Origin of the sequence: Pseudomonas baetica, assembly GCF_002813455.1 — a bacterium.
GTDB classification, from domain to species: domain Bacteria; phylum Pseudomonadota; class Gammaproteobacteria; order Pseudomonadales; family Pseudomonadaceae; genus Aquipseudomonas; species Aquipseudomonas baetica.
Window position 1 is genome coordinate 286,174 of sequence record NZ_PHHE01000001.1, and the last position, 922,746, is coordinate 1,208,919.

The 922,746-nt window shown below is 58.8% G+C and carries 776 protein-coding genes, 19 tRNA genes, 29 pseudogenes and 1 riboswitch (2 of these 825 cut by a window edge); of the genes and pseudogenes, 476 read left to right on the plus strand and 348 right to left on the minus strand.

Translation table 11 applies throughout. The features are described 5' to 3' along the window. Both ATI02_RS01300 and ATI02_RS01305 read left to right on the plus strand, forming a co-directional pair. Positions 1 to 102: the 3' portion of an ATPase gene (locus ATI02_RS01300; protein ID WP_095191548.1), read on the plus strand. The gene continues 753 nt to the left of window position 1, outside the view; the window shows 102 of its 855 coding nt (coding positions 754-855); its start codon lies beyond the left edge, outside the window; it ends in the stop codon at positions 100 to 102. A gap of 116 nt (positions 103 to 218) precedes the next feature. Continuing rightward, entirely contained in the window at positions 219 to 1,067 is an 849-nt protein-coding gene (locus ATI02_RS01305) for a cache domain-containing protein (protein ID WP_100845226.1), read from the plus strand. Between the two features lie 124 nt (positions 1,068 to 1,191). Here the strand turns inward: ATI02_RS01305 and ATI02_RS01310 are convergent, their stop codons facing one another. Together ATI02_RS01310 and pobA are read right to left on the minus strand one after the other, a co-directional pair. Then, on the minus strand, positions 1,192 to 2,709 hold the full coding sequence (locus ATI02_RS01310) for an MDR family MFS transporter (RefSeq protein WP_100845227.1): 1,518 nt from the start codon (positions 2,707 to 2,709) through the stop codon (positions 1,192 to 1,194). Positions 2,710 to 2,789: 80 nt separating this feature from the next. Then, positions 2,790 to 3,974, minus strand: coding sequence for a 4-hydroxybenzoate 3-monooxygenase (pobA, locus tag ATI02_RS01315; RefSeq protein ID WP_170947332.1), 1,185 nt, complete (start codon positions 3,972 to 3,974; stop codon positions 2,790 to 2,792). Between the two features lie 187 nt (positions 3,975 to 4,161). On the opposite strand from pobA, the gene ATI02_RS01320 reads away from it, so the two are divergent. Continuing rightward, the gene (locus ATI02_RS01320; protein ID WP_100845228.1) at positions 4,162 to 5,046 is read left to right on the plus strand and encodes a helix-turn-helix domain-containing protein; all 885 of its coding nucleotides are present in this window, start codon (positions 4,162 to 4,164) and stop codon (positions 5,044 to 5,046) included. 140 nt (positions 5,047 to 5,186) lie between these two features. Here the strand turns inward: ATI02_RS01320 and ATI02_RS32235 are convergent, their stop codons facing one another. Together ATI02_RS32235 and ATI02_RS01325 are read right to left on the minus strand one after the other, a co-directional pair. Further along, entirely contained in the window at positions 5,187 to 5,363 is a 177-nt protein-coding gene (locus ATI02_RS32235) for a hypothetical protein (protein ID WP_167394863.1), read from the minus strand. A gap of 220 nt (positions 5,364 to 5,583) precedes the next feature. Further along, positions 5,584 to 6,489, minus strand: a complete 906-nt coding sequence (locus tag ATI02_RS01325) for a LysR family transcriptional regulator (protein WP_202864024.1) — start codon at positions 6,487 to 6,489, stop codon at positions 5,584 to 5,586. A 114-nt stretch (positions 6,490 to 6,603) separates the two neighbouring features. Between ATI02_RS01325 and ATI02_RS01330 the strand changes: the two genes are divergently transcribed. Both ATI02_RS01330 and ATI02_RS01335 read left to right on the plus strand, forming a co-directional pair. After that, positions 6,604 to 7,482: an MBL fold metallo-hydrolase gene (locus ATI02_RS01330; RefSeq protein WP_095191542.1), complete on the plus strand. Its 879-nt coding sequence runs from the start codon at positions 6,604 to 6,606 to the stop codon at positions 7,480 to 7,482. Between the two features lie 45 nt (positions 7,483 to 7,527). After that, positions 7,528 to 8,142, plus strand: a complete 615-nt coding sequence (locus ATI02_RS01335) for an NAD(P)-dependent oxidoreductase (RefSeq protein ID WP_100845229.1) — start codon at positions 7,528 to 7,530, stop codon at positions 8,140 to 8,142. A gap of 124 nt (positions 8,143 to 8,266) precedes the next feature. On the opposite strand, the gene ATI02_RS01345 is transcribed toward ATI02_RS01335, so the two are convergent. Next, positions 8,267 to 9,148, minus strand: coding sequence for a LysR substrate-binding domain-containing protein (locus ATI02_RS01345; protein WP_095191540.1), 882 nt, complete (start codon positions 9,146 to 9,148; stop codon positions 8,267 to 8,269). 226 nt (positions 9,149 to 9,374) lie between these two features. On the opposite strand from ATI02_RS01345, the gene ATI02_RS01350 reads away from it, so the two are divergent. Both ATI02_RS01350 and ATI02_RS01355 read left to right on the plus strand, forming a co-directional pair. Next, positions 9,375 to 11,012, plus strand: coding sequence for a 5-guanidino-2-oxopentanoate decarboxylase (locus tag ATI02_RS01350; RefSeq protein WP_100845230.1), 1,638 nt, complete (start codon positions 9,375 to 9,377; stop codon positions 11,010 to 11,012). Beyond that, on the plus strand, positions 11,012 to 12,460 hold the full coding sequence (locus ATI02_RS01355; protein ID WP_192886582.1) for an aldehyde dehydrogenase family protein: 1,449 nt from the start codon (positions 11,012 to 11,014) through the stop codon (positions 12,458 to 12,460). The genes ATI02_RS01350 and ATI02_RS01355 overlap by 1 nt, the downstream gene beginning before the upstream one ends. A gap of 151 nt (positions 12,461 to 12,611) precedes the next feature. On the opposite strand, the gene ATI02_RS01360 is transcribed toward ATI02_RS01355, so the two are convergent. Beyond that, the gene (locus tag ATI02_RS01360) at positions 12,612 to 13,541 is read right to left on the minus strand and encodes an AraC family transcriptional regulator (RefSeq protein ID WP_100845232.1); all 930 of its coding nucleotides are present in this window, start codon (positions 13,539 to 13,541) and stop codon (positions 12,612 to 12,614) included. A gap of 302 nt (positions 13,542 to 13,843) precedes the next feature. Here ATI02_RS01360 and ATI02_RS01365 point away from each other — a divergent pair, with 302 nt between their 5' ends. Together ATI02_RS01365 and ATI02_RS01370 are read left to right on the plus strand one after the other, a co-directional pair. Then, on the plus strand, positions 13,844 to 14,197 hold the full coding sequence (locus ATI02_RS01365) for a putative quinol monooxygenase (RefSeq protein WP_100845233.1): 354 nt from the start codon (positions 13,844 to 13,846) through the stop codon (positions 14,195 to 14,197). Between the two features lie 43 nt (positions 14,198 to 14,240). Further along, entirely contained in the window at positions 14,241 to 14,483 is a 243-nt protein-coding gene (locus tag ATI02_RS01370; protein ID WP_100845234.1) for a hypothetical protein, read from the plus strand. Between the two features lie 4 nt (positions 14,484 to 14,487). On the opposite strand, the gene ATI02_RS01375 is transcribed toward ATI02_RS01370, so the two are convergent. The 8 genes from ATI02_RS01375 to ATI02_RS01410 all read right to left on the minus strand — a co-directional run bounded on the left by ATI02_RS01375 (position 14,488) and on the right by ATI02_RS01410 (position 29,663). Further along, entirely contained in the window at positions 14,488 to 15,117 is a 630-nt protein-coding gene (locus tag ATI02_RS01375) for a flavin reductase family protein (RefSeq protein ID WP_100845235.1), read from the minus strand. 242 nt (positions 15,118 to 15,359) lie between these two features. Continuing rightward, a complete protein-coding gene (locus ATI02_RS01380) occupies positions 15,360 to 15,653 on the minus strand; it encodes a hypothetical protein (protein WP_100845236.1) in 294 nt (97 codons plus the stop codon). Positions 15,654 to 15,964: 311 nt separating this feature from the next. Beyond that, positions 15,965 to 17,284: an MFS transporter gene (locus ATI02_RS01385; protein ID WP_095191532.1), complete on the minus strand. Its 1,320-nt coding sequence runs from the start codon at positions 17,282 to 17,284 to the stop codon at positions 15,965 to 15,967. Positions 17,285 to 17,604: 320 nt separating this feature from the next. After that, positions 17,605 to 18,936 (minus strand): two-component system response regulator MifR, encoded by a 1,332-nt coding sequence (locus ATI02_RS01390; protein ID WP_100845237.1) that lies wholly within the window; start codon positions 18,934 to 18,936, stop codon positions 17,605 to 17,607. After that, positions 18,936 to 20,696, minus strand: coding sequence for a two-component system sensor histidine kinase MifS (locus ATI02_RS01395; protein WP_100845238.1), 1,761 nt, complete (start codon positions 20,694 to 20,696; stop codon positions 18,936 to 18,938). The genes ATI02_RS01390 and ATI02_RS01395 overlap by 1 nt, the downstream gene beginning before the upstream one ends. Before the next feature lie 84 nt (positions 20,697 to 20,780). After that, positions 20,781 to 23,435, minus strand: coding sequence for an RHS repeat-associated core domain-containing protein (locus tag ATI02_RS01400; protein ID WP_100845239.1), 2,655 nt, complete (start codon positions 23,433 to 23,435; stop codon positions 20,781 to 20,783). Continuing rightward, entirely contained in the window at positions 23,432 to 27,919 is a 4,488-nt protein-coding gene (locus ATI02_RS01405) for a SpvB/TcaC N-terminal domain-containing protein (protein WP_100845240.1), read from the minus strand. The genes ATI02_RS01400 and ATI02_RS01405 overlap by 4 nt, the downstream gene beginning before the upstream one ends. Positions 27,920 to 28,139: 220 nt before the next feature. Then, complete coding sequence (locus ATI02_RS01410) at positions 28,140 to 29,663, minus strand: fumarate hydratase (RefSeq protein WP_095187981.1); 1,524 nt, start codon at positions 29,661 to 29,663, stop codon at positions 28,140 to 28,142. 413 nt (positions 29,664 to 30,076) lie between these two features. Here ATI02_RS01410 and ATI02_RS01415 point away from each other — a divergent pair, with 413 nt between their 5' ends. The 3 genes from ATI02_RS01415 (at position 30,077) to ATI02_RS01425 (ending at position 32,923) form a co-directional block, all read left to right on the plus strand. Then, positions 30,077 to 31,183: a GGDEF domain-containing protein gene (locus ATI02_RS01415; RefSeq protein WP_095187982.1), complete on the plus strand. Its 1,107-nt coding sequence runs from the start codon at positions 30,077 to 30,079 to the stop codon at positions 31,181 to 31,183. Further along, positions 31,176 to 32,111, plus strand: a complete 936-nt coding sequence (locus ATI02_RS01420; protein WP_100845241.1) for an iron-sulfur-binding ferredoxin reductase — start codon at positions 31,176 to 31,178, stop codon at positions 32,109 to 32,111. The genes ATI02_RS01415 and ATI02_RS01420 overlap by 8 nt, the downstream gene beginning before the upstream one ends. Positions 32,112 to 32,173: 62 nt before the next feature. Next, a complete protein-coding gene (locus tag ATI02_RS01425) occupies positions 32,174 to 32,923 on the plus strand; it encodes an enoyl-CoA hydratase-related protein (protein WP_100845242.1) in 750 nt (249 codons plus the stop codon). Positions 32,924 to 32,987: 64 nt separating this feature from the next. Here ATI02_RS01425 and ATI02_RS01430 read toward each other — a convergent pair whose 3' ends face one another. From ATI02_RS01430 to pyk (ATI02_RS01450), 5 genes are all read right to left on the minus strand, one after another. Beyond that, positions 32,988 to 34,274 (minus strand): hypothetical protein, encoded by a 1,287-nt coding sequence (locus tag ATI02_RS01430; RefSeq protein ID WP_161555384.1) that lies wholly within the window; start codon positions 34,272 to 34,274, stop codon positions 32,988 to 32,990. A 207-nt stretch (positions 34,275 to 34,481) separates the two neighbouring features. Further along, positions 34,482 to 35,771 carry an NHL repeat-containing protein gene (locus ATI02_RS01435; protein ID WP_100845244.1) on the minus strand — a complete coding sequence of 430 codons (1,290 nt, stop codon included), beginning with the start codon at positions 35,769 to 35,771 and terminating at the stop codon, positions 34,482 to 34,484. A gap of 207 nt (positions 35,772 to 35,978) precedes the next feature. Then, positions 35,979 to 37,187: an NHL repeat-containing protein gene (locus tag ATI02_RS01440; protein ID WP_100845245.1), complete on the minus strand. Its 1,209-nt coding sequence runs from the start codon at positions 37,185 to 37,187 to the stop codon at positions 35,979 to 35,981. Between the two features lie 270 nt (positions 37,188 to 37,457). Beyond that, a complete protein-coding gene (locus ATI02_RS01445; protein WP_100845246.1) occupies positions 37,458 to 38,744 on the minus strand; it encodes a hypothetical protein in 1,287 nt (428 codons plus the stop codon). 241 nt (positions 38,745 to 38,985) lie between these two features. Then, on the minus strand, positions 38,986 to 40,437 hold the full coding sequence (gene pyk, locus ATI02_RS01450) for a pyruvate kinase (protein ID WP_100845247.1): 1,452 nt from the start codon (positions 40,435 to 40,437) through the stop codon (positions 38,986 to 38,988). 172 nt (positions 40,438 to 40,609) lie between these two features. Here pyk (ATI02_RS01450) and ATI02_RS01455 point away from each other — a divergent pair, with 172 nt between their 5' ends. Together ATI02_RS01455 and ATI02_RS01460 are read left to right on the plus strand one after the other, a co-directional pair. Then, positions 40,610 to 40,996, plus strand: a complete 387-nt coding sequence (locus ATI02_RS01455) for a tetratricopeptide repeat protein (protein WP_095187989.1) — start codon at positions 40,610 to 40,612, stop codon at positions 40,994 to 40,996. A 230-nt stretch (positions 40,997 to 41,226) separates the two neighbouring features. Beyond that, positions 41,227 to 41,607, plus strand: a complete 381-nt coding sequence (locus tag ATI02_RS01460; RefSeq protein ID WP_100845248.1) for a PilZ domain-containing protein — start codon at positions 41,227 to 41,229, stop codon at positions 41,605 to 41,607. Between the two features lie 3 nt (positions 41,608 to 41,610). Here the strand turns inward: ATI02_RS01460 and ATI02_RS01465 are convergent, their stop codons facing one another. Further along, positions 41,611 to 41,985, minus strand: coding sequence for a DUF6124 family protein (locus tag ATI02_RS01465; RefSeq protein ID WP_095187991.1), 375 nt, complete (start codon positions 41,983 to 41,985; stop codon positions 41,611 to 41,613). Between the two features lie 470 nt (positions 41,986 to 42,455). Here ATI02_RS01465 and ATI02_RS32525 point away from each other — a divergent pair, with 470 nt between their 5' ends. The 4 genes from ATI02_RS32525 (at position 42,456) to ATI02_RS01485 (ending at position 57,995) form a co-directional block, all read left to right on the plus strand. Then, positions 42,456 to 45,566, plus strand: a complete 3,111-nt coding sequence (locus tag ATI02_RS32525) for a hypothetical protein (protein WP_238156271.1) — start codon at positions 42,456 to 42,458, stop codon at positions 45,564 to 45,566. Positions 45,567 to 45,716: 150 nt separating this feature from the next. Beyond that, on the plus strand, positions 45,717 to 49,415 hold the full coding sequence (locus ATI02_RS01475) for a Tc toxin subunit A (RefSeq protein WP_100845249.1): 3,699 nt from the start codon (positions 45,717 to 45,719) through the stop codon (positions 49,413 to 49,415). A 52-nt stretch (positions 49,416 to 49,467) separates the two neighbouring features. Next, positions 49,468 to 53,577: a Tc toxin subunit A-related protein gene (locus ATI02_RS01480; RefSeq protein ID WP_100845250.1), complete on the plus strand. Its 4,110-nt coding sequence runs from the start codon at positions 49,468 to 49,470 to the stop codon at positions 53,575 to 53,577. Then, on the plus strand, positions 53,574 to 57,995 hold the full coding sequence (locus ATI02_RS01485; protein WP_100845251.1) for an Ig-like domain-containing protein: 4,422 nt from the start codon (positions 53,574 to 53,576) through the stop codon (positions 57,993 to 57,995). The genes ATI02_RS01480 and ATI02_RS01485 overlap by 4 nt, the downstream gene beginning before the upstream one ends. Here the strand turns inward: ATI02_RS01485 and ATI02_RS01490 are convergent. From ATI02_RS01490 to ATI02_RS01515, 6 genes are read right to left on the minus strand one after another with little or no spacing between them, the layout of a single operon-like run. Beyond that, positions 57,962 to 59,293 (minus strand): DUF58 domain-containing protein, encoded by a 1,332-nt coding sequence (locus tag ATI02_RS01490; protein WP_100845252.1) that lies wholly within the window; start codon positions 59,291 to 59,293, stop codon positions 57,962 to 57,964. The genes ATI02_RS01485 and ATI02_RS01490 overlap by 34 nt on opposite strands. Continuing rightward, positions 59,290 to 60,291, minus strand: coding sequence for an AAA family ATPase (locus tag ATI02_RS01495; protein WP_095187996.1), 1,002 nt, complete (start codon positions 60,289 to 60,291; stop codon positions 59,290 to 59,292). Before ATI02_RS01495 ends, ATI02_RS01490 begins: the two co-directional genes overlap by 4 nt. Further along, complete coding sequence (locus ATI02_RS01500) at positions 60,288 to 61,451, minus strand: DUF4350 domain-containing protein (protein ID WP_100845253.1); 1,164 nt, start codon at positions 61,449 to 61,451, stop codon at positions 60,288 to 60,290. The genes ATI02_RS01495 and ATI02_RS01500 overlap by 4 nt, the downstream gene beginning before the upstream one ends. After that, entirely contained in the window at positions 61,448 to 62,995 is a 1,548-nt protein-coding gene (locus ATI02_RS01505; protein ID WP_100845254.1) for a DUF4129 domain-containing protein, read from the minus strand. Before ATI02_RS01505 ends, ATI02_RS01500 begins: the two co-directional genes overlap by 4 nt. After that, positions 62,982 to 63,959, minus strand: coding sequence for a stage II sporulation protein M (locus tag ATI02_RS01510; RefSeq protein ID WP_100845255.1), 978 nt, complete (start codon positions 63,957 to 63,959; stop codon positions 62,982 to 62,984). The genes ATI02_RS01505 and ATI02_RS01510 overlap by 14 nt, the downstream gene beginning before the upstream one ends. Beyond that, positions 63,956 to 64,669, minus strand: a complete 714-nt coding sequence (locus ATI02_RS01515; protein ID WP_100845256.1) for an RDD family protein — start codon at positions 64,667 to 64,669, stop codon at positions 63,956 to 63,958. The genes ATI02_RS01510 and ATI02_RS01515 overlap by 4 nt, the downstream gene beginning before the upstream one ends. A 181-nt stretch (positions 64,670 to 64,850) precedes the next feature. Here ATI02_RS01515 and sbcB point away from each other — a divergent pair, with 181 nt between their 5' ends. Further along, positions 64,851 to 66,281, plus strand: coding sequence for an exodeoxyribonuclease I (gene sbcB, locus ATI02_RS01520; protein WP_100845257.1), 1,431 nt, complete (start codon positions 64,851 to 64,853; stop codon positions 66,279 to 66,281). 99 nt (positions 66,282 to 66,380) lie between these two features. Here the strand turns inward: sbcB and mvaT are convergent, their stop codons facing one another. Next, positions 66,381 to 66,758 carry a histone-like nucleoid-structuring protein MvaT gene (gene mvaT / locus ATI02_RS01525; RefSeq protein WP_100845258.1) on the minus strand — a complete coding sequence of 126 codons (378 nt, stop codon included), beginning with the start codon at positions 66,756 to 66,758 and terminating at the stop codon, positions 66,381 to 66,383. Between the two features lie 338 nt (positions 66,759 to 67,096). On the opposite strand from mvaT, the gene purU reads away from it, so the two are divergent. Then, positions 67,097 to 67,945 carry a formyltetrahydrofolate deformylase gene (gene purU, locus ATI02_RS01530; protein WP_095188003.1) on the plus strand — a complete coding sequence of 283 codons (849 nt, stop codon included), beginning with the start codon at positions 67,097 to 67,099 and terminating at the stop codon, positions 67,943 to 67,945. Positions 67,946 to 68,031: 86 nt separating this feature from the next. Next, complete coding sequence (locus ATI02_RS01535; RefSeq protein ID WP_100845259.1) at positions 68,032 to 68,226, plus strand: hypothetical protein; 195 nt, start codon at positions 68,032 to 68,034, stop codon at positions 68,224 to 68,226. Here ATI02_RS01535 and gpgF read toward each other — a convergent pair. The 5 genes and pseudogenes from gpgF to ATI02_RS33180 all read right to left on the minus strand — a co-directional run. Then, a complete protein-coding gene (gene gpgF, locus ATI02_RS01540) occupies positions 68,192 to 69,190 on the minus strand; it encodes a glucosaminyl phosphatidylglycerol flippase (protein ID WP_095188005.1) in 999 nt (332 codons plus the stop codon). The genes ATI02_RS01535 and gpgF overlap by 35 nt on opposite strands. Beyond that, entirely contained in the window at positions 69,187 to 69,963 is a 777-nt protein-coding gene (gpgD, locus tag ATI02_RS01545) for an N-acetylglucosaminyl phosphatidylglycerol deacetylase (protein ID WP_100845260.1), read from the minus strand. The genes gpgF and gpgD overlap by 4 nt, the downstream gene beginning before the upstream one ends. Further along, positions 69,956 to 71,068 (minus strand): N-acetylglucosaminyl phosphatidylglycerol synthase, encoded by a 1,113-nt coding sequence (gene gpgS, locus ATI02_RS01550; protein WP_100845261.1) that lies wholly within the window; start codon positions 71,066 to 71,068, stop codon positions 69,956 to 69,958. The genes gpgD and gpgS overlap by 8 nt, the downstream gene beginning before the upstream one ends. Before the next feature lie 207 nt (positions 71,069 to 71,275). Next, positions 71,276 to 72,040, minus strand: a complete 765-nt coding sequence (locus ATI02_RS33175) for a methyl-accepting chemotaxis protein (RefSeq protein WP_370872677.1) — start codon at positions 72,038 to 72,040, stop codon at positions 71,276 to 71,278. Positions 72,041 to 72,133: 93 nt separating this feature from the next. Further along, positions 72,134 to 73,165 (minus strand): annotated as a pseudogene (locus ATI02_RS33180) (HAMP domain-containing protein); the annotation flags it as partial. 189 nt (positions 73,166 to 73,354) lie between these two features. Between ATI02_RS33180 and ATI02_RS01560 the strand changes: the two are divergent. Next, entirely contained in the window at positions 73,355 to 74,842 is a 1,488-nt protein-coding gene (locus tag ATI02_RS01560; RefSeq protein WP_095188117.1) for a helicase HerA-like domain-containing protein, read from the plus strand. A 142-nt stretch (positions 74,843 to 74,984) separates the two neighbouring features. Here ATI02_RS01560 and ATI02_RS01565 read toward each other — a convergent pair whose 3' ends face one another. Next, complete coding sequence (locus tag ATI02_RS01565) at positions 74,985 to 75,440, minus strand: DUF721 domain-containing protein (RefSeq protein ID WP_100845263.1); 456 nt, start codon at positions 75,438 to 75,440, stop codon at positions 74,985 to 74,987. Between the two features lie 309 nt (positions 75,441 to 75,749). Here ATI02_RS01565 and secA point away from each other — a divergent pair, with 309 nt between their 5' ends. From secA to ATI02_RS01585, 4 genes are all read left to right on the plus strand, one after another. Further along, on the plus strand, positions 75,750 to 78,485 hold the full coding sequence (gene secA, locus ATI02_RS01570; RefSeq protein WP_100845264.1) for a preprotein translocase subunit SecA: 2,736 nt from the start codon (positions 75,750 to 75,752) through the stop codon (positions 78,483 to 78,485). A gap of 120 nt (positions 78,486 to 78,605) precedes the next feature. Continuing rightward, the gene (argJ, locus tag ATI02_RS01575) at positions 78,606 to 79,823 is read left to right on the plus strand and encodes a bifunctional glutamate N-acetyltransferase/amino-acid acetyltransferase ArgJ (protein WP_095188011.1); all 1,218 of its coding nucleotides are present in this window, start codon (positions 78,606 to 78,608) and stop codon (positions 79,821 to 79,823) included. A 152-nt stretch (positions 79,824 to 79,975) separates the two neighbouring features. Further along, positions 79,976 to 80,608, plus strand: coding sequence for a glutathione S-transferase family protein (locus tag ATI02_RS01580; protein WP_100845265.1), 633 nt, complete (start codon positions 79,976 to 79,978; stop codon positions 80,606 to 80,608). Further along, positions 80,605 to 81,549, plus strand: a complete 945-nt coding sequence (locus ATI02_RS01585; protein WP_095188013.1) for a Nudix family hydrolase — start codon at positions 80,605 to 80,607, stop codon at positions 81,547 to 81,549. Before ATI02_RS01580 ends, ATI02_RS01585 begins: the two co-directional genes overlap by 4 nt. Before the next feature lie 194 nt (positions 81,550 to 81,743). Here the strand turns inward: ATI02_RS01585 and ATI02_RS01590 are convergent, their stop codons facing one another. Genes ATI02_RS01590 through ATI02_RS01600 form a run of 3 tightly spaced genes read right to left on the minus strand, consistent with a single transcriptional unit; the run spans position 81,744 to position 85,322 of the window. Then, a complete protein-coding gene (locus ATI02_RS01590) occupies positions 81,744 to 82,319 on the minus strand; it encodes a cob(I)yrinic acid a,c-diamide adenosyltransferase (protein WP_095188014.1) in 576 nt (191 codons plus the stop codon). A gap of 3 nt (positions 82,320 to 82,322) precedes the next feature. Further along, positions 82,323 to 84,359 carry a sensor histidine kinase gene (locus ATI02_RS01595; RefSeq protein ID WP_100845266.1) on the minus strand — a complete coding sequence of 679 codons (2,037 nt, stop codon included), beginning with the start codon at positions 84,357 to 84,359 and terminating at the stop codon, positions 82,323 to 82,325. Between the two features lie 45 nt (positions 84,360 to 84,404). After that, positions 84,405 to 85,322, minus strand: coding sequence for a putative 2-dehydropantoate 2-reductase (locus ATI02_RS01600; RefSeq protein WP_100848415.1), 918 nt, complete (start codon positions 85,320 to 85,322; stop codon positions 84,405 to 84,407). Between the two features lie 141 nt (positions 85,323 to 85,463). On the opposite strand from ATI02_RS01600, the gene ATI02_RS01605 reads away from it, so the two are divergent. Both ATI02_RS01605 and ATI02_RS01610 read left to right on the plus strand, forming a co-directional pair. Then, positions 85,464 to 85,949 carry a YajQ family cyclic di-GMP-binding protein gene (locus ATI02_RS01605; protein WP_042560649.1) on the plus strand — a complete coding sequence of 162 codons (486 nt, stop codon included), beginning with the start codon at positions 85,464 to 85,466 and terminating at the stop codon, positions 85,947 to 85,949. 152 nt (positions 85,950 to 86,101) lie between these two features. Continuing rightward, positions 86,102 to 86,944, plus strand: coding sequence for a mechanosensitive ion channel family protein (locus ATI02_RS01610; RefSeq protein WP_041068538.1), 843 nt, complete (start codon positions 86,102 to 86,104; stop codon positions 86,942 to 86,944). A 230-nt stretch (positions 86,945 to 87,174) separates the two neighbouring features. Here the strand turns inward: ATI02_RS01610 and ATI02_RS01615 are convergent, their stop codons facing one another. Then, positions 87,175 to 88,446 (minus strand): OprD family porin, encoded by a 1,272-nt coding sequence (locus ATI02_RS01615; RefSeq protein WP_095188017.1) that lies wholly within the window; start codon positions 88,444 to 88,446, stop codon positions 87,175 to 87,177. An 895-nt stretch (positions 88,447 to 89,341) separates the two neighbouring features. On the opposite strand from ATI02_RS01615, the gene ATI02_RS01620 reads away from it, so the two are divergent. After that, positions 89,342 to 89,767 (plus strand): HIT domain-containing protein, encoded by a 426-nt coding sequence (locus ATI02_RS01620; RefSeq protein ID WP_095188018.1) that lies wholly within the window; start codon positions 89,342 to 89,344, stop codon positions 89,765 to 89,767. Positions 89,768 to 89,770: 3 nt separating this feature from the next. After that, a complete protein-coding gene (locus tag ATI02_RS01625; RefSeq protein ID WP_095188019.1) occupies positions 89,771 to 89,977 on the plus strand; it encodes a SlyX family protein in 207 nt (68 codons plus the stop codon). A gap of 70 nt (positions 89,978 to 90,047) precedes the next feature. Here ATI02_RS01625 and ATI02_RS33050 read toward each other — a convergent pair whose 3' ends face one another. Beyond that, complete coding sequence (locus ATI02_RS33050; RefSeq protein WP_095188020.1) at positions 90,048 to 90,650, minus strand: cold-shock protein; 603 nt, start codon at positions 90,648 to 90,650, stop codon at positions 90,048 to 90,050. A gap of 311 nt (positions 90,651 to 90,961) precedes the next feature. Between ATI02_RS33050 and ATI02_RS01635 the strand changes: the two genes are divergently transcribed. The 18 genes from ATI02_RS01635 to ATI02_RS01720 all read left to right on the plus strand — a co-directional run bounded on the left by ATI02_RS01635 (position 90,962) and on the right by ATI02_RS01720 (position 104,682). Continuing rightward, a complete protein-coding gene (locus tag ATI02_RS01635) occupies positions 90,962 to 91,432 on the plus strand; it encodes a Dps family protein (protein ID WP_095188021.1) in 471 nt (156 codons plus the stop codon). A 182-nt stretch (positions 91,433 to 91,614) separates the two neighbouring features. Continuing rightward, positions 91,615 to 91,953 (plus strand): ribbon-helix-helix domain-containing protein, encoded by a 339-nt coding sequence (locus ATI02_RS01640; protein WP_095188022.1) that lies wholly within the window; start codon positions 91,615 to 91,617, stop codon positions 91,951 to 91,953. A gap of 132 nt (positions 91,954 to 92,085) precedes the next feature. Further along, positions 92,086 to 92,307: an FmdB family zinc ribbon protein gene (locus ATI02_RS01645; protein WP_003227532.1), complete on the plus strand. Its 222-nt coding sequence runs from the start codon at positions 92,086 to 92,088 to the stop codon at positions 92,305 to 92,307. A 99-nt stretch (positions 92,308 to 92,406) separates the two neighbouring features. Then, the gene (gene aspS / locus ATI02_RS01650; protein ID WP_095188023.1) at positions 92,407 to 94,182 is read left to right on the plus strand and encodes an aspartate--tRNA ligase; all 1,776 of its coding nucleotides are present in this window, start codon (positions 92,407 to 92,409) and stop codon (positions 94,180 to 94,182) included. Between the two features lie 128 nt (positions 94,183 to 94,310). Continuing rightward, positions 94,311 to 95,057, plus strand: coding sequence for a YebC/PmpR family DNA-binding transcriptional regulator (locus ATI02_RS01655; protein ID WP_095188024.1), 747 nt, complete (start codon positions 94,311 to 94,313; stop codon positions 95,055 to 95,057). Positions 95,058 to 95,214: 157 nt separating this feature from the next. Beyond that, on the plus strand, positions 95,215 to 95,742 hold the full coding sequence (ruvC, locus tag ATI02_RS01660) for a crossover junction endodeoxyribonuclease RuvC (protein WP_007962095.1): 528 nt from the start codon (positions 95,215 to 95,217) through the stop codon (positions 95,740 to 95,742). 115 nt (positions 95,743 to 95,857) lie between these two features. Then, positions 95,858 to 96,466 carry a Holliday junction branch migration protein RuvA gene (gene ruvA / locus ATI02_RS01665; RefSeq protein WP_100845267.1) on the plus strand — a complete coding sequence of 203 codons (609 nt, stop codon included), beginning with the start codon at positions 95,858 to 95,860 and terminating at the stop codon, positions 96,464 to 96,466. Then, on the plus strand, positions 96,467 to 97,528 hold the full coding sequence (gene ruvB / locus ATI02_RS01670) for a Holliday junction branch migration DNA helicase RuvB (protein ID WP_100845268.1): 1,062 nt from the start codon (positions 96,467 to 96,469) through the stop codon (positions 97,526 to 97,528). A gap of 127 nt (positions 97,529 to 97,655) precedes the next feature. After that, a complete protein-coding gene (gene ybgC / locus ATI02_RS01675; RefSeq protein WP_095188026.1) occupies positions 97,656 to 98,123 on the plus strand; it encodes a tol-pal system-associated acyl-CoA thioesterase in 468 nt (155 codons plus the stop codon). Beyond that, entirely contained in the window at positions 98,113 to 98,808 is a 696-nt protein-coding gene (tolQ, locus tag ATI02_RS01680) for a protein TolQ (RefSeq protein WP_008080223.1), read from the plus strand. Before ybgC ends, tolQ begins: the two co-directional genes overlap by 11 nt. A 23-nt stretch (positions 98,809 to 98,831) precedes the next feature. Next, positions 98,832 to 99,284: a protein TolR gene (gene tolR, locus ATI02_RS01685; RefSeq protein ID WP_161806672.1), complete on the plus strand. Its 453-nt coding sequence runs from the start codon at positions 98,832 to 98,834 to the stop codon at positions 99,282 to 99,284. After that, complete coding sequence (gene tolA, locus ATI02_RS01690) at positions 99,284 to 100,348, plus strand: cell envelope integrity protein TolA (RefSeq protein ID WP_100845269.1); 1,065 nt, start codon at positions 99,284 to 99,286, stop codon at positions 100,346 to 100,348. The genes tolR and tolA overlap by 1 nt, the downstream gene beginning before the upstream one ends. Before the next feature lie 17 nt (positions 100,349 to 100,365). Continuing rightward, the gene (tolB, locus tag ATI02_RS01695; RefSeq protein WP_164747834.1) at positions 100,366 to 101,646 is read left to right on the plus strand and encodes a Tol-Pal system beta propeller repeat protein TolB; all 1,281 of its coding nucleotides are present in this window, start codon (positions 100,366 to 100,368) and stop codon (positions 101,644 to 101,646) included. A 52-nt stretch (positions 101,647 to 101,698) separates the two neighbouring features. Continuing rightward, positions 101,699 to 102,196 carry a peptidoglycan-associated lipoprotein Pal gene (gene pal / locus ATI02_RS01700; protein ID WP_003178634.1) on the plus strand — a complete coding sequence of 166 codons (498 nt, stop codon included), beginning with the start codon at positions 101,699 to 101,701 and terminating at the stop codon, positions 102,194 to 102,196. Between the two features lie 6 nt (positions 102,197 to 102,202). After that, positions 102,203 to 103,036: a tol-pal system protein YbgF gene (ybgF, locus tag ATI02_RS01705; protein ID WP_100845270.1), complete on the plus strand. Its 834-nt coding sequence runs from the start codon at positions 102,203 to 102,205 to the stop codon at positions 103,034 to 103,036. A 166-nt stretch (positions 103,037 to 103,202) separates the two neighbouring features. Then, positions 103,203 to 103,850, plus strand: a complete 648-nt coding sequence (gene queE, locus ATI02_RS01710; RefSeq protein WP_100845271.1) for a 7-carboxy-7-deazaguanine synthase QueE — start codon at positions 103,203 to 103,205, stop codon at positions 103,848 to 103,850. Position 103,851: 1 nt separating this feature from the next. Beyond that, complete coding sequence (queC, locus tag ATI02_RS01715) at positions 103,852 to 104,544, plus strand: 7-cyano-7-deazaguanine synthase QueC (protein ID WP_100845272.1); 693 nt, start codon at positions 103,852 to 103,854, stop codon at positions 104,542 to 104,544. A 62-nt stretch (positions 104,545 to 104,606) separates the two neighbouring features. Next, positions 104,607 to 104,682 (plus strand) — tRNA-Lys (locus ATI02_RS01720). Between the two features lie 192 nt (positions 104,683 to 104,874). Here ATI02_RS01720 and ATI02_RS01725 read toward each other — a convergent pair. Continuing rightward, positions 104,875 to 105,795, minus strand: a complete 921-nt coding sequence (locus ATI02_RS01725) for a LysR substrate-binding domain-containing protein (RefSeq protein ID WP_100845273.1) — start codon at positions 105,793 to 105,795, stop codon at positions 104,875 to 104,877. 138 nt (positions 105,796 to 105,933) lie between these two features. Here ATI02_RS01725 and ATI02_RS01730 point away from each other — a divergent pair, with 138 nt between their 5' ends. From ATI02_RS01730 to nadA, 7 genes are all read left to right on the plus strand, one after another. Beyond that, positions 105,934 to 106,719, plus strand: coding sequence for a YqcI/YcgG family protein (locus ATI02_RS01730; protein ID WP_100845274.1), 786 nt, complete (start codon positions 105,934 to 105,936; stop codon positions 106,717 to 106,719). Next, positions 106,716 to 107,234 (plus strand): LysE family translocator, encoded by a 519-nt coding sequence (locus tag ATI02_RS01735; RefSeq protein ID WP_420875239.1) that lies wholly within the window; start codon positions 106,716 to 106,718, stop codon positions 107,232 to 107,234. Before ATI02_RS01730 ends, ATI02_RS01735 begins: the two co-directional genes overlap by 4 nt. Before the next feature lie 171 nt (positions 107,235 to 107,405). After that, the gene (locus ATI02_RS01740; RefSeq protein ID WP_100845275.1) at positions 107,406 to 109,604 is read left to right on the plus strand and encodes an iron-containing redox enzyme family protein; all 2,199 of its coding nucleotides are present in this window, start codon (positions 107,406 to 107,408) and stop codon (positions 109,602 to 109,604) included. Continuing rightward, positions 109,601 to 110,218, plus strand: coding sequence for a LysE family translocator (locus tag ATI02_RS01745; protein WP_100845276.1), 618 nt, complete (start codon positions 109,601 to 109,603; stop codon positions 110,216 to 110,218). The genes ATI02_RS01740 and ATI02_RS01745 overlap by 4 nt, the downstream gene beginning before the upstream one ends. Then, on the plus strand, positions 110,215 to 112,029 hold the full coding sequence (locus ATI02_RS01750) for a carbamoyltransferase family protein (protein ID WP_100845277.1): 1,815 nt from the start codon (positions 110,215 to 110,217) through the stop codon (positions 112,027 to 112,029). The genes ATI02_RS01745 and ATI02_RS01750 overlap by 4 nt, the downstream gene beginning before the upstream one ends. Beyond that, positions 112,016 to 113,155, plus strand: a complete 1,140-nt coding sequence (locus ATI02_RS01755) for a G-D-S-L family lipolytic protein (RefSeq protein ID WP_100845278.1) — start codon at positions 112,016 to 112,018, stop codon at positions 113,153 to 113,155. Before ATI02_RS01750 ends, ATI02_RS01755 begins: the two co-directional genes overlap by 14 nt. Positions 113,156 to 113,513: 358 nt before the next feature. Further along, a complete protein-coding gene (gene nadA, locus ATI02_RS01760; RefSeq protein ID WP_042560632.1) occupies positions 113,514 to 114,572 on the plus strand; it encodes a quinolinate synthase NadA in 1,059 nt (352 codons plus the stop codon). A gap of 136 nt (positions 114,573 to 114,708) precedes the next feature. Here nadA and ATI02_RS01765 read toward each other — a convergent pair whose 3' ends face one another. From ATI02_RS01765 to arcD (ATI02_RS01825), 12 genes are all read right to left on the minus strand, one after another. After that, entirely contained in the window at positions 114,709 to 115,197 is a 489-nt protein-coding gene (locus ATI02_RS01765; RefSeq protein ID WP_095188030.1) for an RDD family protein, read from the minus strand. Positions 115,198 to 115,293: 96 nt separating this feature from the next. Beyond that, the gene (locus tag ATI02_RS01770; RefSeq protein ID WP_003227496.1) at positions 115,294 to 115,506 is read right to left on the minus strand and encodes a cold-shock protein; all 213 of its coding nucleotides are present in this window, start codon (positions 115,504 to 115,506) and stop codon (positions 115,294 to 115,296) included. 404 nt (positions 115,507 to 115,910) lie between these two features. After that, positions 115,911 to 117,035 carry a glycine cleavage system aminomethyltransferase GcvT gene (gene gcvT, locus ATI02_RS01775; RefSeq protein ID WP_100845279.1) on the minus strand — a complete coding sequence of 375 codons (1,125 nt, stop codon included), beginning with the start codon at positions 117,033 to 117,035 and terminating at the stop codon, positions 115,911 to 115,913. 51 nt (positions 117,036 to 117,086) lie between these two features. Continuing rightward, positions 117,087 to 118,463: an L-serine ammonia-lyase gene (locus tag ATI02_RS01780; RefSeq protein WP_100845280.1), complete on the minus strand. Its 1,377-nt coding sequence runs from the start codon at positions 118,461 to 118,463 to the stop codon at positions 117,087 to 117,089. Between the two features lie 205 nt (positions 118,464 to 118,668). Further along, a complete protein-coding gene (gcvP, locus tag ATI02_RS01785; protein WP_100845281.1) occupies positions 118,669 to 121,521 on the minus strand; it encodes an aminomethyl-transferring glycine dehydrogenase in 2,853 nt (950 codons plus the stop codon). An 11-nt stretch (positions 121,522 to 121,532) separates the two neighbouring features. Then, positions 121,533 to 121,916 carry a glycine cleavage system protein GcvH gene (gene gcvH / locus ATI02_RS01790; RefSeq protein ID WP_100845282.1) on the minus strand — a complete coding sequence of 128 codons (384 nt, stop codon included), beginning with the start codon at positions 121,914 to 121,916 and terminating at the stop codon, positions 121,533 to 121,535. Positions 121,917 to 122,346: 430 nt separating this feature from the next. Then, entirely contained in the window at positions 122,347 to 123,855 is a 1,509-nt protein-coding gene (locus ATI02_RS01795) for a transcriptional regulator GcsR (protein WP_095188034.1), read from the minus strand. Between the two features lie 210 nt (positions 123,856 to 124,065). After that, the gene (locus ATI02_RS01800) at positions 124,066 to 124,428 is read right to left on the minus strand and encodes a DUF5064 family protein (protein ID WP_100845283.1); all 363 of its coding nucleotides are present in this window, start codon (positions 124,426 to 124,428) and stop codon (positions 124,066 to 124,068) included. A 62-nt stretch (positions 124,429 to 124,490) separates the two neighbouring features. Beyond that, the gene (gene arcC, locus ATI02_RS01805; protein WP_095188036.1) at positions 124,491 to 125,420 is read right to left on the minus strand and encodes a carbamate kinase; all 930 of its coding nucleotides are present in this window, start codon (positions 125,418 to 125,420) and stop codon (positions 124,491 to 124,493) included. 190 nt (positions 125,421 to 125,610) lie between these two features. Next, complete coding sequence (locus tag ATI02_RS01810; RefSeq protein WP_095188037.1) at positions 125,611 to 126,621, minus strand: ornithine carbamoyltransferase; 1,011 nt, start codon at positions 126,619 to 126,621, stop codon at positions 125,611 to 125,613. A gap of 172 nt (positions 126,622 to 126,793) precedes the next feature. After that, entirely contained in the window at positions 126,794 to 128,050 is a 1,257-nt protein-coding gene (gene arcA / locus ATI02_RS01820; RefSeq protein ID WP_095188038.1) for an arginine deiminase, read from the minus strand. A 33-nt stretch (positions 128,051 to 128,083) separates the two neighbouring features. Next, the gene (gene arcD / locus ATI02_RS01825; RefSeq protein ID WP_100845284.1) at positions 128,084 to 129,511 is read right to left on the minus strand and encodes an arginine-ornithine antiporter; all 1,428 of its coding nucleotides are present in this window, start codon (positions 129,509 to 129,511) and stop codon (positions 128,084 to 128,086) included. 438 nt (positions 129,512 to 129,949) lie between these two features. Between arcD (ATI02_RS01825) and arcD (ATI02_RS01830) the strand changes: the two genes are divergently transcribed. Next, the gene (gene arcD, locus ATI02_RS01830) at positions 129,950 to 131,377 is read left to right on the plus strand and encodes an arginine-ornithine antiporter (protein ID WP_095188040.1); all 1,428 of its coding nucleotides are present in this window, start codon (positions 129,950 to 129,952) and stop codon (positions 131,375 to 131,377) included. Between the two features lie 565 nt (positions 131,378 to 131,942). Here the strand turns inward: arcD (ATI02_RS01830) and ATI02_RS01835 are convergent. The 9 genes and pseudogenes from ATI02_RS01835 to gap form a co-directional block, all read right to left on the minus strand. After that, positions 131,943 to 133,289 (minus strand): CoA transferase, encoded by a 1,347-nt coding sequence (locus ATI02_RS01835; RefSeq protein WP_100845285.1) that lies wholly within the window; start codon positions 133,287 to 133,289, stop codon positions 131,943 to 131,945. A gap of 192 nt (positions 133,290 to 133,481) precedes the next feature. Then, complete coding sequence (locus tag ATI02_RS33185) at positions 133,482 to 134,237, minus strand: methyl-accepting chemotaxis protein (RefSeq protein ID WP_374730013.1); 756 nt, start codon at positions 134,235 to 134,237, stop codon at positions 133,482 to 133,484. Positions 134,238 to 134,339: 102 nt separating this feature from the next. Next, positions 134,340 to 135,620, minus strand: a pseudogene (locus ATI02_RS33190) (methyl-accepting chemotaxis protein); the annotation flags it as partial. A 146-nt stretch (positions 135,621 to 135,766) separates the two neighbouring features. Next, positions 135,767 to 136,162, minus strand: coding sequence for a YbaN family protein (locus tag ATI02_RS01845; RefSeq protein WP_100845287.1), 396 nt, complete (start codon positions 136,160 to 136,162; stop codon positions 135,767 to 135,769). Between the two features lie 163 nt (positions 136,163 to 136,325). Beyond that, complete coding sequence (locus tag ATI02_RS01850; protein ID WP_100845288.1) at positions 136,326 to 136,922, minus strand: biliverdin-producing heme oxygenase; 597 nt, start codon at positions 136,920 to 136,922, stop codon at positions 136,326 to 136,328. Between the two features lie 112 nt (positions 136,923 to 137,034). After that, positions 137,035 to 139,620, minus strand: coding sequence for a TonB-dependent receptor (locus tag ATI02_RS01855; RefSeq protein ID WP_100845289.1), 2,586 nt, complete (start codon positions 139,618 to 139,620; stop codon positions 137,035 to 137,037). Between the two features lie 123 nt (positions 139,621 to 139,743). Continuing rightward, positions 139,744 to 140,709 carry a FecR family protein gene (locus ATI02_RS01860; protein WP_095188045.1) on the minus strand — a complete coding sequence of 322 codons (966 nt, stop codon included), beginning with the start codon at positions 140,707 to 140,709 and terminating at the stop codon, positions 139,744 to 139,746. Positions 140,710 to 140,833: 124 nt separating this feature from the next. Further along, positions 140,834 to 141,352 (minus strand): RNA polymerase sigma factor, encoded by a 519-nt coding sequence (locus ATI02_RS01865; protein WP_095188046.1) that lies wholly within the window; start codon positions 141,350 to 141,352, stop codon positions 140,834 to 140,836. A 199-nt stretch (positions 141,353 to 141,551) separates the two neighbouring features. Beyond that, positions 141,552 to 142,553 (minus strand): type I glyceraldehyde-3-phosphate dehydrogenase, encoded by a 1,002-nt coding sequence (gene gap, locus ATI02_RS01875; RefSeq protein WP_100845291.1) that lies wholly within the window; start codon positions 142,551 to 142,553, stop codon positions 141,552 to 141,554. A gap of 220 nt (positions 142,554 to 142,773) precedes the next feature. Between gap and edd the strand changes: the two genes are divergently transcribed. The 11 genes from edd to ATI02_RS01935 all read left to right on the plus strand — a co-directional run bounded on the left by edd (position 142,774) and on the right by ATI02_RS01935 (position 156,397). Continuing rightward, positions 142,774 to 144,600, plus strand: a complete 1,827-nt coding sequence (edd, locus tag ATI02_RS01880; protein ID WP_095188048.1) for a phosphogluconate dehydratase — start codon at positions 142,774 to 142,776, stop codon at positions 144,598 to 144,600. Beyond that, complete coding sequence (locus tag ATI02_RS01885) at positions 144,597 to 145,556, plus strand: glucokinase (protein ID WP_100845292.1); 960 nt, start codon at positions 144,597 to 144,599, stop codon at positions 145,554 to 145,556. The genes edd and ATI02_RS01885 overlap by 4 nt, the downstream gene beginning before the upstream one ends. Positions 145,557 to 145,734: 178 nt before the next feature. Further along, a complete protein-coding gene (locus ATI02_RS01890) occupies positions 145,735 to 146,466 on the plus strand; it encodes a response regulator (protein ID WP_042560610.1) in 732 nt (243 codons plus the stop codon). After that, positions 146,456 to 147,925 (plus strand): ATP-binding protein, encoded by a 1,470-nt coding sequence (locus ATI02_RS01895; RefSeq protein WP_095188050.1) that lies wholly within the window; start codon positions 146,456 to 146,458, stop codon positions 147,923 to 147,925. The genes ATI02_RS01890 and ATI02_RS01895 overlap by 11 nt, the downstream gene beginning before the upstream one ends. A gap of 223 nt (positions 147,926 to 148,148) precedes the next feature. Beyond that, the gene (locus ATI02_RS01900) at positions 148,149 to 149,408 is read left to right on the plus strand and encodes a D-mannose isomerase (protein WP_100845293.1); all 1,260 of its coding nucleotides are present in this window, start codon (positions 148,149 to 148,151) and stop codon (positions 149,406 to 149,408) included. 119 nt (positions 149,409 to 149,527) lie between these two features. Next, positions 149,528 to 150,829: an ABC transporter substrate-binding protein gene (locus ATI02_RS01905; protein ID WP_100845294.1), complete on the plus strand. Its 1,302-nt coding sequence runs from the start codon at positions 149,528 to 149,530 to the stop codon at positions 150,827 to 150,829. 146 nt (positions 150,830 to 150,975) lie between these two features. Beyond that, the gene (locus ATI02_RS01910; protein WP_095188053.1) at positions 150,976 to 151,884 is read left to right on the plus strand and encodes a carbohydrate ABC transporter permease; all 909 of its coding nucleotides are present in this window, start codon (positions 150,976 to 150,978) and stop codon (positions 151,882 to 151,884) included. After that, on the plus strand, positions 151,877 to 152,722 hold the full coding sequence (locus ATI02_RS01915) for a carbohydrate ABC transporter permease (protein WP_007917872.1): 846 nt from the start codon (positions 151,877 to 151,879) through the stop codon (positions 152,720 to 152,722). The genes ATI02_RS01910 and ATI02_RS01915 overlap by 8 nt, the downstream gene beginning before the upstream one ends. Positions 152,723 to 152,724: 2 nt before the next feature. Beyond that, on the plus strand, positions 152,725 to 153,885 hold the full coding sequence (locus ATI02_RS01920) for an ABC transporter ATP-binding protein (protein WP_100845295.1): 1,161 nt from the start codon (positions 152,725 to 152,727) through the stop codon (positions 153,883 to 153,885). Positions 153,886 to 154,078: 193 nt separating this feature from the next. Further along, positions 154,079 to 155,428, plus strand: a complete 1,350-nt coding sequence (locus ATI02_RS01930) for a carbohydrate porin (RefSeq protein ID WP_100845296.1) — start codon at positions 154,079 to 154,081, stop codon at positions 155,426 to 155,428. A 114-nt stretch (positions 155,429 to 155,542) separates the two neighbouring features. Continuing rightward, positions 155,543 to 156,397, plus strand: a complete 855-nt coding sequence (locus tag ATI02_RS01935; protein ID WP_100845297.1) for a D-hexose-6-phosphate mutarotase — start codon at positions 155,543 to 155,545, stop codon at positions 156,395 to 156,397. Positions 156,398 to 156,523: 126 nt separating this feature from the next. Here the strand turns inward: ATI02_RS01935 and ATI02_RS01940 are convergent, their stop codons facing one another. After that, on the minus strand, positions 156,524 to 157,384 hold the full coding sequence (locus tag ATI02_RS01940) for a MurR/RpiR family transcriptional regulator (protein WP_170947228.1): 861 nt from the start codon (positions 157,382 to 157,384) through the stop codon (positions 156,524 to 156,526). Between the two features lie 226 nt (positions 157,385 to 157,610). On the opposite strand from ATI02_RS01940, the gene zwf reads away from it, so the two are divergent. From zwf to ATI02_RS01960, 4 genes are all read left to right on the plus strand, one after another. Beyond that, entirely contained in the window at positions 157,611 to 159,077 is a 1,467-nt protein-coding gene (gene zwf / locus ATI02_RS01945; RefSeq protein WP_100845298.1) for a glucose-6-phosphate dehydrogenase, read from the plus strand. Beyond that, positions 159,064 to 159,774: a 6-phosphogluconolactonase gene (gene pgl, locus ATI02_RS01950; protein WP_100845299.1), complete on the plus strand. Its 711-nt coding sequence runs from the start codon at positions 159,064 to 159,066 to the stop codon at positions 159,772 to 159,774. The genes zwf and pgl overlap by 14 nt, the downstream gene beginning before the upstream one ends. Positions 159,775 to 159,791: 17 nt before the next feature. Next, positions 159,792 to 160,457 (plus strand): bifunctional 4-hydroxy-2-oxoglutarate aldolase/2-dehydro-3-deoxy-phosphogluconate aldolase, encoded by a 666-nt coding sequence (locus ATI02_RS01955; RefSeq protein WP_008082815.1) that lies wholly within the window; start codon positions 159,792 to 159,794, stop codon positions 160,455 to 160,457. Positions 160,458 to 160,682: 225 nt separating this feature from the next. Then, positions 160,683 to 161,408 (plus strand): intradiol ring-cleavage dioxygenase, encoded by a 726-nt coding sequence (locus tag ATI02_RS01960; protein WP_100845300.1) that lies wholly within the window; start codon positions 160,683 to 160,685, stop codon positions 161,406 to 161,408. Between the two features lie 5 nt (positions 161,409 to 161,413). On the opposite strand, the gene ATI02_RS01965 is transcribed toward ATI02_RS01960, so the two are convergent. Both ATI02_RS01965 and ATI02_RS01970 read right to left on the minus strand, forming a co-directional pair. Then, entirely contained in the window at positions 161,414 to 162,595 is a 1,182-nt protein-coding gene (locus tag ATI02_RS01965) for an aminotransferase class V-fold PLP-dependent enzyme (RefSeq protein WP_100845301.1), read from the minus strand. A gap of 30 nt (positions 162,596 to 162,625) precedes the next feature. Next, entirely contained in the window at positions 162,626 to 162,862 is a 237-nt protein-coding gene (locus ATI02_RS01970; protein ID WP_003227425.1) for a DUF3820 family protein, read from the minus strand. 203 nt (positions 162,863 to 163,065) lie between these two features. Here ATI02_RS01970 and ATI02_RS01975 point away from each other — a divergent pair, with 203 nt between their 5' ends. Then, on the plus strand, positions 163,066 to 163,533 hold the full coding sequence (locus ATI02_RS01975; RefSeq protein ID WP_095188062.1) for a ferritin-like domain-containing protein: 468 nt from the start codon (positions 163,066 to 163,068) through the stop codon (positions 163,531 to 163,533). A 128-nt stretch (positions 163,534 to 163,661) separates the two neighbouring features. Here the strand turns inward: ATI02_RS01975 and ATI02_RS01980 are convergent, their stop codons facing one another. Next, positions 163,662 to 164,132, minus strand: coding sequence for a MaoC family dehydratase (locus ATI02_RS01980; RefSeq protein ID WP_003227420.1), 471 nt, complete (start codon positions 164,130 to 164,132; stop codon positions 163,662 to 163,664). Between the two features lie 42 nt (positions 164,133 to 164,174). Beyond that, positions 164,175 to 165,119: an alpha/beta hydrolase gene (locus tag ATI02_RS01985; RefSeq protein WP_095188063.1), complete on the minus strand. Its 945-nt coding sequence runs from the start codon at positions 165,117 to 165,119 to the stop codon at positions 164,175 to 164,177. A 239-nt stretch (positions 165,120 to 165,358) separates the two neighbouring features. On the opposite strand from ATI02_RS01985, the gene fadD2 reads away from it, so the two are divergent. From fadD2 to ATI02_RS02000, 3 genes are all read left to right on the plus strand, one after another. Beyond that, positions 165,359 to 167,047, plus strand: a complete 1,689-nt coding sequence (fadD2, locus tag ATI02_RS01990; protein WP_100845302.1) for a long-chain-fatty-acid--CoA ligase FadD2 — start codon at positions 165,359 to 165,361, stop codon at positions 167,045 to 167,047. 347 nt (positions 167,048 to 167,394) lie between these two features. Then, positions 167,395 to 169,092, plus strand: a complete 1,698-nt coding sequence (gene fadD1, locus ATI02_RS01995) for a long-chain-fatty-acid--CoA ligase FadD1 (protein WP_100845303.1) — start codon at positions 167,395 to 167,397, stop codon at positions 169,090 to 169,092. Positions 169,093 to 169,196: 104 nt separating this feature from the next. Then, positions 169,197 to 170,528, plus strand: coding sequence for an IS4 family transposase (locus tag ATI02_RS02000; protein ID WP_100845304.1), 1,332 nt, complete (start codon positions 169,197 to 169,199; stop codon positions 170,526 to 170,528). Between the two features lie 283 nt (positions 170,529 to 170,811). Here ATI02_RS02000 and ATI02_RS02005 read toward each other — a convergent pair whose 3' ends face one another. Continuing rightward, on the minus strand, positions 170,812 to 171,189 hold the full coding sequence (locus ATI02_RS02005) for a hypothetical protein (protein ID WP_095188066.1): 378 nt from the start codon (positions 171,187 to 171,189) through the stop codon (positions 170,812 to 170,814). Between the two features lie 200 nt (positions 171,190 to 171,389). Here ATI02_RS02005 and ATI02_RS02010 point away from each other — a divergent pair, with 200 nt between their 5' ends. The 3 genes from ATI02_RS02010 (at position 171,390) to def (ending at position 173,238) form a co-directional block, all read left to right on the plus strand. Then, the gene (locus ATI02_RS02010) at positions 171,390 to 171,581 is read left to right on the plus strand and encodes a CsbD family protein (RefSeq protein ID WP_064588869.1); all 192 of its coding nucleotides are present in this window, start codon (positions 171,390 to 171,392) and stop codon (positions 171,579 to 171,581) included. A 164-nt stretch (positions 171,582 to 171,745) separates the two neighbouring features. Next, positions 171,746 to 172,696 (plus strand): YihY/virulence factor BrkB family protein, encoded by a 951-nt coding sequence (locus tag ATI02_RS02015; RefSeq protein WP_095188067.1) that lies wholly within the window; start codon positions 171,746 to 171,748, stop codon positions 172,694 to 172,696. Between the two features lie 2 nt (positions 172,697 to 172,698). Then, positions 172,699 to 173,238: a peptide deformylase gene (def, locus tag ATI02_RS02020; protein WP_100845305.1), complete on the plus strand. Its 540-nt coding sequence runs from the start codon at positions 172,699 to 172,701 to the stop codon at positions 173,236 to 173,238. A gap of 129 nt (positions 173,239 to 173,367) precedes the next feature. Here the strand turns inward: def and ATI02_RS02025 are convergent, their stop codons facing one another. The 6 genes from ATI02_RS02025 to ATI02_RS02050 all read right to left on the minus strand — a co-directional run bounded on the left by ATI02_RS02025 (position 173,368) and on the right by ATI02_RS02050 (position 181,216). Further along, entirely contained in the window at positions 173,368 to 173,787 is a 420-nt protein-coding gene (locus ATI02_RS02025) for a GNAT family N-acetyltransferase (RefSeq protein ID WP_100845306.1), read from the minus strand. A gap of 619 nt (positions 173,788 to 174,406) precedes the next feature. Then, entirely contained in the window at positions 174,407 to 175,654 is a 1,248-nt protein-coding gene (locus ATI02_RS02030) for an IS256 family transposase (RefSeq protein ID WP_095191982.1), read from the minus strand. A gap of 20 nt (positions 175,655 to 175,674) precedes the next feature. Next, a complete protein-coding gene (locus ATI02_RS02035; RefSeq protein WP_100845307.1) occupies positions 175,675 to 177,696 on the minus strand; it encodes a hypothetical protein in 2,022 nt (673 codons plus the stop codon). 304 nt (positions 177,697 to 178,000) lie between these two features. Beyond that, positions 178,001 to 179,950: an Ig-like domain-containing protein gene (locus tag ATI02_RS02040; protein WP_100845308.1), complete on the minus strand. Its 1,950-nt coding sequence runs from the start codon at positions 179,948 to 179,950 to the stop codon at positions 178,001 to 178,003. A 272-nt stretch (positions 179,951 to 180,222) separates the two neighbouring features. Beyond that, the gene (locus tag ATI02_RS02045) at positions 180,223 to 180,618 is read right to left on the minus strand and encodes a YbaN family protein (RefSeq protein WP_100845309.1); all 396 of its coding nucleotides are present in this window, start codon (positions 180,616 to 180,618) and stop codon (positions 180,223 to 180,225) included. Positions 180,619 to 180,628: 10 nt separating this feature from the next. Continuing rightward, on the minus strand, positions 180,629 to 181,216 hold the full coding sequence (locus ATI02_RS02050; RefSeq protein WP_095187800.1) for a UPF0149 family protein: 588 nt from the start codon (positions 181,214 to 181,216) through the stop codon (positions 180,629 to 180,631). 400 nt (positions 181,217 to 181,616) lie between these two features. Between ATI02_RS02050 and recQ the strand changes: the two genes are divergently transcribed. The 3 genes from recQ (at position 181,617) to ATI02_RS02065 (ending at position 186,225) form a co-directional block, all read left to right on the plus strand. Beyond that, positions 181,617 to 183,746 (plus strand): DNA helicase RecQ, encoded by a 2,130-nt coding sequence (recQ, locus tag ATI02_RS02055; RefSeq protein WP_100845310.1) that lies wholly within the window; start codon positions 181,617 to 181,619, stop codon positions 183,744 to 183,746. A gap of 134 nt (positions 183,747 to 183,880) precedes the next feature. Further along, positions 183,881 to 184,315, plus strand: coding sequence for a MarR family transcriptional regulator (locus ATI02_RS02060; RefSeq protein WP_100845311.1), 435 nt, complete (start codon positions 183,881 to 183,883; stop codon positions 184,313 to 184,315). A gap of 128 nt (positions 184,316 to 184,443) precedes the next feature. Further along, entirely contained in the window at positions 184,444 to 186,225 is a 1,782-nt protein-coding gene (locus ATI02_RS02065; RefSeq protein ID WP_100848416.1) for a motility hub landmark protein FimV, read from the plus strand. Between the two features lie 142 nt (positions 186,226 to 186,367). On the opposite strand, the gene ATI02_RS02075 is transcribed toward ATI02_RS02065, so the two are convergent. Then, positions 186,368 to 188,557, minus strand: a complete 2,190-nt coding sequence (locus ATI02_RS02075; protein WP_095187804.1) for a patatin-like phospholipase family protein — start codon at positions 188,555 to 188,557, stop codon at positions 186,368 to 186,370. 71 nt (positions 188,558 to 188,628) lie between these two features. On the opposite strand from ATI02_RS02075, the gene ATI02_RS02080 reads away from it, so the two are divergent. Further along, complete coding sequence (locus ATI02_RS02080) at positions 188,629 to 188,916, plus strand: Rdx family protein (RefSeq protein WP_100845313.1); 288 nt, start codon at positions 188,629 to 188,631, stop codon at positions 188,914 to 188,916. On the opposite strand, the gene ATI02_RS02085 is transcribed toward ATI02_RS02080, so the two are convergent. Next, positions 188,910 to 189,803 (minus strand): DMT family transporter, encoded by an 894-nt coding sequence (locus ATI02_RS02085; RefSeq protein ID WP_100845314.1) that lies wholly within the window; start codon positions 189,801 to 189,803, stop codon positions 188,910 to 188,912. The two genes, ATI02_RS02080 and ATI02_RS02085, sit on opposite strands and share 7 nt — an antisense overlap. Positions 189,804 to 189,992: 189 nt before the next feature. Beyond that, on the minus strand, positions 189,993 to 190,757 hold the full coding sequence (locus ATI02_RS02090) for an AraC family transcriptional regulator (RefSeq protein WP_100845315.1): 765 nt from the start codon (positions 190,755 to 190,757) through the stop codon (positions 189,993 to 189,995). A 135-nt stretch (positions 190,758 to 190,892) separates the two neighbouring features. Here ATI02_RS02090 and ATI02_RS02095 point away from each other — a divergent pair, with 135 nt between their 5' ends. After that, positions 190,893 to 191,708: a UDP-2,3-diacylglucosamine diphosphatase gene (locus tag ATI02_RS02095; RefSeq protein ID WP_095187808.1), complete on the plus strand. Its 816-nt coding sequence runs from the start codon at positions 190,893 to 190,895 to the stop codon at positions 191,706 to 191,708. Positions 191,709 to 191,850: 142 nt separating this feature from the next. Here the strand turns inward: ATI02_RS02095 and ATI02_RS02100 are convergent, their stop codons facing one another. Further along, the gene (locus tag ATI02_RS02100) at positions 191,851 to 192,441 is read right to left on the minus strand and encodes an HD domain-containing protein (protein WP_095187809.1); all 591 of its coding nucleotides are present in this window, start codon (positions 192,439 to 192,441) and stop codon (positions 191,851 to 191,853) included. Between the two features lie 26 nt (positions 192,442 to 192,467). Continuing rightward, positions 192,468 to 192,779: an Mpo1-like protein gene (locus ATI02_RS02105; protein ID WP_100845316.1), complete on the minus strand. Its 312-nt coding sequence runs from the start codon at positions 192,777 to 192,779 to the stop codon at positions 192,468 to 192,470. A 164-nt stretch (positions 192,780 to 192,943) separates the two neighbouring features. Between ATI02_RS02105 and ATI02_RS02110 the strand changes: the two genes are divergently transcribed. Continuing rightward, the gene (locus ATI02_RS02110; RefSeq protein ID WP_202864023.1) at positions 192,944 to 194,005 is read left to right on the plus strand and encodes an AraC family transcriptional regulator; all 1,062 of its coding nucleotides are present in this window, start codon (positions 192,944 to 192,946) and stop codon (positions 194,003 to 194,005) included. Here ATI02_RS02110 and ATI02_RS02115 read toward each other — a convergent pair. Then, positions 193,962 to 195,416: a TrkH family potassium uptake protein gene (locus ATI02_RS02115; RefSeq protein ID WP_095187812.1), complete on the minus strand. Its 1,455-nt coding sequence runs from the start codon at positions 195,414 to 195,416 to the stop codon at positions 193,962 to 193,964. The genes ATI02_RS02110 and ATI02_RS02115 overlap by 44 nt on opposite strands. A 121-nt stretch (positions 195,417 to 195,537) precedes the next feature. Here ATI02_RS02115 and ATI02_RS02120 point away from each other — a divergent pair, with 121 nt between their 5' ends. Further along, entirely contained in the window at positions 195,538 to 196,104 is a 567-nt protein-coding gene (locus ATI02_RS02120) for a nitroreductase family protein (RefSeq protein WP_095187813.1), read from the plus strand. A 111-nt stretch (positions 196,105 to 196,215) separates the two neighbouring features. On the opposite strand, the gene ATI02_RS02125 is transcribed toward ATI02_RS02120, so the two are convergent. The 6 genes from ATI02_RS02125 to ATI02_RS02150 form a co-directional block, all read right to left on the minus strand. Beyond that, on the minus strand, positions 196,216 to 197,556 hold the full coding sequence (locus ATI02_RS02125; RefSeq protein WP_100845317.1) for a sensor histidine kinase: 1,341 nt from the start codon (positions 197,554 to 197,556) through the stop codon (positions 196,216 to 196,218). 177 nt (positions 197,557 to 197,733) lie between these two features. After that, complete coding sequence (locus ATI02_RS02130) at positions 197,734 to 198,183, minus strand: Spy/CpxP family protein refolding chaperone (RefSeq protein ID WP_095187815.1); 450 nt, start codon at positions 198,181 to 198,183, stop codon at positions 197,734 to 197,736. Between the two features lie 237 nt (positions 198,184 to 198,420). Continuing rightward, positions 198,421 to 199,098 (minus strand): response regulator transcription factor, encoded by a 678-nt coding sequence (locus ATI02_RS02135; protein WP_016771129.1) that lies wholly within the window; start codon positions 199,096 to 199,098, stop codon positions 198,421 to 198,423. A gap of 7 nt (positions 199,099 to 199,105) precedes the next feature. Beyond that, positions 199,106 to 199,516 (minus strand): SH3 domain-containing protein, encoded by a 411-nt coding sequence (locus ATI02_RS02140; RefSeq protein ID WP_034153246.1) that lies wholly within the window; start codon positions 199,514 to 199,516, stop codon positions 199,106 to 199,108. Positions 199,517 to 199,626: 110 nt separating this feature from the next. After that, positions 199,627 to 199,926, minus strand: a complete 300-nt coding sequence (locus ATI02_RS02145) for a YciI family protein (protein WP_007984134.1) — start codon at positions 199,924 to 199,926, stop codon at positions 199,627 to 199,629. Position 199,927: 1 nt separating this feature from the next. Further along, positions 199,928 to 200,524 carry a septation protein A gene (locus tag ATI02_RS02150; RefSeq protein ID WP_095187816.1) on the minus strand — a complete coding sequence of 199 codons (597 nt, stop codon included), beginning with the start codon at positions 200,522 to 200,524 and terminating at the stop codon, positions 199,928 to 199,930. 87 nt (positions 200,525 to 200,611) lie between these two features. Between ATI02_RS02150 and ATI02_RS02155 the strand changes: the two genes are divergently transcribed. The 6 genes from ATI02_RS02155 to rluB all read left to right on the plus strand — a co-directional run bounded on the left by ATI02_RS02155 (position 200,612) and on the right by rluB (position 205,583). After that, entirely contained in the window at positions 200,612 to 201,475 is an 864-nt protein-coding gene (locus tag ATI02_RS02155; protein ID WP_100845318.1) for a PHP domain-containing protein, read from the plus strand. A 13-nt stretch (positions 201,476 to 201,488) separates the two neighbouring features. Continuing rightward, positions 201,489 to 202,118, plus strand: a complete 630-nt coding sequence (locus tag ATI02_RS02160; protein WP_038363745.1) for an L-threonylcarbamoyladenylate synthase — start codon at positions 201,489 to 201,491, stop codon at positions 202,116 to 202,118. Beyond that, complete coding sequence (locus ATI02_RS02165) at positions 202,119 to 202,940, plus strand: segregation and condensation protein A (RefSeq protein WP_100845319.1); 822 nt, start codon at positions 202,119 to 202,121, stop codon at positions 202,938 to 202,940. Positions 202,941 to 202,951: 11 nt separating this feature from the next. Continuing rightward, entirely contained in the window at positions 202,952 to 203,923 is a 972-nt protein-coding gene (gene scpB, locus ATI02_RS02170; RefSeq protein ID WP_100845320.1) for an SMC-Scp complex subunit ScpB, read from the plus strand. A 104-nt stretch (positions 203,924 to 204,027) separates the two neighbouring features. Further along, positions 204,028 to 204,219 (plus strand): DUF1289 domain-containing protein, encoded by a 192-nt coding sequence (locus tag ATI02_RS02175; RefSeq protein ID WP_100845321.1) that lies wholly within the window; start codon positions 204,028 to 204,030, stop codon positions 204,217 to 204,219. 143 nt (positions 204,220 to 204,362) lie between these two features. Then, on the plus strand, positions 204,363 to 205,583 hold the full coding sequence (gene rluB, locus ATI02_RS02180) for a 23S rRNA pseudouridine(2605) synthase RluB (protein ID WP_100845322.1): 1,221 nt from the start codon (positions 204,363 to 204,365) through the stop codon (positions 205,581 to 205,583). 176 nt (positions 205,584 to 205,759) lie between these two features. Here rluB and ATI02_RS02185 read toward each other — a convergent pair whose 3' ends face one another. Continuing rightward, on the minus strand, positions 205,760 to 206,725 hold the full coding sequence (locus tag ATI02_RS02185) for a M29 family metallopeptidase (RefSeq protein ID WP_100845323.1): 966 nt from the start codon (positions 206,723 to 206,725) through the stop codon (positions 205,760 to 205,762). Positions 206,726 to 206,796: 71 nt separating this feature from the next. Next, on the minus strand, positions 206,797 to 206,934 hold the full coding sequence (locus ATI02_RS32240) for a hypothetical protein (protein ID WP_003222780.1): 138 nt from the start codon (positions 206,932 to 206,934) through the stop codon (positions 206,797 to 206,799). 893 nt (positions 206,935 to 207,827) lie between these two features. Here ATI02_RS32240 and ATI02_RS02190 point away from each other — a divergent pair. Then, the gene (locus ATI02_RS02190; protein WP_095187823.1) at positions 207,828 to 209,246 is read left to right on the plus strand and encodes an amino acid permease; all 1,419 of its coding nucleotides are present in this window, start codon (positions 207,828 to 207,830) and stop codon (positions 209,244 to 209,246) included. Here ATI02_RS02190 and ATI02_RS32245 read toward each other — a convergent pair. Further along, positions 209,191 to 209,490, minus strand: coding sequence for a hypothetical protein (locus ATI02_RS32245; RefSeq protein WP_167394856.1), 300 nt, complete (start codon positions 209,488 to 209,490; stop codon positions 209,191 to 209,193). The genes ATI02_RS02190 and ATI02_RS32245 overlap by 56 nt on opposite strands. On the opposite strand from ATI02_RS32245, the gene ATI02_RS02195 reads away from it, so the two are divergent. Beyond that, a complete protein-coding gene (locus tag ATI02_RS02195; protein ID WP_100845324.1) occupies positions 209,392 to 210,597 on the plus strand; it encodes an ISL3 family transposase in 1,206 nt (401 codons plus the stop codon). The two genes, ATI02_RS32245 and ATI02_RS02195, sit on opposite strands and share 99 nt — an antisense overlap. 39 nt (positions 210,598 to 210,636) lie before the next feature. On the opposite strand, the gene ATI02_RS02200 is transcribed toward ATI02_RS02195, so the two are convergent. Continuing rightward, complete coding sequence (locus ATI02_RS02200; RefSeq protein WP_100845325.1) at positions 210,637 to 211,986, minus strand: serine hydroxymethyltransferase; 1,350 nt, start codon at positions 211,984 to 211,986, stop codon at positions 210,637 to 210,639. A gap of 532 nt (positions 211,987 to 212,518) precedes the next feature. Here ATI02_RS02200 and ATI02_RS02205 point away from each other — a divergent pair. Next, positions 212,519 to 213,124, plus strand: a complete 606-nt coding sequence (locus ATI02_RS02205; RefSeq protein WP_095187842.1) for a helix-turn-helix transcriptional regulator — start codon at positions 212,519 to 212,521, stop codon at positions 213,122 to 213,124. Further along, a complete protein-coding gene (locus ATI02_RS02210; RefSeq protein ID WP_095187825.1) occupies positions 213,108 to 213,983 on the plus strand; it encodes a queuosine precursor transporter in 876 nt (291 codons plus the stop codon). The genes ATI02_RS02205 and ATI02_RS02210 overlap by 17 nt, the downstream gene beginning before the upstream one ends. 55 nt (positions 213,984 to 214,038) lie before the next feature. Here the strand turns inward: ATI02_RS02210 and queC (ATI02_RS02215) are convergent, their stop codons facing one another. Beyond that, a complete protein-coding gene (gene queC / locus ATI02_RS02215; RefSeq protein ID WP_095187826.1) occupies positions 214,039 to 214,737 on the minus strand; it encodes a 7-cyano-7-deazaguanine synthase QueC in 699 nt (232 codons plus the stop codon). Positions 214,738 to 214,894: 157 nt separating this feature from the next. Here queC (ATI02_RS02215) and arfB point away from each other — a divergent pair, with 157 nt between their 5' ends. Continuing rightward, positions 214,895 to 215,308, plus strand: coding sequence for an alternative ribosome rescue aminoacyl-tRNA hydrolase ArfB (gene arfB, locus ATI02_RS02220; RefSeq protein ID WP_095187827.1), 414 nt, complete (start codon positions 214,895 to 214,897; stop codon positions 215,306 to 215,308). Here the strand turns inward: arfB and ATI02_RS02225 are convergent. The 6 genes from ATI02_RS02225 to phhA all read right to left on the minus strand — a co-directional run bounded on the left by ATI02_RS02225 (position 215,305) and on the right by phhA (position 219,668). Further along, positions 215,305 to 216,501 (minus strand): MFS transporter, encoded by a 1,197-nt coding sequence (locus tag ATI02_RS02225; protein ID WP_100845326.1) that lies wholly within the window; start codon positions 216,499 to 216,501, stop codon positions 215,305 to 215,307. The two genes, arfB and ATI02_RS02225, sit on opposite strands and share 4 nt — an antisense overlap. Before the next feature lie 103 nt (positions 216,502 to 216,604). Then, entirely contained in the window at positions 216,605 to 216,787 is a 183-nt protein-coding gene (locus ATI02_RS02230) for a hypothetical protein (RefSeq protein WP_042558181.1), read from the minus strand. A gap of 69 nt (positions 216,788 to 216,856) precedes the next feature. Further along, positions 216,857 to 216,988: a hypothetical protein gene (locus ATI02_RS33055; protein WP_016987951.1), complete on the minus strand. Its 132-nt coding sequence runs from the start codon at positions 216,986 to 216,988 to the stop codon at positions 216,857 to 216,859. A gap of 269 nt (positions 216,989 to 217,257) precedes the next feature. Further along, positions 217,258 to 218,451, minus strand: coding sequence for an amino acid aminotransferase (locus ATI02_RS02240; RefSeq protein ID WP_100845327.1), 1,194 nt, complete (start codon positions 218,449 to 218,451; stop codon positions 217,258 to 217,260). Then, positions 218,451 to 218,807, minus strand: coding sequence for a 4a-hydroxytetrahydrobiopterin dehydratase (locus ATI02_RS02245; protein WP_095187830.1), 357 nt, complete (start codon positions 218,805 to 218,807; stop codon positions 218,451 to 218,453). The genes ATI02_RS02240 and ATI02_RS02245 overlap by 1 nt, the downstream gene beginning before the upstream one ends. 69 nt (positions 218,808 to 218,876) lie before the next feature. After that, a complete protein-coding gene (gene phhA / locus ATI02_RS02250; protein WP_095187831.1) occupies positions 218,877 to 219,668 on the minus strand; it encodes a phenylalanine 4-monooxygenase in 792 nt (263 codons plus the stop codon). A gap of 382 nt (positions 219,669 to 220,050) precedes the next feature. Between phhA and ATI02_RS02255 the strand changes: the two genes are divergently transcribed. The 11 genes from ATI02_RS02255 to ATI02_RS02305 all read left to right on the plus strand — a co-directional run bounded on the left by ATI02_RS02255 (position 220,051) and on the right by ATI02_RS02305 (position 237,155). After that, positions 220,051 to 221,610 (plus strand): sigma-54-dependent transcriptional regulator, encoded by a 1,560-nt coding sequence (locus tag ATI02_RS02255; protein WP_095187832.1) that lies wholly within the window; start codon positions 220,051 to 220,053, stop codon positions 221,608 to 221,610. A gap of 311 nt (positions 221,611 to 221,921) precedes the next feature. Further along, positions 221,922 to 222,662 (plus strand): flagellar basal-body rod protein FlgF, encoded by a 741-nt coding sequence (locus tag ATI02_RS02260; RefSeq protein ID WP_095187833.1) that lies wholly within the window; start codon positions 221,922 to 221,924, stop codon positions 222,660 to 222,662. A 45-nt stretch (positions 222,663 to 222,707) separates the two neighbouring features. Continuing rightward, the gene (gene flgG, locus ATI02_RS02265; protein ID WP_095187834.1) at positions 222,708 to 223,493 is read left to right on the plus strand and encodes a flagellar basal-body rod protein FlgG; all 786 of its coding nucleotides are present in this window, start codon (positions 222,708 to 222,710) and stop codon (positions 223,491 to 223,493) included. Between the two features lie 52 nt (positions 223,494 to 223,545). After that, positions 223,546 to 224,241: a flagellar basal body L-ring protein FlgH gene (gene flgH / locus ATI02_RS02270; protein ID WP_064390830.1), complete on the plus strand. Its 696-nt coding sequence runs from the start codon at positions 223,546 to 223,548 to the stop codon at positions 224,239 to 224,241. 27 nt (positions 224,242 to 224,268) lie between these two features. Beyond that, positions 224,269 to 225,357, plus strand: a complete 1,089-nt coding sequence (locus ATI02_RS02275) for a flagellar basal body P-ring protein FlgI (protein ID WP_095187835.1) — start codon at positions 224,269 to 224,271, stop codon at positions 225,355 to 225,357. Between the two features lie 11 nt (positions 225,358 to 225,368). After that, positions 225,369 to 226,673, plus strand: coding sequence for a flagellar assembly peptidoglycan hydrolase FlgJ (gene flgJ / locus ATI02_RS02280; protein ID WP_095187836.1), 1,305 nt, complete (start codon positions 225,369 to 225,371; stop codon positions 226,671 to 226,673). Positions 226,674 to 226,697: 24 nt separating this feature from the next. Beyond that, on the plus strand, positions 226,698 to 228,743 hold the full coding sequence (flgK, locus tag ATI02_RS02285) for a flagellar hook-associated protein FlgK (protein WP_100845328.1): 2,046 nt from the start codon (positions 226,698 to 226,700) through the stop codon (positions 228,741 to 228,743). Between the two features lie 13 nt (positions 228,744 to 228,756). Then, entirely contained in the window at positions 228,757 to 230,325 is a 1,569-nt protein-coding gene (locus ATI02_RS02290) for a flagellar hook-associated protein 3 (protein WP_100845329.1), read from the plus strand. A 117-nt stretch (positions 230,326 to 230,442) separates the two neighbouring features. Then, positions 230,443 to 234,048 carry a glycosyltransferase gene (locus tag ATI02_RS02295; RefSeq protein ID WP_100845330.1) on the plus strand — a complete coding sequence of 1,202 codons (3,606 nt, stop codon included), beginning with the start codon at positions 230,443 to 230,445 and terminating at the stop codon, positions 234,046 to 234,048. Positions 234,049 to 234,273: 225 nt separating this feature from the next. Next, the gene (locus tag ATI02_RS33060) at positions 234,274 to 235,806 is read left to right on the plus strand and encodes a calcium-binding protein (RefSeq protein ID WP_157815121.1); all 1,533 of its coding nucleotides are present in this window, start codon (positions 234,274 to 234,276) and stop codon (positions 235,804 to 235,806) included. A gap of 126 nt (positions 235,807 to 235,932) precedes the next feature. Next, a protein-coding gene (locus tag ATI02_RS02305; RefSeq protein WP_157815122.1) for an IS3 family transposase occupies positions 235,933 to 237,155 on the plus strand; the annotation gives its coding sequence in 2 pieces (ribosomal slippage) (positions 235,933 to 236,284 and positions 236,284 to 237,155; 1,224 coding nt in all). A gap of 50 nt (positions 237,156 to 237,205) precedes the next feature. Here ATI02_RS02305 and ATI02_RS02310 read toward each other — a convergent pair. Next, positions 237,206 to 238,357, minus strand: a complete 1,152-nt coding sequence (locus tag ATI02_RS02310) for an ISL3 family transposase (RefSeq protein ID WP_238156162.1) — start codon at positions 238,355 to 238,357, stop codon at positions 237,206 to 237,208. Between ATI02_RS02310 and ATI02_RS32545 the strand changes: the two genes are divergently transcribed. The 43 genes from ATI02_RS32545 (at position 238,280) to flhB (ending at position 280,583) form a co-directional block, all read left to right on the plus strand. After that, a complete protein-coding gene (locus tag ATI02_RS32545) occupies positions 238,280 to 238,501 on the plus strand; it encodes a hypothetical protein (RefSeq protein WP_238156214.1) in 222 nt (73 codons plus the stop codon). The two genes, ATI02_RS02310 and ATI02_RS32545, sit on opposite strands and share 78 nt — an antisense overlap. Positions 238,502 to 239,253: 752 nt before the next feature. Then, positions 239,254 to 240,027, plus strand: coding sequence for a glucose-1-phosphate cytidylyltransferase (rfbF, locus tag ATI02_RS02320; protein ID WP_095191164.1), 774 nt, complete (start codon positions 239,254 to 239,256; stop codon positions 240,025 to 240,027). Continuing rightward, entirely contained in the window at positions 240,009 to 241,091 is a 1,083-nt protein-coding gene (gene rfbG, locus ATI02_RS02325; RefSeq protein WP_095191163.1) for a CDP-glucose 4,6-dehydratase, read from the plus strand. Before rfbF ends, rfbG begins: the two co-directional genes overlap by 19 nt. Then, on the plus strand, positions 241,088 to 241,648 hold the full coding sequence (locus ATI02_RS02330) for a dTDP-4-dehydrorhamnose 3,5-epimerase family protein (RefSeq protein ID WP_095191162.1): 561 nt from the start codon (positions 241,088 to 241,090) through the stop codon (positions 241,646 to 241,648). The genes rfbG and ATI02_RS02330 overlap by 4 nt, the downstream gene beginning before the upstream one ends. Beyond that, a complete protein-coding gene (locus tag ATI02_RS02335) occupies positions 241,645 to 242,871 on the plus strand; it encodes a class I SAM-dependent methyltransferase (protein WP_100845332.1) in 1,227 nt (408 codons plus the stop codon). The genes ATI02_RS02330 and ATI02_RS02335 overlap by 4 nt, the downstream gene beginning before the upstream one ends. Continuing rightward, positions 242,868 to 243,719, plus strand: coding sequence for an NAD-dependent epimerase/dehydratase family protein (locus tag ATI02_RS02340; RefSeq protein WP_100845333.1), 852 nt, complete (start codon positions 242,868 to 242,870; stop codon positions 243,717 to 243,719). The genes ATI02_RS02335 and ATI02_RS02340 overlap by 4 nt, the downstream gene beginning before the upstream one ends. Further along, on the plus strand, positions 243,716 to 244,786 hold the full coding sequence (locus ATI02_RS02345; RefSeq protein ID WP_095191159.1) for a class I SAM-dependent methyltransferase: 1,071 nt from the start codon (positions 243,716 to 243,718) through the stop codon (positions 244,784 to 244,786). Before ATI02_RS02340 ends, ATI02_RS02345 begins: the two co-directional genes overlap by 4 nt. A 17-nt stretch (positions 244,787 to 244,803) precedes the next feature. Next, on the plus strand, positions 244,804 to 245,541 hold the full coding sequence (locus ATI02_RS02350; protein ID WP_095191158.1) for a cephalosporin hydroxylase family protein: 738 nt from the start codon (positions 244,804 to 244,806) through the stop codon (positions 245,539 to 245,541). 55 nt (positions 245,542 to 245,596) lie between these two features. Continuing rightward, a complete protein-coding gene (locus ATI02_RS02355) occupies positions 245,597 to 248,518 on the plus strand; it encodes a glycosyltransferase family 2 protein (RefSeq protein WP_100845334.1) in 2,922 nt (973 codons plus the stop codon). 23 nt (positions 248,519 to 248,541) lie between these two features. Then, on the plus strand, positions 248,542 to 249,543 hold the full coding sequence (gene pseB, locus ATI02_RS02360; RefSeq protein ID WP_095191156.1) for a UDP-N-acetylglucosamine 4,6-dehydratase (inverting): 1,002 nt from the start codon (positions 248,542 to 248,544) through the stop codon (positions 249,541 to 249,543). Further along, a complete protein-coding gene (pseC, locus tag ATI02_RS02365; protein ID WP_100845335.1) occupies positions 249,540 to 250,703 on the plus strand; it encodes a UDP-4-amino-4,6-dideoxy-N-acetyl-beta-L-altrosamine transaminase in 1,164 nt (387 codons plus the stop codon). Before pseB ends, pseC begins: the two co-directional genes overlap by 4 nt. Before the next feature lie 6 nt (positions 250,704 to 250,709). Then, a complete protein-coding gene (pseF, locus tag ATI02_RS02370; RefSeq protein ID WP_100845336.1) occupies positions 250,710 to 251,405 on the plus strand; it encodes a pseudaminic acid cytidylyltransferase in 696 nt (231 codons plus the stop codon). Continuing rightward, complete coding sequence (gene pseG, locus ATI02_RS02375) at positions 251,402 to 252,832, plus strand: UDP-2,4-diacetamido-2,4,6-trideoxy-beta-L-altropyranose hydrolase (RefSeq protein WP_100845337.1); 1,431 nt, start codon at positions 251,402 to 251,404, stop codon at positions 252,830 to 252,832. Before pseF ends, pseG begins: the two co-directional genes overlap by 4 nt. Further along, entirely contained in the window at positions 252,829 to 253,881 is a 1,053-nt protein-coding gene (gene pseI, locus ATI02_RS02380) for a pseudaminic acid synthase (RefSeq protein ID WP_100845338.1), read from the plus strand. Before pseG ends, pseI begins: the two co-directional genes overlap by 4 nt. Before the next feature lie 226 nt (positions 253,882 to 254,107). Next, positions 254,108 to 255,034 (plus strand): ketoacyl-ACP synthase III, encoded by a 927-nt coding sequence (locus ATI02_RS02385; protein WP_095122707.1) that lies wholly within the window; start codon positions 254,108 to 254,110, stop codon positions 255,032 to 255,034. A gap of 88 nt (positions 255,035 to 255,122) precedes the next feature. Next, the gene (locus tag ATI02_RS02390) at positions 255,123 to 256,412 is read left to right on the plus strand and encodes a motility associated factor glycosyltransferase family protein (protein WP_100845339.1); all 1,290 of its coding nucleotides are present in this window, start codon (positions 255,123 to 255,125) and stop codon (positions 256,410 to 256,412) included. Beyond that, a complete protein-coding gene (locus ATI02_RS02395) occupies positions 256,409 to 256,675 on the plus strand; it encodes a DUF8042 domain-containing protein (protein WP_095191149.1) in 267 nt (88 codons plus the stop codon). Before ATI02_RS02390 ends, ATI02_RS02395 begins: the two co-directional genes overlap by 4 nt. A gap of 244 nt (positions 256,676 to 256,919) precedes the next feature. Further along, a complete protein-coding gene (locus tag ATI02_RS02400; RefSeq protein ID WP_100845340.1) occupies positions 256,920 to 257,771 on the plus strand; it encodes a flagellin domain-containing protein in 852 nt (283 codons plus the stop codon). Positions 257,772 to 257,844: 73 nt separating this feature from the next. Continuing rightward, positions 257,845 to 258,201, plus strand: a complete 357-nt coding sequence (locus tag ATI02_RS02405) for a flagellar protein FlaG (RefSeq protein WP_100845341.1) — start codon at positions 257,845 to 257,847, stop codon at positions 258,199 to 258,201. 82 nt (positions 258,202 to 258,283) lie between these two features. After that, the gene (fliD, locus tag ATI02_RS02410; RefSeq protein ID WP_095191146.1) at positions 258,284 to 259,735 is read left to right on the plus strand and encodes a flagellar filament capping protein FliD; all 1,452 of its coding nucleotides are present in this window, start codon (positions 258,284 to 258,286) and stop codon (positions 259,733 to 259,735) included. Between the two features lie 129 nt (positions 259,736 to 259,864). Beyond that, positions 259,865 to 260,263: a flagellar export chaperone FliS gene (gene fliS, locus ATI02_RS02415; RefSeq protein WP_095191145.1), complete on the plus strand. Its 399-nt coding sequence runs from the start codon at positions 259,865 to 259,867 to the stop codon at positions 260,261 to 260,263. A gap of 11 nt (positions 260,264 to 260,274) precedes the next feature. After that, complete coding sequence (gene fliT, locus ATI02_RS02420; RefSeq protein ID WP_095191144.1) at positions 260,275 to 260,571, plus strand: flagellar protein FliT; 297 nt, start codon at positions 260,275 to 260,277, stop codon at positions 260,569 to 260,571. A gap of 170 nt (positions 260,572 to 260,741) precedes the next feature. After that, on the plus strand, positions 260,742 to 262,217 hold the full coding sequence (locus ATI02_RS02425; RefSeq protein WP_095191143.1) for a sigma-54 dependent transcriptional regulator: 1,476 nt from the start codon (positions 260,742 to 260,744) through the stop codon (positions 262,215 to 262,217). Positions 262,218 to 262,345: 128 nt separating this feature from the next. After that, a complete protein-coding gene (locus tag ATI02_RS02430; RefSeq protein WP_167394904.1) occupies positions 262,346 to 263,539 on the plus strand; it encodes a sensor histidine kinase in 1,194 nt (397 codons plus the stop codon). Positions 263,540 to 263,544: 5 nt separating this feature from the next. Next, positions 263,545 to 264,936: a sigma-54-dependent transcriptional regulator gene (locus ATI02_RS02435; RefSeq protein WP_100845342.1), complete on the plus strand. Its 1,392-nt coding sequence runs from the start codon at positions 263,545 to 263,547 to the stop codon at positions 264,934 to 264,936. Positions 264,937 to 265,062: 126 nt separating this feature from the next. Continuing rightward, on the plus strand, positions 265,063 to 265,392 hold the full coding sequence (fliE, locus tag ATI02_RS02440; RefSeq protein ID WP_095191141.1) for a flagellar hook-basal body complex protein FliE: 330 nt from the start codon (positions 265,063 to 265,065) through the stop codon (positions 265,390 to 265,392). A 15-nt stretch (positions 265,393 to 265,407) separates the two neighbouring features. Beyond that, positions 265,408 to 267,195 carry a flagellar basal-body MS-ring/collar protein FliF gene (fliF, locus tag ATI02_RS02445; protein WP_095191140.1) on the plus strand — a complete coding sequence of 596 codons (1,788 nt, stop codon included), beginning with the start codon at positions 265,408 to 265,410 and terminating at the stop codon, positions 267,193 to 267,195. Next, positions 267,188 to 268,207, plus strand: a complete 1,020-nt coding sequence (fliG, locus tag ATI02_RS02450) for a flagellar motor switch protein FliG (protein WP_095191139.1) — start codon at positions 267,188 to 267,190, stop codon at positions 268,205 to 268,207. Before fliF ends, fliG begins: the two co-directional genes overlap by 8 nt. Before the next feature lie 4 nt (positions 268,208 to 268,211). Continuing rightward, the gene (gene fliH / locus ATI02_RS02455; protein ID WP_100845343.1) at positions 268,212 to 269,018 is read left to right on the plus strand and encodes a flagellar assembly protein FliH; all 807 of its coding nucleotides are present in this window, start codon (positions 268,212 to 268,214) and stop codon (positions 269,016 to 269,018) included. After that, positions 269,008 to 270,366 carry a flagellar protein export ATPase FliI gene (gene fliI, locus ATI02_RS02460; RefSeq protein ID WP_095191137.1) on the plus strand — a complete coding sequence of 453 codons (1,359 nt, stop codon included), beginning with the start codon at positions 269,008 to 269,010 and terminating at the stop codon, positions 270,364 to 270,366. The genes fliH and fliI overlap by 11 nt, the downstream gene beginning before the upstream one ends. A gap of 6 nt (positions 270,367 to 270,372) precedes the next feature. Continuing rightward, positions 270,373 to 270,822, plus strand: a complete 450-nt coding sequence (fliJ, locus tag ATI02_RS02465) for a flagellar export protein FliJ (protein ID WP_095191136.1) — start codon at positions 270,373 to 270,375, stop codon at positions 270,820 to 270,822. Positions 270,823 to 271,073: 251 nt separating this feature from the next. Then, a complete protein-coding gene (locus ATI02_RS02470) occupies positions 271,074 to 271,379 on the plus strand; it encodes an STAS domain-containing protein (RefSeq protein WP_095191135.1) in 306 nt (101 codons plus the stop codon). 5 nt (positions 271,380 to 271,384) lie between these two features. Continuing rightward, on the plus strand, positions 271,385 to 273,088 hold the full coding sequence (locus ATI02_RS02475; RefSeq protein WP_100845344.1) for an ATP-binding SpoIIE family protein phosphatase: 1,704 nt from the start codon (positions 271,385 to 271,387) through the stop codon (positions 273,086 to 273,088). A 31-nt stretch (positions 273,089 to 273,119) separates the two neighbouring features. After that, positions 273,120 to 273,467, plus strand: a complete 348-nt coding sequence (locus ATI02_RS02480; protein ID WP_095191133.1) for an Hpt domain-containing protein — start codon at positions 273,120 to 273,122, stop codon at positions 273,465 to 273,467. A 105-nt stretch (positions 273,468 to 273,572) separates the two neighbouring features. Next, positions 273,573 to 274,943 (plus strand): flagellar hook-length control protein FliK, encoded by a 1,371-nt coding sequence (locus ATI02_RS02485; RefSeq protein ID WP_100845345.1) that lies wholly within the window; start codon positions 273,573 to 273,575, stop codon positions 274,941 to 274,943. A 211-nt stretch (positions 274,944 to 275,154) separates the two neighbouring features. After that, a complete protein-coding gene (fliL, locus tag ATI02_RS02495; protein ID WP_095191131.1) occupies positions 275,155 to 275,658 on the plus strand; it encodes a flagellar basal body-associated protein FliL in 504 nt (167 codons plus the stop codon). 9 nt (positions 275,659 to 275,667) lie between these two features. Beyond that, the gene (gene fliM, locus ATI02_RS02500; RefSeq protein WP_038363850.1) at positions 275,668 to 276,636 is read left to right on the plus strand and encodes a flagellar motor switch protein FliM; all 969 of its coding nucleotides are present in this window, start codon (positions 275,668 to 275,670) and stop codon (positions 276,634 to 276,636) included. A gap of 58 nt (positions 276,637 to 276,694) precedes the next feature. After that, the gene (fliN, locus tag ATI02_RS02505) at positions 276,695 to 277,153 is read left to right on the plus strand and encodes a flagellar motor switch protein FliN (protein WP_053118377.1); all 459 of its coding nucleotides are present in this window, start codon (positions 276,695 to 276,697) and stop codon (positions 277,151 to 277,153) included. Continuing rightward, a complete protein-coding gene (gene fliO, locus ATI02_RS02510; RefSeq protein ID WP_095191129.1) occupies positions 277,154 to 277,627 on the plus strand; it encodes a flagellar biosynthetic protein FliO in 474 nt (157 codons plus the stop codon). After that, complete coding sequence (gene fliP, locus ATI02_RS02515; protein WP_095191128.1) at positions 277,627 to 278,385, plus strand: flagellar type III secretion system pore protein FliP; 759 nt, start codon at positions 277,627 to 277,629, stop codon at positions 278,383 to 278,385. Before fliO ends, fliP begins: the two co-directional genes overlap by 1 nt. Beyond that, positions 278,382 to 278,651 carry a flagellar biosynthesis protein FliQ gene (gene fliQ, locus ATI02_RS02520; protein ID WP_095191127.1) on the plus strand — a complete coding sequence of 90 codons (270 nt, stop codon included), beginning with the start codon at positions 278,382 to 278,384 and terminating at the stop codon, positions 278,649 to 278,651. Before fliP ends, fliQ begins: the two co-directional genes overlap by 4 nt. Before the next feature lie 3 nt (positions 278,652 to 278,654). Next, complete coding sequence (fliR, locus tag ATI02_RS02525; protein WP_100845346.1) at positions 278,655 to 279,440, plus strand: flagellar biosynthetic protein FliR; 786 nt, start codon at positions 278,655 to 278,657, stop codon at positions 279,438 to 279,440. A gap of 3 nt (positions 279,441 to 279,443) precedes the next feature. Next, on the plus strand, positions 279,444 to 280,583 hold the full coding sequence (flhB, locus tag ATI02_RS02530; protein ID WP_100845347.1) for a flagellar biosynthesis protein FlhB: 1,140 nt from the start codon (positions 279,444 to 279,446) through the stop codon (positions 280,581 to 280,583). Positions 280,584 to 280,614: 31 nt separating this feature from the next. Here the strand turns inward: flhB and ATI02_RS02535 are convergent, their stop codons facing one another. Next, a complete protein-coding gene (locus tag ATI02_RS02535; RefSeq protein WP_100845348.1) occupies positions 280,615 to 281,058 on the minus strand; it encodes a hypothetical protein in 444 nt (147 codons plus the stop codon). A 342-nt stretch (positions 281,059 to 281,400) separates the two neighbouring features. Here ATI02_RS02535 and ATI02_RS02540 point away from each other — a divergent pair, with 342 nt between their 5' ends. Further along, the gene (locus ATI02_RS02540) at positions 281,401 to 282,063 is read left to right on the plus strand and encodes a hypothetical protein (RefSeq protein WP_095191123.1); all 663 of its coding nucleotides are present in this window, start codon (positions 281,401 to 281,403) and stop codon (positions 282,061 to 282,063) included. Positions 282,064 to 282,191: 128 nt separating this feature from the next. Here the strand turns inward: ATI02_RS02540 and ATI02_RS02545 are convergent, their stop codons facing one another. Next, on the minus strand, positions 282,192 to 282,551 hold the full coding sequence (locus ATI02_RS02545) for a DUF6124 family protein (protein ID WP_100845349.1): 360 nt from the start codon (positions 282,549 to 282,551) through the stop codon (positions 282,192 to 282,194). Positions 282,552 to 283,158: 607 nt separating this feature from the next. On the opposite strand from ATI02_RS02545, the gene flhA reads away from it, so the two are divergent. From flhA to ATI02_RS02615, 14 genes are all read left to right on the plus strand, one after another. Next, positions 283,159 to 285,288 (plus strand): flagellar biosynthesis protein FlhA, encoded by a 2,130-nt coding sequence (gene flhA, locus ATI02_RS02550; protein ID WP_095190699.1) that lies wholly within the window; start codon positions 283,159 to 283,161, stop codon positions 285,286 to 285,288. Between the two features lie 11 nt (positions 285,289 to 285,299). Further along, a complete protein-coding gene (flhF, locus tag ATI02_RS02555; RefSeq protein WP_095190698.1) occupies positions 285,300 to 286,640 on the plus strand; it encodes a flagellar biosynthesis GTPase FlhF in 1,341 nt (446 codons plus the stop codon). 116 nt (positions 286,641 to 286,756) lie between these two features. Next, positions 286,757 to 287,587: a flagellar synthesis regulator FleN gene (gene fleN, locus ATI02_RS02560; RefSeq protein WP_003222917.1), complete on the plus strand. Its 831-nt coding sequence runs from the start codon at positions 286,757 to 286,759 to the stop codon at positions 287,585 to 287,587. Then, positions 287,584 to 288,324 (plus strand): RNA polymerase sigma factor FliA, encoded by a 741-nt coding sequence (gene fliA / locus ATI02_RS02565; protein ID WP_100845350.1) that lies wholly within the window; start codon positions 287,584 to 287,586, stop codon positions 288,322 to 288,324. The genes fleN and fliA overlap by 4 nt, the downstream gene beginning before the upstream one ends. Positions 288,325 to 288,490: 166 nt before the next feature. Beyond that, positions 288,491 to 288,862 (plus strand): chemotaxis response regulator CheY, encoded by a 372-nt coding sequence (locus ATI02_RS02570; RefSeq protein ID WP_008072643.1) that lies wholly within the window; start codon positions 288,491 to 288,493, stop codon positions 288,860 to 288,862. A gap of 17 nt (positions 288,863 to 288,879) precedes the next feature. Beyond that, positions 288,880 to 289,668: a protein phosphatase CheZ gene (locus ATI02_RS02575; RefSeq protein WP_095190695.1), complete on the plus strand. Its 789-nt coding sequence runs from the start codon at positions 288,880 to 288,882 to the stop codon at positions 289,666 to 289,668. Between the two features lie 35 nt (positions 289,669 to 289,703). Next, positions 289,704 to 291,965 carry a chemotaxis protein CheA gene (locus tag ATI02_RS02580; protein WP_100845351.1) on the plus strand — a complete coding sequence of 754 codons (2,262 nt, stop codon included), beginning with the start codon at positions 289,704 to 289,706 and terminating at the stop codon, positions 291,963 to 291,965. A gap of 49 nt (positions 291,966 to 292,014) precedes the next feature. Continuing rightward, positions 292,015 to 293,163 carry a protein-glutamate methylesterase/protein-glutamine glutaminase gene (locus ATI02_RS02585; protein WP_095190693.1) on the plus strand — a complete coding sequence of 383 codons (1,149 nt, stop codon included), beginning with the start codon at positions 292,015 to 292,017 and terminating at the stop codon, positions 293,161 to 293,163. Continuing rightward, the gene (locus ATI02_RS02590) at positions 293,163 to 293,903 is read left to right on the plus strand and encodes a flagellar motor protein (protein ID WP_095190692.1); all 741 of its coding nucleotides are present in this window, start codon (positions 293,163 to 293,165) and stop codon (positions 293,901 to 293,903) included. Before ATI02_RS02585 ends, ATI02_RS02590 begins: the two co-directional genes overlap by 1 nt. 12 nt (positions 293,904 to 293,915) lie before the next feature. Then, entirely contained in the window at positions 293,916 to 294,806 is an 891-nt protein-coding gene (gene motD, locus ATI02_RS02595; RefSeq protein ID WP_095190691.1) for a flagellar motor protein MotD, read from the plus strand. A 43-nt stretch (positions 294,807 to 294,849) separates the two neighbouring features. Continuing rightward, the gene (locus ATI02_RS02600; protein ID WP_095190690.1) at positions 294,850 to 295,638 is read left to right on the plus strand and encodes a ParA family protein; all 789 of its coding nucleotides are present in this window, start codon (positions 294,850 to 294,852) and stop codon (positions 295,636 to 295,638) included. A gap of 117 nt (positions 295,639 to 295,755) precedes the next feature. Then, complete coding sequence (locus ATI02_RS02605; RefSeq protein WP_095190689.1) at positions 295,756 to 296,700, plus strand: CheW domain-containing protein; 945 nt, start codon at positions 295,756 to 295,758, stop codon at positions 296,698 to 296,700. 90 nt (positions 296,701 to 296,790) lie between these two features. Beyond that, a complete protein-coding gene (locus ATI02_RS02610; RefSeq protein ID WP_095050193.1) occupies positions 296,791 to 297,276 on the plus strand; it encodes a chemotaxis protein CheW in 486 nt (161 codons plus the stop codon). Further along, the gene (locus ATI02_RS02615; protein WP_100845352.1) at positions 297,277 to 297,669 is read left to right on the plus strand and encodes a DUF2802 domain-containing protein; all 393 of its coding nucleotides are present in this window, start codon (positions 297,277 to 297,279) and stop codon (positions 297,667 to 297,669) included. It abuts the gene before it with no gap. Between the two features lie 124 nt (positions 297,670 to 297,793). On the opposite strand, the gene ATI02_RS02620 is transcribed toward ATI02_RS02615, so the two are convergent. Next, positions 297,794 to 298,123 carry an EscU/YscU/HrcU family type III secretion system export apparatus switch protein gene (locus ATI02_RS02620; protein ID WP_100845353.1) on the minus strand — a complete coding sequence of 110 codons (330 nt, stop codon included), beginning with the start codon at positions 298,121 to 298,123 and terminating at the stop codon, positions 297,794 to 297,796. Continuing rightward, the gene (gene fliK, locus ATI02_RS02625) at positions 298,120 to 299,691 is read right to left on the minus strand and encodes a flagellar hook-length control protein FliK (protein ID WP_100845354.1); all 1,572 of its coding nucleotides are present in this window, start codon (positions 299,689 to 299,691) and stop codon (positions 298,120 to 298,122) included. The genes ATI02_RS02620 and fliK overlap by 4 nt, the downstream gene beginning before the upstream one ends. Before the next feature lie 197 nt (positions 299,692 to 299,888). Between fliK and ccmA the strand changes: the two genes are divergently transcribed. From ccmA to ATI02_RS02685, 12 genes are all read left to right on the plus strand, one after another. Continuing rightward, positions 299,889 to 300,524 carry a cytochrome c biogenesis heme-transporting ATPase CcmA gene (ccmA, locus tag ATI02_RS02630; protein WP_095190686.1) on the plus strand — a complete coding sequence of 212 codons (636 nt, stop codon included), beginning with the start codon at positions 299,889 to 299,891 and terminating at the stop codon, positions 300,522 to 300,524. Continuing rightward, entirely contained in the window at positions 300,521 to 301,189 is a 669-nt protein-coding gene (ccmB, locus tag ATI02_RS02635; protein WP_095190685.1) for a heme exporter protein CcmB, read from the plus strand. The genes ccmA and ccmB overlap by 4 nt, the downstream gene beginning before the upstream one ends. 78 nt (positions 301,190 to 301,267) lie before the next feature. Next, positions 301,268 to 302,023, plus strand: coding sequence for a heme ABC transporter permease (locus ATI02_RS02640; RefSeq protein ID WP_095190684.1), 756 nt, complete (start codon positions 301,268 to 301,270; stop codon positions 302,021 to 302,023). Further along, entirely contained in the window at positions 302,020 to 302,196 is a 177-nt protein-coding gene (gene ccmD, locus ATI02_RS02645; RefSeq protein ID WP_095190683.1) for a heme exporter protein CcmD, read from the plus strand. Before ATI02_RS02640 ends, ccmD begins: the two co-directional genes overlap by 4 nt. After that, a complete protein-coding gene (gene ccmE, locus ATI02_RS02650) occupies positions 302,193 to 302,648 on the plus strand; it encodes a cytochrome c maturation protein CcmE (RefSeq protein ID WP_100845355.1) in 456 nt (151 codons plus the stop codon). Before ccmD ends, ccmE begins: the two co-directional genes overlap by 4 nt. 3 nt (positions 302,649 to 302,651) lie before the next feature. After that, entirely contained in the window at positions 302,652 to 304,640 is a 1,989-nt protein-coding gene (locus ATI02_RS02655) for a heme lyase CcmF/NrfE family subunit (RefSeq protein WP_100845356.1), read from the plus strand. After that, positions 304,637 to 305,173 (plus strand): DsbE family thiol:disulfide interchange protein, encoded by a 537-nt coding sequence (locus ATI02_RS02660; protein WP_095190680.1) that lies wholly within the window; start codon positions 304,637 to 304,639, stop codon positions 305,171 to 305,173. The genes ATI02_RS02655 and ATI02_RS02660 overlap by 4 nt, the downstream gene beginning before the upstream one ends. Next, positions 305,170 to 305,640: a cytochrome c-type biogenesis protein gene (locus tag ATI02_RS02665; RefSeq protein ID WP_100845357.1), complete on the plus strand. Its 471-nt coding sequence runs from the start codon at positions 305,170 to 305,172 to the stop codon at positions 305,638 to 305,640. The genes ATI02_RS02660 and ATI02_RS02665 overlap by 4 nt, the downstream gene beginning before the upstream one ends. Then, positions 305,637 to 306,836, plus strand: coding sequence for a c-type cytochrome biogenesis protein CcmI (gene ccmI / locus ATI02_RS02670; RefSeq protein ID WP_100845358.1), 1,200 nt, complete (start codon positions 305,637 to 305,639; stop codon positions 306,834 to 306,836). Before ATI02_RS02665 ends, ccmI begins: the two co-directional genes overlap by 4 nt. 25 nt (positions 306,837 to 306,861) lie before the next feature. Next, positions 306,862 to 307,266: a hypothetical protein gene (locus ATI02_RS02675; protein WP_095190677.1), complete on the plus strand. Its 405-nt coding sequence runs from the start codon at positions 306,862 to 306,864 to the stop codon at positions 307,264 to 307,266. Positions 307,267 to 307,597: 331 nt separating this feature from the next. Further along, positions 307,598 to 308,065 carry an InvB/SpaK family type III secretion system chaperone gene (locus ATI02_RS02680; RefSeq protein ID WP_095190676.1) on the plus strand — a complete coding sequence of 156 codons (468 nt, stop codon included), beginning with the start codon at positions 307,598 to 307,600 and terminating at the stop codon, positions 308,063 to 308,065. Then, a complete protein-coding gene (locus ATI02_RS02685; RefSeq protein WP_100845359.1) occupies positions 308,052 to 309,575 on the plus strand; it encodes a hypothetical protein in 1,524 nt (507 codons plus the stop codon). The genes ATI02_RS02680 and ATI02_RS02685 overlap by 14 nt, the downstream gene beginning before the upstream one ends. Before the next feature lie 71 nt (positions 309,576 to 309,646). On the opposite strand, the gene ATI02_RS02690 is transcribed toward ATI02_RS02685, so the two are convergent. The 3 genes from ATI02_RS02690 to ATI02_RS02700 all read right to left on the minus strand — a co-directional run bounded on the left by ATI02_RS02690 (position 309,647) and on the right by ATI02_RS02700 (position 312,275). Next, on the minus strand, positions 309,647 to 310,534 hold the full coding sequence (locus ATI02_RS02690) for a LysR family transcriptional regulator (protein ID WP_095190674.1): 888 nt from the start codon (positions 310,532 to 310,534) through the stop codon (positions 309,647 to 309,649). A 145-nt stretch (positions 310,535 to 310,679) separates the two neighbouring features. Next, a complete protein-coding gene (locus ATI02_RS02695; protein WP_256587053.1) occupies positions 310,680 to 310,880 on the minus strand; it encodes an SDR family oxidoreductase in 201 nt (66 codons plus the stop codon). 207 nt (positions 310,881 to 311,087) lie between these two features. Beyond that, positions 311,088 to 312,275: an MFS transporter gene (locus ATI02_RS02700; RefSeq protein WP_100845360.1), complete on the minus strand. Its 1,188-nt coding sequence runs from the start codon at positions 312,273 to 312,275 to the stop codon at positions 311,088 to 311,090. A 243-nt stretch (positions 312,276 to 312,518) separates the two neighbouring features. Here ATI02_RS02700 and ATI02_RS02705 point away from each other — a divergent pair. From ATI02_RS02705 to ATI02_RS02715, 4 genes and pseudogenes are all read left to right on the plus strand, one after another. Continuing rightward, positions 312,519 to 312,983 (plus strand): annotated as a pseudogene (locus ATI02_RS02705) (hypothetical protein); the annotation flags it as partial. A gap of 60 nt (positions 312,984 to 313,043) precedes the next feature. Beyond that, positions 313,044 to 314,206 (plus strand): IS3 family transposase gene (locus ATI02_RS02710; protein WP_095191983.1). Its coding sequence is split into 2 segments (ribosomal slippage): positions 313,044 to 313,299 and positions 313,299 to 314,206, totalling 1,164 coding nucleotides; the frame shifts between segments, so codons are not numbered across the junction. A gap of 9 nt (positions 314,207 to 314,215) precedes the next feature. Beyond that, positions 314,216 to 314,377: pseudogene (locus ATI02_RS31910) on the plus strand (hypothetical protein); the annotation flags it as partial. A gap of 244 nt (positions 314,378 to 314,621) precedes the next feature. Next, positions 314,622 to 315,953 carry an IS4 family transposase gene (locus ATI02_RS02715; protein WP_100845361.1) on the plus strand — a complete coding sequence of 444 codons (1,332 nt, stop codon included), beginning with the start codon at positions 314,622 to 314,624 and terminating at the stop codon, positions 315,951 to 315,953. Between the two features lie 46 nt (positions 315,954 to 315,999). Here the strand turns inward: ATI02_RS02715 and ATI02_RS02720 are convergent, their stop codons facing one another. The 8 genes from ATI02_RS02720 to gcl form a co-directional block, all read right to left on the minus strand. Next, positions 316,000 to 316,998 (minus strand): sulfate ABC transporter substrate-binding protein, encoded by a 999-nt coding sequence (locus ATI02_RS02720; RefSeq protein WP_095190671.1) that lies wholly within the window; start codon positions 316,996 to 316,998, stop codon positions 316,000 to 316,002. 104 nt (positions 316,999 to 317,102) lie between these two features. Beyond that, positions 317,103 to 317,927: an ion transporter gene (locus ATI02_RS02725; RefSeq protein ID WP_100845362.1), complete on the minus strand. Its 825-nt coding sequence runs from the start codon at positions 317,925 to 317,927 to the stop codon at positions 317,103 to 317,105. A gap of 21 nt (positions 317,928 to 317,948) precedes the next feature. After that, positions 317,949 to 318,863, minus strand: a complete 915-nt coding sequence (locus ATI02_RS02730; protein ID WP_100845363.1) for an urea transporter — start codon at positions 318,861 to 318,863, stop codon at positions 317,949 to 317,951. Between the two features lie 204 nt (positions 318,864 to 319,067). Beyond that, positions 319,068 to 320,483 (minus strand): pyruvate kinase, encoded by a 1,416-nt coding sequence (pyk, locus tag ATI02_RS02735; RefSeq protein ID WP_100845364.1) that lies wholly within the window; start codon positions 320,481 to 320,483, stop codon positions 319,068 to 319,070. Next, positions 320,480 to 321,754: a glycerate kinase type-2 family protein gene (locus tag ATI02_RS02740; RefSeq protein WP_100845365.1), complete on the minus strand. Its 1,275-nt coding sequence runs from the start codon at positions 321,752 to 321,754 to the stop codon at positions 320,480 to 320,482. Before ATI02_RS02740 ends, pyk (ATI02_RS02735) begins: the two co-directional genes overlap by 4 nt. A 154-nt stretch (positions 321,755 to 321,908) precedes the next feature. Continuing rightward, positions 321,909 to 322,802, minus strand: coding sequence for a 2-hydroxy-3-oxopropionate reductase (locus ATI02_RS02750; protein WP_064594449.1), 894 nt, complete (start codon positions 322,800 to 322,802; stop codon positions 321,909 to 321,911). 158 nt (positions 322,803 to 322,960) lie between these two features. Continuing rightward, entirely contained in the window at positions 322,961 to 323,743 is a 783-nt protein-coding gene (gene hyi, locus ATI02_RS02755; RefSeq protein ID WP_100845366.1) for a hydroxypyruvate isomerase, read from the minus strand. Positions 323,744 to 323,883: 140 nt separating this feature from the next. Continuing rightward, positions 323,884 to 325,659, minus strand: a complete 1,776-nt coding sequence (gene gcl / locus ATI02_RS02760) for a glyoxylate carboligase (RefSeq protein WP_008083509.1) — start codon at positions 325,657 to 325,659, stop codon at positions 323,884 to 323,886. 268 nt (positions 325,660 to 325,927) lie between these two features. On the opposite strand from gcl, the gene ATI02_RS02765 reads away from it, so the two are divergent. Further along, complete coding sequence (locus ATI02_RS02765; RefSeq protein WP_095190664.1) at positions 325,928 to 326,368, plus strand: GlcG/HbpS family heme-binding protein; 441 nt, start codon at positions 325,928 to 325,930, stop codon at positions 326,366 to 326,368. Positions 326,369 to 326,580: 212 nt separating this feature from the next. Beyond that, positions 326,581 to 327,039, plus strand: a complete 459-nt coding sequence (locus ATI02_RS02770) for an REP-associated tyrosine transposase (RefSeq protein WP_095190663.1) — start codon at positions 326,581 to 326,583, stop codon at positions 327,037 to 327,039. Between the two features lie 113 nt (positions 327,040 to 327,152). Here ATI02_RS02770 and ATI02_RS02775 read toward each other — a convergent pair whose 3' ends face one another. Next, on the minus strand, positions 327,153 to 327,758 hold the full coding sequence (locus ATI02_RS02775) for a TetR/AcrR family transcriptional regulator (protein WP_007959290.1): 606 nt from the start codon (positions 327,756 to 327,758) through the stop codon (positions 327,153 to 327,155). 135 nt (positions 327,759 to 327,893) lie between these two features. Here ATI02_RS02775 and ATI02_RS02780 point away from each other — a divergent pair, with 135 nt between their 5' ends. Further along, positions 327,894 to 328,808, plus strand: coding sequence for a DUF808 domain-containing protein (locus tag ATI02_RS02780; RefSeq protein WP_100845367.1), 915 nt, complete (start codon positions 327,894 to 327,896; stop codon positions 328,806 to 328,808). 15 nt (positions 328,809 to 328,823) lie between these two features. Here the strand turns inward: ATI02_RS02780 and ATI02_RS02785 are convergent, their stop codons facing one another. From ATI02_RS02785 to ATI02_RS02815, 7 genes are all read right to left on the minus strand, one after another. Next, positions 328,824 to 329,648, minus strand: a complete 825-nt coding sequence (locus ATI02_RS02785) for a Cof-type HAD-IIB family hydrolase (RefSeq protein ID WP_095190661.1) — start codon at positions 329,646 to 329,648, stop codon at positions 328,824 to 328,826. Between the two features lie 73 nt (positions 329,649 to 329,721). Next, entirely contained in the window at positions 329,722 to 330,396 is a 675-nt protein-coding gene (locus ATI02_RS02790; protein WP_192886576.1) for a formyl transferase, read from the minus strand. Beyond that, the gene (locus tag ATI02_RS02795) at positions 330,383 to 332,242 is read right to left on the minus strand and encodes an aminotransferase class I/II-fold pyridoxal phosphate-dependent enzyme (RefSeq protein ID WP_100845368.1); all 1,860 of its coding nucleotides are present in this window, start codon (positions 332,240 to 332,242) and stop codon (positions 330,383 to 330,385) included. The genes ATI02_RS02790 and ATI02_RS02795 overlap by 14 nt, the downstream gene beginning before the upstream one ends. 14 nt (positions 332,243 to 332,256) lie before the next feature. Then, complete coding sequence (locus ATI02_RS02800) at positions 332,257 to 333,456, minus strand: hypothetical protein (protein ID WP_100845369.1); 1,200 nt, start codon at positions 333,454 to 333,456, stop codon at positions 332,257 to 332,259. Positions 333,457 to 333,571: 115 nt separating this feature from the next. Further along, positions 333,572 to 334,792 carry an MFS transporter gene (locus tag ATI02_RS02805; protein ID WP_238156269.1) on the minus strand — a complete coding sequence of 407 codons (1,221 nt, stop codon included), beginning with the start codon at positions 334,790 to 334,792 and terminating at the stop codon, positions 333,572 to 333,574. A gap of 641 nt (positions 334,793 to 335,433) precedes the next feature. Beyond that, entirely contained in the window at positions 335,434 to 336,222 is a 789-nt protein-coding gene (locus ATI02_RS02810; protein WP_095190657.1) for an MlaA family lipoprotein, read from the minus strand. Then, positions 336,215 to 337,513, minus strand: a complete 1,299-nt coding sequence (locus ATI02_RS02815; RefSeq protein ID WP_095190656.1) for a lipid asymmetry maintenance lipase MlaY — start codon at positions 337,511 to 337,513, stop codon at positions 336,215 to 336,217. The genes ATI02_RS02810 and ATI02_RS02815 overlap by 8 nt, the downstream gene beginning before the upstream one ends. 224 nt (positions 337,514 to 337,737) lie before the next feature. On the opposite strand from ATI02_RS02815, the gene ATI02_RS02820 reads away from it, so the two are divergent. Further along, positions 337,738 to 338,106, plus strand: coding sequence for a hypothetical protein (locus tag ATI02_RS02820; protein ID WP_100845370.1), 369 nt, complete (start codon positions 337,738 to 337,740; stop codon positions 338,104 to 338,106). A 97-nt stretch (positions 338,107 to 338,203) separates the two neighbouring features. Here ATI02_RS02820 and ATI02_RS02825 read toward each other — a convergent pair whose 3' ends face one another. Next, positions 338,204 to 339,799, minus strand: a complete 1,596-nt coding sequence (locus tag ATI02_RS02825; RefSeq protein WP_100845371.1) for a glycoside hydrolase family 17 protein — start codon at positions 339,797 to 339,799, stop codon at positions 338,204 to 338,206. A 287-nt stretch (positions 339,800 to 340,086) separates the two neighbouring features. Between ATI02_RS02825 and ATI02_RS02835 the strand changes: the two genes are divergently transcribed. From ATI02_RS02835 to ATI02_RS02845, 3 genes are all read left to right on the plus strand, one after another. After that, positions 340,087 to 340,938: a glycine betaine ABC transporter substrate-binding protein gene (locus tag ATI02_RS02835; protein ID WP_095190653.1), complete on the plus strand. Its 852-nt coding sequence runs from the start codon at positions 340,087 to 340,089 to the stop codon at positions 340,936 to 340,938. Between the two features lie 241 nt (positions 340,939 to 341,179). Then, entirely contained in the window at positions 341,180 to 341,491 is a 312-nt protein-coding gene (locus tag ATI02_RS02840) for a DUF485 domain-containing protein (RefSeq protein ID WP_047600264.1), read from the plus strand. Further along, positions 341,488 to 343,146 carry a cation acetate symporter gene (locus tag ATI02_RS02845; protein ID WP_100845372.1) on the plus strand — a complete coding sequence of 553 codons (1,659 nt, stop codon included), beginning with the start codon at positions 341,488 to 341,490 and terminating at the stop codon, positions 343,144 to 343,146. Before ATI02_RS02840 ends, ATI02_RS02845 begins: the two co-directional genes overlap by 4 nt. Positions 343,147 to 344,228: 1,082 nt before the next feature. Here the strand turns inward: ATI02_RS02845 and gltA are convergent. Further along, positions 344,229 to 345,518: a citrate synthase gene (gene gltA / locus ATI02_RS02850; protein WP_003222994.1), complete on the minus strand. Its 1,290-nt coding sequence runs from the start codon at positions 345,516 to 345,518 to the stop codon at positions 344,229 to 344,231. 363 nt (positions 345,519 to 345,881) lie between these two features. Here gltA and sdhC point away from each other — a divergent pair, with 363 nt between their 5' ends. The 12 genes from sdhC to ATI02_RS02910 all read left to right on the plus strand — a co-directional run bounded on the left by sdhC (position 345,882) and on the right by ATI02_RS02910 (position 360,216). After that, the gene (sdhC, locus tag ATI02_RS02855; protein WP_016773673.1) at positions 345,882 to 346,256 is read left to right on the plus strand and encodes a succinate dehydrogenase, cytochrome b556 subunit; all 375 of its coding nucleotides are present in this window, start codon (positions 345,882 to 345,884) and stop codon (positions 346,254 to 346,256) included. Next, positions 346,250 to 346,618, plus strand: coding sequence for a succinate dehydrogenase, hydrophobic membrane anchor protein (gene sdhD / locus ATI02_RS02860; protein WP_003222999.1), 369 nt, complete (start codon positions 346,250 to 346,252; stop codon positions 346,616 to 346,618). Before sdhC ends, sdhD begins: the two co-directional genes overlap by 7 nt. A gap of 3 nt (positions 346,619 to 346,621) precedes the next feature. Next, positions 346,622 to 348,394, plus strand: a complete 1,773-nt coding sequence (gene sdhA / locus ATI02_RS02865; protein WP_095191612.1) for a succinate dehydrogenase flavoprotein subunit — start codon at positions 346,622 to 346,624, stop codon at positions 348,392 to 348,394. A gap of 11 nt (positions 348,395 to 348,405) precedes the next feature. After that, positions 348,406 to 349,110 (plus strand): succinate dehydrogenase iron-sulfur subunit, encoded by a 705-nt coding sequence (locus tag ATI02_RS02870; RefSeq protein ID WP_060541475.1) that lies wholly within the window; start codon positions 348,406 to 348,408, stop codon positions 349,108 to 349,110. 251 nt (positions 349,111 to 349,361) lie between these two features. Continuing rightward, entirely contained in the window at positions 349,362 to 352,193 is a 2,832-nt protein-coding gene (locus ATI02_RS02875) for a 2-oxoglutarate dehydrogenase E1 component (protein ID WP_100845373.1), read from the plus strand. Between the two features lie 44 nt (positions 352,194 to 352,237). Next, positions 352,238 to 353,458, plus strand: coding sequence for a 2-oxoglutarate dehydrogenase complex dihydrolipoyllysine-residue succinyltransferase (gene odhB / locus ATI02_RS02880; RefSeq protein WP_100845374.1), 1,221 nt, complete (start codon positions 352,238 to 352,240; stop codon positions 353,456 to 353,458). Positions 353,459 to 353,555: 97 nt separating this feature from the next. Then, positions 353,556 to 354,992: a dihydrolipoyl dehydrogenase gene (gene lpdA, locus ATI02_RS02885; RefSeq protein WP_095191615.1), complete on the plus strand. Its 1,437-nt coding sequence runs from the start codon at positions 353,556 to 353,558 to the stop codon at positions 354,990 to 354,992. Positions 354,993 to 355,191: 199 nt separating this feature from the next. After that, positions 355,192 to 356,358, plus strand: coding sequence for an ADP-forming succinate--CoA ligase subunit beta (gene sucC / locus ATI02_RS02890; protein ID WP_007919879.1), 1,167 nt, complete (start codon positions 355,192 to 355,194; stop codon positions 356,356 to 356,358). Next, the gene (gene sucD / locus ATI02_RS02895) at positions 356,358 to 357,239 is read left to right on the plus strand and encodes a succinate--CoA ligase subunit alpha (protein WP_095191616.1); all 882 of its coding nucleotides are present in this window, start codon (positions 356,358 to 356,360) and stop codon (positions 357,237 to 357,239) included. The genes sucC and sucD overlap by 1 nt, the downstream gene beginning before the upstream one ends. Before the next feature lie 329 nt (positions 357,240 to 357,568). Then, entirely contained in the window at positions 357,569 to 358,882 is a 1,314-nt protein-coding gene (gene brnQ, locus ATI02_RS02900) for a branched-chain amino acid transport system II carrier protein (RefSeq protein WP_095191617.1), read from the plus strand. Positions 358,883 to 359,077: 195 nt separating this feature from the next. Then, positions 359,078 to 359,815, plus strand: a complete 738-nt coding sequence (locus ATI02_RS02905) for a DUF599 domain-containing protein (RefSeq protein WP_095191618.1) — start codon at positions 359,078 to 359,080, stop codon at positions 359,813 to 359,815. After that, positions 359,815 to 360,216, plus strand: coding sequence for an MAPEG family protein (locus ATI02_RS02910; protein ID WP_100845375.1), 402 nt, complete (start codon positions 359,815 to 359,817; stop codon positions 360,214 to 360,216). The genes ATI02_RS02905 and ATI02_RS02910 overlap by 1 nt, the downstream gene beginning before the upstream one ends. A gap of 77 nt (positions 360,217 to 360,293) precedes the next feature. On the opposite strand, the gene ATI02_RS02915 is transcribed toward ATI02_RS02910, so the two are convergent. Next, complete coding sequence (locus ATI02_RS02915) at positions 360,294 to 360,530, minus strand: hypothetical protein (protein WP_007959016.1); 237 nt, start codon at positions 360,528 to 360,530, stop codon at positions 360,294 to 360,296. A gap of 158 nt (positions 360,531 to 360,688) precedes the next feature. Between ATI02_RS02915 and ATI02_RS02920 the strand changes: the two genes are divergently transcribed. The 4 genes from ATI02_RS02920 to ATI02_RS02935 all read left to right on the plus strand — a co-directional run bounded on the left by ATI02_RS02920 (position 360,689) and on the right by ATI02_RS02935 (position 364,397). Beyond that, the gene (locus ATI02_RS02920; protein WP_095191620.1) at positions 360,689 to 361,165 is read left to right on the plus strand and encodes a PaaI family thioesterase; all 477 of its coding nucleotides are present in this window, start codon (positions 360,689 to 360,691) and stop codon (positions 361,163 to 361,165) included. Beyond that, positions 361,162 to 361,614, plus strand: a complete 453-nt coding sequence (locus ATI02_RS02925; protein ID WP_100845376.1) for a PaaI family thioesterase — start codon at positions 361,162 to 361,164, stop codon at positions 361,612 to 361,614. The genes ATI02_RS02920 and ATI02_RS02925 overlap by 4 nt, the downstream gene beginning before the upstream one ends. Positions 361,615 to 361,695: 81 nt before the next feature. Then, positions 361,696 to 363,600, plus strand: coding sequence for a molecular chaperone HtpG (gene htpG, locus ATI02_RS02930; RefSeq protein WP_095191627.1), 1,905 nt, complete (start codon positions 361,696 to 361,698; stop codon positions 363,598 to 363,600). Between the two features lie 68 nt (positions 363,601 to 363,668). After that, positions 363,669 to 364,397: a dienelactone hydrolase family protein gene (locus ATI02_RS02935; protein ID WP_100845377.1), complete on the plus strand. Its 729-nt coding sequence runs from the start codon at positions 363,669 to 363,671 to the stop codon at positions 364,395 to 364,397. A 143-nt stretch (positions 364,398 to 364,540) separates the two neighbouring features. Here ATI02_RS02935 and ATI02_RS02940 read toward each other — a convergent pair whose 3' ends face one another. After that, the gene (locus ATI02_RS02940; RefSeq protein WP_095191623.1) at positions 364,541 to 365,404 is read right to left on the minus strand and encodes a pirin family protein; all 864 of its coding nucleotides are present in this window, start codon (positions 365,402 to 365,404) and stop codon (positions 364,541 to 364,543) included. A gap of 61 nt (positions 365,405 to 365,465) precedes the next feature. Beyond that, positions 365,466 to 365,882: an OsmC family protein gene (locus tag ATI02_RS02945; protein ID WP_095191624.1), complete on the minus strand. Its 417-nt coding sequence runs from the start codon at positions 365,880 to 365,882 to the stop codon at positions 365,466 to 365,468. Positions 365,883 to 366,010: 128 nt separating this feature from the next. Between ATI02_RS02945 and ATI02_RS02950 the strand changes: the two genes are divergently transcribed. Further along, complete coding sequence (locus ATI02_RS02950; protein WP_100845378.1) at positions 366,011 to 367,066, plus strand: amidohydrolase family protein; 1,056 nt, start codon at positions 366,011 to 366,013, stop codon at positions 367,064 to 367,066. Between the two features lie 130 nt (positions 367,067 to 367,196). Then, positions 367,197 to 368,822, plus strand: a complete 1,626-nt coding sequence (locus tag ATI02_RS02955) for a methyl-accepting chemotaxis protein (RefSeq protein ID WP_100845379.1) — start codon at positions 367,197 to 367,199, stop codon at positions 368,820 to 368,822. A 181-nt stretch (positions 368,823 to 369,003) separates the two neighbouring features. Here ATI02_RS02955 and ATI02_RS02965 read toward each other — a convergent pair whose 3' ends face one another. The 4 genes from ATI02_RS02965 to purM form a co-directional block, all read right to left on the minus strand. After that, entirely contained in the window at positions 369,004 to 370,335 is a 1,332-nt protein-coding gene (locus ATI02_RS02965; RefSeq protein ID WP_100845381.1) for an IS4 family transposase, read from the minus strand. 112 nt (positions 370,336 to 370,447) lie between these two features. Continuing rightward, the gene (locus tag ATI02_RS02970) at positions 370,448 to 371,161 is read right to left on the minus strand and encodes a DUF3108 domain-containing protein (protein WP_095191712.1); all 714 of its coding nucleotides are present in this window, start codon (positions 371,159 to 371,161) and stop codon (positions 370,448 to 370,450) included. Positions 371,162 to 371,169: 8 nt separating this feature from the next. Beyond that, entirely contained in the window at positions 371,170 to 371,820 is a 651-nt protein-coding gene (gene purN, locus ATI02_RS02975) for a phosphoribosylglycinamide formyltransferase (RefSeq protein ID WP_100845382.1), read from the minus strand. Then, on the minus strand, positions 371,820 to 372,878 hold the full coding sequence (purM, locus tag ATI02_RS02980; protein WP_095191710.1) for a phosphoribosylformylglycinamidine cyclo-ligase: 1,059 nt from the start codon (positions 372,876 to 372,878) through the stop codon (positions 371,820 to 371,822). The genes purN and purM overlap by 1 nt, the downstream gene beginning before the upstream one ends. 373 nt (positions 372,879 to 373,251) lie before the next feature. Here purM and ATI02_RS02985 point away from each other — a divergent pair, with 373 nt between their 5' ends. The 5 genes from ATI02_RS02985 (at position 373,252) to ATI02_RS03005 (ending at position 377,923) form a co-directional block, all read left to right on the plus strand. Then, complete coding sequence (locus ATI02_RS02985; protein WP_100845383.1) at positions 373,252 to 374,310, plus strand: DUF2066 domain-containing protein; 1,059 nt, start codon at positions 373,252 to 373,254, stop codon at positions 374,308 to 374,310. A 34-nt stretch (positions 374,311 to 374,344) separates the two neighbouring features. Continuing rightward, positions 374,345 to 375,418: an AI-2E family transporter gene (locus tag ATI02_RS02990; RefSeq protein WP_095191708.1), complete on the plus strand. Its 1,074-nt coding sequence runs from the start codon at positions 374,345 to 374,347 to the stop codon at positions 375,416 to 375,418. A 217-nt stretch (positions 375,419 to 375,635) separates the two neighbouring features. Then, complete coding sequence (gene hda / locus ATI02_RS02995; RefSeq protein ID WP_003223042.1) at positions 375,636 to 376,340, plus strand: DnaA regulatory inactivator Hda; 705 nt, start codon at positions 375,636 to 375,638, stop codon at positions 376,338 to 376,340. 214 nt (positions 376,341 to 376,554) lie between these two features. Continuing rightward, positions 376,555 to 377,169 (plus strand): C40 family peptidase, encoded by a 615-nt coding sequence (locus tag ATI02_RS03000; RefSeq protein ID WP_095191707.1) that lies wholly within the window; start codon positions 376,555 to 376,557, stop codon positions 377,167 to 377,169. 217 nt (positions 377,170 to 377,386) lie between these two features. Next, positions 377,387 to 377,923: a C40 family peptidase gene (locus ATI02_RS03005; protein WP_095191706.1), complete on the plus strand. Its 537-nt coding sequence runs from the start codon at positions 377,387 to 377,389 to the stop codon at positions 377,921 to 377,923. A gap of 133 nt (positions 377,924 to 378,056) precedes the next feature. Here the strand turns inward: ATI02_RS03005 and ATI02_RS03010 are convergent, their stop codons facing one another. Both ATI02_RS03010 and ATI02_RS03015 read right to left on the minus strand, forming a co-directional pair. After that, positions 378,057 to 379,370, minus strand: coding sequence for a PQQ-dependent sugar dehydrogenase (locus ATI02_RS03010; RefSeq protein ID WP_100845384.1), 1,314 nt, complete (start codon positions 379,368 to 379,370; stop codon positions 378,057 to 378,059). Between the two features lie 66 nt (positions 379,371 to 379,436). Then, positions 379,437 to 380,021 (minus strand): hypothetical protein, encoded by a 585-nt coding sequence (locus ATI02_RS03015; RefSeq protein ID WP_095191704.1) that lies wholly within the window; start codon positions 380,019 to 380,021, stop codon positions 379,437 to 379,439. Between the two features lie 153 nt (positions 380,022 to 380,174). Further along, a riboswitch (cobalamin riboswitch) is annotated at positions 380,175 to 380,404 on the plus strand. An 81-nt stretch (positions 380,405 to 380,485) separates the two neighbouring features. Between ATI02_RS03015 and cobO the strand changes: the two genes are divergently transcribed. From cobO to ATI02_RS03085, 15 genes are all read left to right on the plus strand, one after another. Beyond that, positions 380,486 to 381,097, plus strand: coding sequence for a cob(I)yrinic acid a,c-diamide adenosyltransferase (cobO, locus tag ATI02_RS03020; RefSeq protein WP_095191703.1), 612 nt, complete (start codon positions 380,486 to 380,488; stop codon positions 381,095 to 381,097). After that, positions 381,094 to 382,494 (plus strand): cobyrinic acid a,c-diamide synthase CobB, encoded by a 1,401-nt coding sequence (locus tag ATI02_RS03025; RefSeq protein ID WP_100845385.1) that lies wholly within the window; start codon positions 381,094 to 381,096, stop codon positions 382,492 to 382,494. Before cobO ends, ATI02_RS03025 begins: the two co-directional genes overlap by 4 nt. After that, on the plus strand, positions 382,491 to 383,141 hold the full coding sequence (gene bluB / locus ATI02_RS03030; RefSeq protein ID WP_100845386.1) for a 5,6-dimethylbenzimidazole synthase: 651 nt from the start codon (positions 382,491 to 382,493) through the stop codon (positions 383,139 to 383,141). Before ATI02_RS03025 ends, bluB begins: the two co-directional genes overlap by 4 nt. After that, positions 383,138 to 384,046, plus strand: coding sequence for an adenosylcobinamide-phosphate synthase CbiB (cbiB, locus tag ATI02_RS03035; RefSeq protein WP_100845387.1), 909 nt, complete (start codon positions 383,138 to 383,140; stop codon positions 384,044 to 384,046). The genes bluB and cbiB overlap by 4 nt, the downstream gene beginning before the upstream one ends. Continuing rightward, complete coding sequence (cobD, locus tag ATI02_RS03040; RefSeq protein ID WP_100845388.1) at positions 384,039 to 385,031, plus strand: threonine-phosphate decarboxylase CobD; 993 nt, start codon at positions 384,039 to 384,041, stop codon at positions 385,029 to 385,031. Before cbiB ends, cobD begins: the two co-directional genes overlap by 8 nt. Beyond that, entirely contained in the window at positions 385,028 to 386,479 is a 1,452-nt protein-coding gene (locus ATI02_RS03045; protein WP_100845389.1) for a cobyric acid synthase, read from the plus strand. Before cobD ends, ATI02_RS03045 begins: the two co-directional genes overlap by 4 nt. A gap of 121 nt (positions 386,480 to 386,600) precedes the next feature. Next, complete coding sequence (cobU, locus tag ATI02_RS03050) at positions 386,601 to 387,122, plus strand: bifunctional adenosylcobinamide kinase/adenosylcobinamide-phosphate guanylyltransferase (RefSeq protein ID WP_095191697.1); 522 nt, start codon at positions 386,601 to 386,603, stop codon at positions 387,120 to 387,122. Beyond that, the gene (gene cobT / locus ATI02_RS03055) at positions 387,119 to 388,174 is read left to right on the plus strand and encodes a nicotinate-nucleotide--dimethylbenzimidazole phosphoribosyltransferase (protein WP_100845390.1); all 1,056 of its coding nucleotides are present in this window, start codon (positions 387,119 to 387,121) and stop codon (positions 388,172 to 388,174) included. The genes cobU and cobT overlap by 4 nt, the downstream gene beginning before the upstream one ends. Continuing rightward, on the plus strand, positions 388,171 to 388,746 hold the full coding sequence (gene cobC / locus ATI02_RS03060) for an alpha-ribazole phosphatase family protein (protein ID WP_095191695.1): 576 nt from the start codon (positions 388,171 to 388,173) through the stop codon (positions 388,744 to 388,746). The genes cobT and cobC overlap by 4 nt, the downstream gene beginning before the upstream one ends. 1 nt (position 388,747) lies before the next feature. Continuing rightward, positions 388,748 to 389,479: an adenosylcobinamide-GDP ribazoletransferase gene (locus ATI02_RS03065; RefSeq protein ID WP_100845391.1), complete on the plus strand. Its 732-nt coding sequence runs from the start codon at positions 388,748 to 388,750 to the stop codon at positions 389,477 to 389,479. 172 nt (positions 389,480 to 389,651) lie between these two features. Then, positions 389,652 to 390,056 (plus strand): MarR family winged helix-turn-helix transcriptional regulator, encoded by a 405-nt coding sequence (locus ATI02_RS03070; RefSeq protein ID WP_095191693.1) that lies wholly within the window; start codon positions 389,652 to 389,654, stop codon positions 390,054 to 390,056. 52 nt (positions 390,057 to 390,108) lie between these two features. After that, positions 390,109 to 391,317 carry an MFS transporter gene (locus ATI02_RS03075; protein WP_095191692.1) on the plus strand — a complete coding sequence of 403 codons (1,209 nt, stop codon included), beginning with the start codon at positions 390,109 to 390,111 and terminating at the stop codon, positions 391,315 to 391,317. Further along, the gene (locus ATI02_RS33065; protein ID WP_256587114.1) at positions 391,314 to 391,436 is read left to right on the plus strand and encodes a hypothetical protein; all 123 of its coding nucleotides are present in this window, start codon (positions 391,314 to 391,316) and stop codon (positions 391,434 to 391,436) included. The genes ATI02_RS03075 and ATI02_RS33065 overlap by 4 nt, the downstream gene beginning before the upstream one ends. A 54-nt stretch (positions 391,437 to 391,490) precedes the next feature. Then, positions 391,491 to 392,051: a glutathione peroxidase gene (locus ATI02_RS03080; RefSeq protein WP_095191691.1), complete on the plus strand. Its 561-nt coding sequence runs from the start codon at positions 391,491 to 391,493 to the stop codon at positions 392,049 to 392,051. A gap of 143 nt (positions 392,052 to 392,194) precedes the next feature. Beyond that, the gene (locus tag ATI02_RS03085; protein WP_100848419.1) at positions 392,195 to 393,235 is read left to right on the plus strand and encodes an IS110 family RNA-guided transposase; all 1,041 of its coding nucleotides are present in this window, start codon (positions 392,195 to 392,197) and stop codon (positions 393,233 to 393,235) included. Between the two features lie 388 nt (positions 393,236 to 393,623). On the opposite strand, the gene ATI02_RS32550 is transcribed toward ATI02_RS03085, so the two are convergent. Continuing rightward, complete coding sequence (locus ATI02_RS32550) at positions 393,624 to 393,845, minus strand: hypothetical protein (protein WP_238156214.1); 222 nt, start codon at positions 393,843 to 393,845, stop codon at positions 393,624 to 393,626. Between ATI02_RS32550 and ATI02_RS03090 the strand changes: the two genes are divergently transcribed. Beyond that, a complete protein-coding gene (locus ATI02_RS03090) occupies positions 393,768 to 394,919 on the plus strand; it encodes an ISL3 family transposase (protein ID WP_238156162.1) in 1,152 nt (383 codons plus the stop codon). The two genes, ATI02_RS32550 and ATI02_RS03090, sit on opposite strands and share 78 nt — an antisense overlap. A gap of 80 nt (positions 394,920 to 394,999) precedes the next feature. On the opposite strand, the gene ATI02_RS03095 is transcribed toward ATI02_RS03090, so the two are convergent. From ATI02_RS03095 to ATI02_RS03105, 3 genes are all read right to left on the minus strand, one after another. After that, a complete protein-coding gene (locus tag ATI02_RS03095; protein ID WP_100845392.1) occupies positions 395,000 to 396,271 on the minus strand; it encodes an OmpP1/FadL family transporter in 1,272 nt (423 codons plus the stop codon). A gap of 146 nt (positions 396,272 to 396,417) precedes the next feature. Beyond that, positions 396,418 to 396,900: a hypothetical protein gene (locus ATI02_RS03100; protein WP_100845393.1), complete on the minus strand. Its 483-nt coding sequence runs from the start codon at positions 396,898 to 396,900 to the stop codon at positions 396,418 to 396,420. A gap of 277 nt (positions 396,901 to 397,177) precedes the next feature. Further along, positions 397,178 to 397,402: a hypothetical protein gene (locus ATI02_RS03105; protein ID WP_064586664.1), complete on the minus strand. Its 225-nt coding sequence runs from the start codon at positions 397,400 to 397,402 to the stop codon at positions 397,178 to 397,180. A gap of 963 nt (positions 397,403 to 398,365) precedes the next feature. Here ATI02_RS03105 and ATI02_RS03115 point away from each other — a divergent pair. Continuing rightward, complete coding sequence (locus ATI02_RS03115) at positions 398,366 to 398,689, plus strand: SEL1-like repeat protein (protein WP_100845394.1); 324 nt, start codon at positions 398,366 to 398,368, stop codon at positions 398,687 to 398,689. Between the two features lie 175 nt (positions 398,690 to 398,864). Further along, on the plus strand, positions 398,865 to 400,229 hold the full coding sequence (locus ATI02_RS03120) for a DNA recombination protein RmuC (protein WP_167394905.1): 1,365 nt from the start codon (positions 398,865 to 398,867) through the stop codon (positions 400,227 to 400,229). A 96-nt stretch (positions 400,230 to 400,325) separates the two neighbouring features. Here the strand turns inward: ATI02_RS03120 and ATI02_RS03125 are convergent, their stop codons facing one another. Together ATI02_RS03125 and ATI02_RS03130 are read right to left on the minus strand one after the other, a co-directional pair. Then, positions 400,326 to 403,796, minus strand: coding sequence for a hybrid sensor histidine kinase/response regulator (locus ATI02_RS03125; RefSeq protein WP_100845396.1), 3,471 nt, complete (start codon positions 403,794 to 403,796; stop codon positions 400,326 to 400,328). A 222-nt stretch (positions 403,797 to 404,018) separates the two neighbouring features. Further along, a complete protein-coding gene (locus ATI02_RS03130) occupies positions 404,019 to 404,561 on the minus strand; it encodes a TetR/AcrR family transcriptional regulator (protein WP_100845397.1) in 543 nt (180 codons plus the stop codon). A gap of 91 nt (positions 404,562 to 404,652) precedes the next feature. On the opposite strand from ATI02_RS03130, the gene ATI02_RS03135 reads away from it, so the two are divergent. From ATI02_RS03135 to ATI02_RS03150, 4 genes are all read left to right on the plus strand, one after another. Then, the gene (locus ATI02_RS03135; protein WP_100845398.1) at positions 404,653 to 405,840 is read left to right on the plus strand and encodes an MFS transporter; all 1,188 of its coding nucleotides are present in this window, start codon (positions 404,653 to 404,655) and stop codon (positions 405,838 to 405,840) included. A gap of 52 nt (positions 405,841 to 405,892) precedes the next feature. Next, positions 405,893 to 406,204, plus strand: coding sequence for a cupin domain-containing protein (locus ATI02_RS03140; protein ID WP_100845399.1), 312 nt, complete (start codon positions 405,893 to 405,895; stop codon positions 406,202 to 406,204). 105 nt (positions 406,205 to 406,309) lie between these two features. Next, positions 406,310 to 407,461, plus strand: coding sequence for a TDT family transporter (locus ATI02_RS03145; RefSeq protein WP_100848420.1), 1,152 nt, complete (start codon positions 406,310 to 406,312; stop codon positions 407,459 to 407,461). A gap of 97 nt (positions 407,462 to 407,558) precedes the next feature. Next, a complete protein-coding gene (locus ATI02_RS03150; RefSeq protein ID WP_100845400.1) occupies positions 407,559 to 409,433 on the plus strand; it encodes an MFS transporter in 1,875 nt (624 codons plus the stop codon). A gap of 113 nt (positions 409,434 to 409,546) precedes the next feature. Here ATI02_RS03150 and sugE read toward each other — a convergent pair whose 3' ends face one another. The 3 genes from sugE to rdgC form a co-directional block, all read right to left on the minus strand. After that, complete coding sequence (gene sugE, locus ATI02_RS03155) at positions 409,547 to 409,861, minus strand: quaternary ammonium compound efflux SMR transporter SugE (RefSeq protein WP_095191834.1); 315 nt, start codon at positions 409,859 to 409,861, stop codon at positions 409,547 to 409,549. A gap of 118 nt (positions 409,862 to 409,979) precedes the next feature. Continuing rightward, positions 409,980 to 410,945 carry a bile acid:sodium symporter family protein gene (locus tag ATI02_RS03160; RefSeq protein WP_100845401.1) on the minus strand — a complete coding sequence of 322 codons (966 nt, stop codon included), beginning with the start codon at positions 410,943 to 410,945 and terminating at the stop codon, positions 409,980 to 409,982. A gap of 147 nt (positions 410,946 to 411,092) precedes the next feature. Beyond that, the gene (gene rdgC, locus ATI02_RS03165; RefSeq protein WP_095191836.1) at positions 411,093 to 412,013 is read right to left on the minus strand and encodes a recombination-associated protein RdgC; all 921 of its coding nucleotides are present in this window, start codon (positions 412,011 to 412,013) and stop codon (positions 411,093 to 411,095) included. 159 nt (positions 412,014 to 412,172) lie between these two features. On the opposite strand from rdgC, the gene ATI02_RS03170 reads away from it, so the two are divergent. The 4 genes from ATI02_RS03170 (at position 412,173) to ATI02_RS03185 (ending at position 412,706) form a co-directional block, all read left to right on the plus strand. Beyond that, a tRNA-Val gene (locus ATI02_RS03170) sits at positions 412,173 to 412,248 on the plus strand. A 19-nt stretch (positions 412,249 to 412,267) separates the two neighbouring features. Continuing rightward, a tRNA-Asp gene (locus ATI02_RS03175) sits at positions 412,268 to 412,344 on the plus strand. 190 nt (positions 412,345 to 412,534) lie between these two features. Further along, positions 412,535 to 412,610: transfer RNA gene (locus ATI02_RS03180), tRNA-Val, on the plus strand. Positions 412,611 to 412,629: 19 nt separating this feature from the next. After that, positions 412,630 to 412,706: transfer RNA gene (locus ATI02_RS03185), tRNA-Asp, on the plus strand. Positions 412,707 to 412,888: 182 nt separating this feature from the next. Here ATI02_RS03185 and ATI02_RS03190 read toward each other — a convergent pair. Beyond that, positions 412,889 to 414,022 carry a catalase family protein gene (locus ATI02_RS03190; protein ID WP_100848421.1) on the minus strand — a complete coding sequence of 378 codons (1,134 nt, stop codon included), beginning with the start codon at positions 414,020 to 414,022 and terminating at the stop codon, positions 412,889 to 412,891. Between the two features lie 26 nt (positions 414,023 to 414,048). Then, entirely contained in the window at positions 414,049 to 415,857 is a 1,809-nt protein-coding gene (locus ATI02_RS03195; protein ID WP_100845402.1) for a di-heme-cytochrome C peroxidase, read from the minus strand. A gap of 270 nt (positions 415,858 to 416,127) precedes the next feature. Between ATI02_RS03195 and bamJ the strand changes: the two genes are divergently transcribed. The 9 genes from bamJ to ATI02_RS03240 all read left to right on the plus strand — a co-directional run bounded on the left by bamJ (position 416,128) and on the right by ATI02_RS03240 (position 424,987). After that, entirely contained in the window at positions 416,128 to 416,847 is a 720-nt protein-coding gene (gene bamJ / locus ATI02_RS03200) for a BamJ family beta-barrel-assembly machinery protein (protein ID WP_100845403.1), read from the plus strand. A 300-nt stretch (positions 416,848 to 417,147) separates the two neighbouring features. After that, positions 417,148 to 417,603, plus strand: a complete 456-nt coding sequence (locus tag ATI02_RS03205) for a YkvA family protein (protein ID WP_095191956.1) — start codon at positions 417,148 to 417,150, stop codon at positions 417,601 to 417,603. Positions 417,604 to 417,715: 112 nt separating this feature from the next. Beyond that, positions 417,716 to 418,057 carry a helix-turn-helix domain-containing protein gene (locus ATI02_RS03210; protein ID WP_100845404.1) on the plus strand — a complete coding sequence of 114 codons (342 nt, stop codon included), beginning with the start codon at positions 417,716 to 417,718 and terminating at the stop codon, positions 418,055 to 418,057. After that, entirely contained in the window at positions 418,054 to 418,425 is a 372-nt protein-coding gene (locus ATI02_RS03215) for a hypothetical protein (RefSeq protein ID WP_003223109.1), read from the plus strand. The genes ATI02_RS03210 and ATI02_RS03215 overlap by 4 nt, the downstream gene beginning before the upstream one ends. Further along, positions 418,426 to 418,833 carry an SEL1-like repeat protein gene (locus tag ATI02_RS03220; RefSeq protein WP_100845405.1) on the plus strand — a complete coding sequence of 136 codons (408 nt, stop codon included), beginning with the start codon at positions 418,426 to 418,428 and terminating at the stop codon, positions 418,831 to 418,833. It abuts the gene before it with no gap. A gap of 231 nt (positions 418,834 to 419,064) precedes the next feature. Beyond that, positions 419,065 to 423,822: an RHS repeat-associated core domain-containing protein gene (locus ATI02_RS03225; RefSeq protein ID WP_100845406.1), complete on the plus strand. Its 4,758-nt coding sequence runs from the start codon at positions 419,065 to 419,067 to the stop codon at positions 423,820 to 423,822. Positions 423,823 to 423,827: 5 nt separating this feature from the next. After that, positions 423,828 to 424,238: a hypothetical protein gene (locus ATI02_RS03230; protein WP_100845407.1), complete on the plus strand. Its 411-nt coding sequence runs from the start codon at positions 423,828 to 423,830 to the stop codon at positions 424,236 to 424,238. Between the two features lie 183 nt (positions 424,239 to 424,421). Beyond that, entirely contained in the window at positions 424,422 to 424,577 is a 156-nt protein-coding gene (locus tag ATI02_RS03235; RefSeq protein WP_238156268.1) for a hypothetical protein, read from the plus strand. Further along, on the plus strand, positions 424,571 to 424,987 hold the full coding sequence (locus ATI02_RS03240; RefSeq protein ID WP_100845408.1) for a hypothetical protein: 417 nt from the start codon (positions 424,571 to 424,573) through the stop codon (positions 424,985 to 424,987). The genes ATI02_RS03235 and ATI02_RS03240 overlap by 7 nt, the downstream gene beginning before the upstream one ends. An 86-nt stretch (positions 424,988 to 425,073) precedes the next feature. On the opposite strand, the gene ATI02_RS03245 is transcribed toward ATI02_RS03240, so the two are convergent. After that, complete coding sequence (locus tag ATI02_RS03245; RefSeq protein WP_100845409.1) at positions 425,074 to 426,864, minus strand: bifunctional diguanylate cyclase/phosphodiesterase; 1,791 nt, start codon at positions 426,862 to 426,864, stop codon at positions 425,074 to 425,076. A gap of 134 nt (positions 426,865 to 426,998) precedes the next feature. Beyond that, on the minus strand, positions 426,999 to 429,083 hold the full coding sequence (locus ATI02_RS03250) for a carboxy terminal-processing peptidase (RefSeq protein WP_167394865.1): 2,085 nt from the start codon (positions 429,081 to 429,083) through the stop codon (positions 426,999 to 427,001). A 138-nt stretch (positions 429,084 to 429,221) separates the two neighbouring features. Here ATI02_RS03250 and ATI02_RS03255 point away from each other — a divergent pair, with 138 nt between their 5' ends. After that, positions 429,222 to 430,184 (plus strand): zinc-binding dehydrogenase, encoded by a 963-nt coding sequence (locus ATI02_RS03255; RefSeq protein WP_100845411.1) that lies wholly within the window; start codon positions 429,222 to 429,224, stop codon positions 430,182 to 430,184. A 116-nt stretch (positions 430,185 to 430,300) separates the two neighbouring features. On the opposite strand, the gene ATI02_RS03260 is transcribed toward ATI02_RS03255, so the two are convergent. The 6 genes from ATI02_RS03260 to ATI02_RS03290 form a co-directional block, all read right to left on the minus strand. Then, positions 430,301 to 430,954 (minus strand): HAD family hydrolase, encoded by a 654-nt coding sequence (locus ATI02_RS03260; protein ID WP_100845412.1) that lies wholly within the window; start codon positions 430,952 to 430,954, stop codon positions 430,301 to 430,303. A gap of 34 nt (positions 430,955 to 430,988) precedes the next feature. Continuing rightward, a complete protein-coding gene (locus ATI02_RS03265) occupies positions 430,989 to 431,978 on the minus strand; it encodes an ABC transporter ATP-binding protein (RefSeq protein ID WP_100845413.1) in 990 nt (329 codons plus the stop codon). After that, complete coding sequence (locus ATI02_RS03270; RefSeq protein WP_095191881.1) at positions 431,975 to 432,775, minus strand: ABC transporter permease; 801 nt, start codon at positions 432,773 to 432,775, stop codon at positions 431,975 to 431,977. The genes ATI02_RS03265 and ATI02_RS03270 overlap by 4 nt, the downstream gene beginning before the upstream one ends. Then, positions 432,762 to 433,598 (minus strand): ABC transporter permease, encoded by an 837-nt coding sequence (locus ATI02_RS03275; RefSeq protein ID WP_167394906.1) that lies wholly within the window; start codon positions 433,596 to 433,598, stop codon positions 432,762 to 432,764. Before ATI02_RS03275 ends, ATI02_RS03270 begins: the two co-directional genes overlap by 14 nt. Before the next feature lie 5 nt (positions 433,599 to 433,603). Further along, positions 433,604 to 434,410 (minus strand): alkaline phosphatase family protein, encoded by an 807-nt coding sequence (locus tag ATI02_RS03280; RefSeq protein WP_095191883.1) that lies wholly within the window; start codon positions 434,408 to 434,410, stop codon positions 433,604 to 433,606. 183 nt (positions 434,411 to 434,593) lie between these two features. Beyond that, the gene (locus tag ATI02_RS03290) at positions 434,594 to 435,661 is read right to left on the minus strand and encodes an ABC transporter substrate-binding protein (protein WP_100845414.1); all 1,068 of its coding nucleotides are present in this window, start codon (positions 435,659 to 435,661) and stop codon (positions 434,594 to 434,596) included. Between the two features lie 351 nt (positions 435,662 to 436,012). On the opposite strand from ATI02_RS03290, the gene ATI02_RS03295 reads away from it, so the two are divergent. Together ATI02_RS03295 and ATI02_RS03300 are read left to right on the plus strand one after the other, a co-directional pair. Continuing rightward, positions 436,013 to 436,726 carry a UTRA domain-containing protein gene (locus ATI02_RS03295; RefSeq protein WP_100845415.1) on the plus strand — a complete coding sequence of 238 codons (714 nt, stop codon included), beginning with the start codon at positions 436,013 to 436,015 and terminating at the stop codon, positions 436,724 to 436,726. Positions 436,727 to 436,844: 118 nt separating this feature from the next. Continuing rightward, entirely contained in the window at positions 436,845 to 438,092 is a 1,248-nt protein-coding gene (locus tag ATI02_RS03300) for an IS256 family transposase (protein WP_095191982.1), read from the plus strand. A gap of 642 nt (positions 438,093 to 438,734) precedes the next feature. Here the strand turns inward: ATI02_RS03300 and ATI02_RS03305 are convergent. Then, on the minus strand, positions 438,735 to 440,069 hold the full coding sequence (locus tag ATI02_RS03305) for an amidohydrolase (RefSeq protein WP_100845416.1): 1,335 nt from the start codon (positions 440,067 to 440,069) through the stop codon (positions 438,735 to 438,737). A 304-nt stretch (positions 440,070 to 440,373) separates the two neighbouring features. Between ATI02_RS03305 and ATI02_RS03310 the strand changes: the two genes are divergently transcribed. Then, a complete protein-coding gene (locus tag ATI02_RS03310) occupies positions 440,374 to 442,320 on the plus strand; it encodes a pyocin-S2/colicin E7-DNase domain-containing protein (RefSeq protein WP_100845417.1) in 1,947 nt (648 codons plus the stop codon). Positions 442,321 to 442,339: 19 nt separating this feature from the next. Beyond that, on the plus strand, positions 442,340 to 442,570 hold the full coding sequence (locus tag ATI02_RS03315; protein ID WP_238156267.1) for a bacteriocin immunity protein: 231 nt from the start codon (positions 442,340 to 442,342) through the stop codon (positions 442,568 to 442,570). 61 nt (positions 442,571 to 442,631) lie between these two features. On the opposite strand, the gene ATI02_RS03320 is transcribed toward ATI02_RS03315, so the two are convergent. The 9 genes from ATI02_RS03320 to minC form a co-directional block, all read right to left on the minus strand. Then, on the minus strand, positions 442,632 to 443,879 hold the full coding sequence (locus ATI02_RS03320; protein ID WP_095191982.1) for an IS256 family transposase: 1,248 nt from the start codon (positions 443,877 to 443,879) through the stop codon (positions 442,632 to 442,634). A 106-nt stretch (positions 443,880 to 443,985) separates the two neighbouring features. After that, positions 443,986 to 446,142 (minus strand): mechanosensitive ion channel family protein, encoded by a 2,157-nt coding sequence (locus tag ATI02_RS03325; RefSeq protein WP_100845419.1) that lies wholly within the window; start codon positions 446,140 to 446,142, stop codon positions 443,986 to 443,988. Between the two features lie 77 nt (positions 446,143 to 446,219). Then, a complete protein-coding gene (locus ATI02_RS32250) occupies positions 446,220 to 446,396 on the minus strand; it encodes a hypothetical protein (protein WP_162835980.1) in 177 nt (58 codons plus the stop codon). A gap of 203 nt (positions 446,397 to 446,599) precedes the next feature. Continuing rightward, a complete protein-coding gene (locus ATI02_RS03330) occupies positions 446,600 to 447,889 on the minus strand; it encodes a M18 family aminopeptidase (RefSeq protein WP_095191524.1) in 1,290 nt (429 codons plus the stop codon). 189 nt (positions 447,890 to 448,078) lie between these two features. Continuing rightward, complete coding sequence (locus tag ATI02_RS03335; protein ID WP_100845420.1) at positions 448,079 to 449,179, minus strand: hypothetical protein; 1,101 nt, start codon at positions 449,177 to 449,179, stop codon at positions 448,079 to 448,081. Positions 449,180 to 449,227: 48 nt separating this feature from the next. Next, positions 449,228 to 449,863 carry an RluA family pseudouridine synthase gene (locus tag ATI02_RS03340; RefSeq protein ID WP_095191522.1) on the minus strand — a complete coding sequence of 212 codons (636 nt, stop codon included), beginning with the start codon at positions 449,861 to 449,863 and terminating at the stop codon, positions 449,228 to 449,230. 91 nt (positions 449,864 to 449,954) lie between these two features. Next, positions 449,955 to 450,209, minus strand: coding sequence for a cell division topological specificity factor MinE (gene minE / locus ATI02_RS03345; protein WP_003223146.1), 255 nt, complete (start codon positions 450,207 to 450,209; stop codon positions 449,955 to 449,957). Further along, positions 450,209 to 451,021 (minus strand): septum site-determining protein MinD, encoded by an 813-nt coding sequence (minD, locus tag ATI02_RS03350; protein WP_007913953.1) that lies wholly within the window; start codon positions 451,019 to 451,021, stop codon positions 450,209 to 450,211. The genes minE and minD overlap by 1 nt, the downstream gene beginning before the upstream one ends. Positions 451,022 to 451,190: 169 nt before the next feature. Further along, complete coding sequence (minC, locus tag ATI02_RS03355) at positions 451,191 to 451,928, minus strand: septum site-determining protein MinC (protein WP_095191521.1); 738 nt, start codon at positions 451,926 to 451,928, stop codon at positions 451,191 to 451,193. A 117-nt stretch (positions 451,929 to 452,045) separates the two neighbouring features. Here minC and ATI02_RS03360 point away from each other — a divergent pair, with 117 nt between their 5' ends. Further along, complete coding sequence (locus ATI02_RS03360) at positions 452,046 to 452,978, plus strand: lipid A biosynthesis lauroyl acyltransferase (protein WP_100845421.1); 933 nt, start codon at positions 452,046 to 452,048, stop codon at positions 452,976 to 452,978. A 35-nt stretch (positions 452,979 to 453,013) separates the two neighbouring features. After that, positions 453,014 to 454,186, plus strand: coding sequence for a patatin-like phospholipase family protein (locus tag ATI02_RS03365; protein WP_100845422.1), 1,173 nt, complete (start codon positions 453,014 to 453,016; stop codon positions 454,184 to 454,186). A gap of 90 nt (positions 454,187 to 454,276) precedes the next feature. On the opposite strand, the gene ATI02_RS03370 is transcribed toward ATI02_RS03365, so the two are convergent. The 8 genes from ATI02_RS03370 to puuE all read right to left on the minus strand — a co-directional run bounded on the left by ATI02_RS03370 (position 454,277) and on the right by puuE (position 462,433). After that, complete coding sequence (locus ATI02_RS03370) at positions 454,277 to 455,062, minus strand: outer membrane protein OmpK (RefSeq protein WP_100845423.1); 786 nt, start codon at positions 455,060 to 455,062, stop codon at positions 454,277 to 454,279. A 386-nt stretch (positions 455,063 to 455,448) separates the two neighbouring features. Continuing rightward, entirely contained in the window at positions 455,449 to 456,234 is a 786-nt protein-coding gene (locus tag ATI02_RS03375) for an outer membrane protein OmpK (protein ID WP_100845424.1), read from the minus strand. Positions 456,235 to 456,395: 161 nt separating this feature from the next. Continuing rightward, positions 456,396 to 457,754, minus strand: coding sequence for a nucleobase:cation symporter-2 family protein (locus ATI02_RS03380; RefSeq protein ID WP_095191515.1), 1,359 nt, complete (start codon positions 457,752 to 457,754; stop codon positions 456,396 to 456,398). 168 nt (positions 457,755 to 457,922) lie between these two features. Next, positions 457,923 to 459,236, minus strand: coding sequence for a urate hydroxylase PuuD (locus ATI02_RS03385; protein ID WP_095191514.1), 1,314 nt, complete (start codon positions 459,234 to 459,236; stop codon positions 457,923 to 457,925). A 51-nt stretch (positions 459,237 to 459,287) separates the two neighbouring features. Beyond that, a complete protein-coding gene (locus ATI02_RS03390; protein ID WP_007913973.1) occupies positions 459,288 to 459,791 on the minus strand; it encodes an ureidoglycolate lyase in 504 nt (167 codons plus the stop codon). Between the two features lie 120 nt (positions 459,792 to 459,911). Further along, complete coding sequence (alc, locus tag ATI02_RS03400) at positions 459,912 to 460,907, minus strand: allantoicase (RefSeq protein ID WP_095191513.1); 996 nt, start codon at positions 460,905 to 460,907, stop codon at positions 459,912 to 459,914. An 87-nt stretch (positions 460,908 to 460,994) separates the two neighbouring features. Then, on the minus strand, positions 460,995 to 461,510 hold the full coding sequence (uraD, locus tag ATI02_RS03405; protein ID WP_100845426.1) for a 2-oxo-4-hydroxy-4-carboxy-5-ureidoimidazoline decarboxylase: 516 nt from the start codon (positions 461,508 to 461,510) through the stop codon (positions 460,995 to 460,997). Beyond that, positions 461,507 to 462,433 (minus strand): allantoinase PuuE, encoded by a 927-nt coding sequence (gene puuE / locus ATI02_RS03410; RefSeq protein WP_095191511.1) that lies wholly within the window; start codon positions 462,431 to 462,433, stop codon positions 461,507 to 461,509. The genes uraD and puuE overlap by 4 nt, the downstream gene beginning before the upstream one ends. 432 nt (positions 462,434 to 462,865) lie before the next feature. On the opposite strand from puuE, the gene uraH reads away from it, so the two are divergent. After that, positions 462,866 to 463,219 (plus strand): hydroxyisourate hydrolase, encoded by a 354-nt coding sequence (gene uraH / locus ATI02_RS03420; protein ID WP_003223171.1) that lies wholly within the window; start codon positions 462,866 to 462,868, stop codon positions 463,217 to 463,219. A 194-nt stretch (positions 463,220 to 463,413) separates the two neighbouring features. On the opposite strand, the gene ATI02_RS03425 is transcribed toward uraH, so the two are convergent. The 3 genes from ATI02_RS03425 to ATI02_RS03435 form a co-directional block, all read right to left on the minus strand. Then, positions 463,414 to 464,040: a LysE family translocator gene (locus ATI02_RS03425; RefSeq protein WP_095191509.1), complete on the minus strand. Its 627-nt coding sequence runs from the start codon at positions 464,038 to 464,040 to the stop codon at positions 463,414 to 463,416. Positions 464,041 to 464,128: 88 nt separating this feature from the next. Next, entirely contained in the window at positions 464,129 to 465,478 is a 1,350-nt protein-coding gene (locus tag ATI02_RS03430) for an NCS2 family permease (RefSeq protein ID WP_100845427.1), read from the minus strand. Between the two features lie 291 nt (positions 465,479 to 465,769). Next, complete coding sequence (locus ATI02_RS03435; protein ID WP_095191507.1) at positions 465,770 to 466,216, minus strand: MarR family winged helix-turn-helix transcriptional regulator; 447 nt, start codon at positions 466,214 to 466,216, stop codon at positions 465,770 to 465,772. A gap of 82 nt (positions 466,217 to 466,298) precedes the next feature. Between ATI02_RS03435 and ATI02_RS03440 the strand changes: the two genes are divergently transcribed. Continuing rightward, the gene (locus ATI02_RS03440; RefSeq protein ID WP_100845428.1) at positions 466,299 to 467,465 is read left to right on the plus strand and encodes an aminotransferase-like domain-containing protein; all 1,167 of its coding nucleotides are present in this window, start codon (positions 466,299 to 466,301) and stop codon (positions 467,463 to 467,465) included. Positions 467,466 to 467,625: 160 nt separating this feature from the next. On the opposite strand, the gene ATI02_RS03445 is transcribed toward ATI02_RS03440, so the two are convergent. The 3 genes and pseudogenes from ATI02_RS03445 to ATI02_RS03455 all read right to left on the minus strand — a co-directional run bounded on the left by ATI02_RS03445 (position 467,626) and on the right by ATI02_RS03455 (position 469,654). Next, entirely contained in the window at positions 467,626 to 467,997 is a 372-nt protein-coding gene (locus ATI02_RS03445; RefSeq protein ID WP_095191289.1) for a glutathione S-transferase N-terminal domain-containing protein, read from the minus strand. Between the two features lie 101 nt (positions 467,998 to 468,098). Continuing rightward, positions 468,099 to 468,644, minus strand: a complete 546-nt coding sequence (folE, locus tag ATI02_RS03450) for a GTP cyclohydrolase I FolE (protein ID WP_010456659.1) — start codon at positions 468,642 to 468,644, stop codon at positions 468,099 to 468,101. A gap of 22 nt (positions 468,645 to 468,666) precedes the next feature. Further along, positions 468,667 to 469,654, minus strand: a pseudogene (locus ATI02_RS03455) (Arm DNA-binding domain-containing protein). A gap of 349 nt (positions 469,655 to 470,003) precedes the next feature. Between ATI02_RS03455 and ATI02_RS33115 the strand changes: the two are divergent. The 3 genes from ATI02_RS33115 to ATI02_RS03475 all read left to right on the plus strand — a co-directional run bounded on the left by ATI02_RS33115 (position 470,004) and on the right by ATI02_RS03475 (position 472,844). Beyond that, positions 470,004 to 470,414, plus strand: coding sequence for a hypothetical protein (locus ATI02_RS33115; RefSeq protein WP_157815124.1), 411 nt, complete (start codon positions 470,004 to 470,006; stop codon positions 470,412 to 470,414). 138 nt (positions 470,415 to 470,552) lie between these two features. Further along, positions 470,553 to 471,566, plus strand: a complete 1,014-nt coding sequence (locus ATI02_RS33120) for a VapE domain-containing protein (RefSeq protein WP_338110252.1) — start codon at positions 470,553 to 470,555, stop codon at positions 471,564 to 471,566. A 783-nt stretch (positions 471,567 to 472,349) separates the two neighbouring features. Continuing rightward, entirely contained in the window at positions 472,350 to 472,844 is a 495-nt protein-coding gene (locus tag ATI02_RS03475; protein WP_095191290.1) for a DUF2165 family protein, read from the plus strand. A gap of 600 nt (positions 472,845 to 473,444) precedes the next feature. On the opposite strand, the gene ATI02_RS03480 is transcribed toward ATI02_RS03475, so the two are convergent. Then, a protein-coding gene (locus tag ATI02_RS03480) for an IS3 family transposase (RefSeq protein WP_095191983.1) occupies positions 473,445 to 474,607 on the minus strand; the annotation gives its coding sequence in 2 pieces (ribosomal slippage) (positions 473,445 to 474,352 and positions 474,352 to 474,607; 1,164 coding nt in all). 207 nt (positions 474,608 to 474,814) lie between these two features. On the opposite strand from ATI02_RS03480, the gene ATI02_RS03485 reads away from it, so the two are divergent. Beyond that, complete coding sequence (locus tag ATI02_RS03485; RefSeq protein WP_095190847.1) at positions 474,815 to 475,180, plus strand: DUF6124 family protein; 366 nt, start codon at positions 474,815 to 474,817, stop codon at positions 475,178 to 475,180. Positions 475,181 to 475,446: 266 nt separating this feature from the next. Here ATI02_RS03485 and ATI02_RS03495 read toward each other — a convergent pair whose 3' ends face one another. The 3 genes and pseudogenes from ATI02_RS03495 to inhA form a co-directional block, all read right to left on the minus strand. Further along, entirely contained in the window at positions 475,447 to 477,012 is a 1,566-nt protein-coding gene (locus ATI02_RS03495; RefSeq protein WP_100845430.1) for a methyl-accepting chemotaxis protein Aer, read from the minus strand. Between the two features lie 102 nt (positions 477,013 to 477,114). Next, positions 477,115 to 477,721, minus strand: a pseudogene (locus tag ATI02_RS03500) (CPBP family glutamic-type intramembrane protease). A gap of 1,383 nt (positions 477,722 to 479,104) precedes the next feature. Then, positions 479,105 to 479,791: an isonitrile hydratase gene (inhA, locus tag ATI02_RS03530; protein WP_100845435.1), complete on the minus strand. Its 687-nt coding sequence runs from the start codon at positions 479,789 to 479,791 to the stop codon at positions 479,105 to 479,107. A 90-nt stretch (positions 479,792 to 479,881) separates the two neighbouring features. On the opposite strand from inhA, the gene ATI02_RS03535 reads away from it, so the two are divergent. Beyond that, positions 479,882 to 480,856, plus strand: a complete 975-nt coding sequence (locus tag ATI02_RS03535) for a GlxA family transcriptional regulator (RefSeq protein ID WP_100845436.1) — start codon at positions 479,882 to 479,884, stop codon at positions 480,854 to 480,856. 47 nt (positions 480,857 to 480,903) lie between these two features. On the opposite strand, the gene ATI02_RS03540 is transcribed toward ATI02_RS03535, so the two are convergent. From ATI02_RS03540 to idi, 5 genes are all read right to left on the minus strand, one after another. Beyond that, entirely contained in the window at positions 480,904 to 481,959 is a 1,056-nt protein-coding gene (locus ATI02_RS03540; protein ID WP_146166115.1) for a hypothetical protein, read from the minus strand. Between the two features lie 82 nt (positions 481,960 to 482,041). Next, complete coding sequence (locus ATI02_RS03545) at positions 482,042 to 482,434, minus strand: hypothetical protein (RefSeq protein WP_100845438.1); 393 nt, start codon at positions 482,432 to 482,434, stop codon at positions 482,042 to 482,044. A gap of 252 nt (positions 482,435 to 482,686) precedes the next feature. Next, entirely contained in the window at positions 482,687 to 484,513 is a 1,827-nt protein-coding gene (locus ATI02_RS03550; protein ID WP_100845439.1) for a glycoside hydrolase family 15 protein, read from the minus strand. Next, positions 484,506 to 485,306: a glucose 1-dehydrogenase gene (locus tag ATI02_RS03555; protein WP_100845440.1), complete on the minus strand. Its 801-nt coding sequence runs from the start codon at positions 485,304 to 485,306 to the stop codon at positions 484,506 to 484,508. The genes ATI02_RS03550 and ATI02_RS03555 overlap by 8 nt, the downstream gene beginning before the upstream one ends. Positions 485,307 to 485,393: 87 nt before the next feature. Continuing rightward, entirely contained in the window at positions 485,394 to 486,995 is a 1,602-nt protein-coding gene (gene idi, locus ATI02_RS03560; protein WP_157815125.1) for an isopentenyl-diphosphate Delta-isomerase, read from the minus strand. A gap of 162 nt (positions 486,996 to 487,157) precedes the next feature. On the opposite strand from idi, the gene ATI02_RS03565 reads away from it, so the two are divergent. From ATI02_RS03565 to ATI02_RS03585, 5 genes are all read left to right on the plus strand, one after another. Beyond that, positions 487,158 to 488,330: an MFS transporter gene (locus ATI02_RS03565; RefSeq protein ID WP_100845442.1), complete on the plus strand. Its 1,173-nt coding sequence runs from the start codon at positions 487,158 to 487,160 to the stop codon at positions 488,328 to 488,330. A gap of 78 nt (positions 488,331 to 488,408) precedes the next feature. Further along, positions 488,409 to 489,143 carry a thioesterase II family protein gene (locus tag ATI02_RS03570; protein ID WP_081265155.1) on the plus strand — a complete coding sequence of 245 codons (735 nt, stop codon included), beginning with the start codon at positions 488,409 to 488,411 and terminating at the stop codon, positions 489,141 to 489,143. A 179-nt stretch (positions 489,144 to 489,322) separates the two neighbouring features. Continuing rightward, complete coding sequence (locus ATI02_RS03575) at positions 489,323 to 504,877, plus strand: non-ribosomal peptide synthetase (protein ID WP_100845443.1); 15,555 nt, start codon at positions 489,323 to 489,325, stop codon at positions 504,875 to 504,877. 12 nt (positions 504,878 to 504,889) lie between these two features. Further along, a complete protein-coding gene (locus ATI02_RS03580) occupies positions 504,890 to 518,512 on the plus strand; it encodes a non-ribosomal peptide synthetase (protein ID WP_100845444.1) in 13,623 nt (4,540 codons plus the stop codon). 63 nt (positions 518,513 to 518,575) lie between these two features. Continuing rightward, the gene (locus ATI02_RS03585) at positions 518,576 to 519,523 is read left to right on the plus strand and encodes an alpha/beta hydrolase (protein ID WP_100845445.1); all 948 of its coding nucleotides are present in this window, start codon (positions 518,576 to 518,578) and stop codon (positions 519,521 to 519,523) included. A 111-nt stretch (positions 519,524 to 519,634) separates the two neighbouring features. On the opposite strand, the gene ATI02_RS03590 is transcribed toward ATI02_RS03585, so the two are convergent. From ATI02_RS03590 to pvdM, 11 genes and pseudogenes are all read right to left on the minus strand, one after another. Continuing rightward, complete coding sequence (locus tag ATI02_RS03590) at positions 519,635 to 519,892, minus strand: bacteriocin immunity protein (RefSeq protein ID WP_100845446.1); 258 nt, start codon at positions 519,890 to 519,892, stop codon at positions 519,635 to 519,637. Between the two features lies 1 nt (position 519,893). Then, positions 519,894 to 520,019: pseudogene (locus tag ATI02_RS33125) on the minus strand (HNH endonuclease); the annotation flags it as partial. Between the two features lie 21 nt (positions 520,020 to 520,040). Then, positions 520,041 to 520,301, minus strand: a complete 261-nt coding sequence (locus tag ATI02_RS03595; RefSeq protein ID WP_100848424.1) for a bacteriocin immunity protein — start codon at positions 520,299 to 520,301, stop codon at positions 520,041 to 520,043. 171 nt (positions 520,302 to 520,472) lie between these two features. Further along, the gene (locus tag ATI02_RS03600) at positions 520,473 to 520,823 is read right to left on the minus strand and encodes a bacteriocin immunity protein (RefSeq protein ID WP_338110251.1); all 351 of its coding nucleotides are present in this window, start codon (positions 520,821 to 520,823) and stop codon (positions 520,473 to 520,475) included. Between the two features lie 95 nt (positions 520,824 to 520,918). Beyond that, positions 520,919 to 521,179, minus strand: coding sequence for a bacteriocin immunity protein (locus tag ATI02_RS03605; RefSeq protein ID WP_100845448.1), 261 nt, complete (start codon positions 521,177 to 521,179; stop codon positions 520,919 to 520,921). Continuing rightward, positions 521,180 to 523,171 carry a pyocin-S2/colicin E7-DNase domain-containing protein gene (locus tag ATI02_RS03610; RefSeq protein WP_100845449.1) on the minus strand — a complete coding sequence of 664 codons (1,992 nt, stop codon included), beginning with the start codon at positions 523,169 to 523,171 and terminating at the stop codon, positions 521,180 to 521,182. Positions 523,172 to 523,484: 313 nt separating this feature from the next. Next, positions 523,485 to 525,911 carry a TonB-dependent siderophore receptor gene (locus ATI02_RS03615; RefSeq protein WP_100845450.1) on the minus strand — a complete coding sequence of 809 codons (2,427 nt, stop codon included), beginning with the start codon at positions 525,909 to 525,911 and terminating at the stop codon, positions 523,485 to 523,487. Between the two features lie 155 nt (positions 525,912 to 526,066). Beyond that, positions 526,067 to 527,716 carry a cyclic peptide export ABC transporter gene (locus ATI02_RS03620; protein ID WP_100845451.1) on the minus strand — a complete coding sequence of 550 codons (1,650 nt, stop codon included), beginning with the start codon at positions 527,714 to 527,716 and terminating at the stop codon, positions 526,067 to 526,069. 119 nt (positions 527,717 to 527,835) lie between these two features. Further along, the gene (gene pvdO, locus ATI02_RS03625) at positions 527,836 to 528,729 is read right to left on the minus strand and encodes a dihydropyoverdine dehydrogenase (RefSeq protein WP_100845452.1); all 894 of its coding nucleotides are present in this window, start codon (positions 528,727 to 528,729) and stop codon (positions 527,836 to 527,838) included. Between the two features lie 30 nt (positions 528,730 to 528,759). Further along, the gene (gene pvdN / locus ATI02_RS03630) at positions 528,760 to 530,040 is read right to left on the minus strand and encodes a pyoverdine-tailoring periplasmic protein PvdN (RefSeq protein WP_100845453.1); all 1,281 of its coding nucleotides are present in this window, start codon (positions 530,038 to 530,040) and stop codon (positions 528,760 to 528,762) included. Between the two features lie 28 nt (positions 530,041 to 530,068). Next, positions 530,069 to 531,418 (minus strand): pyoverdine-tailoring dipeptidase-like protein PvdM, encoded by a 1,350-nt coding sequence (gene pvdM, locus ATI02_RS03635; protein ID WP_100845454.1) that lies wholly within the window; start codon positions 531,416 to 531,418, stop codon positions 530,069 to 530,071. Between the two features lie 222 nt (positions 531,419 to 531,640). On the opposite strand from pvdM, the gene pvdP reads away from it, so the two are divergent. After that, the gene (gene pvdP / locus ATI02_RS03640; RefSeq protein WP_100845455.1) at positions 531,641 to 533,269 is read left to right on the plus strand and encodes a pyoverdine maturation tyrosinase PvdP; all 1,629 of its coding nucleotides are present in this window, start codon (positions 531,641 to 531,643) and stop codon (positions 533,267 to 533,269) included. 129 nt (positions 533,270 to 533,398) lie between these two features. On the opposite strand, the gene ATI02_RS03645 is transcribed toward pvdP, so the two are convergent. The 3 genes from ATI02_RS03645 to ATI02_RS03655 are packed head-to-tail and all read right to left on the minus strand — an operon-like array spanning position 533,399 to position 537,944. Continuing rightward, on the minus strand, positions 533,399 to 534,793 hold the full coding sequence (locus tag ATI02_RS03645; RefSeq protein ID WP_100845456.1) for an efflux transporter outer membrane subunit: 1,395 nt from the start codon (positions 534,791 to 534,793) through the stop codon (positions 533,399 to 533,401). Positions 534,794 to 534,800: 7 nt separating this feature from the next. Beyond that, the gene (locus ATI02_RS03650) at positions 534,801 to 536,774 is read right to left on the minus strand and encodes a MacB family efflux pump subunit (protein ID WP_100845457.1); all 1,974 of its coding nucleotides are present in this window, start codon (positions 536,772 to 536,774) and stop codon (positions 534,801 to 534,803) included. Continuing rightward, the gene (locus tag ATI02_RS03655; RefSeq protein WP_100845458.1) at positions 536,775 to 537,944 is read right to left on the minus strand and encodes an efflux RND transporter periplasmic adaptor subunit; all 1,170 of its coding nucleotides are present in this window, start codon (positions 537,942 to 537,944) and stop codon (positions 536,775 to 536,777) included. A gap of 321 nt (positions 537,945 to 538,265) precedes the next feature. On the opposite strand from ATI02_RS03655, the gene ATI02_RS03660 reads away from it, so the two are divergent. The 8 genes from ATI02_RS03660 (at position 538,266) to ATI02_RS03695 (ending at position 550,376) form a co-directional block, all read left to right on the plus strand. Further along, complete coding sequence (locus tag ATI02_RS03660) at positions 538,266 to 538,748, plus strand: sigma-70 family RNA polymerase sigma factor (RefSeq protein WP_100845459.1); 483 nt, start codon at positions 538,266 to 538,268, stop codon at positions 538,746 to 538,748. Positions 538,749 to 538,880: 132 nt separating this feature from the next. Further along, positions 538,881 to 540,218 carry a lysine N(6)-hydroxylase/L-ornithine N(5)-oxygenase family protein gene (locus ATI02_RS03665; protein ID WP_100845460.1) on the plus strand — a complete coding sequence of 446 codons (1,338 nt, stop codon included), beginning with the start codon at positions 538,881 to 538,883 and terminating at the stop codon, positions 540,216 to 540,218. A 1,438-nt stretch (positions 540,219 to 541,656) separates the two neighbouring features. Further along, the gene (gene mgtA / locus ATI02_RS03670; protein ID WP_100845461.1) at positions 541,657 to 544,356 is read left to right on the plus strand and encodes a magnesium-translocating P-type ATPase; all 2,700 of its coding nucleotides are present in this window, start codon (positions 541,657 to 541,659) and stop codon (positions 544,354 to 544,356) included. 143 nt (positions 544,357 to 544,499) lie between these two features. Continuing rightward, a complete protein-coding gene (locus ATI02_RS03675) occupies positions 544,500 to 545,216 on the plus strand; it encodes an MgtC/SapB family protein (protein ID WP_100845462.1) in 717 nt (238 codons plus the stop codon). A gap of 188 nt (positions 545,217 to 545,404) precedes the next feature. Next, positions 545,405 to 545,746 carry a hypothetical protein gene (locus ATI02_RS03680; protein ID WP_238156266.1) on the plus strand — a complete coding sequence of 114 codons (342 nt, stop codon included), beginning with the start codon at positions 545,405 to 545,407 and terminating at the stop codon, positions 545,744 to 545,746. Positions 545,747 to 545,948: 202 nt separating this feature from the next. Beyond that, positions 545,949 to 546,389 carry an ANTAR domain-containing protein gene (locus tag ATI02_RS03685; protein WP_100845464.1) on the plus strand — a complete coding sequence of 147 codons (441 nt, stop codon included), beginning with the start codon at positions 545,949 to 545,951 and terminating at the stop codon, positions 546,387 to 546,389. 134 nt (positions 546,390 to 546,523) lie between these two features. Beyond that, positions 546,524 to 547,159, plus strand: coding sequence for a response regulator transcription factor (locus ATI02_RS03690; RefSeq protein WP_100845465.1), 636 nt, complete (start codon positions 546,524 to 546,526; stop codon positions 547,157 to 547,159). A 1-nt stretch (position 547,160) separates the two neighbouring features. After that, positions 547,161 to 550,376: a transporter substrate-binding domain-containing protein gene (locus tag ATI02_RS03695; protein WP_100845466.1), complete on the plus strand. Its 3,216-nt coding sequence runs from the start codon at positions 547,161 to 547,163 to the stop codon at positions 550,374 to 550,376. 4 nt (positions 550,377 to 550,380) lie between these two features. Here the strand turns inward: ATI02_RS03695 and dkgB are convergent, their stop codons facing one another. Further along, positions 550,381 to 551,184, minus strand: coding sequence for a 2,5-didehydrogluconate reductase DkgB (dkgB, locus tag ATI02_RS03700; protein ID WP_100845467.1), 804 nt, complete (start codon positions 551,182 to 551,184; stop codon positions 550,381 to 550,383). A gap of 236 nt (positions 551,185 to 551,420) precedes the next feature. Here dkgB and ATI02_RS03705 point away from each other — a divergent pair, with 236 nt between their 5' ends. Then, on the plus strand, positions 551,421 to 552,287 hold the full coding sequence (locus ATI02_RS03705) for a pirin family protein (RefSeq protein ID WP_095188333.1): 867 nt from the start codon (positions 551,421 to 551,423) through the stop codon (positions 552,285 to 552,287). Positions 552,288 to 552,625: 338 nt separating this feature from the next. On the opposite strand, the gene ATI02_RS03710 is transcribed toward ATI02_RS03705, so the two are convergent. Beyond that, on the minus strand, positions 552,626 to 553,666 hold the full coding sequence (locus ATI02_RS03710) for an IS110 family RNA-guided transposase (RefSeq protein ID WP_100848419.1): 1,041 nt from the start codon (positions 553,664 to 553,666) through the stop codon (positions 552,626 to 552,628). 239 nt (positions 553,667 to 553,905) lie between these two features. Here ATI02_RS03710 and ATI02_RS03715 point away from each other — a divergent pair, with 239 nt between their 5' ends. Then, positions 553,906 to 555,369, plus strand: coding sequence for a mechanosensitive ion channel family protein (locus ATI02_RS03715; protein ID WP_100845468.1), 1,464 nt, complete (start codon positions 553,906 to 553,908; stop codon positions 555,367 to 555,369). On the opposite strand, the pseudogene ATI02_RS03720 reads toward ATI02_RS03715, so the two are convergent. After that, positions 555,360 to 555,551 (minus strand): annotated as a pseudogene (locus ATI02_RS03720) (GNAT family N-acetyltransferase); the annotation flags it as partial. The gene ATI02_RS03715 and the pseudogene ATI02_RS03720 sit on opposite strands and share 10 nt — an antisense overlap. A 97-nt stretch (positions 555,552 to 555,648) precedes the next feature. On the opposite strand from ATI02_RS03720, the gene xth reads away from it, so the two are divergent. Next, positions 555,649 to 556,443: an exodeoxyribonuclease III gene (gene xth, locus ATI02_RS03725; RefSeq protein WP_100845469.1), complete on the plus strand. Its 795-nt coding sequence runs from the start codon at positions 555,649 to 555,651 to the stop codon at positions 556,441 to 556,443. Positions 556,444 to 556,542: 99 nt separating this feature from the next. Beyond that, positions 556,543 to 557,376 (plus strand): arylamine N-acetyltransferase family protein, encoded by an 834-nt coding sequence (locus tag ATI02_RS03730; protein ID WP_100845470.1) that lies wholly within the window; start codon positions 556,543 to 556,545, stop codon positions 557,374 to 557,376. Here the strand turns inward: ATI02_RS03730 and ATI02_RS03735 are convergent. Next, on the minus strand, positions 557,373 to 557,705 hold the full coding sequence (locus ATI02_RS03735; protein ID WP_100845471.1) for a BrnA antitoxin family protein: 333 nt from the start codon (positions 557,703 to 557,705) through the stop codon (positions 557,373 to 557,375). The genes ATI02_RS03730 and ATI02_RS03735 overlap by 4 nt on opposite strands. A 3-nt stretch (positions 557,706 to 557,708) precedes the next feature. After that, positions 557,709 to 557,993: a BrnT family toxin gene (locus ATI02_RS03740; RefSeq protein WP_100845472.1), complete on the minus strand. Its 285-nt coding sequence runs from the start codon at positions 557,991 to 557,993 to the stop codon at positions 557,709 to 557,711. 256 nt (positions 557,994 to 558,249) lie between these two features. Here ATI02_RS03740 and ATI02_RS03745 point away from each other — a divergent pair, with 256 nt between their 5' ends. Continuing rightward, entirely contained in the window at positions 558,250 to 559,776 is a 1,527-nt protein-coding gene (locus tag ATI02_RS03745; RefSeq protein WP_100845473.1) for a nucleobase:cation symporter-2 family protein, read from the plus strand. Between the two features lie 121 nt (positions 559,777 to 559,897). Here ATI02_RS03745 and ATI02_RS03750 read toward each other — a convergent pair. After that, positions 559,898 to 559,973, minus strand: a tRNA-Asn gene (locus tag ATI02_RS03750). Positions 559,974 to 560,192: 219 nt separating this feature from the next. Between ATI02_RS03750 and ATI02_RS03755 the strand changes: the two genes are divergently transcribed. Continuing rightward, the gene (locus ATI02_RS03755; RefSeq protein WP_095188340.1) at positions 560,193 to 560,423 is read left to right on the plus strand and encodes a hypothetical protein; all 231 of its coding nucleotides are present in this window, start codon (positions 560,193 to 560,195) and stop codon (positions 560,421 to 560,423) included. On the opposite strand, the gene ATI02_RS03760 is transcribed toward ATI02_RS03755, so the two are convergent. Both ATI02_RS03760 and ATI02_RS03770 read right to left on the minus strand, forming a co-directional pair. After that, a complete protein-coding gene (locus ATI02_RS03760; protein WP_095188341.1) occupies positions 560,420 to 560,620 on the minus strand; it encodes a hypothetical protein in 201 nt (66 codons plus the stop codon). The genes ATI02_RS03755 and ATI02_RS03760 overlap by 4 nt on opposite strands. Positions 560,621 to 560,847: 227 nt before the next feature. After that, positions 560,848 to 562,044, minus strand: coding sequence for an amino acid aminotransferase (locus ATI02_RS03770; RefSeq protein ID WP_100845475.1), 1,197 nt, complete (start codon positions 562,042 to 562,044; stop codon positions 560,848 to 560,850). Positions 562,045 to 562,381: 337 nt separating this feature from the next. Between ATI02_RS03770 and uvrB the strand changes: the two genes are divergently transcribed. From uvrB to ATI02_RS03835, 13 genes are all read left to right on the plus strand, one after another. Next, positions 562,382 to 564,397 (plus strand): excinuclease ABC subunit UvrB, encoded by a 2,016-nt coding sequence (gene uvrB, locus ATI02_RS03775; protein ID WP_095188343.1) that lies wholly within the window; start codon positions 562,382 to 562,384, stop codon positions 564,395 to 564,397. Positions 564,398 to 564,549: 152 nt separating this feature from the next. Next, entirely contained in the window at positions 564,550 to 566,031 is a 1,482-nt protein-coding gene (gene gltX / locus ATI02_RS03780; RefSeq protein WP_095188344.1) for a glutamate--tRNA ligase, read from the plus strand. 259 nt (positions 566,032 to 566,290) lie between these two features. Continuing rightward, positions 566,291 to 566,366, plus strand: a tRNA-Ala gene (locus tag ATI02_RS03785). A gap of 79 nt (positions 566,367 to 566,445) precedes the next feature. Continuing rightward, positions 566,446 to 566,521: transfer RNA gene (locus ATI02_RS03790), tRNA-Glu, on the plus strand. A 53-nt stretch (positions 566,522 to 566,574) separates the two neighbouring features. Further along, positions 566,575 to 566,650: transfer RNA gene (locus tag ATI02_RS03795), tRNA-Ala, on the plus strand. 81 nt (positions 566,651 to 566,731) lie between these two features. Beyond that, positions 566,732 to 566,807 (plus strand) — tRNA-Glu (locus ATI02_RS03800). 180 nt (positions 566,808 to 566,987) lie between these two features. Beyond that, positions 566,988 to 567,527, plus strand: a complete 540-nt coding sequence (locus ATI02_RS03805; protein WP_095188345.1) for a TetR/AcrR family transcriptional regulator — start codon at positions 566,988 to 566,990, stop codon at positions 567,525 to 567,527. 29 nt (positions 567,528 to 567,556) lie between these two features. Further along, complete coding sequence (locus ATI02_RS03810) at positions 567,557 to 568,390, plus strand: alpha/beta fold hydrolase (RefSeq protein ID WP_095188346.1); 834 nt, start codon at positions 567,557 to 567,559, stop codon at positions 568,388 to 568,390. A gap of 48 nt (positions 568,391 to 568,438) precedes the next feature. Further along, positions 568,439 to 568,888, plus strand: coding sequence for an acyl-CoA thioesterase (locus ATI02_RS03815; RefSeq protein ID WP_025111177.1), 450 nt, complete (start codon positions 568,439 to 568,441; stop codon positions 568,886 to 568,888). Positions 568,889 to 569,046: 158 nt separating this feature from the next. Beyond that, positions 569,047 to 570,006, plus strand: coding sequence for a tRNA dihydrouridine synthase (locus ATI02_RS03820; protein WP_095188347.1), 960 nt, complete (start codon positions 569,047 to 569,049; stop codon positions 570,004 to 570,006). Between the two features lie 121 nt (positions 570,007 to 570,127). Beyond that, on the plus strand, positions 570,128 to 570,574 hold the full coding sequence (locus ATI02_RS03825) for an Hsp20 family protein (protein ID WP_095188348.1): 447 nt from the start codon (positions 570,128 to 570,130) through the stop codon (positions 570,572 to 570,574). A gap of 188 nt (positions 570,575 to 570,762) precedes the next feature. Further along, a complete protein-coding gene (locus ATI02_RS03830; protein WP_100845476.1) occupies positions 570,763 to 571,458 on the plus strand; it encodes a DUF1266 domain-containing protein in 696 nt (231 codons plus the stop codon). Then, the gene (locus ATI02_RS03835) at positions 571,455 to 574,133 is read left to right on the plus strand and encodes a DUF805 domain-containing protein (protein WP_100845477.1); all 2,679 of its coding nucleotides are present in this window, start codon (positions 571,455 to 571,457) and stop codon (positions 574,131 to 574,133) included. The genes ATI02_RS03830 and ATI02_RS03835 overlap by 4 nt, the downstream gene beginning before the upstream one ends. On the opposite strand, the gene ATI02_RS03840 is transcribed toward ATI02_RS03835, so the two are convergent. The 3 genes from ATI02_RS03840 to ATI02_RS03850 all read right to left on the minus strand — a co-directional run bounded on the left by ATI02_RS03840 (position 574,130) and on the right by ATI02_RS03850 (position 580,146). Beyond that, positions 574,130 to 575,821: a molecular chaperone HscC gene (locus tag ATI02_RS03840; RefSeq protein WP_100845478.1), complete on the minus strand. Its 1,692-nt coding sequence runs from the start codon at positions 575,819 to 575,821 to the stop codon at positions 574,130 to 574,132. The genes ATI02_RS03835 and ATI02_RS03840 overlap by 4 nt on opposite strands. An 86-nt stretch (positions 575,822 to 575,907) precedes the next feature. Beyond that, the gene (locus tag ATI02_RS03845; protein ID WP_095188352.1) at positions 575,908 to 579,186 is read right to left on the minus strand and encodes a PAS domain S-box protein; all 3,279 of its coding nucleotides are present in this window, start codon (positions 579,184 to 579,186) and stop codon (positions 575,908 to 575,910) included. A 69-nt stretch (positions 579,187 to 579,255) separates the two neighbouring features. After that, entirely contained in the window at positions 579,256 to 580,146 is an 891-nt protein-coding gene (locus tag ATI02_RS03850) for a LysR family transcriptional regulator (protein ID WP_095188353.1), read from the minus strand. Positions 580,147 to 580,286: 140 nt separating this feature from the next. Between ATI02_RS03850 and leuC the strand changes: the two genes are divergently transcribed. From leuC to ATI02_RS03965, 23 genes and pseudogenes are all read left to right on the plus strand, one after another. Beyond that, entirely contained in the window at positions 580,287 to 581,705 is a 1,419-nt protein-coding gene (gene leuC, locus ATI02_RS03855; protein ID WP_100845479.1) for a 3-isopropylmalate dehydratase large subunit, read from the plus strand. Positions 581,706 to 581,717: 12 nt separating this feature from the next. Continuing rightward, entirely contained in the window at positions 581,718 to 582,362 is a 645-nt protein-coding gene (gene leuD, locus ATI02_RS03860; protein WP_007913445.1) for a 3-isopropylmalate dehydratase small subunit, read from the plus strand. 151 nt (positions 582,363 to 582,513) lie between these two features. Next, complete coding sequence (locus ATI02_RS03865) at positions 582,514 to 583,281, plus strand: class I SAM-dependent methyltransferase (RefSeq protein ID WP_095188354.1); 768 nt, start codon at positions 582,514 to 582,516, stop codon at positions 583,279 to 583,281. 55 nt (positions 583,282 to 583,336) lie between these two features. Continuing rightward, the gene (leuB, locus tag ATI02_RS03870; protein ID WP_095188355.1) at positions 583,337 to 584,419 is read left to right on the plus strand and encodes a 3-isopropylmalate dehydrogenase; all 1,083 of its coding nucleotides are present in this window, start codon (positions 583,337 to 583,339) and stop codon (positions 584,417 to 584,419) included. 66 nt (positions 584,420 to 584,485) lie between these two features. Further along, positions 584,486 to 585,598 carry an aspartate-semialdehyde dehydrogenase gene (asd, locus tag ATI02_RS03875; RefSeq protein ID WP_095188356.1) on the plus strand — a complete coding sequence of 371 codons (1,113 nt, stop codon included), beginning with the start codon at positions 584,486 to 584,488 and terminating at the stop codon, positions 585,596 to 585,598. Positions 585,599 to 585,846: 248 nt separating this feature from the next. Next, positions 585,847 to 586,857, plus strand: a complete 1,011-nt coding sequence (locus ATI02_RS03880) for an aspartate-semialdehyde dehydrogenase (RefSeq protein WP_095188357.1) — start codon at positions 585,847 to 585,849, stop codon at positions 586,855 to 586,857. Between the two features lie 208 nt (positions 586,858 to 587,065). Then, positions 587,066 to 589,717: a motility hub landmark protein FimV gene (locus tag ATI02_RS03885; protein ID WP_100845480.1), complete on the plus strand. Its 2,652-nt coding sequence runs from the start codon at positions 587,066 to 587,068 to the stop codon at positions 589,715 to 589,717. A gap of 269 nt (positions 589,718 to 589,986) precedes the next feature. Continuing rightward, the gene (gene truA / locus ATI02_RS03890; protein ID WP_166220008.1) at positions 589,987 to 590,811 is read left to right on the plus strand and encodes a tRNA pseudouridine(38-40) synthase TruA; all 825 of its coding nucleotides are present in this window, start codon (positions 589,987 to 589,989) and stop codon (positions 590,809 to 590,811) included. 64 nt (positions 590,812 to 590,875) lie between these two features. Next, positions 590,876 to 591,502 (plus strand): phosphoribosylanthranilate isomerase, encoded by a 627-nt coding sequence (locus tag ATI02_RS03895; RefSeq protein WP_100845481.1) that lies wholly within the window; start codon positions 590,876 to 590,878, stop codon positions 591,500 to 591,502. A 204-nt stretch (positions 591,503 to 591,706) separates the two neighbouring features. Continuing rightward, positions 591,707 to 592,627, plus strand: coding sequence for an acetyl-CoA carboxylase, carboxyltransferase subunit beta (accD, locus tag ATI02_RS03900; RefSeq protein WP_016984535.1), 921 nt, complete (start codon positions 591,707 to 591,709; stop codon positions 592,625 to 592,627). Next, positions 592,624 to 593,931: a bifunctional tetrahydrofolate synthase/dihydrofolate synthase gene (gene folC, locus ATI02_RS03905; protein ID WP_100845482.1), complete on the plus strand. Its 1,308-nt coding sequence runs from the start codon at positions 592,624 to 592,626 to the stop codon at positions 593,929 to 593,931. Before accD ends, folC begins: the two co-directional genes overlap by 4 nt. Then, positions 593,915 to 594,571 (plus strand): SPOR domain-containing protein, encoded by a 657-nt coding sequence (locus ATI02_RS03910; protein WP_100845483.1) that lies wholly within the window; start codon positions 593,915 to 593,917, stop codon positions 594,569 to 594,571. Before folC ends, ATI02_RS03910 begins: the two co-directional genes overlap by 17 nt. Before the next feature lie 98 nt (positions 594,572 to 594,669). Further along, on the plus strand, positions 594,670 to 595,230 hold the full coding sequence (locus tag ATI02_RS03915) for a CvpA family protein (protein ID WP_007913461.1): 561 nt from the start codon (positions 594,670 to 594,672) through the stop codon (positions 595,228 to 595,230). A gap of 41 nt (positions 595,231 to 595,271) precedes the next feature. Next, complete coding sequence (purF, locus tag ATI02_RS03920; RefSeq protein WP_003226416.1) at positions 595,272 to 596,777, plus strand: amidophosphoribosyltransferase; 1,506 nt, start codon at positions 595,272 to 595,274, stop codon at positions 596,775 to 596,777. A gap of 79 nt (positions 596,778 to 596,856) precedes the next feature. After that, on the plus strand, positions 596,857 to 598,068 hold the full coding sequence (locus ATI02_RS03925) for an O-succinylhomoserine sulfhydrylase (RefSeq protein ID WP_100845484.1): 1,212 nt from the start codon (positions 596,857 to 596,859) through the stop codon (positions 598,066 to 598,068). Then, the gene (locus tag ATI02_RS03930; protein WP_095188364.1) at positions 598,065 to 598,841 is read left to right on the plus strand and encodes an SDR family oxidoreductase; all 777 of its coding nucleotides are present in this window, start codon (positions 598,065 to 598,067) and stop codon (positions 598,839 to 598,841) included. Before ATI02_RS03925 ends, ATI02_RS03930 begins: the two co-directional genes overlap by 4 nt. A 90-nt stretch (positions 598,842 to 598,931) precedes the next feature. Next, a tRNA-Val gene (locus ATI02_RS03935) sits at positions 598,932 to 599,007 on the plus strand. 55 nt (positions 599,008 to 599,062) lie between these two features. After that, positions 599,063 to 599,139 (plus strand) — tRNA-Asp (locus tag ATI02_RS03940). Positions 599,140 to 599,234: 95 nt separating this feature from the next. Beyond that, positions 599,235 to 599,311: transfer RNA gene (locus ATI02_RS03945), tRNA-Asp, on the plus strand. A 397-nt stretch (positions 599,312 to 599,708) separates the two neighbouring features. Beyond that, positions 599,709 to 602,540 (plus strand): annotated as a pseudogene (locus tag ATI02_RS03950) (xanthine dehydrogenase family protein molybdopterin-binding subunit). Next, a complete protein-coding gene (locus tag ATI02_RS03955) occupies positions 602,533 to 603,072 on the plus strand; it encodes a (2Fe-2S)-binding protein (protein WP_100845485.1) in 540 nt (179 codons plus the stop codon). The pseudogene ATI02_RS03950 and the gene ATI02_RS03955 overlap by 8 nt, the downstream one beginning before the upstream one ends. Before the next feature lie 2 nt (positions 603,073 to 603,074). Next, positions 603,075 to 604,310, plus strand: coding sequence for a c-type cytochrome (locus tag ATI02_RS03960; protein ID WP_100845486.1), 1,236 nt, complete (start codon positions 603,075 to 603,077; stop codon positions 604,308 to 604,310). Between the two features lies 1 nt (position 604,311). Next, entirely contained in the window at positions 604,312 to 605,283 is a 972-nt protein-coding gene (locus ATI02_RS03965; protein WP_095188368.1) for an XdhC family protein, read from the plus strand. A 45-nt stretch (positions 605,284 to 605,328) separates the two neighbouring features. Here ATI02_RS03965 and ATI02_RS03970 read toward each other — a convergent pair whose 3' ends face one another. Continuing rightward, the gene (locus ATI02_RS03970) at positions 605,329 to 606,612 is read right to left on the minus strand and encodes an NAD(P)/FAD-dependent oxidoreductase (protein ID WP_100845487.1); all 1,284 of its coding nucleotides are present in this window, start codon (positions 606,610 to 606,612) and stop codon (positions 605,329 to 605,331) included. Between the two features lie 184 nt (positions 606,613 to 606,796). Here ATI02_RS03970 and ATI02_RS03975 point away from each other — a divergent pair. Both ATI02_RS03975 and ATI02_RS03980 read left to right on the plus strand, forming a co-directional pair. Beyond that, a tRNA-Val gene (locus tag ATI02_RS03975) sits at positions 606,797 to 606,873 on the plus strand. Between the two features lie 470 nt (positions 606,874 to 607,343). Beyond that, complete coding sequence (locus tag ATI02_RS03980) at positions 607,344 to 607,799, plus strand: DUF2214 family protein (protein WP_100845488.1); 456 nt, start codon at positions 607,344 to 607,346, stop codon at positions 607,797 to 607,799. A 232-nt stretch (positions 607,800 to 608,031) separates the two neighbouring features. On the opposite strand, the gene csrA is transcribed toward ATI02_RS03980, so the two are convergent. After that, the gene (csrA, locus tag ATI02_RS03985) at positions 608,032 to 608,226 is read right to left on the minus strand and encodes a carbon storage regulator CsrA (RefSeq protein ID WP_003179932.1); all 195 of its coding nucleotides are present in this window, start codon (positions 608,224 to 608,226) and stop codon (positions 608,032 to 608,034) included. Positions 608,227 to 608,476: 250 nt separating this feature from the next. Between csrA and ATI02_RS03990 the strand changes: the two genes are divergently transcribed. Next, on the plus strand, positions 608,477 to 608,845 hold the full coding sequence (locus ATI02_RS03990) for an SPOR domain-containing protein (RefSeq protein ID WP_100845489.1): 369 nt from the start codon (positions 608,477 to 608,479) through the stop codon (positions 608,843 to 608,845). Positions 608,846 to 608,932: 87 nt separating this feature from the next. Then, complete coding sequence (locus ATI02_RS03995) at positions 608,933 to 609,844, plus strand: siderophore-interacting protein (protein ID WP_100845490.1); 912 nt, start codon at positions 608,933 to 608,935, stop codon at positions 609,842 to 609,844. 55 nt (positions 609,845 to 609,899) lie between these two features. Here the strand turns inward: ATI02_RS03995 and ATI02_RS04000 are convergent, their stop codons facing one another. The 3 genes from ATI02_RS04000 to ATI02_RS04010 all read right to left on the minus strand — a co-directional run bounded on the left by ATI02_RS04000 (position 609,900) and on the right by ATI02_RS04010 (position 612,149). Next, positions 609,900 to 610,589, minus strand: coding sequence for an endonuclease (locus ATI02_RS04000; RefSeq protein WP_095188373.1), 690 nt, complete (start codon positions 610,587 to 610,589; stop codon positions 609,900 to 609,902). A 4-nt stretch (positions 610,590 to 610,593) separates the two neighbouring features. After that, entirely contained in the window at positions 610,594 to 610,863 is a 270-nt protein-coding gene (locus ATI02_RS04005; RefSeq protein WP_371857618.1) for a DUF1654 domain-containing protein, read from the minus strand. Positions 610,864 to 611,060: 197 nt separating this feature from the next. Further along, positions 611,061 to 612,149 (minus strand): asparaginase, encoded by a 1,089-nt coding sequence (locus ATI02_RS04010; RefSeq protein WP_100845491.1) that lies wholly within the window; start codon positions 612,147 to 612,149, stop codon positions 611,061 to 611,063. A gap of 348 nt (positions 612,150 to 612,497) precedes the next feature. On the opposite strand from ATI02_RS04010, the gene ATI02_RS04015 reads away from it, so the two are divergent. From ATI02_RS04015 to ATI02_RS04050, 8 genes are all read left to right on the plus strand, one after another. Continuing rightward, on the plus strand, positions 612,498 to 612,950 hold the full coding sequence (locus ATI02_RS04015) for a hypothetical protein (protein WP_095188377.1): 453 nt from the start codon (positions 612,498 to 612,500) through the stop codon (positions 612,948 to 612,950). A gap of 201 nt (positions 612,951 to 613,151) precedes the next feature. Further along, entirely contained in the window at positions 613,152 to 614,108 is a 957-nt protein-coding gene (locus tag ATI02_RS04020; RefSeq protein WP_100845492.1) for a sugar ABC transporter substrate-binding protein, read from the plus strand. Between the two features lie 56 nt (positions 614,109 to 614,164). Then, positions 614,165 to 615,718 (plus strand): sugar ABC transporter ATP-binding protein, encoded by a 1,554-nt coding sequence (locus ATI02_RS04025; protein ID WP_100845493.1) that lies wholly within the window; start codon positions 614,165 to 614,167, stop codon positions 615,716 to 615,718. After that, the gene (locus ATI02_RS04030; RefSeq protein WP_095188380.1) at positions 615,715 to 616,692 is read left to right on the plus strand and encodes an ABC transporter permease; all 978 of its coding nucleotides are present in this window, start codon (positions 615,715 to 615,717) and stop codon (positions 616,690 to 616,692) included. The genes ATI02_RS04025 and ATI02_RS04030 overlap by 4 nt, the downstream gene beginning before the upstream one ends. Before the next feature lie 3 nt (positions 616,693 to 616,695). Next, complete coding sequence (locus ATI02_RS04035) at positions 616,696 to 617,715, plus strand: LacI family DNA-binding transcriptional regulator (protein WP_095188381.1); 1,020 nt, start codon at positions 616,696 to 616,698, stop codon at positions 617,713 to 617,715. Between the two features lie 24 nt (positions 617,716 to 617,739). Further along, on the plus strand, positions 617,740 to 618,657 hold the full coding sequence (gene rbsK / locus ATI02_RS04040) for a ribokinase (RefSeq protein WP_095188382.1): 918 nt from the start codon (positions 617,740 to 617,742) through the stop codon (positions 618,655 to 618,657). Beyond that, complete coding sequence (rbsD, locus tag ATI02_RS04045; protein WP_095188383.1) at positions 618,654 to 619,058, plus strand: D-ribose pyranase; 405 nt, start codon at positions 618,654 to 618,656, stop codon at positions 619,056 to 619,058. Before rbsK ends, rbsD begins: the two co-directional genes overlap by 4 nt. Before the next feature lie 42 nt (positions 619,059 to 619,100). Beyond that, a complete protein-coding gene (locus tag ATI02_RS04050) occupies positions 619,101 to 620,129 on the plus strand; it encodes a nucleoside hydrolase (RefSeq protein ID WP_095188384.1) in 1,029 nt (342 codons plus the stop codon). A 34-nt stretch (positions 620,130 to 620,163) separates the two neighbouring features. Here the strand turns inward: ATI02_RS04050 and ATI02_RS04055 are convergent, their stop codons facing one another. Next, complete coding sequence (locus ATI02_RS04055; RefSeq protein ID WP_095188433.1) at positions 620,164 to 620,370, minus strand: hypothetical protein; 207 nt, start codon at positions 620,368 to 620,370, stop codon at positions 620,164 to 620,166. Positions 620,371 to 620,502: 132 nt separating this feature from the next. Between ATI02_RS04055 and ATI02_RS04060 the strand changes: the two genes are divergently transcribed. Together ATI02_RS04060 and ATI02_RS04065 are read left to right on the plus strand one after the other, a co-directional pair. Continuing rightward, complete coding sequence (locus tag ATI02_RS04060; RefSeq protein ID WP_095188385.1) at positions 620,503 to 620,808, plus strand: hypothetical protein; 306 nt, start codon at positions 620,503 to 620,505, stop codon at positions 620,806 to 620,808. A 167-nt stretch (positions 620,809 to 620,975) separates the two neighbouring features. Continuing rightward, entirely contained in the window at positions 620,976 to 621,290 is a 315-nt protein-coding gene (locus ATI02_RS04065) for an I78 family peptidase inhibitor (RefSeq protein ID WP_095188386.1), read from the plus strand. 72 nt (positions 621,291 to 621,362) lie between these two features. Here ATI02_RS04065 and ATI02_RS04070 read toward each other — a convergent pair whose 3' ends face one another. Together ATI02_RS04070 and ATI02_RS04075 are read right to left on the minus strand one after the other, a co-directional pair. Continuing rightward, the gene (locus tag ATI02_RS04070; protein ID WP_003179963.1) at positions 621,363 to 621,575 is read right to left on the minus strand and encodes a cold-shock protein; all 213 of its coding nucleotides are present in this window, start codon (positions 621,573 to 621,575) and stop codon (positions 621,363 to 621,365) included. A 288-nt stretch (positions 621,576 to 621,863) separates the two neighbouring features. Next, entirely contained in the window at positions 621,864 to 622,166 is a 303-nt protein-coding gene (locus ATI02_RS04075; protein ID WP_100845494.1) for a hypothetical protein, read from the minus strand. A 370-nt stretch (positions 622,167 to 622,536) separates the two neighbouring features. Between ATI02_RS04075 and thrS the strand changes: the two genes are divergently transcribed. The 9 genes from thrS (at position 622,537) to ATI02_RS04120 (ending at position 629,990) form a co-directional block, all read left to right on the plus strand. Then, positions 622,537 to 624,459 (plus strand): threonine--tRNA ligase, encoded by a 1,923-nt coding sequence (gene thrS, locus ATI02_RS04080; RefSeq protein WP_095188388.1) that lies wholly within the window; start codon positions 622,537 to 622,539, stop codon positions 624,457 to 624,459. Then, positions 624,459 to 625,010 carry a translation initiation factor IF-3 gene (gene infC / locus ATI02_RS04085; protein ID WP_170947229.1) on the plus strand — a complete coding sequence of 184 codons (552 nt, stop codon included), beginning with the start codon at positions 624,459 to 624,461 and terminating at the stop codon, positions 625,008 to 625,010. Before thrS ends, infC begins: the two co-directional genes overlap by 1 nt. A gap of 60 nt (positions 625,011 to 625,070) precedes the next feature. Next, positions 625,071 to 625,265 (plus strand): 50S ribosomal protein L35, encoded by a 195-nt coding sequence (gene rpmI / locus ATI02_RS04090; RefSeq protein ID WP_002553160.1) that lies wholly within the window; start codon positions 625,071 to 625,073, stop codon positions 625,263 to 625,265. Positions 625,266 to 625,293: 28 nt separating this feature from the next. Continuing rightward, positions 625,294 to 625,650: a 50S ribosomal protein L20 gene (rplT, locus tag ATI02_RS04095; RefSeq protein ID WP_007913489.1), complete on the plus strand. Its 357-nt coding sequence runs from the start codon at positions 625,294 to 625,296 to the stop codon at positions 625,648 to 625,650. A gap of 109 nt (positions 625,651 to 625,759) precedes the next feature. Continuing rightward, complete coding sequence (gene pheS / locus ATI02_RS04100) at positions 625,760 to 626,776, plus strand: phenylalanine--tRNA ligase subunit alpha (RefSeq protein WP_003226365.1); 1,017 nt, start codon at positions 625,760 to 625,762, stop codon at positions 626,774 to 626,776. 26 nt (positions 626,777 to 626,802) lie between these two features. Further along, positions 626,803 to 629,181: a phenylalanine--tRNA ligase subunit beta gene (pheT, locus tag ATI02_RS04105; RefSeq protein ID WP_095188389.1), complete on the plus strand. Its 2,379-nt coding sequence runs from the start codon at positions 626,803 to 626,805 to the stop codon at positions 629,179 to 629,181. A gap of 3 nt (positions 629,182 to 629,184) precedes the next feature. Continuing rightward, positions 629,185 to 629,487 (plus strand): integration host factor subunit alpha, encoded by a 303-nt coding sequence (ihfA, locus tag ATI02_RS04110; RefSeq protein ID WP_002553164.1) that lies wholly within the window; start codon positions 629,185 to 629,187, stop codon positions 629,485 to 629,487. Continuing rightward, positions 629,468 to 629,824 carry a MerR family transcriptional regulator gene (locus tag ATI02_RS04115; protein ID WP_003179985.1) on the plus strand — a complete coding sequence of 119 codons (357 nt, stop codon included), beginning with the start codon at positions 629,468 to 629,470 and terminating at the stop codon, positions 629,822 to 629,824. Before ihfA ends, ATI02_RS04115 begins: the two co-directional genes overlap by 20 nt. A gap of 89 nt (positions 629,825 to 629,913) precedes the next feature. Beyond that, a tRNA-Pro gene (locus ATI02_RS04120) sits at positions 629,914 to 629,990 on the plus strand. A gap of 691 nt (positions 629,991 to 630,681) precedes the next feature. Here ATI02_RS04120 and ATI02_RS04130 read toward each other — a convergent pair. Next, positions 630,682 to 630,854, minus strand: a pseudogene (locus ATI02_RS04130) (IS66 family transposase); the annotation flags it as partial. A gap of 522 nt (positions 630,855 to 631,376) precedes the next feature. On the opposite strand from ATI02_RS04130, the gene ATI02_RS04135 reads away from it, so the two are divergent. The 3 genes and pseudogenes from ATI02_RS04135 to ATI02_RS33130 form a co-directional block, all read left to right on the plus strand. Then, positions 631,377 to 632,588, plus strand: coding sequence for an ImmA/IrrE family metallo-endopeptidase (locus ATI02_RS04135; protein ID WP_100845496.1), 1,212 nt, complete (start codon positions 631,377 to 631,379; stop codon positions 632,586 to 632,588). Between the two features lie 2 nt (positions 632,589 to 632,590). Continuing rightward, a complete protein-coding gene (locus ATI02_RS04140; protein WP_157815126.1) occupies positions 632,591 to 633,739 on the plus strand; it encodes a beta family protein in 1,149 nt (382 codons plus the stop codon). 327 nt (positions 633,740 to 634,066) lie between these two features. Beyond that, a pseudogene (locus ATI02_RS33130) lies at positions 634,067 to 634,342 on the plus strand (AAA family ATPase); the annotation flags it as partial. A 541-nt stretch (positions 634,343 to 634,883) separates the two neighbouring features. Here ATI02_RS33130 and tnpC (ATI02_RS04150) read toward each other — a convergent pair. Both tnpC (ATI02_RS04150) and tnpB (ATI02_RS04155) read right to left on the minus strand, forming a co-directional pair. Further along, a complete protein-coding gene (tnpC, locus tag ATI02_RS04150) occupies positions 634,884 to 636,395 on the minus strand; it encodes an IS66 family transposase (RefSeq protein ID WP_100845498.1) in 1,512 nt (503 codons plus the stop codon). 18 nt (positions 636,396 to 636,413) lie between these two features. Next, positions 636,414 to 636,773: an IS66 family insertion sequence element accessory protein TnpB gene (gene tnpB, locus ATI02_RS04155; RefSeq protein WP_244196544.1), complete on the minus strand. Its 360-nt coding sequence runs from the start codon at positions 636,771 to 636,773 to the stop codon at positions 636,414 to 636,416. 60 nt (positions 636,774 to 636,833) lie between these two features. Between tnpB (ATI02_RS04155) and ATI02_RS04160 the strand changes: the two genes are divergently transcribed. Continuing rightward, complete coding sequence (locus tag ATI02_RS04160) at positions 636,834 to 638,063, plus strand: ATP-dependent nuclease (RefSeq protein ID WP_202864021.1); 1,230 nt, start codon at positions 636,834 to 636,836, stop codon at positions 638,061 to 638,063. A gap of 2 nt (positions 638,064 to 638,065) precedes the next feature. Beyond that, positions 638,066 to 639,952 (plus strand): UvrD-helicase domain-containing protein, encoded by a 1,887-nt coding sequence (locus ATI02_RS04165; protein ID WP_100845499.1) that lies wholly within the window; start codon positions 638,066 to 638,068, stop codon positions 639,950 to 639,952. A gap of 23 nt (positions 639,953 to 639,975) precedes the next feature. Here the strand turns inward: ATI02_RS04165 and ATI02_RS04170 are convergent, their stop codons facing one another. Beyond that, positions 639,976 to 643,806 carry an nSTAND3 domain-containing NTPase gene (locus ATI02_RS04170; RefSeq protein WP_100845500.1) on the minus strand — a complete coding sequence of 1,277 codons (3,831 nt, stop codon included), beginning with the start codon at positions 643,804 to 643,806 and terminating at the stop codon, positions 639,976 to 639,978. A gap of 316 nt (positions 643,807 to 644,122) precedes the next feature. Next, entirely contained in the window at positions 644,123 to 645,847 is a 1,725-nt protein-coding gene (mobH, locus tag ATI02_RS04175) for a MobH family relaxase (RefSeq protein WP_100845501.1), read from the minus strand. Positions 645,848 to 646,069: 222 nt separating this feature from the next. Between mobH and ATI02_RS04180 the strand changes: the two genes are divergently transcribed. Continuing rightward, a complete protein-coding gene (locus ATI02_RS04180) occupies positions 646,070 to 646,264 on the plus strand; it encodes a DUF7740 domain-containing protein (RefSeq protein WP_020300924.1) in 195 nt (64 codons plus the stop codon). A gap of 139 nt (positions 646,265 to 646,403) precedes the next feature. On the opposite strand, the gene ATI02_RS04185 is transcribed toward ATI02_RS04180, so the two are convergent. Continuing rightward, positions 646,404 to 647,363, minus strand: coding sequence for an ArdC family protein (locus ATI02_RS04185; protein ID WP_100845502.1), 960 nt, complete (start codon positions 647,361 to 647,363; stop codon positions 646,404 to 646,406). Positions 647,364 to 647,493: 130 nt separating this feature from the next. Further along, the gene (locus ATI02_RS04190; protein WP_100845503.1) at positions 647,494 to 647,823 is read right to left on the minus strand and encodes a hypothetical protein; all 330 of its coding nucleotides are present in this window, start codon (positions 647,821 to 647,823) and stop codon (positions 647,494 to 647,496) included. A gap of 457 nt (positions 647,824 to 648,280) precedes the next feature. On the opposite strand from ATI02_RS04190, the gene ATI02_RS04195 reads away from it, so the two are divergent. Next, the gene (locus ATI02_RS04195; protein WP_100845504.1) at positions 648,281 to 648,646 is read left to right on the plus strand and encodes a DUF3742 family protein; all 366 of its coding nucleotides are present in this window, start codon (positions 648,281 to 648,283) and stop codon (positions 648,644 to 648,646) included. Between the two features lie 8 nt (positions 648,647 to 648,654). Here ATI02_RS04195 and ATI02_RS04200 read toward each other — a convergent pair whose 3' ends face one another. The 5 genes from ATI02_RS04200 to ATI02_RS04220 form a co-directional block, all read right to left on the minus strand. Further along, on the minus strand, positions 648,655 to 650,211 hold the full coding sequence (locus ATI02_RS04200) for a conjugal transfer protein TraG N-terminal domain-containing protein (RefSeq protein ID WP_100845505.1): 1,557 nt from the start codon (positions 650,209 to 650,211) through the stop codon (positions 648,655 to 648,657). Positions 650,212 to 650,221: 10 nt separating this feature from the next. Next, complete coding sequence (locus tag ATI02_RS04205) at positions 650,222 to 650,530, minus strand: hypothetical protein (RefSeq protein WP_100845506.1); 309 nt, start codon at positions 650,528 to 650,530, stop codon at positions 650,222 to 650,224. A 3-nt stretch (positions 650,531 to 650,533) separates the two neighbouring features. Beyond that, positions 650,534 to 651,916: an integrating conjugative element protein gene (locus ATI02_RS04210; RefSeq protein WP_100845507.1), complete on the minus strand. Its 1,383-nt coding sequence runs from the start codon at positions 651,914 to 651,916 to the stop codon at positions 650,534 to 650,536. Then, on the minus strand, positions 651,913 to 652,869 hold the full coding sequence (locus ATI02_RS04215; RefSeq protein WP_100845508.1) for a TIGR03756 family integrating conjugative element protein: 957 nt from the start codon (positions 652,867 to 652,869) through the stop codon (positions 651,913 to 651,915). The genes ATI02_RS04210 and ATI02_RS04215 overlap by 4 nt, the downstream gene beginning before the upstream one ends. A 105-nt stretch (positions 652,870 to 652,974) precedes the next feature. Then, on the minus strand, positions 652,975 to 653,229 hold the full coding sequence (locus tag ATI02_RS04220; RefSeq protein ID WP_100845509.1) for a helix-turn-helix domain-containing protein: 255 nt from the start codon (positions 653,227 to 653,229) through the stop codon (positions 652,975 to 652,977). Positions 653,230 to 653,398: 169 nt separating this feature from the next. On the opposite strand from ATI02_RS04220, the gene ATI02_RS04225 reads away from it, so the two are divergent. Beyond that, positions 653,399 to 653,656 (plus strand): LasR-specific antiactivator QslA, encoded by a 258-nt coding sequence (locus tag ATI02_RS04225; protein WP_100845510.1) that lies wholly within the window; start codon positions 653,399 to 653,401, stop codon positions 653,654 to 653,656. A gap of 96 nt (positions 653,657 to 653,752) precedes the next feature. Here ATI02_RS04225 and ATI02_RS04230 read toward each other — a convergent pair whose 3' ends face one another. Both ATI02_RS04230 and ATI02_RS04235 read right to left on the minus strand, forming a co-directional pair. Next, positions 653,753 to 654,442 (minus strand): Shedu immune nuclease family protein, encoded by a 690-nt coding sequence (locus tag ATI02_RS04230; protein ID WP_100845511.1) that lies wholly within the window; start codon positions 654,440 to 654,442, stop codon positions 653,753 to 653,755. A gap of 89 nt (positions 654,443 to 654,531) precedes the next feature. After that, positions 654,532 to 655,694 (minus strand): IS3 family transposase gene (locus ATI02_RS04235; RefSeq protein WP_095191983.1). Its coding sequence is split into 2 segments (ribosomal slippage): positions 654,532 to 655,439 and positions 655,439 to 655,694, totalling 1,164 coding nucleotides; the frame shifts between segments, so codons are not numbered across the junction. A 614-nt stretch (positions 655,695 to 656,308) separates the two neighbouring features. Here ATI02_RS04235 and tnpA point away from each other — a divergent pair. The 3 genes from tnpA (at position 656,309) to tnpC (ATI02_RS04255) (ending at position 658,547) form a co-directional block, all read left to right on the plus strand. Then, positions 656,309 to 656,626: an IS66-like element accessory protein TnpA gene (gene tnpA, locus ATI02_RS04245; protein ID WP_100845513.1), complete on the plus strand. Its 318-nt coding sequence runs from the start codon at positions 656,309 to 656,311 to the stop codon at positions 656,624 to 656,626. Beyond that, positions 656,623 to 656,958, plus strand: a complete 336-nt coding sequence (gene tnpB / locus ATI02_RS32560) for an IS66 family insertion sequence element accessory protein TnpB (RefSeq protein ID WP_157815127.1) — start codon at positions 656,623 to 656,625, stop codon at positions 656,956 to 656,958. The genes tnpA and tnpB (ATI02_RS32560) overlap by 4 nt, the downstream gene beginning before the upstream one ends. Positions 656,959 to 657,020: 62 nt before the next feature. Beyond that, positions 657,021 to 658,547 (plus strand): IS66 family transposase, encoded by a 1,527-nt coding sequence (gene tnpC / locus ATI02_RS04255; protein ID WP_100845514.1) that lies wholly within the window; start codon positions 657,021 to 657,023, stop codon positions 658,545 to 658,547. Position 658,548: 1 nt separating this feature from the next. Here the strand turns inward: tnpC (ATI02_RS04255) and ATI02_RS04260 are convergent, their stop codons facing one another. The 9 genes from ATI02_RS04260 to ATI02_RS04300 are packed head-to-tail and all read right to left on the minus strand — an operon-like array spanning position 658,549 to position 666,016. Further along, complete coding sequence (locus ATI02_RS04260; protein ID WP_100845515.1) at positions 658,549 to 661,308, minus strand: conjugative transfer ATPase; 2,760 nt, start codon at positions 661,306 to 661,308, stop codon at positions 658,549 to 658,551. Continuing rightward, complete coding sequence (locus tag ATI02_RS04265) at positions 661,308 to 661,724, minus strand: TIGR03751 family conjugal transfer lipoprotein (protein ID WP_100845516.1); 417 nt, start codon at positions 661,722 to 661,724, stop codon at positions 661,308 to 661,310. Before ATI02_RS04265 ends, ATI02_RS04260 begins: the two co-directional genes overlap by 1 nt. Next, complete coding sequence (locus tag ATI02_RS04270; RefSeq protein ID WP_100845517.1) at positions 661,687 to 663,204, minus strand: TIGR03752 family integrating conjugative element protein; 1,518 nt, start codon at positions 663,202 to 663,204, stop codon at positions 661,687 to 661,689. The genes ATI02_RS04265 and ATI02_RS04270 overlap by 38 nt, the downstream gene beginning before the upstream one ends. Further along, positions 663,194 to 664,006 carry a TIGR03749 family integrating conjugative element protein gene (locus ATI02_RS04275; RefSeq protein WP_100845518.1) on the minus strand — a complete coding sequence of 271 codons (813 nt, stop codon included), beginning with the start codon at positions 664,004 to 664,006 and terminating at the stop codon, positions 663,194 to 663,196. The genes ATI02_RS04270 and ATI02_RS04275 overlap by 11 nt, the downstream gene beginning before the upstream one ends. Further along, entirely contained in the window at positions 664,003 to 664,644 is a 642-nt protein-coding gene (locus ATI02_RS04280) for a PFL_4703 family integrating conjugative element protein (RefSeq protein WP_100845519.1), read from the minus strand. The genes ATI02_RS04275 and ATI02_RS04280 overlap by 4 nt, the downstream gene beginning before the upstream one ends. Beyond that, positions 664,641 to 665,054 carry a TIGR03750 family conjugal transfer protein gene (locus tag ATI02_RS04285; RefSeq protein WP_100845520.1) on the minus strand — a complete coding sequence of 138 codons (414 nt, stop codon included), beginning with the start codon at positions 665,052 to 665,054 and terminating at the stop codon, positions 664,641 to 664,643. Before ATI02_RS04285 ends, ATI02_RS04280 begins: the two co-directional genes overlap by 4 nt. A 7-nt stretch (positions 665,055 to 665,061) precedes the next feature. Then, complete coding sequence (locus ATI02_RS04290; RefSeq protein ID WP_008075279.1) at positions 665,062 to 665,433, minus strand: TIGR03745 family integrating conjugative element membrane protein; 372 nt, start codon at positions 665,431 to 665,433, stop codon at positions 665,062 to 665,064. 17 nt (positions 665,434 to 665,450) lie between these two features. Further along, a complete protein-coding gene (locus tag ATI02_RS04295; protein ID WP_012723194.1) occupies positions 665,451 to 665,690 on the minus strand; it encodes a TIGR03758 family integrating conjugative element protein in 240 nt (79 codons plus the stop codon). Next, entirely contained in the window at positions 665,687 to 666,016 is a 330-nt protein-coding gene (locus ATI02_RS04300) for an integrative conjugative element protein, RAQPRD family (protein ID WP_100845521.1), read from the minus strand. Before ATI02_RS04300 ends, ATI02_RS04295 begins: the two co-directional genes overlap by 4 nt. A 114-nt stretch (positions 666,017 to 666,130) precedes the next feature. Between ATI02_RS04300 and ATI02_RS04305 the strand changes: the two genes are divergently transcribed. Further along, entirely contained in the window at positions 666,131 to 667,222 is a 1,092-nt protein-coding gene (locus tag ATI02_RS04305; protein ID WP_100845522.1) for a hypothetical protein, read from the plus strand. A gap of 30 nt (positions 667,223 to 667,252) precedes the next feature. Here ATI02_RS04305 and ATI02_RS04310 read toward each other — a convergent pair. The 25 genes and pseudogenes from ATI02_RS04310 to ATI02_RS04435 form a co-directional block, all read right to left on the minus strand. Beyond that, positions 667,253 to 667,405, minus strand: a pseudogene (locus ATI02_RS04310) (IncC plasmid conjugative DNA transfer DtrJ family protein); the annotation flags it as partial. Positions 667,406 to 667,552: 147 nt separating this feature from the next. After that, on the minus strand, positions 667,553 to 668,533 hold the full coding sequence (locus ATI02_RS04315; RefSeq protein WP_100845114.1) for an IS5 family transposase: 981 nt from the start codon (positions 668,531 to 668,533) through the stop codon (positions 667,553 to 667,555). A 55-nt stretch (positions 668,534 to 668,588) separates the two neighbouring features. Then, positions 668,589 to 669,179, minus strand: a pseudogene (locus ATI02_RS04320) (TIGR03747 family integrating conjugative element membrane protein); the annotation flags it as partial. Between the two features lie 90 nt (positions 669,180 to 669,269). Beyond that, complete coding sequence (traD, locus tag ATI02_RS04325; RefSeq protein ID WP_100845524.1) at positions 669,270 to 671,375, minus strand: type IV conjugative transfer system coupling protein TraD; 2,106 nt, start codon at positions 671,373 to 671,375, stop codon at positions 669,270 to 669,272. 9 nt (positions 671,376 to 671,384) lie between these two features. Next, positions 671,385 to 671,900 carry an integrating conjugative element protein gene (locus ATI02_RS04330; protein WP_100845525.1) on the minus strand — a complete coding sequence of 172 codons (516 nt, stop codon included), beginning with the start codon at positions 671,898 to 671,900 and terminating at the stop codon, positions 671,385 to 671,387. Beyond that, on the minus strand, positions 671,897 to 672,454 hold the full coding sequence (locus tag ATI02_RS04335) for a lysozyme family protein (RefSeq protein ID WP_100845526.1): 558 nt from the start codon (positions 672,452 to 672,454) through the stop codon (positions 671,897 to 671,899). The genes ATI02_RS04330 and ATI02_RS04335 overlap by 4 nt, the downstream gene beginning before the upstream one ends. After that, positions 672,436 to 673,155 (minus strand): TIGR03759 family integrating conjugative element protein, encoded by a 720-nt coding sequence (locus ATI02_RS04340; protein ID WP_100845527.1) that lies wholly within the window; start codon positions 673,153 to 673,155, stop codon positions 672,436 to 672,438. The genes ATI02_RS04335 and ATI02_RS04340 overlap by 19 nt, the downstream gene beginning before the upstream one ends. A 9-nt stretch (positions 673,156 to 673,164) precedes the next feature. Further along, on the minus strand, positions 673,165 to 673,836 hold the full coding sequence (locus ATI02_RS04345; RefSeq protein ID WP_100845528.1) for a chemotaxis protein: 672 nt from the start codon (positions 673,834 to 673,836) through the stop codon (positions 673,165 to 673,167). Next, the gene (gene pilL2, locus ATI02_RS04350) at positions 673,833 to 674,375 is read right to left on the minus strand and encodes a PFGI-1 class ICE element type IV pilus protein PilL2 (protein ID WP_100845529.1); all 543 of its coding nucleotides are present in this window, start codon (positions 674,373 to 674,375) and stop codon (positions 673,833 to 673,835) included. Before pilL2 ends, ATI02_RS04345 begins: the two co-directional genes overlap by 4 nt. Positions 674,376 to 674,481: 106 nt before the next feature. After that, on the minus strand, positions 674,482 to 675,228 hold the full coding sequence (locus tag ATI02_RS04355) for a DUF5983 family protein (protein ID WP_100845530.1): 747 nt from the start codon (positions 675,226 to 675,228) through the stop codon (positions 674,482 to 674,484). A gap of 54 nt (positions 675,229 to 675,282) precedes the next feature. Beyond that, a complete protein-coding gene (gene radC / locus ATI02_RS04360; protein WP_100845531.1) occupies positions 675,283 to 675,777 on the minus strand; it encodes a RadC family protein in 495 nt (164 codons plus the stop codon). Between the two features lie 101 nt (positions 675,778 to 675,878). Next, on the minus strand, positions 675,879 to 676,136 hold the full coding sequence (locus tag ATI02_RS04365) for a hypothetical protein (protein ID WP_100845532.1): 258 nt from the start codon (positions 676,134 to 676,136) through the stop codon (positions 675,879 to 675,881). A gap of 71 nt (positions 676,137 to 676,207) precedes the next feature. Continuing rightward, a complete protein-coding gene (locus ATI02_RS04370; protein ID WP_100845533.1) occupies positions 676,208 to 676,789 on the minus strand; it encodes an STY4534 family ICE replication protein in 582 nt (193 codons plus the stop codon). A 1,083-nt stretch (positions 676,790 to 677,872) separates the two neighbouring features. Then, positions 677,873 to 679,840, minus strand: coding sequence for a DNA topoisomerase III (locus ATI02_RS04380; RefSeq protein ID WP_100845534.1), 1,968 nt, complete (start codon positions 679,838 to 679,840; stop codon positions 677,873 to 677,875). Positions 679,841 to 680,064: 224 nt separating this feature from the next. Continuing rightward, entirely contained in the window at positions 680,065 to 680,535 is a 471-nt protein-coding gene (locus tag ATI02_RS04385; RefSeq protein ID WP_100845535.1) for a single-stranded DNA-binding protein, read from the minus strand. Further along, complete coding sequence (locus tag ATI02_RS04390; protein WP_100845536.1) at positions 680,532 to 681,050, minus strand: DUF3158 family protein; 519 nt, start codon at positions 681,048 to 681,050, stop codon at positions 680,532 to 680,534. Before ATI02_RS04390 ends, ATI02_RS04385 begins: the two co-directional genes overlap by 4 nt. Then, the gene (locus ATI02_RS04395) at positions 681,047 to 681,802 is read right to left on the minus strand and encodes a PFL_4669 family integrating conjugative element protein (protein WP_100845537.1); all 756 of its coding nucleotides are present in this window, start codon (positions 681,800 to 681,802) and stop codon (positions 681,047 to 681,049) included. Before ATI02_RS04395 ends, ATI02_RS04390 begins: the two co-directional genes overlap by 4 nt. Before the next feature lie 267 nt (positions 681,803 to 682,069). Beyond that, entirely contained in the window at positions 682,070 to 683,260 is a 1,191-nt protein-coding gene (locus tag ATI02_RS04400) for an STY4528 family pathogenicity island replication protein (protein WP_100845538.1), read from the minus strand. Beyond that, the gene (locus ATI02_RS04405) at positions 683,257 to 683,805 is read right to left on the minus strand and encodes a DUF2857 domain-containing protein (RefSeq protein WP_100845539.1); all 549 of its coding nucleotides are present in this window, start codon (positions 683,803 to 683,805) and stop codon (positions 683,257 to 683,259) included. Before ATI02_RS04405 ends, ATI02_RS04400 begins: the two co-directional genes overlap by 4 nt. After that, the gene (locus ATI02_RS04410; RefSeq protein ID WP_100845540.1) at positions 683,802 to 685,388 is read right to left on the minus strand and encodes a ParB family protein; all 1,587 of its coding nucleotides are present in this window, start codon (positions 685,386 to 685,388) and stop codon (positions 683,802 to 683,804) included. The genes ATI02_RS04405 and ATI02_RS04410 overlap by 4 nt, the downstream gene beginning before the upstream one ends. A 14-nt stretch (positions 685,389 to 685,402) precedes the next feature. Next, positions 685,403 to 685,612: a hypothetical protein gene (locus ATI02_RS33135; RefSeq protein ID WP_100845541.1), complete on the minus strand. Its 210-nt coding sequence runs from the start codon at positions 685,610 to 685,612 to the stop codon at positions 685,403 to 685,405. A gap of 85 nt (positions 685,613 to 685,697) precedes the next feature. Next, on the minus strand, positions 685,698 to 686,540 hold the full coding sequence (locus ATI02_RS04420) for a ParA family protein (RefSeq protein ID WP_100845542.1): 843 nt from the start codon (positions 686,538 to 686,540) through the stop codon (positions 685,698 to 685,700). A 4-nt stretch (positions 686,541 to 686,544) separates the two neighbouring features. After that, a complete protein-coding gene (locus ATI02_RS04425) occupies positions 686,545 to 686,775 on the minus strand; it encodes an AlpA family transcriptional regulator (protein WP_100845543.1) in 231 nt (76 codons plus the stop codon). Positions 686,776 to 686,890: 115 nt separating this feature from the next. Further along, on the minus strand, positions 686,891 to 687,640 hold the full coding sequence (locus tag ATI02_RS04430; RefSeq protein ID WP_100848426.1) for a hypothetical protein: 750 nt from the start codon (positions 687,638 to 687,640) through the stop codon (positions 686,891 to 686,893). A 314-nt stretch (positions 687,641 to 687,954) separates the two neighbouring features. Beyond that, positions 687,955 to 688,854: a LysR substrate-binding domain-containing protein gene (locus ATI02_RS04435; protein WP_100845544.1), complete on the minus strand. Its 900-nt coding sequence runs from the start codon at positions 688,852 to 688,854 to the stop codon at positions 687,955 to 687,957. A 117-nt stretch (positions 688,855 to 688,971) separates the two neighbouring features. Between ATI02_RS04435 and ATI02_RS04440 the strand changes: the two genes are divergently transcribed. The 5 genes from ATI02_RS04440 to ATI02_RS04460 all read left to right on the plus strand — a co-directional run bounded on the left by ATI02_RS04440 (position 688,972) and on the right by ATI02_RS04460 (position 697,115). Continuing rightward, positions 688,972 to 690,099: an amidohydrolase family protein gene (locus ATI02_RS04440; protein ID WP_100845545.1), complete on the plus strand. Its 1,128-nt coding sequence runs from the start codon at positions 688,972 to 688,974 to the stop codon at positions 690,097 to 690,099. Positions 690,100 to 690,278: 179 nt separating this feature from the next. After that, the gene (locus tag ATI02_RS04445; protein ID WP_100845546.1) at positions 690,279 to 692,108 is read left to right on the plus strand and encodes a DUF1302 domain-containing protein; all 1,830 of its coding nucleotides are present in this window, start codon (positions 690,279 to 690,281) and stop codon (positions 692,106 to 692,108) included. A 31-nt stretch (positions 692,109 to 692,139) separates the two neighbouring features. Next, a complete protein-coding gene (locus ATI02_RS04450; RefSeq protein WP_100845547.1) occupies positions 692,140 to 693,504 on the plus strand; it encodes a DUF1329 domain-containing protein in 1,365 nt (454 codons plus the stop codon). A gap of 116 nt (positions 693,505 to 693,620) precedes the next feature. After that, a complete protein-coding gene (locus ATI02_RS04455) occupies positions 693,621 to 694,652 on the plus strand; it encodes a WD40/YVTN/BNR-like repeat-containing protein (RefSeq protein WP_238156264.1) in 1,032 nt (343 codons plus the stop codon). A gap of 36 nt (positions 694,653 to 694,688) precedes the next feature. Beyond that, positions 694,689 to 697,115 (plus strand): efflux RND transporter permease subunit, encoded by a 2,427-nt coding sequence (locus ATI02_RS04460; RefSeq protein ID WP_100845549.1) that lies wholly within the window; start codon positions 694,689 to 694,691, stop codon positions 697,113 to 697,115. A 70-nt stretch (positions 697,116 to 697,185) separates the two neighbouring features. Here ATI02_RS04460 and ATI02_RS04465 read toward each other — a convergent pair whose 3' ends face one another. After that, entirely contained in the window at positions 697,186 to 698,703 is a 1,518-nt protein-coding gene (locus tag ATI02_RS04465; RefSeq protein WP_100845550.1) for an amidohydrolase family protein, read from the minus strand. A 443-nt stretch (positions 698,704 to 699,146) separates the two neighbouring features. Here ATI02_RS04465 and ATI02_RS04470 point away from each other — a divergent pair, with 443 nt between their 5' ends. From ATI02_RS04470 to ATI02_RS04515, 11 genes are all read left to right on the plus strand, one after another. Continuing rightward, positions 699,147 to 699,593 carry a nuclear transport factor 2 family protein gene (locus ATI02_RS04470; protein WP_100845551.1) on the plus strand — a complete coding sequence of 149 codons (447 nt, stop codon included), beginning with the start codon at positions 699,147 to 699,149 and terminating at the stop codon, positions 699,591 to 699,593. A 57-nt stretch (positions 699,594 to 699,650) separates the two neighbouring features. Further along, the gene (locus ATI02_RS04475; RefSeq protein WP_157815128.1) at positions 699,651 to 700,631 is read left to right on the plus strand and encodes a DODA-type extradiol aromatic ring-opening family dioxygenase; all 981 of its coding nucleotides are present in this window, start codon (positions 699,651 to 699,653) and stop codon (positions 700,629 to 700,631) included. Positions 700,632 to 700,657: 26 nt separating this feature from the next. Next, positions 700,658 to 701,326 carry an alpha/beta fold hydrolase gene (locus ATI02_RS04480; protein ID WP_161555383.1) on the plus strand — a complete coding sequence of 223 codons (669 nt, stop codon included), beginning with the start codon at positions 700,658 to 700,660 and terminating at the stop codon, positions 701,324 to 701,326. A 63-nt stretch (positions 701,327 to 701,389) separates the two neighbouring features. Then, entirely contained in the window at positions 701,390 to 702,172 is a 783-nt protein-coding gene (locus ATI02_RS04485) for an HpcH/HpaI aldolase family protein (protein ID WP_100845554.1), read from the plus strand. A gap of 28 nt (positions 702,173 to 702,200) precedes the next feature. Continuing rightward, positions 702,201 to 703,097 carry a cupin domain-containing protein gene (locus tag ATI02_RS04490; RefSeq protein ID WP_100845555.1) on the plus strand — a complete coding sequence of 299 codons (897 nt, stop codon included), beginning with the start codon at positions 702,201 to 702,203 and terminating at the stop codon, positions 703,095 to 703,097. Between the two features lie 123 nt (positions 703,098 to 703,220). Further along, positions 703,221 to 705,104 carry a DUF1302 domain-containing protein gene (locus ATI02_RS04495; RefSeq protein ID WP_100845556.1) on the plus strand — a complete coding sequence of 628 codons (1,884 nt, stop codon included), beginning with the start codon at positions 703,221 to 703,223 and terminating at the stop codon, positions 705,102 to 705,104. 14 nt (positions 705,105 to 705,118) lie between these two features. Then, positions 705,119 to 706,468 (plus strand): DUF1329 domain-containing protein, encoded by a 1,350-nt coding sequence (locus ATI02_RS04500; protein WP_100845557.1) that lies wholly within the window; start codon positions 705,119 to 705,121, stop codon positions 706,466 to 706,468. A 55-nt stretch (positions 706,469 to 706,523) separates the two neighbouring features. Further along, positions 706,524 to 707,339, plus strand: a complete 816-nt coding sequence (locus tag ATI02_RS04505; protein WP_202864020.1) for an alpha/beta fold hydrolase — start codon at positions 706,524 to 706,526, stop codon at positions 707,337 to 707,339. 29 nt (positions 707,340 to 707,368) lie between these two features. After that, positions 707,369 to 708,055, plus strand: coding sequence for an amidohydrolase family protein (locus ATI02_RS33070; RefSeq protein ID WP_202864019.1), 687 nt, complete (start codon positions 707,369 to 707,371; stop codon positions 708,053 to 708,055). Next, on the plus strand, positions 708,033 to 708,398 hold the full coding sequence (locus ATI02_RS33075; RefSeq protein WP_202864018.1) for an amidohydrolase family protein: 366 nt from the start codon (positions 708,033 to 708,035) through the stop codon (positions 708,396 to 708,398). Before ATI02_RS33070 ends, ATI02_RS33075 begins: the two co-directional genes overlap by 23 nt. Before the next feature lie 117 nt (positions 708,399 to 708,515). Next, complete coding sequence (locus tag ATI02_RS04515; RefSeq protein WP_157815129.1) at positions 708,516 to 709,217, plus strand: TetR/AcrR family transcriptional regulator; 702 nt, start codon at positions 708,516 to 708,518, stop codon at positions 709,215 to 709,217. A 111-nt stretch (positions 709,218 to 709,328) separates the two neighbouring features. On the opposite strand, the gene ATI02_RS04520 is transcribed toward ATI02_RS04515, so the two are convergent. Next, positions 709,329 to 710,480 carry an amidohydrolase family protein gene (locus ATI02_RS04520; protein ID WP_202864017.1) on the minus strand — a complete coding sequence of 384 codons (1,152 nt, stop codon included), beginning with the start codon at positions 710,478 to 710,480 and terminating at the stop codon, positions 709,329 to 709,331. 503 nt (positions 710,481 to 710,983) lie between these two features. Continuing rightward, on the minus strand, positions 710,984 to 712,744 hold the full coding sequence (locus ATI02_RS04525) for an acyl-CoA dehydrogenase C-terminal domain-containing protein (protein ID WP_100845560.1): 1,761 nt from the start codon (positions 712,742 to 712,744) through the stop codon (positions 710,984 to 710,986). Positions 712,745 to 712,898: 154 nt separating this feature from the next. Between ATI02_RS04525 and ATI02_RS04530 the strand changes: the two genes are divergently transcribed. The 10 genes and pseudogenes from ATI02_RS04530 to ATI02_RS04570 all read left to right on the plus strand — a co-directional run bounded on the left by ATI02_RS04530 (position 712,899) and on the right by ATI02_RS04570 (position 721,417). Further along, positions 712,899 to 714,128: an acyl-CoA dehydrogenase family protein gene (locus ATI02_RS04530; RefSeq protein ID WP_100845561.1), complete on the plus strand. Its 1,230-nt coding sequence runs from the start codon at positions 712,899 to 712,901 to the stop codon at positions 714,126 to 714,128. Between the two features lie 35 nt (positions 714,129 to 714,163). Continuing rightward, positions 714,164 to 714,673 (plus strand): flavin reductase family protein, encoded by a 510-nt coding sequence (locus ATI02_RS04535; protein ID WP_100845562.1) that lies wholly within the window; start codon positions 714,164 to 714,166, stop codon positions 714,671 to 714,673. A gap of 20 nt (positions 714,674 to 714,693) precedes the next feature. After that, positions 714,694 to 715,623, plus strand: a complete 930-nt coding sequence (locus ATI02_RS04540; protein WP_100845563.1) for a VOC family protein — start codon at positions 714,694 to 714,696, stop codon at positions 715,621 to 715,623. A gap of 27 nt (positions 715,624 to 715,650) precedes the next feature. Further along, on the plus strand, positions 715,651 to 715,896 hold the full coding sequence (locus ATI02_RS32570) for an Rv2993c-like domain-containing protein (protein WP_238156263.1): 246 nt from the start codon (positions 715,651 to 715,653) through the stop codon (positions 715,894 to 715,896). Continuing rightward, a complete protein-coding gene (locus tag ATI02_RS04545; protein WP_238156262.1) occupies positions 715,893 to 716,516 on the plus strand; it encodes a fumarylacetoacetate hydrolase family protein in 624 nt (207 codons plus the stop codon). Before ATI02_RS32570 ends, ATI02_RS04545 begins: the two co-directional genes overlap by 4 nt. 67 nt (positions 716,517 to 716,583) lie before the next feature. Next, positions 716,584 to 717,519 carry a 3,5-dioxohexanoate:acetyl-CoA acetone transferase gene (kce, locus tag ATI02_RS04550; protein WP_100845564.1) on the plus strand — a complete coding sequence of 312 codons (936 nt, stop codon included), beginning with the start codon at positions 716,584 to 716,586 and terminating at the stop codon, positions 717,517 to 717,519. Between the two features lie 158 nt (positions 717,520 to 717,677). After that, positions 717,678 to 718,871, plus strand: coding sequence for an OmpP1/FadL family transporter (locus ATI02_RS04555; RefSeq protein WP_100845565.1), 1,194 nt, complete (start codon positions 717,678 to 717,680; stop codon positions 718,869 to 718,871). A gap of 130 nt (positions 718,872 to 719,001) precedes the next feature. Continuing rightward, positions 719,002 to 719,757 (plus strand): TetR/AcrR family transcriptional regulator, encoded by a 756-nt coding sequence (locus ATI02_RS04560; protein ID WP_100845566.1) that lies wholly within the window; start codon positions 719,002 to 719,004, stop codon positions 719,755 to 719,757. A 293-nt stretch (positions 719,758 to 720,050) separates the two neighbouring features. Further along, positions 720,051 to 720,599 (plus strand): annotated as a pseudogene (locus ATI02_RS04565) (IS3 family transposase); the annotation flags it as partial. Between the two features lie 41 nt (positions 720,600 to 720,640). Further along, positions 720,641 to 721,417, plus strand: a complete 777-nt coding sequence (locus ATI02_RS04570; RefSeq protein WP_238156261.1) for a 2-hydroxyacid dehydrogenase — start codon at positions 720,641 to 720,643, stop codon at positions 721,415 to 721,417. A 70-nt stretch (positions 721,418 to 721,487) separates the two neighbouring features. On the opposite strand, the pseudogene ATI02_RS04575 reads toward ATI02_RS04570, so the two are convergent. After that, a pseudogene (locus ATI02_RS04575) lies at positions 721,488 to 721,967 on the minus strand (transposase); the annotation flags it as partial. A 228-nt stretch (positions 721,968 to 722,195) separates the two neighbouring features. Between ATI02_RS04575 and ATI02_RS04580 the strand changes: the two are divergent. The 4 genes and pseudogenes from ATI02_RS04580 to ATI02_RS04595 all read left to right on the plus strand — a co-directional run bounded on the left by ATI02_RS04580 (position 722,196) and on the right by ATI02_RS04595 (position 724,727). Continuing rightward, the gene (locus ATI02_RS04580; RefSeq protein ID WP_100845567.1) at positions 722,196 to 722,897 is read left to right on the plus strand and encodes a helix-turn-helix transcriptional regulator; all 702 of its coding nucleotides are present in this window, start codon (positions 722,196 to 722,198) and stop codon (positions 722,895 to 722,897) included. Positions 722,898 to 722,902: 5 nt separating this feature from the next. Further along, positions 722,903 to 723,688, plus strand: coding sequence for a PhzF family protein (locus tag ATI02_RS04585; RefSeq protein WP_100845568.1), 786 nt, complete (start codon positions 722,903 to 722,905; stop codon positions 723,686 to 723,688). A gap of 174 nt (positions 723,689 to 723,862) precedes the next feature. Further along, positions 723,863 to 724,000: pseudogene (locus tag ATI02_RS04590) on the plus strand (ATP-binding protein); the annotation flags it as partial. Between the two features lie 232 nt (positions 724,001 to 724,232). Further along, on the plus strand, positions 724,233 to 724,727 hold the full coding sequence (locus tag ATI02_RS04595) for an inositol monophosphatase family protein (RefSeq protein WP_272948232.1): 495 nt from the start codon (positions 724,233 to 724,235) through the stop codon (positions 724,725 to 724,727). A gap of 41 nt (positions 724,728 to 724,768) precedes the next feature. Here ATI02_RS04595 and katG read toward each other — a convergent pair whose 3' ends face one another. The 3 genes and pseudogenes from katG to ATI02_RS04615 all read right to left on the minus strand — a co-directional run. Further along, positions 724,769 to 727,003: a catalase/peroxidase HPI gene (gene katG, locus ATI02_RS04600; protein ID WP_100845569.1), complete on the minus strand. Its 2,235-nt coding sequence runs from the start codon at positions 727,001 to 727,003 to the stop codon at positions 724,769 to 724,771. 211 nt (positions 727,004 to 727,214) lie between these two features. Then, on the minus strand, positions 727,215 to 728,201 hold the full coding sequence (locus ATI02_RS04605) for a LysR substrate-binding domain-containing protein (protein ID WP_100845570.1): 987 nt from the start codon (positions 728,199 to 728,201) through the stop codon (positions 727,215 to 727,217). Between the two features lie 586 nt (positions 728,202 to 728,787). Then, positions 728,788 to 729,532 (minus strand): annotated as a pseudogene (locus ATI02_RS04615) (IS30 family transposase); the annotation flags it as partial. Between the two features lie 116 nt (positions 729,533 to 729,648). Between ATI02_RS04615 and psrA (ATI02_RS04620) the strand changes: the two are divergent. The 13 genes and pseudogenes from psrA (ATI02_RS04620) (at position 729,649) to ATI02_RS04675 (ending at position 746,318) form a co-directional block, all read left to right on the plus strand. Beyond that, positions 729,649 to 730,740 carry an iron-containing alcohol dehydrogenase PsrA gene (gene psrA / locus ATI02_RS04620; protein ID WP_100845572.1) on the plus strand — a complete coding sequence of 364 codons (1,092 nt, stop codon included), beginning with the start codon at positions 729,649 to 729,651 and terminating at the stop codon, positions 730,738 to 730,740. Between the two features lie 115 nt (positions 730,741 to 730,855). Next, complete coding sequence (locus ATI02_RS04625) at positions 730,856 to 732,151, plus strand: MFS transporter (protein ID WP_100845573.1); 1,296 nt, start codon at positions 730,856 to 730,858, stop codon at positions 732,149 to 732,151. A gap of 55 nt (positions 732,152 to 732,206) precedes the next feature. Beyond that, positions 732,207 to 733,079, plus strand: a complete 873-nt coding sequence (locus ATI02_RS04630) for a LysR substrate-binding domain-containing protein (RefSeq protein ID WP_100845574.1) — start codon at positions 732,207 to 732,209, stop codon at positions 733,077 to 733,079. Between the two features lie 87 nt (positions 733,080 to 733,166). Continuing rightward, complete coding sequence (gene phnX / locus ATI02_RS04635) at positions 733,167 to 733,994, plus strand: phosphonoacetaldehyde hydrolase (protein ID WP_100845575.1); 828 nt, start codon at positions 733,167 to 733,169, stop codon at positions 733,992 to 733,994. A gap of 75 nt (positions 733,995 to 734,069) precedes the next feature. Beyond that, positions 734,070 to 735,590 (plus strand): acetaldehyde dehydrogenase ExaC, encoded by a 1,521-nt coding sequence (exaC, locus tag ATI02_RS04640; protein WP_100845576.1) that lies wholly within the window; start codon positions 734,070 to 734,072, stop codon positions 735,588 to 735,590. A 200-nt stretch (positions 735,591 to 735,790) separates the two neighbouring features. Further along, a pseudogene (locus ATI02_RS33195) lies at positions 735,791 to 736,816 on the plus strand (HAMP domain-containing protein); the annotation flags it as partial. Positions 736,817 to 736,843: 27 nt separating this feature from the next. Further along, the gene (locus ATI02_RS33200) at positions 736,844 to 737,674 is read left to right on the plus strand and encodes a methyl-accepting chemotaxis protein (RefSeq protein WP_425273625.1); all 831 of its coding nucleotides are present in this window, start codon (positions 736,844 to 736,846) and stop codon (positions 737,672 to 737,674) included. A gap of 77 nt (positions 737,675 to 737,751) precedes the next feature. Then, positions 737,752 to 739,706 (plus strand): annotated as a pseudogene (gene acs, locus ATI02_RS04650) (acetate--CoA ligase). 495 nt (positions 739,707 to 740,201) lie between these two features. Then, entirely contained in the window at positions 740,202 to 741,293 is a 1,092-nt protein-coding gene (gene psrA, locus ATI02_RS04655) for an iron-containing alcohol dehydrogenase PsrA (protein ID WP_100845578.1), read from the plus strand. Positions 741,294 to 741,409: 116 nt separating this feature from the next. Next, positions 741,410 to 742,705 carry an MFS transporter gene (locus ATI02_RS04660; RefSeq protein WP_100845579.1) on the plus strand — a complete coding sequence of 432 codons (1,296 nt, stop codon included), beginning with the start codon at positions 741,410 to 741,412 and terminating at the stop codon, positions 742,703 to 742,705. A gap of 56 nt (positions 742,706 to 742,761) precedes the next feature. Then, positions 742,762 to 743,642, plus strand: a pseudogene (locus ATI02_RS04665) (LysR substrate-binding domain-containing protein). A gap of 81 nt (positions 743,643 to 743,723) precedes the next feature. Then, positions 743,724 to 744,551, plus strand: coding sequence for a phosphonoacetaldehyde hydrolase (phnX, locus tag ATI02_RS04670; protein ID WP_100845580.1), 828 nt, complete (start codon positions 743,724 to 743,726; stop codon positions 744,549 to 744,551). 420 nt (positions 744,552 to 744,971) lie between these two features. Then, positions 744,972 to 746,318 (plus strand): OprD family porin, encoded by a 1,347-nt coding sequence (locus ATI02_RS04675; RefSeq protein ID WP_100845581.1) that lies wholly within the window; start codon positions 744,972 to 744,974, stop codon positions 746,316 to 746,318. 201 nt (positions 746,319 to 746,519) lie between these two features. Here ATI02_RS04675 and ATI02_RS04680 read toward each other — a convergent pair whose 3' ends face one another. Both ATI02_RS04680 and phnA read right to left on the minus strand, forming a co-directional pair. Further along, positions 746,520 to 747,728 carry an MFS transporter gene (locus ATI02_RS04680; RefSeq protein WP_244196545.1) on the minus strand — a complete coding sequence of 403 codons (1,209 nt, stop codon included), beginning with the start codon at positions 747,726 to 747,728 and terminating at the stop codon, positions 746,520 to 746,522. Between the two features lie 96 nt (positions 747,729 to 747,824). Further along, on the minus strand, positions 747,825 to 749,048 hold the full coding sequence (phnA, locus tag ATI02_RS04685; RefSeq protein WP_100845582.1) for a phosphonoacetate hydrolase: 1,224 nt from the start codon (positions 749,046 to 749,048) through the stop codon (positions 747,825 to 747,827). A 263-nt stretch (positions 749,049 to 749,311) separates the two neighbouring features. Between phnA and ATI02_RS04690 the strand changes: the two genes are divergently transcribed. The 4 genes from ATI02_RS04690 to ATI02_RS04705 all read left to right on the plus strand — a co-directional run bounded on the left by ATI02_RS04690 (position 749,312) and on the right by ATI02_RS04705 (position 752,683). Beyond that, entirely contained in the window at positions 749,312 to 750,109 is a 798-nt protein-coding gene (locus tag ATI02_RS04690; RefSeq protein WP_202864016.1) for a LysR substrate-binding domain-containing protein, read from the plus strand. 407 nt (positions 750,110 to 750,516) lie between these two features. After that, entirely contained in the window at positions 750,517 to 751,041 is a 525-nt protein-coding gene (locus ATI02_RS04695; RefSeq protein ID WP_238156260.1) for a hypothetical protein, read from the plus strand. 67 nt (positions 751,042 to 751,108) lie between these two features. Further along, positions 751,109 to 751,252, plus strand: coding sequence for a hypothetical protein (locus tag ATI02_RS04700; protein ID WP_202864015.1), 144 nt, complete (start codon positions 751,109 to 751,111; stop codon positions 751,250 to 751,252). A gap of 57 nt (positions 751,253 to 751,309) precedes the next feature. Beyond that, positions 751,310 to 752,683, plus strand: coding sequence for a transposase (locus tag ATI02_RS04705; protein ID WP_100845584.1), 1,374 nt, complete (start codon positions 751,310 to 751,312; stop codon positions 752,681 to 752,683). 438 nt (positions 752,684 to 753,121) lie between these two features. Here ATI02_RS04705 and aceE read toward each other — a convergent pair whose 3' ends face one another. Then, a complete protein-coding gene (aceE, locus tag ATI02_RS04710) occupies positions 753,122 to 755,791 on the minus strand; it encodes a pyruvate dehydrogenase (acetyl-transferring), homodimeric type (protein WP_100845585.1) in 2,670 nt (889 codons plus the stop codon). A 172-nt stretch (positions 755,792 to 755,963) separates the two neighbouring features. Here aceE and ATI02_RS04715 point away from each other — a divergent pair, with 172 nt between their 5' ends. Continuing rightward, positions 755,964 to 756,416 (plus strand): MarR family winged helix-turn-helix transcriptional regulator, encoded by a 453-nt coding sequence (locus tag ATI02_RS04715; protein WP_100845586.1) that lies wholly within the window; start codon positions 755,964 to 755,966, stop codon positions 756,414 to 756,416. Between the two features lie 11 nt (positions 756,417 to 756,427). On the opposite strand, the gene ATI02_RS04720 is transcribed toward ATI02_RS04715, so the two are convergent. The 3 genes and pseudogenes from ATI02_RS04720 to ATI02_RS04730 form a co-directional block, all read right to left on the minus strand. Beyond that, positions 756,428 to 757,531 carry a transketolase-like TK C-terminal-containing protein gene (locus tag ATI02_RS04720; RefSeq protein ID WP_100845587.1) on the minus strand — a complete coding sequence of 368 codons (1,104 nt, stop codon included), beginning with the start codon at positions 757,529 to 757,531 and terminating at the stop codon, positions 756,428 to 756,430. A gap of 464 nt (positions 757,532 to 757,995) precedes the next feature. Then, positions 757,996 to 759,450, minus strand: coding sequence for a tyrosine-type recombinase/integrase (locus ATI02_RS04725; RefSeq protein ID WP_100845588.1), 1,455 nt, complete (start codon positions 759,448 to 759,450; stop codon positions 757,996 to 757,998). Positions 759,451 to 759,733: 283 nt separating this feature from the next. Beyond that, a pseudogene (locus ATI02_RS04730) lies at positions 759,734 to 759,916 on the minus strand (tyrosine-type recombinase/integrase); the annotation flags it as partial. A gap of 1,072 nt (positions 759,917 to 760,988) precedes the next feature. Here ATI02_RS04730 and ATI02_RS04740 point away from each other — a divergent pair. Together ATI02_RS04740 and ATI02_RS32580 are read left to right on the plus strand one after the other, a co-directional pair. Further along, positions 760,989 to 761,333 carry a hypothetical protein gene (locus ATI02_RS04740; protein ID WP_146166112.1) on the plus strand — a complete coding sequence of 115 codons (345 nt, stop codon included), beginning with the start codon at positions 760,989 to 760,991 and terminating at the stop codon, positions 761,331 to 761,333. A gap of 144 nt (positions 761,334 to 761,477) precedes the next feature. After that, a pseudogene (locus ATI02_RS32580) lies at positions 761,478 to 761,564 on the plus strand (lysis protein); the annotation flags it as partial. Between the two features lie 147 nt (positions 761,565 to 761,711). Here ATI02_RS32580 and ATI02_RS04750 read toward each other — a convergent pair. From ATI02_RS04750 to ATI02_RS04760, 3 genes are all read right to left on the minus strand, one after another. Next, the gene (locus ATI02_RS04750; RefSeq protein ID WP_100845590.1) at positions 761,712 to 762,095 is read right to left on the minus strand and encodes an aegerolysin family protein; all 384 of its coding nucleotides are present in this window, start codon (positions 762,093 to 762,095) and stop codon (positions 761,712 to 761,714) included. A 1,290-nt stretch (positions 762,096 to 763,385) separates the two neighbouring features. Beyond that, positions 763,386 to 763,601: a hypothetical protein gene (locus tag ATI02_RS04755; RefSeq protein ID WP_095188391.1), complete on the minus strand. Its 216-nt coding sequence runs from the start codon at positions 763,599 to 763,601 to the stop codon at positions 763,386 to 763,388. A 133-nt stretch (positions 763,602 to 763,734) separates the two neighbouring features. Continuing rightward, positions 763,735 to 764,013 carry a hypothetical protein gene (locus ATI02_RS04760; protein WP_095188392.1) on the minus strand — a complete coding sequence of 93 codons (279 nt, stop codon included), beginning with the start codon at positions 764,011 to 764,013 and terminating at the stop codon, positions 763,735 to 763,737. 242 nt (positions 764,014 to 764,255) lie between these two features. Between ATI02_RS04760 and ATI02_RS04765 the strand changes: the two genes are divergently transcribed. The 3 genes from ATI02_RS04765 (at position 764,256) to ATI02_RS04775 (ending at position 767,057) form a co-directional block, all read left to right on the plus strand. Beyond that, positions 764,256 to 764,585 carry a hypothetical protein gene (locus tag ATI02_RS04765; protein WP_100845591.1) on the plus strand — a complete coding sequence of 110 codons (330 nt, stop codon included), beginning with the start codon at positions 764,256 to 764,258 and terminating at the stop codon, positions 764,583 to 764,585. Between the two features lie 84 nt (positions 764,586 to 764,669). Continuing rightward, positions 764,670 to 765,125, plus strand: a complete 456-nt coding sequence (locus ATI02_RS04770; protein ID WP_100845592.1) for an anti-virulence regulator CigR family protein — start codon at positions 764,670 to 764,672, stop codon at positions 765,123 to 765,125. Between the two features lie 120 nt (positions 765,126 to 765,245). Further along, entirely contained in the window at positions 765,246 to 767,057 is a 1,812-nt protein-coding gene (locus ATI02_RS04775; RefSeq protein ID WP_100845593.1) for an ABC transporter ATP-binding protein, read from the plus strand. Here ATI02_RS04775 and ATI02_RS04780 read toward each other — a convergent pair. The 3 genes from ATI02_RS04780 to ATI02_RS04790 form a co-directional block, all read right to left on the minus strand. Beyond that, positions 767,054 to 767,998: an alpha/beta hydrolase gene (locus ATI02_RS04780; RefSeq protein ID WP_100845594.1), complete on the minus strand. Its 945-nt coding sequence runs from the start codon at positions 767,996 to 767,998 to the stop codon at positions 767,054 to 767,056. The genes ATI02_RS04775 and ATI02_RS04780 overlap by 4 nt on opposite strands. A gap of 112 nt (positions 767,999 to 768,110) precedes the next feature. Beyond that, on the minus strand, positions 768,111 to 769,109 hold the full coding sequence (locus tag ATI02_RS04785; protein WP_100845595.1) for an NAD(P)H-quinone oxidoreductase: 999 nt from the start codon (positions 769,107 to 769,109) through the stop codon (positions 768,111 to 768,113). Positions 769,110 to 769,170: 61 nt separating this feature from the next. Continuing rightward, positions 769,171 to 770,361 (minus strand): YbfB/YjiJ family MFS transporter, encoded by a 1,191-nt coding sequence (locus tag ATI02_RS04790; RefSeq protein ID WP_100845596.1) that lies wholly within the window; start codon positions 770,359 to 770,361, stop codon positions 769,171 to 769,173. A gap of 109 nt (positions 770,362 to 770,470) precedes the next feature. Between ATI02_RS04790 and ATI02_RS04795 the strand changes: the two genes are divergently transcribed. Together ATI02_RS04795 and ATI02_RS04800 are read left to right on the plus strand one after the other, a co-directional pair. Next, positions 770,471 to 771,346 carry a LysR family transcriptional regulator gene (locus ATI02_RS04795; RefSeq protein WP_100845597.1) on the plus strand — a complete coding sequence of 292 codons (876 nt, stop codon included), beginning with the start codon at positions 770,471 to 770,473 and terminating at the stop codon, positions 771,344 to 771,346. Between the two features lie 181 nt (positions 771,347 to 771,527). Continuing rightward, positions 771,528 to 772,004 (plus strand): hypothetical protein, encoded by a 477-nt coding sequence (locus ATI02_RS04800; RefSeq protein WP_238156259.1) that lies wholly within the window; start codon positions 771,528 to 771,530, stop codon positions 772,002 to 772,004. 51 nt (positions 772,005 to 772,055) lie between these two features. On the opposite strand, the gene ATI02_RS04805 is transcribed toward ATI02_RS04800, so the two are convergent. Further along, positions 772,056 to 772,778, minus strand: coding sequence for a pirin family protein (locus ATI02_RS04805; protein WP_100845598.1), 723 nt, complete (start codon positions 772,776 to 772,778; stop codon positions 772,056 to 772,058). Positions 772,779 to 772,999: 221 nt separating this feature from the next. Between ATI02_RS04805 and ATI02_RS04810 the strand changes: the two are divergent. Continuing rightward, positions 773,000 to 773,254 (plus strand): annotated as a pseudogene (locus tag ATI02_RS04810) (DJ-1/PfpI family protein); the annotation flags it as partial. Here the strand turns inward: ATI02_RS04810 and ATI02_RS32585 are convergent. Further along, positions 773,252 to 773,479, minus strand: a pseudogene (locus ATI02_RS32585) (helix-turn-helix domain-containing protein); the annotation flags it as partial. The pseudogenes ATI02_RS04810 and ATI02_RS32585 overlap by 3 nt on opposite strands. A gap of 56 nt (positions 773,480 to 773,535) precedes the next feature. Between ATI02_RS32585 and ATI02_RS04820 the strand changes: the two are divergent. From ATI02_RS04820 to ycaC, 5 genes and pseudogenes are all read left to right on the plus strand, one after another. Further along, positions 773,536 to 774,459 (plus strand): LysR family transcriptional regulator, encoded by a 924-nt coding sequence (locus tag ATI02_RS04820; RefSeq protein ID WP_100845599.1) that lies wholly within the window; start codon positions 773,536 to 773,538, stop codon positions 774,457 to 774,459. A 207-nt stretch (positions 774,460 to 774,666) separates the two neighbouring features. Further along, a pseudogene (locus tag ATI02_RS04825) lies at positions 774,667 to 775,083 on the plus strand (DoxX family protein). Further along, positions 775,076 to 775,702 (plus strand): antibiotic biosynthesis monooxygenase, encoded by a 627-nt coding sequence (locus tag ATI02_RS04830; protein ID WP_100845600.1) that lies wholly within the window; start codon positions 775,076 to 775,078, stop codon positions 775,700 to 775,702. Before ATI02_RS04825 ends, ATI02_RS04830 begins: the two are co-directional and overlap by 8 nt. Positions 775,703 to 775,733: 31 nt before the next feature. Continuing rightward, on the plus strand, positions 775,734 to 777,572 hold the full coding sequence (locus ATI02_RS04835) for an amidohydrolase (RefSeq protein WP_100845601.1): 1,839 nt from the start codon (positions 775,734 to 775,736) through the stop codon (positions 777,570 to 777,572). A 69-nt stretch (positions 777,573 to 777,641) separates the two neighbouring features. Beyond that, positions 777,642 to 778,265 (plus strand): isochorismate family cysteine hydrolase YcaC, encoded by a 624-nt coding sequence (ycaC, locus tag ATI02_RS04840; RefSeq protein ID WP_100845602.1) that lies wholly within the window; start codon positions 777,642 to 777,644, stop codon positions 778,263 to 778,265. A gap of 219 nt (positions 778,266 to 778,484) precedes the next feature. Here the strand turns inward: ycaC and ATI02_RS04845 are convergent, their stop codons facing one another. Together ATI02_RS04845 and ATI02_RS04850 are read right to left on the minus strand one after the other, a co-directional pair. Next, a complete protein-coding gene (locus ATI02_RS04845; RefSeq protein WP_100845603.1) occupies positions 778,485 to 779,912 on the minus strand; it encodes a mechanosensitive ion channel family protein in 1,428 nt (475 codons plus the stop codon). 108 nt (positions 779,913 to 780,020) lie between these two features. Next, a complete protein-coding gene (locus ATI02_RS04850; protein WP_100845604.1) occupies positions 780,021 to 781,043 on the minus strand; it encodes an alpha/beta hydrolase in 1,023 nt (340 codons plus the stop codon). Between the two features lie 121 nt (positions 781,044 to 781,164). Between ATI02_RS04850 and ATI02_RS04855 the strand changes: the two genes are divergently transcribed. Beyond that, a complete protein-coding gene (locus ATI02_RS04855; protein ID WP_100845605.1) occupies positions 781,165 to 782,070 on the plus strand; it encodes a LysR family transcriptional regulator in 906 nt (301 codons plus the stop codon). Positions 782,071 to 782,235: 165 nt separating this feature from the next. Next, on the plus strand, positions 782,236 to 782,964 hold the full coding sequence (locus tag ATI02_RS04860) for a class I SAM-dependent methyltransferase (protein ID WP_238156258.1): 729 nt from the start codon (positions 782,236 to 782,238) through the stop codon (positions 782,962 to 782,964). Here ATI02_RS04860 and ATI02_RS04865 read toward each other — a convergent pair. From ATI02_RS04865 to ATI02_RS04940, 16 genes are all read right to left on the minus strand, one after another. Then, entirely contained in the window at positions 782,902 to 783,594 is a 693-nt protein-coding gene (locus ATI02_RS04865) for an N-acetyltransferase (protein WP_100845606.1), read from the minus strand. The two genes, ATI02_RS04860 and ATI02_RS04865, sit on opposite strands and share 63 nt — an antisense overlap. Then, positions 783,591 to 784,781 (minus strand): GNAT family N-acetyltransferase, encoded by a 1,191-nt coding sequence (locus tag ATI02_RS04870; RefSeq protein ID WP_100845607.1) that lies wholly within the window; start codon positions 784,779 to 784,781, stop codon positions 783,591 to 783,593. The genes ATI02_RS04865 and ATI02_RS04870 overlap by 4 nt, the downstream gene beginning before the upstream one ends. 4 nt (positions 784,782 to 784,785) lie before the next feature. After that, on the minus strand, positions 784,786 to 785,475 hold the full coding sequence (locus ATI02_RS04875; protein ID WP_100845608.1) for a GNAT family N-acetyltransferase: 690 nt from the start codon (positions 785,473 to 785,475) through the stop codon (positions 784,786 to 784,788). A 62-nt stretch (positions 785,476 to 785,537) separates the two neighbouring features. After that, entirely contained in the window at positions 785,538 to 787,457 is a 1,920-nt protein-coding gene (locus ATI02_RS04880; RefSeq protein WP_100845609.1) for a hypothetical protein, read from the minus strand. Next, positions 787,454 to 788,761 (minus strand): oligosaccharide flippase family protein, encoded by a 1,308-nt coding sequence (locus ATI02_RS04885; RefSeq protein ID WP_100845610.1) that lies wholly within the window; start codon positions 788,759 to 788,761, stop codon positions 787,454 to 787,456. The genes ATI02_RS04880 and ATI02_RS04885 overlap by 4 nt, the downstream gene beginning before the upstream one ends. Beyond that, positions 788,758 to 789,759, minus strand: coding sequence for a polysaccharide deacetylase family protein (locus ATI02_RS04890; RefSeq protein WP_100845611.1), 1,002 nt, complete (start codon positions 789,757 to 789,759; stop codon positions 788,758 to 788,760). The genes ATI02_RS04885 and ATI02_RS04890 overlap by 4 nt, the downstream gene beginning before the upstream one ends. Positions 789,760 to 789,774: 15 nt before the next feature. Then, positions 789,775 to 790,911 carry a glycosyltransferase gene (locus tag ATI02_RS04895; RefSeq protein WP_100845612.1) on the minus strand — a complete coding sequence of 379 codons (1,137 nt, stop codon included), beginning with the start codon at positions 790,909 to 790,911 and terminating at the stop codon, positions 789,775 to 789,777. Then, positions 790,904 to 791,872: a glycosyltransferase gene (locus tag ATI02_RS04900; RefSeq protein WP_100845613.1), complete on the minus strand. Its 969-nt coding sequence runs from the start codon at positions 791,870 to 791,872 to the stop codon at positions 790,904 to 790,906. The genes ATI02_RS04895 and ATI02_RS04900 overlap by 8 nt, the downstream gene beginning before the upstream one ends. Beyond that, positions 791,869 to 793,236: an O-antigen ligase family protein gene (locus ATI02_RS04905; protein WP_100845614.1), complete on the minus strand. Its 1,368-nt coding sequence runs from the start codon at positions 793,234 to 793,236 to the stop codon at positions 791,869 to 791,871. Before ATI02_RS04905 ends, ATI02_RS04900 begins: the two co-directional genes overlap by 4 nt. Then, a complete protein-coding gene (locus tag ATI02_RS04910; RefSeq protein WP_371857619.1) occupies positions 793,233 to 794,336 on the minus strand; it encodes a glycosyltransferase family 4 protein in 1,104 nt (367 codons plus the stop codon). The genes ATI02_RS04905 and ATI02_RS04910 overlap by 4 nt, the downstream gene beginning before the upstream one ends. Continuing rightward, positions 794,321 to 795,913: a GumC family protein gene (locus ATI02_RS04915; protein ID WP_100845615.1), complete on the minus strand. Its 1,593-nt coding sequence runs from the start codon at positions 795,911 to 795,913 to the stop codon at positions 794,321 to 794,323. Before ATI02_RS04915 ends, ATI02_RS04910 begins: the two co-directional genes overlap by 16 nt. Positions 795,914 to 795,929: 16 nt before the next feature. Continuing rightward, positions 795,930 to 796,952, minus strand: coding sequence for a polysaccharide biosynthesis/export family protein (locus ATI02_RS04920; RefSeq protein ID WP_100845616.1), 1,023 nt, complete (start codon positions 796,950 to 796,952; stop codon positions 795,930 to 795,932). A gap of 21 nt (positions 796,953 to 796,973) precedes the next feature. Next, positions 796,974 to 797,621, minus strand: a complete 648-nt coding sequence (locus ATI02_RS04925) for a CpsD/CapB family tyrosine-protein kinase (protein ID WP_095188422.1) — start codon at positions 797,619 to 797,621, stop codon at positions 796,974 to 796,976. Next, positions 797,621 to 798,367: a sugar transferase gene (locus ATI02_RS04930; protein WP_095188423.1), complete on the minus strand. Its 747-nt coding sequence runs from the start codon at positions 798,365 to 798,367 to the stop codon at positions 797,621 to 797,623. Before ATI02_RS04930 ends, ATI02_RS04925 begins: the two co-directional genes overlap by 1 nt. 18 nt (positions 798,368 to 798,385) lie before the next feature. Beyond that, a complete protein-coding gene (locus tag ATI02_RS04935) occupies positions 798,386 to 799,423 on the minus strand; it encodes an NAD-dependent epimerase (protein ID WP_100845617.1) in 1,038 nt (345 codons plus the stop codon). Further along, positions 799,420 to 800,772 carry a UDP-glucose dehydrogenase family protein gene (locus tag ATI02_RS04940; RefSeq protein WP_100845618.1) on the minus strand — a complete coding sequence of 451 codons (1,353 nt, stop codon included), beginning with the start codon at positions 800,770 to 800,772 and terminating at the stop codon, positions 799,420 to 799,422. Before ATI02_RS04940 ends, ATI02_RS04935 begins: the two co-directional genes overlap by 4 nt. 389 nt (positions 800,773 to 801,161) lie before the next feature. Here ATI02_RS04940 and ATI02_RS04945 point away from each other — a divergent pair, with 389 nt between their 5' ends. The 6 genes from ATI02_RS04945 (at position 801,162) to ATI02_RS04970 (ending at position 808,180) form a co-directional block, all read left to right on the plus strand. Next, positions 801,162 to 802,859: a sulfatase-like hydrolase/transferase gene (locus ATI02_RS04945; protein WP_100845619.1), complete on the plus strand. Its 1,698-nt coding sequence runs from the start codon at positions 801,162 to 801,164 to the stop codon at positions 802,857 to 802,859. A 174-nt stretch (positions 802,860 to 803,033) separates the two neighbouring features. Continuing rightward, complete coding sequence (locus ATI02_RS04950) at positions 803,034 to 803,687, plus strand: ABC transporter ATP-binding protein (RefSeq protein ID WP_100845620.1); 654 nt, start codon at positions 803,034 to 803,036, stop codon at positions 803,685 to 803,687. Further along, complete coding sequence (locus ATI02_RS04955; RefSeq protein WP_100845621.1) at positions 803,684 to 806,155, plus strand: ABC transporter permease; 2,472 nt, start codon at positions 803,684 to 803,686, stop codon at positions 806,153 to 806,155. The genes ATI02_RS04950 and ATI02_RS04955 overlap by 4 nt, the downstream gene beginning before the upstream one ends. After that, positions 806,145 to 807,212: a lipocalin-like domain-containing protein gene (locus ATI02_RS04960; protein WP_100845622.1), complete on the plus strand. Its 1,068-nt coding sequence runs from the start codon at positions 806,145 to 806,147 to the stop codon at positions 807,210 to 807,212. Before ATI02_RS04955 ends, ATI02_RS04960 begins: the two co-directional genes overlap by 11 nt. 115 nt (positions 807,213 to 807,327) lie before the next feature. Next, the gene (locus tag ATI02_RS04965; RefSeq protein WP_095188430.1) at positions 807,328 to 807,510 is read left to right on the plus strand and encodes a hypothetical protein; all 183 of its coding nucleotides are present in this window, start codon (positions 807,328 to 807,330) and stop codon (positions 807,508 to 807,510) included. An 85-nt stretch (positions 807,511 to 807,595) separates the two neighbouring features. Next, positions 807,596 to 808,180, plus strand: a complete 585-nt coding sequence (locus ATI02_RS04970; RefSeq protein WP_100845623.1) for a hypothetical protein — start codon at positions 807,596 to 807,598, stop codon at positions 808,178 to 808,180. Positions 808,181 to 808,535: 355 nt separating this feature from the next. Here ATI02_RS04970 and ATI02_RS04975 read toward each other — a convergent pair whose 3' ends face one another. The 3 genes from ATI02_RS04975 to ATI02_RS04985 form a co-directional block, all read right to left on the minus strand. Next, positions 808,536 to 809,339: a glycosyltransferase family 2 protein gene (locus ATI02_RS04975; RefSeq protein ID WP_100848429.1), complete on the minus strand. Its 804-nt coding sequence runs from the start codon at positions 809,337 to 809,339 to the stop codon at positions 808,536 to 808,538. Positions 809,340 to 809,490: 151 nt separating this feature from the next. Further along, positions 809,491 to 810,738: an IS256 family transposase gene (locus ATI02_RS04980; protein ID WP_095191982.1), complete on the minus strand. Its 1,248-nt coding sequence runs from the start codon at positions 810,736 to 810,738 to the stop codon at positions 809,491 to 809,493. A 152-nt stretch (positions 810,739 to 810,890) separates the two neighbouring features. Next, positions 810,891 to 812,042, minus strand: coding sequence for an MFS transporter (locus ATI02_RS04985; protein ID WP_095191268.1), 1,152 nt, complete (start codon positions 812,040 to 812,042; stop codon positions 810,891 to 810,893). A 235-nt stretch (positions 812,043 to 812,277) separates the two neighbouring features. Between ATI02_RS04985 and ATI02_RS04990 the strand changes: the two genes are divergently transcribed. Continuing rightward, positions 812,278 to 813,258 carry a diaminopimelate epimerase gene (locus tag ATI02_RS04990; protein ID WP_100845624.1) on the plus strand — a complete coding sequence of 327 codons (981 nt, stop codon included), beginning with the start codon at positions 812,278 to 812,280 and terminating at the stop codon, positions 813,256 to 813,258. A gap of 132 nt (positions 813,259 to 813,390) precedes the next feature. On the opposite strand, the gene ATI02_RS04995 is transcribed toward ATI02_RS04990, so the two are convergent. Next, positions 813,391 to 814,044, minus strand: coding sequence for a carboxymuconolactone decarboxylase family protein (locus tag ATI02_RS04995; RefSeq protein WP_167394866.1), 654 nt, complete (start codon positions 814,042 to 814,044; stop codon positions 813,391 to 813,393). Positions 814,045 to 814,263: 219 nt separating this feature from the next. On the opposite strand from ATI02_RS04995, the gene ATI02_RS05000 reads away from it, so the two are divergent. Beyond that, entirely contained in the window at positions 814,264 to 815,448 is a 1,185-nt protein-coding gene (locus ATI02_RS05000; RefSeq protein WP_100845626.1) for an aromatic ring-hydroxylating oxygenase subunit alpha, read from the plus strand. A 37-nt stretch (positions 815,449 to 815,485) separates the two neighbouring features. On the opposite strand, the gene codA is transcribed toward ATI02_RS05000, so the two are convergent. Together codA and codB are read right to left on the minus strand one after the other, a co-directional pair. After that, positions 815,486 to 816,733, minus strand: coding sequence for a cytosine deaminase (gene codA / locus ATI02_RS05005; protein WP_100845627.1), 1,248 nt, complete (start codon positions 816,731 to 816,733; stop codon positions 815,486 to 815,488). A gap of 14 nt (positions 816,734 to 816,747) precedes the next feature. Next, positions 816,748 to 818,019 carry a cytosine permease gene (gene codB, locus ATI02_RS05010; RefSeq protein WP_100845628.1) on the minus strand — a complete coding sequence of 424 codons (1,272 nt, stop codon included), beginning with the start codon at positions 818,017 to 818,019 and terminating at the stop codon, positions 816,748 to 816,750. A 680-nt stretch (positions 818,020 to 818,699) separates the two neighbouring features. Here codB and ATI02_RS05015 point away from each other — a divergent pair. Further along, positions 818,700 to 825,668, plus strand: coding sequence for a TcdA/TcdB pore-forming domain-containing protein (locus ATI02_RS05015; protein WP_161555381.1), 6,969 nt, complete (start codon positions 818,700 to 818,702; stop codon positions 825,666 to 825,668). A 66-nt stretch (positions 825,669 to 825,734) separates the two neighbouring features. On the opposite strand, the gene queD is transcribed toward ATI02_RS05015, so the two are convergent. Both queD and ATI02_RS05025 read right to left on the minus strand, forming a co-directional pair. Further along, positions 825,735 to 826,091 carry a 6-carboxytetrahydropterin synthase QueD gene (gene queD, locus ATI02_RS05020; protein ID WP_007915588.1) on the minus strand — a complete coding sequence of 119 codons (357 nt, stop codon included), beginning with the start codon at positions 826,089 to 826,091 and terminating at the stop codon, positions 825,735 to 825,737. Positions 826,092 to 826,176: 85 nt separating this feature from the next. After that, a complete protein-coding gene (locus ATI02_RS05025; protein ID WP_100845630.1) occupies positions 826,177 to 827,256 on the minus strand; it encodes a patatin-like phospholipase family protein in 1,080 nt (359 codons plus the stop codon). A gap of 247 nt (positions 827,257 to 827,503) precedes the next feature. On the opposite strand from ATI02_RS05025, the gene ATI02_RS05030 reads away from it, so the two are divergent. The 4 genes from ATI02_RS05030 to ATI02_RS05045 are packed head-to-tail and all read left to right on the plus strand — an operon-like array spanning position 827,504 to position 830,105. Further along, positions 827,504 to 827,812, plus strand: a complete 309-nt coding sequence (locus ATI02_RS05030) for a PepSY domain-containing protein (protein WP_095191275.1) — start codon at positions 827,504 to 827,506, stop codon at positions 827,810 to 827,812. Then, positions 827,812 to 828,123, plus strand: coding sequence for a PepSY domain-containing protein (locus ATI02_RS05035; protein WP_095191276.1), 312 nt, complete (start codon positions 827,812 to 827,814; stop codon positions 828,121 to 828,123). The genes ATI02_RS05030 and ATI02_RS05035 overlap by 1 nt, the downstream gene beginning before the upstream one ends. Before the next feature lie 3 nt (positions 828,124 to 828,126). Continuing rightward, positions 828,127 to 828,795: a response regulator transcription factor gene (locus tag ATI02_RS05040; RefSeq protein ID WP_095191277.1), complete on the plus strand. Its 669-nt coding sequence runs from the start codon at positions 828,127 to 828,129 to the stop codon at positions 828,793 to 828,795. Next, positions 828,792 to 830,105, plus strand: a complete 1,314-nt coding sequence (locus ATI02_RS05045; protein ID WP_100845631.1) for a sensor histidine kinase — start codon at positions 828,792 to 828,794, stop codon at positions 830,103 to 830,105. The genes ATI02_RS05040 and ATI02_RS05045 overlap by 4 nt, the downstream gene beginning before the upstream one ends. Positions 830,106 to 830,250: 145 nt before the next feature. Here the strand turns inward: ATI02_RS05045 and ATI02_RS33205 are convergent, their stop codons facing one another. After that, positions 830,251 to 831,006 (minus strand): methyl-accepting chemotaxis protein, encoded by a 756-nt coding sequence (locus ATI02_RS33205; RefSeq protein ID WP_371857649.1) that lies wholly within the window; start codon positions 831,004 to 831,006, stop codon positions 830,251 to 830,253. Between the two features lie 102 nt (positions 831,007 to 831,108). After that, positions 831,109 to 832,398 (minus strand): annotated as a pseudogene (locus ATI02_RS33210) (methyl-accepting chemotaxis protein); the annotation flags it as partial. Between the two features lie 395 nt (positions 832,399 to 832,793). Here ATI02_RS33210 and ATI02_RS05055 point away from each other — a divergent pair. The 3 genes and pseudogenes from ATI02_RS05055 to ATI02_RS33220 form a co-directional block, all read left to right on the plus strand. Beyond that, positions 832,794 to 834,110, plus strand: a complete 1,317-nt coding sequence (locus ATI02_RS05055; protein WP_095191280.1) for a Na+/H+ antiporter family protein — start codon at positions 832,794 to 832,796, stop codon at positions 834,108 to 834,110. Positions 834,111 to 834,305: 195 nt separating this feature from the next. Next, positions 834,306 to 835,082, plus strand: a pseudogene (locus tag ATI02_RS33215) (cache domain-containing protein); the annotation flags it as partial. A gap of 312 nt (positions 835,083 to 835,394) precedes the next feature. Next, positions 835,395 to 835,988: pseudogene (locus ATI02_RS33220) on the plus strand (methyl-accepting chemotaxis protein); the annotation flags it as partial. 133 nt (positions 835,989 to 836,121) lie between these two features. On the opposite strand, the gene ATI02_RS05065 reads toward ATI02_RS33220, so the two are convergent. Then, positions 836,122 to 837,057: a LysR family transcriptional regulator gene (locus ATI02_RS05065; RefSeq protein ID WP_095191282.1), complete on the minus strand. Its 936-nt coding sequence runs from the start codon at positions 837,055 to 837,057 to the stop codon at positions 836,122 to 836,124. Between the two features lie 112 nt (positions 837,058 to 837,169). Here ATI02_RS05065 and ATI02_RS05070 point away from each other — a divergent pair, with 112 nt between their 5' ends. Next, positions 837,170 to 837,655: a DMT family transporter gene (locus ATI02_RS05070; RefSeq protein WP_100845634.1), complete on the plus strand. Its 486-nt coding sequence runs from the start codon at positions 837,170 to 837,172 to the stop codon at positions 837,653 to 837,655. Next, positions 837,655 to 838,113, plus strand: a complete 459-nt coding sequence (locus ATI02_RS05075; protein WP_095191284.1) for a DMT family transporter — start codon at positions 837,655 to 837,657, stop codon at positions 838,111 to 838,113. The genes ATI02_RS05070 and ATI02_RS05075 overlap by 1 nt, the downstream gene beginning before the upstream one ends. Before the next feature lie 26 nt (positions 838,114 to 838,139). Here the strand turns inward: ATI02_RS05075 and ATI02_RS05080 are convergent. Further along, a protein-coding gene (locus ATI02_RS05080; RefSeq protein WP_095191983.1) for an IS3 family transposase occupies positions 838,140 to 839,302 on the minus strand; the annotation gives its coding sequence in 2 pieces (ribosomal slippage) (positions 838,140 to 839,047 and positions 839,047 to 839,302; 1,164 coding nt in all). Positions 839,303 to 840,062: 760 nt separating this feature from the next. On the opposite strand from ATI02_RS05080, the gene ATI02_RS05085 reads away from it, so the two are divergent. Beyond that, the gene (locus ATI02_RS05085; protein ID WP_080750761.1) at positions 840,063 to 840,230 is read left to right on the plus strand and encodes a metallothionein; all 168 of its coding nucleotides are present in this window, start codon (positions 840,063 to 840,065) and stop codon (positions 840,228 to 840,230) included. 23 nt (positions 840,231 to 840,253) lie between these two features. On the opposite strand, the gene ATI02_RS05090 is transcribed toward ATI02_RS05085, so the two are convergent. Together ATI02_RS05090 and ATI02_RS05095 are read right to left on the minus strand one after the other, a co-directional pair. Continuing rightward, positions 840,254 to 840,526 carry a hypothetical protein gene (locus tag ATI02_RS05090; RefSeq protein WP_095190777.1) on the minus strand — a complete coding sequence of 91 codons (273 nt, stop codon included), beginning with the start codon at positions 840,524 to 840,526 and terminating at the stop codon, positions 840,254 to 840,256. A 40-nt stretch (positions 840,527 to 840,566) separates the two neighbouring features. Next, positions 840,567 to 840,794: a DUF6555 family protein gene (locus tag ATI02_RS05095; protein WP_100845635.1), complete on the minus strand. Its 228-nt coding sequence runs from the start codon at positions 840,792 to 840,794 to the stop codon at positions 840,567 to 840,569. Between the two features lie 136 nt (positions 840,795 to 840,930). On the opposite strand from ATI02_RS05095, the gene ATI02_RS05100 reads away from it, so the two are divergent. From ATI02_RS05100 to ATI02_RS05110, 3 genes are all read left to right on the plus strand, one after another. Next, the gene (locus tag ATI02_RS05100) at positions 840,931 to 841,713 is read left to right on the plus strand and encodes an AraC family transcriptional regulator (protein WP_100845636.1); all 783 of its coding nucleotides are present in this window, start codon (positions 840,931 to 840,933) and stop codon (positions 841,711 to 841,713) included. Between the two features lie 224 nt (positions 841,714 to 841,937). Then, positions 841,938 to 842,111 carry a DUF1427 family protein gene (locus ATI02_RS05105; RefSeq protein WP_007969534.1) on the plus strand — a complete coding sequence of 58 codons (174 nt, stop codon included), beginning with the start codon at positions 841,938 to 841,940 and terminating at the stop codon, positions 842,109 to 842,111. A 31-nt stretch (positions 842,112 to 842,142) separates the two neighbouring features. Then, complete coding sequence (locus tag ATI02_RS05110; protein WP_100845637.1) at positions 842,143 to 843,099, plus strand: quinone oxidoreductase family protein; 957 nt, start codon at positions 842,143 to 842,145, stop codon at positions 843,097 to 843,099. Between the two features lie 126 nt (positions 843,100 to 843,225). Here the strand turns inward: ATI02_RS05110 and ATI02_RS05115 are convergent, their stop codons facing one another. Together ATI02_RS05115 and ATI02_RS05120 are read right to left on the minus strand one after the other, a co-directional pair. Next, positions 843,226 to 844,248 (minus strand): purine-nucleoside phosphorylase, encoded by a 1,023-nt coding sequence (locus ATI02_RS05115; RefSeq protein WP_100845638.1) that lies wholly within the window; start codon positions 844,246 to 844,248, stop codon positions 843,226 to 843,228. Between the two features lie 15 nt (positions 844,249 to 844,263). Continuing rightward, positions 844,264 to 845,223 carry a nucleoside-specific channel-forming protein Tsx gene (locus ATI02_RS05120; protein WP_095190772.1) on the minus strand — a complete coding sequence of 320 codons (960 nt, stop codon included), beginning with the start codon at positions 845,221 to 845,223 and terminating at the stop codon, positions 844,264 to 844,266. Between the two features lie 452 nt (positions 845,224 to 845,675). On the opposite strand from ATI02_RS05120, the pseudogene ATI02_RS05125 reads away from it, so the two are divergent. The 3 genes and pseudogenes from ATI02_RS05125 to mnmH all read left to right on the plus strand — a co-directional run bounded on the left by ATI02_RS05125 (position 845,676) and on the right by mnmH (position 858,578). Continuing rightward, positions 845,676 to 856,200: pseudogene (locus tag ATI02_RS05125) on the plus strand (autotransporter-associated beta strand repeat-containing protein). Positions 856,201 to 856,440: 240 nt separating this feature from the next. After that, positions 856,441 to 857,475: a selenide, water dikinase SelD gene (gene selD, locus ATI02_RS05135; protein WP_100845640.1), complete on the plus strand. Its 1,035-nt coding sequence runs from the start codon at positions 856,441 to 856,443 to the stop codon at positions 857,473 to 857,475. Beyond that, complete coding sequence (mnmH, locus tag ATI02_RS05140; protein WP_100845641.1) at positions 857,475 to 858,578, plus strand: tRNA 2-selenouridine(34) synthase MnmH; 1,104 nt, start codon at positions 857,475 to 857,477, stop codon at positions 858,576 to 858,578. The genes selD and mnmH overlap by 1 nt, the downstream gene beginning before the upstream one ends. Before the next feature lie 135 nt (positions 858,579 to 858,713). Here mnmH and ATI02_RS05145 read toward each other — a convergent pair whose 3' ends face one another. Then, a complete protein-coding gene (locus tag ATI02_RS05145; RefSeq protein WP_100845642.1) occupies positions 858,714 to 859,388 on the minus strand; it encodes a histidine phosphatase family protein in 675 nt (224 codons plus the stop codon). A 315-nt stretch (positions 859,389 to 859,703) separates the two neighbouring features. Here ATI02_RS05145 and ATI02_RS05150 point away from each other — a divergent pair, with 315 nt between their 5' ends. Next, positions 859,704 to 860,402, plus strand: a complete 699-nt coding sequence (locus ATI02_RS05150; RefSeq protein WP_095190767.1) for a glutathione binding-like protein — start codon at positions 859,704 to 859,706, stop codon at positions 860,400 to 860,402. 244 nt (positions 860,403 to 860,646) lie between these two features. Further along, positions 860,647 to 861,621 (plus strand): porphobilinogen synthase, encoded by a 975-nt coding sequence (gene hemB, locus ATI02_RS05155; RefSeq protein WP_100845643.1) that lies wholly within the window; start codon positions 860,647 to 860,649, stop codon positions 861,619 to 861,621. A gap of 130 nt (positions 861,622 to 861,751) precedes the next feature. Here the strand turns inward: hemB and ATI02_RS05160 are convergent, their stop codons facing one another. Then, a complete protein-coding gene (locus tag ATI02_RS05160; protein ID WP_100845644.1) occupies positions 861,752 to 863,287 on the minus strand; it encodes an FAD-dependent oxidoreductase in 1,536 nt (511 codons plus the stop codon). 213 nt (positions 863,288 to 863,500) lie between these two features. Next, positions 863,501 to 865,705, minus strand: coding sequence for a TonB-dependent receptor (locus ATI02_RS05165; protein WP_100845645.1), 2,205 nt, complete (start codon positions 865,703 to 865,705; stop codon positions 863,501 to 863,503). A 229-nt stretch (positions 865,706 to 865,934) separates the two neighbouring features. Here ATI02_RS05165 and ATI02_RS05170 point away from each other — a divergent pair, with 229 nt between their 5' ends. Continuing rightward, positions 865,935 to 867,026, plus strand: coding sequence for a DUF1615 domain-containing protein (locus ATI02_RS05170; protein ID WP_100845646.1), 1,092 nt, complete (start codon positions 865,935 to 865,937; stop codon positions 867,024 to 867,026). A 71-nt stretch (positions 867,027 to 867,097) separates the two neighbouring features. On the opposite strand, the gene ATI02_RS05175 is transcribed toward ATI02_RS05170, so the two are convergent. The 4 genes from ATI02_RS05175 to ATI02_RS05190 form a co-directional block, all read right to left on the minus strand. Continuing rightward, a complete protein-coding gene (locus tag ATI02_RS05175) occupies positions 867,098 to 867,538 on the minus strand; it encodes a hypothetical protein (RefSeq protein WP_100845647.1) in 441 nt (146 codons plus the stop codon). A gap of 132 nt (positions 867,539 to 867,670) precedes the next feature. Then, positions 867,671 to 868,357: an anti-sigma factor gene (locus ATI02_RS05180; RefSeq protein ID WP_100845648.1), complete on the minus strand. Its 687-nt coding sequence runs from the start codon at positions 868,355 to 868,357 to the stop codon at positions 867,671 to 867,673. After that, complete coding sequence (locus tag ATI02_RS05185) at positions 868,354 to 868,887, minus strand: sigma-70 family RNA polymerase sigma factor (RefSeq protein WP_095190760.1); 534 nt, start codon at positions 868,885 to 868,887, stop codon at positions 868,354 to 868,356. Before ATI02_RS05185 ends, ATI02_RS05180 begins: the two co-directional genes overlap by 4 nt. Positions 868,888 to 869,107: 220 nt before the next feature. Further along, a complete protein-coding gene (locus ATI02_RS05190; protein WP_095190759.1) occupies positions 869,108 to 869,629 on the minus strand; it encodes a DUF3455 domain-containing protein in 522 nt (173 codons plus the stop codon). Between the two features lie 233 nt (positions 869,630 to 869,862). On the opposite strand from ATI02_RS05190, the gene ATI02_RS05195 reads away from it, so the two are divergent. After that, complete coding sequence (locus ATI02_RS05195) at positions 869,863 to 870,486, plus strand: glutathione S-transferase N-terminal domain-containing protein (protein ID WP_100845649.1); 624 nt, start codon at positions 869,863 to 869,865, stop codon at positions 870,484 to 870,486. Positions 870,487 to 870,624: 138 nt separating this feature from the next. Here ATI02_RS05195 and ATI02_RS05200 read toward each other — a convergent pair whose 3' ends face one another. Further along, the gene (locus tag ATI02_RS05200; RefSeq protein ID WP_008084932.1) at positions 870,625 to 871,065 is read right to left on the minus strand and encodes a CBS domain-containing protein; all 441 of its coding nucleotides are present in this window, start codon (positions 871,063 to 871,065) and stop codon (positions 870,625 to 870,627) included. A gap of 200 nt (positions 871,066 to 871,265) precedes the next feature. Between ATI02_RS05200 and ATI02_RS05205 the strand changes: the two genes are divergently transcribed. Then, entirely contained in the window at positions 871,266 to 873,626 is a 2,361-nt protein-coding gene (locus ATI02_RS05205; protein ID WP_167394867.1) for a DNA polymerase II, read from the plus strand. Here the strand turns inward: ATI02_RS05205 and ATI02_RS05210 are convergent. From ATI02_RS05210 to ATI02_RS05220, 3 genes are all read right to left on the minus strand, one after another. Further along, positions 873,591 to 874,061 (minus strand): DUF1810 domain-containing protein, encoded by a 471-nt coding sequence (locus ATI02_RS05210; protein ID WP_100845651.1) that lies wholly within the window; start codon positions 874,059 to 874,061, stop codon positions 873,591 to 873,593. The genes ATI02_RS05205 and ATI02_RS05210 overlap by 36 nt on opposite strands. Before the next feature lie 29 nt (positions 874,062 to 874,090). Continuing rightward, positions 874,091 to 874,912, minus strand: coding sequence for an aldo/keto reductase (locus ATI02_RS05215; RefSeq protein WP_100845652.1), 822 nt, complete (start codon positions 874,910 to 874,912; stop codon positions 874,091 to 874,093). A 207-nt stretch (positions 874,913 to 875,119) separates the two neighbouring features. Next, positions 875,120 to 876,268, minus strand: a complete 1,149-nt coding sequence (locus ATI02_RS05220) for an aldose epimerase family protein (RefSeq protein ID WP_100845653.1) — start codon at positions 876,266 to 876,268, stop codon at positions 875,120 to 875,122. A 245-nt stretch (positions 876,269 to 876,513) separates the two neighbouring features. Between ATI02_RS05220 and ATI02_RS05225 the strand changes: the two genes are divergently transcribed. The 3 genes from ATI02_RS05225 to ATI02_RS05235 all read left to right on the plus strand — a co-directional run bounded on the left by ATI02_RS05225 (position 876,514) and on the right by ATI02_RS05235 (position 879,662). Further along, positions 876,514 to 877,263 carry a hypothetical protein gene (locus ATI02_RS05225; protein ID WP_100845654.1) on the plus strand — a complete coding sequence of 250 codons (750 nt, stop codon included), beginning with the start codon at positions 876,514 to 876,516 and terminating at the stop codon, positions 877,261 to 877,263. A 176-nt stretch (positions 877,264 to 877,439) separates the two neighbouring features. Beyond that, entirely contained in the window at positions 877,440 to 878,654 is a 1,215-nt protein-coding gene (locus tag ATI02_RS05230; protein WP_100845655.1) for an MFS transporter, read from the plus strand. A 222-nt stretch (positions 878,655 to 878,876) separates the two neighbouring features. Beyond that, positions 878,877 to 879,662: a sulfite exporter TauE/SafE family protein gene (locus ATI02_RS05235; RefSeq protein WP_095190751.1), complete on the plus strand. Its 786-nt coding sequence runs from the start codon at positions 878,877 to 878,879 to the stop codon at positions 879,660 to 879,662. A 54-nt stretch (positions 879,663 to 879,716) separates the two neighbouring features. Here the strand turns inward: ATI02_RS05235 and ATI02_RS05240 are convergent, their stop codons facing one another. Then, on the minus strand, positions 879,717 to 880,187 hold the full coding sequence (locus ATI02_RS05240) for a GNAT family N-acetyltransferase (RefSeq protein WP_100845656.1): 471 nt from the start codon (positions 880,185 to 880,187) through the stop codon (positions 879,717 to 879,719). Between the two features lie 209 nt (positions 880,188 to 880,396). On the opposite strand from ATI02_RS05240, the gene ATI02_RS05245 reads away from it, so the two are divergent. Further along, a complete protein-coding gene (locus ATI02_RS05245) occupies positions 880,397 to 880,966 on the plus strand; it encodes a DUF4174 domain-containing protein (RefSeq protein ID WP_100845657.1) in 570 nt (189 codons plus the stop codon). Positions 880,967 to 881,071: 105 nt separating this feature from the next. Here the strand turns inward: ATI02_RS05245 and ATI02_RS05250 are convergent, their stop codons facing one another. Next, positions 881,072 to 882,205, minus strand: coding sequence for an AAA family ATPase (locus ATI02_RS05250; RefSeq protein ID WP_095190748.1), 1,134 nt, complete (start codon positions 882,203 to 882,205; stop codon positions 881,072 to 881,074). 428 nt (positions 882,206 to 882,633) lie between these two features. Beyond that, positions 882,634 to 883,881, minus strand: coding sequence for an IS256 family transposase (locus ATI02_RS05255; RefSeq protein WP_095191982.1), 1,248 nt, complete (start codon positions 883,879 to 883,881; stop codon positions 882,634 to 882,636). 176 nt (positions 883,882 to 884,057) lie between these two features. On the opposite strand from ATI02_RS05255, the gene ATI02_RS05260 reads away from it, so the two are divergent. Continuing rightward, on the plus strand, positions 884,058 to 884,387 hold the full coding sequence (locus tag ATI02_RS05260; protein WP_095190747.1) for a DUF6124 family protein: 330 nt from the start codon (positions 884,058 to 884,060) through the stop codon (positions 884,385 to 884,387). A 16-nt stretch (positions 884,388 to 884,403) separates the two neighbouring features. Then, a complete protein-coding gene (locus ATI02_RS05265) occupies positions 884,404 to 884,670 on the plus strand; it encodes a hypothetical protein (protein WP_095190746.1) in 267 nt (88 codons plus the stop codon). A gap of 311 nt (positions 884,671 to 884,981) precedes the next feature. Here the strand turns inward: ATI02_RS05265 and ATI02_RS05270 are convergent, their stop codons facing one another. Together ATI02_RS05270 and ampC are read right to left on the minus strand one after the other, a co-directional pair. Further along, positions 884,982 to 886,022, minus strand: a complete 1,041-nt coding sequence (locus ATI02_RS05270; protein WP_100848419.1) for an IS110 family RNA-guided transposase — start codon at positions 886,020 to 886,022, stop codon at positions 884,982 to 884,984. A gap of 187 nt (positions 886,023 to 886,209) precedes the next feature. Next, on the minus strand, positions 886,210 to 887,376 hold the full coding sequence (gene ampC / locus ATI02_RS05275; protein WP_100845658.1) for a class C beta-lactamase: 1,167 nt from the start codon (positions 887,374 to 887,376) through the stop codon (positions 886,210 to 886,212). Between the two features lie 160 nt (positions 887,377 to 887,536). Between ampC and ATI02_RS05280 the strand changes: the two genes are divergently transcribed. After that, complete coding sequence (locus ATI02_RS05280; RefSeq protein WP_095190744.1) at positions 887,537 to 888,409, plus strand: LysR family transcriptional regulator; 873 nt, start codon at positions 887,537 to 887,539, stop codon at positions 888,407 to 888,409. Positions 888,410 to 888,539: 130 nt separating this feature from the next. On the opposite strand, the gene gudD is transcribed toward ATI02_RS05280, so the two are convergent. Both gudD and ATI02_RS05290 read right to left on the minus strand, forming a co-directional pair. Continuing rightward, positions 888,540 to 889,883, minus strand: coding sequence for a glucarate dehydratase (gene gudD / locus ATI02_RS05285; protein WP_095190743.1), 1,344 nt, complete (start codon positions 889,881 to 889,883; stop codon positions 888,540 to 888,542). Between the two features lie 25 nt (positions 889,884 to 889,908). Beyond that, positions 889,909 to 891,255, minus strand: a complete 1,347-nt coding sequence (locus ATI02_RS05290; RefSeq protein WP_100845659.1) for an MFS transporter — start codon at positions 891,253 to 891,255, stop codon at positions 889,909 to 889,911. Between the two features lie 354 nt (positions 891,256 to 891,609). On the opposite strand from ATI02_RS05290, the gene ATI02_RS05295 reads away from it, so the two are divergent. Continuing rightward, a complete protein-coding gene (locus tag ATI02_RS05295; protein ID WP_100845660.1) occupies positions 891,610 to 892,323 on the plus strand; it encodes a FadR/GntR family transcriptional regulator in 714 nt (237 codons plus the stop codon). Between the two features lie 92 nt (positions 892,324 to 892,415). Then, positions 892,416 to 892,646: a hypothetical protein gene (locus ATI02_RS05300; protein WP_095190740.1), complete on the plus strand. Its 231-nt coding sequence runs from the start codon at positions 892,416 to 892,418 to the stop codon at positions 892,644 to 892,646. A gap of 118 nt (positions 892,647 to 892,764) precedes the next feature. On the opposite strand, the gene trhP is transcribed toward ATI02_RS05300, so the two are convergent. After that, positions 892,765 to 894,096 carry a prephenate-dependent tRNA uridine(34) hydroxylase TrhP gene (gene trhP, locus ATI02_RS05305; RefSeq protein WP_100845661.1) on the minus strand — a complete coding sequence of 444 codons (1,332 nt, stop codon included), beginning with the start codon at positions 894,094 to 894,096 and terminating at the stop codon, positions 892,765 to 892,767. A 263-nt stretch (positions 894,097 to 894,359) separates the two neighbouring features. Between trhP and ATI02_RS05310 the strand changes: the two genes are divergently transcribed. After that, positions 894,360 to 895,421 carry an AI-2E family transporter gene (locus ATI02_RS05310; protein ID WP_095190738.1) on the plus strand — a complete coding sequence of 354 codons (1,062 nt, stop codon included), beginning with the start codon at positions 894,360 to 894,362 and terminating at the stop codon, positions 895,419 to 895,421. Here ATI02_RS05310 and ATI02_RS05315 read toward each other — a convergent pair. From ATI02_RS05315 to ATI02_RS05325, 3 genes are all read right to left on the minus strand, one after another. After that, a complete protein-coding gene (locus ATI02_RS05315; protein ID WP_095190737.1) occupies positions 895,418 to 895,600 on the minus strand; it encodes a hypothetical protein in 183 nt (60 codons plus the stop codon). The genes ATI02_RS05310 and ATI02_RS05315 overlap by 4 nt on opposite strands. 102 nt (positions 895,601 to 895,702) lie before the next feature. Further along, a complete protein-coding gene (locus ATI02_RS05320) occupies positions 895,703 to 895,897 on the minus strand; it encodes a hypothetical protein (protein WP_016984641.1) in 195 nt (64 codons plus the stop codon). Between the two features lie 229 nt (positions 895,898 to 896,126). Then, a complete protein-coding gene (locus ATI02_RS05325; RefSeq protein WP_095191917.1) occupies positions 896,127 to 896,486 on the minus strand; it encodes a hypothetical protein in 360 nt (119 codons plus the stop codon). A gap of 245 nt (positions 896,487 to 896,731) precedes the next feature. Between ATI02_RS05325 and ATI02_RS05330 the strand changes: the two genes are divergently transcribed. Then, positions 896,732 to 897,550, plus strand: coding sequence for a shikimate 5-dehydrogenase (locus ATI02_RS05330; protein WP_100845662.1), 819 nt, complete (start codon positions 896,732 to 896,734; stop codon positions 897,548 to 897,550). Positions 897,551 to 897,730: 180 nt separating this feature from the next. Continuing rightward, the gene (locus ATI02_RS05335; protein WP_095191915.1) at positions 897,731 to 898,249 is read left to right on the plus strand and encodes a cupin domain-containing protein; all 519 of its coding nucleotides are present in this window, start codon (positions 897,731 to 897,733) and stop codon (positions 898,247 to 898,249) included. A gap of 116 nt (positions 898,250 to 898,365) precedes the next feature. Here the strand turns inward: ATI02_RS05335 and ATI02_RS05340 are convergent, their stop codons facing one another. Continuing rightward, the gene (locus tag ATI02_RS05340; protein WP_100845663.1) at positions 898,366 to 899,013 is read right to left on the minus strand and encodes a YceH family protein; all 648 of its coding nucleotides are present in this window, start codon (positions 899,011 to 899,013) and stop codon (positions 898,366 to 898,368) included. A gap of 126 nt (positions 899,014 to 899,139) precedes the next feature. On the opposite strand from ATI02_RS05340, the gene ATI02_RS05345 reads away from it, so the two are divergent. After that, positions 899,140 to 899,649 (plus strand): DUF1993 domain-containing protein, encoded by a 510-nt coding sequence (locus ATI02_RS05345; RefSeq protein WP_100845664.1) that lies wholly within the window; start codon positions 899,140 to 899,142, stop codon positions 899,647 to 899,649. Between the two features lie 162 nt (positions 899,650 to 899,811). On the opposite strand, the gene sstT is transcribed toward ATI02_RS05345, so the two are convergent. Then, positions 899,812 to 901,044, minus strand: coding sequence for a serine/threonine transporter SstT (sstT, locus tag ATI02_RS05350; RefSeq protein WP_095191912.1), 1,233 nt, complete (start codon positions 901,042 to 901,044; stop codon positions 899,812 to 899,814). A gap of 335 nt (positions 901,045 to 901,379) precedes the next feature. On the opposite strand from sstT, the gene ATI02_RS05355 reads away from it, so the two are divergent. Continuing rightward, positions 901,380 to 902,543, plus strand: coding sequence for an MFS transporter (locus ATI02_RS05355; RefSeq protein WP_100845665.1), 1,164 nt, complete (start codon positions 901,380 to 901,382; stop codon positions 902,541 to 902,543). Here ATI02_RS05355 and nhaR read toward each other — a convergent pair. Further along, positions 902,538 to 903,437: a transcriptional activator NhaR gene (gene nhaR, locus ATI02_RS05360; RefSeq protein WP_095191910.1), complete on the minus strand. Its 900-nt coding sequence runs from the start codon at positions 903,435 to 903,437 to the stop codon at positions 902,538 to 902,540. The genes ATI02_RS05355 and nhaR overlap by 6 nt on opposite strands. Positions 903,438 to 903,702: 265 nt before the next feature. On the opposite strand from nhaR, the gene ATI02_RS05365 reads away from it, so the two are divergent. Both ATI02_RS05365 and ATI02_RS05370 read left to right on the plus strand, forming a co-directional pair. After that, positions 903,703 to 903,945: a hypothetical protein gene (locus ATI02_RS05365; protein WP_100845666.1), complete on the plus strand. Its 243-nt coding sequence runs from the start codon at positions 903,703 to 903,705 to the stop codon at positions 903,943 to 903,945. Between the two features lie 29 nt (positions 903,946 to 903,974). Continuing rightward, the gene (locus ATI02_RS05370) at positions 903,975 to 904,724 is read left to right on the plus strand and encodes a TerC family protein (protein ID WP_100845667.1); all 750 of its coding nucleotides are present in this window, start codon (positions 903,975 to 903,977) and stop codon (positions 904,722 to 904,724) included. Between the two features lie 83 nt (positions 904,725 to 904,807). On the opposite strand, the gene ATI02_RS32260 is transcribed toward ATI02_RS05370, so the two are convergent. Next, positions 904,808 to 904,975, minus strand: coding sequence for a hypothetical protein (locus ATI02_RS32260; RefSeq protein WP_167394868.1), 168 nt, complete (start codon positions 904,973 to 904,975; stop codon positions 904,808 to 904,810). A 234-nt stretch (positions 904,976 to 905,209) separates the two neighbouring features. Between ATI02_RS32260 and ATI02_RS05380 the strand changes: the two genes are divergently transcribed. The 3 genes from ATI02_RS05380 to ATI02_RS05390 all read left to right on the plus strand — a co-directional run bounded on the left by ATI02_RS05380 (position 905,210) and on the right by ATI02_RS05390 (position 906,392). Next, entirely contained in the window at positions 905,210 to 905,881 is a 672-nt protein-coding gene (locus ATI02_RS05380) for a C39 family peptidase (RefSeq protein WP_100845669.1), read from the plus strand. Positions 905,882 to 905,969: 88 nt separating this feature from the next. Beyond that, positions 905,970 to 906,176: a DUF6021 family protein gene (locus tag ATI02_RS05385; RefSeq protein WP_095191905.1), complete on the plus strand. Its 207-nt coding sequence runs from the start codon at positions 905,970 to 905,972 to the stop codon at positions 906,174 to 906,176. 12 nt (positions 906,177 to 906,188) lie between these two features. Then, a complete protein-coding gene (locus ATI02_RS05390) occupies positions 906,189 to 906,392 on the plus strand; it encodes a hypothetical protein (RefSeq protein WP_100845670.1) in 204 nt (67 codons plus the stop codon). 54 nt (positions 906,393 to 906,446) lie between these two features. On the opposite strand, the gene pbpG is transcribed toward ATI02_RS05390, so the two are convergent. After that, entirely contained in the window at positions 906,447 to 907,385 is a 939-nt protein-coding gene (gene pbpG / locus ATI02_RS05395; protein WP_100845671.1) for a D-alanyl-D-alanine endopeptidase, read from the minus strand. 284 nt (positions 907,386 to 907,669) lie between these two features. Between pbpG and ATI02_RS05400 the strand changes: the two genes are divergently transcribed. Next, the gene (locus tag ATI02_RS05400) at positions 907,670 to 909,001 is read left to right on the plus strand and encodes an IS4 family transposase (RefSeq protein ID WP_100845672.1); all 1,332 of its coding nucleotides are present in this window, start codon (positions 907,670 to 907,672) and stop codon (positions 908,999 to 909,001) included. A gap of 48 nt (positions 909,002 to 909,049) precedes the next feature. On the opposite strand, the gene folD is transcribed toward ATI02_RS05400, so the two are convergent. Continuing rightward, positions 909,050 to 909,904, minus strand: a complete 855-nt coding sequence (gene folD, locus ATI02_RS05405; protein ID WP_095189943.1) for a bifunctional methylenetetrahydrofolate dehydrogenase/methenyltetrahydrofolate cyclohydrolase FolD — start codon at positions 909,902 to 909,904, stop codon at positions 909,050 to 909,052. A gap of 275 nt (positions 909,905 to 910,179) precedes the next feature. Between folD and ATI02_RS05410 the strand changes: the two genes are divergently transcribed. From ATI02_RS05410 to ATI02_RS05425, 4 genes are all read left to right on the plus strand, one after another. Further along, a tRNA-Arg gene (locus ATI02_RS05410) sits at positions 910,180 to 910,256 on the plus strand. 32 nt (positions 910,257 to 910,288) lie between these two features. Beyond that, positions 910,289 to 910,364 (plus strand) — tRNA-His (locus ATI02_RS05415). Positions 910,365 to 910,421: 57 nt separating this feature from the next. Beyond that, positions 910,422 to 910,506, plus strand: a tRNA-Leu gene (locus tag ATI02_RS05420). A 77-nt stretch (positions 910,507 to 910,583) separates the two neighbouring features. Next, positions 910,584 to 910,659 (plus strand) — tRNA-His (locus tag ATI02_RS05425). A gap of 77 nt (positions 910,660 to 910,736) precedes the next feature. On the opposite strand, the gene ATI02_RS05430 is transcribed toward ATI02_RS05425, so the two are convergent. Next, positions 910,737 to 910,916 (minus strand): hypothetical protein, encoded by a 180-nt coding sequence (locus tag ATI02_RS05430; protein ID WP_100845673.1) that lies wholly within the window; start codon positions 910,914 to 910,916, stop codon positions 910,737 to 910,739. Positions 910,917 to 911,060: 144 nt separating this feature from the next. Between ATI02_RS05430 and tig the strand changes: the two genes are divergently transcribed. From tig to ATI02_RS05465, 7 genes are all read left to right on the plus strand, one after another. Beyond that, entirely contained in the window at positions 911,061 to 912,371 is a 1,311-nt protein-coding gene (gene tig / locus ATI02_RS05435; RefSeq protein ID WP_095189941.1) for a trigger factor, read from the plus strand. 92 nt (positions 912,372 to 912,463) lie between these two features. Next, positions 912,464 to 913,099, plus strand: a complete 636-nt coding sequence (gene clpP / locus ATI02_RS05440) for an ATP-dependent Clp endopeptidase proteolytic subunit ClpP (protein WP_007951559.1) — start codon at positions 912,464 to 912,466, stop codon at positions 913,097 to 913,099. A 112-nt stretch (positions 913,100 to 913,211) separates the two neighbouring features. Beyond that, a complete protein-coding gene (gene clpX, locus ATI02_RS05445; protein ID WP_016775335.1) occupies positions 913,212 to 914,495 on the plus strand; it encodes an ATP-dependent Clp protease ATP-binding subunit ClpX in 1,284 nt (427 codons plus the stop codon). A gap of 122 nt (positions 914,496 to 914,617) precedes the next feature. Next, positions 914,618 to 915,949: an IS4 family transposase gene (locus ATI02_RS05450; RefSeq protein WP_100845361.1), complete on the plus strand. Its 1,332-nt coding sequence runs from the start codon at positions 914,618 to 914,620 to the stop codon at positions 915,947 to 915,949. A gap of 146 nt (positions 915,950 to 916,095) precedes the next feature. After that, the gene (gene lon / locus ATI02_RS05455; protein WP_100845674.1) at positions 916,096 to 918,492 is read left to right on the plus strand and encodes an endopeptidase La; all 2,397 of its coding nucleotides are present in this window, start codon (positions 916,096 to 916,098) and stop codon (positions 918,490 to 918,492) included. A gap of 148 nt (positions 918,493 to 918,640) precedes the next feature. After that, positions 918,641 to 918,913, plus strand: a complete 273-nt coding sequence (locus tag ATI02_RS05460; protein ID WP_016775333.1) for an HU family DNA-binding protein — start codon at positions 918,641 to 918,643, stop codon at positions 918,911 to 918,913. A gap of 227 nt (positions 918,914 to 919,140) precedes the next feature. Beyond that, a complete protein-coding gene (locus ATI02_RS05465) occupies positions 919,141 to 921,012 on the plus strand; it encodes a SurA N-terminal domain-containing protein (protein ID WP_100845675.1) in 1,872 nt (623 codons plus the stop codon). A 100-nt stretch (positions 921,013 to 921,112) separates the two neighbouring features. Here the strand turns inward: ATI02_RS05465 and ATI02_RS05470 are convergent, their stop codons facing one another. Then, positions 921,113 to 922,318, minus strand: coding sequence for an MFS transporter (locus tag ATI02_RS05470; RefSeq protein WP_100845676.1), 1,206 nt, complete (start codon positions 922,316 to 922,318; stop codon positions 921,113 to 921,115). A 118-nt stretch (positions 922,319 to 922,436) separates the two neighbouring features. Between ATI02_RS05470 and ATI02_RS05475 the strand changes: the two genes are divergently transcribed. Next, on the plus strand, positions 922,437 to 922,746 hold the beginning of the coding sequence (locus tag ATI02_RS05475) for a LysR family transcriptional regulator (protein WP_100845677.1). 590 nt of this gene lie beyond the right edge of the window; the window shows 310 of its 900 coding nt (coding positions 1-310); the start codon lies at positions 922,437 to 922,439; its stop codon lies off the right edge, out of view.

Genomic DNA, 922,746 nt, shown 5'->3' on the forward strand with positions numbered 1-922,746 from the left:
ACGGCCGAGTTCGACGCGTTCCGTGGGCAGATGACCCGCAACATCAATACCCTGTCGGCACAGATCCAGAACCTGCAGCAGCAAATCAATGCGCGGCCTTAGTGCTTGATTACCCGTGATGCAGGGGATTGTGTAATCCCCTGCATCATTCTGAATATCCATACATCGCCCCAAGCCGTCTACGCTCTTGAAACACCAACAAGAACGAGGGATGCGCTATGGGGTTTTTGCATAAAGTGGCCTGGCTTGGCGTGATGTTATTGGCGGGGTTCGGCCAGGCCAGCGCCGCGACAACTGCCAAGGATGACAGCCAGGCTGCGATCGCCTTGCTGGAAAAGGCCCTGGCCTATTACCACGACAACGGCGACAAGGCATTCGCCGCGTTCAGCCGTCAGGGCGAGTTTGTCGACAAGGACCGCTACGTGTTTGTGGTCGATACAAAAGGCGTGATGCTCGCCAGCGGCGGGCCATCGTCGGCGTTGATTGGCCGTGATGTGAGCGAAGTGCTCGGCCCGGATCTGCAAAAAGCCTTCAAGGATGCCTTGAAAGTGCCGGAGGGCAACGGTATCCAGCAAGCCGAGTACCGCTGGCAGAACTGGTCGGATGGCAAGGTCGAGCGCAAACATGTGTTCTACCAGCGCGTCGGTCAGCGGATTCTGGCAGTCGGTTATTACTTGCCGCGGGCGTCGGCCGAGCAGGCGATGGCGTTGCTGAACAAGGCCGCGACTGATCTGGGCAAAGACGAGAAGGGCACGCTGACAGCGATCAACTCGCTCAAGGGCGGTTATCTGCAGGATGACCTGTATGTGTTTGTGGTCGATCTGGATACCCAGCGCTATGTCGCACATGGTACCAATCTGCGCCTGATCAACACCGACTTCAGCAAGATCAAGGACCCGGAAGGCAAACCGGTGGGCGAGCCGATTCTGGCCCTGATCGCCAAACAGGATTACGGCGAATACGCCTACCGCTGGAAAAACCCGGTGACCGGCAAGGTCGAGGACAAGCATGCCTACCTGAAGAAGGTCGGGCACTTTCTGGTCGCGGTGGGTTACTACAGCCCTTGAAACGCATCTTCCCTGGTGGGAGCGAGCCTGCTCGCGAAGGCACAGTGTCAGCTGACATCACAGTTGAATGACACACCGCTTTCGCGAGCAGGCTCGCTCCCACAGGTTTTCGTGGCACTTGTGCCTACTTAGCGCCGTGCTCGCGCCCACGCAGCAAGTTGTTCGGCATGGCAATCGCCGCCGCCAGCCCCAGCAGCGACACCGCCGCACTGACCCACAGCAAATGCCGGAAGGTCACCGAAAGCTCCGCACGCAAGGCGTTCTGCGCGTCACCCGGAGCGGCGTTCAAACCATCGAGCAGCACGTTGCCCGAATGCCCCTCGCTCATCAGCGAACTGCTCGCCAGATGGGCGAAGTTTGAATCCTGCAACAACGCCAACAGCAGCGCCGACATCAACGCCACACCCACGGCGCCGCCCAGCGAACGGAACAGATTGGTGGTGCTGGTGGCCACGCCGATGTCGCGCTGTTCCACCGAATTCTGTGTACCGACCAATGAAGTCGGGAATTGCATGCCGCCGGCAATGCCGCTGAGCAACATGAACAAACCGCTCATCAGCGTTGCCTCGGGCGGGCTGAACGCCATGCCGATAATCGAGATCGGCATGAGGATGGCGCCGGTCAGAATCTGCGGTTTGTAGCGCCCGGTCACCGACGTGCGACGACCCGCAAAGAAGGCACCGATCGGTAACCCCATGGCCAACGGCAGCAAGTGCAATGCAGCACTGTCGGCGCCGGCACCGGTGACGGTTTGAAAGCGCAGCGGCATCAATACGATCAGCGAGATCGCCTGGAAACTGGTGAAGAAAATCGTGCACCAGCACAGCAACGCATTACGGTTGGCGAACAGATGCATCGGCAACAACGGCTCCCGTGCGCGACGCTCGTGCCAGACAAAAACAGCCAACACCACGACCGCACAAGCGAACAGCCCCAGCACTTCGCTGCTGCGCCACGAATGGCCCTGACCGACCTGCGTGATGCCGAGCAACAGTGCCGTCAGGCCGATGATCATCAGCAGTGTGCCGAGGTAATCGATGATCGGTTTGCGCTGCGGAATCGGCAGCCCGCGCAGATTGCGGTTGGCCACCCACCAGGCGCCAAGGCCCAGCGGCAGGTTGATCAGAAACACCCAGCGCCACGACAGGTACTCGGTCATGTAGCCGCCGAGCACCGGGCCGGCGACGCTGGCCACCGCGTACATGCTGCTGAAATAACCCTGATAGCGCCCACGTTCGCGCGGCGGCACGATGTCGCCGATGATCGCCTGGCTGACCGAGATCATCCCGCCAGCACCAACCCCCTGAAGAATCCGCGCCAGCACCAGTTGCTCCATGCTTTGCGCCATGCCGCAGAACAGCGAGGCCAACGTAAACAGGCCCATGCCGAACAGCATCAGTTTGCGCCGCCCGTACAAGTCGCCGAGCTTGCCGTAGATCGGCACCGCCACGGTCATCGCCACCATGTACCCGGAAATCACCCAGGCCAGCAGACTGACGTCCTTGAATTGTGCGGAGATGGCCGGCATCGACACGGCGACGATGGTCTGATCCAGCGCACCCAGAAAAATCGCCATCATCAGCGCAAGCAGCACGCTGCGAATGGCCGGTTTGGGCGTTTCGGGGTGATTGAGATGGGGCACGGGCAAAACCTGCGGGCATTGATTGACCCGCAAGGCGAGGGCGAGCGGGTAAGTGCTCGCCAGTGTAAGTCGGTAGCAGGCTATTCGATAGCCTCGTACGGAAGTCCGACGTAATTTTCTGCAATGGTTTTTCGGCCGGCTTCTGAACTGACGAAGTAGTCCAGTTCCGAGGCGCTGATGCGTTGGCTGAAAGCATCGTGATCGTCGAAGCGATGCAGCATCGAGGTCATCCACCAGGAAAAACGCTCGGCCTTCCAGACCCGGCGCAGGCAGATCTCGGAGTATTTTTCCAGCAGCTCTGTGCGCCCCTCGCGATAAACTTTCAGCAGAATATTGAACAACGTGCTGACGTCGCTGGCGGCCAGGTTCAAACCCTTGGCACCAGTAGGCGGGACGATGTGCGCTGCGTCGCCGACCAGGAACATCCGCCCGTACTGCATCGGCTCCACTACGAAACTTCGCAGTGGTGCGATGCTTTTTTCAATCGACGGACCGGTGACCAGTTTCTCTGCCAGCTCCGACGGCAGGCGCTGTTTGAGCTCATCCCAGAAGCGCTGATCGCTCCAGTCATCGACGTTTTCATCCGCAGGCACTTGCAGGTAGTAACGCGTGCGAACCGCCGAACGCATGCTGCACAGGGCGAAACCACGCTCGTGGCGGGCGTAGACCAACTCTTCATGCACCGGCGGGGTGTCGGCCAGAATCCCCAGCCAGCCGAATGGATACACCCGCTCGAACACTTTCAGGCAATCAGCCGGAATCGACTGCCGGGCGACGCCGTGGAAACCGTCGCAACCGGCGATGTAATCGCAATCGACACGCCAGGTTTCGCCGTCCTTTTCGAACGTGACAAAGGTTTCGTCGCTTTTCATGCCGTGGGGAACGACATTGCTCACCTGATAAAACGACAGCGCTCCTGCCTCCCGACGAGCGGCCATCAGGTCGCGGGTGACTTCGGTCTGGCCGTAGATCATCACGGTCTTGCCGCCGGTCAAAGCGTGCAGATCGATATGTACCTGACGCCCGTCCAGTGCCAGATCGAACCCTTCGTGAACCAGACCTTCGGCATCCATGCGCTGACTCACGCCAGCCTGGCGCAACAGCTCTACCATGCCTTGTTCAAGCACACCGGCGCGGATTCGGCCGAGGACATAATCGGGTGTCTGGCGTTCGAGGATGAGGGTGTCGATGCCGGCGTTATGCAGCAACTGACCGAGGAGTAATCCGGATGGACCGGCGCCAATAATGGCGACTTGGGTTTTCAGCGTTTTCATTGTTTTTATGACTCGCAAGCTTCACGCGACAATCGCCGGTGAATGATTTTTATGGATCGAGTGCTTGCATTTTTCCCTTGCGGGTCTGTCAATTGAAGGTGAAAACTGAGCCGATACCTGTACATTCTGCCAATCGGTGCGATTATCGCCCGTAACCTCCGAGGCCTGGATTGAAGTGATGAACAAGCCCGAGCTGCCTTCGATTCCTGTGTTCAAGCTCTACGGTGAAAGCCTGGACTGGCCGACCCCTGACTTGCTGCACTGTGAAACCATTTCCTCGCGCAGTCGCGAACATCAATGGGAAATCAAACCCCACCGCCATGCTGATTTGTGTCAATTGCTCTTCGTCTTCAAAGGTCAGGCAGAGCTTGAGATCGAAGGTCAGCGCACACACCTGCAAACCCCCGCGATTCAAGTCCTGCCGCCGTTGTCGGTGCACGGCTTTCGTTTTTCCGAGGACGTCGAAGGGTTCGTCGTTACCCTCGCCACACCGCTGATCAATCACTTGCAGGCGCAACTGGGCAACGCGGTACACGCGCTGGCCCAGGCCGATAGCTATCCGGCGGGCAAGGACGGCGACTATCTCAACAGCCTGTTTTCGGCGTTGCAGGGCGAGTACAACGGCCATCAACCGGCGCGCGAAATGCTCATGCATTCGCTGGTCAGCGTGATCATGGTCTGGGTCAGCCGTCAGGCGATCGTGCGCCATAACGCCAGCCAGCGACCACAGCGCCAGCGCGAATACCTCGCCGGGTTTATTCAATTGGTCGAAGAGACTTACCGCCAGCATGTGAAGGTCGAGGATCTGGCGCATCGGTTGGGGATTTCGGTGTCGCACCTCAACGGCACGTGTCGTGAGCTGGCGGGGCAACCGGCGCTGCAGATCATGCATGAGCGCCAGTTACTGGAAGCCAAGCGCCTGCTGACCTACACCAGCATGACCATTTACGAGATGTCGGAATTGCTGGGGTTTTCCGATCCGACCAACTTCACGCGCCTGTTCCGGCGCAGAGTCGGTATTTCACCAAAAGCTTTCCGCGACCGTCTGAAAGCCGAGCAGTGATTGTGTAAACGCTGCAAAACTTGTGGGAGGGGGCTTGCTCCCGAAGGCGGTGTATCAGATTGCATCAATGCTGAATGACACACTGCTTTCGGGAGCAAGCCCCCTCCCACAGGATCCCATTCCAGCCCAGTTCAGCTCAATCAGCGCAACGCATTCAGCGTAGCGTTGTGCGGGATGCAGCGCTCGAAGTTGCAACTCGCGTATTCACGCGGCAGCTGTCGCATTTGCTCGACCCGCCAGGCGGCAGTGCCGTAGAGCGCCAGGCTGGCGGCACAGGTGATGAAAATCGCAAAGTACCTTCTTGTTTTGATGTTCATGGTGTTCGACCTCTGAACGTATACCCTCTGGTATTACTTTCAGCATAGGTCAGCGGTGGGGAGTTGCCAGCGAGTGTGCTTGAGCTTGTAACCGGCCATTCAGCATGCTGATGAACCCTTTGTGGGAGCGAGCCTGCTCGCGAAAGCGGTGTCTCAGTTACTGAAAAGTTGGCTGAACGGACGCCTTCGCGAGCAGGCTCGCTCCCACTTTGGATCGGGTTTAGAGATCAACGTCCCATTGCGGATGCTCTGGAAAACGCTCTACCAGAAAATCCAGCATGCTGCGCAGCGCCGCCGGCATGTGTTTACGCGAGGCATACACCGCGTAGATGTTCATCTGCCGGGGCTCGGCGTCAGGCAACAAGCGAATCAGCTCGCCTGAGTGAATATGCACCCCGGCCTGGTAGGTTGGCAGCATCGCCACGCCCGCGCCGGCCAGCGTCGCGCGCAACAGCGTGCTGGCCTCATTGGCGCTGATGTTGCCCTGTACCGGCACCGACACGGGCTCGCCATCCTCCTCGAAATGCCACAGGCTTTTGCCGAAATACGAGTGGGTCAGGCAGTTGTGCCGGCTGAGCTCTTCAACCCGATGCGGGGCGGGATTTTCCCGCAAATAAGCCGGGGCGGCACAGACCACCGAGCGGCACACGGTCAGGCGCCGGGCGATCAGGTTGGGGTCCAGATCATTGCTGGTGCGGATCGCCAGATCGATGCGTTCATCCACCAGATTCACCGTGCGATCAAGCATCTGCATATCGATGCTGACGCCGGGGTAGCGCTTGACGTACGCCGCCATCGCATCGGCCAGTTGCGCCTGGCCGAACGAGGTGCTGACGCTGATTCGCAGCAAGCCGCGCGGGGCGTCGTGGGGTTCGCTGACGGCGGCCTGCATGTCGGTCGACAGTTCAAGCATCTGCCGACAGCGCGGCAGGATTTCACTGCCGGCGGCGGTCAGGCTCAACTTGCGCGTGGTGCGGTGCATCAGGCGTGCGCCAACCCAGTCCTCAAGCTCGGCCAGATAACGTGAAACCACCGGGCGTGAAAGGTCCAGGTGATCGGCCGCAGCCGACTGGCTGCCCAGATCCACCACCGTGACAAACACCCGCATTGCTTGGAGACGATCCATGATTTGCCCGCTTTCAGAAACAAACTATGTCCAAGCATCGCATTTTTTGTATCGAGTCAGGCAACTAAGCTCTGTCCCATCGCCAGACACGGCATTCGGACACCGGAGCAACAGATGATCGGCTTCACTACAATCAAACGCGTTCTACTTGCCACCGCTTCCCTCGGTTTCGCTGCCCATGCAGCCGCTGCCAACCTGACCCTCGATGTCTACAACCCAGGCACCAACGCCATTTTTCCGGTCACTTCGGTGCTGGTCAGCGGCGAAAAAGACGCGATTCTGGTCGACGCACAGTTCGGCAAATCCCAGGCCGAGCAAGTCGTGGAAAAGATCCGCGCCAGCGGCAAGCACCTGACCACCATCTACATCAGCCACGGTGACCCGGATTACTACTTCGGTCTCGATACCCTGACCAAAGCCTTCCCCGATGCCAAGGTGCTGGCCTCGCAGCCGACCGTCGATCACATCAACAAAACCGTCGAAGGCAAACTGGCGTTCTGGGGCCCGAAAATGGGCGCCGACGTGCCGGCAAAAACCATCGTCCCGGGCGTGCTCAAGGGCGACAGCCTGATGCTTGAAGGGCAGAAACTGCAGGTGGTCGGGCTTGAGGGCAAACAACCGGATCGCAGCTTTGTTTGGATTCCATCGCTTAAAGCCGTGGTCGGTGGTGTCGTCGTCGCCGAGAACATCCACGTGTGGATGGCCGACACCCAGACCGCACAATCCCACGCCGACTGGCTGCAAACCCTGCACTCGATCGAAACCCTGAAGCCGAACACCGTGGTGCCGGGTCATTACCTGGGTAACAGCAGCCGTTCGCTGACCAGCGTGAAATTTACCGCCGATTACATCAAAGCGTTCGATGCAGAAACCGCCAAGGCCAAGGATTCCGCCGCACTTATCAAGGCCATGAAAAAACGCTACCCGAAACTCGGTGAGGAAAGCTCGCTGGAGCTGAGCGCCAAAGTCGCCAAGGGCGAAATGCAGTGGTAACCCGATTCTGAATACGCAGCACTCTCAAGCCAACTGGAGAATGTCATGAGCAAGATCGCAATCATTGGTGCCACCGGCCGTGCCGGTAGCCAACTGCTGGAAGAAACCCTGCGTCGCGGCCACAGCGTTACCGCCATCGCCCGCGACACCTCGAAGATCGGCGCCCGTGCCGGTGTGGTCAGCAAGAACGTCGATGTGCTGAATGCGGCGGCTCTGCAAGAGGCCGTTGCCGGTCACGACGTGGTGATCACCGCCGCGCACTTCACCACAGTGCCGGCCAGCGCGATTGTCGGGCCGGTGAAACTGGCGGGTGTGAAACGTCTGTTGGTGGTCGGCGGTGCCGGTTCGCTGTTGCTGCCGGACGACACTCGGGTAATCGACAGCGCAGGTTTCCCGGCAGAGTACAAAACCGAGGCCAGCGCCGGTGCGGTGTTTCTTGAGGCGTTGCGTCAGGAAAAGGAATTGGACTGGAGTTTTCTGTCGCCGTCGGCGGAGTTTGTCGAAGGTGAGCGCAGCGGTACGTTCCGTCTCGGCAAGGATCATTTGCTGGTGAGTGGAGAAGGGCGCAGCTGGATTACTTTTGCCGATTACGCGATTGCGTTGATCGACGAAGTGGAAGCGCCGAAGTATTCGCGCCAGCGGTTTACGGTCGGGTATTAAGCAACGACGCAGAACAAATGTGGGAGCGGGCTTGCTCGCGAAGAGGGAGTGTCAGTCGATATCAACGGAGAATGACACACCCTCTTCGCGAGCAAGCCCGCTCCCACAGGGTTATTGGTGTGTTTCAGCGGGTATGCGCCTGCTCTACCAGCCAGATCATCAATTCCTCCAGCTGCGGCGACGGTTCCGTTGCGTGCGGCAGCACCACGTAATACGCCAACCCCGTCTTCACCTTCAGCGCAAACGGCATCACCAGTCTTTCGGCACGCAGGTCATCGCCGATCAACGACCAGTCCCCAATCGCCACCCCCGTGCCATGCGACGCCATCGACATCGCCTGATCCAGCGTCTCGAAATGCTGGCCCGTGTTGACGTTGTTCAATTGCTGCTCGGCGGCGGTCAGCCACGCCGTCCAGTCCTGGGTATCGCGGGTCGGATGTAGCAAAAGATGGTGTTGCAGATCGGCCGGTGTGGCTAACGCCGGTGGACCTTGCAATAGCGCGGGCGAACAGACCGGTGTCAGTTGCTCATCGAACAGATGCAGGGCGGTCGCTGAGTTGTCCGGGGGCGTGCCATAGATGACGGCGGCATCGAATGGCTCGCGCGCAAAATCGACGCCGTGGGCGAGGGTTGTGGTCAGTTTCACCGGTACGTCCGGGCGCTCCTTCTGCCATTGCAACAGGCGTGGCACCAGCCAGCGCATCACACAACTGGGTGCCTTGAGTTGCAGGGTTTCGCGCTTGAGACCGATCTGCTCGGTGGCTTCGCTGATCAAGCCGAACACCTTTTCCACCCGCGGCAGCCATTCTCGACCTTCGGCCGTCAGCTCCAGACCACGGGCCTGGCGGATAAACAGTTCATACCCCAGATGATCCTCAAGCCCGGCGATCTGCCGGCTCACCGCCCCCTGGGTGATATGCAACTGCTCGGCCGCCCGGGTGAAGTTGCAGCACTGCGCCGTGATCCAGAACGTGTGCAGGGCGGGCAGGGGAGGCATGCGTTTCATGTGGATCCAAGGTATGACGTGAGGACATGGCTAGTATGACTTTTAATCGATTGTTGCGGCTACCTGCCCACCGTTCCAATGCAGTCATTCCACAAACCCTGTGGGAGCGAGCCTGCTCGCGAAAGCGTCGGATCAGCCAACAACTTTGTTGAATATGAAACCGCTTTCGCGAGCAGGCTCGCTCCCACTGGGTTCGGTGTCTTCAACGAACAAGAAGGGCAATGACATGGCGACGTGTGGCGAAGTACTGGTCAAGTTACTCGAAGGTTATGGGGTCGAGCAGGTGTTCGGCATTCCCGGGGTGCATACCGTGGAGCTGTATCGCGGGCTGGCCCGTTCGAGCATCAACCATGTCACCCCACGGCATGAGCAGGGCGCCGGTTTCATGGCCGACGGTTACGCCCGCACCAGCGGCAAACCGGGCGTGTGCTTCATCATTACCGGCCCGGGCATGACCAACATCACCACGGCGATGGGCCAGGCGTACGCCGACTCGATCCCGATGCTGGTGATCTCCAGCGTGCAGTCGCGCAGTCAGTTGGGCGGCGGTCGCGGCAAGCTCCACGAGCTGCCGAACCAAAGCGCGCTGGTCGGTGGCGTCGCTGCGTTCTCCCACACCCTGATGTCGGCGGCGGAATTGCCGGGCGTGTTGGCCCGCGCCTTTGCCCTGTTCCAGGCCGGGCGTCCGCGTCCGGTACACATCGAAATCCCGCTGGACGTATTGGTTGAAGACGCCGATGAGTTGCTCGCAAGCCACCCGGTCAATATCGATCGGGCCGGCGCTGCACCCGCCGCCGTGAGCCGCATGACCGAACTGCTCGCCGGCGCCCAGCGTCCATTGATCCTCGCCGGTGGCGGGGCCATTGATGCCGCCGCTGAACTCACTGAGTTGGCCGAATTGCTCGACGCGCCGGTCGCGCTGACCATCAACGCCAAAGGCATGTTGCCGTCCAGCCATCCGCTTTTGATCGGCTCGACCCAGAGCCTGGTCGCCACCCGCGCGCTGGTCGCCGATGCCGACGTGGTGCTGGCGATCGGCACCGAACTGGCCGAGACCGATTACGACGTCACCTTCGCCGGCGGTTTCGAGATTCCCGGCAAGCTGCTGCGCATTGATATCGATGCCGATCAGACCGTGCGCAACTATCCGCCGCACCTCGCGTTGGTCGCTGATTCACGTAATGCCGCACAAGCGCTGCTCAGCGCCTTGTCGCACAAATCATTGGCCGAGCGTCGCAACGATTGGGGTCAGGTGCGTGCCGCACGCCTGCGTGATGATCTGACCGCCACTTGGGATGCCCCGACCGTGGCGCAGACCCGTTTCCTCGAAACCGTTCTGCACGAATTGCCGGACGCCGTGTTTGTCGGCGACTCCACGCAACCGGTGTACACCGGCAACCTCACCTTCAACCCGGAGCGCCCGCGCCGCTGGTTCAACTCGTCGACCGGTTACGGCACCCTCGGCTACGCCTTGCCGGCAGCCATCGGTGCATGGCTCGGTGGCAGCGTCGAAGGTGGCGCACGTCCGCCAGTGGTGTGCCTGATCGGCGATGGCGGTTTGCAATTCACCCTGCCGGAACTGGCCAGCGCCGTCGAAGCGCGCACGCCGGTGATCGTCCTGTTGTGGAATAACCAGGGCTACGAAGAGATCAAGAAGTACATGGTCAACCGCGCCATCGAGCCGGTCGGCGTCGATATTTACACCCCGGACTTCATTGGCGTGGCCAAGGCTCTGGGTTGCGCGGCCGAGGCGATCAGCTCGGTTGAACAATTGCGTGTTGCGCTGCGTGCCGCGACCGATCGCCAAGGCCCGACCGTGATAGAAATCGACCAGAACCAATGGATGCAGGCGGTGGCCAAATGATGAATTTCCCCACCACACTCGACGGCCTCTACATCAACGGCCAATGGTCCGCCGGCCGTGAGCATTTGCGGGTGATCAACCCGGCCACCGAAGCGCTGCTGACCACGGTCAATGGCGGTGATGAACTGGCCGTCGATCACGCGGTGAGCGTGGCCGTCAAAGCCTTCAAGGATTGGTCGAAAACCACGGGCGCCGAGCGCGGCGCGATCCTGCGCAACATCGCCAACGGCGTGCGCAACGGTCGCGATCAGTTGATGAAGTTGCAGTCTAGCAACAACGGCAAACCGCAGTTCGAAGCGGCTATCGACGTCGACGACGTGATCGCCACCTTCGAGTATTACGCTGAACTGGCTGAGGGCCTTGATGGCAAACAGGACAGCAATGTGCCGCTGCCCAGCGATGATTTCAGCGCACGTCTGCGCCGCGAACCGTGCGGTGTGGTCGGGCTGATCGTGCCGTGGAATTTCCCGATGGTCACCACCGCGTGGAAACTCGCGCCGGCTCTGGCCGCCGGTTGCTGCGTGGTGCTCAAGCCGTCGGAAGTCACGCCGCTGCCGGAGCTGGAACTGGCGGCGATCATTGCCGAGTCCGGCCTGCCCAAAGGCGTGTTCAACCTGGTTTGCGGTACCGGGCTGGCGGTCGGTGCGCCGCTGTCGGCGGATCCGCGTATCGCGAAGATTTCCTTCACCGGCAGCAATGCCGTGGGGGTGCAAGTGATGCAGCGCGCCGCCGAAACCGTGAAGGGCGTGAGCCTGGAACTGGGCGGTAAATCGTCGTTGTTGGTGCTCGAAGATGCCGACCTCGATCTGGCGGTGGAGCTGGCCTGCGGCGGCGGATTTTTCAATGCCGGGCAGATGTGTTCAGCCACCAGCCGCGTGTTGGTCGCCGATGAACTGGCGGATGAGTTTCTCCTGCGTCTGAAGGCCCGTGCGGAAAAAATCCGGGTGGCTGAGCCGTTCGATCCGGACGTGGAAATGGGCGCACTGGTCAATCAGGCGCAATACCAACGCGTGCTCGGCCACATCGACCGTGGGTTGAGTGCCGGGGCGAAGCTGATTTGCGGTGGCAATCGTCCGGCGGATCTGCCGCGCGGCTATTTTTTGCAGCCGACGGTGTTCACCGACGTGCCCCTCGACAGCGCGTTGTGGTGTGAAGAGATTTTCGGCCCGGTGCTGTGCGTGCGCCGTTTCAGTAGCGAAGCCGAGGCGATCGCGCTGGCCAACGACAGTCCGTTCGGTCTGGTCGCCAGTGTGGTGACGCGTAACACCGAGATCGCCGACCGGGTCGCCAACGCCCTGCAGGCCGGTCTGGTGTGGCTCAACGCGCCGCAGGTGATCTTCCCGCAAACGGCGTGGGGCGGTTACAAGCAGAGCAGCATCGGCCGTGAGTTGGGGCCTTGGGGATTGGCGGCGTTCCAGGAGATCAAGCATGTGATCCGGGCGGTTTGATCACAGAGATGTGTTGACTGGACTGACCTCTTCGCGGGCAAGCCCGCTCCCACAGTGAGAGGTATTGAGCGCAAATCTTGTGTTCAACACAAAAACCTGTGGGAGCGGGCTTGCCCGCGAAGGCGTCAGTTGTGATAGCGAAAATTGCGGATCAAACCGACTGCCGCAACCGCGCCAGATCGCGCAACGGCGGCGCGCCGAACAAGCGGCTGTACTCACGGCTGAACTGCGACGGACTCTCATACCCCACTCGATAGCCCGCCGCCGATGCCTCCAGCCCCTCAGTCAGCATCAAGCGCCGCGCCTCTTGCAGGCGCAATTGCTTCTGATACTGCAGCGGACTCATCGCCGTCATCGCCTTGAAACGGTGATGCAGGGTCGACACGCTGAGGTTCACTTCCTTGGCCAGATCATCGATGCGCAGCGGCTGCTCGAAATTGCCGTTGAGCCACTTGATCGCCTGACTGATGCGATGGCTCTGACTGTTGGCAATCGCGATCTCGTACAAGCGATGGCCCTGCGGACTGCGCAACAGGCGATAGAGAATCTCCCGGCGAATCAGCGGCGCGAGCATGGCGATGTCTTTCGGCGCATCCAGCAGACGCGCCAGACGCAGCACCGCGTCGAGCATCGCGCTGTCGATTTTTTCCACGTACAAGCCGCGGCCGGTCGGCCGGGTCGGTACGCCCATCGGGCCGGCGTCGGCGATCAGCGCGGTGATTTCCGCCGGATCGATGTCCAGACGCACGGCAAGGATCGGGTCTTGCGGCGAGACATTGACCACGCGCCCACTCAACGGCATCGAAACCGAGACCACCAGGTAATTGAGCGGGTCGTAATTGAAGAACTCATCGGCCAGCCGCACCTCTTTACGCCCCTGCGCCATGATGCACAGCGCTGGTTGTGCGAGCACTGGGGCGAAGTCGTGGGATTGGGTGTGGCGCGACATGAACAGCGAGCCGATGGCGGTCTCGTAACAGCCATCATCGGTGGTGTTGCGACGGATGATCGCCGCGAGTTCCGCGCGCTGCTTTTCCATGTCTGCGGTGGGTTCGGCTTGAAAACGATCGAATGACGACATGCACGGCGTCCTCGGCAAGGGAGGTGGAATGGAGCAGAGCATATGTTTGTGCAAGTACGAGCGGTAGACACATTCTGCGAAATGCTTGCCTGATTCTGCACCACGTTATTCATGTCCCCGAAAACGTAGAGCGATCAACCCATACCTGTAGGAGCTGCAGGTCTGATGCTGAATACACTTTCGCAGGATTGTGCAACAGGGCGGCAGGAATCGACTAACGGCGCCTTGCGCGCGGCCCTTAACCTTGGATCCTGTCGCAGCCCGTCCCCCGGCTGCCACGCGACTCCTTGGGAGGGTTGAACATGTCCAAGCAGATTCCCGTCAGTCATATGGCGTTCGTTCGAGCGCGCGCCGGGCGCTCGGCGGAACTCGGTGTACGCCTGAGCGCGTTGATCGAGCCGTCCCGCGCCGCCCCCGGTTGCCTGAGCTTTGCCTTGCAGCATTCGCAGTGTGATCCCGAGTTGTGGCTGGTCTCCGGGTTCTGGAGCAATCAGCAAATGATGACCGCTTACTTCAACAGCCCGTCGATGGAAATCTTCGCCGAGCTGGTGCAGGAGCTGGTGGTCAACAGTCTGGATTTCCACACCTTCAAGGATGTGTCGGCGGCGCAGGCCCTCGGCCAGTCTTCGGCACCGGTACACAAACTTGCCGGTTGAGGGTTTAATGTCCGGCTTAATTGACTGAGCCAGGACTTGCGACATGGCACGTAAAGAGTTCGAACACTTCGAAGCAGTATCGGCAGTCGTCCCCGTCGAACTGGGTGGCAACAAGGGCTATCACGCGGCAATCGCGGTCAAGGCCCTGGTCGATGGCGGTGCACCACGTTTTCACAAACTGCTGGGTGATCAGGTATTCCCCGGCGCCATTGCTGCCGATGAGGCCGCCATCAATGAACTGGATCGCCTCAAGGGTGTTACTGAAGACGCCGAGCTGATCTGGTAATCAGTTACTTGGCGGCACCCGGACGCCACATCTTGAACAGGGCTTCAGGCCCCAACTGAAAATAGTCCGCCGGCCCGCCGCCGCGCAGAATCGGTTCTGCCGCGGCGGTGTCGTAGATGCCGTCCTTCAACAGCCACTTGGCGATATGCACGGCGACCACTTCGCCCAGAATCAGCCAGCTCGGCACCGTCTCGCCATCAGCGCGTTGCAACTGAATGATCTGCGTGACCTTGCACTCGAAGGACACCGGGCTTTCGGCTACCCGTGGCACTGAGATCACTTTCGACGCCACGGTGGTCAGCCCCGCCAACTCAAACTCGTTGACCTCAGGTGCAACCATCGCGCAGCTCTGGTTCATCTGCTCGGCCAATGGGCGGGTGGCGAGGTTCCAGACGAATTCGCCAGTCTGTTCAATGTTGTTCAAGCTGTCTTTGCGCCCGACGCTGGAGAAACCAATGATCGGCGGGATGTAGTTGAAGGCGTTGAAAAAACTGTATGGCGCCAGGTTCAACTGGCCGTTGGCATCCTGCGAGGAGATCCAGCCGATAGGGCGCGGGCCGACGATGGCGTTGAACGGATCGTGCGGCAGGCCGTGGCCGTTGGCGGGTTCGTAGAAGTGGATGTCATCGGGCATGGCTTGGAATCCAGGGAGGGCATTTGTCAGAGAGCAATAGTGCAAGGCTGGCCGTTGAAGATCAATTGTGGGAGCGAGCCTGCTCGCGAAGACGGCTCTTCAGTCGACATTAATGTTGAATGGGCCACCGCCTTCGCGAGCAGGCTCGCTCCCACAGGGGATCGTGTGCATTCCAGACCTTTTCCATTCCCCAGAAATGACTAAGCCCGGCCAAGGCCGGGCTGTGCGCTTTACAGCGGCGCTTAACTGATGGAAGCGGATTGAGTACGGTCATAGCCGTCTTCAGCGACAGTGGCAGAACCGGTGCGGTCATAGCCGTCAGCGGCGACAGTGGCGGAACCGGTGCGGTCGAAGCCGTCAGCGGCGACAGTGGCGGAACCGGTGCGGTCGTAACCGTCAGCAGCGACAGTGGCGGAGCCTGTGCGGTCATAACCATCGGCAGCCACGGCCGAGCCAGTGCGATCAAAACCGTCGGCGGCAAAGGTGTTGGCGGCCAGTACGGACAGGGCGAAAGCGAGGATCAGTTTGGTTTTCATGTTTGTCACTCCAGATTCGTTGGCGAGGTGTGTCTTGCATGGGTTTCATGCTACGCCAACTAAATTGATTAAAAAGCGCAAAATAATGCTAAAAACTATCGATTAAATAGATGTTAAGGGCGACGCATTAAATGGCTTCCATCATCAGGAGCGAACGTCGCGCAGGTAATCGATTAAGTGGGCACAGGATGCCGAGGCAGAATTAACCGGCGATTAATCGCCGAAAACAAAAAATCGCAGCCTCCGACAACCCCTGTAGGAGCTGCCGAAGGCTGCGATCTTTTGATCTTGCGTGACGTTCAGTCAGTCAATCAGTCAGTGACGATCCGCGAATGTTTCTGGGTGTCTTTCATAGTGATGTACACCAGCAACGACACTGCGATGCACGCGGTCACGTACCAGTAGTAACCGGTTTCCATGCCGATGCTCTTGAACCACAGCGCGATGTATTCGGCAGTGCCGCCGAAGATCGACACGGTCAGTGCGTATGGCAGGCCGACGCCCAGGGCGCGGATTTCAGTCGGGAACAGTTCGGCTTTCACCACCGCGTTGATCGAGGTGTAACCGCTGACGATGATCAGCGCCGCCATGATCAGGAAGAACGCGCCCCACCAGGTCTGGATGGTGTGCAGAGTCATCAGGATCGGCACGGTGAAGATCGTCCCCAATACGCCGAAGGCGATCAGGATCGGGCGACGACCGATCTTGTCCGACAGGCCACCGATGATCGGTTGCAGGCACATGAACAGGAACAGCGTGGCCGCAGAAATGGTGGTCGAGTCGGAGATGCTCATGCCGACGGTGTTCACCAGATACTTCTGCATGTAGGTGGTGTAGGTGTAGAACGCCAGCGTGCCGCCCATGGTCAGGCCGACCACGGTCAACAGCTCTTTCGGGTGACGCATCAAGGTGCGCATCGCGCTTTCCTTGGCCTTCTCTTTCTTGGTGAACGACTCGGTTTCTTCCATGCCGCGACGCAGGTACAGCGCAACGATGGCGCACAGCGCGCCGATGGCGAACGGGATACGCCAGCCCCATGCGTACAGCTCTTCAGTGGTGAGGACATTCTGCAGCACTATCAGCACGCCCAGCGCGATGAGCTGGCCGGAGATCAGGGTCACGTACTGGAAACTGGAGAAGAAGCCGCGACGTTCCTTGGTCGCCATTTCAGACAGGTAAGTGGCGGAGGTGCCGTATTCGCCGCCGACCGACAGGCCTTGCAGCAGACGGGCGAACACCAGCAGGATCGGCGCGCCGACACCGATGGTTTCATAACCCGGGCTCAGGGCAATGATCAGCGAGCCGAAGCACATCAGATAGACCGAGGCCATCAGCGCTTTCTTGCGCCCGACTTTGTCGGCGTACAGCCCCATCAACCAGCCACCGATCGGGCGCATCAAAAAGCCCACGGCGAAGATCGCGGCGGTATTGAGCAGTTGGGCGGTGGTGTCGCCTTTGGGGAAAAAGGCTTTGGCGAAGTACAGCGAGAAGGCGGCGTAGACGTACCAGTCGTACCACTCGACCATGTTGCCGACGGAACCGCTGAAGATCGATTTGATCCGGCTGGCGGTGGTTCTTTCTTTGGCGGGCACGGCAGCCGACCCAAGGGGCAGGGCGTTGGAGTTATCCATTGAAGGATCCTTCGTTTAATTGTTTTTGTGGAGCGCGTTAAAACGCAGCCTGCGAGGGCTATAGCAGGAGGTGTGCCAACGGGGAGAGGGGCGGTTTAGAGGGGGTAGAGGAATCTGGTGAGCGGAAATCCGCTTATGCATGGATTGCGGTGAGCGGAAAGTTGCTCATTCAGGCTGATAGATCAATGTTGCCTGTGCTGGCCCCTTCGCGGGCAAGCCCGCTCCCACAGGGTTTTGTGCTGAACCTGAATTTGTGACCTCCACCGACCATTGTGGGAGCGGGCTTGCCCGCGAAGAGGCCCGATCAAACACTGCAAAAGTCAGCTGCCTTGAACAAACATCTCCCGACTCAACCCATGCCGCTGCATCTTTTCATTGAACGTGCGGCGTGGCAGTTGCAGTTCTTCAAGCACCGCTTTCACATCACCCTTGTGCCGGGTCAATGCCGCACGCAAACACTGCGCCTCAAACGCTTCCTGTTGCGCCGCCAATGACTGGCCCGGATCAATCCCCGGCGCCGGCTCATCCAGCCCCAGCACTTGCCGTTCGGCGACGTTCGCCAGTTCGCGCACATTGCCCGGCCAGTCGTGGCTGAGCAGGTGGCTCAACTGCGCACCCGTCAACGGTGGGAAAGTGCGCCCCAGACGCTGAGCCGCACTCTGGGCAAAGTTTTCGAACAACAACGGAATGTCTTCGCGCCGGTCACGCAGCGGCGGCAAACGCAACTGCGCGACGTTCAGACGATACGCCAGGTCTTCGCGAAAGCGTCCGGCCCGGGCCTCATCGAGCAGGTCGGGTTTGGTTGCCGCAACGATCCGTAGATCCACGCGAATACTCTGGTTCGACCCCAGCCGTTCAAGCTTCTGCTCTTGCAACACGCGCAGCAGTTTTACTTGCTGGGCCAGCGGCATGCTTTCGATTTCATCAAGAAACAACGTGCCGCCATCGGCGTATTCCAGCTTACCGATGCGTTTGCCGGAGGCGCCGGTAAACGCACCGCTCTCATGGCCGAACAGTTCGGCTTCGAACAGTTGCTCGGGGATCGCGGCACAGTTCAACGCCACGAACGGCTTGTCCGCACGCGGGCCGAAATCGTGCAGGCAACGGGCAACCAGTTCCTTGCCGCTACCGGTTTCACCGCGAATCAGCACGTTGACCGGCAACGCCGCCAGATCCAGTACCTGTCGGCGCAAGGTTTGCAAGCCACGGGACACACCGAGCAACGTCGCATCGAGTTTGGCGCGGTTGTCGGCCTGCTCGTGCAGGGCACGGTTTTCCAGAACAAGCCGACGTTTTTCCAAGGCCCGGCGCAAGCTGCCGAGCAGGGTTTCGGGACTGAACGGTTTCTCCAGAAAGTCGTAGGCGCCGTCGCGCATCGCTTCGACCGCCATCGGTACATCGCCGTGGCCGGTGAGCAGGATCACTGGCAGGTCGGCATCGCGGCGCTGCACCTCGGCCAGCAGCTCAAGACCACTGAGGCCGGGCATGCGCACGTCGCTGAGGATCACCCCGGGAAAATGCGCGGGCAGGGCAGCGAGGCATTCTTCGGCGCGGCTGAACAGCTGCACCTCGAACCCCGACAGGCTCAGCCACTGTTCGACCGCGCTGCGAATGCTGCTTTCGTCGTCGACTACCATCACTGAGTTGAGCATCAGAGGTGTGCCTCCAGATCGATCGGCAAGGTCAGGGCGAACACCGCGCCGCTCTCGCCATTCTCCACACTCAAGCGGCCGCCGGATTCATGCACGATGGCGAAGGATACTGCCAGCCCCAGACCCAGGCCGTCACCCACAGGCTTGGTGGTGAAGAACGGGTCGAACACCTGGCCCAGATGTTCGTCGGCAATGCCACCGCCATTGTCGCTGACGCTCAGTCGCCACAGTTGCTCATCGGCTTCCAGGCGGATTTCCAGGCGCTTGCACGGTTTGCCCTGCATGGCGTCGAGGGCGTTGCGCAGCAGGTTGATCAGTACTTGTTCCAGGCGGATCGCATCCCCGCGCACCCACGCCGGGCGGGTCAGGTGCAGCACCAGACTGACCTGCTCGTCACGCAGGCGTGCGTCGAGCAATTGCAGGGATTGATCCACCACCGTTGCCAGATCCAGGCGTTCGCGCAAGCCGCCGGGGGTCTTGCGGGCGAAGGTTTTCAGGTGGCCGGTGAGGGCGGCCATGCGCGTGAGCATGTCGTCCACCGGTTTGAGTGCCTTGTACGCATCGTCGACGCGGCCATGCTCGAGCAACAGACGCAGGGTTGCCAGTTGCATGCGCTGGGCGGTTAGCGGTTGATTGATTTCGTGAGCGAGCGCGGCGGACATCTGCCCCAGCGCGGCGAGTTTGGCCGACTGCACCAAGCTATCCTGGGCGGTGCGCAGATCGCGGGTGCGCGCCTCGACCAGTTGCTCCAGCTCTTGGCGATTGCGCTGGCGGATTTTCGACAGCCGCCAGCGCTGGTTGAGGAACAGCAGCAGAAATACCAGCGCCAGCCACACGCCAGCGGCGGCGAGGCCGGCGTTGCGCAGGTCTTCAAACGCCACTTGCGGACGCCTTAGCAGATGCAAGGTCCAGCCTTCGGCGGTCAGTGGCAGCGACTCCCACAAATAATCCGCCGTGCCTTGCGGGCCCTCGACCCGGCGCAAATCGCTGTTGTCGTCGAAGCGGCGCAGCGTCAGATGCGTCAGTTGCTGCAGCGTTTGTTTGTCGTATTGGCGAGTGGCTTTGATTTCAGCCAGGTCGTGAGTGTTCAGTGGCCGCAACGCGCGATAGCGCCAGCCAGGCTGGTTGGCGATGAAGATGATGCCGCGTGCATCGCTGACCAGCAGGGTGTCGCTGCCCTGGCTCCATTCGCGTTCAAGCTCGGGGAATTCCAGCTTGACCACCATCGCCCCGAGGAACTCGTCGTTGTCGCCGAGCACGGCGCTGGAGAGGAAGTACCCGGGTATGCCGCTGGTGACGCCGACGGCGTAAAAACGCCCGGTACCTTGGGTGCGGGTCTGGCTGAAATAGGGCCGAAAGCCATAGTTGTGGCCGACATAACTGCTCGGCAGACGCCAGTTGCTTGCGGCCACGGCAAGGCCGGTGTGATCGAGCAGTTCAAGGGTCGAGGACTGCGCCGCGCCGTTGATCTTTTCCAGTTTCAGGTTCAGCGCCGCTTGTTCCTCGGCCTCCACCGGGCCTGCCAGTGCCGAGCGCAATTGCGGGTCCAGCGCCAATACGGCGGGGAGGGCGCGATAGCGGTCGATCAGGGTGTGCAGCGAGTTGGCATACAGCGCCAGTTGCTGGTTGGCGCGGGCCGCGTCCTCTTCCAGCGCCTGGCGTTCGGCATGGCGGATGGCCAAGGTTGCGGCGAGCGCGGCACCGGCGATGATCAGCAGGGTATACAACGACAGACGCAGAGTACGGGAAGTCGGCAGCATGCTGGGCGAACGGATGGCAGGTCGGGCGGGCACGATAGCACGCGCCGCGGTGGCCCGGCGCGTTGATCAGTCCGGTCATGGATATCACGCGAATGATTCCGCGCCAGGCTTGCGAAGATTGAATTTCGTCCGGGGTTTGGGCACCGGTCTTGGTCTCGGGTCTTCGGCAATGGTGGCGGCCAGCGCTTGCAGTCGACCGGTTACGCCGTCTGCTTCGCTGGGGTTGTCCAGTGTGGTCTGGACGGTGTTCTTTACCTGCATGATTGCTCGTATCGGTTTGGTTCCGTCCTCCACTAGCGCATAGAACTCAAGCTTCTGCTCATCGGTAAAAGCGTTCAGTTGTTTATCGAGTAATTCTTTGGCTTGGGACGGAAGTGCTTTTAAGGTTTCTGCAAGGTCTGTTAAACCGTTGGCGCCGGCAGCGCCTTTATTAATCAGATCTTTTGCTACCTCCACGCCGTTTGAAACGGTATTCAAGCCATCCTTGATTTCCTGTGTACGCAGCGTGTGCGCAAGTTTCAAACCTTTCTTCAGAAAGTAATAGCGCAACAACGGGAAAGCGATCAGGCCGACGACCGCACCCACGCCAGCTCCAATGCCATTACCTATCCCCGGAACTGCTGTGCCAATGGTGCCTCCGGCCAAGAAACCTTTCACGGCGCCCTTGGCGGCCGAGCTCAAGCCATGCTTGGACATGAGGAACTTGCCGAGCGTCATGCTCTTGCGCAACTCTCCTATATCAGCATCGTCGGGGATCAGCCCATCGAATTCAGTGGCAAGATTGTGTACCTGATCTGTCAATGTTTTTGCTTTATCGATTGCGCCGACAGCTTTTTTTCCGATCCATTCGGCGCTATTCAATATTTCGGAAAAGACCTTCGAATTACCTGTCTGATCGACATGAATGATCGGATTGTTCCCTACAAACCCATACAGATTCAGCCCGTCCACATCCCCCGCCGGGTCAGGGCTGATCCAGCGTTGCAACCACGGTGCGTAGTAGCGCGCGCCATAATAGTAAAGGCCGCTGACATCCATCTCCTTGCCCGAATAGCGGATGAATTTGTAGCTGACCTCAGTCTCCGATTCGGCCCTCAGCCACGCGGTTGCGCCGAACGGGTAATAACCTTCCTGGCTGATGATTCGGGCGTTCTGATCCAGCTCCATCGTGCAAGACCCCAAGTGATCCTCGAGGCTGTAGCGCATTTGATTGTTGGGGATCTCGGCGGGTTGTCCTGTGACCCAATGCAGGCAGCGAGCGTTGCCGACGCTGATGACGTGCAGTTCTTCGCCAGTGTCTTTGCTGCGGATTTCCAGGCCCGGCAGATAATGAACCTGGTGAAAATGTTCGGCGGTGGCGGTGAAGGTTTCGTGGCGTTTGAACACCCGCGCGCCCTGGCTGTAAAGGTAGTGTTCGGCGTCGTCGCGACCGCCACCGCGAGCGATCAGCGTTACCCGCATCAACTCGTCGCGGGCGTTCCATTGCAAGTCCTGGCCCGCCTGCAAGGCCTTGAGGTTGCCGTGAAGGTCGAACAGTTTGTCGAACTCCGGCGGGGGATCGCCCGGCTTGCAGCGCACGCCGCGGTTGCTGTTTGGGTCGATGGCCATCTCGAAGGTACGGTTGGCGCCGTCTCGTACATGGACGGTTCTGATCAGGTTGTCGCCCGGGTCGTAATCATAAGTCTCGGTATAGTTGAGGCGGTTTTTCTTGTCGCTCGGCGTTGGCAGCCCCGGGAAGCCCGGGGGCGTGGCGTCGTTGTAACCGCTGGCGCTGGTCAGCCGGTACAGCGAGTCATAGCCAAAATCGCGATGGCCATCAACGCGCTGGTTTGCAAAGTAAACCGCCGCAAAGGCGTGATCCTCGATACGGATGATATTGCCGACCGGGTCGTAAAAATACTTGAAGTTTTGCAACACCTCCCCGGTGTCTTTATGGCTGGACTGCGAATGCAATCGGCCATCGGCCGAGTCGTACGTCCAGCGGCTGCATACGCCATTGCCGTCCAGTTGTTCGGTGATCTGTTCGGCGGCGTTGTATTGCGTGTCGAGCAAAACATCTATCGATTCAGGCGCACCCTTGATCAGCAACTTCAGCTGTTTGAGATGCCCGGCCAGACCGTAGTGTGACGTTTGTCGATGGCCCCCGGCGTCAGTCTGCTCCAGCACCGCGCCGAGGGGGCTGAATACGCGCTGAGTGGTGACCGGCGGACCAACGTTGAACGTGCGGGTTTCTTTCAGCGGCTGGCCGGTGAGGGCAAAGCTTTCCATTTGAAGCTCGCCCACTGCGTCCTTCTGCTTGCACAATTTGCCGCGCAGGTTTTGCCCGGCGTCGGCGTTGGCATCGGCGTAGGTAAACGTCTCGACATTGACAGCCTTTTCCTCGATTGCCACCACGCGTAATAGCGTGTCGAAGGTCGTACGCCAATGGCTGCCGCGCTCGTCCCAGCGCTCCAGCGGCTGACCCGCGAGCCCAGGCAGGTTCAGGCGCCAGCCGGCGTCGACACTGTCGGACATCAGCGCTTCACCGCCCAGGCCGTAGACCGTCGTGAGGTTGGGGGTCGCCAGGCGGGGATCCCATTGCTTCACCAAGTGACCGGCAGCGTCATGGTGTTGACGGGTGATCAGCGCGGTGGCCGGAACTTCGGCGTGCGTGCGCAGATAGGCGATTTGGCGCACAGGCAAGTCACGGCTGTCGTGCACGCGGATCGACGGCGTGCGCCAATCAAGTGCGGCACTCATGACCGAGATACCTTCGAAGCGGTCGGCTCGGCCGTATCGTTGAAATCTTCACTGGTGTGATACCAGGGATGGTATGCCTCGCGAGAAAAGTCACCCTTGGCGTTGATCAGTTTTATTGGCCGGCCGAGCGGGTCATAGAACAGTTGATCAAAGTAGCCGAGTTTACGCAGCGACTCATCATTGACGTAGCCATGGGTATTGGCCAAAAACGGCCGGAACTGGCGGACCGGCAAACCTTTATTGTTGTATTCGATGCGCTCGCTGATCCGCCAGCGCGGATTGGCGTGCACCTCGACATAGTGGCCGTCCTCGATGACCAGTGCGCCATCGACGACCTTGTACGCCATGCCCGGATCAACCAGCTGCTGGGTTTGCAGCGGGCGGCCGAAGCCGTCGACGCAGGCTTTGACGATTTGAATCTGCGCCGCGGTAACATCGCCAGGATAGCGGTCGGCACTGAGGGCCACGCTGTGCACCGGCTCGCGGTGGGCTGACTTGATGGCTTCGTGCAAAGCCTGTTCCGCCGCCGTCAACGTACTGAGTCGTGCAAGACGCAGTCGGGCACTGGCACGGATGTGGCCGCTGGGCAGCAGATAACCGGCGTCCACCCATTGTGCTGTCGCGGCAATGAGCCCCATCCAGCTGAACACATCCTTGCGCAGGGTACTGGCGGCTTGTTGCACGGCAGCCGCCGGATCGGCGATGGCGGCATCCGGACGAAGATCCTCCGGACGCCGATATTCGCTCAGCGGTTTGAAGCCGGCAGGGATGTTGTTCTCGGTACCGTGAAAACTGGTCGCCAGCGGCTGGCCCGACGGCTCGTAAATCGCCTCTTCGATGTTGTCGTTGGGGTCGGTGATGCGCAGCGGTTGCAGGGCGTGATAATCGTAGGCGATCTGCGTGGTGCAGCCATCGGGTAACTCGACGCGGGTGATGGCGAGTTGGTAGGCGTCGTATTTGGCGATGGTGACGCCGTGGCTGGTGGTTTCCTGGTAGCCGAGCACCTTGAAGAAACCCTCAAGCCTGGCGTACTTGGCGTAGCCAAATCGCGACGAGTACAGTTCTGGCTCAGCATCAGGCGGGGCGGCGGGTTCAAACAGAAAGGGCATCGCGATAAAACCGATTTTCACCAGTTCGGCACGGATGTCGAAGGGCGGCGGCGCGACGCTGTAGGCCTGCAGCGCGGTCTTGTCCAGTTGCGCCATTTCCAGCCACGCTACCAGCGCTTCGAACCCGGCCACCCCCTCAGCCAGCGGTGTGCCGTCGGTATCGAGGTAACGCTGTATGGACTGGCTCGTCAGTACTCGCACGGCGTTCCAGTGCGGCGAATTCTGATGCGCCGTCAACTCCTCGTAGCAAACCTGCTGCGCCCCAAGTCCCGTCGGCAGCGTGCCCTTGGGCAGAACTAGCGCATTGCCACGCTGTTGGTAGGGCAAACCCAGGCGCCAGTGCTGAGGGTCCTTGTCCAGGTCGATGAACTTCGCCCGGGTTTCACTCAGATAAAACGATTGCTGCGCCGGGTCATGGGCATCGAGCCACCACTGTCGTTCGTCCGGGTCGCTGAAGGGCGGGGTGTCCTTGTCGGTCAACCGGCGAGCATAGCTCACCGTCAGGGCATGCGTGGTCAGGCCGTACAGGTTAAAGCGCAGGTTGACGTCATGCCGGCACAGCGGATCGTCCGTGAAACGGTCGTACTGATAACTGATCTTTTCCAGCACAAGCGGCAGCAAAACGGCTGCCGCGTACTGCCCCTGCGGACGGACTTCACGCACCAGATAACGCAGCTCCTCCACGGCATACGGTGTGGGAGTGCCCGGCTTGTCCATGTCTGCTTCGGCGTAAGTTTCGATGCGGATCACCGAACCGACCAGCGCCCGCGCTATCTGGTATTCGCTTTCGGTGTCATGTGGCTCAATCAGCTCATCGAACTCGTCCTCGGGGTGATAACGGCTGAACAGCGTGGCCCTCAAGGGGGACGCGTGGGCGTCGGCATTGAAATAATCCTCACGCGGTCGGTCCAGGGATCGCCCGGTATGAAACCAGGTACAGGCCCGTACCGGCGCGCTGAAGCCGACGTCTTCAGTGCCGGAGGCGCTCTCGCTGTCGGTTTGTTGCAAGTACCCGAAGCCGCGGAATTCGCGCTCCTTGCCGTCGTACACACCTTCGCGCCAGGTGAACAGCTGAGTCAGGCAATTACCGGTGATCTCATCCAGTTGCTGTTGTTTTTTGACCACGGCCACCGGGAATGGCAAGCGGCAGACCGGCAGACGTTTGAGCTTGAGTATCCGCTGTTTTTCATCCAGCCATTCCTGCGCCGAACTGCGGTAGACCACACTCGTGCTGCAACCCATGTTGTTGTTACTGGCGGTCAGCAGATAGGGCTTGGCCGTGACGAAATCGTAACGCCAGTGTTGCGGCTGCATATGCGTGACCGTCAGGATCAGGCTGGCGCAGCCCAGCCCCTGCAGGTCGGCGAAGCTGACCTGACACAAGCGGTCGTAACGTACGCCATCGGGCCATTTCACAAACCGCGGGATCTGTTCAAAACCGTTGCCGCCGCGGTTCATATAGATCTCAAAACCATCGAACCGCAGATAGATCAGCGCGGGTGCGCCAGACCCGTCGAGGTCAGCGATGCGCACCCGTGACGAATCGAATTCATCATAGGAAAACGGCAGGTCGCCGAGCTTGAAACCTTTGCCGAACCGACCGTGGCCCAGGTTTGCCCAGCAGCGGATTTCGTTGTGGCGAATACGGCACAACTCGGGCATGTCGCTGCCGAGCAGATTGCTGAGCATTACCAGTTCAGTACGGGAGTTACTGAACACGGGCAAGCGGTCATCTTCAGGCTGGTGGGGCACTTCTTCGGCAGCGGCGAAGCCTTCTTCGCGGCGGTTGGCGTACAGGCGCACCGAGTTCGGGCCGATCATTGCCAGCGAATTCAGGCCGTCACCGCTCAAATCGCCGAGGGTCGAGAGTGTTTTGAAAAACTCCAGTGGAAAGTTTTTAAACGCGACGAATGCAGCAAAATCATGCTGCTCCGTCAGCGCGTAGTATCCGCTGTGGCCGGGCTGGGCAATGATGAAGTCCAGTCGTCCGTTACCGGTCAGGTCGGTGAGCAGTTGCTGCACCGAGCTGTTGTGATCGGCTACGGGAATTCTGTCCAGTAACGTCAAGGGCCCGTACTCAATCGCATCACCTCCTTCGCGTGCACGCAAGGGTTCGCGGTAATACCAGGCTTGCTCATATCGGCAAAGAAACCCCGGCAGCCCTTCACCGCGCAGGTCGACACACTGGTAAACCTCGCCGTCCTCGATACCGGGCTGGTTTTGCGATTGGAACAAACGGGACGGGGTCTTATTGATCTCGAAGTCCGAATGGTCAAACTCCACCGGCGGCGTGTTTTCGACAACGCCTGAGGCATCAAACGCTTGATAGTGGGCGGCGCTAAGCTGGCTGTAGGTCCACTCCCCGGAATTTGGCGGTCGATACTCCAGCAGCAGGCGACGCACCAGTTTCGGTGTGGCACCCAGCTGCGGCTCCTCGGGGAAATAATGAAACATCAGCGCCTGCTGGCACAGCCTGCGCGTGCGGATTTCAAAACCCTGGCCGTAGGTCGAGAACGGGTCGGCACGGGTGAGCCACGGTTTCAGTGTGGGGCCGTCGTACACCGGCACCTCGCTCAGCGAGGTGCTGCGCTCGCCGTAGTCGAACAACAGGTGAAAGTGCCAATCCAGAGTGCCTGGGTCTGCTACCTTCCAGGCATACAGATCCTTGCTGGCCGTGAAGTTGCCATACAGCACTTTGTGCGGATAACGCTGGGCGCGGCAGTCATGGATCGGGTCGGGGTCCTGATCGTCGGCCTTGTACAGGTAACAGATGTGTTCGCCGTGGGCGTTCATGCTTTCGCAGAGCAGCCAGGCGTTGATGCGGCTGGGGTCATCCGGGTCTGCAAGGCGCGATGCCTCGGTTTTGCCGTAGACGTGCAGCGAACCGTCCGCGCCATGTATCAGCCAGAATCCTGCGCTGGCACCTTCGGGTTGCCAATACTCTCGCAAGGCAAAATCGCTTTCGACCCGTGGCCAGTAACGCACCACGCTGTGCGTGCCGATGTCGACGCAGTCGTAGCCGGTTTCGGTGCGCGACTTGGGCGTGCCGTCGGCCTCAAGCTCAGACATCAAGACTTGGCCATCGTGGCCGAGCATCTCATCGAAAGGGGTGTAACGCGGCACGCCCTTGCTGGTGCGGCGGCTGATCTGACTGAGGCTGACAGCGAAGCCCAGGCCACAGACCCCGTTGCCACTCTGGCTGCTGTAGGTCAGGGACAACTGCGGATCAAAACCGCGTCCGGCGGACAGCGGAAGCGGCAACTCGAACGACGCCATGCCGGTCGGGCCGACGCTGTCCCAGCTTTTGCCGATGGTGGCGATCGATGAGCTTTTGGCGATGCTCGGGGGGGTAATGCTCAGGTCCTGATCAGCCATGTTCTCGTCCTTGCGCACGCGGTGGGCGTGGGTAGGCTGACGCTAGCAAGAAAGGAGCAGGGCGTAACCTGTCAAACCTGACAGGTGCGAACGATCGATTTATGTGCTTTGTCGCGGCTTTTTATCGCCGCCCCGAGCACGGTGAGTCGAAAACGGGGCACAAAAAAGGCCGGCCCGTCGTGTGTGACGGGCCGGCCTTCTTTATTTACGGTTGAAGCGCTTACTGCACTTCCACCGCCAGGCTTTCGGCAATCTTCTGCTGCCAGATCGCAGGGCCGGTGATGTGGACCGACTCACCGTTGCTGTCCACCGCGACGGTGACCGGCATGTCCTTGACCTCGAACTCGTAGATCGCTTCCATGCCCAGCTCGGCGAACGCCAGCACCTTGGACTTCTTGATCGCTTGCGCCACCAGATAAGCGGCGCCGCCGACAGCCATCAGGTACACGGCTTTGTTGTCCTTGATCGCTTCGATTGCGGTCGGGCCGCGCTCGGACTTGCCGATCATGCCCAACAGGCCGGTCTGCTCAAGGATCTGACGGGTGAACTTGTCCATCCGCGTCGCGGTGGTCGGACCGGCAGGGCCCACCACTTCGTCGCCAACCGGATCAACCGGGCCGACGTAGTAAATGAAGCGACCTTTCAGATCGACCGGCAGGGTTTCGCCTTTGTTGAGCATCTCGACCATGCGTTTGTGCGCAGCGTCGCGACCGGTGAGCATCTTGCCATTGAGCAGCACGGTTTCGCCCGGCTTCCAGCTCTGCACGTCTTCCGGGGTCAGGGTGTCGAGGTTGACGCGACGGGCCGACGGGCCGGCTTCCCAGACGATTTCCGGGTAGGCGTCCAGCGGTGGCGCTTCCAGCGAGGCCGGGCCGGAACCGTCGAGCACGAAGTGCGCGTGACGGGTGGCGGCGCAGTTCGGGATCATGCACACCGGCAGCGAAGCCGCGTGGGTCGGGTAATCCATGATCTTCACGTCGAGCACGGTGGTCAGGCCACCGAGGCCCTGGGCACCGATGCCCAACTGGTTGACCTTCTCGAACAACTCCAGGCGCATTTCTTCGATGCGGTTCTGCGGGCCACGGGCTTTCAGCTCGTGGATGTCGATGGATTCCATCAACACTTCCTTGGCCATGACCGCGGCTTTCTCGGCGGTGCCGCCGATGCCGATGCCCAGCATGCCCGGTGGGCACCAGCCGGCGCCCATGGTCGGAACGGTCTTCAGTACCCAGTCGACGATCGAGTCGGACGGGTTGAGCATGGCCATTTTCGACTTGTTCTCGGAACCGCCACCCTTGGCCGCCACGTCCACTTCCACAGTGTTGCCCGGGACGATGGAGTAGTGGATGACCGCCGGAGTGTTGTCCTTGGTGTTTTTACGAGCGCCCGCCGGGTCGGCGAGGATCGAGGCACGCAGGACGTTTTCCGGCAGGTTGTAGGCGCGACGCACGCCTTCGTTGATCATGTCGTCCAGGCCCATGGTGGCGCCATCCCAACGTACGTCCATACCCACACGCACGAACACGGTGACGATGCCGGTGTCCTGGCAGATCGGGCGGTGGCCGGTGGCGCACATGCGCGAGTTGATCAGGATCTGCGCGATCGAATCACGGGCCGCTGGCGATTCTTCGCGCAGGTAGGCTTCGTGCATCGCCTGGATGAAATCCACCGGGTGGTAATAGGAAATGAACTGCAGGGCGTCGGCAACGCTCTGAATCAGGTCGTCTTGCTTGATCACGGTCATGAGTCGCGCTCCTCTAAAAGACGGGAACATTCAATAAGGTGCTTGCAGCTTGGGTGCATCGGTCGGTTGCAAGCACCTTTCAAGGCACGCCGGGGTTGCTGGCGCGACGCTAAAAAGGCGCGGCAGTATACCGCGCATCCAAGGGGCATACACGCGCCGGCAGTCATTCGTTGGTCGCATGTCTTTCGCATAATCCTGCAGGAGCTGCCGCAGGCTGGTTTTAACAACAAGATCAAAAGTTCGTCCGATCGCGGCCCGAACCTGCGGCAGCTCCTACCGGGAACATGTGGGTTTTTGACGTCAATTTTCGAGCCCGAAAATCGGTGGTCATTTATCGACTACGCCTCTAAAGTGGCAGCCGGTCTGTAGAGTAGGACACTCGGTCAGCCTCTTATCGCACGGTGAGTCAACGATTGACCCATAACGCCATTCAACGTCTTTTGCTTAAACGCTTTGCCCTCGCTGCGGCCACCTATGGATTGGCTTTGCTGCTGCTGTGGCTGGCGTTTTTTACCGGGCATTACGACCAGACCTTGAACGCTGTGGCCATCGGCAGCGCGCTGGTGGTGATCTGTCAGGCGACCCTGTTCGGCCTGTTCTGGTCCGGGCGCAACCAGCGTTTTGCCGACCCCAGCCTGACCGAAGTGCAAGTGTTGCTCGGGCTCGGCTGGCAAACCTGGCTGATCGCGCACCTGGACGAGGCGCGCGGCGAGTTTCTGGTGTTTTACGTATTGATTCTGCTGTTCGGCCTGTTCCACCTGAGCCGACGGGCGTTCATCCGCTGTGCGCTGCTGGTGTTCTTCAGTTTTTGCGCGATCACCCTGTGGGACGGTTACCACTTGCGCTTGGCCGATCCTGCGCTTGCGGCCTTGCAGGTGTGCATTCTGGCGATGGTGCTGGCGTGGCTGGTGATTTACGCACGCTTCGTCCAGGTTTCCCGGCAACGCATGCGCCAGCGCCGGTTCGCCTTGCAGGCGCATCAGGACACCTTGCGCGGGATGATGCGCCAGCTCGAAGACCTGGTCGCCACCGACGAACTGACCGGGCTGTTCAACCGCCGGCATTTCCTGCGTCTGGCCTCACGGGAACTGGAGGCGATGGATGTGGGCGTGGTGCACGGTCTGGCGCTGATCGATCTCGATCACTTCAAACGCATCAATGACTTGCACGGTCACGCGGCCGGCGATCAGGTATTGCAGGCCTTCGCCGGGGTTGCTCAGGCCTGCCTGCGCGACGGCGACGTGTTGGCGCGCTATGGTGGTGAGGAATTTGTCGTGCTGCTGCCCGATTGCGACGCCGAGCGCCTGACCGCCTGCTGCGAACGGCTGCGCATCGCCTTTACCGACGTTGAACTGGTGGGTTTGAATGTGCGTAATCTCAGTCTGTCGGTCGGCATGACCCTGCTGGAACTGGCCGACGATCTGGACGAGGCCCTGCAACGCGCCGATCAGGCGCTCTATCGGGCCAAGCGTGACGGGCGCAATCGCTGTGCGGCGGCATGGGAGAACGTCGATGCCTGAACTTCGCGTCGGTGAACGGCAATGGTCGGTGGCGGCGGGTAGCAATCTGCTCGATGCGCTGAATCAGAACGGTGTCGCAGTGCCCTATAGCTGCCGCGCCGGCAGTTGCCATGCCTGTCTGGTGCAGTGCGTGCAAGGTTTGCCTGCGGACAATCGCCCGGACGCCTTGAGCGCCGAGCAGCGTCAGCAGGGCTGGCGGCTGGCGTGCCAGTGTCAGGTGACCGAAGATTTGCAGGTGCACACCTTTGATCCGTTCGAGGATGGTCGCCCGGCGGTGGTCGAGGCACTGGACTGGCTCAGCGCCAATGTCCTGCGCCTGCGCCTGACCCCGCAACGGCCCCTGCGCTACAGCGCCGGCCAGCATCTGGTGTTGTGGATCAAGCACATCGCGCGGCCGTATTCGCTGGCCAGCCTGCCGGAAGAAGACCGATTTCTTGAATTCCACCTCGATTGCCGTCAGCCCGGCGAATTCAGCGATGCTGCCCGGCGCTTGCAGATTGGCGATCCGATCCGCCTCGGCGAACTGCGCGGTGGTGCCTTGCACTACGATGCTGACTGGCACACCCGACCGCTCTGGCTGCTGGCCGCCGGCACCGGTTTAGGCCCGCTGTTCGGTGTGTTGCGCGAAGCCTTGCGCCAGGATCACCAGGGCGCCATTCGCGTCATTCACCAAGCCCATGACGCCAGCGAACACTATCTGGCCAAACCCCTTGCCGCACTGGCCGCCCAGCGTGAAAACCTCAGTGTCGAGCTGTGGACGGCGGCCGAGTCAGCCGCCGCTTTGGCGCAACTGCGCCTTGTTTCAAGGCAAACCCTGGCCTTAGTCTGCGGCTCACCCGCCAGTGTCGACGCCTTCGCCCGACGCCTGTATCTGGCTGGATTGCCGCGCAATCAACTGCTGGCGGATGTGTTTCTGTCCCGTGGTTAAGCGCTGAATTCATGGGTACGAGGTGAGGGGAACTTTCCCGGCCCGCACTGTCGAGAGTTGTCATGACCGAAGCCATCCTGCTGGAACGCGAACGCGGTTTACTGATCCTGCGCCTTAACCGCCCGGACAAGAAAAACGCCCTGACCCGCGCCATGTACAGCTGCCTCGCCGAGGCGTTGAAACAGGCCGACAGCGACCCCGAAATCAACGCCGTCCTGATCACCGGCAGCAGCGAATGCTTTACCGCCGGCAACGACATCGCCGACTTCATCCAGCAACCGCCGAGCGACCTCGACAGCCCGGTGTTCCACTTCATGCTCAATCTGCTTGAGTGCCGCAAACCGGTGATCGCTGCCGTGGCCGGTGCGGCGGTGGGCATCGGCACCACGTTGTTACTGCATTGCGATCTGGTCTACGTGGCGCGTGATGCGCGGTTGCGCATGCCGTTCGTCAACCTTGGATTGTGTCCGGAGTTCGGCTCCAGCCTGATCCTGCCGCGCTTGCTCGGCCAGGCCAAAGCCGCAGAACTGTTGCTGCTCGGTGAAGGCTTCAGCGGCGAACAAGCCGCTGACTGGGGTATCGCGACCGAGGCGCTGGGCAGCGGCGAAGCGGCATTGGCCAAGGCGCGGGAGATGGCGCTGCGTTTCGAGCAATTGCCGCCGGAAGCGGTGCGCATCAGCAAACAACTGATGAAAGCGCCGGACCGCGAACAGATTCGCAAAGTGATCGAAGAGGAGGGCGTGTTGTTCACCCAAAGGCTGCGCTCGCCGGAAGCCCGGGTGGCGTTGACCGGGTTTATCAAACGGCATTGAGCCTTCGGGTGGCCGGGCTGTCCTCACCGCGAGTCGCATTGTGCTGCGGGAGGACGGCAGACTTCTAGTTGGCGAAATAACGAAGCACAGAGCCTGCTACATCTCCTGATGGGGTGGAATAGCCGAAGGCGACTATCTTGCCATCGCCCTGCAACATCACTCCGCGGGAGTTGAAGGAACCAGAGCCTACCGGCGTGGCCACCCACCCGGCGCCATTGGCGAACGTGGGATCGCTGTCACCGTTACTCTGAAAGCGAGCTACGACCAACACTGATGCTGATGCTGATGCTGATGCTGGTTTCATACTACCCACCACGACGATTTTGCCGTCGGACTGCTGCCTGGCGCCTGACCACTGGGTATCGTTGTTACCCAGCCGGGTCAGTAAAGGTTTTGCCTGGTTGAACTGAATATTGAACTTGCCGTCTCGTTCCAGACTTATCAACAGACCCGAATATGAGCGATCAGCGACCCGACCGCAGCCCAGCATTCGCTTGTTCCCTTGCAGGGTCAGGTCTACCAGTCGTGAATATTGGCCCGTCCCGTTATTGATGACGAATCCCCTGTCGCCGAATGCAGGATCAGGATAGCCCTCACGTGTATAACGAACGAACAGCGCTGCCGATGAAGTGCCCGTCGTCAGCAATCCGCAAGCCACAGCGTTGCCATCCTCATCCATCAGCCCACTGAGCAAGTTGACCGCAGCGGATTGATGATCAGGGTGTTCCACTTTCACATGGCCCCGATGATTGAAAGACAGATCGAGGGTTCCATCGCTCTTGAGCATGAACAAGTAAGCACCGCCCGCGTTACCTCGTTCTTGATAGGTATGAGCAACCACGATCCGGCCGTCTGCCTGAGCGGTGGCGATACTCTGTCCGCCGTGCTGTTGACTGGGTGCACTGGCAGCGACGGTATCATTCGTCGCAGCTGGATTGCCGATGATGAGCTGCCCTTGCTCGCCATAAGTCGTGTCCGGTGAACCGTCGGGATGCAAACGAGCAAGGGCAAGGGAGCTGAGTGTTTCTGCGATTAACAGAATTTTTCCCTGAGACAGGAAGGCAATGGACAATCCCTTTGATTCAGACAGGTTGCCAAACTTGCCCGACGTGATGCCCCGGGTTCCAAAATCGGGGTCCAGGTTTCCATCGGGCGTTAAGCAGCCGATGAACCAGGATCGGTCAGATACGCCGTTACGCGCCTGACCGGTGAAATAGATGGCCTGGCTTGCAGGGTCGATTCGTCCACCAAGAATCAGCGTTTCCGAATAGCCCTCCAGTTTGAGCGTAAAAATACCCGCCTCGGCAAATCCTGTATCCAGCGATCCTGCATTGTTGACGAGACTATTCATGCCTGCACCTTTGGAAACCATTTGTCTGGTCCCCGATTGGATACCGATACGCTTGGGATATCTACTGTCAGACCTGACAGTTGACACACAGCCAGTGAAAGGTTTTACGGTCGCTCGACCCGACAAGACCTTTAGTGGACCAGACAGTAAAAAGCCCTGCCTCTCACAAGGCAGGGCTTTTGTTGTTTTGCGACGGCTTATGCAAGCTCAGGTGTTATAGCGCAACAGCGCGCTTTTACTCTGGGACAAACGGGCGCAGACAAGAATCTTGCCGTCATCCTGCAAGGTGTTGCCGACAGCGTACTCCGTGCCACTTTCCACGTGGGTGCGGGTCCAGCCCTGGCCATTATTGAAGTCGTGATCGAGGTTGGCGTTGATAAATCGCGCGACAACGATGTCGGTCTGACCATTTAGTGGACCCACGGCGCCAGTCAGGATGATCTTCCCGTCTTTTTGAATGGCTACCCCCCGCCAGACGGTGATCGCATTCGGCTCCAGTCGGGTGTAAAGCGGTTTGCCGCCGTTGAAGTCTTTGTTTTCGCTGCCATCACTTTCAAGGCTGATCATCACGCCGGCGTCGTTGCCGGTAAAACCCACGCCGAGAATTTTTTGGTTGGGCAGGTTAACAATACTGTCAATCAGATTTGCGTTCGTGTCGTCGGTTACAGTTGCGAATCCATCAACACCAAACGAGGGGTCCCGGTCTCCGTTAGTGTTATAGCGCGCGAACATGGCCGGACTCGGTACAGACATTTCCGTAATCAAATTACCGCAGCACAGGTACTTGCCGTCCTCCTGAACCAGGAGGTTTCGCAGTACCGTGCCGGTGAACCGGTCATCAGGATGAAAGACCATGAAGTAGCCAATCTGATTGAGGCTCAGATCGAGCGTTCCGTCCTCATTCAGCCTAATAATCAGGCCTTGTAGTGTTCCCCAGTTAAAAAAATAATTGATGTGCGCCAGGATCTTTCCGTCCGACAACACTTGCATGCCTGATCGGGCGCTGGCGCTGGCACTGCTCGCCTGCGTCGTGGCCGTGGGGGATGTTGCTGCAGGTGGCGAGAGGACAATATCGAATACGGCGTTGCCCTGACCAGCGAATGTCCGATCGGGCAAGCCCTTGGTATCGAAGCGCGAAAAGGCGGCTGCGTCCTGTGCTGCAGAACCGGCAACCGTGCAAAACACCAGTATTTTGCCGGCCGGCCCGAACGTGATTGCGTTGACCCGTAACAGCGAGAAGTCGCCATACGCTCCTTTTGCGAAACCGTCATTGCCAAAACGGGTATCGAGTGTGCCGTCTAAATGGAAACGACCGAGGATGAGCGTCGGGCGCTCTTGGCGATCGCTGGTACCCGCGCAGTAGATCTGCTGATCCGGGCCGATGGCGACGCAGTCGATGCGGAAATTCGGATAGCCGGGGACACTGATGCGTTTGACACCCTCGATACCGAATGTCGGGTCGAGCTGTCCCGCCCCCGTCTTGTTTTGAATTGTCATCGTTCACGCTCCAGCACTAAAGGAAAAACCAGCCTCGATTAGAGTGCGCGGGGAGGGCGCGGTCTACTGTCAACTCTGACAGTAGACATCTGCAGAAAATGTACGCCAAGGGTCGCCGTCGCCAGCATCAGCAAGCAAGCAGCCCTGCCACGCCCATGGCGGCGGGGCTGCTGTTTTTCAAACAACGAGAGCGTTGATCAAGTCCATTCAACCGTGATATCGCGTGACGGACGGCTGATTTGTTTTTCTCCCGACAACGACGATTCGAGAGGTTGTCTGGACGCCCACATCGCTTAGTTGGTGAGGGGTATGTTCAGCATTCGGATTGCTAAGGCCGGTGGTAGAAAAGCTTGTGTCAATCTGGCCATCTCGGGTAATGCGACCTACGACAGTCAAGCGCGTGTCGACCTCTCCCGCCATGACAATCGAGCCCTCTGGATCAATCACTGCCGAGCTCCATCGCAACTTTCTAAAGGCTATTTTACTAATGACATCCTTGCCGTCATTGAAGCTGATGTCATCGGTGCCATCCCTGAGTTTTCGTGTCACCCAGCCGCTGTCACCCTTTGCAATCGCCCCGACGGCGATGAGGCGGTCATCCGTCTGGAGCAGCAGTCTGGTGACTCGGACAGGGCCTTCGCTTGATGAAAATGCTGTGATGCCGCCCTCTTTGCCAAAGGTCGGGTCAGGCTGACCGGTTGACGTATATCCGGCGATAAAACCCTGATCGGCCGTCGATCCTGCCAAAACGATTCGACCGCTGACTTGTGCTGCCACCCCGACGGTCGAAGTGTCCTGCCCCTTATACCGGAAGAAGATATAGCCTCGCCCGTCGAGAGCGGTATCCAGCTTGCCGTCAAGCGTCAGTTGCAGCACCAGGCCCCAGTGCTGACAGGGTCCGGGTGCGCTGTTATTGAAGGAGACGAGGATCTTTACCGCGTCAGTAATCGTTGCCGAGGTGGAAAGTGAGGTCGTTGCCTGGGGGGGAGAGGGTGGAGGCACATCGAACTTGAATTTCCCGAAGACCAGATTCGCGGAGCCATTGCCATTGAAAAGCGCAACCGCTGGATAGTGGGGAGCCAGACTGCTGTCACGGACATGCCCGGTTACTAAAATCTGGTCGTCGTTGACGATGGTCAGTGTGGAGGGTGTTGAAAAGCTCCCGGGGGCACCGAATCTGTCTTCCGAGTAGCCGGTGCCGTCAGGTCCGAAGGTGGTATCGAGCAGCCCCTCCTTATCGAGCCGGAATAACTTGAAGCTGTTGGTGCCGTTGATAACGCCAACGATCTTGCCTTGATCAGGGCCCACGCGGGTCAATACCGCAATGGCTTTGACTTCGGTTCCTTCCAGTATTCGAGTCCCGAACTCCCCAAAGCTGAAATCCAGGGTACTGGGTGCATGTGTTGACTCAATCATGACGCCTCCAAGAGGATTCCCTTGCGCAGCGCAGGGGGTAGGCGTGATTTAGCTCATTTTAAGACAGCAGGTAACTGTCATGGTTGACAGCTGGCTCATGGCTATCGTCTGGTCGCCACTGTTGAGTCGAACGAAACAAGGCATTGATGTATGGGGAGCACGCTGCTTGTCGGACAAGTGGGCCCTCCACCGATGTGGAGATGAAAAAAAGCCCCGCCCTTCACAGGGCGGGGTGACGCAGAGCAGGCAAACTTTGTGTCGGGTTCAACTCTACCCATGGAAACGAAAGATCACGCCCTGAGTCAACGACTTCAACTGAAAGCCCCCAACGAGGATTTTTCCATCATCCTGCAGAGTGAGGGCGCCCAAAAGGCTAATGGCCTCGGTTGCATGGCTGGCCCAACCTTTACCGTTGAAAGAGAGATCATATTTCGCGTCGCTCAGCAGTCTGGCCACGATGACGTCTTCTTTATTTGCGCCTGGGTCGCGGGTGCTGCCGAGCAGAACGATTTTGCCGTCGGGCTGCATGACGGCGCGATCCCATGAGGTGTACTGGAAATCCAGTTGGGTCAGCAAAGGTTGCCCATGGTGGAACTGAATATTGGATTTGCCATCCGGTTCAAGGCTGATCAAAAGGCCTTGCTCTCTCGCGGCTGCCCACCCGATCGCCAGCAGCCGATTGTTTGGTTGGCGAATAATCGCTCTGATGGTCGTGTACTGCGTTGACGGCGATGAGTAAACGAGAAATCCGCCGTTGGCAAAAGCGGGATCAGGCCGACCGTCCGGGGTGTAGTACGCGAAGAAGGGCATTGAGCGCCCGGAACGGAGCAAAAGATTGCCACCGACCATGATCCTGCCCATTTCGTCGATGTAACCGCTGCTGATTGTTATGGCATTGGGGTCGTGTTCCGGATGAACCACCTGGAGGTAACCCTTTCCATTGAAGGTAGTGTCCAGAGTGCCATCAATGTTCAGCAAATAGGCGTAGGGTATGGGGGTCGAGTCAACGGCCGTGAAGGTTCTTACGATCAGGATCTGACCGTCTGCCGATGCGCTGACGCTGTATGAAGCGTCTTGGTTCTGACGTTTCGATTGTTCGGGGGCCTGAGTCTGCACGTCTTGGGGGCCTGGCAAAGTCACCTGGCCGTCGGATCCGAATTTGCGGTCCAGTGTGCCGTCGCTGAAGAACCGCGCCAGTATGGGGGTTGTACCTGACTCTCCTATCAGGAGAAGTTTGCCATCGGCCAGCAGGATGATGGAAAGACCAGTGGAGAACGGGTGGCTGCCAAATGAACCGGTGGCAATGCCATCTACGGCAAAGGTTTCATCCAGCCGCCCTTCTGTTAACAAACGGCCTAATATGTAGCTCGTGGGGAAGTCATTCTTGGCATCGCCGGTAAAATAAATGCGCTCCAGTGTTGAAGGGGGTTGCGCTGTAACGCCGAAAAGCAGGGTTCGCGATCCGACGTCAGGAATGTTCAGGTGAAAAACGCCTTTATCGCCAAAGCTGTCATCAAGCGTACCGGCGAGTCGGGCTGACGGGCTGAGGGTGTCCATATAACGCTCCTTGAATGGATTGTTTGCGGCTCAAGTAGCTGCCCATCCTCCTGACGCGTCTACTGGCAGGTCTGACAGTTGATATTCGTTTTTGTTTGTGCTTTCAAAGTGAGATGATCAATCTCAGCAGATAAAGAAAAGCCCCGCCATTCACATGGCGGGGCTTTTCTTTTTTCAGCAGCCGGTCACTCGACCCACACAAACCCTGTGGGAGCGGGCTTGCCCGCGAAGAGGCCGGAACTCAGACCTGCGGGTCGCCCACGTGCAGGATCTTCATGCCGTTGGTGCCGCCGGTGGTGTGGTAGCTGTCGCCCTTGGTCAGGATGACCCAGTCGCCTTTTTCCACAACGCCGCGTTTGACCAGCTCGTCGATCGCCTTCTGGCTGACTTCGTGCGGTTCCAGCGAAGCCGGGTCGAACGGAATGGTGTACACGCCACGGAACATCGCTGCGCGCGCCTGGGTCTCGCGGTGTGGCGAGTAGGCGTAGATCGGCACCGAAGAACGGATGCGCGACATGATCAGCGGGGTGTAGCCACTTTCGGTCAGGGCGATGATCGCCTTGACGCCCGGGAAGTGGTTGGCGGTGTACATGGTCGCCAGCGCGATGCTTTCGTCGCAGCGGGTGAACTCCTTGCCGATACGGTGGCTGGAGGTCTTGCCGGTCGGGTGCTTTTCAGCGCCGACGCAGATGCGCGCCATCGCTTGCACGGCTTCCAGCGGATACAGGCCAGCGGCGGATTCGGCCGAGAGCATCACGGCGTCGGTGTAGTCGAGCACGGCGTTGGCCACGTCGGACACTTCGGCACGGGTCGGCATCGGGTTCTGGATCATCGACTCCATCATCTGGGTCGCAACGATCACAGCCTTGTTGTGGCGGCGTGCGTGCAGAATGATTTTCTTCTGAATGCCCACCAGCTCGGCGTCGCCGATTTCCACACCGAGGTCACCACGGGCAACCATCACCGCATCGGAGGCCTTGATCAGGCCGTCGAGGGTTTCGTCGTCGGCCACGGCTTCGGCGCGTTCGATCTTCGCCACCAGCCAGGCGGTGCCGCCGGCTTCGTCGCGCAGTTGACGGGCGTATTCCATGTCGGCAGCGTCACGCGGGAAGGACACCGCGAGGTAGTCGACTTCCATTTCCGCGGCGAGCTTGATGTCGGCCTTGTCTTTTTCAGTCAGGGCCGGTGCGGTCAGGCCGCCACCGCGACGGTTGATGCCTTTGTGGTCGGACAGCGGGCCGCCGATGGTCACAGTGCAATGCAGTTCAGTGGCAGTGGCGGTATCAACGCGCATCACCACGCGGCCGTCGTCGAGCAGAAGCTCGTCGCCCACGCCGCAGTCCTTGACCAGATCCGGGTAGTCGATGCCGACCACTTGCTGGTTGCCTTCGGTCAATGGATGGCTGGTGGAGAAAGTGAACTGGTCACCGATCTTCAGCTCGATCTTTTTGTTGGCGAATTTGGCGATACGAATTTTCGGGCCTTGCAGGTCACCGAGCAGGGCGACGAAGCGGCCGTGCTTGGCAGCAAGGTCACGCACCAGCTTCGCGCGAGCCTTGTGCTCGTCGGGGGTGCCGTGGGAGAAGTTCAGACGGGCGACGTCCAGACCAGCCAGAATCAGCTGTTCGAGAACTTCCGGCGAGTTACTGGCCGGGCCAAGGGTAGCGACGATTTTGGTACGACGGACGGACATGCAAAGACTCCTGAGTTCAAGCGCAGGCAGAGGCTACTATGCTCTTGGGGTGTAGTCATTGTTCGAATGCACTACTTATCGTTTTCTTTATTGAACGTGGCAACTTTGGGACAAACGCGCCTGAAGATTTCCGACGATGGGTCGATACAGAGCTCAAGACAGGAGAACCCCCATGCGATTGTTGCCCATTGCCGCCCTTGCCCTCAGCGTCGCCGCCGTCACGGGCTGCACCCGTTGGTCGATGAACCATCATTTGAACAACGCCTACAGCGCCTATGACCGCGGCAATTGCGAGCAGGTGATGCTCGAGCTGTCCAAGGTCGAACGTGCCAGCCGGGCGCGCCCGTATGTGTGGCCGGAAGTGTCGATGATGCGCGGCCAGTGCCTTGAGCGGCAGAAGATGTTTGTCGATGCAGCGCAGACCTATCAGTTCATCATCGCTTCGTACCCCAATAGCGAGTATGCCTACCGTGCCCGTGCACGCCTGGAAACCCTGCAGAGCCTGGGCCATTACCCGACCCGCAGCGCTGCCGCCGTCGTGCGTCCAACGCGCTTTTGATGGCAGTTGTCATACAAAATCTGGCCGGTTGTACAACCTGAGCTATAGTCGAATGAATCGGGTTTAGAGCCGAGTCTCTAATGTGCCCGTGCAACACCTGCGACTGGCAGTTGTAAGGTGACGGCGATGTCGCGATCGTCACACCGGAAGCGGGGAGAGCGAGCCTGCGCACAGGTTCGTTCCGAAGCAAAGGTGCGGCTCTGTGAGGGGCCTTGCATGGCGAACTGCGCATGTTTACCGACCGCCGGATCGAGCGGCATCAACTGCCGTATTTCCTTAGAGTGTTCAATAGCGTCACCGACAAACCCATTGGCTTTCTGGGCAACGTGTCCGCCGACGGCTTGATGCTGATCAGCCCGTTGCCGATGATGATCGGCGTGGAGTTTCATCTGCGCCTGAAAATCCCCAGTGGCGACGGATGCCTGCAAGTGATCGATCTCATCGCGTGCTGCCTGTGGTGCCACGAAGACGCCACCCCGCTGCATTATGACGCCGGTTTCGGCCTGCAACGGCCACCGCCGGAGTACGGACAATTGGTCGATGCGTTGCGCCAGTACTTCAGTTTTCAGCCGTTGCCGGCCGCGGCCATAGTGAAGGCGCCGCAGGGTTAACGATCAGGTCACGGCAATCGCGCGCTCGTTATCCAGCGTCTTCTCCGCCAGCAACAGCCCCATCTCACTGAGCTGATAAATCGCCATCGCCAGATGCCGCGGCTGGTCTTCCAGGCTGTCTGCCAGATCCAGCAGCAGAATGTTCACCGACGAAAAGGTTTCGTAGGTCTGGATGGCCACCGCTTCGCGGTTCATGTCGGGTGCGACCATGAACATCTGCATGCCGCGGTCTACGGAATTGCGCGAGGGCGGGGCTTCGGGTTTGAGGTAATGGTCGAGGGCCTTTTCGGCGGCCTCGTGGAGTTTTTTTGAATTTGCGGATTCGTAGGGGGAAACCGAGTCGCCGGTTTTTGGGGGATTTGGGGTGTCTTTGATCATGTACATGTCCTCGTAAGTAGTGCCGCCACTTTCTCGCGACTAAACGAGGGGGTGGCGGCTGAACGCAGGTTAGTCGACCGGGAAAGACATGCAAAAAAACGGCGCGCCCTAGGGCGCCCTGCGAACAGCCACCATCGAGTACGGGGATAGGGAATACCCGATTGGATGACGCTTACGCACTTGCATGTAATTCCCGGGCGACTAAACCCGACCACTGATTGGCAGCGGCACGGATCAAGTTACGGGGCATCGGCAAAGTGCACAAGCCAGCGGATTCTGAGGGATCTGTAGGCAAAGGCGCAAGGCGTTGTAGCCTCGATAACCCGGCCTTGAAAGGTTGTGCAATACACCCTTTTTCTACGTTACCGTTCGTCGGGACTGTCAGATCTTACAGGTGCGCAAAAAAGCTTCCCGGTTCTAGATTGCCGAGCACGGAATGTCGGCAGATCAGGACTTGGGGGCGCGCAATCATGGCAGAGCATTCGGATGACGATAAGGCACCCTCGATGCCGCAGGAAGGGGAGGAGGGCGTTCTGAAGCTGGAGATCATGCAGTTTCATGAGCCCAACAGGGGGCGCATCTTCCCGCTGGGTGAGGAGTTCGTGGGGCCGACGGTATCGATTCCTATCAGTATGTACAAATGGCATTTCAAACATGGCGATGATAGCTATAACGAGATTGAGCGAAACGCCACTTCCAACCCTGTCAGATATCAAGCGCCAGTGAATCTAAGACATGGCCAACATGAAATTCACCATTGCTATAAAGCTTTAAGTTTGAATTTATGGACTCCCTGGTACAGGACCGGGGAATTTTTTGTAATCAAGCCTCCTGAACATGGGTATGGAAATCTCATACATTCGCTAATACGTCTTCCGCTTCTTGATGGGACAGGTCATCCAGGCGCTACTGTCAGGCTCTATAAAGAGGACCGAGTCACTCCGGTAAGTGCCGAAGGCGAGGTTTCCACTACCGGTAAATGGCAGTTATCCGTCATCTCGCCCGGATTGCAACAGGGGTTGAATACACTGGTAGTGAAGGAAGCAATGCCCGGCTGGCTCGGCGAAGTCTTTTCGAGAGCGATAAAGATTAAGTATTATTTGACGCCCACGATTACCAAACCAGGAGTAAACCAAATTGTTCCTGGTAGAGGGATAGACTTTGAGGGTAATTGTACGCCTGGAATGTTGATTGCCGTAGTTGATGGTAACGATCAGAACTTTGCTTACACCGAAGGCAAGTTTTTTGATACCACCCATTGGAAGCTGACACTTAAATCGGACATGGATTTACCGTCGGGTCCTCGAACCGTTCAAACCATGTTCCGTCTGCCTGACCTCACTTACGGCTTAGGGCCAAAAATAACGTTCATAGTAAAAAACCTGTCTGACCCACCCCGCGTACCTGACATCAACTCTCCAGATATTCTGAGTATTCAGAATCAGAAATTCCCAGCATGGGGTTATGGTGGAGTTGCGGGTGCCAAGGTCAAGTGTTTTTTAGATGGTGAAAATATTCCAAGAGGGGAGACAACTGCCAGAGACAATTTCTGGCAGGCAGATATCGAACTGCCTCCGGGCACTCGCTCACTTGTGGTTGAGCAAACGCTGAACGGCATGGCCTCCGGTCGGAGTATCCCGCGCGCCTTCAGAATCCGTCCCCCGAAGGTGGAGACGGCAACATTCGACACTCCTACTGACAACAAAGTGGTGAGTTTTTCCGGGTTGGGGTACACGGGGGCGTCGGTGGAGATCCGGATTACCAGCGGGCCTGCTGGAGCCTCACCACCGCGTATTGTTGAAGTGGTAGGTGGTGAATGGAAAACAACAGCCCCCAACTGGCCCTATGGTACGTACAAGCTCGAGGTGATCCAAAAGGTCCCCGACAACGCGAGCCGCTGGATCGAGTCGGAGCCCTTGCCCTTGACAGTCGACCACGTGCTGCCGGATGTCAGCGCGGTAGAGGTCATTGCCGACTATCAGCCGATCTTCAGCGGTCAGGGCTACACCGGCGCCACCGTGAAGCTGTTTAACGCTGACGGAGTGACCCCCATTGCGCCCGAAGTCAAGGTGTACGAGGGCAAGTGGAAGACAACGGCAACAGACGTGTGGGGGCCGACGCTCAATCGCAAGGTGTATATCAAGCAGTACCTGAATGGACAATCCTCGGCCAAATGGATCGATGTACCGGTCACCATTGCTCCACGGGCGCCTGAGGTGACTGAGGTGCTTGAATATGAGCTTTCCCCGAAAATTATCGGTACTGGCTGGCCGGGCGCGATACTGACGCTTGTGTACAACGTGGACGGGATATTTCACAAGCCGCCCAATAATAATGGTCGTTGGGAGTTTAAACGTACTCTGCCCTTTGAGCCGGGTCTGACTCACAGATTCACCGTGATCCAGCACTATGCAGGGCAGACATCGTCGCCGGCATCCGGAACGTTCGTGGTCTATCGCCCAATGGTTCAACCGCGCATCACCTATCCAGGCCCAAACGCCAAGGTGGGGCGCGATGTGACTGTCAGTGGCGATGGCGGTATGAAGGGCGCCACGATGCAATTGCGCAACGTCCGGTCCGGCCGGGACCTGGGGCCCCCCGTCGTGCTGATCACGGACGGTGCATGGTCGATCAAGGTGGTTGGGCTGGTGTTTGATCTCCACACTATTGATGCCCAGCAGACACTTGACGGGCGGTTGTCTGCGCGCAGTCAACCGGTTGCTTTTGATGTGGTGCTGTTGCCGCCGGAAATAACCGTTCCTGAGCAAAACGACACGCGTGAACGGACTTCGCTGGTCAGGGGCACCGGCATCCCTTTTGGCAACGTGGAGCTATGGCTGGCGGGCATGACCTCACCTTGGCACACCAATATTGACGTGCGCGCAAACGGTGATTGGGAAATGCACGTGTCGCTACCGGTGGGTAACAAAACCCTCTGGGCCCGGCAAACGTTCGTTCTTGACGGCAAAACCCATGAATCCCAAAACACGGAACCTGTGACCTACGCGGTCGTCCCGGCGGCGCCCTTCATCGAATCACCCGCCGCAGATGAACACGTGGGACGGCGAATGGTGGTGTCGGGCTTCGGTGTGGTCGGGGACACGGTCATGGCCACGCTCGGTGCTGCCATGGGAAACGATGAAGTGAAGCCGGATCGCACCTGGTCAATAACGCTGGACGCTGACCAGATCGGTGGCGTTCGTGATCTGGTCGTGGTGAGCACATGCAGTGATTTCGAATCGGCACCGGCTAAACAAACGGTCGTTCAGGGTACGTACTTGCCAACGCTCAGCAGACCGGAGGCGGGACGCAGGGTCGCTAACCCGGTGCAGTTTGCAGGGCAGGGACGGGCGGGTATCGGCGAGGTGCGCAGCTGGTATGACCCGGACCTGAAATGGGTGTCGCAGGTCATTGTCACTGATGGCGCATGGCACGCCACCGCCACGCAGTCCTTGCCTGGCAACGGCTGCTGGTGCTGGTTCAGGCAAACCCTCACGGACGATGCCAATGGCGAAACGGTTTCCGATTGGGTGCTCAGCAATCGCTTCGAGGTCGACCTGACGGGCGAGAAAAAAACCTGACCCGGTAACTCCGACGAACGGTCGAAAAAACTGTCATTTATGACAGGTTACGCCCGCCGTTATCAGGCGCAAAGTTTGTTCGTATGCCTATGCAGCTACCCGGTCACATCCGCTGGCCAATACCCGCTATCGCCTCAAAGGAACCTGATCATGGCTGATTCGCCCCGTCCCTCCGTGGAATTGTTCGATGAGTTGTTTGAAACAAAACGACTCGTCCAGGACGCTGGCCTGAACCAGCTTCGAAGCTATCTCGCGCAGGACGGTTCGATTTTTCCTCTGGTGGAGAAGGGCGTACAGGGGCTGGTGAGGGAGTTCCAGTTGAATGCCGATGACGCCCGGCAGTTCCTGCACCGCGCCAACAGCATGGCGACGTACGTGCGGCGTCAGTTTATCGAACAGACCTTGAGGGGCGGCAATCGCGCGCAACCACAACCCAAGAGCGGATTGTTGGCGATAGTCGACGGCCCGAAGTACGAGACAGTATTCCCCACCGCGTTCGACGCGATGTGCCCACCCGGAGCCCTGGAGTCGTACTGGTCGCCCGCCGCCTATCTGATTGATTTGCTGCGCTGGATTCGCGACAACATCGACTCAACCGGTCTGCAAAAAGACATCTACCGCCTCCATCAGCGTCGTCAAGACCTGAAGCCGATGCGCGTTGACTTGAACGCGGTGTATCAGTTGGTGTCCTCGGTGGACATCACCGTCTCGGTACTGGAGACGTTCATCAAGGCGCAAAAGCAGGACGGATCCATTGAGGACGCTCTGTACACAGCGCGTTACCCCAACGGCCTGCCTTACTATCAGCACTGGGTCACACTAGACGGCGTTGCCCGTGCCAATGGCTTGTCGGTGGGTGATTTTGCCCGCACGGTTGAGCTGTCTTATCCCTGGTTTGTGCAATCAGAGAGCTGGACCGACCGTGCCGAGCGAGCTCTGGCGCATGCCTCGCGATTGGGGCCTTACCAGCGCCAACTGCTGACGGAAGCCGGCCCGGACCCCGTAGGGCAAGTGAAGTTTTACCAGGATAACTATGGCACCGGGGATGACTGGAAGAAACTCAAGCAGGTTCCCATCTTCGGTGCGCAGACCAAACTCGACACGCGGGGGATCGAACGCTTTTTGTCGATTCGCGACTTCGCACCGGAGCGTTCGCTCAATGTCTCTTACGCCACTGCAGCCCCCAATGAGCCAGAAAGCGGGCGTTCCGGTTCGGTATACCTTAATCAGAATACCCACCCCGCCGTGCATATCCGGGTAAGCGAGGACGTTCCTGCGGCCGTGCATAGCCTCGTAAGCGAGGATCCCCCGGCGACCGTGTATGAGTTGAGTGCCCAGCCCGATGATGTTCCAGGGCTTGATCGTTACGACCGGATGAACCGCATGGTGCGTCTGTGTAACTGGCTGGAGCTGTCCAGTGATTCAGTGGATGCGTTGCTGGTGGCCGCGATCAGGGCTGAGGTACGAGGCGGAGCAACGCCGGGCCAGTGGTGGATATCGAAGAACACCGTGCACGCCCTGGGGCTGTATCGCACCTTGCACGAGCGCTACAACTGCACGGACGCCGATTTCGCAGTGTTTCTTGATGAATTGGGCGTTTACGGCCACGGCGAGGCGCTCTCACAATTTGATCAGGTGTTCAACAACCAGGGGGCGTATCGCGAGCCCTTCAAACTGGATGACGCACCCTTTGCGGTGACGCCTGCGCCGGGCGAGGCCAATCTGACGATCAATCAACTGTGCTTCGGTTTGGGCATCGACCCGCAGACGTACCAGTACCTGGCGCTGACGGTAGCCAAAGCGCACTGCCTGACTGACACGCTAAAGCGCAGCGCGCCGATCATCTCCAGTTTTTATCGATTGGTGAAGCTGCCCAGGTTGCTGAACATGACCCCGGTCGAGGGGGTGTTGGTGCTGACATTAGTGGGGGGCGAGAAGTGGGTCAATGGTCTGGCGGGTCCACCCAAAATCAACGCCTCTGCGCACGACACCCCGGATGCGCTGAACCTGATCGATGCCATGCAGGCTTTTGCGCAATGGTGTGAGCAAGCGCGGTTACCGGTGCTGTGGGTGTTGCAACATGTGGCCCAAGCGCAGCCGGCGGGCGATGCGACCGAGCAGGATCTGCAGTTTTTCGATCAGATTCACAACTTGCTGCCCATGGCGCTGTTTTCCAATGCCAATCTGTTGATGGCGGGCGTGCCATCGGCAGGTCCCGCCAGTTGGATGGACTTCCTGGCAAGCTCGGCCGATGGCCTGGATCCGGTCATCGACGCCAACGGTCTGGTGCTGGCTGGGGCCGGGACGCCAGAGCAGTATTTGATCTTTGCCCGCGCCAAACTCGCACGGGCGCTCGACGATGCTCTGGGCAAAATCGACGAGACGGTGCGCGCTGCTCTGGTCGAAACCATGCTCAGTGTGCTTTTGCAGGCCCGCGATGCGCAGGTTTCTCTGGTCAGGGAAACGCTGTCCGTCTACGCCGGGGTTGCAGTGGATCAGGCAATCCTCGTGCTGAACTGGGCCAACTCGACGGTGTATCAGCTGTTGCAGCAGGTCAATCAACGACCCGATCTCAGTCCGGATGTATCAAGACGTGCGAGCAACGAACCTATCGATCCGTTGCTCACTCTGCTGGCCGATGTGCGTCGACGCGCTGATGTAGTCGAGACGCTGGACCTGAGTACCGTACTGCTGCAGGACTATCTCGAATATGGTCATCGGGCCTGGATCGGTCAGGCCGACAAACACGCGTTGTCGGTGCGCACGCTTTATTACCTGAGCGTGCTGACCCGGGCGTTCAGCATGAGTCAGTTGCCTGCACAGAAACTCCTGACCTACCTGCGCCGGGTGAATCATCTGCCCGCTGACGCTGACTTGAGTGTCGATGCCGCACGGCTGGCGGAACAGGCTGCCGCGATCATGCTGGCGGAGTTTTTTGGCTGGAGCGCGCAGGAAGTGCGCGAGTGTGTCAGCCACATCCTTCCAGAAGGTCTCAAGGTACTGAAGAATCTCAGCCAACTGGATCTGTTGATGCGCGTGCGTGCGTTGTCGGCCAACAGCGGCATGGAAGCGCAGACCATTATAAAAGTCGGTACGTTGTCTGAAGAAGTGGACCTGTCGGCCTATGCCGAAGCCGCCGAACTCGCTCTGCTCAGCGAGACACGCTCGCGGGCTCCGGTTGCCCAGTTGCCGGCTGACCTGAGCCAGCTTGTGACGATAACGTGCGTCCCGGATAACACCGATGTCATCGCAGGAAAGCCGGGTGAGAAGGTCACCTTCACGGTAACGGTCAAGGATGCCGCAGGCGAGCCCTTGAGCGATGTCACAGTGTATTGGCAAACCACGCTTGGCCACATCGAAACAAAGAAAACCCAGGTAGATGGAACACTCAAGGCCGAGTATTTCCCGGGCAAGGTCACGGGCACCGATACGCCACGATACTGGCTGGACATGTTTGAGCCGAAGACTGCTCAATCAATCAACATCAATGCCGACAACCGCAATCTACTGTTCCCGCTCGCTTTTATGTCTAAAGTGCCTCTGGACTCTGTGCCAACAGGGCATGAGGTTGAACTGTATGCCCGGTTAATGGACCGCTATGGCAACGTGGGGCGCGACAATCTTGTGACATGGGCGTCCGTGAGCACCAAGACGGTTGACGACCCGGACGCCGTGGATGGGCCAGCGATTCGACCCGCTAACGGTTTCACCGACCAGGATGGGCTTACACGGGTGTTTGTCTCCAGCACCGTCACAGGAACATTCATTTTCAGCGTGCTCAGCCAAAGCAGTGAACAAGCGGTTGATTTCCCCCCTATTACATTTGAAGCAGCCGCTAACAGGCAGTGATCTTTAGCGCCTGTCAAACCGATGTCCCCGGGCCTCACACGGAGCAAAAATCATGGAACCGAACGTCACTGGCGGGCTGTTGGAGAAACGCCGTTGGGCACTGCTCGAATACTGCATCGGGCATGTCAGCCAGAAGGATTATCCGTTTGTGCAAACCCCGGAGGATCTCTTTGAACTATTGCGCATGGATCCATTGGATTCCTCTGCGGTGCGCAGTTCCCGAGTAGCCGAAGCGATCAGTTGTGCGCAACATTACATCCACGCGGTTTACCGCAAGCTGGAGCCCGGTTTCGAGAAGCATCAGTTCCACGTCGATGATCTGCAGACATGGGAGTTCTACAGCAACTATTCAGACTGGGCGGCGCTTCAGAAGCTTGCTCTGTATCCAGAAAATTTCATGAATGCCGCTGTGCGTCTGCGCAAGACAAGTCTGTTCAAAACCCTTGAAAACGAACTGAACTCGGCGCAATTAAGCGTCGACTCGGCACAAATGGCGGTGCGCAATTATCTGCAAACTTTCGAGCAGACCTGTGACCTGGAGGTCATCAGTTGCTACATGGACGGCACCACGCCTGCTCGCGCCGTTTACTACTTTGTCGGGCGACAACGTGTGCAGCCGTTTCAGTACTTCTGGCGTAAAGCGGACGTTAACCTCACACCCACGAGCAAGGCGGTCAACCCCGCTGCGTGGAGTGAGTGGCAGGCTATCGAGTTGCAGCCCGACGCCGAGGTGCTGGAGATGCGTCCGGTGTTCTGGAATGGCCGGTTGTGCCTGTGCTGGGCCGAGTGGCGCGATAAGGTTCAGGGTAAGACGCAGGGTGAGTTCATACCTGCTCAACTGAGTATCAAGCTGGCGTTCATGACCCAAAGTGGCCAATGGTCGGCGCCACTGCCGATGTGCTGTTCAGAGCCGGCAAACCGCCCCGCGAAGCCCATGATGGTCGCAAGCGTGCGCACCGACTATCTGCATCCGAAGGGCAACCTGGGGATTTTGTTCACGGATATAGACGATGTGACGCAACGGGTGCATGCGGTCCACGATGTGTTGATGCGTCCCCTCGAACACGACGGCGGCCTGTGGCTGGACGCTGCATTGACTCACCGATTCAAAACCCCCGAAACAGTTCAGCACCCGCTGCCCAGTCAGGTGACGGTTCTCTCCAAAGTGGCGGCTGAGGGCGATTTGACGCCTTATCTGGAGCTGCTGGTCAACGCTTATCGGGGGTTGAATGGCGAGGGCAAGGAAAAAGATGTACTGACTGTCCGGGGCTTTTGCAAACCCAGGGTGCCGGCGAAAGATGCCACTCCACAAATCAAACTGGCATTAATTAACAGAAACAGCGGTGACCCTGTTGATGTGACAAAGAACCAATCGGAGGCGGGCGATTGGCACATGGCGTTCAGTACTTCGTTCGAGCGAGATCCAGGCGGATGGTCGACACTACCCATATTTTCTTTTGGTGACACGGCCACCACCCCACCCACTTCGTTTGGCGTCAAAGAGTTCACGCTCACCATTCGCAACCTCATGGATTTCATCCCGCCAATACTGGTGAAAAATACCACGGACGCCGCGCAGTTTCTCCAGTTCAACCAAGCAGCGCTGACGCTGAAATATACCCGCCTGAATTCGCTGTTTGGCGCGGAACTGGTGCAACGCGCCAATGTCTCGGTGGACGCGATTCTGGATTGGGAGTCGCAGTTTCTGGCCGAGCCAGTGCCGACCGGTCTCACGTTTGACGAGCCCAACGGTGCTTTTGACGGGGCAAACGGCCTGTTCTTCTGGGAGTTGTTTTTTCACCTGCCGCATTTGATGGCGACACGTCTGCGCGACGAAGGGCGGTTCCCCGAGGCGCAACGCTGGTTGCATTACCTGTTTGATCCGCAGGCCATTGCCGACGTTGTGGCCGATCCGAGCAAACCTCCGCCTGGTGCGAAAGTGCTGTATTGGCGCTGCCGACCATTGGCAACAGGAAAGGGCGATCCGGGCAATGAAGCCCTGGCGCCCACTGACCCGGACGCTATCGGCTACTCGACGCCAGAGCATTTCAAGATTCTGGTGTTCTGCGACTATGTGAAAAATCTAATGGCGTGGGGCGACTGGTATTACCGGCAACTGACCAGCGACAGCCTGGTGGCAGCCAAGCTGTGTTACGTGCAAGCCAAGTTTCTGATGGGCAAGACACCCATTGCCCGTGCAGTGACGCAGTGGGAAACCGATACGGTCGAAAATCTTTTGAACCGGTCCATCAGGCGTACGGCGCTGGAGGCGTTTGAACGGACGCTGCCCTACTCACTGGCGGATATCGCGGCCGGCTCCGACATCGCCCCACGGCTCGGGTTGATAGGGTTCGAGCCTTTCAAGCCAGAGATCAATCAGCCTTTGCTCGACCTGTTTGCGGCGCCGCAAATGCGCCTGGATAACCTGCGCCAAAATCTCACCATCGACGGCCAGCCGCGCAATATTGCGTTGTTCAGTCCGCCGACAGATCCGGACCAATTGCTGCGTGACCAAGTGGCTGGCGGTAGCGGTGGACCACGACCGATGGGCGGGCGGCTGGTGGTCAACGCGTTCCGTTGGCGGGTGACTTTCGAGGTCGCATTGCGTGCGGTGCAGGCTCTGCAGGATATCGGCAGTCAGGTGCTGAGCCTGCTTGAACGACGCGATCGCGCCGAACAGGAGGAAATACAGCAGAACCATCTGGTCGAACTGGGCCGTTATGCGCAAACGGTACAGGAGCAATCCATCGCGCAACTGGAAGCGAATGTGGCAGCCCTTGGTCAGAGTCGTTTGATGGCGCAAGAACGCGCCGATGCCTACGAACGGCGTTATGTAGAAAATATCTCGGCCGTCGAGTACAAAGTCATGGATAGCCTGGAGCAGTCAAAAGTGTTCGCGTTGACAGCCAAAATCACCAAGCCGGTGGGGGCGGCATTGGCGGCGTTGCCGAACATATTTGGCCTGGCCAATGGCAATGCCCGGATCGAGAAGGTGACCGATGCGGTGTGTTTTGGCCTTGAGATCGCTGCCTCGCTGCTGCAAATCGATGCCGATAAACAGGCCACCACCGAAGGCTACCGCCGCCGTCGCAACGAATGGGCACTGAGCCGCGATCAGGCCCGGGCGGAAATGCGTGCGATTGATGCGCAAATCGTTGCGCTGAGCCATGCCGTCGCTGCGGCCCGAGCCAGCCTTGCACAAACCCTCAGAGCCAACGAGCAGGCCCTGACGCTTTACAACTTTCTGAAAAAACGGGCGACCAATGCCGAATTGTTTGGCTGGATGCTCGCACAGCTCAAGGCGTTGCACTCTCAGGCCTACGATGCGGTCATCAGCCTGTGTCTTAATGCTCAGGCTTCGTTGAGCGCTGAAACAGGCGATTACGATGCGCAGATTCCGTTGCCTCAGGTGTGGCAGGACAATCGTCATGGCTTGACCGCGGGCGAGCACTTGCGCGGGCATCTATTGCGGATGGAGCGTGAATACCTGCAACGGTATGAGCGCCGGCTGGAACTGGTCAAGACCATTTCCTTGCGCAAGTTGTTTGACGACCCCGTCGAACGGCAAACAGGTTCTGATAACTGGACGCACGCCTTGGACCAACTGCGCAAGACCGGTTCACTGCAGTTCAGACTGTCGCAGTTGCTGTTTGATCGTGATCATCCAGGGCATTACTGCCGGCAGATCAGCGCGGTGGAAGTCGATCTGCCGGCGCTGGTCGGCCCCTATCAGGACGTGCGCAGTATCTTGCGGCAGATCAGCAGCATGACGGCGACCAAGGCCACGGCGCAATCAGTGCAGTACATGCAAGACCAGACGCTGGTGGCCCCCGCCGACGTGGTGATCAACCTGCGTAGCGGGCAACAGATCGCCTTGTCGGCAGGCATTGCCGACAACGGTCTGACGGGAAGCAAACCTGATGAAGGCTTGCTCAATCCCTTCGAGAGCAGCGGCGCGGTCTCCACCTTTCAGCTGAATTTCCCGTGGCCGGCAAAACAACCGCAGGCGGCCATGCTGAGCGCCTTGACTGACATCATTGTGCGTATTCGCTACACGGCCAAGTCTGGTGAACCGACGTTTACCCGCCAGGTGCAGGACATGGTCACCGAGGCGGAAAACGCCACGCGGCTACAACAAAGTCACAGGAGCGGGCAATCATGACTGATCCCATTGTTAACGCAAATGAGAGTCTGGTGGTCAATGGCGAGTTCCGCAATGCAACGACGGGCTGGACGACCAAGGGGTTTTACGCGGTAGGTGGTGATCTATATGAAAATAAATGGGTCAGTCTTCTAATTCTGCAGGATGCTGGTTCGATCTGGCAGGAGATCATCGTACCCAAGGGGCCAGACGACAATGCTCAATACATATTGAGTTTTCTGTGTGAGGTGGATCATCCCCGCTCCGGCTGGATGCGTATCTTCAACGGGGACGTTGAGTTGTCGGCGATAGAACTCACGCCTGATCCGCAACGCAAAAACGAGCACGCCACGGCGGGTCTGGGGGCTGGGCAACCCTTGGTGTTTTTACCGAAAGCCTACAATATGCAGCTGGATAAGGGTTTCAAGCGTGATGACGTTTTACGCCTGGAGATAGTTTGCCCGCGCAACGACCATGGCGACTATTTTTCGCGGATCCGTATCACCAGGATCAACCTGCAATTGCATCTGCAACCGTTGAAGCTGCAATCCGTGCAGCTGGATGAGGAAAGCTTCGCCCCGGGTGGCACGTTGCACTTGTGTCTGGGTGCTGTACCCCTTGACAACCACCGGTTCACCATCATTCCTGAAACAGGCAACGCCTGGCTGGATACCGCTGCAGCGCTGTTTCTTGAAGGCAATCCTGGTGAGACGGTTACCGCTGATCCCCCCTTGGGTGAAGATAACGACCTTGGGTCGCAGTGGAAGCTGATATGCCCGTTGGTCGGCGATGAAGGTCCCTTTGATATCAATTTGAAAGTGGTCAACCGGTACAACGCCGAGCCTTACACGATCCCTGTATCGTTGGGGCATCACCGCGTGGTCTTTCGCGACCCGCTGGAGGCGGCCTATTACCCGGTGCTGGAATATAAGCAGACCGTGCGTCTGGGCGTGCAAGTGGCTTCTTTTTATACAGGTCAGGCGCTTGGTGGACGCACGGTGACCTGGTCGGTCGCAGCGCAAGGTGTCAATGTTGATGTTGTTAGTGACGAGCACGGCTGGGCTGACTTCACTTACGATCCGACCGCTGACGGAGATTTTTTCGTCACGGCTTCGGTGAGCAGCCCTTACTACGCCGAGGGTGTCGCCACCCACACGTTCGGCGTCAAGGTGCTGGCCACGGACCCTTGGCGTGAGCTTCTGGCCATTGTCGACGGTGCGCCTACCGAGTGGGGCGCGACCGGTTACCCGAACCGGGGCAGCGAATATGGTCTTCTGGTGCGCTTGCCTGCCGGCAGTCCTTTGTTGGGCAGCCAATTTTCGCTGCGCTGGAAAGGTGACCATCATGAGCAACTCGACGTGGTGATCAGTCCCGAGCTCGATACTCCAGTGCCCGTCAACAGTGACACTGCCTGGACATTGGACAGCGGTGATAGGCAGGACGGAAAATTCGATCTGTCGCTGGTCTGCTCGAAATTGTTGTTGCCATCACCGAGCAAACCCATGTCGCTGGCGCGCAACCGCCTGCGGATCGAGGAGGTGCGCGAGGCCAACAAGTTTCCGATAGTCGATGAAAACGAAAGCGTGTTGTTGCGGGTGAGGGTGGTGCACGACATCACCGCCGGTAATGGCGACCCGGTCGGCAACGCCTTGGTCGAGTGGAAAACGCCTGAAGGGGACTTTTCGGATGTGACCGGTCCCTATGGCTGGACGAGTCTCCATTACACCCCGACAAGCGCTGGTGATCACACTGTCACGGTCAACATCAAGGCGTATCCCGAGGCGCAGGCGAGTACTTGGTCATTCCCGGTGCAGGCGATTGCCACTAGTCCCTGGAAAAACCAGGTCAGCATCTGGCTGGATGATGAGTTAGTCGAGCGCAATACCCTCGGCGTTCTTTGTCGGCGAGGGCAGACACATACCCTGAGGGTCGAGCCGGTTGAAGGTAGCCCGTGGACAGGCAAAAACATCAGCCTGCATTGGCGAGGCGCAATTGATCCCGATATCGGTCTCATGCCTGCTGGTTTGGGCGTGCAGTTCCCACTGCTCGCAGAGGGCGTGCAGTGGGAACTGCAGTCGCTGGCCGAGACTAGCCTCAGTAGCTTGTTCGAGCTTGAGCTACGACTTGAAAACGTCGGCACCGTGCGTGAGTTGTCTGGACGCTTGGTCTCTGTGGACCTGAAGCAAGAAATGAGACTGTTGCTTGATCAGGTCCTCACGCCATTGGACGAGCAAGTACTCTACCCGTGTCTGGGTGCTCGTCACCGCTTCAATGTCTCGCCCAATGCACTGAGCCCGTTGGTGGGCCTGCAGGTATCACTCGCCTGGTCGGGCAAATCAGCCGAGGACTTGCAGGCGACGGTGCAACCTGACCTTGGCGCCGTGCAAGTCCTGAGTGACAGCGGTGTGGTCTGGATACTGGATTTCTCCGCCAGCGAGCAACCCGGTCGCTTCGAGCTGACCGTGGCGCTACCACAGCTGAATTTTATCGCCACTGCCAAGCCGATGGATCTGGGCCATAACAAAGTCCGTTTCGAGGCAACGCTTGAGGATGCGGTGGATCCTGTCGTCGGGCAGGCGCCTGTGTGGTTGGCCGCACGGGTGTATTCACATTTCACGGAGCGTCCGGTTAGCCAGGTCCCGGTGAGATGGTTCGCAGGGGAAGGGAAAGATGAACCTACCGATGAGAATGGCTGGAGCCGACATGCGGTTGCGCCAAAGAGTGCGGGCGACGTCGTGGTGATTGCTTCGCTGCGTAATAACTATGACGGCTATGAAGATGTTCGAACGTTTTCGGTCAAGGCGCTGGGGAGTGATCCCTGGCGCCATTTGACGGTCAGTTTCGATGATCAGCCGGCGCAGCCCTTGGGGGCGAAAACCTGGTTTGCGCGTCGCTCGGGCAAACACAAAATCCATGTGCACGCCCCCCAAAGCAGTCCCTTGTTCGGAAAGTACCTGACGCTGGGCATGGCCAGAAACGGACCCACCCCATTGGGGATCAGCTTCGACCCCCCGGCGCTCGGTGTGAGGAATTTTCTCGGCGAGAATGGACTCGTCATCGACTTTAGGGTCGCTGATGTGCAGAACGGCAGCACCAGTGTGCTTTTTGCTGCTGATCGGCTGGCGAGCTTGTCGCCCGAGAATGCGATGTCGGTGGGGCCGGCCTCGCAGGTCATGAAGATCGCTGATCATCAGCGCACCCGGCAGACATTGCTGTGGGGAGAGCATTTTTTCGGGAAGGTCAAAGTGATCTCGGTCATCAGCGGCAAACCGATGTCGGGTGTGACCGTGACCTTCAGCACGAGTGAGCTTGGGGAGAAGAAAGCGGTCACCAATGCTTACGGGGTGGCAAAGCTTGATTTTGCCCCGACGAGGGCCACTTCGTTTGTGGTAACGGCAACCGTCGGAGATGACCTGCATTCGGAGTCTGTGGCGTGGGATTGCACGCTCATGGAGCCAGTGCGCATTCTTGAATTGTACGAGCCGACCTTTTCAAGGCAGCCTCCTGATACGTCGAGAGCCCATGCCCACGCCTTGGTGGTTTCGGCAAGCACTCAAGAGCCGTTGCCAGGTGTTAAGGTGCAGTGGAAGTATGAAACCCTTGATTTGGTAGCGACGGAAACGGACCCCAACGGGATAGCAAGTCTGATCTTTTCTTACTCCGAGGAGACTCATGGCATTCTGACTGCCACGGTAAAAGGTGGGATTGCGGGTTGGGAAGTGGCCGCTTTGGCATATGGCGGGGAAATCCCTGAGGTGATGGAAATCACCGCGTCCAGCCGTCTAGTGCTATTGGGCAGCGCGGCTATAGTCAGTGCGCGTGTGGAGAGAGCGCCCGAAGGCGCGCAGGTTCGCTGGCGGTATCCAGATGCTGACGATGCTCAAACCCCCATCGGTGCCGATGGATGGGCAAGACACACCTTTACGCCGAGGACATTTCCGGCGGGAGGTTTCGGTGTGGTTCAGGCCGAAGTGACAGTGACGGATGTACCCGTATCAGCGTCCATGACGACGCGTATCTGGGTGACGGACACAAACAATGCCGTGATAAAAGGCGCAGCCCTTTTCATCAACAAAGTTATTGTTCTGTTTCCTGCTCAGGTCGTTGTCCCTGTTCGACTGAACAAGGTGGTTGACGTTGGACTGACGTTTGCAGAAGAGCTGACAGGACGACAGTTTTCGATCGCTTGCTCACGGGATGACATTGCCTTCGAACCGTCTGCAGGCAAACTGATAACAGTTGGCGCAAATTTTACGTGGAGGATGTCGGTCACGGCGTCGATTGGTGACGAGTTTGCAATAGCGATGACCTCTCCGGATTTTGCCGGGTCAATCGGGGTCAGATTCGCCGTCATTGCTTCAGATGCTGCTGACGACGAGTTGCTGGCAACAGATCAGACTGACGATCAGATGCCCCCTGATCTTTTCCAGCTCAAATAACGTGTCACCAGTTCGGCCCCCAACTGCGGGGGCCGGGCATCCACCACGGGTATGCCATGGGCGGTCATGCGCTCAAGGCGTTCGTTACGATCATTCAAGTAGTTCACGGTGCCACAATAGGCCAATGCCTCGGGCAAGGTTTGCACCGGTGTCTGGCGCAGGGTGTCGAGCACGATCTCCCGCAAACTGACCAGCAACACCCGATGCTGCTGGCTCAGCCGTTTAACCGCGCTTGAAAGCTCGCCATCCTCCTCATCACCCAGGTTGGTCACCAGCAACACCAGCGCCCGGCGCTTTTGCCGGGTGAGCAGTTGCGTTACGGCGCTCTGGTAATCAGCCGTGTGCTGACTGCTGTCGAGGTCATACACACGGTTGAGCAACACATTCAGTTGTCCGCTGCCTTTGACCGGCGCGAGGTAGCGCGGCTGGTCGCTGGCGAAGGTGCTCAGGCCCACGGCATCGCCCTGGCGCAGGGCTACGTAGCTGAGCAGCAGGCAGGCGTTGAGTGCGTGATCGAAGTGCGACAGTTCGTCGTCCTGGCTGCGCATGCGTCGCCCGCAATCGAGCAGGAAAATGATCTGCTGGTCGCGTTCGTCCTGGTATTCGCGGGCAATCGGTGTGCGCTGGCGCGCGGTGGCCTTCCAGTCAATCTGGCGCAGGCTGTCGCCTTCGCGAAATTCGCGCAGTTGGTGAAATTCCAGACCCTGGCCGCGACGTTGGTGCTGGCGTACGCCGAGCTGACTGAGCCAGTTGTCCACCGCCTGCAGCTCGCCGCCATACAGGCGGGCGAAGTCGGGGTAGACGCGGGTGTTGTCGAGGACCTTGAGCAGACGCTTGCCGGACCACAGGCCCAAGGGGCTCGGCAGGTTGATTTCGCAGTGTTCGAAGGTGAAGTGCCCGCGCTGTATCGGGCGCAGTCGGTAACCGGTCTGGCTGTATTGACCGGGCTGCAACTCGACGCACAGCGGCAGATTCTCAAAGCTCAAACCCGGCGGCACATGGTCGAAAATCTGCACCTGCAACGGCGCGCAAAAGTCGTGTTCAACCTTGAGTTGTACCTCCCCCCAGCGACCGAGGGCGAGGCTGCCGGGCATCTGGCGTTTGATCCGCAGTGCCGGCAGGCGCTTGAGGCGAACGGCATCAAGCGTCGCCAAGGCCAACAGTGCCAGCAACAATCCCCAGTTGATCGAGATCAGGCTCGCCGGGACATCCATCTCCAGCGCCTGAAAGGTGCCCAGCACAATGCCGACGGCGAGCAGCACCGCCAGCCAGATCAACAGCAGACGCGAGGGTTTCACAGGCGCGGCGCCGCGACTTGGTCGAGCAATTGCTGGAGCACCTGATCGACTTGCAAGCCTTCAATGTCCAGTTCCGGGGCGATGCGCACGCGATGGCGCAACACCGCCAGCGCGCAGCCCTTGATGTCATCGGGAATCACGAATTCGCCGCCACGCAACAATGCCCTGGCTCGGGCGCAACGCACCAGCGCGATCGATGCGCGCGGCCCGGCGCCGAGGGTCAGGCCCGGCCAGGTGCGGGTGCTGCGGGCCAGGCGCACGGCGTAGTCGAGCACTTGATCGTCCAGCGGCAAGTCGCTGGCGATGCGCTGCAAGGCTTGCACATCCTTGGCCTGCAACACGGTGCGCAACGGTTGCACATCCAGCATGTCGGCGCGGGTCGAGCGGCACACCTGGCGGACCATGCTCAGCTCATGATCGGCCTCGGGGTAGTCCATGCGCACCTTGAGCATGAAGCGGTCAAGCTCGGCTTCGGGCAGCGGGTAAGTGCCTTCCTGTTCGATCGGGTTCTGCGTGGCCAGCACCATGAACGGTTGGGCGATCGGCAGGGCGCGCCCTTCGAGGGTGACCTGACGTTCCTGCATGGCTTCAAGCAACGCGGCCTGAGTTTTCGCCGGTGCGCGGTTGATCTCGTCGGCCAGCAGCAGGTTGGTGAACAACGGGCCCTTGCGCAGTTTGAACTGTTCGGTTTGCAGGTCATACACGGCGTGGCCGGTGACGTCGCTGGGCATCAGGTCGGGGGTGAACTGGATCCGTGCAAACTCACCGCCGAAGCACTTGGCCAAGGCCCGCACCAGCAAGGTCTTGCCCAGGCCGGGTACGCCTTCGAGCAGCACATGGCCACCGGCAATCAGCGCGGTCAGCACGTCGTCGATCACCGCGTCCTGGCCGATCAGGGCCTTGTGCAGTTCGTTGCGCAGCGCTTGCGCCAACTGACTGGCACGCTGGCGTTGCTGGGCCGCGTGGCTCGCGCTGCCGGGCTCGATCTGTTCACTCATAGCGTGTTCCTCAAGGTTTGCAGGTGGGCGACCTGACGGCTGAACTCGGCGCTGGACAGACGCTGATGGGTTCGAGGCGTCAGGGCCTGACTGATGGCGCGGGTCGGTTGCCGGCTCAGGCGCGACAGCACCAGCCATTGTTCGGCAACGTTCAATTGGTCGAAGCCGGGATGGCGGCGGCGGGCGCGACGTAACACGTCCTGTTGCAGGGCCAGCAGCAATGTGTGCTGACCGTTATGGCGCAGGATGAAATCGGCGCTGGCGCGCAGGTGTTCCTGTAGTTGTCGCCGGCCAATCGGTGCCGGTGCTTGCAGCGGGCCCTGGCGCACTCCGACGTGCCAGAGCCACAGACCGATGAGCGCTAGCAGGGCGACGATGGCTTGCGGGAAGTAGCGCCATAGCAGGGTCGCCAGGCCATCGTGTGCGGTGTTGTAGATCAGCGTGACGTCGGTGTCGGCGCTCAGATACCACAGCAGCCAGGCGTTGTCGTACTCGGCGATGGCCGGGGCTTTCCACAATTCGGCGTCGGTGACCACGGTGATCGAACCGAGGCTGTAGGGCAGTTGCATCATGTGTGTGGCCTTGGCGCTGTTGGCCCAGGCTTGCGCAAGGTTTTTCGGGTCGTCGAGGTGGAAGTCGGTGTCGAAGCCGGCGTAAGCCGGTGCCTCTTCATCTTCCAGATACAGTTTGGTCAGTGTCGGGTAAGGATCCTGCTCCACATCGGCCGGGGGATCTTTCAGTTCCTTGCTTAAGGACTGATGCAGTTGCACCCGATCAAGCAACAGGTCATTGCTTTGTCTGGTCTGTTCGTCCCACAGCGATTCGGCGACAAACACCAGCCGCCCGCCAGCCCGGGTCCAGTTCAAGACTTGATCGACCTGACGCGGGGTCATCCGCGAGCGGTCGTTGAACAGCAGCAAGGTGTTGCCGCGTGGTTCGACATCCGGCAGCAGCGACAGGCTTTCGGCATGCGTGACATGGATGCCGCGCTCGCGCAAAAACATTTCCGCCGCCAGATACGGGTTGGCCTGCGCGGCGGGCGAGGGGCCGTGATCGATCTGCTCCTGATAAGGCCTGGCCAGCAGAAACAGATAAACGCTTAACGCCGCCAGCAGGGCGACGATCAGGCCGCCGAGCCACCACAGACTGCGCCGGCTCAACGCGATACTCCGTGACCGAACAAGGCGCGCCAGCCATCGCACAGTTCCTGTTGCAGAGGCGCCGCGGGTACGCGATGCCCGTAAGCCATGTTTTGCCAGTGAGCGGTGAGGGTCCGGCTGAAGGCGAGCAGCTCCGGGCGCTGCAATTGTTCAACCCGCTTGAGCACCTGGTTTTCGGTGTCGGCGGCATTCAGCGGTAGATCAAAATCATGCAGCAAATGGCTGAGCAGACCCCGATAAAGCAGACTCAACGCCAGCCGTGGCTGACTCTGCCAGAGTTGTTCGGCGTGGGCGGCGATATCCTCGGGCAGGCTGTCACGGTTCAAATCCAGACCAAAAGCTTGCTGCGGCGCTGCTCGCCTGGTGCGGCTGGGCAGTTTCGGGCGACGACTGACGAACGCTTGCAGAAACTCGCGATAACGCCAGATCAACCCACCGAGCCCGGCAATCAATGCGCCCCACAGCAGTACTTCAATTACCTTGGCCAAGGCATTGAGGTGTTGGCCGTCAAGCCAGCCCAGCAGGGTTTTCAGCCATTGCGGGGCTTCGCCGGGTTCCGCTGATTTGGCCGGGGCTGCCGGGTCCTCGCCAAAGCGATAGCGGGTGACGGACTCCTGGTTCTTGAACGGCGGTTGTTCGAGCAGTGCTTTGATGCTGTCGCGTGAGGCCTGGCTGGTCAGCGGCTGATTCAGCAAGCGCGGCGCCTGCGGGTTGCTGTCCGGCTCGGCCGCCCACACCGAGGGCACGTTCGGCAGCAGCAAGCACACCGCCAGCAGCACACCGAGCACGCTGCTGTTCAGGCGTTGGCGCAAGCGGCGGAACACCAGTTCAATGTCCCACGCCTCCAGTTGTGTGCGCCGATTCAGATACAGACTGAATCCGCAGGCCACATAAACCGGCTCCCACACCACCAGCACCAGCGCATAGAAAGCGTTGGTCAGGTGTTCCAGCCAGCGCCACGGGTGATCCGCTTCGAGGATCAGCGACTGCCAGTCCCAGTCGATTTCGATCTGCTGCGGCAACAGCATATAGAACAGCACCATCAAACCGATCCACAGCGCGGTCTCCAAATGCACGCCGATGATGGTCAGCCACTGCGCGGCGCCGGCATTGCGTTGCAGCAGCACTTGCAGACGTTGTTGTCGGGCGTCGCCATTCAGACCTTCGAGTTGCACCACCGGCATCACAAAACTGCGGCTCAAGCTCAAGCGGCGCCAGGTCAGGCTGGCCAGCAGTTGCGGTTTGAGCAGGCGCGGCCATTCACGCAGGGCTTGCCTGAGCGTTGGCGTTTCGCCAAACAGTGCTTTGGAGAGGATGTATAACGGCAGGCGTTCGTAGGCCGGTTTAAGCCACCAGAAGATAAACATTGCCAGCGACGGCGAATTCCACAGCAACACACTGAGCAAGACGAACAGCGGCAGGGTGACGATCGCCCAACTGGTCATCAACAGGCGTCGATGCTGCTGGCTCATGAGCACGCCCAGATCCATGGCTTCCCAGGTGGTACGCGGACGGATCACCACGGTGGCGTCACTCAGGCGCATGGGGTGTCCTTCCGGCCAGCAACAAGTAGCTCGCCACCAACGCCCAGAGCGTGGCACCGACCAGGTATTTGGTCAGCGGTGCGACACTGGTTTTCGATGACCAATAAGCTTCGATGAACGCGGCGATCAGCAAGAACAGCATGACCCCGCAGATCAGTAATACGCTTTTGCGCGCGGCGCGTTTCAACGCTTCGGCGCGGGTCAGGCGTCCCGGCGCGATCAAGGCCCAGCCCAATTGCAGGCCCGCCGCGCCGGCCAGGGCAATGGCCGTCAGTTCGAACGCGCCATGGGCGATCACGAATGACCAGAAGGTCTGGCCAAAGCCGATTTCACTCAGGTGCCCGGCCACCGCGCCGATGACCATACCGTTGTAAAACAGGAAAAACGCGCTGCCGACGCCCAGCAGCAAACCGCTGGCGAACGTCTGGAAGGCAATGCCGATGTTGTGCATCACGTAATAACCGAACATCACCCAGTCTTCGCTGGCCGCACGCTCGGCGGGGCGTCCGAGGTGACCGGCAACGGGGTCGTACATGCCTTGCATTTCCCGCACCTGATCAGCGGGGATCAGGTTGTAGACCAGCTCGGGAAACAGATACACCAGCACTCCAACACCGATCAGACTGCCGAAAAACAACAGGCCGGCGGCTACCACAAAGTGCCATTCGGCGCGCACCAGCCGCGGGAAGTCGGCGAGAATGAAAGCAAGCAGGTTGGCACCGAGTCGACTGCGATGCCGATAAAGCTGTTGATGACCGCGCAGCACTTGCTGTTGCAACGAGTCGATGAGGAAACTGCTGTAACCGCGCTCCTGCGCCAACGCCAGCTGCTGGCAGAGACGGCGATAAGCCTTGGGGAAACCTGTCACTTGTGAAGTTTCCTTGCCGCGTTCGAGGCGTTCGAGGGCCAGCGCAAAACGCTCCCATTCGGCCTTGTGACGACTTTCGAAAAGACTTTGCTTCATGTCGGGCCCAACAAACCACGGGCGATGCCGTTGAGTTCAGCGACGGCCTTGGGCGCAGAGATATGCAGTGGCTGGGCCAGCAGCGCCGCCAGCTCGTTGACCCGCGCCGGGGTCAGCTCGGTCTGACGCTCGGCGAATCCGAGCAGGGCGCGCTGTTCGCTGAGGGTCAGTGCAATCGGTGCGCGGCGGGGTTCGGCGGCGGGCAGTTGCGGGCGGGTGAGTCGCTGTTCGCTGTACACCACCAGTGTGCCGGCGGCGATGTCGCCCAGTCGTTTGAAGGTTGGATGTTGCAGGCAACTGATGGCGCCGAGAAAGTAGCCGAACGGCAGCAGATCGACAAAGCGCAACAGGTTGCGCAGCAAGGAGGCGGACCAGCCGATGTGGGTGCCGTCATCGTGTACCACGCGCAGGCCCATCCATTGTTTGCCCGGTGAGCGTCCTTGGCGCAGCACTTCAAACAGCACCATGTACCACCAGCTGATCGCGAACAACAACAGCGAGCCAAGGCCCATGCCGAGCTTGCCGAGAAACGCCAGGACGATAAACAGCACGCCCATGATCACGCCGCGCAGGCCCAGATCGATTGCGAACGCCATGGCCCGCACCATCAGCCCGGCCGGACGTAACGGCAAGTCGATGCCTTCCGGCGTTTCGACCTGATGCCGCGTATCCAGCGGTGCTTTCCTTGGCGGTGCTGTGGGCTCGAGCATGGGCTACCTGATGTTCGCCTGTTCGGGGTGCAAGTGAGTCCGATGCTAGCAGCCTCTCGGGGGAAAACGACATAACTATGTATTGCACCGCGTGTGGCCAGAGCTGCTTGAATGACGCGAGGCTGGCCGCGACCGCGGTTGAACGCCTAGACTTCGCCGATCTTCAGTTCAGGAACCGCCCGTGACTTCAATCTTCTGGTACGACTACGAAACCACCGGCATCAATCCCCGTTGCGACCGGCCGCTGCAGGTCGCCGGGATTCGCACCGACCATGAGCTCAACGAAATCGACGAGCCGGTCAATCTCTATTGCCAGCCCAGCGAAGACATCCTGCCGCATCCCGCCGCGTGCGCGATCACCGGCATTACCCCGAGCCAGCTCGCCGCAAAGGGCTTGAGCGAAGCCGACTTCATGACCCGGGTGCACGCACAACTGGCAGCGCCCGGCACCTGTGGTGCGGGTTACAACACCTTGCGTTTCGACGACGAGATGACCCGCTACAGCTTGTACCGCAATTTCTTCGACCCGTACGCCCGCGAATGGCAGGGCGGCAACAGTCGCTGGGATCTGATTGATGTCGTGCGTGCCGCCTATGCGCTGCGCCCGGACGGTCTGGTCTGGCCGACCGATGACGAGGGCCGGGTAACGCTCAAGCTCGAACGCCTGACCGCTGCCAACAACATTGATCACGGCAACGCCCACGAAGCACTGTCCGACGTGCGCGCGACCATCGCGCTGGCGCGGCTGATCCGCGAGAAACAGCCCAAGCTGTATGACTGGCTGTTTCAGTTGCGCAGCAAGCAAAAGGTCATGGATCAGATTCGTCTGTTGCAGCCGCTGGTGCATATTTCCGGGCGTTTCTCAGCGGCGCGCAGTTATGTCGGCGTGGTGCTGCCGCTGGCCTGGCACCCGAAAAACCGCAACGCGTTGATCGTCTGCGACTTGCATCTGGATCCGCAGGGCCTGCTCGATCTGGATGCGCAAACCCTGCGCCAGCGCCTGTACACCCGCCGCGACGACTTGCTTGAGGGCGAGTTGCCGGTGCCGCTCAAGCTGATTCATATCAATCGTTGCCCGGTGGTGGCCCCGTTGGCGGTACTGCGTGCCCAGGATCAGCAGAGGCTCGGTCTGGACATGGCGCTTTATCAGGAACGAGCGCTGCGACTAACTGACGCACAACAAGTTTGGAAAGATAAAGTTGCGGCGATTTATGTCAGCGAAGATTTCACCCCGAGCGAGGATCCGGAACAGCAGTTGTACGACGGATTTATCGGTGACCGCGATCGGCGTCTATGTGAGCAAGTGAGGACAGTCGACCCTGCGCACTTAGCGCAAGAACAATGGCCTTTCGATGATGAACGTTTGCCTGAATTACTCTTTCGCTATCGAGCGCGTAACTTTCCCGACACCTTGAGTTTTGAAGAGCAGGAACGCTGGCGGATATTTTGTCAGCAGCGTTTGTCCGTGCCTGAATGGGGCGCACCGAATACCTTGCAATCTTTTACAGAGGCTGCGGAGCAATGGATGCTTAGTGCGACACCGATGCAGAGAGCGGTACTCGATGAATGGCAGAATTATGTCCAGGCATTACGCAAACGTTTGAATCTTTGAAATCGAACATGACCGCGGGCAAATTCCGTGGATAAAAAAAACGCCAGCTTTCGCTGGCGTTTCTGTTCGCGGCAGATGAGTCTGCGACGGCGCTGCGGCTTAGCCCAGCAGGGTAGCCCAGCCTTCAACCACGTCACCGCCCCACTTGGCTTTCCACTCTTTCAGAGTTTTGTGGTTGCCACCTTTGGTTTCGATGACTTCGCCGTTGTGCGGGTTTTTGTATTGTTTAACTTTGCGGGCACGCTTGGTGCCGGTCGCTTTTACTGCGCCGCCGCGTGGCGCCTTGGTTTTGGATTCTGGATCCAGCAGGGCGATGATGTCACGCAGGGACTTGGAGTATTCGCCCATCAGGGTGCGCAGTTTGCCTTCGAATTCCAGCTCGGTTTGCAGTTTGTCGTCTTGCGACAGGTTCTTCAAACGGGCTTGCAGCTCTTTGATAGCTTCTTCGGTGGCGCGATATTCGTTGATCAAGGACATGGGAACTACCTTATGTGGAGGCTTTGGATGGCAGGGTACAGTGTCGCAATAATAGTCAGGCTGTTTCATCAAGTAAACATTTAACCGGGGTTTTTATTTGAATTAGTTACGAAGAACAGCCGTAAATTGAATGTTCAGTTAAATAGTGTGATGCAGTCAGCACAGATATTCACAATTGCCTGGGCGGCGGTGCCATTGATCGGCCATGACGCAGGTGATTACTCTGCCAAATCAGCATAAGTCGTAAGGACTTTGCTGGCAGTGCTGATCAATACTGCAGTTTTGCTGCGCAGTCGCTAGAATGGCGGCCTTTGCGAAAGTTCTGGAGTTTCCCCCTCATGCGCACTTTTCGGCTGGTGATCTCTTGCCCGGACCGCGTTGGCATTGTTGCCAAAGTCAGTAATTTTCTGGCATCCCACAACGGCTGGATCACCGAAGCGAGCCACCATTCGGACAATCAGGTCGGCTGGTTCTTCATGCGTCACGAAATTCGTGCCGATTCGCTGCCTTTCGGTATTGAAGTCCTGCGCGAGAAGTTTGCGCCGATCGCCGAAGAGTTTTCGATGGACTGGCGTATTACCGACACTGAGCAGAAAAAGCGTGTCGTGCTGATGGCCAGCCGCGAATCCCACTGCCTGGCCGACCTGCTGCACCGCTGGCACAGCGATGAACTGGACTGCGAAATCTCCTGCGTGATTTCCAACCACGACGACCTGCGCAGCATGGTCGAGTGGCACGGCATTCCTTACTACCATGTCCCGGTCAATCCGCAGGACAAGCAACCGGCCTTCGACGAAGTGTCGCGTCTGGTCAAACAGCACGATGCCGAAGTGGTGGTACTGGCGCGCTACATGCAAATCCTGCCGCCGGACATGTGCCGCGAATATGCGCACAAGGTCATCAACATTCACCACAGCTTCCTGCCATCGTTCGTCGGCGCCAAGCCATACCACCAGGCCTCCCTGCGTGGGGTGAAGCTGATCGGTGCGACCTGCCATTACGTGACCGAAGAGCTCGATGCCGGTCCGATCATCGAGCAGGACGTTGTGCGCGTCAGCCACAGCGACAGCATCGAAGACATGGTGCGGTTCGGCCGTGACGTCGAGAAGATGGTGCTGGCACGCGGCTTGCGTTATCACCTGGAAGATCGCGTGCTGGTGCACGGCAACAAGACCGTGGTGTTCTGATCGAACCATTTGACGGTTGAAAAACGAAGGGCTTGGGCGTTGAGTCGTCCAGGCCCTTCGTCGTTTCAGAATCCGAGGACATGCCGATGACCGATCCACTGGACAAAGCCACGTCCAAAGCGCCCGCAACATTGGGCGAGGGCTGTTTGAGTCGCTATGACCCGGATGACATGAGCCCGGAAGATGGCACCGAGTTTCCCGGGGCTGCCGAGTTGTGGGAGCAAATCAAGGACGAACAGCCAGCGCCTAAGAAGCCTGCCGGACCTTCATCAGCTTCCTGAGCAACGGCCGCCCGAGCATCAGCACAAACACCGGCCCGCCCACCACCAGATAGAAATAGAACGTCACCACCCGCCAGATCAGAATCGCCGCCGCCGCGGTGGATTTGCCGACCATGGGCGCCAACAGCGCCGCCGAGGTCAGCTCTGCCGCGCCTGCACCACCGGGCAACAGACTGAACTGTCCGGCGCCCAGCGAAAGCATCTGCACCAGAAAGCTCCACGCCCACTGCAAATCCGCTCCCAGCCCGCGCAGCGCCAGGTACAGCACGCTATAGCGCAGTAGCCAATGCACGCAGGTCAAAGCAAACACTTTGCTCAAGGTCTGCCAAGGCAACTTCAACGTGTCGATAAACGCTGCGAGAAAATGCAGCAGCTTGCGCGCCCAGCGGCGGCGCGTGGCGGGGCGCACGTTCATGCGGGCCAGCAGGCGTCCGCTCAGGCGTATCAGAGGGCGGTGGTAGCGCGCCAGCAGCACGCAACTGCACAAACCGCCGAACAACGACACGGCGCTGACAATCAATAACCATTCCATGCGGTCGCTGAGGTGCTGGAACAGCGCGTAAATCAGAATCCCGCTGAGGGCGCAGAGGAAAAACAGCAAGTCGCTCAACTGATCCATGGCAAACACCGCGCTGCCCCTGGCCGGGCGCACGCCGCAACGGGCGAGCAATGCCATGATCGTCAGCGGCCCGCCGCTGCCGCCGGGTGTCGCGCAATAGGCGAACTCGGCGGCCATGACCACGCCGAGGCTTTTCATCGGCGTGACGCGATCGCGTTGATCACCGAGCAGCAAGCGCAGGCGCAGGGTGTTGATGCCCCAGCACAGCAGGATCATGCCGAACATGATCAGCAGCCAATCCAGCGGAAAGCTTTGCAGGCGCGCCCAGATCTCGCTGCCACCGAGCAGCAGCGGGATCAGCACCGCCGCGAGCAGGCCGATCAACAAGACAATGCCACGACTCATGCGGCGCGTTCCTGTCGATCGCGCTGTTGGGCGAGCCAGTTCACTTTGGTCATCGGTACTCGTCCTTCATTGAGCAGTCGTTCGAGCGTGTTCAGCCAGTAATGGCGGGAGAATTCGTGGCGCATGTCCACCGGGTGCAAGCCTAGCCGAATCACCGGCGCCTGGCGCCACTGCTGTTCGCGCTGGTCGCTGATGATCTTCGATAAACCGCGCCGCCACGCACTGCGGGCACTCCAGACCAGTCCCGGCGCATCGATTGCAGAGAAATCCGGCAAGCGATAAAGATACTGCGGATCACTGGTGTAGCGCAGCGGCAATTGGCGCAGTGCCTCACGCGTGCCGTCGCTCATCAGCCAGGCCGGGGCAACGAAGCCATGCAGCGGCCAGTCGTAGCGCTGAAACAACTCAATGCCGGCGCGCAGTCGGGCGAGAGCGGCGTCGCGAGACAAGCGATAGAACTCGCCTTCATGAGTATAAATGCGCCGCATGAACCAGTCGCGCGGCGTGGTCGGCCGCGGTTCCTGGTCATCATGAAAATAGCCGTGCAGGACCAACTCATCGCCACGGCTGAGGCGCGCGCTCAGTAGTCGGCGCAAATCTGCGTGGGCATCGAGGCTGTCGTGGCGATGGAAATCCGGCACTACCAGCCAGGTCATCGGTACTTCGCCCAAGGCATCGACGGCCTCGACAAACGGTCGATAATCGGCCCAGGTCGACGGGGCCACGTCGTGCAGCACCAGCAGCACGGCCGGGCGATTGAGCGAGTCAGCCATTCGCCACCCGCGGCAAGGTGTGGCCGAGGACGGCGTGATAGTGACTGAGCAGGCTGTCGACCACCGTGTCCCAGGCGTAGTGCCGTTCAACATGCTGGCGCGCTTGCTGACCGAGCTTTGTCACGCCCCTGCTGAACAACTCGCGCACGGCATTGGCCATGGCTTGCGGGTTGTTCGGCGCGCACAGCAGGCCGCAGGGCTCTGTGACAATTTCTTCAAAGGCACCGGCGGCCACCGCCACTACCGGAATGCCGCAGGCCATGGCTTCGAGAATCACCAGACCGAATGTTTCCTGGTCGCCGGCATGCACCAGCGCATCGGCGCTGGCCATCAAGCGTGCGACGGTCGGCGCCGGGCAGAATTCATCGATTACGCTGACGTTATCCGGGACTACGGCGGGCATTGATGAGCCGACCAGCAGCAAGTGATAACGCGGGCCGAGGCGTTGCATGCATTTGAGCAGGATTGGCAGGTTTTTCTCTTTCGAACCGCGCCCGGCGAAGATCAGCAGGCGCGTGTCTTCGGCGATACCCAGTTCGGCCCGCAAGTCCGGGTCGCGGGCGCCGGGGTGAAAGGTTTGCAGATCAACGCCCAACGGCTGTACGAAGACGTTGCGCACGCCCAGGCCTGTGAGCTTGTCCGCCATCACCTGACTTGGCGCAAGCACCCGGTCGAAATTGCCGTAAAGCCTGGTGACATAGGCCTCGACGTTGGGCGTGACCCAATGGCCCATGCGATTACTGACCAACAGCGGCAGGTCGGAGTGATAAAAGCCGATCACCGGCACATCCAGTTGCCGCCGGGCATCCAGCGCCGCCCAGGCGGTGAGGTAGGGATCACCGACTTCGATCAGATCAGGCTGCAAATCCTGCAGGACGTTTCGCCAAGGAGCCAGACGCACAGGGAAGCGATAACCCTTGCCGAAGGGCAGGGCGGGCGCGGGAACCGTGTAGACGCCATCGTGCTCACCAAGGTGGGCGCCGGGGATCAGCAAGCTGTGGCGAATCCGGGGTTTGATCAGCAAACGGCGATGCTTGGCATCCAGATAAGTGCGTACGCCACCGCTGGCCGGGGCGTAGAACATGGTGATGTCGGCGATGTGCACGGTGATCGTCCCTCCGCTGCGTGGGTCTCCCTTGGTTGACCTTTATCCAGAATAGATGTTCGGTCGGGATTGCGCGGTAGGGTGTCAGTAAAGTTCTGCTGCGCTTTGCAGGCCGCCATCGCTAGCAGGCTAGCTCCCACAGGGGATTTGCGACAACACATATCCAATGTGGGAGCCAGCCTGCTGGCGATGAGGGCCGTACAGACTTTAAATGCGGAAACTGCCCACCAACTGCTTCAACCGCGAAGCCTGCTGCTCCAGATCCGAGCAGGCACGCAACGTCGCGTGCAGGTTCTCCACGCCTTCCTGGTTTAGCGTATTGATCTCGGTGATATCGACGTTGATCGACTCGACCACGGCGGTTTGCTCCTCGGTCGCCGTTGCCACCGACTGGTTCATCCCGTCGATCTCGCCAATGCGCTGGGTCACGCTGTTCAAGCGCTCGCCGGCAAGGTTGGCGATTTCTACGCTGTCCTGGCTGTGACGCTGGCTGTCGCTCATGGTGCTCACCGATTCACGGGCGCCGACTTGCAGCTCCTCGATCATGGTCTGCACCTGCTGCGCCGATTCCTGGGTGCGGTGGGCGAGGTTACGCACTTCATCCGCCACCACGGCAAAACCACGGCCGGCCTCACCGGCGCGCGCCGCTTCGATCGCTGCGTTGAGCGCCAGCAGGTTGGTTTGCTGGGAAATGCTGGTGATCACTTCGAGAATCTGGCCGATGTTCACGGTTTTGCTGTTCAGCGACTCAATGTTGCTGCTCGACGCACTGAGCATGCTCGACAGTTGATTCATCGCCTTGATGCTGCGATCCACCACTTGCTGGCCGTCTTCGGCGAGGCCGCGAGCGTCACTGGCCTGGTTCGAAGCTTGCGCGGCATTGCGGGCGATTTCCTGCGCGGCGGCGCCGAGCTGGTTGATCGCGGCGGCGACACTGCTGGTGCGCGAGGCTTGCTGGTCAGAGTTGTACATCGACGAGTTCGACGCCGCGACCACGCGCAGGGCGACTTCGTTGACCTGGCCGGTGGCCGACGACACTTCGCGGATCGAGCGATGAATACGTTCGACGAAGCGGTTGAACGCGGTACCGAGCACACCGAACTCATCGTTATTGACGATGGTCAGGCGCTTGGTCAGGTCGCCTTCGCCATCGGCGATGTCTTCCATGGCGCGGGTCATGACGTGCAGCGGCTGGATCAGGATGCGGATCAACATACCCAGCAGGGCAATAATGATCGCCACGGCAATCACCGTGGCGATCACCGCCGAGGTGCGAAATTCGCTGAGCATCGCAAAGGCTTTGTCCTTGTCCACCGACAGGCCGATGTACCAGTTCACCGATGGCAGGCCCTTGATCGGGGCAAAGGTGACGATGCGGGTCTTGCCATCGACGGTGACTTCGCTGAAGTCGCTGCTGATGCGCGGGGTGTCCTGCGGATAGGCTTCCTTGAGTGATTTCATCACCAAGGCCTTGTCCGGGTGCACCAGAATCTTGCCGTCGGCGCTGACCAGAAACACGTAACCCATGCCGTCGAAGTCCCGGGCGGCGAGGGTGTCGACCAGCGATTGCAGGCTCAAGTCACCGCCGACCACGCCAACGCTCTGGCCAGCCTTTTTCGAAGCAGTGGCGATGGAGATGATCAGTTGGCCGGTGGCCGCGTCGATGTACGGTTCGGTCAGGGTCGAGGTGCTGCTGCTCTCGGCACCTTTATACCAAGGGCGGACGCGTGGATCGAAACCGTCCGGCATCTTCACATCGGGGCGGATGGTGAAGTGACCTGTGGCGTCACCCAGATAGGTTGCCATGAACGTCGAGGTCAGGGATTTCTGTTCCAGCAGGCTGGCGACGGTGGCCGGTTCCGGGTTGATGGCGATGTTCTGGGCCGCGTTCTCGACCAGCAGAATGCGCCCGCTGAGCCAGGTCTGGATGTTGCCGGCGGTGACTTCGCCCATCTCGTTGAGATAGTTGTTCAGGTCATCGCGGATCGCGTTGCGCTGCAACCAGTCGTTGTACAACGTGAAGGAGGCGAAGGCAGCGATGACGATGAGGGCGGCGGCAAGCAAAATTTTATGGCTGAAGCGCAGGTTTTTGTTCATGGCTTGGGGTTCCGCTAAGGTCTTAATGTCCGAGGCGTGCTTTTATAAAGACGTGCAATATGGGCAAGGTTGAAAACAAGCTGATATTTCCGTCTCTCCTTAGGGAAATGTCCGGCCCGACTTTTCAGCCGGCTTCTCGCCTTTATTTATCGGCCACAGCGAATTAAAGATTAAACATTGGGTGACAAAATGCCTGACTCATCGCAACTCGTAATCGGCGCCGATCTCGCCGGGCAACCGATCGCCCAGGCCATGCGCCTGGCCAACCGCCACGGGCTGGTTGCCGGCGCGACCGGTACTGGTAAAACCGTCACTTTGCAGCGTCTGGCCGAAGCCTTCAGCGACGCCGGGGTCGCGGTGTTCGCGGCGGATATCAAGGGTGACCTGTGCGGCCTCGGCGCCGCCGGCAACCCGCAGGGCAAGGTCGCCGAGCGCATCGCTGGCATGCCGTGGCTCAACCACAAGCCGCAGGCTTATCCGGTGACCTTGTGGGACATTCACGGTCAGTCCGGCCATCCGTTACGTACCACGCTGAGTGAAATGGGCCCGCTATTGATCGGCAGCCTGCTGGAACTGACCGACAGTCAGCAATCGGCGCTGTATGCCGCGTTCAAGGTCGCCGATCGCGAAGGCCTGTTGCTGCTGGATTTGAAAGACCTGAAAGCGCTGCTCAATCACCTCAAGGACAATCCGCAACTGTTGGGCGAAGACGCGGCGCTGATGACCACCGGCTCCAGTCAGGCGTTGTTGCGGCGCCTGGCGACTCTGGAACAGCAAGGCGCCGAAGCCTTGTTCGGCGAACCGGCATTGCAGCTCGAAGACATTCTGCAACCCGCCGCCGATGGCCGTGGGCGCATTCATCTGCTCGACGCCAGCCGTCTGGTACACGAGGCGCCGAAGGTTTATGCGACGTTCCTGTTGTGGCTGCTGGCCGAGTTGTTCGAGCAGTTGCCGGAGCGCGGCGATGCCGACAAACCGCTGCTGGCGCTGTTTTTCGATGAGGCGCATTTGTTGTTCGGCGATACACCCAAAGCGTTGCAGGAGCGGTTGGAGCAAGTGGTGCGGTTGATCCGTTCCAAGGGTGTTGGCGTGTATTTCGTCACCCAGTCGCCGGCGGACTTGCCGGATGATGTGCTGGCGCAGTTGGGCCTGCGTGTTCAGCATGGCTTGCGCGCATTCACCGCTAAAGAGCAGAAATCCCTGCGCGCGGTGGCGGATGGGTTCCGGCCGAATCCGGCGTTCGACAGTTTGTCTGTACTGACTGAACTGGGCATCGGTGAGGCACTGGTCGGCACGTTGGCCGAGAAAGGCACCCCGGAAATGGTTCAGCGCGTGCTGGTGGCACCGCCGCAGTCGCGGATCGGGCCGCTGACGGAAACCGAGCGCACGCTGCTGATCGCCGGCTCGCCGTTCAAGGGGCGCTATGACAAGCCGATTGATCGGGAGTCGGCTTATGAAATTCTGATGGGGCGTAAGGGATTGGCGCCGGAGGCTGAAGCCCCTGCCGGAAAACCTGCCGTTGAAGAGCCAAGCCTGGCCGACAGGGCGGGGGAGTTTCTCGGCACGGCCGCCGGGCAAGCGCTGAAATCGGCGATGCGTCAGGCCGCCAACAACCTCGGCAAACAATTGGTGCGCGGCCTGATGGGCTCATTACTCGGTGGCAGCAAACGCCGCTGAGATCATGTTGCAGAAGATCCAATTGTGGGAGCGGGCTTGCTCGCGAAGGCGCCGTGTCAGACGCCACATAGGTTGAATGACACACCGCTTTCGCGAGCAAGCCCGCTCTCACAGTGGACCGGCGCCCACATTTAGATAGATCTCAGGATTTGTCTTTGGCGTGCGCCGCCAGTCGCTCCAGCGCCGCCCGCAATCCCGGATCACTGATCCCGTCTGCCGTCGCCTGGATCGTTGCCGCCGCATCCGTCGACAAATCCATCGTATTGCCGACAACTCCGCGCTGCACCGTCGGCGGCTGCACCTTGAACAGAATCCGCGTCAGGCTGGCGAACTCGTCGAACATCTGCAATTGTCGTTGCAGGCGTTTCTGCTGATAACGCAGGCGCGTGGCCCAGTGGCCGTCGGTGACAATCAACAACAGACTGCCTTCACGCCACGAGGCCACATGGCAGTGTTCGCGGGCGGCGGGTTGCAGTTGGCTTTCAAGCAGGCGTTGCAGATGACCCAGTCGTTGGGCATGGCCGAGAATGGCTTTGAGCGGCTTGGCTTCGCGTAGCAAAACGGCGGGTGCTCTGGCCGTAAGAGGGCGAAACGCCATGATCGAACACCTGAGGTAACAGAAGCGCCATGGTAGCAGAAAGCAGCGAAATCACTCGCCCATTGCTTTTGCACCTGCTTTGCCCATTAAATCAATGACTAACTTCTTGGTTCAATGCCTTGAAGTTGAGCAAAACGCCCCTATTTTAAGTGAGCCCCGTCAAAGCGCAGTGCCAGCATCGTGGAATATCGCCACTTTCCTCACCACCGTTTCCGGGTAGAATGCTCGTTCGCATGCGGCCATGAGGGCTGCACGGGCGACGCTCACGGGGCCGCCCTCCATCCCTTTAGTGTGGAAGATCCTGCCGATATGTTTGCGCCTTTGTTAAAGAAACTTTTTGGAAGCAAGAACGAGCGTGAAGTCAAACGCATGCTCAAGACGGTGCAGCTCGTCAATGCCTTCGAAGAGCAAATGGTGGCCCTTTCGGACGATCAATTGCGCGCCAAGACCGCTGAGTTCAAGGCCCGCATCGCCAAAGGGGAAACCCTCGACAAGCTGTTGCCAGAAGCCTTTGCGGTCGCTCGCGAAGCCGGCAAGCGCGTCATGGGTATGCGCCACTTCGACGTGCAACTCGTCGGCGGCATGACCTTGCATGAAGGCAAGATCGCCGAAATGCGCACCGGTGAGGGTAAAACCCTCGTGGCCACTTTGGGTGTTTACCTCAACGCACTGTCCGGCAAGGGCGTGCACGTTGTGACGGTGAACGACTACCTGGCCCGCCGTGACGCCAACTGGATGCGCCCGCTGTATGAATTCCTCGGCCTGACCGTCGGCGTCGTGACGCCGTTCCAGCCGCCGGAAGAGAAGCGCCAGGCGTACGCCGCCGACATCACCTACGGCACCAACAACGAATTCGGTTTCGACTATCTGCGCGACAACATGGCGTTCAGCATGGAAGAAAAATTCCAGCGCGAACTCAACTTTGCCGTGATCGACGAAGTCGACTCCATCCTCATCGACGAAGCGCGTACCCCGCTGATCATTTCCGGTCAGGCCGAGGACAGCTCCAAGCTGTACATGGAGATCAACAAACTGATCCCGCAGATGGAACTGCACGTCGAAGAAGTCGAAGGCGAAGTCACCAAGGCTGGCCACTACACCGTTGACGAGAAGACCCGTCAGGTCGAGCTCAACGAAGCCGGTCACCAGTTCATCGAAGACATGCTCACCCGCGTCGGCCTGCTGGCTGAGGGCGAGAGCCTGTACTCGGCGCATAACCTGGGCCTGCTGACCCACGTGTATGCCGGTCTGCGTGCGCACAAGCTGTTCAACCGCAACATCGAATACATTGTGCAGGACGGTCAGGTCGTACTGGTCGACGAACACACCGGTCGTACCATGCCGGGCCGTCGTCTCTCCGAAGGCCTGCACCAGGCCATCGAAGCGAAAGAAGGTCTGAACATTCAGGCCGAGAGCCAGACCCTGGCCTCGACCACGTTCCAGAACTACTTCCGTCTGTACACCAAGCTGTCCGGCATGACCGGTACCGCCGACACCGAAGCGTTCGAATTCCACCAGATCTATGGTCTGGAAGTCATGGTCATTCCGCCGAACAAACCGTTGGCGCGTAAAGACTTCAACGACCTGGTGTTCCTGACGGCCGAAGAGAAGTACGCGGCAATCGTGGCTGACATCAAGGAAAGCATGGCCGCTGGGCGTCCTGTGCTGGTGGGTACTGCCACCATCGAAACCTCCGAGCACATGTCCGCATTGCTCGTGAAGGAAGGCATCGAACACAAGGTTCTGAACGCCAAGTTCCACGAAAAAGAAGCCGAGATCATCGCGCAGGCCGGTCGTCCGGGCGCACTGACCATCGCCACCAACATGGCCGGTCGTGGTACCGACATCCTGTTGGGCGGCAACTGGGAAGTTGAAGTTGCTTCGCTGGAAAACCCGACCCCTGAGCAGATCGCGCAGATCAAGGCCGACTGGCAGAAGCGTCACCAGCAAGTGCTGGAGTCCGGCGGCTTGCAGGTCATCGCTTCCGAGCGTCACGAATCCCGTCGTATCGACAACCAGCTGCGTGGTCGTGCCGGTCGTCAGGGTGACGCCGGTTCCAGCCGCTTCTACCTGTCGCTGGAAGACAGCCTGATGCGCATCTTCGCCTCTGACCGGGTGAAGAACTTCATGAAAGCCCTGGGCATGCAGCCGGGCGAAGCGATCGAGCACCGCATGGTGACCAACGCGATCGAGAAGGCGCAGCGCAAGGTTGAAGGCCGCAACTTCGATATCCGTAAGCAATTGCTTGAGTTCGACGACGTCAACAACGAACAGCGTAAAGTGATCTATCACATGCGTAACACGTTGCTGGCCGCCGACAACATCGGTGAAACCATCGCTGATTTCCGTCAGGACGTCCTCAACGCTACCGTCAGCGCCCACATTCCGCCGCAATCGCTGCCTGAGCAGTGGGACGTTGCCGGTCTGGAAGCTTCGCTGGCCAGCGATTTCGGGGTGAAACTGCCGATCCAGCAATGGCTCGACGAAGACGATCACCTGTACGAAGAGACCCTGCGCGAGAAGCTGATGGTCGAGCTGATGGCCGCGTACAACGAGAAAGAAGATCAGGCCGGTGCCGACGCACTGCGCTCGTTCGAGAAGCAAATCGTTCTGCGCGTACTCGACGATCTGTGGAAAGACCACCTGTCGACCATGGATCACCTGCGTCACGGCATCCACCTGCGTGGCTACGCCCAGAAGAATCCGAAGCAGGAATACAAGCGCGAGTCGTTCACGCTGTTCTCCGAACTGCTGGACTCGATCAAGCGCGACTCGATCCGTGTGCTGTCGCACGTTCAGGTTCGCCGCGAAGATCCGGAAGCCGAAGAGCAACGTCTGCGTGAGGAAGCTGAAGCACTGGCCGCCCGCATGCAGTTCGAACACGCTGAAGCGCCAGGTCTGGAGCAACCGGAATTGCTCGGTGAAGAGGTCGATGTGGCCCTCGCCGCCGCACCGGTTCGCAACGAGCAGAAGCTGGGCCGTAACGAACTGTGCTACTGCGGTTCGGGCAAGAAATTCAAGCATTGCCACGGGCAGATTCAGTAAAACCCGTTTCAATCGCTGAAATACCCGCGCCGCGACCGGCTCCTGCCGTCGCGGCGTTTTGCCATTTAAACCACCGCTTTCAAATGGCGGTGCTGACTTCATTGAGTAAGGAGCGCATTCATGGCTGTTGGTCTTGGTCCTTTGCCAACGTTGCACCCGGTTGCCGGTTTTGAACTCGGTATCGCCTCGGCCGGCATCAAGCGCCCCGGGCGCAAGGATGTCGTGGTGATGCGCTGCGCCGAAGGTTCGACCGTGGCGGGCGTGTTCACCCTGAACGCCTTTTGTGCAGCGCCGGTGATCCTCGCGAAAAAACGTGTGCAGAACGCTGTGCGCTACTTGCTGACCAACACCGGTAACGCCAACGCCGGCACCGGCGAGCCAGGCCTGGCCGCTGCCGAACGCACCACCGCCAAGCTCGCGGAGCTGACCGGCGTTGCTGCTGAGCAGATCCTGCCGTACTCCACCGGCGTGATCGGTGAGCCACTGCCGGTCGAGAAGATCGAAGGTGCATTGCAAGCCGCGCTGGACGATCTGTCGGAAAACAACTGGGAAGCGGCCGCTACCGGCATCATGACCACCGACACGCTGCCTAAAGGCGCCAGCCGCCAGTTCCAGCATGACGGCGTGACCATCACCGTCACCGGCATCAGCAAAGGCGCGGGCATGATCCGCCCGAACATGGCAACCATGCTCGGCTACATCGCCACCGACGCCAAAGTTTCCCGAGACGTGCTGCACAACCTGATGCTCGACGGCGCCAACAAGTCGTTCAACCGCATCACCATCGACGGTGACACGTCGACCAACGACTGCTGCATGCTGATTGCCACCGGCAAGGCTGCACTGCCGGAGATCACCCGTGCTGAAGGCGAGCTGTTCGCCAAGTTGAAGCAAGCGGTGTTCGAAGTGTGCATGGACGTGGCCCAGGCCATCGTGCGTGACGGCGAAGGCGCCACCAAGTTTGTCACCGTTGAAGTCAATGGCGGCGGCAATCACCAGGAGTGCCTGGACGTCGGTTACACCGTGGCCCACTCGCCACTGATCAAGACCGCGCTGTTTGCCTCCGACCCGAACTGGGGCCGCATTCTGGCCGCTGTCGGCCGTGCCGGCGTGCCGGATCTGGATGTGAGCAAGATCGACGTGTTCCTTGGCGACGTGTGCATTGCCAGCCGTGGCGCTCGCGCCGCGACCTACACTGAAGCGCAGGGTTCGGCGGTGATGCAGCAGGAAGAAATCACCATCCGCATCGAACTGGGCCGCGGCGATTGCAGCGAAACCATCTGGACCACCGATCTGTCGCATGAATACGTGAAGATCAACGCCGAATACCGCACCTGATCCAAGACCGGGTCGCTTCTTTCGCGAGCAGGCTCGCTCCCACAGGGGATTTGTGACAACACGATCCAATGTGGGAGCGAGCCTGCTCGCGAAGACGGCAGCTCAAGTATGCAAGTCTCCAGGTTTCTCCACTGACGAAAAGGCGCCACACCATGTCCTTGCACCTGATCATCGGCGACAAACTGCTTTCCTCCTGGTCCCTGCGCGCCGCCCTGGCGCTGGAACTGACCGGCGCGCCCTACACCGAAGAACTGATCAAACTCGGCAAGCCCGACACCCGCGAGCGTCTGCTCAAGCATTCGCCGACTGCCAAAGTGCCCCTGCTGAAGACCACGCGTGGCACCGTGGCAGATTCGCTGGCGATTGCCGAATATCTTGCCGAGCAGTTCCCGTCCGAACAGCTTTGGCCTGGCGATATTTACGCCCGTGCCCAGGCCCGATCCGCCTGCGCGCAAATGCACAGCGGCTTCTTCGTCATGCGCAATCACATGCCGTTCAACCTGAGCCACAACGCACCGCTGAACCCGGTGCCGCCTGAAGTGAAGGTCGATATCGAGCGCATGCTCGCACTGTGGGCCGAATGCCGTGCAGCGGCCAGCGAAGACGGGCCTTATCTGTTTGGCCGCGTAAGCCTGGCCGATGCGTTTTTCGCGCCGATTGCCGTTCGTCTGCGCACCTATCAGGTGAAGCTGCCGGCCGCCGACGAAGCCTATGTTGAAACCATCTACCAATGGCCTGCCTTCAAGGCATGGCAGCAGGCCGGACTGGAGGAGTTGAACCCGTGAAACGCGTACACGTCGCCGCTGCCGTCATTCGTGATGACAGCGGCAAAATCCTCATCGCTCGCCGTGCCGACACTCAGCATCAGGGCGGCTTGTGGGAGTTTCCCGGCGGCAAGGTCGAGGCTGACGAGTCGGTCGAAACCGCGCTCGCCCGAGAGCTGCACGAAGAGTTGGGCATCGTTGTAGGCAGCGCCCGGCCATTGATCAAGATTCGTCACGATTACCCGGACAAGCAGGTTTTGCTGGACGTCTGGGAAGTCTCGAGCTTTAGCGGCGAACCTCACGGTGCTGAGGGCCAGCCATTGGCTTGGGTAACGGCGAAGGAGCTGGCGAATTATGAGTTCCCGGCGGCCAACGACCCGATTGTTGCGGCGGCGCGGTTGCCCGCTGAATACCTGATCACCCCGGAGGATCTGGAGGCGCCGGCCCTGCTGCGTGGCATCCAGAAGGCGATTGCCGGCGGGATCAAGCTGATCCAGTTGCGGGCGCCAAATGGCTACGACCCGAAGTATCGCGATCTGGCGGTGGATGCGGCCGGTCTTTGCGCAGGCAAGGCGCAGTTGATGATCAAGGGGCCGTTCGAATGGCTCGGTGATTTCCCGTCTGCGGGGTGGCACATCACGTCCGCGCAGTTGCGTAAATACGCAGCGGCAGGGCGCCCATTGCCGGCAGAGCGTTGGTTGGCGGCGTCTTGCCACAATGCCGAAGAACTGGCACTGGCCGAGCAGATGGGCGTGGATTTCGTCACCCTGTCGCCGGTGCAGCCGACCTTGACTCACCCGGATGCGCAGCCGTTGGGTTGGGAACAGGCTTCGGCGTTGATCGAGGGATTCAGTAAGCCGGTGTTTTTATTGGGCGGGGTTGGTCCGGCTGAGCGTGAGAAGGCCTGGAGCCATGGGGCTCAGGGTGTGGCGGGGATTCGGGCGTTCTGGCCTGAGGCCTGATTGTGTATCGAGGCTACTGGCCTCTTCGCGAGCAAGCCCGCTCCCACAGTTGACCGTGTTCCTTCAGTTGGAATGCAATCAAACGTGGGAGCGAGCAAGCCCTCTCCCACAGTTGACCGTGTTCCTTCAGTTGGAATGCAATCAAATGTGGGAGCGGGCTTGCTCGCGAAGGCGTCCTTCAAATCGCTGCAAATCTAAGGTTTGGCCGCAGGCTGCCACAGAATCTCCGCAATCCCTTGGCGCCGCGCAATCACCCTTGCCACCACAAACAACAAATCCGACAACCGATTGATATACGCCAGGCCAACCCCGGCCAACGGTTCAGTCGCATTCAAATGCTGACACCGGCGCTCGGCACTCCGCGCCAGGCTGCGGCACACATGGGCCTGAGCAATCAGCATCGAGCCGCCCGGCAAAATGAAATTCTCCAGCGGCCCCAACTCTTCATTCCATACATCGATCGCCGCTTCCAGCCGTTCGATTTCCGCCGCGTTCAGCGCTTGATATTCAGGCATCGCCAACTCGCCGCCCAAATCGAACAACCGATGCTGACAAGGCGCCAACACTTCGATCAGTTCATTCAAACCCGGACAGGCCTCACGTTCGGCAATCAACCCGGCCAGCAACACGCCGACCTGACTGTTCAGCGTATCGACTTCACCAATCGCTTCGATGCGCGGGTGATCCTTCGGCACGCGGCGGCCATCGCCCAGGCCGGTTTCACCTTTGTCGCCGGTGCGGGTGTAGATCTTCGACAGGCGAAAGCCCATGGGTTACCTCGATAGTTGATTGGTTTCTGTGGCGACGGGAGTGGGCTGCGCCAGCGGCAGGCGCAAGGTGAAGCATGTGCCTTGCCCCGGCGCCGACTGCACTTCCATCTGCCCTTTGTGATTGTTGGTGATGATGAAGTACGACACCGACAGGCCAAGACCGGTGCCCTGGCCGATTTCCTTGGTGGTGAAGAACGGCTCGAAAGTACGTTTGCGCACGTTCTCGCTCATGCCGATGCCGTTGTCCTCGACCTGAATCTCGGCCCACGGCGGATTGAGCCTGGTGCGCAGGATGATTCGCCCCGGTTCGCTGTCCTCTTCGCGCTGGTGAATCGCCTGGGCGGCGTTTTTCAGCAGGTTGAGCAGCACTTGTTCCAGTTCGTTGGCGGTGCCCGGCACTGGCCCGAGCGCCGGGTCGAACTGACGAATGATCGCCTGACCCTTGAAGTCAAAACCGATGGCCAGATCGAAATCGTTGCCAGCGATCTCCACCGCTTGATCGATCAGCGCCGGCAAGTCGCAAGGGGCCATTTGCCGCGTACTGCGGCGACTGAAACTGAGCATGTGGGTGACGATTTTCGCCGCCCTTGCGCCGGCCTGTTGAATGCCATCGAGCAGTTGCGGGACTTCGCGGCCTTGCAGGTAGCGATTGACGGTATCCAGTTCGATGCCCAGTTGCTCAGCGGTTTCGAGGTTTTTCGGCAGGTCTGTCGACAGGCGTCGGCGGATGTTCTGCACGTTGTGCAGGATCGCGCCCAGCGGGTTGTTGATTTCGTGGGCCATGCCCGCCGCGAGGCCACCGACCGAGAGCATTTTCTCCGACTGCACCATCATTTCTTCCAGTGACAGGCGCTGGGTGATGTCGTCGATACGGATCACCACGCCACGCCCGGCGCCGCCCATCAGCGGATAGAACGTCAGGGCGTAATGCTTGGGTTCGTCGTCCTTGAACCACGTCACCCGTTCAATCTTCGCCACCGTGTGTTGCTCGACGGTCTGCTTGAGCTGCGGCAAAAACGGCTTGAGCGGTTCGAACGCGAGAAAGATCGGCTGGTTCAGCGCTTCGTCCAGGCGTGTGCCGGAGAGGGCGCTGGCTTCCTGATTCCATTGGGTGACGTAGAGCTGCTCGTCGAGGGCGATCAGCGCCGAAGGCATGGAGTCGATGATGCTGTTGAGGTAGTTCTGGAAGCCGGTGAGTTTCTTTTCGATCTTGCTGCGCACCTGAACTTCCAGTTCCAGTTTGCGGTTGGTGTGGCGGGTTTCTTCTGCCAGCCCCTGCGCCTGATCGTAAGCGGCTTGCGAGTCATCGCGGGCGCGCTTGAGTTGCTGCTCACGGGCTTCGATGCGCGACAGCATGGTATTGAACGCCTCGGCGAGGCTGCCGATTTCGTCGTGGTTACCGCGCGAGGCGCGCAGGGCATAGTTCTCTTCGCGGGTGACCTGGCGAGACAACTCTTCCAGTTGATGGATCGGGCGGGTGATCAGGCGTTTGATCTGCCGGGCAATCACCAGCCACAGCAGCACACTGAAGATCAGAATGCCGAGACTCGCCGTCAGCGTGCCGGTGTAGAACGCCATCGGCAGTTCGCTGCTGGCCACCAGCAACAGATGGCCCGGCGCGGTGCCAGGGCGGGGCAGGGTGATCAACTGGTTACTGCGAAATTCGGTGAGCTGCCAGGCTTCGATGTGCCGGTAACGCTCCGGCAGGCTGAGTTTTTCGCCGTGTTGTACTTGCGCCAGGCGCTCGCCCTTGCCGTCATAGAGGGCAGCAGCGCGTAACGGCGAATAGCTGTCGAGCTCCTTGAGCAGACGTTCGGCGCTTTGCGGTGATTGCAGGGCTTCGCTGACCAGACTGGGGTTGGAGATCAGTCGGCCGATGGTCTGCAAGGCCTGCGGGGCCATGCTTTCCTGGGAAATGTAATAGGCGGCGCTGATAAAGGTCAGGTTAGCGACCAGCAGAACAGTGGTCATCAGCACCAGCAGGGCGGCCAGCAGTTTCTGGCCGACCGGCAGGTTTTCAAGGCGCTGGCGCAATGGCATCAGGTTTATCGCAGCAAAGGAACAAGTGGCCAGCGTAGCCGCTGCTCAGTCGCTGGGCAATCCGAGGCTGTGCAGATGCGCGACCAGGCGTTGCTGTAATTGATTCAGATGCGGCAGATTCAACTGGTGACGCGCAGCGACTTTGCAGGCGTGGCCCAACAGATAGCTGATCTCGGTGCGGCGTTGATTGGCGACGTCCTGGTACATCGATGAGTAGTTGGCGGCGGTGGCCAGGATCACCCGTTCGACTTCCTGTTGCAGATTGTCGGCCGCTGCCGGTTGGCCGCAGCGCTGCAGTAACTCGGCCAGTTCCGCGCACAGCGTGGCGACTTCGCAATGATGCGCCTGCAATCCGCCGTTGCGGCAGTTATGCAGCACGGTCAGCGGATTGATCGCGCAGTTGAGCGCCAGCTTGCGCCACAGCCGGGTGAGGATGTCGGTGCTCCACTCGTGAGGGATTTTTGCGGCTTGCAGATCATCCAGCCAGATCGGCGCGACCGGATGCGCGACATCGCCGAGCCAGGTGTAACCGTGGCCGGCGAACACCACGCGCCAGTCGCCATCGCGAAAAGCGCCTTCGGTGCTGGAGGCGCTGATACAGCGGGCGTGCGGCACTCGCGCGGCGACGGCGTCCTGACTGCCGAGACCGTTTTGCAGCAGGATCAGTTCGGCATCCGCTGCCAGTCGTGGCGCGAGGAGGGCGACTGCGCTTTCGGCATCGTAGGCTTTGCAGGCCACCAGCAGGCGCCGGATCGGTTGCGGGCTGTCCGGGGTTTCGCCGGGAACTGAATAAGTGCTGGCGTGTCCCTGTTCCACGAGCGTCAAACCACCTGCCGCGTTATAGCTGCGCAAGCGCATCGCGTCGCGCACGATCAGCCTGACCGGCAACCCGGCCCGGGCCAGACGTGTCGCCCATAGAGTGCCGAGACTGCCGGCGCCGAGAACATGCCAGGGGGTAGACATCAGTTTTTTGCTCGAATGGTTGCAGGCATGTGCGGCTCGCCGTGTCGACAGGAAAAGACCCGTTATAATGAGCCCGATTTTAACCGCAAGCCAAGCGCGCTCCATCCCCATCGAGCGCGCCTTTTTATTGGAGAAGATTACATGCCGTCGTTCGACGTGGTATCCGAACTGGACAAACACGAACTCACCAACGCGGTCGAGAACGCCGTGAAGGAACTCGATCGTCGCTATGACCTGAAAGGCAAAGGCAGCTTCGAGTTCAAGGAAAAGGACCTCACCGTCAGCCTGACCGCTGAAGCCGGGTTCCAGCTGGAAGCGATGATCGAAATCCTCAAGCTGGCGCTGGTCAAGCGCAAGATCGACGTACAGTGCCTTGAAGTCAAAGACGAGTACGCCTCGGGCAAGCTGATGAAGCAGGACGCCGTGCTCAAGGAAGGCATCGACAAGGAGCTGGCGAAGAAAATCGTCGGCCACATCAAGGACGCCAAGCTCAAAGTGCAGGCCGCCATTCAGGGCGAGCAGGTACGTGTGACGGGCAAGAAGCGTGATGACCTGCAAGAAGCCATTGCGGCCCTGCGTGCCAAGGAATTCGGCATGCCACTGCAGTTCAACAACTTCCGCGACTAAGCTCGGTCAGATGACCTGTGGGAGCGGGCTTGCTCGCGAAAGCGGTGGGTCATTCAGCTAATGAGTTGACTGACACACCGCTTTCGCGAGCAAGCCCGCTCCCACATTTGTTTTGAATACACCCCGGGTAGCCGGAAATCAGGAGATAGAACATGGATTTGAATGCTGAGGTAGACAACCTGGTCAAGGCATCCCAGGCGTGGATTCCGATGATCATGGAATACGGCAGCCGCGTGCTGCTGGCAGTGATCACGCTGGCCATTGGCTGGTGGCTGATCAACAAGGTCACGCAAAAACTCGGCGGCCTGCTGGCTCTGCGTAACGCTGATCTGGCCCTGCAAGGCTTTATCAGCAGCCTGGCGAACATCATTCTCAAGGTGCTGCTGATTGTCAGCGTCGCTTCGATGATCGGCGTTGAAACCACCTCGTTCGTTGCTGCGATCGGTGCGGCCGGTCTGGCCATCGGTCTGGCCTTGCAGGGCAGCCTGGCGAACTTCGCCGGTGGCGTGCTGATTCTGCTGTTCCGTCCATTCCGTATTGGTGACTGGATTGAAGCGCAGGGTGTGGCGGGGACTGTCGACAGCATCCAGATTTTCCACACGGTGCTGCGTACCGGCGATAACAAGACCATCATCGTGCCAAACGGCAACCTGTCGAACGGCATCATCACCAACACCAACCGTCAGCCAACCCGTAAGGTTGTGTTCGATGTGGGTGTGGATTACGAAGCTGATCTGCAAAAGGCCCGTCAGGTGCTGCTGGATCTGGCCAAGGATGAGCGCGTATTGCAGGATCCGGCGCCACAGGCCGTGATTTCGACCTTGGGTGACAGTTCGATCACCGTTTCCCTGCGTGTGTGGGTTAAAACCGCAGACTATTGGGATGTGATGTTCATGTTTAACGAGCAGTCTCGTGATCGTTTAAAGACTGCAGGGATTGATATTCCTTTTCCGCAGCGAGTTATTCGTGTGGTTCAGGAAACTGCTACACAGTAAGCGTTTTGTTACTTGGCATGCTGGTCAAGTAGTCAATTAAACCCGAGAGAAGCACTGTCTCTCGGGTTTTTTTATTATTCTCGGTAAAGGTGTGCATGACTTATATAATTAGCTTGCTATACAAAATTGATTAGGTTGCTATTGAGTTTACAAAAAAAAACCGCTCACCTGTGAGGGGGAGCGGTTCATGTTACAGCAAGGCTCTACAGTACAGCCGAATTACATCCGGATTACAGGATGCTCAGCGGGTACTCAACGATCAGACGCAGGTCGTTGTTGTCGCCACCATTGTAAGCAGTGTTGGAACGGTACCAGGCGCTACGCAGGCGGAAGGACAGGTCTTTGGCCGGACCATTCTGCATGACGTATTTGGTTTCGAAGTCCAGCTCGTGTTCCTTGCCTTCTTCAGCACCGGTAGAGATGTTGTCGCCTTTGACGTAACGGGTCATGAAGCTCAGGCCCGGTACGCCGTAGGTTTTCATGTTCAGGTCGTAGCGACCCTGCCACGAACGCTCGTCTGCGCCGTTGAAGTCGGAGTATTGAATGGAGTTGGCGAGGAAAATGGTGCCGCCGCCGTCTACGCCGTACACGTAACCGGTATCGCCGGTCGAACGCTGGTGAGCGATGGTGAACTTGTGGGCGCCGATGCTGTAAGCGGCAGCCAGGGACCAGATACGGTTGTCGATATCGCCCGACAGTTCCTGACCTTGGCTCTTGCTCTTGTACCCGTTGAAGTCGAAGTTCAGCGATTGTTCATCGTTGATCGGCAGGGTGTAGTTGGCGTTGAGGTACTGCTTCTTGAAGTGGTCATCCACGTCGGAAGCCGCAACGCCCGCGACAAAGTTGTCGGTGAACTGGTAGGTTGCACCACCGATGTTGGCAGATTTCAGGCCGCCATCAACGATAGTGTCATGGCCCATGCCGGTCTGGGAGCTCATCGCGGTGAAGCGACCAGCGCTCAGCTCAAGCCCAGGGATTTCCTTGGAAACGAGCAAGGTACCGGTAGTGGCTTCAGGCAGCAAACGGCTGTCGTCGGTGGAGAAAACCGGGCTGGCAACGAACTGGTCGCCATATTTCAATACGGTGTTGGACAGGCGGAATTTGACTGCACCACCCGCTTTGGATTGGGTGTCCTCTGGAACGCCATCGCTATCGGTGGCGAACAAGCCGTTGCCGGTGCGGCCGCGGCCGCTGTCGAGCTTGATAGAGCCCAGACCGAAAGCGTCAACACCGACACCGATGGTGCCTTGAGTGAAGCCGGATTCGAAAATGGCGTGCATGCCAATACCGGTTTCTTCGCGATAGCCTTGACGCTCACCCGATGGACTGGTTTTCAAGTTTTCATTCTTGAAATCACGGTTCATATACAGCATGCGGGTTTTTACATTGAAGCTACTGTCTTCAACGAAGCCTTTGGAATCATCCTGGGCGGACGCCATTGCGAACTGCGAGGTGCCTGCTGAAACAGCCAGGGCGATCATGCTCCACTTCATCACGCGCATCGTGATTTGCTCCTTTGGTTTTTAGAAGAGTACTGCCGTCCCACCTGTTTTATTATCTGGGCGGCTCTTTCTTTTTGTGTCGGCGCAAACTTATATCACGCCGACATTGTTGGCGATACTTGCGAATCCAACCTTTCACCTTCTTTACGACGCTGTCGCAGACGGCTTTGTAGATGTCGCAAATTCACAGTACCGATGCAACCGGACCGACAACTTTCTAGCTGTTTTTTTTGCCGTTTGCATTGCTAAAAAAGAGTCCCTGGCAAAACACTTGAATCTCCATCGGGCAACCCTGCCACTGTTTTTGTTGGGCTTGAGGCCTCCACTTCTCGTGGTGCGCTTATAGCCCATATGAGTACGAATGCAACAACCGTGCACAAACCGCGATGTCGCTGCGGTTATTTTTCTGCGCACCTGTCTTTACCTGTAAAAACCTCATAAATACTGGGCGCCAAGTCCCATTCTTTCAGGGCTTGACGCGATTGTTCGTATGGTGTTGCCACCCAGCCAACTGCGCGAGACAACCAAAAACGTTACCGGTTCACCCCGCCAGTGAGTATTCGGCGGATGCCTGCCGCACTGAGCGTAGACGCACTGTGCGGTTTTGGTGCAAAAAAATTTACGGGCTGTACCGTATTCATACAGTTCAGGTTGCTCATTATCGTGAGCGCGTGACGGTTTCTCGGTCATTTCAGCAGAGGGCTCGTCGATTCGGGTTCCGTACTGGTGCGGACCGTCGAAAAATGTCACATGTCAGGGCGCCAGGAGAGTGACAGAAGTCTGTAGTCGTGAAGGCGAGCGCTTTCGCAGGTATGCTGCCGGTCTGTCGCTTGGTGCGTCGCCCTCGGGCGAGGCCGCTAAGCTCTATCATGTAGATCAGCCGGGAGTGCGCGCGGTGTTTGCTTTAGATTCACGACTTCAACAGGACACGCTGACCCTCGGCGACTTCCCGCTCTGCCGACTGCTGCTGTCCAATGACGCCAACTACCCGTGGTTCATTCTGGTGCCACGCCGGGACGATATCAGCGAGTTGTTTCAGTTGGATGTCGAAGATCAGCAGCAGCTATGGCGGGAAACCACCGCGCTGGCCGAGTTGCTCAAGGATTTGTTCGACGCCGACAAAATGAACGTCGCGACCCTGGGTAACGTTGTCAGTCAGATGCACATGCATGTGATTGTGCGTAAGCGCGACGACGCCGCCTGGCCAGCGCCGGTCTGGGGCAAGCACCCAGCCAGGCCTTATAATGGCGAGGAGGTGGCGGCCATTCGCGATCGCTTGCGTGTGGTGTTGACCGAAGACTTCACTTTTCTGGAGGGCTGAGTCATGAGCCTTGAAGATCGCGTTACCGATCTGGAAAGCCGTCTGGCGTTTCAGGATGACACCATTCAGGCGTTGAACGACGTGCTGGTGGCGCAGCAGCGGGTGGTCGAGCGCCTGCAATTGCAGATGGCTGCACTGCTCAAGCGTCAGGAAGAAATGGTCGGCCAGTTCGAGTCCTTCGAAGAAGAAGCGCCGCCGCCACATTATTGAGGCCGGTGTTTTCGCCAGGCATAAAAAAACCGCGAACAGCACGCTGCTCGCGGTTTTTTTGTGCCTTGGATCAGCGCCGTGGCAGGGCGGCGATCACGTCCTCGGCTTGCAGGCCCTTGTCCCGGTTCATCACCGAGAACTCCACGCGCTGGCCTTCGACCAGAACGCGGTGGCCTTCGCCACGGATTGCACGAAAGTGCACGAAAATATCATCGCCGGAATCCCGGGAGATAAAGCCGAAGCCTTTGGAGGTGTTGAACCACTTGACGGTGCCGGTATCGCGGTTGGTCATGTCGTAGCTGGTTGGCGCGGCAGCCGGTGAAGAACGATAGAAACTGACGGCCAGGTGCAGGACCACGGCAACCAGGGCAATCACCAGACTGAACAACACGGCTGGCTGGCCGGCGATGACAGGCATCGGCGCGATCAGGGTCAAGGTTTGCAGGACGACAGTCAGCACCAGAAGAGCGCTGACCAGATTTTGCAGATGCTGGCGCGGGCCTTTGTTCCAGTAAGGAATCACTGGAGCGATGACCAGGTTCAGCAGGCCGAAAAAGGCCAGGTAAAGTGCATCGGGTTGTTGCAGGTAGGGAACGGCTTCGGATTTCAAGCTAGGTATGAACGACAGCAGCAAGGCTGCTGCGCCCATTAGCAGGTGGACGATTTTCAACATTTTAATTGGCTCACGTTATGACGGCTCACAAGGAAGAGCTGAAGGCGCACGGTTCGCTTCACAACAAAATAAGAGGCGGTAGGCACGTACACGGCATCAGCCTATGCGCAACGCCCCGAAAAATGGGGCATGGCGACACACTGCCTATTTAACAGCAAAGCCTGCAGCTACTCAAATCAGCCCGGCCAGCGGCAGAGCGTCAGTCGTTTTGTCGCAGCCTGTTCAGGCTTTCGGGGCTGCGGGGTGGCGACAGCCTTGCTAGAGTGGGTCTGCACCTGTTGGATGAATTCAATCGCCGTTAGGGGGTAAACATGGCAATCGATATCGGTATCAGTGAAGAAGATCGCAAGTCCATCGTCGAAGGGCTGTCGCGGCTGCTGTCGGACACCTACGTGCTGTATCTGAAAACCCATAACTTCCACTGGAACGTCACCGGCCCGATGTTCCGCACGCTGCACCTGATGTTCGAAGAGCAATACAACGAACTGGCGCTGGCCGTGGACCTGATCGCCGAGCGCATTCGCGCGCTGGGTTTTCCCGCGCCGGGCGCCTACGCCACTTACGCACGTCTTTCTTCTATTAAGGAAGAGGAGGGGGTGCCGAGTGCCGAAGACATGATCAAGCAGCTGGTCGACGGTCAGGAAGCGGTGACCCGCACTGCGCGTGGCATCTTCCCGCTGCTGGACAAGGTCAGTGACGAGCCGACGGCCGACCTGCTGACTCAGCGGATGCAAGTGCACGAAAAAACGGCGTGGATGCTGCGCGCCTTGCTCGAGGCGTAACCAAGTTGCGCGGGCACGTCAAAGGCCTGCTCGCGCGCTGTCCAGCCTCCTACTTGCGTCGTTGGCTTATCCTACGTTGATGGTCAATAAGTCATCTGGATATAACTTTGCGTCTGCGTTTTTATGAAGGCACAGGATGTGGCTTTTAAAACAAGCAGCAATGGCAAAGGAGTGTCAACGATATGGTAGAGGGAGACAGGCGAGGCGACAGGGATGTCAGCTCGCGACACGCTATAAAAGTCGATCCGTTCGTCAGCGAATTCGACATGTCACTGATTCGGCCATTGTCGCGATCTGTGCGTTTGAACGGTTATGCGACCTGCCTGCGGCTGGAGCAGGTTTACTGGAACATCCTCGGCAACATGGCCGAAGACAATTGCTGTTCGATCAGTACGTTGTTGTCCCACGTCGATCGTGAAGTGCATCTGCGCCACGGCGGGGTGAAAAACTTCAGTGCACTGGTGCGGGTGGTCTGCGTGATGAATGGAGTCAAGGATGCGCCGCCGCCTGTTGTTGTCTGAAGGCTGGGGTTGCGGATAACGTCGCGGCCTGTGCAGTCTTACGGCTGCACAGGCCGCGTTTAATGGATATAATCCCGCTCTTTCGCCGCAAAGCCCTGCGCGCGGTGGCAATCTGATCGCCGAGACACCCCCATGCCGATGTACGATTACCAATGCGCTTCCTGTGGTCATCAACTGGAAGCCATTCAAAAGATCAGCGAGGCACCGCTGGTCGACTGCCCTGCCTGCCAGGCGCCAGAGCTCAAGAAACAGCTGTCCATGCCGGGCTTTCGCCTCAGCGGCAGCGGTTGGTACGAAACCGATTTCAAGACCGGAGCCAAGAAGAACCTGGCCGGTGGCGACAAATCTGACTAGGGTTCAAACCCAGGTTGAACGACACGCGTGAGCTTCCAGACCGCCTGAGGGCGCCGGGATCTCCAACGAATATCGAATGACGAGAAGCGAACCATTATCATGATGCGCAGCCACTATTGCGGCCAACTGAACGAAAGCCTGGAAGGCCAGGAAATTACCCTTTGCGGATGGGTTCACCGTCGCCGCGACCACGGCGGGGTGATTTTCCTCGACATCCGTGATCGTGACGGTCTGGCCCAGGTGGTATTCGATCCGGATCGCGCCGAGAGCTTTGCCGCCGCCGACCGCGTGCGCAGCGAATACGTCGTGAAGATCACCGGCAAGGTGCGTCTGCGTCCGGCCGGTGCCACCAACGCCAACATGGCGTCGGGCATGATCGAAGTGCTGGGCTACGAACTGGAAGTGTTGAACGAGTCGGAAACCCCGCCGTTCCCGCTGAACGAGTTCTCCGACGTGGGCGAAGAAACCCGTCTGCGCTATCGCTTCCTGGACCTGCGTCGTCCGGAAATGGCCGAGAAGCTGCGTCTGCGTTCGCGCATGACCACCAGCATCCGTCGCTTCCTCGACGAGAACGGCTTCCTCGACGTTGAGACGCCGATCCTGACCCGTGCTACGCCGGAAGGCGCACGTGACTATCTGGTGCCAAGCCGTACTCACGCCGGCTCGTTCTTCGCCCTGCCGCAATCGCCGCAACTGTTCAAGCAACTGCTGATGGTGGCCGGCTTCGACCGTTACTACCAGATCGCCAAGTGCTTTCGCGACGAAGACCTGCGTGCCGACCGTCAGCCAGAGTTCACCCAGATCGACATCGAGACCAGTTTCCTCGATGAAAAAGAGATCATGGGCCTCACCGAGCAAATGATCCGCAACCTGTTCAAGGAAGTGCTGGATCTGGAATTCGGCGAATTCCCGCACATGACCTTCGAAGAAGCCATGCGCCGCTACGGTTCCGACAAGCCAGACCTGCGTATTCCGCTGGAGCTGGTCGACGTTGCCGATCAACTCAAAGAAGTCGACTTCAAGGTGTTCAGCGGCCCGGCCAACGACCCTAAATGCCGCATCGCCGCTCTGCGCGTTCCAGGCGGCGCCAGCATGCCGCGCAAGCAGATCGACGATTACACCAAGTTCGTCGGCATTTACGGTGCCAAGGGCCTGGCGTACATCAAGGTCAACGAGCGCGCCGCCGGTGTTGAAGGTCTGCAATCGCCGATCGTGAAAAACATCCCGCTGGACAACCTCAATGCCATTCTTGATCGCGTTGGCGCAGTCGATGGCGACATCGTGTTCTTCGGCGCCGACAAGGCCAAGATCGTCAGCGAAGCCTTGGGCGCGCTGCGTATCAAGCTGGGTCACGACCTGAACCTGCTGACTTGCAAGTGGGCCCCGATGTGGGTTGTCGACTTCCCGATGTTCGAAGAAAACGACGACGGCAGCTTCTCCGCGCTGCACCACCCGTTCACCGCGCCGAAGTGCACGCCGCAAGAGCTGGAAGCCAACCCGGCTGGTGCTCTGTCCCGTGCTTACGACATGGTGCTGAACGGCACTGAGTTGGGCGGCGGTTCGATCCGTATCCACCGCAAGGAAATGCAGCAAGCGGTTTTCCGCCTGCTGGGTATTGAGGAAGCTGAACAGGAAGAGAAATTCGGCTTCCTGCTCGACGCGCTGAAGTACGGTGCACCGCCGCACGGTGGTCTGGCGTTCGGTCTGGACCGTCTGGTGATGCTGATGACCGGCGCCCAGTCGATCCGTGAAGTGATCGCCTTCCCGAAAACCCAGAGCGCTGCCGACGTGATGACGCAAGCGCCGGGTGTCGTGGATGCCAAGGCACTGCGCGAGCTGCACATTCGTTTGCGCGAAACGCCAAAGGCTGAGTAAGACGGGCCTGAAGGCGCATCTTCGGATGCGCCTTTTTTCTTTCTAGAGAGAACAGGTCGAGATTTTTTGTTTGCTGGCCGCTGCATGAGCAGGGCGGGCAACGTTTCAAAGAGAATTCGGAGCGAGTTATGGCAGGTCATTCCAAGTGGGCGAACATCAAGCACCGCAAAGAACGTCAGGATGCCAAGAGAGGCAAGATCTTCACCAAGTGGATCCGTGAGCTGACCGTTGCGGCCCGTCAGGGTGGCGGTGACCCGGGTTCCAACCCGCGTCTGCGTCTGGCCCTGGACAAGGCGCTGAGCGCGAACATGAGTCGCGACATCATCGATCGCGCCGTTGCGCGTGGCGCCGGTGCGACCGAAGCGGACAATGTTGAAGAGCTGACCTACGAAGGCTACGGCCCGGGCGGTGTAGCGGTGATGGTCGAATGCATGACCGACAACCGCAACCGTACTGCAGCTGCCGTACGCCATGCGTTCAGCAAATGTGGTGGCAACCTCGGCACCGACGGGTCGGTCGCCTATCTGTTCGAGCGCAAGGGGCAGATCAGCTTCGCGCCGGGTATCGATGAGGATGCACTGACGGAAGCAGCGCTGGAAGCCGATGCCGATGACGTGGTGACTCATGAAGACGGCTCGATCGACGTGTTCACCTCGTTCACCAGCTTCTACGCCGTGCGTAACGCTCTCGAAGCCGCTGGTTTCAAAGGTGATGACGCAGAGATCGTGATGCAGCCGACCACCAGCGCCGAACTGGATCTGGAAGGTGCGGAGAAGGTACTCAAGCTGATCGACATGCTGGAAGACCTGGACGACGTGCAGAACGTCTATTCCAACGCAGATATTCCGGAAGACGTGGCCGCTCAGCTCGGCTAAGGCCGACTACGATTCAATGTGGGAGCGAGCCTGCTCGCGAAGGCGGATTTTCAGGCAGCATCGTTGCTGATGATGAAACCGCTTTCGCGAGCAGGCTCGCTCCCACATTTGTTATGGGTTGATTTGAAATTCGTGCTTTACCGAATCCGCAGGCGCTATGACTTTAATTCTTGGTATCGACCCCGGTTCGCGTATCACCGGTTACGGCATTGTTCGCGATACCGGCCGCGGCGGCTGCATCTATGTGGCCTCGGGGTGTATTCGTACGGGGGCGGGCGAGCTGCATGAGCGTCTGCAAATCGTCTATCGCGGTGTGCGCGAAATCATTCAGACCTACGGCCCGGTCACCATGGGCATTGAAAAGGTGTTCATGGCGAAAAACGCCGATTCGGCGCTGAAACTGGGGCAGGCGCGTGGGGCCGCCATTGTCGCCGGCGCAGAAGAGTGTCTGGAGATTGCCGAGTACACCGCGACCCAGGTCAAACAAGCCGTGGTCGGCACCGGCGCAGCCAATAAAGAGCAGGTGCAGATGATGGTCATGCACATGCTCAAACTGACCAGTAAACCGCAAATCGACGCCTCCGATGCCCTGGCGATCGCCATTTGTCACGCGCACACCCGTTCAAGTCTGCTTCCGCATGGCTTGGGAACCGCACGCAGTCGTGGCGGGCGCCTGCGTCTCTGATAGCATCAGCAATCAAATTTTCCGCAAGGTGAGTTTCGCGCCTGGGTCGTCGGCCTGAAGCTCGCCATGCGCTAGTCGCCAGCCTACGGCTGGCCAACGCTCAAGGATCTGAAACGTGATTGGACGCTTGCGCGGCACCCTGGCTGAGAAACAGCCGCCGCACCTGATTCTGGATGTAAACGGCCTCGGGTATGAGCTGGAAGTGCCCATGACCACGCTTTATCGGTTGCCGTCGGTCGGTGAACCACTGACCCTGCACACCCATTTGGTCGTACGCGAAGATGCGCAATTACTCTATGGTTTTGCCGGCAAGCGTGAGCGAGACTTTTTTCGCGAGTTGATCCGTCTCAATGGTGTCGGGCCAAAATTGGCGCTGGCGCTAATGTCGAGTCTTGAAGTCGACGAACTGATCCGCTGTGTGCAATCCCAGGACACCTCGGCGCTGACCAAGGTGCCCGGCGTTGGCAAGAAAACCGCCGAGCGTCTGCTGGTCGAGCTCAAAGATCGCTTCAAGGCCTGGGAAACCTCGCCGGCCATGTTTGCCCTGGTGCCGAACCAGCCGGACGGGCCGGCGGCGGTCAACACCGCTGAAAACGATGCGGTCAGCGCGCTGATTTCCCTGGGCTACAAGCCGCAGGAAGCGAGCAAGGCGATTACCGCCATCAAGGACAAGAATTTGAGCAGTGAAGACCTGATCCGCCGCGCCCTGAAGGGAATGATTTAAGTGATTGAAGCTGATCGTCTGATCGCCGCCGCGCACAGCCCGCGTGAGCGCGAAGAAGTCCAGGACCGGGCCATCCGTCCGGTCAGTCTGGCCGACTACATTGGCCAGCCGACCGTGCGCGAGCAGATGGAGCTGTTCATCCAGGCCGCCCGTGGCCGCAGTGAATCCCTCGATCACACGCTGATCTTCGGCCCGCCGGGTCTGGGCAAGACCACGCTGGCCAACATCATTGCCCAGGAAATGGGCGTGTCGATCAAGAGCACCTCGGGCCCGGTGCTGGAGCGTCCCGGCGATCTGGCTGCGTTGTTGACCAACCTTGAGCCGCACGACGTGTTGTTTATCGACGAAATCCATCGCCTGTCGCCCATCGTTGAAGAAGTGCTGTACCCGGCGATGGAAGATTTCCAGCTCGACATCATGATCGGCGAAGGGCCGGCAGCGCGCTCGATCAAGCTCGATCTGCCGCCCTTCACGTTGGTGGGTGCGACGACTCGCGCTGGCATGCTGACCAATCCTTTGCGTGACCGCTTCGGTATCGTCCAGCGTCTTGAGTTCTACAGCACCGCAGATCTGGCGACGATTGTCGGTCGTTCGGCGAATATTCTCGGGCTGCCGCTGGATCCGGAGGGGGCCTTCGAAATTGCTCGCCGCGCCCGTGGTACGCCGCGGATCGCCAACCGCCTGCTGCGTCGCGTGCGCGATTTTGCTGAAGTGCGGGCCAAGGGGCACATTACCAAGTCGGTTGCCGATCTGGCGCTGAACCTGCTGGATGTCGACGAACATGGTTTCGATCACCAGGACCGGCGTTTACTGCTGACCATGATCGAGAAGTTCGATGGCGGCCCGGTCGGGATCGACAGCCTCGCGGCCGCGATCAGCGAAGAGCGCCACACCATCGAAGACGTGCTGGAGCCGTACCTGATTCAGCAGGGCTACATCATGCGCACGCCACGGGGCAGGGTGGTGACGCGGCATGCGTATCTGCATTTCGGTTTAAACATTCCGTCACGAATGGGTGAAATGCCCGTGGAAGACGAGTTTCTCGATGCCGTGGACGACTAATACACATTTGTTGTCGATTTATTCAGGGTTTGTGCTGTCAGAGGACGGTACTTTTGCGGTAAAGCCCTCGAACAATGAAAAACAGTTGCCTGGCCGGATTGGCAACCTGAGGAGTAAGCACTAGAGTATGCGCGCGCAAAACGGGCTTGAGCCTTTCGCACATCGTTGTCGCGTTTATTACGAGGACACCGATGCGGGCGGCATCGTGTATTACGTTAATTACCTCAAGTTTATGGAACGGGCTCGAACCGAGCGGCTCCGCGAGCTGGGCTTTGCCCAATCTGCGCTTGCCGGGGAGGACCTGTTGTTTGTCGTGCACTCCAGCGAAGCGCGCTACCACGCGCCGGCGCGACTGGACGACGAATTGCTGGTAAGCGCTGAAGTAATCGAATTGAACCGTGCCAGCCTGCGCTTTAAACAGCAGGTCAGGCGGGCTACGGATAATGTGCTGCTCTGTGAAGGGCAGTTTTTGGTGGCCTGTGTGCGCACTAACAGTTTGAAACCCCGGGCCCTTCCCGAAGACCTGCGTGCGGCCTTCGCCGACGCGGGCGGCCCGGGTACACACTCAAAGCAGGAGATAAAGCGTGGAAGCTAACGTCGTCGACCATTCCTCCATGTGGAGCCTGGTCAGCAATGCCAGCATCGTGGTGCAGTTGGTAATGTTGACTCTGGTTGCTGCATCGGTGACCTCATGGATCATGATCTTTCAGCGCAGCAACCTGCTGCGTGCCGGTCGACGTGCCCTGGAGAGCTTCGAGGAGCGCTTCTGGTCGGGTATCGACCTGTCCAAACTGTACCGTCAGGCCGGCAGCAACCCGGATCCTGATTCGGGCGTCGAGCAAATCTTTCGCGCCGGATTCAAAGAGTTCTCCCGTCTGCGTCAGCAGCCAGGCGTCGATCCTGAAGCCGTGATGGAAGGCGTGGCCCGCGCCATGCGCGTGGCCATCTCCCGCGAAGAAGAGAAGCTGGAGCAGAGTCTGCCGTTTCTTGCCACCGTCGGTTCGGTCAGCCCGTACATCGGTCTGTTCGGTACCGTGTGGGGGATCATGAACTCCTTCCGCGGTCTGGCCAGCGCCCAGCAAGCCACCCTGGCCACCGTGGCCCCGGGTATTGCCGAAGCACTGATCGCCACGGCGATCGGTCTGTTCGCAGCAATTCCTGCAGTAATCGCTTACAACCGTTTTGCTGCTCGCAGCGAAACCCTGCTGGGCCGTTACTACACCTTCGCCGATGAATTCCAGGCGATCCTGCACCGCAAAGTGCACACCAGCGAAGAATAAGCAGGTAATTTCCAATGGCTTTAATCGCTCGAGCTCGCAAAAAGCGCAAGCCGGTCGCCGAGATGAACGTGGTGCCTTACATCGACGTGATGTTGGTACTGCTGGTCATTTTCATGGTGACCGCGCCGATGCTCAATCAGGGCGTGAAAGTTGATCTGCCCAAGGTTTCCAGCGAAGCCTTGCCGCAGGACAACAACACCCAGGTCCTGACCATTTCGATCAAGGCTGACAAGACCTATTACTGGAACCTTGGCAGCGAAGTCGACACCGAGAAGCAACAGGACAGGGCCATGACCCTGCCGCAAATGACCGATGCGGTGACCAAGATCATTCGCGCCGGCACCGAAGGCGGCAAGCGTACCCAAGTCTTTATCCGCGGCGATAAAACCGTCGATTATGGTTCCGTCATGGGCGCCATGGGCGGGTTGCAGAAAGCCGGGGTCGGTAATGTTGGTTTGATTACCGAGGCCCCCTGATGCAGCAAGTGCGAGAGCCGTCCGCCTCGGAAAGCTTCTTCTGGCCTAGTGTCTGGGCGATTGTCTTGCACGTGCTGGTGTTCGGCATGCTGTTTGTCAGTTTCGCCTTCACACCAGAGCTGCCGCCGGCTAAACCGATTGTCCAGGCGACCCTGTACCAACTGAAATCGAAAAGTCAGGCAACCACCCAGACCAATCAGAAGATTGCGGGTGAGGCGAAGAAATCCGCCGCGCGCCAGACCGAAGTCGAGCAGATGGAGCAGAAAAAGGTCGAGCAGGAAGCGGTGAAAGCTGCGGAACAAAAGAAAGAAGAAGCGGCTCAAAAGGCCGAGGAAGCCAAGAAGGCCGACGAGTCGAAAAAAACGGACGAGGCGAAAAAGGCTGATGAAGCCAAAAAAGCCGACGACGCCAAAAAAGCCGAGGCCAAGAAGGCAGAAGAGAAACAATTGGCTGATATAGCCAAGAAGAAGGCTGAAGAAGAGGCGAAGGAAGAGGCCAAGAAAGAGGCCGCTGAAGAAGCCAAGAAGAAAATCGTCGAAGACGCGAAGAAGAAAGCCGCCGAAGACGCCAAGAAGAAAGCTGAAGCTGAAGAGGCGAAGAAGAAAATCGCCGACGAAGCGAAGAAGAAAGCTGCTGCCGATGCTGCGAAGAAGAAAGCGCAGGATGCGGCACGTAAATCGACCGAAGACAAAAAGGCTCAGGCCTTGGCCGATTTGCTTTCCGACACGCCACAGCGTCAGCAGGCCTTGGCCGATGAGCAGGGTGACGAGGTCGCGGGCAGTTTTGATGACCTGATTCGTGCGCGAGCTGCAGAAGGTTGGGCGCGTCCTCCTTCGGCACGCAAAGGCATGACGGTTGTGCTGCAGATCGGCATGTTGCCGGACGGTACGGTGACCTCGGTCAGCGTGGCCAAGTCCAGCGGCGACGGTCCGTTCGATGCTTCGGCAGTGGCGGCAGTCAAGAATATTGGACGTTTGACAGAAATGCAGGGAATGAAGCCGAGCGATTTCGCTCCGTATCGTTCATTCAAGATGACATTCACACCTGAGGATCTAGCCTTGTGAGAAACCTTCTTCGAGGAATGCTGGTCGTGATCTGCTGCATGGCAGGGATCGCGATGGCTGATGAAAAGAACATTCTGGTCACCAGCGGCAGCGATCGGGCCACTCCGATCGCCGTTGTTCCGTTCGGCATGCAGGGCGGTGCCGTGCTGCCGGACGATATGGCTGAAATCATTGGTAACGATTTGCGCAACTCGGGCTACTACTCGCCGATTCCAAAGCAAAACATGATCAGCCAGCCAAGCCAGCCGAGTGAAATCATCTTCCGTGACTGGAAGGCGGTGGGTGCTCAGTACATGATGGTCGGCAGCATCGCTCCAGCGGGCGGTCGCCTGCAGGTGCAATGGGCGCTGTTCAACGTGGCCACCGAGCAGAAAGTGGCTGATGGCAGTGTTTCCGGCACCACCGAGCAATTGCGCGACATGGCGCACTTCATCTCGGACCAGTCGTTCGAAAAGCTCACCGGTATCAAAGGTGCGTTTTCGACCCGTCTGCTGTACGTGACAGCTGAGCGTTTCTCCGAAAAGAACACTCGCTACACCCTGCAGCGTTCGGACTACGACGGTGCTCGCGCAGTCACTCTGCTGCAATCGCGTGAGCCGATCCTGTCGCCGCGTTTCGCACCGGATGGCAAGCGCATCGCCTACGTGTCGTTCGAACAGAAGCGTCCGCGCATCTTCATGCAGAACATTGACACCGGTCGCCGTGAGCAGATCACCAACTTCGAAGGCCTGAATGGCGCGCCAGCCTGGTCGCCGGATGGCAATCGTCTGGCGTTCGTCTTGTCGAAAGACGGTAACCCGGACATCTACGTGATGAACCTCGGTTCGCGTCAGATCACTCGCGTGACTGCCGGCCCTGGCATCAACACCGAACCGTACTGGGGCAAGGATGGTTCGACCATCTACTTCACCTCGGACCGTGGCGGCAAACCTCAGATCTACAAAACCAGCGCCAGTGGTGGCGGTGCGGAGCGAGTGACCTTCATCGGTAACTACAACGCCAACCCGAAACTTTCGGCTGATGAAAAGACCCTGGTGATGATCCATCGTCAGGACGGCTTCACCAATTTCAAGGTGGCGGCCCAGGATTTGCAGCGAGGTAGTGTAAAGATCCTCACTGATAGCACTCTGGACGAGTCACCCACTGTTGCGCCCAACGGCACCATGGTAATCTACGCCACCCGCCAGCAGGGCCGGGGAGTCTTGATGCTCGTGTCCATTAATGGACGCGTGAGGCTCCCGCTTCCTACCGCTCAAGGCGAAGTCAGAGAACCGTCCTGGTCCCCTTACCTGAACTGACGCGGCGCTACACGTTTTACTTAACACACTGGGGTTCATTAGGAGTTTCACGATGGAAATGCTGAAGTTTGGTAAATTTGCTGCGCTGGCTCTGGCCATGGCTGTAGCTGTAGGTTGCTCGTCCAAAGGCGGCGACAACGCCGGTGAAGGCGCTGTTGATCCAAACGCTGGTTACGGCGCAAACACTGGTGCCGTTGACGGTTCCCTGAGCGAAGAAGCTGCTCTGCGCGCAATCACCACCTTCTACTTCGAATACGACAGCTCGGACCTGAAGCCAGAAGCCATGCGCGCTCTGGACGTTCACGCCAAAGACCTGAAAGCAAACGGCGCTCGCGTTGTTCTGGAAGGCAACACCGACGAACGTGGTACTCGTGAGTACAACATGGCACTGGGCGAGCGTCGTGCGAAAGCCGTTCAACGCTACCTGGTACTGCAAGGTGTTTCCCCAGCTCAGCTGGAACTGGTTTCCTACGGCGAAGAGCGTCCAGTTGCTACCGGCAACGACGAGCAGTCCTGGGCTCAAAACCGTCGCGTCGAACTGCGTAAGTAATTCGATATGCGAACGTGCCGTCGTGCTGTAACTGTTCTGGCTCTCAGCCTCGCGCCGCTTGCGGCGTGGGCTGCGGTTCCTGTGGTCGATGACAACTCCGGTTATAACAATAGCGGGAGCAGTTATCCGCCTGCGGGTTACGGTACGAACGGCGCCTATGCCGGGGGAGCGGCTTCGGCCCCTGCCTCGGCACAAGGCATGCTGTTCAACCAACTGCAACAGATGCAGGATCAGATTTCGCGCCAGCAAGGTGTGATAGAAGAACTGCAGAATCAGGTTGCGCGCATGAAGCAAGAATCCCTGGAGCGATACCAGGATCTTGATCGGCGCATAGGATCCGGCGTTGCACCTGCCGCGACTCCTGAGAATTCTTCTGCCGGTGGCGATGCAAGTGCTGCTGCCGGTGCTGCCGCTGGCGCCGGGGCTGCTGCCCAGGCACCTGCTGCAAGTAGTGAATCGGGTGATCCGGCCAAGGAAAAGCTGTATTACGATGCCGCTTTCGACCTGATCAAAGCCAAGGATTTCGACAAGGCCAGCCAGGCTTTCGCCGCTTTCCTGCGCAAATACCCGAACAGCCAATACGCGGGCAACGCCCAGTACTGGTTGGGTGAAGTGAACCTGGCCAAAGGTGATCTGCAAGGTGCAGGTCAGGCATTTGCCAAGGTTTCGCAGCTGTATCCCAAGCACGCCAAAGTGCCGGATTCGCTGTACAAGCTGGCTGATGTAGAGCGCCGCCTCGGTCACACCGACAAGGTAAAAGGCATACTACAACAGGTGGTGGCCCAATATCCGGGCACGTCTGCCGCTCAGTTGGCCCAGCGCGATCTGCAACGCATGTAAGCGTGCCGCACCCGTTTAGAAGAAACCCGCGCCTGTCGCGGGTTTTTTCGTTAGAATTCACGCCCTTTTTCTGAAACACGCTTCTTGTGGTCTACGCGTTGGCGGGATTACCTGAAGTGCCTGACGGAGGCGGACAGCCTGTTTAGCTGTTACGCCCGTGGCGACTATGCAAGACACATTGAGAATCACCGAAGTTTTCTACTCGTTGCAGGGGGAAACGCGGACTGCCGGGCTGCCCACTGTTTTTGTGCGCCTGACCGGTTGCCCATTGCGTTGCCAATACTGCGACAGTGCCTACGCCTTCAGTGGCGGCACAATCCGTACCCTCGACGATATCCTCGAGCAAGTAGCCGGAGTCCGTCCGCGCTACGTCTGCGTCACCGGCGGCGAGCCGTTGGCACAGCCGAACGCCATTCCTTTGCTTAAACAGTTGTGTGATGCCGGCTACGAGGTCTCGCTGGAAACCAGTGGCGCCCTCGATATTTCGGCTGTCGATACGCGCGTCAGTCGTGTGGTCGACCTGAAAACGCCGGGTTCGAAAGAAGCCCATCGCAATCGTTACGAGAATATCGAACTGCTGACCCCGAACGATCAGGTGAAGTTTGTCATCTGCTCGCGGGAAGACTACGACTGGGCCGTTTCCAAACTGATCCAGTACGGTCTTGACCGACGTGCCGGTGAAGTACTGTTTTCCCCAAGCCACCATGACCTGAATGCTCGGGATCTGGCAGATTGGGTCGTAGCGGATAACCTGCCGGTGCGCCTGCAATTGCAACTGCATAAATATCTTTGGAATGACGAGCCGGGGCGCTGACATGGCTGAGCAACTGAACACCACCGAAAAACGTGCAGTGATTCTGCTGTCTGGCGGCCTCGATTCGGCCACTGTTGTGGCCATGGCGCGCGCCGAAGGTTACAGCTGCTACACCATGAGTTTTGATTACGGTCAGCGCTCGCACGCCGAATTGCACGCTGCTGCTCGCGTCGCTCGCGACCTGGGTGTGGTCGAACACAAGGTGATCGGCCTTAATTTGAATGGCATGGGCGGTTCTGCGCTGACTGACAGCAGCATTGATATTCCAGAAGAGCAGGGTGAAGGCATTCCGGTGACTTACGTGCCAGCGCGCAACACGGTGTTCCTGTCTCTGGCACTGGGTTGGGCTGAAGTGCTCGGTGCCCGCGACATCTTTATCGGCGTGAATGCTGTGGATTACTCCGGTTACCCCGATTGCCGTCCCGAGTTCATCGCGTCGTTCGAGCGCATGGCCAACCTGGCGACCAAGGCTGGTGTTGAAGGTAGCGGTTTCCGTATTCAGGCGCCGCTGCAGAATCTGAGCAAGGCGCAGATCGTCCAGGCGGGCGTGAAGCTTGGCGTTGATTATGGGCTGACCGTTTCTTGCTATCAGGCCGATGATGAAGGCCGTGCCTGCGGCAAATGCGACAGCTGCCGGCTGCGTGCGGAAGGCTTTGCAGCGGCTGGTGTCAGTGATCCAACACCTTATTTTTGATTATTTTCAAAAAGGTGTTGAATAGTCCTTAAAAATCAGTATTATACGCGCCACCACACAGCGGGTCGTTAGCTCAGTTGGTAGAGCAGTTGGCTTTTAACCAATTGGTCGTAGGTTCGAATCCCACACGACCCACCATATTTGGCGGTTTAGAAAATCCGGAAGGCCCACGAAAGTGAGGATTTCCGGGTTTTTTTTTGCTTGAAATTCGGCGAGTGCGCTGTTCGGCGTGTTGGCTTTATCGGCCGCGGGGAAGGGAAAGGCTCGATGTCTGTGAAGACTGGATCGAGCACCTCTTCTACAACAGCGGCGGTGAAGCGCGCGCCATCATCAGATCAGGTAATCGATACCTTGTGCGGGTAGCGCTGGGACCTGCCTCATCAGGAAATCGCGCAACTGACGCATCTGTTGCGCCTTGGAGCTGGCTTTCACCCAGGTCATGTAATAACCGTCACCCGTGGCCACAGCGCTTTTGAATGGAAGCTGCAGTTGGCCGAGTTGTATTTCCTGAACCACCAGGACCAAATCAGCCACGGAAATTCCCATACCTTGAACCGCAGCGGCAATTCCCTGATCCAGGGTATCGAACAGCTGGCCACGTTCAAGATGAGTGGTATCAAGGCTGCCCATCCTTTTCAACCATCGCCGCCAGTCTCGTCGGTCAGTGGATGGGTGCAGCAACTCATGGTTATTGAGTGACGACAATTCAAACTCCTCGGGCTGTCTGTACCCAGGACTGCAAATCGGAATCAGCCACTCGTCAAACAGTTTGAAGCTCTCCAGGCCAGCGCCGAAATTGCCGTCCCCCAAGAGGATGGCGCAATCGTATGGCTCTGAGTAGAAGTCCACTTCATCGACATCCATCCAGACACTGGAAAGTTGGACGCAGCAATGGCTGTTGTCTTTGTTGAATGTATCAAGCGCCCTGAGTAACCAGCGAATCGTAAGCGTCGAAGGCGCTTTGAGGCGCAGCCGATGGCGATCCACCTTCAGGAGTTCGCACGCGCTTTCTATGATCTTGAAACCGACCTTCAGCTCATCCGCCAGCAGGCGTCCATGTTCAGTCAGGCTGATTTTTGGGCCGTGTCGGTCGAAGAGGCTACAGCCGAAAAGTTCTTCAAGGGTTTTGACGTGATGGCTAACGGCGCTTTGGGTGACCGAGAGCTCGCTGGCGGCCTTGCTGAAGGAGCCAAAGCGCGCTGCGACTTCGAACGCTCGTAGAGAATACAGTGCTGGAATCCGTTCCGTCATAACGCGCTCTACCATGAGTAAAGCTAATAAAAGAGCATAATCTAACTCGTTTTACAACGAACCCAAGCGCTTCCAGAATGCCCCATCTCAAAAAGCTATATGCATATAACTTTTTTTGAGCGTCATCATGGAGATGCGATGCAAGCTTTACACGGACGTTGTTTTAACAAGCAGGATTGGCTTGAGAATCTGCACAGGTATGAGTCTTTCAAGACGGCGTGGGCATCCACAGCGCTGGAAGTATTCGAATCCATTGTCAGTCACGACTCTTTTCCGTGTCTGTTCGGAAAGAAGGCCGTAAGCGCTTCGACGATTGAATTGCTGTTTGTCAGTAAAGAAAGGGACGTCAGCGATTTTATCGATGGCCTCGGTTCCTACATAACCAAGGTCAAGTCCTGGACGGTGAAGAGCAGAGTCCGCAAGCCGTTAATCGTGCTATTCGAAAAAAACGTTTTTGCTTCACTGGCGCTGGAACAGCTGTACGCCTGGGACCTTCTACAGCAACTGCACGATCAGGATCCGGGACCGTGGCCAAAGTCGATTTCCACTGATCTGAGCAGCGAGCATTGGTCATTCTCTTTCATGGGCATGCCGCTCTTTGTGAATATGAACTTTCCCCGTCACCGCTTGATGAAAAGCAGAAACCTGGGCGCTCATATCGTATTCGTGATCAATCCTCGGGAAAATTTTGACCAGGTCGCCGCCGGCAACTCGCTGAGTGGTCAGCACATTCGTGCACGTATTCGTTCGAGATCCGAAGCGTACAACGACGGCATCAAGTCCCAGACTCTGGGGGCCTTTGGTGAGCCTGACAGTTTTGAAATCAAACAGTATCAACTCGAAGAGCCGGGTTCGCTGAGTCATGAGCGATGCCCTTTTCGGATGAATATCAAGTCACCAGAAAGCGGGGCAAACAAGCGTTGAATACCGCGTTGGCCTTTACCTATATTTTTACCGTCGTGCTCCTGATAGCAACGCCTGGCCCCGTTGTCGCATTAGTGATTGCGACCGCCAGCACTGCCGGGCCGAAAAAGGCGCTCTCGACGGCGATAGGAACCAACTGGGCTTCCTTGATGCTCATTGCGCTGGCGTCTTACATCATCGTCACCAGTGTCGCCATCAACATCGTGTTGTTGAATGTTCTGAGCCTGCTGGGCTGTCTGTTTATTGGTTATCTGGCGATTGATACGCTCAATAGCCTTCGCGAACCAACGGATACTCAGGCGTCGGTGAAAAACGCAGAGCGCGGTGGTCTGTGGCGCGGGTTCATCGTTGGCATCTCCAATCCCAAAGACATCATCTTCTTCATCTCATTCTTTCCCCAGTTCATCCAGGTGACGTCTTCAGCGAAGCACAGCTTGTTACTGCTGTCGTTTCTGTGGGTGGTGATCGATCTGCTGATTCTGGGGACCTACATCGTCATGACCAAAAGTTGCTGAATCACACCAACGGCACGTTGATCTCCAGGTGTTCGGGGGTCGCCTTGCTGTTGGTCGCTCTGTTGGGACTGATCTACAACGTGCGCGAGTTGATTCGGCCTGCCATGAGTTAAATGCTTGTGCTGCCTGACTCTGTGAGCAGGTCCAATGCCATCAATCAAGGATCGAACAATGGCTGGTACTACTTCCGTTTTGTTTGATGACAACGCGCCGAGTTTTCTCGCCATTCCCGCGACAGATCTCGCAGCGCTTGCGCAGAGCCCGCGCCAGTGGTTTTTCAGGCTGGTCAATCAGGAAGCGTGTCACGGGCTGATGGAGTTGGTCTGGAGAAACGTCAACCAGTGCCTGAACCGTCATTGTGCGGTTGTCGATGCCTCAAACTTTGCGGCATTGATTGCTGAGGGAGAACAGTCTATCGAGACGTTGGGAAGGCCATTTCGGCAGGGCATTCCCGATACGCTGGTGAGTGCCCAACAGCGTCGGCATTTCTTCTTTCAACAGGCGCCGCTGTTCAAGACCCTGGGGGGGTGGCTTTGCGGTGTAACGTCCATTGCGTACGCATGGCGCCGGGATGGCGGGCTGTTATTGCAGACCCACGCAAAGCTGGTGGGGGGAGGGCATCCGAGCCTTAGCCAGAGCTATCTGTTCGAGCAAGCCGCACGGCAGGCGGGGGTGCATTTGAATGAAGTGTTCGCCAACAGCTTCAGTCAGGATCCGAACATTCTGGAAGCCGCTTTCGAACTGCCGGTATTTTTGCTTGGCCTGGCATGTTTCCCAGCGGCGCGATTCCCCGAAACCTTGGGTGTCAATCTCGCGTTGTGCATGTATCTGGATCAGCTCAACACCCTGAGCAAGGATGCCGGCGAGCCACTGCTGGGGTGTTCAACCCTTGAGCGGTATCGGCCGACGGCAGAGGCGGCCATTGACTATTACCTGGCTCAGGTTGAACCACAGGCTCATGCGCGGATATACAAGGGCTTTGCTTGCGCGCTGGATTTGATTCAGAAAAATGAACACCGCCTGGTCAGCGAGCTGAGGGATGAAGCACGTTTCAGCAATGCCGCGGCCATGGTCGCGCTGATTGAAAAACTGGGCCCTCACGGCTGTGGTTATCACAAGCGTGGAGAGCTGGCTGGCCAACCCATCGACCATTGGCTGGAGCCGCAAACGTTCAGTGCGCAGGCGACGATCCAGGCGTTGGCGAACTCTCGTTACGTCAAGGTCGGTCAACCGCGCAAGAGCGCTTTGATGAATCTCATCAGCCACCCGAAAGGCAGGATGTTCGGGGTCTTTTCCAGGCAGGACATCCAGGTTGTCTACACCTGGATCGCTACGCTCAATAGCGAAAATATCAGTCCGGTTGCCCCTCGATCATCAGCGGCTGCATCACCCTGCCAAGCTGCAATGCCCTGCGATAAAGCGCTGGCCAGGGCGAGGCAGCAAGCATTGGCCAAATACTCCGGGTATTCGTTACAGCAGCTTTATCCACTGTTCCTGCATATTGATAAAGCGCCCGATGCATTGCCTGTGGCCCGGCTTTTTGCCGAGCGCTGGCTGGCCCGTCATCAGCGGGCGGTGCAGAGCGAGGGGCTGCCGTTCAGCGTCTACAGCCATCAACGATTGGATAGCTGGTTGTCGGTGCAGCACAAGCGCCAGGTCGACAGTTATCGGCCATTGATGCAAGCCCCGCAAGAGACTCGCGACGAGATCATTGCCGACGCAACACGGCTGGCGCCGCTGACCCTGATCGACGGGGCGTGGCTGCGAAATATCGTCGCGCCGGCCAGTGTCACCAGCCCGATCGGCGCATTGCTGTACCGCACCCTGATCGATGAACTCGGGCAGGGCGATACAGCGCTTCATCACGGCAATATTTATCAGGACCTGCTGGCCAGCATGGGCGTCGAGGTCGGGGATTTCACCGCACAGTCCTTTGCCGCATCCGCGCTTTTCGACGATGAATGTTTGCAGGTTCCGGTGTTCTGGCTGGCCATCTCGCTGTTTCCGAAAAGTTTCCAACCGGAAACCCTCGGCCTGAATCTCGCCATGGAGCTGTCGGGCGTGGGAGGCGAGTATCGCCGTTCGGCTGACGTATTGCGGCACTACGGCTTCAACTCGATGTTTACCGATCTTCACAACACCATCGATAACGTCGTCAGTGGCCATACGGCGTGGGCAATCGAGGCAATCAAACAACATCTGGATGATGTGGCGCAAAACGGCGGGCACACGGAGCTTGCCCGCCATTGGCAGCGCGTCTGGGTCGGCTATCGGGCATTAAGCCCTCCCGCCGAGTCGTTGCTGTCCACGTTGCGAGACTTTACCCGACGCAGTTTCAACAAAATCACTCAACAGCAGGACGCATCATGAGCTACGGATTTCTATCTTTCATACTGGCGGTACTGGTCATCAATCTGGCCCCCGGACCCGCGATGCTTTATGTGATGAACCAATCGCTCAAGCACGGCGTGCGGACCGGTTTGCGAGCGGCGGCGGGTGTTGAGTTCGGGGTGTTTTTCTATGTATTGCTGGCGGCGTTCGGCCTGGTATTGATCTTCAAGGAAGTACCGTTGCTATACCGCACGGTGCAGATCGCCGGGGCTTTCTATCTGTTGTACCTGGCCTATATTTCCTGGCCGCGTCGAACGGTCGGTGACGCCACTGCGGCCAGCGAAAACGCTCCTGCCCCTGCCAACCATGCCTTCACTAAAGGCATGCTGATCAACTTGTCGAACCCCAAGATCGGCCTGTTTTTTATCAGCCTGCTGCCGCAATTCGTACCGCCTGATGCCAGTCCTGCCTGGCTGCATTTTTTGCTCTACGGACTGATTTTTAATATTGGCGGGATTCTGGTGAACATGACGGTCGGGCTTACGGCGCATTCGCTGAGGGGCGCGATCCAGCGCGCCACCTGGTTTGACTATCTGCCGCCTGTGCTGTTTTTCGCCATTGCGGTATTCGCGTTCGTGCAGGGGGTGGTATGAATTACATCCTTGGCATTTCAGCCTTCTACCACGACAGCGCAGTGACCTTGCTCAAGGACGGAGAGATCGTCTGTGCCTTGCAGGAAGAGCGTTTCTCGCGGATCAAACAAGACAAGCGTTTCCCCGCCAAAGCCTTGCTCGCCTGTCTTGATCAGGCGGGAATCGGCCTGGCCGATATCAGCTGGCTGGCCTACTACGAAGACCCGGCAATAAAGTTCGAGCGGATTTGCCAGACCTACAAGAACAATTTTCCACGAGGCGCTCTGGCGTTCGCTCAAAACTACACCCGGTTTGTCGCGCGAAAAGATGTCAAAGGCATCATTGCTCGCGAACTGGCGACACTTTTTCCCGGCGCGGCGATGCCAGCGTTGTATCTGTGCCAGCATCACCTGAGCCACGCGGCTTCGGCGTTCTATCCGTCACCGTTCCAGGATGCCGCCGTGCTGTGCGTCGACGGCGTCGGGGAGTGGTCGACCACCACCGCTTGGCATGGCACGGGTAATCGTCTCGAACCGCTGTTCGAGACGCGTTTTCCTCATTCCCTTGGCTTGTTGTATTCGGCGTTCACATATTACTGCGGATTCAAAGTCGATTCCGGCGAGTACAAGCTCATGGGGCTGGCACCCTACGGTGAACCCAAGTATGTCGAGACCATCCTTGAACATCTTATCCAGATCGAGGACGACGGCAGTTTCACGCTGAATCGTCAGTACTTCGATTTTGAGGTGGGCGACCGGATGATCAGCGATGCGTTCGAAGCCTTGTTCGCTGGCCCGCCCCGCGAACCGGAGGCCCGCATCACTCAGCGGGAAATGGACCTTGCCGCCTCGATCCAGGTGGTCACCGAGCAAGTCATGCTGGGCCTGGCGCGCAAGGTCAAGGCGATGACTCAAGCGGAGCATCTGTGCCTCGCCGGCGGCGTCGCCCTGAACTGCGTGGCCAACGGCAAGCTGGCGCAGTCCGGGTTGTTCAAAAGCCTGTTCATCCAGCCGGCCTCGGGAGATTCCGGTGGCTCCCTCGGCGCCGCACTGCAATGTCATTACGAAAAGACTGGCCGGCAACGCCATGCGGATGGCGTCGAGGACCGGATGCAAGGGGCTTACCTGGGGAATGCCTACAGTCATGCCGAGATTGAACAGCATCTGCGCCAGATGAACGCCAACTACCAGAAGCTTGAGCCTTCGGCGTTGATAGAGGCGACAGCGGCCCGCCTGGCTGATGACAAAGTGATTGGATGGTTTCAAGGACGCATGGAGTTTGGCCCTCGCTCTCTCGGGTCGCGATCGATTCTGGGCAACCCCCGCTCCGAACACATGCAGAGTGTGATGAACCTGAAAATCAAGAACCGTGAGTCGTTTCGCCCGTTTGCGCCTGCGGTGTTGGCCGAAAAGGCGCACGAATGGTTTGGGCTGGAGCAACCGTCGCCTTACATGTTGATCGTCGCGCCAGTAACGCCTGACAAGCGTGACCCGACCGTTGATGACGTGGGTTACATCGGAATCGAGAAGCTCAAACTCAAACGCTCGCAAATACCTGCAGTTACCCATGTGGACTTCTCCGCCAGGGTGCAGACCGTGGACGGGAAGCACAATCCGCTGTTCCGTCAGTTGCTCGGCGCGTTTGCCCGGCTGACCGGGTGCCCGGTACTGATCAACACCTCATTCAACGTCCGGGGCGAGCCCATCGTTGAAAGTCCGGAAGACGCCTACCGCTGTTTCATGCGCACGGAAATGGACTTTCTGGTGAACAAGTCCGACCAGCCTCAATGGAATGAAGACACCGACTGGAGAACGCACTATGCCCTTGACTGACAAGCCCGCATTGAATCACCACCAAGCGGTGCAGGAGGTCTACAGGTGGACCCCGCAAATCCGTGATTACGACAGTTTCATGCACATCGGCGCACGCTGGGTGCCTTACACCATGTACTTCCATGAGAAGAACTTTCGTTCGCCGACGATCAATACCGACGCGTTCGGTTTTCGCTATAGCGAACATGAAGGGCAGAGATTTTCAGTCACCGAGCTACCGACGAATGGCAAGGTCAACTTGCTCGTCGGCGGCTCGACCGCATTGGGTGTGGGCGCTACGCGCGATGCGTTCACCGTGGCTTCCAGGCTCAGCGAGTTGACGGGCGAGGTTTGGCTGAATTTTGCCGGGCGCGGATACAACTCCACCCAGGAATTGCTGATGTTCTTGATGCATCAAAATCGCCTGGGCGATATCAACCGTGTCGTGGTGTTAAGCGGCATCAATACCTTGGCCCTAGAAGGCATTCCTGACGAGTTCGCCAGCGAGCACGGGCGTTATTACTACTCGTTCGAATTCCAGCATTACATGAACAAGTTCAACGAAGACATGCAGCGCAAGAAGAACTCGTTTGGTTCAAAGGGTGGTGAATCCTGGTTGCAGCGCTGCAAGAAGGCATTGTTCTATGAAAATCCGGCGGATGAAGTCATCACCGACGAGGGTATCTCGCTGGACGCGCGTCTGGAGCGCGCGGCCGAATCCATCACCGGTGCCTTGAAGCAGTGGCAGCTGTTGTTGTCAGGCAGTGGCGCCACGCTGAGTTTCGTCCTTCAGCCTCTGTCCCATTGGTGCCGGGATCATCTGACGGCAGAGGAAGAGGCGGTATTCCATGCCATCGACAGCTGCCCGAACAACTTCTATCGGCTTTTCAGCGGTGTACTGGGCAAGGAAGTGCATGCGCCATTTTTCGCGCACATCCAGGCCAAGGCCGGTGACATCCGCTGCCTGGACATGAACGCCATGCTCAAGCAGTCCCCTGTCTTCAATGAAACCCTGTTTGTTGACCGCGTCCATTTCAATGATATGGGCAACGAGCAACTGGCAATACTTATCAGCGCCGAACTAGGCCTCTACCGGGAGCAAAAGCATGAGCATCATTCGAAAAATCTTGAGTCTGTTCAAGCGTAAGAAAAAGAAACGTGGCGGGTCCATCTACCCGCTGCGTTAGGTCAGGGACACAGTCGGCGAGAGGGGAGTGATTCGCGCGGGCTGATGCGTCTGGCATTTCAGGACATCCGGAAAGACTCATGAGAGTGAGGTTTTCCGGATTTTTTCTGCCTGGGATTCGGGCGGATGATCGTTGGGCGACGATGATGCTGACGCAGGTCAGAATCATCTTTTGTATCAACCGGATATTCTGTAGCCTTGCGCAGCTTAAACGCTGTCCGTGCCTGATAAAACTCACTCTCCCGGCGGTACCCTCAAGCGGTCCGGAGCCGGGTGTATACTCGACTTTCGCGCGAAAGCGCCTGCAGGTCTTGCGAACATGACGCAGATTTCCGAACGCCTTCTGGTTCAAGCTCACCTCGATGCCAAACAGCCCAAACCGCTGACCGCCGAGGAAGAGGCTTATTACCGTTCCGCCATCGCCGCCGAGCTCAAGGCTCAGGACGCGGTGCTGGTGGCTCACTTCTATTGCGATCCGGTGATTCAGGCCCTGGCCGAAGAAACCGGCGGCTGTGTGTCCGACTCCCTGGAAATGGCCCGCTTCGGCAACGCCCACCCGGCCAAGACCGTGGTCGTTGCCGGCGTGAAGTTCATGGGCGAGACCGCAAAAATTCTCAACCCTGAAAAACGCGTGCTGATGCCGACCCTGGAAGCGACCTGTTCACTCGATCTGGGTTGCCCGGTGGATGAGTTCTCGGCCTTCTGCGATCAGCACCCGGAGCGCACGGTGGTGGTGTATGCCAACACGTCCGCCGCCGTCAAAGCCCGGGCCGACTGGGTAGTGACGTCGAGTTGTGCGCTGGAAATCGTCGAAAGCCTGATGGACAACGGCGAAACGATCATCTGGGGCCCGGACAAGCATCTGGGCACCTACATCCAGCGCAAGACCGGCGCTGACATGCTGTTGTGGGACGGTGCCTGCATCGTCCACGAAGAGTTCAAGTCCAAGCAACTCGAAGACATGAAGGCCTTGTACCCGGACGCTGCGATTCTGGTACACCCTGAGTCGCCGACGGCGGTGATCGAACTGGCGGATGCCGTCGGCTCCACCAGTCAATTGATCGCTGCTGCCCAGAGTCTGCCGAACAAGACCCTGATCGTCGCCACCGACCGTGGCATCTTCTACAAGATGCAGCAGCTGTGCCCGGACAAGGTCTTCATCGAGGCGCCAACGGCCGGTAACGGCGCAGCGTGCCGCAGTTGCGCACATTGCCCGTGGATGGCCATGAACACCCTTGAGCGCACGCTCAAGAGCTTGAAAGAAGGGACGAACGAGATCTTTGTTGATCCGGCGTTGATTCCTCAGGCGATTCGGCCTTTGAAGCGGATGCTGGACTTTACCCAGGCGGCGCGGATGAAGCTGGCCGGTAACGCGTAGAATCTTCCAGGCAACGCAAATCGAATGTGGGAGCGGGCTTGTTCGCGAAGGCGGTGTATCAGTCACCATTGAAATTGACTGATACGACGCCTTCGCAAGCAAGCACGCTCCCACATTGGTATTCGGTGTCTGGAGGTTACTTGGTCTTTTTCGGGATCCGCACCACGCGAGTATCGGAATAGATGTCATGCCACGTGCGCTTCTGCTTGTCGTACAGCGACCAGAAGAATCCCAGGCCGACGCACAGCCATGAAGCAATCGACACCATGAACCGCAACAACGCCTGCCACAGACTGATCGCTGTGCCGTCAGCGTTCTGCACGCGAATACCCCACACTTGCATGCCGAGTGTCTGCCCACCATGGGTCCAGAACTTGGCGAAGAAGCCAAACAGCACCAGCAAAAGCACAGTCGAGTACAGCGGATCACCATCCATCTGCCCGGCATCGGTCATCGCCCGCAGACGCTCCTCGCCGATGATCGCCGCCTGAATGAGCTTGTAGATGAAGCCGGTGACGATCAGCAGGGCGGTGCACAACAGAAAGTCATAGAACATCGCCGCCAGACGCCGGCCGAGGCCAACGGCAGGAAAGTCGCCCTGGGGCGTGAGCAGGTTTTTCGACATGGCAGCCTCTGGACGCAAAATGAAGCGCCATTTTACGGATTCGCGCGCACAAAAAAGCCCCTGATATCAATATCAGGGGCTTTTTCGTTACAGAGATCAGGCTTCGGCTTGTACTTCGTCAGCCTGCATGCCTTTCTGGCCTTGCACGGCAACGAAAGTCACTTTCTGGCCTTCTTTCAGGCTCTTGAAGCCGTTGCCCTGAATAGCGCGGAAATGCACGAACAGATCCGGACCGCTTTCTGGAGTGATAAAACCAAAACCTTTCTCGTCGTTAAACCACTTGACGGTACCGCTCTGACGTGTGGACATTTCTTATTTCCTTTGACGCATAAATTGATGACAGTCTCTTTCTCATGAAAGAGTACTGGGGCTGGTTGCAGGAGAGTAAGAAGACGTCGAACGGGATGTAGCTAACTTGTAGGCTACTGCCCAGGTCACGATTCAAAGCTGACCCATGCAAACACAGTAGACAAACTCTACGCCAACTACGGGAGAAAAAACAAGCCCCGCGAAGGCCCCGGTTTTGCTGCGCTTGCTGGCAATTAGTCAGTTCGCTAGTGCGGGCTTAGACGATTGGCTTGTTCCATTGTTTTCGATCGTTATAAGCAAAGTTCATATTCGAATCAGATGTTAGAAAATGCACTTTTTTGTGGCGATTGCGTTACACATTAGTGCACGCATAACGCAATCGCGTTACTTATGGAAACAGCCAATCAACCACGATAGTAGCGTTGCGGAACAAATGGCATTTTGCTTACACGCATTTGCACCTTTTTCCCACGCACTATGGCCCAAACCGAGGTATCGAGCGTGACATAGGCGCTGTCGAGGTAACCCATTGCCAACGGCCCGCCCAGGGTAGGACCGAAGCCGCCGCTGCACACACTGCCGATGATCTCGCCTGCTTCGTTGACGATTTCTGCGCCCTCACGCACTGGTGTGCGCTCCTGAGGTAGAAGGCCGACACGTTTGCGCGCGACACCGTTCTGTTGCTGAGTGAAAACCTGCTCCGCCCCAGGGAACCCGCCGGCACGCGCGCCGTCTGCGCGGCGTGGCTTGGAGATCGCCCACAGCAGGCTGGCTTCGATGGGTGTGGTCTCGGTGTTCATGTCGTGGCCGTACAGGCACAGGCCGGCTTCCAGACGCAGTGAGTCGCGTGCGCCGAGGCCGATGGCCTGGACTTCCGGTTCGGCGAGCAGGGCGCGGGCGAGTTTCTCTGCATCGGCGGCCGGTACCGAGATTTCGAAACCGTCTTCGCCGGTGTAGCCCGAACGGCTGACAAAGCAGTCCACGCCCAACAGGTTCACGCGGTTGAACTGCATAAAAGTCATCTTCGCCACTTCCGGCGCCAGTCGCGCCAGCACGGTAACGGCTGCCGGACCCTGCAATGCCAAGAGGGCGCGCTCTTCGAACAGCGCCGTAATGGTGCACTGATCGCCGATGTGCTTTTGCAGGTGCGCCAGGTCCTGATCCTTGCACGCGGCGTTGACCACCAGAAACAGTTCGTCGTTGCCGAGGTTGGCGACCATCAGGTCGTCGAGGATGCCGCCGCTATCGTTGGTGAACATCGCGTAGCGCTGCATGCCCACCGGCAGATCGATGATGTCCACCGGTACCAGGGTTTCCAGGGCCTTGGCGGCATTGGCGCCGGTCAGGCGGATCTGCCCCATGTGCGAGACATCGAACAGCCCGGCTTGCTCACGGGTGTGCTGGTGTTCTTTCATCACGCCCAAGGGGTATTGCACCGGCATGTCGTAGCCGGCGAATGGCACCATGCGGGCGCCGAGTTCGAGGTGCAGAGCGTGCAGCGGGGTTTTCGACAGTTGTTCGGTGGACATGCGGAACTCCTTGATTCACACCAACCCTCTCCCGAAGGGAGAAGGGGCTAATTAGCATTCGATAATGTTGACCGCCAGACCGCCGCGGGCGGTCTCTTTGTATTTGCTTTTCATGTCGGCGCCGGTCTGGCGCATGGTGCGGATGACTTTGTCGAGGGAAACGAAATGTTGTCCGTCGCCACGCATGGCCATGCGCACCGCATTGATCGCTTTCACCGAACCCATGGCATTGCGCTCGATGCACGGCACTTGCACCAGCCCGCCAATCGGGTCGCAGGTCAGGCCGAGGTTGTGCTCCATACCGATTTCCGCCGCGTTCTCGACTTGCTGAACGCTGCCGCCGAGCACTTCGCACAACGCCCCGGCCGCCATCGAACAGGCCACGCCGACTTCTCCCTGACAACCGACTTCGGCGCCGGAGATCGAGGCGTTTTCCTTGTACAGAATGCCGATTGCAGCGGCGGTGAGCAGAAAACGCACGACGCCGTCATCGTTCGAGCCGGGAATGAAGCGCATGTAGTAATGCAGCACCGCCGGAATGATCCCCGCCGCGCCATTGGTTGGCGCGGTGACCACCCGGCCGCCGTTGGCGTTTTCTTCGTTGACCGCCAGCGCGTAGAGGTTGACCCAGTCGAGCACCGACAGTGGATCGCGCAGCGCCGATTCCGGGTTCTTGCACAGTTGCCGGTGCAGTGCGGCCGCGCGGCGCTTGACCTTCAAACCGCCGGGCAGAATGCCTTCGTTGCGACAACCTGCGGCGACGCAGTCCTGCATCACCTGCCAGATTTTCAGCAGGCCGGCGCGGGTTTCCGCTTCCGGGCGCCAGGCGCTTTCGTTGGTCAGCATCACCTGGCTGATCGACAGGCCATACGTGCTGCAATGCGCGAGCAAGTCCTTGGCGCTTTTGAACGGGAAGGTTAGCGGCGTGGCGTCTTCGACGATGCGATCGGCACCGGCCGCGTCCTCATCGACAACAAAACCACCGCCGACCGAGTAGTACTCGCGGCTGCGGATCTGAATGCCCGCCGCGTCGAACGCGCGGAAAATCATGCCGTTGGGGTGATAGGCCAACGGTTTGCGGATCATCGCCAGATGTTCTTTTTCGTTGAACGCAATGCTGTGTTCACCGAGCAGGTTGAGGCGCGTGTTGCTGCGAATTTCTTGTAATCGAGCCGCGACGGTTTCGGTGTCGACGGTGTCCGGGTGTTCGCCTTCAAGGCCGAGCAGCACGGCTTTGTCGCTGCCGTGACCCTTGCCGGTGGCGCCGAGCGAGCCGTACAGCTCGACGCGAACACTCGCAGTCACAGTCAGCAGGTTTTCCCGGCGCAGGCCTTCGGCGAAGCGCGCGGCGGCACGCATCGGGCCGACGGTGTGGGAACTGGAGGGGCCGATGCCAATCTTGAACAGGTCGAACACGCTTAACGACATGAGTGGTTCTCCGGTTTCTTGTTATAGGAATTGGCGGAAGTCCGAAATCGGTCGCAGATCCCTTGTGGGAGCGAGCCTGCTCGCGAAAGCGCTGGGTCAGACAACCTTTCATTAACTGACACTACGCTTTCGCGAGCAGGCTCGCTCCCACAGGGGGATCTGTGGTGTTGCAGAAATCGGGGCGATTAAAACGCCCCTCATTCGTTTAAGCGTAGCTTTCGATCGACGGGCAGGCGCAAACCAGGTTGCGATCGCCGAACACGTTGTCGACGCGACCGACCGGTGGCCAGTATTTGCCCTCGATCAACGACGCAACCGGGTAAACCGCTTGCTCGCGGCTGTACGGGTGCGTCCACTCGCCAACCAGTTCCGCCGCCGTGTGCGGAGCGTTCTTCAGTGGGTTGTCGTCCTTGTCGAGGGTGCCGTTTTCCACCGCGCGGATTTCTTCGCGGATGCGGATCATCGCGTCGCAGAAGCGGTCCAGTTCTTCTTTGGATTCGCTTTCGGTCGGCTCGATCATCAGCGTGCCGGCGACCGGGAACGACATGGTCGGGGCGTGGAAGCCGAAGTCGATCAGACGCTTGGCGACGTCATCGACGCTGATGCCGCTGCTGTCTTTCAACGGGCGCAGGTCGAGGATGCATTCGTGCGCGACCAGACCGTTGCTGCCGGTGTACAGCACTGGGTAGTGCTCTTCGAGGCGACGGGAAATGTAGTTGGCATTGAGGATTGCCAGTTGCGAAGCGCGCTTCAGACCGGCGCCACCCATCATGCGAATGTACATCCAGGTGATCGGCAGAATGCTCGCGCTGCCGAACGGTGCCGCGCAGACCGCGCCTTCTTTGCGCTCCATGGTGCCGTGCCCTGGCAGGAACGGTGTCAGGTGCGACTTGACGCCAATCGGGCCGACGCCCGGGCCGCCACCGCCGTGGGGGATGCAGAAGGTTTTGTGCAGGTTCAGGTGCGATACGTCGCCGCCGAACTTGCCCGGCGCGCAGAGGCCGACCATCGCGTTCATGTTGGCGCCGTCGATATACACCTGGCCGCCGTTGTCATGAATGATCCCGCAGATTTCGCGGATACCTTCTTCGAACACACCGTGGGTCGACGGGTAGGTGATCATCAGCGCGGCGAGGTGTTCGCGGTGCTCGATGGCTTTGGCGCGCAGGTCTTCGATGTCGACGTTGCCGCGAGCGTCGCACGCGGTCACGACCACGCGCATGCCGGCCATGTTGGCGGTGGCCGGGTTGGTGCCGTGAGCCGACGACGGGATCAGGCAGATGTCGCGACGCTCATCGCCACGGCTCTGGTGATAGGCGCGGATCGCCAGCAGTCCTGCGTATTCACCTTGCGAACCGGCGTTCGGTTGCAGCGAGATCGAGTCGTAACCGGTGGCGGCGCAGAGCATCGCTTCAAGTTCGTCGGTCAGTTGCTGATAACCGGCGCTTTGTGCGGCCGGAGCGAACGGGTGCAGCGCACCGAATTCAGCCCAGGTGACCGGGATCATTTCGCTGGCGGCGTTGAGTTTCATGGTGCACGAGCCCAGCGGGATCATGGTGCGATCCAGTGCCAGATCCTTGTCGGCCAGTTTGCGCAGGTAGCGCATCAGCTCGGTTTCCGAGTGATAACGGTTGAACACCGGGTGGCTGAGGATCGGCGACTGACGAACCAGTGCAGCCGGGATGGTGCTTTGCACCGAGGCGGCGAGGGTGGCGAAGTCCGGCAGGGTCTTGCCGTCGGCGAACAGGCTCCACAGGGTTTCGATGTCAGCCGCCGTGGTGGTTTCGTCGACCGACAGACCGACACGCTGAGCATCGACGACGCGCAGGTTGATCTGCTGGGCGTGAGCCTTGTCGTGCAGCGCGGCGGTTTGCGCGCCCGAGGCCAGAGTCAGGGTGTCGAAGAAGCTTTCCTGCTCGACCTTCAGACCCAGTGTGCTCAGGCCCTTGGCCAGAATCGCGGTCAGGTGATGCACGCGATTGGCGATCTGCGTCAGACCTTTCGGGCCGTGGTAGACGGCGTACATGCTGGCAATGTTGGCCAGCAGCACTTGCGCGGTGCAGATGTTCGAGGTGGCCTTCTCGCGGCGGATGTGTTGCTCGCGGGTCTGCATCGCCAGACGCAGCGCCGGCTTGCCGAAACGGTCAACCGAGACACCGACCAGACGGCCCGGCATGTCGCGCTTGAACGCATCTTTAGTCGAGAAGTAAGCCGCGTGCGGGCCACCGAAGCCCAGCGGCACACCGAAACGTTGCGCGGAACCGATGGCCACGTCAGCGCCAAATTCGCCCGGGGCGGTCAGCAAAGTCAGAGCCAGCAGGTCAGCGGCCACGGCCACCAAAGCGTTGGCGGTGTGGAAGCGTTCGGTCAGTTCGCGGTAGTCGAACACATCACCGTTGCTCGCCGGGTATTGCAGCAGGGCGCCGAAGAACGGGGTGACGTCGGTCAGTTCACGCTCGTCGCCCACGACCACTTCAATGCCCAGCGGCTCGGCACGGGTGCGCAGCACGTCAAGGGTTTGCGGGTGGCTGTGGATCGAGGCGAAGAATTGGTGGCTGCCCTTGTTCTTGCTCAGGCGTTTGCAGAAGGTCATGGCTTCGGCAGCGGCGGTGGCTTCGTCGAGCAGGGAGGCGTTGGCGATCGGCAGGCCGGTGAGGTCGCTGATCAGGGTCTGGAAGTTCAGCAGCGCTTCGAGACGGCCCTGGGAAATTTCTGGCTGGTACGGCGTGTAAGCGGTGTACCAGGCCGGGTTTTCCAGCAGGTTGCGCAGGATTGGCGACGGCGTGTGGCAGTTGTAGTAGCCCTGGCCGATGTAGGTCTTGAACAGCTGATTCTTGCCGGCGATGGATTTGATCATCGCCAGGGCGTCGGCCTCGCTCAGACCGTCGTCCATGCCGAGCACGCTGGTGCCCTTGATGCTTTCCGGGATGACGCTGGCGCTAAGGGCTTCGAGCGAGTCGAAGCCGAGGCTGTTGAGCATGGCTTGCTCGTCACCGGCGCGCGGGCCGATGTGACGGGCGATGAATTCGTTGGCGGTGCCAAGGTTTACTTGAGTCATGACAGGTCTCCTCAGGCTTCGGCTTGGGCTTTGATCAGACGGTCATACGCATCCTGATCCAGCAGTTTGTCGACAGCGGCGGCGTCACTTGGCTGGAAGCGGAAGAACCAGCCTTCGCCCAGCGGATCTTCGTTGACCAGTTCCGGGGCGTCTTCCAGCGCCGGGTTCACTTCCAGCACATCGCCATCGAGTGGCATGTACACGCCGCTGGCGGCTTTCACCGATTCCACGGTGGCGGCTTCAGCGCCTTTTTCGTAAGCCTGCAGCTCAGGCAGTTGCACGAATACCACGTCGCCCAGGGCGTTCTGCGCGAAAGCGGTGATGCCGACAGTAACGCTGCCGTCAGCTTCGGTGCGCAGCCATTCGTGATCTTCAGTAAAACGCAACTCGCTCATGGAAACTCCTCAGGGGCCAGACTCGTCTGGTGGACGCGGTGGAAAGCGTGGGCAGGGAAGCCCTTATTTATGAGGGGTTGATTAGCAAGAACGCGGCCAAGGTTGATTTGTTGTTTTAAATCAATGGCTTGCGTTGTTTTTGAGATGGATGAAAACGCGCTTCTGTAGCGAAATCGCTACAGCTTGGGGCGAGAGAAAAAGCTGAAGCGGATCAAAGCCTTGCAAAGCGGTGGCTGGAGGAAGGTGTATCGATATCGTTCCACTGTAGCGCTTTCAGTACAGATGGAGGTCGTTTTTGAACGGATTTCGAATCCGTTACATACTTTGTGGGAGCGAGCCTGCTCGCGAAAGCGGCGCATCAGGCACATTAATGTCAATTGACACACCGCATTCGCGAGCAGGCTCGCTCCCACAAAGGGACAGTGATGGCTCAGGGTTTGTTGGGAATGCCGTACTTGCGCAACCGATGGGCGATGGCGGTGTGCGAGGTTTGCAGGCGGCTGGCCAGTTGGCGGGTCGAGGGGTAGCTGACGTAGAGTTTTTCCAGCAGCGATCTTTCGAAGGATTCGACGGCTTGTTCGAGGCTGTCGACGTCGCTGTCGGTCTGCCGCGCCATCGAAGTGCCGGCAATGTCGAGGTCGCCGATGTCGACGAGGCTGCTTTCGCAGATCGCGGCGGCGCGGAAGATCACGTTCTGCAGTTGCCGCACGTTGCCCGGCCAGCGGTTACCGAGCAGCGCCGGATAAGTGCCGGGGGCCAGGCGGCAGACCGGGCGCTGGATCTGCGCACAGGCCTGCTGCATGAAATAACGCGCGAGCAGCAGAATGTCCTGACCGCGTTCGCGCAGCGGCGGCACTTCAACGTTGAGCACGTTAAGGCGGTAGAACAGGTCTTCGCGGAACAGGCCTTCGCTGACCATTTTTTCCAGATCGCGGTGGGTCGCGCTGAGAATCCGTACGTTGACCTTCACCTCACGATCACCGCCGACGCGACGGAAGCTGCCGTCATTCAAAAAGCGCAGCAGCTTGGCCTGCAAGTACGGCGACATCTCGCCGATCTCATCGAGAAACACTGTGCCCTGGTTGGCCAGTTCCATCAGCCCCGGTTTGCCGCCGCGTGCGGCACCTGTGAAGGCGCCGGGGGCGTAGCCGAACAGTTCACTCTCGGCGAGGTTTTCCGGCAGGGCCGCGCAGTTCAGCGCGAGGAACGGGGCACTGTGCCGCGCACTGATGGCGTGGCAGGCGCGGGCGACCAGTTCTTTACCGGTACCGGTTTCGCCCTGAATCAACAACGGCGCATCCAGTGCGGCCACTCGCTGCGCACGAGCTTTGAGCGTGCGGATTGCCGGCGATTCGCCGAGCAGTGCATCGAAACCTTCGGCGTGGTCGTGGTGCAGTGCCGAGAGTTGTTCGCCGATGCGGTTCGGTTGATACAGCGTTAGCAGGGCGCCGGCGTCGGTGATCGGCGTGGCGTCGAGCAACAGGGTCTGGCCGTTGACGGTGATCTCGCGCAGCGGCAAGCGAAAGCCTTGTTCGAGCAGGGTGTCGAGCAGGCCGGGATCGTTGAACAGTTCCGCGACACTTTCCCCGGCCGGTTCGCGACCGTACAGCGCGATGAGTGCCGGGTTGGCCAGCAGCACCTTGCCAGCGCTGTCGAGGGCCAGTACCGGATCGGTCATTGCTGCGAGCAAGGCATCGAGTTGTAAGTGCCGACGCTGGCCGGGGAGGATGTCGACCACCGTCACCGCTTCTACACCCAGCACGCGAAACAGCGCATCTTTGAGTTCTTCGAGCACTTGCGGGCTGAGGGTCGGCGCGTCGATGTAGACGTTGGGCGGAATCATCTCCACCGCATCCAGATTGAGATTGCGCCCACCGAGTATGGCCAGGACTTCCTGGGTGATGCCGACGCGGTCGATGAAGCTGACGTGGATACGCATGGGGCGATTCAGTGATCTGCAGAGCGGAGGGTGGCAAGTATGCCTTGGGGCGGGCTAATGGTGAAATTTACGGCGATTTTCAGAGCTACATAGTTCCCTTGTGGGAGCGAGCCTGCTCGCGAATGCGGTGTGTCAGAAATGAAGAAGTTGACTGACAGATGGCGTTCGCGAGCAGGCTCGCTCCCACAGGGGGAATGTGGCGGGTGCGGGTTATTCGAAGCGCTCGAGATTGACCGGGTCGCCGGATTTCATATCCAGCTGCTTACGGATGTCTTCAAACATCATGTCGTAGTGCTTGTGCACCGAGCCGATCTGGCTGTGGGTCCTGGGAATGCCGTACTTCTCGGCGATTCGCGTCACGTTGTTGGCAAAGTTGTAGGCCTCTTCCTTGGGCAGGAAGAACGCCTCTTTCATGTCCTTGCCCTGAAGGTTGCCATGCATCGTGAACTGGATGCCTTTGCCTTTTTGCGGATCGGTGAACACCTCGTAGTCGAGGTGTACGTTGTAACTGACATCGTCCGGGGTCAACGCGTGCCGTTCGATGTGCAAATGACCGGGTTCAAACTGGGCCATGGGTTTCTCCTTTCAAGGCATGGGAGAAGGGCAGACCTTGGGCCTGCCCCCGGAGTTTCTAATTATCGGTAAGTGATGCCGGGCTTCGCAGTGGTTACGCGAGTACCGGCGGTGCCCTGAACGATGGCTTCGATGTCCGCCAGCGAACCGATCACCGCTACCTTGCCAGTATGGCGTGCGAATTCGCAGGCTGCCTGCACCTTGGGTCCCATGGAACCGGCGGCAAAACCGAGGCGTTCGAGTTCGTCCGGGTGCGCCTCGGCGATGGCTTTCTGCGTTGGTTTGCCGAAGTCGATGAACGCCGCGTTGACGTCGGTGGCGATCACCAGCAAATCCGCTTCCAGTTGTTCGGCCAGCAGCGAGGAGCACAGATCCTTGTCGATCACCGCCTCGATGCCCTTGAGGTTGCGGTTTTCGTCATACATGGTCGGAATGCCGCCGCCACCGGCGCAAATCACGATGCTGCCCTTGTCCAGCAGCCACTTGATCGGGCGGATTTCGAAGATGCGTTTCGGCCGGGGGCTGGCGACCACACGGCGGAACTTGTCGCCGTCCGGGGCAATCGCCCAGCCTTTTTCAGCGGCGAGTTTTTCTGCCTCGGCCTTGTCATAGACCGGGCCGATCGGTTTGGTCGGGTTCTTGAACGCGGGGTCGTTGGCGTCGACTTCAACCTGGGTGAGCAGGGTGGCGAACGGCACTTCGAAATCCAGCAGGTTGCCCAGTTCCTGCTCGATGATGTAACCGATCATGCCTTCGGTTTCGGCACCGAGCACGTCCAGCGGGTACGGGGTGACGGAGGTGTAGGCCGCGGCTTGCAGTGACAGCAGGCCGACTTGCGGGCCATTGCCGTGGGCGATGACCAGTTGATTGCCGGGATGGATCTTGGCGATTTGCTCGGTGGCGATGCGGATGTTGGCGCGCTGATTGTCAGCGGTCATCGGCTCACCACGGCGGAGCAGGGCGTTACCGCCCAGAGCTACGACGATACGCATGGTGCTTGTCCTTCTAAAGCAGAGGAATGGCAAACGACTCGATCGCACTGCCAGAACCGGGCCCTTGTGGGAGGGGGCTTGCTCCCGAAAGCGGTGTGTCATTCAACAGTGATTGTCGACTGATCCGCCGCCTTCGGGAGCAAGCCCCCTCCCACAAGGGCCCGGTTCCGGCAGTGGGAGCGGGCCGGTCTTACAGATCAGCCAGCGTCGAGACCAGAATCGCCTTGATGGTGTGCATGCGGTTTTCCGCTTGCTCGAAGGCGATGCAGGCTGGCGACTCGAACACGTCGTCGGTGACTTCGATGCCGTTGGCCAGGTGCGGATACTGCTCGGCGATCTGTTTGCCGACCTTGGTATCGCTGTTGTGGAACGCCGGCAGGCAGTGCATGAACTTGGTCCGTGGGTTGCCGGTGGCTTTCATCAGCTCGGCGTTGACCTGGTACGGCAGCAGTTGCTGGATACGCTCGGCCCAGGCTTCCACCGGTTCGCCCATCGACACCCAGACGTCGGTGTGAATGAAGTCGACGCCTTTGACGGCGGCTTTCGGATCCTCAGTCAGGGTGATGCGCGCGCCGCTTTCTTCCGCGTATTTTTTGCAGCGCTCAACCAGATCATCCAGTGGCCACAGGGCTTTCGGCGCGCAGATGCGCACGTCCATGCCCAGTTTCGCGCCGACCAGCAGCAGCGAGTTGCCCATGTTGTTTCGCGCGTCGCCCAGATAGGCGTAGCTGATGTCATGGATCGGCTTGTCGGCGTGTTCACGCATGGTCAGCACGTCGGCGATCATTTGGGTCGGGTGATATTCATCGGTCAAACCGTTGAATACCGGCACACCGGCGAATTTGGCCAGCTCTTCGACGATTTCCTGTTTGAAGCCACGGTACTCGATGGCGTCGTACATGCGACCCAGCACGCGGGCCGTGTCTTTCATGCTTTCCTTGTGGCCGATCTGCGAGGAATTCGGGTCGATGTAGGTGACGTTGGCGCCTTGGTCATAGGCTGCCACTTCGAAGGCGCAACGGGTGCGGGTCGAGGTTTTTTCGAAGATCAGGGCGATGTTGTTGCCCTTCAAGTGTTGTTGCTCGGTGCCGGTGTACTTGGCGCGTTTCAGATCGCGCGACAGGTCAAGCAGGTACCGCAGCTCACGTGGGGTGTGGTGTTCCAGGCTGAGCAGGTTACGGTTGTGGATGTTAAAAGCCATGATGGATCTCCTTGCCCGACACTGTGAAAGCTACTGCGCTCGGAAATACTGCGTTAAAAACAGGCTCGGAATGCTCATTTACAACCAGTAAACTCCGCTTCCTCGCCTGTTTTTGCCTTGTCTTTCCTTCGCTCGCTACGCTTTCACAGCGCCGGGTCGTATTAAGAAAAAGTTAGTAGTCAATCGGGTCGCGGATGATCGGGCAGGTCATGCAGTGGCCGCCGCCACGGCCACGGCCCAGTTCCCCGGCGCTGATGGTGATGACCTCCACGCCCGCTTTGCGCAGCAGGGTATTGGTGTAGGTGTTGCGGTCGTAGCCGATGACCACGCCCGGCTCCACGGCCACCACATTGTTGCCGTCGTCCCATTGCTCGCGTTCGGCGGCGAAGCTGTTGCCGCCGGTTTCCACCACGCGCAGTTTCGGCAGGTTGAGGGCGGCGGCCACGGTGTCGAGGAAGCTCGATTCTTCGCGGCGGATGTCGATGCCGCCCTGTTTGCTTTCGTCAGGGCGCAGGGTGAAGGCGACGATCTGATTCACCACTTCCGGGAAAATCGTCACCAGGTCGCGGTCGCAGAAGCTGAACACGGTGTCCAGGTGCATCGCCGCGCGGGACTTCGGCAGGCCGGCGACGATGACTTTTTCCACAGCCTTGTTCTTGAACAGGTTCAGCGCCAGTTGGCCGATGGCCTGACGGGACGAGCGCTCGCCCATGCCGATCAGCACCACGCCGTTGCCGATCGGCATCACGTCGCCACCCTCAAGGGTGGAGCTGCCGTGGTCTTTGTCCGGGTCGCCGTACCAGATCTCGAAATCGGCGTTGGTGAACTGCGGGTGGAATTTGTAGATGGCGGTGGTCAGCAGGGTTTCCTGACGGCGCGCCGGCCAGTACATCGGGTTCAGCGTCACGCCACCGTAGATCCAGCAGGTGGTATCGCGGGTGAACTGGGTGTTCGGCAGCGGCGGCAGAATGAAGCTGGAGTGACCGAGGAAATCGCGGAACATCTGGATGGTCTTGCCACCGAAGCTGTCCGGCAGATCATCGGCGGAGACGCCGCCAATCAGGAATTCGGCGATGTGCCGTGGCTCCAGGCTTTTCAGCCAGGATTTGACTTCGTTGATCAGGCCCAGGCCCACCGAATCGGCGGTGACCTTGCGCTCGAGAATCCAGTCCAGCGCTTCGGGGATGGCGACGATGTCGGTCAGCAGGTTGTGCATTTCCAGCACGTCGATCCCGCGTTCACGCATCTTGGTGACGAAGTCGAAGTGGTCGCGCTTGGCCTGGGCGACCCACAGCACGTCATCGAACAGCAGTTCATCGCAGTTGTTCGGGGTCAGCCGCTGGTGGGCCAGACCTGGGGAGCACACCATGACTTTGCGCAGTTTGCCGGCTTCGGAATGGACGCCGTACTTAACTTTTTCCGTGGTCATTTCAGATCCTCCAGATAACAAAACAATCAGGGGTTACAGAGTCAGGAAGCCGTCGTAGAGACCGTAGGCAGCCACCAGGGCACCCACGACCACTGCGGCGAAAATCAGCTTCTCGACGTTAGTGAAAATCGGTTGTTTGAGTTCCAGCTTGGCTTTGGCGAACAGGATCGCGCCGGGCGCATAGAGCAGGGCGGAGAGCAGCAGGTACTTGACCCCGCCGGCGTACAGCAGCCAGACCGCGTAGATCAGGGCGATGCCGCCGATGATCAGGTCTTTGCGCCGTTCGGCCGCGAAGCCTTCGTAGCTTTCGCCGCGCACCGCCAGCAGCAGGGCATAGGCCGCCGACCACAGGTACGGCACCAGAATCATCGAAGTGGCGAGGTAGATCAGCGACAGATAAGTGCTGGCCGAGAACAGGGTGATGATCAGGAAAATCTGCACCATCGCATTGGTCAGCCACAGGGCGTTGACCGGTACGTGGTTGGCGTTCTCCTTACGCAGGAACTCCGGCATGGTGTGGTCTTTTGCTGCGGCGAACATGATCTCCGCACACAGCAGCACCCACGACAGCAGCGCTCCCAGCAAGGAGATGATCAGACCGACGCTGATCAGCACCGCGCCCCAGTGACCGACTACATGCTCAAGCACGGCGGCCATCGACGGGTTCTGCAGTTTCGCCAGTTCCGGCTGAGTCATGATGCCCAGCGACAGCACGTTCACCAGCACGAGGAACAGCAGCACGGTGATGAAACCGATCACGGTGGATTTACCCACGTCCGAGCGTTTTTCGGCACGGGCCGAGAAGATGCTCGCGCCCTCGATACCGATGAACACCCACACGGTGACCAGCATCATGTTGCGCACCTGGTTCATCACACTGCCCAGATCAGGGTTTTTCACGCCCCAGATATCGGCGGTGAAGATGTCCAGTTTGAAGGCGAAGACCGCGATCAAAACGAACAGCAGCAGTGGCACGACCTTGGCGACGGTAGTCACCAGGTTGATGAACGCCGCTTCTTTGATTCCGCGCAGTACCAGGAAATGCACCGCCCACAGCAGCACCGAAGCGCCGATGACGGCGGCAACCGTGTTGCCTTCGCCGAAAACCGGAAAGAAATAGCCGAGGGTGCTGAACAACAGAACGAAGTAACCGACGTTGCCCAGCCAGGCACTGATCCAGTAACCCCAGGCCGAGGAAAAACCCATGTAATCGCCAAACCCGGCCTTGGCGTAGGCGTACACGCCGCCGTCCAGGTCAGGTTTGCGATTGGCGAGGGTTTGAAAGACAAAAGCGAGGGTGAGCATGCCGACAGCGGTGATGGCCCAACCGATGAGTACCGCGCCGACGTCTGCGCTGGCTGCCATGTTTTGCGGCAGAGAGAATATCCCGCCGCCGATCATTGAACCGACTACCAATGCAACCAGTGCACCTAGTCGAAGTTTTCCGGGAGCTTCAGACATTTGCATGACTCCATTGCAGGAGAGAAGAGTTCACAGCGTAGTTCTGTTGACTGTTCAAACAACTGATTTAGATCAGTGCATGGTCACATTCCATTGTTAATGAATGACTTAGGCGGCGCCTGATGGCATAAAGCTGCTGCCTGAAAGGCCCGTCCGATAGGCGTTTGGCAGATATGACTGGGAAAGGCTCCTATTACTTTCGAATTATCACGCTAGTTCTTTTTCAGGTTTTGGCAAATTTTCCGCATCTGTTTTCAGTACAGAATCGAATAATCAGGATTCGCACACAAAAGCGACTATCCGTGTTAGGCGTTAGCGCCATTGGCTATATATAAAAGGCGTTAATTGGCGTTATTCAATAAACGTACTTACGCTTTATCCGTTTAGTTAAAAACCGCCTCTTTTTGATGAGTGCCAGAGCAGGAAAGGGAGACTGGAATGTCGCAACCGACGCAAAAGCTGCAACTGGGGGCGTTGATCGCCCTGGTGGTGGGGTCGATGATTGGCGGGGGGATTTTTTCCCTGCCGCAGAACATGGCGGCACGCGCCGATGCCGGGGCAATTCTGATCGGTTGGGGAATTACCGCGATCGGCATGCTGACCCTCGCTTTCGTGTTTCAGACCCTGGCCAATCGCAAACCCGAACTGGATTCGGGGGTGTACGCCTACGCCAAGGCCGGTTTTGGCGATTACATGGGGTTTTCCTCGGCGTGGGGTTACTGGATCAGCGCCTGGCTGGGCAATGTCGGTTATTTCGTTCTTCTCTTCAGCACCCTCGGCTATTTCTTTCCGGTGTTCGGCCAGGGCAACACGCCCATCGCTATCGGTTGCGCCTCGGTGCTGCTGTGGGCCGTGCATTTTCTGGTGATGCGCGGGATCAAGGAGGCGGCGTTCATCAACCAGGTGACTACCGTGGCCAAGATCGTGCCGCTGATCATGTTCATCGTCATCGCTGCCGTGGCGTTCAAGGCTGATATTTTTACTCGCGATATCTGGGGGCGCAGCAACCCGACGTTTGGCGGGGTGATGGATCAGGTACGCAACATGATGCTGGTGACGGTGTTCGTGTTCATCGGTATCGAGGGGGCCAGCGTGTACTCGGCGCGGGCGCAGAAACGCAGTGACGTCGGTCGCGCCACGGTGATCGGTTTTATCGGCGTGCTGGCGCTGCTGGTGTTGGTCAATGTGCTGTCGCTGGGGATCATGAGCCAGCCGGAACTGGCCAGTTTGCAGAACCCGTCGCTGGCGGCGGTGCTGGAGCATATCGTCGGGCCGTGGGGGGCGCTGGCGATCAGTATCGGTCTGGCGATCTCGCTACTCGGCGCGTTGCTGTCGTGGGCATTGCTCTGCGCGGAAATTCTTTTTGCCACGGCTCGGGACAAGACCATGCCGGCATTCCTGAAAAAGGAAAACGCCAACCATGTGCCGGTCAATGCGTTGTGGCTGACCAACGTGATGATCCAGATTTTCCTGTTGATCACCCTGTTCTCGGCAGGCACTTACACCAGCCTGATCTACCTCGCATCGTCGATGATTCTGGTGCCGTATCTGTGGTCGGCCGCCTACGCGGTGTTGTTGAGCGGGCGCGGCGAAACCTACGAACACGCCTCGGCCGAACGCACCAAGGACCTGCTGATCGGTGGCATCGCGCTGTGTTATGCGGTGTGGTTGTTGTATGCCGGCGGAGTCAAGTATTTGCTGCTGTCGGCGTTGTTGTATGCGCCGGGGGTGATCCTGTTTGCCAAGGCCAAACATGAGCAGGGTGAGCCGTTGTTCACCCCGGTGGAGAAGGGGATTTTTACCGCTGTGATCATTGGGGCAGGGTTGGCGGCTTATGGTTTGTACAGCGGGGTGCTGTCGTTGTGAGGTTGACGAGCCGCACGGATTGACCCTGAATCGCAGGTGTCCGTGCGGCCGTCTTCGCGAGCAAGCCCGCTCCCACATTCAATCGCGTTCCGTCAGAAGAGACTCGGTCAAATGTGGGAGCAAGCCCGCTCCCACATTCAATCGCGTTCCGTCAGAAGAGACTCGGTCAAATGTGGGAGCAAGCCCGCTCTCACATTCAATCGCGTTCCGTCAGAAGAGACTCGGTCAAATGTGGGAGCAAGCCCGCTCCCACATTCAATCGCGTTCTGTCAGAAGAAACCCGGTCAAATGTGGGAGCAAGCCCGCTCTCACATTCAATCGCGTTCCGTCAGAAGAGACTCGGTCAAATGTGGGAGCAAGCCCGCTCTCACATTCAATCGCGTTCCGTCAGAAGAGACTCGGTCAAATGTGGGAGCAAGCCCGCTCCCACATTCAATCGCGTTCTGTCAGAAGAAACTCGGTCAAATGTGGGAGCAAGCCCGCTCCCACATTCAATCGCGTTCCGTCAGAAGAGACTCGGTCAAATGTGGGAGCGGGCTTGCTCGCGAAGAGGCCCGTATGTTCATCACCACTTTGGGTGATGCGAACCCAGTTCGGTGGCCGGCAGCGCCCACTGCAGCGGCGTCCCGCTGATCTTCACCGGCACCTGCAACCGGTGCGCCGGCCCCCACGGTGTCTGCTCAATCTCCAAGCGCTGATCCTGCTCATCCTCCGCTCGTAACGCCTCACTCGTCCCCGGTCCGTGCTCGATCAACAGTTTCGCCGTCCGCGCCAGCGACAACCGTGCCGATCCTCCGCGACCACTGCGCAACCGCTCGCTCAGCAAGCTGATCGCACTCGCCGCCATCAAATACCCGGTCGCATGGTCCAGCGCCTGCACCGGCAACGGTGTCGGTTTGTCGGCGTGCTTCCAGCGCTGCCCGGCCTCGGCGATGCCGCTGCTCATCTGCACCAGACTGTCGAAACCTCGGCGGTTCTGCCACGGCCCGCTCCAGCCGTAGGCGTTGAGGCTGACGTCGACCAGTCCCGGTGCCAGTTGCCGACGACGCTCGACACCGAAGCCAAGGTGCTCCAGCGCATCGGCGCGGTAGCCGTGGAGCAGAATGTCGGCGTCCTTCAACAAGTTTTCGAACACCGCGCGATCCGTCGGATCATGCAGATCCAGTCGCGCGCAGCGTTTGCCGAGGGTGACTTCCGGGACCACGCCCGGTTCGTTCCAGGTCGGCGGATCGATGCGCAAAACATCGGCGCCAAACCCTGCAAGAAAACGGCTGGCGGTGGGCCCGGCGAGTACCCGCGTCAAGTCCAGCACCTTGATCCCGGCCAGCGGTTGCGCCGCTGAGCCTTGCCACGGTTTGCGGCGTTCGTCCGGCTGATCAATGAACTGAACCAGCGGTTCGGCATTCACCGCCAACCCTTGCGGATGCTGTTGCCATTGCGCCCAACTGCGCATTTCGGCAGCGCAGCCCTTGGCGTCGACCACCGCTTGCTCCAGATCGTTGCTCGCCCATTGCGCGACTTTCGCCGCCATCGCTGCGCGGTCGGCACAGGCGCCCAGTACGCGTTCAGCGGCAGCGCGGTGATGCGAGGCGTTGGTGTGCAGGCGGATCCAGCCGTCGCGGGTCGCATAGTCACCTGCGACCGGATCCCACAACGGCGGCACTTCCCAGCCCATCGGACGCAGCGAGGTGGCGAACCAGAACGAGGCCAGACGCCGGTCGACTTCAACGCTTGGCAGATAAGCGGTTTGTTGCTGGATCAGTTCGCTGATCGTTTGCCCGGCAGCGGCAATGCTCGCGCAGGCCAGATCGGTGACGGCGAACGCCGAGGGCAGGGCGCCGCTGGCGGTGAACGGAATAGGCGTGTGCGGCAAGCCGAGTGCGGCTTGAATGGACGTGAGTAAATCAGTCATCGAAGGCCCTCCGGAGCGAGAGGGCGATGATAGTGCAAAAGAATGTCAGCTCAGATGAAATTCCCTGGGCAGAACACGTACCCCTGTGGGAGCGAGCCTGCTCGCGAAAGCGGTGTGTCAGTCAACAAAGGTGTTGGATTTGACGACCTCTTCGCGAGCAGGCTCGCTCCCACAGGGATTTGTGCCGGATTGTTATACCCGGAACTGATCCATCAATTTCATCTGCTGGCTCGCCAGGGCATTGAGCTGGCTGCTGATCGCTGCCGATTCGGTGGCTTGCTCGGTCAACGTCTCCGTCACGGTCCGAATCGCCGAGACGTTGCGGTTAACCTCTTCAGCCACCGCGCTCTGCTGTTCGGCGGCGCTGGCAATTTGCAGGTTCATGTCGCTGATCACGGTGACCGCATCGCTGATCTTGCCCAGCGCATCCACCGCCTGACGGATCTGCCCGGCGTTGTTGTGCGCCTGGGTCTGGCTCGAATGCATGGTCGCGACCACGCCACGGGTGCCGGTCTGGATCTTCTCGATGACTATGCGAATTTCTTCCACCGAATCCTGCGTGCGTTTGGCCAGGTTGCGCACCTCGTCCGCCACCACGGCAAACCCGCGCCCGCTCTCACCGGCCCGGGCCGCTTCGATGGCGGCGTTGAGCGCCAGCAGGTTGGTCTGTTCGGCGATGCTGCGAATCACCTCCAGCACCGAGCCGATCTGCTCGCTGTTGACCGCCAGTGCTTCGACTTCGGTCACTGCTTTGCTGACTTCATCGGCCAGTTGATTGATGTCGCGGGTGCTGCGCTCGATGATCGACATGCCGTCCTTGGCCGACTGATCGGCACCCTTGGCGGCGTTGGCCGCGTTTGACGCGCTGTTGGCAACGTCATGGGCGGTGGCGCTCATTTCGTTGGAGGCGGTGGCCACCTGGTCGATTTCGCGGAACTGAACCTGCATGCCTTCGCTGGTCTGACGGGCGATTTCCGAAGATTGGTCGGCGGTGCCGCGCGCTTCGGTGATGCTCTGTTTGATCTGCGCGATGGTCGGTTGCAGCTTGTCGAGGAAGCGGTTGAACCAGTTCACCAGTTCGCCCAGTTCATCCTGCTTGCTGTAATTGAGCCGCTGGGTCAGATCGCCTTCACCGCTGGCGATGTTCTTCAGCATCTCGGCAACGCTGTTGATCGGACGAGTGACACCGGAAGCGGTGAGCCAGATCAGCAACAAGCCAATCAGACCGGCAGCCACCGCCACTGCCAATGCCATGAATACGCCGGTTTCCTGAGTGTCATCGAGCACCGCTTGCAGCTTGACCGAATCGGCCAGCAACACTTGTTTCGGCAGGTCGATGACCACGCCCCAGGCGCGCGAGTTGCCAATCGGTTCGACCGGATACACAGCTCGGATCAGATCGCCTTGTTCGATGATCTTCGGCGTGGCGCTGCCGAGTAGTTGCAGCACATCCTTACCGTCGGCGCCGAGGGTGTCGCTGATTTTCTTGCCGACCTTGGCGGCGTCGGAACTGTCGGCCGCCAGCACGCCACTGCCGGACACAATCAGCATGTGCCCGGCGTTGTTGAACAGGTTGCGCTGGGACTCCGCGGTGGCCGCTTGCAAGGCGTCGAGGGCGATATCGACGCCGACCACACCGATGGCTTTGCCGTCGACGATCAACGGTACGGAAATGGTCGTCATGAGCATTTCCTTGCCGCCGACGGTATCGGCATACGGGTCGAGCAGGCAGGTGCGTTTGTTGTCGCGAGGGCAGGTGTACCAACTGTTGTACGGCGTGCCGCTGACACTCAACGTGGTCTTGGTCATGTCTTCTTCGACCATGATTGTGTTCAGCGAGGAGCCGGCAGCGCGGCTCCAGTAACTGGCAAAACGCCCGGCTTCGTTGGACTGGCGCGCCGCGTCGTTGGCGAACTCGCTGTCCTTGCCGTCGAGCCCGTTCGGTTCAAAGGCGAGCCAGATGCCGAGCACCTTGTCGTTACGCTCGAACGCGGTTTTCAGGTTCAGGTTCAACTCTTCACGCAAGGCACCGGTGTCCAGCGAACGCTTGGCGGCCATTACGCGCATGTCCTTGATCTGGTCGGCCAGCGCGGTGATCACCGTCAGGCTTTCGCCAAAGGTCTTCTGCACGCGCACCGCTTGTTCGGCGGCTTTGGCCTGCAGCAGGTTCTGCACACTGGTGGTGAGCAACTTGTTGCTGGAGTCGCTGACCAGTTTATCGTTCTGGTTGGTCTGGTAAATGTTCATGCCGACGATCAGCGCAACCACACCGAGCAGGCATAGACCAGAGAGCAGAACGATTTTCAGGCGAATGGAAAGAGAGTCGAACATGGGCGTTCTCGCGAATGAATAAAACGGGTGGCATTCGGGTATGAACTACCCGGTTCGCCAAATCCATTCAGCGCTAAACGTTTGCGCAGGGGAATGTGCTGCAAGGGTGATTAATTACAGAGAAGTTTCAGGGGTGTTACGCGGGCTCAGGAAGGGGGGGGCAAGGTTTCCGGTCGCGACCAGATCCACAGGTTGCCCAAACTCATCCCGGCAATCGCCAGATAGACCGGCCAGCCGTGATCGAGCATCAGCACCATCAGCGTCGCGCACAGCAGCATGCTCACCGTCGCACTGACCTTGGCCTTGCGCGCAATGATTTTGCCGTTGCGCCAGTTGCTCAGGATCGGCCCAAACAGGCGATGGTGTTCCAGCCAGGCACTCAGTCGCGGCGAACTGCGCGTCGCGGCCCAGGCGGCGAGCAGGATGAACTCGGTGGTCGGCAGGCCGGGCACGACGATGGCAATCAGGCCGATGCCAAGGCTGACATAGGCCAGCAGGCCGAACAGCAGGCGGGCGATTTTTGAGGTGGCGGGTTGCGGCATGGGCTCAGCGAGTGATTATGAAGCGGAATGGAGATCTTACAGGTTGTTGCAGTTCCCATGTGGGAGCGAGCCTGCTCGCGAAAGCGGTGGATCAGTCACATTAATGTTGAATGTGCTGCCGTATTCGCGAGCAGGCTCGCTCCCACAAGGAATAGGTGTTGCTTCAGGCAAGTTCTGCTTCGGTGGCATAAGCCTGTTCCAACAACACGGTGAAGCGGTTGAACGCGTCAATCGCGCCTTGCTCGACTTCAGCTTCTTCCTCGGCACTGAACTGCAACGAGTCGAGGGTGCGCACAAAGCTTTTCCAGCCTTCGGCGCGACCACCTTCGGGCTCACCCAAATGACGCGCACCAAAGGTTTCGCTCAGCTCCAGCGCCACGGCGCGCTTGATCAGAAACGCCGCACCGAGCTTCGAACCTTCGGAGACAAAGACCCAGCCCAGCGCACGAGCCTTGCTCGGGTTCTTCACCGCGCCAGCCACAGGTGCCGGCACTTCAGTTTCCAGATCCGCCAGATCTGCCTTGGCCGCTTCGGCACGGCAACGGGCTGGCAAGTCCGGCACGATCGCGGTCAGTTCGGCGTTGTTATAGAGGTCGACCAGTTCCGACTGAAACAGGTATTGCACCACCACAAACCGGGTGAAGTTGGCGCGAGTCTCGAATGGCGCATGGGCTTTGACCAGGGCGTCGAGCTTGCTGTGCGGCTCGTGCGTGATCTGGTTCAGGCGTTGCGAACGCAGGGCTTTTTGCGAAGTGGTCATGGGGTGTCCTTGATAAAAGAGGCGCTTGATAACGAGACGAACGGGATAGCGCCGGACAGTAAAAAAAGCCTCACTGCGCGGCGTATGAATACGCGCAGTGAGGCAGACGGGATCAGATGTCCCAGATCAGATTGATCGCGAAGTTACGGCCCGGCTGGGTCAGGCGATCAAGGTTGGCCGGTTGCGTTACCGAGGCTTCGCCGACGCTGTCGTAACCGCGCACGTCATCCCACAGCCAGTATTTCTTGTCGGTCAGGTTGTAAATGCCGCCGCTGACGGTGACGTCGTTCGTGACTTTGTAGAAGCCGGTCAGATCAAGAATACCGAAGCCCGGTGACTTGAACTGGCTGCTGACGCCATCCGGCGACTTGAAGTTGCTGTCGTCGACACGATCCTTCTTCTTCACCAATGTCCAGCTCAGCAAACCGCCGTAGTTGTCCTGGTCGTAACCGAGCCCGAACACACCGGTCAGCGGATTGACGCTGTTGAGCGGTTCGCCGCTGTCGTCGTTGCGGCCGTAGGCGTAGGCGATCGAGCCTTGGGTATACAGGCCTTGCGGCGCGCCGAACGCATCCAGATTCAAGCGACCTTTGACTTCCGCGCCCTTGATGGTCGCGTGCTTGATGTTGCTCGACTGGAAGGTCAGCTCGCTGTAACCCGGGGTGACCGCATCTTCGTTGATGAAGTCGCGGTACTTGTTGTAGAACACCGCCACGTCAAACGAGCCAGACTCGAAGTTGCCGCGCAGACCGGTCTCGTAGCTTTTGCTTTTTTCCGGTTCCAGGTCCGGGTTCGGCGCCACTTGGTAACCGGTGGTGTTGTTCTCGAAACGACCGTACAGCGCTTTCGCGGTCGGCGTGCGGAAGCCTTCGGCGTATTGACCGTACCAGGTGTAGTTGTCGTTAAAGGCGTAGGTCAGGCCGAATTTGGGCGAGACTTTATGCCAGGTCTTGTTCTTGTCGCTGACCGTGCCCTGGCCATCCGCCGCCACGGTGTTGAGGAATTCCTCGGTGATGTGCGGCTTGAGTTGGGTGTAGTCGTAGCGCAGGCCTGGAAGGAAGGTCCAGTCGTTCCAGCTGATCTGATCCTGGGCGAACAGGCTGTAGGTGTTGATGGTCGGGTCCGGGAAGTCGCTGGCCTTTTTCAAGACGTCAGCGACACTGGTGGCGCCAATCGCGGTGCAGCCGCGACCGACGGCCAGGCACTTGCCGTCGCCGCTGCGCGAGCCGGTGACTTTCTGCTGTTTGATCGTGGTGCCGTAGGTCAGCACGTGGTCGGTGTCACCGATGGCAAAGGCCTTGTCCAGTTGCGCATCGAAGACCCACTGCTTTTCCTCGTAAACCGTGTCGCGGGTACGCAGCACTTTCCGGGTCATCGGGTAGTAATACTCTTCGGTGCTCTGGTCGGTCTTGGCGATCTGGTGGTTGAGGCTCCACTTCACGTTGTCGACCAGCAGGCTGTCGAGGGCGAAGCTGTGTTCGATGCCGAAACGCTCGCGGGTGATGGTGTCGTTACCGGTGCGCCACTGGTACATGCCGCCGGGCAGCATGCTGTCTGGAATGGTCGGGGCGCCGTTGAAGTACGGGCCGCCGTAGGCGCTTTTTTGATCGGTGTCGCGATCATCCTTGTACTTTTCGTAGGTCAGGCCCAGGCGCGAATCTTCGTTGTAGTTCCAGCCGATCTTGGCCAGCACGTTAGTAGCCTTGACGTCTTCCGGGTTGGCGGCGGTGCGCTCAAGACCGGTGCCATTGTTGCTGCCGTAGGAGTCGGTCTCGTGACCGTCACGGCGGCTGAAGTGCAGCAAGCCATCGAACTGATCGGCACGGCCAGCGACGGTGGCGGACTTCAACCAGCTCTCATCGGCGGAGCTGTAACCGGTTTTCAGGCGGGCGCCGACGTCTTTGCCGGGCTTGATGATGTCGTCAGGATCGAGGGTGTAGTAGCTGACGGCGCCGCCAATGGCGTTGCTGCCGTACAGCACCGAGGCAGGGCCGCGAAGGATTTCCACGCGTTTGACGATTTCCGGGTCGACGTAATTGCGCTGGCTTTTGGCGTACGGGCCGTTGAAGAAACTGTTGGGGATTTCCACGCCATCGACTTGAGTCAGAATGCGGTCGCCGTCGATGCCACGGATGTTGTAGCCGCTGATACCACCACGCTGGCCGGCGCCACCGACGGAAACCCCCGGCTCATAACGCACCAGATCCTTGATGGTGTTGACGTTGTTGCGATCGAGTTCTTCACGGCTGTGCACGGTGACGGTGCTCGGCACGCTGTTCACCGACTGTTCCTGGCGGGTGGCGCTGATGGTCACCTGATCCAGATTAAGCGCGCCGCTGGTGCTGCGTTTTTCCAGCACGACGTTGTTGTTGCTCAGCTTGCGGAAGCTCAGGTTGGTCCCCACCAACAGGCGCTCAAGGGCTTTTTCCGGTGGCAGCGAGCCGCGTACGCCCGGCGACGATATGCCCTGACCCAGTTCTGCCGGTAAGCCGACTTGCCAGCCGGTCACGGCGGTGAAGGCATTGAGGGCCGACACCAGCGGCTGCTGACCGATGGCGAACGAGTAATCGCCCATGTTGCGCGCCGGTTGCTCAGTGGCAGCCAGCAGCGGCGCGCTGCCGGCCATCAGGATGGCAGCGGTCAGCAGCGACAATACGCGGGAAGGGGAAGCAGTCTGGCGGGTAAGGCGAGAGGACATCGATAGCGCTCCGTGTCGCACGAATCTTTATAGGTGCTGATTTCGCGTCCGAAGATGCGAATCAATTGCATTGGCTATAACTAGACGAACGCGCTCACGCTATCGAGTAAAAATAATTCTCATTTAGTTCAGGATCACCAGCGCCGGGAATTCCTGCAGGCGTGCGGAGGTGATGTGGGCGAGGGAGCGCACCACGTCGAGCGGTTGATCGAGGCGGTAATTGCCGGTCACGGCAACGTCGGCCAACTGCTCGTTGTTGTTGATGATCCAGCCCGGATAGTAGCGGCGCAGTTCGGCCAGCACCTGATTGAGCGGGCAGTTCTCGAACACCAGTCGACCTTGCACCCAGGCCAGATCGGTATTGGCGTCGAGTTTGGCCGGGCGGTCGAAACCGTTGGGGCCGATGCGGATACTTTCCCCTGCGCTCAAGCGAACCCGAGCATCGTTATGGGTCGCACGCAGATCGACATCGCCGCGCTGCACATTGACCTGCGCGACACCGTCCAGATAGCGCACGGCGAACGCGGTGTCATGCACGCTGGCCTTGACCGGGCCGGCGTCGATTTCCAGCGGTTGATTGCGATTGGCCGCGACCTCGAAAAACGCTTCGCCCTGATACAACCGGGCAACGCGCTGTTGATCATTGATGGTGCTGGAAAACGCCGAGTTGGTATTGAGCAGGACTTTCGAACCGTCCTCCAGTTGCAGGCGCTGGCGTTCGCCGACCACGGTCAGATGATCGGCCTGAAGGCGCATCGGCACATTGCTGAAACTGAACAGACCGAGCACCAGCACCGCAGCGGTCGCCAGCGGTTTCCAGTGGGGGCGCAGGCGTTTGAGGACAGTGACTTTCGCAGGTTTGGCCGCGAGGTTTTGTGCGCACTGGGCGATCTGCGGGCCGTCCCAGATCGCCTGCGCCTTGGCGAAGGCCTCGGCATTCAACGGATCAGCCGCCAGCCACGCGTGGAATTGCCGGGTCTGCTCTTGGTCCGGACTGCCGAGCACGATGAGCCAGTCCAGCGCCTGGTCCATTGCAAGTGCGGCGTCCTGCGCCGTTTCGGGCGAAGGCGAGCGGTGGGTGTCCGTCACGGTGTTTCCTCGGCAGTGTCTGCGCACGGCTGTTTTTTTAGTGAAGCGTAAAAGTCGGGCAAGGGTAACAAAGCCCGATGATCAGTGCAGTTGAACCTGGCACAAACAGAAAAGGCCTACAGCCTCAGTCGCCATTCAAGCGTTCGGCGACGCCGATGCAAATGCTCATGATCAGTTTCAGTTCTTTCTGCACGGTGCTGAGCGACACGTTCAGTTCGTCGGCGATTTCCTGATAGCTATGACCGTGCAGGCGGCTGAGGATGAAAATCTGCTGCTGACGCGGGCTGAGTTGACCGAGGCTCACGTTCAGGCGCTCCAGCAATTGTTCGGCGTGGGCGGCGTCTTCGGCGCTGCTGGCGGGGGCGGCGACGCTGTGCACAACTGCCTGCGGCACATCATCGACCATGGTCCGCGAATGGATCTTGCGCGCACGCAGATGATCCAGGGCCAGATTGCGCGCGGTCTGGAAGACAAAGGGTTCGAGATGATCGATGGCCCGCTCGCTCAGCGCCCGCGTCACGCGCAGGTAGGTTTCCTGCAACAGATCTTCAGCGGTGCTGTGATTGTTGACCATCCGTTCCAGCGTACGCAGCAAGGACGTGCGCTGGGTGAGGAAGACGTGGTTGAAGTGTGATTGACTCACGGGAAGACCTGATCCATTTCAAGCGAATGATAATGCTTATCATCTAGCTGAATGGTCAAGTACTGATTTTGAATAGAACGGAAAACCTTGTGGGAGCGAGCCTGCTCGCGAAAGCGGTGTATCAGCCAACATAAATGTTGAATGACACATCGTATTCGCGAGCAGGCTCGCTCCCACAGGGATAGGGGATTACTTGAGATTATTCGGCGTTGCACAACGCCAGGCAGTTATCCAGCATGCGGTTGGAGAAGCCCCACTCGTTGTCATACCAGGCCAGCACTTTCAGCAGTTTGCCGCTGGATTTGGTGTGGTTGGCGTCGAAAATCGACGACAGCGGGTTGTGGTTGAAGTCGCTGGAAACCAGCGGCAAGGTGTTGTAGCCCAAAATTTTCGAATGCTGGCTGGCCGCTTTCAGCAGGGCATTCACTTCCTCGGCGGTGGCTTCTTTCTTCAGCTGAACGGTCAGATCCACCAGCGACACATTGATCACCGGCACACGCACGGCCATGCCGGTCAGCTTGCCCGCCAGTTCCGGCAGCACCAGGCCTACCGCTTCAGCGGCGCCAGTCTTGCTCGGAATCATGTTCTGCGTGGCCGAACGCGCGCGGTACGGGTCGGTGTGATAGACGTCGGTCAGGTTCTGGTCGTTGGTGTAGGCGTGGATGGTGGTCATCAAACCGCTTTCGATGCCCAGCTCACGGTGCAGCACTTGCGCGACAGGCGCCAGGCAGTTGGTGGTGCACGAAGCGTTGGAGATGATCTGATGCGACTGGCGCAGAATGTCGTGGTTCACACCGTAAACCACGGTGGCGTCGGCACCTTTGGCCGGGGCCGAGATGATCACTTTGCGTGCGCCGGCAGTAATATGCGCAGCGGCTTTGGCACGGTCGGTGAACAGACCGGTGCATTCGAACACCACATCGATTTTTTCCGCAGCCCAGGGCAGCTCGGCCGGGTTGCGAATGGCGCTGACTGAAATGCGGTCGCCATTGACAGTCAGGCTCTCGTTGTCATGCTCGACTTGTGCATCGAATGTGCCGTGAACGGTGTCGTATTTGAGCAGATGCGCGTTGATCGAGCTGTCGCCCAGATCGTTGATGGCGACGATCTGCAAATCCTGTCGATAGCCTTGGGTATACAGTGCGCGCAGGACATTACGGCCGATGCGGCCAAAACCATTGATTGCAATTCGAAGAGTCATGGAACAGCGCCGCCGTCGTTTTGTTGTTGGAATTACAAGATTATTCGCATAAAAATAGAAAACAAGCCTTTTTAGTGGCAATATTTTGTTTTATCTACAACGAGTGACCTGAATCAACTGGTCCGAATGGTCAAAAAAGCCGTCTGTCATTCCGATAACAACGGCGTTTGATCAGCATAGACAATCAGGTCGCCACATCCGTTAGCCTGGAGTTCTACACATGCATCCCCGCGTTCTTGAGGTCACCGAACGGCTTATCGCCCGCAGCCGCGCCACGCGTCAGGCTTACCTTGCACTGATTCGCGGCGCCGCCACTGACGGCCCGATGCGCGGCAAGCTGCAATGCGCCAACTTCGCCCATGGCGTGGCCGGGTGTGGCAGCGAAGACAAGCACAGCCTGCGGATGATGAACTCGGCGAACATCGCCATTGTTTCTTCCTATAACGACATGCTCTCGGCGCATCAGCCGTACGAAGTCTTTCCTGAACAAATCAAGAACGCCCTGCGCGAAATCGGTTCGGTCGGCCAATTCGCCGGCGGTACACCGGCGATGTGCGACGGCGTGACCCAGGGCGAGCCGGGCATGGAACTGAGCCTGCCGAGCCGCGAAGTCATCGCCATGTCCACGGCAGTGGCGCTGTCGCACAACATGTTCGATGGCGCGCTGATGCTCGGCATCTGCGACAAGATCGTGCCGGGCCTGATGATGGGCTCGCTGCGTTTCGGTCATCTGCCGACGATTTTCGTCCCGGGCGGGCCGATGGTTTCGGGGATTTCCAACAAGGAAAAAGCCGACGTGCGGCAGAAGTACGCTGAAGGCAAGGCGACCCGCGAAGAGCTGCTGGAATCGGAGATGAAGTCCTACCATAGCCCGGGCACCTGCACCTTCTACGGCACCGCCAACACCAACCAGTTGCTGATGGAAGTCATGGGCCTGCACTTGCCGGGCGCGTCTTTCGTCAACCCGAACACGCCGCTGCGTGATGCCCTGACCCGCGAAGCCGCGCATCAGGTCACGCGCCTGACCAAACAGAATGGCAACTTCATGCCGATCGGCGAAATCGTCGACGAGAAGTCGCTGGTCAACTCGATCGTCGCGTTGCACGCCACCGGCGGTTCGACCAACCACACCCTGCACATGCCGGCCATCGCCATGGCGGCGGGCATTCAACTGACCTGGCAGGACATGGCCGACCTCTCCGAAGTCGTGCCGACCCTGAGTCACGTCTACCCGAACGGCAAAGCCGACATCAACCACTTCCAGGCCGCTGGCGGCATGTCCTTCCTGATCCGCGAACTGCTCGCTGCGGGCTTGCTGCACGAAGACGTCAACACCGTGCTTGGCCACGGCTTGAGCAAATACACCAAAGAGCCGTTCCTCGATAACGGTCAACTGGTGTGGCGCGAAGGCCCGGTCGACAGCCTCGACGAAAACATCCTGCGTCCAGTCGCCCGCGCGTTCTCGGCGGAGGGCGGTCTGCGCGTAATGGAAGGCAACCTTGGTCGCGGCGTGATGAAAGTCTCGGCCGTGGCCCTGGAAAACCAGATCGTCGAAGCACCGGCCATGGTGTTCCAGGATCAGCAGGATCTGGCCGATGCGTTCAAGGCCGGTTTGCTGGAGAAGGATTTTGTCGCGGTGATGCGCTTCCAGGGCCCGCGCTCCAACGGCATGCCCGAGCTGCACAAGATGACGCCGTTCCTCGGCGTGCTGCAGGATCGCGGCTTCAAAGTTGCGCTGGTCACCGACGGGCGTATGTCCGGCGCCTCGGGGAAAATCCCGGCGGCGATCCACGTCAGTCCTGAAGCTTATGTCGGCGGCGCTTTGGCGCGCGTGCAAGAGGGCGATATCATCCGCGTCGATGGCGTCAAAGGTACTTTGGAACTCAAAGTGGACGCCGAAGAATTTGCCGCACGCGAACCTGCCAAAGGCCTGTTGGGCAACAACATCGGCAGCGGTCGCGAACTGTTCGGCTTCATGCGTTTGGCCTTCAGCTCGGCGGAGCAGGGGGCCAGCGCCTTCACTTCTGCCCTGGAGACGCTTAATTGAAACTGGCTTTGGTCGGTGACATCGGAGGCACCAACGCGCGGTTTGCGTTGTGGAAAAATCAGCAGCTCGAATCGATTCAAGTGCTGGCCACGGCCGACCACGCCAGCCCGGAGGAGGCGATCAGCCTCTACCTGAGCGGGCTGGGTCTGGCGCCAGGTTCGATCGGTTCGGTGTGCCTGTCGGTGGCAGGTCCCGTCAGCGGTGATGAGTTCAAGTTCACCAACAACCATTGGCGTTTGAGCCGCACGGCGTTTTGCAAAACCTTGCAGGTCGAACGGTTGTTGCTGGTCAACGACTTCTCGGCGATGGCGCTGGGCATGACCCGTTTGCAGCCCGACGAATTCCGCGTGGTCTGCGCAGGCACGCCGGAGCCGTTGCGGCCGGCGGTGGTGATCGGCCCGGGCACTGGCCTCGGCGTCGGCACCCTGCTCGATCTCGGTGAAGGTCGTTTTGCTGCTTTGCCGGGCGAGGGCGGTCACGTCGATCTGCCGTTGAGCAGTCCGCGTGAAACCCAGCTGTGGCAGCACATCCATAACGAGATCGGCCATGTCAGCGCGGAAACTGCGTTGAGCGGTGGTGGTTTGCCACGGGTTTACCGGGCGATCTGCGCAGTGGACGGGCATGAGCCGACACTCGATACGCCGGAAGCGATTACGGCGGCAGGCCTTGCGGGTGATCCGATAGCATTGGAAGTGCTGGAACAGTTCTGCTGCTGGCTGGGGCGTGTCGCGGGCAACAACGTGCTGACCACTGGCGGTCGGGGTGGGGTGTACATCGTCGGTGGCGTGATTCCACGCTTTGCCGATTTCTTCGTCGAAAGCGGTTTTGCCCACAGCTTCGCCGACAAGGGCTGCATGAGCGATTACTTCAAGGGGATTCCGGTGTGGCTGGTGACGGCGCCGTATTCCGGCCTGGTGGGCGCGGGTGTGGCCCTGGATCAATCAATCCCGACCTGAAATACGGTAAAAATTGTGGGAGCGGGCTTGCTCGCGAAAGAGGTGTATCAGAGACATCAAGGTGACTGACACACCGCTTTCGCGAGCAAGCCCGCTCCCACAGTGGTTCTGTGGTGTTTGTAAGTTCGATGCTTAAGGCATAATCCGCCCCAATTCCAACAACAAGGATGCCTTCGAAGTGAGCTCAGTCAACAAGTCGATATTGTTGGTCGATGACGACCAGGAAATACGCGAGTTGCTGGAAACCTACCTGACCCGCGCCGGGTTTCAGGTGCGGGCCACAGCCGATGGCGCCAGTTTCCGTCAGGCACTCAACGAGGCGCCGAGCGATCTGGTGATCCTCGATGTCATGCTCCCCGACGAAGACGGCTTCAGCCTCTGCCGTTGGGTGCGCCAGCATCCGCGTCAGGCGCAGGTGCCGATCATCATGCTCACCGCCAGTTCTGACGAAGCTGACCGCGTGATTGGTCTGGAACTCGGCGCCGACGACTACCTCGGCAAACCTTTCAGCCCTCGTGAACTGCAAGCCCGGATCAAGGCCCTGCTGCGCCGCGCGCAATTCGGTCAGGAACGCAGCGGCAGCGAAGTGCTGGCCTTCGACGATTGGCGGCTGGACATGGTCAGCCATCGCCTGTTCCACACTGACGGTGAAGAAGTGATTCTCTCCGGCGCCGATTTCGCCCTGCTAAAACTGTTCCTCGACCACCCGCAGGAAATCCTCGACCGCGACACCATCGGCAACGCCACCCGTGGCCGCGATCTGATGCCGCTCGATCGGATCGTCGACATGGCCGTCAGCCGCTTGCGCCAACGCCTGCGTGACACGGAAAAACCGCCTCGGCTGATCCGCACCGTGCGCGGCAGCGGCTACCAACTGGCAGCCAACGTGGTTGCCGGCAATGGTCACTGAGTCGCTGCGCAAACTCGCCGCCAGGGTGCCGGTGCCACGCTCACTGCTTGGGCGAATGTTGCTGCTGACCTTGCTGGCGGTGTTGTTCGCGCAAACCTTGTCGAGCGTGATCTGGGTTTCGCAACTACGCGCCACCCAACTCGAAGGGCTGGTCACCAGCGCTCGCAGCCTTGCCCATTCGATGACCGCCAGCGTCAGTTACTTCCGTTCCCTGCCGGTGGCCTATCGGCCGCTTGTGCTTGATCAATTGCGCAGCATGGGCGGCACGCGGTTTGTCGTAACACTCAACGACAAACCTTTGGGCATGGACGTTTTGCCGGTCACACCGCGCAAAGCGGCAGTGATGAAAGCGGTCGACGAAGTGCTGCGTCAATCGCTCGGCCATGACACCGACATCTCGGTGACCTTCGTCAGCCCCGAGGATCTGCGCATCTTCAATGCCGGGCTGAAACTCGATGAGCTGCCGCGTTCCTGGGCGCATTACGCGTTGACCCTGGAGCCGGTGAATCCACCGGTGCTGGTCACGCAGATTCAGATGGCGCCGGGCGAATGGCTGTACATCGCCTCGCTGTTGCCCGAGCCCTACACCAGCCTTGAAGAGCAAGGCCTGCCTTCGCAGCAGGTGTGGTTTATCGTGCTCACCAGCGGCTTTTTGCTGTTGTTCATCGGTTTGCTGGTGCACTGGCAGAGCCGGCCGCTCAAGCGTCTGGCCCGCGCGGCGCGGGACCTGTCGCTGGGCGCCGACGTCGAACCGGTGGCCGAGGGCGGCGGCAGTGAAGTGGTCGAAGTGGGGCGTGCGTTCAACACCATGCGCGAGCGTATCAGCCGTTACCTGACCGAGCGCAGCCAGTTGTTCAGTGCGATTTCCCACGACTTGCGCACGCCGATCACCCGCCTGCGTCTGCGCGTCGAACTGCTGGAAGACGAACAACTGCAAACCAAATTCGGCCGCGATCTGGATGAGCTGGAACTGCTGGTCAAAGGCGCGCTGCAATGCGTGAAGGACACCGATATTCACGAGAACATCGAACCGGTGGATCTCAACCATGTGCTCGATTGTCTGGTGGAGCCATACCTGGCGCCCAACGGCAATGGCCGCGTGACCCAGCATGGCCGGGCGCTGGCAGCGTATCCGGGCAAGCCTCTGGCGTTGAAACGCTGCATCGGCAACCTGATCGACAACGCCTTGAAGTACGGGCAGAACGCGCATTTGCATATCGATGACGATGAAAGTGCGTTTGTCCTGCACGTCGACGATGAAGGCCCGGGCGTGCCGGAGCAGCGGCTGGAGCAGGTGTTTGAGCCGCACTTCAGGTTGGCGGGGCAGCAGCAGGGGTATGGGCTTGGCCTCGGGATTGCGCGCAACATTGCCCATAGCCATGGTGGTGAGGTGACGTTGCAGAATTTGCGCGAGGGTGGGTTGCGGGTGACGTTGCAACTGCCGCGCAGTGTTGACTAGTCAGACCGCGTTAACGTTCTTCGCGAGCAGTCTCGCTCCCACATTCGACCGTGTTCCAACTGAAGGAATGCGGTCGAATGTGGGAGCGGGCTTGCTCGCGAAGGCGTCGGCACATTCAACACAAATGTCACAGATCGGTGACAAAACCCGTCCCCTTCGTTACAAGCCCACCCCGGCCCGTTGTTTAGACTCCCCGCAGTCATAACAACAAAAAAGGCCACCCATGGATCTCTTCCACCCAGGCTTCAGCAGTTGGCTGAATGCCCCTGCCCACCAGCAATGGCTCGCCGCCGAAGGCGTGCGCCTGCTGGATTTCGCCAAGGCTGCAAAGCTGCCCGAAGGCTTTGGCAACCTCGACGAACGCGGCCAGTTGCCGGCGCACGCGCAGGCCGAAACCATGAACACCGCGCGCATGACGCACAGTTTCGCCATGGCCCACATTCAGGGCCTGCCGGGTTTTGCCGAGCTGGTCGATCACGGCATCGCAGCCCTGCGCGGGCCGTTGCGTGATGCCCTGCACGGTGGCTGGTTTGCAGTGGCTGAACACCGCGATGGCAACACCGGCAAGAACGCCTACCTGCACGCGTTCGTTGCACTGGCGGCGAGTTCCGCCGTGGTCGCACAACGTCCCGGCGCCCAGGCTTTGCTGGATGACGCCATCGACATCATCGACACGTATTTCTGGAGCGAAGAAGAGGGCGCCATGCGCGAATTCTTCAACCGCGACTGGAGCGAAGAAGAAGCCTATCGCGGTGCCAACAGCAACATGCACGCCACCGAAGCGTTTCTCGCCCTGGCCGATGTCACCGAAGATCCGCGTTGGCTGATACGTGCGCAACGCATTGTCGAGCGTGTGATCCACGGTCACGCCGCCGCCAACGGTTACATGGTCATCGAACACTTCGACCGAAACTGGCAGCCGCTGTGCGAGTACAACCAGGACAATCCGGCCGACGGTTTCCGCCCTTACGGCACCACGCCGGGCCATGGTTTTGAGTGGGCGCGGCTGTTGCTGCACCTTGAAGCCGCGCGGGTTCAGGCAGGCATGCTGACGCCAGGCTGGCTAGCCACCGACGCGCAAAAACTGTTCGAACACAATTGCCGTCACGGCTGGAACGTCGATGGTGCACCGGGCATCGTCTACACCCTCGACTGGAACAACCAAGCCGTGGTCCGCCATCGCCTGCACTGGACGCACGCCGAGGCCAGCGCCGCGGCCAGCGCTTTGCTCAAGCGCACCGGCGATGAGCAATACGAAACCTGGTACCGACTGTTCTGGGATTTTTGCGAAGTGAATTTCATCGACCGCTGCGACGGCAGCTGGCATCACGAACTCAATCCGCAAAACACTCCAAGTGCCGATATCTGGCCGGGCAAACCCGATCTGTATCACGCCTGGCAAGCGGTGCTGATTCCGCGCCTACCCTTGGCGCCGAGCATGGCCACTGCGCTGGCACAGTTGTCCCAGAGCATTCCTGTGTAACCATGTGGTGACATTCGCGCGTCCCTTCGTTACCTGCGAGGGGAATCGCCCTGTTTAAACTCCTGTGCAGCGCAAGCACCAGACTTGCAACGCATAACAACAAGAAAGGTACATCTCAGATGAATGCGATTTCTCGCCTCGCTACTGTCATTTCTGTCGCCTCCCTGTTCCCGCTCGCAATTCTGCCTCTCAGTGTTTCCGCTGCCGAATCCAAAGGTTCGGTGGAAGTCGTGCACTGGTGGACCTCCGGTGGCGAAAAAGCTGCCGTTGATGTGCTCAAGGCCCAAGTCGAAAAAGACGGTTTCACCTGGAAAGACGGCGCAGTCGCCGGTGGTGGCGGTGCGACTGCCATGACCGTGCTGAAAAGCCGTGCAGTTGCCGGCAACCCGCCAGGCGTTGCCCAGATTAAAGGCCCGGACATCCAGGAATGGGCGTCGACCGGCCTGCTCGACACCGACGTTCTGAAAGACGTTGCCAAGTCGGAAAAGTGGGACAGCCTGCTCGACAAGAAAGTCTCCGATACCGTGAAGTACGACGGTGATTACGTGGCCGTGCCGGTGAACATTCACCGTGTGAACTGGCTGTGGATCAACCCGGAAGTCTTCAAGAAAGCCGGCATCGAAAAAGCCCCGACCACCCTCGAAGAATTCTACGCCGCTGGCGACAAGCTCAAGTCTGCGGGCTTCATCCCGCTGGCTCACGGCGGTCAGCCTTGGCAGGACAGCACCGTGTTCGAAGCCGTTGTGCTCTCGGTCATGGGTGTTGATGGCTACAAGAAAGCCCTGGTCGATCTGGACAACGCTGCGCTGACTGGCCCGGAAATGGTCAAGGCCCTGACCGAACTGAAGAAAGTCGCGACCTACATGGACGCCGACGGCAAAGGCCAGGACTGGAACCTGGAAGCGGCCAAAGTCATCAACGGCAAGGCCGGCATGCAGATCATGGGTGACTGGGCCAAGTCCGAATGGACTGCCGCGAAGAAAATCGCCGGCAAGGATTACCAGTGCGTAGCCTTCCCGGGCACCGACAAGGCGTTCACCTACAACATCGACTCCCTCGCTGTGTTCAAGCAGAAAGACGCCGGCACTGCCGCGGGTCAGAAGGACATTGCCAAAGTCGTGCTGGGTGAAAACTTCCAGAAAGTCTTCAGCATCAACAAAGGCTCGATCCCGGTACGTATCGACATGTTGAACGACATGGAGAAACTCGGTTTCGACTCCTGCGCACAGACCGCTGCCAAGGACTTCCTGGCCGACGCCAAGTCCGGCGGTTTGCAGCCGAGCATGGCGCACAACATGGCGACCACGCTGGCCGTGCAAGGCGCGTTCTTTGACGTAGTGACCAACTACATCAACGACCCGAAAGCCGACCCGGCTGACACCGCCAAGAAACTCGGCGCGGCGATCAAGTCGGCCAAATAACCAAAAGCAGGCTCGAACCCTGTGGGAGCGAGCCTGCTCGCGAAAGCGGTGTGTCAGTTAACCGATGTGTCGACTGATACCACGCCTTCGCGAGCAGGCTCGCTCCCACCAGGGAATGCCTTTGTCATCTTATTCTGGATTTCCCCATGAGTTCTGTTGCTGTGTTCAGCAAAGCCTCGCCGTTCGATGCATTGCAACGCTGGCTACCGAAACTGGTGCTGGCGCCGAGCATGTTCATCGTGCTGGTGGGCTTTTATGGCTACATCCTGTGGACGTTCGTGCTGTCGTTCACGACCTCGACGTTCCTGCCCAACTACAAGTGGGCCGGTCTGGCGCAGTATCAGCGGCTGTTCGACAACGATCGCTGGTGGGTCGCGAGCAAGAACCTCGCGCTGTTCGGCGGCATGTTCATCGGCATCACCTTGGTGATCGGCGTGTTGCTGGCGGTGTTCCTCGACCAGCGTATCCGTCGTGAAGGTTTCATCCGCACCATTTACCTGTACCCGATGGCGCTCTCGATGATCGTGACCGGTACCGCGTGGAAATGGCTGCTCAACCCAGGCATGGGCCTGGACAAATTGTTGCGTGACTGGGGCTGGGAAGGCTTCCGTCTGGACTGGCTGATCGACCCGGATCGCGTGGTCTACTGCCTGGTGATTGCCGCTGTCTGGCAAGCCTCGGGCTTCATCATGGCGATGTTCCTCGCCGGCCTGCGTGGCGTTGATCAATCGATCATCCGTGCGGCGCAGATCGACGGCGCGAGCATGCCGACCATCTACTGGAAAGTGGTGCTGCCAAGCCTGCGTCCGGTGTTCTTCAGTGCGGTGATGATTCTGGCGCACATCGCAATCAAGAGCTTCGACCTGGTCGCGGCAATGACTGCCGGTGGCCCGGGTTACTCCTCCGATTTGCCGGCGATGTTCATGTACTCGTTCACCTTCAGTCGCGGCCAGATGGGCATGGGCTCGGCCAGTGCGATTCTGATGCTCGGTGCGATTCTCGCGATCATCGTGCCTTACCTGTACTCCGAGCTGAGGACCAAGCGTAATGACTAGTCTCGCTGCCAAACCTGCGATCAGCCTGAGTCGCATCGCGATCTACGCGGTGCTGATCCTCGCCGTTCTGCTTTATCTGGTGCCGCTGGTGGTCATGTTGCTGACCAGCTTCAAGACCCCGGAAGACATCAGCACCGGCAACCTGCTGAGCTGGCCGACCGTGGTCAGCGGCATCGGCTGGGTCAAGGCCTGGGCCACGGTTGACGGGTACTTCTGGAACTCGATCAAAATCACCGTGCCGGCCGTAATCATCTCCACCGCCATTGGTGCGTTGAACGGTTATGTGCTGTCGTTCTGGCGCTTCCGGGGTTCGCAGTTGTTCTTTGGTCTGCTGTTGTTCGGCTGCTTCCTGCCGTTCCAGACCGTGCTGCTGCCAGCCTCGTTCACCCTCGGCAAGATGGGTCTGGCCAGCACCACCACCGGCCTGGTGTTTATCCACGTGGTTTACGGTCTGGCGTTCACCACGCTGTTCTTCCGTAACTACTACGTGAGCATTCCCGATGCACTGGTGAAGGCCGCACGTCTGGATGGCGCGGGTTTCTTCACGATTTTCCGCCGGATCATTCTGCCGATGTCGACGCCGATCATCATGGTCTGCCTGATCTGGCAGTTCACCCAGATCTGGAACGACTTCCTGTTCGGTGTGGTGTTCTCCAGCGGCGATTCGCAACCGATCACCGTGGCGCTGAACAACCTGGTCAACACCAGCACCGGCGCCAAGGAATACAACGTGGATATGGCAGCGGCGATGATCGCCGGCCTGCCGACCCTGCTGGTCTATGTGGTCGCAGGCAAGTATTTCGTGCGCGGGCTGACGGCCGGCGCAGTCAAGGGGTAATCATGGCTACGCTCGAACTTCGCAACGTAAACAAAACCTATGGTGCCGGCCTGCCGGACACCCTGAAGAACATCGAACTGTCGATCAAGGACGGTGAGTTCCTGATCCTTGTCGGCCCGTCGGGCTGCGGCAAGTCGACCCTGATGAACTGCATCGCGGGTCTGGAAACCATCACCGGCGGCGCGATCATGATCGGTGACCAGGACGTCAGCGGCATGAGCCCCAAGGATCGCGACATCGCCATGGTGTTCCAGTCCTACGCGCTGTACCCGACCATGAGCGTGCGCGAGAACATCGAGTTCGGCTTGAAGATTCGCAAGATGCCGCAGTCGGCAATCGACGAAGAAGTCGCCCGCGTGGCCAAGCTGTTGCAGATCGAACACCTGCTCAATCGCAAGCCGGGCCAACTCTCCGGTGGTCAGCAACAGCGCGTGGCGATGGGCCGTGCGCTGGCGCGTCGGCCGAAGATTTATCTGTTCGACGAACCGCTGTCCAACCTCGACGCGAAGCTGCGCGTCGAGATGCGCACCGAAATGAAACTGATGCACCAGCGCCTGAAAACCACCACGGTCTACGTGACCCACGACCAGATCGAAGCGATGACCCTAGGCGACAAGGTTGCGGTGATGAAGGACGGCATCATCCAGCAGTTCGGCACGCCGAAAGACATCTACAACGATCCGGCCAACCTGTTTGTGGCGAGCTTCATCGGTTCGCCGCCGATGAACTTCATTCCGCTGCGCCTGCAACGCAAGGACGGTCGTCTGCTGGCGCTGCTCGACAGTGGTCAGGCGCGTTGCGAGTTGCCGATGGGCATGCAGGACGCCGGGCTGGAAGATCGCGAAGTGATTCTCGGCCTGCGCCCGGAGCAGATTGTTCTGGCGAGCGGCGAGGGCAATGGCCTGCCGAGTATTCGCGCTGAAGTGCAGGTCACCGAGCCGACCGGTCCGGACACCTTGGTGTTCGTCAACCTGAACGACACCAAGGTCTGCTGCCGCCTGGCGCCGGACGTGGCGCCGCAGGTGGGCGAGAGCCTGACGTTGCAGTTCGATCCGTCGAAAGTGTTGTTGTTCGATGCCAAGACTGGCGAACGGCTGGGTGTTGCCGGTCAACCACAGACCGATGCGCGGTCTGCGAACGTGGCGCAATTCAAGGGCCGCTGAGGAACAAATGTGGGAGCGGGCTTGCTCGCGAAAGCGCAGTGTCAGGCAACACATGTACTGACTGACACGACGCCTTCGCGAGCAAGCCCGCTCCCACAGGGGAGCACGCGGTGAATGGCCTGTCATTCGCCGCACTTTATGTAAACCGCGTTAGATAAAAACAGTTAATAACAATAAAGACGAGGAAGTAGGGATGAAAATGAAACACGTCAATGCCCGGTTGATCTGCCAAGTGTCAGCTGCGGCGGCATTGGTGCTGGCCGGTAATGCAATGGCTGCCGATGCCTTCAGTTCCGATTCCAAATGGATGACCGGCGACTGGGGTGGCGAGCGGACCAAGCTGATCGAGCAAGGTATCGACATCAAGGCCGACTACGTTGGCGAAGTCGGAGGCAACCTGAACGGTGGCTACAACGACGACAAGACCGCGCGTTACGCCGACCAGTTTGGCCTGGGCGTGGCACTGGATCTGCAAAAACTGTGGGGCTGGGATAACACCCAGGCCAAGATCCAGCTGACCAACCGTAACGGCTACAACATCTCCAACGACCGTGTGGGCGATCCGCGTGCCGGTACCTTGAGCTCGTCTCAGGAAGTCTACGGTCGTGGCCACATGGTGCGTCTGACCCAGTTGTGGATTCAGCACCAGTTCTTCGACAACAAGCTCGACGTCAAGGCCGGTTACTTCGGTGAAGGCGAAGACTTCAACACCTTCCCGTGCGACTTCCAGAACCTGGCGTTCTGCGGTTCCCAAGTGGGTAACTGGGCGACCAACATCTGGTACAACTGGCCTGTCAGCCAGGCCGCGATCCGCGTGAAGTACAACATCAACGACGAGCTCTACGCGCAGATCGGTGCGTACAACCAGAACCCGTCGCAGCTGGAACACGGCAACGGCTTCAAGCTCAGCGGCAGCGGCACCAAAGGTACCGTTCTTCCGGTTGAATTGGTCTGGTCGCCGAAGGTCAACAGCCTGCCTGGCGAATACCGTGTCGGTTACTACAAGAGTACGGCCGATGCCGACGACGTTCGTGAAGACGTCAACGGTTTCGACGCCGCCACCACTGGCGATGCTTATAAGACCCACAGCAGCAAAAGCGGCTACTGGTTCGTGGCGCAACAGCAACTCACCAGCCACAACGGTGATGCCTCGCGCGGTCTGAACATCGCGGCCAACGCCACCTTCCACGACAAGGAGACCAACTTCATCGACAACTACCAGTCGGTGATGTTTGTCTACAAAGGCCCGTTCGACGCGCGTCCGAAGGATGACGTCGGTATCGGCGCGGCGCGTATCCACGTCAACGATGACGTGAAGAAAAATGCCGAGCTGCTGAACGTTTCCAACGGTGTTTCGGATTACGACAATCCGGTGTTCTCGCCGATTCGTGAAACCGAATACAACTACGAGATCAACTACGGCTTCCACGTCACCAACTGGCTGACCGTGCGTCCTAACCTGCAATACATCACTCACCCAGGCGGTGTGGATGAAGTGGACAACGCTCTGGTCGCGGGCCTGAAAATTCAGTCTACGTTCTAACGCGTCTGCGATAAGCTCCTCTCTATGTGCGCATATTTGCGGACAGCTCAGGCTGTCCGCTTTTTTTTGGGGGGCGGCGCGCCCCTGTGAAAGACGAGTTCAGGATCGTGGCAAATGCATGAGCATCCGCTACAACGCTTCTTCAAATCCCTGCGTGAACAACCGGTGTTCGCCTGGGAGCGCTATCAGATGCGCGACGTGTTGGTGATCGATCACCCGCTGTGTCAGGCGGTGTTCAGTCGTCAGGGTGCGCAGTTGCTGCACTTTCAGCCACGCGGGCAGAAACCGTGGTTGTGGTGTGCGACGAAGTGGCCGCATGTTGGTGCCATTCGTGGTGGTGTGCCGGTGTGCTGGCCGTGGTATGGCCGCCATCCGAGCGAAAACGCATGGCCGTCCCATGGCTGGGCGCGTTTGCTTGACTGGAAACTGCTCGACAGCAGCCATGCCGAAGACGGTGTACGCCTGCACTGGCAATTACAGCTGTGCGACTGGCAGGTTGATCTGCACGCGCACCTTGGCGAACGCATGGAATTACGCCTGAGCACCGAGCATCAGGACGACATGCCGTGCCAGTTGAGTCAGGCTTTGCACGCTTACTGGCGTATTGGCGATGTCGGTGAGATAGCGCTGTCTGGGCTCGAAGGCGCGCAAGGTTATGACCAGTTGAACCGCCAGGTTTGTCAGCAGGAGGGCGAGTTGCGGGTCGATGGAGGCTGTCAGCGGGTATTCCAGCATGACGGCGAATTGCAGCTCAAGGATCACGCCTGGCAGCGCGAGTTGTGCATCGATACCGGTGACAGTGGCGATACGGTGGTGTGGCATCCGGGATCGCGGCCGTTGTTGGGCGTGAGTTGGGATGAGGTGACGGAGTTTGTGTGTGTGGAGGCGGCGGCGGGGGGCACTGACAGCCTGCATCTGGCGCCGGGGGAGAAGGCGCATTTGAGTTTGCAGGCGTGGGCAGCGGCCTGATTCGGAATCTTGTGGTGAATCGGCTGGCCCCTTCGCGAGCAAGCCCGCTCCCACAGGGGAATGCATTCCAAATGTGGGCGCGGGCTTGCTCGCGAAGAGGCCGGATCAGTCAGCCGAGATCGCGGATCAGTTGAACTCGTCCCCCACCGGATACCGGCTCGCATTCAAGCTCTCTTTGATCTTGCGCAGATGCGGCTGGAAATCCACCCCGCGACGTAGCGTCATCCCCGTCGCCAGCACATCCAGCACGGTCAACTGAATGATCCGCGAGGTCATCGGCATATAAATGTCGGTGTCTTCCGGCAGCGGAATATTCAGGCTCAACGTACTGGCCTTGGCCAGTGGCGAATTCTCCGCCGTCAGCCCCAGCACCGAAGCACCGTTCTCGCGAGCGATACGCGCCACTTCCACCAGCTCACGGGTGCGGCCGGTGTAGGAAATGATCACGAACAACTCGCCGGTGTGCGCCACTGAAGCAATCATCCGCTGCATCAGCACATCGGCATGCGCCGTCACCGCCAGGTTGAAACGGAAGAACTTGTGCTGCGCATCCAGCGCCACCGGTGCCGAAGCGCCGAGGCCGAAGAAGTGGATCTGACGGGCCTGAATCAACAGGTCGACGGCGCGGCTGACCAGATTCGGGTCCAGCGCCTGGCAAGCGCTGTCCAAGGACGCGATGGCGCTGCCGAAAATCTTTTGCGTGTACGCCTCGGGATTGTCGTCGGCCTCGACCGCGCGGCTGACATACGCCGCACCACTGGCCAGGCTCTGGGCCAGTTGCAGCTTGAGCTCGGGGTAACCGCTGACGCCGAACGAACGGCAGAAACGGTTGACCGTCGGTTCGCTCACCTTTGCTGCCTGGGCGAGGGCGGCGATGCTGAAGCGGGTGGCCTGCTGCGGGTTGAGCAGGATCACCTCGGCGACTTTGCGTTCGGCCTTGTTCAGGTCTTCAAGGCGACTCTGGATCTGTTCCAGTAAATTTCGCACGCGGTCCATATGGAATTCCTAATTCACCTGCGCAAAGGTGCGCCGGGCTATGCAAATTGGGCCTTTGATATGGCCCGTAACGGTGGCCTATCCTACTGATGGCTCCGACCGACCACCACACGGAATCTGTATTTTGCGAAAATGTTGTGGTTATTACTACATTTTCCCTTGAGTGATGCCTTGAAAAAAGGTATTTGTAGCTTAACTTGATAAAAGAACAAACATCATGCCTTCGATTACGGTTGAACCGTGCACCTTTGCCTTGTTCGGCGCTCTGGGCGATCTGGCCCTGCGCAAGTTGTTTCCTGCCCTTTATCACCTTGATGGCGCCGACCTGCTGCACGAGGACACGCGCATCATCGCGTTGGCCCGTGAAGACGGTACCGAGCAGCAGCACCTGGCATTCATCGCCGCTGAGCTGCGTCGCTACGTCGGTAAAGAGTTGGACGAGGCTGTTGCCGAACGCTTCCTGGCGCGCCTGACTTACCTGCACGTCGACTTCCTCAAGGCTGAAGATTATGTCGCGCTGGCCGAACTGGCCGGCAACACGCAACGCATGATTGCCTACTTCGCCACCCCGGCGGCGGTGTACGGCGCGATCTGCGAGAACCTGGCGAAAGTCGGTCTGGCGGAAAACACCCGCGTGGTGCTGGAAAAGCCGATCGGCTCCGATCTGGAATCCTCGCGCAAAGTGAATGACGCCGTGGCGCAGTTCTTCCCTGAGAACCGCACCTACCGCATCGACCACTATCTGGGTAAAGAGACCGTTCAAAACCTCATCGCCCTGCGTTTCGCCAATAGCCTGTTCGAAACCCAGTGGAACCAGAATTACATCTCCCACGTGGAAATCACCGTGGCCGAGAAGGTCGGCATCGAAGGCCGTTGGGGTTATTTCGACAAGGCTGGCCAGCTGCGCGACATGATCCAGAATCACCTGCTGCAACTGCTCTGCCTGATTGCCATGGACCCGCCGGCCGACCTGTCCGCCGACAGCATCCGTGACGAAAAGGTAAAAGTGCTCAAGGCCCTCGCGCCGATCAGCCCGGAAGGCCTGACCACCCAGGTTGTGCGCGGCCAGTACATCGCCGGCCATAGCGAAGGCAAATCCGTACCGGGCTATCTGGAAGAACCGAATTCCAACACCCAGAGCGACACCGAAACCTTCGTCGCCCTGCGTGCCGACATCCGCAACTGGCGCTGGGCTGGTGTGCCGTTCTACTTGCGTACCGGCAAGCGCATGCCGCAGAAACTGTCGCAGATCGTCATCCACTTCAAGGAACCGTCGCACTACATCTTCGCCCCCGAGCAGCGCCTCCAGATCAGCAACAAACTGATCATCCGCCTGCAACCGGACGAAGGCATTTCCTTGCGCGTGATGACCAAAGAGCAGGGCCTGGACAAAGGCATGCAACTGCGCAGCGGCCCGCTGCAACTGAATTTCTCCGACACCTGGCGTAGCGCGCGGATCCCCGATGCCTACGAGCGGTTGTTGCTGGAAGTGATGAACGGCAATCAGAACCTGTTTGTCCGTAAAGATGAAATCGAAGCCGCGTGGAAGTGGTGTGACCAACTGATTGCCGGGTGGAAAAAATCCGGTGACGCGCCCAAGCCGTATGCGGCCGGGTCGTGGGGGCCGATGAGCTCCATTGCACTGATCACGCGGGACGGGAGGTCGTGGTATGGCGATATCTGATGTGAAACTGCCGGCGGGCGTAAATGCCCACGAATTCAAGAGCCCGGTGCTGTTGGCCGAAGGTCTGGCGCTGAACGTGGCCAAGCAACTGACTGATGCGATTGCAGCACGCGGCAACGCGGTGCTGGTGGTGTCTGGCGGTCGCAGCCCGGTGGCGTTTTTCCAGCACCTGGCCAAGCAGGAACTGGACTGGTCGAAGGTCGTCGTGACCCTCGCCGACGAGCGTTGGGTGCCGGTCGAGCACGCCGACAGCAATGCCGGTTTGCTCAAGCAGTATCTGCTCAAAGGCCCGGCGGCCAAGGCACAGTTCCTCAGCCTCTATAGCGCGGCGGCCAACGTCGAGCAGGCTGCTGAACAGGCTGATCGCTTGCTCGCCGAATTGCCGCCGATTGACGTGCTGGTGTTGGGCATGGGCGATGACGGCCACACGGCTTCGCTGTTCCCCGACAGCCCTAACCTCGCCGAAGCGCTGCAAGCCGACGGCACGCGCCGTTGCTGGCCGATGCTGGCACCGAGTGTGCCGCGTCAGCGCCTGACCATGAGCCGTGCGCTGCTGGCCTCGGCCAAACACAAGATTCTGTCGATTTCCGGTCAATCGAAACTGACCACCCTGAATGCCGCACTGGCATCCGACGTCGCTGCCATGCCGGTGCGCGCGTTTCTGCAACCTACGTTAGAGATTTACTGGTGCCCATGAGCCAAGGAACAGCCGCTATGACAACCCCATCCCCGACCGTTTCCATGGCGGACAAAGTTGCCCTGATCGACAGCCTCTGCGCCAAGGCGCGAATCCTGCCGGTGATTACCATCGCCCGTGAACAGGACGTGCTGCCACTGGCCGACGCTCTGGCCGCCGGTGGCCTGACCGCGCTGGAAGTGACGCTGCGTTCGCAGTTCGGCCTCAAGGCGATTCAGATCCTGCGCGACCAGCGTCCGGAACTGATGACCGGTGCCGGCACCGTGCTTGATCGCAACATGCTCGCAGCGGCCGAAGCGGCGGGTTCGCAATTCATCGTCACTCCGGGCATCACCCGTGACCTGCTCGAAGCCAGCGTCGACAGCCCGATTCCGCTGTTGCCGGGGATCAGCAACGCCTCGGGCATCATGGAAGGCTACGGTCTGGGTTATCGCCGCTTCAAGCTGTTCCCGGCTGAAGTCAGCGGTGGCGTGGCAGCGATCAAGGCCCTCGGCGGTCCGTTTGGCGAAGTGAAATTCTGCCCGACCGGCGGCGTCGGACCGGCCAATATCAAAAGCTACATGGCGCTGAAAAACGTCATGTGCGTGGGCGGTAGCTGGATGCTTGATCCGGAGTGGATCAAGAACGGCGACTGGGCCCGCATTCAGGAATGCACCGCCGAGGCGCTGGCGCTGCTGGACTGATCGCTTTACCCGACACTTCGTTGTGTGTTCTACGGCTTTACGGTGCGCTTGGTCGGTGCACCGTTTTTTTTTGCCCGAAACAAACGCAGACCTCTGTAGCAACTGTCGAGTGCAACGAGGCGGCTCCTACAGATGTGTCTCGTTACGCTGCGATACATAGTTACCGCACGGCGTTTTTTCCGTGGCGCTAATCTGCGTTCATCTTATGGAAGAGAGGAACGTGTCATGGATCGAGATCCTGCATCACCATCGCCGCAACCGGTGTATCAACTCGCCCCGGAGCAAATTGCCGGGCCGTATTTCCGTAATCCCAAACTGTTGCGGCGCAATATCAGCGAAGGCGCTGAGGGCTTGCCGCTGATCTTGCGTCTGACCATCGTCGATGCCATGACCGGCGAGCCGGTGAGCGGCGCACTGGTCGATATCTGGCATTGCAATGCAAGAGGGGCTTATTCGGGCTGGAGCCGGCTCAATCCGGATCTGGAGGTCGATGCCGAGGCCATCGGCTCGATCCCGCGCACCGACGACGATACTTACCTGCGCGGCAGCCAGTTCTGTGATCACAAGGGGCGCGCGCGGTTCACCACGATCTATCCCGGGTTTTACGCGGGCCGCGCCTTGCATATTCATGTGGCGGTGCGCATCGTTACCGGCAGCGAATACCTGGAAGAGCGCTACGTGGCCTGGGTTGGCCAGTTGTATTTTCCCGAGGTGGTGTCACGTTCGGTGCTCAATGCCAAAGCCTATCGTGGTCGAGCGTCCTTGCCGTTGAACAACGCCGAAGACAGCTTCTACGCCGGCATGGCCGGCGAGGCTTCGACTCTGTCGGTCTGGCCGATCGGCCGCGACTCTCACGAGGACGGCTACTTCGGCCACCTGACCATTGGCATCGATACGTTCGCAGTGTCGTCGCAGATCAAACCCGAGGACTTCGACAAGTACACCGTCTAAGCGGACTAACGCAGCTCGTTGAGCGCGCGGGTCAACAACTGCATGTCAGCGGCGGTAGTGGTCAGTCCCGGTGTAATGCGGATGCAAGGCCCGCACGCCGCGCCGGTGCGCACCACGCTGAACAGGTTGTAGTCGTTGAGCAGGCGCTCGGCCATTGCCTGTTGATCATCGCGGCGCGTAAAGCGCATCGAGGTGATGCCGCAGTACAGTCGCGGATCATCCGGGGTCATCACCTCGATGCCCGGCAGATGCCGTACAGCACTGACCCACAAATTGCGCAGGTAATTGAGCCGCGCGCCTTTGGCTGCGGCGCCGCCGAGTGATCGGTGTTCCTCGAACACCAGCGGCAGCGTCATCAGCGCCGGAATGTTTGGCGTGCTGTACGAGGTGCGTGCGCGGATGTCGTTGCCCGGATAGTGCATTTCACCCATGTCCGGGTCGATGTCGGCCAGACGCTGCGGCGAGATGTAGAGGAAGCCAAGGGTCAGCGGTGCGCCGATCCACTTGTGCAGGTTGTAACCGGCGAACGCGATGCCCAGCGCTTCGAGGTCGAACTCGATCTGGCCCAGTGCGTGGGCACCATCGAGAATGATGTCGATGCCATGTTCCTTGGCCAGCGCGGCGATGGCCTGTACCGGCATCACCAGACCGGTGCGGTGGGTGACGTGGGTCAGGGCCATCAGTTTGAGTTTCGGGTGGCCGATGAACGCTTCACGATAAGTATCGAGCAGGCTGTCGAAACTGGCCGGATGCGCGTGGCTGATCTCGATCACCTCCGCCCCGCGATGATGCGCCAGCCAGCGCATGGCGCCCTTGACCGTGTCGTACTCGAGGTCGCAGATCAGCACCTGATCGCCCGGTTGCAGGCGGTTGTAATTGCGGATCAACGACTGCAGGCCTTCGGTGGCATTGCGGGTGAAGGCCACGCTCTGCGCGCGTACGCCGATCAACTCGGCAAGCTGTGCGCGAATATCGAGGCTATCGTGCTGTTCGAAGCGCTGACGCACATACACCGAATTGCTGGTGTTGATCAGTTCGATGTTGCGCTGATACTCCTCGATCACCGTGCGCGACATGCGCCCGAAGTAACCATTTTCCAGATTTACGGGGCCGGGTTGAACGTCGTAGCGGTCGGCGAAGGTTTGCCAGAAAGCTTCATCACGGGCACGGCGGGTGTTGTCGGGCATGGTCGACTTGCTCTTGAGGAGGAGGGCGCTTCAGTGGCGCGGGGCGGGTTTGCCATGTTTGGCGCGCAGCGGTTCGAGCAAATCCGAGAGGCCGTTGTGATCGATTTCCTGCATCAGCGCGAGCAAGCCACCCAGTTCGCCATGCGGAAAACCTTCGCGGGCAAACCAGTTCAGATAAGGACCCGGCAGGTCGGCAATGATCCGTCCTTTGTATTTGCCGAAGGGCATTTCGCGGGTGATCAGCAGTTCGAGTTTTTCAGGGTTCATCGATTTTCGTCTGGATTCAAATCAAACTGGAAAATACAGGCATTCTGCATGCAGGCCAAATGACAGATCATGCAAATAACCGTGATACAGATAGTTCATTTATCTTTAACTTGTTGATAAATAACGATTTATTTCAAAATAAAAAGCTGGCACGCACACTGCAATATCCCTTGCATCTTCCATCGATCGCAAGGAATTGAAAAATGACTGACATGAATAAAGAAGCCATCTCTGTACTCAATGACCTGATTGAAACCAGCAAGGATGGTCAGGAAGGGTTCAAGACTTGTGCAGAAGACATCAAGCATCCAGAACTGAAAACCCTGTTCGCGACTCGCTCTGCTGACTGCGCTACTGCCGCAGCTGAACTGCAAGCGGAAGTGCGTAAACTGGGCGGTGATCCAGAAACCTCCACTAGCGTCAGCGGTGACCTGCATCGCCGTTGGGTAGACGTCAAAGCCATGTTCACCGGTAAAGACGAAGAAGCAGTGCTCAACGAAGCCGAGCGCGGTGAAGACCATGCGCTGAAGGCTTATCGTGAAGCCATCGAAAAAATCAGCAAGCACAATCTGGTGGGTATTCGTGACCTGGTTGAACGTCAATACCACGGCGTACAGCGCAACCATGACCAGGTGAAAGCCCTGCGTAACCAGGCTCGCGCACGCTCGTAAGCCACGCTGGAAAAACTGTGGGAGCGGGCTTGCTCGCGAAAGCGGTGTGTCATGCAACGATGATGTTGCTGACACGACCCCTTCGCGAGCAAGCCCGCTCCCACAGTTGTTTTTTGTGTACCTGAAGATTAGCCGATGCTGATCGCCGGCAATGTCGGCAGGGTCACGGTTTGCTGTTTACGTGGCGCGAGAATTTCAGCCTCGCCATCCACCACCAACTCATCACGCTGATTGAACACACGAGTGGCAATGCGCACGCGAAACTTCGGCAACTTCTCGAGAATTTCCAGACGCACTGTCAGCGTGTCACCGATTTTCACGGGCTTTTGAAAGCTCATCTGCTGACCGATATAGATCGTACCCGGACCAGGCAGCTCGCAAGCCACCGCAGCGCTGATCAGCGCACCGCTGAACATGCCGTGGGCGATGCGCTCCTTGAACATGCTGGCGGCAGCGAACTCGGCGTCCAGGTGTACAGGGTTGTGGTCGCCGGACATGGCGGCAAACAGCTGGATGTCACGCTCTTCGACGGTCTTGCTGTAGCTGGCGGTCTGGCCGACTTCGAGGGCTTCGTAAGGGATGTTGGTAACCTGGGTCATCGGTCTTGATTCCTGTGACGGATTAAATGAATCCACAAAAAATTATTCGCTGCGGTGAGGGCGCGGATGGCTCAGGGCCTGGTCGATCCAGGTCAGCACATCGGCGATCACTTCGTCGCGGTTGGTTTCGTTGAACAATTCGTGCCGCGCCTGCGGGTAGATCTTCAGTTGCAGGTTCTGGCTGCCGGCCGTGCGCAAGGCATTGGCCAGATCTGTCAGACGCTTGCCTTCGCTCACCGGATCACATTCGCCGCCGATCACCAGCAGCGGCAGGCCCGGGGCAATCTGGGCGAGAGTGGACGCTTTGCTGATCTGCTGCAAGCCGCCGAGCAAGTCGATCCACAGTTGATTGGTGCAGCGAAAACCGCACAGCGGGTCATTGGCATATTTGTCGACTTCGACCGGATCGCGGCTGAGCCAGTCGAACGGGGTGCGCACCGGTTTGAATTTTTTGTTGAACGAGCCGAACGACAACCACTCGATCAACGCGCTGCGTCCCTTGTCGCCTTGGCGCAGTTTCTCCAGGCGAGCGATCTGTCGCGCAGCACCGTAGAGCGCCACCGGTTGAAAGTTCGAACCACTGAGAATCGCCCCGTGCAGGCTGGCGCTGTGATGCAGCAGATAACCTTGAGCAAGGTAGCTGCCCATGCTGTGGCCGAGCAGGATGATGGGGACGCCGGGATGCTGCTGGCCGATGTATTGATTAAGACTGGCCAGGTCACCGACGACTTTGCACCAACCGTCGTCGTCGGCGAAATGCCCGAGGGTACCGTTGTCGGCGGTTCTGCCATGTCCACGCAAATCCGGGGCGTACACACCGTAACCTTTGTCGCAAAACGTGTCGGCCAACCGCGCGTAGCGGCCGCTGTGTTCCGCCATGCCATGGGCCAGCAGAATCACCGCTTTCAACGGCGCGGCCGGCAACCACTGATTGACGAAGAGGCGGCTGCGGTCACTGGCGTCCAGCCATAGGGTTTGGTGGATCATGGCGATTCCTTTGCTATGGGTCGAAGCATTGTATAGCGCATCTGTCGCTTGTCGTCCGATCAGCCCACGCCACGGCGTGAAGATTCACACGATCAATGACGACATCGCCCATATTTGCCTCAATGGCCATAACTGCTAGTGTCCGTGAAGCTCCGCTTTTTGCTTTCTGCTTTCAATGCATGAAGGAGAAATGACAGAAACGCGGCCCCGGATCGGCTCAGGTAAAGAGGACAAGAACAATGCAACCTGATTTCTGGAATGACAAACGCCCGGCCGGCGTACCGCTGGACATCGACATGGGTGAGTTCAAGTCGGTGATCGAAGTGTTTGAGCGTTCCTGCAAGAAGTTCGCCGATCGCCCCGCGTTCAGCAACATGGGCGTCACCCTGACTTACGCCGAACTCGAACGCCAGAGCGCCGCCTTTGCCGGTTATCTGCAAGCACATACCGATCTGGTACCTGGGGATCGCATCGCGGTGCAGATGCCTAACGTGCTGCATTACCCGATTGCCGTGTTCGGTGCGTTGCGCGCCGGGCTGATCGTGGTCAACACCAATCCGCTGTACACCGCGCGAGAGATGCGCCATCAGTTCAAGGACTCCGGCGCGCGGGCGCTGGTGTATCTGAACATGTTCGGTCAGAAAGTCCAGGAAGTGCTGGCCGACACCGATATTCAATACCTGATCGAGGCGAAGATGGGCGACCTGATGCCCACCGCCAAGGGCTGGCTGGTCAATACAGTGGTCAGCAAAGTGAAGAAAATGGTGCCCGAGTATTCGCTGCCCCAGGCGATCTCCTTCAAGAGCGCGTTACGCATGGGCCGGGGCCTGGGCATCAAGCCGCTGAAGGTCGGCCTCGACGACATCGCGGTGTTGCAGTACACCGGCGGCACCACCGGGCTGGCCAAAGGGGCAATGCTCACCCACGGCAATCTGGTGGCGAACATGCAGCAAGTACGTGCCTGCCTTGCACAGTTGGGCCCGGATGGGCAGCCGCTGTTGCGCGAAGGGCAGGAGGTGATGATCGCGCCACTGCCGCTGTACCACATCTATGCCTTCACCGCGAATTGCATGTGCATGATGGTCTCGGGCAACCATAACGTGCTGATCACCAACCCGCGTGACATTGCCGGGTTCATCAAGGAGCTCAAGAACTGGAAGTTTTCCGAACTGCTGGGGCTTAACACCCTGTTTGTCGCGCTGATGGATCACCCGGACTTCAAGACCCTGGATTTCTCCACGTTGAAACTCACCAACTCCGGCGGCACAGCGTTGGTCAAAGCCACGGCCGAGCGTTGGGAGCAGATCACCGGTTGCCGTATCACTGAAGGCTATGGCCTGACCGAAACCTCGCCGGTGGCCTGCACCAATCCGTATGGCGATCAATCGCGTCTGGGCACGGTTGGTCTGCCAGTGCCGGGGACGCTGCTCAAAGTCATCAATGATGATGGCGTCGAGCAGCCGCTGGGTGAACGTGGCGAGCTGTGCATCAAAGGCCCGCAGATCATGAAGGGCTACTGGCAAAAACCTGAAGCCACCGCCGAAGTGCTGGACGCCGAGGGCTGGTTCAAATCCGGCGACATCGCAGTGATCGACCCGGATGGTTTTGTGCGCATCGTCGATCGCAAAAAGGACATGATCATCGTCTCCGGTTTCAACGTGTACCCCAACGAAATCGAAGACGTGGTCATGGCCCACCCGAAAGTCGCCAACTGCGCGGTGATCGGCGTGCCGGACGAGCGTTCGGGCGAGGCGGTGAAGCTGTTTGTAGTGGCGCGGGAAAGCGGCGTGAGCCTTGAAGAGCTGAAGGCTTACTGCAAAGAAAATTTCACCGCCTACAAAGTGCCCAAGCACATCGTATTGCGTGAGTCGTTGCCGATGACGCCGGTCGGCAAGATTCTGCGGCGCGAGTTGCGCGATATCGCCTAAGGATTAGAAGCGAAAAGATCGCAGCCTGCGGCAGCGCCTACAGGAAACGCATTCCAATGTAGGCGCTGCCGCCAGCTGCGATCTTTTGCTTTGTAGGCCCGGAAAATCAGGCGTTTCAGGGTGATATAGTATTTTTGCTCTAAAATGACTGCTGGCAAGTCTTGAGTCATAAATATGACTGTTCGGGCCACTTTTGGCTCTGGTCGACCCTCGGCAAAGCTGCTACTCTCGGCGCGCTTTGTGACGTCTCGGCCTCTGTAAAGCCAGATTCACCAATACAAAACACACACCAATAATAATCGCATCAAATGCGGTGAAGAATTCGCGTTGCTGAGGAGTGGGCTTCCATGATCGAAGACTTTTGGAAGGATAAATACCCGGCTGGAATTGCTGTCGAGATCAATCCGGACGAGTATCCGAACATTCAGGCAGTGTTGAAGCAATCCTGCCAACGCTTCGCCAACAAACCGGCTTTCAGCAACCTGGGCAAGACAATCACCTACGGTGAGTTGTACGAATTGTCTGGTGCGTTTGCCGCGTATCTGCAACAGCATACCGATTTGCAGCCCGGTGATCGAATCGCCGTGCAACTGCCCAACGTTCTGCAGTACCCGGTGGCCGTCTTCGGTGCGATCCGCGCCGGGTTGATCGTGGTCAACACTAACCCGCTGTACACCGCGCGGGAAATGGAACACCAATTCAACGACTCCGGTGCCAAGGCGCTGGTGTGCCTGGCGAATATGGCGCACCTGGCTGAAGCCGTCGTGCCGAAAACCGGCGTCAAACACATCATCGTCACCGAAGTCGCCGACCTGCTGCCGCCGATCAAGCGTCTGCTGATCAACAGCGTCATCAAATATGTGAAGAAGATGGTGCCGGCCTATCACCTGCCCAAAGCCGTCAAGTTCAATGACGTGCTGAGCAAGGGCCAGGGCCAGCCGGTGGCAGAGGCCAACCCGGACAGCGGTGACGTTGCGGTGCTGCAATACACCGGCGGCACCACAGGCGTTGCCAAAGGCGCGATGCTGACCCACCGCAACCTCGTGGCCAACATGCTGCAGTGCAAGGCGCTGATGGGCTCCAACCTCAATGAAGGTTGCGAAATCCTGATCACGCCGCTGCCGCTTTATCACATCTATGCGTTCACCTTTCATTGCATGGCGATGATGCTGATCGGCAATCACAACATCCTGATCAGCAACCCGCGCGACCTGCCGGCGATGGTCAAGGAACTGTCGAAGTGGAAGTTCAGTGGTTTCGTCGGCCTGAACACGCTGTTCGTCGCGCTGTGCAACAACGAAGGCTTCCGCAAGCTGGATTTCTCGGCGCTGAAGGTGACCTTTTCCGGCGGCATGGCCCTGCAACTGGCCGCGGCCGAGCGCTGGAAAGCCGTGACGGGCTGCGCCATCTGCGAAGGTTACGGCATGACCGAAACCAGCCCGGTGGCCACGGGCAACCCGATTCAGAACATCCAGATTGGCACCATCGGCATTCCCGTGCCATCGACCCTGTGCAAAGTCATCGACGATGCCGGTGTCGAGCAGCCGCTGGGTGAAATCGGCGAACTGTGCGTCAAGGGCCCGCAAGTGATGAAGGGTTACTGGCAGCGTCAGGAAGCCACCGACGAAATGCTCGACAGCGACGGCTGGCTGAAGACCGGTGATATCGCGCTGATCCAGCCTGACGGCTACATGCGCATTGTTGACCGCAAGAAGGACATGATTCTGGTCTCCGGTTTCAACGTTTACCCGAACGAACTGGAGGACGTGCTGGCGACCCTGCCGGGCGTGTTGCAGTGCGCGGCCATCGGTGTGCCGGACGAGAAGTCGGGCGAGGCGATCAAGATTTTCATCGTCGTCAAACCGGGCGTGACGCTGACCAAGGAAACCGTGATGGAGCATATGCGCGCCAACGTCACCGGCTACAAGGTGCCGCGCTCGGTGGAATTCCGCGATGCACTGCCGACCACCAACGTCGGCAAGATCCTGCGTCGTGAATTGCGCGACGAAGAGCTGAAGAAGATCAAGGCCAAGAACGCCGCTTAAAACAAAAAGCCCCGCAGATGCGGTAATGCTGTTCACTTAAGCATTTGAATCCTCGCCGGGCTTCTTCGAAAATCCGATGTCAGATCTCTGGCATCGGATTTTTTATGTCTGTTCAACAGGACTTGCTCGACCTCGGCGACCTTTTCAACTTCTGTGACTTGAGCACATTCACTCAAAATATTCCCATCGAGTGGGTCGCGTCTGCGCTGGATCTGTCCAGCCAGGCCACTATCCGACGGCGTCGCTTGCCTGCCGACCAAGTGCTCTGGCTGGTGCTCGGCATGGCATTGTTTCGCGACGAGCCCGTTCATGAGGTTGCCCGACGTTTGAACATCTGCGCCCAAGGTCTGGCTTCTGACCATCTATTGGCCCGTAGCGGTGTAACCGAAGCCCGCAAGCGGCTGGGGGCCGACCCGGTTGAGTGGTTGTTTCGCAAAACGGGTACTCAATGGGGCGCGCAGCGCTATCCCGATGATGCCTGGCAGGATCTGCAAGTATTTGCAGTCGATGGTGCGCTTCTGCGCACGCCGGATACACCGGAGTTGCGAGACCATTTCGGTTCTGGAAACACCTCGACCGACCGCCAGACTCCCTTTCCCATGCTGCGCCTGGTGGCGCTGATGAATGTGCGTTCACACCTGATCCTGGATGCACAGCTTAGCCCTTACCGACGCAGCGAAATGCGTCTGGCCGATGAGTTTTTGCAGCAGATCCCCGACCACTCCGTGACGCTATTCGATAAAGGGTTCTGGAGCGCCGATCTCATGCTCAGCCTGAGCGGCGACGGCAGTCACCGTCATTGGCTGAGTCCGGCTAAGAAGGGATTGGTTTGCGAGGAGGTAGCCCGTTACAACCAGCATGATCGTTTGGTGCGTATGAAAGTGTCGCCGCAAGCCAGAAAGCGAAATCCGACTCTTCCTACACACTGGGAGGCGCGTGAAGTCAGTTATGAAATTCAAGGCAAAGTAAAAACAGTCATGACGTCGTTGCCGGCCAAGATCTACAGCACCAAGTCTGTTGCCAAGCTTTATCAGGAGCGCTGGGAAATCGAATTGGGCTTCAGGGATATCAAAAGCTCAATGCAGCAAAACGCAATGACCTTGCGCAGCAAAAAGGTCGATTTGATCTACCAGGAAGTGTGGGGGTTGTTGCTGGCCTATAACGTGATTCGTCGGGAGGCAAGTCAGGCAGCAGTCGCGTTTGGTCGAGCGCCGTCGGACATCCGTTTCAAGCCGGCTTGCCAGTACATCGCCGTGCAGTTGATCGTAATGGCAGCGGCCAATCCTGTTTCAGCGACGGGTAGACGGTTGGCGGAACTTAGAAAAGGCGTTGGCGGGCTGTTTCTGGATCACCGCCCAAGGCCTTCGAGGCCAAGGACGGTGAAGATTTCAAAAACCCGGTTTCCGGTGGACCGTAAGGCTGCTCCGCTTAAGTGAACAGCATTACGCAGATGCGGGGCTTTTTGTTGGAGCAGGCTGTCGATTTGTAGTGCCTGTGAGACCGCGTTCGCGAGCAAGCCCGCTCCCACATTTGACTGTATTCCAACTGGAGGAGAGCGGATGAATGTAGGCGCGAGCAAGCCTGTTCCCAAATTTTGAATGTATTCCAACTGGAGGACGGCGGATGGCGGGGTAAGACAGTTGCTCCCACATTTGACTGTATTCCAACTGGAGGAACGCGGATGAATGTGGGAGCGGGCTTGCTCGCGAAGCTTTTCTGTTACTGACGGAACGGCGCGAAATTCACGTTGGTGCCGGCCGGACGCATGTCCTGCAGATACGAATCCTTGTCCGCGCTCAATTCCAGGCTCAACGCCGCCTTGCGCTTGCCCTCGTTACGAATCACCAGGCCTTCCAGCTTTTCACGCAGAAACACCGTCGGCACTTTCAAGTGCAGCAATTCGTCAGTGGCTGGCGTATGCATCAGCAGGTGAATCCACTCGTATTGACCGACGGCCAGGCGCGTCACCGGCAGGTCGAACCACCAGATGTTGCGATTGCGGTTCAGTTCGGCGAAGTGGCAGTTGTTGGAGCCGAGCACAGCGCCGCCCAGTTCCTGGTTTCGACGGGCGATGGCCTGCTTTTTATCGAGTTTCATAACATTCCTGCGGGGATCGGTTATCTGGCGCGTGGCGCCCATATGGAGCGCATTCTCAAGGCAACGCCGACAAACATAAAGCCCAACCTGCACACTGCGACGAAATGAACGCCTGAAAAAAAATGAAACTTGGCGCAAACCGGGCCGGTCAATCATTACGTACTGACTTTTCCCCCCTAATTGCACCAAGGAGAAACACCATGAGTAGCACAGGCGATAAAGTAAAAGGCATGGCCAACGAAGCGGTCGGCAACATCAAGCAAGGCGTCGGTAAAGCCACCGACAACACCAAGCTGCAGACCGAAGGCAAGGTTCAAGAGAAAAAAGGCGAAGCCCAGCAAGCCGTCGGCAAAGCCAAAGACGCAGTGAAGAAAACCATCGACAAGGCGTAATCGCGCCTTGAACGAAAAGCAGAAGCGGCCATCCAAGGATGGCCGTTTTTGTGTCAAATACCTGCTGACATCCACCAATGGTCGCCAAGTAGGCTAACGTGATGTAAAAAACGGCCCCTGAGTCGCCACGACTTCAACCTGTATTGCGGCGAAAGGAGACGCGAATGATTTTTCCGGACATGAAAGGTCTGCCCCTGCACCGGGTGATGGTGCGCACGGTCACTGAATTCGTCGACGACGAAATGTCGACTTATGCCTCGGCACTGGCTTACCAGATGCTGTTCTCGCTGTTCCCGTTCATTCTGTTTCTGATTGCCCTGATCGGTTTCCTGCACCTGCCGGACTTCTTCTCCTGGCTGCGCCTGCAATCGGAACTGGTGCTGCCACCCCAGGCGCTGGAGCAGGTCAACCCGGTAATCGATCAGTTGCAGCAGTCCAAGGGCGGCTTGCTCTCGGTGGGTATCGTCATCGCTTTGTACACCGCCTCTGCCGGTGTGCGCTTGATGATGAGTGCAATGAATGCTGCCTACGACGTGGTCGAGGGGCGCCCGATCTGGAAGCGCTTTCCGCTGTCGATTTTCTACACCGTCGGCATCGCCGGCATGTTGCTGGTGGCTGCAGCGCTGATGGTGCTCGGGCCTCAGGTGATGGGCTGGATTGCCGCGCAGGTGGGGCTGGAAGATTTCATCGTCACCCTATGGACCATCGCGCGCTGGCCGGTCATCGTGATTCTGATGATGGTTGCCGTGGCACTGATCTACTACGTGATGCCCGACGTCAAGCAGGAATTCCGCTTCATCACCCCGGGTTCGGTGTTGGCTGTGGTGGTGTGGATCATTGCGTCCTTGGGGTTCGCGTTCTACGTGAAAACCTTCGCCAACTACAACGCGATGTATGGCAGCATCGGTGCGATCATCGTGCTGCTGCTGTACTTCTACATCTCCGCAGCGGTGCTGTTGCTCGGCGCGGAGATGAATGCGGTGATCGAGCACATGTCCAGCGAGGGCAAGGATGCCGGTGAAAAAGTCCCCGGCGAACTCGACGAACATCCCAAACAACACGTCTCGGGCCTGGGCCGCGATCATTCGCTCAAGCCGGACACTGACGAAGCCTGAGCATGATTCGTGAAATTCTGAAAATGGGCGACGAGCGCCTGCTGCGCGTTGCCCCGCCTGTACCGCCGGAGATGTTCGACAGCCCCGAGCTGTGGCAACTGATCGATGACATGTTCCAGACCATGGAAAGCGTTGGCGGCGTCGGCCTGGCCGCGCCGCAGATCGGCGTCGATCTGCAACTGGTGATCTTCGGTTTCGAGCACAGCGAGCGTTACCCGGACGCCGAAGCCGTGCCGCAGACGATTCTGATCAACCCGCTGATCACGCCGTTGAATCCGTTAATGGAAGAGGGCTTTGAAGGTTGCCTGTCCGTGCCGGGTTTGCGCGGCGCAGTGGAGCGTTATCAGCAGATTCGCTACGAGGGTTTTGATCCCAAAGGCCAGCCGATTGTGCGGGTGGCCTCGGGCTTTCACGCGCGGGTGGTGCAGCACGAGTGCGATCATCTGATCGGCCGGCTGTATCCGTCACGCATCAGCGATTTCAGCAAGTTCGGTTTTACCGAAGTGATGTTCCCGGATCTTGATCCAGCAGCAGACGATTGATCTAAGACCCAGCACATATCCCTGTGGGAGCGAGCCTGCTCGCGAATGCGCAATATCAGTGACAGATTCTGTGACTGATTCACCGCTTTCGCGAGCAGGCTCGCTCCCACATTGGTTTTGCATTGCATATCAGAATTGAGCGGGAATCAGTTCCATCGCAATCATCGGCTTGCTCCGCGCATACCGGCTCAATCGCTCTGCCATCGCTTGCGGCAGCGCCGGGTCGAACGTGAACCCGCGCCGTTCATAAAACTCGCGCAGATCCGGATGACAGAACAGCCACACCGGCTCCGTCACACCCTTCAGCGCCTCAGCGATCAACTGTGCAGCAATCCCCTGTTCACGACACACCGGATCAACAAACAACCCGGTCAACCAATGCCCACCCGCCACCGGCCGCAAACACAACGCAGCAACAATGTCGCCACGGCGCGCCACCCACAATTGCGCTTCGCGCACGGCTTTCATCGACGATTGATGGCTGCGGTAAAACTTGTTCATCAACGGCCACAAAGACGCGTCGAGCAGGGTGTATCGGGTATCGGTCATGGGATCGGACTGTCGGTGGGCAAAGCGGCGATTATAAAAGAACGTGCGCCTCGGGATAGGTGTATACCTGACCTCACATCCCCTGTGAGTGGAGTACGCATCATGTCCAAAGGTATGGATTCAAAGAAAGCCGCGAAGAAGAAACCGGCCAAGACTGCGATTGAGAAACGTGCGGAGAAGAAAGCCAAGAAGGTTGATATCTTCGGCCATTGAATACCAGCAGAACGGCCATTGCGAGTTATCGTAATGGCCGTGGGATGCGGTTGAAAGGCACCGCAATTATTCTAGATTCTCCTCAGACGCAGGTTATCCATTTTCGTAACGGTCCTTAAACCCCCCAAGTAAAGGAATAGAGTCATAGGTGATGCGGCGGGCGTTGTCCCTGAGTAGAAAGTGAACGCTCTCGACTGCCAAGCGCTGCTTGCGGGGAGAGTCCCACTGAAAACAACGGTATTGTTCTGGGAGAGGTAAAAACTCGCGGCGACTGGCGCTTGATAGTCGAAACTAAGCGAATACTGCTCGCCGATATCCACCTGAAATGTTTTCTGAAGATATACGTGAGAGTGTCAGATTTTTTGTGTGCGGGCCGGTAATGGCCTGCCGTCAGGCAGGCCGGGTTTTACCAGGTCGGCCTGATAAATCGATCTCCGTACAGAATCGCAAATTGGTTCATCGCACTCTTCCAGTCATGAGCCGCCGAGCCCCAGTTTGCCGTGATGTTACGCAGCCCAAGCCAGATCAGCTTGGTCGCTGCGTCATCCGTCGGGAAGTGGCCCCGGGTCTTGATGATCTTGCGTAGCTGAGCGTTGATGCTTTCGATAGCGTTGGTCGTATAGATCACTTTTCGAATGGCAGGCGGGAAGACAAAAAATGGAATCACTCGATCCCAGGCTCGTCTCCAGGCCGCCACCACCGTTGGGTATTGCTTACCCCAAGGGCCATTTTCAAAGGCATCCAGTGCTTCCTCAGCCGCTTCTGCGTTGATGGCTTGATAGATCGGTTTTAGCGCCTTGGCCAGCTCACGGCGCTTGTCCCACGCCGCGTAATCGAGGCTGTTGCGGATCAAGTGGACGATGCATGTTTGCAGCGTTGTTGCCGGAAATACTGCGCTTAGCGCCTCTGGCATGCCTTTGAGACCGTCAGTCACGGCGATCAGCACGTCCTCTACGCCGCGGGTCTTGAGGTCGTTGAAGACCTTCATCCAGAACTTCGCACCCTCGGTGTTTTCGATCCAGATACCAAGAATATCGCGCGTTCCATCGGGTAAAACACCCAGCGCCAAGTAAATCGCCTTGTTGCGGACAAGGCCTTCTTCTCGGATCTTGACCCGCAGCGCATCGAAGAAAATGACTGGGTACATCGGCTCAAGCGGTCGCTGTTGCCACGCACCAATTTCCTCCATCACCTCGTGCGTGACTGAGCTGATGAAGTCATGGGAAACGTCCGTCCCGTATTGCTCAGAGAGGAAAGCGCGGATTTCTCGAACGGTCATGCCTCGGGCATACATGGCGATGATCTTGTCATCAAAACCGGTGTAACGCCGCTCATGCTTGGGGATCAGAATGGGGGCAAAACTGCCATCCCGATCACGGGGAATCTCCAGCCGCAGCGGGCCATCCCCCGTCAAAATCGTCTTGCCCGTTTTGCCATTGCGCTGGTTGGTTTCATCCTCTGGGCGCTGCGCGCCCGGCGGATACCCCAGGTGGTGACCGAGCTCGGCACTCAATGCTCGCTCAATCAAGGCCTTCTTGAAGGCCGCAGAAGCGTCTTCAATAGCCTCTGCGGTAATCAGCCCCTCACCGAACTCTTCGAGCAGCTCCTTGGGGATTTTTGGTAGGTCACGCAGGGGTTTCTTTTTGGTTGGCATACATGCACCTCTTACTCATGTTATGCCCGAACACAAAATTTCTGACACCCCCAATGGTTTTGCAGCACAGCGATGGATTGCCCCGTTGCAGTTAAAAGAAATGCATTGACCAGTTGCCCCACTTCAATCCAGGGCCACGGCCCCAGCCAGTACGTTGCATTGCCAGTAAATCTGCTGAGGTCAATGACTGAGCCATTCGCTTCGCGAATTGTCGCCTGGGGCAGACGCGAATCGACTGGAGAAATAGGCAATACGGTGAACGTGGCAGCGGGGGACTCGCCGACCTGCTCCCCAGCCCTGTGCAGACGCCACAGGAACCTGATCGCTCTCCCGTGTCTCGCTGCCAGGAATGCTGAACTCAACTTGATATCGGCATTGTTGTCACGGTCAAACTGCGCCAATGGAAACTGTTGAGCAGGCGAATCAACGTCAACTGGCTGCGCTAAATCCCCGGCCCGTGCGCGAGGGTAGTGAATGCGCAGCGTCACCCCGTTCCTGTAAGTAATCGCATCTACCGGGCTCGTGGCGTCTACGAGTAACGGCGGTAACAAGTCGATGGTTGTTTCTTCGCCAAACTTCAACACGCGCAATTGGGAAACGACTTCCACCTCACCCGGATTGGTAATTGTGTTCTGCAGAAACAGCGGTTTATTGGCGTAGGGCGCGATGTATTTGGCTTCCACGGTGAAGATGACAGGTTGCAACGGGTCGGTGACGATCAACTGGAAGATAAACAAGACGCCGATATTGTCCTGATCACTGGTTTGCCAGCGAAGTTCGACTTTCGCACCTTTTTTCAAAGGCCAGTAATCGGCGACTTTCACGGTAGCCCTTAGCGTATCGACTGGCAGTTTACCGTCCTCCAGCGGTTCGATAATCGGCGGGCCCAATGGCAGGGAGGTGCCGCTAACCGTTACGTCGGCGGGTTTTGAAAGCTGAGTCTTGCCTGTTTTGATCTGTGAGTAAGACGCCCGCACCGAACCACCGATCAGATTGCGAACCCGTTCATTCTCCACCTTAAACGTCACCGCTCTGCTGGCGACGTTGAATGTCTGCCTGTAGGTGTGAGTGACTGGCTCGCCACTTTTGGTAAACGCTGCCAATAGCAGTTCGATCTGGTCTCCCTTGGCGAAGACTCCGGTGACAAGGATATTCATGAAAGCGTCTTTGAGCATTTCGTAGTTGATCACGTTGTCGGCATCGGCCTGCTCGAAAATCGGTGCGCTCAACAACACCACGCCGGGTTTGAATGGGAGGATCAGTGGATCCGACCAACCGCTGGGGTTTTCCACCACATCGAATACTTCATAACGCACTACCAGACTATTGGTAGGTGCCAGCGTGGCGAGTTGCTCAGGCGTCAATTCAAAAATCACATCGCCCAATTCGGTGACCTCGGTCTCCAGTAGCAGAGAACCAAAGGCCAACACCACGATATCGCCGATCAATTGGTTGAAGTACGCCAGCACCGTGACGAACATGCCTTCATCGATCACGGTCTGATCGACGACACTTTCCGAAGCCACCGGCAGCTTGAGGCCCTGATTGGATGGCATGCCAGCGTCGCTGTCGGGTTCTCCGGGCGCGGGATATTTGTAGAATAATTGAGCGTGCGCTGAATCTTCGGGGGTATTACCGCTCACGCGCGTGACCTCGACCCAGAACGCCTTGTTTTGCTTCTTCAGGGGTTCAAATTTGGCCTTCATGACTGCGGCGGTAATGTAGAACGGGATGTTTTTGGCGGTGCCGTCAGCTTTGAAATGCGCCTCGGTGACCGAGAATTCGGCGACAGGGATGCCCTGATCGATGAAGACTCTTATCCCGTCACCGATGGCCATATTGAGATAAGCCAAAATGTATACCAGTAACCCGCTACGGTCGCCGGAGACCATAGCGATGTTGACCCCATGCGCGCCATCATCCTGGGCTTTGTAATTGATCACTAAGGGCGGCGGAACGGCAAGCACACCGATGCCAGGATCAGGCGGAAACACTACGGTTTGATTTGAAACAGACTCGGCGTTCGTGATCGGACTGTTCATGCGTGCTCACCTTCCATAGGCGGTGCCTGAGGGGCACCGGCAGGAAATGATTAGAACGCCGGGGAAAGATCCTGCCTACTGTCATATCTGACAGGTGCGGGCATTTTTAAGACGAACGGTCAGGAGCGTTTGACTTTAAAACGCAAACCCCGCCGTCCCGATGATCGGGGCGGCGGGGTTTGTCTGCCTGAAGAGATGTATGGCCGTGAGGCCGCTTTCGCCAGCAAGCCCGCGAAGGGGGGAACTGGGGACGGTTTCCTCACGCAGTTGAATGCTGATCAGCCTCCGGGTTTCTCCAGCCCGATCATGATGGAATCAGGGTAAATGCGGGGCCCTCAAAGCCTCTTATCCCCTCAGGTCCCCAAGCAATCGCAGACAAATTACCGCCCGGCGTGATGTAGTGTCCCGCCACAAGTCTTTGTTGCGTCGGCGTCTGATAGACAACCCTGTAACGTGGGTCCATACCCGTGGTTGCCTGTCTGAAAAACTGATGATAGTTAGAAAAATTTGCTTCAAATGCCCGAATGACCGGGCCGGCATCTACCGCGCCGGGTAATACCACACCGCCTCTTGCCACGCCCCATGAGTGGAGCTGATCAAAATTCATTCTGTCGGTTATGGGACCCAGGATCAGGGTATAGATATTTGACACTCGCACTGGAAAGGACACTTCAGCGCCTGTGCCGTCCTTTGCGATGATGTTCGCTGTTCCGCTACGTAATCCGGATACTTTCCCCGTATTGCTCACATGGGCGATAGCTGGATTCGAAGATCTGTAGGTGATGCCAGGCACGCCCCCGGTCGCCTGCCGAATCCCCGTATTGCGTGGAACTTCTCTTGTTGAGAGCCCGTAGGACTGGTGAAACTTGACACCGTCCAGCACCATCAACGAACTATCGATCGACAATGGGCTTCTGATCGTCAATGTCCTCTGCGTCGACTCGGCCCCGCTGCCATACAACGCTTTGACCTTGTAGCGGTGATTGCCGAGTGTCTGGGCCCTCAGGGTGCAAGTCCATTCACCGGAGTCAGGTACGAGGATCGTGGCCTTCAACACATTCGCGTCAAGCAGTTCAATGTTCTTCCCGGCGTGCCCCTTGCCGACCAATACGAATGTGGTTTCGGGGGTACTGGTACCGTCATGGATCTCAACATTACTCGGCAAACCTTTGAGCGAATCAATCGTTGGAGGGACATAGGCGATCTTCGAAATACTCAGCTTCAGCACGGGAGATTTTTCTGCTTGCCCGCCATTGGGATTCAGAATCCATTGAAATGAAATCTCCGTACCTTGCCGAGCTTCGAGAAACGCCTGCGTCAGCACCGTATTGACGCGATTGTTTGTGTCGAATTTCTCCAACGGATATGGAGGTGTCCCGTCCGGAGGATTGACCTCGACCAATTGCGCCCAGTCGTCAGGCAGGGCGCCCGGGTGTTCAATTTGCACTGTCACACCCTCCGGATAGGCCGGTACATCAATCGGACTGACCGCTGGTTTGACCAAGGTGGGGGCGAGCAACGGCTCATCCTGAGTGAGGTGAATATCCAATGTCGTGCTGGCGGAAATGGCAGTGTGGCCCAACTGGTCGACCACCACAAAATCGACTTCGCTCAGGCCTTCTCCCACTTTTTCGAAGTCGGCGGTATACAGCGTCATGGTCACGGGGGTTGGAGGGTCGCTCACCTCCAGGGTGAACAACTCATTGCCCATCCGAAGGCGCACCTCATCATAGGGCTGCACGGGGTTGTAGGTGAACGTGAATAGGACTCCTTGCTTCGCCCGTTCAGCGCTGACGCCATTGGTGACCACGTCGTCTGGGATTACGAGGGTGAGGTTGACCGGTCCGCGCAGGTGGTAGAGCAAGAGCAGGTCGCGCGACCTTTCGACGTTGCCACTGAGGCGCCTCACTTGGTAATGCAGGCGGTTGACGCCGTGAATGAAATGCCCGTGCGGTACGTTCAGGGAGATGCGCTTTTGCTCGTCGCCAGGCTGGATAGTGGTGCTGTCCACCGGCGTGGGGTGGCCATTGACATGCAAGTCAACCGAATCGTATGCCTCCACGACCTGATTGCTAAGCTGCATTTCAGTCAACGGATCAGCCACGCACAGCAGGCCGGCAGGCTTATCGTTGTAGAGCGGTCTGGGGACGCCGACGTTGGCGCGTTCAGGCGGTTTGATCGGCTGCAGCGAACCGGGTACGAAAAGCGGAAAAAGATCAAAAACCACATCAAGCGTAGAATCGTTGATTTCCATGATGCTCTCCTGACCGAAACAGGTCGGTGGGTGGTGGTAGGAAGGCATCACACATCGTTTGTAGAGCACCGGCAACTGTCAGATCTGACAGGTGAGGGCAGATTTCAGACAAGCGGTCGTTGCGCCTTGGGCTAAAACGACAAAATTTTTCACCTCCGGTAGATGAAGGACGTTTTTTCTGTCTGGAAGGCATGGGTTTGCGATGAGTCAGTCTTCGCGAGCAGGCTGGCTGCCACTGCGTGCCCTGAAAAAGAGAGGGGCTTTACCGAGACTCAAGACTTGCGCAGGGTCTTCTGCCGCAAAATATAAACCGTCACCAGCACCGCACTCGTCAACATAAACCCCCGCGCCCACATCAACGGCACCAGGTAGCAGGAAAACAGAATACTCGCCCACATCAGCCCGATCGCGTAGACCTTGCCCTTGAGCGGAATACCGTTGCCATCGAGATAATCGCGAATCCATGGCCCAAGCCGGGGATGTTCGACCAGCCAGCGATAGAAGCGCGGCGAGCTCCGGGCGAAACACGCGGCCGCAAGCAGTAGGAAAGGGGTGGTGGGCAGGACGGGCAGGAAAATCCCGATCACCCCCAATGCCACGCTAAGCCAGCCGATGGCCAGCAGGATGTAGCGCAACATCAGGGGGCGGTTGCCTATGGGGTTGTCCATAGGCCGGTTCTTAGTGGTGACGTGGCTTGAGGATCGCCGGTTTTTCGTCAGGCGCCTGGCACAACAGGTACAGCGCGGTCAGGGCTTCCGGGATCTGTACGATCATGTCGTCCATCAGGTTGGCGTCTTTGGCAATGTCTTCGAACTCTGGCTGTTCGTCGAACAGGCCCGAACCGACCATGATCGGCAGGAGCATTTCGCTGACTTCTTCTTCGGCGGTTTCGAACCAGGCGGCTTCACGCAGGAACACGCCTTCCATGAAGCCGATGCACCAGCCGCGCAGCTCGGAATCGTCCGGCTCTTCGCCCAGATCCAGTTCGCAGGGCAGCTCGAATTCTTCGTCGGACGCCAGTTGACGGGCGATGTGCGCCTTGAGGCCGATCAGCGTGGCTTCGATCTCTTCGCGCTGGGCTTCGCCGCTGTAGTGCGGTTCTTCGGCGAACAGGGCGTCGATCCATTCACGCTCGGGCACTTCTTCCGAGCAGATCGACAGCGCGGTCAGGTAACCGTGGGCGGCCACGTAGTCCAGCGCCTCGTCATGCAGTTCGTCGGCGTCGAGGAAGACTTGCAGGCGGGTCAATTGCTCAGCGAAGGACATTACGGGGCTACCTTGGGGGAATAAACAATGCGGGAATTCTAGGCCTTCTTGCGCGCTCAAGCCAGCCGCATGGCAGATTTGCCGCAATTGCCGGACAGCATTGCAAACCTTGTGGGAGCGAGCCTGCTCGCGATAGCGGCGTATCAGGCGCCTTTGTATCTACTGACCCATCGTGTTCGCGAGCAGGCTCGCTCCCACAGGGTCGTTGGGAGGCTGCTTACAGAATGTGTCTTATAAGCGGCACCCTGTGCAGGGGAGCGCTCGGGTATACTGCCGCGTTTTGCGATCCCTGCCCGTATTGCGGCCGCTGTGCAACGCGCCCTTACGTTTTGTTTAAAGCAGCCATGGCTGACTTGAACCAGCCTGAGCAGGGATGTATCGGTAGATTTTTGGAGTTTTTATGCTCGAACAGGCTCAACGCGTCCTCAAGGACATCTTCGGCTACGACAGTTTCCGTGGCCGTCAGGGTGCAATCATTGAGCGCGTGGCCAGCGGTGGTGATGCGCTGGTGCTGATGCCTACCGGTGGCGGCAAGTCGCTGTGCTTCCAGGTCCCGGCACTGCTGCGTGATGGCCTGGCGGTGGTGGTCTCGCCGTTGATCGCCTTGATGGACGATCAGGTCGCCACCCTCGATGAACTGGGGGTCGCCGCCGCAGCGCTGAACTCCACGTTGAGCGCCGAACAGCAGCGTGATCTGGCCACACGGATCAAGCGTGGCGAAGTGAAGATGCTCTATCTGGCGCCCGAGCGACTGGTTCAGCCGCGCATGTTGTCCTTCCTGCAGGGATTGAACATCGCGCTGTTCGCCATTGACGAAGCACACTGCGTGTCGCAATGGGGTCACGACTTCCGTCCGGAATACCTGCAACTGGGCCAGTTGGCCGAGATGTTCCCGGACGTGCCGCGCATCGCCCTGACCGCCACTGCCGACAAGCGCACCCGCGAAGAAATCGTCACTCGTCTGCATCTGCAGAACGCCGAGCGCTTCCTGTCGAGCTTCGACCGGCCGAACATCTTTTATCGCATCGTCCCCAAGGAGCAGCCGCGCAAGCAGTTGCTGGCGTTCCTCGCCGAGCGACGCAGCGACGCGGGCATCGTCTATTGCCTGTCGCGCAAGAAAGTCGAAGAAGTCGCGGCGTTCCTCAGCGAACAGGGTTTCCCGGCGCTGCCGTATCACGCCGGCCTGCCCAACGAGCTGCGTGCGTTCAACCAGAAGCGCTTCCTCAATGAGGAAGGCCTGATCATGGTCGCCACCGTGGCGTTCGGCATGGGCATCGACAAACCCAACGTACGCTTTGTCGCCCACCTCGATTTGCCGAAATCCCTTGAAGCGTATTACCAGGAAACCGGGCGCGGCGGCCGTGACGGTCTGCCGGCGGATGCGTGGATGGCCTACGGTCTGCAAGACGTGGTGATGCTCAAGCAGATGCTGCAGAACTCCGAAGGCGACGAGCGCCACAAGCGTCTGGAGCAACACAAGCTCGACGCCATGCTCTCGCTCTGTGAAGAGACCCGTTGCCGCCGGCAGACGCTGCTGGCGTATTTCGATGAAGACATGCCCGAGCCGTGTGGCCATTGCGACAATTGCGTCGACGGCGTGCAGACCTGGGACGCCACTGAACCTGCGCGTCAGGCGCTGTCGGCGATTTTTCGCACCGGCCAGCGTTATGGCGTCGGCCATCTGGTCGATGTGCTGCTGGGCAAGGACAACGAAAAAGTCCGCAGTTTTGGCCATCAGCATCTGTCCGTGTATGGCGTCGGCAAGGCACTGAGCGAGAGCGAATGGCGTTCGTTGTTCCGCCAGTTGGTCGCCCGTGGTCTGGCCGATGTCGATCATGAAGGCTATGGCGGTCTGCGTTTGAACGACAGTTGCCGGCCATTGCTCAAGGGCGAAGTGAGCCTGGAACTGCGCCGCGATTTGAAACCACAAGTCACCGCCAAAACTGCCAGCAAGAGCCCGGCCAGCCAACTGGTGCGTGGCGAAGAACGCGAACAGTGGGAAGCCCTGCGTGCCTTGCGCCGCAAGTTGGCCGAAGAACATGGCGTGCCACCGTACGTCATCTTCCCGGATTCGACGCTGCTGGAAATGCTCCGCAGCCAACCGACCTCGCTGGCGGACATGGCCCGGGTCAGCGGCGTTGGCGCGCGCAAGCTGGAGCGTTACGGTGAGGCCTTCCTCGAAGTGCTCGGTGGCGAAGCCGAGGCGCCGAAAGTGGTGGCCGATGTGCGCCACGAGCTGATCACTCTGGCCCGCGCCGGCATGACCCCGATGCAAATCGCCGGGCAGTTGCAGTGCTCGGAGAAGAACGTTTACACCATGCTTGCCGAGGCGATTGGCAAACAGCAGTTGTCATTGGAGCAGGCGCTGGATCTGCCGGAAGAATTGATGGGCGAAGTGCAGGACGCGTTCCTTGATGGCGAGGGCGAACTGCCGTCGGTCGCCGAAATCGCAGAACTGTTTGCCGGCCGCGTGCCGGAAGGCGTGCTGTATTGCGTGCGGGCTGCGCTGCAATCGGAATTCGAGATGTGAGACGGCGTTTGCGCCAACCCCCATACAGTTGTAACGATTCAGTACAGACCGCCACTTGCCTATAGCTGCAGCTCATGCTTAGCTGACTAATAATTAGTTTTTCTCTATTACATCAGTCTAATCATGAGTGTTTTATGCCGTTAACCGATCAACACCGCTTTGGCATGCAACTGGCCCAGATGTCTCGCGGCTGGCGTGCCGAGCTGGACCGGCGTCTGGCCGGTCTGGGCTTGTCCCAGGCGCGCTGGCTGGTGCTGCTGCATCTGGCGCGTTTCGAGGAAGCACCGACCCAACGTGAGCTGGCGCAAAGCGTCGGTGTCGAAGGCCCAACCCTGGCACGCTTGCTCGATAGTCTGGAAGGCCAGGGTCTGGTGCAACGCCAGTCCGTGATGGAAGACCGCCGGGCGAAAAAAATTGTCCTCTGCGCTCCGGCTCTGCCGCTGATCGAACAAATCGAAACCATTGCCACACAACTGCGTCACGAATTGTTCGAAGGCGTCGATGAGGCGGATTTGAAAGTGTGCATGCGCGTTCACGGGCACATTCTGACCAATCTGGAAAGATCTTGAGGCACAACCACGTGCCGGTTTTTTGAGAGATCGCGCTGAGCAGACTATAAGAACTACTGGGCAATATCGTGTTCGTACCGGATGTGCGAACCGCATAGAAGTCGGTTTTGCTTATTTAAGGGATGCTCATGCTTGCAAGTTGGCACGTGGTACTGCGCGTTTGCGCCAAAGGGTTGTTGGTTGCTGGCGCAGTTGGCTATTCAACCTTGTCGCTGGCCCTGGGGCTGGGTGAGATCACGGTTCACTCAGCCCTCAATCAGCCGCTCAAGGCCGACATCGCACTGGTCGATGTCGGCGGTCTGACGCAGAACGATCTCTCGGTGAGCCTGGCCACAGCGGACGAATTCGGCAGTGCCGGGGTCGAGCGGGTGTTCTTTCTCAACGACCTCACGTTCACGCCGATCCTGCATGGCAATCGCCAGATGATCCGGGTGACCTCCAGCAAACCGGTCAACGAACCCTTTCTGAATTTCCTCGTACAGCTCAATCAGCCCAATGGCCGCTTGCTGCGTGAGTTCACGGTGCTGATCGATCCGCCGGGTTCGCCCGGTATCGTTCCGGCCACCGATGAGCCGGATCCGCGCGCGCAGTCCTCGGCGTTCCCTACTGTCGAACCGATGACCGCGCCGCCACAGGCCGCTCAAGGCAAGCGTGACACGCCGGCCCCGCCACCATCAGCAACGCCGCCCGCCAACGATGCGCTCGCCGAGCAACTGGCCGCCAGCGTATTGCAGAACCAGCAGTTGCAAAAAAACCTCGACGAACTGAACGCGAAATTGCGGGCGCAGGATGTGCAGATTGTCGCTGGCAAGAAGCAGGTCAGTGACCTGCAAACCCGCTTGGCCGAACTGCAAAAGGCACCGCCTGCTCCGGCAGTGACTGCGGCGCCTGCGCCGGTTGTTGCACCGACTGAAGCCACAGATGAAGGTTTGAACTGGCCGCTGCTCGGGGGGCTTCTGCTGTTGCTGGGGGCATTGGCTGCGCTGTTCCTTTATCGCCGCCGGCAACAACAGAAACCGGGTGACGCGCCGCTGCCGATTGTGCCGCTGCACGATGAAGCCGACGTGGAAGAGGCCGAACCTGCCGAACACGTCAGAAGTCATGCCGCGACCGAGCATCGCGAGGAACCGGCCGCAGGCGATGTTCTGGAAGCGGTGGGGATCTATCTGGCCTATGGGCGACTCGGTGAAGCGGCCGGGTTGTTGCGTGATGCATTGCACAAGGAGCCGGAGCGCATCGATCTCGGTCTGCAATTGCTCGACGTGTTGGGGCGTCAGGGTGATAGCGCAGCGTTCGAGCAGCAGGAAAGTCATCTGCGAGCGCTGGGTGTGGAGGCGCAATCCTTGGAGGACATACGCGCCCGGCATCCGAAACTGGTGACTGCTGCATCGCGGGTGGCAGCCGCGCCACTGGTCGCCAACGCCGCGCCGGTGATTGCCGTTGCCCAAGAGCCTGCGGCAACCGAGGACGAGTTCGAGTTGAATCTGGAAGCGTTGTCGATGGATTCCAGTTGGGATCTGGAGGACAGCCGTTCGGCGTCGGTTCAGCCATCCGCCGAAACTTCTGCTCTCGGCTCCAGCCTGCAAGTGTTGCCTCAGGATTTTGAGTTGCCGGTAGCCGCCGCCATTGAAGACGCGGAGCTTGAGTGGATCCCGGAGCCGGAGGCGCAGCCGCTGGACGATGACTTCCTTGAAGCATTTTCCGATCCGCAGCCGTCGCTGGCGCTGGAGCCCTTGAATTTACAGATGTCAGTGCCAGACGAGGCGGGGGCGGGGAAGCTCGAACAGGCCCAGACGTGCATCGATGATGGCGACATCGACAGCGCGATTGCGCTGCTCAATGAATTGCTCAAGGAAGGCGATGAGCCCTTGAAGCAAACCGCCCGAACCCTTCTGGCAGGCATCCGCTGAATTGAGTGTCAGGTGTTGTTGGGCTTGACTGTCCTGCCGCCTTCGCGAGCAGGCTCGCTCCCACAGGGGAACGCTATCCAACTGTGGGAGCGAGCCTGCTCGCGAAGGCGAATCATCAGGCGCCATCAATCCCGGGCAGTGCTCAAAACGTCTGCCCCAGATTCAAATACACCGCCTGTTCATTCGCATCATTCAAGCCATAACTGAAATTCAACGGCCCCAACGGCGTATCGAAGCCGATAAATACACTCGCCGCATTGATGTAGCCACTGTCGAATTCATTGTCGTTGTTCCACGCCCGGCCACGCTCCAGCGACGCACCGGCGTACAACGGGAAGTCCAGCGGCAGATACGAACGCGGCGTCAGGCGGCGGTAATACACCGCCCGCATCAAGCTGACGTTCTGCCCGGAAATGGCATCTTCGCGAAAGCCCGACAACTGCCGTGCGCCACCGAGCAGGAAGCTCGACGTCACCACGTTGGTGTCATCGAGCGTACGGCCATAGCGCCCGCCCAGAATCAATGTGTCCGGGCCGTGGCTCATGGCCTTGTCGAGCTTGAATTCCCACTGCCGGTAACGCGTGTCCGAGCCCAGGCTCGGTTCGAATTGCAGGAACGTCAGACTGACGTCCTTGCCTTCGTGGGGGTAGTAAACGTTGTCCAGCGAATCGTAGGAATACTTCAGCGAGTAGAAGCCTTCATTGAAGTTTTCGCTGGGCAGATCCTGATCGCCAATACGCACATCGGCCTTGCCCCAGGCCTCGCCGACACCGAACCGCACTTCACCGTTGTTGCCAATCTGCCGCCCAACGTTCAGGGCCATGCCGTAACGCTCGACGCGGTATTGCGCGACCGGATCGTTGTCGAGCACCGCGTCGACGTTCTGCGCCTCGAACACCACCGAGGGCGCGATGAAATAGCGCGAACCGACGTCCAGTGGCTGATAGAACTCGCTGTACAGCTCCTGTTTGTCGCCGAGTTGCACACGGGTCAGCCATTCCGCACCGAGGCGGTTGATGCCGTTGACTCGGTAACTGGCGCCGAGGTTGAAGGCGCTGTCGCCGCGCATGTCGTCCGACAGGTTCAGACCGACCCTCAAGTAATCGGTGCCACTGCGCTTGCCTCGGGCATTGATCACCAGGGTGTGATCCTGGCCCTTGTGGACCACGCGATATTGCACCTGCTCGAAATAGTCCAGGCCGTACAAAGTGCCCATGTCCGAATGCAATCGGCCCAGGTCCAGCGGCTCGCCGATGGGTTGGCGGATGTAGTAGCGGATCACGTCGTCATCGACTTTCGAGTCGTTCTCGACCCTGATCGCGGTAATGATCGGCGTGCGCTGGCCCGGCGCGCGGGCGGCGTTGAGCTCGGCATTCTGCGATTCGCTGGGCTTGAGCCCGGCGAGGCGCGCGTCGAGGGTTTTCGTGGCGCGGTAACCGGCGTCGATCATCTCCTGGGCGCGGCCGAAATCAGTGACGCCGAAACTCGCCAGCGCCGGTTGGATCAGCACGTCTGTCGATTTCAGCGCGGCCAGTTGTTCTTCGGAGTTGCGTCGGGTCATCAGGGTGATCGACTGGTTCAGCACATCGACCACGGTGGTCAGTTGTTTGCGATTGCGCAGCGGCGTGCCGATGTCGACCACAATGGCGATGTCGACGCCCATTTGCCGCGCGACATCGAGCGGGATGTTGTCGGTCATGCCGCCGTCCACCAGCAGCCGCCCGTCGAGTTCGACCGGAGCGAACACCGCCGGGATCGACATGCTGGCGCGGATCACTTGAGGCAGGTGGCCTTTGCGAAACACCACTTTTTCGCCGTTGGCGATGTCGGTGGCCACGGCGCGGAACGGGATCGGCAGTTTGTCGAAATCGCGGGTATCGCTGGTGTGGGCCAGCAGGCTTTCCAGCAGCAGCGCCAGATTTTGCCCCTGAATCACCCCCAGCGGCAGGCCGAGGCTGCCGTCGTCGCGAAAGCTCAGTTTCTGTTTCACCAAGAAATCGCGGTCATCCTGTTTGCGCCGAAACGGCACGTCTTCCCGGGGTGGCGCATCGGACAGCGCCTGTTGCCAGTCGATGCTCAGAGCGAGCTTTTCCAGTTCGTCGATCTTGTAGCCCGAGGCATACAGACCGCCAACCACCGCGCCCATGCTGGTACCGGCAATCGCGTCGATCTTGATGCCTTGCTCCTCCAGCGCCTTGAGCACGCCGATGTGGGCCAACCCGCGCGCGGCGCCGCCGGACAGCACGAGGCCGACTTTCGGTCGCGGCGCTTCGCTGGCGAAGGCGAACAGAGGAAGAAAACCAAGCAGCAGGCAGAACAGCAAACGGCGCATTGTGAGTCTCGGGGCAAGCAGTAAAGCCGGCTATTATAGCGGCGCCCTCTGTCTCAGGAGTTTCAGCGAACATGACTGTCGCAAAAGCAGAAGTTGTCATCACGTATTGCACTCAATGCCAGTGGCTGCTGCGCGCGGCGTGGCTGGCGCAGGAACTGCTCAGCACCTTTGACGATGATCTGGGCAAAGTGTCATTGGTGCCGGGTACCGGCGGAGTTTTCCACATTACGTGCGATGACGTGCAGATCTGGGAGCGCAAGGCCGATGGCGGTTTTCCCGAAGCCAAGGTGCTGAAGCAGCGAGTGCGCGATCAGATCGATCCTGACCGCGACCTCGGCCACAACGACCGTACTCAGTGAGAGGTTGCTTCGGCGGCGACGGTTTTTTTGTCGGCATGGCCGGACATCCGCGCTGACACCGCGATGGCGACGATGATCAGCGCGCCGCCGAGCAGCATGCGCAGCGTCGGGTTCTCATTGAACAGCAGCCACGCGATGGTGATGCCGTAGACCGGCTCCATGGCGAACACCACTGCGGCGGTGCGCGCCTTGATCACCGCCAGGCTGGCGACAAACAGACTGTGGGCGACGCCGGTGCAGAACACCCCAAGCAGGGCGATCCATAGCCAGTCGAGTGCGCGCACTTCGCTCAGTTGCGGCGCCGCCACCGGCAGCAGACACAGCGCCACCACCACGTTTTGACACAACGCCGCCTGCACCGCCGGGACACGCCCGGAGCTGGCGCGGTTGGTCAGCGACAGCAGGGAAAACAACAGCCCGGACAGTACCGCCCAAAGCAGACCGACCGTCGCGCCGCTGGCCAGATCGAACGCCGGGGTCACCAGCACCAGACCGACACTGACTAAAACCACCAGCACGATTTCATTGGCGCGGATACGCTCGCGGAAGATCAGCCCTTCGAGAATCACCGTAAAGGCCGGAAAACTGGCAAAGCCCAATGTCGCGATGGCGACGCCGGCAACCTTCACCGCAATGAAAAAACTCACCCAGTGCCCGGCCAGCAGCACGCCACTGAGGGCCAGGCGCCGCCAGTCCACGGCTTGCAGTTTCTGCCAGCCGTTCTGGCTGGCGAAACGGGCAAAAAATGCCAGAGCGAGTACGGCGAAGGCGGCACGGCCGAAGACGATCACGGCGGGGGAGGCGGCGGCGAGTTTGCCGAACACACCGGTCAGGCCGAACATCAGAGCGCCGATATGCAGGGCGCCGAGGGCGGTACGCGGGGTCATTGCAATCCTTAATCCAGACAAGGTTTTTTTGATCGATCGTTGATCGTTCCCACGCTCTGCGTGGGAACGCCTCCAGGGACGCTCTGCGTCCAGTGACGCGGAGCGTCATGGGCTGCATTCCCACGCAGAGCGTGGGAACGATCAATAGGTCCATTGAACCCTGTATCCGCCTACAAGTCTGTCGGCAGACTATCGTCTTTTGTCGTAGGAGCCGCGCCGAAGCTGGCCGGGCGATGCACCGAACTCACGTAGAACGGCAGCCGAGAAGGCGCTTTGCGAGCTGTAGCCGACCCGACTGGCGATTTCGCCGATGGGCAGCACGGTCTCGCGCAGCAGAGCGACAGCCTTGTGCAGTCGCCGGCTGCGCATGTAATCCATTGGTGTTTGCCCGCACTCGGCCATGAAACGCGCGTGCAGGCGAGCGCTGGACAACCCGGCAACCCGCGCCAGATCGGCGACTTGGAGCGGATACGCGGCGTATTGCTCGATGTGCGCATCCAGCGCCGCATAGGGCAGGCGTCGCGTGGCGAGTTCGACGGGTTGTGCATGATTCAGACTGGCCAGCAGTAACACCGCGCCTTGCTGGGCAATCAATGGATCGCTGACCGGGCTGTTCGCCAGCCAACTGACCAGTTGGCTTTGCCCCGAGTCCAGCGACAAGCGAGCAGGGTTGCCGAGCAAGCGCCGGCTGGCCTCGGCATGGTCACCGAGTGACTCCGCGACCCATTGCCCATCTGGAATATCCAGCACCAGACAGCGACTGCCCTGCGGACTGCCGCAGGCATGATGGGCGCCGGCCGGGACCACCACGAAACTCTGCTGACGCACCTGGCTGCCACAGCCCTCGACCTCGAAATCCAGCGCACCGGACAGACCGAACACCAATTGGGCGTGCTCGTGGCTGTGGACGATCAGATCGTGGGTGTACTGACGCAGGCTGAGGATCGGTCGCATGGCAGGTCGTCTCCGAAGTGATCGCCAGTCTACACCGGCATGCCCGGGATGCGCTGTCACAGGACTGACTCGAGCCTGTCATGGTCGATTAACCGGACAGGCGCACTCTGGCGAAAACATCGCAGAGGGTTGCCCATGACCAGCGCCGAGCTCGCCAGACCCAGCCGCAAACAACGCGTGCGCACCTTGTGGATCTCTGACGTGCATCTGGGCACACGGGACTGCCAGGCCGAACACCTGTCGCAGTTTCTCAAGGGCTACCATGCCGACAAGATTTACCTGGTTGGCGACATCATCGACGGCTGGAAACTGCGCGGCGGCATGTATTGGCCGCAGGCGCACACCAACGTGATTCGCCGTTTGTTGACCATGAGCAAACGCGGCACCGAAGTGATCTACGTCACCGGCAACCACGATGAATTCCTGCGTCGTTATTCGAAGCTGATCCTGGGCAATATTCAGTTGGTCGACGAGGCGGTGCATGTCACGGCAGACGGTCGGCATTTGCTGGTGATTCACGGCGACCAGTTTGATGTGATCACCCGCTATCACCGTTGGCTGGCGTTCCTGGGTGATTCGGCCTACGAGTTCACTCTGACGCTCAACCGCTGGCTCAATCACTGGCGCGCCCGCTATGGCTACGGTTACTGGTCGCTGTCGGCGTATCTGAAGCACAAGGTGAAGACGGCGGTGAGTTTTATCAGCGACTTCGAAGAAGCCATTGCCCATGAATGTGTGAAGCGTGAGCTGCATGGCGTGGTCTGCGGGCACATTCACCATGCCGAGATCCGTAAGGTCGGCGAGGTGGATTACTTCAATTGCGGCGATTGGGTGGAGTCGTGCACGGCGCTGATCGAACACTGGGACGGCACGATCGAGTTGTATCGCCTGGCGGATGCGCAGGCGCGTGAGGCGCAGCTCAAGGCGGCCAAGGTTGCCGAACTCGCCTGAGTTCACAGGGTAGTGACCCCTTGTGGGAGGGGGGCTTGCTCCCGAAGGCGGTGGATCAGACACAAATTATGTAGCCTGACACACCACTTCGGGAGCAAGCCCCCCTCCCACAAGGATTACCACAGTTTAAGCGGTGGAGTTCTCAGGCCGGGCTGTGTTCTTCCATCGCGGCCTTGTAAATCGAGTGCTTCGGTTGCGCAAACAACCTTTCCATCATTGGCTCAAAGAAGCTTAACGGCAGCGTGTCATAGTCAGGATCAAACGCCGCTGCATCGTACTTGGCGCAAAACTCGGCAGTTGCCTGAAACTGCGGGTGTTCCTTGAACTGCTCGCGCAAGTGCCGATCCATGCCCAGGTGATGGAAGAAGTAATAGCCCTGGAAGATCCCGTGCTTTTCCACCATCCACAGGTTTTCGGCGCTGACGAACGGCTTGAGAATCGCTGCGGCAATGTCCGGATGGTTGTACGAGCCGAGGGTGTCACCGATGTCGTGCAATAACGCGCAGACCACGTATTCCTCGTCACGTCCGTCACGAAAAGCACGGGTCGCGGTTTGCAGGGAGTGGGTCAGGCGATCTACCGGGAAGCCGCCGAAATCACCTTCGAGCAATTTCAGGTGGGTCATGATCCGCGACGGTAACTGTTTGGCATAGGCACTGAAGTCGGCGGCGATGATCGCCCAGTCTTCCTCAGTGCCATCCTTCATGTGGGTGAAACGGGTAGTGGCGTTCATCTGCAATCCTCACTGTTTCTTGTTTTTCAGAACGCCACGCGACCCAGAATCATGTCGCGGTACATGACGAAATCGCCAAGCAGGCTGTACAGCGGATGCTGGAAAGTCGCCGGTCGATTCTTTTCAAAGAAGAAATGCCCGGCCCAGGCGAAGCTGTAACCGGCCAGCGGCAGGGCCAGCAACAGCAGCCACGCGCCTTTGGCGATGGTCATGGCGAGAATAAAAATCACCAGTGTGGTGCCGATGAAATGCAGGCGCCGGCAGGTACTGTTGCTGTGTTCGCTGAGGTAATACGGGTAGAACTCGGCGAAGCTGTTGAAATGTTTGATGTTTTCCACGACCGCTATCTCTGTGGTTATTGTTCTGGCGACGAGTTGTTCTGCGGGTAGCTTATTTGAGTCTAGAGTGATCAGTAGCATCAGCCAGTGACAATGGGCGCCACTTTAGTATCCTTCGCAAATCAGGCCGTAGCATGCGGCCCCTCATGTAAAAGAAAAACACCATGAGCGAACGAACGACTTCTGCAAGCTGGGCGATGGGGATTGTCAAAGCATTGGAGATGGACGGCCTGGATTGCCGGGTTCTGTTCAAGCAACTGGGGCTCGATTACACCGCCCTGGATGATCCGGATGCGCGCTTCCCGCAAGACTCCATGACCCGACTCTGGCAACGGGCGGTCGAGCTGTCCGGCAACCCGGCAATCGGCCTGAACATGGGCAAAGTGGTGCGGCCGGCTTCTTTTCATGTCGCCGGTTATGCGCTGATGTCCAGCAATACCCTGGCCGAAGGCTTTCAGCGACTGGTGCGCTATCAGCGCATCATCGCCGAAAGTGCCGACCTGAGTTTTCGCCTGCTGGAGGAAGGCTATGCGCTGATCCTGACCGTGCACGGCGACCATCTGCCGCCGACCCGGCAAAGTGCCGAAGCGTCGCTGGCCTGTGCGTTGGCCCTGTGTGGCTGGCTGAGCGGGCGCACGCTGCAGCCGGTCAAAGTGCTGGTGCAGGGCGATGAACCGGAAAATCTGCAACCCTACAAACAGGCTTTCCATGCACCGCTGACGTTCAACGCACCTTACGACGCGTTGATTTTCGAGCGCGCCGACATGGAGGCGCCGCTGCCCACCGCCAACGAGGCGATGGCGCTGCTGCATGACCGGTTTGCCGGGGAGTACCTGGCGCGGTTTTCCGAGAGTCGCGTGACCCACAAGGCCCGCCAGGTGCTCTGTCGCTTGCTGCCTCAGGGCGAACCCAAGCGCGATACCGTCGCGCAGACCCTGCACTTGTCACAGCGCACTTTGCAGCGTCGGTTGCAGGAGGAGGGCACGAGTTTTCAGCAATTGCTCGACGACACCCGCCGCGAACTGGCCGAACAGTATCTGGCGCAACCGAGCATGACCCTGCTGGAAATCGCCTATCTGTTGGGTTTCGCCGATCCGAGCAATTTCTTCCGCGCGTTCCGTCGCTGGTTCGACACCACGCCCGGCGATTACCGGGCGCGGCTGTTACAGGCGCCGAATGCGATCAGTGACGCCAAAAGGCCGGAATACACAGTACAAACACCGTGATGATCTCCAGTCGGCCGAGCAGCATGCCGAACGACAGAATCCACTTGGCTGCATCCGGCAGGGTCGCAAAGTTGCCCGCCGGGCCAATCGTCTCACCCAGCCCCGGGCCGACACCGGACACGGTGCTGGCGGCGCCGGTCAGTGCCGTCATCCAATCGACGCCGAGCAGCGACAGCAGCAGGGCGATCACGCAGATGGTGATGGCGAAGAAGAACGAAAAGGTCAGAATCGAGCGCACGATCTCTTCGTCGAGCCGGTGACCGTTGTACTTCTGCTTGATCACCGCGCGCGGATGAATCAGCTGATTAAGGTTGGCCTTGAGCAAGATGTAGGCGACCTGGAAGCGGAAGATCTTGATCCCTCCCGCCGTCGACCCGGAACAGCCGCCAACAAAACCCAGATAGAAAAACAGCATCAGCGAGAAGTTGCCCCACAGGCTGTAGTCGCCGAGGGCAAAACCGGTGGTGGTCAGCACCGACGTCACGTTCAGCGCCACATGGCGCAGCGCATCCAGCCAATGCAGTTGGGTCGTCCACCAGTACCAGGTGCCGAGCACCAGCCACGTCACCAACAACATCGCCAGCATGCCCTGTACCTGCTGATCCTTGATCAACGCTCGACGATTGCCGCGCAATGTCGCCACGTACAGGGTGAATGGCAGGCTGCCGAGAATCATGACCACCACCGCGACCCAGTGCACTGCCGGTTGCGTCCACTTGGCCAACGACTGGTCGGACGTCGAGAACCCGCCGGTGGAAATCGCCGACATTGCGTGGTTGATCGCATCGAACGGGCTCATCCCGGCCCACCAGAACGCCAGGCTGCCGAGGACGGTGATGCCGACGTAAGCCGCTACGATCAGCCGCGCTACCATGTGCGAGCGTGGCATGACCTTTTCCGAGCGATCCGAGGATTCGGTCTGGAACAGGCGCATGCCACCGATGCGCAGCAGCGGCAGAATTGCCACCGCCATGCCGATAAAGCCAATGCCGCCAAGCCAGTGCAGCAGCGAGCGCCACATCAGGATTCCCGGCGACATGTTGTCCAGGCCGCTGAGTACGGTCGAACCGGTGGCGGTGATGCCGGACATGCTTTCGAAGAACGAGTCGGTGTAGCTGATGTGTTGTGTGAGCAAAAACGGCAACGCGGCGAAAATACACACCACCAGCCAACTGCTGACGGTGAGCAGGTACATGTCGCGCGGGCGCAAATGAATGTGTTCGGGGCGACCGGGAATCACCAGCGCGAGGCCGGCGACAAAGGTAATCATGCTCGCCCAGAGGAACGATGGCAGGTCACTGGTGCGCTCGAAAATCACCAGCGTGGCCATCGGCACGACCATGGCAACCGCCAGGGTAATCAGGAAGATGCCGATGATGAAACCAATGATCCGTAAGGTCGGCAACGCCATGAAGTCCGCTCGGGTTGATGTGGGAAGGGCGCCATTCTACCTATGGGGCAGGGCATGTAAACCGGCATCCCTTTGACAGATACAGCTAGAATAGCCGCACATTTTTCTCAGGAGGTGGCCGATGCAGGCTCTCGACGCTTTGCTCAACCGTGTTTCCGTTCCCCGACTGGTCGAACCGGCCCCGACTGCCGAGCAGCGCGAAGCCCTGTTTGGCGCTGCGCTGCGTGCACCGGATCACGGGCACTTGCAGCCGTATCGCTTCCTGACCGTTGAAGGCGCGGCGCGTGAGCAGATGGGCGAGTTGCTGGCCGAGGCTGCGCAGAAGCAGGACGGCGAAGTCACCGAAGCGATGATCGACAAGGCGCGCAACGGCCCGCTGCGGGCGCCGCTGGTGGTTGTGGTCATCGCGAAGTTGCAGGAACACGTCAAGTATCCAAAAGCCGAGCAGTTGCTGGCGGCGGGCTGTGCGGCACACGGGATTTTGCTGGCAGCGTATGCGCAGGGGATTGGCGCTGTTTGGCGTACCGGTGATCTGGCCTATTCGGCGCATGTGGCGAAAGGCTTGGGGTTGGCGGAAGGTGAGGAAGTGATTGCATTCCTGTACCTCGGCACGCCGCAGAAAGAGCCGCGTGTGGCGGAGAAGGTTGATCTGGCTGAGTTTGTCAGCGAGTGGCCCGGTAAGGCCTGACACCCTGAACCAAATGTGGGAGCGAGCCTGCTCGCGAATAGGGTGTGTCAGACGCCATGTACATGGACTGACACACCGCTTTCGCGAGCAAGCCCGCTCCCACAATATTGATCAGGGTTGAACCACCGCTCCCGGTACCAGCGGCAATTCGAGACTGGCAATAAACCCGCCCTGCGGATGATTGGCCAACGTCAAACTGCCGCCATGGCGCTCCGCTGCTCGCCGGGCAATCGCCAGGCCCAAGCCATGTCCTGCCGTCGTCTGCCCCGGCGCCCGGTAAAACGGCTCGCCCAACTGATTCAGATGCTCGGCCTGTACCCCGGGGCCATGGTCGCGCACGCTGACGATGATTTTTTCACCCTGACGTGAGGCCTGCATTTCAATCGCTTGACCCTCCGGGTTGAAGCGCTGGGCATTGCGCAGCAGGTTATCCACGGCGCGCTCGATCATGGTCGGCCAACCCTTCAGGTTCAGCTGCGGTTCGGCATCGAGACGCACCGTCTGCTCGGGCGATCCAAGTTGTGCATCCTTCTGCAATGTGCCGAGTAACGCATTCAAATCAACGTCTTCAGCACTGGCATTGTCGGCATCGACCCGCGCCAGCACGAGAATTTCACTGATTAACGCTTCCAGCCGATCGCATTCGCGGGTCAGGCGGGGCCAGAGTTTTTCCCGTTCTTCAGGGTTGGCTCGCTCTGCCAGTGCAAGCGCAATGCGCAGCCGTGCCAGCGGTGAACGCAGTTCGTGGGACACGTCGCGCAGTAATTGCCGCTGGCTGCCAATCAGGCTTTGCAGGCGTGCGCCCATGCGGTTGAAGTCAGTGGCCAGGACGCCGAATTCATCACGACGATTGGCCAGTTTTGCCAGGCTGTTCTGTTGATAGGTGGTCTGCCCCAAGTCATGCACCGCGCCGCGCAAGCGGCTGAGCGGACGAGTGATGGAGAAGGTCACCAGCAGGCTGAACAGGGTCAGGACCACCAGCGCAATCCCCAGCGCGCTCAACGGCCAGAGCAGACTTTCACGGTGCCAGGCGTCGAGTTCCGGGTGTGGGATGCGGTAGATGAACAGGTAGGTGTCGCCGGTTTTGTCACTGGTGAATTCGTCGGTCAGACGTCGCCACGGCAGGCGTCGGTCATCGTTGTTCTGGCGCGCTTCAAAGGCTGCCGCACGGCGCGGGAAGGTGCCGCGCACCACCGGGTCGCCGGTCTCGTTGAGAACCTGAACGTCGATGTGGTACTGGCGTTTGCGTTGTTCGAGGATGTTCTGGGCGGCTTCTTCGCCTTGGGCTTCGTAGGTTTGCGTCCATTCGGCGGCCAGCGTGTTGAGGCCCGGATGACGGCTGAGAATCCACGCGTCTTGGTTAAGCATGTGTCCGAGCAGAATGGACAACCCGGCCACCAGTGCGATGGCCAGCCAGAAGCTCGCGAGAATACGCCAGAACAATGAACGCACAGAAAATCCTCAAAACAGACGCAATGCCCATGTGGGAGCGGGCTTGCTCGCGAATGCAGAGTGTCAGTCAACCTATGCTTGTCTGATACACCGCATTCGCGAGCAAGCCCGCTCCCACATGGGGACTGAGTGGCAACAGGCCCGACGGGGTAAGCCGTCGGGCCTGACGTTAGAACATTATTGCGCTTTTTGCGGCTGTTGCGCTTTCCACGCTTTGAACTCGGCCCATTCGGCGCGACGCTCGGCCTGTTTCTTCTGGATCTCGTCGAATTTCTTCTGTTGATCCGGCTTCAGCACCGCTCGCACATCGGACTCGGCTTTCTTGTGGTTGGCCGCCATCTCGTCCTTCATGGCTTTCTGGTCGGCTGGCGAGAGTTTTTCCAGGTACTTGTCGACCACTTGCTTACGCTCGTGCATCTGCTCGCCCATGATCTTGCGGATCTGTTCACGCTGTTCGCGGGACAGGTCGAGTTGGCTGTACGGGCCTTTACCGTGCATGCCGTGCATCTGACCGCCGTGGCGTGGGCCGTCGAGCGGGCCACCCATCGGGCCGCCATCTTGCGGCATGGCCATGGCGACGGTTGGCAGAGCGGCAGCGAACATCAGAGCGATAAGAGTCTTGCGCATGGTGTATCTCCTTGTCTCGTTCCCGGTACGTTCCGGATGAGTTCAGATTACGGAGATCAAGGTCAGCGGCGGTCAGCGGTACGTAAAGCTTGGGTAAAGACGCTTTGTTGTAAGCCTTACACATATCCGGTGTAGGAGCTGCGGCACGCTGCGATCTTGAGGCTGTGGGACGCAGAGCGTCCCCGGCTGCATTCCCACGCAGAGCGTGGGAACGATCAACTCCTACAAGTGGGAGGTTCAGAGGCTGTAGTAGTAACCGCGGCTACGCAGGGCGACGATGCGCGGGCGGCCGTCGGGGTGCGGGCCGATCTTTTTGCGCAGGTTGCTGACGTGCATGTCGAGGCTGCGGTCATACAGGGTCAGCTTGCGGCCGAGGGCGAGTTGCGCCAGTTCCTGTTTGTCCAGCGGCTCGCCGGGTTGCTTGAGCAGTGCTTCGAGCAGGCGGCTTTCGGAGACGGTGAGCGTCAATTCTTTCTCGTCGATGCTGACCACGCCGCGCACCGGGCTGAAGCTCAGGTCGCCCAGCTCAAGCTGGGTCGACACGGCGGCCGGATGGCTGCGGCGCAACACCGCGCGCAGGCGGGCGGTGAGTTCGCGCGGATCGCAGGGTTTGGCCAGGTAATCGTCGGCGCCCAGTTCCAGACCGAGGATGCGATCCAGCGGTTCGCCACGGGCCGACAGCATCAGCACCGGCAGGTCGGCGTGATCGTTGCGCAGTTGCTTGAGCAATTCCAGACCGCTGCCGTCGGGCAGCATCACGTCCAGTACCACCGCCGCCGGGGCGGTTTCGGCCAGTGCCTTGCGGGCGCTCTGACCATCGTGGCAGGCACGAACCTGGAAGCCTTCCTGGCTCAGCCAACTGCTCAGGAGCTCGCACAGCTCCTGGTCATCATCAATTAATAACAGCTCGCTCATGACTCACTCAATTTAACCATTGCCGACGTTTTCGGCTTGCACCACTGGCAAAGATACCGCAGAGCAGCGCCAATAGCGCTACCCCGGCGCCAGTGACGAACCACTGTTGCTGATCGGTCAGCAGGCGCGGCAACGGGCTGGCCTGGGCTTCCTTGAGTTGCAGCTTCAGACGCTGGTTCTCTTGGCGCAACCGGGCGAGCTGGGCGCTTTCGCGTGTGTTGTCGGCATTTTGCAGTTGTTTGTTCAGTTCTTCGCGCTGCTGCTCGCTGGCCTTGAGGCGCTGCTGCAACTCGGTGATCTGGCTGCCGGCACTCAATGACAATGGCGTGGAACTGCCGCCTTCGGTGGTTTCCTCACCATGGGCGGGCGCCATGATCGATAACGTGACCAACATCAGACACAACGGACCCTTGCGCATCGCGACACCTGCTTCCAAATGGATATTGGGCAGGTTGTCGGCAGGCAAACGAGAATAATGAGCGATTGAGAACGCGATGAACCGAGAAGGTTCATCGCGTGGGGAAAGCGTTACGGCAGGACTTGCTTGAACGGCTTGACGAGCACATTGGCGTAGACGCCAGCGGCGATATACGGATCGGCATCGGCCCACGCTTGTGCAGCGCTCAGGGAATCGAATTCGGCGACGATCAGGCTGCCGGTGAAACCCGCTGCGCCCGGATCATTGCTGTCGACGGCCGGGTGCGGACCGGCCAATACGATGCGGCCTTCACCCTTGAGTACTTGCAGGCGTTCCAGGTGCGCAGGGCGCGCGGCCAGGCGAGCTTCCAGCGAGTTGGCGACGTCGGTGGCAATGATGGCGTAGAGCATGTCAGTCCTCGGTTTTTGGTGTTGTGGTGTCGGTGTCGTGCAGGTGACGGGACAGGTAAATGCCCTGTGCGACCAGGAACAGCACGGTCATGCCCAGGCTGCCGAACACCTTGAAATCGACCCAGTAACTCTGGAAGGTGAAGGCGACGAACAGGTTGGCCGCCCCGCAGAACAGGAAGAAGGCGATCCAGGCAATGTTCAGGCGCGTCCAGACCGGGTCCGGCAGGGTCAGCGCGTGGCCCATGATGCGTTTGATCAGCAGGCGGTCACCGATGAAGTGGCTACCGATGAAAGCGACAGCGAACAGCCAGTTGACCACCGGGGCTTTCCATTTCAGGAAGGTCTCGCTGTGGAAGGCCAGGGTCAGACTGCCAAAGACCAGGCAGGCGATCAGGGTCAGCCATTGGCTCTTTTCCAGCTTGCGCTGTTTGATGAACAACGCGCCGTAGACCACCAGTGAACTGATGATCAGCATCGCCGTGGCGCTGTAAATACCGCCTACAGTGACCTCATGGCCGGCAATGTCGACGACCCGGGGATCAAGTTTGTAGACGATGAAAAACAGCAGGAGCGGGATGAAATCGATGAATTGTTTCACAGTGAGAGCCAGAAGCTGGATGTGGCGGCATAATAACAAACATATGGGCGCGCGATAGCGCCGGCTGATTTGAGGTTACAACTCTCCGTGAATGTTGATTTGCACTGCCATAGCACGGCCTCCGATGGCGCCCTCGCGCCTGCGGTTCTGGTTGCGCGTGCGTTCGAGAACGGCGTGCGAGTCCTGGCGTTGACCGACCACGACACCCTCGAAGGCCTCGCCGAAGCGCGCGCGGCCGCCAACGAATTGGGCATGCAACTGGTCAACGGCGTCGAATTGTCCTGCACCTGGGGCGGGGCGACCATTCATGTGCTCGGCTACGGTTTCGACGTCAACGCCGCGCCGTTGGTCGAAGCGATCGCCAAATTGCACGATGGCCGCTGGCTGCGGTCGGAAGAAATAAGCCGCAAGCTCGCCCTCAAGGGCATGCCCGGCGCCCTCGATGGCGCGCGCAAGATCCAGCAGGAACTGGGCGACAGCGGCAACGCGCCGGCCCGTCCGCATTTCGCTGACTGGATGGTGCGTGAAGGTTTTGTTAAGGATCGCGCCGAGGCGTTCCGCAAGTGGCTCGGCGCCGGCAAGTTGGGCGACGTCAAGCTGCACTGGCCGACGCTGGAAGACACCGTCGGCACGTTGCGCGCCGCCAATGCCTGGGTCAGTCTGGCGCATCCGTGGCACTACGATTTCACCCGCAGCAAGCGCCGAAAGCTGATTGCCGACTATATTCAAGCAGGCGGGCATGCAATCGAGGTGGTCAATGGCCACCAGCCTGCGGAACAGGTGGGCAGCCTGGCAACCCTTGCCCGTGAGTTCGGTCTGCTGGTCAGCGCCGGCAGTGACTTCCATGGCCCTGGCGGCTGGTCCGAGATCGGCCAGTACCGGCCGGTTCCCGAGGACCTTCCACCCCTGTGGTGTCGGTTCAAACATGACACAGATATTGCCGCCGTCTGAACAGGTAGAGAATGTGAGTCAATTTTTCCAGATTCATCCGGAAAACCCGCAAGCGCGCCTGATCAAACAGGCGGTCGAGATCATCCGCAAGGGCGGGGTAGTGGTGTATCCCACGGACTCTTCCTACGCGATCGGTTGCCAAATCGGCGACAAGACTGCCATCGAGCGCGTGCGACGCCTGCGTCAGCTCGATGAAAAGCACAACTTCGCGCTGATCTGCAGCGACCTGTCGCAACTGGGCAATTACGCCAAGATTGACACTGGCACCTTCCGCATTCTCAAGGCGCACCTGCCGGGGCCTTACACCTTTATTCTCAACGCCACCCGCGAAGTGCCGCGCCTGCTGCTGCATCCGAAGAAACGCACCATCGGCCTGCGCGTGCCGAGCCATCCGATTGCGCTGGCGCTGTTGGCCGAACTGGGCGAGCCGCTGATGAGCGTGACCCTGATCATGCCCGGCGATGAAGACCCGCTCAGTGATCCGTACGAAATGCGCCAATTGCTCGAACACCAGGTGGACTTGATCGTGGATGGCGGTTTCGGCGGCATCAAAGCCTCCACCGTGATCGACCTGACCGGCGACGACCCGGAAGTGGTGCGCGTCGGTTGCGGCGATCCGACGCCGTTCATGGTCGAGGCCTGAATGTCCGCAGTGGAAACCGTTGTCGATCCCCAGGCCGATGCCCAACAGGAACTGCCGTTTGCCATGGTCTATGGCCAGGCGGTCATGGAAATGCCGCTCGACCTGTACATCCCGCCGGATGCGCTCGAGGTATTTCTTGAAGCCTTCGAAGGCCCGCTCGACCTGCTGCTGTACCTGATCCGCAAACAGAACATCAACATCCTCGACATCCCGGTGGCGGAAATTACCCGCCAGTACATGGGTTACGTCGAGTTGATGCAGTCGGTGCGCCTGGAACTCGCTGCCGAGTACTTGGTGATGGCCGCGATGCTCGCCGAGATCAAGTCGCGCATGCTCCTGCCGCGCGCTGAAACTATCGAAGACGAAGAAGACGACCCGCGCGCCGAACTGATCCGCCGCTTGCAGGAATACGAGCGCTTCAAAGCTGCCGCCGAAGGCATCGACAACCTCAGCCGCGTCGGCCGCGACGTAGTCGTGCCCAAGCTCGATGCCCCGGAAGCCCGCGCGCGCAAGCTGTTGCCGGACGTGGCGCTGGAAGAGATTTTGATGTGCATGGCCGAAGTGCTGCGCCGTGGCGACATGTTTGAAAGCCATCAGGTGAGCCGCGAGGCGCTGTCCACCCGCGAGCGCATGAGTGATGTGCTGGAGCGGCTCAAGGGCGGCGGTTTTGTGCCGTTCGTCGAGCTGTTTACCGCCGAGGAAGGTCGCTTGGGTGTAGTGGTGACCTTTATGGCGATCCTTGAACTGGTCAAGGAATCCTTGGTCGAGCTGGTGCAGAATGAGCCGTTCGCCGCGATCCACGTGCGAGCCCGAGCCGAATAACGAGTCGAAACATGAACCTGACTGAACCCCGCGAGCTGGCACCCCTGCTTGAAGCCTTTCTGTTGGCCTCGGGAAAGCCGCAATCCCTTGAGCGTCTTTTTGAACTGTTCGAAGAAGGCGAACGGCCTGAGCCTGCGGTCTTCAAGAAAGCCCTGACCCTGCTCGGCAAGTCCTGCGAGGGCCGTGCGTTCGAGCTCAAGGAAGTCTCGTCGGGCTATCGCCTGCAGATTCGCGAGAAGTTTTCGCCGTGGGTCGGCCGCCTCTGGGAAGAGCGCCCGCAGCGTTATTCCCGTGCCTTGCTGGAGACTATTGCGCTGATCGCCTATCGCCAGCCGATCACCCGTGGCGAGATCGAAGACGTGCGCGGTGTGGCGGTGAACAGCAACATTGTCAAAACCTTGCTGGAGCGCGAGTGGATTCGCGTTGTCGGTTACCGCGACGTGCCGGGCAAACCGGCGATGTTTGCCACTACCAAGATGTTTCTCGATCACTTCAACCTGAAGAACCTCGAAGACCTGCCGCCACTGGCCGAGCTGCGCGAAATGGAAACCGATCCGGTGCTCGATTTCGACGACGCGCCAGTGCCGCAGAGTTTGCAGGAGCTGGCCGACGCCAGTGCCGAGCCGGAGGAAGAGAAGGAGGAAACCAGTTTCCACACCTTGCTGCTGGAGCTGGACAGCATGGAGGAGGGCATCAAGACCGACTTCGACGATTTGCTTCGGGATGTGGCGGACGGTGAGACGCCGATGCCCGAGCCTGAAGTCGAGGTCGCTGAGCCTGTCATTGAAGTTGAACTTGAAGCCGAGCCAGAAGCCGAACCGGAAGAGGACATTCTCGGTGTCGCTGAAGCCCGCGAAAAGCTCTTGGCCGCCGTCGCCGCCCTGGAAAAACCCGCGCCCGAACCCGAGCTGAGCGAAGAAGAAGCCGAAGCCCGCGCACTGGCCGAAGCCATCGAAGCCGAACGCCGCGAGTTCGAAGACTGAGGGGCGCCGAAAAGATCGCAGCCTTCGGCAGCTCCTACAGGGGCCGCATTCCAATGTAGGAGCTGCCGCAGGCTGCGATCTTTTGATCTCCCATAGGTACCCAAATGAGTTCGACAAAAGACCCGTGCATCAGCCTCTGCAAATTCACCGACGACATCTGCCTCGGCTGTGGCCGCAGCAAACGCGAAATCAAAGCCTGGAAGAAACTCGACAAGGACGACAAGCGCACGGTGCTCGCCGAAGCCGCGCTGCGCCTGATCAAACTCGGCAACGCCGGCCGGCGGAAAAAGAAATAACTGCCGATCGATCAGCTAGTCTCTGATGCGCGACGGCGCACATCCGCGTATGATTCGCGACCCTTCGCCGATCCCTTCGGCCGAGAACCCAGATTTCAATGCTTCAGGCCCTGCCTGAACAGACCACACCGGGAGGTGCCCAGATGAGTATCAAAGATCAGCAAGACGACCAGCCAATCGGCCCAGCAGGCGAAAAACTGCAGAAAGTCCTCGCCCGTATCGGCGTCGGCTCGCGCCGTGACGTGGAGTCCTGGATCAGCCAGGGCCGGATCAAGGTCAATGGCAAAGACGCCACCCTTGGCCTGCGCGTCGACATGCACGACGCCATCACCATTGATGGCAAGGTGATCAAGCGTGAAGAGGCTGCCGAATCGGTACGCCGCGTGATCATGTACAACAAACCCGATGGCGAGATCTGCACCCGTGACGACCCGGAAGGCCGTCCGACCGTGTTCGACAAGCTGCCGCGTCCGAAAGAAGGCCGCTGGATCAACATCGGTCGTCTCGACATCAACACCACCGGTCTGCTGATGTTCACCACCGACGGTGAATTGGCCAACCGCCTGATGCACCCGTCCTACGAGATGGACCGTGAGTACGCCGTGCGCGTACGCGGTGAAGTCGATGACGAAATGATCGAGCGCCTGAAGGCTGGCGTGGTGCTGGAAGACGGCCCGGCCAAGTTCACCGACATCAAGCAGGCGCCGGGCGGCGAAGGCTTCAACCACTGGTATCACTGCGTGGTAATGGAAGGCCGTAACCGTGAGGTTCGTCGTCTGTGGGAATCGCAAGGTCTGGTGGTCAGCCGTCTGAAGCGCGTACGTTTCGGTCCGGTGTTCCTCAACTCCGACCTGCCGATGGGCCGCTGGCGCGAAATGAGCCAGTACGAAGTCGACATTCTCAGTGCTGAAGTGGGTCTGACGCCGGTTGCCATGCCGCAACTGAATGCCAAGAGCAAAGACAAGCTGGAACGCATGCAGCGCAAATCGTCGCGGCCGATGGCCAAGACCGAGCGCGTGCGTACGTTGCGTCCAGCCGCTGGTGCGCCAACCGGCCCGCGTCCAGGCCGTGAGCCGCAGATCGAAGGCGAGCGCCCAGGTCGCAAGCCTGTCGCTCGTGACGGCGAGCGCGCTCCGCGTCCGGCCAATGGTCGTACTGAGCGTGGCGAGCGTGGTGCTCCTGCCGGTCGCGGTACGCCAGTAGCGGATCGTCCAGCGGACACGACGAACAAGCGTCCGGCCAAGCCTGCGCCGAAGCGCCCAGGGATCAAACTGGTCGACGGTGACAAGCCGTCGGGCAAGCGTCGTGGTGCTCCGGCCGGTTCCGGTCAGCGTCCGGGCTTCGGTCGCAAGAAGCCTGAGTGATCGGCATTAGCGCCTGAATGAAAAACGCCAACCGCAGGGTTGGCGTTTTTTTTCGTCTGGCGGAGCTTATGGAGCGTCTGATTGGGCCTCTTCGCGAGCAGGCTCGCTCCCACATTGGCGTTGCGTCGAACATAAATCCCTGTGGGAGCGAGCCTGCTCGCGAAGGCGTCAGTCGCCTAAAACACAAACCGCCCATCAAACACCGGCTTGTCATCCAGCGCCAACACCCCGCCCGAGAAGATCAGGTCCAGGTGATGACTGCCCTTGGCGCCACCGCCAAGTCCCAGATGCAAACCACAGTGCCGCTCTTCGAATCCGGCATTGCGCGCATACAGTTCCTTCACGCCTTCGTTGGTGCCAATCCCCAACTCCTCAATCCGCCGGTTCGACGGGTTGGCATCCAGATACTTGTTGAAATCGTGCTCCAGCCCCGGCACATCGGTGGCGATGCGGCTGATGGTCGAGTTCTCGATCCACAGTTCCAGCGGTGATTCCAGCACGCCGTATTTGCGCGCAAATGGAATGGTGCTGAGGAAGGTGCCCTTGAACTTCACATGGCCGTTGATTTCTTCGCTGTGCGTGGCGATTTCGCCGGGGGCCAGGTCGAAGTTGCCGACGCCGTTGATGTCGGTCCATTTCTTGATGCTGCTCAGCGGCGTTTCAAACCGCGAACCGTGTTCATCGGTAAAGCTCAGCGTCGTGGCTTGCGACATGCGCTGGATCAAATGGCTGTTCAGGCCCGCGATGCGTTGCGGGGTGACGCTGAAGGTGTCGTAGAAATAGTCGCCGTAATCCTTGAACAGCAGCGACTTCTTCCAGTTTTGCGCCATCACCGCTTGCAGGGCGCGGACAAACTCCGGGCCTTCGGGGCGTGGATTGGGCAGCGTGGAGGAGTCGTAGAAGAAAATGTACAGGTCGCTGTCGGTAATCGCCGAAGTCAGCGCTGAAGTGCTTTCCAGATCAAGACGCCGGGCGCTGAACCGAAAGCGTGGATGTTCGCCAGCCTGTTCGGCGATGGCGCCGGACAGGGCTTCGTATTCGGCGGTGTGGCCGAGCAATACCTTCGCCGAGTTGAGGCCGGCAAGGGCAGGGTGATGTTCGAGGTAGTAAAGGAAATGCGAGATCGCGCGTGGCTTATCCATGAGTCCTCCCTGACTGACCGAGATAAAAAGCGGCGGGCATGACCGGCCGGATCATGCCCGCCCGGGATGTCTTACAGAGGCCACATCGCCGTGCCGAACGGTACGACCGCATCGGCTTGCATCATTTCCACGGCCGCTTCGTGAGTCGGTGCTTCAAACCATTCGTCCAGTTGCAGTTCGGTATCCAAGTCTTTTTCCAGTGCTTGCATGGTCGATCTCCTAGATGACGTTCACGGTTGTGACTGGCCGGTCGAAGTGGCCGGCAAGACGTGAAGAACCTAGTTCAGGGTTTTTTGTAATGCAAAAAATTATTTATTTAATTTTTAAATAGACTTTTTATTCTGTTTTTACGCTGCGGATTTCTTATTTAAAAACATAAAACTAGCTGGCTGATTTAGTTAGCAAGCTTGCTACCGTCAATTTGCAGACGTCTGACGGAAATTTCTCGATTGGAAATTTTACGTTACGCAGCGTAAGGAAATATTTACGAAAACTGCGGTAAAACCCCGTGAACGAGAGTCTGCGTCGACGCTGTAAGGAAAAGCTGCCGAAGCCCGGCTGCACGGGGGGCGCGCAAGGCTCTGGCGCGCTTGTTTCAGCGTCGCAGGAAGGGTGAGATGCGCCCCATGCCTGTCGTGCAGGTGCATAACAAGAAGGAGGCGCAATGAACGCCGTGATTGATCTCCACTTCTCATCGTGGGACGGTTTTCCCCTCGTCCACGTCGATGGCCTGCAAAGGCCTGACTCAAATTTTGCAGCCGCTCGGGTCTTCCGGGGCGGACACACGCAATCCCGGCAACCGACTCGCTGATCTGGCAGGGTCTGGCAGCAGGGGGTTAGCGGTGTACAATGCGCCGCGTTTTAACTGTGACCCTCTGCGTAATCGCGTAACACTCAAGGCCATCCGCCTTGTTCACTCCGCCGCGCCACAAGCGTGTCGGGTTCGATTTCGTCACAGATAAAAACAAACAGGTGACGCATGACCGTTGTAAATGAGCTGAACTCCTGGTGCCTGCGCTGGGGTTTGATCGGGGCTGCTTGAAATCGCAACCTTGCAGCAACGTCTACTGAACATCATCAAACCTTGCGTGAGACCTTTTTCATGAGTGGACAACCCTCGCAATCAGGCGAGCTTAAGCGCGGCCTGAAAAATCGCCACATTCAACTGATCGCCCTCGGTGGCGCGATCGGTACCGGATTGTTCCTCGGCTCGGCCGGGGTGCTGAAATCCGCTGGCCCGTCGATGATCCTTGGCTACGCCATCTGCGGCTTCATCGCCTTCATGATCATGCGCCAGTTGGGTGAAATGATCGTCGAAGAGCCGGTGGCCGGCTCCTTCAGCCATTTCGCGCACAAATACTGGGGCGGCTTTGCCGGGTTCCTGTCGGGCTGGAACTGCTGGATTCTGTACATTCTGGTAGGCATGTCCGAGCTGACCGCGGTCGGCAAATACATTCATTACTGGGCGCCGGATATCCCGACCTGGGTGTCCGCTGCCGGGTTCTTCGTGCTGATCAACCTGATCAACCTGGCCAACGTCAAAGTCTTCGGTGAAGCCGAATTCTGGTTCGCGATCATCAAGGTCGTGGCGATCGTCGGCATGATTGCTCTGGGCAGCTACCTGCTGGTCAGCGGCAACGGTGGCCCGCAAGCCTCGGTCAGCAACCTGTGGTCCCACGGTGGTTTCTTCCCCAACGGCGTCAGCGGTCTGGTGATGGCCATGGCGATCATCATGTTCTCGTTTGGCGGCCTGGAAATGCTCGGTTTTACCGCAGCCGAAGCCGACAAGCCGAAAACCGTGATCCCCAAAGCGATCAATCAGGTGATCTACCGGATCCTGATTTTCTACATCGGTGCACTGGTCATTCTGCTGTCGCTGACCCCTTGGGACAGCCTGCTGGAAACCCTCAATGCGTCTGGCGATTCCTACAGCGGCAGCCCGTTCGTGCAAGTGTTCTCGATGCTCGGCAGCAACACTGCTGCGCACATCCTCAACTTTGTCGTGCTGACTGCGGCGCTGTCGGTGTACAACAGCGGTACTTACTGCAACAGCCGCATGCTGTTGGGTATGGCCGAGCAGGGTGATGCGCCCAAAGGTCTGGCGAAGATCGACAAGCGCGGTGTGCCGGTGCGTTCGATTCTGGCTTCGGCGGCGGTGACGCTGGTGGCGGTGTTGCTGAACTATCTGATCCCGCAACATGCGCTGGAGTTGCTGATGTCGCTGGTAGTGGCGACCCTGGTGATCAACTGGGCGATGATCAGCTTCTCGCACTTCAAGTTCCGCCAGCACATGAACAAAACCAAGCAGACGCCGCTGTTCAAGGCGCTGTGGTATCCGTACGGCAACTACATCTGCCTGGCGTTCGTCGCGTTCATCCTTGGCGTGATGCTGCTGATCCCGGGCATCCAGATCTCGGTGTACGCGATTCCGGTGTGGGTGGTGTTCATGTGGGTCTGCTATGTGATCAAGAACAAACGCAGTGCGCAGCACGCTGTGCACGCGGCAGGCGTTGCCAAGTAAGGGTTGTCGCAGAAACACAAAACCCGGCCTGAGTGCCGGGTTTTTTTATGGTTTTTCGCGGAATCCCGGGAAACACAGAAACAAGAACGCCGATTTGATTGATGATGTTCGTGCGAGCAAACACATCTAACAAACCGGCGTTCTTATGCGCGATATTAATACTTTCCTTCCTTTTTGGGAGGGCTTTTCTGTCGTCACGATCAAGCCTGATGGTGATGCCCTCCAGACCGATCTGACGCCCCACGCCACCCGATTCCCTTCCTGTGGTGGGTGCCAAAAACCCTGTTCAACCACGCATGAGTATTGCCAGCGAGTCATTCGTGATTTACCCATTCTCGGTCGCGCAGTACGCCTGAGCGTTTTGCTCCGACGCGTTGGTTGCCGCGACTGTGGCAAACGCATGGAGGCCGTCAGTTGGCTGGATCGCTATGCCCGCATGACACGGCGTCTGGCAGAGGCGGTCATTCAAGCCTGTGAACGCCTTCCCACGTTGCACGTAGCGCAGATGTTTGGGCTGCATTGGGAGACCGTTCGGGTGCTGGAGCGTCGAGCCTTGCAAGCAGCATTGAGCGTTTTGCCAAAGGCGCAACCGCGACGTTTGGTGATGGACGAGTTCGCATTGTTCAAAGGTCATCGTTATGCCAGCGTTGTTCTGGATGCGGATACGCGACGGGTGCTGTGGATCGGCGAAGGCCGCAGCCGGGCGGCGGTCAGGCCATTTTTCGAAGAGCTGGGGCCAGAGGGGTGCGCCCGAATCGAAGCGGTGGCAATGGACATGAACACCGCTTTTGATCTGGAGGTTCGTCAGCACTGCCCAAAAGCGCGAGTGGTCTACGACCTTTTCCATGTGGTGGCCAAATATGGCCGAGAGGTGATTGATCGGGTTCGCGTCGACGAAGCCAATCGACTGCGTCACGACAAGCCGGCCCGAAAGGTCATCAAGCAAGCGCGTTGGCTGCTCCTGCGCAACCCGCAGAACCTGAAAACACCGGAGCAACAGGTCCGCTTGGAGGATTTGCTGGCGGCCAACCAAACGTTGATGACGGTCTACTTGATGAAAGCTGAACTCAAAACGCTCTGGACGCCAAGTACCGCCTGGGGCTGGAGATCAGCCTGGAAGCAATGGCTGCGCCACGCTGATGAAAGCGCGATACCGGCTCTGATCCTGTTCGCCAAACGGCTAAAGGGTTATTGGCGGGGAATCGTCAGCCGGGTTCGCTGGCCGATGCACACGGGGCAGTTGGAAGGCATAAACAATCGAATAAAGGTTATCAAACGGATAGCATACGGTTACCGGGATAGCGAATTCTTTTTCATGAAAATCAAGAGCGTCTTTCCCGGTAATCCGTGAAGAACCTTTTTTATGGGTACAAATGCTGTGAGTCGGGTGCTATTGATAGTCGGCGACAGGGTAGTCCCTGCACAAGGTTTCGACCTCTGAACGAAACTGCGCAAGGAGCAGGGGTTCCAGTGTGTAGTCCTGCTCGCCGAGCGGCGCCACCGTATTCAGAATCCGCACGATCAAATCGACGATCTGGCGGCTGCCGTGGACATCGACGCGGCGTTGCGCCAGAGCGCCCGTGCCGATGCGCAGCCCGCTGGTAACAAGTGCCGAGCGGTGATCGCCGGGGACGCGATGTTTGCTGACGATGATCCCGCAGTGCCCCAGCGCCGCCTCCGCGATGGCGCCCGTAACGCCGCCACGCAGCCGAACCAGCACCGTGTGGTTTTCACTGCAGCCGCCGACCACCTCATAATCCTTGGCCTGAAACGCTTTGGCCATTTCATCCGCTGTACTGCGGATCTGCGCCATGCAGGCATCGAACTCTGCGGACATTGCATAACCCAGCGCGGCCGCCTTTGCCGCGATCATGTTGACGGCGGGCGCACCCTGCATTCGCGGGTAAACGGCTTGCTCAAGCAGGCGACTGAAGGTGGTCCGCAAGCCGGGAATCTTGGTGTTCGCATCAGCACCGCTGAGGATCAGGCCGCCGCGAGGCCCGGCGAGTTGCTTGTGCGTGCACGTGACGGTGACGTGTGCGGCGTCGATCGGACTTGGATGGCGCGCGGTAGCGACAAGCCCGGCGATATGCGAAATATCGGCGAGCAGGATGGCGCCGGCTTCATCGGCAATTTCGCGAAACCGCTTGAAGTCCACCACGCGCGAATAGGCGGTGGCGCCGCAGAGGATGACGCGTGGGCGATGGGCGAGTGCGAGCAGGCGTACCTTGTCGTAATCGATCAGGCCGTCGGAGGTTGTGCCGTACTGGATCGCCTTGTAGTAGGCGCCGGAAAACGCGGCAAGGCTGCCATGGGTCAGATGACCGCCGTGTTCCACCGCCATGCCCAGCAAGGTGTCACCGGGCTCAAGCAAGGCTGTGAGCACCTGGTAAACGGCGTTCGACGCTGAGTGTGGCTGCACGTTGGCGTATTGCGCGCCGAACAGTTGCCGCGCCCGGCGGATGGCCAGCGATTCGACCAGCTCGACGTTCTCGCACCCCGCGCTGTGGCGCTTGCCGGGCATGCCTTCAGCGGTCACGTTGACCAGCACGGAAGCGGAGGCCGCCAAGGTTCGCGGCTGGACTGCGCAGGAGGAGGAGACCAATGAAAGCGTGTGCTGTTGACGCGTGACTTCAGCGTCGAGAATGGCCGCCAGTTCGGCGTCTTCTGCGCGAAGATCTGCCAAGCCGCGTCGCAGCAAGTCAGCCTGGTTTTTGAGCGGTTCAGTAATGACTGCCATTGCTTGATTCCTTCCCTGGTGTTGCGTGATTTGCGCATGTCCTTGCTTGCCAGATCTGTACAGGCGAATCCGTGTTTTGACCGCTGTGCGCGCAAAACTAAACCCTGTACAGGCCCACCGTTTTTTCGTTCTTTCACTCGCGAGAATGAGACGCCGGATTGACGCATCATAGATTTTTCAGTGAGGAACGCCACAAAATTAAGCAAAAAAATGAACATTCTTCAAAGAAAATGATTCTTTTTGTAGTCGTTGCGGGTGTAAAACAGGCATTGCCCGGTGTCGCTTTTCAAGCGCCGGGTCGAAGGCAACAGGAACTGACGAGTCGGTACGGAGGCTGAAATGCCCCCGCAGGTTGGCGCAAGCAGCCTGTGAAAGCTGACTTTTTATACCGAACCCAGGGAGGGAGAATGCTATGATCCTGCGCGGCATTGACAGGGATATAACTGCAATTTCCTACCTCACTTGTGTGTGTCCTGAATGATCATTCGGGGCGTGACAATGATTGCAGTTAAGAATGGATGATAAGCATGTGATGCACAGAAGAGAAAGATCGGAGAATCTGAAGAACAACATCAAATACCTGATAAAGAGTCGCGGGGAAACGCAGTTGTCCCTGTGCCACTCCAGTGGTCTGACCCGAACGACCATCTACAACATCCTTGAAGGCAAGGTGGTCAATGTCCAGCAGTCGACCGTCCGCAAGATTTCTGATTTCTTCGGGGTGTCTTACGAAGAAATAGAGACGATTGATTTTGAAGAAAAAGAAATCATTGAAAGCAGTATTTCGCCACAGGGGAATATGAATCCGGCGGCGGTGCCTGTCATCAAGGAAAGTCTGCTGCTGCAAAGTCTGGATAAAAGAATTGGCGAGTTGGCCACTATTTACCCACTGACTTACTATTTTGGCGCGTCCTTTAACCTGATTGGCGTGCTTCTGGAACATGAAATCAGCGGCATGAATGAACCCGGCGATCTATTGATTGTGCAGAAAGGAGCATCGACCAGCGACAGGGAAAAGCTGGTGTATGACAAAATCACAGCGAAGTTATCTATAAGCCATGAAGGCAGCTTTGATACGGATCGTGTATGCGTGATCGGAGATGTAATCGAGGAACGATTTAATGGATTGCAGTGTTGACGTTGAAAACAGCAAGTACAAGTTGCTGGGGTTCGAAAATGGAAAAAGCCTGGCCGTCATCATGGTCATCGCGACAGGCAAAATAATTAAAATAAAGCTAAGTGAAGTATTGAATAGTGAGATTATGGATAATCTGAATAAAATCGAAGTGAAAAACCTCTACAAGAAGTTTTACTCCCAGGGCGGAGCACTCACCGCTTACGAAATAAATGACCGGCATGAGAGTTCCTGGATGATCTATATCATTCTGAACCTGATGCTGTTCACGCTTTACATTTTTACCAGTATTGCTGCGACAAAGCCGATCTACCTGGATTACTTTGACATTGTCGTGACCCCGGGAACCTTTCTTTACCCGCTGACCTTTCTGATCGTTGACTTGTTGAACGAGACCTTTGGTCTGCGGCTGGCACGCCGGGCAATTCTCTTTGCGTTCATCAGCAATGCGGCGATTATCATTCTATTGGCGATTACCACCCATTTGCCGGGGCTGCCGGGGTGGAAGCTCGATGGGCCTTACAATGACGTGATCAGTCAATTGTCTTCTGTTCTGGTAGCGTCTTCGATATCGTTTCTGGTGTCCGAAAACATAAACTCGTATCTGTTGTGCAAGATCAAGGAGCTGACCAACTCCAGATTCCTGTTCTTGCGCGTATTCTTGAGTACATTATTTGCAGTAATCATCGACAGCTTTCTGTTCTGTTACATCGCATTCTATGGAACGATGGAGAATAGTGCGATCTTGAGCATGATCTATGTGCAGATCGCGATCAAAGTGGGTTTTGCTTTCTTTAATATCATGCCCGCTTATGGGGCGCGGTCGCTGTTCAAGAAGTATCTGACGGGAAACCAGGTTTGATCGAATAGCAGGAACGCTCGCCTGGATTGTCCAGGCGAGCGTTTTTTTTTGTGCCTTATTTTAGTTTGAGTTTCAATTTCAAACTGTTGGCTACCTGCTCTTTGTTCTCCAGGAACTCGTTGAGGCCTTTCGCGCGAAGATTGCACGCGTCACAGTCGCCGCATCCGCTTCCAGCTATACCGTTGTAACAGGTCAGCGTCTGATGACGAATCAGCTCAAGTTGATTGTGGTAATCAGCCAGCGCCCAGGTTTCGGCTTTGTTCAGCCACATCAGTGGCGTTTCCAGACGTAACTTGTAATCCATGCCCAGTTCAAGCGCGTTGTTCAACGCCTTGACGAACTCATCCCGGCAATCCGGGTAACCCGAGAAGTCGGTTTCGCAAACGCCGGTAATGACTGTTCTGGCTTGAACCTGATACGCATAGATAGAAGCGAGGGTCAAAAATAGAATGTTTCTTCCCGGTACGAAAGTGCTGGGCAGACTTTCTCCGGAGCTGTTGACGGTCGGCACGGGAATGTTGTCGCGGGTCAGGCTGCTGATCGCCAGTTCATTGAGCAGAGAGACGTCCATTACCTTGTGAACGGTCACGCCAAGCTGTTTGCAAAGTTGCTGCGCAACTTCAATTTCCGCGTGGTGACGCTGACCATAATCAAAGGTGATGCAGTGCACTTCATCATAGTGGGTCAGCGCATGGATCAGGCAGGTCGTAGAGTCCTGGCCGCCACTGAAAACGATAACTGCCTTGTTGCTCATAAGTCTGCTTCCTGCATTAAACGGGTAAATTTAAAGGTCGCAATGGTAACTCGAAATGACGCTCGATATAAGTGCGCTGGAAGTTGCGCCCGCAGGCCGCAGGTCGCTCTGCAGCTAATCGCGGTATCCTGTGCGCTCTGAATACGGACGCTTTTCCATGCTGGTGATTTCCAACAATGTGCATCTGCCGGATGCCGAGATCGAATTGACGGCCATTCGCGCTCAGGGCGCCGGTGGGCAGAACGTCAACAAAGTCTCCAGCGCCATGCACCTGCGCTTCGACATTCCGGCCTCGTCCTTGCCCGAGTTCTACAAGGAGCGGCTACTGGCGTTACGCGACAGTCGTATCACCGGCGACGGTGTGTTGATCATCAAGGCTCAGCAATATCGCACGCAGGAAGCCAATCGCGCCGATGCGCTGGAGCGTCTGGTCGAGTTGATCCTCAGTGCCACCAAAGTCGAAAAAAAACGCCGTCCGACCAAGCCGACTCTCGGTTCGAAGAAGCGCCGGCTCGAATCGAAAACCAAGCGCGGCAGCATCAAGGCCGGGCGTGGCAAAGTGGATTTCTAGTCTTCGCGATATTTCGCCGTGTGCTTGTACAGATACACGCTCAACGCCAGACCGCTCAATGAGGCGAGGGCGGCGAACAGGAAGATCGAAGCGAAACCGAATCCTGCCGCAATTGCCCCGGCCAGTGGCCCGGTGATCCCCAGCGACAAATCGATGAACAGCGAATAAGCGCCGACTGCCGCACCACGACTGGAGGCTGGCACCAGGTTCACCGCTTCCACACCCAGCGCCGGGAATACCAGCGAGAAACCAAAACCGCTCAATGCCGCGCCGGCCAAAGCCCAATGCGCATCGGGCGCTAGCCACAACAGCAACAGGCCGAGGGTTTCCACCGTCAGGCAGGCAATCGCCACGCGAAAGCCGCCGAGACGGTTGATCAGGTTGCCAAACAGCAGCCGCGCGCCAATGAAACTGGCGCCGAACAGGCTCAGGCACAACACCGCGTTGTTCCAATGCTGAGTCGCGTAATAGAGGGTGATGAAGGTGGCGATGGTGCCGAAGCCAATCGAGCCCAGCGCCAGTCCGCAGCCATGGGGGAACACGCGGCCCAACACATGCATGAACGGCAGGCGTTCACCGACAACAATCGGCGCAGCGGTTTTCGGCCACGCGAGCAGCAGGCCCAGTGCGGCGAGCAGGATGATGCTGGCGCCCATGCTCCATAAACCCAACTGGCCGACCAGCCACACGCCGAACGGTGCACCGACGGCCAATGCGCCGTAACTGGCGATGCCGTTCCAGGAAATCACTTTCGCGGTATTCGCCGCGCCAACCCGGCCGATGCCCCAGCCAATCGAGCCTGAACCGACGAGGCTTTCCGCGCTGCCCAGCACCAGTCGGCCGATCAACAGGCTGATCAGGCTGAGCATCGGCAGGTTCGGCGTCCATGCCGAAATCAGCATGAACACGCCGCTCAAGCCACAACCGGCCAAGCCAATCATCACTGCACGTTTGCTGCCCTGGTTGTCGATGATCTTGCCGGCGTACGGACGGCTGAGCAGGGTGGCGAGGTATTGCACGCTGATTACCAGCCCGGCGATCACCGCACCGAAGCCCAGGTCGCTGTGGACATAGCCCGGCAGTACCGCGAGCGGGATGCCGATGTTCAGGTAGCCGATGAAGGTGAAGAGAACGATGGAAACGACTTGTAGCGTGACCGCCAAGGGGCGCTGGGGTTCGGATGAGGACGACATGGGGAACGATCCACGGGAAAGCAGGATTAGATAGGCTGCTTATGATACCGGCGAGATCGGGTCAGGGGCGGGGAAAAGTAAAACTATTTAGCGGATGGCGGATTTACGGTTTGGCCGGGGCGACCAATTGCGTGGTGACCAGTGCGGCGAGGGCATTTTCCTCGCTGCCGAAACGGGCGAGCAGGGCGGCTTGTTTCTCCGGGGAGAGACGACTCCAGATCTCGATCATTTTCTCAGTGGCGCCGATCAGCACGGCAGCTTGGCTTTCGGAGAATTCGTCGGTCATGGCGGGCTCGGGTTCAGGCAGTGTGGAAAGCGCATGTTAGCGCTTTCCACACGGTCTGTACGGCGGTTCTTACTCTTCGTTGTCGGCCGGGCGGCTCTCAACGGCTTCTTTCGGTTCGGGCTGCCCCGCGCCGGCTTGTTGCGTGGTCGTCTGCTCAGGTACGTGCAGGCTTGGGAAGGGGAGATTAGGAATCTCGTGCATGGTTGCGCTCCTCGCTAAGTCTGTTGATAGATCTGGTAGATCCGCGCTTTTAGAAAGCCTGCGCAGGATACAGCAGGAAAAATGACAATCAGACTTTTAATTCGAATTATTGCGACAAATGGCCGCAGGGAGCAGAAACAAAAGGTCAGCGCAAAACAAATGTGGGAGCGGGGATGCTCACGAAAGCGGTGTATCAGGCAACTTGATTGTCGACTGACACTGCGCCTTCGCGAGCAAGACCGCTCCCACAGGGTGGTGTGTTGCAGTAACTATTTGCAGACGCTGGCGATGGCGTCGGCCAGCAGCGCAAGGCGCGTAGCGTCGATGCCGGCAACGTTTGCCCGTCCCGAACTGACCATGTACATGCTGTGATGCTCACGCAGTTGTTTCACTTGCTCCGGCGACAGCCCGGTGTAAGAGAACATGCCGCGTTGCACGCCAATGTGCGCAAAGCGTTCGCGCAAGCCGTGCGGTTCCAGTGCTTCGACCAAGCCACTGCGCAACTGCGCAATACGCAAACGCATGGCTTCCACTTCGTCCGCCCAGCGGGCTTTCAAATCTGGATCGGCGAGGATGGTGGCGACTACCGCGGCGCCGTGATCCGGTGGCGTCGACCACAAGTTGCGGGCGATGTTGGCCAGTTGGCTGCGGATGTCGATGAGCTTGTCGGCGGTTTTCGCGCAGACGATCAGTGCACCGGTGCGGTCGCGATACAGGCCGAAGTTCTTCGAGCAGGAACTGGTGATCAGCAGCTCCGGTACCTCGGCGGCGAACAGTCGGGTCGACCACGCGTCCTGCTCCAGACCATCGCCAAAACCCTGATAGGCGAAGTCGATCAGCGGCAGCAGGTTGCGGTTGCGCACAACCTCCAGCACACGCCGCCAGTCGTCGTGACTCAGGTCGAAACCGGTCGGGTTGTGGCAGCACGCATGCAGCAGCACCACATCGCCTTTGGGCACGTCATTGAGCACGGCGAGCATGGCGTCGACGTCGAGGCGGTTGTCGCTGCCCACGTAAGGGTAGTGACTGACCTTGACCCCGGCCGTGGCGAAAATGGTTTCGTGGATCGGCCAGGTCGGGTTGCTCAGCCACACGCCCTTGCCGGGCAGGCACTGCGCGATGAAGTCAGCCGCCAGACGCAGGGCACCGGTGCCGCCCGGCGTCTGGGTCGCGCCGGCACGTTGTTCGGCGATCAACTTCGAGTCGGCGCCAAGCACCAGCTCATTGATGACTTTGCCGAACAGCGGATTGCCGTGACCACCGATGTAGGTCTTGGTGTCTTGGCTTTCGACCAGTCGCGCCTCGGCGATTTTCACCGCCTCGGGGATCGGTGTCAGGCCTTGGGCATCCTTGTAGACGCCAACGCCGAGGTCGAATTTGCGCGGATTGCTGTCCTGCGCATACGCCTCCATCAAACCGAGGATCGGGTCGCCGGGTACCCGGCCGATGGCGTCGAAGTGCATTACTTGCGTCCTTCTGCGGTCTTGGCCACTTCGTCAGTGCGCGCGGCCATGATGAAGTCGTTGCGGTGCAGGCCCTTGATCGAGTGGCTCCACCAGGTCACGGTGACTTTGCCCCACTCGGTCAGCAGGCCCGGGTGGTGACCTTCGGCCTCGGAGATGTCGCCGACGGCGTTGGTGAAGGCCAGCGCATGCTTGAAGTTCTTGAACAGGAAAACTTTCTCCAGCTGCATGATGCTGTCGCGTACTTCGATGTTCCAGTCAGGGATCTGCTTGATCAGGATCGGCAGTTCTTCGTCGCTGACTTGTGGCGCATCGGCGCGGCAGGCTTCGCAGTGGGCTTGGTTCAATGTGGACATGGTGGTTTCCTGAATTCGATTCTTGTTGGAAATTACTATCTTTGCACGCAAGTCGCGAGCGGGTTCTGCTCAGGCCGCTTTCGGCTTTGGCGGAAATTTCGGCGCATGCAGACCCAGCTGCATGCCTTGTCTGACCATGGCCATGATGTCTTCATGGGCCACGTCGAACAGGCGCTTGAGGTTCGGCAGGACAAAGTACAGCGGTTGCAGGATGTCGATGCGGTAAGGCGTGCGCATGGCTTCCAGCGGATCGAAGAGCTGATGCTCAGGCTCGTCCGACAGCGAATAAACAGTTTCTTTAGGCGAGGACAGGATGCCGCCGCCGTAGATGCGTTTGCCTTGCGGGGTGTCGACCAGGCCGAACTCGATGGTCATCCAGTACAGGCGCGCCAGGTACACGCGCTCTTCTTTGGTGGCCTGCAGGCCGAGCTTGCCGTAGGTGTGGGTGAATTCAGCGAACCACGGGTTGGTCAGCAGCGGGCAGTGACCAAAGATCTCGTGGAAAATGTCCGGCTCTTGCAGGTAGTCCAGCTCTTCGCGGGTGCGAATGAAAGTGGCCACCGGAAATTGCTTGCTGGCGAGCAATTCGAAGAAGGTCTGGAAGGGGATCAGCGCCGGGACACGGGCGACCTGCCAACCGGTGGTCTCACCGAGCACCTTGTTGATCTCGCCCAGTTGCGGAATGCGGTCGTGGGGCAGACCGAGTTTTTCGATACCGTCCAGGTATTCCTGGCACGCACGACCTTCGATCACTTTCAACTGGCGAGTGATCAGCGTGTTCCACACCGCGTGTTCTTCGGCGGGGTAGTCGATAAAACCTTGCGCATCGGGCTCGCGGGCCACGTATTGCGTCTGCTTCATACTGCTCTCCTGCTAGGGGAATTCGTTCTTGTTATGTCCAGCGATGGGGTCAGATTTACCTGAGAGCAGGGAGGGATGCAGCAGGTTGCAGACGCACCTTGTAGGAAAAATCAGCGGATTTCGTAAAAAAATCGTTACGCTTTGGCGGTTATCTCGCGTTTGCGGTGATTTGCAGGTTTGAAAAGGGCTGTGGCTGTCACATAATCTTGACAACTATCTGCGCGCCTCGACAGAAAAGTCTGGCGCTAAGTCCTGTGGGAGCGAGCCTGCTCGCGAAGGCGATCTGTCTGGCACATCAATGCTGAAGTGCCACCGCCTTCGCGAGCAGGCTCGCTCCCACAGGGATTGTGTTTAACCGCTCATCCTCGTCGGGCCTCTTTATATGCGCATCAAAGTCCACTGCCAGAACCGCATCGGCATCCTGCGCGACATCCTCAATCTGCTCGTGGAGTACGGGATCAACGTGGCCCGCGGTGAGGTCGGTGGCGAGCATGGCAACGCGATCTATCTGCATTGCCCGAACCTGATCAATCTCCAGTTCCAGGCCTTGCGGCCGAAATTCGAAGCGATTGCCGGGGTGTTTGGCGTCAAGCGGGTAGGGCTGATGCCCAGCGAGCGACGGCACATGGAATTGAACGCACTGCTCGGTGCGCTGGAATTTCCGGTGCTGTCGATCGATATGGGCGGCTCGATCGTCGCGGCCAACCGTGCGGCCGCGCAGTTGCTCGGCGTGCGGGTCGACGAGGTACCGGGTATTCCGCTGTCGCGCTACGCTGAAGACTTCGACTTGCCGGAGTTGGTGCGTGCCAACAAATCGCGAATCAACGGCATGCGCGTGAAGGTCAAGGGCGACGTCTTTCTCGCTGACATCGCACCGCTGCAATCGGAGCATGACGACAGCGAAGCCATGGCGGGGGCCGTGCTGACCCTGCATCGCGCTGATCGCGTTGGTGAGCGCATTTACAACGTGCGCAAGCAGGAGTTGCGCGGTTTCGACAGTATCTTCCAGAGCTCGAAAGTCATGGCGGCGGTGGTGCGTGAAGCGCGCCGTATGGCGCCACTCGACGCTGCGCTATTGATAGAAGGCGAAACCGGCACCGGCAAAGAATTGCTGGCGCGGGCCTGTCACCTCGCCAGTCCGCGCGGGCAGTCGCCTTTGATGGCGCTCAACTGCGCGGGCCTGCCGGAGTCGATGGCCGAGACCGAGTTGTTCGGCTACGGCCCCGGTGCGTTCGAAGGGGCGCGTGCCGAAGGCAAGCTCGGGCTATTGGAGCTGACGGCGGGCGGTACGCTGTTTCTCGATGGTGTCGGCGAAATGAGCTCGCGCCTTCAAGTCAAATTGTTGCGCTTTCTGCAAGACGGTTGCTTCCGTCGGGTCGGCAGTGACGAAGAGGTTTATCTCGATGTGCGGGTGATCTGCGCGACGCAGGTGGACTTGTCCGAGTTGTGCGCGCGGGGCGAGTTTCGCCAGGATTTGTATCACCGCTTGAACGTGCTGTCGCTGCACATTCCACCGCTGCGCGAATGCCTTGACGGTTTGACGCCGCTGGTCGAGCACTTCCTTGATCAGGCCAGTCGGCAGATCGGTTGCGCGCTGCCGAAACTGGCACCGGCGGCAATGGAGCGTCTGAGTCATTACCACTGGCCAGGCAATGTGCGGCAACTGGAGAACGTGCTGTTTCAGGCGGTTTCGCTGTGCGATGGCGGCACGGTGAAGGCCGAGCATATTCGTCTGCCGGACTACGGCGTGCGTCAGCCGCTAGGCGATTTTTCGCTGGAGGGTGGGCTGGACGAAATCGTCGGGCGCTTCGAAAAAGCGGTGCTGGAGCGGTTGTATTCCGAGCATCCAAGCAGTCGGCAGTTGGGTAAGCGTCTTGGCGTTTCGCACACGACCATTGCCAACAAGCTGCGTGAGTATGAAGTCGGCAAAACCGAGTCGTAACCCAAACATGTGTGGGTAGTGATGGCCTCTTCGCGAGCAGGCTCGCTCCCACAGGGGTATGCATTTCAAATGTGGGAGCGAGCCTGCTCGCGAAAGCGATAGTCCAGGCAACACCAGCGCCAGACATTGCCACCTACCGGCATAACACCGCCGGTTTTTCGACTTCGATACATTTCCCCAATCCTCTAAATCTCCCCCAAGTCCTTTGTTTACCGGGCCGCGCGCCGCCAGAAAAAAGTTGGTCTGCAAATTGCTTGTGGCTCAGCAGTACAGCGGTGGACGGCAAACGTCCGGCATGCAGAGGAAAGAGTGTGGACAAGTACCTTTATGTGGCAATGACCGGCGCCAGCCAGAACGCACTGGCGCAGAAGGCTCATGCCAACAACCTGGCGAACATCTCCACCAACGGCTTTCAGCGCGACCTGGAGCAGGCGCGTTCGATGCCGGTGTTTGGTGACAGCTTTCCGGCGCGTGCGTTTGCCATGAGCGAACGTCCGGCCACTGACTTCACCGCAGGTTCGCTGGTGCAGACCGGGCGTGACCTCGACGTCGCCGTGACCGGCAACGGCTTTATTGCCGTGCAGAACCCCAACGGCGGCGAAAGCTACGTGCGCACCGGCAGCCTCAACGTCGACGCCCTCGGCGTGCTGCGTGCCGGTAACGGTATGCCGGTGATGGGTAATGGCGGTCCGATCGCCGTGCCGCCCGAGCAGCAGATCGAAGTCGGTGAAGACGGCACCATCAGCATTCGTGCGATGGGCGAAGGCCCGCGTGTCATGGCCGAAGTCGATCGGATCAAACTGGTCAACCCGGACATCAAGAACATGAACAAGGGCCTCGACGGCTCGATCTACACCAAGGACGGCCAGCCTGCGCCGGCCGATGCCAACGTCAAGCTGGTGTCGGGTTTCCTTGAGTCGAGCAACGTCAATGCCGTGGCAGAAATGACCTCGGTGCTGGCGTTGGCCAAGCAGTTCGAACTGCACGTCAAGATGATGAACACCGCCAAAGACGACGACCAGGCCATGGCTCGGGTCTTGCAGATCAGCTAATTATCAGAACGTCGCGCCGTAAAACAGGCGCACGAGGAGAATCGAATGCTTCCGGCTCTATGGGTTGCCAAAACCGGTCTGTCCGCCCAGGACACCAACCTGACCACCATTTCCAACAACCTGGCGAACGTCTCGACCACGGGCTTCAAACGTGACCGCGCCGAGTTCCAGGACCTGCTGTACCAGATCAAACGCCAGCCAGGCGCCCAGTCGACCCAAGACAGCGAACTGCCGTCGGGCCTGCAACTGGGTACCGGTGTGCGCATCGTCGGCACGCAGAAAAACTTCAACGCCGGCAGCCTGCAAACCAGCGAAAACCCGCTGGACATGGCGGTGGACGGTCGCGGTTTCTTCCAGATCCTGCAACCGGACGGCACCACGTCCTACACCCGTGACGGTACCTTCCACCTCGACTCCAATGGCCAGATCGTCAACGCCAGCGGTTTCGCCCTGGAGCCTGCCATCGTCATCCCGAACAACGCTCAGAGCTTCACCGTCGGCACCGACGGCACCGTGTCGATCACTGTGCCAGGCAACCCGGCCGCTCAGGTGATCGGCAACCTGCAAACCGCCGACTTCATCAACCCGGCCGGTCTGCAAGCGGTGGGTAACAACCTGTTCCTGGAAACCGCAGCTTCCGGTGCGCCGCAAATCGGTACGCCGGGTCTGAACGGTTTCGGGACCACGCTGCAGAACACTCTGGAGGGTTCCAACGTCAGCACCGTTGAGGAGATGGTCAACATGATCACCACCCAGCGTGCCTACGAGATGAACTCCAAGGTGATCTCCACCGCCGACCAGATGCTCTCGTTCGTAACGCAGAATCTGTAATCAAGTCTATGGGGCGGCCATGAGGTCGCCAGCAATACCGTGAGGTAGGGTCATGAAACGCTTTGTATCTGTTCTGGCATTGGGTGGGGTCGTCTCGCTCGCGGGCTGCGTCGCTCCGACGCCCAAGCCCAATGACCCTTACTACGCCCCGGTGTTGCCGCGCACGCCGTTGCCGGCTGCGGCCAACAACGGCTCGATCTATCAGGCCGGCTTCGAACAGAACCTGTACAGCGATCGCAAGGCGTTCAGGGTCGGTGACATCATCACCATCACCCTGAACGAGCGCACCCAGGCAAGCAAGAACGCCAACTCGCAAATGGACAAGAACAGCGATAACAAGATCGGCCTGACGTCGTTATTCGGTTCCAGTCTGACGACGAACAACCCGATCGGGAGCAACGACCTGAGCCTGAACGCCGGCTACAGCGCCGACCGTTCGACCAAGGGCGACGCCAAGTCGGGGCAGAGCAACAGCCTGACCGGTTCGATCACCGTGACCGTCGCTGACGTGCTGCCCAACGGCATCATCGCCGTGCGCGGCGAGAAGTGGCTAACGCTGAACACCGGTGACGAACTGGTTCGCATCGCCGGCCTGGTGCGCGCCGATGACATCGCCACGGACAACACCGTGTCGTCGACCCGGGTCGCCGATGCACGCATCACCTACTCGGGTACCGGCGCGTTTGCCGATACGAGTCAGCCAGGCTGGTTCGACCGTTTCTTCCTCAGCCCGCTGTTCCCTTTCTAGGTGGCTACGTTGAATTTCAAGAGCCTCATGCTGGCCGCCGTTATGTTGTCGGCGGCCTTCAATGCACAAGCCGAGCGGCTGAAAGACATCGCCAGCATTTCCGGTGTGCGTTCCAACCAGTTGATCGGTTACGGCCTGGTGGTCGGGCTTAACGGCACCGGTGACCAGACGACGCAAACGCCGTTCACCCTGCAGACGTTCAACAACATGCTCTCGCAGTTCGGCATCAAGGTGCCGCCGGGATCGGGCAACGTGCAGTTGAAAAACGTCGCGGCAGTATCGATCAGTGCCGATCTGCCGGCGTTTGCCAAGCCTGGTCAGCAGGTCGATATCACGGTGTCCTCGATCGGTAACTCCAAGAGCCTGCGGGGCGGCACCCTGTTGCTGACCCCGCTCAAGGGTATTGACGGCAACGTCTACGCCATCGCTCAGGGCAACCTGGTGGTGGGTGGTTTTGATGCCGAAGGGCGTGACGGTTCGAAGATCACCGTCAACGTTCCGTCGGCCGGCCGCATTCCCGGTGGTGCTTCGGTAGAGCGCTCGGTACCGAGCGGTTTCAATCAGGGCAACAGCCTGACGCTGAACCTCAACCGTTCCGACTTCACCACCGCCAAGCGCATTGTCGACAAGATTAACGACATGCTCGGCCCTGGCGTGGCGCAAGCCATCGACGGTGGTTCGATCCGTGTCACCGCGCCGCTTGATCCGAGCCAGCGCGTCGACTACCTGTCGATCCTGGAAAACCTCGAAGTCGATCCAGGTCAGGCCGTGGCGAAAGTCATCATCAACTCGCGTACCGGCACTATCGTCATCGGCCAGAACGTGAAGGTTTCGCCAGCCGCGGTGACCCACGGCAGCCTGACTGTAACCATCACCGAAGACCCGATCGTCAGCCAGCCAGGCCCGCTGTCCAACGGCCAGACCGCTGTTGTGCCGCGCTCGCGGGTCAATGCCGAGCAGGAAGCCAAGCCGATGTTCAAGTTCGGCCCGGGCACTACGCTCGACGAGATCGTCCGTGCGGTGAACCAGGTCGGCGCGGCACCGGGTGACCTGATGGCGATCCTTGAAGCGCTGAAGCAGGCCGGCGCGTTGCAAGCCGACCTGATCGTGATCTGAGGACAGCGAACATGGATATGCGCAAGGGCAGTCTGGCTGGCACCATTGATTCGGGTTCGTACTCCGACCTCAATCGTCTGAACCAGCTCAAGGTTGGCGACAAGAACAGCGATGCGAACATGCGCAAAGTGGCGCAGGAATTCGAATCGCTGTTCATCGGGGAAATGCTCAAGTCGATGCGATCGGCCACCGAGACACTCGGTCAGGACAACCCGCTCAACACCCCGGCCGCCAAGCAATATCAGGAAATGTCCGACCAGCAACTGGCCATTTCCATGTCTCGCGAGGGCGGTGGTATCGGCCTGGCAGACGTGCTGTTGCGCCAGATGCAGAAAAACAAACCGATGGCGCCGGGTGAGGCTGCTGCCGCATCCGCCGCCAAACAGCAAGAAGCCCGGGAGAAAGCGGCTGCTGTGGTCACGCCGATTGCGGCGGGCACCACCGCTATCAACGGCCCGTTGTCGCGCGTCAATGGCGAGCGTCCGCTGTGGGCATCGCGTTCGGGACGTGTGTCGAACAGCGCCGGCATTTCTCACAGCAATGACATGGAAATGATCAACAAGCGTCGTCTGGCCTTGCCGCCGAAACTGGCTGATCGTCTGCTCGCAGGTTTAGTGCCGTCGGCGACGACGAACGCCACGCCTGCACCCAATACCTTACTGCCGCGCGCCACGACCGCCGTCGCGACCGGCGCAGGTCCGTTGTACAACGGCGACTGGCTGGCCCGTGCCGAGGCCGATAAAGCCTCCGGCGGGCAGATGCAGATTTACGGCCGCGCCATGGCGCAGATTCCACTGGCGCCGGCGAAAAAAGCGTTCAGCTCCGCCGACCAGTTCGTCAATACCATGCTGCCGATGGCCAAGGAAGCCGCCGACCGTATCGGCGTCGATCCGCGCTACCTGGTGGCGCAAGCGGCACTGGAAACCGGTTGGGGCAAATCGGTCATGCGTGCGCAGGATGGCAGCAGCAGCCACAACCTGTTCGGCATCAAGGCGAGCAGCAACTGGAAGGGCGATTCGGCCCGGGCGATCACCAGCGAGTTCCGCAATGGCGCGATGGTCAAGGAGACGGCCGAGTTCCGCTCCTACGCCTCGTACAAGGACAGCTTCCACGATCTGGTGACTTTGCTGCAGACCAACAATCGCTATCAAGATGTTGTGAAGTCGGCCGATAACCCAGAACAGTTTGTACGCGAGTTGCAAAAGGCCGGTTACGCAACCGACCCGAACTACGCGAGCAAGATTTCGCAGATAGCCAAGCAGATGAACAGTTTTGAAAACTACGCTGCGGCGGGCGTTTCCACCACGCCTTTATAAGGCACAAGGTATAAGGTCTGAACCATGAGTTTGCTCAATATCGGGATGTCGGGGCTGTCGGCTAGCCAGTCCTCTTTGGCTACGACGGGTAACAACATCGCCAACGTCGACACCGCCGGTTATTCACGCCAGCAAACCGTGCAGGGCACTAAATCCTCGCAGCAGTTCGGCAATGTTTTCATCGGCACCGGTACGACCCTGGCCGATGTGCGCCGGGTGTATAACTCGTACCTGGAAACTCAGTTGCACACGGCGACCTCGCTCAACAGCGAAGCGGCCTCGTATCTGGCGCAAGCCAAGCCACTGGACGGCACACTGTCCGACGTCAATACAGGCCTGACCGGTGTGCTGCAGAAGTTTTTCACCTCGATGCAAGGTGTGGCGACCTCGGCCACCGATGACACCTCTCGTCAATCGGTACTGACCGGCGCGCAGGCACTGACCAGCCGTTTCAACTCGATTGCCAAACAGCTGAACGATCAGAACACCACGATCAACGGCAGCCTGACCGACATGACGGCCCAGGTGAACAAACTGGCCAACTCGATTGCCGCGCTCAACCAGAAGATCGGTGAGATTTCCACCAGCGGCGGCGCGCCAAACGATTTGCTCGACAGCCGTAATGAGGCCGTACGCCAGTTGTCCGAACTGACTGGCGCGCAGGTCGTTGAGCGTGGCACCAGTTTCGACGTGTACATCGGCACTGGTCAGCCGCTGGTGATTGGCAACAGCACCAACACCTTGAGCACCGTACCGAGTAAAGGTGATCCAACGCGCCTGGGCATCCAGATGAACCGCGGTTCGAGCACCATCGACATCACCTCGGCAATGAGCGGTGGCGAAATCGGTGGTCTGCTGACCTACCGTAATGAAGTCCTCGACCCGTCGCTCAACGAGCTGGGGCGTGTGGCGCTGGTCGTCGCCGATCAGATCAACAGCCAGCAAGCCCAGGGCATCGACAAGAACGGTGACTTCGGTGCGGCGATTTTCAACAACATCAACAGTGCTGCGCTGATCAGCCAGCGCAGCATTGCGAAGGATGGCAACAGCGCAGGCTCGGGCAACCTTGACGTGACCATCAAGGACAGCGGCAAGCTGACCACCAGCGATTACCAGGTCACGTTCACCAGCGCTACCGATTACACCGTCAAGCGCTCCGACGGCACCGACCTGGGCGCATTCAGCACCACCACCAATCCACCTCCGGTGATCGATGGCTTTACGCTGGCGCTTAATGGCGGTGCGTTGAGTGCGGGTGACACCTTCAAGGTAACCCCGACCCGTAACGCAGCGGCGAACATTCAGACCGTACTCACCGATCCGAAGAAAATCGCTGCAGCGGGCCCGTTGACCGGGGTCGCCAGTGCCGCCGGCCTGGGCACCTACACCCAGCCGACGCTGAGCGACACCATCAACATCTACAACCCGACTGCCCAGGCCGATATGCAGGCGGCGCTGAAGAATTCGACACCGGTCAAACTGGTGTTTGGCGATCCGAGCGGCGGCAGTCAGTCTTACAAGTTCGTCGACGCGAAGGGCGGGACCATCAGCTCCGGCACCATCGTTCCGGGGCAAGCCAACACCCTGAACCTGAAAGTGGGCATTGTCGATGCCAGCGGCAACCCGGTGCTGGACACGAGCGTCACGCCTAACGTGCAGAAAACCTTCACCGTGCAGACCACGGTGGGCGGCACGCCGAAATCCGGTGAAACCTTCACCATGAACCTGACCGGCGCGGCGTCTTCGGATAACCGCAACGCTCAGGCGCTGGTTGGCTTGCAGACCAAGCAAACCGTAGATACCGGTTCGGCGAGCAAGGGCATCAGCCTGACTGACGCCTACAACAAACTGGTGACCAACGTTGGCACCAAGACCGCGCAAGGCAAGTCCGACAGCGAAGCCACCACGGCGATCCTGACGCAGGCCGCCGGTGCGCGTGACTCGCTGTCCGGGGTCAACCTGGATGAAGAGACCGGCAACCTGGTCAAATACCAGCAGTACTACACAGCGTCTTCGCAGATCATCAAAGCTGCGCAGGAAACTTTCGCCACGCTGATCAACAGCCTTTAAGGAGTCGTAATTCATGCGCATTTCCACCGCTCAGTATTACGGAACGCAAGCTTCGGATTATCAGCGTAACTTCAACAAGGCGATCGCCACCGCCAGCGAGGCGAGCAGCCTGCAACGCATCAACACCGCGGCCGACGATCCGGTCGGCGCCGGTCGCTTGCTGCAACTGGGTCAGCAGGCGGCGATGCTGGATCAGTACACCACCAACATCAACAGCACCAAAAGTGCGTTGAACGTGCAGGAATCCACGCTGGATGCCATCACCACCGCGTTGGCGCGCGCCAAGGATCTGTCCCTGGCTGCCAACAACGGCATCGCCACCGACAAGGACCGCCAGGCTTACGCTGCGGAACTGGGGCAGATCCAGCAACAAGTGCTGGGCCTGATGAACTCCAAGGATGCCGATGGCAACTACATGTTCTCCGGTTCGAAAACCGACACCGCGCCGTATTCGCAGAACACCGACGGTACCTTCAGCTACAACGGCGACCAGACCACGATCAACCTGGGCATCGGCGATGGCCTGGCGGTCGGCACCAACACCACCGGTTGGGACGCCTTCCAGCAGACCATCAATACCGCCCGCACCAACGTCACCATGACCGCCCCGGCGGTGGATGACGGTCGCGTCGTACTGTCCAACGGTACTGTTGGCACGGCTGCTACCTATAACTCGAAGTTCACCGGTGGTCAGCCATACACCGTCGCTTTCGTCAGCAGCACCCAGCTGAAAATCACTGATGCCCTGGGCAACGACGTGACGGCTGAAGCCAGCCAGAACGGCCTGATCAGCAACTCCAACGGTGCCAACCAGACCGTCAGCTTCCGTGGCGTCGACATGAAGCTGAACATCAACCTCAAAGCAGGTGATACCAACCCGGACGCAGTCATCGCCGGACACAGCTTCCAGTTGGCAGCCACGCCTGACACCTTCACCACTGCGCGTAGCCCGGGCAATGCGTCGACTGCGGTGATCACCGGATCCAGCATCACCAACCAGTCGGCGTACACCGACGCGTTCCCGCAGGGTGGCGCGGTTCTCAAGTTCACCAGCGCCACGGCGTTCGATCTGTATGCCGCGCCGGTCACTGCTGACAGCAAGCCGGTATCGTCGGGCACCGTCGCAGGTAGCAACGCTACCGCTGCCGGCGTGACCTTCGCATTGGGCAGTGCACCGGTAGCGGGTGATCAGTTTTCGATCAAGCCCAACAATCATCAGACGCAGAACGTCCTCGACACTCTGGGTCAGATGGTCACTGCGCTGAACACGCCGGTCGATGGTGATCCGGTGGCCAAGCAGAAGCTGCAGGGCGCCATGGAGGCCGGCATCGGCAACATCGACGCTGCCGCCAATCAGATCGGCACCGCTGTTACCTCGATCGGTGCCCGTGGTCAGTCGCTGGAAATGCAAACGGTCACCAACCAGAGCCTGAGCATGGCCAATACCACGACCCAAGGCTCGATCCGCGATTCTGATCCAGCTGAAGTGATGACGCGCCTGACCTTGCAACAGACCATGTTGCAGGCTTCGCAACTGGCGTTCAGCAAGATCAGCCAGTTGGGGCTGTTCAACAAGATCTGACGGTAATCGGGCGCGTCAGCGCCCGTTTGCTGCGACGCTTGAATATTTAATGTCTTTTTTTGCGCTATTCAGAGGGCTCGCTGTTCCGGGCGGGTTCCCACCGCTTGCGAGTCCGCCGTGAATTCACTTCCCCTTGTCAGCCTCGTCATTCCCGCTTTCAATCCGCGCTTTTTCGAGCGCGCATTGCACAGCGCCGTCAGTCAGGGCTACGGCAATTTTGAAATCATTGTGTGCGACGACAGTCGTGACAACGCAATCAAAGACATCGTTGATGCGGTCACCGAGCAGACCGGCGTTGCCGTGCGTTATGTGCGCAATCCGCGCACGTTGGGGTTGGTCGGCAACCTGAAAGCCTGTCTGGATCAGGCGCGCGGCGAGTTGATCAAGTTTCTCTGTGACGACGATCTGCTTTATTCGGCCTGCATCGAGCAACAAGCCCACGAGATGCGTCACGCCGAAGTCAGTCTGGTGACGGCGCAGCGGCTGCTCTGGGATGCCAACGACATCATCCTGCCGGCACGTCTGGAAAACACCTCACTGACGCCGGTCAGCGGCATTCTCAAGGGCGACGATGTCCTGAGCATCTTCGAAAAATTCCCGGTCAATGTGCTCGGCGGCTTCAGCAATGCGCTGTTTCGTCGTGCCGACGTCGTCGAGTTACTGCCGGCATTGACCGAGGAGGGCGCCTGCTTCGTCGCGTCCCTGGATTTTGCCTTGTATGTCTGCCTGTTGCGCCGCGGCAATCTGGCGGTGTCCAACAACGTATTGAGTGTCGAGCGACTCTACCCGGAACGGTTGAGCGCACAGCAGCCGATGAAAGATGCGTTAGAGATCGAGCGCGAATGGCTTTCGCAAATGCTCAAGGCCCGCAGCGGCGAGTCGGCTCCTGCTCAGGGGTGGGTGCGCTATGTGCCATTGACCAAGGCCGAGGATTCTCCGCGGGTTTGGGAAGAACTGCCCTTGAGTCGCACACTCGGCTCCAAACAGAGTCGTCAGGAATTGGGCGTCGGTGTCGACAGCTTCAGTTTCGGCGAGCTCTACGCTCAGTGGCTCGAATGCCGGGTGCTTACCGAGGCGCAGCGCAAGTGGTTGCCGGAAACCCTCGCTGGCTGGTCGCACCAACCACGGATCGTGCCGATCATCATTGACGGGCAGGGCAGTCGCGATGGTTTGCAGCGTACTCTGGAGGCGCTCGATGCTCAGGATTACCCGCCGGAACTGATCCTGGTGCTGTCCGTTTCCTGCACCGAGGCGCAGCTCGATGGGCGGGTGTTCCGCATGCCATTGCAGGATGACGGGCTGGAGCAGATCAACGCGTTGCTGCCGCAACTGGAAGGCGCCGACTGGTTCTATCTGTTGCAGCCCGGCGATCGCCTGGTGGCGCCGGCGCTGCTGGTCATGGCCGACCGGATTGCGCATTCTTCGTCGCTGACGTGCATTTACAGCGACGAAGGCAGCTTGCGCAGTGGCGAGTCGGCAGAGCCTGCGTTCAAGCCGGATTTCAACCTTGACCTGATGCGCAGCTACCCCTACGTCGGCCGTGCGCTGGCGTTCCAGCGCGAACGGTTTCTGGCGCTTGGCGGGTTTACCGCGACATTTGCTGAACTGGCGCCCCATGACGTGCTCTGGCGTATGGTCGAAAGTGACGGCTTGCAGGTTGTCGGGCACATCGACGAAGTGCTGCTGGAGTCGAAGTTCGATCTGTCGCAATGGCTCACCGAGCCTGGCGTGGTAGCGCAAAGTCCACGGCTGCTTGAAGCGCATTTGCAGCGCCTCGGGATAGATCACAGTATCCGTCGCGGCAGCCGTGATCTGCTCAATCGTGTCGACTATCACCATGCTCGGCGTCCGTTGGTGTCGGTGATCATTGTCACTCAGGACCAGACGGCCGCAGTGCAGCGCTGTGTCGAGACACTGCTGGAAAAAACCGCCTACACCGAATACGAATTGCTGCTGGTCGATAACGGCAGTGAAAGCGCCGAAGCGCTTGCCTGGCTGGACGGCATGGCGCAACTGGGCGGCGAGCGGATTCGCGTCGCCCGCTACCCGCAAAAAGGCAATGCGGCAGCCGTGCACAACTTTGCCGTGGCGCAAGCACGCGGCGAGTACGTGTTGGTGCTCAATGCGTTTGCGGTGATCACCGAGGGCGATTGGCTCGACGAACTGCTCAACCACGCACAGCGCGCGGAAGTCGGGGTGGTCGGCGCCAAACTGTTCAACCCGGACGGCGCTGTGCTGCACGCCGGCCTGATTCTTGGCTTGAACGGGGCGGTCGGCCTGCCGTTTTATGGCCAGCCGATGCAGTCGGAAGGGTACATGCACCGCTTGCAGGCCGTGCACGATCTGAGTGCCGTTGGCGGCGATTGCCTGATCATTCGCAAGTCGGTGTTCGAAGCGGTTGGCGGCCTCGATGAGCAAGTGTTCAAGCAAGTGTTCAAGCAAGCGCTCAATGTCGCCGATCTTTGCCTGCGCATCGGCCGCGAAGGTTATCTGGTGGTGCTCAATCCCCATGCCGTGGTGGCGGTCGGTGCACGGCCAAGTATTGCCGCCACAACTGATGAGGAAGCGCTGCTCGCCGAGGAAAAAGACACGTTTCACCAGCGCTGGCTGCCGCTGATTGCGCGTGACCCGGCCTACAACATCAACCTGACGTTACAGGGCGTCGGTGCCACCAACTTCAGTCTTGAGCCGGGCATGCGCACCGGCTGGAGTGCGTTTTCCAAGGCGCAGTTGCCTAATCTGCTCGTGGTGCCGATCAACGCCTCTGCCATTGGCCATTACCGCATGAGCCAGCCGATGATCGAACTGCAAGCGGCCAACAGGGCGCAAGGACGTATTTGCTACGGCTTGCCGTCGATCATCGATATCGAGCGTCAGGCGCCCGACGTGATCGTTCTGCAAGGGCGCTACTCGGAACACGCCATCGATGAAATTCCACCGCTGAAGAAATTCTTCAATGCGCGGCGGATCTTCGAGCTCGATGACTATGTCATCGACGTGCCCCACCGTAATGCACATATCCGCAACATGCCGAGCAAGCAGGACATGGAGCGCATGGTGCGGCGTGCGATCGGTCTGTGTGATCGCGTGGTCGTGTCGACTCAGCCACTGGCCAACGTGCTGTCGGACATGCACCACGACATTCGTGTGGTACCGAACATGCTGGCCCAGGACTTGTGGGGCAACCTGCACAGCCAGCGCCGTACTTCGAAAAAACCGCGGGTCGGCTGGGGCGGCGGCACCAGTCACCACGGTGATCTGGCGGTAATCGCCGACGTGGTTCGCGAACTGGCCAACGAAGTCGAGTGGGTGTTCTTCGGCATGTGCCCGGACGATCTGCTTCCGTATATGCATGAGTTCCACGGCGTGATCGGCCTGGACGTGTACCCGGCAAAACTGGCCAGTCTCAACCTGGACCTGGCCCTGGCGCCACTGGAATTTCACGTCTTCAACGACTGCAAGAGCAACCTGCGCCTGCTCGAATACGGCGCTTGCGGCTACCCGGTAATCTGCACCGACACTGAGGCCTATCGCGGTTACTTGCCGTGCACGCGGATCAAGACCAACACCACGGACGAGTGGCTGCAAGCAATCCGCATGCACCTGGCCGACCCGGATGCCAGCTACCGCCAGGGTGACGAATTACGTGAAGTGGTACTGCGCGATTACGTGTTGCGTGGCGACAACCTGCGGTACTGGGAATATGGCTGGCTGGCGGATTGATCTGTAAAGCCACACTGAAAAGGCGACCTGAGAGGGTCGCCTTTTTTGTCGCTGAATGCAGCGATTCCCCTCCCTTCATGCTCAATACGAACCTGGGCCTCAAGGTTTGGAATTTTGTGGTCGATACCTTTCTATTCGTTCGTCTGCCGGTCAGCGATTGCATCGTCGTCTGACATCTCCCGTGCAGGGCGAATCCGGTTCAACAACAACGCAAGGAAGAAGCCAATGGCAGTGATAAATGGAACGGGTGAAGCGGATGTCCTGGTGGGCACTGATGGCGATGACCAACTCTATGGACTGCAAGGGAATGATGTTTTGCAGGGCGGTGCTGGCAACGACTGGCTGTGGGGCGGTGCGGGTGCCGACCAGTTCGTCGGTGGCGATGGCTTCGATACGGTCAGCTACAGCGACAGCCTTGAGGGCGTACGAGTCGAAGACTTCACCAACCATGACGGGCTGACCATTGCCTATGGCGACACGTTCACCAGCATTGAAGCGATTCAAGGCTCGGGCTTCGATGATGTGATTTATCGCCATCAAGGCTCGATGGTCATCGATGGCGCCGACGGTTATGACACTGTGAGTTATCGCTACGCTTTCGATTCGGCCAACGTCGTGATTGGCGGTGGCGCCAGCGCTACCGGCGATACGCTGCTCAATGTGGAAAAGGTCATCGGCTCCAGCGGTGCTGACCACTTCACCGTGAACGCCAGTGGCGTGACCGTCGCCGGCGGGCGCGGTGACGATGTGTATGTGATCAACAGCACGGGTGTAACGATCGAGGATGACGACGGTTTCATGGGCGGTACCGATCACGTGTACACCAGCCTCTCTGAATTGAGGCTGAGTGCGTTCGTGGAAAACCTGACCTATACCGGCAGTGCTGACTTTGTCGGTTATGGCAATGACGAGAACAACACCATCGTCTCGGGTGCCGGCAATGATGTGTTGTACGGCGGAGCGGGTGCCGACAACTTTGAGGGCGGTGCCGGTACCGACATCGTCAGCTACGACGACAGTACTGAAGGTTTGAGTGCTTCGCTGAATTGGGGCGTGCAGAGTGGGATTGCGTTTCACGATGTCTACATCGATATCGAAGGTCTGCGCGGCAGCCAGTTCAACGATGTGCTTGAAGGCAACTCGGACCACAACCTTCTGGAAGGTGGGGCGGGCGACGACCGGATTCACGGTGGCGATGGCAACGATTACATCTACGGCGGTCTGGCGTCCGGTCTCGACACCGCCGGGCAGTCGGACACGTTGTTCGGGGGCGCGGGTGACGATGTCATCGTCGGTGCGCGCGACGGTCTGTTTACCTGGGTCAGCGGTGGAGAGGGCAATGATGTACTCACGGGCGCGGGCAGCCATTACACACTGTTCGGCGACCAGGGCAACGATGTGCTGATCCTCAACCTCGCCGGCCAGTCGAATGCTGGTGGCGCTGCGTATGGTGGACAGGGCGATGACACCTATGTGGTGAACACCACCGGTCTGGTAACGATTCAGGACGAGGGGCTGGACATTAACGACACCCTGATCCTCAACACCATTGCCAATGCCAGCCAATTGAACGTCACGCGTATTGGCGATGATGCTTACCTGCATAACGCCAATGACGGCAGCGTCGGTGTGCCGGACAACGGTGTGAAACTGGCGGGGTGGTATGCGGGGTTCAATACCATTGAGCACATTCAGACGGCGGATGGTCAGGCGTTTGAGTTGCCAGGCAGTGGTGATGCGTTTGCTCTGTTTGGCTGATTGCTTGGCCTGTTGATATCGGGCAATGAAAGGGGTGGGTTCGCTGGCGGACTCATCCCTTTTTTTTGGGTTTTGTCCCGTCCTGAATAAGGTTTACACCTTCTGACCCATTCTCAGGAGGGAGTAATGAATACGGGAGAAAGGCGCAGTCAGCGTGATTACACGCTGACCTTTAAATTGTCGGTCGTCGATCAAGTCGAAAAAGGTGAGCTGAGTTATAAAGAGGCTCAAGAGCGTTATGGCATTCAGGGTAAAACGACCGTACTGAACTGGTTACGCAGGCATGGTCGGCAGGACTGGAGTCAAGGCGCGTCCATTCGCTCCAAGAGACCCCGTTCCATGGATAAGCCCGATAAACCGCTGACACCCGAACAGCGAATCAAAGAGCTTGAAGAAAAGCTTGCCCAAGCCAACCAGAAAGCTCAGTTTTTCGAAGCCGTCGTTGATGTTTTGAAGAACGACTTCGGTGTTTCTGTCGTAAAAAAGCGATCCGGCAAGTCCTCTCCCAAGAGCAGATCCAAGGCCTGAGCATTAGTCGGGCTTGCCAATTCATGGGGATTTCCCGTCAGGCTTATTACAAGCGCAACCGGGCGTGTGATGCCCGGGCCCGTCATGCTCAGGAAGTGATGGGATTCGTGAGGGAAAAGCGACTCAGGCAACCGCGCCTTGGCACCCGAAAACTTCACAATCTAATGCGCACTGAGCCAGAAATGTCCGTAAAGGTTGGTCGAGACCGTTTATTCAATATCTTGCGAGATCGGCGCGAACTGGTTCCTCGCAGGCGGGCCTATCACAAAACAACAGACAGTCATCATCGCTTTCGCCGGCATCCAAACCTGCTCAAAGATGGGCCGATTCAGGTAGTCGCCAAGGCACCAGAGCAAGTATGGGTTGCGGACATCACCTACTTACCAACGCAAACGGGTGTGGCTTATCTGAGTTTGATCACCGATGCGTACTCTCGAAAAATCGTGGGTCACCATGTCCATGAAAGCTTGCACACCGAATCGGTGATCCAGGCGTTCAACAAAGCCCTGAAGCAGCGGACAACGGAACAACACTTGGTGCACCACTCGGACAGAGGCGTTCAATACTGCTCCGAGCTTTATCAGCGGCTGCATGCCAAGTACGGCATCACCTGCTCAATGACCGATGGCTACGACTGCTACCAAAATGCATTGGCTGAGCGTGTGAATGGAATTTTGAAAAACGAGTTAATGCTGCATCGGCCCAAAGATTTTGCAGATGCCATCCGGATGGTGGACGAGTCGGTGCAGATCTATAGCAACGAGCGGCCTCATCTGTCGCTGAAATACAAAACGCCCGATGCGGTGCATCGGGCGTTTTGAGGTTGAAACAGGTGTAAACCTATTTCAGGACTAGACATTTTTTTGGTTCTTCACGGATTACCGGGAAAGACGCTCTTGATTTTCATGAAAAAGAATTCGCTATCCCGGTAACCGTACGCCATCCGTTTGATAACCTTTATTCGATTGTTTATGCCTTCCAACTGCCCCGTGTGCATCGGCCAGCGAACCCGGCTGACGATTCCCCGCCAGTAACCCTTTAGCCGTTTGGCGAACAGGATCAGAGCCGGTATCGCGCTTTCATCAGCGTGGCGCAGCCATTGCTTCCAGGCTGATCTCCAGCCCCAGGCGGTACTTGGCGTCCAGAGCGTTTTGAGTTCAGCTTTCATCAAGTAGACCGTCATCAACGCTTGGTTGGCCGCCAGCAAATCCTCCAAGCGGACCTGTTGCTCCGGTGTTTTCAGGTTCTGCGGGTTGCGCAGGAGCAGCCAACGCGCTTGCTTGATGACCTTTCGGGCCGGCTTGTCGTGACGCAGTCGATTGGCTTCGTCGACGCGAACCCGATCAATCACCTCTCGGCCATATTTGGCCACCACATGGAAAAGATCGTAGACCACTCGCGCTTTTGGGCAGTGCTGACGAACCTCCAGATCAAAAGCGGTGTTCATGTCCATTGCCACCGCTTCGATTCGGGCGCACCCCTCTGGCCCCAGCTCTTCGAAAAATGGCCTGACCGCCGCCCGGCTGCGGCCTTCGCCGATCCACAGCACCCGTCGCGTATCCGCGTCCAGAACAACGCTGGCATAACGATGACCTTTGAATAATGCGAACTCGTCCATCACCAAGCGTCGCGGTTGCGCCTTTGGCAAAACGCTCAATGCTGCTTGCAAGGCTCGACGCTCCAGCACCCGAACGGTCTCCCAATGCAGCCCAAACATCTGCGCTACGTGCAACGTGGGAAGGCGTTCACAGGCTTGAATGACCGCCTCTGCCAGACGCCGTGTCATACGGGCATAGCGATCCAGCCAACTGACGGCCTCCATGCGTTTGCCACAGTCGCGGCAACCAACGCGTCGGAGCAAAACGCTCAGGCGTACTGCGCGACCGAGAATGGGTAAATCACGAATGACTCGCTGGCAATACTCATGCGTGGTTGAACAGGGTTTTTGGCACCCACCACAGGAAGGGAATCGGGTGGCGTGGGGTGTCAGATCGATCTGGAGGGCATCACCATCAGGCTTGATCGTGACGACAGAAAAGCCCTCCCAAAAAGGAAGGAAAGTATTAATATCGTGCATAAGAACGCCGGTTTGTTAGATGTGTTTGCTCGCACGAACATCATCAATCAAATCGGCGTTCTTGTTTCTGTGTTTCCCGGGATTCCGTGAAGAACCATTTTTTTGGGGGGGATATTCGGTTTTTGGGGTGTGGCGGCTGGCGGTTTCGCCCTGACGGTCGACTTCCTTTGGCAAACGCCCCAAAGGAAGCAAAGGTCTTTACCCTGACGTTCGGCCCCTCGCTGGGGCTCGGGGTTCCTTCGCTCCGGGATTGATCCGGGCGCATCGCCTCCGGTTTGCTTCGCTGCACCTCCTCTCGATGTGCTTGGCTTCGCCAAGCGGTCGCTGCGCTCCCACCCCCGGATCAATCCCTCCACTCAGCCTGCCGACGGGCCTTTCAAGGTCAAAAGCTGCACTCGAGCTAACGCTCATTGTGTTGAGTGGTGAAGATCAAGAGCGGTACTCGAGCTGGCGCTCATTGTGTTGGTTGGTGAAGATCAAAAGCGGTACTCGAGCTAACGCTCATTGTGTTGGGTGGGGCGGCTTCGCCGCTTGGGTCTTACACAGCTCTGAACGGTAGGAGCCAGCCTGCTGGCGATGGCGGCCTGACAGTCGATCAGGTTCTGTCAGGCTGTCGCGATCCAACTGTGGGAGAGCTGCAACTAAACTAACGCTCATCCTGTTGAGTGGTGGGGGCAGGGGTTATGGAGCTGGCGCGTTTCCTGCAAGTCCACCGCAAATCGCCATAAAACGAGCGCTCGCGGTCATCCCGCCGGCGCCCGCTGCGGCAAAAGGTTTAGCCAGAAGGCCTGCACAGCTCAAGCAAGCTGCACGCAGCCCGGTGACGAACGAGAGGGGAGACGATGAAGGCAGTTATTTTGGCGGGTGGCCTCGGCACGCGCATCAGTGAAGAGTCGCACCTCAAGCCCAAGCCAATGATCGAGATCGGCGGCAAGCCAATTCTCTGGCACATCATGAAGCAGTATTCCGCTCACGGAATTCACGACTTCGTGATTTGCCTGGGCTACAAGGGGTACGCGATCAAGGACTTCTTCGCCAACTACTTCCTGCATACCTCTGACGTCACCTTCAACATGCGCGAAAACCGCATGGACGTGCATCAGAACTACAGCGAGCCTTGGAGCGTCACGCTCATCGACACCGGCGAGGAAACCATGACCGGTGGCCGTCTTCTGCGCGCTGCCCGTTACCTCCAGGACGAAGAAGCGTTTTGCTTCACTTATGGCGACGGCGTTTCTGACATAAACATCGCTCAACTGGTGGATTACCACAAAGCTCACGGCCGCCTCGCGACCGTCACCGCCGTGCAACCGCCGGGTCGTTACGGGGCCCTTGAGCGCCAAGGCGATCAGGTGCTTGGTTTCACCGAAAAACCACGTGGCGACGGTGGCTGGATCAACGGCGGTTTCTTTGTGCTCTCGCCCAAAGTGCTGACGTATATCACCGATGACGCCACCACTTGGGAAGCCGAGCCGCTGGCGCGTCTGGCGCAGGACGAACAACTGAAAGCTTTCGAGCACGAAGGCTTCTGGCACCCGATGGACACCCTGCGTGACAAGAACCATCTCGAAGCGCTGTGGATGAGCGGGGAGGCCCCATGGAAGCAATGGGCCTGAGTGCGGATTTCTGGCGTGGCAAGCGTGTGCTGGTCACCGGTCATACGGGTTTCAAGGGCAGTTGGCTGACCCTGTGGCTGCAAAGCCTCGGCGCGCAAGTCAGCGGTTTTTCCCTCGATCCGTCGACCGAACCGAGCCTGTTCGAACTGGCGCGAGTCCATGAAGGCATCAACGATCAGCGTGGCGATCTGCGTGATCTCGGCGCCTTGCTGGAAATCATCGCCGACACCGAGCCGGAAATCGTCCTGCATCTGGCGGCCCAGCCGCTGGTGCGTGAAGGCTATCGCGATCCGCTCGGTACGTATTCCAGCAACGTGATGGGCACGCTGAATCTGCTTGAAGCGATTCGTCAGGTCGGTTGCGTGCGCGCCTGCGTGCTGGTGACCACCGACAAGGTCTACGCCAACAAGGAATGGCTGTGGCCGTACCGTGAAGACGAAGCCCTCGGTGGTCACGATCCGTACAGCAGCAGCAAGGCTTGCTGTGAACTGTTGGCGCAGTCTTACGCCGCGTCGTTTTTCCCGGCGGACAAGTACGCTGAACACGGCCTGGCCCTGGCCACGGCGCGTGCCGGCAACGTTTTGGGCGGCGGTGATTTTGCGCCTGAGCGCTTGATTCCCGACGTGCTGAAAGCCTGGACTGCGGACGAGCCGGTAACCCTGCGTTACCCGCAAGCCGTGCGCCCGTGGCAGCACGCGCTGGAGCCGCTGGCCGGTTATCTGCAACTGGCTGCCGGCCTCTACGAACAAGGCCCGCAATACGCCGGTGCGTGGAACTTCGGGCCGGGCGAGGCCGACATGTGCAGCGTCGGCGAAGTGGTCGAGCTGCTCGCCAGTCGCTGGCCACAGGCGCGCGGTTTGCGCATCGAAAAAAGCGAACTGCACGAGGCGGGTCTGTTGCGCCTCGACAGTAGCCGCGCCCGTCAGGTACTCGGCTGGCAGCCGCGCTGGACCTTGCAGCAGTGCCTGACCCAGACCCTCGACTGGCATCTGGCGTGGCAGAACGGCGATGACATGCGCCGTGTGACCCTCGGCCAATTGAACCTGTACCGAGGCGCGCTGTGAGCGAGTTTTCCCTGAAAGCATTGCCGCTGGCCGGACTGTTCAGCGTCCAGCACAAGCGTTTCGAAGATCAGCGCGGGCACTTCGCCCGGCTGTTCTGTGAAGGCAGTCTGAGTGCGTTCGGCAGCGAATTTCATATCCGTCAGATCAACCATTCCTGCACCCGCGAGAAGGGCAGCGTGCGCGGTCTGCATTATCAAAACGCGAATGCGCCGGAAGCCAAACTGATCACCTGCCTGCGCGGTGAGGTGTGGGACGTGGCGGTCGATCTGCGTCCGGACTCCGCGACCTTCTTGCAATGGCACGCCGAGCATCTCAAGGCCGGCGACGGTCGCAGTCTGTTGATCCCGGCCGGGTTCGCCCACGGTTTCCAGACGCTGACCGAAGACGCCGAATTGCTTTACCTGCACAGCGCCGATTACGCGCCAGAGCACGAGGGCGGTCTGTCGGTGAACGATCCACGGCTGGCGATTGCCTGGCCGTTGCCTGTCAATAATTTGTCAGCGCGCGATTCCAGCCATTCCGCGCTTGATCAACACTTTGCTGGAGTGCGTCTATGAACTGCCGTGGGTGCGCCGCACCGCTGAGCCTGCCGCTGATCGACCTCGGCACCTCGCCACCGTCCAATGCCTACGTGCACGCCGATCGACTGGAGCAGGCCGAACAATGGGTGCCGCTGAAAGTCGCCGTGTGCCAGCAATGCTGGTTGGTGCAGACCGAGGATTACACTCGCGCCGACAGCTTGTTCGACGCTGAATACGCCTACTTCAGTTCGTTTTCCAGCACCTGGCTGGCGCATGCCGAGCGCTATGTCGCCGAGATGGTCGAGCGTTTTGGCCTGACGGCTGACAGCCGCGTGGTCGAAGTTGCCGCCAACGACGGTTACCTGCTGCAGTACGTCGCCGGTCGCGGCATTCCGTGCCTGGGCGTCGAGCCGACCCGCAGCACCGCGCAAGCGGCGCGGGAAAAAGGTCTGGAAATTCGTGAACTGTTCTTCGGTCGCGACACCGCTGCGCAGCTGAAAAGCGAAGGCTGGGGCGCTGACCTGATGGCCGCCAACAATGTGCTCGCGCATGTGCCGGACATCAACGATTTCCTGGGTGGTTTCGCAGCACTGCTCAAGCCTGCCGGTGTGGCCACGTTCGAATTTCCGCAACTGCTGACGCTGATGGCCGGCGCGCAGTTCGACACGCTGTATCACGAGCACTATTCCTATCTGTCGCTGACTGCCGTGCAGATCCTGTGCGAGCGCAACGGTCTGGAAGTCTTCGACGTCAGCCAGTTGAGCACTCACGGCGGATCGCTGCGCGTGTTCGTCCAGCGCAAGGACGGTGAGCGGCGCGCAGTTCAATCTTCGGTGCAGCAACAGTTGCAGGCCGAACTCGATGCCGGGGTTAAAACCGCCGAGTACTACGCGACCCTCGCGCCTGCCGCCGAACGCATCAAGCACGATCTGCTGCGCTTCCTGTTGCAGGCCAAGGCTGACGGCAAACGCGTGGTCGGCTACGGCGCCGCCGCGAAGGGCAACACCTTGCTCAACTTCGCCGGGGTCAAACCCGACTTGCTGGCGTGGGTGGCTGATGCCAACCCGCACAAGCAAGGCAAGTTTCTGCCGGGCAGCCGCATCCCGATTGTCGCGCCGGCGCAGATCGATATCGAGAAACCGGACTATGTGCTGGTGCTGCCGTGGAACCTGCTGCACGAAGTCAGTCAGCAACTGGCGCAAGTGCGTCAGTGGGACGGCCGCTTCGTGATCGCCGTGCCTGAGTTGAACGTGCTGTGAAAGTCCTCGTAACCGGCGCTACGGGCTTCGTCGGTCGGCATCTGGTCGGCGCATTGCTGGCACGCGGCTGCGCCGTTCGTGCGGTGGCGCGTAACGCAGAAACCGCGCAAGGCATGCCGTGGATCAACGACGTCGAGTTCATCGCAGCGGATATTCACGCGCACGATCTGGATGCTGTCGCGTTGACTGAGGGTGTCGATGCGCTGGCGCATCTGGCTTGGCCGGGCTTGCCGAACTATCGGGCGCTGTTCCATTTCGAACACAACCTGATGGCCGACTATCGCTTTATCAAAGGCGCGGTCGAGGCGGGCGTGAAGCAAGTTCTGGTGACCGGCACCTGCTTCGAGTACGGCATGCAAAGCGGCCCGCTCAGTGAACAGACTAAACCACAGCCGAGTAATCCATACGGCCTGGCCAAACACACCTTGCAGCTGTTTTTGCAAAACTTGCAGCAGGAGCATCCGTTCACGTTGCAGTGGGCGCGGTTGTTCTATCTGCATGGCGAAGGGCAGAACCCCAACAGCCTGTTGGCGGCGCTGGACCGGGCGATCGATACCGGTGACGCGGTGTTCAACATGTCGGCGGGTGAGCAGTTGCGCGACTTTTTGCCGATCAACACCGCAGCCGATTACCTCGCGACGATCCTGCATCAACGCGACTTTGACGGCGTGATCAATTGCGCCAGCGGCCAACCGGTATCGGTGCGCGCGCTGGTCGAACAACGCCTGCGTGAACGCGGCAAGTTCATCGAATTGAACCTCGGCCACTACCCATACCCGACCCACGAACCGCTGGCGTTCTGGGCGGTGACCGAGCGTTTGCAACAGTTATTGGGAGAGCCGCAATGAGGCACGAGTTGTATCGGGTCACCGACCTGCCGGTCCTGCAAAACCGCACTTTTGCCGATGCCGAATCGGCGCAAGCCTCGGCCAGCGCCGACATGTTGCTGGTGCAGGACGAGCGTAGCGGTTTGATCTTCAACGCCGCGTTCGACGCCGACAAGCTCAGCTACGACGCCGACTATCAGAACGAGCAGGCGCATTCCGGCCAGTTCCAGAAACACCTGAGCGACGTTGAAGGGATCATCGCCAAGCACTTCAAAGGCCAGGAGCTGATCGAAGTCGGCTGCGGCAAGGGCTATTTCCTGGAGTTGCTCAAAGGCCTCGGCTACTCGATTACCGGCATTGATCCGGCTTACGAGGGCGAGAATGCCGACGTGATCAAGGCACCGTTCACTCGCGGGCTTGGCCTGGCGGCGGACGCCATCGTGCTGCGCCACGTGCTGGAGCACATCGAGGACCCGGTGAGCTTCCTCTCGGTGATTGCCGAAGCCAATCAGGGCGGGCAGATCTACATCGAAGTGCCGTGCCTGGACTGGATCCTTGAGCACAAGGCCTGGTTCGACCTGTTCTACGAGCACGTCAATTATTTCCGCCTCGATGACCTGCGCCGCATGTTCGGCACGGTGCACGAGGCTGGCCATCTGTTCGGTGGCCAATACCTGTACATCGTCGCCGACCTTGCGACGTTGCGCCTGACGCCGGAGCAACCGGTGCCACGCCTGACGCTGCCTGAAGGTTTCACCGCCAGCCTCGACCGCGCGGTGCAGATCATTCAGGCCGCGCCCGAGCAAGGTTCGGCCATCTGGGGCGCGTCCTCCAAAGGCGTTATCTATTCGCTGTTCCTGCAACGCGCCGGCGTGGCGGTGGATCGCGTGGTGGATATCAACCCGGCCAAGCAAGGGCGTTATCTGCCGTTGAGCGGTGCCCGGGTGTCCTCGCCGCAAGAGGCCATGGATGCGTTGCCCGAAGGCGCCAACCTGTTTGTGATGAACTCCAATTACCTCGAAGAAATCAAGCGGATGACCGGTGGACGCTACGTCTATCACGCCGTCGATAGCGCTTCGTTCCAGTGACCATTGAGACTTTGAACATGACCGACAACAGCATCAACCAAGCCTTTGAAGCCGAATGCCGCGAGCAGATCGCCCAGCAGGGTGACGATCAGAAACTCACCGGCCTGGCCCGTGATTTCTTCAACGAATCGGCCAAACACAAGTACAGCTACCACTTCTCGTGGATGGGCCGTCCGATCATTCAGCTGCCGCAAGACATGATGGCGATGCAGGAGATCATCTGGCAGGTCAAGCCCGATCTGGTCATCGAGTGCGGCATCGCCCACGGCGGTTCGATCATCTACTACGCCTCGTTGCTGGAGCTGCAAGGCCACGGCGAAGTGCTGGGTATCGACCTCGATATTCGCCCGCACAACCGTGAAGCGATCGAAAGCCACCCGATGGCCAAGCGCATCAAGATGATCGAAGGTTCGAGCATCGATGCGGGCATTGCTGCTCAGGTGCAAGCCTTAGCCAAGGGCAAGAAAGTCATCCTGGTGCTCGACTCCAACCATACCCACGATCACGTCCTCGAAGAGCTGCGTCTGTACGCACCGCTGGTGTCAGTCGACAGCTACTGCGTGGTCATGGACACCGTGGTTGAAGACATGCCGGCCGACTTCTTCCCGGATCGCCCGTGGGGCCCGGGCGATAACCCGAAAACCGCAGTGTGGAAGTACCTGGAAGAGAACAAGGATTTCGAGATCGACCAGCAGCTGCAAAACAAGCTGCTGATCACCGTGGCGCCGGACGGCTATCTGCGTCGCGTTCGTTAATACGCAACATCACCAAAGCGTTATTTCGGCGAGTCGCCGGTTGTGGAGAGAAGTTATGCAAGGCAAGTACAGTTCTGAACCAGCGCTGCCGCTCAATGAGCTGTTGACCGTGGTACTGATTACGCACAATCGGCCGGCGTTTTTGCGTCGGGCCGTGAAGTACTACAGCAGCTTGCCCTGCACAATCATGGTTCTGGATTCCACACCCGAGCGGCCGGAAGGCGATTTTTCTGCGGTCGATTACCACCATGTGCCGCAGTTCGCTTACTGGGGCATGCAAGCCAAACTGGCCTACGGCGTGGAGCAACTGACCACGCCGTACATGGTGCTGGCGGCCGATGACGATTTCATCCTGCACGACTCGCTCGTCGAGTCCGTCGGCTTCCTGCAAGCCAACCAGGATTACGGCATGTGCCACGGTTATTGCCTGATGTACCTGACGCAGGCCAATAGCGTGAGCTACTTCCGCCGCGACAAGAAGGTCCAGGAAGACTATTGCGCCGAGCGGGCGCAGGATCGGGTCATTGACTACATGAGCCAGTACATCCCGCCGTTTTATGCGGTGACCCGTACCGACTTGATGAAAACCTGGCATTCGGCCTTGCCGCCGGGCACCAACTTTCAATGGCAGGAAATCGGCCACGTCTACTTCCTGCTGGCCAGCGCCAAGGCACGCATTCTGCCGATGCCTTACGTGGTGCGCGAGATCAACTATGGCGTCTCCGAGCACAACACCGATGTGTATCACTCGCTGACCTATGTCGACGGCAAATCGCGCGCCGAGCGCGAAGCGTTTGCCGAATTCCTCGTTTCGTTGCCGACCGCCATCGAAGGGCTGGATGCAAAACAGGCCAAGGCGTTTGCCCTGGAAAGTTTTGAAGCGATGGCCGACAGCCTGAAATCCCGGCGCGCGCTGACCGCGGAGCTGATTTTCGAGTCTTCCTGGAATCAGGAGACGAAGGTCCCGGATCGTCGTTTCGGCCCGCTGCAGTACGTCGAAATGCCGTTCTACAATCAGGCGTTCTTCGACCGCCTGGAGCAGTTCGAGTTCATGCTGCACACCATGCCGGCCGGACGCCTTCAACTGGAAGGGCTCGAAGGTATCTGGACCCGTCAGGCGCATCTGTTGCAGGCGCGCAACAACGATACGCCGGAAAGTGTGGTCGACCGTTTGTGGCAGGCCCATGACCTCAATGCGTTCAACCAGACCCTGGTCAAGCGTCTCGCCGCGCAACTGGACACCTTGGGCTTGGGCGACGACGAAGCGGCGCAAGCCATGAACGAATGGTTGGCCCGCCTTGAAGCACTGACCGTCGATGATCAGCAAGCGATGTTCGACAACATGCAGTCCGGTCGCCTGCTCAAGTGGCTGGCGACCCGCGCGCCTGCCGAACAACAGGGCAAAGCGATTGCCGAGCGCCTGGCGGCCAATGGCGGCGGCCCGCAGTTCGGCGTGTTCCTGCTGGATCTGGACAACGACATCGACAAGTTGCAGGTCTCGCTCGACAGCCTGCTCGAAGGGCAATGCAAGTCATTCAAGATTGTCGTGTTCACCACCGGCGAAGCGCCGGCGGCGACCACTGCGCAAAACACCCTGCACTTTGTCCGCGTCACCCCGGGCAACTATGTCGACAAGCTCAACCAGAGCGCCGCGCAATCCCCGTGCGATTGGTTGCTGCTGGCTCGGGCGGGTGATGAGTTCACCGCCAGTGGTCTGCTGCGCGCCAGCCTTGAATTGCTTTCGTCCGAAGGCGTGCGCGCAGTGGCCAGCGATGAAATTCAGCGCAAGGACGGTGGCGCGCTGGTTGATGTGTTCCGTCCCGGTTTCAATCTGGATCTGTTGCAAAGCGTTCCGTCGTTGATGGCACGCCATTGGCTGGTGCGTCGCGATGTTCTGCTGGAGGTCGGTGGTTATCAGGCCGATTTCAGCAAGGCGCTCGAGTTCGATCTGCTGCTGCGCATCATCGAACAGGGTGGCCTCGACGGTCTGGCGCATCTCGATGAGCCGCTGCTGATCACCCAGGCAACGGAGCTGGAAGAGAACGACCACGAGCGTCAGGCGTTGCTGCGTCATTTGGGCAATCGCGGTTACAAGGCCAAGGTCACCTCGAATCTGCCGGGTACCTGGCAGGTCGATTACCGCCACACCGAACAGCCAATGGTTTCGATCATCCTGCCTGTGATCGACGATCTGCAGGTGTTGCGCCGCTGCCTGGACGGCGTGCTGCTCAGAACCCGCTATAGCCGTTTTGAAGTGTTGCTGGCTGCCAACCCGAATCAGTCGGCGGCGGTCAACGATTGGCTGGGCACGTTGCGCCATCCAAAGGTGAATGTGCTGCGTGCCGATCAGCCGCTTGGCGAAGTCGCGCTGTACAACGCCGCCAGCGAGCAGGCTCAGGGTGACTATCTGGTATTGCTGGCCGCTGACAGTGAAGTCGTCAACCCGAACTGGGTCGACTCGCTGCTCAACCATGCCCAACGTCCGGAAGTCGGTATCGTTGGTGCCAAACTGGTGGGACGCGACGGCAAGATTACCCACGCCGGTCTGATTCTCGGCTTGAACGGTGGCGTCGGCTCAGCCTTTGTCGGCGAAAAACACAACCACAAGGGTTACATGCAGCGCCTGGCGGTCGAGCAGAATTATTCGGCCGTGTCGAAAGTTTGCCTGATGGTGCGTAAAGAACTGTTCAACGCCGTTGGCGGTCTGGACGAAGTGACCTTCGCCAACGGCTTCAGCGATGTCGATCTGTGCCTCAAGGCCGGTCAGGCCGGTTACCTCACGGTATGGACGCCATTGGTGCAGGTGCTGCATGACGGCGTGCAGCCGCAAGCCCCTGAGGCGCTGGCGGCATTGCGTGAGAAGTGGAGCGGCGCTTTCGCCCAGGATCCGGCTTACAACGCCAACCTGGCTCTCACCGGCGAAAGCTACACCCTGGCTGAAAATACTCCGCTCCATTGGTCGCAGTTGCTCGCTTAAGTCCGCCGGACAGGAATCAGCACATGTTCAACGGTCAATCGATTTTCATCTCCGGCGGCACCGGCTCGTTCGGGCGCAATTTCATCCGCCGCCTGCTGGAGCAATACCAGCCCAAACGGGTGGTGGTGTTCTCGCGCGATGAGCTTAAGCAGTACGAAATGCAGCAGACGTTCAACGCGCCGTGCATGCGTTACTTCATCGGTGACGTGCGTGACGCTGACCGTTTGCGTCAGGCCATGCGCGGCATCGACTACGTGGTGCATGCTGCGGCCTTGAAACAGGTGCCGGCGGCGGAGTACAACCCGACCGAATGCATCCGCACCAACGTCAATGGCGCAGAAAATATCATCGCGGCGGCCATCGATAACGGCGTGAAGAAAGTCGTCGCGCTGTCTACCGACAAGGCTGCCAGCCCGATCAATCTGTACGGCGCAACCAAGTTGCTGTCGGACAAATTGTTCGTTGCTGCCAACAACATTGCCGGTGAACAGCAAACCCGTTTTGCCGTGGTGCGCTACGGCAACGTCGCCGGCTCGCGTGGCTCGGTGGTGCCGTTTTTCAGCAAGCTGATTGCCGATGGCGCTACGGAGTTGCCGATCACCGACGAGCGCATGACGCGGTTCTGGATCACGCTGGATCACGGCGTGCAGTTCGTACTCGACAGCTTTGCGCGCATGCACGGTGGCGAGGTGTTCGTGCCGAAGATTCCGTCGATTCGCATCGTCGATCTGGCCCGGGGCATGGCTGAGCATCTGCCGCACAAGAACGTCGGCATCCGTCCGGGGGAAAAACTTCATGAGTTGATGGTGCCGCTGGACGATGCGCGGATGACCCTTGAATTCGAGGATCACTACACCATCCAGCCGTCGATTCGCTTCACCAGCATTGATGTCGATTTCGCTGTCGACAAACTGGGCGAGCAGGGGCGGCCGGTGAGTGAGGACTTTGAATATCGCTCCGACACCAATGCGCACTATCTCTCGGTCGGGCAGATCGCCGAGCTGCACGCGAAGCTCTCGACATGATTCCCTACGGTCGGCAGAGCCTTGATCAGTCGGACATCGATGCCGTTGTCGACGTGTTGCAGTCCGACTGGCTGACCCAAGGGCCGACCATCGAGCGCTTCGAGCAGGCCATGGCCGAGCGCTGCCAGGCGGATTTCGCCGTAGCGGTGTGCAACGCCACAGCAGCGCTGCACATTGCCTGTCTGGCGGCTGGGCTTGGCCCCGGGGATCGCTTGTGGACGACGCCGAACACGTTTCTGGCCTCGGCCAATTGCGGGCGTTACTGTGGCGCAGATGTCGATTTCGTCGACATTGATCCGCTGACGTGGAACCTCGATTCATTTGCGTTGGCAGCGAAGCTGGATCAGGCCGAGCAGGACAGTACTTTGCCAAAGGTACTGGTGGCGGTGGCTTTTTCCGGGCAGAGCTGCGATATGCGCAAGATCGGCGAACTGGCCGAGCGCTACAACTTCACCGTGATCGAAGATGCCTCGCACGCCGTGGGCGCCAGCTATGCCGGACGTCCGGTCGGTTGCGGTGAATTTGCGGCGATGACCGTCTTCAGTTTCCACCCGGTGAAGATCATCACCAGCGCCGAGGGTGGCATGGTGCTGACCAACCGCCCAGCGCTGGCGGAACGCCTGCAACGCTTGCGCAGCCACGGCATGACTCGCGATCCGCAACAGATGACCGAAGCCAGCCATGGCCCCTGGTATTACCAGCAGATCGTGTTGGGCTTCAATTACCGGATCACCGATCTGCAAGCCGCACTAGGCTTGTCGCAGCTTGGCAAACTGGACGATTTCATTGCGCGCCGCCGCGAATTGGCGGCGCGTTACGACCGACTGCTGGCGTACTTGCCGGTGACGCTGCCGAGCGCCCAACCCGACGCGGAGTCGGCGTGGCATTTATACGTGATTCGTTTACAGACCGATCGCATCAATCTCAGTCACCGGCAGGTGTTCGAAGGCTTGCGTGCGGCCGGCATTGGCGTGAATCTGCACTATATTCCCGTGCATTTACAGCCCTACTATCAAGCGCTCGGTTTCGCCGAGGGTGACTTCCCTGAAGCCGAACGCTATTACAGCGAAGCGATCAGCCTGCCGATGTTTCCGCTGCTGAGCGATGAGCAACAGGATCATGTGGTCGAGCAGTTGCGAAGACTGCTTGTTGAGGAATAGGACACGATGAGCAACGTTGCAATCATCCCGGCCCGTGGGGGCAGCAAACGCATCCCGCGCAAGAATCTTGCGCTGTTTGACGGCGTGCCGATGATTGTCCGTTCGATCCGCACTGCGTTGGATTCAGGCCTGTTTGATCAGGTCGTGGTCAGCACCGATGACGCAGAGATTGCCGACGTTGCGCGAGCTCATGGCGCGCAGGTGCCGTTCCTGCGCCCGGCGGAGCTGGCCGATGATTTTACCGGCACCGCCGCCGTGATCGTGCATGCCTTGCAGCGACTGCCGAGCTTCGATTACGCCTGCTGCGTGTACGCCACCGCGCCGCTTTTGCAGGCGCGCTATCTGCGCGAGGGATTCGAGTTGCTGGAGCAGCATCCAGACCAGTCCTTCACCTTCTCCGTGTGCAATTTCGGCTTTCCGGTGCAGCGTGCATTGACGCTGGACGGACAGGGCGCGCTCACGGCGTTGTACCCGGAGTTTCGTAACACCCGCTCGCAGGATCTGCCCGAAGCGTTTCAGGATGCCGGCCAGTTTTACTGGGGGCGGCGTGATGCGTGGTTGCGCGGCGAGGTGGTCTACTCGTCGGCCAGTCTGCCGGTGATTTTGCCCCGGCATCTGGTGCAGGACATCGATACGCCTGAAGACTGGAAACGTGCCGAATACCTTTACGCCGCGCTTAAGGCCGGCGGAGAGTTGCTATGAAAATCCTGATTCGCGCCGACGCCTCGCCCACCATCGGCAGCGGCCATATCGCCCGCTGCCTGACGCTGGCGCGGGTGCTGCGCAAGCAGGGCAGTCATGTCGCGTTTGCCTGTCGGCAGTTACCGGGGCATCGACTCGATGCATTGCGCGCAGAGGGTTTCGAAACCTTCGCGCTGCCCGATCTCTACCCCGATGAAGACCCGCAGCAGGCCATCGAGTCGATGCTGCCGTGGCAGGCCGACATCGATGCGCTGGACTTGCTGCTGGAAGATCACGCCGAATTCGACTGGATCATCGCCGACCATTACGGCCTCGATCATCACTGGCAGACCGCCGCACGCCGTTGGGCGCCGCGCATCGCAGCCGTCGACGATCTGGCGACACGGCATTACAGCGTTGATTTGCTGCTCAATCAGAATCTGTCCGGCCTCAGCGAAAACTACACGCCGTTGTTGCCTGAAGGCTGCCGTACTTTGCTCGGCCCGCGCTATGCCATGTTGCGTGAGGAGTTCAATTGCCCGGCGATCGAAATCAAACCCCAAGCCCGGCGAGTGCTGGTGAACTTTGGCGGTTTCGACGCGGCGATGCAGACCCATCACGCGATGTTGGCGTTGGCCGATTTTACTGAACTTGAAGTGGACTTCGTCGCCGGTGCCGACAACCCGGCGTGGGCGCAGATGCAGGCACTGGCCGAGACACGGCCGAACTGGCACCTGTACAGTTTTGTCAGCGATTTCCAGCAGCGCATGACCGAGGCCGATCTGTTTATCGGCGCCGGCGGCGGCACCAGTTGGGAGCGGGCAGCGTTGGGTTTGCCGACGATCTGCATCGCGGTGTCGAACAACCAGCAGGTCAATGGCGAGGTGATGGCGGCAGCGGGCGCGCATGTATTCATGGGCGCGCGCGAGCAGATCAGTGTCGAGCAGTTGCGTGATGCAATTGGCTTTGTTGCCGGCAATCAGTATTTGCGTCGGAGCCTGGCGGAGCGTTCGCGGCAACTGGTCGACGGTCGCGGCGCATTACGAGTCGCGGCGGCTTTGGCCGGTGCGGTACTCAAGGTGCGTGCGGCGACGCAGGACGATACGCCGCTGTTGCGTGATGGGCTGAACACCCGTTTGCACCATCCACAGCGCCTGGTATTGATCGCCGAGGCTGATGACGGCCCGGTCGGTGTGTTGCGCTACGAGTTGCGCGGCTTTGAAGCCGAAGTCTCACAGTATCTGTTTGAAGGGCGATGCGGCCTTGGCTGGGGCAGGGCGCTACTGGCGCGTGGCGAGTCGTTCGCCGCCGCACACTGGCCGCAATTGAACGCCATCACGGCGCAGGTGCTGCCGGGCAATCACGCTTCATTGAATGTTTTTTGCGACGCCGGCTTCACCCGGAATGCCTGCGCGTTCATCAAGGTTTTGAAGGAACACCGTTCATGAGCAGTTTCAAGATTGGCGACCGTCTGATCGGTGCCGACGCGCCGCCCTTCATCATTGCCGAGATGAGCGGCAACCATAACCAGTCGCTGGACGTGGCCCTGCAAATCGTCGAGGCCGCCGCCAAGGCCGGCGCCCATGCCTTGAAGCTGCAAACCTATACGGCCGAGACCATGACCCTGGATCTGGCCGAGGGCGAGTTTTTCATCAAGGACCCGGGCAGTCTGTGGGCGGGGACTTCTTTGTATGACTTGTACGAGAAGGCCCATACACCATGGGATTGGCATGCGCCGATTTTCGCTCGCGCCAAAGAGCTGGGGATGCTCGCGTTCTCGACGCCGTTCGATGACACGGCGGTCGACTTTCTCGAAAGCCTCGACGTGCCTGCCTACAAGATCGCCAGTTTCGAAAACACCGATCTGCCGTTGATCCGCCGTGTCGCCGCCACCGGCAAGCCGCTGATCATTTCCACCGGCATGGCCAGCATCGCCGAACTCGATGAAACCGTGCGTGCGGCCCGCGAGGCCGGGTGTAAGGATCTGGTGTTGCTCAAGTGCACCAGTACTTATCCCGCGACGCCGCGTAATAGCAACGTGCGCACGATCCCGCATCTGCGTGAGCTGTTCGGTTGCGAGGTGGGGCTGTCTGACCACTCGATGGGCGTCGGCGTGTCGGTGGCTGCGGTGGCGTTGGGCGCGACGGTGGTGGAAAAACATTTCACCCTAGACCGTTCGGCGGGCGGCGTGGACGCGGGTTTCTCGCTGGAGCCTTCAGAAATGGCCAGTCTGGTGCTGGAAACCGAACGTGCGTGGCAAGCGTTGGGTCAGGTTCAATATGGCGCTACCGAAGCTGAACTCAAGTCGGTGGTGTATCGCCGTTCGCTGTACATTACCGCCGACATGGCCGCGGGTGACCTCTTTACGCGGGACAATCTGCGCGCCATTCGCCCAGGCAAAGGTCTGCCGCCCAAGCACACCGATGCAGTCCTGGGGCGTCACGCTCGCGGCCCGATCAAGCGCGGCACGCCGCTGGATTGGTCGTTGGTCGAATAAGCCGATCTGCAAGCGATTCGGCAAAATCGCGTGACCTGCGAGTCATAACGCGCATCTTCACTGTATTGTATTGATCGGGGAGATGGCGCCTGGCCCGCTTTTGGTTCCAGTGATAGCCCTTTGCGCTCCCCGTGGCTGCCCGTTGTGGCGGCCGTTTTCTGTTTGTCGGCGCCCCTCAAATCCTTGCGAGCGGTGGTCTTGGGCTGTTTTTTATTGGGAAGCCGTAATGATTGGCATAAAAAGCATTGCGAGCTACGTTCCTGTAGCCGGCGTGGACAATTACGCACAAGGTGCAAAATTCGAGAAGGATGAAGAGTTCATCCTTGGCAAAATCGGCTCGGCGTTCCTGCCGCGCAAAGACGCTGAACAAGAAACCTCCGATCTGTGCGTGGAAGCAGCCAATGCGCTGTTTGCCAGCAACCCAGAGCTGAAACGTGAATCGATCGACGCACTGATCGTCGTCACTCAGAACGGTGACGAAGAAGGCCTGCCGCACACTGCCGCCATTGTGCAGGACAAACTCGGCTTGCCGACCAATGTCGCCGCGTTCGATATTTCCCTGGGCTGCTCCGGTTACGTCTACGGCATCTACGCGATCAAGGGCTTCATGGAAGCCGCAGGTTTGAAGAATGGTCTGCTGATCACCGCTGACCCTTATTCGAAGATCGTCGATCCGGAAGATCGCAACACCACCATGTTGTTTGGCGATGCCGCCACCGCGACCTGGATGGGCGAAGATCCGACCTGGGCATTGGGTAAAGCCAAATTCGGCACCGACGGTTCCGGCGCGCCACACCTGAAAGTGACCGATGGCGTGTTCTTCATGAACGGTCGTCAGGTGTTCAACTTCGCGCTGCTCAAAGTCCCGGCGCATTTGCATGAACTGCTCGACGATTCGGGTTTGAAGGCCGACGATATCGATGCCTTCTGCATTCACCAGGGCAGTGCGGCGATTGTCGACGCCGTAGCGCGACGCTTCGAAGGCGAGCCTGAGAAGTTCATCAAGGACATGGTCGAGACCGGCAATACCGTTTCGTCGAGCATTCCGCTGCTGCTGGAAAAACACGTGATCGATTCCGACTGGCAGCGCATTGCACTCAGTGGTTTCGGTGTCGGTCTGTCGTGGGGCTCGGCGATTATCTATCGCCCTTGAGCCTGAGTAAAAACGGCGGATACAAAAATAGCGTTCAAGGTTAACCTTGAACGCTATTTTTTTTGCCTGAAACGGAGCGAAAGCCGTCATGAGCGAGTTTTTCCAGGCCAATGCCGAGGTCCTTCAGCGACGCTGGCCGGCGCTGTTCGAGCGATTGATGGCTGAAGACAGTGCGGCGATAGAAGCCGGGTTGGTACAGGGCCTGGGTTCGACGCTGAGTGTTGGTGGCATTCAGCTCACCAGTCGCCATGACCGACTGCATGAGGCCCAGGTCCAGGCCGCCAGCCTGGCGGACAAAGCGCACTTGCATGTCTATGGCACCGGCCTTGGCGATTTGCCCACTGTCCTGCTGCAGCGTGACGGTCTTGAGCGTCTGTACGTGCACATTCTCAACGGCGCGCTGTTCGCGCTGGTGGTGCAACTGCTCGATCAGCGCCAGTGGCTGGAAGATCCGCGTGTGCAGTTGTTCTACGCCGGCGATCTGTCCGATATCCGCACACCGTTTTTTGCCTTGCCTGCCGAGATGCTGCTGGCCGATGACTTCAACGCGAAGATCCGTGATCGGCTGGTCAATGAAGTGCATTTGAGCTTCAACAATCGTGAATTCGATGCGCAGTCGCCGTTCATTCAACAGCGCTTGCAGGAATGCCTGCCGGTATTGCTCGGCGATGACGATGTGGCGCAATTGTTCGGCACCTGCACCGATCGGCAGATCTACGTGATCGGCACCGGGCCGACGCTCGAAAGCCATTTTGAGCGACTGGCAGCGGTCCAGCAGCACGCGGATCGTGCGCTATTGATCTGCGTCGACACCGCTTACCGTCCGCTGCGTGAACGCGGCATCGTGCCGGACCTGGTGGTGACCATCGATCAACGCATCGGCTTTCGGCATCTGCCGTTCGAGCAGTCCGATGGCATCCCGCTGGTGTACCTGCCCATGAGCGATCCCGAGGTGTTACGCGCCTGGAAAGGCAAGCGCTATGGTGGCTATTCGGCAAGTCCGGTATACGCGCAATTGCGCGAGCAGTATCCCCGTGGGCTGTTGCATGTCGGTGGCAGTGTGATTCACCCGGCCGTGGATCTGGCGGTGAAAATGGGCGCGACGCGCATCACTCTGTTTGGCGCTGACTTCGCCTTCCCGATGAACAAGACCCATGCCGGCTGGGATGACGGCGAATTGGGGCCGGGGGTGAGTCAGGCGCGGCACTGGGTGCGCGATGGCAATGGCCAGAAGGTCAGCACTCAACTGAACTTCCGTGGTTATTTGTGTGTGCTGGAGCGTTATATCGCCGCGCATCCGCACGTGCAGTTCTTCAACAGCAGCCGGGCGGGTGCGCTGATTGTCGGGACCCAGTTCAATCAGGAGTTCGTGCAATGACGGCGATGGAAAAGTGCATCGGCGAATGCCGCCAGTGTGCGCGACTGTTTCGATTGGGACGTGACGTCGAGGCGGCGTTGATCATGGTCGACGTGTTTGAAGGTGCACAGCATTTGCTTCAGGGCGCGCCTGCAGATGTCCAGACGTTGTGGGCGCAGATACTCACGCAAATGCTCGACTGCCAGGAGCGGCAGGATTGGTTGGGTCTGGCTGATTACATGGAGTACGAGCTGCTCGAGCTGCTGCAAAGTGTGCCGGCCTGAGCGCGGGCAACCGCACTGGCCCGCAGGTTTGCGTGGCGGTCGGTTTTATGGCGTCAGTTTTTCGTGCGGTGGGGGGCGACTAAGCCCTTGTTTTCTCTGGGGTGGCAGGGTGATGGCAAAATTTTTTTAAAAAGCCCTCAAGCAACCTGCAAACCCGACGATAACTATTACGAAGGTTCTCTAGGCCATACCCGGCGGTTGCCAGGGCCGGAAGCCGCAGTACCCAACCAACGAGGAATTCGTCATGGCTTTAACAGTAAACACCAACACTACGTCGTTGAACGTTCAGAAAAACCTGAACCGCGCTTCCGACGCTCTGTCGACTTCGATGCAGCGCCTGTCTTCCGGCCTGAAAATCAACAGCGCTAAAGACGACGCCGCTGGCCTGCAGATCTCGAACCGTATGTCCTCGCAGATCCGTGGTAACACCCAAGCCATCCAGAACGCCAACGACGGTATCTCCGTTGCTCAGACCGCTGAAGGCGCTATGCAAGCGACCACCGACATTCTGCAGCGTATGCGTGAACTGGCTGTTAAAGCACGTAACGGTACCAACGGCACTGCTGACCAGACCGCTACCAACGCTGAATTCGCTCAGATGTCTGACGAAATCACCCGTATCTCGGCTGCTACCAACCTGAACGGCAAAAACCTGCTGGACGGTTCGGCTGGTACTGTGACCCTGCAAGTGGGCGCAAACACCGGTTCGGCTAACCACATCAACCTGGTACTGAGCTCCAAGTTCGACGCAGTAAGCCTGTCGGTAGGCAGCGGTACTCTGGCCCTGACCGGTGCTACCCTCACTGGCGCTACTACCAACATCGACAACGCGATCACTGCAATCGACGCCGCTATCGCTGCCATCGGTGCAACTCGTGCCAGCCTGGGTGCTTCGCAAAACCGTCTGACCAGCACCATCCAGAACTTGCAGAACATCACCGAGAACACTACTGCTGCACAAGGTCGCGTACAAGATACCGACTTCGCCGCAGAGACTGCTAACCTGACCAAGCAGCAAACCCTGCAACAGGCTTCGACTTCTGTTCTGGCTCAAGCCAACCAACTGCCTTCCGCTGTACTGAAGCTGCTTCAGTAATTTCGGATCGAGTTTGAGCGGGGGGGTGCGCTTGTCGTGCTCTCTCGCTTTTTTACGTTAGGAGGTGATGGGCATGGACATGAGCGTCAAGCTTAACCTGTCTTACCCGGCTCCCAAGCCAGTAACGCCGGTTGCTGCCAAACCGTCAGAGACGCCTAGAGTTGCCAAGGCTGAAGCTCCGGTTGCTGACAAGAGTCAGGAGACGGACGACGCCAAGTTGAAACTGGCGGTGCAGGAGATCGAAAAGTTTGTCCAGTCGATCAAGCGCAATCTGGAGTTCTCGATTGATGAACACTCCGGTAAGGTCATCGTCAAGGTGATCACAAGCGAGACGGGTGAAGTCGTTCGACAGATTCCCTCCGCAGAAGCCCTCAAGCTGGCAGACAGCCTCGCCAATGCGAGCCACGTGTTGTTTGACGCCAAAGTCTGATAGCTGGCATGAATTATGTTTGTCCGTTCTCAGGACGCGTGTAACGGTCAAAAGAATGGCAACAATCTGAAGGGAGATGCACATGGCAAGTCCAATTCTACCGGGTTCCGGGCTGGGTTCCGGTCTGGACATCGGCGCGATCGTCACCGCGCTGGTCAACGCCGACAAGTCTGCCAAGCAGACCCAGATCGACACGCAGACGAAAACCAACTCGCTGAAGATTTCCGGCGTTGGTTCGCTGAAAAGTGCTCTGGCCGCGTTCCAGAAGTCGATGACCGACCTGAACAGTGCGTCGAGCCCTGCGTTTGCCGGTTTCACCGCGACGTCGGACACCCCGGCCGTGCTCGGTGCAACGTCGGACAAGACTGCCGTGCCTGGTACCTACAGTGTTGTCGTGAAGAACCTGGCCACCGGCTCGAAAATAGCCAGTGCCGCCTTTGCCGGCGGTGCCGCCAGTGCCATTCCGAGTGGTACTCTGAAAATCACTCAGAATGGCACTGATTACCCTGTCACGATTCCGGCCAATGCCACCTTGCAGTCGACGCGAGACGCGATCAACACCGCGCAGTCGGCCAATGGTATCTCTGCCAACATCGTGACTGACAGCACAGGTGCTTCGCGCCTGGTGCTCAGTTCGAACAAGACCGGCGCTGGCATGGACCTCAAGGTCAGCGGCATCGCGGGTCTGGAAATCGACGGTACCCAGCCTATGGGCAGTTCCCCTGCGGCGGGCGCTTCGGGCGCGGTCGGAGAGGTGGCCAAGGATGCAACCCTGACCATCGACGGGCTGACTGTCACCAGCAAGTCCAATACGGTGACCGGTGCAATCAGCGGCATGACGCTGAATCTCGTTACCGCCAGCCCTGTGGATGCGGGTGGCAAGCAAACCGCTGCGAATGTCTCGGTAGCGACCAACACCGCCGGCATCCAGACGTCTCTGCAGTCGTTCATCGATTCCTATAACACCCTGAAGAAAACCATCGACACCCTGTCCAAGGCTACGCCGGACGAGGATGGCAATCTGACGGTGTCTGCGGCGTTCACCGGTGACGCGCTGCCGCGTTCTCTGATGGCGGATATTCGTGCTCAACTGACCGCTCCAGGAGCGGGCCAGCCAGGGCAATTGGCCGTTCTGTCGCAAATGGGTGTTCTGACGGACAGCAAGACCGGTTTGCTGACGCTGGACACCGCGGTGTTCAAACAACGCATGGAAACGCCGGGCATGGCCGGTCAGGTTCAGCAGTTGTTCAGCGGTACCGATGCCAAAAACGGCCTGTTGTCGCGCATGAACACCGCGCTTAAGCCGTATTCGGAAACGGGCGGGCTGCTCGATCAGCGCAGTTCCAACCTGACGAGCCGAACCACCGCTCTGCAAAAGCAGCAGGCAGCCCTGGACTTGCGCGTCGATAACCTGACGAAGACGTTGACGGCCAAGTACAACGCCATGGACCTTCTGGTCGGGCAGATGAAGGCGACGGCGAGCAACATCACCTCGTTCTTCGCCACGATGAACGCTCAGCAATCCGCGAAGTAACGGCTGGCAACGACAGAAACCCGGCTACGCTTTATCGGCGTGCGCCGGGTTTTTGTCTTTTGATCTAAAGTTCTGTGATTCGATGGCGATACACTGGTTATACGAGTCATTGTGGCAATGAGGTAGAACATGAACCCAATGTTAGCCCTTCGGCAATATCAGAAAGTCGGTGCGCACGCCCAGACATCCGAGGCGAGCCCGCACCGTCTGGTGCAAATGCTGATGGAAGGCGGGCTGGCCCGCATTGCTCAGGCCAAAGGCGCCATCGAGCGCAAGGACATTCCTGGCAAGTGCACGTCGATCAGCAAGGCTATCGGCATTGTCAGTGGTTTGCGTGAAGGTCTGGATCTGGAAAACAGTGCTGATACGCTGGCGGATCTGGACGGCTTGTACATCTACATGATGAAGCGTCTGGCCGAGGCGAATATCAGCAGCGATCCACGCATTCTTGATGAGGTCGCCGGCCTGCTGAGCACGGTCAAAGAAGGTTGGGATGCGATTGCCCCTGTGCCTGCTCCGCAGTTCTAAAGGAGATCACCATGAGTCTTGTATTGCAGCGAATTGCCGATACCCGTGAAGCGTTGGTCAGTGCTCTGGCCGAACGTAACTGGGAAGCCATTGGCGAGTTGGATCTGGCTTGCCGTTCCTGCATGGAAGACGTCTTGAGTGAGGCTTCGCTGGACGAGGTCGCCTTGCGCGACAATCTTGAGGAGTTGCTCCATGTCTACAAGGAGCTTCTTGAGGTGGCCATGGGTGAACGGCAGGCGATAGCCAACGAGATGTCGCAGATCACCCAAGCGCAAAAGGCGGCAAAGGTTTACCATCTGTTTGGTTAATTAACCCCCAGTTAATCCAGATGTGCGCCATAAATTTGACTGTGCACGGTTTTTTGACTTAACTAGTGGCTGTTTTCAGATTTCAGGCGTCTACAGGCACATGGTGTCCTGCAAGCGTCTCGCTCGCCCCATATTTCGGGCATTGAGTTGACTAGGGAAGTTGCTATTGCATGTGGCGTGAAACCAAAATTCTGCTGATCGATGACGATAGCGTTCGCCGCCGCGACTTGGCGGTGATTCTAAATTTTCTCGGCGAAGAAAATTTACCCTGCGGCAGCCATGACTGGCAGCAGGCAGTCGGCTCTTTGTCGTCTAGTCGTGAGGTCATTTGCGTACTGATCGGGACGGTTAATGCTCCTGGCGCGCTTTTGGGCTTGCTAAAGACACTCTCGACCTGGGATGAGTTCCTTCCGGTTTTGTTGATGGGCGATAATTCTTCCGTCGACTTGCCTGAAGACCAGCGTCGCCGCGTGCTTTCGACCCTGGAAATGCCGCCCAGCTACAGCAAATTGCTCGATTCGCTGCACCGCGCCCAGGTCTATCGCGAGATGTATGACCAGGCTCGTGAACGCGGCCGTCATCGCGAACCCAATCTGTTTCGCAGCCTCGTCGGTACCAGCCGGGCGATCCAGCACGTACGCCAGATGATGCAGCAAGTGGCCGACACCGACGCCAGCGTGCTGATCCTTGGCGAGTCCGGTACCGGCAAGGAAGTGGTCGCGCGTAACCTGCATTACCACTCCAAGCGCCGTGACGCGCCGTTCGTGCCGGTCAACTGCGGGGCGATCCCGGCAGAGCTGCTGGAAAGCGAACTGTTCGGCCACGAGAAGGGCGCTTTTACCGGTGCCATCACCAGCCGTGCCGGCCGCTTTGAGCTGGCAAACGGCGGTACGCTGTTCCTCGACGAAATCGGTGACATGCCGCTGCCGATGCAGGTCAAGCTGCTGCGCGTGTTGCAGGAGCGCACCTTCGAGCGCGTAGGCAGCAACAAGACCCAGAGCGTCGACGTGCGCATCATTGCCGCGACCCACAAGAATCTCGAAAGCATGATCGAGATCGGTACGTTCCGCGAAGACCTTTACTATCGCCTGAACGTGTTCCCGATCGAGATGGCGCCGCTGCGTGAGCGCGTCGAGGATATCCCGCTGCTGATGAACGAGTTGATCTCGCGCATGGAGCACGAAAAACGCGGTTCGATCCGTTTCAATTCGGCGGCGATCATGTCGCTGTGCCGTCACGGCTGGCCGGGCAACGTCCGCGAACTGGCCAACCTGGTCGAGCGCATGGCGATCATGCATCCGTACGGGGTGATCGGCGTGGTCGAGTTGCCGAAAAAATTCCGCTACGTCGACGACGAAGACGAGCAAATGGTCGACAGCCTGCGCAGCGACCTCGAAGAGCGCGTGGCAATCAACGGCCATACGCCTGACTTCAGCGCCAACGCCATGCTGCCGCCGGAAGGCCTTGATCTGAAGGACTACCTCGGTGGTCTGGAGCAGGGCCTGATTCAGCAGGCTCTGGACGATGCTAACGGCATTGTGGCGCGAGCTGCGGAGCGTCTGCGTATTCGGCGGACCACGCTGGTGGAGAAGATGCGTAAGTACGGCATGAGTCGGCGCGACGGAGATGAACAGGCGGAGGATTGACGCCTGTTTTTCAACTGCTTCATTTATAAGTGATTTTTTTTAGGCACGGGTATTGCTACATCACTCGCAACGTTCCGTTTAACTGACGGTCAGCCAAGCGAGAGAGCACAATGCCCCAAGCCTCCCAGATGTCTTCAGCCCCCAATGCCGAGGGGCAAGCGTCGTCCGTAGAGCAGGCGAGCCGTCAGGGTCTCGAGCAGGCGTTCGCGCTCTTCAGTCAGATGTCCAGTCAGTTGACTGACTCCTACAGCATGCTTGAGGCGCGGGTCACTGAGCTCAAGGGTGAACTGGCGGTGGTCAGTGCCCAACGCATGCAGGAACTGGCGGAAAAAGAACGCCTGGCCAACCGTTTGCAAAACCTCCTCGATCTGTTGCCCGGTGGCGTTATCGTCATAGATGGTCATGGCATCGTGCGTGAAGCCAATCCGGCCGCCATTGAGTTACTCGGTCTGCCGCTGGAAGGCGAACTGTGGCGCCATGTCATTGCGCGCTGCTTCGCCCCGCGTGAAGACGACGGTCACGAAATCTCCCTGAAAGACGGTCGGCGCCTGTCGATTGCCACACGCTCGCTGGACGCTGAGCCGGGGCAATTGGTGCTGCTCAACGACCTGACAGAAACCCGTCATCTGCAAGATCAACTGGCACGCCACGAGCGCCTGTCCTCGCTGGGACGCATGGTTGCGTCGCTGGCGCATCAGATCCGTACGCCATTGTCCGCTGCGCTGCTCTACGCCAGTCATTTGACTGAGCAGGAACTGCCTGTCGCCACCCAGCAGCGGTTTGCCGGACGGCTCAAGGAGCGCCTGCACGAGCTGGAGCATCAGGTGCGCGACATGCTGGTGTTTGCTCGCGGCGAATTGCCGCTTACCGACCGCCTCACGCCCAATGCCCTGATGCAGGCACTCCAGGCTGCCGCGCTGACTCATGTGCAGGATCTGCCTGTTCGCTGGCAGTGCGACAGCCATGCCGGCGAGTTGCTGTGCAATCGCGATACGCTGGTCGGCGCTCTGCTGAATCTGCTCGAAAACGCGATCCAGGCCAGCGCCGCCGATGTGCGTTTGAAGGTGCATTGCTACACCCGCGACAACACGCTGCGCGTGTGCGTCAGCGATACCGGCAGCGGGATCGAGCCGGCGGTGCTGGAGCGCCTTGGTGAGCCATTTTTTACCACTAAAGTCACCGGTACCGGCCTTGGCCTGACCGTGGTCAAAGCGGTGGCGCGGGCACATCAGGGAGAATTGCAGCTGCGTTCGCGCGTCGGGCGCGGCACGTGCGCGCAGGTGATCCTGCCGCTGTTTTGCGCTGTACAGGGAGCTGAGTGAAAGACATGGGCATCAAGGTTCTGCTGGTCGAGGATGACCGTTCGTTGCGTGAAGCGCTGGCCGATACGCTGCTGTTGGCGGGCCACGATTATCATGCGGTCGGCAGCGCTGAAGAGGCGTTGGCGGCGGTGGCGTGCGAGGCGTTCAGCCTGGTGGTCAGCGACGTCAACATGCCTGGTATGGATGGTCATCAATTGCTTTCGCTGCTGCGCGCCCGTCAGCCGCAATTGCCGGTGTTGCTGATGACCGCGCATGGCGCCGTGGAGCGCGCCGTCGATGCCATGCGCCAAGGCGCGGCGGACTATCTGGTCAAGCCGTTCGAGCCAAAGGCTTTGCTTGATCTGGTGGCGCGGCATGCGCTGGGTAGCCTCAGTGCCAGCGACACCGAAGGTCCGATCGCGGTCGAGCCAGCCAGTGCGCAGCTTCTGGAGTTAGCTGCGCGTGTCGCCCGCAGTGATTCCACGGTGCTGATTTCCGGCGAGTCCGGCACCGGCAAGGAAGTGCTGGCGCGCTACATTCACCAGCAATCCCATCGCGCCAATCAGCCGTTCATTGCGATCAATTGCGCAGCGATCCCGGACAACATGCTTGAAGCGACGTTGTTTGGGCATGAGAAAGGCTCGTTCACCGGCGCCATTGCGGCGCAGGCGGGCAAGTTCGAACAGGCCCACGGCGGCACTATACTGCTCGACGAAATCTCCGAAATGCCGCTTGGCCTGCAAGCCAAGCTGCTGCGTGTTCTGCAAGAGCGCGAAGTCGAGCGGGTTGGCGGGCGTAAGCCGATCACTCTGGATATCCGCGTGGTCGCCACCACCAACCGTGATCTGGCCGGCGAAGTAGCGGCGGGTCGGTTCCGTGAAGACCTTTTCTACCGTCTGTCGGTTTTCCCCCTGGCCTGGCGTCCACTTCGCGAGCGCACTGCCGATATCTTGCCGCTGGCTGAGCGGTTGTTGGCCAAACACGTCAATAAAATGAAGCATGCCGCGGCGAAACTTTCGCCAGAGGCGCAAGCGTGCCTGACCGGATATCCATGGCCTGGCAACGTGCGTGAGCTGGATAACGCGATTCAGCGTGCGTTGATTCTGCAGCAGGGTGGTTTGATCCAGCCGCAGGATTTCTGTTTGCAGGGCAGCGTGACGTTCGCCGCTTTGCCGTCGGTAACCCCGGGTCCGGCCGTCATTCGCGAAGTCGAACTCGACGCGGATTCGGCCGGGGCTCTGGGCGATGACCTGCGCCGCCGGGAGTTTCAGATGATCATCGACACCCTGCGCACTGAGCGTGGCCGCCGTAAAGAAGCGGCGCAAAAGCTCGGCATCAGCCCGCGCACCCTGCGTTACAAGCTGGCGCAAATGCGCGATGCGGGGATGGACGTCGAAGGTTATCTGTTCGCCACGTGAGCCACACGCAACGTTTGAAAAAGCTTTTCTGAAAGAGGTGCCCATGAGCTGGCACCCTTGTTGCTAACACCTGTGTACCCGTCGAGTGAGTGTCAAAAAAATGCGGGCCGCCCAAGAGAGTAGACCATGAGCCAAGGTATTGAATTCAATCGGTTGATGATGGACATGAAGGCCATGAAAATGGATGCCATGTCGACGCCGAAATCGACCGCCGCTGTCCCTGAACTGGCAGGCAGCAGCTTTTCCGACATGCTCGGTCAAGCCATCAACAAAGTCAGCAATACCCAGCAGGCTTCGACCCAGCTGGCCAACGCCTTCGAAATCGGCAAGAGCGGCGTCGACCTGACGGACGTGATGATCGCTTCGCAAAAAGCCAGCGTGTCGTTCCAGGCTCTGACCCAGGTGCGCAATAAACTGGTTCAGGCCTATCAAGACATCATGCAGATGCCGGTTTAAGGAAGAGATTGAGTCATGGCAGAAGCAGTCGCCGATAACGTTCCGGCCAAGGCCACCCCGATAGACGGCAAACCGCCGCTGTTCGGCTTGTCCTTCCTGGAAAACCTCTCCGAGATGACCGTGCTGCGTCAGGTGGGCCTGTTGGTCGGTCTGGCTGCGAGCGTGGCGATTGGCTTTGCCGTGGTGCTGTGGTCGCAGCAGCCGGATTATCGTCCGTTGTACGGCAGTCTTGCCGGCATGGACGCCAAGCAGGTCATGGACACCCTGGCCTCCGCCGACATCCCTTACACCGTTGAACCCAACTCCGGTGCCTTGCTGGTCAAGGCCGATGACTTGTCCCGTGCGCGGATGAAGCTCGCTGCTGCTGGTGTCACTCCCAGCGATGGCAACATCGGTTTCGAAATCCTCGACAAGGAACAGGGTCTGGGCACCAGCCAATTCATGGAAGCGACGCGTTACCGTCGCGGCCTTGAAGGTGAACTGGCGCGAACCATCTCCAGCCTGAACAACGTCAAGGGTGCCCGCGTGCACCTGGCGATTCCGAAGAGTTCGGTGTTCGTGCGTGATGAACGCAAGCCGAGCGCTTCGATTCTGGTCGAGTTGTACTCCGGTCGTTCGCTGGAGCCAGGCCAGGTCGTTGCCATCATCAACCTGGTGGCCACTTCCGTTCCCGAGCTGAGCAAATCGCAGATTACCGTCGTCGACCAGAAGGGCAATCTGCTCTCTGATCAGGCGGAAAACTCTGAAATGACCATGGCCGGCAAGCAGTTCGATTACAGCCGTCGCATGGAAAGCATGCTCACCCAGCGCGTGCACAACATTCTGCAACCGGTACTGGGCAACGATCGCTACAAGGCTGAAGTGTCGGCCGATATCGATTTCAACGCCGTCGAATCCACTGCCGAGCAGTTCAACCCGGATCAACCGGCGCTGCGCAGCGAGCAGTCAGTTAACGAACAGCGTACCGCCAGCAATGGCCCGCAAGGTGTGCCGGGTGCCCTCAGCAACCAGCCACCGTCGCCGGCCTCGGCACCGCAAACCACGGGTGGCGCTGCAGCGCCTGCCAGTATGGTGCAGCCAGGTCAGCCATTGGTTGACGCCAACGGCCAGCAGATCATGGACCCGGCGACCGGTCAGCCGATGCTCGCGCCGTACCCGGCCGACAAGCGTCAACAATCCACCAAGAACTTCGAACTCGATCGCTCCATCAGCCACACCAAGCAGCAGCAGGGTCGCCTGAATCGTCTGTCGGTGTCGGTGGTGGTTGACGATCAGGTCAAGGTCAATGCGGCCAACGGTGAAACCACCCGCGCGCCGTGGAGCGCCGACGAATTGGCGCGCTTCACTCGCCTGGTGCAGGACGCCGTCGGTTTTGACGCCAGCCGTGGCGACAGCGTCAGCGTGATCAACATGCCGTTCTCCGCCGAGCGCGGTGAAGTGATTGCCGATATTCCGTTCTACTCCCAGCCATGGTTCTGGGACATCGTCAAACAAGTGCTGGGCGTGTTGTTCATCCTGGTGCTGGTGTTTGGTGTGCTGCGTCCGGTGCTCAACAACATCACCGGCGGTGGCAAAGGCAAGGAGCTGGCCGGTCTGGGCAGCGACGTGGAACTCGGTGGCATGGGCGGCCTGGACGGCGAACTTTCCAACGACCGCGTGAGCCTCGGTGGTCCGCAGAGCATTCTGTTGCCGAGCCCGAGCGAGGGTTATGACGCGCAACTGAATGCAATCAAGAGTCTGGTGGCAGAAGACCCGGGTCGCGTGGCCCAGGTCGTGAAAGAGTGGATTAACGCAGATGAGTGATAACCGAGCCGCCGTCGCCAAACTGACCCGGGTTGATAAAGCAGCGATTCTGCTGCTGTCCCTGGGCTCGACCGATGCCGCGCAAGTGCTGCGCCACATGGGCCCGAAAGAGGTTCAGCGTGTGGGTGTGGCCATGGCGCAGATGGGCAACGTCCATCGCGAGCAAGTCGAACAGGTCATGAGCGAGTTCGTCGACATCGTCGGCGACCAGACCAGCCTGGGCGTCGGTTCTGACGACTACGTGCGCAAAATGCTCACCCAGGCCCTGGGTGAAGACAAGGCCAACGGCCTGATCGATCGCATCCTGCTCGGTGGCAACACCAGCGGCCTCGACAGCCTGAAATGGATGGAACCGCGCGCGGTTGCCGACGTAATCCGTTACGAACACCCGCAAATCCAGGCGATCGTGGTGGCATACCTCGACCCGGATCAGGCCGGTGAAGTGCTTGGCAACTTCGACCACAAGGTGCGTCTGGACATCATCCTGCGCGTCTCGTCGTTGAATACCGTGCAACCGGCAGCATTGAAAGAGCTCAACCAGATTCTCGAGAAGCAGTTCTCCGGCAACTCGAATGCCTCGCGCACCACCCTGGGTGGCATCAAGCGTGCGGCGGACATCATGAACTTCCTCGACAGCTCGATCGAAGGCCAGCTCATGGACTCGATCCGCGAAGTCGACGAAGACCTGTCCGGTCAGATCGAAGACCTCATGTTCGTGTTCAACAACCTCGCCGACGTCGACGACCGCGGCATTCAGGCGCTGTTGCGCGAAGTGTCTTCCGACGTGCTGGTGCTGGCCCTCAAGGGTTCGGACGAAGGCGTCAAAGAGAAGATCTTCAAGAACATGTCCAAACGTGCCGCCGAACTGTTGCGCGACGACCTCGAGGCCAAAGGCCCGGTGCGCGTCAGCGACGTGGAAACGGCGCAGAAGGAAATCCTCACCATTGCTCGTCGTATGGCCGAAGCTGGCGAGATCGTCCTGGGTGGCAAGGGTGGCGAGGAAATGATCTAAGCCCATGGATAAGCACGATGACGATGTGACGGATCTGATCCGTGCCCGCGATGTTCGCGGCTTTGAGTCCTGGGCGCTGCCCAGCTTCGATCCGCCAAAACCGGAACCCGAGCCAGAGCCCGAGCCTGAACCGCCGGAAATGGAAGAAGTGCCGCTGGAAGAAGTCCAGCCACTGACGCTTGAGGAGCTCGAAAGCATCCGCCAGGAGGCTTACAACGAGGGCTTCGCCGTTGGCGAAAAAGAAGGTTTTCACAGCGCCACGCTGAAGGTGCGTCAAGAGGCCGAAGTGGCCCTGGCGGCAAAACTCGCCAGCCTTGAGCAACTGATGAGTCATTTGTTCGAGCCGATCGCCGAGCAAGATACCCAGATCGAAAAGTCGCTGGTCGATCTCGTGCAACACATCACCAAACAGGTGATCAAGCGCGAATTGGCGATCGACTCCAGCCAGATCGAACACGTCATGCGCGACGCCCTCAAGCTGCTGCCGCTGGGTGTCGACAACGTGCGTCTGTACGTCAATCCGCAGGACTTCGAGCAGGCCAAAGCCCTGCGCGAACGTCATGAGGAAAGCTGGCGCATCGTCGAAGACGAGTCCTTGTTACCGGGCGGTTGCCGGGTCGAAACCGCGCACAGTCGCATTGATGCCAGCATCGAAAGCCGCGTCATCCAGGTCATGGACAAGCTGTTCGACCAGTTGCACGAACAAGTCCTTCATCCGGCCGAGCCGGACGTGAGCCTGGACATTCCTGAAGACATCAAACCGGCGGCAGTCCCGGAAGAGCCGCTCGCGGACGAACCCGATGCGCCTTGAACGCACCAGTTTCGCCAAGCGCCTGAGCACCTATGCCGAGGCCACCGAAATTGCCGGCGCGCCGATTCTCGAAGGTCGCCTGCTGCGCATGGTCGGCCTCACGCTGGAAGCCGAAGGCCTGCGTGCAGCCATGGGCACGCGCTGCCTGGTGATCAACGACGACAGCTATCACCCCTCGCAGGTGGAAGCGGAAGTCATGGGCTTCTCCGGCAGCAAAGTATTTCTGATGCCGGTCGGCAGCGTCGCCGGCATTGCTCCGGGTGCCCGCGTGGTGCCGCTGGCCGAAACCGGTCGTTTGCCGATGGGCATGAGCATGCTCGGTCGCGTACTCGATGGTGCCGGTCGTGCGCTGGACGGCAAGGGCGGCATGAAAGCCGAAGACTGGGTGCCGATGGACGGCCCGACCATCAACCCGCTCAACCGTGACCCGATCAGCGTGCCGCTGGACGTCGGCATCCGTTGCATCAACGGTTTGTTGACGGTCGGTCGTGGTCAGCGCCTCGGTCTGTTCGCCGGTACTGGCGTGGGTAAATCCGTGCTGCTGGGCATGATGACCCGCTTCACCGAGGCCGACATCATCGTCGTGGGTCTGATCGGTGAGCGGGGTCGAGAAGTTAAGGAGTTCATCGAGCACATTCTCGGTGAAGAAGGCCTCAAGCGTTCGGTGGTGGTCGCCTCGCCGGCGGACGATGCGCCGCTGATGCGTTTGCGCGCGGCGATGTACTGCACGCGGATCGCCGAGTATTTCCGCGACAAGGGCAAGAACGTCCTGTTGCTGATGGATTCGCTGACCCGTTTCGCCCAGGCCCAGCGGGAAATCGCCCTGGCCATCGGCGAGCCGCCAGCGACCAAGGGTTATCCGCCATCGGTATTCGCCAAACTGCCGAAACTGGTGGAGCGCGCCGGTAACGCGGAGAAGGGCGGCGGTTCGATCACGGCGTTCTACACCGTGTTGTCCGAAGGCGATGACCAGCAGGACCCGATTGCCGACTCGGCGCGGGGCGTACTCGACGGGCACATCGTGCTGTCCCGGCGACTGGCCGAGGAAGGACACTACCCGGCCATCGATATCGAAGCGTCGATCAGCCGGGTGATGCCGGCGGTGGTCTCGGCGGAACATATGCAGCGTGCGCAGTATTTCAAGCAGTTGTGGTCGCGCTATCAGCAGAGTCGCGATCTGATCAGTGTCGGCGCCTATGTTGCTGGTGGCGACCGCGAGACCGATCTGGCGATTTCCCTGCAACCGCAGTTGGTCAGGTACCAGCGCCAGGGGCTGAACGACAAAATCAACATGGGCGAAAGCCAGGCTTATCTGGAAACGCTGTTCGCCCCTGCGGCGGGCGGGTAACCGCTCATGGCCGTCAGCCGAGCCGCGCGCCTGGCACCGGTGGTGGACATGGCCGAACAGGCCGAGAAAACCGCCGTGCAACGCCTGGGCTATTTTCAGGGTCAGGTCAAAGTCGCCGAAAGCAAACTCGCCGACCTCAATGCCTTCCGTCTGGATTACTCGCAGCAATGGATCGTGCGCGGCAGCACCGGCGTGAGCGGGCAGTGGCTGCTTGGTTTTCAGGGCTTTCTGGCGCAACTCGACACCGCTGTCGATCAGCAGCGGCAAAGCCTGGTCTGGCACCAAAACAAGCTCGATAAGGCGCGTGAGGAATGGCAGCAGGCGTTCGCCAAAGTCGAAGGTTTGCGCAAGTTGGTGCAGCGTTATCGCGAAGAGGCGCAACGTCTCGAAGACAAGCGCGAGCAGAAACTGCTGGACGAGTTGTCCCAGCGGTTGCCACGACATGAACCCTTCTAGGCCGCGCGGCTAAACCCTGTGGGGGTTGTTCACTGGATGCGGGGCTGCCTCGAAATCAGTGGGAGGGGGCTTGCTCCCGAACGCGGTCGGTCAGCTGATGGAAGTGTTAACTGACACAACGCCTTCGGGAGCAAGCCCCCTCCCACAATGTCACACGCCTCTCCCGCATTTGATCCGACTCTGAACCTTGCCCCAACCCAGTCCAGGTGCTAAACCTTGTACACGTTCGTCAATGACAAGGAAGCCAGTCAATGTCAGTCGTTACAGAAGTATCCCCGGATGGTCAAAAGCTGACGATTTCGGTCAGGGGGCGGTTCGATTTTGGCCGCCATCAGGAATTTCGTGAGTCTTATGAGCATCTTGCCAAGAAACCCGAATCCATTGTGGTCGATCTGAAAGAAGCCACCTACCTCGACAGTTCGGCATTGGGCATGCTGCTCCTGCTGCGCGATCACGCCGGCGGCGACGACTCGGATGTGCGGGTGGTCAACAGCAACTCCGACGTGCGCAAGATCCTCGCCATCTCCAACTTCGACAAGCTCTTCGACATCAGTTGACGGCCATGCAGGCGCAAGAGCCGCTGACCATCCTGATCGCCGAAGACAGCGCTGCCGACCGCTTGCTGCTGTCGACCATCGTCCGTCGCCAGGGGCACGAAGTCCTGACGGCGGCCAACGGTGCAGAAGCGGTCGAATTGTTTCGTCGCCAGCAACCCGATCTGGTCCTGATGGACGCGATGATGCCGGTGATGGACGGCTTTGAAGCTGCGCGGCAGATCAAGGCGCTGGCCGGAGAAACGCTGGTGCCGATCATCTTCCTCACATCGCTGACTGAGAGCGAAGCGCTGGCCCGTTGTCTGGAGGCCGGTGGCGACGACTTTCTGGCGAAGCCCTACAATCAGGTGATCCTCGCCGCCAAAATCAAGGCGATGGATCGCTTGCGGCGCCTTCAGGCCACGGTCCTGCAACAGCGCGACCTGATCGCCAAACATCACGATTACCTGCTTAACGAGCAACGCGTCGCCAAAGCGGTGTTCGACAAAGTCGCGCATTCCGGTTGCCTGAGTGCGCCGAATATTCGCTACCTGCAGTCACCTTATGCGTTGTTCAACGGGGATCTGCTGCTGGCGGCGTACACGCCGGCCGGTGACATGCATGTGCTGTTGGGGGACTTCACCGGCCATGGTCTGCCGGCGGCGGTGGGGGCGATGCCGCTGGCGGAGGTGTTTTACGGCATGACCGCCAAAGGTTGCGGGCTGGCTGAAACCCTGCGCGAGATGAACGCCAAGCTCAAGCGCATCCTGCCGGTGGACATGTTCTGCTGCGCGACGCTGCTGTGTCTTAGTTTTCAACGGCGTTCGGTCGAGGTGTGGAACGGTGGCATGCCCGACGGTTATCTGCACCGCATCGCCAGTGGCGAGCGCGAACCGCTGGCGGCGCGGCATTTGCCGTTGGGGGTGCTGAGCCCGCAGGCGTTCGACGATCGTACCGAAGTTCATTCAATGGCCGTGGGCGATCGGGTGTTTCTGTTGTCGGACGGGGTGCTCGACACCAGTGATGCCAGTGATCAACTGTTCGGTGTCGAGCGCCTGCAGCAGGTGTTTGCCAACAACCGTGAGCCGGATCAGTTGTTTGAGGATATCGAGCGCGCACTGCAAGCGTTTCGCGGTGAGGCTCGAGATGATGTGAGCATGGTCGAAGTCAGCCTCCTGGCGCCCGCGCAGGTCAAGCCGTCGACGCCGGTGTATTCCGACAGCGGCCAGTCGTGCCCGCTGGACTGGTCGGTGAGCTTCGAGTTTCGGGGTACCACGCTCAAGCGTTTCAATCCCTTGCCGTATCTGTTGCAGTTACTGCTGGAAGTGCACGGATTACGGGTGCAGGGTGGCGCCATCTACAGCGTGCTCGCCGAACTGTATTCCAATGCCCTGGAGCACGGCGTGCTTGGGCTCGACTCAAGCCTCAAGCGCGATGCATCGGGATTCGCTCGCTATTATGGGCAGCGCAACACGCGACTGGAGTCCCTGCAGGACGGTTACGTGCGCGTGCATTTGCAGGTCACGCCGCGAGGCGAGGGCGGGTGTCTGGTCATTCGCGTCGAAGACAGCGGCGCAGGCTTCGATGTGGCGAGGGTGATGGAGCGACCGCTGGACGGTGTCCGTCTGTCGGGGCGCGGAGTCAGCCTGGTCCGTCAATTGGGGCGCAACGCCAGTTGGTCGGACGAAGGTCGTAGTGCTCGCGTGGAGTTTTTCTGGGAGGTTGAGGCATAATCCGCGTAATTCTTGATCAAGGAGTGAACAAGTGGCTGACACACATGTAGATCGCGAGGCGCTGAGCGTACTGCGCGAAGTCATGGAGGAGGGTTATCCGGAGCTTCTGGATACCTTTCTGGCGGATTCCGAAAGTCGCTTGGGCGAGTTGCAAAAGACCTCTGATGCCAAGGTGTTGTCGGAAGTTGCCCATAGTTTCAAGGGCAGTGCCAGCAACATGGGAGCTGTCCGCCTGGCGGCGCTCTGCCAGGAACTCGAATCGGACGCCAAAGACAAGAGCCCGGCGGAAATAGTCAAACTGGTCGCTGAGATCAGCGGCGAATTTGCTGAAGTTCGTCCGGTTTACGAAAGCGAAAAACATCCCGCTCACACGCACTGATCCCACCGTCCGGCGCTTTTCTCAAGCGTCGGACAAAACTGGCCCGGCACTTGCAGTTATCTCCGCCAACTGTACCTACGAGCCCAGTGCAGCGGAGACCGTTTCATGCCTGCGACCCCCAACATTCTTCTTCAGAACGCCGCCCAGGCCAAGGCTCAGGCCGCCTCTGCCAAAACCTCGGCAATGGCCGCAGACGCCGGGGACAAGGCCTCAAGCTTCGCTCAAGTGTTCGCCGATCAAGGTTCGAAAAAGCCTGCGACGAGCGCTGACAACTCGGTCAAATCACCGCGTGACAAGGTCGCTGACAATGGCGGCAAAAAGGACGTCGGCAAGGATCAGTCGGCCACTTCCAAGCCTGCCGTTGCCGATAGCGGCAATGCCTTGCCTGCCGACAAGCCTGCCGCGACCGATGACAAGTCCGTCAGCGGCGATGACGCCATTGATACGTCGCAGACCCCGGTGACCGACGCCGCGCCGGTCGACCCGACGCTGGATCCTGCGTTGGCCGCCGTAGTGCAGCCGGTAGTGACCCCAGTCGTAGTGCCAGCTCCGGTCGTCGAAGCCGGCGCCGCGCCGAAAACCGAAACCCCGGCAGTCGCCGTGTTGCCAAGTGTGGTCAAAGACCCGGCAGCCAGCGCCGACAGCGATTTCGATCCTTCAACCGATCCACTCGATGCGTTGCCGGCCGTGCGCATGGCGATGGAGCAGGGCGGGCACATTTCCGCTGCCAGCCAGGCACAACCGAAAGCGACCCCTGCGCAAGCTCAGGCTGACGGTGAATTGACCTCGGCGCAGAACTTTGCCGCCGGCATGGCGAGCATGCTCGACGTGCAGTCCGACAAGGACAGCACCAGTCAGGGTGGCGAGAAAGCCTTCAGCGGGTTGATCGACGAGGGTCTGAAAGACCTGAAAACCGCGACCAGCGATACCCGCGTCGATGACTTTGCCAACCGCCTGGCTGCACTGACTCAGGCTGCCACGCCGAAGACTGCGAACGCCGTGCCGGTGAACCAGCCGATCGCCATGCATCAAAGCGGCTGGACGGAAGAAGTGGTCAACCGCGTCATGTATCTGTCGAGCGTCAACCTGAAGGCGGCGGACATTCAATTGCAGCCCGCCGAACTCGGTCGCCTGGATATCCGCGTGAACATGGTGCCGGACCAGCAGACGCAAGTGACGTTCATGAGCGCGCACCCAAGTGTGCGTGAAGCGCTTGACGGGCAGATGCATCGTCTGCGGGAGATGTTCAACCAGCAGGGCATGGGCCAGGTCGACGTTAACGTGTCTGACCAGAACCGTGGCTGGCAGGGCCAGCAAGGTCAGGAACAGGCGCAGCAGGGCCAGAGTGGTCGTAGCAGCGCTGCCGGTGGTCGTCTGGATTCGGCGGATGAAGAATTGGCGCCTGTCAGCGTGGCCGAAGCTACCGCGCAGACCGCCAGTGTGATCGGCTCCAGCGCCGTCGACTATTACGCCTGACACAACCCTGTACCCCCTGTGGGAGCGGGCTTGCTCGCGAATGCGGATTGCCATTCAACATTAATGTTGACTGACACACTGCATTCGCGAGCAAGCCCGCTCCCACATTGGTTTTGTGTGTTCTCCCAATTTGCTCCGACACTTCTGGCATAACACTTGCTCTTGCCTTGCCGTGCGACTGTGAAAACCCGAATAGTGACGGATTATTGGCATGGCGAAGAGCGAAACAGCAGCAGTAAAAGACCCCGCGACCAAAGGCAAACTCAAGCTGATCATCGTGATCGTGCTGGCGTTGCTGCTGGCCATTGGCGCGTCCGTGGGGGCGACCTGGTTCTTCATGCACAGTGCCCAAAGCAAGCCTGCCGAGGCCGCCGATGCTGCGCCGGTCGGCAAGCAACCGGCGATTTTCGAGCCTATGGCGCCGGCGTTTGTCGCCAACTACACCCAGAATGGCCGTCAACGCTACATGCAGGTGAGCATCACCATGCTGGGCCGCAATCAGGCCGATCTGGAAGCGCTGAAAGTGCACATGCCGGTGATTCGCAACAACCTGGTAATGCTCTTCTCCGGTCAGGATTTCGCCACATTGGCGACGCCGGTCGGGCAGGAGATGTTGCGCCAGAAGGCTACAGCCAGCGTCCAGGAAGTGGCGCAAAAGGAGCTGGGCAAAGTGGTGATCGAACAGTTGCTTTTCACTAATTTCGTACTGCAGTAGGAACACGACATGGCCGTGCAGGATCTGCTGTCCCAGGATGAAATCGATGCGCTGTTGCATGGCGTCGACGATGGTCTGGTACAGACCGATAACGCTGCCGAACCCGGCAGTGTCAAAAGCTACGACCTGACCAGCCAGGATCGCATCGTCCGTGGACGCATGCCGACTCTGGAGATGATCAACGAGCGTTTTGCCCGTTACACTCGCATCAGCATGTTCAACATGCTGCGCCGCTCGGCGGACGTTGCCGTCGGTGGCGTACAGGTGATGAAGTTTGGCGAGTACGTGCACTCGCTGTACGTGCCGACCAGCCTCAACCTGGTCAAGATCAAGCCGTTGCGCGGCACTGCGCTGTTCATCCTCGACGCCAAACTGGTGTTCAAGCTGGTGGACAACTTCTTCGGCGGCGATGGCCGTCACGCCAAGATCGAAGGGCGTGAATTCACCCCGACCGAACTGCGCGTGGTGCGCATGGTGCTGGAGCAGGCGTTCGTCGACTTGAAAGAAGCCTGGCAGGCGATCATGGAAGTCAACTTCGAGTACATCAACTCGGAAGTGAACCCGGCCATGGCCAACATCGTCGGCCCGAGCGAAGCAATTGTGGTCTCCACCTTCCACATCGAACTCGATGGCGGTGGCGGCGATCTGCACGTGACCATGCCGTACTCGATGATCGAGCCGGTGCGCGAAATGCTCGACGCCGGTTTCCAGTCGGACCTCGACGATCAGGACGAGCGCTGGGTCAACGCCCTGCGCCAGGACGTGCTCGATGTCGACGTGCCGATCGGTGCCACCGTGGCCCGCCGCCAGTTGAAACTGCGCGACATCCTGCACATGCAGCCGGGGGATGTGATCCCGGTGGAAATGCCGGAAGAAATGATCATGCGCGCCAACGGCGTGCCGGCCTTCAAGGTCAAGATGGGCTCGCACAAAGGCAACCTCGCGTTGCAGGTTATCGAGCCAATCGAGCGCCGCTGAAACGGCGCCGTACCCCCTTTTTTGCACTAACTGAATTGTTGCCCGCCGAGGACACATGATGAACGACGATATGAACGCCCAGGACGATCAGGCACTGGCTGATGAATGGGCCGCCGCCCTCGAAGAAACCGGTGATGCCGGCCAGGCTGACATCGACGCACTGCTGGCCGCCGACGCTGGCGCCGCGAGCTCCAACCGTCTGCCGATGGAAGAGTTCGGCAGCGTGCCGAAGAACAACGATCCGGTGACGCTGGACGGTCCGAATCTGGACGTGATCCTCGATATCCCGGTGTCCATCTCGATGGAAGTGGGCAGCACTGACATCAACATCCGCAACCTGCTGCAACTGAACCAGGGCTCGGTGATCGAGCTTGATCGCCTGGCCGGTGAGCCGCTGGACGTACTGGTCAACGGCACGCTGATCGCGCACGGCGAAGTGGTAGTGGTCAACGAGAAGTTCGGCATCCGCCTGACCGACGTGATCAGTCCAAGCGAACGCATCAAGAAGCTGCGCTGAGTGAAGCGGTTTCTCTGGGTTCTACTGGCATTGCCATTGAGCGTGCTCGCCGCTGAACCGGCGGCAACTGCTGGCACGGCGGCTACCACTGCTGCGCCTGTCGCCGCTACTGCGCCAATGGTCAACAGTGGCGTGGCCGGGCAATTGACGCAGCTTGTGTTTGGCCTGTTGCTGGTGCTGGGGTTGATCTTCTTCCTCGCCTGGCTGTTGCGCCGGGTGCAGCAGGCGGGGCCTGCGGGCAAAGGGCAGGTGATCGAGCTGATCGGTTCGCGCGCGCTGGGTCCGCGTGACCGTTTGATGCTGGTGCAGGTCGGTAACGAGCAGATTCTGCTCGGGCTGAGCCCTGGCACCATCACCGCGCTGCACGTGCTCAAGGAGCCGGTCGAGGTGCCGGGTGGCAGCGAGAAAGCGACGCCGGAATTCGCCCAGCACCTGCTGAAGATTCTCGGCAAGGATCAGAAGGATAAGAAGTAATGGGTGCGCTACGCATCGTCTTGACGCTGGCTCTGATGCTGGCCGCGCCGCTGGCATTGGCCGCCGATCCGTTGTCGATCCCGGCGATCACGCTGGGCACCAACGCCGACGGCGCTCAGGAGTATTCGGTCAGTCTGCAGATCCTGCTGATCATGACCGCGCTGAGTTTTATCCCGGCGGCGGTCATCCTGATGACCAGTTTTACCCGGATCATCATTGTCTTCTCGATCCTGCGTCAGGCCCTCGGGCTGCAACAGACGCCGTCGAACCAGATCCTCACCGGTATGGCGCTGTTTCTGACCATGTTCATCATGGCCCCGGTGTTCGACCGGGTGAACAACGATGCGCTGCAACCGTATCTGGCGGAAAAACTCACCGCCCAGCAAGCGGTGGAAAAAGCCCAGGTGCCGATCAAGGATTTCATGCTCGCGCAGACGCGTACCAGCGATCTGGAGCTGTTCATGCGCCTGTCCAAGCGCACTGACATCGCCACCCCGGATCAGGCGCCGCTGACCATTCTGGTGCCGGCGTTCGTCACATCCGAACTCAAGACCGCGTTCCAGATCGGCTTCATGATCTTCATTCCGTTCCTGATCATTGACCTCGTCGTGGCCAGTGTACTGATGGCGATGGGTATGATGATGCTCTCGCCGCTGATCATTTCCCTGCCGTTCAAGATCATGTTGTTCGTGCTGGTGGATGGCTGGGCGCTGATTATCGGCACGCTTGCCAGCAGTTTTGGAGGTGTCACGCCATGACGCCAGAAGTCGCGGTCGACATATTCCGCGAAGCCCTGTGGCTGACCACCATGATGGTCGCCATCCTGGTGGTGCCAAGTCTGTTGGTCGGTCTGCTGGTGTCGATGTTTCAGGCGGCGACGCAGATCAACGAACAAACGCTGAGCTTCCTGCCGCGTCTTTTGGTGATGCTGGTGACCCTGATCGTCGGCGGTCCGTGGATCGTGCAGACCTTCATGGAATACATCATTCAGCTGTACAAAAACATTCCGATGGTTATCGGCTAAGCCATGCAATCGCTGCTTCAGCTGACCGACACCCAGATCAGTTCCTGGGTGGCGACGTTCATGTTGCCGCTGTTTCGCGTGGCATCGATGCTGATGGTCATGCCGGTGTTCGGCACAACCCTCATGCCGCGACGCGTGCGCCTGTATTTCGCCGTGGCGATTACCGTGGTGATCGTGCCGGGCCTGCCGCCGATGCCGGCTGTCAGTCCACTTGATCTCAGTGGTCTGCTGCTGATTGCCGAACAGATTCTGGTCGGCGCCGTGCTCGGGTTCTCCCTGCAGCTGTTTTTCCAGGCTTTTGCGGTGGCCGGGCAAATTGTCGCGGTCCAGATGGGGATGGGTTTCGCCTCGATGATCGACCCCACCAACGGCGTCTCGGTGGCGGTGATCGGACAGTTCTTCACCATGCTGGTGACCTTGCTGTTCCTGTCGATGAACGGCCATCTGGTGGTCTTCGAGGTGCTGACCGAAAGTTTTACGACATTGCCGGTCGGCAGTGGGCTGATGACCGCGCATTACTGGGAGCTGGCCGGCAAGCTTGGCTGGGTTCTGGGGGCGGCGCTGTTGTTGGTATTGCCGGCGGTGACCGCGTTGCTGGTGGTCAACATCGCTTTCGGCGTGATGACCCGCGCCGCGCCGCAACTGAACATTTTCTCCATCGGTTTTCCGCTGACCCTGGTGCTCGGGCTGTTCATCGTCTGGGTCGGCCTGGCAGACATTCTCAATCAGTACCAGCCGCTGGCCACCGAGGCCTTGCAGTTGTTACGCGAACTGGCACGGGCGCGCTGAGTCATGGCAGAGAGCGAAAGCGGTCAGGACAAAACAGAAGACCCCACGGAGAAACGTAAAAAGGATTCCCGTGAGAAGGGCGAGATTGCCCGCTCCAAAGAGCTCAACACCCTCGCGGTGGTGATGGCCGGTGCCGGCGCACTGCTGGTGTTCGGCGGTATGCTCGCCGAAGACTTGATGGAGCTGATGCGCCTGAACTTCACGCTGTCGCGTGAGGTGATCATGGATCAGGGCTCCATGGGCGCGTTTCTCCTGCAATCGGGAAAGATCGCGCTGGTAGCGATTCAGCCGATCATGATCACCCTGTTGCTGGCCGCGCTGATCGGGCCGATCTCTTTGGGTGGCTGGTTGTTCGCGGCAGGCTCGATGGCGCCCAAGTTCAGCCGGATGAATCCTGGGGCAGGCCTGAAGCGGATGTTCTCGATGAAGGCCGTCATCGAATTGCTTAAGGCACTGGCGAAATTTTTGATCACCCTGGGGGTGGCCTTATTGGTGTTGTCGGCGGACGTCGATGACCTTTTGCGCATTGCCCATGAGCCGCTGGAACAGGCGATCATTCATAGCGTGGTGCTGGTCGGCTGGAGTTCGTTGTGGCTGGCCTGCGGCCTGATCATCATCGCGGCGGTCGACGTCCCGGTGCAGATCTGGGAGAGCATGAAAAAGCTCAAGATGACCAAGCAGGAAGTGCGCGACGAGCACAAGGACCAGGAAGGCCGGCCGGAGGTCAAGCAGCGCATCCGGCAAACCCAGCGCGAAATGTCGCAGCGGCGGATGATGGCGGCGATTCCCGACGCCGACGTGGTCATCACCAACCCGACCCACTATGCGGTGGCGCTCAAATACGATTCGGAAAAGGGTGGGGCGCCGCTGTTGCTGGCCAAGGGCAGCGACTTCCTCGCATTGAAGATCCGCGAAATCGCCGTGGCCAACAACGTCATGCTCCTCGAATCGCCCGGGCTGGCGCGCTCGATCTACTACTCCACCGAGCTTGAAGAAGAAATCCCCGGCGGGCTGTATCTGGCGGTTGCGCAGGTATTGGCGTACGTCTACCAGATCCGCCAGTACCGCGCAGGCAAGGGCAAGCGCCCGGATCCGCTCAAGGATGATTTGCCGATACCGCCGGACCTGCGGCGCGACTCTTGAGTTCAGGCACCTGCGAAGCGACTGGCTCCCGTCATGAAGTCGCCTCGATATTGTCAAAAAACATGATCGTTCCGTTGGGTTCGATGATGTGGATGTGGTATATGCCCGGATGTTCGAATTTCAACTCCTTCAGCGTTGTGCCGTCACCCTGTGCTTCCTCGTCCTTCTGCCCTAGTTCCTGATTATTTTCATCATAGAAATAGGCTTTGAATCCATTACCGGCATTGATGAATCGGAAACTGATAGCCGAAACGGCCGTGTTCAAGCTTATTTTAAGCTTGCCACCCATCACCGCTAATACCTTGCCTCCGAAGTGCTCTCGATCCGGAGCGCTCCTGATGGCCATTGCAGAGGTCTCATCAGGTCGACTAATGAATTTAAAGTCCATATGGGGTCTGCTGAATCCCTGGTTGCCGCCATATGCGCAATCTTTCATATCATTGAAATCTTCGATGATCTTATTGTTCGGGGTCATGGCTATTGTCCTGCTGAGTTGAGGAGTGGCTACTCAAGCAGATATAAGAAAACGCATCTACTGTCAGAAATCACAGGTATGCGAACCGTTCGTCCGAAAGGCTTTTTAAGATAAATAAATCCGTCCCGGTTTTTCGCCGCTTTTCCTAAAAGCAAACGCTCGGATCCGTCGAAAGACGCCCTGCCGATTCCACCGGACCTGTGGCGCGATCCTTATTAACTTGCACGGGGCGTACCGTTCATCGGAAACGGTGCTTTACCTGTAATTTCTGACAGTAGACGTTGGTGTTGAAAACGGATCACATGAGTGGTGGAATTTCTCCGCTGTTCAGGAAGCGCGATCATGGCAGAACGTATCTATAGAAAACTCGAAGGAATGACGCTGGACTATGTAGACGGCAAGCTGGAAGAGAGCCCGAATGAGCGGGCCATTCGTTATACGGTCACTTTCGACATGCGGCTGGACTTCACTCACTTTGTGCAAATGGCCAACCTTAATATCCCCGGTTATCTGCACAACCCTGTCAACGCTATTCGGCCTGAGCTGGATGGCCTGGCTTACCACTACTCCTACAACTATCTGTTTGGCGCCGCTGGCAGTATTCATGACAACAAGGGCTTGTTCGAGCTGTTCACCTCTCCGTTGTACTACATGAATCAATGGGCGACCGGCGCTGATTATGAAGTGCGTTATGGCAAGCCAATGTTTGAAGTGCTCGAGAACAAGTTGCGCATTACTGCCTGCAAAGACATCCGATTGCTCAATGAGGTGCGCCAGATTGAAATCGATGATTTACCGATCTTCGAATTCCATTGGGCGCTCAATCTGCTGCAAGGTCATCTTCCTGGCGTCAGTGCGCCTGTGTCAGTGATCGTGCTCATGTATATGAATGAGGATTTCGTCGAGGTGGGTGGGCAGCACATGTTCCGCGGCACTCGATACATCAATGGCAAACAGCTCAGCTTTGGCAGTATTAAGCCCGAGCAGGTTTTGACGGCGCAGTAGTCAGCGTATATCGCAAAAGATCGTCGCCTGCGGCAGCACTTGCATCCATTCCAGGCACTGCCGAAGGCTGCGATCTCATCGCTCCCACGCATTGCGTGGGAGCGATCTTCACGACAGTGATCAGCGGACTAACCAGGCAATTGCAGATTATCCAGCACGCGATTGACCGCCAATTCGCCCTGCATGATCAGTTGCGCAATGCCCAGCAGCGTCCTGCGCTGCGACGCGGGTATGAGATGGGCGAAGTCATTGGCGATGGTTTTTGCGCAAGCGAGGGTTTCGCAGGCATCGGCGAGCAGTTCCTCGTTTTTGAAGTCTGCGGTAGCGGCGTACATCCTGCGGGCTCTACGTGGAGGTGGCGTGGAGCCGGGCGGGCAGAGGTAGTGATCGAGTGCGCGGTCGGCGGCTTCGTGGAGTTTTTTTGAATCGAGGGATTCGTAGGGCGAGGTGGCGTCGGTTTCGGGCGGGTTGGGTGTTGGTTTGATCATGGTGAAGCTCCTAGAGTCATTGGAGCTGCCAACGTTCGCTGCGAGACGAATGAGGGTGGCAGCTATACGCGGGTCGCAGACCGGGACTCTAGAACCGGCAGACCCGAAGGTCTCCCACGTACAGCCGCCATAAAATAGCGGGTGTTGTGCGTCCAGAGATCGACGGGCTGCGAGACCCGATCGCTGATTCGTCAGCGACCGGACCACAATAGAACCCGCCCCCAGGGCGCACAAGCCGGCGGATTCTGGCTTGGCTGTAGGCAATGGCGCAAGGATGTGTAGCCTCGAAGGCGTGTCTGGAGGTGTCTTTTAAACACTAGCGTTTAAGAGGCGCCGTGATTCCTGGTCGGTCCCTTGCTGTCGTTGATGGCCTCTTCGCGAGCAAGCCCGCTCCCACAGGGGATCTGTGTGATACACCCAATCTGTATTCGCTGAAGATCCGGTGTGGGAGCGGGCTTGCTCGCGATAGCGTCAGTCCAGGCAGCGAAATTTTCCCGATAAACCCCTCTGTTTTGATCATTGGCAAAAGTTGGAAGGCTTCTTGCAGTAGCCGCCGTGAGCCCGCTCTGGGCGTCAAAAGTTTGCTTTAAAGGAACGGGGAAAACCGGTGGATCGCTCTCAGTTACTCAGCACTGCTCGCTCGAACGTTGCCGACCTCAGTCGAGGCAATCTGGGTGTGCCGTTGTTGCTGCTGGTCATGTTGGCAATGATGATGTTGCCGATCCCGCCGTTCCTGCTGGACGTGTTCTTCACCTTCAACATTGCCTTGTCCATCGTCGTGTTGCTGGTGTGCGTTTACGCCTTGCGGCCACTGGATTTTGCGGTGTTCCCGACCATTTTGCTGGTGGCGACGCTGATGCGCCTGGCGCTCAACGTGGCGTCAACGCGGGTGGTGATGCTCCATGGTCAGGACGGCCACGCCGCCGCCGGTAAGGTGATTCAGGCCTTCGGTGAAGTGGTGATCGGCGGTAACTACGTGGTCGGTATCGTGGTATTCGCGATCCTGATGATCATCAACTTCGTCGTGGTGACCAAGGGTGCCGGGCGGATTTCCGAGGTGAGCGCGCGTTTCACCCTCGACGCGATGCCTGGCAAACAAATGGCGATCGACGCCGACCTCAACGCCGGTCTGATCGACCAGAATCAGGCCAAGTCGCGCCGTCAGGAAGTCGCCCAAGAGGCCGAGTTCTACGGTTCGATGGACGGTGCCAGCAAGTTCGTACGCGGTGACGCCATCGCCGGCCTGCTGATTCTGTTCATCAACCTCATCGGCGGCATGGCCGTCGGTATCTTCCAGCACAACATGACTTTTGCCGACGCTGGCAAGGTTTACGCCTTGCTGACCATCGGTGACGGTTTGGTGGCGCAATTGCCATCACTGTTGTTATCAACAGCAGCAGCGATCATGGTGACCCGTGCTTCCGGTTCGGAAGACATGGGCAAGCAGATCAACCGCCAGATGTTTGCCTCGCCAAAAGCTTTGGCGGTGGCCGCAGGTTTGATGGCGGTCATGGGCCTGGTACCGGGCATGCCGCACTTCTCGTTCCTGAGCATGGCTGCGCTGGCTGCTGGCGGCGCATACCTGTTCTGGAAAAAGCAAAACGTGGCCAAAGTCGTCGCGCTGGAAGAGGTCAAGCGTCAGCAGGAACTGCTGCCATCGCCGGCCCGCGCCATGGAAACCAAGGAGCTTGGCTGGGATGACGTGACCCCGATCGACATGATCGGCCTGGAAGTCGGTTATCGCCTGATTCCGCTGGTGGACCGCAACCAGGGCGGGCAATTGCTGGCGCGGATCAAGGGTGTGCGCAAGAAGCTTTCGCAGGATCTGGGCTTCCTCATGCCGACGGTGCACATTCGTGACAACCTCGATCTGGCGCCGAGCGCTTATCGTCTGACCCTGATGGGCGTGATCCTCGCTGAAGCGGAAATTTACCCGGATCGCGAACTGGCGATCAACCCGGGGCAGGTGTACGGCACGCTTAACGGCATCAACGCCAAAGATCCGGCTTTCGGTCTGGAAGCGGTGTGGATCGAAATCAGCCAGCGTGCCCAGGCACAATCGCTCGGCTACACCGTGGTGGACGCGAGCACCGTGGTCGCGACCCACTTGAACCAGATTCTGTACAAACACTCCAGCGAGCTGATCGGCCACGAGGAAGTGCAGCAACTCATGCAATTGCTGGCCAAAAGCTCGCCGAAACTGGCCGAAGAGCTGGTGCCGGGTGTGGTTTCGCTGTCGCAACTGCTCAAAGTGCTGCAAGCGCTACTGGCCGAGCACGTACCGGTCCGTGATATCCGCAGTATTGCCGAAGCCATCGCCAACAACGCTGCGAAGAGTCAAGATACCGCCGCGTTGGTGGCGGCGGTGCGGGTTGGCGTATCGCGCGCCATCGTCCAAAGCATTGTAGGCACTGAGTCCGAGCTGCCTGTGATCACCTTGGAGCCAAGGTTGGAACAAATATTGCTCAATAGTCTGCAGAAGGCAGGACAAGGCTCGGAAGAGGGCGTTCTGCTGGAGCCAAGCATGGCCGAGAAGCTGCAACGTTCGCTGATTGAAGCGGCGCAGCGTCAGGAAATGCAAGGTCAGCCGGTGATCCTCTTGGTAGCCGGCCCGATCCGCGCGATGCTCTCGCGCTTTGGCCGCCTGGCAGTCCCTGGACTGCACGTGCTGGCCTACCAGGAAATACCGGACAACAAGCAAGTGACCATCGTTGCGACAGTAGGGCCCAACGGCTGAGGTAGTGGTTTATGCAAGTTAAGCGTTTCTTTGCCGCCGATATGCGTCAGGCCATGAAGCTGGTTCGTGATGAGCTGGGCGCTGATGCCGCCATCATTGGCAATCGCCGCATTGCCGGCGGTGTCGAGTTGACGGCGGCACTGGATTACAAATTGTCGGCGCTGGCGCCACGGGTTCCGAACATGGAGCTCGAAGACGAGCTGCGCAAGACGCAGTCGCGCATCGTCACCGCCCAGGCCGAATTGAGCATGCGGGGTGAGGCCGACGGCAACACCAATCGCCAGTTGTTCGCCGGGCTGCCGTTGACGGCCGGCCTGCCGCTGACCGCTGCCGAACCGTTGAGCGAGCCGACTTACGCCGCCCCGGCACGTCCGGCGCCAGCACCTGCGCAGTCGTCTGGCGGTGTTGACCCGCGTGCGCTGGATTCGATGCGTTTCGAATTGAACAGTCTGCGCGAGCTGATGGAAGTGCAGCTCGGCACTCTCGCCTGGAATCAGCTGCAAGGCAGCCGTCCGGCGCAAGCCAACCTGTATCGTCGTCTGCAACGTATCGGCCTGTCCGGCCCTTTGTCGCGCGACCTGCTGGCGATGATCACCGATATTGAAGAACCTCGTCAGGCCTGGCGCATGCTGCTGGCGCACCTGGCGCGGATGATTGCCGTACCGGAAGTCGAGCCGCTGGAAGAGGGCGGTGTGATTGCGATGGTCGGCCCTGCCGGCATGGGCAAGACCACTACGCTGGCCAAGCTTGCTGCCCGCTACGTGCTCAAGTACGGCGCGCAGAATGTCGCGCTGGTGAGCATGGACAGTTTCCGCATCGGTGCTCAGGAACAACTGAAAACCCTGGGGCGGATTCTCAACGTACCGGTAACGCACGTCGACCCGGGCCAGTCGCTGGTCCAGGCGCTGGACCCACTGCTGCGCAAACGCGTGGTGCTGATCGATACCGCCGGCCTGCAAGCCAGCGATCCGGCCCTGCGCATGCAGCTGGAAAGTCTGGCCGGTCGTGGTATTCGTTCAAAAAATTATCTCGTGCTGGCAACCACCAGCCAGAAACAGGTTCTAACCGCCGCTTATCACAGTTACAAGCGTTGCGGGCTTGCCGGGTGCATCCTGACTAAACTGGATGAAACGGCCAGCCTTGGCGAAGTGTTAAGCCTGGCGATCAGTCATGAATTGCCGGTCGCGTACCTGACCGATGGCCCACGGATTCCGGATGATCTGCATCTGCCGCGCCGTCATCAACTGGTCAGCCGCGCCGTCAGCGTGCAAATGCAGGAAGAACCCAGCGAAGAAGCCATGGCTGACATGTTCGCTGATATCTATCACAGCCCGACCAAGCAGGTTGGCTGAGGTATTCATGAACAGTTTTTGTACCTACATCGATGGTCTGCCACGCATTGTTCCGGTTGTGAACGCGCAGCCAGTAATGTGGCCTCCGTCTATGCAAGACAAGGTAAAGAAATAACATGGGCAGCATGCATCCCGTACAGGTGATCGCAGTGACCGGCGGCAAAGGTGGCGTCGGCAAGACTAACGTGTCAGTGAACTTGTCTCTGGCGCTGGCAGAGCTTGGCCGTCGGGTCATGCTGCTGGACGCTGACCTGGGGCTGGCGAACGTTGACGTTCTGCTGGGGCTGACACCCAAACGCACACTGGCCGACGTCATCGAAGGCCGTTGCGAGCTGCGCGACGTTTTGTTGCAAGGCCCCGGCGGGATTCGCATCGTGCCGGCCGCTTCCGGCACCCAGAGCATGGTTCACCTGAGCCCGGCGCAACATGCCGGTCTGATTCAGGCCTTCAGTGACATCGGCGACAATCTCGACGTGCTGGTGATCGACACCGCTGCGGGTATTGGTGACTCGGTAGTCAGTTTCGTTCGCGCCGCCCAGGAAGTGTTGCTGGTGGTCTGCGATGAGCCGACCTCGATCACTGACGCCTACGCACTGATCAAATTGCTCAATCGCGATTACGGCATGAACCGCTTCCGCGTTCTGGCCAACATGGCGCAGAGCCCGCAGGAAGGTCGCAACCTGTTCGCCAAGTTGACCAAGGTCACGGATCGCTTCCTTGATGTGGCCCTACAATACGTCGGCGCCGTGCCGTACGACGAAAGCGTGCGCAAGGCCGTGCAGAAGCAGCGCGCCGTCTATGAAGCCTTTCCGCGTTCCAAGTGCGCGCTGGCGTTCAAGGCGATCGCGCAGAAGGTCGATACCTGGCCGCTGCCGGCGAACCCGCGCGGGCACCTCGAGTTTTTCGTCGAGCGCCTCGTGCAACAGACCGCAGGACCCGTCCTATGACAACCAGTGGCTACAACCTCTACAAGAAGTCGGCCCGTGATGCGCAATACGAGCTGGTCGAGCGTTACGCGCCACTGGTCAAACGCATTGCTTACCACTTGCTGGCGCGTCTGCCGGCCAGTGTCCAGGTCGAAGACCTGATCCAGGCCGGGATGATCGGCCTGCTCGAAGTCTCGACCAAATACGACGCCAGTAAAGGCGCCAGTTTCGAAACGTACGCGGGCATTCGAATCCGCGGCGCGATGCTCGACGAAGTGCGCAAAGGGGACTGGGCGCCACGCTCGGTTCACCGCAATACCCGTATGGTCAGCGACGCAATTCGCGCAATTGAAGCTAAAACCGGCCGTGATGCTAAAGATCACGAAGTTGCGGCCGAACTCCAATTGAGTCTCGACGATTACTACGGGATTTTGAATGACACCCTGGGCAGCCGCTTGTTCAGTTTCGACGACCTCTTGCAGGACGGCGAACACGAAGGGCTGCACGAGGATGGCGCCAGTGCTCATCTTGAGCCGTCACGCGATCTGGAAGATGAACGCTTCCAGGCGGCGCTGGCGGACGCGATTGCCAATTTGCCGGAGCGTGAGCGACTGGTGTTGGCGCTGTACTACGACGAAGAGCTGAACCTCAAGGAGATCGGTGAAGTCCTTGGCGTCAGTGAATCGCGGGTCAGCCAGTTACACAGCCAGTGCGCGGCCCGTTTGCGGGGGCGTTTGGGGGAGTGGCGAGCGCGCTGAAGGCAGTGTGGGGACACTGCGAACGAGGCTGGTGCGGTGATGAACGGCACCGGTCTTGCTCTGTTGTGCTCCAGACAGTCTTCGAGTGCTGCGCCGATTGATTGAAGTGGCGCGCCCAGGTGCTGGGCGCGTTTAAGACTGCTTGGAGGTCGAATTGAACAAAGACATGAAAATCCTCATCGTTGATGACTTCTCAACGATGCGGCGGATCATCAAGAACCTGCTGCGCGATCTTGGGTTCACCAACACCGTCGAGGCCGACGATGGCATTACTGCCATTCCGGTACTCAACAGCGGAAGCATCGACTTTCTGGTAACGGACTGGAACATGCCGGGCATGACCGGTATCGACTTGCTGCGTCACGTGCGTGCCGATGAAAAACTCAAGCATCTGCCCGTGCTGATGGTGACCGCTGAAGCCAAGCGCGAGCAAATCATCGAGGCCGCTCAGGCCGGTGTGAACGGCTACGTGGTCAAACCTTTCACGGCTCAGGCGTTGAAAGACAAAATCGAGAAGATTTTCGAACGCATCGGCTGATGACGCGCGGGGGAGCTATGGAGCATAACGAATCTTCACAGGGCGATTTCGAATCGACCCTGAAAAAACACGCGGTCGAACTGGTCGAGAGCCTTGAAAAAGGCAGGTTCGGCGACGCTGTGCAACTGATCCATGAGCTCAATCAGACCCGTGACCGCGGCCTGTATCAGGAAGTGGGCAAGCTCACACGCGAACTGCACAGTGCGATCGTCAACTTCCAGATCGATCCGCACATGCCGCAGGCCGAGGAAGTGTCGCAAATCACCGACGCCACCGAACGCCTGGGCTATGTGGTCAAGCTGACAGAGGCCGCGGCCAACCGCACCATGGATCTGGTGGAAAGCGCCACACCGGTGGTCAATGGCCTGGCTGATGAAGCCCAGGCCTTGAGTACCGACTGGGGTCGTTTCATGCGTCGTGAAGTCGGGGCTGAAGAGTTCCGCGAACTGGCGCGCCGGGTCGACGGTTTTCTGTCGCGCAGCAGCACGGACAACCGTGCGGTGTCGAGCAATCTGAACGACATCCTGCTGGCTCAGGATTATCAGGACCTGACCGGTCAAGTGATCAAGCGCGTGACCCAACTGGTCACCGAAGTTGAAAGCAATTTGCTCAAACTCGTGCTCATGGCCAGTCAGGTGGACCGCTTTGCGGGCATCGAACATGACCGTGCGGCGATGCTTGCAGAAAAAGATCCACAAAAACATCTCTCGCAGGGTGAAGGTCCGCAGATTCATGCCGATAAACGAGAAGACGTTGTGTCCGGTCAGGACGATGTGGACGATTTGCTATCCAGCCTTGGATTTTGAGTTTAGGTTTTTAGACCTGTAGGAGCACCCCATTAATGAGCTTCGGCGCCGATGAAGAGATCCTTCAGGATTTCCTGGTTGAGGCCGGCGAGATTCTTGAGCAACTGTCCGAACAACTGGTCGAGCTGGAAAGCCGTCCGGATGATGCAGATCTGCTCAACGCAATTTTTCGCGGTTTCCACACTGTAAAAGGGGGCGCCGGCTTCCTTCAGCTCAATGAGCTGGTGGAGTGCTGTCACATCGCCGAAAACGTGTTCGACATCCTGCGCAAGGGTGAGCGTCGCGTTGATGCAGAACTGATGGACGTTGTCCTCGAAGCACTGGACGCGGTGAACAGCATGTTCAGCGAAGTCCGTGAGCGTGCACCGATCACGGCTGCGACGCCGGAGCTGCTGGCTGCGCTGGCACGTCTGGCCGAGCCGCAAACGGCGGATGAAGCCCCGGCTTCGCCAGTGGCCGAGATGATCGAAGAGCTGGTCGCCGAAGGCGATTCGGGCGACATCACCGATAACGAATTCGAACAACTGCTGGACTCGCTGAACGCCGTCAAGGCCGAAGCCGAAGCCCCGGCCGCGGCCCCTGCACAAACGGCCGCTGAAGCTGCGAGCGATGAAATCACCGATGCCGAGTTCGAGTCATTGCTCGATCAGTTGCACGGCAAGGGCCAGTTCGCGGTGGACGCGGTTGCGCCAGCGGCGGCAGCCCCTGCGGCACCGGCCAAGGGCGACAGCTCTGACATCACCGACGACGAATTCGAAGCCTTGCTCGATCAGTTGCATGGCAAGGGCAACTTTGCCGTGGATGCGCTGGAGTCGGCGATTGCTTCGGCACCTGCGCCGGCTGCTCCAGCGGCCGCTGCTGCCGGCAGCGATCTGATCAGCGATCACGAGTTCGAATCGCTGCTCGACGAATTGCACGGCAAAGGCAAGTTCAGCGAAGTCGGTACTGCCTCTGCGGGCTCCGCTTCGACCGTCGCTACGCCAGCCGCCAAGGCACCGGCCGCTGCGGCGCCGAAACCTGCGGCCAAGCCTGAGCCGAAAGCCGAAACGCCGAAACCGGCCGCCGCTGCTGCACCGGCTCCAGCCCGTGCGCCGGCTGCACCGCCACCGGAAAAACCGGCGAGCGAAGCCGAGACCACCGTGCGGGTCGACACTGCACGTCTCGACGAAATCATGAACATGGTTGGCGAGCTGGTGCTGGTGCGTAACCGTCTGGTGCGCCTGGGGCTCAACAGCGGCGATGAAGCCATGCAAAAGGCCGTGTCGAACCTCGACGTGGTCACGGCTGACTTGCAGACCGCGGTGATGAAAACGCGGATGCAGCCGATCAAGAAGGTCTTCGGGCGCTTCCCGCGTCTGGTTCGCGACCTGGCGCGTCAGCTCAAGAAAGAGATCAACCTGGAGCTGGTCGGCGAAGAAACCGACCTCGACAAAAACCTTGTCGAGGCCCTGGCCGACCCGCTGGTCCACTTGGTGCGCAACGCTGTCGACCACGGCATCGAGTCGCCGGAAGAACGCGAAGCCTCGGGCAAGGCCCGTGGCGGTCGCGTGGTACTGGCGGCCGAACAGGAAGGCGACCACATCCTGCTGTCGATTTCCGATGACGGCAAAGGCATGGATCCGGACGTCCTGCGTGCGATCGCGGTAAAGCGCGGCGTGATGGACAAGGATGCAGCGGATCGCCTGAGCGATACCGAGTGCTACAACCTGATTTTCGCCCCGGGTTTCTCGACCAAAACCGAGATCTCCGACGTGTCCGGTCGCGGTGTCGGCATGGACGTGGTGAAGACCAAGATTTCCCAGCTCAACGGTTCGATCAACATCTACTCGACCAAGGGCCAGGGCTCGAAGATTGTCATCAAGGTGCCGCTGACCTTGGCGATCATGCCGACCCTGATGGTGATGCTCGGCAATCAGGCGTTTGCGTTCCCGCTGGTCAACGTCAACGAAATCTTCCACCTCGACCTGTCGACCACCAATGTTGTGGACGGTCAGGAAGTGGTCATCGTGCGGGACAAGGCATTGCCATTGTTCTACCTCAAGCGCTGGCTGGTCAGCTCCGCCGCTCACGAAGAGCAGCGCGAAGGCCATGTGGTGATCCTTTCCGTGGGCACGCAGCGGATCGGCTTCGTCGTCGATCAACTGGTTGGCCAGGAAGAAGTGGTCATCAAGCCATTGGGCAAAATGCTGCAGGGCACTCCAGGCATGTCCGGCGCCACCATCACCGGTGACGGCCGCATCGCGCTGATTCTCGATGTTCCAAGCATGCTCAAGCGTTACGCCGCACGGCGTATTTGAATCCGGGGCAGCGGGGCGACAATGTCCCGCTGCACCTAATGGAGTGTTTATGGCAGTCAAAGTCCTGGTGGTGGACGATTCGGGGTTTTTCCGCCGCCGCGTCTCGGAAATTCTTTCAGCGGATCCGAGCATCCAGGTGGTCGGTACGGCCACCAACGGTAAAGAGGCGATCGATCAGGCCCTGGCCCTCAAGCCGGACGTGATCACCATGGACTACGAGATGCCGATGATGGATGGCATCACGGCCGTGCGGCACATCATGCAGCGCTGCCCGACCCCGGTGTTGATGTTCTCCTCGCTGACCCACGAAGGCGCCCGGGTGACCCTCGATGCGCTGGACGCCGGCGCGGTGGATTTCCTGCCGAAGAATTTCGAAGACATCTCGCGTAACCCGGATAAGGTCAAGCAACTGCTGTGCGAGAAAGTGCATAGCATCTCGCGCAGTAATCGTCGTTTCAGTGCCTACAGCGCGCCGGCCCCGGTTGCGGCGCCTGCACCGACACCTGCTCCTGCTGCGTCGAGCTTTGGCAGCCACAGCAGCAGTCACAGCACCAGTACTCCGGCACGTCCGGCACCTGCACCGGCACCGACTCGCGCCCCGGCTGCCAGCGCTTCGTCGCCTGCACCGAAACGCAAAGCCTACAAACTGGTTGCCATCGGCACCTCGACGGGCGGCCCGGTCGCCCTGCAACGCGTCCTGACGCAGTTGCCGGCAAACTTCCCGGCGCCAATCGTGCTGATCCAGCACATGCCGGCAGCGTTCACCAAGGCGTTCGCCGAACGTCTCGACAAACTCTGCCGCATCAGCGTCAAGGAAGCCGAGGATGGCGACATCCTGCGTCCGGGCCTGGCGCTGCTGGCCCCTGGTGGCAAGCAAATGATGATCGACGGCCGTGGTGCGGTGAAAATCCTCCCCGGCGACGAGCGTCTGAACTACAAGCCGTGCGTGGACATCACGTTCGGTTCTGCAGCGAAATCCTACGGTGACAAAGTTCTGGCGGTCGTGTTGACCGGCATGGGCGCCGACGGTCGCGAAGGCGCACGGCTGCTCAAGCAGGGCGGCAGTTCGGTGTGGGCGCAGGACGAGGCAAGCTGCGTGATCTACGGCATGCCGATGGCCATCGTCAAAGCCGACCTCGCTGACGCGGTGTACGGTCTGGACGATATTGGCAAGCACATCGTCGAGGCGTGTATCTGATGGATGTTCTAAGCCTTATCGGGATCATCATGGCGTTCGTCGCCATCATCGGCGGCAATTACCTGGAAGGTGGTCACCTCGGTGCGCTGGCCAACGGCCCGGCGGCACTGATCGTACTGGGCGGCACCATCGGTGCCGCGCTGCTGCAATCGCCGATGAGCGCGTTCAAACGCGCGATGCAGATCCTTGCCTGGATCTTCTTTCCGCCACGCGTGGACCTGGCCGGCGGCATCGACCGCGTGGTCAACTGGAGCCTCACCGCACGTAAAGAAGGCCTGCTCGGCCTGGAAGGGGTGGCCGACGCCGAACCCGACAGCTACTCGCGCAAAGGCCTGCAATTGCTGGTCGACGGCGCCGAGCCGGAAGCGATCCGCAGCATCCTCGAAGTGGATTTCTACACTCAGGAAGCCCGCGACATCGAAGCGGCCAAAGTCTTCGAAAGCATGGGCGGCTATGCGCCAACCATCGGCATCATCGGTGCGGTGATGGGCCTGATCCACGTGATGGGCAACCTCGCCGATCCGACGCAGTTGGGTAGCGGCATTGCCGTAGCGTTCGTTGCGACCATCTACGGCGTGGCCAGTGCCAACCTGATCCTGCTGCCGGTGGCGGCCAAGTTGAAGTCAATCGCGTTGCGACAGTCGCGTTATCGCGAAATGTTGTTGGAAGGCATTCTGTCGATCGCCGAAGGTGAAAACCCACGCTCCATCGAGTTGAAGCTGCAAGGCTTCATGGACTAAGGGAATAACCTCATGGCTCGTCGCAGACATCAGGAAGAACACGTCAACCACGAGCGCTGGCTGGTTTCCTACGCCGACTTCATCACGCTGCTGTTCGCGTTCTTCGTGGTCATGTACTCGATTTCGTCGATCAACGAAGGCAAGTACAAGGAAATTTCCGAAGCGCTGGTCGGGGTTTTCAAGGATTCCGACCGCGCGCTCAAACCGATCCCGATCGGTGACGAACGACCGAAGACCGTGACCCCGGCCAAACCGCTGGTCAAGGACGCCGAGCAGATCGACGCCGGCATTGCCGGTGCCAGCGATCCGCTGAAAAGCATTGCCGACGATATCAGCGCGGCGTTCGGTGATTTGATCAGCTCCAACCAGATGACCGTGCGCGGCAACGAGTTGTGGGTCGAGATCGAACTCAACTCCAGCCTGTTGTTCGGCAGCGGTGACGCGATGCCGAGCGACATCGCGTTCAATATCATCGACAAGGTTGCCGCGATTCTCAAACCGTTCGACAACCCGATCCACGTCGAAGGTTTTACCGACGATCAACCGATCCGCACCGCGCAGTACCCGACCAACTGGGAGCTGTCCTCGGCGCGTTCGGCGAGCATCGTGCGCATGCTGGCGATGCAGGGTGTCAACCCTGGTCGCCTCGCCTCGGTGGGTTACGGCGAGTTCCAGCCAGTGGCCAACAACGCCACCGCCGAAGGCCGGGCGAAAAACCGTCGTGTGGTGTTGGTGGTGTCGCGCAATCTTGATGTACGCCGCAGCCTCACGGGCACCGGAACCGCCAACGCGCAACCGGATGCCGCACTCAAGCGCGCTGGCACACAAACTGCACCGACCCCGGTCAAGACGCCGGGACGCGAGAGTGCCGTCAATTCTCCGTCACCCGCATTAATACGCTGAGCCATGTCTCGGTCGAGCATCTCGGCCGGGAGGAAAGAAACGAATGAGAGTCTGGGCAGTCGCCAATCAAAAGGGTGGTGTTGGTAAAACCACATCTTCCATCGCTTTAGCCGGTTTGCTGGCGGAGGCGGGCAAGCGCGTGGTCGTGGTCGATCTCGACCCGCACGGCTCGATGACCAGCTATTTTGGCTACGACCCCGACAGCCTGGAACACAGCAACTACGACCTGTTTCTGCACAAGGGCAGCGTGCCGCAAGGCCTGCCGGGGCAGTTGCTGCTGTCGACCAGCGACGAACGCATTTCCCTGTTGCCGTCCAGCACCGCACTCGCGACCCTTGAGCGTCAGTCGCCGGGGCAGAGTGGTCTGGGTCTGGTGATCGCCAAGAGTCTGGCGCAGTTGTGGCAGGACTTCGATTACGCCGTCATCGACAGCCCGCCGCTGCTCGGTGTGCTGATGGTCAACGCCCTCGCGGCGGCACAGCAACTGGTGATCCCGGTGCAGACCGAGCACCTGGCGGTCAAAGGCCTGGAACGCATGGTCAACACCCTGGCGATGATCAACCGCTCGCGCAAACAGGCGCTGCCGTTCAGCATCGTGCCGACCCTGTTCGACCGTCGCACCCAAGCGTCGCTCGGTACATTGCGCGTGCTGCGCGACAAGTTTCCGGAGGAGATCTGGCAAGGTTACATCCCGGTTGATACGCGTCTGCGTGATGCCAGCCGCGCCGGTGTCACGCCTTCGCAATTCGACGGCAAGAGCCGTGGCGTGCTGGCTTACCGCGCGCTGCTCAAGCATCTGTTGGCGCAACAACTTGTTCCGCAGGTGGCTTGAAATGATTTTGACCCCGGTAGGAGCTGCCGCAGGCTGCGATCTTTTGATCTGGCTTGGCGGTGCTCCTGAAAAGATCAAAAGATCGCAGCGTTGCGCAGCTCCTACAGGGAGTTGTGCATGAATCGGCCGGTGAAGTTGACGTCGAAGCCGCAGTTGGCCTTGCAGTCGTATCTGGACAGTTTGCTGGAGGAGATTCCTGACGAATTGCCGGCGCAGGTTGCGGCGCAGCCTGAGGTGATTGAAAGCGCTGAAGCGCTGGATGAATTCCAGGCGGCGGTACTGGAAGAGCAGGCGCGTGATGCGCAAAAAGCTGTTGCACCTGTTGCCGCGCCTGCCTTCGCGCCCGTCGCCAAGGCGCCAGCGGTGTTGATCGAAGAGGCCGAGCCGGTTCGCGCATCGCTCTCGACGTTGGCACCGCTGCTGCAAACTCAGTTGCTGAAGACTGCGCCGGAACCGGCAGTGGTCGAGCCTGCACCAGTCGTACCGGCGCCAGTGGAGCAGACGCTGGTGCCGCCACTGGTGGAAGTGCACCTGCCGCCGAGCAACACACCGCCACCGGTGGAAACCGATGGTCGCCCAGTCTGGGCATCCGAAGCCTTCGAATGCCTGCTGTTCGACGTCGCCGGGCTGACCCTCGCGGTGCCGCTGGTGTGCCTGGGTTCGATCTATTCGCTGGCCGGTCACGAGCTGACGCCGCTGTTCGGTCAGCCAGAATGGTTCCTCGGGATTCTGCCGAGCCAGGCCGGCAATCTGAAAGTGTTGGACACCGCGCGCTGGGTCATGCCGGATCGCTATCGCGATGACTTCCGTCAGGGCTTGCAGTACGTGATTTCGGTACAAGGTTACGAGTGGGGTCTGGCGGTACATCAAGTCAGCCGCTCGTTGCGTCTGGATCCGAATGAAATCAAATGGAGAAGTCACCGGGGTCAGCGGCCATGGCTTGCCGGCACCGTGATTGAGCACATGTGTGCATTGCTTGACGTTTCCGCACTGGCCGAGTTGATCGCCAGCGGTGGGGCAAAGCACCTGGGCGGCAACAAGCCGCTACATAAACCGACATAGCAGCCGACATAACAATCAGGCGACGGCATTGTTGAATGCCGCCACACAGAACACACACCGCTCAGAGCGGTTTTTTCGAGGGGTCAGGGTATGAGTAGTCAGGCGACGAATGCAAAAGGTTCTGAAGATCCGATCCTGCAATGGGTGACCTTCAAGCTGGACAACGAAACCTACGGCATCAACGTGATGCGCGTTCAGGAAGTGCTGCGCTACACCGAAATCGCTCCAGTGCCGGGTGCGCCAAGCTATGTGCTGGGCATCATCAACCTGCGCGGTAACGTTGTAACCGTGATCGACACCCGCCAGCGCTTCGGCCTGAGCACCGGCGAGATCAGCGACAACACCCGTATCGTCATCATCGAAGCCGACAAGCAAGTGGTCGGGATCATGGTCGACAGCGTGGCCGAAGTGGTTTACCTGCGTCAGTCGGAAATCGAAACCGCACCGAACGTCGGTAACGAAGAGTCGGCCAAGTTCATCCAGGGCGTGTGCAACAAGAACAACGAGTTGCTGATCCTGGTCGAGCTGGACAAGATGATGAGCGAAGAAGAATGGTCGGAACTGGAGAGCATCTGATTGATTCTCGAGGTTGCGGTCATTGTCCTGTTCCTCTTCTGGGCAGGCACGCTGGCAATGTTTCTGGCGTACATCAAGGCGCAGCGGGTCATCGCTGCGCAACAGGCTCAGGGCGATGCGCTGCGTGATCAGCGCATCAAAGACCTGGCCAAGCGTGTCGACGATTACCAGAACGGTAATGTGCGCATGGGCGAAGCGCTGCACGAGTTGCGTGCGGTGGTGAGTCCGTTGCCAGACAAGATTGTTGCGCTGGAACAGCGCGACCCATCCAGCCTGTCATTCGCCCAAGCGGCGAAACTGGTGGGCATGGGCGCGAGCGTTGATGAACTGACTCAGTCGTGTGGGTTGACCCAGGCTGAGGCGGAGTTGATGCGCAAGTTGCACAAGAGCTGATTTTTGCGCTCAAGCTCAAAGTGCTATTCGCGAGCAGGCTCGCTCCCACATTCGATCGCATTCCTCCGGTAGGAGCGCGGTCAAATGTGGGAGCTAGCCTGCTCGCGAAAGCGCCTTTGAAACCTCAGTAATCATCCCCGCGTGCGGTGACATCTTTCTCGACCATCGGCGCATCCGGATCCTGCCCCTCGGGGAATTTCCCCTTCAGATTCCACGCAAACGCGATGATCTCGGCGATTGTCCGGTACAACTCTTCCGGAATACTGTCGCCCAACTCCATTCGCGCCAACAGCTGCACCAGCTCGGCGTTTTCGTAGATCGGCACTTCGCAATCGCGAGCAATGCGCAGGATTTCTTCGGCCAGTTCCTCGTCACCCTTGGCGGTGAGGGTCGGGGCGTGGTTGCCGTCGTATTTTAGGGCGATGGCCTGGCGTGGAGCGGTGGCGTCTTTCATGCGGTTTCGTCAACCCAGCGGTGGTCGAGACGGGTTTGGTTGCCTTGCGGCGGAGTGCCGTGGTGGCAGTCGAGGTCGCCGACGTTCAGGCCGGAATCGAGCAGGCGCTGGCGCAGGGCGAACAGATTGTTTTCGATCAGATCGGCGGTGTACGGCCGTTCGGCCCAGAGCTGACTCGACAGGCTGCCGGCGATCAACTGCGCCTGAATCTGCATCGGCCCCAGCGGTTCCATGTCGAACGCCAGATCGACGCGCCACAGTTGCTGTTTGGGTTCGCGTTCATCGCGGCGTTCGTTGGCTTGCGGCTCTTTCTCCGGCGCTTCCTCGCGCTGGAACTTGACCTGCAGCGGCACGATGTCCTGCAGGTTGCGCATGGGGATTTCCAGTTGCCAGGTGCTGAGCAGACGGCCGTCGTCGGTGACGCCAGTCTGTTCCAGGCTCGACAATTGGTGGCTTTGCAGGCGGGAGACCGCGGCGGCGGCGAGGCGCAGCAAATGTTCCAGATCACCTTCGCCGTCCTGGCTTTGCAGCAGTCGGTCGGGCAGCGGGAAGCCGCCTGGCAGCGGTTTGGCGCTGATTTGACCGAGCATGCCGAGGGCGTTACGCACAAAGCTCGGCATTGCCTGCGCCAGGGTGTTTGCCGCGATGATCGCATTCAGGTTGGTGTTGCCGGGCAGGCCGGGCGTGAGTTGTGCGATCAACTTGAGCAGATCGGCTTTCATGTCCGGGGCCAGCGTCGGGTTCTGGCCTGTCAGCAGTTTGGCTTCGAGAAACATGCCGCTGTTGGCCAGCGCCATGGCCAGACCTTTCGGCGTGCTCAGTTGCTGCACGTCAGGCAGGCCGGCGAGCAATTTGTCGACCGCTGCGCGCAAGTCCTGCGAGGTCTGGCTGTCGGCCGGCAGGTTCTGCAGAAGTTTCAGCAAGCCATCCAGCGAGCCTTGGCGGCTCTGCTGGCCGACCAATTGCTGGCTCACCGCCAACTGCTCCTGTCGGCTGCTCAGCGGCACGAACTTGAGCGTTTGCGAATCCTGCACCAGTGCCGAAAGCAGTGTGCCGATGCGCAACGGCTGCGGGCTGTCGATGGTCAAGGTGCTCCCGCTCAACGCCGTGTTGAGCAAGCTGACCATCGAACGAAATACCGTCGCTTGTCCCGGCGTCTGTGGCAACGCTTGCGAGGTCACCACTTTGCCTTGCAACAAGGTGCCCACCGGCAATTGCGCGGTATCGATGCGGGTGAGGGTGGCGACACTACTGGCAATCGCCTGTTGCACGGTAATCGCCAGATTGCCCGCTGACGGCTGAGTGATCGCCAGACTGGTGCCTTGCGCCAGCGGTAGATTGCTGGTCGCTTGCACGGTGGTCTGGCGGCCGCTGTCCAGCGTCACCTTCAGCAACAATTGAAAGGTCTGATCCGCCTGTTTCAGCGATAACACCTCGGCCTTGGCGCTTTGCCCTGTACCGATCAAGCCTTCGACCGGCGTCAGCAGCTTGAGCAACTCGCCGACCTGCGGGCGAGCGGCCGCCGGGGTGGTGGGCGGGAGCGGGAGGATGTTCATTTCGCCTGTCATACGCGGACACAACCTGAGGAAATTGCACTCTTGAGAGTAAGGCACGGCATGTATAATGCCGCGCGTCTTGCGCTTCGATCAAAAAACATAACAATTGTTTGACGCAGCTCTCTAGATTGCGCCGTCAATGCATCTATTCTGCATCTCTTTAACGGCCGCACCAGAGCCGACTTGAACCGTATAAGGCCCGTGATCCCTTGACCAGTCCTGTCCTGCAAACCGTTGCCCTCGCGTGTGAGCGAGACCTGCGACTGCTCTTCGAAAATCTCGAATTGAGACTGGCCAGTGGCGATATGGTGCAGATCAGCGGTCCCAACGGCAGCGGTAAAACCAGTTTGTTGCGGTTGTTGTCCGGTTTGATGCAGCCGACCAGCGGTCAAGTCCTGCTCAACGGTCAGCCCCTGACTGAACAGCCTGGCGAACTGGCGCGCAACCTCTTGTGGATCGGTCATGCTGCCGGAATCAAAGACCTGCTGACTCCGGAAGAAAACCTCTCCTGGCTGTGTGCCCTGCACCAACCGGCCGAGCGCGATGCCATCTGGCAAGCACTGGCAGCGGTAGGATTGCGCGGATTCGAAGATGTTCCCTGCCACACGCTTTCCGCCGGTCAGCAACGCCGCGTGGCGCTGGCGCGCCTGTATCTCGACAGCCCGCCGCTGTGGATTCTCGATGAGCCGTTCACCGCACTCGACAAGCAGGGCGTGGCGCAACTCGAGGAGCACCTGGCCGGGCACTGCGAGCGCGGTGGCCTCGTCGTCCTGACCACCCACCACACATTGGCGCGGATGCCGGCCGGTTATCGCGACATCGATCTGGGGAACTGGGCGGTATGAGTGTGTTCGGCCTGCTGGTTGCCCGTGAATCCCGATTGCTGTTTCGCCGCCCGGCGGAGCTGGCCAATCCACTGATTTTCTTTGCCATTGTCATCGCACTGTTCCCGCTGGCCGTCGGCCCGGAAACTCAAGTCTTGCAAAACCTGTCCCCGGGGTTAGTCTGGGTGGCCGCGCTGTTGTCGGTCCTGCTTTCGCTGGACGGGCTGTTTCGCAGTGACTTCGAAGACGGTTCCCTGGAACAGTGGGTCCTTTCGCCGCACCCGCTACCCCTTCTGGTTCTGGCCAAGGTGCTGGCACACTGGCTTTTTTCCGGACTGGCGCTGGTTTTGCTCTCGCCGTTGCTGGCGCTGATGCTCGGTTTGCCGGTCGCTTGTCTGCCGGTGCTGTTGTGTTCGTTGCTGCTGGGCACACCGGTGCTGAGCTTGCTCGGTGCAGTGGGCGCGGCGCTGACGGTCGGTTTGAAACGTGGCGGCCTGTTGCTGGCGCTGCTGATTCTGCCGTTGTACATCCCGGTGTTGATCCTTGGCAGTGGCGCCCTGCAAGCGGCGTTGCAAGGCATGCCGGCGACCGGGTATCTGCTGTGGCTGGGTAGCCTGACCGCCCTGGCGATCACCCTGACACCTTTTGCAATAGCGGCTGGCCTGAAGATCAGCGTCGGCGAATAATGAGGTCTGGTTAAAATTTAACCAGCAAAGACCCTGAGACCGCTCACACTGATGAGCGGCACCCGTGATGGAAACAGTATGAACTGGACCTGGTTTCACAAGCTCGGCTCGCCCAAGTGGTTCTACGGCATCAGCAGCAAGTTTTTGCCGTGGTTGAGCATCGCAGCGTTGCTGCTGATTGGTGTCGGCGTCGTTTGGGGCCTGGCCTTCGCGCCGCCGGACTATCAGCAAGGCAACAGCTTTCGCATCATCTATATCCACGTGCCTGCCGCGATGCTTGCTCAGTCGATCTACGTGATGCTGGCGGTGTGCGGCGTGGTCGGGTTGGTGTGGAAGATGAAACTGGCCGACGTCGCCCTGCAATGCGCCGCACCGATCGGCGCATGGATGACCGCCGTGGCGCTGGTCACCGGGGCGATCTGGGGCAAGCCGACCTGGGGCTCGTGGTGGGTCTGGGATGCGCGGTTGACCTCGATGCTGATTCTGCTGTTTCTGTATTTCGGTGTGATCGCGCTGGGCAACGCCATCAGCAACCGCGACAGCGCCGCCAAGGCCTGCGCCGTTCTGGCCATCGTTGGCGTGATCAACATCCCGATCATCAAATACTCGGTGGAGTGGTGGAACACCCTGCACCAGGGCGCGACCTTCACCCTCACCGAAAAACCGGCGATGCCGGCGGAAATGTGGCTGCCGCTGCTGCTGACCGTGTTGGGTTTCTACTGCTTCTTCGGCACCGTGCTGTTGCTGCGCATGCGCCTTGAAGTGCTCAAGCGCGAAGCTCGCGCCAGTTGGGTCAAAGAAGAAGTGCAGAACAGTCTGGAGGCCGCGCGATGAGTTTTGCTTCATTCGGCGACTTTCTCGCCATGGGCCATCATGGCCTGTATGTCTGGTCGGCCTACGGCATCTGTCTGGCTGTGCTGATCATTAACGTGGTGGAGCCGATCGCGGCCCGCAGGCGCTATTTGCAACAAGAGGCGCGTCGACTGCGCCGGGAGAACGGCAAGTGAATCCGCTGCGCAAGAAACGTCTGATCATCATTCTGGCCATTCTGGTCGGGGTCGGCGCTGCCGTCGGCCTGGCCTTGAGCGCCCTGCAGCAGAACATCAATCTGTTTTACACGCCGACCCAGATCGCCAACGGCGAAGCACCGCAGGACACGCGTATTCGCGCGGGTGGCATGGTCGAGAAGGGCTCGCTGCAACGTTCTCCGGATTCGCTGGACGTCAAATTCGTCGTCACCGACTTCAACAAAGCCGTGACCATCACCTATCGCGGGATCCTCCCGGATCTGTTCCGCGAAGGGCAGGGCATCGTCGCCTTGGGCAAAATCAATGCTGACGGCGTGGTGGTGGCTGATGAAGTGCTGGCCAAGCACGACGAGAAGTACATGCCGCCGGAAGTGACCAAGGCGTTGAAAGACAGCGGTCAATTCGCTCCGACCCCAGCGAAGGAGGGTTGATCGATGACGTCCGCAATTTTTATCCCTGAACTCGGCCATCTGGCGATGATTCTGGCGCTGTGTTTTGCGCTGGTGCAGGCCGTGGTGCCGTTGGTCGGTGCCTGGCGCGGTGATCGTTTCTGGATGAGTCTGGCCCAGCCGGCGGCGTGGGGGCAGTTTGCGTTTTTGCTGTTCGCGTTTGGCGCGTTGACCTACGCGTTCATGACCGACGACTTCTCCGTTGCCTATGTGGCGAACAACTCCAATACCGCGTTGCCGTGGTTCTACAAATTCAGCGCGGTGTGGGGCGCCCACGAAGGTTCGCTGCTGCTGTGGGCACTGATCCTCGGCGGCTGGACTTTCGCCGTGTCGGTGTTCTCCCGGCAATTGCCGCAAGTCATGCTGGCGCGGGTGCTGGCGGTAATGGGCATGATCAGCACCGGTTTCCTGCTGTTCCTGATCCTCACGTCCAACCCGTTCAAGCGCATCCTGCCGCAAATGCCCAGCAATGGCGCCGACCTGAACCCGTTGTTGCAAGACATCGGCCTGATCGTGCATCCGCCGATGTTGTACATGGGTTATGTCGGCTTTTCGGTGGCGTTCGCCTTCGCCATTGCGGCGTTGATGGGCGGGCGACTTGATGCCGCGTGGGCACGCTGGTCGCGTCCATGGACCATCGTTGCCTGGGCCTTTCTCGGCATCGGCATCACCCTCGGCTCGTGGTGGGCGTACTACGAACTCGGCTGGGGCGGCTGGTGGTTCTGGGACCCGGTGGAAAACGCCTCGTTCATGCCTTGGCTGGTCGGCACCGCGTTGATTCACTCGCTGGCGGTCACCGAGAAACGTGGCGTGTTCAAGAGCTGGACGGTGTTGCTGGCGATTGCTGCATTCTCGCTGAGCCTGCTCGGTACGTTCCTCGTGCGTTCCGGCGTGCTGACCTCGGTACACGCGTTCGCCTCCGACCCGGAACGTGGTGTATTCATCCTGATCTTCCTGCTGTTTGTCGTCGGTGGTTCGCTGACGTTGTTCGCCCTGCGCGCGCCCGTGGTCAAGAGCCAGGTCGGTTTCAACCTGTGGTCGCGGGAAACCCTGCTGCTGGGCAATAACCTCGTTCTGGTCGTCGCCGCGTCGATGATCCTGCTCGGCACGCTGTACCCGCTGATTCTTGATGCCATCAGCGGCGCCAAGCTGTCGGTCGGCCCGCCGTATTTCAACGCGCTGTTCATTCCGTTGATGGCGCTGTTGATGCTGGTGATGGCGGTCGGTGTGGTCGTGCGTTGGAAAGACACGCCGGTGAAATGGCTGGTTGGTATGCTCACGCCAGTGTTGCTCGGCAGTGTTGCGCTGGCAGTGGTGGCCGGTATCGCTTACGGTGATTTCAACTGGGCGGTGATCGCCACCTTCCTGCTCGCAGCGTGGGTGTTGCTCGCCGGGGTGCGTGACATCTTCGACAAGACCCGTCACAAGGGCCTGGTCAAAGGCCTGCCGACCCTGACCCGCAGCTACTGGGGCATGCAGATCGCCCACCTCGGCATCGCCGTCTGCGCGCTGGGCGTGGTGTTGTCGAGTCAGAACAGTGCTGAACGCGACTTGCGTCTGGCGCCGGGCGAGTCGATGGCCCTGGCCGGTTATCAATTTGTGTTCGAAGGCGCCAAGCACTTCGAAGGGCCGAACTTCACCTCCGACAAGGGCACCATTCGGGTGATCCGTGACGGCAAGGAAATCAGCGTGCTGCACCCGGAAAAACGTCTGTACACCGTGCAGAATTCGGTAATGACCGAAGCCGGGATCGACGCCGGTTTCACCCGTGACCTTTACGTTGCGCTCGGCGAGCCGCTGGAAAATGGCGCGTGGGCGGTGCGTGTACACGTCAAACCGTTCGTGCGCTGGATCTGGTTCGGCGGCCTGCTCACAGGTGCAGGCGGGCTGCTAGCGGCAATGGATCGACGTTATCGGGTCAAGGTGAAATCCAAAGTGCGTGAAGCGCTGGGCATGACGGGAGCGGCTGCATGAGACGTTGGTTGATGCTGGCGCCACTGGCGATTTTCCTGCTGGTGGCGGTATTCCTTTATCGCGGTCTGTACCTCGATCCGGCGGAGCTGCCGTCGGCGATGATCAACAAACCGTTCCCGGAGTTTTCGCTGCCGTCGGTGCAGGGCGACAAGACCCTGACCCGCGCTGACATTCTCGGCAAACCGGCGCTGGTCAATGTCTGGGGCACGTGGTGCATTTCCTGCCGGGTCGAACACCCGGTGTTGAATAAACTCGCCGAGCGCGGCGTGGTGATCTACGGCATCAACTACAAGGACACCAACGCCGATGCCTTGAAGTGGCTAGCCGAATTCCACAATCCGTATGCGCTGGACATCCGCGACGACGAGGGCTCGCTGGGCCTGAACCTCGGCGTGTATGGCGCGCCGGAAACCTTCTTCATCGACGCCAAGGGCATCATTCGCGACAAGTACGTGGGTGTGATCGATGAGCAAGTCTGGCGCGAGAAACTCGCGGCCAAGTATCAGGCGCTGGTCGATGAGGCCAAGCCATGAAGCGCTTTCTAGCCGCCGTGGTGTTGGGCTTGAGTCTGGTCGGTGTAGCCCACGCTGCCATCGACACCTACGAGTTCGCCAAAGAAGGTGACCGTGAGCGTTTTCGCGAGCTGACCAAGGAGCTGCGCTGCCCCAAGTGCCAGAATCAGGACATCGCCGATTCCAACGCACCGATTGCCGCTGACCTGCGCAAAGAGATTTTTCGCATGCTCGGCGAGGGCAAAGACAACCAGCAGATCATCGATTTCATGGTTGATCGCTACGGTGATTTCGTCCGCTACAAACCGGCACTCAACGCCAAGACGGCGTTGCTGTGGTTCGGCCCGGCGGGCTTGTTGCTCGGCGGTTTCGTGGTGATCGCGGTGATCGTCCGCCGCCGTCGCGGCCAGCGCGCCGAGACCCCGCAAGCGCTGTCCACCGAAGAGCGTCAGCGCCTCGACCAACTGTTGGATAAAAACCAAGAATGATTGATTTCTGGCTTGCCGCAGGGCTGTTGCTTCTGGTCGCCCTGAGTTTTCTGCTGATCCCTGTTCTGCGTGAACGCCGCGCCCAGCGTGAAGAGGATCGTACTGCCCTGAACGTCGCGCTGTATCAGGAGCGTGTTGCCGAGTTGCAGTCGCAACAGGCCGAGGGCGTGCTGGATGCCGCGCAGATGGACAGCGGTCGTGCCGAAGCCGCGCGTGAACTGCTCGCCGATACCGAAGGTGTGGCGGCGCCGCGCGTCTCGAAGCTGGGCAAACCGTTACCGCTGCTGGCGGCAGTGCTGGTGCCGGTCTTGGGCCTGGGCCTGTATCTGCACTTCGGCGCTGCCGACAAGGTCGAACTGACCCGCGAATTCGCCCAGGCACCGCAGTCGATGGAAGAGATGACCCAGCGTCTGGAGCGCGCCGTTGCCGCGCAGCCGGACTCCGCTGAAGGGCTGTACTTCCTCGGGCGCACCTACATGGCTCAGGAGCGTCCGGCAGACGCGGCGAAGATGTTCGAACGCGCCGCCAACCTCGCCGGCCGGCAGCCGGAACTGCTCGGCCAATGGGCGCAAGCGCAGTATTTTGCTGACGGCAAAAAGTGGTCGGACAAGATCCAGGCCCTGACCGATGAAGCGTTGAAGGCAGATCCGAAAGAAGTCACCAGCCTCGGTCTGCTCGGCATCGCCGCATTCGAAGGTGAGCGCTATCAGCAAGCCATCGATTACTGGAACCGCCTGTTGGCGCAATTGCCGCCGGACGACAAATCCCGCGAAGCGCTGCAAGGCGGGATCCAACGTGCGGCCGAACGTCTGCAAGCCAGTGGTGGCAAGGTCGCTCAGACCGCAGCGCCAAAAGCAGCCTTGTTGAAGGTCAGCGTCGATCTCGCCAGCGAACTCAAAGGCAAGGTGCAACCGGGTGACAGCGTGTTCATCTTCGCCCGCGCTACTTCCGGGCCTCCGGCGCCGCTGGCGGCCAAGCGTCTGACCGTGGCGGATCTGCCGGTAACGGTCGAACTGGGCGATGCCGACGCCATGATGCCGCAGTTGAAACTGTCGAACTTCCCTGAAGTCCAACTGGTTGCGCGCATCTCCCGGGCCGGTCAGCCGACCGCCGGGGAGTGGGTTGGTCGCAGCGGGCCTCTTGCCAGCAGCACCACCACGCTACAAAAACTGACCATCGACAGCCCGGACAAGTAACCGGGTAACACAGGAAAGCACCGCCATGCATACCCTCGCCCGAATCACGGTTCTCACATTGGCCCTGGGCTTGAGTGCATGTGCGGTGCAACGACCGGAATCGCACACCAACCTGCCGCCGATCCCGCCGTCGCAACCCAGCGCGACCCCGTCGACCTCACCGACACCAGGCAAAAGCATTCCGGCCAAACCGGCAAAACCGGTCCCGCGCACTTCGGCAAGCTTCGCTCCGCCACCGGGTGGCAATAGCCATTGGGATCAGAAACTCGGTGTTTACGTGCTCGACGACCAGTCCAACACCTTCTACCGCCAACGCACCTACTTCCGCTGGAACAATGGCTGGAGCCGCTCGATCAGCCCCAACGGCCCGTGGGAAGACACCGACATCCACGGCGTGCCGCCGGGATTGGGCAAGCGATTCGGTCAGTAAATGAAAACGGCGATCTTCGGATCGCCGTTTTGATAATGGGTGCTGCTGAAAACATTAAAGCCTGTAGACCCGAGGCTGAATGGATATCGGCCGTGGGCTAAAATTTCATGCGTTTTTTTCGGCAGATAATTCAGAGCTTTGATTTGCATACTTCGCCAACGGGTCATGGTGATGGTTATCAAGGTGGGCAGTTCGCCAATCTGGTCTGGTGGAGATACCCAAGGACCTGAGTAGAGCCAAAGCCTGATTCCTGATAGGCCAGCGATTTTTTATTCCGAATGGTCGGGATATCAAAACAACGCTGGTGACTTCAGACCTTCCAGGTGCCCCCATGGTGAAAGAAGATGTGCAAGATCCTTACTCCTTCCGTGAGCAGTCAAGATTCACGCTGAAGGAACTGATGGATGCGTTGCTACGGCGATACCAATGCCCCGAGCATAAATTGCTCGATTTTGACCAGCACTCCACAATCGCAATCGAGCTTGATGGCGTCTCGGATGTTTTCATCACCGTGGACGACGATCGCTTATGGGTCTGGAGTGTGCTCGCCGACCTGCGTCTGCCTATGCTCGTGGCCAACGCGGCCGAGGTGTTTTCCTTGTTGAGCAAGCCTGTATTCGGTTTCGAAACAGGGCAACTGGCGCTGAGTGAAGGGGCCGAGGGTTACGAGTTGAAGGGACTGGTCGATTTGCGCAGCCTGGAACACGAACCAGGATTTTCCCTGGTCATCGAGCAGTTCCATCGCCGGCTTGAGGTGCTGTGCACCCTCATCAAGGAGTTTCCACATGCCGATACATAATATTCCCGGCGTCAGTGTTGCCTTCTCTGTACAGGCAGCGCAAACCGATCCGCAGCCTGCCGCCACCCCCGCAGGAATGTCTATCAGGTCGGTCACCAACCCTCTTCATGCTCCGGCGCAGCCTGCTGCCCATGCTCCAGCGGCCGTGGCCCAGCGCGAGTTCATCGCGAAAAACGCCTTTGCCAGTGACGCTGACTTCGAACGTCATATGGTCACTCAGTTGCAACGCTTTACCGCCGGAGAAAAGCTGCCCGAGCGCGAGCTGAATCAGCTGAACGCATGGCGATCGAATGCCAACTATCTGTCCAAAGCAATTGCCCAGGAAATGCAACTGTCCAGAGAGATCCGTGAAGGGGCTCCCCATGGAAAAGAAGCCAGGCACGTGCAGAAGTTGTCGGCGCCGCTGGAAAGCATTCTTGATCATAGTGTCGGGAAAAGTGTCTTCACCCGTGATGTGGACTTTCGCGAAATGCAGGGCCTGCTCAAGTCCGAGCGTTTTCTATCGGTCAATGAGCGCCAGTTGAACGGGATAGGGCGAATCAGAAAAATGGCCGACTTCAACCGTGGCGGGGCCATGGGCACCTATACACGGGTGGTGTCAGACAAACGTATCGACCAGGCCAAGACCGCAGCGGCCTACCAGCAACTGCCTCCGTTAGGGATCGGTTCCATTGGCAATTCAGGCATAACCATTACCCTCGATGGCAAGACAGCCCTGAGCAATATCAGCCATCCCCTGGAGCTTTGGCATAACGACCGGGATTCCGCGGGGCGTATTCTCGGTCGGGTCGCGCAGGCACCCAGTGAGCGAGAGGGCGCCAAGGTCGGCAGGAGCGGCGAAAGGTATCTCGGTCAGCGCAATCCCTTGTATTACAAGCGTGACGACCTGGAGCGCCTGTATCCATTGAAGGCTCTGAACCCCGACCGGTTGGCGCGGATTGCCAGCGAGAGCCATACGCACTTGAAGGACATCCTCGAGACGCCCGGAGCCCATACGGACCACAACGAGCAAGTGTGGCTGACTCCGCCCAGCCTGGCCGCGGTCAAGGCGATCTTTATCCAGAAGCAACTGGACAGGCCGCCAGCGCTGATCGCGAAAACGCCGGACGAACTCATCCGCGAAAACGAGCGCCACCAAAGCAAGATCCAACAACTGAAGGAACGCAGCGTCCTGCTCGAACAGCAATACCGCGCGGGCAGCCTGACCCATCCCGAGATGGTCGCGGGCAAGGCGCCTCTGATGAGCCAGTCAAGAAAACTCGAAGAAACACCTTATCCCTACAAAATCGTCGATCAGAGCGCGCGACTGCCCAAGGAAGTACGCGTGCCTTCTTTCTGGAAAGACGGGAATGTTCCCGCAGGCTATGAAGGCCTGCGCGACAGGCTGGGTATGGAGGGCGTGGCGCTGGCTGATCTGATTACCCATGTCAGCCCGAATACCAAGCGCGCCGATTTGCCGGCCATGGCGGACGAGGTGTTACAGCGCGGGAAAGAGCCGAAACAACCTTGAACCTTTCAGGTCATGGATGGCCAGGAACTACAGTCAGGGACGATGGCGCGCGACGCTAAAAGTTGGCGACATCAGCGGCTCGCCTCTAGCAAATTCTGCACATACTCAACAAACACCCGTGCCTTGGCACTCGCCATCCGGCCTGTCGGAAACACCGCCCACAGGTCCTGGTCCGGCAGCGTCCAGTCCTGCATTACCGGCACGACTGCGCCGCTGGCCAGTTCCGGGGCGAACATCCATTGCGAGGCAATCGTCAGGCCCTGATCGGCCAGGACGGAGGCGCGCAAACCCTCGGCGGCGCTGACACGGATGCGGCCGCTGAGGGTTTGCGTGTGTTGCGCTGTGCCTTGAGTGAAAGTCCAGGTGGCGCCGCCGCTCAGGTTGTAGACGATGCCTTGATGCAGTTCCAGTTCGGCAGGGCAGGTGGGTACGCCGTGACGGGCGAAATACGCCGGCGAGCCGAGCACTACACGGCGGCAGTCGGCGATCTTGCGCGCGGTCAGGCTCGAGTCGCTGAGCGGGCCCATACGCAAAGCGACGTCGATGCCTTCCTCGACGAGGTTGATGTTGCGGTCGTCGAGAAGCAGGTCGATGTTCAGTTGTGGATGCTGGTCGAGGAAGGGACCCAGTTGCGGCACGATGTGCAGGCGGCCGAAGGTCACGGCGGCGCTGATACGCAGGTTGCCGCTCAAACCACTGGCGCTGCCACGGGCGGCGTTGTCCGCTTCGTTGGTTTCTTCGATGGCGCGCTTGGCCCGCTCGAAGAATGCCAGCCCGGCTTCGGTCGGGGTCAGGCCGCGGGTCGAGCGCAACAACAGACTTACGGCCAGGCGCTTTTCCAGTTGAGCGATGGTCTTCGACACGGCGGGCTGGCCGATTTCCAAACGCCGGGCGGCGGCGGAAAACGAGCCGGTTTCCACGACGTAGACGAAGGTCTCCATGGCGGCGAGGCGGTCCATCTCATGTCCTTGCACAATCTTGAGGCTGTTGAATAACCCTGTAGGAGTGAGCCTGCTCGCGATAGCGGTGATTCAGCAACATCAATGTGTCTGATACACCGTATTCGCGAGCAGGCTCACTCCTGCAGGGGGAATGTGTTGTTGATCAGAACGCAGCTTTGCCGACGGACGCACCACCATCGACAAACAGTGTCTGCCCGGTGATGAAACCGCTTTGTTCGGACAACAGAAACGCAATCGCCGAAGCGATCTCTTCCGGATGTCCCAAACGCCCCATCGGCACTCCGGCCAGCGCCCGCCCAATGCCCTTGCTGGCACCGGTGATGAGGAAAGTACGTCGGGTCATGGCAACTCCTTGGAAGGTCTGTCGGACGGTCGTGAGTGTAATCTGACCGAAGCGTGTGGAGCGGATCTTTGCTGAACATAAACACTGGAGCTGCGGCACGCTGCGATCTTTTGATCTTTAAAAAACACAATCAAAAGATCGCAGCGTGCCGCAGCTCCTACAGAGGGATCGCCGTATCGAATTGACGCTGTTAGCGCGAGGATGAAGTTAAGCCGTCGCCAGCGAACGTCCCTGCGATGCACTCAAAAACCGCAACAACGCCAACAACGGAAACGCACTGCCAACAATCACGATCCACAACCAGCCGCCATACTCATATACCGCGCTGGCCACCGACGAGCCAAAGGCGCCGCCGATGAAGATGCTGGTCATGTACAGCGCGTTCAGGCGACCGCGGCTTTTGGCGTCCAGCGAGTACACCGCACGCTGGCCGAGGACCATGTTCATCTGCACGCAGAAGTCGAGCACCACGCCGGTTACCGCCAGGCCGATCACGCTGTAGGCCGGGTGGATGAAGGCGGGCAGGAAGCTCAGGCTGGCGAACAGCATGGCCAACAGCGAGGCGAGGCGGGTGTGGCCAGCGTCGGCCAGGCGTCCGGCGATGGGGGCGGCGATGGCACCGATGGCGCCGACCAGGGCGAAAATCGCGATCTCGCTTTGCGACAGGCCATGGTTACGTGCCAGCTCCAGCGGCACCGCGGTCCAGAACAGACTGAACGTGGCGAACATGCAACCCTGGTAAAACGCACGCTGACGCAGCACTGGTTGTTGGCGCAGCAGTGTCCACAGCGACCCGAGCAGTTGCCCGTACGTGGCGCTGTGATCCGGTTGGCGCTTGGGCACAGTCAGCGCCAGCACCACACTGATCGCCGCCATCAATGCTGCCGCGATCATGAACATCGCCCGCCAACCGAAATGGTCGGCGACCACGCTCGACACCGGCCGCGCCAGCAGGATACCCAACAGCAAGCCGCCCATGATCCCGCCGACCACGCGACCACGAGATTCTTCCGGCGCCAGATGCGCGGCCAGCGGAATCAGAATCTGCACCGACACCGAACTGAAACCCACCAGTAGCGAGATCAGCAGAAACAGGTTGGGCTGATCGGTAAACGCCGCCGCCAACAGGCTGGCAATCGCCACCACCGTGGTGATGATCATCAGCCGACGGTTTTCCAGCAGATCACCCAACGGCACCAGGAAGAACAGGCCCAGCGCATAACCGATCTGCGTCAGCGAGACGATGAAGCTGGCCATGGTGTCGGTGAGGCCGATTTCCGGCGCGATCAGGCCGATGATCGGCTGCGCGTAGTAGATGTTGGCAACGATGGCGCCGCAGCAGAAGGCGAACAGCAGCACCATGCCTCGGGTCATCGTGTGAGTGGTGGTGGTCATAAGGTTTCTCGATCCAGCGAAAGGGAATGCGATGAGGCTAAGGGTTAATCCGCAAGGGCAGAAGGCGCCGGCGATTGATATCAGTTATTCCGTTGCGGAATGGCTGGGTGCTAGCGGCGTGTCATCCATCGGCGGACCTTGCGTCCGACCGTTGCGGGTCGATGATACATTCACTTACATCCTGTTCGATAGCGTGCTTATGTCTGCATTGGCTTGTTCAACATTGATGACCGGAGGATTGCAATGTTTCGTCAGAGGCTTCACCACATAGCAACGATTGTCCTGATCAGTCTGCTGGGCGCGATGAGCGTGCAGGCTGCTGATGCCCCCGGCATGCGCCTCGGCGTGCGCGGCGAGATCGCCGGGGTCAGTGCCGACTCACTGAAAGTCCACGTCAACAGCGGTGAAAACGTGCTGATTCAGTTGACCAGTGACACCAAGGTCCGCGCCGTCACCCTGGCCAATATCGAAGACATCAAACCCGGCAGTTACATTGGCGCGGCGGCCATGCCGCAGGAGGACGGCACACTCAAGGCGCTGGAGGTGCATGTGTTTCCGCCGGAGCTGGCGGGCAGCGGTGACGGGCATCGACCGTTCGACCTGGCCAAGGGCAGCAGCATGACCAATGGCAGTGTCGGCGACCTGGTAGTGAGCAATGGTCGGGTGCTGACGGTGAACTACAAGGGCGGCCAGCAGAAGATCCTTGTAGTGGTCTAATGAAACCGGACACCCATTTAGGCGAGAATGCTCGCCAGATAGAGGTGTCTGATGACCAAACAACGTCGTTCTTTTTCCGCTGAATTCAAACGCGAGGCCGCAGGCCTCGTGCTCGATCAAGGCTATAGCCATATCGAAGCCAGCCGCTCGCTTGGTGTGGTTGAGTCCGCGTTGCGCCGCTGGGTTAATCAGCTTCAGCAGGAGCGCACTGGCGTTACTCCGCAGAGTAAAGCGCTGACGCCAGAGCAACAGAAAATCCAGGAATTGGAAGCTCGAATCGCTCGACTTGAGCGGGAGAAATCCATTTTAAAAAAGGCTACCGCGCTCTTGATGTCGGAAGAGCACGAGCGCACGCGCTGATTGATCAACTGAGCCCCCAAGAGCCGGTTGATTGGCTTTGCGCAGTCTTTGACGTCACTCGTTCGTGTTACTACGCCCATCGTCTCAGGCGCCGAACTCCAGACGTTGAGCGGCTTCGGTTGCGCAGCCGGGTTAACGAACTGTTTACGCAAAGTCGAAGCGCCGCCGGTAGCCGCAGCATCGTGTCGATGATGCAGGAAGACGGCGAGCAAATTGGGCGGTTCAAGGTGCGAGGCCTGATGCGGGAACTGGAGTTGGTCAGTAAACAACCTGGATCACATGCCTACAAACAAGCGACGGTTGAGCGGCCTGACATTCCGAACATATTGAATCGAGAGTTTGATGTGCCGGCGCCGAATCAGGTCTGGTGTGGCGACATCACCTACATCTGGGCTCAAGGGAAATGGCATTACCTGGCTGTCGTTATGGATCTTTACGCGCGCCGAGTGGTGGGCTGGGCGCTGTCGAACAAGCCGGATGCGGATCTGGTCATCAAGGCGTTGGACATGGCTTACGAACAGCGTGGCAGGCCTCAAGGGCTTCTGTTTCACTCGGATCAGGGCTCGCAATATGGCAGTCGCCAGTTTCGCCAACGGCTCTGGCGTTACCGCATGCGCCAAAGCATGAGCCGTCGTGGAAACTGCTGGGATAACGCGCCGATGGAGCGTGTGTTTCGCAGCTTGAAAACTGAATGGATACCGACCGTGGGCTACATGACAGCTCAAGAAGCGCACCGCGACATCAGTCATTACCTGATGCATCGGTACAACTGGATTAGACCGCACCAATTCAACAACGGACTGGCCCCAGCTCAGGCCGAGAAAAAACTTAACGTCGTGTCCGGGATTAGTTGACCACTACACCTGGTGCCGGAGGACGTGCCGATCGTCAACCTGACGCCGGGCGATAGAAGCTTGCTGAAGGTCGGGGTGAAGATCGTTACGTTCGTCACGCAAGGGGCGGATGGCACGCTGACGGCGCAATCGATTTCTGCAGGCAAGGATGGGGTGACGCCACCGATGTAACCGCCTGAACACCTATCACTGTGGGAGCGAGCCTGCTCGCGAAAGCGGTCTGGCATTCAATGATGTGCTGGCTGATCTGACGCTTTCGCGAGCAGGCTCGTTCCCACAGGGGGCGGTGTTAGATGTCAATATGCGCACAAAAAAGGCGACCTCAGTGGGTAATGCCGATCAGTTAAGCCCTTTTGCTTGACCTTTGGCCGCAAGAAATCAAAATCCGATGCCTGAATAGGCATCGGATTTTTTTATGCGTCTGGCTCGGGCACTGGAACTCACCCACAACTTCGTCTCGACTCCCAACTCCCTCGAAGGGTTGGACTCGTTGCTTGATCCATCTCTGGTCGAACAGGCATTGGAGCAGGCCGGTGTAGCCACTTTGCGCAGGCGACGCTTACCTTTGGAAATGATGCTTTGGTGCGTCATCTCCATGGCGTTTTTTCGACGCATGTCGGCGTGGGATGTGGTCAGTCGCATGAACATCATGCTGCCTGGGCAACGTCCGCTGGTCGCGCCCAGCGCCGTAGTCCAAGCCCGTCAGCGGCTGGGCAGCGAGGCCGTACGACAAGTCTTCGATCTGACTCAGAAAAGCTGGCATGAAGCGGCCAGTCATCCGACCTGGGCCGGGTTGCGCTTGCTGGGTGTCGACGGCGTCGTCTGGCGTACGCCCGATACACCGGAAAACCGTGCGCGTTACGACTCCGCCAGCAACCAGCATGGCGATACTGGTTTTCCTCAGGTGCGCATGGTTTGCCAAATGGAATTGACCAGTCACTTACTGATTGGCAGCGCGTTTGACGGCTATCGCAGCAACGAGATGAAACTGGCGGAGCAACTGATCGAAACCACCCCCGATCACTCGCTGACGCTGTTCGATCGCGGCTTTTATTCCTTGGGGTTGCTGCATCAATGGCAGCAAGCAGGCATCGAGCGACATTGGTTGATGCCGCTGAAAAAAGGCTCGCAGTACGAAGTGCTTCAGCGTTTGGGGCGCCACGATGCTGTGGTCTCGTTGAGTACTTCGCCGCAGGCCCGCAAGCAATGGCCTGGATTGCCGGAGCGCCTGACTGCGCGGCTTCTGAGCAAAACCGTCAAGGGCAAGGTTTGTCAGATACTGACGTCGATGGCCGACTCATTACGCTTCCCGTCCGACGAAATCGTCGATCTCTACAGCCAGCGATGGGAGATCGAGTTAGGGTTTAGAGAAATGAAGCAGACCCTGCTGAACAGCAGCTATACGCTGCGCAGCAAGACGCCCGAAATGATTGAGCAGGAACTGTGGGGCGTGTTGTTGGGCTACAACCTGTTGCGTTATCAGATGGTGGAGATGAGCCGCCATTGTCCAGGCATCCATCCATGCGAACTGAGCTTCACCGCGTGCACTTGGGCGATCTTGGGGTTTATCAACGGCGTTTCTGCGGATCGTTCGGGGAACATCCCCAAATATCTCGCAGAGTTGCATGCCTCAGCCCCGCATTATGTCCTGCCACATCGACGCGAGGAGCGCATTTATCCTCGGGCAATCAGGCTCAAATCGCCGAAGTATCCGATCAAAAACAAAAATGCCAGTCAGCTTAACTGACTGGCATTAACCTCAGTGGGTCGCCTTTTTCATTTCAGCTCAAGCCTTACTGGCCCGTGTAAATCTGATCAAACACCCCACCATCATTGAAGTGGGTCTTCTGCACGGTGCGCCAGTCACCAAAGGTCTTCTCCACCGACAGGAAGTCGACTTTCGGGAAACGGTCGGTGTACTTCGCCAGCACCGCCGGATCACGTGGGCGCAGGTAGTTCGCCGCAGCAATCTCCTGACCTTGCGGTGACCACAGGTACTTCAGGTACTCATCCGCCGCTGCGCGCGAACCTTTCTTGTCGACGACTTTGTCGACCACCGACACCGGCGGCTCAGCCTCAGCAGAAACGCTCGGGTAGATCACTTCGAACTGATCACGACCAAATTCGCGGGCGATCATTTCCGCTTCGTTCTCGAAGGTCACCAGCACGTCGCCAATCTGGTTGGTCATGAACGTGGTGGTCGCGGCGCGGCCGCCGGTATCCAGCACCGGTGCTTGCTTGAACAGTTTGCCGACAAAGTCCTTGGCCTTGTTTTCGTCGCCACCGTTCTTCAGCACATAACCCCAGGCCGAGAGGTAGGTGTAGCGGCCGTTGCCCGAGGTTTTCGGGTTCGGCACGATCACCTGCACGCCATCCTTGAGCAGATCCGGCCAGTCTTTCAGGGCTTTCGGGTTGCCCTTGCGGACGATGAACACAGTGGCCGAGGTGAAGGGCGCGCTGTTGTTCGGCAGGCGCGTGACCCAGTTGTCCGGAACCAGTTTGCCGTTGTCGGCCAGAGCGTTGATGTCGGTCGCCATGTTCATGGTGATGACGTCAGCCGGCAGGCCATCGATCACCGAGCGCGCTTGCTTGCTCGAACCGCCGAAGGACATCTGTACGGTGATGTTTTCGTTGTGTTCGGCTTGCCAGTGTTTCTGGAACGCGGCGTTGTAGTCCTTGTAGAAATCGCGCATCACGTCGTAGGAAACGTTCAGCAAGGTCGGTGCGGCTTGAGCCACGCTACCGAAGGCGAGACCGGCGGCGAGAAGTGAGGCGCCAAAGAGTTTTTTCACTGCGCATTCCTTGTTCTATCTGTGTAGGAGCAGGGGGTGATGTTCAATTGCCACTGACTATAACGGGGCTCGCATAGTCGCTTAAAGATTAAAAAGCTCTGTGCTTATTCGATTTTCTTGAACAGCTGATTGCCGCAACGCGAGCAGAACGCAGCGCCGTGTTCGTGGCTGTTTTTCTTGCACACCGGGCAGTCGTGTTGCAGTTGTTCGCCGCGCATGGCGTTGGCCAGTTCGGCGGTGAAAATCCCGGTGGGTACAGCGATGATCGAGTAACCGGTGATCATCACCAGCGACGAAATCACCTGACCCAGCGGTGTCTTTGGCACGATGTCGCCGAAACCCACGGTGGTCAACGTGACGATAGCCCAATAGATGCCTTTGGGAATGCTGGTGAAGCCGTGCTCCGGGCCTTCAATCACGTACATCAGGGTGCCGAACACCGTCACCAGGGTGCAGACGCTGACCAGAAACACAACGATCTTCTGCTTGCTGCCGCGCAGCGCCGACATCAGATAGTTGGCTTGTTTGAGATACGGACTGAGCTTGAGTACGCGGAAAATCCGCAGCATCCGGATAATCCGGATGATCAGCAGGTACTGCGCATCGCTGTAATACAGCGCGAGGATGCCGGGCACGATCGCCAGCAAATCCACCAGCCCATAAAAACTGAAGGCGTAGCGCAGCGGCTTCGGTGAGCAATACAGACGCAGGATGTACTCACCGAGAAAGATGATCGTGAAGCCCCACTCGATGTAAGCCAGCACATCAGCATAGTTCTGGTGGATGCTGTCGATACTGTCGAGCATCACGATCACCAGACTGGCGAGGATGATCAACAGCAAGATGCCGTCGAAGCGCCGCCCGGCGAGGGTGTCGCTCTGGAAAATCATGACGTAAAGCCGCTCACGCCAGTTGTTGCTGCTGTCCATGGAAAACGCCTGAATCAAAGATCAGCGCAGCCTAGGTTGATTCTCCCCATGAGCGCAAGGCGTGCTGTCGACGTTGGCCTTGCCAAGCATCTGGATACCGGCGCGGATCAGCCAGCAGGCGAGGATGAACGGCGCGGTCAGCGTGGCCAGGCCGATGGCGGCGAACAGCGGTGTGACCAGCAGCGCCACAACAATGCCGAGCAACGGCAACCACGGTTGTTGACGCTGCGCGCTGAAGGCGAGGGCGGCGAGTACCGCGTTGTAACTGCCGAGGCCGAACAGTGCGGCGCTGGTTTCGTGGTGCAGCAGGCTCGAACCGAGACCAATCGCCGAGGCCAGCAGCGCCCAGCTAAAAGCCCGCCGATCAGCGATCAGCAAACCAGCGGCGATCAGTGCGCCGGCCAGCGGATGACCGAGGAACATCACCTGACCCAAACCGCGCAGTTCAGCGGCGAACAGGTTCAGCGTATTCATCTCGATGTGCGCCATTGGCGCCGAAGGCTCGGCGAACAGCAGCAGGATCCAGCTCATGGCCACGAACGGCGAGGTGTAGGCCGGTATGGCTCGGCTGCGGTAAACATGTTTGAGCCATTGCTGCGTGACCATCGCACTGAGGCCGCCGGCGGCGAGAATCAGCGGCGGCAGCAATGGCGACCAGGGGAAATACAGGCTCAGCAACAAACCAAGCAACACGCCGTTGTAGCTGAACAACCCGGCCTGACGATCAGCCTTGGCATAGTTGCGCCGTTGCGCGGTGAGTAATCCGGCGACGGCGCCGAGCAGCGCACCGGAGAACAGCACTGGCGCTGTCAGCAGGATCGCCAGCAGACACAGCAGGCCGCACAGCGGATGGCGCTGGAGGAATATTTGACTGAAACCGTTGAGCAAAGCCTCGGCCCAGTCGGGGCAGTGGGTGTTGAAAGAGTTGGCAGACATGGCAGTTCTGAAGGTCAGTGAAACCGAGTCGCCTGCTTCGCCAGCAGGCTGGCTCCCACATTGAATCTTTGTTCAGTCATTGAGTTTGTGATGCACACAAATCAACTGTGGGAGCGGGCTTGCTCGCGAAGAGGCCAGTTGTAGCGCTCAAGCATTTTGATTGAAGGAATAACCGCTATTCCCACAGGTGCTTTTTGAGCATGTTTAGATCAATGTTTCGATACGCAGCGAGTTGGTCGACCCCAGCTGCCCGAACGGCACACCGGCGGTGATCAACAGCGTGTCACCGCGCTCGGCCATACCTTGTGCCTGGGCAATTTCCAGTGCGGTCGAACACACCTCGTCGACCTGCCGCAAACGATCGTTGACCACCGAATGAATCCCCCAGGCCACGCTCAAACGGCGCGCGGTCTGCAGGTTCGGCGTCAGGTTGAGGATCGGTGCTTTCGGCCGTTCCCGCGCCGCACGCAAACTCGAGGTGCCCGACTCGCTGTAGTTGACCAGCACCGCCACCGGCAGCACGTTGCTGATGCGACGGATCGCGCAACTGATCGCATCGGAAACCGTCGCTTCGGCTTTTGGTCGGCTGACGTCGAGTTGCGTCTGGTAGTCCGGGCCGTTTTCCACCTGGAGGATGATCTTGCTCATCATCTGCACGGCTTCCAGCGGGTATTCGCCCGACGCGGTTTCTGCCGAGAGCATGACCGCATCGGCGCCTTCGGCCACAGCGTTGGCAACGTCGGTCACCTCAGCGCGGGTCGGGGCAGGGGAGAAGCGCATCGATTCCAGCATCTGCGTTGCCACCACCACCGGTTTACCGAGTTCGCGGCATGTGGTGATGATGTTTTTCTGAATCTGCGGCACGCTCTCGGCGGGCACTTCGACGCCCAGATCACCGCGGGCCACCATGATCGCGTCGCTCAGTTCGGCGATTTCGCGCAGTTGCTCGACTGCCGACGGCTTCTCGATTTTCGCCATCAGAAAGGCTTTGTCGCCGATCAGTTCGCGCGCTTCGAGAATGTCTTGCGGACGCTGCACAAACGACAGCGCCACCCAATCCACGCCCAGCTCCAGACCGAAGCTCAGGTCGCGACGATCCTTGGCGGTCAGTGGGCTCAGGTCGAGCACTGCTTGCGGCACGTTCACACCTTTACGGTCGGACAGTTCGCCGCCGTTGAGCACGGTGGTGTCGATCGCGTCGGAGTACTTGGTCACTACGCGCAGACGCAGTTTGCCGTCGTCGAGCAGCAGATCCATGCCGGCTTCCAGCGCCGCGATGATCTCCGGATGCGGCAGGTTCACCCGGCGTTCATCGCCCGGTGTGACGTCCAGATCAAGCCGGAATGCCTGACCGCGATGCAATTGCACCTTGCCGTCGGCGAACTTGCCGACGCGCAGTTTCGGCCCTTGCAGGTCCATCAGAATGCCCAGCGGATAGTTGAGCTGGCGCTCGACCTCGCGGATCCACTGATAGCGCTTGGCGTGGTCGGCGTGATCGCCGTGGCTGAAGTTGAGGCGGAAGATATTCACCCCGGCCTCGACCAGTTCACGGATGTCGTCGATGCCATCGACCGCAGGCCCGAGGGTGGCGAGGATTTTGACCTTTTTATCAGGCGTCATGATTTGCAGTTCTCAAGGATCAGGATGGCGCGGAAGTCGTTGACGTTGGTGCGGGTCGGCTCGGTGACGATCAGCGCATCGAGCGCCGCGAAATAGCCGTAGCCGTTGTTGTTATCCAGTTCGTCGCTGGCGCTTAAGCCCAGAGCGGCGGCGCGGGCGTAGCTGTCCGGGGTCATGATCGCGCCGGCGTTGTCTTCCGAGCCGTCGATGCCGTCGGTGTCACCGGCCAGGGCGTAGACGCCGGGCTGGCCCTTGAGGCTGTCGGTCAGGCTGAGGAGGAATTCGGCGTTGCGTCCGCCACGGCCATTGCCGCGCACGGTCACCGTGGTTTCGCCGCCGGAGAGGATCACGCACGGCGCAGCCAGTGGCTGGCCATGGTTGATGATCTGCCGGGCGATACCGGCGTGGACTTTTGCCACCTCGCGGGATTCACCTTCCAGGTCGCCGAGGATCAGCGTGCTGAAACCGGCCTGACGGCATTTCACCGCAGCGGCGTCCAGCGATTGCTGCGGACGGGCGATCAACTGGAAGTGACTGCGGGCCAGGCTCGGATCACCGGGTTTGACGGTTTCCGACTCGGGGCTTTGTAGCCAGTTGCGTACCGAGGCCGGGATCTCGATGCCGTAGCGCTTGATGATCGCCAGCGCTTCGGTGGAGGTGCTTGGGTCGGCCACGGTCGGGCCGGAAGCGATGACCGTAGCGAGGTCGCCCGGTACATCGGAAATCGCATAGGTATAAACAGTCGCCGGCCAGCAGGCCTTGCCGAGACGGCCGCCCTTGATCGCCGAGAGGTGCTTGCGCACACAGTTCATCTCACCGATGGTCGCGCCGGATTTGAGCAGGGCTTTGTTGATCGACTGTTTGTCGGCGAGGGTGATGCCGTCGGCCGGCAGCGCCAACAGGGCAGAGCCGCCACCGGAGAGCAGGAAGATCACGCGGTCGTCTTCAGTCAGGTTGCTGACCAGCTCCAGCACGCGTTTGGCCACGGCCAGACCGGCAGCGTCCGGGACTGGATGCGCGGCTTCGACCACTTCGATTTTTTCGCACGGGGCGCCGTGACCGTAACGGGTCACGACCAGGCCTGTGACTTCACCTTCCCAGCAGCGCTCGACCACTTGCGCCATGGCGGCGGCGGCTTTGCCGGCGCCGATGACGATCACGCGGCCGGTGCGGTCGGCGGGCAGATGAGCTTCGAGGACTTGGTTCGGATGGGCCGCGTCGATGGCTGTGGCAAACAGCTCGCGCAGCAGTTGTTGCGGATCGACCGACATGGCGGGCTCCCGGAATTCTTGTTATTCGAAAGGGCAACTCAGATCCCTTGTGGGAGCGAGCCTGCTCGCGAAGGCGGTGTGTCAGCCAACATGGATGTTGAATGTGCAACCGCTTTCGCGAGCAGGCTCGCTCCCACAGGGTTTTGTGCAGGGCTTATTTTTTGTCGCGAATCGAGAAGTTGGCCATGTGTTCCAGACCCTTGATCAGCGCCGAGTGGTCCCAGTTGCTGCCACCGATGGCCGCGCAGGTGCTGAACACTTGCTGGGCGTTGGCGGTGTTTGGCAGGTTGATGTTCAGCTCCTTGGCGCCTTGCAGGGCCAGGTTCAGGTCCTTCTGGTGCAGGCTGATACGGAAGCCCGGATCGAAGGTGCCTTTGATCATGCGCTCGCCGTGTACTTCGAGGATCTTCGAGGAGGCGAAACCACCCATCAGCGCTTCACGCACCTTGGCTGGATCCGCACCGTTTTTCGAAGCGAACAGCAAAGCTTCAGCGACGGCCTGAATGTTCAGGGCAACGATGATCTGGTTTGCCACTTTCGCGGTCTGACCGTCGCCATTGCCGCCGACCAGCGTGATGTTCTTGCCCATGGCCTGGAACAGCGGCAGCGCGCGTTCGAAGGCATCGGCGTCGCCACCGACCATGATGCTCAGCGTTGCGGCTTTGGCGCCGACTTCACCGCCGGATACCGGTGCGTCGAGGTACTGCGCGCCTTTTTCGTTGATCTTGGCGGCGAACGCCTTGGTGGCGGTCGGCGAGATCGAGCTCATGTCGATGACGACTTTGCCTTTGCCGATACCGGCAGCCACGCCGTCGGCGCGGAACAGCACGTCATCGACCTGCGGGGTATCCGGGACCATGACGATGATGAACTCGGCTTCCTGCGCCACTTCGCGCGGGTTCGCCAACGCGACGGCGCCAGCGGCCACCAGGTCGGCAGGCGCGGCGTCGTGGTGCGCCGACAGGAACAGGCTGTGACCGGCTTTCTGCAGGTTCGCCGCCATTGGGTGGCCCATGATGCCGGTGCCGATAAATCCGATTTTAGCCATGAGAAAATCCTCTTGTTTTTGTCTTGCTCAAGCAAATAGGAGAGCTGCTTTTATGTGGGAGCGAGCCTGCTCGCGCATGCGGTATGCCAGGCGCCACTGATGGTGAATGTGCCGGCCTCTTCGCGAGCAAGCCCGCTCCCACAGGTTTTGCGTTGTTCTTAAATTGCGTTATGGGTTTTCAGCCAGCCCAGACCTGCTTCGGTGGTGGTCAGCGGCTTGTATTCACAGCCGACCCAACCCTGATAACCAATGCGGTCGAGGTGTTCGAACAGGAAGCGGTAGTTGATTTCACCGGTGCCTGGTTCGTTGCGCCCCGGGTTGTCCGCGAGCTGCACATGGTTGATCTCGCCCAGGTGCGATTGCAGGGTACGGGCCAGATCGCCTTCCATGATTTGCATGTGATAGATGTCGTATTGCAGGAACAGATTGGCGCTGCCGACCTGCTCGCGAATCGACAGGGCTTGCGCCGTGTTATTCAGGTAGAAGCCCGGAATGTCGCGGGTGTTGATCGCTTCCATCACCAGTTTGATGCCGACGGCTTGCAGCTTGTCGGCGGCGTACTTGAGGTTGGCGACGAAGGTTTTTTCCACGGTGGCATCGTCCACGCCTTGCGGACGGATACCGGCCAGGCAGTTGATCTGGGTGTTGCCCAGCACTTGTGCGTAGGCAATGGCCAGATCGACCCCGGCGCGGAACTCTTCAACCCGATCCGGCAGGCAGGCGATACCGCGCTCGCCCTTGGCCCAGTCACCGGCCGGCAGGTTGAACAGCACTTGGGTCAGACCGTTGGCGTCGAGCCTGGCCTTGATTTCGGCAGAGTTGAAGTCGTACGGGAACAGGTATTCCACACCACTGAAACCGGCCTTGGCGGCGGCGTCGAAACGGGCAAGGAAATCCTGTTCGGTGAACAGCATGGACAGGTTGGCTGCGAAACGCGGCATGGTGGTCTCCCGTAAATCTTGTGAGGTTCCCCTTGTGGGAGCGAGCCTGCTCGCGAAAGCGGTCTGTCAGCCAACATCGGTGTTGGATATGAAGCCGTCTTCGCGAGCAGGCTCGCTCCCACAAGGAGAGCGGTCAGCAGTTAATCAAGCAGCGAAATCGCCGTTGGCGCATCGTTGCCGACCAGCGCCAGGTCTTCGAACTCGTTGACGGCGTTGATCTCGGTACCCATGGAGATGTTGGTCACACGCTCCAGAATGATCTCGACGATCACCGGCACCTTGAACTCTTCGATCATCTGTTCGGCCTTGCGCAGGGCAGGGGCGATTTCCGATGGTTCGAACACACGCAGCGCCTTGCAACCGAGGCCTTCGGCGACTGCGACGTGGTCAACACCGTAACCATTGAGTTCCGGCGCGTTCAGGTTATCGAAGGACAGCTGCACGCAGTAGTCCATTTCGAACCCGCGCTGTGCCTGACGGATCAGGCCCAGGTACGAGTTGTTCACCACGACGTGGATGTAAGGCAGTTTGAACTGAGCGCCGACCGCCAGTTCTTCGATCATGAACTGGAAATCATAATCCCCCGACAGGGCCACGACTTTACGGTTCGGATCGGCCTTGACCACGCCCAGCGCTGCCGGAATGGTCCAGCCCAACGGGCCTGCCTGGCCGCAGTTGATCCAGTGACGCGGCTTGTAGACGTGCAGGAACTGCGCGCCGGCAATCTGCGACAGACCAATGGTGCTGACGTAGCAGGTGTCCTTGCCGAACACCTGATTCATTTCTTCGTAAACGCGCTGTGGTTTCACCGGCACGTTGTCGAAGTGGGTTTTGCGATGCAGGCTGGCTTTGCGCTGCTGGCAATCCTGCAGCCAGGCACTGCGGTTTTTCAGCTTGCCGGCGGCTTGCCACTCACGGGCGACTTCGATGAACACGGTCAGCGCGGCAGCCGCGTCAGACACGATGCCCAGATCCGGCGTGAACACACGACCGATCTGCGTGCCTTCGATGTCGACGTGAATGAACTTGCGGCCTTCGGTGTACACGTCAACCGAACCGGTGTGACGGTTGGCCCAACGGTTACCGATGCCCAGCACCACGTCGGATTTGAGCATGGTGGCGTTGCCGTAGCGGTGCGAAGTCTGCAGACCGACCATGCCGACCATCAGCGGGTGATCGTCCGGGATGGTGCCCCAGCCCATCAGGGTCGGGATGACCGGGATGCCGGTCAATTCGGCGAACTCGACCAGCAAGTCGCTGGCGTCGGCGTTGATGATGCCACCACCGGCTACCAGCAATGGACGCTCGGCCTGATCGAGCAGGGCCAAAGCCTTCTCGACCTGAACGCGGGTGGCGGTCGGCTTGGCCAGCGGCAGAGGCTGGTAAGCGTCGATGTCGAATTCGATTTCGGCCATCTGCACGTCGAACGGCAGATCGATCAGCACAGGGCCTGGACGGCCGGAGCGCATTTCAAAGAACGCTTTCTGGAACGCGTACGGCACTTGGCCCGGCTCCAGAACAGTGGTCGCCCACTTGGTGACTGGCTTGACGATGCTGGTGATGTCGACCGCCTGGAAGTCTTCCTTGTGCATACGGGCGCGGGGTGCCTGGCCGGTAATGCAGAGGATGGGAATCGAGTCGGCCGAGGCGCTGTAGAGCCCGGTGACCATATCGGTACCGGCAGGGCCGGAAGTCCCGATGCACACGCCGATGTTGCCGGCCTTGGTGCGGGTGTAGCCCTCGGCCATGTGCGAGGCGCCTTCAACGTGGCGAGCGAGGACGTGATCGATGCCACCGACTTTCTGCAAGGCGGAGTACAGCGGGTTGATGGCAGCGCCTGGAATGCCAAAAGCGGTATCAACCCCTTCACGGCGCATCACCAGAACGGCGGCTTCGATTGCTCTCATTTTGCTCATGGTTTTGTGCCTCTTTACGTTTTGTAATTGTATACAAGTGGCTTTGCGCAGAGTGTATTCACGGCGGACGGCGCAGGTCAATCCATTTTCTCAAGCGGCTGTTTCATTTGTCGGAAGCCGTTTCTACTGTGGCTTTTCGTCGCATGTGGCGCTTTTCGAGAATTATTGTATACAAAAAAATAACTCATTGTGTTCTATTTGTTGCATCGGACTGCGGCACAAACGCGCAGTCCCACGACGTTCCCTATAACAAAATGAGGACGGCACCATGAGCGCTTTAACCTTGAAAGTCGCAGTCAACCTGGTCAATGAAGCCATCAGCGCAGGGCGGGCCATCTCCGCCGCGCCGCTGACCATCGCGGTACTCGATACCGGCGGCCACCTGATCACCCTGCAACGCGAAGACGGCGCCAGCCTGCTGCGCCCGCAAATCGCCATCGGCAAAGCCTGGGGCGCCATCGCCCTGGGCAAAGGCTCGCGTCTGCTGGCCCTGGACGCCCAACAACGCCCGGCCTTCATCGCCGCGCTCAACAGCATGGGGCAGGGCAGCGTCGTGCCGGCACCGGGCGGTGTGTTGATCCGTGATCAGGCGGGGGAGGTGTTGGGGGCGATCGGGATCAGTGGCGATCTGTCGGATGTTGATGAGCAGGTGGCGATCAAAGCGGTGCAGGCGCTGGATTTGAAGGCGGATGCGGGGGTGGCGGCTTGATCTTTAGCGCCTGATTAACCGCTATCGCGAGCAGGCTTACTCCTACAGGATCGTAGTCAGACACAAAATGTCTGAATGCCTTCGAGCCCCCTGTGGGAGCGAGCCTGCTCGCGAAGGCGATCTTGAATACATATCTGCTAAAAACCTTGCCACACCTTCCACCATTCCCAGAACTAGCCTCTTCATGAACTCAGCATGAGGAAGGCAAAGGAATGCCGGATTTATCAGCTTCACATCGCTTGCGCATTGGCCGCTACTCCGAACACAACCGCATCTACCTACTGACTACCAATACTGCAGGAAGGCTGCCTGTTTTCGGTGACTTTAAACTGGGTCGATTGGTCGTCAGCCAGTTTCGCGTCGCAGAAGAAAGGGGACTTGCCAACTCGTTGGCCTGGGTTGTCATGCCAGATCATTTTCACTGGCTGATTGAATTGAAGCGCGGTTCGCTAGGTGAGTTGATGCAACGAACCAAATCCCTCAGCACCAAAGCCGTGAATCTCTCGACCGGTCGAAATACCAGTCTTTGGCAATCAGGCTTTCATGATCGTGCGCTGCGCAAAGAAGAAGATCTGGTGAAGCTGGCTCGGTATATCGTGGCCAACCCGTTGCGGGCTGGTCTGGTTGAGACGCTTGGGGATTATCCGCTGTGGGATGCTATTTGGATCTGAACATAATTCTGTGTTGCTGCCATTCGCGAGCAGGCTCGCTCCCACAGGGAATTTGTGAACACCAAAGACCCAATGTGGGAGCGAGCCGCTCGCGAGGCAGTTGCCGCAGTGTCTCAGTCCGGCTCACACCCCTTCAGCACCAACCGGATAATCGTCTGCGCCGCCGCTTCATAGTCCGCCTCGTCCAGCTTGTCCTTACCGGTGACCGCAGAAATCTGCCAGTCGAAGTCGGCGTAGGTCTGGGTCGCGGCCCAGATGCTGAACATCAGATGGTTGGGGTCGATCGGGGCGATCTGGCCGCGGTCGATCCAGGTCTGGATGCAGTCGATGTTGTGTTTGGCCTGGCCGTTGAGCTGTTCGACCAGGTCGGCGCTCAGGTGTGGGGCGCCGTGCATGATTTCGCTGGCGAACACTTTGGAGGCGAAGGGCAGGTCGCGGGAGATGCGGATTTTCGAGCGGATGTAGCCGCTGAGGACTTCGCTCGGCACGCCGTCCGGATTGAACGGGGTCGACGCCTGCAGAATCGGCACGATGATACTTTCCAGCACCTCGCGGTAGAGGTTTTCCTTGGACTTGAAGTAGTAGTAGACGTTGGGCTTGGGCAATCCTGCCTTGGCGGCGATGTCGCTGGTTTTGGTCGCAGCGAAGCCCTTGTCGGCAAACTCCTCACTGGCGGCACGCAGGATCAGTTCTTTGTTGCGCTCGCGGATTGTGCTCATAAACCCGGTGGTTCCTTGCCTGTTCTGGCGGTTGCGCATGGTAGCACCGGCCTCGCGCGGCGCTCAAGAATGCCCCGTGTGGTCAGTGGTCGCGTTATGCTTCGCACCATTCATACATAAAAGGAAACAGGATTCATGGCAGGAAGCAGTTTGCTGGTGCTGATCGACGACATCGCCACCGTTCTGGATGACGTTGCGTTGATGACCAAAATGGCCGCCAAGAAGACCGCAGGCGTGCTCGGTGACGACTTGGCGCTGAATGCCCAGCAAGTCTCCGGCGTACGCGCCGAACGAGAAATCCCGGTTGTCTGGGCAGTGGCCAAAGGTTCGTTCGTCAACAAACTGATCCTGGTGCCATCGGCACTGGCGATCAGTGCGTTCGCGCCGTGGCTGGTAACGCCGCTGTTGATGGTCGGTGGCGCGTATCTGTGTTTCGAGGGTTTCGAGAAGCTGGCGCACAAGTTTCTCCACAGCAAGGCGGAAGATGACGCCGAGCATGCGCAACTGACCGAAGCGGTGGCCGATCCGGCAACCGATCTGGTGGCGTACGAGAAGGACAAGATCAAAGGTGCGATCCGCACTGACTTCATTCTCTCGGCAGAAATCATCGCGATCACCCTCGGCACCGTGGCTACTGCTTCGCTGTCCCAGCAAGTGATCGTGATGTCAGGCATCGCCATCGTCATGACCGTGGGCGTTTACGGTCTGGTGGCCGGTATCGTCAAGCTCGACGATCTCGGTCTCTGGCTGACGCAGAAGCCTGGGCAGATCGCCAAAAAAATCGGTAACGGCATCCTGGTCGCGGCACCGTACATGATGAAAACCCTGTCGGTGGTGGGCACCGCAGCGATGTTCCTGGTCGGCGGCGGCATCCTGACCCATGGCGTACCGGTGGTGGGGCACTGGATTGAGGGTGTTGGCGCGGCGGCGGGCGCTGCCGGGTTTGCAGTGCCGATGTTGCTCAACGGGGTGGTGGGGATTATTGCCGGTGGCGTGGTGTTAATTGCTGTGAGCCTGGTTGGCAAACTGTGGAAGGCTGCGCGGGCATAAAACGCCCGCGCTTGATCATGCCGGGACGGTAGCGTTCTGTAGCAAATGGTTCCACAGGTACTGCGCGACGGCTTCATCCGTGCACGGGCCAATGACCTCGGCGTCGGGAAGCGCCTGCATCAACTCGGCATGCGCATTACCCATGAGCACCCCTTTGCCGACGCCGGACAACATGTCGGCGTCGTTCAATCCGTCGCCAAACGCGATGCATGCCTGCACGGGCACGTTCAGGAAGTCGGCGAGCTGTTTCAAGGCATTGCCCTTGGAGACGTCTCGGGTCATGACCTCCAGACACCATGGGAAGGTGAAGACAGTGCTGATCTGATCGCCCAGCAGTTGGTTCAGCCGTGTCTGCAACCTGAGCAGGGCGCCGTGATCCTTGTTCCGCTGAAAGAAAAACACCTTCTGCACGGCGGTCAACGGCAGGCTTTCGGACGCGCAGATCACCGGCTGAAAGGCTGGATTCTGGCTGAAGTCCTTGAGGTTTTCGTCTTCGCGGCTCATCAACCAACTGGACTGGCAGTAAAGGTTGATGGTCAGATCCGCGTCTCCTCGCGTTTCCTCCAGCAGTGTCTGGACGACGCTGGCCGGTAACTCTTCGCTCAGTGCAAGCCCACCGCAGGCGCTGGAAATGCGCGCACCATTGGACGTGATCAAATGAACCGGCAGCGACTGACTGTCGAGCAACGACTCGACGTCTGTCTGGTGCCGACCGGTAGCCAGCACGATGTGATGGCCGGCGTGGTTCAGGCTGTGAATCACGCTTTTGGTAAAAGCACCGAACGTACCGCCTGGCAGCAGCAGCGTGCCGTCCAGGTCAGAGGCAATAAGCAAGTACATGATGGCTCCTTCGAAGGGATCGCCCGCCGACCCGATTGCCGCGTGCGCAAGCAACCGAGCGGCGCCGCAAAGGTTACTGTCGTTCGCGCAGTTTCTCTGATTGTGCTTTGGTGAAGGTCATCCGATCTTCCAGCCGGAGATTGTCCTTTTCGTAGTAGATGCTCATGTCGGCATGTTTCTGCGGGACCGCGACGATGCGCTCGATCAGCGGCAAGGTATCCACCAGCAACTGCCGGGCATAACCCATCGCGCGGGTATAGGTGTCGATCACTTCTTCGAACTCGGGGTAGATGTTGAAGGCCACCTGATTGAGGATCGGCCCTTCGTCGATGCCCTCGCTGATCTCGTGCAACGTCGCGCCGTGCATCCGCTCGCCATTCTTCAGTGCCCAGTTGACCGGACGTACGCCGCGGTATTTCGGCAGGTAGGAAAGGTGCAGGTTGATGATTTTCGCGCAGCAATCGATGTAGCGCTTGGGCAAAATTCTCTTGTGGAAAATCACCAGGCAGATGTCACAGGCGAACGTGCCGTCGGCATAACCGGGCAAGTCTTCGATCAAGCCGCTTTCGACCACTTCGATCCCTTGCTCCCGGCAATACTGGATCAACGTGCGTTCAGTGCTGACCGGCTCGAAAGGATCGGCCACCACGTACGACACCGTATGGTCGGGGGACGCGTTGAAATATTCACAGGCGAAAATGGCCAGTTCGCCCTTGCCGCAAATCACTACCTTCTTAGGCAAGTTCAACGGTGCTCTCCTTCGGTTGGCTGCTGGTTTGTTTCAGTGATGCCAGATCCTGCATCACGCAAGTCAGGGCCTGGATCAAACGGGCGTTTTCGTCAGGCGTACGGCAGGAGATCCGGAAATACTTATCGGAATCGTCATTGCGCTTGCCCGAGCACTCCTTGATGTACATGTGGTGCTCGTCCAGCAACAACCGGGAAATGGTCTGGGCGTCGGCGTGATGGGTCTTGCAGTAAATGAAGTTTGCTTCAGTCTCGAAACCGCTGATGCCGTCGATCGCGTTCAGCGCCTGTTGAAACGCGCGAGTGTCGTTGATCACTTGTTGGCAACTGGCCAGGTATTCCTGTTGATACTGGGGCAGATGCAACAGGAACTCTTCGGCAAAGCCGTTGATGTTCCAGATCGGCAGCAGCGAATTGATCAGCGCCATCAATGTCCGGTTGGCACTGGCCAGGTATCCGATGCGAATTCCGCCGATACCGAACGTTTTGCTCATGCTGCGAATCACCACCAGGTTGGGATGATCGTCGAGCACATTGAGCATGGTGCTGCTGGCATGGTTGGAGAAGTCGAGGAACGACTCATCGACGATCAGCGAGATATCCAGTTCCAGCAACTGAGCAGCAAGCGAAGCCAGCGCCGAGGCGGGCGTCAGGGCGCCAGTCGGGTTGTTGGGCGACTCGATGATCACTACCTCGGGACGCTGCTGCCGGCAGGTGGCGAGCAACGCGTCGATGTCGATAGCGAAGTCATCCTCTTCTCGCGTGTAGTGGCAGAGCGTGCGCTGCTCACCGAACACGTTCGCGTATTCGTTGAAGGACGGTACTGTCACCAACGCGCTGCCGGTATAGACGGACGGCAGCAATTTGATGATTTCCGCCGCACCATTGGCGATGCACAGGTGCCTTGCGGAGACACCGAGGAATTCACTGAGCGACTCTTCGATGAGCTTTCTGCCGCCAGGGTAGTTCAGGAGGATGTGATCGAAGTTGTCCCTGATCTTGTCTTTCATCTGCTGTGGCGGGAAGTGGAAGTTGTAGATCAGGGCGAAGTCCAGCATCGGGTAGCGCCAGTAACCGCCGTGGCGATTTTGTACGAAGCCCAGACGATCACGACTGGAAATGTAGTTGCAGACCGTCAGGTCGTAATAATTGTCGACTTCATACCATTCGGTGGTCGGCACGATGACCGTCCGAATATCCCATTTGCCCTCAAGCGAGGCTTTTTTGAAGACGTCTTCGTAGTAGGCGTTGACGTTGTCTTTGCGCACGTTACTGGCGAGTTGTTTTTTGACGTGCTCGGCGAACGTGGTTGATCCGATCTGGTACAGGTTGACGGTCTTGTATTGGCCGTCATGCGCTTGGTGGCCGATGTCCTTGGTTGAGCCGAAACCCTGCAAATGGTCTCCCTCGAGCACGGCGTAGGTGCCCTCCATGTTCTTGCCAAGCGGCGACACCAGGGCGATCAGGTCACCGGGTTTTTGCAGAAGCTGTTGCAGGCTGGAGGCCGAGAAATAAATGTCGCCCTCGATGATCAGCGTGTTTGCGGTAATGTGCTCGCGCGCCAGATACAGCGAGTAGATGTTGTTGGTCGTGGCCCAGTCCGGGTTGCTGACAAACTCAAAGTTGATAGCGGTGTCCATTGCCCGAAGGTGAGCGGTAATGGTTTCGGACTGATAGCCGACCACAACCACCACGTTGGTGATACCCAACGTTTGGAGGTTGTTCAGGGCATTGTCGATGAAGGCGATATTGTTGGTCTTCACCAACGGCTTCGGCGTGTGGCGCGTGCGCTTGCCCAGGCGACTTCCGCGTCCGGCACACAGAATGATGGCTGTCTGGTTGTTCATTGTCATTTCCTTATTTAATGAAAGATGAGTCCGGGCACCACGTGCTGGTAGACCCATACGCCGTCGATCCTGCCGCGAAAGCTCTCCTCGCCACCGCTGTCGCCACCGGTCTTGATCCCGGCACCGAGGCCGAATGAGTGGAAGTTTTCCAGCACCCGACCCTCGCGAGTGATCGGATTGAGTTGCGCGTTGGTGAGCAGCCCGAAGTCGTCCTGTTGAAGTTCCAGTGGTGTGCCGTCGACATCCAGCAAGGGCACCAGCCCCGCCTTGTACCCGGTGCTGTGAATCAGCAAATCGGATTGTGCGATCAGACCCAGCACCTGATCGGTAGAGGCGTGCGCTATGTCCACGATGTCGAGATTGCGGATCAGCCCTTGTTTGATCTTGCGGGCGAATTCAAACGAGTCGTAGCGCAGGCCCGAATAGCGGTTGACCCTTTGACTTGCCTGGCAAATATCGGCATCGACAAACGGATAGTCTTGCTCGCGGGCGGAGGCTGGGGAGTCAAAGAACAGTTTGAAATCGCGTTTGGTCAGCAACGTGATGGTGCCTGGGAAATCCAGCTGTTCAACCAGACGAATCAGGCAGGAAATGGCGCTGTGCGAAGAACCAACGATGGTCAGGTTCTGGTATGCGCCACTTTTCAATGCCTGGTCGTACGTGCCCTTGAGCAGTGCGTCCGAGTTGATGTTGTGATGCGGGTGCTGCACGGTGGCTTGATTGAGCCGGCCGCCAATGTTGAAGATGATCTTTTTGCACAGCGCCTCTACACGCTGGCCATCGAGCAGGTAACTGACGCGGTAGTGGCCTTGCGGGGTCAGGCGAACTTCGCAGACCGTCGACTCAGTGGAAATTTCGAAGCGTTTGTAGAGCGATTGATGCTCGGTAACGTAAGTGCCGATGTGTTCGAGGAAGCGCCCAACGTGGTGCAGCTCAACTGCTTCAGTGCGCCGCTCGGAAAAATATTTCCATTCTGCTGTGCTCTGCAGGAAGCGGCTCAGATCGTCCGTACGGTCCTGGAATTTTTCCAGAAAGACCACGCCAAGCGAGTTGGCGGTAATCCGGTATTGACCGATTTCGCCGCTGCCCAGTGTTTTGGATTTCTCAAGTATCAGGCAGCGTTGTATCTGTTCATTGTGAATAAGATCAGGTAACAACGAGATATTGGCGGGTCCGGCACCACATAGGATGAGGTCATAAATCGGCGTATTCATGGTGTTTGCCTGATAGTTGAGAAGTTCGAGAAATTTACTTTTTCGAGGCGAAGAAGTTTCCCGCTACCGTTGTTGGTGCGCAGGGATGGAACTATGGAAACTTCGCGTCGAGTGATCAGTTATGCACTGGCGCCGTTTCGATGTTGATCGCCGAAGCGTCTGTTTCAGCAATGGCTTTTTTGTGCCGGAAGATGCCGATAAATATGGCCGTCATCAGAAGGCTGGCAAGCGTCAGGAATATATAAAGCGCCGTTCCGCTGAGTCTCTGTATAAACACGCCGCCGACAATCGGCGCCAGAGAAAAGCCGATGCTATATAAAGAGGCTGCGCCAAAGTAAGCTCCGCGCAAGTTCGGCGGGGCCAGGCTGTCGACAAACATATTGATACATGGAAACAGCAACGTCTGGCTGATACTCATGATCAGTACGGCGCTGTACCACAGCGGTTTGACGTCATAGAAATGCGCGGCCAAGGCAAAAACCGCCTCGCTGATGACCAGCAGTGCCGAGCCCAGGTAGATCTTGGTATTCAACGATACCGATGACAGGGCGCTGGCAAGCGGCAGTTGCAGCAGGACGATCGTCGAGGCATGCAAGACGATCAGTGAAGCGACAAAGGGCAGGTAGCCGTCGAAAGCCAGAGCAGCCATCAGTTGCGGCAGGCTGGAGTCAAAACTGCCGAAGATGAACATCATGATGATGTTATTGATCACCAGCGCCAGGAATAAACGGTCTTTCGCAAGTACGCCCATGGTACTTTTGAAGCTGGTGGTATTGACCGCTTTAAGGCTCACGCCTTTTCCGAAGACCAGCACGCTGACCAGCAGCAGAACGTAGGAGGCTGTCACCAGCACGAACGACAGAGAGTCTGAGGAGATCCCCAGTTTCAGGCCGAAATAGGGGCCGGTCGCCGCTCCGGCATTCAAAAAAAAGTAGCGCAGATGCATGGCGCGCTCGATCAGAGCCCGTGACTCGATGATATCGCCAATGACGGTTTTGATCGGGTTGTTGACCAGCGCCCACGACAGGTTCGCCAGCAAAGTGCCTGCGATGTAGCCATACGCATTGCTGCTGACACCCAGCAGCAGATAAGAAGTTGCAGCGACGACACAGCCCAGTACGATGATTTTCAAGCGGCCGATCTTGTCTGACAGGTAGCCGCTGTAAAAACTCACGATCGATGACAGTGCGATGGACAGTGTCAGGATCAGACCGATAAATGTCGCACTGAAACCAAATCGGGTATACAGCACGATCGAGATAAACGGCCAGACCATCATTGATGTTGCGCGGGTGACAAAGGTGCCGATAAACAATATCCAGATGAACAGTGGCATCTCGGACAGATATCGACGGATACCGGTTCTTATTGAAATATGCATATTTAAAGGTGGCCGCAGTTCAACCTCTGATTTGGTGCAGGTTGAAGTTGTTTGATCAATGCACTGCCAAAGTCACGCGCTGTAGTATTTCATCCGCATCTATTTGAAGATGCACGGCGCGTTATGCCAGTCGAGTGGCATGTTTAACGTGTCGATGGATGTTTTACTCATCATGCGAGCAACTCGCTATGCGCAAGTTTCGCTGAAAATTGAATAATAACGTCCGCGGCTACCGACAACCTGTAAGTGGCGGGTAGAAACGCGTCGAGAGGGAGGATAGGGCGAGACCGATATCATTCCTTGATTGTCGTTGAACACATCATTGCTTCCTTGGCAGTGTTGATCCGAGTCTACATAAAGCGTCACAAAATGTTAATAAAAAATTCACATTTAAATTTTTGTGTTCGATTTCGAATGCGCGTATCGCTGTCACTCCCGAGTTCGTTAAGCGCAGGGAGCCCAATTTAATAGACGAATCGGCAATGGCGGTCTTTACCCTGGCGGACGCCGGGTGCTGGCATGAAAGAGGCAGCGGGGGGGAGGCGGGGGCGCTGGCAAGCCCCCACAAATCGGTGCTTGCCAGCGCTTTGCAGCAGTTACTCGGCGATCTGCAGCTTGCGTGACTCGGTGTATACGTAGCGCACTTTTTCGTATTCGAATGGTGAGTTCAGCTGACCATAGCGGAAGCTGGTCTGGTAGCGCTTGTCGACCGCGCGCAGGGCCCAGATTTCCGGGTGGTTGGAGCTGACTTCCGAGACGTTGAGGAAGTTGATCGCTGATTCGGTGGTGTAGTCGACAGCCAGGCCTGCAGTATCGCGCAGGTTGGATGGGCCGAAGATCGGCAGGACGAAGTAGGCGCCGCCCGGTACGCCGTAGAAGCCCAGGGTCTGACCGAAGTCTTCGTTCTGACGCGGCAGGCCCATGGCGGTCGCCGGGTCCCACAGGCCGGCGATGCCGATGGTGGTGTTGAGCAGCAGGCGCGCAGTGGTTTCCATCGAACGCTGGCCCTTGAACTGCAGCAGGCTGTTGACCAGGTTCGGCACGTCGCCAAGGTTATTGAAGAAGTTGCTCACGCCGGTGCGCACGAAGCCCGGTGTGACGTAGCGGTAACCATCGACCACTGGCAGAAACACCCATTGGTCGAAGCGGTAGTTGAAGTGGTAAACCCGGCGGTTCCACGATTCCAGTGGATCGTAGACGTTCAGCGCGTTGAGCGTCGAGCGCTCGAATTCGCGCTGATCCAGCCCCGGGTTGAACTTGAGTTTGGACAGCGGCTCCTTGAAGCCATCGCTGTCGACCACCACCGGTGCATTGGCTTTGCTGTTGTCGGCCTGGGCCACGCCTGCACAGAGTAACGCTGCAATCAGCAGGAGATATTTAGCCACGGAAGAACTCCAGCATGGCGTCGCTGTTGACGCGGTAGTTAAGGTTGCCGCAATGGCCACCCAGTGGGTAAACGGTCAGGCGATCGCCGAATGTCTTGCGCAGGAAACCGAGGTCACCCGGGCCGAGGATCACGTCGTCGGCGTTGTGCATGACGGCGATTTTCGGGCTGTCGTGCAGGTAATCCTTCAGGGCGTACAAACTGACCTGGTCGATCAGTTGCAGCAGGCTGCCGCCGTCGGTGCGTGCGCGCCACATCGGAATCACTTGTTCAGTCAGGTAGCAATCGAAGTCGCATTGCAGCGCGCGCTTGAGGAACGGCGTCAGGCTGGTGCCTTCGGTGATCGGGAATTTCGGCGGGGTGATCAGGCCTCGACGGTTGATCAGGTCCGAAGTGAAGGCGATGTCGGCAGCCGAGAAGCGGAACGAGGTACCGATCAGCATCGCCATCTGCTCGTTGCTCAGATGCTGCTTGGACTGCTGGAAGTCATAGAGCAGGGCGTCATTGAGGTCGATATAGCCTTTCTGCTGGAAGTACCGGGTCAACTTGGAGAGCACCAGTTCATAGAACGTGGTGCTGTTGTTGATGCCTTTGACCTCGGTCTGCACCAGCTTGTCGAGGTTGGTGATCGAGGTGTAGAGGTTCACCGGCGGATTGAGCAGCAGGACTTTCTTGAAGTTGAAGCTACGACGGGTTTCGTCCAGATGCGCGACGAATGCAGCATCGAGAGCGCCGAGGCTATAGCCCGTGAGGTAGTACTCAGTGACCGGCAGTTTCGGGTTTTGCGCCCGCACGGCCTGCATCACCCGGTACATGTCTTCGGCGTCTTCCTTGGTCACGCCCGGCGTGGCGAATCGCGAGGCGGCGCTGATGAAGTCGAAGCTGGTTGGCGACGACAGCTGCACGACGTGATAGCCGGCCTTGTAGTAGAGCTTTTTCAGGTATTCGTTGAGCGTGCTGTCGTAGCGCGCGCCGGTGCCGGCGATCAGGAAAATCAGCGGCGCTGGCTTGTCCTGTTCGGCGATGCGGTAGGTAAGCTTTTTCACCGGCCAGAAATTGTCCGGCAGGATGAACTCGCGTTCCGGGCGCAAGGTGACGCTGCGGTCCGACTGATTGATGTCGTCGTCCAGCGGCAACTCCGGGCGCAAGTCCGGCGGTGTCGTGGCGATGGTCGCCTCGAACGGGTTGGTCAGGGGATAGCCATAACTGGCGGCGTCGATATCCACCGCCAGTGCGGACGCACTCAAAATAAGGCCGCTGAACAGCGCGGCGAAGCGCAAGGAACGGAGCATGACTAGATCCCTTAGAGGAAGGTGCCGAATGAAGTTCGCAGGCTATGACCACCGGGGTTGCGCCAAAGTGCCATGCTGCGGCACCAAACAGGCAGAATTCGGAGTAATAGTAGCTGGACGATACACTTTGCAAGGTTTGGCTGACCAGTTAAGTGTTGTTAGCGCTTGCGTATAGCGGACGGCAGATTAAGCTGGCCGCCGATTTCCGTTGATTGGAGTGCTCCATGTCTCGCCGCTTGCCCGTGATTCTGCTGCTCGTTTTGCTGCCGTTATGGCTGGCCGCCAGTTATGGCGCGCGTTATGGCTTCATGGAGGATGGGCAGTGGGTCGGCATCTGCGTTGATGAGGCCAGTCGCTGGGAGTGTCAGCTACGGTCGAACCTGGGGCTTATGATTCATTTCAAGGTATTGGGCTGGGCGGCGCTGGGTGCGGCGGTGATTGGCTATGTCGTGCCGGGGCGGACAGGGTGGTGGCTGGCGGTGCTGGCGTTGGTGTTCGGGCTGCCGGCGCTGGCGTTGTACAACACGACGTTGGCGGTGTTTGCGGTGGTGATTGCCGGGTTGCGCCTGGTCAGAGCCTCCCGTAGCGCCTGACAATCAGCCTTCGCGAGCAAGCCCGCTCCCACAGGAGAATGCATTCCAAATGTGGGAGCGAGCCTGCTCGCGAAGAGGCCAGTACAGACGCTGAAGATCAGCGGGTGCGGACGCGAAGGCAGCGCCACAGTGCCGCGACCATCAACAAGCTCACCAGCGCCCAACCCCAGGCCTGCTGATTCAGCAATCCTTCTTCATACAACTGCGGCGCAATGCCGGCGCCGATGATAAAGGTCAGCAGCGCAATCTCCCGACGCGGTACGTTGACCGGTCGGCACAGGTAAACCAGCGCCGGCACGACAAACGCCATGCTCGCAAAACTGCGATAACGCGCATCGAATACCATCTCTAGCATCATCACCGCCGCCGCGAACCCTGCCGCTGCCACGAGCCACCCAGCGCGACGTTCCAGCAGATTGAACGCCCGTTCACGCCAGCCGGTACGTGCGCTCAGCGTCAGCGCGGCATGCGCCAGCACCAACAGATTCAACGCTGTCAGCAAGCCAACCCACAACCACTCGCTGGCAAACCGCGTGGTCACTCGCGCCAGATCACCCCAGGCACCGATGGCACAAGCGGCGAGGGCGCCCAACACTGGCAGCACTAGCGCCGCACGCGTCGTGCGTACGCGGCCGCCAAGAATCAGCGTCCCAAGAAAAATCAAACCACCCACCGCCAGCCATTGTTTCCAGTACGGCACATTCGTTACCGGGCCAGCGAGTACGCCCTTGTCCTGGCGATCGGCATCGAACAGGCCCCAATAACCGCCGACCGCACCTTCACTCGCGCGTTTCCATGGCTGGTCAAACGCTTCGATCAGGTTGTAATGCCAGCCTTCTTTCTCGGCCATCGCGACAAAACCACGAATGAACTTGGCCTCGTTGACCCGGCTCGGCAGGGCGGTCTCGCGCTGACGGCCTTCGCTCGGCCAGCCGGTTTCGCCAATCATCACGTCCTTGGGCGCGAACTTGTTGCCGAATACCTGACGTACATCCGCCACGTGTTGCAGCGCCGCATCGATATTCGACGGATCGTCTTCCCAGTACGGCAGCAAGTGAATGGTCAGGAAATCCACCGCCGGCGCGACTTCCGGGTGTTTGAGCCAGAACTCCCAGACATCGGCATAGGTGACCGGTTGTTTGATCTGGCTCTTCACTTTGGTGATCAGTCTGACCAGTTGTGCGGCGGTGACTTCTTTACGCAGTAATGCTTCGTTACCGACGATCACCGCGTTGACCACGTCCGGGTTGGCATTGGCCGATTGGATCAGCAGATCGACTTCCTTCTCGGTGTCCACCGGGTTGCTGTTGACCCAGGCGCCGATCATCAATTTCAGGCCATGTTTGCGCGCCAGATCCGGCAGCGCTTCGAGGCCTGTCATCGAATAGGTCCGGATGCATTCGAAGCGCGTCGCCAGCAGGGCGAGGTCGGCGTCCATGCGCTCCGGACGCAACTTGAACGGCACGTCGAACGGCGACTGGTCTTTGTCGAACGGCGTGTAAGACGCGCACTGCAGCTTGTGCGTCGGGGTGGCGGCGTCCGGCAGGATCACCGGTTTGCCCAGCCCGTACCAGAAGCCACCAAGGCCGAAGAGGCCGAGCAGGCAGGCGAATATGTAAGGAAGCAAAGCAAAGCGGGACGTCGCGGACATGGTCAGGCCGAGTGGCTGCAAAGCGACGCATGTTACCTGCATTTAGCAGGGGGTTGGTGGCTTGCATGGTTTTGACATGCAAAGTTCGGGCGGATTTTCTGGCGTCATTTATATAGGTGCGATTAATGGCTTTCTGATGTCGTTTCTCGTTGCCTTGAGGTCGCTGACAGAGCAGGTCGCCTCGGGCGTCAGGTTGATGATCGAAAGCGTCAGTACTCCACTGATGTCCGGCCGAGTTTGCGATGAGGCGTGATGGGGGCGCTGTGCACCATAACAATACGTTGACGCCGCCCGTCATCCGTCGGGCGCAGCATTTCGGGGAAGTAACGATGAAGATGCGACGACTTTTAGGCGCAGGTGCCGCTCTGGCGCTTGCGATGAGCTCCACTTTCGCCAGCGCTGAAAAACAGACCCTGAACATCGGTTACGTTGACGGCTGGTCCGACAGCGTCGCGACCACCCACGTGGCGGCCGAAGTGATCAAGCAGAAACTTGGCTACGACGTGAAACTGCAAGCCGTCGCCACCGGGATCATGTGGCAAGGCGTGGCCACCGGCAAACTCGACGCCATGCTCTCCGCCTGGCTGCCGGTCACCCACGGCGAATACTGGACGAAGAACAAGGATCAGGTCGTCGATTACGGCCCGAACTTCAAGGATGCGAAAATCGGCCTGATCGTTCCGGAGTACGTTAAAGCCAAGTCCATCGAAGACCTGAAAACCGACGACACCTTCAAGAATCGCATTGTCGGCATTGATGCCGGTTCAGGCGTGATGCTCAAGACTGATCAGGCGATCAAGGATTACGGCCTCGACAAATACACCCTCAAAGCCAGTTCTGGCGCCGGCATGATCGCCGAGCTGACCCGTGCCGAGAAGAAAAATGAATCCATCGCCGTCACCGGTTGGGTGCCGCACTGGATGTTCGCCAAGTGGAAACTGCGCTTCCTCGACGATCCGAAAGGCGTGTATGGCGCGGCTGAAACCGTGAACAGCATCGGCAGCAAAGGGCTGGATGCCAAGGCGCCGGAAGTGGCCAAGTTCCTGAAGAACTTCCAGTGGGCTTCCAAAGACGAAATCGGCGAAGTGATGCTGGCGATTCAGGATGGTGCCAAGCCCGACGCTGCTGCGAAAGATTGGGTAGCCAAACACCCGGATCGCGTGGCTGACTGGACTAAATAAAAGCCTCACCGCCTAACCCTGTGGGAGCGAGCCTGCTCGCGAATGCGATCTGTCAGTTGATGCAAATATCGACTGATCTGACGCCTTCGCGAGCAGGCTCGCTCCCACAGTTGTTTTGTGGCGTACCGGAAATTGGCAAAAGTGTCATGGCGTTCTACTACTAAGGTCGTCTGGAACCTCTCCCGCAGCCGCATACATTAGCTACGTTCCAACAATAATCTGTGCTGCGAGGATAAAAACAATGAACGACAGCATTTACCTCTCGATTCAAAACAGTCCCCGATTCAAGGAGCTGGTGAGAAAAAGGGAAAAGTTCGCCTGGATACTCTCGGCGATCATGCTCGGGCTCTACTCTGGCTTCATCCTTCTGATCGCTTACGGGCCGCACATATTGGGCGCCAAACTCAGTCCTGAATCCTCGATTACCTGGGGCATTCCGATCGGTGTCGGACTGATTCTGTCAGCATTCATCCTCACCGGGATCTACGTGCGCCGCGCCAATGGCGAGTTTGACGACCTGAACAATGCGATTCTCAAGGAGGCTCAGCAATGATCCGGCGTCTACTTTCTCTATTGACCGTTGCAGCTTTCGCGCCGTGTGCTTTTGCGGCTGACGCCTTGACGGGCGCAGTGGCCAAGCAGCCACTGAACATTCCAGCCATCCTGATGTTCGTGGCGTTCGTTGGCGCGACCTTGTACATCACCTACTGGGCCTCGAAGAAAAACAACTCGGCGGCCGACTACTATGCGGCGGGCGGCAAGATCACCGGTTTCCAGAATGGTCTGGCGATCGCCGGTGACTACATGTCGGCGGCGTCCTTCCTGGGGATTTCCGCGCTGGTGTTCACCTCCGGCTACGATGGCCTGATCTACTCGATCGGCTTCCTGGTGGGCTGGCCGATCATTCTGTTCCTGATCGCCGAGCGTCTGCGTAACCTGGGTAAATACACCTTTGCCGACGTGGCGTCCTACCGCCTCGGGCAAACCCAGATTCGCACCTTGTCTGCCTGCGGTTCGCTGGTGGTGGTGGCGTTCTACCTGATCGCGCAAATGGTTGGTGCCGGCAAGTTGATCCAACTGTTGTTCGGTCTGGACTACCACGTGGCGGTGATTCTGGTCGGTGTGCTGATGTGCATGTACGTGCTGTTCGGCGGCATGCTGGCGACCACTTGGGTGCAGATCATCAAGGCTGTGCTGTTGCTGTCCGGTGCCTCGTTCATGGCGCTGATGGTGATGAAGCACGTCAACTTCGACTTCAACATGCTGTTCTCCGAGGCGATCAAGGTTCACCCTAAAGGTGAAGCGATCATGAGCCCTGGCGGCTTGGTGAAAGATCCGGTTTCGGCGTTCTCCCTCGGTCTGGCGCTGATGTTCGGTACTGCTGGCCTGCCACACATTCTGATGCGCTTCTTCACCGTGAGCGACGCTAAAGAAGCCCGTAAGAGCGTGCTGTACGCAACCGGTTTCATTGGCTACTTCTACATTCTGACCTTCATCATCGGCTTCGGCGCGATCCTGCTGGTCAGCACCAACCCTGCCTTCAAGGATGCTGCTGGCGCGCTACTCGGCGGCAACAACATGGCGGCGGTGCACTTGGCCAACGCCGTCGGCGGTAGCATCTTCCTCGGCTTCATTTCGGCTGTAGCGTTCGCGACCATTCTGGCGGTTGTGGCGGGTCTGACCCTGGCCGGTGCATCGGCGGTGTCTCACGACCTGTATGCCAGTGTGATCAAGAAGGGCAAGGCAAACGAGAAGGATGAGATCCGCGTATCGAAGATCACTACCATTGCCTTGGCAGTGCTGGCGATTGGTCTGGGTATCCTGTTCGAAAGCCAGAACATCGCGTTCATGGTTGGCCTGGCGTTCTCGATCGCGGCGAGCTGCAACTTCCCGGTGCTGCTGCTTTCGATGTACTGGAAGAAGCTGACTACTCGCGGTGCGATGATCGGTGGCTGGCTGGGACTGGTGAGTGCGGTCGGCCTGATGGTGCTTGGCCCGACCATCTGGGTGCAGATTCTGCATCATGAGAAGGCGATCTTCCCTTACGAGTATCCTGCGTTGTTCTCGATGATCATCGCGTTTGTTGGGATCTGGTTCTTCTCGATCACTGACAAGTCGGCGGCTGCGGATAACGAGCGGGCGCTGTTCTTCCCGCAGTTTGTGCGTTCGCAGACGGGGTTGGGGGTGAGCGGGGCGGTATCGCATTGATGGTTTGATGGTTTGACGTTGTAGTGAATGCCCCGGTTGAGAGATCGGGGCATTTTTTGTGGGCGGTTATCGGGCTCTGGTGTGTATTTTTTGATTGGGTGTATATCCGTTGCTGCGGTAACGGCGGCTTAGGGTTCCGCCCTGACGGCGGGTCACTTTTGACAAACGCCTCAAAAGTAACCAAAAGGGCTTTACCCTGACGTACGGCCCTCGCTTAGGCTCGGGTCCCTTCGCTGCGGGATTGATCCGGGCGCATCGCCTCCGGTTTGCTGCGCTGCACCTCCTCTCGATGTGTTTGGCTTCGCCAAACGGTCGCTGCGCTCCCACCCCCGGATCAATCCCTTCACTCAGCCTGCCGACGGGCTCCGAGATCAAGATCAAGAGCGGTACTTGAGCTTGCGCTCATTGTGTTGAGTGGGGCGGCTTTGCCGCATGCGGGGTGTTCTTATTCTCTTTCTGGAGCTGGCTTGCCAGCGATGGCGGCCTGACAGCCGACCAATCTCTGGCGGGTCTACTCAACCCCATTGTGGGAGCGAGCCTGCTCGCGAAGGCGGCCTGACAGCCGACCCATATCTGACAGGTGTACTCAACTCCAATGTAGGAGCTGCCGAAGGCTCGGGCCGCGATCGGACGATCTTTTGATCTTGCTTCGCGTCGCGAAGGCTCTTGACGTTGCTTTTGATCTCCAGGCCCATCGGCAGGCCGAGCGTAGGTGTTCATCCGGGGGGGGGCAGGCGCGCAGCGCCGTGCGGCGAAGCCGCATACATCGAGAGGAGGTGCAGCGAAGCAAACCGTAGGCGATGCCCCCGGATGGACACCGTAGCGAGGGAACACTGAGCCTCAGCGAAGTGCCGTACGTCAGGGAGCAGCCCTTTTGGTTACTTTTGGCTGGGCCGGCATTCCGGGCGTTTGCCAAAAGTGACCCGCCGTCAGGGCGGAACCCTAGTCAGCAACACCCGCAGCAACGGATATACACCCAAACCCCAAACCCCAAACCCCAAACCCCAGACAAACAAAAACGGCCGCTATTCACATAGAGGCCGTTCCCGGTACAACTTCAAGACGTTATCGCAAGACAAGTCCTATTTGCGGTCTTCCAGCTTGGTAATGTCACGCGACTCGTAGCCGGTGTACAGCTGGCGCGGGCGGCCAATCTTGTACGGGCTGGAGAGCATTTCTTTCCAGTGCGAAATCCAGCCAACAGTACGTGCCAGCGCGAAAATCACGGTGAACATGCTGGTCGGAATGCCGATCGCCTTGAGGATGATCCCCGAGTAGAAGTCGACGTTCGGGTACAGCGAGCGTTCGATGAAGTACGGGTCGGTCAGGGCGATCTCTTCCAGGCGCATGGCCAGTTCGAGTTGCGGATCGTTGTTGATGCCCAGTTCCTTCAGTACTTCGTCGCAGGTCTGCTTCATTACAGTCGCGCGAGGGTCGCGGTTCTTGTAAACGCGGTGACCGAAGCCCATCAGCTTGAACGGATCGTTCTTGTCCTTGGCCTTGGCGATGAACTTGTCGATGTTGGACACATCGCCGATTTCATCGAGCATGGTCAGAACGGCTTCGTTCGCACCGCCGTGGGCAGGGCCCCACAGTGCGGCGATGCCGGCGGCGATACAGGCGAACGGGTTGGCACCCGAAGAACCTGCCAGACGCACGGTGGAAGTCGATGCGTTCTGCTCGTGGTCGGCGTGGAGGATGAAGATCCGGTCCATGGCCTTGGCGAGCACCGGGCTGATCGGTTTGATCTCGCACGGGGTGTTGAACATCATGTGCAGGAAGTTTTCCGCGTACGTCAGGTCGTTGCGCGGGTACATCATGGGTTGGCCCATGGAGTACTTGTAAACCATCGCTGCCAGGGTCGGCATCTTGGCAACCAGGCGGATCGCGGAGATTTCGCGATGCTGCGGGTTATTGATGTCCAGGGAGTCGTGGTAGAAGGCCGAGAGGGCGCCGACTACGCCGCACATGACGGCCATCGGGTGGGCGTCGCGACGGAAGCCGTTGAAGAAGGTTTTCAGCTGCTCGTGAACCATGGTGTGGTTCTTGACGGTGCTGACAAACTGGGCTTTCTGTTCTGCTGTCGGCAATTCGCCGTTGAGCAACAGATAGCAGGTTTCCAGGTAGTCCGATTTTTCAGCCAGCTGTTCGATCGGGTAGCCGCGGTGCAACAGAATGCCGTTGTCGCCGTCGATATAGGTAATCTTCGATTCGCACGAAGCGGTCGACATGAAACCCGGGTCGAAAGTGAAGCGGCCCGTGGCCGTCAGGCCCCGAACATCAATTACATCGGGACCAACGGTGCCGGTTAAAATGGGCAGCTCGACGGGGGCTGCGCCCTCGATGATCAACTGCGCTTTTTTGTCAGCCATGTGGCCTCCTATTTATGCTTGAACCATCAGACAGACCCCCCACGCAGGGCCCGCACCACTATAGTGAGATAAATTCGAATGTCAATTTGCCTAAAGTCTTGCTCCAGAAGGCTTTAAGCGCACTTTTTCCTCGAAATTGCCTGCCATTTACGCCTTTTATTCAACTTGTGCAATCAGCTATTGGGGGTAGGTGATTGCGTTGTCATTAGTAGCCTAACTGTCTATACTCGGCCACCGACCGCCAAGGGCTTTTGGGCTTGCTTTCATTGGGGGTCGCATCCCTGGGTGGTGGTTACCTGACCAGTGCACTCCCCAACAACTTTGCCCTGATTGTTAGGGGCTCTTCAGTGTGAAAAAAAAGCCGTGAAAAGCCAACGACCTGTAAACCTAGACCTAAGGACCATCAAACTCCCAGTCACTGCTTACACGTCCATTCTTCACCGTATCTCCGGTGTCATCCTCTTTGTGTGCCTTGCCATCATGCTTTACGCATTGGACAAGTCGCTGAGCTCCGAGGAAGGCTTCGGTCAGGTGAAAGCGTGTCTGACCAGTCCGCTAGCCAAGCTAGTGATTTGGGGCATCCTGTCCGCTCTGCTGTATCACCTGGTAGCCGGTGTGCGCCATTTGATCATGGACATGGGCATCGGTGAGACGCTGGAAGGCGGCAAGCTGGGCTCGAAAATCGTTATCGCCGTTTCCGTGGTGGTAATCGTTCTGGCAGGAGTTTGGATATGGTAACTAACGTCACGAACCTGTCGCGTTCGGGCCTCTATGACTGGATGGCGCAACGTGTGTCTGCGGTCGTTCTCGCGGCTTACTTCATCTTTCTGATCGGATATGTCGTGGCCCACCCAGGCCTCGAGTATGCCCAGTGGCATGAACTGTTCGCCCACAACGGAATGCGTATTTTCAGCCTCTTGGCCCTTGTTGCTCTCGGCGCTCACGCCTGGGTCGGCATGTGGACCATCGCGACTGACTACCTGACGCCAATGGCGTTCGGCAAGTCCGCAACGGCTATACGTTTCCTTTTCCAGGCAGTATGCGGCGTTGCGATGTTCGCTTACTTCGTCTGGGGTGTGCAGATTCTCTGGGGTATCTGAGTCATGGCTAACATTCCAACGATTTCTTTCGACGCCATCATTATTGGTGGTGGCGGTGCCGGCATGCGCGCTGCGCTGCAACTGGCGCAGGGCGGTCACAAGACTGCCGTGATCACCAAGGTTTTCCCGACCCGTTCGCACACTGTATCCGCCCAAGGCGGCATCACTTGCGCAATCGCGTCCGCTGACCCGAACGATGACTGGCGCTGGCACATGTACGATACCGTCAAGGGTTCCGACTACATCGGTGACCAGGACGCTATCGAATACATGTGTCAGGAAGGCCCGGCCGCTGTTTTCGAGCTGGACCACATGGGTCTGCCGTTCTCGCGTACCGAGCAAGGCCGTATCTACCAGCGTCCGTTCGGCGGTCAGTCCAAGGACTATGGCAAGGGCGGTCAGGCTGCACGTACTTGCGCCGCTTCCGACCGTACCGGTCACGCACTGCTGCACACCCTTTATCAGGGCAACCTGAAAGCCGGTACCACGTTCCTGAACGAGTACTACGCTGTCGACCTGGTAAAAAACCAGGAAGGCGAGTTCGTCGGTGTGATCGCGATCTGCATCGAAACTGGCGAAACTTCCTATATCCGCGCGAAAGCCACCGTATTGGCTACCGGCGGTGCAGGCCGTATCTACGCGTCCACCACCAACGCCCTGATCAACACCGGTGACGGCGTCGGCATGGCTCTGCGTGCTGGCGTACCGGTACAGGACATCGAAATGTGGCAGTTCCACCCGACCGGCATCGCCGGCGCCGGTGTACTGGTTACAGAAGGTTGCCGTGGTGAAGGTGGTTACCTGATCAACAAGCACGGCGAGCGTTTCATGGAGCGTTATGCTCCGAACGCCAAAGACCTTGCCGGTCGTGACGTGGTTGCTCGCTCGATGGTTAAGGAAATCATCGCTGGCAATGGTTGCGGTCCGAATGGCGACCACGTAATGCTCAAACTCGACCACTTGGGCGAGGAAGTGCTGCACAGCCGTCTGCCAGGCATCTGCGAACTGTCGAAGACTTTCGCTCACGTTGACCCGGTGGTTGCTCCGGTTCCGGTTGTTCCGACTTGCCACTATATGATGGGCGGCGTTGCCACCAACATTCATGGTCAGGCGATCACCCAGAACGCTGATGGCGTGGATCAGATCATCCCTGGTCTGTTCGCTGTAGGTGAAGTGGCTTGCGTATCGGTTCACGGTGCCAACCGTCTGGGCGGCAACTCGCTGCTTGACCTGGTGGTATTCGGTCGCGCTGCCGGCCTGCACCTGGAAAAGGCACTGACCGACGGCATCGAATACGACGACGCTACCGAAGCCGATATCGAAGCTGCCCTGTCGCGCCTGAACGCGCTGAACAACCGTACCGATGGCGAAGACGTGGCAACCCTGCGTCGCGAGCTGCAAAGCTGCATGCAGAACTACTTCGGTGTGTTCCGTACCGGCGAATACATGCAGAAAGGTATCGCTCAACTGGCCGATCTGCGTCAGCGTATCGCTAACGTGAAGATCAACGATAAGTCGCAGGCGTTCAACACTGCTCGTATCGAAGCGCTGGAACTGCAAAACCTGCTGGAAGTGGCTGAAGCGACTGCCATCGCTGCCGAAGTACGTAAAGAGTCCCGCGGTGCGCACGCCCGTGAAGACTTCGAAGACCGTGACGACGAAAACTGGCTGTGCCACACCCTGTACTTCCCGGGTGACAAGCGCGTCACCAAGCGTGCCGTTAACTTCTCGCCGAAGACTGTTCCGACTTTCGAGCCGAAAGTCCGGACTTATTAAGGGTGACCGCCATGTTGCAAGTCAGTGTTTATCGCTACAACCCTGATCAGGACGCTGCGCCGTTCATGCAGGAATTTTCGGTCGATACCGGTGGTAAAGACCTGATGGTGCTGGACGTGCTGGCCCTGATCAAAGAGCAGGATGAAGGTTTCTCCTATCGTCGCTCTTGCCGTGAAGGCGTCTGCGGCTCCGACGGCATGAACATCAACGGCAAGAACGGCCTGGCCTGCATCACGCCACTGTCCGCCGTTGTAAAAGGTAACAAGTTGATCGTTCGTCCTCTGCCAGGTTTGCCGGTTATCCGTGACCTGGTCGTCGATATGAGCATCTTTTACAAGCAATACGAGAAGGTGAAGCCTTACCTGCAGAACGACACGCCGGCTCCGGCCATCGAGCGTCTGCAGTCGCCAGAAGAGCGTGAAAAGCTCGACGGTCTGTACGAGTGCATCCTGTGCGCTTGCTGCTCGACCTCTTGCCCGTCCTTCTGGTGGAACCCGGACAAGTTCCTGGGTCCAGCCGCTCTGCTGCAAGCCTATCGCTTCCTGGCAGACAGCCGTGACACCAAGACGTCCGAGCGTCTGGCTTCGCTCGATGACCCGTTCAGCGTATTCCGCTGCCGGGGCATCATGAACTGCGTCAACGTATGTCCGAAAGGCCTGAACCCGACTAAGGCCATCGGTCACATCCGTAACATGCTGCTTTCGAGCGGCGTGTGATTCAGCTGCTGTAAACGCTGTACCGTAGAGGCTGTGGCGCGGGCTTCAACCCGCGTCATGGCTATAACCAGAGCAGCAGCCATAAGCTGCGGCTCTTATTTTGAAGAAATGAGACAAGCAGGGGCATCCGGGCTGGTACCCGGACTATCAGTGTGATCCTAAGTGGCTTGTTTTAGTCGCTGCATTCGGACTTCTGCAAGTTTGCTCGGTGTCGACACCGATGGTGTTCCCCTAACCGAGGGTGACCAAGCATGCAAGAAAGCGTGATGCAGCGCATGTGGAACAGCGCCTACCTTTCAGGTGGAAACGCTGCCTATGTGGAAGAGCTTTATGAGCTCTACCTGCACGACCCTAACGCTGTGCCAGAAGAGTGGCGCACCTACTTTCAGAAGTTGCCTGCCGACGGCAACTCTGCCACTGATGTTTCGCACTCGACAATTCGCGATCATTTCGTGCTGCTGGCAAAGAACCAGCGCCGCGCTCAACCGGTTTCCGCCGGGAGCGTGAGCAGTGAGCACGAGAAGAAGCAAGTTGAAGTGCTGCGATTGATCCAGGCCTACCGTATGCGTGGCCACCAGGCAGCCCAGCTTGACCCGCTGGGGCTGTGGCAGCGTCCTGCACCTGCAGACCTGTCGATCAATCATTACGGCTTGACCAATGCCGATCTTGATACGACCTTCCGTGCCGGCGACCTGTTCATCGGCAAAGAGGAAGCGAGCCTACGCGAAATTCACGAAGCGTTGCAGCAGACATATTGCCGCACCATCGGCGCTGAATTTACGCACATCACCGATTCCGAGCAGCGCCAGTGGTTCCAGCAGCGTCTGGAAAGCGTGCGTGGTCGTCCGACGTACTCCGCCGACATCAAGAGCCACCTGCTTGAGCGCGTGACTGCCGGTGAAGGCCTGGAAAAATACCTGGGCACCAAATACCCGGGCACCAAGCGTTTCGGTCTGGAAGGCGGCGAAAGCCTGATTCCGATGCTCGACGAACTGATCCAGCGTTCCGGTTCCTACGGCACCAAGGAAGTCGTCATCGGCATGGCCCACCGTGGCCGTCTGAACGTGCTGGTCAACACCTTCGGCAAGAACCCGCGCGAGCTGTTCGACGAGTTCGAAGGCAAGAAGAAGGTCGAGCTGGGTTCCGGTGACGTTAAATACCACCAGGGCTTCTCGTCCAACGTAATGACCACCGGCGGTGAAGTTCACCTGGCCATGGCATTCAACCCGTCCCACCTGGAAATCGTTTCTCCGGTGGTCGAGGGTTCGGTTCGCGCCCGTCAGGATCGTCGTAACGATCAGACCGGTGAGAAGGTTCTGCCGATCTCCATCCACGGTGACGCGGCATTTGCCGGTCAAGGCGTGGTCATGGAAACCTTCCAGATGTCGCAGACCCGCGGTTTCAAAACCGGCGGTACTGTACACATCGTGATCAACAACCAGGTGGGTTTCACCATCAGCAACCCGCTGGACTCGCGTTCCACCGAGTACGCCACCGACGTTGCGAAGATGATCCAGGCGCCGATCCTCCATGTGAATGGTGATGATCCGGAAGCCGTGTTGTTCGTGACCCAGCTGGCCATCGACTACCGCATGCAGTTCAAGCGTGACGTGGTGATCGATCTGGTCTGCTACCGTCGTCGCGGCCACAACGAGGCCGACGAGCCAAGCGGCACCCAGCCATTGATGTATCAGCAGATCACCAAGCAGCGCACCACCCGTGAGCTGTACGCTGATCGTCTGACTCAGGCAGGGGTTCTGGACGCTGAACGTGTTCAGGCGAAAGTCGACGAGTATCGCAACGCGCTGGACAACGGTCTGCACGTAGTGAAGTCGCTGGTCAAAGAACCGAACAAAGAGCTGTTCGTGGACTGGCGTCCGTATCTGGGCCACGCCTGGACTGCGCGTCACGACACTCGTTTTGATCTGAAGACCCTGCAAGAACTGTCCGCCAAGCTGCTGGAAATTCCGGAAGGCTTCGTGGTTCAGCGTCAGGTCGCGAAGATCTACGAAGACCGTCAGAAGATGCAAGCCGGCGGCCTGCCGATCAACTGGGGTTATGCCGAAACCATGGCGTACGCGACCCTGGCGTTCGAAGGTCACCCGATCCGCATGACCGGTCAGGACATCGGCCGCGGTACGTTCTCGCACCGTCACGCTGTTCTGCACAACCAGAAAGACGCTGGCACTTACATTCCGCTGCAGAACCTGTACGAGGGTCAGCCACGCTTTGACCTGTACGACTCGTTCCTGTCGGAAGAAGCGGTACTGGCTTTCGAATACGGTTACTCGACCACCACGCCAAACGCGCTGGTGATCTGGGAAGCCCAGTTCGGCGACTTCGCCAACGGTGCACAGGTTGTTATCGACCAGTTCATCACCAGCGGCGAGCACAAGTGGGGCCGTCTCTGCGGTCTGACCATGTTGCTGCCACACGGTTACGAAGGTCAGGGCCCTGAGCACAGCTCGGCACGTCTTGAGCGCTATCTGCAGCTGTGCGCCGAGCACAACATTCAGGTGTGCATGCCGACCACGCCGGCTCAGATCTACCACTTGCTGCGCCGTCAGGTGATCCGCCCGCTGCGCAAACCTCTGGTAGTCCTGACTCCCAAGTCGCTGCTGCGCCACAAGCTGGCCATCTCGACCCTGGAAGATCTGGCCGAAGGTTCGTTCCAGACCGTGATCCCGGAAATCGATGCCCTGGACCCGAAAAAGGTCGAGCGCGTTGTTCTGTGCAGCGGCAAGGTCTACTACGACCTGCTGGAAAAACGCCGTGCCGAAGGCCGCGAAGATATTGCCATCGTGCGTATCGAGCAGCTGTACCCATTCCCTGAGGACGACTTGAAAGAAGTCCTGGCTCCGTACACCAACGTCAAGCATGCCGTTTGGTGTCAGGAAGAGCCGATGAACCAGGGCGCCTGGTACTGCAGCCAGCACCACTTGCGTCGCAGCATCAGCAACCTCGACAAGTCTCTCGTACTTGAGTACGCGGGCCGTGAGGCTTCTGCTGCACCTGCATGTGGTTACGCATCGATGCACGCCGAGCAGCAGGAAAAACTGCTGCAAGATGCTTTCACTGTTTAACGCCTTCGCGCTGACTGAAACCGAATTTTAAGGACCCACAGATAATGGCTATCGAAATCAAAGCCCCGTCATTCCCGGAATCGGTTGCCGATGGCACCGTTGCCACCTGGCACAAGAAACCAGGTGAGGCCGTCAAGCGTGACGACCTGATCGTCGACATCGAAACCGACAAAGTCGTGCTCGAAGTATTGGCCGAAGCTGACGGCGTGCTGGGCGCTATCGTTGCCAACGAAGGCGATACCGTTCTTTCCAACCAGGTGCTGGGCTCGATCGAAGAGGGCAGCGCTGCTGCCGCTGCTCCAGCCGCCGCTGCTGCTCCGGCTGCTGCTGCCGCTGCACCTGCTGCTGAAGGCGAAGACGATCCTGTTGCTGCCCCGGCTGCGCGCAAGCTGGCTGAAGAAAACGGCATCAACATCGCTTCCGTTGCCGGCACTGGTAAAGGCGGTCGTGTAACCAAGGAAGACGTCGTGGCTGCTGTTGCTGCCAAGAAAGCCGCTCCGACTGCCGCGCCTGCCAAGGCTGCTGCTCCTTCGGCTGCCGCTCCTGTGTTCGCCGCTGGCGACCGCATCGAGAAGCGCGTGCCGATGACCCGCGTTCGCGCCACCGTGGCCAAGCGTCTGGTTGAAGCTCAGTCGAACATGGCGATGCTGACCACTTTCAACGAAGTCGACATGACCGAAGTCATGGCCCTGCGTTCGAAGTACAAGGATCTGTTCGAGAAGTCTCACAACGGTGTACGTCTGGGCTTCATGTCGTTCTTCGTGAAAGCGGCCACCGAAGCGCTGAAACGCTTCCCGGCTGTCAACGCGTCGATCGACGGTGGCGACATCGTTTACCACGGCTACGCGGACATCGGTGTTGCCGTTTCTAGCGATCGTGGTCTGGTTGTACCGGTTCTGCGTAACGCCGAGCTGATGAGCCTGGCTGAAATCGAAGGCGGTATCGCAACATTCGGCAAAAAAGCCCGTGACGGCAAACTGTCGATGGACGAGATGACCGGTGGTACCTTCACCATCACCAACGGTGGTACCTTCGGTTCGATGATGTCGACCCCGATCGTCAACCCGCCGCAGGCAGCGATTCTGGGCATGCACAACATCATCCAGCGTCCTATGGCCATCAACGGTCAGGTCGTTATCCGTCCGATGATGTACCTGGCACTGTCCTACGATCACCGTCTGATCGATGGCAAAGAAGCTGTAACCTTCCTGGTGACCATCAAGAACCTGCTGGAAGATCCGGCTCGTCTGTTGCTGGATATCTGATAGAAGCAGTCGCGGGCTTCAAGTTTCAAGCTGCAGCAAAGGGCAGCTTGGCTTGGAGCGCGCGGCTTGAAGCTTTTCGCTAAAGAGGATTTTTTGAATGTCGCAGAAATTTGACGTAGTAGTGATCGGTGCTGGCCCTGGTGGCTACGTGGCTGCCATCAAGGCCGCGCAGCTGGGTCTGACCACTGCCTGCATCGAGAAGTACACCGACGCCGAAGGCAAGCAAGCCCTGGGCGGCACCTGCCTGAACGTCGGCTGCATTCCTTCCAAGGCGCTGCTGGACAGCTCCTGGAAATACAAGGAAGCGAAAGAAAGCTTCAACGTTCACGGTATCTCGACCGGCGAAGTCAAAATGGACGTCGCTGCGATGGTTGGCCGCAAGGCTGGCATCGTCAAGAACCTGACCGGCGGCGTTGCCACTCTGTTCAAGGCTAACGGCGTTACTTCGATCCAGGGCCACGGCAAACTGCTGGCTGGCAAGAAAGTCGAAGTCACCAAGCCAGACGGCTCGGTTGAAGTCATCGAAGCAGAAAACGTCATCCTGGCTCCGGGTTCGCGTCCGATCGACATTCCACCCGCTCCGGTTGATCAGAATGTCATCGTCGACTCGACTGGCGCGCTGGAATTCCAATCCGTACCCAAGCGTCTGGGCGTGATCGGCGCTGGTGTGATCGGTCTGGAACTGGGTTCGGTGTGGTCGCGTCTGGGTGCAGAAGTGACTGTTCTCGAAGCACTGGACACCTTCCTGATGGCAGCGGACACCGCTGTTTCCAAGGAAGCGCTGAAAACCCTGACCAAACAAGGTCTGGACATCAAGCTGGGCGCTCGCGTGACCGGTTCGAAAGTGAACGGCGACGAAGTCGTTGTTAACTACACCGATGCCAACGGCGAACAGACCATCACTTTCGACAAGCTGATCGTAGCCGTTGGTCGCCGTCCGGTGACCACTGATCTGCTGGCAGCCGACAGCGGCGTGACCCTGGACGAGCGCGGTTTCGTGCACGTTGATGATCACTGCGCCACCACCGTACCGGGCGTTTTCGCCATCGGTGACGTGGTTCGCGGCATGATGCTGGCTCACAAGGCTTCGGAAGAAGGCATCATGGTTGTCGAGCGCATCAAGGGCCACAAAGCCCAGATGAACTATGACCTGATCCCTTCGGTTATTTATACTCACCCGGAAATCGCGTGGGTCGGCAAAACCGAGCAGGCCTTGAAAGCTGAAGGCGTTGAAGTTAACGTCGGCACCTTCCCGTTCGCTGCTTCCGGCCGTGCCATGGCTGCCAACGATACCGGTGGTTTCGTCAAGGTCATCGCTGATGCCAAGACTGACCGCGTATTGGGCGTGCACGTGATTGGCCCGAGCGCTGCAGAACTGGTTCAGCAGGGCGCGATCGGTATGGAATTCGGCACCAGCGCTGAAGACCTGGGCATGATGGTTTTCTCCCATCCGACCCTGTCTGAAGCCTTGCACGAAGCTGCTTTGGCTGTGAATGGCGGCGCCATCCACATTGCCAACCGCAAGAAGCGTTAACAGACAATAAGAAACCACGGCGGTAACGGCCCGTCGTGAGCCTTGCGAGCAAGTCTCACCGCGGAATGTCCGCTGGACGCAGTCTTGCGTAGCTGCACCGGATACCCGGAAGGCTACGCAAGCAGCAGTCACAGGTGGCGCGGCACTCATAAAGAGCGCAGCGCCGAATGCGCAGTACCTAACGAAGACGGTAAAAAGCATGAATCTTCACGAGTATCAGGGTAAGCAGCTGTTCGCTGAATACGGCCTGCCAGTTTCCACTGGTTACGCAGTAGACACCCCAGAAGCAGCAGCAGAAGCTTGCGACAAAATCGGCGGCAGCGAGTGGGTTGTCAAAGCCCAGGTCCACGCCGGTGGTCGCGGTAAAGCGGGCGGCGTCAAGCTGGTTCGCAGCAAAGAAGACGCCAAAGCCTTCGCACAGCAGTGGCTGGGCAAGCGTCTGGTGACTTACCAGACTGACGCCAATGGCCAGCCAGTCACCAAGATCCTGGTTGAATCGTGCACTGATATCGCTAAAGAGCTGTACCTGGGCGCTGTCGTTGACCGTTCGAGCCGTCGCATCGTGTTCATGGCTTCCACCGAAGGTGGCGTGGACATCGAGAAAATCGCTCACGACACTCCAGAAAAAATTCTGAAAGCCACTATCGATCCACTGGTTGGCGCTCAGCCATTCCAGGGTCGCGAGCTGGCATTCCAGCTGGGTCTGGAAGGCAAGCAGGTTGCTCAGTTCGCCAAGATCTTCGTCGGTCTGGCCAAGCTGTTCAAGGATCACGACCTGGCGCTGCTGGAAGTGAATCCGCTGGTGATCAAGGCTGACGGCGATCTGCACTGCCTGGACGCCAAGATCAACATCGACGCCAACGCCATGTACCGTCAGCCTAAGCTGAAGACTTTCCACGATCCGTCGCAAGACGATCCGCGCGAAGCGCACGCTGCCAAGTTCGAACTGAACTACGTAGCGCTGGAAGGCAACATCGGTTGCATGGTCAACGGTGCTGGCCTGGCCATGGGTACCATGGACATCGTCAACCTGCATGGCGGCAAGCCAGCCAACTTCCTCGACGTAGGCGGTGGTGCAACCAAAGAACGCGTTACCGAAGCGTTCAAGATCATCCTGTCCGACACTAACGTCGCTGCAGTACTGGTCAACATCTTCGGCGGCATCGTTCGCTGCGACATGATTGCCGAAGGCATCATCGGCGCTGTGAAAGAAGTCGGCGTGAAAATCCCGGTTGTTGTTCGCCTTGAAGGCAACAACGCTGAGCTGGGCGCTAAAGTACTGGCAGAAAGCGGTTTGAACATCATCGCTGCTACCAGCCTGACCGACGCTGCTCAACAAGTTGTCAAAGCTGCGGAGGGCAAATAATGAGCGTCCTGATCAATAAAGACACCAAAGTTATCTGCCAGGGTATTACCGGTTCGCAAGGTAGTTTCCACACCCAGCAAGCCATCGAATACGGCACCCAGATGGTTGGCGGCGTAACGCCAGGCAAAGGCGGCACCGAGCACCTGGGTCTGCCAGTGTTCAACACCGTTAAAGACGCAGTAGCTGCCACTGGCGCTACCGCCAGCGTGATCTACGTTCCGGCTCCTTTCTGCAAAGACTCGATCCTGGAAGCGGCTTTCGGCGGCATCAAGCTGATCGTGTGCATCACCGAAGGCATTCCTACCCTGGACATGCTGGACGCCAAAGTTAAGTGCGACGAGCTGGGCGTTGTCCTGATCGGCCCTAACTGCCCAGGCGTGATCACCCCAGGCGAATGCAAGATCGGCATCATGCCAGGTCACATTCACTTGCCAGGCAAAGTCGGTATCGTTTCCCGTTCCGGCACCCTGACCTACGAAGCTGTGAAGCAGACTACTGACGCCGGTTTCGGTCAGTCGACTTGCGTCGGCATCGGTGGTGACCCGATCCCGGGTTCGAACTTCATCGACATCCTGAAGTTGTTCCAGGAAGACCCGAAGACCGAAGCGATCGTAATGATCGGCGAGATCGGCGGTTCGGCTGAAGAAGAAGCGGCTGCCTACATCAAGGCACACGTGACCAAGCCGGTTGTTTCCTACATCGCTGGTGTGACTGCTCCTCCGGGCAAGCGCATGGGCCATGCTGGCGCAATCATCTCTGGCGGCAAAGGCACTGCAGACGAGAAGTTCGCTGCTCTGCAAGACGCAGGCGTTAAAACCGTGCGTTCGCTGGCAGACATCGGCAAGGCCCTCGCCGAGCTGACCGGTTGGGCTGTCAAGTAAGCCTCACGCTTAACTGACGCTTCACCAAACAAAGGCCACCTTCGGGTGGCCTTTGTCGTTTCCGGGATTTGACTCGTGCTGGCTATTTATAGGCATCCGCCCAATTACATGCAAAAACGCGACACGGAAACGTCGCGTATCGGATAGTTCGCCCTCTAACAGTGCGTTTGTAAGCCAAATTCGTTAGGCTAACAGCCATTTTTGCGTCTGCCGCCCACAAGGCATGCAACGCGCTATACGGGTCAGTCCCATACGGATCGACAGCATTTCCCTAATCCCACAGGGCAATCCCCCTCTAAATTCCGATTCAGTAGTGTGGTATTACCTTAATGAAAGTTTTGAAAGGTCAGGACATCCTGGCACTTGGTTTCATGACATTTGCCCTGTTCGTCGGGGCTGGCAACATCATCTTCCCGCCGATCGTTGGTTTGCAGGCTGGCCCTCACGTCTGGATGGCGGCGCTGGGCTTTCTGATCACAGCGGTCGGTTTGCCGGTGATCACCGTTGTTGCACTGGCGAAAGTCGGCGGGGCAATGGATGCACTGAGCAGCCCGATCGGCAAGATCGCTGGCGGCATTCTGGCTGCGGCGTGCTACCTGGCGGTGGGCCCGTTGTTCGCCACCCCGCGTACCGCAACCGTATCGTTCGAAGTCGGTCTGGCGCCGCTGACCGGTGAAAGCCCGCTGGCACTGTTCCTCTATAGCTCGGTGTACTTCCTGCTGGTGTTCTTCATCTCGCTCTATCCGGGCCGTTTGCTGGACACCGTGGGCCGTTTCCTCGCGCCGCTGAAGATCATTGCGCTGGCAGTACTCGGCATCGCCGCATTCGCCTTGCCGGCCGGTGATATCGGTAGCGGTACTCCGGAATACGTGGCTGCACCGTTCTCTCAAGGTTTCATCAATGGCTATCTGACCATGGATACCCTGGGCGCACTGGTGTTCGGTATCGTCATCGTTAACGCGATCCGCTCCCGTGGCGTCGAGTCACCTGCGCTGATCACCCGATACGCGATCATCGCCGGGCTGATCGCCGGTGTCGGTCTGGCGCTGGTGTATATCAGCCTGTTCCGCCTCGGTTCCGGCAGCCACGAAGTCGCCGTCGGTGCTACCAACGGCGCGGCGGTGTTGCACGCTTACGTGCAACACACCTTCGGCTCGCTGGGCAGCGGTTTCCTTGCAGTGCTGATCTCGCTGGCGTGTCTGGTGACGGCGGTCGGTCTGACTTGCGCCTGTGCCGAATACTTCAGCCGAGTGTTGCCACTGTCCTACAAGACTCTGGTGATCATTCTGGCGGCGTTCTCGTTGTTGGTGTCCAATCTGGGGCTGACCAAGCTGATTGCCTTCTCGATCCCGGTGCTCACCGCGATCTACCCGCCGTGCATCGTCCTGGTGGCGCTGAGCTTTTGCAAAGACTTCTGGCATGAACACGGTCGCATCCTCGGCCCGGTGATGCTGGTCTCGTTCCTGTTTGGCACCATCGACGCCCTGAAAGGCGCTGGTCTGGCCGACTGGATGCCGTCGCAGCTTTCCCACCTGCCGCTGAGCGAGCAGGGCCTGGCGTGGCTGGTGCCATGTGTGATGACCCTGGTGGTTGCGGTGGTCTGTGATCGCCTGCTGGGCAAGCGCAGCGAAGCCATTGCCTGAGGTTTCCTGACCCGCCACAAGCGGGTCTTGAGCGCTTGAACAGAAATGCCCCGTATCAATCGATACGGGGCATTTTTTATGCGCGTCAGGCAGTGTCTTTTTCCCTAGGCTAACGTCGAAGGGTTGCCGAAGTCCTAATGTGGGAGCGAGCAGGCTCGCTCCCACAGGTAGCATCCATACTCCACAGGGAACCGCATGTCGTTCATCCAAGCCAACCTGATCCATCTGCTCGCCGCCCTCTGGTTCGTCATCTGCTGGGGCGGTTACACCCGTTACGCCAGTTGGAAGGCTCGCGACACCGCATGCCTGGCCAGTGTGTTGCACCTGTATCGCGAGGACTGGATGCGTCGCATGTTGCTGCGTGACAACCGCATCGCCGACGCCAGTGTGATTGGCAATCTGGAGCGTAATGCCTCGTTCTTCGCCTCCAGCACCCTGATTATTCTCGCCGGTATTCTCACGGTGCTTGGCGCCTCCGAGCGCGCGGTGTCTTTGCTGGCAGACATACCGATGGTGCAGCAGGCCTCGCAAGGCATGTCGGAGATCAAGTTGCTGTGTCTGGCGCTGGTGTTTGTCTATGCGTTCTTCACGTTCAGCTGGTGCATGCGTCAGTATAATTTTGCGGCGATCCTGATCGGCTCGGCGCCCATGATCGGTGAGCGACAAGTCTCGGAGCAGGAGCGCAAGGCCTTTGCTTCGCGGGCGGCGCGGGTGATTTCCATGGCGGCTAACCAGTTCAACTTCGGCCTGCGCTCCTATTATTTCGGCATGAGCATGCTGGCGTGGTTCGTCAGCCCGTGGCTGTTCATGATCATGAGCGCCGGCGTGGTCGTGGTCTTGTACCGCCGCGAATTTCATTCCGACGTTCTCGATGTGATGGTCTATACCCCTACAGAGGCGCCCATCCCCGAGGCGAACAAAGAGGTCGTTTGATGAGTATTCCGTTCTGGTGTGTGTTTATCAGTGCATTGTTGATTTACATCGCGCGTATGCCCGTGGGCAAGGCCATGAAGGAGCAGGGCGGTTACGACAACCACCTGCCACGCCAGCAGCAGGCGCAACTGACCGGGTACGGCGCGAGGGCATTGGCGGCGCACCAGAACAGTATCGAAGCGTTCATTCTGTTCGCGGTGGGCGTGCTGATGGCGCACACCACGCAAACACAAGGCTGGTTGATCGATACATTGGCGATCATTTTTGTGATCGCTCGCATTATCTACTTGTGGTTTTACCTGGCGGATCTGCCGAAGCTGCGCAGTCTGGTATGGCTGGTCGGCTTAGTGTGTTCGTTGTTGCTGATGATTAGTCCGACTTTTAGAACCCTGTTGCTCTAAGTCGGCAGTAGCGATAAATCGCAGGCAAAAGAAAACCCGCACTTGGCGGGTTTTCTTTTTTTACACCGAAAAGCTGATTATTGCTTCTTGGCGGCTTCTTCTTGTGCAGCGGCGTTCGATTCAGCCTGAGCTTTGGCAGCTTCGGCGTTTTCTTTCGCGGCGTCGTTCACTTTATCCTGAGCTTTGTTCATGTCTTGCTGAGCTTGTTCAGCATGTTGGTTGGCATCTTGAGCTTTGTCCTCGGATTTTTTATCGCAGGCAGCGAGACCGAGGGAAGCGGTCAACATCAAGGCAATAGCTAAAGTCTTACGCATGGGGTGTTTCTCCTTATGGAAAATAACTACTGGCCTTAAGAACTCGACGCTGAGGGTTAAGTTCCTCATTTCTTTCAGATATATAAGTTTGTTTTTTAGTGGAACTTTTGCGCTATTTGCTACTACTGGCCAAAGGCTCTAACGAGAGTAATTATCAAATGGCTGAAAACCCCGTTTTTGAGCGTGCGACACGATTTCTTTCGGCATTGCGGCACTGTCAGGTACTCGGTTTGCGAGTGCACAGCGCCTCCAGTGAAGGGCTGACGGTGATCCTGCCGTACAGCGAAAAAATAGTCGGCAATCCGCAGACCGGAGTGATTCACGGCGGGGCGATCACGTCGTTGATGGACACCGCGTGCGGGATGTCGACTCTGTGTGTGTTACCGGAATTCGAAGTCTGCCCGACCCTCGATCTGCGCATCGACTACATGCACGCCGCTGAACCGAACAAAGATGTCTACGGCTTTGCCCAGTGCTACCGGGTAACAATCGATGTGATCTTCGCCCGTGGTTTTGCTTATCAAGACGATCCCGAACAGCCGATCGCCCATGTCGTCGGCACCTTCATGCGCATGGGTAAAAACATCAAAGGCACAAAAGGCTTCGGCGGCGTAATCAAGGGGGAGGGGCAATGAGCGACGACTTCAAGTACCAGTTGCAACAGGCCCACGCGCAGGGCGATTACGCACCTCTGTTGAAGTTGATCCCGTATGCCGGACTGATTGGCATCGAGTGCTCGCGGGTCGGCGATGAGTTGCTGTTCAAACTCCCGGCGAACAAGGACAACATTGGTAATCCTTTATTGCCGGCGATTCATGGCGGCGTGATCGCCGGGTTCATGGAGCTGGCTGCAGCCCTGCATTTGCTGGTGTTTACCGGCGCACCGGGAGTGCCAAAGATCATCGATTTTTCTCTCGATTACCTGCGCACCGGGCAGTTTCGCGACACTTGGGCCAAGTGTCAGGTCTGCCGTCAGGGCCGGCGGGTGGCGAACGTCGCGGTCACCGCGTGGCAAAGCACTGAAAGCGAGCCGATTGCCACCGCGCGTGCGCACTTCAAAATCGATGAGCCCTTGAAATCCTGAACAGTGCCCCAAACTCAGATGACAACCCGCCGCCGACCATTCGGGTCGCGGCTTATGCCATCTGATTGGAGTTTGATGACCATGAGTGTGGAAACTCAAAAGGAAACCCTGGGCTTCCAGACCGAGGTAAAGCAGCTGCTGCACCTCATGATCCATTCGCTGTATTCCAACAAGGAAATCTTCCTTCGCGAATTGATCTCGAACGCCTCTGACGCTGTCGACAAGCTGCGCTTCGAAGCCCTGGCCAAGCCTGAGTTGCTCGAAGGTGGCGCCGACCTGAAAATCCGCGTGAGCTTCGACAAGGACGCCAAGACCGTCACCCTCGAAGACAACGGTATCGGCATGAACCGTGACGATGTGATCACCCATCTGGGTACCATCGCCAAATCGGGCACCGCCGATTTCATGAAAAACCTCTCGGGCGATCAGAAGAAAGATTCGCACCTGATCGGCCAGTTCGGTGTGGGCTTCTACTCCGCCTTTATCGTCGCTGACCAGGTTGACGTGTACAGCCGTCGTGCCGGTACCCCGGCCAGCGAAGGCGTGCACTGGTCATCGAAAGGCGAGGGCGAATTCGAAGTCGCTACCATCGAAAAACCTGAGCGCGGCACTCGCATCGTCCTGCACCTGAAAGCGGCGGAAGACGAGTTTGCTGATGGCTGGCGTCTGCGCAACATCATCAAAAAGTATTCCGACCATATCGCGCTGCCGATCGAGCTGCCGAAAGAAGTCACCGCAGCTGAAGGTGAAGAGCAGCCTGCGCAGGAATGGGAAACCGTCAACCGCGCCAGCGCTCTGTGGACCCGTCCGCGCACTGAAGTGAAGGACGAGGAATACCAGGAGTTCTACAAGCACATCGCTCACGACTTTGAAAATCCGCTGGCCTGGAGTCACAACAAAGTCGAAGGCAAGCTTGAATACAGCTCGCTGCTGTACGTGCCGGCCCGCGCACCGTTCGACCTGTACCAGCGTGAAGCGCCGAAGGGCCTGAAGCTGTACGTGCAGCGCGTGTTCGTGATGGATCAGGCCGAGTCGTTCCTGCCGCTGTACCTGCGCTTCATCAAAGGCGTGGTCGACTCCAATGACCTGTCGCTGAACGTGTCGCGGGAAATCCTGCAGAAAGACCCGATCATCGACTCGATGAAGTCGGCGCTGACCAAGCGCGTACTCGATATGCTGGAAAAACTGGCGAAGAACGAGCCTGAGCAATACAAAGGCTTCTGGAAGAACTTCGGTCAGGTCATGAAAGAAGGCCCGGCTGAAGACTTCGCCAACAAAGAGAAAATTGCCGGTCTGCTGCGTTTCGCATCGACCAATGGCGACGACGGCGAGCAGATCGTCGGTCTGGCTGACTACCTGGCGCGTGCCAAGGAAGGTCAGGACAAGATCTACTACCTCACCGGCGAAACCTACGCGCAGGTCAAGAACAGCCCGCACCTGGAAGTCTTCCGCAAGAAAGGCATCGAGGTGCTGCTGCTGACCGACCGCATCGACGAGTGGCTGATGAGCTACCTCAGCGACTTCGACGGTAAGTCCTTCGTTGACGTGGCACGCGGTGACCTCGATCTGGGCAACCTGGACTCGGAAGAGGACAAGAAAGCCGCAGAAGAAGTCGCCAAGTCCAAAGAAGGTCTGGTCGAGCGTCTGAAAACCGCGCTGGGTGATTCCGTGGCTGAAGTCCGCGTCTCTCATCGTCTGACCGATTCGCCGGCCATTCTGGCCATCGGCGAGCAGGATCTGGGTCTGCAAATGCGTCAGATCCTCGAAGCCAGCGGGCAGAAGGTGCCGGATTCGAAGCCTATCTTCGAGTTCAACCCAAGCCACCCGCTGATCGAGAAGCTCGACGGCGAGCAGAGCGAAGAGCGTTTTGGCGACCTGTCGCACATCCTCTTCGATCAGGCAGCGCTGGCGGCTGGCGACAGCTTGAAGGATCCGGCCGCGTACGTGCGTCGACTGAACAAGCTGCTGGTTGAACTGTCGGTTTAACCAAGTCGTATAAAAACCCGCTTCGGCGGGTTTTTTCATTCTGGTGTTTAACCAATCTGGAGTCAGAAATGAGCCAAGTCACTGTACGTTCCGTGGTCTATCAGATTGACGGCCAGCCTTATGAAGGTCGTCTGGCGTTCGATGCAGAGCATAAGGGCGCGCGTCCGGGTTTGTTGATGGCGCCGAACTGGATGGGTGTCAGCGCCGGTGCCGAAGAGATCGCCAAGTCGGTCGCGGCCAAGGGCTACGTGGTGTTGATTGCGGATGTCTACGGTCAGGCGGTGCGTCCGCAAAACGCTGATCAGGCCGGTGCGGCGATGATGCCGCTCAAGGATGACCGCGCACTATTGCGCAAGCGTATGCAGGCAGCGTTCGAGCAGCTGCAGAAGCAGGGCGAAGCGGCGGTCGATCTCTCGAAGCTGGCAGTGTTCGGTTTCTGCTTCGGCGGTTGCTGTGCCCTGGACCTGGCGCGTACCGGTGCGCCGGTGAAGGCGGCGGTGTCGTTCCACGGCACGCTGGATTCGCCGAACCCGGCGGATGCCAACAACATCAAAGGCTCGGTGCTGATGCTGCACGGCGCGTCCGACCCGTTGGTGCCGAAGGAGCAACTGCCGGCCTTCGAAGCTGAGATGAACGCGGCGAACGTGGATTGGCAATTGCTCAGCTATGGCGGTGCGGTGCACTCGTTTACCGATCCGCACGCCAATGTGCCGGGCAAGATGATGTACGACGCGAAGACTGCTGCGCGGGCGTTCAAGTCGATGCATGACTTGCTGGATGAAGTGTTCAAAGCCTGATTATTGGGCGTCTGCACTGGCCTCTTCGCGAGCAAGCCCGCTCCCACATGAAATTTGTGGTGGATTTAAAAACTGACAAACACCACCGATCCAATGTGGGAGCGGGCTTGCTCGCGAAGGCGGCCCATCAGGCGATACAAATCTCAGGGTAATTCAATCCGCTCAACTTCCCCCGGCACCGTCGGCCAATCCCCGGCCGCCCATTTACGCCGTGCCTCATCAATCGCCGCCGGATCGCTCGCAACAAAATTCCAGTTGATCCGCCGTGGCCCATCCAATGGCGCGCCGCCAAATACCACGGCGTGCACATCGCTTTCGGCAAACAGACTCATCTCTTCCCCGGCAGGCAATACCACCAACGCATGCGGCTCAATCGCCTCGCCATTCAACTGCGCATCCCCACTCAACACATAAACCGCCCGCTCTTCATGTTCGGTCGGAATTAGCAGGGTGGTCGCCGTTTGCATCTTCACTTCGGCGTACAGCGTAGGAGAAAGCACTGGCACCGGCGATTCCAGGCAAAAGCCTGACCCGGCAATCATCCTAATCTGCACACCAAGGTTATCGCTGACCGGCAAGGTTGCTGCCGGGTGATGGCTGTAATGCCCCGGGCCTTGTTCATGATCCTTGGGAGATGCCAGCCAGATCTGCAAACCGTGCATCGTGAAACTCTGATCCCACAGCGGCGCCGGCGTGCGTTCAACGTGAGCAATCGCGCTGCCGGCGGTCATCCAGCTGACATCGCCGGCGCTGACCACCTGATCAGAGCCGAGGCTGTCCTTGTGCTGAATCTGGCCTTCAAACAAATAGGTGAGGGTCGACAGGCCAATGTGCGGATGCTGTCGGATGTTCATGCCTTTGCCCGTCGGATAAACCGTCTCGAGCATGTGATCAAAAAACACGAAAGGCCCGACACTGCGGCATTTGGCTGATGGCAGTGGGCGCAGGATCGGCTGGCCTTCGACGTCTTCGGCGCGCGGGCGGATGATCAGTGGTTGCGTATCCATGGTGCATTCCAGGCTGAGCGGGTGATGCCAGAAGCATAACCCGCCGCTGGCATCAGGATGGTTATTGGCTGTCGAAGCCTTGTGGGGCGTGGGTTTCGATGCTCACTTCGCTGGTGGTCATCAGCTTGTGGATCGGGCAGCGGTCGGCCACTCGCAGCAGTTCTTCGCGCTGGGCGTCGGTGAGCACGCCTTTGAGGGTCAGGGTGACGTGCAGAGCGTATTTGCCTTTTTGCTCCTGGCTGTTGTCGCGCTTGACTTCGACACCCACGCCGGTCAGCGGGATGTCTTTTTTCTTCGCGTACATCTTCAGGGTCAGGGCCTTGCACGCACCGAGCGCCGCGTCGAAGTAATCGTGCGGCTCTGGCGCGGTGCCTTCGCCGCCGGCAGAAGTCGGCACGTCGGCAAACAATTCGTGGTCATCGATTTGTACGGTGTGACGAAAACCTTCAGCGGAGACGGTATTGACGGTAACGGTCATGGGAACCTCACTGGCAGTAGGAAAAGTCGTTCGATCAAAAAAGACCTTGCAGTTATAGAGCATTCCCACCGGCACGCGTTCCACTTTCCTGCGGGATGAACCCTTGTTGTCAGGGCGGGGTCTAGGCTATGCCTACTTGTCGGAGATTACTTGTGTCCCTGTATCGTTTAAGTCTCGCCTGCCTTCTGCTGTGTGCCGGCACCGCCAGTGCCCGCGAATACACCTACAGCGACGCGCACCTGCACTACGTGGATTTTTTCCAGGAAACCGCTGGCATGGCGAAACTGCTGACGGCCATGAAAGACAATGCCATCGAGCACGTGATGATTTCCGGCATTCCCGTGGCAAAGAAGTGGCACGAAGACGAGCCCAAGCGCCCGCGTTATTACGCCGGCGATGACGCCGACGCCTATTGGTACAGCGCCACCGATGTGATCGTTGCCGATGCGGTGCAAAAACTGGCACCCGAGCAGCGGCCGTACTTTCATCCGTTTCTGTCGGGTTTCAATCCCAACGACAAAAACTCTGCCGCACACATTCAACGCATGCTCGATCTGTATCCGGGGCTGTGGCAGGGCATTGGCGAAGTGTTTACCCGACATGATGACTTGACCGCACTGACTTCCGGTGACACGCCGCGCGCCAATAACGAGGCGATGACCAAGATCTATCACTTGGCTGCGGAAAATGATCTGCCGGTGATGCTGCATTCCAACATCACCTCAAAGCGTGAGAAAAATCCGCTGTACCTGAAGGAAATCGAAGAACCGCTGCGTAATCACCCGCACACACGGTTCATCTGGGCTCACGCGGGTACCAGTGCGGAAATCCATCGGCATCAGACGCAGCTGGACTTCCTCCTGCCGACCCTCACGCGGATGCTCGAGGCGTATCCGAATCTGTTTATCGACTTGTCGTGGAGCATGCTCACGCCTTATCTGCTGGACGAGCAGGGCCAGCCGCGCCCGCAATGGCTGGCGCTGGTAGAGAAATACCCGGAGCGCTTCATGATTGGCTCGGACGTCGTCGGGCGATTCAACAAGCTCGGTCAGGAAATGCACAGCTTCAAACCGTTTTTGGACGCTTTGCCGGAAGACGTCGCGCGGAAAGTAGCGAAAGACAACTTTCTGGCGATCTTGCCGCGAACTACGCTCAAGTCCGGCAAAACCACGCTGAATCGTTAATTCCGCGTGTTCGGAGTATTAAGGCCTTTTGATATCACCTTTTGGTCTTACGCAAATTTTCAACGGGCCGATACCTTCTAAAGCAACCAGCTGCAAGGTTGATGCAGCGCTTTTGGAAGGAACCAGAGCAATGAGTATCCGTAGTCTCAATATTGCCCCGCGCGCGGGCCTCGGTTTTGGCCTGTTGGCCCTGATGGTGTTTGCACTTGGGGCGTTCGCCCTGCTGCAAATGTTGAACATGCGTGCCCAGTCCGACGAGGTCGACAATAATTGGCTGCCGAGCGTGATGGCGGTCGGTGAGATGAGTCAGGACATGCTGCGCCTGCGGGCGTTGACCATGCGCCTGTTGCTCAATCGCGATCCGCAGGCGCTGCAACAGAACGTGGCCAAGCTCGACGAGCTGCGCGGGGTGTTGAGCGAAGCGCAGCAGCGCTATGACGTGCTGATCGTCCTGCCTGAGGAGCGCAAGTTATTTGATCGCTTCAAAGTCATCGAGCATCAATATCTGGAGTACCAGGCGCAAGTCATGCAATTGTCTGCTCAGGATCGGGTAGAGGAGGCGGCGACGATTCTCAATGGTCAGATGAGTCCGCTGGCCGATGAAATTGCGGTGATTCTGCGTGATCTGGTCGAGTTGAATAAACACAACGCCAACCTTTCCACCGAGGCGGCGCGGCTGGTGTTCATCAATTCGCGAGTGTGGGTGGGGATCATGATCGGTGTCACTGCACTGATCACCATTGGCCTGGCGCTGCTGCTGACCCGCAGCATCGTGCTGCCGCTGGCGCAGTCGCTTGGCGTGGCGCAAGTGGTGGCCGGTGGCGATCTGACTGGCGATATAAACATTTCCGGCAAGGACGAACCGGCGCGGCTGCTGCAGGCGCTGAAAAGCATGCAGCACAATCTGCGCGACACGATTCGACAGATCTCCGAGTCTTCCAGCCAATTGGCTTCAGCTTCGGAAGAGCTGAGCTGCGTCACGGAAGACGCCACTCGCGGGCTGCATCAGCAGAGCCTGGAGATCGAGCAGGCGGCGACGGCGGTGAATCAGATGACCGCTGCAGTGGAGGAGGTGGCCAGCAATGCGGTGGCGACCTCCGAAGCCTCGCGCGAATCCGATCGCATCGCCCAGCATGGTCGTCAGCAGGTGCAGCAGACCGTGACGTCAATCGAGTCTCTGGCCGAGGACGTTACGGCCAATGCAGTGCAAGTCGAAGACCTGGCGCAGAAGGTTCACGGCATCAGCAAAGTGTTGGACGTGATTCGCTCGATTGCCGAGCAAACCAATCTTCTTGCGTTGAACGCTGCCATTGAGGCCGCGCGGGCCGGTGATGCCGGGCGCGGGTTTGCCGTCGTGGCTGATGAGGTGCGGGCACTGGCGCATCGTACTCAACAGTCGACTCAGGAAATCGAGCAAATGATCGGCGGCATTCAGCAGGGCACGGATTCGGCGGTCAGTTCGATGCAGCAGAGCAATGTCCGGGCGCGCTCGACACTGGAGTTGGCCAAGGCGGCGGGGACGGCGCTGGAGGAAATCGCCTCGGCGTTCACCTTGATCAACGAGCGCAATCTGGTGATCGCCAGCGCTTCGGAAGAGCAGGCGGCGGTGGCGCGTGAGGTGGATCGAAATTTGATGAACATTCGCGATCTGGCGATGCAGACGTCGGCGGGGGCCAATCAGACCAGTGCGGCGAGCCAGGAGTTGTCGCGGTTGGCGGTGGATTTGAACAGCATGGTGGCCAGGTTCTCGGTCTGAGTTCGCTTTCCGAGCTGTAATTGCTCTTTGTGGGAGCGAGCCTGCTCGCGAAGGCGTCCGTTCGGTTAAATTTTTCAGTGGCTGGCACGCCGCTTTCGCGAGCAGGCTCGCTCCCACAGGGGATTGGTGTCGTTGCAGAAATCGCAGGCAATAAAAAGCCCCGCATCTGCGGTAATGCTGTTCACTTAAGCGGAGCAGCCTTGCGATCCACCGGAAACCGGGTTTTTGAAATCTTCACCGTCCTTGGCCTCGAAGGCCTTGGGCGGTGATCCAGAAACAGCCCGCCAACGCCTTTTCTAAGTTCCGCCAACCGTCTACCCGTCGCTGAAACAGGATTGGCCGCTGCCATTACGATCAATTGCACGGCGATGTACTGGCAAGCCGGCTTGAAACGGATGTCCGACGGCGCTCGACCAAACGCGACTGCTGCCTGACTTGCCTCCCGACGAATCACGTTGTAAGCCAGCAGCAACCCCCACACTTCCTGGTAGATCAGATCGACCTTTTTGCTGCGCAAGGTCATTGCGTTTTGCTGCATTGAGCTTTTGATATCCCTGAAGCCCAATTCGATTTCCCAGCGCTCCTGATAAAGCTTGGCAACAGACTTGGTGCTGTAGATCTTGGCCGGCAACGACGTCATGACTGTTTTTACTTTGCCTTGAATTTCATAACTGACTTCACGCGCCTCCCAGTGTGTAGGAAGAGTCGGATTTCGCTTTCTGGCTTGCGGCGACACTTTCATACGCACCAAACGATCATGCTGGTTGTAACGGGCTACCTCCTCGCAAACCAATCCCTTTTTTGCCGGAATCAGCCAATGACGGTGACTGCCGTCGCCGCTCAGGCTGAGCATGAGATCGGCGCTCCAGAACCCTTTATCGAACAACGTCACGGAGTGGTCGGGGATCTGCTGCAAAAACTCATCGGCCAGACGCATTTCGCTGCGTCGGTAAGGGCTAAGCTGTGCATCCAGGATCAGGTGTGAACGCACATTCATCAGCGCCACCAGGCGCAGCATGGGAAAGGGAGTCTGGCGGTCGGTCGAGGTGTTTCCAGAACCGAAATGGTCTCGCAACTCCGGTGTATCCGGCGTGCGCAGAAGCGCACCATCGACTGCAAATACTTGCAGATCCTGCCAGGCATCATCGGGATAGCGCTGCGCGCCCCATTGAGTACCCGTTTTGCGAAACAACCACTCAACCGGGTCGGCCCCCAGCCGCTTGCGGGCCTCGGTCACACCGCTACGGGCCAACAGATGGTCAGAAGCCAGACCTTGGGCGCAGATGTTCAAACGTCGGGCGACCTCATGAACGGGCTCGTCGCGAAACAATGCCATGCCGAGCACCAGCCAGAGCACTTGGTCGGCGGGCAATCGCCGTCGGCGAATGGTGGCCTGGCTGGACAGATCCAGCGCAGACGCGACCCACTCGATGGGAATATTTTGAGTGAATGTGCTCAAGTCACAGAAGTTGAAAAGATCGCCGAGGTCGAGCAAGTCCTGTTGAACAGACATAAAAAATCCGATGCCAGAGATCTGACATCGGATTTTCGAAGAAGCCCGGCGAGGATTCAAATGCTTAAGTGAGCAGCATTACGCATCTGCGGGGCTTTTCACATCTATCGGATCAGCTGCCTTTGACAGTCTTGCCGTTGACCGTGCCGTCCTGGAGCATGATGTTGTACTCCTTGCCGTCGGTTTCAACCTGTTGCAGGCGAACCAGCAGGTAATCCCAGTCCTTGGCGAACCAAAGGACGGTGATGCGCTTGCTTTGTGTCGGGTCGCGCACGCGCTCGACCTTGATCGCATCGATCTTGCCGGCTTTGGTTTCGACTTTCTCCGAACCCAGTACGCGGAAGTCATAGGTATCGACTTCGCCGTCATCGACCACTTGGTAGCTCATGGTCTTCTTGCCAGCGGCGACGTCATGCTGCAGCGCCAACTGATAAGTCGACTTGTCGACCATGCCACGGTTCAGCGGGATTTTCACCGCGTCGCCACGGTCAGTGCCGGTGACCATTTTGCTGTTCCAGTCGAAATCCAGATCAGCCTTCTTGGCCTTGCCCAGACCGCCACGTTCAAAGTGGTAGGACTGCGGCAGCAAGGTGTCCTTGTCCAGGGTCAGGGTGCTTTGTTCGCTCAGGCTGGCGATCATCATCGAGGCCTTGAAGCTGAGCGTCCAGACGCCGTTGGCACCTTTTGTCAGGCTGCGTTCGGCGGTGCCGCTCATGGGCAACTGCTTCCAGTCGGCGGTGTAGCTGGCGGAGAACGGTTGAAGGTCTGCCGCCTGCGCGAATGGCAGGGTGAGCAGTGCGCAAGCAAAGAGCAGGGCGCGACGCATAATATCTCCTAGTGTCGAATCAAGTGGCCGCTGGCCGCGAGTAACTGGCCGTCCAGTAAAGCACCTTGCTCCCCGAGTGCCAGTCTGCCTTCGGCAAACCAGCGTACAGCCATCGGGTAGATCAGGTGTTCCTGAACATGCACTCGCTGCGCGAGAGTCTGCGGCGTGTCGTGCAACTCTACCGGTAATACTGCCTGTACGACCAGTGGTCCGCCATCGAGTTCCTCCGTGACGAAGTGCACGGAGCAGCCGTGTTCCGTGTCGCCGGCCTCCAGCGCGCGCTGATGAGTGTGTAACCCTTTGTATTTGGGTAGCAGCGACGGGTGGATGTTGAGCAGGCGCCCTTGATAGTGGCGAACGAAGTCAGCGCTGAGAATGCGCATGAAACCGGCCAGTACCACGAGTTTTGGATTGAATTCGTCGATCAGTTCGATCAGGGCGGCATCGAAGGCCTCGCGACCTTCGAAGGCCTTATGATCCAGCGAGCGGGTGGCGATACCCGCGTCACTGGCGCGTTGCAGGCCGTAGGCGTCGGCGCGGTTGGAAATCACCGCAGCGATGCGGACCGGGCTGTCGCCGGTCCGCGTGCTGTCGATCAGGGCCTGCAAGTTACTGCCGGTGCCGGACAACAGCACCACGACATCACAGGTTGCGGACATTAATGAGCCTTAAGGTTCTTCAGTTCAACCTGAGCAGCGCCTTCGGCAGCTACAGCGATCTGACCGATGACCCAAGGCTGTTCGCCGGCTTCACGCAGGGTGTTCAGAGTGATATCAACGTGCTCCTGAGCCACGCAGATGACCATGCCGACGCCGCAGTTCAGCACGCGGTGCATCTCGGTCTCGTCAACGTTGCCTTTCTCTTGCAGCCAGTCGAAGACAGCAGGGCGAGTCCAGCTGGCCACGTCAACCACGGCCTGAGCGCCTTTTGGCAGAACGCGCGGGATGTTGTCGAGCAGGCCGCCACCGGTGATGTGGGCCATGGCTTTGACGGCGCCGGTGTCTTTGATCAGCTTGAGCAGTGGCTTCACATAGATGCGGGTCGGGGCCATCAGCAGGTCGGTCAGCGGTTTGCCGTCGAGCTGGGTGTTTTCGATGTCGGCGCCGGAGACTTCGATGATCTTGCGGATCAGCGAGTAGCCGTTGGAGTGCGGGCCGGACGATGGCAGGGCGATCAGGGCGTCACCGGTGGCGACTTTCGAGCCGTCGATGATTTCCGATTTTTCCACGACGCCGACGCAGAAGCCTGCCAGGTCGTAGTCTTCGCCTTCGTACATGCCAGGCATTTCAGCGGTTTCGCCGCCGACCAGCGAGCAGCCGGACAGTTCGCAGCCAGCGCCGATGCCGGTTACGACCTGAGTCGCGGTTTCAACGTTGAGTTTGCCGGTGGCGTAGTAGTCAAGGAAGAACAGTGGCTCGGCGCCGCACACCACCAGATCGTTGACGCACATGGCGACCAGGTCGATGCCGATGCTGTCGTGCTTGTTCAGGTTCAGCGCCAGACGCAGTTTGGTGCCGACGCCGTCAGTGCCGGAAACCAGCACTGGCTGTTTGTAACCGGCCGGGATTTCGCAGAGGGCGCCGAAACCGCCCAGGCCGCCCATGACTTCCGGGCGCGCAGTGCGCTTGGCGACGCTCTTGATGCGTTCGACCAATGCTTCACCGGCGTCGATGTCTACACCGGCGTCCTTGTAGCTCAGGGAGGGTTGCTTGCTCATGATCCAGGCCTTTAGGGGAGGGGATTCAGGGGTAACGACCGAGTTCAGCGGGAACATCGAAATCGAGGGGGCGAATGCCTCACGCGAGTTTCGAGGTGCCCGGCTGTTGCCGGTCTGCGAAGGCGCGCGATTTTATCAGGCTTGAGGGGCAGCGGCCATCCTCACGCCGACGGGCAGGGGCATATCAGCGGAAATTTTTTGCAATTGAGGCGCGTGGGTGTCTGTATAAGGTCTGCTCATTAACCGTCTATCGTTATCACTGTGCAAAAACTTACCGCTGTCGTGTGAATGTTTAGTGCTGGCAGATTGTCACAGTCTGGCTAAATCGGTTCACGCGGCCTGTTCCAGCCGCTCCTGTCGACGGGAATTTTCCATGCGTTTTTGTAAATTGTTGGTTGTGGGTTGTTTGTCTGTGGTCAGCCTGGCGAGTCATGCCGAAAACCTCAAAGGCCTTTATCAAGTGCGTCAGCCGGTCAGCAGTCAGGCGCCGCAAGAGCGTGATCGCGCGACCCAGGCTGCGCTGGACACGCTGGTGTTGCGCCTGACCGGTGATCCCAAGGCCCCGCAAAATCCGGGTTTGGCGGCGATTCGCAAGGATCCGCAGCAAATCATCAGTCAGTTCGGTTTTGACGCCGGGCCGCCGGAAGTGCTGAAAGTCGACTTTGATCCGAGCAGCACCGAACAGGCATTGCGCCGCGCCGGTTTGTCACTGTGGGGCGCCAGTCGGCCGTCGATTCTGAGCTGGTGGCTGAACGACTCTACAGAGGGTTCTAGCCTGGTCGGGGATGGCCAGTCCGCCGCCGCTCCGCTGCGTGCAGCCGCTCAGCACCGTGGCTTGCCCCTGCGTTTGCCACTGGCAGATCTGAGTGAACAACTGGTGGCCACGGCGCCTGCGCTGGAAGGCTCCGATCCGGCGCCACTGCGCGGCGCTTCGGAACGCTATAACGCTGACGCCTTGCTGGCGGTGCATGCGCGCGAAGAAGGCGGGCAATGGCAGGCCAAATGGCACTTGTGGCTGGGTGACCAAAAAGAGGCGGGCAGTGTGCAGGGCGCCGATCAGGCCGCCGTGGCTGACGCAGTGATGCTCGCGGTTGCCGAGCGTCTCGCGCCGCGATTCGTCGCCAAGCCTGGCGCTTCGGGGCAGCAGACCCTGGAAGTACAGGGCATGAATCTGGAGCACTACGCGGCGTTGTTGCGGTTGCTCGAACCGTTTGGTGTGCGTCTGCAAAGTGTTGATGGCGATCGCATCGTTTATCGGGTCAATGGTAGTGCCGATCAGATGCGCGCGCAGTTGTCGCTGGCGAAATTGCAGGAGTTGCCGGCAGAAGCGCCGGCCCCGGTGGCTACGCCTCAGCCTGCGGTGGCGGGAACGGCGCCCGTTGCGCCTCCGGTCCCGACACCTGCTGCACCGTCGTTGCGGTTTCGCTGGTAAGTCTTTCCTTATATAGAAGCAGTAGGAGTGGTACATGGCCGATACGCGGCGTTGGTTCTGGCTCGGTGGGATTGTCCTGCTTTGCGCGTTTGTGTGGTTGCTGCATCCGATCCTCACGCCGTTTCTGGTGGCGCTGCTGTTGGCGTATCTGTTTGATCCGCTGGTGGATCGGTTGGAGAAGCTCGGTTTGTCGCGCACCTGGGGCGTGATCGCGGTGTTTGCCTTGTTCACCCTGATCGTCACGGCGCTGATGCTGGTGCTGGTGCCGATGCTCGCCAAGCAGTTGCTGCGTTTGTACGAGCTGGCACCGCAGATGCTCGACTGGTTGCAGCACACGGCGGTGCCGTGGGCGCAGTCGAAGCTGGGCTTGTCTGACGGTTTCTGGAAGTTCGACAAGGTCAAGGCGGCGATTAGCGAGCACATGGGCCAGACCACCGACATCGTCGGCGTGGTACTGAGTCAGGCGACGGCGTCGAGTCTGGCGCTGATCGGCTGGCTGGCCAATCTGGTGCTGATCCCGGTGGTGAGTTTCTACTTGCTGCGCGATTGGGACTTAATGATGGCCAAGATCCGCAGCCTGTTGCCGCGTGATCGCGAGGAACGTGTGGTGGCGCTGGCCGGTGAGTGCCACGAAGTGTTGGGGGCGTTCGTTCGCGGCCAGTTGTTGGTGATGCTGGCGCTGGGCGTGATTTACGCGGCGGGGCTGATGATCGTCGGGCTGGAGCTGGGGCTGTTGATTGGTCTGATCGCGGGGCTGGCGGCGATCGTGCCGTACATGGGCTTTGTGATCGGCATTGGCGCGGCGCTGATCGCAGGCTTGTTCCAGTTCGGTGGCGATCTGTATCCGATGGTCGGGATCGTTGCAGTGTTCATGGTCGGTCAGGCTTTGGAAGGCATGGTGCTGACGCCGCTGTTGGTGGGTGACCGAATTGGTCTGCACCCGGTGGCTGTGATCTTTGCCATTCTGGCCGGCGGCGAGCTGTTTGGTTTCACCGGCGTGCTGCTGGCGCTGCCTGTGGCGGCGGTGATCATGGTGCTGGTGCGCCACGTACATGATTTGTACAAGGACTCCGACATTTATAGTGGGGTCGATGAGCCCGAGTTGTGATGGCGGCGGTCAGCCCGGCGGATAGCCGGGTTGGCCCGTGTTTTGCGGGCGATGCTGGCAGGGCCGCGTCAGAGAAACTGTCATAAAACCAGTGTGTTAACGCAAACCTTTGATTTTGCTTGGACTCTGTCGCATTGTGCGCTCAGCTTCACGGGTATAAACTTCGCAAACTTTACACAGAGGCCACTAACGGTTCCTTGAGAACTGTTCAGTCAGCATGAAACCGATTCAGCTGCCCCTAGGTGTGCGTCTGCGTGACGACGCCACCTTCATCAACTACTACCCAGGCGCCAATGCCGCTGCACTCGGCTATGTCGAGCGCCTATGCGAAGCCGACGCCGGCTGGACAGAAAGCCTGATCTACCTGTGGGGCAAACACGGTGTAGGGCGTACGCATCTGTTGCAGGCAGCTTGCCTGCGATTCGAGCAGATGGGCGAACCGGCGGTGTACCTGCCACTGGCCGAGTTGATGGATCGCGGTATTGAAATTCTCGATAACCTTGAACAGTACGAACTGGTTTGCCTGGATGACTTGCAGGTGATTGCCGGCAAGGCTGACTGGGAAGAGGCGATGTTTCATCTGTTCAACCGTCTGCGTGACAGCGGTCGGCGCCTGCTGATTGCTGCTTCTACTTCACCGCGTGAACTGCCGGTCAAACTGGCGGACTTGAAATCGCGCCTGACGCTGGCGCTGATCTTCCAGATGCGCCCACTCTCCGACGAAGACAAACTACGCGCCCTGCAATTGCGCGCATCGCGTCGTGGCCTGCATCTGACTGATGAGGTCGGGCATTTCATTTTGACCCGCGGGACCCGCAGCATGAGTGCCCTGTTTGATCTGCTGGAACAGCTCGATCAGGCTTCTCTGCAGGCTCAACGCAAGCTGACAATTCCCTTCCTCAAAGAAACGCTGGGCTGGTAAGTCCGGGGCTTTCAGCGGGTCTCGGCATATTTCAGGCGCCAGAAAATCCGCTTTCCTGCACTGGTTGCAGGCCGCGTTTCGATCCAAATGGGCTTAAGCGCTTAGATGTAAACGAGAAACCGGGAAGTCACAAAAAGATCGATTGAATTTGCAAATGAGGTCGATAGCGGGCATAGTCTCGGCTTCTTTACAACTATCAGCCACGGTCGTGCCCATGCTAAAGCGCTTCGCACCCCTCGTGCCTCTCGCACTCGTCACCCTGTTGTACGGTTGTGCTGCTCATTCTCCAGTCCAAGAGCAGCCTCAACAGGTCAAAAATTCTGCCACTGCCCAGTCTTCCGTTATTTACCAGGAAGAGCTGGACACCGAAAAAGAACTGTCGGACTTCAACAAGAAGCCGTACGAGCTTCCGGTGCTGGCCGACAGCATCCTCGAACGCGGCATGTCCCTGATCGGTACCCGTTACCGTTTCGGCGGTACCTCTGAAGCCGGTTTCGATTGCAGCGGTTTCATCGGCTATCTGTTCCGCGAAGAAGCCGGCATGAATCTGCCTCGCTCCACCCGCGAAATGATCAACGTGGATGCGCCACTGGTTGCACGCAGCAACCTCGAGCCTGGCGATCTGCTGTTCTTCGCCACCAATGGTCGTCGCGGTCGTGTCAGTCACGCCGGGATCTACCTGGGCGACAACCAGTTCATCCACTCCAGCAGTCGTCGCAGCGGCGGTGTTCGCATCGACAGCCTGGGTGACAGCTACTGGAGCAAGACCTTCATCGAAGCCAAGCGTGCACTCGCCATGGCGCCGACCGTGGTCACCGCTCGCAAGTAATTCCCCGTTGTCACTGCGTTCGTAGCGACACAACGGTTCTCGGTAACGGAGTAGACGTAGACTTTACAAGGTGAAGTTAAAGTCTTACTTGAAGTTTGCCGCGTAGCCGCTAGAATCCTGAATCTATATTGATGGCAAACCGCCTGCGTGCTAACGCAGGCGGTTTTGTTTTCTGTCCATCCGGCAGAAGCCGCAGCCAGATCAGGAAGTTCTGCTTATGACCATGTCGGCCCGCCTCGCATTGATCTTCTTCGCAGCGCTGCTCAGCGCCTGTGCCAGTCGTACTCCGCCGCCTGCGCCAGTGGTTCGCGCGCCGGTGGTGTTCGGTCCATCCCAAGCCTTTTCTCCTGCTGCTGAAGACGTGCTGTTTCGTGCGCTCGGTCTGGTCGGCACGCCTTATCGCTGGGGCGGCAATACGCCGGATTCGGGATTTGATTGCAGTGGGCTGATCGGCTTTGTTTACCGTGATGCGGCGGGTATTTCTCTGCCGCGCTCCACGCGCGAGCTGATCGTCATGCAGGCGCCGAATGTCGGTAAGGAAGGCTTGCAGACCGGTGACCTGATCTTCTTCGCCACCAATGGTGGTTCGCAGGTCAGTCATGCGGGGATTTACGTCGGGGAGGGGCGCTTCGTGCATGCGCCGGCAACGGGCGGCACGGTGAAGCTGGACAGTCTGTCGAAGGCGTATTGGCAGAAGGCGTATCTGAGTGCGAAGCGGGTGTTGCAGCCTGAGCATCTGGCGCATAACCCATAGTAAAAATCGCAGCAATCCTAATGTGGGAGCGAGCCTGCTCGCGAAAGCGGTGTATCAGTCAACTCAATGGAGGCTGACACTGCGCATTCGCGAGCAGGCTCGCTCCCACAGTTGTTTCAGGTCACATTCAACATCACTTCGTGGCCGAGACTCGCCACACCTTATTGCCGACATCATCCGCCACCAGCAAGCCACCTTGCTGGTCGATCACCACACCGACCGGGCGACCCAGTGCGTTCTCGTCCTTGTCTAGGAAACCGGTCAGCACGTCCACCGGTTGGCCCGTCGGCTTACCAGCCGCGAACGGTACGAAAATTACTTTGTAGCCACTGTGCGGCTTGCGGTTCCACGAGCCATGCTGGCCAATGAATGCGCCTTCCTTGAATTGCGCCGGCAAACTGTTGCCCTCGGCGAAGGTCAGGCCCAATGAGGCGGTGTGCGGGCCGACGGCGTAGTCCGGCGCGATGGCTTTGGCGACCAGGTCCGGGTTCTGCGGCTCGACCCGCACATCGACGTGCTGACCGTAATAGCTGAATGGCCAACCATAGAAGCCGCCATCCTTGACCGAAGTAATGTAGTCCGGCACCAGATCGCTGCCGATCTCGTCACGCTCGTTCACCGCTGTCCACAGCGCGCCACTGGTAGGCTCCCAGGCAAGGCCGTTAGGGTTGCGGATGCCCGAGGCAAAAATCCGATGATTGCCGGTGGCCCGGTCCACTTCCCAGATCGCCGCGCGACCTTGTTCCTGGTCCATGCCGTTTTCGCCGACGTTGCTGTTCGAGCCGACGGTGACGTACAGCTTGCTGCCGTCCTTGCTGGCGATCACGTTTTTCGTCCAGTGATGGTTCAGTGTGCCGCCCGGCAGATCGGTGACCTTGATCGGCTGCGACTTGATTTCGGTTGCGCCGGGCTCGTAATTGAAGCGCAGCAAGCGATCGGTATCGGCGACATACAGATCATTACCGACCAGGGTCATGCCAAACGGCGAATTGAGATTTTGTAGAAACACCGTGCGGGTCTCCGCCACGCCATCGTGGTCGGCGTCGCGCAGCAAGGTGATGCGATTCGGGCTCGGTACGCCGGCGCCGGCCTTGCCCATGACTTTCTTCATCACCCAGCCACGAATACCTTTGCTGTCGTCGGGTTTGGGCGGGGCATTGGTTTCTGCCACCAGCACATCGCCATTGGGCAGCACGTAAAGCCAGCGCGGATGATCGAGGCCTTCGGCAAACGCTGCCACTTGGGTGCCTGCTGCCGCAGTCGGTTTGCCGCCCTCGGGCCAGCCGATCGCCGGGGCGATGTTCACCGTCGGGATCAGGGTTTTGTTCGGTTCGGGCAGTTTCGGTGACGGGCCGGTGCCGTCGGTGACTTGCAGGCTGGAGGATTCACCGCAGGCGGCGAGCCCTCCGGCGAGCGCGATAACGAGAGCGAGCTGGGTCTTGCGCATTGCTGATCTTCCCTATGAATGCATTCTTAATCATAGAGGAGCGCGCAAGCCCGATGGTTCAACTGCTCAACCGCGGGCCTCTTTGAACAGTACGGCGATGCCCGGATGATAGTTGCCGGCTTCGCTGCGCAACTTGCGGTAGGCGTAGGGGAAATACCAGGCGACGGCGCAGGTATGTTCCTTTTGCAGGTCGTCGACCATGTCTTGGAGTTCTTCGGGGCTGGCGCTGTGTTGGGCTTTTTGCGGGGCGACAAACAGGCAGCCAAGCTTGAGGTCGCTGGCGAAGCTGATGCGTTTGGCGTCGCTGGTGATCTCCAGCAGGGCTTGGGTCAGGTTGAGGTTGTTGACTCGCGGCCAGCGTTGCGTGGCCTGAATGTAAGCGCGGTCTTCGGTACCCGCCAGGAACAGATCGGCGCGGGCATTGCGCTCGCCTTCTTCGTTCTGCTTGCGGGTAGCGGTCTGTTCCAGTGTCACCATTTCGGCCATCCAGGCCGCCGCTGAAAGCAAGCCGAGGTTGGCTTTCTCGTCATGCCAGTAGGGCGTGTCGCTGTCGCCGCGCACGGCGTTGTAACGGTCGATACAGTCAAACCAGCGTTCCAGCACCGGGCGTAGAAATTCCAGGCGCGGGTTGCTGATGATCATGCCTTGCATGTGGCTCACCTTGTTCTTGTGTGATGTGAGATTGTGGCTCTTTGATATCACTCTTGAGAGTGTGGCACAAGATTGGCGTCAGATAATTGATCGACGGCAGTTATTCGCCCGATGGACCCCTCTTTAATTGACGCTCAACCCCCAACCCTCTAACCTTCGCGGCTTGTTTCAGGTGCTCTGTGACGTGCGTCGACAGAGTGAAACAGGGAAGCCGGTGAGGGTTGTCTGCAGAGCAGGCACAACCACGATCCCGGCGCTGCCCCCGCAACGGTAAATGAGTGAAAACTGCGCCTTGAGCCACTGCTTCGAAAGAAGCGGGAAGGCGCGCAGTCAGGCGAACGCCGCTCATGAGCCCGGAGACCGGCCTGATCCATCCAGCGGCATCACGGTGGGCGATGCCAGGCTTTTTGCCGTCTATTCTTGTGCCTGCCCGCCGTTATCCAGCCTCAACGGAGAGCTCCCCCATGACTGATTCCCCCGAGCGTGACGAACGCCATCTGGCGCGTATGCAGCGCAAAAAAGCCGTAATCGACGAACGCATCGCCAACTCGCCTGACGAGTGCGGGCTGGTGCTGGTGCTCACCGGTAACGGCAAAGGCAAAAGCAGCTCGGCGTTCGGCATGCTCGCCCGCGCCATGGGCCACGGCATGCAGTGCGGCGTGGTGCAGTTCATCAAGGGCCGCAACAGTACTGGCGAAGAGCTGTTCTTCCGCCGCTTCCCCGAGCAGGTGCGCTTCCATGTGATGGGCGAAGGCTTCACGTGGGAAACCCAGGACCGTCAACGCGACATCGTCGCCGCCGAAGCCGCGTGGGCCGTGTCCCGCGAACTGCTGCGCGACCCGTCGATCGGTCTGGTGGTGCTGGATGAATTGAACATCGCCCTCAAGCACGGTTACCTCGACCTCGATCAGGTGCTCAGCGACTTGCAGGCGCGTCCGCCGATGCAGCATGTGATCGTCACCGGTCGCGGCGCCAAGCCGGAAATGATCGAGATGGGCGACACCGTCACCGAAATGGGCATGCTCAAACACGCCTTCCAGGCCGGCATCAAAGCGCAGAAAGGCGTCGAACTTTGAATCAACCACGTCACTGCCCGGCGGTACTCATCGCCGCGCCGGCCTCCGGTCAGGGCAAGACCACCGTCACCGCCGCGCTGGCCCGTTTGCATCGCAATCAGGGGCGCAAGGTGCGCGTGTTCAAGTGCGGGCCGGACTTTCTCGATCCGATGATTCTCGAGCGCGCCAGCGGTGCGCCGGTTTATCAACTGGACATGTGGATGGTCGGCGAACAGGAAAGCCGTCGCCTCCTGTGGGAAGCCGCCGCTGAAGCCGATCTGATTCTGATCGAAGGCGTGATGGGCCTGTTTGACGGCGCGCCGTCGAGCGCCGATCTGGCGCGGCATTTCGGCGTGCCGGTACTCGGTGTGATCGACGGCACGGCCATGGCGCAGACCTTTGGCGCATTGGCGCTGGGCTTGGCGAAGTATCAGCCGGATCTGCCGTTCGCTGGCGTGTTGGCCAATCGGGTCGGCACTTTGCGTCACGCACAATTGCTCGAAGGCAGCCTCACCGAAGGTTTGCGCTGGTACGGCGCGTTGTCCCGTGAGACCGGCATCGAACTGCCGAGCCGTCATCTTGGTCTGGTTCAGGCCAGTGAACTGAATGACCTCGATATGCGCCTCGACGCGGCTGCCGCAGCGCTTGCCAGCAGTTGCGAGGTAGCGCTGCCACCGGCCGTGGAGTTTGCCGCGCCTGCAGTCATCACCGCAGAGCCCTTATTAAAAGATGTGCGCATCGCCGTCGCCCGCGATGAAGCCTTTGCCTTCACCTATGGCGCGAGCCTCGACTTGCTGCGAGCGATGGGCGCTGAGTTGAGTTTCTTCTCGCCGATTCGCGACACGCAATTTCCTGAGGCGGACAGCCTGTATCTGCCCGGCGGTTACCCGGAATTGCACCATGTGGCGTTATCGCAAAACACCGCGATGCTCGACGCCATCCGTGCGCATCATGCCGCTGGCAAACCGTTGCTCGCTGAATGCGGCGGCATGCTCTATCTGCTCGATTCGTTGACCGATGTTGAAGGCACGCGCGCTGAGCTGGTCGGTTTGCTGGCAGGTGATGCGGTGATGCAAAAACGTCTGGCGGCGCTGGCGCTGCAAGCGGTCGATCTGCCGGAAGGTTCGCTGCGTGGCCACACTTATCACCACTCCCTGACCTCCACTGAATTGACGCCGATTGCCCGGGGCCTGAGCCCCAATGGTGGGCGTGGGGCCGAGGCGGTTTATCGGGAAGGACGGATGACGGCGTCTTATGTGCACTTTTATTTTCCGTCGAATCCGGTGGCTATCGCTGCACTGTTTGCGCCTGACTCCGAAGCCGCCTTCGCGAGCAGGCTCGTTCCCACAGTTGAAACGGTGGTGACTGAAGAAATGCGATCCCTTGTGGGAGCGAGCCTGCTCGCGAAAGGGCCATGACCGACAACGCATTTACCGAAGCCGAGCGCGCAGCGGTCTACAAAGCCATCGCCGAACGCCGCGACATGCGCCACTTCACCGGCGGCACCGTCGCGCCTGAACTGCTGCGCCGGCTGCTCGAAGCCGCGCATCAGGCGCCAAGCGTCGGTCTGATGCAGCCGTGGCGTTTCATCCGCATCAGTGATCGCGCCTTGCGCGGGCAGATTCAGAACCTCGTTGAAGAAGAACGCATCCGCACCGCCGAAGCCCTCGGCGAGCGCAGCGATGAGTTCATGAAACTCAAGGTCGAAGGCATCAACGACTGCGCTGAAGTATTGGTCGCCGCGTTGATGGATGATCGCGAAAAACACATCTTCGGGCGTCGCACGCTACCGGAAATGGACATGGCTTCGCTGTCCTGTGCGATCCAGAACCTGTGGCTGGCGTCGCGTGCTGAAGGTCTGGGCATGGGGTGGGTCTCGCTGTTCGAGCCGCAGGCACTCGCCGACCTGTTGCAACTGCCGGCCGGGGCCAAGCCGCTGGCGGTTTTGTGCCTGGGGCCGGTCAAGGAATTCTATCCGGCGCCGATGCTGGTACTCGAAGGGTGGGCGCAGGCGCGGCCGCTCAATGAGTTGCTGTATGAAAATTATTGGGGAGTGAGTCAATGAGTGTGGCGTTGTTGAGTGTCGCCGCAGTGGCGCTGGATGCGCTGCTGGGTGAACCGAAACGCTGGCATCCGCTGGTGGCGTTCGGCAATTTTGCCGGGCGCATCGAGCAACGTTTCAACGCTGGCGGGCGCGGCTGGCGCAGTCATGGCGTCACCGCGTGGGTGATCGCGGTGCTGCCGCTGACGTTGCTTGCCACCGCGTTTTCCTGGGCGCCCTACGTGGGCTGGATCGTCGAGATTGTCGCGCTGTATTGCGCCCTCGGCATGCGCAGCCTCGGCGAACACGTCGAGCCGGTGGCCAAAGCGTTACGCGCTGATGATCTGGACGAAGCGCGCAAACGTGTCGGTTATCTGGTCAGCCGCCAGACCAGCGAACTCGACAGCACCGCCGTCGCCCGCGCGGCCACCGAATCGGTGCTGGAAAACGGCAGTGACGCGGTGTTCGCCGCGCTGTTCTGGTTTGTCGTGGCTGGCGCACCGGGCGTCGTTCTCTACCGTTTGAGCAACACCCTCGACGCGATGTGGGGTTATCGCAACGAACGCTTCGAGCGTTTCGGCTGGTGCGCGGCAAAAATCGACGACGTCCTCAACTACATTCCCGCACGCCTTGTGGCGTTGACCTACGCGCTGCTGGGAAAAACCCGGCTGGCCCTGAAGTGCTGGCGTACCCAGGCGCCGAAGTGGGACAGCCCCAACGCCGGCCCGGTGATGGCGGCCGGTGCCGGTGCGCTGGGCGTGGAACTGGGCGGCCCGGCGATTTACCACGGCGAACTGCATGAGCGTCCGCAACTCGGCGAAGGCGTTCAGGCCGATGCCGATTCCATTGACCGTGGCTGGCAATTGGTTCAGCGCGGCGTATGGTTATGGCTGCTGATTCTCTGCGTGGGGGCTGAATTCTATGCTTGAGCACGGTGGCCGGCTGCGCAAGGCTGCACTCGATTACGGCATCGCCGAGGCGGACTGGCTGGACCTCTCCAGCGGCCTGGCGCCGTGGCCATTTGCGATCCCGGAAATTCCGCTGCGCGCCTGGGCGCGACTGCCGGAAACCGATGACGGTCTGGAGCAGGCAGCGTGTGATTACTACGGTGCATCGCAAGTGCTGCCGGTGGCCGGTTCGCAAATGGCAATCCAGTTGCTGCCGCGTTTGCGTCGGGCGGGCAAGGTTGGCGTGCTGTCGCCGTGTTACGCCGAGCACGCTGAAGCCTGGCGCCGCAGCGGCTATATCGTGCGCGAAGTGCTGGAGCAGGAAGTCGAGTTCTTTCTCGACAGCCTCGACGTGCTGGTGGTGGTCAATCCGAACAACCCGACCGGCCTGAGCCTGACCCCGGCGCGCCTGCTCGACTGGCATGCACGACTGGCCCAGCGCGGCGGCTGGCTGGTGGTTGATGAAGCGTTCATGGACAACACGCCGCAACTGAGTCTGGCGGCGCATACCCATCAGGTTGGCCTGATTGTGTTGCGCTCGTTCGGCAAATTCTTCGGTCTGGCCGGGGTTCGATTGGGCTTTGTGCTGGCTGAGCGCAAGTTGCTCAGATTGCTCGCTGAACAGGTCGGGCCTTGGGTGGTGAGCGGGCCGACGCGGGTGCTCGGTCAGGCATGTCTGCAAGACTTCGAAGGCCAGGCGCGCCAGCGAATTCGCAGCGATGAAGCGAGCGCGCGGCTGGCGCTTTTGCTTGGGCGCTATGGCTTCAAACCCCAGGGCGGTTGCGCGCTGTTTCAGTGGCTGATCACCGAACACGCGCAAACGCTGCACCAATTCATGGCCCGACGCGGCATCCTCCTGCGCATTTTCACCCACAACAGCAGTCTGCGTTTTGGCCTGCCCGCCAATGCCGCTGAAGAGTCCCGTCTCGAACAAGCGCTGCAAGCTTTCGCCAAGGAACCCCAATGACAACCCTGATGGTGCAAGGCACCACGTCCGACGCCGGGAAAAGCACGCTCGTAACGGCACTGTGTCGTTGGGCAACCCGGCAGGGCGTTGCCGTGGTGCCGTTCAAACCGCAGAACATGGCGCTCAACAGTGCCGTGACGGCTGACGGCGGCGAGATCGGCCGCGCGCAAGCGGTGCAGGCGCAAGCGGCGTTTCTTGAACCGCACACCGACATGAACCCGGTGCTGCTCAAGCCCAATAGCGATACCGGTGCGCAAGTGATCATCCATGGTCGCGCCGTCACCAGCATGAACGCCGTCGCCTATCACGACTACAAAGCCATCGCGATGAAAGCGGTGCTGGCCTCCCACGAACGGCTCAGCGCAGCGTATCCGCTGGTGATGGTCGAGGGCGCAGGCTCGCCAGCGGAGATCAATCTGCGTGCCGGCGACATCGCCAACATGGGCTTCGCCGAAGCGGTGGATTGCCCGGTGCTGTTGATTGCCGACATCAATCGCGGCGGCGTTTTCGCCCACTTGGTCGGCACGCTGGAGTTGCTGTCGCCGAGCGAGCAGGCGCGGGTCAAAGGCTTCATCATCAACCGTTTTCGCGGCGACATCGCCTTGCTGCAACCGGGCCTCGACTGGCTGGAACAGCGCACCGGCAAGCCGGTGGTCGGCGTGTTGCCATACGTCATGGATTTGCACCTAGAGGCTGAGGACGGCATTGATCAGCGTCAGGCCGACAAGGCCGAGCAAGTGCTGAAAGTGGTGGTGCCGGTGCTGCCGCGCATCAGCAACCACACCGATTTCGATCCGCTGCGTCTGCATCCGCAGGTCGATCTGCAATTTGTCGGCCCGGGGCAGGTGATTCCTGCGGCTGACCTGATCATTTTGCCCGGCTCGAAGAGCGTGCGCAGTGACTTGGCCTATCTGCGCGCCAATGGCTGGGACACAGCCATCAGTCGTCATCTGCGTTACGGCGGAAAGTTGCTGGGGATTTGCGGCGGTCTGCAAATGCTTGGTGAGCAGGTGCACGATCCACTGGGTCTGGAAGGCGCACCGGGTTCCAGCGCCGGGCTGGGGTTGCTGGCGTTTACAACGCAGCTCGAAGCCGAAAAGCAATTACGCAACGTGCGTGGACGTCTGGCGCTGGAAGATGCTGAAGTCAGCGGCTATGAAATTCATGCCGGGGTGACCACCGGGCCGGCGCTCGAGAATGCGGCAGTGCATCTGGATGACGGTCGTTGCGACGGTGCGCAGAGTGTTGACGGGCAAGTGTTCGGCACCTATCTGCACGGCCTGTTCGAATCGCCGGCGGCCAGCGCGGCGCTGCTGCGCTGGGCCGGGTTGAGTGATGTGCAGGAGGTGGATTACCACGGCTTGCGCGAGCGCGATATCGAGCGCTTGGCGGATCTGGTGGAGAAGCATCTCGATACTGATTTGTTGCGTCGGCTCTGTGGGATTTGAGTTGCCTGTGCTGGCCTCATCGCGAGCAGGCTCGCTCCCACATGAGAACGCATTCCAGGGTGGGAGCGAGCCTGCTCGCGAAGGGGCCGCCCGCTTCAACACATAACTTTCAGGATGTCCCATGCTCCAACTGATCCTCGGCGGCGCCCGCTCCGGCAAAAGTCGTCTGGCGGAAAAGCTCGCCAGCGACAGCACTCTGGCGGTCACCTACATCGCCACCAGCCAACCGCTGGACGGCGAGATGAACGCGCGCGTCGCCCATCACCGCGCCCGTCGTCCCGCCGAATGGGCGCTGATTGAAGAGCCACTGGAACTGGCCCGCGTCCTGCGTGAAAACGCCAGTGCCGAACGCTGCCTGCTGGTCGATTGCCTGACCCTGTGGCTGACCAATCTGCTGATGCTCGATGACGCCGAGCGTCTCGGCGCCGAACGCGAAGCACTGCTCGACTGCCTGGCGTCACTGCCGGGGGAAATCATTTTTGTCAGCAACGAGACCGGAATGGGTGTCGTGCCGCTGGGCGAATTGACTCGCCGCTATGTCGATGAAGCCGGTTGGCTGCATCAAGCTCTGGCTGAGCGCTGTCAGCGTGTTGTCCTGACTGTCGCCGGCCTGCCCCTGACTCTGAAAGGACCTGCGTTATGACCCAAACCTGGTGGCTGAACCCGTGCAAACCGGTGCACGCCGATATCGTCGAACAAGCAGCGGCGCGGCAACAGCAATTGACCAAACCGGCTGGTTCGCTCGGGCAGCTGGAGTCGGTGGCGGTGCTACTGGCCGGTCTGCAAGGGCAGGTGAAACCGACGCTCGAGCAGGTCTGGATTGCGATCTTTGCCGGTGATCATGGTGTGGTCGCCGAAGGCGTATCGGCCTATCCACAGGAAGTTACCGGGCAGATGTTGCTCAACTTCGTCAGCGGCGGTGCGGCGATCAGCGTGTTGGCGCGTCAGCTCGGTGCGCAACTGGAAGTGGTGGATCTGGGCACGGTGACGCCATCGCTGGACCTGCCGGGCGTGCGTCACCTGAACATCGGCCCGGGCACGGCGAATTTTGCTCAGGGTTCGGCGATGACCCAGGCCCAGGGTGAACTCGCATTGCAGGCCGGTCGCGACAGCGTGTTGCGAGCTAAAGCCGCAGGCGCGCAGTTGTTCATCGGCGGCGAAATGGGCATCGGCAACACCACGGCGGCCAGTGCGCTGGCCTGTGCCTTGCTCGATTGCCCGGTGGCGCACCTGACCGGCCCCGGCACTGGCTTGAATGCCGAAGGTGTCAGCCATAAAGCGCAAGTGATCGAGCGCGCATTGACCTTGCATGCTGCGCAACGGGGTGACGCGTTGCAGACGCTGTTCAACCTCGGCGGTTTCGAGATTGCGGCGCTTGTTGGCGCATATCTGGCCGCTGCACAGGAGGGCGTCGCAGTGCTGGTTGACGGCTTTATCTGCACGGTCGCCGCGCTGGTGGCGGTGCGCTTGAATCCGGCCTGCCGTGAATGGCTGCTGTTCGGTCACCGGGGCGCAGAGCCGGGGCATCGGCATGTGCTGGAAACCCTGAGCGCTGAACCCTTGCTGGAACTCGGCCTGCGTCTGGGCGAGGGCAGTGGTGCGGCGTTGGCGGTGCCATTGCTGCGTCTGGCCTGTGATCTGCACGGGCAGATGGCGACGTTCGCCGAAGCGGCGGTGGCGGATCGTCCGGCATGACCTTGCGTCTGGATCTGCTACGCCACGGTGAAACTGAACTGGGCGGCGGTTTGCGCGGCAGTCTCGACGATGCGCTCACTGAGAAAGGCTGGGCGCAGATGCGCGAAGCCGTGATCGCGGGCGGGCCGTGGGATCGTTTGGTCAGTTCGCCATTGCAGCGTTGCGCGCGGTTTGCCGCTGAGTTGGGCGAGCAATTGAATTTGCCGGTGCAACTGGACAAGGCTCTGCAAGAGTTGCACTTCGGCGCATGGGAAGGGCAGAGCGCTGCGGCGTTGATGGAAACCGACGCCGCGGCGTTGGGGTTGTTCTGGGCTGATCCCTATTCGTTCACACCGCCGCAGGGTGAACCGGTGGGCGATTTTTCCGCCCGGGTATTGGCGGCGGTCGCGCGATTGCACGCGGCGTATGCCGGTGAGCGGGTGTTGCTGATCAGCCATGGCGGTGTGATGCGCTTGTTGTTGGCGCAGGCGCGGGGTTTGCCGCGTGAGCAATTGCTCAATGTCGAAGTCGCTCACGGTTCGTTGTTTTCGCTGACAGTCGAAGCCGACGGCTCGCTCAAGGAAGATCACTGACATGTTGCCGCTGTGGATCGCCCTGCAATTTCTCAGCAGTCTGCCGATTCGTCTGCCGGGGATGCCGGAGCCTGAACAGCTTGGGCGTTCGCTGCTGTTTTATCCGCTGGTGGGGTTGCTGTTTGGCCTGATCCTGTGGGCGCTGAATCTTGTCCTGGCCGGTGCGCCGTTGCTCCTGCACGCAGCGTTATTGCTGACAGTATGGGTGTTGCTCAGCGGCGCGTTGCACCTTGATGGGCTGGCCGACAGTGCCGATGCCTGGCTCGGCGGGTTCGGTGATCGCGAGCGCACGCTGACCATCATGAAAGATCCGCGCAGCGGGCCGATTGCCGTGGTCACGCTGGTGCTGGTGTTGCTGCTCAAGTTTGCGGCGCTGCTGGCATTGATCGAACAGCAGCAGACGATGGCGTTGATCATCGTGCCGCTGCTGGGGCGGGCGGCGCTGCTCGGGTTGTTTCTGACCACACCGTATGTGCGGGCGGGAGGTTTGGGGCAGGCGTTGGCTGATCATTTGCCGCGCAGGGCAGGGTGGTGGGCTCTTGCAGTTAGCGCTTTGGCTTGTGTGGTGATCGCCGGGTTCAAGGCAATCATTGCGCTGCTGGTCGCTGTCGGTGTGTTTGTCTGGTTGCGGCATTTGATGATGCGGCGGTTGGCTGGGACGACCGGGGATACCGCGGGGGCGTTGCTGGAGTTGCTGGAGATGGTGGTGTTGGTAGGATTAGCGTTGGTCTGATAGATATTTGCAGAATATTCTGGCTTCTTCGCGAGCAGGCTCGCTCCCACATGGGAATGCGGTCAATTGTGGGAGCGAGCCTGCTCGCGAAAGCGATGTCTGAGGCGCAAGAATGTCACTGAAAAAACCCATGTAACTTGATTTAACACAGTCGCGGGTATATACACGCATCATGCTTCCTTCTCAGTGTTTGTGCACCAACCTGCGTCGCGCCGCGCGTGGCGTCAGCAGGCATTACGACGGCGCTCTCGATGGCTTCGGGATCAACGTTGCCCAGTATTCCTTGCTGTGCAATCTGCAGCGTCTGGATCAACCGAGCATCTCTGAACTCGCCGAGGCCATGGGTCTGGATCGCAGCACGCTCGGGCGTAATGTGCGCGTGCTCGAAGGCGAAGGGCTGGTGGCGCTGGCCGAGGGCGAAGACATGCGCAACCGCATCGTCAGGCTGACCGAGATCGGTGCTCAGCGTCTTGCAGCAGCCTTGCCAGCGTGGGAAGCGGCGCAGCAGCGGTTGATCGACCGCTTGGGTGCCGAGAAGCGCGAAACCTTGCTCAAACTGCTGGACGAACTGGCTTGATGCCGGTTTGTTGGGGCTCAAGCGGGTATATACCCGCGACCGGAGAATAACAATGACATCGATGTGGCGTACGTGCGGTTGGGTGTTGCTGGGAAGTGCGCTGATCCTGGCGTTGTCATTGGGCGTGCGCCACGGCTTCGGCCTGTTTCTGTCGCCCATGAGCGCGCAGTTCGGCTGGGGGCGTGAAGTGTTCGCCTTCGCCATCGCCTTGCAGAACCTGATCTGGGGCCTGGCCCAGCCATTTACTGGCGCGCTGGCCGACCGTTTCGGCGCGGCGAAAGTGGTGCTGGTCGGGGGCGTGCTCTACGCCGTGGGCCTGGTGTGCATGGGGCTGTCCGATTCGGCGGTGACGTTGTCGCTCAGTGCTGGTTTGCTGATCGGTATCGGTTTGTCTGGCACTTCGTTCTCGGTGATTCTTGGTGTGGTCGGCCGTGCCGTACCGCCGGAAAAACGCAGCATGGGCATGGGCATTGCCAGCGCCGCCGGTTCTTTCGGCCAGTTCGCCATGTTGCCGGGCACGCTGGGGCTGATCGGCTGGCTCGGCTGGTCCGCCGCGCTGCTGGTGTTGGGTTTGTTGGTGGCGCTGATCGTGCCGCTGGTGAGCATGCTCAAGGACAAGCCGCTGCCGGTGCTCGGCCATGAGCAGACATTGTCTGAGGCCCTGCGCGAAGCCTGTTCGCACTCAGGTTTCTGGCTGCTGGCGTTCGGTTTTTTTGTCTGCGGTTTTCAAGTCGTGTTCATCGGCGTGCATCTGCCGGCCTATCTGGTCGATCAACATCTGCCGGCCACGGTCGGCACCACGGTGCTGGCGCTGATCGGCCTGTTCAACATCTTCGGCACCTACACCGCTGGATGGCTGGGTGGACGCATGTCCAAACCACGTCTGCTGACGGCGCTGTATCTGATGCGGGCGGTGGTGATCGTGCTGTTCCTGTGGCTGCCGGTAACGACGACAACCGCATATCTGTTCGGCATGGCCATGGGCTTTTTGTGGTTGTCGACGGTGCCGTTGACCAACGGCACGGTGGCGACCTTGTTTGGCGTGCGCAATCTGTCCATGCTCGGCGGTATCGTGTTCCTGTTTCATCAGCTTGGCTCGTTCCTCGGCGGCTGGCTGGGCGGGGTGGTGTATGACCGTACCGGGAGTTATGACTTGGTCTGGCAAGTGGCGATTCTTCTGAGCCTTTTGGCCGCTGCGTTGAACTGGCCGGTGCGCGAGCGTCCGGTCGCGCGTCTGCAAGCCGCTGCGAGCGCCGCATGAGTCGGCTCTGGCCGCGTATCGTCATTGCCGCACTCGGCGCCGCTTTGCTGGCGTTGGTGTGGTGGGGATGGCATCAGGGCGGTCTGGCGCTGATGCAGTTGGGCATGAGCATTTGCTAGAACGTGGCGTGACGAGTAACGTCGAACTCTGACGACTGCTCAAGGATGTTCGACATGCTGATGCGCTGGTGTGCTGTTCCCGCGTTGCTGATGGCGTTGACCGGTTTGGCTCAAGCGGCTGACTGTCCCGAATTGCTGCAAGGCTCGCTGCCCAAGTTGCGGGCCAAGGAATCCATCGATCTGTGCCAGCAATACGCTGACAAACCATTGGTGGTGGTCAATACCGCGAGTTTCTGTGGTTTTGCCCCGCAGTTCGAAGGCCTTGAGGCACTGCATAAGCGCTTTGAGTCGCAAGGGCTGCAAATGCTCGGTGTGCCGTCCAACGACTTCAAACAGGAATCCAAAGACAGCGCCGAGACCGCCAAGGTCTGTTACGCCAACTACGGCGTGACGTTCACGATGACCGAACCGCAGAAGGTGCGTGGTGATGACGCCACGCATATGTTCCAGGTGTTGGCTGCACAGAGCAGTGCGCCGAAGTGGAATTTCTACAAGTACGTGATTGATCGCCAGGGCAATGTCATCGCCAATTTTTCCAGCCTGACCAAGCCCGATGATCCTGAATTCATCGCCGCGATCGAAAAGGCTATCGCTTCAAAACCCCTGAAGCCCTGACCCCGGATAACCCCTGTAATTGGATGGACTCGCCCAAGCCGAGGCGTCAATGCGCCACGGTGGCAGTCTAAACAGCCATCGACAGCGAGGGCGAGTCCATGAAAAATCATAGTTCGAATGATCAATCCCTGTCTTCTTCCGATTTGTCGGCCTGCACAACTTTGGCGGTAGATCTGGCCAAACAGGTCTTTCAGGTCGCTGGTGAAGATGTCCTCGGCCAGGTGCGCTATGAACAGCGGATCAAGTCGCGTGAGGCGTTTTATGAGTTTCTCCAACAGCTGCCGCCTCATGTCGTGGTTTTGATGGAGACCGGTCCGGGAGCTCAAGCCTGGGCCCGGCAGTTGCAAGACAAAGGTAATCTGGCGCGGATTCTTCCAGCCGGTTTGGTGACCACACACCGCAGTGGGCCTAAAAATGATCGCAACGATGCGCTGGCGATTCTGCGCGCTGGTCGCGATGAAAAAATCTGCGCGGTACCGGTCAAAAGCGTTGCTGCGCTGGCAATGCAAGCGCTGCATCGCGCCCGTCAGGGCTATGTGCGTCGACGCACGGCGGTCAGCAATCAGATGCGCGGCCTGCTGCTCGAGCACGGCGTGGCCTTGGCGCAGGGCGATGTTGCGATCAGTCAGAAGATTCCGCGGGTACTGGAAGATGCGACCCAGCCACTGCCTGGCCTGCTGCGTGAATTGATCGACGAACTGTTGGCTGAGTGGCGCCATTTGGGCGAGCGCATCGGCGTGTTGACGGGCCGCCTGGAAGTGGCCGCTAACGCCGACATGACAGCGAGGCGACTGATGACCGTGCGCGGCATTGGCCCAGTCATTGCCACGGCACTGGTGGCCAAGGAAACCAACCCTGAGCGGTTTCCCAATGCCCGCAAGTTTGCCGCGTACTTTGGCATGGTGCCTGACCAGCACAGCAGCGGGCAGACGGTCCGGCTGGGCGACATGACCAAGCGAGGTGATGTTTATTTACGCAGCTTGATGATCCAGGGAGCCCATTCGGTCCTGCAACAACTGCGACCTGATTCCCTGCAACCCGATGACCGCCGCTTGTTGCGGTGGATGAGCCGACTGGGCCGTAAGGAGGCTGCGATCAGGTTAGCCAACCGCAACCTACGAATCGTCTGGGTGCTTCTACAGAATGACCAGTCTTATCGTCGTCATGCTGGTAATGGTCAGTAAGCGACGATAAGCCACTGAGCGACCGAGTTCTGCCACCGAGGTACTGACTGTCCGACCCTTTGCTGAAAAAAATTGACCCCAGGTAAGACCGGCGTGGATTGATGCCTAAGCTCCTACTGGCCTTCGAGGCCTGACTGTAATCGGCATGCCACGAGCTCTTCCAATTTTGGCCAGAGGCCGAAGACGGCTTCCACGAATAGGCCTAATACATAGATGCAACGGGGCGACAGTTTTCAAAAAACGGGTAGACAGTGGGGGCGAGTCCATACATAGGAGCTGCGGCACGCTGCGATCTTTTGATCTTGTTTTTTAAAGTCAAAAGATCGCAGCCTCGTTTCACTCGACAGCTCCTACAGGTCGCACCGGTTTCAGGCATTAAAAAGGTTCTTCACGGAATCCCGGGAAACACAGAAACAAGAACGCCGATTTGATTGATGATGTTCGTGCGAGCAAACACATCTAACAAACCGGCGTTCTTATGCACGATATTAATACTTTCCTTCCTTTTTGGGAGGGCTTTTCTGTCGTCACGATCAAGCCTGATGGTGATGCCCTCCAGATCGATCTGACACCCCACGCCACCCGATTCCCTTCCTGTGGTGGGTGCCAAAAACCCTGTTCAACCACGCATGAGTATTGCCAGCGAGTCATTCGTGATTTACCCATTCTCGGTCGCGCAGTACGCCTGAGCGTTTTGCTCCGACGCGTTGGTTGCCGCGACTGTGGCAAACGCATGGAGGCCGTCAGTTGGCTGGATCGCTATGCCCGTATGACACGGCGTCTGGCAGAGGCGGTCATTCAAGCCTGTGAACGCCTTCCCACGTTGCACGTAGCGCAGATGTTTGGGCTGCATTGGGAGACCGTTCGGGTGCTGGAGCGTCGAGCCTTGCAAGCAGCATTGAGCGTTTTGCCAAAGGCGCAACCGCGACGCTTGGTGATGGACGAGTTCGCATTATTCAAAGGTCATCGTTATGCCAGCGTTGTTCTGGACGCGGATACGCGACGGGTGCTGTGGATCGGCGAAGGCCGCAGCCGGGCGGCGGTCAGGCCATTTTTCGAAGAGCTGGGGCCAGAGGGGTGCGCCCGAATCGAAGCGGTGGCAATGGACATGAACACCGCTTTTGATCTGGAGGTTCGTCAGCACTGCCCAAAAGCGCGAGTGGTCTACGATCTTTTCCATGTGGTGGCCAAATATGGCCGAGAGGTGATTGATCGGGTTCGCGTCGACGAAGCCAATCGACTGCGTCACGACAAGCCGGCCCGAAAGGTCATCAAGCAAGCGCGTTGGCTGCTCCTGCGCAACCCGCAGAACCTGAAAACACCGGAGCAACAGGTCCGCTTGGAGGATTTGCTGGCGGCCAACCAAGCGTTGATGACGGTCTACTTGATGAAAGCTGAACTCAAAACGCTCTGGACGCCAAGTACCGCCTGGGGCTGGAGATCAGCCTGGAAGCAATGGCTGCGCCACGCTGATGAAAGCGCGATACCGGCTCTGATCCTGTTCGCCAAACGGCTAAAGGGTTACTGGCGGGGAATCGTCAGCCGGGTTCGCTGGCCGATGCACACGGGGCAGTTGGAAGGCATAAACAATCGAATAAAGGTTATCAAACGGATGGCGTACGGTTACCGGGATAGCGAATTCTTTTTCATGAAAATCAAGAGCGTCTTTCCCGGTAATCCGTGAAGAACCATTAAAAAGCCCCGCCTCTGTACACAGAGAGCGGGGCTTTTTAGTGGGCGAGGGGTCAGCCTCGCCATACAGCATCAGAAGCGGTAGGTCGCGCCGACACCGAAACCGTTTGCCGAGTTTTCATACTTGGAATCGTAGGTCTGGCCACGTGCGTTTTCGTTGCGAATGTTGACCGACTCTTCCTTCAGGTACGAGTAAGCAACGTCGATGGTCAGGTCTTCGGTCGGGCTCCAGCCAGCACCGATGCTGAAGATGGTCCGGTCGCCGGTAGGAATGCGTGGCGAGCGGTCGACGTTGTTGGTCGGCGACTGGTCGAAGGTCAGACCGGTACGCAGTACCCATTCCTTGTTCAACTGGTACGAAGTACCCACGGCGTAAGCCCAGGAGTCGTGCCAGTTCTGGTCTTCAGTGATCTCGCCGAACTGGCCGGCCAGCGCCGGTTGAACGCCGGAGTTCTTGACGGTGATCTTCTCCAACTTGCTCCAGCGGGTGAAGGTGGTACCGGCATACACGTTCCAGCGGTCGTTGATCGCCTGGGTGACCGAGAGGTCGACGGACTCAGGCGTGGTGATCTTCAACGAAGCATCGTACTTCTGGCTCGGGTTCAGACCGGCCAAGGCCAGTACACCGTAGTTGACCTTGGTGTTGCCTTCGAGCTTGTAGTCGACTTTCGAGTGGTAAGTCAGACCCACGCGAGTGGAATCGGTTGCCTGTACCAGCAGGCCTACGTTGTAGCCCAGTGCGGTGTCGTCACCCTTGATCTTGACCTTGCCGTCCGGCGCTGCCTGAGTAATCGACAGGTTGGATTCCAGCGAACCGTCGATACGGTTGATGGTCGGGCCGAAACCGATCGACACCTTGTCGTTGAAGGCGTAGCTGACGGTTGGCTGGAAGGTGATGACTTGTACTTCGGACTTGCTGCCGAAGTAGCGGCCGGCAAAGCCGTTTTCGTAGTCGGTAATCAGGCCGAACGGGACGTATACGCCGAGGCCGAATGCCCAGTGATCGTCGATCGGTTTGACGTAGAAGCCCATAGGTACGGAGGTGAAGGGCACCATGTCGCCTTTGTTGCTGCCGCCGTTAGGGCTGGAGCTACCGTCGCTGATATCGGTCTTGGCGTCGAGGAAGGCAACACCGCCAGTCACTTGTTCGCGCTTGAGGCGCGACATGCCGGCAGGGTTGCCATAAACAGTGCTTGCGTCGTCGGCAGAAGAAGATCGCCCGGCGTACCCAGTCCCCATCCCGCTAATGCTGTGTTCGTTGATGGCAAAGCCAGCGGCGAAAATCTGCGTGGATGCCAAGGTAACGGCAAGGCTAAGGGTGGTTTTGAGCATTACTTTTTTCATTATTAGAACTCCTGGTGATCACCGGGGCGAAAATTACCAAGATTTTCGTCCCAGCGCTATAGTCCGTATGCCTTGAGTTAGAGCGGTTTTGTAGGACAATCCGACCAAAATGGCGGCCTGTTGGGCGATGTTGTAAAACCACCGGGTCAGCAAGCGACCTGATTCAGCGGTGAAACACAGGTTTGCCAGGCGCAGGTAAAATCGCGAAGACGACCTTGGGGCTGGAAGGTCTGACGCCAGATGCGCGCCATGCCGAGCAGATCGCCTGGTTCGGGAAGGGCAGGGTTTTGTTCTTCCACCAGCAGCCAGGCGATGGCGGTGGCGTAACGCAGATTGACAGTCAGTTCCAGGTGCGGGCCGCTGAGAAAAGCATGCTGGCTGGCGAGGCCGCGAACCAGGCTGGCACGCTCCGGATCGAGCGCCAGATAGTGATCCCAGAGCGCTTGATGGCGGTGCTCGGCGATGCGGTAGAGGCCGTGGCCTCGGCGGTCATGCAGGGCTGACCCGAGGGCGGACTGGCTGGCGGCGATGCCCAGCAACAGAGATTCGGCAGTTGCGGTGTGGCGTCCCAGATATATCAAAGTAGGACGGATCACATAGCGACACAGTTCGCTGGCAGCGATACCCATAAATCCCTCGGATTTTGTTATTGGGCGGCGATGCCTGAAAGGGGGCCTTGGCAGCGGTGGATCGAATCAGGCTCGCCGGAAGCGGATCACGCCGCTTGAGTTGAAGTGTAGTGTCATATTCGCGACGTAAAGGCCTGTTTTTAAAATATTTCCGGTTGCGAGTTATAACCGTTATATCCGATGGTGCTTACGCACGGAGACTGAAAAGTGAAACATCAGGCAATAAAAAGCCCCGCTTTTTAAGCGAGGCTTTTGCTTTTGCAGCCTTTTCGGCTTTTCAGGCAACCAGTGCCTGACGTGTACGGTCGATCACGGCCTGCAGCGGTTCGGCGCTGGAGTATTGATCGGGGTACAGACGCTCGCTGTGGCGGGCGATTCCGTGTTCATTGACCACCGTGAAGCTGAAGCAGCCTTTGCGAGCGGCCATGATCAGGCAGTTCATTGGTGCAAATGCGTTGGTTAGGGTGCGAATGGCATCCTGAGTATGGATTTGAGTAGACATAGTTATTAGGTGTTCCTACAAATGACACGGATAAGAACCGTGCAACGTTAAAACGTTCCAGTAATGTCGACCACCATTGGTCGAACAAAGAACCCGACTGGAACAAAGCAGCCAGTTTGAAGCGCTGATAAGTTGGCGCGCTTGGGCTGGCAGGTAGGTACTTAGGAGGGCAGGCAACACATCAAGGGCAAAGGTTCTGGGCCCGGGGTGAAGATCCTGATCAATTTGCAGGTTGGTTCGGTCAGAGTAAGTGGTCTTCGCAACACCCTTTGCATTCATTCAAAGGCAGTGTCGTCACAAGATTTACCTGGAAACCATCGAGGGGTCGTTCCCGCTTTCTCGGTGTAAGACTTCTGTGAAGAAGGTTGACCGTGGGGATGTGTTCGACCGGAATTGACTTTCAGCTTGGTACTAACGCCGCGGATAGTATCGGATCGAAATGGGTAAAGCAAACGCTGGATGGAAAAAGATTGAAATCCTTTGCCGATTTTGCTTGGCGATCCGTTTGGTTGTCCCTGATTGGCTCAGATCCCGACCGTCGGTCGGTGAAGCTTTTTTCATGGCGCCGCTTCTCAGTGGGCTTTACCCCAGGCAAATGGCCTAAACGACTCGAAACTGTGCATTCATATAACCGCGTAACAGGTACTTGTGCACATTAGTTGCGCGGGCTGTAACGACACTGTCACATCAATCCTGACCCCGGTGGCTGCCTGTAACGAAAGTTTAAGTCAATGAAAAACATCGCTTTTTTTTGTTGGTGAAAAAATCGTCAGTTTGACTGCGGGCCCCATTCTACAAGGCTTTGCGGGGGTTGGAGGGCGGTTGTCCACTGAGTTATCCACAGCTTCTGTGGATTGTCCCGAGCGCTTGCTCTAGGACGGGCGTGCCGGGTTGTTTTTCGGCTTTACCTGTAAGAAAAAGAGAGTAGAGTGGCGCGCCTTCCGATCTGTCCCACAGTGTTTTATGAAGTTTCGCTCAGTATCAGACTCTGTTACCTCTCAGTCTCCTCATGTTACCCCTCCCAAGCGATTTTCCGTGCGCGTCGCCGAATGGCTGCTCGACAGCCCGTGCCTGAGCGACAGCCATAATGCCAAACACCTTGCCGGCCGCCTGCTCAAGCAACCGGCGCGCGAAGGCGTGATCGTCGCGCAGAGCCGTCTCGGTCAATTGATGTGTCGTGAGTGCGGCAATGCCCGCGATCGCCGCATTGGCCAGGATCTTTTGCGTCAGGCCGCTCGCGCCGGTGATCGTCGCGCGCAGCAGGAACTCGGGCTCATCGAAGACTGAGCTGTCCAAGTTCTGACACCTTGGTTAACCTTCAGGCTTTATCGGATCGGCAGGAGTCGCTATGGCTATGGACTTGACCAGCGTATTGCTCGGTCTCGCAGGCGCTGGGCTGCCGTTATTGGCACTGGCCTGGCAACTGCAGCGCCGGGCGAGCAACGGGCAAGCGCAAGTGGCCTTGATGGAAGAACGTCTGGCCATGGCGCAACTGGCACAGGACGGGCTCAACGCTCAGCTTGATGCCAGCCGCGATGAGATCGCCGATCTCGGCCAGGCCAACGCGGCCAAACAGGCTGAATTGGCGGCGCTGCGTCGCGAAGTCGAGCTACTGCAGATCGAGCGTGACGATGCCCGGGATGCGTCCCACGCCTGGAACCTCGAGCGCGCCAGCAAGGAAGCCGAACTGCGTCGCCTCGACGCTCAGGCGGCCTCGCTCAATGCCGAATTGCGCGAACAGCAGGAAAGCCATCAGCAACGTCTCAACGACCTGCAAGGCTCGCGCGATGAGCTGCGTGCGCAGTTCGCCGAACTGGCAGGCAAGATCTTCGACGAACGCGAGCAGCGCTTCGCCGAGACCAGTCAGCAGCGCCTCGGCCAGTTGCTCGATCCGCTTAAAGAGCGCATCCAGTCCTTCGAAAAACGCGTGGAAGAAAGCTATCAGGCCGAGGCCCGCGAGCGCTTCTCGCTGGCCAAGGAGCTGGAGCGTTTGCAGGCGCTCAACCTGCGCCTGAGCGATGAAGCGACCAACCTGACTCGCGCCCTCAAAGGCCAGAAAACCCAAGGCAACTGGGGCGAACTGATCCTCGAACGCGTGCTGGAGCATGCAGGTCTCGAGAAGGGCCGCGAGTACCAGACGCAGGTCAACCTCAAAGGCCCGGATGGCGAGCGCTTCCAGCCGGACGTAATCATTTACTTGCCGGGCGACAAACAGGTGGTGGTCGACTCCAAGGTCAGCCTCACGGCCTATCAGCAATACGTGGCCGCCGAAGACGATAGCCTCGGGCAGATCGCGATCAAGCAGCACGTGCTGTCGCTGCGCAACCACGTCAAGGGCTTGTCCGGTAAGGATTACAAACGCCTGGAAGGCTTGCACAGCCTGGATTTCGTTTTGCTGTTCGTGCCGATCGAAGCCGCGTTTTCCGCAGCATTGCAGGCTGAGCCGACGCTGTTCCAGGACGCCTTCGATCGCAACATAGTGATCGTCAGCCCGACCACATTGCTGGCGACTCTGCGCGTGATCGACAGCCTGTGGAAGCAGGAACGCCAGAGCCAGAACGCCCGGGAAATCGCCGAGCGCGCCGGGTGGTTGTACGACAAATTCGTGTTGTTCATTCAGGATCTGGACGAGGTCGGCAATCGTCTGCAGCAACTGGACAAAGCCTACAGTTCGGCGCGCAACAAGCTGACAGAAGGGCGCGGCAACCTGGTCAGCCGCAGCGAGCAGCTCAAGCTGCTCGGTGCGCGGGCGAGCAAGAGTTTGCCAGCGGATCTGCTGGAGCGGGCGATGACCGATGTCGATGGCTTGGTCGAATTACCGGAATAACCGCAAACGCTTGGCGAGCAAGCCCGCTCCCACATTGGAATGCATTTCAAACGGTGGGAGCGGGCTTGCTCGCGAAGGCGTCAGTGAAGTCACCACCTACAACGGCACATACCGACTCAATAACGCCCGCAACGCCGCCGGTTTCACCGGTTTGGCCAGATAATCCAGCCCCGCCGCATGCACCTGCGCCACCGTCTCCGGTCGCCCATCCGCGCTGATCACCACCCCCGGCACCGGCTCGCCCAACGTCGTGCGCAACCACGCCATCAACTCAGTCCCGGTGTCGCCGTGATCGAGGTGGTAGTCCACCAATGCGAGTTGTGGCCGCACGCCATCCTTAAGTAACGCCGCACATTCCTCACGATTGCGCGCCGTCCACACCTGACAGCCCCAGCGGCTTAACAGGCTGTTCATGCCGATCAGAATGCTGTCTTCGTTATCGATACACAGCACCCGTGCGCCATTCGGTAACTGGCCATTCATTTCGACAGCGGCGCTCGCCGGCAGGGTTTGTGTGCGCGCCAGCGGCACACTGACGCTGAACACACTGCCGCGCCCCGGCCACGAGCGCACACGCAATGTATGGCCGAGCACGCGACATAAACCATCAGCGATCGCCAAGCCCAGGCCCAGGCCTTTTTCAGCGCGGGTCTGATGGCTGTCGAGGCGTTTGAATTCTTCGAAAATCACCTGCTGCTTGTCTTCCGGAATACCCGGCCCGCGATCCCACACCTCCAGACACAATTCCCCGTCGCGTCGACGCACACCCAGCAGTACCGGGCCTTTGGCGTAGCGGAAAGCGTTGGTCAGGAAGTTCTGCAGAATCCGCCGCAGCAATTTGATATCGCTGTCGATGCGCAAGTGGCTGCCACGCACGCGGAAGCTCAAGCCTTGTTCGTGAGCCAGTGCCTTGAACTCGGCACCGAGTGTATCGAACAGTTCATTGAGCGCGAATGGCTTGCGATCCGGGTTGATCTTGCCGTTTTCCAGACGGGAAATATCCAGCAGATCGCTGATCAAGTCCTCCGCCGAGCGCAACGAACTGTCGAGGTGCTGCACCAGTTTTTGCGCCTCGCTGCTCAAGCCGTCGTCCTGATGAGAGAGAGCGGCGGAGAACAGGCGTGCGGCGTTCAACGGCTGCATCAAGTCATGGCTGACTGCCGCGAGAAAGCGGGTTTTCGACTGGTTGGCGGCCTCGGCGGTGCCCTTGGCTTCGGTCAACGCGACGTTGAGCTGCGAGAGTTCTTGAGTCCGCTCGCTGACCCGTTGTTCCAGTCCCTCGTTGGCCTCGGTCAGCGCCTGTTCGGCTTCGCGGAACGCAGTAATGTCGGTGAAACTCATGACGAAACCGCCGCCGGGCATCGGGTTGCCGATCAGCTCGATCACCCGGCCGTTGGGGAATAGTCGTTCGGAAGTGTGCGCGCGACCCTGGCGCATCCAGTGCAGGCGCCGGGCGACGTGGACTTCCGCTTCGCCGGGGCCACACAAGCCGCGTTCGGCGTTGTAGCGAATGATGTCGGCAATCGGTCGGCCGACGCTGATCAGGCCGTCCGGGTAGTTGAACAGCTCCAGATAGCGGCGGTTCCACGCCACCAGCTTCAGCGACTGGTCGACCACGCTGATGCCCTGGGTAATGTTTTCGATGGCGCCTTGCAACAGCGCGCGGTTGAACTGCAAGACTTCCGAGGCTTCGTCGGCGATGCGGACGACGTCTTCCAGTTGCATTTCCCGACCTTCGATGGCGGCTTTTACTACCGCTCGCGTCGACGATGCGCCAAGCACACCGGCCAGCAGGCGTTCGGTGTGGGCGATCCACTCACCGTCGGCGTTCTGATTCGGGTTGAAGCCTTTGCCTTGGCGGTAGGCGAAACGGATAAAGCTCTGCCGCGCGCGTTCTTCACCGACAAAGCGTGCCGCCAGTTGCAGCAAATCGTCGATCTGTACCGCCAGCATCGAGCGCGCACTCGGGCGGGCGCTGATTTCCTGACCGATGAAGCGCCCGGCCTGCCAGTGCTCCGACACCCGCGTGCGGGACAGCACCGAGACCCAGGCGAACAAGGTGAAATTGCCTGCCAGCGACAGCACCACGCCCTGGGTCAGCGGTGTGATCGGCAGGTTCAGCGGGTTGCTGTGCAGCCAGGCGAGGCCGGGGAAGGTGTCCAGCGACCAGCCGAGGCTGCGTGCGGCAATCGGCAGGATCAGCGTGTAAAACCACAGAAACGTCCCGGCGGCGAGGCCGGCAAACACACCGCGCCGGTTTGCCTGTTTCCAGTACAGCGCGCCGAGCATGGCCGGGGCCAGTTGCGTCACCGCGGCGAAGGCAATCTGACCGATGGTCGCCAGGCTCGCGGTGGAGCCAAGCAAGCGATAGGCGACGTATGCCAGCAACAGAATGACCACGATGCTAACCCGGCGCACCGACAGCATCCACTGGCGGAACACTTCGAACGGGCGCTCGGCGTTGTTGCGTCGCAGCAGCCACGGCAACAGCATGTCGTTGGAGACCATGGTCGACAACGCCACGCTGGCGACGATGACCATGCCGGTCGCCGCCGATGCGCCGCCAATAAACGCCAGCATCGCCAGCGCCGGATGGGCCTGGGCCAGTGGCAGGCTGATCACGAACGAGTCCGGCAATACGTCGCTGGGCAGCAGCATCTGACCGGCCAGGGCGATCGGGACTACAAACAGCGCGGCCAACGCGAGGTAGGCGGGGAACACCCATTTGGCCAGGCGCAGATCCTGCGGATCGATGTTCTCGACCACTGTGACGTGGAACTGCCGGGGCAGGCAGATGATCGCCATCATCGCCACACCGGTCTGCACCACCATCGAAGGCCAGTTAATCGTTTCCTTCCAGTATTCCTCCAGGCGCGGGGCGAGCATCGCCTGATTGAACAGATCGTCGAAGCCGTCATACAGGCCATAGGTGACGAAGGCGCCGACGGCGAGAAACGCGAACAGCTTGACCAGTGACTCAAACGCGATCGCCAGCACCATGCCGCGGTGGTGCTCCGTGGCGTCGAGGTTGCGCGTACCGAAGACGATGGTGAACAGCGCCAGTACCAGCGACACAATCAGCGCGGTGTCCTGGGCGCGGGTGCCCATGGCGTCGGCACCGGCGCCGATCAACAGGTTCACGCCGAGGACAATACCTTTGAGTTGCAGGGCAATGTAGGGCAGGACGCCGACCAGACAAATCAGCGCCACGACCACCGCCAGCGATTGCGATTTGCCGTAGCGTGCGGCGATAAAGTCAGCGATGGAGGTGATGTTCTCCTGCTTGCTGATCATCACCATTTTTTGCAGGACCCACGGCGCGCCAACCAACAGCAGGATCGGTCCGAGGTAAATCGGCAGGAATGACCACAACTGTTCGGCGGCCTGGCCGACCGCGCCGAAAAACGTCCAACTGGTGCAATAAACCGCCAGCGACAGGCTGTACACCCAGGCACGCACTCGCGGCGGCAGCGGCGCACTGCGACGGTCGCCGTAGAAGGCGATGGCGAACATGATGGCCATATAGGCCAGGGCGACGACGGCGATCAGCCCGGTGGACAATGGCATGCAACACTCCCGACAGAAGACTCCCCGGCACTCCTGCCCGGGCGGACAGTCTCGCATGAGTGTGGCGCTTAGTCAGTGTCGACCAAGGTCGTGGCGTGGCGGGGTGTCGCAGGAATGGAACCGGGTGGTTTTTATGGTGACTGGGCGGGCCTCTTCGCGAGCAAGCCCGCTCCCACAGGGGAATGCATTTCAAATGTGGGAGCGGGCTTGCTCGCGAAGGCGTCAGTCCGGCTGCAACGCGATATCAATCAACCTGTGCAATTCCTCCACTTCAAGCGCCGCCGCTGAAAACAGAATGCGGAACACCACCGGCGCCACCATCAGATTGATCAGATGATCAACGCTCGGCGCGATCTCATCAGGATGCCGCTCGATGATCGTCTGCAACTGCGCCCCGATAATCGTCACGCAATACCCCGGCGTCGCACTCGCCTGCACGTCGCGCATCATGTTGCGCCCCGGCTCCGAGCTCATCTCGTCCAGATACTGCTCGGCCCACGCGCGGATATCGCTGCGCAGACTGCCGGTTTCTGTCGGCTCGCTATCAGGGCGCATGCGGGCGAGGGCGACGTCGGCCAGCAAGGCTGCCAGATCACCCCAGCGTCGATAGATCGTCGACGGCGTCACCCCGGCGCGCGCCGCGATTTGCGGCACGGTCACGGTCGAACGCTCCTGTTCTTGCAGCAGCGCTTGAACTGCCGAATGAATCGACTCTTGCACCCGGGCACTGCGACCGCCCGGGCGTAAACCTTCTTTAATAGCCATGCGGCAGACCTTAACACAAAGAATTTGCTTTAAGCGTTGGGCGGTAGCACACTCCGCAAAAGCAAAAAATTAGCTTTTGCGGAGTGTGCACATGAATAGCCCTGTTTCACATCGTTCGAATCTGTGGTTTCTGGCGATCACCTTACTGAGTTTTCTCGCCGCTTCCACTGCGCCGACGCCGTTGTACCACCTGTATCAGGATCAACTGCACTTCTCGGCAGCGGTGCTGACCCTGATTTTCGGGGTCTACGCCCTGAGCCTGCTGGTGGCGCTACTGACGGTCGGTTCGCTCTCGGATCATTTGGGACGCAAACCAGTGATCTTCACCGCCGTTGTGCTCAACGCGCTGGCGATGTTGCTGTTTATCTATGCCGACAGCGTCAGCTGGCTGATCAGTGCGCGGGTGCTGCAAGGCTTCGCCACTGGCATGGCCACCGCCGTTTTAAGCGCCACGTTGGTGGACACCGATCGCCAGCAAGGGCCGTTGATCAACAGTGTTGCGCCGTTGCTGGGCATGGCGCTGGGTGGCATGGGCTGCGGGTTGCTGGCGGAATTTGCCCCGGCGCCGTTGCAACTGACTTACTGGCTGCTGCTGGCACTGTTTGTGGTGCAGGCGTTATACGTCTGGCACCTGCCGGAAAGCGTTACGCCGCAAGCTGGAGCGTGGGCGTCGTTGCGGCCGACTTTGCATGTGCCGGTTCAGGCGCGTGCAACGTTGTGGCGAGTGCTGCCGCTGAACACCGCAACCTGGGCGCTCGGCGGTTTCTATGCCTCCCTGGCGCCATCGCTGGTGCGTACCGCCACCGGTTCCACCTCCAACCTGATCGGCGGCGCGACCGTGGCGGCATTGACTGTGACCGGTGCGCTGATGATCTTCACCCTGCGCAATCGTCCCGCCACCCGCGCCTTGCAGTTGGGCGCAAGCTTGCTGCCGAGCGGTCTGCTGCTGATTCTGCTGGGTGTACACAGCGCCAGTCTGTCGTTGTTTTTCCTCGGCACACTCGTGGCCGGATGTGGCTTCGGCTCGGGGTTCCTCGGTGCGGTGCGCAGTCTGGTGCCGCTGGCCTTGCCTCATGAGCGGGCCGGGTTGATGTCGGCGTTTTATGTGCTGAGTTATCTGGCGTTTTGCTTGCCGGCGTTATTGGCAGGGCATTTCACCCACAGCCTGGGATTGCTGGCCACGACTGACGTGTACGGCGGGGTGTTAATCGTCTTGGCGGTGGCAGCGCTGTTGCTCAGCCTGCGACCTCAACCGGCCAAGGTGTGCAGCGCTCCATAACCACAGCCGTTTCGGTTAGCCTTGGCCAGTCATTCTTCTCACGGATCGATTCATGAAGATTATTCGCAGCAAGTCGTTCACCGCCGATCGTGCCTGGGGCGCACTCGATATCGCCAACATGAACGGCATCACCACGCGTCTGCACTGGACCGATCAGCCGTATAAATGGCACGTCAACGATGGCGAGGAGGTGTTCGTGGTGCTCGATGGGCAGGTGCAGATGCGCTATCGCGAAAACGGCGAAGAAAAGCAGGTGCAGCTCGACGTTGGCGACATCTTTTACGCCTCGGTCGGCACCGAGCACGTCGCCCATCCACAGGGCGCGGCGCGGATTCTGGTGATCGAGAGCGAAGGCAGCGTTTGATTGCTTATTGGTAAAACAGATAACAGTTAGAGAAATTACCCGTTATATAGATATTCGATTCGGATCTACCATGGACTCAACCTCACCAGAGGAGAGGACGCCATGATGACTTGCCCCAACAGCGCCAAACCCGGCATCAAGCCGCTCAGCCAACTTCATCACCCGCGTGAAGTGATCCGCCAATTCACCCCGAACTGGTTCGCCGCAACCATGGGTACCGGGGTGCTGGCCTTGGCGCTGGCGAATTTGCCAGTGGCGATTCCCGGTTTACACGCTGTGGCTGAAGGGCTGTGGCTCTTCAACATTCTGTTGTTCACGCTGTTTACTGCTGCCTACGCCGCCCGCTGGATTCTGTTCTTCGACGAGGCGCGACGGATTTTCGGCCATTCGACTGTGTCGATGTTCTTCGGCACCATCCCCATGGGCCTGGCGACGATCATCAACGGCTTTCTGCTGTTCGGTCTGCCGCGTTGGGGCGATGGCGTCATCCCGCTCGCCGAAGTGCTGTGGTGGCTCGATGTGGCGATGTCGTTGGCTTGCGGCGTGTTGATTCCCTACATGATGTTTACCCGTCAGGAACACAGCATCGACCAAATGACCGCTGTTTGGCTGTTGCCCGTGGTGGCTGCAGAAGTGGCGGCGGCCAGTGGCGGGCTGCTCGCACCGCACCTGAGCGATGCCCACTCGCAACTGGTGGTGCTGACCACAAGCTACGTGCTCTGGGCATTTTCCCTACCGGTCGCGTTCAGCATTCTGACGATCCTGTTGCTGCGCATGGCCCTGCACAAACTGCCTCACGAAAACATGGCCGCGTCGAGTTGGCTGGCTCTCGGTCCAATCGGCACCGGTGCGTTGGGCATGTTGCTGCTGGGCGCTGATGCCCCGGCGATCTTTGCTGCCAACGGCTTGCCGGGCATTGGCGAAATTGCTGCGGGGATTGGGCTGGTGGCGGGGATTACGCTGTGGGGTTTCGGTCTGTGGTGGATGCTGATGGCGTTGCTGATCACCGTGCGTTATCTGCGTGACGGCATTCCGTTCAACCTTGGCTGGTGGGGTTTTACCTTCCCGTTGGGCGTTTATTCGCTGGCAACGCTAAAACTTGCCAGCACCTTAAACCTCGGATTTTTCAGTGTGGTCGGCTGCGTGCTGGTGGCGTTGCTGGCGGTGATGTGGCTGATTGTGGGCAAACGGACGGTGCAAGGTGCGTGGCGTGGCGAACTGTTTGTCTCGCCCTGCATTGCAGGTTTGAAGAAATAACCTGAAAAAGTTAGGTAAGGTGTGGCCTGGATCGCGGTTCGAGATTCCAATAACAAGTATCCAGGCCTCCCTCTACAACAACAGGTACACCCGGAAGATGAGCCACCCCTCACAGTTCAACCTGCTCCGTACCCGGCGCTTTTTGCCGTTCTTTATTACGCAGTCGCTGGGCGCGTTCAACGACAACGTGTTCAAGCAGTCGCTGATCCTCGCCATTCTGTATCGGCTGACCATCGAGGGCGACCGCTCGATCTGGGTCAACCTGTGCGCGCTGCTGTTTATCCTGCCGTTCTTCCTGTTCTCGGCGCTGGCCGGGCAGTTCGGCGAGAAATTCGCCAAGGACGCGCTGATCCGTCTGATCAAACTCGGGGAAATCGCGATCATGGCGGTGGGGGCGGTCGGCTTCCTCTTCGATCACCTGTCGCTGATGCTGGTGGCGCTGTTCGCCATGGGCACCCACTCGGCGCTGTTCGGGCCGGTGAAATATTCGATCCTGCCCCAGGCCTTGCGTGAGGAAGAGTTGGTCGGTGGCAACGGGCTGGTGGAGATGGGGACGTTTCTGGCGATTCTCGCCGGCACCATCGGCGCCGGGATCATGATGTCATCGGCGCACTATGCGCCCGTTGTCTCCGTTGCCATCGTCGGCATCGCCGTACTGGGTTATCTGGCCAGTCGCAGCATCCCTCGCGCGGCGGCCTCGTCGCCGGAAATGCGCCTGAACTGGAATATCTTCAGCCAGTCGTGGGCCACCCTGAAACTCGGGCTCGGCCAGACCCCTGCGGTGTCGCGCTCGATTGTCGGCAACTCGTGGTTCTGGTTTGTCGGGGCGATTTATCTGACGCAGATTCCGGCGTATGCCAAGGAGTGGATGCACGGTGACGAAACCGTGGTCACCCTGATTCTCACGGTGTTCTCGGTGGGTATTGCGCTGGGTTCAATGCTTTGCGAGAAGCTTTCCGGGCGCAAAGTCGAGATCGGTCTGGTGCCGTTTGGCTCGTTCGGTCTGACCGTATTCGGCCTGCTGCTGTGGTGGCATTCCGGTGGAATTCCCGACAGCGTTACCGGCCACAGCTGGATTGAAGTGCTGAGTTTCGGCCACACTTGGGCAGTGCTGGTCGACATCCTCGGCCTCGGCATTTTCGGCGGCTTCTACATCGTGCCGCTGTACGCATTGATCCAGTCGCGCACGGCCGAACACGAGCGAGCGCGGGTGATTGCCGCCAACAACATTCTCAACGCACTGTTTATGGTGGTCTCGGCCATCGTTTCGATCGTGTTGCTGAGCGTGGTCAAACTGTCGATCCCGCAGCTGTTTTTGGTGGTGTCGCTGCTGAACATCGGCGTCAACGCCTACATTTTCAAAATCGTTCCCGAGTTCAGCATGCGCTTCATGATCTGGCTGCTCAGCCATTCCATGTACCGCGTCGAGCATCGCAACCTTGAAGCGATCCCGGATGAGGGTGCGGCTTTGCTGGTGTGCAACCACGTGTCGTTTGTCGATGCCTTGCTGATTGGTGGCGCGGTGCGTCGGCCGATTCGCTTTGTCATGTACTACAAGATCTACAACTTGCCGGTACTGAACTTTATCTTCCGCACGGCGGGGACAATTCCGATTGCCGGACGCAACGAAGACATCCAGATCTACGAAAAAGCCTTCACCCGCATCGCTCAATATCTGAAGGACGGTGAGTTGGTGTGCATCTTCCCGGAAGGCAAGTTGACGGCGGATGGCGAGATCAACGAGTTCAAGGGGGGATTGACGCGGATACTGGAGGAGACACCGGTGCCGGTGATTCCGTTGGCGTTGCAAGGGTTGTGGGGGAGTTTTTTCAGTCGCGATCCGAACAAGGGCGTGTTTCGCCGGTTGTGGTCGCGGGTGACGTTGGTGGCGGGTTCGGCTATTGCGGTCGAAGGCGCGGAGCCGGCGAAGTTGCAGGGGTTGGTGGGGGAGTTGCGCGGGACAGTCAGATAGTCGGTGATTTTAGGGCCTCTTCGCGAGCAAGCCCGCTCCCACAGTTGACCGTATTCCAATGAAGGAGCGCGGTTGAATGTGGGAGCGAGCCTGCTCGCGAAAGTGGTAGTGGCCTAAGCGCTGACCTTGAGGCCAATCAAACCAGTGATGATCAACGCCACGCTGGCCAGCCGAATCAACGCCATCGACTCACCAAACAGAATGATCCCGGCAATCACCGTGCCCACGGCACCCACGCCCGTCCAGATTGCATAGGCGGTGCCCAGCGGCAATTCCTTCATCGCAAGGCCCAGCAGGCCAAGGCTGATGGCCATCGCCGCAATGGTCAGTGCGGTCGGGAGTGGACGGCTGAAACCGTCGGTGTATTTCAGGCCGACGGCCCAGCCGACTTCGAACAGGCCGGCGAAAAACAGAATGATCCAGGACATGACAAACCTCCATCGATTGACGGGGTCGTCCCCAGATTAAAAACTCGATTGAGCCGCAGGGTCGTCCCCGCGTTGCGCGATAGAGTGCCGCGCATTAATCCGGGGATCAAGTTCCCGATCAGTCGGCGGCCCGTTGAGCCAGCGTCTGTTCATCTTCTTTCTCGCTCATCCGCCGGAAGTAAGTAGATAGCAGCGCCCCGGAGATGTTGTGCCAAACGCTGAACAGCGCGCTCGGCACCGCCGCCAGTGGCGAGAAGTGCGCACTGGCCAGCGCGGCGCCCAACCCTGAGTTCTGCATGCCGACTTCCAGGGCCAGCGACTTGCGCTGCGCCAATGGCAACTTGAACAGCCGTCCGGTGAAGTAACCCAGCAAGTAGCCGAAGCTGTTGTGCAGCATCACCACGGCCATGATCAGCAGGCCGGATTCGGCGATTTTCGCCTGACTGGCGGCGACCACTGCAGTAACGATGATCACGATGCTGACCACCGATACCAGTGGCAACACATCCACCGCGTGACGCACCTTGTCACCGAGCAGGCGTTGCGCGACCACGCCAAGGATGATTGGCAGCAGCACCACTTGCAGGATCGACCAGAACAATTCCATGAATGATACCGGCAGCCATGCCGAAGCCAGCAGCCAGATCAGCGCCGGGGTCAGCAATGGGGCGAGGAGGGTGGTGACGGCGGCGATGGCCACCGACAGTGCCAGATCGCCGCGCGCCAGCCAGGTCATCACGTTGGACGAGGTGCCGCTTGGGCAGCAGCCGACCAGAATCACCCCGACGGCGATTTCCGGCGGTAGGTGAAACACCTGGCAAAGCAACCACGCCACACCGGGCATGATCACGAAATGTGCGATCACGCCCAGCGCCACACGCCACGGATGGCGGGCAACAGCAGCGAAATCGTCGAGTTTGAGGGTCAGGCCCATGCCGAACATGACCAGCCCGAGCAGCGGCACGATCGCGCCTTTGAGACCGAGGAACCACGCCGGTTGCAGGAACGCGACAACGGCGAAGATCAGAACCCAGTAAGCGAAGGTATTGCCGACAAAGCGGCTGAGTGCAGCCAGTGCGCGCATGGCTTGTTCCTTATTATTAAATGAACACCACAAACCAAATGTGGGAGCGGGCTTGCTCGCGAAGGCGTCGGGTCAGCCAATATTTATTTGAATGACACACCGCTTTCGCGAGCAAGCCCGCTCCCACCGTTTGAACTCCGTTGGGCTCTAGATCCCCTGCGGCGTCTCTTCACCACCCAGCGCTTCAACCAGCGCCGGCAGGAAGTCGCCGAAGGTCAGCATCATCAGCGTGAAGCTTGCGTCCAATTGACCCAGTGCCTCATCGCCACCGTCCTGTTCCGCCTGATCCTGCAGCAGGTCTTCGAACTTCAGGCGTTTGACGGTCATCTTGTCGTCGAGCATGAACGACAACTTGTCCTGCCAGGCCAGCGACAACTGGGTAACGACTTTGCCCGTGCTCAGGTGCAGCTGGATTTCTTCGCTGGTCAGGTCCTGACGTTTGCAGCGCACGATGCCGCCGTCTTCGTGGGTGTCGCGCAGTTCGCACTCGTCCAGCACATAGAAGTCATCAGCGGCTTTCTGGGTGGTGACCCAATCGGTCATGACCGCCGTCGGTGCCATTTTCACGGTCAGCGGACGAACGGGCAGGGTGCCGATCACTTCGCGCAAAGTGGAGAGCAAGTCTTCGGCACGTTTAGGGCTGGCCGAGTTGACCAGGATCAGGCCTTTCTTGGGCGCGATGGCGGCGAAGGTCGACGAGCGACGGATAAAGGCGCGCGGCAGGAACGCCTGGATGATTTCATCCTTGATCTGGTCGCGTTCTTTCTTATAGACCTTGCGCATCTGCTCGGCTTCGATCTCTTCGACCTTTTCCTTGACCGCGTCGCGCACGACGCTGCCCGGCAGAATGCGTTCTTCTTTACGTGCAGAGATCAGCAGGAAGTCACCGCTGACGTGCACCAGTGGAGCATCTTCGCCTTTGCCGAACGGCGCGACGAAACCGTAGGTGGTCAACTCCTGGCTTGCACATGGACGCGCCAGTTTGGTGGCCAGTGCAGTTTCCAGCGCCTCGGCATCGACAGGCAGGTCTTGGGTCAGGCGATAGATAAGCAGGTTTTTGAACCACATGGGGTGAGTCTCTCCTTTATACAAAGGGGGGCATTATTGTCTTCGCCGTGGCATAGGCCAACCCTTCTCTAAGCCTTTGGAAGGCCTGAGAAAATTATTTAAAAAAGTGCTTGCCAGAGGTGGGGTCGCTCCGTAGAATGCGCGCCACACCGAAGCGAAGGGTGATTAGCTCAGCTGGGAGAGCGTCTGCCTTACAAGCAGAATGTCGGCGGTTCGATCCCGTCATCACCCACCATTCGTTTCAAGTGTTTAGCGCAGCGGTAGTTCAGTCGGTTAGAATACCGGCCTGTCACGCCGGGGGTCGCGGGTTCGAGTCCCGTCCGCTGCGCCATATTCGGTAACCTGGACCACTGAACGCCAGGTCACCACGGAAAAACCCGCCAAGGCGGGTTTTTTTCTGCTCCAAGGTTGTACCCGCGGGATGTGTCGTTTTACCGGTTTTCGGATTTATTTGAAAAAACTTCAATTAAATCAACACTTTACGAAAACTTGTGGCATAATGCGTCCCGTAACGAAGCGAAGGGTGATTAGCTCAGCTGGGAGAGCGTCTGCCTTACAAGCAGAATGTCGGCGGTTCGATCCCGTCATCACCCACCATTCGTTTCAAGCGTTTCGCGCAGCGGTAGTTCAGTCGGTTAGAATACCGGCCTGTCACGCCGGGGGTCGCGGGTTCGAGTCCCGTCCGCTGCGCCATATTCGGTCATCTGGAACACTGAACGCCAGATCACAACAGAAAGCCCGCCTAGTGCGGGCTTTCTGCTGTCTGCGATTTGAGAAAGTCACCTGAACCCCTGTAGGAGCTGCGGCACGCTGCGATCTTTTGATCTTGCTTTCTTAAGATCAAAAGATCGCAGCCTCGTTGCACTCGACAGCTCCTACAGGGCATTCCGGCTGTGCCGATAATCGCTCACCGCTTCATACACGGCCTTGCGCAGTCGATTGATCCCGCCAATCGGCCGATGCGCCTCAATACCAAACCACGGATTGAACGACAGGTTGTCGCACGCCAGATTCAACGCCGGCGTATCAAAGTCCTGCGGCGGCAGAGTGATCCGCGCCACGGTTTCAAACGGTGAATCCTGCTCGCGCCATTCGATGCTGGTGTCTTCAATCGGCATGTACTTGTGCGCATCCTGGCGCTGAATCTGCAGAACAAAACACGCCGGCACCCGATCTGTAGAGAGTTGCTGATTCAACGCGCTGCGTAAAAAGTTCGGCAAATCGTGGTTCTGTCCGGGCAAAACGTAAGCCGGGCAATTGTCCGGATCGGGCGTCACCCGAAACTTCGCATTGGCTTCGCCGAACTTGTACGGCGATACCGAAAAGTAAGTCGTCCCCGTCGGACTGTCCGGTGGCGGCGACAGTGTCGCCAGCGCGATGAATAAATGCCGGATCTGCCAACTGCGCGGATCCCAGCCCGGAAAAAACGCCAGGATCTTTTTGCCTTCAGCCTGCGCCGCCACATTCTGACGATACTCGGCGACATCGCTGACAAAGAAGTTCGGATGGCTGAACATCACGAAGTCTTGCTCGTGCCGGCCCTGGCGGTCACCCAGCAAAGGTTTGCCGGGTACATCGAGCAATTTGATCGCCATCCCGCGGGCATCGCGAATGGCGTCGAATTGCGGATAGGCATTCCCATTGGACAGGCGAATCATCGCCTGCCAGGTTTTACCCGGCTCGCTGAATACGCCTTGCCTCAATGACTGCGCCAGTTGCGGCAGCACTTGCACCTCTGCCTTTACACACCCGTGCGCCTTGGCGTGTGCGTCACGCAAGTACCGCGTGCTTTCGCGGTGTTGATCGACGATCCGCACAGCGGTCTGGATCACGTCCTGGGTCATGGCCGACTCGCCGGGCGGAATCAGCTCCAGGGCCGAAACCGGGCCGCGTTGCTGCCAGGCGAACCACGCCGTGGCGATGGCCCAGCCGAGCAGGCCGATAGCGAGCAGAATCAGCAAGGTTTTGCCCAGCAAGCGACCCAGCCACAACCAGAGTCGGGCCAGCATCGGCAATTCTTTCTTGAAGGTCGAGATCATGGCAATTGCGCCTCCAGTGGGCCGCCGAGGACTTTCAGGTATTCGAGTAACGCCCAACGTTCCTCCGGCTGTAACAGCCGCCCGATGACACCATTGCCGCGTTCGCCTGCACGGAATTCGTGGCCGCTGTTGTGGTTACCGGTGATCCGCGTGTCGAACAGGAAACCGTTGCTAAAGGCTTCAGTGCGATAGCCCAGATGTCTTGGGTCGTATTCGAACGTGCCTTTATAGAAGGTGGTGACGCGTTCATCTTGCGGTGACAGCAACTGATAAATGCTTGGCACCGAGCCGTTGTGCAGAAACGGCGGGGTAGCCCAGACACCGGCCAATGGGCGCGCCTTGTAGGCGACTTTTTCGCGCACGCCGATGGGCAGACCGAAACCGTCGAGTTCGGGTTTCTCCTCAGGCGTGACCTTCGCCTCACGATAGGCGCGGTTTTCCACAAATGCGGTGACGTAAGCCAAACCCTTGGCCACAGACAACTGGCTCAGATCCAGCGGTTCTTTGGGGGACGGGTGGAGTTTTACGTCCATTTTTTCCAGTTCTTTCAAATCCCATTGCAGGGCCGTCAGGTCGAAGCGGTGGGTGGCGATGTTGTTGGCGGCGTTCGGGTCGGTACCGATGACGTCTACCGGCAACATGTGCAGATGCTGCACCCAGCGTTCGCCTTCCTGAGTCTTGCGGGGGACGTGGCAGCCAGCGCAGTTTTCGGCAAACAGTGCGCGACCCCTGGCTGCCAGCGGCTTGTCGACGGCGCCCAACAGATCTTCGGGCCAGGCGGGCGGTTGCAGGCGTTGCAGGGTTTGTTCGATGTTGTGCAAGTCGCGCACGCGGACGCTGGACGCGTAGCGATCATCGCCTTGCAGCGGTTGGCCATTGGCGTCGAAGAAATTCAGGGTGGCGCCGACACCCAGCGCTTCACCGATGTTGCGCGCCATGGGCTGTTGCGCCGAACCGTTCCACTGCACCCAATCGAACGTCCACATGTCCCATAGTTGCGGGTAGTCCACCGGGGCATTGGCCACACGATAGTTGGCGGGGGAAATGGCATCGCCGAACGTTGCGTTGGCAATTCGCCCGAACGCATCGGCGCGGCCCGGGCCTTCCTCGGTGGGGTAGAGGCCGCGGTGGGTGTCGTTCCATGCCACTTTCAGAAAAGTGTCCAGCGAGGCTTTGAAATCCTTGCGCAGTTGCTCGTGACGCGCTTCGTAGCCATCACTCAACACGGCGCGCGCGAAGCGTTCGAATTTCCACGGGTTGTAGTAAGTCGAGGTCAGACTTGCGACCAATGCTTGTCCGAAACTGCCACCACGTAACGTAGGAACGCTAGAAGGCAAAACATGCTGCGCCGTACCGCCGTCGATGCGCACAGCCTGGCCTTTGAAACGTAATTCACCGGTGTGGCAAGCCGCGCAAGTTATGTCGAGATATTGCTCGGTGTCGCCCGGTTTCTGGTGTCGCGCAAAGCCGACCGGCAAGTTGCCGGGATTGTTCGGCGTGGGTTTGCGCTGCGGATCAATCAGAAAGCCAAAGCGTGCGAGGTATTCGGGAGAGGCGAAACGTTGTTGCGAAAAGGGCAACTCCAGCGCCTGGAACCATTCATAGCGCAGCCCCTTGACTTGCGTGCCTTGAGGGGTGAAGTAATAGGTCTGCCGTTCCTCCTCCGTCCACTGATTCAGGTAATGTACCTGCTGGGCGGGGTTATAAAGCGGCAGTCTGGGGTTGGCAACGTAGTACAAAACCACTGCGAGGACGAGTCCCGGCAGCGCGAAGATCACAGTCAGCACACGGAATAAGAGGCGCAAGATAAACGTCCTTGTCGAATTGTTGTGCTGTTATGCCTGAGCCTGGTCCTATGCGGCAAGTGGCCATTACGCCAGAAGTCGTGGGGACTTGAGTCGGCCGTTGTCGGATGAAGATGACAGAAGCTTCATCGTCCCTTCGCCTGAATGCGTTTTAATCCCTGAACTTATCGAAAGATTGTGGCTCTCATGCCGGTAGCCATTGGTCGTGACGGCCTGATAAGCTCGCGGCTTTACTCGATTGCCCTTTCGGCGCATGAACAAGGAAATAGCATGAAACAGCATCGGTTGGCGGCGGCGGTTGCCCTGGTAAGCCTGGTCCTCGCGGGTTGTGATTCGCAGACCAGCGTAGAGCTGAAAACCCCGGCGCAAAAAGCTTCCTACGGTATCGGCCTGAACATGGGCAAGAGCCTGGCTCAGGAAGGCATGGATGATCTGGACTCCAAAGCGGTAGCCCAGGGCATCGAAGATGCCGTCGGCAAGAAAGAACAGAAGCTGAAAGATGAAGATCTGGTCGAAGCCTTCGCCGCGCTGCAAAAGCGTGCTGAAGAGCGTATGGCCAAGATGAGCGAAGAGTCGGCATCCGCCGGCAAGAAATTCCTCGAAGAAAACGGCAAGAAGGCCGGTGTAACGACCACTGCTTCGGGCCTGCAGTACGAAGTGGTCAAGAAGGCCGACGGCCCACAGCCTAAACCGACTGACGTAGTGACTGTTCACTACACCGGCAAGCTGACCAATGGCACCGTATTCGACAGCTCCGTCGAGCGCGGCAGCCCGATCGATCTGCCAGTCAGCGGCGTGATCCCGGGTTGGGTTGAAGGTCTGCAACTGATGCACGTTGGCGAGAAGTACAAACTGTACATCCCTAGCGATCTGGCTTACGGCGCACAATCGCCAAGCCCGGCAATCCCGGCCAACTCGGTTCTGGTTTTCGACCTGGAACTGCTGGCCATCAAGGATCCTGCCAAAGAAGACGCCGCTGCTGCCAAGTAACAGGCACCGGTAACCGCTTCGACAACAACGCCTCGCTAATGCGGGGCGTTGTTGCATCTGGACGAAGGCAAGCGTAAACAGAGCGAACCGATGCCAGTCACGGTAGTCATAGCCTTTGAGGCTGCCCGCACTAGACGCACTGAGCCGCCAAGTCAATGAAATATTGGGGTTTTTTATGTGAGTAAAAAACGCCCGATCTGAGCGCAGCCCTTATGAAACGGGGCTCTCAGCGCTGAAATGCAGCTCTGTTCACAAGGTTATCCACAATTTGTGTGGATAACATTTCAACGGGAGGAATAGATGAAAGCTCCGTGGAATTTCGCTCGATTCCTGCCTCTGGCGGGTCGCCTGTTGGCCCGTGGTCGCCTGCCGACGTTACTGTTTGCCGTGGCCAGTAAAGGCGCTGCGCAAGGCAATCGCCTGGGCAAGCTCAAAGATGATCTGCGTCTGCTCCAGGCGTTGTGCCTGGCTTACTGGCGCGGCGAGTATCGCGCGATCAGTGGCAAAGCGCTGATCTCGGTGGTCGCGGGGTTGATGTATTTCCTCAGCCCGGTGGATGCGATACCGGACTTTATCCCGGTATTTGGAATGCTTGACGACATTGCCGTGCTCGCCTGGCTGATGAAAACCCTCGACGATGAACTCAGTGCCTTCCGGATCTGGCGCAACCGTCAGCAACCGGAAAAACTGGCAGTTGTCGAGCGCTTGCCCGATACCCCTGAACAACTTCAGCTGCAGGGCCCGAAAAAGCCCTGATTCAGCCAGCCTGCCTGCAGATAGATAGCCCCCGCGACCTTAGCCGCTGTTAGGATTACACTTCTAGGGAAAAGTGCCGACTCGCTAAGTGTTGTTGTCCTACGGGGTAGTCATGGATATTCAGATAATTGCACGCGATGGCGAACCCGAATATGCGGTTCTGCCATGGGCTCAGTATCAGTCTCTACTGAAAGCAGCAGGCATCAACGAAACACCGCCGCAGCAGGCACCAGCGCCACTCGCGGCAACAGCAGACCCGGTTCTTCCAGGTCTGGATCAATTACGCAGTTTGCGCGAAGGGAAGGGCATCGCCATCGAGGCGCTGGCCCGCACGGTAGGCATCAGCCCGTCTTATCTGGCCATGATTGAAAGTGGTGAGCGTCTGCCCGACGCCGCGATTCGCCGCAGCCTGGCCTGGGAACTGACGGTGCCAGGGTGGAGGGACGAATCGTGAGCGTACGCATCAGTCGTCAACATTGGGACGGATTGCTGGGAGAGCTGGACCAGGCGCGCAGGCAGCGCCATCTGCTGACCTATCGGGCCTTGCTTGAACGTTTGCAATTGCCGACGCCGGCGATGCAAACCCTGACGGCCGCACTTGAGCATCTGGCCGCACTGGATGCCAAGGCCGAACAGCCATTGCGCAGTTCTTTGGTCATCAGCCAGGGCGCCAGTCGCCTGCCGCGCACCGGTTTTTTTGAATGTGTCGAGCGTCTTGGGCGTTTTTCCGGGCCGTCCGATGGCGTTGCCGCCGCCTCTTGGCATGCATCGGAGGTGGTCAGGGTGTTTGAGTACGAGTACCCGGAATCGGCGGAGGCCTGAGTGTTTTTACAATTCAAGGCGCGGCTCGCCTACTGGCTGGCCCGGCGGCTGTTTCACTGGTCATGGTTTGTCCGCCAACCGCGCGGTTGGCGCTGGCTCGAAGGCCAGTTCGCGCGCATGGCCAACCTCGGCGACGTCGGTGCGCAGAGCTTTTACGGGCACATCCTGACCTTTCGTGGCGTGGGTTTGGGCGCGCGTGAAGAGGGGGTGCGGCTGCTGCGTCTGGCGGCACTGGCTGGCGATGGCAAAGCGGCCTATCAGGTCGGGGTGATCAGTCTTGCCGGTACACCGAGCAAGGCACCCGATGCGGTGGAGGCCGCGCGCTGGTGGGGCATGGCAGCCAAGGCCGGACACCCGTTGGCCGAGCTCAAATTGCAAGAGCTGAATGCTCGCGCTTCAACGCAGTAAATCTTTTAGGGTCTGTCCAATAAACATGGCGTGAGGGAAACCTCACGCCATGTTTTCGTTTGTACGCTTTGTAGTCATTTGCTTTTGCAGATTAGTCCTACAGCAAGCGCCTACTTGCCTGACTTCTTTCCTGAGTGATCCCCCGCACAGTTCCCGCGCCTAATTTTTGCGCGAGGGAACGCCCATGCTCGACCCGGTTATTCAGTCCACCCCGCACCCAAGCGTGCGCTGATGGAAGCCGTCACCCGTATCGAGCACGAACTCGACAGCTTCCCCGACACCCTCACTCTCTATCGCGAGCAGCTCAAACACTGGGTCAGCCGTGCTGCCGACAAAGTCAGCCATGCCGCGGATCTGCCGTCGCTGATGGGCATGGAGCGGATCATCCGCTTCGGCGAAAGCAGTACCGCCGTCAGCAGCAGCGACGATCAGTTTTTCTCCAGCGTCGTCCAGTGTCCGAAGGGCGGATGGATGCTGATCGAGAGCAAGTTCGAGTCGGTGTATGACATCCCGCTCGGCAACATCGTGGTTGACGTGGTGGCAGTGGATGGCGGCGAAACGACGCCCATCACCCTTGATGCCGTTGGCAAAGGCAAATTCAAGGGAACGCCGGGCAAGTTCTATCGTGTGCATGTACATCGCGAGGTTACCCCGCAGCAGGTCGAGGAACTGTTCAAGTCCTATGACGGTTTGACTGGCGAGCTGGATGGCTGGCTGCGCAGCGAGTGGCAGGGGTTCAAACCGCAGTGGTCGCAGTCAGTGGCGACGGCAGCGGGCAACGGCATGCTTGCCGGGAGTTGGGCGGCGATTGAGGGGGGGTGGGACAGCATCGGGATGCTGTCGGACATTCTCAAAGATCCTGGGGCGTTTGCCGAGCAATTGGGCAGTGGTGCAACTGATCTGATCAATCTGGCAGCCACCGCGCCTGAGGTGATGGAGCAGCTTCAACTGCTGGTCAGTGACGAGGCGGCCCTGTGTTTGCTGCTACGCACGGCGAGTCTCTGGCTGGAGATGTTGCCGCCCAGTGAGATCGCCGGCAAAACCGCTCAAGCGGCGTCGATGATGATCGTGCAATTGCTGATCGATGTGCTGATCAGCGTTGTGCTGACTTTCGCCAGTGGTGGCGCAGGGATCGCTTATTTGACGCTGCGTCTGGCTGATCGCGCGGTTCAGTTGCTGTCAGCGATGACGCGGTTGGTGAAGGTGCTGTTTGGCATCGTCAACGGCTTCATCAAGTACGTTGATCAATACAAAACCGTTGCCGCGCGCGGCATAGCGGCCGGCGTGAAAAAAGGCCGGGTGCAACTGCGCTGGAATGCCCGGCGCAATGCCTCGTTGAAGAGAGACGAACACCACGACGACGCCTCGGATCAGGCGAAAAACCCCAACGGCGACAGCGCCGATTGCGTGCCCTCGACCTGCACCAATGGCTGCCCGGTGTCGATGGTCACGGGTGAAGAACTGTTGACCCTGACGGATGGCACGCTCGATGGCGTGTTGCCGTTCGAGTTCACCCGGTTGTATCGCACCAGCGCCGCCGAGATCGATGTCGGGCTGGGGTTTGGCTGGAGCCATTCGCTGGCGCATCGGCTGGAGTTTGATGGCGATTTTGTTGTTTGGGTGGATCACGAAAATCGTCGCACTCAGTTTCCAGCGCCGAGTGTCGAGCGGCCGGCGATTCACAACAGTCTGTCGCGGGCGGCGATTTTTCTCGGGGATGAACCGCAGGAGTTGATTCTTGCGCTGGCGGGGGATGCGGCGCGGTTTTATCACTTTCGCACCGGGCGGCTGACGGCGATCAGTGATGCGTATGACAATCGATTGCGCATTTTGCGGGATCGGCAGGATCGCATTGAGCGTTTGGACAATGGCGCTGGGCGATCTCTATTACTGCGCTACGACCGCCAGCATTTGGTGGCCGTCGATTATCAGTCGTTTCAGCAGGCTGAATGGACGACTGAGCAAACCCTCGTCAGTTACCGCTACGACGCTTATCAGCACCTGATCGAAGCGTGTAATGCCGTCGGCGACAGCGAGCGCTACGACTACGACGATCAACACGTCATCCTCCAGCGCCAGTTGACCGGCGGCGCGAGTTTCTTCTGGGAGTGGGAACGGGCCGGGAAGTCGGCGCGTTGCGTGCGCCATTGGGCGTCGTTCTCGCAGATGAACACGCGTTATGTCTGGAGCGACGACGGCAGTGTTGCGGTGCATTACGTCGACGGCACCGAAGAAACCTACGTCCACGACGACCGGGCACGACTGGTGCGCAAGGTCGAGGCTGACGGTGGCGAGCACCTCAAGGCTTACGACGATCAGGGCCGATTGATCGCCGAGCAGGACCCTTTAGGCGCCATCACCGAATACCGCTACGACGATGTCGGACGGCTGATCGCGCTGCTTCCGCCGGATGACGAGCCAACGTCCTACGAGTACCGCAACGGTTTCCTGCACAGCCGCTCGCGTGGCGAAGCAGTGTGGACGTATCGGCGCAATGCCCAGGGCGATGTCACCGAAGCGGTTGATCCTGACGGTCATGTCAGCCATTACCACTACGACGCCCGTGGGCAATTGCTGTCGATCCGTTACCCGGACACCAGCCGCCATGTGTTGGCCTGGAATGATCTCGGCCAGTTAGTTGAAGAAACCCTGCCCGACGCTGGCGTGCGGCGTTTTTCCTACGATGCGCTCGGGCGACGGAGCGCAACGCAGGACGAACATGGCGCGATCACGCGTCAGCATTGGGACGCCGTGGGCCGACTGGTGCATACCACGTTTGCGGGCGGGGCCACCCGCGCCTACAGCTACGGCTCATATGGTCAAGTCACGGCTGAACGCGACGAACTCGGGCGCATCACCCGCTACGAGTATGACGACGACCTGCATCTGGTTTCGCGCAAGATCAACCCAGACGGCACGCGGGTGCAGTACCGCTACGACCATGCGCAACTGCTGCTCACCGAGATCGAAAACGAGTCCGGCGAAAAGTACCGTCTGGACTACACGTCCACCGGACTGATCCGACAGGAAACCGGCTTCGACGGTCGGCGCACGGCCTACGCCTATGACCTCAATGGTCACCTGCTGGAAAAGACCGAGTTCAGCGATGACGGCTCGACGTTGGTCACCGGATACGAGCGCGATGCCACCGGACGCTTGCTGATCAAAACCCTGCCGGACGGGATCAAGGTCGAATACCGCTACGACCGCCTCGGTCGTTTGGTCGGTGTCGACGACGGCCAGAAACATCCGCTGGCCTTCGAATACGACCTGCAGGACCGGCTGATCACCGAGCATCAAGGCTGGGGCACCCTGCGTTACACCTACGACGCCTGCGGCCAGCTCAAGCGCCAGCGTCTGCCGGACAACAGCAAGCTCGATTACCACTACGCCAAGGGCGGTGCGCTGACTGCGATCCACCTCAACGGCGCGCCACTGACGCAGCATGTCTACCGCGCCGGTCGCGAACAGCATCGCCAGCAAGGCCTGCTGCTCAGCGAATATGCCTACGACGATCAGGGCCGTTTGCTCGCCCACGCCGTAGGCCATGAGCACGCTTCGTTGTATCGGCACGATTATGCCTACAGCGCCAACGGCAATCTGCAACACATCGCCGACACCCGCCACGGCCAGCGCACCTACGGCTACGACGCCCTCGACCGGCTGATCCGCGTCCGTCATTCGCGCGACGAACTGCCGGAGTCCTTCGCCCACGACCCGGCCGGCAACCTGCTGATGCAGGACCGCCCCGGCCCGACGCAGATAAAAGGCAACCGCCTGCTGATGCAGGGTGACCGCCATTACGACTACGACGCCTTCGGCAATCTGATTCGCGAGCGCCGTGGCACCGGGCAGAAACTCGTCACCGAATACCGCTACGACAGCCAGCACCGCCTCATAGGCCTGACCCGTCCCGACGGCAAAACCGCGACGTACCAATACGACGCCTTTGGCCGACGCATCCGCAAAACCGTCGACGGCACCACCACCGAGTTTTTCTGGCAAGGCGACCACCTCGTCGCCGAAAGCAGCAAAACCCAGTACCGCAGCTACGTCTACGAACCCGGCACCTTTCGCCCGCTCGCACTGCTCGATGGCAAGGGCCCGAAAAAAGCCTGCCCGTTCTACTACCAGCTCGACCACCTCGGCACCCCGCAGGAACTCACCGACTACAGCGGCGAAATCGTCTGGTCAGCGCAATACGACGCCTACGGCAAAGTCGCCGCCATTACCCTCGCCGGCGAGGACTACCTGGACCAGCCGCTGCGCTTTCAGGGGCAGTACTTCGATGGGGAAAGTGGGCTGCATTACAACCGGCACCGGTATTACGACCCAAGGCTGGGACGGTATTTGACGCCGGACCCGATCAAATTGGCGGGCGGGTTGAATCAGTACCAGTACGTGCCGAATCCGACGGGGTGGGTGGATCCGTTGGGGTTGAGTTCCAATTGTCCGCCGCCGAATAAGCCGGGTTGTACGGTGCCGGGTAATGTGAGTGGCGCTAAGGTTGATGAAGGTGAGCCAGCGCTGCCGGCGCCACAATTAAGCGCGAGGGAGACTGCTAAGAGAGAGATCGTTAGGCTAAACGACAGTCAGGGAATGCATATGGTTGGTAAGCATGGCCCTGAGCTACCCGATGAAAAATTTAAACAAAGGGCTATCGATGGAACGGACCCGATTACGGGTCAACAAAGAAGAGGTCGAAATGCTGGTATAGGTAATCCGAGCTCAAGATTTTACAGTTGGGAAATAATGCTTGAAGCCTATGTCCTCGCAACAACTAGGGTTGAGCGCGGGCTTCCCCGTTACACCGGACAGGATAGTCAGGGTGCCAACGTTGTAAAGATGAGACTTTCTGAAGCTGGGGAAGGTTACAAACCAAATAGAGGAGATAAAGAAAATCCTAGATTAATTACCAATATGGGAGGGTTTGAAATGAAGTTTGATCCCATTACAGATGTACCATTTACTCTTTATCCTACTGAGTGATTTTTATGTTCATTGATCCTGAAACATTGAAGCCGTATCTGCCGAGTCCCGCATATTTTTTGTGTTGTTTTGATGTTTATGATCGTGAGGAAACCTTAGGTGAGGAGCTTGAAAAATATAATCCGAATGTTGCGGCGGATAGACGAGAGCTTATTCTAAGATATTGCATGCCTATGAAGCGGTCGTATCGGCAAAAATTTTTACTTGTTCAATGTCTGGAATTTGCGTTGGAAGAAAAGGGATACGATTTTAAATCTCTTTTTCAATATGATCCCGAGGCTTACTCCTCATTTCCGGATGGTTGGGATGAGATGGATGACTCAAGAATTTTTTTTGAAGATATATATCGACTAGCTATGATTGAATGGGCGGAGGATTTGAGGAAGGCTAGTCTGGAAGACCAGGCTACGTGGTAAGTGCGTTTAGTAAAGTATGTTGTAGTCATTGAGTAGTGAAGAAATATGTTTAGAGGCGTATACAGTTCGAAGTTTGCAACCCATCGAGCGCAGCTGAATGCTTATAATGAAGCGATGACAAGAGAGGCAAGGAAGATGTCGCGATTTACGGGCGAGGATAGTATGGGTAATTTGGTTGTGAGAATGGCTGCCGAAAATGTCGGGCGAGGATATGAACCTAATCCATTAAACCCATTAGAACCCCGCTTAATTGAAAATATGCGTGGATTTGAAATGAAGTTTGATTTTGAAACGTTGAACCCCATCGCCCTGTATCCGGTGGAGAATGTTGGATGTTGATTCATCCTTATTTTGATGTTCCATATAATCCCCAGTTAAAGCACTTTCTTGGAGGGTTTGATATATATGATCGTGAGGAAACGCTGGGTTCGGAGTTGGCGGAGTACGATCCAGAGTGTCCTTCGGATAGAGTGATTCTGATATCTAAATTTATCGTTAAAAGATTTTCTAGTTTGACTTTTCGGCACAAGTTTGTCTTGTTTTCTGTGCTGAATGAGGCACTGGATGGCGAAATAAGTAATCTTGCTGATGCTTTTAAACATGATCCTTTTTCTCATTCATTGCTTCCATTTGGTTGGAACGAAATGAAAGATCCGAAAGGTTTTTTTGAGCACGTACACTCTATCCTGTCCGAAGTCTGGGCTGATGATTTATACCTGGCCGGGCAGGAAGACTGTTCAATGTGGTAGCCGGCATTATAAGCAGAAGATAGAGTGACTTTACTGACCCCTTCGCGGGCAAGCCCGCTCCCACAGGGATTTGTGTTGTTTGGGAGTTAGCGTTGGCCGATTAGCTGCGGGGTATGGAGATTTGGGGGGGGGATGGTGTCGAGCACATGCACGCTATACCCCGGAACATTCTTCGCATGATGCTTCGCCTGGGAGGCCATTTCCGCAAGCTGACTAGCGTCGAGTTGCGCGCAGGCTTCGGGGTGCAGGTGGACCACGCCAATCGATAGCGAGAGTAGCGGGAACTCTTGGCGAATGCCTTGCCGATTCGGGGCAATGAAGCAGCCAGCCTCAAGATGCTCTGGCCGATAGAAACGCCGGCATTGGCTTTGAAAGTCGTCGAGCAACTGGTTGAGGCGTTTGCGCCAATCCTCGGGACCAAGGACCAGGAGAAAGTCGTCGCCGCCAATGTGGCCGACGAAGTCGCGCGACGGGTCGACGCGTTCGTTGAGGCATTGCGCCAGGCACAGCAGGACTTCGTCGCCGCGGCCGTAGCCGTAGATGTCGTTGAAGGGTTTGAAGCTGTCGATGTCGACGTAGCAGATGATTGATTCGCGGCCCTGTTGCAGCAGGCGGGTCAGGCATTGCTGGATCGGCACATTGCCGGGCAGCAGGGTCAGGGGGTTGGCGTAGCGGGCTTGCTGGATTTTCAGTACGGTGATCAGTTTGAGTACGTCGATTACCCGGCCGAGGCCGAGGTAGCCGCCGTTGAGGGTGATGATGAAATCTTCTTCGATGCGCTGACGGGCGCGGCTGGTGATCAGGCGACTTACCTGTTGCAGCGACTGACTCATTTCCACGGCGAGGAAGTCGTCGTTCATCAATCGGCTGATGGGTTTGCGTGCAAACAGGTCAGTGGCGAAAGGCTTGAGCAAGGCATCCGACAGCGAGTGACGATGGACAATGCCGCACGGTTGTCCTTGTTCGTTGAGCACGGCCAGTGAGTTGAGATTGGCCTGGCGGCGGAAGGCTTCCAGCACGGTGGCGGTCGGTGTGTCGCGATGCACGGCGGGCTGGTCGTTGAGCAGGGCGCTGAGATCGCTGCCTTCGTCGTTCAGGGCTACGGTGCTGCTGTCGTGTTTGGGCATCAACGCTCGGGCATCACGGGGTGGCTGTTCTTGTGGACGCCCCAGCAAGTAACCCTGCACCAAATCCACGCCCATCTCGGTCAGCACAGCTAACTCTTCTGGGAGTTCGATGCCTTCGGCGATGACTTGCGCCCTGGAAGCTTTGGCAATTTGCAGGATCGAGCCGACGAACTCTCGCTTCAACGCATCCTGATGAATGCCGTCGATAAAGTGCCGATCGATCTTCACGTAATCCGGACGCAGTTCTGACCAGAGGCGCAGGCTTGAATACCCGGCACCGAGGTCATCCAGTGCAATCGAGAACCCCATCGCCCGATAGTGATGCAGCGCAGTTTGCAGCAACTGGAAATCGTCGATTGGCGTCTGTTCAGTGAGCTCGATCACCACTTGGCTTGGCGGAATGCCGAAGTCTTGAAGTAATTGCAACGTCCGCCCAGGCTGATGCGCGGCTTCCAGCAAAGATTCCGGCGAGACGTTGAGAAACAGTTTGCCCGGCAGTTGCTGTTCATTGAAACGGCGGCAAGCGCTCTGACGGCAGGCGATCTCCAGTTCACTCAGACGTCCGGCTTGACGCGCCACCGCGAACAGCGCGATGGGCGAGTGAAGAGGGCTGTTGGACGGGCCCCTCGTCAGGGCTTCGTAGCCGAGAATGCGTCGTTCGGAGAGGCAGATGATCGGTTGGAACAGGCTGTGCAAGCCGCTTTGAGTCAGGATCGAGCTCAAGGCACTCAGCTGTTCGGTCGTGGTCATGGCAATCTCTGGCGATAAAAAAAGGACTGGGAGCGCTCTCGATGAAGAGAGTGGCTCCCAGTCCTTTATTGCACGACAGAATAATGACTGTTTGATGACGATCCGGGGATCGCCAGCATTAAATTGCCATCGTCTTACTTCTTGGCCACCTGATTGCTCAGCTTCAGGTAATCGAGCAGCACGCGCCCGGTTTCGCTCAGGTAGGCATCGTCTTCCGGTTTGACCTTGTCCGGCTCGGCGGCCGCGAGGGCGTCTTCGTCCTCTTTCTTCAGCTCTTTGAGCGGCTCTTCGCCTTTCGCCTTGCGACGGATGTTTTCCATCACCAGTTGCTTGGCGTCGATACCGGCGTGCTGGGCACGGCGATCGGCTTCATTGAGGCTGACGGTTTTTTCTTCCATCAGTTTCTGCGCCAGCGCCAGCTTGTCACGGATGAACACGAACTCGGCATCCTTGGCGGTGCGTGTGTCATGTTCAGACTTGAGCTGTGCCAGGAACGGTTTGAACGGATCGGCTGCAGGTTTGATCGCCGCGCGGATGGTGTCCCACGGCATGGCTTCCGGCAGGGCACTCTCGCCGATTTCCTTGGTGTCGATCAGTGACGGGTAGTCGATGTCCGGCAGAACGCCTTGGTGCTGGGTGCTCTGACCGGAAACCCGGTAGAACTTGGCCAGGGTCAGTTTCAGTTCGCCGTGGTTCAGCGGCTGAATGGTCTGCACGGTGCCTTTGCCGAAGGTCTGGCCACCGATGATCAGTGCACGGTGGTAGTCCTGCATGGCTCCGGCGAAGATCTCCGAAGCCGAGGCGGACAGGCGGTTGACCAGCAGCGCCATTGGGCCTTTGTAGAACGCACCCGGGTTTTCATCTTCCAGCACGTCGACGCGGCCATCGGCGTTACGCACGAGTACGGTCGGGCCTTTGTCGATGAACAGGCTGGTCAGCTCGGTAGCTTCCTGCAGAGAACCGCCGCCGTTATTGCGCAGGTCGATGACCACGCCGTCGACTTTGTCTTTCTGCAACTCGGTCAGCAGTTTCTTGACGTCGCGAGTGGTGCTCTTGTAGTCCGGATCACCGGCCCGGAACGCCTTGAAGTCGAGGTAGAAGGCCGGGATCTCGATGACGCCGAGTTTGTAGTCCTTGCCGTCCTGTTTCAGGTTCAGCACGGACTTCTTCACGGCCTGGTCTTCGAGCTTCACCGCTTCACGGGTGATCGGCACGATCTTGGTGGTCTGGTCGTTTGGTGCATTGCTGGCCGGAATCACTTCCAGGCGCACCACGGTGCCTTTGGGGCCACGGATCAGCTTGACCACTTCGTCCAGACGCCAGCCGACCACGTCGACCATCTCTTTGTTGCCTTGGGCAACACCGATGATCTTGTCGGCCGGGGCCACCTGTTTGGTCTTGTCGGCAGGGCCGGCAGGCACCAGACGCACGACTTTCACCTGATCGTTGTCGCTCTGCAACACGGCGCCGATGCCCTCCAGGGACAGGCTCATGTTGATGTCGAAGTTTTCCGCGTTATCCGGCGACAGATAGTTGGTGTGCGGATCATAAGACATGGCGAAGGTGTTGATGTACGCTTGGAAGATGTCTTCCGGACGGGTCTGATCCAGACGCGACAACTGGTTCTTGTAGCGCTTGGTCAGGGTTTCCTGGATCTGCTTGGGCTCTTTGCCGGCGATCTTCATCCGCAGCACTTCGTCCTTGACGCGTTTGCGCCACAGGTCGTCGAGTTCGGCGGTGGATTTGAGCCAAGGGGCGTCCTTGCGATCGATCAGCAAGGTTTCCTTGGTGGTGAAGTCCATCTTGTCGACGCCTTTGTTCAGCTCGGCAAGGGCGAAGTCCAGACGCGCCTTGACGCGATCCAGATAGCGCTTGTAGATGGTGAACCCGGCGTTGAGGTCGCCGCTTTTCAGGAAGTCGTCGAACTGGGTCTTCCACTTGTCGAATTCGCTGATGTCGCTGGCCATGAAGTAGCTGCGCGACGGATCCAGCAGCTTGAGGTAGCTGTCATAGATGATCACCGAGCGCGCATCGTCGAGCGGCGGCTTGCTGTAGTGGTGACGCTTGAGCAACTCGACGACATTCAGGCTGGCGATGACTTCATCGCGATCAGGCTGCAACTTGTCCCAGCTGTTGGCTGCGAATGTAGTGCCCGACACCGGCAACAGGCCGATGCCGATGAATAGAGCGAGGGCGGTGCTGGGGAGCAAATGCTTCATGCTGATTCGACGCGGGGACAATTGATAACGCATATTAGGCCGTCTTTGAAGTCGCCGGTTCTACGAGAGCCGGTCGCATAATGCAAAAAGCCCGGCGCTACAGCTTCGGGCTCAGTCCAGACTCACTATGGAGGCACTGTGAAGGCATTGCAAGGCGTGGAAGGTCAAGTGGCATGGGTTGAAGAGCCGAGTCCTACGTGTGATGTAGGACAAGTTCGCATTCGGGTGGCGGCAGCCGGCCTCAATCGCGCCGATTTATTACAGAAAGCCGGTCTCTATCCGCCACCTCCCGGTGCGAGCCAAGTACTCGGTCTTGAGTGTTCCGGGGTGATCAGCGAGGTGGGCGCGGGCAGTTCGTGGCAGGTCGGCGATCGGGTTTGCGCCTTGCTGGCCGGGGGCGGCATGGCTGAAGAGGTGGTGGTCGACGGGCGGCACGTGCTGCCGGTTCCCGAAGGCGTATCGCTGATCGAGGCGGCAGCATTGCCTGAGGTTTACGCAACAGTCTGGCTGAATGTGTTTCAGCTTGCGGCGCTCAAACCGGGTGAGAAAGTTCTCTTGCACGCCGGCGCAAGTGGGATTGGTTCAGCCGCTATTCAGCTGTGCAAGGCGTTTGGCAACCCATGTTGGGTCAGCGTCGGCTCGGCCGAGCGTTTGGCTTACTGTGAGGCGCTGGGAGCCCAGGGCGGGGTGGTGCGCACCGATGACCTGGAAAGCCTGCGTGACTTCGGCCCGTTCGACGTGATCCTTGATCCGGTCGGCGGCAACTATGCGGCGCTGAACCTCAAGCTGACGGCGCTGGACGGGCGCTGGGTGCTGATCGGGCTGATGGGTGGGCGTGAGGCGAAACTGGATCTGGCGCAGGTGTTGGCCAAGCGCGTGCAGTTGCTCGGCTCGACACTGCGCAGTCGTGACGATCAGTTCAAGGCGGATCTGTTCAGCGACTTGAGCCAGCATGTCTGGCCGCTGTTTGCCGAAGGGCGGTTGAGTCCGCAGTTGGCCAAGGCTTTTGCGGTGAAAGACGCCGAGGCGGCGTTTGCCGAGCTGGCGAGCAATACGGTTTCGGGGAAACTGGTGTTGGTGATTGACAACAGCCTGAGCTGAAACATCATTCTCCTGTGGGAGCGGGCTTGCTCGCGAAAGGGTCTGATCAGTCAGCATTACTGTTGAGTGAAAGACCGCATTCGCGAGCAAGCCCGCTCCCACATTTGGATCTTTATTTACTTCCAGTTGTGGATTGGCCAGTTAGCCTTTTGAGCGTGCTCAAGCAGAACCGGATCCGGATTGACCACATGCGGGAAATCCACCTTCAGCAACAATGGCAGGTCATTGCGTGAGTCGGAGTAAAAACTCGCACCTTCCAGATTCTCTTCTTCTGCATCCAGCCATTCCAGCAATCGGGTGATCTTGCCTTCGCGGTAGGTCAGGGTGCCAACGGTGTGGCCACTGTAAACACCATGGGCGACTTCCAGTTCGATCCCCAGCACCTCGTCAATGCCCAAACGGTCGGCAATCGGTTTGACCAGGTGCGTGCCCGACGCCGAGATCACCAGAATCCGGTCACCGGCCTTGCGGTGAGCGGCGATGGTTTTGGTCGCGTCGCTGAAGATGATCGGTTCGATGAAGTCTTCCACCCACGGGCCGACCAGATGCTCGACTTCTTCCGGCGTGCGGCCGATCAGCGGTTCGAGGCTGAAGTCCATGTAGTCTTCCATACGCAATTTGCCATGGCTGTAGGCGTCCATCAGTTCGTTGTTCTTGCGCATGAACGACTCGGGATCGACCCAGCCCAAACGGCCCATCTGCTCGCTCCAGAGGGTGGCGCAGTCGCCGTGGATCAGGGTTTCGTCCAGATCAAAAATTGCCAGGGCCATCAGTGCAGTTCTCTCTTCAACGTCAGCAAAGTCATCAGGCTACCTCACACAGGGCCGTCGGATCGATGGAAAGTGCCAGGCGCTGACCGTCGGGATGCAGATCGGCGGCCGAGCGGTTGAGCACATCCACCACCAGTTCCACGCCGCGCGCTTCGACGCGATAACGGATGACGTTGCCGAGCAGGCTGTGGCTGCGGATCTGAGCGTCGAGTTCGCCGTTGAGGCTCAATTCGATGGCTTCCGGGCGAATGGCGATGCGGTGGTTGATCGGGCGCTGCAACAGCTTCGACGCGTCGTCGGCGTCGAGCAGGTTGTAGTTGCCGATGAAGCCGGCGGCGAACACGTCGACCGGCGCGGTGTACAGGGTTTCGGCGTCGCCGCTTTGTACGATTTTCCCCTGATTCATCAGGAAAATCCGGTCAGACATGGTCAGCGCTTCTTCCTGATCGTGGGTGACGAAAATCGTGGTCAGGCCGAGTTCGCGCTGGATCTGACGGATCTGTTCACGCAGGTGTTTGCGGATTCGTGCATCCAGTGCCGACAGCGGCTCATCCAGCAGCAACAGACGCGGACGAGTGACCAGTGAGCGGGCGAGAGCGACGCGTTGGCATTGGCCGCCGGAAAGCTGATGCGGATAGCGGCTGGCGAAATCGTTCAGTTCAACCAGTTTCAACACTTCGTTGACGCGTTTATGGCTGTCGTCAGCGTTGACCTTTTGCATGCGCAAACCGAAGGCGACGTTCTGTTCCACGGTCATGTTCGGGAACAGCGCGTAGCTCTGGAACACCATGCCGATCCCGCGTTTCTGCGGGCTCAACGGCACGATATCGACACCATCGAGCAGGATCTTGCCGCCATCCACTGGGGTCAGGCCGGCGATGCAACGCAGCAGGGTGGATTTGCCGCACCCGGACGGGCCGAGCAGGGTGACGAATTCACCCTTGTTGATTTCGCAATTGATGTCGCTGAACACCGTAGTGCCCGCGTAATTTTTTTGCAGGTGTTGGACGCTGACATAGCTCATTCGCTTTTGTCCTTGTTCAAGATGTTGGCGATCCAGGTCAGGACCAGCACGAAAAAGAAGTACGAGATGACCAGCGCACTGGTGAAGTGGCCGCTGCTGTTGCGCATGTTGTTCAGATAAACCTGCAGGGTTTCGTAGCGGGTGCCGACGAGGATGTTGGCGAAGACGAACTCACCGAACAGGAACGAGAACGACAGCAGCAACGCCACCATCAGGCCTTTGCGCAGGTTCGGCAGCACCACCAGGAATGCGGCCTGAAAGGTGCTGGCGCCGAGCAGTTGCGCGGCGTCCATCAGGTCGCGGAGGTTGATCGCTTGCAAGTTGTTGGTGATCGCCCGGTACATGAACGGCAGCGCCACGGTGAAGTAGCAACCGATCAGAATCCACGGTGTGCCGACCATCGCCATCGGGCCCGAACCGTAGAGCTGCAACAGGCCGACCGACGACACCACCGGCGGCACCGCGAACGGCAGCAGGATCAGGATGTTCATCAGCGCGTCGAGTTTCGGAAAGTGGTAATGCACCACAAACAGCAGTGGCAGGATCAGCACCACCGACAGCACCAGCGCGCCGACACACACCAGCAATGACTGGCCAAAGGCGTGGAGAAAACGCGGGTCGCCCCACAACTGCAGGTACCACTTGAAGGTGAAGCCGCTGGGCAGAATGGTCGCCGACCAGCTGCTGGCGATCGAGTAGATCAGCGTGCCCACCAGCGGTGCCAGGAGGATGGCGAACAACAGGTAGACCACGACGCGGTGGTAGACGGCGGCCGGGCCGGTTTCAGCGCGAGACATGGTAGCTCCTCTTCAACAGCAGTTGATGCACGACGGTGACGATGGTCATCAGCGCCACCAGCACCACGGCCAGCGCACTGGCCAGATTCGGGTCGAGGGAAATATCGCCGGAAACCATCGCCGCAATGCGGATGGGCAGCACGTTGAAGTTACCGGTGGTCAGCGCGTATACCGTGGCGTAGGCGCCGAGGGCGTTGGCCAGCAGGATCACAAACGTACCGAGCAGCGCCGGGGTCAACACCGGCAGACCGATGTGCCGCCAGAACTGCCAGCCGTTGGCGCCGAGCAGTGCGGCGGACTCGCGCCAGTCTTCACGCAGGGCGTCGAAGGCCGGGTAGAGCAGCAGTACGCCGAGGGGAATCTGGAAGTAGGTGTAGAGGATGATCAAGCCGGTTTTCGAATACAGGTTGAAGTCCTCGATGATCCCGGCCTGCTTCAACATGATGGTGATGCTGCCGTTGAAGCCGAGCAGGATGATGAACGCAAAGGCCAGAGGCACGCCGGCAAAGTTGCTGGTCATGTTGGCGAAGGCGTTCACAAAGTTGCGCAGTTTCGAGTCGACCCGGCGCAGGGAATACGCACCGAGCACGGCGATGATGATGCCGAACACGCTCGACCAGAAACTGATCTCCAGGCTGTACTGGATTGCCTGCAAATAGAATTTCGAGCTGAAGATCTTGCTGAAGTTGGCGAAGCCCCAACCGAACTCTTCCGATTGCAGGCTGTTGATCATCACCCAGATCAGCGGGGCGATTTCGAACACGATAAAGAACAGTGCGAAGGGCACCAGGCACAGGGCTGCCAGCCATTTGCCGCGAGTCATGGCATTCACTTGAGCAACTCCCGGCACACAGGTTTGTCGTGGGGCACGCCGAGCAGTTCGCAGACCGTGCCGCAGATTTCGGTCTGCTTCGGCGCCGCGTCGGCATTGAGGCTGAAGGCGTCGCCGAGGACGAACAGTGGCACCTGACGTTCTTCGGGAAGCAGGCCGTTGTGCGAGCGGTCGTTGTTCATGCCGTGGTCGGCAGTCACCAGCACCTGATAGCCGGCGTCGAGCCAGGCCTGCAAATAGTCGGCGAGGATGATGTCGGCGAACCGTGCGCTGTTGCGGTATTGCGCGGTGTCGAGGCCGTGCTTGTGGCCAGCGTCGTCGATGTTCATCGGGTGGATCAGCAGGAAGTCCGGTGCATGGCGCAGGCGCAGGTGTTCCGCGTCGGCGAACAGGTGCGAATCGGGGTAGTGATCTTGCCAGTAGAAATGGCCGTGCTGGATCGGCAGTGTCGGATCGTCGGTGTGACGGTCTCGGGCGGCCACGAACGGCGAACGGTTATACAACTCGCTGACCCAGTGATAAGCCGCTGCTGCGGTTTTCAAACCGGCATCGCGCGCGTAGTGATAAATGCTGCGCTGGTTGGACAGGCGCGAAACGTTGTTGTGGACGATGCCGCTGTCGATCGGCGGCACGCCGGTGAGGATGCATTCGTAAAGCGGTCGGGACAGGGCCGGCAACTCGCACTCCAGTTTGTAGAGTGCGGCGCGTCCTGCGCCAACGTAAGCCTGCAGATGCCCCATGGCGTGACGCGCGACTTCGTAATTGAGGCCGTCGAGCACGACAAGGATGACGTTGTGCTTCATAGGGGCAAAAACTCCGCGAAATTCAAATATTCCGAAATCAACTCAATCCCCCCCGTGGGAGCGGGCTTGCTCGCGAATGCGGTGGATCATTCAACAATGATGTCGATTGACACGACGCCTTCGCGAGCAAGCCCGCTCCCACAGTTGGATCTTCAACAAATCACACAGAGGCGATCTACAGCGTTACTTCATCTCGACGATGACTTCTTCGTTCCACTTCTGCGGCAGTGCCTTGGAGGTTTTTTCCCACGCATCGGCGTCCTTGATCGGCGTGACCTTTTTGTACTGCTCGTTCGGCAGCAGCTTGGCTTTCACGTCTTCTGGCAGTTGCAGATGCTCGGCGCGGATCGGGCGGGCGTTGCCGCGCGCGAGGTTGGTCTGGCCGGCATCACTGAAGATGTACTCGCGAGTGAGCTTGGCGGCGTTCGGGTTTTTCGCGTATTTGTTGATGATGGTGGTGTAGCCGGAAATCACCGAACCGTCGGACGGGATCAGCACCACGTAGTCATCCGGGTTGGCCATCTTGGCCTTGTAGCTCAGGCCGTTGAAGTCCCAGACCACGCCGACTTCGATCTCGCCTTTTTCCATGGTGGCGATGGTCGGGTTGGCCATCGACAGGCGACCTTGCTTGGCGATGTCTGCAAACAGCAGGAGGGCGGGCTGGATGTTTTTCTCGTCGCCACCGTTGGCCAGTGCCGCAGCGAGAACGCCGTTGGCAGCTTGCGCAGCAGTGCTCACGTCACCGATGGAAACCTTGTATTTGCCGCCCTTGAGGTCAGCCCATTTGGTCGGTACTTCGGAGCCGTGCAGCAGCTTCTTGTTGACGATGAAAGCGATGGTGCCGGTGTAGGCCAGCGCCCAGTTGCCGTCCTTGTCTTTAGCCCAGTCCGGGACCTGATCCCAAGTGCTTGGCTTGTAAGGCTGCACCACGCCTTGCTTGACCGCGATCGGGCCGAAGGCGGCACCGACGTCACCGATGTCGGCGCTGGCGTTGTCTTTTTCGGCGGCGAACTTGGCGATTTCCTGGGCCGAGCTCATGTCGGTGTCGATGTGTTTCAGGCCGTAGTTCTTGGCCAGGTCTGCCCAGGTGCCTTTCCAGTTGGCCCAGTCATCGGGCATGCCGACACTGTTGACGGCGCCTTCCGCTTTCGCAGCGGCTTCGAGGGTTTTCAGATCGGTGCCTGCCGCCATGGCGGCGGTGCACATTGCAATGGTCGAGCCTAACAGTGTTGCCAGGAAAAGCTGTTTCATTCCGAAGCTCCTTGGTCGTGTTCAACGCTGCGATTGCGGTTTGTGTTGGTCTAGGTCAGCAATACCTGAGCCAATTTAAGGGGGCTGGATGACATTTTGATGTCGGTGACTCTGCATCAGGCCTTTTATTTACCCGGTTTCATGGGCTGCGGGGTAAGCGTAGACCATGCTCAAAGCCCCGGAGGGCAAGGGACTTGGCCGATGTATTGCAAGTCGTAATTGGGACCGTTCGGCAGGTTTGTCATCTCTTGGTCATCTGCACTGCCTAGGCTTGCAACGCACGGAAATGGTTTTTCAGTCGTGCGGTTTTGCCCTGAAACAGTGCTGGTCTAGTCCAGATAGGTAACGTTGATGCGCGATGAGGCAACAAAAGCGGTGACAGCGATTGGCCAGGTGTTGCAGGAGCAACTTGACCACGGGCTATTGGCGCCCGGCAGCAAGTTGCCGGCCGAGCGCAAGCTCAGTGAGTTGTTTGGCACGACGCGGATTACGGTGCGTGAGGCGTTGTTGCAACTGGAGGCGCAGGGCCAGATTTATCGCGAGGAGCGGCGGGGCTGGTTCGTGTCGCCGCCGCGTCTGGCTTATAACCTGATGCAGCGCAGTCACTTTCACGCGATGGTCAGTGCGCAGGGGCGGGTGCCTTCGACCGAGGTGATTTCGGCGCGGATGCAACCGGCGTCGGCGGCGGTGTGTGCGTGGTTGCAGTTGCCGGCCTTGTCGAGCGTGATTCAGATTTGTCGGTCGCGGCGGATTGATGGGCGGTTGGTGCTTTATGTTGAGCATTATTTGAATCCGCAGTTTTTTCCGGGGATTCTGGGGTTTGATTTGAATCAGTCGATTACCGAGTTGTATGCGCGGCATTACGATTTGCACTATGGGCGGGTGCGGTTTGAGATCGTGCCTACGTCATTGTCTGTAGATGCTGCGGCGGCTTTGAGAGTGTCGGTGGGGAGTCCGGGTTTGCGGATTGCTCGGGTCAATTATGATCAGCATGAGCGGTTGATTGATTGCGATCTGGAGTTTTGGCGGCATGATGCGATTCACGTAGGGGTTGATGTGGTTTGAGCGCTTTGGGTTTGGGTGAATATCTGTTGCTTCGGGTGGTGCTGATTAGGGTTCCGCCCTTACGGCGGGGGTGTCAGAAATTTTGTGTTCGGGCATAACATGAGTAAGAGGTGCATGTATGCCAACCAAAAAGAAACCCCTGCGTGACCTACCAAAAATCCCCAAGGAGCTGCTCGAAGAGTTCGGTGAGGGGCTGATTACCGCAGAGGCTATTGAAGACGCTTCTGCGGCCTTCAAGAAGGCCTTGATTGAGCGAGCATTGAGTGCCGAGCTCGGTCACCACCTGGGGTATCCGCCGGGCGCGCAGCGCCCAGAGGATGAAACCAACCAGCGCAATGGCAAAACGGGCAAGACGATTTTGACGGGGGATGGCCCGCTGCGGCTGGAGATTCCCCGTGATCGGGATGGCAGTTTTGCCCCCATTCTGATCCCCAAGCATGAGCGGCGTTACACCGGTTTTGATGACAAGATCATCGCCATGTATGCCCGAGGCATGACCGTTCGAGAAATCCGCGCTTTCCTCTCTGAGCAATACGGGACGGACGTTTCCCATGACTTCATCAGCTCAGTCACGCACGAGGTGATGGAGGAAATTGGTGCGTGGCAACAGCGACCGCTTGAGCCGATGTACCCAGTCATTTTCTTCGATGCGCTGCGGGTCAAGATCCGAGAAGAAGGCCTTGTCCGCAACAAGGCGATTTACTTGGCGCTGGGTGTTTTACCCGATGGAACGCGCGATATTCTTGGTATCTGGATCGAAAACACCGAGGGTGCGAAGTTCTGGATGAAGGTCTTCAACGACCTCAAGACCCGCGGCGTAGAGGACGTGCTGATCGCCGTGACTGACGGTCTCAAAGGCATGCCAGAGGCGCTAAGCGCAGTATTTCCGGCAACAACGCTGCAAACATGCATCGTCCACTTGATCCGCAACAGCCTCGATTACGCGGCGTGGGACAAGCGCCGTGAGCTGGCCAAGGCGCTAAAACCGATCTATCAAGCCATCAACGCAGAAGCGGCTGAGGAAGCACTGGATGCCTTTGAAAATGGCCCTTGGGGTAAGCAATACCCAACGGTGGTGGCGGCCTGGAGACGAGCCTGGGATCGAGTGATTCCATTTTTTGTCTTCCCGCCTGCCATTCGAAAAGTGATCTATACGACCAACGCTATCGAAAGCATCAACGCTCAGCTACGCAAGATCATCAAGACCCGGGGCCACTTCCCGACGGATGACGCAGCGACCAAGCTGATCTGGCTTGGGCTGCGTAACATCACGGCAAACTGGGGCTCGGCGGCTCATGACTGGAAGAGTGCGATGAACCAATTTGCGATTCTGTACGGAGATCGATTTATCAGGCCGACCTGGTAAAACCCGGCCTGCCTGACGGCAGGCCATTACCGGCCCGCACACAAAAAATCTGACACTCTCCTTACGGCGGGTCACTTTTTCCAGACGCCGAAAAAGTAACCAAAAAGGCTTGCTCCTGCGTGCGGCCCGCTCGCTGGGGCTCGGGGTTCCTTCGCTTCGGGATCGATCCGGGGGGCATCGCCTACGGTTTGCTTCGCTGCACCTCCTCTCGATGTGTTCGACTGCGTCGAACGGTCGCTGCGCTCCCACCCCCGGATCAATCCCTCCACTCAGCCTTCCGACGTCGCCCGTGGATCAAGATCAAAAGCGGTACTCGAGCTTGCGCTCATTGTGTTGAGTGGGGCGGCATGCGCTGCGAGCGCGGGGTACTCAATTCCTTGTGGGAGCTGGCTTGCCAGCGAAGGCGGCCTGGTAGCCGACCAGTCTCTGGCGGGTGTACTCGATCCCATTGTGGGAGCGAGTCTGCTCGCGAAGGCGGCCTGACAGCCCCCCCAACCTCTAACTGCCTGCACCCAATCCAACTGTGGGAGCTGGCTTGCCAGCGAAGGCGGCCTGACAGCCCCCCAACCTCTAACTGCCTGCACCCAATCCAACTGTAGGAGACAGCCTGCTCGCGAAGGCGCCCCCACAGTCACTCCATTTCTATTTTGCTGCCCCGGCATTGGCATACAAATAATCCGTCGCCAACGACGCCAATGTTCTCACCCCGACCACCAACGCCGACTCATCCACAAAGAACCCCGGATTGTGATTCGGCGCGGCTTTGCTCATGTCCTGATCTCTTGGCGTCACGCCGAGAAACACAAACAGCCCCGGCACTTCCTTGGCAAAGAACGAGAAGTCTTCCGCGCCTCCCACCAGCGGTGCATTCACCACGTCATCCTTGGCCGCCCATTTCAAAGTCGGCAGCATTTTTTCGGTCAGTGCCGGGTTGTTAATCGTTGGGTCATATTTTTCGATGATGGTGACGTCGGCTCTCGCACCGCCACTTTCAGCGATTTTCTCTACGGTCTGGCGTACGTCCGCATGCAGTTTCTGGCGGATGCCGTAGTCGTAGGAGCGGAGGGTGCCGGTCATGTCGACGGATTCGGGAATGATGTTGTAGCGGGTGCCGCCGTTGATGGTGCCGATGCTGACCACTGACGGATAGGACGAGATGTCGGTGCGGCGGCTGACCACGGTTTGCAGGCCGACGATGGTTTGCGCGCCGACGGTGATCGGGTCGATGCCGTCCCAGGGGCGGCCGGCGTGGGTTTGTTTGCTGAGGATTTTGATGCGCAGGTCGTCGGAGCTGGCGAGGGTGGCGCCAGGGCGGTAGGCGATCTGGCCGGCGGGGACGCCGGCCCAGACGTGGAGGCCGAAGACCGCATCGGGTTTCGGTGATTTCATCACGCCTTCTTCGACCATCATTTTCGCGCCCCAAATGTTTTTGCCGTCGGGGATGAAGTCGCTTGGGCCTTCTTCGGCGGGCTGGAAGTAGAAGACTACGGTGCCGGGCAGGGTGTCGCGCATGCCGGTGAGAATTTTCGCTGTGCTGAGCAGGATCGCGGTGTGGGCGTCGTGGCCGCAGGCGTGCATGACGTCGACTTTTTTGTCGAGGTAGATGCCTTTGGCTTTCGAGGCGAATGGCAGGTCGGCGACTTCCTTGACTGGCAGTGCGTCCATGTCGGCGCGCAAGGCCACGGTCGGGCCGGGCAGGGCACCTTTGAGCACGGCGACGACGCCAGTGCGGGCGACGCCGGTTTTCACTTCAAGGCCCATGGCTTGCAGTTGTTTGGCGACCAGTTCGGCGGTGCGTTTTTCCGTGTTGCCCAGTTCCGGGTGGGCGTGGATGTCGCGGCGGGTTTCCAGCAGTTCCGGTTCAAGCTGTTTGGCTTGTGCGGCGATTTGTTCGCGGGTGCTGTCCATCGTGGCAGCACCGGCGTGACCAGCGAGCAGGGTAATGAAAACGGCCTGGGCAATGCGTGTCAGCTGCATCGGGTTTCTCCTTGTTTATTGTTCTTGGCTTCCCTGCTTGTGACAAACGCCCAGCAGGTAAGTGCTCTTGGGTGATTGAAGCGCTGCGCTACCTTCCAAAGTTGCTGAAGAAAAAGAGTAGTAGAGAAACTTCCTACTGCTTTATCAGTTCCGTCCGGCGTGACATATAAAACGCGAGCAATAACTATATATCGCACCACGCAGCATTTATTTCCATAAATTTCTCTAGGTGCCGGTCACGTTATTGGCTGTTTGAGGGCGACCGGCCAGCACGACAAAACTATTGTCCATGGAGGATTTATAAATGCAGCGTAATGGAATAACGCTTCCGCCGACGGTTGTGCGTCCGGATAAACAAGATGAATATTTACATTATTTAGGTGCAGGAGACGGCTCGGGACCAAACATCAACTTTGCGCCTTTGGGTGAAATACTCGATATGGAAAGTATCTATAAAGATACTTCCAGGAATATTGCTCAGGTCATTGAACATGAACTGGCAGAAGTGAGGGCAGCAGGTGATCAAAGTGTCTTGCCTCCTTTGGATGCGCTGGCGCGGGAGATGCGATTCAGGGAGTCGCTGACGACACGAAAATTCAATGCGTTTTTCGTGGCGAGAGACGTTGCCATTCAACGTTTCAGTCATGCCCAAATTGAAACTTTTTTTAACGGTGGCCGGTTACCACAGGTAAATCGGCGAGGCGGCAGTGTCAGCGTTCGGCAGGCCTATAGCGCCTTGTTCAATGCCAAATTGCTGGTCGAAGGCATCAACTTGTTGAACAGCCAGTCGGCCACGGTCAAAGGCATGATTGCCGTGGTGCAAGCGCAGGAAGCCGAGCGGATCGCCCAAGAGCAGGCGCGGTTGGCGGCGGAACACGCCAGGCAGGTTGCACAGGAACAGGCCCGCGTCGCTCAAGAGCATGCTCGACGGCTGGCGGAAGAACTGACGCGGCAGGCCGCCGCCAATGAACTCAGGCGACTTGAAGAAGAACAGGCCCGCCTGGCGGCTGAGGCACTGGAGCGCAAGCGTGCCGAGGAACAGGCGGCGCTTGAGGCTGAAGCCGAAGCACGCAGGGTTGCTGAGGAGCAGCATCGGCGGGAGGCCATCGAACAGGCCAACCGCCTGCTTGAGGAGCATCAACGTAGCCGCGGTCATGGCAGCCTTTTACGCCTTCAGGGTAATGTCAGCCACGCCCAACTGGTATTTGCGACATCCGGCGGTGCGGTTGCGATTGCGGACAATCTGATGGCGGGCCTAGCTGCCGTCATTCGCTCGGCGGTTGCCGGCCTGTCGGGTCTCGCGGCAGGCACGGCGTCGGGTCTGATGGTGGGTGTGAGTGCATTCATCTACTCACCGACGCTGGGCAATGGTGAGTTGCCTGAACGCTTTCTGCTCAGCCATCCGCTGTCGGACCTGCTTCCCGGGCCTTTACCGGATCTGCACAGGTTGGCAAGCGAAAGGGCGTTGCTGGATTTACCCGTACGTTTAAGTCCCCGGCCATTGACAGGCAATCTGGCGGAACTGCTCGTTGTTCCGGTCGGCGGTAAAAGACTCCCTTCCGGCGTACGGGTGATTGCAGCCGGTTATAACCCCGGGGAAAACACCTACGGCACCACGCTTACTGACCTTCCGCCAACAACCGTGGTCTGGACGCCTTCAGTAACGCCGACTGACAGTTCAACGCAGTTGCCCGTCGAAGAATCAGCTCCACCGCGATACTTCGGCGGCAATCTCGTCCCGATTGAAGGACGGATCGATACCTATCCTGTCCCGGGCAACATTCACTTCGACGACTTCATTCTGGTTTTCCCGCCGGAATCGGGACTGCCACCGCAGTACGTCATGTTCCGGGATCGCCGGAATGATCCGGGGGTTGCCAGCGGCTATGGAGAGCCGGTACCGAGTAGATGGCTGGAGGCGGCTGCGCAAGGCGAGGGCGCGGCGATTCCATCGGAGATCGCTGAGAAGTTGAGAGGGAGGCAGTTCAAAAGCTTCAGGGCTTTTAGAGAGCGATTGTGGAAGGCTGTTTTCAACGAGGAAAGATTAGCTGAGTTGTTCAATGCGGCGAGTTTAAACGAAATGAAAAAAGGTAAAGCTCCGATAGTAAGAGATAGTGATTTTGCGGGAGCAAGAGTGAAGTACGAGCTGCATCATAAGTTGGGATTGGCAGAGGGTGGAGATTTATATAATGCTGACAATATAAGTATTGTCACCCCTAAGGTGCATGTTGAAATTCATAAAGGGCTTTGATGTGAAATCGATACAAGAAATGAGCGAAAAAAGTTTTCTTGAATTTGTCAGAAAAATCTATAACTCGGGATTTCGTACAGAGAAACAGCAAATTGCTGCCATTCTTGAGTTTAAGCGGCTAGTTGAGCACCCTTCTGGCTCAGATTTGATCTACTACCCGGAAGAAGGTAAGGATGGTCCTGAGGAAGTTGTAATCGAGGTGAAAAAATGGCTCTCCGCTAACGGTAAACCCGGTTTCAAAGACAATTAAAGAGAGTGTCAGATTTTTTGTGTGCGGGCCGGTAATGGCCTGCCGTCAGGCAGGCCGGGTTTTACCAGGTCGGCCTGATAAATCGATCTCCGTACAGAATCGCAAATTGGTTCATCGCACTCTTCCAGTCATGAGCCGCCGAGCCCCAGTTTGCCGTGATGTTACGCAGCCCAAGCCAGATCAGCTTGGTCGCTGCGTCATCCGTCGGGAAGTGGCCCCGGGTCTTGATGATCTTGCGTAGCTGAGCGTTGATGCTTTCGATAGCGTTGGTCGTATAGATCACTTTTCGAATGGCAGGCGGGAAGACAAAAAATGGAATCACTCGATCCCAGGCTCGTCTCCAGGCCGCCACCACCGTTGGGTATTGCTTACCCCAAGGGCCATTTTCAAAGGCATCCAGTGCTTCCTCAGCCGCTTCTGCGTTGATGGCTTGATAGATCGGTTTTAGCGCCTTGGCCAGCTCACGGCGCTTGTCCCACGCCGCGTAATCGAGGCTGTTGCGGATCAAGTGGACGATGCATGTTTGCAGCGTTGTTGCCGGAAATACTGCGCTTAGCGCCTCTGGCATGCCTTTGAGACCGTCAGTCACGGCGATCAGCACGTCCTCTACGCCGCGGGTCTTGAGGTCGTTGAAGACCTTCATCCAGAACTTCGCACCCTCGGTGTTTTCGATCCAGATACCAAGAATATCGCGCGTTCCATCGGGTAAAACACCCAGCGCCAAGTAAATCGCCTTGTTGCGGACAAGGCCTTCTTCTCGGATCTTGACCCGCAGCGCATCGAAGAAAATGACTGGGTACATCGGCTCAAGCGGTCGCTGTTGCCACGCACCAATTTCCTCCATCACCTCGTGCGTGACTGAGCTGATGAAGTCATGGGAAACGTCCGTCCCGTATTGCTCAGAGAGGAAAGCGCGGATTTCTCGAACGGTCATGCCTCGGGCATACATGGCGATGATCTTGTCATCAAAACCGGTGTAACGCCGCTCATGCTTGGGGATCAGAATGGGGGCAAAACTGCCATCCCGATCACGGGGAATCTCCAGCCGCAGCGGGCCATCCCCCGTCAAAATCGTCTTGCCCGTTTTGCCATTGCGCTGGTTGGTTTCATCCTCTGGGCGCTGCGCGCCCGGCGGATACCCCAGGTGGTGACCGAGCTCGGCACTCAATGCTCGCTCAATCAAGGCCTTCTTGAAGGCCGCAGAAGCGTCTTCAATAGCCTCTGCGGTAATCAGCCCCTCACCGAACTCTTCGAGCAGCTCCTTGGGGATTTTTGGTAGGTCACGCAGGGGTTTCTTTTTGGTTGGCATACATGCACCTCTTACTCATGTTATGCCCGAACACAAAATTTCTGACACCCCCCAATTAAAAAAAGCCCCCTATTCGTTTTATCTTCCAATAGGGGACCATCTCTGTTCAGCTTTCCTTTTTGATTTCCACTCCAGGCGTAATCACCTGCACACTCATCCGCGGCGTCGCCAGATCCAGTCCTGCCTCATCCAGATGTCGTTTCAGGGAAAGGTTGAACGCCCGGGAAACTTCCCACTGCTTGATCGGCGCCGTCTTGAACCGCGCGCGAAGGATCGCGCTGCCGGATTCGAAACTTTCCACACCCTGAATCTCCAGCGGCGACCAGATGTTGCGGCGTTGCAGCGGATCGGTACGCATCTTCTGGCCGACATCGCGCATCAGTTTGATCGCGTCGTCGATTTCCATGTTGTACGGCACCGCGACGCGGAAGATCGCGTAACCGAATTCCCTTGAGTAGTTCTTGATGCTTTTGATTTCGCTGAACGGGATGGTGTGGACGATGCCGTCGATGTCGCGCAGGCGCACGGTGCGGATGGTCAGGCCTTCGACGGTGCCGAGGTGGCCGCCGACATCCACGTAGTCATCGATGGCCAGTGAGTCCTCAATGATGATGAACAGGCCGGTGATCAAGTCCGCCACCAGCGACTGCGCACCGAAACCAATGGCCAGACCGATCACGCCGGCACCGGCCAGCAGGGGCGTGACGTTCATGCCCATGTTCGCCAGGGCGACGATCAGCGCGATGATGAAAATCGCCACGAACAGCACGTTGCGGATCAGCGGCATCATCGTCTGCGCCCGCGCGTTGGCCAGGCCTTTGCGCGAGCGGGTGAGGGCGTGGTGCACGGCGGTGTCGGCGAGGATCCAGATCAGCCAGGAGAAAACCAGTGTGCCAATCAGGCTGAACAGTTTGACGCTGATGTCATGGCCTTCGCCTTCGGCAAAACCGATCAGCGACTGGCCCCACACGCGCAGGCCGAGTTCGATGAAGACCAGCCAGACCAGCAAGTGCGCGAGGGTGTAAAAGAAGTTTTTCAGACGCTCGGAGTACAGCGCGTGGCGTTTCGGCCCGCGTTGCGGCTTGAGCGAATGGCGGCGCACGAGTCCGTTGATCACCATGCACAACACCAGCAAAACCGTGCAGATCAGCGACTGACGCAGCGCGGTGCTGGTGTCGCCGGCGGAGACGAAGGTGGCGAACAGCGAGATGCCGACCAGCACCAGCGCCGGCACGTACCAGAAGGTGCCGAGGATTTCGATGGTGTCGCTGAGGGCGCGGCGGGTCAGGCGTCGGGACAGGGGCTGATTACGGATCAGGTGCGCGATCGGCCGGCGGAATCGCAGGATGAATAACCCGGTCGACAGCGCGGCGAGAACATTGGCAATGGTCGCGGCGGTGTGCGCCAGATGCGCACCGAGGCTCTCGATCAGGCGCGGGTCGTTCAATGCTTCGCCGAAGGCGGCGAAGCTGCCGATCAGCCACAACGGCCGGAATGCCTGATGGCGCAGGATGTACAGCGCGCGATGGCGGTGCGGGCCGTCGAGCAAAGAAAACGCAATCACGCAGATCGCCGAGAAACAGGTGCCAACCACCAGGGCATAGGCCAGCACCATGGCCAGGCTTTTACCCAGCGACGACGGCAACGCATAACTCATGTAGACGGTGATCACCAGCGCAATCAACCACGGCCCGAGCTTGCGCAATGCAAAGCGCAGCATGTCGACGGCCCTGGGATGTTGCGGCAGTTCTTCAGTGAGTCCGAAACGCATGCGCACCCGGTGACTGACCCAGATCAGCGCGGCGGCAAGCAGGCTCCAGACCATCAGGATCATGGCGAAGCCGAAGATGATTGGCAGCCATTCACTGGCCGGGAGCATCAGCGCTTTCAGTTCATCTTTGGCCAGATCGAATTCGTTGGACCAGCGGGTGACCGGGCTGTCGGCGCCGGAAAACTGTTTTTCGAAATTGGCCAGGGTGCCGCCGATCAGTCCGAGTACGCCTTCTTCCGGAGAGGCCTGGGCTTTTTTCGTGGCGTCACGCAGTTTCTTCAGATCGGTCAGCAACTGCGCGCGTTGCTTGTCGTTTTCCAGCGACTTGATGACTTCATCGAGCGATTGCCCCAGCGGTTCCTGGGCTTCGGGCTGCGTCTTGGTGGTGTTGAGCAGGCCCGGCAGACCGACCGCCTGGGCGGGCGCCACGGGCAATAGCGTCATCAGGCAGACGAGGAACAGGCAGGGCAGAGCAAAAAAACGAGCAAACACTAGGCGGTCAACCTCGCAAGGGGCGGATTCGCTGGAGTGTACGAGGCCGTTGGAATCAATGCGAGCCGGTCGCGGATTTATTCGTTGAGTTTGGCGAGGATCTTGTAGACCACGGTGGCGAGGATCGTCAGCATGCCGATCCACATGGCGAACACACCGGCGTTCTTGTCGCGGAAGTTGAAGCCGATGGCCAGCAGGATCATTCCGCACAGGATGGGAATGAGCATGGCGTGGAAGGATGACATCGAGATCATGGTGACTGCCTTGTCGAAATGAATGATGTGAGTCTAGGTCGGTTTTGGCGGAGCAGTTCTGATGTGTATCAGAATTGAACCGGTTTCAAAATGAAATTTGTGCTGCCTGGACTGACGCTTTCGCGAGCAGGCTCGCTCCCACATTGGCATGCATTTCAAACTGTGGGAGCGAGCTTGCTCCGGGCGGCGATCCGACGAAGCTTTTAAGGCAACTCGCGGCTGGCGTAGAACGCGCTGAGCACTTTGACCAGGTGTGCCAGGTCGTGGCTGCCGCACAGTTCGCGGATCGAGTGCATGGCGAAGGTCGGCAGGCCGATGTCGACCGTGCGCACGCCCAGATGGCTTGCGGTGATCGGGCCGATGGTCGAGCCACAGCCCATGTCGCTGCGCACCACGAAGCTTTGCACCGGCACTTCTTCGGCCATGCACAGGTGACGGAAGAACCCGGCGGTTTCGCTGTTGGTGGCGTAGCGCTGGTTGCTGTTGACCTTGATCACCGGGCCGGCGTTGAGTTTCGGGCCGTGGTTGGCGTCGTGCTTCTCGGCGTAGTTGGGGTGTACGCCGTGGGCATTGTCGGCCGAGACCAGCAGGGATTTCTGAATGGTGCGGACGAACTCGTCACCTTCGGGCAACAGACGACGCAGGGTCTGTTCGAGCATCGGACCATCAGCGCCGCAGGCCGAGCAGGAGCCGACTTCTTCGTGGTCATTGGCAACCAAAACGCAGGTCTCGTCGGTCTCGGCAGTGAGCAAAGCTTGCAGGCCGGCGTAGCACGACAGCAGGTTGTCGAGGCGCGCACCGGCGATGAAGTCGCCGTTCAGGCCAATCACCGCAGCGCTTTGCGTGTCGTAGAAGCTCAACTCGTAATCGAGCACCACATCGGCGTTGAGGCCGTGTTCGCGGGCCAACTGATCGGTGAGCACGGCACGGAAATCGACGCGTTCGTCACCGGCAAATTGCGCGAGAATCGGCGGCAGTTCGGTCTGGGCATTGATCGGCCAACCCTGATTGGCTTCACGGTTAAGGTGAATGGCCAGATTCGGAATGATCGCGATCGGTGCCTTGAAATCGATCAACTGACTCTCGACCTTGCCGTCACGGCGGAAGGTCACGCGGCCGGCCAGCGACAAGTCGCGGTCGAACCACGGCGCCAGCAGCGCCCCACCGTAGACTTCCACGCCTAATTGCCAGAAGCCCTGACGTTGCAGTTCCGGTTGCGGCTTGACCCGCAGGCACGGGCTGTCAGTGTGCGCACCGACGAGGCGGATGCCATCGTGCAGCGGCGAGTTGCGGCCCATTTTGATCGCGACAATCGAGGAGTCGTTACGGGTAACGTAATAGCGGCCATTGGCCTCGGTGGTCCACGGCTCACGCTCGTCGAGGCGTACGTAACCGGCGGCCTCCAGACGTTGTACAAGGCTGGCGGTGGCGTGGAACGGGGTAGGGGAGGCCTTGAGGAAGTCGATCAGGCCTTGGTTCAACTCTTCGCGCATAAGAAGCTCCAGACAGCAATGGGCGGGAGTTTAACGCATCGGCTCAGGGGGTGGGGCATGACATGTGGTCGTTCCAGGAACTGCGGCGCGCTGCGATCTTTTGATCCTGATTTTCTTGAGTCAAAAGTAAAGATCGCAGCGTGCCGCAGCTTCTGCAGGGGGCGCAGGTATCCTGTCAACAACAGAGGATCAGCGCGCCGCTTCCACGCGTTTTTTCAGGTAATTCATGATGATTTTTTCGTCTTCTGGTTTGTCCGGGCGCGGAAGCTGTTTTGGCCAGCGGCTCTGGCTCAGCAGTTTTTTCTGCCGCGCTTCGTCCCAGCGCAGAATCTCGCGTGAGGCACATTCCCACCATTCGTGTCGGCAAACGTCGTAGTACGGATCTTCCGGCGCGGCGCTACCGTACAGCAGATCGCGACCGACCTTGCGCAAGGCCCCGCTCTGATTGCGCAGCTTCCATTTGATTTTCAGGCGTTGCCAGGCCGAAGGAAACGGTTTGACCCGCGGCACATCGGTGCACAGATCGACCAGACGTTGACTGAAGGTTTCGCCGTGCTGAGAGAAGAAGTACGCCTGCATCGCATGGAAGAAGCGTTTTTCTGCGAAATAGTGATAGACGTGTTTGCGTGCTTCGACGATCTGGCGCCCGCGCATGGCGTACGACAGGGCGATCTGCTCGATGGTGTGGATCTCGAAACCGCCAATCGTCCAGTCGTCGATCAGGCGGATCGACTCCTCGAACAACGCCGAATCGCTGTCGGTCACACCACACAGGCCGCTGTTGTACAGTTTGAAACCGTTGTCCGGTGTCACGCCTTGCGCACTCAGATCGCGCCCGAGCTTCTGGTAGTCCGCGCGTCGGTGCACATCTTTCCAGTCGTATTCGAAGCGATCCATGACCGAACGATTTGCCTCGATGGACGCGAAGAGCGTGTTCGGGTGGCTGGTGAACAGCGTGTCGGTGTCGACGAACAGCGTCTTTTCCGCCAGTTGCATGCCGGCTGCGATGGCGCAGGCCTTGCGGCGATGATGGTAACCATGCACGCCCTGCCAGCGATTGAGGGTCGCTTCATCGAGCAGCACGGTGTCTACCGGCCAGCCGGCGTAGTCGTCGGGGCGATCGGTCAGAATCCTGATGGCCGGGCGCTCGCCGTTTTGCGCCTGTGACAGCACCGTCAGGATGCTGAACTTGGCTTCGCGACGATAGACGTCCTGGTTGCCATAAATCAGATACAGCAACTGATGGCGGGTTTTTTTCAGGGGTGTTGCCAGGGATTCAATACAACTCATCCGAAACAAGCTCCTTTTCTGACTGCTGAACTGCCGTGAGGGCAGTGCCTAGAACGGGGCCGGGCATTCAAAACGCAAGCGTTCGCCCGATTGTGGGTGCGTGAAGCTCAACATGCTGGCATGCAGACACAGGCGCGGCCACGCGGCCAGCGCTTGCGGATGGGCGTAGAGCCCGTCGCCCAGCAGCGGGTGACCAATGGACAGCATGTGCACACGCAACTGGTGCGAGCGGCCAGTGATGGGCGTCAGTTCGACGCGGCACCAGTCACCACAGCGCTCGATCACACGCCAGAAGGTCAGCGCGTGCTTGCCGAATTCATGGTCGACCACGTGGCGGGGCTTGGTCGGCGGATCGTAACGCAGTGGCAAATCAATACTGCCGCTGTCCAGTTCCGGCTGGCCCCAGCACAAGGCACTGTAGGCTTTTTCGGTTTCACGATCGTGAAACTGGCGTGACAGTTCGCGATGCGTATCGGGATCGCGGGCGAGCAAGATGATGCCGGACGTTTCCCAGTCCAGGCGGTGAACGATCCGCGCTTCCGGGTAGCCGTTTTCCTGCAGGCGGGTAATCAGGCAGTCCTTGTTGTCGTCGGCGCGGCCGGGCACCGAGAGCAGCAGGGTCGGTTTGTCGACCACCAGCACGGCGGCGTCCTGATGGATGATGCGGATGTTGGACAACGGCATTAAAACAGCCTCGTAACAAATGCCAACGGCGGTTCAGGGCCATTCCGTTTCGGGAATGGCCCTGAACCGCCGTCGTTCCTGCCGGATCGACTCAGCGATCGGGCAGGGTGATGTTGAGTTCCAGAATCGAGCAACTGCCTTGGCTTTCCAGTGCAACATGTACGTCGTCGTTGCCGATGTTGACGTACTTGCGGATCACATCCACCAGTTCCTTTTGCAAGGCTGGCAGGTAATCCGGCGTGCTGCGCTGACCGCGCTCATGCGCCACGATGATCTGTAGACGCTCTTTCGCTACCGAGGCGGTACTTGGCTTTTTGTTGGCACGAAAGAAGTCAAAAAGGTTCATTACCTACCTCCAAACAGGCGCTCGAAGAATCCCTTCTTCTCGACATCGAGGAAACGGTGGGCTTTTTCTTTGCCCAACAGGCGATCGACGGTATCGCTATAAGCCTGACCGGCATCGCTCTGGTCGTCGAGAATCACCGGCACGCCCTGGTTGGATGCCTTGAGCACCGCCTGGGATTCCGGGATCACGCCGAGCAGGGTTACCGAGAGGATTTCCTTGACGTCTTCAACGCCAAGCATTTCGCCCTTTTCAACACGCTCTGGATGGTAGCGGGTGATCAGCAGGTGTTCCTTGATCGGGTCTTCGCCACGTTCGGCACGACGCGATTTGCTGGCCAGCAGGCCGAGCATGCGGTCCGAATCTCGTACGGAAGACACTTCCGGGTTGGTCACGACGATCGCTTCGTCAGCGAAGTACATGGCCAGGTGCGCACCTTTCTCGATACCGGCCGGGGAGTCGCAGACGACGAACTCGAATTGTTCCTTGAGCTCCATCAGGACTTTTTCCACGCCTTCGACAGTCAGCGCGTCTTTGTCGCGGGTCTGACTGGCGGCCAGTACGTAGAGGTTTTCCAGGCGCTTGTCTTTGATCAGCGCCTGTTGCAGGTTGGCTTCGCCGTTGACCACGTTGACGAAGTCATACACCACGCGGCGCTCGCAACCCATGATCAGGTCAAGGTTACGCAAGCCCACGTCGAAGTCGACGATCACTGTTTTGTGGCCGCGCAGAGCGAGGCCGGTACCGATAGCGGCGCTGGTGGTGGTCTTACCCACACCACCCTTGCCGGATGTAACCACGAGAATCTTGGCCAAGGTGTTTCACCCCTAAGGAAGAAGGACTTTTTAGCCCCTGAAAAACATCTCTTGAAAACTACTGCAGTCGGACAGCCTTGGCTGGAATTCGGCTTTTGGCCTTTTTCCTACTTCGTTTGAGCCGTTTTCGCTACGTTTTAGAGATGCTTGGAAAATGCGGCAGTATCCGTTAAAGCCGAATGATGTTCAACACGTCGCCTGACAGGCTGACCTGTACGCCCGAGCCCCACATCGGATCGCGACGCAAGTCCTCGGAAACCTTGTAGTGGCCTGCGATGGAGATCAGTTCAGCGCTCAATTGCTGACAGAAAATCCGTGCCTTGGTGTCGCCCTTGACCCCGGCCAGCGCCCGACCGCGCATCGGGCCGTATACATGGATGTTGCCATCGGCAAGAAGTTCCGCCCCCGGGCTGACTGAAGACACCACGACCAGATCGCCACCCTGGGCATATATCTGTTGGCCACCACGCACTGGCGTAGTGATGACACGGGTCGGTTTGACGGTCGGCTCAGGCGGCTTTTCCGGTTTCTTTTTGGCTTCGGCTTCAGGCATTTCCAGCGGCCGCTCACGGGCGCCGGACGGCGGCAACACGGGGATGTCGATGGCGATGGCGGCAGCGATGTCTTCGATACGGCTGGCGCGAATCGCCAGGGTGCGCAGGCCATGCTGGCGGCACACGCGCATCAGACCCGGCAGATCGACCGCGCCTTGGCTCGGCGGCAGTTTGTCCAGCGCCAGAACCAGCGGCGCGTTGCTGAAGAAGTTCGGCGCCTGGGCGACTTTGGCGGCCAATTGCCGATCGAGGCTTTCGAGGTCGTTACGGGCCAGTTCCAGCACAGTGATGGCCAGCATGCTGCCCTTGAGCTGAAATACGGGATCTTGGTCTAACGGTTCGGTTTGGCTCATGTCGGCATACAACGGCTTGTCACTAAAAGTGCCGAGACTTATAACGAGAACGCCCGCGAGCCGCAAGCCGGGTCGAACGATGTAGAATGCGCGGCCACTGTATTTACGGAAGCTTTAATGGATCGCCCGCGTTTTCGAAAAGCATTTCTTGCTCCACGCTTCTGGCCGCTCTGGTGCGGTCTGGGGCTTTTGTGGCTGATCGTGCAATTGCCGTATCCGGCGTTGCTGACCATCGGTCGAGTTTTGGGCGCGTTGATGTATCGCGTGGCCGGCGACCGGCGGCGCATCGCCAAGCGCAACCTTGAGCTGTGCTTCCCGGAAAAATCCGCCGCCGAGCGCAAACGCCTGCTCAAGGCAAACTTTGCCTCCACCGGCATCGCCTTTTTCGAAATGGCGATGAGTTGGTGGTGGTCCCGCGAGCGCCTGGCCAAGCTGGCCCACGTCGAAGGCCTTGAGCATTTGCAAAAAGCCCAGCGCGAAGGCAAGGGCGTGATCCTGATGGCCGCGCATTTCACTACGCTGGAAATCGGCGCGGCGTTGCTCGGCCAGCAGCACACCATCGATGGCATGTACCGCGAACACAAGAATCCGTTGTTCGACTTCGTGCAACGTCGCGGTCGCGAGCGGCATAACCTCGATTCGCTGGCCGTGGAGCGCGATGACGTGCGTGGCATGCTCAAGCTGCTGCGTTCGGGCCGGGCGATCTGGTATGCACCGGATCAGGACTATGGCGCCAAGCAGAGCATTTTCGTGCCGCTGTTCGGCATTCAGGCCGCGACGGTGACTGCGACCACCAAGTTTGCTCGCTTGGGCAAAGCGTTGGTGGTGCCGTTCACTCAGGAACGTCTGGCCGACGGCAGCGGTTATCGCCTGACGATCCATGCGCCGCTGGAAGATTTCCCCGGCGAGACCGAAGAAGCTGACTGCATTCGCATCAACCTGTGGGTCGAAAGCGCATTGCGGGCTTGCCCCGAGCAGTACCTGTGGGCGCATCGGCGCTTCAAGAGCCGCCCACCGGGCGAGCCGAAGTTGTACGCCAAACGCGGTTGATTGACCCATCCCTTTAAGCACCATGGAGTGTTGCGATGAGCCCAGCTGAACCGGTCACAGGTTTGATTCTTTCTGGCGGCGGGGCTCGGGCGGCGTATCAGGTGGGCGTGCTGGCGGCGATTGCCGAATTGCTGCCGCAGGGCGCCGATAATCCATTTCCGGTGATCGTCGGCACCTCGGCCGGGGCGATCAACGCGGTCAGCCTGGCCAGTGGCGCCACGGATTTTCGCGCCGCCATCGAACGCCTGACCTTGTTCTGGCAAGGCTTTCGCAGCCACCGCGTGTTGCGCAGTGACTGGCCTGGCGTGATCCGCCAGGCCAGCCGCTTTGTCAGCCACAGCCTGCTCGGCCTCGGTCGACAACTGCCGGTGGCACTGCTCAACAGTTCGCCGCTGCGCGACCTGCTCAATGAAAAACTGCACATGCCCGGCATTGCCGAGTCCATTGCACGCAAGCAATTGCATGCGGTGGCGGTGACCGCGTTCGGCTACGAGTCGGGGCAGGCGGTGACGTTCTATCAGGGTGGCGGCACCATTGAGGCGTGGCTGCGGCATCGGCGTATTGGTGTGCCGACGCAATTGTCAGTGGAGCATCTACTGGCCAGTTCGGCGATCCCGTTGTTGTTCGCCCCGGTGAAAATCGGTGAAGAATATTTCGGCGACGGTGCGGTGCGGCAATCGGCACCGATCAGCCCGGCATTGCACCTTGGCGCCAGTCGAGTGCTGGTAGTGGGCGTCAGCGGCAACCCACGCGGTTTCGATCCGCAGCAGCCGCTGGAACGCACTTACACCGGGCAACAGCCGACGCTGGCGCAGATCGGCGGGCACATGCTCAACAGCACGTTCATTGACAGTCTGGAGAGCGATATCGAGCTGCTTCAGCGTCTCAACCAGTTCAGCCATCTGATGCCTGAAGGCACGCCGACTCGCGAGTTGGGTGTGGCGCCGGTGGAGGTGCTGGTGATTTCGCCGAGTCAGCCGATCGATGAGATCGCGGCGCGGCATCGCCAGGAATTGCCGGCAGCGCTGCGCTTGTTCTTGCGCGGGCCGGGGGCAACCAAGACGAGTGGGGCGGGGGTGTTGAGTTATCTGCTGTTCGAGGCGGGGTATTGCAGCGAGTTGATCGATCTGGGGCGGCGAGATGCGTTGGCCAAGCGTGAGGAGTTGTGCCGGTTTCTCGGACTATCCGAGTCGGTGGTTCCAGTCTGAGATTTGCGGTGAGGCCTTCGCGAGCAGGCTCGCTCCCACATTGGAACTCGGTCGAATGTGGGAGCGAGCCTGCTCGCGAAGCTTTTAAGATCAGAAGTGTAACTTCACCAGGAAGCTCGTGTTGCTCTGATTGGTCTTGAACGCACCGGTGTCGTCGATCCCGTACTTGTCTTTCCAGTAGTCGTATTCAACACCGACATACAACTGCTTCTCGCCGAAATTCAGCGCCTTGCCCAGGTCGTATTTGATCTGTGGGTTGAAGTGCAGGTTGGCGTGGTAATCGCCCTTGGAGTTGGAGTCGTTGTCGGTGACCCAGTCCATGTAACCGTCGATCAGGATGTTCGATTTGCCGACCGGGATGGTGTAGGACCAGACCGGCGTGATCTGCCAGACGTTGTCACCCGCGCGAGGGCCTTCGGTGTGGCGCTGGTAGAAGTTCAGCTGGAAGTAGTCGAAGCCCGGGATGGCCAGGTCGAAGCCCGGACCGATCAGGTAGGACTCGGTGTCACCCTCGCCGAACTCGTAAGTCATTGCCAGCAGAACGTCTTTGACCGGGCCGAACTCGATCTTCTGGTCGAGGACCTTGCCCAGCGAAATGCGCGGGCTGAACTCGCCGTAGTAGGTGTTCGGGCCGTTGCTGAAGTCCTTGCCACCGTTGTAGAAGATCTTGTCGAAGAAGAAGAAGTTATCCCCGTACGTCCACGCATCGGCGTGCTCGAAGGTGACGGTCTGCTGGATGCGCGGGTTGACCTGGAAGTCCTTGCCGTAGAGGTAGGTCAGGCTGTTGTTCTGCCATTGCAGCAGACCATCGGCCATGGCTTGTCCCCCGGCCAACATCGATCCCGCGAGCATCAGGCTGGTGCACATACGTTTCATTCGGTTGCTCCCAAAGTAGGTGTTCCACGTTTATTTTTTTAAGATCGGCGCTCTGGTGTGGCGCCTTTTTTCGTTGCTGCAAAAATCATCCGATCGGTCAGCTTTGCTGCTTGTGGCAAGCGATAAAGCAAGAGCTGGGCCAAGGCTTTCAGAAAGCCAAAAAACGCCCGTTCGGCTGCTGAAAAAACAGTCGATTGAGCGTGTTTTCGGGATGCCTCGGTACTGACCGGGGCCGGGATAAGTTGGCTTTTCGGTCAGGAATTAAATCCGGGCTTTTTTTTAGACCGAATTCAAGAGGCCGCGGAGAATACTGACTCCTCGGCCAGCTCTCAAGTGCCCCGCAACAGAGCACCGACGACAGGGGTGGGGCACGGTTGCGGGCCATCTTAGAAATGCACCTTTACCAGCAGGCTGGCGGTGTTTTGATTTGTGTCGAAGTTGTGGCTGTTTTCGACCCCGTATTTATTTTTCCAATAGCTGTATTCGGTGCCGACATACAGCTGCTTCTGACTCCAGCCCAAGGCTTTGCCCAAGTCATATTTGATCTGTGGATTGATGTGCAGGTTGGCGTGGTAGGTGCCGCGCGAGTTCTCGTCGTTGTCCACAACCCAGTCCAGATAACCATCGATCAGCAGATCGGAATTGCCCAGAGGAATGCTGTACGACCAGCCGGGAGTGATCTGCCAGACACCATCGCCGGGGCGCGGGCCCTCGGTCTGGCGACGGAAGATATTGAGGGTGGCGTAGTTGAAGCCGGGCACCTTGAGGTCGAAGCCGGGACCGATCAGATAGGCCTCGCTTTCACCTTCGCCGTACTCGTAAGTCATCGCCAGCAGCACATCCTTGATCGGGCCGAATTCGATTTTCTGATCGAAGATCTTGCCGAACGAGAAGCGTGGGGTGAATTCGCCGTAGAAGGTGTGCGGGCCTTTGTTGCGGTCTTCCTGGCCGTTGTAGAAGATCTTGTCGACGAACAGGAAGTTGTCGCCGTACTTCCACTTGTCGGCGTGTTCGAACGTCACCGTCTGCTGGATCGACGGATTGATCGCGAAATTCTTGCCGTACAGATAGCTCAGGCTGTTGGTCTGCCACAGCAATAAATCGCCGGCCATGGCCTGGGATGCGGCCAGCAGGCCACCGCTCAACAGCAGGTTGGTTTGCGTGCGAATCATCTGTTGCTCCCTCTTGTTTTTATTTTTCAGGCGCAGGGCTGTTGCTTACCCTGTGGGAGCGGGCTTGCTCGCGAAAGCGGTGTATCAGTCAACGAGAGTGTTGAAGCTGATGACGTCTTCGCGAGCAGGCTCGCTCCCACAAGGGGCTATCGGTGTTGCTGTTAATGCGGGTGCGCGTGGCAGTCGTTGATCGTGGCGCGCTCTTTGCCGCCAAGGATGTTGAACAACAGGTTCAGCGTCAGCGCGCTGAGCGTGGCCATGGCGATCCCGCTGTGGGTGATCGGGCTCATCCATAGCGGCAGATGGGCGAAGAATTCCGGGCGCACCACCGGGATCAGGCCCATGCCGATGCTCACGGCCACCAGCAACTGGTTACGGCGATCACCGATGTCGGCCTCTTGCAGAATCTTGATTCCGGTCGCGGCGACCATGCCGAACATCGCAATCGCTGCACCGCCGAGCACGGCCGGTGGAATCGAGGCCACCAGAAACGCCGCTTTCGGCAGCAGGCTCAGGACGATCAGCAAGCCACCGGCAACGATGGTCACCGAACGGCAGCGCACGCCGGTCATCTGCACCAGGCCGATGTTCTGGGCGAAGGAGGAGTGGGTGAACGTGTTGAAGAACCCGGCAACGAAGGAGGCGCCGGCATCGCACAGCAGGCCGCGCCGCAGCATGCGCGGGCAGACTTCCTGACCGGTGATCTTGCCCAGAGCGAGGAACATCCCGGTGGACTCGACGAAGATGATCACCACCACCAGGCACATCGACAGGATCGGGGCGAGTTCGAATTTCGGCATGCCGAAGTGCAGCGGGGTAACGAACTGAATCCATGGCGCGCTGGCCATGCCGCTCAAGTCGACCATGCCGATGGCGCCGCACAGCAGGTAGCCGAAGCACATGCCGATCAACACGGAAATATTGACCCAGAAACCGCGCATGAAACGGTGGATCAGCAAGATGGTGGCCAGCACCAGGGCGGCGATGGCCAGATAAATCGGCGAGCCGAATTGCGCAGCGGCGGCACCGCCACCGGCCCAATTCACGGCCACGGGGAACAGCGACAGACCGATCGAGGTGATGACCGTGCCGGTCACCAAAGGCGGGAAGAAGCGCACGACCTTGGACATGAACGGCGCGATGATCATGCCGAAGAATCCGGCGGCGATGGTGGCACCGAAAATCCCTTGCAGACCGATACCGGGCATGCCGGCCATGGCGACCATGCTGCCGACGGCGGCGAAACTGGCGCCCATCATCACCGGCATGCGAATACCCATCGGGCCGATACCGAGCGATTGCACGATGGTGGCGATACCGGCGACCAGCAGGTCGGCGTTGATCAGGAAGGCGATTTCTTCACGACTCAGGCCAGCGGCCTGTCCAATGATCAACGGCACCGCGATGGCACCGCCGTACATCAGCAGAACATGTTGCAAACCGACCAGGATCAGTTGCAAAAGGGGCAAACGCTGAATGGCGGGTGCGTCGGGGATGCGCGCTTTGGACAGCTCGGACATGCAACACCTCGGATCTTTTTTATTCTTGTGATTGAACAGCTGCCGGGTTGCTCACAGCTGTTTCTTTGCATCAGGTAAACCGCATTAAGGCGATTCGCGAGCAGGCTCGCTCCCACAGGAAATGCGCGATCTCTGTGGGAGCGAGCCTGCTCGCGAAGCTTTTGTGGCTTAGTTGGTCTGCGCTCCCTGCGCGATCCATGCACCGATCAGGTCACGTTCCTGCTGGGTCATCTGCGTGATGTTGCCCAGTGGCATGATCTGCGTGGTGATGGCTTGCGCCTGGATGCGCGCCGCGTTCTGGCGGATCTGCTCAGGAGTGTCGAGCATCACACCGGCCGGAGCTGCGCTGAACAACGGGCTGGTCGGCTTGGCCGAGTGACAAACTGTGCAACGCTCTTGAATCACGTTGTGCACTTTGTCGAAGCCTGGGCCGGCGTTGGAGGCTTGCGCCGGTGCTGCTGCAGGTTCGGCAGGTGCAGCCGGTTGCGCCGCTTCAGCCGGTTTCAAGCCACCGCCCACTGCAGTTTCCGGCAAAGGCTGGTACTCGATTTTCGCTGGCGCCTTCGCCACTTCCGGTGCGGTGGACATCGGCACAGGGCCGGTGACGTACGCCAGAGTGATCATGCCAACGGCTGCAACAGGCAAGGTCCAGGCGAACTTGTGGCTGTCGTGACGGGTGTTGAAGTAGTGACGCACCAACACTGCAAACACCGCGATCCCGGCCAGGATCAACCAGTTGTACTGGCTGCCGTAAGTGCTCGGGAAGTGGTTGCTGATCATGATGAACAGCACCGGCAGGGTGAAGTAGTTGTTGTGACGCGAACGCAACAAGCCTTTGGCTGGCAGCGCCGGATCCGGCGTGCGGTTCTCGGCAATCGCCGCGACCAGCGCGCGCTGTGCCGGCATGATGATGCGGAACACGTTGCCGACCATGATGGTGCCGATGATCGCGCCGACGTGCAGGTACGCACCACGACCGCTGAATACCTTGCTGAAGCCATACGCCGCGCCGATGATCAGCACGAACAGGATGAAACCGAGCAGGGCAGGGCGTTTGCCCAAGGCCGAGTCGCACAGGAAGGAGTAGATGAACCAGCCGAGGAACAGCGAGCCGATACCGATGGCCACGCCTTCAGGGCCGCTCAGGGTGCTGCCCGGAGCCAGCAGGTAAAGCGTCGGGTTGTAGTAGAACACCACGCACAGCAGCGCGATCCCCGACAACCAGGTGAAATAGGCCTCCCATTTGAACCAGTGCAGGTTATCCGGCATGGTCGGTGGAGCCAGTTTGTATTTTTCCAGGTGATAGATCCCGCCGCCGTGGATCGCCCACAGATCACCGGCCAGACCGGTTTTCGGGTTGACGCGGTTGAGGTTGTTCTCCAGCCAGACGAAGTAGAACGACGCGCCGATCCAGGCCACGCCAGTGATCATGTGAACCCAGCGCACGCTCAGGTTCAGCCATTCCAACAGATGTGCTTCCACAGTCTTTACCTCTCGCCTGTCACCCTTGTTGTCGGGTGATCAGACCTTCTCTTATTGGTGGGGGGCGAGGATCAAACGCTCATCCTCTTTGAAAAAATGCTCATCGCAGTTATTGCCTGTGCCACTGCGATCAACCACCAGGAAGTCATCCCGCTTTTCGATCGTCAGCACCGGGTGGTGCCAGACGCCGCGATGGTAATTAATGCCCTGCCTGCCGTTGGTGACGAAGGCGCGGACCAAGCCTGATACAGGTTCATCGCCAAGTGGCGCGACCACGATCAGAAAGGGGTTGCCGAGCAGCGGAATGAAAGCCTGGCTGCCCAGCGGATGGCGTTCCAGCATGCAAACGGTCAGCGGCATGTCCTGCGCGTCGGCGCGGAAGATGCTAATGATCGCGTTGTCCTCAGGCTGAGCGGTTTCGACCGTCGCCAGTTTATGGAAGCGCATGGTCGAACCGTTGTTGATCATGAAGTGATCGCTGCCGTCGGTTTCGATCACGTCACCGAAAGGGGCGAAGGCTTCTTTGGTCAGCGGTTCAATCTGTAGTGTGCGCATGCTGTTCTTCTTATCCGGATTCTGTGTTGACTGTTTTGATGCCTTCGCGAGCAGGCTCGCTCCCACAGGGGATTTCATTCTAAATGTGGGAGCGAGCCTGCTCGCGAATGGTTTCAGCGCTTACTTAGCGACCTTACCCAGTACGCGCAGGCGGCTCACACCACCATCCGGGAACACGTTCAGACGGATGTGAGTGATCGGGCCTAGCGCCTTGATCTGCTCGACGAAGGTGTGTTCGGCGTGCATTTCCAGCTTCTGGCTCGGCAGCAGTTCGCGCCAGAACAGCGACTGGGTTTCGATCTGGCTGTCGGTGCCGCCCTTCACGAAGGCACCCTGGATCGAGCAAGTGTCCGGGTAGTTGCCCTTGAAGTGGAGGGTGTCGACAACGATTTTTTCGATCTCGCCCGGGTGGCCCAGCGCGACGATTACCCAGTCATTGCCTGGTGTGCGACGACGGGCAGTTTCCCAGCCGTCGCCCATGTTGATGCCACGGCCCGGGTTGAGGATGTTGCTCATGCGGCCAAAGTGTTCGTCGGAGCAGGCCAGCGCACGGCCACCGTTGAGGGCGGCAGCGAGGTCAACCTGTTCGTTGTCGCCAACTGCCGACCAGTCACGGAACGGAATGCCGTACACGCGCAGACGGGCCACGCCGCCGTCCGGGTAGATGTTGAAGCGCAGGTGGCTGAAGGCTTTGTCGTTGCTGATTTCGTGGTAGTGGTGGCTGTTGCCTTGCAGCTCGACGGCCGACAGCACTTCAGTCCACTGGGTGTTTTCGTCAGGCTCGCCCGAGGCCAGGAAGCACGCTTCCAGCGAGGCCGATGGCGGGAAGTTGCCGGTGAAGAATGAAGTGTCGATGTCCACGCCTTTGATCGAGCCCGGTACGCCCAGACGGATTACGGCGCTGTCGAAGCCTTCGAAGCGCTTGCGGCGCGATTCCCAGCCGTCCATCCACTTGCCGTTGTCATCGAACACGCCCTCCTTCCATACGGCCGGGGTCGGCTGAAACAGACGATTGGCGTCTGCGAACCAGTCATCGGTGACCGAGATGATTTTGGTGCCCAGACGGGCATCGGCCAGGTTGACGAACTTCTCGAAAGGTACGGCGTAAGCTTTCATTCTTCTTGTCTGCCTTTAAATAAGTGGCTTGGGATGCTTGCGAGGCCCTGGGCGTTCTCCGCGTTTGACACGCTCGGGCCATGCTCGCTAGAGAGTCAGTAAACGGAACAGGGCGATCTTGTTGATCTCCGCCAGCGCGCATTTGAACTCGGTGTCTTGCGAGTTGTGAATGCGCGTTTCGAACGCCGCGAGGATCTGATGCCGGTTGCTGCCTTTTACCGCCATGATGAAGGGAAACTTGAACTTGGCTTTGTAGGCGTCGTTCAGCTCGGTGAAGCGCGAAAACTCTTCGGCCGTGCATTGGTGAATACCGGCGCCAGCCTGTTCATTGGTGCTGGCTTCGGTCAGTTGGCCCTGGACGGCAGCTTTGCCGGCCAGGTCCGGGTGAGCGTTGATCAGGGCAAGCTGGCTTGCGTGATCGGCGCTCAACAGGATGTCGCTCATGCGCTGGTGCAGGGTTTCGATCTCGTCGATCGAGGCATCTGCGCCCAGGTCGTAGGCCTTCTCGGCCACCCATGGCGAATGTTCGTAGATGTCGGCGAAAGCGTTGACGAAAGCGTCGCGGCTCAGGGTCGACGGTTGCAGGGTTTGAAAGCGGCTCATTTTGCGGCCCCTTGGTACGGCTGGGTTTCGTGCCAGTGGCGCGCGATGTCGACGCGACGGCTGAACCACACCTGTTCATGACTTTTGGCGTATTCGATAAAGCGTTTAAGCGAAGCGAGACGACCCGGACGGCCGATCAGGCGGCAGTGCAGACCGATCGAGAGCATCTTCGGCGCTTCGGCACCTTCGGCGTAGAGCACGTCGAACGCGTCTTTGAGGTATTCGAAGAAGTCGTCGCCCTTGTTGAAACCCTGCACTTGTGTGAAGCGCATGTCGTTGGTGTCGAGGGTGTACGGGATCACCAGGTGCGGCTTGCCGGTCGGGTTGTTCGGTTCCCAGTAGGGCAGGTCGTCGTCGTAGGTGTCGCAGTCGTAGAGGAAACCACCTTCTTCCATGACCAGGCGACGGGTGTTCGGGCCGGTGCGGCCGGTGTACCAGCCCAGTGGGCGCTCGCCGGTCAGTTCGGTGAGGATGCGGATCGCTTCGAGCATGTGCTCGCGTTCCTGCGCTTCGTCCATGTACTGGTAGTCGATCCAGCGGTAGCCGTGGCTGCAGATCTCGTGGCCGGCATCGACCATCGCACGGATCACGTCCGGGTGGCGCTGAGCGGCCATGGCCACGGCGAAGATAGTCAGCGGAATGTCGAATTCCTTGAACAGTTTCAGGATCCGCCAGACGCCGGCGCGGCTGCCATACTCGTAAAGCGATTCCATGCTCATGTTGCGCGCGCCTTGCAGCGGCTGGGCAGCAACCATTTCAGAGAGGAAGGCTTCGGATTCTTTGTCGCCGTGCAAAATGTTGCGCTCGCCGCCTTCTTCGTAATTGAGTACGAAGGACAGGGCGATGCGCGCATTGCCCGGCCAGTGTGGGTGAGGAGGGTTACTGCCGTAACCGATCAGGTCGCGTGGGTAGTCAGCGCTCACTGCAGTCTTCCTTCTTGTTCGTTGACAGATATTACGTGGCGGCCTGGCGGTGAGTGTGCAGGCTGGCGTCACAGCGATGGGCTGATTGTATACAACTTTATTCGCAATTTGTAAGCCTGATTTTTTGCATTTTTCACCGACTGTCATCTTTTGCTGCTAATGGCGTGAGCCTGCAAGAAACCTGCCTGAACAGTCAGCTAATGGCTGGGAGGTTCAATGTTCAGCTGCTTGAGGGGCAGATCGGCAGTAAATGCCCGGATGGCGGGGGCGGTGTGAAAAATGTCGTTTTTATTGTGTACAATTTTTTTGAAAAGTGTCTTAATCAGTCGCTCGCCGCAGCTTTTCGTGCTCCGAATCGGTGCGGTCTCCTTTTCAACTGACTTCGGGAGGCGCGAAGTCTGACTGCTCCATGCAGGCAGGCGCGCAGAATCAATGGGACGTTTGACTACACACGTTTTGGACGCTGCACACGGTTGCCCGGGCAGCTCGATCAAGGTCGAGCTGTACCGCGTTGAAGGTTCGCACCTGGAATTGGTCGCCAGTGCGATAACCAACAGCGATGGCCGGGTCGATGCGCCGCTGCTGCAAGGCGATGACTACCGTACCGGGGTCTATCAGGTGCAGTTCCACGCCGGCGATTACTACCGCGCTCGTGGTGTGCAACTGCCGGAGCCGGCATTTCTGGATGTGGTGGTGCTGCGCTTCGGCATCTCTGCCGAGCAGGATCACTACCACGTGCCACTGTTGATCTCGCCTTACAGCTATTCCACGTACCGGGGCAGCTGACCCCCAAGCAGCTGCCCCTTACCGGGAAGCGACTGCGCATATAGCTTCTTTGGTCTTTCGCCCGCTCACACTGCGGGCTTTTTTTCGTCCTTGAGAAAGTGGTGTCTGGTCTGATGCCTTCGCGAGCAAGCCCGCTCCCACAGGTGGAACGCATTCCAAATGTGGGAGCGGGCTTGCTCGCGAAGCTTTGGCTTTTAGCGGCTCAACAGCGACGCAGCGCCGGCACCACTGAACAACCCGGCACTCACCCGGTTGAACCAGCTCTGCCCCTTGCCGCTGCGCAGATACCGCGCCGCACCATGCGCGCCCAGCCCGTAAGCCAGCTTGCAGCACAGGTCGAGCACCACCCAGGTGACAATCATGATCAGCAACTGCGGCAGGAAGGGCTGTTGCGCGCTGAGGAATTGCGGCAGGAACGCGGCGAAGAACAGGATGTCTTTCGGGTTGCTCGCGCCCAGTACGAAGGCTCGACCAAACAGCGTGCGAAAGCGGGGTACCGGCGCGGCCTCAGGTACTTCGGGGCCCACCGATGGCTGGCGTGATTGCTGCCAGCTCTGCCAGGCGAGATAGAACAGGTACAGCGCACCGACGATCTTCAGGGCGCTGAACAATTGCTCCGAGGCCAACAACAAGGCACCCAGCCCCAGCGCCGATGCACTGAGCAGGCAGATCGACGCAATCACGCCGCCGAGAAACGCCGGGTAAGAACGGCGCAAACCGTAATTCAGGCTGTTGCTGATCATCAACAACGACAGCGGCCCCGGAATCAGGATCACTACCAATGCAGCGCCACTGAACAGCAGCCAGGTTTCCAGACTCATCACTCGCTCCTTTTTTGTTGTACTCAAGAATGTGCAAAAGCCCCACCCGCGAGGGTGAGGCCGTTTTGAAGCTTGAACCGCGTGACGCTTACAAGAAGATGAACTTGGCGATGAAGATCGCGCAGAGCACCCACAGGCTGACGGAAATCTCTTTGTACTTGCCGGTACCGGCCTTCAACGCCACGTAGGTGATAAAGCCCAACGCGATGCCATCGGCGACCGAAAAGGTCAGCGGCATCATGATTGCCGTGACGATCGCCGGAATGGCATCAGTGGCTTCGTCCCACTCGATGTGGGCCATGCCGCCCATCATCAGCATCGCAACGTAGATCAGTGCACCGGCAGTGGCATACGCGGGAATCATGCCGGCCAGCGGTGCAAAAAACATCGCCGCTATAAATAGCACACCTACGGTGACTGCGGTAAGACCAGTCCGACCACCAGCGGCCACCCCGGCAGCACTTTCGACATAGCTTGTTACTGGAGGAACACCAACCACGGCGCCGAAGACACTGGACGCACTGTCGGCTTTCATCGCGCGGGAGAGGTTTTCGATACGGCCGTCAGCGTTGACCAGATTGGCGCGCTGGGCGACGCCCATCAGGGTGCCGGCGGTGTCGAACATGTGCACAAAGAGGAACGCGAGCACCACACTGATCATGCTGACGTTGAACACGCCGGCCACGTTCATCGCCATGAAGGTCGGCGCCAGGCTTGGCGGGGTCGACATGATCCCTTCGTAGTGCACGATGCCCAGGCCCCAACCGGCCAGAGTCACCGTGATGATGCTGATGAGGATCGCGCCGAACACCTTGTGATAGCTGAGGATCGCGATCATCAGAAAGCAGATGGCCGCCAGCAGCGGGCCGGGTTCGCGCAAGGAACCGAGTTTGATCAGGGTGGCCGGGCTATCGACGACGATGCCGGCGGTTTTCAGGCCAATCAGCCCGAGGAACAGACCGACCCCCGCGCCCATCGCATAGCGCAGGCTGACCGGAATACTGTTGAGCAGCCATTCGCGAATCCGCGAGAACGTCAGGATCATGAACAGTACGCCTGAGACGAACACCGCGCCGAGCGCGGTTTCCCAGTTGTAGCCCATGGTGCCGACCACGGTGTAGGTGAAGAACGCGTTAAGCCCCATGCCCGGTGCCAGGCCCACCGGCCAGTTGGCGTACAGGCCCATCAACAGGCAGCCCAGCGCCGCGGCGATACAGGTGGCGACGAAGGCTGCACCGTGATCGATCCCGGCATCGGCCATGATGTTCGGGTTGACGAAGATGATGTAGGCCATGGTGATGAAGGTTGTCAGACCGGCAATCAGCTCGGTCTTCACCGTGGTGCCATGCAAGCTGAGTTTAAACAGGCGCTCCAGCAGGCCAGTGCGTAGTGGCGGCGAGAGATCCAGCGTCGATGCTTCGGATTTGCGGCTTTCCACAGCGAGTACTCCTCAAGAGTTTTATTGTTATTTCCAGGGCCGGACCCATGAGGGGTGGCAGCGGCCCTTTGAGGCATACGCGAATTTGTTGACCGATCGGTCAGGAACTCGCACGCTGTGGATTATGCTTTTGTGTACAAATAAAGCAAATATTGTTTTTGATTTTGTTTACGAAAGGTCCGTCGATAGGGATATATCGCCTGTTCGGACGCCTTCGCGAGCAAGCCCGTTCCCACATTTGAAATGCGTTCCCCTGTGGGAGGGGGCTTGCTCCCGAAGAGGCCAGTCCAGTCAATCGAGATGTGCCTGACTCTCACCCAAGGCCAGATTCACCGCCAACCATCCATTCACCGCCGTCTCCCCAGCCTCGGCAAACACCCGCTCCAGCAACTTCACCTGCTCACGGCGCAACGCCTGCTCAAACTTCGCCCCTTCGGCCGTCAACTCCAGCAGCCGCTTACGCTTATCCGCCTGTGACGCCACGCTGTCGACCAGATGCATTTCCTGCAACTGGCGCAGCGGCATGTTCAGCGCTTGCTTGCTCACCCCGAGCAAAGCCAGCAGCTCCTTCACACTCAAATTCGGATAACGGGCGATGAAAAACACAATCCGCTGATGCACCCGCGACAAGCCGCGGCGCTCCAGCATTTCATCAGCCTTGGCGGTGAAGGCCTGGTAGCCGAAGAAAAACGCTTCCATGGCCTGTTGCTGACTGCTGGGGTTTTTAAGGTCAAGCATGTTGACGTACTCGCTCAAGCTGGCGTAATTTCAGTCAACCAGTTTGACTTATTTTTCACATGCCTCGCCACCGGTGACTTCCATGGCTTTTTCCGAACGTGTCTCGCGCCTTAAAAGTTCTTTGATCCGTGAAATCCTCGCCGCCGCCCAGCGTCCGCAAGTGATGTCGTTCGCTGGCGGCTTGCCTGCTGAAGCCATGCTGCCGAAAGTCGAATGGGCCGACATGCCGCTTTCACTCGGCCAATATGGCATGAGCGAAGGCGAGCCGGCGCTGCGCGAAGCCTTGGCAGCGGAGGCGAGGGCACTGGGACTCGATTGCGCAGCGAGCCAGGTGCTGGTGGTCAGCGGCTCGCAGCAGACGCTGGATCTGGCGGCCAAGTTGTACATCGACAAGGGCACCGAGATCTTGCTTGAGGCGCCGACCTATCTGGCCGCGTTGCAGATATTTCAACTGTTCGGCGCCGACTGCCTGACCGTGCCGCAAGAGTCCGATGGTCCGAACCTGGTGCAATTGCGCAATCGTCTGGAGCAGCATCGCCCGGCGTTTATCTACCTGATCCCGACGTTCCAGAACCCCTCCGCCGTGCGCTACAGCGAAGCCAAGCGCGCAGCGGTCGCCGCCTTGCTCGACGAATTCGGCGTCACCCTGATCGAAGATGAGCCGTACCGCGAGCTGACCTTCGACGGCGGCAGCGCCAAACCGATTGCCGGGCGCTTGAAGACAGCGAGCTGGATCTACACCGGCACCGTCTCAAAAACCTTGTTGCCCGGTTTGCGCGTCGGTTATCTGATCGCCAGCCCTGATCTGTTCCCGCATTTGCTCAAGCTCAAGCAGTCAGCGGATCTGCACACCAATCGCATCGGCCAGTGGCAGGCGTTGCAGTGGATCGGCAGTGAGAAATACCAGCAGCATTTGAGTCAATTGCGCGGTTTCTATCGTGAGCGGCGTGATGGCTTTCAAGCAGCGCTGGAAACGCACTTTGCCGATCTGGCCGACTGGAACGTGCCGCAGGGTGGGTTGTTTTTCTGGCTGACGCTGAAGCAGCCGCTGGACACGCGCACCTTGCTCGACGAAGCGCTGGCCAATGACGTGGCGTTTATGCCGGGTGAGCCGTTCTTCCCCGATCCCGATAAAAACCTCGGGCATTTGCGTTTGAATTTCAGCCACATCGATCCCGCACGGCTGGATGAGGGGCTCAAGCGATTGGCGGCGGTGGTGCGTCGGGCGCAGGCGGCTGAGGCGGCCTGAAAACAAATAAACCGGCTCAAGGGCCGGTTTATTTTTGTCTGGGATTTGTGGTGGCTGAGAGGGCCTCTTCGCGAGCAAGCCCGCTCCCACAGGGGAATGCATTTCAAATTGTGGGAGCGGGCTTGCTCGCGAGGGCGTCCGTCAGCACAACAAAAAAATATCAGACAGCAGCAAATCGCTTATCCAGATAATCAATAATCACCTTGGATTCATACATCCAGGTCGTCTGCCCATTCTCTTCAATGCGCAGGCACGGCACCTTGATCCGGCCACCCTGTTCCAGCAGCGTCTGGCGATCCTGCTCGTTGTTCTTCGCATCCTTCAGCGCCACCGGCACATTCAAGCGACGCAAGGTACGGCGGGTTTTCACGCAGAAGGGGCAGGCGTGGAACTGATACAAGGTCAGATCCTTCGCAGCACTGTCGACCTGAGCCTGTTCGGCGGCAGGGCGTTTTTTCTTGCCCGGACGGGTGAGGAAATCGATGAAGATGATCAGTTGGCCGAGACCGACACGAAGCGCTTTGACGAACACGTTACAAGCCTCACAGAAACATTGAAGAAGGCGCGCAGCTTACCCGATTTTTTACGGACGAAAAAAAACCGGCGATCAACGCCGGTTTTTTCTGCCGCGAATTACTTGATCAGGCTGAGGAATTCGCTGCGCGTCGCTGCGTTTTCGCGGAACTCACCGAGCATCACCGAAGTGATCATCGACGAATTCTGCTTCTCGACGCCGCGCATCATCATGCACATGTGCTTGGCCTCGATCACCACGGCAACGCCCAGGGCGCCGGTGACTTGCTGCACGGCATCGGCGATCTGGCGGCTGAGGTTTTCCTGAATCTGCAGGCGGCGCGCGTACATATCGACGATGCGCGCAACCTTCGACAGGCCCAGCACTTTGCCGCTCGGAATATAAGCGACGTGTGCCTTGCCGATGAACGGCAGCAGGTGGTGTTCGCACAGCGAGTACAACTCGATGTCTTTGACCAGCACCATTTCGCTGTTGTCGGAGCTGAACAGGGCACCATTGGTGACCTCTTCGAGCGTCTGTTCATAACCGCGGCAGAGGTACTGCATGGCTTTGGCGGCACGCTTTGGCGTGTCGAGCAGGCCCTCGCGGGAGACGTCCTCGCCCAATTGGCCGAGAATCGCGGTGTAGTTCTGTTCCAGTGTCACGGGGGCTGATTCCATAAGGGTTTCAGAGGGGTACTGTTTCAGTCTGTACCAATTTTGTACCAATCAAGCTGTTTTCGAGCTTACCGAGTTCACCCCAGTCAGTGCTGGAGTTGATCCATCGGGCGTAAGTCGATAGCAACATCTGAACGCTATGACCAAGCTGAGTGGCAATAAACGCAGGGTTCATACCCGCCATGAGGCACATGGTAGCGTATGTGTGTCGGCAGTTGTATTGCCGGCGGGCGCGAATCCCCAATTCGGTCAGTGCAGCCTGGAAGTGTTTGTCGGTCACACTCGATTGTTGAATGAACTCGAAATTCTTGGTTGGCGGGAACACGTAGGGCGAGTCGGCGCGTTTGCGGCGGATCTGCAAGGCGCGTTGTTGCGTTTCCAGCTCGGCCTGCTCAAGGGCCTGCAGCGCGCGGCTATTGAGCATGACTTGGCGCACGTTCCGGGTTTTGGTGCGTTCCTCGATCTTGTAGTCCGCGACGATCCGACACACGTTGACCAGTCGTTTCTCCTTGTCGACCTCTTCCCAGCGCAGTGCCGCGATCTCGCTGGATCGCCGCGCGCTTTACGCCCGGTGTCGGCCATTCTGTGTTGGCCACGACCTTGCGCAACATTACCGACGTGATGCTGTCGATGGGCAGCATTGCCAAGTACGGCATCCAATACAGATTGAGCGAACCGAGGTAGTTCTTGCGTGTGCCGGACACTATCTCGCGACTGTTCAGCTACTCCTGGGCGTACTCCCCGAAACGGGGAGTCGCCGAGTAGTTGGCGTAGGTGGAGTTTGGGAACAGTTCAGCGTATCGCTGATGATCCAGCACGCCATGCTTGATCAGGCTGGTTACGTTAGCGCGTAAGTTGGCGGCAGCCTTAATCCCCTTCGGCGTTTGGGGATAGGGGAGGGTTTCGCAACGGCGTTGCCCGTTCCAGGTGAAGCGAATGCGGACAGACTGTCCAGCAAATTCAACTCCGGTGGGCAATCCCATTGGCTTTCGAGCCATGCCTCGTATCTCCTGATGCTGTAGTAAATGCGGCTATCGATGGTGTTCCAGACACCTTTGGGGATGACGCCTCTGGCGCGTTTTCCTTGTAGCGCCCGGCGGCTAGTCCCGATGAGTTCGGCCACCTTGTCTTCTGGAATCTTGTCGAGGTGGTAGGTCGGCAGCGATAGTTCTGCTACCTCATCACACTGCGTATACCTCTCGACAAGCTGCGCGGGCGAGCGTTTTTGAGCGATAAGCGCTGCACTGTGGGGGGGGGGCTGCCTCGCGCAGCTTTTCGTGGGGGGGGGGGGGGGGGCGGTCGTTCTGCTGTAAGCGTCAATGATGCGAGCTGCTGCGCAGCAGCTGTTTGTTACTGGCGTGGCGATACTGTGATCATTGCGGAGCAAAGCGGTTTGAGTTCGAGGAATATTTTGAGCGTTCGTCATGCTGCTTTCCTCCGAAGTTCGATAAAGAGTTGATCCATCAAGTGTTGGTGGTAATTGAGTCGGGCTTCTGCGGCAGTCCAGGGGCGGATGGTTTCGACCGAAGGTTCGATGCCAATAAGATAGTCACGGATAACCTGCTGGCCGTGTGTAAGGCCATGCGCGAGCCGTTTGCCGGTTGCCCTCTGATCATTTGCAGGGACGATGACTGGAAGACCACAAAGCCAAACGGCGACGCCTGGAACCCAGGTGAAGAGAAGGCCAATAACGCGGCACTGATCATCGGTGGCCAAGTGGTTGCGCCGATCTTCTCCAGTGAGCGGGAAGTGAAGTGAACCGACTTCAACGATCTGCATGTCGCCGAGGGTTTGGAGGCGGTGCGCCGTCAGGTATTGGCTGTGGTCAGGCCACCGGCTGCAGGTGGTTGGAAAGATCTACTAGCTCGCAGCGATAGCGGCGCTCTGATCGCACACATGCAGAACGTTGAATTGATACTGGCCAATGATCCACGTTGGGCTGGGGTAATCAGCTACAGCGCCTTCAGTTCGAAGCTCGTCAAGCTACGTGCGGCGCCTTATGGCGGCGGCACGGGAGACTGGGCGGATATCGATGACGTGCGGGTGATGAAGTGGCTCGCGCAGCAATACAACCTTCGGGTCAAGGCGTCCCATGTGATCGAGGCGGTCAGTGTGGTCGCACATGATCATGCGTTTCATTCAGTGCGGCAGTACCTGCGCAAGCTCGAATGGGATCGCGTTCCTCGTCTGGAAAGCTGGCTCACCGATGTCATGGGTGTGAAGGCAACCGACTACTCGTCCAAGGTTGGCAAGCGCTGGGTGTTGTCGGCCGTGGCGCGAGTGATGAAGCCTGGCTGCAAGGCTGACTCGGTGATGATCCTTGAGGGTGCGCAGGGCGCCGGTAAGTCGACGGCGATGAGCATTCTCGGCGGCGAGTGGTTCATGGATACGCCGTTCGCGCTGGGCGACAAGGACGGCTTTCAGGCGATCAGGGGCAAGTGGATTGTCGAGCTGGGCGAGCTGGACAGCTTCAACAAGGCAGAGAGTACCAAGGCCAAGCAGTTTTTCTCGGCGTCCACGGACACTTATCGCGAGAGCTACGGCCGTCGCACCATGGACGTGCCGCGCCAGTGCGTGTTCGTGGGTACCACGAACCAGGACGAATACCTCAAGGATGCGACTGGTACCTTCCATTACATGGACCCGCCTTACTGGCAGACCGCCAGGTACGGTGTGGACTTTCCTTTCGAGAACTACGAGCGGATGGCCGACTTCATGCGTCGTTGCAAAGGCAAAGTGATGGTCAGCATCAACGATCACCCGGATATCCGCCGCGTGTTCGAATGCTTCCACTTCGAGACATTGGACATCCGTTACTCCAATACCAACCAGCGGCAGGGGAAGGCCGAAGTCAGCGGCGAGCTGATGATCATGAACTGGGTGCCAGAGTCGTTGGGCGGCTTGTTTTGATGAATCTCGGGCTTGCTTACTCCGTCCGGAGCTGGGCGGGGTGGCACACTCCGTTCGGATAGCGAAGCGCCACGATAGTGTTGCCGGTTGAATTGCGTTAAAACTCGAGCACATTGATCAGCGGCAAAGGGTTCGAGAGATGTCCCACGGCGTAGACGTTCCCATCATTCACGAATATCGCGGCCATAAGTTGGTCGTAAAGTTTGATTGGGACAGGCCCAATGATCAGTCGCCGACAGCGGCGCACGCCACAGCGCGTTCCCAGGGGTAAAGCGCATGGCACATATACTTTTCCGCAGGAAGGCGTGTTGGCCAGACGGTTACAGCTGATCGCTATTTTGGATTTGTCGAGCTGAGAATTACTTCTTGAATTTCGGCGGGTATACTTAGAATTTTCGATTAAAGTGCCAAATAACTCAGTAGCATTAAGGGTTTCCCCTTGTCTCCTCAGGGTAAGGAGCATTTCCTGGGCGGAGCACATTGAGTTATCTTCCGAAGATCTTGTACCGTTGTTTGCAAGCGCCGCAATAGCTCGTAATTCTTTGAGAGTCAAGTATTTCCGCGTGCTATCGTCGGTAGTTCGGTGTTATTTAATCGACGAGATCAATGAGGAGATTCTCCAAGAATCGTCGCAAGCCATTAGCCACGAAGTCCTTGCGGTCCCAACGCTATTGCGGATGATTAAAACTGCAGACGCTTTCCGAAACCACTACAGCCCAGCCCACGAAAAAAACGATCCTGGAAGTGGGGCCTCGTATTTACTCGTGTTTTGTGGAGAAAAAGATGACCATTCGTTACGCAAAAATCATTCTGACTCTGATGCTGGGGGGCTTCGCCGCGCTTGTTGCCTTCAATAACATCACTGATTACGAATCTAACTTTGCTTTCGTGAAGCACGTGCTAAGTATGGATACAACCTTTCCGGGTAATGCAGCGCTGTATCGGGCAATTACGACACCATGGTTGTGGCATGCCGCATATGCGTTGATCATTGCCGGTGAAGGGCTGACTGGCGTCTTGTTAATTTGGGGGGCGATATCTTTATGGCGGGTTAGGCACGCCAGCGCACAGCGGTTCAACAGTGCTAAACACGTGGCTATTGCCGGATTCGTTACCGGGCTACTAGTTTGGTTTTTCGGCTTTATGGTAATAGGCGGTGAATGGTTCCTGATGTGGCAGTCGCATCAATGGAGCGGTCAGGAAGCAGCGTTTAGGTTCTATATGGCACTGCTTGGCGTCCTGATTTTTCTCAACCAGTCTGACGGGGGGCATGAATGAATCTACTAGGTTCTGTAGAAAAAGAGATGTCGCAAACACCGCTTGCGAACGTCTGCTTTGGCCGATTGCTGCCTGTCACGAAGGGCCGCAATCACAACCCATAGCTGCTGTTGGCGAAGGGTAATCCCGCGACCATACGCGGCAACTCACTCCCCTCTATCAATCGCCTCGGGGGCAAAATAGGTTAAAGGTTAGGGTACTGTGCTTCCTCTTCTGATTGGCTTGCATGCCAATCCGCCCACAGCTTAGCCTCTGCATCAAATAGCTCTCGCGAGACGGTGCGTGGCCTGAACTCAGCGATATCCTGTGTATCAGTCGCAAATATGTAGCGGCTGGCGCCATTGATGATCATCGTAAAAAAAAATACCGCGTCGGAGAGGCTTACCGTACTGCCTCGCGGAGGGGGGGGCGCTGGCCGACACATGCGAATAGGAGGTGCTTGGGGCTCAGAGGAAGGAAAAGTCTTGTTCCTTGTCCCCCCCCCCCCCAGCCGCCTTCAAGGCTCAGCTCTCCGCTCGCCCCCACTCCCAGCCTTGTGAACGGATTATCTGTTGTTGGCCAAGTGACTCCAGTGGGGGCGTGCAGGATGGTCTGTAGTGGTCAACTAATCCCGGACACGACGTTAAGTTTTTTCTCGGCCTGAGCTGGGGCCAGTCCGTTGTTGAATTGGTGCGGTCTAATCCAGTTGTACCGATGCATCAGGTAATGACTGATGTCGCGGTGCGCTTCTTGAGCTGTCATGTAGCCCACGGTCGGTATCCATTCAGTTTTCAAGCTGCGAAACACACGCTCCATCGGCGCGTTATCCCAGCAGTTTCCACGACGGCTCATGCTTTGGCGCATGCGGTAACGCCAGAGCCGTTGGCGAAACTGGCGACTGCCATATTGCGAGCCCTGATCCGAGTGAAACAGAAGCCCTTGAGGCCTGCCACGCTGTTCGTAAGCCATGTCCAACGCCTTGATGACCAGATCCGCATCCGGCTTGTTCGACAGCGCCCAGCCCACCACTCGGCGCGCGTAAAGATCCATAACGACAGCCAGGTAATGCCATTTCCCTTGAGCCCAGATGTAGGTGATGTCGCCACACCAGACCTGATTCGGCGCCGGCACATCAAACTCTCGATTCAATATGTTCGGAATGTCAGGCCGCTCAACCGTCGCTTGTTTGTAGGCATGTGATCCAGGTTGTTTACTGACCAACTCCAGTTCCCGCATCAGGCCTCGCACCTTGAACCGCCCAATTTGCTCGCCGTCTTCCTGCATCATCGACACGATGCTGCGGCTACCGGCGGCGCTTCGACTTTGCGTAAACAGTTCGTTAACCCGGCTGCGCAACCGAAGCCGCTCAACGTCTGGAGTTCGGCGCCTGAGACGATGGGCGTAGTAACACGAACGAGTGACGTCAAAGACTGCGCAAAGCCAATCAACCGGCTCTTGGGGGCTCAGTTGATCAATCAGCGCGTGCGCTCGTGCTCTTCCGACATCAAGAGCGCGGTAGCCTTTTTTAAAATGGATTTCTCCCGCTCAAGTCGAGCGATTCGAGCTTCCAATTCCTGGATTTTCTGTTGCTCTGGCGTCAGCGCTTTACTCTGCGGAGTAACGCCAGTGCGCTCCTGCTGAAGCTGATTAACCCAGCGGCGCAACGCGGACTCAACCACACCAAGCGAGCGGCTGGCTTCGATATGGCTATAGCCTTGATCGAGCACGAGGCCTGCGGCCTCGCGTTTGAATTCAGCGGAAAAAGAACGACGTTGTTTGGTCATCAGACACCTCTATCTGGCGAGCATTCTCGCCTAAATGGGTGTCCGGTTTCATTAGACCACTACAGCCTGCACTCAATGGTGGCTGTGCTCAGGGCGCTTTCGAGCGCGCCGGTCTTGCTAATTCCTCCGGTCTACTAACCTGCGCACAGCCGCCACCCTTCTTTTAGTAGAGAACGGTCGCGGCCCTTGATCAGGAATTAGATATTTATGTTCAAAGCCACGCCAAACCCTCCGGGCATCGACCCAACCCCTCACGACCCAGCGCTTGAGTCTCAAAAGACAAAAGAAGCGACGGATCGCGCCCTCGACTACTACCTCCGACCCGAAGCCCTGGGTGCTCCGCCAAGCTCGCCCAAGTTTCGCCCCGTCTTTCTCGTCGACCCCACACTGGATGATGAAACCCTGCTCGTCGAAGCCTGCGAGTCGCTGTCTTACGCCCATGCCATGGCCGGTAACATCGCTCACTCAATCGGCGGCCCGGAACGCAAACCACTGCTGGCGCTGCAACAGGTGATCATGCTCAACGAACTGTTGGTCAATCGACTGCTGGATAAGCTGAAGTTGCCTCAGTAATTTCGCTGGCTGTTATGGCCTCATCGCGAGCAGGCTCACTCCTACAAGGGATTGTCGTTGGACACAAATCTGTGATCCCACTACGTTCCAAAGTGGGAGCGAGCCTGCTCGCGAAAGCGCTCTGCCAAGCACTATCACTTTCAGACAAGCAACAAAAAACCCGGAAGCTTTCGCCGTCCGGGCTTTGAAGATCAAAAGATCGCAGCCTGCGGCAGCTCCTACATCGGATCCGTGTAGGAGCTGCCGAAGGCTGCGATCTTTTGCTTTTAGCGGTTAAACCGCTCCACCAACGAGTACTGCGTATTCGCCGTCTTGGTCAGCTCTTCACTCAGCAACGCCGAGTTATGCGCCTGCTCTGAAGTCTGATCCGCCAACTCCGAAATATTGCTGATGTTGCGGCTGATTTCGTCGGCCACAGCACTTTGCTCTTCGGTCGCGGCGGCGATCTGGGTGGTCATGTCGGTGATGTTGGCCACCGCTTCGCTGATACCGACCAGCGCCTGGTCCGCTTCCAGCACCCGCGCGACACCTTCTTCGGCCTGGCGATGCCCGGCTTCCATGGTTTGCACAGCGCTCGAAGCAGTCTGCTGCAGCTTGGCGATCAGGGCATGGATCTGCCCGGTGGATTCGCTGGTGCGCTGCGCCAGTTGACGCACTTCGTCAGCCACCACGGCAAAGCCACGGCCCATCTCGCCGGCACGCGCAGCTTCGATGGCGGCGTTGAGCGCCAGCAGGTTGGTCTGGTCGGCGATGCCTTTGATCACGTCAACCACGCCGCCGATTTCGTCGCTGTCCTTGGCCAGTTGAGTGACGGTCAGGCCGGTTTCACCCACGACGACGGACAGACGCTGAATGGCTTCGCGGGTTTCGCCGGCGATGTCACGACCGCGACCGGTCAGGCGATTGGCTTCCTGAGTCGCGTCGGCGGTGCGCTGCACGTGGCTGGCGACTTCCTGAGTCGTCGCGGCCATCTGGTTGACGGCGGTGGCGACCTGTTCGGTTTCCACCCGCTGACGTTCCAGGCCGGTCGAGCTGCTGTGTGCCAGTCGGTCGGACTGCTTGGCCTGATCGGTCAAGTGTTCGGCAGTGTCCTGCAGACGGGTCAGGCAGGTTTTCAGACGGGCTTCCTGACTGAGGATCGACATTTCCAGACGTGCTTGCGCGCCACGGCTGTCGGTGTACATCTGCGCGATCAGCGGGTCGGACGTGGTCTGTTCGGCCAGACGCAGCAGGCGCTTGAGCCCGCGTTGCTGCCATTGCAGGCCCAGCAGGCCCAGTGGCACCGACAAACCGGCTGCCAGGGCAAAGCCCCACTGCGAGTTCAGGGTCGCGCCGATCACGAAGCTCAACTGGCTGACCAGAATGAACGGCAGCCAGTCTTGCAACACCGGTAGCCATTTGTCGCTGGAAGGGATTGCCGACTTGCCTTGGTTGATGCGTTGGTAGAGCGCTTCGGCACGGCGGATCTGTTCGGCGGTGGGTTTGATCCGCACCGACTCGTAACCGACCACCTGATTGCCTTCAAACACCGGTGTTACATAGGCGTTAACCCAGTAATGATCACCGGTCTTGCAGCGATTCTTGACAATGCCCATCCATGGCAAGCCTTGTTTCAGTGTGCCCCACATGTGCGAAAACACCGCCGCCGGGACGTCGGGGTGACGGACCAGGTTGTGCGGCGCACGGATCAGTTCCTCACGCGAAAACCCACTGATTTCAACGAAAGCGTCGTTGCAGTAGGTGATCACGCCTTTGGCATCAGTTGTGGAAATCAACCGCTGCTGAGCCGGGAACGTCCGTTCGCGTTGTGTAATGGGCTGGTTATTACGCATGGTTTTTCAATCCGCAAGGCTTTGAAAGGTTGTCGGCGATGTCAGCTTTTTATTGAATTTTTCTTTCGGTAATCAGCACGGCGTCGCAAAACGGGCCTTGCTTCAACCGGCCAGCATCGGATAAGTGAACAGGCCGAAATGCAGCAGGTTCAGCCCGAAGTGTGTGGCGATCGCCGCTCCGAGTCCGCCAAAACGGTAGGCCAGACCATAGCCGACCCCCGCCAGCCCTGCCAGCAACACCCAGGTCCAGCCCGCACCCACATGGGCCAGTGCGAACAGCGATGAGGCCAGTAACAGGGCGAGGTTGTCGCCATATGGCAGCGAGGGCAGTGGCGTACACCGTCAAACGCAGTGAACGGCGCATGACAATCCACGGACAGATCAGCAACAGCCAGAAGCCGATCAGCGGTTTGTCTTGATTGAGGTACATCGAGAACGGCACGGCGTTGTCGGTAAAACGTTGCGGATCGATGGCGCGACCGTTGTAGAAACCCGGCAGCCAGTGCAGCGCCAGGGCCAAAGCCAGAACGATGAACAGGCCGTGACCGAGATAGCGCGCAAACGGAACGTGTTGCTGGCGTACGGCGAATCCGGCGATCAATAGCAGCCCGCCGGAAGTCAGTGCGAGCCAGCCGAGTTGGCCGTAGCTCAGCGCCAATCCGTAACCGAGGGTGAGAAGTGCCAGATAGAGCCATGGCAAAGCCTTCATCGAAAATCTTTGTGCAAATTTTGTGGAAGGGCTTTCTACACGGCTGGGGGCTTGGGGACAAGTTAAGGTGAGGTGAGAATCCGGGACAACACTGAAACCTGTGACCCAACACAAACCCCAATGTGGGAGCGGGCTTGCTCGCGAAGGCGGTGGGTCAGGCAATGAATGTGTCGACTGATACACCGCTTTCGCGAGCAAGCCCGCTCCCACAGTGGATTTGTCTTCCACCGGGGGGCAGAGGGTTCAGACAGGTGAAAGTGTGGCGAGAATCCCGGACAACACTGAAACCTGTGACCCAACACAAACCCCAATGTGGGAGCGGGCTTGCTCGCGAAGTCGGTGGATCAGGCAATGAAAGTATCGACTGATACAACGTTTTCGCGAGCAAGCCCGCTCCCACAGTGGATTTGTCTTCCACCGGGGGGCAGAGGGTTCAGACAGGTGAAAGTGTGGCGAGAATCCGGGACAACACTGAAACCTGTGACCCAACACAAACCCCAATGTGGGAGCGGGCTTGCTCGCGAAGTCGGTGGATCAGGCAATGAATGTGTCGACTGATCCACCGCTTTCGCGAGCAAGCCCGCTCCCACAGGGGATTTGTCTTCCACCGGGGGGCAGAGGGTTCAGACAGGTGAAAGTGTGGCGAGAATCCGGGACAACACTGAAACCTGTGACCCAATACAAACCCCAATGTGGGAGCGGGCTTGCTCGCGAAGGCGGTGGGTCAGGCAATGAATGTGTCGACTGATACACCGCCTTCGCGAGCAAGCCCGCTCCCACAGCGGATTTGTCTTCCACCGGGGGGCAGAGGGTTCAGACAGGTGAAAGTGTGGCGAGAATCCCGGACAACACTGAAACCTGTGACCCAACACAAACCCCAATGTGGGAGCGGGCTTGCTCGCGAAGTCGGTGGGTCAGGCGATGAATGTGTCGACGGATACAGCGCCTTCGCGAGCAAGCCCGCTCCCACTGGGGATTTGTCTTCCACCGGGGGGTCGAGGGATCAGACAGGTGAAGGTGAGGTGAGAATCCGGGACAACACTGAAACCTGTGACCCAACACAAACCCCAATGTGGGAGCGGGCTTGCTCGCGAAGTCGGTGGATCAGGCAATGAATGTGTCGACTGATCCACCGCTTTCGCGAGCAAGCCCGCTCCCACAGGGGATTTGTCTTCCACCGGGGGGCAGAGGGTTCAGACAGGTGAAAGTGTGGCGAGAATCCGGGACAACACTGAAACCTGTGACCCAATACAAACCCCAATGTGGGAGCGGGCTTGCTCGCGAAGGCGGTGGGTCAGGCAATGAATGTGTCGACTGATACACCGCCTTCGCGAGCAAGCCCGCTCCCACAGGGGATTTGTATTCCACCGGGGGGTAGAGAAATCAGCGCAGGTTGAGCTTTGCGGCGGCGCGCTCAGTGATTTCCGTGCGCAGTTTTAACGACGGAGCGGCGCGCAACCGCGCCTTGTCGACGATTGAGCTAGGCGCTGTGTCCGGAGAACCGGAGTTGAACGGCGGTGCTGGCGCATACTCAAGTTGTAGTTGCACCAGTCGCGCCGTGTCGGCATCAACCAACTCAGCCGCCAGCACCAAGGCAAAATCGATCCCGGCGGTAATCCCGCCACCGGTAAACAGATTGCCGTCACGCACCACTCGATCCTTCACCGCAATCGCGCCCAGCGTCGGCAGCAGATCGTGATACGCCCAGTGCGTCGTTGCGCGTTTGCCTTGCAGCAGACCCGCCGCGCCAAGCACCAGCGAACCGGTACACACCGACGTCACGTAACGCGCCTGTGCCGCCTGGCGTTTGATGAAGTCCAGCGTCTGCTCGTCTTCCATCAACGGCCCGACACCGCCGCCACCCGGCACACAGATCACATCCAGATCGGGGCAGTCCTCGAACGTGGTGGTCGGTTTCAGCAGCAGGCCGGTGCTGGCGGTGACCGGCATCAGATCCTTCCAGATCAGATGCACTTTTACGTCCGGCAGCGAAGCGAGCACGTCGTAAGGGCCAGTCAGGTCGAGTTGCTGAACCTGCGGGAACAACAGAAAACCGATCTGCAGCGTCATGGTGTTTTTTCTCCGTTGAGGGGGTGGACGGCTTCACTGTAGGCGCGTAGGTTCTGGCGCATACGCCAATCACCCCACGAATTACGCCAAATGTCCAAAGCCATTCATGTACTCGCGTTTGCCAACATGCAGATCCTCGACGTCACAGGCCCGTTGCAGGTGTTTGCTTCGGCCAATGACCTCTGTCGTCAACGCGGTTTGCCGATGCCTTATGCGCCAAGTGTGATCGCCAGCGAGGGCGGGGCGGTGATGTCCTCGGCAGGCTTGGCGGTATTGGCTGAACCGCTACCGCTGGAGCCCAGTGACACGCTGATCATCGCCGGTGGCTGGGGCATTTATCCTGCCGCCGAAGATGTGCCATTGGTGGATTGGGTGCGCGAACACGCGGCGAAATGTCGGCGCGTAGCGTCAGTGTGCACCGGCGCTTTTTTACTCGCGGCCAGTGGCTGGCTCGACGGTCGTCGAGTGGTCACCCACTGGACCCGTTGTGAACAATTGGCGCAGCAGCACCCGAAACTGCAAGTCGAGGCCAATCCGATCTTCATCAACGACGGTCCGGTCTGGACCTCGGCAGGCGTTACCGCCGGCATCGATCTGGCACTGGCGATGGTTGAAGAAGACCTCGGTCGCGACATCGCGCTGGACGTCGCTCGGCATCTGGTGGTTTTTCTCAAGCGACCGGGCGGGCAGTCACAGTTCAGCGTGACCTTGGCGCTGCAAAATCAGGGCAATCGTTTTGACGACCTGCATGCGTGGATCGCCGAAAACCTGACCTGCGATCTCGGCGTGCCGACGTTGGCCGAACAAGCCGGCATGAGCGAACGCAGCTTTGTCCGTCATTACCGCGCCGACACCGGCCAGACCCCAGCGCGGGCGATTGAGTTGATTCGCGTTGAGACCGCCCGCCGGTTATTGAGCGACACCGGCCTGCCAGTCAAACGCATCGCGGCCAATTGCGGGTTTGGCAGTGAAGAGACATTGCGTCGTAGTTTTCTGCGGGCTATCGGTGTGACGCCGCAGGCGTATCGGGAGCGGTTTTCGGTCAGCGCTGCAACAGATCAGTAATGCCTTGAATAACTTTACCGAAAGAACAAACCGTTCTTCGTTTGAGATTACGGTTTCTTTTGTTCAGGTGTGGACGTGCCGTACACGTCATATGACATGATGTTTATGTATTTCTTCTCTATTTGATATTTTGTGTTTTTTATTCTTATCAATGTTGCATCCTCGCCTTTCCAGAGTATCCATGGGTTTATAAGTAAGCACGATTTCTTGTTTATACGCTTTATTTTTGATTGGTCGACCGATCGGAAGTAGTCGCATAGTTCATCGGTGAGAACTATTTCATTTGCTTGAAAGCTTCCCAGGCCAAGTGTGCGCATTATGCCCTTCGGAATGGCTGCTGTGCTTTGGGTTGCAATGAGTATGGCTGTTAATAGTGAAAAAGCGATTAGCAAGGTGTTGGTGGCATTTGCTCTTTTTAGTGAGGCAATGAATATGTTTGCGAAGAGCACGAATGTGAAACTTGCAAAAACAATAATTCGGGTGGTGGGTTCTTTGAAGCTTGAGTCGGGAATGTCTTCTACGCCATGTAATACAAGAGTCACTAGCGTATAAGTACATACGCTCATGATGAGCGCGTTGATTGCTAAGGCGGTTGCGTGTTTTTTCAGTTTCTCATTGTTTGCAAACATGGAAATCGGCCAAAGCAATAATATACATATGATGAATATTAGTGAGTATTCTCTGATGCTCTCAAATAAAAGCACGCACAGGAACAGGACGATAAGTAAAAGTAGAGCAATGCCTTGGCGGTGCAGAATATACTTGAAGCGCAGAGATTGGTCTTCGCCGAAATCTTCGACCAGATCTCTCCATATGAAAGATGGGAAGATGAAAAGACCAGCCATGGTCAGGGAAAAGATTATTCCAATAATAAGCGCTGAGAATATCAGCATTATCGAGTCTGTCAGTGATATTCGTGGAGTGTAGTTAATGTGCGAGAAATATAGAAAGAAGATGCCAAGGCCTGCGCTGATGCTTATGGCGTAATATGCTTTTCGCGTATTTTCCGAGAAGATGGAATGAGCAAAGCGGCGGGCTTGAAATTTAAATATTGCAAAAGGATCAGTGGTTGCGGTTTCTGATGTTGTGATGTCTGCTGTCATGTTTTTGCTTCGGCTTAGTATGCTGCGCGCAAAGTGCATTAGATTAAGGGCATGCAAGTGCATCGAGCGCAACAGCTTGGTGTTAATTGGTTTCGGCTTCCGCCACCTGATTGAAATACTTGCTGCGATCCGGAGTAAACGTCACCACCATCTTCGTCCGCGAACACGTCAACGAACGCTCCTCAGCCAAATCGATATCCAGGTCTTCCCCGCGCAACCCTTGCCACTGCGCAAGGTATTTCAGCGAGCCGTATTTTTCGTTCTTCTTCAGGCTGCGGCTCACACCACCTTTCCAGCCGAGCACCGGTAATTCGCCAGAGAGGCATTTCAGGGCGAGGTCGGGGAAGCGGACGGCGCGCTGGCGGCCGATTTCCCAGCATTTGATCAGGCCTTTGTCGGTGCCTTCCCAGAGTTGGGTGCGGGTCAGGCCGGTGCGCAGGGGAGAGTCGATGGTACGCTGGACGTGCTGGGACATTCTGGTTCCTTGAATTCGGGTTTTGTTGGACAGCTCCGCTGTGCCCGTTGCGGTGGATGGTAGGGGCGGATGTAAGCGCTGGCAACAAGGTATTTCGGGGTGTAAGCGCAAGTTGCGGGGAAAGGATGGATCAATCTTTGTTGGGGATTTGTAGTCCCTCGCCGGAGGGACTGGGTTTCCAGGCTTCAGGTCTAGGCTTGCGTCCTACATTCAGCATTTTGTGAGGGATATTTCCGACAGCCTCCGCTGACTTTACGGCTGCCACTCACTCTTTTCCCCACTCAATCGCCGATCGAGAAAACTCGCCGCACTGATCAACGCCAGATGCGTCAATGCCTGCGGCGTGTTGCCCAAATGCCGCCCGTGGCTGTCGAACTCCTCGGCGTACAGCCCCAGCGGGTTGGCGTAGCGCAGCAACTGTTCAAACTCCAGATGGGCCTTTTCCACTTGCCCGGCCCGGGCCAGACATTCGACGTACCAGAACGAGCACGCGGCAAACGCGCCTTCGGTGCCGGTCAAGCCGTCGATGTTGGCGTCATCGTTGCGATAGCGATAAACCATGCCGTCACGCACCAGCGTCTTTTCGATGGCCTCAAGTGTCGACAGCCAGCGTGGATCCTTGGCGCTGACGAAACGCACCAGCGGCATCAACAGCATCGAGCCATCGAGGGCTGTGCCGCCCTTGTACTGGACGAAATGTCCGCGCTCTTCATCCCAGAAGTTGTCCCAGATGTCGGCGTAGATCGCTTGACGGGTCTGGTCCCACTGGGCGAACGGTGCCGGTAACGAGCGTTTTGAGGCCAGACGGATTGCCCGGTCCAGCGCCACCCAGCACATCAGGCGCGAATGCAGAAAGTGATGTTGCTCACCACGCATTTCCCAAATGCCGACATCCGTGGTCTGCCAGGTCTCACACACCTGATCGACCACTTCGCGCACGTGTTTCCAACCTTCGTGGGAAATCGCGTCGCCGTACTTGTTGACCAGATACACCGCGTCCATCAGTTCGCCGAAGATATCCAGCTGAATCTGGTCATAGGCGCCATTGCCGATGCGCACCGGTTTTGCGCCGCCGTGGCCGGATAAGTTGGCAAGTTCGGTTTCCGGCAGTTCCTGACGCCCGTCGATGGCATACAGAATGTTCAGTTTCATCGGCTGGCCATGGCAGTCGCTGACCCGCCCGCGCAGCCAGCGCATGTAATCGTTGGCTTCGCTGACAAAACCCAGGCGCATGAACGCGTAGACCGTGAACGAGGCATCGCGGATCCAGGTGTAGCGATAATCCCAGTTACGCTCGCCGCCCGGTGTTTCCGGCAGGCCGAAGGTCGCAGCGGCGAGAATCGCGCCGTGTTTGCGTGAGGTCAGGAGTTTCAGTGCGAGCGCCGAGCGGTTGACCATTTCACGCCAGCGTCCGCGGTAGATCGACTGACCGATCCAGTCGCGCCAGAATTTCAGCGTGCGCTCCATGCAGAACGCGCCGGCGCCTTCGGCAAAACGCGGATCGTCGGTGGCACCGAGCATGAAAGCGGCCGTCTGATCCTGCTTCAGCGTGAAGTGAGCGACGGCGGCTTGGGCGTCAATCTGCATCGATTGGTCTGAGGCCAGACGCAACGTCGGTTGCCCGGAGGCACTGAACACCACGTCCTTCTGATCGTTCTGCGCTTGAGTGTCGGCGCGGGCATAGTCGTGGCGCACGGCGCAGCGCATGTGAAAGGTCGCCTCGCCGCTGACCACCCGTACCCGGCGCATCAGCAAAGGCAGATCATCTTCGCTGTCGCCCACCGGCAGCATGTCGGTGATTTCCACTACGGCGTATTCACTGAGCCAGCGGGTTTGCAGGACGTTGGTGTCGGGCAGGTAAATCTGCTCGCGGCGGGCATCGGGCAAGTCCGGCGCCAGTTGGAAAATCCCGGCGTCGGGCGAGTCCAGCAGCGAACAGAATATCGACGGGCTGTCGAACTCCGGCCAGCAGAAAAAATCCACGCTGCCCTTGTCGTTGACCAGTGCCGCACTGCGCATGTCGCCGATGATGCCGTGGGCGTCGATCGGGCTTTGTCGTTCTGGATGTTGCTCAGCCATTGCCGCGAAACTCCGGATAGAGGCTCATGCCGCCGTCGATGAACAGGGTGGTGCCGACGATGTAATCGGCGGCGTCGGAGGCGAGGAAGACCACCGCGTTGGCGATGTCTTCAACATCGCCGATACGCCCGTAGGGGATCAGGTCGAGGAGTTTTTCGCCGGCCGCGCCTTCGGTGGCGTCTTTATTGATCGCGGTACGAATCGCCCCCGGCGCGATGCCATTGATGCGAATACGCTGATGGCTGACTTCCTGCGCCAGGGTCTGCATCAATTGATCGACGCCACCCTTGGACGCCGCGTAATTGACGTGCCCGGCCCACGGAATGCGTTGGTGCACAGAACTCATGTGAATGATCTTGCCGGCGGCGCGGGACACGCCTTCGCGAACGCCCTGGCGATTGAAAATCCTTAAAGCGGCGCGAGCGCAGAGGAACTGGCCGGTGAGGTTGACGCCGATCACCGCGTTCCAGTCGTCCAGCGTCATGTCCACTGCAGCGCAGTCTTTTTGCAGACCGGAATTGGCCACCAGAATGTCCAGCGAACCGAAGGCCTCGAGGGTCTCGGTGAACAGCCGTTCGACCTGGTCTTCTTTCGACACATCGGCACCGATGGCCAAGGCCTGGCCGCCGTCGGCGATGATCTGCCGGGCGAGTGCTTCGGCCGGTTCCGCCTGGCGGTTGTAGTTGATCACCACGGCGGCACCGGCAGCGGCCAGGGCTTTGGCGGCGGCGTGGCCGATGCCGGAGCTGGCGCCGGTGATGAGTGCAACTTGTCGGGCGAGGGAGATCTGCATACGAATCGCGTTTACGGGTCGAGGGCCTACATAGCTGACTGACGGCCGGCGGCGAGAGTTCATCTGCAATCGTGAAAAACCACCAGCTCAGAGCTTGTAACGCGCGCTGGTGCGGTGCCATTCCAGGTTACCGGCCAGCCAACTCTTGAGTCCGGTCAGGTAGCGCTGGAGCAGTGGCGAGGCCTGCGGCAATACGGCTTGTTCTGCCGCCTCATACAAGCCCATGACTTTGTTGTGAATGGCTGCGCTCTGCGCCATCGCTTGCTCGATCGAACATTGTTGCTCGCGCATCAACAGCAGCGGCAGATTGTAATTACCGACATTCGTCTGGTTTTCTTTTGCGGCAGAATACAAGTCGTTGGCAAGGATCGTGGCACTGGCGGCCAATGCGGTGACCTGTCGCACAGCGGGTGCGCTGTAGACGTTTTCTGTTAAATCATAACCACCAATCACATCAATCAACGACAGGCATGGCAGGAAGCTGTTGACCTGACGCTGACTGAGATACTCCCACAGTGGCGGGATAAGGTTTGCCATTCGCCAACCCGCTTCACCGGCCATACTGATGAACATGGCGCAAATTTCATGGCGTACGCGGGCGGTTTGTGCTGGGGTCGACAACGCTTCGACACGCTTCATATAGTCCTGAAGGGCGACCAGTACCGGATCGCGGTTGAACGCTTCATTGAGGGCGGGACGAAACGAGGGAGCGAGATGGAACGGCTCCAGTGCGCCGAGCGCCCTGGCCAGTCTTTGCCCGACCAGTCGCGGTTCGGAGCCGGTTTTTTCATCGTCACAGTAGTAGTCGTCCACACTGAACAAGGCGCCCATGCATTGGGCCTGCAGCAACAAGCGATCGGGATCATCGGTATCGGTATGACAGAGCATGGCGAAACGTCCGAACCCCGCAGCGCGGAGTTTGTCCCGTTGCCCGGGGAAAATGCCGGTCTGTATGACCCAAGACATGAATCGATCCTCGACCGCTTCGGCCAGCGCATCATCGATGCGAAAGGGCGCCGGACAGTGCAGGGCAGGCACCGTCCAGGCAGACATCCCGGCAACGGATGTCACCCGCGATGCCGAGGATGAGCGACGCGAAGCCCGAGCCGCTTCAAACCATTGCTGCACGCCAGCGATACCGAACTGCTCGAACACCCGACGAAACCAGACCGTGAATTGTTCCGGTGACTGCTCGAGCTGCGTGACAACGTCTGCAAGCGATAACCACTGCCAGTTTTGTGCCTCCTCGGGATTGGCTCGCGGTGCTGTCTCACTGATGCCGGCAAACACATGGTCGAATTCATGTTCGATCAACTGGTTGGACACCTGTTCGTGATAGAGCATCGAAGTGACTTTAGCGATTTTGCAGGTCAGCCCCATTTCTTCCCGCAAGCGGCGTTTGGCAGCGGCACGGGTCCGTTCTCCTGCGCAGGGGTGGCCGCAACAGGTATTGGTCCATAAACCGCCGGAGTGATATTTGTCCGGCGCCCGTTGTTGCAGCAGCAAGCGGCCATGGTGGTCAAAGATGAAGATCGAAATGGCACGATGACGAAGCCCCTGTTGATGCACCAGCATCTTCGCAGCAACGCCGGTTTTACGGTCTTTGGGTGAAACCAGAATCAGAGAATCTTCCATGGCGAGGCTCCTTGTGCCTTCGCTTCCGGACGAAACAACTGACCAGACTGACAAGTGAAATTCAGGCTTACGGTGAGTGGTACAGAGAAGTTAGTTCAAGCGATTGGGAACGGCAAATAGCCGAATTCGCCTCTTTAACATTCCACCAACAATTGCTTGCTTCCCCGGTCATCGACCTTTATGGCAACTTGGCCGCCCCTGATGAGGCTGTGACCGATGGCAAACCCCTACCGCGAGTTGTTCAACGCCCCCGGCGCCCGGAATTTTGTGCTGGCGGGAATGATCGCGCGCATGCCGATTTCCATGACCGGGATTGGCGTGATCACCATGCTTTCGCAGCTGTACGGCGGGTACGCGTTGGCCGGTGCGGTGGCGGCTACGTTTGCCTTGGCCACGGCGTTTTGCGCACCGCAGGTGTCGCGCCTGGTTGACCGTTTCGGCCAGGGTAAAGTGCTGCCTGTTTCGGCGTTGCTCGGTGGCGGGGCGTTGCTGATGTTGCTGCTGTGCACGCGGTTGCAGGCGCCGACCTGGACGCTGTTTATCTTCGCCGCGCTGGCCGGTTGCATGCCGAGCATGTCGGCGATGGTGCGCGCGCGCTGGACCGAAATCTATCGTGGCCAGCCGCAATTGCAGACGGCGTATGCGCTGGAATCGGTGCTTGATGAAGTGTGTTTCATCGTTGGCCCGCCGTTGTCGGTCGGCCTCTGCGTGGCGGTGTTTCCCGAGGCTGGACCGTTGGCGGCACTGTTGGCACTGGCGATCGGCGTCACCGCTTTTGTCGCCCAGCGCAGCACCGAGCCGCCGGTGCATCCGCATGGCTCGCAGCATCAGGTTTCGATCATCCGTTCAACCGACATCCAGTTGTTGTTGGTATTGATGATTGCCATGGGCGTAATCGTTGGCGTAGTCGATGTGGTCAGCGTCGCGTTCGCCCAGCAACAGGGGCAACCGGCGGCTGCCAGTATTGTCTTGTCGGTGTATGCCATCGGGTCGTGTCTGGCCGGCCTGGCGTTTGGCGCGCTGCGCTCGAAACTGCCGCTGCCACAACTGTTTTTGTATGGCGGGGTGGCGACGGCGGTGACGACGTTGCCGCTGTTGCTCGCCAGCAATATTGTCGGTCTGGCGCTGGCGGTGTTCATTGCCGGGCTGTTCTTTGCCCCCACGCTGATCGTCGCGATGGCTCTGGTCGAGCGCATCGTGCCGCCGGCCAAACTCACCGAAGGCCTGACCTGGCTGGTGACCGGCCTGAGCATTGGCGTTGCGATCGGCGCTGCCGGCTCCGGAGCGCTGGTGGATGCGTTCGGCGCACGCAGCGGCTTCTGGCTGGCGATTGCGGCGGGGGCGGTGGTGCTTGGCGCGGCCGTGCAGAGTTACCGCCATCTGAAATGACTGGATAGACGCGCGCGGGTTAATTTCTGCAGGATCGCCTTCGTTCTTTTATACAGACAACTTTTTGAGGTAAGCCGGGTGACTCAGCTGACATTGCTGTGCCTTCCTTATTCGGGCGCCAGTGCCATGGTCTACAGCCGCTGGCGGCGCAAATTGCCGCAGTGGCTGACGTTGCAACCGGTAGAACTGCCGGGGCGCGGCGCACGATTTGGCGAAGCGCTGCAAACCGATATGCGGGCGCTGGCCCGTCAGTTGGCCAGCGAACTGCAAACGACCCTGCGCGCGCCTTATGCCATTTTTGGCCATAGCCTCGGCGCGCTGCTGGCCTGCGAGCTGGCCCATGCCTTGCGTGCCTTGGGGTTGCCGGAGCCGGTTGCGCTGTTCGCCTCCGGCACGGCGGCGCCGACGCTGCGCAGTGAATATGACCGCGGCTTCGCTGAACCCAAGAGCGATGCTGAACTGATCGAGCAGTTGCGCACCTTGAATGGCACCAGCGAAGAAATTCTGGCCAATGCCGAATTGATGAGCCTCACCTTGCCGGTGCTGCGTGCCGACTTCCTGCTGTGCGGGCGTTTTCAGCCGATCCAGCGACCATTGCTCAAATGCCCGGTGCATGTGCTCGGCGGTACCACCGACCGGGCGACCACCGAGCAATTGATCGGCTGGAGCAAGGAGACCCTCGGCAGTTTCTCCGTGGACATGCTCGCCGGCGGTCATTTCTTTATTCATGAACACGAAGCCAAAGTGCTGAAAGTCATCAAGGATCAGCTCGACGTTCATCACCGCCGGCACTCAATGCCCGCTACTGCCTGAACATCAGCACATTTCATGGGGGAGCCAGCTCGCTCCCACAGGGTTTCCTGTCCGTCTGAAAATCCCCGCCTGCCTCACTCCTGATACTTCTTCTCATTCGCTAATTTTTCCGGTGTGCATTCGTTTTATAGGGACGACGTGCCTTTGTGCTTCCTGCCTACTGATCCGGATGCTAAGAAATGAATGCTGAAGACTCCTTGAAACTTGCTCGCCGGTTTATCGGGTTGCCCCTGGAAAAGCGCCAGATGTTCCTCGCGGCCCTGCAAAAGGAGGGCGTGGATTTCGCCCGGTTCCCGATCCCCGCCGGGATCGAGGCCGAAGATCGCCAGGCGTTGTCTTACGCGCAGCAACGGATGTGGTTTCTCTGGCAACTGGACCCGTACAGCGGCGCCTACAACTTGCCGGGTGCGGTGCGCCTGAGCGGGCGGCTGAATCTGCCGGCACTGGAGCAGGCGTTTGCTGCACTGGTCGCCCGTCATGAAACCTTGCGCACGGTGTTCCAGCGGCAGGCGGATGACAGTCTGAGGCAAGTGCCGGCCACGGCGACCTTGAACATCCGTCACGAAGATTTCAGCGCGCTGCCGGCCGCTGAACGCGAGGAGGCGGTCGTTCGTGCCGCCGAGCAACAATCGGTGTTGCCGTTCGATCTGGCCGTCGGGCCGTTGCTGCGGGTCACCTTGCTCAAACTCGCCGAGCAGGAGCACGTATTGCTGCTGACCCTGCACCACATCGTTTCCGACGGCTGGTCGATGAACGTGCTGATCGACGAATTCATCCGTTGCTATGATGCCTTTGACGCCGGCCAGCCACCGGCGCTGGCAGCGCTGCCGGTCCAGTACAGTGATTACGCGCTGTGGCAACGGCGTTGGCTGGAAGCCGGCGAGCAGGCGCGGCAACTGGAATATTGGCAGGCGCAGTTGGGAGATGAGCACCCGGTGCTGGAATTGCCGCTGGACCATTCGCGCCCGGCCATGCCGAGCTATCGCGGCACGCGCTATGAGTTTGCCGTCGACGGTCAATTGGCCGAGCAACTGCGCGCCACCGCGCAACAGCATCAAGTCACGTTGTTCATGTTGTTGCTCGGCGCGTTCAATGCGCTGCTGCATCGTTACACCGGGCAGACCGACATCCGTGTCGGCGTGCCGATTGCCAACCGCAATCGCGCCGAGATCGAAGGCCTGATCGGTTTCTTTGTAAACACCCAGGTGCTGCGCACCAAACTGGACGGTCAGACCCGCGTCGATGCGTTGCTGCAAGCGATCAAAGAGACGGCGCTCGGCGCTCAGGCACATCAGGATCTGCCGTTCGAGCAACTGGTTGAAGCGCTGAAACTGGAGCGCAGCCTCATTCACACGCCGCTGTTCCAGGTGATGTACAACCATCAACCGCAGGTGGCCGATATCGCCGCCCTCAGCACGGCCTCGGGCCTGGTGCTCGACAGCCTCGAATGGCAAAGCCGCACCACGCAGTTTGACCTGACACTCGACACCTACGAGAAGGGCGGCAAGCTTCACGCTGCACTGACTTACGCCAGCGATCTGTTCGACGCGCCGACCATCGAACGGATGGCGCGGCACTGGTTGCGCCTGCTCAAGGCAATGGTTGCCGATCCTGCGCAACGCATTGGCGAACTGCCGTTGCTGGACGCGGATGAGCAGCACACGCTGGTGCATGCCTGGAACGCTACAGCAGCGGTTTATCCGAGCGGGCAGCCGATTCATCAATTGATCGAAGCCCAAGTGGCGCGCACCCCGAATGCCCCGGCACTGGTGTTCGCCGAGCAAACCCTGAGTTATGCGCAACTGGAGGCCCGGGCCAACCAACTGGCTCATCTGTTGCGTGAACAAGGCGTGCGGGCCGACAGTCTGGTGGGCATTTGCGTTGAGCGGTCGCTGGAAATGGTGATCGGCCTGCTGGCGATTCTCAAGGCCGGCGGTGCCTATGTGCCGCTGGATCCGCAATACCCGCAAGAGCGTCTCGCCTACATGGTCGAGGACAGCGGCATCACTTTGCTGCTGACCCAGAGTGCGTTGCTGGCGTCGCTGCCGACGGCAGGGGTGAACGTCATTACCCTCGATCAGGAAGCTGACTGGCTGGATCGCTACAGCGAAGGCCGTGTCGATGTGCTCGTCGACCCGTTGAACCTCGCGTACGTGATTTACACCTCCGGCTCCACCGGTAAGCCGAAAGGCGCCGGCAACAGTCATGCGGCACTGGTCAACCGTTTGTGCTGGATGCAGGAGGCTTACGGGCTGGATGCCAGCGATTCGGTGTTGCAGAAAACCCCGTTCAGCTTTGACGTGTCGGTCTGGGAATTTTTCTGGCCGCTGCTGACCGGCGCGCGTCTGGTCGTGGCCGCACCGGGTGCGCACCGCGATCCATCGCTGTTGATCGAAACCATCAACTGCTACGGCATCAGCACGCTGCACTTTGTCCCGTCGATGTTGCAGGCGTTTATTCATGAGCCGGGCGTCGAGGCTTGTGCCGGCCTCAAGCGCATTGTCTGCAGCGGCGAAGCGCTGTCGCTGGATGCGCAACTGCAAGTGTTCGCCAAGCTGCCGAACGCCGGGCTCTACAATTTGTACGGCCCGACCGAGGCGGCCATCGATGTCACCCACTGGACCTGTGTCGACGAAGGCGCCGACAGCGTGCCGATCGGTCGGCCTATCGCCAACCTGCGCACGCATGTGCTCGACGCCGAACTGTTGCCGGTGCCGAGCGGCGTGGCCGGTGAGTTGTATCTGGGCGGGGCAGGGCTGGCGCGCAGTTATCACCAGCGTCCGGCGCTGACTGCCGAGCGTTTTGTACCGTGCCCGTTCCACGACGGCGCGCGCCTTTACCGCACCGGTGACCGGGTGCGCCAGCGTGCCGACGGCGTCATCGAATACCTCGGGCGTCTGGATCATCAGGTGAAGTTGCGCGGCTTGCGTATCGAGTTGGGCGAAATCGAAACCCGCCTGATGCAGCATCCGCTGGTACGTGAGGCCGTGGTGCTGGTGCAGGGTGGCAAACATCTGGTCGGCTATCTGGTGCTGGAAACCGCTCAGGCAGACGAACAATGGCAACAGGACGTCAAGGCCTGGCTGCTCGGCAGCCTGCCGGAATTCATGGTGCCGACCTACCTGCTGACGCTGGACAGGTTGCCGGTCACTGCCAACGGCAAGCTGGATCGCAAAGCCTTGCCGCAACCGGATGCCGCGCCACAGCAAGCCTTCGTCGCGCCGCAGGATGCCATGCAAAAGGCCCTGGCGGCGATCTGGGAAGACGTGCTCGGTCTGCAGCGCGTGGGTGTGGAAGACAACTTCTTCGAGCTGGGTGGCGATTCGATCATTTCGATTCAAGTGGTCAGCCGCGCGCGGCAGGCCGGGATTCGTATCAGCCCGCGCGACCTGTTCCAGTATCAGACTGTGCGCAGTCTGGCGCTGGTCGCGATTCTCGACAGCCACAGCTCGGTGGATCAGGCGCCGGCGACAGGCGAGGCTTTGTTGGGGCCGATCCAGCAGCAGTTTTTCAGCCGGGCGATGCCGCAGCGTGAGCACTGGAACCAGTCCCTGTTGTTAACCCCGCGCGAGGCGTTGAATGCTCAGTGGCTCGACATGGCATTGACCAATGTGATCAATCACCACGATGCCTTGCGTCTGCGTTTTGTCGAGGGCGTCGACGGCTGGCAGCAAGCGTACGCTGCACAGGTCGAACGCGCTGACGTATGGCTGCGCACGGCCGAGACGACCGCGCAACTGAGCGCCCATTGCGACGAGGCCCAGCGCAGTCTGGATCTGGCCAACGGGCCGCTGTTGCGCGCGGTATTAGTGACCATGGCTGATGGCAGTCAGCGCCTGTCGCTGATCCTCCATCACCTGGTGGTGGACGGTGTGTCGTGGCGCGTGTTGCTGGAAGATCTGCAGCAAGCCTACGAACAACTCGCGGCGGGCGGTGGTGTGCAATTGCCGGCCAAGACCAGCGCGTTCCAGAGCTGGACGGCGCGCCTGAGCACCGAGGCTTCGCGCTTCGACGATCAACTGGATTACTGGAAAGCCCAGCACGACACCGCGCAGGATCTGCCGTGCGAACGCCCTGAAGGCAGCCTGCAAAACCGTTTCGGTAAAAAGATCGAATGGCGTCTGGACGCCGAGCGCACTCGCCAATTGCTGCAACAGGCACCAGCGGCCTATCGCACGCAGGTCAACGATCTGCTGCTGACGGCATTGGCGCGCATAATCAGTGGCTGGAGCGGTCAGCCGGGCACCCTGATCCAACTGGAAGGCCATGGCCGTGAAGACCTGTTCGACGACATTGACCTGACGCGCAGCATCGGCTGGTTCACCAGCCTGTTCGCCGTCAATCTGGTGGCAGCCGAGGACCTCGAAGGTTCGATCAAGGCGATCAAAGAACAACTGCGCGCGGTACCGGACAAAGGTCTGGGTTACGGCGTGCTGCGTTACCTGGCAGCGCCGTCGGTGCGCGAAGAACTGGCTGCATTGCCTGCGCCGCGTATTACCTTCAACTATCTGGGGCAGTTCGACCGTCAGTTCGATGAGCAGGCGCTGTTGGTGCCGTCCACCGAGTTTGGCGGTGTCGCCCAGGATCAACAGGCGCCACTGGATAACTGGTTGACGGTCGAAGGCCAGGTCTATGGCGGCGAATTGAGCCTGAGTTGGGGTTTCAGCTCGCAGATGTTCGATAGCGCCACTGTGCAAATGTTGGCTGACCGCTACGCCGCAGAACTGATTGCCCTGATCGAGCACTGCTGTGCCCTCGACACCGCGCAAGTGACGCCATCGGACTTCCCGTTGGCGCGCATCAGCCAGGCGCAACTGGATGCGTTGCCGGTCGCCGCCGCCGTTATCGAAGATGTTTATCCGCTGTCGCCGATGCAGCAGGGCATGTTGTTCCATACCCTGTATGAACCGCAGGTCGAGGCGTACATCAGCCAGATGCGACTGGACATTCAGGGCCTCGATCCGCAGCGTTTTGCCGACGCCTGGCAAGCGGCGCTGGCGCGTCATGATGTGCTGCGCAGCAGCTTCCACTGGCAAGGTCTGGACAGCGCTCATCAAGTGATCAGCCGTCAGGTGCAATTGCCGCTGCAGGTGCTGGACAACACTGACACCGATGCGCTGGCCGAGACTGAGCGGGCGCAGGGTTTCGAACTCGACTGCGCGCCGTTGCTGCGCCTGAAATTGGTACGCACCGGTGCCAATAGCTGGCACTTGATCTACACCAGCCATCACATCCTGATGGACGGCTGGAGTAACGCGCAACTGCTCGGCGAGGTGATTTCGCACTATGCCGACGCGCATTCATTGCCGGCACCGGTGGGGCATTACCGCGATTACATGGGCTGGTTGCAGCAGCAATCGGCAGACGCTGGCAAGGCGTTCTGGAACGCTGCGCTGGCGCCGTTGCAAGCGCCGACACTGCTTGCCGATGCCGTGCGTGCGCCCGTGGCTGGCCACGGCACAGACGAGCATCGCGAGGTGATCGACGCAGCCGCAACGCGGCGTCTGGGCGAGTTCGCCCGTCAGCAGAAAGTCACCCTCAACACGTTGCTGCAAGCGGCCTGGAGCCTGTTGCTGCAACGCTACACCGGGCAGGACTGCGTAGCGTTCGGCGCGACAGTGGCCGGTCGTTCGGCGCCGCTGCCGGGCATCGAGCAGCAACTGGGGTTGTTCATCAACACCTTGCCAATAGTGTGCAACCCGCGCCCGGATCATCGCGTCGGGGAGTGGTTGAGTGATCTGCAGGCGCAGAACCTGGCCCTGCGTGAATTCGAGCATGTGCCGTTGTACGACATTCAAGGCTGGGCAGGGCAGCAGGGCTCGGCGCTGTTCGACAGTCTGCTGGTGTTCGAAAACTTCCCGGTGGCCGAGGCGCTGAAACAGGGCGCACCGGCCGGGTTGACCTTCGGCAACCTGCATAACCATGAACGCACTCACTATCCGCTGACGCTGGGCATTGAACTCGGCGCCACGCTGAGCCTGGAGATGAGCTACGACGCCGCGCGATTCAGCGCCGCCCAAGTACACATGCTCTGCGCCAACCTGCGCCACTTGCTTGAGCAATTGATCACCAACGTCACCGCTTGCCTCGGTAACCTGACGCTGCTCGATGCTGCTGCCACGCACACCATGCTCGCCCATTGCCAGCTGCCAGCGCCGCAATTGCAGCACACCGGCCTGGTGCACGAGCGCATTGCCGCGCAGGCCAAAGCCACACCGCAGGCACTGGCCGTGCAGTGCGGTGAACAGCGCCTGAGCTATGACGAACTGAACCGCCAGGCGAATCGCCTCGCTCACCGTCTGCTGGCCAGCGGTGCAGCACCGGGCAAACGCATCGGTCTGGCGCTGCGTCGTGGCCCGCAAATGATCGTCAGTTTGCTGGCCGTGCTGAAGACGGGCGCCGCTTACGTACCGCTTGATGCCAATTACCCGGCCCAGCGTCTGGCCTACATGATCGAAGACAGCCGTGTCGATCTGCTGCTCGATGAATCCGCTCTGCTGCAAGACGTGCCGCTGCCGGCAGGTCTTGAACATTTGCACCTGGGCGAAATCATCGAGACGCTGGGCGCTTATCCGGACAGCGATCCGCTGAATCACGCCACGGTCGATGACTTGGCGTACTTGATCTACACCTCGGGTTCCACCGGCCAGCCAAAAGGCGTGGCGATTGCTCACGGGGCGCTGCGCGAGTTCTGCCAGACCGGTGCCGAGTATTCGGCGCTCACTGCCGATGATCGCGTGCTGCAATTTGCGACCTTCAGCTTCGACGGTTTTGTCGAGCAGTGCTACCCACCGCTGTGCGTCGGTGCGACGCTGATCATGCGAGGCGATGAACTCTGGGACGTCCTGCAACTGGCGGACGAGATCGTCGGCCAACGCGTGACCCTGGCGGACTTGCCGGCGGCTTACTGGTTCTTGCTGGCGCGTGAATGCGCTGGCGGCAACATCGCCAGCCTGGGCCGGTTGCGTCAGGTTCACGTCGGTGGTGAAGCCATGTCCGTCGAAGGCCTGCGCCTGTGGCACGAGGCAGGTTTGAGCCACGTGCGCTTGCTCAACACCTACGGGCCGACCGAGGCGACGGTGGTGTCCAGTGTGCACGACTGCCGCTTGAGCGATGCCAGCGACAGTTTCGGTATTCCGATTGGCCGGGCCATTCCCGGCCGCGCGTTGTACGTACTCGACAGCGCCGGGCAATTGCTGCCAGCCGGTGGTGTCGGCGAATTGTGCATCGGCGCGAGCGCCTGTCTGGCGCAGCAGTATTTCGATCGTCCGGCCCTTACCGCCGAACGCTTCCTGCCGGATCCGTTTGCCGCCGAGGCGGGGGGGCGTCTGTATCGCAGCGGCGACCTCGCCCGCTACAACGAAAACGGCGATCTGGAATACGCCGGGCGGATCGACCACCAAGTGAAGATTCGTGGCTTGCGCATTGAGATGGGGGAAATCGAAGCCTGTCTGCAAGCGCAGGAAGGCGTGCACGCCGCCGCAGTCATCGCTCAGGATTTCCCGGGGGGCGCACAACTGGTGGCTTATGTAGTGCCCGAAGCAGGCACCGAGCCTGCGACCGCGCAGGCGCAGTGGCTGGGCTCGCTCAAAGCTTCGCTGCAACAAGTGCTGCCCGATTACATGGTGCCGGCGCACCTGCTGTTGCTGGACGCGTTGCCCTTGAACAACAACGGCAAACTGGATCGCACCGCGCTGCCGAAAGCCGAACTGAACCAGGATTTGTGCGCTTATGCCGCGCCGCAGACCTTGCTGCAGGTGCAACTGGCGCAGATCTGGGAAGCCGTGCTGGAGTCCGGCGTGGTGGGGCTCAACGATCACTTCTTCGAACGAGGCGGCCACTCGTTGCTGGCCACTCAGGTGATTTCCCGGGTCCGCCAGACGCTCAAGCTCGATGTGCCGATGCGCACCCTGTTCGAGCAGCCGACGCTGCAAGCCTTTGCCGCCGCCTGCGCGACCCTGCAACACAGCGAAACTGTGCCAATGCTGGCGTTGCCGCGCGGTGATGCACTGGCGTTGTCTTATGCCCAGGAACGTCAGTGGTTCCTCTGGCAACTGGAGCCGGACAGCGCCGCTTACCACGTGCCAAGTGCGCTGCGTTTGCGCGGTGCGCTGGACATCGGCGCATTGCAGAACAGCTTCAATCAACTGGTGGCCCGTCATGAGCCGTTGCGCACCACGTTCCGTCAGGACGACGAACGCACCGTGCAGGTGGTTCATGCGCAGGGACAATTGACGATTGAACAACACCGCCTCAACACCGAAGAGGGTCCGGCGAACTGGGTGCAGGCGCAGATCCGCCAACCGTTCGATCTGTTGAACGGGCCACTGCTGCGCGTCGCTCTGCTACGGATGGCGGCGGATGATCATGTGCTGGTGATCACTCAGCACCACATCGTTTCTGACGGCTGGTCGATGCAAGTGATGGTGCGCGAACTGATGGCGATGTACGCCGCAGAATGCGCTGGACAACCGCTCGAACTGGCAGCGCTGACGCTGCAATACGCCGATTTTGCCCAGTGGCAACGACAGTGGATGGACGCTGGTGAGCGTCAGCGTCAACTCGATTATTGGATGGCTCAACTCGGCGGCGAACAACCGGTGCTGGAGCTGCCGCTGGACCATTCGCGTCCGGCGGTGCAGAGCTATCGTGGCGCGCGGCTGGATGCGCGGCTGGAATCCGCGTTGAGTGCTCAATTGCAGGAGGTTGCCCGACGTGAGGGGGTGACGATGTTCATGCTCTTGCTGGCCTCGTTCCAGACTCTGTTGCACCGCTACAGTGGTCAGGACGATATCCGCGTCGGCGTGCCGATTGCCAACCGCAACCGCGCTGAAACCGAAGGCCTGATCGGCTTCTTCGTCAACACCCAGGTGATGCGCGCACAGTTTGCCGGCGACCTGAGTTTCCGTGATTTGCTGGCACAGACTCGTCAGGCCGCAATGGGCGCCCAGGCGCATCAGGATCTGCCGTTCGAGCAATTGGTCGAAGCGTTGGCGCCGCAGCGTAGCCTGAGCCACAGTCCGTTGTTCCAGGTGCTGTTCAACCACCAGCGCGATGCCGCGCCGGTCACCGATGTGGCGGGTTTGCGCATCGAAGGCCTGCCGTGGAACAGCGGCACCGCACAATTCGACCTGACCCTGGATACCACAGAAACCGCCGCCGGGCTGATGGTCAGTCTGACCTACGCCAGCGATCTGTTCGAGGCGACGACCATCGCGCGTCTGTTCGAACACTGGCAGGCATTGCTGCGGGCGGTTGTCGCTGCACCGCAGCAGGCGATCGCCGCGTTGCCGATGCTCGCCGCGCAGGAGCGTCAGCAGATTCTCGAAGACTGGAACGCCACTGCCACCGAGTACCCGCTACACCAGAGCGTGCAGCAGTTGATCGAAGCGCAGGTGCTGCGCACGCCGGATGCCATGGCGCTGATATACGCCGATGAATGCCTGAGCTACGCGCAACTCAATGCCCGCGCCAACCAGTTGGCGCACAAGCTGATGGCGCTGGGTGTCGGACCTGAAAGCCTGGTCGGCATCGCCGCCGAACGTTCGATCGAAATGGTCGTCGCGCTGTTGGCCGTGCTTAAGGCCGGGGGCGCCTACGTGCCGCTGGACCCTGAATACCCGCAGGATCGCCTGGCCTACATGATCGAAGACAGCGGCGTCCAGCTGTTGCTGACTCAGGCGCATCTGCTTGATGCCTTGCCGGTGAGCGGTCAGGTACAAACCCTGTTGCTCGAGGCGTCGCTGGAGGGCTTCGCCAGCCACAATCCGGAAGTGGCGGTCACGGGTGAAAACCTTGCCTACGTGATTTACACCTCCGGCTCAACCGGCAAACCGAAAGGCGCTGGCAACCGTCATGTCGCCCTGACCAACCGTCTGTGCTGGATGCAGCAGGCCTATGAGATCGGTGCGGGCGACAGCGTGCTGCAAAAGACCCCGTTCAGCTTTGACGTGTCGGTGTGGGAGTTCTTCTGGCCTCTGATGACCGGCGCACGTCTGGTCGTCGCAGCCCCGGGCGATCACCGCGATCCGGCAAAACTGGTGGCGCTGATCAACCGCGAACACATCACCACGCTGCACTTTGTGCCATCGATGTTGCAAGCCTTCTTGCAAGACGCCGAGGTCGGCACCTGCACCAGCCTGCAACGCATCGTCTGCAGCGGTGAAGCGCTGCCGGCAGACGCGCAACAGCAAGTCTTCGCCAAACTGCCAACTGCCGGTCTGTATAACCTCTATGGCCCGACGGAAGCGGCCATCGATGTAACGCACTGGACGTGTGTGGAGGAGGGCCGCGACAGCGTGCCGATCGGTCAGCCGATTGCCAACCTCGGCTGCTACATCCTTGACGATAACCTTGAGCCGGTGCCGACCGGTGTGCTCGGCGAGTTGTATCTGGCGGGCGTTGGTCTGGCGCGCGGCTACCACCAGCGTCCGGCGCTGACCGCCGAACGTTTTGCGGTCAGCCCTTTCGGCGCCGGCGAACGGATCTACCGCACCGGCGACCTGGCACGCTACCGCGCCGACGGCGTGATCGAATACGCCGGCCGAATCGACCATCAGGTCAAGCTGCGCGGCCTGCGTATCGAACTCGGTGAAATCGAAGCGCGTCTGCTCGAACACGCCAATGTCCGAGAAGCCGCGGTGTTGGTGATCGACGGCAAACTGTTGACCGGTTACGTGGTGCTGAACGAAGACAGCGCGGACTGGCGCGACACCTTGATGCGTCATCTGCACGCCGGACTGCCGGAATACATGGTGCCCAACCAGTGGCTGAATCTGCCGCAGATGCCGTTGAGCCCGAATGGCAAACTGGATCGCAAGGCGCTGCCGAAACCGCAATTGGGTGCAGACACGGCTGAATACATCGCGCCGCGCAATGAGCTGGAACAGCGCATTGCCGCGGTGTGGGCCGATGTGCTGAAACTGCCACGAGTAGGCTTGGCCGATAACTTCTTTGAACTGGGTGGCGATTCGATCATTTCAATTCAGGTGGTGGCCCGTGCCCGTCAGGCCGGCATCCGCTTTACCCCCAAAGACTTGTTCCAGTACCAGACCGTCCAGGCACTGGCGGGTGTCGCGACGCTAGGCGATGGCGCGGCGCAAATCGATCAGGGCGCGGTCAGTGGCGCCACGCCGTTGCTGCCGTTCCAGCAGTGGTTCTTCGCGGCTGAGATTGCCGAGCGGCATCACTGGAACCAGTCGGTGATGCTCAAGCCGGCCGTGAGCATTCAGGCAAATGTGCTTGAGCAATCCTTGCAAGAACTGGTCGCGCATCACGATGCCTTGCGCCTGTCGTTCACAGAAACGGCCAGCGGCTGGACCGCAAATCATCACGCAGCAACGGTGCAACACACCCTGCTGATGCAGGCTTGTGTCAGCGATGAACAACAGTTGCAGGCCGCCTGCCTGGCGGCGCAACGCAGCTTCGATCTGGCTCAAGGCCCGCTGTTGCGTGGCTTGCTGGTGAGCCTGGCCGATGGTTCGCAACGCTTGCTGCTGGCGGTGCACCACCTGGTGGTGGACGGAGTGTCCTGGCGGATTCTGCTGGAAGATTTGCAAGGCGCTTACCAGCAGCGCATCGACGGCAAGCCCCCGCTTCTGCCGGCCAAGACCAGTGCCTTCAAGCACTGGGCCGAACGTTTGCAGGAGCACGCGCCACAACGCGCTGGCGAACTTGAGCTGTGGCGCGCACAACTGGCTGATGCGCCCGTCGACCTGCCGTGCACCCATCCACAGGCCAGCCTGCAAAATCGTTACGCACATACCGTCGAGACGCGCCTCGATCAAGTGCTGACCCGACAACTGCTGCAACAGGCACCGGCGGCGTATCGCACTCAGGTCAATGACCTGTTGATGACCGCGCTGGCCCGAGTCATCTGCCGCTGGACGGGGCACGCCTCGACCTTGATTCAGTTGGAAGGGCACGGTCGTGAAGACCTGTTTGACGACCTCGACCTGAGCCGCAGCGTCGGCTGGTTCACCAGCCTGTTCCCGGTGCGCCTGACCCCGGCCGCGTCACTTGACGGTTCGATCAAGCAGATCAAGGAACAGCTGCGGGCGATTCCCGACAAAGGCCTGGGCTTCGGCGTGTTGCGTTACTTCGGCGATGAAGTGACCCGCCGTGAGCTGGCGGCGCTGCCGACACCGCGTATCACCTTCAACTACCTCGGGCAGTTCGACAGCCAGTTCGATGACGGCGCACTGTTCGCCCCGGCCAGCGAAAAGGCCGGCGACGAACAGAGCCCGTTGGCGCCGCTGGGCAACTGGCTGGAACTCAACGGTCAGGTCTACGGTGGCGTGTTGAGCCTGGGCTGGACGTTCAGCCGCGAAATGTTCGATGAAACGACCATTCAACGTCTGGCCGATGAGTACGCGGTCGAACTGGCGGCGCTGGTCGAGCATTGCTGCGCCGCGCAGAACGCCGGCATCACGCCGTCGGACTTTCCGTTGGCGTCGCTCAACCAGCAACAGCTCGACGCCTTGCCGGGTGCCGATGTCGATGACATCTACCCGCTGTCGCCGATGCAACAGGGCATGTTGTTCCACAGCCTGTACGAACAAGGTTCGGGTGATTACATCAATCAGATGCGCGTCAGCGTCGAAGGCCTGGATCCCGAGCGTTTGCGTCAGGCCTGGCAGGGCGCGGTCGACCGCCATGCGATTCTGCGTACGCGGTTCGTGTGGATCTCCGAGCAGGAACAGCCGCTGCAAATCGTCCAGCGCCAGGCCGAGTTGCCGTTCAGCCTGCAGGACTGGCGAGGTCGCGCTGACTTGCCGTCGGCCCTCGACGTGCTGGCGCAAGAGCAACTGCAACAGGGCTTCGACCTGTTGCAGGCACCGTTGCTGCGTCTGGTGCTGGTGCGCACCGATGATGACCGCCACGAAATGATCTACACCAGCCATCACATCCTCATGGACGGCTGGAGCAACTCGCAGTTGCTCGGCGAAGTGATGCAGCGCTACGCCGGTGCAACCCCGGCCGCGCCGCTGGGCCGTTATGGTGATTACATCGGCTGGCTGCAGCGTCAGGACGGTCAGGCCAGCGAACGCTTCTGGACTGAGCGTCTGGCCGACCTGGAGGAACCGACTCACTTGGCCCGCAGCTGCCTGGATACGCTGGCGACCGCTGGCCAGAGCGGTTACGACCAGCAAACCCGATGGCTGGACCGTGAGCAGACGCAACGTCTGGGCGCGTTCGCCCGTCAGCACAAGGTCACCCTCAACACCGTGGTGCAGGCCGCCTGGTTGCTGCTGTTGCAGCGTTACACCGGGCAATCGACCGTGGCGTTCGGCGCTACGGTCGCCGGGCGTCCGGCCGAGCTGCCAGGCGTCGAGCAACAGGTCGGTTTGTTCATCAACACCTTACCGGTGATCGCCACCCCGCGTGTCGAGCAACCCCTCGGTGAGTGGTTGCAAACGGTGCAGGCGCTGAACCTGGCCATGCGCGAATTCGAATACACGCCACTGGCAGACATCCAGCGCTGGTCGGGACAACGTGGCGAAGGCTTGTTCGACAGCCTGCTGGTGTTCGAGAACTACCCGGTGTCGGAGGCGCTGAATAACGGTGCGCCGCAAGGCTTGCGTTTCGGCCAGGCGTGCAGCCAGGAACAGACCAACCTGCCGTTGACAGTGCTGGTAGATCTGAGCGACAGCCTGTCGTTGCAATTTGCCTATGCCCGGCAACATTTCAGCGCTGCGCAGATCGAGCAGATAGGCGGCCACTTGCAGCACCTGTTGCAGCAAATGGCCGACTCGCCGGCGCAACGTCTGTTGGCCGATCTGAGTGTGTTCGATGCCGCGCAGCACCAAGCGGTGTTGCAGGACTGGAACCGTGCACCGGCCAGCTTTGCGCAAACCCGCACCCTGCCACAACTGATCGAAGCACAAGTGCGTCGGGCGCCGCAGGCAATTGCCGTGAGCCTGGGCGAGGAACAGTTGAGCTACGGCGAACTCAACGCCCGTGCCAACCGCCTGGCCCATGCCCTGATCGCACGGGGCGTCGGTGCCGATGTACTGGTCGGTCTGGCTGCCGAGCGTTCGATCGAAATGGTCGTCGGCCTGGTCGCCATCCTCAAGGCCGGTGGCGCTTACCTGCCGCTGGATCCGCAGTACCCGGCCGAGCGCCTGCAATACATGATCCAAGACAGCGGCATCGCCTTGCTGCTGATGCAGCCGGGGGTGCTCGATCACCTGGCGGTGGCCGACAGCGTCGAAACCCTGCTGCTGGGTGATGACAGCCGCTGGCAGGATCAATTGGCAACCGATCCGCAGGTCTGGGCCGACAGCGCCAGCCTCGCTTACGTGATCTACACCTCGGGCTCCACCGGCAAGCCGAAAGGTACGCTGCTGGCTCACGACAACGTGCTGCGTCTGTTCGAGGCCACGGACCCTTGGTTCAGCTTTGGTGCTGAGGACCGCTGGACGCTGTTCCACTCGTACGCGTTCGACTTCTCGGTCTGGGAAATCTTCGGCGCACTGTTGCATGGCGGGCGTCTGGTGATCGTGCCGCACAGCGTCAGCCGCTCGCCGCAGGAGTTCCATGCGCTGCTGTGTCGCGAGCGCATCACCGTGCTCAACCAGACGCCGTCGGCATTCAAGCAACTGATGCAAGTCGCCTGCGACGCACCACAGGATGCGCAACTGTCGCTGCGTTACGTTGTGTTTGGCGGTGAAGCGCTGGAAGTGCGCAGCCTGCGTCCATGGTTCGAACGCTTCGGCGACGCTGCGCCACAACTGATCAACATGTACGGCATTACCGAAACCACGGTTCACGTGACTTACCGTCCGTTGACCCTGGCCGATCTCGAACAGGATGCCGGCAGCCCGTTGGGCGAACCGATCCCGGACCTCGGCTGGTACGTGCTCGACGCCGACCTGCGACCGGTGGCGAAGGGCTGCATCGGCGAATTGCACGTCAGCGGCGCCGGTCTGGCACGCGGTTATCTCAAGCGTGCCGACCTCAGCGCATTGCGTTTCGTGCCTAACCCGTTCGGTGACGACGGCGCGCGGCTGTACCGCACCGGTGACCTGGCGCGCTATCGCGCCGATGGCCGGATCGAGTACGCCGGACGCATCGACCATCAAGTGAAGATCCGTGGTTTCCGTATCGAGCTGGGGGAAATCGAGGCGCAATTGTTGGCGCTGCCGCAAATCCGTCAGGCCGTGGTACTGGATCAGCCAGGCGCCGGTGGCGTGCAACTGGTCGCGTATCTGGTGGCCGATCAGTCGGTCGAACTCGATCAACAGGGCCAATGGCGTGAGCACCTGCGCCAGGCGCTCAAGCACAACCTGCCGGATTACATGGTGCCGGCGCACTTGGTACTGCTCGACAGCCTGCCGCTGACCGCCAACGGCAAGCTCGACCGCAAAGCCCTGCCGCAGCCGGATGCCAGCCTGCTGCAAAACACCTACGTGGCGCCTGAAAGCGAACTGCAACAGCAGATCGCCGGGGTCTGGGCCGAGGTGTTGAAGCTGGAGCGAGTCGGCCTGACGGACAACTTCTTCGAACTCGGCGGCCATTCGCTGCTGGCCACTCAGGTGGCCCTGCGTTTGCGTGAGTTGTTGGGCTTCGAAGTGCCGTTGGCCAGCCTGTTCGCCAGTGCCGATCTGGCGGCTTTCAGCGAGGCCATACAAACCCTGCAACCTGATTTGCAGCCCGTTCATGATGTTTTGGCTAAATCCTTGGAGGCTCTCAATCGTTTATCAGCAGATGAACTTGAAAAACTGATTTCCTGAGAGGACCACGGCATGCAGCAGTTGATTGAATCGGTAGGCGCGCTTTCTCCCGAGAAACGCAAGGCGCTGGCGATTCTACTGGGCAAACAGGGCATTAACCTTTATGGCATCGCGCCGATTTTCCGGCGCACCGAAGGTGAACCGCTGCTGTTGTCTTATGCCCAGGAGCGGCAGTGGTTTCTCTGGCAGATGGAGCCGGACAGCGCGGCGTACCACATCCCCACGGCGTTGCGCTTGCGCGGCGCCCTGGACATGGCAGTACTGCAGCGCAGTTTCGATACGCTGATCGAGCGTCACGAAAGTCTGCGCACCGGGTTTGCCCGAGGTGATCAGGACAAGGCCATTCAGCTGATCAAGGCGCCGTATGCCTCGCAGATCGAGGTTCATCAACTGGCAGGCGAAGTCGATGAGCCGCGTTTGCGCACGGCCATCGAAGCACAGATCGCCCGCCCGTTCGACCTTGAACAGGATGCGTTGCTGCGAGTCTGCCTGTTGCAGTTGGCACCGGACGATCACGTTCTGGTGATGGTGCAACATCACATCATTTCCGATGGCTGGTCGATGCAAGTGATGGTCGGCGAACTGATCGAACTCTATGCCGGGTTCAGTCGGGGCGCACCGGCCACGCTGGCACCGTTGCCGATCCAGTACGCCGATTTCGCCCAGTGGCAACGCAGCTGGATGGACGCCGGTGAGCGGGAGCGGCAACTGAGCTATTGGGTCGAACACCTGGGTTCGGATCCGGCCGTGCTGGAACTGCCGGCCGACCATCCGCGCCCCCTGGTGCAAAGCTATCGCGGCGCACGTCTGGATCTGCAACTGGACGCGGCGTTGAGCAAAGGCTTGCAGGACCTCGCGCGCCGTGAAGGCGTGACGATGTTCATGCTGTTGCTGGCGGCGTTCCAGACCTTACTGCATCGCTACAGCGGTCAAGATGACATTCGCATCGGCGTGCCGATTGCCAACCGCAACCGCGCGGAAACCGAAGGGTTGATCGGCTTTTTCGTCAACACCCAGGTCTTGCGCGCCACCCTCGACAGCAGCATGCCGTTCAGCGCGTTGCTGGCCCAGGCCAAGCAATCGGCGCTGGGCGCGCAGGCGCATCAGGATCTGCCGTTCGAGCAATTGGTCGAAGCTCTGGCGCCGGAACGCAGCCTGAGCCGCAGCCCGTTGTTCCAGGTGATGTTCAACCATCAGAGCGGCGCGCGGCAGGCCAGTCAGGCCATGCAATTGCCGGGGCTTGCGATTGAAAGTGTGAACTGGGACAGCCTCACGGCGCAGTTCGACCTGACCCTTGAAACCCACGAGTCGCCGCAAGGCGTGTGGGCCTCGCTGATCTACGCCACGGACCTGTTTGAGGCGACGTCCATCGAGCGTATGGGCCGGCACTTGCAGGCGCTGCTCAAGGGCATCGTCTGCGATGCGCAACAGCGTCTCGGCGAGTTGCCGTTGCTCGATGCCAGTGAGCGGCAGGTCTTGCTGCACGACTGGAACCCTGTGGACGCTCCGTTTGCCAGCGATCTGTGCATCCACCAGTTGATCGCTCTTCAGGCGGCGCAGACCCCGGATGCACGCGCGGTGACCTTTGCCGAGCGGCACCTGACGTACGCCCAGCTTGAAGCGCGGGCCAACCCGTTGGCGCATGCCTTGATCGAGCGTGGCGTCGGCCCGGAAGTGCGGGTTGGCGTGGCGATGCAGCGCTCGGAGAATCTGCTGGTCGCTCTGCTGGCCGTGCTCAAGGCTGGGGGTGTGTACGTGCCACTCGACCCGGACTACCCGGCCGACCGTGTCGCTTACATGCTCGAAGACAGCCGTGCGTTGTGCCTGCTGACCGAACGGGATGTCGCCACCAATCTGGCGATTGCCGCCGACACCGACGTGCTGCTGATGGACAACGCTGCCGAAGATTTCGCCGCGTACCCTGCGCAAGCGCCGGACACGCGGGTGTCGGCCGACAACCTGGCGTATGTGATTTACACCTCCGGTTCTACCGGCAAACCGAAAGGCGTGGCGATTGCGCATCGCAACGTGCTGGCGCTGATCGACTGGTCGCAATCGGTGTACAGCCGCGACGATATTCAAGGCGTGCTGGCCTCGACCTCGGTGTGTTTCGACCTGTCGGTGTGGGAACTGTTTGTCACCCTGGCCAACGGTGGCTCGCTGATCATCGCCCGTAATGCGCTGGAGTTGCCGCAGTTGCCGGCCCGTGATCAGGTGCGCCTGATCAACACCGTGCCGTCGGCGATTGCCGCCCTGCAACGCAGTGGCGAGATCCCGCCGAGCGTGCGCATCATCAATCTGGCCGGCGAGCCGCTCAAGCAAGCGCTGGTCGACACCTTGTACGCGCAACCGACGGTCGAGCATGTTTTCGACCTGTACGGTCCGTCGGAAGACACCACCTATTCGACCTGGACCCGGCGCACGGCGGGTGGCCAGCCGAGCATCGGCCGGCCACTGAAGCACACCGCCAGCTATGTCCTCGATGGCGAGCTGCAACCGGTGCCGCAAGGCGTTGCCGCCGAACTGTATCTGGCCGGTGCCGGCATCACCCGCGGTTACCTGGCCCGGCCGGCGTTGACCGCAGAAAAGTATCTGCCGAACCCGTTCGGTGCTCCGGGCGAGCGCTTCTACCGCACGGGTGACCTGACGCGTTATCAAGTTGACGGCAACCTGCAATACGTCGGGCGTATCGACCATCAGGTCAAGGTGCGCGGTTTCCGCATCGAGCTGGGCGAGATCGAAGCGCGCCTGTTGCAACAAGACGCGGTGCGCGAACTCGCGGTACTGGCGCAGGAAGGCGCGAGCGGTCAGCAACTGGTCGCCTACATCGTGCCAAGCGCTGCCCTGGGCAATGCCGAAGAGCAAGCGCGTCTGCGCGAAGTGCTCAAGGCCGGCCTGCGTGAACACCTGCCGGAATACATGGTGCCGGCACATTTGCTGTTCCTTGAACAACTGCCGCTGACCCCCAACGGCAAGCTTGATCGCAAGGCACTGCCCAAACCTGACGCAGCGCTGGAGCAGCACAGCTACCTGGCGCCGAGCAATGACAACGAACGGCAGTTGTGCGAGATCTGGCAGGCGGTACTCGGGCTCGAGCAGGTGGGCGTCACCGACAACTTCTTTGCCCTCGGCGGTGACTCGATCATCTCCATCCAGGTGGTCAGCCGGGCGCGTCAGGCCGGTCTGCGCATCACCCCCAAGGATCTGTTCCAGTACCAGACCGTACAAGGTCTGGCCCGGGTCGCCCAGCGTGGCGAGGCGGCGTTCAGCATCGAGCAGGGCGCTGTCACCGGCAGCACGCCGTTGCTGCCGTTCCAGCAACGATTCTTCGAACTGCAGATTCCCGAGCGTCAGCGCTGGAACCAGTCGCTGTTGCTGAAACCTTCGCAGACGGTCGACGCCGATGTCCTCGAACACGCCTTGCAGGCGCTGGTGGCGCATCACGATGCCTTGCGCTTGAGCTTTAGCGAAGGCGCTGATGGCTGGACTGCCACGCACCGTGCGCCGGACAACCAGCCGTTGCTGCAACGGGCGAGCGTGCAGCACGCCGACGAAATCGAAGCGGTGTGCGACGCCGCGCAAGGCAGTCTTGATTTGCAAAACGGTCCGCTGTTGCGCGCCGTGCTACTTGAGGTCGGCGACGGCAGTCAGCGTCTGTTGCTGGCGATCCATCACCTGGTGGTCGACGGTGTGTCCTGGCGCGTGTTGCTGGAAGATTTGCAGAACGCTTGCGAGCAACTGCAAAACGGTCAGACGATCAAACTCGCGGCCAAGACCAGCCCGTTCAAGGACTGGGCGCAACACCTGCAAACGTTCGCCGCCGGCGAGCTGCACAACGAACTGGCGTGGTGGGCCGAGCAGTTGGGCGAGGCGCCTGCCGATCTGCCTTGCGACAACCCTGCGGCGACCTTGCAAAACCGTCACGCGGTGAGTGTGGAAACCCGCTTGAATGCCGATCAGACCCGCCAATTGCTGCAGCAGGCGCCCGCCGCCTATCGCACGCAGATCAACGATGTGCTGCTGACGGCACTGGCGCGGGTGATTTGCCGCTGGACCGGGCAGGCTTCGACCCTGATTCAGCTCGAAGGTCATGGCCGTGAAGAGCTGTTCGACGACATCGACCTGAGCCGCACCGTTGGCTGGTTCACCAGCCTGTTCCCGGTACGCCTGACCCCGGCCATGGGCCTGGCCGACTCGCTCAAGGCGGTCAAGGAACAGCTGCGTGGCGTGCCGAACAAGGGCCTGGGTTTTGGAGCCTTGCGTTACCTGGGCGATGAACACGCGCAGCAGACCCTCGCCGCGCAGCCGGTACCGCGCATTACCTTCAACTACCTGGGGCAGTTCGACAGCCAGTTCGACGATGCCGCGCTGTTCGTGCCCGCCAGTGAAAGCACCGGCCGTGAACAGAGTTCGCTGGCCCCGCTGGCCAACTGGCTGGACATCAACGGCAAGGTCTATGGCGGTGAGCTCAACCTCAGCTGGTCGTTCAGCCACGAAATGTTCAATCAGGCGACGATCCAGCGTCTGGCTGACGACTATGCGCAAGAACTCAATGCGCTGATCGCCCATTGCTGTGAGGCGAACAACCGCGGCGTGACGCCGTCGGACTTCCCGTTGGCTGACCTGAGCCAGGCGCAGCTCGATCAGCTGATCACGGATCCGCAAGCGGTGGACAACGTTTATCCACTGTCGCCGATGCAGCAGGGCATGCTTTTCCACACCCTGTACGAACAAGGTTCGGGCGATTACATCAACCAGATGCGCGTGTCGGTGGAAGGGCTCGATGTCGAGCGTTTCCGTCAGGCCTGGCAAGCGGCGCTGGAGGCTCATGACATTCTGCGTACGCGGTTTGTCTGGGGCGGCGCGCAAGCGCAGCCACTGCAAATCGTCGAACGCACGGCCACGCTGCCGTTCACCGTTCACGACTGGCGCGGCCAGCCGAGTGAAGCGCTGGAGGTGCTGGCCGAGGCCGAGCGCAGTCGTCCGTTCGACCTGAGCGAGGTGCCGCTGTTGCGCCTGGTAGTCGTGCGCACCGCAGCAGACCGTCACGAACTGCTCTACACCAGCCATCACATTTTGATGGACGGCTGGAGCAACTCGCAGTTGCTCGGTGAGGTGTTGCAACGCTATGCCGGGCAAGTGCCTGCAGCGACCATCGGCCGCTACAGCGATTACATCGCCTGGCTGCAGCGTCAGGACAGTCAGCTCAGCGAGCAGTTCTGGCTTGAACGTCTGGCTCAATTTGATGAGCCGACCCGCCTGGCCCAAGGGCTGGCGGATCGTTCGGCGAGCGCCGATGGCGGGACCGAACAATATCAGCAGTGGATCGACGCCACCGGCACGTTGCGCCTGAGTGAATTTGCCCGCCAGCAAAAGGTCACCCTTAACACCCTGGTGCAAGCGGCGTGGCTAGTGCTGTTGCAGCGTTACACCGGGCAATCGACCGTGGCATTCGGCGCCACCGTGTCGGGGCGTCCGGCGAACCTGCCGGGGGTCGAGCAGCAGGTCGGCCTGTTCATCAACACCTTGCCGGTGATTGCCCGTCCGGAACCGCAACTGACGGTCAGCCAGTGGCTGAAAACCGTGCAAGAACTCAACATCGCCCTGCGTGATTTCGAACACACGCCACTGGCCGATATCCAGCGCTGGTCGGGGCAGGGCAGCGATGGCCTGTTCGACAACCTGTTGGTGTTCGAGAACTACCCGATCTCCGAAGCGTTAGAGCAAGGCTCAGCGCTGGGCCTGAATTTCGGCGCGGTCGACACCCGTGAACAAACCAACTTCCCTTTGACGGTCGGGGTCAATCTGGGCGAAACCCTGTCGGTGCATTACAGCTTTGCCGTGGCTAATTTCAGCCAGGCGACGATTGCCCGTCTGCACGTACAACTGGCCTCGCTGCTGGAGCAATTCGTGCAGTCGGCCAATGCGCGTCTCGGCGCGTTGACCCTGCTCAGCCGTGAAGAACAGCACCGTTTGCAGGACAGCAATCGTGCGCAGCCGTGCACCGATCCGTTGCTGGTGCATCAGCGTATCGCGGTGATTGCGGCGCAGCAGGCGCAACAAGAAGCCGTGCGTTGTAGCGATCAGGCATTGACCTTCGCCGAGCTTGAAACCCAGGCCAATCGTCTCGCGCATGTGTTGATCAATGAAGGCGTCGGCCCGGAAGTGCGCGTCGGCGTAGCCCTGCCGCGCAGCCCATCGATGCTGGTGGCCTTGCTCGCTGTGCTCAAGGCCGGCGGCGCCTACGTGCCGCTGGACGCCAGCTATCCGCGCGAGCGCCTGGCCTATCTGATCGAAGATTCGGGCATCGCGCTGTTGCTCACCGATTCGCAATTGCGCACCCGGTTGCCGCTGAGCCCCGGTTTGCGCGCACTGGATCTGGACTCGCTGCCCACCGCCGAATGGCCAGACGTTGCGCCGCAGGTCGACGTGCAGGCGGAAAACCTCGCCTACGTGATTTACACCTCAGGTTCCACCGGACAACCCAAGGGTGTGTGCGTGGCGCACGGCCCGCTGGCGATGCATTGCCAGGCCATCGGCCAGCGTTATGAAATGACCCCGGACGATTGCGAGCTGCATTTCATGTCGTTCGCCTTCGACGGCGCTCATGAACGCTGGTTGACGCCGCTGACCCATGGCTCGCGGCTGTTGTTACGTGACGACAGTCTGTGGAGCCCGGAGCAGACCTATACCGCCATGCAACAGCACGGTGTGACCGTGGCGGCGTTCCCGCCGGTGTACTTGCAGCAATTGGCCGAGCACGCCGAACAGGTCGGCCAGCCGCCCGCAGTGCGCATTTACTGCTTCGGCGGCGACGCCGTGCCCAACGACAGTTTTGAGCGGGCGCGTGCCGCGCTGGCGCCGCAGTACATCATCAACGGTTACGGGCCGACCGAAACCGTGGTCACTCCGCTGATCTGGAAGGCCGGGCGCCATGACGAGTGCGGCGCTGCCTATGCACCGATCGGCACGCGTATCGGCGACCGCAGCACCTGTGTGCTCAGCGCTGATCTCAATGCGTTGCCACAGGGCGTGATGGGCGAGTTGTACCTGGGCGGCACCGGGCTGGCCCGGGGTTATCTGGATCGTCCGGCGATGACCGCTGAACGCTTCGTACCCGATCCGTTCGGGGCGCCGGGCAGTCGTCTGTATCGCAGCGGTGACCTGGTGCGTGAGCGCGCCGATGGCGTGTTTGACTATCAGGGGCGCGTCGACAATCAGGTGAAAATCCGTGGTTTCCGCATCGAACTGGGCGAAATCGAAGCGCGTCTGCTGGAGCTGAGCAGCGTGCGCGAAGCCGTGGTACTGGCGCATGCCGGGCCCAGCGGCAAGCAACTGGTGGCCTATCTGGTGCCGACGCAACCGGTAGCAGAGGCTCATCTGGGCGAATGGCGCGACAGCGTGCGCAACGCCATCAAGGAGAGTCTGCCAACGCACATGGTGCCGGCGCACTTGATGGTGCTGGCGCAACTGCCGGTGACTCCGAACGGCAAGCTGGATCGCAAGGCGCTGCCAGCACCGGATGCCCGCCTGATGCAGAACAGCTACGTGGCGCCGCGCAACGACATGGAGCAACGCATTGCCACGATCTGGGCCGATGTCCTGCGCCTTGAACGTGTCAGCGCCACGGACAACTTCTTCGAACTGGGCGGTGATTCGATCATCTCGATTCAAGTGGTCGGCCGTGCGCGGCAGGCCGGTATCCAGTTCACGCCCAAGGATTTGTTCCAGCATCAGACCGTGCAGGCACTGGCGGCAGTCGCGCAACTGGGCGGCACGCTGCTGAACATCGACCAGGGGCCGGTCAGCGGCGCGACGCCGTTGCTGCCGTTCCAGCAATGGTTCTTCGCCAGCGAGATTCCCGAGCGGCATCACTGGAACCAGTCGTTGCTGCTCAAACCGGCGATGACCCTGCACGCCGACACCGTTGCGCAAGTGCTTCAGGCACTGGTTGTGCATCACGATGCCTTGCGCTTGTCGTTCCGTGAAACGACTGACGGCTGGACCGCCACTCACCGCCCGATCGAGCCTGCGCCAGCACTGCTCTGGCAGCGCACGTTGACCGATCCTGGTGAAATCGAAGCCACCTGCCAGCAGGCCCAGGGCAGCCTCAATCTGCACGACGGTCCGCTACTGCGAGGTGTGCTGCTCGATCTGCCGGACCACACTCAGCGTTTGCTGCTGGTGGTGCATCACTTGGTGGTCGACGGTGTCTCGTGGCGGGTTCTGCTGGAAGATCTGCACACCGCGTTCAGCCAGATTCAGGCCGGGCGCGAGGTCGCGTTGCCGGCCAAGACCAGTGCCTTCAAAGCCTGGGCCGAACGCCTGCAGGCGCACACCGCCAGCCTTGATGATGAACAGGCCTTCTGGCGTGAGCACTTGCAGGGGGCAACCGCCACGTTGCCGTGCGAGCGCCCGAACGGCAGCCTGGAAAATCGCTATGCGCAAAGTGTGCAGACGCGTCTTGCCCCTGAGCTGACCAGACAACTGTTGCAACAGGCTCCGGCGGCTTATCGCACGCAGGTCAACGACCTGCTGCTGACCGCACTGGCGCGCGTCATCAGCCGCTGGAGCGGGCATGACTCGGCGCTGATTCAGCTGGAAGGTCATGGTCGTGAAGACCTGTTCGACGATATCGATCTGAGCCGCACCCTCGGCTGGTTCACCAGCGTGTTCCCGGTGCACCTGACGCCGGCCAGCGAGCTCGCTGACTCTATCAAGCAGATCAAGGAACAACTGCGCGCGATTCCCGACAAGGGCATCGGTTTTGGTGCCTTGCGTTATCTGGGCGATGTCTCGGCGCGTGAGACCCTGGCAGAACTGCCAACGCCGAAAATCACCTTCAACTACCTCGGCCAGTTCGACAGCCAGTTTGACGAAGCTGCGCTGTTCCTGCCGGCCGGCGAAAGTGCCGGCAATGACCTCAGCGATCGCGCCCCTCTGGGCAACTGGTTGTCGGTCAACGGCCAGGTGTATGGCGGTGAGCTGAGCCTGTCGTGGAGCTTCAGCGAGCAGATGTTCGACACCGCGACCGTGCAGGCATTGGCCGATGATTACGGGCGTGAACTGACGGCGCTGATCGACCATTGCGTGGTTCCGGGCAACCACGGCCTGACGCCGCCGGATTTCCCGCTGGCTGCGCTGGACCAGGCGCGTCTGGACAGCTTGCCGGTGCCGGTTGCGGACATTGAAGACATCTATCCGTTGTCGCCGATGCAGCAGGGCATGCTGTTCCACACCTTGTCCGATGATGGTGACGATCTCTACGTCAACCAGCTCAACCTGTCCGTCGAAGGCCTCGATATCGAGCGCTTCCGTGCCGCGTGGGATTGCGTGGTGCAGCGCCACGAAATTCTGCGCACGTCGTTCCACTGGCAAGACAGCCAGGCGTCACCCGTGCAGATCGTCCACCGTCAGGGCGTGGTTGACCTGCAAGCGCTGGACACGCCGATGGATGATGCGCAACTCGCCGAGTTCGCCCGTCAGCAGCGCGTTCAGGGCTTTGCGCTGGACCGCATGCCGTTGCAGCGCACGCGCCTGATTCGTCTGGGTGCGGACAAGTACCAATTGATCTGGACCAGCCACCACATCCTGATGGACGGCTGGAGCAGTTCGCAGTTGTTCGGCGAGGTGCTGCAGCATTACGCGACCGGTCAGGTTGAAGGCGAGAGCGGTCGTTATCGCGACTTTATCGCGTGGTTGCAGCAGCAGGATTCGGCGCAACTGGAGCAGTTCTGGCGCGGCCACTTGCAGACGCTGGTCGAACCGCCCGCGTTGAGCCAGGCGATGCACCCGCGTCACGAGTCCGCCGAGCACGGGCACCAGGCGTTGTACACCCGTTGGGATGCACAGCAGACCGCTTTGTTGCAGCAGCATTGCCGAGCGCAGGGCATCACCGCCAACACGCTGATTCAAGGCGCATGGTTGCTTTTGTTGCAGCGCTACACCGGGCAACACAGCGTGGCGTTTGGTGCCACCGTGGCCGGACGCCCGGAAGGCTTGCCGAATGCCGGCAGCATGCTGGGTCTGTTCATCAATACCTTGCCGGTGATCCAGACCCTCGATCCGGCACAGCCGCTGAATGCCTGGCTGAGCAGCCTGCAGGCTTACAACCTCGACCTGCGTGAACATGCTCACGCGCCGCTGGCGGACATTCAGCGCTGGTCGGGGCAGGGCGGGCAAGCCTTGTTCGACAGCATCATCGTGTTCGAGAACTACCCGATCGACCAGCGTCTGGAACAGGCACCGGGCGGCTTGCGTTTCGGCACCTCGGCCAGCCATGACGTGACCAACTTCCCGATGGACCTGGCGGTGCATCTGGGCGAAGAGTTCTCCATCGAGTACCTGTTCCTGCGTGATCGTTTCAGTGTCGAAGCGGTCGAGCGGATCCGCCAGACCATGGAAGTGTTGCTGCACAGCATGATGCAGCAACCGACCGAGCGTCTGGGCAATCTGCAACGTCTGGCTGCGCCACAATGGCAGGCCTTGCAGCAGTGGGGCGCAGAACCGGCGGCGGTGCATCGGCGTGAGTTGTTGCCGGCGATGATTGCCGCGCAACGTCCTGAGGCCGTTGCCGCCGAATGTGGCGACGAGCAGTTGAGTTACGCGCAACTTGAGCGCCGTGCCAACCAGTTGGCGCATCATTTGATCGCGGCGGGTGCCGGTCCGGAAGTACTGATCGGTGTCGCACTGGAACGCTCGCTCGACATGCTGGTGGCGTTGCTCGCGGTGTTCAAAAGTGGCGCTGCCTACGTGCCGCTGGACATCGATTACCCGAGCGATCGTCTGGCCTTCATGATCGAAGACTCCGGTATGCGTCAGATGATCAGCCGTGGCGCCGCCAGCCAGCGCTTGCCGCTGCCGGCGAACCTGCCATTGCTCGATCTCGATCATTTCGATGGCAATCAATATCCGCACACCGCACCGCGGGTGCATACCTGTGATGACAGTCTCGCGTACCTGATCTACACCTCGGGCTCTACCGGTTTGCCCAAAGGTGTCGCGGTGACCCACGGACCGCTGAGCATGCATTGCCAGGCGATCCGCGAACTGTACGAAATGGACGCCAGCACCCGCGAATTGCACTTCATGTCGTTCGCCTTCGATGGCGCGCATGAGCGCTGGCTGACCACCTTGGCCTTCGGCGGCACCCTGGTGCTGCGCGATCATGAACTGTGGACGCCGGAGCAGACCAGCCACGCCTTGCTCAGCCGTTCGATCGACATCGCATGTTTCCCGCCGGCCTACCTCAAGCAGGTCGCCGAGTACGTCGAGGCCAGCGGTATGGCCGTGCCGCAGGTGCGCATTTACTGCCTGGGCGGTGACGCGGTGCCAGAGCAGACGTTGGCGCAAGTTCGCCGCGTGCTGCGGCCGCAGTTCATCACCAACGGTTACGGCCCGACCGAAACCGTGGTCACGCCGATGCTCTGGAAAGCGCCGAACGATGAAGCCTGCGCTGCCGCCTATGCGCCGATCGGGCGAGTGGTCGGCCAACGCTCGCTGTGGGTGCTGGACGACGATCTCAATCCGCTGCCACAAGACTTGTCCGGCCAGTTGTATATCGGCGGCTACGGGGTAGCCCGCGGTTACCATGGCCGTGCGGCCATCACCGCCGAGCGCTTCGTGCCGGATCCGTTCGGCGCGCCGGGCAGTCGTCTGTACCGCAGCGGTGACCTGGTGCGCCTGCGTCACGACGGCATCCTCGATTACGTCGGCCGCGCCGACCATCAAGTGAAGATTCGCGGCTTCCGCATCGAACTGGGTGAAATCGAAGCCTGCCTGCGTGCTCAGGACGGTGTCACCGATGCGGTGGTTATCGCCCGTGACGGCGTTTCGGGCAAACAGTTGATCGGTTACGTGGTCAGCGCTGACGACAACGCCGGTGACCGCCTCAAGACGTTGCTGCGCGCACAACTGCCGGAATACATGGTGCCGCTGCAGATCATTGTTTTGGCACGCCTGCCGATTTCGCCGAACGGCAAACTGGACCGCAAAGCGCTGCCGGAGCCAGAGTTTTGCGCCGATCAATATCAGGCGCCACGCAACGAGCAGGAGCGCTGGCTGGCAGAGATCTGGGCCGATGTGCTGCAAGTGGAGCAGGTGGGTATCAGCGACAACTTCTTCGAGTTGGGCGGTGATTCGATTCTCAGCCTGCAAGTGATTTCCCGGGCGCGCAACCATGCGCAACTGAAACTGGACATCAAGCTGCGCGACCTGATGCGCTTCCAGACCATTGGCAACCTGTTCGACCAGCAAGCGGTCGCGCACTCGAGCCAGACCGCCGACAGCAGTCATGTGGCGCAGGCTGGCGCGTTTGGTCTATTGCCGATTCAGGAGTGGTTCTTCGCCGAGGGCATGAGTGAACCGCATCATTTCAATCAGGCGATGATGCTGCGTTCGCGTCAAGCACTGGATGCCCCGGCGCTGGAGCAGACGCTGCGGTTGATGCTGGAGCAGCATGACTCATTGCGGCTGCGTTTCTATCAGGATCAGGGTCGCTGGCTGCAGCACTACCAAACATTGCAGGACACTTTGCGCATCGCCGAGCACAACCCGTTGCTGTGGCAGCGTGAGATCAGCGATATCGAGCAACTCGACGCACTGGTCAACCAGGCCCAGCGCAGCCTCAACCTGCTCGAGGGGCCACTGCTGCGCGGCCTGCTGGTGAACCTGCCGGACGGCGAGGTACGTCTGCTGTTGGTGGTTCATCACCTGGTGATCGATGCGGTGTCGTGGCGGGTATTCCTGCAAGACCTGCAAATGGCCTACGAGGCGTTCAGTCAGGGCCGCGAGCCGCAACTGGCGCAGCGCACCAGCAGCTATCGCGCCTGGGCCGATGGCCTCGCGGCGCAGGTGCCGGCACTGGTCGAGCAAGAGCTGGATTACTGGCTCGAACAGCTGGATCAGCCGGGCAAGGATCTGCCGTGTGACAACCCGCGCGGCAAGAACCTGGTGCGTTTTCGCGAAGAAACGTTCATGGGGCTCGACGCCACCCGCACCGGGCAATTGCTCAAACAGGCGCCAGCGGTGTACGGCACGCAGATCAACGATCTGCTGCTGACCGCGCTCGGTCGTGTGCTGTGTCGCTGGAGCGAGGCCGAGTCGGTGCTGGTGCAACTGGAAGGGCACGGCCGTGAAGACCTGGTCGACGGGCTGGACCTGAGCCGCACGCTTGGCTGGTTCACCACCATGTTCCCGGTTCGGCTGGCGCCGATGCCACAGGAGGACTTCGGCGCGTCGATTCTGGCGGTACGCGAGCAGTTGGCGGTGGTGCCGCAGAAGGGCGTCGGCTACGGCGCGCTGCGCTACATGGCCGATGCGTCGGTGCAACAGCGTCTGGCGGCGTTGCCACAGGCGCGACTGACCTTCAACTACCTGGGGCAGTTCGACCAGACCTTTGATGAGCAGGCGATGCTGATGCCGGCGGACGAGCACATCGGCGACGTCTACAGCCTGGACGCCAACCTTGGCAACTGGCTGGAAATCGTCGGTCAGGTGTTCGACGGCAAGCTGTCGATGCGCTGCATGTACAGCACCCGTCGCTTCCGCCCCAGCACCATCGAGACCTTGATGCAGCAGTATCAGGCCGAGCTGGAAGCGCTGGTCGAGCATTGCCTGCAACAGTCGGCGCGCTGAGCCGGTCTTTAACTTTTTGAGAGGGGCGGTGTGCATTGCGCGCAGCGCCCCGGGATGTGATGCATGCCATTGAATTCGGAAGTAGCGGCGTTTCTTGATCTGGTCGAAGACAATCAGAACGACGCGTTTCACCAAGGGACACCCGAGCAGGCGCGAGAGGCGTTCGAGCAGTCCTCGCAACAGATGCGTTGGGCCGTGCCGGATGTCGACGTGAGCGAGGTGCAACACCGTGCCCGCGACGGCGCTGAACTGACCTTGCGGTTGTACCGTCCGTTGCAAAAGGGCGGTGTCTTGCCGGTGCTGCTGTTTTTGCACGGCGGTGGTTTTGTCGTCGGCAGCCTCGACTCCCACGACGGTATCTGCCGCGAGTTCTGCGCGCGCACGCCGTGTGCGGTGTTGTCGGTCGGCTACCGTCGCGCGCCGGAACACAAGTTCCCGGTGGCGTTGCATGATTGTGCCGATGCACTGGATTGGCTGCGCGAACAGGCTGGTGAATTTGCTCTCGACCTGTCGCGCCTGGTGTTTGGCGGCGACAGCGTCGGCGCCACGCTGGCGACCGTGCTGGCGCTTGAGGCGCGCGCCCCCGGCGCGCTGAAACCGTGCCTGCAATTGCTCTGCTACCCGGTGACCGACGCCTCGCAACGCCGTGAATCGATGGACTTGCTCGGCGAAGGCTACCTGCTGGAAAGCGATTCCCTGGAATGGTTCTACCAGCACTACGCCCGCAGCATCGAGGATCGCAGCGACTGGCGCTTCTCGCCACTGCTGTGCAGCGACCTCGCCGGCGCCGCCCCGGCCTACGTCGCCCTGGCAGGCTTCGACCCGCTGGTGGACGAAGGCCGCGCCTACGCCGAACGTTTGGCCAGCACCGGAGGATTGCTTGAATGCCGCGAATTCAGCGGCCACGTGCACGACTTCCTGCGCATGCGCATGGTCACCGAAGAGGTGGAGGCAATTTATCAGGAGCTGGTGGCTGTGCTGCGCACTGTGATGTATCCCGAAACGGTCTGATCCGCCCTGGCCTGATGTGTGCGTCCACACCTCAGGCCATCAACATCCGCCCCTGTGGGAGCGAGCCTGCTCGCGAAGAGGCCGGTCCTGACAGCTTGTTTCAGGAACTGACTATTGCGGTTTGAAACCGGGTTTGCCGTTGGCGGCTCGCCATTCCTTCACTTTGCTAACGATCGCTTCCGGGGTAGCCTCCTCGTCGGAGTTGGCGTAATAAATCATGTCCGAGCCGTGGGGGTGTTCAGTCAGCTCTTCAAATAACAGCACTGCGCGGACCTGTTCTTTTTCCGAGTCAAATTGCGCATTGCAAATTCCGGATACGAACCGCAGAAAATCTGCTTCGGTGTAATCGGAAAGAATTGGTTTGTGCATTTCAATTTTTTCCCTTGTGGATTTCAGAGTGTTGTTTTGGTGTGGTGACTCTTATGTTTTCAATGTCGTAGATGTCACCGCTTTTGGATATGTATTTCGTGTGGTGTAGTTCGAGATTAATCTGGCTGACAGTTCTTTCAGGGACTGACTATTCCGGTTTGAAACCCGGTTTGCCGTTGGCGGCTCGCCATTCTTTGATGGCTTTTAAAACGCCTGCGGGGCTGTCTTCGACTCCCTTAGCCGGGTAGTACAAAATATCCGAACCGCTCGGGTGTTCCGAAATGTTCACTATGTTGTCCACTATCGCGTCGTGCTCTCTCTCGGAAGAGTAGTCTCCCTCCACCAAACGATTTATTAAGGCTGCATATTCTGACTCTGTGTATTCCTCAAACTTGGCCTTCAATACCATTTTCAAATTATCTCTCCCAGTGCCGGACAACATTGAACCTGTGGCGAGGGAGCAAGCTCCCCCGCCACAGAGCTATGCATCTTCAGGGCTGTACCGGTCTGAGTATCACTCCCTGTGGGAGTGAGCCTGTTCACGAAGTGGTCAGCCCTGACAGCTTTTTTCAGGAACTGACTATTCCGGTTTGAAACCTGGTTTTCCGTTGGCGGCGCGCCAATCTTTGATGGTTTTTAAAACACCTTCCGGACTGTCTTCAACACCTTCGGCGGGATAATACAAAACGTTTGATCCTGCAGGGTGCTCGGCTGCATCGACGATGAGTTCTACAATTTCATCCAGCTCTTTTTCTGATGAATAGTCTCCTGCGAACAGGCGGCTAGTCAGGGCTACATATTCTGACTCTGTGTACTCTTCGAACTTGGCCTTCAATACCATCTTCAGTTGCTCCACCGATACCGGAAAATCTTCAACCCGTGGCGAGGGCGCTTGCTCCCGCTGGTCTGCGCAGCAGACCAGAGTCGGCATAAGCGGAGTGTCAGGCACACGTTGAACTCTGGTTTTACGACTGCGGCGCAGCCGAGCGGGAGCAAGCTCCCTCGCCACATGGTTATGCTGGAACTCTATTCTGGTTTGAAATCAGGTTTGCCGTTGGCGGCTCGCCATTCTTTGATAGCTTTTAGTACGCCGGCTGCGCTGTCCTCAACGCCTTCTTCGGGACAGTACAGAATGTCTATTTCATTCGGGTGTTCTGAAGTTTTTACGATGTTTTCTACAATGTCATCGTGTTCTTTCTCTGAACGGTAATTCCCATGGAATAGCCGGTTTATAAGGCTGAGATATTCTGATTCTGTGTAGTGTTCAAGTTTTCCCTTGAGGTTCATTTAGTTGGTCTCCTTCTTTGTGTGAGTGCCTATATGTTGTTTTGGTGTCAGGATTTTTAGATTGTCGATGTCGTATACCGACCCACCTTCGCTGATTGGGTTGACATGATGAATCTCCAATTTGACTCTTCCGCCGACACGCTCCGATTTGTCAGCAACAGGTGATATTCCCTTTCTGATATCCAATTTGTTTATTTGAGTAAATTTATTATCGAGGTCTGAATCGGCAGCCACAGCCTTCCAAAACGCCCGCCTAAACGCTTTAAAACTGGAAAACTCCCGTCCCCTCAGCTTATCCGCAATCTGCGCGGGTATCGGTGCGCCCTCCGGGGTTGACGCCGCCCCCAGCCAATTACCCGATACCACTTGTCCATTCCCCGTAGCGATTCCCGGATCTTGTCGCCGATCCCTGAACATCGTAAACACGGGTGAGATACCCGAGTCCGCCGGGAACACCGTGATGAACCCACCGAAACTATAGGCATCCAGTTCCGGGTGAGTATCGATTCGTCCTTCAAGTACCGCGACGGCCGTGCCGTCGTACACAACAATGTTTGGCTTACTGGCCGGTAAAGCGGTTGAGTTGTTAGCCGGTTTGACAATGGGCGTCCATGTCATGCCGATTGAGGGAGTGTCTGGACTGTCGACCCTGAAGACATTCAGACTGGAGTCGAACCTGGCGAGCCGGACCGGAGTCCTCGACGCGATACCGGTGTTGTGGGTCGACGCCACGAAGAACTCAGTGGCGTTATTCATTGTTCTGGAGCCCAGCGTCACTGGAAGGTCAATATCGCCATTGGTGAGCGCAATGCCGTTCAGTTCTTCAATGGGTACGGTCGCCAGATCTGCCAACGGAACACTCAAGGCACGGATTTCGTCGGGTTTGAAGTCTGTGACTTCAACAATCCATGATTGGCGATCCTTGGGCACGAAGTCTGAAAGGGAGCCCTCGATAACTCGGGCATCGGAGTTGCCGAGTGGTGCAGGAAACAGTAACGCGGCAAACCCGACCAAAACGACGGATGAGGTTGTGACTGCGGCCGTTGTTGCTGTAACGATACCTGCTTGCAGAGCCGCTCTGATTGCTGCTGCAGTGGCAGCACGTGCTGCCACTTGGCCGGCGTTTACGGTGAACACTGGATTTGATGTTGCGAAGGAACTTGACACCAGAAACGGGCGTAGTGCTCTAGCCGTGTCGAGCGATATCAGCCAATTGTTCAGATGTTCGAGTCGGGCATTTGAGTCTGCCATCTGCTTTGCGTGCGCATCCTCGCGCGCTTTGACCTCCTGTGCCTCGCGCGCTCGTTCGCGATCCCTGCGTTCTTGCTCTCGCTGTTGCTCCGCAGCAATCCTTGCGTGTTCAGCAGCCTGACGTGCCGCTTCGGCGGCAGCCGCTTGCGCCTGTTCGTTGGCCTGCACGGTGGTCAGCCAGTTGTGCACATTGGCTTGTTGTTGATGCAGAACCGTGAGGGTCTGGGCCAGCAACCTGGCTTCGAGCGCCGCGCGATAGGACTGTTTCCACAGGTTCATTCCCGGGCCGTTGGGGCTGAGAATCGGGTCGACGATCTGCGCGCGGGAAAGGAACTGGAAAACTGTTTTATCGGTTGGATCGCTGCCATAAAAGCCGTGGGACAACTGGGTCTCGTACAGCAGTTGCTGGCTCTTGCGCTGAATCACGGTGTTGCGTACACCCAGCTCGCGGATCAGCGATGCCGCCGGTGGTAGCGGGTGGGTCGAAACCTCCTGTCGGGCGGCTGCCAGATCCGCTTCGATGGTCAACGGGATGTGTGTGGTTTTGCCTTGATATTCCGCTTCCAGCGGGCCGGTGAAGTGTTGCAGCACTTGCTGATAGCGACTGGTGTTTCGCGGCGGGCCGAATCGGCCACTGTTGGGAATCGTGGTGCCGGTTGAGGGATTTATACGCATGCCAGGAGGCGCTGTCGCAGTCGTGTGGACTGCCTCGGTCAATACGAACGGCGGTGGTTTTTGCATATTCATATCCTTTTGAATGTGCATTGTTTTTCGATAAGTAACGGGTGAGCAGTCAATTGCTTGCTGCCAATCAAAGTTACAACGAAGTGCTCACGGAAATATCCGGGTTGTCTGTAGGTGCTGACAGGAGATAAGGCGGGAGTTTTCGACGAAAGGAGGGTTTTAGCGGACGCTTCTTTTATGTAATCGGACGTTTCCTATGCAACGAAAGGAAATACCTTTCAAAGCGCACGCCTTGTAGTCCGTTAAACCTTTACCCATAAAAAAAGCGCCCCGGTTTGGCCGGGGCGCTTTTTGTGTTGCGGTGGTTAAATCAGAACGTGTACTTGAAGCCGGTCATGATGTTGCGCGGTGCGCCGTACATGCCGTGGTCGCCTGCGTAGCTGAGGTATTCGCGGTCGAATACGTTGTTCAGGTTGACCGAGGCGCTGAGGTTTTTGCTGATGTCGTAACGCGCCAGCAGGTTGGTGACGGCGTAGCTGCCTTGCTGGAAGGTATGCAGGTCGGCACCGGTCTTGCTCTGCCAGTTCACGCCACCGCCAACGGTGACTTTGTCCAGAATGCCCGGCAGGCGATAGCTGGTGAAGGTCTTGAGGCTGTGACGGGGCAGGGTGGTGACGATGCGCTGGTCATCGGCGTCAGTGCTGACCGCGTAGGCGTAACCGGCAGACGCTTGCCAGCCTTCGGCCAGTTCGCCATCAAGGGTGAATTCCGCACCTTTGGTGGTGGTGCCCTGTTCGGATTTGTAGGTATTGCCGCCTGGGGTGTCGATCCAGATCGCCAGGTTGTCCTGCTCGATCTTGAACAGCGCGAAGCTGGAGTTCAGCTTGCCATCGAAGTGGCTACCCTTGACGCCGACTTCGTAGCCGGTGCCTTCCATCGGGTCCAGAGGCTTGTTGTTGATGTCGCGAACCCACGACGATTGCGGGTTGAAGATCTTGGTGTAGCTGGCATACAACGACCAGTTGTCGTTGACGTCATAGACCACACCCGCGTACGGAATGTAGACGCCGGTTTCCGATTCCTTGGTCTTGGTTTCTGCGCCGCCGTACGGCTTGTCTTCGATATCGCGATGCCAGTCGACCACGCGGCTGCCGAGCAGGATGCTCAGGTCATCGGTGGCACGCAGGCGGGTGGCCAGATACGCGGCGTATTGAGTTTCGTCGACGGTGGATTTGCCGGTGACGTTGAATTCGGGTTTGACCGAATCGCCGTTCCAGTTCAGCAGGTTGTCGATGGCGCCGGCAGGGGAGGTGGAGTAGTCGGTTTTCCAGCCACCGTAGCTCGGCACGTTTTCGTAGTATTGGGACAGGGTCACACCGGCGATCAGCTCATGCTCGCGACCCAGCAGACCGAACGGGCCGGTCAGATAGGCGTCGATGTTGTTCTGGCGCGGCGTACCGGAGAAACGCACCGGCAGTTGGGTCGTGCCGCTGCCGTCAGGGTTCAGGCCGCCGTTGACGTAGTTGAAGACCTCGTCGAATTTGTTCTCGGAGTGAGTCAATTCAACCTTGCCGCTCCAGCCATTGCCGAATTGCTGTTCGATCGAGGTGAAGAAGCTGGTTTGTTCGTGGTCGTTGTAAGACCAGGTCTGCGCCGAGTTCAGCGAACGCTTGAGGTTGGCGCGCGAGCCGTCGGTGAAACGGGTCGGCAGGCCTGAACGCATTGGCGAGTCGACGTCGGTGCGCTGGTAGCTGAAGCCCATGGTCAGCAGGGTGTCTTCGCTGAGGTCGAATTCGGTGATGCCATACATCAGCTGGGAATCTTGCTTGTAGCGGTCGACCCAGGACTGTTCAGTCTTGAAGTCGCCGACCAGACGGCCACGGATGTTGCCGGTTTCGGTCAACGGCCCTGAGACGTCGAAGCCGGTGCCGTAGCGATCCCAGTTGCCGGCTTCAGCGGTGACACTGGCCTGCGCTTCGGCGGTCGGGCGTTTGCGGATCAGGTTGATGGTCGCCGAAGGGCTGCCCAGGCCGCTGATCAGACCGGTGGCACCACGCACCACTTCAACACGGTCGTACATCGCCATGCTCTGGGTGTAGTTGTCCATGCGCTTGACGGTCGGCACGCCGTCGATTTCGAAGTTCTGGATCTCGAAACCACGGGAGAAGTAACCGTCGGACTCTGCGCCCTGGCCGTCACGCAGCACGATGATGCCCGGTGTGGCGTCGAGGGTATCGCTGAGGTTGGTCAGGCGCTGGTCGTCGAGGCGCTGACGGGTCATGACGGTCAGCGACTGTGGGGTCTCCTTGGGTGTCAGGTTCAGACGCGTCGAACTACTGGATGAGTACGTGGTGTACAGCCCGGTGCCTTCAGTGGTCGACCCCGGCGCCTTGCCGGAAATCGATACCGCGCCCAGCTCCAGGGCGTTTCCCGCAGCTGCTCCGGCGGCCGGCACCAGCGAAACGGTGTTGCCGGTCAGTTGATAAGTCATGCCGCTCCCCAGCAGCAAGTTGTCCAGCGCCTGTTTCGGCTCCAGGTGACCGGAGACCGCACTCGACTTCAGGCCAGCAAGGGTTTCCGGGCTGTAGAGAATCTGCAGGTTGGCTTGTTGCCCAAGCTGTTGCAGTGCGCTGGACAGCGGTTGCGCAGGGACGTTGACGTCGACCGGCGTCGCTTGAGCTTGGGCGCTGCCCAACAACATCAGCGTCAGCAGGGCACCTGACAGCACGGCGCCACGCGGATTGCGGCGGGAAATGGCTACAGCCAGAGGGGTGCGGGACAACTTTAAGGCTTGCATTTGCTCGGGATGCTCCTGAAGTGCGAGTGCAGTTTTATTAGTTAATGATAATTAGACGCAACACTGCGTAAAAACCGGAAAAAAATCCCGCCAACCGCGAAAAACTCTGCTATCGCGTGAAGGCGGGATCAGCCCATCCCTGAGCGGCGGGCGTGTCAGGCCGGGTTGAGCGCGGTTTTGACTTTGCCGGCATCCATGCGCACCAACTGGTCGGCGACGTCGAAGTAACGGTCATCGTGGGAGATCACGATGATGGTCTTGCCCAGGCGCTTGAGGTCGGGCAGCAACTCGGTATAGAAGATGCGGCGGAAGGTCGGGTCCTGATCCGCGGCCCATTCGTCGAACACCAGCACCGGGCGTTCCTCCAGCCAGGCATTGACCAGCGCCAGACGTTTGCGCTGGCCGGTGGAGAGGTCGGTGGTGGTGAAGCTGCCGTCCTGCACGCTGACCTTGTGGGCGATTTCCAGGCGTTGCAGGTATTTGTTGGCGTCGTCGGGAATGTGCGTATCGCCTTGCACCACGTCATCGAACAGGTAGTAGTCGGCAAAGACCGTGGTGAACAACTGGCGGTAATCGTCGCGGGTGAGGGCGGTCACGCACTCGCCGTTAAGGCGGATCTCGCCTTGCTGTGGCGGATACAGGCCCAGCAGCAATTTGATCATGGTGGTCTTGCCGCAGCCGTTTTCGCCGACGATGAACACGATGTCGCCCTGTTCGATCTTCAGGTTCACCGGTCCTAGCGTGAACGGATTGGCGTCGCCCACGGCCGGGAAGGTATAGCGTACGTCTTTGAGTTCCAGGCTCTGCACCGGCTCGGCTTTCTTGCCCTGATCGCTGAGCAACAGATGCGGCTCGGGCGAGGAGAACTGCGCCGACAGTTCGGCGATGCGGCGGAAGGCGATCTGTGCGCGGCTGACCACCGGCAAGGTGCCGACCAGATGTTCCAGCGGACCTTTCATGTACAGCAGCACCAGGACGAAACCGCTCATCACGGTTTTGTCAGCGCTGGGCCAGAATGATTGCAGGGCGAGTGCCAGACCGATGACCACAAAGAAGAGCATCGAGCCGAAACTTTTGGCGATCACGAAGGTGTTGATCGATTTGATCTGGGTTTTGCAGATGAAATCGGCAGTGCCCTGGATGCCGCTGTTGAACATGCGTTGGCGGCGCGGGCGGTGAATGCGCAGTTCCTTGGCACCTTCGGCTATCGCGTTGTAGTGCTTTTGCAGTTCGTCTTCAGCGTCACGGGCGGCGAAGAAACCTTTGATCCCGCGCCCTTGGGCGAAGTACTGAATGCCCGTGCCGATCAGGATTGCCACCACCATGATCAGGAACATTGGCCACGACAGCATCGCCAGATAACCCATGCAACCGAGGGTCACGGTCAGCGAGATGGCCAGTGGCGCGAAGGCGAAGGCGAAGTCGCTGATGGTGTCGACATCGTGGGTCAGCACCGGAATCAGGCGATGGCTGCGATAGCGTTCGATCTGTTCGATCGGTGCCGACAGGACTTTCTCGCCCAGTTGTTTGCGCAGGGTGGCGATGATGTGCTGGCCGACATAATTGGTGCCGATGTCCGAGCAGATCGAGCTGAGCAGCGCCAGCACACACAGGCCACCGAACAGCGCGACCACGCCTTGGGTCAGACCGGATTCGGAGTGCAGCGCGTTGTTGATGGTGGCCAGCAGGACGGTGACACTCAGGCCACCGACCATACCCAGAATGACCGACAGTGCGACGACGAGCCGAAAAGGTTTGAGTAGGGTGAACAATTCATGAATTGCACCGCGCGTAGGCTGGGTCATGACAGGACAGTTCCTTGGGTCGTAAAGGCAGATACCCTGTAGAACGTCTGATCCGCTGCTTAATTTAGACGGTCGCCGACTGGCGGCGACCGGGGGGAGAGGAGAAGCGTTACTGCCGATTACAACTCGCGCACGACACGGAAACCGATCCAGTCGCCACGGGTCTTCGGATCGATGTCGTTGCGGTTACCCGAACGCGAGAATACCGGCGCTTCACCCCAGTCATTGCCGCGAATGCGCAGGGTGTCGCAGTTGGGTTCAAGCCACGCGCTGCCGTCGGTTGGCGCGCCTTTGTAGTCCGGGTGATAGCAGTCTTCGACCCACTCATAGACATTGCCGTGCATGTCGTACAGGCCAAAGGCGTTGGCCGGATAGCTGCCTGCCGGCGAGCTGAAACTGTAGCCGTCCGTCGGGCCGTAGGTGTTGGCGTGCCTGGCGATGGTGTAGCCCTTGCCCTCGTCGAACGGGAAGGGGAACGGTCCTTTGGACCCTGCACGGGCACCGTATTCACGCTGGGCTTCGCTGAGCATGCTGTACTTCTGCCCGGTTTTTTTCGACAGCCAGGCGACGTAGTTCTTGATGTCCTGGAAGTCCATGCACACGGCCGGCTGACGCGGGGTTTGCGGATAGCGCGGTTTGCTCGCGACGCACTCGCGACCGGGACGCGTGTCACCGTTGGCGATCACCGCACCGCTCTCGCGAATGTAGCTGTCCCACTCCCCTGCGGTGACTTGAAAGCGGCTCATGGCGAAGGGCTTGACGAAGGTCACATCGTGCATCGGTCCTTCGTCGGGTTCGCGTCCGACTTCATCCTCCGGTGTTCCCATGGTGAAGGTGCCGGCCGGCAGCACGACCATTTCCGGGCAGTCCTTGCAGTCCTTGAACACTTTGCCAGCGGCAGGGGCGGTTGCGGCCTGGGCGGCGCTCGTCAGCAGGCCGCTCATGAGGGCGGCGAGGGCCAGTGCCTTGAGCGCTTTGGCGCCGACGGCAGGGGTCAACAGATCACGTTTCATGAGTCATCTCGTTTAAAGGAAAGCGGTGCGTCACAGCTGCTTTTGCAGCACAGTCATGAAACGCTCGATGTCGTTTTCACTGTTCAGCAGACCCGGCGCGATACGGATCACCGGGCCGACGTCGCGCTCCACCGCATCGCATACCACGCGGTTTTGCATGAGTTGAGCAGCGACCTGATCGCAATCGCGATCCTTGATTCGGAAGAAGGTAAAACCGGCAGACAGATCGGCGCTGCGCGGTGTCACCAGTTCAATCGAGCGGTGCTCCAGCAAGCGGTTCTTGGCGTAGGTGTTGAGTTGGTGAATACGCGACTGGACCTCGCGCTTGCCCAACATCAGATGCAGTTTGAACGCTTCATCCAGCGCCCAGCGGTGTTCGAAACTGTGATAGCCACCGGGGGTCATGATGGTCGAGAACGTGATGGCTTCGGAGAAGGTCGGGATGGTCGGGGTGACGTCCTTGAGTTCGCTGGAACGTGCGCAAATGATCCCGGTACCGCGGGGGCCGAACATCCACTTGTGGGTACCGGCGATAAAGAAGTCGCAATGCATGTCGGGGAAGTCGAGGTCATCGACACCGAAGCCGTGCACGCCATCGACGACGTAGAGGATGCGATCCTTTTCCTCGCGCTGGCGATTGTGCCGATCCACCAGTTTGCCGATCTCGCCGATCGGCAGCTTCACGCCGCTGCCCGATTGCACCCAGGTCATGCCCAGCACACGGGTTTGGGGGCGTATGCCTTTGTCGATACTGGTCAGTATTTCGTCGACGGACACTTTTGCGCTGCTGTCGAACAACTTCAGCTTGCGCACCTTTACGCCATCTTTCTGTTGGCGATAAGCCAAGCTGTAATTGGTTGCGTAGTGCTCGTGTTCGGTGGTGAGGATTTCCTGATCGGCGCGCACATGAATGCCGCCATAGATCATGGCCAGACCTTCGGTGGTGCTGCCGGTGAGGGCGATCTGCTCAGGCTTGGCCTTGAGGTAGCGACCGGCCCATTCGCGCACGGCTTGCTCGCGTTTTTCGGTTTCGCCCAGATCCCAATCCATCGCGCGACCGGGATTGCGGTCGAGGGTCACGCGGTAACGTTCGATGGCTTCGCGCACCGGGCGCGGATGGGAGGTCACAAGGAAGTTGGCGAAATGCAGGTAATCCGGGTCCTGATCGAACAGCTGGCGCAGTTGTGTCCATTTGTTCCCGCCGATCGGTTGTGGATTGGCGGCGCGGGCCGGCAGGTTGACGGCAGTGCCCAGGGGCAGGCCGGCGGCAAGAATGCCGGCTTGTTTGAGAAAGGAACGACGGTTGGTCATGAGGTCTGATCGCTTGTTCGAAGAGGTGTCAGCGGTTGACGACAGGCTTGGAGGATTTTTGCACCTGTTCCCAGACCCGCAAGAAGTTGCCGCCCCACAATTTGGCGATGTCGGCCTCGCTGTAGCCACGGGAGATCAACTCGGCGGTTACGTTGCGTGCTTCGCTGACGTCCTTCCAGCCATCCAGACCGCCGCCATCGTTGAAGTCGGAACTGATGCCGACATGGTCGATGCCGATTTTCTTCACGGCGTAATCGATTGCGTCACCGAGGTCCTTGAGGTTGGCTTTCGGTTCTTCGTCGACGATTGCGTAGAGCTGGCCGGCGTACTCGCCAAAGCGTTGTTCCGGCCATACGGTGATGATCGGGTCACCGGGCATCAGCGCCATCTCCAGGTCCTGCAGTGGCTGCAGATCAAACCTGGCACGCAAGGCGTTGAGCTTGTCCTGTGTGGTTTGGCTCAGGGGGCGCAAGTAGGTCGGGAAACCGACAATTTGCACAACGCCGCCACTGTTCTTGATCAGCTGCATTTCCTGGTCGCTGATATTGCGCGGGATATCCACCAACGCCCGTGGCGCCGAGTGGGAGGCCACGATCGGTGCGCGACTTAGTTGCGCGACCTGTTCCAGTGCCTTGGTCGACATCTGCGAGACATCGATGATCACGCCCAGATCATTGAGGCGATGCACGGCCTGTTTGCCGATGTCCGACAGACCGCCGAGCGCATCGCGGGTGTCATTGAAAAACGGCAGTGGTCGCGAGGAGTCGGCCCAGTCGTTGTTGCCCACGTAACTGAAACCGAACATGCGCATGCCACGTGCGGCCCACTTGTCCAGGGCGTTGAGGTCGTTGCCCAGTGGATAGGCATTGAGCATGCTCATGAAAATCGCAAACTTGCCTTCGCCATGCAGGCGGCGGAAATCGTCCGGGGTGTAGGCGATGGCGACCTGATTAGGGAAGTCGCGCACCAGAGTGCTGATGATCTTGTAGCGGGTTTCCTGCTCGAAGCGTGCCTCTTCGACAAACCCGGCGGTCGGACGGTGTGGGGCGTTGGCGCCGTTCCAGATTTCCGGCCAGCCGAAGATCGTCAGGGCGGCACCGGACAAGCGCCCGCGGGCGGTTTTCACCAGATCGAACTGGCCGCTGCCATCCTTGTCGGCTTCGTTGCCGGCTGTGCCGAAATCCAGCGGCACGGTGATGTGGCTATCGAAGGAAATGATGCGGTCCTGCAACTCATCGGCTTGCTGCATGACTTTGACCGGGTAGCCGGGATTGTCCTTGAACCAGTGTTCCCAAATCGCAAAACCTGCGGCTGCACTGATCGCCAGGGCCAGCGGCAGGCCGATGTAAAAAGCCTTTTTTGAACGTGGTTTTGTCATTGCCATCTCAGTCAGGTTCGCCGTCGAGGTGCAGGCGCAAGGGCCTTCGCTATCTGGGTGGAACGACTGGGCTGCCGGGTAATTTAGGTCTGGCTGAAAAGAACGGCGCGCGATGCAGGAACTGCCCAAGGCTGCGATCTTTTCAGGGCGCCATAAATTTACCTTCGCAACAAACGTTCTAGCTTGGATAAAGCCTGCTTCATGGCTGACACAGGTAGGGCAATGACGATTTCTCGACGATGGTTCATGGCGGGCCTGGCACTGACCGGCGCCGCTGTGCCTGCAGCGTATTTTGGGCATCGTGAATGGACGAGGCCGGATCCGACGATCACCCCGGGTGAGGCGTCGTTCGACGTCGCGGATGTCGCCGGACAACGCCTGGCGGATGCGCTGCGCGGTGTCTGGCAGATTCGTTTCGAGGGTCATGACGCCGGTATCGCGGGTTTGCCCAAAGAAGGTCTGGAAGTGTTTCTCGATGTTGCCCACAAAGGGCGCGGCGTCATCGGCTTTCTCGACACGGCCGAGCGCTTGCGTTCGTCTCAGGCGCCGCGCTATCGAATTCTCGCGGACCTCGCCGATGTCAAAGCTTCGCAGTTGAGTTGGCGTCTGGTCAGCATGTCGGCGGCCGACGGTGCGCCGGACTACGAATTCAGCATGGTGCTGGATGAGGTCTGGGGCGGTTTCGGCAACGCCGGCAGCGGCAGCCTCAGCGGGCGCGTCCTCAACCTCGATCGACCGTTGATGCTACCGGCGCAGGACAATCGTTTTATCGCTGTCAAACGAGTGTTCCCCGAGGCGCGTGAACGCGCAGGGTTGAACCCGACGTTGCTGGCCTGGCTGATTTCTCCCGAGCACCGTCTGTTCCATCAGCTCTGGCACGCCAGTCGTGACAAGTGGCACACCTTGAGCGAGGAAAAACGCGGCGCCCTGCGCGGTATCGGCTGGCAGCCCGGCCCGCGTGACAAGGAGCGCGACGCCCGCGGCCCGCGCAAGGATCGCAATGGCTCGGGTATCGATTTCTTTTTCATGCACCGGCACATGCTGGGCACGGCGCGTTCGATGCAGGATCTGCCGTCGTGGCAGCATTTTCCGCTGCCGCAGCCGGAACTGATCCGCGATCGCCAGGGTTTTGCCGATTACTTCGACAATCACGACGGCACTTCACTGCCGCCGACCTGGCTGGCCGAGGACGATGACGAATACTCGCAATGGGTCAGCGACATCAAGACGGCCGAAACTTATCACAGTAATTTCCTGGTGTGGGAATCGCGCTACCGTGACCCGCGCTACCTGGCCAAGTTAACTCTGGGGCAGTTTGGTTCGGAGGTCGAGCTGGGGCTTCACGACTGGTTGCACATGCGCTGGGCGTCTGTGCCGCGCGATCCCTCCAACGGCCAGCCGGTACCGTTTGCGCGTGATCCGGCCGATTTTTCCGCGCGTTGGTACGCTGCTGAAAACGATTTCCTTGGTGATCCTTTCTCTTCTCATGTGAGCCCGGTGTTCTGGGCGTTCCATGGCTGGATCGATGATCGTCTGGAAGACTGGTTCCGCGCGCACGAACGCTTCCATCCGGGCGAAGTCAGTCGCTTGCAGGTCAATGGTGTGCCGTGGTTTGCACCGGGGCGCTGGGTTGAGGTCGCCGACCCGTGGCTCGGGCCGAGCACCCATGGTTGCAGCACGGTGCCGGGCCTGCAACCAGGCAAGTCAGTGGAGATGGATCCGGAAACCATGAAACTGGCACTGCGCATCACCTTCAGTGACGACGAGAAGGTGTTGGCGTCGTTGTTTCGCAAGGTGCCGCAGCGCCCTTGGTATGCGCGTCATCTGAAACCCAAACAGAATTCGGCCTGAAACCGCGCCATCGTTCTTGGCGAGCAGGCTCGCTCCCGCAGGTTTTTGTGCTGACCCGTAATTAGCGGCAGCACCCCTGAACACTATGGGAGCGAGCTTGCTCGCGAAGGGGGTTGACCGGCAGAGAACCTACAGCGCCTGCCACCCACCCCCAAGCGCCTTGTACAACGCAATGCTTGCCTGCATTCGCGACAATCTCAACTGCACATTCAAGTCCTGCGCGGCGTACAGCGTGCGTTGGGTTTCCAGCACCGTCAGCCAGTCTTCGGCGCCGGCCTGATAGCGACTCTGAGCAATGTTGAAGGCGGTTTGCGCCTGCCCCAGTTCCTCGCTTTGCCATTGCCGTTGCTCGTCGAGACCGCGAATGCTGTTCAAGGCTTTTTCGACATCGGCGAAGCCGTTGATGATCGCTCCGCGATAGTTTTGCAGCAGTTCTTCCTGGCGGGCTCTGGCCTTGTCACGCTCAGCGCCGAGGCGACCGTTATTGAAGACCGGCCCGATCAATCCGGCCGTCAGGTTGTAGAACGGGCTGCGCAGGATGTCGCGGAACTGGTCGGATCCCGAGCCGAAATCGGCACTAAGCTTGACAGTGGGCAGCATGGCGGCGCGGGCGACTTTGACGTCGGCTTGGGCGGCGGCCAGCTGCGCTTCGGCGCGGGCGATGTCCGGGCGTCGATTGAGCAGATCGCTTGGCACACCGGCGGCGATTCCCGGCCATTGCAATTGATCGAACGATTCCCGGTTCAGTGCAAGTTCCTGAACGGGTCGACCGAGCAGCGCCGCGAGGCTGATCGAAGCGTCTCGTGCTTGTTGCTGCACCCGCGGTAATTGTCGTTGCTGGGCGGCCACCAGACTTTTCTGCTGAGCCAGTTCCAGGGCGGTGGCCGAGCCTGAGTCAAAGCGCGTTTGCACCAGTTTCAGCACGCTTTGCGCGTTGGCCAGATTGAGTTCTGCAATGCGGCTCTGCTCGCGCAGCGACAAGGTTTGCGCATAGGTGTCGGCGACACTGCCGAACAGGGTCAGCTCCACCGTGGCGCGGTCGAACTCGCTGGCCTGCAAGGCAAATTGCGCACTGTCGCGCGACGCCTGTTTGCCACCCCAAAAGTCGATTTCGTAACTGGCATTCAGATTGGCGTCGAAATAATCCACAGCCTTGTTACTGCTGTCGGCGTCCAGTTGACTGTAGCCGTTGCCGCGTAACAGTTTCTGCCGATTGGCATTGAGCGAGGCCTGCACCTCAGGCAATTGAGAACCGCCGGCGATCACAGTGCCGGCCTGGGCCTGGCGTACCCGGGCCACGGCGGCGGCGAGGTCGAAACTGCCGGCGCGCGCTTGTTCGATCAGACGATCAAGCTCTGGGCTGCCAAACTGCGTCCACCATTGCGGGTTGTTGCGAGCACTGCTGGCAGTATGCGCTGACTGCCACGCGGCAGGAGGTTGCAAGCCACTGTCCGGACGCTGGAGGGGACTGCCGCAGGCGCTGAGGATCAGGCAAACGGTCAACAAACTGAGGCGCGGTTTCATAGATCGATCATTCACTGGTAAGGGCCGTGACCGGGTCGAGCCGGGCAGCTTTGCGGGCCGGCATGAAGCCGAAGACAACACCGGTGACCTGCGCGCAGCCAAAAGCGCCGAGCACCGCCAGTAACGAGAAGGCGACCGCGACGTCGCTGAGGATCAGCACGCCGCCGACGAGTAACGCCAAGGCAATCCCGGCGATCCCGCCGACCACCGAGAGCATCACCGCTTCGGTGAGGAACTGGCGCAGGATGTCGCGCTGACGCGCACCGGTGGCCATGCGAATACCGATCTCGCGGGTGCGTTCACGCACGGTCATCAGCATGATGTTCATCACGCCGATACCGCCGACCAGCAACGAAATCGCGGCAATCGAACCGAGCATCAGCGACAGGGTGTTTTGCGTGCGCGCTTCGGCCTGGATCATCGCGGCGTTGTTGGTCAGCTCGAAATCTTTCTTGCCGTTGTGCAGGCGCAGCATCATCCGCTCGATGTCCTGCTCGGTTTCCTTGACCCTGCGCGCATCGGCGGCGGCGATGGCGACGTACTCCGGGTTATAGGTGCCAAACAGGCGCGTGCTGGCGGCGGAGTAGGGGATGGCAATGCGGTCGTCGCTGTCGGAATCGCCAGAGCTGGAACCCTTTTCCGCGAGAACCCCGACCACTTGAAAGGGCACGTTTTCAATCAGAATGTACTGCCCGATAGGGTTGGCGACATCCTTGAGCAACTTGCTTCTGACTTTGTGTCCGATGACGGCTACCGCAGCGCCACTGGCTTCGTCGGCAGCGGTGAAGTAAGTGCCTTCAACCACTGGCCAATTGAAAATTTTCGGGAAATTGGTGTCATTGCCGCCGACGTAACTGTTGTGGTCGAGATTGCCGAAACGCACCACGGCTTCGGCGCCGTTGACGGGCATGATCTGCTTGATCAGCGGCAGGGTGGCGAGCACGGCGAGGTCGTCGAGGGTGATGATGCCCTGCGGTGCGCGCGGGTGCGGAGGCACGCCGCCCAGATAAATGATGTTGGAGCCGAACGCGCCCATTTGCGCCATGACCTGACGCTTGCTGCCTTCGCCGACCGCCAGCATCACCACCACCGAGGCCACGCCGATGATGATGCCGAGCAGGGTCAGCGCGGTGCGGAAGCGATTGATCCACATCACTCGCCACGCCGCGTGCAAGGCGTCGACCAGCTCGCCTTTCCAGGCGCCGGTGGCTTCGGCACCCTCGGCCAGACGCTTGCGCAGATCGACCGCTTGCAGAGCGCCGGGGTTGGCGCTGGTCTGGGCCTGGGGATTGTCCTTTGCGCTGTCGCTGATGATCAGGCCGTCGCGGATTTCGATGATGCGTTTGGCTCGAGCCGCCACTTCGCGATCGTGGGTGATGAGGATCACCACATGGCCCTGGCTCGCCAGCTCGTCGAGCAGCGCCATGACTTCTTTGCCGCTGTGGCTGTCGAGGGCACCGGTCGGTTCGTCGGCCAGAATGATGTGGCCGCCGTTCATCAAGGCGCGGGCAATCGACACCCGTTGTTGCTGACCGCCGGAGAGTTGATGGGGGCGGTTGCCGGTGCGTGAGGCGAGACCGAGACGGTCGAGCAGGGCGGCGGCGCGGGCATGGCGCTCGGCGGCGGGCGTGCCGGCATAGATTGCCGGCATTTCGACGTTTTCCTGGGCCGAGCCGGACGGAATCAGGTGGTAACCCTGAAACACAAAACCGAAGGCTTCGCGGCGCAGCCACGCCAGTTCATCGCTGTCGAGGCCGGCGACGTTTTCCCCGGCGAAACGGTATTCACCGGACGTCGGTCGGTCGAGGCAACCGAGGATGTTCATCAGCGTCGATTTGCCGGAACCGGAGGCACCGACAATCGCCACGAATTCGCCGGCGTGGATCGACAGGTCGATGCCGCGCAATACATGAACTTCAGGCGCGTCGCCGCCGCCATAGGATTTGCGGATGTCCTGCAGGTCGATCAGGGGCGTTTGCATTTAACCCCCGTTGCCGTCAGCCGGGCCGATCAGCAGGTGATCACCCTCACTCAGGCCATCGAGAATCTGCACCTTGAGGCGGTCACTGATACCCGTATGCACCTCGCGAGACTCGATCTTGCCATTGGCGGCAACCACCTGCGCGGTCTGCAGGTCGGCTTTGTCGCTGCCTTGCAGGGCCGCCACCGGGGCGGTGAGGACATCCTTGGCCTGATTGGCGACGAAGAACACCTGGGTGGTCATCTCCGCCATCAGTGCGTTGTCGCCGTTATCGACGTCGAGCAAAACCGTGTAAAGCACGACGCGGGCGCTACCGCTTTTGCTGCTGGCCGGGCTGCCGCCGCCCTGGCTGGTCTGATCGAGCGGCTTTGGCGGCACCGGCAGGATTTGCCGCACCGTGCTGCTCCAGCGCCGGTTGCCGCCGCTGAGGGTAGTGAAATAAGCGGTCATGCCCGGTTTGACATGGCCGATATCCGCCTCGGAAACCTCGGCCCAAACGGTCATCGGCGACAGCTTGGCGATGCGCAGAATCAACGGTGTCTGCTGTTGTGCGTTGAGGGTCTGGCCTTCGCGGGCATCGAGGGCGACCACGGTGCCGGCCATGGGCGCATAGATCCGCGTGTAACCGAGCTCGGCCTGATCGCTGCGCAGGCTGGCTTCGGCCTGACGGATCTGCGCCTGGAACATGTCGATGCGTGCTTGCGTGGCTTTCAGTTCGGCGCGAGCGGTCTGTACGTCTTCTTCACGGGTTGCGCCACCGGCGGCGAGGTTTTGCTGGCGCTGATATTTCTGTTGCGCCAGTTCATGTTGGGCGCGTTGTTCCTGCAATTGCGCCTTGAGGTTCTCGATCGAGAAGCGGCCGGCGTCGAGCTTGGCCTTTTGCGTCGATGGATCGATTTCTACCAGCAATTGGCCTTCCTTGACCACATCGCCGACTTCGACATGGATTTTCTGAATCTGGCCGGAGGCCTGCGCACCGACATCGACGTAACGGCGTGGTTGTAACGTGCCGAGTGCGGTGACGCTGCTTTCGATATCGCCACGGCTCACTTGCACGGTGGCGAACTTATCCCGGCCCGGCGGCATCATTTGCCATGCGGCAAAGCCAACAACGGGGATCAGACAGAGGACTACGAGCAGGGCGCGTCGGGCGGGGCGGGGACGTTTCATGCAGGGTTCCGGCCAGTGGAAATCGGCCCGTCGTTCGGCTGGCACACAGTTTCGGGCAGCACTGAACGCTGTCGCAAGGTGCGACAGACACGGGGAGCTGTCCTGTAAACGATGGAAGTGCAGGGGAATTTAACTGCGGACACACGAAGTTACAGCTATAGAGCAGGACTATTTGTCGGTCAACGACAAACACCACTTTAAATCTATATGAGAATTACTATAAATTACGCGCCTCAAGTTGCCACTATCTTGCTACTGCGTTTTGCGCCGTCGTAAATCGGTGTGCTCAAGGACACAAACCGCATTTCGCGGCCGGGAGTCATGTTGGAAAACTACTATCGCGAGCTGGTGTGTTTCCTGAACGCCAAGCTCGGCAACCGTCAGGTTGCCGAAGATGTGGTGCATGACGCCTATGTGCGGGTGCTGGAGCGCTCCAGCGGCACGCCGATCGAGCAACCCCGAGCCTTCCTCTATCGGACCGCGTTGAATCTGGTTATCGATGACCATCGCCGCAACGCCCTGCGCCAGGTCGAACCGCTGGAAGTGCTCGACAATGAAGAGCGCTATTTCACTCCGTCGCCTCACAGCAGTCTCGATCATGGCCAGCGCCTAGCGATGCTCCAGCGTGCGTTGGCCGAGTTGTCACCGCTGTGCCGCGAAAGTTTTCTGCTGCGCAAGATCGAGGGTCTGTCGCACCCGGAAATCGCTGAGCAACTCGGCATTTCCAAGGCTTTGGTGGAAAAACACATCGTCAACGCCATGAAACATTGCCGCCAGCGCATCAAACAATGGGATGCCCATTGATCTTTCCTCGTTAAATTTTTTTTCACCGTCCTCGTTCCTACTCAACAGACGATCTGCTGTCCTGCTCCAGGCCGGTCAGGTCATTCAGGCTTTATCCCCGTGGTTGAGGGGTTCATCCAGAGGACACTGGAAATGACACAGGCAATTGCATCGCCCATCGTTCACGACCTGATCGGCGTCGGTTTCGGCCCTTCGAACCTGGCACTGGCCATCGCCCTGCAAGAGCGCGGCCCGACGCAGGGTGAGCTGGATGTGCTGTTCCTCGACAAGCAAGCCGACTACAGCTGGCACGGTAATACCCTGTCGACCCAGAGCGAGTTGCAGATTTCCTTCCTCAAGGATCTGGTGACCCTGCGCAATCCGACCAGCCCCTATTCGTTCGTCAATTACCTGAAGTACCACGGCCGTCTGGTCGACTTCATCAACCTCGGCACCTTCTACCCGTGCCGCATGGAGTACAACGATTACCTGCGCTGGGTCGCCGGACAGTTCACCGAGCAGAGCCGTTACGGCGAAGAAGTGCTGACCATCGAGCCGGTGCTGCACAACCATCAGGTTGAAGCGTTGCGGGTGATTTCCCGTGGCAGCGATGGCCAGCAACATGTACGCACCACCCGTTCGGTGGTGGTCAGCGCTGGCGGTACGCCGCGTATCCCGGAAGCGTTCAAGGTGCTGAAGGGCGACGCCCGTGTGTTCCACCACTCGCAGTACCTGTCGCAAATGGCCAAGCAGCCGTGCGTGAACAATCAGCCGATGAGCATCGCGATCATCGGTGGTGGGCAAAGCGCGGCGGAAGCCTTTATCGACCTGAACGATTCGTTCCCGTCTGTGCAGGTCGACATGATCCTGCGCGGCTCGGCGCTGAAGCCTGCGGATGACAGCCCGTTCGTCAACGAAGTGTTTTCGCCGGAGTTCACCGATCTGGTGTTCCAGCAGAACAGCGCCGAGCGTGAGCGTCTGGTCAACGAGTACCACAACACCAACTATTCGGTGGTGGACATCGATTTGATCGAGCGCATCTACGGCATCTTCTACCGCCAGAAGGTCTCCGGGATTGCCCGTCATGCGTTTCGCACCCTGACCACCGTCGAGAGCGCCACCGCCACCGAAAACGGCATCGAACTGGCCGTGCGCAACAACGCCACCGGCGAAGTTACTGTGCGCAACTACGACGCCGTGGTCCTGGCCACCGGTTACGAGCGGCAGATGCACCGCAAACTGCTGGCACCGCTGGAAGAATACCTGGGCGACTTCGAAGTCGATCGCAATTACAAAATGATCACCGACGAGCGCTGCAAGGCCGGCATCTACATGCAGGGCTTCTGCCAGGCCAGCCATGGCCTGAGTGACACGCTGCTGTCGGTGTTGCCGATTCGTGCCGATGAAATTGCCGGCTCGCTGTATGAGCATGGCAAGAATCGTGGGCATAGCCGTTCGATGGCGGATCTGTTGTTGGCGACTGCGAGCTGAATCAGCATTGCCTGAAACACCGCATTCGCGAGCAGGCTCGCTCCCACAATGGTTCTGTGTACGCAGGACAAAATGTGGGAGCGGGCTTGCTCGCGAAGGGGCCATCAAAAGCACCATAAAATCTGAATCCTGAACCTTGCCGGCTCGCTGTATGAGCATTGCAAGCACCGTGGGCATCGTTCGATGGCCGATTTACTGCTGGCGACTGCCAGCTAAGTTCAGCGGCGCCTGACCGGCCGCCTTCGCGAGCAAGCCCGATCCCACAATGGTTCTGTGTACGCAGGACAAAATGTGGGAGCGGGCTTGCTCGCGAAGGGGCCATCAAAAGCACCATAAAATCTGAATCCTGAACCTTGCCGGCTCGCTGTAGGAGCATGGCAAGCACCGTGGCCATCGATCGATGGTCGATTTACTGCTGGCGACTGCCAGCTAAGTTCAGCGGCGCCTGACCGGTCGCCTTCGCGAGCAAGCCCGATCCCACAATGGTTCTGTGTACGCAGGACAAAATGTGGGAGCGGGCTTGCTCGCGAAGGGGCCATCAAAAGCACCATAAAATCTGAATCCTGAACCTTGCAGGCTCGCTGTATGAGCATGGCAAGCACCGTGGGCATCGTTCTATGGCCGATTTACTGCTGGCGACTGCCAGCTAAGTTCAGCGGCGCCTGACCGGCCGCCTTCGCGAGCAAGCCCGCTCCCACAATGGTTCTGTGTACGCAGGACAAAATGTGGGAGCGGGCTTGCTCGCGAAGGGGCCATCAAAAGCACCATAAAATCTGAATCCTGAACCTTGCAGGCTCGCTGTATGAGCATGGCAAGCACCGTGGGCATCGTTCGATGGTCGATTTACTGCTGGCGACTGCCAGCTAAGTTCAGCGGCGCCTGACCGGCCGCTTTCGCGAGCAAGCCCGCTCCCACAATGGTTCTGTGTACGCAGGACAAAATGTGGGAGCGGGCTTGCTCGCGAAGGGGCCATCAGAAGCGCCACACATTCTGTTCCTGAACCCTTCCTGAACATCCCCCACATTCCCCGACACACCTCCTTTTGCGGGTTTACTCTCCAGACATCGGGGCGTAAGCTTCGCGCGTTTTCATCAATAGCGGAGACCCACAGTGGGTACTTGTTCGAGTGACAGTTGTCGGCCGGTCTCGGTAACCGGCAGATTCTCGGCAAGATAACGCGCCTCTTTTGTGCCGTTGTCTCGCCGTAACAGCGAGCAGCGGCATCCCGTGCATGGCCAATCCCTGGTCATGCCCCCGACGTCCTTCTCATCGACACTGAAAGCGTGTGATTTCGACTTTATCGTCGTGATCGCAGCCCTATCGACACGCCTGTCTTTTCTGACCGGCGCGCCAAGCCTTGCCGTGCCGGTTTTTCCGGCGGACGAGGCGCGGTCGTACCTGCTTGACGGTTTCCCGGCTGACCATAGGGGCAACAGCCATGAAACTTACGCTCAAGGAATTTTTCGCAGGCTTTCTGCGTAACCGCCACATCGCCCGGCACTTCCGTCGCCTGGCCTTGCTGGAAACCATCAACGACACCACGGTCAGCCGTGAAGTCCCGCCAACCCTGGCCAACACGCTGGTCGATGCCGCGCATTGCGACAGCGGTGTGCTGCTGTCTTCAATGGGTACCCACCCTGAGGGCCTGACCGATTTCGAAGTCGACGCCCTGCGCGCGCAATACGGCCTGAACGAAGTCGAACACGAGCAACCGCTGCCATGGTGGATCCACCTGTGGCACTGCTACAAAAACCCGTTCAACCTGCTGCTGACCTTGCTGGCGCTGATCTCGTGGCTGACCGAAGACCTCAAGGCCGCCGTGGTGATTTTCTCCATGGTGGTGCTGTCGACGCTGCTGCGCTTCTGGCAGGAAAGCAAATCCAATCAGGCCGCCGATGCGCTGAAGGCGATGGTCAGCAACACCGCCACGGTGATGCGCCGTGACGCACCGCGCAGCGAGTTGCCGATCAAGCAATTGGTGCCGGGCGACCTGATCGTGCTGTCGGCCGGCGACATGATTCCCGCCGATTGCCGCGTGCTCAACGCCAAAGACCTGTTCGTGAGTCAAGCGGCGATGACCGGCGAATCGATGCCGGTAGAGAAGTTTGCGCGGCAGGCCGATCGCGACACGCGCAATCCGCTGGAGCTGGACAACATCCTGTTCATGGGCACCAACGTTGTGTCCGGGACGGCGGTGGCGGTGATTCTCACCACGGGCAACAGTACCTATTTCGGTGCCCTGGCCCAGCGTGTCGGCGCTACTGATCGTGCAGTGACGTCGTTCCAGCTAGGCGTCAACAAAGTCAGCTGGCTGTTGATCCGCTTCATGTTCGTCATGGCGCCGCTGGTGCTGTTCATCAACGGTTTCACCAAAGGCGACTGGACCGAAGCGCTGCTGTTCGCGCTGTCGATCGCCGTGGGCCTGACCCCGGAAATGCTGCCGATGATCGTCACCTCGACGTTGGCCAAAGGCGCAGTGTTTCTGTCGCGCAAGAAAGTCATCGTCAAACGCCTCGACGCGATCCAGAACTTCGGCGCCATGGACGTGCTGTGCACCGACAAGACCGGCACCCTGACCCAGGACAAGATCTTCCTCGCGCGGAATGTTGATGTCTGGGGCGAAGACTCCGACGACGTGCTGGAAATGGCTTACCTCAACAGCTATTACCAGACTGGCCTGAAAAACCTGCTCGACGTCGCGGTTCTGGAGCACGTGGAAGTACACCGTGAACTGAAAGTCGGCACGGCCTTTCGCAAGGTCGATGAGATCCCGTTCGACTTCAATCGTCGGCGCATGTCGGTGGTGGTCGAAGGCCACGGCCAGCCGCATCAACTGATCTGCAAAGGCGCGGTGGAAGAAGTGCTGGCGGTGTGCAGTCGCGTGCGTCACGGCGACGTCGATGAAGCCTTGAGCGATGAATTGCTGACCCGGATTCGTCAGGTCACCGAAGCATTCAACGCTGAAGGCTTGCGCGTGGTGGCCGTGGCCGCCCGCTCGATGCCAGAGGGTCGCGACACCTACAGCCTGGCGGATGAGCAGGAGCTGACGCTGATCGGTTACGTGGCGTTTCTCGATCCACCGAAAGAAAGCACCGCGCCAGCGCTCAAGGCCTTGGCCGAGCATGGCGTGGCGGTAAAAGTGCTGACCGGCGACAACGAGTTGGTGACCGCGAAAATCTGCCGCGAAGTCGGGCTCGCGCAACAAGGCCTGTTGTTGGGCAACGACGTCGAGCGCATGAGCGATGCTGAACTGGCGGTGGCCGTGGAAACTACCAACGTCTTTGCCAAACTGACGCCGTCGCACAAGGAACGCATCGTGCGCATCCTCAAGGGCAACGGCCATGTGGTCGGTTTTATGGGCGACGGCATCAACGATGCGCCGGCGCTGCGTACCGCCGACATCGGTATTTCCGTGGACAGCGCGGTGGACATCGCCAAAGAGGCAGCCGACATCATCCTCCTGGAAAAGAGCCTGATGGTGCTGGAGGAGGGCGTGCTCGAAGGGCGCCGGACCTTCGCCAACATGCTCAAGTACATCAAGATGACCGCCAGCTCGAACTTCGGCAACGTGTTCTCGGTGCTGGTGGCCAGTGCGTTCATTCCGTTCCTGCCGATGCTGCCGATGCACCTGCTGGTGCAGAACCTGCTCTACGATATTTCGCAGATCGCCATCCCGTTCGACAACGTCGATGAGGAGATGCTGAAGAAGCCGCAAAGCTGGCAGCCGGGCGATGTCGGGCGCTTCATGCTGTTTTTCGGTCCGATCAGTTCGATCTTCGACATCACTACGTTCGCCTTGATGTGGTACGTGTTTGATGCCAACACCCCGGATCACCAGACCCTGTTCCAGTCCGGCTGGTTCGTGGTGGGATTGCTGACCCAGACGCTGATCGTGCACATGATCCGCACGCCGAAGATTCCGTTCCTGCAAAGCCGCGCCGCCATGCCGCTGCTGGTAATGACGGGGATCATCATGGCCGTGGGCATCTTCCTGCCAATGGGCCCGCTGGCGCACTACTTCAAATTGCAGGCACTGCCATCGCTGTACTTCGTGTTTTTGCCGGTGATCCTGCTGGCGTACATGGCGTTGACCCAGGCGGTTAAAGGCTTCTACATCCGCCGGTTCGGCTGGCAATAACAGCAGTACAACGCTGCTCCCCCCTGTGGGAGCGGGCTTGCTCGCGAAGACGTCGTGTCAGTTGCTTTTTTGTTGGCTGACACACCGCTTTCGCGAGCAGGCTCGCTCCCACAGGGGATTGGTATGTTTTCAAGGACAAGACTATGCAAGCCATCAACAACCTCAACATCACCTCGCTGCTCGACACCCTGGTCAGCCTCAGCGCCGCGTTCATTCTCGGTGGCCTGATCGGCTTCGAGCGCCAGTACCGGCAACGCACCGCCGGCCTGCGCACCAATGTGCTGGTCGCCGTTGGCGCGGCAATTTTCGTCGACATGGCCAACCGTCTCGCCGGCGCTGAAGGCGCGGTGCGCGTGGTTGCCTACGTGGTCTCCGGCATCGGCTTTCTCGGCGCTGGCGTGATCATGCGCGAAGAAGGCAATGTGCGTGGCCTCAACACTGCCGCGACCCTGTGGACTTCCGCCGCCGTCGGTGCCTGCGCGGGTGCTGATCTGCTCGCCGAAGCGGTGCTCGGCACACTGTTCATCCTTGCCGCCAACACCTTGCTGCGGCCGATCGTCAACAACATCAACCGCCAGCCGCTGGACGTGGTCTCGGCGGAAGTCACCAACATCGTTTACGTGATCGCCTGGCGCTCACAGCAAAAAGCCGTGTTCGCCTTGCTTGAAGCGGAGCTGGAACGCAGCAATTACCCGGCCAGCGATGTCGACGTACATGCCTTCGGCGCCGATGAAATCGAGATCGAAGCGACGCTGGCAACCACCTCGGTTGATGGTGATGAGCTGGATGCACTGGTGGCGCGGATCTCGACGTCATCGCTGGTGGTGCAGGCGTTCTGGAGTCCGAGTACCACTGAGTAAGCTTTCCCGGGAAATTTCCCAAGGTGCTGTTCTTGGCAAATTTCGGGGATTTACCAAATGTTTTTAAGAATATTCCTACATAGGTTCTACAAACATTTGTTTAGTGTGCTCAGTACATTTTTCTGACGCTGTTTATACCGATGTCCTACAAATGCTGGCGGTTCCTGATTGTCGAAGAGAACAGCATTGTGCAAACCAGAATCGCGAAGACCTTGACCCAGCTTGGTTGTCGGAATCTCACGCCAGTCGGTTCGTTTCGAGAATTGCTGGCTCTGACGCACTACTCTCACGACCCGTTTCTATATTTCGATCTGATGATTATCAACGGCGAACTGTTTGCCACTATGGGCGTCGATCCGGTGCGCTTCTTTCAGAGCAACAAGCAAATTCGCCAAGGGGTGATTCACGATCTGCGCCGTGGTCAGCCACAACCCGAAACGATTTACGCCAACGCTCGCCGCCAATTGAGTCTGATCCGTACGCCGGATCGACAGACGCTTGGCGCCTTGCTGGAACAGCTCGTGGTTTAGGTGCTTTCCGATGAAGGTCAATCATTGACGTTTGCCCTTTGGAGGCGGTGGTTACGGCCCGTGAAGCGTCGGTGTACGAATCCTTTGCGGATCAGCAGACCTCGGAGGAATCACCGGTTTTTTAGGAAAAGTCCTACAGAATCAGCTTTCAAGCTTGCGTAGTCTTGCCCACCCAGAAACCGTGACCACCAGGAGATTGAGCATGATCAATAAAGCCCTGCGTATCCTGATCGCCGACCCGCAGCATTTTCACCGGATGAAAATCGAGCGTCTGTTCAATGGCCTCGATTACTACCGCGTTGCGCCGGTGCAGAACCTCGCCGAGCTGTTGAACCTGGTGGATTACGGCGGCGAACCGTTCGACGTGGTGGTCATCAACGCCGAACTGGCCTCCGGCGCGCTGGATCTCTTGGGGTTCTTCCTCGATAACCCACAGGTGCGTCACGCGTTGATTTACAACGAACCCTCGGCGCCGCTGCAGGTGGCTTCAGGTTTCGCTCAGGACAATGTGCAGATCAGTCATGCGTCATTGCCAAACACGCAGTCCATCAAACACTTGATGGCCGTGGTCGATGTGCCCACGCAACACCTCTGGTCGGGCGTCAGGCATGAGCCCACCCTGCAACGTCGAGCGAATGCATAAATATTCATTTGGCGCAACTGTCAGATCTGACAGGTGATGTATTTCCATTTCCGTGCAACAGTCACTGCGCAGCCACTGTATGCGGGTAGTCCGTATCTATGGTGCCATCGTCAAGTATTTGCCTGGGAGTGGTCATGAGTTCAGCGCTGATCGTCGACGATCATCCGGCGGTGCGTGCCGCCGTCAGAATTGTTTTGCTAGCCGAGAGATTCACAGAAATTCACGAAGCCTCCAACGGCGAGCAAGCGATGTCGCTGATTCGCGAACATCGGCCACGCCTGATGGTGCTGGATCTCAATTTACCGGGGAAAAGCGGTCTCGAGTTCATCCCGCGCATCAAGGCTGATTATCCCGACTGCCTGATACTGGTATTCACGTCGTACCCGCCAGAGCACTGCCAGGAGCGCTGCATACGTGCTGGCGCCAGGGCGTACGTAGCCAAAAGTAATAGTCTGGAGCAGTTGTACAAGGCCATACAGGCAGTAAAGTCCGGGCATTGCTATTTCAGCGCTCTGCCGGACAATATTCACAGCTTGAGCTCAGCGCAGGTGACGGAAAAACACCTGCTCGAGCAGCTTTCCGATCGTGAGATGACCATACTTGTGCATTTGGCAGAGGGCGAGCCGAACAAGATGATTGCCGCTCGCTTGAATCTGAGCCACAAAACCGTCAGCACTTACAAGACTCGTCTGATGGCCAAGCTGGGGCTCAAGTCACTGATGATGGTGCGCGAGCTTGCCAAGCGTAACGGTCTGATCCGCGAGGTCTGACATGGCGCGGTGTCGATTCGTTTTCCTGCTGCTGATGATGTTCGGCTCGTGGGTCAGTGCCAGCGATGAGCCGGTCATTCTCGAGGTGCTCAGCCGAACTCGCCCGGATGCCTTGATTCGTCTCGATGGGCAGGATCAGCAATGGCTGCGCGAACATCCACTGTTGCGCGTTGGCATCTCCGGTCCCGACTATCCACCCTTCGAATTGACGCGCAACCGGCATGAGCTGGAAGGGCTGACCGCTGATTACGCCGATCTGATCGCGCAGTTGCTCAACGTCCCGATTCAGGTGCAGCGCTACGTCGACCGCAATGCTGCGCTGATGGCGCTCAAACGTGGTGAGCTGGACCTGCTGGGCACGTCGAACAACTTTGAAAGCGCCGACCCTGCATTGATCCTGTCGCGAGCCTACGCCGAAGACCAGCCAATGCTGGTGACCCGACTCGATGAAACGTTGCCGGCGGAACTGGCGGGCAAGTGCCTGTCGATGGCCGACGATTATTTGCCGCTGCCCATGGTTCGGGCGCTCTACCCTCAAGCCATCGTGCAACAGCACAGCTCGGCGATGGATGCCCTCGGTGCGGTGGCGTTCGGCGCCTGTGACGTTTATCTGGGCGATTACATCAGCGCCAATTACCTGATCAACACCAATTATCGCAACGACCTGCAATTGGCCGGGCCTTCGGGCCTGGATGCCAACCCGTTCGGGTTTGCCTTGCTGCGTAGCGATGTGCGGCTCAAGCGTTTGGTCGACAAGGCATTGATGGCGATTGCGATGGAGCAGCGCCAGCTTATCGAGCAACGCTGGAGTGCCGGTCGGGCCGAGATGGCCGTTCAATCGCAGATGCAACTGAGTGCCAGTGAACAGCGCTGGCTGTCCGAGCATCCGACGGTGCGAGTCGGTGTCATCGAGGACCTCGCGCCGCTGACGTTTTTTGATGCCAACGGCAATCTTCACGGGCTTTCTGCGCAACTGCTCAACCTGATCAGTCAACACAGCGGGTTGAACTTCAAGTTCATCCGTGGACGTTCCCTCGACCAGCAGATCGCTCAGCTCAAGACCGGTGAGCTTGACGTCTTGCCAGTGGTGACGCCGAGCAGCGAGCGCGAAGCCGAACTGCAATTCAGCCGGGCCTATGTCAGCAATCCGTTCGTGCTGGTCGGTAAGAACACGACGGACAGTCCGCGCACGCTCGATGATCTGGCCGGCAAGCGCCTGGCGATTTATCGTGGCCATCCTTTGCACGGGTTTGTGCAGCAGCGGGTACCTGAAATACGCATTATCGAGGTCAGCAGCCCCGCCGATGGCATGGAGAGGATCATCAAAGGTCAGGCTGACGCGACGGTCAGTTCGTTGCTGGTCGCACGTTATCTGATCGGTCGCCACTACCGCGAGCGCCTGCGCATTACCAGCACCGTCGGTGATCAACCGGCCCTTATCGCTTTGGCCTCCGCTCCGCAGGCCACGGCGCTGCATTCGATTCTGAACAAGGCATTGCTGAGCATCGCGCCGCAGCAGATGGACGAACTGGTCGAGCGCTGGAGCCATGACGTCGTGACCGAAGAGAGCTATTGGTTGCGTCATCGCGGCGAGATTCTGCTTGGCTTTGCTGGCGCGGCGGGGTTACTGCTGTTGGCGCTGCTCTGGATCGTTTTCCAGCGCCGGCAGATTCGTCAACGTCAGCGATGGCTGCAGCAACTGCAGGAAGCCAAAGACGTGGCCGACGATGCCAATCGGGCCAAAACAACGTTCCTGGCGACCATGAGCCATGAAATTCGTACCCCCATGAGTGCCTTGATCGGCATGCTCGAATTAGCCTTGAAACGTGCTGAGGAGGGCGTCACCGATCGCCTGGCCATTCAGGTGGCGTCCAATGCCGGGCAGCAATTGCTGGCACTGATCGGCGATATTCTCGACATCGCCCGGATTGAGTCGGGGCATCTTTCCCTTGCCCCGGAACGGGCCAATCTGCGCGAACTGGTGACCTCGGTATGCCGGGTGTTTGAGGGGCTGGCGCGGCAGAAGCGGTTGCTGTGGCACATCAATCTCGATGCGCGCAGTGACGTCGACGTATTGATTGATCCGACGCGCTTCAAGCAAGTGCTGTCGAACCTGTTGAGCAACGCGATCAAGTTCACCGAGGAGGGCGAGGTGAGCCTGCGGCTTGCGGTGAGCGCAACGTCAGCCGAGCGGTTGGCCGTGATAGTGGTCATCGAGGACAGCGGGATCGGGATCAGCGCACAGGATCGACAACGCTTGTTCAGCCCGTTCGTACAGGCAGGCAATCATGGGCAATCGGGGCGCAGCGGTTCCGGATTGGGCCTGGCGATCAGTCGCAGTCTGTGCGAAATGATGGGCGGCACGTTGCGGCTCGACAGCGAGCCGGGCCACGGTACGCAAGTCGAAGTCAGACTTGAGTTGCCGTTGCTGGTCGCTCTTTCGCAATCCCCTTCACCCTCGGAAACGCTGATCGTTGCTGCGCCAGCGTTGGATATTCTGGTGGTCGACGATAACCCCGTGAACCGTTTGTTGCTGTGCTGGCAGTTGAGTGAGCTGGGCCATCGCACGGTCGCCACCGAGGACGGCCATGAGGGCCTGGAGCGCTGGCGGACTGAGACATTCGATGTGGTGATCACCGACTGCAACATGCCTCGGCGCAACGGTTATGAACTGACCCGGGCGATTCGTGACGAAGAAGCCACGAGTGGCCGGGCGTCTTGTCTGATTCTCGGGTTTACCGCCAATGCGCAGGTCGAGGAGCGGGTTCGCTGTCTCGATGCCGGCATGGATGAATGCCTGTTCAAGCCGATCCGCCTGGATGATCTTCAGCAGGCGTTGAGTGGCGCAGGCCATTGTCAGCGTGTGTTCCACCCGATTGTGGAGGTTGCCCTGAGCGAACTCGACCTGAGCACGCTGGAGCAGATGGCCGGCAATAACCACGCGCTGATCGCACATCTGCGTAAAGAAGTCTTGGGTAGCCTGCGCAGCGACCTGTGTCGTCTTGACGATTTGCGCAGCGGACACGACCGCGCAGCACTGCGCGATCTGGCCCATCACATCAAAGGTGGTGCGCAGATGGTCGGTGCCGCACGGGTGGTGGGTGCCTGCGCCGAACTGGAGCAGGCTTGCCGCGCCAGCGAAGTCGATGCTGTCGTGACAGCGATCGAGGCGCTACGCGAAAGCCTGCACAGTCTCGCGCGGCATCTTGAGGTTTAACCGATCAATCCCACTGCGGCGCAATGCCGTTGGGACTGGTCAGACGCTGGCCGCGATCCAGCGAGGCGATCAGCGCCATGTCGACATCGCTCAGCGTCAGGGCGGTGGCACTGAGGTTGCTTTGCAGATTGGCGCGTCTGGTCGATGACGGAATCACCGCGTAACCCGATTGCATCGCCCAGGCGAGGGTGACTTGCGCGGCCGTGGCGTACAGGCGTTCGGCGATCTGCTGAATCAGCGGATCCTTTAACACTTCGCCGTAAGCGAGGGTCATGTACGAAGTGATGTGGATGCCTTGGCTCTGGGCGAATTCGACCACTTTGCGGTTTTGCAGGTACGGGTGCAGCTCGATCTGGTGGGTGGCGATGTTGTCGGCGCCGACCACGGCAATCGCCTGTTTCATCAAGTCGATGGTGAAGTTGGAAATACCGATCTGCCGGGTCAGGCCCAGGTGTTTGGCTTCCAGTAACGCGCCCATGAATTCTTCGACTGGCACCTGATTTGCCGGCGACGGCCAGTGGATCAGCGTCATGTCGAGGTAATCGGTTTGCAGTTTTTGCAGGCTCTCTTTGAGGCTGTCGATCAAGCGATCCCTGGCGAAATTGGCCACCCAGATCTTGCTGGTGATGAACAGTTCTTCGCGCGGGATACCACTGGCGGCGATCGCCGCGCCGACGTCGGCTTCGTTTTCGTAGATCTGTGCGGTGTCGATGACCCGGTAGCCGAGCTCAAGGGCGGTGCTCACCGAATCGATGACAACCTGGCCTTGCAGGCGAAACGTACCCAGACCGAAAGCGGGGACAGACATGAAGGACTCCAGGGTTGCAGTGGGAATGGGCAGGAGTATCCGCGTCTGTTTCCGTGAGAAAAACCGTTGGTGGGGCAAAGCACCTTTGATCTCAGGTCAAGAATCTTCCTACAGGGTTTTGCCAGCGTTAATTGTTCTCCATATAGAACGATGAGGCTGATTTTTGCCGTCTAGTGCATTGATCGTCATGGATTTAAGATCAATTCATTGCGTCACTCATCAATTTGGAGCTCTCCATGAAAAACATCATCGGTATCTACACCAGCCCACGCGGCCATTGGGTCGGCGATGGGTTTCCGGTGCGCACACTGTTTTCCTACGACAACCTGGGCAAGCACATCAGCCCATTCCTTTTGCTTGATCACGCCGGGCCTGCCGAATTCACCCCGACCACTGAACGGCGCGGTGTGGGTCAGCATCCACACCGGGGTTTTGAAACCGTCACGATTGTCTATGACGGCGAAGTGCAACACCGTGATTCCACGGGCAGTGGCGGCACCATCGGTCCGGGCGATGTGCAGTGGATGACCGCGGCTTCCGGGATCCTGCACGAAGAGTTTCATTCGGAAAACTTCGCCAGAACCGGCGGCAAACTGGAAATGGTCCAGTTGTGGGTCAACCTGCCGGCCAAGTACAAAATGGCTGCGCCGGGTTACCAGACGATTGTCGACGGCGATATTCCGAGCATTGCGCTCAAGGACAATGCCGGCCATCTGCGCCTGATTGCCGGTGAGTTCGATGGTCAGAAAGGTCCTTCGCGCACCTTCACGCCAATCGACGTGTGGGATCTGCGCCTGAATGCCGGCAAGTGGCTGACACTGGATCTGCACGAAGGTCGCAATACCGCGCTGGTAGTGTTGAAAGGGACGGTGCAGATCAACGGTGATGAAGTCGCGCGTGAGGGGCAGTTGGCACTGTTTGAACGCGATGGCCAGCAACTGACCCTCGAAGCGAACCAGGATGCGGTGGTGCTGCTGCTCAGCGGTGAGCCGATTGACGAACCGATCGTCGGCCACGGCCCGTTCGTGATGAACACCGAGCAGGAAATCCATCAGGCCTTCGCCGACTTCCAGTCCGGGCGCTTTGGCCGGATGCATGCCTGACACTAACCCCTGTAGGAGCTGCCGCAGGCTGCGATCTTTAAAAATATCGCAGCCTGCGGCAGCTCCTATGTATGGACTCGCCCCCACTGTCTACCCGTTTTTTGAAAACTGTCGCCCCGTTGCATCTATGTATTAGGCCTATTCGTGGAAGCCGTCTTCGGCCTCTGGCCAAAATTGGAAGAGCTCGTGGCATGCCGATTACAGTCAGGCCTCGAAGGCCAGTAGGAGCTTAGGCATCAATCCACGCCGGTCTTACCTGGGGTCAATTTTTTTCAGCAAAGGGTCGGACAGTCAGTACCTCGGTGGCAGAACTCGGTCGCTCAGTGGCTTATCGTCGCTTACTGACCATTACCAGCATGACGACGATAAGACTGGTCATTCTGTAGAAGCACCCAGACGATTCGTAGGTTGCGGTTGGCTAACCTGATCGCAGCCTCCTTACGGCCCAGTCGGCTCATCCACCGCAACAAGCGGCGGTCATCGGGTTGCAGGGAATCAGGTCGCAGTTGTTGCAGGACCGAATGGGCTCCCTGGATCATCAAGCTGCGTAAATAAACATCACCTCGCTTGGTCATGTCGCCCAGCCGGACCGTCTGCCCGCTGCTGTGCTGGTCAGGCACCATGCCAAAGTACGCGGCAAACTTGCGGGCATTGGGAAACCGCTCAGGGTTGGTTTCCTTGGCCACCAGTGCCGTGGCAATGACTGGGCCAATGCCGCGCACGGTCATCAGTCGCCTCGCTGTCATGTCGGCGTTAGCGGCCACTTCCAGGCGGCCCGTCAACACGCCGATGCGCTCGCCCAAATGGCGCCACTCAGCCAACAGTTCGTCGATCAATTCACGCAGCAGGCCAGGCAGTGGCTGGGTCGCATCTTCCAGTACCCGCGGAATCTTCTGACTGATCGCAACATCGCCCTGCGCCAAGGCCACGCCGTGCTCGAGCAGCAGGCCGCGCATCTGATTGCTGACCGCCGTGCGTCGACGCACATAGCCCTGACGGGCGCGATGCAGCGCTTGCATTGCCAGCGCAGCAACGCTTTTGACCGGTACCGCGCAGATTTTTTCATCGCGACCAGCGCGCAGAATCGCCAGCGCATCGTTGCGATCATTTTTAGGCCCACTGCGGTGTGTGGTCACCAAACCGGCTGGAAGAATCCGCGCCAGATTACCTTTGTCTTGCAACTGCCGGGCCCAGGCTTGAGCTCCCGGACCGGTCTCCATCAAAACCACGACATGAGGCGGCAGCTGTTGGAGAAACTCATAAAACGCCTCACGCGACTTGATCCGCTGTTCATAGCGCACCTGGCCGAGGACATCTTCACCAGCGACCTGAAAGACCTGTTTGGCCAGATCTACCGCCAAAGTTGTGCAGGCCGACAAATCGGAAGAAGACAGGGATTGATCATTCGAACTATGATTTTTCATGGACTCGCCCTCGCTGTCGATGGCTGTTTAGACTGCCACCGTGGCGCATTGACGCCTCGGCTTGGGCGAGTCCATCCAATTACATTAGGTTTTGTGGCGTTTTTTGGCGGGTGTTCGTTCTCTGAAATCAATTGCTCCTACACTGTCCCAATCTGTGCGATCTTCTCGCGATTGGCCTTCGTCGGAGTTGTTTGATGCTGTCTGTGCTGACCGAACACCCGCTGTTTTGCGCGTTGATCCTGATCCTGCTCGATCTGGGGCTGTGGCGCCTGATCAGTTCCCGTGGCAGTGAGTGGAAACTGTTGGTGCGAGTGCTGATATTCACCTTGTTCAGCATTGTGCTGTTCAACGAAGGTCTCAACCCGATGGAGCCCGCGCCGTGGGCCGACAACGTACCGCTGCACCTGGCAGCGACCGGGTTGCAGATTGGCTGGTGGCTGTTCGGCGCACGCACCCTGACGGTGTTGATCGGCGCAGTGATGATGCAGCGGGTCGGGCACACCGGGCGGTTGTTGCAGGACTTGCTCGGCGCGGTGATTTTCTTGATCGCGATCATTGCGGCACTGGCCTACGTGCTCGATCTGCCGGTCAAAGGCGTGCTGGCGACGTCGGGCGCCTTGGCGATCATCGTCGGTCTGGCGCTGCAGAGCACGTTGAGCGACGTGTTTTCCGGAATCGTCCTCAACACCACCAAACCCTATCAACTCGATGACTGGATCTCCATCGACGGCACCGAAGGCCGCGTCACCGACATCGACTGGCGCGCCACACGTCTGCAAACCAGTCAGGGCAGCATGGCGGTGATTCCCAATTCGCTGGCAGCCAAGGCCAAGATCATCAACTTCAGTCGACCGAGCAATATGTTCGGCGTGTCGGTGACGGTGCAAGTCAGCCCGCATTCGCGGCCAAACTCAGTGATCGATGCGTTGGAACGCGCCATGCAGGGCTGTCGGCAATTGCTCGACACGCCGGCACCGAGCGTGGCGTTGAAAGCCTCTGGCAGTAGCGGTGTGGAGTACGAAATCAGTGGTTTCGTCGCATCCATGAGCGAGAAACGCGAGGTGCGCAATCAACTGTTCGATCTGGCGTATCGGCACTTGCAGGCATCCGGGGTCAATTTGCTGTCGAGTGTCGAACCCAATGCGACAAGCAATCTGTCCCGGCCACGTGCGTTACTCGACAGTTCGCCGATTTTCTCGACGCTGCGTCAGGAAGAGAAAGACACCTTCAGCCAGAACATGACCCTGCTAACCTTCCGTGCCGGCGAGCAGATTCTGGGGGCAGGGGAGGTCAGCGATCACCTGTTCATCATTGAGTCCGGCGTGGTCACGGTGACACTGACGCGCCATGGCACACCGTTCGAGTCCGGGCGCATGGGGCCGGGTGAAGTGATTGGCGAGGCCGGCATCCTGTCCGATTCGTCGGTGCCCGCCGCGTTTATCGCTAAGACCTTCTGTGGCTTGTACCGCATCGAAAAGACTTATCTGAAACCGTGCCTGGATGCCCGTCACGATATCAGCGATGCCATGAAAACCTTGCTTGATTACCGGCTGCATAAAGCCCAGGCCCTGACTCAGGACGAGCCGGCGGTCGTGCCGAAAAAAGGCTTTTTGCAGTGGTTGCGCAATCGCGCCTGCGTGATCCGGCGTTACTCGTAGCTGGCGAGTTTCCGTTCCAGGTGCAGGCGCACTTGCGGACACTCATCGTCGATGATGCTGAAACGCACCGAGTTGCGCTTGCGCCCGTCCGGCATGATCCGTTCGTGGCGCACGGTGCCTTCCTGCTGCGCACCGAGGCGCAGGATCGCGCTGCGTGATTTCTGGTTGTTCTCGTCGGTGGTGGCGAGCGCCTGTTACGCCGCGGTGAACCGATCCGATGCAACCAGTGCGGTGGCCGCAGGGTCACTATTTTTATTCCTGACGGCAGGAGCCCGGACGATGAAAAACCTGCGGATTGCTACCTTCAACGTCAATGGCCTGCGTGCGCGGCTACCCAATCTGCTTGATTGGCTCAAGCGCGAGCAACCGGACATCGTTTGCCTGCAAGAGCTGAAATCGCTCGACAGCGCGTTTCCCGCTACCGAACTGGAAGCCGCCGGTTACGGCGCAATCTGGCACGGTCAGGCCGCCTGGAACGGAGTGGCGATTCTCGCCCGCGATGCGCAACCGCTGGAGAGCCGGCGCGGCTTGCCGGGGGATCCTGATGACAAGCACAGTCGGTATCTGGAAGCCGCGGTGCATGGCGTGCTGGTCGGTTGCCTTTACTTGCCCAACGGCAACCCGCAGCCGGGGCCGAAGTTCGATTACAAACTGGCCTGGTTCGAGCGGCTGATCAATTACGCGAAGGATCTGCAAAGCAGCGATCACCCGGTGGTGCTGGCCGGTGACTACAACGTCGTGCCGACGGACATGGACATCTACAACACCCGCTCATGGCTCAAGGACGCCTTGCTGCAACCCGAAAGCCGCGAGTGTTATCAGCGACTGCTGGATCAAGGCTGGACCGATTCGCTGCGGCAGCTGTACCCGGACGATCGCCTCTACACCTTTTGGGATTATTTCCGCCAACACTGGCAAAGCAACTCCGGCCTGCGCATCGACCATCTGCTGCTCAACCCGGCGCTGAGTCCTTATCTGCACGAGGCCGGTGTAGACGCCTGGGTGCGTAACGAGCCGCATGCGAGCGACCATGCGCCGACGTGGATTCGCATCGGTTCACGCAAGAAACGCTAGAGGCGATTGGTGAAATCAATTGTTGAAGACAGTGCCCGATCCCTTATACATGGCGACCATCAACGCAGTGACCTGCGGCCCATGCATAAGGATTGAGCAATGAGCGAGCCACGCCTGACGAATCTGAAGCTGTACCTGCAACGCTTGGGTTTTGAAGCACCACCGGCGCCGACGCTGGACACCTTGCGTCAATTACAGTTGCGCCACACTGGCGCCTTCCCTTTCGAAAATCTCGCGACGATTACCGGTGCACCGGTACTGATCGATCTGCCCTCGATTGAACAGAAAGTCCTGCACAGCAGCCGTGGCGGTTACTGCTACGAGCTCAATAATCTGTTTTTTAACCTGTTGCTTGAACTGGGTTTCGACGTTCGCGCGATCAGCGGGCGGGTGGTGATGAATCAGCCCGAAGGCACCTGGACCGCGCGCACGCATCGCCTGACTCTGGTGACCCTCGATGGCGAACGCTACATCACGGATGTCGGCTTCGGCGGCATGGTGCCGACTGCTCCGCTGATACTCGACACTGAGAACGAGCAAGCCACCCCGCACGAGCCTTATCGCATCGAAAAACAGGCTGATGGCTACATGCTGCGCGCCAACGTTGCCGGGGAATGGCGGTCGATGTACCTGTTCGATCTGCAGCGCCAGGAAGACATCGATTTCACCATCGGCAACTGGTACGTCTCGACTCATCCCGAGTCACCGTTCGCCAACCGGCTGATGGTCGCGCGCACGGGTGATGGCTGGCGCAAGACGTTGAACAACGGCAGCTTCGCCGTCCATCGCATGGGCGCCGATAGCGAACGGCGCGAAGTGACCGACGTTGATGAGCTGATTGAATTGCTGCAGCAGGAATTTGCTCTTCGCCTGCCCGAACAACCGCAACTGCGCCACGCGCTGGGGCGGATGATTGTCGCGCCTGAAGCCTAGGGCTTCGCCTCCGGCTCCAGTACCCGGCGAATCTCCCCGACGGCCGCCGACAGCTTTTTCTCAAGACTCTTGAGGTCGGCGGCGGTAATACCTTTCTTGAACTGCCCGCCGTGGTCAGACTCGGTCTGGCCCTGACTCTCTGCGCCATTGAGCAAGGCATGGCGAAGGGTGTTATTGATCACCGTCTGATAACCAAACCCTTCGTTCTCCGCCACGGTGCGCGCGGCCTCGATAACTGCATCGTCGAGCATGATGGTGATGCGGGTTTTGCCCTTGGTGGACACCACTGCGCCACGTTTGCCCTGAGAGAAGTCGTATTCGTCTTTCATCGGTCAAGCCTCCAGAAAATACTCGCAACGTTCGCTCGGTGTGGCGACACGCGCAGAAATGATTCGTATGACATTCGCTTCGCGGTAACTGTACGCAACCACCAGTAAACGTCCCTTGGCGTCGAGGCCGAGGGTGATCCAGCGTTGTTCGTCATGGTCGTTGTCTTCAATCGTCAGCGCTCGTTCGTCGTGAAAAACCGCTTCGGTCTCGGCGAGGCTCACGCCTCTGTGCTTGAGTTTGTTGACTGCGTTCTTGCTTTTGTCGTACTGAATGTCGAGTGACTTCATTATGCATACTTTATATGTATAAAAAAGAGCGCGACCACACCGTCGGTCGCCGTGAACACTTCAGCCTAGTGGGGGATGGTGGAGGGGCAGCGGGGCATGTGTTGCCGGATTTGTGGGGGATGCAAGCAGCGGGATAGAAGGTTGGGTGGCTACCTATCCATTATGTGACTGATAAGTTGTATACAACTCTATGGACATTTGTCACGAGTATTGAATACAGTGTGCGCATAACAAAAACCAGGGAACCCCCCCAACCATGAAAACGCCCCATGTTTCACACCAACGGCCCGAGGACGAAAATCTCGGGGTCGGCGCGAATATGGCTTACGGCCTGCAACATGTTCTGACCATGTATGGCGGTATCGTCGCGGTGCCTCTGATCATCGGCCAGGCGGCCGGGCTGTCGCCGGCGGACATCGGTTTGTTGATTGCTGCTTCATTGTTTGCGGGGGGGCTGGCGACGTTGCTGCAAACCCTGGGTCTGCCGTTTTTTGGCTGCCAGTTGCCGCTGGTGCAAGGCGTTTCTTTCTCCGGCGTGGCGACCATGGTGGCGATCGTCAGCAGTGGCGGGGAGGGCGGCTTCCAGTCGGTGCTTGGCGCGGTGATTGCGGCCTCGCTGATCGGGTTGTTGATTACCCCGGTATTCTCACGAATTACCAAGTTCTTCCCGCCATTGGTTACCGGCATCGTCATCACCACCATCGGCTTGACGCTGATGCCGGTGGCTGCACGCTGGGCCATGGGTGGCAACAGCCACGCGCCGGACTTCGGCAGCATGCAGAACATCGGTCTGGCGGCGGTCACGCTGGTGCTGGTGCTCCTGCTGAGCAAGGTCGGCAGCTCGACCATCTCACGCCTGTCGATCCTGCTGGCCATGGTGATCGGTACAGTGCTGGCGGTGTTCCTTGGCATGGCGGATTTCTCCAGCGTCACCACCGGCCCGATGTTCGGCTTCCCGACGCCGTTCCACTTCGGTATGCCGACCTTCCACTTCGCTGCAATCCTGTCGATGTGCATCGTGGTCATGGTAACGCTGGTGGAAACCTCGGCGGACATCCTCGCGGTCGGGGAAATCATCGGCACCAAGGTTGATTCCAAGCGTCTGGGCAACGGTCTGCGTGCGGACATGCTGTCGAGCATGTTTGCGCCGATCTTCGGTTCGTTCACCCAAAGTGCCTTTGCCCAGAACGTAGGGCTGGTGGCGGTGACCGGAATCAAGAGCCGTTTTGTGGTGGCCACTGGCGGTCTGTTCCTGGTGATTCTCGGCCTGCTGCCGTTCATGGGGCGGGTGATCGCGGCGGTGCCTACCTCGGTACTTGGCGGCGCCGGTATCGTGCTGTTCGGCACCGTGGCCGCGAGCGGTATCCGCACGCTGTCGAAGGTTGATTACCGCAACAACGTAAACCTGATCATCGTCGCCACCTCGATTGGGTTTGGCATGATCCCGATTGCCGCACCGAACTTCTACGATCACTTCCCGAGCTGGTTTGCGACCATTTTCCATTCGGGCATCAGCTCGTCGGCGATCATGGCGATCCTGCTCAACCTGGCGTTCAACCACTTCACCACCGGTAACTCGGACCAGCAATCGGTGTTTGCTGCGGCGGAAGAGCGGACCCTGCGTTATCGCGATCTGGCGGCGCTGCGTGAGGGCGACTACTTCAGCGACGGCAAACTGCATGACTGCGATGGCAAGGAAGTGCCGGTGATCGAGCCTGATGCGGATCACGACCATGGGCATGGTGTGTCAAAGGTGCAGACGAAAAGCAGCGAGCATGTCTGACCGTTGTGTCTGAATAGAAAAGGGCCGGTCAGCGGTTAGACTGATCGGCCCTTTTTATTGCGCATTTTTCGAGCGCCCACAAAAAAGCCCCTGAATCTTTCGATTCAGGGGCTTTGCTATTTGGCTCCACAACCTGGACTCGAACCAGGGACCCAATGATTAACAGTCATTTGCTCTACCAACTGAGCTATTGCGGAATTGGTGCGTATGTTACTGATTCAAAAAGAGAAGTCAAGCATCGATTGTGAAATTAAGTGATTCCTCGGAATAGACGGTGGTTTATCGGCAATTGACGGTTACCAGAACTGCAGTAGAGGTCTACCATGGCCGCCCGGAAGTGGTCACACGCGCTGCCGGCCATTCGCCGAAAAGGTACGCGCCATGAAACATTCTGCCCGTAACAACGAGGTGTTCGCATGAGCACCACGCAAATCAGCCTGCCTAAAGGGGTAGGGCCGCATGCCGAAAAACTCTTCGAGGCAATCACCCAGGCAAGCACTGCCGAAGAACTGAACCGCGCCGGCGGCAAGGCTGAAGGGTTTGTCCTCGGCCTGGAAAGCACCAAAGCGATCAAAAGCCAGGTCGCCGAATCGCTGTACGTCGTTTATGACGATGCGGCCGCTCAGCGCGCGACTGAACTGGCTTAACTGCCGAACGTAATGGTGCCGAGCATCAGTTTGGCGTAAGCCGCAGTGGCCGCCAGTTGTACCAGCCACAGCACCAGACCGCCAAGAAATACCCCGGCCGCGACTTGCAGCACCAGGCTTCTTTCACGTTTGGCCGGGGGGCGAGGGATGAAGTCATCCAGATCGTCACGGTCGGCGCGCAGGTTGTCGTTTTTCATGGGGAGTTCTCGCGAAAAATTCAGGTTGTCTCATAACCTGTGGGAGCGAGCCTGCTCGCGAATGCGCTGGGTCAGTCGCCATCATTGCTGGCAGACAAACCGTATTCGCGAGCAGGCTCGCTCCCACCATTCAGATTTGTGTGCAGTCTAGAGGGAATGCAACAGTTCTTCGGACAAATAAAAAACGGGAAGCCCAAAGGCTTCCCGTTTTTCGTCACGCTGCGAAATCAGATGACCTGAACAATCGCATCCGTGACAGCCTTGATGTTGCTCTGGTTCAGCGCAGCCACGCAGATGCGGCCGGTGTCGAGAGCGTAGATGCCAAACTCGTTGCGCAGGCGGTGAACCTGTTCGGTGGTCAGGCCGGAGTAGGAGAACATGCCGCGCTGGCGACCAACGAAGCTGAAATCGCGCTGCGGGGCTTTTTCGGCCAGCAGGGCAACCATCTGCTCACGCATGCCGCGAATGCGCAGACGCATTTCCGCCAGTTCGGCTTCCCACTGAGCGCGCAGTTCCGGGCTGTTCAGCACAGCGGCGACGATGCTTGCACCGTGGGTCGGCGGGTTGGAGTAGTTGGTGCGGATCACGCGTTTGACTTGCGACAGCACGCGCGCGCTTTCTTCTTTCGATTCGCTGATGATCGATAGGGCGCCAACACGCTCGCCGTACAGCGAGAACGACTTGGAGAACGAGCTCGACACGAAGAAGGTCAGGCCGGATTCAGCAAACAGACGCACAGCGGCGGCGTCTTCATCGATGCCATCACCGAAACCCTGGTAAGCCATGTCGAGGAACGGTACGTGCCCCTTGGCCTTGACCACTTGCAGCACGTTGTTCCAGTCCGCCGGGCTCAGGTCGACGCCGGTCGGGTTATGGCAGCAGGCGTGCAGCACAACGATCGAGCCGTTCGGCAGGGCGTTGAGGTCGTCGAGCAGGCCGGCACGGTTCACATCGTGAGTGGCGGCGTCGTAGTAGCGGTAGTTCTGCACCGGGAAACCGGCGGTTTCGAACAGCGCGCGGTGGTTTTCCCAGCTCGGGTCGCTGATCGCCACAACAGCGTTCGGCAGCAGTTGCTTGAGGAAGTCGGCACCGATTTTCAGTGCGCCGGTCCCGCCGACGGCCTGAGTGGTGATGACGCGACCGGCGCTGATCAGCGGCGAGTCATTGCCGAACAGCAGCTTTTGCACCGCCTGGTCGTAGGCGGCGATGCCATCGATCGGCAGGTAACCGCGCGAAGCGTGTTGAGCAGCGCGAACGGTTTCGGCTTCGATCACGGCGCGCAGAAGTGGAATTCGCCCCTCTTCGTTGCAGTAAACACCTACACCCAGATTGACCTTGGTGGTCCGGGTATCGGCGTTGAATGCTTCGTTGAGGCCCAGGATTGGATCGCGGGGTGCCATTTCGACAGCGGAGAACAGGCTCATTATTACGGCGGCTCTGAATGGGGAGTGGAGGGACGTGTCGCGCTCCAGCCGAATGCACTAGAGCGGTGCACAAACGGGGAGCTAGTATAGAGGCCATCAGCGAGCAATGGCGACAGTCGAATCGGCTTTTAGGGTAAGTTTTTCCGATTATTTCTCGACCGTTAGTCGATTGACTCTGTCAGAGTCTTTACCGGATGTAGGACGTTTGCCTTGAAAGCTGAGGCAATCGACACCACATTGAGCACAATCCAGGTTTTTTCTTGCGCGACATCGGTCGTTTGCGGTCGTCCCCGTGGTGTTCCGCTTTGCTCGGAATGCCGCGATCCCAGAGGTGTATATGTCCGAATTCCAGCTCGTCACCCGCTTCGAGCCCGCCGGCGATCAGCCGGAAGCCATCCGCCAACTGGTGGAGGGCATCGAAGCCGGGCTGGCGCACCAGACGCTGCTCGGTGTGACCGGCTCGGGCAAGACCTTCAGCATCGCCAATGTCATTTCGCAGATACAGCGTCCGACGCTGGTGCTGGCGCCGAACAAGACCCTGGCTGCGCAGTTGTATGGCGAATTCAAGGCGTTCTTCCCGAACAACGCCGTCGAATACTTCGTTTCCTACTACGACTACTACCAGCCTGAAGCCTATGTGCCGTCGTCCGACACCTTCATCGAGAAGGATGCGTCGATCAACGACCACATTGAGCAGATGCGGCTGTCGGCGACCAAAGCGCTGCTGGAACGCAAAGACGCGATCATCGTCACCACGGTGTCGTGCATCTACGGTCTGGGCAGCCCGGAAACCTATTTGAAGATGGTGTTGCACGTCGATCGCGGCGACAAACTCGATCAGCGCGCATTGCTGCGCCGTCTGGCCGACCTGCAATACACCCGCAACGACATGGATTTCGCCCGTGCCACGTTCCGCGTGCGTGGCGACGTGATCGACATCTATCCGGCGGAATCGGATCTGGAAGCGATCCGCATCGAACTGTTCGACGACGAGGTCGAGAGCATTTCGGCGTTTGACCCGCTGACTGGCGAAGTCATCCGCAAGATGCCGCGTTTCACCTTCTATCCGAAGAGCCACTATGTGACGCCGCGCGAAACCCTGCTTGGCGCCATCGAGGGTATCAAGGTCGAGTTGCAGGAGCGTCTCGAATACCTGCGCAGCAACAACAAACTGGTGGAAGCCCAGCGTCTGGAGCAGCGCACCCGATTCGACCTGGAGATGATCCTCGAGCTGGGCTACTGCAACGGCATCGAAAACTACTCGCGTTACCTCTCGGGTCGCGACTCCGGTCAGGCGCCGCCGACCTTGTTCGACTATCTTCCTGCCGATGCCTTGCTGGTGATCGACGAATCCCACGTCAGCGTGCCGCAGGTCGGCGCGATGTATAAAGGTGACCGCTCGCGTAAAGAAACCTTGGTGGAATACGGTTTTCGTCTGCCATCGGCGCTGGACAACCGGCCTATGCGTTTCGACGAATTTGAAGGCATCAGCCCGCAAACGATTTTTGTCTCGGCCACGCCGGGCAATTACGAGGCGGAACACGCCGGTCGCGTTGTCGAGCAACTGGTGCGTCCGACCGGTCTGGTGGACCCGCAAATCGAAATCCGTCCGGCGTTGACTCAGGTGGATGATTTGCTCTCGGAAATCACCAAGCGTGTGGCGCTGGAAGAACGCGTGTTGGTCACCACGCTGACCAAGCGCATGTCGGAGGATTTGACCGATTACCTCGCTGACCACGGCGTGCGCGTGCGCTATCTGCACTCGGACATCGACACCGTCGAGCGGGTCGAGATCATTCGTGACCTGCGTCTGGGTACTTTTGATGTGCTGGTCGGGATCAACCTGTTGCGCGAAGGTCTGGACATGCCGGAAGTGTCGCTGGTGGCGATTCTTGACGCGGACAAGGAAGGCTTCCTGCGTTCCGAGCGCTCGCTGATCCAGACCATCGGCCGGGCGGCGCGAAACCTCAATGGTCGGGCGATTCTGTACGCTGATCGCATGACCGGTTCTATGGAACGGGCGATTGGCGAGACCGAGCGGCGCCGTGACAAACAGATCGCCTTCAACCTCGAAAACGGTATTACCCCGAAAGGCGTGTTCAAGGATGTCGCCGATATCATGGAAGGCGCCACCGTGCCCGGCTCGCGCAGCAAGAAGCGCAAAGGCATGGCCAAGGCTGCCGAGGAAAACGCCAAATACGAAGCCGAATTGCGCTCGCCGAGCGAGATCACCAAGCGGATTCGAGCGCTGGAAGAGAAGATGTATCAGTTGGCGCGGGATCTGGAATTTGAAGCGGCGGCGCAGATGCGTGATGAGATTGCCAAGTTGCGTGAGCGGCTTTTGGCTGTTTGATTGTGCGGTGAATTATCCGGCCTTATCGCGGCCAACGGGTCTGATAGACACAAACCTGGCTTAAATGCCGTGCCCGCTGGAGCGGGGCGGGTGTCGCCTGTTACCATTCGCCGCTTATTGATCTTTGCTTTTCATTCTTTTCGAGACATGCCATGACCACCGTCCGCACTCGCATCGCGCCATCGCCTACCGGCGATCCCCATGTAGGTACCGCTTACATCGCATTGTTCAACTACTGCTTTGCCAAGCAGCATGGCGGTGAGTTCATCCTGCGCATCGAAGACACCGACCAGTTGCGTTCGACCCGCGAGTCCGAACAGCAGATTTTCGACGCCTTGCGCTGGCTGGGTATCGACTGGAGCGAAGGCCCGGACGTCGGCGGCCCGCACGGCCCATATCGCCAGAGCGAGCGTGGCGACATCTACCAGAAGTATTGCCAGCAACTGGTCGACATGGGCCATGCGTTCCCCTGCTTCTGCACCGCTGAAGAGCTGGACCAGATGCGCGCCGAGCAAATGGCTCGCGGCGAAACCCCTCGTTACGACGGCCGCGCACTGCTGCTGTCCAAGGAAGAAGTCGCGGCCCGCCTGGCCGCTGGCGAACCTCATGTGATCCGCATGAAAGTGCCAAGCGAAGGCGTCTGCGTGGTGCCGGACATGCTGCGTGGCGACGTTGAGATCCCGTGGGATCGCATGGACATGCAAGTGCTGATGAAGACCGACGGCCTGCCGACGTACTTCCTCGCCAACGTGGTCGACGATCACCTGATGGGCATCACCCACGTTCTGCGCGGCGAAGAATGGCTGCCGTCGGCACCGAAACTGATCCTGCTTTACGAATACTTTGGCTGGGAGCAACCAGAGCTGTGCTACATGCCGCTGCTGCGTAACCCGGACAAGAGCAAGCTGTCCAAGCGCAAGAACCCGACGTCGGTGACGTTCTATGAGCGCATGGGCTTCATGCCGGAAGCGATGCTCAACTATCTCGGGCGCATGGGCTGGTCGATGCCGGACGAGCGCGAGAAGTTCTCGCTGCAGGAAATGGTCGACAACTTCGACCTCAAGCGTGTCTCCCTCGGCGGGCCGATTTTCGACATCGAGAAGCTGTCGTGGCTTAACGGCCAGTGGCTGCGCGATCTGCCGGTGGAAGAGTTCGCCGCACGCGTGCAGAAGTGGGCATTCAATTCCGAATACATGATGAAGATCGCGCCGCACGTTCAGGGCCGCGTCGAAACCTTCAGCCAGGTTGCACCGCTGGGCGGCTTCTTCTTCGCGGGTGGCGTCAATCCGGATGCCAAACTGTTCGAATCGAAAAAGCTCTCGGGCGATCAGGTTCGCCAGTTGATGCAGTTGATCCTGTGGAAGCTGGAAAGTCTGCGTCAGTGGGAGAAGGACAACATCACCGCGACGATCCAGGCGGTGGTCGAATCCCTTGAGCTGAAACTGCGCGACGCGATGCCGCTGATGTTTGCCGCGATCACCGGGCAGGCGAGTTCGGTGTCGGTGCTCGATGCGATGGAAATCCTCGGACCGGACCTGACCCGTTTCCGCCTGCGCCAGGCGATCGACCTGCTGGGTGGCGTGTCGAAGAAAGAAAACAAAGAGTGGGAAAAGCTGCTGGGCGCTATCGCCTAAACGCTTCTGGCTTTGTGTAGGAGCTGCCGCAGGCTGCGATCTTTTGACTTTGGATTTTTAAAAACAAGATCAAAAGATCGCAGCCTGCGGCAGCTCCTACAGCTATGCCTTCGATGCAGACCTCCCGGATTTTCAGGGGGAGGGCGGTAAGTGATTGTTATGCCGACAAAAAACTTTGAAATATTTTAAAAATAAGTTTGACAGCCCTCCGATACGCCCTTAAGATTCGCCCCGTCCTCAGCGATGACATCAACGATGAGGGGCTATAGCTCAGCTGGGAGAGCGCTTGCATGGCATGCAAGAGGTCGACGGTTCGATCCCGTCTAGCTCCACCAATTTACACTTCGATGCCTGGCCACACTGGCTTCGAAGCGATCAACACTCAGCGTTGATCTGTTGTATAGAAGGGTTTGCGTCCCCTTCGTCTAGTGGCCTAGGACACCGCCCTTTCACGGCGGTAACAGGGGTTCGAGTCCCCTAGGGGACGCCAGTTTTACAGAAGCGATGTTGCAAGATGTCGCTCCGCCGCGAGGCGAAAAATCTGGGGCTATAGCTCAGCTGGGAGAGCGCCTGCATGGCATGCAGGAGGTCAGCGGTTCGATCCCGCTTAGCTCCACCAATTTTACACGTTCAAGGTCTGGCCACACCGTCCTTGAATCGATCAGCTCTCAGCACTGATCAGTTGTATAGAAGGGTTTGTGTCCCCTTCGTCTAGTGGCCTAGGACACCGCCCTTTCACGGCGGTAACAGGGGTTCGAGTCCCCTAGGGGACGCCACGATTACCCGCTCTGCGGGATTTATGAGGGTCATTCAATTATTGAATGGCCCTTTTGTTTGTCTGGCGTTTGGCCAATTCTCCTTTTCCTTACACTGTGCTTCAGACCAGCGGTCATATCCTTGACTTGCAGAATATTATTATGAGAATAATATTCTAGTCGTAATATTCGGAGGCAACGATGAACGATAAAAAAGCTCAAACCCGCGAACGCATCCTCAAGGCTGCCAGCGCCGCACTGATTCAGCGTGGCCCGGCAGACCCCAGCGTGGGCGAAGTGATGGGCGCAGCCGGCCTGACTGTCGGCGGTTTTTATGCGCACTTCGAAAGCAAGGACGCAATGATGCTCGAGGCGTTCAAGCAATTGCTTGGTCGTCGTCGCGACCTGATCGCCGATATGGACAGCGAACTGACCGGCGAAGAACGTCGCGCCTTGGTCGCTGCTTTCTACCTGTCGCGCAAACACCGCGATTCCAGCGACGCGGCCTGTCCGATCCCGGCCTCGATCGGCGAGCTGGGCCGCTTGCCGGATTCGTTCCGCATCGCGCTCAACGAACACCTGGAATTGATGCTTGCGCAGTTGGCGTCCAGCCCTGAGGACACCGACAAAGCTTTGGCCGACGTGGCCTTGATGGTGGGTGGTCTGGCACTCGCAAGAGCGCTCGGCCCGGGAGATTTATCCGATCGATTGCTGCGCGCCGCCAAGTCGGCGGTGCGTTGACCTGAAGGCAAACGCCTGAGGAGAGAGCGATGAACACGTTGAAGTGGGTTCGTGGCATTAATGGCACCTTGGGCTGGATTGCACCGCAACGAGTGGCAAGCAAAATGCGCCTGGCGTTCATGACGCCGCGGTCGCTGCCTCTGCGCGATTGGGAGTTGCCGTTGCTGGCCAATTCCGAACGGATCACTTTACGCTTCGGTCTGTCAGCCCTGCGCTGGGGCCAAGGCCCGACCGTTTTGCTGATGCACGGCTGGGAAGGGCGGCCAACCCAATTCGCCGCGCTGATCACCGCGCTGGTCGAGGCCGGTTACACGGTCGTCGCGCTCGATGGCCCGGCTCACGGCAGATCTCCAGGGCGTGAAGCCAATGTCGTGCTGTTCGCTCGGGCGATGCTCGAAGCCGCTGCCGAACTGCCGCCCTTGCAAGCGGTGATCGGCCACTCCATGGGCGGTGCCAGTGCGATGCTCGCCGTGCAACTGGGCTTGCGCACCGAAACCCTCGTCAGCATTGCTGCTCCCGCGCGAATTCTCGGCGTGCTACGTGGTTTCGCACGCTACGTCGGCATGCCGCCCAGAGCACGTTCCGCGTTCATTCGTCAGGTCGAGCAGGATGTCGGCATGCGTGCGGCCACGCTGGACGTCGCCCACTATCAACTGGATATGCCGGGCCTGATCGTGCATGCCGAGGACGACAAACTCGTCTCGGTCAAAGAATCGCGACTGATCCACGAGTCCTGGTTCGACAGCCGTCTGCTGCGCCTTGAAGCGGGCGGTCATCAGCGTGTGCTGGCCGACCCCCGGGTGATTGATGGCGTGTTATCACTGCTGGCCGGCCGCAGCCTGCAGGCACGGCAATCGGCGTAAGCATCCGTTACACTGCCCCGGTTGAATAAATCTGACCGGGAGTGGGGCATGGGTTGGGATCGGGCGACGCCGTTTACCATTGATCTGCAAGTGGGCGCCGAGGACATTGACGGCCTGGGACACGCGAACAACGCGGTGTACGTGACTTGGCTTGAGCGCTGCGCCTGGCGCCACTCGCAGCGTCTGGGGCTGGATCTGGTCGAGTACCGGCGCCTGGATCGGGCGATGGCGGTGGTGCGTCACGAAATCGATTACCTGGCCGCCGCCTATGAGGGCGACGAACTGCAGTTGGCGACCTGGATCGTCGATTGGGATCAGCGCCTGAAAATGACCCGGCACTTCCAGCTGATCCGTCCGAGTGACAACACCACGCTGCTGCGCGCGCAGACCACGTTTGTCTGTATCGAGCTGTCCACCGGCAAGCCCAAGCGCATGCCGGCCGAGTTCATCGAGGGTTATGGCCCGGCGATCCAGTCTCTCGAGTCAGCGAATATCTAAATGTGGGAGCGGGCTTGCTCGCGAAGGCGTCGTGTCAGTCAGTATTCATTTAGCTGATCCAGCGCTTTCGCGAGCAAGCCCGCTCCCACAGGGATCTGCGGTTTTGCGCGCAATCCAGTAAACTGCCGCACGTTTTTTCCTTAAGTAGTGTTTTCCCCATGCAAATTGCTCTGGCGCCCATGGAGGGGTTGGTCGACGACATCCTTCGCGACGTGCTGACCCGCGTTGGCGGCATCGACTGGTGCGTGACCGAATTCATTCGGGTCAACGATCAGTTGCTCACCCCGGCCTATTTCCACAAGTTCGGCCCGGAGCTGCTCAACGGTGCGCGCACGGCGTCCGGTGTGCCACTGCGCGTTCAGTTGCTGGGCTCGGACCCGGTGTGCCTGGCGGAAAACGCTGCGCTGGCCTGCGAGCTCGGCTCCCAAGTGATCGACCTCAACTTTGGCTGCCCGGCCAAGACCGTCAACAAATCCCGTGGCGGTGCGGTACTGCTCAAAGAGCCGGAACTGCTCAATCAGATCGTCGAGCACGTGCGTCGCGCCGTGCCGGCCCACATTCCCGTGACCGCGAAGATGCGCCTGGGCTTCGATAGCCCGGACGGCTCGCTGGTCTGTGCTACTGCGTTGGCCGAAGGCGGCGCCGAACACATCGTGGTTCACGCCCGGACCAAAATGGACGGCTATAAACCGCCGGCGCATTGGGAGTGGATTCCTCGCGTGCAGGACGTGGTGAAGGTGCCGGTGTTCGCCAACGGTGATATCTGGAGCGTCGAAGACTGGCGCCGTTGCCGCGAAATCAGCGGCGTGGAAGACATCATGCTCGGTCGCGGTCTGGTTTCGCGCCCGGATCTGGCCAAACAGATTGCCGCTGCACGGGCTGGCGAAGAAGTGGTCGAGATGACTTGGGCCGAGCTGATGCCGCTGATCCAGGACTTCTGGTTGCAGGCCAAGGCGCAGATGACTGCACGTCAATCCCCGGGTCGTCTGAAGCAATGGCTGGCCATGCTGACGCGCAATTATCCCGAAGCCACCGAGCTGTTTACCGTCCTGCGCCGTGAGACGGAACCGGATCAGGTCTCGCGTTTACTCGGTCTGCCTGCCGCCGAAGCGGCCTGAAAAAAATCTGCAAATAATCTCTTGAAATCAAATCAGCGGTCCCTATCTAAGGGTTACGCGATGCCGAATTCGGGTCGCGGAGTCAAAAAACCTTGCTGATTGTTTTCAGGAGATTTGAACCATGAGTACTGCATTTTCCCTCGCACCACTGTTCCGTTCCTCGGTAGGTTTCGACCGTTTCAATGACTTGTTCGAAACCGCCCTGCGCAACGAGCCAGGCAGCAGCTATCCACCCTACAACGTGGAAAAACACGGTGACGATCAATACCGCATCGTCGTGGCGGCAGCCGGGTTCCAGGAAGAAGACCTGGAGCTGCAAGTCGAGAAGGGTGTGCTGACCATCAGTGGCGGCAAGCGTGATGCCAACGAAGGCGTGACCTTCCTGCATCAGGGCATCGCCCAGCGTGCGTTCAAGCTGTCCTTCCGCCTGGCCGATCACATCGAGATCAAGGCCGCCGGTCTGAGCAACGGTCTGCTGAGCATCGACCTGTTGCGCGTGATCCCGGAAGAAGCGAAGGCCAAACGCATCCCGATCAACGGGGAGCAAAAACCGGCTCTGCAGCACTGATTCACTTGCGGACACACATTGTCTGAACAGGCGCTGAGCCGTTGAACGAAGGCCCCGATACGTCGGGGCCTTTTTTTGTGCTCGCAGGGAAACCGAACGCACTGTTTGCCGCTGCGGCCACGGCTCTTTACAATCCGCGCCAACAAGGCCGGCACTCCCTCATTCCCGCTGGCCCGGAGCCTTTGTTCATGGACGAAATCGAACAGCGCTGGCTATATGCGCTTTCTGCGCCTTTGGTCGCCCTCAATCCCGATGCCGACTACGCCGCCCCCACTTATTGCTTCGACCTCAAACACGTCGATGTCGAAGGCGGCTGGGGCATTACCACACGCGCGCAATTGCTCGATATGTTGAGCACAGCCGACACCGGGCACGCGACGTCTTTGAATGACGCCTACCGACAGTGGGAACGTTGCCTGCCGTCTGAATGGCAAGCCCTGCTCGACACGCTGGATACCCGCCAGCGCGCCTTTTATGAGTTGGCCAGTCGTACGTTCGGCGAATGTGGCGCTGGCGGTATTCGCGCCTGGGACATTGGCCGAATGGGCTTTCTGTTGCGCTCGGCGGTGCTGCACGGCTGGATCGATCTCACCGAAAGTCTCTGGCTGCACGGCCGCATGGCGGCGCGAGCGCGGTACTACTACGACAGTTGGACGAGTTACCTGAATGGCTTTGTCATCGGTAAAGCCTTCTGGCATTGCCTGGGCAATAAAGATGAGGAACTTGCCCACGAATACGATCGGCAAGGCGACTACATCGGCACCACAGTGGTCATCAGAAAGCTTGATCGCGATGCCCGCGAATTTTTTGCCCAGTTGCCCTGGGACATGCCCTTGCATCTGCTTGAACGGCCCGACTCATTAGGGGAGTTCGACTGGTCATGAGCTGCTGGATTCACTTGGGTATCGAGCCCACCAAAGACAATGACGTCATTCGCGGCGCCTACCGCGCGCGCTTGCCGCAACATCATCCTGAAACCGATCCGGAAGGATTTCAGGCACTGCGCGAAGCGTACGAACGTGCACTGCGTTTCGCCCGCGAGCAGCCTACCGAGGCGGACGAGCCAGTCGATGACGAGGTGAGTCCTGCCGACCAGACGTTGGCAGATTTCGAAGCGCTGCTGATCGATCCGGCACGTCGCTTCAGCCCGGCAGCTTGGCAGGCATTCAATCTAGAGTTGGATCGCCTGCCGCTGGAAGTGCTGGACGATGTTTGCTGGCCATTGTTGCGTGAATTGCTCGACGCGGGACCGATTTCCCACGCCTGCGCACGCTTGTTGGCGCAGCGCCTGGGCTGGGCGAGCCGGATGCTTGATCTGGCTTTCGACAACGCCCGGCATGTCGATGAGTTTTTGAAACGGATAGCCGCGCCGGACCCGTTCGACACGTCGTTGATGTGCCATTGGCCCGTCGTCGCGCAATTGGAAGCGCTCTGGTATGTGCGCACGCTGAATCATCTTCACCATAACGCTTCGCTCGACGATTTCCGCTATTTCGCCAGCCTGCACACCTGCATCCCGCTGCCTGCCGATGATGCACTGGTGCAACGTCTGGCGATCCAGTTCAGTCAGGCCGGCATTGCCAGTAAAGACTTTCTCGACATCGTCAGTGAGCAGCATCGGCTGGCGCCGGAGGATGTTGACTGGCTTTATCTGCTGGCCTGTCAACGCAGTGCGCTGGGCATGGAAGAGTTGGCGCTTCAGGCGTGGGTGCAACTCTGGCGAGAACATCAACATCCGAAAGCCGCCACCTGGTTGCTGGATTTGTGTGCGCGCCATCAACCACAGCGCTTGCCGCTGCTGATCCAGGCGTTTGATCGTCTGGAAAATTTCCGCGCCTGGTCCGCTGACCTCAGTGATGTCACCCAGGAATACGGCAGTCCTTCGCAGCGTCCGGAAACCTTGGGGCGCTGGTTCCGCGCGCGTCAGCTCGACTTGCAGGGCATCGCCGATGCCTTTGTCGAATGGCGCATCAGCGGTGACGAATTGCCCTTGCTGGCGTGGCTGATTATTGCCAGCGACGACCCGGCACTTCAGACGCTGTACCAGCACGCCTGGGCTTTGCATCGCGGCGATGTGCCGTTGCTGCAACGCGTCATGGATGCACCAGCGACTCCGGAGGTTCTTGATCAGCTGGTGCTGGAAGGCTTCAAGTACCAAGCCGATCAACAGATCTGCTGGTTGACCCAGGCCCCCATTCCGCGTGCCTTGCAAGCGTTTCTGAGCAGCGAAGAATCGGCGCAGCTGCCGCCGGAACTGCAAAAGGGCGAGCCGCTGGAGCTCAGTCTGCTGTGGATGCGCCGCTTGCGAGCCTATGATGCGCGGTCGCTGGCCCGGCTGGACGAGGCATTCAGCCTGGACAAGCGCGACGTCGTGCTCGATGGCCTGAAGCTGCAAGCGCAGCTGGCCGAGCAGGGCATGCTGCTGCCAGCCATCGATAACCCTGAGGCTGTCTGGGAATGGCATCGTCAGGCGTTGTACCTGCTGGCGATCCTCGACGAGCCGACACGTTGGCTGGGTGCGCAATCGGCGCACTGCATTGATTCGATGAGCGTTGCGCGTGAGCATCCATTGGCGCGTTTGCAGCCGCTGCTGTGTCGATTGAATCGCGAGCAGGGCAGCGCCAGTGGCCTGCTTGGCTGGCTGCAAGCAGCCGATCCGGTGCATGCCTTGCTCGCGCGTAAATTGTTCAGCGTACAGGAGGCGCTCGACAGTACGCGGCTGTTGAGCAATGACCGTTTGTACGAGTGCATGCGCAGCGACATCAGCCGCTTCAATGATGATTTGCTCGGCCGCATGCTGTTGGGCGGGGTGCTGTATCACGATCCGCTGCTGAATGCGCAACAGCGCAAATTCCTGCTTGAGAGCATTACCGAAGTCGTCAATCCTCAGGATTGGTTCGACGGATTCCGCCACAGTCTGATCAAAGGTGAACCCACACGCCCGCCGCGTGAGGTGCTGGAGGATGACGGCGTTGATTACACCAACGCGTTTTACCTGGCGCTGGATGTGCTCAAGGATCTGGCGCGTTACGGTAGCGCCGGGGTGCCGCGACAGAAAATTCTGATGCGCATGCAGCAGGCCAAGGACGACACGCACAATGGCCTCGGCTTACGCTTTGCCTTCAGTGCATTGCTGTCGTGGTCAGAGCGTTTGCTGTTGGCCAAGGCTGACACTCGGCCGACGCCTGCAACCGCGTTCTGGCGCCTAGGCACACGACTGGGGCGCGAGGCATTTATCGGTCAAGTGATCGGTATCGTGCTGCTTACGCCATTGCTGGCATTGTTCAGTGGTTCGATGTTTTCCGCTTTCGTGGTGTTGGCAGCGGCGCTGATGCTCATGCTCAGCGCCATTCTGCGGCGCTTGCATGACATGGGCCGAGGTGTCGCGACCTTTCTGGTGCTTGCCGGTCTGACGCCTGTCTTGCCGTTTCTGCCGCTGGTGCTGTTCGGCTTTCCCGGCGAGAAGCTGCCCAACCGCTACGGTGTACCACCGGACAGTGATCGTGAGGACACGTTATCCGGCGGTTTGCAGGCCGCGTTACGTCGACTCAACGGTTAGAGATGCAGCTCATCCAGCACTTTGTTGAGTTGTGAGCGGTGGCTGGCGATTTCTTCTGATCGCTGACCACCCAGCACCGAAGTGAAACTGTCCAGCCATTCGGCGATGCGCTGACGCTCGTCGCCGAGGCTTTGCATCCACGCACGTTCCAGTCTCGCCAGCAGGGTGCGGTTGGGCAGGGCGTCGCGGGGATGAATTTTCAGTGCGGCCAAACGCTCGTGGCTGGTCTGGCGCGATTGCTGGTCAAGCCCGGTAGGGCTGCGGTCGATGCTGTGGCTGTGGCGTTCGCCGGTTTCCAGCAGCGTGACATCGACTTCAAGCAGGCCATTGATGTCATAGCTGAAGCGCACATCAAGTGCCTGAATATGATCGATCGGCGTCAGCGTGACATCGAAAGCATCGATGAAAATGTTGTCGCGCACCCACGGCCGTTCGCCTTGATATACCTCGATACGGATTTGTTTCTGCTGCGGATAAGTCGTTTGATAGCGCTCCACCCGTGACGTCGGAATGATGGTGTTGCGCTCGATGATGGGCGAGAAGGCCCCTTCGATGCCTTTGCCGCGCATGGTCTCGATACCCAATGTGTAAGGGCAGACATCGGTCAGGATCAGTTCTTCTACCGCCCCATCGCGCGCCTTGCACGCTGCTTGCGTTGCCGCACCCAGCGCAACGATCGTATCCGGATCAAGATGCCGATAAGGCAAGCGCCCAAATAGTGTGGCGACCATTTGCTGCACCGCCGACATCCGCGTAGCGCCGCCCACCAGCACCAGGCTGTCGAGGTCGCGGGGTTTCAGTCGGGCGTCGCGCAGGGCTTGTTCGATCGGTGCGCGCAAACGGCCGAGCAGTGGCTCCCAGATCTTCACTGCAGCGGCTTCGTCCAGCGACCATTCCAACGTCTTGCCGGCATGCCGCCAGCTCAATGGCTGCGTGCCTTCGCCGAGTTTGCATTTGAGCTGTTCCAGCGCATCGCCAAGGCTGGCCATGCCTTGCGCGTCGATCATCGACGGGGTCAGTTGCCAGTTCTTGAGGCAGGCTTGCAGCAGCGCGGCGGTGAAGTCTTCGCCGCCGAGGAAGTTGTCGCCGGTGGACGCGTGCACCTCAATCAACGGCAGCGCATATTCCAGCACCGTGACGTCAAAGGTGCCGCCGCCCAGATCGAAGATCAGCGTGCGTTCGAATTTCTGCTCATGCAGCCCATAGGCCATGGCGGCAGCGGTCGGCTCATTGATCAGGCGGGTGACGGACAGTCCGGCCAGTTCCGCAGCAAACAGCGTGCGCTTGCGTTGCTCGTCGCTGAAATACGCCGGCACGGAAATCACTGCTTCCGACACCGTGTGGCCAAGAAATGCTTCGGCGTCCTGCTTGAGCGAGCCGAGCACCAGTGCCGACAACTCTTCCGGGCTGAACTGACGATTGCCAAGCTGGACTTGTTTGTCGCTGCCCATGAATCGCTTGAAAGCCGCCGCGGTACGTTCCGGGTGGGTGGTCAGTCGGGCGCGGGCGGCTTTGCCGACCAGAATCGTGTCGTCCTCATCGAGGCTGACCACCGAGGGGGTCAGCACGTCGCCGAGGGCGTTGGGAATCAACCGGGCCTGACCCTCCTGCCAGACGGCGATCAGGCTGTTGGTGGTGCCAAGGTCAATGCCCAGCAGGGCCGGGCGGGGAAGGGTTGCATCCTGCATGCTAGATCTCGAAACGGAGCAAAAAACGCGACCCTACAGGTTGCTGTCAGCACTGGCAATTGCCGCTCTGTTGCAACCTGCGCGCTTCATGGCAGCAGCTTTTTCAGATCCTCCAGCGGCAGCGGCCGACTGTGCAGATAACCTTGATACAAATGGCAGCCCAGGCCTTGCAGGAACGCCAACTGCTCCGGCGTCTCCACGCCTTCGGCAATGACTTCGAGCTCGAGGCTGCGGGCCATGGCGACGATGGCGCGGATGATCTCGGCGTCGTTCGGGTCGGTGGTCGCATCGCGGATGAACGACTGGTCGATTTTCAGGGTGTCCACCGGCAAGCGCTTGAGGTAAGTCAGCGACGAATAACCGGTTCCGAAATCGTCCATGGCGAAGCTCACGCCAAGTTTTTTCAGGCGACGCATTTTGCTGATGGTGTCTTCCAGATTCTGGATGACGATGCCTTCGGTGATTTCCAGTTTCAGCAGCGAGCAGGGCAGATCATGGCTGGTCATGCTGTGTTCGATGCGCTCGACGAAATCGTTCTGGCGAAACTGCCGAGGGCTGATGTTCACGCACAGGCTGAAATCCAGCGGGTCGACCCGTTTCTGTGCGATCAATTGTTTGAAGGCCGCGCAGGCCTCGTCGAGGATCCAGGTACCGACTTCCAGGATCAGGCCGCTGTCTTCCAGCACCTTGATGAATTCGGTCGGTGACTGCGCGCCCAGCTCCGGGTGATTCCAGCGCACCAAGGCTTCGGCGCCGATGATGCGGTTGTCCCGCGCGTCGACCTGGGGCTGGAAATGCACTCTGAATTCGCCGCGAGACAGCGCCAGGCGCAAATCGGTCTCCATGCGCAGCCGTTCGCTGGCCGCTTTCTGCATGGTGTTGTGATACATCGTCGTGGTGTTGCGCCCCGAATCCTTTGCCCGGTACAGGGCGATGTCCGCGCGTTTGAGCAGGTCGGTCGGCGTTGAGCCATGATCGGGAATCAGCGCCACGCCAATGCTCGGCGTCACTTGCAGACGCTGGCCGTCGAGGAACATCGGCTCTGACAGCAATTCACGAAGGGTGTCGGCCAGTTCGCGCACCTGTGCGCTGACTTCATTGCGCGTGCCTTCCAGGCCACTGAGCAACACCACGAACTCATCGCCGCCCAGGCGCGCCACCGTATCTTCCATGCGCACGCTGGCTTCGAGCCGTGCGGTGATGATCTTCAGTACCGTGTCACCCACAGGGTGACCAAGGGAATCGTTGATGTGTTTGAAGTGATCCAGATCGAGGAACAGCAAAGCTCCGCGCAGGTTGTGACGCTTGAGCAGGGCGATCTGCTGGCTCAGGCGATCCATCAGCAGGGCGCGGTTGGGCAGATTGGTCAGCGGGTCGTGGTAAGCCAGGTGGCGGATTTGTGCTTCAGCGTTTTTCAGCAGGCTGACGTCGCGGGCGGTCAATAGCAGGCATGCGGTTTCGTTGAGGGTGATCGGCTCGATCGAGACTTCCACCGTGAGCATTTCCCCACGCTTGTTGCGCCCGAGCATTTCCTGATGGTGCACGCGGCCCTTGATCTGCAACTCGGCGAACAAGGCCGAACGCTGTTTCTCCTCGGCCCAGATACCGACCTGATACACCGTCTTGCCCACCACTTCATCGGCGCGATAGCCGGTGAGGCGGCAGAAACCGTCGTTGACCTCCAGGTAGCGCCCGGTGTCGCGCTCGGTGATGGTGATTGCATCGGGGCTGGAGTGAAACGCCTTGGCGAATTTCTCTTCGCTGGCCTTGAGTGCCGCTTCCGAGCGTTGCTGCTGGGTGATGTCGCGCAGCGTGGTGACGATGCACGGTTGGTTGCCGACGCTGATCTGCCGGCTGGAAATCACGCAGGTCAGCGATTGGCCGTCCTTGTGCTGGACGATAATGGCGACGTTGCTCAGGCCTTGTTCGCGGATCACCCGTTCGATGCGTTGCAGGCTTTTCGCCGAGGCATCCCACAGGCCGATTTCTTCGGCAGTGTGGCCGATCACGTCGGCGGCGCTCCAGCCGAATGTCTGGGTGAAGCTTGAGTTGATTTCAATGAACTCACCGCTGTCCTGGCGCGTGACGCAGATCGGGTCGGGGCTGACCTGGAACAGCGTGGCGAATTTTTCTTCTGAAGCCACCAGCCGTTGTTCGCGTTCGACCTGATCGGTGATGTCCAGCAGGGTACCGGCCATGCGCAACGGCGCGCCGTTATCGTCGCGATAGAGGCGCGCGCGGCTTTCCAGATAGCGCGAGCTGCCGTCCGGCAGTTGTACCCGGTATGTCAGCTGATAGTTGCCCGCCGGGCCTTCGCGCAGGCTTCGATAGGCGTCGCGCATGTTGTCTCGCTCTTCGCCGGGCACGCCTTCGAAAAACTCATCGAACGATTCATGGAACGGAATCGGCTCAAGGCCATGCAACTGTGCAGCGCGTGCAGAACCGTAGAGCATGCCGCTGGGGATGTGCCAGTCCCAGGTGCCGAGCTGCGCCGAATCCAGCGCCAGATCGAGGCGTTCCTGGCTGTCTTTCAAGGCGTGTTCGGCGGCTTTGCGCTCGGTGGTGTCGAGGAATGTGCTGAGCAGATAGGGCTGGCCTTCGAGTTCGACCTTTTGCGCACTGAGAATGCCGTCAAGGACTTGGCCGTTACTGGCGCGAAATTGCACTTCCATGCTGACCAGCTCGCCCTTGGCTTTGGTCTTCTTGACCAGTTCGGCGCGCTGCTCGGGATGCACCCACAGCCCAAGTTCCAGGGTGGTGCGGCCAATGGCGCTCTGCACCGGCCAGCCGAACAGACTTTCGAAATACTGGTTGGCCTCGCTGATCAAACCGTCTTCCTGTCGCGTCAGCAACACCATGTTCGGGCACAGATGAAACAGCGTGGCGAAACGTTTCTCCGAGCTGCTCAAGGCCTGTTCGCGCTGGCGCTGATGGGTGATTTCGCGAATCACCCCGATCATTCGGGGGCGGCCATTTTTGTCCGGAAGCAGACTGCCGTTGATTTCCAGCCAGTGCAGGCTGCCGTCGGGCCATCGGATGCGGTGGTGCATCGCCTGTTCCAGCGGTGCGCCGGCAATCACCGCGTGGAAGGCGCGTACGGTTTTCGCCCGGTCTTCCGGTGGCAGCAAATCGAGGTATTCGAGGTCTTCCGGCAACGGTTGCCGCGGATCGAAACCGAACAACGCCTGGGTGCCCCGTGACCAACTGATCTGCCCACGCTCGATGTCCCAATACCAGGCGCCGAGCCGTGCGCCGTTGAGCGCCGCCAGCAATTGCGGCGCGCTCTCCCAGCTCTGCTCGGAATGTCGCGGGTCAATGGCTTGAATGCGCGGCATCGGCGGAATTCGGTCAACAGACTTTGGCATCGTTAACAGGCCTTGAGCGGGTGGTGGCATTTAGGTACAGAGACAGCGGCTCTATAGGATTAGCACAAGTTAGCCCTGAATCCCTGGCAGATCGATTTGTGCATCCAGCAAGGCCATAAACGCCCTTGCCGCATTCGACAGCGTCCGTTCGGTGTGCACGATATAGCCTAGCTGGCGAGTGAGCTGTATGCCCGGCAATGCGATGCTCGCGACTTGTTCATCAAGCATGGTGCGCGGCAAAACGCTCCACGCCAGGCCGATCGAGACCATCATCTTGATGGTTTCCAGATAGTTGGTGCTCATGGCAATGTTCGGCGTCAGCCCTTGGGCCTCGAATAAACGTTGGACAATATGGTGGGTAAAGGTGTTACCGCCGGGGAAAACCGCGGGATGACCGGCAATATCCGCCAGGCTGACGGCGCCATTGCTGATCAGTGAATGCTCGGGAGCGACCACGAAATCCAGCGGGTCGTCCCAGACCGGCGTGGCTTTGACCAGCGTGTGCGGCTCCGGGGCGAGGGTGATGACCGCCAGTTCGGCGCGGCCATGGAGAATTTCCTCGTAGGCGACTTCCGAATCAAGGAACTGAATATCCAGCGCGACCTGTGGGTAGCGGCGGGTGAACTCCCGTAATAGAGGTGGCAAACGGTGCAGACCGATGTGGTGACTGGTGGCCAGCGTCAGGCGGCCGCTGACTTCGCCAGTGAGGTTGGTCAGTGCGCGGCGGGTGTCGTCCAGCACGTTGAGAATCTGATAAGCCCGCGGCAGCAGGGCGCGGCCGGCCTCGGTCAGACCGACTTCGCGACCGAGCCGATCGAACAGGCGCACCTTCAGTTGCTGCTCCAGCCCGGCGATGCGTTTGCTGATCGCCGGTTGTGTCAGGTGCAGGCGCTCGCCGGCGCCGGAGAAGCTACCTGTCTCGGCAATCGCGATAAAAGCATTGAGGTTGGCCAGATCCATGTTCGTATTCCAGTTGGTTATCCAAAGCATAAAAAATATGAATTTGAGTTATTTAATCTAACCCCATAGGATCGGCCTCACAAGCCAAAGGGTTATTGATAAGCCCAGGGCATAGAAACAAGCTGATGAGGAACCGTCTGATGGCCGGCAAAACGCTCTACGACAAGCTCTGGGATTCGCATTTGGTCAAACAGCGCGACGATGGCTCGGCGCTGATTTACATCGATCGTCACATCATTCACGAAGTGACCTCGCCGCAAGCCTTCGAAGGCCTGCGTCTGGCCGGGCGCAAGCCGTGGCGCATCGATGCCAATATCGCGACCCCGGACCACAACGTACCGACGACGCCAGAGCGCAAGGGCGGCATCGAAGCCATTGCCGATCAGGTCTCGCGTTTGCAGGTTCAGACCCTCGATGACAACTGCGATGAATACGGCATCGTCGAGTTCAAGATGAACGACGTTCGCCAAGGCATCGTCCACGTGATCAGCCCGGAGCAGGGCGCGACCTTACCGGGCATGACCGTGGTCTGCGGCGACTCGCACACCTCGACCCACGGCGCATTCGGCGCGTTGGCGCACGGTATCGGCACCTCCGAGGTCGAGCATGTGCTCGCCACCCAGTGCCTGGTCGCCAAAAAAATGAAAAACATGCTGGTGCGTGTCGAAGGGCAATTGCCGTTCGGTGTGACCGCCAAGGACATCGTCCTCGCCGTGATCGGCAAAATCGGCACCGCCGGCGGTAACGGCCACGCCATCGAATTCGCCGGCAGCGCGATCCGCGACTTGTCCGTCGAAGGCCGCATGACCATCTGCAACATGTCCATCGAAGCCGGCGCCCGCGTGGGCCTGGTGGCGGCGGATCAAAAGACTGTCGATTACGTGAAGGGCCGTCCATTCGCCCCGAAAGGCGCGGAATGGGACATGGCGGTCGAAGCCTGGAAAGATCTGGTGTCCGACGCCGACGCCAAATTCGACACCGTGGTTGAACTCGACGCTGCGCAGATCAAGCCGCAAGTCAGTTGGGGCACTTCCCCGGAAATGGTTTTGGCCGTTGATCAGAACGTGCCGGATCCAGCCAAAGAGATGGATCTGGTCAAGCGCGACTCGATCGTCCGCGCCTTGAAATACATGGGTTTGACCGCCAATCAGGCGATCACTGACATTCAACTCGATCGCGTGTTCATCGGTTCCTGCACCAACTCGCGGATCGAAGATTTGCGCGCGGCGGCAGTCATCGCAAAGGGCCGTAAAGTCGCTTCGACCATCAAGCAAGCGATCGTGGTGCCAGGTTCAGGTCTGGTGAAAGCGCAGGCGGAAGCCGAGGGTCTGGACAAGATTTTCCTCGAAGCCGGTTTTGAGTGGCGTGAGCCGGGTTGCTCGATGTGTCTGGCGATGAACCCGGACCGTTTGGAGTCTGGCGAGCATTGCGCCTCGACCTCCAACCGTAACTTCGAAGGCCGTCAGGGCACCGGTGGCCGTACCCACCTCGTGAGCCCGGCGATGGCGGCGGCGGCAGCGGTGAACGGTCGTTTCATCGACGTTCGTGAATTGATCTAAAAGGAGCGCAGCATGAAAGCTTTTACCCAGCACACCGGTCTTGTCGCGCCCTTGGATCGTGCCAACGTCGACACCGATCAGATCATTCCCAAGCAGTTTTTGAAGTCGATCAAGCGCACCGGTTTCGGCCCGAACCTGTTTGACGAATGGCGTTACCTGGATGTGGGGCAACCGTATCAGGACAACTCCAAGCGCCCGCTGAACAAGGACTTCGTCCTTAACGCCGAGCGTTATCAAGGCGCCAGCGTATTGCTGGCCCGCGAAAACTTCGGTTGCGGCTCCAGCCGTGAACACGCGCCGTGGGCGCTGGAAGAATACGGTTTTCGCAGCATCATCGCGCCGAGCTATGCCGACATCTTCTTCAACAACAGCTTCAAGAACGGCTTGCTGCCGATCATCTTGAGCGACGCTGAAGTCGATGAACTGTTCAAGCAGGTCGAGGCCGAGCCGGGCTATCAATTGCAGGTCGATCTGCAAGCGCAGACCGTGACGCGTCCGGATGGCAAGGTGTACAGCTTTGAAATTGACGCGTTCCGTAAGCACTGCCTGTTGAACGGTCTGGACGATATCGGCCTGACCTTGCAGGACGGCGATGCGATTGCGACGTTTGAGGCCAAACATCGCGTGAGTCAGCCGTGGTTGTTTCGCGACGCGTGATTGATTCGAGATTGATGTAGTCAGGGCCGGCCCCTTCGCGAGCAGGTCGAATCGTCGCACCGTCGCTCCCACATGGGAATGTATTCCAAGGTGGGAGCGAGCCTGCTCGCGAAGACGGCAGCCCGAACAACACAAATATCAGGATGTGACCATGACCAGCACCGCCCAGCACACTCAGGTCGTACAGAAGCAATTCGGTGAACAGGCCGCCGCCTACCTGAGCAGCGCCGTTCACGCTCAAGGCACTGAATTCGCCCTGCTACAAGCTGAGCTGACAGGACAGGGCAGCGCTCGGCTGCTGGACCTGGGTTGTGGCGCCGGTCACGTGAGCTTTCACGTCGCACCGCTGGTAAAAGAAGTGGTGGCCTACGACCTTTCGCAGCAAATGCTCGATGTGGTCGCGGCGGCTGCCGTAGATCGCGGGTTGAGCAACATTGCTACAGTCAACGGCGCCGCCGAGCGCCTGCCGTTTGCCGATGGCGAGTTCGACTTCGTGTTCAGCCGTTATTCGGCGCACCACTGGAGCGATCTCGGTGTGGCCCTGCGCGAAGTTCGCCGGGTGCTGAAGCCGGGCGGCGTGGCGGCGTTTGTTGACGTGTTGTCACCGGGCAGTCCGTTGTTCGACACTTACCTGCAAAGCGTCGAAGTGCTGCGCGACACCAGCCATGTGCGCGATTATTCCGCTGGCGAGTGGTTGCGTCAGGTCAGCGAGGCCGGTTTGCATACGCGTAGCACCACGCGTCAGCGTCTGCGGCTTGAGTACAGCAGTTGGGTCGAACGCATGCGTACACCTGAAGTGATGCGCGCGGCGATCCGCCAGTTGCAGCAGTCGATGGGCAACGAAGTGCGCGAATATTTTGAGATTGATGCCGATGGCTCGTTCAGTACTGATGTAATCGTGCTGATGGCGCAACGGTAAGCATTTTTCCGGGAGTGCCAGTAAACGGCGCACCGACTGAAGACACGAGGAAAGCATGAGCAAGCAGATTCTGATTCTCCCAGGTGATGGTATTGGTCCGGAAATCATGGCCGAAGCGGTCAAGGTGCTGGAGCTTGCCAACGACAAGTACAGCCTGGGCTTCGAGCTGAGCCATGACGTGATCGGTGGTGCCGCCATCGACAAGCACGGCGTGCCGCTGGCTGACGAAACCCTCGACCGTGCCCGCGCTGCCGATGCCGTGCTGCTGGGCGCTGTCGGTGGCCCGAAATGGGACGCCATCGAGCGCGACATCCGTCCTGAACGCGGTCTGCTGAAAATCCGTGCGCAACTGGGCCTGTTCGGCAACCTGCGTCCGGCGATTCTCTATCCGCAACTGGCCGATGCTTCTAGCCTCAAGCCGGAAATCGTTGCCGGTCTGGACATCCTGATCGTTCGTGAGCTGACCGGCGGCATTTACTTCGGCGCGCCACGTGGCACTCGCGAGCTGGAAAACGGCGAGCGCCAGGCCTACGACACCCTGCCGTACAGCGAAAGCGAAATCCGCCGCATCGCCCGTGTCGGTTTCGACATGGCCATGGTCCGTGGCAAGAAACTGTGCTCGGTGGACAAGGCCAACGTGTTGGCGTCCAGCCAGCTGTGGCGTGAAGTGGTCGGGCAAGTGGCCAAGGATTACCCGCAAGTCGAACTGAGCCACATGTACGTCGACAACGCCGCCATGCAACTGGTGCGTGCGCCGAAGCAATTTGACGTGATCGTTACCGACAACCTGTTCGGCGACATCCTGTCCGACGAAGCGTCGATGCTCACCGGCTCCATCGGCATGCTGCCGTCGGCCTCGCTGGATGCCAACAACAAGGGCATGTATGAGCCTTGCCACGGTTCGGCGCCGGACATTGCCGGTAAAGGTATTGCCAACCCGTTGGCGACCATTCTGTCGGTGTCGATGATGCTGCGTTACAGCTTCAATCTGCACGAAGCAGCCGATGCCATCGAGAAAGCCGTCAGCGTCGTGCTCGATCAAGGGCTGCGTACTGGCGACATCTTCTCGGCCGGTTGCACTAAAGTCGGTACGCAGGAAATGGGCGACGCAGTAGTCGCCGCGCTGCGGAATCTGTAATCTCTCCGGCCCGCTGCGAAATTCAATACAAAGCAGCGGTCCACTTTTCAAGAAGGTGTAGTTGCGATGAAACGTGTAGGTCTGATCGGTTGGCGCGGTATGGTCGGTTCCGTGCTCATGCAGCGGATGCTGGAAGAGCAGGATTTCGATCTTATCGAGCCGGTGTTTTTCACCACTTCCAATGTCGGTGGCCAAGGCCCGTCCGTGGGCAAGGACATTGCTCCGCTCAAGGACGCTTACAGCATTGAAGAGCTGAAGACCCTCGACGTGATCCTGACCTGCCAGGGCGGCGACTACACCAGCGAAGTGTTCCCCAAGCTGCGTGAGGCCGGTTGGCAGGGTTACTGGATCGACGCGGCCTCGAGCCTGCGCATGAACGATGACGCGGTCATCATTCTCGATCCGGTCAACCGCAAGGTCATCGACCAGCAACTGGACGCAGGCACCAAGAACTACATCGGCGGCAACTGCACCGTCAGCCTGATGCTGATGGGCCTGGGCGGTCTGTTCGAAGCCGGTCTGGTCGAGTGGATGAGCGCCATGACTTATCAGGCGGCTTCCGGTGCCGGCGCGCAGAACATGCGTGAACTGATCAAGCAAATGGGCGCGACTCACGCTGCCGTTGCTGATCAACTGGCCGATCCGGCCAGCGCGATCCTCGACATCGACCGTCGTGTGGCCGACGCCATGCGCAGCGAAGCGTACCCGACCGAGAACTTCGGCGTGCCGCTGGCCGGCAGCCTGATCCCGTGGATCGACAAGGAACTGCCGAACGGTCAGAGCCGCGAAGAGTGGAAAGCCCAGGCCGAGACCAACAAGATTCTGGGTCGCTTCAAAAGCCCGATCCCGGTCGACGGCATCTGCGTGCGCATCGGCGCCATGCGTTGCCACAGCCAGGCGCTGACCATCAAGCTGAACAAAGACGTGCCGATCGCCGACATCGAAGGGCTGATCAGTCAGCACAATCCTTGGGTCAAACTGGTGCCGAACCAGCGCGAAATCAGCATGCAGGAGCTGAGCCCGACCAAGGTGACTGGCACCCTGAATGTTCCGGTGGGGCGTCTGCGCAAGCTGAACATGGGCACCCAGTATCTGGGCGCCTTCACCGTCGGCGACCAACTGCTGTGGGGCGCGGCCGAACCGCTGCGTCGCATGCTGCGGATTTTGCTGGAGCGTTGATCGCTTGCAGCAATGAAAGAGCTCGCGCCTTGTGAGAGGTGCGGGTTTTTTTATGCTTCAGATTTCTCGATTGCCTGTACCGGCCTCTTCGCGAGCAGGCTCGCTCCCACAGGGGAATGCATTTCAAAGTGGGAGCGAGCCTGCTCGCGAAGAGGCCGGTACAGCGACCACAAATGCTGGGCAGAAATTGCCTGTGCGCCAGTCACCCGGTAAAGTGCCGCTCCCCCCGTTTCGCCAGAGGTAGAATCATGACCCAGACCCTAGATATTGCCGTGATCGGCGCCACCGGTACTGTCGGCGAAACCCTCGTACAGATTCTCGAAGAGCGCGACTTCCCGGTCGGCAACCTGCACCTGCTGGCCAGCAGCGAATCCGCCGGCAGTTCCGTGCTGTACCGCAACAAGAACGTACGCGTGCGCGAAGTCGATGAGTTCGATTTCAGCAAGGTCAAACTGGTGTTTTTCGCTGCCGGTCCAGCCATCACCCTGAGCTACGCTGCCCGCGCCCATGCTGCCGGCTGCTCGCTGATCGACCTGTCGGGCGCCTTGCCGGCCGATCAGGCGCCGCAAGTGGTGCCGGAAGCCAACGCCGCTGTGCTCGCCGGTTTGAAAGCGCCGTTTCAGGTCAGCAGCCCCAGCCCGTCGGCCACTTCGCTCGCCGTAGTGTTGGCGCCGCTGCTTGAGCTGATCGATCTGCAGTACGTCAACGTCACCGCCAATCTCGCCGTTTCCGCCCAGGGTCGCGAAGCCGTCACCGAGCTGGCACGTCAAACAGCCGAGCTGCTTAATATGCGCCCGCTGGAGCCAACCTTCTTTGATCGCCAGATGGCGTTTAACCTGTTGGCGCAGGTCGGCACGCCTGATGCGCAGGGCCACACGCTGCTGGAAAAACGTCTGGTGCGCGAGCTGCGCCAGGTGCTGGCGCAGCCTTTATTAAAGATTTCCGCAACTTGCGTTCAAGCCCCGGTGTTTTTTGGCGATAGCTTTAGCGTGACCTTGCAGTCAGCGCAGGCTGTCGACCTGGTAAAGGTCAATGCCGCGCTGGAAGATGCGCCGGGTATCGAACTGGTCGAGGCGGGTGATTATCCGACGGCGGTCGGCGATGCGGTGGGGCAGGACGTTGTCTATGTCGGTCGCGTGCGCAACGGTGTCGATGACCCGGCGGAACTTAATCTGTGGCTGACGTCAGATAACGTACGTAAAGGCGCGGCCCTTAACGCTGTGCAGGTGGCTGAATTGTTGATAAAAGACCTGCTGTAAAAGATACTTGGCAACAATTTGTCGACTGATTCTAGCCGGGCGCTATGCTTGGCCGGAGCACTCGATAACGTTTCACCCTCCGGGACTTTCCGGGGCATCAAAGAAATGATCGCGCGCGACACCTGTCGTCGTCGCGCGCAATGCCTTACGGCAGCGGCAATCAACATCTTCTCGCTGGCCGAGGAACGTTCAAACAAAGGATGAGGCTATGGTTCAAGTTCGCAAACTGGTGTTAGCAATAGCGGCCGCGTCGGCGCTGTCCTCCGGTATGGCGCATGCCCTCGGGCTCGGGGAGCTGACCCTGAAGTCGACCCTGAACCAGCCGCTGGTGGCTGAAATCGAGCTGCTCGACGTCAAGGATCTCACCGCTGCCGAAGTGGTGCCGAGCCTGGCCTCGCCGGAAGATTTCGCCAAGGCCGGCGTTGATCGCCAGGCTTTCCTTAACGATCTGACGTTTACCCCGGTGCTCAACGCCAGCGGCAAAAGCGTGCTGCGCGTAACGTCGAGCAAGCCGCTGTCGGAACCGATGGTGAAATTCCTCGTGCAGGTGATGTGGCCGAACGGCCGTCTGCTGCGCGATTACAGCGTGCTGCTGGATCCATCGAAGTTCTCGCCGCAGACTGCTGATGCCGCCGCGCAACCGGCGCCGTCGCAAACCGTCACCGCGCCGACCACTGGCGCCACGCACCCGGCTCAATACACCACCACGCCGCGCGACACCCTGTGGGAAATCGCCGCGAAGGCGCGCACTGGCGGTTCGGTGCAGCAGACCATGCTGGCCATTCAAGCGCTGAACCCGGACGCTTTCATCGGCGGCAACATCAACCGGCTGAAAAGCGGTCAGGTGCTGCGCCTGCCGGACTCGGTGCAGAGCACTTCACTGCCACAGTCCAAAGCCATTGCTGAAGTCGCCGCGCAAAACGAGGCCTGGCGTCAGGGCCGTCGTTATGTGGCCAAGCCTGGCAGCGGTCAGCAGCAGCTCGATGCGACCAATCGTGGTCGCGGCAATAGCGGCGCTGCGCCAGATGCCAAAGACAACCTGAGCCTGGTCTCTGCCGAAAGCGCCAAGGCGCGCGGCAAAGGCCCGGCCGGCGATGCCAAGGCCCTGAGCAACAAGCTCGCGCTCACTCAGGAAAGCCTCGACACGACCCGTCGTGACAATGAGGAACTGAAAAGCCGCATGTCCGATCTGCAAAGTCAGCTGGACAAGCTGCAAAAGCTGATCGAGCTGAAGAACAATCAACTGGCGAAGATGCAGGCCGAAGGCGCGGGCGCCGCGCCGGCCGGCAATCCTGCCGCTGCGCCGGTTCCGGCGATTACCGCCGAACTGGCCGCCACGCCGCCGGCCACTCCGGTCGATGCTGCATCGCCTACGCCAGAGTCGGCCATCGCACCACCGGCTGAAACGCCTGCCGAGACCCCCGTTGTAGAGCCGAAACCGGTTGTCGATGACGAAAAAACCTTCAACGAGCTGCTGACCAATCCGATCCTGATGGGGCTGGTCGGTGGCGGTGCTGTGGTTCTGCTGCTCTTGCTGTTGCTGCTGGCCCGTCGCCGTAAAGCTCAGCAGGAAGCCGAAAAGCATGTGCGCATGGCTCGCGCCCTCGCCGAAGACCAGGAGTTCTCCGCCGACCAGGATCTGCCGGAAAGCAGTTTCGAAGGTCTGGAAACACCGGCGGCGAGCGTCAAGCTGAACACGCCGGCGCCAGCCCCTGTTGCTGCGGTAGTCGCCCCGATCGTGATGGCCGAACCGATTGCCGCGCCGCTGGTGGCGCCGGCCGCTGAGCGCTCCGACGACGTGCTGGACAAGGCGCAATCGCACATCAATGCCGGTCGCCTGAATCAGGCGGCCGCGTTGCTGGAAGAGGGCGTCAGCCTGGAGCCACAGCGCAGCGATCTGCGTCTCAAGCTGATGGAAGTCTACGGTCAGCAGGGCGACCGCGATGCGTTCGTTGGTCAGGAGCGTCAGCTGGTGGCCAATGGCGACAACTTCGCCAAGGTCGAAGAGTTGAAAAGCCGCTTCCCGGCCATGGCGGTAGCTGTTGCCAGTGGTCTTGCGGCAGCGGCTGTTGCTGCTGAGCTGGATGCTCAGTACGTCAAAGACTTACTGCTGGATGAGCCGGAAGAACCAGCAACGACACCTGCTGAAGATGATCTGGACAGCGCGTTTGACTTGAGTCTGGACGATCTCGACAACATTACGCCGGTAGAACCTGCGCCGGTCGTTGAGCCAGAAGCGCCGATTGAGCTGGGTGCCCCGGTCGAGCTGGACGAATTCCCGGCGGACGATGATTTGAGCTTCGAATCGGTGCTGCAACAGCAGACCGAAATCAAAGAGAATCTGGACGACTTGTCGGACTTCGACCTGGATCTGGATCTTGGCGCCGAACCAGCGCCAGCCGCATTGGCTGACGACGATTTTCTGCTGGATCTGGACGACAGCGTGAAGGATCTGCCGCCGGTCGAGGCGCCAGTGGTTGCCGATGTGCCGCAGGATGATCTCGAGTTGCCAGCCGATTTCGATCTGTCGCTGGCCGATGAAATGGACAGCAACCCAGCTGCCGAACCGGATGCCTTCGCGGCTGAGTTGGACGACGTCAACGCCGAACTGGATCGCCTGTCGCAAAGCATCGCCGAACCGACCTTCACCGAAGCCGATGCAATGAAGGGTGATGATCTTGGCGAAGATGATTTCGACTTCCTCGCCGGCACTGACGAAGCGGCGACCAAGCTCGATCTGGCTCAGGCCTACATCGACATGGGCGACAGCGATGGTGCACGCGACATCCTCAACGAAGTGTTGACCGAAGGTGACGAGAAGCAGCGTGGTGAGGCCAAGGACATGCTCTCGAGCTTGTAATCAGTCCAGCGATAAACGAAGCGGCAGCCCATTGAGGCTGCCGTTTTTGTTTGTGCGGGATTCATTGGTGCCTGATCCACCGCTTTCGCGAGCAAGCCCGCTCCCACAGGGGAATGCATTCCAAGTGTGGGAGCGGGCTTGCTCGCGAAGGCATTGTTACAGGCGACAGAGAACCTCTGGTATCCCTGAACCACAGCCTTATAATGCCCGCCTTTGCAAAAACAGCAGGCTGTCCCACCTTGGCAAACATAGATAACCCGGTCGCCGAAATGGCCCCCGAGGGCTTTTACCGCGTAGCACTGGGCGTTGAGTACAAAGGCTCGCGCTACAGCGGCTGGCAGCGTCAGTTGACCGGTGTGGCAACGGTGCAGGAAGAGCTCGAAAAAGCCCTGTCGAAAGTCGCCAATTCACCGGTTTCCCTGCAATGCGCCGGGCGTACCGACGCTGGCGTGCATGCCTGCGGGCAAGTGGTGCATTTCGATACCACGGTCGATCGTTCGCTGAAAGCCTGGGTGATGGGCGCCAATATCAATCTGCCCCATGACATCAGCGTCAGTTGGGCGCGGGTGATGCCGGCACATTTTCATGCGCGCTTCAAAGCCATCGCCCGGCGTTATCGCTATGTGATCTACAACGATCAGATTCGCCCGGCGCATCTGAACGAAGAAATCACCTGGAACCACCGTCCACTGGATGTCGAGCGCATGGCTGAAGCCGCGCAGTACCTGATCGGTACCCACGACTTCAGTGCGTTCCGCGCCGGCCAGTGCCAAGCGAAATCGCCGATCAAGAAGATGCATCACCTGCGCGTCACCCGTCACGGCAAAATGATCGTGCTCGACATTCGCGCCAATGCCTTCCTGCATCACATGGTGCGCAACATCGCCGGTGTCTTGATGACCATTGGTGCCGGCGAGCGGCCGGTTGAATGGATGAAGGAAGTGCTGGAAAGCCGCGAGCGCCGTTCCGGTGGTGTGACCGCGCATCCTTATGGGCTGTATCTGGTGCAAGTCGAGTATCACGACGAATTCCCGTTGCCCGAGCGTTTTATCGGGCCACATTTCCTTACGGGTTTCTCGGAACTTGACGGCTGACGCCCTCGAACGCTTTTGTTACCATCCGGGACCTTCCCGGATTTGCCTCGGAGTTTTTATCGACATGTCAGCCGTTCGCAGCAAAATTTGCGGGATTACCTGCATAGAAGATGCGTTGGCCGCCGTCGAGGCCGGGGCGGATGCGATCGGATTCGTGTTTTACGCCAAGAGCCCGCGTGCGGTGAGCGTGCAGCAGGCGCGGGCGATCATCAAGGCCTTGCCGCCGTTTGTGACCACGGTTGGCCTGTTCGTCAATGCCAGCCGCTGCGAGTTGGGGGAAATCCTCGATGCCGTGCCGCTGGATCTGTTGCAGTTCCATGGCGACGAGCGCGCAGACGAATGCGAAGGCTGGCATCGTCCTTACATCAAGGCGCTGCGGGTCAAGGCGGGCGATGACATTGCTGCGGCCGTCGACGCCTACCCAAGCGCCAGTGGCGTGCTGCTCGACACTTATGTCGAAGGCGTGCCCGGCGGAACCGGTGAGGCGTTCGACTGGTCTTTGATTCCTCAAGCCTTGAACAAGCCATTGATTCTGGCCGGCGGGCTCACTGCGCAGAACGTCGCCGACGCTGTCGCGCGGGTTCGGCCTTATGCCGTGGACGTCAGTGGCGGGGTAGAGGCGAGCAAGGGCATCAAGGATCACGCAAAGATTCGGGCGTTCATCAACGCTGTACGCAAAGCACCATATTGATGTGACGGCTGGCAGTCTGCCGCCGTCCATCAATGCACTTGCACAAAGCAGGCGCGGCTGAGGGTTTCTGGATGGCACGCAGGTCATGTTTCGCGCTGACCGTGGCTGTTCATCAATCATCGCCACACACATGAATTTAGCTCAAGGGCATACGCGGGGCTGCGAACCAGAGCGTTCGGGCCGCCGGTACTGGAGAAAGAAAGCATGAGCAACTGGTTAGTAGACAAACTGATCCCTTCGATCATGCGCTCGGAGGTCAAGAAGAGCTCGGTGCCTGAAGGTCTGTGGCACAAATGCCCGTCCTGCGAGGCCGTGCTGTATCGTCCGGAGCTGGAAAAGACCCTGGACGTTTGCCCGAAATGCAACCACCACATGCGCATCGGCGCACGTGCGCGTATCGACATCTTCCTCGATGCTGAAGGTCGCAACGAGCTGGGCGCCGACCTGGAGCCGGTTGACCGTCTGAAATTCCGCGACGGCAAGAAGTACAAGGATCGCCTGACCGCCGCGCAAAAGCAGACCGGCGAAAAAGACGCGCTGATCTCCGTAAGCGGCACCCTGTTGGGCATGCCGGTGGTGGTTTCGGCGTTCGAATTCAGCTTCATGGGCGGTTCCATGGGTGCCATCGTCGGTGAGCGTTTCGTCCGCGCTGCCAACTACGCGCTGGAAAATCGCTGCCCGATGATCTGCTTCGCGGCCTCCGGTGGCGCGCGGATGCAGGAAGCCCTGATCTCGCTGATGCAAATGGCCAAGACCTCGGCCGTGCTGGCACGCCTGCGTGAAGAAGGCATTCCGTTCATCTCCGTACTGACCGACCCGGTTTACGGTGGTGTTTCCGCCAGTCTGGCCATGCTTGGCGACGTGATCGTCGGCGAGCCGAAAGCCCTGATCGGCTTCGCCGGTCCGCGCGTGATCGAGCAAACCGTGCGCGAAAAACTGCCGGAAGGCTTCCAGCGCAGCGAATTCCTCCTGGAACACGGTGCGATCGACATGATCATCCACCGTCAGGAACTGCGCCCACGTTTGGGTAACCTGCTTGCACAAATGACTGGCAAGCCGACGCCGAAATTCGTCGCCGCGCCAATCGAGCCGATCGTGGTTCCTCCGGTACCTGCCGGCCTATGATCGAGCGCACCCTTGGCGAGTGGCTCGCCTACCTTGAGCAGTTGCATCCGTCGGCTATCGACATGGGCCTGGAGCGTTCGCAACAGGTAGCGTCCCGTATGGGGCTGGGCCAGCCGGCGCCGCGGGTGATTACGGTCACCGGCACCAACGGCAAAGGTTCAACCTGCGCTTTCGTGGCTTCGTTGCTGCGGGCGCAGGGGCTGAGCGTTGGCGTCTACAATTCTCCGCACCTGCTGCGTTACAACGAGCGGGTGCAGCTCAATGGCGTCGAAGCCACTGATGCGCAGCTGTGCGAGGCCTTTGCAGCGGTCGAGGTCGGGCGCGGCGAAACCTCCCTGACTTACTTCGAAATGGGCACCCTCGCGGCGTTCTGGCTGTTTCAACAGGCCGGGCTCGATGCGGTGGTGCTGGAAGTCGGTCTGGGTGGGCGTCTGGATACGGTCAACGTGGTGGACGCCGATATCGCGCTGGTCACCAGTATTGGCGTCGATCACGCTGATTATCTGGGCGACACCCGTGAGTCCGTGGCTTTCGAGAAGGCCGGTATCTTCCGCCAGGGCAAGCCTGCCTTGTGTGGCGATCTGAATCCTCCACAGCCGTTGCTCGACAAGGCGCGTGAGCTGGCGTGTCCGTTCTTCCTGCGAGGGCGCGATTTCGATCTCGGCATCACTGAGCAGAACTGGCAGTGGCGCGGTACCGATGCGCAGGGTCAGGTTGTCGAGCTGCACGACTTGCCGTTGCTCGATCTGCCGATGGAAAACGCCGCGCTGGCCTTGCAGGCGTATCTGCTGCTCGGTTTGCCGTGGAATGCCCGGCAGATTGTAGCGGCCTTGCAGGCGACTCGCGTGGTCGGTCGGCTGGATCGCCGCTCGTTCGAATGGAACGGCAAGCGCCTGAATCTGTTGCTCGATGTCGGTCATAACCCGCACGCGGCAGAATATCTGGCCCGTCGCCTGGCCTCGCAGCCACCGGTCGGCAAGCGTCTTGCGGTGTTCGGCCTGCTGGCGGACAAGGATCTGGATGGTGTGCTCAGCGAATTGAATGCTAGTGTCCAGAACTGGGCCGTAGCGCCGCTGGATTCGCCGCGCTCACGCCCGGTTGCAGAATTACACGCGGCCTTGCAGAACCTTGGCGTTTCGGTCGCGTCTTACGACAGCGTTGCCGCCGCTCTGGAAGGGCAGTGCGCAGTCGCAACCAGTAGCGACGAGATTCTGTTGTTTGGATCATTTTATTGTGTCGCTGAGGCCCTTGAATGGCTGGCCCGGCGCTCCACGGAGGAAGCGGCAAATGGCTTTGCTGGATAAAGCGTACAAGCAGCGCATGGTCGGTGCCCTGGTGCTGGTGGCGCTGGCGGTGATTTTCCTGCCGATGCTGTTTTCCCGTCAGGACGAGCAGCGTCAGGTGACGGTCGATGCCCCGGCCGCTCCGCATGCTCCTGCAGTGCCGCAAGTACAGCTTGAGCCGGTCGCCGTGCCTGAGCAGCAAGCCTTGCCGCAAGAACCTGTGCCAACTGATGAAGAGGTCGCAGAAGACACTGCACCTGCTGCATCGACTGCGCCTGCCCCGGCGCCGACAGCTCCCATAGCAATCGCCAAGCCGACTGCTCCGCCTGCGGTGGCCAAGCCGATTCCGGCGCCTGCTCAGCCGATCGCGGCGGCGTCGGCCAAGCCTGACACCACGCAAAGCCGCGTCGATGCCAACGGTCTGTCGGTAAGCTGGTCGGTTCAGTTGGCGAGTCTGTCGAGTCGCGCCAGCGCCGAAAGCTTGCAGAAAACCCTGCGTAGCCAGGGTTACAACGCTTACATTCGTTCTGCCGATGGCAAGAATCGGGTGTTTGTCGGCCCGCTGATCGAGCGTGCCGAAGCCGATCGTCTGCGTGACCTGTTGGGTCGTCAGCAGAACCTCAAAGGTTTTGTCGTGCGCTTCCAGCCCGAGCGCGGCTAGGATCTATCGATTCGATTGAAATGCACTGAAAATCGCAGCTTACCGACAGCCATGCGCTCTGCTAAAATGCGCCGCCTTATCCGTCTGTAGGCTGCACTGTGCCATTTACCTGGGTTGACTGGGCGATCGTTGCAATCATCGCCATCTCCGCTTTGATCAGTTTGAGCCGCGGCTTCGTCAAGGAAGCATTATCGCTGGTGACTTGGATCATCGCAGGAGTCGTTGCCTGGATGTTCGGTGGTTCATTGTCCGAGTACCTGGCCGGATACATCGAAACCCCATCGGCTCGCGTGATCGCGGGCTGTGCCATCATGTTTGTCGCCACACTGATCGTGGGCGCAATGATCAATTATCTTATCGGCGAGTTGGTTCGCGTCACCGGGTTGTCCGGGACCGATCGATTCCTGGGCATGGCCTTCGGCGCTGCGCGTGGCGTGTTGCTGGTGGTTGTGGCAGTCGGGCTGTTGAGCCTGGGGCCGGTACAGCAGGACGGGTGGTGGAAAGAATCACAGCTCGTGCCAAAATTTTTATTGGTCGCCGACTGGTCCAAAAACCTGATTCTCGGGTGGAGCAGTCAGTGGCTTGCCAGCGGAATCAGCGTACCCGCTGATATTCCGTTCAAGGAGCAGCTCTTGCCGTCGGCCAAAACGCCACAGTGAGTGTTGTTCAGTTCAGATCCATTAAGTAGGGGTTGCGTCGCATGTGTGGCATCGTCGGTATCGTCGGTAAGTCGAACGTCAATCAGGCGCTGTATGACGCGCTAACCGTGCTCCAGCACCGCGGCCAGGACGCTGCCGGTATCGTGACCAGCCATGATGGCCGGTTGTTCCTGCGCAAGGACAATGGCCTGGTGCGTGACGTGTTTCAACAGCGTCACATGCAACGCCTGGTCGGCCACATGGGTATCGGCCACGTCCGTTACCCGACTGCGGGCAGCTCGACTTCGGCCGAAGCCCAGCCGTTCTACGTCAACTCGCCTTACGGCATCACCCTGGCGCATAACGGTAACCTGACCAACGTTGAACAGTTGGCCAAAGAGATCTACGAATCCGATCTGCGTCACGTCAACACCAGCTCCGACTCGGAAGTGCTGCTCAACGTGTTCGCCCACGAGCTGGCCCAGCGCGGCAAGCTGCAGCCGACCGAAGAAGACGTGTTTGCTGCCGTGACCGACGTGCACAACCGTTGTGTCGGTGGTTACGCAGTGGTGGCGATGATCACCGGTTACGGCATCGTCGGTTTCCGTGATCCGCACGGCATCCGTCCGATCGTGTTCGGCCAGCGTCATACCGACGAAGGCGTCGAGTACATGATCGCTTCGGAAAGCGTTTCGCTGGACGTGCTTGGTTTCACCCTGATTCGCGACCTGGCACCGGGCGAAGCGGTGTACATCACTGAGGACGGCAAGCTGCACACTCGTCAGTGCGCGACCAACCCGTCCCTGACCCCGTGCATCTTCGAACACGTCTATCTGGCGCGTCCGGACTCGATCATCGACGGTGTGTCGGTCTATAAGGCGCGTCTGCGCATGGGCGAGAAGCTGGCAGAGAAGATCCTGCGCGAGCGTCCAGAGCACGATATCGACGTGGTCATCCCGATTCCGGACACTAGCCGCACTGCGGCACTGGAACTGGCCAACCACCTGGGCGTGAAATTCCGCGAAGGTTTCGTCAAGAACCGTTACATCGGCCGTACCTTCATCATGCCGGGCCAGGCGGCCCGCAAGAAGTCGGTTCGCCAGAAGCTCAACGCGATCGAGCTGGAATTCCGCGGCAAGAACGTGATGCTGGTCGACGATTCGATCGTGCGCGGCACCACCTGCAAGCAGATCATTCAGATGGCCCGCGAAGCCGGCGCGAAAAACGTCTACTTCTGCTCGGCCGCTCCGGCTGTTCGCTTCCCGAACGTATATGGCATCGACATGCCGAGCGCTCACGAGCTGATCGCGCACAACCGTTCGACCCAGGACGTGGCGGATCTGATCGGCGCAGACTGGCTGATCTATCAGGACTTGCCTGACTTGATCGAAGCGGTCGGCGGCGGCAAGATCAAGATCGAAAACTTCGATTGCGCGGTGTTCGACGGCAAGTACGTCACCGGCGACGTCGACGAAGCTTATCTGGACAAGATCGAACAGGCACGCAACGATGCCTCCAAGGTCAAGACCCAGGCGGTCAGTGCGATCATCGATCTGTACAACAACTGAGTTTCTACCGGCCCTGAGGGGCCGGTTTTGTATCTGGCAAACGACTTTTATTTATCGAGAACAGGCAAGGAGTGACAGCATGAGTCAGGAATGGGATGCCGGTCGTTTGGATAGCGACCTCGAAGGCGTAGCGTTCGATACCCTGGCCGTACGTGCCGGTCAGCACCGTACGCCGGAAGGCGAGCACGGTGATCCGATGTTCTTCACCTCCAGCTATGTGTTCCGCACCGCTGCCGATGCGGCCGCGCGATTTGCCGGCGAAGTGCCGGGCAACGTTTACTCGCGCTACACCAACCCGACCGTTCGCGCGTTTGAAGAGCGTATTGCGGCGCTGGAGAGCGCAGAGCAGGCCGTTGCCACCGCGACCGGTATGGCGGCGATCATGGCGGTGGTGATGAGCCTGTGCAGTGCCGGTGACCACGTTCTGGTTTCGCGCAGTGTGTTTGGCTCGACCATCAGCTTGTTCGAAAAGTATTTCAAGCGCTTTGGCGTGGAAGTCGATTACGTACCATTGGCCGAGCTGTCGGCCTGGGATGCGGCGATCAAGCCCAACACCAAACTGCTCTTTGTCGAGTCGCCATCCAATCCGCTGGCCGAGCTGGTGGACATCACTGCGCTGGCAGAAATCGCTCACGCCAAAGGCGCGATGCTGGTGGTCGACAATTGCTTCTGCACCCCGGCGTTGCAACAGCCGCTGAAAATGGGCGCAGACATCGTTGTGCATTCGGCCACCAAGTTCATCGATGGCCAGGGCCGTTGCATGGGCGGTGTAGTCGCCGGTCGCAGCGAGCAGATGAAAGAAGTGGTCGGCTTCCTGCGTACCGCCGGGCCAACCTTGAGCCCGTTCAACGCGTGGATCTTCCTCAAAGGCCTGGAAACCCTGAATCTGCGGATGAAGGCACACTGTGCCAATGCCCAGCAACTGGCTGAATGGCTGGAACAGCAGGAAGGCATCGAGAAAGTCCATTACGCCGGTCTCAAGAGCCATCCGCAGCATGAGTTGGCGCAGCGTCAGCAGAAGGGCTTCGGCGCCGTGGTGAGCTTTGAGGTCAAGGGCGGCAAAGAGGGCGCGTGGCGCTTTATCGATGCGACGCGGTTGATTTCGATCACCGCCAACCTCGGCGACAGCAAAACCACCATCACCCACCCGAGCACCACTTCCCATGGTCGTCTGGCGCCGCAGGAGCGTGAAGCGGCGGGTATTCGTGACAGTCTGATCCGCATTGCGGTCGGTCTGGAAGATGTCGCCGACCTGCAAGCCGATCTGGCGCGCGGTCTGGCGGCGCTGTGATCGAGTTGTCCACTCCGAAAGCCGGAACCCATGGCCGCGTTGCGCTGGTCACGGGCGCCGCGCGCGGTATCGGTCTGGGCATTGCAGCCTGGTTGATCAGCGAAGGCTGGCAAGTGGTGCTGACTGATCTGGACCGAGTGCGCGGATCGAAAGTGGCGAAGGTGCTGGGCGAAAACGCCTGGTTCATTGCCATGGATGTGGCGGATGAAGGTCAGGTCGCGCTAGGTGTGGCCGAGGTGTTGGGGCAGTTTGGCCGTCTCGATGCGCTGGTGTGCAACGCGGCGGTGGCTGATCCGCACAACATCACGCTGGAAAGCCTTGATCTGGCGTACTGGAATCGGGTGATGGCGGTGAATCTCGGTGGGCCAATGCTGTTGGCCAAGCATTGCGCACCCTATTTGCGGGCGCACAATGGGTCGATCGTCAATCTGGCGTCGACACGTGCCGGTCAGTCGGAACCGGACACCGAGGCCTATGCGGCGAGCAAGGGTGGCTTGTTGGCACTCACGCATGCGCTGGCGATCAGCCTGGGGCCGGAGATTCGCGTCAATGCGGTCAGCCCGGGCTGGATCGATGCGCGGGATCCGTCTGCGCGTCGGGCCGAGCCGCTGGCCGATGCTGATCATGCCCAGCATCCAGCGGGCAGGGTAGGGACGGTCGAGGACGTGGCGGCGATGGTGGCGTGGCTGTTGTCGAGGAATGCCGGGTTTGTCACCGGGCAGGAATTTGTGGTCGATGGCGGTATGACCAAGAAGATGATCTATACGGAATGACTCAATTTCGTCTTTTTTAGAAAAACTTCAATCCTGCTATTGACTTAGGTTCGCTATCTGCGTAAATTTCGCGGCCTCGGAGATGCAAACGGGTGATTAGCTCAGCTGGGAGAGCGTCTGCCTTACAAGCAGAATGTCGGCGGTTCGATCCCGTCATCACCCACCACTCCCCGAGAAACTTGTGAAAGCAAGAGGTAGGCTGAAAGTGCCTGCACCGACGCGCAGCGGTAGTTCAGTCGGTTAGAATACCGGCCTGTCACGCCGGGGGTCGCGGGTTCGAGTCCCGTCCGCTGCGCCATATTTTACGAGTCAGGCACTGTCTGGTTCGCGATTGCAAAGCACCGAAGCTTTACAGTCAAAACGAGTTACTTGAGCGCAAGCTCAAAGCGATACGCAGCGGTAGTTCAGTCGGTTAGAATACCGGCCTGTCACGCCGGGGGTCGCGGGTTCGAGTCCCGTCCGCTGCGCCATATCTGCTTCAAGGACCACTGAACGCCTTGAAGCACCGAAGTCAGCCTCGCTGAGTCGGATCCGATAGCAAAGACCCTGGTCGAAAGACCGGGGTTTTTTGTGTCTGCAATTTGGCTTTTCCTCTCTTCCTCCCTCCTCAATCCAGCGCAAATCCCTGTGGGAGCGATATGTCCAGCGATCTGCTGCGGTGCCACGTCGCATTGATTTTTTGATTCTTTAGTCAAATTTTTGTAACTGGTTGTTTGCCGGAAGCTCAGAAACCTTTAAAGTTAACCTTTCGGTCAGCTTTGCACTGTCAACACAGCTCTTCGCTTCGCCAGAAAGAGCTTCTGCAAGACTCGAGATTCCCAGTAGATAACCAGAAGGGCGGACACATAACCGCCCAGAGGATGATCCATGTCCAACCGTGAAATATCCCGGCGTTCGTTCCTCCAGAGCGGACTGGTGGCGGGTGTGAGCGTCACGCTCACGCCGCTCAGCAGTCAGGCGCTGGCTGCCTTGATGGAAAACAGCGTGACCGTGCCGTCCGAGAAGTGGCTCGGCAACAACGGCAAGGCACGCCAGCGTAACGATGCCCTGTCCAAGGTTTGCGGCAGTAAAGTATTTGCCCGCGACATCCGTTCCAAGGACATGCCGGGCTGACCGGAGCAGCAAGGCCACGCCATGCTGCTGAAAACCATCAAGGCCGACCGGATCTACGACGGCTACGACCTGTCGTGGCTCGGCGCCGACTTGCAGCCGGACCGCATTGTTACCGCTGCCGATCTGGACAACGACGGCATCGTCTTCCCGGAGGAGCACGCGCCCGATCCGTTACTGCCGGTTGGCAAAGTGCCGATGTTCATCGGCCACCCGGTGGCGATCCTGATCTGGAACGACTTCGAGCGTTTCCGCCAGGCCAAGAACAAACTCAAATTCAATGACAAAGCGATTCGTTACGGTGCTCAAGTGCCGTTCTACGAAGGCGATCCCTATGGCAGCTTCCGCTACGTGCGTGTGGGTGGCCCGACCTCGGCAGACGAAGATGAATTCGCCAGCCTCAAGGACTCGATCCTCTTCCCGATGCTGAAAAACCGTCGCCCGGTGTGGAACTCCCAGCCGAACCTGCACGGCAACCTGACTGAGCGCGGTCTGTTCTACGCTGAGCGCATGAAGAAAGAGATCGACACACCGCCGGACAACTGGCTGGTGTTCGACGAGCGCTACAAGACCCCGTCGATCGAACCGGCCGCCATGGAGCCGGACAACGGCAACGGTTGGTACGATCCAGCGACCAAGACTTTGCACTTCGTCGTGGCGACCCAGTGCCCACTGGAAGCAGCGACCGAGACGGCGAAAATGATTTCGCCGTCTCGCTTCGGCCTGGCCAACCTGAACATGCACCCCGGTTACACCGTGGGTTACGGTTCCAAAGACCACAACATCTTTGTCTACTACGCAGCTCTAGCCGCGTTGTACGGTGCCGGTGTGCCGGTGCGTCTGGCCAACGACCGCTACGAGCAGTTCCAGAGCGGCATCAAGCGTCACCCGTTCGATATTCGCTACCAGTTGGCCGTGGACAAGAACGACTACAGCTTCAAGATCTTCCGCGCCGAAATGAGCGTCGACGGTGGCGGTCGCATCAACTACAGCCCATCCGTGGCAGCGGTTGGCGCCACGGCCGCGCAATCGATCTACTACATGCCGCAGAACGACCTGCAGGTCACCGCTTACCACTCGCGGGGCGTTGAAGCGGGCTCGATGCGCGGCTACGGCACCCTGCAAAGCATGGCGGCGACCGAAATGATGGTCGACGAAATCGCCAATCGTCTCGGTGTCGATGCAATTGATTTACGCCGCAAAAACGCTCTGCGTTCGGGCATGAAAAACACCCAGGGTGCGATTCCTGCCGGTGCGCTGCGCCTGCACGAGATTCTCGACAAGGCTTCGGTGCATGAAGTCTGGAAAAACCGCGACGCGATCAAGCAACAGCGCGAAGCGGCAGACCCGGACAACTGGTATGGCGTCGGTTTCGCCATTTGCCAGAAAGACTTCGGCACCGGTTCCGAAGCGCCGATGGCCAGCATCGAGTTCACCGCAGAAGGTCGCATCAGCCTGCGCCACATCGGTATTGAAATCGGCACCGGCATGTCCACTTCGCAAGCGCTGGTCGTTGCCGATTTCCTCGGCAACCCGGCGCACGAAGTGAAGACGGGCGAAACCGAATGGAAGGAAATGCAGCTGATCACCAGCGGCAACCCTTACATCATGAGCCAGGCCGAGCAGGACAACCTGCTGCGCAACCCGCGCTGGGTCGGCAAATTGGCCTCGGCCTCGTCAGCGACCAACTCGGCTTATTACTTCAGCCATGCCACCCGCGAAGCGGCGCGTGTGCTGTTCAATCACGGTCTGTGGCCGGCAGCGCTGGAGATCTGGCGTCAGGGTCCGTACGGCGGTCAGGCCAACCCTTACGTGGTGCGTCGCGAAGATGCGCATTGGGTCGACGGCAAGCTCACCGCCAACGGCATGCAGCCGTTGAGCTTCGAAGAGCTGGCCAAGCGCGCTCACGAGCGTGGTCTGGTGACTGGCGCGACTGTTCACGGATTCAACCGTTGGAGCTGGGCCGAGGCCGAATACAGCATCGACGGCGTGAAAGAGCGTCTGCCGCTGGACGGTCTGGCGGTGAAGTATGGCGACGGCGCACCGAAGGCCAAGCAAGCGTTGATGAGCACGGCCGGTTTCCACCTGTTGGACCGCCAGAACATCAACTATCCGGTGACCCAACTGAACAACGCTGCCGTGACTTACTACAGCCCGGTCGCCACGCTGGTCGAGTTGAAGGTCAACAAAGGTTCGCTGGAAGTCGAAGTGCTCAATCACCATTCGTGGGTCGAGTGCGGGCGTGTGCTGGTCGAAGAGCTGGTCAAGGGCCAACTTGAGGGCGGTATCGCCATGGGTATCGGCCACGCATTGATGGAAGAAATGCCGCTGTACGAAGGCGGGCCGGGGGAGGGTGACTGGAACTTCAACCGTTACCGTCTGCCGATGGCGCGTCACGTTGCGGTGTGGAAACAGACGGCGGAAATTCTGCCGCCGCTGTCGCCAAGCGATCCGTCCAAAGGCATCGCCGAAGTGGTGATGATCCCGGTAGTCGGTGCCATCGGTAACGCCGTGGCGCACGCCATCGGTAAGCGTGTTCGCGATCTGCCAATCACTGCTGCGCGCATCAAGGAGGCCCTCAATGGCTAACCGTCCGCTTCAACTGACCCTCAATGGTCAATCCGTCGGCCCGGTGGACATCCCTGATGACCTGCCGATGATCGACTACCTGCACGAATACAAGAATCTCACTGGCTCGCGTATGGGCTGTGGTCAGGGTATCTGCCACGCCTGCGTGGTGATCGTCGACAACCCGGACGGCACCAGCGAAGAAGTGCGCACCTGCATCACCGGCGCGCATTACTTCGAAGGCAAGAAAGTCCGCACCATCGAAAGCCACGCCAAGCGTGACGAAGATGGGCAGGTCACTGAGCTGAATCCGATCCAGCAGCGTTTCGTCGACGAGTTCGCCTTCCAGTGCAGCTACTGTGCACCGGGCTTCGTCAATGCCGCGACAGTGCTGGTAGAAAAGCTGCAACGCCAGCCGATCGTCAAAAGCCAACTGGAACAAGTCATCGAGGACAGCCTCGGCCATCACATCTGTCGTTGCACCGGGTACGTGCGTTACTACAATGCTACCCGCAATGTGCTGACCGATCTCGGCCTGGTCAAGGAGGGTTAAGCATGAAGCTTTTATTGACCCGCCTGACCTTGGCGGTCGGGCTGGCTGCGCCGGTGCTTTTTGCGCATGCCGATGATCAGGTCAAGCGCGGCGAATACCTCGCCCGTGCCGCCGACTGCATGGCGTGCCACACCGCACCGGGTGGCGCGCCGTATGCCGGCGGCCTGCCGATTGTTTCGCCGTTCGGCACGATCTACGGCACCAACATCACCCCGAGTAAAGAGCATGGCATCGGTTTGTATAACGATGACGAGTTCTTCGCTGCGCTCACCAAAGGCAAGCGTCGTGACGGTGCGAATCTGTATCCGGCGATGCCGTACACCTCGTATCACCTGGTGCCGCGTGAAGATTCGGATGCGATTCATGCGTACCTGAAAACCGTCGAGCCGATCGAGCGCGCATCACCGGTCACCAGCCTGAGCTTTCCGTTCAATGTGCGTCTGGGCCTGATGGGCTGGAACATGATGTACGGCACAGACGTGAAGCTTGAGTCTGGCGAAGGCAAAAGCGAAGCCTGGAAGCGCGGCCAATACATGGTTGACGTGCTTGGCCACTGCGGTGAATGCCATACGCCACGTGGTCTGCCGGGCGCGATGCAGATGGACAAGCGCCTCACCGGCGGCATCCTCAATGGTTATCTGGCACCGAGCTTGCTGGCCACTGATCTGGCGGCACGTGGCTGGAATCATCAGGACCTGAGCACGTTCCTCAAACACGGCATGAGTGCGCAAGGCACGATGTTCAACGAGATGTTCCCGGTGTTCCATAACAGCACCCAGGGTCTGAACGATAAAGATCTGGCGGCGATGGCGACATTCCTGCTTGGCGATCAACCGCCAGCGGCAAAAGAGCTGACCGAAGTGCCGCTGGACAAACTCAGCCCGAGTGCCCAGCGCGGCCGTCAGGAATACTTGAACGTCTGCGCCGGTTGTCATGCTGCGGGTGGCGAAGGCAAGCCGCACATTGCGGTGGCCATGCGCGGCAACACCACGTTGCGTCTGGAAGACCCGCGTAACCTGTTGCGGGTAATCGAGGACGGCATCGGCGAGCAGAAATTCTCCGGGTTCGAACACATGCAGCCGATGCCGGGTTTTGCCGACAAGCTCAGTGCTGAGCAACTGACCGATCTGCTGAACTACCTGCGTCAGGGTTGGGGTGGACAGCCTGCTGAACTGGCAGTAAGCGATGTGCAGAAGTTGCAAGCTGACGCACCTGCCATCGAGCACAAGGCGCACTGATATGCAGCATCTTGATCTGCAAGTGGTGCAACGGGCCCTGGAATGGTCGTTGGCGGGGCGGCGCATCTGGCTCTGCACCGTGCTGACCACTTATGGTTCGGCACCGCGTGCGCCGGGTTCGCTGCTGGCAGTGAACGACGGTGGACAGTGGATCGGGTCGCTGTCGGGTGGTTGTGTCGAGGAGGATTTTCTCGAGCGTGTCGCCGAAGGTGCGTTTCTCGATGCAGTCAACGTGGTGCGCTACGGGGAGGGTGAAGATCCGCGTTCGCGGGTCAGCCTGCCTTGTGGCGGCATTCTCGATGTGCTGGTAGAGAAATTTGACGCTGGCTGTGATGTGCAGGCGCATCTGCATGAGCTGGAGTCGGCGCTGCTCGGTCGGCGTCGGCTGATTCGCGAGGTAGATCTGGTCAACGGTGCGCGCAGTCTGTTTGCTGATCGCGAGCAGGGGGCGCGGATCGAACGTGAGATTGATCGTGTACGCATCCGTGTCGGCGCGGCTCAGCGCTTGTTGCTCGCCGGGTATTCCAGCGTCGCGCAGGCGTGTGCCGAGTTCGCGGTGGGTTTGGGGTTTGAGGTGATTCTCTGTGATCCGCGCGATGAGGTGCTGGAAGGTGTGGTGCTCAACGGTGTGGAGATTCGTCGGCAATTGCCCTCGGTGTTCATTGCCGACGGTGGCTGTCATCGCGACACGGCGGTGGTGGCACTGACCCACGATCCGCGCATCGACGATCTGGCGATGATGGAGGCTGTGCGCACCGAAGCGTTCTACATCGGCGTCATGGGTTCGCAGCAGACGTCGCAGAAACGCTTCGAGCGTTTGCGCCGTATTGGCGGGTTGGGGGAGGGCGAGTTGGCGCGGATCCATGCGCCGATCGGGCTTAACCTCGGCAGCAAGACCCCGGCGGAGATTGCCTTGGCGGTGCTTGCCGATATCTTGCGGATTCGTAGCGGGATTACTCGGGATCAGCTCTGACAGTGTTTCGCGCTGAATAAGAAGGCCGCTTTTCAGCGGCCTTTTTTACATCCCGAACTTGTCGCGCAGACCGTAATACCAGGCGCCTAGCGCCGCAAACGGTGTACGCAGCATTTGCCCGCCAGGGAACGGGTAGTGCGGCAGATCAGCGAACGCATCAAAACGCTCCGCCTGACCACGTAATGCCTCAGCCAGCACCTTGCCGGCCAGATGCGTATAAGTCACACCGTGCCCGCTGCAGCCTTGCGAGTAATAGATGTTGTCGCCCAGGCGACCTACCTGCGGCAAGCGCGACAGTGTCAGCAGGAAATTTCCGGTCCACGCGTAGTCGATTTTCACGTCTTTGAGTTGCGGGAATGCCTTGAGCATTTTCGGGCGGATGATTGCTTCGATGTTCGCCGGATCCCGTGCGCCATACACCACGCCACCGCCGAAGATCAGGCGTTTGTCACCTGTCAGTCGGTAGTAGTCGAGCAGGTAGTTGCAGTCTTCGACGCAGTAGTCCTGCGGCAGCAGGGTCTTTGCCAGTTCATCGCCCAGAGGCTCGGTGGTAATCACCTGCGTGCCGCACGGCATGGATTTGGCCGCCAGTTCCGGCACCAGATTGCCGAGGTAGGCGTTGCCGGCAACGATGATGAACTTGGCCCTGACCTTGCCTTGCGGCGTATGCACAACAGGGTTGGCGCCGCGCTCGATACGCACTGCCGGCGATTGTTCATAGATAGTGCCACCCAAGGACTCCACCGCAGCCGCTTCACCGAGCGCCAGGTTCAACGGGTGAATATGCCCGCCGCTCATGTCGAGCATCCCGCCTACATATTGATCGCAGGCCACGACTTCGCGAATGCGGCGTTGATCGAGCAGTTCGAGCTGTGTATGACCGAAGCGCTCCCACAGACGCTTCTGCGATTCCAGGTGCCCCATCTGTTTGGCCGACAGCGCTGCGAACACACCGCCGTCCTTCAGGTCGCACTGGATGTTGTACTTCGCTACGCGTTCGCGAATGATGCGCCCGCCTTCGAAAGCCATCTGCCCAAGCAATTGCGCCTGCCTGGGACCGACGGTGCGTTCGATCACGTCGATGTCGCGGCTGTAGCTGTTGACGATCTGCCCGCCATTGCGGCCCGATGCGCCGAAGCCGACCTTGGCCGCTTCCAGCACGGTCACGCGAAAACCGTTCTCCAACAGAAACAGCGCGCAGGACAGCCCGGTATACCCGGCGCCGATCACACACACGTCCGTCTCCACATCATCCTGTAAGGCCGGACGTGGCGGTACGGCATTCGCCGACGCAGCGTAATAAGACTCTGGGTAAAGGGTGGTCGCCATCCTGCAGCCTCTGTTTAATATATTTTACGAGTGCGCTGATCCTACCCGAGTTGAAAAACCTCCGCCAGCTACCGGAAAAATCTTCCTGGCTGGCCGGAAATTAAATATTTTGCATATTCATAGGGTTAGGTGAAAAAAAGGTGTTGACACCCCTCCGGAATTCCGTAGAATGCCGCCTCACAGCAGGCACGTAGCTCAGTTGGTTAGAGCACCACCTTGACATGGTGGGGGTCGTTGGTTCGAGTCCAATCGCGCCTACCAAACAAAATCCGCTCTGCTGGGCGGTCTAGAAGGGCCCACCGAAAGGTGGGCCCTTTTTTGTTGTCTGCGATTTGCGAAATTCCTGGCCTTGCTCCTTTCTGGTATCTGGGTTTTGTTTTTCAGGTGGGTATTCTGCTTCGATCTGAATCGCTCGATATTTCAATGCGCCTGGTCTATCGTTCATGAAAATACTGTGGATATTTAATGGCTTACGGATGTTACGAACTAACCGGTTATCAAAAAAACGTTGTTACCGAACGTGGATTTCAGTAACATCCGCCCTGCGTTCACCACCACGGTTTATGCATTTTTAAATCCCAAGCTTCCATCAGCTGCTTGGGATTTTTTTTGCCTGCGATTTGGCTTCCGCGGTGCTTCCTCTTTGTCCGGCGACTCTGCGCGGGCAAATCCGAACATTTTCAACTACTACTGACTGGCCGATTTCCAACGCTTTCAAAAGGAGTGTGTCGATGCTGGTTCACTGGTTTCTGGCGGCTATTCATCTATTGGCTTTTGCCTTGGGCTTTTGGGCAGTGCTGACGCGCGGAGCGGCGTTCAGTCGCTTGGCCGCCGGCATGGGGGAGGCCCGACGGGTTTTGCTCGCCGATAATCTATGGGGTATTTCTGCGTTGATTCTGCTTGTGACGGGTGGGATGCGGGCGTTTGGTGGATATGAAAAGGGCACTGACTACTATCTTCATCAGCCGCTGTTCCATCTGAAGATGACGCTGTTTGTGCTCATCCTGCTGATAGAGCTCGCGCCGATGATCACATTGGTCAAATGGCGAATCGCATCAGCGCGCGGTGCGGCACTCGAAACGGGGCGTGCAAAGTTGTACTCGCGAATCAGTCATATCGAGGCGCTGTTGCTCGTGTTGATGGTAATAGCGGCCACAGGTATGGCGCGAGGCGTGACATTCTCTTAGGAGGGCGAATTCCCAGTGATCTGTCGGAAACGTCCGACAGCCAGTCTTAAAAATGGCAGGTAGTATCGGGCGGCAACAGGGGATAGGAGTATAGAAGTGAGAGTGATCGGAAGCGGCGTTGCGTGTCAGGCGCCGTGCCCAACGGAGTGGGGAGCGGATGGCAATACGGCGCGTGAATCTCTAGCCAGTCATTACACGAGGCAAACGAACTGGCTACTGACTGCGAGGCGACTCAGGGAGTTTGTGGCTTGTCCGGGGCGGTCAGCCCGGCCTGAATGCGTTGATAAATCTCTTCACGGTGCACCGCAACGTTTTTCGGAGCGTTGATACCGATTCGTACTTGCTGGCCGCTAACGCCCAGAATGGTGATGGTGATGTCATCACCAATGTTTATGCTTTCACCGACTTTGCGGGTGAGTATCAGCATGGTCTTCTCCTTGATTGCTTTGTAGGGCACCTGATTCAGACAGTGCAGAGGTCGGTGGTACGTATAGATTAGTGCGACTTCTCATGGTTTGGGTGCCTCTTTCTGACGCGCAGATGTGGCATTAATTCCCAGGGCGTAACTATACAGAGGCTGCAATCATCAATCTCGTTGTTTTGTGCCCATTTTGCGGGGCTCGCGAAGTATTTATGAATGATAAGATCGCCGCTTTGAGATTTTCGAGGAAAGCGTTGTGCGCAAATTGGTCTGGATAGTCGCGGCACTGGCATTGGCAGGATGTGGGGAGGGCAAGAGTGTTGATACTCCAAAGCCGAAAACGACAGTCGCCGCCGCTCCTGCGGTAACCTCTGCGCCGCAGTGGGATCTCGAGGTGCGCGGTGAAACGCCTCAGGCAGTCAGCGACTTGAGTGGCTGGCTGATCGAACATGCTTTCGTGCCGACGGTCATCAAGGACGCTAGCGGCAAAACGCGGATTCTGATTGGCCCGTTCAACTCCCAGGCCGAGGCGCAAGCTCGCAAGGTGCAAGTCGATGCGGCATTGGTGAAGGCCAAAAAGCAGAATGTCGAATCGGTGTTGGTTGAGCATCCGCTCACGCCGTAAGCGATTCATTCGGCGGAGCTGCCTAAAGGTCATCCAACGCGATTCGTTCCTTTTGAAGTCGCTGATGATTTCCAGAAGGAGCTCCCCATGGCCTCCGCCAACCCCTACAAATTGTTCGATGTCACCTTGCATCGTAAAACGCAGTTGAGCCCGCATATGATGCGGATCACGCTCTGCGGCCCGTCAGTCAACGAAATGGCCACTTGGGCGCCGGATCAACGGGTGAAGCTGTTTTTTCCGGCCGCCGATGGTTCGCAATCACGACTTTCCCAAGGAGACGGTTGGTACGCTCGCTTCCGGGCGATGCTGGCGGATCGACGTCCCGCCATGCGCACCTACACGATTCGCCATTTGCGCGCCTCACTGGGGGAGGTGGATATCGATTTCGTCCTGCATGGTGAGACCGGCCCGGCTTCGCGTTGGGCACTGCGAGCGCAACCGGGTGAGTCGATGCAGATCCTCGCGCCTGACCGTCATTTCTCCGCCCGCGATGCTGGTGGATTCGAATGGAAGCCGCCGAAAGTGCTCAAGCAGGTTCTACTCGTCGCTGACGCGACTGCGCTGCCGGCTGCCATGGGTATTCTTGATGAGTTGGCGGGGCTCGCTGAGCCACCCCAGGTCCAGGCGTTCTTCGAAGTGGATAGCGCTCTGGATAGGCTTGCCATTCCTGACTGGCCAGGGCTGTCAGCGCGGTGGTTGATCCGGGATCAAGCGCCTGAAGCGGTCGCCGGAGCTTTGATGGTAAAAGCGGTGTGCGATGCAAAGCTGCCTGTTTGTATCTCTTCGCCGGGGCGTGCGGTCGAGTTGGTCAATGTCGACATAGACAAGGACATTCTCTGGGAAACTGCCGAGGCGGCCCCCGAAGGATTTTACGGTTGGGTCGGCGGAGAGTCTGCGGCGGTGATGAGCCTGCGCAGATACTTGATCAAGGAATGCGGTATCCCTCGCGAATCACTCAATCTGATGGGCTATTGGCGTTACAACAAATCCGGCGGTTAGCCAAAAAGAAAGGCCTCGAACTTGGCGTTCGAGGCCTTTCTTTTTTGTGCTGCGATCAGCCGCAGGCTTTCATGTTCACAGGGCCGACAAATTCATTGCCGCGCCCCATCACGCACGCCACGCTCTGATTGCGCTGGCGTTCCCAGTCTTGCACTGGGTAGGTCTTGTCCCACGCCTCGTAAAGTTGGCGATCCTGTTTCGACAGTCGCAAGCCGTACTGTTTGCTCATGTAGAAATAGGTGCGGGCGATCATGCCGCGAATCGAAGGGCGGGGCATGACCTTCTTGGCCTTGAAGTCGACCTGGGTCAGGCATGAGCCGTACTGGCCGGATTGCACGGGCAGCCAGCCGTAACTGAAATTGCTGCGATCACCGTTGACCTCGCCAATACTCGGCACCAGGTTATGCAGGTCAGCTTCGGCTTTCTGATAGGTTGGGTCGTAACGAGTGCAATTCTTGCGTCCACCTTCCTGCCAGCATTGGCGCTGATGGCCGAACTGCCAGGCCGGCACGATGTGCTCCCACTCGATGCGCGATGCGCGTTTGGCATTTTTGCGGGGGACATAGCCGCAGGCTTTCAAATCAACCCTGTTGCCGGTGTATTTACACCCGCAATAAAACTCGGTGGATTGCGGCGCATACAGTTTCCAGGCGACCTTCTTGGCTTCGGTAAAGGTGCGAGGCGCGCCAGCTTGGGCGCCCATGGCGATGAACAGCAACAGCAAAGCAAAACAGCGGGAAATCATTGAATCAATCTTCCTTCGGCACAACCCAAAAAATCTGCACGCCGCCATCGTCTCGATAGGCGAGGGTGACGTTGTCGTTCTCGTCGATTTCCTCGAGCAGGCGCTCCCAGTCATCCATCGGCTCTTCCGGGAGGCGGAAGATCAGTGCAGCTTTGGCTTTTTGTGCGGTGGGGGAATTGATGATTTTCTGAACGCGCATACCCATGCGTTCATAAGCGTCAGGAGCATCAGGGGAGGTGGCCACGAGGTTATCCTTATTAAGCTGTACGTGCATACAGTATTTAACTGTAAGCATTTTCGCAACTGCTTAAAATTCAAGAAAATCCTCTGACAGCGTTTTTCTTGTTTTGGTGTGAGCCTTGTCGATTTTTTGTAGGAAAAATGCAGACGTTTTGTAGGCGTCGCACCACCCACCAATGTCGGCAGGTGGTGGAAGGATGCCCGACCAAGAATGGGTCGGGCGAAGTTCAATCAGTATTCCCAGAACATCCGTTGCAGCTCTTTGCTGTCGTTGGTTTTGGTCAGTGCGACCATTGCCAGGATGCGCGCTTTCTGCGGATTCAGGTCGTGAGCAACGACCCAGTCATACTTGTCGTCAGGCTGTTCGGCGTTACGAAGAACGAAACCGCCAGCGTTAACGTGGGACGAGCGGATGATTTGCACGCCATCCTTGCGCAATGCTTGCAGGGATGGAGCCACGCGGGAGGACACCGAGCCGTTGCCGGTACCGGCGTGAATGATGGCTTTGGCGCCGGACTGGGCGAGTGCCTTGTAGGCGGTGTCGCTCACGTTGCCGTAGGAATAGGCGATTTCGACATCAGGAAGGCTCTTGATATTTTTGATGTCGAATTCCGAATCCATGGTGTGGCGCTTGGCTGGCAGGCGGAACCAGTAGGATTTGCCTTCAACCACCATGCCCAGTGGGCCCCATGCGCTTTTGAATGCTTCGGTCTTGATGTTGATCATTTTGCTGACGTCGCGACCGGACTGGATTTCATCGTTCATGGTCACCAGTACGCCTTTGCCGCGTGCCTCTTTGCTGCTGGCCACGGCCACGGCGTTGTACAGGTTGAGCATGCCGTCCGCCGACATGGCGGTGCCCGGACGCATCGAGCCTACAACAATGATCGGCTTGTCGGTTTTCTCTACCAGGTTCAGGAAGTAAGCGGTCTCTTCCAGGGTGTCAGTGCCGTGTGTAATGACGATACCGTCGACGTCTTTGCTGTCAGCCAGTTCGGCGACACGACGGCCCAACTGCAGCAGGTTGTCGTTGGTGATGCTTTCCGAAGCGATCTGCATGACTTGTTCGCCACGCACATTCGCCAGTTTGTTCAGTTCGGGGATACCGGCAACCAGTTGTTCAACGCCAACCTTGGCGGCTTGATAAGTGGCGCTGTTGGCTGCGCTGGCACCGGCGCCGGCAATGGTGCCGCCAGTGGCGAGTACTACGACGTTGGCAAGTTTGGTCTGTGTTTCGGCTTCTTTTGCCTGTAGGGCAGTAGGCAGGAGCAGGAGGAGGGCCAAGGTGCCCGGAACGAAGGTTTTGAAAGCAGATGTCATTATTTTTCTCTCTAGTAGTGAGACGGTGCTGATGCAGGTTCATCTAGATGCGCCCCGAGCCGATCTGGATGCCCGGAGTGCGATGAAAGGAGCAGGATTTGTACCAGACGTACTTTGCGCCAGGGAAGTGTTTAACCTGATGATTTATATCAAGATTTCGTAAGTGTTAAGTTCGCAGGGTAAATCCTTCATCCGGGTTTCCGAACAATGGTTCCTTTCGCGTTCGGCTCCCCGAAAAGGGCTACTGCTTCTGTCGAGCAAACTGGATTGCAGTTTCAGATTCTTTGCTAAAGAAACCATCGCGCAGGCCGATGGGTGTTCAAGGAATCTGAAATTTTGGGAGTTCACATGTCACTGACGATCGGTCTTTCAAACCCCGGTGCCGTCACCATCGGCGGCAAAACCGCAGCGACGATCAATGCATTGAATCAAGCGGAAGCGGACGCTTCTGCCGAGGCGCTGGGCATCGAGAAAGAAGAGAGCAATCAGGTCAGAACCGGTGGTCCCGCACAGGAAGCAAGCAAGGCTGCCGAGAGCAGCGGCGATAATCTGAGCATTACCGTCAAGATGCTGCTCAAACGGATGCAAGAATTACAGAAGCAGCTTCAGGAGCAGCAACAGCAACTGGCGGCAGCACAAGCGGCGAGCTATCCAACGCCCGAAGCCAAGTCGCAGGCGGTCATGTCCATTCAGGGGCAGATCGCGCAAACCAGCGGCGCGTTGATGGAAGTCGCAGGTGCACTGCTCAAGGAAATGTCCAAGGACTCCACGAGCGGTAACCTGGTCAGCACAACGGTGTAAGCATTGATAGGGCGAGTCGGTGGATTCGACCTACAATAAATGACGATTTCTGATTGTTGACAAATGTCGGCGGGATTCGCATAGTTCGGTCTACGCAAACGTTTGCGCGGCTTTCCCGGTGCACTATGCTCTCGGTGCAAGCAACGGAGCTTAAGCCAGCGCAAGCGTTGCTCACAATAATCATAAGATCGGAGTGAACCCATGAAGCTGCCATTTGCTGGACGTCTTCTTGCTGTCGCTATGCTGGCTGCCACAGCCGCTGCACTACCTGTCTCTTCGGCGTTCGCCGAATCCCCTGAAAAACCTAAAGTCGCACTGGTCATGAAATCTCTGGCCAACGAGTTCTTCTTGACCATGGAAGATGGCGCCAAGGCCTACCAGAAAGAACACTCCGCCGATTTCGACCTGATCTCCAACGGCATCAAGGACGAAACCGACACGGCGGGCCAGACCCGCATCGTCGAGCAAATGATTCTGGCCAAAGTTAATGCCCTGGTCATCGCACCTTCTGACTCCAAGGCCATGGTGCCGGTGATCAAGAAAGCCGTCGACGCCGGCATCACCGTGATCAACATCGACAACCAGCTCGATCCGCAAATCGTCAAAAGCAAAAACATCAGCGTGCCATTCGTAGGCCCGGACAACCGCAAAGGTGCACGTCTGGTCGGTGAGTACCTGGCCAAGCAGCTCAAGGCCGGTGACGAAGTCGGCATCATTGAAGGCGTCTCCACGACGACCAATGCCCAGCAGCGTACCGCTGGTTTCAAGGATGCGATGGAGGCGGCGCAGATCAAGATCGTGTCCCTGCAGTCCGGTGACTGGGAAATCGACAAAGGCAACAAGGTTGCCGCATCGATTCTCAGTGAATACCCGGATGTGAAAGCGCTGCTGGCGGGTAACGACAGCATGGCTGTCGGCGCCGTTTCCGCCGTGCGTGCCGCCGGCAAGGCGGGTCAGGTGCAGGTTGTCGGCTACGACAACATCAATGCCATCAAGCCAATGTTGAAGGATGGTCGTGTCCTGGCGACTGCCGATCAATATGCCGCCAAACAAGCTGTGTTCGGCATCGAGACCGCGCTGAAAATCATCAAGGGCGAGAAGGTCGACAGCGGTGCCAATGGCGTGATTGAAACGCCGGTCGAGCTGGTCACCAAGTAAGTCTTCTGGCGACACAATGGCGCTCGTCCGTCCGGGCGAGCGCATGGAGAGTTTTTATGTCAGTTTCCGCCCCGAACGCTGTCCTCTCGGTCCGCGGTATCGGTAAGACCTATGCGCAACCGGTGCTTGCCGGCATCGATTTGACGCTGATGCGCGGTGAAGTGCTGGCGCTGACCGGCGAGAATGGCGCCGGGAAAAGCACCCTGTCGAAGATCATTGGCGGCTTGGTCACTCCGACCACCGGCCAGATGCAATATCAGGGCAAGGACTATTGCCCAGGCAGTCGCACCCAGGCTGAAGATCTCGGCGTGCGCATGGTCATGCAAGAACTCAATCTGTTACCGACGCTGTCGGTTGCGGAAAACCTGTTTCTCGACAATCTGCCGAGCAATGGTGGCTGGATCAGCCGCAAGCAATTGCGTAAAGCCGCCATCGAAGCCATGGCGCAGGTCGGGCTCGACGCGATCGATCCGGACACGCTGGTCGGGGAGTTGGGCATCGGGCATCAGCAGATGGTCGAAATCGCCCGTAATCTTATCGGCGATTGTCATGTACTGATTCTCGACGAGCCGACCGCGATGCTCACCGCGCGTGAAGTTGAAATGCTCTTCGAGCAGATCACCCGTTTGCAGGCGCGGGGCGTTTCGATCATCTACATTTCCCACCGTCTGGAAGAGCTGGCGCGAGTAGCGCAACGCATTGCCGTACTGCGTGACGGCAATCTGGTCTGCGTCGAGCCGATGGCCAACTACAACAGCGAGCAACTGGTGACGCTGATGGTCGGCCGTGAACTGGGCGAGCATATCGACATGGGGCCGCGCAAGATTGGCGCGCCAGCGTTGACGATCAAAGGTCTGACTCGCTCCGACAAAGTGCGCGATGTCTCGTTCGAAGTGCGGGCCGGGGAGATCTACGGGATTTCCGGGCTGATCGGAGCAGGGCGCACAGAACTGCTGCGTTTGATTTTCGGTGCCGATGTCGCCGACAGCGGCACGATTGCGCTGGGCTCGCCAGCGCGAGTGGTGAACGTGCGTTCGCCGGTGGATGCGGTGCGCAATGGCATCGCGTTGATTACCGAGGACCGCAAGGGCGAAGGCTTGCTGCTCAGCCAGTCGATCAGCGCCAATATCGCCCTGGGTAACATGTCGGAAATTTCCAGTGCTGGTTTCGTCAACAATGGCGACGAAATCTCTTTGGCGCAGCGTCAGATCGATGCCATGCGAATCCGCAGTTCCAGCCCTACGCAGTTGGTGTCCGAGTTGTCCGGCGGCAACCAGCAGAAAGTCGTGATCGGCCGTTGGCTTGAGCGAGATTGCTCGGTGCTGTTGTTCGATGAGCCGACCCGGGGCATCGATGTCGGCGCCAAGTTCGACATTTATGCCTTGCTTGGTGAACTGACTCGACAGGGCAAAGCGCTGGTGGTGGTGTCCAGTGACCTGCGTGAATTGATGCTGATCTGCGACCGGATCGGTGTGCTGTCGGCCGGACGTCTGATCGACACCTTCGAGCGTGACAGCTGGACCCAGGATGATTTGCTCGCCGCCGCGTTCGCCGGCTACCAAAAACGTGATGCGTTGCTCAACGAAGCGGCGCCTAGGGATCTCCCATGAAAACTGCATCTCCTGCCAGTAAACGTAGTGGCAATTTCTACGGACTGGGCACCTATCTCGGCCTGGCCGGTGCCTTGCTGGCGATGATCGCGCTGTTCTCGGTCTTGAGCAGCCACTTTCTGTCCTATAACACCTTCAGTACGCTGGCCAACCAGATCCCCGACCTGATGGTTCTGGCTGTGGGCATGACCTTCGTGCTGATCATCGGTGGCATCGACCTTTCGGTGGGCTCAGTGCTGGCGCTGGCGGCATCGACGGTCAGCGTCGCCATGCTCGGCTGGGGCTGGAGCGTCTTGCCCTCGGCGCTGCTCGGCATGGCAGTTGCGGCTCTGGCCGGGACCATCACTGGCTCGATCACCGTAGCGTGGCGGATACCTTCGTTTATCGTTTCCCTTGGCGTGCTGGAAATGGCCCGCGGTCTGGCTTACCAGATGACGGGTTCGCGCACGGCCTACATCGGCGATTCGTTTGCCTGGCTGTCGAACCCGATCGCGTTCGGTATCTCGCCATCGTTCATCATTGCCTTGCTGGTGATCTTTGTCGCGCAGGCGGTTTTGACGCGCACGGTGTTCGGCCGTTACCTGATCGGCATCGGCACCAACGAAGAGGCTGTGCGCCTGGCGGGGATCAATCCGAAGCCCTACAAGATTCTGGTCTTCAGCCTGATGGGCCTGCTGGCCGGTATCGCCGCGCTGTTTCAGATTTCCCGTCTGGAAGCGGCTGACCCGAATGCCGGTTCCGGTCTGGAACTGCAAGTGATCGCCGCGGTAGTGATCGGCGGCACCAGCCTGATGGGCGGCCGGGGTTCGGTAATCAGCACATTCTTCGGTGTGTTGATTATTTCCGTACTGGCGGCCGGTCTGGCGCAGATCGGTGCAACCGAGCCGACCAAGCGCATCATCACCGGCGCAGTGATTGTCATTGCGGTAGTGCTCGATACCTATCGCAGCCAACGCGCCAGTCGGCGGGGCTGAGACATGGCGACGATCAAGGATGTGGCGGCTCTCGCGGGGATTTCCTATACGACCGTGTCGCACGTGGTGAACAACTCCCGGCCGGTCAGTCAGGAAGTGCGGCTGAAAGTCGAGGCAGCCATCAAGAGCCTCGATTATGTACCCAGTGCGGTGGCGCGTTCGCTGAAAGCCAAGACCACTGCAACTATTGGTTTATTGGTGCCCAACAGTCTCAACCCGTACTTCGCTGAACTGGCGCGGGGCATCGAGGATTACTGCGAGCGTAACGGCTACTGCGTGATCCTCTGTAACTCCGATGACAACCCGGAAAAACAACGAAGCTATTTGCGTGTTCTGCTGGAAAAACGCATCGACGGCTTGATCGTCGCCTCTGCCGGCGGTGACAGTGGCTTGGCGCAGGGGTTGGCCGGGGTGAAAACGCCTATGGTGATTGTCGACCGTGGACTGGACGGCGTTGATGCCGATCTGGTGCGCATCGATCATGAATACGGCGCGTACCTCGCCACCCGTCATCTGCTGGAGCTGGGTCACCGCGACATCGCGACCATCGGTGGCCCGGCGAGCACAAGCGTGGCGCAAATGCGTCAGGCCGGATATTGCCGGGCGCTGAAAGAGGCCGGCATCGAGGTGCGCCAGGAGCGCATGCTGGAAAGTGACTTCACCAGTACCGGCGGTTACAACGCTGCGGCCGTTTTGCTTGAAAAGAATCCGCCGAGCGCGATCTTCGCGGGTAATGACATGATTGGTATCGGTGTGCTGCGCGCGGCGGCAGAGCGTAATGTGCGAGTGCCCACCGAGCTGTCAGTCATCGGCTTCGACGATATCCAGATGAGCCGTTACGTCTACCCGGCACTGACCACCGTCGGCCAGTCGATCCTGCAACTGGGCGAGATGGCGGCCGAAGTATTGCTGCGAAGGATTGCTACCCCGAGCCTGGGCACCGATCAACGGATCGTGACCCCGAGTATTGTCTTGCGCGAGTCGACCGCGCCGCTGTCCGGCGTGTTCACCGAATACCGCTGAAACCGAATTGACGAGTAATGATGTATGCCAGCAAATGTAGTGGTAATAGGCAGCCTGAACATGGATCTGGTGACCCGGGCACCTCGGCTGCCCCGGGGCGGTGAAACACTGATCGGTCATTCCTTCGCCACCGTGTCTGGCGGCAAAGGCGCCAATCAGGCCGTGGCTGCCGCGCGACTGGGGGCACAAGTGGCCATGGTCGGTTGCGTTGGCAACGACGACTATGGCGTGCAATTGCGTGACGCCTTGCTGGCCGAACAGATCGATTGTCAGGCGGTGAGCGTCGTTGAGGATTCCAGTGGTGTGGCGTTGATTGTGGTTGATGACAATAGTCAGAATGCCATTGTGATTGTCGCCGGAGCTAACGGTGCAATGTCGCCAGCGGTGATCGACCAGTTCGATGCGGTATTGCGGGCTGCCGATGTGGTCATTTGTCAGCTCGAAATTCCGGATGCAACGGTGGGCTACGGGCTAAAGCGCGCCCGTGAGTTGGGCAAGACCGTTATCCTTAATCCGGCGCCAGCCAGCCGTCCATTGCCGACAGAGTGGTTCGCGTCAATCGATTATCTGATTCCCAACGAGAGCGAAGCCGCCGCGTTGAGCGGCTTGCCGGTCGACTCGCTGGAAACCGCAAAAACCGCGGCAAGTCAGCTGATTGCGATGGGCGCGGGCAAAGTAATCATCACTCTGGGGGCCGAGGGCTCCTTGTTCGCCAACGGCAAGGGTTTTGAGCAATTCCCGGCGCCAAAAGTGAAAGCGGTCGATACCACGGCGGCGGGGGATACCTTTGTCGGCGGTTTTGCCGCTGCGCTGGCAGCCGGCAAGTCTGAGGCCGAAGCGATTCGCTACGGGCAGATTGCCGCCGCATTGTCGGTGACTCGCGCCGGCGCACAGCCTTCTATCCCTACAATGTCCGACGTACAGGCGTTTAAACCCGCATGAAAAAGACTCCTTTGCTCAACGTCGCGTTGTCGCGGCTGATCGCCTCCCTGGGCCATGGCGACATGGTGGTCATTGGTGACGCCGGGTTGCCGGTGCCGCCGGGTGTCGAACTGATCGATCTGGCGCTGACCCACGGTGTTCCGGATTTCGTCAGCACGCTGAAGGTCGTGCTCAGCGAAATGCAGGTCGAAAGCCATGCGCTGGCCAAAGAGATTTTCGACAAGCAACCGACAGCGCTGACTGCGCTGGACGAGTTGAATCAAGAAGGTGCACTGGGTCGTCGGGATCTGCTCAGTCACGAGCAATTCAAGGTTCTCAGCCGTCAGGCGCGGGCGATTGTGCGTACAGGCGAATGTCAGCCGTACTGCAACATCGTGCTGGTGGCCGGTGTCACGTTCTAATTTACGTTTTAACTATCGATTCACCTGCACAAGGAATGCGCCATGCAACGCTATGCTCAAAAACTGCATCAACTAATCCGGAGTCTGCTGCTTTTGTCCGTGATAACCGCGACCGGCGCTCACGCGGCGGAAAAAATCGACCTGATCATCGACACCGATCCGGGTGCCGACGACGTGGTCGCCTTGCTGTTCGCGCTGGCTTCGCCGGACGAGCTGAACATTCGTGCCCTGACCACCGTGGCTGGCAACGTTCGCCTCGACAAGACTTCGCGTAACGCGCGTCTGGCTCGTGAGTGGGCAGGGCGCGAGGATGTACCGGTTTACGCAGGCGCGCCAAAGCCGCTGATGCGTACGCCGATCTACGCCGAGAACATCCATGGTAAAGAAGGCCTGTCGGGTGTCGCCGTGCACGAACCGAAAAAAGGCCTGGCTGAAGGCAACGCGGTCAACTACCTGATCGATACCCTGAAAAAGGCCAAGCCACACAGCATCACCATCGCCATGCTCGGCCCACAGACCAACCTGGCGCTGGCGTTGATCCAGGAACCGGAGATTGTCCAGGGCATCAAGGAAGTGGTGATTATGGGCGGTGCGCACTTCAATGGCGGCAACATCACCCCAGTGGCCGAATTCAACTTGTTTGCCGACCCGCAAGCCGCTGAGGTAGTGCTCAAAAGTGGCGTGAAGCTGACCTACCTGCCGCTGGACGTAACCCACAAGATCCTCACCAGCGATGCACGCCTGAAGCAAATCGCCGCGCTGAACAATAACGCGAGCAAAATCGTTGGTGACATTCTTAACGAGTACATCAAAGGCGACATGGAGCACTACGGCATTCCGGGTGGTCCGGTGCATGACGCCACTGTTATCGCTTATCTGCTCAAGCCGGAACTTTTCACTGGCCGCTCGGTGAATGTGGCCGTTGATAGTCGCGAAGGCATCACGTTTGGCCAGACTGTTGTCGATTGGTACGACGGCTTGAAACAGCCGAAAAATGCCTTCTGGGTCGAGAACGGTGATGCTCAGGGCTTCTTTGATCTGCTGACAGAACGCCTGAAGCGCTTGAAGTAAACGATCAGCCCGCAGGTGCCAGCTTGCGGGTTTTTTATTCCCCCTGCGCGTGCTCGACGTGTTCGGTCGGATATCTCTCGAAAATCTGTTTGATGAATTGCTGGGCCGCTTGTGTCCCCAAATCCTTGACCAGTAGATCAATGCCAATAAGCGCCAACTCTTCTGTGGTTCCCGGGCTATAGGAGCTGTGTCCGTCTGCCCATTTGGCTTTGATGTCGGCTTCGATGCTTAGGCTGGTCATGATGAGGCTCGAAAAGTCGGGAGGTCTGTACGCCGAGTTAACCATTTTGTCGGGCGTTTGGCACTGCGACTTAGGCATGAGCGCAGCGCTATGCGACACTTGGTCTTTTCCGGTTAATCTCAGGATTGCGCTGTGCAGATCGATTTGAACAACCCTGAAAGCCTGACGCTTGAGGCGGTGCGCCGTTTGCTGGCCTCGGCCAGTGATAATGAACACACGCAGTTGCGCGTGACCAAGGGCGGCATGGCTTATATTTCCTGCGGCGTGACGGGCGGGCAGGATATCGACGGCCTGTTGTTTCGTCTCGAAACCTGGGCCAAGGGCTCGGGCTATGTCGGCAATGTCGCGGCCAGTGACGAGGTGTGGGTGATGCAGATTTTCAACGCGCTCAAAGACAACTGGCCCAATCCGCCGTTTGACTACATCGACGTCTACTGAGCATTGTTAATATTCAGTCACGATTGAGTAATGAAGTAATGAGTGTTGCTCAGGCACACTCTGCGTTTTTCCGAGCGTGGGGCAGGGTGATGGCATTTGTCATGAAACCAAGCGCCATATCGGCGGTCGCACGATCTCAGCTAATTATTTGAAAATAAGGAGGCTTCATGCCTTTGAAGTTCGCATCTCTGGGTGCACTTATGGCCGTTGCCATGTTGGCCGGTTGCAGCACCACCTCCAGCGAGTCGGCAAAGGATCCCGTTGCGCCAGAAGCCGGTAGCCGCTGTGAAGCGAGCGCGGCGGAATTCGCCATTGGCAAGAAAGCTTCGCCCGCATTGCTGGAGCAGGCCCGAGCCAAAGCCGGTGCGCAAAACGCGCGGTTCCTCAAGCCTGACGACATGATCACGCTGGAGTACCGCTCTGATCGTCTGAACCTGAACACCGACAACGCTTTGGTGGTCACCCGCGTCAACTGTGGCTGATTGCCGACAGCCTTTGTCGCAGGCATAAAAAACCCCGTCACATGGACGGGGTTTTTTTAGTGCGCCGAGAAATTACTCTGGGCGAACCTGTGCAGCTTGCATACCCTTTTGGCCTTTCTCAGCCACGAAGGAAACGGTCTGGCCTTCTTTCAGGCTTTTGAAACCGTCGCTTTCGATAGCTTTGAAGTGTACGAACAGGTCGTCACCGCCACCTTGAGGAGTGATGAAGCCGAAGCCTTTTTCATCGTTGAACCACTTAACGGTGCCGGTTTGGCGATTAGACATGGTGTATCTCCAAGAAACATATATTTTTCAGTACTGTGCTGCTCAGGCCAACTGGGCACACCCGGGTATCATAGTCGAAATGTTCGCTTTGGGAGCCCCCCGGACGTGCTGTTTGCCAATCAGTCGTGTTTTCTTTGCTGTCTTTTTCGTCTGAAAGCCCCGGTTTGAAAGGCTTTGAGCGAAACGTAAAGACAATAAAAAAACCTGTAAAACCTGCATAAATCGTCCGAAAAGGCTCAAAATCAGCCGTTTTTAAGGGCGCTGAGCCTAGTCAGAACTCTTTTTTACTTACTTTTTCGCCGGGGTGCTGGCCTTGCATTTGGCGATTTGGCCCAGCGCTTTCTGCTGCAGTTCAGGGGTAGCCTTGTTATCCATCAGCGCTTGAATGTCGCTGGCCGGGTAAGACTTGATTGCATCAGCGCCACAGGCACAGTGTGCTTTGGCAGCGGCTGCGCCGATTTGTGGAGTAGCCGCCTGGGTGCACTGCGCCATATATTTATCGCGTTCGCCCTTTGGCCAATCGGCATGGGCGCTCAGCGGCAGCAGCAGAACAATGGGGGCGACTACAGCGAATAAGGTATTCAGACGCATGCGAAGATGCTCCTTGTGGGTCAATGTCTTGTTATCTGAGGGCGTAATGGCCTGTCAAGTTCAGCACTCTGGCATAAAAACGGACGAGGTGCCTTCTGGTGAAACAGGGGCATAAGTGACCGCTCATCTGTGCTAGCATGCCGGGCTCAAGCGTTATCAGGCTCCGCAGACCTTCAGTCCCGGCAGCGTTCAACGTGCGAATACTCTGATTTGAATCCCAGTCACTCTGGTTCGGTTTTCCGGTTGGCCGCAAGGCTCCTGCCGCTGTAAGGCAGGCGTTCGTCATTGAATGGCCTGGATCGGATCTTGTACTGGCTCATCCCAACCCACGTGACCTTTGGTAGGGGTCACCACTAGGAGAGGAGGCGCCATGCCAACTATTACTCTTCCCGACGGCAGTCAACGTTCATTCGATCACCCGGTTTCCGTAGCCGAGGTCGCCGCATCCATTGGTGCAGGCCTGGCCAAAGCCACCGTGGCCGGCAAGGTCAATGGCAAGCTGGTTGACGCCAGCGACATCATCGACAGCGACGCTAGGCTGCAAATCATCACGCCAAAGGATGAAGAGGGGCTGGAGATCATTCGCCACTCTTGCGCCCACCTGGTTGGCCATGCGGTCAAACAGCTGTACCCGACCGCCAAAATGGTGATCGGGCCGGTCATCGACGAAGGCTTTTATTACGACATCGCCTTCGAGCGTCCTTTTACTCCGGACGACATGGCGGCCATCGAACAGCGCATGCAGCAGCTGATCGAGAAAGATTACGACGTCATCAAGAAAGTCACTCCGCGCGCCGAAGTGATCGAAGTGTTCAAGGCCCGCGGCGAAGACTACAAACTTCGTCTGGTCGAAGACATGCCGAATGAACAGGCCATGGGTCTGTACTATCACGAAGAATACGTCGACATGTGCCGCGGCCCGCACGTGCCGAACACGCGCTTCCTGAAATCCTTCAAGCTGACCAAGTTGTCCGGTGCCTACTGGCGCGGCGACGCCAAGAACGAGCAACTGCAGCGCGTTTACGGCACCGCCTGGGCGGACAAGAAGCAGCTGGCAGCGTACATCCAGCGCATCGAAGAAGCGGAAAAGCGCGATCACCGCAAGATCGGCAAGCGCCTGGGACTGTTCCATACCCAGGAAGAAGCGCCGGGCATGGTGTTCTGGCATCCGAATGGCTGGACCCTGTACCAGGTGCTCGAGCAGTACATGCGCAAAGTGCAGCGCGATAACGGCTATCTTGAGATCAAGACGCCGCAAGTGGTTGACCGTAGCCTGTGGGAAAAATCCGGGCACTGGGCCAACTACGCCGACAACATGTTCACCACGCAGTCGGAAAGCCGCGACTACGCCATCAAGCCGATGAACTGCCCGTGCCACGTGCAGGTATTCAATCAGGGCTTGAAGAGCTACCGCGAGCTGCCAATGCGTCTGGCCGAGTTCGGTGCATGCCACCGTAACGAGCCTTCGGGTGCGCTGCACGGCATCATGCGTGTGCGTGGGTTCACTCAGGACGACGCTCACATCTTCTGTACTGAAGAGCAGATGCAGGCTGAATCCGCAGCATTCATCAAGCTGACCATGGATGTTTATCGTGACTTCGGCTTTACCGATGTCGAGATGAAGCTGTCCACTCGTCCGGAAAAACGCGTTGGTTCCGATGAGCTGTGGGATCGCGCCGAAGCTGCATTGGCTGCAGCCCTTGATTCCGCAGGCTTGCCGTACGACCTGCAGCCGGGTGAGGGTGCTTTTTATGGTCCGAAGATTGAATTCTCGCTGAAAGATTGCCTCGGTCGCGTCTGGCAATGTGGTACCTTGCAGCTCGATTTTAACCTGCCTGTCCGTTTGGGCGCTGAATACGTCTCCGAAGACAACAGCCGCAAACACCCAGTGATGTTGCACCGCGCGATCCTTGGATCCTTCGAGCGTTTCGTCGGGATTCTGATCGAGCACTACGAAGGTGCGTTCCCTGCGTGGCTGGCGCCAACCCAGGCAGTGATCATGAATATCACTGACAAACAGGCGGATTTCGTCGCTGAAGTTGAAAAAACTCTCAACGAAAGCGGATTTCGTGCCAAGTCCGACTTGAGAAATGAAAAGATCGGCTTTAAAATCCGTGAGCATACTTTGCTCAAGGTTCCCTATCTTTTGGTTATCGGAGATAAGGAAGTCGAGATGCAGACTGTCGCTGTGCGTACTCGTGAAGGTGCTGACCTGGGCTCGATGCCCGTCGCCCAGTTCGCTGAGTTTCTCGCGCAAGCGGTTTCCCGGCGTGGTCGCCCAGATTCGGAGTAATTATTATTAAGCGTGAAATGAGACAAGATAAACGAGCTGCACCGAAAGCCCCGATCAACGAGAATATCTCGGCACGCGAGGTTCGGTTAATTGGTGCTGAAGGTGAACAGCTTGGGATTGTGTCAATTGAAGACGCGCTTCTTAAGGCTGAAGAGGCCAAACTGGATTTGGTGGAAATTTCCGCCGATGCAGTACCCCCTGTTTGCAAGCTGATGGACTACGGCAAATCGATCTTCGAAAAGAAGAAACAGGTTGCCGCTGCAAAGAAAAACCAGAAGCAGATTCAGGTTAAAGAAATCAAGTTTCGTCCAGGGACGGAGGAAGGGGATTACCAGGTAAAACTGCGCAACCTGGTACGTTTCCTGAGTGATGGGGACAGGGCCAAGGTATCCTTGCGATTCCGCGGCCGTGAGATGGCCCACCAGGAGCTGGGGATGGAACTCCTCAAGCGGGTTGAAGCTGACCTGCTCGAGTACGGTTCGGTCGAACAGCATCCTAAGATGGAAGGACGCCAGCTGATCATGGTCATCGCCCCGAAAAAGAAGAAGTAATCAACAGGGCACGGCAGGCCTTCTGATTATGTTTATCAACTGAATGCGGAGTATCCGAACATGCCAAAAATGAAAACCAAAAGTGGTGCTGCTAAGCGGTTTCTGAAAACTGCTAACGGTATCAAGCACAAGCACGCTTTCAAGAGCCACATCCTGACTAAAATGTCGACCAAGCGTAAGCGTCAACTGCGCGGTAGCAGCTTGCTGCATCCGTCTGACGTGGCAAAAGTCGAGCGCATGCTGCGCCTTCGTTAATTTTAGTCAAGAATAGAGGAAGTAACTCATGGCTCGTGTAAAGCGTGGCGTCATTGCCCGTAAGCGTCACAAAAAAATTCTGAAACTTGCTAAAGGCTACTACGGTGCACGTTCGCGCGTATTCCGTGTTGCCAAGCAAGCGGTAATCAAGGCAGGCCAATACGCCTACCGTGACCGTCGTCAGAAAAAACGTCAGTTCCGCGCTCTGTGGATCGCTCGTATCAATGCTGGTGCTCGTGTTAACGGTCTGTCCTACAGCCGTTTCATCGCTGGCCTGAAAAAAGCGTCCATCGAGATCGACCGTAAGGTTCTGGCTGATCTGGCAGTGAACGAAAAAGCGGTGTTTGCTGCGATTGTCGAGAAAGCTAAAGCCACCTTGGCTTAAGTACCCCCGACAATCACCCGGCCTCACTTCCGTGGGGCCAGGTGGTAAACGTCTTAAATAGGGGAAGAGCCTTCAAGCTCTTCCCCTATTTTGTATCTGGAGTCTGTACATGGAAAACCTGGATGCGCTGGTCTCTCAAGCACTAGAGGCTGTGCAAAGCGCTGAAGATATCAATGCCCTGGAGCAAATCCGGGTTCAATACCTTGGCAAGAAGGGCGAATTGACTCAGGTGATGAAGACCCTGGGGAATTTGCCGGCAGAAGAGCGTCCGCAAGTCGGCGCGCTGATCAACGTTGCCAAGGAACGTGTCACAGGCGTTCTCAATGCGCGCATGGCTCTGTTTGAAGAAGCCGAACTGGCTGCCAAACTGTCTGCCGAATCCATTGACGTGACGTTGCCGGGCCGCGGTCAGACCTCCGGTGGTCTGCATCCGGTTACCCGGACTCTGGAACGTGTCGAACAGTTCTTCACTCGCATCGGCTACGGCATCGCCGAAGGCCCTGAAGTCGAAGACGACTATCACAACTTTGAAGCGCTCAACATCCCAGGCCATCACCCGGCCCGGTCGATGCATGACACCTTCTATTTCAATGCCAACATGCTGCTGCGCACCCATACCTCGCCGGTACAGGTCCGTACCATGGAATCGAAGCAACCGCCGATCCGCATTGTCTGCCCAGGCCGTGTGTACCGTAGCGACTCCGATATTACTCATTCGCCGATGTTCCATCAGGTTGAAGGCCTGCTGGTTGATCGCGATATCAATTTTGCCGATCTCAAAGGCACCATCGAAGAGTTCCTGCGCGTGTTCTTCGAGAAAGAATTGGCTGTACGTTTCCGTCCTTCGTACTTCCCGTTCACCGAGCCATCCGCTGAAGTCGACATGGAATGCGTGATGTGCAGCGGTAAAGGTTGCCGCGTCTGCAAGCAGACTGGCTGGCTGGAAGTGATGGGCTGCGGCATGGTTCACCCGAACGTGCTGCGCATGTCTGGCATCGATCCGGAAGAGTTCTCGGGCTTTGCCTTCGGCATGGGCGTAGAGCGTCTGGCCATGCTCCGTTACGGCGTGAACGACTTGCGTCTGTTCTTCGACAACGACTTGCGGTTCCTCGCGCAATTTCGCTAGTCGTAACGAATTCTTAGGAGAGCAGGATGAAATTCAGTGAACAATGGCTGCGTGGCTGGGTCAGCCCGCAGGTAAATCGCGACGAACTGGTTGCTCGTCTGTCGATGGCCGGCCTTGAGGTCGATAGCGTGACCCCGGCTGCCGGTGTATTCAGCGGCGTAGTGGTAGGCGAGGTGCTGAGCACCGAGCAGCACCCTGATGCTGATAAATTGCGCGTTTGCCAAGTGAGCAATGGCGCGGAAACCTTCCAGGTCGTGTGCGGTGCGCCAAATGTGCGTCCGGGCCTGAAGATTCCTTTCGCCATGATCGGTGCAGAGTTGCCGGGCGACTTCAAGATCAAGAAAGCCAAGCTGCGCGGTGTTGAATCCAACGGCATGCTGTGCTCGCAAGCCGAGTTGCAGGTTGGTGAAGGCAATGACGGTCTCATGGAGCTGCCGGCCGACGCGCCGGTGGGTGAAGATTTCCGTGTGTATCTGGATCTGGAAGACGCCAGCATCGAGGTCGATTTGACCCCGAACCGCGGCGATTGCCTGTCCCTGGCAGGTCTGGCCCGCGAAGTCGGCGCGCTGTACGACGCTCCGGTCACCCGTCCGGTTGTGATGGCCGTTCCCGCGGTACACGACGAAGTGCGTTCGGTAGAAGTGCTGGCGCCAGCCGCATGCCCGCGTTACCTGGGTCGTGTCATTCGCAATGTTGATCTGTCCAAGCCAACACCGCTGTGGATGGTTGAGCGTCTGCGTCGCGCTGATGTGCGCAGTATCGATGCTGCCGTCGACATCACCAACTACGTGATGCTCGAGCTGGGTCAGCCACTGCACGCTTTCGATCTCGCCGAAATCAATGGCGGCATTCGCGTGCGCATGGCTGAAGAGGGCGAGAAGCTGGTACTGCTTGATGGTCAGGAAGTCAGCCTGCGCAACGATACGCTGGTGATCGCTGACCACACCCGTGCCCTGGCAATTGCCGGTGTGATGGGGGGCGAGCACAGCGGTGTCTCCGCGACCACTCGCGATGTGTTCCTGGAAAGTGCGTTCTTCGACCAGATCGCTGTCGCAGGCAAGGCCCGGTCGTACGGCTTGCACACCGATGCTTCGCACCGCTACGAGCGTGGCGTGGACTGGCAGCTGGCCCGTGAAGCCATGGAGCGCGCCACTGGCCTGCTGCTGGAAATCACGGGGGGCGAAGCTGGCCCGATCATCGAGACCGTCAGCGAGCAGCACTTGCCGTCGATCGCCCCGATCACTCTGCGTGCGCAGCGCATCACCCAGATGCTGGGCATGGAAATGGATTCGGCACAGGTCGAGCGTCTGCTCAGCGGTCTGGGCCTGAATATTTCCGCCGACGGAGCAGGGCAGTGGCGCGTTGAAGTGCCAAGCCATCGCTTCGATATCAGCCTGGAAGTCGACTTGATCGAAGAACTGGCTCGTTTGTACGGTTACAACCGTCTGCCGGTTCGTTACCCGCAAGCGCGTCTTGCGCCGCAAGCCAAGGCCGAAGCGCGTAGCGATTTGCCTGAACTGCGTCGTCTGTTGGTCGCTCGTGGTTATCAGGAAGCGATCACTTACAGCTTCATCGATCCAAAGCAGTTCGAACTGTTCAATCCGGGCGTCGAACCTTTGCTGCTGGCCAATCCGATCTCCAACGACATGGCTGCCATGCGCTCGTCGCTGTGGCCGGGTCTGGTCAAGGCGTTGCAGCACAACCTGAACCGTCAACAGGATCGCGTGCGTCTGTTCGAAAGCGGCCTGCGTTTTGTCGGTCAACTCGAAGGCCTGAAACAAGAGCCAATGCTGTCCGGTGTTGTCTGCGGTAGCCGTTTGCCGGAAGGTTGGGCGCAAGGTCGCGATACGGTCGATTTCTTCGACGTAAAGGCTGACGTGGAAGCTGTGCTGGGCTTCGCCGGTGCGCTGGATTCGTTCACTTTCGCGCCGGGCAAACATCCGGCACTGCACCCGGGTCAAACCGCGCGCATTGAGCGGGAAGGTCGTGAAGTTGGCTTCATCGGTGCAATCCACCCTGAATTGTCGAAAGCCCTCGGTCTCGACCGTCCGGTCTTCGTGTTCGAGCTGGTTCTGGCTGAAGTGGCGCTTGGTAAAATGCCGAAATTCCACGAGTTGTCGCGCTTTCCTGAAGTGCGTCGTGACCTGGCACTGATTGCGCACAAGGATGTCGCAGCCTCGGCTGTATTGGACGTAATCCGTGAAAATGCAGGCGAATGGCTCACAGATCTCAGGCTGTTTGACGTGTATCAGGGTAAAGGTATTGATCCTGATAGAAAAAGCCTTGCAGTTGGCTTGACCTGGCAGCATCCATCGCGCACTCTTAATGACGATGAGGTGAATTCGACGACGCAAAATATCCTCACCTCGCTCGAACAAAGGTTGAACGCCACGTTAAGGAAGTGACGTATGGGGGCTTTGACGAAAGCTGAGATGGCGGAACGTCTGTATGAAGAGCTGGGCCTGAACAAGCGGGAAGCCAAGGAATTGGTAGAACTGTTTTTCGAGGAAATCAGGCACGCTCTTGAAGACAACGAGCAGGTCAAATTGTCCGGTTTCGGCAATTTCGACCTTCGGGACAAGCGCCAGCGGCCTGGCCGCAACCCGAAAACGGGGGAAGAAATCCCGATCACGGCTCGCCGTGTGGTCACCTTTCGTCCAGGGCAGAAGTTGAAGGCCCGAGTTGAGGCTTATGCTGGAACCAAGTCATAACGACGAACTACCCGTCATCCCGGGCAAACGCTACTTCACCATTGGTGAAGTTAGCGAGCTGTGTGCCGTAAAGCCACACGTGCTGCGCTACTGGGAGCAGGAGTTTCCTCAGCTCAACCCCGTCAAACGCCGCGGAAATCGCCGGTATTATCAGCGCCAGGACGTGCTGATGATCCGGCAGATCCGCGCGCTCCTTTACGATCAGGGGTTCACCATCGGCGGCGCACGCTTGCGTCTGTCCGGCGATGAAGCCAAAGACGACACCACCCAATACAAGCAAATGATCCGCCAGATGATCGCCGAGCTCGAAGATGTGCTGGTGGTACTCAAGAAATAAAAAGCTGCGTTTGAATACTTCCAGTTTTCAAACGCTTGCGATATATTCTTGAACGTTCTTCGAGGTGAAGAGCGAGTTGTAAAACCAGTCGGGGCGTAGCGCAGTCCGGTAGCGCACTAGCATGGGGTGCTAGGGGTCGAGTGTTCGAATCACTCCGTCCCGACCATATAATTCAATGACTTAGCCCAATCTGAAAAGGTTGGGCTTTTTCATGCCTGAAAAATACTCCCACATTTACTCCCACGGATATCTTGGATCTAAATAGCTTTACCATTTGAGAGGCTTGGTTGTGTTCGAGTCTCGTCCGCTGCGCCATATTTGCTTCCACTAAGGCCCACTGAACGCCTGGAAGCTACGGAAATAGCGGCCTTGAGCCGCTTTTAAGTGGGAGTTTTTGGCGAAGTAGCTTGATCAGGCTGCTTTTGAGCTCAATGACAGGACAGTAGTTGACCGAATCCAACAGTTTCTCAGCGAGTGCGAGGTTAGCTGGCTTATTGTCAAACTGAGTGAGCCAAAGTTTAGCCTTTTCCTGCTCCTTGAACTGTGGCATCGCGGTAATATCTATTGACTGTAAAGTGCCTAGTTTCACCCCGTCTTCACCAATGGGTGCTGCCTAGGGCACAGAATAGTGAAATCAGGCGGGCGATGCTTGCCCGAAAATTTCAATGCAAGCAGCCAGTGGTGTATGAGCGCCAAGGCCGCCGATCAGGGTAATGGGTCCTCAGGCACGACCTGCGAGAAGCATTGGGCTCGTCCCTAGTGAACCTTGGTGATTTGGTATGCGTCCGGGCCTCCGTCTTGCGTAACTAAGCCGGTTACCATCTGTGCGGCAGCAACTCGGAAATCTCACTCGCCCGCTACGTCGGTAGGCGCGTGAGTGCATCCTTCAGATGGCATACGGCGGGTCATGCCCGTTGAACCGTGCAGGTTGGATCAGACTCATCAGCGCTGCCGCTCGTTTGTCGCTGGGCAGTGAGCCGGCAAGTGGCCAATTCTTGCGACTCCGCGCCCACGGCCGGATCTGGTTGTCGGGTTGTCAGGCACGGTTACCCTCATCCAGCCCCCTAAGAACCGTGCATGCGAGTTTCCCAGCACACGGCTGAAGCCTCCACAAAAGCAATATTAACTAAGCGGGGTGCGGGGGGCTTCCTAAAGGAGCATGTGTTCTGCTAAAACGAATAGCGATGGTAAAAGGCCATGACTTGGCCGTGTTCCCATATTGGGAATATAAATTGACGATGGCCGCTTTCCGACGTATTCTAATCCCAAATTGGGAACACATTTATGCATCTTTTTGGTAGGGACAAGCTCGAAAGCCTCAGGGGGCGAGAGAGGGCTACAGATCTTTGGGTGTCAGCCTGGCTTTCAGAGGTGTGCCATGCGGCGTGGGCCGGACCTGGGGATGTCTTGACGCAATTCCCTAAGGCACTAGAAATAGGCTCTGGTAAATACCGTTTTTCAGTGTCTTCAGGGCTGCATGTTATAGAGGTGTTTGTGAGCTTTCCGCAAAAAGTCGTTTTGATCACCGGTTTGGTAAATATAGAAGATGCAAATGGATACTAGGGTAATTCGTACAGAAGAGCAGCATAGAGCTTACTTGGATGAACTCCATAAGCTCATGACTCTTATGCCGACCCCTGGATCTGAAAACAGTGAGCGTCTTGAGTTACTTATCGTGCTGATAGAGGCATATGAGAGCAAACGCTATCCCGTGGAGCTACCTGATCCCGTAGATGCCATTATTTTTCGTATGCAAGAGAAAGGGTATAAACAGGCCGATCTTATACCCTATTTCGGAACGCGAAGTAGAGTTTCAGAGATATTGTCGAGGAAAAGACCATTAACTGTCCCGATGATCAGAGCCATCTCAATCGGGTTAGGTATTTCAGCAGAAACACTTATAGGTGTGGGTGATTCTGAAAACCAAAAAACAAAAAATGACATTGATTGGTCCAGATTTCCCGTTAAGGAGATGATTGCAAGGGGGTGGATCCAAAAGTTTGCTGGAAAAGTATCGCGCTCAACTGAGGATATTGTTCAAGAGTTTATATCTCAAATTGGATGGCAGTTCGGGGATACGGCTTTCAAACGCTCACTTGCTGGGGATGCTTATTCACCCACAACTAAATATGCTCTTTATGCATGGCTTGTAAGGGTGATTCAGAAGTCTCGTGAAAAAAAATCTTCAATCGGTGTTTTTAGTGAAAGTGTCATGTCAGCTTCTTTTTTACAAGAAGTTGCTCGCTTAAGCTGGTTTGATAATGGGCCTTTGCTGGCGGTAGAGTTTTTGCAAAAAAGTGGTATCGCCCTGATAGTGGAGCCTCATTTGAAGGGCACATTGTTGGATGGGGCAGCTTTAAAGGATGTAGATGGACGACCTATAATTGGTATGACATTGCGTCATGATAGGCTGGACAATTTTTGGTTTACGCTGTTGCATGAGCTTGCTCATTTATGGAAGCACGTAGGAAAAAATGAAACCTTTCTCGATGATTTGGATGCTACATCTGAAGATAAGAGAGAAGCCGAAGCGAACCGCCTTGCTAGAGAGGCGTTTATTCCCCGTATTTTATGGCGGCGTAGCGAGGCATGCCTTGCTCCAAGTCGTGAAAATATAGATAAGCTATCAAGGGAGCTTAAAATTCATCCTTCTATTATCGCGGGTAGGATAAGGAGGGAGACGGAAAATTACCAGTTGTACAATGACCTGATCGGGCATGGGGATGTAAGACGTTTGTTTTTTAATACTTCAGAAGGTGAATGAAAATGCAATCAACTTATATTCCAATACTCAAGGCTAAAGAAGGAGAGTTAGACGCGTTAGGCTGCCTTTTTGAGAGCACAAGGAACAATCTTAAGCCTTGGTTTGACGTGCCTCAGATCACAGACAAAGACAAGGAAAAGTTTAAAGGAAAGAATGTCTCAGTTGTAGAAGCGTTTCTTACAAATATTGCTCATGCCATCTCTAAGGTATGGAAGCACAGGGATGCTTATGTAGATTTGCCTCTATGGGCGCCTAACGCCCAGACTGAAGGTGGTGAACATGTAATCCAGTTTTTTTGTAAGCAAGCAGAACATTTTGGAGTGAGAGTTACTCCCGTTGTGGATTGTATGCGTTGGGATGATCCGATATATGTATACGCATTCAAAGGATTAACTCACAAGGCAGATAAGGAGGTCATTCTTAGGCTTGTGATGAATGTTGACTCTGCGGAAGAGATGGCCGAGGAAGATGAGTTTTTAGCCAGGCTGGAAGATATTGCAGCTACTCTTAACTATGATCCTCGTGCGACAGCAGTTATGATCGATTTTGGTGATGTCACATCCGCAAAGTATGAGATTCCAAAAATAACCACACAGGCCGAGCGTGTAATTGAAATTTTTAGGCGTGCTGGGCATCAAAAATTTGTCGTCTCGGGTTGTTCAATAGGTGCTTATATTTCCTCGGTTGTTCCATTACCGAGCACAGAGAAAACAGTTCCTCGCAAAGAAATGCTTGCATGGAAAAGTATTGTTTCTCTGCAAGGCTTTAAAGATGTAGGTTTTTCCGATTATGGTGTGAGGGGGCCTGGCTCTCTAGTGTCGGGTGGGGCAGGCAATCAGAACGGTAAAATTAGATATACCATTCAGGATGGCTATTTTATCGCCCGAGGTTATCAGTTAAAAACTGGTGAGAAGGGTGGTCAATACTATGGCCTTGCCCAGAAAATTATCGATTCTGGATATTATGAAGGGCCGGAATTTAGCTGGGGTGACAAAGAACTCCTAGATTGTAGCCACTGGGCGTTTAGAGGGTTGGCATCAAAGTGGATTGCTATTGATACTACTCACCATGTTGAGTATGTTTTGAAGGAAGTTGAAGAGTTTAAAAGGCAGCGTGTTATTGTTGAGGCTAGATCAGTTGCTGGTGTTTGATTTGAGTTTTTTAAGGCGTTCTAATATTAATAATAAATTTAGAGATGCTGAGTTCCTTGCTCAAACGGAGCATCTTTAGGGGGCTTCTGCGATTATATCTGGATTTGCGTGTGATGGCTAAAGTACAAGACGGCTTCATAGCTTCCAACGGCAACACCAGTATGCCTGAACGAAGCCAATGTCTATTGGCTCAACAAGGCCTGGAATGATTTTCAGCGGTCTGAGTTGAGTGTTTACCGATTAATCGATCGATCTAACGGTACCGCACTTGACCATCAAGCGACTACACCAAACAATCGAGACTCCAAGTCTGGAGGTCGTATAGATATGTTCATTGAGCGGCTCAATCTGATCAATTTCCGATGCTTCGGTCCTGAGGCGTTGACGATTGATCTCACGCCCGGTCTCACGGCATTCATAGGCGTCAATGGTGCAGGCAAGACCGCGGTGATGCAGGCGCTTCAGCGGCTCTTCGGCATCACCGGGGAGCATCGGCGTCTGAGGCTCCATGACTTTCATATTCCCGCCGATGAGACTGCTGCGCCGGTCCAGCGTACCTTTGTGCTTGAGGCAATCATCGCTTTTCCCGAACTGGACAATGGAGATGATGGGGTAGCTATTCCGGAGTTCTTCAACCAGATGGCCGCCGGCGAAGCAGGCCGGCTGAAATGTCGACTTAGGCTGGAAGCAACCTGGACAGATGACGGATCACTTGACGGGTTCATTGAGCAGAAATATCGCGCAGTTCGTAACCTCGGAGAATTCAACGAGGCTGATTGCATTGAGCTGAAGGCTATCGACCGCAATCGCATCCAGATGATCTATGTGCCCGCATCGCGCGATGGCGCATCCCAAGTAACGGCCTTTCTGCGTGGACGTTTATGGCGTGCAATCAACTGGTCTCAGGGTGTTCGGGACACATTCTCCGAAGCCGGTGCCACACTGAATGGCGCCTTCGCCGGTGAGCCTGCTGTAGACCTCGTTGCAGCCGCTGTGCAGCGACGTTGGCAAGAGGTCCATAACGCAGGTACTGAAACGACTCCACTGTTTCGGCCAGTCGACCTGCGTTTTCAGGAGTTCATCCGAAAGGTCGAAGTAGTGTATGCGATCCATGAACCCCACATTTTAAAGGCGGGGCGTATAGTTATCTTGGTATTTGCGGAGTGCAGTTCCACGGCAGCAAGGCTTCGAAGTCCTCTACCGCTGCGGCTTGCGGCAATCGTTCAAGTGCGTGGCGCAGCCACGCATAGGGCTCTTGGCCGTTGGCTTTAGCCGTCTCGACCAAACTGTAAAGTTGAGCACTGGCCGTCGCGCCTTTGGGCGTGTCGCTGAACAGCCAGTTCTTGCGCCCTATTACGAAGGGCCTGATCGCACGCTCTGCTGCGTTGTTGTCGATCGGCAAAGAACCGGCTTCGGTGTAGCGCACTAACTTGTCCCAGTTGCTGGCCAGATAACTGATGGCTTTGCCCAGCGCGTTTTGCGCCGTCACCTGAGGCTGCGTTCTCTCCAGCCAGGCGCGTAACTGCGCCAGGACTGGCAGGCTGTTTTGCTGTCGACCTTCATGGCGATGTTCATCGCCGACTTCTTTTAAATCTCGCTCGATACCGTACAGCTTGTTGATCAGATTCAGGGCTATATCGGCACGCCCGGTTTTGCCCTTGGGTTGCACTTTTTGCGCCTCGACAAACTTGCGTCGCGCATGTGCCCAGCAGCCTAAACGTTCGACACCAGCCTGCGCGCCCAAGGCGTTATAGCCGGCGTAATCGTCGGTCATCAGATAGCCGCGATAACCTTCGAGCAGGCGCGACGGTACCTCTTGCGCTCGGCTGGTCGAGTAATCAAAAAGGATCACTGGCTGATTCGGCGGTCCGCCGGTTTGTACCCACATCCAGGACTGGCTAGTCGGCTCTCGATCAGGCTCTTTCATCACCTGGACACGCGTTTCGTCGCAGTGGATTACGTGACTTTCCAGCAGCCTGTCACGCATCAAGTTGAGCAGCGGTTGCAGGTGTTCGCCGCACTGGATGACCCAACGTGCCAAGGTTTGTCGTGGAATATCGACGCCGTGGCGACCGAGTACTTTTTCGAAGCGATGCAGCGGCAGACCGTCGACGTATTTGGTGGTCAGCAACATCGCCAACACACTGGGACTGGCCATGCTCTTTTCAATCAATTGCGCTGGCTTGTCAGCGGTGACCGGCGCGGTTTCACAGCCACGGCAGGCGTAGACCTTGCGGATATGTTTGATCACGCGGATCTGCATCGGCACGATTTCCAACTGCTCGCTGGTTTCTTCGCCGATGGCGTGCTTGCGGCAGCCGCAAGCACACATCAGCTCGTGCTCGGGCAGTTCGTGGATGACTTCGATACGGGGCAAGTCGGCGGACAGAGGCTTGCGTTTGCCACGGCGTTTGGTCGGAGCGACGACTTCTTCCTCCGCCTCTTCGGCGGCAGGCTCAGCGACACTTTCGGCTTCATTAAAAAGAGCCAATTGCGGGGTCGCTGGGTCGACTGATTGTTCGGATTTACGTCCGAAGAGACGCTGACGTAGCAGCGCATTTTCTTCTTCAAGATGAACAACCTTGGACTGCATCTGAGCAAGTAATTGCTTGAGCGCAGTCAGGTCATCGGGAAGGTTGTCGGGCATGGAAATCATGCCGTGGATTATACCGAATCAGGCGACAAATCGAGGTGTCAAAACCTGATGTGGACGGTTGCGCCACAGATCAAAACCATCGAGCAGCCAGTTCAGCTCCTGGACCGTCAGCACGATGGCTTCGTCGCTGTGATCGGGCGATGTTTTGAAGCGTTCGGATTCAAGGCGTTTGAGCCAAAGGCAAAAGCCGTTGCGTTCCCAATACAAAATCTTCACCCGATTGCGGGGTTTGTTGAGAAAGACGAAAAGCACCGGATCGAACACCGCCACTTTGATATCCAGCTCCACCAGTGCGGCTAGGCCGTCGATGGATTTTCGTAAGTCTACGGGTTTAGGGTAGAGGTACACTTTTTCAACTTTGGCGTCGGGACGCATCATGGCCGCTGGCTTCTGAAAGAGATCGGGAGCACAGCATCAGGCATCAAATCGCGGCTTTGAATGTGGGGTTTGTGGAGCGGTTACGAAGTAGTTTTCCATCCCGATATAGCAGGCCGTGAGCGCGCGCTCGACGAGCTGAGCGATGGACAGCGTTCGCTGTTTCATTTAGCGATGACGGCAGCAACGCTGGATGTCGAGGGCGGTATCGCCGATGACCCGGAGGCGGCTGGATTCCAGCCTGGCGGAGTGCCTCTGCCTGCATTGACGCTCATCGCGGTCGAGGAACCGGAGAACAATCTCGCTCCTTTCTACCTTTCACGCATCGTTCGGCAAATCGAAGATTTAACGAGCGGGAATCGAGCTCAGGCGGTTATTTCTAGTCATTCAGCGAGCATTCTTGCGCGAGTTGATCCGTCGCAAGTCAGGCATTTCCGTCTCGACCCAGCCAGCCGAACTGCCCGGGTTAGGGCTATTAAGTTACCGATCGGTCAGGAGGAAGCATCGAAATTTGTGCGAGAGGCCGTCCGCACCTACCCTGAGCTTTACTTCGCCCGCTTTGCGGTGCTTGGGGAGGGCGCCACCGAAGAAGTGGTGCTGCCACGCCTCGCCGAGGCGATGGGCTTCGACATAGATCGTTCCTTCGTTGCCGTCGTTCCCCTCGGTGGGCGGCACGTCAATCATCTGTGGCGTCTCCTGACTGATCTCGACATCCCCTACGCGACGCTCCTTGATCTTGATTGGGGGCGTGACGGCGGCGGATGGGGCCGCATCAAGACAGCATGCGCCCAACTTTTAGATAATGGTGTTTCGCCGCAGGCAATCTTCGCACAGCCAGACCCCGCGGGGCCTGCATCAAATCTGGCTGTCTTTGATACGCACCTAATAACAGACTTCGTCGGTTTGACTAACTGGGCCACTTCATTGCGACGATTCAACGTGTTTTTCTGCTCTCCTCTGGATCTTGATTATTCGATGATGCGTGCCTTTCCTGCTGCGTACCAGGTTCTTGAGCCCGGTCGACTGGGGCCGTCGCAACGGGGTGACCCACGTACGGCGGTGCTGGGCGACGAAGGTCAAGGCTACCTCTATGGTGCAGACCAAGATCAACTCTTGCGATGGTATCGCTATCTTTTCCTTGGGCGTGGTAAGCCCAGCACGCACGTCCGTGTTCTTAGTGCGCAGACATCCCAGGATTTAACAGCAGGCGCTCCAGAGGAGTTGCGGGCGATTCTGACATCCATTGCTGCCCGTCTAGCGCAACCTGTACCACCCGCACCGCCAGTGCTTTGATCATGCCAATCATCCGATCACAAGATTGGCGACCACGAGGTATAGATGACCTTGAGCCTGACGCGTGGCGCGCATTGCGCCAAGCCGGCTCGACCTGCGTTATAGCCGGTCCGGGCGCAGGAAAGACCGAGTTTCTCGCACAACGCGCCGTTTACCTACTCGAAACGGGGTTATGCCCAGCGCCTTATCGCGTCCTGGCAATCTCCTTCAAGAGCGATGCGGCAGAAAATCTCGCCACACGGGTTCGCAAGCGGTGTCCGGCTGAACTGGCTAACCGCTTTACTTCGCTCACCTTCGACGCCTTCGCCAAAGGCTTGGTTGATCGGTTCTTGTCAGCTATTCCCGCTCACTGGTGTCCGACCCGTCCATACGATCTCGTATTCCCCACTCGTCGGCAGAAAGAGGGGTTCTTGAACCTTTCCAGCAACACTGCTCCCCCGCAATGGCGGACTGAGATCGCGGGCTTTCACGCTGAAAGTTTTGAAGCTCGCCATGTCGGTGCCTACCGTCTCCCTATCACGCAACAAGCGCCGCAATCGGGTGCGGAGTTCATCATCCACCGCTGGTTGGCAGGGCAGCTAGCAACGCAGCCCCGGTCCACCCTCACATTTGTAATCATCAATCGATTAGCTGAATTGCTCTTGCGTTCCTGCCCGCACATACGGCGCGCACTCCAGTTGACCTATCCGTTCGTCTTTGTGGATGAATTTCAGGACACAACCTTCGCGCAGTACGACTTCCTGCTCTCGGCATTTAGCGGCGGCGAAATTGCTGTGACGGCGGTCGGAGATGACAAACAACGCATAATGACTTGGGCTGGTGCACGAACCGATGCCTTTGAGCGGTTTGCAATAGATTTTGCTGCTACTCGCATTCAGCTACTTTTCAATTTCCGATCTTCGCCAGATCTCGTCCGAATCCAGCATGTCGTCGCAAGAGCGCTAGATCCCCATAGCGCGTTCACTGTGGCCCAGGCTGTGCGGCAGGTCGACGGCGATGTCGCCCAGGTTTGGAATAGTCCGACGATTTCGTGCGAAGCCGAATACCTTGCGCGGTGGCTCGCGACCGATATGGCAACGCGCGGCCGTGCACCTCGAGATTACGCAATCTTGGTCAAGCAAAAGTCCGACGATGTCGAGGCCGATCTTGCTGCGACGTTTGCCCAAGCGGGCCTACGACTGCGAAATGAAAGCCACTCACTCGGACGCACGACTCTGCAGGATCTACTCTCAGATGAGTTCGCTAGAATTGCGATTGGCTTATTTCGACTCGGTTCAACGCAGCGCGCTCCGGACGCATGGCAAATATGCTCTGCTGCACTCTCGGCAGTGCGAGCGGTAGCGGACGGTGACGACATCACCGAAGCACGCACTGACGCCGAGCTCACAGCCTTCTTGGCGACGATGCGAGCGGAGATGAGAAACACTCCCCCGACGGAGGTGAGTGTCACGACCTTCGTAAACCGAGTACTGGCATTCTTGGATCTCTCAGCAGTAGCACGAACCTACCTTGAATATTCATCAGGCGATCTGCTCGCAATCATGGTCGAAGCCTTCCAGTTGCATCTCGCCGCTTCGGCGAGGGGTGCTGCGAACTGGACGATCTGTCTGGATGCCTTTGAGGGCCTCGAGCAAATTCCACTGATGACCGTCCACAAGAGCAAGGGACTCGAATACGACACCATTGTCTTCGTCGGCCTTGATGATCAGGCTTGGTGGGCACACACACCGGGTAACGCCGAAGGCCTTGCAACTTTTTTCGTGGCACTCACACGCGCCAAGCAGCGCGCGATCTTTGCTTTCTGTCGAGAGCGCGGCCAGCGGCGTCGTGTGGCCGAGCTGTATCAGCTTCTGAGCGACGCTGCCGTTCCCGAGATCACTACAGACTAGTGCCGCGCCTCAAATGGTAGGCGTCATGGTCCAATCCAATCAGTTGGGGGCCAAGGTGCGTAAGTTTGCGTGCGCAACTGGGTGGCATTGTTGATTGCCTGATGCCGTCGTTGTTCTAAAAGTGCCAATAACTCCGGGCTGGTGATACCTAAGGTGGTGAACCGCCTCTGCAGGATGGAGTAAGTATCGGCGAACTGTCCGTTCCATTTGTCGATACAGATCTCAAGGATGGAGGCGAGATGCGGACCATGAAGGTCGATGCCGGGCATACCTTCTTTTAATGCTGCAGTGAATCTCAACAAGGCCCCATCTTCCTTGAAAACCTCCCAGAATCCTCGTTGATCCTGTTTCTCTACTAGCCAATCGTCCAACTCGCTAAGATCCCGCAGGATCACCGGCCCCAACACCAGTACTTTTTTCAGCCAACGTTCTCGCGTTTGTGGATCGGGCGCCCGACCCAATAGCAGCTTCCAGCTCTGTGGCAGAGGGTTCCCTGAGCGCGAAGTGACCCGAATCAGAATGTCGAGAATTCGTTCGCTGTCAGAGGTGGCATTTGCCCGGATCAGACGTGTCACGACTTGGTCTGTCTCATGCCAACCTTCGCTGGCCAAATGCTCCCACATGTCATTGAATAAGGCATGCTCTGGTAGGCTCGCAATCAGTTCGAAAACAGGTATCCAAATGTGCGAATTGGCTCTACCGATACCGAGCTGACCCAAAGGACCTCTGACGCCGTAAAATATGTCCATCACCGCCTCAAGTAGTGGCAGTGGCAGCTGTTCTACAAGCTGTTTTGGTGAGGAATCGACCGTCAACCCCGAAGGAAGAATCTGGTGCAGTACAGAAGACGGGGTTTGACTGAGCATCAGCAACGCCGCAGATATCCATCGGCTGTCCGAGCGTGGTTCGAGACAAACTTTCATAAGCTTCTGATGCTCAACATCTGTCAGCTGCTCAACGTGGTGTATCAAGTCTGCAGTGAACGCCAGTACCGCTCCCGAGTCCTTGAAGGCGAGCAGGTGTTCAATGCGCGACTTTCTCAGCTCTGGATGCATCCTTGTGGCATGCATCAAAATCTCGACAACACCTAGGGCAAAGTCTGCAGGAATACGCTGATCGTGAAGCATGCGCTCGAGCCAACCGGTCCAGGCATCGCAGATGTCGATCATTTCGGCAGGTTGCAGATATTTTGTTGACTGAAGACAAACATCGTGGAGTCGAGCGTCAACGATTGGTGCGTTGTGTGGGAGCGAGCTCAATGCAATCGGCATCAGCGTGGCAAAGATCCGCCAGGGAGTCTGCTTTCCCGTGTGCTCCACACGACCGAATAGCAGCAACTTCGCGATGACGACTGTTGCTGCGCTGGGGACGCCAACTTGTCTTGCCAAGCCTTCCAGAATTAGCGTTCGCCGCGGTTCTGTCCATTGGTTCCAGCCTTTAACCGTTCCTTTAAGAGCTGCAAGCGCTACCAGTGGATGGTCCTCGCGGAAAATGCGCAGTATGACCTCGTCGTCGTCGTCCGCTCGCGGAAACTGCAGCCACAGTTCGACTGCTTCCGCGCGAATTACGGCCTCATTGAAACTAAGCAAACGGCCCATGCTGCCTAAGGTCATGGTTTCCAGGTTGTCTTTGTAATAACTGAGCACTCGAGCTGCCTGCTCAGGCGTTGGTAGCGGGCTGTCCTTGGCTCCCCATAGGTCTAGCTCTCCCGCGTCCAGTGACGGCTTCGCTCCCCAGTTCCCAAGGTTACGAAACCCCTGTCCGGCCTCGTCTGACAGGCGCGCCTCACCGTTACGCCATTCCATGTCATCGAGGGTCAAGTAACTGACTGCTGACACCCACTGAGGTAGCCGATGGCGTACATCAGCCTGAAGTACGCTCAGGTGGCGAAGTAGAAAGTTGAAACAAAGGTCACGAGTCGAAGGAAAGACCGATTTCAATCCACGCTCGGCGTAGTCGACTATTTGCTGGCGAGCCTCAGGCAGTTGAACGAGGCTCTGGAAAACCCAATCGAGGTTACGTGCAGTGGCGCGAGATGTGCTTGGTATCCAACAGAATAAGCCTTGGGCAATCACTTTGGTGACCCGGTCGACGTTGAACGAATTGACGTCGTCGAGGCTAGCCTCTGCAGCCGAGCGATAAAACGGGTGACTGAACGCAATATTTTTTTGTGCAACTACCTCAATGATCCTCTTACTGGCCAGCGAGGCGAGTTGTGCCTCTTTGTCCCTGTCCTGAGGAATGGATGGCATTGCAAGTTGCTCTAACGGAATACCGAAAAGATCATCGAACAGTGAACCTGCGGCTAAGATCGCGGCTTCTGAGTCCTCGTTTTGTTTGTCCACCAAAACGGCCAGCATCTGTGACGAAATCGGCTCGCTGACACTGGAGGCGATAGACATTCCCAATAGGATGCTGCTAAACCCTTGCTCCGTGAGAGCGTGTCCGAGGCTAGCTGCATCGACCCTCGCGAAACGGTATAGATTGTCCAGGTCACAGCCTCCCTCATACTCGTAATGGTGGCTGGCCAAGTGGAGCAAGCAACCGGGCTCTAAATCCAAGGCCCCTTGGTCAACAGCATTTTGCACGTATGAGCGAATGGGATCGGGGACTTGCTCCGTAGATGCAAACTGACTCCACAGCTGTCCCTTGAAAAGGCTGCCGGACTGGCCCAGATCCCACCATTGGTGACCTGCCGTTTTCAGAAGATTCAAGTTCGCTTTGCGACTGGCGGTCAGCAGATGGTTTTCCACTTGGGCGACGATCAGTTTTCGCCGAGTTCCTCGGCTTAACTCGATTGTCAGTTGCTCGAGTCGACGAAGGGCCCTTACCGGCTCGACCACCGAATGCGTTCCACCGAGAGGGTCGTCCAGTACCACCAACCGACTCGCTGTACCTGGTTGCGATAGAAATCGTTCTGCGTCGTCGATATCAGAGTACCGTCGTACTTCATACCCGAGCTGCTCGAACTCTGCAGCGACCCAGCGCGCAGAAGAGGTTTTACCGACTCGTGGCAAGCCCGAAAGCAGCAGTACGCCATGACGAGACAAGTGAGTGAACCATGCCTGCTCCTGGCCACGTGCGACATAGTCCGTGGGGCGGATGCTCAGGGGAGCAATGGTGTTGAGCAATGCGCGTACTTTTGGGAATGAGTCGATCAGGTGGGTAAGGCTTTTCGATGCGCTAACGATCTCGCGTAGCTCAAGAATAACCTGGTCAATTCGATCATCAGGGACACGCCAAGACCGCCTCAAATGTTCGGAGCAGCTCGCCAGCAAAGAGTTGTTGCTCACCCGTTCAAGGATGATCAGCCGTTGAAACGCATCGCGTATTTCCGATGTTGAAAGCTTCCCGGCCAGCGTCAGGCAGTGATTCTTGCGCTTGATTGCCAAGTCCTTATCGTCCTCATGGGGCGAAGAACAGCTGGACCATACATCAATGAATGCCTGGGCATCCGTCACCTTGATCGGCTTTCCGTGACTGGCGCCCAACCAATCAGGTGCCACGGAATAAAGCGCCGTCTGATCATCACAACGACCGGAGACTATGAACAGCACGGTAAGCTCTGGGTCGTCCAATAAACGCTCGAGCAAGGTGCCGTTACTTTTCCGTGGTGGGCAATGAGCCAGATATTTGGCAATGTCCAACAGCTTGACCGGTAGCTCCGACCCTTTGATTTGGATTTCTACCCGGCGGCCTGTTGCTGTGCCTTCAAATCGGATCTCCCCGTCCTCTCCACCCAGAGGTTCGACGTAAAAGTTCGCTTGAGTTTTGTTTTCGAAGCGCAACATCATTTCCAGGCAGGCCAAATCCTGAAAGTTGAACTTCTCGGGTGCAGTGATGGCGATGGTCATGGAGATGGTTTACCGACGAAAAGTCTGAACAGTGACAACGTCACGGTTGTCGCGGGAGCGATTTTGATCGCTACAGAGCTTACAAGTCGGTGGGCGGACTTGAAACCCGAGATGGGTCTCTTCCTGCAAAACATTTAGGTCGTCTGTCAAGATCATCATATCTCTTCTGACGATTGCTCTTGCCGTGCCGGTGATCTGCATCCTGACGTGGTACCTCACCAAGAGTACTTCCGGATTTATCACCCAGCGTATTGGATAACGAAGGCGTCGATGAGGCAGTCTCGCGCTTCGACCCGAAATGAGATCCTTGGGGGAATTAAGCTTTCTCAATTTTAAGAAAGGGATTATCGGGTGGTATCCATTCAAAAAATAGCTTCGGTTCCTCAATCAGATATCCCTTCAAAGTGGCTGTTTTTCTGGGGCCGCGCACTTGGCACGTCCAGATATTCAGACCGTCGTCACGCTTCCTGTGGATCTCCAGTTTTTCAAACTGCTTCTGCACCCAGCGCCATTTTTCAGTTTCTTGATCGGCCCCCTGTGAGATACCAGGAAACTCCTGCGCGTAGCGTTGGAAGAGGCCAGGTGTGACCAGTAATACGCTGCCACTCACCGTGTGGATTTTGGCCTTGCTGTCATTGATGATCAGCTTATGGCTGAGGATGCCTTCCTTGAGCCAATTCAGGAATGCCTGACCAGGGTTGTCCGATGGGGGATTTGAGATCTCGAGGGTGCCAGCTGACGATGCGTTGCTGACCTCAGACTCTTCCAGCTCGAACATATCCAACAACGTGTCGAGATAGTCAGCGTCTTCTATCGCCCTAGGATCTGCCGGCGAAGAGCTTTGACGCGATCCTGTACTGACAGTCTCGGGCGCTGCTGGTGATGCCGGAGTGTCAGTCGGGCGGTCATCGACTGCCACGCTCACCGTTCCGCTGAAAGCCTCAGGCCGGTCTTCGTTCCCCCAGATCAACGCCGGTTGAATGCGCAAGAACGTAAAGGTCTGCTGCCAGTTTCCCTGCGTGACAAGAGCGGTCCAGATAGCTTTTCCTTCTAGAGTCGACTCGACCAGCCCATGCGACTGCAGTTCGTCGAACACGGCAATGTTGGACGTGGGGATGCCCTCAATCGACTGCGATAGCAGATAGGCCCGCAGTTTGTCCGTGACCGTCTTGCTGACCAGCCACAGGGCGTCTTCAGTCAACCAACCCGCGGCACCTGGCTGGTTGAGTTTCAGCTCGTGTTGAACCAGATGACGCAGTCCGCTGAGCAAGTGATGTTGCAGCGAATGAATCGGCGCTTGTAGTGCCTTGCTCGGATTGCCACCAATGTTCTGTGCGGTGGAGACGCGGTCGGCCTGCATCACCAACTCACCGAGCACGCCGGCACGTTCGTACTGGCCCGCCAGGACATACAGCAGACTGGCCCACAGTGGCGGAAATCCACTGAGCCAATCGAGGATTGGGCGGTCGAGAATTTGGGTGTAGAGCAAGCCTGCGGCGGCGCCGTGCAGGTGGTAGTCGCGGCCTTTGAGGTAGCGAAAACGGTAGGGCTGATCCAGGGAACCCTGCCAAGGATGCCAAACACGGCCATCCTGGCGTTCGACCAGCAGGTCCACGGCGATCTTGCCGATGTCATGCAGCAGGGCGCCATAGGCGATGCCAGCCGACCAGGCATCGGTCTGGGCGGCTTGGTCTTCGGGCGCGGCGCCGGTGGGCAGCAAATACGACTGACGCAGTTTCAAACTGCAAGCGACCAGCTCCAGGCCATGGTCGAGCATGCCACCGAGATACGCATGGTGGTGCGTCTCGCTGGCCGGGAGTTGCTGGACCTGTTCGGCGTAGCGATGGATCGGATTTAAGTAGAGCTGGGTGAATTGGACGTGGGAGAGGGCGGTGTATTGCCAGATGCGATCGAGCAACTGGCGGCGGTGCTCCACTGCTAAGAGGGTATGGGCTGACTCGATGGACAGGTAACCTTCGGCGACGTTGACGGTCGGTGGCGGAGGGGGCTTCTGCCTTTTGTGGCGAAACAGACGGAGCATCGTGACCTCCGGGAAGTGGCTGGGTCAGTGGCCTTTTAGCCTTTTCGGATAGCGCTCTTACCCTTGCGTGCCCATACCCTTCCAACCCTTACCCGTCCTTTTGGCTCGTGTCCCTTTGTGCGGCAATCGGAATATGGATACTCCTAGGCATCATTTTTTTGGGGGCTAGTACGGAAAAGAAAAGAGTCGGTACACTGCGGTGCATATTTTTTAGGTCTTGCCATGAACCTCACTGACGCCACGCTCGTGCTGCTGCTCGCGGCACGTATCCATGGGACCGACGAAGCCGTCAGGGCTTCGGCGAAGAGCGTGGTCAAGAAGTTGCCGCGCAGTAAACGCGATCTGATCTACAAGGTGATCGATAGCCGAAGCCCGCTCGAGCTGGTGGATTTTCTGGCACAGAACCTGGATACATAACGGAATGCTGCGGGTGTGCGCCCCTCTCTTGTTCTTAGCGTGAGGGCCCGCCGTATGATTCCGTCTGTTTTCTGGAAACAGAAAAAAGGGCTCAACTCGCGTTGGGCCCTGTGAAGCGTTTGCAGCGGTGAGGTAACGATCAAGCTCCATCGTTCATGCATAGTGAGTCATCCAAGACCGCTTGCTTTAGTTGCTGCTCCAGGTTGAGTACATACTTCGAGGCGCTTCGGGCCTGGCCACTGGCGCGGAAGATCGCGCGTTTGTCAGCCTTGAGCAGGCTGAGCCAGGAATCGATATAGCCCTCGTGCCTCAGCTCTCCCTGAATGCCGGCGTAAGCACATAAAAACGCAGCGCCCATCTCGGCGATCAACTCCTCAAACGCGTAGCCTGGCGAGCCGAATGGACAGGATGACGTCACCCCCTCGCGCTGCAACCGAGCGTGATGCCCGGTCCAGTGCGTTAGCTCGTGCAGTGCGGTGGCGTAGTACCCGCCTTCATCGTGAAATTGTGCTTTTGTCGGCAGTTGGATGAGATCCCTGATCGGGTGGTAAAAGGCTTCGTCGGCAGGCCGATGAACAATGCGTGCACCTGAACTTAACAGCAGATTTTCCGCAACGCTATTGGCCTCGAAGGGATCGGTCGGTTCCGTTTCGAGCAGGGTTTGATTGAACATCTCGAGCCCCTCCGTTTGCTCGATGTTGAACAGAAAATGCGTCCTGAGAATGCCGAAGTGAGCGACCTTGGGCTGATCGTTTTCATCGAGTACGGGTTGGCCTGACTCGGTCTGTTCCTCGCGCTCCATCGGCTTGTAGAGCACAGCCAGAGTGCTGTGCTCACCCTTACGGATGTGCCCACCGGCTTTTTTAGCTTGGTTGAAGGTCAGCCAACGATCTTGAGTGAACCCCTGCAACCTGGCCTCGGCCCAGAGCAGCGGTAAATTGATACCCGAATACGGACGTCGCGTGATGGCGTTGATGGGGTAGGGTTGATGGCCGATGTAAGCTGAGCCACTTGAGGACCAGGGTCTGATCCAGGGAGCAACGCCTTGGTCTAACGCGGTAACGATCTTGTCAGTTACGTCTTGGTAGATATCGCGCATGGCAATTTCCTCGAGAGAAAAACGGAGGAACGCCTTGCCCGTCGGGGGAGGGTTCCCCGGTGGGTGATGGGCTGGATTGATGCAGGTCTTGCATGCCGTCCGATGTGGAGGTGGGCGCCGCCAATTGCGCTTAGCGCTGGTGTTCTCCTGCAAGCGCTATCAGTAAGGCGCCAGGCTGACCCGGTTCTTGGAGTAGGCTGAGACTCAATTGCAGCAACGGGTCGTGGTCTAAGTGATCGGTTGGTCCAATGTGGATTACCTCGAACAGCACGTAGGGCTTGTGTGGATAGGCCAGGTGGGCTTCGAAGGCTGCGCGCAATACGTGGCTCAACCGATCGATCTGCAGCTTCCCAGCGTGATCGGAACGCTCGAGCTGTACTGCGCGTTGCCATGCGCCAGGTGTGAACACAATGGGCAACCGAAGGGTGTTCAGTGTTTCCGGTGTAAGTGAGTCGGGCATGGTATGTCTCCGTTGAAAACGCGAAGAAACCTGTCCCGTGCGGGAAAAGATTTCCCCGCAGTGGGTTGAAGAAAATCAAGAGGGTTTTCCTGACGAGCAGAGCTCGAAAGGCGCTCAGGAGAGCAGTAGGCGTTCATCACCGTAGAATCGGCCACCGTGCGAGCTACCGAACGCTAATCGCACTTGGGGAGAGCCATCATCGAAGTGACGTAGCCTTGAAGGTTCTGGCTACCTGGGAAAGTGCTGTCGATAACAGCGATCCGTACCTTGTATTTAACCGGACGATTTATCTGGGTCAATGACTGTAGAGACGCTGTTTCACGGAGCTTGTCTTCTGTCTTCCAGTGAAGATTTTTCGGCTGGGGCAAACTGATAAACGGTCAGGCACGGGCCGATTTCAGTAGTACGCTATTTACTCTTGTCTCAACCATGAAAACGCTCAGAAGAGGGCGAGACCATGCCGATTCAGCAACCTGTTCAGAGTTCACGTGCCCACCGCTGGGCGTACGTTTGTGGTATGTCGGTGAAGCGTGGTTACCGTAGGTTGAAAACGATTGAATCCCGCGTGGTTGAGCGTGCGGAGACGGTAGGTATGCCCGCAGGTAAATTTCTTGTTCGCGGGAGTTTTCTGACTGCCAAGTTGGCTCTGCTCGGAGCATTTATTTTTGTTAGCTTCTGGTTGTTTGTGCTGATGTGCACAATCGTCGTATTAGCAGCTATCCCAATTCAAGATTCAGACACTCCAGGTATTGACGATCTCGATGATCCAATGCATAGAACGTCTTGGCCTGAGCGGTACGATAAATGGGGTTCTCTGAAGTAGCCTCTTGGTTATTTTGAGCTCGATTTACCCGAAACAATTCTTGCACCGCTCATCAACTGAGAGGTTCCGTTAGAGCTCGCCGTCTGTGCTGCGTGGGTTCCCCTGCTGAGCATTCCTTCTACGCCTGAACCTACGCTATATCCGGCCCAACTCATGGTGGCTAGAAAAACCATCGGCAGCACGATGAACATCGCACCCATCACATACTCAATTACCTGCGCCGTAACTGTCCCCTCCATGAAGCCGGATGTGGGCAGCGATAACAGCACTTGATTGGAAGCCGAAACTTGGTTGTACAAGGTGTCGAGCATGCTGGAGTCGACCCAGCGCGCCAGTTCCCACCAGAAGGTCAGCATGTGTAAGGTGAGCAGCGCGAACGTCACTGTCATGACGGTCTTCAACTGATAGGTACTGACCAGCAGGATCAACGGCAAGCTGATGATGACGCCCATGATGAGGAAGGCCTGCACCATTGGCAGTGCGGCGCGTAGTGCATTCATTGCCGGGAAGTTGCTGAAGGAGCCCAGTGCTAACCCGGTATTGGTGGCCAGATTATTGAGCCCCTGAGTGATCGAGCCACCACGAGCGCTGGAGCCATAGTCCTGGTACACCTGTCCGGGCGACATGGACATCGATTGCTGGCGCGGGCTGACCAACTCACGGAGGGTGGCATCCTCTATCTCGTTGCCCGAACGGCCAGTCAACCAACCTTTCAACTGAGTCAGCAGCGAAGGATCGACCTGCTCGATCAAGCGCCCGCGCAAGCCGACACCGCTGTCGCTCCACCACTGCTTGCAGGTGGGGTAGCCCGCGCCATTCTGTAACCGAGGCAAGGAGACATCGCGGTTTTCATCATAGGGCCAGTTGACGCGCGGCGTGCGTGAACGATCCGTATCGTAGTAGCCGGGCGTGTCGAGAAAATAGCTTGAGCCGATCCAGGAGGCGTCGTGACTTTGTGCTTTGTCCAACTGCGGACGGTTGGTGAATAGCCGAGAGCGGGAATAGCCGTAGCAGTCACGAGTGAAATCGGCGACTTCCTGCAGCAGTACCTGACTGTCGATACGCGAGCTGTCGATCTCCATACGCATTTGTCGGATATCCGGTGTACAGGGAATGGAAGCGGTGGCCGCCGCGGTTACCCCTTTACTCAAGGCATGCACCAGAAACCACCAGATCGGTACGTTGGCGGAGCGCTCGCCGATAGTCTTGAAGGTCGTTCCCCAGGCCGTTTCCGTTGGCTTGGCCACACTCACGCCGCAGCGCTGGCTCGCCGCGTCATCGAACGTCATTGACGAGAGGCTCAACGGAAAAACCGGCGCGCAGCCGAACAACACGACGATGTAGGCCAGCCACAACCGGTTCTCGATCCGCGGCACCGAGAGCAATCCCTTGTTTCCCTCATCCGCGCCTTGCTGACGGGCTGACAGCCATTCCTGGAGGATGATCGCGCCGAAGGGCGCGGCAAACAGCCCGGTGTCGGCCAGGACGCTCCAGAGTCCATTGTTAATGATCCAGGCCAGCAGGGAGAGGTAAAATTCCAGGTAACTGTTGGTGCTCAGGAGCATGGTGGTGACCTCACAGTCGGGTGAGTTCGACGCAGGTAAAGAGCACGAGCCCTAATGTCCCGATGCGTTTCACGCGCAGTCGATCCTGGGGTCGATATCGGTAGCGCTGAAGCAGATCCCACCAGAGCGCAAAGAGGGCGCCGTAGAGCAGGGCACGCCACCCCCGCAGATAGGGTCGTACGGATTCGAATGCCTGCTGCCAGGCCTCGAAACTACCCAGCGCAGCGCGGCCGATCCATGCGACCAGTGCGGCGGTCAGGATCATCACTGCGGCAATCCCCAGACTCGAAAGCAAAGTGAATAGCGGTGAGCGTTTCATGGCTCACTTGCGCCTGGCGTCAGCATCATTGAGTCGACCGGGCTCGGGGTCGCCTTGCTCGACGGTGCGCGAAGCATCAGCACCGCCGGCATGCCGATCGAGCACCAGGCTGGCGGTATTGGTGGTCAGCATCTGCCGGACCTGCAGTTCTGTCTGCAGCAGGCGGATTTCACGCTCCAGAGCGTCGATGTTTTTCGTCAAGGCGGTTTGGGCCGGTTCGGCGGAAGCGATGTTCGGCTCGTGACTGCCCGCCAGCAGGGTGCGCAGTAGCAGCAACGCTTTGTCGAGCACGCTGGACAAGGCCGTCTCACTGGCCAGGCGCCGTGCCAACAGATCCTGATCGGGATCGTCGCGCAGGGCTTCAACCACGCCACGAGTCACCGGCAGCATCGGGCTGGAGGCTTTCGCCAAGTTGTCAGGGGTAGGCGGCAGAGAGCCAGACAACAGCCCTTGCAGGGCCTTGAGGCGCTCGTTATAGGCCTCCTGGATCAGCGGCGTCAGTCCGCTGCCAGCGGTCGCACGCAGAGTTTCGCAGCTGTCGCAGGTCGCGACTTCGCTCTCGCCCAACACCCGAACGGCCCAGTCGGACTCCTCTTGGGGCGAAGCCCATGTCTGACAAATAGCCCCTCCCAGGCAATCACTGCTACTGATCGAGGCACTGTCATCCACCGTACGGTTATGCAGCAGGTTATATCCTGCGCGGACCACGTCGGCGGTCACCCGAATGGGCGTCTGTCCGTTACCTCCGGCCTTTGAACCGCCGACCCAGGACACCCCATTGTTGCCGTTATGGGCTTCGGTGTTTTTCACCGCTGCCACCGCATCACCGCCGGTTTGCTCCAGATTGCCCTGCATCTCCTGGTTCTTGGCCAGCGCACCCCAACCGGCTTGACCGACCTTGTCCGCCATCTTCTCGGCCATGGCTTGGCAGGTCAGTTTGGAGCGATCGAAGTCGATACGGCCTTGCATCACCCCGTTACTGAGCAACTCATAGAGACCGGGGTTGGCGCGCTGGATGATCAACGCCGGCAGAGACATCACCGCTTGGGTCGCGTTCTGCACGACGCTGCCCATGATCTGCTGGAAACCTTCGGTGGCGCCGTTCAGCTGGTTTTGCAGAGTATTGGTGAGGCTCATGTTTCCGCACATCATGTTTGCTCGCCAGGACCCGCCGACCCCGAGACCGCTAGGTCGGTAGAGCGAGCTCGGTGAGCCGACTGCCGAGCCGCCACCGATGGTGTACATCACCCGGTCGTCGAGCACTTCGCCTTGAGTACCCAGGCGGTAATTGCCCTCGGCGGCGTAGGCATGCGTGGCCATGGCGAGCAGTCCACAGAGCAACAGACTCATCACGCCCAACCAGGGTCGTGCGAGAAGCCGACTCATGAAGCACCTCCTTCGAAGTCGATGCTGAACAGGAAGGTCTGTCCCTCTCGTTTGCAACAGCTATAGGGACGCCACAGCGACCAGGCGTAGCCGCCATCCGCGCTCTGTACCGGATCACTGGGGAAGATGGCGCAAGTCGGTTGAACCTGGGGGTAGAGCAATTGCCATTTGTGGGTCGAGGCGTCGTTTTCAACGATCGGGCCAGGCGGCCAGTAGCCGTCTCGTTTGGCGGGCGTGAGCGGTAAGTACACATGCGGCTGCCAGTTGCGGGTAATCACATCGCCGGCCCGTTGTGCCATGACTGCAGCGGCTTTGAAGTCGTCGGGCTGCACGAGAAAGCCCTGCCGAGGATAGACGTTGCCCCACATGTTTCCCGAAGCCTGGCGACCAATTTCACGGATCCCCGGTATAAGCGACTCGGGGTAAAGACTTTCCGGAATGCCATGGCGCCAGGCCAGTGAGTCCAGGGTGCTCAGGTAGTAGGGCATGAACGCAGTAGCGCCGCTGGCGCAGGCGTAGCCGGATTGCGAGGCCAGTTGTGTGGCGACCCAGCCACCGGGGTGACCGATGCCATCGACGTTCTTGAAGCGGGGTAGGTTGTCGCGCTGGGTATTCGGCGTGATCAGGTTACCGCCACCTTCCGCACCACTGATGGGAGCGGAGAGGGTGGCCATCTCGGTCCAGGGGTTACTGCCGGTGGTGGCGTAGCTCGAGACCACCTGTTCAGGAATGAAATGATGAACCTTGGTTGAGGTTTTGACTGTGCAGCCGAAGGGCGTGCAGAGCAGCCAGAAACAAATGCCGACGACCCGGTATTCGAGACAGTTTGGCGAAAGCACGGAGGACGTGATGCTGCCGGTGTCCAGCGCCATGCTTGGGCCGCACGCCAGCAGGAGGCTCAGCGCCAAGGGCCGTAGCTTTGTGGGCGGGATTGACGAGCAGGCAACAGGCATGATCCAGGCTCTCGGTGTATGGCCTGGGCAGGTTCGGTTAGGGGCTGAAGACTGTCAGTGGAAATTATGAAGGCGGATCTATCGGGTTTGTGAGACGTGAGACTATTATTTGACGTGAAGGGCGCTGCGCAGGCTATCGGGTTCCACAAGTAACTGATCTGCGGTAATTTCGAAAATATTGGCGAGCTTGCACAGGACCAACAGCGACGGATTGCCCGTGCATCGTTCGATTTGACTGACGTAGGTGCGATCCACCTCGGCCATGAGCGCCAGCTGCTCTTGGGTAAGGTTTTTCACGCGTCGCATCAAACGGATGTTTTCCGCCAGCTGCAAACGAAGCTGTTCGTAGTCTTGAGTCATGCGCGCAAATTGCGCCTTGAGGGACTCTCAATCCACGGGATATAGTCTACATTGGCATTGATCTAGGCCATTTGGTGTTCATGTCTGTTATCGAGCGTTCATTTGGTGTCGTTAAGCTTTTCGAAGCTGGGCCCAGCGTCTAACAAAAAATCAGAAATTTAGGGTGTGTATGGACGAAAACTACATTTCAATTCCTGCGGCGGATGGTAGCCCAAGTCTTCTGACGCCTTGGGGCAACGAATTTGCCCCGATGATCGAACGTGGCGTGCAATGCGCTCAGGCTTGGCTTGATATGCCCGGCGAGATTCCACTGTGGTGGGAGTTGGCGCAAGCGCGCAAAACCTTTCCTGTCGGTGACTACCAGGATGCCTTTGAAGCCGGATTCCTGTTGAGGATTCAGCAGCGGCTTCTTGGGGATTGTCGCTGATCCTTTATTGGTAATCGCCGCATCGGTTTGCCCCGTACGTGATCGCGGCAGAGAAGTCAGGCCGCAAATAGACCGGGGCAGCCATCCGTAATACTCTCATGTCTCGCCCAGATCCACGATGTCCCTGAGCTTCGCGAACAGCTCATCGTATGTAAGCACAGTTGTGTGCTGGGACCACCTAAATAGCTCGAATGAGCGGCGCTGAGTAGTGTCCATCTCCTCGCCTAAAAGGCTTCCGCCGAGGACTACACACCTTGGGGCAGAAGCATTGAACCGATCAGGACTGTTCCCAGCGAGCATGTAATAACTTTTAAGTAGTTCCTCGCGATAGTTTAGGACTTGTACAATCGAACCGGAAAGCTGCTCGGAAATTGAATAAGCATTTCCGCGATATTGTCTTCCAAGCAAACGCATCGCTGGCGTCTTGATCTCAATAAGAACTACGTTTTTGGTTGTGCTAGATCTGTACAGGAAGTCGATTAAGTTGCCATTTTGGTTGGATATATCTTTCCCTCCCATATAGCACTTGTCCTTAAGTTTTAAAAGGCTATCAGGGAATGCTTGGGCCAGCACAAACGGATTGGTATTGAAGAAGTTTTGCCAAAACTCCTCATCTTGGTTAGTCGAATTCTTTTCCCAAAAAGAGATGGCCTCTTTGAAAGTGCGAAGCGCTGCCGGTTCAAGGCGAGGTACCAATGGAGCCTGTTCTGAACGCGTTTCATCGAGTGCGGTCTCGTAACCTTCGCGTATCTGACGCAGCCATCCGATGGTGTAAAGGTCAGGCATTGCATCTATCAAACGGTGGTGAGTAGGGCAGAGTACAAGAAGGTTATCTAAACCTAAGCGCTCTTGCGCGGTAGATTGGGCTGTAGTGGTCAACTAATCCCGGACACGACGTTAAGTTTTTTCTCGGCCTGAGCTGGGGCCAGTCCGTTGTTGAATTGGTGCGGTCTAATCCAGTTGTACCGATGCATCAGGTAATGACTGATGTCGCGGTGCGCTTCTTGAGCTGTCATGTAGCCCACGGTCGGTATCCATTCAGTTTTCAAGCTGCGAAACACACGCTCCATCGGCGCGTTATCCCAGCAGTTTCCACGACGGCTCATGCTTTGGCGCATGCGGTAACGCCAGAGCCGTTGGCGAAACTGGCGACTGCCATATTGCGAGCCCTGATCCGAGTGAAACAGAAGCCCTTGAGGCCTGCCACGCTGTTCGTAAGCCATGTCCAACGCCTTGATGACCAGATCCGCATCCGGCTTGTTCGACAGCGCCCAGCCCACCACTCGGCGCGCGTAAAGATCCATAACGACAGCCAGGTAATGCCATTTCCCTTGAGCCCAGATGTAGGTGATGTCGCCACACCAGACCTGATTCGGCGCCGGCACATCAAACTCTCGATTCAATATGTTCGGAATGTCAGGCCGCTCAACCGTCGCTTGTTTGTAGGCATGTGATCCAGGTTGTTTACTGACCAACTCCAGTTCCCGCATCAGGCCTCGCACCTTGAACCGCCCAATTTGCTCGCCGTCTTCCTGCATCATCGACACGATGCTGCGGCTACCGGCGGCGCTTCGACTTTGCGTAAACAGTTCGTTAACCCGGCTGCGCAACCGAAGCCGCTCAACGTCTGGAGTTCGGCGCCTGAGACGATGGGCGTAGTAACACGAACGAGTGACGTCAAAGACTGCGCAAAGCCAATCAACCGGCTCTTGGGGGCTCAGTTGATCAATCAGCGCGTGCGCTCGTGCTCTTCCGACATCAAGAGCGCGGTAGCCTTTTTTAAAATGGATTTCTCCCGCTCAAGTCGAGCGATTCGAGCTTCCAATTCCTGGATTTTCTGTTGCTCTGGCGTCAGCGCTTTACTCTGCGGAGTAACGCCAGTGCGCTCCTGCTGAAGCTGATTAACCCAGCGGCGCAACGCGGACTCAACCACACCAAGCGAGCGGCTGGCTTCGATATGGCTATAGCCTTGATCGAGCACGAGGCCTGCGGCCTCGCGTTTGAATTCAGCGGAAAAAGAACGACGTTGTTTGGTCATCAGACACCTCTATCTGGCGAGCATTCTCGCCTAAATGGGTGTCCGGTTTCATTAGACCACTACAGGCATTATAGCGAGGACCACCAGAGGATAGTGATTCTATGTTGCAAAACTCTCCAACGATCGCGCCATTTGGGCTAAGCAGGGAAGCTTCACATCCAGGAAACGCACATTGATTACCTGAGCGCCTAAAGGCTTCGCGCTTAGTCGCGGCCGAAATGCGGCGGATTTGTTGGGGCACATTTTGTGGGTCAGCCAATTTATTATCCTCTGCGACTAGATCTGGCACCGAATGGCGTAAAATTTACACCATTTTTTATGATGATGTTCAATTGAGGCTGCCCCTTACCGGCTTGTTTCGCTGACTATACCGCTATCGACATCGTGTGATGTGTACATGAGCAAACTCACTGCCCAGCTGTTATCCGAATGTTTAAGCAAGGGAGAGGTATTCTTCGTAGATCGCATAAAGCGGAGCGGGCAATTTTTACCACCTACTTTTTTTGCTCTATTCGTAAGGGGCCGGTGAACACACCTTCCGAACTCCATCATTAAGGACGATGGTGTCCGCGTATTTTTAAGCGGACGCTATAGCCCTTAACGTCAGGAATTCCATGCGCCAACGAAGCTCTTATCCCAAATCGTTCAAAGCCCAGGTTGTTCAGGAATGCCTGCAACCAGGCGCGACCATCTCCGGCGTCGCCATCAGCCATGGCATCAACGCCAACGTAATTCGAAAGTGGATGCCGCTGTACCGGGATCAGCCGCCAGCGGTGCTACCTGCTTTTATTCCAGTGAAATCTACGCCAAAGCGGCCGACTGAAACGGCGGCGGTCATCGATCTGCCGTTTGGCGATCAATCGATCACAGTGAAATGGCCAACTTCTGATCCTGAAGGATGCGCCCGCTTTGTCCGTGGGCTCACACAATGATTCGCATCGATGCCATCTGGCTCGCCACCGAACCCATGGACATGCGTGCTGGCACTGAAACAGCGCTGGCCAGAGTGATTGGGGTGTTCGGTGCGGCGAAGCCGCACTGCGCTTATCTGTTTGCCAATCGTCGCGCTACCCGCATGAAAGTTCTGGTGCATGACGGGATTGGCGTCTGGCTGGCTGCACGTCGGTTGAACCAAGGTAAATTTCATTGGCCTGGTATTCGACAAGGCTGTGAAATGGAGCTGGATAACGAGCAACTTCAGGCCTTGGTGCTCGGTTTACCTTGGCAAAGGGTTGGAGCTGGTGGCGCAATCACACTGCTTTAAAAGGCTGTAATTAGCGCCTTGGCTTACTGCCTCAAGCGGCCTGCTTTGGTAAAATCCAGGGCATGACTTCCTCGCCCAATATCGATCACATGACCCCCGACCAACTGCGTGCACTCGCTGCGCAGTTGCTGTCGCAGGTCGACACGATGGGCAAGAAGATCCAGCGGATCGAAACGGTCAACGAACAGCTCACCCACGAAATCGCACTGCTCAAACGGCACAAGTTCGCCAAGCGCAGCGAGCAACTTAGCCCTGATCAGGGCAGCCTGCTCGACGACCTGCTTGATACTGATATCGCAGCAATCGAGGCTGAGTTAAAGGCGGTCAACCCGCCTGCGGCACCGGCCGAACCGCGTCAGCAGCCCAAGCGTGCACCGTTGCCACCGCAGTTTCCACGCACGGTGATCCGCCACGAACCTGAGAACACCCAGTGCGCGTGCGGCTGCCAGCTACAGCGCGTCGGCGAAGACGTCAGCGAGAAGTTGGATTACACGCCGGGCGTGTTCACGGTCGAGCAACACGTACGTGGAAAATGGGTCTGCCGCGAGTGTGAAACGCTTATCCAGGCACCAGTGCCGGCGCAAGTGATCGACAAAGGAATCCCGACCGCAGGCCTGTTGGCTCATGTGATGGTGGCCAAGTTCGCTGACCATTTGCCGCTGTATCGGCAAGAGAAAATCTTTGGCCGTGCCGGCCTGGCTATTGCTCGCTCGACACTGGCGCAATGGGTTGGCCAAACCGGCGTGCAGCTCCAGCCGCTGGTCGATGCGTTACGCGAAACGGTACTTGCCCAAGGCGTGATCCACGCTGACGAAACGCCAGTGCAGATGCTCGCGCCGGGCCAGAAGAAGACCCATCGTGCCTACGTTTGGGCCTACTGCACTACGCCGTTTTCAGCGCTCAAGGCAGTGGTTTATGACTTCAGCCCGAGCCGTGCGGGCGAACATGCGCGTAACTTCCTTGGCCAGTGGAATGGCAAGTTGGTGTGCGACGATTTCGCTTGCTACAAAGCAAGCTTCCAGCAAGGCATCACTGAAATCGGCTGCATGGCGCATGCCCGCCGTAAGTTCTTCGATCTGCATGCGACCAACAAAAGCCAACTGGCCGAACAGGCGCTTCACTCGATTGGCGGGTTGTACGAAATCGAACGGCAAGCGCGGGACATGACCGACGAAAATCGCTGGAGAATACGTCAGGAAAAAGCGGCGCCAATACTCAATGCACTACATACCTGGATGCTGGCCCAGCGCGATCTTGTGCCCGAAGGATCGGCTATCGCCAAAGCACTGAATTACAGCCTAAAGCGCTGGGGCGCACTGGCTCGATATATCGAGGACGGCGCAGTGCCCATAGATAATAACGCGGTCGAAAACCAGATACGGCCGTGGGCTCTTGGACGCTCGAATTGGTTGTTCGCCGGATCACTACGCAGCGGTAAGCGGGCGGCGGCAATCATGAGTTTGATCCAGTCGGCGCGCATGAATGGGCATGATCCGTATGCCTATCTCAAAGATGTGCTCACTCGGTTGCCAACGCAGCGGGCGAGTGAGATCGGCCAGTTACTGCCGCATCAGTGGGTGCCCGCCTGACTTATGCAAGGTGTGTTGGGCAGACGCTTACCTCTATTCCACGCCAACTATCGATCCTCTCACCTACCCTGTAAGCCGCTTCCAACTCTGTGCATCCGCTCTCCTGCATCAATGCCCACCGTTCGGCTTTTTCCTCCGGCTCCGTCATGGCCAGCGCGAGATAGAGGCTAGGCGGTACGGCGCGAAACAGCGTTTCGAGCTTCTTCGATAGCACGACCCCTTCGGTGTATTTACCTGGTTCCTTGCTGGCGGAAAGCAACAAGGCCTTTTGCGCTGGCGTGAGCTTCTTGAAGCGGGCGATCTCCTCTATCTCCGCTGGCGGCATGTTCAAGCAAATCCACCACTCAATCATGTTGAGCATGGTCTGCGCGGCAGCTGGAAAGTCAGCAAGGTTCTGGGTTGCCAGCCAGAACCATGCGCCAAGCTTGCGCCACATCTTCGTGCCCTTGACCACGAAGGGCGCCAGCAGCGGGTTTTTGGTGATGATATGGCCCTCATCGGTGACCATGATAATCGGTCGGCCCAGGTACTGGTCGCGCTCGGCGAGGTTGTTCACGGTGTTCATCAGGCTGATGTAGCTAATGGACATCTGGGCTTCGTAGCCTTCGCGAGCGTACGTGGCGAGATCGACAATGGTCACATCGCTCTCGGGCCAAGGCGTGCCCTCGCGATCGAATAGTGCACCCTCGAAACCCTGGCAAAAAAGGTCGATGGACTCACCCATTTCCTGGGCACGCTCGCGGCGTTTCTCCGGCAAGTGCGTGTCAGCGGCGACGCGCAGCAAGGCGTCGCGCACGTCGCGGGTCAGGACCTGGCGACCTGCCGCGACACAGGACTGCGCCGCATCCAGAATGCATTCGCGGATCAAGCTGCGATCGGCTCGACTCAGGCGAGCTTCTTCCTTGGCCTCGCCGCCGGTGATCATCAATCGGGCGGTGATTTCCAGTTCACCGAGAACATCGCGCTGGTCTTCGCGATTGGCTACCGCCTCATCGTCCAGCTCATCAATCGACAGACTCGCCACCTGATCCGGTTGCTCGACCAGGCGCCAGGCATCGGCGAAGGGCGCAAGGCTGACCGAGGCGCCAGGTTTCAACTGGACCTTGTTGACCGACAAGCCCTGTGTCGCGAAGTAGTCACCCTGCAAGCCAAACGAATTGCCGGCCTCGACGATAAATAAGCGAGGGCGGTACACCGCCATGACCTGCATCAGCAGGGTGACCAGGGTCGCCGACTTGCCGGCGCCGGTCGGGCCGAACAACAGCAGATGGCCGTTCATGGCCCGGTCCAGACGTGACAGCGGATCAAAGCTCAACGGCGAGCCACCACGATTGAACAGGGTGATACCTGGGTGGCCGGTGCCGGTGCTGCGCCCCCACACCGGAACCAGGTTCGCCAGGTGTTGAACAAACATCAGGCGGGTGTACCAGTTGCGCGTGTCGCGGGCCGGGTTGTAGGCCATCGGCAACCAACGCAGGTAGCTGTTGCAGGCGGCGACTTCATCGCCTTCGCGTACCGGTTGCAGGCCCGCCCCCAGCAGCGCGTTGGCCAGGCTAACCGAGCGCTGATGCAATTGCTGCTCATCGTGACCGCGCAGGTAAAACGCGAGGGCTCCTCGGTACAGCTTGTGCTGACGACCGATGATCGCGCGGGCCTCTTCGACATCCTGACGGGTCTGGGTCGAGGCCAGGTTTTCACCGATGGCTTTGCGCGCCAGGCGGTTCAACTGATCCTCAAGTACATCTTGGGGCTTGACCACCAAGGTCAGACTCATCACCGTACCTTCGGGTAACTGGTCGAACAGGGCATTCACCGCGTCGCCCTTGCGGGTTTCTCCGGTGAGTTGACCAATCATGGGCGCCCGGCGCAGCTTATCCACTACCATGACCCGGTGTGGCTGATCGTCAAAAAACCAGAGTCCGTGCTGCACATCCGAACGCGGTTCGTTGAAGAACAGCCGCTCGGCAAAGTCATGATCGAAGGGCAGTTCCAGTGACTCGCCATTGCCCGACTCCGGATAGGCGACACGGTGATAGAACTCCTCGGGGGCTTCATTGGTGAGCGTGGGCGCAGGATTGAACCAGGGCACTAACCAGGTATAAAGACCGCGGCCATCGACTCGCGTCGATTGCACCCCGCACGCCTTCAATGAAGCCGCGATACGTTCGCAAGCCTGTTGCAGGGATTGCACCGGGGTGAGTCCCGTCTCCTCAGCGTCAGACTCAAGCCAGCGATAGATCACCAGGCGCACCCGTCGGTTATTGCCACGCCAGGATAGGTGCGTAACCACCTTATCCTCAAACAGACCACCGGGCTTGGTGATGGCCCTCAGATGACGACGGCTGAGCTCCAAATATGCCTGGGTGAAGACCGTACCTCGCGCGCTGTCCCGGATATAGTCGGTGAGTCGGGTCAGATAGGGGGTGAAGTCGTTGTCGTCCTGGCAGAAAAACTGCGCTATCCAAGGCGCTTGATCCAACTCGTCAAAGCTATCCTGCAGGGCATCCTCGAGGGCATCACGAGCCGCCATCAGCCAGTCAGGTTCGCGCCCTTCGGTGCCGATGGGCAGTAACTCGAACACCGCACCTACTGAGCGATTGTCATCGAGCAGGAAACACTGCTCGGTGTCGAGGTATTCGACCCAAGGCAGGTGATCGGTGAAGCTGGGGTTGTGCGCATAGAGTGTGGCTTCATCGGCCAAGGTTGCGCGAGGGCGCAATGGGTTGCGCCAGGTTTTCCACGCGTGAGCACCGGTTCGCATCACAAGTCTTCCTGACGTTCACCGGGCAGCGCGTACTGCACGCGCTGGTAAAACGGAAAGACTGTCGAATAACCCGGAACCGGTGCCTGCTCGGTACCACTCAAATGCGGATACACGTACAGCACTAGATCGGGATTGGGCAGGCGAGGGAACAAATTGCGGATCTCGTTCGTCGCTGTACGCGTGTACGGTTCCTGGAGAGCAACGGAGAAATCTGCTTGAGTCAACGGGCGGCGTAACTGCTGCCGAGCATCCAGCAGTTGCTGCTGAGTGCCTTGCGAACCGGCACCGTTCCAGATGTCCAGCATGGTTTGCTCGCCATGGGGCAAAAGCGTCTCCTTGTCGGTGGAACACCCCGTCAGGACCCAGCAGATCAAGCTAATCCAGGTCAGACAGAGAAGCATGGTCTTTTTCATGGCGAACGCTCCGGCCCCTGGGCTCGTAGTCGATAGTGATCTCATGGTCGAGGTGCAGTGCGACCTGGGCGGCCGGTGGCACGTACACGGCAGCGAAGGCTTCGCCATACAGTTTGTTGACCCACTCGCGGATGTCGCTGACCCCACCACTGAGAATTGAATTCAGCGCGCTGTTGCCCGTGCTGTTGGTAACCCCGAGCGTACTGCCGCCCGAACTGATCACGCTGCTGTTGTTCTGCTCATCCCCGAGCAAGGCGGCGACACCGGCGCCGGCTGCAGTGATCAGGCTCTGGCTGCCGAGGTACTGCTGGGCGTTCGAGCGGCGCTCGCCAGCGATGCACGGGATGCCATACGGATCGGACAGGTAACCGAGTCCACCGCGGATCTTGTCGGTGTTTGAGCTCTGGGTGGTGGAGGCATTGCGGCTGGCTACCGCCTTCGGCTGAGGCACAGTACGGATGGTGCCATCGGTAAACACAAAGGTGATTGACTCGACCTGACCACGCACGCAGGACAGGGTCCAGTCACCGGACGCCGTGCCGCTCATCACGGCACCTGCGACGTCCGGCAGGTCGATGCCGTTGGCCGTCAGGTTCTCCGGGCCGACCAGCACCTTGAAGGGATAGGGATCATTCACGGTGCCGTCCACCGGGACCCGGCCGATCAGCGCGGTCATGGCGACCGAGCCCATCAATGTCGCGTTTTCAGGAATGGTGTAGACCGGCTTCGCGCCTTCGGTACGATCAACGGATCGCGTCGGGTCACGCTCACCCTTGGTGACGGCGCGTAGCTGTTTCTGGCTGCGATCAATCGCATTGTCTTTCAAGCCTTCCAGGGAGTTGAAGGCGGTAGGCAGACTCAATGCAGAGGAGCTCTTGGTTTTGTCTCGGGCGTCGGTGGGTCGAGCATCCGAGGGTTCAATCCACTGCAGTGCATCATTGGCAGAGTACTGCCCGTCGAACTGAGCGCCGTCGCCCGGCTCAAGCCCCAATCCGATTGGTATGTCCTTACCTTTGCCGGTCAGCCCCGACAACTGGTCCTGCAATTGCGTCAGCAGACCACGGGCCTGGCGGCTGTCTTGTTCCGCTTTGAGCCGGGCCTCATTGGCTTGTCGACGGCCCTCGTCGACCTGTTGGGTCACGCTGCCGAGGGCGGTCTGGATGCGCGAATCGACACTGTTCTCCCGTTCGCGCAGACGGTTGTTTTCCGTCTGCAGCGAATCGTTGTGTTTCTTCAAGCCGAGCATATCGCTGCGCATGGCCTTCACCTGGCCGACCAGGGTGGCGACCGTGTCGCGCGGGGTGTCGCCCGCAATGCCGAGCGACTTGGCTTGCTCGGCGGATAACTGAATATTGCCCTGATCAATCGGGTTCTCAGGAGAGGGCGTGCTGCCACCCGCGACCCAGGTTTTCAGGATGATCAACACTACGGCCAGCAGCGCAGCTGGTACCAGCCATTTGAGCAATGCGTTAGCCTTCATCGCCAGCACCTCGCGCAACGGGCGGAAGCAGCACGGCGTGTTCGAGGCCAGCACCGCGGGTGACGAGGTAGGCCATCGTGGTGTCTTCAGCGCTGCCGACCGGTCCGAGGAAAGCATGCTGGAAGGCCGCGGCGAACAGCGTGGCCTGAAGCCGACGCGGGTCGAGTTGCACCGTCGCTGAACCACGATTGCGCAACTTCACCGCCGTCACCCAGTAATCACCGAGTCGCCATGCGGCGATGGGTGTGCTGGATACGTTTTCGGTCGGCAGCAGGGTTGGCAGTTCGGTGCGCGGCTTGAACGGGACGCGGTGTACACCGGGCAGGGACTCCACAGTGCGCAGCGGCGCGTACAGGCTTTGCGCGGCGTAGCGCGTCAACGCGACTGGGATCGGCGTGCGTTCTGGAATAGGGACAGTGCTAGATTCCGTCTCGGTAGCCTGCACCTGAGCATTCTTGAGAATACGCACGGGCTCCAGCGGTTGATCGCCAGGCGTGACCGCGATATCCAGCAGGATGATCTCGCCTGTCGTGACTGATTGCAGTTGCAGGCGGCTCGGGGCAATGGCTTCCGACGCGCGCAGGTACAGCGTGCCACCGGTTGATTGCACGCGCAGCTTGCCCGTCAAGGTTGAGGGCACGCCGACGCGAACAGCCTCATCGACAAAGACCACTCGCTCCTGATTGATCACCAGCGGGACCGCGAGGGGGAGGCGTTCCCAATGCATCAGCTCGACGGCCTGTACCGCGACTCCCCACAGCGTTAGTGCGACGGTGAGTCCCAGGGTAGACATCCGCTTCATGGCTCACCTCCAGGCAGGGCGATTTTTTGCGGCGTGCCCTGATAACAATCCAGCGCCAGCCCCCACTTATTGCGTTCGGGATCCAGGTCGAAACGCACCACGCGTAATGGATAACGCACCACCACCCGTTTCACCGGTTCGGCGGCGTAATACTCATCGGCATTGAGGTCGAGCTTGACCAGCCAGCTGTCGCGGTCGAGTTGCTTGACCCTGAGTGCCGGATCCTCGCTGTAACCTCGGCCGAGAATTTCGTAGACCCCACGTACCCGCTGGCGCAGCTCACCTGCGGCCTTGCGGTACTCGTAATCGCCGTCGAGGAAGGCCTTGCAGGCGGGGGTCAGGTAGGACTGCAAGCCATAGATGGCGCGGCGATAATCCTGCTCGCCATCCGAGGGCCAGCGGTTGAGTTGGCCGAAGATGTACAGGGCAAAGGCATAGACATTCTCTGAGGGGATATCCCACCACTTGCGCGTGCTGCCCGAGCGCAGATCCGGGGGTACATGCACGGTCAGATCGGTCGGTGCCGAGCGCCAGCCATACCAAAGTCCGGCACAGACGAGGGCGAGGATCATTACCGCCAGACGCAGGCTGAAGATGTGGGCCTGCTGGGCATCCACCTTGTTCCGAAAACGACTCATGGCTCCCACCGGGACAGGGCAGGGCGCAGTCGACGTGAGCTGCGAACCGTCCAAGCGCCGGAGTGCAGGATCAAACTTCCGCGACCCAGGCGCCAACGGCTGGTGAGTATCCATTCGAGCTTGCGGTACAACCAGGTCTCGGGTCGAGCCCGTTTGGCCCGACGCAGTAGCGTGCCACCGGCAAATAACACCACGGCCATGCTTGCGATCATGCTGGTCGGCGCCACGGCAATGGAGGCGGTGGCGATCGCCAGAGGAACACCCAGCACCAGGCCGACGAGTGCGCCGACACCGAGCGCCACCCACATCTCATCATTGGTCAAACCACGCAATACGGCAGGATCGCGATTAAGTCGCTCGGGCAGAAAAACCAAGGTGCCGTCGGCAAGACGCTCGATAGTATCGTTCATGCCGACCTCACAAAATCGCGGCAGCCTTGGTCAGGAACCAGATGATGATCACCACCAACAGAGCACCGATGCCGACCACCGCGCCGAGGTCCTTCCAAGTCTTGCGTTGGTTCTGCACGTCGGCATAGACGGTCAGCGAGTGCCAAGCCACGCCGAGAAAAGCGAGCAGGGCGATCAGCAGGCCGAGCAGGATGCCGCCGTCGTAGGCGTAGTTTTTGATCGTCTCGATCAACCCGGAACCTTCACCGCGTGAAGGAGCTTCCATAGTCGGTAGTTCGGCTAAAGCCAGGCTTGGGCCGAGCACCAGCAGCAGACCGATCAAGCGTTGGCTCGTACGATCACGCAGGTTGTTTTTCAGGGGGACAAGGCACTTGAGCATGACGGCGATCTCCTGGGTTAGGACAGGGTGAAGAACATCAGGACCAACAATGCGAGCAGCACGCGCGCGGCACTGCCGCCAAACGCGCCGAAGCGCACACTGCCTGTCGCCCATCCCCGGTAAGCCGTCCACATCACCCAGGCGCACCAAAGCAATGCCAGAACGAGAACCAGGGATAGCCAGAGCGTCGAGCTGCTCTGCGGGGAGAAACCGGAGGCGTTTTGGAACGCTGAGGTTTGGGCGTCAGTCATGCTCATGGCGAAGGCTCCGCGGGCGGAGTGTCGAGGCGGTAATCACCGACCAGTTCACTGGGATCGCGGGGTTGAGCGCGGGAAGGGGATAGATAGCCCTTCACACCTTGGCGAATGCGCTGGATATCGTGAGTCAGGTGAGGGTAGTCAAAGCGATAACGTGTATTTGATTCTGGTGCTTCAAAACGTGACGCCCGTTGTACCAACGTGTCGAGGGTATCGAGCTGTCGGATGAGTAGAGTGAGCTGCTGCTCCTGCTCTCCCGCTGCATAGCTGTCGCTGTGAGCCGCGATCAGAGTGAGCATGAGAAAACGAATAGGAAAAACGGACATTTTGTTGGTCCCGACATTGGTCTGGAATTAAGATCTCCGAGGGAAGAGAGAGCGTCAGCAGATTATTCGAGCTGGGTGTGATCGGTTTTTGATTTCAGTTGTCGTTATGGGGCTATGGAAGTGCTGGAAGGAATTAAGGATAGAGTTGTAGTTGAAGTTGCTGAGAGCCTGGCTGGGCGCTCTGATGAGGAGATTTTTCAATTCTTTAGGTCAACTGCGACATTTGCAAGGAAGTATGCAGTAAGTTACGAACTCGAAGGGCCGATGCATCTGGTGCTAGATAATAGTATTATTCAGTCCTTTAAACACAGGTTGACTGATGCTAACCGCGATCTGCAGGCATTGTCATATACTGTGTTCACTAGGTTTGTAACAGGTTGGAGCGATCGCAAGACGTATTTGGCCGTGACGCCGGCAGCCCTCTATGAACATATGGGACGTCGTGGGAATATTACGGCTGAAGAGGCGTTATGTGCACTCGAAGAACTACAAGTGTTTTTCGTTGGTACAGGTCTACGTATGACATGGGTAGGTTTTAAGTCTATAGAGGATTTGGTGGAGAGTCTTGTGGCAATCCGTGCTGATGACTTATATCTGACAAAGTACTTTAAGCAAGTTCAAGAGAGGAGTTGGAGGACTGATCTCAAGGCGCCTTTCGGTGTGAAAATTCCCTTGGGTATTGCATATCGTGAGATACCCGATGATTTGCCACTGAAATACTTTAGCCCAGGGTATGTTAAGTTTGTGCTGGCGAGTCGAGTTGAACGGTCTATCATCCGAGAGTCACGGCATAACCCCGAGGCAATGCCGATTGGTAGCGGTCCAATATCTGATGCTCTAGCTGATCTCAACGAATTTAATAAAAAGGGGGCTTTGTCAGGGTTAGGGGATATCGACATGTTACAAGTGTGTGATGGCTCTCGACAGTATCAAGAAAAGGCCGGTTATGTTTTGGTGGGACAGACGCTAGACGCTAAACTCGCAGAGGTTCTTCAGCATAGACATTCGTACTTCGAGAGTATGGGAGTCGAATTCGGGAGCCCAAATGCGGAGCAACAGACTAGAGATATGGTCAATTTTATGTTTTCAAAACCATTTTCGGAACACCAGAAGCGTGGGGAATGGATTCAGCCTATGTTGAAGGATTTTGTGGATACAATCGCCAGTGGTTGTAAAGTGGCGATTTCCAATGCCAATCATAGCTAGTGCATTGATCCACAGTGCAGTCGTAAAATTTTAAAGGTACTTCTTGAATGTCGCCGCAGTGATTGCCGTTGTTACCCCAAGCATCGCGGCGCACGGTACAAAAATAACGAGTGGGTTGAGCGAAAAGGGCAGTGATAGGTAAATAATCCAGGGCACGATTAGCAATGGTGTCACTGCCCGCTTAGGGATGGTCTGAAGTAGTCACGCTTTTCTGGCTGACTTCAGCCTCCGCTGATTTTGAAAACGGCGAATCGACCAAAACGATCAGATCATCCGCGTATTTCTGCGCTTTTAGCCGCCGCGAGCACCTCGCAACGGTCATTTCCCACATTACAGGCGCACCTCTCCTGTACTCGTCAGTAAATGTCGGCGTGCCATCCACAGATTCGACAGCGCGAATAGCGTCACCAGTTGCGCGGTGTTTTTGGCCAGGCCACGGAAGCGCGTTTTCACAAAACCGAACTGGCGCTTGACCACCCGAAACGGGTGCTCGACTTTGGCGCGCACCTGGGCCTTGGCCTTCTCGATCTTGCGCTTGGCTTTGTATAGAGCGCTACGCTTACCCAGCTTTTTGTAAGTACTGCGGCGTGCCGCGATCTGCCAGATCACCTCGCGCCCATCATGCTCGGTACGTTTCTCGACGCCGGTATAACCGGCATCGGCGCAGACCACGTTCTCCGCACCGTGCAGCAATTTGTCCACCTGAGTGACATCCGCCACGTTGGCGGCTGTGCCCACCACGCGGTGCACCAGACCTGACTCGTCATCCACACCGATGTGCGCTTTCATGCCGAAATAGTACTGGTTGCCCTTCTTGGTTTGGTGCATTTCTGGATCGCGTTTACCGTCCTTGTTCTTGGTCGAGCTGGGCGCATTGATCAGCGTGGCATCGACAATGGTGCCTTGGCGCAACGACAACCCTCGGTCACCCAGATAGCCATTGATCACGGCCAGGATGCCGGCAGCCAGCTCGTGTTTCTCCAGCAGTCGGCGGAAGTTGAGGATGGTGGTTTCGTCGGGAATACGCTCCAGATTCAGCCCGGCGAACTGCCGCAGGATGGTGGTCTCGTACAGCGCTTCCTCCATCGCTGGATCGCTGTAACCGAACCAGTTCTGCATCAAATGTACACGCAGCATCGTCATCAACGGATAAGCCGGACGACCGCCTTCACCCTTCGGGTAGAACGGCTCGATCAGTTTGATCAAGCCGTTCCACGGCACCACCTGATCCATGTCGATCAAGAACAACTCTTTGCGGGTCTGCTTACGCTTGCCTGCGTACTCGGCGTCAGCGAAGGTCATCTGTTTCATCGGAAAGCTCGGCGGGTGGAGTCCCGGTATTTTGCCAAAATCAGGAAGTCTTCTTCAGAGTTTCCTTAGCACGGTGATAGACAAAACTGCTCTCTCGCCCAGCGCCAAATTTTCGCAGGTCTCGGCGCATCAGGCCATCCACAAAACCGGTGAGCATGGCCAGCATAAATAGGGGGGTGGCCAGGACCAGAATGGTCAGTCGCACCACGTAGGTAAAGGTCACATACACCGCCGCCAGTACGAAATCCTCAATGCTCACGTAGAGCTGATTGGTCCAGCTCCAAAAGCCGTTGCCTAGGCTCGACACCCGCGCCTGCCGGGCAAAATCCGCGAAGCCAGTCCTGATCAGCAGCCACTGATTAAGAAAATCCAGCCATTGGACAATCGTCTGTCCAGGTTGTTGGAGGATGAGAGAAGATTTGAAGTACTCACTCAGCCAGCCCAGTTCGTTCGTCAACATGGCTTGGCTGTGCTGCCAACCCTGATCGCCCCAGAACAGCAGTAGACCGGCGAACTCGATGAGGATCGAGAATAGCAAGGTGGCGATCAGCAAACCGATGATGCGTAAAACCAAGCCAATCGCCGAGACGATTAATCCCGGGCGCTGGATCCGTTGTGGCGGCGTGTTCTGGACGGAAGTCGCCATCGTTTACTCCATTGCGCACCGTTGAGTTGATGCCGCCACGGCGCCTGCCGAATACGTGTTTGCTGAATCGAAACCTGTGGCGGGGCCGGGCTACCCCACCTGATCCAGATCGAAGTTGGTAGTTGGGCCGCCACCGCTTGCGCTCCACCATTGTCCTGCCTGCTCGTTGTAGGTGGCCCGCATTCGCTGGGTAAGCTCCTGCAGGTCTTTGGGCATGGCATCGTCGTTGGAGGGTTTTGGCAACGGCATGCGGACTTTCCACAGCTGGCCACCGGCCTGGAAGGAAAACATTTGCCCCTTGGGCAAACTGACGATGTGCGCAGGCTCGATCAGCGGCACACTGGTGCTGCTGACACGGTCCTGTGAGGACGAGGTGAAGTCCGTGTTGGCCTCTGGATCGGAGGTGTCGGTGGCACCCGACACCAGGGTTCTGGTTAGCACGTTGACCTTGGGCAGCTGCTGGGTGAGCAGCTCCGCGGTGGCGGTTTCGCGCACGCGGAGCATCTGCAGAGTATTGAAGTTGCCGATGACCTGGCCTGCCTTGGCTCTGTTGCCGATGCGCGCTTCAATATCGCTGAGGGTCTGGGTGTAGGCGGTGACCTGGATGCCAGCGCCACCGCCCTTGTTGATCAGCGGAATGAACTCATCGCCCATCAGCTCGTTGAATTCATCGGCGTGGAGGTTGATCGGTAATTTGTCACTGTTGTTACCCGATGGGGGCAGGCCATGGTCGATGCCGTGTTTGTAGATGTGTCCGGCGACCGAGACCAAGTCGGCGAACATGGAGTTGCCCACAGCGGCGGCCACCTCGGCGTCGGTCAGCGCATCCAGACCGACGTAGACGATGCCGCGTTTTCGGATGATCTGCATCCAGTCGAAGATTGGCCGTGGGTCATCCAGATCGGTGTAGTTGGGAGCCAGTAACTGGGCGGTCTTGCCGGTGGTGAGTTTCTCCAGCAGCGGTAGTAGTGAGGCGACGATTTTGTCGAAGTAGGTGCGGTCATACCGCACCGCTGAACGCAGTCCGTCCATTACCGGATCAAATACCCGCTTCACCGCCAGGTACTGCTCGATGGCCACCACACGCTTTTCGCGTCCCACCATATGCCGGGGAATGTTCTTCTCGGTGAGCTTGCCTTCAAGCTGGACGATCACTTCCCACGCTTTCGGGTCGGACTTGGCGAAAAACTGCTGGGCGTATTCGATGAACAGTGCGTCGATGTTGACCACATGTCGCTGGATCTGCAGGTAGTCCGGACGTCGGCCCAGCTCGATCAGTGCGCGGGCGATGATGTTGACGAAACGCCAGGCGAACTCACGGAAGGCCGCAGAGTTACCTTCACCACTGAGCTGCCCAGCAATACGAGACGCCACCTCAGAAATGCGTCCGAAACGTCCCACGGCGTTGTAGCGGGCAGAGATTTCTGGCCACCCCAGATGGAAGACATAAAACTCCTTCTCCCGACCGGCGCGTTTGGCTTCGACATACATGCGCTTGAGCAGGTCGGCATCGCCCTTCGGATCGAAGACAATCACTACCTCGTGTTCCACACGGTGTATGTCCTGGGTGATGTACACCTCGGCGAGTCGCGTCTTGCCGACGCGGGTCGTGCCGAGCACCAGGGTGTGTCCGACTCTTTCGCCCAGCGGCAGACTGACTAGCGTTTCGTCGGGCTCGACCCCATGCAACAGCGGCGAGCCGCCTACCGGGGGTAAAGGGCGCAACGGATTGAAGGCACTGTTCCAGGCGGTGACACGCGCCAGTGTCGAGAGGGGAAACGGTGCATGCTCCAGGCGCCGTTCGAGTCCACGGGCCAGGCGGTAACAGGTCGGTTGGTCGACATAGTGGGCGACCGCCGGATCCTGGGCCTCGACCAAACGTTGGGTGTGCAGGCGGGTCCAGCGAAAGCCGCGGCCCATGAAAAGACGCTTGCGGCTGACCGGAATCTGCCGGCTGGTCAGTTGGTAGCGAGGCAGCCGGCGGATATTGCGCCGATAACGCAGCACCTCCCAGGCTTGTCGCAGGCGGATCAGGCCGAACAGGGCATAGGCCAGTGCTGCAACCAGTCCGATCTCGGGTGACAGGGCCACAGCCCAGGGCGAGTACACGCACAACACCGCGGCAGCGATGCAGATCGCTACGGTGTACAGCTCCACCGCTGGCCGGAGCTTGGACTCCATCGCATGCTCGGCCATGACCTGGACTCACTGTTCCAGTGAGGTGGCAGTGATCAAGACGGGGTAATGCTCGATCTGCAGGCGAGTGGCGATGTCGTTACCGTTGACCGGCAGGATGGTGATGCCGGGAGCCGCTGCTCGAATTCGGGCCAACGCTTCGGTATCGGCCACTTCGACGGCGAGGCCGGCCGCGCCCATTTCGTGTAGTTCAGCCGCGCGTTGACGCAGCCAAGCCAGCGACTGGGGATCGTCGCCCACCAGAAAGAAGGGTCGCAAGCCAGGCATGTCCAAGGCGCGAGACGTGATCTGGCCGGGACTCAAGTGAGAGCTGCGGACGGGCAGTATCCAGGCCTCATCGGCAAACGTGGACAGGTCCGCATGCATGACCCGATCAGGCTGGGTCTTGTTGTTTATAGGCGGCCTGGAAACTTGAAAATGGGGCCGGGTGAAGTTGTTAGGCTGATCCCCAGCTACGGTTGGTTCCGGCTGGGCGAAAGGTGCCAAGAGCAGGATGAAATAGCAGGTAAGGGATATTCGCTTCATGGTGGTGTGCCCTGTTTGAAGGAGGCCATCAGTCGTTCAAGTTGCCGGGAAAAACCTGCACGGTAACGTGCGGCCGGCGTTCCTCCTGCCGGGCGGTGATAGCGGCCGGCAGCTGACACCCAATCACCGGTAGCGGCGTGATGCTCCTGCAACAGCGCGGCGGTCACGGCGAGATTTCGGTAGGGATCAAGGGCTTCGCAGGGGGTGGAATAACGTTGTCCGTGGTAACCCAGGTTGATTTGGCCGAGTCCGGCATCGACCCGCTTGGCGTCATGTCGGGCGAGGGCCTGAAGCAAAGCGTGACAGGCGGCCTGGCGAGTGGCGAAGCGGTAGGATGTTCCAGCGATGTTCAGGGTCCAAGGCCAGGGCAGCAGTCGACCACGGACGCGGATACCGCTCTCCTGCAGGGCAATCGCAAACAGCACCGTAGAAGGGATGTCGGCGTCATGCGCCGCCAGTTGGTAGGCTGGCGGCGGAAGCTCCTCGGCCTGAGCCGCCAGCATCGCCAACATCGCCAACATCAGCGCAATACCACTCAGTCGAGGCGTTGCCATTGGCTGTTCACCTGTTGAAATGTGGCGGGCAATGGCCCCGGAGCACCCAGGCTGAACCAGCGACCACGGTCATGGTTCAGGGTGATCTGCCGGCGTTGAACCTTGGTCGGATCGATGTCCGCTTGCCGAGCCCAGCTACGGACGCGTTCATCCTCGCCTTGGCTGCCCACCAAGTAGATATCGAACGCCGTGTCGCTGCTTTGCAGACTCTGTGCTTTGGCGGTGCACGCTGGGCAGTGGTCCTCCACAAACAGGGCCTGGCGCGGCACGACCGATGAGCTGGCAGGGGACGGGGATGCCATGCCCTGGATCGGCAGCAGCCCGGGAAACAGCTTGGCCCAGGCCGCGGTGTAAGCATTTTGGTAGGCCAACTCGCGCTCGGCGCGTTTGGCTTCCAGCGCTACCTGCAATTCGGCATAGCGCTGGCGCTCTTGGTCGGTCTGGGCCTCGACCCCAAGTGCGGTCAACGGATCGAGGTTTGGGCTCCAGAAGCCGCGTGGGCCGGCTTGGATCTGTTCGAAGCGCGTCCACTCCTGCTCCGTCAGCCCCCAGCTCGCCGCCTGTTCAGAGTCAGAGCGCCCCAGAGGGGCGGACAGCGGGTCCTGGATACTTGACTGTGTCGTGACGGGGTTGCCCATGGCCGCGCCCGTGGTCAGTAGCGAAGCGAGACAGACGACGGCGGGCAGTAGCGCTCTGTTCATGATCGCTTCTCAAGGGATTTGCACGGTCTGGTCTGGCTGAGCGGCCACCGCGAAGATGGCTGAGTTCGGTTCCAGCACTTTCAGCTGCCAAGTTCCGAGCTGCTCGCCGCTATGCAGCAGCCGAACATCCATGAGAGAGCGACTGTCATGAGGCGCGACCGCCAGAAAGCGCTCACCCCCGCGGGACTCGACACTCAACACCGAGAACGGTGGCGACAGCCGGGCGGGTTTGGGGCGAGCGGTCTTTTTCGGTTTGGTTGCGGAAGGCGTCGACGGTGGGGGGGAAGGCTGAGCCTTGAGGTCCAGGAGCTGCTGCTCGACGTGCTCAAGGCGTGCGCGCAGCGCTGTCAGGTCTTCCTGGGTGGCGCGGGCTGCGAGACCATCGCGCAGTTCCTGTATCTCTTGCGCCCACTGATCCAACATCGGATCGAGGGTATTGGCCTGTTGCTCACCAGTATCGACCATCTGCTTCATGTCTTTCAGCGCGTACTGAAGCTTCTCCTGGGCGTCCTTGAGGGCGCTTGAATCACGTTGCAGGGTGTGCAGGGTTTGTCGGTATTGGGTGTTCGTGCTCTGTAGTTCGGCCACGCGCTGATACTGGTTATACAAACCACCGCACAGACCGGCGGCCGTCAAGCAAAGTAGCCCGACAATGAGGGTTTGAAACGTCGAGGCCTTCATGAGCGTGCCTCCGACTGATGGGACGAGCCTGGTGTGGCCCGCACGATGCCGACATCAGCCTTCTGTTGTTCGAAGCAGACCGAACGGCCGACTTCATCGGTCGTAAGTTGCCAGGCGGGGCCAGCCAGCACTTGTAGCGCGCTGCGCAAAGGGATTGGCCCAAGCCGGTAATGGGCCGCGGGCAGGGGCCGAGTAAAGAGAATCCTCACCGACGCGGTAACGAGGCAGAGCGAATAGCCCGAGCGCTGCAGTACGTAGTGCATCGCATCCTGCACGGAAGGGCTCAGGCTGGACGGAATGTTCACTTCAATGATTTGGGCAAGAAGATCGCGTTGTTCCGTGGTGGGCTCGGTGCTGACCAGCGTATAGCGGCCATAACGAAGTTCTGCCGGATGGCTTTCTTCGGCTTTGCCCCTCGAGTGCTGGGCCTGATTGGAGCCACTGCCGATTTCTGGTTGGGTCGGCAATGGGGTGGGGATTTGCGCGGTGCAGGCGCTCAACAAACCCAGCAGGCAGACAGGCGTGAAAAAACGCTCCATGGATGAAACCTCATGTCAGATTCAGTGCAGAACCTGACATGAGGTGAAGGAGCGATTCAGTGAGAAAGTTGATTCAAGGCGGGTCGTGTTAAAGCCGAACACGTTGTTACTCATCGAAAATGGCGAGCCCATCCAAGACGGTAGCGTCGGGGTCGAAGATCAACAATCGCACATCCGCCAATGCCGCCAAATACAGTACGTTGACCAAGGCTTCCGGTGTGCCTGCGTCGAGTTGTTCTTGTCTCAAGCTTGAATAACGTTTGCCCTCAATGTTCAGCACGTTTTCGTCCGTCCATGGTGTGCCGATCAGTTTGCAACCGATGCCGCAGCAATCCGGCAACGTGAAAAGCTCGAACAAGAGGCCAGTTTGTCTCGGCGCGGAGTGACTGACCCACCCTTCCAGATAGAACATCGCTTCTTCAGGAAGGTGGGCGGTACTGATTTCCCAGGCTCGACTGTAGTGTCCCGTTTCGAAGCGCAAGCGGTGGACCATGGCTTGGGCTTCTTCCAGGGAGTATAGGTCGCCGACGTGATGCCGCTCGTTGAACATTTGGCCAATCACGGCGTAGATCACTTGGCGCACCAGCCCGGTGGATTGGCAGCGTTCATCCAACTCATCCGGAATGGATTGGCCTTCGCTGATCAAGGCGAAATCGTCATTGAACAGGCAGGGGAACAGTTGCAGTTCATCGTCGGGCAGATGGGCCTGTGAGTCGTGCACGGGTCGAAAGCAGGGAGGGCAGTCGTCTTCGTAGGTGATCAGTAGCAGTCGTTCGATATGAAGGTTGTCGTAGCCGCGAGCAAATGGGTTGGAGGCTGCCGGTAGGGTTGGGGCTTGGAGTGTGGGGTTCATGAGGGGGAGCTCCAGGATGAAAATGAACAAGGCGCCCGAAGGCGCCTGTGAGGGTTAAAGCCAGCCATATTCGGCAAGGGAGAGAGGACGGCCTTCGCCCACGATGAAGTGATCCAGCACGTGCACTTCGATCAAGGCCAAGGTCTCCTTCAACCGTGCGGTCAAGACGCGATCCGCCTGGCTGGGTTCCGTACAACCTGAGGGGTGGTTGTGTACAAAAATGGCCGCCGCAGCGTTATGCACGAGGGAACGCTTAACGACTTGGCGGGGGTAAACGCTGGCGCCATCAATGCTGCCGTGAAAGAGGACTTTGAATGCCAGCACCCGGTGCCTGGCATCGAGAAAGATCACACCGAAGACTTCATGCTCTTGTTGCGCAAGGTGCAGTTTTAGGTATGAGGCCACAGTGTCAGGTGACGTCAGGATAGGGCCGCGGGCGAACAGCCGACGATCCAGAATATGCAGCGCTTCGTCGATCAGCTGGTTTTCTTGGACAATGCGATCAGCCTCGAAATCCGAGGTCTCAATCAGTGTGAGTTGGGTGCTCATGGTGGTACCTCCGAAGGGAACAATCAGGGGTACACACCCGAGGGGAGTGGTAATCCCCAAGGTGGGTGTGGAGTCGTGGGCGTTAGACGATGGCGCGCTGTTTACAGCCGAGTGAATCGGTGGCGTTGACCGTACAAGGGCGAACCACAACCATCGCAAGGCAATGGAGAAAAGGCTCTTATTCCCCAGCCAGCTTCGGTATCGAAGTCGGCACTGATGGGCATCAAGCGAACCAGCCCACGGTGTATCGCGGCGATGCGTTGTTCGACCTCATCCTGCGAGTGATAAAGCGATAACGTGCTGTAGTCCTCGTAAGCCGCAGCGAACAGGCAGTCGTCGCAAAGCCAGAAGGATTCCATGATGGTTCCTTTGTGCGGATTGAAGAAAAGGCGCTCTAGGGAGCGCCTTGATGAGGAACATCGTGGATTGTTCAGGCGGACTGAACGGTACGGGTGGCGTCACGGTGGGCCGTACGGTGAGTGGGTGGAGATTCAGGTTCGACCCGAGCCTCTGTTGGGTTTTCGGGCTCCTCAGCTTCGGCATCAGCCGAAGTTGGGGATGGCTCACCGTTTGGCGCTTGCTCAGCAGGTGCTGTTGCTTCCTGCCTGGCGGGCGCTTTGTACTCGAACGTGCCGTTGACCTTGATCCAGTCGATGAACAGCAAACGACCTTTCAGGCTGGCGCCCGGTTGGCCTTGTTTATCGCCTTTCTCGTAGAGAAACGGATCGATCCACAGGTCGCCGATACGGAACGACAGCAAGACCTTTTTCTCGGCGTTGACGGCGTCCATATAGAGACGAATCAAGCGTTCAGCTTCACCCCCAGCGACTTTGCAGTCGAAGCGGGTGTACTCGACCGCATCGGTGGCACCGTGCAGGGCTGCGATATCGCAGGCCATGAACGGCTGGCCGCGGCGGACTTGGACTTCACGAACACGGTTGAGGTAGCCGATACCGACGGTGTGCAGATTGAAGTAAGTGGTCGCTTCTTGGGATTGGTTGGCGTGGGCCATGGTGGTTCTCCTGTTTCAAGGGAAAACGGCGACGCACAGCCCCTGGCGGGGAAGTGAGCCCCCGTCAGGATGGGTAAGGTGAAGGCGAGCGATGAACGACTCGGCACCGGCAAGCCGATGACGATCAGAACGATGCGTCTGGGGAAATAGCGGTGCAGCAGAGGAGCGTCTGCGGTGGTGATCCGCAGGCATGGGGTAGTGGGCATTCATCACCGCTGAAGCGGTAACCGCGCGAGCTTCCGAACGCTGATCGCACTTGGGTAAACCACCACGAACGTGGCGTAGCCTTGAAGGTTCTGGCTACCTGGGCTGTCAACGACAGCGAACCACGCCCTTTGTATAAGCCTGTCATAGGGGAGCGTCAAGACGCTGCCACCCGATTTTTTATCGCCGGAATGTAGTGGTAGTCACTGGACTGAAGAAAGTGAAGAGTGGGCCTGGCGGGGTGCCAGGCGAAGAAGAGAAAAGCCACCTTTGACGGTCGTACGCAGTCGACAAGCTCCTCGCAAAACTTTATTCACTGCGTCACGCTTCGCCAACCGACCCTTGTCGTGGCCCGGGTCGGGACATGCTGGCACGCATCCGCGCACAAAGGGTGCCCAGTGTTTCCCCGGTGGGCTCCGGAACTGAATACGATCGCTGAAGCGGATGACCGCTATTGCCTGGTAGAGGCAACAGTGGTCATCCGCCACAGTGATCAGGTCGAGCACAAATCAGGAATGAAACTCCGCAGAAAGAGAAGGCTCCGAACTCAAGGAGTTCGACCGAGCTGCCCGGAGCGATTCGGTCTTGGGTCGCCGTTGGCGATGATCCTGAGACACTACAGCAGAGAGGGTGTGATCACGTCAAGCCAGTGGGCGATCCCGCATAAGCTACTACATTGAGCACGATGAAAGAGGTTACTTACTGCCGAGATGAGCGGCCAATTGTTCGACGGTTGCCAGGATAAAGGCGCGGTCACTTTCTTTGCCTTGGCCCGTGAAATCGGACAACACTTTATCGACTTAGAGAGGGATCAGCCGCCGTTGATGATGCACTGATCAGCACATCACCCCAATACTCATGCCGATCTCCAGTGAAGCGTCATGAGCGACGCGTATCTTTTCTGATCGGCACTGTTCCCTTACAGTCGGGGTAGTGGGAGCATGACCAGAACGGCCCTGATTTCCCCTTTCGCCTGCGCGTTGAGGCGTTGCAAATGGGGCAGGTCGGGCCGGCTTCGACCGGTACCGCCAAGGTGAGTGCGCCACAGTGTTCGACCAATTGTGCAATCCAGTTTGCCTGCTTGGCGACGAACGCATCCAGGGTCAGACGTCCCGCTTCGATTTCGTCCAGAGCCTGTTCCCAGATCGCGGTCATACCCGGATCCGCGACTGCAGCGGGTACCGCCTCTATCAGAGTATGGGCCGCTGCGGAGGCCATTAAGGCGCGTTTTTTCTTCAGCAAATAGCCGCGATCAATCAACCCCTTGATGATGCCGGCTCGCGTGGCTTCGGTACCGATTCCGGTGGTGTCCCGAAGTTTCTGTTTCAGGCGTGGGTCGTTGACCAGCTTGGCCACGTTTTTCATCGCCTTGATCAGATCGCCTTCGGTGAGAGGTTTGGGAGCGGTAGTGCGCATGGACTTGAGTTCGACGTCGTTCACTGCGCACTGCGTACCCTGTTGCAGGACGGGCAATACTTGGTGCTTTTGACTGGGCTCATCCTCCTCGGTGTTTTCGTAGAGCAAGCCTTTCCAGCCCTGGATCAGGATCTGTTTGCCAACAGCAGTCAAACGCTCTCCGCCGAACTCCAGTTCGACCTGAGTTCGATCAAACTCATGATGCGGAAGAAATTGCGCGAGGTAGTGGCTACGAATCAGTTCGTAGACTTGGCGTTCTTGTTCGGACATCCGTGCCAGGTTCGCCGGCTCGGTGGTGGGGATGATGCCGTGGTGCGCGGTGACCTTGGCATCGTTCCACACGCGGGAGTGCAGTGATCGATCGAGTCTTCCGAATGTGGGCTGCAGCGCCGGATCCGTTTTGAGCAGGGCATCGAATACCGCGGGAACCTCGTTGAACATACTATCCGGCAAATAGCGGCAATCGCTGCGCGGATAGGTGGTGGCTTTGTAGGTTTCATACAGGGCTTGGGCGATGTTCAGGGTTTCCTGAGCGCCGAGTCCCAGCTTGCGCGAGCAGACTTCTTGCAGTGTGCTCAGGTCGAAGGGCAGGGGCGGAGGTTCTCGGAAACGCTCAGTCTGCAGCGAGAGTACTGTGGCGGTCTTACCGCTAGAAATCTCTTGGGTCGCCTGAATGGCCAGCGCTTGTTGCAGGCAACGACCTGCCTCGTCCTGCCCTGAACTGGGTGGTAACCACGACGCGATGAATGGTTGCCCCATGGAGGACAGATGCACCTCCACTTCCCAGTAGGGCACCGAGACGAAGCTGGCAATCGCACGATCCCGATCGACTACCAGACGTAAAGTGGGTGTCTGGACGCGACCAACCGACAATACACCGTCGTAGCCCGCCCGCCGACCAAGAAGGGTAAACAAACGACTCAGGTTCATGCCGATCAGCCAGTCGGCGCGGCTGCGGGCGAGGGCTGAGTGGTAAAGCAGGAAGGTCTCCTGACCAGACTTCAGTGAGGACAGTGCCTTGCGAATAGACGCCTCGTTGAGTGCGGACAACCAAAGACGTTGAACGGGACCTCGATACTTGCAGAGGTCCAGTAGCTCGCGGGCAATCATTTCACCTTCTCGATCGGCGTCGGTCGCGATGACGACAGCAGAGGCTTCACTGAGCAGGCGCTTGATGACGTTGAACTGTGCTGCAGTCTTGGGTTTGACCTCGACCATCCACTGCGCGGGAATGATCGGTAGATGATCCAACGACCAACTCTTGAATTGCTCGCCATAGGCTTCAGGCGATGCTGTCTCCAGCAGGTGGCCGATACACCAGGTGACGGTTGTCTCTGTGCCGATCAGGCAACCATCACCACGCCGAGTGGCCCCGAGTACCTTGGCGATGTCCCGACCCTGGGAAGGTTTTTCGCAGAGGAAGAGGCGCATAGACTGCTCCGGATTGAGTTCGGAGCAGCGTGGTTGGAAACAGCAGTGGCGAGATATGAGAAACCTGAATGGCAGGTTCCTCATATTAGAAGGTGAGGGCAGGCTTGAATGGGCCGAGGCTGCTAACCCGTTGCGGTTGGACGGCAGTGTGGATCTTCACGAGCAGCGTGTAGAAACACGCCAGCAACTTCGCGCAAAGGCGCAATTTTTATGCCTGAAGTCTGTCAGTCCGCAGGTGGCTGCCCACTGCGCTTTCTGGGTTTTGACGCTGGTGAACTGGCCTGTTCCGTACTTTTCCCGACGTGTGTCGCAGATGCCGCGGGTTCACTGGATCGTTCCCGCATGACCACGCTGTGCACCCGGTGAGGTAGGATGCCGACTCGACGGGCCTCGATCTTGAAGGTCACCCGCGCATTGTCTTCGCTGTCCTCCCACTCATCGCGCACTGTGCGGCCTTCGACCAGCACGCGCATGCCTTTCTGGTACAGCGTGCTCCAGTGTTCAGCCTCGCGGTGCCAGAGCTCAACTGGCGCCCAATAGCCGCCTCGATCTTCGTAGCTGCCGTCGCGCGGCACGGGGTTGTCGAAGTACACATTCAGCCGTAACAAACGCCGTAGCTCGTCATTGCCTGAGGCGAATTCCTGGAACTCTGGCGCACTGCCGATGTTGCCTTCGCCGACGAAAAAAGTACTCATCGTGATACCTCCACTGCGGTTGTGAACTGGCGCAGCAGCCGTTCGGCACTGTCCATTTTGATCGCGCAGGTCGTGGCCTGGCGGTAGAGCGAATGCACCACACTCATCTGTAGGTTCAGTGCGATGCGATTGCATTCGAAACGGCGCAATCCCTCGCGTACGACCTGCGGCAAGGCTTTGTTGCAGACCTGGCGTTCCCAGACCGAGACTCCCATACGGGCAAAGTCACGGGTGCGCCAACGCAAAAAGGTGCTGCGAGCGCTGGTGTTCTGCAGCACCAATCGAATATCCAGCAGTGAGTAAGGGGGCTGTCCGGCTTGCTGTACAACAGCCTCCATCAAGTCACATAACTGCGCCTCGATTTCCCTCGCCATCTGCGCCAGCTGCTCCAACTCCCCCTTACCCTTAAAAGGTTTTAAAAGGCCTTTTAGGGAGGCAGCGTGTTCGAGCTGCCGATAGGCATCCTGTGTCAACGCTTCGAAGGGCATTGGTTGAGCCGAGGTCAGGGGATTCATACTTCGTCCTCCGGCTCATCCACTGTCGCAGATGGCTCTCCCGCTTCCTCTGCCAACGCGTCAGCGTCATCCACTGCCACAGCACCACGACGAATGATCGGTGGCGCGAACTGGGAGCGGCGATGACCCTCAAGGATGTCCATGGGGGGCAAACCCAATTTTTCCATGGCTGCCAGGGCTCGAGCGTTGTTCGCCGCCATGTCATCGCGTGTGACACCGGCATGCCGATAGCGCTGTGCCTGCCCGAACAGGCTACGCAGCAGATGGGCGCCATCGTCGATCCAGGCTTCCATGTCGATGCGGCCGATCAGGGCGGTGTGATGGGCCAATAGGGTGCTGCGCACCAGGGTGTCATAGTCGGTCAGCAGGTAGACCGCCAGAAAACCCAGCTGGTTGCCGATGTACAACGGCAAGGTGACAGGGTGGATGTTGAGGTTGTCGCTCATATCGATCTGTGTCGGCAGGTCCTGCCTAATTCGATCCAACTGTTGGGTCAGTTCCAGCATCCCAGCCTTGGCCTGCATCAATTTTTCTTCGAGTTGCACCATGGCCCAGTCGGCGTAGGGATCGTCCTGGGCCGCGGTTTGTTTGATCAGGTTGGTGACACTGATGTAGCCGGCCATGCCCATGATCGAGTGGACGCCTTCGCGTGCGGTTCGACCTTGCCAGATCCGGGCGGCGTGGTGAGTGTGCAGGGTCAGGGTGATGCTGCTGCGCAATGAACCCAGGTTGAGTTGATAGTGATCGGCCACGGTGTTGTCCTCGCATAAGCTTGGACGGGAACGTTGCGACAGATGAGGGTCAAGGGCAGCCAAAAAGCTGAATGCGGTCTATTCGGTTTGAGAGGGTTAATTTCGGAGACGTTCGTGAGTGATGCCAGTGGCATCATTTCCACCGATGGCGATGGCGATGGCGATGGCGATTGCGATGGCGATGGCGATGACGCTCGGATTGCGCAGGTTCGGCCCTTTGCGATCTCACCTTAGACGTCAGTAGATTTGATGCCAGTGGCATCAAATCTACTGACGTCCAGGGCGTTTGCCGCGCAATTGGCGTAGCTCATTCAGGCACGCTTGGGCGAGGGCGGATGCGGGTTCGCCCTGTTTTCGGGATGGGCGCGAGGGTGCCGTTGGGGGCGGTTCTGCAACGGGTGAGGGTTCTGTCTGACCTGCCCAAGGACGAAAGTCGCCGTTCAGTGCGCGCTGGATTAGGCCCATCAGATACGCCGCTGGCTTGCGGATACCTCCTGCCGTACAGCGTGCGCTCGCTTCGTTGAGCACCGCCTGACGATCCGCTGGTTTGAGCTTGTTCAGCGCCACGGAGACGGCCTGACGCTCGCTTGGACTCAGGTGCAGCGAATCGGGCCAGTGCAGATTATCCACCGCTGGGGTCGCGCGCGGTACAGTACATATACTTTCTTTTAATACAGTACAGGCGGCGTTCGGAATCCGAACTGCGCTGGAAACACTGGCGTTTAGACCCGATTCGGAATCCGAACGAGGGCTTGCACGATTCCGAACAAGGTGATCTTCCCCCAGTTCGGAATCGTGCATAGTGGTATCAGTTGCCTGATCCAATCCTTGCTGCATCCATTGTTCACCCCAGCTGTCGAGCCGCGTGGGTAACTGACCTAAATCGATACGGGTGTCCTGGCGAATTTCTTCCAGAACATGCTGAGCGACAATGCGCACAGCCTTCGTTGCATGACCGAGGGTATGTCCGACCAGCTCCAGGTAAGTCTGATCCAGCTCCATGGCTTCGGCGGGGGTTAACGGCTCATCGTGCAGGACGTACAGAGAGCCTTGCAGACGCCCGCTGATCTCATCGCGGCCGCGACTCACCAGGCTGAGCCAGCGCGTCAGCCTGAGCATCGTCAAGACGCGAGCAATGGTTTCACGGGAGGCTGACGCACCGTACGGCACACTCGACAGGTAAGGCTGTAAATCCTCATAGCGTGGAGTGACCACGCCCTGGCCTTGTAGCATGAGCCGAAACACCTGCCAGGCATTGCGTTCCAACGGCGTCAGCCGATTATCCAACAGCAACCGACGCGGCACGACTTCGTGTGACTGGCCGCTGAACAGAAAGCCAGCCCGCAGAGTCTGGTTGGAAGGTTGTTCGGTGGTAGGGCGTGCGGGCCAACGTTCACTCAGCTGCTGGGTGCATTGCTGCAGGACACGCTGCCAGCGACTGGAAGGGGCGGCGTTCATGTTCCGTTGCTGTACTGGTCGATCTGCTGCCAGACGATGGTCAAACTGATCTGCTGTTCTTCGGCCAGCATCATCATGGCGTCGAGCTGATCCTCGGTACCGTCCTGAGCGCGTAGCTGGCACCAACGCTGCCAGAGCGCATGTTCCTGCGCTTCGCTCAAATGCTGAGGGCGGCCCTTGCGGGTTTCTATCTTGAGCAGACGTCGGCGCAGGGCGGTTTCCGAATGCGCCAAACCGAAGCATTGGTACATGATGGTGCTGCTGGCGCCGAGCTTGAGCGCGCGGTTGATCAAGCGCTCGTTCTGCTCGTCGCGTTCGGCTTGCGCGATCAACCGATGCAGCACCGGCGAATCAATCTTGACATCAACCCAGGGGACGGTGGCATGGGCCAGGCGCGATAGGGTGGTGGGTGGTAAGGATTGCAACAGGTAGATGTCGTCCTCACCCAGTCCGAGTGCCTTACAGCGTTGTAGATTACCCAGGCGCAGTTCGTGTAGCACCTGAGTCAGCATGGCCTGGTTGAGCACATTGAAGGACAGGCTCATGGCAGCTCCTTCGGTGAGTCGTCTTCAGGGGTAAGCGTTAAGTCGATCAGGCGACGGGCCAGGCGGATCAGGCGATACAGTTTGAGTAACAGACTGTCGGGCAGTCGCTCCAATCCTACGTCCACGGCGGGACGATCTGTCAGCGGGAGTTGATAGACCCCCAACAACAGCTGTCCGAATAGGGCTGAGGGCAGTTGCTTGCGATCCGCCCAGTTCACGTCGTCTTGAGCGCGCAGCAGGGCCAGGAGCAGTAGGTGAACGCCGGTCGCGCGAGGCGCTGCAAGATCAAGTGGCTCGATGTTGAGGGCAAAACCCAAGCCATGCTTCTGATCGATGATGCTCTCAGTATGTCCGGCATAGGCCGCCATTTCCCGCGCCAGTCCGGCAATGGCTAAACGCAGTTGTTCGGGGGTATCCAGTGTTGGTGCGATGATCCAGATGTCGTCGATCGTGCAGCCCTCGACTGGCGGTGCCGTGTCGGAGGTAGCCTCGCGATTGATCTGCTCGCGAATCTGTTGAACGCGTGACGGGGGGCTGGCCGCTGAGACAACATTCGTTTCAAGCGGTGTAAGCAGTCCCTCGAGCGTTGGTTCGGTCTGGGTTCTGGTCTCAGCTGATTCAGAGCGGGACTCGGAGGAGGTCGGTCCTGCTGCGGCTTCATCAACGCTCGGCAGATGGCTGTTCTCTGAGTGCGCGCTGGCGCCAACGCCAGGCGTGGAGATGACCCGTTGGGTATCGCTCAGCTCCAGGGCCAACATGCGGTAGGACTGTCCGAGCAAGCGGCTCATGCGTTCGAGCAGTTCATCCTGGATTTGCTCAAGATCGAAGGGCTCGGGTTCGGTATCGAAATAGCCCAGGGTATCGAGCCAAAACTCGGTGAACGCAACGGTGGCGGTTGGATAACGGTTCCAGGTTCGCTCTGCCTGACTACGCAGAGCGATCAGGCGTTCAATTTGGGGTTTACCCAACCCGGCATACAGGGTTTGCGGAATGGCGGGCAGTAGGTGTTCGAGGGTGTCGAGCATCCGGCTGATGTGCGACTGTGAAATGGGATACCCCCCAGCGGCAAGACGTCGTGCCAGCTCACGTTGCGAGAGTACTGCTCCCTCTGGTTCGAGCATGGTTTTGAGTTTGGCTACCGCCAGAGCACGTTCGATGAAGGTGAGTTGGCCGTGCAGATCGCTTTCGGCCAGATGGCCGAGTAGGGCGGTGATTTCATTGGTCCAAGGTCGGAACAGGCAATGAATCCGAAAAAATCGCTCGTCGCGGCTTTCCTGCCACAACTCGCCGAGAATCGCCAGGCGCGTATTACCGCCGTTGCGGATGATGAAATAGGTTTCTCCCGGGCGGCGGGTAATCGGCGGTGGTTGATCCAGCCCGCGTTCACGGATCGACGCCTTGATATCGTCATACAGCGGATTACGGATGAAGCGTGGGTTGTGTTCGTAGGGCCGCAACTGTTCCAGAGTGACCAGCATAGGCGTGTCAGTGAGTGGGTCGGACAGCCGCTCCACCTCTGGACCCCGAGGGAAGTGGTCCTGGTGCAGCTTGTCGGAGATCTCCTCCTGACTGAGCTTCTTCATCAGAACATCCTCAATTAACGCCGGCTGCGCAAATGGTCACCGACCTCGAACTTGACGATCTCGGCAGGCCCCGAACCTTCGAAGTGTCGGGAAAGTTCTGCGAGGAACCACCCCATAGCCGAGCGCCCACCCTGCACGCGAAAGACCACGGTGCAATACTCCTCGCAAGGTGGACGGTGGGGTCGAAGGGGGGGCTGAACGATGGTGGGAAGCTGATCCAACATCAAAAGACTCCTTGCCAAACACTGTTGGCCTCAAGGTCGATCAAACACAATGAGGGGGTGAGGAATGTGGGATTTTCGATTCGTCTCATTGAACCTCCGCGCATCTGCTCACCGTAGAGATCGCTTCGTGCCATTCCGGAAACAACTCGATCGCCAGCGCTTGCATGGTTTCCATCGCTGATGACGAGCGTCGTTCTCGTGAGCGACGCGTCTCGACTCGGTGGACTGGGAAGCCGAGGGAGGCGGCATTGAGATAAGCCACTCGGTCTGGAACGACGGTGTCTAGAACCGAGATATTGATCGCCCCTGCGAAGGTTGTGCGCAGGCCGCGGATGATCATTCGGGTGTCTACCCGAATCGCGTTCACCTGGTTCAGTAGTAGTCGCAAGGGTGGCGGTGGAATGCCCAGGTGGCGGAATGGTTCGAGGTCGCTGAACAGCTTCAAGGTGCCGCGGTGCAGTTCGCGGGCGGCGAGCATTTCCGGGGTGATGGGAGAAAGGGCGAGATCTGAGGCGAGGATGGCCATCTCCAGCAGCACGCTACGTGCGCCCTGAGTGTCGATCAAAAGCAGGTCATAACGGGAGCGAAAATTGTCCAGCAAATTGCGCAACCGTAGTCGCCCATCGGGAGCATGCAGCAGCAAGGTGTTCAGTCGGCCTTGATCATCGTTGGAGAGGATCAGGTCGAGCCCTGCAATCACGGTCCTGGAAACAATCTGTGCAGGCGTTGTTAAGTTGAGTGCAATGAGCTCGTACGCCCCAGCAACAGCTTTCTGGCTCAAGGCGAAATAGCTGGAGAGGGTAGGTTGGCTATCCAGGTCCAATAGAAGGACACGCAGGCCCGCATCTGCAAGAAGGCCGCCGAGGTTGGCGGTCACCGTGGTCTTGCCCACGCCCCCTTTAGTGGAAACCACCGATACCACACGCATGACATCAGGCCTGCTGGCCTAAGCGCTCAGTGATCCATCGTTCGATTTCCACAGAGTCCCAGCCGACAGCACGCAATCCAATGCGTTTGGCATGAGGGAATTTACCTTCCTTCATCAAGTTGTAGATGTGCGCACGCTTGAAACCGGTTTTCCGCTCCACTTCATCACGCCGCATGATGTGACGTTCGGCCGATGGTTGAGGGCTGTCAGCGAGCGAGACGGATGAGTTGGACATGCTGGTCACTCCTGGCGCCGCTTGGCGCGTGGTGGGAAGTGACCTGAAGTGAATAGCAGAAAAGCGAGGGAGTCATTGCACTGCAATCGAGTGCATTGCAGTGCAATGATTTGGCTCAAGTGGTTTTTTTGAGAGTGCGATTGGCTGCCGCGAACTTTTTATCCAGCGTTCGTTTACTGAGACCGGGAATGTCATTGTGGCGCGCGGTCAAAGCATCGACGATTGCTGCTTGGCTCTTGAACACGGAAAGAGGTTTACCTGCGGGCGACACGTCTAAGACGGTGTTGACCAAGGCACCGATGATCTGCAGGTAGGTGTGTTCACTACGATCGCTGAGCTGTCCCTGAGTTTTTACCAGAGTTTTAAGGCTTTCCTGCTCAAGTCCCAGTGCCTGAAGGTCAGCTTCGACATCTTGGAGCTGACGTTGCAGAGCATCGCGGTCTCGCAGGAGAGCATCCCGCTCGGCCTGGAGTGAAAAATAAACATCCATGCTGATTTTATCTTGAGCGTCGTCGTTCGATTCAAACAGGAAATCGGGCCGCTGATTGGGGTAGTAGATTTGCATCCAAATACGTAAGTCGGAGTGTCTAACGGTCAACAGAGTGAGCTCTACGGGGGTGCCCAGGGGGACCGAAATACCGAAGGAGCCATACGGTAATTCCCCATTGCGGACGGCGTCATAAATTTTGTCAGTATTGGCCTGTAGGCACGGCCATTGAGGAAACAGATTCCTGAGCTTTTCCGGGCAAGACCAAGCCGCTTGCACGATCTGCGCTTCGTAACGAATGAGATTGCACCAGCGCAATGCGGCGTCGATAGGCCGATAGAAGGTTTTAGCCTGCGGGTTGAAGTTGTTTGAAGACATGTGCGAACGGATCTCCATTTTTAATGGATCGGCCTCCTGCGAAACATCTCTACATCGCCTACCTGCTGGAGAACTGCCGACAGTGGCTGTTTTAATGGATTTTTTACTCGATGAGGTCATTCCATTTACTCAGCACTGAAGAAAATTGCATTTGCTTGTTGATGGCTTCGTCCCCAGGCAGGTGGGGTGGGATCTTCTCTCCGGTTGGTTTATCGACTGATAGTGATATTGGATCCAATATGAAGACCGTCATTTGCGTAAGGCGTTCACGCCTGGTTACTCAAATCCCATTGCTGACATGTGAAAGTGGTGAATTACTTGAGTTCTGCTTCAGCGGCTTGTGCCAACAGGTCATGTAGATAGTGCGCTGCAGGCGTCAGCACTGCTTGTGTCCTGCGCACCGTAAATATGACCGGCGACGCCAGCGTCTCGCGAACATTGATGTGTTCCAGCATCATTCGGGTGCCGGGAAACTTCAGAAATTGCTGCGGCAACATCGTCAACAAATCGGTACTGGATGCAGCAATCAACACGGTCAATGTCGACTGACCACGCACGCCGTATCGAGGCGCGGGCAATCCATGTTTCTGGAACAAAGGGGCAAGATCGGCACCGGCAATCTCCGAAACAGGCGTGTCGACCCATTGGGCATCGACCAGTTCGGCAAGGCTCTTGGCATTGCGCAATGGGTGCCCGCGTCGGCAGAAAACCAGCAGGTTGTTCATGCAGAGTCGCTCCTTCATCAACACGCTCGGCAGTACCCGATCGGTAACCGGACCCATGTAAAAATCCAGCTCCCCCTGCTCAAGCGGTTGCTGCATGCGTGAAAACAACCCTTCATGAATGGTCAGTTTCACGCCGGGATAACGTTCGCGAAAGGGCTCTAGCACGCTTGGCAGCCAGGCAATGTGCGGCACCGTGGACAAGCCGACGGTGACCCTTCCCAACGTGCTTCCCGCCAGCTGCAAAACTTCATCCCGAGCTCGCTCCATATCAAGAAGAATCGCACTCGCGCGCTGCAGGTAGTGCTTGCCGGCAACCGTGGGCGTAACGCCGGTGGCGTGCCTTTCAAACAGGGTGACACCAAGGTCGGTTTCCGCTTGCTGAATGCTGCGACTGAGTGCCGGCTGGGCCATTCCAAGGTGCCGGGCTGCGGCGCGCAAGCTGCCTTTTTCAGCGACCGAAACGATGGCTTTCAAGTAACTCAACTTCATGTAGGTGTACCTGCAAGTGATGCCGTTTTCCTATCACTAACATGTTTCTGACATCTTCCCAACGTGTTTTTGCTGCCGGAAACTCGGCATCAATAACAAAAACAAGGAGAGCAGGGCATGTACACAATGAGTCGACGGGAAGTCCTTGCTATAACGGCCGTAACGGCTACGGCGGTCGCAACGACAGCCATGGGCGGGCAACCTTATGCCAGCGCCAACGAGCCGCACGAGCAAGAGCAAAAGCATCCGCAAAGTCCTCTGTGCAACTGCGGTTTGGTAGACGTGCATGCTCACTACCTGCCACCGCAATACACCCAGGCGCTGAGCGACGCAGGCCTGGTGACCCTCGATGGCGGCTTTCCCATCCCTGCCTGGTCGGAAGCGGCAACGCTTGCGCACATGGAGGAGCACGGCATCGAGACCTTGATACTGTCGGTGTCATCGCCTTCGGTGGGGTTTCTCGACGATCAATCCAAGCGCGTGAAACTGGCCCGGCACGTCAACGAGTTCGCCGCCGATATCGTCCGCCGCAACCCGCAGAAATTCGGCGCTTTCGCGACGCTGCCACTACCGAATGTCGATGACTCGCTGGCAGAAATTCGTTATGCGCTGGATGAGCTGGGTCTGGACGGCGTCGTTGTAGAAACCAACAGCGACGGCTTGTATCTGGGCAATCCGCGTTTTGAGCCGATCTTTGCCGAGCTCGATAAAAGATCCGCCGTGCTGTTCCTGCACCCGACTTCACCAGCCTGCTTTGAAGCCGTCGGTTTGGGGCGACCCGCGCCCTTCATCGAGTTCCCGATGGATACCGCGCGCACTATCACTGACCTGATATTTTCCGGCACGCTCAACCGTTATCCGAACATCAAGGTGATCGTCTCCCACGCGGGGGGTGCGCTGCCTTCATTGGCCCAACGTATCGGCTTCGTGTCCGACTTGCCCTTGTTGAATAAACGTCCCGCTGGCGGCGCGCAGGAAGTTCGACGCGTATTGCAATCGCTCTATTACGACCTGGCCGGCTCGGCCAACGACGCCGCCATTGGAAGTTTGCGCTGGATGACATCAACGTCGCACATCGTGTTCGGCAGTGACTTTCCCTTCACTCCGCCATTGGCGGTGACTGCCAACGTCAATGGCATGCGCGCCCTCAAGGGCCTGACCGCCGATGAACATGAAGCCATCGCGCGCACCAATGCTCATGTGCTTTTCCCGCGTTTGAGTCAGCAAATTCCTGAAGCAGGTTGATTGAAGTCAGCTGTCAGTAACAAGCGGATTGGGTACTCGCCGAACTAGAGTCGCCAACCAACAAAAAATCAAACAGTGCTTCAGCCATTTATTTATTGCAGCGTCCTTTTGGATGAATTCTGTCGACGGTGGCTGCTGCGCCTGATGTTCGTAAACCATCAAACAGGTGCGCGAGTTAGATGAAAAATAACAATAAGATCTGCCATCAACATCTGCGACAAGGGCTTCTAGCTTCAGCCGTCATGGCTGGGCTGGGCGTCATGCCAGTACAGGCTTTTGAGTTCGATACCGGCAACCCGGATCTCTCTGTACGTTTCGACAACACCGTAAAATTGAACTACGCCCAGCGTGTTGAAAGTGCCGACTCGACGTTATCCCATTCATGGAATAACAACGACGGTGACCGCAACTTCGATGCCGGTACTGCCGTGTCCGAGCGTGTCGACGTACTGTCGGAGCTGGACGTGGTCTTCCAGCAAAAAACCGGCTTTCGCCTGAGCTCCAACGCCTGGTACAACCACGCGTATGAAAAAGTGGGCGGGCGCAACGACTCGACCAACCAATTGAACAACGGCAGACCGGACTCTGGCCACTTGAGTGGATACGCGGATCGTTACTACAACGGCCCGTCAGCCGAATTGCTGGACGCGTTCGTGTTCACCAGCACTGAGATCGGCGACCAGTCCTTGCTCAGCGCCAAGCTCGGCAAGCACACCCAGTACTGGGGCGAGAGCGTTCTGTCGTTGGCCCACGGCATCAGCTTCGGGCAGTCCGGAGTTGATCTGGGCAAGGCGCTCGCGGGACCTGGTACTGAAGCGAAAGAGTTGTTTATCCCTCGCTCGCAGCTGTCCACCAGCCTGACGCTGAACCCGGAACTGACCGTGGCGGCGCAATACTTCCTGGACTGGAACAATGCGCGGCTACCGGAGTCCGGCACTTACCTGGGCTTCAACGATTCGATCCAGAGCGGTGGCCACAACCTGTCGTTGATCGGTGCCGCCAATCCGCGCTTCGGCACCCCGGGACCTGCTGGCGTGAATGAGTTTTTGCGCCTTTCCAACGGCCACACCTACACGCCCGACAAGACCGGTGATTTCGGCCTGATGGCGAAGTGGAGCCCGGAATGGCTGGACGGAACCCTGGGTTTCTACTACCGCAATACCTCCGACATTCTGCCCAACATCGTACTGCGACCAACGGCTGTTGGGCCCGCACAACTGGTGTCGGGCAATATCGGCAGCTACAACATCGTCTATGCCGATGACATCGATATCTACGGCATCAGCCTGTCCAAGGACATCGAAGGGGTCAGCGTCGGACTCGACGTCAACTACCGCCACAACATGCCGCTGTTGAGTGTCCCGGGCTCGGTCAATCCGGCCGCGGCTGCCGCCGGTTTGCCTGGTTTCATCTCAAGCTTCGACGGCGAACACGGCATGGCCAAGGGTAATACCGTGCACGCGGTGCTCAACGGCCTGGCTACCTTTGCCGCGACGCCGGCCTGGGATTCCTCGACCTTGTTGGTGGAACTGGCCTACAGCCGCTGGTTGAGCGTGACCGACAACGAGCAGTTGTTCAAAGGTGGCGACTGGTACCGGGGCGTCGACAAGGTCAGCAAGGACAACTACGTGCTGGGCGTCAACTTCACCCCGACCTGGTTCCAGGTGTTCCCCGGGGTTGATCTGTCCATGCCCGCTGCCGTCAACGTGGGGCTTGCAGGTGAGTCGGCCGTTCAATTGGGTGGCAACGAAGGCGCGGGCAGCTACTCGATCGGTGTCGGCATGGATGTTCAGAGTCGCTACCGCTTCGACCTGAAGTACGTGGACAACTTCGGCAGCAAAGACACCTGCAGATCGGCGGGTTCCGCCGCCGCGCAAGGCGACGGTGCGACCCCGGGTGCCAACGGTCAGTACAACTGCACGCCAGGCCAGCCGACCGCGTTTGCCGGCCCCGTTGCCCAACTCACCGATCGCGGCATGGTCACCCTCACGTTCAAGACGAGCTTCTAAACCAGGTTTTTGCTGATTACCGGAGACACCCATGAATTTTGTCAAATCGATACTCACTACCACGTTGCTGCTGTCCATTGCCGCTGCTGCCGAGGCGGCGGTAACCCCCGAACAAGCCGCGCAACTGGGCACCAGCCTGACCGGCGTCGGCGCCGAAAAAGCCGGCAACGCCGAGGGCACCATTCCGACGTACACCGGAGGCCTGACGACGCCACCGGCCAGCTTCCAGCCAGGCAGCTCGGTGCGTCCGGACCCCTTCGAGGGAGAAAAGCCTCGCCTCGTCATCAATGCCAAGAATGCCGCCGAATACACCGGCAAACTCACCGCATCCACCCAGGAACTGCTCAAGCGCTACCCGAACTTTCGGGTCGACGTATACCCGACCCACCGCACCGTTGCCTTGCCAGCGCAGGTGTTGGCGAACACCAAGGTGAATGCCGTGGGCGCCAAGACTGCCGAAGGGGGCCTGACGATGGAAAACGCCTTGCCAGGCGTGCCGTTCCCGATTCCTGGCGACGGCAATGAGGCGGTGTGGAACCACTTGTTGCGTTACCTGGGTAGTGGCGTGACCAACAAATACGACTCGTGGAACGTCGACTCCTCCGGTACTGCTTCGTTGAGTACCACCGGTTTGTTCAACATTGAATACCCGTTGTTTGCGGCGAATCGCCCTGCGGGCCCGGTCGCGCCCAACGAGGTGTTCTACAAGATCAAGCTGCAATACACAGGTCCCGCCCGGCGCGCGGGTGAAGCGCTGTTGTTGTTGGACGCGGTCAATCCGCTGATGCAACCACGTCGGGCCTGGCAATACCTGCCCGGGCAACGTCGGGTGAAACTAGCGCCGAACCTGGCGTACGACACGCCCAACCCGACCACGACGGGTACTGCAACCTACGACGATGCCTTCCTGTTTAACGGGGCGATGGACCGCTACGATTTCAAACTGGCGGGCAAGAAGGAGGTGCTGGTTCCGTACAACACCTACAAGCTCAACTACCACACCAACGCCGCCGACGTGACCACTGCCAACTTCATCAACCCGGACTTGATGCGTTGGGAGCTGCATCGCGTGTGGGTGGTCGAGGCCACGCTGAAACCGGGCAAGCGCCACATCTACAGCAAGCGCACCTTCTACCTCGACGAGGACAGCTGGGCGGTACTGGCTTCCGACCAGTATGACGCCCGGGGTCAACTGTTCCGCGGCGGCTTCACCCACCTGACCTACAGCTACGACGTGCAGGCGCCAGACACCCTCAATCACATGATTTATGACTTTGTCTCCGGCGCGTACAACCTCAATGGTTTCTACGGTCCTTATGGCGGCATGAAGTACATCGAGCCACTTTCCAAGGCGCAGTGGGTTCCCGAGTCGCTGGCTGGCACCGGCATCCGTTAATCGAACGTCCCAGTGGTAATCACCACTGGCGGGCCGCATCCCGCCAGTGGTTTTTCCCCCGAGAAACAACCATGAATATCTTCAAGTGTGTAGCCCTCACCGGATTACTCAGCGGGATGGCATTTCATTTTTTTGGTCCGGTGGCCGCCGGCGAATTCGTGGATGTGCTGGACACTCCGTCCCTGCACAGCGAACTCGCGGCCAAAAGCATGCTCACTGGCCTGGCCAGTGCAGGTGAACGTCTGGTCGCCGTCGGCCAGCGTGGCCACATCCTCTTTTCCGATGACGCCGGCCTGCATTGGCGACAAGCGCAAGTGCCGCTCAGTTCAGACCTGGTGGCCGTGCATTTTCCGACACCCCAGCAAGGCTGGGCGGTGGGCCACGATGGCGTGATCCTGCACAGCCGCGACGCCGGCGCGAGCTGGGAGCGCCAACTGGATGCACGGCAGATCGGTGCGTTGCTGCTCGGTTATTACCAGCAGCAATTGATCGCCAGGCCAGGCGATGAAGGCTTGCTGGCGCGGGTCGCCGATGCCCAGCGCATCAACGACGAAGGCGCTGATCAATCCTTTCTCGATGTCTGGTTTCAGGATGAGCAAGTCGGGTATGTGGTTGGCGCCTTCAACCTGATTTTTCGCACTGAAGACGGCGGGCGCCATTGGACGCCCTGGCTGGACCGCACCGAAAACCCTGGCGCCCTGAACCTCTATGCGCTGCGCCCGATTGGTGATCAGTTGTACATCGTTGGCGAACAAGGTCTGGTATTGAAACTGGATCCGTTGGCCGGGCGTTTCAACGCCACGCCGATGCCCTACAACGGTTCGTTTTTCGGCATCACCGGCAAACCGGGCGTGGCCCTGGTGTATGGCCTGCGCGGCAATGTGTATCGCAGCGTCGATGAAGGCATGAGCTGGAGCAAGGTCGAACTCGGCCTGCCGCTGACCATCACCGCAGGCACCGTCACTGCTGACGGACGCATCCTGCTGCTCAGTCAGGCCGGGCATGTGCTGCTCAGTGCCGACAATGGCGCCAGCTTCACGCTTCAGCCGGAAAACGGTCTTGCCCCGGTGGCCGCTGCACAGGTGTCCAGCTCTGGCGTCCTGGTGGTTGCAGGCGCGCGCGGCCTGCGCCAGTTGCCTTTCGAATGAGCCCATTCCCACTATTAGAAAGAGAGCCGTTGCCTCATGGGTAAATACGAACTCGATACGATGCCGGTTATTCGCGAGCTCAAGGGCTTCGATGCACGCTCCGGCAATCGTCTGGAACGCCTTATTTTCAACAACCGCCTGTGGGTGGTTCTGGCTTGTCTGCTGGTGACGGTCACCTTGAGCTATTTCGCCGTTTCGCGGCTGTCGCTCAATGCCAGTTTCGAGAAGATGATTCCGCACAGTCAGCCCTTTATCAAAAACTACCTGGATAACCGCCAGGCCCTGCGTGGTCTCGGCAATTCAGTGCGGGTGGTGGTGGAAAGCAGCGATGGCGACATCTTCGACCCGCACTATCTCGACGCGCTGAAGCAGATCAGCGACGAGCTGTTCCTGATGCCCGGCGTGGATCGCGCCTGGATGAAATCGCTGTGGACCCCGACCGTGCGCTGGACAGAGGTCACTGAAGAGGGTTTTCAGGGCGGCCCGGTGATGCCCGATTCCTATGACGGTTCGCCGCAGTCGGTACAGCAACTGCGGATGAACATCGCCCGTTCCGGCATCGTCGGCAGCCTGATCGGCAATAACTTCAAGTCCAGCATGATCTTCGTGCCTTTGCTGGAGAAAGACCCGGTCACCGGGAAATCCATCGACTACCACGCGTTCTCGCGCCAGCTAGAAGACAAGCTGCGCAACCGTTATGAATTTTCCGGGCAAAGCGCCTCACCCGGCTCGGGCGAGGAGGGCACCGGCCCGATCAAGATCCGCGTCATCGGTTTTGCCAAACTGGTGGGTGACCTGATCGATGGCTTGATGCAAGTGATGCTGTACTTTGCGGTCGCTGCGTTGATTACCACCGCGATCATTTTCTACTTCACCCGTTGCGCTCGCAGCACCGCGCTGGTGATCAGTTGTTCGGTGGTCGCCGTGGTCTGGGAACTCGGGCTGGTGGCGCTGTTCGGCTTCGAGCTGGACCCGTTCTCGATCCTGGTGCCGTTCCTGGTATTTGCCATCGGTGTGTCCCATGGCGCGCAAAAGATGAACGGCATCATGCAGGACGTGGGGCGCGGCACCCACCAACTGGTCGCCGCGCGTTACACCTTTCGGCGCCTGTTCCTCGCAGGGCTGACGGCGTTGCTCGCCGATGCAGTGGGCTTCGCGGTGCTGATGCTGGTCGACATTCCGGTGATTCAGGACTTGGCGATCACAGCGAGCATTGGCGTTGCAGTGTTGATCTTTACCAACCTGGTATTGCTGCCGGTGTTGCTCTCGTATTTCGGCGTCAGTCGCCAGGCGGCCGAGCGCAGTTTGCGTGCCGAGAATCAACCCGGGCCAGGCAAGGGGCTCTGGACTCTTCTCGAGCGTTTCACCGAACGGCGCTGGGCCAGCGGGGCCATCGCCATTGCGGGTTTGCTGGCGATTGGCGGCCTGGTCGTCAGCTCGCACCTGAAAATCGGCGACCTCGACCCTGGTGCTCCGGAGTTGCGTTCGGACTCGCGCTACAACCGCGACAACGCCTACATCACCGCCAACTATTCGCTGTCCAGTGACCAGTTCGCGATCATGCTCAAGACCCCGAGCGAAGGCTGTCTGAAGTACGAAACGCTGGTGGAGGCGGATCGACTGGGCTGGTTGCTGCAGCAGCAGCCGGGGGTGCAGACCACGGTTTCGCTGGTCAACGCGGTGCGGCAGATCACGGCGGGTTCGTTCGAGGGCAATCCTAAATGGCTGACCCTGGCGCGTAATCAGAACGTCTTGAACTACGCGGCGCAACAGGCCTCGGTCAACAACCCGGAGCTGTTCAACAGCGATTGCTCGATGATGCCGGTCATTGCCTACCTGTCAGACCACAAGGCCGAAACCCTCGACCGGGTGGTGCAGGTGTCGCAAGCCTTCGCCAACGAACACAGCACGGCGGATCGTCAGTTCATGCTGGCGGCGGGCAGCGCCGGAATCGAGGCGGCGACCAACATTGTCGTGCGCGATGCCAACCACACCATGCTGCTCTACGTGTATGCCGCGGTGATCGTGTTGTGCTTCATCACTTTCCGCAGTTGGCGCGCGGTGGTGGTGGCGGTGGTGCCGCTGGTGCTGACTTCGATTCTGTGCGAGGCGCTGATGGTCTGGCTGGGCATGGGCGTGAAAGTCGCGACGTTGCCGGTCATTGCCTTGGGCGTCGGTATTGGCGTGGATTACGCGCTGTACCTGCTAAGCGTGCAATTGGCTCAGCAACGGGCCGGTCTTTCATTGACCGAGGCCTACCGCAATTCAGTGCGCTTTACCGGCAAGGTGGTGGCGCTGGTCGGCATAACGCTGGCGGCGGGCGTGGTCATCTGGGCCTGGTCACCGATCAAGTTCCAGGCCGACATGGGCATTCTGCTGACGTTCATGTTCATCTGGAACATGGTCGGAGCGCTGGTGCTGATTCCTGCGCTGTCGCATTTTTTGCTCAAGCGTGCGCATTGAAACAAGACCAAGGTCGCCAATCGCTACCCTGTAGCGCCGAATCACGTTCGACGCTACAGGACGACAAAGCTTATTCCTTGTTTTCAGATGCAACCTGAGCCAGCAGTTTGTCCAATGCTGCCCGGGAAAAATAACGACCGTCCTTGATGACCGCACTAATTTTGTCGAGGTTCTCCACTGCCGCAATCGGGTTGTCATCCAGGAGTACCAGGTCAGCGGTTTTTCCAGCCTCGACTGTACCCAGGGTGTCACTCAGGTTGACGTACTCAGCACCGTTCAGCGTGGTCATCTGCAAGATTTTCAACGGTGTCAGACCTGCCTTTGCAAGCTCGGTAAATTCCTGGTGTAACGAAAAGCCTGGAACCAGCCAGCCGGCCCCATCCGAGTCATCGCCGGCAAGCAGGCGCACGTCAGCGTCACTCAGGATCTTGACCATTTTCAGGTTCAGGGCATAAGTGTTTCTCAGCACGTTTCTCTCGGTGTCAGTGAGCTTGCTGTTGTAAGCATCCGTGACGCTGATCCACTCATCACTAATGGATTTTTTGACATAGCGCAGTTTGTCGTTGGATGAAAATTCGGGTTCAAAGGCCAAACTGGCGGATTTGGTGCGAATCAGCGTCGGCACCATCCACGTGCCATTGTCTTTGAAAACCTGCACCGACTGCCGGCACAAATCTGCGTCATAGGTGCTCACCAGCTCGTCGAACTGGTTGATGGCGGCGGGGGTCAACAGGGTAGAAGGGTTGATAATGGTTTTTTTCAAAATGGGCATGAGCAATTTGTCGGCATAAGGCACGTGAGCCAGCAGCGAAAGAAATTTCGGCGGCCGGTGCCCGATGGGATCCCTGAGGGCCTCGCCGTCTTTTGCACAAGTGAGCAATACACCCGGGATAGGACCCATATGCTCAATAGAGTGCATGCCTCTACCTGCGGCTTCGAGCACATTCGCCTCCTCCGTGACATGGCCTAATACCGGGATACCGAGCTTCTTGCCTTCATCGAGTACGGCGAATAACACCTCACTGGAAACAAATGCGATCTTGATGAAATCCGCACCTGCCGCTTTTTGCTTTCTGACCTCAACCAGTGCCTGGTCGACGGTGGAAGCGTTAAGCGGCGTCAGTATCGGACCGGGCATGGATAGCAACGACGGCGCGCCAGTCGGTATGCCAACGCTTCCCGCTTTTCGTTTTTCAAGCAATTCGTAGCTTCCCGACATCTGGCGGAAACTGGTGACGCCGTTCACCAGCAACAATGCGAGATTGGCCGTCGGACGTTCGTCTTCCAGCACATGGGTATGCATGTCCATATAGCCGGGAACCAGGTACTTCCCGGTGGCGTCGATCACCCGCGCATCAGCGATTTTTTCAGTCAGCTCACTTTTCGCAATGCTGACGACCTTGCCGTCGTCGACAAGGACATTGACCCCTGGAGAGAGAGCCCCGTCACGGGTATCTACAACGGTCACATTGGTCAATACGAAGCGGCTTTTCTGCGTGGAGATGTCCACCTTTTCAATGGGGTCCGGGCCGCAACCGACCAGGCTGAGGGCGAGTAGTGAACTTAGCGTTATCAGAATTTTAGTCATCGGTTTCTACCGGTTATGCGGGTGGTTACTGGCGCTGTTTGCAACAGTGCCAATGATGATCAGTAAAAGAGCGGGCAGCGCTTTTCGCCTCGAACGTCGCGGGAAAATTGCCGGAGTTTCACGTGCATGAAAAGAACTGGGAAGATGCCGGAAACATGCAGGTGATCAAAAAACGGCATCGCCAGCGGCGCGTCCGGATGGAGTTCATGCCCCGTGAACGGTATCGCGACTGTCTCGATTGACCGGCAAAGAACACAGGGAAACCTCCTGCCGAAATTGCCTCGATTTTTTCTCTCCCGAGTAATTGACGAGTTGTCTAATTTGTTCCATCCTTCACTGAAATAGACAAAACGTCAATTCAGTGAAGGCTGTGTTGCACAAAAAAACAAAAGGCACACCCTGCGCAGATTGGCGACTGGGGCAAGGCCGAGGTGAGAGAAAAAATGATCAGTTCAGAAGTCAGTTGTGCCGTGCAATTACTGTCTGCGGAATATTGGCGGCGAGTCGATCGGCTTTCGCAGGCTCCTGTGAGCGAGCTTTACGCGGCGTCCGGTGTGATGCAAATCAGTACGATGCGTTGCGAGGGACAAGCGCAAATCGAGCGGTTTTTCGCAGAACGCACCCTTAGCGAAGAACAGGCTCAGCGCACCACGCGGCATATCACGGGGGGGCTGGCAATCGAGGCTCTTTCAGCCTCGCGTTACCGCGTCTACTCCACGGTATTAGTGCTGTCCGGCAACGGTGAGCGGCCCCTTCCTTCCCAAGTCCCCTCCAGCGTGGCCGATTTCGTCGACGTGGTCGTCAGCACGCCCGAAGGCGTCTGGCTGTACGAGAGCCGGACGGCGCAGGCTGTCTTTACCGGCACCGGCGCTCCTTCTTTCGCTCGCTGATACATCACCTGTTGAACACCTGCCCTCCCAGTCATCATCCAGTTAGGAGCTACACCTGTGAGCACATCTCAACAACGCCCTGCCACCTACGTCGCGTGCGTTCCGCATGTACCGCTGTTGGCGATCCAGGAACGAGCAGCCAACCCCGAAATGTGGGCTGTCTACGAAAGTCGAATCGCAGAACTGCGTGCGTTTGACCCCGATCTGGTGGTGGTCTTTGGTGGTGATCATTACGACGGTCTGCATCTGAAACTGATGCCTACCTTTGTCGTGGGCCAGGTGGCCACAGGCCTGTCTGATTGTGGTGGTTTTTCCGGTCCGCTCGATGTGCCCGGCGACATCGCTTACGCCTGTGCACAAACCCTCATTGATGAGGGGTTCGACATCGCCACCTCTTACGCGATGGAAGTCGATCACGGTTTTACCAACGTTATCCATAACTTCCTCGGCGAGCTGGATGCGAAACCTGTGTTGCCTATCCATATCAATGCACTCTGTGACCCAAAACCGAGCTTCAAGCGTTGCCGGGAATTAGGTGAAGCCATGGGTCGATTTGCCGCCACACTCGGCAAGCGAGTGGCCTTCCTGGCTTCCGGCGGCCTTTCCCACCAGACCGACTCGATATTTCCCCAGTACACCACCGCGCCTACCAGCATCATTCGCGACTTTATCGTGCACGGCGGCACCAAGGGTGAGCTGACCCGCGATAAATGGATGGGCGATATCCATGCTGCGATGGCAGGGCTCAACGGCGATCTGCTGGAAGGGCGGTTCCAGGCACCGTGGATCAATAAGGCGTGGGACAAGCAGTTTCTCGAGGTGATCACCAGTGGCGATCTTAAGCAGTTCGACAGTTGGGTGTGCAGCGATGTAACTGAGGCTGCCGGCTACGGCGGTGGCGAAATTCGCCAGTGGATTGCGGCTGTCGCCGCTGCTCAGGTGATGGGTGTCAGCCAGGTGACAGAGGACTATTACTCTGAAGAAACCAAGCTTGCCGTCGGTGTCGGCATCATCCACGGCGCCACAGTCCCGCGATGAGCACGAGTACTGATTCGTCTGTCCCCGTGCTCTTGCTGCATGGGTGGGGCGGCACGTTCCGCTCCTCCTGGGGCGCCAGTCATTGGGTCGAGGCCATCGAATGCACGGGTCGCTCGGTGATCGCGCTGGACTTGCCTGGCCATGGTCAAGCGGGGGGCTCTCTGGACCCGTACGCGTATGCGGATCTGGCGAGCGCGGTACGCGACCTGTTGCCGAAAGTCGGCATTGTCGATGCCATTGGTTACTCGCTTGGTGGCAAGGTGCTGCTCGCCCTTGCCCTTGCCGAACCCGACCGCTTCCGGCGTCTGGTAATCGCCGGGCTGGGCTCGAACGTGTTCAAACCCGAGTCTGCCGGTTCGCTGTTGGCACACGCACTTGAGCAGGGAGTGGACGCACACACGCCGGCGCCGATCAAGGCGTTGGTCGAATACGCACTGCAAGCCGGCAACGACCCAAAGGCCGTCGCCGCGGTGCTGCGACGGCCAGCCAACCCGACAATCCAGGCCGCTCAACTCGCGCGGCTCTACCTGCCGACATTGCTGGTGTGTGGCGATCAGGATGCCGTGGCAATGCCGATTGAGCCGCTGATGACCGCCCTGCCAGAAGCCAGCAGCGTAGTGCTCCCAGGGGTGAATCACCTGGATTTGCTTAGCCAGCGCGAGTGCCGCGATGCGGCGTTGGCCTTCCTGGCGTAACGCCGGGCGCCGTTATGCAGGTCGGACAATTTTCCATGCGCTGTTCTTGATGAGGTAACAGGTATGCAAGGTTCACAAACGCTCGGGTTTCGCCAGCGTTTTCTGCAAAGCACTGCGATGTTCGGGACGTTCATCAAAACCCCCACTTCGCACGCCGTCGAAATAGTCGGTGCTCTCGGGTTTGACTTTGTGGTCATCGACGCAGAGCACGGTCCTTTTGATCGCCGCTCGATCGATACCGCACTGCTGGCTGCGCGGGCATCTGCCACTGCGGCACTGGTGAGAGTCGCTGATAGCGGCGCCGCGCAAATTCTCGCCGCTTTGGACGATGGCGCCGAAGGGGTGATAGCGCCTCATATCGACTCGGTGGCAAAGGCCGAAGCGTTTGTGGCCGCCTGCAAATACTCACGCAAGCGTGGCTTCTCGAACTCGCCGAGAGCCGGCGGCTACGGCGCGAAAGGCCTCTGGCAACACGCCGATGAGGCCGATCAAACGGTGCTCACCATCGCGATGATTGAAGACCCGACAGCCCTTGATTCGATCGACGAGATTGTCTGCGTCGAGGGGTTGGACGCCATCTTCATCGGTCGTGGCGATTTGTGTGTGGCCCTGCAGGATCGCGCACCTGGTATGCCGCTCACCGAACTCGCGACTGCGAAAATAATCGCTGCCGCGCGCCGCGCCGGCAAGGCGATCTGCATGCTCGCCGCAACAGCAGAAGAAGCACATCTATTTCAGCGGCAAGGGGTACGGGGCTTTGTGATTTCTTCCGACCAGGGCTTCTTGCGTTCTGCCGCGTCGCAAGCGCTCGACCGGTATCGATCCTCGTGTTTGAACGCAGGCTAACTTTTTCCGCTCAATCGTGAGAGCCGTCATGTACGACAAAGCAGATCCAAGATCGTCTCTTTATACCAGTGCCGCCGCACAGCGATATGCAGCAGCGCAATATGCACGCTTTTATGAAAAAACGCCGACTGAAGAGCGCGACGGCGAGTACAGGGCCTGGTATGCCCGAGGGCAGAACTTTATCTGTGTTTATCTGGAGGGTCAGGCTGGAGCGGTATTTTCACGACTGGGACAAGTGGACGAGTTTTGCGTTCTCATACCCGACGCAGCGACCGCGTTGGAGATTCAAGCCACGGGTAAAGCAGCGGTTGCCGTTGCAGGCGAATCCATCGCCTTTGTACCGCCCGGCGATAGCAGCATTCGGGTTACCCAATCAGGTCGCCTGGTTCTGATATTCACCACGCGCAGCGCTGATTTGTGTGCCAAATGCATCAACGCCGATTCCTATGTTGACGCCCGGGAGAATATTCCGCCATTCCAGCCTTGGCCGGAGCCTGTCGGGGGTTACCAACTGCGGCACTACCGCTTGAATGTTGCGCCGGCACCGGGCCGCTTTGGGCGGATCTGGCGATGTTCCACGCTGATGATCAATTTCCTCGAGGCGCAGGTTGGGCCCAGAGACGTCACAAAACTTTCGCCTCATCACCACGATGATTTCGAACAGGGCTCGTTCGCCCTGGATGGCGCTTTCGTCCACCACATTCGCTGGCCATGGACGCCCAATCTGCACGATTGGCTAGCCGACGATCACGAGCATTGTGGCTCGCCATCGATCGCCGTCATTCCGCCACCGGCGATCCATACCTCGATGGGTGTCGCGCCGGGCTTGAACCAATTGATCGACATATTTTCGCCACCGCGAATGGACTTCTCGTTGCAGGACGGCTGGGTACTTAACGCAGACGATTATCCGCTTCCGGCTTAGCGACTGAGTGCCAAAACACCGCACATAAAGGGGGTCGCCAGGGAATGCGGTGCTTTTTGCCTTTAAAAACAATGGCCGAAAGACTGAATCACACATCACACAAAAACAAAAAAAGGTGTCGAAATGCGTGCGATAGAAAAGTTGCTTAAACCGAGTTGTTTGTCAGTCGCAGTGGGGCTTGCCAGTAGTGCGGCGCTTCCGGCATTTGCTTTTACGTTCAATGCCGGAGAGATAGAGGGGCAGTTCGACTCATCACTGAGCGTGGGGGCCAGTTGGGGGCTGGAAGATGCTGACCCCAAACTGATTGGTCGCAATAACGGTGGTAAAGGCTTTGCCCCGGGTTCAGATGATGGTCGCCTGAACTTCAACAAGGGTGAAACCTTTTCGAAGATCTTCAAAGGCCTCCACGAACTGGAGCTGAAGTATGGCGACACCGGGGTATTTGTCCGCGGAAAATACTGGTACGACTTTGAATTGAAAGATGAAAACCGTGAGTTCAAAGACATCAGCGACCACAACCGCAAAGAGGGCGACAAGTCGTCCGGTGCCGAATTCCTCGATGCATTCGTTTATCACAATTACAAGGTGAACGATCAGGTGGGCAGTGTGCGGTTGGGCAAGCAAGTCGTCAGTTGGGGGGAGAGCACTTTTATCCAGGGCGGCATCAACTCGATCAACCCGGTGGACCTGTCGGCTTTCAACCGGCCTGGCGCGGAGATCAAAGAGGGCCTTATTCCGGTCAACATGCTGTATGTCTCGCAAAGCCTGACCGAAAACCTTTCGGCCGAGACCTTTTATCAGTTGGACTGGGAGCAAACGCTGCTTCCTAACTGCGGCACTTATCTCTCGCCGGTGGACTTCGTCGCGGACGGCTGCGAGGGGCTGGCTGTCGGGCCCAACTTGTCGAACAACAACCTGGCTAAAGCAGCGTTACAACCCTTCGGCATCAATCTGGGGCAGGAGGGGATCATCCTGCCGAGAGCGCAGGACAAAGATGCGCGAAATAGCGGGCAGTGGGGGTTGGCGCTTCGACTGTACGTGCCTGAGATAGAGACCGAGTTCGGTGGGTATGTGATGAACTATCACAGTCGTCTGCCCTACGTGAACACCATTGGTGGCCCTCATGTGGTCGATCAGGGTTACTTGCCGCAGTTGTGCGCCAACATAGGGTTTCCCAATACGGCGGCTTGTTCGGGGGCGCTTGGCCCGGCCCTGAACACGTTGGGCCAGGCGTATCGCCTGGGCACCTCGAGTTATCAGGTGGTTTATCCGGAAGACATCCGTCTTTACGGACTTAGTTTCGCCACGACGCTACCGACGGGTACTGCGCTATCGGGGGAGATCAGTTATCGCCCTAATCTACCGTTGCAGATAAACGCACTCGATGAAGCCTCCGCTGTACTCAACAGCCCTGCATTGTCTCCACCATTGGCCAATGGCACTTATACCGCTGCCAACAATGCGGTGTTCGAAGGCTATGAGCGCAAACCGGTCACCCAGGCGCAGGTCACTGCACTGCATATGTTTGACCAGGTAATGGGTGCCGAGCGCTTCACGGTAATGGGGGAAGTCGGGGTTGTGTACGTCAGCGGCCTGGATGGCAAGGGCGGCGTACGTTACGGCCGTAACCCGGTATTTGGCCAAGGCGAGTTGTACCCCGACAATAACGTTTGCAAAGCTGGCAACGGACTGACTGCTTACAACTGCAATGAAGACGGCTTCACCACGCGTACCTCGTGGGGCTACCGCTTGCGCGCAGTCTGGGAATATTCGGGGCTGATTCCTGCGGTCACTCTGAGGCCAAACCTGGCCTGGTCCCATGACGTTGATGGCTACGCGCCTGAGCCTGGTTTCAATGAAGGCAGCAAGGCACTGAGTATCGGCCTGGATGCGGAATATCAAAACACCTATACGGCTAGTATTTCCGCCACTGATTTTTATGGCGGCGATTACAACATGAGCCGCGACCGTGACTTCGTCTCGCTGAGCCTCGGCGTGAACTTTTAAGCTGGAGAACAATAATGAAACGCTTAATGACTGGTGCTGCATTCGGGCTGTTGTTTCTGTCCGGTTTATCCTTTTCCGCGGTGTCGCCGGAACAGGCCGCGCAATTGGGTAAAACCCTTACGCCATTGGGCGCGGAGAAGGCAGGTAATAAGGACGGCACGATTCCCGCCTGGACCGGAGGCTTGGCAAGAAACACGGGTAAAGTGGTCGACGGTTATGTTGAAAATCCGTATGCAGCCGAGAAGCCACTGTTCGTCATTGACGCCAAAAATGTCGATAAATACAAAGACAAGCTGAGCCCTGGGCAGGTGGGTATGTTGAAACGCTACCCGGATACTTATCGCCTGCCGGTGTACACCACTCATCGCAGTGCCGCGGTTCCGGACACCATTTATAAAACTGCCGCTGAAAACGCCTTGACCGCGAAGGTGGTTGATGTTGGCCTGGTTGACTTCAAAGTCGCTTATCCGTTTCCTATGCCGCAAACCGCTTTGGAAGTGATGTGGAATCACATCACCCGATACCGTGGGCCGATTCAACGCTATAACAGCATTCAGGTCACACCGGAAAAAAACGGCGACTTCATACCGGTGAATTTTTACCGGGAGTTTGGCTATCGCGATCAAGTTAAAGCGCTGCAAACGCCAGATACCGACAATGTTTTCTATTTTTTCAAATCGGTCGTGACAACCCCGGCGCGTCTCGCCGGGAATGTGCTGTTGGTTCATGAAACATTGAATCAGGTACAGAATCCGCGCTTGGCCTGGATGTACAGCGGTGGCCAGCGCAGAGTTCGTCGCGCACCACAGGTGGCTTATGACAGCCCTTATACGGGCGCAGAGGGGCAGCGTGTCAGTGATAATGGCGACATGTTCAACGGTGCCATGGATCGTTACGATTGGAAGCTGGTGGGCAAGCGGGAGATGTATATCCCGTATAACGCCTATAGCCTGATGTCGCCGAAACTCAAGTACACCGATATCGTCAGGCCAGGCCATATCAATCCCGATTTGACCCGTTACGAACTTCACCGGGTATGGGAAGTTGAAGCTACGCTGCGACCGGGAGAACGCCATATTTACGCCAAGCGTTCCTATTTCATTGATGAGGACACTTGGCAAATCGTGCTGGCTGACCATTACGACGGCCGCGGCACACTATGGCGCGTAGGCAAAGGCCATCTGACCGAATTGTATGACCAGCAGATTCCATGGTTGGCGGTTGAAACGCTCTACGACTTGTTAAATGGTCGGTATATCGCCTCCGGCATGAAAAACGAAGACCACAATCCAATGGTATTTGGTGGCGAAGCCGTTTCATCCGAATTCACGCCGTCGGCATTGAGAAGCACGGGTATCCGCTAGGCGTAACGCTGCTGCAAATAGGGAAAAGTGAACATAACGTTTGGTGGAGATAGTGATGAGTACGACTTCAACCGTTTTTACCGATGGCGCCGAACTGACCTATGACATCGAAGGCACAGGCCCGCTGCTACTGTTGGTGGCAGGCGGAAATGGCGAGAGCATGCGCTTCGCACCGCTATCGGCCCACCTGGCCAACCGCTACACCGTCATCAAATACGATCGCCGCGCGAATGGTCGCAGTGGCGGTGACAAAACCGCAGAAATGAGCATGGCGCAGGCCGGCCGCGACGCGGCCGCCATCATCGAGGCGGCAGGTCGGGGCAAGGCCTTTGTGTTTGGCAACAGCGCTGGCGCCAATATCGCGTTGCAGCTCACTCAGGCTCACCCGCAACTGGTTCGTGGCGCGGTCATTCATGAACCGCCTGTCAGCGACTTCCTGCCTGAACCGGATGCCAGTAAGTGGCGTGCATTTTTTGATAACGTTTACGCCGTTTTCCTTGCAGAAGGCGCCGGCCCTGCCATGCGTCTGTTCGCGACGACGATGGTGGGGTTCGAGCGAAATGTGCTGGCGGCCCCGGGCGACCAGGCCGGTGGCGACCATGAGCGTTTCCTCGCCCATGAATTCCGCCATATCAACAGTTTTTTACCGGACCTGACGGCCCTGCGTAACGGCGCAGTGCCGTTGGCGATGGCCGTTGGGCGGGCCAGTACCGGGGCGTTCTACGCGCAGACTGCTCACGAATTGGCCAAGCAGTTACCCTGCCCGTGTGCGCAGGTGGTCGGCAATCACTTGGGGTATGCCTTCGAAGCAGAGCAATTTGCCAATGACCTGGACCTGATTCTCAAGGGCTTTCCCCGGGCCAGCGAATAAATGCGCAGCGCGCAGGAAGGAGTGGGCATATGAAGATTATTTGCATCGAAGAACATACCGTGGATGCTGACCTCGCCAATGCGACGCGTGAAGCGCAGGCCGCAGAAGCGGGATACATGGCGGACTGGGGCAGTCGGGTAGTCGACAAACATCCAGAGGGGGTGGTGAACCGCCCGTATCTGGTGCCTTACGCCGAGTCCCTCGAACTGGCTCGCGATGTGGGGGCCGGACGCATCGCAGAAATGGACAAGCATGGCATCGACATGCAGATCGTCTCATACAGTGGATCAACGCAATTGGCTCCGGCCGAACAAGCTGTGGAGCTGGCGCAGGCGCTGAATGATCGCCTGGCTGAGGCGGCGCGTGCCAATCCCACGCGTTTTGGCGGGTTCGCAACGTTGCCCTGGCAACATCCGCAAGCGGCGGCCGACGAACTTGAGCGGGCCGTTAAAAGCCTTGGCATGAAAGGCACGCTGTTGACTGGCAGGCCGGGCCAAACATTTCTTGATGATCCGCGTTATGAGCCGGTGCTGGCCAAGTTGAACGAACTGCAAGTGCCGATCTATGTTCACCCCGGCGCTCCCTTGCCGCAGGTTCGCGAGGCTTATTATGGGGGCCTGGACAAAGAGGTCAGTCGCGGTTGTCACTCTTTGGTTGGGGTAGCACAACGAAGCCGGTGTGCAGGTGATCCGCATGATGCTCAGTGGCGTCTTTGAAAAACACCCACGGTTGCAGGTTATCAGTGGCCATTGGGGCGAGATGGTGCCGTTCTATCTCCAGCGTCTTGATGACGCTATTCCACAGGAGGCCAGCGGGCTCTCTCAGTCGATAACCGAGACCTACAAAAAACACGTGCATGTCACTCCCAGTGGCATGTTTGATTTACCGCACTTTGAATTCATTCATAAGGTGTTGGGGGCGGATCGGATTATCTACTCGGTCGATTATCCCTACCTGACCCTTTCCGCTGCCCGGGCATTTCTGGAAAACCTGCCGATCAGTCAGGAAGATAAAGAGAAGATCGCCTACCGTAACGCCGAAACGTTATTTCGGTTGTAGTGTGATTACACAGCGACGCGCGGACCCTGTCCGACGCGTTGCCTTTTCTTTTCAATGCGAGCGTTTGCTACGATCTGAATCGAAGCTCAGTGAGTTAGAATTGCGCAGTCGAATATTTTGAAGAAGGGAGATCAGATCACGAACACCTCAGCCAACCACTCGGCAGGAAAACCCAAGGTTGTCCTGGATAAGCGCGCACGCACCCGTGCGGCCATACTTGATGCCACCTTTCAGGTTATCGGGCACGAACATGGCAGGCTGGCGCGAGTCGAGCAAATCACCGAAATCGCCAAAATCGCTCGTCCGACGTTCTATACCTACTTCAGCAGCATGGAAGAGTTGTTTTCAGCGTTGTCGTTCGAGTTGAGCCACGATTTCAACAATGCTGTAACGGCTTATTCGCAGACATTCACCAATGCTGCAGAAACCAAGTCGTTTGCAATTCGTTCCTACCTGACCAAAGCCGCCGCGGACCATCAGTGGGGGTGGGGAATGATCAACCTCAGCTATGGCGCACCCCTGTTTGGCGCCGATACCAACGCTGCTGCGATGGCAACGGTGCAAGCGGGCATGGACAGCGGAATCTTCAAGGTTACCGATGTGCGAGTCGGTCGGGACATGGTGCTTGGCGCGGCTTTGGCGGGAATGAAAACGCTTATGAGCGAACCCTGTCCGGATGATTATCCGGAAACCATCACGCGCCACATACTGATCAGCCTGGGAGTAACGCCTGCGCGAGCAGACAAGCTGGTGCGCGTACCGCTTCCGGATATCGCTACGCTGATGGGCTACTGCGCCGATTCTGATCAGCCGGAGTAGCAGCCAACCGCGCAGGCCGTGACAGTTCTGCTCGGCATTTCGTTTGCGTCCTCGCTACCGGTCCGGTAGAGAACATGCCAGCGCACGTTCTCTACTGGGCCGCCTCTACGATTAGTTGCTCGCCAGATCGCTCTGTTTTTTAGCTAGGCGCGGAAAAATGGCCAGCGCATTCTCGCGCATGAATGCCTTGTGCATGGCGCTGGTGATCTGAGTCGCATTGTCCAGATCGGCGACCAGTTTTATCGCCAGGGCTTCAGGAGTAAATGGCCAGTCACTGCCGTACAGAATGTGCGAAGGGTCAGCCACATGTAACAGCGCATCCAGCGCCACCGGAACCGGGAAACCCGCCAGGTCGTAGTACAGTCGGCGCAAGCTTTCATGCAGTTTTTTATCCTTCTGGTGGCCGACACCGAATGCGCCAAACGCGGCGGCACGCTCAGCCAGTAACGGCACCGCAGCCCCGGCATGGGGCACGATGACTTTAATATCCGGGTAACGCTCCAGGGTGCCTGACAGGATCAGATTGAACACCGCGCGAGTGGTTTCGAAAATGAACTCCATCATCGGATACGGATAGTTCAGCGGCTGCAAGGCGGTGGTGTCCTGACAGCAAGGACAATGGGGGTTTGTCGGGTGAATGAACAGTGTTCCCTGACGACGGTTTATCGCGGCGAAGACGCGTTCGAGTTTTTCATCCCCCAGATACAGGCCATGGAAGTTGGTTTCCATGACAATGCCATCGGCGCCCAGTACATCAAACGCGTAGTCGATCTCGCGCAGTGCGCCTTCCACATCCGGAAGCGGCGTAACGGCAAACAATCCAAAACGATCAGGGTGCGCCTTGACCGCTTTCGCACCTTCTTCGTTACAGTAACGGGCCATCTTGCACGCAGCCTGGTCGTCACCAAAATGCAGGCCCGGGGCGGAAATCGACAGCATGGAGGTCTGGATGCCGAGCTTGTCCATGACGCTCAGGTGCTGTTCGACGCTCCAGGATGGAATACCCGGCATGCCAGAAGGCTTGCTATGGCCTGCGGCAATGAGTGCCTTGCGATAGTCCTCTGGAATGTAATGCGTATGGACGTCGATGCGACCTTTCAGGTTTTTCGGTGTATCGGTATTGCCAGGCGCGTTGGCAGCCGCCGCAGGATCGGTATTGGCGTGTGCCGGCAAGATGGCTGCGCCCGCAGCCAAGCCGATCAAACCGGTCACAAAATTACGTCGCGGAATCCGGGTCGATTCTTCGTTCTGATCTTTGGACATTTCCAGCCTCTGTTTTTTTCAGGTGAGTGAAAGCCACGCGGTGATCAGCGGCGAGGTAATCGCCCATTGATCTTGCGGGTATAAATGCGCCGATCGGTGCAGTAAAAACGTGGCTTAAGCTACATTTCGCTTTGTTGAATGCACTTGTCGGAAGCGCCGGTGGTCAAGGGGAACAGGCGTTAGGAGGCAGTTTTCAGACCGTAAAAAACTGACAGCGCAGGGCGAAAACAAGGTGGGAGCGGTGAGGGTCGTTGGCAACGTTGTCGAGTTCATTGGACATACCTTGTTGTTATTTTTGATAGTCAACTTTGGGACTACGGCGAGCGCTCTGAAAACCTGCGGCTGCGCTGAAGGGCTGTTCCAGCGGCAGGTTTGAGCGCCCTGATATAAATTGACGAATTGTCTAATTGCGTGAATCCTATTGCTGGATAGACAAAACGTCAATAGTGCGAATTCATCGGTTTTCAAAAGAATCATCCGCCCAGGCAGTGTGAATCCGGTCTTCAGAAGTGCTCCGCATCCAAACGGAACAGGTCTCTGCTGCCTGCGCGAATCGATGTGTCCAGACTCTCGATGCGTGGCAACAAACGGCTGAAGAAGAACGCCGCCGTCGCCTGTTTCGCCTGGTGGAACGGGCTGTTGTCTTTCGCCACCCCAGCCATGCGTGCCCACATGTAGGCGTAGGCCACGTAGCCGAAGAGCTGCAAATACTCCACGCAGGAACTGCCGACTAGGTTGGCGTCCGATCTGGCGTGTTGCATCAGCCAGTCGCTGAGGGCTTCGAGGCGTTGGACAGTCGCGGCCAGTTCGACGGTATAGGGCGCGTTCGATTGCTGGATGAATTGTTCGATTTCCTGGGTGAATATCCGCAGCGCCGCGCCGCCATTAGCGAGCACTTTTCGTCCCAGCAGATCCAGCGCCTGGATGCCGTTGGTGCCTTCGTAGATCTGCGCGATGCGCACGTCGCGAACCAATTGCTCCTGGCCCCATTCGCGAATGTAGCCGTGGCCGCCAAACACTTGCTGGCCGAGTACGCAGCTGTCGAGCCCGGTGTCGGTGAAGAACGCTTTGGCCACGGGCGTCAGCAGCGCCACGAGTTGCGCGGCCCGCTGCTGTTCGCCGGCGTTATCGGAAAACTTCGCCAGGTCCAGTTGCTGGCCTACATAGCAGGCGAACGCGCGGCCACCTTCGGTCATGGCTTTCATGTTCAAGAGCATGCGGCGCACGTCGGGGTGGACGATGATCGGGTCAGCGATCCTGTTGGCTGCAATCGGTCCGCCCGGTGCGCGGCTTTGCAGCCGATCGCGGGCATAGGCGCGTGCATTCTGGTACGAGGCTTCGGCGCAGCCCAGGCCCTGGATACCGATGGACAGGCGCTCGTAATTCATCATGGTGAACATGGCGGCCAGGCCTTTGTTTTCCTCGCCGATCAACCAACCTTGCGCGTCATCGAAGTTCATCACACACGTGGCCGAGGCCTTGATGCCCATCTTGTGTTCGATGGAGCCGCAACCGACAGCATTGGTGTCGCCCAGCGAACCGTCATCGTTGACCAGGCGCTTGGGCACCAGGAACAGCGAAATGCCTTTGGGGCCAGCCGGTGCATCCGGCAGTTTGGCCAACACCAGGTGGATGATGTTTTCAGTCAGGTCCTGCTCGCCACCGGTGATGAAAATCTTGCTGCCGCTGATGCGGTAGCTGCCATCGGCCTGGGCCTGGGCCCGGGTTCGAATCAGGCCCAGGTCGGTGCCGGCGTGGGCTTCGGTCAGGCACATCGACCCGGCCCAGCGGCCTTCGTACATGGGCGGCAAATAGCGATTTTTGAGTTCGGCACTGGCATGCGCATCGATGGCCAGGCACGCCCCGGAGCTCAGGGCCGAATACAGCGCAAAGCTACAGTTGGCGGCGTAGAGCATCTCTTCGAAGCATACAGCGAGCATCTTCGGCATACCCATGCCACCGAACTGCGGGTTACCGCTCAAGCCTACCCAACCGCCTTCGGTATAGGTCGCATAGGCCTCCTTGAAGCCGACGGGCGTGCGCACCTGCCCTTGATGCCATTGCGCGCCTTCTTCGTCGCCGCTGCGGTTGAGCGGGGCGAGGAGGGCGCCCGTGATCCTGCCGGCTTCGTCGAGAATCGCCTCGGCGGTTTGCCAATCGAGGGTCTCTGCCAGTGCAGGAAGGCGCGCCCAGAGGGCGGGTGCGGCAAAAACCTCGTTCAGCACAAAGCGCATGTCGGTTAACGGAGCATTGAATTCGAGCATTGCAAAACCTCGGTGGCGGTGGGGCAAAAAATTATTCTTAGAAATCTATTGATGACTCTATCAAATATGATGACTATATCAATAACCCGCGTCGGGGCTTTTTTCGCCTCAGGCACGGGCACCACAAAAACAACACCAAAAACAGGATGAAGTCATGAGTGCGATACACCCGCAAACCACCGCGCAAACTGTCGCCGCCTCGGTTGACAAAAGCATTGCCCTGCAGGACTACGCGCGTTCGCTGATCCCGACATTGAAAGCCCGCAGCAAGGAAACCGCTGCCCTCGGTCGCCTGCCCGCCGAAACCATCGCTGACCTGGAAGCCGGCGGTCTGCTGAGCATGACCACGCCGCGCCAGTTCGGTGGCGACGCGGTATCCGTGCGTACTTTCCTCAACGTAGTGACCGAACTGGCCCGTGCCGATGCCGGCGTGGCCTGGGTCACCGCGCTGACCAACGTCACCACCTGGTGCGCAGCGACTTTCTTTGGCGCTGAGGCCGCCGAGGAAGTCTTTCGCGGTGCCAAACCTGCACGCGTGACGGGCGTACTGTCGCCACGCAAGGCCGTGGTGAAAAAGGTTGAAGGCGGTTATCTGATCGAAGAGGGTATCTGGGGGTTCAACTCAGGCATCTACCACGCGACCTGGGACATGCTGGGCATTCCGCTGGTCGATGCCAGCGGCAAAGTGGTGGACCAGGGCGTCGCGCTGATCCCCGTCGAGCAGATTGAAATTCTCAACGACTGGAACGTGATCGGTATCAGCGCCAGCGGCAGCTCCAGTGTGTCGGTGAAAAACGTGTTCGTGCCGGACGCGCGCATCGGTTCGGTCACCCGGGCCATCGAGGGCGATTATCCGTCCACCCACCTGGCCGGCGAACCGTTGTTCCAGACGGCCTGCATGCCAATGCTGGCAATCATCCTGGCGTTCCCGGCTCTGGGCCTGGGCATTGCGGCGCTGGAAACCTTCCTGGAAACCCTGCCGCGACGCAGCATTCAGTATTCGTGGTACGCCAAGCAATCCGAGGCCCCCATCACCCACCTGCAAGTGGGCGAAGCGTCGGCCAGGATCGAGGCTGCGCGCACCATTCTTGAACGTCATGCCGATGCCATGGACGCCGCCGCGGCTTCTGGCGTCTACATGGACTTCCAGGAGCGCGCCAAGGTGCGTCGCGACGTCGGCTTCGCGGAAACGCTGATCTGGCAAGGTGTCGACATGCTCGCATCGGCCTCCGGGGGCTCGCTGGCTTCCGCCAACAACCCGATGACCAAAATCTGGCAAGACGCCCGGATCGCTTCGTTGCACGGCATCGTTTCCCCGAACACCAACTTCGAAACCTACGGCCGGATCCTTTGCGGCATGACGCCCGGCACGCCGTTTATCTAAACGAGCTTCGGCGGGTATCAACGAGGAGTTTGGTTATGCAAGTTCGCGATGTAGATGCGCGGTCGTTTCGCCGCGTAATGGGCAAGTTCGCCACCGGCGTCACGGTGGTCAGTTTTATCCATGAAGGCCAGCCCACCGGCATGACCGCCAACGCCTTCATGTCGCTGTCGGTCGACCCGCCCATGGTGCTGATTGCCGTCCGTACCCAGGCGCGTTTCGCCAGCAGCATCAAGCCTGGGGATGCCTTCGGTATCAGTTTTCTGCGCGAGGATCACGAAGGGGTGAGCAGCCATTTCGGTGGTCGCCCGGTCCCTGACCACAGCCCGTCATTCATTGACCTGGGCGCGGCCCCGGTACTGGAAGGCGCCTTGGTGCAGCTGTCGGTTCGAGCGAATGCCATGCACGTCGGTGGCGATCACCTGATCTACACCGCTGACGTCGAGGCGCTGGAAGAATCGGACGGGCGCCCACTGCTGTTTTTCTCCGGCGCCTACAAGCAACTGCACGCCCTCGATCCGGCCACCTGCTGGTTTGATCTGAGCTAACAACAAAAAAGGAGCACAGCATGATTGCCATACGTGACATTGCCTACGTGCGCTATCAGGTTCCCGATCTCAATGCGCACGCTGACTTCCTGCGGGATTTTGGCCTGCTGCACTACGCACAAAACGCCACCTCGCTACAGATGGCGAGCTACGGCGGCGGCTACCCGGTCTACCTGGCCACGCCAGGACCCAACAAGGCCGTGGGTGTCGGCTACCGGGTTGCCAGCCTGGACGATCTGCACCGCGTGGCGGCGCAGTTCGATGTGCCTGTTCTAGACAATGAAGAGTTGGGGGCGGGTTCAATCGTGACCCTGCATGACCCCGATGGCGGACGCGTGGATTTGCTGTTCGGCGGCGATGTGATCAGCTCGCAATCGGTGCGCCCGGCGTTGCAACTGAACACCGCTGACAAGCGTCAGCGTCTGGGCAGCACCAACCGAGTGGCGGTGCAGGCTTCCCACGTGATGCGCCTGGGCCACGTGGTTCTGAAGACCGTCGATTTTCCGGCCATGTTCGCCTTCTATCAGGACGTGCTCGGGCTGCGGGTTTCCGACAGTTACTACGGTGGCTCGCAGACCAATACCGTCGCGGCTTTCATGCACTGCGGCCTGGGCGATGAGTTCACCGATCATCACACGGTGGCCTTGCTCAACCTGGGCGCCATGGAACGCGGGTTCGATCATTGCGCGTTCGAGGTGCTGGACTGGGATGACTTGTCCTGCGGCAACCAGTACCTGACGCAACAACAGCACCGTCACTCCTGGGGCATTGGCCGGCATGTGCAGGGCAGCCAGGTGTTCGACTACTGGCTGGACCCGGCCGGCAACAAGATCGAGCACTGGACCGACGGTGACCTGGTCAACGACGCCACCCCGGTGACCCATGAGCCGCTGACGCCCGATGCGCTGTCCCAGTGGGCCCCGCCTTTGAACCCCGAATTCCTGGCTTGAGCCACGTACCGATTAAGGAATCTTTCCATGAAACTCGCTCGTTACAGCTACAACGGCACCACCTCCATCGGCCGCGTCGAGGGTGATCGCCTGATCGACCTCGCGGCATTGTTGCCCGCGGGTGCCGCCGACGTCGCCGCCGTACTGGCTTTGCCGCACGTGCTGGCCGAAGCTGCGCCCTTGAAGTTACCGCGCAGAACAGCATCGCCCTGGACCAGGTGCGCCTGCTGGCGCCCATTCTGCGTCCCGGCAAATTCATGTGCCTGGGCATGAACTACAAGGACCACGAAGAAGAAGCGCGCCGCCTGGGCGTAGCCATTCCGACTTCCCAGGTCTGGTTCAGCAAGCAGATCACCTGCATCACCGGTCCTTATGACGACGTGCACTTCCCGCAAGTGGTCGAGCGCCTCGATTACGAAGCGGAAATGGGCGTGGTGATCGGCAAGGGCGGGCGTCGTATCAGCGAGGCGGATGCCTTGCAACACGTGGCCGGTTACTTCGTCGCCAACGATGTCAGCGCCCGTGACTGGCAGGCCAAGAGCCCGACCTGGACCCTGGGTAAATCGTTCGACACCCACGGTCCGATCGGCCCATGGATCGTCACCGCCGACGAGATCGCCGACCCGCAGCAACTGATGGTGAGCCTCAGAGTCAACGGTGAGCGCCGTCAGCATTCGTCGACCGAATTGATGACCTACAGCATCGCCAAACAGATTGCGTACCTCAGCGAAGTGATGACCCTGGAGCCCGGCGACATCCTGATCACCGGTACCCCGGCGGGTGTTGGCATCGCCATGCAGCCACCGACTTACCTGCAGGTAGGTGATGTGGTGCGGGTGGAAATCGAAGGCATCGGCCATATCCAGAACACCATCGTCGCTGAGCCCCGCTGAGTCAGTGCCGGCCGATCCGCATCGGCCGGCAACCTTGTGCTGATACAACAACAAGAGGAGCCCTGCCATGGCAGCCCGCAGCAAAAAAATCATCATCACTTGCGCGATCACCGGTTCCATTCATACGCCGTCGATGTCGCCGTATCTGCCCATCACCCCGGACCAGATTGCCCGTTCCGCCATCGAAGCCGCCGAGGCCGGGGCAGCGGTGGTGCACTTGCACGCGCGTGATCCGCACAGCGGTTTCCCCAGCCAGGACCCGGCCCTGTACGAGCAGTTTCTGCCGCAGATCAAGCGCGAATCGAATGTGGTGATCAATCTCACCACGGGCGGCTCGCCCACCATGAGCGTGGAAGAACGCATTGAACCGGCGATACGCTTCAAGCCGGAAGTGGCGTCGCTCAACATGGGCTCGATGAACTTCGGCATGTACGAGCTCTTGCAGCGCTACAAAGAGTTTAAGCACGACTGGGAAGAGTCATACCTGGCCAACAGTGACGAGCGCATCTTCCGCAACACCTTCAAGGACATTGCCCACATCCTCACGGCGTGCAGCGAGCAGGGCACCCGTTTTGAAATCGAGTGCTACGACATCGGCCACCTGTACACCGCGGCGCATTTTCGTGAGCGCCTGCTGGTCAAGGACCCGCTGTTCATCCAGTCGGTATTCGGCATTCGTGGCGGCATCGGTACGCACCCGGAAGACATCGCCCACATGAAGCGCACTGCCGACCGTCTGTTTGGCGACACCTACAACTGGTCGGTGCTTGGCGTCGGTGCCCAGCAGCCGCGCATCGCAACCCAGTCATTGCTGCTCGGCGGGCATGTGCGCGTGGGGCTGGAGGACAACCTGTGGCTGAGCAAGGGTCGCCTGGCGCAGAGCAATGCCGAGCAGGTCCGCGCCATCAAGGGCGTGATCGAATCGCTCGGCTTCGAAGTCGCCAGCGCTGACGAAGCGCGGCAAATCATGCAACTCAAAGGGCATGGCAACGTGGCGTTCTGACCGCCACGCCCGCACACCCTGACTACCTGAAACAACCGCCAACGCCTGCCGCCACCTGCGGCAGCGTCGGCGTGCGCGCCTGATTTGCCGACATCGACAGATCAGCCCACGCAATCGCTCATCGATGCCAATAAAAACAAGAGTCATACGGGAATTTTATGAATACCAACCTTGCGTTGAAACCACAGTCCCTGCTCGGCCCTTTGGCGGGCCTCGGTCTGTTGCTCTGCAGTACGCAAGCCTGCCAGGCGATGAATTTCAATATGCCCACGTCAGCGGGCATCGAGTCCGCACAAATGGGCGGCGCATCCATGGCGTTCGCGCAGTCGAGCATGATCGCCAGCGACAACCCCGCCGGCATGGCCGACCTGGGTAACCGCGTGGACGGTGGCCTGCAGATGTTCTTCGGCAGTTTTCGCTCCAGCTTCGGCAACGAAAACAACAAGGATGATTTCAAGGTGAAAGTGCCGATTCTCAGCGGCGGCTTCAACCATGTGATCGATGAGCGCATGTCGGCGGGCATGTCGGTCTACTCCATCGGTTCCGGCTCCGATTACAGCCATGCTGCGGTGCCGGACATGGGTTTTCCCGCGGTGAAGACCAAGATGATGTACGTCAACTTCGCCCCGACCCTGTCGTACAAAGTGACGCCGGATTTCGCCGTGGGCGTGTCGGCGCTGATCGGTGTCCAGCAACTTCAGGCCCGTGGCCTGGTGGTGCCGGGCGCCGATGGCACGCCGGCGTTGTCACCTACCCATGGTATTTCTACCTCCATGGGCTATGGCTGGCGGGTAGGGGCTTTATGGAAGATCAACCCGTTGCTCAGCGTCGGTGGTTCCTACTCGCCAAAAATGCGTTTCGGCGACGCGGACGGGTACAAGGATGACCTGTTGGCAATTGCTGGCGGCCACTTGGATCTGCCAGAGCAATATGGCGTTGGCCTGGCCTTGCACGTCACCGACGACCTGACCGTGGCGGCGGATTACCTGCGAATCGGCTGGAGCGATGTCGGCTTTCTCAATAACCCCGTCGGCGCCGGGCTCAACGATCAGAATGTCTACCGTGTTGGCGCATCCTGGAACGCCACTCCATCGGTGACCCTGCGCGCGGGCTTCAAGCGCGCCAGTGCCGCGGTCGATTCTGAGCACACCGCGGCCAACTACTATTCGCCGGGCATTCTCAACAACTCGGTCTCTACCGGTTTCACTTACCACTTGCCTGGGCAAACCGATATTTCCCTCGGCTACGAGTACCATTTGCCCGAGACCGTTCGTGGCAGCGGGCCGAGCACCGGCAGCAACATCGGTGCGCACTATTCCCAGGTTCTGCTGGGGCTGGGCATGAAATTCTGAACCAGGCAGCGGTACCGCTCTCGACGGTGGTGCCGCTGCGTTTTGCCAACCGGGGTCGCGGCTGTCATGGCCGGGTTGAGTCGGGTATCCTTGCGCCCTTACGCTCCAACACCCCCAGTCGGAACCGGTGATGAACGACAAGGCCAAGCCTGCCCCAAAAACCGCCAAGGCAACCGTGGTTGCCAGCCCAAAGCCCCCTGCAGCGAAGAAATCCGCTGCGGCGCCAAAGCCGGTGGCCGCGAAAAAAACCAAGGTCGCCGAGCCTGTCGCCGAACCAAGACAACCGCGAATCAACGAAAAAGCCCGTCAGCGCACCCGGACCCGGCTGCTGCGTGCCGCCCGTTCCGTCATGGGCCGCAAAGGCATCGAAGCCACCGCCATCAATGACATTACCGAAGAGGCCGAGCTGTCCTTCGGTTCTTTCTACAACTACTTCACCAGCAAGGAAGAAGTGGCCCGCGCCGTGTTCATCGAAGATGCGCTAGCCATGATCGAGGAGCTCGATTCCGGCACCTCGCCCGAGGCCGGCATTGCCGAGCGGGTCGGGGTGAACATCCGCCGCACGATTCACCGCGGCCTGACGGACCCGGTATGGGGCTGGTTCCTGGTGCATTCCATGTACAGCATCAACGACATGATCTCCACCATGGGCAACCCTTTGGCCCGCGACATCCACACCGGCAACAGCGAGAACGCCTTCGATGTCGTGGATGTCGACTCCACGGTTGACTGCATCATCGGTGGCATGATCTTCCTGCTGCGAAAAATCCTCGAAGGGCAACGTCCGGCAAGTGCGGTGGAGAGCATGGTGCAGTACATACTTCGCGGTATGGGCGTTGCGCATGAAGAGGTTGAACGGATCATTCATATTGATCTGTCGAACTGAGGTAAAAATTGAACCTGGCTTCTCCTTTAGCGCCGGGGAAAGCGAACGATAAGGGCGGCCTCGCCTGTGACGCTTTGCAGAAGTTTATTTCTGACCGTTTGCTAGCTGCCGCGAAGGACCGGAATCTGAAGCAGTCGCTGTAGGCTAACCGCTTTCGGCCCAGGTTGTTTGAAAACGCACTGAATACGTCGAAAACCGAGAGTCACGAGGATTGCCTGTTGAGTCCGCAAGCGCGAGCGTGAGTTGCTCTGGTCAGCTGTATAAAAGTTGGTAATGCCGTTTCGACCTCAGTACTACGCCGAGCACCCAATTTGCTGAAGCGCCAGTTCGATGTCGTGGAGCCCAACAAGGTTTGGGTTACCGACATCACCTACATTCGTACGTATGAAGGCTGGTTGTACTTGGCTGTGGTGCTGGATCTGTTTTTTCGCCAGGTTGTAGGCTGGTCAATGAAGTCGCAGATGACCAGCGATTTAGCCATTGATGCTTTATTGATGGCGGTTTGGAGGCGTAAACCGAAACAAGAGGTAATGGTTCATAGCGACCAAGGCAGCCAGTACAGCAGCTCCGATTGGCGTAGCTTTTTGAAGGCAAACAATTTGGTTGCCAGCATGAGTCGCCGAGGCAACTGTCATGACAACGCTGTGGCCGAGAGCTTTTTCCAGCTTCTGAAACGGGAACGGATCAAGCGAAAAATCTACACCACGCGGGAAGATGCTCGTAGTGATGTGTTCGATTACATCGAGATGTTCTACAACGTAAAACGCCGCCATGGTTTCAACAATCAGCTGTCACCGGTAGAGTTTGAAAAGCGTTACGCAATGAGCTTGCAAGGTGTCTAGAGAATCCGGGGCGATTCAAAGATAAGTACAACGTCATCATCATGAGTCCTGAGATTGGTGACATGGATGCTCAGTTTGAAGCTGCCATTCCCCGCGCTCATGGACTGATCGGCGGTAATCGTCGTCTAGGTGAAGCTGAGCTGGCTTCGGCTAAAAACCTTGAGATCATCTCGAGCATATCGGTTGGCTACGACAACTATGACCTCAGCTATCTCAATAGCCGAGGGATCATGTTGACCAACACGCCGGATGTCTTGAACGAAACCACGGCTGATCTAGCTTTCGACCTGATTCTCGCCACCGCGAGACGCATTCCAGAGCTTGATGCTTGGACGAAAGAGGGGAACTGGACGAAAACCATCGACGTATCCCATTTTGGTTGCGACGTGCATGGAAAGACGTTGGGCATTATCGGCCTGGGAAAAATCGGAGAAGCCATAGCACGCAGAGGGCGTTTCGGTTTTGGCATGAACATTTTGTACAGTGGCAACAGTCGTAAACCACAGCTGGAACAAGAGTTCGGGGCAAGATTCGTCCCGCAAGAAGAGCTTTTAAGCGAGGCTGATTTCGTCTGTCCGGTCGTGCCATTGACGGGCGGAACGGGAAACCTCATCGGACGCAAAGAGCTAGCGTTGATGGGCTCGGAGAGTATTTTGATCAACGTTTCTCGCGGCCCTGTGGTTGATCAAGACGCACTCATTGAAGCACTTGAAGAAAAGACGATACGAGCAGCAGGTTTAGATGTTTATGTGAAAGAGCCGCTCACGAAGGGGCTGAATTGTTACCGATGGTGCGGACTCGGGGTCATGCCGAGATAAGGGGGAAATTCACTCATTTGGTCTGCAACTACCGGCATTTTTCAAGGTGGTTGTCGCGTCAACCGTCTAACTATGCCGCTCTTTTCTCGACCTGTTGCTCTCGATCCGGGTTCAACAGCACGCTGCCGATCGGCTCCCAGTTACGCGTTCGATCCGACCACCGTTTCGGCTTTTTCTCTTTGGCTCGTTCGTACAGTTCATGACGCCGAGCCAGGATCTGTTGATCCTGCCCTTGATGCCGTTCCGCCGGGGTCACGAAGCGGATCCGGCTATGCCGGTGCTCGTGGTTATACCAGCGCATAAAACCCCTGACCCAAGCGCGTGCTGCGTCCAGGCTGGCAAAGCCATCCGTCGGCCATTGCGGGCAGTACTTCAACGTTCTGAACAATGATTCCGAGTACGGATTGTCGTTGCTCACTCGCGGTCGGCCACGTGACGGTGTGATGCCCAGTTCGTACATCTTGCTCAACAGCGTCACCGATTTCATCGGCGCTCCGTTGTCCGAGTGCAGCACCAGCGGCTCGTGTAAACACTGCTCACCGATCACGCTGGGTAATTGCACAGACTTGCCCACCCATTTGCATTCCACCTGACCAGTTATTTGCATCGGATCTGACCAGCAAGCCGCATGGCCATGACCGGCAGAGAACGCCCCAAAGCTGCCTATCAGGAAAGCCGCTGAGACGATTCGGAAATCCGTCTAATTAAACAATAAATTGATAATTCAACTTATTGTTGATATTTTTCGCAGCCTTCGATAAATCACTTGAAGGCACCAATGAAGGTTTCTGAAGTATCACCAGCCGAGCGGCAGCTGATTCTTAATGTGCTTCACAGCACCCTCAAAATGCTCAGTAATGCGGTTGGACTTCATACGGAGATCGTGTTGCATGACCTGACCAATCCGGAGCGATCCATTCTTGCCATCGCCAATGGTCATGTCACTGGAAGAAAAGTGGGCGGGTCAGTGTTGGGCGGCCCACGGCAGGACTTAGGGTTCATCGCCGTCAGGTGCGCCATGGAAGATCACTCAAGCTCTGATCCCGTAGTGGTGGAGAACTATCCGACACTCGCGGCTGACGGCCGCCCGCTCCGCAGTTCCACCGTAGTGTATCGCGACAGCAGCGGGCAGCCTTTCGCCAGTATGTGTATCAATGCCGACTTGAGCGGTGTTGCTGCCGCCCACGCCGTTCTCGGAGGACTTCTGGGGCTGGAAGGCGTGCCTGAGTCACGCGTCGATGAGCCGAGAGATATGGAGCATCTGATGGCGGAAATCATTCAGGTAGCTTGTCCCGGCGGTGTCGTAGGGATGAAAAAACCTCAAAAGCTTGAAGCTGTACGGCAAATGCAGGATCGCGGGATATTCATCGTCAAAGGCGGGATTGAAAAAGCCGCTGCCGCGCTCGGCGTGACCCGATACACCGTCTACAACTACCTGGAGCAGATCCGGGCTACAGAAAACGCTAGCGGGCAGGAGTGATCAGAATGCAACTCGATATTTTCCAGGTGGACGCTTTTTCCTCTGAGGCTTTCGGCGGCAACCCGGCGGCGGTTTGTCCGCTGGAGGCCTGGTTGCCTGATGCGACGCTGCAACAAATCGCCGCAGAGAACAACCTATCCGAGACTGCCTATGTTGTGCGTAACGGTGAGGTGTTCGAGTTGCGCTGGTTTACTCCCACGGTGGAAGTCGACCTGTGTGGCCATGCCACTCTGGCAGCCGCCTGGGTGCTGTTCGAACAGCTTTGTGAAAACCGCGACATGCTGCGCTTTTCCACTCGCAGCGGTGAATTGAGGGTGCGCCGTGAAGGCGGACGCCTGGCCATGGACTTCCCGGCCAAGCAGCCTGAACTCGTAGCTGTCCCGCCAGGCCTTTTGCAAGCCTTGGGCCTGGAACGGATTGATGCGCTTTATCGCACAGATGATTACGTGGTAGTGGTCGAGGATGAAGCCATCATCGCCGGCCTCAATCCCGACTTCGTTGCACTGGCCGCGTTCGATGTGCGCGGTGTCGCGGTTACCGCGCCGAGTCGTCACTTCGATTTTGTCTCTCGCTGGTTCGGGCCTCGGGTGGGGGTGAATGAAGACCCGGTCACCGGCTCGGCCCACACCTCCCTGGCGCCATACTGGGCCAAGCGCTTAGGCAAGCGCGGCCTGAGTGCCGAGCAAGGTGGGACGCGCAAGGGCCAGTTGCACTGCGAAGTCCTGGACAGCGACCGAGTCATTATCAGCGGCCACGGCGCGCTGTACTTACGCGGCACTATCTTTATCTGAGACCAGTTCATTCAGGCGAACTTGCTCAACAGAGGAATGAGTACCACTGCGAGGCTCATTCTTCTGCGACCACACTCTTGAAGGTACCTTTTGTAAAGGACTCGGTTGAATCGCATTCACGGAGGAATTTGAATGTCCGCTTTTTGGCCGTTATCTGCCTGATGTAGATGCAGTTACCCGAAGGAAAAGTGGTACGACTTGTTTACTGACCCAACGATTGCGGACGCTATCCTTGACCGCATCTTACACAAATCTCACGTTATTCAGCTCAAGGGAGAGTCTATGCGCAGGGCTAAAAGCCGGAAGCGCTGAGGTTCTCCCAGCTGAAGGGGCATATAGTGTTATGGCGAGTAGCTATGCAGTCAATGACACTGCGACTGGTCAAGTCGAATGCAAACGCTTGGTCAGATGCCATGCAACTGATTGTTCGATAGCACTATTTTCCGAAGTGCCTTGCCATAATTGAAGGGTAGGCATGCCTACCATGCATCACAGCTGCCCTGGGGGATACTCATTGAGCGGTTTATCAGCCTTGAGGAACATTATGCCTAGCCCAGATCTTTCAGAACTACTCGCTCAAGTAACCGAGATTGTTGTACGTGCAGGTACTCTGCTCGCCGAAGAGTGGAGTCGTCCGGATGGACCTCGTGGTCTGGGTGATAAGGCAGTCATTGACGTAGAAATCGAGCGTGTTTTGCGGCCTGAACTACTCAGCCTCCTCAAATGCGATTTCTGGGGTGAAGAGACTGGTCACGTTCTTACAGGGCATGCTTGGTGTTGGGTTGTGGACCCTAATGATGGCACAAGTGACTTTTTGAAGGGCTTGAAGGGGTCAGCGATATCGGTTGGACTCCTGTATAACACCATCCCCGTGATTGGGGTTGTATACGCACCAGTGACAGCCTTTACTGGGTCAGTTTTCGGTCAGCGGCAACACGCGTGGACAGCAGATGTAGAAAAGCCCGCACGCGGCGGGCTATTCGATAAAGCGTTAGACACGAAAAAGTCTAGTGGGATAAACGCTCTGCTCAGACAGTGAGCAGGGCGTTGTACAGCGAAGGGCGGTTCATGCCCATTCGATTAGATATCGAAACGATCGAGGTTCATGACTTTGGTCCAGGCTTTGGCAAAGTCCTTGACGAACTTTTCCTTGGCATCGCTTGCTGCATAGAACTCAGAGACTGCGCGCAGTTCCGAGTTGGAGCCAAATACCAGGTCAACCGGTGTGGCTACCCACTTGATATCACCGGTCTTGCGGTCGCGACCTTCGTAAACGCCTTCATTCGATGATTTGGACCAAACAGTCGACATGTCTAGCAGGTTGACGAAGAAGTCGTTGGACAATGCGCCCGGACGGGTAGTGAGGACGCCATTTTTGGTGCCATCAGTGTTCGCTCCAAGCGTTCGCATCCCCCCGACCAGTACCGTCATTTCTGGCGTGGTCAGTGTTAACAGGCTGGCCTTGTCGACCAGCATTTCGGTCGGAGAGAGACGAGCGTCTGCGCTGTAGTAGTTACGGAAACCGTCAGCCTTGGGCTCCAGTACGGCAAATGAGTTGATATCCGTCTTGTCTTGCGTGGTGTCCATACGCCCGAGGGTGACTGGTATTTGAATAGCGTAGCCGCCTTTTTTCGCAGCAGATTCGACGGCGCCGGAACCTGCAATTACGATCAAGTCGGCGAGTGAAACTTTTTTTCCGCCTTTCTGGCTGGCGTTAAAGTTCTTCTGGATGGTTTCTAGCTTGGCGAGCACTTTCGCCAATTCAGCAGGGTTGTTGGCACTCCAGTCTTTTTGCGGAGCAAGTCGCAAACGGGCGCCGTTGGCGCCACCGCGCATGTCGGAACCACGGAACGTGGAGGCCGATGCCCACGCCGTACGTACCAGTTCACTCGTGCTAAGCCCTGAGGCGAGTGCATCGGCCTTTAGGGCTGCGATGTCCTTGGCATTGATCAGTTTGTGGTCGAGTACTGGAATCGGGTCTTGCCAGATCAACTCCTCTTTTGGCACATCAGCGCCAAGGTAGTGGGTGCGTGGACCAAGGTCACGGTGAGTCAGCTTGAACCACGCTTTGGCGTAGGCGAGTTCGAATGCTTTCGGGTTCTCAAGGAAGTGACGGGCTACTTTCTCGTAAGCAGGGTCGAAACGCAGCGCAAGGTCAGTGGTGAACATAATAGGGGCGTGGCGCTTATCTTTGACGTGAGCGTCAGGCACCATCGCTGCAGCCGACGGGTCGGACGGAATCCATTGCGTCGCACCTGCCGGGCTCTTGGTCTGAACCCACGTCCAGCCGAAGAGGTTGGACAGGTATTGGTTGGTGAACGTCGCCGGGCTTGACGTCCAGGCACCTTCCAGACCGCTGGTGATGGTGTCTTCGGCGTTACCTTTGCCACAGGTGTTTTTCCAACCCAAGCCTTGTTGTTCGGTCGGGGCGCTTGCAGGATCAGCGCCCAGGCAGCCTTCGGGCTTGTGCGCACCGTGGGATTTACCGAAGGTGTGGCCGCCAGCGATCAGTGCAACGGTTTCTTCGTCATTCATTCCCATACGCGCAAAGGTGTCGCGAATATCGTGCGCGGCAGCGATTGGATCGGGTTTGCCGTTTGGACCTTCCGGGTTTACATAAATCAGGCCCATCTGCACAGCGGCCAGTGGTTTCTTCAGCTCACGGTCGCCGTGGTAACGCGCATCACCGAGCCAGTTGCTTTCAGGCCCCCAATAAACGAGATCGGGCTCCCAGTCATCCGCGCGACCGCCACCGAAACCGTAGGTTTTCATGCCCATCGATTCCATGGCCACGGTGCCTGTGAGCACCATCAGGTCACCCCAGGAAATCTTGGCGCCGTATTTCTCTTTGATAGGCCACAACAGGCGACGTGCTTTGTCGAGACTCACGTTGTCCGGCCAGTTGTTGAGCGGATCAAAGCGCTGCTGAGCACCATCAGAACCGCCACGACCATCCATCGTACGGTAGGTGCCTGCGCTGTGCCACGCCATGCGGATAAAGAAAGGGCCGTAATTGCCGTAATCCGCTGGCCACCAGTCTTGTGACTGGGTCAGCGTGGCCTTGATGTCTTTTTTCACTGCTTCCAGGTCAAGACTGTTAAACGCCTTGGCATAGTTGAAATTGGCGTCTGCGGGACTGGAAGACGGGTTATGTTGTCGCAACAAAGAAAGATCGAGACGGTTGGGCCACCAATCTTTGTTGGTCATCTGCTCCTGCTTGCCAGCCATGGAGGCAGCACCGGTGTTGTCCGCGTGTACGAGAGGAGAAAAACCAACTATCAGGGCGATCGCCAAGGGCAGTTTTTTTATGCGCATGGGGGGCTTATCCTTGTAATTGAGATGGACCGAGCCAAGTGATAACTCGGCCTAAAACGTGTCTCAAATCAGACTAGGACTCTAAGCCCACCCCCTCTCTCAGACAATTCACGTTGCCAATGGGCGCGATTGATAACCTGACTGGCGGATGACAACGATGAAATGCTGGTGATGGCTGGGCCTGGCTGTTAACGCCGTGGCGCCGATGTTTTCAGGACATCCAAGGCTCGGTTCCTGCGGGCGCAGTGCGTCGTAACGTGGCGGCCAGCAAATCAAATTCATGTGAGCGTGGATGCGATCGGCGCCAGACCAGCCCAATACGGCGGTGCTCATTTCCTCGCAACGGTTTTATGCTCAGTCTGGTGGTGTCTGCGTAATGGGTCGCCAGCGCTGGCAATAACGTACAGCCGCGGCCTGCGGCGACCAAGTGTTGCAGCGTTTCTAGGCTAGTGGCGCGGCAGTCGGCTGAGTCTTCAACCTGGAATTCATTGCGCCTGCAGGCTTCCAGAGCTTGTCCGCGCAGGCAATGACCATCGGTGAGCAACAACAATTTAAGGTCGCCGAGCTCTTCAATCGCCACATCGGCTTGAGCGGTTGTGGCGTGCCCCAGAGGTAGTGCTACCCAGAACGGTTCGTCGAACAACACCCGCTCATCATGGGCTTCCAGATCAAGCAAACGCGGCAACCCCTGTACGGCGGCTTCACACCGCAGGCATTCGGCAGACCGCGTCATTGTTTGTGCGAGAGGGCGGGGCAAGGCCAGCAGAACGGTATCGATGGACTGATTGTTCAGTCGCTCGCATAAATCGGCAGTCAAGCCTTCCTGAATCACCAGCTGCAACTTGGGATAAGCGGCTTCCACTGCCCGCAGCAGATGAGGCAGGTAATAAGGCGCCAAGGTCGGGATGATACCCAGCGTGAGCGCTCCCTCCAGTGGATCGCGACGCGTGCGCGTCAACGCCAGAATGGTATCGGTCTCAGCCAAAATGTGTCGTGCGCGCTCGACAATTTGCTCTCCCATTGGGGTGAGTGTGAAGTGCTTGCTCTGACGGTCGACCAGCACCTGACAGAGGTAGTTCTCCAGCTTGCGCAATTGAGTGGACAATGTGGATTGAGTGACGCGGCAGGCGTCGGCGGCGCGTCCGAAGTGACGGTGATCCGCCAGCGCGACGAGATAACGTAGTTCTCGTAAGGTCATGAGAGTCTCATTTGAATGGCGTTTGTCTGGGGGGCACGAGGCATGCGCCTCATCGTGGCCATTGACGCACGTTATCCCGCGGTCAATCTATCTGCCCAAACGAACTGCAGATCTGAAAGAGACACACGGGCTCACCAAGCGTACTTTTGTTTTGTGATAACCGAATTGGGTGCCGTTTTTTCGCAGCAGTGTGGCCAAACGCAGTAATGACGTTGAATTGGAAAAGACCAGGGCTAGCGCTGAAGCAAAATTAACCGTACATAATACAAGGTTTTTACCCCGTTCGCTCTATTTGCGTGTGTGTGATGTCAATCAGCGTCCAATAGTTTCCAGTTGGCTACGCGGTTTTCATCTATTCCTTGCGCTGTTTTAAGCAAAACGAATCATTGCCGGTTTCGAGAATGTCGCAGTGGTTGGTGATGGCGCGGTGCTTCGGCAAGCAGCTCGCGCCAGGCAGTGGTCATGTCATGCAGCTGTAAGGTCTTGAGTTGGGCTGTGCGATCAATGGACATACTGTCCGCTCCGTAGCTGCTGCAATCGGCCAGCAGTTCAATGCGGGCGGTTGCAGGAGCGGAGTGCAACACGGTTATTGAATTGAAGCAGGAGCCTCATGTTGCAAGCCCATCAGCTGAGTGAATACCTCGATCGGACACAGCCAGTTAAATCGCTTGCGCGGTTGGATGTTCAGCAAATACGCAAACTTGTCCATCCAACTCCTCTTGGGTGTACTTGGACAGGTCGGTTCCCTTGGGCAAAAACTGACGGACAAGGCCGTTGGTGTTCTCGTTGGTTCCACGTTGCCATGGGCTGTGCGGGTCAGCAAAGTAAACAGCAATACCCGTCTTCTGAGTGAGTTCGGCGTGCCTGGCCATCTCCTTGCCCTGGTCATACGTCATGCTTTTACGAGCTGCCAGCGGCATGCCATTGAGCGCCGCGCTGAACCCTTCGACCGCCGATGTCGCCGTCGCGTCATTCATTTTCACCAGCATCAAATAGCCGCTGGAGCGCTCAACGAGTGTCCCGACCACCGAGGCGTTGTTCTTCCCCTTGATCAAGTCGCCCTCCCAATGCCCCGGCATCAACCCGTCTTCAACCTCCGGCGGGCGCAGGTGAATACTGACCATATCGGGAATCTGGCCGCGACGATCAACGCCCCCGGCGCGCGGTCTACGTGTGCTCTTGCCTTGTCGCAGACACTGCACCAACTCCTTGCGCATCTCCCCGACAGGCATCGCATAGATCGCTTTATAGATGGTTTCCCGGCAAACGTAGGCTTCTTCGAAATTGATTTTCATGACGCGCAGCTTGCCCGTGATTTGCTCTGGGGAAATTCCATTTGGCTGTTATCGGCTCAGCCGATTTAAGCCTTCGAATTATCGATTTGTGCTGCTATCGATGGGGCTTGAGTATGGAGCCACTTCCAACAATAAAAATCGAAGGCCCCGCCATGATTGCCCGATTCCATAATCCTGTTGATACCCGTTTCGGCTGGGATAGCCTGCTGGAGCTTGCCTCAATCACCGAAAATCAGACCGTGGCCCTTGTGATCTTTCCCGAAGCACGAGGACTGGGATTAGTGGATCGTATTGAGGATCTATTGGGCGACCGGCTGGTGTACATCGTTGAAGATGTTCAACCCAATCCTGATGTTGCTCAATTGCGTAGCACCTATGAGCGGTTCTGGCAGGAGGCGGGTGATTGCCATGCAGTCCTCGCCGTGGGTGGTGGTAGCGCGATCGATACTGCCAAAGCGCTCATCGTCGGCACCGAATCAGGCAGCTTTGATGAGTTGCTCGCTTTGTTGGCTGCGGGCAAACCCTTTGTTCCTGCGCGTAGCAAACAACTGATTGCTGCGCCCACCACGGCGGGCACCGGGAGCGAAGTCACTCCGTGGGCCACTATCTGGGACACCGAGAATCAAAAGAAATATTCCCTGCACCTGGACTGTACCTGGCCCAAGGTCGCCATTATCGACCCGAAGTTGATGCTGACTGTTCCGGCCGGTGTCACCGTTTCTACCGGCCTGGACGCCCTGTCGCATGCGCTGGAGTCGATCTGGAACATCAATGCCAACCCGATTTCGGACACCTTTGCCATTTCCGCCATTGAAGACATCCTCGAGTGCCTTCCGCTGTTACGCCGTGACCTGACCAGCAAGGAGCTGCGTTCACGAATGGCGCTGGCCGCACTTAAAGCCGGGATGGCCTTTTCCAACACCAAGACGGCGTTGGCCCACTCCATTTCTTACGAGATGACTCTGCGTCACGGGCTGCCTCATGGTATCGCCTGCTCTTTCACCTTGCCGTTGGTCTTGGGCCTGGCTTGGGGGCATGACGAAGCGCGCGACCGGATCCTGCAACGGGTGTTCGGCAACGACCTCGCCGAAGCGCAGGCACAACTACGCGATTTCCTGCACAGCCTTGATGTGAAAACCGAGTTTTCCGACTACGGCGTCACGGCCAAGGAAGCCGAGGAGATGATTAATTTCGCCATGCAAGGCGCGCGAGGCAAGAACTTCATCGGCGCGAAAGCGGCCTAGCGGTTTCTCCCTCGAAGCACTGTCGCGGCGTGACGGCCGCGGCAATTTCCTACTGCACCAAGAGTGCACCCTCCGATTCCACGCGGAGGGAACAAACAATAATAAGGAAAAGATCATGAATCGTGCCCAAACCATGCCTGGTCTCGCAACATCCACTTCATCGTTCCGAGTCGCTCAGTGGCGCATGCTGCTGGCGGCCATGTTCTGTTATCTGTTTTTCTACACCGGTCGGCAAACCTTTGGTTTTGCCATCCCGGGTATTCAGGCCGAGTTCGGCTTTACCAAGGAGCATCTGGGCTGGGCCTCGGCCGCTATGCTCTGGGCCTATGCCATTGGCCAAGCCATCAATGGCAACCTCGCCGATAAATTCGGGGGGCGGCGGATCATGACTGCCGGCGCGGTGTTGTCTTGTGCGGCTAACTGGATGACCAGCTTCGCCCATGGTTTTACCGCTCTGATCCTGCCCTGGGGGATCAACGGCTACTTCCAGGCATTGGGTTGGGCGCCGGGTAGTCGACTCATTTCCAATTGGTGGAGTGCGGGCGAGCGCGGCAAGGTGTATGGGTTTTATGTGTTTGCGGCCGGTTGTGCCTCGGTCCTTTCTTATGTCACCTCGATCGTCGTGCTCGAGGTGCTGCAACTGGAGTGGCGCTGGATCTTCCGTTTGCCGGTGCTGCTGATGCTGGCGGGGGGCATCATCTTCTACCTGGTGGCGCGTGAGCGTCCGCAGGACATGGGTTTTGAACCGCTCGCCGACACCGGGGTGGCCAACGCCGATGACAAGAACCACGAAGTGGCTCACGGTGAAGTCGAAACCTCGGCGCAACGCTATAAAGCGGTGCTGAAGAATGCCCGCTTGATCATCGCCGCTGTGTCCCTGGGATTCCAGAACGCGGCCCGCTATGGCCTGATCGTCTGGGTACCGGTGCACTTTCTGGGCGCCAACTGGAAAAGCGGCGACAGCCTGGTCGATCCGAAATGGATTACCGTAGCGCTGCCGGTTGGTATGGCCATCGGTGCCCTCAGCAATGGCTGGGTGTCGGACAAACTGTTCGGTTCCAAACGCTACCTGGCAATCATGCTTTACATGTTCCTCGGCGCGGCAACCAGCCTGTGGATGTGGAGCCTGCCGCCGCATAGCGCCCTCGGTCTGGTGGCGTTGTTCCTCTGCGGTTTCTTCGTCTACGGTCCGGCGTCGAGCTTTTGGGCCTTGTGCCCGGACCTGGTCGGTGCCAAACGAGCAGGTACGGCCACCGGCGTGATGAACTTCGCGTCCTATCTGTTTGCAGGTCTGGCCGAGCCCCTGATCGGGGGCATGCTCGATGCTACCGGGAACACCTCTCTGATCTTCATCGTGGTCACTGCCGCCTGCCTGTGCAGTGCCTCGGTGGCACTGTTCATACGACGTTGATTGCTAGGCTATAGATGCTTGAATCAGAGACGGTAGCTCAGGAATAGGAACTTTTATGTACCAGTATCACAAATGGCTACGTTCCTTTCACGCGGTAGCGAAGACCGGCAGCTTCACGCTCGCTGCCGAGTTCCTGAGCGTTGGTCAGTCAACGGTCAGCGAGCAGGTTACTGCGCTGGAAAAAAAGTACTCCGTGGAACTATTCCACCGTCGTGGCCGCTTTATCGAAATGAGCTGGGCCGGACACCAGCTCTATGCGATCACCCAAGGTCTATTCGGCCAAGAGGATGAAGCTGTGCAACTTCTTCAAAGTTTCAAACAGCACAAAACCGGAATGCTGCGACTGGGGGCTGTATCTCCGCCCATTGCGATGAACCTGACTTACGAGTTGATGCAGAGGCATCCGGACATAGAACTGGAAACCTCGTTCTCTCCTGAGAAAGAGACGCTGGATCGCCTCTTCAACTTTGATATCGATGTGGCGATTCTTGCTCTCTCAGAATTCGATCAGCGTTTTCACACTCAGCTTTACCGGCGCTATCCGATTATTGCTGTTGTCCGCGATGATCATCCTTGGGCCAGTCAGAAAGAGGTGCACGTCGAGCAGATCAGCGCAGAGAGGTGGGTCCTTCGTGAAAAAAGCTCGCGGACTCGTCAATTAGTGGAAGAAAGCTCCCAGCTTCTCGACGTCACCCTGAATTGCGTCATGCAATTGAACAGCCGTGAGGCGATCGTCCACGCCATCGCCAAGGGCATCGGAATTGGCTTTGTTTCCGCCGTCGAGTACGCCGAAACCCCTGGCACAAAACCGATCACTTTTGTAAATCCCCCGTTTTTTATTGATTACCACCTGTGCTGCCTCGGTATTCGCAAAAACCGGCCGATGATCGCAGAGTTGTTCGACTCGAGCCCTACGCCGACAACCTAATCCCGTAACGCGTTTGAACAATCAATAGGCCTACTTCTTGATGATGAGGGGGACGGCCTTCACATACCCAAAAAATGGAGACTCACCATGCACTACAAACAACCTTCCCAACTGCAAGCCGTGGTTTTGGACTGGGCAGGCACCGTCGTTGACTTCGGGTCTTTCGCACCGACTCAAATCTTCGTCGAAGCCTTCGCCGAGTTTGGCGTTGCGGTCTCCCTGGAAGAAGCCCGCGGGCCGATGGGCATGGGCAAGTGGGATCACATTCGCACGCTGTGCAACGAGCCACAGATTGCCGCACGTTACCAGGCCGCCTTCGGCCGCCTGCCAACCGACGAGGATGTCACCGCCCTCTACGAGCGCTTCATGCCATTGCAAATCGAGAAGATCGCCCTGCACTCGGCACTGATTCCCGGGGCTCTCGATACGATCTATGCCTTGCGCGGAAAAGGTTTGAAAATCGGGTCCTGCTCCGGTTATCCGGCGGTGGTGATGGAGAAAGTCGTCGAGCTGGCGCGGAAAAACGGCTACGTCGCCGACCACGTCGTGGCGACCGACGAAGTACCCAATGGTCGCCCGCACCCGGCTCAAGCCTTGGCGAACGTCATTGCGCTGGGGATTAGCGACGTCGCCGCTTGCGTCAAGGTCGACGACACCTGGCCGGGCATTCTCGAAGGCCGTAGCGCTGGTATGTGGACGGTCGCATTGACCTGCTCCGGCAATGCACTGGGCCTGACCTATGACGAATTCAAGGACCTATCCCTCGAGGAATTGGCCGAGGAACGCGCGCGCATCGTCAAGATGTTCGAAGGCTCCCGCCCGCACTACCTGATCGACACCATCGTTGATTTGCCGGCAGTCATTGAAGACATCAATGCTCGTCTGGCACGTGGAGAAACCCCTCAGGGCTCCTGACCCTGTAGGGCTTGTGCAAATGACAGTGGCCGTCCCACGGGCGGCCACAACCAAAAACAACAAGAGAACACCACCATGAACTACGCCCACCCCGGCACTCCCGGTGCCATCGTTTCCTTCAAGTCTCGTTACGGTAACTACATCGGCGGCGAGTTCGTCGCGCCGATCAAAGGTCAGTACTTCACCACGACTTCGCCCGTGAATGGCCAACCGATTGCCGAATTCCCGCGCTCCACGGCCGAAGACATCGACAAGGCCCTGGACGCTGCCCACGCCGCTGCCGATGCCTGGGGCAAAACCTCGGTTCAAAACCGCTCCCTGGTGCTGCTGAAAATTGCCGACCGCATCGAGCAAAACCTGGAACTGCTGGCCGTCACCGAAACCTGGGATAACGGCAAAGCCGTGCGGGAAACGTTGAATGCCGACATCCCGCTGGCCGCCGACCACTTCCGCTACTACGCTGGCTGCATCCGCGCCCAGGAAGGCAGCGCCGCCGAGATCGACGAACACACCGCGGCCTATCACTTTCATGAGCCCCTGGGCGTGGTCGGGCAGATCATTCCGTGGAACTTCCCGATCCTGATGGCGGCCTGGAAACTCGCCCCGGCCCTGGCTGCCGGCAACTGCGTGGTGCTCAAGCCTGCCGAGCAAACCCCGCTGGGCATCACCGTGCTGATGGAGCTGATCGGCGACCTGCTGCCGCCCGGCGTACTGAACGTGGTGCAAGGCTTCGGCAAAGAAGCCGGCGAAGCCCTCGCTACCAGCAAACGCATCGCCAAGATCGCCTTTACCGGCTCGACCCCGGTCGGCTCGCACATCATGAAATGCGCCGCCGAAAACATCATTCCGTCCACCGTGGAGCTGGGTGGCAAGTCGCCGAACATCTTCTTCGAAGACATCATGCAAGCCGAGCCGTCCTTCATCGAAAAAGCCGCCGAAGGCCTGGTGCTGGCGTTCTTCAACCAGGGCGAAGTCTGCACCTGCCCGTCACGCGCGCTGGTGCAAGAGTCGATCTACGACGACTTCATGAAAGTCGTGATGAAGAAAGTGCTGTCGATCAAACGTGGCGACCCACTGGACACCGACACCATGGTCGGCGCCCAAGCGTCCGAGCAGCAATTCGACAAAATCCTTTCGTACCTGGAAATCGCCAAGGGCGAAGGCGCCGAGCTGCTGACCGGCGGGAAAATAGAAAAACTCGAGGGCAACCTGGCGACCGGGTATTACATCCAGCCGACCCTGCTCAAGGGCACCAACAAAATGCGTGTGTTCCAGGAAGAAATCTTTGGCCCGGTGGTGAGCATCACCACCTTCAAGGACGAAGCCGAAGCCCTGGACATCGCCAACGACACCGAGTTCGGCCTTGGTGCCGGCCTCTGGACCCGCGACATCAACCGCGCCTACCGCATGGGCCGCGCCATCAAGGCCGGTCGTGTGTGGACCAACTGCTACCACCTGTACCCGGCGCATGCTGCGTTCGGCGGTTACAAAAAGTCCGGCGTCGGCCGTGAAACCCACAAGATGATGCTCCACCATTATCAGCAGACCAAAAACCTGCTGGTGAGCTACGACATCAATCCGCTGGGCTTCTTCTAAAGATCAGCCTCGGCCCGAACCAATCGTCCTTGACAGTGAGCACTTTGCACTGTCGAGGAACGCCGATCGAACGTGTTTTCACGTTCTTCACCAATAAGCGCGACTAGGCGATTGCCCCGGATCTATAGGTCTATTTGCACCAGACCTATTACCGAAAACGGCGGTTGCTCCGATTCTTGGATGACTCTTTGGAGCCCTTGATGAAAATCCGTTACAAGGTAAGCCTTGTGGCTGCTTGTGTGCTGTTCATAACCACCAGTCTTCTGTCGCTGGTTCAAGTTAGTCAGGTCCGTTCTATTTTGCGCACGCAAGTCGAGGAAGGTATCTCCGAATCGAGCAATGCAGTGGCACGGCAGATCGAAAACTGGCTGAACGCCAAACTTCGGCTGATGGACTTGGCGGCTCAGGCGATCGACAGCCAGTACAGCCCGCAAGCCACCCAGCGCATCATCGATTCCCCGATACTGAAAAATGAATTCGAACTGGTGTTCGGTGCCCTTCAGTCTGATGGAAAACCGATCAAGAACTCCGCACCCTGGAGTCCCGGTCCTGACTACGATGGACGCTTGCGCCCTTGGTATGCGAGCGGAAAGGTGGGTAGTCAGTCGGTTTTAACCGAGCCGTATAAGGCTTCAACTTCCGACGAAATCCTGATATCGGCCGTCACCAAAATCAGCGATGGCGGCCAGTTTCTCGGTGTGTTTGGGGGACAAATTCGTCTGAACACGGTTGCCGAGGCCATTAATACGTTGGACTTTGGCGGGGCCGGCTATGCATTTCTGATGAGTCGAAAGGGCAATATCATTTCCCACCCGGACGCCAATCTAAATGGTAAGCCCTACGGCGAAATTTTTGGCGGTGCCCAGCCACCACTCTACAGTCAACTGCAGGAGGTACAGATAGAGGGAAAGACACTCCTAATTTCCTTCATCCCTCTTTCTCAGCTCAAGGGAATGGATTGGTACATTGGTGTGGTACTGGATCAGGACATCGTCATGGCAGCAGCCCACACCCTGAGTTGGCGTGCCGTCATCGGTACGGGCCTGGGCGTGCTGCTTAGCCTGTTGGTGTTGGGGCTGCTGGTCAGACGGCTACTGCGCCCCCTGGATCAACTCAAGGATTCGCTGGCAGACATCAATCGCGGAGAAGGTGACCTGACCCGCCAATTACCCGTGGTCGGCAATGATGAAATTGCGCTGGTCGCCGGTGAGTTCAACCAGTTCCTGCAGAACCTGAAGGCACTCATTGGCGATGTGAAAAACAGCTCGCAACAAGTCCGCGAGAGCACCACAGCGACGTCATGCGAAGCGGATCAGGCCGCCAACCGCGTACAGATTCAATTACAGGAACTGGATCAACTCGCCACCGCCATGACCGAGATGGCCTCGACCGCTGAGGACGTGGCGCGCAATGCTCAAGTCGCGGCTGAAGCGGCGATCGTTGCCACCGAGGAAGCAGCAGACGGGGTGGCCCTGGTCTCCAAGTCAACGGGTGCGATCAAGCGTTTGGCTGACGAGATGGACGACACCGGTCATGCCATCAATGAATTGTCCACGCTCAGTCAAAGCATCGAATCGATTGTGGCGGTCATCACCAGTATCGCCGACCAAACCAATCTGCTCGCGCTCAATGCAGCCATCGAGGCGGCACGTGCCGGCGAATCGGGACGTGGTTTCGCCGTGGTGGCTGATGAGGTGCGCTCACTGGCCTCGCGTACTCAGCAATCCACTCAGGAAATACGCCTGATGATTGATCAACTGCAGACGGGCGTGAAGCACGCTCAAGTGCGAATGCAGCAAAGTCGCGACACGGCCAGCAAGACTGCAGGCGATGCCAATGCCGCAAATGAAACGCTTGAGCGCATACGTGAAGCCATTTACCGCATCAATGACATGAACCTGCAGATTGCCGCGGCAGCTGAAGAACAGAGCGCTACGACCGAGGAAATCAATCGCAACACGACGAACATCCGCGATATCAGTCTTGAAGTATCCGGCAGTGCGGACAAGCAGGTTCGTCAATGCTCGGCGATGGTGGACCACGTTGGCCAGCAAGACAAACTTCTCAGTCGCTTCAGGATTTGAGTTTCGCAATTGCCCAAATGCTCAGGCTGCAAACAGTGACAGATCACAAAAACAACTATTCCACCGAGGTAAGAAAGATGAGTGCGGCTTCCCTGTATCCCGTTCGTCCCGAGGTTCTGGCCAACACGCTGACCGACGAGGCGACCTACAAGGCCATGTACCAGCAGTCGGTCGTCAACCCGGACGGCTTCTGGCGCGAGCAAGCCAAGCGCCTCGACTGGATCACGCCTTTCACCACGGTGAAGCAGACTTCCTTCGACGACCATCACGTCGACATCAAATGGTTCGCCGACGGCACCCTCAACGTTTCCTACAACTGCCTCGACCGTCATCTGGCAGAGCGCGGTGATCAGGTGGCGATCATCTGGGAAGGCGATGACCCTGCCGAAAGCCGTAACATCACCTACCGCGAACTGCACGAACAAGTCTGCAAGTTCGCCAACGCCCTGCGTGGTCAGGACGTACACCGCGGCGACGTGGTGACTATCTATATGCCGATGATCCCCGAAGCCGTGGTCGCCATGCTGGCCTGTACCCGGATCGGCGCAATTCACTCGGTGGTGTTCGGCGGGTTCTCGCCAGAAGCCCTGGCCGGTCGCATCATCGACTGCAAATCCAAAGTGGTGATCACTGCCGACGAAGGTATTCGTGCCGGCAAGAAAACCCCGCTCAAGGCCAACGTCGACGATGCGCTGACCAACCCGGAAATCAGCAGCATCCAAAAAGTCATCGTGTGCCAGCGCACCGGTGGCGACATCAAGTGGAACCAGCATCGCGACATCTGGTACGAAGACCTGATGAAAGTGGCCGGCACCGTGTGCGCACCAAAAGAGATGGGTGCCGAAGAAGCGCTGTTCATCCTCTACACCTCCGGCTCGACCGGCAAGCCCAAGGGCGTGCAGCACACCACCGGCGGTTACCTGTTGTACGCGGCCATGACTCACGAGCGTGTGTTCGACTACCGTCCGGGCGAGGTCTACTGGTGCACCGCCGACGTCGGCTGGGTCACCGGCCACAGCTACATCGTCTACGGCCCGCTGGCCAACGGCGCGACCACGCTGCTGTTCGAAGGCGTGCCGAACTACCCGGACATCACCCGGGTGGCGAAGTTGTCGACAAGCACCAGGTCAATATCCTCTACACCGCCCCGACCGCCATTCGCGCGATGATGGCCGCGGGTACGGCCGCCGTCGAAGGCGCCGATGGCAGCAGCCTGCGCCTGTTGGGCTCGGTGGGCGAGCCGATCAACCCGGAAGCCTGGGACTGGTACTACAAGAATGTCGGTCAATCCCGTTGCCCGATCGTCGACACCTGGTGGCAGACCGAGACCGGCGCGACCCTGATGAGCCCGCTGCCGGGCGCCCATGGTCTGAAGCCGGGTTCTGCTGCACGGCCATTCTTCGGCGTGGTGCCGGCACTGGTGGATAACCTGGGTAACATCCTCGAAGGCGAGGCCGAGGGCAACCTGGTGATTCTCGATTCGTGGCCGGGTCAGGCGCGCACGCTGTATGGCGACCATGACCGCTTCGTCGACACCTACTTCAAGACCTTCCGCGGCATGTACTTCACCGGTGACGGCGCCCGTCGCGACGCCGATGGTTACTACTGGATCACCGGTCGCGTGGATGACGTACTCAACGTGTCCGGCCACCGCATGGGCACCGCCGAGATCGAAAGCGCGATGGTCGCGCACCCGAAAGTCGCCGAAGCGGCGGTGGTCGGTGTGCCGCACGACATCAAGGGACAGGGCATTTATGTCTATGTCACCCTGAAAAATGGTGAAGAGCCGAACGAGCAGCTGCGTCTGGAACTGAAAAACTGGGTGCGCAAGGAGATCGGTCCGATTGCCTCGCCGGAAGTGATTCAGTGGGCACCGGGGCTGCCGAAGACTCGCTCGGGCAAGATCATGCGGCGGATTCTGCGCAAGATTGCGACGGCTGAGTACGACGGGTTAGGGGATATCTCCACCCTGGTCGATCCGGGTGTGGTACAGCACTTGATTGATACGCACAAGATTATGAAGACAATCTGATCCGTCAGTCATCATCGAGTCTCCCGCCCGGTAACTTACCGGGCGCTTTTTTGTTTGTGTCATGAACAGGGTCGGTATCTGAATAATATTGATCTACTTTGGATGTTTGGTACAAAAATATTCACTTAGCAATATTATCGGGTCATCCATGGCGACCTTGGCCTTAAAGATGAGTGACTTCCACTGTTGATCTTGCTTGCTGGAATTCTTTAATGTTTCCCGGCGGGAGAGGCTGCCCGTTGTTCGAGTTGTGGCTCAAGCTTATCAATCGATTGCCAATAACTTTCTCTGATCATTAACAAAGTATTTTTTTCGTTTTTATAAGTCGTGCTGTTTATGGCGTGAAAGGTAGAACTACATTTATAGGGGGGCGCCAGCCAACCAACAACTTAGTATCGGCTGGGTCGATTGTGACCTGCAATCAAACGATTTGAGATATGAGTACGTGGCGTTGAGTATGACGTTACTTTTAACAACAAAAATAAAGGAGTCGTCATGACTGCTCGTTTCCACAATCCAGTTGATACACGTTTCGGCTGGAACAGCGTTTTGGAACTCGTCGCTCTCACCGAAGACCAAAACGTCGCTCTTGTGATTTTTCCCGAAGCGCGTGGACTGGGATTGGTGGAGCGTATTCAGTTTCTTCTTGGCGATCGGTTGACGTACATCGTTGAAGACGTGCAGCCCAACCCCGACGTGTCCCAACTGCGCAACACTTATGAGCGTTTCTGGCAGGAAGCAAGCGATTGCCAAACGGTCATCGCCGTCGGCGGAGGCAGTGCGATTGACACCGCGAAGGCGCTGATTGTCGGCACTGAGTCGGGCAGCTTTGATGAATTGCTTGCCTTGCTGGCAACGGGCAAGCCCTTTGTCCCAGCCCGCAGCAAAGCACTGATAGCGGTCCCCACCACGGCAGGCACCGGTAGCGAAGTGACCCCTTGGGCCACCATCTGGGACACCGAGGGCCAAAAGAAGTACTCCCTGCACCTGGATTGTACCTGGCCCAAAGTCGCCATTGTCGATCCCAACCTGATGCTCACCGTACCGGCTGGCGTCACCGTTTCCACCGGTCTGGATGCCCTGTCGCATGCGCTGGAATCCATCTGGAACATCAACGCCAATCCGATTTCAGACACCTTCGCGGTTTCCGCGATTGAGGACATTCTGGAATGCCTGCCGCTGCTGCGTCATGACCTGAGTAACAAGGAGCTGCGTTCGCGGATGGCCTTAGCCGCTCTCAAAGCCGGGATGGCTTTTTCCAACACCAAGACGGCCCTGGCCCATTCCATTTCCTACGAAATGACCCTGCGCCACGGCCTGCCCCATGGCATCGCTTGCTGCTTTACCTTGCCGCTGGTCCTGGGTTTGGCGTGGGGCCATGACGAAGCGCGCGACCGCACGCTGCAACGCATTTTCGGCAACGATCTGCCCAAGGCACAGGCGCAGCTGCGCGAGTTTCTGCACAGCCTGGGGGTGAAAACGGAGTTTGCCGACTACGGCGTCACGGCGGGCGAAGCGGAAGAGATGATTAATTTTGCCATGCAAGGTGCACGCGGCAAGAACTTCATCGGCTCTCAAGCAGCGTAACCCCTACTGCCAAGCACTGCTGCGGCGTGTCGGGCCGCGGCGATTTCCGACTGCACCTACATAAAGTGCACCCTCCGACTCGCTCGGGGGGAACGAACAATAATAAGGAAAAGATCATGAATCGTGCCCAAACCATGCCAGGTCTCGCAACATCTACTTCTTCGTTCCGAGTCGCACAGTGGCGCATGCTGCTGGCGGCCATGTTCTGTTACCTGTTTTTCTACACCGGCCGGCAGACGTTTGGTTTTGCCATTCCGGGCATTCAGGCCGAGTTCGGTTTTACCAAGGAGCACCTTGGCTGGGCCTCGGCCGCCATGCTCTGGGCCTATGCCATCGGCCAGGCTATCAACGGCAACCTCGCCGATAAATTCGGCGGCCGACGCATCATGACTGCCGGCGCGGTGTTGTCTTGTGCGGCTAACTGGATGACCAGCTTCGCCCATGGTTTTACTGCTCTGATACTGCCCTGGGGGATCAATGGTTATTTCCAGGCCTTGGGCTGGGCGCCGGGGAGTCGACTGATCTCCAACTGGTGGAGTGCCGGCGAGCGCGGCAAGGTGTATGGCTTGTATGTGTTTGCAGCAGGTTGCGCGTCCGTCCTTTCCTACGTGACCTCGATCGTCGTGCTCGAAGTCTTCCAACTGGAGTGGCGCTGGATCTTCCGTTTGCCCGTGCTGCTGATGTTGGCGGGAGGCATTGTTTTCTACCTGGTGGCGCGTGAACGCCCGCAGGATCTGGGCTTTGACCCGCTGGCGGATACCGGTGTGGCCAATGCCGATGACAAAAACCACGAAGTGGCACACGGTGAAGTTGAAACCTCGGCGCAACGCTATAAAGCGGTGCTGAAGAATGCCCGCTTGATCATCGCCGCCGTGTCCCTGGGTTTCCAGAACGCCGCCCGCTATGGCTTGATCGTCTGGGTACCGGTGCACTTTCTGGGCGCCAACTGGAAAAGCGGCGACAGCCTGGTCGATCCAAAGTGGATTACCGTAGCGCTGCCGGTGGGCATGGCCATCGGTGCTCTCAGTAATGGCTGGATTTCGGACAAACTGTTCGGTTCCAAACGCTACCTGGCGATCATGCTCTACATGTTCCTCGGCGCGGGCACCAGTCTGTGGATGTGGACCCTTGCGCCTCACAGCGCCCTGGGCCTGGTGGCGTTGTTCCTCTGTGGCTTCTTCGTCTACGGCCCTGCCTCCAGCTTTTGGGCCTTGTGCCCGGATCTGGTCGGCGCCAAGCGGGCGGGTACGGCCACCGGTGTCATGAACTTCGCGTCCTATCTGTTCGCTGGCCTGGCTGAACCCCTGATCGGCGGCATGCTCGACGCCACCGGCAACACCTCGCTGATTTTCATCGTGGTCACCGCTGCCTGTCTGTGCAGTGCCACGGTCGCGCTGTTTATCAGGCGTTAATGCTCAGTCTGAGTTGCACGGATTAAATGCCCGAAAATAAGAATCAGGACTTTTCTATGTACCAGTACTACGAATGGTTCCGTTCTTTTCATACGGTTGCAAGAACAGGTAGTTATGCGCTTGCGGCTGAATATCTACGCGTTCGCCGACCGATCGTGTTTGAACAGATGAACGCTTTAGAGAAGAGTTTTCAGTGGAGCTATTTCATCGTCGCGGACGTGCCTTCGAATTGAGTTCCATAGGACGTCAACTGTTTGCAATAACTCGAGGTCTTTTCGATCAAGAGGATGAAACCGTGCAATCGAGGGTTAGCCCTAGCAAACTCAGGAAGGGCTCACTGCGAGTGGGTGCTGTATCACCTCCAATCGCAATGAACATGATTTATGCATTGATGCATCACTATCCCGACATTGATTTGAAAACATTCTTCAATACCGAAAGTACGACGTTGGAGCGGCTATACAACTTTGATATTGATGTTGCAATCTTGGCTCACTCGGAGTTCGATCAGCGTCTATATACTCACTTATATCGACGCTATCCTATTATTGCCGTTGTTCCCGAAGGTCATCCCTGGGTGCGACAATGTGAAGTTACCGTCAATCAGATCGGCAGTGAAAAACTTGTTCTGCGTGAAGGGAGCTCTCGAACGCGCCAACTCGTTGAAGAAGGATGTAGGGAGCTTGATGTCGAACTCAATTGCGTAATGCAACTGAACAGCCGTGAAGCTATCGTGCACGCCATCTCGCAGAATATGGGTATTGGATTTGTCTCGGAGGTCGAATACGTTCGGGCGCCTGGCACTCGTCCAATAATCTTTGCCGATCATCCATTTCACATTGATTACTACCTTTGCTGTTTGGATATACACCGTGCACGGCCGCTGATTGCCGAACTACTTAACTTCAGCATGACGCCCTACTTGGCGCCGCATTAGTTTGTTTAAAGAAGAAGCTACGAAATCGCCCTCCCGCAGTTGGAGGGAAGCTCCCACTCATTCCTCGAACGGAGATTCATCATGCAATACAAGCAACCTTCCCAAGTACAAGCTGTGGTCCTGGACTGGGCGGGCACTGTCGTTGACTTCGGGTCTTTCGCGCCCACTCAAATCTTCGTCGAAGCCTTTGGCGAATTCGGCGTTGCAGTCTCCTTGGAGGAAGCGCGTGGCCCGATGGGCATGGGCAAGTGGGACCATATCCGCACATTGTGCAATCAACCGCAGATTGCTGAACGCTACCGCGCCGCCTTTGATCGCCTGCCGACCGATGACGATGTCACCGCGCTCTACGAACGTTTCATGCCTCTGCAGATTGAAAAAATCGCCTTGCATTCGGCGCTGATTCCGGGCGCTTTAGAAGCCATCGCGACCCTGCGCGATAAAGGCTTGAAGATTGGTTCCTGCTCCGGTTATCCGGCGGTGGTGATGGAGAAAGTGGTCGAGTTGGCCCGGCAGAACGGCTACGTCACCGATCACGTCGTGGCCACTGACGAAGTGCCTAACGGCCGTCCGTACCCAGCCCAGGCGTTGGCGAACGTGATAGCCCTGGGGATCAGCGACGTGGCTGCCTGTGTGAAAGTCGATGACACCTGGCCAGGCATCCTCGAGGGTCGCAGCGCTGGTATGTGGACCGTCGCACTGACCTGCTCTGGCAACGCACTGGGTCTGACCTATGACGAATACAAAAACTTGTCGGCGGCAGTGCTGGCTGAAGAGCGTGCGCGGATCATCAAGATGTTCGAAGACTCGCGTCCCCACTACGTGATCGACACTATCGTCGAACTCCCCGCCGTGATCGAAGACATCAACCTACGCCTGGCACGCGGTGAGCTGCCTCAAGCCTACTGAGTGTTTTGAGCTTTTTGCTACTTGTCTGGCTTGCGCATCAAGCCGGGCAAGTAGCTATCCGAGCAATCTAAACCATGGGAAATCCCACGAACGGAAGAGTGGGCGTACTGGCAATTTGTTCAAAAACTATTGGGAGTTTCAGTCCAGCCGTTTGGACTTGAAAGACGAAGGCGAGATCCAAAAAGAGGCGTCTCTAATGACTATGCTGACAATTAATATTGTTCAAGTCATTCACCTGTTTCGTCGTCAGATTTTGAATTTATCTGTTTAAGGTTGCGTCAAAAACGCGAAATAGTACTTGCAATAGTAGTTGCCGATCCAGCAACCAAAGTGCGCTGTTGATCGAAAACGATACGGTTCTACATTGCGTAACGTTTTCGTGAAACCGAGCTTTTCATAATAAAAAACCTGGAGCACAAAATGTACAAGCAAACCCTGTCGGCTGCCGTGGCGCTGGCCAGTATCTCCTCATTTGGCGTCTATGCTGGCGAAGCCGCACCCGAAGGCTTCATCTCTGGTAGCAAGGCAAGCGTCAGCTCGCGCACCATGTATTTCAACAACGACAACCGCGTTGGTGGTGCAGATCAGAAAGAAGCTGCCGAAGGTCTGCTATTTAACTACGCTTCCGGCTACACCCAAGGCACCGTTGGCCTTGGCGTCGATGCTCAAGCGCTCATGGGTATCCATCTGGACGGAGGTAAGGGCCACCACCCTGACAACAACACCTTTTCTCCAAGCGACTCTGATGGTTCCGCTGAAAAAACGTGGAGCCGTGGAGGTGCCAACGTCAAGGCCAGACTATCCAAAACCGAGCTGAAGGTGGGCAGCGCGCTACAACCTAACTTGCCGATCCTCGTTGCCAATGACGGTCGAGTGCTGCCTCAAACTTTTCAAGGCGGCATGTTGACCTCAAAAGAATTCAACAACGTGACGCTAAATGTCGGCAAGATCACTCAGGCAGCTGGCCGTGCATCCAGCAACTGGGCTGGGCTCTCAGTAGCCGGGGCAACACAGGATTCCAACAGTTTTCAGTTCGGTGGCGCGGACTGGAAGATCACCAAGGATTTAACCGTTCAGGCATATCATTCGCAACTTGAAGATTTTTACAAGCAAACGTTTCTTGGCCTAATACACGTCTTGCCGATAGGCGATGCCCAAAGTTTCAAAACCGACCTGCGCTACTTCGATAGCAGTTCCGATGGCAGGAATGGGGATGCGGGCTACCGTTTCAACAACAACAGCGGATACGCGAAAAATGCGGGCGAGGTCGACAACAAGACCTGGAGCGCCATGTTCACTTATACCCTTGGCGGTCACTCATTAATGCTCGGTCATCAGCGCGTGAGCGACGATGGCGGGTTCGTTTGGGTAAACAATGGGAGCATCACTGATAGCCGTGGACGCAATGAAGGGGAGGGGGGCTCCAGTTTTTATCTGTTCACCGATAGCATGATCAACCAGTTCGCCCGTGCCGGAGAAAACACCACTTTCGGCCAATACACCTATGATTTCGCTCCTGTTGGCGTTCCAGGCTTGAAAGCCAGCGTCGCGTATTTGCATGGCGATGATATTAAGGATGTGGGTAATGGTAGCGATCACTCTGAGTGGGAGCGCGACATGCGCGTCGACTACGTTGTACAGAATGGTCCGCTGAAAAACTTTGGCGCGTCCCTGCGTCACGGCGTCTACCGCGGTGACGATTCAGGCTCGGTTCGTAACACCGACCAAACCCGTCTGATCTTTAACTACACCTACACGTTCATGTAAATAACGTGTAGTAAAAGCCCCGTAAACTCTCGGGGCTTTTATAAACAGGCATGCGGTGGATTTTCATTTTCCGAGATCATGGTCGCAATTGAATGCACTGCGTTACGATCCGTGCACTAACATGGTCAGCGCTTAATCAGTAACGACAATACTGCGCTCGCCGCACAGAGTCCCGCTACCGTCGGAAAAATGATCGACGTACTACCGGTCGAGTCGATCAGGTGGCCGATGACCTTCACCGATGCCCGCGAATATATAGGACGCGGTATTGAGAACGCCTGTCGCGGTGCCCGCAACGTGCCGTCCAAAGAGATCGGGGCACAGTGCCCAGAACGACGCCGCCGGGCCGAAGACGAAAAATCCGCAGAGGAAAAGCAAGCCAATCGCAACCATGCTTCCGTGTGGCACGAACATCATGATAATCGCGGTGGCTGAAGCCAGGACCATATACGAAACAATTGCCAGATAGCGTCTGCCCTGAAACACGGTATCGGAAATCCAGCTGTTCGACAGTGCGCCCAGTGCCATTCCTACAGGCAGTGCGACAGTGATCCATTTCGGGTCAATCAGCGTTGACGACGTCTTCCAGTCCAACCCGAGAAAATGTACGGGTACCCAGACCACTAATGCGTATCGCGCGGCATTCTGAAAACCGATGGCGAATCCGGCGATATAAAGTCGCCAGTTTCGCAGCACGACCAGGTATCGCTGTGCGCTCGTTAAATCATCTTCAGCTGCTAATGGTGAGCCGCCATCCGAGAATTCGAGGCTGCGCAGGTTTTTGTCTTCGGGACGCTCGGAGACAAACACCCACAACACTATTGCGCCGAGTAGCATCGACAATGGAGCGAGTCTGAAAATCCAAATCCAGTCGAGATGCATCGCGCCCAGAATGACCAGGGGCAAGACAAAAGCGAGTACGGAGGAAAAACCGGAAAATCCTACATACACGCCATAAACAAAACCGCGATTTTTATGCCCCCACCAGTTCGACAGTAGACGGCTGCCGGGCGCAAAACCCATGGACTGAAAGTAGCCATTCGCCCCCCAAGCGAGCAGGAAAAACCAGAATGAGTGGCCGAAGCTAAAGACCCAGTTTGCCCCCAGCGAGAGAATCGCGCCCGCGATCATCATTCGTTTACCACCGAGCTTGTCGCCCAAGTTGCCATTGATGAACTGGCCGGCTGCATAGCACCACAACATCGTGGCGCTGATCCAGCCAATCTCGTATTTCGACAAACCGTAATCATGCTGGATGCCAGGGATCGCGAAGCCCAGGGTCTGGCGCCCGGTGTAATAGAAGAGATAACAGAACGTCACGCCGATCAGTGCGCGCCATTTATATTGATCAAAGGTGGATACTCGCGATGTCGCTTTGTATTGCAGGGTATCAGCGGTTTTTGTAGGCATGCCTGTCTCCGTGTGGCGCGCAGTCTTTCACTGCGCTGACCAGTTTTTGGATTAAGCGGGGGCGCGCAGTCTTCGCTGCGCTGCAGGGTTTGCGAGTTAAGCGAGATGGTTGAGCGCGAGATCGATAATGTCGAAATTGCGCAGTCGGCCGGGGCTATCGAGACCGACCAGCTTGCGGTTGAAGATCAGTGGCACTTTCTGCTCGGACACACCACCGTGGGAGCGCAAGGGCACCGTCAATCCGGACAGGTCGTGTTTGTCGGCAGCACTGCCAAGCACCGTCAGCCGTTCACCGAGTATCACCAGGTCGCCGATCCGGTCTTCGGGTAGTTCGAACCGCTGGCAGGCCTGCGAACGCGTCAAGACTGCTTCGACACCCGCCATGCCTGCGAGAAAATCGATGGCATCGCGCTGTGGTACCGCATCGCGCAAGTACACGGTCGCGTAAGATCCCAGCGCACCGTGATGCACCACGTAGGGGTCGGTGATTGGCAGCAATACCCGTGTGCGCTGCATGCCATATTGGGCATCGAGCAGGTCTTGCAAAAACAGGATGTTGGGGCGACCTATCGCATCGGTCTTGGCATTCATGCCGTGATCCGCCGTAATCGCCACGATCGCGCCTTGCTCGTGATAACGCTTGAAGTAGCTGTCCATCATGGCGTAGAACGCATTGGCTTCGGGTGTGCCCGGCGCATGTTTGTGCTGTACATAGTCGGTAGTGGACAGGTACATGAAGTCGGGGCGCTCGTTGGTCAGCAACGAGAGGCCGGCAGCAAACACGAACTCGGAAAGATCCGCGCTGTACACCGAAGGCACGGGCATGCCGACCCGTGCCAGGATGTTCTCGACACCGTGTTCCTCCAGGTTCACCTGATCGGCTTTTTCCGCCGAAAAGCAGATCCCTTTCAGTTGGTGCCCCAGCAAGTTGCGCAACTTGTCCTTTGCCGTCACTACGGCGACGAGCTGGCCCGCTTTGGCCATCTCGGCAAGAATGGTCGGTGCGCGAAGGTACTTCGCGTCATTCATCAACACCTCCTCTTGCGTCTCCTGGTCAAAAAAGAAGTTGCCGCAAATACCGTGAACGGAGGGTGGGGCCCCGGTAACGATCGACAGATTGTTCGGGTTGGTGAACGACGGCACCACGCAATCACCAGTCAATACCGTGCCGAAGCCGGTAAGTTCGGCGAGAAACGGCGCCTGTCCGGCCTGAATCGCTTGATTGATGTATTCCTGCTCGCATCCGTCGACGCAGATAACAATCGTCGGCGTCGATGGCAGTCGATAGGCGCGGGAGTTAACGTTGATTACTTCAGTCATGGTCAGGCCTTCCCTTCGGTTTTGAGCGCGCAGCGCGAGCTCGAATGTGAGCTGTGTGTCACCAGCACTTTTCGGTAAACGGTTTCTGAAACCTGCAACTCACCGTAAGCTGAGCGCTTTCCTCACACAATCGAATTAAAGTAGCGATATCTGTGCGTATGGATCACACATGAGACAGAAACTTCCGCCGCTTCACGCGTTACGCATCTTTGAAGTGGCCGCCCGGGCAGGTAGCTATTCGGCGGGGGCTCGGGAGCTGAACCATGACTCATGGAGCCGTCAGCCGGCAAATCGCAGCCTTGGAGGACTGGCTCGGTCAATCGCTGTTTGTGCGTGATGGGCAGAGCATGGTGGCGTCTCCCCACGCCCGGGCGCTCGCCCGAGAAATCAGCGCCGCGTTCGATCACATCGCGGATGCCGCAGAACGCTATGGCAAGAACCGACAGCTAAAGATCATCCGGGTCAGTGCCCCAGCCACGGTCGCGATGCGCTGGCTTATTCCTCGCTTGCCTTCATTCGCCGAGAAATGCCCTGGGGTGGATGTGCGCGTCTCGACCGTGCTTTCGACACAACCTGCGTTGGCCGGAAGCTTCGACGTGGCGATACGACGGGGCGTACCAAGCGGTGGCCAATTTCAGGCATTGCCATTGTTCAGGGAGTCGAACACGGTGATTGCAAGCCCATCGCTGCTCGCCAGAACGGGGGTCGAGACGGTTGAGCAACTGGCCGCGGGGACTTGGTTGACGACCGAAACCCGCCCGGGTGATTGGGAAACCTGGTTGGAATCAGCGAGCCAACCCATGCTTCGAGCAAGTCGTACCTTACGGTTCGACCATTTTTTTGTGACCTTGCAGGCCGTAGTGGATGGGCTTGGCTTCGGAATAGGTCCCTTTCCAACGCTTGAGGCCGAGTGCGCAGCGGGGCGGTTGCACAAGCCATTTCCCGCATTGCGCTCACAGGGCTCGACCTTCTACGCGTTAGTGCCGCTCGATGCCGACAAACCAATCCATTTGAGGGCGTTTGTCGATTGGCTGCAATCAGTGAGCGTTACAGGTGAGTAATCGCAGTGATGGTAGCCGTGTATCTCGATTCAGCATCCTGACACTAGAGAATGGCTACGGTTTTGAACCATGTAGCCGATGGGCTATGTCAAGGCTGGTACCACAAACTCGATAGCTCCCACTAATCAACATCGCCATCGCTGGATGCCTACTCTTGGCCGATTTCTGCCTGTCGCGACCAGCTGAAAACAACCGGTTGTGTTGAAAAAGTCGACCCGGCCGAGCTACCCATTTATCGAACGGTGAAAATGCCATTTTTGCACACCGCTACGTCAAATCTGAGCCTTGAACCCTCTGCGCAACGCACGAATTTCAATCTCGAACGCGTACTTTTCTGCCGTAGAAACAGAAGTCGACTTTTTCAACAGAATCGGACGGATAGCGACGGTCTAGCATCGACCGTCGCAGTGAGTGGTCAGACTTCCGTCTGCTCCGCCATTTCCATTCCGAATTTCAAATGGAAGGATCCCCGCATCATGTCCAATACGTTGTTCCGCACACTGGCCTTGTCCAGCCTGTTCGTGCTCGCCAGCTGCACCACTGCAACGCCAACCGCATCGACACCTGTCACCTCCAAGGCCGTCGAAGCTTTCATCGACATCTGTCTGAAAACCGCCCCTTCATTCGCAGGCTCAGCTGAAGCGGCCAAGCGGTTCGGCATCAACGACCTCGTGGACATGGGCTTCACGCGCATCGGCTTCACCGCAGACAAAAATCTCTCCGTGCAACTTTCCGAAAAGGAATGCGTCGTCACAACTCCGAATCAACCGGACGACAGCCTGACCCGACAACTGCTGAGTGCCGCGCAGACTTACTCGCAAACGCCGGTAGCCGATCGTGTGCCATCGAAGGTGCGTATCCAGGACAACAACTTCATTCTTCAGCATGACCGCAAGGGCGGTGAAACGTATGTGCTGTTGAGGAACAATTAATTAGCACTTTTACCCATCGTATGAAAAAGCCCGCTTTGCGGGCTTTTTCATATCGGAGATTTGCTGAGTGGTGCTGCCCGGCGCGACGGCCATTGAGTTCTGGATCGTGGCCGGAACACCACTGGAGCAACTGCCGGACGCCATCGTGATGAGAACGGACAATAGGGTGGACGCGAATGACCGCTTCTGGCCGATTCTGTTGAAAAAGTAGCTCCCCTGTCTGACCTGCGGCAAAATTGCTTCATTGGCCGGCGGGGGATCACAGAGCATGATGGGACAGTTATCGAGTGGGCAGGAGCGGCTGTTTTACTCGTTCAACCTTGAAGATCACATCCCAGCCAATCATCTTCTGCGCAGCATTGATCAGTGTCTCGATCTGAGTGACCTGCGCCATTACCTCGCCGATTTCTATAGCCCGATTGGACGTCCGTCGATTGATCCTGAACTGATGATCCGCATGCTGATCGTCGGCTACTGCTATGGCATCCGCTCCGAACGACGGTTGTGCGAAGAGGCCCATTTGAACCTGGCGTATCGCTGGTTCTGCCGGTTGAGCCTTGAAGATGAAGTGCCCAACCACTCGACCTTTTCCAAAAATCGACACGGCCGTTTTCGGGACAGTGATCTGTTTCGCTGGTTGTTCAATGAAGTGCTGCGTCGTTGCATGGACGCAGGCTTGGTCAAAGGTGAAGGCTTTGCCGTGGACGCCAGCATCATCAAGGCGGATGCGAGTCGGCAGCGCGGCGTACCGGGAGATGAACAGGTCAACTGGAGCGATCCATCCCTGACCACTCGCGCCGTGCGTGAGTATCTTGAGGCGCTCGATGAAGAGGCTCTGGCCGAAACGCTACCGAAGCGCCTGTCGCTGACGGATCCTCAGGCCCGTTGGACCGCTGCTCCAGGCGGCCCAGCTTTCTACGCTTACTCCACGAATTATCTGATCGATACCGAGCACGGCGTGATCATGGATGTGGAACCCACACCGGCTCATCGAACCGCAGAAGTCGAGAGCACCAAGACGATGATCGAACGGGTCGAAGCGCTGTTCGACATCAAGCCGGAACGCCTCATTGGCGACACCGCTTACGGTACCGCGCCGATGCTGGCCTGGATGGTGGAGGAAAAAGACATCGAGCCGCATGTGCCGGTGTGGGACAAAACTGAGCGCAAGAACGACAGCTTTTCGAGTAACGATTTCCACTGGAATGAAGAGGCCGAGGAATACCGCTGCCCAGCCGGCAACCCATTGCGCAGCGAATGGCGAGCCTTCAAAAACGAGCGTTCACACGTCACCAAAGCCAACACCATCATCTTCCGATCCCGGCAGACCGATTGCGCTACGTGTCCGATGAAAGCCAAGTGCTGCCCGAACACTGCGTTCCGCAAGATCGCTCGCAGCGTCCATGAAGCCGCTCGCGATGTGGCTCGGCGCATTGCAGCAACGCCGGCATATCAGCGCTCTCGCCACGAACGTAAAAAGGTCGAAATGTTGTTTGCCCACCTCAAGCGCATCCTGAAATTGGATCGCCTGCGGCTACGTGGCATGAGTGGCGCGACGGATGAATTCACGCTGGCCGCTGCGGTGCAGAACCTGCGACGGCTGGCCAAATTTTCATCTCAAGGGCCACCAGTCACGGGATAGGTGCGCCTGCACCAAGCAAAAAACCTCAAATTAACCCAATAACAGAGCAGCAAAGGTCACCGAAGGGCCGAAAAACCACTCAATGTGGTGAGTAGGTTCTCCGGTGGTGGTCGTGCCTGAGTTCAGGCCATTTGAAAATCCGACTTTTTCAACAGAATCGGCCGATTGCTGCCTGTCACGAAGGGCCGCAAACGAGGAGAAGATGCAGGACATCGCCCGGCAGGTCCCGGTGGATCACCGAGCTGTTGGCTTGAGTTTACCGAGGTTCCCTCACAAACAAACTGTCGAATCGCCGGGCTGCCGGGGCTGGTTTGAGGTATCGTATCTGCGCGAAGAAATAGCAGGTAGGTTAATAGAATCCATAAAAGGCCGCTGCAAACGCAGCGGCCAGAAGCAGTCTCCCGTTTTACAGTGGGAGGCAGTTACAACAGATAAGACTCAAACTTTCGCTGGGTTCTGTTTCTCCGGGTCAATCCCATAAAGCGCAATCGCCTCAGCTACTTTTTCCCTTGGCACCCCTCCGTCATCGGCCAGCGCTTTCAAGGCCGCCAACGCGATGAAGTGGCGATCCACTTCGAAAAACCTGCGCAGCGATTCTCGGGTATCCGATTGGCCGAAACCGTCGGTGCCTAATGCCACGAAGCGCCGCATGGGCACGAACGGGCGGATCTGGTCGGCGAATATCTTCATGTAATCAGTCGCGACCACCACCGGACCCTGTTTATCTTGCAGGCAACTTTCAACGTGACCGATACGTGGCGCCTTATGCGGGTGCAGCAAATTCCAGCGTTCGGCATCCTGGCCGTCCCGACGCAGTTCGGTCAGGCTGGTGACGCTCCACACATCGCTGCTGACGTCGAAGTCCTGCTCTAGCAACTGCGCGGCGGCAATGACTTCTTGCAGGATTGAACCGCAACCCATCAGTTGTACATGCTTACCTTCGATTGGCTGCGCCGGGGCTGAGAGTCGATACATGCCTTTAAGAATGTCCTGCTCGATACCTTCGGGCATGGGCGGGTGGGCGTAGTTTTCGTTCAACAACGTGATGTAGTAATAAATGTCTTGGTTTTCGACATACATTCGCCGCATGCCATCCTGGATGATCACGGCCAGTTCATAGGCGAACGTCGGGTCGTAGGACACGCAGCACGGTACGGTGGAGGACAGCACATGGCTGTGACCATCGTCATGTTGCAGGCCTTCGCCCATCAGCGTGGTTCTGCCGGACGTTGCGCCCAGCAGAAAACCTCGGGCGCGGGCATCGCCAGCCGCCCAGGCCAGATCGCCGACGCGTTGGAAGCCGAACATTGAATAAAAGATGTAGAAGGGCACCGTCGTCACGCCGTGCGTACTGTACGAAGTACTCGCCGCGATCCACGAAGAAATCCCGCCGGACTCGTTCAGTCCTTCCTGCATGATCTGCCCATCCCGCGCCTCCTTGTAATAACTCAGTTGACCGGCGTCCTGAGGGGTATACAACTGGCCGATGTGGGAATGGATGCCGATCTGGCGGAACAGGCTTTCCATACCGAAGGTGCGTGATTCGTCCGGGACAATGGGCACGATCAGCTTTCCGATATTCGGGTCTTTGAGCAACGTGCCGAGGATGCGCACAAACGCCATGGTGGTGGAAATACCGCGCTCGCCAGTGCCTTTGAGCTGGGTGTCCAGGGCCGACAATGGCGGGATCTGCAACGGCTCGACTGCACTGAAGCGTGCAGGCACGTAACCGCCCAGTTGGGTACGCCTGGCTTGCAGATAAAGGGCCTCGATACTGTCCGCTGCCGGTTTGAGGTAAGGCATGTCGCCCAGTTGATCGTCGGTGAGGTCCAGCGCGAAACGATCACGGAACGCTTTGACAGCGTCCTCGCCCATCTTCTTGAGTTGATGGTTGATGTTCTGGCCTTCGCCTGCTTCGCCCATGCCGAAGCCTTTCACGGTCTTCGCCAGAATGACCGTCGGCCCGCCGGTGTGGCGCATCGCGGCGGCGTAGGCGTTGTAGACTTTTTCCGGGTCATGGCCGCCGCGAGAGAGCTTCCAGATTTCTTCGTCGCTCAGGTCGCTGACCAGTTCCAGCAACTCCGGGTATTTGCCAAAAAAATGCTCACGGACGTAAGCGCCGTTTTGGGATTTGTAGTTTTGATAGTCGCCGTCCACGCATTCCATCATCCGCTGGCGTAGCAGGCCGCTTTTGTCCTTTTCCAGCAAGGCATCCCAACCGCTGCCCCAGATCACTTTGATAACATTCCAGCCGGCCGCCCGATACAGGCTTTCAAACTCCTGAATGACCTTGCTGTTGCCGCGCACCGGTCCGTCCAGACGCTGGAGGTTGCAGTTGACGACAAAAATAATATTGTCGAGCTTCTCTCGACCCGCCAGGGAAATCGCCGCCAGGGATTCCGGCTGGTCCATTTCTCCGTCACCGAGAAACGCCCATACTTTGCGCCCTTGATGTTCTTTCAGGCCACGGTCTTCGAGGTAGCGCATGAATCTGGCCTGATACGCGGCGGTGATCGGTCCTAGTCCCATGGACACCGTCGGAAATTGCCAGAAGTCCGGCATGAGCCTTGGATGCGGATATGACGAGACACCGTCGCGGTCAGTCTCGCGGCGGAAGTTGTCCAGCTGTTCTTCGCTCAGGCGACCTTCCAGATAGGCGCGCCCGTAGATGCCCGGTGAAGAGTGGCCCTGGATATACACCATGTCGCCACCAAACTGCTCGGTGCGCCCACGGAAGAAATGCTCGAAGCCGACGTCGTACAGAATGGCTGCCGAGGCATAGGAAGCGATGTGCCCGCCCACGTTCGAATGTTTTCCGGCGCGCAGCACCATGGCCAAAGCGTTCCAACGGATATAAGCATTGATCCGGCGCTCTATTGTCAGGTCGCCGGGGTAGAGCTGCTGACGGTCGACCGGGATTGTGTTGACGTAGGGCGTGGTGACGCGCCCGTAAAAATCACCATGGCGGCTGGCATCGAAATCCAGCATCTGATCGATCAGGTAGTGAGCGCGAGTACGCCCTTCGACGCTCGCCACCGATTCGATGGATTCGAGCCATTCGCGAGTTTCTTGTGGATCCTCGTCGAGAAACAGGGGTTGTTGTGCCATCGTCGTCTCCTGGACAGTGCAGCAGCACCGAGTCGTTGGGTGCCTGGCTAAGGGGCGTGGGTCGACGCCAACCTAAAAGAATATTTATAGTTGCATATGCAACTACATGCGAGAACTTAGCCTGCCACACGCTACAATTGCAACTAAATCGATGTCATGAAAAGGGTGATGCATGTCTTCAAGCGATCCGGATACCTGGTTCAGATTCGTCAGGGCCCACCGCTGCCTGATCCGGGAAATCGAGCGTCGACTGGCGGCTGCCGGGCTGCCGGCGTACGCGTGGTACGACGCGTTATGGGGCCTGGAAAGCGGCCCTGAAGGCACCAGACGCATGAGCGAATTGGCTGACGTGATGGCGATCGAGCGCTACAACCTCACCCGGTTGGTGGACCGTCTGGAGGCCGAAGGCCTGGTCACACGCAGCCGTGCCAGCGATGACGGCCGTGGTGCGCATGCCGCCATTACCGAGAGCGGGAAAGTGCTGCGTAAAAAAATGTGGAAAATCTATGAAGGGGCGGTGGACGAGCTGTTTTTGTCGCAATTCGATGACGAGCAACAGCGGTTCTTCAGTGAGGCGCTTGAGCGGGCCGCAAGGGCGGCGCGCAACAGTGGGCGAGCGGATTGACCGTTGTTTGATCATCGCAGCAGATAACGGTCCATGGCCTGTTCAACGTACGCCTGCGCGATGACACCTTCCTGGGCTAGCGCTCGCAGAGCGAGTGCCACGATCCAGCGTTTATCCACCGTTTTGCCCGGAGGTGTTTCGGTTGAGTCAGCGCCGAACGCCACGAACCGTGATTGGATATGCCCACCGATCTGATCGACGACATGCTGGGCATAACCGGTCACAGCCACCACCGGGTAATCATCCGCGCTCAGGCAGTCGAGCAAATGCGACGACCGCCGCGGCATATCGGGATGCATCCGGTTCCAGCGTTGTGCCTTGTCTGCATCACGGGCCAGGCGGGTGTAACTGGGGCAGCTCCAGAGTTCGCATTCGACGCCCCAGTCATCACGCAATATCTGCGCCGCTGAGACCACTGACTGCAAGGCCAGCCCCGCGCCCAATAAGCGGACCCGGAGTTGCCCGGCATCTGTATTAATATTTTTGAGCTTGTACATGCCCTTGAGGGCTTGGCTCGCACTGAGGTGGCTGATGGGGGCGATGAAATCATTGGGTTCATCGTGAAGTGTCATGTAGTAGAAGCCGTCATTGCCTTCCACATACAAACTTTGCAATGCAGCTAGCGTAATGGCGTGCGCTTCGGCACCGCTTGCGGGGTCGAAGGGCAGGCAGTGCGGGTTGGAGACCAGCCAGAGCGGGACCCAGGGGTGAGCGCCTTTAGGCCAGCGTGAGGGTAGAGTTTCTATGTCATTACACAGAATTCCCCGCTGGGCGGACTCATTTGAAAGTGCGCAAAGTTCGGCTGACGTCGCAGAACTGGTCAGGTACAGCAGCGGTTTTTCACTGGCGCAGGCTGTAGGGCTAAAGCGCAGAGGCCAGGCGCTGATACGTGTGTGACAGGTTTCGACTTGAGACTGCTTGTTGGACCGGATGACCCAGATATGCCTGGCCGTTTCCGGATCCCTTTCTAGCCGGTTGGCGATATCGATCATGGTGTCGAGCGGAGAAGAAAAGCCCGCAGTGTGTTGCTGTGTCAGGGTTCGGATTTTGTCGATGCAGGCCTGAGCGGCAAGGCGGGTTTCTGGTGTTTTGCTGAAGCTGGAAAATCCGATCATATTCCAAAAATCTCCGCGCGTTTCGTCATGCTTGCACCATACTGCACGCCTTAATATGATTGCAAATGCAATTAGATTGCCATGGAATGGAGTCTCCTCATGAACGCGTCCCACCCATCGCACTGTAGACGGAAGCCATCGTGCGTAGCGCTTCGACCCTCCGCTTCGGCCGGTTAATGCCTGTCGCGAAGGACTGCAATTGGCCGATTCTGTTGAAAAAGTCGACTTCTGTTTCTACGGCAGAAAAGTACGCGTTCGAGATTGAAATTCGTGCGTTGCGCAGAGGGTTCAAGGCTCAGATTTGACGTAGCGGTGTGAAAAAATGGCATTTTCACCGTTCGATAAATGGGTAGCTCGGCCGGGTCGACTTTTTCAACACAATCGGCCGATTTCTGCCGATCACGACGATCCGGAGTCGACCTGAAGCAAGCGCTCAGCGATTTCTATGAAACTATGAACCTGACCTATGGAGCCGACAGTGATCCAGTGGCAGAGTAGGCTGGAAAAGACATCATCGACTCAGCCGGTGGATGCTCGTAGGTCGAGGACAACACAGCACTGAGTCGATCGCCCAACAGGTTCCAGGCGCGTTTCTTCTCTTCGGCATAATCGTGATGCAGGTAGTGGCGCCTCACCCGAGAGCCAGCCAGCACATGGTTTTGACAGCGATCGATAACGTCCAGACTGACACCCAAAGCTTGCATCATGGTCGCGCCCGTGCGGCGCAGGTCATGTGGCGTCCAGTCGCCGTTTTGGCCGTCGGCAAGGACCAGAGTGTCGTCGTGACGCCGTCGTGAGAGGGCTTTGCGGTGTTTGAACCGGGCCTGGCGATCGCCGACCTGTTTGCTCGCCACCTTTACGTCCACATGTCCATCATCCTGCTTGTTCGGAAAGCACCACTGGGAGTCTCCCGTCAGGGTCTTGAGTTCCTGAAAGAAATGCAGGGCGAAGGGGGAGAGGAAGACATGGTGGTCCTGTTTCTTGCCCCGGGCGCCTTTGACGTTTTCGCTGGGGAGGAACCAGGTCTGCCGGTCCAGGTCGACATTTTTCCACTCGGCCTGGAGCAACTCACCAATCCGGCACAGCGTGCCCAGGCTAATCCAGAGCGCGAGCTGCGTTTCGTTCTTTAGCGGTCGAATGCCGTCGTATTTTTGGCCCGCGGGGAGGGCGTCGTAATCGGCGGTCATTTGCTGGAAGCGGTTGTGCAGCTCCAACAGCTCCGCCGGCGAAAGGATGCGGCTTCTTTCCGCTTCGTAGTTGGCAGGGATCAATGGGGAGATGTCGACCAGTTCCGTCGGATCGCCCTCGATCAATAAGGCCCGCCAGGGCTGACGTTTTCTGGCCCAGCTGAACATCTGAGTGAGGTCGGCGAAGAAGCTGATGGCTTGCCGGTGAGCGCCGCGGAGGAGGACCGCTCGTATCAGCGCCCGAATATCGTGTTCGGACACACTGCTCACCGCTGTCTTGCCAAGTGCCGGGTATAGGTCCTTGTTAAAACGGCGCTGCAATTCAGCATTACCATCTTTGCGCGCCACGCCATCCAACAACCAGGCCTTAGCCAGATCCTGGACGGTCAACGTTTGCACCTTCGTCGTTTCTACTTGTTCGGCCTCTACGTTAGCCGCGGCGTATGCCTGTGCCTTGGCGGTTTTCTTGTGCTCATTGGGATTGATTTGCTCATCAATGAGTGCCCTTGCCTGGTTACGGGCCTTGCGGATGTCCGTCAGGGATTTGCGCGGCCAGGTTCCGCAGGCGTACTCTTTGTTCTGGTCGCCCCAGCGATAACGATAGAAAAAGCTGACCGACACACCGTCCTTACGGACTGAGATTCGACCGGCCAGATTGCCATCCTCCCGGAGGATTCGGCCGGCATCGTTGGCGGTCAGCGACTCGAGTTCTTTGATGGTGATTTTGGCCATGAAACGGACTCCCCTACTTTTACCCCCACAAAAACGTCGGCTCTTGATAGACGTTACTGGACTCTCGTAGAGCCGAACACCGCTGGAGCTCAAGTAAATACTAGCTTAGAAAAATCCAGAGTAAAATTTTGGAAGCTTTCAAGAAGTATGAAAAAGGAGATGGGGTGCTAGGGGTCGAGTGTTCGAATCACTCCGTCCCGACCATATAATTCAATGACTTAGGCCAATGTTCACAGCATTGGCCTTTTTCATGCGCGTGACATTTGCGTGACTTCTCCGTTTCTCACGCCTGCTTCCTCTTCAAGATTGTCAGCACCGGCGCACGCGAATTGGTTGCTGATACCATGTTCGCAGCCTCAATCAGATGCCCGAGCTCAGCGCCCGAATAGTGACTGGTGATGCTGCCGTTCTTGTGACCCAGAAGTGCCTTTCGGTCTTCTTTGGTTACTCCTGCCGCTCGAAGGCGACTGGCCAGTACGTCACCTGGGGAGGGAGTTACTGCTGAGGGTGTGTCGCGTTCCAGCGCTCGAAGGCGTCCTGCGTCGTGGCTGCGTCGATCAGTTCGCGCAGCTGGTTCAACGGCTGCGGCGACTCATGCAGAAACACGAAGTCATAGACGATGCGTATGCAGGGTTTGGCGCCCAGCTGGTGCTTGGCGAGCGGTCGCGCTCGTCAAGGTAGACGCTTGCGAAGAGCTGCGACGACAGGTTCCGGTCGGCGATAAGAGTTACCTAGGTGCGGGAGTACCGCATCAAAATCTAGATTACGTCGGCGATAGGCGGCGATGAAGTACGTACAGTCCAGCGCCAAGTGCCGGCTATATCAGAGCTGGCTTTGCCTATGTATGCTGTTGATAACCTATACGAGTTACGGACATGCTTTTATAAGACTTGCATATCTAGACAGTCTTGAGGATGTACCAAGTTACTTATTCCCTTTGATGGTGATCCTGTCGTACTGTTATTCTGGGCAGGTAAACGGAAGTAGTCGAGACGCATCGTCAACGTGTAATCAACGGCATTGATGCTGCCAGTATCTTAATACAGCCTTACACCAGAAAGTACTGAATCGAATGTTCAGGAGTATTTTCAGTTTTCGTATTTTTAGTCGTGAGATTTTGACTCTAAATACGCAATCCCTTTGTTCGAAAGCCATCCGATTGAAGAGTGTATTCCCGATTCTACGAGACCTTTATCAATAGACCTGTTAACAGCGCTTTCACATACTTTTCTTGGGGCGCCGGTTTGTTCTTGAAGCAACTCCGCAGCACGACTAAAACGGTAGCCAATTGGTGCTTTCTGTAAATGAATTTCTCTAACGGCCTTGCAAACCGTTAGATCAGTAATGTCCTTGGTTTTCATCTCACACCCTTCATAGTGGTTGCTTAGGCAGTTTGTAGAGTATTTGTAATTTAATTCTTGTCTGCTGGCGATGTCTAGTGGGTAGCGTTGAAGGGCTATCTAGCCTGTCGTGTTGCTGTCCCTTGCGCCAGGGAGTTGAGTCGATGACCGTCGATCAGTGAGTCGTTGAAACTCGCCATGCTGATTACAGATACTGTATTTTTATCCAGTATAGAGCAAGCAATGCGGTTCGTGATTGTGCCCATGAGAGAGCGAGGCGTCGCCAGAGCGCAATTGGATATCGCCAGCGCCGAACCGGTGAAGGGCGATATCATTTTCTCCAGTGCGCCGTCTGACATCCTCAAAAGAACGTCCAGCACCGCGTCTCTGCGGCATGGTGCCTGGCCGGGTGATACGCGCCCGATTCGACCGCTTCTTGATGCTGGCCTGTTCAGCATGGCAACGCTCGGTTTCACGCTGAGCGGCCTGGAAGAGATCAATGGTGTTCTGTACGCGCAGTCTTGGTATTGCAGGGACGTGTGATTGTGTTCGATTGGCAGAACGCCGGAGAAACGGTGAACTACTGTAGGAATATCCAACGCCAAGTTATTTATTCTTATAGGGTGATGTGGCGGTTTTGTACCTTTTTAAATGATCTGTTTTTCTTTATATATCAATTGCTGGTTTCGGGGGCACCTTGCCCCAGCGCATGCTCAGCGAATTGTCGGTACCACCGACTACGGTGACCGGGGGCTGATCAGGCTGGCGGCGTGACAAGCGTATGTGTAGGAGGTGGCGGCTCCAAGTCCATGAGTTACAGCGAGCAGTATCACGAGATCGACTTTCTAAAATTTAGTTTTGAAATAGCCGCTCAAGATTTTCTCGGCGGCTATCTGATCGACTAAGGCTCACGCCGTTATATTATTTTTTTTCTGCCCTGAAGGTCACGGTAGCGTTATCGCCGCCTCCACCACTGTATGAAACTTTAACGTTTTCGCTATCGGTCGTGATTTCATACGAATTAGACCCCACGTATGGGTCGTCCCAGTGGATATTTATATTGCAAACTTCCTCAGTGACAAAATCATAAAAAGCGTAGGAGCAAAGTGCCTCCGTGCCCGTAGCGAACCCGTCCGACTCCGTCTTCCAATAGCCTTTGCCGGGCACATTGGAGCTCGGCTTCAATATTTTCTGCGGAGGATAGGTATCCCATTCCCCATGATCTAACTTCAGAGAGTTTTGAATTAGACTCAAGGTGGAGTCGAGGAAATTCTCAAAATAAACATCAACGCTTCTTTTAGCCATCGGTATAATTCCTTTTATTGAATTAACATTGCGCCTGCAATAGTTGGTTTGGGTTTTGCTCCGGCTGTTCTATGTGTCTGGTTGTATGCGATTGCTCCTTTTTATAGACTTTGTTAGTTATTTCTGATGCCCCGTTCAGGCATGGTTTTTAAATATTTGCCAGTAAGTGTTTCGGGCTTTGATTTTTTATCAGGAAGGGGCTTGCTGTCCTGTTTCCAGTTCAGGTACTTATTATTGATTTCAGCTTGTACTGATTAAAAATTTACTTATGCATCATCAGTTGATCGTGCGCAGTTAGAAACTCATCGTACGTTTTTGATGAATATGCGGTTAAATTTTTGGCATTGGTGGGCAATTTGATGAGCTCCTTATTCCATTAGGAGTGACGATTGAATCTATCCCTTCAAGCTAAGTTAACCACATACTATGGTTTGTTTAATCCTAACAGAGGCTAGACGGCGATCTTTAAAAGTCAAGCAACGTGTAGCGGATATGAGCCGTGCGATGCGCTTATGAGCAAACCGGGCTTGTTGGTTGTATAACCCTATATTTTGTGCAGGTAACGGCAGAGTGACGACTCTGGACAAGATCCTTGCCTAGCCATCAGAGCTGGTCATTGTTGAATGGAGCCGTGTGGTGCAAGCGCTGCGGCGGGATGCAGCAAGAGGTAGATCACTGCAATTTCCATTCCCCAAGTCGCACGATGTTCGGTGCAAACGTCCAACCATGGGCTGGAGGATGTAAAGCCTGCCCTTGATAACCATAATCGCGGTGTAAATCTGCTTCAGTGCAGAAATGCAAAGCCCCGAATGTTCGCGGCTCCTGGGCTTCTATTTTCGCCTCCATCCTTTAATGGCTGGCGAACGTGGTGGCGAGATTACCAGCGATGTATTCGTAATTCACTACTGCTATAAATGGATTGGGTTCGGTCGGCAGGACGCCGTGAGGGCTGTGCGCAAAACCTCCTCTGGAGACGGCGAGTTTCCGTTTACATAAGCACAAAAAAGCGGGTGTTTTACCTGCACTGGAATTTATTTTTTCTAAAAACAATAGGTTATATTGATTTAGTGCCCAGCATGGGGTGCTAGGGGGCGAGTGTTCGAATCACTCCGTCCCGACCATATAATTCAATGACTTAGGCCAATGCTCACAGCATTGGCCTTTTTCATGGGGCTGACTTTTGCGGGACTTGTTCGAACGTGGTCCCTATCAAGACGTGTCCTGCGCATCTGGATTGCAGGTGCCCGATATTTCTACGTCGGTGCCGCGCAGTCGAGCGTTCTCGATAAATCAGCTATTTTTCGCGTTCAGTTTACGCAACTCTTCATAAGTCGCGGATTGAACGAACCAGAAGCCAGAGATGATGCACCAGCTCAAAGTACCTACAACGAAGGTACTGACAGCGGCGAGAAAACTCTGGCTTAGCATCACAAGTGCAGCAATCCAGATGACTGCCAGTGCGATATAGAGAACGGTGTTGTTAACGCTGATAACGAAGTCTTTCATGTGCATTCCTTGGATGGATTTTCCTCTGGTTACCCTTCATGGGATCCCAGTGGCGGCATCATATTGCCATCGCGCCAGGCTTCGCTAGTCGCTGATTAGGGAAGACTCGATATCAGTCATGCTGTTCGAGTCATTACTGATCGGGCTTCTTCTCGATATCGTCCGAGTCACTCGACGTTGCTGCATCCTTTTCCGTTTCATGGGCTTGCGCGCCCGCATTTCCCCCTGAAGATTCTTCTCCCTTCTTGTTCGCTTTTTCATCATTGGCGCGCGAGCTTTTAGACTGGTTGACGCCAGGCAGTGCATTGGGTGGCGCGGAGGAGTCAGCGCTGGTTTTCTCGGCTGCCAAGGCACATGCCGGGCCGATGAGTAGCAGGCTGGCAAACGATACCGCCATAATTTTCTTGTTCATCTTCTAAGCCTTCCACGCGATGGGATGTGCTGCATTGGACATTAGGAGTCGTGGCAAAGGTGCGCGGCGCTGGACGAGCGGTAGCAATTACTAAATGACAACCCGCAGAATTGGCTGTGCCTTGGGCGGATGTGAGGCTCCAGCTTTGTCGCCTGATATTGCCAAAAAGCGGCAAATTGCTGGCCCCCTAATGCTTATTTCATCGGCAAACTCGCCTTTTTTCAAAAGGTTAGGTTGGCTATATGCGGACGTTTGTCATAACCGTTGCAACGCTTTCCATGGCTGTCCTTGCTTCGGGAGTTCAGGCAAAAGAGCTAAGTAAAAGCCATCGCTTTGCTTGTACGTGGGGCTCGGACATCGCCGCAGGCGCACAGAAATCAAAACTTTCAGGGATGTCTTTGTATGGCGCGCGTAAACAGTTGCAGGTGCGTCGATTCCAGCAACCGTGGATGCGTATGACGGCGATGGGGATTATCGAGCAAACCTACAACAGCACCTCGAAGCTCCAGCCCGCTGCGGTCAAGCAGACCTACTATGAACAATGCGTGCGGCATGAACTGGCGCAGCGATAGAAGAGAAATTCCCGGCAGCCATGACCAATCTACCCATCGCGGTCTACAGTTCAGTGGATGATCCGACTGTCTGAGAGCACGGATATGTTCAAAAGATCAACACGATGGATTGCAGCTTCGATGTCGCTCGTACTGGCCGCTGGCTCGTCGGTGGCACTGGCCGACCCCGGTAACGGTAAAGGGCAAGGCAACGGTAAAGGCAATCAACACAACTCCCAGGGCCAAGGGAGCAAAGGCAAAAATGCTGGCCATGATGACCGCAGCCATGGCCCATCCGTCGACCGCGGTAATGTGATTGGCGTGATTGGTGGCTATCGCGACTACTGGAGCCCCGGCCCGGCGCTGCCTCCGGGCATTCAGAAGAATCTGGCTCGCGGTAAACCTTTACCGCCCGGTATCGCGAAAAAACTCGATAATCGCTTGCTGGGCCATCTCCCGCACTATGACGGCTATGAATGGCAGCAGGCGGGTACTGACCTGATTCTGGTCGCCCTCGCCACGGGGCTCATTTATGAAGTCCTGAATGGTGCCTTTGACTAAGCGCAAGTCAGCCATCAGCCCAACCTTTTCAGGTTGGGCTTTTTAATACCTCAAGGCAGTCCTGGCCGGAGCAGCGGAGTACCATGTCGTGCTCTATTGACCTGCCGAGTCCGATGTCCCATGCCTGCATTTTCCCGCGTCACTTCGTTGCTCGACCAGGCGCAGCGCGCCTTGCGACTGGTTTGGGGGACGTCGCGCGGGCTGTTTATGGGCCTGGTGCTGGCGACATTGATGGCAGGTGTGCTGCCGGCACTCGCGGCATGGTTGGGACAACGCATTGTCGATGCGGTGGTGACCGCGATGCAGTTGCATGCGCAGCAGGGCGATGCGCCGTTGTGGCCGGTGTTGCGTTACGTGCTGATGGAGGCGGGTGTGCTTGCATTGCTATCCGGCACACAACGGGCACTGTCGGTGCAGCAGTCGCTGTTGCGGGTGCAGTTGGGGCAGAAGGTCAACACGTTGATTCTGGAGAAGGCGCAGACCCTTTCACTGGTGCAGTTCGAGAACTCCGAGTTCTACGACAAACTGGTGCGTGTGCGCCGCGAAGCCTCGACTCGGCCACTGGCGCTGGTCATGAAGTCACTAGGGCTGATCCAGAACTTGATCATGCTGATCAGCTTCGGCGTACTGCTGGTGCATTTTTCCCCGTGGGCGCTCGTGCTGCTGGTGATCGGTGCGTTGCCGGTGTTCTTCGCCGAGGCGCATTTTTCCGGTGATGCCTTTCGGCTGTTCACCCGTCGCGCGCCAGAGAGTCGCCAGCAGAGCTACATCGAAACCCTGCTGTCCCACGAGGCCTACATCAAAGAGGTCAAGCTGTTTGGTTTCGCGCCGCTGTTATTGCAACGTTATCGCGACACCTTCGCCAAACTCTATGCCGAAGACCGGCGCCTGACGTTACGCCGCGATAGTTGGGGTTTTGGTCTCGGCTTGCTGGGCACTGCGGCGTTCTACGTGGCGTACGCCTGGGTGGTGATCGATGCGGTGCACGGCAATATCAGCCTGGGCCAGATGACCATGTACCTGGTGCTGTTCAAACAGGGGCAGAGCGCGGTCAGCAGCAGTCTGAGTGCGATCAGTGGTTTGTACGAAGATGGCCTCTACCTGACGAGTCTTTACGAATACCTCGCCGAGCCAGTGCTCGCCGACAGCGGTCACCTGACTGTCGGCGCGCGGCCGGGCGACGGGCTGCGTTTCGAAAACGTCGGTTTCCGCTACCCCGGTGCGAGCCGTGCGGCGCTGCAAGGTATTGACCTGCATCTGGTGCCGGGCAAAAGCCTGGCGCTGGTCGGGCAGAACGGTTCCGGCAAGACCACGCTGATCAAGTTGCTGACCCGGCTCTACCGCCCCGATCAAGGGCGAATTTTGCTTGATGGCAGCGATTTGCAGGATTGGGAGGAAACAACGTTACGGCAGCGCATTGGCGTGATTTTCCAGGACTACATCCGCTACCAGTTCAGCGTCGGTGAAAACATCGGCGTCGGCGACACACTGGCGTTCAACGATGAGCAGCGCTGGAAGGAAGCCGCTGCCGAAGGCATGGCAGCCCCCTTTATCGAAGCACTCGACCGGGGATACGCGACACAACTGGGGCGCTGGTTTGCCGGTGGTCAGGAGTTGTCCGGCGGACAATGGCAGAAGATTGCCTTGTCCCGGGCCTATATGCGCCGCGAGGCCGACATCCTGATTCTCGACGAACCCACCTCAGCCCTCGACCCGGCAGCGGAGGCATCGGTGTTCGAGCATTTCAGCCAGCACACTGAGGGGCGCATGACGTTGCTGATCTCGCACCGTTTTTCCAGTGTGCGCAATGCCGACCACATCATTGTTCTGGAGAAGGGGCAAATTCTTGAGGAGGGCGACCACGAAGATCTGATCGCCGGTGCAGGGCATTACGCTCAGCTGTTCGATTTGCAGGCTCGCGGTTATCGCTAGGAATCCCGCGCGCTGCGCAAGGTTGCCGGCCCGGCGATCCGCGGTGCAGGTTTGGTCTGCATCAACGCATCAATTGCCTTGCGATAATTCTGCCCGCCCAACGCCATGCTGTTGTTGTGCGTGCCACCCGGCACCAGTAACAGACGTTTGGGCTGTTGTGCTGCGTTGAATAGCTGCTCACTGAAGCGCGCCGGCACGAAAGCGTCGGCCAGGCCATGCACCACCAGCAGCGGCATATGAATGTCGGCGATCTTGTCGATGGAATCGAACTTCTGCGACAGCAGCCAGCGCACCGGCAGTGAGGTGTTGGCCACGGCAGCGGCGACATCCGCCAGCGTCGTGAACGTGGACTCGATCACCAGTCCGCGGACCGGGAGCGGCGTGTGATCACGGGCGGCGTCCTTGCCGAGTTCGGCGGCCAGATCGACCGCCACTGCACCGCCAAGCGAGTGACCGTAGATCAGGCGCTTGTTCGGGTCCGGTTGCAGCAGTTTGAAACGCTCCCAGGCCACCCGTGCATCTTCGTAAACGCTGCTTTCCGACGGCAGATCCCCCTTGCTCTTGCCGAACCCGCGGTAATCGATGGCCAGCACCGAGTAGCCCGCCGCGCGCAATTGCTCGATGCGATACAACTGTCCGGTGAGGTTCCAGCGCACGCCATGCAGATAGAGAATCGCCGGGGCATTGGCTTTCTCCGCCGGCCACCACCATGCATGAATGTTTTGCCCGGCCTTGAAACTCTTCGGTTGCAGATCGAGTTCCTGCACGCTGCCGGGCAAGCCGTGATACCAACCCGCCGCGTCCGGCTCGATGCGAAACAGCAGTTTGCGTTCGGCGTGCTCCAGCACGGCACAACTCGCCGGCACGCCGATAATCAAGGCGGCCATGCAGGCAAACGCCAAGCGGCGACGGCGCAGACGAGTCATGAAGGACAGGAACATTAAACGTTTCACCAGGGCGCAGACAAAGAACGCTTTTTACCAGATGCCTTGGTCTGCGCGCGATATTTTCGACCACCGTGCATGTGCAACGATTACAAAATGCTGCAGCGGCTCAATCGACCCGCAGCACAATCTTGCCGATATGGTCGCCGGCCTCCATGTGCGCATGGGCTTGAGCGGCGTCGGTGAGCGCATAGACCTTGTCGATCAACGGCAGGCAGCGCCCTTCATTCAGCGTTGGCCATACGTGTTCGCGCAGCGCATCGGCGATGGCGGCTTTCTCTTCAGTGGTCCGAGCTCGCAACAGCGAACCAGTGACCACCGCGCGTTTGCCAAGAATCGCCAGCAAATCCACGTCGTTGGCCTTGGCGCCGCCCAGAAAACCGAGCATCACCAACCGCCCGTCCATCGCCAGGGCGCTGACGTTACCGTTGAAGTACGAGCCGCCCATGATGTCGAGAATCACATTCACACCTTGGCCAGCGGTCTTCTCGGCGATGACTTCAGCAAAATCTTGATCGCGATAGTTGATCGCCTCGCCGCCCAGTTCACGAATCGCCGCACATTTTTCAGGGCTGCCGGCGGTGGCGAAGGCTTCGATACCAAACTCGCGGCAGAGCATCAGTGCGGTGGTGCCGATGCCGCTGGTGCCGCCGTGAATCAATGCACGTTGCCCCCGGCTGGCGCCGCCGAGGCCAAACAGGTTGGCCCATACGGTAAAGAAGGTTTCCGGGATCGCGGCGGCTTGCACCCAGTCGAGGCCATCGGGGATTGGCAACGTCTGGCCAGCCGGGACTGTGCAATATTCGGCATACCCGCCGCCATTGGTCAGCGCACACACCTTGTCCCCCACGGCAAACTGGCTGACGTCGGCGCCGAGCGCCACCACTTCACCTGCGACTTCCAGGCCGGGAATCGGGTTCATACCGGGTTTCATCGGGTATTTGCCAGCACGCTGCAAGGCGTCGGGCCGGTTGATCCCGGCGGCGCGCACACGGATCAGCACTTCGCCTGCTGCCGCCACCGGTAACGGCACGCGCTTGGCTTGCAGAACCTCAGGGCCGCCGGGTTCGGTGATTTCGATTCGGGTCATTTCGTTGGGTAAGGACATGTCGATTCCTGTTGCTAGAGGTTCTGTAGATGGGAGCGCAGCCCGGAAGCAATGATTCCCTTCAATTTTCACAGGCGCGTGATTCAGACGAGGAGGGCAGCCATTTCAGGGCATGCTCCAACAAAATCGCCACCGTGATCGCGCCCGCAGCGACCACGAACAGCAAGGCGTGATGACCACCTGTGGCATTGAACAACGCCGAATAGGCAAATCCGGCCAGCGCCTGAAACGTGGCGAACGATACGGTGGCGCGGCTCCAGGCGATTTGCTGGCGATGATGATCCGGCACCAGTTCATACACCCGGGCCAAGGCCAATGGCACGATGCCGGGCGGGAATGAACCGATGATTACCGCCAGTGCGGCCAGCGCCATTAAAGAGTGGGATATCGCCAGCAGTCCCAGCGCAATCGCCTGTACGACCAATACCAGGCGAATGCCTGTCCGCGCGCCAAACCGATCCGCCAGAAAGCCATAACTCACCGGCCCGACAATCGCGCCCAGGCCATACATGACCCATACCATTGCGCCGATGTGCGCCCCGGCACCGAGACCGCGAGCCACGTAATCCACCAGGAACACCATGGCCGGCACCAGCCCCGCGGCCATGAACGCATATTGGCCGAACAGCAAATAGACGGCGGGAGGTGTTGGCTCAACCGCCGCAACCTCGTGAGTTGCAGTCGAGTGCGGTAAATCTGCGGGCCAGCCAAACCAGCTCATGGCGGTCAGCAACAACGACAAACCACTCAGTCCCAGCCAAGTGGCTTGCAGGCCCAGGCTCAGCAGCGGCGGCACAAGGGTACCGGAACCGGCAATTCCCAGGCCGATGCCGAGAAAAATTGCACCACTGGCCAACCCTTTGCGGGACGCCGGCACATGCGGCAACACGGTCGCAGCCACCTGCACCATGATCGCTCCTCCGGTAATCCCCGACAGCAAGCGCCAGCCAAAGAACCAGCTCACCGACAACGGAAACGCACAGGCAAAAAACGCGGCGGTGACCAGCAGCATCATCAATCGCAGGGCGGTTTTATTGCCGAGTTGTCGCGCTATCGGCCTGCCGAGCAGAGCGCCGATCAGGTAGCCGACCAGATTGGCTGCGCCGAGGTAGACCACATCGTTGGCAGAAAACCACTGCGCCTGAATCAGCGAGGGAATCAGCGGGGTGTAGGCGAATCGCGCCAGGCCGATGCTGACCAGACTGGCGCAGAGTCCCGCGAAGATCGGTAACGCTGAGGATGATGTACGCATGGGAGCGATCCTGAGAGGTTTATGGCGCTCAGCATATCGGCTATTGTTGCTGCACTAATGCAGCGATTTGGCATCATGGCGATGCATATTTGCATCAGCAGGAGAAAGCATGAATTGGGACGATGCGCGGGTATTTCTCGCGGTATGCAGGGAGTCGACGTTACGCGGCGCCGCGCGGGTGCTGGGCGTGGATCAGGCCACTGTCGGGCGGCGGATCACGGCGCTGGAGAAGTCCCTGAGCGCGACGTTGTTTTTGCGCACTGGCGACGGTTACGCGTTGACGCCAGTTGGCGAAGCGGCACTCAGAAGCGTCGAAAAAATGGAGCACTCGGCGCTTGAACTGGAGCGGCAGATCCAGGGGCTGGACGATCGTCTGACCGGTAACGTGCGCGTCAGCACCACCGATTCGCTGGCCATCGACTTCCTGATCCCGGCCGTTGCACGCCTGCACGAGTTGCACCCTGACGTGCGCGTGCAACTGGATGCCTCCACGCAGATCCTCAGCCTGGCCAAGCGCGAGGCGGACATCGCCGTGCGCAACACCCGGCCTGACAATCCCGATCTGATCGCGCGGCGAATAGCCCGCTGGCCGGTGGGATTGTTCGCTTCACAGGCATATATCGACGCCAAGGGCATTCCTCAGCAGGGTGCAGCGTTCGAGGGGCATGACCTGGTGGTTTATCACCCGTATTTAAAGGGTCACAAGGACATGATGCTGGTTAGCGAGCCGGTGCATCGCGGGCGCATTGTTGCCAGCCTCAGTTCCAGCCTGTTGGTGCGTCGCTCGATTGCGGCGGGCCTGGGCGTAGGAGAAATCCCGGTGTACATGGGCGAGCGCGATGGCCTGGTCAGGCTTTGGCCGGAGCGGAATCGTCCGCAACCGTATGAGGTATGGCTGGTGACCCACGCGGACTTGCGCCATACCGCGCGGGTTCGTGCAGTGATTGAGCAGATAGTCGAGGCGTTTGCGCTGGAGAATGAGTGAGTGCTTAAAGCGCTTTGGAGAAGCTACATCTTCTGACGAAACAGCCTACACCCATAGCAGAATCTGCCGGCTTGCGGGCTTGGGACGCCAGCCCTATCGTTGATGCAGCTCACAGCGCCAGAAGTCGGGTTGTGAATGATGCACCAGGGAAGGCATCGGTAACCCAAGGAAGGGGATCGGCTTGAAAGCCAGGGAATTCGAGCAATATCAAAGCACCGACACATTGAGCAGAGGGCAGAGCACTCAAGCCATGAACGCTATCAGCCGTGACGAATTCAACGCCAGGATCGAGACCATTGAGGCAAGGATGGATGCTCGGGTCGAATATGTGTCGGCGAAAATCGAGAGATTTCTGGATGTTCAGACCGAACGAGACAAGGCCCTGCTAGACCGCTATAACTCCATTTCCGCAAATGTGCAGCAAATCGCTCTGGAGTCAAAAGAGGCGGTCAGACAGGCCTCGACCATCAAGGCGAATTATTGGGCCTCAACCGCTGTGTATTTCCTTGGAATCGTCGGCATCGTCGTGGCGACTTACTACGCCAATCAAGCCAATGTCTACGTAGCGATTCAAACGACTTTGTCGGCGGTTCAAGCAGGCAAGGACACCCATCCGCCTATACCCGCCGTGTCGCCATTACCGAGCACGCCACATTAAAAAAACGGCCTTCAAATGAAGGCCGTTTTTGTGGGCAATGAAAACATTGCTTCATGGCATCTGCGGCAATTCCTGCGGCCGCAAGTCAAACACCAAGACCTCGGCATCCACGCCGTTATTCAGGGTCAGCAGTTGTTCCTCGCGAACCCGCACGCCGTCACCTTCCTGCAACGGCTGGCCGTTCAGCTCGACGCTGCCGCGAGCCACATGGATGTAGGCGTAGCGATTGGCCTGCAGTTCCAGGGTGGCGCTTTCCTTGCCGTCGAACAGCCCGGCGTAGACTCGTGCATCCTGACGCACAGTCAGCGAACCATCGCTGCCGTCCGGCGAGATGATCAATTGCAGGCGACCGCGTTTTTTCTGCGCGCTGAAATGCTCCTGCTGGTAGCGCGGTTTGGCGCCGCCAACGTCTGGCACAATCCAGATTTGCAGGAAGTGCACAGGCTTGGTGGCCGAATGGTTGAACTCGCTGTGCGCCACACCGCTGCCGGCGCTCATCAGTTGTACGTCGCCGGGGCGGATCACCGAGCCGGTGCCGAGGGTGTCTTTATGTTCCAGCGCACCTTCCAGCACGTAGGAAAAGATCTCCATGTCGCGATGCGGGTGCTGGTCGAAGCCTTTACCGGCGGCAACGCGGTCATCGTTGATCACCAGCAGGTCGGAAAAACCCTGTTCTCGCGGGTTGCGGTAGCTGGCAAAGGAAAAGGTGTGGAACGACTTCAACCAGCCATGATTGGCGAGGCCACGATCGGAGGCTTTGCGAAGGGTCAGCATGATGAAATCTCCTTGCGGGACGTGAATTCGTCCGAGTGAGGAGAAGGTTACTGTTAACCATTCGATGCAATAAGTAGGTGATAGTTGAAATACTGTCTCCATCAGGTTGACAGTTTTGCGTGGCAGTTCACGCAATCTTTTCCGGCGGTGAGCGCGTACTTGGCCATAATGCTCAGCCAGTGCTTTACGTTTATTCTTTTTTTGATCAGTGATGTTGACCCATGAAAACCGTGGCAATGGTGTTGTTTCCCGATTTTCTGCTGCTCGATATGGCCGGGCCGATGGAAGTGTTCTCGGTCGCCAATCGTTGTTTGAAACCAGAACTCCATTATCAGTTGATCACTCTGGGGACTGAGCGCGGCCCGTTACGCGCCTCCAATGGCGTGCTGGTGCACGCCGATCAGCTTATCGATGACAACGCGCAGCGTTATGACCTGTTGCTGGTGCCGGGTGGCCCCGGTGCGTACAACGAAAGACAGGCGCATACCCAGAGGCAATGCCGACGTTTGTGACCTTTTGAGTTTCATCTCCGGCACCTTACGACAGCGCCAGGCGAACGGGCTGATCCCTTCGCTGCGGGTGAAGATATGACAGAAGTGCGCCTGATCACAGAAACCGCATTCCAGGCTGATCTGCGTCAGGCTCAAGTGCGTGAGCTGGATCAACTGCTTGGCGCGGCCAAAGTACCGTTGATCGCGTAAAGTACGGTGCTCGCGCACCTGACTGAACAAGACTTCCAAGCAAGGAACTCGTGCCCATGAACCGTAACGATCTGCGTCGCGTCGACATGAACCTGCTGGTGATTTTCGAAGCGCTGATGTTCGAAAAGAACCTGACCCGCGTCGCTGAAAAACTGTTCATGGGCCAGCCGGCCGTGAGCGCGGCGCTCGGCCGATTGCGCGATCTGTTCGATGATCCGTTGCTGTTGCGCAACGGTCGCGGCATGGAACCGACCGCCCGCGCCCTTGCCATCCTCAAAGAGCTGCAACCGGCAATGGACGTCATCTCTGGCGCGGTCAGCCGGGCCAAGGAATTCGAACCGGCGAGCAGCTGCGAGGTGTTTCGCATTGGCCTGTCTGACGATGCCGAGTTCGGTCTGTTTCCGCCGCTGCTGCGAAAGCTTCAGGAAGAGGCGCCGGGGATTGTGGTGGTGGTGCGCCGTGCCAACTATTTACTGATGCCGGCGTTGCTGGCCTCCGGAGAAATCTCGGTCGGCGTCAGTTACACCACGGACTTGCCGGCCAATGCCAAACGCAAAAAGCTGCGCGACATTCCCTGCAAGGTGCTGCGCGGCGACGACCGTCCGGGGCCGCTGACGCTGGACGAATACTGCGAGCGTCCGCATGCAATGGTGTCGTTTTCCGGGGATCTGAGCGGCAACATCGATCTTGATCTGGCCAAACTCGGCCGCTGCCGTCGTGTGGTGCTCGGCGTGCCGCAGTTCAGCGGCTTGCGCGCTTTGCTCGCCGGCACGGAAATGATTGCCACCGTGCCGGACTATGCCGCGTGTGCGCTGGTTGAAGGCTGTGCCCTGCGCGCCGAAGACCCACCGTTCCCGATCGAAGCGGCGCAACTGTCGATGGCCTGGAGCGGGGTGCACGACAACGATCCGGCAGAAAAATGGCTGCGCTCGCGGATCAGTCAGTTCATGTCGGCATCGCTGGATATCCCGCCAACCTGAAGAAAAACGTAAATCCACTGTGGGAGCGAGCCTGCTCGCGATGGCGCCCGGTCAGTCGACATCGAGGTTGAATGACACACCGCTATCGCGAGCAGGCTCGCTCCCACATTGGTTTTAGGTGACTGAAAGAAAGAGAGCACACCCATCCAATTTCTCCCCGCCCCGCATTGGCATTATTCAGGCCAATGACATTTCAAGGGTCGGGTCATGAATGCTTTGCATCGGGATGAACGGGCGCACGACGCCGGTTTACTGTTTCTTCGGGTCAGCGGCGGGCTGTTCCTGCTGTGGATACACGGCTTGCCCAAGCTGCTGGACTTTACCGCCCAACTGCAACTGATCGAAGACCCGTTCCACCTCGGTGCCCACCTGACCTTATGTCTGGCGATCTTCGCCTAAGTCCTCTGTCCGCTGCTGATCGTCGCCGGGGTGCTGGCGCGATTGGCCTGCTTGCCTATTCTCTTTGTGCTGCTGGTGGCGCTGTTGGTCGTGCATCCGCAATGGAGTGTGGCTGAAGGGCAGTTTGGCTGGTTGCTGTTGATCCTGTTTGCCACTGTGTTTATCGCCGGGCCAGGACGGCTGGCGCTCAATGTTCGTTTGCCCGGAGTACTGCGTTATGCCTGAAGTCCTTAGTCAACAAGCACCGGGGGCCGATGAGACCGTCACGCTGATCGTCAAGCACCGGGTCAAGGCCGGTTTTGAAACAGCCTATGAAGCCTGGCTACGCAATATCGTGCGGGTGGCGGGGGAACGCGAAGGGCATTTGGGTGTGGACGTGGTGCGCGGTAAGCGTGCTGGCCTCGACACTTACACCTGCGTGCTGCGCTTCCGCTCGACCGAGGCGATGCAACAGTGGCTGGAGTCGCCAGAGCGTCAGGCACTGGTCGAAGAAGCCGCGCCGATGCTCGCCGATGGCGACCAGACCGAGGTCGCCCCGGTCAACGAATTCTGGTTTGCACCGCTGGCCGACGCCGCCTCACCGCCTCCGCGCTGGAAGCAGGCGGCGATCACCTTGCTGGTGATCTTTCCGCACACCCTGTTGGTGCCGCTGATCTGGGGGCCGCTGCTCAAGCTGCATCCGCTGCTTTCCAACTACGTGGTTGCCACGTTCCTGATCACCCTGACCATCGTGCTGTCGGTGGTGTACGTATTCATGCCCCGCGTGACCCGTCTGTTCGCGCCGTGGCTGGAAGCCAGTCAGGCGCATACCCACGTCGAACCCACAGAACACCCGTCACGCTGAACCCCATTCATTTTTTGTCGAAGGAACTGCGATGAGCGCCGATCTGATTCTGTTCAATGGCCAATTTCATACCGTAGACCGCACTAAGCCGCTGGCCAGCGCCGTGGCGATCAAGGACGGCCGCTTCGTGGTCGTCGGCAACGACACCCAAGCCATGGCCCTGCGCGGCCTTGCCACGCAAGTGGTCGACCTGCACGGCCGCTGCGTCATCCCCGGTCTCAACGACTCGCACTTGCACCTGATCCGTGGCGGTTTGAACTACAACCTCGAACTGCGCTGGGAAGGCGTACCCTCGCTGGCCGATGCACTGCGCATGCTCAAGGAGCAGGCCGACCGCACACCGACGCCGCAATGGGTGCGCGTGGTCGGCGGCTGGAACGAATTCCAGTTCGCCGAAAAACGCATGCCGACCCTCGAAGAACTCAACCAGGCGGCGCCGGACACGCCGGTATTCGTCCTGCACTTGTATGACCGTGCGTTGCTCAACCGCGCCGCATTGCGCGTGGCCGGTTACACCCGCGATACGCCAAACCCGCCGGGTGGCGAGATCGTGCGCGATGCCAACGGCAACCCGACCGGCATGCTGGTGGCCAAACCCAATGCGATGATTCTCTACTCGACGCTGGCCAAGGGGCCGAAGCTGCCGCTGGAGTATCAGGTCAACTCGACTCGCCAGTTCATGCGCGAACTCAATCGCCTCGGCCTGACCAGTGCGATCGATGCCGGCGGTGGTTTCCAGAACTACCCGGACGATTACCAAGTGATCGAGCAGTTGGCCAAAGATGACCAGTTGACCGTGCGTATCGCCTACAACCTGTTCACCCAGAAGCCGAAAGAAGAGCTGACCGACTTCCAGAACTGGACCGGCAGCGTCAAGTTGCATCAGGGCGACGACTTCCTGCGCCACAACGGCGCTGGCGAGATGCTGGTGTTCTCGGCGGCGGACTTCGAAGACTTCCTCGAACCGCGCCCGGACCTGCCGCAAACCATGGAGCAGGAGCTGGAGCCGGTGGTGCGCCACCTGGTCGAGCAGCGCTGGCCGTTCCGTCTGCACGCGACTTATAACGAATCGATCAGCCGCATGCTCGACGTGTTCGAGAAGGTCAACCGTGACATTCCGTTCAACGGCTTGCCATGGTTCTTCGACCATGCCGAAACCATCACCCCACAAAACATCGAGCGGGTGAAAGCGCTGGGCGGCGGCATCGCGATTCAGGATCGCATGGCGTTCCAGGGCGAGTACTTCGTTGACCGTTACGGCGCGAAAGCCGCCGAAGCCACGCCGCCGATCAAACGCATGCTCGCCGAAGGTGTGCCGGTCGGCGCCGGCACCGACGCCACGCGGGTTTCCAGCTACAACCCGTGGACGTCGCTGTACTGGATGGTCAGCGGTCGTACCGTCGGCGGTCTGGCGCTGTACGAAGAAGGTTTGCCACGCACCACCGCGCTGGAATTGTTCACCCACGGCAGCGCCTGGTTCTCGTCGGAGCAGGGCAAGAAAGGCCAGATCAAGATCGGGCAATTGGCGGATCTGGCAGCACTGAGCGCGGACTTCTTCCATGTCGAAGAAGAAGCCATCAAGTGGATCGAGTCGGTACTGACCGTGGTCGGCGGCAAGATCGTTTACGCCGCCGGTGACTTCCAGGACCTGGGACCTGCCAGCGTGCCGGTGCTGCCGGACTGGTCGCCGGTGGCAAAAGTCCCGGGCCACTGGCGCCAGAACGCGCCAATGCAGGCTCAGGTGCATCAGTGCGTCGGCGCTTGCGCCGTGCACTCGCACAGCCATGAAAAGGCGCGTCTGTCGAATGCCCCGGTCAGCGATTTCGCCGGTTTCTGGGGCGCGTTCGGCTGTTCCTGTTTCGCGTTCTGATTCTTATCCAAAAGCGCTGGCCTCGACGGTCGGCGCTTCACGTAACAACCATCCACCCAGGAGTTTCCCATGAGCGTTCCATACAAGCGTCTGAACAAAGATGATGCGGTTGTGCTATTGGTCGATCACCAGACCGGTCTGATTTCGCTGGTACAGGATTTCTCGCCAAATGAATTCAAGAACAACGTGCTGGCCCTGGGCGACATCGCCAGGTTCTTCAAACTGCCAACCATCCTCACCACCAGTTTCGACGCCGGCCCGAACGGCCCGATCGTACCTGAGCTGCTTGAGCAGTTCCCGGACGCACCGTTCATTCAGCGTCCAGGCCAGATCAACGCCTGGGACAACGAAGACTTCGTCAAAGCCATCAAGGCTACCGGCCGCAAGCAACTGATCATCGCCGGTGTGGTGACTGACGTGTGCGTGGCATTCCCGACCCTGTCGGCCATCGCTGAAGGTTTCGAAGTGTTCGTGGTGACCGACTCTTCCGGCACCTTCAACACCACTGTGCAGCAAGCGGCTTGGGCGCGGATGTCGGCGGCCGGTGCACAACTGATGAACTGGTTCTCTGTCGCTTGCGAGCTGCAGGGTGACTGGCGCAACGACATGGAAGGCCTGGCGCATCTGCTCTCGGAACGCCTGCCGAACTACCGCAACCTGATCAACAGCTATACCAAGTTCACGGCCCAGTAATCGGTGGAGCTGAAAAGCCCCTCACCCTAACCCTCTCCCGGAGGGAGAGGGGACTGACCGAGATGTTTGTGCGAGTTACTCCGACCTGAAATATCAGGTCGAACTCGGGCCTTGAAAAGCTCGAAGATCGGCTCCCTTTCCCCCTCGCCCCCTTGGGGGAGAGGGCTGGGGTGAGGGGGTAAGATCTTCAGCTGGAAAAACCATTGCGAACTACACACATCATCGCTTCTGCAACCACCCCAGAAACCCGCCTTTCCTCACCACCACCGGTTTGGCCATCAACGCGAGGCGACTGTTCTGCTGCCGCACCGCCTGCAACTTGTTCAACGCCTGACCAACCTCAGCGCGCTGCTCCATGCATTCGCGCGTGAGGGTCTTGTCGAGACGGTAGATGATCGAAGACGTCAGCGCCGTAAACGTAGCCTGCGAAGGCGTATCCGCCAGAATGCTTTGCTCGCCCATGACCTCGCTCGGCCCCATGCGCCCGGCCTCGGTCTGGCCGGCGCCATCCGGCACCGTGGCGCTGACCACCCCGGTGGCAATCACGAACAGACTGTCCGGCACTTCATCCAGATCCAGCACCACCTGGCCTGCGCTGTACTGCTGCGCGACCATCGATTCGGCGAGGCGGTCACGCTCCTCGGCGCTCAGCGAACGGAAGATTTTCACTTCATCGAGCAATGCGCGCGCGCGGGTCGAAGGTTGGATCACACCGTCCGGGTGCCGCGAAATCCCGGCGGCTTCGAGATGACGGTGAGCGAGGTCGAACAGTTGATTGCGCACTTCGCTTTTCTTGCCCAGTTCGGCAATAAAGCCGCTGGCCACGTATTCGGACATCTCTTCGCCGGCCTCTTTCAACACCACTTTTGGCGCCGGACTCAGCAGCAGGCTGCTACTGCCTTGCAGCGTACGGTCGAGGGCGTCGAGCACCCGGCGAGGGCGGATGTGATTGGGCACTTTGATGCTGATCGACACGCCGTGCATGTTGTTCGGCCGGCTGAGGTTGACGATCTTGGCCTTGGCTGCCACCGAGTTGGGCACCACGGCCATGGTGCCGGCGCTGGTCAGCAGGTGCGTAGCGCGCCAGTCGATGTCGAGCACTTTGCCCTCGACGCCGTCGATCACCACAAAGTCGTCCACCTGATACGGCTTGGTGGTATTGAGCACGATCCCGGAAAACACATCGGCCAAGGTACTTTGCAGCGCCAGACCGACGACGATCGCGAACACACCGGACGTCGCCAGCAAGCCTTTGACCGGCAGCTCCAGTACGTAACCGGCGGCGGCAACGATGGCCACCAGAAACACCAGCGCACCGATCACGTCTTGCAGCAAGCGACCGCTGTGGCCGATGCGGCGCATCAGGATCAGACCGATCACTTCGGTGAGCACACGTGCCGCGTAAAGCCACCAGAGAATGCCCAGCGCGGTTGCGCCCAATTGCGCGACCTGGTCATCGGCAAACTGCGGCGCCTGCAACGGGCTGACACCGGCGTTGATCACCAGTGCGCTGAACGCCAGAAACAGCATCAGCCGCACACCGACTCTCGGGGCGCGATGGGTGAAGGGCGAGAAGTGCCAGAGCACCGCATCGAGCAGCAGCAGGGCGGCGCTCCAGGACAGCAGGTGAGTATAGAAAAGGGTCATGGCCGGAGCTCCGCAGTGTCTGCCAATAAAAAGATCGCAGCCTGCGGCAGCTCCTACAGGGAAATGCATTCCAATGTAGGCGCTGCCGAAGGCTGCGATCTTCTGCCGTTAAGGCTGCAAATGGGTTTTCAGCTCAGCCGCTGCCTGGCGCACCGCCACTTTCACTTCGGGAATCTGGCTCAGCGGATTGAGCAGGCCAAAGTCGTGGATCATCCCGTTGTAGCGCACCGCAGTCACCGGTACACCGGCCGCATCCAGGTGCCGTGCATAGCCTTCGCCTTCATCACGCAACACGTCGAATTCGGCGGTCTGCACCAGCGCGGCGGGCAAACCCTTGAGCTGTTCGGCGCTGGCGTTCAGTGGCGAGGCGTGGATCTGCGCACGTTCGGTCGGGTTGGTGGTGTAGTTGTCCCAGAACCATTTCATCATGCCTTTGGTGAGGAAATGGCCCTCGGCAAACTGCTGGTACGAGCCGTCGTCAAACTGTGCATTAGTCACCGGCCACATCAGCAACTGGAAGCGCAGGGCCGGGGTTTTCTGTTCTTTGGCCATCAGTGCCACGACCGCCGCCATGTTGCCGCCGACGCTGTTGCCGGCCACCGCCAGACGTTTACCGTCGACACCGATGTCCTTGCCATGCTCGGCCACCCATTTCGTGGCGGCGTAAGCCTGGTTGATCGCAGTCGGGTACTGCGCCTCTGGCGACGGCGTGTAATCGACGTACACCGCGACCGCGCCAGAACCCACCACCAAATCACGGATCAGGCGCTGGTGCGTCGGGTAATCCCCCAACACCCAGCCGCCACCGTGGAAGAACATGAACACCGGCAACTCACCTTTGACCTGGGCCGGACGCACCACTTTCAGGTTGATCGTCTGGCCATCGACCTTGATCGCCTTGTCGCTGACTTCCACACCGGACAGATCAACCTTCACCGAAGCCTGCGCACCGGTCAGCACCGCACGGGCGTCTTTCGGGCTCAGTTGTTCCAGCGGCTTGCCACCGCCAGCGGCGAGGGCTTCGAGGAAGGCCTGGGTGTTGTGTTCGACACCCGGGCTGCCGGCGGCGAAAGCGTTGCCGATGGACAGGGCGAGGAGGGAAGCGGTCAGGGTTTGTTTGACGATGTTCATGTGCAATTCCATTTTCGATTAATTGAGTGGTGGTGTTTTCAAACCGTGAGCACAGATTAGTGGGATGCCGAAAAGTGAAAAAGCGGCTATAAAGCGTTTAACTGTCCACCAGAGAGTGACAATGAATCCGTTCGAAGACATGCGTATTTTTTGCCAGGTCATGGACTCCGGCAGCTTCACCGCAGCGGCCGATCAATTGGGCCTGTCCAAGCAGTTCGTCAGCCGTCGCTTGATGCAGTTGGAAGAGCGCCTCGGCGTGCGCTTGTTGAATCGCTCGACCCGGCGCCTGGACGTCACCCCGCTGGGCCAGAGCTATTACGAATCAGCGCTGCGTCTGCTCGGCGAAGTGGAGCAGGTCGAGCAGGGCATCGCCGGGCAAACCGCCGAGCCACGCGGGACGATTCGCCTGAGTGCGCCGCTGTCGTTTGCCGTGGCGCACCTCGGTTGTCTGTTGCCGATGTTCTTGCAGCGCTATCGCGAGGTCACGGTGGAAGTCGACTTGAGCGACCGCCCGGTGGATCTGCTCGGTGAGGGCTATGACTTGGCGCTGCGCATTGGCGTGCTGGAAGACTCGACTTTGATCGCCCGCCGTATCGCCTCAATCGAACGGGTGTATTGCGCCAGCCCGGCTTATCTGGCCGAACGCGGCACACCGCTCAAACCTGAAGATTTGCTCGGTCATGACTGCCTGCCTTACGGACATGGGCGTTCAGTGCAGTGGCGGTTCAACGCAGGGCAGGGCAAGCCATTGCTGGTTAAAGTCAGTGGACGCATGCGCGTTAACAACGGTGATTTGTTGCGCGATGCGGCGGTGCAGGGGATGGGCATTACTTATCTGCCGACGTTCATTGTCGGCGATGCGCTGAAGGATGGACGACTGGTGCCGGTGCTTGATGACATGCGTCCGGAACCGCTGACGTTGTCGGCGGTGTATCCGCAACATCGCCAGGCCTCGCGACCGGTGCAGGCGTTGATCGAGTTTTTGCGCGAACGCCTTAACCAGAACGCAACCACAAACTCCCTGTAGGAGCTGCCGCAGGCTGCGATCTTTTGGCTTTGGTTTATAAAACAACATCAAAAGATCGCAGCCTGCGGCAGTTCCTACGGGGGGCTTACAAGATTGCAACAATCTGGAGGGGCGGGCTGATCTAGACTCCGACCGCTCAATCAAGAGCATCGTCCGGAGTACGCCATGGAAGTGCCGAACAATAAAAACGCCATCGAGAGCAATCGTCAGGCGTGGAACGATTCCGCCCGCCATCATCAGGATTCGCCTGACTGGCAGGCGCTGCTGAACGACGTCGTACGGGCGGATTTCTCCTGCCTCGACGACACCCTGCGCGGGTTGCTGGAAGAGGTCGGTGTCGACGGCAAAGACGTTATTCAACTGGGTTGCAACAACGGTCGCGAAAGTCTTTCGCTGTTCGCCCTCGGTGCGCGGAATGTGGTGGGTGTTGATCAGTCGAGCGCGTTTCTCGATCAGGCCCGTGAGCTGAACAGCCGCTCAGCGCACAACGCCGAATTCATCGAAAGCGATATCCATCACCTGCCTGCCTCGTTGCACAAGCGCTTCGATGTAGCGTTGATCACCATTGGCGTTCTGAACTGGATGCCGGACATTGGCGAATTTTTCCGCCATGTAGCGTCGACGCTGAAACCGGGCGGCAAACTGGTGATCTACGAAACCCATCCGTTTCTGGAAATGGTCGATCCGGATGGCGAAGACCCGTATCGCCTCGCGACCTCGTACTTCCGCGCCGAGCCGTTCGTGCAGGAAGAGCCGATCGTTTATGTCGGCAAGGTCGAGCAGCAGGCGGCGAAGGCTGCATCATTAACGCCACAACATTTCAAATGTGAATCAAGCCTGCGCCGCCGCCGTCACCACCGGTCTTTCCGGCTTGCGCAAAGCCTCCAGTCTTGAGCCGCTGTAGCGTGTCTCGCGGAAGAAACGCCAGTGTCCGAACAGATCGTAGACGTGGGTGATACGCCCCTGTTCCTGATAGCCCAAACGCATATGCATCTTCAGGGCCTGTACATTGGCGCCGTCGCAGATATCCACCACTTTTTCGAAGCCTCGGGTAGCCATGACTTGCCAAAGTGCGGTCTGTGCATCGACGGTCAGGCTACTGCCGAAATACTGCCGGGTGATTTCGGCACCGAACTGAAAGTATTCACCGGGCTTGACCGGGAACGTGCAGCGGTAGAAGTGGCGGTCGTAATAGTCGCGAGTGCTGGCCCAGACGAACCCGACGGTGTGACCGTCCTGGTCCAGGTGCATGTGCCCCGTATGCCCTTCAGCGGCCAGCTCGGCCATGGTCTGCACGCGGTCACCAAAGTACTTGCTGAATGCCTTGGCGTTCTCCTCGGTGATGTCGACTCTGCGCAAACCTTCACAGGGGCGCAGTTTGTTCGGGGCAATCGGTGTGACCAGATCTCGCTCCATCCACAGCAATTCACGGTGAGCGAATACGTAACGTTTGCCCAGCGCGCCAAGGGTGCGGCGCAGGCCTCTTTCTCTGATGCGCAGAAGCAGTTTTTCGATGGCTTTCATGATGCCCTCCGAGGCGCTAGCCCAGGTGTGGTGGATGGTGTTGCCGGTTGAGTTTCGGATGTGTTCGCCGCTGTCGAGTTACCGGCACGCCGTGCGCGCCATTTTTGCAGGGACGGTTTGACGTGGTGCCAAAGGCGTAGCCCCAGGCCCAGCAGCAAGCCGCTCGGGCGCCAGGAGTAGAAACTCCAGCGCCAGTGCTCCAGTTGTCCGGTCATGCGTTCGTGCAGTTGATGGCTGGAGTTGTCCAGGCTGACCCGCGACGCATCGATCCAGCGCCAGTGCTCATCCAGCCCCCAGCGAATCCATTCCTCCAGCAACACCCGGCCGCTACCGAGGTCGGCGTACTGTGGCAAAAACGCCAGGTTGTAATCGTAGAGCCGGCCCTGTTCGAGCAGGCCGAGGCGATAGCTGATGCAGCGGCCGTCCAGCTCCAGCGTCACGACCCGCACCAGGCCTTGGTCGGCGAGGGCGGTAAAGGCGCTTTCCATCCACTGACGACTGCGTTCGGTGGCGAAAATCCCGACGCCCTCGTCACCTTTCCAACTGACCGACTCGACTTCCTGCAGCGCTTCTAAAATCGTAGGCATCGACAGCGCATCGGGGGTGATTCGCCGCACTTGCGCGCCGCATGCAGCAATCCGTTTGCGCGCCCGACGCAGCTTGTAGCGCGGGTCGCCGGAGACCTCGCGATGATCGGCGTCGCTGATCAGATGCACCGGCACCCGGCAACTCAGGCGTCGTTCAGCAGTGGAACTGTGCGCCATCCATTCGGTGAGCGCACTTTCTTCACCGGCAGGTTCCGACAGTTCATTGAGTTGCAGCAGCGCATGGGGCAGACGCTCACGGATCAGCACCAGTGCTTTGTGCATGTCTTCGCTGCCGAGCAACGACAGCAGGGCCAGGCGATCGGCCAGCGGATAACCCAAGTGATGCAAAACACGAAACGGCACGCCAGCGAAGCGTTCGCGGCTGGCCACCAGTGGCAGGCACAGATGCAATTGCTCTGCTTCCCAGCCGAGCAGAATGTGCAGGCGCTGATCTTCGCCCAAGGCCTGTTCTGCCGCGCACAACCAGCCAAGGTTGTTGAACGGCGTGTGGTCGGCCACACGCAGACGCAGTGCCTCGTAGGCCGCTGCCGGGAAATCGGCAGCGCACAGGGACGTGCGCCATTCGAATCGCATCACCATAGGTTCAGGCCGCCGTTGCTGTGACAGGTGGACGGGAAGGTTTGCGCAGTTCTTCCAGGCGCGAGCCGCTGTAGCGGGATTCGCGGTAGAAGCGCCAGCGACCGAACAGCGTGTAGATATTCATGATCCGCTGTTGTTCGGTATAGCCCATGCGCACGTGCAGCTTGAGTGCCGGGATGTTTGTCGACTCACAGACATCGACCACTTTGCTGCAGCCTTCCTCGGCCATGGCTTTCCACAGGCGCACTTGCACATCGACTGACAATTCGGTGCCCCAGTAGGCGCGGGTCATTTCGCCACCGAATTCGAAGAACTCGCCGGGTTTCACCGGGAACCGGAAACCGTAGTAATGCCGATCGAAATAATCGTGCGGCGTGCCCCAGATAAATGCCACGGCATCGCCATGCTCGTCGACATGCATATGCCCGGTGCGACCTTCATTGGCCAGCTCAGCCATGACGCCGACACGGTCGCCGAAGTAACGGGTGAAGGCACTGGCGTTGTCTGCGGTGATCTTCATTACGCGCAGCGGTGGGTAGGGTTTGAGGTTGTGCGGCGGCACGGGGCTGACCAGATCACGCTCCATCCACAGCAATTGCTGATGGGCGAAAATGTACTTTCTACGGATCTTGGTCAAGGTCGCTCGCAGGCCGTTACGACGGATATGTGCGCTGAGTTTTTGCAAAAGATCCATGGTCTCTTCTCCCGATGAAGGTAGCCACGCGCGGCATGACGCTCGCAGGACAGAAGGGCGGCTCATGAAGCGCTCCAGCTCAGGGCAAACAGGGTTTGCCCCGGCAATTCGAAACGCACGCGCCCGTTTTCGCAGGCAAATGGTATGTCGCGGCTGCGATTGTCGGCGCCGAAGAAACGCAGGGCGCTTTGGTTCAGCGGGCACCAGGCGCCGCTCAGATCAACGCGTTGCAGGCGTGTGCCTTTGTTCACCCCAAGCAGTGCGCGCTGCTCGTCGCCGGCCATCGCCAGAACATCCACCTCAAAAGCGTCGTTATCCAGTTGCAGCACTTGCGGCAACCAATGCCGCGCGATGAATTGCTGGGCAAGGCCCACCGGTTTCAATTCAAAACGACCATTGTCCAGCACCCGCACCATGCCTTTGCCGTAGGGCGGTTCATCGGCTGCCTGAAACCAGTTGAGCATGGTCAGCAGCCCATCCTGAGAAGCGTTGATCACCACCGAGGCCCACCACAGCGAGGTGAAATGGGTTTCCTGATCGTAGGGGCTCAGGGCTGAGCCACTGGACAGATTGGTCTGATCCAGCAGCAACGCTTTGCGTGGTTGCCCTTTGGCGTCCAGTCCCACCAGGTCTGCTGCGCGGCGCACGCGGTCGCGGTAGACCCGGGTCGCGAGCAGGTCGCGAATCATCCATTCATGCCAGGCCAAGGCATCGACCTGATCGGCGGATTCACTGAGCAGACGCCGCGCCCAGTCGATGCCGCGCTTGTCCGCCGCGTTTTCGGTGAACGGCCCGTTGACCAAGCGTGAACTGGCCGGCATGGCAATGCGCACGCCAGCCTTGGCGTTGGCCGGGTCGCTGCGCACCTGCCGCGCCATGCTGTTGAAGATCGCCCGGTATTGTTCGTAGCTTGAATAGTTGAGGTTAGGCTCGTCGGCGAAACCGATGTAATGCGTGCCTTTGCCACCCAGAGCGCGGGTGCCGGCGAGCCAGGCGTCGAGGCCGCTGTTGCTTTGTACATCGGCGCGCAGATCGGCCTGACGCCCGGTGCCGGCGAGCAGGGTGATGTCCTGGCGGATGCCGAAGCGATTTTGATAAAGCTGACGAAAAGCGTCTTCGAAGTGTGGATTCTTCGAGGTGACGTCAACGAAGCTGTAGTAACTCGCAGCGGTGGGTTTCAAGGCATCGAGCAGGGCGTGACTGGACGGCGGCGGTACGAGGTAAGGCAGCGCGATTCCCAGATCCGGCGTGCGTCCGAGGACTTTGTCGTGCAGGGTCAGACGCGTCTGCCCCGGTTCTGACTGCAAGGGTTTGAGCTGCTGCGGATTCTGCGCAAACAGATTCGCCGTGCCGTCGAGCCAGAATGCTGCTTTGCCCCTGCCTTGCAGAAGCAGGCGCCAGACCTGCGGTTGTTCGCTGACGGGCAGCGCGACTTGATCGAACTGCCAATAGGCACGATAGGGTTTCAGTGCCAATGACAGTTGCTGTCCATCGCCAACCCGCTGTGCCTGCAAACCGCTGACGCCACCATGGAACTTGCCGGCCAGCACCGCGTGTTCGCCGGGTGCGACTCTGAAATACAGCTCAGTGCCGTTCCGCACTTCCGCGCTGAAATGCACCTTGGCCGGGACAAACAGCGCCACGGTTTTTTCGTCATGTTCGATCCGGTAACCGCGGAAACTGTAGCCGGGAATCTCCAGTTGATAACTCGCCGCGCCAGGTGCCAGCGGCCAGCTCTGGCTGCCCCGGGTTTCATTGGCCTTGATCAACCGTTCGCCCTGCAACTTGCCCTGACCGTCGAGTAGATACAGATGCTCTTCGTTGGCCTCTGCCTGCCACGCCGGCACCCAGCTGACGGTCACGGTGTCCGCGCGATCGGCCTGCAGATACAAGCTGCCGTCGCGGATATCGCCCCAGCGCATCGACGCCGCGTAGGCGTCCAGCGACAGGCCGAGACCGAGCAGCAGGGCCAGGCGTTTCATGCTGCCTTCCGGCGTTGCAACATCAACCACATCGGGGTGATATCGCTGGGCAGGATGATCAAGGTTTGCCAGAACGGCACGCCACTCAAGCGGCAATAAAGCACCAGCATCGCCACGGTGACGGCCAGGTAGGCAATCGATGAAGCCGCCGCTGCACCGACAATCCCGTAGGCAGGAATCAACAGCAGATTCAGCGCCAGATTGAACACCGCGCCCAAGCCCATCAATAGCGACACCGTGCCGGGGCGGGCTTTGCCAATCAAGTCCAGACGCAGAATGCTCGCGTAGCACAGGCCCAACAGCCCTGGCAGCAATGCGAGCAGCGCCGGATAGGCCGGCTGGTAGGCAACGCCGAACAGGGTGACGATCAGCCATTCTCCGATCACCGCCATCGTGATGCAGGCGCCCAACATCACTGTGGCAGTCAGGCGCAGCGCCAGCGGAGTGACTTTGTCCATGCCTTTGTCCTGTTGCAGCAGGCGTTTCATCAGCGGCGTGGTCACCGCTTCCGGGACGATCAGCAGCAGTTCGGCGGCGGCGCTGGCCATCGCGTAATGACCCAGCGCGGTGCTGCCGAGCAGGGCGCCGATGAATAGATAATCCGAGCGCAGAATCACTTGCTGGAATAGCAGATCCGGATGGCTGCGCGCACTGAAGCGCAGCAGTTCGTTCTGGCTGGCGCGGTCCCATTGCAGCTGCATCGGTTGCGCGCGCTTGAGCCACATCCATCCCACCAGCACCACCAGACTGATCCCGGCCAGCCAACTGATCAGCGCCGCTTCCAGCGCAGCACTTTTCCACATCCAGAACAGCGCAAGAAACAGCAGCAGCGGCGCCAGCGATTCGATCAGGCGCAGCACGTTGAACGCGACCACGCCGCCAGAGGCGTTGTGCAATGTCAGCAGGCCGCTTTTGAGTACGGTCAGCGGCACCGCCAACAGCAACAGCCAGGCCAGCAGACCGAGTTGCATCGTTATATCCAGTTCGCCGCCGAACTCACGCACCAACGCAACCACCAGCAAGGTCAGCAGCCCCGCCAGCAGACAGCCGAACACCAGCACCTGAGCGAGTAGCAAACCCATCGGCCGCTGCTTGGCCGCTTGATAGCCGACCGCTGAATTCAGCCCGCCACTGGTGGCGGCGCTGATCAAGTCCGGCAGGGTGCTGAGCAAGGCAAACAAACCGCGTTCACTGGGGCCCAGAATCCGCGCGAGCAACACGTTGCGCAGCAGGCGCAAGGCGATCATCGCCAGCTTGGTGCCCATACTCAGGGCCAGATGCTTGAGGTAGTTGCCTCGGCTCATGTGCGTGCCCCGCGAAAGATGCGTAACGACAGCAGTTCGGGATTGCGTGCGGTGCGTTGACTGACACCGAAGCGCGGCAGGTTCAAAGGGTCGCCGGCCCCACGATAGAGACCGGTAGCGGTGCCGAGGGCAAACGGATAATCGTGATTGGCGACCTGCTCGCGCACGCGCTCATCGTTATCCCCGTTGGGGTAGCAATACACCGGTAACGGCCGATTGCAGCCGTTGTTCAAGGCGTCGCGACTGCGGCTGATTTCCTGGGTCAGGCGCGCACTATCAAGGCCTGTAAGAATCGCGTGGCTGGCGCCGTGCGGGCCGAACCGCACCAGCCCCGAAGCTTCCATTGCGCGCACCTGATGCCAGTCCAGGGCCTGCGGCAGAGAATCCTGCGGGCACTCGTCGGTGAGCCGTTCCAGCACCTGCGGGTCGAGATCTTTCAAACTTTGCAGATAATGCAAAAGGGCCAGACTGCGCCGCTGCACATCGATGTCATCGACCAGCACCGGCAATGGCTTACCGATCGAACGAAGGTATTCGATCAAATGCATCCGCGCCTTGGCGCCATGGCTGCCCCACAGCGTTTCGCCGAGGCTTTCCCACCAGAATCGTTGACGACTGCCAATGAAATCGGTGGAGAGAAAAATACTCGCCGGCACCTGATGTTTTTGCAGCAGCGCGAAGGCGTTGACGGCGTTGTCGCGCCAGCCGTCATCGAAGGTCAGCGCCACTTGCGGGCGCTCGGTGCGCAGCGAATTTGGTTGAAGGATTTCCATCAGCGGCACGCAATCGAAATGCTTGCGCAGCCACACCAGCAAATGCTCGAAGGCCTGGGGCCCGACGCACAGTTCATTGCGGTGCGGCAGATCGGCGGCGCGGTCGTTGGCCAGCACCCGATGCAGCATCAGGATCACCCCGGCGCCGTGCAGCTGATTGCGGCCCACGGACGAATTGAGATAGAGCCAGCCACTGGTGCGTTTTAGAAGTTGTTTGATCGCCATGGCCTCAGTCCTTTTTTATCGGTTCTGTTCCGGATTCCACTGGGCATACCGCTGGCCGCGCAGAAACTGCCACAGGCCGAGGCTCATGCCCGCCAGGGTGACCAGCAAAAACGCCGCCAGACGGAATGGTTTGGGCAAACGGTGTTGCGAATCGAGCAGGCCGGCGATGGCGATCGTGTAGCCGATCAACTGCGCGATCAGGCTCAAGCGATAAAAGCCGTGTTCTTGCCACAGCCAGAAGTTGCTCAGCAGCAACGGCAGCAACAACACCGGCGCCAGTCGGCGGACCAATTTGTGGCTGATCAAGGCGATCGAATACAGGCCGTGCTTGAACGGATTGAGCAGCTCGCTGCGTTGCGCCAGGCTTTGCAAGCCGCCAACGGTGACGCGCTGACGCCGGCGAAATTGCTTGCCCGCCTCATCGACGCCATGGTCGATCACTTGCGCTTCGGGCACGTAGACGATGCGTTTGCGTGCCACCGGCGCGCAGGTGCTGATAAAGAAATCGTCGTTGACCTCCGCCGGCACGTTCTGGAACAGCTCGCGGCGCAGAGCGAGCAGGGCGCCATCGGCGGAAACCATGCAACCGGTGCGATTCTCCACGCGGCGCAGCCAGCCTTCGTAGTGCCGGTACAGGCTGTCACCGACGCTCAGGCCCCCGCCGGTGACCGGGATCACCATATGCCCTGCACACGCGCCGACCTGCGGATCGCTCAGCGGCGCGAGCAAGTGGCCGAGGGTGTCGCGTGACCATTGGTTGTCGGCATCGGTGAACACCAGAATATCGCCGGTACTCAGCGCTGCGCCGGCATTCAGCGTAGCGGCTTTGCCCTGGCGGGGCAGGTCGAGCACGGTGATGCGCGGATCAACCACTTTGTGTGCGCAGGCCACGGTGTCATCCGTCGAGCCATCGCTGGCGAGGATGATCTGCAGCGTCGCCGGCTGATAATCCTGAGCCAGCAGCGTGCGCAACTTGTGCTCGATGTGCCGCGCCTCGTTATGCGCGGCAATCACGATGCTGATGTTCAGCGGCGGCGCTGGCGTATGGCGCCAGGCCGGGAACAGCGGCGCCAGCAAGGTCAGCAGCAGCGGATAACCGACGTAGGCGTACACCGGCAGCAGCAGGCACATCCAGAAAATGAATTCAGCCACGGGCAGGCCTCCTGGCGTTCCAATGACACAGACTGAGAGCAAGTGCCGCGCTGGGCAGGTGCAGGCGTAACCAGTGCAGACCCCACAGTTGCAAGGTGAGGCGAACGTTGTGGTGCTTGATACTCTGCCGCACGCTGAGCACCAGACTCGGCAGCAGGGTCAGCACCAGCAGGATCACCGCGAGCTGCGCGAGGCCGGCGAGCAAGGCAACGATCAGGAGAAAATCCGTCACCCAGACCAGCAGCGACAGCAGCGGAAAACGCAGCAGGCGCAGGCTCATGCCATGGGTGCGCAGCAACTGCAGGTGGCTGCCCTGGCGCCACAGTTCCTTGCCCACCCACTCGCGCCAGTTCATTTCGTAGCCCCAATGCAGGGCGATGCTGTTACTGGTCGACAGCAGCCGAGCGCCCTGTGTGCTCAGACGCAAGGTGTATTCCTTGTCTTCGCCGGTGCGCAGGGTTTCGTTGAAACCGCCGACGACGTCGAACCAGCGTTTGCGCATCAGCAGGTTGGCGCTGGGCAGCCAGTCCACGGTGCGGCTGGTGTGCGCTGATGGCCGCAGCATGCGCCGTTGCCAGGCGGTCGCGTACCACGGCGCGGCGGCGGGGGTGTGCAGGTCCAGGCCGAAGATGTCGCCCTGAGCATCTGCTTCTAGGGCGAACAATTGGCTCAGCCAGTCTTCGGGCATTTCAATGTCGGCATCGATGAACGCCAGCCATTCACCACTGGCGAAGCTTGCGCCACGATTGCGCAAGGCGCCGATCAGCAGGCCGGGCATGAGCAGAACCTGCGCGCCGAATACACGAGCGATCTGTGGCCCATCATCATTGGAACCGTTGTCGACGACAATCAGTTCACAGTCGATGTCGGCGGCGTTCGCGGCTTTGCGAGCGGCCAGGAGGGTGCGGCCGATGTGCCGTGCCTCGTTGTACATCGGAATGACGATGCTGATCCGGCTCATGCCCTGGCCTCCGTCAGCGGTGCTTGCTCGGCTTTCAGGCGCAGCACCCAGGTCAGGGCAAGCATGATCCACAGGTATTTCAGGTTCGGCGCGCTGAGAAACATCAGAAACAACGTCAATGACAGAAAACTCATTCCAAGATGAGTCACCACGTCCGCGTGCTGCCACTCGCGCCGTTGCAGCCACGCGCGTCGTGCGCGGATCAGGTTGTAGAATCCCTGCACGAGCATGCCGACAAACAGCAGGCCGGCGGGAATCCCCAATTCGCTGAAAATCTCCAGGTAAGTGTTGTGCGCCCGGCGATACAGATCGCCGATCTTGCGGTTGGCCGAGAATGCCTTGGCGTAACCGGTGGTCGCGTAGTGCAGCGGGAAGGTCCCGGGGCCGGAGCCGAGCAGTGGATGTTCGCGGATGATCTGGCTGCCGACGACAATGTAGGAGGCGCGACGGCCGAGTGATTCGTCCTGAGCCTTGGCCCCGGCGCTCAAGATACTCAGCGACTGGATGCGTGCCAGATAACCGGCAGGCATCGCATAAATCGCCAATGGCAGCACGATGGCGGCGCCGAGCATGGCAAAGCCGAAATGCCGGGGACGGATGCGGGTGAGGTGCTGGCGGTAATGCCAGACACCGATCGCCAGACTCAAGGCCAGTACCACCAGGCCCGAGCGCGATTCTGTCTTGGTCATGCCGCCGAGCAGCAAAAGGCAGCAGCCAGCCCAGAACAAACGCTGCAAAAGGTTCGGGCTGCGAATTACCAGCAGCAGGCCCAGCGGCACGGCGAAGGCGATCAGCAGAGCAAAGGCATTCGGGTCATCGAGCAGGCCGGCGGCGCGGCCCTTGTCCTGGAATCTGCTGGAAAACATCGCCATGGCGCAGGTGGCGCTGACGCTGAGCGTGACCAGCCGGGCGAACAGATCGAGGTTCAGCTCGCGGCCGATCAACAAAGTGATCACGAACAGAATCAGGCCCACGCTCAGTTCACGCAGATGACTCTGAGACATGCCCAGGTTGTCGGTGGCGAGCAGGCTCAGCATGTACAGCGCCATGAAACCGATCAGGTAGCGCCACAGATTGCTGCGCAAGCGCTGCGATGGAATCTGGTGCAATGCCAGTTGCAGCATCAGGATCAGCGCCAGCGAAGCACCGAGGAATTTGCTCCCGGAAAACACGCTGTCCTTGAAGAACCCTTCAAACGGCACCAGCGCGCCAATGCCAAGCAAGCCCCAGGACGGTTTGCGGTACAGCACCGTGAAACCCAGCAGCCCCAGCACTGCCCCCGGCGCCAGATACGGATAAGGACTGACCAGCAAAGCCATGCAGACCATTGCCAGCAGGCTGACGATCGAGAGCGGGAAAATCATGCGCGTGCCTCCCGTGCGGTGCGGATGTACAGCTGCGACCAGTGTTCGGCCAAGGCCTTGAGGTCGTAGCGATCCTGTTGCGTGCGTTTCGCGTTGTCGCGCAGTTGCCGGGCCAGGCCCGGTTGCATCAGCAACGTGTCGAGCTGGCGGGCGAGCGCGGCGCTGTCGGTGGGCGCGGCGAGCAGGCCGTTATGCCGGTCTTCCAGCACATCGGGAATCCCGCCGACTGCGAAGGCCACCACCGGCACCCCGGCCTGCATTGCTTCGAGCAAAATCATCGGCGTGCCCTCGGTGCGCGAGCTGATCACCAGCGCATCGAGTTGCTGCCACCAGCGGCGCATGTCGGTCTGGTAACCCGGCAAACGAATGCGCTGCTGCAAACCGGCGGCATCAATGCGCGCCTGCAACACCTCGCGTTCCGGGCCATCGCCGAGCATCACCGCGTCCAGTTGCGGGTGTTGCAGACACAGCGCAATCAGCGCGTCGAGAAACAGATCCGGGCCTTTCTCGCTGCTCAGGCGTCCGACGTAACCGGCGAGCCAGCGCTGGCGATCAGCATTGGGAATCATCTCGGCGTGAGCCGGCAAACCGTTGGGAATCACTTGCAGCTTGTCGGCCCGTACGCTGGCCTGACGATGAATGGCCGCGATGCTTTCAGCCACGCACACCACCCGATCAACCGATGCGGTGCGGCACAGTTGCAGGCTCAGCCAGGTGTAGAACTTTTGTTTGCGGCTGCGCGGGGTGAAACCGTGTTGGGTGATGACCAGCGGCAGGCGCAACAGCGTCGCGCCGAGCCAACCGAATAGCAGCCCCTTGAAATTGTGCGTATTGATCAGCGGCCGTTCGCTGCGGCGTTGACGCAAGTGCCGCAGCAAGGTGCCCAGGCCAGTGCAACCCTGCGCGTCGACCCCGGCCTCACGAAAGCGCGCGATCAGTTCCGGCGGCGCGTCGAGGAACAGCACTTGATGCTGTCCCGGCGTCGCCAGGCAATGATCGAGCAACATGCGCTCGGCTCCGTAGAAGCCACCGCTGCTGAGCAAATGAATGATCGGCAGGGCGGCGTTCGGCGGGGTCGACAGGTTCAATTGCGCACCCAGTGCACAAAGCCTGGCACCGACCAGTTTCTGTGCGGATTGCCCGGCAGCGCGTCTTGCTCGTTGATCACCAACAGCACCGGCAGCCCCAGTTCATGGCTGATTTGCGCCGGATGTTTGAAGCGATGATCAAAGAACTCCCGCACATAGACGAACGCGATCGCCAACAGCAGGCCGGTGAGCATGCCGAACGGAATGATCAACATGGGTTTTGGGAACGCTGCTTCAGTCGGCTCGAACGGCGGGCTCAACACCCGGGCGTTGGACAGGTCGTTGTCCAGCGAGCGCGTGGTGCTGCTTTCGGCAAAGCGCTGCGCGTAGGTCGAGAACGCGGCGTGCAACGCGCCGATCTCGGTGTCCATCTGGCGCAGTTTGCTTTGGGTTTGCTGCAATTGATGGATTCGATTCTTGAACTCGGCAATGCGCGCGGTTTTCTGCTCGATGACCTGACTGACCACCGACAGGTCGATCGTGCGTTCCTGGATGCGGTTGTTGACCACTTTCAGGAACTGCTGGCGAGTGCGGGCAATTTGCTCGCGGGTCAGCAACATCGGCTCGCTACCGGGCTGGAACACCGCCAGATCATTCATGTAGCGGCTGACCTGAGTGGTCAGCGCCTCGCCCATCTGTCTGATCTCGCGGTCTTCGAACGCGATGTTGTCCACCGTGGTGGTGAAGGTGAACGGGAAGGTGTAGTCGTTGAGTTTGCTGGTGTTGGCAGCAGCCAGACTGGTTTTCAGGTAATCGAGCCAGCGCTGGCTTTGCAGCAAGCGGTCGCGGTACAGATTGAGTGCCTGCTCTTCGGTGTTGATTGCATTGAGTCGGAAGGTGATTTCCTCCTTCGGATCGGACGAACCGACACCTTCAAGCAAACTCAGCCGAGCACCTTCCAGTCCGTCGAGGCGCACCTGGTATTGATGCTTTTTGGTTTCATAAAACGAGTGCGGCAGTTCGATCGATTGCAGCGCCTGACGGCTGACCAGATAGTTTTGCAGCAAGGCTGCGACAAACGTTGTGCCCTGGGCTGGATCCGGGAAGCTGTAGACAATCGAAATGACATTGGAACCCGGCAGGGTTTCGATCTTCAGATTGTCGATGGCTTCTTGCGTCAAGCCGTCGAGTACCGTGTCGCGCACGGGATCGGTTTCCAGGCCCAGCGTGCTGCGCAGCGGGTTGACCACGTATTCGCGCAACGGCGAGCTGACGTAGCGTTTGAACGGTTCACCGAGCAGCTTGCTGAACATGCCTGGCGCTGGGGTGTACTCGCCGTTGTCGCGCAGCTCGCTGATGGTCTGACGAATCAGCGCCGGCGAACGCAGGATATTGCTTTCGGTTTCCATGTCCGCAAGCGACGGCGGAATGAACGTGGCGTTGTCCTGGGTCAGCGAGGTGGTCGCATCGCCCTGGGAGAGTTTTTTCGACTGCACGATCACCTGCGCGGTGATATCGAAGCTCTGCTTGAGCAACAGCGGCAGCACCAGCGCGATCACTGCAAAGATCAGGAAGACACGCTTCACCAGTTGTTTGTTGGCGAAGAAAATCCTGAAGAACTCGTGCAGGTAATTTTCTTTTGGGTTCATGTCGTTCACCTGAGAGTCAGTTGTCACTGCCTTTGTTGTCGACGCGGTAGCCGAAGCTGAACCCCACGCCCTGGAACAGCACCACGTCGGCCAGTTGGCGGGCGAGTTCGCCGGCGCTGGCAAGCTTGGTTTTTGGCACGTAGAGCATGTCGTCCGGTTGCAGGTAGGCGATCTGCGGAGCCTCGCCTGACAACGCTTTCTCGACGTCGTAATTCATCGCCTGCACCTGATTGCCATTGCGCCGCATGATCACCACCGAATCGAGGCGCGCCTTGACGTTGGTGCCGCGGGCGAGGGTCAGGGCTTCAAGCACCGAGACCGGACGGCGGATCGGGTAGGAGCCAGGCTGGGCCACTTCGCCCAAGACGTAGATCTCGTTGCCAGCCGTGGATTTGAGCAGCACATCGACGCTCATCCGCCCTGGCAATTGCGCGTATTTTTTGTTGAGGAAGGCTTCCAGTTGATTGACGGTCATGCCTTGCATTGGCACGGCACCGATTTCCGGGAAGCTCGCGTAGCCGTCAGTCCCCACGGTGATCTCGCGGCTCATGCCGGTGGCGGGGTGGTTGAGGGCACTTTTGAGGTTCTGTTCGTTGCTCAACGGGCTGAGGACTTGCACGCTCAGCTGATTGCGGTTGGGCTGGAACAGTTGTTTGCGTTGATAAACGCGCTGGATTTCCTGGCGCGCTTGCTCGCTGGTCAGCCCGGCGATTTTCACCGAGGTGTTGGCGCCCGGCAGTTCGATGGTGCCGTCGGGCAGCACCAGTTGCGTGCCGTTGAGCTGGCTGGCGGCGGTGAAGTTCAGGCCGATCTGGTCACCCGACTGGACGCGGTAAGCGTCCGAGCCGCTGGTGCTGATGTGGAAAATCACATCCAGCACGTCTTTTGGGCGCAGGGTCTGCTCGACCCTCGGCATATCGGTTGCCTGGGCGTTGGCCGGTGCGGCGGTGAGGATATTCACCGGCATGTTGCGGGTATCGGTATTGCTGGAGCAGCCCGCAAGCGGCAGCAACAGCAGGACAAGCATTTTGGCGTTCATGGCGTCATCCTTTGCGTTCGCTTACAGGTTTTTGTAAAGCCACTTGGGCATGTAGTACTTGCGCCGGTTGAACACGCTACCGACCACTTTTGCCCCAGCCTGGGTCAGCCGTTGCACGGCAGCCTGGGCGACTTCCCAACGGGTGTCTTCGGCGCGAACCACGAACACCACGCCATCGACCTGGGTGCTGATCACCAGCGTGTCAGCGGCGGAATACACCGCGTCGCCGTCGATCACCACGAAGCGGTACTGGCTGCCCAACTGGTCGAGCAACGGGCTCAGACGCTCGGCGGTCAGGTGTTCCAGGGTGCGGATCGGCCGGCCGTTGGGCAGCACGTGGAAGGGCAGGCTCGAGACCTGCACCACGCAGTCCTGCAACAGCGGCGGTTTGTCAGGGTTGAACAGCAAGTCGCGCAGGCCGCGCTCCTTGCTCAGGTTCAACTGCTGGGTGAGATTGCTCACCGACTGGCTGGCATCGACCAGCAGCACCTGGCCGCTGCTCATCTGTGCCAGTTGGCTGGCCAGCGCCAAAGCGCTGGTGGTGGTGCCAGCGCCGGGGTTGGCGGCGGTCAGAAACAGGATCCGCAGATCAAGATCCAGCACGGTCGAGGTCAGGTTCGATTCGCTGGGGTTGGCGATGCTCAGGCTTTTGTTGGTTGAACCGTCCATTAGCTTGCTCCGTGGCCGCTGAATACTTTGAAAGGGGTTTTCAACAGGATCTTCAGATCAAGCAAAAGGCTCTGCTCGGCGATATAGCTGAGGTCCAACTCAACGCGCTGGTCGAAGTCGATGTTGCTGCGCCCGGAGATCTGCCACAGACCGGTCATGCCGGGATAAATGGCCAGACGCGCGAGGTGATTGTCCTTGTAGCGGTAAGCGTTGAACGAGGTCGGGCGGGGGCCGACCAGGCGCATGTCACCGGTCACCACGTTGATCAGGTTGGGCAGTTCGTCGAGGCTGGTGCGCCGCAGAAAACCGCCGATGCGGGTGATGCGTGGGTCCTTGTCAATCTTGAAGTCGATGGCGTCGGCCCCGTGCTTGTTGAGGTGGCGCAGCGACTCTTTCAATTCTTCGGCGTTGGCGACCATGGTGCGAAATTTGTACATGCCGAACTTGCGGCCGCGGTAGCCGGTGCGCTTTTGCACAAACATCACCGGACCCTTGCTGGTGAATTTGATGATCAGGGCCAAGCCAATCAACAGCGGCGAAATCAGCAGCAAAATGGTCAGGGCGCCGAGGCAGGCCACCACCCGATTGGTGCGCGACAGTTGCCATGGGCGTCCGCCGTCGCGGCCGGTGAACCAGCCGCGGCCCTGGCGATGAATCGCCGCATCGAGGCGCATACGGTGCTCGGGGTCAATGCGCTTGTCGCGGCGCATCTGTTGAATCGGCACACCTTGTTCATGTCCAGTCATGGAATCCTCCGCTGATGTTCAGCCGCGAGCGGCGCGTGGGCGATAGGCAGTGGGGTAGTAGTCGCGGAACCAGGCGATGAAACGCCCCAATCCTTCATCCAGCTCTATCCGGGGCTGGAACCCGGTGGCCTGGGCCAGATCGCTGGCCTCGGCGCAGGTGTTGAGCACATCGCCCGGTTGCAGCGGCAGCAGCTCGACAATGGCTTTCTGGCCGAGGTGTTTTTCCATCAGGGCCAGGTAGGTTTTCAGTGCCACCGGGTGTTGCCCGCCGATGTTGAACAGCCGCCAAGGCGCCATGCTGCTGGCCGGGTCGGGCTGCTCGCGATCCCATTCGGGCTGGGGCAGCGGTGGCTGATCAATGAGACGGGCGATGCTCTCGATGATGTCGTCGATGTAGGTGAAATCGCGTTGGTGCTCGCCGTAGTTGAATAGCTTCAGCGGCTCGCCCTCGGTGATCGCCCGGGCGAACTGGATCGGCGACATGTCCGGCCGCCCCCACGGTCCGTACACGGTGAAAAAGCGCAGGCCGGTGCAGGGAATGCCGAACAGGTGGCTATAACTGTGGGCCATCAGCTCGTTGGCTTTTTTGGTCGCGGCGTACAGCGACAGCGGGTGGTTGACGCCGTCCTTCACCGAATACGGCGTGTGCTGGTTGGCGCCATAAACCGAGCTGGAGGAGGCGTAGATCAAGTGCTCGACCGGGTGATGCCGGCAGCTCTCCAGAATATTCAGAAAACCATTGAGGTTGCTGTCCAGATACGCCCGTGGATTTTCCAGCGAGTAGCGCACGCCGGCCTGTGCGGCGAGGTGAATCACCACTTGGGGTTGTTCACGGACAAACAGCACGTCGATGGCCGACGCATCGGCCAGGTCAACCGTGGCGAGCTGGAAATCGCCGACCTGCTCACGCACCCATTGCACGCGGTCGTGCTTGAGCTGCGGATCGTAGTAGGCGTTGAAATTATCCAGACCGACCACCGTGTGACCGTCGCACATCAGTCGCAGTACGCAATGGGCACCAATGAAGCCGGCCGCGCCGGTGACCAGAATCTTCATGGCCGTGCGCCTTCGGGGGCGACGTGACGCAGGCCGATGCCGCTGTAGTGCAGGCCGGCGGCCGCCACTTGTTCCGGGTTGTACAGGTTGCGGCCGTCGACAATCACCTTCGAACGCAGCTTTTCGGCGAGCAGTTCGAAATCCACCACGCGGAAGTTTTTCCACTCGGTGCAGATCACCAGGGCGTCGGCATCTTCCAGGGTGTCGTCGCGGGTGGCGCACAGGTGCAGGTCGTTGCGGTAACCGTAGAGGCGCCGGCATTCGGACATGGCTTCCGGATCGTAGGCCTGCACGCTGGCGCCTTCGGCCCAGAGCGCGTCCATCAGATAGCGGCTGGGCGCTTCACGCATGTCATCGGTGTTCGGTTTGAACGCCAGGCCCCAGATGGCGATGGATTTGCCGGCCAGGCCCTGGGGGAATTGCGCTTTCAGTTTGCTGAAGAGGATATGCCGTTGCAGGTCGTTGACGTCGGTGACGCTGCGCAGCAGTTTCAACGGCATGCCATTGTGTTCGGCGGTGTGCAGCAGGGCGCGCAGGTCTTTGGGAAAGCATGAGCCACCGAAGCCGCAGCCCGGATAGATGAAGTGGTAACCGATGCGCGGGTCGGAGCCGATGCCTTTGCGCACCGCTTCGATGTCGGCGCCAAGCAGTTCGGTGAGGTTGGCCAGTTCGTTCATGAAGCTGATGCGGGTGGCGAGCATCGCGTTGGCGGCGTACTTGGTCAGCTCGGCGCTGCGGTTGTCCATGAACATCAGTTTTTCGCGGTTGCGGCAGAACGGCGCGTACAGCTCGCTCATTTGCTCGCGGGCTTCGTCGTCGCGGGTGCCGACGATGATCCGGTCCGGGCGCATGCAATCGGCGAGGGCGCTGCCTTCCTTGAGAAATTCAGGGTTGGAGACCACGCGCACGGTCAGTGCGGATTTGCCGCGACGCAGCAGTTCGCTGTTGGCGGTGGCGAGCACCTGATCCGCCGTGCCGACCGGCACCGTGGACTTGATGATCAGCGTGCGATCGGCCTCCATGTGCGAAGCGATTTGCCGGGCGACGTTGAGCACGTGACTGAGGTCGGCGGAACCGTCCTCATCGGCCGGCGTGCCGACCGCGATGAAAATCAGCTCGGCATGCTCGACCGCGTCGCTGGCCTGGGTGCTGAATAGCAGACGTCCGGCCTTGATGTTTTCCTCAAGTGTGCTGGACAAACCTGGCTCGCTAATTGGCGGCACCGCTTGTTGCAGTTGTTTAATCTTGTTCGGGTCAATATCGACGCATAAAACCCGATGACCGACATCTGCAAGTGCGGCGGCTTGTATTAATCCAACATAGCCCGTGCCAAATACGCTCACGTCCATCTGCGCACCCTCGATAGAGCGAAAAGAAGAAGTTCGGAAGAAGACTGTAGGAGGGGTATAGCGCAGCCTTTGAAAAGCGTGTCAGCAAAATGACATGTTGCATCTGTATAACACTTAAGCAAGTTTTGGCGATTGGCCATCAAGTCATTGCTGCGATTGAATTTGTTGCTTTTGTGCAGATTTGTTCAGATTTCAATTAAGCGATAAACGGTCGTAAGCCGCTAATTTAAAGGCTTGTAGCGTCTGGGCTGTGTCAGATTTGAGTCACCGTTTTTTTGACGCTTTCTATAAAAAACAGTCAATTCTTGCGCTTTGATGGCCGGGTGCTAGTGTCAGGTTCTGACTGACAAACCTTTGACTTCCTGCCGTTTTGCCCGATCGGTATCGCCATGTTCAGATATGCCAAAGAAATGTTCTTAATTGTTTATTTATTGATTTATTCCGAATATTACTTTGATCGGTTAAATGCTATCGGCCTCAGTTTTTCTGTACTTCTTTTTGGCGCGATGTTTTTGGCGCTTACTTTGGCGTTATATCTAACGGGGTATATAAAACAGGCTCTCATTCGCCACGTTTTCGCATTGGCGATGTTTGTCTCGGCGGTATTCTTCGATGTCTATACCCGGGTCACGGCGGATTACCTGACCTACAGCGGTTTCGTTTCATTGGTTTACTCCGGCGGTTTCATCCAGGAAGCGGCGTACCAGTACCGGGACGCGCTCCTGCGTGGCGTGCTCAGCGGTTTGCTGTTGCTGTTCGGCATCGGCCTGAAACCCCGCCACGGGCTGGCGATTCCCAACGCTTTGCGTGTGGCGGCCCCACTGTGTGGTGTGCTGTTGCTCAGTGCCGTGCTGTTTTTGCGTGCGGGTGAGGGCGCCCGCGGCCTGCCGATCATGTACACGCCGCTGGCCTATCTGAACCTGTTTGCCTATGAAGCGCTGCACAACACCGTCGGCCCGCGTGAACCGGTCACACTGACGCGCGCCTCGCAAGCGGTCGGCCACGACATCGTGTTGATTATCGATGAAAGCATCTCCGGCAATTATCTGGACATCAACGCGCCGTTCGGCGTGCACAGCAACCTCAAGCAACCGCACGCAGGCGTCGACATCTTCAATTACGGCTACGCCGCGTCCATCGCCAATTGCAGCGCCGACACCAACATCACCTTGCGTTACGGCGGCACTCGCGCCGACTACATGCGCATCAACAGCACGCTGCCGTCGATCTGGCAGTACGCGAAAAAGGCCGGGCTGCGCACGGTGTATATCGACGCCCAGCGCACCGCCGGCAACCTGCAGAACCTGATGAACGACACCGAGAAAAAGGACATCGACGAGTTCGTGCAATTCGACCAGACCAGCGTGCGCGACCGCGATATGGCCGCAGCTGCGAAGCTGATCGAGTTGCTCAACGACGATAAAGCCGAGCTGATCCTGATCAACAAGGTCGGCGCGCATTTCCCGGTGCACGACAAATACCCGGATGCGTTCATGGCCTACCGCCCGACCTTGCCGCGCGGCCAGTTCACCGAAGTGGCCGATACTGGCGAGCGCAACGGTTTCAACGGCCAGCCGGATGATTGGGTGCTCTATCGCAACGCCTACAAGAACACCGTTTTATGGAACGTCGGCGAGTTTTTCGCGCGCGTGTTTGCTCAGGCCAACCTGAACAATGCACTGCTGATTTACACCTCCGATCACGGCCAGGATCTGCATGAACGGGGGAACCCGGGGCTCAACACGCACTGCGGCGGAGATCCGGTGGAGGAGGAGGGGCTGGTGCCGCTGGTGGTGATTTCCGGCAGCAATCTGAAGACGCTGGACTGGTCGGCGCAACTGGCGGCGAACAAGGATCGCTCCAGCCACTACAACATCTTTCCGACGCTGTTGCAGTTGATGGGGTACGACCTGGCGGGGATCGAGGCGGTGTACGGCAAACCGCTGAGCGTGGCGACGGCGGATGAGTTCACCTTCAACTATCGCTTCAATGCGCGGTTGGGGGCCAAGCCTGAGTGGAAGCATATTGATCTGGACAGCATTGTGACGCCGGTGCAGGCACCGACCCGTGTGGCGGCGGGACAGTGAGTTTTGGTTTGTCCGGGGTGACGCTTTCGCGAGCAGGCTCGCTCCCACATTTGGAACGCGATCTACCTGTGGGAGCGAGCCTGCTCGCGAAGGGGCCGGCCAATTCAACGCTGAATTCAGGTCTGTCACCGTCATCCGCTATCCTTGCCCCACACTGACCCACCAGGTGGCGGCATGCTCCAGATCCAAAACGTCTGCAAAAGTTACCTCACCCCCCAAGGCCCGTTGCCGGTGCTGCAAGGCGTCGACCTGACGTTGGAGTCCGGCAGTAGTCTGGCGCTGATGGGCGAATCCGGCAGTGGCAAAAGTACTCTGCTGCACCTGGTGGCCGGCCTCGACAAGGTCGACAGCGGCAGCATTCGTAGCGGTGAACATCGCCTCGAAAGCATGAACGAAGCGCAACTGGCCAACTGGCGACGCACGGAAATCGGTCTGGTGTTCCAGCAGTTCAACCTGATCGGCAGCTTGCGCGTCGAAGACAATCTGGCGTTCCAGGCGCGACTGGCCGGGCGTCATGAGCCGCGCTGGCAGGCGCATCTGGTGCAGCGTTTGGGCCTGGCCGATTTGCTCACGCGCTACCCCGAGCAATTGTCCGGCGGCCAGCAGCAGCGGGTTGCGTTGGGCCGGGCGCTGGCGTCACAGCCGAAACTGTTATTGGCTGACGAACCCACCGGCAGCCTCGATGAAGCCACCAGTGACGAAGTGTTGGGTCTGTTGCTTGAACTGCTCGACGACACGCCAACGACCTTGTTGATGGTTACTCACAGTTCTCGGGTCGCAGCGCGACTGGCGCAGCGCGTGGTGCTCTCCAACGGGCGGCTGAGGTGATCGTCTTTGGGCAAACCCTGCGCGCACTGCTCAGCCATTGGCGGCGGCACCCGGTGCAGTTTTTCAGTGTGCTGACCGGGTTGTGGCTGGCCACCAGCCTGCTGACCGGCGTCGAGGCGCTGAACAGTCAGGCCCGCGACAGCTACGCCCGCGCCAGTCAATTGATCGGCGGTGAACCGCAGGCCAGCCTCACTACACCGAACGGCGCAACGTTTGCGCAGCAATGGTTCATCGATCTTCGGCGTCAGGGCTGGCCGGTGTCACCGCTTGTGCAGGGCCGCTTGAACCTCAAGGGTCACGACAATCAGCGTCTGCAGGTGATGGGCATTGAGCCGGTGTCACTGCCGGCCGATTCTGCGGTGGCCGGGGAGGCGATGCCGATCGAACGCATTGTCGAGTTCTTCACGCCACCGGGCAGCACCTGGATTTCCCCGGAAACCTTGCAGGCCCTGAACCTGCGCGAAGGCGCCACGCCGCAAACGCTCAGTGGCCAGACATTGCCGCCGCTGCTGGCCCGCAAGGACATGGCGCCCGGCGTGTTGCTGGTGGATATCGGCGTCGCGCAAACCCTGCTCGAACAACCCGGACAACTGTCACGCCTGTTGCTGCCCAAGGATTTTCACGGCGAGTTGCCGGCCTCGTTGAACGGCCTGTTGCAACTCCAGCGCAGTGGCGAGGAAAACAATCTGGCGCGGCTGACCGAGAGCTTCCACCTGAATCTCGATGCGTTGGGATTTCTCTCGTTCCTGGTCGGCTTGTTTATCGTCCACGCTGCCATCGGCCTTGCGCTGGAGCAACGGCGCGGTTTGCTGCGCACATTGCGCGCTTGTGGGGTCAGCGCGAGGATGCTGATCGGCTGTCTGGTTGTTGAATTGGGTGTGTTGGCGCTGATCGGCGGCCTGTTCGGTGTGGTCAGCGGGTATTGGCTGGCCAGCGTGTTGCTGCCGGATGTCGCCGCGAGCCTGCGTGGTTTGTACGGTGCGGAAGTGGCGGGGCAGCTGCGGCTGAGTCCGTGGTGGTGGTTCAGCGGTATCGGTTTGAGCCTGCTCGGCGCTTTGCTGGCCGGGGCCAACAGCTTGTTGCGGGCGGCGCGTTTGCCGTTGTTGGCGGTGGCCGATCCGCAAGCCTGGCATCAGCAATATGCGCATTGGTTGCGGCGCCAGGGTTGGCTGGCCTTGGGGTTGGGCGCGATTGCGCTGGTGGCGTTGATCTGGGGCGACAGTCTGGCCAGCGGTTTTGTATTGATGGCGGGGCTGATGCTCGGCGCGGCGTTGGCCTTGCCGGTGCTACTGAGCGCGATGCTCAATCCATTGCTCGGCCGCAGTCGTTCGGTGCTCGGCCAGTGGTTTCTCGCCGACTGCCGCCAGCAACTGCCGGCACTGAGCCTGGCGCTGATGGCGTTGCTTCTGGCCATGGCGGCGAACATCGGCGCCGGCAGCATGACCGCCGGTTTCCGTCAGACCTTCAACGACTGGCTCGAACAACGCCTGAGCGCCGAGCTCTACATCAACCCGAGCAACCCGGCGCAGGCCCGGGAAATGTACAGCTGGCTCAAACAGCAGCCGCTCGTCACTGCGATACTGCCCAACTGGCAGGTGTCGGTGACGCTGCAAGGCTGGCCGGCGGATGTGTACGGCGTGATCGACCATATTTATTACCGCCAGCACTGGCCTTTACTCGACGCCACGGGTGATGACCCGTGGGCGAATCTGGCCGCGGACGACGCGGTGATGCTCAGCGAACAACTCGCGCGGCGCCTGAAAGTCAGGGCGGGCGATCACCTGATGATTCCCGCGCCGACGGGCTCATGGTCGCCGCGCGTCGTAGGCATCTACGCCGATTACGGCAACCCCAAGGGGCACTTGCTGGTCAACATCAATCACCTGCTGCGCGGCTGGCCGCAACTGACGCCAAACCGCTTCAATCTACGTATCGATGCACAAAACATTCCGGCATTCGTGAGCGCGTTGCACGCACGCTTCCAGCTGGAGGACAGCCGAATTGTCGATCAGGCGCGGCTCAAGGGCTGGTCGGTTCAGGTGTTCGAACGCACCTTTGCCGCCACCGCCGCGCTCAACAGCCTGACGCTGGCGGTCGCCGGCGTGGCGCTGTTCATCAGCCTGTTGACTCAGAGCCAGAGCCGTCTCGGCCAACTCGCACCGCTGTGGGCGCTGGGCGTGACGCGGCGGCAGTTGATGCTGCTCAACCTCGGCCAGACCTGGCTGCTGGCGGTGCTGACGCTGGTGTTGGCATTGCCGTTGGGGGTCGCGCTGGCATGGTGTCTGGATGCGGTCATCAATGTGCAGGCGTTTGGTTGGCGTTTGCCGTTGCGGGTGTTCCCTTGGCAATTGGTGCAGTTGACGGGATTGGCGCTACTGGCGACCTTGCTGGCGTCGGCGTGGCCACTGTATTCGCTGTATCGCACGCAACCGGCGGATCTGCTGAGGACGTTTGCTCATGAAGATTAACGTCGTTGTGTTGATGCTTGTGCTGTTGCTCGCTGGCTGCGATCAGTCTGCGCCTGAGCAGAAGGGCTTTGCCGGGATGGGCGATCAGGCGCAGGCCTTTACGCCGGTGGTGCCGGGACGGGTATTCAGCTTCCCGGCGGATCATGGCGCCCATGACGGTTTTCGCATCGAGTGGTGGTACGTCACCGCCAATCTCAAGGATCAGCAGGGCAATGGGTTTGGCGTGCAATGGACGCTGTTTCGCAGCGCCCTCAAACCAGTGCCGGAGCAAACAGGATGGGGCAATCAAACGATCTGGCTGGGGCATGCGGCGGTGACTTCCAGCTCGGTGCATTACGCCGCCGAACGCTATGCCCGTGGCGGCGTCGGTCAGGCCGGTGTGCGCCTCGCGCCGTTCGAGGCGTGGATCGACGATTGGATGTTCGCCAGTCAGGCGCAGGATCCGTTGACTGACCTGCAACTGAGTGCTCGCGATAAATCCTTCGCCTATCAACTGCACCTCACTTCCAACCGACCACTGGTGTTGCAGGGTGACAAGGGTTTCAGCCAGAAATCGGAGGAAGGGCAGGCGTCGTATTACTACAGTCAGCCGTTTTTCCAGGCCAGCGGCACCTTGCAGATCGATGGTCAGACCTACACCGTCAGCGGCCCGGCCTGGCTCGACCGCGAGTGGAGCAGCCAACCGCTGACCGCCAACCAGACCGGCTGGGACTGGTTCTCCTTACACCTGGACGGCGGCGAACACCTCATGCTCTATCGCATGCGCCAGAAGGACGGCGCGCCGTATCTGACCGGCACCTGGATCGCCGCTGACGGGCAGACGCAGACCCTGCGCAGCGATCAGATCAAACTTACCCCGCAAGCTAACGTGAATGTCGCCGGCCGCTCGATGCCGGTGCGCTGGTCGATCAGCATTCCCGATAAACATCTCGACATCGGCCTGTCGGCACTCAATGCCAATGCCTGGATGAACCTGCGCATCCCCTACTGGGAAGGCCCGGTGCGTATCAGCGGCAGTCATGGTGGGCAGGGCTATCTGGAAATGACCGGTTACTGACGGTCTGGATGGATTGAGTTGAACTCCATTTGATCTCTCAACCTCTACAAAAGGACTCTCCCGCCATCAATGTCGTCCGCGAACTGGACGACCCCGCAGCCTGAGGACTACCCCGATGAAACCGACCTGCGAAAACGAGCACCCCGACGCACCACGGCCAGCGGGGGAAACCGAGCGCGACAACGATGCACTGCGGCCCACTGATCCCAAGCAGCGACAAAACACCAGTAAAGGTACCGCGAGCGGCGAATCTACAGCGCAAGAGACGGCCGCGCCACACACCAAGGCCAAACCCTGAACAGCGTCTATGCTCAGTGACACACCCGGCGCCTGAGCCGGTTTGGGCACCGGGTGCTACCACTCATTACAGGGAAAGTACGCTTATGAAGCTCCATGCACTGGCCAAGTCGATCACCCTTGCAACCCTTCTGTCCGCCACCAGCCTTGGCGCGTTTGCCGCCGATATACCGCTGTCCGCCGCCATCGAAGCCGATCAGGTCACCACCAAAGTGATTGCCGTGGACGCGGCCAATCATCAGGTCGTGCTCGAAGGCGCAGAGGGTCGTCAGGTTCATGTGCAACTCAGCGACAAAGCGAAAAATCTCGCCAATCTGAAGGTCGGCGATCTGGTAACGATCCAAGTCCAGCGATCCGTCGCAGCCTACCTCGACACCGAGGTGGATAAAGGTCTGCCTGGCACCGTCGAGCGTTCCGGCGAACTGCGTAACGCTCCCGGCAGCGAAAATCCCGGCGGCGAAGCTTATCGCCAGATCCGGGTTCAGTTGAAAATCACCAAAATTGATTTAAATAAAAATCAGGTGACACTGAAAAATCCGGCGGGGCAGTCGAAAACCCTGGACGTCAAATCGCCTGAAAACCAAGCCAAGCTCAAAGATCTCAACGTCGGACAGAGTGTTGTTGTCACTTACACCGATATCTTAAAAGTGACCAGTCAACATGAAAGTTGAGTATTAGCTCTACAGAATGATTGTTCTTGTACAGGGTATTGTATGAGAACAATCATTTAAAAGTGTGCGCTTCGATGTGACGGGTAGTTTCTAAACAGATTCGTCGATAAATATCTATTAACTCATTCGTACATAAATTTCATGTACGTCAATGACGACATATCCGCCAACTTCTATTAAAATCCTTCCCGTTCGCCCAGTGTCAGGGCTCTTTACCGGTGCATGGATTGCCAGGCCATTACACTGGGCGAACACCTCTTCGCAGTGATTGTATACAATTTTCAGAACAAAAAAGGGCGACTGTTCAGTCGCCCTTTTTTGTTGCTCGCAATTAATTCGGTGCTTAAACCAGAGGCTAAGCCTGCTGCCCTTGAAAACGCTTGAGCGTGGCCTGATACATTTTTGTCCGCCGGTGATTTTCCCCGTAGGTACCCGCCGCCGCGACGGTTTCTGCCTGGATGTGATCCAGATAGCGGAAAATCTTGCGCGGCGACAGAAACTTGATGCCGTAGCCCAGGTTCACCATCCGATCCTGCAGGGTATAACCCGGCACCCGATCATCCATGCAAAAGTGCAGACCCTGCGACTTCATCAATCGCGCATTCCACAAGGTGCAAAAGCTTTTCAGATGAGTTTCCTTATAGGGCTTCGGCTCTTTGGATTTCCAGCCCAGGCTGATTTTTGCACGTCGGATATAGTGCTTGCACAAGCGCGAAGTTAAACGCCAGGTATCGCGCACAACCCCCCGATTGATTTGCTCGACACAACCCACCGCCGCCATATCCGCACTTTTCGTACACTCGCGCATCATCATCGCAAACACTTCGTTGTCGTAGACAAAGGTGTCGGTGTGCAGCAGGAAAAGATAATCGGTGTCAACTTTCTCCAGCGCCAGATCCAGTGCCTTACCGTGAGCAATGTGGCCTGGTTCTTTACCAGGCGAAGGCCGCTCGATCAGATTGATCCAGTCAAGTGAACGCAAGTAATCCAGACTTGCGTCTGCAGAATCGTTGTCTACCACCCACACCGGAATGCGCTGTTCCTTGACGTGCTTATGCAACAACTCCAGGCACATTCTGGTGATGTCCGGGGTTTTGTAATTGACCAAAACAAGACTGAAGTTCGACTGTTGTTTGGCTGGTAAATCAAGCGCTTTCATATCAGAAGGACCCATCCGCGGTTCATTGGCGACAGTGGTTTCATGGCCCGGGATGCTAACGAGGCAACCTTAGGCGAAGCTTAATTTGCGGATTCGCACGGCTTACACGCTAAACTGGAGAGTGTCAGATTTTTTGTGTGCGGGCCGGGTTTTACCAGGTCGGCCTGATAAATCGATCTCCGTACAGAATCGCAAATTGGTTCATCGCACTCTTCCAGTCATGAGCCGCCGAGCCCCAGTTTGCCGTGATGTTACGCAGCCCAAGCCAGATCAGCTTGGTCGCTGCGTCATCCGTCGGGAAGTGGCCCCGGGTCTTGATGATCTTGCGTAGCTGAGCGTTGATGCTTTCGATAGCGTTGGTCGTATAGATCACTTTTCGAATGGCAGGCGGGAAGACAAAAAATGGAATCACTCGATCCCAGGCTCGTCTCCAGGCCGCCACCACCGTTGGGTATTGCTTACCCCAAGGGCCATTTTCAAAGGCATCCAGTGCTTCCTCAGCCGCTTCTGCGTTGATGGCTTGATAGATCGGTTTTAGCGCCTTGGCCAGCTCACGGCGCTTGTCCCACGCCGCGTAATCGAGGCTGTTGCGGATCAAGTGGACGATGCATGTTTGCAGCGTTGTTGCCGGAAATACTGCGCTTAGCGCCTCTGGCATGCCTTTGAGACCGTCAGTCACGGCGATCAGCACGTCCTCTACGCCGCGGGTCTTGAGGTCGTTGAAGACCTTCATCCAGAACTTCGCACCCTCGGTGTTTTCGATCCAGATACCAAGAATATCGCGCGTTCCATCGGGTAAAACACCCAGCGCCAAGTAAATCGCCTTGTTGCGGACAAGGCCTTCTTCTCGGATCTTGACCCGCAGCGCATCGAAGAAAATGACTGGGTACATCGGCTCAAGCGGTCGCTGTTGCCACGCACCAATTTCCTCCATCACCTCGTGCGTGACTGAGCTGATGAAGTCATGGGAAACGTCCGTCCCGTATTGCTCAGAGAGGAAAGCGCGGATTTCTCGAACGGTCATGCCTCGGGCATACATGGCGATGATCTTGTCATCAAAACCGGTGTAACGCCGCTCATGCTTGGGGATCAGAATGGGGGCAAAACTGCCATCCCGATCACGGGGAATCTCCAGCCGCAGCGGGCCATCCCCCGTCAAAATCGTCTTGCCCGTTTTGCCATTGCGCTGGTTGGTTTCATCCTCTGGGCGCTGCGCGCCCGGCGGATACCCCAGGTGGTGACCGAGCTCGGCACTCAATGCTCGCTCAATCAAGGCCTTCTTGAAGGCCGCAGAAGCGTCTTCAATAGCCTCTGCGGTAATCAGCCCCTCACCGAACTCTTCGAGCAGCTCCTTGGGGATTTTTGGTAGGTCACGCAGGGGTTTCTTTTTGGTTGGCATACATGCACCTCTTACTCATGTTATGCCCGAACACAAAATTTCTGACACCCCCTGACCCGCCGTCAGGGCGGAACCCTAATCAGCAACACCCGCAGCAACGGATATGCCCCCAATCCCACCCCCAAAAAAACAATCCGGCAGGTGCACTCGGTTCAGACCTTCAACACCTTGCCCCCAATAGCCACCGCCACCAGCAGCACCGCCATCAACCCAAAGGCAAAACTCAAACTGCTGGCATGGGCAACAAAACCAATCACCGCCGGCCCCGCCAGAATCCCCGCATAACCCAACGTAGTAATCGCCGGCACCGCGATGCTTTCCGGCATCACCGTCTGCTTGCCCACCGCCGTATACAGCACCGGCACAATGTTCGAACAACCAGCGCCGACCAGTGCATACCCGACCAGCGCCGCTTCCCAGCTCGGCGCAAACGTCGCCAGAAACAGTCCGGCGGCGGCCAACAAACCGCCAAACAAAATGATCCGCGTCGCACCGACAACCCGCACAATCCGGTCACCCATCAAGCGTCCGGCGGTCATGGTCAGGGCAAACGCCGCGTAACCTAATCCCGCATACGCCGTGTCGATCCCGCGCTCCTGCGCCAGGAACACCGCGCTCCAGTCCAGCGCCGCGCCTTCGGTGAGGAATACGATGAAACACATCCCGCCAATAAACAGCACGATGCCGTGGGGAATGGCGAATGCAGGCCCGGAGCTTTCGCTGCCGTAGGGCAACATGTGCGGCACGCACTTGAACAATGCAGCGATCAACACCGCCACCACCACCAGCATCGCGCCCAACGGTGACAGGCCGAGGCCAAGCAGGGCGCTCACGCCCGCCGCGCCGACGATGCCGCCAAGGCTGAACAGGCCGTGAAAACCCGACATCATGTTCTTGCCGCTGGCGCGCTCGACGATCACCGCTTGCAGGTTCACCGTCGAATCCACGGTGCCGAGGCCGGCGCCGAACATGAACAGCGTGGCGATCAGCGCCGGGATCGACGATACCGTCGCCAGCAATGGCAATGCTGCGCAGATCAACAGCGTGCCGCCAGTTGCCACTCGGCGGCAGCCGAATCGCGTGGCGAGCATCCCCGCCATCGGCATCGCCAATATCGAACCCACCCCCAGACACAAGAGCAACAGCCCCAGCGTGCCCTCATCAAGCCCGGCCCGTGCCTTGGCGTACGGCACCAGTGGCGCCCACGCGGCAATGCCGAGCCCGGCGATGAAGAAAGCGATGCGCGTGGACATCTGTTGCAGGCGTCCGGGGACGAAAGTGTCTTGGGGGTTGAGGCTGGTCATATCGATCCTTGGCAAAAAACGTCGCGTCCCCGAAGGACAGTGAGTACGCGTCGAGGTTCGATCGCGAGTGTTCCGGGGACGTGCAGCCGACATCCTAACCTGTAGGCGTGAGCCTGCTCGCGATAGCGGTGGATCAGACGACATTTTTTCTGACCCGGCGCTATCGCGAGCAGGCTCACGCCTCCAGTGGGTTGCGGTTTACAGTGGACTTCTTTGGCAGCCGGGATAGAAAGTGATGACGCAGTTCTATGATGCCCGAGGCAATATCTACGGCGTAATCTCACCTGCTGCATTGCAAGCGGCGGGTATTGATTTGCCTGCAAGCGCCATCGAATGTGCCGCGGCGCGTCAGTCGTGGAGTGAGGCGGCGATCAAGTTCTGCTGCGATTGGCCAGAAGGCCAACGTCCGGCGAACAGCAAGTCCCACCGCAGCGACGGTCTGCTGATCGGCCCGTTCCAGAACTCGCCACCGTTCGATGTGTTGATCGTCAACACCGACGGCACATTCGCCGAGCGCAGTGGCAACGGCTTGACGATTTTTTCTCAGGCGCTGACCGAGCAAGGCTTACTGCCGGAGGAGGGGGCGCTGCTACGCGTTCATCACGACAAGGGTGAGCCGGTGGAGACTTCGGTGAAGTCTGCTGAAGTCGAGGGTGTAAAGGGTTTCTGGCTCGACCTCGGCCAACCCGCATTCGGGTCCGAAGCGGTCGGTGCGCAGAATGTTCAAAGCAGTGGATTCAATGGTCGTGAAGTGAGCCATGTCCAACCCTTGGCACAACTTGACTGCACATGGGGCCATAGCCAATTCGTGCGCATCGGCAATCCGCATTGCGTGACGTTGCTGACAGACGTTGCCGGGTTACCGAGTAACGAGCAGATGCGCGAAGCGCCACTGGCCCAAGGCTTGACCCGTATTGCCTACGCCATGCCGACCGGCGCGGGAGAACCTTGTCCGGCAGGCGTCAACTTGCAATGGGCCGTGCGTGAGTCGGAGCAGCGAATCGTCGCGCGGGTGTTCGAGCGCGGTGAAGGGCCGACCGCATCGTCCGGTACCAGCGCCAGTGCGGTGGCGTGTGCGGCGTGGCGCGTCGGTTGGGTCGCGGCCGCAGCGGTGCAGGTGGTCATGCCTGGCGGCACGGCACCGATACTGCTCGAAGAGACAGAGGATGAACGGGTGCGCGTCAGCTTGTTCGGCACAGCCCGCCTCATGCGTTGAATTCACAACCGCTATCGCGGGTAAGCCACGCTCCCACAGGGTTTGCCGGCGTTCACAATTGAAGTGTCCGCTACACAAACCTGTGGGAACGATCAAGATCGCAGCCTTCGCAAGCTACATGGCGCAATACGCTCAGTGGGCGTTGAACAACGTCACGCTCGCCACTTGGTCACCCTGTACAACCAGTCGCAGCAACGCCTGCGGGGTGGGCTGTTGTTCAAAGCACTCAACGATGACCGAGTGCGCCGAAGTCGCCAGCAGCGTCAAGCTCCGGGCATGCTTCAACTGGCGTTTCACCGCCGCACTGACAGGTATCGGCGCATGCCCTTGGCGCACTTGCTCACAGAACGTCAAAGCAATTTCACGCGGCGTCGGGGCAGGAGGTGATGTCAGGCCAGCCTCGTCGAACAGACGATTGAGTTGCTCGGCCGCGCTCACCGCCCGGGGAAACCCAGCGAATGCCGCTGCCTGCAAGAGCACTTCGGTCATTTCACCGGGCGCCAGTCCCGAGGCCAGCCCCGTCTTGAGATGGACGCTCAACGGAATTTCGACCATGCCTGAGGCCACGATCGCGGCGAACGACACCGCTTCCCGCAGGCGCGGGTCGAGGCCGGGGCGCGCATGCAAATGGCCGTACACAACGCCGACGGCCAGTTCAGCCAACGCCGGGACAGTATGGAACAGCGCATCGAGACGGGTGCCAACGTCGGGCACCAGATCGGTAAACGTATCGCGGCCCTCACGGTAAAGGGTTGCCATGGGCGCGGAGGAGGGTTTGTGGGGCATGTCGTGTCCTCAAGTCAATGAGGATGGTGGTTGATCAACGACGCACGAACTTCGGCATGAAAAAGCATCCATCCGGGAGGTCGCGGCCCGTTGAGGCGGCGGCCCCTACACCTTAACTCATCGATTGCACGCAAGAACCTGTTAGTTCTTACAGTTTACGATCCTCGAAATTGCGCCTAAAACGGAGGCTGTGCAATCGCAAAGACTCCTGCCGTGTCGATGCTCGATCAGTATTCGGAGGCGATGATGGATCATCAAACGCAAGTTCTACTCATAAAGGAAATCTTCAATCTACTGGAGCAGGGTTCGACCAGTCTTGCGCAGGAGCCGTTTCTTAATCCAGTGTCCGTTTACCACTGTACTGACCATCTGGCGCTGGAGCAGGCCGGTCTGTTCGACGCATCTCCCTTGCTAATGGGGTTGAGTAGTCAGTTGGATCATCCGGGTGCTTATCTGACGGATGACCTGTGCGGCGTGCCGGTAGTGATCATTCGCACGGCCGAAGGCAGATTGAGCGCGTTCATCAATGTCTGTCGACACCGGGGAGCCAGACTGCTTGAGGGGCAAGGGACGTTGAAAAACGCTTTGACTTGTCCATATCACGGCTGGATGTACAACCTTCAAGGTCAGCTGGTGCAATTGGCGCCAGCTGGCAGTTTTCCGGGTTTGCAGTGTGCCGACCGCAATCTGGTGAGCCTGCCGGTGATCGAACGGCACGGGCTGATCTGGGGTTATCGGCGGGCCGGGAAGCCTGTTGCTTCGCAAAGCCCATTAGGCGCACTTGATGCGGAAATCGGCCATTTCCTATTCGAGGGTTTTTCGCTCTATGAAACGCGACTGTTGGAAAAACCGTTCAACTGGAAAAATGCGCTCGAAACTTTTTTCGAAAACTGGCATTTCCCTTTTCTGCATCAGAACACCGTAGCGTCGATTTTTCTTCCTGCGGTCAGCCAGTTTGAAGCCTTTGGCAACAATGCTCGTCTGGTCATGCCGCGACGAACGATTCTGGGCCTGCGCGATCAGCCTGCCCAGCAGTGGGATTTACTCAAGCATTCATTGGTCATTTATTTTCTTTTTCCCAATACGCTATTGCTCTGGCAACGCGATCACCTGGAAGTCTGGCGGGTTTTTCCGAAGCCGCAAATGCCTGACGCCTGCCTGGCCCAAGTCTCACTTTATACGCCGCATAAAGCGGTCACGGCTCGTGAGCGCGAAATCTGGGACAAGAACATGAAGCTACTGCTGGAAACGGTCGATGGGGAGGACTTCGAGGTCAGCGCGAAAATACAACAGGGCATTGCGTCAGGTGCACAGACACACCTGACGTACGGCAGAAATGAACCGGCTCTCCAGCATTTTCACCGGATGATCCAGCAAGCGCTGGCAGCGTACCGAGCGTCGTAAACCGAGTCGATTCGACGGCGCTGGACACCTTGATTGCTCAGAGAGGCCGGTCGCTGAACTCCACCACCGGCATCTGCCGCTTCATCAACACCTCGCCGCCACGAATCGAATACAGCGGCAGACCCTGGCAGCGAATAACCTCGTAATCGCTGTCCGCCGACAGAATCAGCAGGTTCGCCGGCCGTCCCTGTTCCAGCCCGTAGCGCTCGCCCAGGTTCATGGCTTTGGCGCTGTTGTCCGTCACCAGATCCAGCGCACTTTGCAGGTTGCGGTAACCGAGCATGTGGCAGATGTGCAGCCCGGCTTCAAGTACGCGCAGGATGTTGCCGTTGCCCAGCGGATACCACGGGTCGACGATCGAATCCTGGCCGAAACACACGTTCATCCCGGCCTCCAGCAACTCGTTCACCCGCGTCACGCCACGGCGTTTCGGGAAGTTGTCGAAGCGTCCTTGCAGGTGGATGCTTTCGGTCGGGCAGGAGACAAAACTGATCCCGGAATGGCCAAGCAGGCGGAACAGTTTCGCGCAGTAGGCATTGTCGTAAGAACCCATCGCTGTGGTGTGGCTGGCGGTGACGAGGGCGCCCATGTCACGGCTGCGCGCCTCTTCGGCGAGTACTTCGAGGAAGCGTGAGTGCGGGTCATCGGTTTCGTCGCAATGCACATCCACCAGGCAGCCAGTGCGCTCGGCCAGGTCCATCAGAAACTTCACCGAACTCACGCCCTGATCGCGGGTGTACTCGAAATGCGGAATGCCGCCGACCACGTCCGCGCCCATGCGGATCGCTTCTTCCATCAACTCACGGCCGTTGCGGAACGACTCGATGCCTTCCTGCGGGAAGGCGACGATTTGCAGGTCAATCAGGTGTCGGCTCTCTTCGCGCACTTCGAGCATGGCTTTGAGCGCGGTGAGTTGCGGGTCGGTGACGTCTACGTGGGTGCGCACGTGCTGGATGCCGTGGGCGGCCAGCGCCTGAATGGTTTTCTTGGCGCGGGTCTTGGTGTCTTCTTCGGTGATGGTGACCTTGCGCTCGCCCCAGCACTCGATGCCTTCGAACAGCGTGCCACTCATGTTCCAGCGAGGCTCGCCGGCGGTGAGGGTGGCGTCGAGGTGAATGTGCGGCTCGACGAAGGGCGGCACCACCAGATTGCCGCCGGCGTCGAGGTCGTTCGGGCCCAGCGTCGGGGCTTCGGTCTGGCGGGCGATGCTGCGGATCAGCCCGTCTTCGAGGTGCAATTCGTGCAAACCTTCCTGGTTGCGCAAACGGGCGTTGATGATGTGCATCAGGCAAATCCTTCTTATAGGTCTTGTAGAGGCGCGCTGGCGCGGCGGGCGCCGAGCAGGCCGGTGACGATGACATACGTTAGCGCGGCAGCGGCAATCCCTACCAGCGGCGCGACCCACGGCGAACTGAAAGCGGCGACGGTGCCGACCCCGTAGGCCCCAAGCCCCGGCCAGTTGAACGCCGGCAGCCGTGCGTCGGCCAGCCGCGGATAATGCCCGCGCCAGCGGTAGAAGAAGTCGGCCATGATCACCCCGCCAATTGGCGGAATCACCGTGCCGAGCAGAATCAGATACGGCACCAGCATGTCGTACATGCCCAGCAAGGCGAGAAGGGTGCCGATCACCGCTCCGGCCAGGGTCACGGTTTTGCGTCGGCCGGTGCGCAACAGGTTGCATCCGGCGACAGCGAAGTTGTAGATGGTGTTGTCCTGGGTGCTCCAGATATTGAGCAACAGCATCGCCATTGCCGCCATGGCGAAACCTTGCAACAGCAGCACTTCAACCACATCCGGCTGCTGATAGACGATGGCGCCGTAGGCACCGATCAGCACCATCAGGCCATTGCCGATGAAGAAGCCGATCAGGCTGGCCAGCACTGCGACTTTTGCCGAGCGCGAGAAGCGCGTCCAGTTGGTCGCCTGGGTCGCGCCGCTGACGAAAGTGCCGAACACCAGGGTGATCGCGGTCGACCAGTCCAGCGAGCCACTTGGCACCACGCTGAGCAATCCCTCGAAACCGCCAACCTTCACCGTCGCCACCCACATCGACAGCATCAACAGCAACATCATCGCCGGTACCGCGATGTACGAGAGAATCTCCAGCCCGCGATAACCGACATACGCCGTGGCGCAGAACACCAGGCCGAACAGCACCATCAGCCCGAGCACGGTGCCTTCGCTCAACTCGAAGTATTTGCCGAGCACCACCGCGGCGGTTGCGGTGCCCCAGGCATACCAGCCGATCTGGGTGAAACCGAGGATCAGGTCGCTGAGTTTGCTGCCGACTTCACCGAAACAGAAACGGCCCATCAACACTGAATTAAGACCGCTCTTGAAAGCGATGTAACCGAGGCCTGCCGCATACAGGCCAAGCAGCAGGTTGCCGACGATGATCACCGCCATCATCTCGGCAAAACCGAACGCCACACCGAGCTTGCCGCCGGCGAACATGGTCGCGGTGAAGAACGTGAAACCGAGCAGCACCATGGCGGTGGACGCCAGGCCTTTGCGTGCATGCATCGGGACTTCGCTGAGGGGGTAATCGTTGCCGGGATCGTGCTGCGTCATGGGGCGTTCCTTGCTGAAAAGGGGAAGACGCGGAAGAGGGTTGCAGTGGTCGTGCCAAGCAGATAATTGCCGGTATATATAGACGAAACAGCGAATCTCGGCGCGAAACCGGTGCACCTTTCGAAACCCAGGTCCTATCAAGGAGCTGCCGAAGGCTGCGATCTTTGTTCGTGTTTTTATAAATCAAGAAATCGCAGTGCCTACAGCGAGCAATGGTGTCGGGTCAGGGACGCGCGGCAGAGCGCCAACTCGTCATCGCTATTTCGACCCTTGCCATTGAGAGCAATCTGTCGCGTCGCGTTCTTGTTGTTCGAAGTTATCGAAGTAAGTTTGTTTGTCTAAAAGTTATTGATTATTTCGGTAATTGTTTGTGGTGGGTTGCTTTTGGTTTTTGCAAAAGGATCGGTTAGTTTGTTTTAACTCTATTTTTCGAGAAGTAGCTGATTTCATTGTTTGTGAAGTCTGGGCGTGTCTTGATTGTTTTGTTTTTAAATTTATTGCTCTTGGGAAATTTGCGGATGTCTGAAGAATATATTGTGTTGTCTGAAAGTCTGGAATGGCGGGAACTTGTTCGCCCCTTGGAACTTGAGACGGCTCTGGCTGCATTTAAGGGGTCCGAGCACTACGAGGCAGCAATCAGGTATCACGAAGGCGCACTTTCGCAGGAAACTTCGCAAGGCATGCTCCAGGCCATCAGCCTGTTGAAGGAAACGCTGCAGACATTGGGGCGTGATCAGGCCAGCGTTGTTTTTGGCAACCTTTTTGAAAAAGTCGAGAAGTACCATCAGCGCTTGCAGAACACGGTATCGATTACCGCAAAGGAAGTGCCTGGGCACATGCACTTTGTCTGGGTGGGGGGCGCCATGTTCGGCGCCAACCAACGTGATTACTTCAACATCTGGAAAGCTCGGACACCCAAGGACCTTACCTTCAGCATCTGGTACGACCCGCAAGCGTTAATGGCTTTTGACGTCAGCCGCACCATCATCCAGGCGGCAAAGGCCGATGCCATGCTGGCAGGTGGGGATCAACCGGTCTCCAGAGCAGCGCTTATCCGGTTGTATGAGAAGCGCCTGGCGGTGTTGCGGCGGCAGGCGTTCGAATTCATCCAGCAAGCGCAGTTGCGCGGCCTCGCCCCTGATGAGGCGCGGATCGAGTTGCTGGTTCAGGCGTATGGTCAAGACCGTGCGCAACTCCAGGCCGCAAGAACCCGGTATCTGCAAAGTCATCTGGACATGGCCGATGACCGTGTGCGGTTGCGCAACGCCCGTGAAGAGTTTCAGTCGCACGCCCTGTGGTCTGCGTACGATCGCGAAATTTCCTTGAGAGGCAACTTCGCGGCCGCCTCGGATATCGTCCGTCTGCAAGCTGTGTATCAAGAGGGAGGTACTTACAGCGATCTGGATTACTTGCCGCCACTGATCGATGAAATGGGCGGTGTCAATGTTACGAAGTTTAACAAAGCTGCCCGAACCGGTGTCTTGCAGTTAGTGCTTGATCACAATAATAAACTGATGCCAGGGCGGGAGAAAAACCGCTACAAGGATTTCTTGAAATATATTCCGCCAGAGAGTCTGGCCGCCCTAGAAGTGTTTGCCAGAAGCGCTCCGGGTCTAGATCAAGTGTTTGCATCGCTGAACGGGCAAGCCACCGCGGTGGATGTATTGGGTCGTGGTTCGCCAGATGATTTCACTGTAAAAAATCCGAATCTGATGAATGCATTTATCGTTGCGCATCCGAACGCCGGCATGACTCTCTCAACGATGAATTTGATTCGTTACTACTATGACATAATTGAATCCGTAGAACAGGAGTTGGACAAAAGGGGATTAGCGTGGGGGGATGACGAAGTTTTGGATATCACTCAAAACAAGGTGCGCGAAATCGATTTTCCTTTTGCCGGGGATGAGGCAATAACCCGTATCTGGGCTATTCATGAGTCGAAGATTGTCAGCGCTATTGTGCATTACCACCGTGACGGCGTCGCACCGGGAGCCGGTGGCACCATCAACTTGACCGGACCGGGTGCATTGCAGGCCGGCGCAGATTTCTTTGCAGCACTTCAATACACGCTCGTTGGGGCTACGAACGCCAAGGCGTTGCAATACATACGCAAAGGCTACAACACAGCAACCGAAGAAGAGTTGATCAGTGGCTGGATAGAGCGCGACGTCTCCGACGCCGAGTGGATCAAGAACGAGCAGAACGCCTGGCGCGACGGCAAGTTCAAGGCCCGCTACCAAGCCAATCTGCAGGACTTGCTCAAGTCGGGCAACACCCTGACGTTCAAGCGCGGCTGGCCTGTCGTTGAAGGCAAACCCGTCATGCTGACTAGCATCTTGCAGCGGCTGATCGATGACTTGGGCGAGCCGTTCATTCGCGCCATGGCTGACAAGCTCAGCGGTGACGTGGTTTTCGACAGGAGCGTGCATCTGGGGTATGACGAGCGCCAGCAGGTCATCAACCAGGCGGCCAGCGAGGCGCCACTGTCTGTCGGCGCGCAGCATTCGAGCAATCTCAACGAACTCTTGACTCACCTGGAACGCGGCTCACTGCCGATTGAACAGATAAGTCCTTTGCAACGGGTGGTGGTCGGTGGCTTGTTCGGCGCCGAAAGCCTGGATGTCGCAGGCTTTGCCGACGCCTGGCAAGCGGCCCGGGACCTGGCCAGAGCAACCGCCGATGGCGGCGTGTTCGCTCGCTATGCCGCGCTGGAAAAATGGTTGCAGCAGCGTCAGGCGCCAGCCTTTCAGGCGGCGCTCGCACAGCCCGCCAAACCGGGCAATCAGACGGCCCGCGAGCTCAAGGCGCTGGCGTTGTCCGACCTGCTGACCCTGAACCAATGGGGCCGGCAGATCGCGCAAATCAACACCACGGCGCAATGGGAATACCGCACCCAGATCCTCAAACGCGCAGCCCCGGTACGTGAGCAGTTCTTCAAGGCCGGTGCGCTGTCGGCCCGGCAGCTGCCTCAGGCATTGCTGATGCGCACGGCCGGTGATCCAGGTCGGCGCTGTTACCCGTTGGCGCTGCTCATGGCGGCTGCGTTAAGCCGTGGCGAAAGTGCCGAGCGCGCTGTCATCGGCAGGATCGCCAATGCCAATCTGGCGCCACAGGAGAACGACTCACGGGCACTGCTGTTGGCGCTGGATGAACTGCGCGACGTGCGCATGAGCGACGTGGGTGCGCCGTTGGGTGAGCAGAGTCTGCAAGCGATTGTGCGTGATCTGGAAGCGAAAGCAGACTCCAGTGTCTTGTTGCTCGATACCGGCAGTCATGCGCTGTTGGTGGCCAAGGTCGTGACGGCTGACAGCACGGCTTACCGTTTCTTCGAACCGAACTTTGCGGTGTATGGCTTCGCTCAGGGGTCGTTGTTGCAACAAGGCATCGAGGGTTACCTGTCGCGGGACGGCGGTGAGCTGGCGAGGTTGTATGGCCTGGCTGATGCAACCGACTTGCGCTTCAACGTCATCGAATTGAATACGGCGGCCATCGCCGATCACGTGCTGACCTCGAGTCTGCAGGTGAGCAGTTTGCTGCAGAACACACCGATTGCGGGGGGGCAGTCCGTCAATGTATGGGAGGCGCAATCCGCGCTGCGTGGCCGCTCGCTGTCAGAAAACGCGCGGATGGGTGACAGTCTGGTGCAACTGGATGCGCGTAACCTGGTGCGTGAGTTTGATCTGGCGACCGGCCAGCTGCGTCGCGAGCACTCGTTGGGCACTGAATACCTGCCACTGCTCGACACGCTCCAGACCGCAGCCGACAACCTCTCTACGCTGACGATGGTGGACGCCGGCAACCCGGCGAAGCGCATCAACGTCACCACCCGCGACACGCGGTTCAGCAAACTCAAGAAAAATATTCAGCGTCTGGTTGAGGCCGTCGCCGGCAAGGGCGGCCGTCCGGGTGAGAGTGATGGTGGCAGTCGCCTGAGTTTTGCCTTCGCCATCCAGACGCTGGTGACAGAGATGCGCAGCCGCGAGTATCAGGCGAAAAACGCGTCGCTGCCGGCGCTCACCGTCGCCTTGCAGATTCAGGTCTATGTGAGTTACACGCAACTGGCCTATGGCGTTGCGATGGATTCGGTGCAGATCATCAATCTGGTGCGCCAGGTCGCGGCCAGCGAACAAGCGCTGGCGAAGCAAACAACGTCACTCTCGGGGCGTTTGCAGGGGCGCGGAGGGGCCGCGACCGGGGTTGTTTTTTCATTGGCTAATATCGGCTTCGATATTTACGGTCTGAGCGTGGCCGACAATGACGAACAACGCTCGCGGCTCACCACTCAATTGGCATTTGATGTGGCGGCGCTGGGCCTTGACGTGGCCGCATTGGCCGTGGGGGGCACGTTGGGGGCGGCGGCGTCGTTTCTGTCTGTGCCGTTATTGGGGATCGGCATCGGGGTCACCGCCATTGCCAGCAATCTGGGGCAAATCAGCGACAAGGCCCGGGCTGTCGGTCGGCATCTGTTCGATATTCACGAGGCCTATGGGCCTGAGGGCTGCAAGCGTCAGGACGGGGTACTACAGTTCGCCGTCGAAGCGGTCATTACCGAACTTGATTTGCGCGAGCGTCGGGTCCGGTTCGATAGTCAGAAGTTTTTTCCGACCGACTCTGCAGGGTCGGGTCTGCCTTCTTACAGCGGCAAGCCAGGTGATCTCCCCAGGGCAATCAATATTCGTGAAGCGATGTCTCGTTATGATTCCCTCGAGTTCGGTAAGGGTGGCGATCGGGATATCCATGCTGTTGTGCTGCCGTGCACGCCGATTTGTTACTACGGCTATGAGTATCAGGTCGGATATGCCGGTTTTGCACCGGACGACGATCTTTATAGCCGCCTGAGCACTTACCAGACTGTTTATGAAGGGGCGCCAAAACCTGAGGGCGGTCTGGAGGCAGGTGTAAGAACGTCGTACCCGAATATTCTGGATATCTGGAAAGAGCAGATCGAGTTTTCCAGCTTGCCGCCTTACGAACGGCGCTTTCAGTTCTTCGCCAATACGTCATTGCCGCATGTCCTTTACAAGCTCCTCCCGGTCAATAAACCCACGCACATCAGTGTGAAACTGGACGCCCATGCCCGTTATCTGGTGGTGCCAGAACTACCGAAGCAATGGCAGCAGTTACTGAGTTACGACATCGCGGCTGAAAACGGTTTGTATCAACTCACGTTGACGCCAGGAATCGTTTCCGTGCATTTGTCGCAGTGGCTACCCGTCGGCGTCGAGTCATTGAATCTGTGGAAGAACGCGGTCAGTTGGGTGATCAAGGCGCCGTGGGCAATCGAGCGGCAGGTCCGCTTCGAAGGCGATACGCTGATCATCGATGGCATCCGGGTCACGGGGTTCTCCGGCCATCTGCAGCTCAGCGACGGCGAACTGTTCCAGTTCGACTCCGGGAAAAAAGTCTGGCAGATGCAGTCGATCACGCTGAGTAAAGCCGATGGCGAGCACGACGCGCAATCGCCGATCGCCGAGCTGGGCAGCGTTACCGCACGCCTGCGTGCGCTGGCGCTGGCCAACCGCCTGGCCAGCGCCTATGTGCCTGTCCATAACTTTATCGTCCCGTTCAATGATGCGTCCGATGTGCAATACACCAACGCTTACTACGACGTGGCAGCAGACCGCATGTTGTATGTACGCAACCTGCCTGCCGCCTTGCGTGAGGGCATCGTCCTGGGCGCCGCCTCAACCCTGCAGGCGTGGTTCTATCATCCCGAGCACGCGACCGTCTGGCGCGTCGATGTCAGCACCGGCCTCGTCCGGCATGCCTACCGCCTGCTGAGTCCGCGCAAGGGCTCGACGATCCTTGCGTGCGAGTTGAGCGCTGACGGCCAACTGCGTGTCGTGCAGGAAAAGACCAGCGAGGAGCAGAACCGCTTCACCCTGGAATACCTGATCGCGGAGGACACGGTCACCTTCGTCCACCTCAATGCCTTCCTGGATGAGTGGCGTGAAGACATGGTGGAAGTGGATTACTGGAAAGCGCCGCTGCGCCGCTTCATCCTGCCCGATGAAAAGCTCGTCGACTTGACTGCCATGAACGTCCCCATGAGTACATGGACATCCGCGCCATTTGTAGGATTGCGCGCGCATTTGCAGGGCCAGAGCGCGTTCTCCGGCTGGGTACGCTTGAGTGACTACCGGTTCTACTCGAATGACTCCGAACCTGCGCAAAAAATCATGCTGATGTGGGCATCGCAGGACAATGACGCCGCGCTGTTCTTCGACATGGATAACCAGACGCTGACGAGTGAATTTGCCTGGTCCGAAGAGCTTCCCTACATACCCGCCGAAACCCTCGCCACAGAGGTCGCCGAAGTCACTCACTCGGCGGGGCGCTACTTCATGACCAAGACCAATGGCCAGATGTTCGAGATCGATAAGGACGGTGTGTTGACGTTTATCGGTGTCGGCAAGCGATGGCTCGAACTTCACCCGGACTGGTTCAGCGCGCTGCCAATATTGGTTGTCGAGCACGGCAAGCGACCTTTCCCGGTGATCGGCCTGTCTGACTTCAGCCAAAGCGCCTTGCTCGCGGTCTGGAGCTGCAATGACAGGTTACTGCTCAGCGAGGCCGGGCTTGGCAAAGAGCTGGCGTTACTGGGGTTGACCCCGGATGGCGAAGCCGGGTGGTTGTTCGATATCGAGGCCGGGCAGGTCTACCGGCAGCCGTTGAGTTCGCTGGCGTCTGCGCGTGACGCGTTCGCCGGCGGCACGCGGCTGCGCTACCCGCAGCGGCTACCGGAGGCGCAGAAGGTCTGGTCCGAGTGGTCGTTTGTCGAGGTCATCACTGACGGGCAAGGGATGTTGGGACGTACCCGTGAGGGGATCAATCTTGCGCTGACCGACCAACAGCCGGCCCGCATTGTCAGTGTGGAAAATCACTGGGCTCAAGCTGATCAGGGCGGTTTGTCGCTGCAGGCACGTCTGAAGAATCTGCTGGCAGGCCATGCCCACGCAGCGGTGCTACCGGTTAAAAACCTCGGTAGCAGCTACACGTACTATGTTGCCGAACAGGATCAGTTGCTTGAGGTGCAAGCGCGACAGGACGGGCAGTGGTCGGCGTTTCTGGGGGTGCAAAACTCGACGCAACCGCTGTTGTTCGATCCGGTGGATGGCGTGGTCTTCAATCGGGATTCAATGACCCCGATCCGGCTCGCAGACAGTCAGGCGACCCGGCAAAGCGAAGTGCTCACGCTGGAAAGTGCCAGCGAGGTCAGTGACCTGCAGACACTGCTGCTTGAGGGTATCGATACCTTGATTCTGGCGTTCGGCGCAGCGACGCAGAGCTGCCATGTGTCGGAGCAGGTATGGCAACGTCTCGACTGCCTGGTGGTTGATCGCCGGCACACCTCAGAGGGTTCGTTGTCCGTTGAACACACATTGGTGCTGGACATGGCTGACAGGGAACGCTTGTTGTTGTCGCAGGCGCAGGGGCATTTGTTGCTGATCGACCCGGACAGCGCCCATACCCTGATCGTCCGGGACAACGACCCGCTGGATGAGCAGCGCATACCGATGTATTTGAGCATCAGTAGCGAGGGCCAGGTTCACAGGGTGAGTATCGAACAGTTGCTGGGCGCCTTGAAGACACGCGCGCAAGGTGTAATCGAACTGAAGGAGGTTCTTGAGTCACTCGCCGATTGACCCCGGAAGGGCGCAGTAGCGATTGAAAAAGGGTCGTGGGCATTGGCTGCTCACGACCCTTTGTGTTTATTCGCCGCGATAGATGCAACCGCTGGTGCAGGTCTCGTGAATGCGGATCGCGCTGAGTTCCGGCAGCAGCGGCTTCATTTCATTCCAGATGAATTTGGCCAGCACTTCACTGGTCGGGTTTTCCAGGCCGGGAATGTCGTTCAGGTAATTGTGATCCAGACGCTCGTAGAGCGGCTTGAAAATCGCCTTGATCTCGGAGAAGTCGCGAATCCAGCCAGTGTGCGGATCGAGGTCGCCGCTCAGGTGAAGCGCCACTTTGAACGAGTGACCGTGCAGACGCCCGCACTTGTGGCCGTCCGGGACGTGCGGCAGGCGGTGGGCGGATTCGAAGGTAAACTCTTTGAAGATTTCCACAGTGTTTTCGGCTCTGTTCAGATGGCGTTCGCCGCAGCGATTCGGGCAGGCGGCGAGTTTATCAGCTTGTGTTTGGCCGTGCTGACTAAAGGGTCAGCAAGCGCTCGGCGAGGCGACCGTTGGCAGTCAGTTCGAGGAATTCGTCGCCCAGTCGCCGGCTCTCGTCCATCGCGGCGTGCCAGTATTTCTGCCGGCTCGGCGCATCACCCATGAAGCGTTTGAAGTCGTTGCGGTCAGGCAGTTTGCCGTAGGGCAGGCGCGCCAGATATTCCTTTGAAGGCGCGAGCAACAGCACGTCCTGCAGGCGCTCCACCGAAGCGCGGCGCCATGGCAGGGTCTTGTCGAACCAGCCCGGAATCACCCGGTCGGTGAAGTGCGGATAGAGCACGATGCCGTCGCCGCTGTAAGGCAAGTCGAGGTGGTAGTCGAGCAAACCGCCATCGCGGAACGTCCCGGCCCCGGCGCCCGGCAAGTCGCGCACACCTTCCATGACCATCGGGATCGAGCCCGAGGCCAACAGCGCCTGACGCAAATTGCCGGCGTTGAGTTCGACGAAGCGCGACGGGAAGTCGTTCAGCGCATTGACCGGTGGTGCCAGACGCGGATCGTGGATGATCAGCCGTTCAAAGTGCCGCGACAGCCGCGCACGGCCACGCAAGTTATCGGCAATCACCGAACCCAGCGCCAGCCCGAGGCGACCGCGATGATCGTCAGCGAGGCGGCCCTGGCTTCTGACCACCATGATGTTCAAGCGGTAATCGGCGTTGCTCAGGATGCTCGCGTCGCGGCCGTCGAGCAGTTCGTTGAGCATGCGCTGCGAGCTCTGGCTGATCTCGGCCATGGTCACGCCTTTGTTGAAGTTCTGCTCGGCGTACAAGTGGCCGAGACGGCGGATGCCTTCGGCAGCGTCCGGCAGGCAGGCGCTGGCGAAGCGCCAGGAACCGACCGAGGCGCCGATCAGCGAGCGCTCGCGGGGCGCACTCGGCAGCCATTCACCGAACAGCGCCAGATCCAGCCCTTGAATCCCCAACGCCTTCGGCCCACCGGCCGCGCCGGGCAGGGTGCCGACGTCGGCAGCGTTCAGGCCCTGGGCACGTATGCGCGCCATGGCCCGAGGGCCGGCCTTGAGGGTGAGGGCGGGGAATTTGATGTGGATGGCTGTCATACCGGTCTCGATCGTTAGCAAGCGAACAATTATAGAGCCACTCTGGATCCTTGTGGGAGCGAGCCTGCTCGCGAAAGCGTTGTATCAGAGACGTGAATGTTGAATGACACACCGCATTCGCGAGCAGGCTCGCTCCCACAGGGGGAGAGAGGTGTTGCTCTGGGTCAATGATGGCAATTCAGTTTCAGTTAAGTTCATCCCGCTAAGGTGCCCACCGTACGCAACACATAAAAATGACGGAGACACCATGAAAACCCTGACTGCCCTGTCCCTCGCCTCGATCGTTGGCCTCACCGCCAGCCTCGCTCATGCACGCGATCTGGGGCCTGATGAAGCCCTGCGTCTGCGCGACGCTGGTACTATCGTCTCCTTCGAGAAGCTCAATGCCACGGCACTGGCCAGACACCCAGGTTCAACGATCACCGAAACCGAGCTGGAAGAAGAGTACGGCAAGTACATCTACCAGGTCGAAATGCGCGATCCGCAAGGCCTGGAGTGGGATCTGGAATTAGACGCGGTCAGCGGGCAGGTTCTCAAGGATCATCAGGATACGTAATGAAGGTTAATGTTCGCGCCACCAGCCGTACCGCGTTGGCGCTTGTGATTTTCTGCTCGGCGGCGATGGCCCGCGACCTCGATCAGGACGAAGCCCTGAAGCTGCGTCAGCGCGGGGTGATTCTGCCGCTGGAGCAAGTGCTGCAGCAGGCCATGGATCGCTATCCCGGGTCGAAACTGCTGGAAGTCGAGCTGGAAGAGAAACACGACGTCTACATTTATGAAGTCGAGTTGCTGACGGCTGAGGGCGTGGCGCGTGAGCTGCACCTGAAAGCCGATACCGGCGAACTCGTGAAAGACAAGGAAGATTGATCAATGCGTTTGCTTCTGGTGGAAGACCACGTGCCGCTGGCCGACGAACTGATCGCCGGCCTGCAACGTCAAGGCTACGCGGTGGATTGGCTGGCGGACGGCCGCGACGCGGTGTATCAGGGCAGCAGCGAGCCCTATGACCTGATCATCCTCGACCTCGGTCTGCCCGGCGTGCCGGGGCTTGAGGTGCTGGCGCAGTGGCGCGCGGGCGGCTTGTCGATCCCGGTGCTGATCCTGACCGCGCGCGATTCCTGGGCCGAGCGCATCGAAGGCCTCAAGGCCGGCGCGGACGATTACCTGACCAAACCGTTTCACCCCGAAGAGCTGCACCTGCGCGTTCAGTCGCTGCTGCGTCGTTCCAAGGGGCAGGCCAATCAGACCACGCTCAAGGCTGCCGGCCTGCATCTGGACGAGGGTCGCCAGTGCGTGACCCGCGATGGCGCCGACATTCAGCTGACGGCGGCGGAATTCCGTTTGCTGCGCTATTTCATGCTGCACCCGGAACAGATCCTCTCCAAAAGCCACCTCGCCGAACATCTCTACGACGGTGAAACCGAGCGCGACTCCAACGTCCTCGAAGTCCATGTCAATCACCTGCGCCGCAAACTCGGCAAAAGCGTGATCGAAACCCGTCGCGGCCAGGGTTACCTGTTCGGCGGGCAAGCTTCGTGAGGTCGATCCAGCGCCGCTTGAGCCTGGGGTTGATCAGCGTGATGGTGGTCGTTGGCCTGGTGCTGGCACAAACCAGTCTGTGGTTGTTTGAAGTGGGTTTGCAGCGTTACCTCGAAGCCGGGTTGCGCAACGACAGCGAAAGTCTGCTGGTGGCGCTGGTCCGCGGCCCGCAAGGGTTGCAGCTGGATGAGCGGCACCTGTCGCCGGCCTATCAGCGACCGTTTTCCGGGCATTATTTCCGCATCGATTTCGCCGAGAGCCACTGGCGCTCGCGCTCGTTGTGGGATCAGGACCTGCCGCTGCTGGAGCACCCCGGTCTGCACAGCAATCTGCAACTGGGGCCGGATGGTCAGCAGTTGCTGGTGCTGCGCTCGGACTATCGGCGCCTGGGCCAGTCGATCTCGATCAGCGTCGCGCAGGATTACACCCCGGTGCGCGAGAGTTTCCAGCGTATGCGCCAGATTGGCCTGGGCCTGGGGTTAGCCGGGTTGCTGCTGATTCTGTTTCTGCAACGGCTGACTGTACGTCGCGCCTTGAAGCCGCTGGAAAAGGCCCGTGAACAAATCGCCCAATTGCAGCAGGGCCAGCGTTCACAACTCGATGATCAGGTGCCGGTGGAGCTGGAGCCGCTGGTGGCGCAGATCAACCATTTGCTCGCGCACACCGAAGACAGCCTCAAGCGTTCGCGTAATGCGCTGGGCAATCTGGGCCATGCGCTGAAAACACCGTTGGCGGTGCTGTTGAGTCTGGCGTCGAGCGAAAAACTCGATGACCATCCTGAGCTGCGCAAGATCCTCAAGGAACAGCTGGAGCAGGTGCAGCAGCGGCTCAACCGTGAGCTGAATCGCGCACGGTTGTCCGGCGATGCGCTGCCGGGGGCGCTGTTTGATTGCGACGCGGAACTGCCGGGGCTGTTGGCGACCCTGAACATGATCCATGGCGAGCATCTGGCGTTGAGCTACGTGGCGCCGCCGGGGCTGCAACTGCCGTGGGATCGTGAGGATTTGCTGGAACTGCTCGGCAACCTGCTGGACAACGCCTGCAAATGGGCGGATGCCGAGGTGCGCTTGAGTGTGCTTGAGCGCACTGACGGCTTTGCCCTGAGCGTGGAAGATGACGGCCCGGGGATTCCCGAAGAGCAGCGTGCTCAGGTGTTCAGCCGTGGGACTCGGCTGGATGAGCAGACCCATGGGCATGGGTTGGGATTGGGGATTGTGCGCGATATCGTCGATACGTGGGGCGGGTTGCTGGTGCTGGGCGAGAGCGAGTGGGGCGGGTTGAAGGTCGTCATCGAGTTGCCCAAACGCTGATCTCCCCAACACCACAAATCCCCTGTGGGAGCGGGCTTGCTCGCGAAGGCGGTATTTCAGTCGACATCTTGATTGACTGACCCACCGCCTTCGCGAGCAAGCCCGCTCCCACATTTGATCTCGGTTGCCTGTAGGAACCGTGGGGTTAGACGCGAAACTGATCCATCAAACCCTGCTGCTGATTCGCCAGGCTGTTCAGCGACTGGCTGACCCGCGCCGACTCATTGGCCTGCCCGGACAGCGACTCCGTGACATCGCGAATCGTCGCCACGTTGTTGTTGATCTCCTCAGCCACCGCGCTCTGCTCTTCGGCGGCACTGGCAATCTGCAAGTTCATGTCGCTGATCACCGTCACCGCCTCACCGATCTGGTGCAGTGCAGTCACCGCTTGGCCAACCTGTTCAACACTGCCTTGCGCCTGACGATGGCTGTTGCCCATCGAGCCGACCACGTCCTGCGTACCGCTTTGCAATTGTTCGATCACCTGACGGGTTTCTTCCACCGATTCCTGCGTGCGTCGGGCGAGGTTGCGGACTTCGTCGGCGACCACGGCAAAACCGCGTCCGGCTTCACCGGCCCGCGCCGCCTCAATCGCCGCGTTGAGCGCCAGCAGGTTGGTCTGTTCGGCGATGGCGCGGATGGTTTCCAGCACGGCGCCGATTTTCTCGCTGTTGGCGGCCAGACCTTCGACCTGCACCATCGCTGCGCTCATGTCGGCGGCGAGGGTGTCGATGCTGGCGGTGGTGCGATCAATTACGGTCAGGCCCTGACGGGTGGCGCGATCAGCATCCTTGGCGGCTTCGGCAGCCTGGGCGGCGCTGCGGGCGACGTCCTGGGCGGTGGCGCTCATTTCGTGGGACGCGGTGGCAACCTGATCAACCTGACGGTACTGCTGCTCCATACCGGCGCTGGTCTGGGTGGCGATCGCCGAAGACTGGTCGGCAGTATCGCGTGCGTCCTGCACAGAGCGCTTCACCTCGGCGATGATCGGTTGCAACTTGTCGAGGAACTTGTTGAACCAGCCGGCCAGTTGACCGAGTTCGTCCTTCTTGTCGTAAGCCAGGCGACGGGTCAAGTCGCCTTCGCCGCTGGCGATGTCTTCCAGCATGTTGGCCACGCCGAGGATCGGTTTGGTCACGCTGCGCGCCATCAGCCATACCAGCAGCAGGCCGATCAGTGCAGCCAGCACGCCGAGGCTCAGCTCGATCAGCGTGCCCGAGGTGTTGCTCGCATCCAGTTGTTGCTTGAGCGCTTCGGCGCGCGCCACCAGAACTTTTTCCGGCACGTCCAGCAACACCGCCCACGACGGGCCATCAGGAATCGGCTGAAACGGCGACAGTACTTTCAACTGGCCGTTGCTGTGCAGGCTGCTGACGCTGCTGCTGGAGGCGAGCAGGCGCAGCAGTTCGCTGCCGCTGGCCTTGTCCACGGCATCCAGGCGCTGGCTGAGTTTGCTGGCGTCCGGGCTGTAACCGGCGAGCAGGCCGACCGGGCTGATGATGCTCACGGCGGTCTGGCCGTCGTAGAGCTTTTTGCTCGCACCCTGACTGATGGCTTGCAGGCTGTTGAGGTTGATGTCCACTGACAGTGACGCAATGACCTTGCCGTTGACCATCAGCGGGAAGACGATGCTGGTCATCAGCACGTTCTGGCCGTCGATCACATAAAAGTACGGTTCGATCACGCACGGCTTGAGCGTGGTGCGCGGGCAGGTGAACCAGGCATTGGCGGCCTGACCGCTGGGGCCGGTGCTGGTGTCGCTCATGTCGCTTTCCGGCAACGCCATCGAGGTGACTTTGCCCGGGGTCGGTTGCGACCAGTACAAGGCGAAACGGCCTTTGTCGTTGCTGCCCAGTTCGGCCTGGCCGGCAAACAGTTCGTCCTTGCCGTCCAGTGCGTTGGCTTCAAACACCAGCGACAGACCGAGCAAGTCAGGGTTGGCTTGCAGAGCGGACTTGACCTGACGGGTCATGTCTTCGCGCAGGTCGAAGGCGTCGAGGAAACGCTTCTCGGCCTGTTCACGCAGGAACAGCACCTGACGCGAGAAACCGTGGCCATATTGATAGGCGTCCATGAACTGCTGGCGAATGCCCGCCGCCTGCACCTCGCCCTGGGATTCGATACGCGCTTTGGCCGATTCGCTGAGCATTTCCATGCTCGAAGCTTTCACCAGTTCAGAACTGTGCTCCATGCGGTACAGCGAAAGACCTACCAACAGGGTCACGATACCGGCCAGGCAAAGCCCGGCGAGCAGGGTGATTTTCCATTGGATGGAAAGTTGTCTGAGCGACATGGAAACATCCTTATTCGATAAATATCTGAGACTTTGCACTGTAACGGCCGCGTTTCGGCTTTCTTTATGCTGGAAACACAATAGGGCCAATTGCCGCAGTCATTGGCGCAGGGGGTAGATCGTTCCTACGCTCCGCGTGGGAATGCAGCCCCGGACGCTCTGCGTTCGATGGGAACGCGGAGCGTCCCTTGCGGCGTTACCACGCAGAGCGTGGGAACGATCATTGGCTGATTGCCGCACCCGGAATCGACCAGTCACTTTGACACCGCCGCCACTCTGCGGCACAGTGCGCGCCCTTTTAATAAGACCCTCTTTGCAAATCCGCCGGTGCTCCGTGGGCGGACTCATTCTGTCTGGCGGTGAATAGTTCACCGCAGTGTTTTTGAGGTAGTGAAATGAATGCAGTGATTGCTGCGGTCGGCGTCATGCTGATCCTCAGCCTGTCCCGCGTGCACGTGGTGATCGCCTTGATCGTCGGTGCATTGGTCGGCGGCCTGACCGGAGGCCTGGGCATCGACGCCACGCTCAAAGCGTTCAACAGCGGCTTGGGTGGTGGGGCGACGGTGGCGTTGTCCTACGCGTTGCTCGGCGCTTTCGCTGTGGCGATTGCCAAGTCCGGCTTGGCCCACGCGTTGGCCGACAGGGCGCTGGCGATGGTCGATCGTCAGCACAGCACCGGCGGTGGTAGCGTCAAATGGCTGCTGATCGGCCTGTTGTGGGTGGTGGCGATTGCCTCACAGAACATCCTGCCGATCCATATCGCGTTCATTCCGCTGCTGGTACCGCCGCTTTTATATGTGCTGACCAAGCTGCAACTGGATCGACGCCTGATCGCCTGCGTCATGACCTTCGGCCTGATTACCCCGTACATGTTTTTGCCGGTGGGCTTCGGCAACATCTTCCTCAATGAAATCCTGTTGGCCAACATTGCCCGCAGCGGCGTTGACATCAGTGGCATCAACGTTACCCACGCCATGGGGATTCCGGCGCTGGGCATGGTCTTCGGCTTGGCAATGGCCTTCATCAGTTACCGCAAGAAGCGTGTCTACGATCTGGGGAAAATCGAGCAGGTCGAGCAGGTGGCGGTGCAGTACAACCCGCTGAGCCTGATGATCGCCGGTGTGGCGATTGCCGCCGCGTTCATCGTGCAACTGCTGCTGGACTCGATGATTATCGGTGCTCTGGTCGGCTTCCTGATCTTTTCGGTGTCGGGCATCGTCAAGTGGCGCGAGACGGATGATCTCTTCACCGAAGGCATGAAGATGATGGCGATGATCGGCTTCATCATGATCGCCGCCTCCGGTTTTGCCGAAGTGATGAAGGCCACCGGTCAGGTGCAGACCCTCGTCGAGTCGTCGGCGTCGTGGATCAACCACAGCAAGGGCATCGGCGCACTGTTGATGTTGCTGGTGGGGCTGCTGGTGACCATGGGCATTGGTTCGTCTTTCTCCACGGTGCCGATTCTGGCGGCAATCTTTGTGCCGCTGTGCGTACAACTCGGTTTCAGCCCGATCGCCATCGTCTGCATCGTCGGTACCGCCGGGGCGCTGGGCGATGCCGGTTCGCCGGCTTCGGACTCGACGTTGGGCCCCACGTCCGGATTGAACATCGACGGCCAGCATCACCATATCTGGGACACCGTGGTGCCGACGTTCCTGCATTACAACCTGCCACTGCTGGCGTTCGGCTGGGTGGCCGCGATGGTTCTGTAACCCCCCAAATCCCCTGTGGGAGCGGGCTTGCTCGCGAAGGCGTCGTGTCAGTCAGCAATTCTGTGTCTGATACACCGCTTTCGCGAGCAAGCCCGCTCCCACAGGGGCATGCAGCGTCTGCAGCTCAACTTTTGATCCGACGTGCCGTTAAAGCCTTTAACCACGCCAATAAAATCAAAAGAGTGAGCTCTCCCCATGCGTTTGAGTCTCAAGGCCAAAGTCCTGTCCCTTGCCGTCCTCCCGGTATTGCTCTTTGCGCTGGTCATCAGCCTGACCACGCTGTTTATCCTCCAGGAACAGGCGCACAAAGAGGTCGAACAGACCCGCGAACGCCTGCTCGGCGACGCCAAGGCCACTCTGCAAAGTTACGTTGCCGTGGCCATGACCACGATCAAACCGCTGTACGACGCCGCCGCCCCCGGTGATGCCGAGGCGCGCGCGCAAGCGATCAAACTGCTGTCGGGCATTCGCTACGGCAAGGACGGTTACTTCTTCGGCTACGACTCCGAGACCGTGCGCCTGTTCAAGGCCAACGATCCGGAAGGCGTGGGCAAAAGCTTCAAGGACAACCGCGACCCGAACGGCGTCTACGTCAACCTCGGCCTGGTCAAAGTGGCGAAGGACGGTACGCACTATCTGCAATACAGCTCGCCGCTGCCAGGCAACGCGCAGGTGCTGGTACCGAAACTCGGCTACACCGAATACCTGGCGAAGTGGGACATGGCGGTCGGTACCTCGGTTAACCTCGATGGCATCGAAGCGCAAGTCGCGCTGGTTGAAGCGCAGGTGCAGGAGCGTATGCAGGGCGTGATCCTCAGCATCGTCGGCGTGGCGGTGGTGGTGCTGCTGGTGATCGCGGCGGCGGGGATGCTGCTGGCCAATACCATCCTGCGTCCACTGACCCTGATGAAAGCCAACCTCGACGACATCGCGGCGGGCGAGGGCGACCTGACCCGTCGTCTGAACATCACCAGCCAGGATGAACTCGGTGAACTGGCGGGCTCGTTCAACCGTTTCGTCGACAAGATCCACGGCCTGGTGCGGCAGATCACCGAGATGACCATGCAACTGACCGGGTTGGTGACTCAAGTCTCGGATCAGGCCCAGCGTTCGGATCAAGCCATGGAGCGTCAGCGCCACGAAACCGATCAGGTCGCCACGGCGATCAACGAAATGTCCGCCGCCGCCCAGGAAGTCGCCAAGAGCGCGCAGAACGCCGCCGTCGCGGCCCAGCAGACCGATGAAGAAGGGCAGAGCGCCAAGCGTGTGGTCGCCGGCAGCATCAAACAGATTCATGCGCTGGTCGATGACATCCGCAGCAGTGGTGTGTCGCTGGACAGTTTGCAGCAGGACGTGAGTTCGATTGTCGGCGTGCTCGGGGTGATTCGTTCGATTGCCGAACAGACCAATCTGCTGGCACTGAACGCCGCGATTGAAGCCGCGCGCGCCGGCGAGGCCGGGCGCGGTTTTGCGGTGGTGGCCGATGAAGTGCGGGCATTGGCCAGTCGTACGCAGATCAGCACTCAGGAAATTCAGGGCATGATCGATCGCTTGCAGGCGGGCACGCAGTCGGCGGTGGAAGCGATGCGCCGTTCCAGTGAGGCGGGCGACGGCACCTCGCAGCAGGCCAATCAGGCCGGGGCGTCGCTGGATGCGATGGCGGAATTGATCGCGACGATTAATTCGATGAACGCGCAGATTGCCAGTGCCGCGGAAGAGCAGACGGCGGTGGCCGAAGAGATCAACCGCAGCGTGCATCAGATTGCGGTGGCGGTGGACAGCGTGGCGGATGAGACCCAGTTGGGGGCGCAGACTTCGCGAAGTCTGGCAGAGTTGGGCCAGCGACTGGGCAAGCTGGTTGGGCAGTTCCGGATCTGACGCGATTTGGAGTCCGAAGCAAAACCCTGTGGGAGCGAGCCTGCTCGCGAAAGCTGTGTGTCAGTCGCCACTGTGAGATCAGACATACGGCATTCGCGAGCAGGCTCGCTCCCACATTTGGATTTGTGTGCGACTACGGTCTGTCCCAGTAGGGCACCTCGCCGAAGCATTCGACAAAAAAATCAATCACCGTCCGCACCTTCACCGACAACCTGCGGCTCCCCGGCCACAGCACCGCAATCTGTTGCGGTTCCAGGCTGTTCGACACCTGATACTCCCTCAGCACCGGCACCAGCGTGCCTTCGCGTACCGCTTCGCCAATCAGCCATGACGGAAACATCACCAGCCCCAAACCCTGTTCGGCGGCTTGCGTCAACGTGTCGGCGTGGTTGCCGGTGATCGGGCCTTTGACTGAGTAGGGCGTCCAGTCCCCCTGACCCTGACGGAAAAACCAGCGCTGCTGGCCAGTCGCGCCTTTGTAGGCCAGGCATTGATGCTGCGCCAGATTCTCTGGCTGTTGCGGTGTGCCATGGCGTTTGAGGTAGGCGGGGCTGGCGGCGACCTGAAAGCGGTGCGGCGCCAGAATTCGCGCCTGCATGCTGGAGTCGTGCAGCGGGCCGATACGAAACAACAGATCGGCGCCTTCCTGCAACGGGTCGACGTAGTGGTCGGTTTGCTGGATGTCCAGCTGCAGCTTCGGATAGCGCGCGCACAACTGGCCGAGCCACGGCGTCAGATGGCGTTGACCAAACACCACCGGGGCGTTGATTCGCACAAGGCCAGTGGGTTCGCTTTGCTGTTCCTGTAACGCCTGTTCGGCTTCTTCCAGTTGCACCAGCACCAGCCGCGCATGATGGCCAAGCATGCGCCCGGCCTCGGTCGGCGTGACCGCGCGGGTGTGGCGGTAGAGCAATTGTTGATTCAGGGCTTGTTCCATCAACTGGATCTGCCGGGAAATCGACGAGGGCGCCACGCCTTCGCGGCGGGCGACTTCGGAGAAACTGCCGTGGTCGAGCACCGCCACAAACAGCCTGAGTGCCTTGAATCCCAGTTCATTAAGCCCGTGCATGAATCGTCCTGCTGTGCGAGTTGCGCAAAAGTGTTGTCCGGATGCTCCCATTTATCGCACAGCGGCGCCAGCCGATAATCCGCGCCATCGATTATCAGCCTGGATTTTTGTTATGCAGACGTTGGATGAGGTAAGTGTTGCGCCGCCGGTGGCCAAGCCGGGGTTGCGATTGTTGTTGCTGCCGCTGGTGATTCTGGCAGGCATGGGTTTGTCGGTCGAGGCCGGGTTGCTCGGGCCATTGGGGGTGCAGGTCGGGCATCTGTGGGCGACCTTGAGCATTTTCGGCGTGGGTTCGGCGATTCTGTTTTTGCTGCTGTTGTTCAGCGGCCCGCAACAAGGGCCGGCGTTGAACACATTGCCGCGCTGGCAGTTGATCGGCGGTTTTTTGGGGCCGATGTATGTGGTGGTGCTGACGTTGGCCACGCCGCATATCGGTATCGCCATGACGATGATCGCGATTCTGTCGGGGCAGGTGGGCAAGAGTGTGTTGATTGACCATTTCGGCTGGTTCGGCGCGGCGCGCAAGAAGGTCAACGCTGAGCGGTGGCTGGCGCTGTTGTTGATTGTTGCTGCACTTGTCTTGATTGCTCGGGGTTGATGATGAATCTGATTATTTTGTTGGCCGTGGTGGTCGCGGCAGGTGCGGTGTTGAGTGTTCAGGCGGCGATCAATGGGCGTCTGGGGGAAACCGTTGGGGTGTTGCGCAGTAGTTTGCTGACGTTTGCCGTGGGGGCGTTGGTTACCGGGTTGTTGATTCTGTTTTTTGAACCGGCCCATGCGGTGAGTTTGCTCGATGTGCCGAAATGGCAGCTCAGCGGTGCGTTGTTTGGCGTGGTGTATATGATCGTGATGGTCGGTGCGGTGCCTCGGATCGGTACGGCGGTGGCGACGGTGGCGGTGATTGTCGGGCAGCTTGGGATGGGGATGTTGATTGATAATTTTGGCTGGTTGGGGAATCCGGCGATCGATCTTTCTTCGAGTCGGATTTTGGCGATGGTTTGTTTGGGGTTGGCGTTGGTGTTTATGTATCGCAGTAGTGTTCGCTCATCTGACTGAGTACATATCCGTTGTTTTTGTAGTGGTCAACTAATCCCGGACACGACGTTAAGTTTTTTCTCGGCCTGAGCTGGGGCCAGTCCGTTGTTGAATTGGTGCGGTCTAATCCAGTTGTACCGATGCATCAGGTAATGACTGATGTCGCGGTGCGCTTCTTGAGCTGTCATGTAGCCCACGGTCGGTATCCATTCAGTTTTCAAGCTGCGAAACACACGCTCCATCGGCGCGTTATCCCAGCAGTTTCCACGACGGCTCATGCTTTGGCGCATGCGGTAACGCCAGAGCCGTTGGCGAAACTGGCGACTGCCATATTGCGAGCCCTGATCCGAGTGAAACAGAAGCCCTTGAGGCCTGCCACGCTGTTCGTAAGCCATGTCCAACGCCTTGATGACCAGATCCGCATCCGGCTTGTTCGACAGCGCCCAGCCCACCACTCGGCGCGCGTAAAGATCCATAACGACAGCCAGGTAATGCCATTTCCCTTGAGCCCAGATGTAGGTGATGTCGCCACACCAGACCTGATTCGGCGCCGGCACATCAAACTCTCGATTCAATATGTTCGGAATGTCAGGCCGCTCAACCGTCGCTTGTTTGTAGGCATGTGATCCAGGTTGTTTACTGACCAACTCCAGTTCCCGCATCAGGCCTCGCACCTTGAACCGCCCAATTTGCTCGCCGTCTTCCTGCATCATCGACACGATGCTGCGGCTACCGGCGGCGCTTCGACTTTGCGTAAACAGTTCGTTAACCCGGCTGCGCAACCGAAGCCGCTCAACGTCTGGAGTTCGGCGCCTGAGACGATGGGCGTAGTAACACGAACGAGTGACGTCAAAGACTGCGCAAAGCCAATCAACCGGCTCTTGGGGGCTCAGTTGATCAATCAGCGCGTGCGCTCGTGCTCTTCCGACATCAAGAGCGCGGTAGCCTTTTTTAAAATGGATTTCTCCCGCTCAAGTCGAGCGATTCGAGCTTCCAATTCCTGGATTTTCTGTTGCTCTGGCGTCAGCGCTTTACTCTGCGGAGTAACGCCAGTGCGCTCCTGCTGAAGCTGATTAACCCAGCGGCGCAACGCGGACTCAACCACACCAAGCGAGCGGCTGGCTTCGATATGGCTATAGCCTTGATCGAGCACGAGGCCTGCGGCCTCGCGTTTGAATTCAGCGGAAAAAGAACGACGTTGTTTGGTCATCAGACACCTCTATCTGGCGAGCATTCTCGCCTAAATGGGTGTCCGGTTTCATTAGACCACTACAAGATCAAGATCAAGATCAAGAGCGGTACTCGAGCTTGCGCTCATTGTGTTGAGTGGGGCGGCATGCGCCGCGTGCGGGGTGTACTCATTTTCTTGTGGGAGCTGGCTTGCCAGCGATGGCGGCCTGACAGCCGACCAGGCTCAGACAGATGTACTCGAACCCTGTGGGAGCGAGCCTGCTCGCGAAGGCGGCCGGACAGCCGACCAAGCTTCGACAGATGTGCTCAACCTCCCTGTAGGAGCTGCCGAAGGCTCGGGCCGCGATCGGACGATCTTTTGATCTGCTTGGCTTTGGCTTTGGCTTTGGCTTTTGATCTCCAGCCCCATCGGCAGGCCGAGCGGAGGTGTTCATCAGGGGGTAGGCGCGCAGCGCCGTGCGGCGAAGCCGCATCCATCGAGAGGAGGTGCAGCGAAGCAAACCGTAGGCGATGCCCCCGGATGGACACCGTAGCGAGGGAACACTGAGCCTAAGCGAAGTGCCGTACGCCAGGGGCAAAGCCTTTTGCTTACTTTTCGGCGTTTGGAAAAGTGAGTCGCTGTAAGAGCGAAACCGCCAGCGGCAACACCCGCAGCAACGGATATGCCCCCAAAACCCAAAACCCAAAATCAAAAGATCGCAACCTTCGCCAGCTCCTACACTGATTCCTACGGCTTGCCCTAAAAGCCTCAGACAACCACCACTGAAGGAGTCTGTCCCATGCCTGATAGAAAATGCGATTGTCCGGGATGCAAGTGCACCATCAAGGAAGGTGAACATTCCTACGCCGTGCACGGCAAACACTACTGCTGCGAAGCCTGCGCCCACCACCACAAAAGTGGCGAGGAGTGCTCAAGCAAAGGCTGTCATTGCGCGCATCCGAAGTAACGGCATGCATAAAAAAGTGGAGCCTAATCAGGCTCCACTTCCAGTTTCAGACTTTCATCTTCCAACCGCTCGGTATGCCGCACCGTGCCTTGCAATCGTCGCCCCTCAACCCTGACCACAACGGTTTTCGCTTGATCAAGATCCTCCGGTAACGGTGCAGGCACCCTCAGCGCAAAGCGATACGGGTCATCTTCGACGACTTCCAGCCCCACCTCACAATCGACACTTTTGGTGATTCGCCCGAACAATGTGTCCAGGCCGTAATCCAGATGCGCCGGACTGCTGATCTTGCTCATTGTGCATTCCCCCGAATAGTCCCCGATCGCCGGGCAAAGCCTAGCTCGCCGGTCGCCATTTGACGTTCTCCACGCCAAATCTTTCCGCCATCGGTTTACTGGTCTTCTGCACTTTTTCACGGCCGAAACGCGGGATACGACCCACACCCGCGTCGCAACTTGCCCAGTGCCACGCCTCGGCGTTGTCCATTTTGTCCGAACGGATAATGAACGACTTGGGCTTGCCGTGAAGGGTGTAATCGATGACAAACAGTTTTGCGTTGTTCATAAAGCCCGTAATCCTCCCTGTGGTAATAGAAGGATCGCGGCGCGCCGGGAAAATTCACTCGGATTGTCCGACGGTTTCTACCGTTGGCGGCGAAATGACTGACTCGTTACCATGGCGCTTCCGCCAACCCCAATGAATGCTCGCCATGGCCCTTGCCGCGCCTCCCGATCTCAGTGATACCGATGTGCCCGTGCAGCCGCTGGCGCGCACCTATCCGCGTGGTTTGTATATTGAGCCGCATGAGCATGTCTGGGGCCAGTTGCTGTATGCGATGAGCGGGGTGATGTGGGTCGAGACCCCGCACGAGGCGTTGGTGGTGCCGCCGCATCGGGCGGTGTGGTTACCTCCCGGGGTACCGCACGGGATTCGGGTGGTGTCGGATTTGCAGATGCGCAATATCTATCTGCGCCCGGCGTTGGCGGCGACGCTGGATCCGTCGGTGCAGGTGATCGAGGTCGGCGGGTTGCTGCGTGAGTTGATCGTCGGGCTGGTGGAGCAGGGCGACAGCGGCGAGCCTGAGTATTACGAGGCGTTGGTCGGGTTGGCGTTGCTGGAGCTGAAACGCGCCAGGCGTTCGCCGTTGAAGATCCCGCTGCCGGACGATTCCGATCGGCGCTTGATGAGCGTGTGTCAGGCAGTGATGGCCTCGCCGTCGCTGGAGATTCCTTTCGAGCAGCACGCGGATGACGCCGGAGCCAGCGTGCGTACGTTGGCGCGGTTGTTCAAGGACCGCCTCGGCATGGGCTTCGCCGAATGGCGGCGCCAGGTGCAACTGGCGACGGCGGTGGCGGAGTTGATTCAGGGTGTCGCGGTCAGTGTCATTGCCCGTGAGCTGGGGTATTCGCCGAGCAGTTTCAGCGACATGTTCCGCCGCGAACTGGGCGTGGCGCCCTCACAATTTGCTGTGGAACACGATTAATCAAACCAGCGCAGATCCAATGTGGGAGCGAGCCTGCTCGCGAATGCGGTGGATCAGCTGACTCATCCTTCACTGACACACCGCTTTCGCGAGCAGGCTCGCTCCCACAGGGTTCTGTGGTGTGCATCCGATACTTGTCCGAAATTCAGAAGTCCTTGGCCGATGCCATCCCCGCCGGTTCCCTAAACTTTGCCCATTCCTTTCCACGGGCGGAGTTGCTCCCCATGAATTACCTGATTTCGCTGGCCATCGGCCTCGGCGTTGGCCTGCTTTACGGCGCGCTGGATTTTCGTTCTCCAGCCCCACCGGCCATTGCGCTGGTCGGCTTGCTGGGCATGCTCGCGGGTGAACAGTTGTGGCCGATGGGCCGGCAACTGGTGGCCGGTTGGTTGTCCTGATTTCCCTCTTTCTTATTCGGTGGATGTGTCCATGAAAGCACTGCAATTCGATAAAACCGGCGACTTGTCTTCCCTGCGTTACGTCGAGGTGCCGACGCCGGTGCCGGGCGCTGATGACGTGTTGGTCGAGATCAAGGCTGCCGGCCTGAATCCCAGCGATGTGAAGAACGTACTCGGGCGTTTTCCCTACACCACGCTGCCACGGATTCCCGGGCGGGATTTTGCCGGTGTGGTGGTCGAAGGCCCGCAGGCGTTGATCGGGCAGGAAGTCTGGGGCACCGGTCGCGAGTTGGGCTTTTTCGCCGATGGCTCCCACGCGCAGTTCGTCAAACTGCCGGGCAAGGGCGTGGGGCATAAACCGTCGCACCTGAGTTTCGCCCAGGCCGCCAGCCTCGGCGTGCCGTACACCACGGCGTGGGATGCGCTGGAGCGCAGTCTGGTAACGGCCGAAACCCGTTTGCTGGTGATCGGCGGCGGCGCGGTGGCCACAGCGGCCTTGGCGTTGGCCAAGGTACGCGGCGCGCAGTTGCTGGCGGCGGCGCGGCGGCCGGAGCAGGTCAAGGAGTTACAGGCGCAGGGCTATCAGACGCTGCAACTGGATAAGCCCGAAGATCTCGGTGCGCAGGTCAACGCGGTGTATCGCGGTGGCGCCGACGTGATTTTCGACACCACCGGTTTCTGGCTGCCGGCCTCGGTTGCGGCACTGGCAGCGTTCGGCCGCATCGCGATCATCGCCGCGCCGGTCGACGGCCATGTGCAATTGCCGGCACTGGCGTTGTATCGCAAGGGCGGTTCGGTGGTCGGGATTAATTCGCTGCTGTACGGCGTTGAAGCGTGCGCGGCGATGCTGGAGCAGTTTGGCCGGTTCTTCGATGAAGACCTGCTGCCGCTGCCGCAAGGGCTTGTCGAGTCACCGCTGGCGGAAGGTTTGGCGCGGTATGTCGAGGTGAATCAGGGCAGTGGCGACAAGGTCATCCTGATCCCCTGATCCCCGTCACACCGCATAACCTGTGGGAGCTGGCTTGCCAGCGATAGCGTTAGAGCAGCCGATGAAGATGTTGACTGCACTGATGCCATCGCTGGCAAGCCAGCTCCCACAAGGTTCTTTAGTTCATCAGGATTGAGGCACGCCGTTTTCCCAGGCAGACCAGTGCTTGAGGATGTCCTGCACCAGTGGATTACCCGCGCGGTAGAGGTTTTCCAGCGCCGGGACAAAACCGCCCTGATCGGCGTATTTGAGCAAATTATCCACTTCACTACCGCCCGGTTCAGGACGGTCGAAGTCGGAGCCGGCACGTACTACCGCCAGGCGTTGTACATCGACCAGGCCTTCACGACTGGCGCGCAGCAGGGCCTCATAGGTGGAGTTGTCTTCCTGTTGCGTCGTGCAGTATTCGCCCTTGTTGTCGGTCAGCAGTTTGGTCCAGACCTCGGCCCGTTCGCTCAGGCGCGTGCCGGAAAACCAGGTGTTGCCGGCCAGTGTGTCGCAGCGGGTGACGACTGGTGGCTGATTAGCTGGGGCCGATGGATATTTCAGCCGCCACGCCGCCGACTCCTTGCTCTCGCTCAGTTCGACCTTGTGGCTCAGGGCGAAGGCCTTGGCCTGCAAGGTCGGGTTGAGTTCAAAGACTTCGGTCTTGTAGTCCAGCGGCGGTTTTTCGTTCGGGCCCTTGGTGTTGATGCCGATGTAGCCGGTTGGCCAACTCGACGGCGCATCACGGGAATCCAGTTCCCATTGCGTACCGAACTCGACCAGATAATGCGCCCACGCGGCGGTGCCGATGGTCCCGTGTTTGGGGCTGATCCCGGCGATACCGGCGATCAGGAAATAGCTTTTGCGTAGGTCGAACTTCGGCGACATGGCCAGTGCCAGGGTCGAGGCCGCTGCGTTGGTCTGGCCCATGCCGGTGGTCAGCAGGCACACCTGCCGGGTGTTGCAGCGGATGGTCGGGTACTCGGCGGACAGGCCCGGCACGCGGATTTCCTGCTTGAGTTGCAGCCGATCGATCCAGTTTTGCGCCTCAGGGGCGAACATGGTGATCAGCACCACTTTCGGCTGGATCGGCGCTTCGCTCGCCCATGCAGTGCAAGAGAGCAGGGCGGCAGCGGCCAGTGAAACGCGCATCATTGCTTGCATAAAAATCTCCTGATTTCAGAACTGATAACCGATGCCGGCGTAGTAACCCCAGCCGTTGGAACGCGCGCGGAAATTGCCGTCGCCGAAATTCAACTCGCTGCCATCCTCCCAGTTACCGCCGTTGTGGAAATAACGCCCGACCAGGGTGAAGCGCAAATGGGTGAACGAATAGAGCAGGACGTTGGTTGCCACCGTGGCGTTGGCGGTGCGCGCCGGGTTGTCCTTGTGGATGTCCGAGCCAAAGTCGAAGTTGGTGAAGCCGATGTAGGTCAGCGAGGCGCCGTTGCTGAATTTGTCGATCGGGATGATGTATTTGAGCTGCGCGCGGTAGCCGTCCCATGAGTACTCATTGCTCGCGCCGTAGTTTTCCCACTGATAACGCCCGTACAGGTTGGCCGACAGGTTGACCCGCGAATGGGTGTCGATGTCGGTGCCGAAGCCGCTGTACAGAGTGTTGGCGCGGTTCTCCTTGCGGCTGCCGTGGTCGTAGATCCAGTCGAACGCTACGTACCATTCCTTGAACGGGCCGATGGCCAGGCTGCGGCCGGCGAGGTAGTCGATCGAGATGCGCGGCTCGTGCTCCATGAACACCGGTGAGCCGTGATCCCACACACCTTTGTCGTGGCTGTTGCCGATATTGAAAATTTTCGGCACGTCGATGTAGCCGTAGAGCTCGAATGGGCCCTTGCGCCCGAAGTACTCGTATTCCAGATAGATGTCGTCGGCCGGTTGCGGACCGAAGCTGATGTCTTTGCTGCCGATCAGCATCAGGTCCTGGTTGTACCAGTCCGACAGGTACGCGCCTTTTTTCGGTGGGCTGGCTTCGGGGCTGAGGGTTTCACCTTGGGCGGATTCTTCCGAAGGCGCGGGTTGAGCCAGAGCATCATGGCTGAGAACTCCGGTAACGCCGGTCAGTAGCAAGGAAACAGCAAACGTGCGCGCAAATGGGGCGCGAAGAGGGGATGTGGCGTGCATTCAAAGTCCTTTTTTTGCGGATCAAGCCCGAATTCTGCGGGCCAGTTGGATGTGTGGCGAAAATGCCGTGATTGACGGTTAGCAAACGTTTGCATAACACGTACCAGTTTCTTCCAGACGTTAAAAATCCCTGTAGGAGCGGGCTTGCTCACGAAGGCGTCTTGCCAGCTTGAAAACCCTTCGCAGACACAGCGCTTTCGCGAGCAGGCTCGCTCCCACACGGGGGTTGCAGTGCGTTCCAGTCCCCCGGTCTATGGATCGAAACCCTCGTCCTAGAGCGCCTAGTATTAAAGTATTAACACCATTTAATCCGTGCCCCATGTCTGGGCGTCTACTAGCTTTGTCCCCAATCAACGGTTTTGTGATGACCGTCGTAGTCTTGAGTCGCGTGTGGAATAAGTAAGGCTTTGTACGCCTTCAAGGAAGAAGTTGGCCACGACAAGGAGTAGCCCGTGGAAGCAAGGTTTGGTGTCGCCCTCGTTTCGCGTTTTTCCCCTCTTTCCCTTGCTGTGCATTTGAGCGTTGCCGGGCTGTTGTTCGGCGGCGTCAGCGCACCTGCGTTGGCCACATGCTCCACGGCCGGTTCAATCGTGACGTGTACGGGGGTGCCGCCACTGCCACTGGTTCCCAACGACTTCGCCAGTGCCACGAACAACCTGACGGTCAACGTCAACAGCGGCGCGCAGATGAACGCGACCCTTGGCGGGCATGTCATGGACCTGACGGGGGTCGACATCACCCTGAACAACTCCGGCATCATGGATCCGGCAGTCCTTGGTCTGATATCGGTGTTGAGCGGCGGTGCATTTATCGGAAACGGCGCGACCAGCACGGTCAATGTGCTCAACAATACGGGCGCGATCATGCGCGGTACCGGCATGTTGCTCGGGCTTAACCTGACCAGCATCAATGGCCTGGCCATCGCGGTGAACAACGCCGCTGCCGGCACCACCACCCTCACCAACAACGGCACCATTACCTCGACCGGACTTTCGATCGGTGGCATCACCCTGGCCGACACCCCGGTGATCGGCGTCTACGGTGGCTCGCAGGTCAACATGACCAACAGCAACACCGGTGTCATCAACGGCCGGATTGCCTTCGAAACCTCGGCGGCGGGCAACACCTTCACCAACGCCGGTGCGATTACCGGCGGTGTGTCGATGGGCGCGGGGAGCACCAACACCTTCACCGCGGTGACCGGTTCTTCGGTGCAGGTCGGTGACGGCGTGCAAGTCAGTGTCGGGCTTGGCGGCCTGATCAACATCAACCTGACGTTCGCCCCGACCGGCACGGTCGATGGTGGTTTGGGCGGCACCAACAGTCTGATCCTGCAAAACCCGGCCGGCGTCGGCGGCGGTATCACTGGGACTGGCACGGCGTCGAGCGCCACCTACGTCAACTTCAACAACCTGACCCTCAACAGTGGCACCTGGACCTTGCAGGGGCCATTGGTCAGCGGCGCGACCACGCTCAACGGCGGTATCGCGAATTTCAATAACAACGCCACCTTCGGCAGCGGCGTGCTCACGTCCAACGGCGGGATTCTGCAGGCCAGTAATGCCGGGTTGAACATCAGCAATCTGATTTCCGTCGGTGCCGGCGGCGTTACGGTACAAGGCGGCAATGCCACCACCCTGAGCGGGGTGATTTCCGGCAGCGGCGGTTTCACCAAGGCCGGCACCGGCCAGCTAAACCTCAGCGCCGCCAACACCTATCTGGGCAACACCACGCTCAATGGCGGCACGGTGCAAGTCAGCAACAATCAGGCCTTCAGCAGCGGCAGCCTCAACGTCACCGGCGCGACGACGTTGAGCGCACCGGGCACGATCAGCCTTGCCAACGCCATCAGCCTCGGCGGCACCTTGACCGCCGGCGGCACTGGCGCACTGACCCTCGGCGGTTTGATCACCGGCAGCAGCGGCCTGAGCAAAACCGGCACCGGCAGCCTGACCCTCAGCGGCGCCAACAGCGGTTACACCGGCACCACCACCCTCAGTGCCGGCAGCCTGCTGGTGACCAACAACAACTCGCTGGGCAGCGGCGCGCTGAACACTGCCGCTGGCACCAGCCTGGACAGCACCGCCAACGTGACCTTGGCCAACAACATCGCCATGACTGGCGCCCTCAACGTGCTCGGTAGCAATGCGCTGACCCTGGGCGGCGTGTTGTCCGGTACCGGCGGGATTACCAAATCCGGCACCGCCAGCCTGACCCTGACGGGGAACAACACCAATGCCGGCAACACGCTACTCAACGGCGGCAGCCTGTTCGTCGGCAGCAACACCGCACTGGGCACTGGCGCGTTGAACGCGGCGGCGGGCACCACGCTGGATGCGACGACGGCGGTGACCCTGGCCAACGCCGTCGCGCTCGCAGGGGGACTGACCGTTGGTGGCACGCAAGCATTGGGCCTGAGTGGTGTCGTCAGTGGCGTCGGCAATCTGATCAAGAACGGCACCGCGAACCTCAACCTCAGCGGCAACAACACCTTCTCCGGCGGTACTGCGCTTAATGCCGGCACGTTGATTGTCGGTTCCAATACTGCGCTGGGCACTGGCGCGCTGACCACGGCGGCGGGCACCACGCTCGACGCCAGCACCGCAGTCGCACTGACCAACGCGGTTTCGCTCGGCGGCAATCTCAACGTCGGCGGCAGCGCCAACCTGACCCTCGGCGGCATCGTCAGCGGCAGCGGCGGGCTGACCAAAAACGGCGCGGCCAACCTGATACTCAATGGCGCCAACACCTTTCTCGGTGCCATTGCGCTGAACGCCGGTACGATCACCGCAGGCGCCAACGCGGCGCTGGGTAGCGGCAACATCACCGTGGGCGGTGTAGCTACCCTCGACAGTAATGCGGCGGTGACCCTGAACAATGCCGTCATTCTCAACAACAGCCTGGGGATCGGTGGTAATAACGCGCTGACCCTCGGCGGGGTGATCAGCGGCGCCAGCCAACTGGTGAAAAACGGCGCCGCCAATCTCACTCTTAACGGCACCAACACCTACAGCGGCGGCACCATGCTGAATGCTGGCAGCCTCACCGTCGGCAACAGCGCCGCACTGGGCACTGGCACCTTGTCGGTGGAAGGTGCGGGCACGCTCAACAGCAGTTCGGCCGTGACCCTGAACAACAACGTGATTCTCAACGCCAACCTCACCGCTGGCGGCGCCAACGCGCTGACCCTGGGCGGCGTAATCAGCGGCGCTAACGGCCTGATCAAGACCGGCGCCTCAAGCCTGACCCTCAACGGCAACAACACCTACACCGGCACCACCGCGCTGAATGCCGGCTCGCTGGTGGTCGGCTCCAGCACGGCCCTCGGCACCGGCACACTGAATGCGTCGAACGGCACCACGCTGGATGCCAACACTGCGGCAACCCTGGCCAACAACGTCAACCTCGGCGGCACCCTGACCCTTGGCGGCACCAATGCGCTGACCCTCGGTGGCGTGGTCGCCGGTATCGGCGGATTGGTCAAGAACGGCGCCGCCGACCTGACCCTCAACGGCGCCAACACCTATTTCGGCAACACCGCGCTGAACACCGGCAAACTGACGGTCGGCAGCAACACCGCATTGGGCTCCGGCACATTGAACGCGGCGGCAGGCACCACGCTGGACGCCAACACCGCCGTCAGCCTGAACAACGCGGTGGCATTGGCCGGTGCCTTGAACGTCGGCGGCACGGCGAATCTGACCCTGACCGGCCTGGTCAGCGGTGCTGGCAGTCTGGTGAAAAACGGTACGGCCAATCTGATTCTCAACGCGGCCAATAACTTCCTCGGTGGCACGACCCTGAACGCCGGCACGCTGACCGTTGGCAACAGTTCGGCATTGGGCTCCGGCGCACTGACCGTCGCTGGCGCGGCAACACTGGACAGCAACTCGCCGCTGGTCAGCCTCAACAATGGCGTCGCGCTCAACGCTGCACTGACCGTGGGGGGGGACGCAAAACCTGACCCTCGGCGGCGTCACCAGCGGCACCGGGCAGTTGATCAAGAATGGCGCGGCCAACCTGACCCTCAACGGCAACAACACCTTCAGCGGCGGTACGACTCTGAACGGCGGCACCCTGACCCTGGGCAATGCCAACGGCTTGGGCACTGGCGCGTTGATTGTTGGCGGCGCGGCGACCCTGGATAACAGCGCCTCGTTCGGCATCGGCAATGCGATCACGTTGAACGCCGGTCTGACCGTCGCGGGCAACAACGACCTGAGCCTCAACGGCATCATCGATGGCGCCGGCAACCTGACCAAAAACGGTCTGTCGGACCTGACCCTGGCCGGCAACAACACCTTCACCGGCGCGCTGAACATCGTCTCTGGCAGCGTCACCACGTTGAACAGCAATGCGCTGGGCAACACCGCAGGCGTGAATATCAGCGCTGGTGCCGGCCTGAATCTGGGCAGCGACGCCAGCCTCGGCGCGCTGACCGGCAGCGGCGACGTGCAGCTCACCGGCAGCAACACGCTGACCGTCGGCAGCGGCAACGTCACCAGCACGTTCGACGGCGGCCTCAGTGGCAGCGGTGGCCTGATCAAGGTCGGCACCGGCACCCTGAGCCTCACCGGAATCAATGGCATCACCGGCAACACCGCGATCAATGGCGGCACCGTGGATCTCAGCGGTTCGCTGGCCAGCGCGCAGGTCAACGTCAACACCGGCGGTACCCTGACCGGTACCGGTTCGGCGCTCGGTGCCATCAACATCAACAATGGCGGGCATCTGGCGCTTTCGTCGGGCAATACCTTGTCGGCAAGTGCGCTGACTCTCGGTGCCGGCAGCAACGTCGATGTGGCGCTGGGCACACCCTCGACCGCCTCGCTGATGAACATCGGCGGCAACCTCACCCTCGACGGTAATCTCAACGTCACCGACGCCGGCGGTTTCGGCGTTGGCGTGTATCGCCTGTTCAACTACACCGGTGCCCTGACCAACCTCGGTCTGGACGTGGCCAGCGTGCCGGTCGGCTACGGCCTCGGCGATCTGCTGGTGCAAACCGGCGTGGCCAATCAGATCAACATTCAAGTCTCCGCGCCGAACAGCAACATCCGTTACTGGGACGGCAGCCAGACCATCGCCAACGGTGTGGTCGATGGCGGCAGCGGCACGTGGAATGCGGTCGGCACCAACTGGACCGACGCCAACGGTCTGGTCAATCAGCCATGGGCTGGCGACTTCGCGGTGTTCCAGGGCACCGCCGGCACGGTGACGGTGAACGGCACGCAGGCGTTCACCGGCATGCAGTTCCTCACCGACGGCTACAACGTGGTCAACGGTGCAGCGGGACAACTCACAGCGGTCAATGGCACCGGCGGCACCACTTCGTTGCGCGTCGATCCGGGCGTGACGGCGACCATCAATGCCAATATCGATGGCAGCGGCATCCTTAATAAACTCGACGCCGGCACGCTGGTGCTCGGTGGTGCCAACACTTATACCGGCGGCACGCAACTGGACGGCGGCAAGATCATCGTCGGCAGCAACACCGCACTCGGCACCGGAACGTTGACGGCGAATGCCGGCACGCAACTGGACAGCAACGCGGCGGTGACACTGGCCAACGCCGCAACGCTCAACGGCAATCTCACCGTGGTCGGCAGCAATGCGCTGACCCTCAATGGCGTGATTGGCGGCACGGGTGGCCTGATCAAAACCGGCACGGCGAACCTGACCCTCGGCGGCAACAATGCCTTCCTTGGCCCGGTAGCCTTGAACGCCGGAGGACTGATTCTGGCGTCGAACTCGGCGCTGGGCTCGGGCACGCTGAACGCGGCGGGCGGCACCACGCTGGATGCCGCCACCGCCGTTTCGGTCAACAACGCGGTCAATCTGGCTGGCAATCTCGGCATCGGCGGCACGGCGGATCTGACCCTTGCCGGCACAATCAACGGGGCCGGCAGCCTGACAAAAAACGGCGCGGCCAACCTGACCCTGAGCGGCAATAACAACTTCCTCGGCGGCACCACTCTGAACGCGGGCACCCTGACTGCTGGCAGCAACTCGGCACTGGGTCTGGGCAACCTGACCGTGGCGGGTGCCTCGGCGCTGGACAGCAACAGCGCGCTAAGCCTGGGCAACAACGTCGTGCTCAACGCCAATCTGAGCAACACCGGCAGCAACAATCTAACCCTCGCAGGTGTGGTCAGCGGCGCGGGTGGCTTGATCAAGGACGGCGCGTCGAACCTGACACTCAACGGCATCAACACCTTCACCGGCGGCACCACACTGAATGCCGGTACGTTGACCCTTGGCACTGGCGGCTCTTTGGGCAGCGGCGCGCTGACCGTGGCCGGCGCTTCGACCCTCGACAACACCGCGCCACTGGTGCTGGCCAACAACCTCAACGTCAATGCCAATCTGGCTCTGGCCGGTAACAACAACCTGACCCTCGGTGGCGTGATTGCCGGCGCCGGCACGTTGACCAAGAACGGTCTGTCCGACGTGACGTTGAGCGGCAGCAACACTTTCAGCGGCACCTTCGATGTGGCGTCCGGCAGCCTGACCACACTGAGTAGCGCGGCGCTGGGCAACAACGCCACGGTCAATCTCGCGGGCGGCGCGGCGCTCAATCTCGGTGCATCGGCCAGCCTCGCCAGCCTCACTGGCAGCGGCACGGCGCTGATCGGCACGGGCAATACGTTGAGCCTGGGCGGCAACAACGTCAGCAGCACTTTCGCCGGCATCCTCAGCGGTGACGGCAGCCTGAGCAAACTCGGCAGCGGCACCCTGACCCTCAGCGGTATCAGCGACCTGACCGGTGACACCAACGTCAACGCCGGCACCCTGCAGGTCAACGGCTCACTGGCCAGCGGCAATGTGCTGGTCAACAGCGGCGGCACTCTCGGTGGCAACGGCACCTTGAGCGGTGCCGTGACGGTGGCCGATGGCGGGCATCTGGCGGGCGTCACCGGCAGTACGCTGAGCGTCAGGTCGCTGCTGTTCAACGGTAACTCCAACTTCGACGTCGGCCTCGGAACCCCGGTGTCCGGCGGCGGCAATGCGCTGATCAATGTTGGCGGCAACCTGACCCTCGACGGTACCCTCAACGTCAGTGATATCGGTGGTTTTGGCAGCGGCGTCTATCGCCTGATCGACTACACCGGCGGCCTGACCGACAACGGCATGCTCTTCGGCACGTTACCGGGAAGCGTCAGCCCGGGCGATCTGCAACTGCAAACTGCGCTGGCCAATCAGATCAACCTGCTGGTGACTGCACCGGGCGTCACCGTGCAGTTCTGGGACGGCAACCAACTGGTGGCCAACGGTTCCGTCGAGGGCGGCAGCGGCACTTGGGGCACCGGCACCACTAACTGGACCGACGTCAACGGCACCACCAATCAGGCCTGGACCAACAGTTTCGCAGTGTTCCAGGGCGCGGCCGGCACGGTCACTGTCAACGGCGCGCAAACCGTCACCGGCATGCAGTTCGTCACTGACGGCTACAGCCTGGTGAATGGCACGGCGGGCTCGCTGAATCTGGTCAACGGTTCGCTGGGCAATGCCACGGTGCGGGTTGACCCCAACGCCACGGCAACCATCGGTGTCGCGCTTAACGGCAGCGGCACGCTGGGCAAATACGACAGCGGTACGCTGGTGCTCAACGCCGCCAACGGCTACACCGGTGGCACCGCGCTGAACGGCGGAAAAATCGTGGTCGGCAACAACGCCGCGCTTGGCACTGGCGTGTTGACCGCTGCTGATGGCACGGCGCTGGACAGCAACGCGGCCGTCAGTCTGAGCAACGACGTGGTCGTCAACGGTGGTCTGACCGTTGCCGGTTCCAACGCCTTGACCCTCGGCGGCGTGGTCAGCGGCAGCGGCAGCCTGATCAAGGCCGGCGCTTCGAGCCTGACCCTCAACGGTAGCAACACCTACAGCGGTGGCACTCAGCTTGCGGGCGGCACGCTGATTCTCGGCAATAACAGTGCGATCAGCAGCGGGGCGCTCAACGTCACCGGCAATGGCTCCCTCGACAGCACCTCGGCGCTGCAGCTGGCGAATGCCATCAACCTTGGTGCGCAACTGACCCTGGCCGGCACCCAGAACACCACGCTGCTCGGCGCCGTCACCGGCACCGGCAGTCTGGTGAAAAACGGTACGGGTGATCTGGTGCTCAGCGGCGCCAATACCTACAGCGGTGGCACCACGCTGAACGGCGGCACCACGCGCGGCGACACCAGCAGCCTGCAAGGTGCAATCGTCAACAACGCGGTGCTGACCTTCGAGCAAAACACCGACGGCAGCTACACCGGCAACCTCACCGGCGCCGGTACGCTGAACAAAACCGGCAGCGGCCAATTGCTCCTGACTGGCAACAACAGCTTCACCGGCAACACCTCGGTGCAGGCCGGCAAACTGACCGTCAACGGCGTGCTCAACAGCGCCAATGTCAACGTTGCCAGCGGCGCAGGCATAGGTGGCAGCGGTCAATTCGCTGGCGCCGTGCAACTGGCCGACGGCGCGACTCTGGCCGGCGGCGGCACCGCGACGCCGTTGTCGGTCGGTTCGCTGGCCTTGTCCTCGGGCACCAATCTGGACTTCAGCCTCGGCTCGGCCACCAGCTCTACAACAGTGGTCAACGTCGCCGGCAACCTGACCCTCGACGGCACGCTGAACGTCAGCAACGCCGGCGGTTTCGGTACCGGGGTGTATCAACTGTTCAGTTACGGCGGCAGCCTGACCGACAACGGTCTGGTCTACGGCAGCTTGCCGGTCTCGGCGGCCAACCTGACCCTGCAAACCGCCATCGCCAACCAGATCAACCTGCTGGTGCAAGGCTCGCCGGGTGAGGTGCAGTTCTGGAATGGCGGCACCACCAATCCCGATGGCAGCATCGGCGGCGGTAGCGGTGTGTGGGGGCCGGGCACCAACTGGACCGATCCGAGCGGCACGCAGGCCCTGGCATCAAATGGTCAGTTCGCCGTGTTCGGTGGTCAGGCGGGTACGGTTACCGTGCAGGGCAATCAGAACTTCACCGGCCTGCAATTCCTCTCCGGCGGCTACAGCCTGGTCCCGGGCGCTGGCAGTACGCTGACGCCGGTCAACGGTGCAGACGGCAGCCTCGCACCGGTGCGGGTGAATGCTGGTGGCAGCGCGGAAATTTCCACACCGCTGGTGGGCACGGGCGGCATCGAGAAGCTCGACTCCGGGACTCTGGTGTTGAGCGGCGCCAACACTTACAGCGGTGGCACGACTGTCAGCGGCGGTACGCTGGTCGGTAATACCACCAGCTTGCAAGGCAACATCCTCAACAACGCTTCGCTGTTGTTCGTGCAGAACTTCAACGGGCAATTTAACGGGTCGTTGCGCGGGCTCGGCGCCATGCTCAAACGCGGCACGGGCACCTTGTTGTTGACCGGTGACAATCCGTTCAGCGGCACCGTGGCGGTCGATCAAGGCGTGCTGCAAGTCGGCAGCCGCTCGGCGCGTGCCTCGTTGGGTGGGCAAGTCACCGTGGCCAACGGCGCTGCGCTGAGCGGTAACGGCAGCGTCGGGTCGGTGGTCAACAATGGTCTGGTGGTTTCAGGTGGCGAGGCTGGCACCCTGAGCGTTGCCGGCAATCTGAGCAATGCGCCAACCGGTGTGTTGGCGCTGACCATCAGTTCACCCACCGCTACACCGCTGGCAGTCGGTGGCACAGCGGCCCTTGGCGGTGGTTTGCAGGTCAATTCGCTCGCGCCGTTCACGGGTAACACCGTGTACTCGCTGATCACCGCCGGCGGAGGTGTGACAGGCACCTTCACCAGCACGGATCTGCCGCAATACGCCTTCCTCGACAGCTCGCTGGTTTACGGCGCCGATTCGGTCAGTCTGGCGGTCAGCCGCAACGGCAACTCGTTCGCTGATGTCGCGGCCACAGGGAATCAACGCAGTACCGCTTCGGCGTTGTCGCGTAACGGTGCGGCGGGCGCTGCGTTGCAAAACCAGATCGTCAACCTCAGCGTGGCTGGCGCGCGTAACGCCTTCGACAGTCTGTCCGGCGAAATCCACGCGAGTACCGCCAGTGCGATTCTTGAGGATTCGCGTTATGTACGCGACGCCGTAAACGATCGCATGCGCCAGCCTTCGTGCAGCGCCGCGGATGATCCACGTCGTGCCCTGGCGCCTGGCGATAACCAACTGAGCAGTAACGGTTGCCACGGTGAAATGGTCGGCTGGGCTCGCGCACTCGGTGCCTGGGGTGAATCGGATGGCGACAGCAACAGCGCCAAGCTCGACCGTAACCTCAGCGGCTTCATGCTCGGCACCGACAAGCAGCTCGATGACCAGTGGCGCGTGGGCATGGCTGCCGGTTACACCCGCAGCGATCTGGACGCGCATGATCGTCGCTCGGATGCCACGGTCGAGAGCTATCACCTGGCGGCGTACCTTAACTCGCAGTTCGATGCGCTGGCCGTGCGCCTCGGCGCGGCTTACAGCTGGCACGACATCGAGACCAAACGCGACGTCAGCGTCGGCACCTACAACGACCGCTTGAAGGCCAACTACGATGCACGCAGCGCCCAAGTGTTCGGCGAAGTCGGTTACACCATTGAGGCCGGCGGCATTGCCCTGGAACCGTTCGCCGGTCTTGCCTACGTCAACTACGACACCGACAAGGCCAAGGAAAAAGGCGGAGTAGGGCGCCTGAAGGCCGATGCCGATCAAGACATCACCTTCTCGACCCTCGGCCTGCGCGCCGGCAAAGTCATCACCCTGGCCAACGGCGGGCAATTCACCCCGCGTGCGGCGATCGGCTGGCGGCATGCCTTCGGCGACACCAAACCCGACGCCGACCTGACCTTCATCGACGGCGGCGCCTCGTTCAGCACTCAGGGCGTACCGATTGCCAAGGACAGTGCGATTGTCGAAGCGGGTGTCGACTTCCAGATCAGCCCGACCGGCAAACTCGGGGTCGGCTACTCGGGCCAATTGTCGAACGACAGCAATGACCACGCGATGACCATCAGCTTCAGCCTTGGCTTCTGAATTAGGGTCGAAGCACTTTTAGCCGCCCGAAAGGGCGGTTTTTTTTGCCTGCAAATTCTTTGGCAACACGATGCTTGTGGTGACTGTTCGATTGCCTTCGCGAGCAGGCTCGCTCCCACAGGGGAGTGCGGGGCAAACGTGGGAGCGAGCCTGCTCGCGAAGGGGCCGCTCAGTCAGTGCAAAAATCTGCTGCCTCGCGCTCTGCTAGAATCGCCCCCATCAACAGCCTGAGACTGACCCATGAGCGAGCCGATTCGTCTGACCCAATACAGCCACGGCGCCGGTTGCGGCTGCAAGATTTCCCCGCAGGTGCTGGAGGTGATTCTGGCCGGCAGCGGCGCGCAGAACCTTGATCCGAAACTGTGGGTCGGCAATGCCTCGCGCGATGACGCGGCCGTGTACGAGATCGATGCCGAGCGCGGTGTGGTGTCGACCACTGACTTTTTCATGCCGATTGTCGATGACCCCTTCGACTTCGGCCGTATCGCCGCGACCAATGCGATCAGCGACATCTATGCGATGGGCGGTGATCCGTTGATGGCGATTGCGATCCTCGGCTGGCCGGTGAATGTGCTGGCGCCGGAGGTCGCACGGGAAGTGATTCGGGGTGGGCGTGCAGTGTGCGACGCCGCTGGCATCCCCCTGGCGGGCGGGCATTCGATCGATGCGCCGGAGCCGATCTTTGGCCTCGCGGTCACCGGCCTTGTGGAAAAACGCCACATGAAGCGCAACGACACCGCCACCGCCGGTTGCCTGCTGTACCTGACCAAACCGCTGGGTATCGGCATCCTCACCACCGCCGAGAAGAAGGGCAAGTTGCGCCTCAGCGACGTCGGTGTCGCCCGCGACTGGATGTGTACGCTGAACAAGCCCGGCAGTCGCTTCGGCAAGCTGGCCGGTGTCACCGCGATGACCGACGTCACCGGTTTCGGTTTGCTCGGGCATCTGGTGGAAATGGCCGATGGCAGCCAACTGACCGCGCGTATCCGTTATGACCTGGTGCCGCGTCTGGACAGCGTCGAGTATTACCTCGATCAGGGCTGCGTCCCCGGCGGCACGCTGCGCAACTTCGACAGTTATTCGAGCAAGGTCGGCCGTGTGCAGGAGCTGCACAAACGCGTGCTCTGCGACCCGCAAACCAGTGGCGGTCTGTTGATCGCCGTCACGCCTGAAGGCAATGATGAGTTCCTCGCGGTCGCCGCCGAACTGGGCCTGAACCTGGCGCCGATTGGCGAACTGGTTGAGCGACAGACGAACGCAGTCGAGGTGATTTGATGCTCCGCGACTGCACTGATTACCGTGACATCTTCCTCAACGACCGGCCGCTGATGGACGCCCGCGCGCCGGTCGAGTTTCACAAAGGCGCGTTTCCCGGCGTGATCAATCTGCCGCTGATGAACGACATCGAGCGGCAGAAGATCGGCACCTGCTACAAACTGCACGGGCAGCAAGCGGCCATCGAATTGGGTCATCAACTGGTGTCCGGCGCGGTGAAGGCCGAGCGCATCCAGGCCTGGGCCGACTTCGCCCGAAGCCATCCCGAGGGTTATCTCTATTGTTTTCGTGGCGGCTTGCGCTCGCAGATCACCCAGCAGTGGCTGCGTGACGAAGCCGGCATTGACTATCCGCGCGTCGGCGGCGGTTACAAGGCGATGCGCAATTTCCTGATCGATACCCTTGAGCACGCCATCACGCAGTGTGATTTCGTTTTGCTCGGCGGCATGACCGGCACGGGTAAAACCGAAGTGCTGGTGCAGTTGCAAAACGGGCTGGATCTGGAAGGGCATGCCAATCATCGCGGTTCCAGTTTCGGCAAACGTGCCACGGGGCAGCCGTCGAATATCGATTTTGAGAACCGTCTGGCCATCGACATTCTCAAGAAACGCGACGCCGGTATCGGCCAGTTTGTGCTGGAAGACGAGAGCCGGGTGGTGGGCAGTTGTGCGTTGCCGCTACCGTTGTATCAAGGCATGCAGCAGTACCCGATGGTTTGGCTGGAGGACAGTTTTGCCGATCGTGTCGAGCGCATCCTGCGTGATTACGTGGTGGATTTGTCGGCGGAGTTTTCGCAGGTGCATGGCGAGGAAGGCTTTGCGTCGTTCTCCGAGCGCTTGCTGGAGAGCCTGAACAACGTGCAGAAGCGCCTCGGTGGTGAGCGGCATCGACGGATGTTCGATCTGATGGAAGCGGCGTTGGCCGAGCAGGCGCGCAGTGGCGCGGTGGATCTGCATCGCGGCTGGATCGAGGGGTTGCTGCACGAGTATTACGACCCGATGTATGTGTTTCAGCGGGAGAAGAAGGGCGGGCGGATCGAGTTTGCGGGGGAGCGCGCGGCGGTTATCGAATATTTGCGCGAGCGGGTCAGTCTGAAAGATTAAGGCTGGTTTACCGGCCTCTTCGCGAGCAGGCTCGCTCCCACAGGAGATCTGAGTCAGGCACTGATTTGTGATCGACACAGATCCAGTGTGGGAGCGAGCCTGCTCGCGAATGGATCTTCCCAGCCCGCACAAAACTCAAGTCGGGCAAGATTCCTTGCCATTATCCAGCCCCTGCTTGTAGCTGTGGCTCTGCAAACTGGCCTTGCCGTTGTGCCAGGTCAGGGTCAGCACATACAGCGAATCAAAGTCGCTGCCAGACCAGTCATCGGTAATGTTCTGTTTCTCGCCGACCGCTTTGCCTGCCACCTTGTTGATCAGCTCCGGCAGATAACCATGTGACCACGCGGTGTAGATCGTCGAGTTGTGATACTTGTCATCGAGCAGTTCGCGGGCCAGATCGCTGGTGTCATTGGCCGAGAATTCGATGTTCACCGGCAGGCCAAGCTTGATCGCGGCCGGGCTGATGGTCATCAGCGGGCGAATGTAGCTGTAGGAATTGTCCAGCTCGCCTTCCTCGACATTGCGCGTCGGGTTGGCGGCGAACACGTAGTCAGCCTTACCGAATTTTTCCGGCAGCAAGGTCGACAGATCGATGGCGCGGTTCAGGCCCTGGCAGTTGAGCTGGCCGAGACCGCCCTCGGGTTTCTCCGCGTGACGCAGGAACACCAGGGTCTGCGTGCCGTCCACCGGTTGCGCGCGGCTTTCGCTGGATTCCAGCGACAGGAACAACGCGCTGACCGCCAACAGGGAGGGCAGGGCCACATAGGCGCGGTGTTTGAAGCGTTTGGCGAAACTCATAAGGTTCGTCATGAAATAAAAGATTCTTTAGCGTGTTCGGTTAAGGCTGACAAACCTTTACACCGCAGGCTCCCAGCACCGGGTGTTTTCCATGTCGTAGTGCGCTTTCCTTTGCGAAAGGCATAACTCAGAGTCCTCTGAGGCCGGTTGGTTCGATCGGCACAAGTGCGCAGCACTCTAGCGGCAACCCGCAATGGCCTGTGCGCAGGTTAGCGACAGGATGTTGCGAATTTAAGTAAGCACTTGGTCGCCTGCGAAAAGAACCCGCGCTAGAGCGGATGATCCTGGATTATGCTCAGGCCTTTCATTTGTGACTGGATGCTTCCCATGACCGATCTGTCCGCGTTCCCGATCACCCGAAAGTGGCCCGCGCAGTACCCAGACTGGATTCAGCTCTACTCTTTGCCCACCCCCAACGGCGTCAAGGTTTCGATCATGCTCGAAGAGATCGGCCTGCCCTACGAGCCGCACCGCGTCGGGTTCGACACCAACGACCAGTTGTCCCCGGAGTTCCTGTCGCTGAACCCGAACAACAAGATCCCGGCGATCCTCGACCCCCACGGCCCTGAAGACCAACCGCTGCCATTGTTCGAGTCCGGTGCGATCCTGATCTATCTGGCCGACAAGAGCGGCCAATTGCTCGCGCAGGAAGGTGCTCTGCGTTACGAAACCCTTCAGTGGCTGATGTTCCAGATGGGCGGTATCGGCCCGATGTTCGGCCAACTGGGTTTCTTCAACAAATTCGCCGGCAAGGACTACGAAGACAAGCGTCCGCGTGATCGCTATGTCGATGAAAGCAAACGCCTGCTCAAGGTGCTCGATGGCCGTCTGGAAGGACGCGACTGGATCATGGGCGAGCGCTACACCATTGCCGACATCGCAACGTTTCCGTGGGTGCGCAATTTGATCGGGTTCTATGAGGCGGGTGATCTGGTGGGCATCAGCAATTTCCCCAATGTGACCCGTGTGCTGGAGCGTTTTCTCGCACGTCCGGCAGTCATTCGCGGTCTGACCATTCCTTCGTAATCTGCAGCACTGATGATCCCCTGTGGGAGCGGGCTTGCTCGCGAAGGCATCGTGTCAGTCAGCACTTTTGTTGCTGATACACCGCATTCGCGAGCAGGCTCGCTCCCACAGTGATTTTGGTGTTCTGGAGGATTGTTGCATGAGCAGTAATGCACTCTTGATTGATCCAGGTTTGTACCTCAACCCCCGCAAGGCATAAGCTTCGCCCCCTACGACTTTCGTCTCATCTGCAGGTTTCAGCCCCATGTCCAGTCAGTTCCCCGAAGCACGTCCCCGCCGTCTGCGCCGCAATGCGAGCCTGCGCAGTCTGTTCCAGGAAACCGAATTCAGCCTGAACGATCTGGTGCTGCCGATTTTTGTCGAGGAAGAAATCGACGACTTCGTGCCGATCAAGAGCATGCCCGGGGTGATGCGCATTCCCGAGCGCAAACTGGCCAGCGAGATCGAGCGCTACGCCCGTGCCGGCATCAAGTCGGTGATGACTTTCGGCGTGTCCCATCATCTGGACAGCAACGGCAGCGACACCTGGCGCGAAGACGGTCTGGTCTCGCGCATGTCGCGCATCGCCAAGGATGCCGTGCCGGAAATGATCGTGATGTCCGACACCTGCTTCTGCGAATACACCGATCACGGCCATTGCGGCGTGATGCACAACCATGAAGTCGACAACGATCAGACCTTGGTCAACCTCGGCAAACAAGCCGTGGCAGCAGCGCGCGCGGGTGCTGATGTGATCGCCCCGTCGGCGGCGATGGACGGTCAGGTGCGGGCGATTCGCCAGGCACTCGACGCAGCCGGTTTCACCCAGATTCCGATCATGGCCTATTCGACAAAATTCGCTTCGGCGCTGTACGGCCCGTTCCGCGAGGCCGGTGGTAGCGCGCTCAAGGGCGACCGCAAAAGCTACCAGATGAACCCGATGAACCGCCGCGAAGCGCTGCGTGAGTCGCTGCTCGACGAGCAGGAAGGCGCCGATGCGCTGATGGTCAAACCGGCCGGCGCGTATCTGGACATCATCCGCGACATCCGCGAAGCCTCGAACCTGCCGCTGTCGGCGTATCAGGTCAGCGGTGAGTACGCGATGATCAAATTCGGCGCACAGGCCGGGGCGATTGATGAAGATCGTGTGGTGCGTGAGAGCCTGGGCGCAATCAAACGCGCGGGTGCGGATCTGATCTTCACTTACTTTGCGATGGATCTGGCGCTGGCCGGGATCTAAGCAACAGCGCAGATTTAACTGTGGGAGCGAGCCTGCTCGCGAAGGCGTCGTGTCAGCCAGCATAGCTGTTGCTGATGCACCGATTTCGCGAGCAGGCTCGCTCCCACATTTGATTCATGGTTTTCTTTAGTCAGGCGCAGTTGAAAAACGGGCGGATCCCATGATCGTGGAAATACCGCTCGATCACCTTCGGATCGGCACTGTTATCGGCAATCGCCACATAGGTATCCGGGCGCAGCAGGTAAAAGCCATTTCGCCCCAGCCCTGCCGTTTCAAACGCCGGGCGCCAGTCGAACACGTGCAATGGCAGATGATGTTCGTGGCACCAGGCGATCATTTCGTCGCTGGTGTCGCCGTACACATGCACCTGCCAGCAGGGCTGGCGTAGCGGCTCGTAATTATCCCCTTCACCGTCACGCGCCCAAGGCAAACGATCGCCGCCGTGGACGTGGCCGGCCGTGCCCTGGCTCAGCGGCATGCCGCGATAGTTGAGGGTGACTTGCGACACCGTGCGAAAGAGAAATTCGCGACTGGCCTCGAACGAAGCCATTTTCGGGATCAGAAACGGTGCCACACGCATGCGCAGCAAATCCGCCATGCGCCCCTCGGCGGTGACAAAACTGAAGACTTTGTCGGTGGTCGAGACCAGCCGCCGCGCGAAGGCGATGCGTTCCGTTTCGTAAGTGTCGAGCAGTTTGGCCTCGGCACCGCCGCTGAGCACGGCGGCGAGTTTCCACGCCAGATTGATCGCGTCACCGATGCCGGTATTCATGCCTTGGCCGCCCGCGGGGCTGTGTACGTGCGCCGCGTCGCCGAGTAGAAACGCGCGACCACTGCGAAAATGCTCAGCCACTCGGTGATGCACGCGGTAGGTGGAGAACCAGTTCACGTCCTCGATATGGACTTTCAGGTGTTCGATGGCGCGGCTGCTGACGTCAGAGAACTCAAGTGTTTCGGCGCGCTCCGCACGTTCGTCGCGCACGGTGCCGATCAGTCGTGCACGGCCTTCGCCCGCCAACGGAAACACCGCGAGAAAGTCCGCTTCGTCCAGATCCAGATGCAACTCGCCGTTCATTGCCGGGCCGCTGGCCTGCACATCCGCCACGTAGAAAATCTGCTGATAAGTGCCTCCGGGAAACCCGGCATCGAGGGATTTGCGCACCACCGAACGGGCGCCGTCTGCACCTGCCAGATAGCAGGCCTGGCAGATTTCCTGTTCACCATCGGGCAGGCGCAGGTGCGCGGTGAGGCCGTCGCCGGTTTGCGCGAAACTCTCCAGCGTCGTGTTGCGTTCGATGCTGACGCCATAGTCTTCAAGGCGTTCGATCAACAGCCGTTCATGTTCGTCCTGCGGGAAAATCTCAACGAAGGAGTAGGGCGTCAGGCCTTCGCCGATGCGGTTGAGCGGTAACTGCGCGACGGGTTTGCCGTTGACCCAGAAGTTCGCCGCCGCCACGCGATGGCCGTTGCGCACGATGGTGTCGGCCAGATCCAGTTGCCGGTACAGCTCCAGCGTTCGCGCCTGTACAGCCAGCGCCCGGGAGGTGGTGCCGGGGGCAGAAGTTTTGTCGATGATGCGTACTTGCACGCCGAGTTTGCTCAGCCACAGGGCCAGCACCAGGCCGGTGGGGCCGGCGCCGATGATCAGGACGTCGCTGCGGTTCATGGGCCTGTCCTCCGTTTGCTGAGGAGCAAGTATGGATCAGAAGGAGAGGGTGGCCAGGCCCGGCTGTCTTCGCGAGCAGGCTCGCTCCCACTTTGGAATGCAGTCCCCTGTGGGAGTGAGCCTGCTCGCGAAGTGGCCTTATCAAGCGCCACAAAACCCAAAAAGGCCCCGCAACCGTGAAGCTGCGGGGCCTTTCTCGTGCCGTGGCGTTACTTAGAAGTCGATAGTGCCCGACAACTTCGCCACTCGCGGTTCACCCTGGGTCAGATAACCGCCCTGAGCCGATTCCCAGTACTTCTTGTTCGCCAGGTTCTCCACGCCCAGACGCAAGGTCACGTCTTTCTCCGAGACCTTGAAGGCATAACGCGCACCCGCGTCGAAGCGGTTCCAGGTCGGCAAGCTAAGGTTGTTCGCCGCGTCGGCGTATTGGCCACCGGTGCGCAGCATCCGCGCATTCAGCGCGACGCCTTGCAGGCCGGGCACGTCCCAATCCACGCCGGCGTTGAACTGGAAGGTCGGCACGCCGATCGCACGGTTGCCGTCGTTGGCACCGTTGAGGGTGTTCTTCAATTCGGTGTCCATCAGGGTCAGGCCGGTGATCAGGCGCAAACCGTTGATCGGCTCGCCGAACACGTTCATTTCCACGCCTTTGTTGATCTGCTCGCCTTCACGCACGTAGGTGCAGGTGGTGGCGCTGTCGATTTCACAGTAGCCATCGCTTGGCTGCTCGATGCGGTACACACCCAGGCTCGCGCCGTAAGTGCCCATGTCGACTTTCACCCCGGCCTCGGTCTGCTTGGAACGGGCCGGTGCGTAGACTTCGTTGCCGTTGGTCACGCGAAAGCCACCGGCGCTGGTTGGCGAGGTCGGGCCCTGGGCGAGGCCTTCGATGTGGTTGGCGTAGAACGAAACGTGCTCCCACGGCTTGAATACGATGCCGTACACCGGCGTGGTGATCGACTCGTCGTAGCTCGAAGAGCGCGGGCCGCTGCCGTAGCTGGCGTAACCGTAACCTTGCACGACCAATTGCTGACGACGCAGGCCGGCGGTGATCAGCAGTCGATCATCGAAAAAACCGAGCGTGTCGGAGATCGCGATACTGCGGTTGAAGGTTTTGCCGACGATGCCCGGGTCATTCACATCGCCCCCGGAAAAGTTACCGACCGGCGACGGGGTTTGCACCGGGTGGTAGATGTTGTTGGCGTATTTGGTCAGGTCAAAATCATAGGCGCTGCGCTGTTCGGTCCAGATCCCGGTCAGGCCGAAATTGAGCTTGTGGCTGACCGGGCCGGTGTTGAATTTACCGTTAAGGCCGGCCATCACACTGGTGTTGTCTTCATCGTGGGGAATGAACGAGCCGGTGGTGAACGATGCGCCGTTGTTGCCGACCAGCGTGGTCGAGTTATAGCGCCCGATTTCACGGGTGTGCTTGGCGCCGCCGGCCGCGTAGGCGGTCCAGTTGTCGTTGAGGTCGTACTCGGCGCGGAGCATGCCGAAGGTGTCTTCGATGTCGGTGTAGCCCCATTTCGGCGCGTAGTTGGTGTCGGCTGATGGCGCATCCGGAATGTGCGTGGCGGTGCCGAGGTTGACCGAGTTGCGGCCAGCGTTGACGCGTTCTTTCTGATAAGCAAAGTCGCCGGAAATTCGTAGCGCATCGCCGCGATAGTCGAGGCCGATGGCAAACAGTTTCGAACGCTGGTTCTCGTGATCAATGCCGGTATCGCCTTCGCGCTGGGACAGGTTGATCCGTGCGCCGAAGCGGTTGTCTTCACCGAAACGCTGGCCGATGTCGAAGTGATGACCGATGCGGCCTTCGCTGTTGATGTCGGTGGTGTAGCGGCGCAGCGGCACGTCGCCGGCGCGCTTTGGCTGCAGGTTGACGCCGCCACCGATGCCGGAGCCGGTTGGGGTAACGCCGTTGATGAAGGCGTTGGGGCCTTTGAACACTTCCACGCGCTCAAGGGCGTCGGTGGAAATGATCTGCCTTGGCAGTACGCCGTACAGGCCGTTATAGGAAATGTCGTCGCCGTTCAGCGGCAGGCCACGGATCATGAAGACTTGCGACTGGTTGGAAAAGCCGGACGCCTGGCGTACCGACGAATCATTGAGCAGCACGTCAGCGACGTTTTCGGCTTGCTGATCCTGAATCAGTTGCTCGGTGTAGGACGCGGCGCTGAAGGGTACGTCCATCATGTCCTGATTGCCCAGCACGCCCAACTGGCCGCCACGAGCGACCTGACCACCGGAATAAACCGGTGGCAAGGCGTTTGGCGCTGGGGCGTGGGCATTGATGTTGACGTTGTCCAGCACCAACTCTTTGCCGTCTTCTTCAGCGGCATGGGCAGTGACAGTCAGGGAGCACAGCAGGGCGAGAAGCGTCGGGCGGAACGGGACGGCAAGTCGGGCTGAAGCGGGCATGTTTCGTACCTGGAGGCGCACGGCCGATGAGAAAAGGTTAAGGCGGCGCGGGAACTCCTTGCGCAAATGCGACTCCAGGTGCAAATGATAGGTTTTCTCAGTAACGTTTTGCAATCAGTTTGTCATCACGATTAAAGCGTGCGGAACAGCTCTGGAACGGCGCAGTCCTAGCCTGCGCCATACCATTGATCGTATGGTGAACCCGGCTCAACGGACTGGATGGAGCAACATGCACACCCCTCGATTACTGATAACCCTCGCCGCCATGCTCGTACTGGCCGGTTGCGCCAGCCAGCGCAGCGGCGAACCCGCACCACGACCTCCGGCCGAAGTGAAAGCCGAAATCGTGCGCCTGATGCCCAGCAAAACCTCTGATCGCCAAGGTTGGGCCACCGATATCTACGTCGCGTTCGCTGCACAAGACATCAGCCCGACCACCCAGAATCTGTGTTCGGTGCTGGCCGTGGCTGAGCAGGAATCGACCTTTCAGGCCGACCCCAGCGTGCCCGGCCTGGGCAAAATCGCTCGCGACGAAATCGACCGCCGCGCCGCCAAAGTGCATATCCCCAGCCTGTTGGTCAGCGGCGCCCTGCAAGTGCGTTCGACCAACGGCAAGAGCTACAGCGAACGCCTGAGCAGCGCGCGTAGCGAAAAAGAGTTGAGCGCAATTTTTGATGACTTCATCGGCAGGGTGCCCATGGGGCGCACGCTGTTCGGCGGTTTCAACCCGGTGCACACCGGCGGGCCGATGCAGGTCAGCATCGAATTTGCCGAACAGCACGCCAAGGATTACCCGTACCCGGTCGACGGCACGATCCGCCGCGAAGTGTTCAGCCGGCGTGGCGGCATGTATTTCGGCATCGCGCATTTGCTCGGATACCCGGTGAGTTACCGCGAGCCGCTCTATCGCTTCGCCGACTTCAACGCCGGCTGGTACGCCAGCCGCAACGCGGCGTTCCAGAACGCAGTCAGTCGCGCGTCGGGCATCCCGTTGGCGCTGGACGGCGACTTGATTCGCTACGACTCGATCATGCCCGGCGGCACCGAACTGGCGGTGCGCACTCTCGGCAAGTCGTTGGGCATGCGCAATCCGTCCATTCGCGATCAACTGGAGAAGGGCAAAACCCTGGAATTCGAAGAGACCAAGCTTTATCGAGAGGTGTTTGCGCTGGCGGAAAAGGCCGAAGGCAAGACATTGCCCCGTGCGGTGCTGCCGGGGATCGTGCTGCAGAGCCCGAAAATCACCCGAAAACTGACCACCGCGTGGTTCGCCAAACGGGTGGATGAGCGTTACAAACGCTGTATGGCCAAGGCCGGATAAAACCGCCAGACATAAAAAACCCGGCTAACGGTAGCCGGGTTTCTCTGGGTTGTTGCGGTGACGCCATTCATTCAAGCGTTGCGCAGTTCGTTCAGACGATCAGCACCACCTTCAGCGACGGTGTTGCCTTTCAAGCGATCCGAGCCGTCAGCCGCGATGGTGTTGCCTTTCACGCGATCCGAGCCGTCAGCCGCGATGGTGTTGCCTTTCACGCGATCCGCGCCGTCAGCCGCGATGGTGTTGCCTTTCACACGATCCGAGCCGTCAGCCGCGATAGTGTTGCCTTTCACACGATCCGAGCCGTCAGCCGCGATGGTGTTGCCTTTCACACGATCCGAGCCGTCAGCCGCGATAGTGTTGCCTTTCACGCGATCCGAACCGTCGGCAGCAACGGCGTTCTGGTACAGACGATCCGAGCCATCAGCGGCGATCATCGTGTGGGCTGGAGTGGCGGCAAAAGCGTTAACTGCGAAAACCGAGAAAGCGATGCTGAGAAGAGTCTGGCGTTTCATGATGGTGTGCTCCGGGGTGTTATTGGTTGGTATGGAGCGGATGTTACGCCGGAGATTTTTTATGAGAACTTCATTGCCGTGATGGTGAACATCGACGCCGATGATGATTGCCAAGACCCTCATTCTAGAGCCTCACAGCACCTTCACCGCGCGCCCGATCGCCTGAATCGGCCCGGTCGGTTTGCCGATCGGCGAGCCGTTGGCGCCTTCCAGCGTCAACTCGAACAACTGATTGGGTTGCAGTGGCGGCAGTTTATCCAGTTCAACTTTCAGCGCCTGCCCCGGCTTGACCAGCCCCAGTGATACCGGACCTTGCCAGCCGTCAGCCTTGGTCCAGAATTCCAGAGCCTTGTCCGCCGGTATTTCAACCACACCCAGCGGAATCAACTGAATCTCCCGCGAGTTGCTGGCCTGGATTACCCAGCCCGGCGCCTTGTCCTGCGGCGCGACCAGCACCACCAGATAACTGGGTTTCGGCGTGGTCTGGGTCAGCAGGATTGAACCCAATACCAAGGTTGCGGCCAATCCGGCAGCACTCAAACCGCGCCACAGTGGCAGCAGATTCCACCATGACGTTGTGGGCGTTTTTTGCGTCAGTCGCTCGACGCTGCGCTCAATCCGTGGCCACAGCAGTGCCGACGGTTGCTGCGATTCGGCATAGTCCGTCAGCTCCAGCAGCCGCCGTTCCCAGGCGTCCACCGCCGCGCGCAGCTCCGGGTCATTCGGCAGGCGTTCCTGCACCCCGATCCGTTGTTCAGCCGAGAGTGTACCGAGCACATATTCGCTGGCCAGCTCATCGCGTTCCGATTCAGTGGTCATCCCATGCACTCCCGCAAGGCGTTGAGGCTGCGCTTGATCCAGGCTTTGACGGTGCCCAGCGGCGTGCCCAACCGTTGGGAAATCTGCGCATGGCTGTAGCCGTCGATATACGCATGAAGGATGCAGCTTCGGCGTTGCGGATCGAGCTGTTCCAGGCAGCGATCGATGCGTGCCGAATGCGCCTGGGTATCGAAGTCATTGTCGTGCGCGGGCATTTCGTGATCTTCGCTGAACGGGGTTTCCCGAGCCTGATTGCGCAGCAGATTCAGCGCCAGATGCCGGGTCACGGTGAACATCCAGCCACGCGCCGAACCGCGCGCCGGATCAAACCCCGCCGCGCCGTTCCAGATTTTGATGAATGCCTCATGGACAATGTCCTCCGCCAGTGCCGTGTCGCGTACCAGCCGTTTGGCCACGCCGAGCAGGCGCGGGCCTTCCTGCACATACAAATCGCGCAGGGCCGACCGCTCGCCGCGGGCACAGGCAGCGAGACGGGCTTCGTAATCAAATGCAGATTCGGGCAAAGGCATGTCGTGCAATCTAGCTCACATTCCGCAAACATCCAGACAACCAGAATTTCCTTGCAGGCAGCCCTGTGAATTGCACTTTTAGGTTCCCTTCTGGATTGCCTTTGTGGGAGGGGGCTTGCTCCCGAAGGCAGTGTGTCAGCCAGCATCCCTTTCACTGACACACCGAATTCGGGAGCAAGCCCCCTCCCACTGAAGCCATATTTTTGCGTGGTGCTGAACGTCAGTTCGCCGCCCAGAAAATGTAATCCGCCTGGTACTTCACCGTTTCCTGTTTGCCCTTGTTCGCCGCCGTGCATTCGCTGCTCGGTGCCACGCCACCCTTGAGCGCGACGCGCTGGATGTAGCTCACGCCGGTCATCGCGCCTTTGCCCTCAGCAGGGTTGGCCTTGACCAGTTGATAGGGCAGGTTGCCCGGGCTCGACGGCGCTACCGCCAATTGCGTGCCGGTGACTTTCGAACCGTCCTTGGCCTGCCAGGTGGCCGGTGGGCCGAAGTAAGTGCCGACTTGTTTGCCGCTGCGATCGTTGAGCACCGCTTTGGGGCCGACGAAGGTCCACTCGGTCTGCCCGGCCATATTGGGCTTGTCGCGGCATTCGTAGGTGATCTCGCCGACCCCGGTGGTTTCCAGCGCGATCTTGTGGCCGTCCGGGACTTTGATGGTGTCGGGGTAGCTGCTTTGGGCGAAGGCTGCCGAGGACGCTGCGAGCAAACCGGTGAAGCAAATCAGCTGTGTGGTATTCATCAGTGTGTTCTCCGAAAGGGGTAGATCGCTGGCAGCCAAGAACGGCTGTTACTAGGACTACCCGGCAGAGAACGGATTGGATGCACTGGGCAGAAAATAAATTTTTCCAGCGAAATGCACTACAACTGATAGATCATCGTGGCGGGTTTCGCGCTTGCTTCGCAGCCGGTCGTGACGATTCGACAGGCGCCCTTGTCACGAAGGATGGCTGATCAACAGAAGGGGGGGGAGATATGTATCAGCTCTACGGACATCGCAACTCAGGCGCAGCCGCCATTGAAGCGGCGCTGGAGCTGTGCCAGATCGCTTATCGCTTCATCGATATCGAAGCCAGCAGCGAAGCTGCCGAGGCGCTGGCGCAGCTCAACCCGTTGAAACAGATTCCGACCTTGCAACTGCCCGATGGCAGCACCCTTACCGAGAGCGCGGCGATTCTGATTCATCTGGGCCTGACGTTTCCCCAGTCCGGCTTGCTGCCGGCCAAGGCAGACGACCGCGATCAGGCGATTCGCGGCCTGGTGTACATCGTCAGCAATTGCTACGCAGCCATCGGCGTTGTCGACTATCCCGAACGTTGGTTGGTAATGCCTGACGAAGCGTCGCGGCAGAATCTGATGACCGGCGCCCGTGAGCGTCTGCACTGGAGTTGGGAGGTGTTTGCCGACCAGTTTTCCGCCGAGCTGTATCTGGATGATGAAACGCCGGGTGCACTGGATGTGCTGGCGGCGGTGGTAACGCGTTGGGCGGGCAGCCGCGAGCATCTGCGCCAGACGCGGCCGGGGTTTTATGCGTGGTTGCAGAGAGTTGACCGGCATCCGGTGCTGGCGCCTGTCTTCGCCCGGCACTGGCCGGCCTGATCCCACCGGAAAACCAAAGGTGGGAGCGGGCTTGCTCGCGAATGCGGTCGGTCAGTCAATTCATCTATCGACTGACCGACCGCATTCGCGAGCAAGCCCGCTCCCACAGGGGATTTCTGCTGTCTGGAGGGCTGCGGATTATTCCCCGCGAATGTACTGCTCAAGCTGTTTGATCAGCTCCGCCTGTTCGGCAATCGCCTCTTTCACAAGGTCACCGATCGACAGCAAACCGATCAACTTGCCGTTCTCCACCACCGGCAAGTGGCGCAGGCGTTTGTCGGACATGATGCCCAGGCAAGTGTCGACGGTCTGGTGGGTGTCCACGGTGATCACGTTGGCCACCATGATGTCGCGAACCGGTGTGCCCACCGATGAGCGGCCATGCAGCACCAGTTTGCGCGCGTAATCGCGTTCACTGATGATGCCGACCACTTTGTCGTCCTCCACCACCAGCAAGGCGCCGACGTTTTTCTCGGCCATCTTCATCAGCGCTTCGAGCACCATGTGATCAGGTTTGATCTGGTGCACTTCCTGATTTTTCTGATCTTTGAGCTTGAGCAGTTGGGCGACGGTCTTCATGGCGGTTACTCAGGTGTTGTCGTTGTTACCCAAGCATCGTAGACGCTGGCGTTCAGGGCAAGGTGGCAAAGCGGCAGATAACACGCAAAAAACGTCATTTGGCGGTTTTTTTAATTGTCTGCGCGAGATTTTTCACGAGGGCCATCGCGCGCGATGCCGCGTAGAATGCCCAGCAGATTCAATTTCCCGAGGTCGCAGTGGTGGATTTACAGCAGGGCTTCGTCCTGACGCGGCATTGGCGCGATACCCCGGCCGGCACCGAAGTCGAGTTCTGGCTGGCGACCGACGCCGGGCCGCGCCGTGTGCGCTTGCCGCATCAGCCGTCGGTGGCGTTTATCCCTGCCGAGCAGCGTGCAGCCGCCGAACGCTTGCTGCACGATGAAAAGAACGTCGAACTGCGCCCCCTGGCCCTGCAGGATTTCGAACATCGCCCGGTGCTTGGTCTGTATTGCCAGCAACATGGTCAGTTGATGCGTCTGGAAACCGCGCTCAACCGCCACGGCGTCGATGTCTTCGAGGCCGATGTGCGCCCGCCGGAGCGCTATCTGATGGAGCGTTTCATCACCGCGCCGGTGCTGTTCGGCGGCACCGCCGATGCCGACGGCACATTGCTCAACGCCCACCTCAAACCCGATCCCAAGTATCGGCCGAAGCTGCGACTGGTCTCGCTGGACATCGAAACCACCGAAACCGGTGAGTTGTATTCCATTGCGCTGGAAGGCTGCGGCGAGCGTCAGGTGTATATGCTCGGCGCGCCGAGCGGCGACGCCAGCATCGTCGACTTCGACCTTGAATACTGCGACTCACGCACGCTCATCCTGAAGAAACTCAACGACTGGTTCGCGCTGCACGACCCCGACGCGATCATCGGCTGGAACGTCGTGCAGTTCGATCTGCGCATCCTCCACGAACACGCACGGCGCCTCGGCGTACCGCTGAAAATCGGCCGTGGCGGCGAAGAGATGCAGTGGCGCGAACACGGCAGCCGCAACCATTACTTCGCCTCGGCAGCGGGGCGGCTGATCATCGATGGCATCGAATCCTTGCGTTCGGCGACCTGGAGTTTCCCCTCGTTCAGTCTGGAAAACGTCGCGCAGACCTTGCTAGGCGAAGGCAAGTCGATCGACAACCCGTATCAGCGCATGGACGAGATCAACCGCATGTTCGCCGAGGACAAACCGGCGCTGGCCAAGTACAACCTCAAGGACTGCGAACTGGTCACGCGGATCTTCGCCAAGACCGAGCTGCTGACGTTTTTGCTCGAGCGCGCCAGCGTCACCGGCCTGCCGGCGGATCGCAGTGGCGGCTCGGTGGCGGCGTTTACCCACTTATATATGCCGTTGATGCACCGTCAGGGGTTTGTGGCGCCGAATCTGGGCACCAATCCACCGCAGGCCAGCCCCGGCGGTTTCGTCATGGACTCGCAACCGGGGCTCTACGAGTCGGTGCTGGTGCTCGACTACAAAAGCCTTTATCCGTCGATCATCCGCACCTTTCTGATCGACCCGGTGGGGCTGATCGAAGGCTTGCAGCATCCGGACGATGCCGACTCCGTCGCGGGTTTTCGCGGCGCCAGATTCTCGCGCACCCGGCATTGCCTGCCGTCGATTGTCTCGCGGGTCGCCGAGGGCCGCGAGACCGCCAAGCGCGAACGCAACGCGCCGCTTTCCCAGGCGCTGAAGATCATCATGAACGCCTTCTATGGCGTGCTCGGTTCCAGCGGCTGCCGGTTTTTCGATACGCGGCTGGCGTCGTCGATCACCCTGCGCGGCCACGAAATCATGCTGCGCACGCGCAAGCTGATCGAAGAACAGGGCCACGCGGTGATCTACGGCGACACTGACTCGACCTTCGTCTGGCTGCGTCGCCCTCATGGGCAAGAAGAGGCGGCGGCCATCGGTCATGCGCTGGTCAAGCACGTCAACGACTGGTGGCGCGAGCATGTGCGTGACGAATACGGGCTGGAAAGCGCCCTCGAATTACAGTACGAAATTCACTACAAGCGCTTTCTGATGCCGACTATTCGTGGCGCCGAGGAGGGCAGCAAAAAACGCTACGCCGGCCTGGTCACCCGCGCCGACGGTACTGAAGAAATGGTCTACAAAGGCCTGGAAACCGTGCGCACCGATTGGTCGCTGTTGGCCCGGCAATTTCAGCAAGAGTTGTACGAGCGGATCTTCCAGCGCAAGCCGTATCAGGACTATGTGCGCGACTACGTGCGCAAAACCTTGGCCGGTGAATTCGATGATCGGCTGATCTACCGCAAACGCCTGCGCCGCACCCTCGACGATTACGAGCGCAACGTCCCACCCCATGTGCGCGCGGCGCGGCTGGCCGATGAATACAACGCGCAGCACGGGCGCCCGCGGCAGTACCAGAACGGTGGCTGGATCAGTTACGTGATTACCCTGGCTGGCCCCGAACCGCTGGAAGTGCGGCGATCCACCATTGATTACGATCATTACATCACCCGGCAACTGCAACCGGTGGCCGATGCGATCCTGCCGTTTGTCGACGACGACTTCTCAACCCTGATAGGGGGGCAACTGGGCCTGTTTTGAGTCCAGCAACTGCAGCGTCCATTCATCGAGGATGCCGTGGAAGTAGCGCTCCAGCGCCTGGTTGAACAGGCTGTCTTCAGCGGCGAACTGGGCAAACAGCGTCATCGAGGAGTGAAATTTCAGGTCGTCGGGATGGCCAAAAATCTCGGCAATCGAACGCTGGCGCACATTCAGCACGAGCTGCGTACAGGTGCGCAGCCGCGCGCCGAGCAATGGGTGATCCAGATAGGCCTGGGCTTCTTCGGCTGAGCCGATGGCGAAGCGCCGGGACATTTCACTGCCGCCCAGACCTGCGAACTGCGGGAAGACAAACCACATCCAGTGGCTGCGCTTGCGGCCTTCGTCGAGTTCGCGCTGGACCCGTTCGAACACCGGGTCCTGGGCCAGGAAAAATCGTTGCAGGTTGAACGGGTCGTACTGATCAGTGCTTCTCATCGCGAAGCCCTCTGCCAGTCGGCGGTGGCTCAGACCATGGCCAGCCGCTGCTTGCGCTTTGGCGCCTGAAACGCCTGGTCCAGCGCTGCCAGATCCCCGGCCTCCAGTTGCAATTGCGCCGCTTGTGCATTGAGTTGCACGTGTTCCGGCCGCACAGCTTTGGGAATCGCAATCACACCATCCTGACGCAGAATCCACGCCAGCGAAACCTGTGCCGGGGTCACGTTGTGACGAGCGGCAATCTGTTTCAGCACCGGATCAGCCAGCATCGCGCCGCCCTGACCTAAAGGACAGTAGGCCATCAGCGGCATGCGCTGCTGTTGGCACCATGGCAGCAGATCGAACTCGACACCGCGTTCTTCCAGGTTGTAGAGCACCTGATTGGTCGCGCAGGCCGGTGACGCCAATTCTTCAAGGTCATCGACATCGAAATTCGACACGCCCCAGCGGCCGATCTTGCCGTCCTCGCGCAGACGCTCGAACGCCTCGACGGTTTCTTCCAGCGGATACTGGCCGCGCCAATGCAGCAGATAGAGGTCGATGTAATCAGTGTCGAGCCGGCGCAGACTGCGCTCACACGCCTGCGGGATACCTTTGCGACTGGCGTTGTGCGGGTAGACCTTGCTGACCAGAAACACCTGATCACGCAGACCGGCAATGGCTTCGCCGACCACGGTTTCGGCACCGCCCTCGGCGTACATTTCTGCGCTGTCGATCAGGGTCATGCCCAGTTCAATGCCGGTGCGCAGCGCGGTGACTTCACGCTTGTGCGCCGAACGGTCTTCACCCATGCGCCAGGTGCCTTGGCCAATCACCGGAACCTGCACGCCGGCCAATTCGAGGGTACGCATTCAAACCTCCTTTCTGAAACGGTCGATACCTTTAGTGGGCAGCAGGAGTGTACAGATCGTTCCCACGCTCTGCGTGGTAATGCCTCAATGGACGCTCTGCGTCCGCTGTTGGGACGCGGAGCGTCCCGGGCGGCGTTCCCACGCGGAGCGCGGGAACGACCACCTGTAGGCGCTGCCGCAGGCTGCGATCTTTTGATCTTGAGCTTCTTACTTGGCAGAGAACTTCAAGACGACGCTTTGTGTATAAGCCTGCCCCGGATCCAGCCGCGTACTCGGGAAGTTCGGCTGGTTCGGCGAATCCGGATAATGCTGCGTCTCCAGGGTAAACGCGCCCCAATGCGGATAGACCTTGCCACCCTTGCCCTTGACGGTGCCGTCGAGGAAGTTGCTGGTGTAGAACTGCACGCCCGGTTCGCTGGTGAACAACTGCAAATGCCGGCCGGACTGTGGATCGCTGACCTCGGCGGCGACTTTGCTCACATCGCCCTTGGTATCCAGCGCCCAGTTGAAATCGAAGCCGCCCTGTTTCGGCTCGGCGAATTTCAACTGTGGGTGATCCGCCTTGATGTGCGTGCCAATTGCCGTGGGCTTGGTGAAGTCCATGGGGGTGCCGGCCACGGGCGCCAGTTCGCCGGTCGGGATCAGCTTGGCGGTGACCGGGGTGTAATGGCTGGCGTGTAGGGTGGCGACCTGTTTGAGGATGTCGCCATTGCCGGCGCCCGCGAGGTTGAAGTAGCTGTGGTTGGTCAGGTTGAGCACGGTCGGTTTGTCGGTGCTGGCCTTGTAGTCGATGCGCAGTTCGTTGTTGTCGGTCAGGCGGTAGGTCACTTCGGTGGTGAGGTTGCCGGGGAAGCCCATTTCACCGTCCGCCGACAGATAGGTCAGGGTCACGCCGACCGAATCCTTGTCTTTGGTTTCCTGCGCTTTCCAGACCTGCTTGTCGAAGCCCTGAGTGCCGCCGTGCAAGGCGTTGGACTTGTCGTTCTGCGGCACTTGATAGCGCTTGCCGTCGAGTTCGAAGGCGCCGTCGGCCAGGCGATTGCCGAAACGGCCGATGGTCGCGCCGAAGTACGCGGTACCTTTCTGGTAACCCTGCACATCATCGAAACCGAGCACCACGTCGGCGGCTTTGCCTTGTTTGTCCGGCACCAACAGCGATTGCAGGGTCGCGCCGTAGGTGATGACGGTGGCTTGCATGCCGTGGCTGTTGCGCAGGATGTATTGCTCGACGGGCGTGCCGTCATTGGTTTTGCCGAAGGCTTTGTGTTCGGCGGTCAGGCCCGCCGCATTGGCGCAAAGGGTGGCGATCATCAGGGACAGTCCGAGGCCGGAGAGCAGGTGACGGGATTGAAGCATGGTTGACCTTCCTTTTTGTTGTTGTTTTCAAAACTGGTTAATAGTCATGCTAATTTAGGAGTTAACCAGAATTTATAGCGGATGAAACGTTTATTGCAAAAATAAAGTCGGACTAAATGGCTTTGCATGATGCGCCGAAGGTCGGGAAACAGCGCCGACACTGCACTTTTCGGCAATTGGCGGCTCTATCCATGGCCAGGATGCGGTGACTCCCGCCGCACAGGAATGTGCCTGTTCGAGAATTCATGCCGAGAGCTTTTCACCTGATCGCCCGTGTTGTTCATCGCCCGTGCCTGTTGCTGGCCTGTCTGTCGTCGCTGTTTGTCAGCGGCTGCACGCATCAGGACGGCAATGGTTTCATCGCGCAGATCCGTGACGGTCAACCGCAGGAGTTTCTGCAGACCAGCGTTGATCGGATGGCCACGCTGGCGATGCGCGACAACCTCAACAGTCTTTATCGGTTGATGGGCAAGCTGTACCTGCGCAACCCGGACGAGCTGCGCAAATCCGGTTTCCTCACTATCAACACCGCCGTGAAACAGGTACGCCTGGCCATCGAGCAGCAACAGCCGTTGCCGGTGCTGGGCGGCCGCAAGGATCTGGCAGCGCTCAGTTATGCGATGAGCCCGGAGTTTCTCGGTGATCGGGTCGGCGCGTTCATCTATGCCATCGGCAGCATGCTGGTGACCGCCCATGGCAATCGCGTCGAGTTCTACATGACTGACGCGATCAACCCGACGTTCGTTCACAACGCCGCGCGCAACATCGAAAAAGCCACGTGGATTCTGTCCCAGCGCCAGAACAAGGAAGGCCAGCCGCTGCTGTTCTCCAATGAGATTTCGGAGGAGGGCAGCAACCTGAGCTTCGCCACCGAGTTCGGCAAAGTCGTGGCGCGTCTTGATCTGCTTACGCAAATGCTCGATGAGCGTTACCGGCGGATTGGCCTGAATTACGCGCAGAGTCTGCTGTTCCTGAATTTTTTGCCGGTGCAGTAAGTGCGCAGATCCAATGTGGGAGCGAGCCTGCTCGCGAAAGCGATCTTCCAGGCGCTGAATCTCTGACAGATCCACCGCATTCGCGAGCAGGCTCGCTCCCACATTGATCAAATTGTGAGTGGGTTTTTTGTATACAATCCATCGCCACTATTGATCCAAAGGGAGCTGCACCCGTCATGACCGACCCCGCAAGCGCCGATTTCACTCATATCGACCGCGCCGCCCGCGCGGACAAACTGCCCTATGCCGCGTTGCTGGCCTTCGCCATGACCGGCTTCATCGCCATCCTCACCGAGACCCTGCCGGCCGGGCTGCTGCCACAAATTGGCGCCGGGCTCAACGTCAGCGAAGTGCTCGCCGGGCAACTGGTGACGCTGTATGCGCTGGGCTCGATTGTCGCGGCAATTCCGCTGACCGTCGCCACGCGCGGCTGGCCACGGCGGCGGGTGTTGTTGATGACGGTGGGCGGCTTTCTGCTGTTCAACACCATCACCACGTTCTCCAGCCACTACGGCCTGACCCTGGCTTCGCGCTTTCTTGCCGGCATGGCCGCGGGGCTGTCGTGGGGGATCATGGCCGGTTACGCACGTGGCATCGTGCCGGTGCATCAACAGGGGCGGGCGCTGGCGATTGCCATGCTCGGCACGCCGGTGGCGTTGTCGCTGGGCACGCCGGCCGGGACGTGGCTAGGCAATCTGATCGGCTGGCGCGCCTCGTTCGGGATCATGTCGGCACTGGCCTTGGTGCTGGCGGCGTGGATCGTCATCGCGGTGCCGGATCGTCCGGGGCAGACCAGCGCCGAACGCTTGCCACTGCTCGAGTCCCTGCGCCTGCCGGGCGTGCGGCCAGTGCTGTTTGTGGTGCTGACGTGGATGCTCGGGCACAACATTCTCTACACCTACATCTCACCGTTTCTGATGCAGGCCGGACTGGCCGAGCGCGTTGATCTGGTGCTGCTGGTGTTTGGTCTGTGTTCGCTGGTGGGGATCTGGATCATCGGTCTGCTGGTGGATCGCTGGTTGCGCTGGCTGACGCTGATCAGCCTGGCGGTGTTTGCCGTGACGGCGTTGGTATTGGCGCTGATTTCGCCGTCGCCGTGGCTGATCTATGGCTGCATGGCGGTGTGGGGATTGTCGTTTGGTGGCTCGGCGACGTTGTTGCTGACAGCGGCGGCGGATTCGGCGGGCGACCATGTTGATGTGGTGCAGGCGATGCTCACCACGTCATGGAACGTGGCGATTGCCGGTGGCGGGTTGTTTGGTGGGTTGCTGCTGGATCGGGCGGGGGCGATGTCGTTTCCGTGGGCGCTGCTGATTCTCTCGCTGATTGCCCTCGCCACGGTGTGGATCAACCGCCATCACAGTTTCAAACCGGGGCGGCGGGTGCACTGACTCCATAACCTTTGTGGGAGCGAGCCTGCTCGCGAATACGGTGGGTCATTCAACTCATCTGTCGACTGACACTACGTCTTCGCGAGCAGGCTCGCTCCCACAGGTGGAGAATGGTGGTGAGTTCTATATGGCATAACGATAGACCGCATCGATATATGTGGTTATAAGAAAAATCGCTATGCTGCGGGCCAGATTTTCCCTGTCGTTTTTCTGGACGTCTTAATGGAATTGGCAAATTTCGGCCTGGTGATTGCCGGGCTGGTGGTGGGTTTTATTGTCGGCATGACCGGTGTCGGCGGCGGTTCCTTGATGACGCCGATCCTGCTGTGGTTCGGCATCAACCCGGCCACGGCGGTGGGCACCGACCTGTTGTACGCGGCCATCACCAAATCCAGTGGCGTGCTCGTCCATAGAAAGAACAAGAACATCGACTGGGCCATCACTGGCTGGCTGACCCTCGGCAGCGTGCCGGCAGTGGCGATGACCTTGTGGTTCCTCAGCACCCTGCACACCGCGCCGGATGCGATGAACGCCATCATCAAACAGGCGCTGGGCTTCGTGCTGTTCGCCACGGCGCTGGCTATTTTCTTCAAGAAACGCCTGCTGGAATTCGCCCACAAACGCGCCGGCGGCAACTACAACCCGAGCGGTTCGCGGCTCAATGTGATGACCGTGATCACCGGGCTGATCCTCGGCACCATGGTCGCCCTGACCTCGATTGGCGCTGGCGCCCTCGGCACCGTCGCGCTGTTCATCCTCTATCCGCTGCTGCCGACCCGCCGTCTGGTCGGCACTGAAATTGCCCACGCCGTCCCGCTGACCCTCGTCGCAGGCCTGGGCCACGCGAGCATGGGCAACATGGATTGGGGCGTTTTGGGTTTTCTGCTGGTGGGTTCGTTGCCGGGCATCTGGCTTGGCAGTCACCTGACCGGGCGCATCTCCGATGAAGTGCTGCGCCCGTGCCTGGCGACGATGCTGTTGCTGATCGGCTACAAATTGGCGTTTTGATTCCTGCTGACAATTTCCCCTGTAGGAGCATGCGGCAGCTCCTACAGGTTATTGTTATGACGGATTCCGAGTGGTGTATTTCATCACCGTCACCGGCAAGTCTTCGTAAACCAGCTCCTCGACCACCTCCCAACCCAGCCGCGCATAAAGCGATTGCGCCGCATCGGTGTACAGATACAACGTCTGCACGCCTAACGCCTTGGCCTCTTCGACAATCCGATTGACCAGTTGCGAAGCCACTCCGCGTCCACGTTCCTCTGCCTTCACATAAACCCCGGCCAGCCAGGGCGTCAGCTCGGGACGGGTTTTCATGTCGCTGTCGATCAGCAGCGCGCCACCGAGCAACCTGCCGTCCTCAATCGCCACCACCACGCTGGGGATCGCACCTTTGCCGCAGGCTTTGCGCATGCGTTCGGTGCGAGCCTCGAGCGTATCGCCGCAGCGCAATTCACCCCACTCGTTGAAGTTGAGTTCGGCCAGTTCTTCAACAAATTCGGGGCGATCACACAGGTAGTCCATGTGCATGTGGGTGAACTCCATTTCGTGGGCAGAACTGCCACCCTAATGCGCGCCTGCACGGTAATCAAATCGTCGTTACGATTGCACGGGTTCGGTTGCGCAATGCCGGTCCTGACCTAAGCTTCTGACAAGGCGAAACATATTTGCCGGACACAGCCCGGAACAATCGCCGCGATGCGCAATCAGTAGAGCGTGGATATCAAAAGGAGATGCGCATGCTCATCAGGTCACTGACCCTGACACTCTTGCTGGCGATTGCCGGCCCCTTGTTCGCCGCTGACAACGATTCGCCGATTGCCGCAGACATGGGCCGTGCCCGACCGTTGATCGTGATCGCGCAAAGCACCGTCGACACGGTGTGGGTGAGCCTGAAAAAGTCGCTGGAAGACCCCGCCAACAAAAAAGGCGTGGCCGACCGCAACATCAAGGTTTACACCATCCTCAACATGTCCGGCCAGCTCGACGGCAAGGACATGGGCCAACAAGACACCATGGCGCTGCTGCGCTCGTTGAAGCTGGGGGCCGGTGCTTATCCGAAAGTCTTCCTGGTGGGCAAGGACGGCGAGACCAAACTCTCGGCGTCGTGGGATGAGGCGAAATCGGTGGACCTGAAGAAGATCTTCGAGACCATCGACGCCATGCCAATGGCCGAGAAGGAAGCGGCCGCTGCAGCCGCCGCTCAGGCCCCGGCCGCCGCCGAGCCAGAACCGGCCAAAGGTGCAAAAGGCGCCAAGCCGACCAAGCCTGCAAAACCGAGCAAGCCGCCGGAAATGCCCGATGATTGATGGCATGGCCTGAATCAAAAAAATGGGCGACCTCAGCAGGTCGCCCATTTTTGTTATCAGCGCCATAGTCAGGTTCACTGATTGCCTCTGAACTGAATAGTTTTTTTAGTCGTGGGGATGGATGTCTTCAAGCTTGTAAATCAGTACATCTTTGCCGTCTCTGATGACTAATGGGGAATGCGTCGTCAAAACGAATTGGCAATTGGGGAAAGACTCGCCCAATCGCTGGATCAGGCAGTGTTGCCATTCGAGGGGAAAGTGCAGTTCGACTTCGTCAATAAGAACGATGCCGTCGCCATACAGTGGGTTGGTCATTGATGGATTCATCATCGCCAGGCGCCGCGCAATGTCGCCGACCAGCGCCATCAGAGACTTTTCGCCTTGCGAGAGCAGGGCAACATTGAGTGTTTCTCCGTGTTTGTCGATAACCATGTGCAGGTGGGGTTTGCGTTGTACCCGTAAGTTGGCGAAACCCGGCATGAAAGCAGTGATGGCCGAGCGAACGGCTGTCAACTGACGGTCTCGGGAGGAGGCTTTCACGCTGGCGAGGGTTTTCCATGCATCGCTGTCTGTACCAAACTTTTCCGATACCTCTACCAATACACGGTCGGAAATACTGTCCTCGTTTTCGCTGTCCTCGCGGTCGCGAAACCATTCGAAGAATCGGCAAAAATCGGCGCCACCGTTGAAGGTGTTGTCGTAACCGTCGATTTGGTCGAAGGCGATCTTGCTGGGCGTTTTCAGCGCAATCTCTAGAACATTTCGTTCGACTGGGTAATAGACAATCAATGGCAGTGAGGCACTGTCTTTGGCAGTCAGTTGGCTGCGGTAGTGGTCTGCAAGAAGCCTTACTTCGGTTAGAGAGCTATGTGCAGAAGACTCCAGTCCGTCTCGCCTGCGGGCAATACCCCATACGAACAATTCGTTTTCGGAATCGGTATTGAGGATCTTTGCTCGTGGGTGTGTTTGGTCTGTGACGCCAATCGAAATGACGGCTCCAGTGGCGCCCATTCGGATGTCTTCATTGATAAGGCGTTTGCCATTGCCTGAATTGGAACGAATTCTGGCGATCAACCAGCTCAGGCAAATGTTCAGCGATTTCAGAACCGTGGATTTCCCGACCCCGTTACTTCCCAATAGAACCGTGATATTCGACTGGTGTGTCTTGGTAGGGGCAAACAGCATGTCTAAATCGGAGAATCGACCGACATTGGAGAGTTTGAAACTTTTGATGTCCATTGCAACGCCCTATGGGGGTGGTCGGTTTGAGTGTACTGGCGCGCATTATGTTCTTCCCCAGCAACTTGATCCGCCGCAATTTAGATACAAAAAATTCAGTCGCTCCTCAAAATTCGTTGCAGCATATTCCTACGGAAATGTCTGAGGCAAAGGCCTGCGTCTACCGCGGATATTTCCTGCAAGTCGCGGCGGCGTTGGTGAACTGGTGCGCTTTGAGGCCGAGGGATAACCTTCTTTGGCCACTGAAATAAACAGTGGTCGGATGTGGAAGTCCGGGTTGGTCGTGAGCGCATGTGCGCCTGTGAACACATATTGGTGTTTTTTATGCCAACATTGTTTGCTTATGGCAGCTATGCGCAGGAGCGAGCGAGAGTGTCAGATTTTTTGTGTGCGGGCCGGTAATGGCCTGCCGTCAGGCAGGCCGGGTTTTACCAGGTCGGCCTGATAAATCGATCTCCGTACAGAATCGCAAATTGGTTCATCGCACTCTTCCAGTCATGAGCCGCCGAGCCCCAGTTTGCCGTGATGTTACGCAGCCCAAGCCAGATCAGCTTGGTCGCTGCGTCATCCGTCGGGAAGTGGCCCCGGGTCTTGATGATCTTGCGTAGCTGAGCGTTGATGCTTTCGATAGCGTTGGTCGTATAGATCACTTTTCGAATGGCAGGCGGGAAGACAAAAAATGGAATCACTCGATCCCAGGCTCGTCTCCAGGCCGCCACCACCGTTGGGTATTGCTTACCCCAAGGGCCATTTTCAAAGGCATCCAGTGCTTCCTCAGCCGCTTCTGCGTTGATGGCTTGATAGATCGGTTTTAGCGCCTTGGCCAGCTCACGGCGCTTGTCCCACGCCGCGTAATCGAGGCTGTTGCGGATCAAGTGGACGATGCATGTTTGCAGCGTTGTTGCCGGAAATACTGCGCTTAGCGCCTCTGGCATGCCTTTGAGACCGTCAGTCACGGCGATCAGCACGTCCTCTACGCCGCGGGTCTTGAGGTCGTTGAAGACCTTCATCCAGAACTTCGCACCCTCGGTGTTTTCGATCCAGATACCAAGAATATCGCGCGTTCCATCGGGTAAAACACCCAGCGCCAAGTAAATCGCCTTGTTGCGGACAAGGCCTTCTTCTCGGATCTTGACCCGCAGCGCATCGAAGAAAATGACTGGGTACATCGGCTCAAGCGGTCGCTGTTGCCACGCACCAATTTCCTCCATCACCTCGTGCGTGACTGAGCTGATGAAGTCATGGGAAACGTCCGTCCCGTATTGCTCAGAGAGGAAAGCGCGGATTTCTCGAACGGTCATGCCTCGGGCATACATGGCGATGATCTTGTCATCAAAACCGGTGTAACGCCGCTCATGCTTGGGGATCAGAATGGGGGCAAAACTGCCATCCCGATCACGGGGAATCTCCAGCCGCAGCGGGCCATCCCCCGTCAAAATCGTCTTGCCCGTTTTGCCATTGCGCTGGTTGGTTTCATCCTCTGGGCGCTGCGCGCCCGGCGGATACCCCAGGTGGTGACCGAGCTCGGCACTCAATGCTCGCTCAATCAAGGCCTTCTTGAAGGCCGCAGAAGCGTCTTCAATAGCCTCTGCGGTAATCAGCCCCTCACCGAACTCTTCGAGCAGCTCCTTGGGGATTTTTGGTAGGTCACGCAGGGGTTTCTTTTTGGTTGGCATACATGCACCTCTTACTCATGTTATGCCCGAACACAAAATTTCTGACACCCCCGAGCACTCTCGAGTGCACCGGGTTTTTCTCGACCTCCCCGGACTTCCACACCTGCGCAAAGCTGCCACCCTCTCGTGGAAGTGAGTTCGGCAGTTTTTTCTTCAATGTACTGAGGTCTTAACTCATGAAAAAACACACACCGAATCCCCCTGAATCCTCAACCGATTCAGGAACCTTCGACTCCCACAACACACGCCTGCGCCATCCGCATCACCCCGATCCCGTAAGCTACATCTTCACCATCCGCCCCGATATTGATACCCCCACGCTACTGACCCACGCCTGCGAAACCCTCGCTTCTCTCAACGTCCTGACCACCGACATGGCCTGCAAACTGGACGATTCGCAGCGCAGCCTTGCCCTGTCGATTCAGCAATTAGCGGTGGTCGGCGAATTGCTGGTCAACCGTGCGCTGGACAATCTCGATCCGCCGCCAGCCGCGACTCAATATTGAACAGGGAGGTTCATCCATGGCGCGTTACATACCGATCACCGGGATTGACTGCAAAATCCCCTGTCTGCTGATCGACAGCGAAGCCCCCATTGACGTGTTGCACGGCACAGCGGCGTACCGCTTGCGCTGTGTGACGCAGCTGATGGAGAGCCTTTCGCTGGACGAGGGCAAGGGACACGATGCATTGCTGTTGCAGGATTTCGCCCGGGTGCTGGCGATTCCGTTGCGCGATAGCTGTGACTTGATGGATGTCATCGGGTGGCGCTTGAAGGCGCAGCTTTAAGCGCTGAAACGAAAAAAGATCGCAGCCTGCGGCAGCTCCTATGTATGGACTCGCCCCCACTGTCTACCCGTTTTTTGAAAACTGTCGCCCCGTTGCATCTATGTATTAGGCCTATTCGTGGAAGCCGTCTTCGGCCTCTGGCCAAAATTGGAAGAGCTCGTGGCATGCCGATTACAGTCAGGCCTCGAAGGCCAGTAGGAGCTTAGGCATCAATCCACGCCGGTCTTACCTGGGGTCAATTTTTTTCAGCAAAGGGTCGGACAGTCAGTACCTCGGTGGCAGAACTCGGTCGCTCAGTGGCTTATCGTCGCTTACTGACCATTACCAGCATGACGACGATAAGACTGGTCATTCTGTAGAAGCACCCAGACGATTCGTAGGTTGCGGTTGGCTAACCTGATCGCAGCCTCCTTACGGCCCAGTCGGCTCATCCACCGCAACAAGCGGCGGTCATCGGGTTGCAGGGAATCAGGTCGCAGTTGTTGCAGGACCGAATGGGCTCCCTGGATCATCAAGCTGCGTAAATAAACATCACCTCGCTTGGTCATGTCGCCCAGCCGGACCGTCTGCCCGCTGCTGTGCTGGTCAGGCACCATGCCAAAGTACGCGGCAAACTTGCGGGCATTGGGAAACCGCTCAGGGTTGGTTTCCTTGGCCACCAGTGCCGTGGCAATGACTGGGCCAATGCCGCGCACGGTCATCAGTCGCCTCGCTGTCATGTCGGCGTTAGCGGCCACTTCCAGGCGGCCCGTCAACACGCCGATGCGCTCGCCCAAATGGCGCCACTCAGCCAACAGTTCGTCGATCAATTCACGCAGCAGGCCAGGCAGTGGCTGGGTCGCATCTTCCAGTACCCGCGGAATCTTCTGACTGATCGCAACATCGCCCTGCGCCAAGGCCACGCCGTGCTCGAGCAGCAGGCCGCGCATCTGATTGCTGACCGCCGTGCGTCGACGCACATAGCCCTGACGGGCGCGATGCAGCGCTTGCATTGCCAGCGCAGCAACGCTTTTGACCGGTACCGCGCAGATTTTTTCATCGCGACCAGCGCGCAGAATCGCCAGCGCATCGTTGCGATCATTTTTAGGCCCACTGCGGTGTGTGGTCACCAAACCGGCTGGAAGAATCCGCGCCAGATTACCTTTGTCTTGCAACTGCCGGGCCCAGGCTTGAGCTCCCGGACCGGTCTCCATCAAAACCACGACATGAGGCGGCAGCTGTTGGAGAAACTCATAAAACGCCTCACGCGACTTGATCCGCTGTTCATAGCGCACCTGGCCGAGGACATCTTCACCAGCGACCTGAAAGACCTGTTTGGCCAGATCTACCGCCAAAGTTGTGCAGGCCGACAAATCGGAAGAAGACAGGGATTGATCATTCGAACTATGATTTTTCATGGACTCGCCCTCGCTGTCGATGGCTGTTTAGACTGCCACCGTGGCGCATTGACGCCTCGGCTTGGGCGAGTCCATCCAATTACATTGACCGAGTGAAAACCCGATCCTGTAGGAGCTGCCGCAGGCTGCGATCTTTTGATCTTTATTCGGTCAACTGACTGAAAATCTCATGCGCAATCTTCACCCGTTCCGCATTCGGGTAATTCTTGTTCGCCAGGATCACGATGCCCAGATCCTTCGACGGCACAAACGCCACATACGCGCCGAAACCACCGGTCGCGCCAGTTTTGTTGTAAAGCACATTGGCCGGTTCAGGTTGTGGCGGAGTCAGCCACTGAACTTTGTGCGCTTGCATCGCCATTGGCGTCGAGTTGCCGTTCTGCAATTGATCGAGGCTGATCGGGTAGGCATAACGTTCCCAGCCCAGGCCTTGGGTCATGTCGCCAACGGTGTAGTAACCGGTGTGGGTCGCGGCGATGGCTTTTTGCAGCGGCGCTTCAAGGCTGGCCGGTTTGAGGTTGGCCTCGACGTAACGCAGCAGATCCGCGGCACTGGTTTTGATGCCGTAGGCTTCGGAATCCAGCGCGCCCGGGCTGACCCGAACCGGTTGGTCTTGCTTGTCGTAACCCTGGGCGTACAGCTTGGCTTCGGAAGCGGGCACCTTGATGAAAGTGTGCTTGAGGCCCAGTTGCGGCAGCAGGGTTTCGCTCATGGCCTGATCAAACGGCTGGCCCAGACTTTTCGCCGTCAGATAGCCGAACAACCCGAGGCTCGGATTGGAATACAGGCGATGGCTGCCCGCCGGATAATCCGGTTTCCACTGTTGGTAATAGCCGAGCATCTTGTCCGCCGAATCCGCCTCGGCGGGGAATTGCAGCGGCAAGCCGCCGGCGCTGTAAGTACCCAGTTGCAACACGCTGATGTTGTCGAAGGCGCTGCCTTTGAGTTGTGGCCAAAGCTTGCTGGCCTTGGTCGACAGATCCAGTTTACCGGTGGCTTGAGCGTAACCGGCGAGTGTCGCGGTGAAGGTTTTGCTCACCGAGCCGATTTCGAACAAGGTGTTTTCGCTGACCTTTTGCCCGGTGTCTTTCGCGGCGACGCCGTAGTTAAAGTAATGCTGCTTGCCGTTGATGGTGAGGGCAACGGCTAGCCCGGGGATGTTCTGCTGTTGCATCACCGGCGTGACGGCGCCTTTGACCAGTGCTTGCAGCTGTTGCTCGGTTTGCGGTGCGGCCATGCAGGCGCTGGCACCGAAGAACAGGCCGAAAGCACTATAGTAAATGACTTTGCTCGAGTTGATGAATGACATAGATGAACCACTCTCCATGAGTGTTGAGGGTGTTATCCCGCTAGACTGTGGGCAATTGTAATGTTGGGCGGCTGATCAGCGCCGACAATTTAGGCACTCTGGCACTCGTCGACAAACGATGAAATCTCGGATGAGCCATTAGAAAAATTTGGGGCAGGGCATGATTCGACCACAATTGCCGCTCAACGCACTGCGCGCTTTTGAGGCGTCGGCGCGTCATTTGAGCTTCACCCGCGCTGCCGTGGAGTTGTGCGTGACCCAGGCTGCCGTCAGTCATCAGGTCAAAAGTCTTGAGGCGCAGCTCAACGTCACCCTGTTCAAACGTCTGCCCCGCGGGCTGATGCTGACCAGTGAAGGCGAAACCTTGCTGCCGGTGTTGAGCACCTCGTTTGATCACATCGCGCAGATTCTCGAACGCCTCGCTGGCGGACAGCATCGCGAGATGTTGACCGTGGGCGCGGTGGGCACCTTCGCCGTGGGGTGGTTGTTGCCGAGGCTGGCGGACTTTCGGGCGAAACATCCGCTCATAGATTTACGGCTGTCGACCAACAACAATCGTGTGGATGTCGCTGCCGAAGGGTTGGACTACGCGATCCGGTTTGGCGCCGGGGCGTGGCACGGCATTGAGGCAATCCGCGTGCTCGACGCGCCGCTGTCGGTGTTATGCGTCCCGGAGATTGCCCGGCAATTGCACGTACCGGGCGATTTGTTGCAGCAAACGCTGCTGCGTTCTTACCGCACCGATGAGTGGCCGGAGTGGTTTCAGGCAGCGGGCATGGCGACGCAGGCAGCACCGCCGCAGAGCATCGTCTTCGACTCGTCGCTGGCGATGATGGAGGCGGCATTGCAGGGCGGCGGCGTGGCGTTGGCGCCGCCGCTGATGTTCGCCCGGCAACTGGCGGCAGAGGCGATTTGTCAGCCGTTTGCGATCGAGATCACCACGGGCAGTTACTGGCTGACGCGATTGCAGTCGCGGCCGGAGACGGCGGCGATGCTGGCGTTCAAGGAATGGTTGCTACAAATCTCTGGTTAATACAGAGCCCTCTGTGGGAGCGAGCCTGCTCGCGAAAACGGTGTGTCAGTCGACAGAAGTGTTGGCTGTTATACCGCCTTCGCGAGCAGGCTCGCTCCCACAGGGGACAGTGGTGGATTGCAGATCAGGTTCAGCGCACCAGACACGGCCGCTTGTTATCGAACGTCCACCCCGGAATCAGAAACTGCATCGCCACGCTGTCATCCCGCGCGCCCAGGCCCATGCCTTTATAGAGTTCGTGAGCCTTGGCCACCTGATCCATGTCCAACTCGACACCCAGCCCCGGTTTCTTCGGCACCTGCACGCAGCCGTCGACGATTTGCAGCGGTGCCTTGGTCAGGCGCTGGCCGTCCTGCCAGATCCAGTGGGTGTCGATGGCGGTGATGTCGCCGGGGGCAGCGGCGGCGACGTGGGTGAACATGGCCAGGGAAATATCGAAGTGATTGTTGGAATGCGAGCCCCAGGTCAGCCCCCACTCATGGCACATCTGCGCCACGCGCACCGAACCTTGCATGGTCCAGAAGTGCGGATCGGCCAGCGGGATGTCCACTGATTGCAACTGGATCGCGTGGCCCATCTCGCGCCAGTCGGTGGCGATCATGTTGGTGGCGGTTTTCAGCCCGGTGGCACGGCGGAATTCGGCCATGACTTCACGGCCAGAATAACCGTTTTCAGCCCCGCACGGATCTTCCGCGTAAGCCAGAACGTGATGCTGATCGCGGCACAAACGGATCGCTTCTTTCAGTGACCATGCGCCATTCGGGTCGAGGGTGATGCGTGCATCAGGGAAGCGTTCGGCCAAGGCCGTCACCGCTTCGATTTCTGCATCGCCGCTGAGCACGCCGCCTTTGAGTTTGAAGTCCTTGAAGCCGTATTTGGCGTGAGCGGCTTCGGCGAGGCGCACCACCGATTCGGCGCTCATGGCCTTTTCGTGACGCACGCGAAACCAGTCATTTTCGGCGTCCGGTTCGCTGCGATAGGCGAGGTCGGTTTCGCGTTGGTCGCCGACGTAGAACAGATAGCCGAGCATCTTCACTTCATCGCGTTGCTGTCCTTCGCCGAGCAGCGCCGCGACTGGCACGTCGAGGTGCTGGCCGAGCAGATCGAGCAGGGCGGCTTCCAGACCGGTGACCGCGTGAATGGTGATGCGCAGGTCGAAGGTTTGCAGGCCACGACCGCCGGCATCGCGGTCGGCGAAGGTCTGGCGCACCTGATTGAGGATCTTCTGATACGTGCCGATCGCGCTGCCGATCACCAGACTGCGTGCATCTTCCAGGGTCTGGCGAATGCGTTCGCCGCCGGGCACCTCACCGACACCGGTGTGGCCGGCGTTGTCCTTGAGGATGACGATATTGCGCGTGAAGAATGGCCCGTGGGCGCCGCTCAGGTTGAGCAGCATGCCGTCATGGCCGGCCACCGGGATGACGTGCATGGCGGTGATGATCGGGGCTTTGGCGGTGTCGTTTGCGTGCATTGTTTTTATCCTTGGAAACGGGAAGTCAGGCGTGCTTCGGCGTGGCTTCGGCCACCCCGGCAACTGTTGCGGGTTTCGCTGTGGTACGGGCGAAGAACACGATGATCGCGGCGATGATCGAGGTCGCCGCCAAGCCGTAGAGGCCGCCCTGAATCGAGCCGGTGTGTTCTTCGAGCAGACCGAAGGTGGTCGGCGCGACGAAACCGCCGAGGTTGCCGACCGAGTTGATCAGCGCGATCACCGCTGCGGCGATCCGCGCATCCAGATACGCCTGCGGAATCGGCCAGAACAGCGACGACGCGGATTTGAACCCCAGCGCCGCAAAGCAGATTGCGACAAAAGCGAAGATCGGCCCGCCAGTGGTGGACATGAACATCCCCGCCGCCGCAATCAGCAGCGCGGTGGCGACCCACGCTTGCTGGTGTTTCCACTTGGCCGAGAACGTGGCGAAGGCGTACATGCCGATAATCGACAGCAGCCACGGAATCGAGTTGAACAGGCCGACCTGGAAGTCGCTCATCTCGCCCATTTTCTTGATGATGCTCGGCAGCCAGAAGGTCGCGGCGTAGATCGTCAGTTGAATGAAGAAGTAGATCAGGCAGAACAGGATGATTTGCCGGTCCTTGAGCAGTTTGCCTATCGATGGCCGGATCGGTGTGGCGGCTTCGCGGGCCTTTTGCTCGTCGTCGATGGCGTTGACCAAGGCGTCCTGTTCGGCGCGGGTCAGCCATTTCGCATCGTGGGGTTTGGCGTCGAGCCAGAACCAGACGAACACGCACAGACCCACCGAGAACATCCCTTCAATGAAGTACATCCATTGCCAGCCGTGCATGCCCAGCCCGTTGATTTGCAGAAGCAGGCCGGACAGCGGGCCGGAGATCAACGAGGCCACGGCTGAACCACTGAGGAAGATCGCAATGGCTTTACCGCGTTCAACACCTGGCAACCAACGGGTGAAGTAGTAGATCACGCCAGGAAAGAACCCGGCCTCGGCGACGCCGAGCAGAAAACGCAGGATGTAGAAGTGGGTTTCGTTCTGGATGAACGCCATGCCGGCGGCGACCAGACCCCAGGTGAACATGATGCGGGTCAGCCAGATGCGTGCACCGACTTTCTGCAAGAGCATGTTGGAGGGGACTTCGAACAGCGCGTAGCCGATGAAGAACAGACCGGCGCCGAAGCCGTAAGCGGCGGCACCGATGCCCAGATCGTGTTCCATGTGGGTGCGGACGAAGCCGATGTTCACCCGGTCAATGTAATTGACGATGAACATGATCACGAAAAGCGGCAGGACGTGGCGTTTCACTTTCGAGATGGCGCAGGCGAGCGTTGAATCAACGGCCTCATTCATCCCGGAGACGGAGGTTTTCACTTGGTTTTCTCCCACTGATTATTTTTATGCGGGGTACGGCGCTTACTGCGTTGTTGATAGACATCATACAACCTGATTTTTTTGTCCTACAAGTGGGTAGAGCTGATTATTTTCTGTAGATGGGCTTTTTTTCATAGTTTCCTGCGGGCCTATTCAATGAGTGCTGGGTATTTAGGCGGTCATGAACCGTTTGTGCTGCCCAGCAGACATTGCTGATGATGGAAGGATGAAGGCCCTGACATCCACCGATTTTCGTGTTGTCATACAAGCTGGTGGCTGATCAAGCGCCAAATCGTTCGACTCCGTCGCCCGTCGCAATGCTACGATCGGCAAGTCTCGACAGCGGAATAAACCATGCAAGAAGACCTCGACGCCCCCGCCCGCAAACGCTCGCACAACCTGGCCCACGACCTGGTGGAAAAACTCACGCAGAGCATCCTGCTGGGGCAGCTATCACCCGGCGACAAGCTGCCGTCGGAGAATTCCATCGTTCAGGAGCACGGTGTCAGCCGCACGGTGGTGCGCGAGGCGATTTCCAAGTTGCAGGCGTCGGGGTTGGTGGAGACACGTCACGGTATCGGCACGTTTGTGATTGAGCGGGCGCCGGAGCAGGGGCTACGGCTGAATGTCGATACGGCGCTGGGGGTGCGCAGCATTCTCGAGTTGCGCATGGGCCTGGAGACGCAAGCAGCGGCGCTGGCGGCGCAACGGCGTACCGAACAGCAATTGCTGCAGATGCGTCAGGCACTGGATGACTATCAACGCCTGCTGGCCAACAACGACAGCTGCGTCGAGGCCGATCGACGCTTTCATCTGCTGATCGCCGAGGCCACCGGCAATGTCTGTTTCAGCGAGATCATGCAGCACCTGGGCAGTGCGATGATTCCACGCACCCGGGTCAACGCGGTCGAACGCGGGGCGGCGGATTTGACCAAGCTGGGGCAACTGGCCAATCTGGAGCACGAGGCGATTCTGAATGCGATCAAGCGTCAGGATGCGGATGCGGCGCGTGCTGCCATGTGGCTGCATTTGACCAACAGCCGAGATCGATTCAGTGCGCAGGGCTGATCGCCGTTGGTCTGGTCGATAGCACGCTGCGCGCACGCTCGCTTCCAAGTTGTATGGCCCGGGTATTCCGGACCTCCTTGGTGAGGTGCGTCATGGCTAATGATTTGCTGTTTCAGGGTGGTGTGTTGCCTACCGACCCAACCCGCCCGATGCCGGGCACGGATGAGCCAACGCTGGCGGATCACGATGCGCCGCCGGGGATGAGCCCCGGGCATGATCCTCTGAGTGATGCTGAGCGGCCGGATGACTGGAAGGATCCGCCAGCGGCTGACGACGTGCCACCGGCGGATGAGCCGACGCCGTTGTCGGATGATCGGCGCTGACAGGCATTGGATGGATGTGTTGGCTGTCCTGGCCTCTTCGCGAGCAAGCCCGCTCCCACACTGGATTCAGATACGACACAAATCCAATGTGGGAGCGGGCTTGCTCGCGAAGGCGGCCTCAGCCCAAATCCCGCATCAACAACCCGAACCGCAAATCCACCGCATCCGGAATCGGCAAGTAAACCGTATGCCCATCCCCCGGCGCCACCTCGATCGCTTCGCCCTTGAGGTTCTGCAAGTCATGCAGGTCAAAGTGGAAATTGCCCTTGGGCGTCATCAACTCCAGATGATCACCCAGGGCAAAGCGGTTCTTCACCTTGACCTCGGCCAAGCGATCGCGCCGCTCGCCGGTCAACTCGCCGACAAACTGCTGACGCTCCGACACCGAGCTGCCGTTCAAGTAGTTCTGGTACTCGTCATGTACATGACGGCGCAGAAAGCCTTCGGTGTAACCGCGTTGGGCCAGTGATTCGAGATCAGTCATCAGGCTGCGATCAAACTCCCGTCCCGCCACCGCATCATCAATCGCCCGGCGATACACTTGGGTGGTACGTGCGCAATAGAAGTGCGATTTGGTCCGGCCCTCGATCTTCAATGAATGCACGCCCATCCGGGTCAGGTGTTCGACATGCTGCACCGCGCGCAGATCCTTGGCATTCATGATGTAGGTGCCGTGTTCGTCCTCGAAGGCCGGCATCAACTCTTCGGGGCGGTTGGCTTCCTGCAGCAGGAACACTTGATCGGTCGGGGCGCCGATGCCCAGGGTCGGTTCGGGCTGGAATGTCTGAACGATCTCGCCGAGCTGGTTTTCCGTGGCCTCTTGCGCCGAGTATTTCCAGCGGCAGGCGTTGGTGCAGGTGCCCTGATTGGCATCGCGCTTGTTCATATAACCCGACAGCAGACAGCGCCCGGAGTAGGCCATGCACAGTGCGCCGTGAACGAACACTTCCAGCTCCATGCCCGGTACTTGCTCGCGGATCTCGCCGATCTCCTCCAGCGACAGTTCGCGCGACAGGATGATCCGGCTCAGGCCTTGTTGTTGCCAGAACTCGACGCTCGCCCAGTTCACCGTGTTGGCCTGCACCGAGAGGTGGATCGGCATCTGCGGGAAATGCCGGCGCACCAGCATGATCAACCCCGGGTCGGACATGATCAGCGCGTCCGGTGCCATCTCGATCACCGGTGCCAGGTCCTTGAGGAAGGTCTTCAGTTTGGCGTTGTGAGGGGCGATGTTGACCACCACGTAGAACCGCTTGCCCTGCGCCTGTGCCTCGCGAATGCCCAGCGCCAGATTGGCGTGGTCGAACTCGTTGTTGCGCACTCGCAGGCTGTAGCGCGGCTGACCGGCGTAGACCGCATCGGCGCCATAAGCGAAGGCGTAACGCATGTTTTTCAAAGTGCCTGCGGGGGCAAGCAGTTCGGGGGTGGCGAGGGTGGTGGTGGGGATCATGGCGGCATCGGTCGCAAAAGCGCGGCAGCGTAGTGAGATTGCCAGCCGGCTTTATTGATCTGGATCTACGTTTGGGTGGTTTGAGGTTGATCCGTGTAGAAACCGGCAATGTCGTTACCGCCGCGCAAATCGTGCAATTGCTCGTTCGCTGTCTGGCTCGCGCCGATCCGCAACTATGCTCCATGAATAAAGATGGCACTCGCGCACGCTGCGGCGGACTAAGCACCGGGGCGTGCTTGACGCCTGAATGACATGGACCGGACATGAACGTAAAAAGTCTTCAATTCAAATCCCTGACGGTGCTGCTGGTGCTGGTCACGGTGGCCTTCATCTGGATTCTGCTGCCGTTCTACGGCGCGGTGTTCTGGGCGGTGATTCTCGGCATTCTGTTTGCGCCGATGCAGCGACGCTTGCAGGCGAAATTCGGCTGGCAACGCAACCTGACGGCGCTGTGTACGTTGGGTACCTGTCTGGTGATCGCGATTTTGCCGGTGATCATCCTCAGCGTGTTGCTGGTGCAGGAAGGCGCGACCGTCTACACCAATATCGAAAGCGGCAAGCTGGACATTGCAGCCTATCTGGCGCAGTTCAAACACAGCCTGCCGCAGTACTTTCAGCATTTGCTCGACCGCTTCGGCATGGGTGAACTCAACGGGGTCCGCGAAAAAATCGTCAAAGCGGCGATGCAGGGCAGTCAGGTGCTGGCGAGCCAGGCGTTCAGTTTTGGCCAGGGTACGTTCGAGTTTGTGGTGAGTTTTTTCATCATGCTGTATCTGCTGTTTTTCTTTCTGCGCGACGGTGCGGAACTGGCGCGCAAGGTGCGCACCGCCGTACCGCTGGAGGAGAACCACAAGCGCCGTTTGCAACTGAAGTTCAACCGGGTGGTACGGGCGACGGTCAAGGGCAACCTGGTCGTGGCGATCACGCAGGGTGCTTTGGGTGGAGCGATTTTCTGGTTTCTCGACATCCCCAGCGCGTTGCTGTGGGCGGTGTTGATGGCGTTTCTGTCGCTGTTGCCGGCGGTGGGTGCGGGGATTGTCTGGGCGCCGGTCGCGGTCTACTTCCTGCTCAGCGGGATGATCTGGCAGGGCGTGGTGCTGGGCTTGTTCGGGGTGTTTGTGATCGGCCTGGTGGACAACGTGCTGCGCCCGATTCTGGTGGGCAAGGACACGCGCATGCCCGATTACATGATCCTGATCTCGACTCTCGGCGGGCTGGCGGTGTTCGGCCTCAACGGGTTTGTGATCGGGCCGCTGATCGCTGCGCTGTTCATGTCCAGCTGGGCGCTGTTCGTCGAGACCAAGCCCAAGGTGCAACTGCCCTAGGCGTGAAACGGCGCACTGATGAACTGTTGCGACAAGGCCTGCGCCGCTGGCAGCGAGGTGAGGGGGCCGCTGATCGCCTCGCCGTCACGCACCACGTACCAACAGGCGAGCAATCCCAGCTCTCTGAGTGGTGCGGGAACGGCGCTGCCGATGACCGACATGATTTGAACCTGAGCCATGACACATACCTCCATCTAACGATGGGGCTACCTTAGGGATTCGTCGCTCTCAGGGACAATCAACGCTTTCGATAGTGGTCATTGATAACAGTGAGGGCTGTTTCAATCGACCACTTGATCGAGCATGTGCATGACTTCACGCTCATTGAGCAAGCCCTTGTGCACAAGGTTTTCCGCCAATAGCGAAAGAAACTTGGCGCAACGGTGGCCTTCAAGGTGCTTGAGTTCGGTCAGCGCGCTGTACACCTTGCTGGAGGTGCAGAGCCCGACGATGCGGTGCGGGTTTTGTGTAGGCATAGGGTCGTCCTTGTTGTTATCAACCTGTTGTTTACGGACGGATTCAGATTGCGGTTCCGTCATGACAAAAAGATGACCGTTTAATGTTTGGCCCCCAACGGTCAAATCCATCATGCCGACTTTAGCTGTTGAAACTGTCCTCGCAGCGACCTTGGCGAGGTTTTTTCAGACGCTGGCCGACCGACGGTCATAAAAAAGCCCCGCTCAATAGCGGGGCTCTGTCTTTCGGTTACCAGCGTGGGCCGCCGTAGTAGCCATGGGGTCGACCGTAATAGCCGCGAGGCGGGCCGTAGTAAACAGGGGCCGGCTGAACATAGACCGGTTGTTGCACATACACCGGCGCCGGCTGGTAGTAGACCGGTGGCGGCGGTTGCTGCACGTAGACCGGTTGCGGTTGAACGTAAACCGGCTGTTGCTGCACGTACACCGGCCGGTCCTGGTTGATCAGCGCCGAGCCGATGATGGCCGAGCCGACGATCGCGCCAAACACCGCAGGGCCTTGCCAGCCATGGCCACCACCGGCTTCTGCCTGGCCTGTGACAGCGAGTGCGCCAACCAGTAAGGCCATAATGGGGAGTTTACGAATCATGATAGTTCCTCGGTTCTTCGACCCGGCGTTCGGGCCTGCACCAGGCCCACAGTTGTCGCGGGGATACTTCTAAGACAGCAACATTTTGAAAAACAGCACGGCGGCTGGGTAAATTTTGTGTAAGGTCTGTACCGCCATCTTTACAGGCTCGCCAAGGCCGGGTGCAGACCGGCGATATGATCGAACAGAACCCGATGGCATGGCTAATCCCGTCCATCCGAAAGTGCGTTTGAAGGAGAAGTTTCATGCAGATGAACCCCAACAAAGACACCCACCTGTGCATGTCCCTTTCAGGGCGCCCAGGGAATTTCGGTCTGCGTTTTCATAACCATTTGTATGAGCAATTGGGCCTGAATTTCTACTACAAGGCCTTCCGCAGCCAGGACCTGAACGGCGCCGTCGGCGGGATCCGGGCGTTGGGCATTCGTGGTTGCGGTGTGTCGATGCCGTTCAAGGAAGACTGCATTGCGCTGGTCGATGAGCTGGATGCGTCGGCGGCAGCGATCCAGTCGATCAACACCATCGTCAATACCGACGGCCATCTCAAGGCTTACAACACTGATTACATCGCCATCGAGCAACTGCTGAAAACCCACGCAGTGCCCAAGGAATCGACCTTCGCCCTGCGTGGCAGCGGCGGCATGGCCAAAGCGGTGGCCAGTGCCTTGCGCGATGTTGGCTATAAAAACGGCTTGATTGTGGCCCGCAACGAGCGCGCCGGACGTGCGCTGGCGGATTCGCTGGGGTGTCGCTGGCAGGCTGAACTGGGCGATGAGCGCCCGCAGATGCTGATCAACGTGACGCCAGTGGGCATGGACGGCGGCCCGGAGGCGGGGCAACTGGCGTTCGAGCCTGAGGTGATACAAGCGGCTGAGACGGTGTTTGATGTCGTTGCGATTCCTTCGGAAACGCCCCTGATCGTGCGCGGTCGGGCCGAAGGCAAGCGAGTGATTACCGGGCTGGAAGTGATCGCGATCCAGGCGCTGGAGCAGTTTGTGCTGTACACCGGCGTGCGGCCGACCGAGGAGCAGTTTCAGGCGGCGGTGGCGTTTGCCCGCAGCTGATCAGCCAAGATTTTGTGGTGACAGTGTGGGCCTATTCGCGAGCAGGCTCGCTCCCACATTGAAATGCATTCCCCTGTAGGGGGGAGCCTGCTCGCGATGGCCGCGCCACGGTGTCCATTGCCTATACTGCCCGACCAGCAAGCACAGACTTGCCCACCCACAAAAAAACCGAGGTTCAGCATGCATCCGCCCATCCTCAACCTGCACCAGGTCGAACTCGAACCCCTGCCCGAAGCCTTGTCTCCCGAAGGTGAAACCGCCGCGCGTTATCAGCAGCGCACGGCCCGGATCGGCCAGCAGCTTGGCGCGCAGAAACTCGGTTATCGGTTGTACGCACTGCCGCCGGGGATGCGCGGCAGTCCGTTTCACAGTCATCGGGTCAATGAAGAGATGTTTTACGTAGTGGCCGGGGAGGGCGAGGTGCGTCTGGGCGCCGAGCGTTTCCCGATCCGCGCCGGCGATGTGATTGCCTGCCCGGCGGGCGGCCCGGAAAAGGCGCATCAGATCATCAATACCAGCGCCGCAGAATTGCGCTATCTGGCGGTCAGCACCCAGCAGCAGCCGGACATCTGCGAATACCCGGATTCGAACAAATACGCGGTGATGGACAACTTCAAGGTGGATGCCCAGGGCAATGCGTCAGGCTTTGTCGCGGTGGCGCGGCAGGCGGACGGGGTTGATTACTGGGACGGTGAATAGTGCATAGACCCCTTGTAGGAGTGAGCCTGCTCGCGATAGCGGTGTGTCATTCAAATAAGATGTGACTGACACACCGCTATCGCGAGCAGGCTCACTCCTACAAACAGTACGGGGGGTTATTCGAGACGGGCCAGGCGTTCTTCCAGCGCCGCAATCCGCGCCTCCAGCTCTTCGATGCGCTCCACAGAAACTGCGCCCCCCGCACCGCGTTCGCCTGGATGCTGCCGCGCCGCCAGAATCGCCTCGATATCCGCCGGATCACCCAGCGCATGGGTGTAACGATCTTCACGTTGCCCGGCCTGACGCGGAATCAGCACCGCCAGCCCGCGCGCAATCAGGCGCTCCAGCTGATGCATCACCTGCTCGGCATCTTCGAAGTCATGCATGCGCCCGCTGCGGGTCAGCAGTTCGTTGATCGTTTGTGGGCCGCGCAGAAACATCAATCCCGTCAGAATCACCTGCGCCGGCACCAGTTCCAGCGCCTTGTCGACCTTGTGCTCCCAGCGGTCGGCGCGACTGCCCATCACCAGTTTGGCAAAACCGCGACCTTCCAGTGCGCGCAGGCTTTGGCCGACCTGGCCCTGGGTCAGGTTCATCACCGGTTCGCGGCTGGTTTTCTGATTACAGGCGGTGACCAGCGCGTTGAGGGTCAATGGATAGGTTTCCGGGCTGGTCGCCTGTTTCTCGATCAGCGAGCCGAGGATACGGATTTCCGTGGCGTTGAGCCGTGGCTCGTCGAAGGTGGATTCTGGTTCAGTGGTCATCGCGCGTTCCCTCAGCAGTCGAAGGCGCCTAGCGTAATCCTTGCCAAACAAAAGGCAAGCCGTGTGGTCATCAAGCATGGCTATAATCGCCCCCACGTTCCACCCAGCCACTACCACGAGACTGCCATGACCATTTCCCTGTACGCCGCATCCGTCCCGGTTTTTCAACAAATGCTCAACGCTCTGAGCGATGTCTTGAAAAAGGCTGAAGCCCACGCCACCGAGAAAAACATCGACCCGAACGCCTTCCTGCAAGCGCGCCTGTACCCGGACATGTTCCCGCTGGTGCGTCAGGTGCAGATCGCCGTGGATTTCGCCAAAGGCGTTTCCTCGCGTCTGGCGGAAGTCGAAGTGCCGAAATACGACGACACTGAAACCACCTTCGCTGAGCTCCAAGCCCTGATCGCCAAGGTTCTGGCATTCATCGGCGAGATCAAACCCGAGCAAATCAACGGTAAGGAAGGCATCGAAATCGTCACCCGTCCGGGCACGCCGAAAGAGAAGCGCTTCAGCGGTCAGGCGTATCTGCTGACCTACGGTCTGCCGCAGTTCTTCTTCCACGTCACCACGACTTATGCGCTGTTGCGTCATAACGGTGTTGAAGTGGGCAAGCGCGATTACATGGGCGCGTTCTAAAACACCCGGCAACAAAAAAGCCCGACAAGGTTTGCGCCTTGGCGGGCTTTTTATTTTTCATTGTGGGAGCGAGCCTGCTCGCGAATACGGTGTGTCAGGCGACATCGATGTCCACTGATCCGCCCCCTTCGCGAGCAGGCTCGCTCCCACCGGGGCAGGCGGTTATGCGGCGCGTTGGGCCTTCTCTTCCTCACCCAGACAGGCTGCTGCGGTGAACAAAACATCCGTAGACGAGTTCAACGCCGTCTCCGCCGAATCCTGCAGCACACCAATAATGAAACCGACCGCCACCACCTGCATGGCAATCTCGCTCGGAATACCAAACAGGCTGCACGCCAGCGGAATCAGCAACAGCGAACCTCCGGCCACACCCGATGCACCGCACGCGCAGATCGCCGCAACGAGGCTGAGCAGGATCGCGGTCGGAATATCCACGGCAATGCCCAGGGTGTGCACCGCCGCCAGGGTCAGTACGGTGATGGTGATCGCCGCGCCGGCCATGTTGATGGTCGCGCCCAGCGGGATCGACACCGAATAAGTGTCTTCATGCAGGCCCAGACGCTTGCTCAGTTCCAGGTTGACCGGAATGTTCGCTGCCGAACTGCGGGTGAAAAATGCAGTAATACCGCTTTCACGCAGGCACTTCAGGGTCAGCGGGTACGGGTTGCGACGCAGCTTCCAGAACACGATCAGCGGGTTCATCACCAGCGCCACGAACAGCATGCAGCCCAGCAGCACGGCCAGCAGGTGCGCATAACCGATCAGCGCGCCAAAACCGGAAGTCGCCAGGGTCGAAGCCACCAGACCGAAAATGCCCAGCGGTGCGAAGCGAATCACCACGCGCACGATCAGCGTGACACCGTTGGACAGGTCGCCTACCACTTCGCGCGTGGTATCGCCGGCATGGCGAATCGCAACGCCCATGCCGATGGCCCACGCCAGAATGCCGATGAAGTTGGCGTTCATCAGCGCGGTCACCGGGTTGTCGACCACGCTTAGCAACAGGCTTTGCAACACTTCAGTGATGCCACCCGGTGCGGTCACCGCAATGTTGTCGGTGGACAGCACCAGGTGCGACGGAAACGCCATGCTGGCAACCACTGCGACAACCGCTGCGGCGAACGTGCCCAGCAGATACAGAAACAGAATCGGTCGAATGTGAGTTTCCTGACCATGCTTGTGATTGGCAATCGAGGCCATTACCAGCACGAACACCAGAATCGGTGCCACGGCTTTCAGCGCCGAAACGAACACTTTGCCGATAAATGCGCTGGCTTTCGCCGCGTCCGGGGCAAACATCGCCAGGGCGATACCGGCAATCAGGCCGATCAGGATCTGCGTGACCAGGCTCAGGTTCTTGAGGCGGTGCAACAGCGAAGGGGAAGAAGCGGTCATAACGGCATCTCTGATTTTTTATAGGGTGCAAGGCTGCGTGACGGCGATGGCAGAATCGGGGCAGGCCACCGTCACGAGCCGAAAGGGCTGGCGTATGTCAACGTCGATAAACTCGACGTTGAACAGGCTGTACATTTTTCAGGGCGCGGACTTTATCACAGCGTAGGCTCTATCCTTCAGGCGTGTGACGATCTGCCGCCGGATGGATCGCAAAGTCGGCAGTTTTGTGCAAGTCAGGCTGGAAACACTCTGTTAAGATTCTCCATCCTCATTTTCAAGTTCTGCCAGCGGGCCTTCCGGTCATCGCTGGTGTCGTCGTTTTGCTGGAGTTTCCCATGCTGTTGCCCATCCTTCTGTTGTCTGCCGCCGGCTTCACGGTGCTGACCACGGAGTTCGTCATTGTCGGCCTGTTGCCGGCAATTGCCCGCGACCTTGCGGTCACCATCCCGCAAGCCGGTCTGCTGGTGACGTTGTTCGCCTTTACCGTGGCGATGTTCGGTCCGTTCCTGACCGCGTATTTTGCTCGCTTCGAGCGGCGCAAACTGTTTATCACCATCCTGATCATGTTTGGCCTGGCCAATACCGTGGGGGCATTGGCGCCGAATATCTGGGTGATGGCGATTGCCCGGTTGATCCCGGCGCTTGGGCTGCCGGTGTTCTGGGCATTGGCCAGCGAGACGGCCGTGGACATCGTCGGCCCGGACCATGCGGGTCGCGCGATTGCCAAAATCGGCTTCGGCATTGTTTGCGCTACGGTATTCGGCATTCCGGTCGGCACGCTGATTTCTGACGCGTTCGGCTGGCGCAGTGCGTTCGGCATTCTGGCGTTTATCGCGTTTGCCAAGGCACTGTTGCTGTTTGTCTACCTGCCAAAAACCGATCTGCACCAGCATCAGGTCAGCTTCCGCTCACAGTTCAAGATTCTGCGCAGCCCGTTGATGATCGGGCACATCGTGCTTTCGATTCTGGTGTTCAGCGGCATGTTTACCGCCTACACCTATCTGGCCGACATCCTTGAGCGACTTGCCGGTTTCAACGGCACCGTAGTTGGCTGGTGCCTGATGGGCTTCGGCGCGGTCGGTTTGCTCGGCAACTCGTTGGGCGGTCGTGCGGTGGATCGGCATCCGCTGGGGGCGTCGGTGTTGTTCTGTGCGTTCATGATTGCCGGCATGGTCTCGCTGGTGCCGAACATTCATTCAACCGTGGGCCTGGCGGTGGCGATGGGCATCTGGGGCGTGACTCAGGCCGCGTTATTCCTGGTCAGCCATGTGCGCCTGATGAAAGCCGCGCCAGAAGCGCCAGCCTTTGCGGCCTCGCTGAATATTGCCGGGGCGAACCTCGGCATTGGCCTGGGTGCGATGATCGGTGGCCGGGTCATCGACAGCGCGGGTCTGGGCTTCCTCGGCTTCGCCGCTGCCGGGTTCATTCTGCTGTCGGTGTTCCTTGCCATGGTGCTGATGACGCTCAAGCCGCGCGAAATGTGCGCAGACGCTTCATAAGGTCGTAAACAGCTCGCGTCGGGCACCTTCGGTAATCGCAACGATGCCGGGGTGCTTGACCTTGCGCTCCACCGAAATGGCATAGAACGACTCGGTCACCGCGTCAGTCTGGCCAATCAACTCGACGCCGTACTGGCGTGTGACCTCTTCGGCAATCACGCTCGGGCCGATAAAAATCCCGCTGCCGGATTGGCCGAATGCCTGCATCAAGGCACTGTCATCGAACTCGCCGACGATTTGCGGCTGGATCTGCTGCTCGGCGAACCAGCGCTGCAAGCGGCTGCGCACCACGGTTTCCGCCCCGGGAATCAACAGCGGAGCACCGTGCAGGCTGCGCGGAAAATCCTGCCCGTAGCGCGCAGCCAGTTCGGCGGTGGCGAAAAAACTGATCCCGCATTCCCCTAGTTTCTGGCTATAGCCCTTGATGTCGAGGTGCGACGGCATCGGGCTGTCGGAGATCACCAGATCCAGCCGCTGAATGGCCAGATCGGCCAGCAGGCGTTCGAGTTTGTCTTCGCGACAGGTGATGCGCAGTGGCTCGTTGAGCTCCATGGTCGGTGCGATCAGGCGATAAACGATGGATTTCGGTACGACGTCAGCAACGCCGACGCGGAACAGGATTTGTTGTTCGTTGGGCTGGGCGCGTAGCATCAGCTCCAGTTCGCCGCCGAGCTGAAACATCTGTTCGGCGTAGGGCAGGGCCTGGCGCCCGGCTTCGGTAAGCTCCAGTTGCCGGCCAACACGTCTGAACAATTCGATGCCATAGGTTTGTTCGAGCAGGGAAATCTGCCCGCTGATGGTCTGTGGCGTGAGGTTCAGTTGCTCGCAGGCGCGCACGATGCTGCCAGTCTTGGCTACAACCCAGAAGTAATGCAGCTGTCGGTAATTGAGCATCGGCTCGCGTCCCCCCTGTGTAGGAGCTGCCGCAGGCTGCGATCTTTTGATGTTGATTGTTAAAAACAAGATCAAAAGATCGCAGCCTGCGGCAGCTCCTACAGTAGAAATGTGTTTGGGTTGGTAGTAGGTGATGTGTTCAGGTTCGTAAAAACCGAAGTATAGCCGCTAAAAATACGAATTTTCCTGAAGTGTTTACCTCCCTAGAATGCCCAGCCATCGACGGCCGGTCTTTGACCCTGTCTGTTCATTCCAAGGAAATCTCATGAAATACACATTCCCTGCGTTGATGTTTACGTCTTTACTGGTTCTGGCCGGTTGCGATCAGGCCGAAAAAAGCGCCCAGCAGTTGATGGGCAAGGCTGCTGAAAGCGCCAAGCAAGCCATCGACGATACTCAAAAAGCTGCTGAACAAGCGCTGAGCGACGCCACTGGCGGGCTGATCGAGAAAAAAGAAACCCCGGAAGAAGGCGCGGAAAAATCCGAATCTTCCTCCAAGACCATCTAAATCGTCTTACACAGAATCAGGACTGACCCATGGAATATCTGTTAGAACTCGCCGCCAGCCCCACCGCCTGGGTTGCTTTGGCCACACTGGTGGTCATGGAGATCGTGCTCGGCATCGATAACCTGATCTTCATCTCGATCCTGACCAACAAACTGCCTGAGCAACATCGGCAGAAGGCTCGTCGTATCGGTATTGGCATGGCACTGATTCTGCGTCTGGCATTGCTGAGCACCATCGCCTTCATCGTGCAGTTGACCGCGCCTGTGATCGAAATTCTCGGCCACGCCTTCTCCTGGAAGGACATGATCCTGATCGCCGGTGGTCTGTTCCTGGTCTGGAAGGCCACAACCGAGATTCACCACAGCATGGATCCGGCGCCGGAAGATCCGAAGTCGGCCACCTCGAAGGTGACCCTGGGCTTTGCCGCTGCCATCGGCCAGATCCTGATGCTCGACATGGTGTTCTCGATCGACAGCATCATTACGGCGGTCGGCATGACCGAACATTTGCCGATCATGATCATTGCGGTGGTGGTGTCGGTGCTGGTGATGCTGTTTGCGGCTGATCCGCTGGCCAAGTTCATCAACGACAACCCGACGGTGGTGATGCTGGCCCTGGGCTTCCTGATCATGATCGGCATGACGCTGATCGCCGAAGGCTTCGGCGCCCACGTACCGAAAGGTTATGTGTATGCAGCGATGGCGTTCTCGGCGGCGATTGAAGTGCTGAACATGATGTCGCGTCGCTCTCGGCAGAAGAAACTGGCTGAACAGGCATAAACGCTGAAAGCCAAAAGGCCGCCTGAACTACGAGGTTCAGGCGGCCTTTTTCGTTTCTGCACGGGTTTTGTTTCACGCAGCGTTCAATGTGCAGTCGCGTGACGTACGCGGTGCTTCGCGGGTTCTTCAACCGCGGCAGACTGAACCGTAGGGTGATGACGTCGCGCAATCCGCAGCACGCCCCACAGCATGGCGGCAGCAACGGCCAGCCAGCCGGCAATCAACATTACGATGGTCATGGTCAGGCTCATCAGTGCCTCCTCTTTGCCCTGCATCGGGCACTCACTTTTTCAATTCGCTCTGTCTCAGTGACAGTCTAGTCAATGCGGTGTTTCAGCCTATTGACCAAAGGTCGGTGATGACTAATCAGTTCGCTCTATGCAATCGATGTGTCTGCGGTTTAAGGCTATACCGCAGCCCTGTGCCGTCCTATGATCGTCAACCTTGCCGGAACACGATGACCGGTGTCTGAACAGAGAGTGACAATGGTGCAGGTATTTTCTCGAATTCGTGCGGCGCTGCTGGTGGCGGGTTGCGTGGCCGTGATGGTCGGCTGTGCTGGCAGTGTGGCGCCACAGATCAAGCGTCTGCCGGAGCGGGTCGAGCTGAGCGGCACGTTCTACCGGGGTGAAGCCAATCAGTCCGGGCCGCAAGTGCTGGCCAGCCTGTTGTCGCAGCAAGGCATTGTGATTACTCCGGGGCTGCTGGAAAAACCCCTGCATTTGCCGGGTGCCGAGGACAGGCTGCAAGAGAATATTCAGAACCTTGCCCGGGAATACGGGATGGTCGTGTATCCATTGGAAAACAACCTGCCTGCCTTGCTGACCCAAGTCGCGGCGGGCTATCCGGTGATGGTGCGTTTCAGCGAGGGTTCGGCATTTTGGGCAGAGCCGCGCTACGCGATTCTTTCCGGCTATGACCGCAATAAACAGAAGGTGCTGCTGCGCGCCGGCATGAACCGTCGGGAGCTGATGAGCTTCAGTGCTTTTGAATCGGCGCTCGAGAAGGCCGGTGGCTGGGCGATATTGATCCAGAAGCCTTCGCAGATTCCGGCGGCAGTTGATCGTCAACGCTGGCTCAAGGCCGCTGATGAATTGTCCCGGGCCGGTCAGGAACCGGAAGCCGCGCAGGCGCGCAAGGCTCTGGCTGCACACTGATTTTCCGTTCGTCATCTGCCGGGCACGACTGGGCCCGGCAAGCCTCTGACAGTTATAACCCGTTGTTCACGGGTGATCAGGAGGCGACATGACAGATTCCCCATCCCCGCAAGGCCCGCATTCTTCCGAACATTCCTCAGGCGATGACCTGGGATTCGACCCGGATTCGCCGGATGTTGCCGATCCGCAAGTCGATCCCATTGGCCCCGCCAAGGCGCCAAAAGATGTGAAACCCGGTGAAGACGACAAGAAGCCGGGCAAACCCTACGACCCTTTAGCCGATCTGAAACCTTGATGTGAGGTGCGTATGAGTACCGATTCAAGCTTCGATGACCAAAAGCCTGACAGCGTGCCGACGACGCCTGAAGAGGACGTTGATCCGGTGCTCGATCCGGACAGTCCGATGCGCGATCCAATGGCCCGGCCCTTGGTGGCGCCTGGGCTGGCACCGGATCCGAGCAGGGGCGATGGCATTCCTGACGATGACAAGATGCCGTTGCCTAACGACTGACGCGCCCAGATGAAAAAAGCCCCGAAGATTCGGGGCTTTTTGTTTTTATACATTTTACTTGGAGGCTTCAACCACGCCACTTTGGCGGCTCTTGAGGTTTTTATCGGCCTTGTATTGTTGAGCTACCGCTGGAACGCTGGCGCTCTTGCCCGTCTCAACCCAACTGCGGATACGGCTGGCATCGGCAAAATGCGTGTATTTGCCGAATGCATCAAGAATCACCAGCGCCACCTGGCGATTGCCCATGCTCGTCACCAGCACCAGACAATGCCCGGCCTGATTGGTGAAGCCGGTCTTGGTAATCTTGATGTTCCAGTTGTCCTTGTTCACCAAATGGTCGGTGTTACGAAAACCCAGGGTGTAGTTGGGTTTGCGGAACGCTACGGTTTTTTCCTTGGTGGTGGTCAACTGAACAAGCAGCGGTTGCTTGTGCGCTGCTATCAGCAATTTGCTCAAGTCACGCGCGGTGGATACGTTGCGCGGCGACAGGCCGGTCGGCTCGACAAAGTGAGTGCTGGTCATGCCCAGTGCTTTTGCCTTGGCATTCATCGCCGCGATAAACGTTGCGTAGCCACCCGGGTAATGATGCGCGAGGCTGGCAGCCGCGCGGTTTTCCGAGGACATCAAGGCAATCAGCAACATCTCGCGACGCGGTAGTTCACTCTTGAGTTTGACTCGGGAGAACACGCCCTTCATTTCCGGCGTGTGGCTGATATCGACATCGATCCATTCGTCCATGTTCTGTCGGGCTTCTACCACTACCAGTCCGGTCATCAGCTTGCTGACGGAGGCGATCGGAACGATCACGTCAGGGTTACTGGAATAGATGACTTTGTTGGTCTGCATATCCATGAGCAGTGCGCTGCCGGAAGCGATCTTCAGTGACGAAGCGTCGCGAGGGGCAGTGGTGGTTTCCGCAGCGTTGATTGTTGGCGTGATGCATGTGCCTGCAAATGCAAAAAACAGGCTCAGAATCGAAAGACGAATTTTCACGCGGGCGAACTCATAAAGGTTGGATATTCCGTTAGTTTGTAACGGGTTATTTCTTAAAAGCGTCGCATTTTAGGAGTATGGCTGAAGAACTGTCGATGGTTGTTTGAACGACCTGAAAATCTCGTGAAAAGGCCTGTAAAAAGAGGGGTTTCCGGCGAACGGTTAGTGTTTTTTCTCATGCACAAAAAACCCCGCACAGGGCGTAATGCTGTTCACTTAAGCATTTGAATCCTCGCCGGGCTTCTTCGAAAATCCGATGTCAGATCTCTGGCATCGGATTTTTTATGTCTGTTCAACAGGACTTGCTCGACCTCGGCGACCTTTTCAACTTCTGTGACTTGAGCACATTCACTCAAAATATTCCCATCGAGTGGGTCGCGTCTGCGCTGGATCTGTCCAGCCAGGCCACTATCCGACGGCGTCGCTTGCCTGCCGACCAAGTGCTCTGGCTGGTGCTCGGCATGGCATTGTTTCGCGACGAGCCCGTTCATGAGGTCGCCCGACGTTTGAACATCTGCGCCCAAGGTCTGGCTTCTGACCATCTATTGGCCCGTAGCGGTGTATCCGAAGCCCGCAAGCGGCTGGGGGCCGACCCGGTTGAGTGGTTGTTTCGCAAAACGGGTACTCAATGGGGCGCGCAGCGCTATCCCGATGATGCCTGGCAGGATCTGCAAGTATTTGCAGTCGATGGTGCGCTTCTGCGCACGCCGGATACACCGGAGTTGCGAGACCATTTCGGTTCTGGAAACACCTCGACCGACCGCCAGACTCCCTTTCCCATGCTGCGCCTGGTGGCGCTGATGAATGTGCGTTCACACCTGATCCTGGATGCACAGCTTAGCCCTTACCGACGCAGCGAAATGCGTCTGGCCGATGAGTTTTTGCAGCAGATCCCCGACCACTCCGTGACGCTATTCGATAAAGGGTTCTGGAGCGCCGATCTCATGCTCAGCCTGAGCGGCGACGGCAGTCACCGTCATTGGCTGATTCCGGCAAAAAAGGGATTGGTTTGCGAGGAGGTAGCCCGTTACAACCAGCATGATCGTTTGGTGCGTATGAAAGTGTCGCCGCAAGCCAGAAAGCGAAATCCGACTCTTCCTACACACTGGGAGGCGCGTGAAGTCAGTTATGAAATTCAAGGCAAAGTAAAAACAGTCATGACGTCGTTGCCGGCCAAGATCTACAGCACCAAGTCTGTTGCCAAGCTTTATCAGGAGCGCTGGGAAATCGAATTGGGCTTCAGGGATATCAAAAGCTCAATGCAGCAAAACGCAATGACCTTGCGCAGCAAAAAGGTCGATTTGATCTACCAGGAAGTGTGGGGGTTGTTGCTGGCTTACAACGTGATTCGTCGGGAGGCAAGTCAGGCAGCAGTCGCGTTTGGTCGAGCGCCGTCGGACATCCGTTTCAAGCCGGCTTGCCAGTACATCGCCGTGCAGTTGATCGTAATGGCAGCGGCCAATCCTGTTTCAGCGACGGGTAGACGGTTGGCGGAACTTAGAAAAGGCGTTGGCGGGCTGTTTCTGGATCACCGTCCAAGGCCTTCGAGGCCAAGGACGGTGAAGATCTCAAAAACCCGGTTTCCGGTGGATCGCAAGGCTGCTCCGCTTAAGTGAACAGCATTACCGCACAGGGCGGGGTTCTCGTACTGCGCAAAATATGCCTTATGCGTGCAGGGTTTCTGCCGCGTAGAGGGTGTTTTCCAGCAGGCAGGCACGGGTCATCGGGCCGACGCCGCCCGGAACTGGAGTGATCCAGCCGGCGCGAGGCAGGGCGGTTTCGTACACGACGTCACCGACCAGTTTGCCGTCTTCCTGACGGTTGATGCCGACGTCGATCACGATCGCGCCTTCCTTGATCCACTCGCCTTTGACCAGGCCAGGCTTGCCGGCGGCCACGACCACCAGATCGGCGCGACCCACATGGCCAGCCAGATCCTTGGTGAAGCGGTGGGTGACTGTCACGGTGCAGCCGGCCAGCAACAGTTCCATTGCCATTGGGCGACCAACGATGTTGGAGGCGCCAACGACAACGGCGTCCATCCCGTAAAGATCAGCGCCGGTGCTTTCCAGCAAGGTCATGATGCCTTTAGGGGTGCATGGGCGCAGCAGCGGAATACGCTGGGCCAGACGGCCGACGTTATAAGGGTGGAAGCCATCGACGTCTTTGTCCGGGCGGATACGCTCCAGCAGTTTGGAGGCGTCCAGGTGCTCGGGCAGTGGCAGTTGCAGCAGGATGCCGTCGATTGCCGGATCGTCGTTAAGACGATCGATCAGGTCGGTCAGCGCTTGCTGAGTGGTTTCGGAGGGCAGGTCGTAGGCTTGAGAGAGGAAACCGACCTCTTCACAGTCTTTACGCTTGTGCGAGACATAAACCTGAGAGGCAGGATCGCTGCCGACCAGGATCACCGCGAGGCCGGGAGTGCGCAGGCCTTGCTGGCGACGCTCGGCAACTCGTTTGGCGATCTGCTGGCGCAGGCTGGCGGCGATCGATTTGCCGTCGATTAGTTGTGCAGTCATTGCGCGTGATTAACCATCGAGAGGGGAAAAAAAGAGAACGCATTCTCGCATGTCAGGCGGTGAGGGCAAAGGCGCTTGGTCAGCAAATTCCCCTAACTCCTTTAATTAAATGAATTTTTTTCAAAAAGGATTTGACGACCTTGGGAGCGCTCTATACTATTCGTCGCACTTGTCGGGCACAGCCTAGCACTGGTTAAGAAGGTGAAGCGGAATTAAGGTTCTGCAACGCTGGAAAGCACTTAGTTTGTAGTCCTTTAAGAGTACAGATTAATAAGGCGCCCGTAGCTCAGCTGGATAGAGCATCCGCCTTCTAAGCGGATGGTCGCAGGTTCGAGTCCTGCCGGGTGCGCCATTAGGCAGCTTTGGCACAAGTAGCGCGATATGGTGGGCGTAGCTCAGTTGGTAGAGCACGGGATTGTGACTCCCGTTGTCGTGGGTTCGATCCCCATCGTCCACCCCATATTTCGAAAGGCGCCAGATGTAACAGTCTGGCGCCTTTGCTTTAAAAGCTTCATCTGCGGATGTGGTGGAATTGGTAGACACACTGGATTTAGGTTCCAGCGCCGCGAGGCGTAAGAGTTCGAGTCTCTTCATCCGCACCAATTAAAGCTTCATTCATGCCTTTTGGCCTGGTGGGGTTCAACAAAGAAGACATTTGGCTTTTTTGTTACGCAATATGGTGGGCGTAGCTCAGTTGGTAGAGCACGGGATTGTGACTCCCGTTGTCGTGGGTTCGATCCCCATCGTCCACCCCATATTTCGAAAGGCGCCAGATTTAACAGTCTGGCGCCTTTTTTGTTTTAGCGGTTTGGAAACCCGGTGATTACCGGTTTCAGGCTGCAGGGCAGGGCGTTTCGTCGTATTTATGTTGCTCGATGATGCTGTGCTGCTCGCCGGGCTTGCTTGCAAGGTCGGCCGTCAGGGAGTTATGGGTCATCTCTTCTATATATAGAAGAGATTGGCGCAGAGCCTTGGCGTGATTGGTTGTATTCGCCTGTGGGGCGCGACGCATCCGTGTGTCGGTCCTTATAAATTGCCTGCTGTTTTTTTACCCGTTTTCAGTAGGGTGACTTCTTGAGTTTGACCCACTAGAATGCATGCCCTTGATTCTGGGGTCGGAAACGGCCGGCTAACGTCTGTGCAACGAGGAATATCCATGCAAGTTTCTGTTGAAAATACTACTGCTCTCGAGCGCCGCATGAGCGTCACCGTGCCGGCTGAGCGCATCGAGACTCAGGTCAACAAGCGTCTGCAGCAGACTGCCCAAAAGGCCAAGATTGCTGGCTTCCGTCCAGGCAAAGTGCCAATGAGCGAAATCAAGCGTCGTTTCGGTGCTGACGCTCGTCAGGAAGCTGTTGGTGATGTCATCCAGTCCTCCTTCTACGAAGCCGTGGTTGAGCAAAAGTTGAACCCGGCCGGTTCGCCGTCGATCGAGCCTAAGTCGCTCGAAGCTGGCAAGGATCTGGAATACGTTGCCGTATTCGAAGTGTTCCCTGAGTTCACCGTTGCCGGCTTCGAAGGCATCACCGTTGAGCGCCTGAGCGCTGACGTGGCTGACGCTGATCTGGACAAAATGCTGGACATCCTGCGCAAGCAGAACACCCGTTTTGAAGTGGCCGATCGTGCTGCCCAGAACGAAGATCAGCTGAACATCGATTTCGTTGGCAAGGTCGACGGCGAAGTGTTCGCTGGCGGTTCCGCCAAGGGTACTCAGCTGGTGCTGGGTTCCGGCCGCATGATCCCGGGCTTCGAAGAAGGCCTGGTTGGCGCTAAGGCCGGCGAAGAGCGCGTTCTGAACCTGACTTTCCCAGAGGACTATCAGAACCTGGACCTGGCTGGCAAAACCGCTGAGTTCACCGTCACTGTCAACACCGTTTCCGAGCCAAAACTGCCTGAGCTGAACGAAGAGTTCTTCGCTCAATTCGGCATCAAGGAAAGCGGCATCGACGGTTTCCGCACCGAGGTTCGCAAGAACATGGAGCGTGAACTGCGTCAGGCGATCAAATCCAAGGTCAAGAATCAGGTCATGGACGGTCTGCTGGCCACCAACCCGATCGAAGTGCCTAAGGCTCTGCTGTCCAACGAAGTTGACCGTCTGCGCGTGCAGGCTGTTCAGCAGTTCGGTGGCAACATCAAGCCAGACCAACTGCCGGCCGAGCTGTTCGAAGAACAAGCCAAGCGCCGCGTCGTGCTGGGTCTGATCGTGGCTGAAGTGGTCAAGCAGTTCGACCTCAAGCCTGACGAAGCCCGCGTTCGTGAAATGATTCAGGAAATGGCTTCGGCTTACCAAGAGCCTGAGCAGGTTGTGTCCTGGTACTACAAGAACGACCAGCAACTGAACGAAGTCCGTTCGGTTGTGCTGGAAGAACAAGTTGTGGATACTGTTCTGCAGAAAGCTAGCGTGACCGACAAATCGGTCTCTTACGAAGAAGCAGTCAAGCCGGTAGAAGCTCCAAAAGCCGACTGATCGTTTTTGCGTTAAGAAGTGCTCACATAAGCCAGCTCTCGAGCTGGCTTATGCGTATTCAAGACATAACTATTTGGGAGTGACTGCAGAGCATGTTCCGTAATTCGTATATTCAGCAGAACTCTGATATCCAGGCCGCAGGCGGCCTGGTTCCGATGGTTGTCGAGCAATCTGCTCGTGGCGAACGCGCCTATGACATCTACTCGCGCCTGCTCAAGGAGCGAGTGATTTTTCTGGTTGGTCCGGTAGAGGACTACATGGCCAACCTGATTTGCGCGCAACTGCTGTTCCTTGAAGCGGAAAACCCGGACAAGGACATCCATCTCTATATCAACTCCCCGGGCGGTTCGGTGACAGCAGGCATGTCGATCTACGACACCATGCAGTTCATCAAACCCAACGTATCGACTACCTGCATCGGCCAGGCATGCAGCATGGGCGCGTTCTTGTTGACCGCCGGTGCTCCAGGCAAGCGTTTCTGCCTGCCGAACTCGCGCGTGATGATTCACCAGCCACTGGGTGGTTTCCAGGGTCAGGCATCGGATATCGAAATCCATGCCAAGGAAATCCTCTTCATTCGCGAGCGCCTGAACACGCTGATGGCCAAGCACAGCGGTCGTACCCTTGAAGAAATCGAGCGCGATACCAACCGCGATAACTTCATGAGTGCAGAAGCTGCGAAGGAATACGGCTTGATCGACGAAGTGATCAATCAGCGCCCAGCTTAAAATAAGCAACTCAAAATAGGCTTGGTCGGCGCGTCTGATCAGTGGCGGGCTTGAAAAAGCCCGCAATAGCCTTCATCTTGTGTTGCAAGCCTATCGGATTTGGATCGAACGAATGACTGACACCCGCAACGGCGAGGACAACGGCAAGCTGCTCTATTGCTCCTTCTGTGGCAAAAGCCAGCATGAAGTGCGCAAATTGATTGCCGGCCCCTCGGTCTTTATCTGCGACGAGTGCGTCGACCTGTGCAATGACATCATCCGTGAGGAGGTGCAGGAAGCCCAGGCCGAAAGCAGCGCGCATAAATTGCCTTCGCCTAAAGAAATCAGCGGCATCCTTGATCAGTATGTGATTGGTCAGGAGCGTGCGAAAAAGGTTTTGGCCGTAGCGGTGTACAACCACTACAAGCGCCTGAACCAGCGTGACAAAAAGGCTGACGACGTCGAACTCGGCAAGAGCAACATCCTGCTGATCGGCCCGACAGGCTCTGGCAAGACCCTGCTGGCCGAAACACTGGCCCGCCTGCTGAACGTTCCGTTCACCATCGCCGACGCAACCACCCTCACCGAGGCCGGTTACGTAGGTGAAGATGTCGAGAACATCATTCAGAAGCTGCTGCAGAAGTGCGATTACGACGTAGAGAAGGCCCAGATGGGTATTGTCTACATCGACGAAATCGACAAGATTTCCCGCAAGTCCGACAACCCGTCGATCACCCGTGACGTTTCTGGTGAAGGCGTGCAGCAGGCCTTGCTCAAGTTGATCGAAGGCACGGTCGCTTCCGTACCGCCGCAAGGTGGCCGCAAGCATCCGCAGCAGGAGTTCCTGCAGGTCGACACCCGTAACATCCTGTTCATCTGCGGTGGTGCGTTCTCGGGTCTCGAGAAGGTCATCCAGAACCGTTCCACCAAAGGTGGCATCGGTTTCAACGCAGAAGTGCGCAGCAAGGAAGAAGGCAAGAAGGTTGGTGAGTCCCTGCGTGAAGTCGAGCCTGACGATCTGGTCAAGTTCGGTCTGATCCCGGAGTTCGTCGGTCGTCTGCCTGTCCTCGCGACGCTGGACGAGCTGGATGAGGCTGCGCTGATGCAGATCCTCACCGAGCCGAAAAATGCTCTGACCAAACAGTATGCCAAGCTGTTCGAGATGGAAGGCGTGGATCTGGAGTTCCGCTCAGACGCGCTGAAATCGGTCGCCAAGCGTGCCCTGGAGCGTAAAACCGGTGCCCGTGGCCTGCGTTCGATTCTCGAAGGTGTGCTGCTCGACACGATGTACGAAATCCCCTCGCAGTCCGAGGTGAGCAAAGTCGTCATCGATGAGAGTGTGATTGAAGGCAAGTCCAAGCCACTGTATATCTACGAGAACAGTGAGCCGACGGCCAAGGCAGCGCCGGACGCTTAAGCGTCCACTCTGCCGGAATAAAGAAGGGGCCTTCGGGTAATGCCGATCAGTTAAGCCCTTTTGCTTGACCTTTGGCCGCAAGAAATCAAAATCCGATGCCTGAATAGGCATCGGATTTTTTTATGCGTCTGGCTCGGGCACTGGAACTCACCCACAACTTCGTCTCGACTCCCAACTCCCTCGAAGGGTTGGACTCGTTGCTTGATCCATCTCTGGTCGAACAGGCATTGGAGCAGGCCGGTGTAGCCACTTTGCGCAGGCGACGCTTACCTTTGGAAATGATGCTTTGGTGCGTCATCTCCATGGCGTTTTTTCGACGCATGTCGGCGTGGGATGTGGTCAGTCGCATGAACATCATGCTGCCTGGGCAACGTCCGCTGGTCGCGCCCAGCGCCGTAGTCCAAGCCCGTCAGCGGCTGGGCAGCGAGGCCGTACGACAAGTCTTCGATCTGACTCAGAAAAGCTGGCATGAAGCGGCCAGTCATCCGACCTGGGCCGGGTTGCGCTTGCTGGGTGTCGACGGCGTCGTCTGGCGTACGCCCGATACACCGGAAAACCGTGCGCGTTACGACTCCGCCAGCAACCAGCATGGCGATACTGGTTTTCCTCAGGTGCGCATGGTTTGCCAAATGGAATTGACCAGTCACTTACTGATTGGCAGCGCGTTTGACGGCTATCGCAGCAACGAGATGAAACTGGCGGAGCAACTGATCGAAACCACCCCCGATCACTCGCTGACGCTGTTCGATCGCGGCTTTTATTCCTTGGGGTTGCTGCATCAATGGCAGCAAGCAGGCATCGAGCGACATTGGTTGATGCCGCTGAAAAAAGGCTCGCAGTACGAAGTGCTTCAGCGTTTGGGGCGCCACGATGCTGTGGTCTCGTTGAGTACTTCGCCGCAGGCCCGCAAGCAATGGCCTGGATTGCCGGAGCGCCTGACTGCGCGGCTTCTGAGCAAAACCGTCAAGGGCAAGGTTTGTCAGATACTGACGTCGATGGCCGACTCATTACGCTTCCCGTCCGACGAAATCGTCGATCTCTACAGCCAGCGATGGGAGATCGAGTTAGGGTTTAGAGAAATGAAGCAGACCCTGCTGAACAGCAGCTATACGCTGCGCAGCAAGACGCCCGAAATGATTGAGCAGGAACTGTGGGGCGTGTTGTTGGGCTACAACCTGTTGCGTTATCAGATGGTGGAGATGAGCCGCCATTGTCCAGGCATCCATCCATGCGAACTGAGCTTCACCGCGTGCACTTGGGCGATCTTGGGGTTTATCAACGGCGTTTCTGCGGATCGTTCGGGGAACATCCCCAAATATCTCGCAGAGTTGCATGCCTCAGCCCCGCATTATGTCCTGCCACATCGACGCGAGGAGCGCATTTATCCTCGGGCAATCAGGCTCAAATCGCCGAAGTATCCGATCAAAAACAAAAATGCCAGTCAGCTTAACTGACTGGCATTAGGGCCTTCGGGCCTCTTTTTTTTTATGTCATTTTTTACATCCGCTTTGTGCTTGTTTTTTTTCAAGGCAGCCCCCATCTTGGTTTCAAGCTTAATTCCATCTGATTACGGCCATATGGCCGCCGTAGAGGCGAAATCATGAAGACAACCATCGAATTGCCTCTCCTGCCATTGCGTGATGTTGTGGTTTATCCGCACATGGTTATCCCGCTGTTCGTGGGGCGCGAGAAATCCATCGAAGCCCTCGAGGCAGCGATGACGGGTGACAAGCAGATCCTGCTGCTGGCCCAGAGAAACCCGGCTGACGATGATCCCGGTGAAGACGCTCTCTATCGCGTAGGTACCATCGCAACTGTGCTGCAACTGCTCAAGTTGCCCGACGGCACCGTCAAGGTGCTGGTCGAGGGTGAGCAGCGCGGTACCGTTGAGCGCTTCAGCGAAGTCGACGGCCACTGCCGTGCCGAAGTCTCCTTGATCGAAGAAGTCGACGCTGCCGAGCGCGAGTCCGAAGTGTTCGTGCGAACGCTGCTGTCGCAGTTCGAACAATATGTGCAGTTGGGCAAGAAAGTCCCGGCTGAAGTCCTGTCATCGCTCAACAGCATTGATGAGCCGGGCCGCCTGGTCGATACCATGGCCGCGCACATGGCGCTGAAAATCGAGCAGAAACAGGAAATCCTCGAAATCATCGATTTGTCGGCGCGGGTCGAGCATGTTCTGGCATTGCTGGACGCCGAGATCGACCTGCTGCAAGTCGAAAAACGCATTCGCGGTCGCGTCAAAAAACAAATGGAGCGCAGCCAGCGCGAGTACTACCTGAATGAGCAGATGAAGGCCATTCAGAAAGAGCTGGGTGACGGTGACGAAGGTCACAACGAAATCGAAGAGCTGAAAAAGCGCATCGATGCTGCCGGCCTGCCGAAAGATGCACTGACCAAAGCCACCGCAGAGTTGAACAAGCTCAAGCAAATGTCACCGATGTCCGCCGAAGCCACGGTAGTGCGCTCCTACATCGACTGGCTGGTGCAAGTACCGTGGAAGGCACAGAGCAAAGTGCGCCTGGATCTGGCCCGTGCGGAAGACATTCTCGATGCCGATCACTATGGTCTGGAAGAGGTCAAGGAGCGTATCCTTGAGTACCTCGCCGTGCAGAAGCGCGTGAAGAAAATCCGTGGCCCGGTGTTGTGCCTGGTGGGTCCTCCGGGCGTGGGTAAAACCTCGCTGGCTGAGTCGATTGCCCATGCGACCAACCGCAAGTTCGTGCGCATGGCCCTCGGTGGCGTGCGTGATGAAGCGGAAATTCGTGGTCACCGCCGGACTTACATCGGTTCGATGCCGGGAAGATTGATTCAAAAGATGACAAAGGTGGGCGTGCGCAACCCGCTGTTCCTGCTCGACGAAATCGACAAAATGGGCAGCGACATGCGTGGCGACCCGGCGTCGGCGTTGCTTGAAGTGCTCGATCCTGAGCAAAACCACAACTTCAACGATCACTATCTGGAAGTCGATTACGACCTTTCCGATGTGATGTTCCTGTGCACCTCCAACTCGATGAACATTCCGCCGGCGCTGCTCGACCGGATGGAAGTCATCCGTCTGCCGGGTTACACCGAAGACGAAAAGATCAACATCGCGGTCAAATACCTGTCGCCAAAACAGATCGCCGCCAATGGTCTGAAGAAAGGCGAGCTGGAATTCGACGAAGAAGCGATCCGCGACATCATCCGTTACTACACCCGTGAAGCCGGTGTTCGTGGCCTCGAACGGCAGATCGCCAAGGTCTGCCGCAAGGCGGTCAAAGAACACGCGCTGGAAAAACGCTTCTCGGTGAAAGTGACAGCTGACTTGCTGGAGCACTTCCTCGGCGTGCGCAAGTTCCGCTACGGTCTGGCTGAGCAACAGGATCAGATCGGTCAAGTGACCGGACTCGCCTGGACTCAGGTTGGCGGCGAACTGTTGACCATCGAAGCCGCTGTTGTGCCGGGCAAGGGTCAGTTGATAAAGACCGGTTCGCTGGGTGATGTAATGGTCGAATCGATCACTGCCGCCCTGACTGTGGTACGCAGTCGCGCGAAGAGTCTGGGCATTCCTCTGGACTTCCACGAGAAGCGCGACACGCATATCCATATGCCGGAAGGCGCGACTCCGAAAGACGGTCCTAGCGCCGGTGTAGGGATGTGCACCGCGCTGGTGTCGGCGTTGACCGGCATTCCGGTACGCGCCGATGTCGCCATGACCGGCGAAATCACTCTGCGTGGTCAGGTGCTGGCAATTGGCGGTTTGAAGGAAAAACTGCTGGCGGCGCATCGCGGCGGAATCAAGATTGTGATTATTCCGGAAGAGAACGTGCGTGATTTGAAGGAGATTCCTGACAATATCAAGCAGGATCTTCAGATTAAACCGGTTAAATGGATTGACGAGGTCCTGCAAATTGCGCTGCAATACGCGCCGGAGCCCTTGCCGGATGTGGCTCCGGAGATAGTTGCCAAGGACGAAAAGCGCGAGTCTGACTCTAAGGAAAGAATTAGCACGCATTAATACGTTTTTGCCTGGGGGGCTTCCTTGACAGCTTTTTAGAGCCCTTGTTATAAAGCGGCTCTTAAGTGTCTGTAGGCCATTCAGCACTCGTTTTTGCTTTCACCAAAAAACTTAGAATCATCTCAAAATAGATATAAGGGGACTTAGAGTGAACAAGTCGGAACTGATTGATGCTATCGCTGCATCCGCTGATATCCCGAAAGCTGCCGCTGGCCGTGCGCTGGACGCTGTAATCGAATCCGTCACTGGCGCTCTCAAGGCTGGCGACTCCGTAGTTCTGGTCGGTTTCGGTACTTTCTCCGTGACTGATCGTCCGGCTCGTACCGGTCGTAACCCTCAGACCGGCAAGTCTCTGGAAATCCCGGCTGCCAAGAAGCCAGGTTTCAAAGCCGGTAAAGCACTGAAAGAAGCTGTTAACTAAGTTTTCAGGTTTTTACCCATCCGGGTCGGGGTCATGCCTGACTTGGCAGCGGAGCGGTAGAGCAGGTCGCTGAAACAGCTGCCTGTAACGCCGGGATCGAGGGTTCGAGCCCTGTCCGCTCCGCCAGTTACGAGAAGGCGCATCCTCGGATGCGCCTTTCTTCTATCCGGATTCTACCCACGCTCCACGGTTGCCTAAATTGAAGTTCAACCGTTTCTGGGGGACGCATGCTGCAGAATATCAGGGACAATTCACAAGGCTGGATTGCCAAGACCATTATCGGGGCCATCATTTTGCTGATGGCTTTGACCGGTTTCGACGCCATTTTCCAGGCCGCCACTCACAAGAATGAGGTGGCCAAGGTCAATGGTGAAGAAATCAGCCTGAACGAGCTGAGCCAGGCCGTTGATATGCAACGCCGTCAGCTGATGCAACAGCTGGGCAAAGATTTCGACGCTTCCTTGCTCGATGAAAAAATGCTCCGCGAATCGGCCCTCAAGGGTCTGATTGATCGCAAGCTGCTGCTGCAAGGCGCTGAACAATCGAAATTTGCTTTCTCCGAAGGCGCTTTGGATCAGGTGATCCTGCAGACGCCTGAGTTTCAGGTTGATGGCAAGTTCAGCTCCGAGCGTTTCGACCAGGTGATCCGTCAACTGGGTTACAGCCGTATGCAATTCCGCCAGATGCTGGCTCAGGAAATGCTGATCGGCCAATTGCGCGCCGGTGTAGCGGGCAGCGGTTTTGTCACCGACGCCGAAGTGCTGGCATTCGCCCGTCTGGAAAAACAGACCCGCGATTTCGCGACCTTGAACGTCAAGGCCGACCCGGCGGCGGTCAAGCTGACCGATGATGAGGTCAAGGCTTACTACGACGAGCACGCCAAGGAATTCATGACCCCTGATCAAGTGGTCATCGATTACCTGGAACTGAAGAAGGCTTCGTTCTTCGATCAGGTCGCCGTCAAGGACGAAGACTTGCAAGCGGCGTATCAGAAAGAGATCGCCAACCTGTCGGAACAGCGTCGTGCGGCGCACATTCTGATCGAAGTGAACGACAAGACGACCGAAGCTCAGGCCAAGGCGAAGATCGAAGAAGTGCAGGCGCGTCTGGCCAAGGGCGAGAAGTTTGAAGCGCTGGCCAAAGAGTTTTCGCAAGACCCGGGTTCGGCCAACAACGGCGGTGACCTCGGTTATGCAGGTCCTGGTGTCTACGACCCAGCCTTCGAAAAAGCCCTGTACTCGCTGGCTAAAGATCAGGTTTCCGAACCGGTTCGCACCGACTTCGGTTACCACCTGATCAAGCTGCTGGGTGTTGAAGCGCCTGAAGTGCCAACCCTGGCCAGCCTGAAGGACAAGCTGACCCGCGAGCTGAAAGCGGCGCAGGTCGAGCAGCGTTTCGTTGAAGCGACCAAGCAACTGGAAGACTCCGCGTTCGAAGCGTCTGACCTGGCTCAGCCTGCGTCGGATCTGAAACTGACCGTGCACACCTCCAAGCCGTTCGGCCGTGAAGGTGGCGAAGGTGTTGCGGCCAACCGTGCCGTGGTCACTGCTGCGTTCAGCACTGAAGTGATCGATGAGGGGGCCAACAGCACCGCCATCGAGCTGGATCCGGAAACCGTGATCGTGCTGCGTTCCAAGGAGCACTTGAAACCTGCGCAACTGCCTCTGGAAAGTGTGAGTGCGGCCATCCGCACCCAACTGACCAAAGAGCACGCCAGCGCGGCTGCCAAGACCAAGGCCGAGAAGCTGATTGCTGATCTGCGCGATGGCAAGGCGCCGCTGGACAAGGCTGTTGATGGCCAGAGCTGGAAAGCCACACAAGCGGCCACCCGTGGTCAGGAAGGTGTTGATCCGGCGGTACTGCAGGCGCTGTTCCGTATGCCCAAGCCGGCAGCCAAGGACAAACCGACGTTCAGCAGCGTTACGCTGTCGGACGGTAGCCTGATGATCGTGCGTTTGAACGGCATCAATGAGGCGGCTGCGCCGACCGAGGAAGAGAAGGTTCAGTACCGTCGCTTCCTGGCGTCCCGTGAAGGGCAGCAGGACTTTGCGGCTTATCGCAAGCAGCTGGAGGCACAGGCAGACATCAAGAAGTTCTGATGGTTGACTGAGCTTTACTACGAGAGCCCCGGCCAATTGGTCGGGGCTTTTTTGTGGGCGCGATCCAGCCTTCTGGGCATGGGTCGGGATCGCCTTTGGATCATCCCGCTCGCGGAAATCCATGATGTCGGGCGTTTACAGCTGCGTACAAGGTCGAGACCAGCAGCGCTGCAACAATCCATGGGAAGTGTCCAACCCCCACGCTGTCCAGCAACAGCCCACCCGCCAGTCCACCTCCGGCGATGCCGACATTCCACAAGGTGACCAGCATGGATTGCGCGGTGTCGGCGGCGTCTTTTGCGGTTTTTGCCGAGGCGGTTTGCAGCAGCGATGGCATGGCGCCGAAGGCCAGTCCCCATATTGCCGTGGCGATGTAGATCACGTTCGGCGATTCGCGCCACAGGCCGAGCGCTATGGCCGAAAGCATGAACAGCAGCGTGCTGATGATGACCAGTTCGCGCAGCCAGCGATCTATCAGGCTGCCGACGACCCACAGACTCAGCACGGAGGCCACGCCGAACATGAGCAATACGAGGTCGATATCACTGGCAAGTCCTGAGGGTTGCAGGAACGGTGCGATGTAGGTGTACAGAAGGTTGTGTGCGACCACGTAGGACAAGGTCACGAACAACACCGATCGTACGCCTGGCAGGGTAAAGACCTGACGCAGCGGCAAGCGGTTGCCTGCGCGATCACCCGGAAAGTCAGGCACTTGCCAGCGTACCCAGATGACCAGCAGTACGGTTAACGCGGTCATGATCGCGAAGCTCAGGCGCCAGCCGATCAGGGTGCCGAGCAAGGTGCCTGCCGGGATTCCCAGTGACAGCGCAATCGGTGCACCCAGCATGGCCACGGTGATAGCACGGCCTTGCAGGTGCGGCGCGACCATTCGGCTTGCGTACCCGGCGAGCAGGGCCCAGAGCAGGCCGGCGAATACACCGGCGATAAATCGTGCAATCAGGGTTAGCCAGTACAGGTCTGAAACGGCGGTGATGCTGTTGGCGATGGCAAACCCGGAGATGGCGGATAGCAGCAGCGGGCGGCGACGCCAGGTGCGGGTAGCGATGGTCAGCGGTATGGCGGCCAGTATCGAACCGATGGCATACAACGTGACCAGTTGCCCGATCAGCGCCTGAGAGACGCCCAGGCCGTCGCTCATCTGCGGTAGCAGGCCGGCGGGCATGGCTTCGGTCATTACCGTGATGAAACCGGCGGTTGCCAGGGCCAGCAGTGCTGCGAGGGGGAGGCGTTCGCGGGTTGCAAGCGGGGGGGGGAGTGGGGGGCAGGTGAGTGGTGCGTCGTTCATGAGCCAGCATCCTTGTGCAGAGTTGACGAGGCACACAGGTTAGAGCGCTGCACATTCAGGAAAAACAGGTTATGGTTCCGAACATATCGGACATGGAAGTCGTCAATGGAGTGTTGGTATGGATAGCCTTGGCAGTATTTCGGTGTTTGTTCAGGTTGCCGAAACGCGCAGTTTTACCGAGGCGGGTCGGCTGCTGGGAGTATCGTCCTCGGCGGTGGGCAAAAGTATTGCCCGGCTGGAAGCACGGCTCGGCGTACGGCTGTTTCATCGCACCACTCGCAGTATCGCGCTCACCAGCGAAGGTGCGCTGTTTCTTGAGCGTTGCCGCAAGATCCTCGCCGAGGTTGAGGCGGCGGAGTTTGAGTTGTGTGACGCCGCTGCAAAACCCCATGGCAAGTTGCGGATCAGTCTGCCGCAGGTGCATGGGT

Coding starts and splice junctions, on each gene's coding strand:
- ATI02_RS04225 (WP_100845510.1), top strand. CDS start 653,399: ATGGACGAAAACTACATTTCAATTCCTGCGGCGGATGGTAGCCCAAGT.
- ATI02_RS04075 (WP_100845494.1), bottom strand. CDS start 622,166: ATGCGTCTGAATACCTTATTCGCTGTAGTCGCCCCCATTGTTCTGCTG.
- ATI02_RS02345 (WP_095191159.1), top strand. CDS start 243,716: ATGAGGCACGAGTTGTATCGGGTCACCGACCTGCCGGTCCTGCAAAAC.
- ATI02_RS03565 (WP_100845442.1), top strand. CDS start 487,158: ATGGCAAACCCCTACCGCGAGTTGTTCAACGCCCCCGGCGCCCGGAAT.
- ATI02_RS03830 (WP_100845476.1), top strand. CDS start 570,763: ATGGACGAAATCGAACAGCGCTGGCTATATGCGCTTTCTGCGCCTTTG.
- rplT (WP_007913489.1), top strand. CDS start 625,294: ATGGCTCGTGTAAAGCGTGGCGTCATTGCCCGTAAGCGTCACAAAAAA.
- ATI02_RS04530 (WP_100845561.1), top strand. CDS start 712,899: ATGAGTGCGATACACCCGCAAACCACCGCGCAAACTGTCGCCGCCTCG.
- ATI02_RS01780 (WP_100845280.1), bottom strand. CDS start 118,463: ATGTCGTTAAGCGTGTTCGACCTGTTCAAGATTGGCATCGGCCCCTCC.
- ATI02_RS33175 (WP_370872677.1), bottom strand. CDS start 72,040: ATGTACAACTCTGACCAGCAAGCCTCGCGCACCAGCAGTGTCGCCGCC.
- ATI02_RS01505 (WP_100845254.1), bottom strand. CDS start 62,995: ATGCGCCTGAGTGACGCCACCGTGGTGATCCGTCCGCGTACCACCTGG.
- ATI02_RS32240 (WP_003222780.1), bottom strand. CDS start 206,934: ATGCAAGCACTGGAAAAAGACTTGGATACCGAACTGCAACTGGACGAA.
- ATI02_RS05145 (WP_100845642.1), bottom strand. CDS start 859,388: ATGACGAACCTTATGAGTTTCGCCAAACGCTTCAAACACCGCGCCTAT.
- ATI02_RS02800 (WP_100845369.1), bottom strand. CDS start 333,456: ATGAATACGCCGATTTATGACCTCATCCTATGTGGTGCCGGACCCGCC.
- ATI02_RS03315 (WP_238156267.1), top strand. CDS start 442,340: ATGAGCGAAAAAAGTTTTCTTGAATTTGTCAGAAAAATCTATAACTCG.
- ATI02_RS03310 (WP_100845417.1), top strand. CDS start 440,374: ATGCAGCGTAATGGAATAACGCTTCCGCCGACGGTTGTGCGTCCGGAT.
- ATI02_RS04430 (WP_100848426.1), bottom strand. CDS start 687,640: ATGTCTTCAAACAACTTCAACCCGCAGGCTAAAACCTTCTATCGGCCT.
- ATI02_RS05105 (WP_007969534.1), top strand. CDS start 841,938: ATGAATTACCTGATTTCGCTGGCCATCGGCCTCGGCGTTGGCCTGCTT.
- fliG (WP_095191139.1), top strand. CDS start 267,188: ATGAGTGATAACCGAGCCGCCGTCGCCAAACTGACCCGGGTTGATAAA.
- ATI02_RS01970 (WP_003227425.1), bottom strand. CDS start 162,862: ATGAACCCTGAAAAACTCGAACTGCTGATCACCCGCGAAATGCCCTTC.
- ATI02_RS02485 (WP_100845345.1), top strand. CDS start 273,573: ATGCCTGCGACCCCCAACATTCTTCTTCAGAACGCCGCCCAGGCCAAG.
- ATI02_RS02985 (WP_100845383.1), top strand. CDS start 373,252: ATGCGTTTTTGTAAATTGTTGGTTGTGGGTTGTTTGTCTGTGGTCAGC.
- ATI02_RS01445 (WP_100845246.1), bottom strand. CDS start 38,744: ATGGACACCCTCAGCCCGTCAGCCCGACTCGCCGGTACGCTTGATGAC.
- tolB (WP_164747834.1), top strand. CDS start 100,366: ATGCTGGTCGTGATCTGCTGCATGGCAGGGATCGCGATGGCTGATGAA.
- edd (WP_095188048.1), top strand. CDS start 142,774: ATGCATCCCCGCGTTCTTGAGGTCACCGAACGGCTTATCGCCCGCAGC.
- purU (WP_095188003.1), top strand. CDS start 67,097: ATGCGCACTTTTCGGCTGGTGATCTCTTGCCCGGACCGCGTTGGCATT.
- ATI02_RS04755 (WP_095188391.1), bottom strand. CDS start 763,601: ATGAAAGACTTCGTTATCAGCGTTAACAACACCGTTCTCTATATCGCA.
- ATI02_RS03190 (WP_100848421.1), bottom strand. CDS start 414,022: ATGCTGGCCCGACTCTGGTTGTGGCTGGGTCGCTTGCTGGGCAAAACC.
- ybgC (WP_095188026.1), top strand. CDS start 97,656: ATGCGCGCGCAAAACGGGCTTGAGCCTTTCGCACATCGTTGTCGCGTT.
- ATI02_RS02120 (WP_095187813.1), top strand. CDS start 195,538: ATGCAGGCTCTCGACGCTTTGCTCAACCGTGTTTCCGTTCCCCGACTG.
- tnpA (WP_100845513.1), top strand. CDS start 656,309: ATGCGCCAACGAAGCTCTTATCCCAAATCGTTCAAAGCCCAGGTTGTT.
- ATI02_RS02025 (WP_100845306.1), bottom strand. CDS start 173,787: ATGACCGATACCCGATACACCCTGCTCGACGCGTCTTTGTGGCCGTTG.
- ATI02_RS04885 (WP_100845610.1), bottom strand. CDS start 788,761: ATGAGCCGAGGCAACTACCTCAAGCATCTGGCCCTGAGTATGGGCACC.
- ATI02_RS05250 (WP_095190748.1), bottom strand. CDS start 882,205: ATGGACATCAAAAGTTTCAAACTCTCCAATGTCGGTCGATTCTCCGAT.
- ATI02_RS05340 (WP_100845663.1), bottom strand. CDS start 899,013: ATGACCACTGAACCAGAATCCACCTTCGACGAGCCACGGCTCAACGCC.
- ATI02_RS03535 (WP_100845436.1), top strand. CDS start 479,882: ATGTCCAAAGCCATTCATGTACTCGCGTTTGCCAACATGCAGATCCTC.
- ATI02_RS01655 (WP_095188024.1), top strand. CDS start 94,311: ATGGCAGGTCATTCCAAGTGGGCGAACATCAAGCACCGCAAAGAACGT.
- ATI02_RS03280 (WP_095191883.1), bottom strand. CDS start 434,410: ATGAAGCACAACGTCATCCTTGTCGTGCTCGACGGCCTCAATTACGAA.
- ATI02_RS01580 (WP_100845265.1), top strand. CDS start 79,976: ATGTCCTTGCACCTGATCATCGGCGACAAACTGCTTTCCTCCTGGTCC.
- ATI02_RS01515 (WP_100845256.1), bottom strand. CDS start 64,669: ATGCTCGAGCCCACAGCACCGCCAAGGAAAGCACCGCTGGATACGCGG.
- ATI02_RS04525 (WP_100845560.1), bottom strand. CDS start 712,744: ATGCTCGAATTCAATGCTCCGTTAACCGACATGCGCTTTGTGCTGAAC.
- hemB (WP_100845643.1), top strand. CDS start 860,647: ATGTCCAGTCAGTTCCCCGAAGCACGTCCCCGCCGTCTGCGCCGCAAT.
- ATI02_RS04195 (WP_100845504.1), top strand. CDS start 648,281: ATGCCGATTCAGCAACCTGTTCAGAGTTCACGTGCCCACCGCTGGGCG.
- cobC (WP_095191695.1), top strand. CDS start 388,171: ATGACCTTGCGTCTGGATCTGCTACGCCACGGTGAAACTGAACTGGGC.
- ATI02_RS02100 (WP_095187809.1), bottom strand. CDS start 192,441: ATGAACGCCACTACCCGTTTCACCCACATGAAGGATGGCACTGAGGAA.
- ATI02_RS03495 (WP_100845430.1), bottom strand. CDS start 477,012: ATGCGTAATAACCAGCCCATTACACAACGCGAACGGACGTTCCCGGCT.
- ATI02_RS01610 (WP_041068538.1), top strand. CDS start 86,102: ATGGATTTGAATGCTGAGGTAGACAACCTGGTCAAGGCATCCCAGGCG.
- ATI02_RS04050 (WP_095188384.1), top strand. CDS start 619,101: ATGCAACGCTATGCTCAAAAACTGCATCAACTAATCCGGAGTCTGCTG.
- ATI02_RS02655 (WP_100845356.1), top strand. CDS start 302,652: ATGACGTCCGCAATTTTTATCCCTGAACTCGGCCATCTGGCGATGATT.
- ATI02_RS04720 (WP_100845587.1), bottom strand. CDS start 757,531: ATGATCGGATTTTCCAGCTTCAGCAAAACACCAGAAACCCGCCTTGCC.
- csrA (WP_003179932.1), bottom strand. CDS start 608,226: ATGCTGATACTCACCCGCAAAGTCGGTGAAAGCATAAACATTGGTGAT.
- ATI02_RS04345 (WP_100845528.1), bottom strand. CDS start 673,836: ATGAAGGCCTCGACGTTTCAAACCCTCATTGTCGGGCTACTTTGCTTG.
- ATI02_RS04170 (WP_100845500.1), bottom strand. CDS start 643,806: ATGACCATCGCCATCACTGCACCCGAGAAGTTCAACTTTCAGGATTTG.
- ATI02_RS02005 (WP_095188066.1), bottom strand. CDS start 171,189: ATGAAACTCGATAAAAAGCAGGCCATCGCCCGTCGAAACCAGGAACTG.
- ATI02_RS04950 (WP_100845620.1), top strand. CDS start 803,034: ATGCTCCAGATCCAAAACGTCTGCAAAAGTTACCTCACCCCCCAAGGC.
- ATI02_RS03275 (WP_167394906.1), bottom strand. CDS start 433,598: ATGACTCGCGGCAAATGGCTGGCAGCCCTGTGCCTGGTGCCCTTCGCA.
- ATI02_RS05170 (WP_100845646.1), top strand. CDS start 865,935: ATGCACACCCCTCGATTACTGATAACCCTCGCCGCCATGCTCGTACTG.
- ATI02_RS04820 (WP_100845599.1), top strand. CDS start 773,536: ATGAACCGTAACGATCTGCGTCGCGTCGACATGAACCTGCTGGTGATT.
- pvdP (WP_100845455.1), top strand. CDS start 531,641: ATGACGATTTCTCGACGATGGTTCATGGCGGGCCTGGCACTGACCGGC.
- ATI02_RS02785 (WP_095190661.1), bottom strand. CDS start 329,648: ATGTACTTGCTTATTGCCTCTGACCTGGACGGCACGCTGCTGCTGCCA.
- ATI02_RS01435 (WP_100845244.1), bottom strand. CDS start 35,771: ATGACAATTCAAAACAAGACGGGGGCGGGACAGCTCGACCCGACATTC.
- def (WP_100845305.1), top strand. CDS start 172,699: ATGATTCGTGAAATTCTGAAAATGGGCGACGAGCGCCTGCTGCGCGTT.
- ATI02_RS02910 (WP_100845375.1), top strand. CDS start 359,815: ATGAGTATTCCGTTCTGGTGTGTGTTTATCAGTGCATTGTTGATTTAC.
- sdhA (WP_095191612.1), top strand. CDS start 346,622: ATGGCTAACATTCCAACGATTTCTTTCGACGCCATCATTATTGGTGGT.
- ATI02_RS04795 (WP_100845597.1), top strand. CDS start 770,471: ATGAATTGGGACGATGCGCGGGTATTTCTCGCGGTATGCAGGGAGTCG.
- ATI02_RS01910 (WP_095188053.1), top strand. CDS start 150,976: ATGAGTTCTGTTGCTGTGTTCAGCAAAGCCTCGCCGTTCGATGCATTG.
- ATI02_RS03115 (WP_100845394.1), top strand. CDS start 398,366: ATGAAGTTTCGCTCAGTATCAGACTCTGTTACCTCTCAGTCTCCTCAT.
- ATI02_RS02730 (WP_100845363.1), bottom strand. CDS start 318,863: ATGTCTGCCAACTCTTTCAACACCCACTGCCCCGACTGGGCCGAGGCT.
- ATI02_RS02050 (WP_095187800.1), bottom strand. CDS start 181,216: ATGTCCTTCGCTGAGCAATTGACCCGCCTGCAAGTCTTCCTCGACGCC.
- cobD (WP_100845388.1), top strand. CDS start 384,039: ATGCTTGAGCACGGTGGCCGGCTGCGCAAGGCTGCACTCGATTACGGC.
- ATI02_RS04165 (WP_100845499.1), top strand. CDS start 638,066: ATGCCAATCATCCGATCACAAGATTGGCGACCACGAGGTATAGATGAC.
- ATI02_RS05215 (WP_100845652.1), bottom strand. CDS start 874,912: ATGCGTACCCTCGAATTGGCCGGCGTGCAGGTTCCGGTGATTGGCCAA.
- ybgF (WP_100845270.1), top strand. CDS start 102,203: ATGCGAACGTGCCGTCGTGCTGTAACTGTTCTGGCTCTCAGCCTCGCG.
- ATI02_RS01795 (WP_095188034.1), bottom strand. CDS start 123,855: ATGCGTATCCACGTCAGCTTCATCGACCGCGTCGGCATCACCCAGGAA.
- ATI02_RS03440 (WP_100845428.1), top strand. CDS start 466,299: ATGGCTTTTTCCGAACGTGTCTCGCGCCTTAAAAGTTCTTTGATCCGT.
- ATI02_RS04115 (WP_003179985.1), top strand. CDS start 629,468: ATGCTGGAACCAAGTCATAACGACGAACTACCCGTCATCCCGGGCAAA.
- ATI02_RS04285 (WP_100845520.1), bottom strand. CDS start 665,054: ATGAACGATACTATCGAGCGTCTTGCCGACGGCACCTTGGTTTTTCTG.
- ATI02_RS03615 (WP_100845450.1), bottom strand. CDS start 525,911: ATGCAAGCCTTAAAGTTGTCCCGCACCCCTCTGGCTGTAGCCATTTCC.
- ATI02_RS01355 (WP_192886582.1), top strand. CDS start 11,012: ATGAATTTCCCCACCACACTCGACGGCCTCTACATCAACGGCCAATGG.
- ATI02_RS04915 (WP_100845615.1), bottom strand. CDS start 795,913: ATGAACCCAAAAGAAAATTACCTGCACGAGTTCTTCAGGATTTTCTTC.
- psrA (WP_100845578.1), top strand. CDS start 740,202: ATGACTGCTCGTTTCCACAATCCAGTTGATACACGTTTCGGCTGGAAC.
- ATI02_RS01535 (WP_100845259.1), top strand. CDS start 68,032: ATGACCGATCCACTGGACAAAGCCACGTCCAAAGCGCCCGCAACATTG.
- ATI02_RS02040 (WP_100845308.1), bottom strand. CDS start 179,950: ATGGAAATCAACGATTCTACGCTTGATGTGGTTTTTGATCTTTTTCCG.
- accD (WP_016984535.1), top strand. CDS start 591,707: ATGAGCAACTGGTTAGTAGACAAACTGATCCCTTCGATCATGCGCTCG.
- motD (WP_095190691.1), top strand. CDS start 293,916: ATGGCTCGTCGCAGACATCAGGAAGAACACGTCAACCACGAGCGCTGG.
- sugE (WP_095191834.1), bottom strand. CDS start 409,861: ATGTCCTGGATCATTCTGTTTTTCGCCGGCCTGTTCGAAGTCGGCTGG.
- ATI02_RS05245 (WP_100845657.1), top strand. CDS start 880,397: ATGCTCATCAGGTCACTGACCCTGACACTCTTGCTGGCGATTGCCGGC.
- ATI02_RS02570 (WP_008072643.1), top strand. CDS start 288,491: ATGAAAATCCTCATCGTTGATGACTTCTCAACGATGCGGCGGATCATC.
- ATI02_RS04215 (WP_100845508.1), bottom strand. CDS start 652,869: ATGCCTGTTGCCTGCTCGTCAATCCCGCCCACAAAGCTACGGCCCTTG.
- ATI02_RS02825 (WP_100845371.1), bottom strand. CDS start 339,799: ATGCAGGTAACATGCGTCGCTTTGCAGCCACTCGGCCTGACCATGTCC.
- ATI02_RS03610 (WP_100845449.1), bottom strand. CDS start 523,171: ATGCAAAAACCACCGCCGTTCGTATTGACCGAGGCAGTCCACACGACT.
- rbsK (WP_095188382.1), top strand. CDS start 617,740: ATGCCAGCAAATGTAGTGGTAATAGGCAGCCTGAACATGGATCTGGTG.
- leuB (WP_095188355.1), top strand. CDS start 583,337: ATGAGCAAGCAGATTCTGATTCTCCCAGGTGATGGTATTGGTCCGGAA.
- ATI02_RS01400 (WP_100845239.1), bottom strand. CDS start 23,435: ATGAGTGCCGCACTTGATTGGCGCACGCCGTCGATCCGCGTGCACGAC.
- ATI02_RS04355 (WP_100845530.1), bottom strand. CDS start 675,228: ATGAACCCCACACTCCAAGCCCCAACCCTACCGGCAGCCTCCAACCCA.
- pheT (WP_095188389.1), top strand. CDS start 626,803: ATGAAATTCAGTGAACAATGGCTGCGTGGCTGGGTCAGCCCGCAGGTA.
- ATI02_RS04400 (WP_100845538.1), bottom strand. CDS start 683,260: ATGAACGCCGCCCCTTCCAGTCGCTGGCAGCGTGTCCTGCAGCAATGC.
- ATI02_RS33060 (WP_157815121.1), top strand. CDS start 234,274: ATGGCAGTGATAAATGGAACGGGTGAAGCGGATGTCCTGGTGGGCACT.
- ATI02_RS01915 (WP_007917872.1), top strand. CDS start 151,877: ATGACTAGTCTCGCTGCCAAACCTGCGATCAGCCTGAGTCGCATCGCG.
- ATI02_RS01385 (WP_095191532.1), bottom strand. CDS start 17,284: ATGGATAACTCCAACGCCCTGCCCCTTGGGTCGGCTGCCGTGCCCGCC.
- ATI02_RS01360 (WP_100845232.1), bottom strand. CDS start 13,541: ATGTCGTCATTCGATCGTTTTCAAGCCGAACCCACCGCAGACATGGAA.
- uraH (WP_003223171.1), top strand. CDS start 462,866: ATGGGACGTTTGACTACACACGTTTTGGACGCTGCACACGGTTGCCCG.
- ATI02_RS02535 (WP_100845348.1), bottom strand. CDS start 281,058: ATGACCCCGAACAATAAGATCATCGAAGATTTCAATGATATGAAAGAT.
- ATI02_RS04580 (WP_100845567.1), top strand. CDS start 722,196: ATGAAGGTTTCTGAAGTATCACCAGCCGAGCGGCAGCTGATTCTTAAT.
- ATI02_RS03080 (WP_095191691.1), top strand. CDS start 391,491: ATGCTGATGCGCTGGTGTGCTGTTCCCGCGTTGCTGATGGCGTTGACC.
- ATI02_RS03585 (WP_100845445.1), top strand. CDS start 518,576: ATGCCATTGAATTCGGAAGTAGCGGCGTTTCTTGATCTGGTCGAAGAC.
- ATI02_RS05330 (WP_100845662.1), top strand. CDS start 896,732: ATGCAGATGAACCCCAACAAAGACACCCACCTGTGCATGTCCCTTTCA.
- ATI02_RS05310 (WP_095190738.1), top strand. CDS start 894,360: ATGAACGTAAAAAGTCTTCAATTCAAATCCCTGACGGTGCTGCTGGTG.
- codA (WP_100845627.1), bottom strand. CDS start 816,733: ATGCACATCATCAACGCCCGTTTGCGCAACCAGGAAGGTTTGCACGAA.
- mnmH (WP_100845641.1), top strand. CDS start 857,475: ATGCTCCGCGACTGCACTGATTACCGTGACATCTTCCTCAACGACCGG.
- ATI02_RS01640 (WP_095188022.1), top strand. CDS start 91,615: ATGGTAGAGGGAGACAGGCGAGGCGACAGGGATGTCAGCTCGCGACAC.
- uraD (WP_100845426.1), bottom strand. CDS start 461,510: ATGAGCCGCTTTCAAACCCTGCAACCGTCGACCCTGAGCCGCGACGCT.
- ATI02_RS03820 (WP_095188347.1), top strand. CDS start 569,047: ATGCAAATTGCTCTGGCGCCCATGGAGGGGTTGGTCGACGACATCCTT.
- ATI02_RS04335 (WP_100845526.1), bottom strand. CDS start 672,454: ATGGCAACGCCTCGACTGAGTGGTATTGCGCTGATGTTGGCGATGTTG.
- ATI02_RS04555 (WP_100845565.1), top strand. CDS start 717,678: ATGAATACCAACCTTGCGTTGAAACCACAGTCCCTGCTCGGCCCTTTG.
- ATI02_RS01845 (WP_100845287.1), bottom strand. CDS start 136,162: ATGCCGCAACCCGCCACCTCAAAAATCGCCCGCCTGCTGTTCGGCCTG.
- ATI02_RS05065 (WP_095191282.1), bottom strand. CDS start 837,057: ATGCACGGGCTTAATGAACTGGGATTCAAGGCACTCAGGCTGTTTGTG.
- ATI02_RS02110 (WP_202864023.1), top strand. CDS start 192,944: ATGAGCGAACGAACGACTTCTGCAAGCTGGGCGATGGGGATTGTCAAA.
- ATI02_RS02940 (WP_095191623.1), bottom strand. CDS start 365,404: ATGGATACGCAACCACTGATCATCCGCCCGCGCGCCGAAGACGTCGAA.
- ATI02_RS03675 (WP_100845462.1), top strand. CDS start 544,500: ATGCAAGCCATCAACAACCTCAACATCACCTCGCTGCTCGACACCCTG.
- pyk (WP_100845364.1), bottom strand. CDS start 320,483: ATGACGCCTGATAAAAAGGTCAAAATCCTCGCCACCCTCGGGCCTGCG.
- ATI02_RS02165 (WP_100845319.1), top strand. CDS start 202,119: ATGTCCGCAGTGGAAACCGTTGTCGATCCCCAGGCCGATGCCCAACAG.
- zwf (WP_100845298.1), top strand. CDS start 157,611: ATGCCTTCGATTACGGTTGAACCGTGCACCTTTGCCTTGTTCGGCGCT.
- ATI02_RS03960 (WP_100845486.1), top strand. CDS start 603,075: ATGAAGCTTTTATTGACCCGCCTGACCTTGGCGGTCGGGCTGGCTGCG.
- ATI02_RS04305 (WP_100845522.1), top strand. CDS start 666,131: ATGGAAGTGCTGGAAGGAATTAAGGATAGAGTTGTAGTTGAAGTTGCT.
- ATI02_RS02640 (WP_095190684.1), top strand. CDS start 301,268: ATGAACTGGACCTGGTTTCACAAGCTCGGCTCGCCCAAGTGGTTCTAC.
- ATI02_RS03735 (WP_100845471.1), bottom strand. CDS start 557,705: ATGAAAGACGAATACGACTTCTCTCAGGGCAAACGTGGCGCAGTGGTG.
- ATI02_RS03005 (WP_095191706.1), top strand. CDS start 377,387: ATGACCATGTCGGCCCGCCTCGCATTGATCTTCTTCGCAGCGCTGCTC.
- flgH (WP_064390830.1), top strand. CDS start 223,546: ATGAAACGCTTTGTATCTGTTCTGGCATTGGGTGGGGTCGTCTCGCTC.
- ATI02_RS03010 (WP_100845384.1), bottom strand. CDS start 379,370: ATGCGCAAGACCCAGCTCGCTCTCGTTATCGCGCTCGCCGGAGGGCTC.
- lon (WP_100845674.1), top strand. CDS start 916,096: ATGAAGACAACCATCGAATTGCCTCTCCTGCCATTGCGTGATGTTGTG.
- ATI02_RS03210 (WP_100845404.1), top strand. CDS start 417,716: ATGGATATTCAGATAATTGCACGCGATGGCGAACCCGAATATGCGGTT.
- ATI02_RS01425 (WP_100845242.1), top strand. CDS start 32,174: ATGACCGAAGCCATCCTGCTGGAACGCGAACGCGGTTTACTGATCCTG.
- ATI02_RS02765 (WP_095190664.1), top strand. CDS start 325,928: ATGAGCGCTTTAACCTTGAAAGTCGCAGTCAACCTGGTCAATGAAGCC.
- ATI02_RS02915 (WP_007959016.1), bottom strand. CDS start 360,530: ATGCGTAAGACTTTAGCTATTGCCTTGATGTTGACCGCTTCCCTCGGT.
- htpG (WP_095191627.1), top strand. CDS start 361,696: ATGAGTGTGGAAACTCAAAAGGAAACCCTGGGCTTCCAGACCGAGGTA.
- ATI02_RS02275 (WP_095187835.1), top strand. CDS start 224,269: ATGCTGGCCGCCGTTATGTTGTCGGCGGCCTTCAATGCACAAGCCGAG.
- ATI02_RS03895 (WP_100845481.1), top strand. CDS start 590,876: ATGTCAGCCGTTCGCAGCAAAATTTGCGGGATTACCTGCATAGAAGAT.
- ATI02_RS04385 (WP_100845535.1), bottom strand. CDS start 680,535: ATGAGTACTTTTTTCGTCGGCGAAGGCAACATCGGCAGTGCGCCAGAG.
- ATI02_RS01935 (WP_100845297.1), top strand. CDS start 155,543: ATGCATGAGCATCCGCTACAACGCTTCTTCAAATCCCTGCGTGAACAA.
- ATI02_RS04005 (WP_371857618.1), bottom strand. CDS start 610,863: ATGCACGTACAGCTTAATAAGGATAACCTCGTGGCCACCTCCCCTGAT.
- ATI02_RS01855 (WP_100845289.1), bottom strand. CDS start 139,620: ATGTCCTCTCGCCTTACCCGCCAGACTGCTTCCCCTTCCCGCGTATTG.
- ATI02_RS02905 (WP_095191618.1), top strand. CDS start 359,078: ATGTCGTTCATCCAAGCCAACCTGATCCATCTGCTCGCCGCCCTCTGG.
- ATI02_RS01370 (WP_100845234.1), top strand. CDS start 14,241: ATGGCACGTAAAGAGTTCGAACACTTCGAAGCAGTATCGGCAGTCGTC.
- gpgD (WP_100845260.1), bottom strand. CDS start 69,963: ATGGCTGACTCGCTCAATCGCCCGGCCGTGCTGCTGGTGCTGCACGAC.
- ATI02_RS01455 (WP_095187989.1), top strand. CDS start 40,610: ATGCGATTGTTGCCCATTGCCGCCCTTGCCCTCAGCGTCGCCGCCGTC.
- ATI02_RS02935 (WP_100845377.1), top strand. CDS start 363,669: ATGAGCCAAGTCACTGTACGTTCCGTGGTCTATCAGATTGACGGCCAG.
- fliI (WP_095191137.1), top strand. CDS start 269,008: ATGCGCCTTGAACGCACCAGTTTCGCCAAGCGCCTGAGCACCTATGCC.
- ATI02_RS02605 (WP_095190689.1), top strand. CDS start 295,756: ATGAATCGGCCGGTGAAGTTGACGTCGAAGCCGCAGTTGGCCTTGCAG.
- hyi (WP_100845366.1), bottom strand. CDS start 323,743: ATGCCGCGTTTCGCAGCCAACCTGTCCATGCTGTTCACCGAACAGGAT.
- ATI02_RS01955 (WP_008082815.1), top strand. CDS start 159,792: ATGACAACCCCATCCCCGACCGTTTCCATGGCGGACAAAGTTGCCCTG.
- ATI02_RS05055 (WP_095191280.1), top strand. CDS start 832,794: ATGAATGCAGTGATTGCTGCGGTCGGCGTCATGCTGATCCTCAGCCTG.
- ATI02_RS02095 (WP_095187808.1), top strand. CDS start 190,893: ATGACCAGCGCCGAGCTCGCCAGACCCAGCCGCAAACAACGCGTGCGC.
- ATI02_RS03150 (WP_100845400.1), top strand. CDS start 407,559: ATGAGCCACCCCTCACAGTTCAACCTGCTCCGTACCCGGCGCTTTTTG.
- ATI02_RS01475 (WP_100845249.1), top strand. CDS start 45,717: ATGGCTGATTCGCCCCGTCCCTCCGTGGAATTGTTCGATGAGTTGTTT.
- ATI02_RS04435 (WP_100845544.1), bottom strand. CDS start 688,854: ATGAAGTTGAGTTACTTGAAAGCCATCGTTTCGGTCGCTGAAAAAGGC.
- ATI02_RS02175 (WP_100845321.1), top strand. CDS start 204,028: ATGAGTTCGACAAAAGACCCGTGCATCAGCCTCTGCAAATTCACCGAC.
- ATI02_RS02240 (WP_100845327.1), bottom strand. CDS start 218,451: ATGCACTTCGACGCCATCGGCCGGGTACCCGGCGACCCGATCCTCGGT.
- ATI02_RS03850 (WP_095188353.1), bottom strand. CDS start 580,146: ATGGATCTGGCCAACCTCAATGCTTTTATCGCGATTGCCGAGACAGGT.
- rfbG (WP_095191163.1), top strand. CDS start 240,009: ATGGAAGCAATGGGCCTGAGTGCGGATTTCTGGCGTGGCAAGCGTGTG.
- ATI02_RS04135 (WP_100845496.1), top strand. CDS start 631,377: ATGGATACTAGGGTAATTCGTACAGAAGAGCAGCATAGAGCTTACTTG.
- ATI02_RS04875 (WP_100845608.1), bottom strand. CDS start 785,475: ATGGATCTTTTGCAAAAACTCAGCGCACATATCCGTCGTAACGGCCTG.
- ATI02_RS01420 (WP_100845241.1), top strand. CDS start 31,176: ATGCCTGAACTTCGCGTCGGTGAACGGCAATGGTCGGTGGCGGCGGGT.
- ATI02_RS05230 (WP_100845655.1), top strand. CDS start 877,440: ATGACCGACCCCGCAAGCGCCGATTTCACTCATATCGACCGCGCCGCC.
- ATI02_RS01725 (WP_100845273.1), bottom strand. CDS start 105,795: ATGACGGAACGGATTCCAGCACTGTATTCTCTACGAGCGTTCGAAGTC.
- ATI02_RS04015 (WP_095188377.1), top strand. CDS start 612,498: ATGTCACTGACGATCGGTCTTTCAAACCCCGGTGCCGTCACCATCGGC.
- ATI02_RS02085 (WP_100845314.1), bottom strand. CDS start 189,803: ATGACCCCGCGTACCGCCCTCGGCGCCCTGCATATCGGCGCTCTGATG.
- ATI02_RS03290 (WP_100845414.1), bottom strand. CDS start 435,661: ATGAAACAGCTTTTCCTGGCAACACTGTTAGGCTCGACCATTGCAATG.
- ATI02_RS05265 (WP_095190746.1), top strand. CDS start 884,404: ATGGCGCGTTACATACCGATCACCGGGATTGACTGCAAAATCCCCTGT.
- ATI02_RS02815 (WP_095190656.1), bottom strand. CDS start 337,513: ATGCTCCGTTCCTTGCGCTTCGCCGCGCTGTTCAGCGGCCTTATTTTG.
- tnpB (WP_244196544.1), bottom strand. CDS start 636,773: ATGATGCGTCCCGACGCCAAAGTTGAAAAAGTGTACCTCTACCCTAAA.
- ATI02_RS03075 (WP_095191692.1), top strand. CDS start 390,109: ATGACATCGATGTGGCGTACGTGCGGTTGGGTGTTGCTGGGAAGTGCG.
- ATI02_RS05365 (WP_100845666.1), top strand. CDS start 903,703: ATGAAATACACATTCCCTGCGTTGATGTTTACGTCTTTACTGGTTCTG.
- ATI02_RS01605 (WP_042560649.1), top strand. CDS start 85,464: ATGCCGTCGTTCGACGTGGTATCCGAACTGGACAAACACGAACTCACC.
- queC (WP_100845272.1), top strand. CDS start 103,852: ATGGCTGAGCAACTGAACACCACCGAAAAACGTGCAGTGATTCTGCTG.
- ATI02_RS04445 (WP_100845546.1), top strand. CDS start 690,279: ATGAAAAATAACAATAAGATCTGCCATCAACATCTGCGACAAGGGCTT.
- ccmD (WP_095190683.1), top strand. CDS start 302,020: ATGAGTTTTGCTTCATTCGGCGACTTTCTCGCCATGGGCCATCATGGC.
- ATI02_RS04925 (WP_095188422.1), bottom strand. CDS start 797,621: ATGGACGGTTCAACCAACAAAAGCCTGAGCATCGCCAACCCCAGCGAA.
- ATI02_RS02010 (WP_064588869.1), top strand. CDS start 171,390: ATGAGTAGCACAGGCGATAAAGTAAAAGGCATGGCCAACGAAGCGGTC.
- ATI02_RS04845 (WP_100845603.1), bottom strand. CDS start 779,912: ATGACCCTTTTCTATACTCACCTGCTGTCCTGGAGCGCCGCCCTGCTG.
- ATI02_RS03810 (WP_095188346.1), top strand. CDS start 567,557: ATGAACACGTTGAAGTGGGTTCGTGGCATTAATGGCACCTTGGGCTGG.
- argJ (WP_095188011.1), top strand. CDS start 78,606: ATGGCTGTTGGTCTTGGTCCTTTGCCAACGTTGCACCCGGTTGCCGGT.
- ATI02_RS33205 (WP_371857649.1), bottom strand. CDS start 831,006: ATGGAGCAGCAGTACCGTCAGGTTGATCAGGTTGCCACCGCGTCCCAC.
- fliJ (WP_095191136.1), top strand. CDS start 270,373: ATGGCCGTCAGCCGAGCCGCGCGCCTGGCACCGGTGGTGGACATGGCC.
- pvdM (WP_100845454.1), bottom strand. CDS start 531,418: ATGACAAAACCACGTTCAAAAAAGGCTTTTTACATCGGCCTGCCGCTG.
- ATI02_RS01975 (WP_095188062.1), top strand. CDS start 163,066: ATGACTGACATGAATAAAGAAGCCATCTCTGTACTCAATGACCTGATT.
- ATI02_RS33055 (WP_016987951.1), bottom strand. CDS start 216,988: ATGCACGAGATTCCTAATCTCCCCTTCCCAAGCCTGCACGTACCTGAG.
- leuD (WP_007913445.1), top strand. CDS start 581,718: ATGAAAGCTTTTACCCAGCACACCGGTCTTGTCGCGCCCTTGGATCGT.
- ATI02_RS04990 (WP_100845624.1), top strand. CDS start 812,278: ATGACGCAGTTCTATGATGCCCGAGGCAATATCTACGGCGTAATCTCA.
- ATI02_RS05190 (WP_095190759.1), bottom strand. CDS start 869,629: ATGAATACCACACAGCTGATTTGCTTCACCGGTTTGCTCGCAGCGTCC.
- ATI02_RS02230 (WP_042558181.1), bottom strand. CDS start 216,787: ATGACCGACGAATTCTCCGAAAGCCAAGCTGCCGTGCTGATCGGCGCC.
- ATI02_RS01345 (WP_095191540.1), bottom strand. CDS start 9,148: ATGAAACGCATGCCTCCCCTGCCCGCCCTGCACACGTTCTGGATCACG.
- ATI02_RS03045 (WP_100845389.1), top strand. CDS start 385,028: ATGACAACCCTGATGGTGCAAGGCACCACGTCCGACGCCGGGAAAAGC.
- sdhD (WP_003222999.1), top strand. CDS start 346,250: ATGGTAACTAACGTCACGAACCTGTCGCGTTCGGGCCTCTATGACTGG.
- fliL (WP_095191131.1), top strand. CDS start 275,155: ATGGCGAAGAGCGAAACAGCAGCAGTAAAAGACCCCGCGACCAAAGGC.
- ATI02_RS04465 (WP_100845550.1), bottom strand. CDS start 698,703: ATGACTAAAATTCTGATAACGCTAAGTTCACTACTCGCCCTCAGCCTG.
- ATI02_RS03840 (WP_100845478.1), bottom strand. CDS start 575,821: ATGCAGGATGCAACCCTTCCCCGCCCGGCCCTGCTGGGCATTGACCTT.
- ATI02_RS02695 (WP_256587053.1), bottom strand. CDS start 310,880: ATGACCCGACGTACTTTCCTCATCACCGGTGCCAGCAAGGGCATTGGG.
- ATI02_RS04790 (WP_100845596.1), bottom strand. CDS start 770,361: ATGCGTACATCATCCTCAGCGTTACCGATCTTCGCGGGACTCTGCGCC.
- ATI02_RS01440 (WP_100845245.1), bottom strand. CDS start 37,187: ATGATTGAGTCAACACATGCACCCAGTACCCTGGATTTCAGCTTTGGG.
- arfB (WP_095187827.1), top strand. CDS start 214,895: ATGCTGGTGATTTCCAACAATGTGCATCTGCCGGATGCCGAGATCGAA.
- ATI02_RS03105 (WP_064586664.1), bottom strand. CDS start 397,402: ATGTCTACTCAAATCCATACTCAGGATGCCATTCGCACCCTAACCAAC.
- rbsD (WP_095188383.1), top strand. CDS start 618,654: ATGAAAAAGACTCCTTTGCTCAACGTCGCGTTGTCGCGGCTGATCGCC.
- sstT (WP_095191912.1), bottom strand. CDS start 901,044: ATGACCGCTTCTTCCCCTTCGCTGTTGCACCGCCTCAAGAACCTGAGC.
- ATI02_RS02845 (WP_100845372.1), top strand. CDS start 341,488: ATGATCCGGCGTCTACTTTCTCTATTGACCGTTGCAGCTTTCGCGCCG.
- ATI02_RS02140 (WP_034153246.1), bottom strand. CDS start 199,516: ATGCGCAAGGGTCCGTTGTGTCTGATGTTGGTCACGTTATCGATCATG.
- ATI02_RS02870 (WP_060541475.1), top strand. CDS start 348,406: ATGTTGCAAGTCAGTGTTTATCGCTACAACCCTGATCAGGACGCTGCG.
- ATI02_RS03390 (WP_007913973.1), bottom strand. CDS start 459,791: ATGCGCACACTACAGATTGAACCGCTGACCAAAGAAGCCTTCGCCCCT.
- ATI02_RS03095 (WP_100845392.1), bottom strand. CDS start 396,271: ATGAAAAAAGTAATGCTCAAAACCACCCTTAGCCTTGCCGTTACCTTG.
- flgJ (WP_095187836.1), top strand. CDS start 225,369: ATGGATATGCGCAAGGGCAGTCTGGCTGGCACCATTGATTCGGGTTCG.
- pseC (WP_100845335.1), top strand. CDS start 249,540: ATGATTCCCTACGGTCGGCAGAGCCTTGATCAGTCGGACATCGATGCC.
- ATI02_RS04865 (WP_100845606.1), bottom strand. CDS start 783,594: ATGAAAGCCATCGAAAAACTGCTTCTGCGCATCAGAGAAAGAGGCCTG.
- ATI02_RS05150 (WP_095190767.1), top strand. CDS start 859,704: ATGACCGATCTGTCCGCGTTCCCGATCACCCGAAAGTGGCCCGCGCAG.
- gcl (WP_008083509.1), bottom strand. CDS start 325,659: ATGAGCAAAATGAGAGCAATCGAAGCCGCCGTTCTGGTGATGCGCCGT.
- purM (WP_095191710.1), bottom strand. CDS start 372,878: ATGAGCAAGCAACCCTCCCTGAGCTACAAGGACGCCGGTGTAGACATC.
- katG (WP_100845569.1), bottom strand. CDS start 727,003: ATGCGCATAAAAAAACTGCCCTTGGCGATCGCCCTGATAGTTGGTTTT.
- ATI02_RS03245 (WP_100845409.1), bottom strand. CDS start 426,864: ATGACCACGACCGAACAGCTGAGTGCCTTGAGCTCGATCCTGACTCAA.
- ATI02_RS03600 (WP_338110251.1), bottom strand. CDS start 520,823: ATGCCGACTCTGGTCTGCTGCGCAGACCAGCGGGAGCAAGCGCCCTCG.
- ATI02_RS04535 (WP_100845562.1), top strand. CDS start 714,164: ATGCAAGTTCGCGATGTAGATGCGCGGTCGTTTCGCCGCGTAATGGGC.
- ATI02_RS04315 (WP_100845114.1), bottom strand. CDS start 668,533: ATGAAACAGATGACCTTCGCTGACGCCGAGTACGCAGGCAAGCGTAAG.
- ycaC (WP_100845602.1), top strand. CDS start 777,642: ATGAGCGTTCCATACAAGCGTCTGAACAAAGATGATGCGGTTGTGCTA.
- queC (WP_095187826.1), bottom strand. CDS start 214,737: ATGAGCAACAAGGCAGTTATCGTTTTCAGTGGCGGCCAGGACTCTACG.
- ATI02_RS03590 (WP_100845446.1), bottom strand. CDS start 519,892: ATGCACAAACCAATTCTTTCCGATTACACCGAAGCAGATTTTCTGCGG.
- ihfA (WP_002553164.1), top strand. CDS start 629,185: ATGGGGGCTTTGACGAAAGCTGAGATGGCGGAACGTCTGTATGAAGAG.
- ATI02_RS32260 (WP_167394868.1), bottom strand. CDS start 904,975: ATGAGCCTGACCATGACCATCGTAATGTTGATTGCCGGCTGGCTGGCC.
- ATI02_RS02060 (WP_100845311.1), top strand. CDS start 183,881: ATGCCGTTAACCGATCAACACCGCTTTGGCATGCAACTGGCCCAGATG.
- ATI02_RS04295 (WP_012723194.1), bottom strand. CDS start 665,690: ATGAGCATGACTGACGCCCAAACCTCAGCGTTCCAAAACGCCTCCGGT.
- ATI02_RS03805 (WP_095188345.1), top strand. CDS start 566,988: ATGAACGATAAAAAAGCTCAAACCCGCGAACGCATCCTCAAGGCTGCC.
- ATI02_RS04770 (WP_100845592.1), top strand. CDS start 764,670: ATGTTCAAAAGATCAACACGATGGATTGCAGCTTCGATGTCGCTCGTA.
- ATI02_RS01635 (WP_095188021.1), top strand. CDS start 90,962: ATGGCAATCGATATCGGTATCAGTGAAGAAGATCGCAAGTCCATCGTC.
- brnQ (WP_095191617.1), top strand. CDS start 357,569: ATGAAAGTTTTGAAAGGTCAGGACATCCTGGCACTTGGTTTCATGACA.
- cobT (WP_100845390.1), top strand. CDS start 387,119: ATGACCCAAACCTGGTGGCTGAACCCGTGCAAACCGGTGCACGCCGAT.
- ATI02_RS04460 (WP_100845549.1), top strand. CDS start 694,689: ATGGGTAAATACGAACTCGATACGATGCCGGTTATTCGCGAGCTCAAG.
- ATI02_RS04860 (WP_238156258.1), top strand. CDS start 782,236: ATGGAAGTGCCGAACAATAAAAACGCCATCGAGAGCAATCGTCAGGCG.
- ATI02_RS04070 (WP_003179963.1), bottom strand. CDS start 621,575: ATGTCTAATCGCCAAACCGGCACCGTTAAGTGGTTCAACGATGAAAAA.
- inhA (WP_100845435.1), bottom strand. CDS start 479,791: ATGACGCTGCAGATCGGTTTTCTGTTGTTCCCGCAGGTTCAGCAACTC.
- ATI02_RS02955 (WP_100845379.1), top strand. CDS start 367,197: ATGAGTATCCGTAGTCTCAATATTGCCCCGCGCGCGGGCCTCGGTTTT.
- ATI02_RS02245 (WP_095187830.1), bottom strand. CDS start 218,807: ATGTCCACATTGAACCAAGCCCACTGCGAAGCCTGCCGCGCCGATGCG.
- ATI02_RS01405 (WP_100845240.1), bottom strand. CDS start 27,919: ATGGCTGATCAGGACCTGAGCATTACCCCCCCGAGCATCGCCAAAAGC.
- ATI02_RS01755 (WP_100845278.1), top strand. CDS start 112,016: ATGCCCTTGACTGACAAGCCCGCATTGAATCACCACCAAGCGGTGCAG.
- ATI02_RS03605 (WP_100845448.1), bottom strand. CDS start 521,179: ATGAACCTCAAGGGAAAACTTGAACACTACACAGAATCAGAATATCTC.
- ATI02_RS03685 (WP_100845464.1), top strand. CDS start 545,949: ATGATCAATAAAGCCCTGCGTATCCTGATCGCCGACCCGCAGCATTTT.
- fliK (WP_100845354.1), bottom strand. CDS start 299,691: ATGACAGGCGAAATGAACATCCTCCCGCTCCCGCCCACCACCCCGGCG.
- ATI02_RS03730 (WP_100845470.1), top strand. CDS start 556,543: ATGAGCGAGCCACGCCTGACGAATCTGAAGCTGTACCTGCAACGCTTG.
- ATI02_RS05085 (WP_080750761.1), top strand. CDS start 840,063: ATGCCTGATAGAAAATGCGATTGTCCGGGATGCAAGTGCACCATCAAG.
- secA (WP_100845264.1), top strand. CDS start 75,750: ATGTTTGCGCCTTTGTTAAAGAAACTTTTTGGAAGCAAGAACGAGCGT.
- ATI02_RS02575 (WP_095190695.1), top strand. CDS start 288,880: ATGGAGCATAACGAATCTTCACAGGGCGATTTCGAATCGACCCTGAAA.
- ATI02_RS04775 (WP_100845593.1), top strand. CDS start 765,246: ATGCCTGCATTTTCCCGCGTCACTTCGTTGCTCGACCAGGCGCAGCGC.
- ATI02_RS03740 (WP_100845472.1), bottom strand. CDS start 557,993: ATGAAGTCACTCGACATTCAGTACGACAAAAGCAAGAACGCAGTCAAC.
- ATI02_RS32250 (WP_162835980.1), bottom strand. CDS start 446,396: ATGATCTCGATGTCATCCTTCCACGCCATGCTCATTCCCATCCTGTGC.
- ATI02_RS03320 (WP_095191982.1), bottom strand. CDS start 443,879: ATGCCAACCAAAAAGAAACCCCTGCGTGACCTACCAAAAATCCCCAAG.
- ATI02_RS04265 (WP_100845516.1), bottom strand. CDS start 661,724: ATGAAAAAGACCATGCTTCTCTGTCTGACCTGGATTAGCTTGATCTGC.
- rpmI (WP_002553160.1), top strand. CDS start 625,071: ATGCCAAAAATGAAAACCAAAAGTGGTGCTGCTAAGCGGTTTCTGAAA.
- ATI02_RS32235 (WP_167394863.1), bottom strand. CDS start 5,363: ATGAACATCAAAACAAGAAGGTACTTTGCGATTTTCATCACCTGTGCC.
- ATI02_RS05000 (WP_100845626.1), top strand. CDS start 814,264: ATGCTCGATCAGTATTCGGAGGCGATGATGGATCATCAAACGCAAGTT.
- ATI02_RS03100 (WP_100845393.1), bottom strand. CDS start 396,900: ATGGGTATCGCTGCCAGCGAACTGTGTCGCTATGTGATCCGTCCTACT.
- xth (WP_100845469.1), top strand. CDS start 555,649: ATGAAAAACCTGCGGATTGCTACCTTCAACGTCAATGGCCTGCGTGCG.
- ATI02_RS05470 (WP_100845676.1), bottom strand. CDS start 922,318: ATGAACGACGCACCACTCACCTGCCCCCCACTCCCCCCCCCGCTTGCA.
- ATI02_RS03695 (WP_100845466.1), top strand. CDS start 547,161: ATGGCGCGGTGTCGATTCGTTTTCCTGCTGCTGATGATGTTCGGCTCG.
- ATI02_RS04835 (WP_100845601.1), top strand. CDS start 775,734: ATGAGCGCCGATCTGATTCTGTTCAATGGCCAATTTCATACCGTAGAC.
- ATI02_RS03135 (WP_100845398.1), top strand. CDS start 404,653: ATGAATAGCCCTGTTTCACATCGTTCGAATCTGTGGTTTCTGGCGATC.
- ATI02_RS02840 (WP_047600264.1), top strand. CDS start 341,180: ATGAACGACAGCATTTACCTCTCGATTCAAAACAGTCCCCGATTCAAG.
- ATI02_RS04625 (WP_100845573.1), top strand. CDS start 730,856: ATGAATCGTGCCCAAACCATGCCTGGTCTCGCAACATCCACTTCATCG.
- odhB (WP_100845374.1), top strand. CDS start 352,238: ATGGCTATCGAAATCAAAGCCCCGTCATTCCCGGAATCGGTTGCCGAT.
- ATI02_RS04920 (WP_100845616.1), bottom strand. CDS start 796,952: ATGAACGCCAAAATGCTTGTCCTGCTGTTGCTGCCGCTTGCGGGCTGC.
- ATI02_RS03365 (WP_100845422.1), top strand. CDS start 453,014: ATGAGCCCAGCTGAACCGGTCACAGGTTTGATTCTTTCTGGCGGCGGG.
- ATI02_RS02750 (WP_064594449.1), bottom strand. CDS start 322,802: ATGGCTAAAATCGGATTTATCGGCACCGGCATCATGGGCCACCCAATG.
- ATI02_RS01900 (WP_100845293.1), top strand. CDS start 148,149: ATGGATCTCTTCCACCCAGGCTTCAGCAGTTGGCTGAATGCCCCTGCC.
- ATI02_RS02435 (WP_100845342.1), top strand. CDS start 263,545: ATGGGCATCAAGGTTCTGCTGGTCGAGGATGACCGTTCGTTGCGTGAA.
- ATI02_RS02290 (WP_100845329.1), top strand. CDS start 228,757: ATGCGCATTTCCACCGCTCAGTATTACGGAACGCAAGCTTCGGATTAT.
- mvaT (WP_100845258.1), bottom strand. CDS start 66,758: ATGTCCTTGATCAACGAATATCGCGCCACCGAAGAAGCTATCAAAGAG.
- ATI02_RS03145 (WP_100848420.1), top strand. CDS start 406,310: ATGACTTGCCCCAACAGCGCCAAACCCGGCATCAAGCCGCTCAGCCAA.
- ATI02_RS02190 (WP_095187823.1), top strand. CDS start 207,828: ATGAGTGGACAACCCTCGCAATCAGGCGAGCTTAAGCGCGGCCTGAAA.
- ATI02_RS03690 (WP_100845465.1), top strand. CDS start 546,524: ATGAGTTCAGCGCTGATCGTCGACGATCATCCGGCGGTGCGTGCCGCC.
- bamJ (WP_100845403.1), top strand. CDS start 416,128: ATGAAACAGCATCGGTTGGCGGCGGCGGTTGCCCTGGTAAGCCTGGTC.
- flhF (WP_095190698.1), top strand. CDS start 285,300: ATGCAAGTTAAGCGTTTCTTTGCCGCCGATATGCGTCAGGCCATGAAG.
- ATI02_RS01590 (WP_095188014.1), bottom strand. CDS start 82,319: ATGGGCTTTCGCCTGTCGAAGATCTACACCCGCACCGGCGACAAAGGT.
- ATI02_RS04260 (WP_100845515.1), bottom strand. CDS start 661,308: ATGCGAACCGGTGCTCACGCGTGGAAAACCTGGCGCAACCCATTGCGC.
- ATI02_RS04340 (WP_100845527.1), bottom strand. CDS start 673,155: ATGAACAGAGCGCTACTGCCCGCCGTCGTCTGTCTCGCTTCGCTACTG.
- ATI02_RS02700 (WP_100845360.1), bottom strand. CDS start 312,275: ATGACCACCACCACTCACACGATGACCCGAGGCATGGTGCTGCTGTTC.
- ATI02_RS01985 (WP_095188063.1), bottom strand. CDS start 165,119: ATGATCCACCAAACCCTATGGCTGGACGCCAGTGACCGCAGCCGCCTC.
- ATI02_RS04830 (WP_100845600.1), top strand. CDS start 775,076: ATGCCTGAAGTCCTTAGTCAACAAGCACCGGGGGCCGATGAGACCGTC.
- ATI02_RS04370 (WP_100845533.1), bottom strand. CDS start 676,789: ATGGCCCACGCCAACCAATCCCAAGAAGCGACCACTTACTTCAATCTG.
- ATI02_RS03265 (WP_100845413.1), bottom strand. CDS start 431,978: ATGAGCTATGTCAGCGTCCAACACCTGCAAAAAAATTACGCGGGCACT.
- tnpB (WP_157815127.1), top strand. CDS start 656,623: ATGATTCGCATCGATGCCATCTGGCTCGCCACCGAACCCATGGACATG.
- ATI02_RS03000 (WP_095191707.1), top strand. CDS start 376,555: ATGCTAAAGCGCTTCGCACCCCTCGTGCCTCTCGCACTCGTCACCCTG.
- ATI02_RS05315 (WP_095190737.1), bottom strand. CDS start 895,600: ATGGCTCAGGTTCAAATCATGTCGGTCATCGGCAGCGCCGTTCCCGCA.
- rluB (WP_100845322.1), top strand. CDS start 204,363: ATGAGTATCAAAGATCAGCAAGACGACCAGCCAATCGGCCCAGCAGGC.
- ATI02_RS01365 (WP_100845233.1), top strand. CDS start 13,844: ATGTCCAAGCAGATTCCCGTCAGTCATATGGCGTTCGTTCGAGCGCGC.
- gcvT (WP_100845279.1), bottom strand. CDS start 117,035: ATGTCCACCGAACAACTGTCGAAAACCCCGCTGCACGCTCTGCACCTC.
- fadD2 (WP_100845302.1), top strand. CDS start 165,359: ATGCAACCTGATTTCTGGAATGACAAACGCCCGGCCGGCGTACCGCTG.
- ATI02_RS04985 (WP_095191268.1), bottom strand. CDS start 812,042: ATGACCAGCCTCAACCCCCAAGACACTTTCGTCCCCGGACGCCTGCAA.
- ATI02_RS02080 (WP_100845313.1), top strand. CDS start 188,629: ATGACTGTCGCAAAAGCAGAAGTTGTCATCACGTATTGCACTCAATGC.
- pseB (WP_095191156.1), top strand. CDS start 248,542: ATGTTCAACGGTCAATCGATTTTCATCTCCGGCGGCACCGGCTCGTTC.
- ATI02_RS02385 (WP_095122707.1), top strand. CDS start 254,108: ATGATTGGCATAAAAAGCATTGCGAGCTACGTTCCTGTAGCCGGCGTG.
- gcvP (WP_100845281.1), bottom strand. CDS start 121,521: ATGACTCAAGTAAACCTTGGCACCGCCAACGAATTCATCGCCCGTCAC.
- ATI02_RS04470 (WP_100845551.1), top strand. CDS start 699,147: ATGATCAGTTCAGAAGTCAGTTGTGCCGTGCAATTACTGTCTGCGGAA.
- ATI02_RS04020 (WP_100845492.1), top strand. CDS start 613,152: ATGAAGCTGCCATTTGCTGGACGTCTTCTTGCTGTCGCTATGCTGGCT.
- ATI02_RS04010 (WP_100845491.1), bottom strand. CDS start 612,149: ATGACATCTGCTTTCAAAACCTTCGTTCCGGGCACCTTGGCCCTCCTC.
- ATI02_RS04630 (WP_100845574.1), top strand. CDS start 732,207: ATGTACCAGTATCACAAATGGCTACGTTCCTTTCACGCGGTAGCGAAG.
- ATI02_RS02195 (WP_100845324.1), top strand. CDS start 209,392: ATGCGCGATATTAATACTTTCCTTCCTTTTTGGGAGGGCTTTTCTGTC.
- ATI02_RS04450 (WP_100845547.1), top strand. CDS start 692,140: ATGAATTTTGTCAAATCGATACTCACTACCACGTTGCTGCTGTCCATT.
- ATI02_RS05175 (WP_100845647.1), bottom strand. CDS start 867,538: ATGAAACGCCAGACTCTTCTCAGCATCGCTTTCTCGGTTTTCGCAGTT.
- ATI02_RS03880 (WP_095188357.1), top strand. CDS start 585,847: ATGACCCAGACCCTAGATATTGCCGTGATCGGCGCCACCGGTACTGTC.
- ATI02_RS02355 (WP_100845334.1), top strand. CDS start 245,597: ATGCAAGGCAAGTACAGTTCTGAACCAGCGCTGCCGCTCAATGAGCTG.
- ATI02_RS04220 (WP_100845509.1), bottom strand. CDS start 653,229: ATGACTCAAGACTACGAACAGCTTCGTTTGCAGCTGGCGGAAAACATC.
- ATI02_RS01390 (WP_100845237.1), bottom strand. CDS start 18,936: ATGCTCAACTCAGTGATGGTAGTCGACGACGAAAGCAGCATTCGCAGC.
- ATI02_RS05030 (WP_095191275.1), top strand. CDS start 827,504: ATGAAAACCCTGACTGCCCTGTCCCTCGCCTCGATCGTTGGCCTCACC.
- ATI02_RS03140 (WP_100845399.1), top strand. CDS start 405,893: ATGAAGATTATTCGCAGCAAGTCGTTCACCGCCGATCGTGCCTGGGGC.
- ATI02_RS02620 (WP_100845353.1), bottom strand. CDS start 298,123: ATGAAAGACGCCACCGCTCCACGCCAGGCCATCGCCCTAAAATACGAC.
- ATI02_RS05355 (WP_100845665.1), top strand. CDS start 901,380: ATGCTGTTGCCCATCCTTCTGTTGTCTGCCGCCGGCTTCACGGTGCTG.
- mobH (WP_100845501.1), bottom strand. CDS start 645,847: ATGCTCCGTCTGTTTCGCCACAAAAGGCAGAAGCCCCCTCCGCCACCG.
- ATI02_RS03125 (WP_100845396.1), bottom strand. CDS start 403,796: ATGCCATTGTCCACCGGGCTGATCGCCGTCGTCGCCCTGGCCTATATG.
- ATI02_RS01595 (WP_100845266.1), bottom strand. CDS start 84,359: ATGCCATTGCGCCAGCGCCTTGAAAACCTGCCGGTCGGCCAGAAACTG.
- ATI02_RS02680 (WP_095190676.1), top strand. CDS start 307,598: ATGGTGAAAGAAGATGTGCAAGATCCTTACTCCTTCCGTGAGCAGTCA.
- ATI02_RS05325 (WP_095191917.1), bottom strand. CDS start 896,486: ATGATTCGTAAACTCCCCATTATGGCCTTACTGGTTGGCGCACTCGCT.
- ATI02_RS03815 (WP_025111177.1), top strand. CDS start 568,439: ATGGGTTGGGATCGGGCGACGCCGTTTACCATTGATCTGCAAGTGGGC.
- fliN (WP_053118377.1), top strand. CDS start 276,695: ATGAACGACGATATGAACGCCCAGGACGATCAGGCACTGGCTGATGAA.
- ATI02_RS01430 (WP_161555384.1), bottom strand. CDS start 34,274: ATGAATAGTCTCGTCAACAATGCAGGATCGCTGGATACAGGATTTGCC.
- ATI02_RS04140 (WP_157815126.1), top strand. CDS start 632,591: ATGCAATCAACTTATATTCCAATACTCAAGGCTAAAGAAGGAGAGTTA.
- ATI02_RS04970 (WP_100845623.1), top strand. CDS start 807,596: ATGAAGCTCCATGCACTGGCCAAGTCGATCACCCTTGCAACCCTTCTG.
- pvdN (WP_100845453.1), bottom strand. CDS start 530,040: ATGACCAACCGTCGTTCCTTTCTCAAACAAGCCGGCATTCTTGCCGCC.
- ATI02_RS04035 (WP_095188381.1), top strand. CDS start 616,696: ATGGCGACGATCAAGGATGTGGCGGCTCTCGCGGGGATTTCCTATACG.
- hda (WP_003223042.1), top strand. CDS start 375,636: ATGAAACCGATTCAGCTGCCCCTAGGTGTGCGTCTGCGTGACGACGCC.
- ATI02_RS04205 (WP_100845506.1), bottom strand. CDS start 650,530: ATGAAACGCTCACCGCTATTCACTTTGCTTTCGAGTCTGGGGATTGCC.
- ATI02_RS05180 (WP_100845648.1), bottom strand. CDS start 868,357: ATGACCACTGAATCGGAACGCGATGAGCTGGCCAGCGAATATGTGCTC.
- ATI02_RS03645 (WP_100845456.1), bottom strand. CDS start 534,793: ATGAAACCGCGCCTCAGTTTGTTGACCGTTTGCCTGATCCTCAGCGCC.
- ATI02_RS05195 (WP_100845649.1), top strand. CDS start 869,863: ATGTATCAGCTCTACGGACATCGCAACTCAGGCGCAGCCGCCATTGAA.
- ATI02_RS04500 (WP_100845557.1), top strand. CDS start 705,119: ATGAAACGCTTAATGACTGGTGCTGCATTCGGGCTGTTGTTTCTGTCC.
- ATI02_RS02540 (WP_095191123.1), top strand. CDS start 281,401: ATGGCAGAACGTATCTATAGAAAACTCGAAGGAATGACGCTGGACTAT.
- ATI02_RS04025 (WP_100845493.1), top strand. CDS start 614,165: ATGTCAGTTTCCGCCCCGAACGCTGTCCTCTCGGTCCGCGGTATCGGT.
- ATI02_RS02145 (WP_007984134.1), bottom strand. CDS start 199,926: ATGCTCTACGCCATCATTGCCACCGACGTCGCCAACTCGCTGGAAGCT.
- ATI02_RS01745 (WP_100845276.1), top strand. CDS start 109,601: ATGAGCTACGGATTTCTATCTTTCATACTGGCGGTACTGGTCATCAAT.
- ATI02_RS05255 (WP_095191982.1), bottom strand. CDS start 883,881: ATGCCAACCAAAAAGAAACCCCTGCGTGACCTACCAAAAATCCCCAAG.
- ATI02_RS02130 (WP_095187815.1), bottom strand. CDS start 198,183: ATGCGCAAGACTCTTATCGCTCTGATGTTCGCTGCCGCTCTGCCAACC.
- ATI02_RS01740 (WP_100845275.1), top strand. CDS start 107,406: ATGGCTGGTACTACTTCCGTTTTGTTTGATGACAACGCGCCGAGTTTT.
- ATI02_RS05320 (WP_016984641.1), bottom strand. CDS start 895,897: ATGCCTACACAAAACCCGCACCGCATCGTCGGGCTCTGCACCTCCAGC.
- ATI02_RS03330 (WP_095191524.1), bottom strand. CDS start 447,889: ATGCGCGAAGAGTTGAACCAAGGCCTGATCGACTTCCTCAAGGCCTCC.
- fleN (WP_003222917.1), top strand. CDS start 286,757: ATGGGCAGCATGCATCCCGTACAGGTGATCGCAGTGACCGGCGGCAAA.
- ATI02_RS03970 (WP_100845487.1), bottom strand. CDS start 606,612: ATGGCGACCACCCTTTACCCAGAGTCTTATTACGCTGCGTCGGCGAAT.
- ATI02_RS03995 (WP_100845490.1), top strand. CDS start 608,933: ATGGCCTCCGCCAACCCCTACAAATTGTTCGATGTCACCTTGCATCGT.
- ATI02_RS05400 (WP_100845672.1), top strand. CDS start 907,670: ATGTCTGTTCAACAGGACTTGCTCGACCTCGGCGACCTTTTCAACTTC.
- ATI02_RS03270 (WP_095191881.1), bottom strand. CDS start 432,775: ATGTCTCGCGCTGAAACCGGCCCGGCCGCCGTCTACCACCGCGTCGTG.
- ATI02_RS02470 (WP_095191135.1), top strand. CDS start 271,074: ATGTCAGTCGTTACAGAAGTATCCCCGGATGGTCAAAAGCTGACGATT.
- uvrB (WP_095188343.1), top strand. CDS start 562,382: ATGTCCGAATTCCAGCTCGTCACCCGCTTCGAGCCCGCCGGCGATCAG.
- ruvC (WP_007962095.1), top strand. CDS start 95,215: ATGACTTTAATTCTTGGTATCGACCCCGGTTCGCGTATCACCGGTTAC.
- ATI02_RS02820 (WP_100845370.1), top strand. CDS start 337,738: ATGTCTCGCCGCTTGCCCGTGATTCTGCTGCTCGTTTTGCTGCCGTTA.
- ATI02_RS03770 (WP_100845475.1), bottom strand. CDS start 562,044: ATGAGCCTGTTCTCCGCTGTCGAAATGGCACCCCGCGATCCAATCCTG.
- ATI02_RS02350 (WP_095191158.1), top strand. CDS start 244,804: ATGACCGACAACAGCATCAACCAAGCCTTTGAAGCCGAATGCCGCGAG.
- ATI02_RS05185 (WP_095190760.1), bottom strand. CDS start 868,887: ATGCCTTTGCCCGAATCTGCATTTGATTACGAAGCCCGTCTCGCTGCC.
- ATI02_RS04940 (WP_100845618.1), bottom strand. CDS start 800,772: ATGGACGTGAGCGTATTTGGCACGGGCTATGTTGGATTAATACAAGCC.
- ATI02_RS04900 (WP_100845613.1), bottom strand. CDS start 791,872: ATGAGCCGGATCAGCATCGTCATTCCGATGTACAACGAGGCACGGCAC.
- purN (WP_100845382.1), bottom strand. CDS start 371,820: ATGTCCGCAACCTGTGATGTCGTGGTGCTGTTGTCCGGCACCGGCAGT.
- gcvH (WP_100845282.1), bottom strand. CDS start 121,916: ATGAGCGAGTTGCGTTTTACTGAAGATCACGAATGGCTGCGCACCGAA.
- ATI02_RS02920 (WP_095191620.1), top strand. CDS start 360,689: ATGGCTGAAAACCCCGTTTTTGAGCGTGCGACACGATTTCTTTCGGCA.
- ATI02_RS05450 (WP_100845361.1), top strand. CDS start 914,618: ATGCGTCTGGCTCGGGCACTGGAACTCACCCACAACTTCGTCTCGACT.
- ATI02_RS03015 (WP_095191704.1), bottom strand. CDS start 380,021: ATGCAAGGCATGATCATCAGCAACCCGCGCCTGGAATTTCTACGCCCG.
- ATI02_RS03910 (WP_100845483.1), top strand. CDS start 593,915: ATGGCTTTGCTGGATAAAGCGTACAAGCAGCGCATGGTCGGTGCCCTG.
- gap (WP_100845291.1), bottom strand. CDS start 142,553: ATGACTCTTCGAATTGCAATCAATGGTTTTGGCCGCATCGGCCGTAAT.
- ATI02_RS03620 (WP_100845451.1), bottom strand. CDS start 527,716: ATGACCCAGCCTACGCGCGGTGCAATTCATGAATTGTTCACCCTACTC.
- ATI02_RS05220 (WP_100845653.1), bottom strand. CDS start 876,268: ATGCTTCAATCCCGTCACCTGCTCTCCGGCCTCGGACTGTCCCTGATG.
- folD (WP_095189943.1), bottom strand. CDS start 909,904: ATGACTGCACAACTAATCGACGGCAAATCGATCGCCGCCAGCCTGCGC.
- ATI02_RS01930 (WP_100845296.1), top strand. CDS start 154,079: ATGAAAATGAAACACGTCAATGCCCGGTTGATCTGCCAAGTGTCAGCT.
- cobU (WP_095191697.1), top strand. CDS start 386,601: ATGCTCCAACTGATCCTCGGCGGCGCCCGCTCCGGCAAAAGTCGTCTG.
- tnpC (WP_100845514.1), top strand. CDS start 657,021: ATGACTTCCTCGCCCAATATCGATCACATGACCCCCGACCAACTGCGT.
- rfbF (WP_095191164.1), top strand. CDS start 239,254: ATGAAGGCAGTTATTTTGGCGGGTGGCCTCGGCACGCGCATCAGTGAA.
- ATI02_RS05225 (WP_100845654.1), top strand. CDS start 876,514: ATGCCGAGAGCTTTTCACCTGATCGCCCGTGTTGTTCATCGCCCGTGC.
- ATI02_RS05465 (WP_100845675.1), top strand. CDS start 919,141: ATGCTGCAGAATATCAGGGACAATTCACAAGGCTGGATTGCCAAGACC.
- ATI02_RS04705 (WP_100845584.1), top strand. CDS start 751,310: ATGATGGGACAGTTATCGAGTGGGCAGGAGCGGCTGTTTTACTCGTTC.
- ATI02_RS04760 (WP_095188392.1), bottom strand. CDS start 764,013: ATGAACAAGAAAATTATGGCGGTATCGTTTGCCAGCCTGCTACTCATC.
- arcD (WP_100845284.1), bottom strand. CDS start 129,511: ATGTCTGAAGCTCCCGGAAAACTTCGACTAGGTGCACTGGTTGCATTG.
- gudD (WP_095190743.1), bottom strand. CDS start 889,883: ATGCACGCAAACGACACCGCCAAAGCCCCGATCATCACCGCCATGCAC.
- ATI02_RS03370 (WP_100845423.1), bottom strand. CDS start 455,062: ATGAAACGTATGTGCACCAGCCTGATGCTCGCGGGATCGATGTTGGCC.
- ATI02_RS03485 (WP_095190847.1), top strand. CDS start 474,815: ATGTTCAAAGCCACGCCAAACCCTCCGGGCATCGACCCAACCCCTCAC.
- clpX (WP_016775335.1), top strand. CDS start 913,212: ATGACTGACACCCGCAACGGCGAGGACAACGGCAAGCTGCTCTATTGC.
- ATI02_RS03160 (WP_100845401.1), bottom strand. CDS start 410,945: ATGCGCGCACTGGCTGCACTCAGCCGCTTTGTCGGCAATACCTTCGCT.
- thrS (WP_095188388.1), top strand. CDS start 622,537: ATGCCAACTATTACTCTTCCCGACGGCAGTCAACGTTCATTCGATCAC.
- ATI02_RS04520 (WP_202864017.1), bottom strand. CDS start 710,480: ATGTCCAAAGATCAGAACGAAGAATCGACCCGGATTCCGCGACGTAAT.
- ATI02_RS02950 (WP_100845378.1), top strand. CDS start 366,011: ATGCCTACTTGTCGGAGATTACTTGTGTCCCTGTATCGTTTAAGTCTC.
- ATI02_RS02925 (WP_100845376.1), top strand. CDS start 361,162: ATGAGCGACGACTTCAAGTACCAGTTGCAACAGGCCCACGCGCAGGGC.
- ATI02_RS02725 (WP_100845362.1), bottom strand. CDS start 317,927: ATGGACAGCAGCAACAACTGGCGTGAGCGGCTTTACGTCATGATTTTC.
- fliF (WP_095191140.1), top strand. CDS start 265,408: ATGGCAGAAGCAGTCGCCGATAACGTTCCGGCCAAGGCCACCCCGATA.
- flgK (WP_100845328.1), top strand. CDS start 226,698: ATGAGTTTGCTCAATATCGGGATGTCGGGGCTGTCGGCTAGCCAGTCC.
- ATI02_RS05075 (WP_095191284.1), top strand. CDS start 837,655: ATGATGAATCTGATTATTTTGTTGGCCGTGGTGGTCGCGGCAGGTGCG.
- ATI02_RS03865 (WP_095188354.1), top strand. CDS start 582,514: ATGACCAGCACCGCCCAGCACACTCAGGTCGTACAGAAGCAATTCGGT.
- ATI02_RS02795 (WP_100845368.1), bottom strand. CDS start 332,242: ATGAACAACCAGACAGCCATCATTCTGTGTGCCGGACGCGGAAGTCGC.
- ATI02_RS01510 (WP_100845255.1), bottom strand. CDS start 63,959: ATGAAGCAAAGTCTTTTCGAAAGTCGTCACAAGGCCGAATGGGAGCGT.
- ATI02_RS02035 (WP_100845307.1), bottom strand. CDS start 177,696: ATGAACAGTCCGATCACGAACGCCGAGTCTGTTTCAAATCAAACCGTA.
- ATI02_RS02075 (WP_095187804.1), bottom strand. CDS start 188,557: ATGCGCCGTTTGCTGTTCTGCCTGCTGCTTGGTTTTCTTCCTCTGTTC.
- kce (WP_100845564.1), top strand. CDS start 716,584: ATGGCAGCCCGCAGCAAAAAAATCATCATCACTTGCGCGATCACCGGT.
- ATI02_RS05380 (WP_100845669.1), top strand. CDS start 905,210: ATGGTGCAGGTATTTTCTCGAATTCGTGCGGCGCTGCTGGTGGCGGGT.
- ATI02_RS04750 (WP_100845590.1), bottom strand. CDS start 762,095: ATGGCTAAAAGAAGCGTTGATGTTTATTTTGAGAATTTCCTCGACTCC.
- ATI02_RS02135 (WP_016771129.1), bottom strand. CDS start 199,098: ATGAGCGAGCTGTTATTAATTGATGATGACCAGGAGCTGTGCGAGCTC.
- ATI02_RS03380 (WP_095191515.1), bottom strand. CDS start 457,754: ATGTCCGAGCTGTCCAAAGCGCGCATCCCCGACGCACCCGCCATTCAG.
- fliP (WP_095191128.1), top strand. CDS start 277,627: ATGGGTGCGCTACGCATCGTCTTGACGCTGGCTCTGATGCTGGCCGCG.
- ATI02_RS05090 (WP_095190777.1), bottom strand. CDS start 840,526: ATGAGCAAGATCAGCAGTCCGGCGCATCTGGATTACGGCCTGGACACA.
- ATI02_RS02030 (WP_095191982.1), bottom strand. CDS start 175,654: ATGCCAACCAAAAAGAAACCCCTGCGTGACCTACCAAAAATCCCCAAG.
- ATI02_RS32525 (WP_238156271.1), top strand. CDS start 42,456: ATGGCAGAGCATTCGGATGACGATAAGGCACCCTCGATGCCGCAGGAA.
- ATI02_RS03575 (WP_100845443.1), top strand. CDS start 489,323: ATGAATGCTGAAGACTCCTTGAAACTTGCTCGCCGGTTTATCGGGTTG.
- ATI02_RS04880 (WP_100845609.1), bottom strand. CDS start 787,457: ATGAAACGCCTGGCCCTGCTGCTCGGTCTCGGCCTGTCGCTGGACGCC.
- arcC (WP_095188036.1), bottom strand. CDS start 125,420: ATGCGTATCGTCGTAGCTCTGGGCGGTAACGCCCTGCTCCGCCGTGGT.
- ATI02_RS02205 (WP_095187842.1), top strand. CDS start 212,519: ATGCACAGAAGAGAAAGATCGGAGAATCTGAAGAACAACATCAAATAC.
- pvdO (WP_100845452.1), bottom strand. CDS start 528,729: ATGAAACGTGATCTGTTGACCCCTGCCGTCGGCGCCAAAGCGCTCAAG.
- cobO (WP_095191703.1), top strand. CDS start 380,486: ATGACTGATTCCCCCGAGCGTGACGAACGCCATCTGGCGCGTATGCAG.
- ATI02_RS02210 (WP_095187825.1), top strand. CDS start 213,108: ATGGATTGCAGTGTTGACGTTGAAAACAGCAAGTACAAGTTGCTGGGG.
- ATI02_RS02425 (WP_095191143.1), top strand. CDS start 260,742: ATGTGGCGTGAAACCAAAATTCTGCTGATCGATGACGATAGCGTTCGC.
- exaC (WP_100845576.1), top strand. CDS start 734,070: ATGAACTACGCCCACCCCGGCACTCCCGGTGCCATCGTTTCCTTCAAG.
- ATI02_RS03845 (WP_095188352.1), bottom strand. CDS start 579,186: ATGCCAAAGTCTGTTGACCGAATTCCGCCGATGCCGCGCATTCAAGCC.
- ATI02_RS02090 (WP_100845315.1), bottom strand. CDS start 190,757: ATGCGACCGATCCTCAGCCTGCGTCAGTACACCCACGATCTGATCGTC.
- ATI02_RS01835 (WP_100845285.1), bottom strand. CDS start 133,289: ATGACTGATTTACTCACGTCCATTCAAGCCGCACTCGGCTTGCCGCAC.
- ATI02_RS03235 (WP_238156268.1), top strand. CDS start 424,422: ATGGCTGCCGAAAATGTCGGGCGAGGATATGAACCTAATCCATTAAAC.
- ATI02_RS05345 (WP_100845664.1), top strand. CDS start 899,140: ATGACCATTTCCCTGTACGCCGCATCCGTCCCGGTTTTTCAACAAATG.
- ATI02_RS05390 (WP_100845670.1), top strand. CDS start 906,189: ATGAGTACCGATTCAAGCTTCGATGACCAAAAGCCTGACAGCGTGCCG.
- codB (WP_100845628.1), bottom strand. CDS start 818,019: ATGACGCAGCACGATCCCGGCAACGATTACCCCCTCAGCGAAGTCCCG.
- ATI02_RS05295 (WP_100845660.1), top strand. CDS start 891,610: ATGCAAGAAGACCTCGACGCCCCCGCCCGCAAACGCTCGCACAACCTG.
- folC (WP_100845482.1), top strand. CDS start 592,624: ATGATCGAGCGCACCCTTGGCGAGTGGCTCGCCTACCTTGAGCAGTTG.
- ATI02_RS01565 (WP_100845263.1), bottom strand. CDS start 75,440: ATGGCGTTTCGCCCTCTTACGGCCAGAGCACCCGCCGTTTTGCTACGC.
- ATI02_RS02660 (WP_095190680.1), top strand. CDS start 304,637: ATGAGACGTTGGTTGATGCTGGCGCCACTGGCGATTTTCCTGCTGGTG.
- tolA (WP_100845269.1), top strand. CDS start 99,284: ATGCAGCAAGTGCGAGAGCCGTCCGCCTCGGAAAGCTTCTTCTGGCCT.
- ATI02_RS05070 (WP_100845634.1), top strand. CDS start 837,170: ATGCAGACGTTGGATGAGGTAAGTGTTGCGCCGCCGGTGGCCAAGCCG.
- ATI02_RS04785 (WP_100845595.1), bottom strand. CDS start 769,109: ATGTCCTTACCCAACGAAATGACCCGAATCGAAATCACCGAACCCGGC.
- aceE (WP_100845585.1), bottom strand. CDS start 755,791: ATGGCACAACAACCCCTGTTTCTCGACGAGGATCCACAAGAAACTCGC.
- ATI02_RS02255 (WP_095187832.1), top strand. CDS start 220,051: ATGCGCATCAAAGTCCACTGCCAGAACCGCATCGGCATCCTGCGCGAC.
- nadA (WP_042560632.1), top strand. CDS start 113,514: ATGACGCAGATTTCCGAACGCCTTCTGGTTCAAGCTCACCTCGATGCC.
- ATI02_RS03755 (WP_095188340.1), top strand. CDS start 560,193: ATGAGCACCACGCAAATCAGCCTGCCTAAAGGGGTAGGGCCGCATGCC.
- ATI02_RS01895 (WP_095188050.1), top strand. CDS start 146,456: ATGGTCACTGAGTCGCTGCGCAAACTCGCCGCCAGGGTGCCGGTGCCA.
- ATI02_RS04495 (WP_100845556.1), top strand. CDS start 703,221: ATGCGTGCGATAGAAAAGTTGCTTAAACCGAGTTGTTTGTCAGTCGCA.
- arcD (WP_095188040.1), top strand. CDS start 129,950: ATGTCGCAACCGACGCAAAAGCTGCAACTGGGGGCGTTGATCGCCCTG.
- ATI02_RS04405 (WP_100845539.1), bottom strand. CDS start 683,805: ATGAGCCTGTCCTTCAATGTGCTCAACCAGGCCATGCTGACTCAGGTG.
- gltA (WP_003222994.1), bottom strand. CDS start 345,518: ATGGCTGACAAAAAAGCGCAGTTGATCATCGAGGGCGCAGCCCCCGTC.
- lpdA (WP_095191615.1), top strand. CDS start 353,556: ATGTCGCAGAAATTTGACGTAGTAGTGATCGGTGCTGGCCCTGGTGGC.
- pseF (WP_100845336.1), top strand. CDS start 250,710: ATGAGCAACGTTGCAATCATCCCGGCCCGTGGGGGCAGCAAACGCATC.
- ATI02_RS01325 (WP_202864024.1), bottom strand. CDS start 6,489: ATGGATCGTCTCCAAGCAATGCGGGTGTTTGTCACGGTGGTGGATCTG.
- ATI02_RS04275 (WP_100845518.1), bottom strand. CDS start 664,006: ATGAAGCGGATGTCTACCCTGGGACTCACCGTCGCACTAACGCTGTGG.
- ATI02_RS02675 (WP_095190677.1), top strand. CDS start 306,862: ATGCATACCCTCGCCCGAATCACGGTTCTCACATTGGCCCTGGGCTTG.
- purF (WP_003226416.1), top strand. CDS start 595,272: ATGTGTGGCATCGTCGGTATCGTCGGTAAGTCGAACGTCAATCAGGCG.
- ATI02_RS03580 (WP_100845444.1), top strand. CDS start 504,890: ATGCAGCAGTTGATTGAATCGGTAGGCGCGCTTTCTCCCGAGAAACGC.
- ATI02_RS33075 (WP_202864018.1), top strand. CDS start 708,033: ATGATGCTCAGTGGCGTCTTTGAAAAACACCCACGGTTGCAGGTTATC.
- ATI02_RS05300 (WP_095190740.1), top strand. CDS start 892,416: ATGGCTAATGATTTGCTGTTTCAGGGTGGTGTGTTGCCTACCGACCCA.
- ATI02_RS05035 (WP_095191276.1), top strand. CDS start 827,812: ATGAAGGTTAATGTTCGCGCCACCAGCCGTACCGCGTTGGCGCTTGTG.
- ATI02_RS05235 (WP_095190751.1), top strand. CDS start 878,877: ATGGAATTGGCAAATTTCGGCCTGGTGATTGCCGGGCTGGTGGTGGGT.
- clpP (WP_007951559.1), top strand. CDS start 912,464: ATGTTCCGTAATTCGTATATTCAGCAGAACTCTGATATCCAGGCCGCA.
- ATI02_RS02015 (WP_095188067.1), top strand. CDS start 171,746: ATGATTTTTCCGGACATGAAAGGTCTGCCCCTGCACCGGGTGATGGTG.
- ATI02_RS01410 (WP_095187981.1), bottom strand. CDS start 29,663: ATGACCGTGATCAAGCAAGACGACCTGATTCAGAGCGTTGCCGACGCC.
- ATI02_RS04850 (WP_100845604.1), bottom strand. CDS start 781,043: ATGAACATCGTCAAACAAACCCTGACCGCTTCCCTCCTCGCCCTGTCC.
- fliA (WP_100845350.1), top strand. CDS start 287,584: ATGACAACCAGTGGCTACAACCTCTACAAGAAGTCGGCCCGTGATGCG.
- ATI02_RS04185 (WP_100845502.1), bottom strand. CDS start 647,363: ATGCGCGATATCTACCAAGACGTAACTGACAAGATCGTTACCGCGTTA.
- ATI02_RS01485 (WP_100845251.1), top strand. CDS start 53,574: ATGACTGATCCCATTGTTAACGCAAATGAGAGTCTGGTGGTCAATGGC.
- ATI02_RS02715 (WP_100845361.1), top strand. CDS start 314,622: ATGCGTCTGGCTCGGGCACTGGAACTCACCCACAACTTCGTCTCGACT.
- ATI02_RS03555 (WP_100845440.1), bottom strand. CDS start 485,306: ATGCAGATCTCCCTCGCCCGACAAGTTGCACTCATCACCGGCGCCAGC.
- ATI02_RS03665 (WP_100845460.1), top strand. CDS start 538,881: ATGACACAGGCAATTGCATCGCCCATCGTTCACGACCTGATCGGCGTC.
- arcA (WP_095188038.1), bottom strand. CDS start 128,050: ATGACCACGGAAAAAGTTAAGTACGGCGTCCATTCCGAAGCCGGCAAA.
- rdgC (WP_095191836.1), bottom strand. CDS start 412,013: ATGTGGTTCAAAAACCTGCTTATCTATCGCCTGACCCAAGACCTGCCT.
- pgl (WP_100845299.1), top strand. CDS start 159,064: ATGGCGATATCTGATGTGAAACTGCCGGCGGGCGTAAATGCCCACGAA.
- dkgB (WP_100845467.1), bottom strand. CDS start 551,184: ATGTCTGTCCCCGCTTTCGGTCTGGGTACGTTTCGCCTGCAAGGCCAG.
- ATI02_RS04065 (WP_095188386.1), top strand. CDS start 620,976: ATGCCTTTGAAGTTCGCATCTCTGGGTGCACTTATGGCCGTTGCCATG.
- ATI02_RS01335 (WP_100845229.1), top strand. CDS start 7,528: ATGAGCAAGATCGCAATCATTGGTGCCACCGGCCGTGCCGGTAGCCAA.
- ATI02_RS04505 (WP_202864020.1), top strand. CDS start 706,524: ATGAGTACGACTTCAACCGTTTTTACCGATGGCGCCGAACTGACCTAT.
- ATI02_RS01305 (WP_100845226.1), top strand. CDS start 219: ATGGGGTTTTTGCATAAAGTGGCCTGGCTTGGCGTGATGTTATTGGCG.
- fliS (WP_095191145.1), top strand. CDS start 259,865: ATGAACCCAATGTTAGCCCTTCGGCAATATCAGAAAGTCGGTGCGCAC.
- leuC (WP_100845479.1), top strand. CDS start 580,287: ATGGCCGGCAAAACGCTCTACGACAAGCTCTGGGATTCGCATTTGGTC.
- ATI02_RS03335 (WP_100845420.1), bottom strand. CDS start 449,179: ATGAGTTGTATTGAATCCCTGGCAACACCCCTGAAAAAAACCCGCCAT.
- ATI02_RS01730 (WP_100845274.1), top strand. CDS start 105,934: ATGCAAGCTTTACACGGACGTTGTTTTAACAAGCAGGATTGGCTTGAG.
- ATI02_RS04680 (WP_244196545.1), bottom strand. CDS start 747,728: ATGCCTACAAAAACCGCTGATACCCTGCAATACAAAGCGACATCGCGA.
- ATI02_RS04055 (WP_095188433.1), bottom strand. CDS start 620,370: ATGACCAGCCTAAGCATCGAAGCCGACATCAAAGCCAAATGGGCAGAC.
- ATI02_RS03070 (WP_095191693.1), top strand. CDS start 389,652: ATGCTTCCTTCTCAGTGTTTGTGCACCAACCTGCGTCGCGCCGCGCGT.
- ATI02_RS04945 (WP_100845619.1), top strand. CDS start 801,162: ATGTTCAGATATGCCAAAGAAATGTTCTTAATTGTTTATTTATTGATT.
- ATI02_RS03545 (WP_100845438.1), bottom strand. CDS start 482,434: ATGTCCCAGCACGTCCAGCGTACCATCGACTCTCCCCTGCGCACCGGC.
- ATI02_RS03065 (WP_100845391.1), top strand. CDS start 388,748: ATGTTGCCGCTGTGGATCGCCCTGCAATTTCTCAGCAGTCTGCCGATT.
- sucC (WP_007919879.1), top strand. CDS start 355,192: ATGAATCTTCACGAGTATCAGGGTAAGCAGCTGTTCGCTGAATACGGC.
- ATI02_RS04390 (WP_100845536.1), bottom strand. CDS start 681,050: ATGAATCCCCTGACCTCGGCTCAACCAATGCCCTTCGAAGCGTTGACA.
- ATI02_RS04330 (WP_100845525.1), bottom strand. CDS start 671,900: ATGAAGCGAATATCCCTTACCTGCTATTTCATCCTGCTCTTGGCACCT.
- ATI02_RS04455 (WP_238156264.1), top strand. CDS start 693,621: ATGGCATTTCATTTTTTTGGTCCGGTGGCCGCCGGCGAATTCGTGGAT.
- ATI02_RS33065 (WP_256587114.1), top strand. CDS start 391,314: ATGAGTCGGCTCTGGCCGCGTATCGTCATTGCCGCACTCGGCGCCGCT.
- ATI02_RS33070 (WP_202864019.1), top strand. CDS start 707,369: ATGAAGATTATTTGCATCGAAGAACATACCGTGGATGCTGACCTCGCC.
- ATI02_RS02965 (WP_100845381.1), bottom strand. CDS start 370,335: ATGTCTGTTCAACAGGACTTGCTCGACCTCGGCGATCTTTTCAACTTC.
- ATI02_RS01770 (WP_003227496.1), bottom strand. CDS start 115,506: ATGTCCACACGTCAGAGCGGTACCGTCAAGTGGTTTAACGACGAGAAA.
- ATI02_RS04030 (WP_095188380.1), top strand. CDS start 615,715: ATGAAAACTGCATCTCCTGCCAGTAAACGTAGTGGCAATTTCTACGGA.
- ATI02_RS02335 (WP_100845332.1), top strand. CDS start 241,645: ATGAACTGCCGTGGGTGCGCCGCACCGCTGAGCCTGCCGCTGATCGAC.
- ATI02_RS01395 (WP_100845238.1), bottom strand. CDS start 20,696: ATGCTGCCGACTTCCCGTACTCTGCGTCTGTCGTTGTATACCCTGCTG.
- ATI02_RS01480 (WP_100845250.1), top strand. CDS start 49,468: ATGGAACCGAACGTCACTGGCGGGCTGTTGGAGAAACGCCGTTGGGCA.
- alc (WP_095191513.1), bottom strand. CDS start 460,907: ATGAAAGCTTACGCCGTACCTTTCGAGAAGTTCGTCAACCTGGCCGAT.
- ATI02_RS04675 (WP_100845581.1), top strand. CDS start 744,972: ATGTACAAGCAAACCCTGTCGGCTGCCGTGGCGCTGGCCAGTATCTCC.
- ATI02_RS03550 (WP_100845439.1), bottom strand. CDS start 484,513: ATGGCTGAGCAACATCCAGAACGACAAAGCCCGATCGACGCCCACGGC.
- ATI02_RS05370 (WP_100845667.1), top strand. CDS start 903,975: ATGGAATATCTGTTAGAACTCGCCGCCAGCCCCACCGCCTGGGTTGCT.
- ATI02_RS02200 (WP_100845325.1), bottom strand. CDS start 211,986: ATGGCAGTCATTACTGAACCGCTCAAAAACCAGGCTGACTTGCTGCGA.
- ATI02_RS04365 (WP_100845532.1), bottom strand. CDS start 676,136: ATGGAATCCTTCTGGCTTTGCGACGACTGCCTGTTCGCTGCGGCTTAC.
- ATI02_RS01600 (WP_100848415.1), bottom strand. CDS start 85,322: ATGTCTACCCCCTGGCATGTTCTCGGCGCCGGCAGTCTCGGCACTCTA.
- ATI02_RS02405 (WP_100845341.1), top strand. CDS start 257,845: ATGGACATGAGCGTCAAGCTTAACCTGTCTTACCCGGCTCCCAAGCCA.
- ATI02_RS04935 (WP_100845617.1), bottom strand. CDS start 799,423: ATGAAGATTCTGGTCACCGGCGCGGCCGGCTTCATTGGTGCCCATTGC.
- ATI02_RS04660 (WP_100845579.1), top strand. CDS start 741,410: ATGAATCGTGCCCAAACCATGCCAGGTCTCGCAACATCTACTTCTTCG.
- ATI02_RS02590 (WP_095190692.1), top strand. CDS start 293,163: ATGGATGTTCTAAGCCTTATCGGGATCATCATGGCGTTCGTCGCCATC.
- fliT (WP_095191144.1), top strand. CDS start 260,275: ATGAGTCTTGTATTGCAGCGAATTGCCGATACCCGTGAAGCGTTGGTC.
- ATI02_RS03260 (WP_100845412.1), bottom strand. CDS start 430,954: ATGGCCCTGGCAATTTTTGATCTGGACGAAACCCTGATCCACGGCGAC.
- ATI02_RS03435 (WP_095191507.1), bottom strand. CDS start 466,216: ATGCTTGACCTTAAAAACCCCAGCAGTCAGCAACAGGCCATGGAAGCG.
- ATI02_RS04980 (WP_095191982.1), bottom strand. CDS start 810,738: ATGCCAACCAAAAAGAAACCCCTGCGTGACCTACCAAAAATCCCCAAG.
- selD (WP_100845640.1), top strand. CDS start 856,441: ATGAGCGAGCCGATTCGTCTGACCCAATACAGCCACGGCGCCGGTTGC.
- ATI02_RS04870 (WP_100845607.1), bottom strand. CDS start 784,781: ATGGTGATGCGATTCGAATGGCGCACGTCCCTGTGCGCTGCCGATTTC.
- ATI02_RS03240 (WP_100845408.1), top strand. CDS start 424,571: ATGTTGATTCATCCTTATTTTGATGTTCCATATAATCCCCAGTTAAAG.
- ATI02_RS01465 (WP_095187991.1), bottom strand. CDS start 41,985: ATGATCAAAGACACCCCAAATCCCCCAAAAACCGGCGACTCGGTTTCC.
- ATI02_RS04890 (WP_100845611.1), bottom strand. CDS start 789,759: ATGGCGATCAAACAACTTCTAAAACGCACCAGTGGCTGGCTCTATCTC.
- traD (WP_100845524.1), bottom strand. CDS start 671,375: ATGGCCGAGCATGCGATGGAGTCCAAGCTCCGGCCAGCGGTGGAGCTG.
- ATI02_RS03955 (WP_100845485.1), top strand. CDS start 602,533: ATGGCTAACCGTCCGCTTCAACTGACCCTCAATGGTCAATCCGTCGGC.
- ATI02_RS04690 (WP_202864016.1), top strand. CDS start 749,312: ATGACTCATGGAGCCGTCAGCCGGCAAATCGCAGCCTTGGAGGACTGG.
- fliM (WP_038363850.1), top strand. CDS start 275,668: ATGGCCGTGCAGGATCTGCTGTCCCAGGATGAAATCGATGCGCTGTTG.
- ATI02_RS05100 (WP_100845636.1), top strand. CDS start 840,931: ATGCTCGCCATGGCCCTTGCCGCGCCTCCCGATCTCAGTGATACCGAT.
- ATI02_RS05040 (WP_095191277.1), top strand. CDS start 828,127: ATGCGTTTGCTTCTGGTGGAAGACCACGTGCCGCTGGCCGACGAACTG.
- ATI02_RS01920 (WP_100845295.1), top strand. CDS start 152,725: ATGGCTACGCTCGAACTTCGCAACGTAAACAAAACCTATGGTGCCGGC.
- ATI02_RS03745 (WP_100845473.1), top strand. CDS start 558,250: ATGAAAACGCCCCATGTTTCACACCAACGGCCCGAGGACGAAAATCTC.
- ATI02_RS02740 (WP_100845365.1), bottom strand. CDS start 321,754: ATGTCGGTCGATCCGCAACAACTGCTGCGCGAGCTGTTTGCCACAGCC.
- ATI02_RS04440 (WP_100845545.1), top strand. CDS start 688,972: ATGTACACAATGAGTCGACGGGAAGTCCTTGCTATAACGGCCGTAACG.
- sucD (WP_095191616.1), top strand. CDS start 356,358: ATGAGCGTCCTGATCAATAAAGACACCAAAGTTATCTGCCAGGGTATT.
- ATI02_RS04160 (WP_202864021.1), top strand. CDS start 636,834: ATGTGGGGTTTGTGGAGCGGTTACGAAGTAGTTTTCCATCCCGATATA.
- ATI02_RS05200 (WP_008084932.1), bottom strand. CDS start 871,065: ATGAAGACCGTCGCCCAACTGCTCAAGCTCAAAGATCAGAAAAATCAG.
- pilL2 (WP_100845529.1), bottom strand. CDS start 674,375: ATGGAGCGTTTTTTCACGCCTGTCTGCCTGCTGGGTTTGTTGAGCGCC.
- ATI02_RS05210 (WP_100845651.1), bottom strand. CDS start 874,061: ATGAGAAGCACTGATCAGTACGACCCGTTCAACCTGCAACGATTTTTC.
- fadD1 (WP_100845303.1), top strand. CDS start 167,395: ATGATCGAAGACTTTTGGAAGGATAAATACCCGGCTGGAATTGCTGTC.
- ATI02_RS02545 (WP_100845349.1), bottom strand. CDS start 282,551: ATGATCAAACCAACACCCAACCCGCCCGAAACCGACGCCACCTCGCCC.
- ATI02_RS03715 (WP_100845468.1), top strand. CDS start 553,906: ATGCTGTCTGTGCTGACCGAACACCCGCTGTTTTGCGCGTTGATCCTG.
- ATI02_RS04200 (WP_100845505.1), bottom strand. CDS start 650,211: ATGCTCCTGAGCACCAACAGTTACCTGGAATTTTACCTCTCCCTGCTG.
- ATI02_RS02990 (WP_095191708.1), top strand. CDS start 374,345: ATGGCCGATACGCGGCGTTGGTTCTGGCTCGGTGGGATTGTCCTGCTT.
- flhB (WP_100845347.1), top strand. CDS start 279,444: ATGGCAGAGAGCGAAAGCGGTCAGGACAAAACAGAAGACCCCACGGAG.
- ATI02_RS04930 (WP_095188423.1), bottom strand. CDS start 798,367: ATGACTGGACATGAACAAGGTGTGCCGATTCAACAGATGCGCCGCGAC.
- cbiB (WP_100845387.1), top strand. CDS start 383,138: ATGAGTGTGGCGTTGTTGAGTGTCGCCGCAGTGGCGCTGGATGCGCTG.
- ATI02_RS04960 (WP_100845622.1), top strand. CDS start 806,145: ATGAAGATTAACGTCGTTGTGTTGATGCTTGTGCTGTTGCTCGCTGGC.
- ATI02_RS02690 (WP_095190674.1), bottom strand. CDS start 310,534: ATGGACCGCCTCGCCGCCATGGAGACCTTCGTCTACGTCGTGGAAACC.
- ATI02_RS01905 (WP_100845294.1), top strand. CDS start 149,528: ATGAATGCGATTTCTCGCCTCGCTACTGTCATTTCTGTCGCCTCCCTG.
- ATI02_RS03760 (WP_095188341.1), bottom strand. CDS start 560,620: ATGAAAAACGACAACCTGCGCGCCGACCGTGACGATCTGGATGACTTC.
- gpgF (WP_095188005.1), bottom strand. CDS start 69,190: ATGAGTCGTGGCATTGTCTTGTTGATCGGCCTGCTCGCGGCGGTGCTG.
- scpB (WP_100845320.1), top strand. CDS start 202,952: ATGAACCTGACTGAACCCCGCGAGCTGGCACCCCTGCTTGAAGCCTTT.
- asd (WP_095188356.1), top strand. CDS start 584,486: ATGAAACGTGTAGGTCTGATCGGTTGGCGCGGTATGGTCGGTTCCGTG.
- ATI02_RS05165 (WP_100845645.1), bottom strand. CDS start 865,705: ATGCCCGCTTCAGCCCGACTTGCCGTCCCGTTCCGCCCGACGCTTCTC.
- ATI02_RS02065 (WP_100848416.1), top strand. CDS start 184,444: ATGCTTGCAAGTTGGCACGTGGTACTGCGCGTTTGCGCCAAAGGGTTG.
- ATI02_RS02390 (WP_100845339.1), top strand. CDS start 255,123: ATGAGCGAGTTTTTCCAGGCCAATGCCGAGGTCCTTCAGCGACGCTGG.
- ATI02_RS04605 (WP_100845570.1), bottom strand. CDS start 728,201: ATGACCTTACGAGAACTACGTTATCTCGTCGCGCTGGCGGATCACCGT.
- ATI02_RS03425 (WP_095191509.1), bottom strand. CDS start 464,040: ATGAGTCTGGAAACCTGGCTGCTGTTCAGTGGCGCTGCATTGGTAGTG.
- ATI02_RS01800 (WP_100845283.1), bottom strand. CDS start 124,428: ATGGCCCAGTTTGAACCCGGTCATTTGCACATCGAACGGCACGCGTTG.
- ATI02_RS04490 (WP_100845555.1), top strand. CDS start 702,201: ATGTACGACAAAGCAGATCCAAGATCGTCTCTTTATACCAGTGCCGCC.
- tig (WP_095189941.1), top strand. CDS start 911,061: ATGCAAGTTTCTGTTGAAAATACTACTGCTCTCGAGCGCCGCATGAGC.
- phhA (WP_095187831.1), bottom strand. CDS start 219,668: ATGAAGCAGACGCAATACGTGGCCCGCGAGCCCGATGCGCAAGGTTTT.
- ATI02_RS02835 (WP_095190653.1), top strand. CDS start 340,087: ATGAAGATGCGACGACTTTTAGGCGCAGGTGCCGCTCTGGCGCTTGCG.
- ATI02_RS05015 (WP_161555381.1), top strand. CDS start 818,700: ATGCTCCAGGCCATCAGCCTGTTGAAGGAAACGCTGCAGACATTGGGG.
- ATI02_RS04905 (WP_100845614.1), bottom strand. CDS start 793,236: ATGATTTTCCCGCTCTCGATCGTCAGCCTGCTGGCAATGGTCTGCATG.
- ATI02_RS03660 (WP_100845459.1), top strand. CDS start 538,266: ATGTTGGAAAACTACTATCGCGAGCTGGTGTGTTTCCTGAACGCCAAG.
- ccmI (WP_100845358.1), top strand. CDS start 305,637: ATGATTGATTTCTGGCTTGCCGCAGGGCTGTTGCTTCTGGTCGCCCTG.
- ATI02_RS04780 (WP_100845594.1), bottom strand. CDS start 767,998: ATGTTCCTGTCCTTCATGACTCGTCTGCGCCGTCGCCGCTTGGCGTTT.
- phnA (WP_100845582.1), bottom strand. CDS start 749,048: ATGACTGAAGTAATCAACGTTAACTCCCGCGCCTATCGACTGCCATCG.
- ATI02_RS02685 (WP_100845359.1), top strand. CDS start 308,052: ATGCCGATACATAATATTCCCGGCGTCAGTGTTGCCTTCTCTGTACAG.
- ATI02_RS05120 (WP_095190772.1), bottom strand. CDS start 845,223: ATGCACGCCACATCCCCTCTTCGCGCCCCATTTGCGCGCACGTTTGCT.
- ATI02_RS03650 (WP_100845457.1), bottom strand. CDS start 536,774: ATGCAAACGCCCCTGATCGACCTGCAGGACATCCGCAAATCCTATGGC.
- fliQ (WP_095191127.1), top strand. CDS start 278,382: ATGACGCCAGAAGTCGCGGTCGACATATTCCGCGAAGCCCTGTGGCTG.
- ATI02_RS01615 (WP_095188017.1), bottom strand. CDS start 88,446: ATGCGCGTGATGAAGTGGAGCATGATCGCCCTGGCTGTTTCAGCAGGC.
- ATI02_RS02400 (WP_100845340.1), top strand. CDS start 256,920: ATGGCTTTAACAGTAAACACCAACACTACGTCGTTGAACGTTCAGAAA.
- pyk (WP_100845247.1), bottom strand. CDS start 40,437: ATGTCCGTCCGTCGTACCAAAATCGTCGCTACCCTTGGCCCGGCCAGT.
- ATI02_RS04560 (WP_100845566.1), top strand. CDS start 719,002: ATGAACGACAAGGCCAAGCCTGCCCCAAAAACCGCCAAGGCAACCGTG.
- ATI02_RS03375 (WP_100845424.1), bottom strand. CDS start 456,234: ATGATTCGCACGCAAACCAACCTGCTGTTGAGCGGTGGCCTGCTGGCC.
- pseG (WP_100845337.1), top strand. CDS start 251,402: ATGAAAATCCTGATTCGCGCCGACGCCTCGCCCACCATCGGCAGCGGC.
- ATI02_RS04545 (WP_238156262.1), top strand. CDS start 715,893: ATGAACTACAAGGACCACGAAGAAGAAGCGCGCCGCCTGGGCGTAGCC.
- fliE (WP_095191141.1), top strand. CDS start 265,063: ATGAGCCAAGGTATTGAATTCAATCGGTTGATGATGGACATGAAGGCC.
- tnpC (WP_100845498.1), bottom strand. CDS start 636,395: ATGATTTCCATGCCCGACAACCTTCCCGATGACCTGACTGCGCTCAAG.
- gltX (WP_095188344.1), top strand. CDS start 564,550: ATGACCACCGTCCGCACTCGCATCGCGCCATCGCCTACCGGCGATCCC.
- ATI02_RS04975 (WP_100848429.1), bottom strand. CDS start 809,339: ATGAAAGCGCTTGATTTACCAGCCAAACAACAGTCGAACTTCAGTCTT.
- ATI02_RS05240 (WP_100845656.1), bottom strand. CDS start 880,187: ATGCACATGGACTACCTGTGTGATCGCCCCGAATTTGTTGAAGAACTG.
- ATI02_RS02970 (WP_095191712.1), bottom strand. CDS start 371,161: ATGCGTCGCGCCCTGCTCTTTGCTTGCGCACTGCTCACCCTGCCATTC.
- ATI02_RS05110 (WP_100845637.1), top strand. CDS start 842,143: ATGAAAGCACTGCAATTCGATAAAACCGGCGACTTGTCTTCCCTGCGT.
- ATI02_RS02805 (WP_238156269.1), bottom strand. CDS start 334,792: ATGCCACTGTTCATCTGGATATTGTTTATCGGCACCTTTGTCACCCGC.
- ATI02_RS03540 (WP_146166115.1), bottom strand. CDS start 481,959: ATGACAGCAGACATCACAACATCAGAAACCGCAACCACTGATCCTTTT.
- ATI02_RS01750 (WP_100845277.1), top strand. CDS start 110,215: ATGAATTACATCCTTGGCATTTCAGCCTTCTACCACGACAGCGCAGTG.
- ATI02_RS04180 (WP_020300924.1), top strand. CDS start 646,070: ATGAACCTCACTGACGCCACGCTCGTGCTGCTGCTCGCGGCACGTATC.
- ATI02_RS04420 (WP_100845542.1), bottom strand. CDS start 686,540: ATGCGTGTGGTATCGGTGGTTTCCACTAAAGGGGGCGTGGGCAAGACC.
- ATI02_RS01980 (WP_003227420.1), bottom strand. CDS start 164,132: ATGACCCAGGTTACCAACATCCCTTACGAAGCCCTCGAAGTCGGCCAG.
- ATI02_RS04000 (WP_095188373.1), bottom strand. CDS start 610,589: ATGATTTCCCGCTGTTTTGCTTTGCTGTTGCTGTTCATCGCCATGGGC.
- ATI02_RS04855 (WP_100845605.1), top strand. CDS start 781,165: ATGAATCCGTTCGAAGACATGCGTATTTTTTGCCAGGTCATGGACTCC.
- ATI02_RS03130 (WP_100845397.1), bottom strand. CDS start 404,561: ATGGCTATTAAAGAAGGTTTACGCCCGGGCGGTCGCAGTGCCCGGGTG.
- ATI02_RS03305 (WP_100845416.1), bottom strand. CDS start 440,069: ATGCAGCTGACACGCATTGCCCAGGCCGTTTTCATTACCCTGCTCGCT.
- ATI02_RS01375 (WP_100845235.1), bottom strand. CDS start 15,117: ATGCCCGATGACATCCACTTCTACGAACCCGCCAACGGCCACGGCCTG.
- ATI02_RS02585 (WP_095190693.1), top strand. CDS start 292,015: ATGGCAGTCAAAGTCCTGGTGGTGGACGATTCGGGGTTTTTCCGCCGC.
- truA (WP_166220008.1), top strand. CDS start 589,987: ATGGCCCCCGAGGGCTTTTACCGCGTAGCACTGGGCGTTGAGTACAAA.
- ATI02_RS04805 (WP_100845598.1), bottom strand. CDS start 772,778: ATGCTGACCCTTCGCAAAGCCTCCGATCGTGGCCTCGCCAATCATGGC.
- ATI02_RS03295 (WP_100845415.1), top strand. CDS start 436,013: ATGCGCGATGAGGCAACAAAAGCGGTGACAGCGATTGGCCAGGTGTTG.
- ATI02_RS05095 (WP_100845635.1), bottom strand. CDS start 840,794: ATGAACAACGCAAAACTGTTTGTCATCGATTACACCCTTCACGGCAAG.
- ATI02_RS02045 (WP_100845309.1), bottom strand. CDS start 180,618: ATGGACAACCCCATAGGCAACCGCCCCCTGATGTTGCGCTACATCCTG.
- ATI02_RS04280 (WP_100845519.1), bottom strand. CDS start 664,644: ATGAGTCGTTTTCGGAACAAGGTGGATGCCCAGCAGGCCCACATCTTC.
- mgtA (WP_100845461.1), top strand. CDS start 541,657: ATGAAACTTACGCTCAAGGAATTTTTCGCAGGCTTTCTGCGTAACCGC.
- ampC (WP_100845658.1), bottom strand. CDS start 887,376: ATGTCATTCATCAACTCGAGCAAAGTCATTTACTATAGTGCTTTCGGC.
- radC (WP_100845531.1), bottom strand. CDS start 675,777: ATGAGCACCCAACTCACACTGATTGAGACCTCGGATTTCGAGGCTGAT.
- ATI02_RS05160 (WP_100845644.1), bottom strand. CDS start 863,287: ATGAACCGCAGCGACGTCCTGATCATCGGCGCCGGCCCCACCGGCCTG.
- ATI02_RS05115 (WP_100845638.1), bottom strand. CDS start 844,248: ATGCAAGCAATGATGCGCGTTTCACTGGCCGCTGCCGCCCTGCTCTCT.
- ATI02_RS01460 (WP_100845248.1), top strand. CDS start 41,227: ATGTTTACCGACCGCCGGATCGAGCGGCATCAACTGCCGTATTTCCTT.
- minC (WP_095191521.1), bottom strand. CDS start 451,928: ATGAGCCAAACCGAACCGTTAGACCAAGATCCCGTATTTCAGCTCAAG.
- ATI02_RS03360 (WP_100845421.1), top strand. CDS start 452,046: ATGGATCGCCCGCGTTTTCGAAAAGCATTTCTTGCTCCACGCTTCTGG.
- ATI02_RS02115 (WP_095187812.1), bottom strand. CDS start 195,416: ATGGCGTTGCCGACCTTACGGATCATTGGTTTCATCATCGGCATCTTC.
- ATI02_RS05430 (WP_100845673.1), bottom strand. CDS start 910,916: ATGCGTCGCGCCCCACAGGCGAATACAACCAATCACGCCAAGGCTCTG.
- ATI02_RS01350 (WP_100845230.1), top strand. CDS start 9,375: ATGGCGACGTGTGGCGAAGTACTGGTCAAGTTACTCGAAGGTTATGGG.
- ATI02_RS04965 (WP_095188430.1), top strand. CDS start 807,328: ATGAAACCGACCTGCGAAAACGAGCACCCCGACGCACCACGGCCAGCG.
- phnX (WP_100845575.1), top strand. CDS start 733,167: ATGCACTACAAACAACCTTCCCAACTGCAAGCCGTGGTTTTGGACTGG.
- ATI02_RS01960 (WP_100845300.1), top strand. CDS start 160,683: ATGGATCGAGATCCTGCATCACCATCGCCGCAACCGGTGTATCAACTC.
- ATI02_RS33120 (WP_338110252.1), top strand. CDS start 470,553: ATGCAGAACGTTGAATTGATACTGGCCAATGATCCACGTTGGGCTGGG.
- ATI02_RS04190 (WP_100845503.1), bottom strand. CDS start 647,823: ATGCCCGACTCACTTACACCGGAAACACTGAACACCCTTCGGTTGCCC.
- ATI02_RS02600 (WP_095190690.1), top strand. CDS start 294,850: ATGAGAGTCTGGGCAGTCGCCAATCAAAAGGGTGGTGTTGGTAAAACC.
- ATI02_RS03825 (WP_095188348.1), top strand. CDS start 570,128: ATGAGTACTGCATTTTCCCTCGCACCACTGTTCCGTTCCTCGGTAGGT.
- ATI02_RS32570 (WP_238156263.1), top strand. CDS start 715,651: ATGAAACTCGCTCGTTACAGCTACAACGGCACCACCTCCATCGGCCGC.
- ATI02_RS03925 (WP_100845484.1), top strand. CDS start 596,857: ATGAGTCAGGAATGGGATGCCGGTCGTTTGGATAGCGACCTCGAAGGC.
- ATI02_RS02780 (WP_100845367.1), top strand. CDS start 327,894: ATGGCAGGAAGCAGTTTGCTGGTGCTGATCGACGACATCGCCACCGTT.
- pheS (WP_003226365.1), top strand. CDS start 625,760: ATGGAAAACCTGGATGCGCTGGTCTCTCAAGCACTAGAGGCTGTGCAA.
- ATI02_RS01320 (WP_100845228.1), top strand. CDS start 4,162: ATGAACAAGCCCGAGCTGCCTTCGATTCCTGTGTTCAAGCTCTACGGT.
- ATI02_RS01765 (WP_095188030.1), bottom strand. CDS start 115,197: ATGTCGAAAAACCTGCTCACGCCCCAGGGCGACTTTCCTGCCGTTGGC.
- ATI02_RS04585 (WP_100845568.1), top strand. CDS start 722,903: ATGCAACTCGATATTTTCCAGGTGGACGCTTTTTCCTCTGAGGCTTTC.
- ATI02_RS03230 (WP_100845407.1), top strand. CDS start 423,828: ATGTTCATTGATCCTGAAACATTGAAGCCGTATCTGCCGAGTCCCGCA.
- phnX (WP_100845580.1), top strand. CDS start 743,724: ATGCAATACAAGCAACCTTCCCAAGTACAAGCTGTGGTCCTGGACTGG.
- fliH (WP_100845343.1), top strand. CDS start 268,212: ATGGATAAGCACGATGACGATGTGACGGATCTGATCCGTGCCCGCGAT.
- psrA (WP_100845572.1), top strand. CDS start 729,649: ATGATTGCCCGATTCCATAATCCTGTTGATACCCGTTTCGGCTGGGAT.
- ATI02_RS04300 (WP_100845521.1), bottom strand. CDS start 666,016: ATGTCCGTTTTTCCTATTCGTTTTCTCATGCTCACTCTGATCGCGGCT.
- ATI02_RS04270 (WP_100845517.1), bottom strand. CDS start 663,204: ATGAAGGCTAACGCATTGCTCAAATGGCTGGTACCAGCTGCGCTGCTG.
- ATI02_RS05025 (WP_100845630.1), bottom strand. CDS start 827,256: ATGACAGCCATCCACATCAAATTCCCCGCCCTCACCCTCAAGGCCGGC.
- ATI02_RS02475 (WP_100845344.1), top strand. CDS start 271,385: ATGCAGGCGCAAGAGCCGCTGACCATCCTGATCGCCGAAGACAGCGCT.
- recQ (WP_100845310.1), top strand. CDS start 181,617: ATGCTCGAACAGGCTCAACGCGTCCTCAAGGACATCTTCGGCTACGAC.
- pseI (WP_100845338.1), top strand. CDS start 252,829: ATGAGCAGTTTCAAGATTGGCGACCGTCTGATCGGTGCCGACGCGCCG.
- trhP (WP_100845661.1), bottom strand. CDS start 894,096: ATGATCCCCACCACCACCCTCGCCACCCCCGAACTGCTTGCCCCCGCA.
- ATI02_RS04380 (WP_100845534.1), bottom strand. CDS start 679,840: ATGCGCCTCTTCCTCTGCGAAAAACCTTCCCAGGGTCGGGACATCGCC.
- ATI02_RS01495 (WP_095187996.1), bottom strand. CDS start 60,291: ATGAGTGAACAGATCGAGCCCGGCAGCGCGAGCCACGCGGCCCAGCAA.
- ATI02_RS02225 (WP_100845326.1), bottom strand. CDS start 216,501: ATGTCGTCCTCATCCGAACCCCAGCGCCCCTTGGCGGTCACGCTACAA.
- ATI02_RS02580 (WP_100845351.1), top strand. CDS start 289,704: ATGAGCTTCGGCGCCGATGAAGAGATCCTTCAGGATTTCCTGGTTGAG.
- ATI02_RS03300 (WP_095191982.1), top strand. CDS start 436,845: ATGCCAACCAAAAAGAAACCCCTGCGTGACCTACCAAAAATCCCCAAG.
- bluB (WP_100845386.1), top strand. CDS start 382,491: ATGACCGACAACGCATTTACCGAAGCCGAGCGCGCAGCGGTCTACAAA.
- ATI02_RS02610 (WP_095050193.1), top strand. CDS start 296,791: ATGAGTAGTCAGGCGACGAATGCAAAAGGTTCTGAAGATCCGATCCTG.
- ATI02_RS04740 (WP_146166112.1), top strand. CDS start 760,989: ATGCTGATTACAGATACTGTATTTTTATCCAGTATAGAGCAAGCAATG.
- ATI02_RS02770 (WP_095190663.1), top strand. CDS start 326,581: ATGCCGGATTTATCAGCTTCACATCGCTTGCGCATTGGCCGCTACTCC.
- nhaR (WP_095191910.1), bottom strand. CDS start 903,437: ATGCTCAATTACCGACAGCTGCATTACTTCTGGGTTGTAGCCAAGACT.
- ATI02_RS33135 (WP_100845541.1), bottom strand. CDS start 685,612: ATGTTGGATCAGCTTCCCACCATCGTTCAGCCCCCCCTTCGACCCCAC.
- ATI02_RS01965 (WP_100845301.1), bottom strand. CDS start 162,595: ATGCCCGACAACACCCGCCGTGCCCGTGATGAAGCTTTCTGGCAAACC.
- ATI02_RS03595 (WP_100848424.1), bottom strand. CDS start 520,301: ATGGTATTGAAGGCCAAGTTTGAGGAATACACAGAGTCAGAATATGCA.
- ATI02_RS05385 (WP_095191905.1), top strand. CDS start 905,970: ATGACAGATTCCCCATCCCCGCAAGGCCCGCATTCTTCCGAACATTCC.
- ATI02_RS04540 (WP_100845563.1), top strand. CDS start 714,694: ATGATTGCCATACGTGACATTGCCTACGTGCGCTATCAGGTTCCCGAT.
- ATI02_RS02945 (WP_095191624.1), bottom strand. CDS start 365,882: ATGACCGTTACCGTCAATACCGTCTCCGCTGAAGGTTTTCGTCACACC.
- ATI02_RS03250 (WP_167394865.1), bottom strand. CDS start 429,083: ATGAAGCATTTGCTCCCCAGCACCGCCCTCGCTCTATTCATCGGCATC.
- ATI02_RS04230 (WP_100845511.1), bottom strand. CDS start 654,442: ATGCCTGACCTTTACACCATCGGATGGCTGCGTCAGATACGCGAAGGT.
- ATI02_RS02000 (WP_100845304.1), top strand. CDS start 169,197: ATGTCTGTTCAACAGGACTTGCTCGACCTCGGCGACCTTTTCAACTTC.
- queE (WP_100845271.1), top strand. CDS start 103,203: ATGCAAGACACATTGAGAATCACCGAAGTTTTCTACTCGTTGCAGGGG.
- flgG (WP_095187834.1), top strand. CDS start 222,708: ATGCTTCCGGCTCTATGGGTTGCCAAAACCGGTCTGTCCGCCCAGGAC.
- ATI02_RS03340 (WP_095191522.1), bottom strand. CDS start 449,863: ATGCCGTTGTCCAACATCCGCATCATCCATCAGGACGCCGCCGTGCTG.
- ATI02_RS02430 (WP_167394904.1), top strand. CDS start 262,346: ATGTCTTCAGCCCCCAATGCCGAGGGGCAAGCGTCGTCCGTAGAGCAG.
- ATI02_RS33185 (WP_374730013.1), bottom strand. CDS start 134,237: ATGCAGGTTCAGTTCCGCGAAATCGACCAGGTGGCCACCGCCTCCAAC.
- ATI02_RS02665 (WP_100845357.1), top strand. CDS start 305,170: ATGAAGCGCTTTCTAGCCGCCGTGGTGTTGGGCTTGAGTCTGGTCGGT.
- ATI02_RS01625 (WP_095188019.1), top strand. CDS start 89,771: ATGAGCCTTGAAGATCGCGTTACCGATCTGGAAAGCCGTCTGGCGTTT.
- ATI02_RS01330 (WP_095191542.1), top strand. CDS start 6,604: ATGATCGGCTTCACTACAATCAAACGCGTTCTACTTGCCACCGCTTCC.
- ATI02_RS01645 (WP_003227532.1), top strand. CDS start 92,086: ATGCCGATGTACGATTACCAATGCGCTTCCTGTGGTCATCAACTGGAA.
- ATI02_RS02395 (WP_095191149.1), top strand. CDS start 256,409: ATGACGGCGATGGAAAAGTGCATCGGCGAATGCCGCCAGTGTGCGCGA.
- ATI02_RS03705 (WP_095188333.1), top strand. CDS start 551,421: ATGAAAAACATCATCGGTATCTACACCAGCCCACGCGGCCATTGGGTC.
- ATI02_RS04595 (WP_272948232.1), top strand. CDS start 724,233: ATGCCTAGCCCAGATCTTTCAGAACTACTCGCTCAAGTAACCGAGATT.
- ATI02_RS03885 (WP_100845480.1), top strand. CDS start 587,066: ATGGTTCAAGTTCGCAAACTGGTGTTAGCAATAGCGGCCGCGTCGGCG.
- ATI02_RS03980 (WP_100845488.1), top strand. CDS start 607,344: ATGCTGGTTCACTGGTTTCTGGCGGCTATTCATCTATTGGCTTTTGCC.
- ATI02_RS01560 (WP_095188117.1), top strand. CDS start 73,355: ATGCCTGACTCATCGCAACTCGTAATCGGCGCCGATCTCGCCGGGCAA.
- fliR (WP_100845346.1), top strand. CDS start 278,655: ATGCAATCGCTGCTTCAGCTGACCGACACCCAGATCAGTTCCTGGGTG.
- ccmB (WP_095190685.1), top strand. CDS start 300,521: ATGAGTGTGTTCGGCCTGCTGGTTGCCCGTGAATCCCGATTGCTGTTT.
- ATI02_RS05260 (WP_095190747.1), top strand. CDS start 884,058: ATGAAAAAACACACACCGAATCCCCCTGAATCCTCAACCGATTCAGGA.
- ATI02_RS04570 (WP_238156261.1), top strand. CDS start 720,641: ATGAGTCCTGAGATTGGTGACATGGATGCTCAGTTTGAAGCTGCCATT.
- fliD (WP_095191146.1), top strand. CDS start 258,284: ATGGCAAGTCCAATTCTACCGGGTTCCGGGCTGGGTTCCGGTCTGGAC.
- ATI02_RS03205 (WP_095191956.1), top strand. CDS start 417,148: ATGAAAGCTCCGTGGAATTTCGCTCGATTCCTGCCTCTGGCGGGTCGC.
- ATI02_RS05335 (WP_095191915.1), top strand. CDS start 897,731: ATGCATCCGCCCATCCTCAACCTGCACCAGGTCGAACTCGAACCCCTG.
- ATI02_RS01380 (WP_100845236.1), bottom strand. CDS start 15,653: ATGAAAACCAAACTGATCCTCGCTTTCGCCCTGTCCGTACTGGCCGCC.
- ATI02_RS02775 (WP_007959290.1), bottom strand. CDS start 327,758: ATGAGCACAATCCGCGAGCGCAACAAAGAACTGATCCTGCGTGCCGCC.
- ATI02_RS03965 (WP_095188368.1), top strand. CDS start 604,312: ATGCAGCATCTTGATCTGCAAGTGGTGCAACGGGCCCTGGAATGGTCG.
- aspS (WP_095188023.1), top strand. CDS start 92,407: ATGATGCGCAGCCACTATTGCGGCCAACTGAACGAAAGCCTGGAAGGC.
- ATI02_RS04425 (WP_100845543.1), bottom strand. CDS start 686,775: ATGTCCAACTCATCCGTCTCGCTCGCTGACAGCCCTCAACCATCGGCC.
- ATI02_RS04715 (WP_100845586.1), top strand. CDS start 755,964: ATGTCTTCAAGCGATCCGGATACCTGGTTCAGATTCGTCAGGGCCCAC.
- ATI02_RS04210 (WP_100845507.1), bottom strand. CDS start 651,916: ATGAGTCGGCTTCTCGCACGACCCTGGTTGGGCGTGATGAGTCTGTTG.
- ATI02_RS01850 (WP_100845288.1), bottom strand. CDS start 136,922: ATGACCACTTCGCAAAAAGCCCTGCGTTCGCAACGCCTGAACCAGATC.
- minE (WP_003223146.1), bottom strand. CDS start 450,209: ATGAACCTTTTTGACTTCTTTCGTGCCAACAAAAAGCCAAGTACCGCC.
- ATI02_RS04765 (WP_100845591.1), top strand. CDS start 764,256: ATGCGGACGTTTGTCATAACCGTTGCAACGCTTTCCATGGCTGTCCTT.
- ATI02_RS33050 (WP_095188020.1), bottom strand. CDS start 90,650: ATGTTGAAAATCGTCCACCTGCTAATGGGCGCAGCAGCCTTGCTGCTG.
- ATI02_RS04485 (WP_100845554.1), top strand. CDS start 701,390: ATGCAAGGTTCACAAACGCTCGGGTTTCGCCAGCGTTTTCTGCAAAGC.
- ATI02_RS03225 (WP_100845406.1), top strand. CDS start 419,065: ATGGAAGCCGTCACCCGTATCGAGCACGAACTCGACAGCTTCCCCGAC.
- ATI02_RS02875 (WP_100845373.1), top strand. CDS start 349,362: ATGCAAGAAAGCGTGATGCAGCGCATGTGGAACAGCGCCTACCTTTCA.
- ATI02_RS04410 (WP_100845540.1), bottom strand. CDS start 685,388: ATGAAGAAGCTCAGTCAGGAGGAGATCTCCGACAAGCTGCACCAGGAC.
- ATI02_RS04995 (WP_167394866.1), bottom strand. CDS start 814,044: ATGCCCCACAAACCCTCCTCCGCGCCCATGGCAACCCTTTACCGTGAG.
- ATI02_RS03835 (WP_100845477.1), top strand. CDS start 571,455: ATGAGCTGCTGGATTCACTTGGGTATCGAGCCCACCAAAGACAATGAC.
- ATI02_RS03655 (WP_100845458.1), bottom strand. CDS start 537,944: ATGAAACGTCCCCGCCCCGCCCGACGCGCCCTGCTCGTAGTCCTCTGT.
- ATI02_RS02185 (WP_100845323.1), bottom strand. CDS start 206,725: ATGGATAAGCCACGCGCGATCTCGCATTTCCTTTACTACCTCGAACAT.
- ATI02_RS03475 (WP_095191290.1), top strand. CDS start 472,350: ATGACCATTCGTTACGCAAAAATCATTCTGACTCTGATGCTGGGGGGC.
- pal (WP_003178634.1), top strand. CDS start 101,699: ATGGAAATGCTGAAGTTTGGTAAATTTGCTGCGCTGGCTCTGGCCATG.
- ATI02_RS01810 (WP_095188037.1), bottom strand. CDS start 126,621: ATGGCTTTTAACATCCACAACCGTAACCTGCTCAGCCTGGAACACCAC.
- ATI02_RS04725 (WP_100845588.1), bottom strand. CDS start 759,450: ATGGCCAAAATCACCATCAAAGAACTCGAGTCGCTGACCGCCAACGAT.
- ATI02_RS04290 (WP_008075279.1), bottom strand. CDS start 665,433: ATGCTCAAGTGCCTTGTCCCCCTGAAAAACAACCTGCGTGATCGTACG.
- ATI02_RS05280 (WP_095190744.1), top strand. CDS start 887,537: ATGATTCGACCACAATTGCCGCTCAACGCACTGCGCGCTTTTGAGGCG.